807 protein-coding genes, 15 tRNA genes, 1 other RNA gene, 9 pseudogenes, 1 CRISPR repeat array and 2 riboswitches (2 of these 835 only partly in view) are annotated in these 835,000 nt (G+C 44.2%); of the genes and pseudogenes, 424 read left to right on the forward strand and 408 right to left on the reverse strand.

Annotated elements, in window-relative coordinates:
- On the reverse strand, positions 1-420 hold the beginning of the coding sequence (gene acs / locus FAI40_01920; protein QCE34190.1) for an acetate--CoA ligase. The gene continues 1,536 nt to the left of window position 1, outside the view; 420 of the gene's 1,956 nt are visible here — the first part of the coding sequence; its start codon is at positions 418-420; the stop codon falls past the left edge of the window.
- A gap of 274 nt (positions 421-694) precedes the next feature.
- Between acs and FAI40_01925 the strand changes: the two genes are divergently transcribed.
- Both FAI40_01925 and FAI40_01930 read left to right on the forward strand, forming a co-directional pair.
- The gene (locus tag FAI40_01925) at positions 695-1,798 is read left to right on the forward strand and encodes a hypothetical protein (GenBank protein QCE34191.1); all 1,104 of its coding nucleotides are present in this window, start codon (positions 695-697) and stop codon (positions 1,796-1,798) included.
- A gap of 66 nt (positions 1,799-1,864) precedes the next feature.
- Positions 1,865-2,434 (forward strand): hypothetical protein, encoded by a 570-nt coding sequence (locus tag FAI40_01930; GenBank protein ID QCE34192.1) that lies wholly within the window; start codon positions 1,865-1,867, stop codon positions 2,432-2,434.
- A gap of 276 nt (positions 2,435-2,710) precedes the next feature.
- On the opposite strand, the gene FAI40_01935 is transcribed toward FAI40_01930, so the two are convergent.
- Positions 2,711-4,453, reverse strand: coding sequence for a DUF885 domain-containing protein (locus FAI40_01935; protein QCE34193.1), 1,743 nt, complete (start codon positions 4,451-4,453; stop codon positions 2,711-2,713).
- A 150-nt stretch (positions 4,454-4,603) separates the two neighbouring features.
- Positions 4,604-4,708, forward strand: a riboswitch (TPP riboswitch).
- Here FAI40_01935 and FAI40_01940 point away from each other — a divergent pair.
- A complete protein-coding gene (locus FAI40_01940; protein ID QCE34194.1) occupies positions 4,701-7,121 on the forward strand; it encodes a TonB-dependent receptor in 2,421 nt (806 codons plus the stop codon). Its footprint overlaps the riboswitch before it by 8 nt.
- A 30-nt stretch (positions 7,122-7,151) precedes the next feature.
- Entirely contained in the window at positions 7,152-7,856 is a 705-nt protein-coding gene (locus FAI40_01945) for a thiaminase II (GenBank protein ID QCE34195.1), read from the forward strand.
- Here FAI40_01945 and FAI40_01950 read toward each other — a convergent pair.
- The 8 genes from FAI40_01950 to genX form a co-directional block, all read right to left on the reverse strand.
- A complete protein-coding gene (locus FAI40_01950; GenBank protein ID QCE34196.1) occupies positions 7,853-8,677 on the reverse strand; it encodes a TIGR00282 family metallophosphoesterase in 825 nt (274 codons plus the stop codon). The two genes, FAI40_01945 and FAI40_01950, sit on opposite strands and share 4 nt — an antisense overlap.
- Before the next feature lie 14 nt (positions 8,678-8,691).
- Positions 8,692-9,255, reverse strand: coding sequence for a 5-formyltetrahydrofolate cyclo-ligase (locus tag FAI40_01955; protein QCE34197.1), 564 nt, complete (start codon positions 9,253-9,255; stop codon positions 8,692-8,694).
- Positions 9,256-9,278: 23 nt separating this feature from the next.
- Positions 9,279-9,440: non-coding RNA, 6S RNA (gene ssrS / locus FAI40_01960), on the reverse strand.
- Positions 9,441-9,484: 44 nt separating this feature from the next.
- The gene (zapA, locus tag FAI40_01965) at positions 9,485-9,892 is read right to left on the reverse strand and encodes a cell division protein ZapA (GenBank protein QCE34198.1); all 408 of its coding nucleotides are present in this window, start codon (positions 9,890-9,892) and stop codon (positions 9,485-9,487) included.
- A complete protein-coding gene (locus tag FAI40_01970; protein QCE34199.1) occupies positions 9,892-10,203 on the reverse strand; it encodes a hypothetical protein in 312 nt (103 codons plus the stop codon). Before FAI40_01970 ends, zapA begins: the two co-directional genes overlap by 1 nt.
- Before the next feature lie 94 nt (positions 10,204-10,297).
- The gene (locus tag FAI40_01975) at positions 10,298-12,655 is read right to left on the reverse strand and encodes a TonB-dependent siderophore receptor (protein QCE34200.1); all 2,358 of its coding nucleotides are present in this window, start codon (positions 12,653-12,655) and stop codon (positions 10,298-10,300) included.
- An 8-nt stretch (positions 12,656-12,663) separates the two neighbouring features.
- Positions 12,664-13,692, reverse strand: a complete 1,029-nt coding sequence (locus FAI40_01980; GenBank protein ID QCE34201.1) for a hypothetical protein — start codon at positions 13,690-13,692, stop codon at positions 12,664-12,666.
- Between the two features lie 132 nt (positions 13,693-13,824).
- The gene (gene genX, locus FAI40_01985) at positions 13,825-14,790 is read right to left on the reverse strand and encodes an EF-P lysine aminoacylase GenX (protein QCE34202.1); all 966 of its coding nucleotides are present in this window, start codon (positions 14,788-14,790) and stop codon (positions 13,825-13,827) included.
- Between the two features lie 22 nt (positions 14,791-14,812).
- Between genX and FAI40_01990 the strand changes: the two genes are divergently transcribed.
- The 16 genes and pseudogenes from FAI40_01990 to trpS all read left to right on the forward strand — a co-directional run bounded on the left by FAI40_01990 (position 14,813) and on the right by trpS (position 31,367).
- Positions 14,813-15,820, forward strand: a complete 1,008-nt coding sequence (locus tag FAI40_01990; GenBank protein ID QCE34203.1) for a lysine-2,3-aminomutase-like protein — start codon at positions 14,813-14,815, stop codon at positions 15,818-15,820.
- 132 nt (positions 15,821-15,952) lie between these two features.
- A complete protein-coding gene (gene efp / locus FAI40_01995; protein ID QCE34204.1) occupies positions 15,953-16,516 on the forward strand; it encodes an elongation factor P in 564 nt (187 codons plus the stop codon).
- Positions 16,517-16,621: 105 nt separating this feature from the next.
- Complete coding sequence (locus FAI40_02000) at positions 16,622-17,458, forward strand: inositol monophosphatase (GenBank protein ID QCE34205.1); 837 nt, start codon at positions 16,622-16,624, stop codon at positions 17,456-17,458.
- A 160-nt stretch (positions 17,459-17,618) separates the two neighbouring features.
- Complete coding sequence (locus FAI40_02005) at positions 17,619-18,611, forward strand: hypothetical protein (GenBank protein QCE34206.1); 993 nt, start codon at positions 17,619-17,621, stop codon at positions 18,609-18,611.
- 45 nt (positions 18,612-18,656) lie between these two features.
- Positions 18,657-20,459 (forward strand): elongation factor 4, encoded by a 1,803-nt coding sequence (lepA, locus tag FAI40_02010; GenBank protein ID QCE34207.1) that lies wholly within the window; start codon positions 18,657-18,659, stop codon positions 20,457-20,459.
- Between the two features lie 8 nt (positions 20,460-20,467).
- Positions 20,468-21,817 (forward strand): hypothetical protein, encoded by a 1,350-nt coding sequence (locus FAI40_02015; GenBank protein QCE34208.1) that lies wholly within the window; start codon positions 20,468-20,470, stop codon positions 21,815-21,817.
- A 2-nt stretch (positions 21,818-21,819) separates the two neighbouring features.
- Positions 21,820-23,157, forward strand: coding sequence for an NCS2 family permease (locus FAI40_02020; GenBank protein QCE34209.1), 1,338 nt, complete (start codon positions 21,820-21,822; stop codon positions 23,155-23,157).
- 3 nt (positions 23,158-23,160) lie between these two features.
- Positions 23,161-23,406, forward strand: coding sequence for a sulfurtransferase TusA family protein (locus tag FAI40_02025; protein QCE34210.1), 246 nt, complete (start codon positions 23,161-23,163; stop codon positions 23,404-23,406).
- Between the two features lie 123 nt (positions 23,407-23,529).
- Entirely contained in the window at positions 23,530-23,799 is a 270-nt protein-coding gene (locus FAI40_02030) for an exodeoxyribonuclease VII small subunit (protein ID QCE34211.1), read from the forward strand.
- A 10-nt stretch (positions 23,800-23,809) separates the two neighbouring features.
- Positions 23,810-24,718, forward strand: a complete 909-nt coding sequence (locus FAI40_02035; GenBank protein QCE34212.1) for a polyprenyl synthetase family protein — start codon at positions 23,810-23,812, stop codon at positions 24,716-24,718.
- 18 nt (positions 24,719-24,736) lie between these two features.
- Complete coding sequence (locus FAI40_02040; protein QCE34213.1) at positions 24,737-26,713, forward strand: 1-deoxy-D-xylulose-5-phosphate synthase; 1,977 nt, start codon at positions 24,737-24,739, stop codon at positions 26,711-26,713.
- Positions 26,713-27,465 (forward strand): TlyA family RNA methyltransferase, encoded by a 753-nt coding sequence (locus FAI40_02045; protein QCE34214.1) that lies wholly within the window; start codon positions 26,713-26,715, stop codon positions 27,463-27,465. Before FAI40_02040 ends, FAI40_02045 begins: the two co-directional genes overlap by 1 nt.
- A 79-nt stretch (positions 27,466-27,544) precedes the next feature.
- Entirely contained in the window at positions 27,545-28,765 is a 1,221-nt protein-coding gene (gene rlmN / locus FAI40_02050) for a 23S rRNA (adenine(2503)-C(2))-methyltransferase RlmN (GenBank protein QCE34215.1), read from the forward strand.
- A 237-nt stretch (positions 28,766-29,002) separates the two neighbouring features.
- Positions 29,003-29,368, forward strand: a pseudogene (locus FAI40_02055) (FKBP-type peptidyl-prolyl cis-trans isomerase).
- A gap of 535 nt (positions 29,369-29,903) precedes the next feature.
- The gene (locus tag FAI40_02060; GenBank protein QCE35718.1) at positions 29,904-30,341 is read left to right on the forward strand and encodes an FKBP-type peptidyl-prolyl cis-trans isomerase; all 438 of its coding nucleotides are present in this window, start codon (positions 29,904-29,906) and stop codon (positions 30,339-30,341) included.
- A gap of 6 nt (positions 30,342-30,347) precedes the next feature.
- The gene (gene trpS, locus FAI40_02065) at positions 30,348-31,367 is read left to right on the forward strand and encodes a tryptophan--tRNA ligase (protein QCE34216.1); all 1,020 of its coding nucleotides are present in this window, start codon (positions 30,348-30,350) and stop codon (positions 31,365-31,367) included.
- A 76-nt stretch (positions 31,368-31,443) separates the two neighbouring features.
- Here trpS and FAI40_02070 read toward each other — a convergent pair whose 3' ends face one another.
- The 8 genes from FAI40_02070 to FAI40_02105 form a co-directional block, all read right to left on the reverse strand.
- Positions 31,444-32,724: an arsenic transporter gene (locus tag FAI40_02070; GenBank protein ID QCE34217.1), complete on the reverse strand. Its 1,281-nt coding sequence runs from the start codon at positions 32,722-32,724 to the stop codon at positions 31,444-31,446.
- A gap of 1 nt (position 32,725) precedes the next feature.
- Complete coding sequence (locus FAI40_02075) at positions 32,726-33,049, reverse strand: helix-turn-helix transcriptional regulator (GenBank protein ID QCE34218.1); 324 nt, start codon at positions 33,047-33,049, stop codon at positions 32,726-32,728.
- A gap of 81 nt (positions 33,050-33,130) precedes the next feature.
- On the reverse strand, positions 33,131-34,390 hold the full coding sequence (gene lpxB / locus FAI40_02080; protein ID QCE35719.1) for a lipid-A-disaccharide synthase: 1,260 nt from the start codon (positions 34,388-34,390) through the stop codon (positions 33,131-33,133).
- Positions 34,391-34,436: 46 nt separating this feature from the next.
- Positions 34,437-36,953, reverse strand: a complete 2,517-nt coding sequence (locus FAI40_02085) for a phenylalanine--tRNA ligase subunit beta (GenBank protein ID QCE34219.1) — start codon at positions 36,951-36,953, stop codon at positions 34,437-34,439.
- Positions 36,954-36,968: 15 nt separating this feature from the next.
- Positions 36,969-38,045, reverse strand: coding sequence for a phenylalanine--tRNA ligase subunit alpha (gene pheS / locus FAI40_02090; GenBank protein QCE34220.1), 1,077 nt, complete (start codon positions 38,043-38,045; stop codon positions 36,969-36,971).
- 169 nt (positions 38,046-38,214) lie between these two features.
- Complete coding sequence (rplT, locus tag FAI40_02095) at positions 38,215-38,571, reverse strand: 50S ribosomal protein L20 (protein ID QCE34221.1); 357 nt, start codon at positions 38,569-38,571, stop codon at positions 38,215-38,217.
- A 20-nt stretch (positions 38,572-38,591) separates the two neighbouring features.
- Positions 38,592-38,795: a 50S ribosomal protein L35 gene (gene rpmI, locus FAI40_02100; protein QCE34222.1), complete on the reverse strand. Its 204-nt coding sequence runs from the start codon at positions 38,793-38,795 to the stop codon at positions 38,592-38,594.
- 176 nt (positions 38,796-38,971) lie between these two features.
- Complete coding sequence (locus FAI40_02105; GenBank protein ID QCE34223.1) at positions 38,972-39,409, reverse strand: SufE family protein; 438 nt, start codon at positions 39,407-39,409, stop codon at positions 38,972-38,974.
- Between the two features lie 187 nt (positions 39,410-39,596).
- Here FAI40_02105 and FAI40_02110 point away from each other — a divergent pair, with 187 nt between their 5' ends.
- The 7 genes from FAI40_02110 to FAI40_02140 all read left to right on the forward strand — a co-directional run bounded on the left by FAI40_02110 (position 39,597) and on the right by FAI40_02140 (position 45,916).
- Positions 39,597-40,196 (forward strand): hypothetical protein, encoded by a 600-nt coding sequence (locus FAI40_02110; protein ID QCE34224.1) that lies wholly within the window; start codon positions 39,597-39,599, stop codon positions 40,194-40,196.
- A gap of 36 nt (positions 40,197-40,232) precedes the next feature.
- Positions 40,233-40,925 (forward strand): hypothetical protein, encoded by a 693-nt coding sequence (locus tag FAI40_02115; protein ID QCE34225.1) that lies wholly within the window; start codon positions 40,233-40,235, stop codon positions 40,923-40,925.
- A gap of 6 nt (positions 40,926-40,931) precedes the next feature.
- Positions 40,932-41,861 carry a hypothetical protein gene (locus FAI40_02120; protein QCE34226.1) on the forward strand — a complete coding sequence of 310 codons (930 nt, stop codon included), beginning with the start codon at positions 40,932-40,934 and terminating at the stop codon, positions 41,859-41,861.
- Between the two features lie 10 nt (positions 41,862-41,871).
- Positions 41,872-42,621, forward strand: a complete 750-nt coding sequence (locus FAI40_02125) for a 1-acyl-sn-glycerol-3-phosphate acyltransferase (protein ID QCE34227.1) — start codon at positions 41,872-41,874, stop codon at positions 42,619-42,621.
- A 110-nt stretch (positions 42,622-42,731) separates the two neighbouring features.
- Positions 42,732-43,433 carry a phosphatidylserine decarboxylase gene (locus FAI40_02130; GenBank protein ID QCE34228.1) on the forward strand — a complete coding sequence of 234 codons (702 nt, stop codon included), beginning with the start codon at positions 42,732-42,734 and terminating at the stop codon, positions 43,431-43,433.
- 39 nt (positions 43,434-43,472) lie between these two features.
- Entirely contained in the window at positions 43,473-44,285 is an 813-nt protein-coding gene (locus FAI40_02135) for a phosphatidylcholine/phosphatidylserine synthase (protein ID QCE34229.1), read from the forward strand.
- Positions 44,285-45,916 carry a hypothetical protein gene (locus tag FAI40_02140; protein ID QCE34230.1) on the forward strand — a complete coding sequence of 544 codons (1,632 nt, stop codon included), beginning with the start codon at positions 44,285-44,287 and terminating at the stop codon, positions 45,914-45,916. The genes FAI40_02135 and FAI40_02140 overlap by 1 nt, the downstream gene beginning before the upstream one ends.
- Positions 45,917-45,971: 55 nt before the next feature.
- Here FAI40_02140 and FAI40_02145 read toward each other — a convergent pair whose 3' ends face one another.
- Both FAI40_02145 and FAI40_02150 read right to left on the reverse strand, forming a co-directional pair.
- A complete protein-coding gene (locus FAI40_02145) occupies positions 45,972-46,475 on the reverse strand; it encodes a DNA polymerase III subunit chi (GenBank protein ID QCE34231.1) in 504 nt (167 codons plus the stop codon).
- A 5-nt stretch (positions 46,476-46,480) separates the two neighbouring features.
- Complete coding sequence (locus FAI40_02150; GenBank protein ID QCE34232.1) at positions 46,481-48,016, reverse strand: leucyl aminopeptidase; 1,536 nt, start codon at positions 48,014-48,016, stop codon at positions 46,481-46,483.
- Positions 48,017-48,248: 232 nt separating this feature from the next.
- Here FAI40_02150 and FAI40_02155 point away from each other — a divergent pair, with 232 nt between their 5' ends.
- Genes FAI40_02155 through rsmA form a run of 7 tightly spaced genes read left to right on the forward strand, consistent with a single transcriptional unit; the run spans position 48,249 to position 57,135 of the window.
- The gene (locus FAI40_02155) at positions 48,249-49,118 is read left to right on the forward strand and encodes a 3'(2'),5'-bisphosphate nucleotidase CysQ (GenBank protein ID QCE34233.1); all 870 of its coding nucleotides are present in this window, start codon (positions 48,249-48,251) and stop codon (positions 49,116-49,118) included.
- A 45-nt stretch (positions 49,119-49,163) separates the two neighbouring features.
- On the forward strand, positions 49,164-50,192 hold the full coding sequence (locus FAI40_02160; GenBank protein ID QCE34234.1) for a threonylcarbamoyl-AMP synthase: 1,029 nt from the start codon (positions 49,164-49,166) through the stop codon (positions 50,190-50,192).
- A gap of 16 nt (positions 50,193-50,208) precedes the next feature.
- The gene (locus tag FAI40_02165; GenBank protein QCE34235.1) at positions 50,209-51,333 is read left to right on the forward strand and encodes an LptF/LptG family permease; all 1,125 of its coding nucleotides are present in this window, start codon (positions 50,209-50,211) and stop codon (positions 51,331-51,333) included.
- 14 nt (positions 51,334-51,347) lie between these two features.
- A complete protein-coding gene (locus tag FAI40_02170) occupies positions 51,348-52,520 on the forward strand; it encodes an LptF/LptG family permease (protein QCE34236.1) in 1,173 nt (390 codons plus the stop codon).
- Positions 52,521-52,523: 3 nt separating this feature from the next.
- Positions 52,524-54,974 (forward strand): LPS-assembly protein LptD, encoded by a 2,451-nt coding sequence (locus tag FAI40_02175; protein QCE34237.1) that lies wholly within the window; start codon positions 52,524-52,526, stop codon positions 54,972-54,974.
- Positions 54,971-56,329 carry a peptidylprolyl isomerase gene (locus FAI40_02180; GenBank protein QCE34238.1) on the forward strand — a complete coding sequence of 453 codons (1,359 nt, stop codon included), beginning with the start codon at positions 54,971-54,973 and terminating at the stop codon, positions 56,327-56,329. The genes FAI40_02175 and FAI40_02180 overlap by 4 nt, the downstream gene beginning before the upstream one ends.
- Positions 56,326-57,135 carry a 16S rRNA (adenine(1518)-N(6)/adenine(1519)-N(6))-dimethyltransferase RsmA gene (gene rsmA / locus FAI40_02185; GenBank protein ID QCE34239.1) on the forward strand — a complete coding sequence of 270 codons (810 nt, stop codon included), beginning with the start codon at positions 56,326-56,328 and terminating at the stop codon, positions 57,133-57,135. Before FAI40_02180 ends, rsmA begins: the two co-directional genes overlap by 4 nt.
- 21 nt (positions 57,136-57,156) lie before the next feature.
- Here rsmA and FAI40_02190 read toward each other — a convergent pair whose 3' ends face one another.
- The 8 genes from FAI40_02190 to FAI40_02225 all read right to left on the reverse strand — a co-directional run bounded on the left by FAI40_02190 (position 57,157) and on the right by FAI40_02225 (position 64,693).
- The gene (locus FAI40_02190) at positions 57,157-57,327 is read right to left on the reverse strand and encodes a YqaE/Pmp3 family membrane protein (protein QCE35720.1); all 171 of its coding nucleotides are present in this window, start codon (positions 57,325-57,327) and stop codon (positions 57,157-57,159) included.
- 174 nt (positions 57,328-57,501) lie between these two features.
- Complete coding sequence (locus tag FAI40_02195) at positions 57,502-58,119, reverse strand: 50S ribosomal protein L9 (protein QCE34240.1); 618 nt, start codon at positions 58,117-58,119, stop codon at positions 57,502-57,504.
- Positions 58,119-58,406, reverse strand: coding sequence for a 30S ribosomal protein S18 (gene rpsR, locus FAI40_02200; GenBank protein ID QCE34241.1), 288 nt, complete (start codon positions 58,404-58,406; stop codon positions 58,119-58,121). The genes FAI40_02195 and rpsR overlap by 1 nt, the downstream gene beginning before the upstream one ends.
- Positions 58,399-58,872, reverse strand: coding sequence for a 30S ribosomal protein S6 (locus FAI40_02205; protein ID QCE34242.1), 474 nt, complete (start codon positions 58,870-58,872; stop codon positions 58,399-58,401). Before FAI40_02205 ends, rpsR begins: the two co-directional genes overlap by 8 nt.
- 183 nt (positions 58,873-59,055) lie before the next feature.
- Positions 59,056-60,090, reverse strand: coding sequence for a glycosyltransferase family 61 protein (locus tag FAI40_02210; GenBank protein QCE34243.1), 1,035 nt, complete (start codon positions 60,088-60,090; stop codon positions 59,056-59,058).
- A 99-nt stretch (positions 60,091-60,189) separates the two neighbouring features.
- Positions 60,190-62,148: an RNA polymerase sigma factor RpoD gene (gene rpoD, locus FAI40_02215; protein ID QCE34244.1), complete on the reverse strand. Its 1,959-nt coding sequence runs from the start codon at positions 62,146-62,148 to the stop codon at positions 60,190-60,192.
- A 119-nt stretch (positions 62,149-62,267) separates the two neighbouring features.
- Positions 62,268-64,181 (reverse strand): DNA primase, encoded by a 1,914-nt coding sequence (locus FAI40_02220; protein QCE34245.1) that lies wholly within the window; start codon positions 64,179-64,181, stop codon positions 62,268-62,270.
- Between the two features lie 41 nt (positions 64,182-64,222).
- Positions 64,223-64,693 (reverse strand): GatB/YqeY domain-containing protein, encoded by a 471-nt coding sequence (locus FAI40_02225; GenBank protein ID QCE34246.1) that lies wholly within the window; start codon positions 64,691-64,693, stop codon positions 64,223-64,225.
- A 280-nt stretch (positions 64,694-64,973) separates the two neighbouring features.
- On the opposite strand from FAI40_02225, the gene carA reads away from it, so the two are divergent.
- From carA to FAI40_02265, 8 genes are all read left to right on the forward strand, one after another.
- Positions 64,974-66,188, forward strand: coding sequence for a glutamine-hydrolyzing carbamoyl-phosphate synthase small subunit (gene carA / locus FAI40_02230; GenBank protein ID QCE34247.1), 1,215 nt, complete (start codon positions 64,974-64,976; stop codon positions 66,186-66,188).
- A 10-nt stretch (positions 66,189-66,198) separates the two neighbouring features.
- Positions 66,199-69,471, forward strand: a complete 3,273-nt coding sequence (carB, locus tag FAI40_02235; GenBank protein ID QCE34248.1) for a carbamoyl-phosphate synthase large subunit — start codon at positions 66,199-66,201, stop codon at positions 69,469-69,471.
- 281 nt (positions 69,472-69,752) lie between these two features.
- Complete coding sequence (greA, locus tag FAI40_02240) at positions 69,753-70,226, forward strand: transcription elongation factor GreA (GenBank protein QCE34249.1); 474 nt, start codon at positions 69,753-69,755, stop codon at positions 70,224-70,226.
- A gap of 74 nt (positions 70,227-70,300) precedes the next feature.
- Positions 70,301-71,845, forward strand: coding sequence for a 2,3-bisphosphoglycerate-independent phosphoglycerate mutase (locus FAI40_02245; GenBank protein ID QCE34250.1), 1,545 nt, complete (start codon positions 70,301-70,303; stop codon positions 71,843-71,845).
- A 5-nt stretch (positions 71,846-71,850) separates the two neighbouring features.
- The gene (locus tag FAI40_02250) at positions 71,851-73,101 is read left to right on the forward strand and encodes a hypothetical protein (protein QCE34251.1); all 1,251 of its coding nucleotides are present in this window, start codon (positions 71,851-71,853) and stop codon (positions 73,099-73,101) included.
- 44 nt (positions 73,102-73,145) lie between these two features.
- Positions 73,146-73,496, forward strand: coding sequence for a hypothetical protein (locus FAI40_02255; GenBank protein QCE34252.1), 351 nt, complete (start codon positions 73,146-73,148; stop codon positions 73,494-73,496).
- A 236-nt stretch (positions 73,497-73,732) separates the two neighbouring features.
- Positions 73,733-74,317: a hypothetical protein gene (locus FAI40_02260; GenBank protein QCE34253.1), complete on the forward strand. Its 585-nt coding sequence runs from the start codon at positions 73,733-73,735 to the stop codon at positions 74,315-74,317.
- A gap of 44 nt (positions 74,318-74,361) precedes the next feature.
- The gene (locus tag FAI40_02265; protein ID QCE34254.1) at positions 74,362-75,462 is read left to right on the forward strand and encodes an alkene reductase; all 1,101 of its coding nucleotides are present in this window, start codon (positions 74,362-74,364) and stop codon (positions 75,460-75,462) included.
- Between the two features lie 130 nt (positions 75,463-75,592).
- On the opposite strand, the gene FAI40_02270 is transcribed toward FAI40_02265, so the two are convergent.
- A complete protein-coding gene (locus tag FAI40_02270; protein QCE34255.1) occupies positions 75,593-77,494 on the reverse strand; it encodes a hypothetical protein in 1,902 nt (633 codons plus the stop codon).
- Positions 77,495-77,881: 387 nt separating this feature from the next.
- Between FAI40_02270 and FAI40_02275 the strand changes: the two genes are divergently transcribed.
- The 3 genes from FAI40_02275 to FAI40_02285 all read left to right on the forward strand — a co-directional run bounded on the left by FAI40_02275 (position 77,882) and on the right by FAI40_02285 (position 80,746).
- Positions 77,882-78,664: a sel1 repeat family protein gene (locus FAI40_02275; GenBank protein QCE34256.1), complete on the forward strand. Its 783-nt coding sequence runs from the start codon at positions 77,882-77,884 to the stop codon at positions 78,662-78,664.
- Positions 78,665-78,767: 103 nt separating this feature from the next.
- Positions 78,768-80,222: a S41 family peptidase gene (locus tag FAI40_02280; protein QCE34257.1), complete on the forward strand. Its 1,455-nt coding sequence runs from the start codon at positions 78,768-78,770 to the stop codon at positions 80,220-80,222.
- A gap of 5 nt (positions 80,223-80,227) precedes the next feature.
- On the forward strand, positions 80,228-80,746 hold the full coding sequence (locus FAI40_02285; GenBank protein QCE34258.1) for an RNA pyrophosphohydrolase: 519 nt from the start codon (positions 80,228-80,230) through the stop codon (positions 80,744-80,746).
- On the opposite strand, the gene FAI40_02290 is transcribed toward FAI40_02285, so the two are convergent.
- The 3 genes from FAI40_02290 to FAI40_02300 form a co-directional block, all read right to left on the reverse strand.
- Positions 80,709-82,421: an ABC transporter ATP-binding protein gene (locus FAI40_02290; GenBank protein ID QCE35721.1), complete on the reverse strand. Its 1,713-nt coding sequence runs from the start codon at positions 82,419-82,421 to the stop codon at positions 80,709-80,711. The two genes, FAI40_02285 and FAI40_02290, sit on opposite strands and share 38 nt — an antisense overlap.
- Before the next feature lie 149 nt (positions 82,422-82,570).
- Positions 82,571-83,803 (reverse strand): CCA tRNA nucleotidyltransferase, encoded by a 1,233-nt coding sequence (locus FAI40_02295; GenBank protein ID QCE34259.1) that lies wholly within the window; start codon positions 83,801-83,803, stop codon positions 82,571-82,573.
- Between the two features lie 22 nt (positions 83,804-83,825).
- Entirely contained in the window at positions 83,826-84,428 is a 603-nt protein-coding gene (locus FAI40_02300) for a DUF1285 domain-containing protein (protein ID QCE34260.1), read from the reverse strand.
- A 197-nt stretch (positions 84,429-84,625) separates the two neighbouring features.
- Between FAI40_02300 and FAI40_02305 the strand changes: the two genes are divergently transcribed.
- Positions 84,626-85,603: an ankyrin repeat domain-containing protein gene (locus tag FAI40_02305; GenBank protein QCE34261.1), complete on the forward strand. Its 978-nt coding sequence runs from the start codon at positions 84,626-84,628 to the stop codon at positions 85,601-85,603.
- Between the two features lie 59 nt (positions 85,604-85,662).
- Here FAI40_02305 and FAI40_02310 read toward each other — a convergent pair whose 3' ends face one another.
- From FAI40_02310 to FAI40_02325, 4 genes are all read right to left on the reverse strand, one after another.
- Positions 85,663-86,775 carry a site-specific DNA-methyltransferase gene (locus FAI40_02310; GenBank protein QCE34262.1) on the reverse strand — a complete coding sequence of 371 codons (1,113 nt, stop codon included), beginning with the start codon at positions 86,773-86,775 and terminating at the stop codon, positions 85,663-85,665.
- On the reverse strand, positions 86,772-87,407 hold the full coding sequence (locus tag FAI40_02315) for a ribonuclease HII (GenBank protein QCE34263.1): 636 nt from the start codon (positions 87,405-87,407) through the stop codon (positions 86,772-86,774). The genes FAI40_02310 and FAI40_02315 overlap by 4 nt, the downstream gene beginning before the upstream one ends.
- A gap of 106 nt (positions 87,408-87,513) precedes the next feature.
- A complete protein-coding gene (locus tag FAI40_02320) occupies positions 87,514-88,245 on the reverse strand; it encodes a DUF4339 domain-containing protein (GenBank protein ID QCE34264.1) in 732 nt (243 codons plus the stop codon).
- Between the two features lie 121 nt (positions 88,246-88,366).
- The gene (locus tag FAI40_02325; protein QCE34265.1) at positions 88,367-88,732 is read right to left on the reverse strand and encodes a hypothetical protein; all 366 of its coding nucleotides are present in this window, start codon (positions 88,730-88,732) and stop codon (positions 88,367-88,369) included.
- A gap of 818 nt (positions 88,733-89,550) precedes the next feature.
- Here FAI40_02325 and FAI40_02330 point away from each other — a divergent pair.
- The gene (locus FAI40_02330) at positions 89,551-91,089 is read left to right on the forward strand and encodes a hypothetical protein (GenBank protein ID QCE34266.1); all 1,539 of its coding nucleotides are present in this window, start codon (positions 89,551-89,553) and stop codon (positions 91,087-91,089) included.
- A gap of 289 nt (positions 91,090-91,378) precedes the next feature.
- Positions 91,379-91,702, forward strand: coding sequence for a hypothetical protein (locus FAI40_02335; protein QCE34267.1), 324 nt, complete (start codon positions 91,379-91,381; stop codon positions 91,700-91,702).
- A 60-nt stretch (positions 91,703-91,762) separates the two neighbouring features.
- On the opposite strand, the gene FAI40_02340 is transcribed toward FAI40_02335, so the two are convergent.
- From FAI40_02340 to rplK, 36 genes are all read right to left on the reverse strand, one after another.
- Positions 91,763-92,185: a 50S ribosomal protein L17 gene (locus tag FAI40_02340; protein QCE34268.1), complete on the reverse strand. Its 423-nt coding sequence runs from the start codon at positions 92,183-92,185 to the stop codon at positions 91,763-91,765.
- A gap of 68 nt (positions 92,186-92,253) precedes the next feature.
- Entirely contained in the window at positions 92,254-93,270 is a 1,017-nt protein-coding gene (locus FAI40_02345; protein QCE34269.1) for a DNA-directed RNA polymerase subunit alpha, read from the reverse strand.
- Between the two features lie 142 nt (positions 93,271-93,412).
- Complete coding sequence (gene rpsK, locus FAI40_02350; GenBank protein QCE34270.1) at positions 93,413-93,805, reverse strand: 30S ribosomal protein S11; 393 nt, start codon at positions 93,803-93,805, stop codon at positions 93,413-93,415.
- 59 nt (positions 93,806-93,864) lie between these two features.
- Positions 93,865-94,242 (reverse strand): 30S ribosomal protein S13, encoded by a 378-nt coding sequence (gene rpsM / locus FAI40_02355; protein QCE34271.1) that lies wholly within the window; start codon positions 94,240-94,242, stop codon positions 93,865-93,867.
- A gap of 261 nt (positions 94,243-94,503) precedes the next feature.
- Entirely contained in the window at positions 94,504-95,079 is a 576-nt protein-coding gene (locus FAI40_02360; protein ID QCE34272.1) for an adenylate kinase, read from the reverse strand.
- 19 nt (positions 95,080-95,098) lie between these two features.
- Positions 95,099-96,466 (reverse strand): preprotein translocase subunit SecY, encoded by a 1,368-nt coding sequence (gene secY, locus FAI40_02365; protein QCE34273.1) that lies wholly within the window; start codon positions 96,464-96,466, stop codon positions 95,099-95,101.
- A gap of 114 nt (positions 96,467-96,580) precedes the next feature.
- On the reverse strand, positions 96,581-97,072 hold the full coding sequence (locus FAI40_02370) for a 50S ribosomal protein L15 (GenBank protein ID QCE34274.1): 492 nt from the start codon (positions 97,070-97,072) through the stop codon (positions 96,581-96,583).
- Complete coding sequence (gene rpmD / locus FAI40_02375; protein QCE34275.1) at positions 97,065-97,277, reverse strand: 50S ribosomal protein L30; 213 nt, start codon at positions 97,275-97,277, stop codon at positions 97,065-97,067. The genes FAI40_02370 and rpmD overlap by 8 nt, the downstream gene beginning before the upstream one ends.
- Positions 97,270-97,848, reverse strand: coding sequence for a 30S ribosomal protein S5 (locus tag FAI40_02380; protein QCE34276.1), 579 nt, complete (start codon positions 97,846-97,848; stop codon positions 97,270-97,272). The genes rpmD and FAI40_02380 overlap by 8 nt, the downstream gene beginning before the upstream one ends.
- Before the next feature lie 12 nt (positions 97,849-97,860).
- Complete coding sequence (locus tag FAI40_02385) at positions 97,861-98,223, reverse strand: 50S ribosomal protein L18 (GenBank protein ID QCE34277.1); 363 nt, start codon at positions 98,221-98,223, stop codon at positions 97,861-97,863.
- The gene (locus tag FAI40_02390) at positions 98,223-98,759 is read right to left on the reverse strand and encodes a 50S ribosomal protein L6 (protein ID QCE34278.1); all 537 of its coding nucleotides are present in this window, start codon (positions 98,757-98,759) and stop codon (positions 98,223-98,225) included. Before FAI40_02390 ends, FAI40_02385 begins: the two co-directional genes overlap by 1 nt.
- An 11-nt stretch (positions 98,760-98,770) precedes the next feature.
- A complete protein-coding gene (gene rpsH / locus FAI40_02395; protein QCE34279.1) occupies positions 98,771-99,169 on the reverse strand; it encodes a 30S ribosomal protein S8 in 399 nt (132 codons plus the stop codon).
- 15 nt (positions 99,170-99,184) lie between these two features.
- Positions 99,185-99,490 (reverse strand): 30S ribosomal protein S14, encoded by a 306-nt coding sequence (rpsN, locus tag FAI40_02400; GenBank protein QCE35722.1) that lies wholly within the window; start codon positions 99,488-99,490, stop codon positions 99,185-99,187.
- Between the two features lie 105 nt (positions 99,491-99,595).
- The gene (gene rplE / locus FAI40_02405) at positions 99,596-100,159 is read right to left on the reverse strand and encodes a 50S ribosomal protein L5 (protein ID QCE34280.1); all 564 of its coding nucleotides are present in this window, start codon (positions 100,157-100,159) and stop codon (positions 99,596-99,598) included.
- A gap of 10 nt (positions 100,160-100,169) precedes the next feature.
- Positions 100,170-100,487: a 50S ribosomal protein L24 gene (locus FAI40_02410; protein ID QCE34281.1), complete on the reverse strand. Its 318-nt coding sequence runs from the start codon at positions 100,485-100,487 to the stop codon at positions 100,170-100,172.
- Between the two features lie 2 nt (positions 100,488-100,489).
- Complete coding sequence (rplN, locus tag FAI40_02415; protein QCE34282.1) at positions 100,490-100,858, reverse strand: 50S ribosomal protein L14; 369 nt, start codon at positions 100,856-100,858, stop codon at positions 100,490-100,492.
- Entirely contained in the window at positions 100,855-101,124 is a 270-nt protein-coding gene (gene rpsQ / locus FAI40_02420) for a 30S ribosomal protein S17 (protein ID QCE34283.1), read from the reverse strand. The genes rplN and rpsQ overlap by 4 nt, the downstream gene beginning before the upstream one ends.
- Positions 101,125-101,136: 12 nt before the next feature.
- Positions 101,137-101,391 carry a 50S ribosomal protein L29 gene (locus FAI40_02425; protein ID QCE34284.1) on the reverse strand — a complete coding sequence of 85 codons (255 nt, stop codon included), beginning with the start codon at positions 101,389-101,391 and terminating at the stop codon, positions 101,137-101,139.
- Positions 101,388-101,807 (reverse strand): 50S ribosomal protein L16, encoded by a 420-nt coding sequence (gene rplP, locus FAI40_02430; protein QCE34285.1) that lies wholly within the window; start codon positions 101,805-101,807, stop codon positions 101,388-101,390. The genes FAI40_02425 and rplP overlap by 4 nt, the downstream gene beginning before the upstream one ends.
- 29 nt (positions 101,808-101,836) lie before the next feature.
- Positions 101,837-102,514: a 30S ribosomal protein S3 gene (gene rpsC / locus FAI40_02435; GenBank protein ID QCE34286.1), complete on the reverse strand. Its 678-nt coding sequence runs from the start codon at positions 102,512-102,514 to the stop codon at positions 101,837-101,839.
- A gap of 3 nt (positions 102,515-102,517) precedes the next feature.
- On the reverse strand, positions 102,518-102,973 hold the full coding sequence (locus tag FAI40_02440; protein QCE34287.1) for a 50S ribosomal protein L22: 456 nt from the start codon (positions 102,971-102,973) through the stop codon (positions 102,518-102,520).
- Between the two features lie 6 nt (positions 102,974-102,979).
- Entirely contained in the window at positions 102,980-103,258 is a 279-nt protein-coding gene (gene rpsS, locus FAI40_02445; protein QCE34288.1) for a 30S ribosomal protein S19, read from the reverse strand.
- A gap of 13 nt (positions 103,259-103,271) precedes the next feature.
- Entirely contained in the window at positions 103,272-104,102 is an 831-nt protein-coding gene (rplB, locus tag FAI40_02450) for a 50S ribosomal protein L2 (GenBank protein ID QCE34289.1), read from the reverse strand.
- Positions 104,103-104,110: 8 nt separating this feature from the next.
- The gene (locus FAI40_02455) at positions 104,111-104,407 is read right to left on the reverse strand and encodes a 50S ribosomal protein L23 (protein ID QCE35723.1); all 297 of its coding nucleotides are present in this window, start codon (positions 104,405-104,407) and stop codon (positions 104,111-104,113) included.
- A 41-nt stretch (positions 104,408-104,448) separates the two neighbouring features.
- The gene (rplD, locus tag FAI40_02460) at positions 104,449-105,075 is read right to left on the reverse strand and encodes a 50S ribosomal protein L4 (GenBank protein ID QCE34290.1); all 627 of its coding nucleotides are present in this window, start codon (positions 105,073-105,075) and stop codon (positions 104,449-104,451) included.
- 23 nt (positions 105,076-105,098) lie between these two features.
- Entirely contained in the window at positions 105,099-105,782 is a 684-nt protein-coding gene (locus tag FAI40_02465; protein QCE34291.1) for a 50S ribosomal protein L3, read from the reverse strand.
- A gap of 8 nt (positions 105,783-105,790) precedes the next feature.
- Complete coding sequence (gene rpsJ / locus FAI40_02470; GenBank protein QCE34292.1) at positions 105,791-106,099, reverse strand: 30S ribosomal protein S10; 309 nt, start codon at positions 106,097-106,099, stop codon at positions 105,791-105,793.
- 121 nt (positions 106,100-106,220) lie between these two features.
- Entirely contained in the window at positions 106,221-107,411 is a 1,191-nt protein-coding gene (gene tuf / locus FAI40_02475; GenBank protein ID QCE34293.1) for an elongation factor Tu, read from the reverse strand.
- 72 nt (positions 107,412-107,483) lie between these two features.
- The gene (gene rpsG, locus FAI40_02480; protein ID QCE34294.1) at positions 107,484-107,960 is read right to left on the reverse strand and encodes a 30S ribosomal protein S7; all 477 of its coding nucleotides are present in this window, start codon (positions 107,958-107,960) and stop codon (positions 107,484-107,486) included.
- A 13-nt stretch (positions 107,961-107,973) separates the two neighbouring features.
- Positions 107,974-108,345 carry a 30S ribosomal protein S12 gene (locus FAI40_02485; GenBank protein QCE34295.1) on the reverse strand — a complete coding sequence of 124 codons (372 nt, stop codon included), beginning with the start codon at positions 108,343-108,345 and terminating at the stop codon, positions 107,974-107,976.
- Between the two features lie 237 nt (positions 108,346-108,582).
- Positions 108,583-112,947 (reverse strand): DNA-directed RNA polymerase subunit beta', encoded by a 4,365-nt coding sequence (rpoC, locus tag FAI40_02490; protein QCE34296.1) that lies wholly within the window; start codon positions 112,945-112,947, stop codon positions 108,583-108,585.
- Positions 112,948-113,071: 124 nt separating this feature from the next.
- Positions 113,072-117,259 (reverse strand): DNA-directed RNA polymerase subunit beta, encoded by a 4,188-nt coding sequence (gene rpoB / locus FAI40_02495; protein ID QCE34297.1) that lies wholly within the window; start codon positions 117,257-117,259, stop codon positions 113,072-113,074.
- Positions 117,260-117,537: 278 nt separating this feature from the next.
- Positions 117,538-117,912, reverse strand: a complete 375-nt coding sequence (locus FAI40_02500; GenBank protein QCE34298.1) for a 50S ribosomal protein L7/L12 — start codon at positions 117,910-117,912, stop codon at positions 117,538-117,540.
- Between the two features lie 95 nt (positions 117,913-118,007).
- Positions 118,008-118,523, reverse strand: coding sequence for a 50S ribosomal protein L10 (locus tag FAI40_02505; GenBank protein ID QCE34299.1), 516 nt, complete (start codon positions 118,521-118,523; stop codon positions 118,008-118,010).
- Positions 118,524-118,805: 282 nt separating this feature from the next.
- Positions 118,806-119,501: a 50S ribosomal protein L1 gene (locus FAI40_02510; protein ID QCE34300.1), complete on the reverse strand. Its 696-nt coding sequence runs from the start codon at positions 119,499-119,501 to the stop codon at positions 118,806-118,808.
- A gap of 3 nt (positions 119,502-119,504) precedes the next feature.
- Complete coding sequence (rplK, locus tag FAI40_02515) at positions 119,505-119,939, reverse strand: 50S ribosomal protein L11 (GenBank protein ID QCE34301.1); 435 nt, start codon at positions 119,937-119,939, stop codon at positions 119,505-119,507.
- Positions 119,940-120,359: 420 nt separating this feature from the next.
- Here rplK and minC point away from each other — a divergent pair, with 420 nt between their 5' ends.
- The 3 genes from minC (at position 120,360) to minE (ending at position 122,405) form a co-directional block, all read left to right on the forward strand.
- The gene (gene minC, locus FAI40_02520) at positions 120,360-121,097 is read left to right on the forward strand and encodes a septum formation inhibitor MinC (GenBank protein ID QCE34302.1); all 738 of its coding nucleotides are present in this window, start codon (positions 120,360-120,362) and stop codon (positions 121,095-121,097) included.
- A 220-nt stretch (positions 121,098-121,317) separates the two neighbouring features.
- Complete coding sequence (gene minD / locus FAI40_02525; GenBank protein ID QCE34303.1) at positions 121,318-122,124, forward strand: septum site-determining protein MinD; 807 nt, start codon at positions 121,318-121,320, stop codon at positions 122,122-122,124.
- A gap of 14 nt (positions 122,125-122,138) precedes the next feature.
- Positions 122,139-122,405, forward strand: coding sequence for a cell division topological specificity factor MinE (gene minE, locus FAI40_02530; GenBank protein ID QCE34304.1), 267 nt, complete (start codon positions 122,139-122,141; stop codon positions 122,403-122,405).
- 55 nt (positions 122,406-122,460) lie between these two features.
- Here the strand turns inward: minE and FAI40_02535 are convergent, their stop codons facing one another.
- From FAI40_02535 to FAI40_02550, 4 genes are all read right to left on the reverse strand, one after another.
- Positions 122,461-123,468, reverse strand: a complete 1,008-nt coding sequence (locus FAI40_02535; protein QCE34305.1) for a DNA polymerase III subunit delta — start codon at positions 123,466-123,468, stop codon at positions 122,461-122,463.
- Between the two features lie 29 nt (positions 123,469-123,497).
- Entirely contained in the window at positions 123,498-124,214 is a 717-nt protein-coding gene (locus tag FAI40_02540) for a hypothetical protein (GenBank protein ID QCE34306.1), read from the reverse strand.
- Between the two features lie 25 nt (positions 124,215-124,239).
- The gene (locus tag FAI40_02545; GenBank protein ID QCE34307.1) at positions 124,240-126,885 is read right to left on the reverse strand and encodes a leucine--tRNA ligase; all 2,646 of its coding nucleotides are present in this window, start codon (positions 126,883-126,885) and stop codon (positions 124,240-124,242) included.
- Positions 126,886-126,955: 70 nt separating this feature from the next.
- Entirely contained in the window at positions 126,956-127,465 is a 510-nt protein-coding gene (locus FAI40_02550) for a DUF3576 domain-containing protein (GenBank protein QCE34308.1), read from the reverse strand.
- Positions 127,466-127,799: 334 nt separating this feature from the next.
- Between FAI40_02550 and FAI40_02555 the strand changes: the two genes are divergently transcribed.
- Positions 127,800-127,876: transfer RNA gene (locus FAI40_02555), tRNA-Arg, on the forward strand.
- Positions 127,877-127,920: 44 nt separating this feature from the next.
- On the forward strand, positions 127,921-128,445 hold the full coding sequence (locus FAI40_02560; GenBank protein QCE34309.1) for a hypothetical protein: 525 nt from the start codon (positions 127,921-127,923) through the stop codon (positions 128,443-128,445).
- Positions 128,446-128,655: 210 nt separating this feature from the next.
- On the opposite strand, the gene FAI40_02565 is transcribed toward FAI40_02560, so the two are convergent.
- Both FAI40_02565 and FAI40_02570 read right to left on the reverse strand, forming a co-directional pair.
- Positions 128,656-129,372, reverse strand: coding sequence for a hypothetical protein (locus FAI40_02565; protein QCE34310.1), 717 nt, complete (start codon positions 129,370-129,372; stop codon positions 128,656-128,658).
- 12 nt (positions 129,373-129,384) lie between these two features.
- Positions 129,385-130,068, reverse strand: a complete 684-nt coding sequence (locus FAI40_02570; protein QCE34311.1) for a hypothetical protein — start codon at positions 130,066-130,068, stop codon at positions 129,385-129,387.
- A gap of 178 nt (positions 130,069-130,246) precedes the next feature.
- Between FAI40_02570 and FAI40_02575 the strand changes: the two genes are divergently transcribed.
- The 7 genes and pseudogenes from FAI40_02575 to FAI40_02605 all read left to right on the forward strand — a co-directional run bounded on the left by FAI40_02575 (position 130,247) and on the right by FAI40_02605 (position 135,469).
- Positions 130,247-130,738, forward strand: coding sequence for a GAF domain-containing protein (locus FAI40_02575; protein ID QCE34312.1), 492 nt, complete (start codon positions 130,247-130,249; stop codon positions 130,736-130,738).
- Positions 130,739-130,768: 30 nt separating this feature from the next.
- Positions 130,769-131,047, forward strand: coding sequence for a hypothetical protein (locus FAI40_02580; protein ID QCE34313.1), 279 nt, complete (start codon positions 130,769-130,771; stop codon positions 131,045-131,047).
- 31 nt (positions 131,048-131,078) lie between these two features.
- A complete protein-coding gene (locus FAI40_02585) occupies positions 131,079-132,716 on the forward strand; it encodes a hypothetical protein (GenBank protein ID QCE34314.1) in 1,638 nt (545 codons plus the stop codon).
- A 72-nt stretch (positions 132,717-132,788) separates the two neighbouring features.
- Entirely contained in the window at positions 132,789-133,445 is a 657-nt protein-coding gene (locus FAI40_02590; GenBank protein ID QCE34315.1) for a LysE family translocator, read from the forward strand.
- Between the two features lie 207 nt (positions 133,446-133,652).
- The gene (locus tag FAI40_02595) at positions 133,653-134,054 is read left to right on the forward strand and encodes a hypothetical protein (protein QCE34316.1); all 402 of its coding nucleotides are present in this window, start codon (positions 133,653-133,655) and stop codon (positions 134,052-134,054) included.
- A gap of 249 nt (positions 134,055-134,303) precedes the next feature.
- Positions 134,304-134,490, forward strand: a pseudogene (locus tag FAI40_02600) (hypothetical protein).
- Between the two features lie 37 nt (positions 134,491-134,527).
- Positions 134,528-135,469 carry a dihydroorotate oxidase gene (locus FAI40_02605; protein QCE34317.1) on the forward strand — a complete coding sequence of 314 codons (942 nt, stop codon included), beginning with the start codon at positions 134,528-134,530 and terminating at the stop codon, positions 135,467-135,469.
- Positions 135,470-135,528: 59 nt separating this feature from the next.
- Here FAI40_02605 and FAI40_02610 read toward each other — a convergent pair whose 3' ends face one another.
- Positions 135,529-137,100: a mannitol dehydrogenase family protein gene (locus tag FAI40_02610; GenBank protein QCE34318.1), complete on the reverse strand. Its 1,572-nt coding sequence runs from the start codon at positions 137,098-137,100 to the stop codon at positions 135,529-135,531.
- A 316-nt stretch (positions 137,101-137,416) separates the two neighbouring features.
- Between FAI40_02610 and FAI40_02615 the strand changes: the two genes are divergently transcribed.
- Positions 137,417-138,025, forward strand: a complete 609-nt coding sequence (locus FAI40_02615) for a gluconokinase (protein ID QCE34319.1) — start codon at positions 137,417-137,419, stop codon at positions 138,023-138,025.
- 76 nt (positions 138,026-138,101) lie between these two features.
- On the opposite strand, the gene FAI40_02620 is transcribed toward FAI40_02615, so the two are convergent.
- The 11 genes from FAI40_02620 to FAI40_02670 all read right to left on the reverse strand — a co-directional run bounded on the left by FAI40_02620 (position 138,102) and on the right by FAI40_02670 (position 151,875).
- Positions 138,102-139,766, reverse strand: coding sequence for a peptidase S10 (locus tag FAI40_02620; protein ID QCE34320.1), 1,665 nt, complete (start codon positions 139,764-139,766; stop codon positions 138,102-138,104).
- 112 nt (positions 139,767-139,878) lie between these two features.
- Complete coding sequence (locus FAI40_02625; GenBank protein QCE34321.1) at positions 139,879-140,880, reverse strand: homoserine kinase; 1,002 nt, start codon at positions 140,878-140,880, stop codon at positions 139,879-139,881.
- Positions 140,881-141,389: 509 nt separating this feature from the next.
- Positions 141,390-142,127, reverse strand: coding sequence for a hypothetical protein (locus tag FAI40_02630; protein QCE34322.1), 738 nt, complete (start codon positions 142,125-142,127; stop codon positions 141,390-141,392).
- 77 nt (positions 142,128-142,204) lie between these two features.
- Positions 142,205-144,409, reverse strand: a complete 2,205-nt coding sequence (locus FAI40_02635; protein ID QCE34323.1) for a DEAD/DEAH box helicase — start codon at positions 144,407-144,409, stop codon at positions 142,205-142,207.
- Between the two features lie 42 nt (positions 144,410-144,451).
- A complete protein-coding gene (locus FAI40_02640; GenBank protein ID QCE34324.1) occupies positions 144,452-144,697 on the reverse strand; it encodes a hypothetical protein in 246 nt (81 codons plus the stop codon).
- Positions 144,697-145,956 carry a hypothetical protein gene (locus tag FAI40_02645; protein QCE34325.1) on the reverse strand — a complete coding sequence of 420 codons (1,260 nt, stop codon included), beginning with the start codon at positions 145,954-145,956 and terminating at the stop codon, positions 144,697-144,699. Before FAI40_02645 ends, FAI40_02640 begins: the two co-directional genes overlap by 1 nt.
- Positions 145,953-148,109, reverse strand: coding sequence for a DEAD/DEAH box helicase (locus tag FAI40_02650; GenBank protein ID QCE34326.1), 2,157 nt, complete (start codon positions 148,107-148,109; stop codon positions 145,953-145,955). The genes FAI40_02645 and FAI40_02650 overlap by 4 nt, the downstream gene beginning before the upstream one ends.
- Complete coding sequence (locus tag FAI40_02655; protein QCE34327.1) at positions 148,106-149,260, reverse strand: hypothetical protein; 1,155 nt, start codon at positions 149,258-149,260, stop codon at positions 148,106-148,108. Before FAI40_02655 ends, FAI40_02650 begins: the two co-directional genes overlap by 4 nt.
- Positions 149,257-151,158 (reverse strand): class I SAM-dependent DNA methyltransferase, encoded by a 1,902-nt coding sequence (locus FAI40_02660; protein ID QCE34328.1) that lies wholly within the window; start codon positions 151,156-151,158, stop codon positions 149,257-149,259. The genes FAI40_02655 and FAI40_02660 overlap by 4 nt, the downstream gene beginning before the upstream one ends.
- A 276-nt stretch (positions 151,159-151,434) precedes the next feature.
- Positions 151,435-151,509, reverse strand: a tRNA-Thr gene (locus tag FAI40_02665).
- Positions 151,510-151,614: 105 nt separating this feature from the next.
- The gene (locus FAI40_02670; protein QCE34329.1) at positions 151,615-151,875 is read right to left on the reverse strand and encodes a hypothetical protein; all 261 of its coding nucleotides are present in this window, start codon (positions 151,873-151,875) and stop codon (positions 151,615-151,617) included.
- Between the two features lie 250 nt (positions 151,876-152,125).
- On the opposite strand from FAI40_02670, the gene FAI40_02675 reads away from it, so the two are divergent.
- A complete protein-coding gene (locus FAI40_02675; GenBank protein ID QCE34330.1) occupies positions 152,126-153,115 on the forward strand; it encodes a YfdX family protein in 990 nt (329 codons plus the stop codon).
- Between the two features lie 85 nt (positions 153,116-153,200).
- Here the strand turns inward: FAI40_02675 and FAI40_02680 are convergent, their stop codons facing one another.
- The 3 genes from FAI40_02680 to FAI40_02690 form a co-directional block, all read right to left on the reverse strand.
- Positions 153,201-154,097, reverse strand: a complete 897-nt coding sequence (locus FAI40_02680) for a bifunctional methylenetetrahydrofolate dehydrogenase/methenyltetrahydrofolate cyclohydrolase (GenBank protein QCE34331.1) — start codon at positions 154,095-154,097, stop codon at positions 153,201-153,203.
- A gap of 208 nt (positions 154,098-154,305) precedes the next feature.
- Positions 154,306-155,856: a Do family serine endopeptidase gene (locus tag FAI40_02685; GenBank protein QCE35724.1), complete on the reverse strand. Its 1,551-nt coding sequence runs from the start codon at positions 155,854-155,856 to the stop codon at positions 154,306-154,308.
- Positions 155,857-156,169: 313 nt separating this feature from the next.
- Positions 156,170-156,604: a nucleoside deaminase gene (locus FAI40_02690; protein ID QCE35725.1), complete on the reverse strand. Its 435-nt coding sequence runs from the start codon at positions 156,602-156,604 to the stop codon at positions 156,170-156,172.
- A gap of 113 nt (positions 156,605-156,717) precedes the next feature.
- Here FAI40_02690 and FAI40_02695 point away from each other — a divergent pair, with 113 nt between their 5' ends.
- The 5 genes from FAI40_02695 (at position 156,718) to FAI40_02715 (ending at position 164,131) form a co-directional block, all read left to right on the forward strand.
- Entirely contained in the window at positions 156,718-157,950 is a 1,233-nt protein-coding gene (locus tag FAI40_02695; GenBank protein QCE34332.1) for an rRNA pseudouridine synthase, read from the forward strand.
- Positions 157,947-158,534: a 16S rRNA (guanine(966)-N(2))-methyltransferase RsmD gene (gene rsmD, locus FAI40_02700; protein QCE34333.1), complete on the forward strand. Its 588-nt coding sequence runs from the start codon at positions 157,947-157,949 to the stop codon at positions 158,532-158,534. The genes FAI40_02695 and rsmD overlap by 4 nt, the downstream gene beginning before the upstream one ends.
- A 569-nt stretch (positions 158,535-159,103) precedes the next feature.
- Entirely contained in the window at positions 159,104-162,055 is a 2,952-nt protein-coding gene (locus FAI40_02705) for a hypothetical protein (protein QCE34334.1), read from the forward strand.
- Between the two features lie 19 nt (positions 162,056-162,074).
- Complete coding sequence (locus FAI40_02710; protein ID QCE34335.1) at positions 162,075-162,863, forward strand: RNA pseudouridine synthase; 789 nt, start codon at positions 162,075-162,077, stop codon at positions 162,861-162,863.
- Between the two features lie 2 nt (positions 162,864-162,865).
- Positions 162,866-164,131, forward strand: a complete 1,266-nt coding sequence (locus FAI40_02715) for a hypothetical protein (protein ID QCE34336.1) — start codon at positions 162,866-162,868, stop codon at positions 164,129-164,131.
- Between the two features lie 74 nt (positions 164,132-164,205).
- On the opposite strand, the gene ubiM is transcribed toward FAI40_02715, so the two are convergent.
- From ubiM to FAI40_02730, 3 genes are all read right to left on the reverse strand, one after another.
- A complete protein-coding gene (ubiM, locus tag FAI40_02720) occupies positions 164,206-165,444 on the reverse strand; it encodes a 5-demethoxyubiquinol-8 5-hydroxylase UbiM (protein ID QCE34337.1) in 1,239 nt (412 codons plus the stop codon).
- An 88-nt stretch (positions 165,445-165,532) separates the two neighbouring features.
- Positions 165,533-165,895, reverse strand: a complete 363-nt coding sequence (locus FAI40_02725; protein ID QCE34338.1) for a hypothetical protein — start codon at positions 165,893-165,895, stop codon at positions 165,533-165,535.
- Positions 165,858-166,133 carry a hypothetical protein gene (locus FAI40_02730; GenBank protein QCE34339.1) on the reverse strand — a complete coding sequence of 92 codons (276 nt, stop codon included), beginning with the start codon at positions 166,131-166,133 and terminating at the stop codon, positions 165,858-165,860. Before FAI40_02730 ends, FAI40_02725 begins: the two co-directional genes overlap by 38 nt.
- Positions 166,134-166,316: 183 nt before the next feature.
- Here FAI40_02730 and FAI40_02735 point away from each other — a divergent pair, with 183 nt between their 5' ends.
- From FAI40_02735 to FAI40_02770, 8 genes are all read left to right on the forward strand, one after another.
- Positions 166,317-166,712, forward strand: a complete 396-nt coding sequence (locus FAI40_02735; GenBank protein ID QCE34340.1) for an HIT domain-containing protein — start codon at positions 166,317-166,319, stop codon at positions 166,710-166,712.
- 190 nt (positions 166,713-166,902) lie between these two features.
- A tRNA-Glu gene (locus FAI40_02740) sits at positions 166,903-166,978 on the forward strand.
- 71 nt (positions 166,979-167,049) lie between these two features.
- Positions 167,050-167,125: transfer RNA gene (locus tag FAI40_02745), tRNA-Glu, on the forward strand.
- Positions 167,126-167,221: 96 nt separating this feature from the next.
- Positions 167,222-167,983 (forward strand): SDR family oxidoreductase, encoded by a 762-nt coding sequence (locus FAI40_02750; protein ID QCE34341.1) that lies wholly within the window; start codon positions 167,222-167,224, stop codon positions 167,981-167,983.
- A gap of 99 nt (positions 167,984-168,082) precedes the next feature.
- Positions 168,083-168,490, forward strand: a complete 408-nt coding sequence (locus FAI40_02755) for a hypothetical protein (GenBank protein ID QCE34342.1) — start codon at positions 168,083-168,085, stop codon at positions 168,488-168,490.
- Positions 168,491-168,741: 251 nt separating this feature from the next.
- Positions 168,742-168,906 carry a hypothetical protein gene (locus tag FAI40_02760; GenBank protein QCE34343.1) on the forward strand — a complete coding sequence of 55 codons (165 nt, stop codon included), beginning with the start codon at positions 168,742-168,744 and terminating at the stop codon, positions 168,904-168,906.
- Positions 168,827-169,570, forward strand: coding sequence for a hypothetical protein (locus tag FAI40_02765; protein ID QCE34344.1), 744 nt, complete (start codon positions 168,827-168,829; stop codon positions 169,568-169,570). Before FAI40_02760 ends, FAI40_02765 begins: the two co-directional genes overlap by 80 nt.
- A complete protein-coding gene (locus FAI40_02770) occupies positions 169,530-170,363 on the forward strand; it encodes a hypothetical protein (protein QCE34345.1) in 834 nt (277 codons plus the stop codon). Before FAI40_02765 ends, FAI40_02770 begins: the two co-directional genes overlap by 41 nt.
- Positions 170,364-170,411: 48 nt before the next feature.
- On the opposite strand, the gene FAI40_02775 is transcribed toward FAI40_02770, so the two are convergent.
- From FAI40_02775 to FAI40_02795, 5 genes are all read right to left on the reverse strand, one after another.
- A complete protein-coding gene (locus FAI40_02775) occupies positions 170,412-171,866 on the reverse strand; it encodes a hypothetical protein (protein QCE34346.1) in 1,455 nt (484 codons plus the stop codon).
- Positions 171,867-172,661: a protein phosphatase 2C domain-containing protein gene (locus FAI40_02780; GenBank protein QCE34347.1), complete on the reverse strand. Its 795-nt coding sequence runs from the start codon at positions 172,659-172,661 to the stop codon at positions 171,867-171,869.
- A gap of 14 nt (positions 172,662-172,675) precedes the next feature.
- Positions 172,676-173,392 carry a VWA domain-containing protein gene (locus FAI40_02785; GenBank protein ID QCE34348.1) on the reverse strand — a complete coding sequence of 239 codons (717 nt, stop codon included), beginning with the start codon at positions 173,390-173,392 and terminating at the stop codon, positions 172,676-172,678.
- Between the two features lie 174 nt (positions 173,393-173,566).
- The gene (locus tag FAI40_02790) at positions 173,567-175,153 is read right to left on the reverse strand and encodes an adenosine deaminase (protein QCE34349.1); all 1,587 of its coding nucleotides are present in this window, start codon (positions 175,151-175,153) and stop codon (positions 173,567-173,569) included.
- 105 nt (positions 175,154-175,258) lie between these two features.
- Positions 175,259-176,020, reverse strand: coding sequence for a sel1 repeat family protein (locus FAI40_02795; GenBank protein QCE34350.1), 762 nt, complete (start codon positions 176,018-176,020; stop codon positions 175,259-175,261).
- Between the two features lie 149 nt (positions 176,021-176,169).
- Here FAI40_02795 and FAI40_02800 point away from each other — a divergent pair, with 149 nt between their 5' ends.
- Both FAI40_02800 and mobB read left to right on the forward strand, forming a co-directional pair.
- The gene (locus tag FAI40_02800; GenBank protein QCE34351.1) at positions 176,170-176,604 is read left to right on the forward strand and encodes a hypothetical protein; all 435 of its coding nucleotides are present in this window, start codon (positions 176,170-176,172) and stop codon (positions 176,602-176,604) included.
- Entirely contained in the window at positions 176,601-177,119 is a 519-nt protein-coding gene (mobB, locus tag FAI40_02805) for a molybdopterin-guanine dinucleotide biosynthesis protein B (GenBank protein QCE34352.1), read from the forward strand. Before FAI40_02800 ends, mobB begins: the two co-directional genes overlap by 4 nt.
- A gap of 118 nt (positions 177,120-177,237) precedes the next feature.
- Here the strand turns inward: mobB and FAI40_02810 are convergent, their stop codons facing one another.
- Positions 177,238-178,539, reverse strand: coding sequence for a hypothetical protein (locus FAI40_02810; GenBank protein QCE34353.1), 1,302 nt, complete (start codon positions 178,537-178,539; stop codon positions 177,238-177,240).
- Between the two features lie 589 nt (positions 178,540-179,128).
- Here FAI40_02810 and FAI40_02815 point away from each other — a divergent pair.
- Positions 179,129-179,722 carry a hypothetical protein gene (locus tag FAI40_02815; GenBank protein QCE34354.1) on the forward strand — a complete coding sequence of 198 codons (594 nt, stop codon included), beginning with the start codon at positions 179,129-179,131 and terminating at the stop codon, positions 179,720-179,722.
- Positions 179,723-179,809: 87 nt separating this feature from the next.
- Entirely contained in the window at positions 179,810-180,124 is a 315-nt protein-coding gene (locus FAI40_02820; GenBank protein ID QCE34355.1) for a hypothetical protein, read from the forward strand.
- Between the two features lie 73 nt (positions 180,125-180,197).
- Here the strand turns inward: FAI40_02820 and FAI40_02825 are convergent, their stop codons facing one another.
- Entirely contained in the window at positions 180,198-181,064 is an 867-nt protein-coding gene (locus tag FAI40_02825) for an SDR family oxidoreductase (GenBank protein QCE34356.1), read from the reverse strand.
- Positions 181,065-181,288: 224 nt separating this feature from the next.
- Between FAI40_02825 and FAI40_02830 the strand changes: the two genes are divergently transcribed.
- The gene (locus tag FAI40_02830) at positions 181,289-182,236 is read left to right on the forward strand and encodes a 2-hydroxyacid dehydrogenase (GenBank protein ID QCE34357.1); all 948 of its coding nucleotides are present in this window, start codon (positions 181,289-181,291) and stop codon (positions 182,234-182,236) included.
- A gap of 67 nt (positions 182,237-182,303) precedes the next feature.
- Here FAI40_02830 and FAI40_02835 read toward each other — a convergent pair whose 3' ends face one another.
- The 14 genes from FAI40_02835 to FAI40_02900 form a co-directional block, all read right to left on the reverse strand.
- Positions 182,304-182,606, reverse strand: coding sequence for a hypothetical protein (locus tag FAI40_02835; GenBank protein QCE34358.1), 303 nt, complete (start codon positions 182,604-182,606; stop codon positions 182,304-182,306).
- 126 nt (positions 182,607-182,732) lie between these two features.
- The gene (gene nuoN / locus FAI40_02840) at positions 182,733-184,193 is read right to left on the reverse strand and encodes an NADH-quinone oxidoreductase subunit NuoN (protein QCE34359.1); all 1,461 of its coding nucleotides are present in this window, start codon (positions 184,191-184,193) and stop codon (positions 182,733-182,735) included.
- A 6-nt stretch (positions 184,194-184,199) separates the two neighbouring features.
- A complete protein-coding gene (gene nuoM, locus FAI40_02845) occupies positions 184,200-185,732 on the reverse strand; it encodes an NADH-quinone oxidoreductase subunit M (GenBank protein ID QCE34360.1) in 1,533 nt (510 codons plus the stop codon).
- Between the two features lie 39 nt (positions 185,733-185,771).
- A complete protein-coding gene (gene nuoL / locus FAI40_02850) occupies positions 185,772-187,613 on the reverse strand; it encodes an NADH-quinone oxidoreductase subunit L (GenBank protein ID QCE34361.1) in 1,842 nt (613 codons plus the stop codon).
- Positions 187,610-187,912, reverse strand: coding sequence for an NADH-quinone oxidoreductase subunit NuoK (gene nuoK, locus FAI40_02855; GenBank protein ID QCE34362.1), 303 nt, complete (start codon positions 187,910-187,912; stop codon positions 187,610-187,612). The genes nuoL and nuoK overlap by 4 nt, the downstream gene beginning before the upstream one ends.
- Complete coding sequence (gene nuoJ / locus FAI40_02860) at positions 187,909-188,445, reverse strand: NADH-quinone oxidoreductase subunit J (protein ID QCE34363.1); 537 nt, start codon at positions 188,443-188,445, stop codon at positions 187,909-187,911. The genes nuoK and nuoJ overlap by 4 nt, the downstream gene beginning before the upstream one ends.
- Before the next feature lie 10 nt (positions 188,446-188,455).
- Positions 188,456-188,998: an NADH-quinone oxidoreductase subunit NuoI gene (nuoI, locus tag FAI40_02865; GenBank protein ID QCE34364.1), complete on the reverse strand. Its 543-nt coding sequence runs from the start codon at positions 188,996-188,998 to the stop codon at positions 188,456-188,458.
- Between the two features lie 15 nt (positions 188,999-189,013).
- On the reverse strand, positions 189,014-189,991 hold the full coding sequence (nuoH, locus tag FAI40_02870) for an NADH-quinone oxidoreductase subunit NuoH (protein QCE34365.1): 978 nt from the start codon (positions 189,989-189,991) through the stop codon (positions 189,014-189,016).
- Positions 189,991-192,768, reverse strand: coding sequence for an NADH-quinone oxidoreductase subunit NuoG (gene nuoG / locus FAI40_02875; GenBank protein ID QCE34366.1), 2,778 nt, complete (start codon positions 192,766-192,768; stop codon positions 189,991-189,993). The genes nuoH and nuoG overlap by 1 nt, the downstream gene beginning before the upstream one ends.
- Before the next feature lie 31 nt (positions 192,769-192,799).
- Positions 192,800-194,146: an NADH-quinone oxidoreductase subunit NuoF gene (gene nuoF, locus FAI40_02880; GenBank protein ID QCE34367.1), complete on the reverse strand. Its 1,347-nt coding sequence runs from the start codon at positions 194,144-194,146 to the stop codon at positions 192,800-192,802.
- The gene (nuoE, locus tag FAI40_02885; GenBank protein QCE34368.1) at positions 194,143-194,643 is read right to left on the reverse strand and encodes an NADH-quinone oxidoreductase subunit NuoE; all 501 of its coding nucleotides are present in this window, start codon (positions 194,641-194,643) and stop codon (positions 194,143-194,145) included. The genes nuoF and nuoE overlap by 4 nt, the downstream gene beginning before the upstream one ends.
- A gap of 1 nt (position 194,644) precedes the next feature.
- Complete coding sequence (gene nuoC, locus FAI40_02890) at positions 194,645-196,438, reverse strand: NADH-quinone oxidoreductase subunit C/D (GenBank protein ID QCE34369.1); 1,794 nt, start codon at positions 196,436-196,438, stop codon at positions 194,645-194,647.
- Positions 196,439-196,505: 67 nt separating this feature from the next.
- Positions 196,506-197,180 (reverse strand): NADH-quinone oxidoreductase subunit B, encoded by a 675-nt coding sequence (locus tag FAI40_02895; protein QCE34370.1) that lies wholly within the window; start codon positions 197,178-197,180, stop codon positions 196,506-196,508.
- 2 nt (positions 197,181-197,182) lie between these two features.
- Complete coding sequence (locus tag FAI40_02900) at positions 197,183-197,620, reverse strand: NADH-quinone oxidoreductase subunit A (GenBank protein ID QCE34371.1); 438 nt, start codon at positions 197,618-197,620, stop codon at positions 197,183-197,185.
- Between the two features lie 362 nt (positions 197,621-197,982).
- Between FAI40_02900 and FAI40_02905 the strand changes: the two genes are divergently transcribed.
- The 3 genes from FAI40_02905 (at position 197,983) to FAI40_02915 (ending at position 199,388) form a co-directional block, all read left to right on the forward strand.
- Positions 197,983-198,171 carry a hypothetical protein gene (locus FAI40_02905; GenBank protein ID QCE34372.1) on the forward strand — a complete coding sequence of 63 codons (189 nt, stop codon included), beginning with the start codon at positions 197,983-197,985 and terminating at the stop codon, positions 198,169-198,171.
- Between the two features lie 253 nt (positions 198,172-198,424).
- Positions 198,425-198,877: a winged helix-turn-helix transcriptional regulator gene (locus FAI40_02910; GenBank protein ID QCE34373.1), complete on the forward strand. Its 453-nt coding sequence runs from the start codon at positions 198,425-198,427 to the stop codon at positions 198,875-198,877.
- 61 nt (positions 198,878-198,938) lie between these two features.
- Positions 198,939-199,388: a hypothetical protein gene (locus FAI40_02915; protein QCE34374.1), complete on the forward strand. Its 450-nt coding sequence runs from the start codon at positions 198,939-198,941 to the stop codon at positions 199,386-199,388.
- A 36-nt stretch (positions 199,389-199,424) separates the two neighbouring features.
- Here FAI40_02915 and FAI40_02920 read toward each other — a convergent pair.
- Positions 199,425-199,510 (reverse strand) — tRNA-Tyr (locus tag FAI40_02920).
- A gap of 136 nt (positions 199,511-199,646) precedes the next feature.
- Here FAI40_02920 and rlmB point away from each other — a divergent pair.
- Together rlmB and FAI40_02930 are read left to right on the forward strand one after the other, a co-directional pair.
- Positions 199,647-200,459, forward strand: coding sequence for a 23S rRNA (guanosine(2251)-2'-O)-methyltransferase RlmB (gene rlmB, locus FAI40_02925; GenBank protein QCE34375.1), 813 nt, complete (start codon positions 199,647-199,649; stop codon positions 200,457-200,459).
- 364 nt (positions 200,460-200,823) lie between these two features.
- Positions 200,824-201,282 carry a hypothetical protein gene (locus FAI40_02930; GenBank protein QCE34376.1) on the forward strand — a complete coding sequence of 153 codons (459 nt, stop codon included), beginning with the start codon at positions 200,824-200,826 and terminating at the stop codon, positions 201,280-201,282.
- Positions 201,283-201,412: 130 nt separating this feature from the next.
- On the opposite strand, the gene FAI40_02935 is transcribed toward FAI40_02930, so the two are convergent.
- Positions 201,413-201,976 (reverse strand): hypothetical protein, encoded by a 564-nt coding sequence (locus tag FAI40_02935; GenBank protein ID QCE34377.1) that lies wholly within the window; start codon positions 201,974-201,976, stop codon positions 201,413-201,415.
- A 106-nt stretch (positions 201,977-202,082) separates the two neighbouring features.
- Here FAI40_02935 and FAI40_02940 point away from each other — a divergent pair, with 106 nt between their 5' ends.
- The 4 genes from FAI40_02940 to FAI40_02955 all read left to right on the forward strand — a co-directional run bounded on the left by FAI40_02940 (position 202,083) and on the right by FAI40_02955 (position 205,063).
- Complete coding sequence (locus tag FAI40_02940) at positions 202,083-203,150, forward strand: RluA family pseudouridine synthase (protein QCE34378.1); 1,068 nt, start codon at positions 202,083-202,085, stop codon at positions 203,148-203,150.
- 78 nt (positions 203,151-203,228) lie between these two features.
- A complete protein-coding gene (gene rpoH / locus FAI40_02945; protein QCE34379.1) occupies positions 203,229-204,149 on the forward strand; it encodes an RNA polymerase sigma factor RpoH in 921 nt (306 codons plus the stop codon).
- Between the two features lie 220 nt (positions 204,150-204,369).
- Positions 204,370-204,576, forward strand: a complete 207-nt coding sequence (locus FAI40_02950; GenBank protein QCE34380.1) for a transporter — start codon at positions 204,370-204,372, stop codon at positions 204,574-204,576.
- Between the two features lie 241 nt (positions 204,577-204,817).
- A complete protein-coding gene (locus FAI40_02955; GenBank protein ID QCE35726.1) occupies positions 204,818-205,063 on the forward strand; it encodes a molybdenum-pterin-binding protein in 246 nt (81 codons plus the stop codon).
- A gap of 109 nt (positions 205,064-205,172) precedes the next feature.
- Here FAI40_02955 and FAI40_02960 read toward each other — a convergent pair whose 3' ends face one another.
- Positions 205,173-206,393 carry a phosphoglycerate kinase gene (locus FAI40_02960; protein ID QCE34381.1) on the reverse strand — a complete coding sequence of 407 codons (1,221 nt, stop codon included), beginning with the start codon at positions 206,391-206,393 and terminating at the stop codon, positions 205,173-205,175.
- A 131-nt stretch (positions 206,394-206,524) separates the two neighbouring features.
- A complete protein-coding gene (gene gap, locus FAI40_02965) occupies positions 206,525-207,550 on the reverse strand; it encodes a type I glyceraldehyde-3-phosphate dehydrogenase (protein QCE34382.1) in 1,026 nt (341 codons plus the stop codon).
- A gap of 196 nt (positions 207,551-207,746) precedes the next feature.
- Between gap and FAI40_02970 the strand changes: the two genes are divergently transcribed.
- A complete protein-coding gene (locus FAI40_02970; GenBank protein QCE34383.1) occupies positions 207,747-208,169 on the forward strand; it encodes a hypothetical protein in 423 nt (140 codons plus the stop codon).
- Position 208,170: 1 nt separating this feature from the next.
- Here FAI40_02970 and FAI40_02975 read toward each other — a convergent pair whose 3' ends face one another.
- Positions 208,171-209,526, reverse strand: a complete 1,356-nt coding sequence (locus FAI40_02975; protein QCE34384.1) for an amino acid permease — start codon at positions 209,524-209,526, stop codon at positions 208,171-208,173.
- Positions 209,527-209,702: 176 nt separating this feature from the next.
- Positions 209,703-210,041, reverse strand: coding sequence for a hypothetical protein (locus FAI40_02980; GenBank protein QCE34385.1), 339 nt, complete (start codon positions 210,039-210,041; stop codon positions 209,703-209,705).
- Between the two features lie 235 nt (positions 210,042-210,276).
- Between FAI40_02980 and FAI40_02985 the strand changes: the two genes are divergently transcribed.
- Positions 210,277-211,905, forward strand: coding sequence for a hypothetical protein (locus FAI40_02985; GenBank protein ID QCE34386.1), 1,629 nt, complete (start codon positions 210,277-210,279; stop codon positions 211,903-211,905).
- Positions 211,906-211,934: 29 nt separating this feature from the next.
- On the opposite strand, the gene FAI40_02990 is transcribed toward FAI40_02985, so the two are convergent.
- Together FAI40_02990 and FAI40_02995 are read right to left on the reverse strand one after the other, a co-directional pair.
- Positions 211,935-212,441 carry a hypothetical protein gene (locus FAI40_02990; GenBank protein ID QCE34387.1) on the reverse strand — a complete coding sequence of 169 codons (507 nt, stop codon included), beginning with the start codon at positions 212,439-212,441 and terminating at the stop codon, positions 211,935-211,937.
- Entirely contained in the window at positions 212,402-212,965 is a 564-nt protein-coding gene (locus FAI40_02995; GenBank protein ID QCE34388.1) for a hypothetical protein, read from the reverse strand. The genes FAI40_02990 and FAI40_02995 overlap by 40 nt, the downstream gene beginning before the upstream one ends.
- 238 nt (positions 212,966-213,203) lie before the next feature.
- On the opposite strand from FAI40_02995, the gene FAI40_03000 reads away from it, so the two are divergent.
- The 10 genes from FAI40_03000 (at position 213,204) to FAI40_03045 (ending at position 220,496) form a co-directional block, all read left to right on the forward strand.
- Positions 213,204-214,430, forward strand: coding sequence for a DUF4102 domain-containing protein (locus FAI40_03000; GenBank protein ID QCE34389.1), 1,227 nt, complete (start codon positions 213,204-213,206; stop codon positions 214,428-214,430).
- Positions 214,427-215,269 (forward strand): hypothetical protein, encoded by an 843-nt coding sequence (locus FAI40_03005; protein QCE34390.1) that lies wholly within the window; start codon positions 214,427-214,429, stop codon positions 215,267-215,269. Before FAI40_03000 ends, FAI40_03005 begins: the two co-directional genes overlap by 4 nt.
- Positions 215,270-215,365: 96 nt before the next feature.
- Positions 215,366-215,578, forward strand: a complete 213-nt coding sequence (locus FAI40_03010) for a helix-turn-helix domain-containing protein (protein ID QCE34391.1) — start codon at positions 215,366-215,368, stop codon at positions 215,576-215,578.
- Positions 215,579-215,791: 213 nt separating this feature from the next.
- Positions 215,792-216,058 carry a hypothetical protein gene (locus FAI40_03015; GenBank protein ID QCE35727.1) on the forward strand — a complete coding sequence of 89 codons (267 nt, stop codon included), beginning with the start codon at positions 215,792-215,794 and terminating at the stop codon, positions 216,056-216,058.
- 1 nt (position 216,059) lies between these two features.
- Entirely contained in the window at positions 216,060-216,488 is a 429-nt protein-coding gene (locus FAI40_03020; protein ID QCE34392.1) for a RusA family crossover junction endodeoxyribonuclease, read from the forward strand.
- Entirely contained in the window at positions 216,485-217,216 is a 732-nt protein-coding gene (locus FAI40_03025) for a hypothetical protein (protein QCE34393.1), read from the forward strand. Before FAI40_03020 ends, FAI40_03025 begins: the two co-directional genes overlap by 4 nt.
- Positions 217,217-217,288: 72 nt before the next feature.
- Positions 217,289-218,731: a hypothetical protein gene (locus tag FAI40_03030; protein QCE34394.1), complete on the forward strand. Its 1,443-nt coding sequence runs from the start codon at positions 217,289-217,291 to the stop codon at positions 218,729-218,731.
- 422 nt (positions 218,732-219,153) lie between these two features.
- Positions 219,154-219,480, forward strand: coding sequence for a hypothetical protein (locus FAI40_03035; protein QCE34395.1), 327 nt, complete (start codon positions 219,154-219,156; stop codon positions 219,478-219,480).
- 162 nt (positions 219,481-219,642) lie between these two features.
- Complete coding sequence (locus tag FAI40_03040) at positions 219,643-220,101, forward strand: DUF4065 domain-containing protein (protein ID QCE34396.1); 459 nt, start codon at positions 219,643-219,645, stop codon at positions 220,099-220,101.
- A complete protein-coding gene (locus tag FAI40_03045) occupies positions 220,098-220,496 on the forward strand; it encodes a hypothetical protein (GenBank protein ID QCE34397.1) in 399 nt (132 codons plus the stop codon). The genes FAI40_03040 and FAI40_03045 overlap by 4 nt, the downstream gene beginning before the upstream one ends.
- Before the next feature lie 203 nt (positions 220,497-220,699).
- Here FAI40_03045 and FAI40_03050 read toward each other — a convergent pair whose 3' ends face one another.
- The 4 genes from FAI40_03050 to FAI40_03065 all read right to left on the reverse strand — a co-directional run bounded on the left by FAI40_03050 (position 220,700) and on the right by FAI40_03065 (position 222,081).
- Positions 220,700-220,900 carry a hypothetical protein gene (locus FAI40_03050; GenBank protein QCE34398.1) on the reverse strand — a complete coding sequence of 67 codons (201 nt, stop codon included), beginning with the start codon at positions 220,898-220,900 and terminating at the stop codon, positions 220,700-220,702.
- A gap of 94 nt (positions 220,901-220,994) precedes the next feature.
- On the reverse strand, positions 220,995-221,222 hold the full coding sequence (locus FAI40_03055; GenBank protein ID QCE34399.1) for a helix-turn-helix domain-containing protein: 228 nt from the start codon (positions 221,220-221,222) through the stop codon (positions 220,995-220,997).
- A gap of 20 nt (positions 221,223-221,242) precedes the next feature.
- A complete protein-coding gene (locus tag FAI40_03060; GenBank protein QCE34400.1) occupies positions 221,243-221,698 on the reverse strand; it encodes a hypothetical protein in 456 nt (151 codons plus the stop codon).
- Between the two features lie 113 nt (positions 221,699-221,811).
- A complete protein-coding gene (locus FAI40_03065) occupies positions 221,812-222,081 on the reverse strand; it encodes a helix-turn-helix transcriptional regulator (protein QCE35728.1) in 270 nt (89 codons plus the stop codon).
- 130 nt (positions 222,082-222,211) lie between these two features.
- Here FAI40_03065 and FAI40_03070 point away from each other — a divergent pair, with 130 nt between their 5' ends.
- The 5 genes from FAI40_03070 (at position 222,212) to FAI40_03090 (ending at position 224,635) form a co-directional block, all read left to right on the forward strand.
- Entirely contained in the window at positions 222,212-222,538 is a 327-nt protein-coding gene (locus FAI40_03070) for a hypothetical protein (protein ID QCE34401.1), read from the forward strand.
- Positions 222,539-222,542: 4 nt separating this feature from the next.
- Positions 222,543-222,800: a hypothetical protein gene (locus FAI40_03075; protein QCE34402.1), complete on the forward strand. Its 258-nt coding sequence runs from the start codon at positions 222,543-222,545 to the stop codon at positions 222,798-222,800.
- Positions 222,797-223,111, forward strand: a complete 315-nt coding sequence (locus tag FAI40_03080) for a hypothetical protein (GenBank protein ID QCE34403.1) — start codon at positions 222,797-222,799, stop codon at positions 223,109-223,111. The genes FAI40_03075 and FAI40_03080 overlap by 4 nt, the downstream gene beginning before the upstream one ends.
- 160 nt (positions 223,112-223,271) lie before the next feature.
- Positions 223,272-223,652 (forward strand): DUF551 domain-containing protein, encoded by a 381-nt coding sequence (locus FAI40_03085; protein ID QCE34404.1) that lies wholly within the window; start codon positions 223,272-223,274, stop codon positions 223,650-223,652.
- 389 nt (positions 223,653-224,041) lie between these two features.
- A complete protein-coding gene (locus FAI40_03090) occupies positions 224,042-224,635 on the forward strand; it encodes a sel1 repeat family protein (GenBank protein ID QCE34405.1) in 594 nt (197 codons plus the stop codon).
- A 6-nt stretch (positions 224,636-224,641) separates the two neighbouring features.
- Here the strand turns inward: FAI40_03090 and FAI40_03095 are convergent, their stop codons facing one another.
- Together FAI40_03095 and FAI40_03100 are read right to left on the reverse strand one after the other, a co-directional pair.
- The gene (locus tag FAI40_03095; protein ID QCE34406.1) at positions 224,642-225,301 is read right to left on the reverse strand and encodes a hypothetical protein; all 660 of its coding nucleotides are present in this window, start codon (positions 225,299-225,301) and stop codon (positions 224,642-224,644) included.
- Positions 225,302-225,319: 18 nt separating this feature from the next.
- Complete coding sequence (locus FAI40_03100) at positions 225,320-225,802, reverse strand: type VI secretion system tube protein Hcp (protein QCE34407.1); 483 nt, start codon at positions 225,800-225,802, stop codon at positions 225,320-225,322.
- Positions 225,803-226,587: 785 nt separating this feature from the next.
- Between FAI40_03100 and FAI40_03105 the strand changes: the two genes are divergently transcribed.
- Positions 226,588-226,866 carry a hypothetical protein gene (locus FAI40_03105; GenBank protein ID QCE34408.1) on the forward strand — a complete coding sequence of 93 codons (279 nt, stop codon included), beginning with the start codon at positions 226,588-226,590 and terminating at the stop codon, positions 226,864-226,866.
- Positions 226,867-226,978: 112 nt separating this feature from the next.
- Here FAI40_03105 and FAI40_03110 read toward each other — a convergent pair.
- The 4 genes from FAI40_03110 to hpnH all read right to left on the reverse strand — a co-directional run bounded on the left by FAI40_03110 (position 226,979) and on the right by hpnH (position 230,372).
- A tRNA-Thr gene (locus FAI40_03110) sits at positions 226,979-227,053 on the reverse strand.
- A gap of 105 nt (positions 227,054-227,158) precedes the next feature.
- Positions 227,159-227,575 carry an RNA polymerase-binding protein DksA gene (gene dksA, locus FAI40_03115; GenBank protein QCE34409.1) on the reverse strand — a complete coding sequence of 139 codons (417 nt, stop codon included), beginning with the start codon at positions 227,573-227,575 and terminating at the stop codon, positions 227,159-227,161.
- A 165-nt stretch (positions 227,576-227,740) separates the two neighbouring features.
- Positions 227,741-229,036: an HlyC/CorC family transporter gene (locus FAI40_03120; GenBank protein QCE34410.1), complete on the reverse strand. Its 1,296-nt coding sequence runs from the start codon at positions 229,034-229,036 to the stop codon at positions 227,741-227,743.
- A gap of 163 nt (positions 229,037-229,199) precedes the next feature.
- Positions 229,200-230,372, reverse strand: a complete 1,173-nt coding sequence (gene hpnH, locus FAI40_03125; GenBank protein QCE34411.1) for an adenosyl-hopene transferase HpnH — start codon at positions 230,370-230,372, stop codon at positions 229,200-229,202.
- Between the two features lie 383 nt (positions 230,373-230,755).
- Between hpnH and FAI40_03130 the strand changes: the two genes are divergently transcribed.
- The 10 genes from FAI40_03130 (at position 230,756) to FAI40_03175 (ending at position 239,893) form a co-directional block, all read left to right on the forward strand.
- Entirely contained in the window at positions 230,756-231,514 is a 759-nt protein-coding gene (locus FAI40_03130; protein QCE34412.1) for a hypothetical protein, read from the forward strand.
- A gap of 53 nt (positions 231,515-231,567) precedes the next feature.
- A complete protein-coding gene (locus tag FAI40_03135) occupies positions 231,568-232,803 on the forward strand; it encodes a glycosyltransferase (protein ID QCE34413.1) in 1,236 nt (411 codons plus the stop codon).
- Positions 232,804-232,940: 137 nt separating this feature from the next.
- Complete coding sequence (gene hpnJ / locus FAI40_03140; protein QCE34414.1) at positions 232,941-234,374, forward strand: hopanoid biosynthesis associated radical SAM protein HpnJ; 1,434 nt, start codon at positions 232,941-232,943, stop codon at positions 234,372-234,374.
- 4 nt (positions 234,375-234,378) lie between these two features.
- The gene (locus FAI40_03145) at positions 234,379-235,218 is read left to right on the forward strand and encodes a ChbG/HpnK family deacetylase (GenBank protein QCE34415.1); all 840 of its coding nucleotides are present in this window, start codon (positions 234,379-234,381) and stop codon (positions 235,216-235,218) included.
- Positions 235,219-235,368: 150 nt separating this feature from the next.
- Positions 235,369-236,496 (forward strand): hypothetical protein, encoded by a 1,128-nt coding sequence (locus tag FAI40_03150; GenBank protein ID QCE34416.1) that lies wholly within the window; start codon positions 235,369-235,371, stop codon positions 236,494-236,496.
- 140 nt (positions 236,497-236,636) lie between these two features.
- Positions 236,637-237,764: a hypothetical protein gene (locus FAI40_03155; protein ID QCE34417.1), complete on the forward strand. Its 1,128-nt coding sequence runs from the start codon at positions 236,637-236,639 to the stop codon at positions 237,762-237,764.
- A 37-nt stretch (positions 237,765-237,801) separates the two neighbouring features.
- A complete protein-coding gene (locus FAI40_03160) occupies positions 237,802-238,179 on the forward strand; it encodes a hypothetical protein (GenBank protein ID QCE34418.1) in 378 nt (125 codons plus the stop codon).
- A 105-nt stretch (positions 238,180-238,284) separates the two neighbouring features.
- Positions 238,285-238,569, forward strand: a complete 285-nt coding sequence (locus FAI40_03165; GenBank protein ID QCE34419.1) for a hypothetical protein — start codon at positions 238,285-238,287, stop codon at positions 238,567-238,569.
- 100 nt (positions 238,570-238,669) lie between these two features.
- Positions 238,670-239,149: a polymer-forming cytoskeletal protein gene (locus tag FAI40_03170; GenBank protein ID QCE34420.1), complete on the forward strand. Its 480-nt coding sequence runs from the start codon at positions 238,670-238,672 to the stop codon at positions 239,147-239,149.
- Between the two features lie 81 nt (positions 239,150-239,230).
- Positions 239,231-239,893 carry an epoxyqueuosine reductase QueH gene (locus tag FAI40_03175; protein QCE35729.1) on the forward strand — a complete coding sequence of 221 codons (663 nt, stop codon included), beginning with the start codon at positions 239,231-239,233 and terminating at the stop codon, positions 239,891-239,893.
- A 53-nt stretch (positions 239,894-239,946) separates the two neighbouring features.
- Here FAI40_03175 and FAI40_03180 read toward each other — a convergent pair whose 3' ends face one another.
- The 9 genes from FAI40_03180 to tsaE all read right to left on the reverse strand — a co-directional run bounded on the left by FAI40_03180 (position 239,947) and on the right by tsaE (position 252,449).
- Positions 239,947-240,621, reverse strand: coding sequence for a GcrA cell cycle regulator (locus tag FAI40_03180; GenBank protein QCE34421.1), 675 nt, complete (start codon positions 240,619-240,621; stop codon positions 239,947-239,949).
- 188 nt (positions 240,622-240,809) lie between these two features.
- Entirely contained in the window at positions 240,810-241,997 is a 1,188-nt protein-coding gene (gene rnd, locus FAI40_03185) for a ribonuclease D (protein ID QCE35730.1), read from the reverse strand.
- Between the two features lie 58 nt (positions 241,998-242,055).
- Complete coding sequence (trxA, locus tag FAI40_03190) at positions 242,056-242,388, reverse strand: thioredoxin (GenBank protein ID QCE34422.1); 333 nt, start codon at positions 242,386-242,388, stop codon at positions 242,056-242,058.
- Between the two features lie 129 nt (positions 242,389-242,517).
- Positions 242,518-246,171, reverse strand: coding sequence for a hypothetical protein (locus FAI40_03195; protein QCE34423.1), 3,654 nt, complete (start codon positions 246,169-246,171; stop codon positions 242,518-242,520).
- A 4-nt stretch (positions 246,172-246,175) separates the two neighbouring features.
- The gene (addB, locus tag FAI40_03200) at positions 246,176-249,277 is read right to left on the reverse strand and encodes a double-strand break repair protein AddB (GenBank protein QCE34424.1); all 3,102 of its coding nucleotides are present in this window, start codon (positions 249,275-249,277) and stop codon (positions 246,176-246,178) included.
- A 104-nt stretch (positions 249,278-249,381) separates the two neighbouring features.
- Positions 249,382-249,888, reverse strand: coding sequence for a hypothetical protein (locus tag FAI40_03205; GenBank protein QCE34425.1), 507 nt, complete (start codon positions 249,886-249,888; stop codon positions 249,382-249,384).
- The gene (locus FAI40_03210; protein QCE34426.1) at positions 249,885-250,922 is read right to left on the reverse strand and encodes a site-specific DNA-methyltransferase; all 1,038 of its coding nucleotides are present in this window, start codon (positions 250,920-250,922) and stop codon (positions 249,885-249,887) included. The genes FAI40_03205 and FAI40_03210 overlap by 4 nt, the downstream gene beginning before the upstream one ends.
- Before the next feature lie 122 nt (positions 250,923-251,044).
- Positions 251,045-251,653, reverse strand: coding sequence for a hypothetical protein (locus tag FAI40_03215; protein QCE34427.1), 609 nt, complete (start codon positions 251,651-251,653; stop codon positions 251,045-251,047).
- Between the two features lie 316 nt (positions 251,654-251,969).
- Positions 251,970-252,449, reverse strand: coding sequence for a tRNA (adenosine(37)-N6)-threonylcarbamoyltransferase complex ATPase subunit type 1 TsaE (gene tsaE / locus FAI40_03220; protein QCE35731.1), 480 nt, complete (start codon positions 252,447-252,449; stop codon positions 251,970-251,972).
- 189 nt (positions 252,450-252,638) lie between these two features.
- Between tsaE and FAI40_03225 the strand changes: the two genes are divergently transcribed.
- Together FAI40_03225 and FAI40_03230 are read left to right on the forward strand one after the other, a co-directional pair.
- Complete coding sequence (locus FAI40_03225; protein QCE34428.1) at positions 252,639-253,700, forward strand: NAD(P)/FAD-dependent oxidoreductase; 1,062 nt, start codon at positions 252,639-252,641, stop codon at positions 253,698-253,700.
- Positions 253,697-254,197, forward strand: coding sequence for an N-acetyltransferase (locus tag FAI40_03230; protein QCE34429.1), 501 nt, complete (start codon positions 253,697-253,699; stop codon positions 254,195-254,197). Before FAI40_03225 ends, FAI40_03230 begins: the two co-directional genes overlap by 4 nt.
- A gap of 301 nt (positions 254,198-254,498) precedes the next feature.
- On the opposite strand, the gene FAI40_03235 is transcribed toward FAI40_03230, so the two are convergent.
- Positions 254,499-255,272: an SDR family oxidoreductase gene (locus FAI40_03235; protein ID QCE35732.1), complete on the reverse strand. Its 774-nt coding sequence runs from the start codon at positions 255,270-255,272 to the stop codon at positions 254,499-254,501.
- A gap of 103 nt (positions 255,273-255,375) precedes the next feature.
- Entirely contained in the window at positions 255,376-255,615 is a 240-nt protein-coding gene (locus FAI40_03240; GenBank protein ID QCE34430.1) for a hypothetical protein, read from the reverse strand.
- A 267-nt stretch (positions 255,616-255,882) separates the two neighbouring features.
- Here FAI40_03240 and FAI40_03245 point away from each other — a divergent pair, with 267 nt between their 5' ends.
- The 3 genes from FAI40_03245 (at position 255,883) to FAI40_03255 (ending at position 258,868) form a co-directional block, all read left to right on the forward strand.
- Positions 255,883-258,093, forward strand: a complete 2,211-nt coding sequence (locus tag FAI40_03245) for an FUSC family protein (protein QCE34431.1) — start codon at positions 255,883-255,885, stop codon at positions 258,091-258,093.
- A gap of 109 nt (positions 258,094-258,202) precedes the next feature.
- The gene (locus FAI40_03250; protein ID QCE34432.1) at positions 258,203-258,388 is read left to right on the forward strand and encodes a hypothetical protein; all 186 of its coding nucleotides are present in this window, start codon (positions 258,203-258,205) and stop codon (positions 258,386-258,388) included.
- Positions 258,389-258,577: 189 nt separating this feature from the next.
- Complete coding sequence (locus FAI40_03255; GenBank protein QCE34433.1) at positions 258,578-258,868, forward strand: hypothetical protein; 291 nt, start codon at positions 258,578-258,580, stop codon at positions 258,866-258,868.
- A 98-nt stretch (positions 258,869-258,966) separates the two neighbouring features.
- Here FAI40_03255 and FAI40_03260 read toward each other — a convergent pair whose 3' ends face one another.
- The 6 genes from FAI40_03260 to typA form a co-directional block, all read right to left on the reverse strand.
- A complete protein-coding gene (locus FAI40_03260) occupies positions 258,967-259,209 on the reverse strand; it encodes a hypothetical protein (GenBank protein ID QCE34434.1) in 243 nt (80 codons plus the stop codon).
- A gap of 163 nt (positions 259,210-259,372) precedes the next feature.
- Positions 259,373-259,603: a hypothetical protein gene (locus FAI40_03265; GenBank protein QCE34435.1), complete on the reverse strand. Its 231-nt coding sequence runs from the start codon at positions 259,601-259,603 to the stop codon at positions 259,373-259,375.
- Between the two features lie 23 nt (positions 259,604-259,626).
- Positions 259,627-259,896 carry an antibiotic biosynthesis monooxygenase gene (locus tag FAI40_03270; GenBank protein ID QCE35733.1) on the reverse strand — a complete coding sequence of 90 codons (270 nt, stop codon included), beginning with the start codon at positions 259,894-259,896 and terminating at the stop codon, positions 259,627-259,629.
- A 369-nt stretch (positions 259,897-260,265) separates the two neighbouring features.
- A complete protein-coding gene (locus FAI40_03275; GenBank protein ID QCE34436.1) occupies positions 260,266-260,763 on the reverse strand; it encodes a hypothetical protein in 498 nt (165 codons plus the stop codon).
- A 197-nt stretch (positions 260,764-260,960) separates the two neighbouring features.
- Positions 260,961-261,434: a hypothetical protein gene (locus tag FAI40_03280; GenBank protein QCE34437.1), complete on the reverse strand. Its 474-nt coding sequence runs from the start codon at positions 261,432-261,434 to the stop codon at positions 260,961-260,963.
- Between the two features lie 203 nt (positions 261,435-261,637).
- Positions 261,638-263,458, reverse strand: coding sequence for a translational GTPase TypA (gene typA / locus FAI40_03285; GenBank protein ID QCE34438.1), 1,821 nt, complete (start codon positions 263,456-263,458; stop codon positions 261,638-261,640).
- Between the two features lie 273 nt (positions 263,459-263,731).
- On the opposite strand from typA, the gene queF reads away from it, so the two are divergent.
- Positions 263,732-264,199, forward strand: coding sequence for an NADPH-dependent 7-cyano-7-deazaguanine reductase QueF (gene queF, locus FAI40_03290; GenBank protein QCE34439.1), 468 nt, complete (start codon positions 263,732-263,734; stop codon positions 264,197-264,199).
- 55 nt (positions 264,200-264,254) lie between these two features.
- Here queF and FAI40_03295 read toward each other — a convergent pair whose 3' ends face one another.
- Complete coding sequence (locus FAI40_03295) at positions 264,255-264,371, reverse strand: hypothetical protein (GenBank protein ID QCE35734.1); 117 nt, start codon at positions 264,369-264,371, stop codon at positions 264,255-264,257.
- Between the two features lie 204 nt (positions 264,372-264,575).
- Here FAI40_03295 and FAI40_03300 point away from each other — a divergent pair, with 204 nt between their 5' ends.
- The gene (locus FAI40_03300; protein ID QCE34440.1) at positions 264,576-265,715 is read left to right on the forward strand and encodes a hypothetical protein; all 1,140 of its coding nucleotides are present in this window, start codon (positions 264,576-264,578) and stop codon (positions 265,713-265,715) included.
- Between the two features lie 65 nt (positions 265,716-265,780).
- On the opposite strand, the gene FAI40_03305 is transcribed toward FAI40_03300, so the two are convergent.
- Positions 265,781-266,164, reverse strand: a complete 384-nt coding sequence (locus FAI40_03305; protein ID QCE34441.1) for a hypothetical protein — start codon at positions 266,162-266,164, stop codon at positions 265,781-265,783.
- A 232-nt stretch (positions 266,165-266,396) separates the two neighbouring features.
- Between FAI40_03305 and FAI40_03310 the strand changes: the two genes are divergently transcribed.
- The 3 genes from FAI40_03310 (at position 266,397) to FAI40_03320 (ending at position 269,599) form a co-directional block, all read left to right on the forward strand.
- On the forward strand, positions 266,397-267,347 hold the full coding sequence (locus FAI40_03310) for a glycosyltransferase family 2 protein (protein ID QCE34442.1): 951 nt from the start codon (positions 266,397-266,399) through the stop codon (positions 267,345-267,347).
- 25 nt (positions 267,348-267,372) lie between these two features.
- Complete coding sequence (locus FAI40_03315) at positions 267,373-268,869, forward strand: glycosyltransferase (GenBank protein QCE34443.1); 1,497 nt, start codon at positions 267,373-267,375, stop codon at positions 268,867-268,869.
- A gap of 85 nt (positions 268,870-268,954) precedes the next feature.
- Complete coding sequence (locus FAI40_03320) at positions 268,955-269,599, forward strand: hypothetical protein (GenBank protein ID QCE34444.1); 645 nt, start codon at positions 268,955-268,957, stop codon at positions 269,597-269,599.
- 21 nt (positions 269,600-269,620) lie between these two features.
- On the opposite strand, the gene FAI40_03325 is transcribed toward FAI40_03320, so the two are convergent.
- Positions 269,621-271,063, reverse strand: coding sequence for a glycosyltransferase family 2 protein (locus tag FAI40_03325; protein QCE34445.1), 1,443 nt, complete (start codon positions 271,061-271,063; stop codon positions 269,621-269,623).
- 271 nt (positions 271,064-271,334) lie between these two features.
- Here FAI40_03325 and FAI40_03330 point away from each other — a divergent pair, with 271 nt between their 5' ends.
- The 4 genes from FAI40_03330 to FAI40_03345 all read left to right on the forward strand — a co-directional run bounded on the left by FAI40_03330 (position 271,335) and on the right by FAI40_03345 (position 276,726).
- Positions 271,335-272,468 carry a hypothetical protein gene (locus tag FAI40_03330; protein QCE34446.1) on the forward strand — a complete coding sequence of 378 codons (1,134 nt, stop codon included), beginning with the start codon at positions 271,335-271,337 and terminating at the stop codon, positions 272,466-272,468.
- A gap of 54 nt (positions 272,469-272,522) precedes the next feature.
- Positions 272,523-273,419: a hypothetical protein gene (locus FAI40_03335; GenBank protein ID QCE34447.1), complete on the forward strand. Its 897-nt coding sequence runs from the start codon at positions 272,523-272,525 to the stop codon at positions 273,417-273,419.
- Positions 273,420-273,535: 116 nt separating this feature from the next.
- Entirely contained in the window at positions 273,536-275,059 is a 1,524-nt protein-coding gene (locus tag FAI40_03340; protein QCE34448.1) for a hypothetical protein, read from the forward strand.
- Positions 275,060-275,103: 44 nt separating this feature from the next.
- Positions 275,104-276,726, forward strand: coding sequence for a hypothetical protein (locus FAI40_03345; protein ID QCE34449.1), 1,623 nt, complete (start codon positions 275,104-275,106; stop codon positions 276,724-276,726).
- Here the strand turns inward: FAI40_03345 and FAI40_03350 are convergent.
- On the reverse strand, positions 276,680-278,035 hold the full coding sequence (locus FAI40_03350) for a hypothetical protein (GenBank protein QCE34450.1): 1,356 nt from the start codon (positions 278,033-278,035) through the stop codon (positions 276,680-276,682). The two genes, FAI40_03345 and FAI40_03350, sit on opposite strands and share 47 nt — an antisense overlap.
- A 212-nt stretch (positions 278,036-278,247) precedes the next feature.
- Between FAI40_03350 and FAI40_03355 the strand changes: the two genes are divergently transcribed.
- Together FAI40_03355 and crcB are read left to right on the forward strand one after the other, a co-directional pair.
- Positions 278,248-279,639: an NAD-dependent succinate-semialdehyde dehydrogenase gene (locus FAI40_03355; GenBank protein ID QCE34451.1), complete on the forward strand. Its 1,392-nt coding sequence runs from the start codon at positions 278,248-278,250 to the stop codon at positions 279,637-279,639.
- A 270-nt stretch (positions 279,640-279,909) separates the two neighbouring features.
- Entirely contained in the window at positions 279,910-280,314 is a 405-nt protein-coding gene (gene crcB / locus FAI40_03360) for a fluoride efflux transporter CrcB (protein QCE34452.1), read from the forward strand.
- Positions 280,315-280,351: 37 nt separating this feature from the next.
- Here crcB and FAI40_03365 read toward each other — a convergent pair whose 3' ends face one another.
- The gene (locus FAI40_03365; GenBank protein QCE34453.1) at positions 280,352-280,801 is read right to left on the reverse strand and encodes a hypothetical protein; all 450 of its coding nucleotides are present in this window, start codon (positions 280,799-280,801) and stop codon (positions 280,352-280,354) included.
- A 118-nt stretch (positions 280,802-280,919) separates the two neighbouring features.
- Between FAI40_03365 and FAI40_03370 the strand changes: the two genes are divergently transcribed.
- The 5 genes from FAI40_03370 to FAI40_03390 are packed head-to-tail and all read left to right on the forward strand — an operon-like array spanning position 280,920 to position 288,988.
- Positions 280,920-281,513, forward strand: coding sequence for a hypothetical protein (locus FAI40_03370; protein QCE34454.1), 594 nt, complete (start codon positions 280,920-280,922; stop codon positions 281,511-281,513).
- 60 nt (positions 281,514-281,573) lie between these two features.
- Complete coding sequence (locus FAI40_03375) at positions 281,574-283,280, forward strand: hypothetical protein (protein QCE34455.1); 1,707 nt, start codon at positions 281,574-281,576, stop codon at positions 283,278-283,280.
- Positions 283,281-283,288: 8 nt separating this feature from the next.
- The gene (locus FAI40_03380; protein ID QCE34456.1) at positions 283,289-284,977 is read left to right on the forward strand and encodes a hypothetical protein; all 1,689 of its coding nucleotides are present in this window, start codon (positions 283,289-283,291) and stop codon (positions 284,975-284,977) included.
- Positions 284,978-284,984: 7 nt separating this feature from the next.
- The gene (locus FAI40_03385; GenBank protein QCE34457.1) at positions 284,985-285,902 is read left to right on the forward strand and encodes a hypothetical protein; all 918 of its coding nucleotides are present in this window, start codon (positions 284,985-284,987) and stop codon (positions 285,900-285,902) included.
- Between the two features lie 26 nt (positions 285,903-285,928).
- Positions 285,929-288,988 carry an HAD-IIIC family phosphatase gene (locus FAI40_03390; GenBank protein ID QCE34458.1) on the forward strand — a complete coding sequence of 1,020 codons (3,060 nt, stop codon included), beginning with the start codon at positions 285,929-285,931 and terminating at the stop codon, positions 288,986-288,988.
- Between the two features lie 104 nt (positions 288,989-289,092).
- Here the strand turns inward: FAI40_03390 and FAI40_03395 are convergent, their stop codons facing one another.
- From FAI40_03395 to FAI40_03405, 3 genes are all read right to left on the reverse strand, one after another.
- Entirely contained in the window at positions 289,093-289,470 is a 378-nt protein-coding gene (locus FAI40_03395) for a hypothetical protein (GenBank protein ID QCE34459.1), read from the reverse strand.
- Positions 289,471-289,690: 220 nt separating this feature from the next.
- Positions 289,691-290,974 (reverse strand): hypothetical protein, encoded by a 1,284-nt coding sequence (locus FAI40_03400; GenBank protein ID QCE34460.1) that lies wholly within the window; start codon positions 290,972-290,974, stop codon positions 289,691-289,693.
- 9 nt (positions 290,975-290,983) lie between these two features.
- Positions 290,984-291,469 (reverse strand): hypothetical protein, encoded by a 486-nt coding sequence (locus tag FAI40_03405; GenBank protein ID QCE34461.1) that lies wholly within the window; start codon positions 291,467-291,469, stop codon positions 290,984-290,986.
- A 265-nt stretch (positions 291,470-291,734) separates the two neighbouring features.
- On the opposite strand from FAI40_03405, the gene FAI40_03410 reads away from it, so the two are divergent.
- The 3 genes from FAI40_03410 (at position 291,735) to gloA (ending at position 294,280) form a co-directional block, all read left to right on the forward strand.
- A complete protein-coding gene (locus FAI40_03410) occupies positions 291,735-293,564 on the forward strand; it encodes a hypothetical protein (protein ID QCE34462.1) in 1,830 nt (609 codons plus the stop codon).
- A gap of 86 nt (positions 293,565-293,650) precedes the next feature.
- Positions 293,651-293,839, forward strand: coding sequence for a hypothetical protein (locus FAI40_03415; GenBank protein ID QCE34463.1), 189 nt, complete (start codon positions 293,651-293,653; stop codon positions 293,837-293,839).
- Positions 293,840-293,863: 24 nt separating this feature from the next.
- Positions 293,864-294,280: a lactoylglutathione lyase gene (gloA, locus tag FAI40_03420; GenBank protein ID QCE34464.1), complete on the forward strand. Its 417-nt coding sequence runs from the start codon at positions 293,864-293,866 to the stop codon at positions 294,278-294,280.
- A 249-nt stretch (positions 294,281-294,529) separates the two neighbouring features.
- On the opposite strand, the gene FAI40_03425 is transcribed toward gloA, so the two are convergent.
- From FAI40_03425 to FAI40_03445, 5 genes are all read right to left on the reverse strand, one after another.
- On the reverse strand, positions 294,530-294,805 hold the full coding sequence (locus FAI40_03425; protein QCE34465.1) for a hypothetical protein: 276 nt from the start codon (positions 294,803-294,805) through the stop codon (positions 294,530-294,532).
- A 175-nt stretch (positions 294,806-294,980) separates the two neighbouring features.
- Positions 294,981-295,406 carry a hypothetical protein gene (locus FAI40_03430; protein ID QCE34466.1) on the reverse strand — a complete coding sequence of 142 codons (426 nt, stop codon included), beginning with the start codon at positions 295,404-295,406 and terminating at the stop codon, positions 294,981-294,983.
- Positions 295,407-295,538: 132 nt separating this feature from the next.
- Positions 295,539-295,988 carry a hypothetical protein gene (locus FAI40_03435; GenBank protein ID QCE34467.1) on the reverse strand — a complete coding sequence of 150 codons (450 nt, stop codon included), beginning with the start codon at positions 295,986-295,988 and terminating at the stop codon, positions 295,539-295,541.
- Positions 295,975-296,790: a hypothetical protein gene (locus FAI40_03440; protein ID QCE34468.1), complete on the reverse strand. Its 816-nt coding sequence runs from the start codon at positions 296,788-296,790 to the stop codon at positions 295,975-295,977. Before FAI40_03440 ends, FAI40_03435 begins: the two co-directional genes overlap by 14 nt.
- Positions 296,791-296,813: 23 nt before the next feature.
- Complete coding sequence (locus FAI40_03445; GenBank protein QCE34469.1) at positions 296,814-297,557, reverse strand: hypothetical protein; 744 nt, start codon at positions 297,555-297,557, stop codon at positions 296,814-296,816.
- 271 nt (positions 297,558-297,828) lie between these two features.
- Between FAI40_03445 and FAI40_03450 the strand changes: the two genes are divergently transcribed.
- Positions 297,829-298,977: a hypothetical protein gene (locus FAI40_03450; GenBank protein ID QCE34470.1), complete on the forward strand. Its 1,149-nt coding sequence runs from the start codon at positions 297,829-297,831 to the stop codon at positions 298,975-298,977.
- A 238-nt stretch (positions 298,978-299,215) separates the two neighbouring features.
- Here FAI40_03450 and FAI40_03455 read toward each other — a convergent pair whose 3' ends face one another.
- The 5 genes and pseudogenes from FAI40_03455 to FAI40_03475 form a co-directional block, all read right to left on the reverse strand.
- Positions 299,216-300,376, reverse strand: coding sequence for a hypothetical protein (locus FAI40_03455; GenBank protein QCE34471.1), 1,161 nt, complete (start codon positions 300,374-300,376; stop codon positions 299,216-299,218).
- Complete coding sequence (locus tag FAI40_03460) at positions 300,373-302,325, reverse strand: hypothetical protein (protein QCE34472.1); 1,953 nt, start codon at positions 302,323-302,325, stop codon at positions 300,373-300,375. Before FAI40_03460 ends, FAI40_03455 begins: the two co-directional genes overlap by 4 nt.
- A 36-nt stretch (positions 302,326-302,361) precedes the next feature.
- Positions 302,362-303,474, reverse strand: a complete 1,113-nt coding sequence (locus FAI40_03465) for a hypothetical protein (protein ID QCE34473.1) — start codon at positions 303,472-303,474, stop codon at positions 302,362-302,364.
- A gap of 476 nt (positions 303,475-303,950) precedes the next feature.
- Positions 303,951-305,492, reverse strand: a pseudogene (locus tag FAI40_03470) (amino acid permease).
- A gap of 120 nt (positions 305,493-305,612) precedes the next feature.
- On the reverse strand, positions 305,613-306,527 hold the full coding sequence (locus FAI40_03475) for a homocysteine S-methyltransferase family protein (protein ID QCE34474.1): 915 nt from the start codon (positions 306,525-306,527) through the stop codon (positions 305,613-305,615).
- A 289-nt stretch (positions 306,528-306,816) separates the two neighbouring features.
- On the opposite strand from FAI40_03475, the gene FAI40_03480 reads away from it, so the two are divergent.
- Positions 306,817-307,710 carry a DMT family transporter gene (locus tag FAI40_03480; protein QCE34475.1) on the forward strand — a complete coding sequence of 298 codons (894 nt, stop codon included), beginning with the start codon at positions 306,817-306,819 and terminating at the stop codon, positions 307,708-307,710.
- 87 nt (positions 307,711-307,797) lie between these two features.
- On the forward strand, positions 307,798-308,913 hold the full coding sequence (locus tag FAI40_03485; protein QCE34476.1) for a DMT family transporter: 1,116 nt from the start codon (positions 307,798-307,800) through the stop codon (positions 308,911-308,913).
- Here the strand turns inward: FAI40_03485 and FAI40_03490 are convergent.
- The 3 genes from FAI40_03490 to FAI40_03500 all read right to left on the reverse strand — a co-directional run bounded on the left by FAI40_03490 (position 308,888) and on the right by FAI40_03500 (position 311,554).
- Positions 308,888-310,036 (reverse strand): SulP family inorganic anion transporter, encoded by a 1,149-nt coding sequence (locus tag FAI40_03490; GenBank protein QCE34477.1) that lies wholly within the window; start codon positions 310,034-310,036, stop codon positions 308,888-308,890. The genes FAI40_03485 and FAI40_03490 overlap by 26 nt on opposite strands.
- A gap of 407 nt (positions 310,037-310,443) precedes the next feature.
- Positions 310,444-311,043: a hypothetical protein gene (locus FAI40_03495; protein QCE34478.1), complete on the reverse strand. Its 600-nt coding sequence runs from the start codon at positions 311,041-311,043 to the stop codon at positions 310,444-310,446.
- Between the two features lie 121 nt (positions 311,044-311,164).
- Positions 311,165-311,554: a hypothetical protein gene (locus tag FAI40_03500; protein QCE34479.1), complete on the reverse strand. Its 390-nt coding sequence runs from the start codon at positions 311,552-311,554 to the stop codon at positions 311,165-311,167.
- A gap of 345 nt (positions 311,555-311,899) precedes the next feature.
- Here FAI40_03500 and FAI40_03505 point away from each other — a divergent pair, with 345 nt between their 5' ends.
- Positions 311,900-312,772 carry a hypothetical protein gene (locus FAI40_03505; GenBank protein QCE34480.1) on the forward strand — a complete coding sequence of 291 codons (873 nt, stop codon included), beginning with the start codon at positions 311,900-311,902 and terminating at the stop codon, positions 312,770-312,772.
- A 160-nt stretch (positions 312,773-312,932) separates the two neighbouring features.
- Here the strand turns inward: FAI40_03505 and FAI40_03510 are convergent, their stop codons facing one another.
- The 4 genes from FAI40_03510 to FAI40_03525 all read right to left on the reverse strand — a co-directional run bounded on the left by FAI40_03510 (position 312,933) and on the right by FAI40_03525 (position 315,507).
- The gene (locus FAI40_03510) at positions 312,933-313,613 is read right to left on the reverse strand and encodes a class I SAM-dependent methyltransferase (GenBank protein QCE34481.1); all 681 of its coding nucleotides are present in this window, start codon (positions 313,611-313,613) and stop codon (positions 312,933-312,935) included.
- 229 nt (positions 313,614-313,842) lie between these two features.
- Positions 313,843-314,031: a hypothetical protein gene (locus tag FAI40_03515; GenBank protein QCE34482.1), complete on the reverse strand. Its 189-nt coding sequence runs from the start codon at positions 314,029-314,031 to the stop codon at positions 313,843-313,845.
- A gap of 308 nt (positions 314,032-314,339) precedes the next feature.
- A complete protein-coding gene (locus FAI40_03520; protein ID QCE34483.1) occupies positions 314,340-315,155 on the reverse strand; it encodes a hypothetical protein in 816 nt (271 codons plus the stop codon).
- A 100-nt stretch (positions 315,156-315,255) separates the two neighbouring features.
- Positions 315,256-315,507 carry a hypothetical protein gene (locus FAI40_03525; GenBank protein ID QCE34484.1) on the reverse strand — a complete coding sequence of 84 codons (252 nt, stop codon included), beginning with the start codon at positions 315,505-315,507 and terminating at the stop codon, positions 315,256-315,258.
- 246 nt (positions 315,508-315,753) lie between these two features.
- Here FAI40_03525 and FAI40_03530 point away from each other — a divergent pair, with 246 nt between their 5' ends.
- Together FAI40_03530 and FAI40_03535 are read left to right on the forward strand one after the other, a co-directional pair.
- Positions 315,754-316,593, forward strand: a complete 840-nt coding sequence (locus FAI40_03530; protein QCE34485.1) for a hypothetical protein — start codon at positions 315,754-315,756, stop codon at positions 316,591-316,593.
- Between the two features lie 102 nt (positions 316,594-316,695).
- Positions 316,696-317,046, forward strand: coding sequence for a hypothetical protein (locus FAI40_03535; GenBank protein ID QCE34486.1), 351 nt, complete (start codon positions 316,696-316,698; stop codon positions 317,044-317,046).
- A gap of 31 nt (positions 317,047-317,077) precedes the next feature.
- Here FAI40_03535 and FAI40_03540 read toward each other — a convergent pair whose 3' ends face one another.
- Positions 317,078-317,989 (reverse strand): LysR family transcriptional regulator, encoded by a 912-nt coding sequence (locus FAI40_03540; protein QCE34487.1) that lies wholly within the window; start codon positions 317,987-317,989, stop codon positions 317,078-317,080.
- Between the two features lie 113 nt (positions 317,990-318,102).
- Between FAI40_03540 and FAI40_03545 the strand changes: the two genes are divergently transcribed.
- Together FAI40_03545 and FAI40_03550 are read left to right on the forward strand one after the other, a co-directional pair.
- A complete protein-coding gene (locus FAI40_03545; protein QCE34488.1) occupies positions 318,103-319,029 on the forward strand; it encodes an alpha/beta hydrolase in 927 nt (308 codons plus the stop codon).
- A 113-nt stretch (positions 319,030-319,142) separates the two neighbouring features.
- The gene (locus FAI40_03550; GenBank protein QCE34489.1) at positions 319,143-319,427 is read left to right on the forward strand and encodes a hypothetical protein; all 285 of its coding nucleotides are present in this window, start codon (positions 319,143-319,145) and stop codon (positions 319,425-319,427) included.
- A gap of 355 nt (positions 319,428-319,782) precedes the next feature.
- Here the strand turns inward: FAI40_03550 and hypE are convergent, their stop codons facing one another.
- From hypE to hypA, 6 genes are all read right to left on the reverse strand, one after another.
- A complete protein-coding gene (gene hypE / locus FAI40_03555) occupies positions 319,783-320,778 on the reverse strand; it encodes a hydrogenase expression/formation protein HypE (protein ID QCE35735.1) in 996 nt (331 codons plus the stop codon).
- 91 nt (positions 320,779-320,869) lie between these two features.
- Positions 320,870-321,997: a hydrogenase formation protein HypD gene (gene hypD / locus FAI40_03560; GenBank protein ID QCE35736.1), complete on the reverse strand. Its 1,128-nt coding sequence runs from the start codon at positions 321,995-321,997 to the stop codon at positions 320,870-320,872.
- A gap of 97 nt (positions 321,998-322,094) precedes the next feature.
- Positions 322,095-322,373 carry a HypC/HybG/HupF family hydrogenase formation chaperone gene (locus tag FAI40_03565; protein ID QCE34490.1) on the reverse strand — a complete coding sequence of 93 codons (279 nt, stop codon included), beginning with the start codon at positions 322,371-322,373 and terminating at the stop codon, positions 322,095-322,097.
- Positions 322,364-323,110, reverse strand: a complete 747-nt coding sequence (hypB, locus tag FAI40_03570; GenBank protein ID QCE34491.1) for a hydrogenase nickel incorporation protein HypB — start codon at positions 323,108-323,110, stop codon at positions 322,364-322,366. Before hypB ends, FAI40_03565 begins: the two co-directional genes overlap by 10 nt.
- Before the next feature lie 28 nt (positions 323,111-323,138).
- Positions 323,139-323,429: a hypothetical protein gene (locus FAI40_03575; protein QCE34492.1), complete on the reverse strand. Its 291-nt coding sequence runs from the start codon at positions 323,427-323,429 to the stop codon at positions 323,139-323,141.
- Positions 323,430-323,454: 25 nt separating this feature from the next.
- Positions 323,455-323,799, reverse strand: coding sequence for a hydrogenase maturation nickel metallochaperone HypA (gene hypA / locus FAI40_03580; protein QCE34493.1), 345 nt, complete (start codon positions 323,797-323,799; stop codon positions 323,455-323,457).
- A 569-nt stretch (positions 323,800-324,368) separates the two neighbouring features.
- On the opposite strand from hypA, the gene FAI40_03585 reads away from it, so the two are divergent.
- The 12 genes from FAI40_03585 to FAI40_03640 all read left to right on the forward strand — a co-directional run bounded on the left by FAI40_03585 (position 324,369) and on the right by FAI40_03640 (position 339,132).
- The gene (locus FAI40_03585) at positions 324,369-324,986 is read left to right on the forward strand and encodes a 4Fe-4S dicluster domain-containing protein (GenBank protein ID QCE34494.1); all 618 of its coding nucleotides are present in this window, start codon (positions 324,369-324,371) and stop codon (positions 324,984-324,986) included.
- Entirely contained in the window at positions 324,983-326,848 is a 1,866-nt protein-coding gene (locus tag FAI40_03590; protein ID QCE34495.1) for a proton-conducting membrane transporter, read from the forward strand. Before FAI40_03585 ends, FAI40_03590 begins: the two co-directional genes overlap by 4 nt.
- A gap of 189 nt (positions 326,849-327,037) precedes the next feature.
- Positions 327,038-328,012: a hydrogenase 3 membrane subunit gene (locus tag FAI40_03595; protein QCE35737.1), complete on the forward strand. Its 975-nt coding sequence runs from the start codon at positions 327,038-327,040 to the stop codon at positions 328,010-328,012.
- Positions 328,013-328,031: 19 nt separating this feature from the next.
- Positions 328,032-329,735 (forward strand): hydrogenase large subunit, encoded by a 1,704-nt coding sequence (locus tag FAI40_03600; GenBank protein QCE34496.1) that lies wholly within the window; start codon positions 328,032-328,034, stop codon positions 329,733-329,735.
- 12 nt (positions 329,736-329,747) lie between these two features.
- Complete coding sequence (locus FAI40_03605; GenBank protein QCE34497.1) at positions 329,748-330,287, forward strand: 4Fe-4S dicluster domain-containing protein; 540 nt, start codon at positions 329,748-329,750, stop codon at positions 330,285-330,287.
- Between the two features lie 3 nt (positions 330,288-330,290).
- Positions 330,291-331,115 carry an NADH-quinone oxidoreductase subunit NuoB gene (gene nuoB, locus FAI40_03610; GenBank protein QCE34498.1) on the forward strand — a complete coding sequence of 275 codons (825 nt, stop codon included), beginning with the start codon at positions 330,291-330,293 and terminating at the stop codon, positions 331,113-331,115.
- Positions 331,112-331,528, forward strand: coding sequence for a formate hydrogenlyase maturation protein HycH (gene hycH, locus FAI40_03615; protein QCE34499.1), 417 nt, complete (start codon positions 331,112-331,114; stop codon positions 331,526-331,528). The genes nuoB and hycH overlap by 4 nt, the downstream gene beginning before the upstream one ends.
- Positions 331,521-331,997 (forward strand): hydrogenase maturation peptidase HycI, encoded by a 477-nt coding sequence (gene hycI, locus FAI40_03620; GenBank protein ID QCE34500.1) that lies wholly within the window; start codon positions 331,521-331,523, stop codon positions 331,995-331,997. Before hycH ends, hycI begins: the two co-directional genes overlap by 8 nt.
- 256 nt (positions 331,998-332,253) lie before the next feature.
- Entirely contained in the window at positions 332,254-332,787 is a 534-nt protein-coding gene (locus FAI40_03625) for a 4Fe-4S dicluster domain-containing protein (GenBank protein QCE34501.1), read from the forward strand.
- Between the two features lie 18 nt (positions 332,788-332,805).
- The gene (locus tag FAI40_03630) at positions 332,806-335,028 is read left to right on the forward strand and encodes a formate dehydrogenase subunit alpha (protein ID QCE34502.1); all 2,223 of its coding nucleotides are present in this window, start codon (positions 332,806-332,808) and stop codon (positions 335,026-335,028) included.
- A 101-nt stretch (positions 335,029-335,129) separates the two neighbouring features.
- Positions 335,130-337,421, forward strand: coding sequence for a carbamoyltransferase HypF (gene hypF / locus FAI40_03635; protein QCE34503.1), 2,292 nt, complete (start codon positions 335,130-335,132; stop codon positions 337,419-337,421).
- Between the two features lie 124 nt (positions 337,422-337,545).
- On the forward strand, positions 337,546-339,132 hold the full coding sequence (locus FAI40_03640; GenBank protein QCE34504.1) for a hypothetical protein: 1,587 nt from the start codon (positions 337,546-337,548) through the stop codon (positions 339,130-339,132).
- 60 nt (positions 339,133-339,192) lie between these two features.
- Here FAI40_03640 and FAI40_03645 read toward each other — a convergent pair whose 3' ends face one another.
- Complete coding sequence (locus FAI40_03645; GenBank protein QCE34505.1) at positions 339,193-339,495, reverse strand: hypothetical protein; 303 nt, start codon at positions 339,493-339,495, stop codon at positions 339,193-339,195.
- Positions 339,496-339,691: 196 nt separating this feature from the next.
- Between FAI40_03645 and FAI40_03650 the strand changes: the two genes are divergently transcribed.
- On the forward strand, positions 339,692-340,741 hold the full coding sequence (locus tag FAI40_03650; protein ID QCE34506.1) for a HoxN/HupN/NixA family nickel/cobalt transporter: 1,050 nt from the start codon (positions 339,692-339,694) through the stop codon (positions 340,739-340,741).
- Positions 340,742-340,823: 82 nt separating this feature from the next.
- Here FAI40_03650 and FAI40_03655 read toward each other — a convergent pair whose 3' ends face one another.
- Positions 340,824-341,351: a hypothetical protein gene (locus tag FAI40_03655; GenBank protein QCE34507.1), complete on the reverse strand. Its 528-nt coding sequence runs from the start codon at positions 341,349-341,351 to the stop codon at positions 340,824-340,826.
- A 115-nt stretch (positions 341,352-341,466) separates the two neighbouring features.
- Positions 341,467-342,309, reverse strand: coding sequence for a TetR/AcrR family transcriptional regulator (locus FAI40_03660; GenBank protein QCE34508.1), 843 nt, complete (start codon positions 342,307-342,309; stop codon positions 341,467-341,469).
- Between the two features lie 381 nt (positions 342,310-342,690).
- Here FAI40_03660 and FAI40_03665 point away from each other — a divergent pair, with 381 nt between their 5' ends.
- The 3 genes from FAI40_03665 to FAI40_03675 all read left to right on the forward strand — a co-directional run bounded on the left by FAI40_03665 (position 342,691) and on the right by FAI40_03675 (position 346,780).
- Positions 342,691-345,150, forward strand: a complete 2,460-nt coding sequence (locus FAI40_03665; GenBank protein ID QCE34509.1) for a hypothetical protein — start codon at positions 342,691-342,693, stop codon at positions 345,148-345,150.
- Positions 345,151-345,242: 92 nt separating this feature from the next.
- Complete coding sequence (locus tag FAI40_03670; GenBank protein QCE34510.1) at positions 345,243-345,728, forward strand: hypothetical protein; 486 nt, start codon at positions 345,243-345,245, stop codon at positions 345,726-345,728.
- Between the two features lie 215 nt (positions 345,729-345,943).
- Positions 345,944-346,780 (forward strand): hypothetical protein, encoded by an 837-nt coding sequence (locus FAI40_03675; protein ID QCE34511.1) that lies wholly within the window; start codon positions 345,944-345,946, stop codon positions 346,778-346,780.
- Between the two features lie 488 nt (positions 346,781-347,268).
- Here FAI40_03675 and FAI40_03680 read toward each other — a convergent pair whose 3' ends face one another.
- The gene (locus FAI40_03680; protein ID QCE34512.1) at positions 347,269-347,526 is read right to left on the reverse strand and encodes a hypothetical protein; all 258 of its coding nucleotides are present in this window, start codon (positions 347,524-347,526) and stop codon (positions 347,269-347,271) included.
- Positions 347,527-348,066: 540 nt separating this feature from the next.
- On the opposite strand from FAI40_03680, the gene FAI40_03685 reads away from it, so the two are divergent.
- Positions 348,067-349,275, forward strand: coding sequence for an NnrS family protein (locus tag FAI40_03685; GenBank protein ID QCE34513.1), 1,209 nt, complete (start codon positions 348,067-348,069; stop codon positions 349,273-349,275).
- A gap of 68 nt (positions 349,276-349,343) precedes the next feature.
- Entirely contained in the window at positions 349,344-350,483 is a 1,140-nt protein-coding gene (locus FAI40_03690; protein ID QCE34514.1) for an aminotransferase class I/II-fold pyridoxal phosphate-dependent enzyme, read from the forward strand.
- Between the two features lie 12 nt (positions 350,484-350,495).
- Here FAI40_03690 and FAI40_03695 read toward each other — a convergent pair whose 3' ends face one another.
- The gene (locus FAI40_03695) at positions 350,496-351,698 is read right to left on the reverse strand and encodes a molybdopterin molybdotransferase MoeA (GenBank protein QCE34515.1); all 1,203 of its coding nucleotides are present in this window, start codon (positions 351,696-351,698) and stop codon (positions 350,496-350,498) included.
- Between the two features lie 291 nt (positions 351,699-351,989).
- Between FAI40_03695 and FAI40_03700 the strand changes: the two genes are divergently transcribed.
- Entirely contained in the window at positions 351,990-352,748 is a 759-nt protein-coding gene (locus tag FAI40_03700) for a sel1 repeat family protein (GenBank protein ID QCE34516.1), read from the forward strand.
- Entirely contained in the window at positions 352,745-353,932 is a 1,188-nt protein-coding gene (locus FAI40_03705; protein QCE34517.1) for an FRG domain-containing protein, read from the forward strand. The genes FAI40_03700 and FAI40_03705 overlap by 4 nt, the downstream gene beginning before the upstream one ends.
- Before the next feature lie 48 nt (positions 353,933-353,980).
- On the opposite strand, the gene FAI40_03710 is transcribed toward FAI40_03705, so the two are convergent.
- On the reverse strand, positions 353,981-354,454 hold the full coding sequence (locus FAI40_03710; GenBank protein ID QCE34518.1) for a dUTP diphosphatase: 474 nt from the start codon (positions 354,452-354,454) through the stop codon (positions 353,981-353,983).
- Between the two features lie 54 nt (positions 354,455-354,508).
- On the reverse strand, positions 354,509-355,183 hold the full coding sequence (locus FAI40_03715; GenBank protein QCE34519.1) for a hypothetical protein: 675 nt from the start codon (positions 355,181-355,183) through the stop codon (positions 354,509-354,511).
- A gap of 278 nt (positions 355,184-355,461) precedes the next feature.
- Here FAI40_03715 and FAI40_03720 point away from each other — a divergent pair, with 278 nt between their 5' ends.
- Positions 355,462-357,774, forward strand: coding sequence for a hypothetical protein (locus FAI40_03720; protein QCE34520.1), 2,313 nt, complete (start codon positions 355,462-355,464; stop codon positions 357,772-357,774).
- A gap of 96 nt (positions 357,775-357,870) precedes the next feature.
- Here the strand turns inward: FAI40_03720 and FAI40_03725 are convergent, their stop codons facing one another.
- The 3 genes from FAI40_03725 to FAI40_03735 all read right to left on the reverse strand — a co-directional run bounded on the left by FAI40_03725 (position 357,871) and on the right by FAI40_03735 (position 361,213).
- Positions 357,871-358,560, reverse strand: a complete 690-nt coding sequence (locus tag FAI40_03725; protein QCE34521.1) for an Abi family protein — start codon at positions 358,558-358,560, stop codon at positions 357,871-357,873.
- Positions 358,561-358,730: 170 nt separating this feature from the next.
- Entirely contained in the window at positions 358,731-360,473 is a 1,743-nt protein-coding gene (locus FAI40_03730; GenBank protein QCE34522.1) for a hypothetical protein, read from the reverse strand.
- Positions 360,470-361,213 carry a LemA family protein gene (locus FAI40_03735; protein QCE34523.1) on the reverse strand — a complete coding sequence of 248 codons (744 nt, stop codon included), beginning with the start codon at positions 361,211-361,213 and terminating at the stop codon, positions 360,470-360,472. The genes FAI40_03730 and FAI40_03735 overlap by 4 nt, the downstream gene beginning before the upstream one ends.
- A gap of 212 nt (positions 361,214-361,425) precedes the next feature.
- Here FAI40_03735 and FAI40_03740 point away from each other — a divergent pair, with 212 nt between their 5' ends.
- Positions 361,426-361,866: a hypothetical protein gene (locus FAI40_03740; protein ID QCE34524.1), complete on the forward strand. Its 441-nt coding sequence runs from the start codon at positions 361,426-361,428 to the stop codon at positions 361,864-361,866.
- Between the two features lie 85 nt (positions 361,867-361,951).
- Here FAI40_03740 and FAI40_03745 read toward each other — a convergent pair whose 3' ends face one another.
- Positions 361,952-362,614 (reverse strand): hypothetical protein, encoded by a 663-nt coding sequence (locus tag FAI40_03745; protein QCE34525.1) that lies wholly within the window; start codon positions 362,612-362,614, stop codon positions 361,952-361,954.
- Positions 362,615-362,835: 221 nt separating this feature from the next.
- Between FAI40_03745 and FAI40_03750 the strand changes: the two genes are divergently transcribed.
- The 5 genes from FAI40_03750 (at position 362,836) to FAI40_03770 (ending at position 370,336) form a co-directional block, all read left to right on the forward strand.
- Positions 362,836-364,170: an ATP-binding protein gene (locus FAI40_03750; protein QCE34526.1), complete on the forward strand. Its 1,335-nt coding sequence runs from the start codon at positions 362,836-362,838 to the stop codon at positions 364,168-364,170.
- 107 nt (positions 364,171-364,277) lie between these two features.
- Positions 364,278-365,789 carry a hypothetical protein gene (locus FAI40_03755; protein QCE34527.1) on the forward strand — a complete coding sequence of 504 codons (1,512 nt, stop codon included), beginning with the start codon at positions 364,278-364,280 and terminating at the stop codon, positions 365,787-365,789.
- Positions 365,790-365,804: 15 nt separating this feature from the next.
- On the forward strand, positions 365,805-367,301 hold the full coding sequence (locus FAI40_03760; protein ID QCE34528.1) for a hypothetical protein: 1,497 nt from the start codon (positions 365,805-365,807) through the stop codon (positions 367,299-367,301).
- Positions 367,302-367,323: 22 nt separating this feature from the next.
- The gene (locus FAI40_03765) at positions 367,324-368,820 is read left to right on the forward strand and encodes a hypothetical protein (protein QCE34529.1); all 1,497 of its coding nucleotides are present in this window, start codon (positions 367,324-367,326) and stop codon (positions 368,818-368,820) included.
- A 1-nt stretch (position 368,821) separates the two neighbouring features.
- Positions 368,822-370,336: a hypothetical protein gene (locus tag FAI40_03770; protein QCE34530.1), complete on the forward strand. Its 1,515-nt coding sequence runs from the start codon at positions 368,822-368,824 to the stop codon at positions 370,334-370,336.
- A 64-nt stretch (positions 370,337-370,400) separates the two neighbouring features.
- On the opposite strand, the gene FAI40_03775 is transcribed toward FAI40_03770, so the two are convergent.
- Entirely contained in the window at positions 370,401-370,775 is a 375-nt protein-coding gene (locus FAI40_03775; protein ID QCE34531.1) for a hypothetical protein, read from the reverse strand.
- A 259-nt stretch (positions 370,776-371,034) separates the two neighbouring features.
- Between FAI40_03775 and FAI40_03780 the strand changes: the two genes are divergently transcribed.
- Complete coding sequence (locus tag FAI40_03780; protein ID QCE34532.1) at positions 371,035-373,353, forward strand: DEAD/DEAH box helicase; 2,319 nt, start codon at positions 371,035-371,037, stop codon at positions 373,351-373,353.
- Here the strand turns inward: FAI40_03780 and FAI40_03785 are convergent.
- Genes FAI40_03785 through FAI40_03795 form a run of 3 tightly spaced genes read right to left on the reverse strand, consistent with a single transcriptional unit; the run spans position 373,350 to position 376,214 of the window.
- On the reverse strand, positions 373,350-374,537 hold the full coding sequence (locus FAI40_03785) for a hypothetical protein (GenBank protein ID QCE34533.1): 1,188 nt from the start codon (positions 374,535-374,537) through the stop codon (positions 373,350-373,352). The genes FAI40_03780 and FAI40_03785 overlap by 4 nt on opposite strands.
- On the reverse strand, positions 374,498-375,691 hold the full coding sequence (locus tag FAI40_03790; GenBank protein ID QCE34534.1) for an MFS transporter: 1,194 nt from the start codon (positions 375,689-375,691) through the stop codon (positions 374,498-374,500). Before FAI40_03790 ends, FAI40_03785 begins: the two co-directional genes overlap by 40 nt.
- A 25-nt stretch (positions 375,692-375,716) precedes the next feature.
- On the reverse strand, positions 375,717-376,214 hold the full coding sequence (locus tag FAI40_03795; protein ID QCE34535.1) for a hypothetical protein: 498 nt from the start codon (positions 376,212-376,214) through the stop codon (positions 375,717-375,719).
- A 203-nt stretch (positions 376,215-376,417) separates the two neighbouring features.
- Here FAI40_03795 and FAI40_03800 point away from each other — a divergent pair, with 203 nt between their 5' ends.
- From FAI40_03800 to FAI40_03815, 4 genes are all read left to right on the forward strand, one after another.
- Entirely contained in the window at positions 376,418-376,873 is a 456-nt protein-coding gene (locus tag FAI40_03800; GenBank protein ID QCE34536.1) for a hypothetical protein, read from the forward strand.
- A 157-nt stretch (positions 376,874-377,030) separates the two neighbouring features.
- Positions 377,031-378,035: an NAD(P)-dependent alcohol dehydrogenase gene (locus tag FAI40_03805; protein QCE35738.1), complete on the forward strand. Its 1,005-nt coding sequence runs from the start codon at positions 377,031-377,033 to the stop codon at positions 378,033-378,035.
- A 273-nt stretch (positions 378,036-378,308) separates the two neighbouring features.
- On the forward strand, positions 378,309-378,614 hold the full coding sequence (locus tag FAI40_03810; protein QCE34537.1) for a hypothetical protein: 306 nt from the start codon (positions 378,309-378,311) through the stop codon (positions 378,612-378,614).
- A gap of 15 nt (positions 378,615-378,629) precedes the next feature.
- Positions 378,630-379,043: a hypothetical protein gene (locus tag FAI40_03815; GenBank protein ID QCE34538.1), complete on the forward strand. Its 414-nt coding sequence runs from the start codon at positions 378,630-378,632 to the stop codon at positions 379,041-379,043.
- Positions 379,044-379,140: 97 nt separating this feature from the next.
- Here FAI40_03815 and FAI40_03820 read toward each other — a convergent pair whose 3' ends face one another.
- The 3 genes from FAI40_03820 to FAI40_03830 all read right to left on the reverse strand — a co-directional run bounded on the left by FAI40_03820 (position 379,141) and on the right by FAI40_03830 (position 382,107).
- Positions 379,141-379,971, reverse strand: coding sequence for a hypothetical protein (locus tag FAI40_03820; GenBank protein QCE34539.1), 831 nt, complete (start codon positions 379,969-379,971; stop codon positions 379,141-379,143).
- A 615-nt stretch (positions 379,972-380,586) separates the two neighbouring features.
- Entirely contained in the window at positions 380,587-381,441 is an 855-nt protein-coding gene (locus FAI40_03825; protein QCE34540.1) for a hypothetical protein, read from the reverse strand.
- Positions 381,442-381,696: 255 nt separating this feature from the next.
- A complete protein-coding gene (locus tag FAI40_03830) occupies positions 381,697-382,107 on the reverse strand; it encodes a hypothetical protein (GenBank protein ID QCE34541.1) in 411 nt (136 codons plus the stop codon).
- 104 nt (positions 382,108-382,211) lie between these two features.
- Between FAI40_03830 and FAI40_03835 the strand changes: the two genes are divergently transcribed.
- Together FAI40_03835 and FAI40_03840 are read left to right on the forward strand one after the other, a co-directional pair.
- Positions 382,212-382,721, forward strand: a complete 510-nt coding sequence (locus tag FAI40_03835; GenBank protein QCE34542.1) for a hypothetical protein — start codon at positions 382,212-382,214, stop codon at positions 382,719-382,721.
- Between the two features lie 87 nt (positions 382,722-382,808).
- On the forward strand, positions 382,809-384,014 hold the full coding sequence (locus FAI40_03840) for a Na+/H+ antiporter NhaA (GenBank protein ID QCE34543.1): 1,206 nt from the start codon (positions 382,809-382,811) through the stop codon (positions 384,012-384,014).
- Positions 384,015-384,155: 141 nt separating this feature from the next.
- Here FAI40_03840 and FAI40_03845 read toward each other — a convergent pair whose 3' ends face one another.
- The 6 genes from FAI40_03845 to FAI40_03870 form a co-directional block, all read right to left on the reverse strand.
- Entirely contained in the window at positions 384,156-385,292 is a 1,137-nt protein-coding gene (locus tag FAI40_03845; GenBank protein ID QCE34544.1) for a Fic family protein, read from the reverse strand.
- Between the two features lie 177 nt (positions 385,293-385,469).
- Positions 385,470-386,267, reverse strand: a complete 798-nt coding sequence (locus FAI40_03850) for a sel1 repeat family protein (protein ID QCE34545.1) — start codon at positions 386,265-386,267, stop codon at positions 385,470-385,472.
- 224 nt (positions 386,268-386,491) lie between these two features.
- Positions 386,492-387,640 carry an NgoFVII family restriction endonuclease gene (locus FAI40_03855; protein QCE34546.1) on the reverse strand — a complete coding sequence of 383 codons (1,149 nt, stop codon included), beginning with the start codon at positions 387,638-387,640 and terminating at the stop codon, positions 386,492-386,494.
- Positions 387,630-388,556, reverse strand: a complete 927-nt coding sequence (locus FAI40_03860; protein ID QCE34547.1) for a DNA cytosine methyltransferase — start codon at positions 388,554-388,556, stop codon at positions 387,630-387,632. The genes FAI40_03855 and FAI40_03860 overlap by 11 nt, the downstream gene beginning before the upstream one ends.
- A 561-nt stretch (positions 388,557-389,117) precedes the next feature.
- On the reverse strand, positions 389,118-389,621 hold the full coding sequence (locus FAI40_03865; protein ID QCE34548.1) for a sel1 repeat family protein: 504 nt from the start codon (positions 389,619-389,621) through the stop codon (positions 389,118-389,120).
- A gap of 340 nt (positions 389,622-389,961) precedes the next feature.
- Positions 389,962-390,699, reverse strand: a complete 738-nt coding sequence (locus tag FAI40_03870; protein QCE34549.1) for a sel1 repeat family protein — start codon at positions 390,697-390,699, stop codon at positions 389,962-389,964.
- A gap of 167 nt (positions 390,700-390,866) precedes the next feature.
- Between FAI40_03870 and FAI40_03875 the strand changes: the two genes are divergently transcribed.
- From FAI40_03875 to FAI40_03890, 4 genes are all read left to right on the forward strand, one after another.
- Positions 390,867-391,403 carry a hypothetical protein gene (locus tag FAI40_03875; protein ID QCE34550.1) on the forward strand — a complete coding sequence of 179 codons (537 nt, stop codon included), beginning with the start codon at positions 390,867-390,869 and terminating at the stop codon, positions 391,401-391,403.
- A gap of 120 nt (positions 391,404-391,523) precedes the next feature.
- Positions 391,524-392,075 carry a hypothetical protein gene (locus FAI40_03880; protein ID QCE34551.1) on the forward strand — a complete coding sequence of 184 codons (552 nt, stop codon included), beginning with the start codon at positions 391,524-391,526 and terminating at the stop codon, positions 392,073-392,075.
- Positions 392,076-392,086: 11 nt separating this feature from the next.
- Positions 392,087-392,692, forward strand: coding sequence for a hypothetical protein (locus FAI40_03885; protein QCE34552.1), 606 nt, complete (start codon positions 392,087-392,089; stop codon positions 392,690-392,692).
- Between the two features lie 243 nt (positions 392,693-392,935).
- Complete coding sequence (locus FAI40_03890; protein QCE34553.1) at positions 392,936-394,747, forward strand: hypothetical protein; 1,812 nt, start codon at positions 392,936-392,938, stop codon at positions 394,745-394,747.
- A gap of 115 nt (positions 394,748-394,862) precedes the next feature.
- Here FAI40_03890 and FAI40_03895 read toward each other — a convergent pair whose 3' ends face one another.
- Entirely contained in the window at positions 394,863-395,840 is a 978-nt protein-coding gene (locus FAI40_03895) for a hypothetical protein (GenBank protein QCE34554.1), read from the reverse strand.
- Between the two features lie 123 nt (positions 395,841-395,963).
- Between FAI40_03895 and FAI40_03900 the strand changes: the two genes are divergently transcribed.
- From FAI40_03900 to FAI40_03930, 7 genes are read left to right on the forward strand one after another with little or no spacing between them, the layout of a single operon-like run.
- The gene (locus FAI40_03900; protein QCE34555.1) at positions 395,964-397,436 is read left to right on the forward strand and encodes an NAD(P)-dependent oxidoreductase; all 1,473 of its coding nucleotides are present in this window, start codon (positions 395,964-395,966) and stop codon (positions 397,434-397,436) included.
- A 22-nt stretch (positions 397,437-397,458) separates the two neighbouring features.
- Positions 397,459-402,015: a glutamate synthase large subunit gene (gene gltB / locus FAI40_03905; protein ID QCE35739.1), complete on the forward strand. Its 4,557-nt coding sequence runs from the start codon at positions 397,459-397,461 to the stop codon at positions 402,013-402,015.
- A 54-nt stretch (positions 402,016-402,069) separates the two neighbouring features.
- A complete protein-coding gene (locus FAI40_03910) occupies positions 402,070-402,669 on the forward strand; it encodes an FRG domain-containing protein (protein QCE34556.1) in 600 nt (199 codons plus the stop codon).
- The gene (locus FAI40_03915) at positions 402,473-403,573 is read left to right on the forward strand and encodes a sel1 repeat family protein (protein QCE34557.1); all 1,101 of its coding nucleotides are present in this window, start codon (positions 402,473-402,475) and stop codon (positions 403,571-403,573) included. Before FAI40_03910 ends, FAI40_03915 begins: the two co-directional genes overlap by 197 nt.
- Positions 403,574-403,602: 29 nt before the next feature.
- Positions 403,603-403,851 carry a hypothetical protein gene (locus tag FAI40_03920; protein QCE34558.1) on the forward strand — a complete coding sequence of 83 codons (249 nt, stop codon included), beginning with the start codon at positions 403,603-403,605 and terminating at the stop codon, positions 403,849-403,851.
- Complete coding sequence (locus FAI40_03925) at positions 403,848-404,336, forward strand: hypothetical protein (protein QCE34559.1); 489 nt, start codon at positions 403,848-403,850, stop codon at positions 404,334-404,336. The genes FAI40_03920 and FAI40_03925 overlap by 4 nt, the downstream gene beginning before the upstream one ends.
- 2 nt (positions 404,337-404,338) lie before the next feature.
- Positions 404,339-404,818, forward strand: a complete 480-nt coding sequence (locus FAI40_03930; protein QCE34560.1) for a sel1 repeat family protein — start codon at positions 404,339-404,341, stop codon at positions 404,816-404,818.
- Between the two features lie 4 nt (positions 404,819-404,822).
- On the opposite strand, the gene FAI40_03935 is transcribed toward FAI40_03930, so the two are convergent.
- On the reverse strand, positions 404,823-405,500 hold the full coding sequence (locus tag FAI40_03935) for an HAD family hydrolase (protein QCE34561.1): 678 nt from the start codon (positions 405,498-405,500) through the stop codon (positions 404,823-404,825).
- A 387-nt stretch (positions 405,501-405,887) separates the two neighbouring features.
- On the opposite strand from FAI40_03935, the gene FAI40_03940 reads away from it, so the two are divergent.
- On the forward strand, positions 405,888-406,250 hold the full coding sequence (locus FAI40_03940) for a hypothetical protein (protein QCE34562.1): 363 nt from the start codon (positions 405,888-405,890) through the stop codon (positions 406,248-406,250).
- A 38-nt stretch (positions 406,251-406,288) separates the two neighbouring features.
- Here FAI40_03940 and FAI40_03945 read toward each other — a convergent pair whose 3' ends face one another.
- The 3 genes from FAI40_03945 to FAI40_03955 all read right to left on the reverse strand — a co-directional run bounded on the left by FAI40_03945 (position 406,289) and on the right by FAI40_03955 (position 407,829).
- Complete coding sequence (locus tag FAI40_03945) at positions 406,289-406,477, reverse strand: hypothetical protein (protein QCE34563.1); 189 nt, start codon at positions 406,475-406,477, stop codon at positions 406,289-406,291.
- Between the two features lie 244 nt (positions 406,478-406,721).
- Positions 406,722-407,282, reverse strand: a complete 561-nt coding sequence (locus tag FAI40_03950) for a hypothetical protein (GenBank protein QCE34564.1) — start codon at positions 407,280-407,282, stop codon at positions 406,722-406,724.
- Positions 407,275-407,829 (reverse strand): hypothetical protein, encoded by a 555-nt coding sequence (locus tag FAI40_03955; GenBank protein QCE34565.1) that lies wholly within the window; start codon positions 407,827-407,829, stop codon positions 407,275-407,277. Before FAI40_03955 ends, FAI40_03950 begins: the two co-directional genes overlap by 8 nt.
- A gap of 287 nt (positions 407,830-408,116) precedes the next feature.
- On the opposite strand from FAI40_03955, the gene FAI40_03960 reads away from it, so the two are divergent.
- The 5 genes from FAI40_03960 to FAI40_03980 all read left to right on the forward strand — a co-directional run bounded on the left by FAI40_03960 (position 408,117) and on the right by FAI40_03980 (position 412,584).
- Positions 408,117-409,370 carry an alpha/beta hydrolase gene (locus tag FAI40_03960; protein ID QCE34566.1) on the forward strand — a complete coding sequence of 418 codons (1,254 nt, stop codon included), beginning with the start codon at positions 408,117-408,119 and terminating at the stop codon, positions 409,368-409,370.
- A 145-nt stretch (positions 409,371-409,515) separates the two neighbouring features.
- Positions 409,516-411,237: a DUF4435 domain-containing protein gene (locus FAI40_03965; GenBank protein ID QCE34567.1), complete on the forward strand. Its 1,722-nt coding sequence runs from the start codon at positions 409,516-409,518 to the stop codon at positions 411,235-411,237.
- Complete coding sequence (locus FAI40_03970) at positions 411,234-411,458, forward strand: hypothetical protein (GenBank protein ID QCE34568.1); 225 nt, start codon at positions 411,234-411,236, stop codon at positions 411,456-411,458. The genes FAI40_03965 and FAI40_03970 overlap by 4 nt, the downstream gene beginning before the upstream one ends.
- A gap of 15 nt (positions 411,459-411,473) precedes the next feature.
- Positions 411,474-412,055: a cell filamentation protein Fic gene (locus FAI40_03975; GenBank protein ID QCE34569.1), complete on the forward strand. Its 582-nt coding sequence runs from the start codon at positions 411,474-411,476 to the stop codon at positions 412,053-412,055.
- Position 412,056: 1 nt separating this feature from the next.
- Positions 412,057-412,584 (forward strand): hypothetical protein, encoded by a 528-nt coding sequence (locus FAI40_03980; protein QCE34570.1) that lies wholly within the window; start codon positions 412,057-412,059, stop codon positions 412,582-412,584.
- Between the two features lie 89 nt (positions 412,585-412,673).
- Here the strand turns inward: FAI40_03980 and FAI40_03985 are convergent, their stop codons facing one another.
- Together FAI40_03985 and FAI40_03990 are read right to left on the reverse strand one after the other, a co-directional pair.
- Complete coding sequence (locus FAI40_03985) at positions 412,674-412,991, reverse strand: hypothetical protein (GenBank protein QCE34571.1); 318 nt, start codon at positions 412,989-412,991, stop codon at positions 412,674-412,676.
- A 10-nt stretch (positions 412,992-413,001) separates the two neighbouring features.
- Positions 413,002-413,247 carry a hypothetical protein gene (locus FAI40_03990; protein ID QCE34572.1) on the reverse strand — a complete coding sequence of 82 codons (246 nt, stop codon included), beginning with the start codon at positions 413,245-413,247 and terminating at the stop codon, positions 413,002-413,004.
- A gap of 808 nt (positions 413,248-414,055) precedes the next feature.
- Between FAI40_03990 and FAI40_03995 the strand changes: the two genes are divergently transcribed.
- The 8 genes from FAI40_03995 (at position 414,056) to FAI40_04030 (ending at position 419,652) form a co-directional block, all read left to right on the forward strand.
- A complete protein-coding gene (locus FAI40_03995) occupies positions 414,056-414,646 on the forward strand; it encodes a helix-turn-helix domain-containing protein (GenBank protein ID QCE34573.1) in 591 nt (196 codons plus the stop codon).
- Positions 414,633-415,256: a hypothetical protein gene (locus tag FAI40_04000; GenBank protein ID QCE34574.1), complete on the forward strand. Its 624-nt coding sequence runs from the start codon at positions 414,633-414,635 to the stop codon at positions 415,254-415,256. Before FAI40_03995 ends, FAI40_04000 begins: the two co-directional genes overlap by 14 nt.
- Before the next feature lie 592 nt (positions 415,257-415,848).
- Positions 415,849-416,292 (forward strand): hypothetical protein, encoded by a 444-nt coding sequence (locus FAI40_04005; GenBank protein QCE34575.1) that lies wholly within the window; start codon positions 415,849-415,851, stop codon positions 416,290-416,292.
- A 308-nt stretch (positions 416,293-416,600) separates the two neighbouring features.
- The gene (locus tag FAI40_04010) at positions 416,601-417,329 is read left to right on the forward strand and encodes a hypothetical protein (protein ID QCE34576.1); all 729 of its coding nucleotides are present in this window, start codon (positions 416,601-416,603) and stop codon (positions 417,327-417,329) included.
- Between the two features lie 53 nt (positions 417,330-417,382).
- A complete protein-coding gene (locus FAI40_04015; protein QCE34577.1) occupies positions 417,383-417,619 on the forward strand; it encodes a hypothetical protein in 237 nt (78 codons plus the stop codon).
- A gap of 468 nt (positions 417,620-418,087) precedes the next feature.
- Positions 418,088-418,609, forward strand: a complete 522-nt coding sequence (locus FAI40_04020) for a hypothetical protein (GenBank protein QCE34578.1) — start codon at positions 418,088-418,090, stop codon at positions 418,607-418,609.
- Positions 418,610-418,624: 15 nt separating this feature from the next.
- On the forward strand, positions 418,625-419,212 hold the full coding sequence (locus FAI40_04025; protein ID QCE34579.1) for a hypothetical protein: 588 nt from the start codon (positions 418,625-418,627) through the stop codon (positions 419,210-419,212).
- Between the two features lie 95 nt (positions 419,213-419,307).
- Positions 419,308-419,652 (forward strand): hypothetical protein, encoded by a 345-nt coding sequence (locus FAI40_04030; GenBank protein ID QCE34580.1) that lies wholly within the window; start codon positions 419,308-419,310, stop codon positions 419,650-419,652.
- 34 nt (positions 419,653-419,686) lie between these two features.
- Here FAI40_04030 and FAI40_04035 read toward each other — a convergent pair whose 3' ends face one another.
- Entirely contained in the window at positions 419,687-420,583 is an 897-nt protein-coding gene (locus FAI40_04035) for a sel1 repeat family protein (protein QCE34581.1), read from the reverse strand.
- 100 nt (positions 420,584-420,683) lie between these two features.
- On the opposite strand from FAI40_04035, the gene FAI40_04040 reads away from it, so the two are divergent.
- The gene (locus FAI40_04040; protein QCE34582.1) at positions 420,684-421,316 is read left to right on the forward strand and encodes a hypothetical protein; all 633 of its coding nucleotides are present in this window, start codon (positions 420,684-420,686) and stop codon (positions 421,314-421,316) included.
- Positions 421,317-421,352: 36 nt separating this feature from the next.
- Here FAI40_04040 and FAI40_04045 read toward each other — a convergent pair whose 3' ends face one another.
- From FAI40_04045 to FAI40_04055, 3 genes are read right to left on the reverse strand one after another with little or no spacing between them, the layout of a single operon-like run.
- Positions 421,353-422,000: a phosphoribosylglycinamide formyltransferase gene (locus FAI40_04045; GenBank protein QCE35740.1), complete on the reverse strand. Its 648-nt coding sequence runs from the start codon at positions 421,998-422,000 to the stop codon at positions 421,353-421,355.
- Between the two features lie 38 nt (positions 422,001-422,038).
- On the reverse strand, positions 422,039-422,473 hold the full coding sequence (locus FAI40_04050; GenBank protein ID QCE34583.1) for a hypothetical protein: 435 nt from the start codon (positions 422,471-422,473) through the stop codon (positions 422,039-422,041).
- 11 nt (positions 422,474-422,484) lie between these two features.
- The gene (locus FAI40_04055) at positions 422,485-424,509 is read right to left on the reverse strand and encodes a restriction endonuclease subunit M (GenBank protein ID QCE35741.1); all 2,025 of its coding nucleotides are present in this window, start codon (positions 424,507-424,509) and stop codon (positions 422,485-422,487) included.
- On the opposite strand from FAI40_04055, the gene FAI40_04060 reads away from it, so the two are divergent.
- On the forward strand, positions 424,508-424,669 hold the full coding sequence (locus FAI40_04060) for an intracellular growth attenuator family protein (protein QCE35742.1): 162 nt from the start codon (positions 424,508-424,510) through the stop codon (positions 424,667-424,669). The genes FAI40_04055 and FAI40_04060 overlap by 2 nt on opposite strands.
- Positions 424,670-424,709: 40 nt before the next feature.
- Here the strand turns inward: FAI40_04060 and FAI40_04065 are convergent, their stop codons facing one another.
- On the reverse strand, positions 424,710-425,576 hold the full coding sequence (locus tag FAI40_04065) for a hypothetical protein (GenBank protein ID QCE34584.1): 867 nt from the start codon (positions 425,574-425,576) through the stop codon (positions 424,710-424,712).
- Position 425,577: 1 nt separating this feature from the next.
- Positions 425,578-426,375: a hypothetical protein gene (locus FAI40_04070; protein QCE34585.1), complete on the reverse strand. Its 798-nt coding sequence runs from the start codon at positions 426,373-426,375 to the stop codon at positions 425,578-425,580.
- Between the two features lie 337 nt (positions 426,376-426,712).
- Here FAI40_04070 and FAI40_04075 point away from each other — a divergent pair, with 337 nt between their 5' ends.
- Together FAI40_04075 and FAI40_04080 are read left to right on the forward strand one after the other, a co-directional pair.
- Positions 426,713-427,768 (forward strand): hypothetical protein, encoded by a 1,056-nt coding sequence (locus FAI40_04075; protein QCE34586.1) that lies wholly within the window; start codon positions 426,713-426,715, stop codon positions 427,766-427,768.
- On the forward strand, positions 427,769-428,620 hold the full coding sequence (locus FAI40_04080; GenBank protein ID QCE34587.1) for a nucleotidyl transferase AbiEii/AbiGii toxin family protein: 852 nt from the start codon (positions 427,769-427,771) through the stop codon (positions 428,618-428,620).
- 3 nt (positions 428,621-428,623) lie between these two features.
- On the opposite strand, the gene FAI40_04085 is transcribed toward FAI40_04080, so the two are convergent.
- Positions 428,624-429,376 carry a DUF421 domain-containing protein gene (locus tag FAI40_04085; protein QCE34588.1) on the reverse strand — a complete coding sequence of 251 codons (753 nt, stop codon included), beginning with the start codon at positions 429,374-429,376 and terminating at the stop codon, positions 428,624-428,626.
- Positions 429,377-429,614: 238 nt separating this feature from the next.
- On the opposite strand from FAI40_04085, the gene FAI40_04090 reads away from it, so the two are divergent.
- On the forward strand, positions 429,615-430,307 hold the full coding sequence (locus FAI40_04090; protein ID QCE34589.1) for a hypothetical protein: 693 nt from the start codon (positions 429,615-429,617) through the stop codon (positions 430,305-430,307).
- A gap of 82 nt (positions 430,308-430,389) precedes the next feature.
- On the opposite strand, the gene FAI40_04095 is transcribed toward FAI40_04090, so the two are convergent.
- From FAI40_04095 to FAI40_04130, 8 genes are all read right to left on the reverse strand, one after another.
- Positions 430,390-433,599: a type I restriction endonuclease subunit R gene (locus FAI40_04095; GenBank protein QCE34590.1), complete on the reverse strand. Its 3,210-nt coding sequence runs from the start codon at positions 433,597-433,599 to the stop codon at positions 430,390-430,392.
- 3 nt (positions 433,600-433,602) lie between these two features.
- Positions 433,603-433,782 carry a restriction endonuclease subunit S gene (locus FAI40_04100; protein ID QCE34591.1) on the reverse strand — a complete coding sequence of 60 codons (180 nt, stop codon included), beginning with the start codon at positions 433,780-433,782 and terminating at the stop codon, positions 433,603-433,605.
- Entirely contained in the window at positions 433,782-434,816 is a 1,035-nt protein-coding gene (locus tag FAI40_04105; GenBank protein ID QCE34592.1) for a hypothetical protein, read from the reverse strand. Before FAI40_04105 ends, FAI40_04100 begins: the two co-directional genes overlap by 1 nt.
- Positions 434,817-434,872: 56 nt before the next feature.
- A complete protein-coding gene (locus FAI40_04110; protein QCE34593.1) occupies positions 434,873-435,163 on the reverse strand; it encodes a hypothetical protein in 291 nt (96 codons plus the stop codon).
- Between the two features lie 5 nt (positions 435,164-435,168).
- Positions 435,169-436,224 carry a hydroxyacid dehydrogenase gene (locus tag FAI40_04115; GenBank protein ID QCE34594.1) on the reverse strand — a complete coding sequence of 352 codons (1,056 nt, stop codon included), beginning with the start codon at positions 436,222-436,224 and terminating at the stop codon, positions 435,169-435,171.
- Positions 436,217-437,740: a type I restriction-modification system subunit M gene (locus tag FAI40_04120; protein QCE34595.1), complete on the reverse strand. Its 1,524-nt coding sequence runs from the start codon at positions 437,738-437,740 to the stop codon at positions 436,217-436,219. Before FAI40_04120 ends, FAI40_04115 begins: the two co-directional genes overlap by 8 nt.
- A complete protein-coding gene (locus FAI40_04125) occupies positions 437,724-438,356 on the reverse strand; it encodes a hypothetical protein (GenBank protein QCE34596.1) in 633 nt (210 codons plus the stop codon). Before FAI40_04125 ends, FAI40_04120 begins: the two co-directional genes overlap by 17 nt.
- 192 nt (positions 438,357-438,548) lie before the next feature.
- Complete coding sequence (locus FAI40_04130; protein QCE34597.1) at positions 438,549-439,346, reverse strand: hypothetical protein; 798 nt, start codon at positions 439,344-439,346, stop codon at positions 438,549-438,551.
- A 181-nt stretch (positions 439,347-439,527) separates the two neighbouring features.
- Here FAI40_04130 and FAI40_04135 point away from each other — a divergent pair, with 181 nt between their 5' ends.
- Positions 439,528-440,571, forward strand: coding sequence for a hypothetical protein (locus tag FAI40_04135; GenBank protein ID QCE34598.1), 1,044 nt, complete (start codon positions 439,528-439,530; stop codon positions 440,569-440,571).
- Positions 440,572-440,661: 90 nt separating this feature from the next.
- Entirely contained in the window at positions 440,662-441,333 is a 672-nt protein-coding gene (locus tag FAI40_04140; GenBank protein QCE34599.1) for a hypothetical protein, read from the forward strand.
- Between the two features lie 98 nt (positions 441,334-441,431).
- Here FAI40_04140 and FAI40_04145 read toward each other — a convergent pair whose 3' ends face one another.
- From FAI40_04145 to FAI40_04160, 4 genes and pseudogenes are all read right to left on the reverse strand, one after another.
- Positions 441,432-441,626, reverse strand: a complete 195-nt coding sequence (locus FAI40_04145) for a hypothetical protein (protein ID QCE34600.1) — start codon at positions 441,624-441,626, stop codon at positions 441,432-441,434.
- Positions 441,627-441,726: 100 nt separating this feature from the next.
- Positions 441,727-442,845: pseudogene (locus FAI40_04150) on the reverse strand (Fic family protein).
- A gap of 201 nt (positions 442,846-443,046) precedes the next feature.
- Positions 443,047-445,119 carry an SEL1-like repeat protein gene (locus tag FAI40_04155; protein ID QCE34601.1) on the reverse strand — a complete coding sequence of 691 codons (2,073 nt, stop codon included), beginning with the start codon at positions 445,117-445,119 and terminating at the stop codon, positions 443,047-443,049.
- Positions 445,120-445,242: 123 nt separating this feature from the next.
- Entirely contained in the window at positions 445,243-445,491 is a 249-nt protein-coding gene (locus FAI40_04160) for a hypothetical protein (protein ID QCE34602.1), read from the reverse strand.
- A 336-nt stretch (positions 445,492-445,827) separates the two neighbouring features.
- Between FAI40_04160 and FAI40_04165 the strand changes: the two genes are divergently transcribed.
- The 4 genes and pseudogenes from FAI40_04165 (at position 445,828) to cas2 (ending at position 450,414) form a co-directional block, all read left to right on the forward strand.
- Entirely contained in the window at positions 445,828-446,151 is a 324-nt protein-coding gene (locus FAI40_04165) for a crossover junction endodeoxyribonuclease RuvC (GenBank protein ID QCE34603.1), read from the forward strand.
- Positions 446,094-449,150, forward strand: coding sequence for a type II CRISPR RNA-guided endonuclease Cas9 (gene cas9 / locus FAI40_04170; GenBank protein ID QCE34604.1), 3,057 nt, complete (start codon positions 446,094-446,096; stop codon positions 449,148-449,150). The genes FAI40_04165 and cas9 overlap by 58 nt, the downstream gene beginning before the upstream one ends.
- Positions 449,126-450,091, forward strand: a pseudogene (gene cas1 / locus FAI40_04175) (type II CRISPR-associated endonuclease Cas1). The gene cas9 and the pseudogene cas1 overlap by 25 nt, the downstream one beginning before the upstream one ends.
- Positions 450,088-450,414 (forward strand): CRISPR-associated endonuclease Cas2, encoded by a 327-nt coding sequence (gene cas2, locus FAI40_04180; protein ID QCE34605.1) that lies wholly within the window; start codon positions 450,088-450,090, stop codon positions 450,412-450,414. Before cas1 ends, cas2 begins: the two are co-directional and overlap by 4 nt.
- Before the next feature lie 172 nt (positions 450,415-450,586).
- On the opposite strand, the gene FAI40_04185 is transcribed toward cas2, so the two are convergent.
- Entirely contained in the window at positions 450,587-450,847 is a 261-nt protein-coding gene (locus tag FAI40_04185; protein ID QCE34606.1) for a hypothetical protein, read from the reverse strand.
- 740 nt (positions 450,848-451,587) lie between these two features.
- Between FAI40_04185 and FAI40_04190 the strand changes: the two genes are divergently transcribed.
- Complete coding sequence (locus FAI40_04190) at positions 451,588-451,938, forward strand: hypothetical protein (GenBank protein QCE34607.1); 351 nt, start codon at positions 451,588-451,590, stop codon at positions 451,936-451,938.
- A gap of 181 nt (positions 451,939-452,119) precedes the next feature.
- Here the strand turns inward: FAI40_04190 and FAI40_04195 are convergent, their stop codons facing one another.
- Complete coding sequence (locus tag FAI40_04195) at positions 452,120-453,151, reverse strand: hypothetical protein (protein QCE34608.1); 1,032 nt, start codon at positions 453,149-453,151, stop codon at positions 452,120-452,122.
- A gap of 172 nt (positions 453,152-453,323) precedes the next feature.
- Complete coding sequence (locus tag FAI40_04200; protein QCE34609.1) at positions 453,324-454,424, reverse strand: hypothetical protein; 1,101 nt, start codon at positions 454,422-454,424, stop codon at positions 453,324-453,326.
- Positions 454,425-454,660: 236 nt separating this feature from the next.
- On the opposite strand from FAI40_04200, the gene hchA reads away from it, so the two are divergent.
- Complete coding sequence (gene hchA / locus FAI40_04205) at positions 454,661-455,584, forward strand: protein deglycase HchA (protein ID QCE34610.1); 924 nt, start codon at positions 454,661-454,663, stop codon at positions 455,582-455,584.
- Between the two features lie 34 nt (positions 455,585-455,618).
- Positions 455,619-456,686: a hypothetical protein gene (locus tag FAI40_04210; GenBank protein QCE34611.1), complete on the forward strand. Its 1,068-nt coding sequence runs from the start codon at positions 455,619-455,621 to the stop codon at positions 456,684-456,686.
- A 75-nt stretch (positions 456,687-456,761) separates the two neighbouring features.
- Here FAI40_04210 and FAI40_04215 read toward each other — a convergent pair whose 3' ends face one another.
- Both FAI40_04215 and FAI40_04220 read right to left on the reverse strand, forming a co-directional pair.
- Positions 456,762-457,769, reverse strand: a complete 1,008-nt coding sequence (locus tag FAI40_04215; protein QCE35743.1) for an SDR family oxidoreductase — start codon at positions 457,767-457,769, stop codon at positions 456,762-456,764.
- A gap of 169 nt (positions 457,770-457,938) precedes the next feature.
- Positions 457,939-458,982: a hypothetical protein gene (locus FAI40_04220; protein QCE34612.1), complete on the reverse strand. Its 1,044-nt coding sequence runs from the start codon at positions 458,980-458,982 to the stop codon at positions 457,939-457,941.
- Between the two features lie 155 nt (positions 458,983-459,137).
- Here FAI40_04220 and FAI40_04225 point away from each other — a divergent pair, with 155 nt between their 5' ends.
- The 3 genes from FAI40_04225 (at position 459,138) to FAI40_04235 (ending at position 462,192) form a co-directional block, all read left to right on the forward strand.
- Positions 459,138-459,845, forward strand: coding sequence for a hypothetical protein (locus FAI40_04225; protein ID QCE34613.1), 708 nt, complete (start codon positions 459,138-459,140; stop codon positions 459,843-459,845).
- A 22-nt stretch (positions 459,846-459,867) separates the two neighbouring features.
- Positions 459,868-460,839, forward strand: a complete 972-nt coding sequence (locus FAI40_04230; GenBank protein QCE34614.1) for a hypothetical protein — start codon at positions 459,868-459,870, stop codon at positions 460,837-460,839.
- Positions 460,840-460,920: 81 nt separating this feature from the next.
- A complete protein-coding gene (locus tag FAI40_04235; GenBank protein QCE34615.1) occupies positions 460,921-462,192 on the forward strand; it encodes a hypothetical protein in 1,272 nt (423 codons plus the stop codon).
- Positions 462,193-462,322: 130 nt separating this feature from the next.
- On the opposite strand, the gene FAI40_04240 is transcribed toward FAI40_04235, so the two are convergent.
- The 3 genes from FAI40_04240 to FAI40_04250 form a co-directional block, all read right to left on the reverse strand.
- Positions 462,323-462,763, reverse strand: a complete 441-nt coding sequence (locus tag FAI40_04240; GenBank protein ID QCE34616.1) for a hypothetical protein — start codon at positions 462,761-462,763, stop codon at positions 462,323-462,325.
- A 66-nt stretch (positions 462,764-462,829) separates the two neighbouring features.
- On the reverse strand, positions 462,830-463,174 hold the full coding sequence (locus tag FAI40_04245) for a hypothetical protein (protein QCE34617.1): 345 nt from the start codon (positions 463,172-463,174) through the stop codon (positions 462,830-462,832).
- A gap of 37 nt (positions 463,175-463,211) precedes the next feature.
- Positions 463,212-463,658 (reverse strand): hypothetical protein, encoded by a 447-nt coding sequence (locus tag FAI40_04250; protein ID QCE34618.1) that lies wholly within the window; start codon positions 463,656-463,658, stop codon positions 463,212-463,214.
- Positions 463,659-463,805: 147 nt separating this feature from the next.
- On the opposite strand from FAI40_04250, the gene FAI40_04255 reads away from it, so the two are divergent.
- The 4 genes from FAI40_04255 to FAI40_04270 are packed head-to-tail and all read left to right on the forward strand — an operon-like array spanning position 463,806 to position 466,250.
- The gene (locus tag FAI40_04255; protein QCE34619.1) at positions 463,806-464,393 is read left to right on the forward strand and encodes a hypothetical protein; all 588 of its coding nucleotides are present in this window, start codon (positions 463,806-463,808) and stop codon (positions 464,391-464,393) included.
- Positions 464,394-465,401, forward strand: a complete 1,008-nt coding sequence (locus tag FAI40_04260; GenBank protein ID QCE34620.1) for a hypothetical protein — start codon at positions 464,394-464,396, stop codon at positions 465,399-465,401.
- A gap of 45 nt (positions 465,402-465,446) precedes the next feature.
- Complete coding sequence (locus FAI40_04265; protein ID QCE34621.1) at positions 465,447-465,791, forward strand: DUF4325 domain-containing protein; 345 nt, start codon at positions 465,447-465,449, stop codon at positions 465,789-465,791.
- A gap of 3 nt (positions 465,792-465,794) precedes the next feature.
- Entirely contained in the window at positions 465,795-466,250 is a 456-nt protein-coding gene (locus FAI40_04270) for a hypothetical protein (protein ID QCE34622.1), read from the forward strand.
- Between the two features lie 94 nt (positions 466,251-466,344).
- Here FAI40_04270 and FAI40_04275 read toward each other — a convergent pair whose 3' ends face one another.
- Positions 466,345-467,367 carry an aldo/keto reductase gene (locus tag FAI40_04275; GenBank protein QCE34623.1) on the reverse strand — a complete coding sequence of 341 codons (1,023 nt, stop codon included), beginning with the start codon at positions 467,365-467,367 and terminating at the stop codon, positions 466,345-466,347.
- A 68-nt stretch (positions 467,368-467,435) separates the two neighbouring features.
- Here FAI40_04275 and FAI40_04280 point away from each other — a divergent pair, with 68 nt between their 5' ends.
- The gene (locus FAI40_04280) at positions 467,436-467,678 is read left to right on the forward strand and encodes a hypothetical protein (GenBank protein ID QCE34624.1); all 243 of its coding nucleotides are present in this window, start codon (positions 467,436-467,438) and stop codon (positions 467,676-467,678) included.
- Positions 467,679-468,012: 334 nt separating this feature from the next.
- Here FAI40_04280 and FAI40_04285 read toward each other — a convergent pair whose 3' ends face one another.
- The 5 genes from FAI40_04285 to FAI40_04305 form a co-directional block, all read right to left on the reverse strand.
- The gene (locus tag FAI40_04285) at positions 468,013-468,516 is read right to left on the reverse strand and encodes a hypothetical protein (protein ID QCE34625.1); all 504 of its coding nucleotides are present in this window, start codon (positions 468,514-468,516) and stop codon (positions 468,013-468,015) included.
- A 56-nt stretch (positions 468,517-468,572) separates the two neighbouring features.
- On the reverse strand, positions 468,573-469,427 hold the full coding sequence (locus tag FAI40_04290) for a hypothetical protein (protein ID QCE34626.1): 855 nt from the start codon (positions 469,425-469,427) through the stop codon (positions 468,573-468,575).
- A 40-nt stretch (positions 469,428-469,467) separates the two neighbouring features.
- Positions 469,468-470,178 carry a hypothetical protein gene (locus tag FAI40_04295; protein QCE34627.1) on the reverse strand — a complete coding sequence of 237 codons (711 nt, stop codon included), beginning with the start codon at positions 470,176-470,178 and terminating at the stop codon, positions 469,468-469,470.
- A gap of 111 nt (positions 470,179-470,289) precedes the next feature.
- The gene (locus tag FAI40_04300) at positions 470,290-470,766 is read right to left on the reverse strand and encodes a hypothetical protein (GenBank protein QCE34628.1); all 477 of its coding nucleotides are present in this window, start codon (positions 470,764-470,766) and stop codon (positions 470,290-470,292) included.
- Between the two features lie 113 nt (positions 470,767-470,879).
- Positions 470,880-471,827 carry a hypothetical protein gene (locus FAI40_04305; GenBank protein ID QCE34629.1) on the reverse strand — a complete coding sequence of 316 codons (948 nt, stop codon included), beginning with the start codon at positions 471,825-471,827 and terminating at the stop codon, positions 470,880-470,882.
- A gap of 269 nt (positions 471,828-472,096) precedes the next feature.
- Between FAI40_04305 and FAI40_04310 the strand changes: the two genes are divergently transcribed.
- The 5 genes from FAI40_04310 to FAI40_04330 all read left to right on the forward strand — a co-directional run bounded on the left by FAI40_04310 (position 472,097) and on the right by FAI40_04330 (position 475,916).
- A complete protein-coding gene (locus FAI40_04310) occupies positions 472,097-474,361 on the forward strand; it encodes a DUF1073 domain-containing protein (protein QCE34630.1) in 2,265 nt (754 codons plus the stop codon).
- A 135-nt stretch (positions 474,362-474,496) separates the two neighbouring features.
- Positions 474,497-474,754: a hypothetical protein gene (locus FAI40_04315; protein ID QCE34631.1), complete on the forward strand. Its 258-nt coding sequence runs from the start codon at positions 474,497-474,499 to the stop codon at positions 474,752-474,754.
- Positions 474,729-475,103 (forward strand): hypothetical protein, encoded by a 375-nt coding sequence (locus FAI40_04320; GenBank protein ID QCE34632.1) that lies wholly within the window; start codon positions 474,729-474,731, stop codon positions 475,101-475,103. The genes FAI40_04315 and FAI40_04320 overlap by 26 nt, the downstream gene beginning before the upstream one ends.
- Positions 475,104-475,541, forward strand: coding sequence for a hypothetical protein (locus FAI40_04325; protein ID QCE34633.1), 438 nt, complete (start codon positions 475,104-475,106; stop codon positions 475,539-475,541). It abuts the gene before it with no gap.
- Between the two features lie 9 nt (positions 475,542-475,550).
- Positions 475,551-475,916 carry a hypothetical protein gene (locus tag FAI40_04330; protein ID QCE34634.1) on the forward strand — a complete coding sequence of 122 codons (366 nt, stop codon included), beginning with the start codon at positions 475,551-475,553 and terminating at the stop codon, positions 475,914-475,916.
- A 110-nt stretch (positions 475,917-476,026) separates the two neighbouring features.
- On the opposite strand, the gene FAI40_04335 is transcribed toward FAI40_04330, so the two are convergent.
- The 5 genes from FAI40_04335 to FAI40_04355 are packed head-to-tail and all read right to left on the reverse strand — an operon-like array spanning position 476,027 to position 479,994.
- Complete coding sequence (locus FAI40_04335; protein ID QCE34635.1) at positions 476,027-476,596, reverse strand: sel1 repeat family protein; 570 nt, start codon at positions 476,594-476,596, stop codon at positions 476,027-476,029.
- 17 nt (positions 476,597-476,613) lie between these two features.
- Complete coding sequence (locus tag FAI40_04340) at positions 476,614-477,096, reverse strand: sel1 repeat family protein (GenBank protein ID QCE34636.1); 483 nt, start codon at positions 477,094-477,096, stop codon at positions 476,614-476,616.
- A 16-nt stretch (positions 477,097-477,112) separates the two neighbouring features.
- Positions 477,113-477,751, reverse strand: a complete 639-nt coding sequence (locus FAI40_04345; GenBank protein ID QCE34637.1) for a sel1 repeat family protein — start codon at positions 477,749-477,751, stop codon at positions 477,113-477,115.
- 11 nt (positions 477,752-477,762) lie between these two features.
- The gene (locus tag FAI40_04350) at positions 477,763-478,995 is read right to left on the reverse strand and encodes an SEL1-like repeat protein (protein QCE34638.1); all 1,233 of its coding nucleotides are present in this window, start codon (positions 478,993-478,995) and stop codon (positions 477,763-477,765) included.
- Positions 478,996-479,013: 18 nt separating this feature from the next.
- The gene (locus tag FAI40_04355) at positions 479,014-479,994 is read right to left on the reverse strand and encodes a sel1 repeat family protein (GenBank protein ID QCE34639.1); all 981 of its coding nucleotides are present in this window, start codon (positions 479,992-479,994) and stop codon (positions 479,014-479,016) included.
- Positions 479,995-480,114: 120 nt separating this feature from the next.
- Here FAI40_04355 and FAI40_04360 point away from each other — a divergent pair, with 120 nt between their 5' ends.
- A complete protein-coding gene (locus FAI40_04360) occupies positions 480,115-480,555 on the forward strand; it encodes a hypothetical protein (GenBank protein ID QCE34640.1) in 441 nt (146 codons plus the stop codon).
- 98 nt (positions 480,556-480,653) lie between these two features.
- Here FAI40_04360 and FAI40_04365 read toward each other — a convergent pair whose 3' ends face one another.
- From FAI40_04365 to FAI40_04420, 12 genes are all read right to left on the reverse strand, one after another.
- Positions 480,654-481,304 (reverse strand): sel1 repeat family protein, encoded by a 651-nt coding sequence (locus tag FAI40_04365; GenBank protein QCE34641.1) that lies wholly within the window; start codon positions 481,302-481,304, stop codon positions 480,654-480,656.
- A gap of 95 nt (positions 481,305-481,399) precedes the next feature.
- Positions 481,400-482,320: a sel1 repeat family protein gene (locus tag FAI40_04370; protein QCE34642.1), complete on the reverse strand. Its 921-nt coding sequence runs from the start codon at positions 482,318-482,320 to the stop codon at positions 481,400-481,402.
- Positions 482,317-483,357, reverse strand: coding sequence for a sel1 repeat family protein (locus tag FAI40_04375; protein ID QCE34643.1), 1,041 nt, complete (start codon positions 483,355-483,357; stop codon positions 482,317-482,319). Before FAI40_04375 ends, FAI40_04370 begins: the two co-directional genes overlap by 4 nt.
- A gap of 33 nt (positions 483,358-483,390) precedes the next feature.
- Positions 483,391-483,822 carry a sel1 repeat family protein gene (locus FAI40_04380; protein ID QCE34644.1) on the reverse strand — a complete coding sequence of 144 codons (432 nt, stop codon included), beginning with the start codon at positions 483,820-483,822 and terminating at the stop codon, positions 483,391-483,393.
- A gap of 30 nt (positions 483,823-483,852) precedes the next feature.
- Complete coding sequence (locus tag FAI40_04385) at positions 483,853-485,289, reverse strand: sel1 repeat family protein (GenBank protein QCE34645.1); 1,437 nt, start codon at positions 485,287-485,289, stop codon at positions 483,853-483,855.
- Between the two features lie 43 nt (positions 485,290-485,332).
- Positions 485,333-486,022, reverse strand: a complete 690-nt coding sequence (locus tag FAI40_04390; GenBank protein QCE34646.1) for a sel1 repeat family protein — start codon at positions 486,020-486,022, stop codon at positions 485,333-485,335.
- A 75-nt stretch (positions 486,023-486,097) separates the two neighbouring features.
- Positions 486,098-486,772 (reverse strand): sel1 repeat family protein, encoded by a 675-nt coding sequence (locus FAI40_04395; protein ID QCE34647.1) that lies wholly within the window; start codon positions 486,770-486,772, stop codon positions 486,098-486,100.
- A gap of 163 nt (positions 486,773-486,935) precedes the next feature.
- Positions 486,936-487,592 carry a sel1 repeat family protein gene (locus FAI40_04400; protein ID QCE34648.1) on the reverse strand — a complete coding sequence of 219 codons (657 nt, stop codon included), beginning with the start codon at positions 487,590-487,592 and terminating at the stop codon, positions 486,936-486,938.
- Positions 487,593-487,742: 150 nt separating this feature from the next.
- Positions 487,743-488,732 carry a sel1 repeat family protein gene (locus FAI40_04405; protein QCE34649.1) on the reverse strand — a complete coding sequence of 330 codons (990 nt, stop codon included), beginning with the start codon at positions 488,730-488,732 and terminating at the stop codon, positions 487,743-487,745.
- A gap of 84 nt (positions 488,733-488,816) precedes the next feature.
- The gene (locus FAI40_04410; protein QCE34650.1) at positions 488,817-489,683 is read right to left on the reverse strand and encodes a sel1 repeat family protein; all 867 of its coding nucleotides are present in this window, start codon (positions 489,681-489,683) and stop codon (positions 488,817-488,819) included.
- Between the two features lie 23 nt (positions 489,684-489,706).
- Positions 489,707-491,137, reverse strand: coding sequence for an SEL1-like repeat protein (locus tag FAI40_04415; protein ID QCE34651.1), 1,431 nt, complete (start codon positions 491,135-491,137; stop codon positions 489,707-489,709).
- A gap of 127 nt (positions 491,138-491,264) precedes the next feature.
- Positions 491,265-491,918: a sel1 repeat family protein gene (locus FAI40_04420; GenBank protein ID QCE34652.1), complete on the reverse strand. Its 654-nt coding sequence runs from the start codon at positions 491,916-491,918 to the stop codon at positions 491,265-491,267.
- 361 nt (positions 491,919-492,279) lie between these two features.
- Here FAI40_04420 and FAI40_04425 point away from each other — a divergent pair, with 361 nt between their 5' ends.
- From FAI40_04425 to FAI40_04440, 4 genes are all read left to right on the forward strand, one after another.
- Positions 492,280-493,509, forward strand: coding sequence for a PBSX family phage terminase large subunit (locus tag FAI40_04425; protein ID QCE34653.1), 1,230 nt, complete (start codon positions 492,280-492,282; stop codon positions 493,507-493,509).
- 99 nt (positions 493,510-493,608) lie between these two features.
- A complete protein-coding gene (locus FAI40_04430; protein ID QCE34654.1) occupies positions 493,609-493,842 on the forward strand; it encodes a hypothetical protein in 234 nt (77 codons plus the stop codon).
- A gap of 6 nt (positions 493,843-493,848) precedes the next feature.
- Positions 493,849-494,400 (forward strand): hypothetical protein, encoded by a 552-nt coding sequence (locus FAI40_04435; protein ID QCE34655.1) that lies wholly within the window; start codon positions 493,849-493,851, stop codon positions 494,398-494,400.
- A gap of 77 nt (positions 494,401-494,477) precedes the next feature.
- On the forward strand, positions 494,478-495,188 hold the full coding sequence (locus tag FAI40_04440; GenBank protein QCE34656.1) for an HAD family hydrolase: 711 nt from the start codon (positions 494,478-494,480) through the stop codon (positions 495,186-495,188).
- 68 nt (positions 495,189-495,256) lie between these two features.
- Here FAI40_04440 and FAI40_04445 read toward each other — a convergent pair whose 3' ends face one another.
- Positions 495,257-497,386 carry a hypothetical protein gene (locus FAI40_04445; protein ID QCE34657.1) on the reverse strand — a complete coding sequence of 710 codons (2,130 nt, stop codon included), beginning with the start codon at positions 497,384-497,386 and terminating at the stop codon, positions 495,257-495,259.
- 142 nt (positions 497,387-497,528) lie between these two features.
- Positions 497,529-497,855, reverse strand: a complete 327-nt coding sequence (locus FAI40_04450; GenBank protein ID QCE34658.1) for a hypothetical protein — start codon at positions 497,853-497,855, stop codon at positions 497,529-497,531.
- A gap of 355 nt (positions 497,856-498,210) precedes the next feature.
- Between FAI40_04450 and FAI40_04455 the strand changes: the two genes are divergently transcribed.
- From FAI40_04455 to FAI40_04465, 3 genes are all read left to right on the forward strand, one after another.
- Entirely contained in the window at positions 498,211-498,633 is a 423-nt protein-coding gene (locus FAI40_04455; protein ID QCE34659.1) for a hypothetical protein, read from the forward strand.
- Between the two features lie 138 nt (positions 498,634-498,771).
- Positions 498,772-499,224, forward strand: a complete 453-nt coding sequence (locus FAI40_04460; GenBank protein ID QCE34660.1) for a DUF2213 domain-containing protein — start codon at positions 498,772-498,774, stop codon at positions 499,222-499,224.
- 52 nt (positions 499,225-499,276) lie between these two features.
- Positions 499,277-499,621 (forward strand): hypothetical protein, encoded by a 345-nt coding sequence (locus FAI40_04465; GenBank protein QCE34661.1) that lies wholly within the window; start codon positions 499,277-499,279, stop codon positions 499,619-499,621.
- Between the two features lie 97 nt (positions 499,622-499,718).
- On the opposite strand, the gene FAI40_04470 is transcribed toward FAI40_04465, so the two are convergent.
- On the reverse strand, positions 499,719-499,928 hold the full coding sequence (locus FAI40_04470) for a hypothetical protein (GenBank protein QCE34662.1): 210 nt from the start codon (positions 499,926-499,928) through the stop codon (positions 499,719-499,721).
- On the opposite strand from FAI40_04470, the gene FAI40_04475 reads away from it, so the two are divergent.
- Together FAI40_04475 and FAI40_04480 are read left to right on the forward strand one after the other, a co-directional pair.
- Entirely contained in the window at positions 499,911-500,192 is a 282-nt protein-coding gene (locus FAI40_04475) for a hypothetical protein (protein ID QCE34663.1), read from the forward strand. The two genes, FAI40_04470 and FAI40_04475, sit on opposite strands and share 18 nt — an antisense overlap.
- 37 nt (positions 500,193-500,229) lie before the next feature.
- The gene (locus FAI40_04480) at positions 500,230-501,183 is read left to right on the forward strand and encodes a hypothetical protein (protein QCE34664.1); all 954 of its coding nucleotides are present in this window, start codon (positions 500,230-500,232) and stop codon (positions 501,181-501,183) included.
- Positions 501,184-501,247: 64 nt separating this feature from the next.
- Here FAI40_04480 and FAI40_04485 read toward each other — a convergent pair whose 3' ends face one another.
- Positions 501,248-501,442 carry a hypothetical protein gene (locus FAI40_04485; protein ID QCE34665.1) on the reverse strand — a complete coding sequence of 65 codons (195 nt, stop codon included), beginning with the start codon at positions 501,440-501,442 and terminating at the stop codon, positions 501,248-501,250.
- A gap of 693 nt (positions 501,443-502,135) precedes the next feature.
- Between FAI40_04485 and FAI40_04490 the strand changes: the two genes are divergently transcribed.
- Positions 502,136-502,396 (forward strand): hypothetical protein, encoded by a 261-nt coding sequence (locus tag FAI40_04490; GenBank protein ID QCE34666.1) that lies wholly within the window; start codon positions 502,136-502,138, stop codon positions 502,394-502,396.
- A gap of 139 nt (positions 502,397-502,535) precedes the next feature.
- On the opposite strand, the gene FAI40_04495 is transcribed toward FAI40_04490, so the two are convergent.
- Both FAI40_04495 and FAI40_04500 read right to left on the reverse strand, forming a co-directional pair.
- Complete coding sequence (locus FAI40_04495; protein QCE34667.1) at positions 502,536-503,183, reverse strand: hypothetical protein; 648 nt, start codon at positions 503,181-503,183, stop codon at positions 502,536-502,538.
- Positions 503,184-503,511: 328 nt separating this feature from the next.
- On the reverse strand, positions 503,512-503,760 hold the full coding sequence (locus FAI40_04500; GenBank protein QCE34668.1) for a hypothetical protein: 249 nt from the start codon (positions 503,758-503,760) through the stop codon (positions 503,512-503,514).
- Positions 503,761-503,809: 49 nt separating this feature from the next.
- Between FAI40_04500 and FAI40_04505 the strand changes: the two genes are divergently transcribed.
- The 3 genes from FAI40_04505 to FAI40_04515 all read left to right on the forward strand — a co-directional run bounded on the left by FAI40_04505 (position 503,810) and on the right by FAI40_04515 (position 504,801).
- Positions 503,810-504,040, forward strand: a complete 231-nt coding sequence (locus FAI40_04505) for a hypothetical protein (GenBank protein ID QCE34669.1) — start codon at positions 503,810-503,812, stop codon at positions 504,038-504,040.
- A complete protein-coding gene (locus FAI40_04510; GenBank protein QCE34670.1) occupies positions 504,022-504,306 on the forward strand; it encodes a hypothetical protein in 285 nt (94 codons plus the stop codon). Before FAI40_04505 ends, FAI40_04510 begins: the two co-directional genes overlap by 19 nt.
- A gap of 138 nt (positions 504,307-504,444) precedes the next feature.
- Positions 504,445-504,801: a hypothetical protein gene (locus FAI40_04515; GenBank protein ID QCE34671.1), complete on the forward strand. Its 357-nt coding sequence runs from the start codon at positions 504,445-504,447 to the stop codon at positions 504,799-504,801.
- Positions 504,802-504,815: 14 nt separating this feature from the next.
- Here the strand turns inward: FAI40_04515 and nrdG are convergent, their stop codons facing one another.
- Together nrdG and nrdD are read right to left on the reverse strand one after the other, a co-directional pair.
- Positions 504,816-505,280 (reverse strand): anaerobic ribonucleoside-triphosphate reductase-activating protein, encoded by a 465-nt coding sequence (gene nrdG / locus FAI40_04520; protein QCE34672.1) that lies wholly within the window; start codon positions 505,278-505,280, stop codon positions 504,816-504,818.
- A 37-nt stretch (positions 505,281-505,317) separates the two neighbouring features.
- Positions 505,318-507,456, reverse strand: a complete 2,139-nt coding sequence (nrdD, locus tag FAI40_04525; protein QCE35744.1) for an anaerobic ribonucleoside-triphosphate reductase — start codon at positions 507,454-507,456, stop codon at positions 505,318-505,320.
- 218 nt (positions 507,457-507,674) lie between these two features.
- On the opposite strand from nrdD, the gene FAI40_04530 reads away from it, so the two are divergent.
- Positions 507,675-508,121, forward strand: coding sequence for a DUF4054 domain-containing protein (locus tag FAI40_04530; protein ID QCE34673.1), 447 nt, complete (start codon positions 507,675-507,677; stop codon positions 508,119-508,121).
- Between the two features lie 15 nt (positions 508,122-508,136).
- Entirely contained in the window at positions 508,137-508,586 is a 450-nt protein-coding gene (locus FAI40_04535; GenBank protein QCE34674.1) for a hypothetical protein, read from the forward strand.
- On the opposite strand, the gene FAI40_04540 is transcribed toward FAI40_04535, so the two are convergent.
- A complete protein-coding gene (locus FAI40_04540; protein ID QCE34675.1) occupies positions 508,571-509,269 on the reverse strand; it encodes a hypothetical protein in 699 nt (232 codons plus the stop codon). The genes FAI40_04535 and FAI40_04540 overlap by 16 nt on opposite strands.
- Before the next feature lie 40 nt (positions 509,270-509,309).
- The gene (locus FAI40_04545) at positions 509,310-509,969 is read right to left on the reverse strand and encodes a hypothetical protein (protein ID QCE34676.1); all 660 of its coding nucleotides are present in this window, start codon (positions 509,967-509,969) and stop codon (positions 509,310-509,312) included.
- A 356-nt stretch (positions 509,970-510,325) separates the two neighbouring features.
- Between FAI40_04545 and FAI40_04550 the strand changes: the two genes are divergently transcribed.
- Positions 510,326-510,796 carry a hypothetical protein gene (locus tag FAI40_04550; protein QCE34677.1) on the forward strand — a complete coding sequence of 157 codons (471 nt, stop codon included), beginning with the start codon at positions 510,326-510,328 and terminating at the stop codon, positions 510,794-510,796.
- A 311-nt stretch (positions 510,797-511,107) separates the two neighbouring features.
- Here the strand turns inward: FAI40_04550 and FAI40_04555 are convergent, their stop codons facing one another.
- The gene (locus FAI40_04555) at positions 511,108-511,884 is read right to left on the reverse strand and encodes a hypothetical protein (GenBank protein ID QCE34678.1); all 777 of its coding nucleotides are present in this window, start codon (positions 511,882-511,884) and stop codon (positions 511,108-511,110) included.
- Between the two features lie 2 nt (positions 511,885-511,886).
- Positions 511,887-512,666, reverse strand: coding sequence for a hypothetical protein (locus tag FAI40_04560; protein QCE34679.1), 780 nt, complete (start codon positions 512,664-512,666; stop codon positions 511,887-511,889).
- A gap of 61 nt (positions 512,667-512,727) precedes the next feature.
- Here FAI40_04560 and FAI40_04565 point away from each other — a divergent pair, with 61 nt between their 5' ends.
- On the forward strand, positions 512,728-513,204 hold the full coding sequence (locus tag FAI40_04565) for a hypothetical protein (GenBank protein ID QCE34680.1): 477 nt from the start codon (positions 512,728-512,730) through the stop codon (positions 513,202-513,204).
- The gene (locus FAI40_04570) at positions 513,182-514,519 is read left to right on the forward strand and encodes a hypothetical protein (GenBank protein QCE34681.1); all 1,338 of its coding nucleotides are present in this window, start codon (positions 513,182-513,184) and stop codon (positions 514,517-514,519) included. The genes FAI40_04565 and FAI40_04570 overlap by 23 nt, the downstream gene beginning before the upstream one ends.
- A gap of 69 nt (positions 514,520-514,588) precedes the next feature.
- Here FAI40_04570 and FAI40_04575 read toward each other — a convergent pair whose 3' ends face one another.
- The gene (locus FAI40_04575; GenBank protein ID QCE34682.1) at positions 514,589-515,350 is read right to left on the reverse strand and encodes a hypothetical protein; all 762 of its coding nucleotides are present in this window, start codon (positions 515,348-515,350) and stop codon (positions 514,589-514,591) included.
- A 198-nt stretch (positions 515,351-515,548) separates the two neighbouring features.
- On the opposite strand from FAI40_04575, the gene FAI40_04580 reads away from it, so the two are divergent.
- Both FAI40_04580 and FAI40_04585 read left to right on the forward strand, forming a co-directional pair.
- Complete coding sequence (locus FAI40_04580) at positions 515,549-516,010, forward strand: hypothetical protein (GenBank protein ID QCE34683.1); 462 nt, start codon at positions 515,549-515,551, stop codon at positions 516,008-516,010.
- 322 nt (positions 516,011-516,332) lie between these two features.
- A complete protein-coding gene (locus FAI40_04585) occupies positions 516,333-516,851 on the forward strand; it encodes a hypothetical protein (protein ID QCE34684.1) in 519 nt (172 codons plus the stop codon).
- 121 nt (positions 516,852-516,972) lie between these two features.
- Here the strand turns inward: FAI40_04585 and FAI40_04590 are convergent, their stop codons facing one another.
- The 3 genes from FAI40_04590 to FAI40_04600 all read right to left on the reverse strand — a co-directional run bounded on the left by FAI40_04590 (position 516,973) and on the right by FAI40_04600 (position 518,550).
- Entirely contained in the window at positions 516,973-517,278 is a 306-nt protein-coding gene (locus FAI40_04590; GenBank protein ID QCE34685.1) for a hypothetical protein, read from the reverse strand.
- A gap of 34 nt (positions 517,279-517,312) precedes the next feature.
- Positions 517,313-517,693: a hypothetical protein gene (locus tag FAI40_04595; protein QCE34686.1), complete on the reverse strand. Its 381-nt coding sequence runs from the start codon at positions 517,691-517,693 to the stop codon at positions 517,313-517,315.
- Positions 517,694-517,833: 140 nt separating this feature from the next.
- A complete protein-coding gene (locus tag FAI40_04600) occupies positions 517,834-518,550 on the reverse strand; it encodes a hypothetical protein (GenBank protein ID QCE34687.1) in 717 nt (238 codons plus the stop codon).
- 753 nt (positions 518,551-519,303) lie between these two features.
- On the opposite strand from FAI40_04600, the gene FAI40_04605 reads away from it, so the two are divergent.
- From FAI40_04605 to FAI40_04620, 4 genes are all read left to right on the forward strand, one after another.
- Positions 519,304-520,308: a hypothetical protein gene (locus FAI40_04605; GenBank protein ID QCE34688.1), complete on the forward strand. Its 1,005-nt coding sequence runs from the start codon at positions 519,304-519,306 to the stop codon at positions 520,306-520,308.
- 198 nt (positions 520,309-520,506) lie between these two features.
- Positions 520,507-521,052, forward strand: a complete 546-nt coding sequence (locus FAI40_04610) for a hypothetical protein (GenBank protein QCE34689.1) — start codon at positions 520,507-520,509, stop codon at positions 521,050-521,052.
- 94 nt (positions 521,053-521,146) lie between these two features.
- Positions 521,147-522,322 carry a DUF3383 domain-containing protein gene (locus FAI40_04615; protein QCE34690.1) on the forward strand — a complete coding sequence of 392 codons (1,176 nt, stop codon included), beginning with the start codon at positions 521,147-521,149 and terminating at the stop codon, positions 522,320-522,322.
- A 40-nt stretch (positions 522,323-522,362) separates the two neighbouring features.
- Positions 522,363-522,806, forward strand: coding sequence for a hypothetical protein (locus tag FAI40_04620; GenBank protein QCE34691.1), 444 nt, complete (start codon positions 522,363-522,365; stop codon positions 522,804-522,806).
- Positions 522,807-522,843: 37 nt separating this feature from the next.
- Here FAI40_04620 and FAI40_04625 read toward each other — a convergent pair whose 3' ends face one another.
- The gene (locus tag FAI40_04625; protein QCE34692.1) at positions 522,844-524,778 is read right to left on the reverse strand and encodes a carbohydrate porin; all 1,935 of its coding nucleotides are present in this window, start codon (positions 524,776-524,778) and stop codon (positions 522,844-522,846) included.
- A 170-nt stretch (positions 524,779-524,948) separates the two neighbouring features.
- A complete protein-coding gene (locus tag FAI40_04630; GenBank protein ID QCE35745.1) occupies positions 524,949-526,523 on the reverse strand; it encodes a carbohydrate porin in 1,575 nt (524 codons plus the stop codon).
- A gap of 520 nt (positions 526,524-527,043) precedes the next feature.
- Here FAI40_04630 and FAI40_04635 point away from each other — a divergent pair.
- Positions 527,044-528,762 (forward strand): hypothetical protein, encoded by a 1,719-nt coding sequence (locus tag FAI40_04635; GenBank protein ID QCE34693.1) that lies wholly within the window; start codon positions 527,044-527,046, stop codon positions 528,760-528,762.
- Positions 528,763-528,773: 11 nt separating this feature from the next.
- Here FAI40_04635 and FAI40_04640 read toward each other — a convergent pair whose 3' ends face one another.
- The 4 genes from FAI40_04640 to FAI40_04655 all read right to left on the reverse strand — a co-directional run bounded on the left by FAI40_04640 (position 528,774) and on the right by FAI40_04655 (position 532,284).
- The gene (locus FAI40_04640; GenBank protein QCE34694.1) at positions 528,774-529,826 is read right to left on the reverse strand and encodes a hypothetical protein; all 1,053 of its coding nucleotides are present in this window, start codon (positions 529,824-529,826) and stop codon (positions 528,774-528,776) included.
- A complete protein-coding gene (locus tag FAI40_04645; GenBank protein ID QCE34695.1) occupies positions 529,823-531,037 on the reverse strand; it encodes a hypothetical protein in 1,215 nt (404 codons plus the stop codon). Before FAI40_04645 ends, FAI40_04640 begins: the two co-directional genes overlap by 4 nt.
- Positions 531,038-531,063: 26 nt before the next feature.
- On the reverse strand, positions 531,064-531,519 hold the full coding sequence (locus FAI40_04650; protein QCE34696.1) for a hypothetical protein: 456 nt from the start codon (positions 531,517-531,519) through the stop codon (positions 531,064-531,066).
- Positions 531,520-531,594: 75 nt separating this feature from the next.
- On the reverse strand, positions 531,595-532,284 hold the full coding sequence (locus tag FAI40_04655) for a hypothetical protein (GenBank protein ID QCE34697.1): 690 nt from the start codon (positions 532,282-532,284) through the stop codon (positions 531,595-531,597).
- Positions 532,285-532,368: 84 nt separating this feature from the next.
- On the opposite strand from FAI40_04655, the gene FAI40_04660 reads away from it, so the two are divergent.
- From FAI40_04660 to FAI40_04695, 8 genes are all read left to right on the forward strand, one after another.
- A complete protein-coding gene (locus FAI40_04660) occupies positions 532,369-533,292 on the forward strand; it encodes a hypothetical protein (GenBank protein QCE34698.1) in 924 nt (307 codons plus the stop codon).
- A gap of 244 nt (positions 533,293-533,536) precedes the next feature.
- Positions 533,537-534,013: a hypothetical protein gene (locus tag FAI40_04665; GenBank protein QCE34699.1), complete on the forward strand. Its 477-nt coding sequence runs from the start codon at positions 533,537-533,539 to the stop codon at positions 534,011-534,013.
- Positions 534,010-534,363: a hypothetical protein gene (locus FAI40_04670; GenBank protein QCE34700.1), complete on the forward strand. Its 354-nt coding sequence runs from the start codon at positions 534,010-534,012 to the stop codon at positions 534,361-534,363. The genes FAI40_04665 and FAI40_04670 overlap by 4 nt, the downstream gene beginning before the upstream one ends.
- Before the next feature lie 29 nt (positions 534,364-534,392).
- Positions 534,393-535,058, forward strand: coding sequence for a hypothetical protein (locus FAI40_04675; protein ID QCE34701.1), 666 nt, complete (start codon positions 534,393-534,395; stop codon positions 535,056-535,058).
- 2 nt (positions 535,059-535,060) lie between these two features.
- The gene (locus FAI40_04680) at positions 535,061-535,354 is read left to right on the forward strand and encodes a hypothetical protein (protein ID QCE34702.1); all 294 of its coding nucleotides are present in this window, start codon (positions 535,061-535,063) and stop codon (positions 535,352-535,354) included.
- Between the two features lie 16 nt (positions 535,355-535,370).
- The gene (locus FAI40_04685) at positions 535,371-536,615 is read left to right on the forward strand and encodes a hypothetical protein (GenBank protein ID QCE34703.1); all 1,245 of its coding nucleotides are present in this window, start codon (positions 535,371-535,373) and stop codon (positions 536,613-536,615) included.
- A 115-nt stretch (positions 536,616-536,730) separates the two neighbouring features.
- Complete coding sequence (locus tag FAI40_04690) at positions 536,731-537,192, forward strand: hypothetical protein (GenBank protein ID QCE34704.1); 462 nt, start codon at positions 536,731-536,733, stop codon at positions 537,190-537,192.
- 211 nt (positions 537,193-537,403) lie between these two features.
- Positions 537,404-537,865: a hypothetical protein gene (locus tag FAI40_04695; GenBank protein ID QCE34705.1), complete on the forward strand. Its 462-nt coding sequence runs from the start codon at positions 537,404-537,406 to the stop codon at positions 537,863-537,865.
- A gap of 63 nt (positions 537,866-537,928) precedes the next feature.
- On the opposite strand, the gene FAI40_04700 is transcribed toward FAI40_04695, so the two are convergent.
- From FAI40_04700 to FAI40_04715, 4 genes are all read right to left on the reverse strand, one after another.
- Complete coding sequence (locus tag FAI40_04700) at positions 537,929-538,774, reverse strand: hypothetical protein (protein QCE34706.1); 846 nt, start codon at positions 538,772-538,774, stop codon at positions 537,929-537,931.
- Positions 538,775-538,821: 47 nt separating this feature from the next.
- Positions 538,822-539,307 carry a hypothetical protein gene (locus FAI40_04705; protein QCE34707.1) on the reverse strand — a complete coding sequence of 162 codons (486 nt, stop codon included), beginning with the start codon at positions 539,305-539,307 and terminating at the stop codon, positions 538,822-538,824.
- Positions 539,308-539,405: 98 nt separating this feature from the next.
- Complete coding sequence (locus FAI40_04710; protein QCE34708.1) at positions 539,406-539,627, reverse strand: hypothetical protein; 222 nt, start codon at positions 539,625-539,627, stop codon at positions 539,406-539,408.
- A complete protein-coding gene (locus FAI40_04715; protein ID QCE34709.1) occupies positions 539,624-540,499 on the reverse strand; it encodes a hypothetical protein in 876 nt (291 codons plus the stop codon). The genes FAI40_04710 and FAI40_04715 overlap by 4 nt, the downstream gene beginning before the upstream one ends.
- A gap of 34 nt (positions 540,500-540,533) precedes the next feature.
- Between FAI40_04715 and FAI40_04720 the strand changes: the two genes are divergently transcribed.
- Positions 540,534-542,087, forward strand: a complete 1,554-nt coding sequence (locus FAI40_04720) for a hypothetical protein (protein QCE34710.1) — start codon at positions 540,534-540,536, stop codon at positions 542,085-542,087.
- Between the two features lie 138 nt (positions 542,088-542,225).
- Entirely contained in the window at positions 542,226-542,687 is a 462-nt protein-coding gene (locus FAI40_04725) for a hypothetical protein (protein QCE34711.1), read from the forward strand.
- A gap of 429 nt (positions 542,688-543,116) precedes the next feature.
- Here the strand turns inward: FAI40_04725 and FAI40_04730 are convergent, their stop codons facing one another.
- Positions 543,117-543,833, reverse strand: coding sequence for a hypothetical protein (locus tag FAI40_04730; protein ID QCE34712.1), 717 nt, complete (start codon positions 543,831-543,833; stop codon positions 543,117-543,119).
- Between the two features lie 100 nt (positions 543,834-543,933).
- Positions 543,934-544,656, reverse strand: a complete 723-nt coding sequence (locus tag FAI40_04735; protein QCE34713.1) for a hypothetical protein — start codon at positions 544,654-544,656, stop codon at positions 543,934-543,936.
- A gap of 31 nt (positions 544,657-544,687) precedes the next feature.
- Here FAI40_04735 and FAI40_04740 point away from each other — a divergent pair, with 31 nt between their 5' ends.
- The 4 genes from FAI40_04740 (at position 544,688) to FAI40_04755 (ending at position 550,083) form a co-directional block, all read left to right on the forward strand.
- Entirely contained in the window at positions 544,688-546,631 is a 1,944-nt protein-coding gene (locus FAI40_04740; GenBank protein QCE34714.1) for a hypothetical protein, read from the forward strand.
- 244 nt (positions 546,632-546,875) lie between these two features.
- Positions 546,876-547,580 carry a DUF2612 domain-containing protein gene (locus FAI40_04745; protein ID QCE34715.1) on the forward strand — a complete coding sequence of 235 codons (705 nt, stop codon included), beginning with the start codon at positions 546,876-546,878 and terminating at the stop codon, positions 547,578-547,580.
- A gap of 84 nt (positions 547,581-547,664) precedes the next feature.
- On the forward strand, positions 547,665-549,449 hold the full coding sequence (locus FAI40_04750; GenBank protein QCE34716.1) for a hypothetical protein: 1,785 nt from the start codon (positions 547,665-547,667) through the stop codon (positions 549,447-549,449).
- Between the two features lies 1 nt (position 549,450).
- A complete protein-coding gene (locus FAI40_04755) occupies positions 549,451-550,083 on the forward strand; it encodes a hypothetical protein (protein ID QCE34717.1) in 633 nt (210 codons plus the stop codon).
- Positions 550,084-550,110: 27 nt separating this feature from the next.
- Here the strand turns inward: FAI40_04755 and FAI40_04760 are convergent, their stop codons facing one another.
- The 3 genes from FAI40_04760 to FAI40_04770 all read right to left on the reverse strand — a co-directional run bounded on the left by FAI40_04760 (position 550,111) and on the right by FAI40_04770 (position 551,632).
- On the reverse strand, positions 550,111-550,689 hold the full coding sequence (locus tag FAI40_04760) for a hypothetical protein (GenBank protein ID QCE34718.1): 579 nt from the start codon (positions 550,687-550,689) through the stop codon (positions 550,111-550,113).
- Complete coding sequence (locus tag FAI40_04765) at positions 550,673-551,113, reverse strand: hypothetical protein (GenBank protein QCE34719.1); 441 nt, start codon at positions 551,111-551,113, stop codon at positions 550,673-550,675. Before FAI40_04765 ends, FAI40_04760 begins: the two co-directional genes overlap by 17 nt.
- 78 nt (positions 551,114-551,191) lie before the next feature.
- Positions 551,192-551,632 (reverse strand): hypothetical protein, encoded by a 441-nt coding sequence (locus FAI40_04770; GenBank protein QCE34720.1) that lies wholly within the window; start codon positions 551,630-551,632, stop codon positions 551,192-551,194.
- Between the two features lie 308 nt (positions 551,633-551,940).
- Here FAI40_04770 and FAI40_04775 point away from each other — a divergent pair, with 308 nt between their 5' ends.
- From FAI40_04775 to FAI40_04790, 4 genes are all read left to right on the forward strand, one after another.
- On the forward strand, positions 551,941-552,201 hold the full coding sequence (locus tag FAI40_04775) for a hypothetical protein (protein QCE34721.1): 261 nt from the start codon (positions 551,941-551,943) through the stop codon (positions 552,199-552,201).
- 72 nt (positions 552,202-552,273) lie between these two features.
- Complete coding sequence (locus FAI40_04780) at positions 552,274-552,747, forward strand: hypothetical protein (GenBank protein ID QCE34722.1); 474 nt, start codon at positions 552,274-552,276, stop codon at positions 552,745-552,747.
- Positions 552,740-553,360 (forward strand): hypothetical protein, encoded by a 621-nt coding sequence (locus FAI40_04785; protein QCE34723.1) that lies wholly within the window; start codon positions 552,740-552,742, stop codon positions 553,358-553,360. Before FAI40_04780 ends, FAI40_04785 begins: the two co-directional genes overlap by 8 nt.
- A gap of 74 nt (positions 553,361-553,434) precedes the next feature.
- Complete coding sequence (locus FAI40_04790; GenBank protein QCE34724.1) at positions 553,435-553,671, forward strand: hypothetical protein; 237 nt, start codon at positions 553,435-553,437, stop codon at positions 553,669-553,671.
- A 216-nt stretch (positions 553,672-553,887) separates the two neighbouring features.
- Here the strand turns inward: FAI40_04790 and FAI40_04795 are convergent, their stop codons facing one another.
- The 3 genes from FAI40_04795 to FAI40_04805 form a co-directional block, all read right to left on the reverse strand.
- The gene (locus FAI40_04795; GenBank protein ID QCE34725.1) at positions 553,888-554,787 is read right to left on the reverse strand and encodes a DNA/RNA non-specific endonuclease; all 900 of its coding nucleotides are present in this window, start codon (positions 554,785-554,787) and stop codon (positions 553,888-553,890) included.
- 61 nt (positions 554,788-554,848) lie between these two features.
- Positions 554,849-555,145, reverse strand: coding sequence for a hypothetical protein (locus FAI40_04800; protein QCE34726.1), 297 nt, complete (start codon positions 555,143-555,145; stop codon positions 554,849-554,851).
- A 133-nt stretch (positions 555,146-555,278) separates the two neighbouring features.
- Positions 555,279-556,148, reverse strand: a complete 870-nt coding sequence (locus FAI40_04805) for a hypothetical protein (protein QCE34727.1) — start codon at positions 556,146-556,148, stop codon at positions 555,279-555,281.
- 245 nt (positions 556,149-556,393) lie between these two features.
- Here FAI40_04805 and FAI40_04810 point away from each other — a divergent pair, with 245 nt between their 5' ends.
- The 3 genes from FAI40_04810 to FAI40_04820 all read left to right on the forward strand — a co-directional run bounded on the left by FAI40_04810 (position 556,394) and on the right by FAI40_04820 (position 558,642).
- Positions 556,394-557,194 carry a hypothetical protein gene (locus tag FAI40_04810; protein ID QCE34728.1) on the forward strand — a complete coding sequence of 267 codons (801 nt, stop codon included), beginning with the start codon at positions 556,394-556,396 and terminating at the stop codon, positions 557,192-557,194.
- An 85-nt stretch (positions 557,195-557,279) separates the two neighbouring features.
- Complete coding sequence (locus FAI40_04815; GenBank protein ID QCE34729.1) at positions 557,280-557,987, forward strand: hypothetical protein; 708 nt, start codon at positions 557,280-557,282, stop codon at positions 557,985-557,987.
- Between the two features lie 13 nt (positions 557,988-558,000).
- Positions 558,001-558,642 carry a hypothetical protein gene (locus FAI40_04820; GenBank protein ID QCE34730.1) on the forward strand — a complete coding sequence of 214 codons (642 nt, stop codon included), beginning with the start codon at positions 558,001-558,003 and terminating at the stop codon, positions 558,640-558,642.
- A gap of 51 nt (positions 558,643-558,693) precedes the next feature.
- On the opposite strand, the gene FAI40_04825 is transcribed toward FAI40_04820, so the two are convergent.
- From FAI40_04825 to FAI40_04855, 7 genes are all read right to left on the reverse strand, one after another.
- Positions 558,694-560,304 (reverse strand): Fic family protein, encoded by a 1,611-nt coding sequence (locus FAI40_04825; protein ID QCE34731.1) that lies wholly within the window; start codon positions 560,302-560,304, stop codon positions 558,694-558,696.
- Positions 560,305-560,462: 158 nt separating this feature from the next.
- Positions 560,463-561,497: a hypothetical protein gene (locus FAI40_04830; protein ID QCE34732.1), complete on the reverse strand. Its 1,035-nt coding sequence runs from the start codon at positions 561,495-561,497 to the stop codon at positions 560,463-560,465.
- A 100-nt stretch (positions 561,498-561,597) separates the two neighbouring features.
- A complete protein-coding gene (locus FAI40_04835) occupies positions 561,598-561,858 on the reverse strand; it encodes a hypothetical protein (protein QCE34733.1) in 261 nt (86 codons plus the stop codon).
- A 67-nt stretch (positions 561,859-561,925) separates the two neighbouring features.
- A complete protein-coding gene (locus FAI40_04840) occupies positions 561,926-562,477 on the reverse strand; it encodes a hypothetical protein (protein ID QCE34734.1) in 552 nt (183 codons plus the stop codon).
- A gap of 148 nt (positions 562,478-562,625) precedes the next feature.
- Positions 562,626-564,479, reverse strand: a complete 1,854-nt coding sequence (locus tag FAI40_04845; GenBank protein ID QCE34735.1) for a carbohydrate porin — start codon at positions 564,477-564,479, stop codon at positions 562,626-562,628.
- A gap of 187 nt (positions 564,480-564,666) precedes the next feature.
- Positions 564,667-565,299, reverse strand: a complete 633-nt coding sequence (locus FAI40_04850) for a zeta toxin family protein (GenBank protein QCE34736.1) — start codon at positions 565,297-565,299, stop codon at positions 564,667-564,669.
- Positions 565,300-565,317: 18 nt separating this feature from the next.
- Complete coding sequence (locus FAI40_04855) at positions 565,318-565,581, reverse strand: hypothetical protein (protein ID QCE34737.1); 264 nt, start codon at positions 565,579-565,581, stop codon at positions 565,318-565,320.
- 269 nt (positions 565,582-565,850) lie between these two features.
- On the opposite strand from FAI40_04855, the gene FAI40_04860 reads away from it, so the two are divergent.
- A complete protein-coding gene (locus FAI40_04860; protein ID QCE34738.1) occupies positions 565,851-566,504 on the forward strand; it encodes a hypothetical protein in 654 nt (217 codons plus the stop codon).
- 65 nt (positions 566,505-566,569) lie between these two features.
- Here FAI40_04860 and FAI40_04865 read toward each other — a convergent pair whose 3' ends face one another.
- Entirely contained in the window at positions 566,570-567,727 is a 1,158-nt protein-coding gene (locus FAI40_04865) for an iron-containing alcohol dehydrogenase (GenBank protein QCE34739.1), read from the reverse strand.
- Between the two features lie 292 nt (positions 567,728-568,019).
- Here FAI40_04865 and FAI40_04870 point away from each other — a divergent pair, with 292 nt between their 5' ends.
- From FAI40_04870 to FAI40_04880, 3 genes are all read left to right on the forward strand, one after another.
- Positions 568,020-568,607: a hypothetical protein gene (locus FAI40_04870; protein ID QCE34740.1), complete on the forward strand. Its 588-nt coding sequence runs from the start codon at positions 568,020-568,022 to the stop codon at positions 568,605-568,607.
- A 168-nt stretch (positions 568,608-568,775) separates the two neighbouring features.
- Entirely contained in the window at positions 568,776-568,970 is a 195-nt protein-coding gene (locus FAI40_04875) for a hypothetical protein (GenBank protein ID QCE34741.1), read from the forward strand.
- A 215-nt stretch (positions 568,971-569,185) separates the two neighbouring features.
- The gene (locus FAI40_04880; GenBank protein ID QCE34742.1) at positions 569,186-571,852 is read left to right on the forward strand and encodes a TonB-dependent receptor; all 2,667 of its coding nucleotides are present in this window, start codon (positions 569,186-569,188) and stop codon (positions 571,850-571,852) included.
- 7 nt (positions 571,853-571,859) lie between these two features.
- Here FAI40_04880 and FAI40_04885 read toward each other — a convergent pair whose 3' ends face one another.
- The 4 genes from FAI40_04885 to FAI40_04900 all read right to left on the reverse strand — a co-directional run bounded on the left by FAI40_04885 (position 571,860) and on the right by FAI40_04900 (position 575,261).
- A complete protein-coding gene (locus tag FAI40_04885) occupies positions 571,860-573,227 on the reverse strand; it encodes a restriction endonuclease (GenBank protein QCE34743.1) in 1,368 nt (455 codons plus the stop codon).
- A complete protein-coding gene (locus FAI40_04890) occupies positions 573,202-574,731 on the reverse strand; it encodes an AAA family ATPase (protein QCE34744.1) in 1,530 nt (509 codons plus the stop codon). Before FAI40_04890 ends, FAI40_04885 begins: the two co-directional genes overlap by 26 nt.
- Positions 574,732-574,872: 141 nt before the next feature.
- Positions 574,873-575,079 carry a hypothetical protein gene (locus FAI40_04895; GenBank protein ID QCE34745.1) on the reverse strand — a complete coding sequence of 69 codons (207 nt, stop codon included), beginning with the start codon at positions 575,077-575,079 and terminating at the stop codon, positions 574,873-574,875.
- A gap of 106 nt (positions 575,080-575,185) precedes the next feature.
- A tRNA-Glu gene (locus FAI40_04900) sits at positions 575,186-575,261 on the reverse strand.
- A 126-nt stretch (positions 575,262-575,387) separates the two neighbouring features.
- On the opposite strand from FAI40_04900, the gene FAI40_04905 reads away from it, so the two are divergent.
- Entirely contained in the window at positions 575,388-576,740 is a 1,353-nt protein-coding gene (locus tag FAI40_04905; protein QCE34746.1) for a voltage-gated chloride channel protein, read from the forward strand.
- Between the two features lie 4 nt (positions 576,741-576,744).
- Here FAI40_04905 and FAI40_04910 read toward each other — a convergent pair whose 3' ends face one another.
- Positions 576,745-577,272, reverse strand: coding sequence for a DUF2892 domain-containing protein (locus FAI40_04910; GenBank protein ID QCE34747.1), 528 nt, complete (start codon positions 577,270-577,272; stop codon positions 576,745-576,747).
- A gap of 197 nt (positions 577,273-577,469) precedes the next feature.
- Between FAI40_04910 and FAI40_04915 the strand changes: the two genes are divergently transcribed.
- Positions 577,470-577,799 (forward strand): hypothetical protein, encoded by a 330-nt coding sequence (locus FAI40_04915; protein QCE34748.1) that lies wholly within the window; start codon positions 577,470-577,472, stop codon positions 577,797-577,799.
- 76 nt (positions 577,800-577,875) lie between these two features.
- On the opposite strand, the gene recJ is transcribed toward FAI40_04915, so the two are convergent.
- The 6 genes from recJ to FAI40_04945 form a co-directional block, all read right to left on the reverse strand.
- Positions 577,876-579,738: a single-stranded-DNA-specific exonuclease RecJ gene (gene recJ / locus FAI40_04920; protein ID QCE34749.1), complete on the reverse strand. Its 1,863-nt coding sequence runs from the start codon at positions 579,736-579,738 to the stop codon at positions 577,876-577,878.
- A gap of 21 nt (positions 579,739-579,759) precedes the next feature.
- The gene (gene recA, locus FAI40_04925) at positions 579,760-580,881 is read right to left on the reverse strand and encodes a recombinase RecA (GenBank protein QCE34750.1); all 1,122 of its coding nucleotides are present in this window, start codon (positions 580,879-580,881) and stop codon (positions 579,760-579,762) included.
- A 136-nt stretch (positions 580,882-581,017) separates the two neighbouring features.
- Complete coding sequence (locus tag FAI40_04930; GenBank protein ID QCE34751.1) at positions 581,018-582,514, reverse strand: gamma-glutamyltranspeptidase; 1,497 nt, start codon at positions 582,512-582,514, stop codon at positions 581,018-581,020.
- Position 582,515: 1 nt separating this feature from the next.
- The gene (locus tag FAI40_04935; GenBank protein QCE34752.1) at positions 582,516-582,854 is read right to left on the reverse strand and encodes a hypothetical protein; all 339 of its coding nucleotides are present in this window, start codon (positions 582,852-582,854) and stop codon (positions 582,516-582,518) included.
- Positions 582,855-582,878: 24 nt separating this feature from the next.
- A complete protein-coding gene (locus tag FAI40_04940; GenBank protein ID QCE34753.1) occupies positions 582,879-583,982 on the reverse strand; it encodes a dihydrolipoyllysine succinyltransferase in 1,104 nt (367 codons plus the stop codon).
- Positions 583,983-583,994: 12 nt separating this feature from the next.
- Complete coding sequence (locus tag FAI40_04945) at positions 583,995-584,366, reverse strand: hypothetical protein (GenBank protein ID QCE34754.1); 372 nt, start codon at positions 584,364-584,366, stop codon at positions 583,995-583,997.
- A 161-nt stretch (positions 584,367-584,527) separates the two neighbouring features.
- Here FAI40_04945 and FAI40_04950 point away from each other — a divergent pair, with 161 nt between their 5' ends.
- From FAI40_04950 to FAI40_04965, 4 genes are all read left to right on the forward strand, one after another.
- Complete coding sequence (locus FAI40_04950) at positions 584,528-585,040, forward strand: DUF4232 domain-containing protein (protein ID QCE34755.1); 513 nt, start codon at positions 584,528-584,530, stop codon at positions 585,038-585,040.
- A 104-nt stretch (positions 585,041-585,144) separates the two neighbouring features.
- Complete coding sequence (locus tag FAI40_04955) at positions 585,145-585,816, forward strand: LysE family translocator (GenBank protein ID QCE34756.1); 672 nt, start codon at positions 585,145-585,147, stop codon at positions 585,814-585,816.
- A gap of 357 nt (positions 585,817-586,173) precedes the next feature.
- The gene (gene rho, locus FAI40_04960) at positions 586,174-587,484 is read left to right on the forward strand and encodes a transcription termination factor Rho (protein ID QCE34757.1); all 1,311 of its coding nucleotides are present in this window, start codon (positions 586,174-586,176) and stop codon (positions 587,482-587,484) included.
- Between the two features lie 155 nt (positions 587,485-587,639).
- Entirely contained in the window at positions 587,640-588,848 is a 1,209-nt protein-coding gene (locus FAI40_04965; protein ID QCE34758.1) for an NAD-dependent formate dehydrogenase, read from the forward strand.
- 58 nt (positions 588,849-588,906) lie between these two features.
- On the opposite strand, the pseudogene FAI40_04970 reads toward FAI40_04965, so the two are convergent.
- From FAI40_04970 to FAI40_04990, 5 genes and pseudogenes are all read right to left on the reverse strand, one after another.
- Positions 588,907-591,782, reverse strand: a pseudogene (locus FAI40_04970) (type III deoxyribonuclease).
- Positions 591,782-592,336, reverse strand: a pseudogene (locus FAI40_04975) (site-specific DNA-methyltransferase). Before FAI40_04975 ends, FAI40_04970 begins: the two co-directional pseudogenes overlap by 1 nt.
- Before the next feature lie 108 nt (positions 592,337-592,444).
- Entirely contained in the window at positions 592,445-593,272 is an 828-nt protein-coding gene (locus tag FAI40_04980) for a site-specific DNA-methyltransferase (protein QCE34759.1), read from the reverse strand.
- Positions 593,259-593,519: pseudogene (locus tag FAI40_04985) on the reverse strand (site-specific DNA-methyltransferase). The gene FAI40_04980 and the pseudogene FAI40_04985 overlap by 14 nt, the downstream one beginning before the upstream one ends.
- A 32-nt stretch (positions 593,520-593,551) precedes the next feature.
- On the reverse strand, positions 593,552-594,037 hold the full coding sequence (locus FAI40_04990) for a methylated-DNA--[protein]-cysteine S-methyltransferase (GenBank protein ID QCE34760.1): 486 nt from the start codon (positions 594,035-594,037) through the stop codon (positions 593,552-593,554).
- Positions 594,038-594,103: 66 nt separating this feature from the next.
- Here FAI40_04990 and mnmE point away from each other — a divergent pair, with 66 nt between their 5' ends.
- Entirely contained in the window at positions 594,104-595,465 is a 1,362-nt protein-coding gene (gene mnmE, locus FAI40_04995) for a tRNA uridine-5-carboxymethylaminomethyl(34) synthesis GTPase MnmE (GenBank protein ID QCE34761.1), read from the forward strand.
- Positions 595,466-595,500: 35 nt separating this feature from the next.
- Positions 595,501-596,040 carry a hypothetical protein gene (locus FAI40_05000; GenBank protein ID QCE34762.1) on the forward strand — a complete coding sequence of 180 codons (540 nt, stop codon included), beginning with the start codon at positions 595,501-595,503 and terminating at the stop codon, positions 596,038-596,040.
- A gap of 26 nt (positions 596,041-596,066) precedes the next feature.
- Here FAI40_05000 and FAI40_05005 read toward each other — a convergent pair whose 3' ends face one another.
- Positions 596,067-598,616: a hypothetical protein gene (locus tag FAI40_05005; GenBank protein QCE34763.1), complete on the reverse strand. Its 2,550-nt coding sequence runs from the start codon at positions 598,614-598,616 to the stop codon at positions 596,067-596,069.
- Positions 598,617-598,833: 217 nt separating this feature from the next.
- On the opposite strand from FAI40_05005, the gene FAI40_05010 reads away from it, so the two are divergent.
- The 6 genes from FAI40_05010 to FAI40_05035 all read left to right on the forward strand — a co-directional run bounded on the left by FAI40_05010 (position 598,834) and on the right by FAI40_05035 (position 604,495).
- Positions 598,834-599,481 carry a thioredoxin family protein gene (locus FAI40_05010; protein ID QCE34764.1) on the forward strand — a complete coding sequence of 216 codons (648 nt, stop codon included), beginning with the start codon at positions 598,834-598,836 and terminating at the stop codon, positions 599,479-599,481.
- Between the two features lie 120 nt (positions 599,482-599,601).
- Positions 599,602-600,018, forward strand: coding sequence for a hypothetical protein (locus FAI40_05015; GenBank protein ID QCE34765.1), 417 nt, complete (start codon positions 599,602-599,604; stop codon positions 600,016-600,018).
- An 18-nt stretch (positions 600,019-600,036) separates the two neighbouring features.
- The gene (gene mnmG / locus FAI40_05020; protein ID QCE34766.1) at positions 600,037-601,947 is read left to right on the forward strand and encodes a tRNA uridine-5-carboxymethylaminomethyl(34) synthesis enzyme MnmG; all 1,911 of its coding nucleotides are present in this window, start codon (positions 600,037-600,039) and stop codon (positions 601,945-601,947) included.
- A 9-nt stretch (positions 601,948-601,956) separates the two neighbouring features.
- Positions 601,957-602,604 (forward strand): 16S rRNA (guanine(527)-N(7))-methyltransferase RsmG, encoded by a 648-nt coding sequence (rsmG, locus tag FAI40_05025; protein ID QCE34767.1) that lies wholly within the window; start codon positions 601,957-601,959, stop codon positions 602,602-602,604.
- A 74-nt stretch (positions 602,605-602,678) separates the two neighbouring features.
- Entirely contained in the window at positions 602,679-603,479 is an 801-nt protein-coding gene (locus FAI40_05030) for a ParA family protein (protein ID QCE34768.1), read from the forward strand.
- A 65-nt stretch (positions 603,480-603,544) separates the two neighbouring features.
- Positions 603,545-604,495, forward strand: coding sequence for a ParB/RepB/Spo0J family partition protein (locus FAI40_05035; protein QCE35746.1), 951 nt, complete (start codon positions 603,545-603,547; stop codon positions 604,493-604,495).
- 68 nt (positions 604,496-604,563) lie between these two features.
- On the opposite strand, the gene FAI40_05040 is transcribed toward FAI40_05035, so the two are convergent.
- Together FAI40_05040 and FAI40_05045 are read right to left on the reverse strand one after the other, a co-directional pair.
- The gene (locus FAI40_05040) at positions 604,564-604,962 is read right to left on the reverse strand and encodes a hypothetical protein (GenBank protein QCE34769.1); all 399 of its coding nucleotides are present in this window, start codon (positions 604,960-604,962) and stop codon (positions 604,564-604,566) included.
- Positions 604,963-605,055: 93 nt separating this feature from the next.
- Positions 605,056-605,352 carry a hypothetical protein gene (locus tag FAI40_05045; protein ID QCE34770.1) on the reverse strand — a complete coding sequence of 99 codons (297 nt, stop codon included), beginning with the start codon at positions 605,350-605,352 and terminating at the stop codon, positions 605,056-605,058.
- Between the two features lie 140 nt (positions 605,353-605,492).
- Between FAI40_05045 and FAI40_05050 the strand changes: the two genes are divergently transcribed.
- The gene (locus FAI40_05050) at positions 605,493-605,963 is read left to right on the forward strand and encodes a DUF4186 domain-containing protein (GenBank protein QCE34771.1); all 471 of its coding nucleotides are present in this window, start codon (positions 605,493-605,495) and stop codon (positions 605,961-605,963) included.
- Here the strand turns inward: FAI40_05050 and FAI40_05055 are convergent.
- The 4 genes from FAI40_05055 to FAI40_05070 form a co-directional block, all read right to left on the reverse strand.
- On the reverse strand, positions 605,952-606,203 hold the full coding sequence (locus tag FAI40_05055) for a hypothetical protein (GenBank protein QCE34772.1): 252 nt from the start codon (positions 606,201-606,203) through the stop codon (positions 605,952-605,954). The genes FAI40_05050 and FAI40_05055 overlap by 12 nt on opposite strands.
- Before the next feature lie 62 nt (positions 606,204-606,265).
- Positions 606,266-606,598 (reverse strand): 4a-hydroxytetrahydrobiopterin dehydratase, encoded by a 333-nt coding sequence (locus tag FAI40_05060; protein ID QCE34773.1) that lies wholly within the window; start codon positions 606,596-606,598, stop codon positions 606,266-606,268.
- Between the two features lie 24 nt (positions 606,599-606,622).
- Positions 606,623-607,504: a phenylalanine 4-monooxygenase gene (phhA, locus tag FAI40_05065; GenBank protein ID QCE34774.1), complete on the reverse strand. Its 882-nt coding sequence runs from the start codon at positions 607,502-607,504 to the stop codon at positions 606,623-606,625.
- Between the two features lie 478 nt (positions 607,505-607,982).
- Complete coding sequence (locus tag FAI40_05070) at positions 607,983-608,984, reverse strand: SDR family oxidoreductase (GenBank protein ID QCE35747.1); 1,002 nt, start codon at positions 608,982-608,984, stop codon at positions 607,983-607,985.
- Positions 608,985-609,262: 278 nt separating this feature from the next.
- On the opposite strand from FAI40_05070, the gene FAI40_05075 reads away from it, so the two are divergent.
- The 6 genes from FAI40_05075 (at position 609,263) to FAI40_05100 (ending at position 614,819) form a co-directional block, all read left to right on the forward strand.
- Positions 609,263-609,338, forward strand: a tRNA-Lys gene (locus FAI40_05075).
- A 163-nt stretch (positions 609,339-609,501) separates the two neighbouring features.
- Positions 609,502-610,704 carry a glycosyltransferase family 4 protein gene (locus tag FAI40_05080; protein ID QCE34775.1) on the forward strand — a complete coding sequence of 401 codons (1,203 nt, stop codon included), beginning with the start codon at positions 609,502-609,504 and terminating at the stop codon, positions 610,702-610,704.
- Positions 610,705-610,780: 76 nt separating this feature from the next.
- A riboswitch (FMN riboswitch) is annotated at positions 610,781-610,960 on the forward strand.
- A gap of 157 nt (positions 610,961-611,117) precedes the next feature.
- Positions 611,118-612,317 (forward strand): bifunctional diaminohydroxyphosphoribosylaminopyrimidine deaminase/5-amino-6-(5-phosphoribosylamino)uracil reductase RibD, encoded by a 1,200-nt coding sequence (gene ribD, locus FAI40_05085; protein ID QCE34776.1) that lies wholly within the window; start codon positions 611,118-611,120, stop codon positions 612,315-612,317.
- 1 nt (position 612,318) lies between these two features.
- Positions 612,319-612,954 (forward strand): riboflavin synthase, encoded by a 636-nt coding sequence (locus FAI40_05090; protein ID QCE34777.1) that lies wholly within the window; start codon positions 612,319-612,321, stop codon positions 612,952-612,954.
- A gap of 24 nt (positions 612,955-612,978) precedes the next feature.
- Complete coding sequence (gene ribB / locus FAI40_05095) at positions 612,979-614,304, forward strand: 3,4-dihydroxy-2-butanone-4-phosphate synthase (GenBank protein QCE34778.1); 1,326 nt, start codon at positions 612,979-612,981, stop codon at positions 614,302-614,304.
- A gap of 35 nt (positions 614,305-614,339) precedes the next feature.
- The gene (locus FAI40_05100) at positions 614,340-614,819 is read left to right on the forward strand and encodes a 6,7-dimethyl-8-ribityllumazine synthase (protein ID QCE34779.1); all 480 of its coding nucleotides are present in this window, start codon (positions 614,340-614,342) and stop codon (positions 614,817-614,819) included.
- Between the two features lie 1,017 nt (positions 614,820-615,836).
- Here the strand turns inward: FAI40_05100 and FAI40_05105 are convergent.
- On the reverse strand, positions 615,837-616,967 hold the full coding sequence (locus FAI40_05105; GenBank protein QCE34780.1) for a hypothetical protein: 1,131 nt from the start codon (positions 616,965-616,967) through the stop codon (positions 615,837-615,839).
- On the reverse strand, positions 616,964-617,647 hold the full coding sequence (locus FAI40_05110; protein QCE34781.1) for a hypothetical protein: 684 nt from the start codon (positions 617,645-617,647) through the stop codon (positions 616,964-616,966). The genes FAI40_05105 and FAI40_05110 overlap by 4 nt, the downstream gene beginning before the upstream one ends.
- A gap of 207 nt (positions 617,648-617,854) precedes the next feature.
- On the opposite strand from FAI40_05110, the gene FAI40_05115 reads away from it, so the two are divergent.
- Positions 617,855-618,541, forward strand: a complete 687-nt coding sequence (locus FAI40_05115) for an ATP-dependent Clp protease proteolytic subunit (GenBank protein ID QCE35748.1) — start codon at positions 617,855-617,857, stop codon at positions 618,539-618,541.
- Between the two features lie 145 nt (positions 618,542-618,686).
- A complete protein-coding gene (locus FAI40_05120) occupies positions 618,687-619,769 on the forward strand; it encodes a ferritin-like domain-containing protein (protein ID QCE34782.1) in 1,083 nt (360 codons plus the stop codon).
- 55 nt (positions 619,770-619,824) lie between these two features.
- On the opposite strand, the gene FAI40_05125 is transcribed toward FAI40_05120, so the two are convergent.
- Together FAI40_05125 and FAI40_05130 are read right to left on the reverse strand one after the other, a co-directional pair.
- Complete coding sequence (locus FAI40_05125; protein QCE35749.1) at positions 619,825-620,223, reverse strand: MerR family transcriptional regulator; 399 nt, start codon at positions 620,221-620,223, stop codon at positions 619,825-619,827.
- A 336-nt stretch (positions 620,224-620,559) separates the two neighbouring features.
- Positions 620,560-621,254 (reverse strand): annotated as a pseudogene (locus FAI40_05130) (3-hydroxyacyl-CoA dehydrogenase).
- Positions 621,255-621,487: 233 nt separating this feature from the next.
- On the opposite strand from FAI40_05130, the gene FAI40_05135 reads away from it, so the two are divergent.
- Complete coding sequence (locus FAI40_05135; protein QCE35750.1) at positions 621,488-622,774, forward strand: multidrug transporter; 1,287 nt, start codon at positions 621,488-621,490, stop codon at positions 622,772-622,774.
- Here FAI40_05135 and FAI40_05140 read toward each other — a convergent pair.
- Complete coding sequence (locus FAI40_05140) at positions 622,771-624,735, reverse strand: S9 family peptidase (protein ID QCE34783.1); 1,965 nt, start codon at positions 624,733-624,735, stop codon at positions 622,771-622,773. The two genes, FAI40_05135 and FAI40_05140, sit on opposite strands and share 4 nt — an antisense overlap.
- 59 nt (positions 624,736-624,794) lie before the next feature.
- On the opposite strand from FAI40_05140, the gene FAI40_05145 reads away from it, so the two are divergent.
- Positions 624,795-625,532 (forward strand): DedA family protein, encoded by a 738-nt coding sequence (locus tag FAI40_05145; protein ID QCE34784.1) that lies wholly within the window; start codon positions 624,795-624,797, stop codon positions 625,530-625,532.
- Here the strand turns inward: FAI40_05145 and FAI40_05150 are convergent.
- The 3 genes from FAI40_05150 to FAI40_05160 are packed head-to-tail and all read right to left on the reverse strand — an operon-like array spanning position 625,529 to position 627,774.
- Positions 625,529-625,936: a CopD family protein gene (locus tag FAI40_05150; protein QCE35751.1), complete on the reverse strand. Its 408-nt coding sequence runs from the start codon at positions 625,934-625,936 to the stop codon at positions 625,529-625,531. The two genes, FAI40_05145 and FAI40_05150, sit on opposite strands and share 4 nt — an antisense overlap.
- Positions 625,937-625,976: 40 nt before the next feature.
- Positions 625,977-626,696, reverse strand: coding sequence for an HAD family phosphatase (locus FAI40_05155; protein ID QCE34785.1), 720 nt, complete (start codon positions 626,694-626,696; stop codon positions 625,977-625,979).
- 16 nt (positions 626,697-626,712) lie between these two features.
- The gene (locus FAI40_05160; protein ID QCE34786.1) at positions 626,713-627,774 is read right to left on the reverse strand and encodes a uroporphyrinogen decarboxylase; all 1,062 of its coding nucleotides are present in this window, start codon (positions 627,772-627,774) and stop codon (positions 626,713-626,715) included.
- 463 nt (positions 627,775-628,237) lie between these two features.
- Between FAI40_05160 and FAI40_05165 the strand changes: the two genes are divergently transcribed.
- Together FAI40_05165 and FAI40_05170 are read left to right on the forward strand one after the other, a co-directional pair.
- Entirely contained in the window at positions 628,238-628,888 is a 651-nt protein-coding gene (locus FAI40_05165; protein QCE34787.1) for a Maf-like protein, read from the forward strand.
- A gap of 75 nt (positions 628,889-628,963) precedes the next feature.
- Positions 628,964-629,039, forward strand: a tRNA-Ala gene (locus FAI40_05170).
- A 30-nt stretch (positions 629,040-629,069) separates the two neighbouring features.
- On the opposite strand, the gene arsC is transcribed toward FAI40_05170, so the two are convergent.
- The 3 genes from arsC to FAI40_05185 all read right to left on the reverse strand — a co-directional run bounded on the left by arsC (position 629,070) and on the right by FAI40_05185 (position 630,724).
- A complete protein-coding gene (gene arsC, locus FAI40_05175; protein QCE35752.1) occupies positions 629,070-629,429 on the reverse strand; it encodes an arsenate reductase (glutaredoxin) in 360 nt (119 codons plus the stop codon).
- Positions 629,430-629,473: 44 nt separating this feature from the next.
- Positions 629,474-629,821 carry a hypothetical protein gene (locus FAI40_05180; GenBank protein QCE34788.1) on the reverse strand — a complete coding sequence of 116 codons (348 nt, stop codon included), beginning with the start codon at positions 629,819-629,821 and terminating at the stop codon, positions 629,474-629,476.
- Positions 629,822-629,992: 171 nt separating this feature from the next.
- The gene (locus FAI40_05185; protein ID QCE34789.1) at positions 629,993-630,724 is read right to left on the reverse strand and encodes a DUF421 domain-containing protein; all 732 of its coding nucleotides are present in this window, start codon (positions 630,722-630,724) and stop codon (positions 629,993-629,995) included.
- Between the two features lie 183 nt (positions 630,725-630,907).
- A CRISPR array of direct repeats spans positions 630,908-633,398; the repeat unit is 28 nt; unit sequence TTTCTAAGCTGCCTGTGCGGCAGTGAAC.
- 200 nt (positions 633,399-633,598) lie between these two features.
- Between FAI40_05185 and cas1f the strand changes: the two genes are divergently transcribed.
- The 6 genes from cas1f (at position 633,599) to cas6f (ending at position 642,382) form a co-directional block, all read left to right on the forward strand.
- The gene (cas1f, locus tag FAI40_05190) at positions 633,599-634,639 is read left to right on the forward strand and encodes a type I-F CRISPR-associated endonuclease Cas1 (GenBank protein QCE34790.1); all 1,041 of its coding nucleotides are present in this window, start codon (positions 633,599-633,601) and stop codon (positions 634,637-634,639) included.
- A complete protein-coding gene (cas3f, locus tag FAI40_05195) occupies positions 634,639-638,121 on the forward strand; it encodes a type I-F CRISPR-associated helicase Cas3 (protein QCE34791.1) in 3,483 nt (1,160 codons plus the stop codon). Before cas1f ends, cas3f begins: the two co-directional genes overlap by 1 nt.
- Positions 638,122-638,227: 106 nt before the next feature.
- Positions 638,228-639,640, forward strand: coding sequence for a type I-F CRISPR-associated protein Csy1 (gene csy1, locus FAI40_05200; protein QCE34792.1), 1,413 nt, complete (start codon positions 638,228-638,230; stop codon positions 639,638-639,640).
- Complete coding sequence (gene csy2 / locus FAI40_05205) at positions 639,637-640,662, forward strand: type I-F CRISPR-associated protein Csy2 (GenBank protein ID QCE34793.1); 1,026 nt, start codon at positions 639,637-639,639, stop codon at positions 640,660-640,662. The genes csy1 and csy2 overlap by 4 nt, the downstream gene beginning before the upstream one ends.
- A gap of 23 nt (positions 640,663-640,685) precedes the next feature.
- Positions 640,686-641,759 (forward strand): type I-F CRISPR-associated protein Csy3, encoded by a 1,074-nt coding sequence (gene csy3 / locus FAI40_05210; protein ID QCE34794.1) that lies wholly within the window; start codon positions 640,686-640,688, stop codon positions 641,757-641,759.
- 17 nt (positions 641,760-641,776) lie between these two features.
- Positions 641,777-642,382, forward strand: a complete 606-nt coding sequence (cas6f, locus tag FAI40_05215; GenBank protein QCE34795.1) for a type I-F CRISPR-associated endoribonuclease Cas6/Csy4 — start codon at positions 641,777-641,779, stop codon at positions 642,380-642,382.
- Positions 642,383-642,384: 2 nt separating this feature from the next.
- On the opposite strand, the gene FAI40_05220 is transcribed toward cas6f, so the two are convergent.
- Entirely contained in the window at positions 642,385-642,726 is a 342-nt protein-coding gene (locus FAI40_05220; GenBank protein QCE34796.1) for a YnfA family protein, read from the reverse strand.
- 165 nt (positions 642,727-642,891) lie between these two features.
- On the opposite strand from FAI40_05220, the gene dgt reads away from it, so the two are divergent.
- From dgt to bfr, 6 genes are all read left to right on the forward strand, one after another.
- Positions 642,892-644,313 (forward strand): dNTP triphosphohydrolase, encoded by a 1,422-nt coding sequence (gene dgt / locus FAI40_05225; GenBank protein QCE34797.1) that lies wholly within the window; start codon positions 642,892-642,894, stop codon positions 644,311-644,313.
- A 33-nt stretch (positions 644,314-644,346) separates the two neighbouring features.
- Positions 644,347-645,483 carry a hypothetical protein gene (locus FAI40_05230; GenBank protein ID QCE34798.1) on the forward strand — a complete coding sequence of 379 codons (1,137 nt, stop codon included), beginning with the start codon at positions 644,347-644,349 and terminating at the stop codon, positions 645,481-645,483.
- A 268-nt stretch (positions 645,484-645,751) separates the two neighbouring features.
- Positions 645,752-648,277 carry a hypothetical protein gene (locus tag FAI40_05235; GenBank protein ID QCE34799.1) on the forward strand — a complete coding sequence of 842 codons (2,526 nt, stop codon included), beginning with the start codon at positions 645,752-645,754 and terminating at the stop codon, positions 648,275-648,277.
- Positions 648,278-648,296: 19 nt separating this feature from the next.
- Positions 648,297-648,761: a hypothetical protein gene (locus FAI40_05240; protein QCE34800.1), complete on the forward strand. Its 465-nt coding sequence runs from the start codon at positions 648,297-648,299 to the stop codon at positions 648,759-648,761.
- 189 nt (positions 648,762-648,950) lie between these two features.
- Positions 648,951-649,403 carry a hypothetical protein gene (locus FAI40_05245; GenBank protein ID QCE34801.1) on the forward strand — a complete coding sequence of 151 codons (453 nt, stop codon included), beginning with the start codon at positions 648,951-648,953 and terminating at the stop codon, positions 649,401-649,403.
- A 333-nt stretch (positions 649,404-649,736) separates the two neighbouring features.
- Positions 649,737-650,219, forward strand: a complete 483-nt coding sequence (gene bfr / locus FAI40_05250) for a bacterioferritin (protein QCE34802.1) — start codon at positions 649,737-649,739, stop codon at positions 650,217-650,219.
- 133 nt (positions 650,220-650,352) lie between these two features.
- On the opposite strand, the gene FAI40_05255 is transcribed toward bfr, so the two are convergent.
- Positions 650,353-650,667 carry a hypothetical protein gene (locus tag FAI40_05255; GenBank protein ID QCE34803.1) on the reverse strand — a complete coding sequence of 105 codons (315 nt, stop codon included), beginning with the start codon at positions 650,665-650,667 and terminating at the stop codon, positions 650,353-650,355.
- Positions 650,668-650,812: 145 nt separating this feature from the next.
- On the opposite strand from FAI40_05255, the gene FAI40_05260 reads away from it, so the two are divergent.
- The 4 genes from FAI40_05260 (at position 650,813) to pstS (ending at position 656,700) form a co-directional block, all read left to right on the forward strand.
- Positions 650,813-653,101, forward strand: a complete 2,289-nt coding sequence (locus tag FAI40_05260) for a TonB-dependent siderophore receptor (GenBank protein QCE34804.1) — start codon at positions 650,813-650,815, stop codon at positions 653,099-653,101.
- Between the two features lie 87 nt (positions 653,102-653,188).
- Complete coding sequence (locus tag FAI40_05265) at positions 653,189-653,890, forward strand: hypothetical protein (protein ID QCE34805.1); 702 nt, start codon at positions 653,189-653,191, stop codon at positions 653,888-653,890.
- Between the two features lie 231 nt (positions 653,891-654,121).
- Positions 654,122-655,588 (forward strand): mannose-1-phosphate guanylyltransferase/mannose-6-phosphate isomerase, encoded by a 1,467-nt coding sequence (locus FAI40_05270; protein ID QCE34806.1) that lies wholly within the window; start codon positions 654,122-654,124, stop codon positions 655,586-655,588.
- Positions 655,589-655,644: 56 nt separating this feature from the next.
- The gene (gene pstS / locus FAI40_05275) at positions 655,645-656,700 is read left to right on the forward strand and encodes a phosphate ABC transporter substrate-binding protein PstS (GenBank protein QCE34807.1); all 1,056 of its coding nucleotides are present in this window, start codon (positions 655,645-655,647) and stop codon (positions 656,698-656,700) included.
- Here pstS and FAI40_05280 read toward each other — a convergent pair.
- The gene (locus FAI40_05280) at positions 656,618-657,226 is read right to left on the reverse strand and encodes a DUF2721 domain-containing protein (protein ID QCE34808.1); all 609 of its coding nucleotides are present in this window, start codon (positions 657,224-657,226) and stop codon (positions 656,618-656,620) included. The genes pstS and FAI40_05280 overlap by 83 nt on opposite strands.
- Before the next feature lie 134 nt (positions 657,227-657,360).
- On the opposite strand from FAI40_05280, the gene FAI40_05285 reads away from it, so the two are divergent.
- Entirely contained in the window at positions 657,361-659,721 is a 2,361-nt protein-coding gene (locus FAI40_05285; GenBank protein QCE34809.1) for a DUF255 domain-containing protein, read from the forward strand.
- On the opposite strand, the gene FAI40_05290 is transcribed toward FAI40_05285, so the two are convergent.
- Together FAI40_05290 and FAI40_05295 are read right to left on the reverse strand one after the other, a co-directional pair.
- A complete protein-coding gene (locus FAI40_05290; protein QCE34810.1) occupies positions 659,718-660,647 on the reverse strand; it encodes an SDR family NAD(P)-dependent oxidoreductase in 930 nt (309 codons plus the stop codon). The genes FAI40_05285 and FAI40_05290 overlap by 4 nt on opposite strands.
- 121 nt (positions 660,648-660,768) lie before the next feature.
- Positions 660,769-661,428 carry a hypothetical protein gene (locus tag FAI40_05295; GenBank protein QCE34811.1) on the reverse strand — a complete coding sequence of 220 codons (660 nt, stop codon included), beginning with the start codon at positions 661,426-661,428 and terminating at the stop codon, positions 660,769-660,771.
- A 113-nt stretch (positions 661,429-661,541) separates the two neighbouring features.
- Between FAI40_05295 and FAI40_05300 the strand changes: the two genes are divergently transcribed.
- Positions 661,542-662,210, forward strand: a complete 669-nt coding sequence (locus FAI40_05300) for an HAD family hydrolase (GenBank protein ID QCE34812.1) — start codon at positions 661,542-661,544, stop codon at positions 662,208-662,210.
- Between the two features lie 32 nt (positions 662,211-662,242).
- Here the strand turns inward: FAI40_05300 and FAI40_05305 are convergent, their stop codons facing one another.
- The 7 genes from FAI40_05305 to FAI40_05335 form a co-directional block, all read right to left on the reverse strand.
- The gene (locus FAI40_05305) at positions 662,243-662,761 is read right to left on the reverse strand and encodes a dUTP diphosphatase (protein ID QCE34813.1); all 519 of its coding nucleotides are present in this window, start codon (positions 662,759-662,761) and stop codon (positions 662,243-662,245) included.
- 97 nt (positions 662,762-662,858) lie between these two features.
- Entirely contained in the window at positions 662,859-664,223 is a 1,365-nt protein-coding gene (locus FAI40_05310; protein QCE34814.1) for a c-type cytochrome, read from the reverse strand.
- Positions 664,224-664,238: 15 nt separating this feature from the next.
- A complete protein-coding gene (locus FAI40_05315) occupies positions 664,239-666,461 on the reverse strand; it encodes a xanthine dehydrogenase family protein molybdopterin-binding subunit (GenBank protein QCE34815.1) in 2,223 nt (740 codons plus the stop codon).
- Between the two features lie 3 nt (positions 666,462-666,464).
- Positions 666,465-666,938: a (2Fe-2S)-binding protein gene (locus FAI40_05320; protein ID QCE34816.1), complete on the reverse strand. Its 474-nt coding sequence runs from the start codon at positions 666,936-666,938 to the stop codon at positions 666,465-666,467.
- Positions 666,939-667,106: 168 nt separating this feature from the next.
- Positions 667,107-667,676: a nucleotidyltransferase family protein gene (locus FAI40_05325; GenBank protein QCE34817.1), complete on the reverse strand. Its 570-nt coding sequence runs from the start codon at positions 667,674-667,676 to the stop codon at positions 667,107-667,109.
- Positions 667,673-668,620 (reverse strand): XdhC family protein, encoded by a 948-nt coding sequence (locus FAI40_05330; GenBank protein ID QCE34818.1) that lies wholly within the window; start codon positions 668,618-668,620, stop codon positions 667,673-667,675. Before FAI40_05330 ends, FAI40_05325 begins: the two co-directional genes overlap by 4 nt.
- Positions 668,590-669,573 carry a tyrosine recombinase XerC gene (locus FAI40_05335; GenBank protein ID QCE34819.1) on the reverse strand — a complete coding sequence of 328 codons (984 nt, stop codon included), beginning with the start codon at positions 669,571-669,573 and terminating at the stop codon, positions 668,590-668,592. Before FAI40_05335 ends, FAI40_05330 begins: the two co-directional genes overlap by 31 nt.
- On the opposite strand from FAI40_05335, the gene FAI40_05340 reads away from it, so the two are divergent.
- The 3 genes from FAI40_05340 (at position 669,572) to FAI40_05350 (ending at position 673,082) form a co-directional block, all read left to right on the forward strand.
- Entirely contained in the window at positions 669,572-671,821 is a 2,250-nt protein-coding gene (locus FAI40_05340; GenBank protein QCE34820.1) for a primosomal protein N', read from the forward strand. The genes FAI40_05335 and FAI40_05340 overlap by 2 nt on opposite strands.
- Before the next feature lie 96 nt (positions 671,822-671,917).
- On the forward strand, positions 671,918-672,406 hold the full coding sequence (ssb, locus tag FAI40_05345; GenBank protein QCE34821.1) for a single-stranded DNA-binding protein: 489 nt from the start codon (positions 671,918-671,920) through the stop codon (positions 672,404-672,406).
- A gap of 10 nt (positions 672,407-672,416) precedes the next feature.
- Positions 672,417-673,082 carry a hypothetical protein gene (locus FAI40_05350; protein QCE34822.1) on the forward strand — a complete coding sequence of 222 codons (666 nt, stop codon included), beginning with the start codon at positions 672,417-672,419 and terminating at the stop codon, positions 673,080-673,082.
- Between the two features lie 3 nt (positions 673,083-673,085).
- Here the strand turns inward: FAI40_05350 and FAI40_05355 are convergent, their stop codons facing one another.
- Both FAI40_05355 and queC read right to left on the reverse strand, forming a co-directional pair.
- On the reverse strand, positions 673,086-673,637 hold the full coding sequence (locus tag FAI40_05355; GenBank protein QCE34823.1) for a 6-carboxytetrahydropterin synthase: 552 nt from the start codon (positions 673,635-673,637) through the stop codon (positions 673,086-673,088).
- A gap of 2 nt (positions 673,638-673,639) precedes the next feature.
- A complete protein-coding gene (gene queC, locus FAI40_05360; GenBank protein ID QCE34824.1) occupies positions 673,640-674,350 on the reverse strand; it encodes a 7-cyano-7-deazaguanine synthase QueC in 711 nt (236 codons plus the stop codon).
- Positions 674,351-674,629: 279 nt separating this feature from the next.
- Between queC and FAI40_05365 the strand changes: the two genes are divergently transcribed.
- Entirely contained in the window at positions 674,630-675,097 is a 468-nt protein-coding gene (locus tag FAI40_05365) for a hypothetical protein (protein QCE34825.1), read from the forward strand.
- Positions 675,028-675,342 (forward strand): hypothetical protein, encoded by a 315-nt coding sequence (locus FAI40_05370; GenBank protein ID QCE34826.1) that lies wholly within the window; start codon positions 675,028-675,030, stop codon positions 675,340-675,342. The genes FAI40_05365 and FAI40_05370 overlap by 70 nt, the downstream gene beginning before the upstream one ends.
- 156 nt (positions 675,343-675,498) lie before the next feature.
- Here the strand turns inward: FAI40_05370 and queE are convergent, their stop codons facing one another.
- A complete protein-coding gene (queE, locus tag FAI40_05375; GenBank protein QCE34827.1) occupies positions 675,499-676,149 on the reverse strand; it encodes a 7-carboxy-7-deazaguanine synthase in 651 nt (216 codons plus the stop codon).
- A 67-nt stretch (positions 676,150-676,216) separates the two neighbouring features.
- Positions 676,217-676,293: transfer RNA gene (locus FAI40_05380), tRNA-Asp, on the reverse strand.
- Between the two features lie 491 nt (positions 676,294-676,784).
- Here FAI40_05380 and FAI40_05385 point away from each other — a divergent pair.
- From FAI40_05385 to radA, 6 genes are all read left to right on the forward strand, one after another.
- Positions 676,785-678,317 carry a catalase gene (locus FAI40_05385; protein QCE35753.1) on the forward strand — a complete coding sequence of 511 codons (1,533 nt, stop codon included), beginning with the start codon at positions 676,785-676,787 and terminating at the stop codon, positions 678,315-678,317.
- Positions 678,318-678,496: 179 nt separating this feature from the next.
- Positions 678,497-679,912: a UDP-glucose/GDP-mannose dehydrogenase family protein gene (locus FAI40_05390; GenBank protein ID QCE34828.1), complete on the forward strand. Its 1,416-nt coding sequence runs from the start codon at positions 678,497-678,499 to the stop codon at positions 679,910-679,912.
- Entirely contained in the window at positions 679,893-681,038 is a 1,146-nt protein-coding gene (locus tag FAI40_05395) for a hypothetical protein (GenBank protein ID QCE34829.1), read from the forward strand. Before FAI40_05390 ends, FAI40_05395 begins: the two co-directional genes overlap by 20 nt.
- Before the next feature lie 25 nt (positions 681,039-681,063).
- Positions 681,064-681,843 carry an ABC transporter permease gene (locus FAI40_05400; protein ID QCE35754.1) on the forward strand — a complete coding sequence of 260 codons (780 nt, stop codon included), beginning with the start codon at positions 681,064-681,066 and terminating at the stop codon, positions 681,841-681,843.
- 11 nt (positions 681,844-681,854) lie between these two features.
- Positions 681,855-682,730, forward strand: a complete 876-nt coding sequence (locus FAI40_05405) for an ATP-binding cassette domain-containing protein (protein ID QCE34830.1) — start codon at positions 681,855-681,857, stop codon at positions 682,728-682,730.
- Position 682,731: 1 nt separating this feature from the next.
- Positions 682,732-684,159: a DNA repair protein RadA gene (gene radA / locus FAI40_05410; protein QCE34831.1), complete on the forward strand. Its 1,428-nt coding sequence runs from the start codon at positions 682,732-682,734 to the stop codon at positions 684,157-684,159.
- Between the two features lie 36 nt (positions 684,160-684,195).
- Here radA and FAI40_05415 read toward each other — a convergent pair whose 3' ends face one another.
- A complete protein-coding gene (locus tag FAI40_05415; GenBank protein ID QCE34832.1) occupies positions 684,196-685,101 on the reverse strand; it encodes a hypothetical protein in 906 nt (301 codons plus the stop codon).
- 228 nt (positions 685,102-685,329) lie between these two features.
- On the opposite strand from FAI40_05415, the gene FAI40_05420 reads away from it, so the two are divergent.
- On the forward strand, positions 685,330-687,666 hold the full coding sequence (locus FAI40_05420) for a TonB-dependent siderophore receptor (protein ID QCE34833.1): 2,337 nt from the start codon (positions 685,330-685,332) through the stop codon (positions 687,664-687,666).
- A gap of 18 nt (positions 687,667-687,684) precedes the next feature.
- Here FAI40_05420 and nikR read toward each other — a convergent pair whose 3' ends face one another.
- From nikR to FAI40_05470, 10 genes are all read right to left on the reverse strand, one after another.
- A complete protein-coding gene (nikR, locus tag FAI40_05425; protein QCE34834.1) occupies positions 687,685-688,086 on the reverse strand; it encodes a nickel-responsive transcriptional regulator NikR in 402 nt (133 codons plus the stop codon).
- A gap of 53 nt (positions 688,087-688,139) precedes the next feature.
- Positions 688,140-688,907: an ATP-binding cassette domain-containing protein gene (locus FAI40_05430; GenBank protein ID QCE34835.1), complete on the reverse strand. Its 768-nt coding sequence runs from the start codon at positions 688,905-688,907 to the stop codon at positions 688,140-688,142.
- On the reverse strand, positions 688,904-689,704 hold the full coding sequence (locus FAI40_05435; protein QCE34836.1) for an ATP-binding cassette domain-containing protein: 801 nt from the start codon (positions 689,702-689,704) through the stop codon (positions 688,904-688,906). The genes FAI40_05430 and FAI40_05435 overlap by 4 nt, the downstream gene beginning before the upstream one ends.
- The gene (gene nikC, locus FAI40_05440; protein QCE34837.1) at positions 689,701-690,543 is read right to left on the reverse strand and encodes a nickel ABC transporter permease subunit NikC; all 843 of its coding nucleotides are present in this window, start codon (positions 690,541-690,543) and stop codon (positions 689,701-689,703) included. The genes FAI40_05435 and nikC overlap by 4 nt, the downstream gene beginning before the upstream one ends.
- Positions 690,540-691,484: a nickel ABC transporter permease subunit NikB gene (gene nikB, locus FAI40_05445; protein ID QCE34838.1), complete on the reverse strand. Its 945-nt coding sequence runs from the start codon at positions 691,482-691,484 to the stop codon at positions 690,540-690,542. The genes nikC and nikB overlap by 4 nt, the downstream gene beginning before the upstream one ends.
- A 1-nt stretch (position 691,485) precedes the next feature.
- Positions 691,486-693,054, reverse strand: coding sequence for a nickel ABC transporter, nickel/metallophore periplasmic binding protein (nikA, locus tag FAI40_05450; protein QCE34839.1), 1,569 nt, complete (start codon positions 693,052-693,054; stop codon positions 691,486-691,488).
- Between the two features lie 104 nt (positions 693,055-693,158).
- The gene (locus tag FAI40_05455; GenBank protein ID QCE34840.1) at positions 693,159-693,254 is read right to left on the reverse strand and encodes an SHOCT domain-containing protein; all 96 of its coding nucleotides are present in this window, start codon (positions 693,252-693,254) and stop codon (positions 693,159-693,161) included.
- A 375-nt stretch (positions 693,255-693,629) separates the two neighbouring features.
- Positions 693,630-694,394 (reverse strand): HAD family phosphatase, encoded by a 765-nt coding sequence (locus tag FAI40_05460; GenBank protein QCE34841.1) that lies wholly within the window; start codon positions 694,392-694,394, stop codon positions 693,630-693,632.
- A 133-nt stretch (positions 694,395-694,527) separates the two neighbouring features.
- Positions 694,528-696,225, reverse strand: a complete 1,698-nt coding sequence (locus FAI40_05465; protein QCE34842.1) for a hypothetical protein — start codon at positions 696,223-696,225, stop codon at positions 694,528-694,530.
- 319 nt (positions 696,226-696,544) lie between these two features.
- Complete coding sequence (locus FAI40_05470) at positions 696,545-698,479, reverse strand: hypothetical protein (GenBank protein ID QCE34843.1); 1,935 nt, start codon at positions 698,477-698,479, stop codon at positions 696,545-696,547.
- Positions 698,480-698,845: 366 nt separating this feature from the next.
- Between FAI40_05470 and cydD the strand changes: the two genes are divergently transcribed.
- Genes cydD through FAI40_05495 form a run of 5 tightly spaced genes read left to right on the forward strand, consistent with a single transcriptional unit; the run spans position 698,846 to position 705,436 of the window.
- Complete coding sequence (gene cydD, locus FAI40_05475; GenBank protein QCE34844.1) at positions 698,846-700,615, forward strand: thiol reductant ABC exporter subunit CydD; 1,770 nt, start codon at positions 698,846-698,848, stop codon at positions 700,613-700,615.
- Complete coding sequence (cydC, locus tag FAI40_05480; GenBank protein ID QCE34845.1) at positions 700,612-702,384, forward strand: thiol reductant ABC exporter subunit CydC; 1,773 nt, start codon at positions 700,612-700,614, stop codon at positions 702,382-702,384. Before cydD ends, cydC begins: the two co-directional genes overlap by 4 nt.
- A 49-nt stretch (positions 702,385-702,433) precedes the next feature.
- The gene (locus tag FAI40_05485) at positions 702,434-704,026 is read left to right on the forward strand and encodes a cytochrome bd-I ubiquinol oxidase subunit CydA (GenBank protein ID QCE34846.1); all 1,593 of its coding nucleotides are present in this window, start codon (positions 702,434-702,436) and stop codon (positions 704,024-704,026) included.
- 4 nt (positions 704,027-704,030) lie between these two features.
- Positions 704,031-705,179: a cytochrome d ubiquinol oxidase subunit II gene (gene cydB, locus FAI40_05490; protein QCE35755.1), complete on the forward strand. Its 1,149-nt coding sequence runs from the start codon at positions 704,031-704,033 to the stop codon at positions 705,177-705,179.
- Positions 705,180-705,205: 26 nt separating this feature from the next.
- Entirely contained in the window at positions 705,206-705,436 is a 231-nt protein-coding gene (locus FAI40_05495) for a hypothetical protein (protein ID QCE34847.1), read from the forward strand.
- A gap of 187 nt (positions 705,437-705,623) precedes the next feature.
- On the opposite strand, the gene folE is transcribed toward FAI40_05495, so the two are convergent.
- Genes folE through FAI40_05515 form a run of 4 tightly spaced genes read right to left on the reverse strand, consistent with a single transcriptional unit; the run spans position 705,624 to position 708,783 of the window.
- Entirely contained in the window at positions 705,624-706,232 is a 609-nt protein-coding gene (gene folE / locus FAI40_05500; protein ID QCE34848.1) for a GTP cyclohydrolase I FolE, read from the reverse strand.
- A 44-nt stretch (positions 706,233-706,276) separates the two neighbouring features.
- Positions 706,277-707,128 carry a 2-amino-4-hydroxy-6-hydroxymethyldihydropteridine diphosphokinase gene (folK, locus tag FAI40_05505; protein QCE34849.1) on the reverse strand — a complete coding sequence of 284 codons (852 nt, stop codon included), beginning with the start codon at positions 707,126-707,128 and terminating at the stop codon, positions 706,277-706,279.
- Positions 707,125-707,925: a dihydropteroate synthase gene (gene folP / locus FAI40_05510; GenBank protein ID QCE35756.1), complete on the reverse strand. Its 801-nt coding sequence runs from the start codon at positions 707,923-707,925 to the stop codon at positions 707,125-707,127. The genes folK and folP overlap by 4 nt, the downstream gene beginning before the upstream one ends.
- Positions 707,926-707,982: 57 nt before the next feature.
- Positions 707,983-708,783, reverse strand: a complete 801-nt coding sequence (locus tag FAI40_05515) for a hypothetical protein (protein ID QCE34850.1) — start codon at positions 708,781-708,783, stop codon at positions 707,983-707,985.
- A gap of 221 nt (positions 708,784-709,004) precedes the next feature.
- Between FAI40_05515 and FAI40_05520 the strand changes: the two genes are divergently transcribed.
- The 5 genes from FAI40_05520 (at position 709,005) to FAI40_05540 (ending at position 713,802) form a co-directional block, all read left to right on the forward strand.
- Positions 709,005-709,322, forward strand: a complete 318-nt coding sequence (locus tag FAI40_05520) for a multidrug efflux SMR transporter (GenBank protein ID QCE35757.1) — start codon at positions 709,005-709,007, stop codon at positions 709,320-709,322.
- A 65-nt stretch (positions 709,323-709,387) separates the two neighbouring features.
- Complete coding sequence (locus FAI40_05525; protein QCE34851.1) at positions 709,388-711,544, forward strand: S9 family peptidase; 2,157 nt, start codon at positions 709,388-709,390, stop codon at positions 711,542-711,544.
- A gap of 9 nt (positions 711,545-711,553) precedes the next feature.
- Positions 711,554-712,201, forward strand: coding sequence for a YigZ family protein (locus FAI40_05530; protein QCE34852.1), 648 nt, complete (start codon positions 711,554-711,556; stop codon positions 712,199-712,201).
- A gap of 87 nt (positions 712,202-712,288) precedes the next feature.
- On the forward strand, positions 712,289-712,891 hold the full coding sequence (locus tag FAI40_05535; GenBank protein ID QCE34853.1) for a hypothetical protein: 603 nt from the start codon (positions 712,289-712,291) through the stop codon (positions 712,889-712,891).
- Positions 712,892-712,947: 56 nt separating this feature from the next.
- Positions 712,948-713,802 carry an MBL fold metallo-hydrolase gene (locus FAI40_05540; GenBank protein ID QCE34854.1) on the forward strand — a complete coding sequence of 285 codons (855 nt, stop codon included), beginning with the start codon at positions 712,948-712,950 and terminating at the stop codon, positions 713,800-713,802.
- On the opposite strand, the gene FAI40_05545 is transcribed toward FAI40_05540, so the two are convergent.
- Complete coding sequence (locus FAI40_05545) at positions 713,799-714,605, reverse strand: alpha/beta fold hydrolase (protein ID QCE34855.1); 807 nt, start codon at positions 714,603-714,605, stop codon at positions 713,799-713,801. The genes FAI40_05540 and FAI40_05545 overlap by 4 nt on opposite strands.
- 190 nt (positions 714,606-714,795) lie before the next feature.
- On the opposite strand from FAI40_05545, the gene FAI40_05550 reads away from it, so the two are divergent.
- The 6 genes from FAI40_05550 to FAI40_05575 all read left to right on the forward strand — a co-directional run bounded on the left by FAI40_05550 (position 714,796) and on the right by FAI40_05575 (position 721,364).
- Positions 714,796-715,440, forward strand: a complete 645-nt coding sequence (locus FAI40_05550) for a hypothetical protein (GenBank protein ID QCE34856.1) — start codon at positions 714,796-714,798, stop codon at positions 715,438-715,440.
- Between the two features lie 58 nt (positions 715,441-715,498).
- The gene (locus FAI40_05555) at positions 715,499-715,762 is read left to right on the forward strand and encodes a DUF3297 family protein (protein QCE34857.1); all 264 of its coding nucleotides are present in this window, start codon (positions 715,499-715,501) and stop codon (positions 715,760-715,762) included.
- Positions 715,763-715,942: 180 nt separating this feature from the next.
- Positions 715,943-716,182: a hypothetical protein gene (locus FAI40_05560; protein ID QCE34858.1), complete on the forward strand. Its 240-nt coding sequence runs from the start codon at positions 715,943-715,945 to the stop codon at positions 716,180-716,182.
- Positions 716,183-716,368: 186 nt separating this feature from the next.
- Positions 716,369-717,040 (forward strand): hypothetical protein, encoded by a 672-nt coding sequence (locus FAI40_05565; protein ID QCE34859.1) that lies wholly within the window; start codon positions 716,369-716,371, stop codon positions 717,038-717,040.
- A gap of 93 nt (positions 717,041-717,133) precedes the next feature.
- Positions 717,134-720,043, forward strand: a complete 2,910-nt coding sequence (gene uvrA / locus FAI40_05570) for an excinuclease ABC subunit UvrA (GenBank protein ID QCE34860.1) — start codon at positions 717,134-717,136, stop codon at positions 720,041-720,043.
- A 145-nt stretch (positions 720,044-720,188) separates the two neighbouring features.
- Positions 720,189-721,364 (forward strand): magnesium transporter, encoded by a 1,176-nt coding sequence (locus FAI40_05575; protein ID QCE34861.1) that lies wholly within the window; start codon positions 720,189-720,191, stop codon positions 721,362-721,364.
- A 90-nt stretch (positions 721,365-721,454) separates the two neighbouring features.
- Here the strand turns inward: FAI40_05575 and htpG are convergent, their stop codons facing one another.
- Positions 721,455-723,371 carry a molecular chaperone HtpG gene (htpG, locus tag FAI40_05580; GenBank protein ID QCE34862.1) on the reverse strand — a complete coding sequence of 639 codons (1,917 nt, stop codon included), beginning with the start codon at positions 723,369-723,371 and terminating at the stop codon, positions 721,455-721,457.
- Between the two features lie 255 nt (positions 723,372-723,626).
- On the opposite strand from htpG, the gene FAI40_05585 reads away from it, so the two are divergent.
- Both FAI40_05585 and adhP read left to right on the forward strand, forming a co-directional pair.
- Positions 723,627-725,348: an alpha-keto acid decarboxylase family protein gene (locus FAI40_05585; protein ID QCE34863.1), complete on the forward strand. Its 1,722-nt coding sequence runs from the start codon at positions 723,627-723,629 to the stop codon at positions 725,346-725,348.
- A gap of 71 nt (positions 725,349-725,419) precedes the next feature.
- On the forward strand, positions 725,420-726,484 hold the full coding sequence (gene adhP / locus FAI40_05590) for an alcohol dehydrogenase AdhP (protein QCE34864.1): 1,065 nt from the start codon (positions 725,420-725,422) through the stop codon (positions 726,482-726,484).
- 85 nt (positions 726,485-726,569) lie between these two features.
- Here adhP and FAI40_05595 read toward each other — a convergent pair whose 3' ends face one another.
- Positions 726,570-727,964 carry an NAD-dependent succinate-semialdehyde dehydrogenase gene (locus FAI40_05595; GenBank protein ID QCE34865.1) on the reverse strand — a complete coding sequence of 465 codons (1,395 nt, stop codon included), beginning with the start codon at positions 727,962-727,964 and terminating at the stop codon, positions 726,570-726,572.
- Between the two features lie 206 nt (positions 727,965-728,170).
- Between FAI40_05595 and FAI40_05600 the strand changes: the two genes are divergently transcribed.
- Positions 728,171-729,220, forward strand: coding sequence for a radical SAM protein (locus FAI40_05600; GenBank protein ID QCE35758.1), 1,050 nt, complete (start codon positions 728,171-728,173; stop codon positions 729,218-729,220).
- On the forward strand, positions 729,214-730,098 hold the full coding sequence (locus FAI40_05605; protein QCE34866.1) for a hypothetical protein: 885 nt from the start codon (positions 729,214-729,216) through the stop codon (positions 730,096-730,098). The genes FAI40_05600 and FAI40_05605 overlap by 7 nt, the downstream gene beginning before the upstream one ends.
- Before the next feature lies 1 nt (position 730,099).
- Here the strand turns inward: FAI40_05605 and FAI40_05610 are convergent, their stop codons facing one another.
- Complete coding sequence (locus FAI40_05610; GenBank protein QCE34867.1) at positions 730,100-730,864, reverse strand: DNA/RNA non-specific endonuclease; 765 nt, start codon at positions 730,862-730,864, stop codon at positions 730,100-730,102.
- Between the two features lie 150 nt (positions 730,865-731,014).
- Between FAI40_05610 and FAI40_05615 the strand changes: the two genes are divergently transcribed.
- Complete coding sequence (locus FAI40_05615; GenBank protein QCE34868.1) at positions 731,015-732,520, forward strand: glycosyltransferase; 1,506 nt, start codon at positions 731,015-731,017, stop codon at positions 732,518-732,520.
- A gap of 334 nt (positions 732,521-732,854) precedes the next feature.
- Positions 732,855-733,931: a hypothetical protein gene (locus tag FAI40_05620; protein ID QCE34869.1), complete on the forward strand. Its 1,077-nt coding sequence runs from the start codon at positions 732,855-732,857 to the stop codon at positions 733,929-733,931.
- Between the two features lie 66 nt (positions 733,932-733,997).
- Here FAI40_05620 and FAI40_05625 read toward each other — a convergent pair whose 3' ends face one another.
- Positions 733,998-734,417: a hypothetical protein gene (locus FAI40_05625; GenBank protein ID QCE34870.1), complete on the reverse strand. Its 420-nt coding sequence runs from the start codon at positions 734,415-734,417 to the stop codon at positions 733,998-734,000.
- A 56-nt stretch (positions 734,418-734,473) separates the two neighbouring features.
- A complete protein-coding gene (locus tag FAI40_05630) occupies positions 734,474-734,866 on the reverse strand; it encodes a hypothetical protein (GenBank protein QCE34871.1) in 393 nt (130 codons plus the stop codon).
- A 202-nt stretch (positions 734,867-735,068) separates the two neighbouring features.
- Here FAI40_05630 and FAI40_05635 point away from each other — a divergent pair, with 202 nt between their 5' ends.
- The 3 genes from FAI40_05635 to FAI40_05645 all read left to right on the forward strand — a co-directional run bounded on the left by FAI40_05635 (position 735,069) and on the right by FAI40_05645 (position 736,720).
- On the forward strand, positions 735,069-735,767 hold the full coding sequence (locus tag FAI40_05635; GenBank protein ID QCE34872.1) for an ATP-binding cassette domain-containing protein: 699 nt from the start codon (positions 735,069-735,071) through the stop codon (positions 735,765-735,767).
- Positions 735,694-736,593 carry a metal ABC transporter permease gene (locus tag FAI40_05640; protein QCE34873.1) on the forward strand — a complete coding sequence of 300 codons (900 nt, stop codon included), beginning with the start codon at positions 735,694-735,696 and terminating at the stop codon, positions 736,591-736,593. Before FAI40_05635 ends, FAI40_05640 begins: the two co-directional genes overlap by 74 nt.
- Positions 736,594-736,643: 50 nt before the next feature.
- Positions 736,644-736,720 (forward strand) — tRNA-Pro (locus FAI40_05645).
- Between the two features lie 10 nt (positions 736,721-736,730).
- Here the strand turns inward: FAI40_05645 and FAI40_05650 are convergent.
- From FAI40_05650 to FAI40_05665, 4 genes are read right to left on the reverse strand one after another with little or no spacing between them, the layout of a single operon-like run.
- Positions 736,731-737,723 carry a ferrochelatase gene (locus FAI40_05650; GenBank protein QCE34874.1) on the reverse strand — a complete coding sequence of 331 codons (993 nt, stop codon included), beginning with the start codon at positions 737,721-737,723 and terminating at the stop codon, positions 736,731-736,733.
- 5 nt (positions 737,724-737,728) lie between these two features.
- Positions 737,729-738,757 (reverse strand): aspartate-semialdehyde dehydrogenase, encoded by a 1,029-nt coding sequence (locus FAI40_05655; protein ID QCE34875.1) that lies wholly within the window; start codon positions 738,755-738,757, stop codon positions 737,729-737,731.
- Positions 738,758-738,798: 41 nt separating this feature from the next.
- The gene (locus FAI40_05660) at positions 738,799-739,557 is read right to left on the reverse strand and encodes a hypothetical protein (protein ID QCE34876.1); all 759 of its coding nucleotides are present in this window, start codon (positions 739,555-739,557) and stop codon (positions 738,799-738,801) included.
- 37 nt (positions 739,558-739,594) lie between these two features.
- Positions 739,595-740,233, reverse strand: coding sequence for a 2OG-Fe(II) oxygenase (locus FAI40_05665; protein ID QCE34877.1), 639 nt, complete (start codon positions 740,231-740,233; stop codon positions 739,595-739,597).
- Positions 740,234-740,399: 166 nt separating this feature from the next.
- Here FAI40_05665 and FAI40_05670 point away from each other — a divergent pair, with 166 nt between their 5' ends.
- Entirely contained in the window at positions 740,400-743,234 is a 2,835-nt protein-coding gene (locus tag FAI40_05670; protein ID QCE34878.1) for a 2-oxoglutarate dehydrogenase E1 component, read from the forward strand.
- A gap of 79 nt (positions 743,235-743,313) precedes the next feature.
- Here FAI40_05670 and FAI40_05675 read toward each other — a convergent pair whose 3' ends face one another.
- The 3 genes from FAI40_05675 to FAI40_05685 all read right to left on the reverse strand — a co-directional run bounded on the left by FAI40_05675 (position 743,314) and on the right by FAI40_05685 (position 745,852).
- A complete protein-coding gene (locus tag FAI40_05675; GenBank protein QCE34879.1) occupies positions 743,314-743,949 on the reverse strand; it encodes an HdeD family acid-resistance protein in 636 nt (211 codons plus the stop codon).
- A 119-nt stretch (positions 743,950-744,068) separates the two neighbouring features.
- Entirely contained in the window at positions 744,069-744,329 is a 261-nt protein-coding gene (locus tag FAI40_05680) for a hypothetical protein (protein QCE34880.1), read from the reverse strand.
- Positions 744,326-745,852: a PepSY domain-containing protein gene (locus tag FAI40_05685; GenBank protein QCE34881.1), complete on the reverse strand. Its 1,527-nt coding sequence runs from the start codon at positions 745,850-745,852 to the stop codon at positions 744,326-744,328. The genes FAI40_05680 and FAI40_05685 overlap by 4 nt, the downstream gene beginning before the upstream one ends.
- 285 nt (positions 745,853-746,137) lie before the next feature.
- Between FAI40_05685 and FAI40_05690 the strand changes: the two genes are divergently transcribed.
- From FAI40_05690 to FAI40_05705, 4 genes are all read left to right on the forward strand, one after another.
- Positions 746,138-748,435: a TonB-dependent receptor gene (locus FAI40_05690; GenBank protein QCE34882.1), complete on the forward strand. Its 2,298-nt coding sequence runs from the start codon at positions 746,138-746,140 to the stop codon at positions 748,433-748,435.
- 240 nt (positions 748,436-748,675) lie between these two features.
- Positions 748,676-749,722 carry an acetyl-CoA carboxylase carboxyltransferase subunit beta gene (locus tag FAI40_05695; protein ID QCE34883.1) on the forward strand — a complete coding sequence of 349 codons (1,047 nt, stop codon included), beginning with the start codon at positions 748,676-748,678 and terminating at the stop codon, positions 749,720-749,722.
- Positions 749,723-749,747: 25 nt separating this feature from the next.
- Complete coding sequence (locus FAI40_05700) at positions 749,748-751,109, forward strand: bifunctional folylpolyglutamate synthase/dihydrofolate synthase (GenBank protein ID QCE34884.1); 1,362 nt, start codon at positions 749,748-749,750, stop codon at positions 751,107-751,109.
- Between the two features lie 32 nt (positions 751,110-751,141).
- Entirely contained in the window at positions 751,142-752,638 is a 1,497-nt protein-coding gene (locus FAI40_05705; protein QCE34885.1) for a replicative DNA helicase, read from the forward strand.
- A 77-nt stretch (positions 752,639-752,715) separates the two neighbouring features.
- Here the strand turns inward: FAI40_05705 and hmpA are convergent, their stop codons facing one another.
- The 5 genes from hmpA to FAI40_05730 all read right to left on the reverse strand — a co-directional run bounded on the left by hmpA (position 752,716) and on the right by FAI40_05730 (position 757,768).
- A complete protein-coding gene (hmpA, locus tag FAI40_05710; protein QCE34886.1) occupies positions 752,716-753,912 on the reverse strand; it encodes an NO-inducible flavohemoprotein in 1,197 nt (398 codons plus the stop codon).
- Between the two features lie 75 nt (positions 753,913-753,987).
- Positions 753,988-755,790, reverse strand: coding sequence for a DUF262 domain-containing protein (locus tag FAI40_05715; GenBank protein QCE34887.1), 1,803 nt, complete (start codon positions 755,788-755,790; stop codon positions 753,988-753,990).
- A gap of 95 nt (positions 755,791-755,885) precedes the next feature.
- Positions 755,886-756,506: an RdgB/HAM1 family non-canonical purine NTP pyrophosphatase gene (gene rdgB / locus FAI40_05720; GenBank protein ID QCE34888.1), complete on the reverse strand. Its 621-nt coding sequence runs from the start codon at positions 756,504-756,506 to the stop codon at positions 755,886-755,888.
- Positions 756,507-756,568: 62 nt separating this feature from the next.
- Positions 756,569-757,309: a ribonuclease PH gene (locus FAI40_05725; protein ID QCE34889.1), complete on the reverse strand. Its 741-nt coding sequence runs from the start codon at positions 757,307-757,309 to the stop codon at positions 756,569-756,571.
- 138 nt (positions 757,310-757,447) lie between these two features.
- Positions 757,448-757,768, reverse strand: coding sequence for a hypothetical protein (locus FAI40_05730; protein ID QCE34890.1), 321 nt, complete (start codon positions 757,766-757,768; stop codon positions 757,448-757,450).
- A 372-nt stretch (positions 757,769-758,140) separates the two neighbouring features.
- On the opposite strand from FAI40_05730, the gene FAI40_05735 reads away from it, so the two are divergent.
- The 9 genes from FAI40_05735 to FAI40_05775 all read left to right on the forward strand — a co-directional run bounded on the left by FAI40_05735 (position 758,141) and on the right by FAI40_05775 (position 770,347).
- Positions 758,141-760,705, forward strand: coding sequence for a PBP1A family penicillin-binding protein (locus FAI40_05735; GenBank protein ID QCE34891.1), 2,565 nt, complete (start codon positions 758,141-758,143; stop codon positions 760,703-760,705).
- Between the two features lie 92 nt (positions 760,706-760,797).
- Positions 760,798-761,908, forward strand: a protein-coding gene (locus FAI40_05740) for a peptide chain release factor 2 (protein ID QCE34892.1) whose coding sequence is annotated in 2 segments (ribosomal slippage) — positions 760,798-760,866 and positions 760,868-761,908 — 1,110 coding nt in all. Because the reading frame shifts where the segments join, the coding sequence is not laid out codon by codon here.
- 206 nt (positions 761,909-762,114) lie between these two features.
- Entirely contained in the window at positions 762,115-762,834 is a 720-nt protein-coding gene (locus FAI40_05745) for an energy transducer TonB (protein ID QCE35759.1), read from the forward strand.
- 77 nt (positions 762,835-762,911) lie between these two features.
- Positions 762,912-764,213: a MotA/TolQ/ExbB proton channel family protein gene (locus FAI40_05750; GenBank protein QCE34893.1), complete on the forward strand. Its 1,302-nt coding sequence runs from the start codon at positions 762,912-762,914 to the stop codon at positions 764,211-764,213.
- A gap of 27 nt (positions 764,214-764,240) precedes the next feature.
- A complete protein-coding gene (locus tag FAI40_05755; protein QCE34894.1) occupies positions 764,241-764,666 on the forward strand; it encodes a biopolymer transporter ExbD in 426 nt (141 codons plus the stop codon).
- A 13-nt stretch (positions 764,667-764,679) separates the two neighbouring features.
- A complete protein-coding gene (locus FAI40_05760; protein ID QCE34895.1) occupies positions 764,680-765,129 on the forward strand; it encodes a biopolymer transporter ExbD in 450 nt (149 codons plus the stop codon).
- A 2-nt stretch (positions 765,130-765,131) separates the two neighbouring features.
- Positions 765,132-766,430: a hypothetical protein gene (locus FAI40_05765; GenBank protein ID QCE34896.1), complete on the forward strand. Its 1,299-nt coding sequence runs from the start codon at positions 765,132-765,134 to the stop codon at positions 766,428-766,430.
- A gap of 72 nt (positions 766,431-766,502) precedes the next feature.
- Complete coding sequence (locus FAI40_05770) at positions 766,503-769,307, forward strand: mechanosensitive ion channel (GenBank protein QCE34897.1); 2,805 nt, start codon at positions 766,503-766,505, stop codon at positions 769,305-769,307.
- A 23-nt stretch (positions 769,308-769,330) separates the two neighbouring features.
- The gene (locus FAI40_05775) at positions 769,331-770,347 is read left to right on the forward strand and encodes a bile acid:sodium symporter (protein ID QCE34898.1); all 1,017 of its coding nucleotides are present in this window, start codon (positions 769,331-769,333) and stop codon (positions 770,345-770,347) included.
- Here FAI40_05775 and mutY read toward each other — a convergent pair.
- Positions 770,328-771,413, reverse strand: coding sequence for an A/G-specific adenine glycosylase (mutY, locus tag FAI40_05780; protein ID QCE35760.1), 1,086 nt, complete (start codon positions 771,411-771,413; stop codon positions 770,328-770,330). The two genes, FAI40_05775 and mutY, sit on opposite strands and share 20 nt — an antisense overlap.
- A 65-nt stretch (positions 771,414-771,478) precedes the next feature.
- Here mutY and FAI40_05785 point away from each other — a divergent pair, with 65 nt between their 5' ends.
- Positions 771,479-772,027: a DUF721 domain-containing protein gene (locus FAI40_05785; GenBank protein QCE34899.1), complete on the forward strand. Its 549-nt coding sequence runs from the start codon at positions 771,479-771,481 to the stop codon at positions 772,025-772,027.
- A 46-nt stretch (positions 772,028-772,073) separates the two neighbouring features.
- Here the strand turns inward: FAI40_05785 and serB are convergent, their stop codons facing one another.
- Entirely contained in the window at positions 772,074-772,982 is a 909-nt protein-coding gene (gene serB / locus FAI40_05790; protein ID QCE34900.1) for a phosphoserine phosphatase SerB, read from the reverse strand.
- Positions 772,983-773,092: 110 nt separating this feature from the next.
- Here serB and miaA point away from each other — a divergent pair, with 110 nt between their 5' ends.
- The 6 genes from miaA (at position 773,093) to FAI40_05820 (ending at position 779,882) form a co-directional block, all read left to right on the forward strand.
- Complete coding sequence (gene miaA, locus FAI40_05795) at positions 773,093-774,091, forward strand: tRNA (adenosine(37)-N6)-dimethylallyltransferase MiaA (GenBank protein QCE34901.1); 999 nt, start codon at positions 773,093-773,095, stop codon at positions 774,089-774,091.
- 8 nt (positions 774,092-774,099) lie between these two features.
- Positions 774,100-775,122: a ketol-acid reductoisomerase gene (gene ilvC, locus FAI40_05800; protein QCE34902.1), complete on the forward strand. Its 1,023-nt coding sequence runs from the start codon at positions 774,100-774,102 to the stop codon at positions 775,120-775,122.
- 1 nt (position 775,123) lies between these two features.
- Positions 775,124-776,062 carry a 3-methyl-2-oxobutanoate hydroxymethyltransferase gene (panB, locus tag FAI40_05805; GenBank protein QCE34903.1) on the forward strand — a complete coding sequence of 313 codons (939 nt, stop codon included), beginning with the start codon at positions 775,124-775,126 and terminating at the stop codon, positions 776,060-776,062.
- A 23-nt stretch (positions 776,063-776,085) separates the two neighbouring features.
- Positions 776,086-776,385: an antibiotic biosynthesis monooxygenase gene (locus FAI40_05810; GenBank protein QCE34904.1), complete on the forward strand. Its 300-nt coding sequence runs from the start codon at positions 776,086-776,088 to the stop codon at positions 776,383-776,385.
- Between the two features lie 98 nt (positions 776,386-776,483).
- Complete coding sequence (locus tag FAI40_05815) at positions 776,484-777,443, forward strand: ROK family protein (protein ID QCE34905.1); 960 nt, start codon at positions 776,484-776,486, stop codon at positions 777,441-777,443.
- Between the two features lie 129 nt (positions 777,444-777,572).
- Positions 777,573-779,882, forward strand: coding sequence for a Hint domain-containing protein (locus FAI40_05820; GenBank protein ID QCE34906.1), 2,310 nt, complete (start codon positions 777,573-777,575; stop codon positions 779,880-779,882).
- 86 nt (positions 779,883-779,968) lie between these two features.
- Here FAI40_05820 and FAI40_05825 read toward each other — a convergent pair whose 3' ends face one another.
- From FAI40_05825 to FAI40_05835, 3 genes are all read right to left on the reverse strand, one after another.
- Complete coding sequence (locus FAI40_05825) at positions 779,969-781,564, reverse strand: phosphoglycerate dehydrogenase (GenBank protein ID QCE34907.1); 1,596 nt, start codon at positions 781,562-781,564, stop codon at positions 779,969-779,971.
- Positions 781,565-781,615: 51 nt separating this feature from the next.
- Positions 781,616-782,788, reverse strand: a complete 1,173-nt coding sequence (locus FAI40_05830; GenBank protein ID QCE34908.1) for a phosphoserine transaminase — start codon at positions 782,786-782,788, stop codon at positions 781,616-781,618.
- Between the two features lie 115 nt (positions 782,789-782,903).
- Positions 782,904-784,157, reverse strand: a complete 1,254-nt coding sequence (locus FAI40_05835; protein ID QCE34909.1) for a hypothetical protein — start codon at positions 784,155-784,157, stop codon at positions 782,904-782,906.
- A 117-nt stretch (positions 784,158-784,274) separates the two neighbouring features.
- Between FAI40_05835 and FAI40_05840 the strand changes: the two genes are divergently transcribed.
- The 13 genes from FAI40_05840 (at position 784,275) to FAI40_05900 (ending at position 797,961) form a co-directional block, all read left to right on the forward strand.
- Positions 784,275-785,003, forward strand: a complete 729-nt coding sequence (locus FAI40_05840) for a DNA-3-methyladenine glycosylase 2 family protein (GenBank protein QCE34910.1) — start codon at positions 784,275-784,277, stop codon at positions 785,001-785,003.
- A gap of 124 nt (positions 785,004-785,127) precedes the next feature.
- Positions 785,128-785,346: a translation initiation factor IF-1 gene (gene infA, locus FAI40_05845; protein QCE34911.1), complete on the forward strand. Its 219-nt coding sequence runs from the start codon at positions 785,128-785,130 to the stop codon at positions 785,344-785,346.
- 8 nt (positions 785,347-785,354) lie between these two features.
- Positions 785,355-786,011, forward strand: a complete 657-nt coding sequence (gene maf / locus FAI40_05850) for a septum formation protein Maf (protein ID QCE34912.1) — start codon at positions 785,355-785,357, stop codon at positions 786,009-786,011.
- 18 nt (positions 786,012-786,029) lie between these two features.
- Complete coding sequence (locus FAI40_05855; protein ID QCE34913.1) at positions 786,030-786,932, forward strand: hypothetical protein; 903 nt, start codon at positions 786,030-786,032, stop codon at positions 786,930-786,932.
- Positions 786,933-786,944: 12 nt separating this feature from the next.
- Positions 786,945-787,142 carry a DNA gyrase inhibitor YacG gene (yacG, locus tag FAI40_05860; protein ID QCE34914.1) on the forward strand — a complete coding sequence of 66 codons (198 nt, stop codon included), beginning with the start codon at positions 786,945-786,947 and terminating at the stop codon, positions 787,140-787,142.
- A 105-nt stretch (positions 787,143-787,247) separates the two neighbouring features.
- Positions 787,248-787,323 (forward strand) — tRNA-Phe (locus FAI40_05865).
- 183 nt (positions 787,324-787,506) lie between these two features.
- Complete coding sequence (locus FAI40_05870) at positions 787,507-790,680, forward strand: type I restriction endonuclease subunit R (protein ID QCE34915.1); 3,174 nt, start codon at positions 787,507-787,509, stop codon at positions 790,678-790,680.
- Positions 790,667-791,872 carry a hypothetical protein gene (locus tag FAI40_05875; protein QCE34916.1) on the forward strand — a complete coding sequence of 402 codons (1,206 nt, stop codon included), beginning with the start codon at positions 790,667-790,669 and terminating at the stop codon, positions 791,870-791,872. The genes FAI40_05870 and FAI40_05875 overlap by 14 nt, the downstream gene beginning before the upstream one ends.
- Positions 791,873-792,079: 207 nt before the next feature.
- Positions 792,080-793,717, forward strand: coding sequence for a type I restriction-modification system subunit M (locus FAI40_05880; protein QCE34917.1), 1,638 nt, complete (start codon positions 792,080-792,082; stop codon positions 793,715-793,717).
- An 86-nt stretch (positions 793,718-793,803) separates the two neighbouring features.
- The gene (locus tag FAI40_05885; protein ID QCE34918.1) at positions 793,804-794,640 is read left to right on the forward strand and encodes an aldo/keto reductase; all 837 of its coding nucleotides are present in this window, start codon (positions 793,804-793,806) and stop codon (positions 794,638-794,640) included.
- Positions 794,641-794,925: 285 nt separating this feature from the next.
- Positions 794,926-796,695: a carbohydrate porin gene (locus FAI40_05890; protein ID QCE34919.1), complete on the forward strand. Its 1,770-nt coding sequence runs from the start codon at positions 794,926-794,928 to the stop codon at positions 796,693-796,695.
- A 92-nt stretch (positions 796,696-796,787) separates the two neighbouring features.
- Positions 796,788-797,039, forward strand: a complete 252-nt coding sequence (locus tag FAI40_05895) for a helix-turn-helix domain-containing protein (protein ID QCE34920.1) — start codon at positions 796,788-796,790, stop codon at positions 797,037-797,039.
- 112 nt (positions 797,040-797,151) lie between these two features.
- The gene (locus FAI40_05900; GenBank protein QCE34921.1) at positions 797,152-797,961 is read left to right on the forward strand and encodes a DUF421 domain-containing protein; all 810 of its coding nucleotides are present in this window, start codon (positions 797,152-797,154) and stop codon (positions 797,959-797,961) included.
- On the opposite strand, the gene FAI40_05905 is transcribed toward FAI40_05900, so the two are convergent.
- Positions 797,958-798,791 carry a CDP-diacylglycerol diphosphatase gene (locus tag FAI40_05905; protein QCE34922.1) on the reverse strand — a complete coding sequence of 278 codons (834 nt, stop codon included), beginning with the start codon at positions 798,789-798,791 and terminating at the stop codon, positions 797,958-797,960. The two genes, FAI40_05900 and FAI40_05905, sit on opposite strands and share 4 nt — an antisense overlap.
- Positions 798,792-798,895: 104 nt before the next feature.
- On the opposite strand from FAI40_05905, the gene FAI40_05910 reads away from it, so the two are divergent.
- The 3 genes from FAI40_05910 (at position 798,896) to FAI40_05920 (ending at position 805,748) form a co-directional block, all read left to right on the forward strand.
- On the forward strand, positions 798,896-799,501 hold the full coding sequence (locus FAI40_05910) for a hypothetical protein (protein ID QCE34923.1): 606 nt from the start codon (positions 798,896-798,898) through the stop codon (positions 799,499-799,501).
- A gap of 368 nt (positions 799,502-799,869) precedes the next feature.
- On the forward strand, positions 799,870-802,365 hold the full coding sequence (locus FAI40_05915; protein ID QCE34924.1) for a TonB-dependent receptor: 2,496 nt from the start codon (positions 799,870-799,872) through the stop codon (positions 802,363-802,365).
- Positions 802,366-802,823: 458 nt separating this feature from the next.
- Complete coding sequence (locus FAI40_05920) at positions 802,824-805,748, forward strand: TonB-dependent receptor (protein ID QCE34925.1); 2,925 nt, start codon at positions 802,824-802,826, stop codon at positions 805,746-805,748.
- A gap of 61 nt (positions 805,749-805,809) precedes the next feature.
- Here the strand turns inward: FAI40_05920 and FAI40_05925 are convergent, their stop codons facing one another.
- On the reverse strand, positions 805,810-806,244 hold the full coding sequence (locus tag FAI40_05925; protein ID QCE34926.1) for a hypothetical protein: 435 nt from the start codon (positions 806,242-806,244) through the stop codon (positions 805,810-805,812).
- Positions 806,245-806,345: 101 nt separating this feature from the next.
- Here FAI40_05925 and FAI40_05930 point away from each other — a divergent pair, with 101 nt between their 5' ends.
- The 3 genes from FAI40_05930 to FAI40_05940 all read left to right on the forward strand — a co-directional run bounded on the left by FAI40_05930 (position 806,346) and on the right by FAI40_05940 (position 809,085).
- Positions 806,346-807,329: a type 1 glutamine amidotransferase domain-containing protein gene (locus FAI40_05930; protein QCE34927.1), complete on the forward strand. Its 984-nt coding sequence runs from the start codon at positions 806,346-806,348 to the stop codon at positions 807,327-807,329.
- A gap of 123 nt (positions 807,330-807,452) precedes the next feature.
- Entirely contained in the window at positions 807,453-808,418 is a 966-nt protein-coding gene (locus FAI40_05935; protein ID QCE34928.1) for a type 1 glutamine amidotransferase domain-containing protein, read from the forward strand.
- A gap of 19 nt (positions 808,419-808,437) precedes the next feature.
- On the forward strand, positions 808,438-809,085 hold the full coding sequence (locus tag FAI40_05940) for a hypothetical protein (GenBank protein QCE34929.1): 648 nt from the start codon (positions 808,438-808,440) through the stop codon (positions 809,083-809,085).
- 31 nt (positions 809,086-809,116) lie between these two features.
- Here FAI40_05940 and FAI40_05945 read toward each other — a convergent pair whose 3' ends face one another.
- Positions 809,117-810,541 (reverse strand): dipeptidase, encoded by a 1,425-nt coding sequence (locus FAI40_05945; GenBank protein ID QCE34930.1) that lies wholly within the window; start codon positions 810,539-810,541, stop codon positions 809,117-809,119.
- Positions 810,542-810,703: 162 nt separating this feature from the next.
- Here FAI40_05945 and FAI40_05950 point away from each other — a divergent pair, with 162 nt between their 5' ends.
- Both FAI40_05950 and FAI40_05955 read left to right on the forward strand, forming a co-directional pair.
- Positions 810,704-811,948 (forward strand): MFS transporter, encoded by a 1,245-nt coding sequence (locus FAI40_05950; GenBank protein ID QCE34931.1) that lies wholly within the window; start codon positions 810,704-810,706, stop codon positions 811,946-811,948.
- A 428-nt stretch (positions 811,949-812,376) separates the two neighbouring features.
- The gene (locus FAI40_05955) at positions 812,377-813,156 is read left to right on the forward strand and encodes a DUF4232 domain-containing protein (GenBank protein ID QCE34932.1); all 780 of its coding nucleotides are present in this window, start codon (positions 812,377-812,379) and stop codon (positions 813,154-813,156) included.
- Positions 813,157-813,228: 72 nt separating this feature from the next.
- Here the strand turns inward: FAI40_05955 and FAI40_05960 are convergent, their stop codons facing one another.
- The 6 genes from FAI40_05960 to FAI40_05985 form a co-directional block, all read right to left on the reverse strand.
- Positions 813,229-813,696 (reverse strand): hypothetical protein, encoded by a 468-nt coding sequence (locus FAI40_05960; protein ID QCE34933.1) that lies wholly within the window; start codon positions 813,694-813,696, stop codon positions 813,229-813,231.
- A gap of 24 nt (positions 813,697-813,720) precedes the next feature.
- Positions 813,721-815,034 carry a hypothetical protein gene (locus tag FAI40_05965; protein QCE34934.1) on the reverse strand — a complete coding sequence of 438 codons (1,314 nt, stop codon included), beginning with the start codon at positions 815,032-815,034 and terminating at the stop codon, positions 813,721-813,723.
- 79 nt (positions 815,035-815,113) lie between these two features.
- Positions 815,114-816,301 (reverse strand): hypothetical protein, encoded by a 1,188-nt coding sequence (locus tag FAI40_05970; protein QCE34935.1) that lies wholly within the window; start codon positions 816,299-816,301, stop codon positions 815,114-815,116.
- Between the two features lie 31 nt (positions 816,302-816,332).
- Positions 816,333-818,027, reverse strand: a complete 1,695-nt coding sequence (locus FAI40_05975) for a glycoside hydrolase family 32 protein (protein ID QCE34936.1) — start codon at positions 818,025-818,027, stop codon at positions 816,333-816,335.
- 386 nt (positions 818,028-818,413) lie between these two features.
- Complete coding sequence (locus FAI40_05980; GenBank protein QCE34937.1) at positions 818,414-819,511, reverse strand: alkene reductase; 1,098 nt, start codon at positions 819,509-819,511, stop codon at positions 818,414-818,416.
- A gap of 87 nt (positions 819,512-819,598) precedes the next feature.
- A complete protein-coding gene (locus FAI40_05985) occupies positions 819,599-820,042 on the reverse strand; it encodes a cyanate hydratase (GenBank protein ID QCE34938.1) in 444 nt (147 codons plus the stop codon).
- 163 nt (positions 820,043-820,205) lie between these two features.
- Between FAI40_05985 and FAI40_05990 the strand changes: the two genes are divergently transcribed.
- The 3 genes from FAI40_05990 to FAI40_06000 all read left to right on the forward strand — a co-directional run bounded on the left by FAI40_05990 (position 820,206) and on the right by FAI40_06000 (position 822,479).
- Positions 820,206-820,517: a hypothetical protein gene (locus FAI40_05990; GenBank protein QCE34939.1), complete on the forward strand. Its 312-nt coding sequence runs from the start codon at positions 820,206-820,208 to the stop codon at positions 820,515-820,517.
- Between the two features lie 51 nt (positions 820,518-820,568).
- On the forward strand, positions 820,569-821,387 hold the full coding sequence (locus FAI40_05995) for a type 1 glutamine amidotransferase domain-containing protein (GenBank protein ID QCE34940.1): 819 nt from the start codon (positions 820,569-820,571) through the stop codon (positions 821,385-821,387).
- Between the two features lie 90 nt (positions 821,388-821,477).
- Positions 821,478-822,479, forward strand: a complete 1,002-nt coding sequence (locus FAI40_06000) for a type 1 glutamine amidotransferase domain-containing protein (protein ID QCE34941.1) — start codon at positions 821,478-821,480, stop codon at positions 822,477-822,479.
- A 124-nt stretch (positions 822,480-822,603) separates the two neighbouring features.
- Here FAI40_06000 and FAI40_06005 read toward each other — a convergent pair.
- Positions 822,604-822,678, reverse strand: a tRNA-Thr gene (locus tag FAI40_06005).
- Positions 822,679-822,847: 169 nt separating this feature from the next.
- Between FAI40_06005 and FAI40_06010 the strand changes: the two genes are divergently transcribed.
- The 5 genes from FAI40_06010 (at position 822,848) to FAI40_06030 (ending at position 828,409) form a co-directional block, all read left to right on the forward strand.
- Positions 822,848-824,377 (forward strand): paraquat-inducible membrane protein A, encoded by a 1,530-nt coding sequence (locus tag FAI40_06010; protein ID QCE34942.1) that lies wholly within the window; start codon positions 822,848-822,850, stop codon positions 824,375-824,377.
- Positions 824,378-824,446: 69 nt separating this feature from the next.
- Positions 824,447-826,225, forward strand: coding sequence for an MCE family protein (locus tag FAI40_06015; GenBank protein ID QCE34943.1), 1,779 nt, complete (start codon positions 824,447-824,449; stop codon positions 826,223-826,225).
- Positions 826,226-826,238: 13 nt separating this feature from the next.
- Positions 826,239-827,003 (forward strand): membrane integrity-associated transporter subunit PqiC, encoded by a 765-nt coding sequence (locus FAI40_06020; protein ID QCE34944.1) that lies wholly within the window; start codon positions 826,239-826,241, stop codon positions 827,001-827,003.
- A gap of 33 nt (positions 827,004-827,036) precedes the next feature.
- Positions 827,037-827,909 (forward strand): formate dehydrogenase accessory sulfurtransferase FdhD, encoded by an 873-nt coding sequence (gene fdhD / locus FAI40_06025; GenBank protein QCE34945.1) that lies wholly within the window; start codon positions 827,037-827,039, stop codon positions 827,907-827,909.
- A 26-nt stretch (positions 827,910-827,935) separates the two neighbouring features.
- Positions 827,936-828,409, forward strand: coding sequence for a hypothetical protein (locus FAI40_06030; GenBank protein QCE34946.1), 474 nt, complete (start codon positions 827,936-827,938; stop codon positions 828,407-828,409).
- An 87-nt stretch (positions 828,410-828,496) separates the two neighbouring features.
- On the opposite strand, the gene nusG is transcribed toward FAI40_06030, so the two are convergent.
- The 3 genes from nusG to FAI40_06045 all read right to left on the reverse strand — a co-directional run bounded on the left by nusG (position 828,497) and on the right by FAI40_06045 (position 829,559).
- Positions 828,497-829,030: a transcription termination/antitermination protein NusG gene (nusG, locus tag FAI40_06035; GenBank protein QCE34947.1), complete on the reverse strand. Its 534-nt coding sequence runs from the start codon at positions 829,028-829,030 to the stop codon at positions 828,497-828,499.
- 5 nt (positions 829,031-829,035) lie between these two features.
- Complete coding sequence (gene secE / locus FAI40_06040) at positions 829,036-829,242, reverse strand: preprotein translocase subunit SecE (protein ID QCE35761.1); 207 nt, start codon at positions 829,240-829,242, stop codon at positions 829,036-829,038.
- A 240-nt stretch (positions 829,243-829,482) separates the two neighbouring features.
- Positions 829,483-829,559, reverse strand: a tRNA-Trp gene (locus FAI40_06045).
- 301 nt (positions 829,560-829,860) lie between these two features.
- Between FAI40_06045 and FAI40_06050 the strand changes: the two genes are divergently transcribed.
- The 6 genes from FAI40_06050 to atpC form a co-directional block, all read left to right on the forward strand.
- Positions 829,861-829,934 (forward strand) — tRNA-Gly (locus FAI40_06050).
- A 104-nt stretch (positions 829,935-830,038) separates the two neighbouring features.
- Entirely contained in the window at positions 830,039-830,653 is a 615-nt protein-coding gene (gene atpH / locus FAI40_06055) for an ATP synthase F1 subunit delta (GenBank protein QCE34948.1), read from the forward strand.
- A complete protein-coding gene (locus FAI40_06060) occupies positions 830,653-832,197 on the forward strand; it encodes a F0F1 ATP synthase subunit alpha (GenBank protein QCE34949.1) in 1,545 nt (514 codons plus the stop codon). Before atpH ends, FAI40_06060 begins: the two co-directional genes overlap by 1 nt.
- 17 nt (positions 832,198-832,214) lie before the next feature.
- The gene (atpG, locus tag FAI40_06065; protein ID QCE34950.1) at positions 832,215-833,105 is read left to right on the forward strand and encodes an ATP synthase F1 subunit gamma; all 891 of its coding nucleotides are present in this window, start codon (positions 832,215-832,217) and stop codon (positions 833,103-833,105) included.
- 118 nt (positions 833,106-833,223) lie between these two features.
- Complete coding sequence (gene atpD / locus FAI40_06070) at positions 833,224-834,660, forward strand: F0F1 ATP synthase subunit beta (protein ID QCE35762.1); 1,437 nt, start codon at positions 833,224-833,226, stop codon at positions 834,658-834,660.
- Positions 834,660-835,000, forward strand: the 5' portion of a protein-coding gene (atpC, locus tag FAI40_06075) for an ATP synthase F1 subunit epsilon (GenBank protein ID QCE34951.1). The gene runs 73 nt beyond the window's last position; only the first 341 of its 414 coding nucleotides appear in the window; it begins with the start codon at positions 834,660-834,662; its stop codon lies beyond the right edge, outside the window. The genes atpD and atpC overlap by 1 nt, the downstream gene beginning before the upstream one ends.

The following is an 835,000-nucleotide window of genomic DNA, read 5'->3' on the forward strand; positions in this document are numbered from 1 at the left end:
AATCATCGGCATATAAATGGTGACACGGTCACCTTTTTTTACCCCATGTTTTTTCAACACATTGGATAAACGGCAAACATGCTCATAAAGCTCATTATAAGTGATTTTTTTATCCATATAAGGATTATCGCCCTCCCAAATGAAGGCAACCTGATCCCCATGAGCGCTTAAATGGCGGTCAATACAGTTCCAAGCAACGTTGGTAACACCGTCCTCAAACCATTTAATGGAAACTTTTCTAGAGAAAGAGGCATTTTTAACCTTTGTATAAGGCTTAAACCAATCGATAATTAAGCCATGTTTATCCCAAAAATGATCTGGATTTTCGATACTCTCCTGATACCATTTTTCGTACACTTTTGCGTCAATTAACGCATTATTCTTAACAGATTTTAAAACCGGATAAATTTTTGAGGGCAAGAGAAACCTCTCCTCTTAACAAATGAAAGCGATTGCCCTTGGAAATGAGGAGGGAACCTTTGCTGCAGCCAAAGGAAGAAACTCAATTTATCCCTCTCTTTTAGCATATCTCGTTTTCTTTAAAAATTAATTATTCCAAGACACATAAAAAAGCACATCTCCAAATGACCGCCTCTAAAAACATCAAAAATAAATTTTCAAAGCAATCACAAAAGCCCATTTTAAAAGTGTCTTTTTAATTGACTTTCCTCTTTGAGAAGCGCCCTAATTTTAGATGAAAGTGCATCATATTTCTCCTGATACAAACGAGGATAGAGTTATGACAACACAGGATAAAAAAGCACTCCAGCTGGAATCTGGTTCTGTTTACAAGCACACCCGCCCCACTTTTCCAAAACAAAACGTAGAATGGACGGGCAGTTCCTGGCCTGAAGCGAAAGCGCGAGAGGCTGCCCCTAATTCCCTTGCCAATACTTGGTTTACCAGCCCCACAACGACACTCCCTCCGCCAGATCATGTTGGCGCTTATCAAAATAACCGCCCCGTTGTGCCAAAAGAAAATGCTGAGCGTAAAGCTTGGATTGTTGGCGGTGGTATTGCTGGCTTCAAAGGCGAAAATATTGTCATTTTAGAAGATGAAAATTTTGTTGGAGGCGCTTTTGACGCTTTTGGCGATGCAAAAGAAGGCTACCGTGCCAGAGGAGGGCGTGAACTGACATGGAATCATCAGAATTTATGGGACATGTTCTCTACCATTCCTTCGCCAGAACTCCCCGGATATAGCCTGTTAGATGAATTCCGCTTTACCAATGATTATGCCCAATCCTATTCTAAAGCCCGCCTTTTGCACCAAAAAGGCAAAATTCTGGACTTTTCCACTTTCAATCTAAATCCAGAGCAGAGAAAACGCTTTACCGAATTAGAAATGATGCCCATTGAAAAGGCTTATAGCCTTTCTATCGGAGATTTTTTTGACGAGACCTTTTTTCAAACTAATTTTTGGCTGTTCTGGAAAACACAGTTTGGCTTTGGTGAAGAAAAACATCAAAGCCTTCTGCAATTAAAGCTCTATATGCACCGTTTCCCCGAGGGATTGCCTGGAATGAACAATCTCTCCTGTATGAAATCAAGTAAATATAATCAAAATGACAATTGGGTCAGCCCTATTTGGAAACATCTCTCTGAACAAGGGGGCAGCATACAGTGCCAAACGCTTGTGGAAGAGATTGTTTTTAAGAAAGATAAGTGCGCCGAAGGAGAAACCCTCACAGCCACTTCCCTGAAACTCAAACGGAATGGCAAATCAGAAGAAATTTCACTCTCTGAGAAAGATGTCGTTTTTGCGACAACAGGTTCCCATGTCGCCGGCACGGCCTAGGGAACAACAGATAAAGCACCTGTTACGCCTCAAAATCCTGAGAAGCAATGGGCTTTATGGCGCAACTTGGCAAAAGTGTCTCCTGTTTTTGGCAATCCAGAAACAGCGTGTGGACAAACAGAAAATTCTGGCTGGATGACTTGGTGCGCTACCCTGCCGATGTCCAGTCCGCTTGTTCAGAAAATTTCAAAAGACTATGCCATCAACCCGCCAGAATCAGGAGATGCTGTTACAGGTGGCATTGTCTCCATTATTGATTCAAACTGGACGATTTCTTTCATTGTAGAGCGTCAACCGACTTACCTCAATCAACCTAAAGATGTCTGCGTTATCTGGGGCGACATTCTTAATATGAAAACGCAAGGAAACAAGATTTTCAAAACAGCCAATAAAAGCACAGGAAAAGAAATTCTTGAGGAATTGTGCTACCATCTTGGTCTTGAAGAATCGTTTGAGGCCATTGCCAAAGAGGCCATCGTCCATACTTCCTTTATGCCTTACGGCAAAGGCGATCGCCCCGATATCGTTCCTGATGGTGTGACAAATGTCGGACTTATCGGTCAATTTGTGCAAATGCAGAACGATGTTTCCTTCACTGTTGAAAGTTCGGTTAGAACAGGTCGGGCTGCTGTCTAGAAATTACTGGGGATCAGCAAGCAAGTTCCTGATATTTCACCAACACGCTACGATCTCAGAGTAGTCTTGCGTGCTGCACGGGCTTTAAATAATTATAAACCCAGTGAGCTTGAGCTTAAATTGGCAGCTTTTGTGAAAGGGACTTATTTCGAAAGTCTTCTCCCTCCAGACAAGCTGACAAAAGAAACCGAAGACCCAACTCAAGCCTGAACAGCATCGCAAAAAAAGCATAAAACAATCCCCCTCTTACATTATTAGTAGGAGGGGGATTCTATCCTATTCCTCTGCAATCAAAGACATCGGAATTAAACCACTCGCAAGAATATGATCATGGAAAGCTTGTAATGAGAAATGATCGCCTAAACGCTTTTTCTCTTCATCCCGATATTGCTGGATTTGGATCTTTCCGAGCAAATAAGAATAATAGCCCGGATCAACTGTTCCCCTTCTTGCTTCTTTATAAGCCATGCTGGGAGACTGATAGCAGGCATTTTGCATTAAATCGGTTGCTTCTTTCAAACTCATCTTCCCTGTATGCATTTTAAGAGAAGCCAAGAAACGGCAATCCCGTAAAAGCGCATCTGTCGCCACCATTAAGCGATATTCTGGTTGGGTCGCATGAAAGCCCTCATCGAGCATCATCTGTTCCGTATAATGCGCCCAGCCTTCCGCTGTCGCATAAGAATTACCTTCCTTACGGGTCAATGACCATTCTGGATGGCTATGCAAATAAAGCCCTTGGACAAAATGTCCTGGCATTCCTTCATGCACCGTAATATTTAGCATGGTTGATGTATTTAAGTCCTCCAAATCCTCCTGCTGTTTAAAAGGCGGATCTTTCGGATCAGGCGCTGTTACGTAATAATAAGAGGTTTTAGCTTCTGCCTCGAAAGGCCCTGGCCAAGACATCGCAGCTGTAATCAAAGAACGCTCGAAAGGCAAAGTCGGCGTCACTTTTGGAAAGCTTTTATTCGGCAGGCTGGCAATATGGTGAGAAATCACAAAATCTTGCGTCTCCCGAAGCTGTTCCGCTGCGAGATTCAAAAGCTGGTCGCTCGCAACATGGTCTTTTCTAACCGTTGCAAAAGCTTCTGCTAAATTATTTGGAGAGATAGCTTTCTGCGCTTCTTTTAAGCTGGCTTGATCCTTTTGAAGCTGTTCTTCACCCTGTTTAATCAGGGTTTCAATCGGCGTTGTTGTTAAATCACTTGCAAGTAAGGCTTCAAGATTTTTACGTCCTAAGACATACGTTCCAGAAGCTTTGAGAGATTCTACATGATTGCGGTATTTTTCAATCGCTTTGAGAGCGGATTTTGTTGAGGACTGGAGTTCCCTTTGAAGTTCTTCATTTTTTACCGAAGCAAATGCGAGGGGCACATCCTTTTTAACAAAACTTTCTGCGCCATTAAGATTCTCTTTTGAAACCTCAATAAAAATTTCAGGCACTTGATCCAATTTTTTAGCAGCACTTTGGAAGAATTTTTTAAAAGCATATTCTCTGGCAATCACGTCCTGCATCCGTGTTTCCAAAGGTGCGAAATCACGGCTAATCAAACTATCCAAAGCAGATGTTGCAATCTGCGTATAAAAATCAGGATTATGGATTTGAGGCTGAATTTTTTCTAAGGAAAGAAGCTGTCCATCAATCGAGTGAATTAAAATCTGACGGTCATTCTCTCTGATTTTATTGTCTTTTGGCAAACTAAGGTGCGTAAGCTGGCGGCGTACCGTTTTTAAATAAGCAACGGCTTTTTTATCGGCTTTTTCAGAGGAATCATCTAAAGCTGCGTCCAAATTTCGCCCCTCCATCGTATGAATACCGTCTGATGTCGCTGAAATCGGGCTTTGCAGCCAATGCCATTTAAAATAATCTTTCTCAACTTGAGCAAAAGCATCTAATTGTTTTTGCGCCTTATCAGATGCTTGAGCCGTATTTGAAAGCCCCACACCACCAAATAAAATAAGCGCCAATGCGCTTGAAGACATCAAAGAGACCAGCCGTGGGGGAAAAAGCGCCATAACCAAAAATACCTCATTTTAAAAAACAATGATCTATAATGGGCAAGAATGTCATAAAAAAGCAAGAAGCCTGACGATTTTGCACGCAAATGCAAAAAAGCAACGTTACAAGGCTGGACAAGTTAAAAATATCCTTATTAGAATACGCTTTTTCAATCCAAGGGGTGCCCTTTACGGGGCTGAGATGGCAATGCGCCAGACCCTTCGAACCTGATCTGGCTCATACCAGCGAAGGGATAGGATCTCTATGCTTCTTGCCTTGTCAAAAAGGCGGTGGATTTTCATAACCGCTTTTTCTTTACTGCTCCATCCCGGCTTTGTCCTTGCCGATGAGGCCAAGTTCGCCTCCCCACCTTCTCAAAAAATAAGCAAAAAACACGTACAAAAACTCTCTGACAAAGCCCCTCCGCCAAAACCTGAACATTTCAAAATTTCGTCTCAGCACCGCACCATTTCAGCTGGTGCTGGTCTTATCGCCCCAGAAGAAGGCATGATGGAAAAAAGCACCTCCACAGAAGCCTATATCAAAACGCAAAGCCCTACGGCCAACGCTTTTCAACTGATTGAACTTCAACCCGGAGCAAATGTCTCCAGCTCTGATCAAGTAGGGATTTCATCACAAACAGATATTCAAGTACGCGGTATTTCTGGCTCTGACCTTGGTTATTTATTAGAAGGCATGCCTGTTGGCGACGCTGCCTATGGTGGCGGTTCACCTGCCCAATTCGCAGACAGTGAGAATTATCAATCGATCACACTCAATCAAGAAGGTGGTGAAATTGAAGATCCGTTATTACAGGCTGCTGGCGGTGTCCTTTCGATGCATTATATCAATCCAGCGAGAAAGCCCAGTGTAAAAACAGGCTTTACCTATGGCAGTTGGAATACAGATAAAGAATTTATCCGAGTGGATACAGGTGTTCTTGGCGGCACGAAAATCCGAGCCTTTGGATCTTATTCCTACACACAGGCCAATCAATGGCGTGGCCCCGGGAGCAACACCCGAAACCATGTCGATTTTAAAGCCATTCGTCCCTTTGGAGATAATGACAAAAATTCAGCCGCCGTTGTCATGTCTTTTAACCGCACCATCACTGGCTATTATCCAAAAGTTACCCAATCGCAATGGGAGCAGGAGGGAAAAAATGCAGGGCTTCTTGCCCCTCATTTTGATCCAAATAATGATGTGGGCGGATCTAATTACTATGGATTAGACGAAGACCCCTACCAAGTTATTTACGCAGGTGCGCCCATTAACTGGCAATTTACAAAACACCTCACTTTTAAAGCTGAGCCTTATGGGCAGTATATTTTTGGAAATTCCCCTACAGGAGACCAGTTTATGACAAGTGGAAATTACGCAGGCTATGACCAACCTCTTTCTGGAGATTTTCCAGCACCTGTCAATAATGGCGGCTATGGAACTTATCGGGACAACTGGTATCAAAAAACGACACGGGCAGGAGCAACCATTAGCATCAAGCATGATTTAAAATGGAATCATTTCACACTCGGCTACTGGTATGACCATGTCACTGACAGTGAGCAAATGAATTATGTGCCTGTAGAACAAAACGGCTATGCCCCCAATATTTGGGGTGATAATCCGTCAACAATGCTGCCACTTCCAGATGGGCAAGTTTGGAACACTACCAACATGTATAGCGTTAAGCACACCAATGCCGCCTATATTGAAGATCAGCTTGATTTACCTTTTCGCATTCATCTCACAGGAGGCTTTAAAGAAGTCATTGAGAGCATAGACGCTCACAATCTTGTTTCTGGCCCTCAAAAATCAAGCCGAACCACTTACGCCATTCCCCTGCCTCGTGCTGGTCTTGTCTGGAAATTAAGCAATCATGATCAAATTTTTGCCAATGGCGTGACAAATTTCAGAACGCCTTCTGTCACCGCCTTTTACGATACCTATAATCTTACAAATTACGGTGATCCCACAGGATTAGGCGGTATCTCTGCGACAGGGGCGCAAAATCTTAAAAACGAGTATTCTATCAACGAAGAAATTGGCTGGCGGCATAAAGGACGCTACGTTGTGACCTCTCTTACCTTTTTTAATTATAATTTTACAAACCGCCTTATTACGAGCGTCAATGACCATAATATCAGCACAACGATCAATGCTGGCGGGCAAACCTCCCGAGGGGTCGATGGTGCGATTGGTTTCAAACCTATTCGGGGCTTCTCCCCTTATCTGAGTTTTGAATATTTAGATGCCGTTAATAACAGCGACATGGCGGTTGGTGGGACATATCTCCCCACCAAAGGGAAAAAAGCGATTGAATCCCCTGAATTTTCTGGAAGCATTGGACTACGTTATGACTGGCACGGCTTTTTTGGCCTCATTACCGCCCATTATAAAGGCCCTCAATATTCAACTTTTATGAATGACCAGTCTATTCCAGGCTATGCAACCGCTAATTTATCTGTCGGCTATAAAGGAAAAGATTTTGGTCCTGTAAAAGCCCCAAGCTGGCAATTAAATTTCACCAATCTCTCAAACCAAACCTATTTATCAGGTGTCGGCACACCGACCCTAAATGCACAGGCTGTAAAAGCCATCAATGGCACGATTATCCAAGGGCAAGCCCCTAAATATTATATTGATGGCGGTTTTGGCGTTATCGGCAGTATGAGTGCTGGTTTTTAAAATACTTTTTCATGTTTTTAAGGAAAATTTATGAAGTCTAAACTTTTTGCAACTCTTTTTTCTATCACCTTCTTACTTCCCAGTTTTTCTTTTGCCACTTCTCAACACCGTCCTTTTTCAGAAGAAGCATGGGAAAAAATTGCCCCTCTTTACGAAAAAATTCGCAACCATCCTTTTAATCAAGAGCTTGAAAAAGGAACATTGGAGAAGAAGAAATTTGATTTTTATGCAGCACAGGACGCTTATTACCTGAAAAATTATGCCAAAAGCTTTGAACTTCTCGCTGCCAAACTGGAAAATCCAAAAGATGCGCAACTCGCTTTAGCATTCGCTAGCGACGCCCTTCAGGAACAAATAGATCAATGGCACAAAAAAACAGCGACACAGCCAGCACCAGCGACTCTTCTTTATACAAATTTTGAACTTAGCGTTGCGGCCTTAAAATCCCCGGAAGAAACAGCAGCAACTCTTCTCCCCTGCTTTTGGATTTATGCGGTCCTTGGAGATGAACTCAGCAAAAATGCCACTTCTCCCAATCCGTATGAAAATTGGCTCAAAGATTATGGCAACCCAAAATTCCACCAAGATAATGAGAAAATGAAGGCCCTAGTCAACCGCCTCGCTGAAAATGCCAGCCCTGCTTTGCGTCAAAAAATGCTGGAAGATTTCGTGATGACCTCAAAAATGGAACTTAATTTTTGGGATGCAGCCTATAAATTACAAGATTGGCCTTAATCTTTCCCTAGCCCTTCTGCCTGCATCAAATGCACTCCTTGGCGGAAAGGTTTTACAGAGAGAGCCAGCCCTGTTTTGTCGTCTGTTTCAATCATCACACCACAAACGCAAGCCTCTCCAGAAGCTGGCGCTAATTTTCCACCAGCAAAAGGATGGCGTGTTCTTAAAACAGCGCCTTCTTTTTGCATCCCGATAACACTTTCATAATCACCGCACATACCGGCATCAGTTTGATAAGCCGTTCCCCTTGGCAAAATCCGTGTATCTGCGGTCGGAATATGGGTATGCGTTCCAACAACCAAAGAAACCTGCCCATCAAACGCATTGCCGATTGAGAGTTTCTCACTTGTTGCTTCGCCATGCACATCTAAAATAATAGCTTGAACCGCACGCCCCAATGGAAAACGGCTTAAAAGATTTTCAAGCGCTGCAAAGGGATCATCTGCGATCGGATTCATAAAAATCCGCCCAGCAACATTAATCACTAAAACCTTTTTGCCATTTGGCAAAGGCTTAATGCAAAATCCATTGCCTGGTGTGCTTTTCGGATAATTAAGCGGCCTCACCAGATACGGAAATTCATGAATAACAGGGATAATTTCCTTTCTGTCAAAAGCATGATTTCCGAGTGTGATACTATCCACCCCAGCGTCAAAAAATTCTTTTGCAATCATTGGGCCTAAGCCAAAACCGTGGCTCGCATTCTCAGCATTCACCATAATGAAATCCAAACGATATTCTTGACGCCATTTTGACAAATTTTGCAGAACCGCATCACGGCCAGAACGGCCAACGACATCGCCTAAAAAAAGAATTCTCACGCTATCTTATTTCCTTATATTTTATCATTGCGAGCAGGAAATGTGATAATCCCCTTTTCTGTACAAAGCCCGTCCAGTCTTTGATCATGTACCTGGCAATCTAAAGCCTCACTGTGCTGTAATGTAAAACCATAACCTAACCGAAATATTTTTGGATATTTTGCCAAGAATCTATCATAAAAGCCTCCCCCATACCCTATCCTGTTCCCTTGAGAATCATATCCCAAAAGCGGCACAATAACCCCTTCTAATTTATAAGATTCATCCCTCTCTCCTTGTGGATGCCATGTTCCAAAAGGGCCTTCTTCCATCTTACAATGAGGATGCCAGGTCTTAAAAAAAAGCTGGGATGTTTCAGGAAATGTTTGGGGCAAAAAAATCTCAAACCCTTTTTCAAACAGAGCGTAACAAAGTGGACGCAAGTCAGCCTCTCCCCTTATCGGCCAAACCAAGCCCCATTTTTTTCTTTGGGAATGAAGACAAAAATCAAATAAAAAATGTCGTAAAGCAACTTCATTCTCAGAAGAAAGCGCCTTCACACGCTGTTCCTTCAAATAAGAACGCAGAGAAACCAACATCCTTGCCTTAAGTAAGAGTTTAGAAAAGAGCCACCGTAGCCGTCTCCATTATCAGCCCTCCCGGACCTGCTTTAACAGGTGGGTAGCCGGAAATAATGCAACCACGGCTGCAACAGTGCCAGCTCCCTTAGGAGTGCTTATCGGCCCAGAGGTTGATGTGCGAATAACGTACTCGGCAGCCCTCCCAGTAAGGATAAGCTTTTTCAGCTTAGCGCTCAAGCAAAAGTTATCACGAATTATCCTGCATTTTTTCGCCTTCTTTCTTCGCTTCGAAGAGAACTTTCTCTGCTCTATCTGCCAAAAGAGCAACCTGATGACGGGCTGTCGCCAAAGATAATTCCAGCGCATGAATTTCTTTTTTCTGCACTTCCACCAGATCTATTTTTTCTTGAAGTTCCTGCTGACTTTTTCCTTCAGAAGTTCTTTCGTGCTTAAGTTTTTCTTCCAACTCACTCAAAAGCAAAAGAGAGGTCAAAAACCAGCCATGTGATTCACTATCTGGCCGCAAAGCCCGCGCAACTTTTAAATTGCGATCTTCTAAATTAGCCCCTAATTCTTTAATTTTTTCTTCGTCTTCCTCTTTGCACCAAACAGTATAAAGAGAGCCATTTACGAGAAGGTCTTTTTTAATTGCCATTAGACAGTTTTTCCTACTTCATTCGTTTCTTCTTTTGAGCTTTCCGGAGACTCTTTTGACGCTGTCTCTTCACCCTTTTTATCGAAGAATGCAGGATCAACTTCTCTTAACAAAGATTCTGTTTTAGAACGTACTTCTTCGTACTCTGTTTGCACGAGCGCAATAGAAGCCTGATATTTCTCACGCTGTTTTTTATTCTCATTGCGCAGCTTTAGCTGCGTTTTTTCCGCCTGCTTGCTTAGCTCCAGCAAAGCTTCCAAAGCCGTTTCTAACCTTTTTACTTCTGTTTGAAGCGTTGTTTCTGCTGTCACGCGCCTTCATCCCCTTCCGCACACCTAGAAAATTCCTGCTTCTTCTCTTCTAACGCAATTTTTTATTTAAATCTATTTCCCAAACCAAAGAGATTTAAAAATACATTGAAGCCGTCAAATGCCACGTTCTTGGCAATCCTAAAGCCGCCTCATTTGAAGTATTCGGTGCACCATTATTTGTTGTTGCAAATGCGGACGACCAATATTGTTCTTGTGTAACATTATCGACTGTGAAACGAAAAACAAGGTTATGATCACAGATTTTCGTTGCATAGCGTGCGCCTAAATCAAGTGTGACATACTCATCCGCCCAAGTCGTATTGGTCACATTTGCAGCCCTTGTGCCAACATAATGCACATTTGCATTAAAAGCCAAACCCGAAACGAGTTCTTTTGGCACACGCCAATCAAATAAAATATCGGCCTGCCAAGGCGCTACCCCTGTAACTTTTCTATGAGACGTCAGTGGATTTCCTGTATTTTCCAATTCGGCATGATCCCATGTAAAACCCCCTAAAATCGAAAGGTCTCGCGTAAGATTGCCTGACATCTGATACTCAATCCCATAATCATGCTGAGATCCGAAAAGCCCATAAACAGGACGCCCATTAATCATGTCATCAAAATTATCAAACGCATAAGGACGCGTTGCAGCGAAGCCGTCTAAGTTGATTTGCAGCTTTTTCCGAACTGTCCATTTCAAGCCCCCCTCAAACTGCTCTGAACGGATAAGAGGTAAAATATCACCATTATTTGCTGAACCTCCTGGGGCAACAGGGCCCGGCTGAATAGATTTTCCCCAGTTAAAGTAAAAATTTAATTCTTTTCTAGGGTGAAAGGTCATGCCAACACTTGGTGAAAAAGCCACATTCGCATCATAATGCCGTGTTTCTTCTCCTTTCGGATTAAATCCCATTGTCCTAATCCACCCCCATGAAAACTCCCCCATCACGGTAAAATAGCGTCCAATATCCATTGTATCGCCTGCGATTAAAGACTGTGTCGCCATATAACCAGCATGATACTGACCTAAAATCCCTGGATGTTGCCCTAATCCATGAACAACACTCGGACTATACATAGGAGAGGTATCAATAATGATTGGATTTTCGTCTACAATTGGAACATCATAATTGGACTCATAGCCATTCGTCCCTAAATTTACTTGATGATGAATAAGCCCTGTTCGAAAATCTCCGTTTAAATACGCAAAATTACTCCAAAGCATATAATTATCATTCTGATCACTGTGAATCAGAGTCTGCTGGTAGCAACTGCCGTCAATGCCATGCCCTGCGCAGTAAGAAGAAGAGCCAATATTATTGGAAATATTAAACGTATTTCTCGCTGTATCCTGATACAAGCCCCCTAATTTTGCCTTCCAATGGCGGCTAATATCAATAAAAAGCTTTTCCATCCCCATCGAAGCCGAAGTCACACTTCCGCCATTAGATTGTCCATATCCAGGCGTTGCCGCATTGGGAGCCGATGGCAGCTGCACATTTTCCGCATAAGCAAATTCACCCGGCAGTCCATAAACGCCAATTGTATATTGACTGGCATCTAATTCGAGCTTCATGCGTTTGTTTAATTGAATATCAAAATCACCACTAATCATATCCCGCCAAATATTTGAATTGGCGACATAGCTTTGACCTGTTTGATTTAAAAGATTGATCCGCCCCTTAATCGGTCCTTTTCCCATCGAAAAATCTCCCGATTCAAGAGGCGCACCATTGGAATCATACCCAAAATTAAAATTAAAAAAGGGCTGTTTTGTTGGACGTTTCAGCGTCATATCCATAATACCAGCAGGACTCATCGGTCCATACATAGCGCCAGCCATGCCGTTTAAAACAGCTAAATGATCAAACTGTTCACTGGTATAAGGCGCACTAATACGAGCCGTTAACCCATCAATACGGGAATTTGTTACATCATCTCCAACAAATCCACGGTTCACAATCTCACTCGTTGAATCATTAGCCGTATCCCATTGCACAGAGGGCATATATTCCGTTGCATCTTCCATATTACGGATCTGCTGATTTTCAACCACATCATGAGAAGCTGACATAACAGAAAAAGGCGCTTTTTCCCCAGGAATCTTCCCCAAAGGCCCCAGATCAACTTCTTTATTGAGGTAATCTGCTTTAACGCCACTTACCTCGTTTGCAACAGCTTCCTGCTGATCTGTTTTCTTTCCCCGAACATAAACACGCTCTCCTGCTGTTTTCTGAGAAGGCGCTTTAACCTGCGAAGAGGCTTCCGCTGCCTTAGCCGTACCAGCCTCTTGAATAGCCAAAACAGCGCATATCCCTGCCACACCTCGCATAATAACAACAGCATCGGGGGCAAAACGTATTTTTTCCGGTAAAATAGGTGGCAAAGGGCATGAGAAAATCTTACGCCGCAAATAACCTGCATAATGTTTCATCAGACGAATAGACAAAATTAAATTTACACCAAATCTGGCGCTTCTCCCTGAAGAATTTTCTCCAAAATTTCGTCTGAAGGCTTGAGATCATAAAATTCTTTATAGAAAAAACGCATTTTCTTTTTAATCTCGTTTTCATCTTCTCGTGTCTTTCCAGACATCACCCATTTTGCCCAAAGAAGCTGTAACGCAAGCTCTGGTCCAGATCTGTCCCAAAGAAACAATCCCGCTGGATTTCGATAAATATGATTTTCTTTAGCAGCCTTTAAAAGAAATGCCCCCTTAGGAACAGTCGGTGCTTTCCACGATCCAGCATTCGCTTGAAGAATAATAATGTCTGGATTCCAAGCGTAAACTTGCTCCCATGTAATCGGCTTTTTATTACCTTTCCCTGTAAAAACATTTTGCCCGCCCGCATTTTGAATCCATTCTTCTATAACAGTCTCTTTGCCATCCGCTTTCAAAGGCTCTAACGAAGAAATATGCAATACTTTAGGGCCCGAAGATACTTCTCTGCTATGTCCTTTCCAGCCATGCGGTATGCAGAAAGTTGTCTCCATATTGACAGGCGCATGTCCTAAATTTTCAATAAGAAATTTTTGATATTTTTCCGCCCGACCTAAAGAAAGAGGCGTATTTTCAAGCGAAGCACTCTTTTTTACACAGGCCAACAGGCCTGCGTAATCAACAAAATCCATGAGGGCGACATGAAGACCCATTTTTTCTAACTGATCCATTTTGCCGGCACGCTCCCCCGGCAGAACGACTAAGCTGGGATGAAGCAAAAGCATCTCTTCGGCACTCATACCCCCAACGGGAACAGTCTTTATCTTTTTCAAAGATGGGAAAAGCTCATAAAGCCAAGGCACACGGCCAACTTCTGAGGCAGCTGCTGTTACTTTTGCCCCCATCATCACGTCTATCGGAAGATGAGAGAACCACTCATCAATCACACCACCGCCTTCTGGAAGCGCTAAGGAAGATTTTTCTTGAGCGGAAACAGCTTCAAAAGAAATAGCAAAAACAAAGAGGCAAAAAAGAATAAAACGCATGAATGGAGATTAAGTATGATATTTATTTAAAAAATACATACTTAATCTACCCGTAAGACATCTTTGTAAAGCATGTTCTACGCATAAGAAGCTTCAAAATATGATATTATAGTAAAAACATCACACTTAAATTTATATCCAAATCACATCTGTGATTTTAGGCGCGTTTGTAGCGAGCATCACCAGCCGATCAAAGCCCAAAGCAATCCCTGAACAATCTGGTAAATCTTTTAACCCTTCCAAAAAAGCCTCATCCATTTCCCATTTTTGATCTGGATAGAGTGCCTCACGCCGTTTACGGTCCAGCTCAAACCGCCTACGCTGCTCTGCGACATCTGAAAGCTCCTCAAAGGCATTTGCCAGTTCCAACCCGCCAGCATACAACTCAAAACGAAGGGCTTCTCTCGAATCTTGTGGATTTAACTTTGCTAAAGCTGCCTGTGGCGCTGGCCAGTGGGTTAAAAAAGTTGGTTTATTTTTTCCTAAATGCGGTTCAATCTTCTCAAGAAGAAGGCGAAAAAATAAATCCTCCCACCCTTCACCTTCTCTCAAGGCAACACCTGCCTGATCGGCTAAAGCGTTTGCATTTCCAATTGTTCCCAAAACATCTGCATCAACATATTTTTCGAAAGCTTCGGACATTTTCACACGCTCAAAATCCTGCGAAATCATAATTTCATCGCCATGCCTAAAAACTTTTGAGGGTAAAAGTGCCTGCACAAAATCCTGTGTTTCCTGCATTAAGCTCTCAAGGTCTGCACTAGGCCGATACCATTCCAACATTGTAAATTCAGGATGATGGTGATCGCTTCCCTCGGCATTACGCCAGACCCTTGCAAATTGATAAATTGGCATTTTTGTTGCAGCAACAAAGCGTTTCATGGCAAATTCAGGACTTGTATGCAAAAAACGCTGAGATTTTCCACCTTGAGGATGTTCCAAAAACGTTGAAAACACCCGCAAATGCACTTCTTCTCCCGGACTCTTCACGAGATAAGGGGTTTCTACCTCCAAATAGCCACGCCTATCAAAAAAAGAACGTCCATCCTTTAAGATTTCTGCCCTGCGTTTTAATAAAATTGCTTTCATATCTTCCATAAATTACGAAACCTGTGATCCCTTGACGAATTCTGCTCTTAAAACAACCCTACGTCATTTTTATCAGCTTGTAGAACATAAGCTTCTTCCCGAAACTTCCCCAGTTCCAAATTGGCAGGATCAGCTTGAGAAAAAATATGCGATTGCTGTGCCTCCAACTTTTGCCAAACTTATTCAAACTCCCAATGATCCAATAGCCAAACAAGTCTTGCCAGATGAGCGGGAATTACACACGCAATCTTATGAAATTCCAGACCCAACGGCAGACGAAACTTTTTCTCCCATTCCTGGCATCATCCACCGTTATCCACATCGAGTCCTTTTTAAACCGCTTTTAGTCTGCCCACTCTATTGCCGCTTTTGCTTTCGGCGTGAATTTGTTGGTCAAACAGGCCAAGGCCATGAAGCAGGCCTTCTTTCACAAGAACATCTTGAAAAAGCCTTAAACTGGATTGCTGAACATTCCACCATAAATGAAGTCATTTTAAGCGGTGGCGATCCCCTTCTCCTTTCTCCTCGGCGTTTAAGTTTTCTTTTAGAAACACTTGATAAAATTCCTCATATTAAGACATTACGTATTCATAGCCGTGTGCCTGTGGCTGCGCCGGAACGTATCACAGAAGCGCTTTTAAAAAGCCTAAAAACCGAAAAACCGCTCTGGCTTGCCATTCATGCCAATCATGCTCAAGAATTTTCACCGCAAGCCCAAAAAGCGATTAAAGATTTACGAAAAAATGGCATATTACTTCTGTCTCAATCCGTTTTACTCAAAGGAATCAATGACAATCTTGAGGCGCTCGCCAATCTTTTTGAAGGGTTTCTTGAGATGGGGGTTAAGCCTTATTACCTGCATCATCTTGATCCTGCGCCTGGCACTTCGCATTTTAAAGTTGAGGTTGAAACTGGTTTAGCACTTCTAAAAGCCTTGCGGGGACGCCTCAGTGGCTTAGCTTTTCCAGCTTACACGGCAGAAAGGCCTCAGGGGGGCGGAAAAATTCCTTTAGGCCCTGCGTATACACTCAAAAAATGATATAAGAGCAAAAATATCTTTAACGATTTATCGAACAAGACTTGCAAGACTTATAGATGCACGATTAAGAGATAAAATGTATAAGCATATTTATGTTAATTTAAATTTTTCTGAAAAGACGATCAAAAGAAGATGAAACAACAGGCTAACCTCATTCGTGCTGGACAAGTCCTCGAACATAACGGACGTCGCTGGACCGTTCTAAAACAGCAAATTCTGACTCCTGGTAAAGGTGGCGCTTTCATTCAAGTTGAAATGAGAGACCTTGAAACTGGTAATAAAACAAATGAGCGCTGGCGCACAGCAGACACAGTCGAACGCCTTCAGACTGAAGACCGTGACTTTATCTATTCCTACATGGATGGCGACAATATCGTTTTGATGGATCCAGAAACCTTTGAGCAAACAATGCTGCACAAAGATTTGCTTGGTGATCAGCTTCCATTCTTGCAAGACAATATGGAAATTGGCGTGCGATTTGTTGACGGTGATGCCGTTGGCGCAACTTTGCCACAACATGTCACGCTTGAAGTTGCCGAAGCAGACCCCGTTGTAAACGGTCAAACCGCCAGCTCCTCTTATAAACCAGCCGTTCTTGCAAATGGTGTTAAAACAATGGTTCCTCCTTTCATTAAAACAGGTGAAAGCATTGTTGTTCGTACCGATGACGCTTCTTACGTTGAACGTGCAAAATAATTACATTTTTCGACTTCTTCTTTTCTGATGTGTGCTTGCCTCCCCTATTTTTTGGGAGGCAAGCATGCCTTTAAGTCTATAATTTAATATAAAAGGTTAGTTCCAATGCGCTTATCCCCCCATATGGCCGTTATGCATAACGCTGCAATAAAAGCAGGTCGTTCGCTATTGCGGGATTTTTCTGATATTGAACGCCTTCATATCAACTCAAAAGCGCCAGGAGATTTCGTTTCCCAAGCTGACCTTAAATCTGAACAGATTATCAAAGAAGAACTTGAGAAGGCACGTCCTGGCTATGGTTTTCTAATGGAAGAAAGCGGCGAAAGCGGCTCTGAAAACTGGACATGGCGCTGGGTTGTCGATCCTTTAGATGGAACTTCCAATTTTCTCCACGGTATTCCGCAATGGGCCGTTTCTATCGGATTGCAACGCCGTCACGAAGATGGATCTATTGAAATCGTTGCTGGAATTGTCCATAGCCCTGTTGTCCAAGAAACTTACTGGGCGGAAAAAGGGCTTGGCGCATTTCTAAATGATCGGCGCATCCGTGTTTCTAATAGAACACGCCTCTCCGAAGCCTTAATTGCAACAGGGATTCCTTTTGCCGCCTCTACAAAAGCCATTCAACGCCCCTTCCTGAACGTCCTAGCAACCCTCATGCCACGTGTTGCAGGCGTCCGACGTTTTGGCGCAGCCGCTTTAGACCTTGCTGGCGTTGCTTGCGGGCGTTTTGACGGTTTTTGGGAATATAACTTAAAACCTTGGGATTGTGCGGCTGGCATTATTCTCATCCGTGAAGCTGGTGGACAGATAACAGATTCTGAAGGTGGAATCCTTGATGCAAATCTCAAAGGAGGTTTGAATGTTGTCGCAGGAAATCAACCTTTATTCGCACGTCTGCAAAAACTCGTTGACCGGGCGCTTGTTCTCTCAAAGACATAAGCTAAACATCTTAATCTTAAAAAAATCCGCTGACTTTAAGTCTTAATTGAAACCTGTCTGTTTGGAGGATATTTCTCTTTTGAATTGCCAACATAACCGCAAAATAAAAATAGATTTTCATTTTCCAAATGCCAGGTTTCTAAGCAAAAAGTTCTTTTTTTTGCTTCTTCCCCTTTTTTACACCCCTTTTCCAGCTTGGGCACAAATTTCTACAAATTTAAATGCCCTTCCAGGATCTGCGCCCTCTGCAGAGACGCAGCAGCCAGCACCTCAAGGAGAAAACGCTCCACCTCCAAAAGATAATTTTGGCGCATCTGCTGGCGTTCCAACAGATGGGATCGTTTCTCAGGATCAGGCCCAGAAAGCAGCTGATAATCTTGGCATTGAAGGCGCAAATAATGGCTTTCAGCAAAACACGCCGCAACAAAATAATCCACAGAATCAAGGCGAAAACTCGCCCCCAGCGCCTGCCCAGCCGCAAGAAGAAAGCCCGTCAGCTGACAGCGCCCCCGATCCCTCTGCCGCTCCCACGCCTTATGAAAATTCTATGAGTCCTGTGAGCCGTTCAGGAACAACGCTTGTGCCACCTATTCCAGCCTCTCCGCCGCCGTTGATTTTAGCGCCTCCTTTCCCTGCCGTAGCACTTCATCCACCTGTTGACCCAGAACCTGTTGAACCCGTGAATGGCGCAATTTCAGACACACGCCCGCTGGCCAATTCTCTTGATGGACTGCGGGTCGAGTTTGCGCCTCTCAAAGATGATATGGATCAAGAAACCATTGAAGCCATCACCCGTTTTGGAAAACAGATGGCGGAAAATCCAAAAAAACGCCTTATGATGGAAGGTTTTTCAGGCGCTCAAGATGATGACCCTTCTTTGCCTCGTCGCCTAGCCCTCCAACGCCTCTTAAAGATCAGATCTATTCTTATGCATTCAGGCGTTGCCTCCACACGCATCTATCCAAATACGATTGGCATTCCGCACCCCAATACGCATGAAACAAACGGCCCTTCAGACCGTGTCGATATTTATCCAGAAGAGAACCCAAACGAAATTATCCCAGCAGATGATGCGCTTGCTCGTGCGCAGAAAGCCTATGGACCACCGCCAACAGTCCCTGAGCCTGCACAGCCTCAAGCTGCCTCTAATTAAGTTCTGGCTACTGACAAATTTTCAAAATTATCCTAAATAAAGAATATGACTAACACGCCCTTATCTCTCATCCGCAATTTTTCAATTATCGCCCATATCGATCATGGAAAATCTACTCTCGCCGATCGCTTAATTGAAGCTTGTGGCGCTCTCACTGCCCGGGAAATGAAAGGGCAAGTTCTTGACTCAATGGATCTGGAACAAGAGCGTGGAATCACAATTAAAGCCCAAACGGTGCGCCTTACCTATCCTGCGAAAGATGGGAAAACCTATATTCTCAATCTTATGGATACACCAGGCCATGTTGATTTTGCTTACGAGGTCAGCCGTTCTTTAGCCGCCTGCGAAGGGTCTCTGCTTGTGGTGGATGCCTCCCAAGGGGTCGAGGCTCAAACAATGGCAAATGTCTATCAAGCTATTGATGCCGACCACGAAATTATCCCCGTCCTCAATAAAGTCGATTTGCCCGCAGCAGATGTTCCAAAAACGAAAGAGCAAATTGAAGACATGGTTGGCATTGATGCCGATGATGCTGTTGAGGTCAGCGCAAAAACTGGTCTCAATATTGGGGCTGTTCTTGAGGCGCTGGTTCAGCGCCTTCCCGCCCCAAAAGGCGATCCTGACGCACCGCTTCAAGCCCTTCTTGTCGATAGCTGGTATGATTCCTATCTTGGCGTTATCACTTTAATCCGAATTAAAGAAGGTACGGTCCGCAAAGGCGATATGATTCGCATGATGGAAACAGGAGCAACCTACCGTGTTGACCAGCTGGGCGTTTTTCAGCCTAAAATCACCCCTGTTGATACGCTTGGCCCTGGCGAAATTGGCTTTATCAATGCGGCTATTAAAACCGTCGCAGATTGTAAAGTCGGTGACACCATCACTTTGGATAAACGTCCAGCAACAAAAATGCTTCCCGGCTTTAAACCCTCCATTCCTGTTGTTTGGTGCGGTCTTTTCCCTGTGGATGCCGATGATTTTGAGCATTTAAGGGATTCTTTGGAAAAGCTGCGCTTAAATGATGCTTCTTTCCATTTTGAAGCAGAAACATCTGCGGCTTTAGGACTTGGTTTTCGGTGTGGTTTCCTTGGTCTATTACATCTGGAAATTATTCAAGAACGTCTCTCACGAGAATTCGATCTTGATCTCATTGCAACTGCGCCTTCCGTTATTTATCACGTCTATAAAACAGACGGCGAAGTTGAGCATATCCATAACCCAGCCGATATGCCTGATCCTGTTAAGATTGAAATGATTGAAGAGCCTTGGATTAAAGCCAATATTCTCGTTCCCGATGAATATCTCGGCGCTGTTTTAAAGCTTTGCAGTGAACGGCGTGGGGTTCAATTAGATCTCACCTATGTTGGAACGAGAGCTTTAGCTGTTTACCGCCTTCCTTTAAACGAGGTCGTTTTTGATTTTTACGACAAATTGAAATCCCTAACCCGTGGCTATGCTTCTTTTGATTACCAGATGGACGGTTATGAAGAAGGCGATTTGGTGAAAATCTCTATTCTGGTGAACCAAGAGCCTGTTGATGCGCTTTCCTTTATTGCCCATCGTGCCGCATCTGAAATGCGTGGACGTGCCATTTGCGCCAAATTAAAAGACCTCATTCCCCGCCAGCTCTTTAAAATTGCTATTCAGGCAGCGATTGGCTCACGTGTCATTGCCCGTGAAACTGTTGGCGCACTTTCCAAAGACGTGACGGCTAAATGTTATGGCGGTGACGTTTCAAGAAAACGCAAACTTCTTGAAAAACAAAAAGAAGGAAAAAAACGAATGCGTCAATTTGGCAAAGTCGAAATTCCTCAAAAAGCCTTCTTAGCTGCTCTCAAGATTGACTAATGAACATCATGGCAGCACAGTCCCCCGAAAATAAATTTCCGTCGATGGCTGTGTTGCTCGTTCTTGGGAAATATAATCAGCTTGCAGCGCTAGAATACTGGCTTGCCCACCATCTTGCCCTTGGTCTGTCAGTCTTTATCGCTTTTTCACAAGAAGAAGAATGTAAAGAATTTCTGACTTGGCAGTCCCTTCTCGAACTTCTATCGAAAAGAGAAAAAATTACTCTTTTGGGCGTTTTTGAAACAAGTCTGCCTGCCGAAGAAACCTTTCTCAGAACGGCAGAAGAACAGAATTTTTCCTTTACGCTTCGCCTTGCTTTAGACGAATTTTTTGTTCCAAATCTTTTAGACAAAAAAGAAGAAATTAACGAGGCGAAACCTTATCCTTTCATAAAAATTCCCTATCGGCATTGCGGTCTTTTAGGACATTCTCCGCAAAAAATCTTAAAAGAAGGACTTCACCCGAGACATTTTTACACAAAAATGACGGATGGAGAGTTTGTTGCCGATACAGAAGGACGTTCTCTCTTTGTTTTATCTAATCAACCATGCGCAGACAGCCTTCAAAAAGCGGGCATTCTCCACGATGCGGCTGCCAGCTCTTTAACTTTCGAAGCACGTCATTTTTTTAATCAAGGCTCTCAAAAAATTCCATCTTTTGCAATTCCAGCAAGGTGCAATGAAATTACCGCCTATTTTTGGCAGGATGTCCTCCGCCATTTTTTAATAACAAGAAAATCACTTCCTGATTGGTTGCGTTTTCCACGCTTAGCACTTTCATGGCATTTTTTAGCCTTGGAAAATAAAAAAGTTCTAGCCGTCAATCATAAAAACAAAGAACTTTGCGCTATTTCCGCTCATGGCGAAGAAAATTATTCACGCCTGATTTTAGCCAAGGAAATGACAGAATCCCAATCAAAAGAAGGCTGGCTTTGCCTGCTTGACCCTGCCCCCTTCCCCTTTTTGCCACTCAAAAAATGCCATTCCCGGACAATAGCGTTGAGTGTTCAAATTGAGGAAATCGCAACAGACTTAACGGCTAAAATTAAAATTCTTCCCACAGAACAAACTTTAACTTTAGACGAAGAAAAACATTTTACCCTCTTAGACTTTTCAAAAAACTTGCTCCCTTATGAGCTGGCCATGCTTGAACGCCTCCTTTCCAAAGGAAAGGCTGAAGGCGATAAAAAAAACCTTTTAGATGGATTTCCTGCCCCTCCTGTAACGGCGCTTTGGGCACTCATGACACGCCCTGAATTTTTTCACGCAAAAACAAATTGCCCAGTGTTTTCTCTCTTAACAGCTTTGTTAGATCCTCTCATGCTTTCTGCCCCTTCCACTCAAGAGCTTTGTCTTTAAATATGAATTGGCTAACCCAAACGCTTGATCATTATTTTGAAATTAACGAACGTGGTTCGACCATCTCACGGGAAATCATGGCAGGAATCATGATCTTTTCTGCTATGGCCTATATCATGGCCGTTAACCCAACACTTATGGCCAGTACAGGTCTGCCAAAAGATGCCATGATTATCACAACCATCGCTGGCACAGTCGTTGGTACCCTACTTATGGCTCTCTGGGCACGTCTGCCGATTGTGCTTGCTCCTGCTATGAGCAGTAACGTTGTCTTTGCAAATGTGATTGTTCAGGGAAGTCACGTTTCTCCCTTTGTCGCTTTTACGGTTGTTTTAGTCAGCGGCCTCATTTTTACATTTGCTTCTTTAACCTCTCTGCGCCGTAAAATTGTAGAAAATTTTCCTGCCCCTATCATTCTCGGCATTCAATTAGCCATCGGCGCTTTTATCGCACGTTTGGGTCTGATCATTGCAGGCATTGTCACAACCACAGATCACGGCATGTCCTTTGGAAAGCTCTCTCAGCCCACTGTCATTCTAGAGCTTTTTGCCATGGGGATCGCGATCTTGTGCCTTTTAAAAAAACGTGCTTCAGGTCTTCTTATTCTCATTGCCGCCATTACAGTTGCAGGCCTTTTTATTCCGGGCACAGACGGAAAACCTTTCACACATTTTTCTGGAAAAATTTGGGCAATCCCGCACTATCCCACAGAATTTATCGCACCCTTTGATTTCAAAGGCTATTTTGATGCCATTGGCCTGATGATTCCTGTCACGCTCTATTTATTGCTCAATGATTTTTTTGATGCTTCCGGCACGCTTATCAGTATTGCAACACGTGCCGGTCTTTGCGGAACAGAGAAATACCCAACATTAGATTCCAAAGCCTATATCTGCGATGGCGCAGCGAGTGTCACAGGTGTTCTTCTCGGAACATGTACCGTTTCTGCCTATGTTGAAAGCGCAACGGGTGTCGAAGCCGGTGGACGCACAGGATTAACAGCTGCAACAACAGCCTTCCTCTTCCTTATTTCAGCGCTTTTTTGGCCACTCTTAACCGCTATTCCTTCTCTTGCAACGGCCCCTCTTCTGGTGATGGTTGGCATTGCCATGATGAGTTCAGCTCAAAATCTTCCAAAGGATTCAGCGGATGCCAGTGTCCCCCTTCTCATGATTTTATTGGCGGCCGTTACAGGGGATTTTATGATGACACTGACCTGTGGCATGATCCTTTATACGGCTATTCAACTTACCTTCAGACGGTTTCATCAAGTAACAGCGACTTTAATTGGCCTTGATATCACCTTTATCATCTATTTGGTTTTACATAATTTTCTCTAAAGGATTTTAAAAGTGTCTCTTTCTGAATCTGATTCTCTGGATTTACGTCATTTAAATTGCCCTCTTCCCTTTGTGCGCCTTCACCGTGCGATGCGGAAGCTGCCAAAAGGAGAAACACTCAAAGCCCTGGTCGCTAAAGGGACGACCTCAGATGAGATGGCTGAATGGGCTGAAAAAATGGGGTATTGCGCAACGCTTTCATACAAAAATGATACAGAATGCCATTTTCTGCTCAAGAGGGCTTCCTGAGTAAAAGCTTTGGGGTAGAAAAATTACCTAATTCAAGCTATTCTTTCAGGAAGAGTACTGTTTGATCTCTCTTCGGGAATATCCCTCAATCTCTCATTTGTCTTTGAAAAGAGTAAGCCTTCTATGAAAGAGAACGCTCCTTTAGCAGCCGATGTCAAAAACCTCTCTTTTGAAGAGGCACTTAAAGAACTAGAAACCATTGTCGGCAAATTAGAAAATGGACAAATGAAACTTCAAGACGCAGTTGATGCTTATGAAAGAGGGTCTGCTCTGCGCAAACATTGCGAAAAACAGCTTGATGCCGCAGAAAGCCGCCTGACGGTCATAACGGCCAAAGACCTGAAAAAGGATAAAAACAAACAAGCGGATTCAAGTGCCGCTTTGGAAGTATAAGGGATATTTTATGACATCTGCGGCACCGACCCTGAAGAACGTAATGAAAAAGGAAGCTGAGACCGTTGAGGAAGCCCTTAATCAGCTTGTCCCCGAACTCACAAACAGCGGACAATTAACCGAAGCAATGCGCTATGCCGTTCTTGGCGGGGGCAAGCGCCTTCGTGCCTTTTTGGCCATTACTGGCAGCCGTCTGCTGGGAGCCTCCTCTGAACAAGCCCTCAGAATTGGCGCCGCAATCGAATGTATTCATGCTTATTCCCTCATTCATGATGATCTCCCTTGCATGGATGATGATGATCTGCGCCGTGGAAAACCCTCCACCCATGTCCAATATGGCGATGCTCTTGCCCTCTTAGCAGGCGATGCTTTGCAAACTACTGCGTTTGAAATTCTCCTTCACCCTCAAACCTCTCCTTCTGCTCAAATTCGAACAGAACTTGCACTCGGTCTAAGCCATGCTTCTGGCGTTAATGGCATGGTCGGTGGACAGGTTCTTGATATAGAAGGTGAAAAAAAATCTTTAAATATTAATCAAATCCGTCAAATCCATGCTATGAAAACGGGAGCCCTCCTTCGTTTCTCTGCTGAATCTGGTGCTATTTTGGCTGGATTGTCAAAAGAAGACTCCCAGCGCCGAGCCCTTTTCCAGTTTGGAACCTATCTCGGAACAGCCTTCCAAATTGCAGATGACATTTTAGATGCCACCGCAACAGGCGAAGTCTTGGGCAAAACAGCAGGCAAAGATGCTGCCGCTGGAAAATCAACCTATGTTTCCTGTCTTGGTCTCGAGGGGGCCAGAGAGGAAGCCAATAATGTGGTTCAAGAGGCTGTTAAGGCCCTTAAGAATTTCGGAGATTCAAAAGAAGCTGTGCTTCTTTCTGATCTCGCTTATTATGTTATTGAACGCCAGAACTAATCGGATACTCTAAGAGTCATGTCTAAATCTTCTTCAATCCCCACTTGGGGACGCTTCCCCTCATTGGACAAAGTAACGGATCCGAGCTTTCTCCGCACCCTCTCTCCAGCAGAATTGCAAATCATTGCAGATGAATTGCGCTCTGAAACCATTGACGCCGTCTCCTCTACTGGTGGCCATTTAGGCGCTTCTCTTGGCGTTGTGGAACTGACTGTTGCTTTGCACGCTGTCTTTAATACCCCGAAAGATCGTATTGTCTGGGATGTCGGCCACCAAACCTATCCCCATAAAATTCTAACGGGCAGAAGAGATCGTATCCGCACCCTTCGTCAGCCCGGTGGCCTCTCTGGCTTCACAAGACGGGTTGAAAGTGAATATGATCCTTTCGGCGCTGCGCACTCCTCAACCTCTATTTCTGCTGCGCTTGGCATGACTGTTGCCCATAAGCTGCTTGCAAAAACAAGTGAGAATGCAGAAGAGGACTATGGCAAACGCAATACTGTCGCTGTGATAGGAGATGGATCTATCTCCGCCGGAATGGCCTATGAAGCTCTTAATAATGCAGGCGCTTGCGAAGATGACGCCAATCAGCTTATCGTCATTTTAAACGACAATGAAATGTCTATTGCCCCTCCTGTTGGTGCAATGTCGAATTATCTAACACAACTCATTTCTTCTACCCCTTATTTTACCCTTAGGGATCTTGGCAGCCGTATTGCAAAACGCCTCCCTGGCCCGATTGAACGGACGGCTAAAAAAGCAGAAGAATACGCCAGAGGCCTTCTTGCTGGCGGCACATTATTTGAAGAACTTGGTTTTTACTATGTCGGCCCTGTTAACGGGCATGATATGAGTCAACTCGTTCCTATTCTTAAAAATCTTAGAGACAGTAAAAAACGTGGCCCTATTCTGCTTCACGTTGTCACAGAAAAAGGCCGTGGCTATGCCCCAGCAGAAGAAGCCGGTGACAAATATCATGCCGTTGGGAAATTTGATATTGAAACAGGTGTCATTCAAAAACCAACAAAAACAGTTCCAAACTATACCGAACTTTTTACAAAAGAGCTTTTAGCGCTCGCTGAAGAGGATTCTAAAGTCGTCGCCGTCACAGCTGCTATGCCAGCAGGCACTGGACTTACAGAATTTTCTAAAAAATTTCCTGACCGCTGTTTCGATGTTGGTATCGCAGAGCAGCATGCTGTTACGTTTTCAGCAGGCATGGCAACAGAAGGTTTAAAGCCGTTCTGCTGTATCTACTCAACCTTCCTGCAAAGAGCCTTTGATCAGGTCATGCATGATGTTGCTTTACAATCTTTGCCTGTCCGCCTCATGGTCGATCGTGCTGGGCTTGTTGGCGCTGATGGCGCAACACATGCAGGTTCTTTTGATCTCAATTATCTTTGCTGTCTCCCGAATATGATTGTGATGGCGCCTTCTGATGAGGCCGAACTTTTCCACATGGTCAAAACCGCTTGGAGCGTTGATACACAGCCAACAGCCGTACGCTACCCTCGTGGCGCAGCCCAAGGCGTTTCCATCCCTGAAAAAGCCGAAATCCTTCCCATTGGCAAAGGGCGTATCACCTCTGGTGAGACCGAAAAAGACGGGGTTGCCATCCTTAGCCTTGGCTCTAAACTTCACGAGGCTGAAAAAGCAGCCGAAACATTACGTGCATTAAACATTCCTGTTACCGTTGCAGATGCGAGATTTGCCAAACCCGTTGATCAAGAACTCGTCAAATCTTTAGCTGAAAAGCATAAAGTTTTTATCACGATTGAAGAAGGCGCCGCAGGCGGATTTAGCGCGCAAGTCCTGCCCCATCTTTGTGAAGAAGGACTTCTGGATCGTCTCGCCTTTAGGCCTGTGAACTTCCCAGATAAGTTCATTGATCACAATACGCCTGAAAAACAATATGAAGAGGCAGGAATCACTGCAAAAAATATTGCAGATGTTGCGCAAAAAGCCTTTAATGCCAAGAGTGAAAATAACGCATAATGGCAAAAAAAAGAGCCGATCAGCTTTTAGCTGAACGGGGATTAGCAGAAAGCAGAACAAGAGCCCAAGCCTTTATCATGGCGGGTCTTGTTTATGCAGGTGAAAATAAAGAGCATCCTGTTACCAAAGCAGGCCAAATGTTTGCAGAGGATGTCTCTTTGTTTGTGAAAGGGAAAGATCACCCTTGGGTTTCAAGGGGAGGTATGAAGCTTGCGCACGCCCTCGAAGCCTTTAAGATCAATCCAACAGGATGGATTTGCTTAGATGTCGGCTCCTCTACGGGAGGATTTACCGATGTGCTGCTCACTAAGGGTGCAAAATCTGTTTATGCTGTCGATGTTGGCACAGCGCAGCTCGCATGGAAATTACGAGAGGATGATCGTGTTATCGTCCATGAACAAACAAATGCACGCCATCTAACGAAAGAGATTATTCCTCAGAGCCCTGATATTATCGTCTGCGACGCCAGTTTTATCAGTCTAAAAACAGTTCTTCCCGCATCTCTCAACTTAGCGCATGAAGGGACGCTTCTCGTTGCGCTTATCAAACCCCAATTTGAGGCTAAACGTGAAGAAGTCGGTAAAAAAGGCGTTGTCCGAGACGAAAATGTGCATCAGCGTGTCTGCCAAGAAGTAACGGAATGGCTGCTTGCTGAAGAAAAATGGGAAATTCTTGGCTTAACAGCCTCTCCTATTCTTGGGCCAGAAGGCAATAAAGAATTTCTTATCGTTGCCAAACGGACAGCTCTCTAACCTCATCAAAAATTTCCTTAGAGGCTCTTAAATGAAAGCCTCTGTTTTGTCTCTTCAATTTTATAAACCGTAAAAATTCATGTCTCATTCTGCTCAAACTCAATCCACTCCGCTTCATCCTGAAGAAGAGCGTCTTTTAATCAAAACCGCACTCCTTTCTCCACATCAGGAAAAAGATGCGCAAGGACGTGAAAATCTTGTTGGTCTTTCCCGTGAAGAGCTTCTTGAAAAAATAGTCTCCCTGAATGAAAAAGCCTTTCGGGTAAAACAGATTTGGCACTGGATCTACCATCAAGGCGTACGTGACTTCTCTGAAATGGCCAATATTTCCCGCCCCCTTCAAGAGAAACTGACACAGAATTTTTTCATTGGCCGTCCTGATCAAAAACTTGCCCAGCTTTCAAAAGATGGCACTGAAAAAATCCTTTTCGGCTTTGACGACAAGCGTACTGCTGAAGCGGTTTATATTCCAGATCAAACGGAAGATCGTGGCGCTGTCTGCGTTTCTTCTCAAATCGGCTGTACCCTCGCCTGCAGTTTCTGCCATACGGGCACACAAAAACTCTTACGAAATCTAAGTTCCGCTGAAATTGTCGGGCAATTCATGGCAATGCGTGATCATTATCATGAGTGGCCTACGCCGAAAGACGGCACCCCCCGCAAACTTTCCAACATTGTGATGATGGGCATGGGAGAACCCCTTTATAATTACCAAAATGTTGCAAAGGCGCTTACCATTATCATGGACGGCGAAGGCATTGCTCTTTCTCGCCGGCGTATTACCCTCTCAACCTCTGGTATTGTTCCGATGATCCGCCGTTGTGGAAAAGAGCTAGGAATCAATCTTGCGATTTCACTCCATGCCGTAACCGATGAGCTGCGTGACCGTATCGTTCCGATTAACCGCAAATATCCTATCAAAGAGCTTCTTAAGGCATGTGAGGAGTATCCTGGCGCATCGAACTCTCGCCGCTTAACCTTTGAGTATATTATGCTACGGGGAATCAATGACACGCCAACAGATGCAAGAGAATTAGTGCGGTTGCTGAAAAATCTTCCTGCAAAAGTAAATCTCATTCCTTTTAATCCGTGGCCTGGTTCAGATTACAAGCCATCACACCCCAAAGATATTAAAATATTTGCCGATATTTTATCCCGTGCAAATATCGCAGCCCCCGTGAGAACACCGAGAGGAAGAGATATTCTGGCCGCCTGCGGACAATTAAAAACCTTGCATGAAGGCAAAGAAAATCAAAGGATTTCTATAAAAAGAGAAGAAGAGATTTCAGCCAAAAACTAATTCTTCCTTAATTTTTCTCCTAAAAATCGCTATAAAGAGAGCGCTATTAACGCAATAACGCTTTCCTTAAGTGGGATAATTAGGCTTGTTCTGGAGAATAATGTGAAGGCTCCCTTCTTTTTTTCTAAAAAAACGCTTCTGGCAATCGGCGCTTTTTCTACCCTTTCAGGGTGTGCGCAACTTCAAAACGTTTTCAATCCTGTGCCAGAAGAAGAAGAGATCACGTCAGAAGAATTTATGGCAGAAGTCTATAAAAAACCTGATATTGTCCGTCTTCCAAGTGGCCTTGCCTACCATATTGAAGAATCTGGGCCAAAAGATGGACCTCACCCCCGTAAAGGTAAAAATATGATGCTTACCTACGAGGGACGATTGCCAGATGGCGCTATTTTTGACAGTTCAGAACAGCATACAGGCGCTGCCTATCAGGAAATGCCTCTCAACGGACAAATTGATGGCTGGATGGAAGCCCTGCCTCTGATGCATGTTGGTGATACATGGACACTCTATATCCCAGAAAATCTTGCGTACAAAGAACGTACAATGGGCATTATTCCAAGTCATAGTCCGCTTGTTTTCAAAATTCATTTGATGGGTGTTGATGAAAACGATTCTGGCGAAAATGAGGAAGAGGGTGAAAATGAGGGTCCAAGCGCCAAAAATATGAGCTCCGAAGAATTCATGGAAGAAAAATATAAAGAGCCTGACGTCATTAAACGCCAAAGCGGCCTTGCCTATAAAGTCATTCATGCTGCGCCAGGCAATCCACCTCAGCCTCCCTTCGGTGGAACCGTACGTATCTCCTATAAGGGAACACTTCCCAATGGGATTGTTTTCGATGCCTCCGACAAACATTCTCCAAACGGTCTCATGACGATGCCGCTTTCTAATGTTATTCGTGGTTGGCAGGAGGCTGTGCCGCTCATGCATGTTGGCGACCGTTGGGAAATTTATATTCCTTCAGAACTTGGCTATGGTGAAAAAGGAACGGAAGGTATTCCTGCTAATAGTGCCCTCATCTTTGATATCACGCTTGATGATATTATAAGCTAGCTTTAACCTAATCTCTTATGAAATTAAGGAGACTCTTATGAAATTGACGCATACCTTCAAAGCTGCCTTAGCGGCTTCGACCCTGATGCTTGCTTCTATTGGAACGATGGCGTCTGCCTTTCCAGTGCAAAGCTCTGGCATTTCCTCCGATGATTTTATGAAGGCGATGGTTCAACAACCAAATGTCACCAAATTGGAAGATGGCTTGGCTTATAAAATTCTTCAATCTGGTCCAGAAAATGCACCACAGGCACAGCCAGGGGGTGAAGTCAGCATTTCCTATAAAGGACAGCTGCCTGACGGCACTGTTTTTGATGCCTCCAGCAAACATTCTGCAAATGGCTATATGACCATGTCTCTCGCAAATGTCATCCCAGGATGGCAGGAAATTGTGCCTCTGATGCATGTTGGCGATACATGGGAAGTTTACATTCCAGCAGAGCTTGCCTACGGCAGCCGTTCTGTTTCCATCATTCCTGCCAATAGCCCACTCGTTTTTGAAATTACGCTCGGTGGGGTCTAATCTTTTATGAAGACACGTGTTTTTTCTGGTATCCAACCAACAGGAATTCCTCATTTAGGCAACTATCTTGGCGCTATTGCCCAGTGGGAAAAGCTCCAACAAGATCATGACTGCCATTTTTGTTTGGTTGACCTTCATGCCATTACCATGCCGTGGACGGCCGATATTTTGAGGGAAAATATTCTTCAAAGTGCGGCTTGCCTTCTGGCATGTGGGATTGAACCAGGAAAACTCTACGTCCAGTCAAGCCTGCATGCCCATGCAAGGCTTGGATGGATCTTTAACTGTGTCGTGCGCCTTGGATGGTTAAACCGCATGACACAATTTAAAGATAAGGCTGGAAAAAATCGGGAAAAACATTCAGCTGGTCTTTATATCTACCCTTCTCTCATGGCTGCCGATATTTTAGCTTTCAAAGCTAACCGTATCCCTGTCGGAGATGATCAGCGCCAACATATCGAATTGGCCAATGATATTGCCCAAAAATTCAATTTTGACCTTGGACAGCCCTATAAAGAAAAAACAGGTAAAGAATTTTTCCCAACGATTGAAGCACTCATTCCGCCACAAGCGGCAAGAGTGATGAGCTTACGGGACGGCACAAAAAAGATGTCAAAATCAGATCCTTCTGATCAAAGCCGCATTTTACTCACAGATTCTGCCGATGCGATTGCAACAAAGATTAAAAAAGCGAAGACTGATCCTCTTCCTCTTCCAGATAATTTGGAAGCATTAGCAGACCGTCCAGAGGCAAAAAATCTTCTTTCCCTCTACAATGTCTTAGAAGGTAAAAATTCGCTGGAGAACACACTTAATCAATTCTCTGGCAAAGGATTTGGAGCGTTTAAATCTGCCCTTGCAGACTTAATGGTTGAAAAACTTGCGCCCATTTCAAAGAAAACACAGGAATTTCTCTCCGACAAAGAAGAACTGCGAAAAGTTCTCAAACAAGGCTCTGATGAAGCCAAAAAAATTGCGGATCCTATTGTCACAGAAGCTGAAGCTTTAGCTGGGCTAGGTTTTTAATTTTATTATTTTACTAAATGTTCGGCCAGTTGCTTAAATCATGAACAATCTGGCCGAAACGCGTTACTTAAAACATTTATCCTAAGAATAGAACCATTGCTGCAAGGGTAGCGCTCAAAACGGGAAACGTGATGATTGCGCCAACCTTACAATAATATCCCCAGCTGATTTTAATTCCCTTTTGCTTTAAAACATGCAGCCAAAGTAAAGTGGCTAAAGAACCAATAGGCGTCAGTTTTGGTCCAAGATCACAGCCGACAATATTGCTGTAAACCATCAATTCTTTTAAATTCTCAGGAAGCTTTGCATCCGAAATAGAAATTGCCTCAATCAAAACGGTTGGCATATTATTCATTATAGACGAAAGCAACGCTGCCATAAGGCCACTTCCTAAAGCAGCGCCCCAAGCTCCAAATGTTGAAAATTCGATAAGGAGTTTGGTTAAATACTGTGTCAATCCAGCATTCTTTAGACCATAAACAACCAAATACATTCCTAAAGAAAATAAAACGACTTGCCATGGTGCTGAAATAAAAATCTTTTTCATTGCAATTTGTTTGCTTCTGCCAGCAAATAGCGCCAGTAGAAGAGCAGCGGTAAACGCAGTAAAACTTACAGGCACACCCATAGGTTCTAAAATAAAAAATCCGCAAAGCAGCGCTGCCAAAACCAGCCACCCTGCCCCAAAAACATTTTTATCTTTAACCACTGAAATTGGTTCTGGCAGTTTCTGGAAATCATATCTCTCTGGCAAGTCCGCCTGATAATATAGAAAAAGCGCTAATAAAGTAGAAAAGACACTTACAATCGCTACTGGCAGCATATTTTTTAAATATATCGCAAAAGATAGATGAAAAAAATCTGCTGAAACAATATTCACTAAATTAGAAACCATTAAGGGCAAACTGCCCATATCTGCGATAAAGCCACTGGCCATCACAAAGGCGATAATAGCTTTTCCCTGATAGCCTAGCGCTAAGAGCATTGCCACAATGATAGGCGTTAAAATCAAAGCCGCCCCATCATTGGCAAAAACGGCAGCCACAATAGCGCCCAAAAGAATAGAAAAAACGAAAAGCTGTTTCCCTCTTCCTCGTCCTAATCGAGCAACATGCAAAGCAGCCCATTCAAAACTCCCCGCTTCATCCAAAATCATACTGATAAGAATAATGGCAACAAAAGCACCCGTTGCATTCCAAATAATTTGCCACACTGTTGCGATATCAGAAACGGAAATCAAACCGCATAAAAAAGCGGCTAAAGCCCCACCTAAAGCACTCCAACCAATTGGAAGAGATTTCGGCTGATAAATCACCAAAAATAAGGTCACAAGAAAAATAACGAATGCTAAAACCATCTTATTTTCTCTTGTTCAAAGAGGGCGTACATTTTTCTGGTTCGCCCCCACAGCATTCTTTACGCATGAAATTTATAATCCTAAAAAAATATTCCATATCGGCTCGATAAATAATTAAACGCCCCTGTCGATTTGAATGAATTAATCCTGCCTGTTGCAGAATTTTTAGATGAACAGACATGGTATTTTGTGGAATTTCCAATGTACGAGCAATCTCTCCAGCCGAGATCCCCTCTGGCTCATAGTGCGACAATAATCGAAAAGCATCTAAACGACTTTCCTGCGCTAAGGCATTTAATGCCTCTATAATCTTATTCTTATCCATATATCCAGAATAATGGATATATTAAAGGAATGCAAAACGATAACATCTGCCTTTGTTTCTAAAGAAAGAAACTTCTTACAATCACCGTTCTTCTTCGATTTCATCCAATGGTCGGTGAAGAAGCTTAATCACTTCATCAGCGGCGGCTTGGGAGGGTGATTTATTAAAATCTTTGGGTCTTAATTCCGCCAGAATTTCTGGAAATTCTGCGAGTTGCTTTGCCCTATCTTCTGGATGAAGCAATAATTCTTTTAGTGCCTCTGCCAATTTCTTTGGCTTACAATTTTCCTGAATAAATTCAGGAACAATTTCTCTATTTGCTAAAATATTTAACATGCAAATATAGGGGACTGTAATAAAAAATCTTGCTAAAAAAGCAAAAATTGGCCCAACCTTATGCGCTACAACCATCGGAATGTTATGAACAGCAAGTTCCAATGTCGAAGTGCCTGATTTTGTTAAAGCACAATCACAAGCGGCAAAAGCATCATATTTTGCAAATTTACCGGCAACAAGAATGGGAGGCTGCTTCCATTTCTTTGTTCTACGGATAATCATATTCTTTACATTTTGCCCGAGCAAAATAACAGGACGCAAATCAGGAAAGTCTTTTGCTAAAAGCTCAACTGTTTTCCGATAAATCGGCAATAGTGTTTTAATTTCTGTCTTTCGGCTTCCTGGCATAATTAACAGAATTTTTGCATTCTCTGGAATATTATGCTGATGTCGAAAACGCCTGCCTTTCCCATGATAATAACCAGATTGCAAAACGGGATGTCCTACGAAAGCCGTATTTACACCCGCATTTTGAAACCAAGGCACTTCAGAAGGCAAAAGACATAAAAGCTTATCCCAACGCCCCTTATAAGTAACAACCCTTTTAGGTCTCCAAGCCCAGACTTGTGGCGCAACATATTGAATCCGCCGTGTCTCTAAATGACTAACACGGTGCAGTAATTTCCCAGAAAAAACAGGGTGATCAATCGTAATGACAACGGCAGGATGGGAAAGAATAATATCCTGCACACACTCAAATAAACGCTGACGCAAATGAAAGTAATGGAAAACAATATCCCAAACCCCCATCACTGAAAGCTCACGCATTGGGAAAAGACTGCGCAGTCCCAATGCTTCCATTTGTGTTCCGCCAACGCCTGCAAAAATTAAAGAAGGATCGCGCTCACTCAAGGCCTGAATGAGACGTGCGCCAATCATATCAGCACTGGGTTCGCCAGCCAAAATCCAGATTACCGCCCCATCTTTATCTTGGTTTGAGAAATCCGCATCCAGCTCTTCTACCAGCTTTACCAGAGGATCCGGCAACTCGTTGACAGCTGCCATTTCCGCTTCTGTTTCGCCTATCATAACGAACCCTCTGAAATTAAAATCATTCTGATCTTAGTTCTACACCAATTTTAGCAACTTCCTGCCTAACTTTTTCCTGCAAATTAGACAAGATCTCTTCTGTTAAAGCTTCTCCTTCTGGATAAAAAGTCACCTCAACACCAATCGAAGTCTTTCCAGCGCCAAGCTTTTCTTCGTCTTTAAAAAGGTCAAAAATACGGACATCGGCGGTTTGTGCAAAATTCTTTCCGCCACGAACCGCTTTTTTAACCGATTGAATAATTTCCTGACCTGAAACAGAAACAGGGACTAAGAAGGCAAAATCACGCCGAACAGGCTGTAAGGAAAGAGAGGTAAAAGCGGACCTCTTATTTTTAGGCAAAGCAATTTTTTCTAAATTTGCTTCAAACCCGACAACCCGATCTGTAACCTCATAAAATGCACGCACTTTCGGATGAATTTCTCCGAAATAGCCAAGCAGAATCTTACGTCCAAGATAAACAGCGCCAGAACGGCCTGGATGATAATAAGAAGGCGTTTCTGAAGTGATGTTTAGAGATTCTGGATTAACTCCTGCCTCTATCAAAAGTCCGATAAAATCAGACTGTGCATCACGCCAGCTGAATTCATTCCCTTTCTTATCGGCAACAGCTTGTCCCGCAAGGCGTGCCTGACGCCCGCCTCTCAAGGCTGACAGCATCATTCTCTCGCCTTCTTCTCCGAAGGCAGGGCCAAGCTCAAAAAATCCAGCCTCTCCATGCACGCCAAGCCCTTTGGCTAAATTGCGGGAAAGCGCCTTGAGCATGTTTGGCAAAAGAGAAGAACGTAATTGTCCAAATTCCTGCGAAATCGGGTTAGGCAGTTTTTCATTTTCCTTCCCCTTTCCAAATAATTTTTGTTCTTCTTCAGAAATAAAAGAAAAGCCCGTTGTCTCTTGTAGCCCTTGAGCAGCACAAAAGCGGCGTATTTGTCGATTGCGTTCATGCTTCTGGCGCTCATCTTTAGAATGGCAGGCTTCTTTTGGAAGCGGATGCGACTGAACTTCGGCATAGCCTCTAAGGCGAACAATCTCATTGATAAGCTGTGCTTCTGCAGAAAGACGGCGGGCTTTTTCCTCCAGCGCCTTCGCAAAATCTTCCTTTAAAGAAGCGGCAGAGAATGCCTGATAATTAAGAGGCAAAATATCATTGCGCCAAGAAGGAACTTCAAAAATGCCCTCTTCTCCAAGCTTTTTAAAGCCTAATTTTTCTAAACTTTCCGCGACATCTTCCTTTGAAATCTCTAAATTTCCAAAAGAAGAGATTTTTTCAAACTTGAGCGCAACCTTCCGCTTATATTCGGGTAATTCTCCATGTATTTCAACTTTACCCAACCGACCACCGCAAAGGGATAAAATCAAGCGAGAGGCAATTTCCAAACCTTCTGAAATACCGCCAAGATCAATCCCTCTCTCAAAACGGTAAGAAGAATCAGAAGCTAGCCCCAAACGACGTGCTGTTTTGGCAATTTGTGCTGGATTAAAATAGGCAGACTCAACAAAAACATTTTTTGTTTCCAGACTTACAGCACTGTCTGCACCGCCCATAATACCAAGCAAAGACTGAACCGTGCCATTGGCATCTCGCACGACCATATCTCCCTCAGCAAGCTTATAGGTTTCACCATTTAAAGCCTTAAAAGTTTCCCCTGCTTTTGCGCTTCCAATTTCCAGGCTCTTCCCAGCAATTTTATCTACATCAAAAACATGTAAAGGACGATTTAGGCTATAAAGAAGATAATTTGTAATATCGACTAAGGCAGATTGTGCCTTAACCCCCATTTGTCCAAGCCTATGAGTTATCAATTTTGGAGAGGTTTTATTTTCAACTCCCTCAATTATTCTGCCTGTAAAATAAGGCTGAGACTCATGCGAACCGGCAAGAGAAATTGTTCCTTTCGCTGAAATTTCAGGCAACGCAGGTAAAGCCGATAATTCCTGAGAAAGCGAATGATATTGACCAATCCCTGCTGCGCCTAAATCCCGTGCGACGCCCCGAATACCAAGCGCATCTCCCCGATCTGGTGTAATGCCGATTTCAATCATCGCATCATTAAGCTGTGCCCAATCAGCATATAACTGACCGACTTCTGCTTCTTCAGGCAGTTCAGCAATTCCGTGGTCTTCATTCCCTTGCGCCAGCTCACGGTAGGAACACATCATACCACAGCTCTCAACACCTCTGATTTTTCCCTTTTTAATTTCCATGCCATTTGCTGGCACAATTGCTCCTGGCAAAGCACAAATCACCTTAATACCAGCCCGTGCATTCGGCGCACCACAGACAATTTGCACTTCCTCATTGCCCACACCGACATTGACTTTACAGACACGCAGACGATCCGCATCAGGATGCTGAACAGCCTCTTTAATTTGCGCCACATAAAAATTTTTAAGCGCATCTGCTGGATTTTCAACGCCTTCAACCTCTAAACCAATACGGTTAAGCGTTGCGATAACTTCTTCCAAAGAGGCTTCTGTCTTTAGAAATTCTTTCAACCAAGAAAATGGAACTTGCATCAAAAAGACCTCTTCTTCTTACTGTTTATTTTCAAAATGATGGAATATTGGGGCTCTAAAAGCAGAAAAGCCATGATGACGCAGCCAGCGCAAATCACTTGCATAAAAAGCTCTTAAATCATCAATGCCATATTTCAGCATGGCCAAACGCTCAACGCCCATGCCAAAAGCAAATCCTGTATATTCTTCTGGATCGACACCACAATTTGCCAAAACCTGCGGATGCACCATACCTGCACCCAGTACCTCTAACCATTTTTCAAAGTGACCTTTTTTATCCCGCATCCCAATATCAATTTCCAATGAAGGCACAGTAAACGGGAAATAAGAGGTTCTAAAACGCAACGGAAGTGTGGAATCCTCAAAGAAATGCTTTAAAAAAGTTTCAATTGTATATTTCAGATGTCCCAAGCCAAGATTTTTTCCAACAACCAGCCCCTCGCATTGGTGAAACATTGGGGAATGAGTCGCATCGTGATCGTTTCGGTAGGTACGGCCTGGCGCAATAATCCGAAAAGGCGGCTTACGATCCATAAGCGTTCTAATTTGAACGCCTGAAGTTTGCGTTCTTAGAACAGCTCGCTCCTCCCCCTCTTTCGCTGGAAGATAAAATGTATCCCCTTCTGCACGAGCAGGATGCTCCTCTGGCGTATTCAATGCCGAAAAATTATGCCAAACCGTTTCAATGTTTGGCCCTTCAGCTCTTTCAAATCCCAACCCTGAAAAAATTGTCTCAATTTCATCAATCACAGACATCACAGGATGCAACGTGCCAGCTGAGTGCAAGCGCCCCTCAATCGTGATGTCTTCCGCTTCGCTCTCAAGCTGTGCCACTAAGGCTTTTTCTTCTAAAAGCGCTTTTGATTCTGCAAAAGCCTTTTCCAATTCACCCCGCAATTGATTTAAGCTTTGTCCTCGGGCTTTTCTTTGATCAGGAGGCACTTTTGAAAGGGAGCGCAGCTGCATCGTAAGCGCTCCACTTTTTCCAAGAATTTCAACACGAAACGCATCCCACGCTTTAAGGCTGGAAATTTCTGCCAATTTGGAAAGGCTCGTTTCACGCAAACTCTCAATAATGTCCTGATTTTCGCCCATGCTTAACTCCGCTGGCTTTAATATAATTTAATGTAATTCGCTTAAACTAAAATAAGGATGAACTCTGATTTTAAAAAGAAAAAAAGGGAACGCCAAATAAGGCCTTCCCTTTTTCTCAAAGATTTCATCTAAACATTTAAATAAAAATGTCAGAGATAAACTCTAAATCTTAGGCAAGAGCTGCTTTCACCTTTTCTACGATCGCAGCAAAAGCTGTTGGATCTTCGAAAGCAATATTTGCCAAAACTTTACGGTCAATTTCAAGACCAGAAAGATTCAAACCGTTGATGAATTTGCTATAAGTCAAACCATGCTCACGAACGGCCGCATTGATACGCTGAATCCAAAGCGCACGAAATTCACGCTTACGATTACGTCTGTCACGGTAAGCATATTGTAATGCTTTCTCAACCCGCTGGAGTGCTGCACGATAGGTTTTCGAGGAACGACCACGGTAACCTTTCGCTAATTTTAAAACTTTTTTATGACGGGCGTGCGCTGCAACGCCTCTTTTTACACGTGCCATGAAGGGCTACTCCCAGAAAATTATTTTAAGCCGTAAGGTGCCCACTGTTTAACAGTGCGTGCATCCATATCCGTCATCACAGAAGTGCGGCGATTTGTACGCTTCATTTTCTGGGTACGTTTGATCAAACCATGGCGTTTATTAGCAGCGCCAGCTTTTACTTTTCCAGTCGCTGTAAGGCGGAACCTCTTTTTGACTGAAGACTTCGTCTTTAATTTTGGCATTTTTTCTCCATTACTTCCCTAAATTTCTTCTGTTAGACAGATTCCAACAGATAAAATCAGAAAAGCCAGTTAAATAACTCTATTAAGAAAATATGGCCGGGCAATGCCTTATTGTAACAGCACCGGACGCATACGATGGCGCATTATATGGGTAACCTTAAAAAAGCGCAAGGAATTTATCCTTCGAGCGCCTGTTTTGCCCGTGTCTGAATATAAGCAGCCATGGAACTCACCCCATTACCTCGATTCGCTGAAAGAGCCCCGATTAGGCCAAGATCTTTTAAAAAAACAGGGGACGTTTCTAAAATTTCTTTAGGAGTACGGTGCGAATAAACCCTTAAAACCAAAGCAACCAATCCTTGGACAATCGCCGCATCCGAAGCTCCCTGAAAAATGAGCTTTCCCTCTTTCTCTGTTGTATCAATCCAAACTTGGCTTTGGCACCCTGGCACTTTATGTTCCTCCGTCATAAGCTCCTCTGGCATGGGAGGCATCGCACGCCCCTCCTCAATGAGATACTGATAGCGCTCTGTCCAATCATCAAATAATTCGAGGTCTTCTTGAATAGCGGCAATGGCCTCTTGGCAGGAATCTTCTTTATTTTTGGTATCCATTTATTCTTATCTCTTTATCTTTTTTGCGAACTAAAGCGAGCTTGTTCTAGCGTATAAAGCACAGTTCAGTTAAAAAGGAGGTACAAAGCAGACCTTACTATAAGAGAAACCTTCTCTCTTTTGTAACCTCACTTTTGCTTTTTAACGGCCTATGACAAAATTCTTTAAATAAATCAGGACCATTCTGATGCCAGATCGCTACGACCCTTCTTCCCATATACATGTTGAACCCCACTTGGACATCGATCCCCCTGCGCCAGCTCGGGAAGAGCTTTCGGCAAAAGGCTCAGAATTTCCTGCCCCACCTCCTTCTCGAATGAATTTCAACGCAGAACCCCTTCGTGCAGATAATGAAGGCGCACAGCCTGTCCGCCCTGCGCTGCCCCCCTCCCCTGAAGAACAATCTCCCTTTGCCCGTGGCTCTCTCAATCCCGTCCACACCATCACAAAGAAAAAAAATAAACTTCCTTTTGCTTGGCTCTTTGCCCAATTTATCGCCAGTCTTTTAACACAAATTGCAGATATTGTCGCACCTTTGCTCCTTGTCCTCGGAGGCGCATGGGCGCTTGTGCCTATATTGGCCCGTCTTGCAACAGATTCTTTAAACCAAGCAGATCCCCAAACGAAAGAACTTGCCGTTCAGGTGATTTCACAGCTTCCTACCCATGTCAGAATTCTTGGAATTTACTGGAGTGGCTTCGGCATCGTTATGATGGCCTTCTTCCTCATCGTTCTTTCTTCCCTCTCTGTTGTTTGGCAGGCTTATCTCAACAAAAAATACACTTAAATGAATCTTGATTGTCTACATATATAAGGTCAAATTGTGAAACCGTTTGGAGCGAACCTTCAGCAATCTGCGCCAGAGGCTCTTTCACTGCACGCTTTTTCGCTTGGCAGGAAACCTAGCACGGCCTTGCACCTTGATTTTTATCTTGGAGATATTGTTTGGCTTGAAGTCGCTTCAGAAGATATTCGAACGCAATGGATTGATGTTCTTTCCTTCCAAAAAGGCACGTTTAATGGCGCTTTCTCTTTTTTAGGTCAGCATATTACCCCAAACCTGCCGTTAAAGAGCCTTCTTTTCCTAAAAAATCAAATGCAAGCTGTCTGCCCAAGCCCTTTTTTTGTTCGAGATTGGCCTGCCATTGCCAACCTTTCCTTTCCGTTGCGCCTTCAATCGCTTTCAAAACGTGCGATTGAAAAACGTTGCCGTGACGCTGTGACTTGGGCAGGCGCAAACAAATGGATGGATCTTCCTGTTTGTGAGCTTTCAAACCTTCAAATTTCTGAACTGAATTGGCTTCGGGCTTTAATTACCTACCCTCGTGTTTTGTTGGTACATGCACAGACTCTTCCTTGCGACCAGTCTTTCTCTTCAAAAATTCAAGCTACATTAGAAAACATCTCAAAAAATGGTACGCTAATCCTGATTATTGCCACAAAAATGGATCGTATTATCTACAATTTTTGGCAGGAGCGCTTACCTCAACTGCATGTCATCAATTTGCCAGAGTAGCGAAAAATGTCCTCCGTTCTTTTTCCAAATTTACTTCCTGAACGTCCGCATGCTTTTTGGATTTTTCTGGGTGTCGCTATCAGCATTTTTCTCGCCTCTCTTGGACTAAAAGCCCCTCTAATTGCAGAAGATATCGCTCATAAATGGCATCAGGAAAATCCGATTGCCCTTACCGATCTTTCTGCTTGCGCAACACTCAAAGCCAGCAATTTACAAAATAATTTTCATAAACAATTTCCCAGCTGGAGCCTCACCCCTCTCAAAGAATCCGATTTTGCCGCTCCTCAGGAACTCGGAAACCGCATAGATCTCTTTTTTACCCTTGCTCCTCGAAAAGAGGATTCTAAAACCCTAAAGCTTTTCGAGCCTATCAAAACTTTTCTCCGCCAAAATTGTGCAGAAATGTCTCTCGCCACGCTTCCAGAAGCAGAGCAAAATGCGATTGGATTAAAGGCCAGCAACCTGGAATCAAACGCCTCTAAATTATCATATTTACTCACCCTCACTTCTTTAGCACTTTGCTTTTTCTCTCTTTTCATTCTTGTAAGGGCTCGGTTTGAGCTTCCACTCTCCCGTCTCCTCCTATTTGGAGAAAGTTCTCTTTCAGCTTTCAAAATCGGCGCAAGAACCATCAATATTCTCAATTTCTCTGTTTTATTGGGTACTTTTTCCGGTGTTTTTTTCTCAGATCTTTTTTCGGCCTATTTTTCAGCTAATTTCTTTGAAAGACCGCTTATTCCCCTCTTTTGCCATATGGTTTTAGAAGAAATCCGAGCCGTCAAACAACTCTCTTTTACGCCTGATATTATCTTGCTCCTCACCACATTAAGCCTATATGTGGTCATATTGCTTTTTTTCCTTTTCAGACTGGACAAAAAGCTGAATAACCGCCGGAAAGTACGCATTTTCCTGTCTGACAATAATCCTTTTAATTGAATTGCCCCTCATGATTTCCTTCCTCCGTGGTATCCTGTTTCAAATTTATTTTGTTCCTTTAACAATTATCATGGGAATTGGAGGTATTTTTCTAAGAATTCTAAGGCTTCACATCCTTGGCCTCCGTTATGCACAGGCTTGGTCCGCTGCAACCTTATGGGGATTTAGGCTCTGTTGCGGTGTACGTTTTGAGATTTCAGGTATGGAAAATATTCCAACCACAGCAGCGCTTATTGCGCCGCAGCACCAATCTTTTTTTGATGGCTTTATTTGGATGATTCTTCTTAAAAATCCAGCCTATGTGATTAAAAAGGAACTTGTTTCGATTCCGCTTGTAGGCCCTATGCTTGTTTTAAGCGGCATGCTGCCTATTGATCGCTCCGCAGGTGCAAAATCACTTCGTCTCATGCAAAAAACAGTTCAGGAAGCTTGGAAAAATCAGCGTGAAGTTATTATTTTTCCACAAGGAACACGCACTGCTCCAGGAGAGAAAGTGACACCACAAAAAGGTATTCTTGCACTCTCTCGTATTGCCGCAGAAGAAAATATTCCACTTATTCCTGTTGCCATTAATTCTGGCCTGTTTTGGCCGAAATCAGGTCTCTCAAAACATAAAGGCACCTTAAAAATTGCAATTGGCTTGCCTTTAGATAAAGAAGAGATGTTAAGTCGTCAGCTTCCCCAAATCCTAGAAGAAAAATGGGAATATCTTGAAAAGAAATCCCTCATTTCCCAGTGCTACACACAACACATGCAATAAGGGAGATCCCTTCCCCTTTCTCTGAAAAAATGCCATAAGATGGAGAGAGGCTTTCCTCATTAAATCTCCATAAATTGCAAAGTCTTCACAAGCAGAAAAGAAGTTTATATATGTCCTTTCTTCGACCTATCAAAGATAGCCTCGCTCCGCCGCATCGTGCGGGCATTCCCTTTATCATTATAGGCGCAGTGACAGCTCTTTTTGGGCTAAGGCTTAATAATGGATTAGGAAAGCTTATTTTTCGTCTAGGGGCGCTTTTTACAGGATTTTGCCTCTATTTCTTCCGTCATCCAGAGCGTGTTCTCCCACTTCACCCCCTTGGGGAAGAAGGGACAGACCGGTATGTGATTGCGGCCGCTGATGGGCGTATTCAATCTATTGAGCTGGTTGTTCCACCAAAAGAACTGGAGATGGGGGATGAACCAGTCTGGCGTGTTGCTACCTTCCTTTCTGTTTTAAATGTCCACGTCAACCGTATTCCCGTCACAGGCACGATTACCAAAACAAGCTATCATGAAGGCAAATTCTTTAATGCCTCTCTAGACAAAGCCTCTGAATTCAATGAGCGCAATGCCATTCGTATTACGACGGAATATGGTCAAAAAGACATTGCCGTTGTTCAAATTGCAGGCCTCATTGCGCGCCGTATCGTTTGCGAAGCAGAAGTTGGCGACAAATATGAAGTTGGCGAAACTTACGGTCTTATCCGCTTTGGCTCCAGAACAGATATTTATCTCCCTGCGGGCGTTAAACCTCTTGTGAATGTCGGTCAATTAGCACTTGGTGGCGAAACCCTCATTGCCGTCCTTTAATTTTTTATCTTTAACTTTTCAAAAGATGAAAGTAGCTTAATGTTCAATAAGTCCTCCGAACCTCCTCGCAACAAACGGTTGAAGCGCATTGAAGGCATCTCCTTCAATCAGCTTGCGCCCAATATTGTGACCACTATTGGGCTTTGCGGAGGACTGATTGGCATTCATTATGCGCTTTCAGGGCATTTTAAATCTGCCTGTATTGCGCTTTTAGTTTCTTTCTTTTGTGATGGTTTAGATGGGCGTGTTGCCCGTATTTTGAAGGCCTCTTCAAAGTTTGGCGCAGAATATGACTCCTTAACCGATTTTATGGCTTTTGGTGTTGCCCCAGCCCTTATCGTTTTCTTATGGTCTAGCCATAATCATGACAGTTTAAATTTTGCCTTTATCCCCTCGCTCATGTACGCCGTTTGTATGGCTCTGCGCCTTGCAAGGTTCAATGTTATGCAAGAAGAGCCCACTGGTCTTGGAGAATATTCAAAACATTTCTTTTCAGGCGTTCCAGCACCAGCCGGCGCAGGATTAGCGCTTTTTCCTGTTTTCTTAGGGCTGGCAGAACAGCAAATTGGCGCTGATTGGCTAGTTCCTTATACACATAGTGAAATTCTGTGCGCTTCTAGCCTTATCATTACGGCCTTGCTACTTGTTTGCACATTGCCCATCTGGTCTGTGAAACATTTTCGTGTTCCAAAATATTTTCTCTTGCCTTTCCTTCTGCTTGCAGCGATTTATGTTGCCGTTTTTGTTGCAGCCCCTTGGGCAACTTTAGCAGGCATGGGTGTATTCTATCTTTTACTTATCCCAACCTCCTGTTACTTTTTTAAGAAATGGCGTGAAACTGACGGTAGATAATGAAAGAATGCCCTGCCTCTTTGAGAATCTCTTTTCCTGAACACATACAGCGAGATCCTCTTCTTCTCAAAGCCACAAGCTTTCTTAAAAAATATCAATACGCCTTTCTCTTTGCTTTTTTATATGTCTTTCTTGTCACAAGAGGCGGAAGACCTTTTTGGGACGATTTTTGCCGAATGGGCAGAATGGGACATGATTGGTTTCCAGATGCCCGTCCCATTGCTGGCTTTATTTACAAGCTCTTTACGGTAACACCCAATCCCCTTTCCTTAACGCATCATCTTTTTCCAGTTGCGGATTTATATCCTCTGACGAACCTTGCTGGCGCCTTCCAAGTTATTCTCGGAACAGCTCTTTTTCTAGAGTGTCTTGAGCCGCTTCGGCGACACATTTACTTTAAACAAGCGCTTGCCTGCTTTCCCTTGGCGTCCCCCTTTTTTCTTGAAAATCTTTCCTTCCATTCAGATAGTCTTTTTTTTGGATCTGCTATTTTATTTGCCTGTTTAGGAAGCAGCCTTCTATGGCGGGAGACAAAAAAAGAAGATCTCAAACAAAACCTCTTAAAAATATTTGTGGCAGGTCTTTTTGTCTTTTTCGCCTTTGGGTCCTACCAGCCTTCAGCAAATATTTTTCTAGGAACGGTCCTTTTCCTGGCTTGGTATGCCGTAACAGTCTCTCAAACATCCATAAGAATAATTTCAAGAAAGCTTGCATTTAGTGCGACCAGTTTTTTAATGGGAGCATGCTTATACAAAATTTTTTGCCCTACACCATCAGGCTGGGGAAATCAGCATAAAGACATGGTGCCACTTTCTCAGCTTATTGCAACTTTAGAAAAACATTTTCTAGATTTTTGGCACTTAATCCTTACCAATCTTCAGAGCTATCTCTTTTCTAATCTAAAATTCATTTCTTTATCTGGAATGTTTATCGCCATTCTTTTCTCCTTATTTTTTACACAAAAAATAACAAGAAAATTACTTGCCCTCATCCTTTTAATGTCTCTGATGATTCCGGCATTAGGTGGTGTCATCTTACCGTTAGCCAACCCTGTAATGGAAATTAGAGTCCTTTTTGGAACGAGTTTTTTTATCCTTTTTATGATGATTATTCTCTGTATAGGATTACAGAATTTTCTCGCTTTCTTTCCCAAAATTGCACGCCACCAAGAGGGGCTCCATGTTGCTTTAGCCCTCTTCATTTTTTGGCCCTGCTGTATCTGTGCTGCGGAATGGAGCAGCGCAAATATCATGCAAAGAAATGCCGAAGAAAGGCTCGCAATCTATCTAAAGTCTGATTTACAAAAAGCTGCCTTACATTATCCTGACGCAAAACTCGCTTTAATTGGAAAAGCAAAGATTGCACAGGAAACAGCTCTTTACCGTGAGCATAATTCAATTCTTCGAGGGCGTCCGCTTGACTCCAATATTGTCGAATGTTTTGGTCTTTGTTCTTTCTGGACGAAAGATCTCTGGCCTGAAAATAAGATCCTTTTTCCAGGAGAAACCCTTGAAGGAGAGAAAGAATATATTCCAAGTAATCTTAAAAAAATGCGGATTGCTCATACAGATCTCTATGATCTTTATGGGAGTCCTCGTTTAATTTGGATTGAATTTCCAGATAAATCATAAAAAATAGGGCCTATCTTTAGATAAACCCCATTGAAACAGACACTCACGAAAATCTTTAAGACGGCGTTTCTGTTCTTTCCTTAGACCAAGCTCCCCCAGCTGTTTGACGCCAATAAGTTAAAACAAATCGGTTTTCATTTCTAAGGCGTTTCCAGCGTCCTCTCGCTAAATTCAGTAATTTCTCGTCATTCCCATTAAAGAGATCAAAAATACGCTTATAAGGCGTTAAATCTTCCTCTAAACATCCTCCATCAATTTGAAATAGAAATTGTGCCTGATTAGGATTTTCTGCTGGCATTTCAGGACCTGTAATCCAAATAGGCTGATCCTCTGCACGATCGTATTTTGCTAATGTCTTTTGCGTCGCATGCGGAAGCCATAAAGCTGGATCCTCATACTCCCATAATGTCTTATCAATTTCAGCCGCCAAAATATCAGAAGAGGCTCTGACCACCGCCTGCTCACCAAGATCTAAAGTCTTAGAAAGCAAGCGAGGCAGAACCTCCTCAACCTTTGATTGCATCAAATGATAAAACGCAATTTCAGGATACGGATTCAAATATCTTATCCTGCGTAATCATCTGCAAAATTATTCAGCAAACGCACCGCAAAACCTGTTGCGCCTTTTGGTCCGATCGCAGTCGGATAATCTTTCCAAGCAACCGCTGCAATATCCAAATGTGCCCAAGGAACATCCTCCACAAAGGCTTTTAGAAATTCAGCCGCTGTCGTTGAACCTGCCCCACGTTTACCCGTGATATTTTGAAGATCTGCAAAAGGAGATTTTAAATCTTTTGCATAATCAGCACCCATTGGCATACGCCAAATTTTTTCACCTGCGGCATCTGCAGCCTTGATAAGATTAGCAGAAACTTTCTCACAAGCTGGGAAAAGCCCTGCATAGACATCCCCAAGCGCAATCACAATCGCCCCAGTCAATGTTGCAAGATCCACCATGACTTTTGGCTTGAACTGACGGGCTGTATAGGTCAACACATCTGCAAGAACCAAGCGCCCTTCTGCATCTGTATTCAAAACCTCAATCGTTTTTCCACTATAACTGATCACAATATCGCCTGGACGCTGCGCATCACCTGAAGGCATATTCTCGACAAGTCCAATCACCCCAACCACGTTCACTTTCGCCTTACGCAAAGCAAGCGCCTTAAGAGCACCAACGACAGCACCAGACCCACCCATATCGGATTTCATTTCATCCATTTTTGCGGCTGGTTTCAAAGAAATTCCGCCAGAGTCAAAGGTCACGCCTTTACCGACAAATGCGACGGGTGCATCGCCCTTAGCGCCGCCATTATAGCGCATAATAACAGTATAAGGCTTATGGGAGCTGCCCTGCGCCACACCGAGCAATGAACCAAAACCGAGCTTCTTCATGGCTGCTTCATCAAGCAGTTCCACTTCAACCCCAATTTCCTTCAATTCTTCAATTTTCTTGGCATAAGTTTCTGGATAAAGCGCATTTGAAGGCGCATTTACAAGATCACGCGCATAAATTGTGCCATCCAAAATCCCTTTTAAAGAGAACCATTTTTCTTCAATCGCTTTAAGATCAGCTTGTTCCCCTGCTGCAATCGCTTCGATAGACTTAATCGCTGCTTTCTCTTTTTTCTCTAAAGCCTTGCCCGTAATGTAATTATCATAACGGTAGGCGGCCAAAGCTGCGCCAAAAGCAACATTTGGAAGGAGGTCTTTCGAACTTAAGAAAGTAACTTTTCCCTCTTCCGTTCCGCCTGCTGCAACAAGAGCTTTAACCGCTTTTCCTGCGGCATATTCTGCGGCAAGATAGGTTGGCAAAGATTCCCCTTCTGAAGCCTTCTCAATCCCAGAAATCACAATATGGGAAAAAGCTTCAGCAGGCGCTGTGAAGAAAAGACTTTCGCCAAATTTTCCTGCAAACTTCTGAGCTGTCGCCGCCCGTAAAAGCGCACCATTTGTTTTCTCGTTGAGGGCTTTAAAACGTGGGCAATCCTTAAAAGCCGAACCGCAAACAACGACAAGAGCTTTAGGTTTTTGTGCAGAGAACAAAGCCTCATCATATAATTTAAACGAAACAGGCACCGTCTTGTTTGTCTTTACCATTCTTTTTCCCTTGCTGCTTTGACCCCTTAATTTTTCTATCAATCCCAATAAAGGAGAGAATTTTAAGGTCAATTACAATTTCATCTCCTCAGTATATAAGTCGCCTCCTGCCCTCTTTCTAGGGCTTACGCTTTCATTTTTTAAAGGGAGAATACGAATTTCTCTAAAATAAAAATATTTTCCATCTAAAAGCATATCCCATTTTAAAACAGATTATCTTATACATAGAATCATGCATAAGTGTTTTCTAAAGCCCTTCCTTTTTGATAAGATTAAATCCCAGATAGGTTCATTGGGGGAATGCACCTGTGCCTTGGTTGAGGCTAGCTTGAACGTTTCCAGACTTGTGCTGGAAACCCGAAAGTCTGGCTTAGAGACACAAGAGAAAAAAGATGGAACGCCTGTTTCAAATGCAGATAAACTTGCCCAAGATATTATTTTAGAGAAAATCAGCACACTTGGAGAAAAATTTTCTCATGTTGGAATTGTCTCTGAGGAATTGCCACCCCTTCCGCCTGCCTTTCAATATGGAGATTTCTGGCTCATAGATCCTTTGGATGGTACAAAAGGCTTTATCATCGGCAAAAAAGAATTTTGCACCAATATTGCCCTTCTAAAAGATGGAAAACCTATTTTGGGGGTTGTCGCAGTTCCTGCTTTTAGCTCTATTTACTTCGCCAGCCAAGGAAAAGGCGCTTGGAAAATCAATGCCCAGACCTCGTCTCTGAAACAAATCCACTGTCAAAAGCTAACGCGTGATTCTCTTTCTGAAAAGGGGCTTCGAATTCTCTCCTCTTCCCGCCACAACAGCCGCCGAAATCTAAAGCAGCACCTTCAGAAAAACCGCAACAATCCTAAAATTGCCTTTATCCATGAGATTGGATCTGCTGTAAAAATCCTCAAAATTGCAGAAGGACATGCCGATTACTATTACCAGCCTGGCGCAACGATGGCTTGGGATATTGCCGCCCCCCAAATCATTTTAGAAGAAGCTGGCGGTGCTATCCGTACCCTTGACGGTCAATGCTTATCCTATGGTAAAAACAATTGGAAAAATACTATTTTTGAAGTGCTAGGCACTTCAGAAAAAATCTTTGACTAATACCCCCTCTTAACTTTCCTTATCTAAGTAACTAAGTCTTCTCTAATGCCCAGAAAAACACATCTTTTCACGCAAGAACCGCATGATCTTGAACAGGCAGGGCAATGGTTGCGAGAAGGAAAATTAGTCGCTTTTCCAACCGAAACCGTCTATGGGCTAGGAGGATCAGGCCTTGTGCCCGAAGCTATTACCGGCATTTACAAGGCAAAGGGACGCCCTCGGAACAACCCCCTTATCCTTCATTTTCCTCATGCAGAATCTGTTTTTGAAGAAGCGGATCCAACAGCGCCTTTATTTCATTTAGCGCAGCAAATTGCCCAAATTTTTTGGCCAGGCCCTCTTACAATGGTTCTAAGACGGCGAAAAACTTCTGAGCTTTGCCCAGAAGCTTGCGCAGGTTTGCCCACCTTTGCAGCAAGAGTGCCAGAACCTCTCCTAACCCGAAAATTACTTGAATTTGCAGCAGTCCCCATAGCAGCCCCCTCTGCCAACCGCTCTGGACGCATCAGCCCCTCAAGCTATCAGGATGTTTTTTCAGAACTCAATGGCCGCATTGATGGTATCGTGCAAGGCGCTGATTGCCGTGTTGGCATCGAAAGCACGATTATTGATTTCAGTCAGGACAGGCCTAAAATCCTTCGCCCTGGTAAAATTATGCCAAGTGATTTGCGCCCTTTTATTGCCGATTTCCCAGAATACCAGCTCACACCCACTGCACCAGAAGCTAAGGAAAACGAACAAACCCCTATCGCCCCTGGACAATTTATTTCACATTATGCCCCAACCCTTCCTGTTGAACTGGATATTGTCTCGCCAGATACAACAACGCAGGCTTGGCTTTCTTTTCATGAAGTTCCAGCTCATTTTCAAGGGCTTTCTTTTGTCCTCTCTCCTTCTGGAAGCCTAGAAGAGGCAGCGCAAAATCTCTATAAAGGATTACGTTTTTTAGATATTGAAGGTCAAAAACGAGGCTTAAAATCCATTGCAGTTTCCTCTATCCCAAAAGAAAATATTGGCATTGCAATTTTAGAGCGTCTCTCACGCGCCGCAGCGCCACGCCCTCAAGCCTCCTGAAATTTTTTCGTTAGTAATGCCTTCAACCCCTAGCTCTTTCAAAGTTCTAACGTCACGCTTTAACAGCTATATTTTTCTGTTGCTGATGAAACGCTTGGTTTTTTTAACTTTTGCAGGCGTCCTCTTAATTTGGACTATCCAGTCGCTGCATTTTGTTGGACTGGTTTCTTCCCATGGCATGAGCCTTAAAGTTTTCTTTCAGCTTACTTCCTTTCTATTGCCAACCTTTTTAAATATCATTCTCCCTCTGAGTACTTTTGCCGTTATTTTATTTACCTATGAGCGCCTTACAAGTGATCGGGAGCTTACAATCCTTCAAGGAAGCGGCCTTTCCCCAGCCCAACTTTCTCTTCCAGCCATTCTTTGTGCATTTTGCGCCCTGACCATTGGTTATAGCTTAACCTTATTCGCTGTCCCTGCCGCTTATCATGCCTTTCATAAAAAAGAATTTCATATCCGGAATGAATTAGGTGGCCTTTTTCTAGAGGAAGGCGTCTTTAACCGCCTCCCAAACGGCATGACAATTTATGTGCAAGACAAAGATGAAAATGATTTCAAAGGGGCATTGATTGAACAAACAGAAAAATCTGGTGAGCGCATTATTTTAATGGCTGAATCCGGCACCTTACTCCAAAGCGCCAATGGACTGGAACTTTTACTCAAAAATGGTTCTCGGCAAACTTTAAATAAAAATGACCAAACCCTTTCTTTTTTAGGTTTTGGCGAAAAGATGATTGCGATTGCGCCACCGCCAACAGGCCAGAGAAGCATTGATGCACAGGAATTATCCCTCTCAGAGCTTCTCAAGCTTCCTCAAAATCTTCCGCCTGTCTTTACGGGCAAATTTTATGCGGAAGCCTATGAACGACTTGCTTCTCCGCTTTACACGCTTGCTTTTAGTCTCATTGCTTTATGCTGGACGCTCTGCGGCCCGCCAAGAGGCGATCGGAAACCCTACCGCCCTGTTCTTTTTGCTGTTTTTTCGATGGCACTCCTGCTAAGCGCCAATCTCCTCCTCAGAAGTTTTGCGAGCCTTCACCCTGATTTTGGAGGGGCGTTGCTGGCTTTACCAATCCTCCCTATTCTTATTGCACTTTTTATCCTTTTTAAGCATAGTGGCTCCTCTAGCCATTACCCTTAATTTCCTCAACCAGCGTGCAAATTATTTCTCGGAAAAACCAACAAGACGGCTTTGAAGAACATTCGGCTGCATTGCCAAAAACGCTTCGCTTGTATGTTGCAAAACGTTTCCTTCTTCTGACGCTTTGCATGACGGTGGCACTCTGCCTCCTTATTGATCTTTTTGACCTTTTAGATCTCTTGCGCAAAAGCTCCGCACATCCTCAGCTGGGCTTTTTCTCTACCCTTGAGATCTCTTTTCTTCATATTCCCTACTATTTTCTCTCTATTCTGCCTTTTGGCATTCTTTTAGGGGGCATTAGCTGCTTTTTCTTTCTTTCGAGAGCTTCAGAAGTGACGGCGGCACGGGCTGCGGCAATTTCGGCTTGGCAATTCCTCGTGGGGCCACTCATTGCCTCTATTGTGATCGGGATTTTAGCGATTGTCGCTATTTCGCCTTTTTCTGCAAGTTGCTACCACCTTGCAACGCTCATTGAAGAGCATTACCTCAAAACGCCCAATGCGATTGAAGATGAGCTCTGGCTCAAAGAAGAAGATAAAGGCCTGCGCAACAACGGGCATATGATTCTTCATCTCTATGGCATTTCGAAAACACGCCTAAAAAATGATCATTCTTTTTTAGAGGCGCAAAGAGCGAGTATTTTACGCCTTGGCGAAAAAGATGTTTTTCTAAGAAGAATCGAAGCGCAAGAAACACGCCTTGAAAAAGGACATTGGATTTTTGAAAATGCCATTGAAATCAGCCCGGGGCAGCAGGCAAAGCCCCTTCCTAACTTTTCAATGCCCAGCCACCTGACAGCCAGAAGAGCAAGAAGAATCGGTGTTTCTGCGGATACTTTATCTCTCTGGAACTTGCCCAGAACTATTCTTTGGTTACAGGAAGCCGGCCTTCCAACCCGCAAACAACAACTTCATCTTTATACACTCTTGGCCTTACCCTTTCTTAACGGTACAATGCTTTTAATTTCAGCAGGCTTCGCATTACGTCCTTCAACGAAAGGTCAAAGAAGAGCCGTCACCGTTATTGGTATTGGTGTAGGAACGGGATTCTGTCTTTTTACGCTTACAAAAATAGCAGAACAGCTGGGAAATTCAGGAAGTATGCCACCCATTTTTGCCGCAGTGCTTCCTCTCTTGGCTGGTATATGTATCGCAGGAAGCCTTCTTTTAAAAATGGAGGAGGGATAGATCTTGTCATTTTCAGATAAACTCAAATCTGCCGTCTCTTTCCTCTGTTCTTCCTTGGTACTTCTCTCTCTAACGCCTGAAGCCTTTTCCCAAGAACAAAAGCAAATTCCCGCAGGCACGCCGCAGCAGAAAAAAACGGTCACCCCTCTCCCTGAAACAAAGCTTTTGCCCGAACAGTTTGGAATTCAAACTGTGGATGTCTCGTCAGGTGGCCGAAAAGGATTTCAAGCCGATAAAAGTGCGGGGCATTTTGTTCAGCCAGGTGAAGTCAAAAAAGAAGATCCCATTACCTATTTGGCAAACCATGAAAGCTATGATGAGACAGGGCAGCTGGTCTGGTCTGGGAACGTCCGTATTTGGCAAGGCGATCAAGCACTGCGTGCGGATCGTGTCACCCTAGACCGCCCTGCGGGTCTTATCCGTGCAACAGGGCATGTTGCGCTGCTTCAACCCGATGGCAGCACGCTTTATGCAAAAGAACTCGAATTTCAAAATGGGATTAAAGATGGAATTGGCCGTGCGCTTTATATGCGCATGGAAGAAAACGTGAAACTTGCTGCGAACGGGATGCGGCAATCAGAGGGCGTCGTGCAAGATTTGCGCCGCGTTAGCTACACGCCTTGCAATACTTGCGCCAAAAATCCGCACAAAGCCCCTTTTTGGCAAATCCAAGCTTCCGCTGTTCGCCGAGATGAAAATCATAAGCGCCTCGAATTTGAAAATGCTTGGATTAAAGTTTTCGGCTTGCCCGTCCTCTACCTGCCTTATTTTAAATTAACAGACCCGTCCGTCAAACGGCAAAGCGGTTTTCTTCCCTTCCAAATCAGTCCGCATGACCGCTATCTCGGTACCTTCTTTACCGTTCCTTATTATTGGGTGATTGATAAAACGTCTGATATTACCCTAACGGCTCTTTTTGCGACAAAATCAGCGCCTAACTTTACCGCCAATTACCGAAAAATGTTAAATTTTGGATCTATTAAAATCCAAGGCGGTGTCGGAGTTGATACACACGACAACACATATTCCTACGGAACGGACAGCGATCAACACGGTGCGCAAGCCTATATTCTTTCTTCTGCTGACTTTGTTTACAATAAATACTGGCATTATGGCGCACAGGCTAATTTAGCAACGTCTGCAAACTATATGCGAGACTATCGTGTCCCTGGCTATGGTACAGATGCTCTCGAATCCGGTGCGTTTGTTGAAGGTTTTGGACAAGGGTCGCAACTTCGTTTTGACGTGGAATTTTTCCAAGGCATGAACCAGGGCACAATTAACAACGACCGTCTCGCCTATGCGCTGCCAAGTTTTGCATATAACTACCAAGGACAGCCAGATAAATTAGGCGGAACCTTCTCCTTCCATACAGAAGATTTCGATCTCTACCGTGTTGATGGACTTCGGGATCAACGTGGGGAATGGCGTTTCCAATATGATCGTCCTTTCGATGGTCCTTGGGGACAGAAATGGAAAGTTACAGGCCGTCTTGATTCTACCGTCTATCACTCGGTCGAACGTAATTGCGTTGAAACCTATAATAACAATAGCTGCCCTTCACAATATCTAACGCCTGGAGACCAGATTACAGGCCAAATTCTGCCCACTTTTGCTTTGCAGGTGAATTGGCCTTTCATGCGTACGTTTGCGCATGGACGAGGCTATAGTATTTTTGAGCCAATTGCCCAATTCATTGCAGCGCCCAATACAGGCGGACAGCTCAGCCGAAATATGCCAAACGAAGACAGTCTCTATTATAATTTCGATGATTCAACCCTTTTTGAACTTAACCGTTATGAAGGAACAGACCGTTTAGATGGTGGTGTGCGCGGGAATATCGGCATTCACCAAAATTGGAGCTGGAAAGGCCATGTCGTCGATATTTTAGTCGGTGAAAGTTTCCAAGACCATATCACGCATAATATGATACCAGGCACTGGCCTTAATCATCATCTCTCTGATCCGGTTGGCCGTATTTTATTTGCGCCGAATAATTGGCTAAGTGTTGTAGCTCGTGGGAAATACAATCCTTGGGAAAATGAATTTGACTACGGTGAAGGGCTTTTCAACTTCAAAATCCCACATATCAATCTTAATGCAGGTTATATCTATGAAGTTAACAATCCTTATTATTTCTATACGCCATATGGGCTGAATCAAGGACAATTTGTTAACCGCTTCAACTTCCAACACATGAACCAAGTCACGGCTTCAGGACAATTTGAATATGGGAGTTTCCATGTTGGCGCTTTTGCCAGATTTGACCCCACCACAATGCAATGGGTTTCGAACGGCGGAAATATTGGCTATGCGAATGAATGTTTTGGCCTGGATCTTTTCTATAGCAAGCAATATACCTCTATCGGTGGTGAGGCCCGTGGCTCAACCTTCCTTGTGAATATTTTCTTAAAATCTATCGGAACTTTCGGTGCAGGTGGTTCTGCCGCATGAAAAAGTACTCTCTTTCTCTTTGCTGGCTTCCTTTGGCGCTCTTTCTTTGTGTTTTTTCAGCCCAAGCAGAAGAAATTACAGCGGATGCGCAAGATACGCTTTCTCCCAGTCCGAAAGCGGACTCTGATCTTAGCTCTGATGCGCAAATCCTAGCGGTTGTGAATGGTCAGCTTCTCACCAGAGCCGATGTTGAAGACCGTGCCAGATTATTCGTTGTCTCCACAGGCTTGCCAATTGCGCCCAGTGTGATGAAACGCATGCGCTCGCAAATTCTACAACAGCTCATTCAAGAAAAACTGAAAACACAAGAGGTTCTTCGCCGCCATATTGATATTCCGCCAGAGCAAATTGCCGCTTCTATCGCAAATATCGAAGAGCGTAACGATATGCCCCACAATGCGTTGCGGGATAAGCTTGCCAAAGATGACATTTCCCTCACGACTTTGATTGACCAAATTAGAGCGCAAAGTGGCTGGATGGTCGTCTTGCGTCAAACACTTGGGGCAAGAAGCCGTGTGCTTCCAGATCAAATTAAACAGCGGCAAAAAGCACTCGAGGAGGAAGAGGGCGAACCTCAGTACCTCATGAATGAGATTTTCATTCCCGTGGCGGATTCAGAGCATCCTCAAAAAGAAATCGCCTTTGCAAATATGATTATTTCACAATTGCGTGGCGGAGCGCCTTTTCCTATCGTTGCCGCGCAGTTTTCTCAAGATCAGTCTGCCTTAAACGGAGGCTCTTTAGGTTGGATGCAGGAAGACCATCTTGATCCTGCGGTCGTTGAAATCATTAAAAAAATGCCAGATGAGGCTATCTCAAATCCTATCCTCGTCCCGGGTGGCTTAATTATCTCAACCGTACATGCACGGCGGAAGCTTGGAAAAGAAATGGGCACTTTGATTACCTTGCGCCAAGCTTTCTTCCCTTTTAGTTCTCCGCTCAATCCAGAAGCCCCAACAGAAGAGCAGAAAGCCCTCTTGCAACAGGCCAACGAAGCCTCTGCAACAGTTCACTCTTGTAAGGATATGGAAGAGCTGAATGACAAATTAGGCGCAAGAAAAGCAGGTAACCCGGGGACGCAAGTTATGGAACGCCTGCCGCCCCAAATGCATTCCATTCTCGAAAAATTACCCAATAAAACTTCGACAAAACCGCTTGTGGCAGGAGACGGCATTTCTCTTTTGATGATTTGCACCCGCCAGAGCCGAAATCTTGCACAATTAACACCAGGACAAATTGCAGACCAACTTATGAACGAACGTATTGAGCAGGCTGCAAGACAGCTTCAAAGAGCTTTGCAGCGAAAAGCTGTTATTGAAATCCGTCCTGCTGGACGTGCCGAATTAAACGCATGACAACGCCTTCTTACAACACAGATCTTGTTGCAAAAAAATCTTTGGGACAGCATTTTCTGCTCGATCCCAATATTTGCGACCGCATTGCCCAGTTAGGTGGAGACCTCACATCTCAAAACATTCTTGAAGTGGGCCCTGGTCCAGCAGGGCTTACCAAGGCGCTTCTTCGTCAAGGCGCAAAAAAAGTCTATGCCATTGAAATTGATGAAAGGACCTTTCCTTTTCTTGAAGAAATGGAAGCCACCAGCAAAGGCCGTTTTACTCTCCTCAAAGGCGATGCGCTGAAAATAGATGCTGTTACGCATCTGAAAGAACCAAGACAAGTTATTGCCAATCTTCCCTATAATGTCGGCAGCCCCCTTTTGGTAAAATTCTTGCGTCAAGCAGGCGCTTGGTCAAAAATGAATCTCATGTTTCAGTTAGAGGTCGCTGAACGTATCTGTGCAAAACCTAACAGCGCTGCTTATGGAAGATTAGGTGTTCTCGCACAATGGTGCGGACAATGCGATATTGTCATGCGTCTGCCGCCAGGAGCCTTTTCCCCTCCCCCTAAAGTACATTCAGCGATTGTCCGTATTCTTCCCCATCCCAATCAGCCTTCTCCAGCGCTTTTTAAAGAAATGGAGCAAATCACCCATGCCGCCTTTGGGCAAAGGCGCAAAATGCTCCGAAGTGCGCTCAAAAAACTTGGGGGCGATCAACTCCTTGAGGAAGCTCGCATTGACCCTACCAGACGTGGTGAAACACTTTCAGTGGAAGAATTTGACCGTTTAGCAAAGCTTTCGCTCACAAAAAAAGGAAGCTAATAGCTTCCTTTTTTGTCTTGCTCAATGATGCGCAGCGGTATCATATTTACAGATTGACCAAATAGCCCAGACTGCCGCAAAAGGCCACCCGAGAACTGTTAGCTGCAAAAGCAAGCAAATGATACCTGCCATTGGGCGCTCAATCGTAAAAAAGGCCAGCCACGGCAAAAAGAAAGCAATAATTAAGCGGATAAATAAACGCATGGATTTTTCTTTCTAAAATTATAAAGCAAAGAAACTTCAGAAGTTCTGGGCTTTTTCTCTCTTTCTTAGAGTAACTTAACCATATAGATAGCTTCACACTAACATAAAAAAGGCTCTGGGGAGATCCTCAGAGCCTTTTTTAGAAAAATCAAAAGAAGAAAATTACTCTGCTTTTGCTTCTTCGCCTTCTTCCTGAACAGCAAGTTCAGCGGCTTCCGCAGCTTCATCTTCTGCACGGTTTTGATTCTGAAGATCGCCGAGGACGTTTTCATTTTCCTCTTTGGTCTTAGCTTCTTCACCACGTGCCTGACGCTCTGCTTCTTCTTCAGAACGTGCAACGTTCACAGTGATTTCGAGAACGACCTCTGGGTGCAAGCGAAGTTTAACCTTTGCAAGGCCAAGAGATTTAATTGGATGTCCAAGAATAATCTGCTGACGGGAAACTGTTGCGCCACCATTTTTTGTAACAGCTTCGGCAACGTCTCTTGCACTCACAGAACCGTAAAGGGATCCGCTCTCGCCTGCCTGACGCAGAAGAACAACGGAAAGACCTTCAAGACGTTTTGCAACATCTTCAGCCTCTTCACGGCGATGAAGATTTTCGGCCTCTAACTGCTGACGCTCTTGTTCAAAACGTGTTTTATTTGCAGCATTTGCACGAAGCGCTTTTCCCTGTGGAAGCAGGAAATTACGGGCATAGCCTGGACGAACTTTAACGATGTCGCCCATCTGCCCCAAGCCTTCAATGCGCTCAAGTAGAATAATTTCAGTAGCAGCCATCAGTTCACCACATATGGAAGAAGTGCAAGGAAACGGGCATGTTTAATTGCCTTAGCGAGTTCACGTTGTTTCTTAGCAGAAACGGCTGTGATACGGCTTGGAACAATTTTACCACGCTCAGACAAGAAACGGCTAAGAAGACGAATATCTTTATAGTCGATTGCAGGTGCGTTTTCACCAGCGAATGGGCAAGCTTTCCGGCGGCGGAAAGAACGGCGTGCGCCAACGGCAGTACGACGTGCTGCTGGGTTGACTTCTTTGACGACTGCGTCAGTTGTATCAGTCATTTAGATCTCCTTCATCTGCGGCATCATCCCCTTCGTCAGCCCCATGAGAATGGGAATGACCTTGTGGGCGGCGACCACGGCCACTTTCAAAACGACCACCGGTCTGGCCTTGTCCTTGACGTGGGCCACGTGCTGGGCGTTCGTCACGACGGCTCATCATTGGAGTCTGACCTTCTGGAAGGGCATCAACACGCAATGTGAGGAAACGAAGAACATCTTCGTCCAAAGACATCTGGCGTTCAATTTCTTTAAGGGCTTCTGCTGGTGTATTCAGTCCCAAAAAGACATAATGTCCTTTACGGTTCTTTTTAATACGGTAAGCAAGCGGACGAAGTCCCCAGAATTCTTTCAACTCGACAGAACCGCCGAGTTCGCCCAATTTTGTTCCTAGATTTTCGATAAAGGATTCAACTTGGGTGGTTGATAGATCGTTACGCAAAATGAGCGTTAGTTCATATAAAGCCATGCAAACTCCCTATGGCTAAAGTGATTTTTCTATGCAAGGACTAATTAAGCGACCCTTTTCCATCAAGATTCTTAAAAAAGAATCTCCATGTCATAGAAACAGCTGGCACGCATGGAGAGCGCCAGCAGGGAAAAGTGATATACACCACAAAATCAAAAAGAAATCAAGTTTCACTCGAACAGCTTACTTCGCTTTTAAGGCCTTTAGAAAAGAAAGAAGCTCTGAAACAAAACGTTCCTGATTTTTAATCTCCAACTGCGCATGAAAACCTTCTACAAAACCAGCCTTATAATCAAAATTCTCAAAATCATAGAGATACAAAGAGTCATTATGTGACACCCTGTCCACCAAAACTTGATTAGACCACATCTCTGAAACGTTATTAAGGACAATGATTTTTCGATTAGCGACGAAAGCAGAGCTATGAAGTGCCGAGCTTGAGGTCGCAATAAATACCCCGCCCTCTTTCCATAATTTTATTTGCGCCTGTAAAGAAAGTCTTTCGGGCGCAACAATTTCAATTCCCAGCGATCTCAGTCCCTCGCTTAAAACAGCTTCATTTTGTAAACGCCAAATGCCATTAGGAAGAAATTCTTTTGTAAAATAAACAATCCTATTCGGTTTTTCTTGAATCTCTTCAGGATAAATTTTTGCGCCAAGCGCCACCATCATTTCAGAATAGATCTGATGAACATGGCTGTTTTCCTCAAAAGAAGCTCCTGAAACCTCTATTTCTTTAAAACGTGCGCCTTTTGGAAAAAACGCAAAATTTTCAGGCTTCAACTCAAGTGCCTGCCAAATTTGACGCATATATTCTTTTTCAAAAAGCGCTTCGACACTCGGCTGGCCTGTAAAAACCAAACGGAGTTTTTCACGCTCTAAAGCAGGAAACCTCCAAAGCCGAGAAAGCGCCCCAATCAAAAAATGTCCATAATGCTGATTCACATCACCAAGATAAACGTAGTGATATTCTTCGGGCGCTCTCGGGAATTGGGTTAAATCTGCTTCTGTATAAGTTGCGCCGAGCGGAAGATGTGGTGAAGGAATCCCCCTATAACTCAAACTTTCTGCCACAACACGGCCAGAGGGATAAAAAAGCTCTGCCCCCGTACCTGCAAAAACACTCGGCAGAAAAGTAACATTTTCAGCGACAAGACAAGGTGGATTCTCTTTCAAAACTTTGGTGCCACCATAAATGACTGGGCAGACTTGAAGCATAAAAACCCTTCACCACGCATTCTAAAATAAAAATACCTTGCCTCTTCTGCTTTGGAAAAGACAAGGTATTTTTTAAACCATTCAAAGTTCAGATTAAGCTTAGACGTCTAAGAAAGATTTCAACTTCCGTGAGCGTGTAGGATGTTTCAATTTACGCAAGGCTTTCGCCTCAATCTGGCGAATACGCTCTCTTGTCACATTAAACTGCTGACCAACCTCTTCAAGCGTATGGTCTGTATTCATACCAATCCCAAAACGCATTCTTAAAACACGCTCTTCACGGGCGGTGAGTGAGGCCAAAACTTTCGCCGTTGCATCTCTCAAATTTGTATGAATAGCGGCATCCAATGGGATAATTGCCGTTTTATCTTCAATAAAATCGCCCAAATGGCTGTCTTCCTCATCCCCGATTGGGGTTTCAAGGGAAATCGGCTCTTTTGCAATTTTAAGAACTTTGCGCACTTTCTCCAAAGGCATACCCAACTTTTCAGCCAATTCTTCAGGCATCGGCTCACGGCCAATTTCATGGAGCATTTGGCGGGAAGTCCGTACCAATTTATTGATTGTTTCAATCATATGGACAGGGATACGAATGGTTTTTGCCTGATCTGCGATAGAACGTGTAATGGCCTGACGAATCCACCATGTCGCATAGGTTGAGAATTTATAACCACGACGATATTCAAATTTATCCACCGCCTTCATCAAACCGATATTGCCTTCCTGAATGAGATCAAGGAACTGCAAACCACGATTTGTGTATTTCTTTGCGATCGAAATCACCAGACGAAGATTGGCCTCAATCATCTCTTTCTTCGCACGGCCAGCATCACGCTCCCCACGGGAAATGGTATGATAAACTTCTCTAAATTCTGAAATAGGCAAGCCCATAAGATGAACCAAGCTAGCAACCTCATCCCGCAACGTTTCAAGACGTCCACGATGATTTTCAATCAGCTTTTTCCAATTTTTCCCCGGAAGTTTTGCAATCTCATCAAGCCAAAGCGGATCTAATTCCCGGTTGCGGTAATAAGAGAAGAAAGTCTCACGGTTAAGACGGCAGGATTCAGCCAGACGAGCCATTTTAGACTCTAAATCATTCAGACGCTTAACCTGCTTTTTAATCATTTCACTGATTTCTTCGATACGCCCTGTATGCAGTCTTAAACGGCGGACATGCCGAACCAGCTCATCTCGAATTTCACGATATTCTTTTTCACTGACCTTATCTAATTCTTTTCCCTCAAGAAGAATCACAATCCGCTTTTCTTGCAGAGCGGAAAGCTTTTGATAAAGCACCTCAAGAGAATCAAACTCTGCCATAATTTCAGGACGAAGTTTTTCCTCTAAAGCAACCAGAGAAATAGAAGGCGCATTCATTGAATCCTCATCCTCGGATTCTTCTTCGGCGTCAATATCCTCTTCGTCTTCTTCGGCTAAAGCCTCTTCTTTATCAGAAAAATTCTGACTCTCTTCGAGGTCAATCACCTCACGCAGACTTAACTCTCCAAGACGAATTTTATTCGCCCAGTCAATTAAAGCAGAGAAAACAATCGGGCTACGGCACATGCCCTCTATCATTTCGCCCCAGCCAGCCTCAATCCTTTTGGCTATCGCAATTTCGCCTTCACGGGAAAGAAGCTCAACAGCGCCCATTTCACGCAAATACATGCGAACAGGATCATCAGTGCGGCCTGCACTCTCAGAAATATTACCGCTACGACTGTTTTCTTTATGGGAGTGTTTTTCAGACGACTCCTCATCGTCGGAGTCATCAGACTCATCCTCACTCTCTTCGTTGTCGTCTTCCGGATCAGAATCTTCATCATTTTCAACAACCTGAACACCCATTTCTGACAAGGCGGCCATAATATCTTCAATCTGCTCCGAAGACATTTTGTCCTGTGGGAGGACAGCGTTCAAATCATCAAAGGAAATGTGGCCACTGGCACGTCCCTTTGCAATCAGGCGTTTGACAGCAGCTGAATCTATATCAAGCTGCAACCCGTCCTGATCGGCACTGTTCTGTTCCGTATCGGCAGGAGTCTTTATCGCCATACTCTCATCTTCCATTGATGGTTGGTTGTCATTTACAAATTGCGTCCCTAAAAACTTCAAGAAACGTAAAAGCGCTCCCTGCCACTTGGGGAATATTGCGCCTAATGTCAAGGTCTGAGTTACAAATTTTCATCTGAAGGCATCTCTGGCATCTCACCTCGCCGCAGACGATCTCTCGCTTCAATACGGGCTAAAAGCGCCTTTGGAAGTACCTGAGAGGCATTTTCCTCTCCATCATTTTTCTCCAAAAGGGCTCTCTTGATGTCCTGCTGTACAGACTGATTGAAAGCCTTAATATCAATAAATCCATAAAAATGCCACCAGCCTTCGACAATTGGCGCACCATCTGTGTCTATATTGCCTAAACGGGAAAATTCAAGCACCTCTTTTTCAAAACCCTTTTCTTTAAGAAAATCTCTAAAAGCTCCTCCATGAAGTTCCATATCCTCTTCCTTAGGATCTTCATCTGCCTCATACCATTCAAACATGGCATCCTGAAGGGCAAGCAGACGTTCATTTCCACCAAATTCCAATCGGGAGAAAGCCTCCTCTACCCAAGGAAATATCTCAGGATGAAGCATCAGAATCCCCAGTAAAATCTGATACCGCAGCCGGGCTGTGCTTTCCTTTGAAAAAGAAACAACTTTTTCCTGACTTACCTCTTCCTGTACTGAAAAATCTGAACGGCGTGTCAGTTGCTGATAATGACGTAAATTAGCTTGATTTCTCTCCCTTTGGTTTTGCCAATTCCCTCTTTTGCGTTGGGAGGGCGAAAAACGAAAATGAGAGAAAAAAGAATCCATCCAAGAAGCTCTGTATTCACTTCCCAAAATCTCATCTTTGATTTGATGACTCGCCTCTTGGAGCGCTTTACGAAACTGCGCACGCCCGTCCGCCGTTTGTGGCGAAATTTTCTCTGCTAAAAGCCCAAAATAACTTTCTTCTAAAGAAAGCGCTTTTTCAATCCGATCCCAAAATTTTTCCTTGCCCTCTTTTTGCACCAAGCTATCGGGGTCTTCTCCTTTTGGCAGAAAACAAAAGCGTAACCTCTTACCCGTTTCTAAAAAAGGAAAGGCAACCTCGCAAACACGAAAAGCCGCTCTTCTGCCTGCACTATCACCATCAAAACAAAAAACAGGCGCATCAGAACTCCGCCATAAAAGACGAAGCTGATCTTCCGTTACAGCCGTCCCTAAAGGCGCAACAGCACCGCCTATCCCTTGCTGGCTCAAGGCGACAACATCCATGTAGCCTTCCACAACAAGAATAGGCGTTTGACGGTCAATAAAGCCTCTTGCTTGTTCAAAATTAAAAAGAATATGCTTTTTGAAAAAAAGAGGCGTCTCTGGGCCATTTAAATATTTAGGCTTGCTGTCATCAAGCACACGCCCGCCAAAAGAAAGCACTTCTTTTTTGCGCCCAAAAATAGGAATCATCACCCTGTTAAAAAAGAAGGGTCTATTCTCCCCCCCTTGCCGGGCTTCTCGCAAAAGTCCCGTTTCTTTCATTTCTTCTTGAGAAAAGCCTTTTTTCTCGAGCGCTTCTATTAACCCTCTTCCAGAATCTGCCCAGCCAAAAGAAAAGCGCTCCGCAATTTCTTGGCCAATGCCACGGGCTGTGAGATATTCCCGTGCTGATTTTCCTTCCGGCGCATAAAGGCGCTCCCGATAATAGAGACGCGCCGCTTCTAAAACATCGCTTAGCTTGCGCCGAACTTCCTGACGTTCCTGCATCTGTGGATCTTGCGCTGGAAGAGACAGGCCGACCTCCGCAGAAAGACGTTCAACCACATCGGAAAAAGTGCCCCCCTGCGTCTGGTGTATAAACCCAATCGCATCTCCATGCGCACCACAGCCGAAACAATGATAGTGATCCTCATAGACATAAAAAGAGGGAGTTTTTTCCCCATGGAAGGGACAACAGCCCTTCCAGTCTTTTCCAGAACGGGTAAGCTTCACCCGCCGTCCAATAATCGACGAAATCGAAAGACGGGCCTTTAGCTCTTCTAAAAAAGCGGGATCAAAAAAACGCATTCAGGCAGTTTTTCCTCTGTAAAAACAGCAAAAAAGTAAATTTATTTCTTGCCCATCAAACGCTCACGCACAATTTTACCTGCCTTCCCTGCATCTAAGGCAGCACCAAATTTTTCTTTCAGCTGTCCCATCACATTTCCCATTTCCTTCATGCTGGCTTCTGGTAAGGCCAAAATAATTTTCTCAATTTCCGCTTTAAGTTTTTCTTCATCAATTTCAGGAGGAAGATAGCGTTTAATCGTTTCAATTTCGGCTTGTTCTTTTGCGACAAGCTCTGGACGGTTGCCTTTTTCGTAAAGCGCAATAGAATCGAGACGAGATTTCACCATGGAACGCAGTGCTTTTTGCAGCTGATCTGCATCTACTTCAACGCCACTGACACGGGCTTCGATGTCCAAATCTTTGAATTTTGCCGTAATGGCGCGAAGTCTTGCAACTTCTTCCTTGTTCCCTTCTTTCATTGAGGTTTTAATGTCGTTCATAATTTTCTGGCGCAAACTAATATCTGTCATTTGATGACCCTGCCTTCTTCATTTAAAATGTAAATTGTTTCTTTAATCCACTATTTTTATCATTTCAGCGGCTTAAACAACAAATGAGAAAAATAAAAACGATGAGTTTTGCACTTTCAAAGACTTTTTAAACTGGCTTGCGCCTCTTTGTATTTTGCCGCATTTTAAGCTCCCACTTTTTTGAAAATTTCACATTATGCACAACTTCAAGTAAAAGCATTCTATAATCTATCTCAATTTTTATCTTTTACGATTAAACGGTTTACCATACTGGAGAATTATGCCCTCCTCTTCTGCTTCTTCCTGCAACAAACAGGATGCTCTTCTTAACGTCCTTACGCCACCCAAAGGGGCGACTGCGGCTCTTCTTTTACAAAATGGCGATGTTTTTTGGGGAAAAGGCTATGGCGCACACGCCGTCACTGATCCCGCAGAGCTTTGCTTCTGCACCGCAACAACGGGCTATCAAGAAACATTAACAGACCCTTCTTTCAGCAAGCAGATTATTATTTTCACCTTTCCTCATATAGGTAATACGGGGATCAATTCCTTTGACAATGAAGCGAGCCATATTCGTGCTTATGGCCTTGTCACAAAGGAACTTCCAACAGCTCCCTCCAGTTGGCGTTCTGAAAGAACCCTTCCTGAATGGCTGATTGAACAAAATCGCCCTGCGATTGCCGGCCTTGATACAAGACGGCTTGTTAGCCTCCTTCGGCAAAAAGGCCCTCAAAATGCTTTAATCGCCTTTCCAAAAAATGGTAAATTCGATCTCAAACAAGCTTTTGAAAAGCTCCAAAAATGGGAAGGGCTTGAAAGCCAGGATCTCGCTGAAGATGCCGCTGGAGAAAGCAGACAGTGGCATGAAGGCAGATGGCAAGAGACACTCCCTGAAACCAAAAATAAAGTGCGGGTTGTTGCGCTTGATTTTGGCGCAAAAGATAATATCCTCCGATCCCTTGTGTCTGCGGGCGCTGACGTGCACGTTGTTCCGGGGAGCTCAAGTATCGAAGAGATTAAAAAGCTTAAACCTCAAGGCATTTTTCTTTCCAATGGCCCAGGAGATCCAGAGGCCACCGGGAAATATGGCGTTCCACTTCTCCAAGAAATTTTTAAGCTCAATATCCCCATTTTTGGCATTTGCATGGGCCATCAGTTACTTGCAAGAGCTTTGGGCGGCAAAACGTACCGTCTTCCCCAAGGCCACCGTGGCACAAACCACCCCGTAAAAGAACTGGCAAGCGGAAAAGTCGAAATTACCAGCCAAAATCATGGCTTTGCAGTCGATCCTGAAAGTCTGCCTAAAGGCGTCATTGCCACCCATATCAGCCTCTTTGACGGATCTAATGAAGGGCTTGAAGTTGTGGGGAAAAATATTTTCTCGGTTCAATACCATCCTGAAGCCAGCCCAGGTCCAAGCGATGCCGTACATCTCTTCGAAAAATTTATGACGATGATCCGTCAAAATCTTTCAAAAAATTCTTCTAAGGAATAAGCGGACGATTATGCCTAAACGTACAGATATTAAATCCATTCTTCTTATCGGCGCTGGCCCAATCGTTATCGGGCAAGGCTGTGAATTTGACTATTCGGGGGCACAAGCCTGTAAGGCTCTCAAGGAAGATGGTTACAGAGTCATCTTGGTCAATTCTAATCCAGCGACAATCATGACCGATCCTGATCTTGCCGATCAAACCTATATTGAACCGATTACAGCCGAATTTCTAACCCGTATCATTGAGAAAGAGAAACCTGATGCGCTCCTGCCTACAATGGGCGGACAAACAGCTCTCAATGCAGCATTAGAATTAGACCGTAAGGGCATTTTAGAAAAATTCGGCGTTGAACTGATCGGTGCCCGAGGCGATGTCATCGATAAAGCCGAAAACCGTCAGCGTTTTCGTGAAATCATGGATGAAGCTGGTCTTTTAAGCCCAAAAAGCTTTACAGCGCATTCTTTGGATGAGGCACAGGAAAAATTAGCCGAAATCGGCCTGCCTGTTATTATCCGCCCTTCTTTCACTCTTGGCGGTGCTGGTGGCGGCATTGCCTATAACAAAGCTGAATTTGATGAAATCGTCATTTCTGGCCTAAGCGCTTCCCCAACAACAGAAGTTTTGGTCGAAGAGTCTGTTATTGGGTGGAAAGAATATGAAATGGAAGTTGTCCGTGACATCAAGGACAACTGCATCATTATCTGCTCTATCGAAAATATTGATCCGATGGGGGTTCATACAGGCGACTCTATTACAGTTGCCCCTGCTTTAACCCTCACAGACAAAGAATTTCAGAAAATGCGGGACGCTTCTCTGACGGTTCTGCGTAAAATTGGCATTGAAACCGGCGGCTCTAACGTTCAATTTGCGATCAATCCCAAAGATGGCCGCATGGTCGTTATTGAGATGAATCCTCGTGTTTCACGCTCCTCTGCTCTCGCCTCCAAAGCAACAGGCTTCCCTATTGCAAAAATCGCAGCAAAGCTTGCGGTTGGCTATACGCTTGATGAACTAGATAACGATATTACAGGCACGACCCCTGCGAGCTTTGAACCTGTCATTGACTATATCGTCACGAAAATTCCACGCTTTGTTTTCGAAAAATTTCCAGCGACACCTGCACTCTTATCCACCTCGATGAAATCTGTCGGTGAGATTATGTCCATTGGGCGGAATTTTGCAGAATCACTTCAAAAAGGATTGCGCTCGCTTGAAACCGGCCTTGAAGGTCTTGATGATCTGCCAGCTCCCAAAGAAGGCACGGTCGAAGATTACCTTGAAGCTTTGGCAACGCCACGTCCAGACCGTCTTCTCCTCATTGCACAGGCTTTCCGTGCTGGCATTCCTTTCGACAAAATTAAACTTTCCAGCCAATATGATCCTTGGTTTTTAAATCAGATTAAACAGCTTGTCGCACAAGAAGCACAAATCAAAGAAAATGGGCTTCCAAAAACTGCTCACGACTGGCGTGAAATTAAGGCACTTGGCTTTTCAGACAAACGTCTAGGCACGCTTTGCGGTCTCAGCGAAGAAGAAGTTCGCAAAGCGCGATATGCTGCAAAAGTGCATCCTTTCTATCAAACCGTTGATACATGTGCGAATGAGTTTGATGCGAAAACCTCCTATTTCTATTCGAGCTATGAAGGTTGCGGTGCATCAGAGGGCTATACTCCTCTAACGCCAAAAGCGGAAAAATTAGATAAAAACCGTAAAAAAGTTATTATTCTTGGTGGTGGCCCTAACCGCATTGGTCAGGGAATTGAGTTTGATTATTGCTGCGTTCATGCCGCCTATGCACTCAGAGAGCATGGCTATGAAACGATCATGGTTAACTGTAATCCAGAGACCGTTTCTACAGATTACGACACCTCCGACAGACTTTATTTTGAGCCGCTTACGGCTGAAGATGTCCTTGAAATTTTAAGGGTTGAGCAAAAATCAGGCACATTGCTGGGCTGCCTTATCCAGTATGGTGGACAGACTCCTTTAAAACTTTCCAGAGCTTTAGAAGAGGCTGGCATTCCAATTTTGGGAACATCCGCAGATGCAATTGACCGTGCCGAAGACCGTGAGCGTTTTTCAGCCCTTCTCCGCAAGCTTGATCTTAAACAGCCTAAAAATGCAATTGCTCTCAATGCTAAGGAAGTCCTCGAAAAAGCAGAGGAGGTCGGCTACCCTCTCGTTGTACGCCCTTCTTACGTTTTGGGTGGACGTGCCATGGCCATTGTCCATGACCGTTCAGGATTAGAACATTACCTTAAAGAAATACTTGCCCGTGCGGGTAAAGAAGTCTCTTCTGGGCCTGTTCTTTTGGACCATTATCTTAATGATGCGATTGAAGTGGATGTTGATTGTATTTCTGACGGCGAACATGCCCATGTCGCAGGCGTAATGGAGCATATCGAAGAGGCTGGCATCCATTCTGGAGATTCAGCCTGCTCTCTTCCACCTTATAGCCTTGCACCAGCCGTTGTGACACGCTTGCGCTCTCAAACCGAAGATCTTGCAAAAGAACTAAATGTTAAAGGGCTTATGAATGTTCAATATGCCATCAAAGACGATGACATTTATGTGCTAGAAGTTAATCCAAGAGCCTCAAGAACCATTCCTTTTGTTGCCAAGGCAACCAATGTGCCCGTTGCAAAAATCGGAGCTTTGGTCATGGCAGGGGCAAAACTCTCAGAGTTTAACCTTATTCCTGGTGCTGCGCTTCCTCATGTTTCTGTGAAAGCGCCCGTTTTCCCCTTTAAGCGTTTTGCTGGTGTGGACACAATCCTTGGCCCAGAAATGCGCTCCACAGGTGAAGTCATGGGACGTGACGTTAATTTTGAGAATGCCTTTGCCAAAGCGCAGCTTGCCGCAAATATGCGCCTTCCTCTCTCTGGTAATGTTCTTTTTTCACTCAGAGATGAGGATAAGAAAGAATTGCCGTTCTTAGCAAAAAAACTCATTGAAATGGGCTTTAAAGTCAGTGCAACACCTGGCTGTGCTGCCTATCTTCAAGAGAGAGACATTCCTGTCCAGCGAATGAATAAACTATTTGAGCTTCGGCCGCATTGCATTGACTCTATCCGCTCAGGCGAAATCCAAATGGTGATTAACACTGTTTCTGGACGCCAGGCCTCGAAAGATAGCTTCCATATCCGCCAGGCCGCGCTGATTATGGATGTGCCAAACTATACCACCCTCTCGGGTGGTAAAGCGGCAATTTATGCCATCGAAGCCTTAAAGAAAAACAATATCAACACGACACCACTCCAAGAAAGGACTGGCGGAAACTAAGACGCCCAGAGGCTTTTTTAGTGTTCAAAAAGGCGTGGCTTTTTACAAAGCTCACGCCTTTTTGCCTTTAAAGGACAGAATCTCTTTAATCTTGCCTCTCTTTTTCAAAACAGATAGAATTAAGGGGATTTTTGTTTGAGGACGAGCTTGTTTTCTTTCATGCCAATCCTTCTTTATTCCCGCAGGAATTCCTATATATCCCAGAACAGGTTATTTCCATTCATCAAAAATAGCTTGTGTGAGTTTATGTATTCCGTTTGTTCCATTTAGGATTTTTTATTGTGCAAAAAATGCCCATCACTCCAGCAGGTTTGCGTCGTCTTGAAGATGAGCTTCGGCAGTTAAAAAGTGAAGAGCGCCCTGCTGTCATTAAGGCAATCGCAGAAGCACGTGAACATGGTGACCTTTCTGAAAATGCTGAATATCACGCAGCACGTGAGAAACAGTCTTTTATTGAGGGCCGAATTGTGCAACTTGAAGGGCTTGTTGGTTCTGCTGAAGTGATTGATTCCTCAGGTTTGACTGAAAAACGCATTCGCTTTGGCGCTTTCGTTGATGTTGCCGATGAGGAAACAGGTAAAGAGCAATCTTTTCAGATTGTTGGTGTGCCTGAGGCAGATATTAAAGAGGGTCGCATCTCTATTTCCTCCCCGATTGCACGGGCATTAATTGGAAAAGAAGAAGGTGATGTTGCGACTGTGCCTGCCCCTGGGGGTGACAAAGCATACGAAATTATTAAAGTTACTTATCGCTGAGGCGTCTTTCCTTTCGTGAAACTGCCTCATTCTCCCGACCTTGTAAGGTTTTTGCTTTAAAGGGAAATTGTAAAATGACAGTAAGTACACAACGTCCACGTCCCGTTATGCTCACCATTTTTGATGGTTTTGGCTGGCGTGATCTCATGGCAGATAATGCTGTAAAGCTTTCTGTAATGCCTAACTTCCACGATCTCTGGAATAACCATCCGCATGCACTCCTTGCTGCGAGTGGCGAGGCCGTCGGCCTGCCAGCTGGACAAATGGGAAATTCTGAAGTCGGCCATTTAACCCTTGGAGCTGGTCGCCGTATCCTTCAAGAGCTTCCCCGTTTAAGCCAAGCTGCTAAAAATAATGAATTTAAGGATCGTCCTGCCGTTAAAGAACTCATTGACGTTCTTAAAAAGACAGGTGGCACATGCCATGTTATGGGACTAACCTCTGAAGGGGGCGTCCACTCCCATCTTGACCATATTATTGGCGCAGTTAAAACCCTTGAAAATGCAGGCATTCCTGTTGCTCTCCACGTCTTCACAGATGGCCGTGATACAGCACCACGCTGTGCTTTAGACGTTCTTGCTAAAATTAGAAAGGAAGTTCCAAAGGCAACAATTGCAACCGTTAGCGGACGCTATTTTGCGATGGACCGTGATAAACGTTGGGCACGTGTGCAAGAGGCTTACAATGTTATCGCCCTTGCAAAAGGCCCTCACTTTGACTCTGCCGAAGATGCTGTTAAAGCGGCCTATGCCGAAGATAAAGGAGACGAATTTGTACAACCTTGCGTCATTGGCGATTACAAAGGCGCACAAAAAGGCGATGGCCTCTGGATGCTGAATTTCCGTGCCGACCGTGCTGGGGAAATTTTAGAAACCCTCCTCCTCCCTGATTTCAAAGGATTTGAACGCCCTGCACAGCCTGCTTTTGCATTTGCGTGCGGCATGACACCTTATTCAACAGAACTTCACCCTTATCTGGAAACCGTTTTCCCAAAGGAAAATATTGAGCAGCATCTTGGGGAACTCGTTGCCAAGGCTGGGCTGACACAGTTGCGTATCGCAGAGACTGAGAAATATCCTCATGTGACCTACTTCTTTAATGGCGGTCAAGAAGCCCCCTCTCCAAAAGAAGACCGCAAGCTTATTCCGTCTCCAAAAGTGGCGACCTATGATCTCCAGCCAGAAATGTCTGCGGATCAGGTGACCGATGATGTTGTTGCGGCGATTGATTCAGGCAAATACGACCTCATCATTCTAAACTATGCAAATCCAGATATGGTTGGTCACACAGGAAAGCTTGATGCCGCTATTTCAGCCTGCCAAGCGGTGGATAAAGGGCTTGGTCGAATTGAAGCCTCATTGAAAAAGCAAGGCGGTGTTTTGCTTCTCACAGCCGATCATGGAAATTGTGAAATCATGAAAAATGAGGAGACAGGCGCACCGCACACCTCTCATACAACCAATCCTGTTCCTGTTGTTTTGGCAGATTTCAGAGACGAAAAAGAGGTAAAATCCTTGCGTGATGGTGGGACGTTAGCAGATGTTGCCCCAACCCTCCTGCACTTCTTACGGATAGAACAGCCTGAAGCAATGACAGGCAAGTCTCTCATAGAAGCGTAAATCACTTGAGAACTTTTATCCAAAAAGTTCTCCTCTTAACGGCTGGAAGCGTCCTTTTTACTCCGACACTTTCAGCCGTTTCGGCATTTGCTGCCGAAGTCAGTAGTCAAAAAAATCTTAACAAACAGATTTTAAAAAATGAACAAGAGCTTTCAAAAGCCCGCCTTGAGCGTCAAAAAATTGCCCAAGCCCTCGAAGAAGAGCGCCGCAATTTAGAAGAAATCACCGCAAATAATCTTGCGCTGCAAAAAAATCAGCATCTAAACCAGCAGCAACTCACAAAATTACAGCAAAATCTCTTACAAAAAAAAGCAGAGCAACGTCAGACTGAGGCGAAATATCAAAAAGCTTTGGAAGAAGAAAGCAAGCTGGAGTTAGCCCAAATTCTTTGGAATGCCTCGCACCCGAAAAGGAGCGATTTTGAAGCCTTTCTCTATGAAATTACGCCCCCTCATATCAAAAACCAGAATGAAAATCTGCCTCCTCTCTTTTTCTCCCTTCTTGGGCAGGAAAATACGGAAAAACAAGAAAATCTAACAACCCGCAACGAAAAATTAGAAAAAGAAAATTTGGCATTAAAAAGCAAACGGGAAAATCTTCAGGCACAGCAAAAAGCTTGGCTGCAGAAAGAAACGCAAATTGAAAAAAAACTTGAGGAATCTCAAAAGCTTACAGCAGAACATCAAAAAAATATTGCTGAACATGACGCTGAAATTAAAAAACGGCAAGCGGTCAAAGCTCAGCTTGAAAAGAAACTTGCCGATCTCATTGCCGAAGAAGATTTAAGACAACGTATTGAGCGTCAAAAAATTCTGCAACAGCGCCAGCTTCAAATCCAGCGTGGCCAAAAACCCAGCCTTCCTACACCTGCCAAGGCCCAGACAATCGAAGCAGGCACGGGTCTTTCGCCTCTCCCTTCACCCCCAACTTCCAAATGGGGACAGATTGAAGACGGTATCGCCAATAATGCGATTAAATATCCCGGCCATGCCAATGAAAATGTTATTTCACCTGTCAATGCGATTGTGCTTTTTGCTGGCAATTTTGAAGGCTTTGGGCAAGTTATTATTCTCGATTGCGGACCGCAACGCAGAATGGTGCTTTCTGGACTGGGTAAAATCTCTGTTAAACAAGGCGATCATCTCCAGAAAAAACAAGTTATCGGACAAATGCCAAGCAATGCCAGCAGCACCCTTTCCCTCCAGCTTCGTATTAAGAATATCCCTATCAATCCTGCGAAATATTTAAAAAATTAACTGTCATTCTAACATTCATATTTTCTACTGAAGGGACATCCGTCATGAGAAAAACAGATTTAAAACCTTTAGAAAAGAGAATTATAAAAGCACTTTTAAATGAAGGAAGAAGTAATCAAGATATACAATATTTAGTAAATATTGGACGCAAAAAAACTGTTAATTCTGGCCGAATTTCTGACATAAAAAACAATAATAATCAACCTGTCGCTTCCAAAGAGGAAGTAGAAAAATTTTTATTTCAAAAAGAAACATATGACTGGGAAACAGGGCTAAACCGTCTAAATGATGAACGCCTGATTAAAGCCCGTGAAGCAATGCTTTTCGCCGTAAGCGTCTTCAATACGCCTTATATGAAATTTAAAGCTGAAGCCTTTATGTTAATGCTAATATAGCTTGGACATATCTAGTACATGAGCATTGCATTAGAATAGGCATAAATATTGAGAAAAAAAACGGTAAACAAACTTGGACTCTCCCTCTCAGTAAACTGATAGAGAACGAAAAATTAAAGCTTCCATCTGGTATCAAAGACAATTTAAAGGCAATCAAAGAAATCCGAGACCAAGTAAAGCATCATCTCACAGGCAACAGTGATCCTTTCTGGTATGGGATTTTCCAAGCTTGTTGTTTGAATTTTGATAAGATACTTGTCCAATGGTTTGGTGAAAAAACATCATTACAAAAAAATTTATCTTTTGCGATTCAATTTGCAAAATTAAATCTGCATCAAGCCTCCAACATACAAAATTTTAATATTCCACCTGCAATTGAAGCATTAGATTTAAGGCTTAATACAAAAATATCTGACGAACTTGCTAATGATCCACAATACAAATTAAAAGTTCTCTTCGCACTGCTTTCTGGTGGAAAATCCTCCGAACATATTGAATTTATCAGTCCAGAAAGCGCACAAGGGAAAGAAATTCATAATATTCTAATAAAAGAAAAAACAATTCTAACATCTGATGAATATCCATTTAAGACAAAAGCCATTGTGGATATAATTAAAGGGAAGTTAAGTTGGTTTTCTATCTATTACCATACAAAAGCATGGAAAAAATTTAAAATACGCCCAGAAACTAAAAGCAACACCCCAAGAAAAACTCAAAGCAAATACTGCATTTATGACGCTGCTCATAAAGATTATTTATACAACCAAAAATGGGCAGAATTTCTTCTCAAAACAATAACATCAAAAGACGATCTAAAATAATTCCTCTTAGAATATCAAAAGTTAACCAAAAAGGAGCCATTCAAATGATAAGTTTGTTTGACCCGATCCAAATTGGAAAAACGACCTGTCAGAACCGTCTTTTTATGGCGCCTCTGACACGCACCCGCAATTACCCTGATGGCGTTCCCTCTTCCCTCATGGCGCAATATTATGCACAGCGAGCAGAGGCAGGCTTAATTGTCTCCGAAAGCATTGCAATTTGTCTTCAAGGATATGGCTTTCTCAATGCGTCTGGCATCTGGATGGAAGAACAGATTGAAGGCTGGAAACATGTCACAGAAGCCGTTCATCAGAAAGGCGGAAAAATCATTGCGCAATTATGGCATGGCGGCAGAATTGTTTTTCCTACGATGTCTGGTGGACAACAGCCTGTCTCTGCAAGCGATAGCGCAGCACCTGGCATCGGCCATACATGGGAAGGAAAACGTCCTTATCCCAAGGCAAGGGCTTTAAAGATTTCTGAAATTCATCAAATTACCGAGCTTTTTGCCAAGGCTGCCCGAAATGCGCGCAAAGCAGGATTTGATGGTGTACAGATTCATGGTGCGAATGGTTATCTCCTAGACCAATTTTTAAGAGACAGCAGCAACCAAAGAACAGATGAATATGGCTACTCTCCTGAAAACCGTATGCGGTTCTTAAAAGAAGTCTGCCAAGCAGTCATTGCTGAAATTGGATCAGAGCAAGTAGGTGTCCGCCTTTCTCCTAATGGTGAAATTTTAGGCTGTATCGACAGCCAACCCGAAAAACTCTTTCTTCCAGTCGCTAAAATGCTTAATGAATTAAACATTGCCTGGCTGGCACTCAAAGAATTTAATCCACACGCCTCAAAAGATAATCTCGCCAATCCCCTTTCCTACCAACCCAAATTATCGCCAGAAATCCGAAAGATTTTTAAAAAGCCTTTGGTTTTAAATGGGAATTATAATTTTGAAAGCGCCAAAGAAGCTGTTCAAGACGGATTTGCCGATGCCATTTCTTTCGGCAGGGATTTTATTGCTAATCCTGATCTCGTGAAACGCTTTAAAACAAGCGCCCCCCTCAATAAAGAAGATAAAACAACATGGTACGGCCAATTCCTCACCGATAAAGAACATGGCTATACAGATTGGCCAACAATCTAATTCTTGCCCCTTGCTTCGCAAAAATCGCCCAGCGCCAAATCAAAAAAGCGCATTTCTCCCCATGGTTCATTTTTCAACGCCATATTAAAACGTAACCATGGGAGAAGAAGCAAGAGAATTTGAGAAGTTCCTAAAAATCACTCAGCATAATCCGCTTCCAATGATTGGGAGAGGTACAGACATAGTGATAGTTTTGATCATCTACAAACTGACCTGCCTCGCATGCCTCTCTGGATGATTTCGGAGTTCTTAAATTTTCTTTGAAAGATTCAGCCGATACTGATTTATCAGCAATCATCGGAGATGTGATTATCACATTTTCAGAATCACTCAGTGCGCCAATACTCGCTGTATTAACATAAGGGATACGCATCCCTGCAGATCCCGGATAAACCAAGGAGCAATTCCCAGAAGCCGCACAAAGACGAAGGGAGCCATCCCCGCCAAAACTTATATCTGCCCCAGGTGCGCCACTATTGGGCGACATGATATTTTCATTTTCGGGCTTATCTGCTGCCACTCTGACACCCATATGCCACGACATATTGCTATGATCGTCACAGCTAGCACCGTTTACAGCATCACATTGCTCCCAATGATCCTCACGCATAGATGTCTTCCCTGCCTGTTTATATAGACTGGAAGCGAGTGCTTTAGATCCTGACGTAGAATCTGCACTAATAGGGTTTGTTACCCCCAAAACATTGCCTTTAATTGCCCAGACTAAATTGCTTGTGAAGGGCTCAAGCTGAAGCAAGTTTGGAAACTGGCCTCCTATATAAAGCCCCCACGAACTCAATTCTGGCCATGCATTGAAGCCATCATTTTGAGTCGCCCCGTCCAGCCAAGATTTTCCAGGGAAATGGCTGTCCAAGGTAAGTGTCAGCCCGTTATAATGGTATTTCCCACTAATTGTCGTATGAAGTTCGTTATCATATTCAGCATTCTCACATTCACGTACCAAACTGTGTTTTTCACTAGAAGACTGGTTATTTTCTGGAAGGGAGTCATTATCAACGATAGCGCAGGTATCAAGCAAATTAAACATTTTTGATCTCGCACCAACATAGATCCTTGGAAAGGTCGCATCTTTATCATAATGCGTATCGAAATTTTCCGGATCATTTGCATAATCTTGAGGGTTTAGAGATTGAGATGCTGTTTCCGGCGCATTAGGAATGACCCATTTATCAACATCTAAACGGTCACATTTATTCGCAGATCCGAAATGAGATGGACATTTATCACTAAAAATCCAGTTATTGATCATACCAGAGAAACCATTCACGCCCGTAAATTTATAACCAGAGCTTTTATCCTTATAGGTTTTTGTCGATACATTACTGACAATACTCTGATGTTGCTTAATCTTTGCTCGGTCTGTTTCTGAAAGGACTGGGTAAATGTAAACACCTTGTTTATAAAAATACAGATCATGATTCACACCTCCAGAATCTTGAATATTTTTACCCGCAACAATCTTTGGAGTTGTGTTTTTAGTCCCATTATCAAAAACGACACCATCTAATGTCCCCGGATAATGTGCAATTTGATCGCCTGTTGTAGGACTTATGCCTGGACGGTTGCTTGTATAGGGCGCATTTGAGTTCCATAAACTCAAACAAGTACCCAGATTCATCCCGCCCTCATTCTGACATGTTATAAGGACATGTGAACCTCTCCCCTCAGAAAAACCCCCTATCGTTACCCCATCTGGATCTGTCCAATTATCTTCATCTGACGGATTTGCTTGACGGTGCGCCCCCGTAATCCGCATAAGAAGTTGGCCATCAATCATACTATTGAATCTGGCTCTTCCTGTACTGAGCAGGTCTCCATTCGGGGCTGTTGGTGTATCTAAACCACTCGTTTTAATGAACTGGTTCAGCCGCGCCTCATAATCTAAACCGGCAACACCATTGGGCGTATTGATTTGAGATTGCATCACAGATTTATCATTTGCTCTAACCTCTTTTGAAAGAGAGGTCGTCAAAAAAAGCGCTGATATAAAATAAATGATTAGTTTAGACACCCAATGTTCTTCCCATGCAAGATAATGACCCATCATTGAGCCAATCATACAATGGAATACGCAACCAATCGATTCTTAACCTTCTCCTGCAATGATGCTTTTATGATAAACTGTACGGATCATAAGCATGCCAGCGCCTGTTTTGATCTTTTATACATTGACGAAAGGCTTTTTCCTAATTGATCTGAGAATGTGTAATCACCCCTATGACCCAGTCGGATACAATTTAACCTCAATTTAAGAGAGAATTGTTATTTGCCTGTTATGACAATATAAAGGGAGAAGAGAGACGGTTTCTACTAGGTGCTATCTCTTCCCTCTCGACGCCTATTTACATGTTTAAAATTATACTAATCTAAAAGTCAGATTGTAATGAGCTTAGGATGAATGATGAGCAATAAGGTTATCTCTTTCACAACGACGACTTTATGCGCCGTCTTTTTAGCAGGATCGGTTGGCTATTTGGCAGGAACAGGCAAACTTTCCTTGAAATCCATAGCGCCTCTTCATTCTAAACCTGTGGCCATGCTCAATCTCCGCTTTTTAGAAGCCGCAGCAAAACGAGGCAGCGTCACTGCACAGCTTCATCTTGGCAATGCCTATTATTTTGGAAAAGATGTCCCTCAAAGCGATGTCAAAGCGGCGGAATTTTATCAAAAAGCCGCTGATGAAGGCGATGCCAGAGCGCAATATGCTTTGGGGCTTCTTTATGATGACAGCGACGGAATAACACCAGATTATGCGAAATCTGCGGAACTTTGGCAAAAAGCGGCCGATCAAGGCTTTGTCAAAGCGCAATATAATTTAGGGGTTCTGTACGAAAAGGGAAAAGGTGTTCCGCAAAATTACACCAAAGCCGCAGAATTATACCAAAAAGCGGTCGATCAAAATTTTGCGCATGCAGAGTACAATTTAGGCATTCTCTATGCCAACGGACAAGGCGTTAAACAAGATGACGCCAAAGCCGCAGAATTATATCAAAAAGCAGCCGATCAAGGCTATGCGCCTGCTCAAATCAATTTAGGGGTTCTCTATAAAAATGGACAAGGCGTTCCGCAAGATTACGCTAGAACCATAGAGCTCTGGAAAAAAGCCGTCGCACAAGGAGATAAAAAAGCAGGACGCAATTTAGAGAAATTCTATCAGGAACATCCTGAATTGCGGACATGATCTTTCTTCTCCCCAAAGAGACTCTAAAAATAAGACAAAATTTTAAAACTATGCTATGCGTTACTCCAGCTTACAGTATTCCTTTATGTAAATTTTGCTCTTTATGAAATTCCTTCCTGCGTCTTTGAAGTCTGTTTTACTTCTTTCCAGCGCTTTTTTAGCCTTTTCGCCCCTTTATGCGTCTGCTGTGGAAGAGGCAAAACTCTCTGAAAAGATTGAGAAAACGCCACTGCCAGCAAATATCAGTCCTGAAAAAAAGAAAGAAGCTCTCGAAACTATTAAGCTTCTTCAGCTTTTTGGGACGATTATGGACGTTGCCCATACAGAATATGTTGAGCCTGTCAGCGATAAAAAACTGATTGAAAACGGCTTAAAAGGCATGCTGAGCAATCTTGATCCGCATTCAGGCTATATGCCAGAAGAAGAATTTCAATCCATGAAAAACGAGATTGAAGGCCATTTTGGCGGTCTCGGGATGGAGGTTCAGCAAGATAGTGGCCATATCCGTGTTGTCTCTGCACTCGATGATACACCTGCCTCCCGTGCTGGTATTCAAAGTGGCGATCTCATCACTGATGTTGATGATGCGCCCCTCGCTGGCTTACCCCTTATTAAAGCGGTTGAAAAACTCCGTGGAAAACCAGGCAGCAAAGTCGTTCTCAAACTGATACAGGCTAAAACAGGAAAAAGCCTGACACTTTCCCTTAAACGGGAAAAAATCAAAGTCAGAATGGTACGCTCTGCCCTCTACCATGATAATCTTGCTTATTTGCGTCTTAGTGAATTTGGCGACCATGCGGCTTCAGAACTAGCTGCTGCGTTTAATAAAGTCCAAAAAGAAGCCGCCGCCAACAAGACAAAACTCAAAGGGGTCATTCTAGACCTTCGCAACAATCCGGGCGGACGTTTAGATGAGGCAGTTGCTGTGTCCCGTGAATTTATTCCATCGGGTGAAATTGTTTCCATTCGGGCGAGAAAGGCTGAAAGCAACCAAAGCTGGAAGGCCGATGGCAGCGAAATCACCCATAATCTTCCGCTCGTAGTTCTCATTAACTCTGGCTCTGCCTCTGCAAGTGAAATTGTGGCTGGCGCTGTCAAGGATCATCAGCGTGGCCTTATTTTAGGAACACGCTCTTTTGGAAAAGGCTCTGTGCAGTCAGTTATTCCGCTGCCAGACAATCAAGGCGCTCTGCGCCTAACGACGGCCCGTTATTATACCCCATCGGGCCACTCCATCCAGAAATTTGGAATCAGTCCAGATATTGAGATTTTTGAATCTTCAGACGATAGTAAATATTTTGTTTTCCATGAGGCCGATTTTACAGGCGCTCTTGAGAATGAAGACAAAAAACCGCTGGATGCGCCTCGAACCCTTTCGCCAGAAGCGAAAAAAGTTCCGAGTGTGCCACCAAAATCTTGGCCTGAGTTTGACCTGCTCAAACCAAGTACTGATTTTCAGCTTCAGCAAGCTATCAATATCCTTGAGAAAGGCTTAGATGCCTATTTTGTCAAGGAGCCCCCGAAAAAGGTCGTCTCCGAAACATCTAGTAAGAAGTAATCGTTATGACTGACATCTCCTCCTTTCATTCTCTTCCTTATCGTCCCAATGCCGGCATTGCGCTGTTTAATCGAAAAGGAGAATTGTTCTTAGGAAGGCGTGTCGATCACCGTCAGCAAATTTGGCAATGCCCTCAAGGCGGTATTCAAGAAAATGAAACGCCTGAACAAGCTGCTTGGCGTGAAATGGCGGAAGAGATTGGCACCAACAAGGCAAAATATCTCGGCGAACGTGAAGGATGGGTTACCTACGAGTTACCTGCCCGCCTTTACGGAAAAGCCCTCGGCGGACGCTATCGTGGCCAAAGGCAAAAATGGGTCGTTTTTGCTTTTCTCGGTGAGGATAAAGATATAAATCTTGAACAATTCGAATATCCTGAATTTAGCGAATGGAAATGGGCTTCCCCTGAAAGCATTCTTTCAGACTATAATCTTGGATTTAAAAGCAAAGCCTACCAAGAAGTTTTTCCCGATATTGTTCAAATTTTCAATGAAAGTGGGTTTGGCACAGAAAACAAACAGTAGAACTGTTTGGAAGCACGCCGATCTCTTTTTGAACAAGGCCTGTCTGATGTATGGCTTTTAAGCCTTGCTTAGAAGCCATTTTGGCATAAACGCCTTCCTCGTCCTTCAAAAGCATCTCAGGGCTTCCTTCCTGTACGACGCACCCCTCGTGCATGACAGAAATAAAGTTTGCATTACCTAGACTGCTCAAGCGGTGTGAAACCATAATAGTTGTCTTTCCTTTACGGTACTCCCTCAGGAAATTTTCAAGCTTTGCCTCGCTATTTGCATCTAAAGCGCTCATCGCCTCATCTAAAATCAAGATTGCAGGCTGTCTTAGCAATGCTCTTGCAATGGCGACACACTGACGCTGCCCACCAGAAAGAGAACGCCCCTGATAGCCTACCAAAGTTTGGTAGCCGTCTGGAAATTGTTTAATAAAATCCAGTCCCATTGCCTCACACAGATTTTGAACCTCTTCTAACGAAGCTTCTGGCTCTGAAATGCGGATATTATCAAGCAAGCTCATTTCGAATAAAGGCGTTTCCTGCCCTACATAGCCAATTAAAGACCGCAACTCTTTTATCGCAAAAGATTTTAGATCCTCACCTCCCAAAAGCACACGCCCCATCGCAGGGTCATGTAAACGAGGAATTAAGGAAAGAGCTGTCGATTTTCCAGCCCCACTTTCCCCTACTAACGCTACAAAACTCCCTTCTTTAATCTTTAAAGAAAAATTTTGAAGTCCCCATCGTCCATCACTATATTGATAAGAGACATCTTCAAAAACCAAACTGGAAAAAGGACGCGAAATAGCAACTGGATCTTTCGGGTCTTGAATCAAAATCGGCGTATCCATAACAGAAAAGACATGTGAAAGACCCGCAGCCCCCTCTTGCAAGGCGGCATTCAGAGAAGCCAAAGAACGCATCGGACGGGAAGCGGCGAAAAGTGCCGCAATAAATGCTGTAAATTCCCCTAAAGAAGCCCCTCCCATCGCCGAGCGCCAGCCGGCAAAGGCAAACGCAATCGCCACAGAAACCCCCGCGATGACTTCTAATAAAGGATCTAATTTCGCTTTATTGCGTGCCATGGCAAAATGGGCATTCCGCAATTTATTCAAGCCATCCCCTAAGTCCTGATACTGCTTTTCTTCCATTCCGTGGAGGCGGACAGGACGTGCAAGAGAAAAATTTTCTGTTAAACGTGCAACCATCTTTGCTGTTTGGCTTTGCATTTCTCTAGCGGAATTTTTAACCTTTTTACCGACATTGCGTACAGGTAAAACGGTCAGCGGATAAAGAATAAGAGCGACAATCGCCAATTCCCAATCCAGCCAAATCATACAAATGCCAAGCCCAATAACCGTCGCCACATCTCCTACCGCATTGGTTGCTCTGGTCAGGGCTTCACGGATTGCCATAGCCTCCGTTGTAAAACGGGAAGTCCACCCAGCAGGCGGCAAGGCTTCAATGGTAGAAAGGTCTTTATAAAGCAGCGATTTTAGCAATTTATGCTGAAGACTTTGAATCGTGTCTAACGAAAGGCGGTGCAACATTAACGTCTGCCCATATTGGCAAAGCGCTTTTAACCCCGTCAAAATAACAACAAGAATAGGAATTTGATAGAGAATTCGTGGATCTTTACGGGCAAACATATCCACTGCTTTACGAATGACAAGCGGATAAGCGGCCATCAAAGAGGCTGCGGCAATGGCTAAAAGCAACGTCAAAAGCAACAGGAATTTTCGGTGAGACAGCTCTTCTTTCCACAAGCGCACGAGAAGAGATGTCTTTGCTTTTTTAAGTTTGTCTGAATTATCTTTTGACGTTTTCGAGGAAATAATCAGGGCTCTCTTTCTTTAGCAATCTTCCAGCCTTGCAGGCCAAAATATTTTAAAATCTCTTGTTTGGTAACTTTGGCCTCTTGCGCTAACCAATAAAGGCGCATTTCTTTTAATAATGCCCCAATTTGAGGGCCTGCTTCGACATTTCTTTCGAGCAGATCCCGCCCTGCGACTGGAAATTCAGGCAAAACTGTCTCTTGAAGCCGCTGACGTAAAATCTCCCAGTCATTCTTACAGGTTTTGTCCTTAGAAATCACGCTTTCAGCATCTTTTATTTCTGCGATATAAGAATAAGCCATTAAGTCAGAAAGAGGATACTGATCGAGATATTTCAAAAGTGTTGGCATATCTGATGTTAATTCAAAAACATTCCCAAAATGTGCAAAAAAAGACAGGCGTTTTTTCTCTTTATTTGAAAGCGCAAAAGTTTTTTTTAAAATCTCAATCTCTGGACAAAGCACATAAAGACGCAGAATAAAATCCTCTGGTAAATCCAATGCCAAGCCAGTGTTTAAGGCCTCAATCTCATAACTTTGAAAAAGGCGTTTTAAAATTCCAGCCTCCTCCATTGCATAAAGCGTTCGAATGAGGTGTGGCCCTAAAAGAATTTTAGAAAACTCATCCCGTATGCGTTCCTTCGCCAAAGTGGCAAACCCTTCAAGCGCTTCTGAAATCACTTTCAAAATTTTTTTAGAAGGGGCTTCCTGTTCAAAACGTGCTGAAAAGCGAAAATAACGTAAAATCCGAAGATAATCTTCCTGAATGCGCAAAGCAGGCACACCCACAAACCGAACCTTTCCTAGCCTTAAGTCTGCTTCCCCGCCAAAATAATCATAAAGCTTGCCCGTTTTATCCATCGACATCGCATTGATCGTAAAATCACGCCGCTCAGCATCTTTTTGCCAATCCGCAGTCCAGGCAACTTGCGCATGGCGGCCATCGGTCACAAGGTCCTGACGCAATGAAGTCAGCTCGTAGATCTCTCCTTTGATAAGAACAGAAACCGTTCCATGTTCTAAACCTGTCGGAAAAAAACGCTGTTTTGCAGCTTTAAGCTTTTCAATGACACGCTCTGGCGGATATGGCACAGCCATATCAATATCATGCGGGACTTGCCCCAAAAGAGAATCTCGAACACACCCCCCTACCAATCGAGCCTCTGGAAAAATAGACCATAAACGCTTTAAGCCAGAATGCTTCTCACACAGATGCGAAAGATCATATCGCTTCATAACATCTTAGGGACAACGAGGATTAAAAAGCACACGGAATAGGGAAAAATTGACCTCTGCTCCAAACACCCATACATTCTTTTCCATCCAAGAAATGCACAGCGCTCAATGCCCCTAACTCAAAAATCACCGCCTTGCTTAAACGTGCTAAAATCGGCGCTTTTTTCTCGTCTTCCGTTAAGCGGAGATAAACAGAAGCCCTGCCTTCCTCTTTACTAAACTGGCAAAAAAGCGGATGATCTGGCCCAACACAGTAAATTTTTCCAATATTGGTCATCAAAGAGATGCTCTGGCGTCTTTCACATAAACCGCTAAATTGCATTCTCATGGCAATATAAGGCACATCCTCAACTTCAATAAAGCCTTTACCTGAGGGGGTTTGAAGGAAATAATTTCCAGCCTCATCACGCATCAGCATCGACGCTAAAAATTTCTGAGCCTCCCGCTCCTTAATCAGTTCTGACTTATAATACCAGCGTCCGTCCCGAGCGATACGGAAAGGCAACCTTCCCGTTTTCTCTGTTCCTTTTTTAGGCAAACACTGACACCCGAAGGATAATTTCTCTAATGTCGCCATCATCGCAAATTTAGACATACAAGATTCTTCAACTGCCTGCCTTGTCACGATGCCTCCCTGATTTCTATACTCACAGAAATATAATTCCCTATTCGAACTTCTTTACACTCCTCCTAAATGGGAATAACGCTTTAAAATGTCATTAACTTTATGTGTGTCTCTCTTCTATCACCTCTCTATTGTTGCTAAGATGCCATAATTTTAGAGATGAATTACCCTTTCCCTCTTAGATTAAGATGATTCGAATGTTTTCTTCCCTTCCCAAGCAATATGCTTTCAGACACATAAAGAATCTTGCATGGGCTAGGAAACCTCTAGCGCTTTCGCTGATTTTCACCTTACTCTCCCCCCTAGCTCTTGCCGTGCTTCCCCAAACGGCACACGCACAATCCCAGCAAGAGGCGGAAGAGGAAGAAGCCGCCATGGAGCAACAGCGTCAGGAAGAAGCGAGGAAAAATTCCCTTAGCAAAGCACCGCCTTCCGCCCTGCCTGGCGTTGAAAACAGCTATGAAGAACCCAGCATTCATTCCAACAACGATACAAACCCAACACAGGCACTTTTTGAATCCATCAATAAAGGATCTATGAATGCCGCCCGTGAAGCTTTAAGCCGTGGTGCTGACATCACGGCACGCAATGTTTTGGATCAAACGCCTTTGGATATGGCGATTGACTTAAACCGAAATAATATCGTCTTTCTCTTGCTCTCTCTTAGAGGTTACAATCCTGAAGGACACCTCATAAAAACCACAACGCATGAGGAAACGGGAGACATGTCCGCCAAAGTTTCGGGCACGGCGAGCATGGTCGTCAATCCAAAAAGAGAAGAACCGCATTACGATCCAAGCGGTGGCGTTCCCATTCCTAAAATTGGCTTTTTGGGCTATGGCCCTACTGTTGCAACGCCTAAGAAAGTAAAAAGGCCATCGACTTTCACTCCTGCCCTGCCACCGGTAGATGAAAAGCTTGAAAAACCTAAAATTGAAAAAGAAATTGTCGAAGCGGAAAGAGCGCCAAGAGATCCAGCAGCACCGACAGTTGGTGCAACACCGCAGCAGCCAGGGCAATTCGTCGTCAAAGCCCGCTCTAAAAAGCAAAAACATGCGGTTATTTCTATTCCAGCCAATGCAAAAAACGTCCATATCCGTCCGATGCAAAATCCAGATGAAACACAGGAAACAGAACCTCTTCCGCCTGCACCAACAGCCCCCAATGAACCATAACAAACATAAAAAAAAGCCCCTTTTTACAGGGGCTTTAATAAGACAATAATTCCGAAAAATTAAGAGAGGCCATGCCCCTTGCGCCATTCTTGACGAAGCGCATCCACGGGGAGAAGCTCCCCTTCTTTCTCAAAATGCCAAAAAGTCCAACCATTGCAGGAAGGCGCCCCCGTCAAAAAAGCGCCCATTTTATGAATGGAAGCCCGTGTGTCCCCTGAAATCAAACTCCCATCAGCACTAATGGTTGCCTGCAGGCGGCGTGAACGGTCATATAGCAATGTACCTGGCTCTAAAATCCCATTCTCCACCAATGTTCCAAAAGGCACTCTTGGCTGAGCCCGTGGCGCTGGTGTCACCTCAAGCGCCTTATCCCCCAAAACCTCTTCTCTATCCAAGCGCTCTTGTGCACCCTTAATATAATCAGGATGACGCTCAATCACGATAAAACGGCGATTCAAGCGCTTTGCCATCGCTGCCGTTGTTCCTGTCCCAGAAAAAGGATCTAAAATCACATCGTCCATTTTCGTTGATGACAATAAAACACGGTACAGCAGCATTTCCGGTTTCTGTGTCGGGTGAAGTTTTAACCCATGCTCATTGCGTAAACGCTCTTTGCCATTGCACACAGATATCGTCCAATCAGAGCGCATCTGCACATCATCATTCAAAGCCTTCATCGCTTGGTAATTAAAGCAATATTTGCTTTGAGGCGATTTTGCCGCCCAAATCAGTGTTTCATGCGCATTGGTGAAACGGCGTCCTTTGAAATTTGGCATGGGATTGGTTTTCCGCCAAACAACATCATTTAAAATCCAGAAGCCCATATCCTGCAACATTGCGCCGATACGGAAAATATTATGGTAAGAGCCAATCACCCATAAAGTGCCGTCCTTATGTAAAACACGGCGGGCCTCTGTCAGCCATGCCCTCGTAAATTTATCATAGGCCTCAAAATCATCGAAGCGATCCCATGAATCCGTCACCCCATCGACCAGACTGTCATCTGGACGGCGCAACTCTCCTTGTAATTGCAAGTTGTAAGGCGGATCTGCAAAAACGCAATTCACGCTTTCAGAAGGCAGACGGCTCATCACCTCAACACAATCCCCCTGAGAAATCATATCAACTGGCCAAAAATCATCTGAAGAGGAAGTCGAAGATTGAATGCTCATAGGTTCCCAATTCCTGAAACGGCTAAGCGCTGCACTGGCGCAAAAGAATAACGGTGGTGAGGAGTTGCCCCTTTTTTTTGAAGCCCCTCAAGGTGTTTTTTTACCCCGTACCCTGCGTTATTTTCCCAACCATAATGGGCGTAACGCAAGGAAAGGCGCTCCATCACCCGATCTCTAACAACTTTTGCCATAATGGAGGCTGCTGCAATGGAAAGAGAATAACGATCCCCTTTCACCACTGCCCGTCCCTTGCAGGGTAAATCTGGAAAATCATTTCCATCGACCAAAACATAGTCTGGATTTTTCCCTAAACGATGACGCAAAACCGCCAAAGACCGGCGCATAGCCAAATGCGTTGCTTGTCGAATGTTATATTTATCAATTTCAACGGAAGAGCCTGCCCCAAGCGCCCAAACAACATCAGGCGAAGCAGAAAGACGTTCAAAAACAGACTGGCGTTTTTTTTTGCTCAGCTTTTTTGAATCATCAATGCCATCACAAAGATCTGAAATTTTATACGAGGAAAAAACAAAAGAGGCGGCGACGACAGGACCAGCGAGACAGCCTCGGCCAACCTCATCAATCCCAGCAACCAGCCCTCCACAGGCTTCCTCAAGCGTAAAATCAGGCAAACGATATTCCTATTGAAGTAACGTGAGACCCGATTCTACCTTTGCGACTCCAAAAAGAACAGCCCTAAATTTTAAAAAACTTAAGGATCAAGCTCTTTTTTTTCTTTTATTTTTTAGTTTCAACAGCTGGAGGGGTTGAAACAGTCTGACTATTTTGACTCACAGGAGTCGAAGGCGCGCTGACAACAGAAGTCTCCTTCTGGTACTGCATTATCTGTTCGAGAACTTGAGGCTGAAAAAGATGCGCAAGATTGAAGAGGAAAAGGAAAAGTGAGAAGAGAAAAAGCCCAAAATATTTTTTAGTCCGTTCCCATCTCAACAAAAAATAACCTTGCGGCAATAAAATCCATAAATAAGAAAGTGGCTGACATCCAGCCCCAGCCATATTCTGCCGATCTTTTTGTATAAACAAAAACTGCACAGCAAAATGGATAAAAATTGCAAACACCATCCAACTTTGTGCCACAAAAGCACTAGAAGACTGCAACCGCATCTCTAACGACGTAGAATTAATAAGCGCCCAAACAGCTAATTCGCAGGATAAAGCGATCGCCCAAAAAGAAGACAAGCTCGCCCGTTTTTTCTCTAAAGCTTCTAAAAAAGATGTTGCAATCATTTTCGAAGCTTCGGACTCTGCTCTTTTTTCAGCAGAACTTGCCGAAGAAAAAGTAATTGTGGGCAAACCTGCCTGCCTTGCCGTGCGCCATTCATCCCCAAAGCTGGAAGTCCAAACGAGCGTCTCGTCCTTTACCTTGCCTGAGATAATTAAGCCCGAAATCTCCATTTGAGAGACTGGACCCGTTGGTTTTCCGTCTTTTTCGTAAAACCACTGCGCCATGTCTAACAATCCTTCTGCAATATTCTCTCTTTAGAGCTTTAAATAAAAACCGATCTATCGCATACGATAGACGCAAAAAAGCTCCCGAGAACCGAGAGCTTTTTTTAATCTTAAAAACGAATTAGCCACGACGGCGGATAATACGTCCCAAAACAAAACCAATCAATGCCGCCAATGCCAAGCCAAGCAATGGGCGTTGGCGTGTGAAAAGCGCAGCTGGGCAAGCACAATTCTCTTCGTTAAGAGAATTAAGGAATTCATCACGAAGATCTCGTGCCTTGCCTTTGCTGTAATCGCTGAAATCATCAAAGCTATCGTGAAAACGATCTGCAGCCGCTCCTGCCTTATCGGCTAAATCACGGGCATGCTCTTTGCCATAATGAACGCCTTGATCGATTTTATCGGAAGCTTTATCAGAAACTTTTTTTGCACCATCGGCAATTTTATCAACGGCTTCTTGTGCGTCTTTTTTGATATCGTCAGTCATTTTTTCACTGTCCTACCTTACAAGAAATGAAGAATGTGGCAGGCCTTAAGTCTAACGAAATGAGCCTAGCCGTTTCCTAGAATATGCGCATCTCTTTTGCATTCTTCAAGAGGCTACCAAGAGATGATTGAAGATTTTTCATTATATAACACTTTTACTCTAAAAAATTCCTTAGAACCTTAGGAGATATTTGCTAGAATAGGCCTGTCATCGGGTTTTGAGCCCGACTTTAAATTCAGACGGTATCTCTGAGCCCTTTATATAGGATAACAAAATGTTACATTTAGTACTGGTGTCCGTTTTCGCTGTATTTATTTCACTCAATGTGAGTGTTATCCCGTGTTGCGTTGTCTCGTTATTTTATTGCATCTTTAAAGATCACGATTTTCACTCTTTTAAAAAAGCTTTTATTGCCACCTATACCCTCTCCACACTTTTTCTGGTGAGCGGTGCGCTTTTCTTGATTATCAAGGATCATATTTCAATTTAATTTTATAAAAACAATAGTGATTTTAGGGCATTCCGCCTTAAATGGAATGCCCATATTTCTCTGCTGAATGCGTCTAATAAATGAACTTGTCAGACGTTAAAAAGAGTTTTACCGTCAAACGAACAAATCCTAAATTTCTAACCATGATGCAGGAATTTTCAGTGACGTACCCCCCCCCCCCCGCAAAAATGAGCTTCTTCCTCTCAATTTAACGCCCGATAGCCTTTGGGATAAATATAAGGGGGAAATTAAAAAAGCACTTTTCCTCTCCTGCGGGTTAGACGCTCTTTTATATGGGGCGATCCGCCCTGATCAAGCAGGCGGCCATGTGGATACGACACGCCACGTTCGTTCTGGGGGTGACTTTAAAAATGATCACCATCAAGAACAATATGATAATCGTGGTGCGTATGATTCCAACGCTGTTCATAAAAATTCAGCTTTTATTGAACGTGGGAAAGAAGGAAAATCTCAACATAAATCCGGGCATATAAGTACTGACTATGCAACTGGCCAGCCCATAAGCAAAAACCAAAATCCTAATTTAGATCATGTGATTTCTGGGAAAAGCCTTCATGAAAATAAAATTCGTGCAGGTCTTACACCTCATCTAGAAACAGGTGATTTAGCAGCGAATGAACATAACCTTTTCTACACTTCAGAAAGCATCAATAAATCCAAAGGCGCAAAGTCACCTGAACAATTCGCAACATATTGCGAAAAAAACAGAAGCCAATGGCAGGATACGGTCTCCAAACTAGAGAAAAAATCCCAACAGACAGTGCTGACAGACAAAGAACGCAAAAATCTCAAAAAAAACAAAGAGCTTTTAAATGTTGATCCGGAAAAAGTTCGCACTCAGGGTGAAAAATCCCAAAAACACGTTAATCACCAAATAGATAGAAATTACTATACGAGCAAAGATTTCTGGAAAACATCTGGTGTTTCTGCCCTAAAAGGCGGTGGCATGATGGCTCTCAAACAAGGTACAGGTTTGATCCTGATTGCTGGTTTTGAAGAAATTTCCATCGAATGGCCTCACCTCGTTCAAAAATGGAAAAACGCTTCCGATGGTTTGTCCGAAGCCATTACAGCCACGTGTGAACATCTCAATCTTGCACTTACGAGAGCTTTTACGAAATTAAAAGAAAATGCTGGGGAGACTCTCAAACAAATTTTAAAATCTTTTGGCTCTGGCCTTCTCGCAGAGATTACAACCATCATTATTGATGTTTTCGTTGGGACTTTAAAAAGCCTCGTGCGAATGATTCGAAATCTTTGGACAACGCTGACAAATGCGATTGAAGTCCTCGTCCTCAATCCTAAAAATTTAGGGGCTGAGGAAAAAATAAAAGCTGTTCTGGAAATCCTTGCTGTTGGAACAGGAGCAATTCTCCAACCCATCATTGCAGAACTCATTGATAAAGCCCTCGCACCCTACCTCTTCTCCTCTGGTGCAAATATTATCCGTGAAATTTTTGCTCAATTCATTGGGATTGCAGCTGGCGGACTGGTCAGTGTGACTCTGCTCCACTTCATTGAGAATAGTCCCCTAGCGCAAAAAATTATTTCAATAATTATAAAAGCTCAACAGATCACATTGGATGTTTGCAAGCAGATTGGCAATCTCATTGGCATATCAGGAGAGGAGCTTTTTAAATCACGACAATCCCTTCTCCTTATAGCGGGTGCGACAGTTGGCATCGTCACCAGCGGTATTATTTTGGCAATTTTTAATCCTAATATGAACGTTGTTAGCACTATTGTAGGCAGTGCTCTCGCAGGTGCCGCAGTTGGGGGAGCCATCGCTCTGACAACAAATGACAACCAGGAAACACAAAGAAGTCTTCTACCGAAAATACCTTAAATATCATAATATCGTCCTCTATTTCTGCAGACAATTGCGCCTTTGATTACTTAAACAATCTTTCTCAGATTTTTGAAAAAGTAGGGTCGCGCTGCTCTGCAAGAAATGGAGACTGCAAAAAACACAAGTAAAAATGAAATTATAATAAATTTAAGAACTTCCCAAAGAAGCTAAAAACAAAAAGCAGAAAGATTTTTCATCTTGAGGGAAAACTTGCTACGCTAAAGGCTCGGACGGAGGCAGTGGCCGACTGGCAAGCCTTTTTAAAAAATCACCAAGTGAAAAATTAATGATTCAAAAAACTCTCATTGATCAGCATAAAAAGACGGATATTTTACAGCATCCTTTTGTCTTCATTTTTCGAGGCCTGATTTTCCTCTTTTTATTTGATGTTTCTTTTTTTGAAATTTTTGATCCGCTTCTCATTGGTGCTATTCTATTACAATTTTTTGCGCATAAAGACGGCCTTATTCTCCGCTTTATAAAAAGCTATGCCAAGGCCATTTGGTATCCAGAGCGCACGATTGGCTTTCTCTTTAAAGGTCTTCTCATAAAATTCATTCCGCATCTGTTTAAAGCGCTTTTCTCACATCACTCTAAAACACGTCCCTAAAGAAAAACCCCCTGCTCTTTTCAGAACAGAGGGTTTTTAATGAAAAGCTTTTAAGAGCGATTAGGCAGCTTCTTGCGCTTCTGCTGGTGCAGCAACGGATCCACTGTCTTTACCTTTGGCCTCTGCATCGCGGTCAACCAATTCAAAGATTGCCATATCCGCATTATCGCCATAACGCATGCCAGCTTTAAGAACACGGGAATACCCGCCATTGCGCTCTTTATAACGTGGCGCAATTGTGTCAAACAATTTGCGGACGATAGCCTCGTCCTGCAACTGAGCAACAGCCTGACGGCGTGCATGGAGATCCCCGCGCTTACCAAGGGTGATGAGTTTATCCACAACAGCACGCAATTCTTTTGCTTTTGGCAAAGTTGTTGTGATTTGTTCGTGTTTTAGAACCGCAACCGCCATATTTTTAAACATAGCTTTACGATGAGATGAAGTGACGTTTAATTTCCGTCCGCCTAACCGATGACGCATTTTCTTATAATCCGACTTTCAATTTCATCTCTCCCCTTTCCCTTTCAGGAGGTGGAGAGATATTTAAATTATTTTCCATCAACCTTCTGAAGCAACTCTTCGATGCTTTCAGGTGGCCATTCAGGGATATCCATCCCCAGCGATAATCCCATAGAACTCAGAACTTCTTTGATTTCATTCAAAGACTTCCGGCCAAAGTTGGGTGTACGAAGCATTTCATGCTCTGACTTTTGAACCAAATCGCCGATATAGACGATATTGTCATTTTTAAGACAGTTCGCACTCCGCACGGATAGTTCAAGCTCATCCACTTTCCGTAGAAGATTACGGTTAAAGGATAGAGGCTCTTCCTCTTCTTCCTTCTCAATAGGACGAGGCTCTTCAAAGTTAATGAAGAGATTAAGCTGATCCTGCAAAATACGGGCAGAAAGAGCAACCGCATCTTCTGGTGTAACAACGCCATTCGTCTCAACACTCAGGATGAGCTTGTCATAGTCTGTTACCTGACCGACACGGGTCTGCTCAACTTTGTAAGCCACACGGCGAACCGGAGAATAAATTGCATCAACTGGAATAAGTCCAATTGGCGCACCTTCTGGACGGTTGGCGCTTGCTGGAACATAACCACGGCCAGTGTTGATTGTGAATTCCATCTCGACCTCTGCGCCATCATCAAGGCTGCAGATAACCAAATCAGGATTCATGATCTCAACATCATGTGTCGCTGTAATCTGAGAAGCTGTCACTTCTCCAGGACCTTTTGCACGAAGTGTGAGTTTTTTAGGACCTTCTTCGTGCATTTTAATTGCAAGCTGTTTGATATTTAAAACAATATCAATCACATCCTCACGCACACCAGGAACAGAAGAGAACTCATGAAGAACCCCTTCAATCTTAATGGCAGTGACAGCAGCACCCTGCAAAGAGGATAATAAAATCCGACGAAGAGCATTCCCTAAAGTAAGCCCAAAACCACGTTCTAGCGGCTCTGCGGTCAGAACAGCAGAAAGGGCAGGAAGCTTACCCTGCTCAACAGTAAGTCTTTCAGGCTGAATAAGGGATTGCCAATTTTTCTGAAGAACCAAGACACAGGCCTTTCAAACTATGCCCCAAAATCGGGGCGATAAAACAATGCCAGCATTCCTGCCTTTTCGTTAAAAGCTATGAAGGAGATTATAGAAATCTCCTCATATCCTCTCTCCAAAAGCAGGGAAAGGCCAAAGTGAATTAAACGCGACGGCGTTTACGTGGACGACAGCCGTTGTGAGGAACAGGTGTCAAATCACGAATCATCGTGATCACAAATCCAACAGACTGCAACGCACGAAGTGCACTTTCACGGCCTGAACCTGGACCGCAAACTTCAACCTCTAGGGTTTCCATACCATGCTCACGTGCTTTGCGACCAGCATCCTCTGCGGCCAACTGAGCAGCATAAGGTGTAGACTTGCGGGAACCCTTAAAACCCTGCTGACCAGAAGAAGACCATGAAATAGCATTCCCCTGGGCATCACTGATGGTGATCATTGTATTGTTAAATGTTGACAATACATGAGCAACACCAGAAGTAATATTTTTTCGCTCTCTGCGACGAACTCGCGTAGATGCTGGCTTAGCCATATATTAAATCCGTATATCCTGAATTAAGACCCACAACGGGGTCACAAAAAACCTATCCCTTAACGGGTCACTTTCTTCTTACCTGCAATCGCAACGGCTTTACCTTTACGAGTACGGGCATTTGTATGTGTACGCTGTCCACGAACAGGGAGACGACGGCGGTGACGCAATCCTCTATAAGACCCCAAGTCCATCAGACGCTTAATGCTCATCGCAGTTTCACGACGAAGGTCACCTTCCACACGGACGGACTCATCGATCTCTGTACGAATCGCAGCGACTTCATCGTCACTTAGTTCATTCACTCGTTTCTGAGCAGGAATCTCCAATTTCTTGCAGATTGCATCCGCTGTTGTTGCACCAACACCATAAATGTAGCGAAGAGCAATGCACACTCGCTTATTTGTTGGAATATTTACGCCAGCAATACGCGCCACGCTTTATCTCCCTTAATTTTAAGGCGGTATTATTTACGCCAAAATTTAAATTCACCATCAAACTCTTAAAAACATTAAACGCAGAATACTATACAACCACGCCATTAGAATAAAAAAGGGTCAAAGCCCGAATATATTCCTCTGCTTAAAAAGTCAATCTCTCTTTTTCTATGAACCGTTACGAAAACGACACATATTTTATCTTTTTTACAAACATTTTACTGTTTGAAAAAATACTCCCCCCACTTTTCCTAAATAAAATCAGGAAAAAATTTCCCCTATTTTCTGCCGAACCACTTCCATCGAAGCAGTGCCGTCAATTTCTTTCAAAAGCTGACGGCTTCTATAATAAGGCAGAAGAGGCGCTGTTTGTTCTTCGTAAGTACGGAGACGGTCTTTCACAACCTCTTCCCCATCATCGGCCCGCTTAGAACCATCTGCTGCCTTGCGCTCCGCAAGCCGTTTTAAAATAGCATCATGCGGAACATCCAGAAAAATTACAAAACCAATGGCTTTTTCCAACTTGGATAAAAGCGCATCTAAATCTTTTGCTTGATCAACATTGCGTGGAAAACCATCTAAAATGAATCCCCTTGCGCAATCCTCTGAAGATAGACGTTTTTCCACCAAGCGCAAAACCAATTCGTCAGAAACCAGTTTTCCATTATCCACAAGGGCTTTAACTTCTAATCCCAATGGAGTCGCTGAGGCGATTTCTTTACGGAGAATATCCCCTGTTGAAATCGTTGGAATCTGAAGTTCCTTTGCCAACATTGCGGCCTGTGTCCCTTTTCCAGCACCAGGCGCACCAAGAAAAATAATATTCTTACTTGTCATTTGCAAATCCTCTTTCAACTCAGTGCTGCTTATTGACAATACGACGTCCTGCCCGACCGCTCTGCTTTTTAATCAAGCCTCTATATTGATGACCAACGAGATGAGACTGAACTTGCGTAACAGTATCAATGGTTACCGTTACAATAATGATCAAGCTTGTACCGCCGAAATAAAATGGAACACTATATTTCGTAATTAAAAACTGTGGCAACAGACAGACAGCTACCAAATAGGCTGCGCCAATCGTTGTTAGACGGGACAAAGTGCTATCAAAATAAGCAGCCGTCTTCGCTCCTGGACGAATCCCCGGAATGAAGCCTCCCTGCTTTCTCAAATTATCAGCCGTTTCTTCTGGATTAAAAGTTACAGCCGCATAAAAATATGAGAAGAAAATAATCAAGCCTGCATAGGTCAACATATAAAGGGGACGGCCTTGGGAAAGCTGATGCGAAAGCGTTACCAGCCAAGCAGGAGAAGTATTCGCATCAATCATCCCCGCCAAACTCAACGGTAATAAAAGGATAGAAGATGCAAAAATGGGTGGAATAACCCCTGCTGTATTTACTTTAACGGGCAGATGCGAACTATCCCCACCATAAATACGGCGACCAACCTGACGTTTCGGATATTGAATTACGACACGGAACTGTGCCAACTCCATAAAGACAATAAAAACAATAACAGCTAAGGCCATGGCTAAAAAGGCTGCGATAAAGAAGCCAGAAATAACCCCCGTCCGCCCCAGCTCAAGTAAACTTGCTGTTGCAGAAGGCAAGCCAGCAACGATACCTGCAAAAATAATCAGCGAAATCCCATTCCCAACACCCCGAGAGGTAATCTGCTCCCCAATCCACATCAGGAACATTGAGCCCCCTACGAGGGTCAAAACGCAACTGGAAATAAAGAACATGCCAGGATCAATAACCGCACTCTGTCCTGTCGGGCTATGAATAGCCTGCAACCCGATTGCAATCCCATAGGCTTGGAACATGGCAATAAAAAGGGTCAAATAGCGTGTATATTGATTAATTTTTTGACGTCCGCTCTCGCCATCCTTCTTCAAGGCTTCCAAAGAAGGGATCGTTGTCGAAAGCAACTGAACGATAATTGAAGCACTAATATAGGGCATAATGTTCAAGGCAAAGACAGTCATACGTCCTAATGCCCCCCCAGAGAACATATCAAAAACACCCAAAATGCCAGTTTTTTGTTGGCTTAAAATCTGTCCCATAATCATAGGATCAATACCCGGAACAGGAATATACGTTCCAAGGCGATAAATAATTAAGGCGCCCAACGTAAACCAGATACGTTTCTTCAGCTCAGAAGCCTTAGAAAAAGATTCCATGCTGAGATTGGAAGCGAAATGCTCAGCGGCTGAGACCATATCTCTATATACCTTTCATAAAAGAGAGCGTTTGCAGAAACTGCCTGCGAAACGCTCCCTTAATGCATCATAAATGCTAATATGCGCAATACATATTAGCATTGCCTAAAGAAATTAGGCGTTTTCCTCTGCAGCCGGAACATTCAATGTTTTCACTGAACCCCCAGCCTTTTCAACAGCAGCAATCGCTGCAGCTGATGCACCAGCAACTTCGAAATCAACTTTAGCACTGATTTCACCGCGTGCAAGCAAACGAACGCCTGCCAGTTTTTTACGGGAGCTAACAAGCCCAGCTGCTTTCAAAGATTCGAAATTAACCAATTTCCCCTTCTCAAGCTTGCCCTCTTCAAGCGCCTGAGAAACGACGTTTAGGTTAATGATTGCATATTCCTTACGGAAGATGTTCACAAAGCCACGTTTTGGCATACGGCGATAAATAGGAAGCTGACCACCTTCAAAGCCATTAATGGCGACACCTGAACGTGCCTTCTGCCCTTTATGACCTGAACCAGAAGTCTTTCCCTTGCCGGAACCAATACCACGGCCAACCCTTTTGGCACGATAATGTGCGCCTGGGTTATCACGTAGTTCGTTTAACTTAACCATGATTCTCCACTTTCACTAAATGCGCGACAACACGAATCATGCCACGGATGGCAGGTGTGTCTTCGAGCTCGCGAACAGCACCAATCCGGCGAAGTCCTAGGCCTCTCATAGCTTCGGCTTGACCTGGTTTGGAACGAATTAAGGAACCAGTGCGAATAACACGCACTTTTCCAGCTTCAACAGGAGGTAATTGTTTTTTAGCCATTTTTCACCTCTGCTGCCGCTTCTTTATCCGCTGCATTTGAACCACGGAAAAGCTGAGAGATCTTCTTACCACGACGCTGTGCAACCTGACGTGGGCTATCAGCGTTTGCCAATGCCTCAAAAGTTGCCTTAATCATGTTATGAGGATTGCGGCTGCCAAGGCATTTTGCAACAACGTCACTCACACCAAGGCTTTCAAAAACCGCACGCATTGGACCACCAGCGATGATCCCTGTACCTGCTGGCGCAGCACGCAACACAACTTTACCCGCACCATAGTGACCTTCAAGATCATAATGAAGCGTACGACCGTCTTTCATAGAAACACGAATCATATTTTTACGAGCACGTTCAGTTGCTTTACGGATGGCTTCAGGAACTTCCCTTGCCTTACCCGCACCGTAACCAACACGGCCTTTCTGATCACCAACAACCACCAAAGCAGCAAAAGCGAAACGGCGTCCGCCCTTAACAACTTTTGCAACACGGTTAATGGTGACTAACTTATCAATGACATCGTCGGCCTGTTCTGCTTTAGCCCGACCGCGTCCTTCTCTGGGTTCACGTACCATAATTTATTCTCCTTAGAAGGACAGCCCCTTTTCGCGAGCCGCATCAGCCAAAGCTTTGACACGACCATGATATAAATAAGACCCGCGATCAAAAACGACCTCTTTGACACCTACTTTCAAAGCACGTTCAGCAACAAGCTGACCTACTTTGGTTGCGGCATCAATGTTTGAGCCTTTTGAAGCTTCTGCACGGAATTCTTTATCCAAGCTAGAAGCACTTGCGAGTGTCTTTCCTTGCGCATCGTCAATAATCTGAGCATGAATGTTCAGGTTAGAACGAAAAACAGAAAGACGAGGACGTCCGTTCGCTTTTTTTCTTAATTGAAAACGAAGGCGGTCACGACGACGATGCCGCGTTTCTTGCAATGATGCCATTACTTCTTCTTACCTTCCTTACGCAACAGAACCTCATTCTCATAGCGAACACCCTTACCTTTATAAGGCTCAGGTTTGCGGAAGTTACGAAGGTCAACAGCAATCTGTCCGACACGCTGTTTATCATTCCCTTCGACCACAATAGCTGTTGGACGTGGCACTGTAATCTTAATATCATCTGGAACGGGATAAATGACGTCATGGGAGAACCCAAGATTCATCACTAAGTTTTTCCCCTGCACAGCGGCACGGAAACCTGTTCCTTGAATTTCAAGCGCTTTTGTAAAGCCTGTTGTAACACCCGTGACCATATTTGCGATCAATGCACGGGTTGTCCCCCACATTGCGCCAGCAGGACCGCGGCGCTTCGCCAAAGGCTCAACGACAACGCTACCATCTTCAACTTTAACAGAAACCTCTGAAGAAAGGGCTAAAGAGAGTTCACCTCTTTTACCTTTAACTTTGCAAAGATTATCTTTAATTTCTACGCTCACACCATCTGGGAGAGCTACGGCGTTTTTACCTACTCGTGACATAAATTCCCTCCTTAGAAAACGCGGCAGAGAATTTCGCCGCCAACATTGGCTGCGCGAGCTTCGTTATTTGAGAGAACGCCTTGCGGTGTGGAAAGGACGGAAATACCAAGTCCTGCACAAACACGAGGAAGTTCTTTAATTGGGGAATAGACCCGGCGACTTGGTTTTGAAACGCGTGTAATCTTACGAATTACAGGCTGTTCACCAGAATATTTCAACTCAACACGGAGCTGATTGACGCCTTTGCGCACTTCTTCTGTTGAAAAACCACGAATATAACCTTCGCGCTGCAACACAGCCAAAACACTTGCACGAAATTTGGAAGCAGGTACGACACAAACTTTGTGACCAGCTTTCTGCGCATTGCGAATGCGGGTAAGCATATCCCCCAAGGGATCAGACATTGCCATCTTATAAGCCTCTTATTACCAGCTGGACTTCGTTAGACCAGGAATCTGGCCTGAGGAAGCAAGATCCCGCAAAGCGATACGGGACATACGGAATTTACGATAGTTCGCACGCGAACGACCAGAAATCTCACAACGCAAACGGACACGTGTTGCAGAACCGTTGCGAGGAAGACTCGCTAATTTCATTGTTGCTTCAAAACGATCCTCAATAGGAAGGTTACGATCGTAAATTGTTTTTTTAAGAGCATCGCGCTTTGCACGATCGCGCTGAGACATCGCAGCGCGTCTATTATTCCGGTTAACTGCCGAAAGTTTTGCCATATATTTTTCTCCTAGAACCTTTCGGAAAATTCCGAGGGTTTTCTCTGGCGCTCCGTTTAACCGGAGCCCCATTATCTTATCTTAAAAGCGTAAGTTAGAAAACCCTTAAGCCGTAAATGGCATATTAAAGGCTTTTAACAACGCATGTGCCTCTTTGTTATCTTTTGTAGATGTAACAAAGATGACATCCATTCCCCGAACAGAATCGACTTTATCATAGTCAATTTCTGGGAAAATGATTTGCTCTTTAAGACCTAGTGCGTAGTTCCCATTTCCATCGAAGCCTTTTTTAGAAGACAATCCACGGAAATCACGGATACGAGGCATCGCAATATTGATGAAACGGTCGAGGAATTCATACATTCTCTCCCCTCTCAATGTTACCATGCAACCAATAGGAAGACCTTCACGGATTTTAAATCCAGCGATAGCCTTACGTGCACGGGTTTTAACGGCTTTCTGACCTGCAATTAAGGTCATATCTGCAACAGCAGCGTCCAGTTTCTTCTGGTCTGCAGCGGCTTCACCGACACCCATGTTAAGAACAATTTTCTCAAGGCGAGGAATTTGCATTTCATTTTTGAATGAAAATTCTTCCTTCAGCTTCGAACGGATTTCGCGCTTATACAGATCATATAAACGTGGCGCAGAAGCATTTTTGTCTGACATTTCTTGCCCCTTAGACATCAATGACTTCACCAGTGGCTTTGGCAATACGTACTTTCTTGCCATCTTCCACGCGGAAACCTACTTTTGTAGGCTTATCCGTTTTTGGATCAATCAATTTAAGATTGGAAAGATCGATAGGCATTGCTTTTTCAACAATCCCCCCACCTTCACCCATACGATTTGGCTTGCTGTGACGCTTTGCTAAAGCAGCGCCTTCAACAACAGCTTTGCCTTCTTTAGGCAAAACTTTTAGAACTTTACCGCGGTGACCACGGGATTTACCCGTGATAACCAAAACAGTATCGTCTTTTTTAATACGTGCAGCCATTTTTATAGCACCTCCGGAGCCAATGAAATAATTTTCATGAATTTCTTAGCTCTGAGCTCACGAACAACTGGGCCAAAAATACGCGTGCCGATTGGTTCGGCCTGTTTGTTCAAAAGAACCGCAGCATTTTTGTCAAAACGGATGGTAGAACCATCAGCACGGCGCACAGGATAAGATGTGCGCACGATAACTGCCTGATGAACATCACCTTTTTTCACTTTTCCGCGAGGAATGGCCTCTTTAACGGAAACAACGATGATATCCCCGACAGAAGCGCTTTTACGCTTTGATCCGCCAAGAACTTTAATGCACTGAACACGGCGGGCACCTGAATTATCGGCAACCTCAAGATTAGATTCAACAATAATCATGCCGTTTTCTCCTCAGATGCAGCCAAAGGCTGATCATTGCGGAAAATCACTTTCCAAGTTTTACGCTTGGAAATAGGTGCACATTCTTCAATACGAACGATATCACCAACGTGACATTCGTTTGCAGGATCATGCGCCGCATATTTTTTAGAGCGACGAATGAACTTTTTATACAAAGGATGCTTAATCCGACGGTCAACGAGAACCGTAACGGTTTTATCCATCCTGTCACCGGTTACCCGGCCAGTTAAGACGCGTTTAGGCAAGTAACCTCTCCTCTATGACTGGGCTGCAGACGCTTTAGGCGCTGCGCTATTATTTTTTCTACGTTCTTCACCAAGAAGCAACTTAATACGAGCAACAGCTTTGCGAACAACTGCAATTTCTGCAGTACTTTCCTGCTGACTGGTTGCAAGACGGAAACGCTGGTTAATTTGCTCTTTTTTAAGTTCAACCAACAAAGCCCGCAATTCATCAACGCTCTTGCCACGAAGTTCTTCAATTTTATAGGTATCAGCCTTAATTTTACTCATGAACCTTCTCCTAAACGGCTGACAAACTTAGTTTTAATCGGTAACTTAGCCGCCGCTAAAGAAAAAGCCAAGCGAGCAGTTTCAGGTGAGACACCTTCAATCTCGAAAAGGATTCTTCCTGGTTTCACACGTGCAGCCCAATATTCTGGACTACCTTTACCAGATCCCATACGGACCTCAGCTGGCTTAGCTGTTACCGGAAGGTCTGGGAAAATTCTAATCCAGACACGTCCAGCACGCTTCATCGCACGTGTAATCGCACGACGGGCAGCCTCAATCTGACGAGCTGTAATTCTTTCAGGCTCTAAAGCCTTCAAACCGTAAGTCCCAAAGTTTAAACGCGTACCCCCCTTGGCCATGCCATGAATACGCCCTTTGCGAACCTTACGAAACTTGGTACGCTTTGGAGAAAGCATAATCTATATTCCTATACTAGTATCTGCAATCAGCGCTGCGGAGCTTGTTCAGCTGCCTTGCGATCTTGCGCTTGCGGATCATGACCGAGAACTTCACCTTTGAAGATCCAGACCTTCACACCACAAGCCCCATAAGTTGTTTGTGCTGTTGCTGTGCCGTAATCAATATCTGCACGGAGTGTATGCAATGGCACACGACCTTCACGATATTTCTCATCACGGGCAATCTCTGCACCACCAAGACGACCACTACAGGTAATACGAATACCTTGAGCGCCAAGACGCATAGCAGACTGAATAGCACGTTTCATCGCACGACGAAATGCCACACGACGTTCAAGTTGCTGTGCAATATTTTCAGCAACCAATGTCGCATCGATTTCAGGCTTGCGGATCTCAACAATGTTAAGGGAGACATCGGCCTTGGTCATACGACTTAGATCTTTACGAAGTGTATCGATGTCTTGACCTTTTTTACCGATAATCACACCAGGACGAGCTGCATAAATTGTAACGCGTGGCTTTTTAGCTGGGCGTTCAATCACAATACGAGAAACTCCCGCACCTGAAAGTTTCTTACGCAAAAACTCTCTTAGTTTGATATCTTCATGAAGCTGTTTTGCATAGGTCTCACCCGCGTACCAACGGCTATCCCAAGTACGGTTAATCCCTAAACGCAGTCCAACTGGATTTACTTTATGTCCCATATCTTAGGCTGCCTTTTTTTCTGTAGAGTCAGAAGAGGTTGCAGGAGACTTTTTAGAGCCACGAGGTGCTTTCACAAGGTCTTGACCTTCTGGAACTTCCTCAACAACAATCATCAAATGACTGAAAAACTTTTGAATACCACCAGCACGGCCACGAGCACGAGCGTGGAAACGCTTCATCACAAGCGCCTTGCCAACTTCTGCACGGCGAACGACCAAACGATCAACATCTAGCTGATGGTTGTTCTCGGCGTTAGCAATCGCACTTTCCAGAACCTTTTTAACAGTCTGAGCAATACGACGACGTGAGAATGTCAAAGTATCCAGTGCCTTTTCAGCAGTCTGATTGCGAATAACTTTTGCAACTTCATTAAGTTTGCGAGGGCTAACCCTTAGGTTGCGCAACACGGCTTGAGCCTGATTGGAAGGCAAAGCGCGGGGAGCTTTTTGTTTACCCATAATGAATTATCCCCTCTTTGCTTTCTTATCAGCACCATGCCCCGTATAAGTACGAGTTGGTGAGAATTCACCAAATTTATGGCCAACCATATTTTCAGTGACCTGAACAGGCAAAAATTTACGCCCATTATAAACACCGAAAGTTAAGCCAACGAACTGAGGAAGAATTGTCGACCGGCGAGACCAGATCTTAATAACTTCATTGCGGCCAGATGCTCTGGCAGCCTCAGCTTTTGCAAAAAGATACCCGTCCACAAACGGGCCTTTCCAGACGGAACGTGCCATCTTTTAAAACTCCTTATTTACCCGTTTTACGACGACGGATGATCAAGCGATCAGTTTTCTTGTTATTGCGGGTCTTGTAGCCCTTGGTTGGTTTACCCCAAGGTGTCACAGGATGACGGCCACCAGATGTACGCCCTTCACCACCACCGTGTGGATGGTCAACAGGGTTCATGACAACGCCTCGGTTATGAGGGCGGCGTCCTTTCCATCTTTGACGACCAGCTTTACCCAAGCTCTGATTCATGTTGTCAGGGTTGGAAACTGCACCAACCGTTGCCATGCATTCAGCACGAACAAGACGTAATTCACCGGACTGAAGTTTTAACTGTGCATAACCGCTGTCTTTACCGACTAACTGAGCATATGTACCAGCTGAACGTGCAAGCTTTCCACCTGCGCCCTGCTTTAGCTCAATATTATGGACGATTGTACCAACAGGCATGGAACGCAATGGCATTGCATTACCTGGTTTTGCATCCACTTTTTCGCCAGCAATAACTTTATCACCAACTTGCAAACGCTGAGGCGCAAGAATGTAAGCAAGCTCACCATCCTCATAACGCAACAATGCGATAAAGGCTGTACGATTTGGATCATATTCAATCCGTTCGATTTCAGCAGAAACATCATATTTCTGACGACGAAAATCAACAAGACGATATGCTTTTTTATGCCCACCACCACGGAAACGAACTGTGATATGACCGTGATTATTACGTCCACCTGTTGAAGTTTTACCTTCAGTCAAGGTTTTGACGGGCTTACCCTTCCACAGAGCACTGCGGTCAATAAGAACCGTACCGCGGTTACTGGGAGTTGTAGGGTTAAAATGTTTTAATGCCATTTGAAAACCTACCCAATCTTGGCTGTTAGATCAATCTGTGCTCCTGGAGCCAGGCGAACATAGGCTTTTTTGACATCAGAACGTGCACCGAGACGTCCTTTTGTACGTTTAACCTTTCCTTTCTGGTTCAAGGTTTGAACAGAGATAACACTTACCTTAAAAATTTCTTCGACAGCGCGACGAATAGCTTCCTTGGTTGCCGTTGGAGCAACTGTAAAAACATATTGCCCTGTCTCAGAAACAAATGTTGCTTTTTCTGTAATCACAGGCGTGCGAACAACGTCGAACAGCTCAGCTTCAGACATAGCAGCCACAGCTTCTTTATTTGCGTAAACTTGCTTTACACTCATGATGCAGCTCCTTCTAAACGCTTCTGAAGACCTTCAACTGCTGAACGTGTCAGAATCAAGGTATCGTGTTTTAGAATGTCATATACGTTTGCACCAGCAACTGGGAGAATATCGAACCCAATTACGTTTGCAATGGCATTTGAAAATTCAGGATTAACAGCCGCATCAACGAAAAGAGCGGATTCTAGTCCTAGATTTTTAACGGTTTCAGTCGCCTGCTTTGTTTTTGCAATTCCAGCTGCCTCTTCAATCAGAAGAAGTTTACCTTCAAGTGCTTTTTGAGAAAGCGCAGAAAGAAGACCCAAACGTCTCACTTTCTTGGGCAAGCTGTAAGCATGCGAACGCAGAACAGGACCATGAACAACACCACCAGTACGGTACTGAGGCGCGCGCACAGCACCGTGACGAGCAGAACCCGTCCCCTTCTGGCGATACACCTTTTTAGTTGTTCCTGAAACTTGACTACGACTTTTAATAGCATGATTACCGGAACGGGCTTTCGCCAACTGCCAGAGCACCACGCGCGCCATTATATCGGTGCGTGGCTTGATGCCAAAAATTTCCTGGGAAAGAGACATTGTACCCTTTGCCTCCCCTCCCAGATTTTTTACTTCAACTTCCATTTATTCCAGCCTTATCTAATATCTTATTGCGCCGCTTCAGCTGCATATGTTGGATATGGAGCTTCTGGGTGGCGCTGCTTTTTAACAGCATCAGAAACAAGGACATAACCTTCTTTAGAACCAGGGACGGCTCCTTTAATGAAGATAAGATTATTTTCTTGATCCACTGCTGCGATTTCAAGGTTCTGAGTCGTAACACGGCGATCACCCATGTGACCTGCCATTTTCTTTCCCTTAAAAACTTTTCCAGGGTCTTGGCGCTGACCAGTAGAACCGTGTGAACGGTGACTAATGGAGACACCATGGGACGCTTCCAAACCGCGGAAGTTATGGCGCTTCATCGCACCAGCGAATCCCTTACCCTTACTCGTTCCAGTAACGTCAACTTTCTGACCTGGAACAAAATGAGCTGCTGTTAGTTTTGTGCCAACTTCGAGCACAGCGTCATCAGACACTCTAAACTCAACAAGCTTTTTTTTCAACTCTACTTTTTGACTTGCGAAATGTCCACGGTTTGGTTTGCTGACATGCTTGGCTTTTGCTTCACCATAACCAACCTGAAGTGCGACATATCCGTCACGTTCATTTGTTTTTACGTCAACAACTTCAACATGATCCAGCTGAAGGAGTGTGACAGGAATGCTGACACCGTCTTCTTTGAAGATACGGCTCATTCCTAATTTTTTTGCAATAAGTCCGGTACGCATATCTGCCCTCAAAGTTTAATTTCAACATCAACACCAGCAGCGAGGTCGAGCTTCATAAGCGCGTCAACGGTTTGAGGTGTTGGTTCAACGATATCCAACAAGCGGCGGTGCGTACGCATTTCGAACTGTTCACGGCTCTTTTTATCAATGTGAGGTGAGCGGTTCACTGTAAAGCGAGCAATATGTGTTGGGAGGGGAATAGGACCACGTACCCGAGCCCCCGTTCTTTTCGCTGTATTTACAATATCACGAGTACTGCTATCCAGCACCCGGTGGTCATAAGCTTTTAGGCGAATACGAATATTTTGATCGTCCATTATCCTACTTTGAGCCTTATTTTAATTTAAAAGAAATTCACACGAATCCCTAAGAATCCGTGCAAAAGATAACCCCCGGAAGCAAGCTCCCAGGGGCTAACCAAATGCTTAATAGCAGATATTATTTCTTAACGGAAGAGACAACACCTGCACCAACTGTACGTCCGCCTTCACGGATAGCGAAGCGCAAGCCTTCGTCCATAGCAATTGGAGCAATCAATTCAACATCCATAGCAACGTTATCGCCAGGCATAACCATTTCGGTTCCTTCTGGAAGATGAACGACACCTGTAACGTCTGTTGTTCTGAAATAGAACTGTGGACGATAGTTGGTGAAGAATGGGGTATGACGCCCGCCTTCCTCTTTTGTCAAAATATATGCTTCTGCCAAGAACTGGCTGTGTGGCGTAATAGAACCTGGTTTTGCAAGAACCTGACCACGTTCAACATCTTCACGCTTTGTACCACGCAACAACGCACCGATGTTATCACCTGCTTCACCACGATCGAGAAGCTTACGGAACATCTCAACACCTGTAACGGTGGTTTTTGTTGTTGGTTTAAGACCAACGATTTCAACTTCGTTACCGACGTTAATTTCGCCACGTTCGACACGGCCTGTAACAACAGTACCACGACCAGAAATGGAGAACACATCTTCGATTGGCATCAAGAATGGACGATCAACTGGACGTTCTGGCTGTGGAATGTAGGCATCAACCGCATCCATCAACTCAAGAATTTTTTCCTCACCGATAGAAGCATCACCATCTTCCAAAGTTGCTAATGCAGACCCCTGAATGATAGGAATATCATCCCCTGGGAACTCATAGGAAGAAAGAAGTTCACGAATTTCCATTTCCACGAGCTCAAGCAATTCAGGATCATCAACCTGATCAACTTTATTCATGAAAACAACAAGAGCAGGAACACCAACCTGACGTGAAAGCAAGATGTGCTCACGAGTCTGTGGCATTGGACCATCAGCAGCAGACACAACCAAGATTGCGCCATCCATCTGAGCTGCACCTGTGATCATGTTTTTGACATAGTCAGCATGGCCTGGGCAGTCAACGTGCGCATAGTGACGCTTATCTGTTTCATACTCAACGTGAGCTGTAGAAATCGTAATACCACGAGCTCTTTCTTCTGGCGCTTTATCAATCTGATCGTATGCGCTGTATTCTGCACCACCTTTTTTAGCAAGCGTTTTTGTGATCGCAGCTGTTAAAGATGTTTTACCATGGTCAACGTGACCGATTGTGCCAATATTGCAGTGCGGTTTTGTCCGCTCAAACTTAGCCTTAGCCATAACCTATCCTTTTAAAAACTTTCCTGACAACGCAGGATATATCTTTTATTATTTACCAAAAATGAAAAAGACTTACCAACGATAATGGCTGAATGCACGATTAGCTTCGGCCATACGATGGGTATCTTCGCGCTTTTTAACAGCTGAGCCACGATTATTAATCGCATCGAACAACTCTTGTGAAAGGCGATCACACATTGTCTTTTCGCTTCTTTTACGCGCTGCGTCAACAATCCAGCGAATTGCTAGAGCCTGACGACGTTCTGCACGCACATCAACTGGCACCTGATATGTGGCACCACCGACACGACGGGAGCGAACCTCAACTTGAGGTTTAACATTATCCAAAGCTGAATGGAACATGGCAATTGGATCTGCATCCGGACCACCCCGTTTAGCTAAGCTATCCAGAGCCCCGTAAAGGATACGCTCTGCTAAAGATTTTTTCCCGTCATACATCATGACATTCATGAAACGGGTTAACACGACATCTCCAAATTTTGGATCTGGAAGAATTTCGCGCTTTTCAGCACTGTGCCGACGACTCATTCCCTACTCTCCCTTATTTCGGACGTTTTGCGCCGTAGTGCGAACGTCTTTGACGACGTTTTGGAATACCTTGAGTATCCAAGACACCACGAATAATATGATAACGCACACCTGGTAAATCCTTTACACGTCCGCCGCGAATAAGGACAACGCTATGTTCCTGAAGATTGTGACCTTCACCAGGAATATAACTCACCACCTCATAACCATTGGTCAAGCGGACCTTGGCCACCTTTCTCAAAGCTGAGTTAGGTTTTTTTGGCGTGACAGTATAGACACGGGTACAGACACCACGTTTCTGTGGGCATCCCTGCAATGCAGGCACCTTATTACGCTTGGCAGCAGGCTTACGGCCTCTGGCAATGAGCTGGTTAATAGTGGGCATTCGCCTTATTCAATCCTTTTATTCTGTCTGCGATTTATAAACTCGCAAAAACTTTACTTATCTGCGAAGAGCATAATAACACCATTCACAGACAGACCTGTAAAAATATAACCACGTTACTACGCAGTCGCAACTTAATCACCTAATGGGGCAGAAAAATAACCTTTAATCTTCTGCCCCGTCAAGTCCTAGACACTAAGAGAAAAAATACGTGTCTCTCGTACCATCGTACCTTACTTAAGACTCGCTTTCCAACTCAGCCTCTAATGAAGCCGTGTCTTCGGTAATAATTTCTGCGTCAACCGCAGCTAAAGGAGATGCTTGCTCTCCAAGCCTGCGCATTTGGCGCATCAATCCGCCAGTTCCTGCTGGAATCAAACGCCCAACAATGACGTTTTCTTTTAACCCTCCAAGATGATCCACTTTACCAGAGCTGGCCGCTTCGGTCAGCACACGAGTGGTTTCTTGGAAAGAAGCCGCAGAAATGAAGGACTCTGTCTGCAAGGAAGCCTTAGTGATTCCCTGTAGAACAGGAGAAGCTTCTGCAGGCTTACGCCCACTTTCTTCTAATTCACGATTCTCTGCCTCGAAGACAAGACGGTCAACGATCTCACCAAGCAACCAAACCGAATCGCCTGGATTTGTAATCTCAACTTTTTGAAGCATCTGGCGCACAATCACTTCGATATGCTTATCGTTGATCTTCACGCCCTGAAGACGGTAAACGTCTTGAACTTCATTTACCAGATATTCAGAGAGGGCTTCAACCCCTAGAACTTTCAAAATGTCATGAGGGACACGAGGTCCGTCAACCAATGGGTCACCTTTTTGAATAAAGTCACCTTCCTGAACAGAAATACGTTTACCTTTAGGGATAAGATATTCCATCTGCTCCCCTGTTTGATCGTCTTTCACAACGATGCAACGTTTTGCTTTGTAATCCCGTCCAAATTCAATATACCCGCTGTTTTCTGCAATGATCGCATGGTCTTTAGGGCTACGAGCCTCAAAGAGTTCTGCAACACGTGGCAGACCACCTGTAATATCACGGGTTTTGGAACCTTCACGTGGAATACGTGCCAGCACGTCACCCGCATGAACTTCAGCCCCATTTTCAACTGAAAGAATGGAATCTGGAGACAAGAAATAGCGTGCTTCATTGCCATTGGCTAAACGCTCGATATTTCCGTCCTTATCTTTCAACTGAAGACGTGGACGAAGGTCAACCCCTTTAGCGGCTTGTTTGTAATCTACAACCACACGTGAAGCTAGGCCTGTCACCTCGTCCATACGTTCCATCAAAGTAATCGAGTCAATCAAATCAACATATTCGACACGCCCCGCTTGCTCTGTAATAATTGGCAAGGTGTATGGGTCCCACTCAGCCAATTTCTGACCACGCGTGACTTTTTCATCCTGAGAAACCATCAGTTTAGAACCGTATGGCACACGGTAACGCGCACGTTCTACCCCGTTTTCGTCCATAAGAACGATCTCACAGTTACGGGACATGACAACAGGAATCTTTTGCGAATTCACAACCACGTTGAGATTCGCAATTTCGACCTTACCCTCACGTGCAGCTTCGACCATAGATTGTTCAGCACCACGGGTCGCCGTTCCTCCAATATGGAAAGTACGCATCGTGAGCTGTGTTCCAGGCTCACCGATAGACTGCGCCGCGATAACACCAACAGCCTCACCGACATTCACTTCCGTGCCCCTTGCAAGGTCACGTCCATAGCATTTTGCACAAATGCCAACACGGCTCTCACAGGTCAAGACAGAGCGAATCTTAATATTTTCGATCCCTGCTTTTTCCAAGGTTTCAATCGCTTCCTCATCAAGCAATGTCCCTGTTTGATAGAGAACTTCACCTGAAACGGGATGGCTAACATCTTCTGCCAAAGTACGACCTAAAGCACGATCTTCCAAAGAAGCAACCACTTCTCCGCCATCCATGACGACGTGAACATCAATCCCTTTTTCCGTTCCACAGTCTTTATCACTAATGATGCAGTCCTGCGCAACGTCAACTAAACGACGTGTCAAATAACCTGAGTTCGCCGTTTTTAGAGCCGTATCCGCAAGACCTTTTCGCGCACCATGGCTGGACGTAAAATAGTCAAGAACGGAAAGTCCTTCTTTAAAGTTCGCAACAATTGGCTGTTCGATAATTTCACCTGAAGGTTTAACCATCAAACCACGCATACCAGCAAGCTGCTTCATCTGTGCTGGCGACCCACGGGCACCAGAATCACTCATCATCCAAACAGAATTGGTTGGCTTACCAATTTCAGAAGCGGAAATCGCCTCGACCATCGCTGCCTGAACCTCATCTGTACAACGAGACCATGTATCGACAACTTTATTGTAGCGCTCACCAGCTGTAATCAAACCATCCTGATATTGCTGTTCAAACTCCTTCACTTCGGCTGCGGCACGATCGACCAATTCAGCTTTCGCCTTAGGCACAATCATATCATCTTTACCAAAGGAAACCCCTGCCAAAGCCGCATGACGGAAACCAATTCCCATCAGCTGATCACAGAAAATAACAGCATCTTTCTGGCCACAATGGCGATAAACCATATCAATGACACTCGAAACCGCCTTCTTCGTCAACTGACGGTTAATGAGGCTGTAAGAAATATGTGGGTTATTTGGCAAAATAAGACCAATAATGGCGCGGCCAGGTGTTGTAACAACAACCTTGGAAACCATCTCACCATTTTCGTCCATTTCTTTGAAACGCAAACGGATTTTCTGATGAAGATTCACTTCTTCCGCCGCCAAAGCAGCTTCGATTTCGGCAATAGAGCCAAATGCGGTTGGCGCAGGTGTCTTAACAACTTCCTTGCCTGTTTCAGGATCTTTTACGATCTCTGCTTCATCTGGTGTTGCCTTAAACTCTGGCGTTTCTAAGCTCAAATAATAAAGACCCAAAACAATATCCTGCGATGGCACGATAATAGGCTTACCGTTAGCAGGGCTGAGAATATTATTTGTGGACATCATCAAAACACGTGCCTCAAGCTGGGCTTCCAGCGAAAGCGGAACGTGAACAGCCATCTGATCCCCGTCAAAGTCAGCGTTAAAGGCCGTACAAACCAACGGATGAAGCTGGATTGCCTTTCCTTCGATCAAGATAGGCTCAAACGCCTGAATCCCAAGACGATGCAACGTTGGCGCACGGTTAAGGAACACGGGATGTTCTCTAATGACTTCTTCAAGAATATCCCAAACTTCTGGACGTTCTTTTTCCACCATTTTTTTAGCCGCTTTAATGGTATTCGCATGACCATATTTCTCAAGCTTAGCGTAAATAAACGGTTTAAACAGCTCTAATGCCATTTTCTTTGGCAAACCACACTGGTGCAGTTTTAATTCAGGACCAACCACAATCACAGAACGGCCCGAATAATCCACACGTTTACCAAGAAGGTTCTGACGGAAACGGCCTTGCTTTCCCTTCAGCATGTCTGAAAGAGATTTCAAGGGGCGTTTATTCCCACCAGAAATAGCTCTGCCCCGGCGACCATTATCAAATAACGCATCAACAGATTCCTGCAACATACGTTTTTCGTTACGAACGATAATATCTGGAGCACGCAACTCCATCAAACGCTTCAAACGATTGTTACGGTTAATCACACGACGATAAAGGTCGTTCAAATCAGACGTTGCAAAACGGCCGCCATCCAAAGGCACCAAAGGACGCAACTCTGGCGGAATGACAGGAATGACATCTAAAATCATCCATTCTGGCTTACCGCCGCTTTCAACAAAAGCTTCCACCATCTTTAAGCGTTTCACCAGTTTTTTTCTGGCAGCTTCAGAAGTGGCCTTACGCAATTTTTTACGCAGTTTTGTTTTTTCAGAATCTTCGTCCGTAACCTCTTGATCGTAATCAAAAGGATCTGGTTCACCAGCTTCTTTTGCTTCAGCCGTTAAACGGCGCTCTTCACTGTTTGGAATTCCCCAATCATAGCTTGAAAGCGCTTTTTTAATGGCTTCAGCCCCGATACCGACCTCAAGTCCTGCATCTGGATACATGTCCAGAAGATCTTCACAGCGCTCTTCATCCAAGAGATACTGATCACGTCTCTTAGCATATTTAAAGGACTCAATTTCTTCTGAATCACAAATCCCTTTATCAAGAACAAGGAATTTCTCGAAATAAAGAACAGGCTCAACATCCTTCAGCGGAAGATCCAACAATGTCGCAATACGACTTGGAAGGGACTTCAAAAACCAAATATGCGCCACAGGAGAAGCAAGTTCAATATGCCCCATCCGCTCACGGCGGACTTTTGCCAAGGTGACTTCAACACCGCATTTTTCGCAGATAATCCCACGGAATTTCATCCGCTTATATTTTCCGCAAAGGCATTCATAATCTTTGGTTGGCCCAAAAATACGCGCACAGAAAAGCCCATCACGCTCTGGCTTAAAAGTACGGTAGTTGATTGTTTCAGGCTTTTTGATTTCTCCAAAGGACCACGAACGGATCTGTTCAGGAGAGGCCAGACGAATTCTAATCTGGTCAAAAGCCCCCTGTTCTGTTGCTGAAGGCCCTAAAATTTTGGTGATCTCTTTCATTCGCCATTATCCTGCTTGCCGGGAAGTTTGGGGAAATAGAAGCACCTATTTCCCCTTGTTCCCTAAAGAGCTTTTAAAAGCTCGTTCATTATTATTTCAACGGGTTTCCAATAAGAATTCTAACTTAATTAGAACCTTGCTCTAGCTCGACATTAAGACCAAGTGATTTTAACTCTTTGGTCAAAACGTTAAAGCTCTCTGGAATTCCCGCTTCGAAATCTTCATCCTCACGAACGATAGACTCGTAAACTTTTGTTCGCCCTGAAACGTCATCTGACTTAACCGTCAGCATTTCCTGAAGCGTATAGGCTGCGCCGTATGCTTCCAATGCCCAGACTTCCATTTCTCCGAAACGCTGCCCACCGAACTGCGCCTTACCACCGAGTGGCTGTTGCGTAATCAAAGAATATGGCCCGATGGAACGAGAGTGAATCTTATCATCAACCAAATGATGCAATTTAAGCATATAAATATAACCAACGGTTGTTTTACGCTCAAATTTCAGTCCTGTACGACCATCAATCAACTGAGACTGGCCAGAAACATCTACACCAGCTTTTGCGAGCATTTGCTCAATATCTGGAATAGAAGCTCCATCAAACACAGGCGTTGCAATCGGCACCCCCTTGCGGATATTCTTTACCAATTCAAAAAGCTGATCATTAGACATTTCGGCAATCTCTGTCTCAAAGACTTTCTCACCGTAAACCTCTTTCAGCTCATCGAGAAGCTCCTGATGACGCTCCCCTGTGCGCTGATAATCATCAACAATTTCACCAATGTTCTGACCAATATTTGCACAAGCCCAGCCCAAATGTGTTTCAAGAATCTGCCCCACATTCATACGGGAAGGCACACCCAATGGGTTAAGGACGATATCCACGGCCTGACCATTTTCAAGGAAAGGCATATCCTCGATCGGAACCACACGGGAAACAACACCCTTATTTCCATGACGTCCAGCCATTTTATCCCCAGGCTGAAGCTTACGCTTCACCGCAACGAAAATTTTAACCATTTTCATTACACCAGGAGAGAGTTCGTCGCCACGCTGTAACTTATCAACCTTATCTTCAAAATGCGCATCAATACGTGCCACAGCAGCATCATACTCTTTACAAATTGTCTGAATAGCTGTTGCAATTTCTGCATCTGCCAAAGGAATATCTCTCCAGCTATCACGTGGAATTTCACGCAAAGCTTCCAGAGTGATTTTATCTCCCTTTTTCAGATTCTTAACGGTTTTAGATTTTGTCGCAGCGCCAACTTCCTGACCAACAAGACGTGCTTTCAAACGATCGTGGAAGTTACGTTCCTGAATAGCACGCTCATCATCACGGTCTTTAGCAAAACGTTCGATTTCATTCCGCTCAATCGCCATCGCACGTTCATCTTTATCCACACCACGACGTGAGAAAACACGAACGTCAACAACTGTTCCGCTTGTTCCTGGTGGAAGTTTAAGAGACGTATCACGAACATCAGAGGCTTTTTCACCAAAAATAGCACGTAACAATTTTTCTTCTGGTGTCATGGGGCTTTCCCCTTTTGGGGTCACCTTACCGACAAGAATATCGCCTGGTTCAACTTCTGCACCGACATAGACAATGCCAGCCTCATCAAGATTTCTAAGGGCCTCTTCACCTGCATTTGGAATGTCACGGGTGATTTCTTCCTGTCCAAGCTTCGTATCACGCGCCATGACCTCGAACTCTTCCAAATGGATAGAGGTGAAGACGTCATCACGTGCAATACGTTCAGAGATAAGAATAGAATCCTCATAATTGTAGCCATTCCAAGGCATGAAGGCCACCATGACGTTACGGCCAAGTGCCAACTCCCCCTGTTCTGTTGATGGGCCGTCCGCAATAATATCACCTGCCACAACACGATCGCCAACTTTCACCAAAGGACGCTGGTTAATACATGTGGACTGATTAGAACGCATATATTTACGCAAACGGTAAATATCGACACCTTCAATATTATCCTCATCATCTGTTGCACGGATAACCACACGGGCACCGTCAACCTGATCAATCACACCGCCACGTTTTGCAACAATCGCAGCCCCAGAATCCCGAGCAACGGCCGCTTCCATTCCCGTTCCAACTAAGGGAGCATCAGACTGCACCAATGGAACGGCCTGACGCTGCATGTTAGACCCCATCAAAGCACGGTTCGCATCATCGTTTTCAAGGAATGGGATGAGTGCAGCAGCAACAGAGACCAGCTGTTTCGGAGAAACGTCACAAGCTGTCACCTGATCGGGAGGCACAAGACGGAAATCACCCGACTTACGCACAGAAACAAGATCACTTGTCAAACGACCCGTCTTAGGATCTTGCGCAGCATCAGCCTGCGCAACCGTGAGTTTTTCTTCTTCAATAGCAGAAAGATATTTAAATCCGTCTTGAAGCACCCCGTCCTGAACAAGACGATATGGTGTTTCAATAAAGCCGTATTTATTCACTCTTGCATAAGTTGCCAAAGAGTTAATCAAACCAATATTTGGCCCTTCAGGCGTTTCAATCGGGCAAATACGTCCATAATGGGTTGGATGAACGTCACGCACTTCAAAGCCCGCACGCTCACGTGTCAATCCCCCTGGACCCAACGCAGAAAGACGACGTTTATGAGTCACCTCTGAAAGAGGATTTGTCTGATCCATAAACTGACTTAATTGTGAAGAGCCAAAGAATTCACGAACCGCCGCCGCTGCTGGCTTTGCGTTAATCAAATCGTGTGGCATTGCCGTATCAATCGGAGAAGAACTCATCCGTTCACGAATGGCACGCTCCATACGCAAAAGGCCAATACGGTACTGATTTTCCATTAATTCACCAACGGAACGAACACGACGGTTTCCGAGGTTATCAATATCATCGACCTGACCACGCCCATCCTTCAAATCACAAAGGACTTTAATCGTATGGATAATGTCTTCTTTCCGCAACGTACGAACGGTATCAGGAACATCCTCCTCCAAACGCATGTTCATTTTAACACGCCCAACGGGAGAAAGATCATAACGTTCAACGTCAAAGAACAAACCGCTCAACATTGCCTCAGCAGCCTCACGGGTCGGTGGCTCACCAGGACGGATAATCCGGTAAATATCAATCAGCGCTTCATCACGTGTACGATTCTTATCTGCCAACATCGTGTCTCTGATCCAAGGACCGTGTGTTGCGTCAACCGCCAGCGTTGGCAAATCTTTAACACCAGCTTCCTGAATCTCAACCAAAAGCTCTTCTGTGATTTCTTCACCTGCTTCTGCGTAAATCAAACCCGTTTTTAGATTAACGATATCCCGTGCAACGATACGCCCAACAAGATCATTCACAGAAGCACTGACCGTTTTTGTTTTTTCAGCGATTTTCTTAACCAAACGGGCTGTCAACTTTGCACCAGCCTCAGCAACAACCTCTCCTGTATCTGCCTCAACTAATGGTGAAAGGAGTTTCTGGCCACGGAAAAATTCTGTATCAAACGCACGTGCCCATCCTTTTCCATGACGGAAGAAAGAAACCGTGCTGTAAAACTCACGAAGAATTTCATCTTGATCCATACCCTCAATATCGAGCATATCAAGATCACCACCCTCTTCTGCCTTTTTAGCACGTGCCTTAATGGAATTTTCACCCTCTAAAGCATAAAGCAAAGTTGTTACGGGCAATTTACGCTTACGGTCGATACGAACATGCAAAATATCTTTCGCATCAAATTCAAAATCCAACCATGAGCCACGATAAGGAATCACACGCGCACTATAAAGATATTTGCCAGAAGAATGTGTTTTCCCCTTATCGTGATCAAAGAAAACACCCGGACTGCGGTGCATTTGGGAAACGATAACACGCTCTGTCCCATTGACAATAAAGGTCCCATTTTCTGTCATTAAAGGCATTTCACCCATATAAACAGGCTGCTCTTTAAGATCATGAATGGTACGAGCCCCAGTGTCTTCGTCAATATCCCATGTCGTTAAACGCAAAATAACACGAAGCGGTGCTGAATATGTCAAACCACGCTGAAGACATTCCTCAACATCATATTTTGGCGCTTCAAATTCATAACGCTGAAAATCCAAACGACCACGACCGCTAAAATCATGGATTGGGAAAACAGAACGAAAAACTTCCTGAAGCCCAGAAGATGAACGAGAATCAGGATTCACATCACGTTGCAAAAAACTCTCATAAGAGGCTCTTTGAACATCAATAAGATTCGGCATCGTCGCCACTTCAGGAATACGCCCAAAGCTTTTACGAATCTTCTTTTTAGCATTGAATGCTTTTTCTTTTACCATTAGGAACTCCTGGCCGCCGTCTTAAACACTCGAAATCTAGGAACAAAGAAAAGTTTGTTATCCCTACTGCTTTACGCTTTATTGTCGCCTTATTGGCGCAGTTTTTACTTTAAAATATAGTTTAATAAACATCACAAAACTCATATCAAAACAGGATACCCCTATTATCGTATAAGTTCTCAAAAACGGCAAGGAAGGGTGATGTCTAACACCCCCTTCCTCTACCAGCCCTTTCGGAGAAAATGCCTCCTACTGCGGACTTGCTAACAAATCAAAAATTATTTGATTTCGACTGTTGCACCAGCTTCTTCAAGAGCTTTTTTCATTTTGTCAGCTTCGTCTTTGGAAACACCTTCTTTAAGTGTTTTTGGTGCGCCTTCGACCAAGTCTTTAGCTTCTTTCAAGCCGAGTCCTGTGATCCCACGGACTTCTTTAATGACATTGATCTTTTTGTCGCCTGCGCTTGCCAAAACAACATCAAATTCTGTTTTTTCTTCAGCGGCAGCAGCGGCAGCACCAGGAGCGGCAGCGGCAACAGCAACAGGAGCAGCAGCAGAAACGCCCCATTTATCTTCCAAAAGTTTGGAAAGCTCAGCAGCTTCTAAAACTGTAAGAGCAGATAGTTCGTCAACAAGTTTAGCTAAATCAGCCATTTTTAAATCCTATTAAAATTATTCACAAAAATATTATGTAGATTGTCAAAACTTTTATCTTCAAAGCACCTTTAAATTCTAAAGGCGATTTCAGATTAAGCTTCTTCCCCTTCAGGTTTCATCGCCACAAGACGCGCCACCTGACCCGCTGGAGCCTGAGCCAAGCGAGCAAGTTTAGAAGGCACACTAGCAACCAAGCCAGCAATCTTGCCACGAAGTTCTTCGAGAGATGGCAATTCAGACAGAGCCTTAATTGCATTTTCATCAAGAACCTGATTTCCGAGAGCACCACCGACAACAACGAATTTTTTATTCGTTTTTGCAAAGTCAGTTAGCGCCTTTGCAACAGCAACAGGCTCATCAGCCCATGAAATTGCTGTTGGCCCTTGGAAAAGATCTGCAATATTTTCGTAAGATGTCTTAGGCAAAGCCCGCGCCACCAAACGATTTTTTGCGACCTTATAGGATGCGCCAGCAGACCGAACTTTTTGACGAAGTTCCGTCGTCTCAGCAGCATTTAAGCCCTCATTTCGGGAGACAATCACAATATTTGCGGTCTCAAATACTTTAGATAACGAGGTAACTAAAGCTTCTTTCTCATTGCGGTTCAAACGCACCTCCTTTAGACGCCTTAATGCGCCCAGCCAGTTTTGCCAGATTAACCATAAAGATTATCCCAGCCTGCCACCTTGGCTGAAGAGAGGATTTGTCACAAAACGCCAAAAGAGCTTCTTTTGGACGAACGTAAATTCAAAAACCACTCTTCCACCTCACACCCGCCACCCTGCCAAAATGACAAAGATACTTAAAACCCCTTAAGGAGTCCAACGTGTGCTCTTAGGCAGAAAGAAGGGAGCGAACTCCCCTCTCATTCCGTAAAATTACTACCGAGATTACTGCGTAATCCCTGACATGTCCACAGCAATCCCTGGCCCCATTGTTGAGGAAAGAGAAAGCGTCTTCATGTACACGCCTTTTGCACCTGATGGCTTATCCTTTTGGACAGCATCAAGCAATGCACGAATATTTTCTTCAAGCTTCTTTTCATCAAAAGAAGCCTTACCAACACCTGCATGAACAATACCGCTTTTTTCTGCACGATATTCAACTTGCCCTGCTTTTGCGCTTTCAACAGCCTCTTTGACATTCACGGTGACTGTACCAAGACGTGGGTTTGGCATCAATCCACGAGGACCGAGAATCTTACCCAACCGTCCAACAAGCGCCATCATATCAGGGGTTGCAATGCAGCGATCAAAATCAATCTTACCGCTTTGGATTTCTTCGACTAAATCCTCAGCTCCAACGATATCAGCACCAGCTGCTTTAGCCTCCTCTGCTTTTGGACCACGCGCAAGAACTGCAACACGCAGATTTTTACCCGTGCCATGAGGCAAAGAAACCATACCACGAACCATTTGGTCCGCATGCCGAGGATCAATCCCCAAACGCAATGCGACTTCAACGGTCTCATCAAATTTTGAGGTTGCAAATTCACGAACAAGCTTAACGGCCTCACCCAAAGGATAAGAACGTGCCACATCTAACTTTCCTGCGATTGCTTTTTGTTTTTTAGTTTTAATCGCCATGAATTAAGCTCCCGTCACCTTGATGCCCATAGAGCGAGCAGAACCTACCAACATACGGACAGCTGCTTCAACATCATGAGAGTTCAAGTCTTGCGCCTTTGTTTTTGCAATTTCACGAAGCTGGTCAACAGTAACAGAACCAACCTCAGGGGAACGACCAACTGTCTGCGACCCCTTTGTGATTTTTGCTGCCTTGAGTAAGAAATAGGTATTTGGCGGTGTTTTTGTAATAAAACTAAAGGTACGATCAGCATAAGCTGTAATCACCACAGGAATAGGCATCCCTGCTTCCATACCCTGCGTTGCCGCATTAAACTCTTTACAGAATTGCATGATATTAAGGCCACGCTGACCTAATGCAGGACCAACTGGTGGAGACGGATTCGCCTTACCTGCTGGAATTTGTAACTTAATGTAGCCAACAATTTTCTTGGCCATAATTCGGAAACCTTTCAAATAATGAAAAATACGATTCCGAACCGCGGTCAAACAGGAGTCGCCAAAAAACGATCCCTTCCACGTTCGAGATTTTTCTTATGAAGAAACCTCTCACTAGCGGATTCAAAGAAAAAAAGCAACCCCTTTAGACGATAGAGAAAACTCCTGAAAAAGATCCCTGTTAAAAGCCCATCCCTGCGCCACAACAAAACACCATATTCAAAAAAGAGACACTTCAGAAGCGAAAATAGAGAAAGCCTTGCCTTAAAATCTCAAAATCAATAATCTCTGAGACACTCTGAACCTCATTGACTTTCCTTTGTTGGAAATTTTCTATAACCGTCACACATCCTTTATGTTTATAACGCTTCCTATCAACATATTGCCGCATAACTAATCTATATTGAGTATATCTATATTATGACCGCTGAAAATCTGCCACATATCCGTGCTGGGCACCGTTCCTTTTTAGCCTTAGTTCTCATGCCTGAAAATCCTCTTGATCTTTGGATGACCGCACTGGAACGTGAAATTGAAACGGCTCCTGATCTTTTTCGTGGTCGCGCCGTCATTTTGGATTTATCGGCCATCAAAGAAAATACACCTGAACTCATTTCTCTTCCAAAACGTTTGCGTGATATGGGACTCTTCATTACTGGCGTTGAAGGGCAGGCCGCTTATTGGCCAAGCCTAAAAGAGTGGAACATCCCAATGGCTCCCTCCAATGGCGGCCACCTCATGCCTCTTGAAAACGCCTCCCCTTCCGAAAAAAAATCTCAAACTTCTACAAAATCAGCGCTCATCATTGAGGAGACAATTCGCTCTGGCCAGCTTTTCCAACACGCAGATGGCGATGTGATTATTATGGGAAATGTTTCTTGGGGTGCGGAAATTATCGCTGGAGGCTCTATTATTGTTTACGGCGCCTTACGCGGACGTGCGATTGCGGGCCTTGAAGGTGGTGCAGATGCCCGTGTTATCGCACAGCAGTTTGAAGCGGAACTCATCGCCATTGACGGCTATTACTCTGTTTTGGAAAATTTTGATTCAGACCTTATCGGACAACCTGCCCAGGCAAAGCTTGTCAATAAGCGTGTTGAGCTTCTACCCATCCCAACAACAAAACTTCCAGCGCTTGTAAAGACTCCTAAAAAATAATACGACCTAAGCCTTTTTAGCTCTTAATCTAAATAGGTTTTTGTTGTATCTAAAATAACACAGGTTCGTTTAGTTTCTTATTTTCTTTACTTTTTCTTGCTTCTTTAAGGAGAAGACATAGTATAGTCCCCTAGGAACTCTAACAGATTTTCTATTTATCCTTGTCGGGATATGTTTAAAAACATTCTGATATTTTCGTACGAAGGAGCCAGCCGGGTTTATGGTTGAAGTCATTGTTGTTACCTCTGGTAAAGGCGGCGTTGGAAAGACAACCTCAACAGCGGCTTTGGGCGCTGCGCTAGCAAGAACTGGGAAGAACGTGGTCGTGGTTGACTTCGATGTCGGCCTCCGAAATCTAGATCTGGTCATGGGTGTCGAGCGTCGTGTTGTCTTTGATCTGATTAATGTTATTCAAGGTGATGCTAAATTAGCGCAGGCTCTCATCCGTTATCCAAAATGTGAAACACTTTCTATCCTGCCGGCTTCTCAAACAAAAGATAAAGAAAATCTAACGCTTGAAGGTATTGAGAAAGTTATCGAAGAACTTTCCAAAAGCTTTGACTATATTCTTTGCGACAGCCCTGCTGGCATTGAGGATGGCGCAAAACACGCCATGTATTTTGCGGACAAAGCTGTTATCGTTACAAATCCGGAAGTCAGCTCTATCCGTGACTCTGATAGAATTATCGGCCTTCTTGACAGTCGGACTAAAAAATCTTCGGAAGGTGGGCGTGTCGAAAAGTTTCTTCTCATTACACGTTTTGATCCTGTCCGAGCAGATCGTGAGGAAATGCTCAAGGTCGAGGAAGTTGAAGAATTTCTTTCTATTCCACTCATTGGCGTTATTCCTGAGAGTAAATTTATTCTCGAGGCCTCCAATAAAGGTGAGCCTGTGACGATCTATGCCCCCAACAGTCCTCCAGGAAAAGCCTATGAAGATGCTGCACGGCGACTGCAAGGTGAAGAACTTGAGCTTGTTGTTCCTTCGGGGAAACGTGGGTTTCTTGGTTTTCTATTCGGGCGTTGATACCTTAGAAAGGGGTGATTATGCTAGGTATTTTTCGGAGTAAAAAAAGAAAAGCAACAAGCTCTGTTGCAAAAGAAAGACTCCAAATCCTTTTAACGCATGAACGCGGTGGATCTGGCCCAGACCAAGTTTTGCTGGCCAATTTGCGAGAAGATATTTTGGCTGTCGTTGAGAAATATTTCCCAATTGACCGCCAAAAACTCAATATTGGCTTAACAGAGCAAGCTGATCAGTCCCGCGTTGAGATTGACATCGAAGTTCCTAAAAATCTAGGACGTTAATTCAGAAAACACCTTAAGTACCTTTAGGCCGTTTTTATAAGCTGCTCTAATAGAATTAGGTGTGTTTCCTGGAAAGCCATGCGAGGTGTCGCCATGCCAGCAATTCTGCTGGCGGTCCATTCTGTTTGCACGCTTTTTCAAGCTGAAGCGTGGCCTTCCCTGCCTTACGAAGCCCTTCCAGCGACCAATTCCGAACAGATAAAGCAAACTTATCCCGATCACGCCAAAAAACGGGCGGACGCACACCAGCCACCGCTTGGGCAACACTCATTCCTTTTTCGACATTTTCCCGTGCGGCCTCTAAGCGGCGTAACTGATAAAGAACAACTCTTGCGTAAGCTATTGGATTTTGTCCTTCGCTTAATGCACGGCGAAAAGCAGCATCTGCCTTTGGATAATTGCCAGCCAAAGCCCATTGGATCGCCTCCCCCATATCCGCAGAAGCCGTATCCCCTGTAATTTTTTCTAAATCTTCTCTATCGAGAGGGGTTTCTAAATCTGCATAAAGACAAAATTTTTCAATCTCAGAACGGAGTAACGCCCGATCCCCCTCCATATGGGTTGCAAGCCAAATTTCCGCGTCATGCGTCAATTTCACCTTTCTCTGAGACAATTCTCGCTTAACCCAATCCGAAATTTCCTGCCCTGTCGGCGGATAACACCCAATCGCAGCAATTTTAGAAGAAGATTCCGCATATTTTCGCAAGCGGGATTTTGACGTTAATCCTCCCCCTTCCATTAAAATCAAGGGGGCTTCTAAATCTTCAGCAGGCGTTACCTCTAAAACAGTTTTTAAAGGTTCTAAGACGGTATCGGCGACCTCTCTCAGAACAATGACACGACGTCCTCCAAAAAAAGAAAGTGCGCCATATTCCTCTGCGAGACGGGAAATTTCATCATTTCCAAGAGTTACTAAGCGAAAAGAGTCTGCTTCACTGACTTTTTGAGCAAGTGCTTTGGTTCGTTCCGAGATAAGCCCTATATCATCCCCATAAAAAAGCATTCCATGATATTTCTGGGGTGTAGCCAAGACAGATTGCGTCTCTTTAACGGAGATTTTCATAAAACACCGCTCTTGGCAAAAAAGAAACTTTACTCATCTTGTCCTGTGCTGCCCCCAGGCTCTGTCGAGACATCATGCGACGTATAACCAAGCACTGAATCTGGCATGCCATCTGGCGCAATATTGCCCTCTGTTGCGACGCCTGTACCCTCCTGATCATCTGGATCCAAATATTTACCTGTTTTCCAACGGTGATGGGCGACAGATTGAGCGCCTGATTTAAAATAAACAGCTATTCCCTGTGCCATTTGAGCGGCCAAAGCCCTGGCAACACGGGCCTCCACATTTTGATTGTCTAGATTTTTTGCAAAAACTTCATCAATGGTGGGGTCATAACCGTCTAAGGCGCTTGCACTCCCTGATGCCAAAATTTTGGGGTCTGGTCCGACCCTATATAAATGCCAAGTTGCTGAACCAACCATCTGGGATCGGCCTGACGTATTATCTGAATGCGTTCCAATGGCCGAAGTTTGCATATTCCCCATTACCCTGACAATGTACCCTTGAGGATCTTCACTGCTTGATCCAGAAAGTTCTTCTTGTAAGGCTAAGCGCATCTCTTGCCCGAAACGTGTTGGGATATTCGCAACAAACACTTTCTGCATTTCGTTTTGAACGTCGGGATCATCTTTTCCCGTACTCCCATAGAGAGGATGAAAACCGCAAGCGCTTTGAGACAAGCCCAAAAAAGGCAATGCTAAAAGCGGAATTAAAAAACGATATTTTATCTTCTTAGCAATTTTCAATTTCTCTCATCCTGTTCCAGAGCGTTTATTTTACAACGAAATTTACAATGCGCCCTTTCACAACAATTTCCCTAACGATTTGCTTTCCATCCATTGCCTGCATCACATTCGGCAACGCTTTTGCCAGTTTTAACACTTCTGCTTCTTCAAGCCCAAGTGGAATTTCAAGTACCCCACGAACCTTGCCATTCACTTGAACCGCAAGCTTTTGTGTATTCTCTTCCAAAAACTCTGCCTTAACCTCTGGCCATAAACGTTCCGCAGCCAATTTTCCTTTCGGATCAAGATTCGCAATCACTTCTTCTGCCAAATGTGGCATGATTGGGGCCATTAACACAGCTAAAATTTCCAAAGCCTCACGGCGTGCCTGCTGTGACTCCTTCCCTGAACTCTCAAAAGAGCTTCGAATAGCCGCCACTAGCTCATGCAAACGAGCCAGAGCCACGTTCGGAACGAAAGCCTCAAAAGCTTCTCCAACAGCTTTGATCGTTTTATGAAGACTCTGACGAAGCTTCTGCGCCTGATCTTTATCTTTTGAATCGCTCTGGGAGGTGCCTTTTTCTTCTAAAATACGGGCAACAAGTGCTTCAATTCGCTGAACAAAACGGGCAGAGGCTGCGACCCCCTCCGCTGTCCATTCCTGATCTCTTTCGGGCGGTGTATCGGATAAGACAAATAATCTCGCAATATCTGCGCCATATTCTGCAATAATAGCCTCTGGAGAAACCGTATTTCGGCGGGATTTAGACATTTTTTCAGAACGTCCGACCTTAACCTCACGTCCTGTTTCTTTATGAAGTTTTTTACCGTCTTTTATCTCAACCTCTTCTGGATAGAGCCATTGATCGTCTAATTTATAGCTTTCATGGGTTACCATGCCCTGCGTAAAGAGGCTTGCAAACGGCTCTGCCTTATCAACAAGGCCTGCTTTCTGCAAAGCACGCATAAAAAAGCGTGCATATAACAGATGCAAAATTGCATGCTCTACCCCACCAATATATTGATTTACAGGCATAAAGCGCGATGCAACTTCTTTGTTGATAGGCGCCTTTGCATCAGGGGAAAGATAACGCAGAGGATACCAGCCACTATCAACAAAGGTATCAAGCGTATCGGTTTCACGTTGCGCAGCCTTGCCACATTTTGGACAAGCAACATGTTTCCATGTTGGGTGATGGTCTAAAGGATTACCAGAAACAGAGAAATCTGCATCTTCTGGCAACTGAACAGGGAGCTGATCTTCTGGAACAGTAACATCGCCACAGCTTTCACAGCGAATAATCGGAATAGGACATCCCCAATAACGCTGACGGCTAACCCCCCAATCCCTTAAACGGTAATTAATTTCCTTCTGACCTATTTTCTGCGTTTCGAGGAAATGAATAACACGCTTTTTTGCTTCTGAAATTTTGAGACCGTTCAAATCTGGCCCAATTGTCTTCTCGCCCGAAGCAGGAGAATTCATCATCTTGCCTGACGTAAAAGGCAAGAATTTCTTTTCTGAAACGGCCTTTGTAATCTCTTCCTCTGAAACGCCTGAAGGGCATCCAATATAAGGAATATCTAAATTATATTTCGTCGCAAATTCATAATCACGCTCATCTGCACAAGGACAGCCGAATAAAGCCCCCGTACCATAATCAGAAAGCACAAAATTTGCGGCCCAAACAGGAATCTCTTTACCCTCAAGAAAAGGATGCTGAACTTTCAGCCCCGTATCCATCCCCTTCTTTTCTGCTTTTGAAAGTGTTTCTTCAGACGTGCCCAACTGTGCGCATTCTTTTTGGAAAGCTTTTAAAGCCTCATTCTTTTCTGCAACTTCGTTCATCAAAGAATGGTCTGGCGCCAACGCAATGAAGGACATCCCATACAAAGTATCTGGGCGTGTCGTGAAAATTTCAATTTCTTCTGCTGAATTAACAAGTTTGAGTTTTAAACTTGTCCCTTCAGATTTACCAATCCAGCGTTCCTGCATAATACGGACACGCTCTGGCCACCCTTCCTTCAAAGGCGCTTGTTCTAAACCTTGGAGAAGCTCCTCTGCAAAATCTGTAATGCGTAAAAACCACTGGGAAAGTGTCTTCTTTTCAATCAAAGCACCTGAACGCCAGCCTCTGCCATTCACAACCTGTTCATTGGCCAAAACAGTCATTTCAACAGGATCCCAGTTCACCTGAGACTCTCTGCGTTCTGCAAGACCTGCTTTGACAAATTCGAGGAAAATTCTTTGCTGTGCCCCATAATATTCAGGGTCACAAGTTGCAATTTCGCGGCTCCAATCAAAAGAAAACCCCAAGCGTTTTAAAGTTTTCCGCATCGCCGCAATATTGGATTTTGTCCAAGCTGCTGGATGTGTTCCTCTTTCCCTTGCTGCATTTTCTGCTGGCAAGCCGAAGGCATCCCACCCCATTGGATGCAAAACCTGCTTCCCCCGCGCACGGTGGTAACGTGCGACCACATCTCCAAGGGCATAATTGCGCACATGCCCCATATGAAGCTGCCCTGAAGGATATGGCCACATTTCCATCACATAATAAGGCTTCGGCGCATTTGGATTCTTAATTTCGGAATCTGAAATTTCAAAAAGCTTTTTTTTATCCCATGCTTCCTGCCAGATCACTTCCCTCTCTTTTAAGGGAGTCTCTTTATCCACCGTCTGATTGTCTGTCATTTCATCTAATTCCGAAAATATATTTTAAATTCTATGCTAAAAGCAAAACGCCTAAATCTGTTTGAAATTTTTAGAGATTATGGGCACGCAACTGTCTGGCACGCTCTAGGATACGCGCCGTAATATCTGAAACAGTTTCGCCAGCGACAGGTGTATCCTCCCACCCATCTTCCCCGCAACTATTGCGCGAAAGGTGAACCTGCCTAAAAATAGAAACCCTTAACGCATCCGAACGTAAACGGCGATCCAACACATAAACCGCAATCTTAAAGCGCTCTTCTTTGGTTGTCGGCGGCACATACCAATCCGTCAAAAGAACACCCCCAACCGCATCCGCAGAAGCTAAAGGCATGAAGGAAAGCGTATCAAGCGCCCCACGCCAAATAAAGGCATTCACTCCACCACGAAGGCTGTCATTTCCACCTTCTGCACCACGATCGACACCAACCAAATGATTTTTTGGCTTTACAAGCATCTCTGGATTTCGGGTTTCGGCGCAGCCTGCCAATGCCATAAACGCCACCAGAGAAATAGCAAACGCATGTTTTTTAATACATTTTGGCAGAGTCATAGTCTTCATTTTTCCCTTTATGGAACTCTCATTCAAGTTCAGTCTCTCACTAGAAACTTATGCCACAATTTATCTTTATCTGTGAACTAAGAACAATTTTAGCATTTTTTACAGCAAATTTTACCTTTCGGCTTATCATTTAAACAAAAAGTTCACGATCCCATAAGATAAAAAGAGCGGTCACGCCTAAAAATCCTTATTCATCTAAGGCCACTTCTATTACCCTAGGACTGTTTTCTCTTCTTCAAACAATGTATGTTTTTTAAAAAAAGCATCCTCATTTAATGACTTTTTAAAAACTCTTCGGTATAAAAATATTCAATGGGGTATCCATGGGGGTATTGTCCGCATAGCTCAGTAGGATAGAGCACAGGATTCCTAATCCTGGGGCCGTTGGTTCGAATCCAACTGTGGACACCATCTCCCCTTTAAAAGTCCTCTTTCCATCTCTTCAAACAAAACGAATGAAACCTCTTTTCTTTGCAATTGTTGCCCTTTTCTACACCTCCTCAACCGCTTTCGCCGATATTTGCGAGGGTGTTGCGCTCTCTAATTTTAGCGATGAAGCTGGACATCACGTCCAAAAAGGGGAAATTATTTCAAGCCTTCATAGCGACAAGTTCGATCACAAAGGCAATCCTAAAACCTATGCCCAATATATGGGATTTGTCTGGTCTGCAAAAAAAGTAAAACTTACCAACTGCCACATCGAAAAAGGCGTAAAAAACGGGAAAATCGTTTCTAAACTTGTGTTAAACAACACGCCTGACAATCAAAATGAAATCAAGTATCAAAAAGCCCGAAAATTTTTAGAAACAGAAACCACGCTTTGCATGGCAGAAACGGGAAACGCAGCTTCGGCTTATGTTTATAATCCGGCTTCAAAATTAGGTCGCCTCACGGCAGGTTTTATTGAAGGACGCTCCAAAAACAAAAATTTCCCAGAACCAAAATGGCCAGAAGGCGCTATTTCTGGCAAAGATGATTAAATAAATTTTTTACGCTTGGCTTTTGAATTTTATACTCCCTTGTCCTCCTTATCTGGCAAAAATTACCGATAAAATTGGCAGATTGATCTTCTCCCCCCAACACAACCAAAAAGATGATGCCGTCTGTAAGGAAACTGTTTTAGAATGACATATAAAAAGCCCTCGGAACATCGAGGGCTTTTCTTCCATCCTCAAAAACGAATCAACACTTTATGCTTTTTTTGCCTCTACGGACTTTGCATCTTTAGCGTGAAGAAAACCACTAAAACGGACACATTCTCTAAAATTATCGAAAACAGGCGCTGCGAGTTTTAAAGAAACCTTCCGAATTTCTTCTTTGGTTTTTTGAGAATCTGTCTTTTCTTTCTTCCCTTTCTCCAAAGATTTCTCTTTAAGACGATAGGTCAAAACAGCCTCATCATTATCAGAAAGCACCTCAACAAGGCGTGCCATTTGCTCTAAATTTACAGGAACGCCAATCTGATCATCGCTTAAAGCCTGCATCGTCAAATCTGCTTTATATGCCGATCCAACGCCTATTTTAACAGAAGTCAGCGCATCTTTCTCCAAATTCCAGCCTTTTCCAATAGACCGCACCTCGAGACCATTATCGGAAGCCCTTAAAAGCAAAATCTGATTCTGATCGCTCGCAACACAAAGATCTGGCTTTTCGAGAGGGCTTTTTGCTTTCTTATCCGAAATTTTTTCGTGTTTCTTCGGTAAAAGTTTTGGCGTTTCCGGCTGGGGTAAGTGCATCACAGAACCCCATAGGCCGCCAACCTTCATCAAATACATTCCGCCCCCCAAGGCCGTCGGCTGCAAAGCCTCTTGTATCGTTGGAGAGGGCATTTTGGCTTTTGCAAAGACCTGATGGGAAAAAATCATACACCCTGTGACCAACAAGGTGAAAAAGCATTTCTTGTTCAAGCGTCTTATCCCTTATTTAGATTTAATATCAGCCTTCCCTTGCTCACCTGCTTTTGGGAAAACAATTTTTTCAGACGAAGATTTTTTCACTTTTTTATGAGGTTTTGGCGCTTCTAATGGCGCAAAATGATACTCTCGCACGCAATCCCTAAAGGCAGCAAAAACTTTGTCTGTATGTGTCGTATTTACTTTTTTTGTTTTCTGACCGTGACGATACACCGTATCGTAGGTAATCGTTCCTTTCTGTCCTTTTTCAAGCTCTTTTAATAATTCCTTCATTTTGGCAAGAGAAACATCTGCAACAAACCCTCTTTTATCAAGATTGCGCATATCAAAATGGGTACGATAACCGTCTTCCAAGGCAATATCGATTTTATTTGAATCTGCAGGCGTGAGGTGTAATTTCAAATCATAGGTTCGAACCTGAAGATCCTCTCCAGAAATTCTCAAAACCAATGTCTGATCGCGCGCACCAGCAACGCAAATATCTGTCTTATGTGTTTTTGGAATATAATGCTCTAACTGAACCCAAGCACCATCTAATTCTTTTAGATGAAGGTCTTGCCCTACGGCAATATCCATTCCGCTATCGCCTGAAGCTGGCGTTTTTTCAGCCGCTTTTTCCCCTGCAAAAGCAGAATCTAAACCAAAAACAGACGTTACACAGAAAGCGGTAAAAAGAATTTTTTTGAGCATATTTCCTAAAATCCAGTCCCAATAAAAAGGCTAAACGCTAACCCAGCCCTTGCTGGTGTCAATTTATCAGAATTTTCTTTTCTCGCATAAAAAAAATTCGCTTTTTCTATTCTCCCTGCTTAATTTTTTATAAAAAATTTTGCTTTACTTTTTTACAGATAAAATGCCATCTATTTTTATGAGTACTGCCCCTTTAGAAAAAATGAAATTGGAAGACCTGCCCTTAATGGCAAAAGGTCTTATTTCAAATGAGACGGACGAGATTGCGCTTTTAGCCAATCTTTCCGCTTTAATTTTTGAAACTTTTGACGGGATTAACTGGGCTGGTTTTTATCGCCTTCTCTCTTCCCAAGAGCTGGTTCTTGGCCCTTTTCAAGGGCGCATTGCGTGTACCCGTATTGCGCTTGGCAAAGGCGTTTGCGGTACGTCCGCTTCTCAACGCAAAACCTTTCGGATTGAAAATGTCCATGAGTTTGAAGGACATATTGCCTGCGACAGCGCATCCAATTCCGAAATCGTCATTCCTATTCTCGGCGCAAAACAGCTTTATGGCGTTCTTGATATTGACAGCCCCAATATTGGACGTTTCTCCGAAACAGACCAAACTCTTTTAGAAGAAATTGTCTCTGAGCTGGCACAAAGACTGGATCAGCTTTCAAACGCATCTTAACTTTTAAATAAAGTACAGGGAGTGCAGAGAATGCCTTTTTTACAAACCGATGGCATGTCTGATTATGAACATGGACGGCAAATGTGGGATTCACTCCGTGCTGGCGTTGCGTATGCCCTCCGGGAATATATGTTTCAAGGCCGAAGTTTTGAGCTGAAAGATTGGGAAAAGCTCAACGCTTTTCATGTCGTTTGTGAAGAGCCTAATGATCGGGGAGAATATGAAATTCATCCCCATGTTCGTCTTTACCTCAAACAGCATTTTAAGCGACCTATTATCGGCCATTTAAGCCTGCCTTTCGATTTCTAATTTCCCCTCTAAAAATTCTGTGTTTATTCCCATGCTGCCTTCTCTTCTTCAGAAAAAAAGTTTGATTTCTTATCTAAGCGCTTTTTTTATTGGCCTGTTTTTTCTGCTTATCACAGCGCCTTTTTCTGCGTGGTATGGACAAATTTCAGAAGCCGTCTTCCACCTTGAAGGGGATGACCTCCAGCATCTCATTGGCAGTCTCTATTTTCTAAACGAACCTTGGCACTGGCCCATTTTCACAGAACTTAGTCTGGAGTATCCATTCACGCCCAGCGTTGGGCAAATGGATGCCATCCCGCTTTTTTCTTTATTTATTAAAGGCATTGCCTCTCTAACAGGCGCAAATATCCAGTCTATTACCCCTTATTATTGCCTGTCTATTCTTCTTCAGCCCATTGCTGCAGTATTCGCACTGCGGTCGATGGGCGTAAAAGATATTAAAAGCGCTATCGCCATTGCGCTTCTTGCCAGCACACTGCCAACATGGTGGATTAGAGGAATTCATGTTGCCCTCTTTGGCCAATGGATTTTGCTCATTGCCCTTGGCGCTTATTTCAGAACTGTCCGAAATGATAGTCTCAAATGGAGCATTTTTCTAAATTTCTGGGCAGGCTTAAGCTTTTTAATCCATCCTTATTTATGCGTGATGATTCTTGCTATTGCGGCTGGAGCACCTATTTCTGCCTTTTTCCGCAAAAACATTCCCCTCGCAATTCAAGCCGCCTTAGGTCTTGTAGGGGCTCTTCTCCTCATCGTCATTATCATGCTCACGTGCGGTTATACCCATAATGTTGTCCTAATTGGGGGCGATTTTAAAATCCATTCCATGGATCTTCTTGCACCTTTCTGGCCAGAAAATTCACCTATTTTCCACGCAAAACCCATCAATGGTTCGATGGAAGGATTCCAATATCTTGGGATAGGTCTTCTCTTCCTTTCTGCCTTTGCCGTTGCGTTGGCCTGCCGCCTCTACACACTCAAAAATCTTTTCCTGCGCCATGCTGGACTTTTCCTAAGTGTTTTTGGCCTCCTTTTTATTGCAACGGGACAAATTCATTTCGCAGGCCATGCGCTATTTGGAGATTTCACACTTCCGTTTCCATGCGCCGAGGATTTGCGCTCTTGCGGACGTTTTTTCTGGCCTGTTGCCTATCTCATTATTCTTTGCACCATTTACTTGCTCAGAAATTTAGAATGGAAAATCTGGCTTCCTGTCATGATTGGCGCTATTGCCCTGCAAACGATTGAACGTGGTCACCACTGGGGAGATGGCGGAACGTCCGTCTATGCCGCAGCCCCCACACAAGAAGAAGAAAACTATATTAATTTTGTTCAAAAGCATGATTTTGTCCAAATTTATCCCCGCATTGAATGCACTTCCTTTTCGGATGATTTCTATGATTCTATTCGGGCTGTTTATGCTGCTTCCCTCAAAGATATTCCTGAAAACTCTATGTATTTAGCAAGAACACCTGAAAAAGCCGCTTGCCCGCTCAAAGACAAAGAGCCTTTTATTCCAAGCGAAACCCCAAAAACTTTATTCGTGTTAACAGGAAAAAAACGTCTCGCCGCTATTGAAACGCTCAAAGAAAAATTTGACCATATTGGTTGCAAAAACATCACGAAGACTGTCTCTTTTTGCGCACAAGACCTGCCAGAACCAAAGTAAAACTGGCTAAATTCGTTTAAATATGTTCTGTTCAAAGTTTATTTAAACAATGTAATATCGTTGAGAATTTTTATGATTTCGCCCTTTATATCCTCTGTCAGTGCCTTCTTTATGACGGCTGCTTTAATTGATATTCCACCAGGGCTGGAACTTCTTCTTGCGATTTCAACCACCACAACCATTGGACGCCGTGCAGGCATCGGTGTTGGAATCGGTGTTGGATTTGGAATTTTTACATGGTGTATCGCTTCCATTATTGGCTTGAGCGATCTCGTCATGGCTTCCCCTAAAATTTTTCAACTTATTAAATGGGTTGGCATCGCCTATTTGGTCTGGATTGCCCTGAATTTTATCTGGAGCGCTGTCCGTAATACAGACCCTATGAAGGAAAATCCCACTCATAAACATATAGCAAAGCAAAATACGCTCTTCGCAGGCTTTAAACAGGGCTATTTCACCTCTGTTTTAAATCCCAATGTTGCCTTGATGTTTTTAGTAATTTTTACACCTTTCATTCCCCACGGGCAGCCTTTTAAACCATGGACACTTTTTTACGGCATTTCGGAATCTCTTATGGAGGCTGGTTATTTAGTGCTTGTGGCCTTCCTCGCAGCGCCAATGACCCGTTTGCTGCGAAATGATCGTGTCAGAGACTGGTTTGAAGGCATTGCAGGGTTTATATTGCTCCTCATTGCCCTTCAGATTGCTCTCACCTCTGCGCCGAATTAAAAATGATTATTGTTGTTGTCGTTTTTTTGCTGCTTTCCTTTATCGTGATTTTTTAAATCAGCGATACAGCGAACATTCCTGCATTCTTTTTTAAGATCGCTTCTTTAAGGGATTTTCAAGAATCTGTCCTTTTCATGAAAATTCTCCTGAGATGCGTTTTCTTTAAGAAATTCTTTAGACACGAGCCAAAGGCAATACTCTAAGGCCATGAAACTTTTTATCACCTCTCTTCTCTCTCTTTCTGCCTTTGCACTCGCAGGTTGCCAAAGTGGCATTATCAACCACACAACCCATGCAGAACGGGTTATCAAGGCTCAAAAAGCAACACAGTTTTTAGAAAAGCGTTACCAGCAACTCAAAATTGAAGAAAATACTGTTGCTAACTTTAAATGCCCACAGCTCAATCGAGCCGATAAAAAGGCAGAAAAAATCATTGAACATCTAAAAGAAAATTCACGCCACCCACGTGCAGGACAATCCGCATTTCACGTCCCAACGGCGCTTAATTTGAAGAATGCAGAACGCACACTTGACCGTCTCAGCACTGAAATCGAAAAATGCCAAGCTTCACCGCATTTGAAGCACACAGCCTTCAAAGCCGACAAATAAGCCTTATTTTTTTCTGAAAAGAATAATCGGAACCGTCAAAGACATGAGCGTAATCGTAATCCCCATGATCATTTCAAGTCTCTCCTTAAAATAGGGTCACAAAATTGTTTTCCAAAACTTCTCACGTTATTTTGCACCTTTTCTAAAAAAACGTAAAGGTAGAAGAACTCTCTTCTGCCATCTCAAGGAAAAACAATATGTCAAATGATTGGGGCTTAGGCTCTCGTATTCCAGACTTTAAAAAGAAATTTGCAGCGGAGAACCTCTCTCAAGCGTTTTATTATCAATAAATTTGGTCTAAAAATGCCCCGTGGCTATGGCTGGATCAGAGATCCCAAAAAAAGCGCTCTATAACCGCTATTATTACCGAAAAAATAAAATTTGGGGAGAGCTTTTCCAGCAAGTGCTGAACCTTATTTTTAAACAACGTCGCTAGGTTTTAAAATTTCAAATTTTCCTTTAAGGATTCCCTCATGACAAATCTTTCTTCTCAAATTGGAAATCATCTTTTTCCCAATCTTCTGATGAATGCGGCTGGGGTGTCTTGCCAAACGGAAAAAGAACTTAACCTCATTCTTAGCTCCCAAGCTGGTGGTATTGTCACCAAAAGCGCTACCTTGGAAAAAAGGGAAGGCAACCCCCTTCCCCGTCAAGAACTGCTTGAAATTGGCAGTATCAACTCTATGGGACTGCCCAATCTGGGCTTTGACTATTATTTAGATTACGCTCTTCGGAAACAGGAAGAAGGCACACATCCTCCCGTTATTCTCTCTCTTTCAGGGCTTAGTATTTCTGAAAATATGGAAATGCTGCAAAAGGTTGAAAAAAGTGGTTTTAAAGGCCTCACAGAACTCAATCTCTCTTGTCCAAATGTCATTGGCAAAGGACAAGTCGGTTATGATTATAAAGCAATGAAAGAGGTTCTCTCAGAAGCTTTTTCGCATTTCAATAAAGATTTAGGGATTAAGTTACCGCCTTATTTTGATTTCTTTCAATTTGATGCGGTTGCTGAAATTCTAAATGAATTTAAGCTTGCCTATGTTAATTTAATCAATTCTGTCGGCAATGGTCTCGCCATTGACCTTGAAAGCGAAACCGCTCTTATCCGTCCCAAAGGCGGTTTTGGCGGTTTAGGGGGAGAAATGATTAAGGCAACGGCCTTAGCCAATGTGCGTGCAATGCGTCTGCGTTTAAACGACACAATCCGCATCATCGGGACAGGCGGTGTCAAAACCGGTCAAGATGTTTTTGAACATGTCTTATGCGGGGCGGATCTTGTCCAAATCGGAACGGAGCTTTGGCGGGAAGGGCCAGAGATTTTTGCCCGATTGAATAAAGAGCTTTCTGAAATCATGCAGCAGAAAAATTATCAAACACTTCAAGATTTCCGAAGTAAACTCAAAACTCTCGCCTAAAGGCAAGCCCCCCTCTAACGAGGGGGGCTTCTTTGTCTCAAAAGCTTTTTAAGAACGTTTTACGACAAAACAGAGGTCATCACAGCAAAAACACCTTTGCTGCGGATCTGCCCTCTATAAGCATTCACTTTTTCTTTAAATTCTGCGGTTAAATAACCTCTAACGGCATCGAAGCAAGGCAAAGAGAAACCTTCATCTTGCGAACCATTTTTAGCAATTTCCATCTGTGCAGGACTTAAAGCTGGCTCATTTAATGCATACACTTCACCGTTACAGCGACGTCCACGTAAATATTCCAGCAGTAAAGCGCACATAACCTCAACACGCTTAATTTCTGTACAACCCGTCAATGCATTTTTAACGGTCTCCGCCCAGAAAACATTCACTTTAGAAACAGAATCACCAGCAATACGGGAACAGGTATCTCCAAGCGCTGGATTGGTGAAACGCTCCACCGTTACCCGTGCATATTGTTTTAAATTAACGCCCTGTGGTGCTTTGATCGTTGGTAAAACATCTTTTTCCAAGACCGCCATGACGAAATCTTTAATCGCTTTTTTCTCAAGTGTCTGGTCAATATAATCAATATTTTCCAGCATGCCTGAAGTGCCCAAAATTGAATGGGTTGAATTAAGAACACGCAGTTTTACATGCTCAAACCCATCAATCACAGGTGCAGAACCTGCTTCTTGTGGATTACTGCCGCTTGCATAAATGCCGCCATTAACAGAAATACCAGAGATCAGCTGAACCCCAACTTTGTCAAAATCTGGACGTCCATTGCTGAAATTATCTTCCAATACCCATTGGAGGAATTCCTCTGCAAGAACAGGCACAAGATCATTAATACCATTTAATTTATTAACGTACTCTTTACGCTCTTGGCTTAAAGTTGGGGTAATACGATCTACCATGGAATTAGGGAAAGCCACATCTTTTTCAATCCATTGTGCGAGCTCTTCATCTCTTGCTTTAGCAAAGCTGGTAAAGGCTTTAAAAGCTGCTTTGCCGTTATGCATCACGTTATCGCAAGACATCACAGTGAACGGAAGCAAACCAGCAGCACGTCGGCGTGCCAATGCTTCCACAACAAAACCAAAAACCGTTTTAGGGTTTTGAGGATTTTGCAGATCATGCTTAACGTCTGGATGTTCTAAACGGAAAGCGCCCGAAGTCGCATCAATGTTATAACCACCCTCTGTAATGGTCAAAGAAACAATTTTTGTTTCAGGCGCTGTCAAAACTTTCAGAACTTTTTCACCATCTTCTGGCGCATAAAGATAGTCGCACAAAGTGCCAATTAAATGGGCTTTATGTGTTCCGTCTTCTTTAAAGTTTGTCAGTGTATAAAGGTTATTTTGCGCCGCATAATCTTTCATTTTTTGCTGATTAACAGTATTGGCAATCACCTCAACGCCAGTGATGCCCCAGTGGTCATGTCCGCCCGCCTGCAAAAGGCGGTCTAAATAGACGCAGAGATGGGCTCGATAGAAATTACCCAAACCAAAATGAACAATACCTGTTGTAACCTTCGACCGGTCATAAGCAGGCCTTGTAATTGAGTTCGGAAGTTTTGAAATTGTCTCGTTATTGAGAGCAATTTCTTTTTTATCTGTCTTAAAAAGCGACATCTCGAGAATCTCCTAAGGAAATACGATGATCTAAGCCTTTCAGAAAAGCAGAGTCTAATCTGTCTTTCTTCATCTTAATATTAAAACCCTAACACAATCTCGAGGGAGATAAATCACTTTAATTTATTAAGTGCTTTGCAGATTTCGTTTTCTCTTCTATAGAATTCAAGTTGGTTTTAAGGATGTCATCTTTTGACACAGGTAAGGAAAAACATCCTTATTTATTGAAGCGCATGGGGTAAAAACAACCTGCCTCTATCAAAAGCAGGTATAACTGTTTTTATACATGCCTGAAACTGAATGGAACTGATGAGCTATGTCACAGTCTAGTACGCCAGAAAAAAATTCCCTCCCTTTATATCCTATGGTTGTTATGGGCGTCTGCGGTACAGGTAAATCCTGTGTTGCCAAAGCCATTGCAGAACGCCTTGGTCTCGCCTTTAAGGAAGGGGATTCACTTCACCCTCAATCTAATGTTGACAAAATGTCTGCTGGCATTCCCCTCAATGATGAAGACCGTGTGCCTTGGCTTCGCAAATGCCGTGAATGGCTGCGTGGCGAAGCCCAAAAACACACAGGCGCAATCCTCACCTGCTCTGCGCTTAAAAGACAATATCGTGAAAGATTGGCTTGCGGCCTTCCCGTCCGTTTTGTTTATCTTAAAACATCCCGTGCTGAACTTGAAAAACGCCTTGCAAACCGCAAGGGTCATTTCATGAAGCCTGGCATGCTTGACAGCCAGCTCAAAACCCTCGAAGAGCCAACAGCAGACGAACCTGTCATTGTCGTTCCAGCAGATGCCCCTCTCGAAGAAATCATCAACACAGTTGTGGCAGAACTTAAAAAGCTTCCTTACCCACAGCCTGGCTACCTAGATGATCCAAAAGCCGCCGCTCTTGCTGCGGATACAGACAGAAAAGTCTAAAAATCAAAACACTAAAAAGCCAAAAACCCCCGCTTTTTCATAAAAGCGGGGGTTTTATTCTGATACGGCTTAAAGCTTATTGGCTTTCGCTGGTGCGCTTAATGAAACCTGCAACATTTTTATGCAAATCTTTCAAAACATCTTGGTTTAAATAAACCATGTGTCCTGCTGGATATTGATAGATCTCAATATTCTTCCTTAAATCTTGCGGAATAGGCAAATGATTCATTTCATACAGACCTTCATAATAAGGCGTTGCCAAATCGTAATATCCCCCATTAAGCATGATTTTAAGGTTTGGATTAGTCTTCATCGCTAAGGCTAAATCAGACATTACATTCGTTGTGCCCTTATAAGGATCACTGCCTGCCTGTGGCAATTTATGGGATGTGTCCCATTTTTCCTCTGCCGACTCATTCATAAAACGATAAGGCATTCCCTCACCAAATTTCAGCGTCTGACGGACATATTGATTAAAGGTTGAAACATAGGCTGAGCTAATCGCATCGGATTGCGGATCATACAGGCTATTTTTTTCCATCAAATCCACCGCAGGCGCACTATATTCTGTTCCAAGGCGTCCTGTGATTAATCCCGAAGCACGCTGTAATTCCTGCGTAAACATCAAACCTGTCACTCTCAAATCTGCACGCAGGAGATATGCTTCTGAAAGACCTGTATAGGCATGAAGCTTTTGCGCAACCGCCTTTTTATCCTCATCAGAAAGATCACTGCCCTTATTCAAAGCTGGGAGATATTGATTCATCGCAAAATCTTCCACCTCTTTTAACAAAGGCTGAAGTTCTGCCGCCTGCTTTTCACCTAAACGGTGGTGATACCAAGCCGTTGCCGTATAAGTCGGCAATGCTAAGGCATAAGGCATATCATTCCCCGGATTATAATCAGGCGTATCAATATTATTGTCGTAGCTTAAAATCTGTGAAAGTAAAATCACGCCATTCAGATCAAGTCCTGCATTTTGCTGAAGCTCTTTAGCGACAACCGCAGAACGCAATGTTCCGTAACTCTCTCCAAACAAATAACGTGGCGAATTAAATCGATCATATTTCGTTAAAAATTTCTCAATAAAAGACGCAAAGGCATGCGCATCGCCATCCACCCCAAAAAAGGTTTCCTCTGCCTTATCACCGCCAATACGCCCAAAGCCAGTCCCCGGCGCATCAATAAACACGAGATCTGCAATATCAAGTAAACTTTCCGCATTTGGCGCAAGCTTATAAGGCGGCGCTGGCAAATGGCTATCGCCAGGCGTTACAACACGGACCGGTCCGAAAGAGCCAATATGTAGCCAAAGAGAAGAAGAGCCTGGGCCCCCATTATAAAAGAAAACAATCGGGCGTTTTTCTTTCTGTGCCCCATCTTTAAAATAGGCCGTATAGAACATAGAGGCGACCGCTGGATTTTTCTTAGCCGCATCCTCGTCATCTGATTTTTTAGATTCCTCATCAGTGCTTTCAAGATCACCACGTTCTTTCAAAATCTTATCAGAATCATCATATTTTGCGTCATGAACGCTTAATGTTCCCGAAACGGCATGATAGGCAATCGGCACCGCATTCAAAGTAATCGTTCCAGAGACATTGCTGTCTTGCACATTCTTTGCTGTCGCTTTTTCACTTTCATGCCCTGCTGCCATATTAGGACTAGATGCTGAAAAAGCAGGACTGCTCAGGCACGAAAAGGCCAATAATCCTAAAAAGCATTTAGAAGGAAATTTCATTGCATTATTCTCTTTAATTTATTTGCTTTTTTATTTAAATGCGCAACGGCAAAAACTCTTTTCACTCTTACCTATCCCCTCAACAAAGGAAAGGGCTTTTTCAAAAGAACCGTTACAGCCCTATTTCCTCTGTATTTGCAAAATAATGAAGCCGTTTCTGGCAATCAAAAGGATCTTTGGGCTTTACAAAGGCTTCTTTTGGACAATGCGTCCAATCATAAAAACGGGTTAAAAGAAACCGTAATGCAGCCCCCTGACAGAAAAGAGGCAGTTTTTGCTTTTCCAGTTTTGTTAAAGCGCGCACAGATTCATAACTTTTTAAAAAAGACTGGGCACAATCCAACTTAAACAAGATTTCTCCGTCCTGATTCACATCAAAACACCAAAATGCCAAAATAATAGCCAAATCCCAAGCCAAAAAATCCGTACAGGCAAAGTAAAAATCAATCATGCCCGAAAGACTGATCTCACCTTTTTCCTCAAATCCTGTAAACATGACATTATCGGGAAATAAATCCCCATGAATCTGCCCCTGCGGCATCTCATTTTTTAAAGGCCAGTCAGACAAAATCCGCTTCAAAGCTTTCTCTGCATAAAGATGCAACGTGTGAAAACGACTCTCTTTATCGGCCTCACTTTGTTTTAAAAGAGCTGTCCAACTCTCTATGCCAAGATCATTTTTACGGGGAGTTTTCCACCCCTGCCCAATCAAGTGAAATTTTGCCAAATTTTTCCCAAGCGCCGCACAAATTTCTGGCGTAATCGGAGAGGGATTATTCTGCCCCTCTAAAAATTTGGAAATCAACGCAGGGCGGGAATTTAAACGTCCAATCAACTCCCCTTGCTTTTGTGGAAAAGGCGTTGCCGCAGGAAACTGATTTTCCGCCAAATATTTTACAAAACCGATAAACCAAGGCAAATCTGCCTCTTTCACCCGTTTTTCAAACAAAGTCAGAACAAAATGATGAATTTTCCCATTCTGTGCGGTATCTAGAAAAAAATTTGTATTTTCCGTCCCCTGCTTAATGGGACGTAAATCCTGTAACGCTCCTAAATCATATTTTGCAAGAAACGCTTGCGCCTCTTCCCAAGAAACAGGGGTATAAACCGCCATAACTATCCCTATTAAAATTCATAATCAGCTAATTTATAGCGTTAAAAATTAAAATTCACTCTATATTAATCTCCAGAACGAATACTTTCTTTCAATAGAGAAAGACAAAGTAAATGACGTAAAGAGAAATCCATCTTTATAAAGATTTTTGTCGATATAAAGATGCTTCCAATTAAGGACAGATAAACAGATGACGCATGTACTTTATTACATTTTTTGGGGATGGATGAGTTTTTATTTTTGCTGGCGGATCTTTGTGCTTTTAACAGAGCCTGAAGAAGGCTTTATTTTAAAAAGACTATTCTTTGCCATCTGCGATATGTTTTGGCTGTTCTGTTGTGTCTTTATGGTGACGCGATAAAAGATGAATTCCAATTTAAAATAAAATCATTCAGCAAAACTTTATAACCTACCCCTTAACAATTTTGAAACGCCTTATAATTCTATAATAGGATGAGACTAAAGAATCTCATCCTAAAATCATTTGAATACGTAGATCTCTCGGTAGGCTATTGCTTCTTGTTTTTACGATGCTCACTTGGTGAAACTAATTTTCCAGCTTTCGCTTCTGGAAAATTTTGTTCATACATTTGTTGAAGACGGGGGCCAGAATCTTCATCAAGTGCTTTAGTAAGCTGATCGAAAGCACTAAAGGGTAGCGAATCATCATATACAGAAAGAGGATGCTCCTTAATCTCAGGGAAGGCATCACTTGGCATCAGCTTCCCCTGTATCGCAAGTGCAGCACACCGCATTGCATGTTGTTTACATACCCCTCTAATCTCTTTCCAAATTTCTTTAATAAGTTCTTTCGGTGAATACTCTGTAACCTGCCCTAAAAGTAATAATTTTCCATCATCTGAAACAGCGCAACGGAGGGCAGAGAGAGCTTCACGATTAAGGCACCATTCCTTCAATAATTGATTAGCCTCAAACCAGCATAAAGAAAAAGAATCTAAACGCATCCAGCGTGGAATCACCCTGCCATCTGTCTGCTCGTTAGCCCTTACAAAGAGATAATGAAGCGCCTCTCCGTTCAAAGACTTATTAAAATAATTAACCCAAGTTTTACGCCAATATGAACCAGCATCATCGGCAATAATTGGCCACGTCTTTTTATTAACAGCACTAAAAAGACTTTCTGGAACATGCATATCATGTGCGTGTAAACATTGCACACCTGACATCATCCGTTCTCTCAGATGTTCTCTTAAATATTCCTTATAAGACGCATCATCAATCGTCATCACATCTCTCCATTACGAACTAGACGCATTGTTTCAAAACCATCAAAAAAGGCTTCATTGCCTTTTAAGATTATTCTTCAGTCAATAAATCTGACAAACTCCAAAATCCCCGAAGCGTTTCGTTTTAAAATCGCCTCTCTCTTTTCCGAAATTATCCCTTCCTTCCATAGGGCCAAAGATTTTCTAGCCGCTTTCTCCTCCTTTTTGTTTTCACAGGATAACGGAAAATATAACGTTTCTTTTTCTCCCTCGCAGAAAATCTCAGACATGACGCCGTAATGCCCATTCCGTTTTGTATATGTTTTAAACGGCACTCTTGGATTAACCATCGTAAAGCGCACAGCTTTTTCCACGCTCTCTAATTTTTCGTCTGCTTTATCGACTGCGCCGTCTCCGTCATTGCCTTCAAGCCAGAAAAGCGCGCCATCTTCATCTGCGTACAAGCCGTGCCCTTTTAAGAACTTGTTAGATTTTTCAAGAACTTCTGGCGTAAGCTCATCTTCCTTTGGGTCATAGTTTTCCTCATCAAAGATTTTGCCTAGGCCATGCATTACCGCATCGTATTTCTTTTTATCGAAAGCATCACGGCGTTCATCTTCTTTGGTCAAATCGGAGTCAGGGCGCTGATCCGCAGTATCTCCTCTGCCTGAGCCGCTATCTTCCTCCGAAAAATTCTCCAAAGGCGCCATGGCGATGGCCTTATGCTCGTCGGCCTTATCCTCGTCAAAAGTTAAAGGACCATTCTGCGTGAAAAAGAATTCCTCTTCCTCCTCTTCAATCCATTCTATAAATCTTGCATAATCGTCACGGCTGCTCTTAACAAACCGCCCCTTTTGGCGTCCTTCCAAAAGCCCAAAGGTAAGAGCATTCATTGCCTCCTTTTCTAAATTTGTTTTTATTTTTTTAGAAAAAAACAGCTTTATATAAGAGGGGGAAGACTCAGGATTCATCAAAATAATTTCTATTCCTTCCTGAATCCGGTTCAGCTCATACTTTTTAATTTCAAAAATAAAGCCTTTATTTAAATTTGCGATATCCGTTATGCGGGGCGTTCCCAATGGCTCTCCGCAAGAAACGCAACGCTTCGCATTTGGAAGATTCAAATAAGAACAGGCGTTGCATCGGCGCTTTCCATTTATGCCTAGACCTATATCCTCTTTGGAAAGGGGAGGCTTAGCATCCTCAGGATAGCCATGCTCATTCATCCAATTCGCATAATCCAAAAGAAGACAGTCTTCTTTGTTCGTTTCAGGACTGATTCTAAGCCCTCTCCCGACCATTTGAACATAAAGCGCAGATGACAGTGTCGGCCGTAACGCAATAATACAATCCACAGGCGGACAATCCACACCGGTTGTCATCGTATCCACACTCACGACAATACGGGTTGCGCCGTCCTTAACATCCTGAATAATTTTTTCTCTTTTGAACTGGGGAGTCTCCCCCGTTATAATTTCCGAGCTGACACCGACTTCCTTCAACCCTTCATTGAGCTTTTCACAAAATTTAACAGAAGGGCAGAAAATAAAGATACTCCGCCGGCCTTGCGATTTCTCCAGCATATCCGGGATAATGACGCCCAGCTGCGTTTCATAAAACTCTTCCAGATCAATCGTATCAAAATCCAGCGTCTTGGAATTGGGAATAAGAGAGCTGAAATCGAGCTGTGTCACTCTCGCCTCTGGCAGAACCAAGGGGGATAAAAATCCTTTATCAACAAGCTCTTCAATACCGACTTTATAAGAGACTTTTTCAAAAATACTTTCTTCCTGCCCGTAAATAAGCCCCTCTCCGAGACGCCATGGCGTGCCTGAAAATCCAATCAAAGGAATATCCGAAAGCAGCGAGCACAGCTCATAAAACTGGCCTCTCATGCTATTGACACGATGACATTCATCAATCATCAGCAAACCAATATTAAGCCTTTGAATCTCCTCTAAATCAAGCGACCCAATCGTTGCGAAAATAACATCTCCGCTGCTGTCTTTCACCCCCAGCTTAGCGCTCAAAAGAGACGCTTTATGAGGCTCTCCCTCTTTGCGTAATAAATTAAATTTCTCAAAATTCTGCTGGCAGAGCGTGGCATTGTGATGCGCAACAAGAACTTTCTCACCTAAACGGCAATAACGATGCGCAATCGCAGCAATCATAAAAGATTTACCTGCGCCGACAGCCGCTTCAATAATCACCGCATTAGACCCGTTGCGAATATCATCCAGCGCCGCATTGACCGCTCTTCTTTGATAAGGCCTAAGCTGAATTGCGGAAATTTCATTACGCATCACATTTCTCCATTACGCATTAGACGCATCATTTCAAAATCATCAAAGGGCTTCATTGCCTTTTGCGGTTATCTTTAAAAGACCTATAGAAGCAATAGGGCGAATTCCTGCCGATAACATTCTTATTATTGGAGGTTCCAAATAGCCATTTGAAATCAATTCTCTAATAGTATTGGCTTTTTTCTCATCCCCAAGACTTTCCAAAAACTGCTCTAAATTTTGGTAAGGCTCTCTTATCCAAAGATCAGGAGCTTCCCAAAGAACTTGTTTTTCATATTCACTCAGCATCACATTTCTCCATTACGCGCTAGACGCATATTTTGATAATCATAAGACAGGCCTTCCGCCCTTCCGTTCTGGAGGGCGGTAACGAACTCATCAATGATAAATAAAGGCAAAACGAACCATTCCCTTGGCTTATGCGTATTCCCCAAGCCATCTGGAATTTTAATACGGGCGCGGGCATTGCCAAAAATTTTATGCAAGAGCTTTTCCACCCTCTCTGGCGACCATTTTCCGCCAACCTCATAGGTTTGGAGGATTTCCACAGGCGCATAAAGATAGGTGGCCTCTTTCTTCGCATTCGCCAGACGTTTTTTCACCAAATTTGTTGTAACGCCTATTTTGACAAGATTTGCGCCATATTCCGCAATTTCCGGGGATTGGGAAAGGGAGCGCAAAACATAAATTGACCCTGTTTTGAGATTCATAACCTCAGGAACAGCCTTCCCTGACTTATCAGCAGAGACAATCCGCCGCCCGTTATTTTTACGTTCTGACAAACGCCGCCATAAAGAGGCCTGCTGCAGCGGGCTTTCCATTTCATTATCGAAAATCACCCTTAAACGGGCTTTTGGATTGCCCTTGCTGTCCTGACCGTCCAGCGCTTCTTTTTCAGCAACGTAGCAAATCTGCCCTTTCAGGATAAAATATTGCCCGGCCTCAACATTGCTTTCATCCCGAAAAGGAATTGCCACCTTTGAGCCCTCTTTTAAGGCCTGCCGAACGGCATCAAATTTTTCGCTGAATTCTTCAAAATTCTCACAAGGCGCTCTGCGGGCAGGCTCGTCCCCCTCTTCCGCCTGCTCACGCTGTTTTTCCTCATACGATTTTACAAAACGGAGCTTTGTTAAGGGGTTTTCATCTTCCTGATCTAAAAAAGCATCGTCCAAAGCCTCTAATAAGGCCTCTCCCATTAAATGATCCAAGGACTCTTCCGCCGCCGTCTTTTTATCCTGAGCGTTGGAAAGTAAATTCAGGACGTCCAAAGGGGTTAAAATTTCCTTTAAGCGCTCTTCTTTTACCGTCAGCTCCCGAATTTTTTGAAGACGGATTTCATAAAGCTCCGCAAAAAGCGCCTCATATTCATGGCTTTCTTTCGCTTCTTTTTGCTTTTGATAGAACAGCGTAATCTCTTCAAAACCGCCAATAAGGCGTTCTTCCAATTTCGTAAATTCCCTTACCTCATCGGGAGAGGTATCAATCCCTAAGGCCGCATCTAATTCCTCTAAAGAATAACTCGAAATCTCTCTCTCTTCTTTCCTCATGCGTTTTCTTGCGCCTCTTTTTGCCTCTCTGCCTTTCTAAAAGACTGATAGGCCGCAACCCCCTCCGCCAAAAGCTTCTCCCAGGGATCATTGCTTTTCAAAGAGGGGATGCGGTTATTTTGCCGCTTAAAGCGCAAAGCTTCCTCCGCCCTTGTTTTGGCTTCGTCATAGGTTAAGCGGATTTTCTTTTTATCCACTTGCTCTTGAATAAAACGAAAGGTCTCCTCATTGAGGGTTTTGGAGAGAATCTTATAACTGTTCCAAAATGGATTGACCGATTCAATCAAATCAATATTAAGAGAGCCGGTTGCGAGCTGCCATTTTTTAATCCCGTCAATCAAAATCTCTTTTGTCGTTTTTTCAGGAAAAGGCTTTGATTCAAGGGACATTCCAGAAGATTGGCTTACCGCCCCCTCCGCAACCTGACGCTGCCTCTCCTCTTCCCAAAAGCGCCTGGACTCGGCAATGGCAGCGCTTTTCGCCATCCAATGCTGCCGAACAGCCTCCTTCTCCCCTTCTGGAAGATCAGGATAATGCGCTGCGATAATTTTTCCGGCTTCCTCAATCGTGATCTCCTGGGCAATGGTATTTTCGCCCAAGGCCTTAATCATCGTTCTGGGATTATTGAGTAAACTCGTCTCCAAAAGGTCTAAATCCTCTTGGATAATGCGCGCGCCCTCTTCGGTCTCAGGCATTTTAATCTCCGCCACATGAACGGTGATGTCTCCCGTTTCCGGATTAACCTCCAGACCGCTTTTAGGACTGTCTTTCTCTTTTTGCTTGAACGTCAATTTTGGAACGAGCGCCTGTTCCATGAGCATCGAAACAGAAACAGCCTTTAACAGTTCATTCACAACATTGGCCGCGTCCTCCTGACCGCTATAGGGTTCAGCGACAATATTGATAAATTTCGCCTTGGACTTTCCTTTGGCGTCCCGTGTCACACGCCCGATAATCTGAACGATTTCTGTCAGGGAATTCCGGTAACCGATTGTAATGGCCTGCTCCGCCCAGATCCAGTCAAAGCCCTCTTTCGCCATGCCCAGCGCAATAATCACGTCAATATAATCACGGTCTGTCTTGATTTTATCTGAACGCAGCGACTTCATCAGCTGATCCCTCGCTGGCAGATTATCATCGACCAGATCCACAATTTTCAACAGTTTCCCCTCAGGGAACAGCTCCGGATTTTTTGGCTTCACAAGGAGGAAACCTGTTTGGCTGTCGGTCCCTAAATATTCTCCGAAAACCGTTAGAATCTCATCTACCTGCTGATATTTTGTTGTCATTCCCGCCTCGGAGGAATTGACATTTGGAATATGAATGATGGTCTTTTTCGTGACATCAATCACCTCCGGCAGGGGGGCCATCCAGTTACCCGTCTCATAGAAATAATATCCCAAATCCAAATCCCTGAGATATTTATAGGATTGAAGCTGCTGGTAATAAGAATAAGACACAGGCGAAAATTTCGCCTCATCCTCCGGATGCAGGACGGCCTCGCCGTCTCCACGGAAGAAAGAGCCCGTCATCGCCATGATATGCGCCCGATCCCGCGCCAGTAAGGCCCGGACATTATTGCCCAGAACATTCTCCTGCGCATGGGAAACATGGTGGAATTCATCTACGGCGACAAAACAGTCATCAAACATCTCAAGGGGAAGATACTCAAACACACGCCGAAAGGTCGCATGACAGCAAATTAAAACACGCCCTTTAGAGGAAAAAACCGCCTCTTCCTCCACGGGCAGACAAAGAAAAGCCTCGAGGGCGGACATCGTGCCTTTCGAGGTTTCTGATCCAGAGCGGAAACATAAATTATGACGGTCTGAAACTTCCCAATCCGCCCAAAACCCGTTTTCCGTCAGATTTGTATTGCCAAAGGAAGCGCCAATCGAACGTTCGGGCACCACAATAATACATTTTTTAAGCCCCTGATTTTTCAATTTGTCCAAGGCGACAAACATCAAAGCCCTTGATTTCCCCGAGGCGGGCGGCGCCTTGAGCAAAAGATACCGCTCCCCCCGCTTTTGCCAAAGCTGAGCCTGCATTTCCCGCATGCCCAGCGCATTTGGAAATTTGGAAGGGGCCGTCCGCGCCCCTCCCCGATAGGTTGTGAAATTCACAGGCGCTTTTTGATGTTCCGCAGTCATTTTCTTTTTCCTTTTTGCGAGGGGCGCTTTCCCGTGACAGAGCCGAGTTTTTTGATTTCCTGGGCATAAAGATTCATCAGACGGGCGAGGCTTTCCTCATCTGTTTTGGGACGCATGCCGAAAAAATGACGTTCCACAATTTCATCATTTTCCTCATGGGCCTGGAGGAGCGCAGGATAATCCTCCGCCATGCGCTTGGGATCGTACATTTCCGCAATGGTTGCAGGGTAATGGCCCTCACGGGCTTTTAGAATTTTTTGGGCGGAAAGCGTTAAGGCCTCCATCACCTCTTCGGTCAATTCCGGAACAGGGAAAGTGTTCCAGCCCAATGTGTTGGAATAACGGATACTTGTGCCCATATATCCGCAGGCAAGACCAATCCAAAGCCGGTGCAAACGGGAAGAAATTAAGGCAAAACAAAATAAAGGCGCATCGAAAAGGGAAAATGCGCTATCCAAAACGATAACATTATTTGAAATAACACCTGCCGTTATGTAATCTCGCCCTTCAGAAGCCACCCTTGGAATCAGAAGGGTTAATCCCTTGTCTATTTGCCTTACTTCATCAAAAAACCAAGGCGTAAATGACTTCTTTCTTGTGGTTTCTTTTGAACTAAGTAATCTAAATTCCCTAACTTTTTCAAACCGCTCTGCCAATTCTGGAATTTCTTTGGCTTCTTCAACTTCCTCGGGTTTTACCCAAATGCAAAAACGCTCTTCGCCCCGAATAAATTCAGCGCTGCCTAAAATAGGCCGAATGAATTTAGAGACTTTTCCCTGCGTTTCTTGAAGAAGTTTTTCTTTTTCCGAAAAAGTTAAAAGAAGATTTCCGCCCTCGGTGGGCTGGTTACCTTTGGTAATAAGCCCACCGAGGGCGGAAATTTTTGCTGAAAGCGGCTTTGAATGCGCTTCCACAATGATATCTTCCGCTCCGATGAGATAGGCATTGATATTGGAAACAATTTTCTTTTTTAAAAGATCGTCCTGACCGTTTTTCTGACCGACTTCATAAAGGATTTTTTCATCATTTGCCCCTTTTGCGGCTAAGCCAACAATAGAAACTGTTACGCCTGCATTATGTGCTGCCGCATTCTTCCATTGAAAATTCGGATAAGCGAAACAAATCTCACAGCCTGCCCCTTCCCCAATCAATAACGGCCATAATGTGCCAATCTGCGTCCCTTGGCAAAGTGAGTTCGTCGTAACAAAGGCCGCACGGATAATAGGCTTAGAAGAGGGGTTGTATTGTATTGTATTGTATTGTATTGTACTGTACTGTACTGTACTGTACTGTACTGTACTGTACTGTAAGAGATTATCTCACTCGCTTTGAAAAACCAGCAAGAGATATAATCCAGCGAGGCGTATTTTTTTGCCTTATTTTTAAAGACTTCGTCTAAATCCGCTTTTTGTTCTTTTGTTTGGTAGGTCGAGCCCCGATAAGGCGGATTGCCGACAATATAAAGTTCCCCGCCCTCATGTTCAAAATCAATTGCCGCTTGCGGTTCTGACATAAAGTTCAGCGCATTTTCCGCTTTTTCAACTTTGACCTCTGTCTCATGGACGGGACAGACTTTATGCCAATCCAGCCGAAGGGCATTCCCCTCCACAATCCAGTTTTCTTTATCCAGCGGCAAAGCTTCTTCCTGCGCTTTGCCCAGCCCCTTATACACAACATCGCACTGGAATTTGGCAACGACCAGGGAAAGTCTTGCAATTTGCGTTGGAAAATCCTCTTTTTCAATCCCTCTGAAATTCCGGAGGGTAATCTCGCTTTCGGCTAAGAGATCGCCAGTTTTCCCTAATTTCTCCTTAATGTCATGTTCTAATTTCCGGAGCTCCTTATAGGCAATCACCAGGAAATTCCCAGACCCGCAGGCCGGATCAAACACACGGATTTTTTTTATCCGAGTCAAAAGGGCGTTTAATTTCGAGGCTTTCAATTTCGGTCCATAATCGCAAGCCTCGTCAATCTCTTCCCGCAAGCCATCCAGAAATAAAGGATTTAAAAGTTTTAAAATATTGGAAACCGAGGTGTAATGAATCCCGTCCTCGCCCCGTTCCTCCGCCCCTTCCTGCGTGCCTGCCTTAATGGTCTGAATCAAAGAGCCAAAAATATCAGGGTTGATTTCTTTCCACTTTTCCTTTGCTGCCGCCATTAAATAGCGCCAAGCGCTCGCCGAGAATTTCGGCACTTCAACATGATGTTCAAATAAATGCCCGTTCACATAGCGCAATTTCTGCGCCCAGTTCGGCAAATTCTGACGCTCACCTTCTTTCAAACCCAAGGCCGTAAAATATTCTAAAATCGTTTGATGAATTTCTGAGAATTTTCCAGCGCCCCGCGCGCCATGGAGCTCCACAACCCGCCTGAAGCTATTCTCACGAAAAATCCCTGTTTTGTCTGCAAAAAGACAAAAAATTAAACGGGCTAAGAAAAAATTGAGCGCCGGCCTTTTTTCATCTTTCGACCATTCAGGATTAGCCTTGAGCAATTCAATATAAAGTCTTCTCAATATTGCCGCCGCCTTGCGGTCTAGAGCGGTTTCCTTAATCTCGGCGACATAATCAATCTTAATCAGGGGCAGAAACGGGCTATAGGCCTCCCCCGAATTGAGATCTTTTAATTCCCCTGAAAAGGGAACGCCGTTTTTGGTATCCTCGCCGTAATATTCCACGCCATCGGTCACCATCAACAGGCGGGGTTTATTTTTGCGGGTTTTTATTTTGGAGGCCTTTTCCGAATGGCGTAATAACGCCAAAGAAGCCTCAAAATCTGTTTCCCCTTGCGATTCTGGCGAGGGCAAGGCAAGCAAATGAATCTCCCCTTTCAGCAAAAGCGCATTTTCAATGTCAGAGCCTGAATGCTGTTTGAGGGTGGCAATCGTTCTTGCGGAATAAGGAAAAATCTCTAAAAATGTAAACCCGAATGTTTTGGGATCATATTGCCAGTCCTCTCCTGCAAAATTTTCAGAAAAAACAGCAAACCCGTCCAGCATCGCTTGAAATTTGTCTTGAGGGGGTTCGTGTTTTTTGACAGCTTTAGCCACAGGAAAATCTCTGAACTGATTATAGCGTGATATAACAGGGTATCTTTAAGGAAAGCCTTCATAAAACGCAACCCTCCCCAAGACCTTAAATCAAATTAAAGATTCCCGTCAAAAGAATAATCCAAAAAGAAGGAAGGTCTCTTTCTTTCATTTCTTCCATACCTGAATTTAAGTCTGATATTTAAAGCTGTCCGGCTTTTTATCCGGACTAGGAACGCATCTCATGCGGAATTGCGGGTCAAGGAAATTCTAAAAATGGCTGTTTTCTGGGAAAAATGGTGCCGGATGAGAGATTTGAACTCCCGACCTTCGGTTTACAAAACCGCTGCACTACCACTGTGCTAATCCGGCATTTTCTTGCTGTTCGCAAGGGCGCTTTATCATCTCAAAGCGCAACATCTGAAAAGCTTAATGCCAAACTCTTGCAAAAGACTCAAGAGCTAAATTGTATTTTTTTTACAATCCCCACCATTTTTTATCCCAAATCAGGAAACCGACAGGACTATCAACCGCCCAAGTTTCAAAACAAAGGATAAAAGTTAGAATAACCACGGCAAATAAAACCAGCGCACAGATTAAAAGAATAAGGTCTGCCCGTCTGGACTCTTTAGAGATTCGGCTTTCCATCCGTTGGCGTTGCTGTTCTGTTTTAATCGCCAGAACATCTGTCTCCGTGGATTGATCTTTCCAAGTCGAAACCGTTTCTTTTTTTACCACTCAAAGGTTTCCTTATCATGAAAGCTAACGACTTCGTTCCCTTGCAAAGCCGTAATCTCTTCTTACCTAAAAAATTTTTCCTTTTTTAGCAAATTTTACCCGCTTCAAAAACGACTCTTTTCGGAAAAGTTTTTTAGTAAAATCGTAGATAAACACCTTGTATTTGAGAGAGGAAAGCGCAATCTTTGAAGGACAAGGTGTTCCGCCTAAAAAACACTGTTAAATCTTATTTTTAGGGAATTTAACTCACATGCGTAAAATTACAACTCTTCTGGCTAGCGCAGCCTTCCTTGCTGGCACAGCATTGACAGCGCCTGCTTTCGCCGCTGGTGATGCAACCCCTGCTGCTGCTTCCCACAAACACCACCCTATTCAGACGCTTAAAACAAAATATGCCCAGCACAAAGCTGAAGCCGCTTTTGACAGCCTTTCTGCAGATGGGCAAATTGCCATTGCTGATGTGCTTGCCGCACAATTACAGCTTTCAGACAATGATGCCAAACAAGCAACGGTTCTTTTGAAAAAAGCTCAGGCATCTTTGAAAAAAGCAGCTTCTGCAGACAGCAGCTTCACAGCAGCGATGAATCAGCTCAATCCTAAATTGAAACTTGAGATTGCCAAACAACAGCAGGCTGCCGTTGATGAAACAGGTGCAAATCCAGCTGGTTCAACCAAATGGATTCCTGTTGGCGCAGAAATCGTTGCGGTTGATAAGCTAAGCTCTGCGGATAAAGCCGTTGTTGCAAAAGCAAATAGCCAATTGCGTTCTGGCAATACACAGGCTGCAGCGGATACATTACGCACAATTGGCCAAGACCTTGATTTCGTGATTGCACTCGCCCCACTCGCTTCAACAACAGATGCTGTGGATCGTGCTGTGCTTTTTGCTGACCAAGGTCAGACCCAAGAAGCGCAAGATGCTATTAGCACAGTCACAAACGGCATCATCTTCCTTTCTCAGAACGTGATTGAAAGCAATGCCTCTAATAGCGTTAAGCAGAAGCAAGCTAATGCTGTGGAAAAAGCTGACACAAAAGCCGCCAATGCGAAAGCAGATGCAAAGACTGCACAAACCGATGCAGCACAGGCAGATGCCAATGCGGATGCAGCCGCATCTGAAGCCAGCGCAGCAGATGCAAAAGCAGCTAATGCAGAAAGCCAACCAGCCCAAAAAGGCGGTAAAGGTCTTGCACCAGGCGCACCTGCTGATACAAGCCCTGACACCAACCCAGGCAAATGATCTGGTTTTGACAGCAGAAACGCTCAAACAAAAACTGGCTCCCAAAAGGAGCCAGTTTTTTATATATCCTCTTTATAAAATAATTTTATAAGTAGAACTTTAAAATTTCTCCCCAGCCTTGCTGGCAACAGGCAGCTCTCAAAGTATTTTCCAAAAGGCAAGCCACCGTCATTGGCCCGACCCCACCTGGCACAGGCGTAATCCATGAGGCTTTTTCTTTCACAGAGTCAAAAGCCACATCTCCGACCAAACGCACTTTACCATCTTCCCCCTCAATGCGGTTAATCCCGACATCGATGACAATCGCCCCATCACTGACCCAATCCGCTTGGACGAGCTCGGAATGGCCTGTCGCCGAAATAATAATCTCTGCTTCACGGCAGAGCGCAGGCAAATTTTTTGTATAAATATTGGCAACTGAAAGGGTTGCCTCCTCCCGAAGCAATAATTGCGCCATAGGCTTACCGACTAAATTAGAAGCGCCAATCACAAGCACCTTTTTGCCTCTTAAATCTGATTCAACGCTGCGCAGCAAACGCCAACAGCCCAAAGGGGTACAGGGAATTATCGCCTCTTTCATTCCAAGAGAAAGACGCCCAGCATTTACAACACCTAAGCCGTCAACATCTTTTTGATAATCAACCGCATTTAAAAGCCTTTGCGCATTAATATGCTTCGGCAATGGCAATTGGATTAAAATCCCATGCGTATTGGAGTCTTGATTTAAACGATGAATTTCTTTCAGAAGAATATTTTCTGAAACAGTCGCATCAAATTTCAGCGTAATAGAATTCATGCCAACTTGCTTGGCCTGCTCCCCCTTTTTACGCACATAAATTTCAGATGCAGGGTCATCCCCAACTAAAATAACCGCAAGACCAGGAACCTGTATCAGCTCCTGATGGGCTTTGATAAAGCTTGAAATGCGCTTTCTCAGCGCCTTTGCCGCCTCTCTGCCGTTAAGTAATTTACCTTTCTGCAATGAAAGTAGGGATTCTATTGAATTTTTCAGGACGGCACTCTTCCTGTGATTAGAATTGTCTTTTAAAAAATCAGTGAAAGCACTCTCTCCCAATCATCTAAAAATTTAAACCCCTTTCGGGATCAAAAGCTTTTTCAAATGCAAGAAAATGAGATGCCCACAGCTTACCGCAAACATCTCATTTCTTCAAACATCGCAAAATTAAGATTTAGCCTTGCCCATCATCGGATGGCAATTCCTCATCTGCCTGCGCATCCCCATTGATTGCCATATAAAGATGCTGACCATCTCTTAAAATCTGGAAAAGAATAGGTTTTTTCCCTGCCAAGGATTGGGAAATGAAAGAAGAGACCGCTTTAGGTGTCGTTACAGGGTGATTATTCACCGCTAAAAGAACATCCCCGGGACGGATGCCAGCACGGAATGCAACACTGTTTGGCGCAACCTCCATAACAGCCACGCCCTGCACATTCTCATCGACGCCGATTTCCTGACGAATATGCGGATTCAAAGAAGACAATCCTGGCAAACCAATCTTACCAGAATTGGCATTACCCTCATCTGCGCCTTTTCCATCAGCACCGAGATCCCCTGTTACAACAGAAAGATCAAGATTTTTATTCTCACGGATAACAGAAATAGAAGCCTTGGTCTTCGGAGGCAAAGAACTGATTTTCACAGCGAGGTCATGCGCATTCTTAACAGCTTTGCCGTCCACAGAAACAATCACATCGCCACTCTTAATCCCCGCTTTTTCCGCAGGGCTAGAGGTCGTCACAGAGGCAACCAATGCACCTTCTGCTGGCAAGGTTGGGCTTTTTGATTTAACGCCCATCGCTTCTGCGAGCGCTGGTGTAAGGTCTTGCCCTGCAACTCCAAGATAACCACGAACCACATGGCCTGTCTTACGAAGCTGTTTCACAACAGAACTCACCGTATCAGACGGAATCGCAAAACCAATCCCAATAGAGCCTCCGCCATTTGGTGAGAGAATCATCGCATTCATACCAGCCACTTTCCCATTCAGGGTTAAAAGAGGCCCGCCTGAGTTCCCACGGTTAATAGGTGCATCCAGCTGAATGAAGTCATTATAAGCGCCAGAGTGCAAATCACGTCCCATAGCAGACACAATGCCGGCTGTTACCGTACCGCCAAGACCGTATGGATCCCCAACGGCAACAATCCACTGTCCCGGATTCAGCTCCTCAGATTCGCCTAGTTCGAGATAAGGCAAGGCTGCATCTGGCTTAATTTTTAACAAAGCAACATCTGTTTTACTATCCTTCCCGATAATCTTGGCAGGATAGGAACGGCCATTATCAAGCGTAATAGAAACTTTCGTTGCGCCAGAAACAACATGGAAATTCGTAACAACATAGCCATCCGCACTGATGAGGAAACCTGACCCTTTTGCCTCAACAGAATGTGGCTGTTGCTGCATTGGCATTCCAGGCATCATAAAGGGGAAGGGGAAACCGAAAGGCACCATGCCACCTTGAGGGGGTCCCATCTGAATAGACGGGCCGTCTCCCTCTTCTTGCCCAGGATCTTTAATCGTTGCGGAAACAGAAACCACGGCTGGCTTCACCGCTTTCACCAAAGGCACAAAATCTGGAACGGATGCCGCTGCCGCATGTGGATGAATAACAGTTGAGCTATTTTTCTCATCAATTTTTGGAGAAGCCTCTTCTTTTGCTCCGTCTGCGCCCTTAGCATTCTCCGCAGGCTTGTCTTTTGCAGACGCTGAAGAAGATGTCATGGAGGAAAAAATGGAGGCCTCGGCTGGAGACCAAGCCATTCCAGAAACGCTCGCCCCCAAAAGCAGGGAAAGCGCAAGCTTCGTACCCATAAAAGATTTTCTCTTTATCTGCGATGTCATCCTTTGACCCTTTTTACAAATCAGGCAATTCTGCCTCATTTTACCAAGATTATCTGTGAGGTAAGTATTCCAGACGCTTTTATCAAACTTCATCCAAGTAAATTTTTTAACAATCTTAAAAATACGACTAGTTTTAACCTCAATTCTTACAAAAAATTCTCTCTTTATCAAATGCGGAAATGATAGATTCTGCCTATTTTCGTAAAGATTCAAAAAAATCTTTCAAAAGTTGGCAGCTCTCCCTCTCCCGAATACCTCCAAAAATCTCAATCGGCGGATAGGGTAAATTCTGCGAAAAAAGCCGAGGCCCATTATCGACTGCGCCGCCTTTTAGATCATAAGCTGCAAAACTTACAGCCCTGATTTTAAACATGCCAATCGCAGCTGCACATAATGGACAAGGCTCCAGCGTCACAGCCAGAGCCGTCTGCGATAGAAAGGCAGCACCATATTTTTGGCGCACAGCTTCTAAAACTAAAATTTCCGCATGCGCCATCGGATTATCCTGTTCAATAACCCGATTGCCATTCGCCTCTAACAAAACGCCCTGCGCATCCATGATTGCCGCGCCAACAGGCACTTCTGAACGCTCTTTTGCCTGGTAAGCCTGTTCAAAAGCCGCATTCATAAGGCTTTCCCATTGCGCCTTTGTCCAGTATAATCTCTCATGTTGAGGGGTGGGAGTTGCCACTTTGAATTTTCTCTCTTCAAAGCCTTCATTTTTCCCATTATTAGCTGAATATGCGCCAGACTTCAAAACAAAATTCTCCCCGACCCGACTCTTTAAAAAAGCATAACGCTTTACGAGGCTCTGCACCAAATAGACCTCCTCTAAAAACAGACTCTCAAAACATCTCCATTACAAAAAACGCTGCTGCGCAAAATGAGCGCATTGCAAAATATTTAGCCCGTTGTGGCATTGCCAGCAGAAGAGAAAGTGAAAAACTTGTCGAGGCAGGCCGTATTTCTGTTTATTTTGCAGAATTACGCAAAAAAGAGAGAATTACGCATCCCTCCACTTTAGTCGGTAAAGCAGATCAGGTTTTCGTGGATGATGTGCCGATTGATCCGCCTGCCAGCCCTCGCCTCTGGCTTTACCATAAACCGGCAGGCCTCATTACCACCCATAGCGATCCACTTGGACGCCCAACCATTTTTGAAAATCTTCCCAAAGAACTCCCTCGTGTCATTTCGATCGGCCGGCTGGATTTAAACTCTGAGGGGCTTTTACTGTTAACCAATGACGGCAATCTCAGCCGCGAATTGGAATTGCCAGACAGGGGCTGGAAACGCCTTTACCGTGTAAGGGTTTTTGGCACAATCAATCCCGAAGCCCTCAAAAAACTCGCAGATGGCATCGTTGTAGAAGGCGTTCAGTATAAATCCATCATTGCAGAACCTGAAACTTCCTTAAAAACAGGGCGGAATACATGGCTTCGTGTTCAGCTTTTTGAAGGGAAAAATAGAGAAATCAGACGGGTAATGCTGGCTTTAGGGCTAAAAGTAAACCGCCTCATCCGCCTTGCTTATGGCCCTTTTTCTCTAGGAGAGTTAGAAATTGGCAAGGTGCATGCCCTCACGCCTGAAGAAGTCTATCAGGCACTGCCTCAATATTTTCCAGCACCAAAACATCCAAAAACGTCCCCCCAAACAACAGAAAATGCCCCTAACGAAAAAAGAGAAGATAAAAACACACGAAGATTTTCACATTCAAAACAAAATGCCAAAAAACAAAATTTCAAAGAAAGAGAAGCTACGTCTAAAGAGCAAAAAAACTTTAGAAAATCTTTCCGTTTTGAAAAAAAGAATCGCAAAAGTGCAGAGGAAGATTTCTCCGCACCTCAAAGAGAGAGAAAAAATTGGAATCCCTCTGCTCCTCTTTCTAAATTCGGACGCACAACAGGAAAATCAGCCTCAAACACCCCTTCACCTTCTGGCTTTCCAAAATCCAAAAAACGGAATTTTAAACGATGAGTTTAAGAATTTCTGGCGGAAGTTTTAAAAATCTACACCTCAACACACCTCCAGGACGTGAAACACGCCCGACAAGCGAACGGGCACGTTCGGCTATTTTTGATATGCTGCGGTTTGCAAGTTGGGGCGGCGAAACTCTTTTCACGGGAACAGTACTAGACGGTTTTGCAGGAACGGGCGCACTTGGATTAGAAGCGCTTTCAAGGGGCTGTGCTTCCGCTTATTTTTTTGAAAAAAATGCCAAAGCGCTCAAGGCGCTCACCATGAATATCGAACGTTGCAAAATGGCAGAGAAGGTTCGGCTTTTTGCCAGCGACATTCTGCGCCCGCCCATTTTTAAAAAATCATGGGGAATGCCTCTGCCCAATTTAATTTTTTTAGACCCGCCTTATGGTAAAAACCTGATCCCAAAAAGTTTGGCTGCGCTTAAAAAAGCAGGCTGGCTTGAACATCCAGACCTTCTTATTGTAGGAGAAACGGGAGAAGATGAAATTTTTAAAAATGTTTTAAGTGCTGATAATCTCTTAGAAGAAAGGCGGTTTGGCGCCGCTATGGTTCGTTTTTGGCATCCCAATAAATCATAAATAAAATAAGGATTTAAAGAAAAATTGTACAAACAGACAAAAAGCCCTCTTTACTAAGTTTACGCCATAACCGCTTTTTCCGTCACTTTAAATCAAATGGCGTTATCTCATAAACTTACCGCCCAGCACCCTGATCTTTGGAAAAGAGCCGTAAAAAACAATTCATTTCAGTATTCAAATGAAGAATGCAATGATAAAAAAAGAGGCTCAATAAGAGAATTTTAGAATGAAGAACCTTATGATTGTCGTGTGGTATTTAAGTATTTAGGGAGAGTGTCATTTCCTTTTTCAACGTATTAAAGCAAAAGCTTAACCAATATGGGTTTCGAAGGCATCGAAATGACGATGCGGCAGGGGATCGGTTTGACTATCAAGATTCTTTCCCACCGACAGAAGACGAGGATCGGCCTCATCCCTTAAATAAGGTTATTGGCTATATAAAGGGATTTTTTGGGTTAGCTATTGGACTTTGCTTTCTCATTTGCGCAAATTGCCTTTTCCTTGCCATTATAACATTTGATCATTCTGATCCCAATTTAGACACAGCGAACGGCAACGCTGTTCAGAACATGACTGGTATTCTAGGAGCGGATATTTCTAACGTGCTTTTACATATTTTCGGTATCGCCTCTTTTTTACTGGTTGTTATTTTTGGCGGATGGGGACTTCAACTCATCTACGCAGGAAAACCCGGCCATCTCGTTACACGCATCCTTGGCGCTCTTGGTTTTCTGTTTTCAGGCGCTGCCTTTGCCAGCCTTTTTGAATGGATTTTCTTCTTCCCTGATGGCCTGACAACATGGAAAATGTTTGTTCCAGGTTATTCTTTAGGAGGCCGTGTCGGTGATTTTATCGGCAGTAAACTGCTCACTGTTTTTTCTCTCACACCCGATTTGAAAATTCCACCGCAGGCTGCCGTTATTCTTATCCTTTTGGTGCTTATTTTAGGTGCTGTCATGGGGATGCTGGCCTTTAAAATGCCAGCAGACTATTGGCTCGCCGTTGGCAAACCTTTTTCCCAAATCTATCATTATTTTTCCCCAGAAAAGACTGGCAAAAGGCGTTCTCGCAGACAAGCCTTTGGAGATAGTCCATTTTCAGACATTCAACCGCCGAATGAACCTGCTTTTGCGCCCTCAAAAGCACAAAATAATGCCAAAACATCTACAGAAAACCCTTGGTTTTCTCCCAAACCTTCTAACGTAAATATAAGTCCTTTTGAACCGCTTGTGCCAGACAGATCGCCCTTGGCTGCGGTAGAAGAGTCACCAATCCTTTCAGAAAAACACTCTGAGAATCAAGAGACCTCTCAGGTACACGAAACAACAGCAGCGCCAACAATTTTAGAAGAAAATCACGTTGACCTCTCTGTTGCCCAATCGCAATCAGAGACACGGGAAGTACAGGCGCAACCGCCTTTCAAACCAGAAGAGGAACTTCAGGCAGAAATGCCAGCAGCCACCTCTTTAGGGAAATTTTTTCCAAACCGCCCCTCCCCTACTTCGTTCACAGATCCAATGGCCTCGCATGAGCCGCAATATCTAGGCACACCAACTGTTCGGAACACCTATAATCTGCACCGTTCTGATGAAGATGAAGACGAAGTTTTCCAACGCGATACCGATCAGGAGAAACGTACAGACCACCCTTGGCAAGCAGGACATAGACCCCCCATTCCAACGGTCTCGCCAGCCCATCCATATTCTCAACCAACGACACCTCACGCCCAGCCTGTACCGGCAGCATCAGCACCTATCACGCCACAGGTTCAGCCAACACCTGTCTATGAATCTGCCCCTGTTCGGCAAGAGCCTTCTGCCGTTGCGGCTTCACACATTGCGCCTCCGCCACCAGCACCGCCTGTGCCGCAAGCTCCGCCAGCCTCCTCATCAGCCTCTCCTTACTCCACAGAAAACTGGATTCGGCCTTCTCTGTCTCTTCTTGAAGACCGTCCCCCAAATGAGGATATTCCAACGGAAGAAGATCTCAAAGAAATGGGAGATAATCTGGAGGTAGTTCTTTCCCAATATAAAATTAAAGGTCAAGTGGTTGCGATCCGGCGTGGCCCTGTGGCAACTTTATTTGAATTCCGTCCTGTTGCGGGCACAAGAGAAAGCCAGATTGCAGCGCTGAGCGATGATATTGCACGCTCCCTCGCCGTTGCCAATGTCCGCATTACCCGTGTGCCTGGCAGAAACACCGTTGGCTTAGAAGTGCCAAATTATATGCGGGATATGGTTTCCTTTGTGGAGCTTCTCAGCAATCCCACTTGGACCTCCAGCACAGGAATGCTGGAATTAGCGTTAGGTAAAAACGTCACGGGCAAACCAATCTATGCCGACCTTGCAAAAATGCCGCATCTCATGGTGGCTGGAACAACAGGGTCAGGGAAATCAGTCGGCATGAATGCCATGCTGCTTTCATTGCTTTTCCGTTTAAGTCCTGATGACTGTAAAATGATTCTGGTCGATCCAAAAAAATTGGAATTCTCCCTGTATGAAGGAATTCCCCACCTTCTAACGCCCGTTATCACAGAGGCTGATAAAGCACTCGGTGCGTTGCGTTGGGCGGTTGGCGAGATGGAACGCCGCTATCAGTTTCTAGCCGATGCTGGTGTGCGTAATATTGTCAATTATAATCACCGTGCTAAAGAAATCCGTGAGGGACGTCTCTCCCCTATCCGCACCTACCATAGTGGCAACGACCCCCAAACGGGCCTTCCCATTACCGAGGAGCTTGAGCTTCCAAGTGAACATTTGCCCTATATCGTCATTGTGATTGATGAAATGGCGGATTTGATGATGTCAGATGGCAAAGGCAAAGAAATTGAAGCCGGTGTTGTCCGCTTGGCGCAGAAAGCCCGTGCCTGCGGTATTCACTTGATTATTGCGACACAAAGACCCTCCGCAGATGTGATTACGGGTTTGATTAAAGCCAACTTCCCGAGCCGTATTGCCTTCCAAGTCACCAATAAAATTGATTCCCGTATCGTTTTAGATGCCCCTGGCGGAGAACAGCTCCTCGGAAACGGCGATATGCTCTTCCGCCTCACAGGAAAGCCTATCATCCGTCTGCATGGCCCCTTCATCAGTGAAGAGGAAGTGGATGCTGTTGCGAATGATTTACGCAATAAACGCGCACCTATCTACAACGCGGATATCGCCCAAAAAATGGAGGAAGCTGCCACAGAAGATAATAGTAAAGGCAGCAGCTCCTCTGATTCCAATAACGGTCCAGGCGGTGATAAAGATGAGCTTTATGAAGATGCCATTGACATCATCTTTAAGCATAAACGTGCGACAGCAAGTTTCCTTCAGCGTCAGCTCAGCATTGGGTATAACCGTGCTTCTAAAATCATTGAAATGATGGAAGAAGACGGGATTGTCGGCCCAGCATCTCCAAGCGGCAAAAGGGAAATTTACGGTCGCAAAGCCCCTCTTCCAGAAAAAGAAGAAGACGGATTTGCCAATGATGATGTCTTTACAGAAAGCGAAGAAAATGAACATGGCGCACCTTTCTAATCCTTCTGCAAAGAATTAGATGAACGTCTCATTGCCTTTCAGAGAAGGAGGAGAAAGATTTTTCCGCCAGAACGACCAGCGGCTTCCCCTTCTCTATCTCTCTTTCCATTTTGCGGTTATTGCGAAACCTGCTGGCATGGGGGTTTATCCCTCAAAATCCAATCCGCAACACAAAAGTGTTGAAGATTATTTACAACCTCAAAAACGGGGAGGTCCTTGGCTCGTTCATCGCCTTGACCATGACACCGCAGGCTGCCTCCTCATTGCACGGCGTAAGACAGCTCTGATTGCTGCGCAAACCCTCTTTTCAGCTCCTAAAACAAATTCTCATCTCAAAAAAAACTATTGGGCAATTTTAGACGGAGAGCTTAAAAAGCAAATTGGGGAAGAAGGGGAAATCAATTTTCCACTGCACAAAATCCGCCAACAGCATAAATGGTTTATGCAAGCGTACACAGAGAAAAAAGCACCGCCACCGAGCCTTCAAAAAAATCTTCTCCCAGCCAAAACAAAATGGAAAATTCTTGGAAAAGGCCAAGGCAAGACTTGGCTGGAACTGGAACTTATCACAGGCCGAACCCATCAAGCACGAGTGCATTGCCAAACACTTGGCGCTGCTATTCTGGGCGATCCTCTTTACACTTCCAGAGACAAAGGTGAGCAAAACACACCTTTATGCCTTCTTGCCCGCACCCTATTTCTAGCACTTCCATCGGGTGAAAAAATCCAAGCAACCATGCCTCCCCCAGCCTTCATGCTGTCACTTTTAAAACAAATTTCTCCTGAATTTCCTTTTAAAAAAGAATAATTATGTTTTCTCATTTTAAATCTTCACTTCTCTTTGGACTATGTGCTGCCGTCAGTCTTACTGCGATGCGTCCAGCCATCGCTGCGGAAACGCATTCTCCTTCTCAAAAACCCTTAAAAAAGACAACAGCACCAGCAAAAGATCGTCTTCTTCTCTCTATTGATGGCGGTGGCATGTTTGGCATCATTCCTGCCATCATGCTCAAACAGGTGGCCCAATGCGTTGGCACAGTTGAAAAACAAGACCCCGACAAAATTCAGCTGGCAGATTATTTTGATGTCATTTCGGGAACGTCCGCAGGGTCCGTCCTGACAGGCCTGCTTGTCACCCCTATAGATGACACCGAAAAGACGCAACAAGATACTGCGCCAAATCGTGCAATGTCTATCGATCAGATTATTGCCCTCTATCAAACGCTTGGCCGTAAAATCTTTACCCAATCTGGTAAAAATCCACTGGAAACCTACCGAAAACATGGTGTGCTTTATCCGAGCTCAAACCTGAGTGAAATGAGCAAAGAAGTCTTTAAAAATCATACAAATAAGGAAGCCCTGACGGATTTTGCCATTTCCTTCTACGATCAAAATGCTGGAGGGGTTTTTGCCACCCGAAACCGTGGCATTTACCAAATCAAAGAGGCAAATGGTAAAGCGATTAAATGGGAAAATCCTATGGAAATGTCCAATCTTGTTGCCTCCAGCAGCATGGTGCCTGCCCTCTTCCCTTTTTATGAATGGTCCGCTATTCCTGCTTCGGGAGCGCAACCCTATCATTTCAGTACTTCCGATGGGGGTGTTTATCAGTCTAACCCAACGCTTTTAGGCATTACCGAAGCACGTCTAAATGCACTTTCCTTAGAAAAAGAGACAAAAATAAAATCCTCCGATCTACGCCTGCACGTCATTTCTCTTGGCACAGGTCAGATCAGCGGAAATGCGTTTAAAAATTCAAAAATCAGCCAAGTCAAACAACCCAAAACAGCACAGGAAAGATTTGCCTTCCTCAATAATCTTGCGAGCGCAGAACGTAGCGCTGGGAATAAAGCCATCGATTTATATCTCGCAAATGATCCGAACATTGATTATGTCCGTTTAAATATTCCTCTCCCGGCCGCTCTTGCTGGCCGTGCAGAAGATGCGAGCCCAGAAAATATGGCCGCGATTGCAGAAGCCATCAAAAACGCCTTGCCTGCGCTAAAACCGCAAATTGAACAAGCGTGCCGTATGATTGTAACCCATGGCAAAAATCAGACTTCTTCTCCCCTCTAAATATAATATGCAAAAAAAAACAAACGGCCAGCTTTTAGCTGGCCGTTCTGATTTCAATCGCAAAAATTTAGAAATTACCGATTATCCATCAAAGCCCGTGCAATACGATTTTTGAATGGCGTGAGACGGTTCGCAATTTTCAAACCAATTTTTCTTGCGGCCAAGAAGGGTTTCTCATCACGTGTATAAATAGCGCCAATCGCATTGGTTGCCGCAAAGAGAGGGAAAGTTTCCAATCTTAATTTATGGCAGAATTTCTTCAAGGCAACAGGATTTCCCGGATCGGCATCTGGTGTAGCCATCACTTCCGCCGCTAAAATCTCTTGCGCTTTAAGGCCAAAATTAAAACCATGCGCTGTAATCGGATGCATCCCAACCGCAGCATCCCCCACCAAAGCCATCCTTGGCGCATAGAAACGGTGCGCATACACAGCTTTCAGCGGATAAGCAATCCGTGGACTTGTCAACGCTAAAGACCCATAACGGTCTTCACTCATAATGGAAACTTCCCGATTAAATGTTTCCTCATCACATTCCTGTAAATGCGTGATTTCTTCGGGCTTCATCGTCAAAACGAGTGAGGACTGGTAACGCCCGTCCTCTGTCATTTCAGCCACAGGCAAAAGCGCAACAGTCTTGCCTTCTGTAAACCATTGAAGGGCAATATTCTCATGCGGAACATGATGCGCAACACGGCAAACCAAAACGCTTGAATGGAAATCATGCAAAATAATGCCAATCCCTGCATTTTTACGCAGATTGGAGAAGCGGCCATCCGCAACGACCAACAAACGTCCAGACAATGTGTCCCCATTATCAAGACGCACCTCAAGTTCCTGCCCCTGATTTGTTTGTCGTGTTCTTGAAATAGAATGACCTGCAATCAGCGTAATATTGTCAGATTCCTCTTTGACGCGTTCATAAAGCGCCTTACGAATAAGGTGGTTTGCAACCAGCCAGCCTAACTCTTTGCTTTCTGTTCCAGATTTACGCTTAAAAAGAGAATGGGGCGCTTCAAAAACCAAGGGAGAGGATCCCCCATTGCCACTTTCAACCCGTGCCTGATACATGGGGCAAATACATTCCTGCGGAAATTTTTCCCAAACGCCAGCATCCTCAAGCCATTTACGGCTATGGTGAGTCAAGGCAATTTCACGCCCATCAAAAGACGGATCAGCAAGAACATTCTCTGGTGCTTTTTCAATGAGGGCCACCTGCCAGCCATCTCTTGCAAAAGATAAGGCCGTTGCAAGACCCGCAGGCCCACCACCGCCAATGAGAATATCGAATGATTGTCTTTGAGCGTTTTCCATCTCGTTCTCCTCAATGGGCAATCGGGCGCCCATACCCCTTTTTAAGAAATAATTACTCTACTTCTTTACGATATTTTCGAAACAGCTTCTAGCGTTTTGGCCAAGAAAGAACATGATCTTCCAAAGCTGGACGCTTCTTCTTACCAAGCGCAGCAACCTTTTCTGGAATAGAACCTGCAAGGATAATTCCCAATATACCCCCACGCTCAGAATCTTCTTCAAGCCCAAGTGCTTTTCTAAGCTGTGCATCTTCTCCATAAGCACCGCTAATCCAAATGCCGCCAAAACCTGAAAAGCTCAAAGCATTCAGAATATTCATTGCCCCTGCAGCCACAGAATATTCCTGTTCTGAACGGGGGATAGGACAATCCGGAATAAATTCGCCACCAATCACAATTGCCATAGGAGCAGAGCTAAAACGCCTCTCCAAACGGGACAGTTTTTTTTTCATCCGTTGCGAGAGCTTGACGCTTCAAAGCCTCTGCGACTTTTTTACCCAGAGAAGTACAATTTTCTTCCCCAGAAACCGTCACCCAGCGCCAGGGACGAATACGCCCGTGATCTGGCGCACAAAGGCCTGATTTTAAAATTGCCTCCAAGATTTCGCCTTGAGGAGCAGGCGCTTGAAGTGAATCTATCGACTGGCGAGACAAAAGCGCTTCTAGCGAATTTGGTACTGAGTTTGCCATAAAAATTTGAAGTTCCCTAAAAAATAATATTAACTATTAACTGAGACTCTAGACTAAAGCCGTAGGGAATAAGTCTGGCAAAAGCCTGAGAAACATCTTAACCTGATTTGCAGGCCTTATGCCAATCTCTAAATCTTAATTTGAATAATTAACTCGAGCGTGAATTTTAAAAAGGAAAAACTAATGGTAACACCCTACGATCCAAATAATATTTTTGCAAAAATCATCAAAGGTGCGATCCCTGCGAAAATTATTGCCCGAAATGAATATGCCATTGCCTTTTACAATATTCAGCCACAGGCAAAATTTCATGCGTTGGTCATTCCAACAGGGCCTTACCGTAATTTCTCAGACTTTAATGTGAATGCCTCTCCAAAAGAGCATCATGCCTTTTGGAATCTTACGCAAGAAGTCGCCAGCCTTTTAGAAGAACACTATCTCGAAGAAACAAAAGATAAAAATTTGGCAGGCTTCCGGCTCATTACCAACAAAGGTCCTGCTTCGGGACAGGAGGTTGAACATTTCCATGTTCATATCCTCGGTGGTGAAAAACTCGCCTCCCTTAATACCAAAGCCTAACAGAAACAGCACCTTTTTAAGCGCTGATTTTCAAAAGAGGATTCTGTCAGAATTTTTCACTTTATCGCCTTCTTTTGAAAAAAATTGAAACAAAAAGAGAGAAAAAAGACAAAAAATACTGTTTTTTTGTTTTTTCGCTTGCCATTAGGGCGAGAATTGCTCTAAGAGTGGTCTCACCCAACAGGCTCTTGTCTCGTTCGTCTAGAGGCCTAGGACACCGCCCTTTCACGGCGGCAACACGGGTTCGAATCCCGTACGAGACGCCATCCTTTTTGTAAGGAATATCCTGTTTATTCCACTCTATTTAATGCAAATATAAGTGGTCATAAAGGCTCTTGTCTCGTTCGTCTAGAGGCCTAGGACACCGCCCTTTCACGGCGGCAACACGGGTTCGAATCCCGTACGAGACGCCATTTATATTTAGATTTGTTAAATAATCTCTCTTTAAACAAGACTTACACTTCTTTACTCTTGAAAAGAAATTTGAATTGAAATTTAAGGGGAATAGCATGACAGATTTGGCTATTTTTAAGCAAAAAGTTGTTTTTATCACAGGGGCAGGCTCAGGGATTGGTCCAGCCACAGCGCTTGCCTTTGCAGAATTAGGGGCGCAAACCGTTTTGGTTGGCCGAAAAAAAGCGCCTCTTGAAGAAACCGCTCAAAACATCACACAGGCTGGACATCTCGCACCCCTCATTATTGAAAATTGTGATGTCTCTCAAGAAGACAATCTCAAATCTGCCCTTTCTCAAACTTTCGAAAAATTTGGACGTTTAGACATTGCCTTTAACAATGCCGGCATGGCGGATTCCGCTTTAGGCCCTTTAGCAGACATCAATTCTGACGCTTATCAACGCATGATGCAGGTCAATGTCGATGGCGTCTTTTTTGCGATGAAGCATGAAATTCCCCTCATGCGTCAAACGATTGAAAAATTCAAAACAGAAGCAGGCGCCGGCGGACAATGCCGTATCCTTAACACGGCCTCTATTGCGGGACTGATTGGCTTTGCAAATGCAGCCGCTTTGGACTATGCCAATGACAAAATTGCTATCAATGCCATTGCACCAGGCCCCGTAGAGACACCTCTCGTTCATGAATTTACGCAAACAGAAGCCAATGACACCGCCTTTAAACAGCAAATTCCAATGAAACGCTACGGCACATCTGAAGAAATTGCAGAGCTTGTCATCGGCTTATGTTCCCCTCAAATGAAATTCATCACAGGCACAGTGATTACTATTGATGGCGGCATTACCGCAGGACACTAACCACTATTGTCAATAAAATTGCCTTTTAAAAAAGACACTAGTGCGCAAATGGAAAAGTGATAAACTGCAAAAATTATTTCTATTTTGAGGTTAATTTTGATGCGAAATATTAACAATTCAACGTTATCTATAAATCTCTTAGAAATAGAAAACTTTGACCATGAAAATACTAAAACGCTAGACCTTTCAACACTTAACTTTATTTTTGGCTCAAATGGCTCTGGCAAAACGAGTATTTCAAGAAAAATCAAAGAACAAACCGAAGCGGATTACACGGATTACAACATACATGTTTTTAATATTGATTTTATAAAAAGAGAAATCCGTTGCACCTCCGAAGAAGAACTAACACCCGTTATTTCTTTTAAAGAAGAAATTATCGAAGATCAGGACAGACTAAAAAGGAAAAAAGAAGAATTTAACGAGCTAAGCCAAACAATTACAGAATTGAACGCTGATGTAACAAATCTGGAAAGTAAGCAAAAAACAGTAAAAAAAGTATCATAGAGCAGATATGGAATACTACTTCTAACGAAAGAAATACCTTTAAAGATGCTCTACCTAAATCTTATGGTTCAAGTGGCAATAAGGCTAAAGTTTTTGAAGAAATACAAGAGACATCACCTAACTCAAATGATATAATTTTTGATCTTCTGAAGGAATAATATAAGGCTTTATGGAACAAGGATTCCATCACCGTCTCTTTACCAAAAATAGATATTTTTTCTACTCCTATCCTCAGTGAAGACGATTTGGAAATGCTAAAAAAAACTATCACCGCTGTTTCCAAAAGTGACTTAGCCCAAGCTTTCAAAAAATTAGACAACATAGACTGGGTAAAACATGGGCTTGAACTATATTTACAAAAAGACAAACAACATTGCCCTTTCTGCCAGCAACAAATTACAAAACAATATTCGTGAAATATTTGATGAAACTTATGAAAATCAACTTAAATCACTTCAGCAATTAAAAGAACGTTTCTCTAATACGACAAAAAAATTTGAAGTATATCTTTCAAACTATGACCTAAGAGAATATGAAAATGCAGGCTGTCAAGAAATTGCACTCAAAACAATTTTTCAAAGATTTTCTCTTCAAAAAGAAAATCTCCTTGTCTCATTAACGAATATTTCTTCCCAAATAGATAAAAAAATAAATTCTCCATCTCTCACTCCTGAAATATCTATCCCTCCCCTAGAAGGGATCAAAAATGATATTCAAGAAATAAGGAATATTCTTGAACGACACAATTCGCTAATCGAAAACCGAAAGTCAGAGCAAGAAAATTTCAAAACAAAACTAAAATCCTATCTCCGAAGAAAAACAAATTCTGATATTAAACAATGGGAAAAAGAAGACTCAGAAATTTGTAAAAATATAAAAGAAATTAGGCTTAAAAGCCAAAAGGACTGTGAAAATAAAAATTTAGTTCAAGCAAAAATTTCTGAGATAGAAGATAATTTAACATCCTCTAAACCAAGTATCAACGCCATTAACAGCATCTTAAGAAGCTCTGGTTTTTATAATTTTGAGCTTGTTCCGGATGACGAATCAAGAACACATACACCATATTGGAAAATATAAACTACGACGTCCCAATGGTAAATTCGTAGAAGTAGAAGATGATCTTAACGAAGGTGAGCGTAATTTTTTAGCGTTTCTTTATTTTATTGAAAGCATAAAAAACCAAAAACAACATAATACAGAAAAAAGTATAATTATCATTGACGATCCTATTTCATCGATGGACAGTGCAGTTCTTTTTTTTGTTACCGTCTTAATTAAAAAAAATATCTTTGAGCCATTAAAAAACGATTCTAATGGCCAGAATATTATTACTATTCTGACACAGAATCTCCAATTTTACTTAGAAATCACAGATACGAATTTCCTTAAATGTATTCCACCAAAAGAGATAAGATATATTCGCCTTAGAAAGACAGAAAAAGGAACTGCCCTTTTGCCTCCATTATTGAATAAAAAAGAAACAGAGGAAATAAACCCTATAAAAAACAATTATCAGGCTCTCTGGTGCATTATTGCAGAAGCCCAAAAAAATAAGGACAGCTCTGACCCAGTTATTTGTATTAGTGTCCGAAATGCAATGCGACGTATCCTTGAAACATTCCTACAATTTAAAAATGATTTCTCCAAAGGATCAGAATTTAACGATTTACCTGAAGATAAACAACACTGCATAAACGTTCTTTATCGTAGCCTCAACACAGGATCACATTCTATTGAAGACCCTCTTGCTATCGATCCTAATGAACCACTTAACATATGGCTAAACGCATTTGAGTTAATTTTTGAAAAAAGCGGTGCATCACTGCATTATAAAAAAATGCTCGAAAAAAGTGGATTTTCTTCGTCTTGATAAAAAATAAGCAAGCAAACAGAAGAAAACCTATTTTGATCTAATTTTTTACGCCATGGCGTCCAGCAGGCCTTTGGCCAAGTGATGGCCTTTCATCGCTGCTTTTTTTAAATATTTACTCGCTGTTGCGAGATTTCGGGAAACACCTTCACCGTTATAATACATCACGCCGAGATTATAATTCGCGTCCACGTCCCCCATCATCACGGCTTTTTCAAAATATTTTCGGGCAATATCTAAATTTTTCCCAATGCCATGCCCTTGATAGAAAATCACGCCAAGATTGAAACAAGCCTCTGAACTGCCATGTTTTTCAGCCTGTTGAAGCCACCTGAAGGCTTCCTGATAATCTTTAGAAACCCCTATGCCTTCAAAATAGCGTAATCCCAATGCGCAGGCAGCTTGTGGATTATGTGCCTGTGCAGCCTGTTTTAAACTAATGAGATTATTTTGTTTCTGCTGTTGAGCATTTGTTCCAAAATAATCCACGCCCGTTTCCTTGCGGATACGACACCAAGGACAAGAATGGCTGGCTTCTGGATAATAATGCTGAGGGTTGGAACGGCATTGTTTCAATGTCCTCTGCATTTCTCCCAAAGCTTCCACCCATTGGAGCGCCGTCGGACGTTGAAAAGGCAATAAGGTTTTTTTACGGAAATAGCCTCCCTTGCGTGCGCCAAAAGCCTGCTCAAAATATCTTCTTATTTCAATAGGAAAATCTTTCAAAAGCACCGAAGCTTTTGGCGGGTGATTTGTAACAGAATGCTGCAAGGAATAGGAAAATTGATAATCTCTAATTTGGTGGCCAAGCTCTTTATTCGGATCATCAGGGTCTGTTCCTGCAAAAGGATGCCTCCCCATGCCCAAAAGGTAAAAAATCAAAATCGCCAGCGCAAAACAGTCATGGTTTTCTGTGCGAAGCGTTTTGGTTAAAGAGTGCCCTTGAAGCTCGGGCGCTGTGTATTCCTCAACCCCAACTTGGCAATTATAAATTTTGCGCCCATCATTGATTTGAAAAGAATCCGTATCAATAAGAACCGCTAATCCCTCTTTGGAAATTAAAATACCAGAATGGTTAATATCCCCAATCACACAGCCTGCACGGTGGACATTGGCAATCGCACGAATAATATTTTGCGTTGTGTGAACTAGAAAGCGGTAATCCTGTTGCGGAAACTTTAAACGCCTGCTCTTAGGACTGTAAAGCTCATGTACTGGGAAATAGCCCAGAACTTTCTGCATCGAAAAACCGCAAAAATCGCCCTTACTATCCGTGATGATCGCTTGTGGAAAAGCAACCATCTTTCCTGCCTTTTCCGCCAAACGCTGCTGAATCATAAAACGGATTTTAGAAGCTCGTGATTCAGCCTTATCCTTTTTATAAATTTTTACGGCAACTTTAGGATCATTTTTAATTTCATAAACGTCCCCCTCGCCACCACTGCCAAGCTTTGCGCCGAGTTCAATTGGACGTCCATTAAGGTAATAAGCAGAAACCGTCATTTATCGTTGCTTTACCTTCGCCAGAATCAACGTTTTATCATCATCTGTGCGGGCGCACACTTTTTCACTTTCCAACAAAGCCCCCAGCATTTGCGATAATCCTCTGTCACAACCCGCTTTTTTCTTCTTGCTGGCAAGTCCCATCGGCCCTGCCAGCGTTTTAAAAAAAGGCTGATGCGCTGTATTATTAGATAAATTCAAAGCCAAAGCTTCAATCCCATCGCTAAAAACGCAAACCCCTTTAATCTTTTTCTCCGAGGTGGAAATACGGATTGCAGGGACATCATCGGTTAAGAAATAAGTTGTGGAAGCATATTCCCCATGATGTGGCGCAGAAAAGCATTCCCATTCCTGTGACTCATCACAGGTCACAATCGCCCCGTCCCCAATATGGGCGCTGATTTGCTGTTTTCCATTGCTTAGAAATAAAACTAAAGTGCAGGCATAATCTTTTAAAATTAATTCATTTCCTGCTTTTAAAGCGGCTTTTTGAATCGCTTCTCTGGCCTCTAATACCCATTCCCGCAAGAGGCTTTCTGTTGGCAAAAAAGACGATTTTTTAAAATAACGCCGAATTTTATTTTTCAAAAAAAAGCAGGCAATTTTAGCGCCCTCTCCGCCGTGAGAGGTACTGCCTGCACCATCGCTCACGATTGCAGCAAAATAAAAACTTTTATATCTGGAAAACAAGGGCGGTGAAATTGGAAAAGCAACAGCGGCATCTTGGCACGCTGTCTTATTTTTAAGATGGCTCGTGCCAATTTTAGAGGCAATCATCCAATACCAAGGCTTCATGCTCAAAACCCCTTTTAAATTTCAGCCCATCCTGAAGGCGAAGGCAATGCGACCGTTTCCCCGGGACGGGATCGTGAGACAGAGCTGAGAGAACTGGAAAGCCAGCTAAACAGCTCATTAAACTTCACGCCTTGAAGCTTTAAAGGCGCACGGACAGAGAGCTCGGTCAAAATATCCATATCGGCATCCTTGACCCCAATCGCAAAAAACGCAAATTCCTTAGTCATCTCGCCTTTTTTAATCAGCTCCATCGCCCGTGTGACATCATCATTTGGACCGCCATCGGTAATCATAAAAATCCAAGGGCGGTAATATTTCACCCCATTCGCCTGATATTGAGACTTGCGGTTTCGAAGCAAATCAATCGCCGTTTCAATGGCTTCGCCCATCGGCGTTAAGCCTGTGGCCTTAAAATCATACGGATGGAACTCATCCACAGTTGAAAATTCCTGCGCAACTTTAACATCACCGCCAAAAGTAATAATCGAAATCTCCACACGCTTGGCCGCCAAAGAATCTTTTTCAAGTTCTGACTTAAAAAGGCGGACGCCCTCGTTGAGATCATCAATTGGACCTCTTGAACCAAACATACCCGCAGACATAGATCCAGAAATATCTAAAAGGAGAATGCAAGGACATCTATTTTCAGGATTTTCAGCGAACTCAATGGCTGAAAAATCCGAAAAAGGAACTTGTTCAAAATTACTCAAAATAACATCCCCTTGAATCATATCATCTATTCATTTTCATCTGCCTCACTCTAAATCTATACAGGAGGCAGGACAAGCTTTTCTAAGTCTTCTCGGATATTTTTCTTGCGAAAAAATATCAAAAAAAGAGCCTGATTCTCTCTCTTTGGAAGAAAGTCATCAGGCTCTAAAAACATCTATCAAAAGACCGAACGATTACGCTTTAACTTGAGAAGCTTTGTATTCAAATGCTTTAAATTTCTCTTCTAACTGCCACTGAACAGAGGCTTTCTCATTTTTATCCAAGAAATTCTTACATCTGCGGGAGAGAACGGCTTTTTGCACAGAAGATTTGCACGACTTGACGGGTTCACCATTTTTCGCCCAAAGGGAATTGCCAGAAAGGAACGCATGTTCCAGCCCTGCACGGCTTAAGGCTTTCAAATCGCCATAATTTTGATTTTGATCCGTTACAGCACGCATATACTCCTGCGTCAAATTGCCACGGGAAACCCCTTCATCATCTGTTGAAAGGGCAACCGGCACTCGAGAACGCTCATAAAGCGCCAAAGGATGTGCCTTGCCTTTAATGCCAAGAATTTCATCATTGGAAGTAAGATTAATCTCAACCAAAATCCCTTTATCAGACATTTCTTTAAGGAGTTGCTGGCTATTTTCCTCACCTGCAATATCCACGCCATGCCCAATACGAGTTGCGCCTGCGACTTCAACAGCCTTTCTGATATGATCTTTCAATGCCGTTTCTGGCACGAGATCATGATTAAGCTCCCCAGCATGTAAAGACAAATGCACAGAAGGATAGGCCTTATTAAAGAAAGCAAACATTTGCATATGCTGATCGTAATCCTGCACAGCAACCTTATTATCTTCAGGCTCAGCGAAATCAACACCTACCACACGGCGATCCTGCGCCGAAAGCGCATAACCTAAAGAAAGTTCAGCAAAAACTTCTGATGGCGTATACGTTCTAAGCGCCTGATACAAATAGCGGACCTTGACACTGCAAGCTGGCTGAGGGTTTACTCCCTTGCATCCTAACAGATCATCACTGCGTTTTTCAGCATCGTTAATTTCACGCTCGGCCTGTGCAACCAATTTGGGCAATTCAGGAGAAAGCGCCTGACGCCAATCCTCTAAGCGTGCATCATCTGTTTTATCCGATGCTGGCAATTTCTTACCTGCGGCAATGGCTTCAACAACGGTCGGCGCAACCATAAATTCAGCATATTGCACATGATCTGCTACTGCTCTGGCTCTCGCTTCTGCCAACATATCCCCCATTCTTGCAGGCTTTAACCCATCAAAACGATGAAAAGCGGCAAAGAAATGATCATGTCCTGTTTCTCCACCGGGATGATAGACAAAATTACGCATCGACATCACATCGATCATTTTCTCTGTTTTCTCTTTATTCTTTAAGAGTTTTTTAGCTAGAATCTGATCTTTTTGGGGCGGAACAGCACAAGCTTCCGGCAAGATTTCACTTTTACTTTCAGAAATGCAGTTGCCATCTTCAGAAGCCCAGCGCAAAAAATTCTCAGCATAAATTGCACCTGTAAGATGATTATGAAGGTCTGCGCCTTTAGGAAAGCTTTTTAAAAAAGCTTCCAAATCTTTTGGATTATTTTTAACACTCTCCAAAATTGTATTTAAGGATTCATCATCTGATAGCGATGTATTTTGCGCCTTTGCAAAGGCGAAGGAAGAAGAAAAGCCTGACACCAAAACAGCGCCTGTCAGTAACGCACGAAAGGAAAATTTAGGATTTTTTAAATGAGGCATCTCAGAACTACCCTTCTCTTTATATTTTAAAATTTTAATTATCTTGGAGACCTCCTATAATATAAAACACCCCAAGCGCAAAATAGGATTTTCAAAAAAAAAGCCTTACATCCGCCCTTTAAATTCACTTACAATTTTGTAGGCAGAAGTTGGCGGAGAGACTTTTCTCGCTTTTTTTCCGCCGAAAAACCTCCCAAAAAGGCGGCGAAAAACTTTAAACAGAGTAAAAAGAACCGTTCCTCCCAAAAGAAATTCAAAAAGCTGAACCATCCATGAAATCCCCTCTGTTTTTGACGAAGATGCAACAGGCTCTAAAGAAGATTGCTTCAAGGCCAAAGATTTCTTTTCTTTTGAAACTTTTGTCGGCTGTGGCGGGAGCGAAACACTGAAACTCGGCCTTAAAACAATCATAGGCTTTTTCTGATCTTGTAAAAGCTCTAAGTGAATCCGTGCTTCCTGATTTCCTTCTGCTGCTGCCTGCTGAAAAAGAGAGGTCGCTTTTTCCTTATTCTGTGGAACGCCATTACCTGCCTCATACAACAAGCCCAAAGCATTTTCTGCCAAAGCGCTGCCATGATTCGAGGCTTTCTGAAAATATTGCGCTGCAAGAGAGTCATTTTGAGGCACACCGTCCCCTTTTAAAAAAGCAACCCCGAGCGCATAAGACGCTGAAACATCGCCCTGATCTGCTTTTTGAACCAGTCCATCAAGCTCCTCTGGCACAATTGCAAAAGCCATCGTACCCGTTAAGAGGCCAAAACATCCCGCAAGCACGGTTAAAAAGCGTGTTGTTTTTTCTAAAATCACATTCATACTAATTAGAGTATCGTATCCATCTTCACCGAAACGGTGTTTGGAACTCTTCAAAAACACTTTGAAGAAGCTACCACTTTCTTTATTCTTTAAATTACTCAAGAAAACAACGCTCAAAAAAGATTTTATCAACGAAGCGCCTTTCCTTGCTAAAATACCACGCCTTCCTTACCTTTCCTCGCTTTCAAGACCCCCCTAACGTCATGCTTCGAAAAATCCTTAACCATATTCCGTTTCTTCGCCAGCTTCTTCTGCCCACACAGGTCAATACGCCAAGCTCTTTTAAAACGTTTAAAACGACAAAAAGTAATTCAGGTGGCACGCGGGATTCCTTTGGCACTTTTTACGGCAAAAATGGGGATTATTTTGGCCATAGAGCGCTAAACGGCATGTTTACAGATAAAAAAGGCGACTATATTGGCAAGATCAATTCAGATGGCACTTTCCACGACCGCTTTGGTTCTTTCGCAGGGCGTATTACCCGCCACGGCCATCTCTTTGGAAGTGACGGAAATTTTTTAGGACGTCTCTCAAAATCTGGTGCTGTCAGTGGTAAAAAAGGACAATATCTTGGACAAGTTCCTCCAGGGAATGAAGCCGCTGCTTTTAAACTCGTCTTTGAACAGGATCAAAAATGACGCTTCCTTTATTAGCTATCACCGCTTGGAGCGGTACGGGTAAAACCACGCTGCTCAAACAGCTTATTCCACTTTTAATTCAAAAAAACATTCCCGTTGGCCTGATTAAACATACCCATCACAAAATGGATATTGATACAAAAGGAAAAGACAGCTACGAACTCCGTAAAGCAGGAGCTCATCAAACCATTGTCGCCAGCTCAAAACGCTGGGCGCTTATGACAGAAATGCCAGAAGAAACAGAGCCCGATTTACAAGATCTTGCCTCAAAAATGGATCCAAGGACGCTCAAACTCATTCTTGTTGAGGGCTTTAAAAGAGAACCTATTCCAAAAATCCAGCTTTTTCGGAAGGCAGCTGGTCATGCGCTGGAAGATTTTACGATTGATCCCCATACGATTGCCGTTGCCTCAGACGTCCCTTTAGAAAATCTCCAAGTTCAACAGCTTAACTTAAACAACCCTGCTGAAATTGCTGATTTTATTGAAAACTGGCTTGCGCACCAAGCATCTTAAAAGACGCTCGTAGAAAACAGCAATCATCGCTTCTGGCCTTTGTTTGATCAAATTCGTGATCTGTAAATAGGCTTATGTCATTCTTTTAATTTTTTGATTAAAAATAACCCTAAAATTCTTAATAAAAAGCGACAACGGCCATTTGCGGGGTTAGATTTGCATTCGTGTTTCGCCCAACAACGGGAACAGAAACCTGTGCAACAACACCCCAATGAGGGGTAAAAGCATATTCAACGCCAGGCACGACTGTAAATTGGTCGCTCCATTCCCCCCGTCTTTTTGACCACATTCCTTGTGCATCATAACCTTTAACTGTGGTTGGCGCTGCCCAGTTGCCCATTAAATCAAGTGCAAGACCAAATTTTTTGGTAAGACCATATTCAAAACCTTCCCCAACACTTCCAAATTCTGTTGGACTTGCCCAGCCATTAAATCCAACATCTGTGCCGTAAGTGGACATACCATGAATTCTGGCATCTCCTGTCGCCTGATTGGCACTTGCCCAAATCGAACTGACGAGAGAATGGCCAAAAACAGGAATAGAATACATCATGGTAACTCCAAAAGTGAAATACCATGTGCCAGAACCTGTGCTATCATTTGGATTGGATAAACGGTCAACTTTCCCCGTTGGGGCTTGTGCGCCAAGCGTTAAGGTCAGAGAAGGCGAGTAAGTCGAGCTGGTTCTATATTTAATCCCAAACGGCAAATCAGCCATCTGTGGACTGCTCATCCCCGCACCACCGTTCCAATTCAAATCATAAGTCGGCTCTGCAAACACTTCAAACTGATCCGTAATCGAATAAGCCAGCCACCAAAGGTTATTATAATTATTCGCACCATTTGCGCCCTTTGACGTATCATGATGACCGTTTGAATTAAATTTTCCCCAAGGGGTCGATCCAAAAAACATTGGCTCAACGCACCAGCGCCCCTTTCCATTCATTGCAGGAAAGGATTCATTCAATGTCCCTTGATTCCAAAATTCGGGGACTGGCTGAGTAAAAAACTTTCCAACCTCTCCTAAAACACCCCATTTATCGAGTTTTTTCCATATTTTAGCCTCGACAATCTTATCTCCTTTTTTCCCATTTTGGATGCCGAAACGGTCTGGCCCTGTGGCTGTGTTTCCTCTTTCTGCCCATTCCTTTAAATCATTTTGCCGATTAAGCGCATCCTGCTGCGCTTTAAGCTGATCCAGCGTTGGAACAGTTGGAGACTCTTCTGGTGAGAAAGGAATTAAAGGCTGCTGTTCAATGACAATATTTCCAGTAGAAGCTGTGCCCTCTAAACGTTTTTCAGCACCCACGTCACGAGACACGCCTTCTTCTGCCCTCGCAAAAGTTGCGACAAGCTGAGTGCCTAAAAATGCTCCGAGTGCTGAACCATACAGCGCCAATCTTCTAAAATTTAATCTCATATCCCTAATAGGACAGAACTATTTTTATAACTTCTCGAATATGCTTTTCGTTTAAGAGAAAACTTCTAAAAATAATGCCATTCTATTCCCAAAATCTGCCCCTCAATTCAGGACAATAAACCGCAAACGCTACGCTCCTTCTGCGTGACCATGTTGATGTCGCCCATGGCGGCGGCGCGGTTTTCGGACGTGCAACAGCTTCTGCTTTTCAATCTTTTTCAAATTGGTTCGGTTCAAAAGGCCGGACATAAGCTTCCACAGTTCGAAATTTGGAATAAAACTTTGCAAAGGGACTTTACAAAGTCTGATAATCAGTTGCCTAATCTTGTACAAAAATGAGCCTCTGTAAAGAAAAGAGTTACAGATGCCCCCTTAACTGTTGCTTTTTTATAACATCCAAACAAGATGCTCTAGCCAATCAGGCAAGAAATAAACAGAAAGGATTAAGACGATTAAAAGAAAATATTTTAACAACTTATCCGAAAAGGATGGGACTGGCTCTTCGATGTTCGGCTTTGAAGATTCTTCAGACATAGACTTCCCTCGAATCATTAAATCTGTTCTTTCAAGCGTGATAATAGCGCTCTTTTTGCTTCCATTCAAAACAACGGCGCAAGAGGCGAACGTTTTAGACAAAAATCTTGAACAGCCGGCCTCCTCCACTCCAATAGAAAATTCTTCCTCTAAAAAATCCTCCCTCAAAAGCCACTTTAAAGGCATTAGCCCTGAAGAAGAAGCCGAAGCTATGGCTTACGATTCAAATAATCCAAAAGAATGGGGAAAAAATGCCCCTTACGGTTTTCAAAACGAAAAAGGAAATATCGTTGACTTAGATAATAATGCCATGGGAAGGCTATATCCTCCTGCGCCAGCGGATCCTCCGCCCAAAGATGACATGGATTACAGCCATCTTTTTTGCCCAAGCCTCGGCCGTTATGCCAGATGGACAAAAAAGATTGATAAAGGACATGATGCCAATGGCAATCTGCTGATTATCCACCAGCTTGATTGTCCTGAATTTCGACATCTTCCCTTTCTCGATCATGATGGTGCTGGGATTTCAGGGGAAATGGCCTATCGGAGAAATTGTGAGAAATTTTCGAGGAAAGTCGGCAAAATGACCTTTGAAGAACAACAAAAAAACCATATTTTTGATCACATTCCACAAGGCTGTGGCGGTTAAAGAGAAAAAAATTGCGATGCCTTCGTGAGAGGCGTATTTATAAAAATATCAGAGTTTTAAAAACGATCCCCCGAAAAGGAGCAAATTGTGACATCAGAAGATCCGCAAAAAGCAAAAAGAGACGTTGCCAAAAAGATTTATCAAGATGCACAAGAACATGTTGCCCGTGCAGAGGCCATTATTGAAAAGGCTGTTATTGATCTCAAGCGCCTCAAAGAAGACCCTCTTGATAGCAAAGAGGCTGGAAGTGAAGAATTACGTCAAGCGATAGCCCGTGACACAGAAATTCTTATCGGCTTAATGGAAGCTGGCCGTGAGGGCTATCGCCAACGCAAATCTCAGGCAGAATTTAATTACCGTAAAGCAGGCGGTGTTATCGCACCGGACGGCACGTTGCCCTAATTTCCTTTTCAAAATAAGCGCTAAAAAAATAGCCCCTAATTTTTTAGGGGCTATTTTAACATCTGGTGCTTCATTAAAGTAAAGAAGCACCTTCTTTCGCATTCTTAAAAGAAGTATTAGCAGCGCCCTTTTCTTTCCAATGCGCAATTTCTGTTAAACGCTCTTTCATCACATGATCTAAAGTTTCATAAGCATCTGAACCTAAAAGCAAATGAGAAGACATTTTCCCTGAAACAGCTTTTAAAATCACATCTGCTGCCTTATCAGGATCACCTTGTGCATTTTCCACCATTTTTTCAAAAAACTCATGCCAATATTTCAACATCTCATCATAGGCTGGCAAAGATTTTTGTGCTTCCATTAGCACGCCTGAAACGGCAAATTCTGTTTTAAACGCTCCAGGCTCAACCAGCATAACTTCAATGTTAAACTGGGAAACTTCTTGGCGAAGGGCATCTGTCCAGCCCTCAAGGGCATATTTTGTCGCAGAATACGGCGCACAAGCTGGAAAAGAAACCATACCGGCAATACTTGTGAAATTGATAATCTTACCAGATTTCTGCTGACGCATCGCAGGAAGTACTAATTTAATTAGCTCCACGGGCGCTATGAAATTCAGTGCCATCAGCGCATCCATTTCCTCTTGAGAAAACGCCTCTGCCTCCCCAACACATCCTCGCCCTGCAACATTGGCCAGCATATCAATTTTTGAAAAATGCTCTAAACTTGCTTTAACCAAGGCCTCGCGCTGCGACTGCACTGTAATATCAGCTGGAAAAACAAAAACACGATCCGGTGCGATTTTTGCTATTTCTTCCAAGGCTTCTTTTTTTCGAGCCGTCACGACAATATTGTCGCCTTCTGCCAAGATTTTTTGGGCTAGGGATTTCCCAAAACCCGAAGAAGCGCCTGTGATAAGCCAATTTCTTTTCTGAGACATCTCTTTTTCTTTCTCTCTATATATGGAGAAAATCCTCCAATAGAAAAAGAATGTCAGAGATCTTTTTTCTATATAATCCTCTTAATTCTAACAAACCTTATTAGAAAAGCTAATAAATTAAAGGAAGACTGTCCTGACTCACATAAATATAACGGCCTTGTTTTCAGAAGCAGATAAACATATTTCCAACAGAGATACACCACTCCGTAAATAGGAATAAAATCATGCCTGCCCCTTATGATGCCTCTCAAACCCTCTTATTAGATCAGGATTTTAAAAAATTTATCACGCCCGAGACATTCTCTACACCGCCAAAAGAAGTTTCTGCCTTAGACCTGTCCCAAAACAATCCTCATATTAAGGCGATTATTACAAATTTTGCGGTTGGCGTTTCGGAAGAAATTCTTGAAAAACTTCCCAATTTAGAAATTATTTCTGTCTTTGGCGTTGGTGTAGATCGCCTCCCGCTTCAAAAAGCAAAAGAACGTAAGCTGAAAATTACAACAACCGCAGGCGTCAATGCAGACGAAGTTGCTGATACGGCGCTCATGCTTCTGCTAAATTTAAACCGTCACTTTCTTGGAAATGTTCAATGGATGGAAAATGGCTCTTGGGTCAAAATTGGCGAACCGCCCCTTGGTCATTCGATTAAAGGGTCAAAAGTGGGCATTGCTGGCTTTGGTGCGATTGGCAAAGCCATTGCCGAGAGACTTTCTGTCTTTGGGGCTGAAATCCGCTATTTTAACCGCAGTGCAGCTCAAACCGCTTTCAAACGTGAAGACAGCATAGATTCATTGGCAGACTGGGCAGACACGCTCATTTTAGCGCTTCCCGGAACTCAAGAAACGCAAAATATTATCAATGAAAATATTTTGAAAAAACTTGGTGCAAATTCTGTTCTTATTAACATTGCCAGAGGTTCCTTAATTGATGAAAAGGCTCTGATTGAAGCCCTCAAAAACAAAACAATCCGAGGCGCTGGTCTTGATGTTTTCCTTAATGAGCCTAACATCAATCCTGCCTATTTAACGCTTCCTAATTGTGTGCTTCAGCCCCATCAAGGCTCTGCGACATGGGAAACACGCCAAGCGATGGCGTGCAATGTTGTCCAGAATTTACAAGCGCATTTTTCTAAGAGAGCGCTTCTTACCCCTCTTAAAGGCTTTGCATAAATTTAAGCCTTTAAAAATACAAAAAGCCCGCTTTTTAGCGGGCTTTTTTAAATAATGAATCTCTATTTTAAGCGTTATCTTGCTTTTCAGCCGCCCTTACAGCAAGCTTTGCAAAACCTTCAGCAAAAATATTCGCATAACCCTGATGGGGCTTGCGAATAGCCATATCTGTCGTTTCAGATAAAACTGTTTTATTAAAAACCTGAATCGCCGTTTCCTTAAAATCCTCTTCTGAAAGCTTTTCTCCCACAAGGCGTTTCTGAAAAGCTCTCACCAAAGCATCTGTAAAAGCAACATGTTTTTCAATAGCTTGCTTAGAACCGCCAAGCTGCCCAACGGCTTCCTGTACGATAGAATGAATATCTGACATCTATTCCTCCAACTTTTTCTTTAAAATTAACCTCTGCCAGAATATCCCAGCGATCTCAGTTCCACATTCTGCCTATTCTCTTAAAAGTTTCAAGTCTCAAAAGAAAAATAGCTTCTCCACCTTCTTTTAATGAAGAAGGTGGAGCGTCCCACGGGCAATGTTAATAAGTGGCTGAGGCCAAACACCTAAGACCATGACAAACGTTGTCGAGAAAACAACCATTAGGCCATCTGGCTTGCAAAACCAAAGAGAAGAGAGCTGAACCTCAGACTGTGGCGCTTCTTTGAGGTACATCGTAATCACAACCCGCAGGTAGTAATAAAGCCCCAAAGCAGAGCCTAGAATAATTGCCCCAGTCAGCCACCAAAGATGCGCATCAACAGCAGATGCAATCACATAGAATTTGCCAATAAAGCCAAGCGTTAAGGGAATCCCTGCAAAAGAAACCATCATCAATGTCATTAAAGTCGCAATGAAAGGCGAACGCCAGAAGATTCCACGATATTCATCTAAGGAATCAATTTCAGCACCAGCTTTCTGCGTTGACAGCACACTCACAATCCCAAAGGCAGCAAGATTGGTTGCCACATAACCTGCAAGATAAACGCCTATTGTCTCAAGAGCAAAAGCCGAAGCCTTCAAAGCCACAACCGCAACCAGCAAATATCCAAAATGCCCAATGGAAGAATAGCCTAAAAGACGCTTTACGCTTTTCTGATTGAGCGCCATTAAATTTCCAAAAACAATGGAAATAAAAGCCATCACAGCCAAAAGAAGCTGCACATCGCTTCCTAGCCCTGCAGGAATATAAAAAACCAAACGGACAAGGGCGCAAAAAATAGCGACCTTACTCGCCGTTGCAAGAAAGGCGGAAACAGAAGCATGTGCCCCCTGATACACATCAGGTGTCCAAAGATGGAAAGGCGCAAGAGAGAGTTTAAACCCAAGCCCCACCATCATCATTCCAAAACCAATAAGGAGTAAAGGCGAATAAAGCGCTTCACTCGAAAAAGATCTTCCAAATCCAGCGAAAGAAAGATCTCCTGTATTGGCATAAATCAACGCTATCCCAAACAGAAGGAAAGAAGAGGCTACTGCTGACAGAACGGTATATTTAAGACTTGCTTCTAAAGCATGTTCCCGCCCAAAAGCATATCCAACCATTCCAAAAACAGGCAAAGAGAGCAATTCAACGCCCAAAAACAGTGAAGCAAAATGATTTGAAATTGCTAAAAGCAATCCACCCAAGCAAGCCATCAAAAGGAGTAAATAAAATTCATCCTTATTATCCGTAAAATTTTTCAACCAAGGATAAGCGAAAAGGCACGTTCCCAAGCCAGAAAAGAGAATTAAAGCACTGTAAAACAGTCCGTAAAAATCCACACGGATTAAAGACGTTACCGAAACAGCCCCCACTTGATTGGCAAAATAAAGGGAAACCATTGCAGCGCCCAGCCCAAGAGCTGTCAGTGTTGCATTGAGAAAATGATTCCGCTTCCAAGCAATAGAGAGCATGACAAGCACGACAGCCAGCCCGACAATAAACAAAGGAAGCAATGCGATCAGTTGTTGCGAAGTGATAGTCATGACGATTTACAACCCTGCCGTAGGAAGAAAATGAGCAAGCCACTGCTGGAGGTCACTCATGGCATAATGAGAAGTATCCAAAATCAGTTGAGGCCAGAAGCCAACCAAGACAAGCAATATTGCAATCGGAAAGATAAGAATAAGTTCCCGAGCAGACATGCTTGGAAGTGTCTCGGCGACAAGCTCGCTTTTAGGCGGACCAAAATAAGTGCGGCGCATCAAGGCCAACGCATAAATTGACGCAAAAACAAGCCCAAAGGTTGCAATAATGGCAATCAGAGGTGCACTGGCATACGTTCCAAAGAGAATCATGAATTCCCCGATGAAGTTCCCTGTGCCTGGCATTCCCAACGTTGCAACAGAGAAGAACAGGGCAAATCCTGGAAGATATTTAATTTTATCCCAAAGCCCCCCCATCTTGCGCATATCACGGGTATGGAGACGTTTGTAAATCTGTCCGCAAAGAATAAACATGCCCGCTGCGGAAAGACCATGTGCCACCATCTGAACCACAGCCCCCTGGTAAGCCAGCTCACTGAGTGTGTAAATCGCAATCAGCACAAATCCCATATGCGAAATAGAGGTATAAGCGACCAAGCGTTTCATATCGTACTGGCTAAAGGCCATCCAAGCGCCATAGAAAATACTCAATATTCCCAACCACATCGCAATATTCGAAAAATCTAGCGAAGCATGTGGGAAAAATGGCAAAGCAAAACGTAGCAACCCATAAGCAGCTGTTTTAATCAAAATACCTGCCAAATCCACAGAACCTGCGGTTGGTGCCTGCGCATGGGCGTCTGGCAACCAGCCATGCAAGGGAACAACTGGCATTTTAACCGCAAAAGCAATGAAAAAACCAAGCATCAAGAGATATTCAACCTTATAGGACATCTCTGTATGCAAGAGATCCGCATAGTTAAATGTCCAAACATGGGTTGCGCTATGATGAACAAAGACCAATCCCAAAATGGCAATAAGCATCAAAAGACCGCTCGCCTGCGTATAAATAAAGAACTTAATCGCAGCGCCTGTCCGTGTCTTATTCGCATCTGGGTCATCATGTCCCCAAATGGCAATCAAGAAATACATTGGGACAATCATCATTTCCCAAAAGACGAAGAAAAGGAACATGTCAACGGCAAGAAACACACCGATAACACTGCTCAAAATCCACATCAAATTGAAATAAAAGAAACCTTTGCTTGTTTGAATTTCCTGATAAGAGCAAATCACGGCGCTCATCGTCAGCAGAGCCGTCAAAGCAATCAGCACCATAGAGAGACCATCAATGGCCAAATGAATGGAAATGCCAAAACGTGGAATCCACGGCAGCATATATTCCATCTGCCATTGCGGCATACCGACTGGCTGGGTCAGGTGATAACCACCTGTTACCCACATCTGCAATGAAAGCAGCAGCGTTCCAACCGTGCCAACAACCCCGAGGCAAAAAGGAAACTTGTCGCCCAGACGTTCTGTCCACCAGCAGAAAAGCCCAACAACAAAGGGGATTAAAATGAGCCAAGGTAATAACATGAGACGTCCTTCCCTTATTTTAAAATCATCTGCATTGGATCAGAACCCAACAATCAATACGGCCATCATGAGGACAACCCCAATCCCCATGGAGGCGACATACCAACGTAAATAACCATTTTCACTCAAAAGAATAAATCGGCTTGCCAAACGAGACAGACGGGCAGGTATGTCCATCGTCAATGAAAGCGGATCCATTTTTAAAAGCACGGAAATCAGCGCATACGGTTTAACAAACAGCACCGCATAAACCTCATCAAATCCCCAGCCTACAAGCCACCAATGGGAGAAAAACCGCCCAACAGCACTTGAAGAGACTGCACTCACAAAGCGCCTCTGGCCAAGCCATAAAACAGCGGCCACCGCAATCCCAGAAAGGGCAATAACCGCAGAGCTTCCTTGCAGAAGCAAGGTTTGGTGAGAGGAAAGCTCAAGTGTTTCTGGCAAGACCCCTTTGAGCGGAAGGACTATCAAACCGCCTACAAAGGTCGATAAAACCGCCAAAATGCCCAGAGGAAAATATTCCGTAATCGCCTTGCTCGCATGGGCGTGGATTTGCTCCTTGCCATGAAAGACAATAAAGATCATGCGGAAGGTATAGAGAGAGGTCATAAATGCCCCTGCCAACCCCGCCAGCATTAAGTTGATATGCCCACTTACCATTGCGCCAGCCAAAATTTCATCTTTACTGAAGAAACCAGCGGTTAAGAGGGGCACAGCTGAAAGTGCGCCTCCCCCGACAAGGAAGCAGATATAAATCAACGGAATGGATTTACGAAGCCCCCCCATCTTGAAAATATCCTGCTCGTGATGGCAAGCCAAAATAACAGAACCTGCGGAAAGGAAAAGCAAAGCTTTAAAGAACGCATGTGTCATTAAATGGAAGATAGCGCCATCCCATGCCTGTGCGCCCAACGCCATGAACATATAGCCAATCTGACTCATCGTTGAATAAGCCAAAACACGCTTAATATCCGTTTGCACCAGCGCCGCAAAGCCTGACAAAGTCAAGGTCACTGCACCGATAATCCCGACAAGCTCCAAAATTTGAGGCGTCATCAAAAACAGAACATGCGTCCGAGCAATCAAATAAACACCGGCAGTCACCATCGTTGCCGCATGGATCAAGGCAGAAACAGGGGTCGGCCCTGCCATCGCATCTGCGAGCCAGACCTGCAATGGAATCTGTGCTGACTTACCAACAGCACCGCCGAGAAGCATCAACGTCCCCCAGCTCAGCAAAACATCACCGTTCGCAAAATGCTGCGGCGCTAATTGTGCCATTTCATGGAAATTTAATGTACCAAGGCTTTGATAGAGGATAAACATCCCAAAAGCCAGCAGCACGTCTCCCACACGGGTTACAATGAACGCTTTTTGAGCCGCACTGTCGTTTTTAAGTTCTGTATAATAAAACCCAATCAGCAGATAAGAGCAAAGGCCAACCCCTTCCCAACCGAGATACATCAAAAGCAAATTATCGGCTAAGACCAAGACCAGCATGCTGGCGATAAAAAGATTGGTGTAGGCAAAGAAACGGGAATATCCTTCCTCACCACGCATATAATAAGAGGCATAGATGTGGATAAGGAAACCAACGCCCGTAACAATAGAAAGCATTGTCATGGACAGCCCGTCCAACCAGAGGCTGAAATCAATATGGAAATTGCCAACCGACATCCATGTCCAAAGAAGCACTTCAATCGGCTGATGGCCATGGGTTAGAAATTGGAAATCGGCCAAAGCCGCAACCACGGCAGAACAGCCAATCGAACCACAACCAATCAGAGCCGAAACCCTTTCTGATAAACGCCCAGCGGAAAAACTCAATAAGAGAAAACCAATCAGGGGAAATAAAAGCGTTAAACCTAACATATTCACCCCCGCAATTCGCTGACAACATCAATATCAAGATGCTGATAGCGGCGATAGAGTTGAAACAAAAGCGCTAAAGCGACACTGGCTTCGGCAGCGGCAAGTGTCAGCGCCAGAATATACATGACCTGCCCATCTGCCTGCTGCCAGCCACTGCCGACAACGACAAAGGCCAACGCCGCAGAATTGAGCATCAATTCAAGGCAAATCAACATAAAAAGAAGATTGCGGCGTATCATCAGACCGAAAAGGCCTAGGCTAAATAAAATTGCGGCCAGAATTAAGCCGTGTCCCATCGGAATCATACCCGCTCCTCCATCTCTACCTTTGTTCCATCGTCCTTACCCAAAAGATTGTCTCGCCCAAGGTGGAAAGCCACAACCATGCCCGCCAAAAGGAGCATAGAGGCCAACTCCACAACAAAGAGATATTCGCCAAAGAGAGAAAGTCCGACGTCTTTCACGCCAATGACTTCGCCTTCCATGATCTGAGAACTCTGCCCAAGGAGCGCAAACACGACCACAGCCAATAAAATCGCTGATAAGATCCCCGGGCCAATCCATAATTTAGGACTAAGCCATGCCTTTTCCTGATTTTCCTCAACTTTTCCAAGATTGAGCATCATCACAACAAAGACAAACAAAACCATGATGGCTCCGGCATAGATAATCACTTCCAATGCCCCAGCGAAATATGCGCCCAGAGAAAAGAAAATCCCTGACATGGCTAAAAGCGAAATCAAAAAATATAAAAGCGCACGCACGACATTGGTGGATGTCACCACTCTCAACACGGCTAAGATGGCAATAAAAGCGCAACTGTAAAAAGAGAATTCCATGTCAATCGCCTTATGGTAAGAGATCTTTTACGTTGATCGGTTTAGCTTCATTCTCTGCGTCACCTTTACCTTTGCCGGTAACGGCGACACCGCTCATGTGATAGAAATTATAATCAGGATATTTTCCAGGCCCTGAAATCAAGAGATCTTCTTTCTCAAACACAAGGTCTTGACGCTTATATTCTCCCAACTCAAAATCCGGTGTCAGCTGAATAGCCATTGTTGGACAAGCCTCTTCACAGAAACCGCAAAAAATACAGCGGGAAAAATTAATACGAAAAAACTCTGCATACCAACGCCCGTCTTCTCTTTCTGCTTTTTGAAGAGAAATACAGCTTGCAGGGCAAACCGCAGCGCACAAGTTACACGCCACACAGCGCTCTTCTCCATTGGGATCAAGTGTCAACGCAATCTTGCCGCGAAAACGTGGAGGAAGGTAAACAGGCTCTTCTGGATACATAAGAGTTTCACGTTTTGAAAACGCATTTAAAGCGACAATCCAAATACTGCGAAGCTGTGTGCCAACGCCAACAAGTAATTCTTTAAGTGTCATTCTCTTTCTCCCCGCCTATTGCGCTTTCCAGAAAATAAGAGCTGCGGTAACAAGGAAGTTTAACAATGTCAGTGGCAGACAGATCCTCCAACCGAAGGACATCACCTGATCATAACGTGGCCGAGGCAATGCCGCACGGATAAGAATAAACATAATCATAAAGAAACCTGTTTTAAGGCAGAACCAAAGCCATGCCGGCAAGAAAGGCCCAAGCCATCCGCCAAAAAACAAGGTCACCATCAAAGCCGAAACGGTCACAATGCCGAGATATTCGCCGACAAAGAACATCCCAAATTTCATACCCGAATATTCAAGATGATAACCGTCTGCAATTTCCTGCTCTGTTTCCGGCTGATCAAAAGGATGACGATGGCAGACGGCCATGCCTGCAATGCAAAAAGCAAAAAAACCAAGAAATTGCGGAATAACATTCCATAAATGGGCTTGGCTTTGAACAATATCAATTAAATTATAAGACCCTGCCTGCGCCACAACCCCTAAAAGAGCAAGCCCCAAAAAGACCTCATAACTCAATGTCTGAACCGCAGCACGCATTGCGCCTAGCAACGAATATTTATTATTGCTCGACCAGCCTGCAAACAAGACAGCATAAACTCCGAGCCCTGCAAGCATCAAGAAAAAGAGAAGTCCAATATTTAAATTGGCAACAACAATACTTGACGTCATCGGCACAACAGCAAAAGCCAACAGTAATCCCGTAAAGGCAATGGCTGGCGCCATGATGAAAATCAAAGGGTCTGCGAATTTTGGCACCCAGTCCTCTTTAAAGAACATCTTCACCATATCGGCGACCAGCTGAAGCGAACCGCCCCAGCCAACACGGTTAGGCCCATAGCGGTTCTGAAAAAGTCCCAAAACACGGCGCTCAATAAAGCTCATAAGCGCACCAACCATGACGACAACCAAGACAATCACAGCGGCTCTTATAATGCTTAATAAAATATCGAGAAAATCTGGTGTCAGCCACTGCATTATTTCATCCTCCTCGACAAATCACAATTTTTATAAGCCATTTCTGGCGCTAGCGTTGGATAACCAAGAGGCAAAGCAACCTGTCCTTCGCTCAAATTCTCCGAAAGCGTAACAGGAAGTTCAAAACGCTTACCCTCATGTTCCAAAGAAAGCATTTCTCCTGCCTTTAAGCCGATCCGATCTGCCTCTTGTCGATTCAAAGATGCAGAAGCCTTCGACATTCTTTTTTGGAAAACAGGTGAACGCTGGGAAAGCTCTTCGCTGCCAAAAAGCTGATAATCGGGCACAATACGCCATTTCCCAGCGTGAGGCTGAAACGCAGCTGGAATTTTGGTGAAATAATGCAAGCCTTGTGAAGCCGTTTCAAAGAAACGCTTCCCTGGATCGCCATGGCGCAAATGCCCCCCAACTTCATCTTGAAATTTATTCCAAGCCTGTGGAGAGTTCCAGCCTGGCGCCCATGCAAAAGGCACTTCAGAACGTGCGGCGGAAGGCTGGTTATTTCCTTCCATCGAAAAGGCAAACATACTATCAGGGTCTTGTGGCTGGCGTGGCTCGTGCACACTGATGTCAGCCCGCATGGCTGTACGTCCACTAGAACATTGCGGCGAACGTGGAAGCTTCTGCCCAAGAATTCTAAAATCGGCGTTTGGCGCAACATCTTTAAGCGCTTTTAATTCAGGAAATTCTGCTGTGAGATTTTCAATCACGGCATCAAGCTGTCCCCAATTAACGTCCCCTTTTTCCTTAAAATTACGAATAGCGTAAATCCAGCGCCAGCTTTCCGCCATAACCACAGAAGTATCGTAAAAAGCAGGATCATAAACTTGGAAGAAACGTTGGGCACGCCCTTCATTATTGACAACTGTGCCATCACCTTCTGCAAAACTTGCCGCAGAAAGAAGATAATTGGCCTTATCAGTAATGGCATTCGTTTGATGATCCAGAACAATAATATTTTGAGCTTTCTCAAGCGCCGCATGAACTTTGCCAGAAGAAATATGACGGGAAAGATCATTTTCTAAAATAATCACCGTATCTGCTGCCCGTGTTTCGAGCTGATTCAGCGCCTCCTCCACAGAGCCGCCTCCGATCATGCCTAAACCAACAGAATTAACTTCCTCCGCAACCAAAGCAATGCCAACCTCTGAACCTTTTTCCTTCAGCGCCTTAGCCACATTGGCAGCAGCTTCCAGCACCTCAATCAAACCAACTTGCGTGCCTGAAATAATGAGAGGTTTTTTTGCATTCGAAAGCGTTTTTGCAATTTCTTCCGCTTTCTCCTGCAATTCTTGGCTTAGCCCCTCTACCGCTGGCGCATTTCCATCAATCGCATGGGCGATAGCAAACCCCAAACGGGCTTGGTCTTCTGCAGGTGCGCAATAATGGAATTTTGCGACATCTTCTAAACGGGTTTTATCGGTGTTTGTGACAAAAAGAGGAAAACACTCGCCCTGTGCAACATTTTGGAGCGCCGCTGCTTGCCAATCCGCAATCGGGACAATGGCGGCTTTGTCACGCTCGCTCATATTTGAAGTATCTCTTACATCAACCCCTTCCATCGACATTTCCTGCGCCTTGCGTTTTAAGGCCTGACGCACTGCCAATGCCATCCGTGCGCCTGTTTGGGTAATGTCTTCCCCAAGCACCAAAACAGCATCATATGCCTCAATCTCACGCAAAGAAGGTGTCGAAATACCGCCTTCCTTTAAAATTTTCAGCAATAGATTGAGTTTATCCATTTCTAATTGGGAAAGGCCAGTATAAAAATGGCTAGCGCCAACCAGAGATTTTAACGCTAAATTACTCTCAAGAGAGGCTCTGGCAGAGCCAATGCCAATCACTTTCTTTGATTGATCCAAAACATTGCTAACTTCTTCAAGCATCAACTCTGCATCAAGCTGGATAGACGTCTGAGAGGCACGTTTCTGAGGATGTTTTGGACGATCTTTTAAATTGACATAGCCATAGCCAAAACGCCCACGATCGCAAAGGAAATAATGATTTAGCGTTCCGTTATAACGATTTTCAATACGGCGTAATTCCCCATAACGCTCGCCCGGACTAATATTACAGCCTAAAGAACATTGCTGGCACACGCTTGGCGCAAACTGCATATCCCATTTACGGTTATAGCGTTCTGTATGCGTTTTATCGGTAAAAACACCTGTTGGGCAGACTTCAACCAAATTTCCTGAAAATTCACTTTCCAGCGTGCCATCTTCAACACGCCCAAAATAAACATTATTATGTGCGCCAAAAACCCCAAGATCACTACCGTCCGCATAGTCTTTGTAATAACGAACACAACGGTAGCAGGCGATACAGCGATTCATCTGATGCGCCACAAACGGCCCTAAATCCTGATTTTGATGGGTGCGTTTTGAAAAACGGTAACGGCGGAAACTATGCCCCGTCATTACCGTCATATCTTGTAAATGACAATTTCCGCCTTCCGCACAGACAGGGCAATCATGCGGATGATTTGTCATAAGCCATTCCACGACACTTTTACGGAAAGCAACCGCCTCCTCATCGTCAATGGCAATGACTGAGCCTTCCGCAACTGGCACCATGCAAGACATAACCAAACGGCCACGCTTATCATCCTTGTCCTTAAACTGCTTCACAGCACACTGCCGACAAGACCCCACGCTTCCCAGCGCAGGATGCCAACAAAAATACGGAATATCCAGCCCTAGAGAGAGACAGGCCTGTAAAAGATTCTCCGAACCCTTAACTTCATATTCTTTGCCATCGACGTAAATTGTAGCCATTTTAGCTTTCTTTCACATTAAAATCGTCAACTCACCCGAATGTTGGGCTAAAATGATTAGGTTGAATGCCTTTCACAGTCCATGAAGTCTTCGCAGGCTCGGCTTTGATACCTGCCTCGAACTCATGGCGGAAATATTTCAACGCACTCTGTAACGGCTCAACCGCTCCAGGTGCTAAAGAGCAAAAACTATGCCCCGGTGAAAGACTACGGCAGAGATGTTCAAGTGTCTCAATATCCCCTTCCTGACCTTCGCCTGCCTCAATGGCACGGAGGATCTGTACACTCCACGGCAAACCATCACGGCAAGGCGTACACCAGCCACAAGATTCATGCGCAAAAAATTCCATCAAATTACGGGTTAAAGGCACCATCTCCGTTTTATCATCGACTGCCATAGCTAAGGCCGTTCCAAGACGGCTTCCTGCCTTGCCAATATCCGCATAGGTCATTGGCGTATCCAAGTGATCTGCCGTCAGGAAATCCGTTGAAGCGCCTCCTGGAAGCCACGCTTTCAATTTCAATCCATCTTTCATGCCACCAGCATAATCTTCGAGAAGTTCACGGGCAGTAATCCCAAAAGGCAATTCCCAAAGACCCGGATTTTTGACAAGCCCCGAAAAACCCATCAATTTTGTGCCGGCATCACTGCATCCTTTAGAAAGGCTCTGATACCACTCCACCCCATTGGCCATAATCTCAGGCACATTACACAAAGTCTCTACGTTATTAACGCAGGTTGGCTTTCCCCAAGCCCCAAATTTTGCTGGAAAAGGAGGCTTCGCACGGGGATTGGCTCTCCGCCCTTCCAAAGAGTTAATCAAGGCTGTTTCTTCGCCACAAATATAACGCCCAGCACCAGTATGTAAGAAAAGCTCAAAATCAAACCCCGTGCCGAAAATATTCTTTCCCAGAAAGCCTTTTTCTCTCGCTTCAGCCAAAGCACGGTGTATATGCCCAGCCGCCTTAAGATATTCGCCACGCATAAAAATATAGGCACGCTGTGCGCCAATCGCGAAAGCGCTAATCAGCATGCCTTCAATCAAAAGATGCGGCAACTGCTCTAAAAGCACCTTATCCTTATAAGTGCCTGGTTCCATTTCATCGGCATTGCACAAAAGGTAACGTCTCTGCCCTTCATGTCCCTTTGGCATCAAGCTCCATTTTGTTCCTGTGGAGAAACCAGCGCCACCGCGCCCTTTTAACCCAGCATCCTTCACCATTGTAACGATTTCTGCAGGGGTCTTCGCCGTTAAGGCTTGACGAGCCGCAACATAACCATTTTTCTGCAAATATTCTTCGAAGTAAACGGGCTGGCCATCTTCCCGCAGACGCCATGTCAAAGGATGCGTTTCAGGCTTACGAATAATCTGCTTCATGGATAAGCCTCCAAAAGAGCGGGAATAGCATCAGGTGTTAAACGGCTGTGAAGACATTCATCAATCATCACGCTTGGCCCACGATCACAGTCTCCTAAACAGCAAACAGGTAAAAGCGTGAAACGCCCATCTGGCGTTGTCTGACCAGGCTTAATCTTCAAAAGCTTTATCAAAGCCTCCTCTAAGCCTCGATACCCCGTGATATGACAAACCACATCATTGCAATAACGGATAATATGACGGCCTACGGGCTGGCGGAAAATCTGACTGTAAAACGTCGCCACCCCTTCCACATCGCTTGCAGGGATTTTTAGAATTTCTGCAATCGCATAAATCGCCCCATCAGGCACCCAGCCACGCTCTTTCTGAACAATTTTCAGCGCTTCAATCGAAGCCGATCTTGGGTGTTCATAATGCCCCATTTCATGCTCTATGAGCTCACGCTCTGTGGCGGTTAATTCAAAAGCCTCGCTTTGCATTTTAGAAGGTTCCTGCATCTTAACGATCCACATCTGACATAACGAAATCAATACTTCCCAAATACACAATCAAATCAGGCAAAATACTGCCCCGAATTGTCGCTGGAATTTGCTGCAAATGGGGGAAACTCGGTGTCCGAATACGGGTTCGGTAGCTCATCGTCCCTCCATCACTCGTAAGATAATAACCGTTAGCGCCCTTTGTTGCCTCAATCATCTGAAAAGATTCATTTGCAGGCATTACAGGCCCCCATGAAGAATGAAGGAAGTGTGTAATCATCGTTTCAATATCACGCAATGTCCGCTCTTTTGGCGGTGGTGTTGTCAAAGGATGATCCGCCTTAAAGGGGCCTTCAGGCATATTATTTAGGCACTGCTCAAGAATACGCATGCTCTGATACATTTCCTCAACCTTGAGCATCACTCTCGTATAGCAGTCACTCACACCGCCACCAATCGGCACGTCAAAATCGAAATTCTCATATCCAGAATAAGGGCGTGCCTTACGCACATCAAAATCAATCCCCGTTGCCCTTAATCCAGCACCTGTAACGCCCCATTCTACGGCTTCACTTGCCGTATAGGCCGCAACACCTTGGGAACGCGCCTTAAGAACAGAGTTCTCCATCGCCGCTTTCACATAGACTTTTAAGCGCTTTGGCAGCCAATCTAAAAATTCCCGCAGCAATTTATCCCAACCTTGGGGCAAGTCATGCGCCACACCGCCAATACGGAACCATGCCGGATGCATACGGAAACCCGTAATCGCCTCCACCACATCATAAACTTTCTGACGATCCGTAAAGGCAAGAAAAACAGGCGTCATACCGCCAACGTCTTGAATAAAAGTGGAAAGATACAAGAGGTGGCTATTGATACGGAAAAGCTCTGAAAGCATCACCCTGATCGTTTTCACACGGTCTGGAACAGCAATCCCTGCCAATTTTTCAACTGCTAAAACATAAGGCATTTCATTGACGCAACCGCCAAGATATTCCACACGGTCTGTATATGGAATATAGCTGTGCCAAGACTGGCGCTCCCCCATTTTCTCTGCACCGCGATGGTGATAGCCAATATCTGGCACACAATCGACAATTTCTTCCCCATCAAGCTGCAGAACAATTCGGAAAGCTCCGTGCGCAGAAGGATGGTTCGGACCGAAATTAAGGAACATGAAATCTTCATGCGCCGTTTGACGCTTCATTCCCCAATCTTCTGGCTTAAAGGTCAAAGATTCCATCTCAAGCGCTTCTTTCGCCTTCGTAAGCTCGAAAGGATCAAATTCCGTTGCTCTGGCAGGATATTCTTTACGAAGCGGATGCCCCTTCCACGTCTTAGGCATCATAATACGGGTTAAATGGGGATGATTTTCAAAAACAATCCCAAACATTTCCCAAGTTTCCCGCTCATACCAATTTGCATTCGGGAAAAGCCCTGTGAGAGTTGACAGACGAAGATCTTCATCTTTCAAGGCCACCTTGATCATGACATCTCTGTTTCGCCCTAAGGACATAAACTGATAAAAAACCGTAAAATCTGCCTCTGGCAATCCCTCACGATGCGTCCGCAGGCGCTCATCCACGCCATGCAAATCAAAAAGCATCGAATAAGGATTAGGCAAATTTTTCAGAAATGCTACAATTTCGAGAAGCTTCGCACGAGGAACCCAAAGAACAGGCATACCCATACGGGTTGGCTGAACCGTAAAGGAATCCTCTCCAAAACGCTGACGCAATTCGCTGACGACGGGATCTGTCACATGATCTCTTGTCTGAAACGCCATAGAATCTTGAACCCTTACATCGACCATATCATCTGCACCATTTAAAAATTGACGGTTACGGCTCGGCTACCTTTGTTATTGCCACCCCATAAAACTAAATCGTATCAGCTGTTCTCAAATCTTTGACGGCGGCACGCTCATCATGTTTGCGTGATTTTTCCGACTGCATATTAGCACGGTAAACCCCTTGCTCCCCCACTACCCAAGAAAGCGGACGGCGCTCCTTCCCAACAGAATCTCGCAGCAAAAGCAAAGCCTGCAAATAAGCCTCAGGGCGTGGCGGACATCCAGGAATATAGACATCCACAGGTAAAAACTTATCAACCCCCTGCACCACAGAATAAATATCGTACATACCACCCGAATTGGCGCAAGAGCCCATCGAAATGACCCATTTCGGCTCAACCATCTGATCATAAAGGCGCTGGACAACAGGCGCCATTTTTGTGAAACACGTCCCTGCAATCACCATCAAATCCGCCTGACGTGGAGAGGTTCGCATCACCTCCGCACCAAAACGAGCCACATCATGCACAGATGTAAAGGAGGTTGTCATTTCAACGTAACAACAAGAAAGACCAAAATTGTAAGGCCAAATAGAGTTCTTTCGGCTCCAATTCGCCATGGAGTGAAGCACCTGCTCCAGCTTACCCATAAAAACATTCTTATGAACAGCTTCCTCTATCGGATCTTTAACAATCTGCTGATCTTGAAGGGGATAACGGTCATTCGGGCCGTCTAGCTCTGCTCTGGTGAGGGTGTAATCCATAATTAATGCCTCGAAACCTTAATCTCTTCTTTGTTTTGAAGGGTACGGCGAGAACGAGCTGGAATCCAATCCAAAACGCCAATCCGCATGAGATACACTAAGCCCGCCAGCAAAAGAAGGATGAACGCCACCCCCTCGACAAAGCCAGCGGCATCAATTTCCCTAAGAGAAACCGCCCAAGCATAAAGATAAAGAATCTCCGCATCAACAATAACGAAGATCATTGCGATTAAATAAAATTTTGCTGAAAAACGGAGACGGGCGGTCCCAACAGGATCTATCCCAGATTCAAAAGGAACATGCTTTGCTCTCGCCCTTGCACGCCCTCCGACAAGCCATCCACCTAAAAGCATAATCCCTGCTAATAGGAGCGATAGAATACAGAAAACAGCAAACCCCCAGTTATGGGCCAGAATCTGAGCCTGATGAGATACCAACATACGCATGCTTCCACTTACACTTAAAAAATAAGCAAGAATCCTACTAACAGGCAGGAAACTTTACACATGGACAGCCCATTAAGGAGGCTGTCATTTTAACGAAAACCAGTCGCCTCTATGTCTAATTTCTGGAGACCACTTAAAGCCCTAAAATATTTCATGTCAATTTAAATAAACCGTTTTTTGTACGTTTTTTCCGAGAAAAGAAACGTCCTTTTCACATACCCTTTTTGAAGCTTGGTTTTCTGGGATTCCTTGGATTTCTACGTCAGACACTCTTGCAAAAAAGCCACGCAAATCTAATTTGTTAGAGGTGCGTTATTTATAAAATCCAGCCAAAAAAGAATCTCAGGAGATCCATTATGCCAATCGTTAAAATCAGCCTTGCTGAAAATACCGTCACCCAAGAGCAAAAAGATAAAGTGGAAGCAGGTGTCCGCAAACTCCTCATCGGCATTATGCACAAAGACCCCAAACGAATTTATCTTTCTTTCGAGGAAGCCCCCAGAGCAGAACTTGAAGCGCGCATTCAGGAGAATGATACAAAATGACGGACAAAACACCTCAAAGAAGAGAGCCTCTCGCCGTCCATGTTTTTTGGCAGAAATTAAAAGGGATTCAAATTAACTGGAAACTTGCCCTCTTTTGGGCGGCTGCAGGCATGGTAACAAGCATTCTCATTCGAATGCTCAATTTTTAGAGCATACCAACAACATCATACTTCTCTTTCACCTTACCTTGAAATAATCTATATCGACAACCTGTTTACAAAAAGTAAACTTGTTGTCGAATAGGAGATTTAAAATGAACGAGAGTAAAGCAGATAAGCTTACAAATATTACCCTATCCGTTTTTAAGCTAAACGGACAACTCATTGAATGGGGCAATTATTTTTCCCATCCACACGGATTAACCAGCGCCCGATGGCAAATCCTCAGTGCAATTTCACTGGCGTCCCAGCCCCCTAATATCCCCCAAATCGCAGCCACCATGAGCATTTCTAGGCAAGCGGTTCTCAAACAAATAAAACCGCTGATAGCGATGGGATTTATTGAAGTCCAAACGAACCCTACACATAAACGCTCCCCTCTTTATACGCTCACAGAACAAGGGAAAAGCACCTATCAAGCGTTAAATAAATGCTGGAATCAGCACGTCCAAAAAATGGTGAAACAATTTAACAGCAGCGACTTAGATGCGGTCATTCAGGTGCTTTCTGCCTTGTCTGAAATTCACATCCCTATTGCAGAAACATAATCTTGCGCATGCCTTCCTGCCTTTCAGGCGATGCCGACATTTCATTTTCAAGAGAAATCTGATGCCTAAAATTATTCATCCCAGGCTCACGGCCATGCTGACCATTATGGCCTTCTGGCTTTCAACCCTTATTTCTGAGTTATTTTGCTCTCAAGCAACCATTGTTGCTGTCAAAACAAGTATTCCTTGGGACTTTCTTTTACTTATTCCTGCCTTAGCCCTCACAGGAGGATCTGGTGTTTTCCTCTCTAAAGGACGAAGACAAGGACTTATCGGCACGAAACTCAAGCGTATGCCCTTTATCGCTGCAAATGGTCTTCTGATATTGATTCCAGCTGCACTCTTCCTTGCCGCGAGTTCAAAAGCAGGAAAGTTTGACACAAGCTTCTATAGCGTGCAGGCCATTGAGCTTATTGCTGGCGCAATCAATATCACCCTCTTAGCCATGGGAATGCGTGACGGCCTAAAACTCACACAATATCGCCGAAAAAGGAAGCCAAAGCTTCTCTAATAAAAAGAGCTTTAAAATTCAATTTTTCTAGGAAAATGGTGGAGGGGGTTGGATTCGAACCAACGTAGGCGTACGCCAGCGGATTTACAGTCCGCCCCCTTTAGCCACTCGGGCACCCCTCCACAAAGTCGGGAATCTTTGTTCTTTGAAACAAGATATGGCTATGAATTACCTATGCTTTACGTCAACGTCAAGGGTTTTCTGCTTTTTACTTTCACAAAAACGCTAAAAAAAGCTATTCTTAGCCCAGCCCGATAAATGATTATCTTTACTACCCTTTTATTAGAGTTTTCTATGAGTGATAAACGCCGCCCCTCCCGCAACCGTGCCGAAAAGACCCATCGCCGCCGCTCTGGCCGAAATGGCGGAAGTTACTGGCTTTATGGGCTTCATGCCGCCATGGCGGCGCTGGAAAATCCAGATCGGGATATTTTAGAAATCCGTATTGGGGAAAGCCTGCCTGACGAAATTTACCATGCGATTTCGCAGCGCCGCCTTTCCGCACAAAGCAATGACCGGCAGGCGCTTTCCGAGCTTTGCGGAATGGACGCCGTGCATCAGGGCATTGCAATGAAGGTCAATCCGCTCAAATGCGAAATGACACTGGAAGAGGCCGCAGCTGCAAAAGGCTCTATTCTTGTACTGGATCAGGTCACCGATCCCCGCAATGTTGGAAGCCTCCTCCGCTCTGCGGCTGCCTTTAATGTCGCCGCTATGATTGTCCAAGATCGCCATGCCCCTCAAGAAAATGGCGCAATGGCAAAAACAGCCTCTGGGGCACTCGATATTGTGCCTGTCATTCGTGAGACCAACCTTTCCAGAGCCATTGAAATTCTCAAAAAAAATGGCCGTTGGGTTGTCGGACTGGATGCGGACGGCGAGAGTCTTCCAAAAGCAGACTTAACACCAAGCAAAACCGTCCTTGTTCTCGGTGCGGAAGGCAAAGGCATGCGCCGCCTTGTCGAAGGAAATTGCGATGCAACCCTCAGTATCCCGATGAATCCGATTATGGAAAGTTTTAACGTCTCCGTTGCTGGGGCGATTGCGCTTTACGAAATTAACCGTAAATAAGCGCTTCTTAGACACTTAAATGAAAAGAGATCAAAAAGGCGTTCCTTTGAGCGCCTTTTTCATACCCTGCCCCCTTTCGTCCACACGAAGAATATTTAACAAAATATTTACAAGCTTTAAAAAGACGCTTAGCCTCATTCTCCCATCTTTAAACGTCTCAGAAGAGGATCACCGCATAAAAATCAAAGAAATTGCGAAAACCCGCTATACGAGCAATGCCTTTGACCTCCAGCAAAAACTTTCCGAAAAAACAATTAACGACCTTAAAGAAGTCCTGCGCCTCACGCCCTCTTCCTGTAACTTGCAACCATGACATTTCTTTTTTGTCTCTCATCAAGAAAATAAAGATAAAATTGCCCAATCCATGGAAGGCATCTCTTCTGAAAACCAATCCAGAGTACAAGATGCTTCTCTTGTTGTCATTTTCTGCTCCCAACTCAAAATTGATGAGGCATATCTCACGCAGCTTTTGGATCAAGAGGAAGCCGATAGACGCTTCAGAAGCCATGAAGCCCGTCTCCGACAGGAGAAATTGCGTCAATATTATGTTGGAAAACTCTCTGCAGACTCCAGCCAAAACTGGTTCAAACACCAGCTTTATATTGCGCTCGGCGCTTTCCTGATTGAAGCCAAGGCGATGGGATTAGACGCATGCCCGATGGAGGGATTTGATCCCCAAAAACTTGATCAGATCTTTGACTTAAAAGAAAAAGGATTGAACAACACAGTTCTCGTGGCACTTGGTCATCATAGCAAAGACGATTTTAACAAAGACCTTCAAAAATCCCGTCTAAATTCAAAGAGACTCTTCACAAACCTCTAAAGAAAACACCGCATCGCAAAAAATTTCGCCTAAGAGACATTGCTCTTAGGCGAAACATATTCTTTCTGCCTTAATGAGCTGGTGTTTCCGGTGCTGGCAAAGGTGCGCCAAGCGGTGCTAAACCAGCTGGCTACTGCGGTTGAGGGGTTGGTTGGACAACGCCCTGCGCAGGGGGCTGCTGTAAAGAAGCGACAGTCGAAGGCGGCGACATGCGCAATTCTCTTAAAACACGTCCTTTGTCGGGATACCAGACCAAAATGCGCTCTTCCGTGCCACCAACCGTTTTACCTGCAACAGGTGGAACAGCCCGTGTCACCACAACCCCAATGCCCCCATCTGGCAGACTTAGCGCATAACGAAGCCCTTCACCTGGCAATTTTGGATAATTCAAAACGACAGGCGTATCATTCGTAATTTTAGCAGAATCTGTTGCGGGCAGACGTTCAGGTGCTTTATCTGCCACAGGGAGTACCATTGTTTGCGCTGGCGCAGAATGTTTTTTGGCGTACATCTTGTGAATCACAAAACTGCCTAATCCGACAACTGCAACCACGATTGCAAGCGCCATCACAAAGATGCAGGCAATCAGCATTTTTTCAAAACGTGGTGAAAAGGCTGTAATTCGGGCAATACCGTCCCCCTCATCGATTTCTTCTTCGACAACCGCTTCTTCTTCAATCTCTTTTTTAGCCATCGCTTTGGAGTATCCTCTTTTCACATAAGATGAATTTTGTCTCTATCACATAAACATCTTATAAGTCTGTTATTCGCTTTTATTTTCTCTCTTTTACACGTTTTCTATGACTTCATCAGTGCTTACTTCTTTTCAGATTCCTCAAAATCTCGACCAAAATCGAGCAGACCGTGTTACCGCAGACCTTTTGCCACATCTGTCCCGAAGTAAGGCGAAAACCCTGATTGAAGAACACGGATTTTACCATAATGGGCTTTTTTCAAAAGACCCTGGATTGCGTGTCAAAAAAGGGGATAAAATCACTTTTGATGAATTTCTTTCTAAACCGCAAGAACCTACGAAAACCATTGCCAAAGAGATTCCTTTAAATCTCCTCTATGAAGATGCCGATGTGATTCTTTTGGACAAGCCTGCTGGCCTTGTTGTCCACCCAGCCCCCGGGCATTTAGACGATACACTGGTAAATGCCCTCGCTGCGCACTGCCCTGCAGTCTTCTCTGCGAAAGAAAACAGAAATTTTACAAAACTTTACGGTAATGAAGACCATCCTGAAAATTATGGGGGGGAAGAACGGCCTGGCATTGTCCACCGTTTGGATAAGGAAACTTCAGGCGTTATGGTTGTGGCAAAAAGCGCTCTCGCCTTTAGGGAACTTTCCAGAGCTTTTGCTGAACGCGATCTTTCCCGCCGTTATATCGCCCTTGTCTGGGGGAATCCTCCTGATGAGGGCGAATGGGAGGGCAATATTGGACGCTCACGCACAGACCGCAAAAAAATGGCGGTTTTAAAAGACTCTGGCAAACCTGCCAAAACCTTTTTTAAAACCTTAGAGCGTTTTGGGAAGAATGATGAAAATCTTGCACTTGTCGAATGTAAACTGGCAACGGGGCGCACCCACCAAATCAGAGTGCATTTTTCCCATTATGGTTTTCCCCTTGTAGGCGATCCTGTTTATCTTAAAAGAATTCCCCGTTTTGCAAAAATGCTTTCACCTGAAATGCGGAATCTCCTTCTCGATTTTCCACGACAAGCCCTTCATGCTGCCCATCTAGGATTTAAACATCCACGAACAGGCGAATGGGTAGAATATTCCACCAAACTCCCTGATGATTTTGAAGAGATCCTGCAATCTTTGAGGCAGATTAAAAAAATTGAAGAAAAAGCTTCTATTTAGACTTTTTTTCTTTCAAACTCTTCACTAAATGAAGAGGGAGTGACTACGAAAAAGTCCCTATTGGAGAGCGCATACGTTATGAATAACCGCACCTTGCCTGCCTTGACGCCTGAGGGAAGCTTAAATCAGTATCTTCAAGATATTCGTAAATACCCTATCCTAACCCCTGAAGAAGAAAAAGATTTAGCAAAGCGCTGGCGGCATCAGCAGGATCATGATGCGGCCTACCGTCTTGTTACCTCTCATTTGCGCCGTGTCGCAAAAATTGCCAGAGACTATCACCGCATTTACGGCCTGCCGATTGCAGAACTTATCAGTGAAGGCAATATCGGCATTATGCAGGCCATTCAGCGCTTTGATCCCGATAATGACAAACAGGCACGCCTTTCCACCTATGCGACTTGGTGGATCAAGGCCGCCATTCAGGAATATATCCTCCATAGCTGGTCCTTGGTAAAAATGGGGACAACGGCGGCGCAAAAAAAACTATTCTTTAATCTCCGAAAAGAAAAACGGAAACTTCTGGCTTACGGCGATGGCGATCTGCATCCAGAACAGGTGACACATATCGCACGTCAGCTTGGTGTACCAGAGCAAGAAGTTATCTCGATGAACCGACGTTTAGCTGGCCCGGAAAGAAGCTTAAATGCGCCTCTTCAAAATGATGATGGCGAAGGCGGACAATGGCAAGATTGGCTCGTCGATGAAGCGCCCTCTCAAGAAGAGCTTTACGCCGAGGAAGAAGAATATAGCGAACGCAAAGGCCTCTTAGACGAAGCGCTCATGACACTCAATGAAAGAGAGCGTCATATTGTTCAAGAGCGCCGGCTCAAAGAAGAACCGCAAACGCTCGAAGACCTCTCCCATCATTACGGTGTCTCTCGGGAACGTATTCGCCAAATTGAAGCCAGAGCCTTAGAAAAAATTCAAAAAGTCATGATGGCTAAAGTGGCAGAACAGCGTAAAGCGCAGGAAAGTCTTCCAGCTCTTGGAAAGTAATTTAAAAGATAAATCTTTTTTAAAAATCTCTTTGTTTTAAGAGTGAAAATTTCCTTATTGAGTACTTACTCATTTTTTGTTATAGTGAGTTCATTCCAAGAGGAATCGAACAGTTTTGATTCCTCTTCAAAAATAAATTTGAATGATGGCAACCAGCTCTGTGGAGATGTGTCCTTTATTCAAAACAAGATTTATCTTTTTAAATGAGAGGATTCACATTATGCGTTTAAGTGCTCGTAACCAAGTCGCTGGTACCATCAAGAAAATCGAAAAAGGGGCTGTTACTTCCCAGATTCAGATCGAAGTTGCTGCTGGCGTCGTTATCACAGCTGCTATCACAAACGAAGCTGTCGCTGAACTCGGCCTCGAAGTCGGCAGCAAAGCAACCGCTGTTATCAAAGCTTCCAACGTTATGGTTGCTGTCTAATTCTTTCTTCTAAAAAGAATTAAAAAAGGGCGTAAGGCTTTAAGCTTTACGCCTTTTTTCATGCGGTATTTTATAAAATTTAAGTGTAAAGGCTTTAAAAGAAATTAAGTATTTCCTCAATTTTAGATAAGGATTTACATTCGTTTTTCTTCTCCGTACTATCATATTCCACTTAAAATTCGTTTTAAAATTCCTCTCTCACTTCTACTGGAAAAGAACTTTGACAACAAAACAGAACAATATGCGTATTAGCGCACGCAATCAAATGACGGGGAACATTCACGCCTTTCATAAAGGCGCTATCAATACCTTAATCGAAATTATCGTTGCGCCTGGCGTTATTGTCTCGTCCACCATCACAAATGAAGCCTTTGAGGAATTAGGCCTTGATCTTGGAAAAGATGTTGTAGCGATTATAAAATCCAGCGACATTATGGTGGGCGTTTCTGACTGGGAAGCTGGCTATCCTAACGCAAATGCCAAATAAAAATCGCTTTAAAATACTCTGCTAAATGCAAAAAACCCGTCTTCAAGACGGGTTTTCTTTTGCTCTGGTGTTTGAAGAGGAAAGGGCATGATCCTTTCCTCCCTAAAAATTAAGCAAGCCCTAAAGAACGTCCGACCTCTTCCAGAACAACAACGGCTGGGAGGGCTTTACCTTCCATCCATTCCAAGAAGGCTCCGCCTGCTGTGGAAACGTGGCTCATTTCGCCAAGTACGCCTGCCTGACGCAAGGAAGCAACCGTATCCCCACCACCGACGATGGATTTCAATTTGCCTTCTTTTGTCAAACGGCCTGTTTCTTTCGCAATGGCATCTGTAGCGGCATCGAAAGGTTTAAATTCAAAAGCCCCAAGAGGACCATTCCAAAGCAGTGTTTTCAAAGAAGAGAGTTTTATTTTCAGCTCTTCCGCAGATTTTGGACCAACGTCCAAGATCATTTTATCGGCTGGAACATTGTTAATATCGCAAACTTCTGTTGGCGCATTGTTTTCCAATTTAGAAGCTACAACCGCGTCAACTGGCAAAATAATTTCACAGCCTTTCACTTTCGCTTTGGCGAGAATTTTGCGCGCTGTTTCGTGCATCTCTGGCTCTTCAAGAGATTTACCGACAGAGACGCCTTGCGCTGCGAGGAAAGTATTCGCCATCGCTCCGCCGATTGCCAAAACATCAACCTTGTCAATCATGTTTTCCAAAACGGCTAACTTGGTAGAGACTTTTGAGCCGCCTACAATCGCAGCGATTGGATGTTCTGCGGAGTCACTTGCTGAAGCAAGGGCTTTCAGCTCACTTTCCATTTCACGGCCAGCATAGGTTGGCAGATCTTTGGAAATGCCTGTTGTGGAAGCATGCGCACGGTGAGCGGCAGAAAAGGCATCATTAACAAAAACATCGCCATTTTCAGCCAATTCTTTTGCAAACTGAGGGTCATTGCCTTCATCGCCAGCATGAAAACGGGTATTTTCCAAGACCAACACATCACCATCTTTAAGTTTTGCAACGGCTTCTTTAGCTTCTGGCCCGACGCAATCAGAGGCGAATGCAACTTTTGAACCTAAACGGCGTGCCAATTCTTCCGCCACAGGGCGCAAAGACATTTCAGGAACGACTTTGCCTTTTGGACGGCCAAAATGGCTCAAAATAATGACTTTCGCTTTTGCATTCTGCAAAAATTTTACCGTTGGAAGCAAACGTTCAATACGCTCCGCATCACTGACTTTGCCATCTTTCATAGGCACGTTCAGATCGGCACGGACAAGGACACGCTTGCCTTCAGGATTTTTAATTTTTTCCAATGTTGGGATTTTTGCCATTTTTATAATCCTTAGAGAAATCTTCCTAAATAGACTACGAAAAAAAGGGGAGAAAACGTTACAGTTCTCTCCCCCTTTTTCAAGGTCACTTAAATCTCAAAAATGCTTTTTCGAGATTCATAAAGATCCAATCAAAGCTTTGCGAAAAGCGTTGCTGTATCTGCCATACGGTTTGAGAAGCCCCATTCGTTATCGTACCAAGAGCAGATACGGATAAGCTTGCCATCGCCAAGAACAGCCGTTTGTGTTGCATCAAAATTTGAAGAATAAATTGTGTGCAAGAAGTCAGAGCTGACCAAAGCCTCATCATTGTAAGACAAAATGCCTTTCAATGGGCCGCTTTGTGTTGCTTTCTTAATAACTTCATTCACTTCTTCAACAGATTTTGGCGCATTTTTGAACAGAACGTCTAAAGAAACGACAGAAACGTTTGCTGTTGGAACACGGATGGCTGTACCGTCCAAACGACCTTTAAGATTTGGCAGAACCAAACCAACAGCACGGGCAGCACCTGTTTTTGTTGGAATCATGTTCAAGGCAGCAGCACGGGCACGGCGCAAGTCTTTATGAAGTGTATCGACAGTGCGCTGATCCCCTGTGTAGGAGTGAACCGTTACCATATAGCCGTAGTCAATACCGAATGCGTCATCCAATGTTTTTGCAACAGGTGCAAGGCAGTTGGTGGTGCAGGAAGCGTTTGAAACAACTTTCATGCCTGGTTTTAGGGCATCGTTGTTGACACCGTAAACGATCGTTGCATCGGCATCTGTGCAAGGTGCGGAAACGAGAACATGCTTTGCGCCTGCTTTAAGAAGAGCTGAAGCTTTTTCTTTTGTTGTAAACAGACCTGTGCATTCCATAGCGACATCAATGCCTTCCAAAGGCACTTCTTCTGGATTGCGATGCGCTGTGACACGGATTGGCGCATATTTACGGCCATCAAGACCTGTAATATGAAGAGCGCCATCAACGACTTCGATTTCACCTTTGAAACGGCCATGCACTGTATCATATTTTAAAAGATGTGCATTCGCTTCGATAGATCCCAGATCGTTAATTAAGATTGGCTCAACGTCGGTGCGTCCACTTTCGATGATACCGCGCAGAACTAGACGACCAATACGGCCGAAGCCATTAATTGCGATTTTTAATGCCATATTCCTTACTCCTTCGCATCCATGCGACTTGATAATCAGAATTTTTGGTGATCTATATTTATCTCACGCACCTATCCATACTATCCTTCCCCTATCAAATACTAGCCCCTTTTTTTGATTTTCCCCTCATGATGGATATTCTTTTTTGAAAAGCGCATTTTTACCTCTCTTTTTTCATAAATGCAGCATTTGTCTCATGCTTGCTGCCTCTGGACTTGTTGCAAGCTGTGCCCCCTTAGACCAGCGTGTCTGGAACCAAATGGCAGGCATTGAACCCTATTATGCATCGCCACCGCCACCGCCAGCACCACCACCGCCAGCCCCCTTTGTCGAGATTCTCTCTGGCACGCCTGAAAGTGAATACGGCCCTCAACTCGAACAGGTCACGAAAATTGCCCTCGAACGGAAGCCAAATATTCTCTTTATTATTCGGTTGCGTGTCCCAACAGGAGATGGACCGGAAGAGCAAATTAGACGCTTGTTAAAACTCGTCCCCAATATGCTTGATCCTGTGGCCGAGCATATGATTAGAGCAGGCGCTGACTCTTCCCAGCTGGATATGGGAACGCTTGCTGTCCCCTATCAGCAAACGCCCTCTGTCCGTATTGAAGTCCAGTAAGTTAGGCTTTTTTAGCGCTTTGAAGCGTATTAACGCAAAATCCTGTAATGAGGAAAAAGGCTAATCCGCCCATTCCCCAAAGCGCTTGGCCAAGTGTCTGCGGGGAAAGCGCCATGCACAGCGGTACGAGCGCCATAAAAAGAATCGCCAAAAGTCCCAGAATTGAAAGTTTTTTACGCATCCGCATCGCCGCAACAATCGACAAGCCATACACAAAAATAATGAAAATACCGCTCACGCCGAGCAATGTCGCAAAAAAACCTGCTGGAAACTGTTGGGAAAGCGTCACAAGCAAAAAGGCCGCCAAACTGACACAAGTCACAGAACGGGCTGGCACATTTGCCCCCTTTCCAGAAGAAAGAAAATCAGGTGCTGCCTCGGTCAATGCCATTTCCTTCAAAATCCGTGATGCCACAAACAAAGAGGAATTTAAAGTCGAGAAAATCACCACCATAATCACCAGCCAAAACGCCTGCTCCGCATAGGGGATATGAAGATAATCCAAAACCGTCAAAAAGGGAGAGCGTGTCATATTCAAGCTATCCCAAGGGATAAAGCAGAGAACCAAGGCAACTGAAAAAAAGTAAATAATCCCAATCCACATGCCGAGCTTAGAGGCCAAAGAGCCAACCATTTCCTCTGGCGTATGGGTTTCCTGTGCGGCAACAGAAACGATCTCGATCCCTGTCATCCCCGTGAAAACCGTGGGCGCTAATGCCAGTACCGCCAGCCATCCAAAGGGCGCAAATCCTTGATGCCCAAACATATTTTCAGAAACAGGGACAGGTGTTGTCACCCCAAAAGCACCCGCAATTAAAAGCGTCACGCCAAGAAGAATAAAAATCACCAAGGCGCTGACTTTCAGCAAAGAAAACCAATATTCTAAATTGCCGTACATCCGTACAGACAGTAAATTAACCCCGCTCATAATCGCCAAAAGCCCATAGCAGATCACCAAATAAGGCAAATGCAAAATAGGCCCGAGCATCGCAGCGCCGGCAATGAGCTGCGCCGTCAAAATAATCAGCCAAACAGCCCAATAAGCCCAGCCCGAAGCAAAACCTGCAATCGGACCAAGCAAATGACGGATATGCTCAATGAAAGAGCCCTGAACCCCACTATCTAAAGCAAGGTCTTTAAACGTCTTTCCCAACACCAAAAACACGAGGGAGCAGAGTAAATAAGTAAATAGAACCGTAGGCCCTGCCTGTAAAATCGCCGCACTTGCGCCCACAAAAAAGCCTGCGCCAATCACACCGCCGATGGCAATCATGATGACATGACGGGCTTCCAGCATTTGCGATTTATCAATTGGCGGCGCCTTCTCTGGCTGAGAGGGCATGTTTTTACAGGTCATTGAATAGACTTTCTCAAAATTCACTTCAGTTCGGTATCAGCGGAATAGCTGGATAAACCTAAAGGAATTTCATCTAAAAAGGAATATTTTTAAAGGCTGGCGACGCACAAAGCCCTCCCTATGCGTTCATAAGAAAGGTTTTCCTTTATTCCTTCTGATAAATATCGCCTGAAAAATTAGATTTTCTTTAGAAAATCCGCAAAAGTAGCTCTTGAAAAATGCGGTTTTGTTATCATGATAGGCGGAAAAAAATACTCATTAGAGCCGAATGTACTCCCGCGCTCCCAATCAATCAGGCCAAGCTTACGGTATTCATTGAGAATTTTAGACACATCTTTTTTGGAAAGATGACGTTCGGAAAGGTTTTCTGCGACAATCCCTTGAGACGGAAACTGCCCCTCATTCTGCTGGGCGTAATCTCTTATCGCCTTCACAATCGCAATGAAGTCTTCTGAAACGTCAACTTCAGTTTCGAGGATATCACCACTTTCTTTGAAGTAGGATAATTTAAGCATCTTTCTTCCCTAATATCCGTTTTGAATTTTGCAACGCTAAGTATAGGGAAATCCTAAGCCTCTGACATCCCCTAACCGCAAAAAACTATATCATAAAAACGCCTCTCTTTCTGAAGAAGTTTGAAGAAATCGACTGTATTTTACGAAAAATTACGCCTAATTTACAAGCAAACCATAGCGCAAAACGCTACCTTCCCCTAGCAGCAGAATAATCTAACGGAACAAATGAGCGCCCATGAACAAAATATTCTTTTGCTATTCCATTTTAATATTTTGTCTTAATGCCATTGTTCTGCACGCACAGCCCGATTTTCAAAGTGAAATTTCTGCTCTTTCCGGCTTTCGCTTCTGCGATTTTATCAGCTTTGTTTTGCTCTTTCTTCTTGCAGAAACCTTCCAAAATCTTGGAAAATTTACAGGCGCATTTTGCCTCGCTATTTTGCTTGGAATGCTGGCAGTCGATGCGCTTATTCTTGCCCCGTCCCTCCATATTGTTTTTGATGAAACGCTTCTCGCTTTTACCGATACAACCTCTCTGTCTTATTATTGGTTTGGATTTGTCTTTCTTTTCTTGGCAGGTCTTTTAGGCGGACTTTTTAGCCAAAAATTTTTCAAAAGAAATCTTAAAAAATCACTGATTTTCTTTTCTCTTTTTCTTCTTACAGGCTTTATAAGCCTTTTTTCAGGGGCACATTCCGCTTTTGATAAAAAAGTTTTTTTCTTGGGGGAAAAGCCTGAAGCACTCCCTTTCCCTTATAAGGAAATTCCAATTCCCCATAGGCTGCGCAATGCCTTTGGGGGCTTTCTCGGAGATCTCGCTTATATTTCTGGAAGTTACATACTTCCTGCCTCTGAGCGCTTACCCCGCTACAAAGCTACTTTTCCGAAAGAATTAGAAACGAAGCCTGCTCCGCCTAAAATCCAAACGATCTTGCTTGTCATGGGAGAGTCCTCCAATCCTTTTGAATATGAGATTTATGGCAGCAAACAAAAAACAACGCCTTTTCTCGTCAAAATGGAACAAGAAGGCCTAGCGTGTCATTTAAATCAGGTACATTCTACGGCCAATATTACGAGATATGCTGTTTTGCCTTCTGTGAGCTTTTGGCATCCTGACACGCCTTTTTTGATAGAAAAAAACAAAAATCTGATTGTACTCGCCCAAGAGCAGCATTTTAAAACCAGCTGGATCTCTAAACAAATTGAAAATAATGCGTATAGCGACATTATTGGATATATTGTGGAGAACAGTGAAAACTATCTCACCCCGAGTGAAGCGCACGGCCTTTATACAGGAACAGATTTCTTAGGCCTTAAAGAATGGAATACGCCAGACAGCACCCTCATTCCGCCTCTAAAAAAAGCATTATCCGAAAAAGATTCCTTTAAATTTATTGGCCTTCATCTCTCAGGAAGCCATACACCTTACCTGCTGCGTTTTGAAAAAGAAGATGAAATCGCTTTGTCGTCCGCCTCGGCCTATACACGTTCTATTCACGCAACCGACCGCACCTTGCAAAAAATTTATGATGAACTGAAAAATACAGATGAGAATGGCCTGATCTTCTATGTTTCAGATCATGGAGAAGATGTTCAGCATGGCGGACACAGCACGGCCTTTGGAAATCTTCAATATCAAATTCCCCTTCTTTTTATCGGCAAAGAAGCCAAATCCTGGTGTGAAGAAGCCGAAAAATTCAGACAAGAAAATGGCTGGTATTCAACCCTTTCCAATCAACTCCTTCTCAGTAAAATCCTCGGATACCATCTCAAACCCGATACGCTTGAAAAGAGAAAGGCAAAAGACCGTATTCTTTTGCCCTCTCAAAAACCTGATTTATGGGAAAAGATTCCAACACGATGAATCCTAGCCCTTCGGATCATCTCGAAACTTTAAAAGTTGAAAGTGTCGGGATCAATTTTAGAGAAGTGATATGAAAGTCTAAGAGCTTTTTTTAGAGTAAAATGATACCAACACTTGATCATCTCTACTAAAAAACTTGTCATTAGCGTCAACCGAACCAACAATTTTCCACTTTGTATTTCAGTCTTCATACGCTCACTTATTTCCTTCTCTAATCTTTTAATTAGCCTCGTAAAAGAAATTACTAACAGAGTTTCAAAAGATGAAGTTCTTGCCGTAGTTTGCCCCAATCCCAAAGGAGCAAGAATACGTCCACTTTTTAACTTATAAAAAGCATTAATCCCACGTTTTCTAAATTTTTTTCTTTCTTCATCTGATGGCTGATGAGAGATATCCAGCACTCCTTTTAGAATAAAAGGATCTAATAATTCTGGCCAATTTTCCTCTATAATTTCGAGTACTTCTTGTCTATTCCAATCTTTATGTGAGACAATTCCTATACAATAGGAATTGTCTGGAGAAACAAAAGCATACAATAAGTCTCCCCTTCTAGGGGAAAAACCGTCTTTCCTTGAATATTTCCGAGATGAAAATGAAGCACGCCAAAATCATTTAGCATATCATCTTGATAATTTTCTTTCTTTACTAACTTTGATTGAAAAGGGACAAGAGATTCCCCAGATTCAGAACGCCTTTTAATTTCCGCATAGGCTGGCCTATATTGTTCTGCTACATGTAGCCCTTTTGCTTCATGAACACTTCGTTTTGCCAACGGCACTCTTCTATGCAAAAGACTAGCATACTTTCTCAACAAAAAATCAAAAGCTTGTTCAATATCACTCTTATTTTGGGATAGTATTTTAGATCTTTGACTTGGATCAAGTAAAACACCCTCTCGATTCAAAATTTTTTCTAAAGCCAAACCATATTGCTGAAATAATATTATAAATTTCAATGTAGGTATCTCTTCCAAAAACACAGGATCGAATACGCTACAGGTAGCATGCAGATAAAATCTATACGCACCAGAGCGTATAAGAGTATTTCTAAATACACACATAATACAGAGAACACTCCGCCACGCAGTTCCTAGCGCAACATCATTCAAAATTTTCAGGGGAGTGGTGCGTTAGAGAGGATTGAACCTCAATTTTTCTAATTCTACCAACGTCTAAAAAGTCCCGCTCTCACAGCGGTTTACATGAAATTACTTTCTACTTGCTTCTACTGACTTCTACCTATATCTAAGATATTAAGGCCTACCAAATGGCCTACTGAATATTGAAGGATTAAACTCGATGAGTAGAAAGAAATCAGGGCAGCTATTTTCTACCCAACTGAGACAACTGCCACGGGGAGACCATGGAGATGGTGGAGGCCTCTATCTCGTAAAAGAGGAACAAGAGAACTCTGGAAAATGGGTTTTCCGTTTTACAAGTCCTCTGAGTGGCAAGCGTAGAAGAATGGGAATGGGGGCTTATCCTGAGGTCAGTTTGGCAAATGCCAGAGACAAAGCGTTAGCTGCAAGAAGCCTGCTTTCAGAATACAAAGACCCCATAGAAGAACGTAGAAAAGAAGAATACGAACGGAAAAAGAGCCACGGACTTACCTTTGAGGAATGCGCCTTAAAATATATCTCTGCAAAGTGCAAAGAATGGAAAGGCGAAGAAAAAGGAACAACATATCGAAAACACAAAGGCCAGTTAGAGCTTCATGTCTTTCCTTCAATCGGAAAACGTCCAGTTGCTGGCATTGATAAACACGACATTATCAAAATATTAGAGCCTGTTTTTCACGATAAGAAAGGGAGAACAGCCGAGAAGCTCATAGAGTACATAAAATCCGTTTTAGACTATGCCAAAGCTCATAATTGGCGAGAAGGTGAAAACCCTGCTGAATGGAGAGGGAACTTAGATAAGATATTCCCCGCACCTTCCAAAATAGCCCCAGTGAAACACCATGATGCTTTAGATTATCGCTTAATGCCCCTTTTCATGGCTGAGCTAAAAAAGAGCCAAGGTCTAACTGCCATTGCCTGCCGTTTTGCAATTCTGAATGCTTCAAGGAGTGGAGAAGCAAGAGGCGCAAGATGGGAGGAAATAGATTTAGAAAAGAAACTTTGGACGATACCAGCAAAGAGAATTAAGGCGAACGCAGATCACACAGTCACACTTTCACGCCCAGCGCTAGAGCTTCTTAATGAAGTAAAACCTTTAAGCAATGGCGCAGGGCTTATTTTTCCAAACTCCAAAGGTAAACCCTTCTCAGATAATGGCCTGTTAAAAGCAGCAAAACTAGCAGGCAAAGCAATAGGAAGCCCAGCCATTACACTACATGGCTTTAGAGCTTCATTCAGAACATGGACAGGAGAAGAAACAGACTACCCTAGAGAAGTGGCAGAGCATGCCTTGAGCCATGCTGTAGGGGGAAGTGTAGAACGTGCTTACAGCAGAGGCACAATGGAAGACAAGCGCCGCCCTCTCATGGAGGCTTGGGGACGGTTCTGCATGGGAGAGAATGGATGAGCCGAAAAAGAGAACGTTATAGAAAGAAATGGGAAGGTATTTTAGAAACGTTAAATAAAAAGGAGGAGCTCAGTGAAATTCAAAAGCTTTTTTTAAAAAGACGTTGTGAAGAAATTTTAGACAGTGGTTGCTTTGGAATTCTTGATCCGAAAAACATTTTTAATAGAATTAACTCAAAATCCTGTAGCCAATGGCTTTCTTATTGGAAAGCAAAAATACCTAAGCAAGCCATCTCAAAAAATATTTTAAAAGCCGTGACAGGATCGGAAGAAGCCCCAAATTTAAAAAATAGCTTTAGCTTATGTAAGGCAATAATCTCTTACAACTTGAAAGAAGAAGATAAACAAGGTGAAGAGCTTAGAAAATGGAAAAAAGCTTTAGGATTACACAAAAGAAATTTTGATAAACTATACGCCAGAGGTAGAGATTATTGCCTTACATTTAAAATAAATTCTTCAAGAAAAACCATAAAAAAAGCTGAGGAAGAAATTCGAGAGCTTAAAGACTGTATAGGACTTCCTATTGAAAAAGTACCTCACTGGGAAGAATACACGCACCTTACTCCTAAACAAGCCGTTATAATCAGAGATTATTTTGAATCCATATATGAAGATTATGAAGACCCAAACTCTCCTTATTATCATTCAAAAGAAATTTTCGAAGACCTACCTTCATTCGATAGTTGGTTAGATCAGCAGATATATATTTTGGAAAAAAGTTACATAAGCAATGAAAGAAAGACTTTAGAACGCCTAACAAAGCCAATAAAGGCAGGACGTCCACCCAATAAAAAGCGCTTTCCAAAACGGGAAACTAAAGAAGATAAACCGACTTTCTAAAATAGGGCAAAAATAAATTTAAAATACCGATTTTTTAAAAATAAACACCCGATTAGCTTCATTTGTACATAAGTAGATGTAAGGAGACACAAAAATATGAATGTTGCATTAGACCAGAAATACTACTCACCAGCAGAGGTACAGAAGCTCTATTCGATCTCAAGAGCGACTCTTTACAATATGCTTTCTGACGGACGCTTAGAAGGTATCAAGGTTGGACGCTCTACCCGTATCCCTGCTGAATCAATCGCTGCTTACTTTCACTCATGCCCAAAATTCTCAGGAGGAGAAATGATAGGAAGCAAATAAAAAAAGGGACTTCCTAACGGCAAATTAAGAAGCCCCTAAGCCAATAAAACCCACTTCCTCATAGAACACTCACAGCCTGCAAGCAAAAAGCGTTCTATCACCAATAGGAGTACTGACCTTATGAGTCATACAACACGCCACCCTAATTGCAAGAGCAGCAACAGATCCACTGCCCAGCGCTACCCTTTAAATGAAAAGGTAGATTTTGAAGAAATCCGCAGGGCATCTCAAGCGCATATCCTGCCAATCCTTCACAGATTGCTACCAGATGGACGCATTAAAGGCTCTCAGTATTTCGCCCGTAATCCAAAGCGTAATGATAAAAGCTTGGGCTCTTTTTCTGTCAATTTTAAGACAGGCCAATGGGCAGACTTTGCAACCAATGACAAAGGCGGAGATTTAATCTCTCTTTGTGCCTACCTGCATGACCTTTCACAAAAAGAAAGCGCCCAGCGCATAGCTCAAATGGTGGGGATTTAAGATGAATACTTATCCCCTCTCCTTCTCTTTTAAAGGCAGATTAAGCGGTAAAGCACGTCCACGCTTTCTAAAAGGGGAGAACAAGATATACACGCAAAGGAAAACGCAAAACCAAGAGAGAATGATTCAGCAATATTTCATTGCTTCTTTTGGAAAGCCCCTTTTAGTCTCTCCTCTTTCCGTAAAAATAGAGTTGACACTTGAGCCCCCTAAAAGCTGGACGAAATACAAACGCTCTCATGCTTTAAATGGAAAGATACTGCCAACCATTAAGCCAGACTTAGACAATGTGGCAAAGCTGATTTTAGACGCTCTGAATGGCTTTGCTTATCAAGATGATAGACAGGTTACACGATTAGAAATAAATCGCTCTTACGGAATTTCTGACAAGGTACAGGTAGAAATCTCTCCTATTGGGGGTGAAGTATGACAGAGAACCTTTTCTCACCGCTCACAGATGAGGAAAAAGCATTTTCCTTATCTTCAATCCCAGTAATGGGAAACACCTCTCACAGCTTAAAAAATGAAGACTGGCAGCCTTGGAACTACCCACCGCAGGGCACTTTGTCTGGGCAAGAAGGAGAAAAGCTCCCCTATCCTTTGCCTGATCCGTGGAGAGGCTATGAATTTAAAGCTTGGTACGCCTATGAAGATGAAGACGGACAAGTTCTTTATTTCGTTGTTCGTATGGAAGACCAAGCAGGCCATAAGGTCACACCTGCCCTTTCTTATGGGGGTTTAGATGGAAAAGAAGGCTGGCATTGGAAAAAACCTGACCAGCGTGTTCTTTTTAACCTTCCAGAACTTGCTTTACTGCAAGACAAAGAAACCTTTCCAAATGATAAAATCCTAGTCGTAGAAGGCGAAAAAACAGCCATAGCTGCACAAAAGAGATTGCCTGCTTATACTGTTACAACCAGTGGGGGAAGCACCAGCGCTGGGCTTGTAAATTGGGAAGCTCTTAGAGGGCATGAAGTTCTTATTTGGCCAGACAATGATGAAGCAGGTTTTAAATATGCTGAGGAAGTAAAAAAGAAGGCCTACCAAGCAGGCGCTCTAAAGGTATTTATTTCCGCAATTCCAGAACATTATCCAAAAGGGTGGGATTTAGCTGACCCTATTCCCGTCCGTCCTTCCCCCATTCAAGAAGCTGCTTAAAGAAAAAGCCCCGCAAGCAATCAAAAGCGGGGCCATTCTCAAACTACTATTCACCAAGGAAACTATATCAATATGACTACCCAGCAACAAGAGAAAATCTCCTTTAATGATCAGAAAAGAATGCAACAATCTTTAGATGAAATTGCTCTAAATGCCCCCTTACAAAAAAGGGAGGAATTGAATCAAGAAGAAGCTCAGAAGATAGAAATCCCAGATGAACTATTAGAAAAATTCCTTACCAAACCTGAAAAAATGACTTGGCCGACTGAGCTTAAAAAAATAATGGGAAATGAAGACGCTAACAGAGTAGAAAAACTGGAAGCTTTTACGTCTCTAGCACCAGAGCTCAAGGGACTGCTTGTCTTTGATGAGCTGAGAAACAGATTCATGTTAACGCGAGAACCTCCCAGCATTAGAAAAAAGAGCCATTCTGTCTTAGGTTTTGGAGAGTCTTTTCCTATTACCTTCAAAGAAAGGCATCTTTTGAAAATATCTGAATGGATAGAGGCAACAACTGGCCTTAAAACCATGATGAAAAAAAGCGTCATTCGGGATTATTTAGAAGAGGCTGGCAATAAATACAGAGTAAACGCTATACGGGATTATCTAAATGCCCAGCGATGGGACGGTATTAAGCGTTTAGAGTACTTTCTAGCTCTTTGCTGGCATCTTGAGCCCTCAGAGTATTTAAAAGAAATTGGCACTCGTTTTATGGTGGCATCTGTTGCTCGTGCTTTGGTGGTTAAAAGGCCTTATAAATTCGATTGGATGCCTGTTTTTAGTGGAACGCAGGGCTTAGGGAAAAGCCGTTTTGTTCGTATTCTATTTGGTGAATGGGCAAAAGAGGACATTTCTGCAAACATTCGAGACAAAGATGCTTGCCAAGAGCTGCAAGGAAACTGGGGAATAGAAATCTCTGAACTTGCTTCTTTACGGCGTACCTCACACGAACAAGCCAAAAGCTTTCTAAGCCGAGAAGTCGATAATTATAGGCCATCTTATGCAAGAGATGCTGAGAACTTTCCCCGCAGATGCGTCTTTATTGGAACAAGCAATGAAGAACGGTTTTTAACAGATCCAACAGGCAATAGACGTTTTATGCCTATCTTCATTGAAAAGCCCCTAAATGCTGAATGGCTGCAAGATAATAAAAATCAGCTTTGGGCAGAAGCTTATGAACTCTTTAAGGCCAATCCTGACTTTGAGACATGGGAACCTGCTTATTTAAAAAATGAGATTGCTGCCATCAGAGAAAGAGCAACTGAAAGCGATATTTTAGAAGAGCGGGTTCAGGACGTTCTTTTAAAGAATATGGTTGGTTTCCGTACAGGGACAAGATGGGAAGGAAGAACAGACTTCCCCCTATCTTTGCTATCTGAAGCCTTAGGAAACAAAACCCCAAGCATGAAAGAAAATAAACGCCTTGGGACAATGCTTAGAAAGTTTGGTTACATAAAAGAGCAGGTAAAAATCGGTGAGATGCGCTCTTGGGTATGGCGGAAAATATGCAATTAAAAAAAAGTAAAAAGTTTTTCTTAAAAAGGGGTGCATCATGTGCAACGTGTGCACACCCGCAGAAAGCTGGGAATAATTGTGCACCCGTAGGTGGCTTTACGGGTGCACGGTGCACCCCTATTTTTCCCTAGGGGTGCACAAAAGAACCCCAGAAATCTGCACCTTATAGAGCCGTTTTTAGAAAGTGCACCCCTTGCACCCCTTTAAACAAAAAAACTTTTAGTTTTTTGTTTTTGTCATTTTTGGAAACAACCAAAGGAAAAATTTTTACTGTCACACAATTAAGGGAAATAACTCAATAAAAAGAGGAGAAGAATAAAGTGGAGATACAGCAGTGCCTTAGTTACGAGAACAGTACGCGCGCACGCACACGCGCGCGTATCATTGGGTTACTACAGCAGCGCCTTATTAAGCTTGCTGTTATGGAAGCAAAAAATCATGAACGCAGGGCAAAGGAAGAAGACCCAGAGGCGTATTTCAAAAGCTTAAATGAGAGATACTCTGTAAAGTTCGCCTGTAATGTTTCTTTGAGAGAAATAGAGCTGCCAGAAGTTGACGTTTACACACTCAGATCAAAGACAGGAATGACGCAAGCGCATTTTGCCTCATATTACGGGTTTACTGCTGGCGCTGTACGAGATTGGGAACAAGGCAAAAGGCAGCCTTCAAGAACGGCAAAGCTCTTACTTAGGGTTATTGAAAAAATGCCTTATGCGGTTGATAAGGCGCTTGAGGAGAGAGTGCTTTAGGCGAGCCCAGCGGATAAAAGGAAGATATATGCTTCCTTGAAGGAAAATATTCCACTCTTTTGTCATTATGGCATTTAGATATAAATGTGATTATATAGAACTCATGAAGCTTCATGGGAACTTAATAGACTCTAATTACTTTTTATCTTACGGAGGGAAACTATGCTAAGCGCACAGACTGTTGCCAATCGCCTAATTGAACTCGCAAGAAAAGAAGGGAAGGCCTTTACACCACTTCAACTGCAAAAACTTGTTTATCTTGCCCATGCTTGGACTCTTGGATTAGATCATAAGCCTTTAATCACAAATAGAATTGAAGCCTGGCAGTATGGACCTGTCATACCTGACATGTACGATCAGTTACGCCGTTATAAAGCAGAACCTGTAAAGCAACTTATCCCTGCTATGTCTGAACATATCAAACCAAGGCAAGAAGACATCATTAAAGAAATCTATAAAACCTATGGCGACTTAACAGGGGGACAATTAGTTTCATTGACTCATAAAAAGGGAACGCCTTGGTCTGAGGTTTTTAATAACGGCGCAGGGCAATGGGATATTATCCCTGATGATTTAATACAACGCCACTATGAAGAAAAACTTGCTAAAAATAATCAATGACGTCCAATCAAAAGCGCCCAGCGTCTATAATTTCGAAAGCAGATAAACAAAATATTGAAGATGCCCAAAGCATTCCTAAGGAGGAAGAGCAAAAACTTGGCAGGGCACTTTCGACTAACAAACCACAAAAAACACTTGAATCTAGAGCACAAGAAGCGGAATTTGATGACGATAGGAAATTTGCTTGGCATGTCCACTATGCAAAAGTTATCTTTTTATATGCTGGAGCTTTTGCCTGTGTATGTATCTTGTTAGTGTGGCTGCTAAATCTTCTCGGTCCAGATAAAATACAATGGCTTTCAGATAGCAAAATAAGCTCTCTTGGAAATATGGTAGGCGCTATTGTTGCTTCCTTTGGAGCAAATAAAATTGGTTCTTTTTTCTTTAAAAAATAGAATCCTAGCGAAGGCTCAAGGCGTTTTATTTGTTCTTTTGGGATGGCTTTCTAAAAAAGCATCTTTAATCTCCTCTAAGCTATCCCATTCTTTTAAATGCTTTGACCCTGCTGGAAATGCACCCCCTTTAAACATACAAAGAAAAAGCGCCCCGATCCATTCAGAAAGAGACGCTTTAGCTATTATGAGAATTGTATCTTAGGCTACATCATCCACGTACCTTTTTCAATTGCTTCCTCAATTTTACCTTTTTCAAAACTTAGAGCGCTTTCTAATTCACCAAAAATATTCTGGATATACGTTCCAGCAGTATTTCTATTATTAGCACCCAAACATTTCAGTTTTTTCTCAAGATCTGAAATCATCGAAATTACTTCTTCAATATCCTGGATAGATGGCCTCATTATAGACATAAAAGCTCTCCTAAAATTAGAAACAATCTAGTAGAAATATTCCGCCCAGCTATCGAAAGAGTCAATAAGTTTAAGCATAGAAATCCTATTCAGCAGAACGTCTCTCTTGCCATGTTTTCCAGCCATCTGGTAGAGGATTTTCTCTTAGGTATTGAGAAGTCCCTCTTATCCAAATAGCAACATTTTCAGGGATTGGTAGCTTTCCTGTTGCCCAGCGAGAAACGGTTGTGTGACTTACGCCTAAAATTCTCGATAAAGCATGCTGACTCCACTCTAAAGAATCCATGCACGCCCGCAGCTCATCTGTTGTCATTGGAAGAAAAACCGAATTTTTTATCTGATCCTATGGTGAATAACTACGGCTTTCTCTATGGCTTCTTTTATCTGCTGTAAAAAAGAAAGATCTTTACCTTTTAATGCTTGTACTGTTCCTGAAGAATTTTGAAAAGAAAGAAGATAATGAAAATTAGACCATTTGTTAAATGCTGCTAACAAACAAAAAAGTGTGCAAAATATTCCTAAAACAAAAGTCGGAAAACTTTTCAAGCCAACAGAGAGCAAAAATCCTCCAACAAAACATATTGCCGCATATGCCAACATTTCCTTCCCGCGGTCTCCAACAGAAAGAACTGAAATGCTACTAATATTTGCTATCGGATAGGTTGTACTCCCTATCCTGATAAAATCAGTGTTTACCTGAACATTTCCATTCTCAAATAAAATAGGATCAAAATTCTGCTTTTCCTCGGGTAATTCGATGTGAACTTCTGGCTTTTGAGTTAAAGACATTTCTTTTTCTTTCTTATAGAAGCCTTTTAGAAACTAATTGTGAAGAATAGTCTTCTTACCTATAGCAAGAGTCAATATACCTAATAGCATTTGTACTCCTAACATGCTGAATTTCAGCCTTTTCTAGGCGTTTTAAATCTAACACCTTCTCCTGCCTTCCCCTCTGGCAAAAACTCGACTCCAGCATCTTCTAAAGCCTTTTGAATCAAATCTAAATTGCTCTGTCTTGGCTCTACCTGCTCTTTTTCAATACGAACAATAGAGATACTGCTTAGCCCAGCTTTTTCTGCCAGTTGTCCCTGCGTCCAGCCTAATAGGCTTCTGGCGCTTCTAATCTGCACTATTGAAATGTTTGTTTTTCTATCTTTTTGTATTGCTTTCATATTTTTATATATGTTATAAAAACTTACATTAAGCAAGATGCTTAATAAGCAAAAAACAAAAAAAAACGGCAAGGAAAAGAGGTGCGAACTCAAACCCTTGCCTAACCAACATTAAAAAGAGAGTTTTAATATGGCTATCAGTGATTTTATCATAGGTAACGAAGATTTAAACAGCCCCGTTTCTATCATAGATAATTTAGAGGATATTCGGGCAGACTTCTCTCTATTGACAGAGAAAAGCTGGAATCCTACTTTGAAGGCAAGAGGTTTAGTCACCTTCAAAGCGGAAGCGCACCCGAAAGTTTTTGCGCTATTTTTATACCTAAGAGATTTATTTCTTGGGGGGAGTCTTGCCCTATACAAAACCCGAAAGGGGAAAAGGCAAGACAGTTCTTTGGCTGTGACTAAACTCCCCCCTGCTCAAAAGCGGGTTTCTTTAGTCAGAAACAAAGGATAGTCCCATGCAACACACAGCAAAAGCGCCCAATACTGAGGCTTTGTCTAATACATTAAGCCAATTCGGAAACTGGCTTTTAGACCTTATGAACGCCGTAGAAGCAAGTAGAATGCTTCTTGAGGTATCGGAGAAGGAAGACGGTGGAAAGTTTGACTATGTCTATACAGCAAAGCGCAATTTAGATTTTATTCTCAGCGCCATAGGTAGCCAGAGTGACAGTTTAGAAGAAGCTCTAAAAACATTTCAGGGAGAAAAAGCATGAAGGACAACACTAGAATGCTTCTCTCTGTCTGCCATGAAGCAAAAAGCTACATTTCAAACGCCGCCTGCCTTTTTATGATCCTTCAAAATGAGCTTGAAAACATACGGCAACAATCGGAGGAAATAGACTGCTTCCTAGAGGCACGTTTAAGCGTGCTGAGCGATGCTTTTAAAATCTACTCTGTATCCCATGAGACCACTTATAAAAATCTCATGTTCGCTATCGAAAGCACAGAGAAAGAGGACACGGAAAACGAAATAGCAAAGAAGGCTGTTTTTATCTCCAAGCATCTTAAAGGAGAGGTCAAATGAAAAGGGATGATATTCTTTCAGAGCTTTTTGACCTTGGTACAATTCTTAAAAACTACTCTTGCGAATATGGGGACACAGAAAGCCACGTTTCCGTCTTACAGAGGATAGGGAAAAGGCTCTCACAGCTTGGCATTATTTTAGCGAATGAGGAGGCTTTCAAATGAGAAAAGACCCACGCATTAAAGCCTTAGAGATTGCATTGATGCCTTGCCGTTGTGCTGGTGAGACAGAAGCAGAAAGCTACCGCAGGGCATTAAAAGAAGCGGACCTATCCGCTTGGAGAAATGCCAAAATAACACCTGCCCCAGAGAATGAGGAAGTTCTTGTTTTCGCAGTAACGAACAATCCCTTTTTACCGACTATTATTTCAAGCGGTTCTTTTATGGCCGAATATCTTGAGTGGAATGTGAGCGGATATTCTGAAAAAGAATTGAAGGTTACGCATTGGCAACCGCTTCCGCCTGATCCACTAGAGGAAAAAGTTTCCCTTAGTCGAAGTACTAAAATGGCCTTTAGCTCTGCCCAGCGAAAAGGGAGATGAATATGAAAGGGAAAGAGTAAGAAGCTTAAAAGGTACAGGGGGTGGTAAAACACCACCCCCCCTTAACCGTTCCTCAGATATGAGGAACGCCTTAAAGGTCTATCCAGATTTGGATAGTCCCCCTGTAGAGGCTATCTGAAAGGGGGGAATTCCCCCTTAATGTATTGTGAAGATTATTCAAACCATGAATTCGGGGTTTGCTCAGATAGAAGGGTATGAGCAACTTTGCGTTGACCTTATACCATTTCTAACGTCGTATTTAGCGACATTAGAAATCATGCAAACCACTTGCTCAAAAATAGTCCTGATATTCAATTAAAACGACGGCTACCACCTTACAAATAGGTCATGTAGAGTAAAAGTGTTCAAATCTCTCCTAAGGCTACACCATGTCTATCAAGCGCCTCGCAAAATCTCTTATTCTCTGCTCTGCCTTCTGCCTCATGGCTAATCATGCTTTGGCCGAGGAAATATTTACCTATCCTAAAACACCAGAAGAATCTCAAAAGTTAATCAAAGAGCTTATTCCAGAGGCAGAAAAAAATAACACAAAAGCACAATATGAGCTTGGGCTTATTTACGGAAAATGTGTAAGTCATGGTTACAACGTCTGTAAACAGAAAACACACCCAAAAGCTTGTGATGACGAGGATTTTAGCTCTTTTGATTATTCTAATTGTGATCGAAAAAAATCCGCTTATTGGTTAAGTAAATCAGCAAATGCAAACTATGCTCCAGCAGAATTTCTAATGGGCAATATATATAGTTTTGGAAGTTATGAAGCTGGCATTAAACAAAATTACCTAAAAGCAAAAGACTGGTATTTAAAATCTCTCAGAGATGAAAAAAATGACAAAAACAACAGCCTTATTTATTATCACATAAAGCTTCTTTACCAAGAAGGCGGCTATGGTCTCCAAAAAGATCCCAAAAAAGCGGCCTATTGGTGTAAAAAAACCAAAATAAAAGGTTTTCAATGCTAAGATTATTTAATCTGGAATTTCCCAAAATAAAATATTTCTAGGCGCATGATCAAAATAAGAATGATCATAGCAACCTTCTGGATAATCCCGGTACATTCCATCATATAATGAAAAATGCCCTGTCGCATCGTCCCAACCAGCAATATCAGAAAAACAAATAAGTCCTCTTTTCTCATTCGTTCTTAAGTAATTTTCTGTCTCTGCAATACTTGCCTCTTGGTTTGGAAAAATCATATCAGGCTCTCCAATATGAGATTGATATCTAATCCAATGAAGCAAATCTCTTACCCGAAAGAAAAACCACATTTTCTTTGACGTCTCTGGAAAGTTTTTCCCTGAAACGGTTATCTTTGGAACATGCGGAATGGTGTAATGATTTAAATTCAAAATATAACTCATACGAACAGCGCATGTATTCGGAAAACCTGTATTAGAAAGAGCTTCACGGTCTTCTAAAGTAGCCTTTGATCCTTTCAACTTAATGTCTAAATATTTATCAATATAAATTTGAATGTTCTGCGCAACTTTCCCTTGAACAACATCAGCCACATGCATAAATTCAGACATGGCATCATCAATTTTCGGATTTTTTTCAGGATCTAAATTCGGATCATAAACTTCATTTGCGGCACTCTCAAAATGATGCCAGCTTCCATGAATAGGCATATTTATTCCCCCCAAATTTTAAAGCGTTTTGGCTTGCCCCAAATCATAGGTCGTGCGTTTTGGCGTTCCCGTTAGGCCTTTTTCATCTGTCCCAAAATCAGAGATTGTAATCTGCGTAAAATTAAAAGAACCAACCTCCATAGGCGGTTGCAAACTACTTAACGGATTATCAAAAGAAGAAAGAATAGCGTTCTTAAGCTCAATCGAACGCACAACAGCCTCACCTCCCTGATTTACCCTTGTGACATCAATCTGAACGGTAGGCTGTGCCTGTCCTGTAAATGCTAAAGAAACCAAACGAGGACTAGAAGAATCAATCGGTTTTTTAAACGTAAATTCTTTGCACCCTGCTGAAGCAGATTCCCTGTTTTTTGCATTCCCAACAGCACTGCGGATATTTCTTTTCATGCCCCAATTAGAAGAATTTAACTCAATCCAGCCTTTATGCTTGGCCTCTGTAACGTCCCCGACAACCCCATCAATTTTCATATAAAGCGCCATTTTAAAACCCCTCTATAATTAAAATCTCTTATTCCACGTTAGGCTCTCTGTCGCTTTTTGCATATATCCGATAATGCTTCTTTTTATCCCAGTTAAACCCGTCTATTTAACGGGGTTAGAAATCCTTAATTGCCTAACAGTAGCGAAATGCGCCCCTTAGAAAGTTTAGACTCCCTGATTTAAGGAGTTTAGAAACAAGCCCAGCGCTGGGCTAAGTCCAAAAGTAACGCTTTATTGAGATGCCCTGAATTAGGGCAACTGGGGATTGAATAAAAAGAGGAAAGTTTTGGAAGACCTATCTAAATGAACTCTCTGGAATTTCCGGATAGTTGGCCAACATTTCGGAAATTCCGAACTGTTGAGCATTATTCAAAAGTTCAAAATAAAGGAGGTCTATCCAAATCTGGATATGCCGCCAAAATTCAAAAGAGGTCTGCTGAATGGTCCCCATTGGGTTCATCTATCCGGAAATTCCAGAGAGTTCATATCGTAGCCCAGCGTATTATCTAGATTGCTAACTGAGTAAAAGAGGTTATTTGAAGACTTTTCTACCTCTGGCTCAATTACAGAAACGTTTTTATAAAGTGTGCACCCGTACGTGCACCCGTAAAGCCACCTAGGGGTGCACAAAAGAACCCCAGAAATCTACACCTTACAGAGCCATTTTTAGAAAGTGCACCCCTTGCACCCCTTTAAACAAAAAAACTTTTAGTTTTTTGTTTTTGTCATTCGCTGGGAAATATATAAAAGGGTGCTCATACTGTGAGCACCCTTTGAGGCAGACAATGCAAAGAGAAGATATTGAATTCATAAAAGAACGCTTCCCCTCAATTCCAACAGCAAGAATAAGAGGTTTGGATCAGAATGTTTTTAATGATCTGTACGATTACGCCGCAGGGCTAGAAAATTTAGAAGGAATGCAAAGACAGCTTAGGGCAATAGGTTCTAAAAACAATTCAAGACAGCAAGAGCTTTTAGAGGAAATAGAAACTGAGAAGATGGAAATTGCCGAATCTTTCCAAAATCTAAAAGGGTACGCACAGCAAGGCGTTAAAATCTTCTAAAAGAGTCCACTGACTTCTATCAGCATCTAATAAATTAAGGCCTACCTGTTGGACTACTTATTTTTAAGAAAGGGGAAAAATCCGCAGAAATCAGGGAATTTTAAAGAGTAAATGGTGCTGTTAGAGAGGATTGAACTCTCGACCTCTCCCTTACCAAGGGAGTGCTCTACCACTGAGCTACAACAGCACAAGATTTACTTGTGGAGACTTAGCAATCTTTCCTAGAAGACGCAAGTATTTTTAGCATTTTTCTTTGGAGAAAATCCGCCTCCACACAGTTTGAAAGAGAGGCCTATTCTTCCTCTCTATGCATTTTTTCGTGGCGTTCGTGACGTTCCTGCGCCTCGATGCACAAGGTCGCAACGGGGCGTGCTTCTAGACGTTTTAAGCTGATAGGTTCTCCTGTCTCTTCACAAAAGCCATAAGAGCCATCTTTAATGCGCATCAGCGCTTCATCAATTTTAGAGATTAGCTTGCGGGCTCTGGAACGGGCCCTAAATTCAAAAACCCTATCGGTTTCAGCCGCAGAACGATCTATCAAATCAGGCGCATTATAGCCACCCTGCTCTGCTAAATTTTCGAGAGTCATATTGGCCTCTGCCAACAAAGCAGTTCGCCAATTTAAGAGTTTTTGCCGAAAATACTCCTTTTGAAGAGGATTCATAAACTCTTCATTCTCACTCGGGCGGTAATCGGTGGGCAACTTCATCGGCAGAACCCTTGATTTGAGAAGCTTAAAGGATTTCGCGTAAACGCTTTGAATATTTCAAACCTTAAATAACGGCAAGACAGGCTCAAAGCAAATCTCCTTGCTTAAAAAGTGTTTTTTTACAACCAAATGCTACATAAAAACCACAAAATAAGCTTTTCATTCTCAAATAATCGGAAGGCGTTTAACGTGAATCCGCGTAATTCTGCGCCTTTCCATGCCGACAACCTGAAAAGACCAGCCTTCATATTCTACACAATCCCCTATCGCCGGCACTTTCTTTAACAGCGCCAGCAAAACGCCTGCCAAAGTATGGAAACGGGCATTGACAGGAAATTCATGAATCCCAAGACGAAAAGCGGCATCTTCTTTCGGAATATCCCCGTCCAGCACCAAATTATCGTCTTCTATGGCAACAATGCCTTTTTGTTTTTCTAAAAGAGGCGCTGTTACACTGTCTTCACCGATAATCGCATCAAAAATATCTGTTGGCGTGACGATACCTTCAAAACTGCCATATTCATCCATAACAAAGACAATACCAATCGGCACATTCCGCAAACGATCGATAATCGCCTGTCCCGTCATAATATCCGGCACAATTGGCGGCGTACGGATCAGGTCTTGGATCGAAAGTTTCTGGCCTTGAAGCAGACGCTCCATAATATCTTTTGCGAGAATAACGCCAATAGGATTATCGACACTGCCATCACAGACGACGAAACGTGTATGGGCTGGCACACGGCGCAAGCGCTTTACCAAATCGTTTGAAGTAATATGAAGATCAATCCAAACCAAATCATTTCGGGGCGTCATGAGCGCACGGACAGGCCGATCGGCAATCCGCATCAAACGCTCAATCATCTGGCGCTCTTGCCCTTCTAAAATCCCAGCCCTTGCGCCCTCTGCGAGCATTCCCCGCAACTCCTCCTCGGTAATCACGGCTGGGGAGAGCGCTGGAACACGAAAAATCTTCAATGTCAGCGAAGTCGCAAAATTCAAAAACCAAATCACAGGCCGCATCATCTGAGAGACCATGAGAAAAAAGCCCGAAAGCCAAATGGAAATTTTATCTGGAAATTGCAGGCCGAGACGCTTTGGCACAAGCTCACCGAAAACGAGCATTGCAGTCGCAATTCCTGCCACCACAACCGCAACCGAAATATGTTCCGCAACCGTTTTCGAAAACTGGAACTCTAAAAGAAGCTCAGTAAAAGCGCCCTCTAGCTTGTTTCCCCCGAACGCCCCTTCAATGATCGAAACCAACGTTAATCCAACCTGAACGGTCGGCAAAAATTCCTGTGGATTCTCAGAAAGTGTCAACGCGCGCCCCGCTCCACGAACCCCATTACGGGCAAGCATTTCAAGACGTGGTTTTTTAACAGAAATCAGCGCCATCTCCCCCATGGCAAAAATGCCATTGAGAACGATCAGCAAGCTGACAATCGCAAGTGCAATCATCGGTTAACGCCCCCCTCTTTCTTTTAAATAGAAAGATTGAGGCTCAGGCTCAGGAGGCTCCTCCGCACTCGTAAGCTCCGTCATATCAGACGAAAGAGAAGGCATAACCGATGATTTTTCCTTTAGATAGCAACATATTGAAGATTAAAAAGTTTTGTGGATTTCAAACCTCTGTTGAGGCCTCTGCCGCAGCTTTGCGTGTGATTTTAACCTGATTATTTGATTTGGAAGCATGCATTTTTAAAATCTGCTCCTTGACCAATTTTTCATAGTCGTGATCTGCTGGACGCTGGTGATCCAAAGGAATTTCTGGCGCCATTGGCTTTTCAGTCTCCGGGCCAAAAAGCACAACTTTAAGAATATGCCACGGACGGCGGATTGCATCCATCACGGCTGTAGATTCATAGCCTGAATGCACCATGCAATCTGCGCATTTTTCATAAGCGCCTGTGCCGTAATCTTTCCAGTTTGTCTCTTCCATTAAGGCTTTGAACGTTGGCGCATATCCCTCTCCCAAAAGGTAGCAAGGACGCTGCCAGCCAAAAACAGTGCGCAAAGGCTTTCCCCATGGGGTGCAGCGGTAGGTTTCATTTCCTGCAAGAAAATTCAAGAAGAGAGGCGACTGTGTAAAGCGCCATTTTTTCCCTTTGCCAAGGCGGAAAATTTCACGGAATAATTCTTTTGTACGGCGGCGGTTTAAGAAATGTCCCTGATCTGGCGCACGCTCATAAGCATAGCCTGGTGCGGTCATAATGCCGTCCACCCCAATGCGCATCACCTCATCAAAGAATTTAGCCGTGCGGACAGGATCAGTTCCTTCAAATAAAGTGCAGTTAATAGAGACTCTAAAGCCACGTCTTTTTGCCTCACGGATAGCAGCAACGGCTTTGTCATAAGTGCCTTCTTGAGAAACCGCCTTGTCATGCCATTCCCTATCCCCATCCAGATGCACGTCCCATGAGAAAAAAGGAGAGGGCTCATAATCATCCATCTTTTTTGCAAGCAAAAGCGCATTGGTGCAAAGATAGACATATTTCTTTCGTGCAACGAGTCGGCGGATAATTTCTGGCATTTCACGGTGTAGAAGTGGCTCACCGCCAGCAACCGCAATCACAGGTGCGCCTGCCTCTGTATCTGCATCTAAGCAATCTTGAACACTGAGTCTCTGATTTAAAATCTCAGCAGGATAGTCAATTTTACCACATCCATTGCAGGCGAGGTTACACCGCAAAAGAGGCTCAAGCATGAGAACCAAAGGGTAACGCTGACGGCCACGCAAATGTTGAGAAACGACGTACCAGCCCACACGGACTGCCTGCATCAATGGAACCGCCATAATTCTTTTCAATACCCTAATAAAATTAAAACCAAAAACGAAGGGGCTTCTCCCCAAAATGAACAGTGCTATCCCTATTCATTTTCCACTATAAACATGAATTTACAAAAACGGTAAAGGAAAAAACCCTTTTATAAGAAGAGGGCAATAAAGTTCAAAAACGTCTTGGCAAAAATAAATATAAAGACAATAGGCTTAAAATAGCCTATCAAGAGAGGTGTAGAAAAATTAAATTGTGTAAAAAATTATCTCTTTTGAAGCTGCTCCTAGAGGCATTTTACCCTCTATATTTACCCTCTATAATAGTGTCTTTAATTTATTAAAAGATATGATTGAGACCTTGATTTTTAGAGAATTAGGAAGAAGGATATACAAATTTAGCTATGAAATTGCGTCTGTTTTTCTCATCAAAAACCCCTCTTCTTCTAACTGCGTTTACCTCTCTCAGCTTTTTTTGCACGACAATGGTTTTTGCAGCGCCCCCTCCAGAAGATCCCCTTGCCTCTGCAACGGCTTCTGACGATGGACTTGGTCTCGGCGGCGAGGAGCTTGGCGATGGAGAATCAAAATCAACCGAGCAAACAGCGCCTGCTCCTCTTCCCCCCGAAGCGGCTGTCTCCCTTATCAATGATTTATGCAAAACACTCGATCAAGCCCAGTCAGCGAGTACGGTAAATCAGCGTCTTGCGATTTTAGCGCCAACGATTGACAAAGTTTTTGATTTAGACGGCATTCTCGTTCGCTCTGTTGGCCATGGATTTGATACACTCAGCCCTGACGACAAGAAACTTCTCCAAGAATCTTTTTACCGCTATACGCTGGCGCATTACGCTTCCATTTTTAAGCCTGGCACGTCTGCTGTTTTCTCTGTTGACCCAGACCCTAAAAAACTCAGCCCGACAAAGCTCGTTATTCATACGAAAATTGGCGGAGAGAATGATAATGGTGACGGCACAGCCATTGATTATGTGATGGAGCCTGACGGCACGCAGTGGAAAGTCAAAGATGTCCTCTTAGAAGGCCATATTAGCCAAGTCGCAGCCCAGCGCTCCGACTTTAGACTGCCTTTCCGTGACAATGGGGCTAAAGGATTGTCAGAGCTTCTTGAAGGAAAAACACAGACTGCACTTCAAGGCAGTTAATTCTTTTTGAAAGAAAATCTCTTTTCAAGAAACATGCGGGATACAAAACACAAATGCCGTTTTTTGAGCATGAAGCCTTTATTTGGCTGTCTGCCATTTCAGCACTGATTGCGCTTTTTGGCGTTATCTATCATTGGATAGGCTTACATCTCATCCGTGAATTTTGTCAGCATGAGGCTGAGTTGCAGCCTTTGCTGACAAAAGGTGAGAAAAAAGAATGGCCTCGAATCAGTGTCTTTAAGCCACTTTATGGCGATATTCCGCTTTTGAAAGAGGCTTTAGAGACTCTTCTCAATCAGGATTATCCCTATTTTGAAATTATTTTTGGTGTGCATGATGCCAAAGACCCTGCGGTTAAAGTCGTTGAAGCCCTCCAGCAGGCTTACCCAACCCAAGAAATCAAAATTGTCATCTCCCCAACCAAAAAGGGCATGAATCAAAAAGTTATCAATCTTGGCCATATTCAAAAACGGGCCACTTCAGATATTTTTGTGATTGCGGATGCAGATATTCACGTCCCGCCTTATTGGCTGAAATATATTATCCAAGCACTGCAAACACCCAAAACAGCTTTGGTGACTGCCCCCTATGCTGGCATTTCCGCCCATGCGGTAAATCCTTGGCAGAGTTTTTCACGCCTTGGCATCAATAGCAGCTTTCTCCCAGGGGTTCTTGTTTCCCGTTATCTTGGGCGACAGGACTGTTTTGGCGCAACCATGGCACTAACACGTCAAAAACTCGAAGAGCTTGGGGGATTTGAGGCGCTTGAATCCTATGTCGCCGACGATGCAAAACTTGCGAATACTGTTCGCAAAACCGATGAAAATGTCGCACTTCTGCCAGCGCTTACCCTCACCAGCGTCACAGAGAATTCCTTTCAAAAACTTATTCAGCATGAATTACGCTGGGGGCGTACAACAAAAAGCGTTCAGCCCATTGCCTATGCAGCCTCTATCCTGCAATTTTCGCTTGTCTGGTCTGCCTTAGCACTCCTGTTTCATCCTTCTTGGCTTTTTCTGACTTTTTTCTTCTTCTGCCTCTTTAGCCGCTGGATCAATGTTCTTTGCTCTGAAAACCTTCTCATTCCAAAGGAAATACAGGCAAAAAGTGAACTTGGAAAACTCTGCTATGCAGCCAGCCTCCTGCCGATTATCTTTTTACGGGAATGGATGGGCGCACTTGTTATCCTTATAAGCTTTCTAGGCTCTAAAGTTCACTGGGCTGGACACATTCTTTTTGCACGTTCTATCCGCAAAAAACCGCCTGTTTTCCAGGATGAAGTAGAATAGAACGTTTAGCTTAAAAACTGTTCTGTTGGCTGCCTCTTTCGTTCGAACCCTAAAATAGCGTAAAAAGGGAATGTGCTTTATTTGAAGCTCTCTACTTTTTTCTTCCGAACCTGTTCCAACGGAAATAGCCTTTACCCATGAAAAAAACTCTTTTCTTACAGCCCCCGTCTTTAGACGGATTTGATGGTGGCGCTGGTTCTCGGTATCAGGCCAAGCGTGAGGTGCGATCTTTTTGGTATCCAACTTGGCTCGCACAGCCTGTTGGCTTGATTGAAGGCGCTCGTCTCATAGATGCGCCTCCAGCCGATATTTCACTCAAAGAAACACTCGAAGAGGCCAAAAAATACGAGCTGATTATTCTCCATACCTCTGTGCCCTCTTTTCCTTCAGATGCCAAAGTCGCTGCAAAGATCAGAGAAATCAATCCCAATGTTCTCATTGGAATGGTTGGGCCAAAAGTAGCGGTTTCACCCAGAGAAAGTTTACAAAAAGCCCCTGCTGTTAATTTTGTGGCTGGAAAAGAATTCGATTTTACCCTTCAAGAAGTTGCCAAACATGTTCCTCTTGCCGAGGTTAAAGGAATCTCTTGGCGTGATGAAACTGGCAGGATTATCACCAATCCCCCTCGCCCTCTTCTTGAGAATATGGATGACCTGCCTTTTGCATCTCAGGCCTATAAAGAACATCTCCGTATCGAAGATTATTTCATCGGCTATCTCAAACACCCCTATCTCTCTATTTACACAGGAAGAGGATGCAAATCCCGTTGCACTTTCTGCCTCTGGCCGCAAACCGTAGGCGGGCATGTGTACCGTACCAGAAGCCCCGAAAATGTTGCGGCGGAAATTAAATGGGCAAAAGAGAATCTGCCACAGGTCAAAGAATTCTTTTTTGACGATGACACATTCACAGATGATCTGCCCCGTGCAGAAGAAATTGCCCGTAAAATGGGAAAATTAGGCGTTATTTGGTCCTGCAATGCCAAGGCGAATGTCCCTTATAAAAGCCTGAAAATCTTTAAAGAGAACGGCTTGCGCCTCCTTTTGGTCGGCTATGAAAGCGGTAACCAGCAAATTCTGCATAATATTAAAAAAGGAATGCGGATTGAAGTCGCCCGAAAATTCACACAAGACTGTCACAAGCTCGGCATTAAAATTCACGGCACATTTATTCTTGGTCTTCCGGGGGAGACCCACGAAACGATTGCGCAAACCATTCAATTTGCCAATGAGATCGACCCGCATACAATTCAGGTCTCCCTTGCAGCCCCTTACCCTGGGACTTTTCTCTATAATCAGGCCAAAGAAAACGGCTGGCTTATGGCAGAAGACCCGTCTGCATTGATTGATGAGAACGGTGTGCAAATTGCGCCCTTGAGCTATCCGCATCTCTCCCATCAGGACATTTTTAACAGCGTTGAGAAATTCTATAAGAAATTCTATTTCCGCCCAAAGAAAATCCTCGCCATTCTCAAAGAGATGTTTTCAGATTGGGAAATGATGAAACGGCGCCTTCGGGAAGGTAAAGAGTTTTTTCAATTCTTGAGCGACCGCAAAAAAAGCCAGCATTAAATAAATGAAACCTCTCTCACAGACACGCCAAGTTCTTTTTTCCGCCGATGATTTTGGAATGTCTGTTGAAATCAATGAGGCGATCGAAAAAGCGCATCTTAACGGCATTCTTTCCACAACAAGCCTGATGGTTGCAGGCCCAGCGGCGGAAGATGCGATTGCGCGCGCTAAGAAATTGCCCAATCTGAAAATCGGTCTCCATCTTGTTGTCATTGAAGGGGAATCTCTGCTCCATCTGCCAGCGATTACAGATGAGAAAGGCTGGTTTGGCGGTAATGGTGTCCAACTTGGCTTTAACTATTTCTTCAATGGCAAGGCTCGAAAAGCATTACACTGCGAAATTGCTGCACAATTCAAAAAATTTCATGAAACAGGTCTCCACCTTGACCATGCGAATGCGCATAAACATATGCATTTGCATCCGCTAGTTGGTCAGTATCTTCTTAAAGAAGGCCCAAAATACGGCTTAAAGGCGGTTCGTATCCCCAATGAGCCTCTTAAAATTCTTGGCGAAAAGCCTCGGATTTCAGCAACAATTTTACAAAACTGGACAAAAATCCTACGCTGCCAAATCCAAAAAGCAGGCATGACAACCACAGATTACTGCTTTGGGATTGAATGGTCTGGCAAATTCACAAAGGAACGCTTACGCTTTCTCCTTCCAAGACTGCCGAAAGGCAGCAGTGAAATCTATTTCCACCCTGCGACTTCCCAAAATGAGCGCCTTCAAAAATTGATGCCTGCCTATGCACAGGAAGAAGAGCTTCAAACCCTCCTTGATCCGAAAATCCCAGACCTTCTTTCAAAAGAACACATAACACCCATCCATTGGCAGAATTTATGAATCAAACGCTCCGCTCTCCTTATTAGAAAATTTCACACGGAAAAATAATTTTTCAACTTTTAGATTTAGAGCAAGCCCCTTCATCTCGCTTTCTTTTAGATTTGCGTCTATAAGGAAAAATCTTGTACGCATAGCTTATTGGAGATAAGGGTGAAGATTTGGAGCGTTTTAAAGCAGAAAAGTCTGTATTTTCTTCCGCTTGCAGGACTCTCTGTTTTAGCTGGCTGCCTTCCTCCCATGGGACCGTCCAATCTACGCCGTGACCATATTGCTTATGACCGCTCTATCGCTAAAGGCCTCCAAGAAGAGCTGCTTTTAAACATTCTCCAGCTGCGTTTTGGCGCACCGCCTATTTTCCTCCAAACACAGGAAATTATTGCCAGCTATGCCTATGAAAAAGGTGCAAAGGGCTATATCGCAGGATCTCCTTGGGGGGGGGCTGAAGTCTCTAAACAAAACGGACTTGGCATTGCAGGGTCTATCAATTTCTCTGATAACCCAACCATCACTTTCCAGCCCATGAATGGCAAACAGCTCAGCACGCTTGTGCTTGCGCCCCTCTCACCAAATCTCATTTTCTCCCTGCTGCAAACACGCACGCCGATTGACGCCCTGTTTTCTCTCACGTTAGATTCTATGGGAGGCTATGATAATATTCATCATACCATGCGTTCAGAGCGTAAAAATGCCGCTGCCTCTAAGAATTTCAGTCGTCTTCTCTGGCTGTTGAGACAACTCCAGCTCAATGATGCGATTGAAATAAGTGTGATTCCAAATGACACACCAAAACTCAAAACAAATAATTTCAACCGTGCCTTTGTTAATTTTTTAGAGCCTGAAAATTCAAATATTTTAGAAATGCAGCAAGAAGTCAAAAAACTGACGCATCTCAACCCAAAGGATAAAAGTTTTGAAATTGTAAATAAGGTTCACCCCGACAAAAAAGGCGAGGTCGGCTTTAGAACACTTTCGATGCTCTCCATCTTAGCCAATGTCTCGGCAACGGTCTCTATCCCTGAAAAAGAAATTGAGGAAGGGATCGCCCCACCGACCTTGACTGATAATATGCTCGAAGGGCGTCCCGTCATCGTTGTGCATTCTGGACATCATCATTCCAGAGATGCCTTTGTTGAAATTCCTTATCGAAAGACAACCTATTGGATTTCTAAAAAAGATTATCCAAGCAAAGTTGCCTTTACCCTTTTGCAAATTATCAACTCTCTGGCTGTCAACCCCAAGGAAAACGGGGCGATGGTCACAATTCCTGTTAACCACTAATTTCATAGGGTCTTAAAACGCTAGAAACAACAAAGACCCTTTAAAACATTTTATATCATATCTCCCCTTTTCTCGCTTTCCATTGCGTTTGTGTCTATAAGGGGAAGTCTTTGTACCTTTACAGCTTATTGGAGATAAGGGTGAAAATTTGGACCGTTTTAAAACAGAGAAGTCTGTATTTTCTTCCACTGGCTAGCCTTTGCGTTTTAGGAGGCTGTCTGCCACCAATGGGGCCGTCCAATCTCCGCCGTGACCATATTGCCTATGACCGCTCTATCTCCCAAGGCTTGCAGGAAGAGCTGCTTTTAAACATTCTCCAGCTGCGTTTTGGCGCACCGCCTATTTTCCTCGAAACGCAACAGATTATTGCGAGCTACGCTTATGAAAAAGGCGGAAAAGGCTATATCGCAGGCTCTCCTTGGAAGGGGGCAAACGAAACCGAAGAAAACGGTCTCGGTATTGCCGGCTCTATCAATTTCTCTGATAACCCAACCATCACATTCCAGCCGATGAATGGCAGCCAGCTCGGCACGCTTGTGCTGGAGCCGCTTTCACCTAACCTTATTTTCTCACTCCTGCAAACACATACACCTGTCGATACGCTCTTCTCCCTCACATTGGATTCCATCGCAGGCTATGACAATATCCACCATAGCGCACGTTCAGGACGTAAAAACGAAGTCGCCTCTAAAAATTTCACCCGTTTAATTTGGTTGTTAAGACAGCTTCAAATCGAAGATGCGATTGAAATCAGCGTTGTGCCCAATGAAGCTCCAGAAAGAGACAATGACGGCTTTAACCGTGCCTTTATTCTTTTCTTAGAGCCTGACAATCCCAAAGTTGCCGATATGCAAAATGAGGTCAGAAAGCTCACAAAACTCGGGCCAAAAGATAAGCAAATTGAGCTTGTCCATAAACGCCAAGCCGTTAAGAAGGGGGAAATCAATTTCAGAACCCTGTCTATGCTTTCTATTTTAGCAAATGTCTCGGCGACGATTTCAATTCCAGAAAAAGATATTAAAGAAGGGATTGCACCGCCAACCCTGACCGATAATATGTTGGAAGGCCGTCCTGTGATTGTTGTCCATTCAGGCCACCATCATTCGGATGAGGCTTTTGTTAAAATTCCGTATGAAGGTGCAACTTATTGGATTTCCAATAAAGATTATCCAAGTAAGCTCGCTTTTACGCTTTTGCAAATTATCAATTCTCTCGCTGTAAACAGATCCGAAAATGGCGCTATGGTAACAATCCCTGTTAATCACTAGATTAACTTTAAGGGATGACGTTCTAAGGAGATTATAAATGTCGCCTAATCGCTTTTCTTTTCTCTTCCGCACGGGCCAGCTTCCACTCGCTCTTCTTCTCATGGGGATCAGTGCCCCTTCATTTGCCTCCAATGCGCACCGTTTCGGAGAACATTACGCCGAAGAGCGTTTTCATACCCTCCCAAAACGGGAAGTTCTTACCATGGCGCCAAGCTGCGGCCATGGACCTTCACAATTACTGGTGACGCATCCTGGAAGCGGCCGCTGCCATCTCAATATGGATGAAAACAAGTCCCATCACAGTAATACAAGCCTTAAAGTCAGAGCTGGCAACCGAAGCAGCTCCACAGCGCATCATTCACAAATGTTCTCTTCCAGACGGCGCAGCCCTGCACTCGTCCAAGATCCTGATTAAGACCTCGTAAAGCGTCATCTTTCACTTTTCTAAATTTTTCTCTCAGGATAAGATAAAAAGCTTCTTATTGGCAAAACCCGCTTCAAGAAAAACACATTTCATCTTATGTCTCATTTTGTAAAAATTTCTTTTTTAACATTCTGCGCCTTTTTTGCCTTTTCAGGCGAAAAAACAGCACTTGCGGAGAGCTGTTCTGCTTTGCCTTGCGCTAAAAAAGACCTCTTGCCCTTCCAAGACCCTTTCCAAAAAAAGAGCCTCCCTCATGGAATCCGCCTTGTCACCATTAATGAGGAAGTGGCTTTTTTAAAACTTTCGTTGCCCCGCTTGCAATATGAGACACTTTACCAAAAAACAGGCCTCACCTTTCGTCCCTTAAGCCTTTCCGCTTAATACAGGATTTCAATCTCCTCCCTTTCTTTGAAAGAAAAGCTTGGTTAAAAAGATAAAGAAGCTTTTCTTCCTCTCCCTAGAACCAAACAGGCTGCTATCCATGTTCAAAAAAACACCCTCTTTTGAAGGATCATCTTCTCTTTCCGATTCTGACTCCCGTCCAGCGACTGCAGAAACCCCTTCAGCCCCAACCGTCCCTTCTGTTCCCCGCCGTGTCATAGGCAACCGCCCTTTTGCTTTTCAATCGGTTGAAGCCCACACGCTTGTGGTCGGTGAAGGCATTCATATCCGTGGCGAAATTTCAAATGCGCAACGCCTTATTATTCAAGGCAGTGTCAAAACAGAACGCATTGTCTGCACCGACTTTGTCATCGAAGAAAAAGGGAGTTTCGAGGGAACAGTAGAAACCGAAAACGCCGATATTGCAGGAATCATGGACGGCGAAATTGTCATTAAAGACAATCTTACCGTACAGTCCACAGGGAAACTGCTTGGCAAAACGCTCTATCGCAAATTAAGGGTCGAACATGGTGGCCGTATCGTTGGCGATATTGAGGTTTTAGCAGACGATCAAGCCTAAAGCCCTTTTATTTAAATCATTTAACTTATTTCAAAGCATACCATGTCTCACAAAAAAAAACTTTCCAATAGCGCCGATGCGATGCCAGAAAGGGTCATTCTTGATCCGCCATTTGGAAAGAAAAAAGTTCTCCTGCATTCCTGCTGCGCCCCTTGCTCTTGTGAAGTCATGGCGGCCATGCAGGCGGCTGGTATTGATTATTCCGTCTATTTCTATAATCCCAATATTCAGCCAGAAAAAGAATATCTCCTCCGCAAAGAGGAAAATATCCGCTATGCCAAAAAACATAATATTGAATTTATCGATGCGGATTATGACACCGATAACTGGATGGCCCGTGCCAAAGGCATGGAATTTGAACCAGAGCGTGGCCTTCGCTGCACAATGTGTTTCGATATGCGCCTAGAAAGAACAGCCCTCTATGCCCATGAAAATGGCTTTCCGGTGATTGCCAGCTGCCTCGGGATTTCACGCTGGAAAAACCTTGCACAAATCAATGAATCTGGTGAACGTGCCGTAAAACCCTATGATGATGTGAAATATTGGGGCTTTAACTGGCGGAAAAAAGGCGGTTCTGCCCGCATGATTGCGATCAGCAAAGAAGAGGAATTTTATCAACAGCAATATTGCGGTTGCGCCTACTCCCTCCGAGATTCCAATAAATGGCGCAAAGAAAACGGCCGCCCAATCATAAAACTCGGCGAAGGGGTTTATACAAATACCCCCGAAACTTCAGAGAATTAAACCAAATAAAAAGCCCCAAATGGGGCTTTTTTAGACATGATTTAAATTAAAAATTACTTAATCACTTTCCGGACATAGGCTCGTTCACAGTGATGGAGGCAGTATGGACGGCCTGGGACGATTTTTTCACCGCAGAAATGGAAATCCGCATCGCCTGGGTCGCCAAACGGCCACTGGCAAGTTAATCCGAGCCTTTTAGGCTGCTGCGGAACGATTTTCTCTTTCTTTTGCGCTTTTTCTGCCCGTTTGACGGCTCTCAAGCGTTCCGCTTCGGCAGTAAGCGCTGCTTCAGAAAAATCATCGAAATTTTCGGCCTCTAAAGGCGTTGCTTTTTTAGAATTTTTTGCCTTTCCAGACTCTTTCGGAAAAACGGGTTTTTCAACAGGCTTTTCCTGTTTTATGGCTGGCGCTTTAACCGCTTTTTCAACAATGGGCTTAGCTTCCTGTTTCGGTGCTGGCGCTTTTTCAGCCTTTGGCATAGGCTGTGGCTTCGGCGCTTTTGGTGCAGGCACTTGCTTTACAAAAAGTTCATTTTGATTAGATTTTTCGGCCTCTTGTTTCTTACGGCGGGATTTTATCGGCGATGGACGCGTTGGAAGTTTAAGGCGGTGCGCTTTTCCAACAACGGCATTTTTAGTTGTCCCTAAACGTCTTCCGATCTCTGCGGTTGAATGACCTTCTGCCCAAAGCTCCCTTAGGTGTTCAATTACGTCGTCCGTCCATTCCATTCCTTACTATCCCTTAACTCATCTCTCATTAATCGGCGCTATATTGACAGTTCCGCCAACGGCTTTCCAGCCAAAAACACTTTTCTCAAGCCCAACCTAGAGAGAGATTCATGCAATGTGGCCAAAATCCAACAATACACCTTCTCTGCCAGACTGAGTGCTAAAATTTTATCGATTCGGTTTCAACTTTAGGAAGCTGTTTTCTCCAACACCACTTGCCCGTCTTTAATCCGTAACGCAAGCCTTCCTTCGATTAAATCGAGTGCCTCTTTCCCAAAAAGATCAGCACGCCAGCCTTTTAACGTCTCAACATCTTTTCGGCCATGCGCTAATGAGGCTAAATCTGAACTCGACGCCACGACTTTTGGCGAAACAGAATGTTCATGCGCCTTCAGCTCCAGTAATGTGCCTAAAAGATTTGCCACCAGCTTCGTCCGTGGTGTCATCTTTTCCCCTTTTCGTGCTGGCGGAGAAGGTAATTCATCCTCCGTCAAGGAACGCCCTTTAGCAATCACTTTAAGCATCCGCTCGCCGATAGGATTATGGGCAATCTTCGCTGGAAAACCCCGAATAGCGGCAAGTGCTTCCGCATTTTTAGGTGCAACAATCGCTGTCTGTGCCAGCACATCGTCCCGAAGGAGGCGCTGACGGGGAATATCCTCTTCCTGCGCTTCTTTTTCACGCCATGCGGCTAAGAGCTGTAACACGCCCATGGCACGGCGCCCTCCCCCACGCAAAGGAATTTTTTTCCAAAGGCTCATCGGCTCTGGAAAGAAGAAAAGCTCATCCTCTAATTTAGCTAAATCCTCTTTAAGCCATGACAGACGGTTCTTCCGGTAAAGGCGATTCATCAGCTCCAAATAAACCAAACGCAGATGCGTCACATCGGCAACCGCATAACGCTTTTGCGCATCGGATAAAGGCCTTTTCGACCAGTCTGTAAAGCGGTGGCTTTTATCAATTTTGCCCTTTGTCAAAGAGGAAACCAGCGCATCATAGCCAATCTGATCCCCTAATCCTTCAGCCCGTGCCGCTAATTGCGTATCAAAGACATTTTTAGGCAAAGCACCGAACAAATGAAAAAAGATTTCTAAATCCTGCCGTGCCGCATGAAAAACTTTCAAGCAAGCCTCATTGGCCAGCAATGCGCCAAGAGGCGCTAAATCCAGTTCTGGCACACATGCATCAATCAGTGCTGTTTCTGACTCAAGCCCAACCTGCACAAGACAAAGCTGTGGCCAATAAGTCTTTTCACGGACGAATTCTGTATCCACTGTAATAAAGGATTCCTGCGCCGCTTTAGCGCAAAATTGGGCAAGTTCTTCCACTTTTGTGATATAGCGGACAGGATTGGATAAGACAGAAATCGTTTTTATCCTCGACAAAAGGCAACAAGGCTGAGAAAAACCTCAGCCTCAAGATACAGAAGCGTGCTTACGCTTCGAGATGTGGTTTAATCAAAGCGGACAGCTGGGATTTTCCAAGTGCGCCCACCTGACGTTCAACAATCTCTCCATTTTTAAACAGCAACAAAGTCGGAATGCTTCGCACCGCATATTTTGTTGGGGTTTCTAACTCATTTTCAATATTGATTTTTGCAATTTTCAACTTGCCTTCAAATTCCTTGGCAATTTCTTCCAAAACAGGGGAAAGCATTTTGCAAGGCCCACACCATTCTGCCCAAAAATCAACCAAAACAGGGATCTCTGATTTTAAAACATGTTTTTCAAAAGCGGCATCTGAGACATTTAGAAGGTTGGCGCTCATTTTTCTCTCTCCATTTGGTGTTCTTAGGATTTTTCTTTTTACGCTTCCCTGACTGTTCCGCCAAGGCATTCTGTGAAAACTCCCATATCAAGAAAGATGTGAATGTTTTCAAGAAAATCAAGCGCCCATTTAAGAATTCTCTTCTTTCACGCCTTGTTTTGCAGACCATTCCCGTAAGATTTTACTTAAATCCTGCTCATTCAATTCAGTAACCTCCAACGTTTCTGTCCAAATTAAATAGGCTTTAAGAGGCAAATCTAGATAAATCTCTTTCAAAAGCTGCGCATATAGCGCCATCTGTAAGCGATAGGCTGGTGAGCGCTCTCCAATAAACTTGCTGCCTGTTTTATAATCGGCGAGATAAATGCCTTTTTCTGTAATATTCAAACGGTCCACAATCCCGTTGACGACTTGCCCAGAGGCAATCCCCGTCAAAGGCTGCTCGGCACGGCTTCCTTTTTCAAAAAGTGGTGCAAGAACAGGTTTTTGCAAAAGCACATTAAGATCACTGGCAATTTTTTTCTTATCCTGTACTATCCATTCTTTGGCATTTCTATCCAACCAGCCTTGCGCTACAAAAACACGCTTATCTGCGTCAATTTCTGGTAAAAATTCCAAAAGCCGATGAATAATTTTTCCCTTTTGCGCCGCACGCTGTTTGCGTGAAGGCAAAGCAGGCTTTGCAGGCGCAAGGGGAGAGCTTGCGGAAGGTAAATCCTCCAAAGCACCATCTTCTGACTGACTTGGACGGAGCGGACGGGCAAGCCTGTCTTCTTTCTTTGGCATCACAGCCTGCCAGCCCTGCGCCTTTCCAACCCAATCTGGCATTGGAGCAACCGCCTTCTCTATAATTTCTTTCTGTTTTCCTAGTCTTTCAGGGCAATCTCCCTTTGACTCGATGCGCAAAAATTTCTCTTTTTGCTCGACCTGAACGGGCAATTGGAGATGAGAGGGGCAATCTTCATAAGAAAATTCCTCAAATGAAAATTCAGGCTGATTTTTCATCTTCTCCAGCGTTTTTTTGGCTTCCTCCACCCAAGCAGGCTGATCTTTAGAATTTGTCCAACCCGCAATAATCAGCCAATCGGCAGGACGGGTCGCCGCAACATAAAAAAGGCGGTTTTCCTCTTCTTCCAGTGCATCCTGACGCACCTTCTGTTGAGCCGCATAATCTGTAGGCAACTTAGCCCCCCCCCATGCATCAAGCGGTAATTTTCCTTTTGAATCGTCTTTTTTAATTGGAAGCCAATAAAAACCCTTTGGCTGCAGAGCTTTTCCCTTTTTACACAAAACAATCACCAAAGGCGCTTGCAAACCCTTTGCGCCATGCACTGTCATAAAACGAACCGCATTTTCGCCATCACCAGCCTGACGCTTCATTGTCGTTTCATTTTCTGCCATCCAGGACACAAACCCCTGCAAAGAAGGCGGAAAGAGGGATTCATATTCCAACGCTACTTCTAACAAATGATCAAGAGGCTCTTCCGTTTCCTTCCCAAAACGGGAAATCATTTTTGCCCTACCGCCATATGCCCCTAATGCTTGGGAAAGAATTTGAAATGGCGTGTCATAATCCACCCGCTTGAGAAGGCCTGCGAACATTTCATAGGCCTTTTGCCATTTTGGCTTTTCAGCAAAGCGTTTTTTTAGCGCTTCCCAAAGGCCTGTAAGGGGCATTTTTGCCGTTTTTAAAAGCGCCTTACCTTCAACATCTTTAAGGCGCAATTCAATAAGGTCTTCATCTTTCAATCCTCCCAGCGGAGACGTCAAAAAGCAAGCAAACGCAAAATCATCACTTGGTAAAAGCAAAGCCTCACAAAGCTTCATCATATCAATCAGCTGAGGCGTCTCAATAAGCTTGCTCCCAATACAATTTACAATTGGAATACCCATTTTTTTCAAACGGCTCATCAGCCCCTTTGGCAAGTGACTCCGTTTTTGAACCAAAATCAGAACATCTTTATAGTCTAAATGAGGCTGTTTTCTTTCCGCATTCGTCCTCTTCCTAAAATGTGATTGAAGAACATCACAGAGCCTCTTTTCTAAAAGTCTCGCCGATGTCTCTGGCGCTTTATGAACGTCTTCTTCTTCAACCGCTGGCACTTCAATGGCAGGCCAGACCTCCACCCGTCCCCAGCTTTCTTTTCGGGCAGAAAAATGCTCTGGAAAAATATTCGAATCTTCCGAGACGCCTTTCGCCATTTTTCCCTGAAAATGCGTATTGACGAAGGACAAAACAGGTTTAGTTGTCCGAAAAGAGACATTCAAAGCAACATTCTCAGCCCATTTAGCCTTTGCGTCCTTTACGACCTTTGCATATTCTGCCTGTGTTTTTGCAAATTCCTTTGGCTGTGCCCCTTGGAAACCATAAATTGACTGTTTCCGGTCTCCCACCGCAAAAATCGTTCGATGGATGTGCGTTTCATCCTCTTTTTGCACAAAAAATTCTGATGTCAGCGCTTTAATAATTTTCCATTGAATCAGAGCATTATCCTGCACCTCATCGAGCAAAAGATGATTTAAACCGCCATCTAACTTATAGCGTACCCATGCAACATCCATATTTTCGAGAAGGGTTTTTGTGCGCCTAATCAAATCATCATAGTCGAGTTGACCTGCAAAATGCTTCTGCCTATCGAGCGTTAAAAGCCCCCCTCTTGAAAGCGTCAAAAAAGCTGCGCCAAACTCTGCGAGGGCGAGCTTATCCTGCACTTCTTTAAGTTTTTCTAAACGCTCTGCTTCATCTTTTAAAAGTCCCTCCAAAGCAGGCGCTTTTTTTACCTCATCCACTTTAGATAATTTTTTTCGTGGATCTCCCTGTGTAGTAAAAAAGAAAGTTTTCCACGTCTCAATGTCTCTTTCCGCAACTGGCTTTAAAAGCCATGTAAGCATTTCGGGACGATTTTTATCAATAGCGCCAACAATTTTCAGCGTCTCAATCCATTCTGCCTCATGAGGCACACTGCGCCACTTTTCCTTCCAGTTTTCATCCTCTTCTGAAAGATCCAAAGCTTGGAAATAAAGCTTTTTACAATAATCAAAAATCTCTTTCGGTTTTGGTTCTGGCTCTAAATTTTGCTCATCCGTTTGTCCTTGCTTTTGTTGCGGATTCCATAACGTAAATTCTTCCTGCTCTCCTGCCAATGCCTCTGTCATGCCAATCAAAGAGATGCTTTTTTGATCTGCCGGCGGAGTAAAAAGGATCTGGGGTGACAAGACATCAATGGCTTCTTTCTGCTCTGGCAAAACCACATCTATCCCTTTTTCTAAAAAAGATCGTTTTTCCTGATCGTCAATCAAAGAGAAATTAGGGTCTGTTGCCGCTTCTAACGGAAATCGGCGCAACAAGGATTCACAAAAAGCATGGATTGTTTCAATCCTGACCCCAATCGGACTTTCTAAGACTTTACATAACAAATCCCGTGCATCTGAAAGAATTTGCTTATTCTCAACAGGCACTTCGAGTGCTTCCAACGCTTGCAAAAGCGCCTCATCTGAAAGTCCAAACCATTCTGCCAATTTAGAACGCAAACGGTTTTGCATCTCGGCTGCTGCTGCTTTGGTATAAGTCAAACACAAAATCGTAGAAGGATCTGCCCCAGCAATCATTTCCCCTGCTTTCTCTGGGTGAGGCTGTGGCAGCATCAGACGCAGGAGGCGGTCAATCAGGAGTTTTGTTTTGCCAGAACCTGCGGAGGCGGCCACAAAAGCAGAGACATTTGGGTCAGAAGCTCTGGCCTGTGCATGGCTGGCTTGCACGATAATTTCTAAATTTTCTGTCATTTTTTCACCGCCATTCACAAACACGCTCTAAAACAGGATAGGGATCATACGGCCCCGTTCCCATTCTGACCTCATAGGGCGTCTCTGGGGAATCATATTGTTCAATTTCAGCACGCAGTTTTTCGAGAATTTTCGACATTGCGTGTCGTATTTCTTCACCTTGTTCTTTGCCTGTTTCGGGAACTTTTTTTGACAAAGAGAAAAGGGACTCTTTTTGTTCTTTATCCTTCCCGCTTCCCTTCAAGCGCCAATAAATCAAATTCTCAATCTCAAAAGCGCTTAGACCCTCAAAACCGCCTCTTTCCAAAACAGCGCCTTCAAGTAAGAGTTGTGGCTTCCGTCCTTCCAAAACATCCTTAGCTTTTGGCAAAGACCCTGTTTTATAATCAAAGATAATGGCTTTTTTTCCGTTTTCGGTACGGACAAGATCTAATCTGTCCGCTTTGCCCACCAATTTAAAATCAATTTCTTTAAAATGGTAGGAAAGCAATATTTCTGTAAAAACTTGCTCACGCCCTTCTGCAAAAGACTGCTCCTCACTTTCCACGAAAAGCGCTGCAATCTCTTTGAGTCTCGGCATCCACCAAAGTTTCAAACGTGTTCGATGAGTCTTTTTTTCAATAAGATTTGCAAAAATCCCTTTGAGTTTTTCAAAATTCTCTTCCTTTGAGGGGCTCTGAAGCGAGGTCTCCGATCTCTCAAAAAAAAGTTGCAATCCTCTATGCACCAAATCGCCGAAATCACTTACTTCCTTTTCCTCTCCCAACCCTGAAAGTGGCGAGAGCTGTAAAATATATTTCGCATAAATGGCGTAAGGCGATGCGTATAAATTCTCAATAGCGGTCACCGCAAGCGAGCGGGGACGAAATACGACAGGCGGTCTTGGTTTGGGCGCTTTTGCTGGTTCTGACTTCTCCACACCATCAAGTGCCTTCGCCCAAGCCAAACTTTTAAAAAGCGGGAAATTCTTTCCCTTTCCCATCAAAGCCTGTGCCCGAACCAACCAAGAAGCAGCTATTTCAGGTTTTTCCGCATTACTTAACGAACGTGAGAAAATCACCCGCCCTGTTCCACAGGCAAAAACCTGAAAATCCTGTGCAAAAGCGCCCAAACGCCGCTCTGGCAAAAAGAGTCCCCCAACCTTACGCATTAAACGGGACATCCAAGGACCGCAATCGGCCACAGGCGGCCAAGTTCCCTCATTCAATCCACCCAAAATCAGCGTATCAAAATCCAATAATCTGGCTTCTAAAATCCCTAAAATAAAGACTCTCGGATGAGACACTTCTTCCCCGTTAAGATAATTTCTTAATCCCGTAATCGAAATGCCCCGCATGGTTTCGGCCAAAAAACCGCCAAACTCTTGTAAAGGCTGATCTGGTAAATCCTCACATATCTCTCGCAGCTCACTCAAATGCTCCGAAAGACGCCGACCATCTTCCCCGTGCCAGAGACGGTAATGACGGCCATAACGATCCTCTTTGCTTTCTTCGAGATTCTCAGGAGTCAGAGAGAGATTTTCTGCTGTTTCAATCAATGCATCTAACAAGGCCTTAACCGCTACCGCCTCTTTTTCATGCGCCTCAAAAATCTTTTTGAGAGGCGCAAAAGCCGTTTCCAGCGCTTCCAGTAAAATTTCAAGCTCATGTTTCTGGCCAACCGTTAATTTTTTTGAATTTAACGACTGAATTTTAGCCCGAAAGCCTGCTAGTCCGCCTTCAATCGGCGAACCTCTTAAAATCTTAAGCTCCAATAAACGTGTCAGAGAAAGGCAACGCACCCTCTCAATCCCTAAAGACGTCAAAGGATGTTTCAACAGGGCTAACAGCGCCACAGGCTCAAACTTTGTACAGGCAGCCTCCACCACAAGGCGCAAAAAAACGGCTGAAGGCGTTTCAGCCAACGTCGCCCCCGCACTATCATCCGCATTGATGCCAAAACGTTTTAAGGCCGCATTCACCCGCAACGCCAAAGAACGGTCAGGAGTAATCAAAGCCGCTGTTTTAGAGGGCGTTTCCACCGCATCCCGAAGCGCTAGCGCAATCGCTCTGGCCTCCTCCTGCGGTTCTTCCGCCTCAATCAGATACACATTTTCAGGCGCTTTCTCAGGGGCTGGAATCCGGCCTTCTTCTCCCATTCTTGTCCCCATCTGCATCTTGTGGGAAAAAGCTTTTCGCCAGAAAGTTTCTCTCGTGACATTTTCTAATTCTGCCGAGGAAAGTTCCGTGCCGTCTTTATTCGCCAAAGGTAAATCCCACGGCTCAATCTCTTCTCTTGAAAGATTCATTCTTTCACACAGATCTTTAAATAAAAATTGAGGGTGAGACTGGGGAAGATACGCCCAAATTTCTGCAGACAAACCTGTATCCACCCCCCGCAGAACCACCCTTCCACTTTCAAGACGGGCCACTTTAGCTAGAAAATTCCCAATCCCTGTTGAACCATCGACAAAACCAACCGCCCAAACACGTCCTTTAGGCGGATATTTTTCAAAATCCTCTGCAAGAATTTTAAGAATTTCCACTTCGCGCGCAATGGGATCTATCGCCTTTTCTTGGTTCTTTAAAATCTCCGGCCAAGCCTTGGTGACAATCTCTAGAAATCTGGCAATCTGTTCCCAGTGCTTGGAAAGGTCTGTACGCTCTTCCTGCGCCTTTTGAACGGCTTCCAGCAAAGACACCTCAGCCCTGTCGGCCTCATCAATCAATTCGCCCAAACTGCGTGCCAATGCCCAAAGATTTTTAGCGGAAGGCGTAGATTCCTTACTTGTTTCCTGAAAAAGTTTCACCAAGCGAGAAAGAACTGCCGTCCGCCGAAAAGGCGAAATCGCAGGTGGAAGATTCACAAGCAGGTTAAGCGCAGCAATCGGCGCTCTTTCCTCTAAATCCCCAATCACCGCAATACGGGGGAGCAAAATCGCCTTCCCGTCTAAAACCCGTAAAAAAGCCTCACTTAAGTGCCGTCCTGCTCTGCGCCCTGGGACTAAAATCATTCCCTCATCAGAGGCATAATTCTCAAGCCTGCTTTTTCCCTTCCCTTCCGCAAGCCATGCTCTGGCGATTGTTTCAAAAAAAGAGGCCTGTAAAGGAAGGGAATGAAGGGACATGCAACAATCTCAAAATGGTTTTGAAAGAAATTCCTTCCTGCAAATTACCATCTCAAACTCTTTCTGTCTGCTTGTTTCATTTCTCCTTATTTGCCAGTATATGCTCAACCAAGGAGAGATTCTGCTGATGTAGCAATCATAAATTCTTTCATTGTGTAGACGCCTATAAGAGAATTGTTATCTCTATTAACCTGTTCTTTTAACCAAGAAAATGCGCCCTTTTTGTAGCCATCTCCATCAATCAAAATAATAGTAGGCACGCCAATATTTTTAATATTTTCCACCGCAAATGGATATTTCTCATCCACGGAGCCTGCTTTTGACTGCCATTTGCATTCAATAATCAAATCATTCGGAAATAAATCTTTATTAATCACCAAAAAATCACAACGGCGATCTGTTCCATAAATAGATGAACCACAATAAATTTCTCTATAAAAACTCTTTCCTCGAAATGTTGAGCGTCTCTGAAAAATAGATTTCTTCTGATCTTTTCCTTTATTTTCGTAGCCATAATCTATCAAAACATTAGAAACGAAACCTTCTAACTTTTTTCCTGTAAAGTTTGCCTGAGAACCACTTACACGTCCATGCTTTGGAAGATTTCTCATAACAATCCCCCTAAAACCTCTTCGATCCGCTGAATGGATAAATCTAAATAGGATTTTTCTAATTCTATCCCAATATATTGGCGGTCTTGTTCAAGGGCAGCGACACCTGTTGTGCCTGATCCACTGAACGGATCTAAAACGACATCCCCTTTATTCGAAGACGCTGCGACAATACGCCTTAAAAGGTCCAAGGGCTTTTGTGTTGGATGTTTCCCGAAAGTCTTTTCTTTCGATCCCGGAACAGGGATAGACCAAACAGAACGCATCTGCTTATTAGGTTTTTTCAAACTATCTTTTGGAAAATGACCGTTCTTCATCTCCTGATAGTTAAAAGTATGTTTTTCTTTTCCCTGTTTGCGTGCCCAAATCAAACTTTCATGGCTGGCCGTAAAACAACGGCAGGAAAGATTAGGCGCACCATTAGGCTTATACCAAGAAATCTCATTGACAATCGGCATGCCAAGCCGCTGCAACGCATAGCCACATTGATAAATCGAATGATATGTACCCGAAATCCAAAAAGAACCGCCTGGCTTTAAAACACGCTCAATGGCTTTAATCCAAGAAAGATGAAAGTTAAAATCAGCTTCAATCCCTTTGGATTGATCCCAGTCCCCTTTATGAACCTCTGCACGTTTGCCATTTTTAACGGTGAATCCACCGTTTGAAAGATTATAAGGCGGATCGGCAAAAACCAAATCAACGGAATTGGCATCTAGACGCTCCAACAGCTCCAGACAATCGCCCAGATATAATCTTACCGTTTCAGAGGTATAATATGGCTCTTGGCTCTTGGCTCTTGGCTCTTGGCTCTTGGCTCTTGGCTCTTGGCTCTTGGCTCTTGGCTCTTGGCTCTTGGCTCTTGGCTCTTGGCTCTTGGCTCTTGGCTCTTGGCTCTTGGCTCTTGGCTCTTGGCTCTTGGCTCTTGGCTCTTGGCTCTTGGCTCTTGGCTCTTGGCTCTTGGCTCTTGGCTCTTGGCTCTTGGCTCTTGGCTCTTGGCTCTTGGCTCTTGGCTCTTGGCTAAAGTGAATCATAAATTTTCTTTATGCAATAGGGGTAGGTCTCATTTAATACCTACCCAGATCGCTTCAAAAGATCAAAGATCAATCTTCATCAAAGATATCTTTAGTCTCTCCAGCCTTAAATTTTTATCCCATCACCAGCCAATATGGGTGAGTTTGCAGGTCGGAAGTTTATTTTTACAGGCCCTGATTTGTTCGAGCTGTTCAGGGGAAACATTGCCCAAAATCACTTCATGGTCTGGATCGGTGCGGTCTCTTACCACGCCATCCCGTGAAATCTGAACATTCTGATCGCTATCAAGCGTTTTAACAGACCCCTCTTCATTCACAACGCCCAAATAACGTCCATTCAAAAGCACCGTGCCATCATGGTCAATTCTGGTCACATTCCCTGCTGGCAATTCCGTTGGCGGTAATTGCGCATTCGGATGTTTAATCCGCTGCGACATTTCCTTTTCGGCAATTTTCTTGGCGGCTTTGTCTTCTTCCTTGGCCTGTTTGATTTTCTCTTTATAACTCAGACAGGCTTGAAAATTATTAGGCTGTATCTTGGTTTCCTCTTGTCCTGTTTTCGCATTTTTAAGAATAACCGCCGAAGCTGTTCCAGGCTTAAATTCGCAAGGACGGGCAATTTCGACTGTTTGACGGATTTGCGGATTGTTGGGGTCCTGATACACAATCACCAAGGAATCTGGATGAAGCTCTGGCGGTTCAATCGCATCTCCGATCCAAGAACCAATCATGCTGCACAAATACGCACCGCCAATGCCGGCGCCGACCCCTGCGCCACTGCCGGCAAAAATCCCTGCCGTCACCCCTGCCGCAACACCGCATGCCACCGCCCCGACCGCAGAGCCTGTTTGCTCCGCTGTCTGATTATTGGCTGTATTATCGACATGCGCCTTAGCTGGCATCAAATGAAGAATAGTGACAATACGGTTTTCAGAACTCGTATCTAAATTCCCGGCATCAAAGGTTGTCGGACGAAGATCCTCAACAGGTGTCATACAGCCTGTCAGCGTGCCAAGCGAAAACAAAGCTGCGAATGCGTATTTATACCTAGTCTGCAACATACCTCTCCGATGTCTCCGCCCTTTGAGAAATTAAATTTTCTTTAATCTGTAATAATTTTTCTGCCACCGCCTCGGGCGCTTGCCAGCGAAGCACACGGGGGGATTCCACGTCTTCCCCATCTTCTAAAGAGAAAAAAAAGTGAATCGTGCTGGCTGGAAGGTCTTCTCCCGCATGTTCTGGCCACTCCACCAGCATGATATTTTTCTCGGCCTCTTCCCAATCCAGCTCTTCTAGCGAACTTCCCTCGTCCAAACGCCATAAATCATAGTGAAACAACTCAAAATTCTCACCATAATTTTGCAAAATGGCAAAGCTTGGGCTGGGCACTTCCATTTCGGCGTCATCGCAATAAGCACGGATAAAAGCTCTGGCAAACGTACTTTTGCCAACGCCCATCTCCCCATGAAGGGCAAAGCAATTTCCCAAAGAAACGCTTTTGCTTAACAAGGCAGCAAATTTTTCCATTTCCGCTTGCGATTGGAAAGCTATCGAAAAAGGCGCAGTCTCACACGAATGGGGCATGCAGATTCAAATTTCCTGTTACATATTCTACTAGAAGTTTAATTTTTATCCCTATATTTATACTTATGTCGGATAGGGGTATATAGTCCTCTATCATTATTCTTTTCCATCTGATTTGAGAAAAAGCGTTCGATGCCTCACACTCACGAAAACCCTTCCCCTTCCTCTAATTTTGACGCTTCAAAAAATTATGATGTTGCCATTATTGGCGCAGGGCCTTCGGGATTATTCGCTGCTTTCCAGTGTGGTATGCTCGGAATGAGCAGCCTTGTGATTGATGCGCTTTCCCATATTGGCGGTCAATGCTCCGCCCTTTATCCTGAAAAACCAATTTATGATATTCCTGCCTGCCCGGGAATTTTGGCAGAAGACCTCGTCCAAAATCTTTTTCAGCAGGGTAAAGATTTCGACATCAGCTATTTGCTCAAACGCAAGGCAGTTTTCCTCGAAGGCGAAGCCGGAAATTTCACCTTAACAACCCATCAAGGTGAAAAAATCCACGCAAAAACCATTATGATTGCCTCAGGCCCAGGGGCTTTTGGCCCAAACCGCCCGCCTTTAGCCCAAATTGAAGAATTTGAAGAGGGCGGATCGGTTCATTACTCCGTCCGTAAAGCAAGCCTTTTCACCGACGCTTTCATCGTCATTGCCGGCGGTGGAGATTCAGCCCTCGATTGGGCCCTAGCACTGGCAGGCAAAGCAGAAAAAATCTATCTAGTTCATCGGCGGGATAAATTTAGAGCGCATCAGGCAACGCTGGACCTTGTTGAAGAGAAAGTAAAGCTCGGCCAAATTGAAAAAATCACGCCGTTCCAGCTTCACCGCCTTGAAGGCGAGAATGGCAAGCTCGAAAAAGTGATTGTAAACTCACTTGATGACGAGGAAAAAGCGCTGAAAGCCACGCATCTTCTTGCTTTTTTTGGCCTTTCCTCTGATCTCAAAGCGGTTCAAAGCTGGGGAATTGGCGCAGAAAAAAATGCTATTCCTGTCAATCCTTTCACCATGGAAACCGACCTTAAAGGCGTTTTTGCCATTGGCGATGTTGCAAAACGCCCCGGCAAAGTAAAGCTCATCCTCCAAGGATTTGCAGAAGGGTCTCTCGCCGCCCGTGGCGCATGGCAAATTGCCCACCCTGATGAGGCGCTCCATCTGGAGCATTCCACATCCCTTTGCGCCCCTAAAGATAAATCATGACGTTAAACGCCACAATCCGGCAGGCAGAAGAACGAGATATTCCTGCGATTGTGGCAATTTATAACCAAGCTGTTTTAAACACAAATGCAGTCTATACAGAAACACCTGTTACCGTAGAAAACCGTACAAAATGGCTTGCCGAGCGACAAGCAGCAGGTTTCCCTGTTTTTGTGATTGCGCTTGGGGAAAAAGTTTCTGGATTTGGCTCTTTTGGCCCTTTCCGTGCATGGCCGGGCTATAAATACAGCGCCGAACATTGCCTCTATATTAATCAACACAGCCATGGCAAAGGACTTGGCAGTCAACTTCTGCACCGTCTCCTTTGCTCTGCCAAAGAAAAGGGCGTTCATACGCTCATTGCAGGTATTGATGCGGAAAATCAAGCTTCGCTACACCTGCATAAAAAATTCGGATTTCATTCCGCCGGGATTCTAAAAGAAGCTGGCTTCAAAAAAGGCCAGTGGCTCGACCTCCATTTCATGCAGAAAATTTTATAACTTCTCCAAAACAAAAAACCGCTTCCGACCGTTAAATACAAAATTAAGATGATTGAGCCACCTAAGACGGGAAAAGGCGCTTTTTAGGCGAGAAGCAGAGGCGATTTACCGAACGGGTAATGAGCCGAGCATCACAGAGTAGCCTATACATTTCCCTTCTAAAAACGCACAGACTTCCCATGAGCTTGAGTAAGGAGACGAGAGGTGCTGTTAAATCGAGAAGGAAAATTTTAGTGAACAAATAGTTCATGAATTTTCCCTCACAGATTTAATTGTGCCTATCGCCCCTTAATCAAGTGAATCATTTAGTGGTGAAGCCGCCATTAATCAGAATAGTCTGTCCCGTCATCCACCAGCCTTCCGACACCATCAAACGGACATGGGGCACAACATGTTCAATTTCTGTAAGACCGCTTCCACTATAGGGGGAAAGGGCTGCCCCTTGCTTAAGATAAGCGACAGATTCAGGCGTTTCTTGGCCATAAAAGAAGGGGGTATCCATCGGGCCAGGCCCGATGGCGGTCACGGAGATTCCCCTATCGGCGAATTCTTTGGAAGCGGCTCTGGTGAATTGCTCCACAGGGGCTTTGAGACCTGCATAGGTAGCATAATAAGGGGTATAAGCGCCCAAAAGAGAGGTCACGATAGAGCAGATTTTGCCATGATCATTCAAATACTTGCCTGCAAATTTAATAAAGAAAAAGGCGGATTTAGAATTCACAGCGCTCATCGTGTCAAATTCGGCTTCTGTTGTTTCTAAAATTGTTTTTTTTAGAACACGCCCGACCGTATTGATGGCAATATCAATTCCGCCAAAAGCATTTTTCACAGACAAAAACAAATCTTCGACTGCTTTTTCACGGCTGAGATCCGCCTGAAAAATAAGGGCTTTAGAACCTGCTTTTTCAACCGCTTCTTTCGTGAGTTCCGCCTCTTTGCGTGACTCATCACTATGATAATGAATGGCGATTGCTTTTGCGCCATGTTTTGCCAAATCAATCGCCAGCAAACCGCCCAAATTTTTTGCGCCCCCTGTAATCAGCGCAACTTTGCCTTCAATGGCATGATCAACCAATAAATCTGTCATAATTTTCCCCAAAATAATAAAGCGTTTAAACAAGAAAAGGCAGGGAGATTCCTGCCTTTCATTGCCACAAACTGCGAAATTTCATCTTTATTTAGTCTTCGACCTCAATCCTTTTCGCACGTTGCGCTGCAATCATTCTTGTCCCTTTGATAGCAAGAGAAATCACAGCAAACGCAATGAGAACTTTTTGAACTTTGCGAATAAGACTCTTGCTCCGGCGTGCCTTTAAGGCTGCCTGTTCCGCTTCAAGCTCACGCAGGCGGTTTTCGGCGTCACTAAGAAGATTTTTAAGCTCTGCAACTTCAGATTCCATGTTTGACTTGTCGCTCATAACTGCCCTCTTTCACCTCTCGTGTTTAAAACGGCCCTCGGGCCGATTTCATCAAAAATTCCTTTGAAAAGGAAAGACATTCCATAATGAATGCCAAATAAACAAGAAAAAAATTCTCTCTCTTTTCAAGATATGATAATTTCCAATCGCTCTTTAAAGTAGAAGAGTCTCTTCCCTTTACTTTATTTTCCCAGTTGGTATTTCAAATTTGCCTTCGATTTTTTTACAGTTTGATAAGATACCCCTAAAGGGAAGCCTTTTCTAGCCATGAAATCTTCTACTTTTATTCAATATCAAGGAAAATCTTTCCCGCTGGCATGGCTTTATGCCCCTTCGCCACAAGCTTTCTTTTTTGCCCTGCGGACAACAGCTGCCGCTATGCTTGCTTTAGGCATTGCCTTTTGGATGGAATTAGATAGTCCTGGCTGGGCGTGCCAAACAGTTTGGCTGGTTTCCCTCCTTACCCGTGGAGAAAGTATATCTAAGGCCCGCTGGCGTATTATTGGAACGCTGACAGGCGCTTTGGGCGCTTTCTTCCTCTCCGCCATTGTGCCGCAGCAGGCTTGGCTCATGTTTCCGCTTATGGCGGGCTGGCTCGGTCTTTGCAGCGCCATGGCCGTTTATTTTAGTCATTTTAGAGCTTATAGCTGGGTGCTGGCAGGTTATACCTGCACCATTATCACTTTCGGCGCTGCGCCAAATTGCGATCAATATTTTGATTTTGCTATCGCTAGAGGAAGCTACGTCATTATCGGCATTTTATGCGAAATGGCGCTGGCCTGCATTTTCTCCTTTAATTGGGATACAAAATCACATCACAGCATGTGTGATACGCTTTCTGGGATTTTAACGAAAACGACAGGCACGATCAAAGACCTGCTGCAAGGCAGAGCCAGTGTCGTAGCGACCACACAAGAACTTATGGTTCAAATCAAAGAAATGGAGGGGAAAAGTAAATTTATGGGCATTGAGACTGTCGGGATTAACCCACATCTTGATGACCGTGCGAGAGATGTTATTGCAAAAACGGCTTTAGTTCTTTCTCAACTTGTCGATCTCTCGACCCGTTTGCAAATTTATAAAGAACATCATGTTCCCCTGCCTGTCTTTAATAAAATTGTTTCAAAAACCCTCCCTGTTTTAGACCAATTACCAGAAGTTTTTCAGGACACGACCCTTATTCCGAGCCGTCTTTCCAAGCTGGATCAACTCCGCAATTTTTGCAGACGGGCCGCCACAAAACTCATTCAGCAAAATATCAATAACCGTGCGCCAACAGATGACACCTCTCTCAATCCCGGGCGCGGCATTGTCGGAGAAGGTGCGCTTTGCTTAGCGCTGGAACGCACCTTAGATAAATTAGAACATGCGATTTCAAGCTATGTTGCCACCCTTTATCCTGAACGTGGGGACCATTTCCGTTTCCGCCTGCCTGACTGGCACGATGGACGGGAAGGTTTTAGCCACGGGATGCGTGCGGTTCTGGCTGTTTTGATTTCAGCATTTTTCTTTGAAATTACAGCATGGCCGCAAGGATTTATCCTGGTCACCTTTACAGGGGTTGGTGTGGCGCTGAACTCCGCAAGCGGTGACCCTCTGCAAGATCAAAAAGGGGTGATGAACTTCCTCAAAGGGGCAACAGCCGCTTGGATAGCAGCTTTTTTTCTTGTGATGGTTCTCCTGCCAAGCACCAAAGTGTTTGAAGGCGTGATTATTACGCTTGGCGGCTTAATGTTTATTGGTGGCTTGGCTCGCTACTGCCCGCCAATCTCTGGCGCTGCGGCAATTTATGAGTTCTTTTTGCCCATTATGATTGGTCTTCAGAACCACCATTTAATGAATGAGATTCAGTTCTATAACAATACAAATGCGATCCTTTTCGGGGCTATCCTTGCTGTTCTTACCTTTGCCAGCCTGCCCTTCAAACCTCTGGATAAGCAAAAGCGCATCTGCCATGCTACCTGTTTGGCACTTCGCAAGCTCTCCAAGCCTTCCAATCGGATTTCTCCGCTGAACTGGGTTTGGCGAAGTCTAGACCGTGTCATCTTAATGGTGCGCCAAGAATCCCGAAATGAAAACCATTACGCGCCGATTACCATTTCCAATCTTCTTATGGCGCAAACTGTCGGCCTGAATATCATTCGCCTTGAAACCTTGTTAGAAGCAGAAGACAGTGATCTCCCACCGAGAGTCACACGCGCTATCAAAACATTGCTCCGCTATTTTGCAGCGCGCCCTTCTGTCAATAATGCAACCATTCAAGCAGGCTATCTTGCCTTAATGAGTCTGGATCGGGCAATCCGTGAAAGCAATGATCTCGCCACCGAGCTTGAACTTATTTATGCGCTTACCGATATCCGTCTTATTTTACATTTAATGCTGAAATATGGTGATTTCCTCAATGAAGGGACACTTGTCGATCCACAATCACAGCGCTTTGACAGTAAATATGCCCCTCCAAAATCCTTAAAACTCTAGGCTTTTAAGACTCTAAGGCCTAAAAAGAAAAATCATCGCCCCCTTTAATGTTTTAGACAAAATATCTTATACTCGCCCTGTCGGGGTTTCTTTATTCTAGTGAGGTCATATGGAGTTTATTGGAGATCATTGGTTAGCGATTGTTGGCGTCCTGCTGTTAATCGCTGCCTTAAGCTGCGGTTTTGTGCTGATTGGCGTTGTCTGGGGCGGTATGATGCTTCTCAAAGCCATGACAGGCTTTTTGCTTCTGGCTGGGATTGCCTGCATCGCCGTTAAAATTATGGTGGATCGGTAACGTCCCTTTACCTTACCTTCCAAAGGCGGTGTCTTTTCACCGCCTTTTTATTTGTGCGTGTCCTGAAAGAATCTTTAACCTTTATTAAAAAATCTATTCATCTTTTTAGCGTCCCCTCTTGGCAACAGAGATTTTAAATCCCCATATAAGAGGGTAGCGAAACAACGCTTATGACTGAAAGGATTCAGGATGACAAAAAGATATGAGACGCTTTATATTCAGCCCTTTCCTCCCCACCATAAAGAAAAGCCTCTGAGATATTATGAGGTTCGGATTGGCCATAAAAAGCCAATGGAGACTTTCCTAACCTTAGAAGAAGCGGCAGAGTACGCCTTTAAATATACCGATACGCTTCATTTTCCACGGGTGAAACATACACGCCCTGACCCCAATAATCATTCTCATTGGATCAAAATTAAAGAATCAGAAAAAGAAAAGCTAAAACAACATGCAGAGGCGGATAAAAAAGCCGTCTCTTAAAAAGTCCATAAAAAAAGGCGGTGGAAAACGCCACCGCCTTTTTAAACGCAAAAATAATCTGCAAGGATAGGAAAGCCGTGCCTTCCTATCCCAATAAATTAACGGGTTCTTGCGTCCTGATCCTGCAAACGGCTGATTTTCTGAGAAATTTTCAAACGTGCCTGCGCCTCATCATAGGAATCTCCAACAATTTTTGCAGCTTCAGCCTGAAGGGCTTTAACCTGTTGAGCGATAGAATCCTGCGCAGCCTGTGTTGTGTTGCCTAGACCTTCGCCATTGCCGTCACCAAAACCTGCTGAGACGTCTTCTTTTGCGGTTGTAACATCGACTCTATTTACCATTTCTACACCTTACACAGTAAAATATTCTTATAGGAAAAATCCCCCCACTTCAAGATGTCTATTTTTCCGTCAAAAGTCAAGAAAAACCCATAAAATCCGCCTTTTCCAGAGAGATCGACACATTATTTCAAACAACGTGATAGGATAGACACAAGCAAAAATCTTACCGCAAATAGGATGGGACAATTAAAACGATGAGAACCATCAGAAGGTAAATCAGATTCAGCAAGCGACCATCATCTTGCGGTAAAAACCCGGAGCAAAACACCAGCAATGTTAGAAAAAGCGCTATGCCAACCAGAATAAGAACAAACGTCCAGAAATGAGCCGAAAACCCTTTCGGGGCTGCCCCATTCTCTCCCTCTTGCTGCGCTTTTTCAAACTTCTCTTCCAATGCCAGCCCCTTTCACTTAAGGATTAGGCAACATCTTTGAGAAAGATCACTTTCGACTTTCCGCCTATGACAAGGCGTGTAATGGCCTGATCAAAAGATTTGCCGTGTTCCGTTTCCATATGGTCATGGAAAGCTTTCTCATTTTTATAGCTTTCCTCAATATAGAAAATCGTCCCATTATCCTGCGCTTGATAGACGTAATAACGAATATTGCCGGGTTCTGCCCGAACCTTTTTTGCCAAATCCGCTAACAATTTAGAAAGCTCTGAGGCACGCCCCGGAATGGCTTCCATCGTGGCATAGAGGTTGATCTGCCCGTCTTCTGTCTCTGTGACGACCTCAGCCCCTTTTTCCTCTGCCTGATTATCCTCTTCCAAAACGTAACCCAAAACCGCCTTTAGAGCGCTGGCTTCAATGGTTTTTTCAGCATGGGCAGAAGCTGGCAAGAAAGTCTCTCCAGCAGCCAAAAATGCAGCGACAAAAAAAGAAGATTTCAAAAAAGTTCTAAAATTCATATTTTTTAACATCTTTAAATAAAGAGACCTTTCTTTAACCGAGGCAAGCTAATGCCAAATTTCAAAAGAAGGCAAAGACAAACGCCCTAAACAAATTATTTTTACAAAATTAAGGTCTATTTTCTTTTATACCTGTTTTTAAGAGTCTCATAGAGGCGTAGAAGGCGCTTTCACGTCAGAGGGCTTTTGAAAATTCTCTGGTAAAGCCTCCTCTGGACTCCCTTTTTTCAACGGACGGAATTCAACTTCAATATCCTTAGGATAGCCATAAGCAGATTGATGCGCCTGATCATAGGCAGCACCGCCTGCAAAAATCCCAGAGGCTGGAATAAAAGCCGAAAGGGACACTAGGGACACTAAAAATCCCCCTGTATTGCCCATATAAGCCGCTGTCAAATCGGGATCCCATGATTTTGCAAAAAGCTGATAACCTGATTTTGCGCAATTCAAAATCAAATCCTGCTCACGGCTTCTCTGCAATTTGACATAATGAGGCGTTTTAAACTGTTCTTTGAGAAGGCCACCCTGATAAATTTTACAGTCAGCCGCTTCTGGATTGGAATAAATAAAGAGCTTTTGTGAACTGCCATTAGTTGCCGAGGCACAGCCTGCAAGAGAGGAAAAAGACAGTAAAGCAACAGTCATTTTTTTCGATTTTTTAAATAAGCTTGCCGAAAAAGAATGCTCCTGAAAACGCACTTTTCAAACCTTTCCTCAAAAAGCCATAGCGGATTCCTCAACTATAATCTGTTCTCTCTCTTTTTCACAACTTCTGAAAGCAAAAAGAGTCTTAGATTCAAGGATAAAGCCGAAAAGTCATCAGAAAATCCGCAGTTTGAAGGCTAGAAAATGTCTGTAATGCTTTTCACACGCTCCGCATCATCTTGCCCCGATTGAAGGACTTGCTGATAAAAGGACGGAAAAGCGTCCGTCTCCCACTTTCCATTGACTTTATGAAATTCTGCATCGGTCTTTTCGATAATTCCCCCATGAATGCCCCCTGCTTTTATCTCTGGATACTTCGCCTGAAAAGCCGCCTGATCCCTCTTAGAGCGAAGCCCGTAAGTTCCGCCTGATTTAAGTTTCAGCTCCAGCGCAGCGCCCTTTTCGGTGAAATAACGCTGATAGGCAAGAAAACATGAAAAAGCGCCATTTTCAATAGAGTGACAACGCAAGTCAGTAACTTTAATCGTGTTGTCATCATGCTTCACGGTAAAAAGCGCTTCGACCTCCTGCTTGCTTGGAGCGCCGTTTCCACAGGCAGATAAGAGAAAAACCGCAGGCAATACAGATAATACTCTTCTTATTCGTTTCATTTCTTATCCTTTGGACAACGATCTCTCTATTTTCAGCGCTTGCAGACGTGAAGCGAAACAACACCACAGGCGAAAACATAAAACAATCAGCTTAAATATTCTACTTTTTCCAAAAGACAAAAATGTACTCTACCGCCAACCAAAAAAGGCAGTGATTGCTCACTGCCTTTTCCGAGTTCTTTTCGTTTCCTGTTAGAAAGAAATTAGTCTTCTTTCTTACGGGACATACGTTTGCGCTCGTTGGAGTCAAGGTAACGCTTACGGAGACGAATAGCAGAAGGGGTAACTTCGACCAGCTCATCATCTTCGATATACGCAATCGCTTGCTCTAAGCTCAACTGACGTGGTGGAACGAGAACAGGCGCTTCGTCCTTGCCAGAAGCACGCATATTGGTGAGTTTCTTTTCACGAACAGCGTTAATTTCAAGGTCATTATCTCTGGAATGCTCACCCAAAATCATCCCTGTATAGATGGTTTCCCCAGCACCGAGGAACATCACACCACGATCTTGCAAAGCAAAAAGCGCATAAGGTGTTGTTTTACCATCTTCTGCGGAAATCAAAGCCCCATTACGGCGGCCTTCGACTTTACCAGCATAAGGCAGATAATCATGGAACAAACGGTTCATAATACCTGTACCGCGTGTATCTGTGAGGAATTCCCCATGATACCCAATCAAACCACGGGAAGGAATCAAGAAGGTCAAACGGGTTTTTCCACCGCCTGAAGGACGCATATCCTGCAAAACACCTTTACGCAAAGACATTTTCTCAACAACAACGCCAGAGAATTCTTCATCGACATCAATCAAGACTTCTTCAAATGGCTCTGTCTGCTGACCGTTCTCATCTTCACGGAAAAGCACACGGGGGCGACCGATTGTCAACTCAAAACCTTCACGACGCATCGTTTCAATCAACACACCAAGCTGAAGCTCACCACGCCCTGCGACTTCAAACGCTTCGCTTTCTGGGCTGGTTGTCACTTGAATAGCGACATTGCCTTCCATTTCTTGGAACAGACGGTCACGAATCTGACGGGAGGTTACTTTTTTACCTTCACGTCCACCCAATGGGCCATCGTTAATTCTAAACGTCATAGAAAGGGTTGGCGGATCAACAGGAGTAGATGGCAATGGGGTTGCCTGGTCTGGCGCTGCGATTGTGTCTGGAATCGTTGCTTCTGCAAGACCCGCAATGGCAATAATATCGCCTGCTTCGGCTTCTTCAACCGCAACACGCTCCAACCCACGGAAGGCCAGCAATTTTGTCAAACGGCCTGTTTCAGCCACACTGCCATCGGGTTTAAGAACCTTAACGGGCATATTGACTTTGGCACGGCCTTGCTCGACACGGCCTGTCAAAATACGTCCTAAGAAATTGTCGCTTTCTAAAATGGTGGCAACCATAGCAAAAGGCGCATCTTTTGGAAGATTTGGCGCAGGCACATGGCGGACAATCAGCTCAAACAGCGCAGAAAGGTCTTTTTGCGGGCCTTCCAGCGTCTCATCTGCCCAGCCCTGACGGCCAGAAGCATAGAGCATTGGAAAATCAAGCTGCTCATCATTCGCACCCAAAGCTGCAAAAAGGTCAAAAACCTCATCATGCACTTCATCTGGGCGTGCATCGCTACGGTCAACCTTATTAACAACCAAGATAGGACGAATCCCTTGAGCCAAAGCTTTGGTCAACACAAATTTTGTCTGGGGCAATGCGCCCTCAGCCGCATCGACCAGAATAACAACACCATCAACCATGGAGAGAATACGCTCCACCTCACCACCGAAATCGGCATGGCCTGGGGTGTCAATAATATTGATACGGGTATTTTTCCAAACAACAGACGTGCATTTTGCAAGAATGGTAATGCCACGCTCACGCTCTAGGTCATTGCGGTCCATCGCCCGCTCTGCCACATGCTGGTTTTCTCTAAAAGCCCCTGATTGTTTAAGAAGCTCGTCCACCAACGTGGTTTTGCCATGGTCAACGTGGGCGATAATGGCAATATTGCGAATATCGGTCATAAAACTTTCGTTACATCTACTAAAGAAGAGAATGCTTAAAATTAAAGCGGGAAACAGCGCAGTTCGCAAAAACCAGAAGAGGTTGGCAATAGGTTACCGAAAATAACAAAATTGTATAACGATCTGTCTGTCAAATTTCTAAATTATTAAGGTTCGTATTTTGCGCCCAATTCCGTTTTTTTGCAAGTATTTTACCCCTTTGACAGATTACTGTTATAAAATAAGTTCTTTTTCTGACATCTGAATTTAAATTTACAAGGGAAAATTTCATCTATGTCCAACGGATTAAATCCGCTTTCTTCCCTGACTCAGCTTGGGCAGAACAGCCCTCTTCCACAAAGTCCTGAAGAAGCAAAACTCGAACGTGTGCCTTCACCGCATCAGGGGAAAAATTATCTCGTACGCTTTGCTGCACCCGAATTTACATCCCTCTGCCCCATCACAGGCCAGCCTGATTTTGCGCATTTGGTTTTAGATTACATTCCCAAAAACTGGATTGTTGAAAGCAAATCTTTAAAGCTTTACCTCTCCAGCTTCCGCAACCATGGCGCTTTCCATGAAGATTGCTCTGTCACCATTGCAACCAAGCTTATCGAGCTTCTCGAACCAACATGGCTGCGTCTTGGCGCTTATTGGTATCCCAGAGGCGGTATGCCCATTGATGTTTTCTATCAAACAGGCGAACCGCCCAAAGGCGTTTGGATTCCAGAACAAGCTGTCCCCCCTTATCGAGGACGCTGAAATCTAAGAGGCAAGTGAATACTCCGTTATAATCTAGACACTTTTATAACGGCTTTCACTTGCCTCCCTTACGAAAACCGATATAATCCAGCCTTGGATTTTTTCTATCTTTTTTAGTTTTAAGCGTTGGCACTGGCGATACAGGTCTAGAATCAGACCTTTTTACGTCGATGTTTCTGCTTTTTGATTTTCCGAAGTCTTCATCATCTGAAGGGACATTTTATGTTTGTACAATCAACAACAACAATGACAGCCGTGATTACAACAGTTGCATTTATTTTTGTACAAAAAATGTCAGGTTACCTTCTCTGTTCACTTGGTTATTGGAACAATATGTCCGCCCATAACCGACATGATGATGTGACTCAGGAAAATAATGCGCCACGATAAATTACTTCCCTCTGCCGCCTGTCGAAAGAACAAAAAACGGTGGCAACCGACCTCAAGAATCTGCCTCAAAAAACACTCCCTCCTACGTTTCATTATTGCAGGACTAGCCCTTTCACCTCTTGCGAAAGCGCCGAATTCCTTCGCTGGTTATAGTCTCGATATCAAAGACCAGCCAGACTGGATGAAAATCCCAATGAAGTGGATTGAGCCCAAAAAACCTGTCCCAGCGCATTCTTGGACCGGGTCTTTGCTCTCCCCTTCGCCTTCCTTTCCAAAAGGCATGTGGGCTCTCGAACCTTACACGGTTGCGACCGTTCCAACAGGGAATTATGACTCTCACGGCAATCTCATACAGCATGGCGGATCACAATATGATTCCCTCACAAGCTCATGGTTTTTCAAAGGTGCGCCTACAGATCACCTTTCGGTAGATATTACCCCTGCCTTTAGCTATTCATGGACGCCACAAGATGGCACTGCCAATAAAAACTCGCATGTTGGCTTTGATGATTTGCCTTTTGATTTAGAATACCGTTTTACGGACACTTATTCGCCTTCTATCAGTGTTGTTTTCGGCGCTTCCGCTCCGACAGGCGCTTATAACAACCTTGAACGTGCAGCTGATGGCGTTGGCGCAGGTGTATGGAAATTGCGCTACGGCTTTAACGGCCAATTTGTTGAGCCTTTCTTTAAACAAGCGATGCGTGTCCGCTGGTGGGCCGTTGCAAGAACCCCCTTAGGCGATGCCAGCCTGAAAAACACAACCTCCTATGGCACGGGCGAGGGCTTTAGAGGATCAGCCCATCCTGGATCGACAGGAGAGGAAGGCATTGCGGTGGAGCTGGGAATCACCAAACGCTGGCTCTTTGCCCTGGATCTTTACGAAGATTGGGGATCGACCACCAATATCCGAGGCACTTACAGCTACGGGCATAATGGCTGCACACAGGCGCAATGCGCGTTTAGCCAAAATACTGGCTGGTCCACAGCTTGGAGCGCTGCGCCTGCAATTGAATATGCGCCAAACGGTGTCTTAGGACTCATTGCAGGGGTGCAGGTAACAGCGGCAGGACATAACACGTCCCGAACACTCGCCCCTCAGATTGCCGTCATGTATGCTTGGTAAATTACCTCAAACTAAAAAAGCGCCCTAAAACAAAAACAGGGCGCTTTTTAAAGACTCAATTTCTTTTAAAAGAATGTCTGAAGAAGCTGGCACGTACAGGCAATGCCCGTCAGCACAGCCGCTATTGAATTATAACGCCCCTGCCGCCGCAATGTCGCAAAAAACGCATAGGTTTTTCCATGCTCTTCAAACGTCCCTGCAAAATGGCCGTCCATATTCACAAACGCATCCTGCGTGTGAACAACTTCATCCTTATCTGTATTTTTATCGAAAATCTTCTGACCCACATTAACCTTGTCCCCATGGAACTCAATACTGTTTTTCATGAGTGTCCGATGGTCAGAATAAAGAACCTTTACCTGAGACGCATAAACCCAGGCAATGGCCGCAAAAAAACTAAAAATAGCGACGCAATATTGTAAAATCACATTTATAAAATGGAGATGCATTTTTTTTCACCCTCTTAGCAAAATGGGGCATTAAGACTCTTGGAATATACGCCTTTCCTACACCAGCAACAGCCCCTTAAAAGGCTTAAATGAATATTTTTTGCGATTATTACCCCTCAACTTTGAGTCTAAGCTTTGATTTTATCAAAAAGTCGCTAGAATATACCTTAAACTTTTAGCCTTAGATGTTTTCTGTTATAGGTTAATTTCATTCTGGCCAAGCGGTATAAATATGAATTTAAACATCCATAATGCTGATGCGAAAAAAGTCGTCACTCTAATTGTCCCCGTTTTCAACGAAGAAGAAAGTATTCAGTCGTTTTGCAAGGCCGTTGCAACACTTTCGCTAGAGCATTATGAATTTGACATTCTATTCATAGATGACGGTAGTCAGGATAGAACCGTTGATGTCATTAAATCGCTTCAAAAAACAAATCCCCATATCCACCTCATTTCTTTTATTCGAAATTTTGGCAAAGAAGCTGCCCTTTTCGCAGGCCTAACAGAGGCCAAAGGCGATGCGGTGATCCCCATGGATGTGGATCTTCAAGACCCGATTGAGGTCGTCCCTGAATTTATCAAAGAATGGGAAAAAGGCGCAGATGTCGTCCTTGGCAAACGCAGGCGCCGTCATGGTGATAGCTTAATCAAACGCCTTTCTGCTGCCATCTTCTATAAGTTGCACAATAAAATCTGCTCTGTTCAAATTAAGCAGGATGTTGGTGATTTCCGCCTTATTTCCGCAGAGCTTGTTCCCAATATTACCAATTTACGTGAGCGCAATCTGTTCATGAAGGGGTTGCTCAATTTTGCAGGTGGAAAAGAAGCTATTGTTGAATATGACCGCCCTGCCCGTCTCCATGGAGATGCTAGCCAAAGCCCGATTAAACTTCTTCGGCTCGCTCTGAATGGTATTTTTGGATATTCTACCGTTCCTCTAAGGCTTTCCACTTATTTTGGGGTTCTTTCTGCAGGCGTTAGCTTTTGCTATGCTCTTTATGCTCTTTTCGAAACTTTTATCAAAAAGCACAAACTTTCTGGCTCGCCTTTACTCTTGACTATTGTCCTTTTCCTCGGTGGCGTTCAGCTTATTTCGATTGGTCTTTTGGGAGAATATATCGGACGAATGTATATCGAAATTAAAGATCGTCCTAGATATTTACTCAAACGTGACAATACATAACGGCTCTTAGCAAAAAGTTTTTCCTATGATGCCGCATGTTGCGCTCGCACTCTTTGTCAAAGATGAGTTTTCAGATATTGCAGGCTGGATTGCGTGGCATGTTGCCTTAGGAATCAAAACCTTCTTCATCTATGATGATCATTCAACGGACGGTACTTGGGAAATTCTTCAAGCGGCGGCTAAATGTTATGATATTCGTCTGCGCCGGATTGACCCCCAAAAAGTCCCTTCCTTTCAAGAACGGCAGAGACAAGCCTATTTCCAGTCTATTGAAGAAGCGCGCAATGAATGTGACTGGATCGGTTTTTTAGACGGGGACGAATATCTCTACCTCAAGCATTTCGATAGCCTACCCAAATTTTTAACCCAATTTCCGCACGCCGATGCGGTGGCGTTTTCTTGGCGGATTTACGGAAGTTCCAGCCGTGTTGTTCGCCCTAGACGCCATATTGTAGATATGTTTCGCCAACATTCTACCAAAGAATTTGCCGATAACGTCCATATTAAAAGCTTTGTGCGGCCAAAAAAAATGGGCAAAAAATGGGTTGATCCCCATATTTTTGACATTCCGATTACCTCCTATGCCCGCCCAAATGGGACTTTCCTTACGGAAAAATCGCCTAAACAGCCTGTGCAGTGGGAAGACGGCTATGTCATGCATTTCATTTGCCGCTCAATGGCGCATTATATCCAGCGCATTCAACGGCGCCTCAATGAAGACCTCTTTGATTCTGACAGCTATTGGGCTTATTTCAACCGCAACGAACTCACCGATAATGCCCCGATGCGGTTTCTTCCAAAAATGGCCGAAAAGCTCAAACCTATTCAAAATGAAATTCTTAAATTGGCCATTCAACATTTAAGAGATTTGCCGATTACACCAGATCCTAAGCTCTATCCACATAAACAAAATTTTGAAAAACTTGAAATTGTTAAACTCATTTCCCTGCATGGCACAGCGCTTTATTATGCGCCAAATTTAGGCCATGCTCTGAACTGTTCCGAAGAAACAGCCAAAGAGAATGGTTTTCAACTGGTTTACGGCCTTATCAATCCAAAAACACCGCAAATTATCACGCTTGCTTTGCCTGAAAATGCTAAAAATACCCAACTCCATCTTTTATTCGATGAGAGAAGCTCCTCTGAAAAACTCTACCGTCTAATCCCAACAGGCTCAGGCTATTTTAACCTTCAGCACCCAGCCTCTCACCGTTTTTTCTGTATGACACCGCCAGAACCCCCTTCTGGATTTGGAAATGCCGTGGCAGATAGAGAAAAAGCACATGAATGGGAAAAAATCATCTTAGAGCCTGTTTCCGCAACACATTTGCATTTTAAAATGCCTAAACTGCCTTTTGAAATCACACATAAAACATCGGCCTATAAAATTCTAAATTGGCTTCAAACGGCAAAAACACAGCCTAGCTCCGAAGATTTTCTCAATGTTCTCTACCGTCTCTCGCCTAAAGTACAACAAGAACTCTCAACCTATGTCCCTGGATTGCTTTGGGGATTTTGTTGAGTTCTGACCGATTTTTCTTTTTTTCTATAATCCGTTAGCATAGACTGCGAAAAAAAATCTATCTTAACAAAAAAGGTGCTGAATCATGCCAGAATCTCTCCATCTTGAGCGCAAATGGCTCATGGATATATTTGGAAATTTCCTGCAATATGATTCCATGTCGGAAACACTCATCTCGACCCATTTCACCCCCCAAAGTTTTCCGAACCTTTTTACCTTTGTGCCTGTTCCTAACACCTCTCCGCATCGGGCGATTTTACGCCTTCAAAATGCTATCCCCTCTGCGTTGCCGCCTGTCAATTTTGTACCTGTAAGCGAAAATGAGATTGCCCTTCTCAACCTTGAAACAAATAAATTTCTATGTTCTCACCATACGCATCCAACGACAGCTTGGCAGTCAGACTCAATCCTTGGCTGGGAGCATTTTATTCTTTTAGATAAAAAGATGCTCACAGGGCTTTCTCTTTTAAGCGACCGCGATCTAACCCTAATTCATGATAACGAAGGCTCGGTGCTGACATTCAAATTTTTAAATCAAGAAAACACCGCCCTTATCGGACAAGATGAGATTAAAATCGTCCAAAATTTAAACGAAATTGCCTATTTGGCAGACGTAAAAACGCACGAAAAACTCCGCTTATCTTTTGAAAAAGCGGGGAAAACACAAGAAAAAATTCAGGTTGAGATTTTCGTAAAAAGAGCGTTAGCGCTTAAAGCTTTCCCGCTCTAAAAATCTTCAGCCTCTGTCGAATTAGAGCCATGAAATGATCCGCCCAGCCTCGCTGGAAAGGATTTTTTTCTGGCTTGAAATATCCATATTATTCCACGCAATTAAAAAATCGCCATAAGAGAAATAGCCATTATTCTCAGCAATGAATTTTGCAAAGCTTTTTTCATCATGAACGAGTGTCGGGTCTGCTGAGAAGAAGACCTCGCCTCTTTCAATCGGCTCTAAACGGAATTTTTCCCAATCATTAACAGAGTCACGATCAACAACCAAACTGCCGCCAAGCGCCTCTGGGATGCAGGCCATAAAATGCTGGGATTCCAAAGATTGAAACGCATACAATCCATCAGAAGGATAAACTCTAAAGGCGATACTCGACTGCATACAATCGTTTGCCTCAAAATAAAACCGCTTTGTCGAAACATCATTGTCGGTAAGGATTAAGAAATAACAAATATTTTTATTATTTTCATAAATTACGCAAACAACTTCATCCCCAGCTTTATTTCCAAAATCCTGAACAACTTTGCTCGAGTGACGCTCCAATGTGAAAGTCGCATTATGAGCCGTCCTCAATCTATATAGGAGACTTTTGCTTTCTGCTGGCATTCTTTCGGCTAATTGCGCCACATACCCCTGAGAAAGGAATTTCTTAACAGATTCCCGTTTGATGAAGTCAATCATCTTCCTTGCTTTTTGAACAAAAAACTCATTCGGTAGTGTCTGCAGTTCATTGCGGTTAAAATACTGCCAATAACCGTCTGAATCAGTCATATTCGAATTGATTCTTTTACTGACTTTTTCAACAAAATCCTGCATTGATCTTACAATATAATGATTAACGCAGGCATTCTCCCAGATAATCTCATGCGTTGGCTTCTGGCTTAAATCAATCGGCTTTGCCCACGCATTCGCATATTTTTCATCATGCAATGTAAAATGGTGAGGGTTGCCGTAATTAAACGTGAAACTCTCTGGCCGGATAAAAACTTTACCAAGCTCACAATCTTCTAAATCCATCTGGCAATGATAAGTATAAGCCTCATAAGTCGGCGCTTTTGATTTAACCACCCGCCCACTTGAGCCATACATACGCCAGCTCAAAGCAATCCCATTAAAATCAGAAAATCTTTCTAAAAAAGCCGAGATATTGACATCTTTTTCAAGAGAAATATATTCGTCACCGTCTAAAAAACAAATCCAGTCAAATTTACCAATCGCGGCACGGCAGGCTTTTTTATAGGAATCCGCCTGCCGCCAGTAAAAATTCTGTATTTTAGAATCTGTCCGGATCACTTCAACATTATAAAATTTTGAAAAAAGCTTACACAGCTCATAGGTACCATCCGTTGAATGGTCGTCATAGATAAAAATCTTCTCAAACCCAATGGAAAAATGCCATGCAATCCACCCAACAATATCCTGAACTTCATCTTTGACAAATAACGTCACCGCTGATCGCACAATGTTTTCCTTACCAAAATTTTACAACATCACCTGTTTTCAGGTGCGAAGATAGCTCAAAACAAGAAAATCAACACGAACCTGTCGATTTCGGTATATCATTTTATATTTATTTTGTATTACTCTAAAAAAGATTTTATGTAGAATAAACAGGAATTTTAGGTAGAAACGATTATGGATTGTCTTTCTAGGTGGAAATCAGCAAAAAACTTACTTTCCTAAATTCTGAAAAGATACCTTCTGTAAAAATATTAAGAATATAAATGAGGTAACCGTGCCTGAAGACCGCAAATTAAACTTAGACGATGTTGAAGCGATTGAGGCGATACTCACCTCAGTGCCAGAAGCTTTTAATCTTTATAAGACTCATGGCCTCAATACGGTTAGCAATACCTTTCATATTGCCAATTTATTGCATCTGCATGCCAAAGTTTATGAAGCCTCTTTATTTTACAGACATGCCTGCGACTTACACAGCAAGCTCCCAACAGAACATCCTTCCCCTCAAATTCTGCTTCACGTAAGCCTCCTCTGCCTCTTAAAAGCAGGTCGTGACCTGCCTGAAGAGGAAATTAAAGAGCTTGAGGGCTATTCTAAAACCCATGCAAATTATATCCGTGGCATTCAAGCCTCATGGCGTGAAGGCAATACAGAACGCGCGATGGCACTCATTGGCAATACGTTTGAAGAATTTCATTCTGGAGAAGAGATTGATGTTCTCTATCTTGAAATCGCTCTCAAACATTTCAGTCCTCTAAATGGCCCTATTACAGCAGAATCTTATTCGCCCATTCCACGTCGCCTCTACATGTTCTGGGATCAGAATCCCCCTCCTTCCATTGCGCAAAATATTGAATATCATAAAGAGCTTTTAGGCGATGAATTTGTCTTTTTTGATAAAAAAACGGGCGGAGAGTGGCTTTTTCGACATTTTGGCAGAGAAGCGCTTGCCCTTTTTGAAGAAGCGCGCCACCCTGCTGAAGCTGCCGACTTCTTACGTATCCATGTCATCCTTAAAAATGGCGGCTGGTGGATTGATGCCGATTTACGTCTAAAATCGCTCGAAGAATGGGAAAAGACAGCACGTCTTCCAAAAGACAGTCGTTTCTTTACGACAAATAATTTTTATGTTCATAATGATTTCTTTGGCGCTGTCCCCAACCATCCTATTTTAGTCAATGCGGCAGTCACATGCTGGACAAATATGCTAAAATATCATGGCCTCTTTATCTCTTATAAAACAGGACCTGGTGTCTTTAACCGTTCCTTAAGCCGAACTTTTTATAATGCGTTCATCTATGATGAGCCCCTGCCGTCTCTTGCGATTGGAACAGCTTCTGACATGTTCTCCTTTGTTGAACAGTTTGATGTTGAATATAAATCCCTTGGGACTTGGCATACTGCTTAACGCTCTGCCTCTATCGACTTGAAACACTATAAGTAAGAAGGGAGAAGCGTCACTGTGAAATGGTTTTTTGCAATGACACAGGCAATGCTGGAGCGGGATGAGGCTTTAGCAGATTCTCAAAAAATTGGTTTTGCGGAATGCGCCCGGGCAGCGGTTTGTTCGGCAAAAGAAAATACATCTCTTCAGCCGCATCTGATTTTTGATGGGGAAGAATGCGCTTTCACCCGTGAAATGGCGGCGGCTGGCGTTAAAGTTCTCTTACACCGTCTTTCTTTTTATGACCGTTTAGCACAAGCGCAACAAACGCACCGCCCAGAATGGGGGGATTATATGCGTAAAGCGGCTGGCGCTTTTATGAAGCTTGAATTGCCGTTTCTTGAGACCGAAGATCAATTTGTTCTCTTTACCGATTACGATGTCCTATTTCGGAAAGAGCCTGAGTTGCGCACTTGCCGTCCGCAGGTTTTTGCTGCCTGTGGCCAATTTGAACTCCATAAGGGCATAAATACAGGCGTCATGGTTCTCAACCTCAACCGGATTCGGGAGGATGCGCCAAGCCTGATTGATTTTATGTGCCACCATTTTGGCATGATTTCAGGTTATGATCAGGAACTTTTCAGGGTCTTTTACTATAAAAATGGCAGTCCGCTTCCGCCGACCTGTAATTGGAAACCCTATTGGGGAATCAATAAAACGGCTAGCATTGTTCATTTTTACGGCGCAAAACCGCTTTTAGCCGAAAAACTTCTGAAAAACCCCTCTTATTGGGAGGAAGAAACTTCTTTCGACTTTTATCGGCAGCTATTCTTTAGAAAACCCGAAGGATATGCTTTTTTTATTCAAGAATGGGAGGAGTATGCCTCTCGCCCTTCTCTTGCGCACGAAAAAGTAAAAGAAGAACCAGACTCGGACGAAATCCAAATTCAAGCCTTTGATGCGGCTCGGCAGTAACACCTGCCAAAATCCCTCTGTAAATCGCCAAAGATAAAGCTTTCAAAGCAGGGTTTTTCGTGCTTTTTTAAGAGAGATACCTTTTGAATCATTTTAGAAAAGATTTCCGATGTAAAATGAACAACAAAGACATGGAAGAAGATAAAACGTGGGTCTTTTCTGTCCTGCTTTTTGTTTGGGCGATTGTTTTGCGTCTGCCAACTTTTGGTCACCCCCTCCTCTATATTGACGAGGATTGGTATCTCTATGTCGGGGGACAGCTTCTTCATGGCTACCTGCCTTATGTTGATGTTTGGGATCGCAAGCCTTTTGGCCTGTTTCTGCTTTACGCCCCTTTCTCTCTTTTCGGTCCGTTCCGTTTTCTCGCTTATCAAATTGCAGCCCTCTTTTTTGTCTGGGGAACCTCCCTTCTCATTGACAAAATGGCTCGAAAATTCACCACACCTCTGGGAGGATTTTTGGCAGGGATGCTCTACCCTGCGCTCCTCGGCTGTTTTCTAGGCTGCGGTGGGCAAACGCCTATTTTCTACAATTTCTTTACCGCCCTTGCGGTTTGCCTTTTCTTTGAACATTGGGAAGAACTTAAAACCAGTCCCCAAATTTTGAGGAAAACAGGAAACTGGGCAATGCTGCTCCTTGGATGCGGTATTCAAATTAAGCCGACCATTATTTTTGAAGGCATTTTCTTTGGCTGTCTCCTGCTCTTTTTCTGCTGGAAATCTGAAAGAAACCTCAAATCCTTTTGCCTTAATGCGCTGGTCTGGGTAGCGATTGCCCTCTCTCCAACAGCCCTTTTTGCAGGCTTTTACCTTGCCATTGGCCATTTTCAAGACTGGTATTTTGCCAATGTCATCTCAATTTTCTGCAAGGATCCAACAACCCCCTTTAGCCGCTATTATCATTATGCTGGGGCACTCGTTGTTTTTGTCATCGTCGCTTGCATTCTGATTATCGCCCTTCGCCCCACATTAGACCGTGTTAAAAAACAGCTCTTTGACTTTACGGTTCTTTGGACCTTCGTTGCCTTTGTCTCCGCCTCTCTCTTTCGGCCTTACTACGGCATTTATCTCCTCCCTTTCCTCTTGCCTTTTTCCCTTTTTGCAGCTTTTTGCACCTGCCGTCCGAAATATTCTCTTGAGAAGATTATCCTTTCCATAGGGCTGGCTGTTGCAACCCTTTACAATGAAAAAGACACCTTCCGCCTCTGCGCCAAACATCCGATAAAAGAATATTACGACATTCAGAGAATTGTCATGCAGCGCCCGAATGCCTGTTTTTTCGAATATGGCGCAATCTCTACCATGCTGGACCTAACGCCAGAAATGGCTAAAAACTGCCATCTGACAAAATATAGTTTCCCGTCCCATTTGGGCAATATTGATGAGCAAGGCTCACTCGGTGTGCCAGATGAAGCTAAACTTCTCGAAAACATTCTCAATCAAAACCCGACCTTTATTCTTGTCGGACAACATTATATTGACCCCCTTCCTGCCCCTATCGGCAAAAATAAGGCAAAAATTGGGCTGTTTAAGAAAAAGCATGATCTTGTCGAAAACAAACTTCGCCAAGACTATCATTTTGTCTATGCCCATGTTCCTACAGAGTCTTTGATGCTTTACGAAAAAAACAAAACCCCTTAAATAATTGGTATCCTCTCTAAAATAAAAAATCCAGGGGCTTGTGCATGCCGGTATTCTCTCGAAAATTTAATTTTTACGCCTGTCTGCCTGCGCTTTTGCTTCTTATTTTTGCGTATCTGATCCGCCTGCCAACCTTTGGAAATCCCATCCTCCATATTGATGAGGATTGGTATCTCTATGTCGGGGGAAAGCTTCTTCATGGCTATCTGCCTTATGTTGATATTTGGGACCGCAAACCGCTTGGGCTTTTTCTGCTCTATGCCCCTTTTTCCCTTTTCGGAGAGCATCGTTTTCTCGCTTATCAACTGACAGCGCTCTTTTTCGCTTGGGGAACAGCGCTTTTTATCCTGAAAATCACACAAAATTTCATCTCTTATTCAGCTGGGATTTTCAGCGCCTGCCTCTATCTTCTCCTGCTCAATGATTTGGGTGGCTATGGCGGACAAACACCTGTTTTTTATAATTTTTTTACGGCCTTCGCCTTTTATCTTGTCCTCGAACGCCTCGAAGAAATAAAAATTAACCGCCTTTCTTTGACCATAACGGGCGCCCAAGCCATGTTCCTTTTAGGGCTGGCAATCCAAATCAAACCAACCGTTCTTTTTGAAGGCACGTTTCTCGGCTGTCTCTTAGTTTTTATTTGCTGGCGTACGCAAAGAAATATTTTTTCCCTTTTAACAAATGCCGTCCTCTGGCCTTTCATTGCCCTTTTACCGACCTTGCTTGTCATGGGATTTTACGCCCATATCGGCCATTTTCAAGAATGGTATTTTGCCACGATTGAGTCTGCCTTTCTCCGGCAATCCATTGAAAACCCTGCTGAAGCGTTCAAACTCTTTATCCTCCTTGGAATTACCCTGTCCCTCTGGCTCATCGTGCTTTTCACCTCTTGGCGGCAGTTCCTCATCAAAGAACGTGAATATTTCATTATCCTCACACTTTGGCTCACTGCCGCCATCGTCGCCATTTTACTTATTCACCCTTACCACCCTGTCTATACCCTTCCGCTTGCTCTGCCTTTTGCGCTTTTAGCAGGATTTTTAGCGATGAAATCCGACCTTTTAGGTCAAATTCTCATGATGATGCTTTTTTTACTCGTGGCAAGCGAAATGTTCCGATCACTCCCCCCTCTCTTGAGCGGACATTCAAGAGAGCAATATCAAAAACTCCAAAAAATTGCCAAAGACCATCCTGGCTGTTTGCTAGAATATGGCGGGATTGTCACCATGCTTGATCTGACGCCAGAAATGTCGAAAAACTGCCATTTAACGAAATATCTTTTCCCAGCCCATCTCAGTGCACCTAACGAAGAAGGCGCTATTGGCGTTGCAGACGCAGGGGAGGAATTACACCGTATTCTGGACGAAAAGCCTGAAATGATTTTGGTCGGCGGTGATTATTTTGAAGAAACCTCGCCTTACCGCAATTTCCGCTTTCTCAAACGTCAAAACCATATTATGCGGAAAGCGCTCAAAGAAAACTATCATCTTTTCTATACACATAAGGAAAATGAACGTTTCGAGCTTTACCTCCGTAATGAAGCCCCACAGACTTCTTCACAGCTTCCGCAACCGCCACAAGCATCACAACTTCCGCCAGCGCCAAAAACCTCACAAGCGCCTAACGCTGACGTTCATGCAACGGAACAATCTTTTCCTTTGAACTGAAAATCGTTCCAATGCCTGCCAAATAAAATAAAAATTTCACCATCGCGGCTAGGCTATAAGAAAGCCCTAGCCCAAACGTGAGGAAAGAAGGTGTAGACATAAAAACAGCGATAAAAACAAACATCGAAAGCGCTGAGATCACCTGCACCCATAAAATACTAATAGATTTTCCAGCACAGTAAAGCAGTCCTTCTAAGGGTAATCCCAGCATCAAAAACAGCAGAGAGGGCGACATCCACTGCATCAAAGGCAAGGCTTCAAGATAATTGTTACCCAAAAGCGCAAAAATAAAACTGCCCGCAAAACACGTAATTAAAATCGTCAAAACCGAAGCGCCCAGCGCAATCAGCTCAATTCTGCCGACAAGTGACCAAGGTTTTGAAGAGCGTATATCCAGCCGTGCCAAATCAGGATAATAGCTTTCTTCTAACAAACGGCCGAGTTTCGCAATCGCCCTTAAAAAGGTCTCGGCCAAGCCAAAAAAAGCAACTGCCGCAGGCCCAAAAAAGCGCCCCACAATCATAAAAACAGCTGGATTTACCGCCGCATTGAGACAATAACCAAGATTAGCGCTAAACATTAAACGCCAAACCCCCTGCGGCATCTCTTGAGAAAGGCGCACCAAATGAAAGGCAGGCGAAAAGGTAAAATAATTTTCTTTTAAAATACGGAACGCCGCCAAAATGACATAAAGCTGGCCAGACATGGTTGCAATCCCAATCGCTAACGCAAATCCGACAATACCGCCGCTAAATTGCCAAACCAGAAGCCCTAAAAGCAAACGGATAATGGCCGTATAGGGCTCCTGCTTCGCCACCAGCCCCATTCGGCCGAAAAGCCTTAAAATCCCCGTTGTGGAACTATTTAAACAGGTTGCCGGGATCGTGAGCAGCGAAGCCACAATCCCCATTCCTAAAAGAGAAGCGCTTACCCCCACCGTTTGCGAAAAGAAAACGACCCCTGTAACGGCAACCAATGTCGCCAAAATAAGTGTGAAAAAATCTAACCCTAACGCAAAAGAAATCGCCCGTTGAACAGGTGATTTTTCCCCGTTTTCTAAAGGGGCGGCGCCATAATGAAGGATAACCTGCCAACTCCGCCCAGAGCCCAACGTCGCCATCAAACGAGGCCAAGCATAAAGCAATGTGACCTGGCCAAATTCAGAAGGCGTTAGAGAGCGTGCCATTAAAATCGTAAAAAGCAGGCCAAGAACCCCTGCCATCGCCTGCCCAAGAAAAAGCTGCGCCACATTTTTCATCACACCGAAAAAAACATTTCTCTCTGATGCGGCGGAATTTGCCTGTGCCAACCAGCTTGCCTTTCATCTAACATGCTCTAATTTTTTAAGAATTCTACCCTTCTTAATCGCATTTCTCAAAGATTAAGAAAAGCCTTTAGATATTTTTGCATCGCCTTCTTGTTTCCTGTTTTTTAAAGACCAAATAAGTACTGTTAGAAGGTCATCTCTACTCTAGAGAGAACGTTTTAATTTTAAGTTTCATCTATCGGGAGTACCCCCAAATGGCTTACCAAACGCTCAATCCCTACACAGGCGAAGTCCTTGCAACCTTCAATGATGCAACAGATGCTGAAGTCGAAAGCGCCCTTGAAAAAGGACATCAAGCCTTCCTCCAATGGAAGAATACCTCCTTCAAAGAACGCGCAAAAATTCTTAATAATGCGGCTGAAATTCTTAACAAGGATATTAACAAATACGCCCAGCTTCTAACCTTGGAAATGGGCAAGCTTCTGCGTGAAGCAAGATCCGAAGTCGAACTTTCTGCGAAAATTCTGCAATATTATGTCAAAAATGCAGAAAAACATCTTCAGCCAGAAAAGCTTGCTGTTGGCAAAGATGCCATTGAAGAAGCCTATCTTGTCCATGAGCCTCTTGGCATTCTTTTGTCCGTTGAACCTTGGAACTTCCCCTACTATCAGGTAGCCCGTATGCTTGCGCCTCAGCTCTGCGCTGGGAATGCCGTTATCCTCAAACATGCTTCGAACGTGCCACAGGCTGCGGCGGCTTTTGAGAAATTAATGCTGGATGCTGGTTTGCCAGAAGGTGTCTTCCAAAATCTCTACCTCACCCATAAGCAAATCAATACCGTCATTAATGACCGCCGTGTCTGCGGTGTTGCTTTGACAGGCTCTGAAACCGCTGGGAAAATTGTCGCTTCTGAAGCTGGGCTTGCGATGAAAAAATCAACGCTTGAGCTGGGCGGCGCAGATGCCTTCATCGTCTTAAAAGATGCTGATATTGACAAAACAGTGGAATGGGCTGTTTTTGGCCGTCACTGGAATGCTGGACAGGTCTGCGTTTCTGCAAAACGTATGATTATTGCCGATGAAATCTATGATGAGTTTATTGAAAAATACCGTAAAGGTGTTGCTAAACTTGTTGCTGGCAATCCAATGAGCCCAGATACGACCCTCGCCCCTCTTTCTTCTCAAAAAGCAGTCGATGATCTTAAAAAACTCATTGAAGAAGCTAAAGAAGAAGGCATTACGGTCACAGAAGATGGTGCTCCTGTGCCAGAAACAGGCGCTTTCATGCGTCCAACCATTCTCACCGATATTCCAGAGGGCGTTTCAACACGCTACAAAGAATTTTTCGGCCCTGTCTCTATGATTTTCAGAGCCAAAGATGAGGATGATGCCATCCGTATTGCCAATGATACCCCATTTGGCTTGGGCGGTTCTATCTTCACAAGAGATGTTGAACGTGCGAAATATCTCGCAAAACGGATTGTCACAGGCATGGTTTACATTAACCATCCAACCAAAGTTGAACCTGATCTGCCATTCGGCGGTGTCGGACATTCTGGCTATGGACGTGAACTTACTGTTCTTGGCCTCAAAGAATTCGTCAATCATAAATTGATTGCCGTCACCGACATCAACTCCCCTTTCTAAAAGGGTTTTTGACTCTCTTAAAAGCCGCCTCTTTTGCAAAAAGGAGGCGGCTTTTTCTTGACTTTTTTCTCACCTTTTTTCATTCTTCTTCCATCGGAGATGGATTTCCTCCTGTTCTTTATCCCAAAGAACAAACTGCGCCTTCTTGTTGAAAACGCTGATGATTCCTCAGTAAATTTAATTTATTTGGAGTTTAATGCCCGAGATGCGCCTTTTTACAGCTTCCTCTTATTCAAAAAACAGCCTTCAAGCAGAAGGAAGCTTCCTCCTATGAACGCCCTTATTTCATGTTTTTATGTGATGGTTGGCGGCGGTATTGGCTCGGTTATGCGCCATCTGATGGGACTTTCAATGTCCTCTCTCAGCCGTCATTTTCCTCTTGGGACTTTATGCATCAATATCCTAGCCTCTTTCCTCATCGCCTTTTTTGGAACTTTAACGCTTGAAGAAGGGTATTTCCCAGCCTCTGAAAATCTCCGCCTGTTTTTTATGGTGGGCGTTTGCGGCGGTTTCAGCACCGTTTCCTCCTTCTCCCTTCAAACCTTAGAGCTATGGCGTGCAGGCTCAATGGAAAAGGCGCTTTTAAATATCTTTTTAACGGCTTCGCTTTCTATGGCAGGCGTCTGCCTTGGCTTCCTTGCGGCAGCTTACTTAAATAATGTATTGAAGGGATAAAATAGGCTGTGAACAACAAATTCACAGCCTGAAAAGCTTACTTTTTTAAGAGTTCAAAGGCTGCAACTTTGTTACCTGCGGGCACTTTTGCAACATAACCGCCCGTTCTATTATAAAGAGAGCCATCTTCATTCAACTTACCGAGATATTCGCCTGAAGGGCCATACATACCGCCATCTGTGTGGATAACGCCTTGATAATCCCCCGAACGGCCATAGACTTCACCATCTTGGCCGAAATTGCCTTTATAAGCGCCCTGCGCATCATATAAATGGCCGTCTTGGGTCTCTTCCCCAAGATACTGCCCCTGCGCCCCATAGGCTTTACCATCTGGCTGGACGGAGCCAACATAGCCGCCAGAAGAGCCATAAACCTGCCCTGTATTACCGCCTCCTTGAGGCTGATCGGCAAAGGCGAAAGAAGGCAAAAGGCTCAAAGAACCTAAAAACAAAGCGCCTGCGCTGTAAGATTTTTTAAAAAAAGCCATTCCCTTAACTCCTAACGCATAGCGCTTTGAAAAGCGCTTGTTGAGAAAACATAGACCTCGTTCAACATAACAGATATATAAGAGACCATCATTAAAAATCTCTTCCCCTTTTCCACTGATGAAAAGAGGAAACTTTTGTTACAAAATAAAAACTTTACGCCTGAATAGAAAGGTTCAACACATGAAAGTTATCAATCTTATCGGCGGCCCGGGCTCTGGTAAAACGACGACTGCTTCTCATATTTTCGCTCTTTTAAAAGAAAAACAAATTGGCCGTGTGGAGCTGGTTGGAGAGTTTGCCAAAGATGTCGTCTATGATGAAGCTTTCAGCCTGTTTAAAGACCAGCTTTTTATCCTTGCACAGCAAAATCACCGCCTCGAAAGACTGCGGGACAAAGTCGATTATGCGATCGTTGATTCCCCACTTCCCTTGATTTTAGCCCATGCAGACGGCATAGCGTTCAATATGAAACGGATCGTCACCGAAGTTTTTAACAGCTACGACAATATTAACTTTGTCCTCGAACGTGAAGCCTCCCTGCCTTACGAAGAATATGGCCGCTATGAAACGCTTGAGCAGGCCAAAGAACTTGATAAGAAAATGGTTGAAATTTTCAAACCTTTCCCAACCATTAAAAGCAACGCTTTTAAATGGAAAGAAATCGCTGAATTTATCATGGAAGACTATAAAAAAGACTTAGCAAGCGCCTAAGTTTCTCTTGGTAAAAGCGCTCTCTTTGCACAATCGCATAAGAAGCGCTTTTCCACGAAGATGAGAAAAAGCCTTACAGAGAAGCACATGAAAACCCGTCGGATTTTTCTGAAAACACTGATATGGCTGAAGAGGCATTTATTGCCCATCGCATTTGTTCTGATTGGGCTGGGGCTCAGTTTGGAAATTGCCTCTCAAGGCCCTTATTTTTTCCTGCGCCGTTTACCAAAGCTTCTCCTTGCTGCGATTGAGATTATTCCTCTTATTCTCAGCGCCTATTTTCTGGGTGGAAGTCTGGGAGTTCTCTGCCTCTATCTAATTTTTTCCTTTTTGATTTTAGAAACGATTTTAGCCTTTGCCACAGGCAATCTTTCGAATGATTTTTTACAGGCTTTTGCCACTTCTGGCGGTGCGCATCATTTCAAACTTCAAATTTTTCTTTGGCTGGTTACAGGCATTCTCCTCGTCTTTTTCTTACGGAAAAAACTTTTACCACATCGTAAAATTTCTGGTTTTTTAGCCCTTTTCACAGCGGGCGCATTGCTTTTCAATCTCTTTTTAGGCTGGAACAGCACACGCTGCCCTGTCAAACTGCAAACCTCCCCTTCTCTTGCATTCGGTTTTAAAAGTGGAGAAGACTCTGTTCTCCCCTTAAAGACACCACAAGTGCTTTCCATGATCGGCTATGAGTTTCGGCAGGTTTTCCCCGGGCCTTTAGGCGATCTGTTTTCAATTTTAGCATTTGCCCAAGATCCGGGAGCAGATCAAATTGCAAAAGAAAAGCACCCTCTGCCAGCAGAATTAAAACCTGATTCAGAGCATGAGATCAAAAATATTGTTCTCATTATCGGGGAAAGTTCCACAGCAAAACATTATAGCGCCTACGGCTATGACGTTCCCACTACCCCCTTTCTCAAACATGAAATTGAAGAAGAACACGCCTGCGCTGTTTCCAAAGCGCATTCTGTTGCCAATCTCACCAAAGACGCTGTTCTCCCCTCTGTTTCACTTTGGAAACCCACAGAAATTGATGCCCCGATTACAAAACTTAACCTTGTTGAACTCGCAAACCGTCAAGGCTATCAAACCTATTGGGCCAGCGTGCAAAGCGAACGGGGAAGCTATTCAGGTTTTATCGGCTATGTTGCAAAATATGCCGATTATTTCATAGACCCTGAAACACGCAGTCTTAAATTTCATGACAAAACCCTTCATATCAAAGAGCAGGACGAGGCTGTCTTGCCCCTTTTTAAAGAATTTGCAAAAGATGACGGAGAGAAAAAGCTGATTATCCTCCATCTCTGGGGCAGTCATGTGCCTTATGGCGAAAAAATCAGAAAAGAGGACAAAAAAGCGCTACCCAAAGCCTCCCCTTACGACCAAAGCCTCCACCGTACCGACCGTATCCTCAAACAAATCACAGAAATTGCGCAGGATAAACTGGACGATCCTCTGATTTTTTATGTCTCTGACCATGGGGAAGACACGGACAAAAAAGGACATGGCTTACAATATGGCGGAAAAGACTACTTTATTCCTGTTATTCTCCTTGGTAAAAAGGCAGAGAAGGGTTGTAAATATTTAGAACATTTACGTTCCGAGGACGGATATTACAGCTCCAATATGAATAAGTTTTTAATGATGCGTTTACTGGGAATGAAAGCAGACGATGACTGGATTGACCGTGAAAAGAATCCAGATCTTGTGCTGCATATGGACCATAAAAAATACCCTTGGGGACAAATTCCAGGTCAAAAATTAGACTAAAAGGATTTATGAAAGCCGTTTTTCAATTTCTTTGGCAATGGATTAAGGGGGCTAACCGTTTGCTCACAGCAATCGGGTTTGCGCTGATTTTCTTTGGACTTACCCTCACCTTAAAGGCCGGCTATCTCAAATGGCATCTCAAAACGGATATTTTCTTTTCTGAGCTTTTCCTCTTGCTTTTTGCCTGTGCGCTCTTCTGGCTTGGAGGCTCTGTCGGGATTTTTACCCTCTATGTCCTCTTCTCCTTTTTTCTTTTAGAACTGATTCTTTCCTTCATGACAGGGGCTTGCTCGGATACGCTGCTTCAAGCCTTGGCGACCTCAGGAGGCTTTCATCATTTTAAGGGTGGGGTCTTTCTTTGGCTCTCCATTGGGGTGCTTCTGGCCTTTTTCCTGCGCCGTTTTGTCCCCCGCAACCTGACCTTTGCAAGACGCTATTTCCTCCTTTTCACAGCAGGAATTTTGATTCATCTCGCCATTGGCTATCAAAAAGTTATTCCCTTTAAACTGCAAACCTCTCCAACGATTGCTTTCGGCATTAAAAATGCCAATAAAAAACCAATCTCCTTTGCCCATCCTCAAGTTCTCACCCGTATTGCCTATGATACACGCCGTATCCTCCCAGGCCCTTTGGGGGATTTTTTAGCAATGCTGGGCTTTGCCATTGATCCCGGGGTGGATACGCTTGCATCCAAACACCATCAGCGCCCCGAAAACATCCATCCTGCGCCAGAACATGAAGTCAAAAATATTGTCCTTGTGATTGGTGAAAGTGCGACCAGCACCCATTACAGCACCTATGGCTATCCTGTGCTGACAGCCCCTTTTTTAGATAAAATGCTTGGCCAAAAGAAAGCCTGCTACCTTCCTAAAGCCCATTCTGCCGCCAATGAAACCAAAAATGCGGTCTTGCCAAGCATCTCTCTTTGGTCTCCAACAGACACCAACACCGTTCTCTCTGATCTCAATCTGATTGAACTCGCTAACCAGCAGCATTATCAAACCTATTGGGCCAGCGTGCAAAGTGAACGTGGAAGTTATTCAGGTTTTATTGGCTATGTTGCAAAATATGCCGATTATTTTCTAGATTCAGAATCTAAATCCCTCCTCTTTAACGGTGAGGCGCTCTCACTTAAAAATGAAACCGATGAATCTCTTCTGCCTTTTTTAGAAAAATTTTCCACGGACAAGGCACAAGGAGAAGACACGAAAAAACTGATTATTCTCCATCTCTGGGGAAGCCACCGCCCTTACCGTGAGAAAGTCCGCAAAGAAGATAGCCAAGCCCTTCCAAGAGCATCCCTTTATGACCGCTCTATTCACCGCACAGACCGTATTTTATCCCAGATTACCGAGATTGCCGAAAAGAACCTAGATCATCCTTTAATTCTCTATATTTCAGACCATGGTGAAAACCCGTTCAGAGCTGGCCATGCTATTCTCCGTGGCGCAAAAGATTATGAGATTCCTGTTGTTCTCCTCGGTGACAGATCCCAAGAAAACTGCGATTACCTTGAAAGCTTGCGTTCCGAGGACGGCTGGTACTCCTCGAATATGAATAAATTTCTAATGATGCGGCTTTTAGGAATGGAAGGCGACCAAAATTGGATTAAGAATGAAAAAGACCCTGATCTCGTCTATCATACAGATAATGAGATCTACCGCTGGGGCGAAATTCCTGGCCAGCATCTAAACTGAGGGAAAGATGGCGAAAAAAATTCTCTTTCTGGTAAATCCTGCGGCACGGCGCACCAATCTGCGCATTGTTCAGAAGTTTTGCGCCCTTGTCGAAAAACAGGGCGGAGAAATTTCTCTTATCCATACCAGAAGCGAATCAGATGCCCTTTCCCTTGCCAAACAAGCCGCCCTCGCCCAATTTCATTATGATGTCATTGCCATCGCAGGGGGGGACGGTACAATTGCAGGAATTGCCGAAGGGATTTACCAGATTGCAAAAACAGGCCGTGTGCCTGCCCCCCTTTGGATTGTGCCCTTGGGAACAGTGAATGTTTTAGCGAAAGAGCTGAAAATCCCTCTTAATCTTAAGAAAAATGCCCACTATCTGATGCAGAAAGCCACCCCCCATGATCTCTATCCGGGACTTCGCCAGCAAGAGGGCAAAGAACACTGCTTTTTAGAAATGGCGAGCGCCGGGTTAGATGCCGAAACGGTTGCCAGCGTCTCTCACAAACTCAAATCCTATCTTGGGCCTCTTGCTTATATCTGGGCCGTCCTAAAACTTTTAAACAAGCCCCTGCCTCTCATTCAAGGGGAAATCCGAAATGGCGAAGAAACTGAAAAATTTCAGGCAAGCTGCGCTATTTTTTCCCGCACTTCGCTTTATGGCGGGCCTTTCCGCATTGCCAAAGGGCAAAATCCAGAGCAAAAATCTTCCCGCCTTATTCTCCTAAAAGCGAGAGGAAAGATAGGATTCTGCCGCAATATTCTAGGCACTTTTTTACCCTTTAACTTTCTTAAAAAAGACCTTCTCACCAAAGAGATTGCTCCTCAAGCCGAAGTGCATTTTTTTGACACACATGCCTTGCAGGCAGATGGCGATTCAACAGGAAACACACCTGTCACGCTAAAATCTGCTAACCTACCGATACGTTTTTTATTTTAGCGTTTGAATGATTGAGGAATTTTGCCATGAATGAAGCTATTCGCCTTGTGATTTGGGACCTTGACGAAACCTTTTGGCAAGGAACCCTCTCCGAAGGAGAAATTTCAAACCATCATGGCGAGATTGTCCGTGAACTCAACCAGCGTGGCATCATGAATTCGATTTGTTCGAAGAATGATCTCGAAGTGACAAAAAAACGCCTGATAGAACTTGATCTTTGGGATCAATTTATTTTCCCCTCTATCAACTGGAGTCCTAAAGGCCAGCGCGTTGCCGATATTGTCAAAAAAGTCCAATTAAGGCCTGAAAGCATCTTATTTTTAGACGACAACGCTATGAATTTAGCCGAAGTTAAGGATGCTCTTCCCCCAATTCAAGTTCGGAACGAAACCTATATTCCTCAAATTCTTACCTCTGAATTTTTTAAGGGAAAACCAGATCCAGAACTAAAACGTCTCGCCAACTACAAAATCATGGAAAAGAAAGATTCTGACTTTTCTTCTCTTGAAGGCAATAATATCGATTTTCTGAGGAAAAGCGGCATCACGGTCGAAATTGATTATCATCTTGAAGAAAATCTTGACCGCATCATTGAAATTATCAACCGAACCAACCAGCTTAATTTTACCAAAAAGCGTTTTTCCGACGAAATAGAGATTGCCCGCCAGCAAGCCAAAGAACTTATTCATGGTGGGCTTTTTGAACATACAGGACTTGTTCGTGTTCGGGATAATTATGGTGATTATGGTTTTGTCGGCTTTTTTCAGCAAATCCAAAACTCGGCGGAAAAAAATAGACTAAATCATTTTTGCTTTTCCTGCCGTATTCTGAGCATGCATGTTGAGACTTGGCTCTACCGCAAATTCGGATCTCCAGAGCTTGAAATTAAAGGCGAAGTTGCCAACAACCCTCTCACTGATGATGCTGAAATTGATTGGATTCATTGGTATGATCCAAATAGCCTAGAAAACATTTCTAAAGAAACAAAAGAGATGTCTTCAAAGCCTGCCCTAATGATGATTGGTGGCTGTAGCATCGATTCAATCCAGCATTATGTCAATAATGTCACCCCCTCTTTTGACATGTTTATCAATACGGTTCGAGATAATTTTATTGTCCGAAGAGACCATTCCCATATCGTCAGAATTGCCGCAGAACAAAATACCAAAGCGCAGGAAACTCTGCTAAAAACAGGCTATAAAGCAGAAGATTTTGCGCTCTCTTTTAAAAATGTCGAAAACGCCCTGATTGTTTTTGCTTTTTGGGCCGATATTTCTTTTAAAACCTACAAGCTCAGTGGCATGGATGCTTTTACCCCGTACGCTTACATACAAACAGGGCATAGCGATTTCCAAGATATTTTTGAAGAGGCTTATCTTCAAAATATCGGTCATGAGGAAACCATCGAAACGTTCAGATTTGCAAAAGCCAATCTTGAACCTCAAGGAGATATTACAGGGACAAAATTCAAAGAAAATCTTGAACATATTCTCGAAACCATAGATCCAAGTAACAAAGTCCTCTTTCTGCTTCCTGCTTTAGAGGTGCCAGACCATCATCCTGAATGGGGATTTCTGGACAGAGCACGCCTGCTCTCGATGTGCCAAATTGAAGTCGCCCGTAAATATTCTAACGTCACCTGCATTGATTTCGGGCGCTTTGTCCTCAATCAAAATGAGATCACAGACTATGACCATTTTACACGCATTGTGTATCAACGATGCGGTTTCTTCGTTAGAGAAACCTATAATGCGCATTATGAAGCCCTCAAAGAAGAGACCCTAAAATCAGCCGCCGTCCTTTTTGTCAAAAATGAGGCCTCAAAAATTGCGGCATGGATTGCTTGGCATTTATCTATCGGGTTTAACAAAATTATCATTTATGATGACTCAACCGATGGCACTTATGAGATCTGCGAAAGTTTTTCAAAATTCTATCCTGTGGAATGCCGTCATGCTGATTCAACGCTTTCGCCTGAAAATCTTCAAAAACGCTATGCTTATGGAGAAGTCGCCAAAACGGCAGCCGATCATTACGATTGGCTTTCTTTTCTAGACATCAACGAAGCCATCTCTCTTGAAAAAGCGCCAAATATAAACGCTTTTCTCAAAGACTTTTCTGCCTTTAATGGTCTTGTTGTCAGCAAACGCCATGCTAAAACGGCAGAAGAGGCTAGGAGCTTTTTTATTCGGCCAAAAGATTTCCTCGAAATGCAGGATTCTTTGAATCCTTTCCATTTAAAAGAAGAAAAATATGCCAATACGCTGGGGCAGGAAATTTCTTTTGAAAATGGCCTCTCGCATCCGCCTCTTTTAAACGAAGTCTGTGTTGCACCTTTCCCCTTCTCTGCTTCTGTGGGGGAGGACAAGTGGCACACTGCCTATCAAAATAGAACGGGACTGCTATTTTCAAAAAAACGCCAGATTCAATCTGAAGAGATTGTGCATTTCATTCAAAAAGAATGCTGTAAAAAATTCCTTCAAGAAACGCATCAAGTCACACTGGTAGAGGAAAAGCCTGAGACAGAACGGGCAACCCTCTATCAGCCTATCAGCCATGACCAGCGTTTTTTCACTCTCAAAGAAGAAAATGTCATTGCCTCACAGAATGTCTCCCCTCAAAATGAGACAATTCTCTGCGTCACTTACGCTCAAAATCCTCAAAAAGCCTATTTCTTTGCATGTTTCAAAGAACTCTTTTCTCTGAAAAAAATCCATTTTTTAGAAGATGAAAGAATCTCCGAAAGCATCTCGTTCAATCTCATCAAAGAAGGCAATCAAACCGCTTTCCAATCTCCGCTTTCAAAGGTCTATATGACCTCTCTTCCAGGTGGCCTCATCGAAGTCAATCGAGATGCACTTAATCCGTGGGAGTTATTTACGTTAAAAACAGTCGAGAGTAACGAACTCTTTTTCCTTTCCGATCCTGAAAACGTGACGGACGAAGCAAGTTTTGTGTCTTTTCTAAAAGACAATGACCTTTCTTACGGGGACTTTATTCTCGCCTTTTCGCAACTTCATAAAGAAGCCAAAGGAGATATTCTGCGGCAAGCGAATGGGAAACTGCTCTCTTGGATCTTTTCTTAAAACATTCTTGCCTTAGAAAAGCCTAAAAAGGTTAGACGCATTCAAAAAGAAGCCTTCCTGATATGTTTCAGGAAGGCTTCTTTTTTTAATTTAAAACGTTTTGCTTAGACTTTTTCAGAAATTTCTTCTGCATCAATTTGATATTCGCCCTCACCTTGCTTTGCGATTTTATGTAAGGAAGCTGCGCAAACGATGAGCGCAACAGCAATCACAACCAAAAGAAGGAAAAGGAAAATTCCTGCCACAGTTAGAATCAGGCAATCTGTATGAAGCTGTGCCGCCAAATGATGCACATCTGGAGAGACATTCGCAACCCGTGTTGAAATTTCCTGATCTAATTGCTTTGTGACCTGATTAACAACCTGATCAACCAATTCACGAACATGGGTGATTTCAATCCCAATAGGCTGGTCGCCTGTATGAATCCCAGTGCTGCCATCTGGCATAAGTTTGATTGGCATTGTGATAGGAGAGTCAGCCATAATTTTTTGACCTTATTCTAATTCTGTTTGGACGCTTTTGCACTAAGTAGAGAACAGGCCCAAACAGCTCCCCAAATCCAAAAAGACCAGAGAATAGTCTAAGCTGTCACTATCTTAGAAATTAACGGTGCTTCTAAAAAAAAGAGAAGTCAAGCTTTTGCAAAATAACGAAAGAGGATTCCTACAAAAGTGGCGCTTATTTAGCGCACTCTTTCAAAAATTATTCCTCATCCCGATAGGCCTCGACACCTCCGACAGAAGGTGCTGGTAAAGCAGCCCCCTTCTTAGGCTGTCCCAATTCTTTAACGGGCTTATGGTTTCCATGCGCATCTGCCATCGGATAAAGATATTGCTCCCCATCATCACCGACATAAGATTCTGTCTTTTCTTGTGCGAGATTTTCCATTTTTTGATGCGCCTGCTGTTTTTCCTCATTTAGGGAAGGAATAGCTTGCGGTTTTTGCAAACCGCCTTCAAAAGCCGCTTTTGCCTCTGCTAAGTTCAAAGGCGCTGGCCCTGCGACTTGCGGCGGCATTTCTTTCGCCTCCTCTTTCACAGCCTTTGCAGCAGGATCAGGCTTACGCAGATCCGCAATAAATTCAGGATGGTTTCGGCGCTTAAACTCATCTGGAATCATATTTGCCAGCCAATCGGCATAGACAATTAAAGGGTCTTCCTCTTTCGGCGCTTTAATCGTCTTCAGCGCCTTCCATTTCTCTACAAGGAGTTTCGGGGCAGAACGGGTTAAATCAGCCTGCCACCATGCTGGCGCAGGATGGCCTTTCAAACAAACATCAAAACGTCTGTCTGCCTTAGCAGAAGGCGGACAAAGCTCAAGCGCATCAATTAAACTTCCCTGTGTCTCGCCGAGCAATTCATCCACTGTTAAGCCTGGTAAATGGCTTTCCCATTTTCCAGGAGCGGGAGTAAGATTTTCGTCTGTGCTTTTGGGGGCATAAGAAGCAGCAGAGGAAAAATTCTGATGCGGCTCTAATCCTAATAGAAAGCCTGTACTGTTATCATTCCCCTTTTTCGCAGAATTCTGCGCATTTGCTTTCTCCGCACGACGTTTTGCCTGCTGTGCCATGAGCTGCGCCTTGAGTTGTAACTGGCTGGCTTTTTCAGCATCTTCGGCAGAAAGGATGGGCATCGGGGCTTCAGGCCCTCTCAGCCCCTCCACAGGCGGTGGCGGTGTCAAAGCGGTCTTTGCCCCCTGATGCGAGGCAAGATAAGCCTCCACATCCGGAGACTGCTTGGAGGAACCCCTCTTTTTTTCCTGCGCCTTTTGCGCCTTACGCTGTTTTTCTATCTCAGCAACCCGTGCCTCTTCTGCTTGGTTAAAGCGTTGCTGATAAGCATCCTGCTCTCCCTCTTTATCATTTTTAGCAGAATCAATCAGCATCGATTCCTCTGCCTCATCCATCGCCAACAGCTCTGAAGGGGCAAGAACAGAAAACAGAGACACGCCCCCAATCAAGGAGGAAAGTAAATAAGACGCACGCATAAAAAACTTTCAGACTGTTTTTATTGGGGCTTCCGCCCAGGCCATGGCTTGTTCAATTGAAGCTTCAATTTTTTCAAGCTCTTCCGACTTTAAAGCCGTTTTTATTAAAATTTCTTTCTCAATGCCAGCCTCTGCAACTTCAAGATACAACCCAAAGGGCGGAAAAATAGTAAACCAAAGAGCCGGAAAAAACGCAATCAATCCGACGATCATGAAAGTCCACGCCAAAGGATGGCTTAGAAGAATAAAGGAAAAATTCCAAGGATTTTCCATCTGCGAAATAGCAGACCCATTTTCAATGAAACCATAAAGAAAAAAACAAAATGCCCAAAAAGCCCCCCATCCAAAATTCAGCGCTGTCCGCCGGCGGACATTAACCGATTCAATTCTCGAAAGCGGCACGGCAATCTTACCGCTGAAAACGCATTCTTGCGTAAGACGAACAGGCGGAGCGTGACAAAGAACCTTTTCCATTTCTGACGCTGTTTGAGGCATCTTAACGTTCTCTTTCCTTCAGTTTTTCCTTCTTACTCAGGATTATATCCCTAATCAGAGCGTTTTGTTGTAAAAAAGATGAAAATCTATAAAAATAAATCTGATTAGCTTTAAATGAAAAAAGAATTTTTCTTTCATCCAAAACCTTATCTTTTTGCTATCTTCCCCGACCCATTTAAGGCTAAACAGAGAAATATTATTTTGGCAATCCGCTCTTTACGCTTTTTCTTTATAAACACGGCTGTGCAGAAAACGAGTTTATCTTATGAATGATGGAGACTTCCTCTCCCCCTCAAGGAAACATTCTTCTTTTTTTAAACGAATGGCCTTTCGCCGTTTGCGCTTATCTGCCTTTTCTGTTTTAGCTGCCCCTCTCTTTTTCAGCTTTCTTGCTTTACCTTCTAAACCTGCTTTTTCCCAATCAATGGCCAATGTTTCTGAAGACGAAAATCACGTCTCTCTCAGTTGGGTTTCGAGCCTGCGCTTAGATGAAGAAGATGAAAAGACACCGGTTCTGTGCCGCCTTTCTGGAAATTATGGTCAAATCGGCCTTTGGGCTTCTAAAGAAGGACTTGAAATTACCAGTGAAAATGCAAATTGGAACTTACCAGACACAAGCGGTGGTGCGGTTACGATCCAAGTCCATAATCATTTCACACAAGAGCAGATCAGCGCCAATAAAGACGATGAAGAAGGCAAAGTAACCTCTCCGCCTTTCCGTGGACGCCTTACTGCAGACTTCCAAGACACGTTTTTTATGCTCGCCCAAAATAAAGAGCGCATGGGCGCTGCCATTACGATTGAGCGCCTCTTACCCCTCTTAGCCGCTTTTGAACAAGGGGAAAGCGCAACCTTGCGCTTTGCTTCTAAAGATCCAGAATCCCTTCCCCTTGAAGGCGCAAAAGAGGCCATCAATAATTTCAGAGAATGCGCCTTTAAAAATCATTTTGCAGATTTACGTTCTGCGGCCGAAGACGAGAAAAACGGCCTTGAGGACAATCAAGATGCAGAAGCCCCCGATACCGAGGGCGATCGTCAGGAAATAGCCAAGGTCAAACAAAATCAAGACCCGTATAAAGATCCTTTCTCGCCAAAAGCCGAGGAAGACCCATGGCCGCAATCTTCTGAGAACAAGCAAGCTGGCGCAGAAGAAAGTGACGATCCAAACGATCCAAACACACCAAATGAATTTAGCGAACAACCTAAAGCCCCTGGCGCACCGCCACCGCCAACAGAAGAAGAACAGGCAGAAATTGATCAGAAACGTGCCAATGCCCTTCAGGAAAAAGAGCGCCTAGAAGAGCAGGAACGTGAACGTCAAATTGAAATCGGGGAAAGTGCTGAAGCTAAAAGACTGGCCGATGAACGAGAGGCCAAGCGACTTGAGCAGATTGCCGCAGCGAAACAGGCGCAACAGGCCCGCAAAGAACGTGCCCGTAAAAAAGCCAACGCCCAGAAAGCCAGCATTAAAGCAAAAAAAGCGGCCGATAAAAAAGCGCAAATTGCCGCCTATAAAGCCTCTAAAAAAGAGACACCGCTGCCCTTTAGCCAAGATGAAATCAAATCAAACACGCTCCGCAAACAGGCAGCCAATGTCGATAATGAAATGGGGCAGGCGCAATCCTATCTCAATGCAAATAGCAAAGCTCATGCCAAAAAAGGAAGTTCTAAAAAGAAAAATGTGCCAGCCAGACTCAGCTCGCACCAAATTGACACCGCCAGAACAACACTAAAAAAACAGTCTACTGTTGAGGCCGTTGAAGCGCTCAAAGGCTCGCAGGCGACACAAAATGAGCGTTCTGAAAATGCTGCAATAACGCTTTCACAAGCTGAAAGCTTTATGAAGAGTCAGGCCTCGCAGTCAAAAGACAAGAAAGTCCGCAAAGCCTCTAAAAATCTGGTGAATGAGCTTGAATCCGCACAAACCTTCCTTGATGCACAAACAACAGTGCAGACGAAGGCAGAAACAGGCGGAGCGCTGACAACAACACAAAAAGCGCATGCCAAAAACAAACTTCCCTTTGATGGCCGTCCGCCAACATATAGTGAACCCATCGTCCAGAAAAAACTTTCTGAACCGAAAAAGAAAAAATGATTTTATCTCTTTTTTGTCTCGTCAGAAAAAAATATCAGGTCTAATATCACCGCTGTTTGGCGCTCCAGATGTTAGGAAGGAACACAATGCCTTTGAGAAAAAAAACAGAACTCGTTTCTGATCAGAAAAGGCCACCCCGTACGACCCCACCGCCGCACAAACATACGCTTTGGCAACATTTTTGGCATGGTGACTGGGGGTATTTTAACTGGATCTTTTTTGGCAGTCTGATTCTTCTCAGCCTGATTTTAGCTTATCCTATTTTCATCAAATAACTTCACCTTATAAAGGAGTTGCTTATGGTTTCCGCTACAAGTTCTCTACGCTATCTGCACACAATGGTTCGAGTCCTTGATCTCGACCGATCTATCGCTTTTTATAAATTGCTGGGCTTTGAAGAAGTCCGCCGCACAGAGGTGAAGGAAGGTCGCTATACGCTCGCTTTTCTGTGTTTAAAAGACGATCCTACCCATGTTGAAATTGAACTCACCTTCAACTGGGATCGCAAAGAACCGTATATTATTGGAGACGGCTTTGGCCATTTTGCCATTAAAGTGCCAAACATTGCAGCCGCTGCCAATCAGGTTAAACAACATGGTGCGCAGTTTGGCGGGAAAGTCACCAGAGAGCCAGGCCCTGTAAAATTCGGAACAACAATAATCGCTTTTGTCGAAGACCCTGACGGTTATAAAATAGAGTTGATTGAAAAAGCCTAAGCCTCTGCCGTCTTCAAAAGGCCTTTGCTGCTTAAAAAATCCTCTTTAGTGGGTGAAAGCGTGCAAAGGCCACCAAAGCACCCCTAAGAATAAACAAAGCGAATAAAAAGCAGACATTGGGTGGAATTCTTTAAGCGTCGAGACAAAACATGCCACGAAAATCAAGAGCAGAGAGAGTTCAAAATAAATTTCAAGTTCGTGATGCATCTATTCACCCCGCTGCCCGTCACTTCTTAGAAGAACGCCTCTCTATCCAACCGTATCCACACGCATCGTAAACAAAGATACCTCTGGCATATGGCCGCCAACAAAGAAAAAAAGAACTGCTCCGCCTAAACCAAGACAGATCAAACAGAAAACCAAGGTCCAAATCACTTTATCCAGAGCGATTTTGTGTAAAAAATGTATCTTATCAAAAAATTTTAAAAGCGCATTTCCTAAACGGCTATGAATCTCTTCCCGGGAAAAACTTTCCCAGACAAGCCCACGCCGTTTTTTTCTAAGCGCCTCTACTCCTTTTGGCATAAAACTGGCCTCTAACACACTCATAATTCATTTCAATTTAATTTTTGGTCAATAAAGGTAATCTAATTTTTAAATGCCCAATTCTTCATAAATAGTCTCTTTAGATCGAAAAAACAGGCAGAAAGTTTCTTTTTAGAGAATCAAACAAGGTTTGAAACCTTTTTGCAACAAGGGCTTAAAAATCTTCTATCTCCGCACGCAATGCAATTTCTGCTGCCTCTAGGACTTCTTCCTGGCATTCTTGCGCCCATAATTCCAAAGCTTCAAAAGCCTCTCTCAGAGGGCTTGTTGAGCGGACATGCCCCTGCGCCCGAAGAGCTTCCTTCTGAAGCCATTTCAAACGTGTTCTTAAAAAATCCAGCCCTGTAAAATCATCCAAATCAATATCGGAAAATAATGCAGGACGGCAAAACGAACATTCCTCCGCATCATAAGAGGCTAAAATTTGGCGCTTAACCATCTGATCAACCGGCAAAAAAGACGAAGCAGGCGCACCTGCCTCAACTTGCCGTCGAATTTCAGCTCTAAGATCCGCAAGCCAAATTTGATAAGGATTGTTTGAATAAAAAATTTTAAGTTTTGGAATAGGACGAAAGGACATCTTCTTAACAGTCTAAAAAATGATTTTTGATAGAAGAAGTATAAGCTTTTTTGCTTATTTTTGCGACGGGGGAAAGAACTTCCCCGCCTCTATGCCCTCTCAAGAAGAAGTCGCACGCATCAAGTCAAAAGCTTATTTTGCGCCTTTTAACGCCCAAACCAATAAAATCAGCATAAAAGAAATCAGATTTGCCAACACTAAAACGGCTAAAAAGATTAAAACCGCAAAATTCGGTGTCATGCCATCAGGCCTTAACCAAAGCCCCAAAAGAGGCGCTCCCATGCTCGCAGGGACAAGGAAATACAGATTTACTTTTCCCCAATGGCGCAGGCAATAGCCTTCAAAACTGCCTAATTCCGCAAAAGAATCCTCCTTTTTGGCCACTTCCTTTACTTTTTTTTCCACAGGCAAAGAGGCAGATGGCCGTAAATGAGAAAGGATATTTTCTTTCTTTACCTCCAAACCTTCTTTTGCAACAGATGCCTTGGGCTTGCGGGGCTTTCTTGTGCGTGGCGTCGCTTTCTCAGAACGCCCTTCTTTTTTACGTTTTGAAGTATCCGCAGGTGCTTTAGACTTTGTCATGTGGTTCATTCCCTGCCACATACGTCTCTTGCACTATTTGTTTTTCCGCACGCTCTTGCGTAGCGTCCTGAAGAATCTGCTTTTGCGCTTCAGCCTTATTTTCTAAACCTTTTTCAAAAGCGCTGATTTCAAATTCAGTCTCTTCCTCCGCTTCGGGGCGACGTGCCAAATTCCGAAAAACCCACTGAACCAAGAGGGTAATCCCCATAATGAGAAGAGAAAGAACCGTTGCGACACTCCAAAAAACAGCCACAAAACTGGTCACGACCTCTGCACGCTGCAACCCATCAAGGAAATACCAGAAATTCCGCAAGGTTGAATAAAGAAGAATAGGCAAAACATAAAGGAAACTTGCCCCAACCCAGCTCCAAAAAAGACGGCGGAAAGGGTGCGCTTTAACTTCAATTTTTTCTGTCCCCAGAAAACGCTCAAACCCATACCAAAGCAAATAGAGAGCGAGCGAAATAAGATTAGCATGAAAAAGCGTTTGCAATGTGCCATATTCAAGCAATTGCAAACGGTCTGGACGGGTAGGCGGCAACATGAGGTACGTCAAAAGCGGCCCTGAAAAAGAGGCTGGCAGGAGATAAAACAGGTTGGCCTGAAGCCAATTCCGTATCCAAACAAAAAAATCAGGAGAATGAAAATAAGCCGACATTTTTTGAAAACGGTTTTGCGTTTTTACGGCAAAAGATTTTTTTTCAGGCAGGGTTTCTGGTGTGCCTTCTAAAAAATGTGTCAACCCCTTCTCCGATGACGCTCCGTCATTTCCGAGCGCTTTATGTTCCTCTGATTTTTTCATTTTCGTCCTGACAATTAGACAATTTAATGGCGCTCTAGATAGTTTGCCCCCGTAAGGAAATGCGTCACTCTCAAAATCATTTTAGCGCCCCATCGAGCTGCAAAAAACAAGCCAAAAGCAAGAAAAGATAATAAATTCCCCATGACCCAAAAAAGAATAAGATAGGTGAAAATACTTGAAATTCCAACTTCCATCACAGGATCAAGCATCACCACATCCGCAGGGAATAAGGCCACCACCGCAACCGAAGGCAGGATATAAACGACATTATCACGTGCCCACAAGCCCAAAAGATGACGGGCGGGATGCGCATTATCTGGCGTTAAAAACGGAGAGGCGAAACGTGCAGCGTTGTTTAAAAAACTTTTTTGAGCAGCTTTTCCTGTTGCAGCTTTCCGGCGCGCCTCAATAATTTCCTTATAATGACGGTCAATAGCCCAACGCCAGATCGCAACCGCTATCAACGAAAACACGTTCGACAAAAGGACCAAAATGAGCGAGGTTTTAGAAATCAGCTCGACAGGATAGCGATGAAGGGGCACAAAAATCAGCATCAAAAAAGCCAACGTGCTGACTGAAGGCACAATAAAAAAATAATTAACCTCAACGCCTCTAGTAATAAAATAAGGGACACCAACAATATTAGAGCGCTTAAAATCAGCTCTAATTTCTGCTTTCGCATGCTGATAAAAACGTTTTAAAAAAGGGGCTTCTTTCGCAGGTATCTCTTGAACGTTTTCCTCAGGAATACCTTGTTTTTCTGACAAATTTTTCACCATCATACAGCTGTTAAAGGGGCAAGCATCCCTCGTGTACCTCTAAGGACACGATTGCCTCCCTCCCTGTAACATAGACCTTAAAAAGAAAATTCCAATATGGGATAAAATTATATCCCTATTTTAGCAAAGCGCCAAATGATCCCTTTCTAAGCCAGCCGACTGCTTGAGTCTCAACTCGAATGGTGTCATAGTCATTCGTTCCTTCATACCTCCTCATCATTCCCTTTAAAACTCCCTCTTTGGCAGGACTTCTAAGAAAATGCGTAAGGCCGCAGATTATAAAAAGAATTTTATTTCCCGCTTAAAATCTCTCAAAAACCTAAATTGTTTTTCACTTAAACAATTTTCACTTGCTGCGACCTGCCTTGCAACCCTTTCAGCCTGTGCTGTTGTTCCCAACGAGGGGCCAACCGATTGCGGCTTAGAAAGCTTTGACAATGCCCTTTTCCGAGATGAGGGCTGTGATCCCATCACAGGCATTATCTCAATCCCCTCCATGATTCCAATTTGGGTTGTCGATTACAGCGCCTGCGGTCTCAAATGGCATAATTCCCGTATCGCGCCAGATTTCAACGGCAGAAAAGTCCGCTATCTGCGCCGTTTAAAACAGCTAAAATTAGAGGCGGAACGCAACCAGTCAGCCGTGAATGCCCAGAGGGCACTGGCCTCTGAAAGCTTGGCTGAAAATGCGATTGCCGATAATCTCAACCGCCTCCTTCTGGCGAAAAGCCATCAAACATCTTCCCCGAATTTCAGCCTAAAACGTAATCAGGCGGCAAAAATCGTTCTGGAAAATGGCGTAAGTGAAAAATTCACCAAAGCGCTTGAGCAAATGATGCGGATCCAAAGCAACCTTAAACTGGCCGATCAAAGAGCTCTTGCGGAAATGCCGCAAGATCAAGACCTCTTGCCGTCCCTTGCGACCCCTGACGCCAAAGAAAGTTCAAGCTATTCTGTGCTGGAACTGGAAAAAACCGCTTGGGCGCAAGTCACAGAAGAAGATAAGGCCAAAGAAAAACTAAAGCGTGAGCAGAAAATGGCAGCATGGCCAGAAGCCAAGCGCCAAGCCTATGAACAAAAACAGGCGGCAAAAGAGCAAAAAGCAAAGGCGAAACAGGAACGTCAAAACCAAAAGCAGGCCGTTCTTGAAGCCAAGCTGACACAAAAAAATGCCCAAAAAGAGGCAAAACGCCAAGAGAAACTCAAAGCAAAAGGATTGCAGGAGGCACAGCCTATGAATCCGCATTCAGCCTCAGAAGAGGCCAAAGCTCCGCCTGCGCCTGCTGCGCCCCCTTCGGAGTCCAATCCTGCAAAAGATAAAGCCCAGCCTCAAATTAACGATCCTATGATTCCTGTCGTGCGCAAGGCAGAAACGGTTAAAGCCAAAAATATTTCTGAAGAAGAGTAAAAAAAGCCAATGTGCGTCTTTCTTTGCCTTTGGAAAAAGAAAAACCAACGTCACGAAAATCTTAACGGAAGGCGTTTTTACCCTTCTATTTTTGCTCTGCTAAATGTGTATCTTTCTACACAAAAAAAATATATTCCTTTTTTTGGCGTCTTTAAAAAAAAGAAGGCTTGCTTCTAAAATCAAAATGAAGCAAAGCTTGCCGTGGCTGTTCTTCTCCCCCTTTTTAGGACAGCCGCTTCTACTCTTTTTGCTCCCACAAAATTTGTTTAATCTGCCCTTCCGCCGCCGCCTCCTTGCAAAAGCGTTTTTTTAAAAAATGGCACGCAATCTCTCCAAAAATCACAGGAATCAGGACAAAATTTGCCCCTAAGAAATCAAGCCAGAGTTTAGGGGGCAAGATGCGGATACTCTGCCGAAAGGGATCTAAAAATGCCAGACTCTCTGGTAAATGCTGGCCAAGTTTTGCAAGGCACAGAAAGGGCAAAACCCCAATGAGATTTGCTCTGAGCAAAGCGTAAAGAAAGGCGCTCCAGCCTTGAGAGAGTGTCTTACGGAAAGCATTAGGCGCATTCTCCTCCCATACAGAGCGTACCAAAAACCAGAAAAAACCGCCGATAACCGCTAAAAAATTGATATAGAGCAATAAAATCAGCACGATTGGCACGAAATAGCGTGACCAAACTAAATCTGGCGCTTCCTCCAGCCAACACAATCCCATCCCAATCGCAGCAGGCAGAAACAGCATCACATTCAAAAGCAGAAAATGCCAATAGAGCCTGCCAAAAAATTTCTTAGGATGCGAAATTTTAAAAAGTCTTTGGCGGAAAGAAACCAATGGGAAACCGCCAAACATGGTTTCTCCCTCTCGTAAAGAACTCTCGTGACAAGGCTGTCTTTTTCGGTGTTTGATGAGACGCCAAACATCACTTGCGCCACAACGCACCAGCCAAGAGCAAAAGCTCCCTAAGCCACAATTCACCCCTAAAAATAAAAAGAACAGCCAAAATAAATAAAGGATATTTTCGCCAAAATGCCCTTCCCGCCATTCTTCACCACTCAAGAGGCAAATTTCAAACAAAGCAATTGAGGCATTCATCAGGCAAACAGGAAAAATATAATAAAGATTGTTCGCAAAACCTGATTTTGACACACAAAAATTTAACTCGCCTGTCAAACGTTTGCGCCGCCGTCTCCGCAGAAATTCCCAGCATAATGAAAAAAGATTTCCAAAACAGAACGGCAAAATGCAATCAATCAGAAAGCGGTGCATCGTACCAAAAAAATTCGGAATAGAAAAAACGAAACTTGCAGGCAAAATATAAAATAAATTAACCCAGAAATATTTCGCAACAAGGGCGCAAAAAGTCGAGAATTTTGATTCTTTCGTCAAAAGGGTCATCGTCTTTTCCTTCTTGTTTTTTGAAGGGACTTCAAATCAATAATCCGCCCGTCATAGGTCAAAATTTTTGTAATTTTTCGGCGTTTACGCCCCTGCTTTTTAAGAACAGGCTTTTTTATAACAGGCGGCAAAGCTGATTTTGACTTTTTGACAGAATGGAATTTTTGAACATGCCATTTGGAATGTGTCTGTTTAAGCGCTTGTTTTTCGGCTTTACGTTCACGCTGGCGTTCTGCCAAATGCGCTATTTTACTGCCAAAGAAAAAAAGAAATAAAGCACGGATAATCACAAAGGCCAACTGTAAAAGCAAAGAGGCCAAAATGTCCAAAAGAATAACCGCTCCTGCGCCAAAAAGCGCCGAACGCACGGCAATAGCTCTCTCTGAGAAAACCCCCTCAATCGTGGCCAAAAATCCAATCAAACACGGAATTGGCAAAAGATAGCAAACGACATTATTCAAAAAAGAACGAAAAACACCCTTAGCTTTAAGCGTTGTCTTTCCTGTCAGCAGAAATTTCAATCCCGATTCAAAAGTACGCCAAAGGAAAAAATAGATTTTTACCATCAGCCCGAGTAAAAATCCCATTCCTGCTGCCCATAAAGCAAGCTCTATAAGATCATGCCAACTCCCAACACCTAACAGGAAAACAGTGCCAATCCCCCACGCCAATCCCAAAGGAAAAACATAAAAAAACACCTCTTTTAAGAAGATTGAAAAAGACGCTTTTAAACGTTCAGGCCAAAGATAATGATACAGAAATAAAGGGCCTGCGGCTGGACGGTTTGCCTGCTTTAACTGCACCTCTTCCAAAAGCGTTTGGGAGGGTTCTTCTTCAATTTCTTCTAAGAGATTTCCTGTCAGGCTTTTCGGCAGATGAATCAGAAAATCTGGCATTTCTTGCTGTTTTTTCTTTCTTTTGCCTTTCAGTGCGGAAGGACGGGGATCAGGTTGCCAAAAAACAGTCGCTAACGCCCGGGCACACCATGAAAAGAAGCTTGCTAACAGCCAAAAGCCGAGCATATCGAAAAGAAAGAAACAGAGATACCACGGACTTTCCCAAAAAAGCGTATCCAAATCCATCTTGATCAATTTTCGGCCAGGCCCTGTCAGCGTAGCCTCAAGACTTCCTGCCAAAACCAGCGGCAGAATATAGAGAACATTCGCCTGCACTGCGGAAAGAACAATTTTACAAAAACCCTCAAGCCCCTGCTTTCTAAGAAAAAACTGACGCAGATAGGCACATAATCCGCCCACCAGATTGCCCAGCAGCAAAAGCAAAAACCAGCCCATGAGAAGCACAAAAAAAGCGTCAGGGTCTTCTGAATAGGAGAAAATTAAAAAAGGCAGCGCCAGCGAAGCTGGAAGCAAATAAAAGAGATTAACCGCAACCCAGCTTGCGAGAACAGGCGGTTCAAAATCTCTTTTCTGTTGATTTCGCTTTTTTTCCTGCTCAAATTTCCATCGAAAATGCCGACCAATCCGCCAAATCCAGCAAGCCATCCATGAAAAAAAAACGGCAAAGCCCCATAAAAGCGGAAAGCCAAAAAAGAAGCAGAGAAACAGGAAAGGCGAACTCACTAAAATCCCTGGATTTTGAGGAATTTTGAGAAGCTGTTCCCCTTGCGTGGCAACCAGAACCAAACTGGTTAAAACGCTAAAGGGCAAAAGATAAAAAAGATTTCCAGCTTTGAAAGAAAGCGGCACGGTAAAGGCCAATGTTTTGCCTTTTTTCCGAAAAAGCCAGCGCCTTCCCCCAATAAGCATGAGGCAAAACAGATTGGTGTAAAAAAGCAGGGAAATCCAAATTTCACTAAAAGAAAAAGCCCCCGAAGAAGGCTGAAAAAACGCCCAAACAGGCAAAATGCCAGAAGCAGGCAGGAGATAAAGGCCATTCACCCGCCCCCAATCTCTCGCAAAATGCCATTTTTCTGCCTCAGCCTGTGCCATTCCTACCTTCTGCTAACCGCTTCTAAGAAATGCGTTTCAACGAACTTCTGGTTCAAAGAAATCTTCCCAAATCCGCTTAGAAAAGTAGGAAACGACTTGGGACACACCCCAAAAAACAAGACTGATAAAGAAGGTTCTGCCCAGAGGCGCTCCCCAATCCCAATCGCCAATCGTGGACTGCAAAGAGAAAATCCCCGTCCCCTGCAAAAAAATCAATAAGGCAGAAGGAAACAGAAAGAGGAAATTATGGACAAACCATTCACGCACTTCCATCTGCAAAGGAGTGGCTTCATCTTTTGATACCACAGAATAGGCAAAGCCTCGAACAAGCGCCCGAAAAGAGAGATAGACAATGCCTAAAAGGGCAATCATGACCAAGGCCGCAACATTGCCAAAGACAACCCCAATCCCCCACAATGTCAGGCAAGCCATAAAGTCACCATTCCCCATGAAAAAGCCCCATAAAGGCCAAATCAATGCCCCAGGAATGATGTAGCAAATATTTGCCTTCACCCAATAGCGAAGCGCACCAAACACTTGGGTAAATACACGCCCCATCAAAGGCTTTTCAAAACTTTGATCTGCCCTAATGGCTTGGCGTTTTTCCTTTGTCTCTGAAAGTGTTTGACGTGCCAGCCTGAAAAGCCGTGAAATACTATCCGTCAAAACTGTCAATAAAATGGCCAATCCCCAGAAAACAAGCAGCTCCATCCCATAGGTAAAGCAAAATGTTTCCCAAGAACCCATCGCATAATCGCCCCGATCCTCTGGCGGAACTGTCCACCAAGCCTCAACGGCAATATCAATGGTCATGGAAAGCGCAAAGGGGAAAATATAAGCCACGAGCGCTTTGGCGGGCGTCAGCGGAACAAAATCGCCCAGCGGCAGCTGGCGTGCCTTTTTCCATGCCCGTCTAAGGCACAAAAACAAAAGCGAAATCAGATTTCCAATAAAAAACGGGACGAGCCAGTCATGAAGAAAACCCCGAAGGCTTTGCTCTAGGTCTGGAAATAAAAGATCCCACAAAGGGGCGGTCAGCGAGGCCGGAAATAAATAAAGGATATTGACCCAAAGCCAAGATTTTAAAAATCCTGGGGAGTTAGCCTGATAAGCCGCCATCTCATTGGTCATTTCTGTTTCAATCTTCATTCTGAACTCTACTTCACTTCTAAAATCTTGTGAGGCTGTTTGATATTATCGGTCAGAATAAAGTCCGAGGCAATAGGGCAAAAAAGAGGGCTTTTTTTTAAGAAAACCCCCTTCTTTAAAACAGTTTCAGGCTTTGCGGTTAGCCTTTTTGACATCTTCCTCGCCAGCTGGATCCCATGCCCAGCCACAATGCGGACAGCAATATTTCGTCGTGACATTTTCTTTTTCAGCATATTGCTCTAGCTCATGCTGCGTATATTTTTTACCGCACATTGGACATGAAATTTCCATAACGCTCACCCTTCCTCAAAACAACCACCCCATGGCGACATTATTGCCTCTTTTCCTTTAAAATCAATCCTCTAAAAGAATATCTTCTCAAAAGAGAAATCAAATTATTGCATGGAATATGGCTTTATATAACGGAACATGATGGCATAAATTTTTAAAATAGGCGCTGTTGTTGAAACATGCCTTCAAGCATCATTTCCGTAAATATCCTTCTTTTCTACCCGTAAAGCCCTGCCGAGTTTTGAATATTTTCGACCATAAAAATGATACAAAGATCCGCCTAAAAGCACATATAGGACGGCAAAAACAACAGGCATGGGATTCCCGTGCGCAAAAGCGGAAATCATATTTGCAAGCAAAGGAATAATCATCACTGAACAGCAAACAACCCCTAAAAGAGGCACAATTCCTATCCAAACCCCTCTCACATGAAAGGCAAAGAACGGCACCTTAAAAGGACGTTTTAATTCTGGCATTGTATTACGGCATATCATCACATTTAAACATATCATAATATATTCCGCCGCAATGCCGACACAGATAAAATCCCCTGTCATTTCAAAAGGAAAAATGGCCGTTATCAGCGCAACGACAAAACCGATGATCAATATCCCGCCCCACGGTACTCTTGATTTTTTAGAAATACGGGAAAAAAATTCAGGAATAAGTCCATCAAGCGACATTTTCATCAGCACGCGTGACTGCGCATAAAGATACCCGAACAGACCGCTGAACAGACCGATTGTCGCTCCTGTCATAATCAGGAATCCCAGCCAAGGTTTTTGCATCAATGCGGTTGCCAAGGCCAATGGATCAGAGACATCAAGCTTGTGATAAGGAACAATCCCGACCAAAACAATAGCAACAGCGATATAAAGCAGCGTACAAATCAATAAACAGCCAACAATACTCCACGGCATATCTCTCACAGGATTTTTTGCCTCCGCTGATGCGGAGGACACAGATTCAAAACCCGTATAAGCGAAAAATAAAAGGGAAGCAGCCCCTAAAACACCCCAAACACCATAATGAAGTCCGCCTTGCGAAGAGGGCAAAAATGGTAAAAAATTACCTTTTTGAACCCAAAAGCCTCCCATCACAACAAATAAGAGTAAAAGGCCAACCTTTAAAACAACAATCAAGCTATTGATGCGAGCTGTTTCCTCAATCCCCCGTAAAAGAAAAAATGTTACAATGACAACCGACAAAAATCCCAAACAGTCAAAACGCCACGCAAATGTTATCTGCGTGCCAAAAGCCCCTGCCAGACCAATCGTCGAGTGTACCAAAGCATCCGGCAAAGGGAGACAAAAACTTTTTAACAGAGCATTCGCATAACTTGAAAAACCAGCCGCCACCGCATTACAGGAAATACCAAACTGCAAAAGTGAAAACCATGCCGTCCATCACGCCGCACGCTCTCCCATAATCAGATAAACATAGGAATATCCTGACCCAGCAACAGGAAAGGCGGCGCAAAGTTCCCCATAGCAAAAAGCTGCAAAAAGGCATGGAATGCCTGCTAGCAAAAAAGAAATAATAACCGCAGGCCCTGCAAAATTAGCAGCGGCTGATCCCGTCGTGACATAAATTCCGGCTCCGACAACGGCGCCTACCCCCATTAAAATCAGCTGCGTTAAACTTAACCTCCGCTTTAAGCCCAGCACCTGTGTTTCCAGATAACTCTGTTCTATCCCTTTACGCCGCTTTTTAAGATTAGGCTGCATTTTAAAAATCCTTTTTTAATGAACATAACCTCCAAAACATTCCAAATCCCGACTGCCTCCAATGGTAAAAAGACAGGCGGGTAAAGCATCATGCACATGAAAAAAGAATAAAATTTCATTTCAATCTCTAAAATATCGACTTAAGGCACGAATATGATCTGGACGAATCCCGCAGCATCCACCGAGGAGCGTTGCCCCCTCCTGTGTCCACTCCTTTGCCCATTCAAGGTAATTTTCGGGTGTCATCTCTGAACGTATCTGATTAAGCGCCTCATTCGCATTTCCCTCATCACTCGCCTCATGAAAGGCATTGGCGCAAACGCCCAAACCAAGAGAAAGAGCGCTTCCCCTTAGATAGACTTTTGCCTCTCTCAAAGCTTGGGACATAACTTCAGGATGGCTGCAATTAAACAGAATATTTTCTGCCCCAAGCGCAATGGCTTTTTTGACGGCCTCTGTAATGCTTTCTCCAGACCGCAAAACTGATTTTTTATGAGAAGATTTTCCTAACGTTTCGACATCATCTGCCAGTGTGAAAGAAAGCCAAAGCGGTTTTTTATCGTGTGAAACAGCACGTGCTACCCCCTCTGCCTCTTTTAAACTGCTCAATGTTTCCCCTATCCAAATATCGGCATAAGGCGCCTGCCCTTCAATCAGCAAGGCATAAATTTCCTCTGCCTGCTTTGCATTAAAATGCTCTGGCTGATAAGAGGCCAGAGGGGGCAGACATCCTAGAATTTTAACCTTTCCTCCCGCTTCATCAACAGCTTTCCGTGCAAGCTTTCCAGCTAAGTCCGCTAAAAATAAGCCATCCTTTCGAAAGCGCTCCCAGCCAAGGTGAAAAGGCACAACGGCATAGCTATTTATCGTCAAAGTCTGAGCGCCAGCCTCAAGAAAAGATTTATGCACCTCTCTGACTTTTTCTGGCGCTTCGTAAAGGGCGAGTGCTGACCATTCCGGCTGACGAAAAGGAGCGCCAATACGACAAAGCTCACGCCCTGTTCCACCACTTAAAATTTTAATTTTATGTCCCATTTTATCTCCTGTTATTTTTGTAGAAAATTATCAATTTCTCTCTCAAAAGTGAGAATGAAACCCCTATTTTTCTGATCTTCAGGAATGCATTCAAAAAAATTCAACCCTTTATAGCCATCGGCATAAAGTTTCGTGAGGCGGATTTTTTTGGGAATTTTAAGGGCTTGCGAAGAAGTCATTTGCATCTCGGATTAGAAAGAATTATCTTGCAAACCCTACGTCTTTTTGAGGCTTCTGTTAAGCGTCGAAGAATGCGCTCCCATTTTCAGAATTTATAGAAGTCTGTTTTGTGACTGATACGCCGACTGTTTTGCCTGTTTCCAAATTTAAGCTCTCGCTTCAAGCTCTCATTACCATCGTCTCTTTTGCCAGTGCCTTCCCCTTTATCCAGATGGTGGAGCGTGGCGGTGTTGACGCCTCTGCCTTAACTGCCTTGCGCTACGGCTTTTCAGCGCTGTTTTTCCTGCCCTTTTGCTTTCATCGCAGATATTTACCAGAGAAAAAAGATTTACCCCGTATTCTTGTCTGCGCCTTGCTCGGAACAGCCCTCTATTCTTTTCTTCTCAATTATGGAGAAAAAAATGTTTCCGCCTCCGCTGCCAGCCTCATTGTTTCAGCCTGCCCGATTATCGCTGCGTTTATCGGAGCACTCTTTTTAAATGAGAAACTCTCAGCTTTTGGCTGGATCGGCTCTTTCATTGCCTTGGCGGGGGTGGCCATTGTCTGCTTTTCACATGGCGCAATTTCCGCTGAAGACCCGTATAGCCCTTTAATCGTCCTGCTCGCCTCCTGCTTTTCAGGCAGCTACACTGTTTTACAGCGCCCCATTGTTCAGCGCTATGGCGCTATGAAGACGCTTGGCTATATGACAGTCATAGCAGGGCTTTGCTCGCTTCCTTTTCTGCCGACAGGGCTTATGGAGCTTTCCCATAGCGACCTCACAACCCGTGTGAGCCTTGGACTTTTAGTCATTTGCCCTACCCTGATTGGCTATGGGTGCTGGGCCGCTTTTTGTGGCGAAATTGGGGGTGCAAAAGCAGGCATTATCCTTTACGCCATTCCGCCTATCACCATCATTCTTTCTATTTTCCTTGAGGGAGATCTTCCGACACTCCCTGTCCTCTTAGGCGGCGCAATCGCTTTAAGTGGCATGGCAGTAACAAAAATCCGAAAAAAGGCCTAAAATAAAATAAAAATGTTTTTTCTTAAAAACATTTCGATTATGTTCGGCCTCCTTGCCTCTGTTTACCTTTACTCGGGACGTCCTTGATTGCCTGAAATTACCCTCCCCAAAGCTTCGCAGCAAATTCTATCCACCCATCATGAATTTTCGCCGCCTCCAGAAGCAAAAGCCCATCCACTCAGCATTCTTATCCAGTCTGTTATCCTGCTGGGCTCCTGGTCTTTAGCCTTTCCTTTCATTCAGCTCGCACTCAAGGACGGCATGCACCCAGGGGAGCTGGCAAGCCTGCGCTATACTTTAGCGGCGGTTTTTCTCATTCCCTTTCTTTTTCTAAAATCTAAAAAATTGCCTTTTGCGGGAACGCTTCCGCAGAAAAAAGACTGGTGGCGGTTTGCGGTTTGCGGTTTGCTTGGCTTTGCCCTCTATAATCTTTTGCTTAATATTGGCGAAACCAGCATGACACCTTCCGCCTCATGCTTAATTAACTGCACAGCACCTATTTTTGCAGCCTTCCTCGGCATTATCTTTTGTAAGGATCATCTCACTTTATGGGGCTGGATTGGGGCAAGCGTGGCGCTTGGCGGTGTCGCCATTGTCGCTATGTCTAACGGTGCTGTTTCGGCCAGTAATCTTCAAGGGCCTCTTGTCCTGCTTTTAAGCTGTTTTCTTACGGCTATTTTTACTCTCTTGCAGCATCCTCTGATTCAGCGTTACGGGCCGATGTGTTCCCTTGCGTGGATTGTGCTGTTTGGAACACTCTGCCTGAGTATCTGGCTTCCATCTGGGATTGTCGAACTCTATCACGTCCCTCCAAAAACATTCTTAAATGTGTTGGGCTTAGCAATCTTCCCTTCTGTTTTGGGCTATGCTTGCTGGTCCTCTTTGGTTGGAAAATTAGGGGCTGCGAATGCGTGTATTTTACTTTATGGCGAACCGCCTCTAACCATCATTTCCTCTATTTTTCTCACAGGCGACCAGCTCACGCTCGGCATTGTCATTGGGGGAACAATTGTTTTAACAGGCATGTTTGTCGCTAGACTACGTCCTGTGCGCAATGCGCCAATTCTAAGGCGGAAACGGACAAAAAAGAAAAAACATTTTCGTCCATTTCACAATCATAAAAATTGCCATAGCCCTGATTGCAAACGTGCGCATCCTCCAAAAAGGAAACAGCCTTCTAGGCCACCTTCTGGCACACCCTAGAAAGCACGACCCCTGCAAGCACACCCAGCGCCAGATTTTGTGTTAACACAACGACCGTACTGGTTACCAAGACAACCCAAAAACTGGCGCTCAAAGGCTTTTTGATTTTTTGCAGGCTCTCCCATGAAAACGTGCTGATAGAGACCATCACCATAATCGCAACCAAAGCAGCGACAGGCACTTGCGCCACCCAATGATGCAAACTTAACATCAGAAACAGCAAAAACGCTCCTGAAACCAAAATCGACAGACGTCCTTTTCCGCCATAGCGCAAATTCCCAACCGTCTGGCCAATCATACCGCATCCGCCAATGCCGCCCACGAGTCCAGAAAGCATATTTGCAACGCCCAGCGCCCTCGCTTCCTGCCCTTGATGGCCAAGCGAATGGGTCTTTTCATCTGTAATTTCCAGTGTGAGTAAGGATTCCAAGACGCCAACCGCTGCCATCGCCAAAGAGGCTGGCAAAATAATCCCTAACGTCTGGAGATCCCAAGGTAAAGACGGAAAAGAAAAATGCGGTAAAGTCGTTGGCAAGTCGCCTAAATCGGCAATAGTCGGCACAGCAAGACCCGATAGGCTTGCCCCCAAAGTCAGCAGAAAAATACAAACCAAAGGCGAAGGAACAGAGGTAAAAAAGCGTGGCAAAAGATAAATAATCGCCAAACCTGCGCCTATCAATCCCCACCCCATCATAGAAGCTTTTAAAATATGGTGCATTTGCGCTGCGAAAATTAAAATAGCTAAACCATTGGCAAATCCTGTCACACTATCTTGAGAAATAAAGCGCATGAGGCGCTCCCCGCCTAAACAGCCAAACAAAAGCTGAAAAAAACCTGCTAATAAAGTCGCATAGGCCAAATAATCCAGCCCATGCTGATGCGCTAGCGGCGCAGCAACCAACGCAACAGAACCAGCTGCCCCTGAAATCATCCCCGGCCGTCCACCGATGAAAGCTAAGACAACCGCAATCGCAAATGTGGCAAACAGAGCAGAAGCTGGTGAAACGCCAGAGATATAAGAAAAAGCAATCACTTCAGGAATTAAAGCAAAAGTACTGACCATACCTGCTCCGACTTCCCGCAAAGGATGCCCATAGCACCAGCTATTGAAATAATTTTTCAATGAAAATCCCTACAAAAAAAGCCTCACAAAAGCGAGGCAGGTAAATTTTTAATCAATAACAAAAAACGCTAAACTTTAGTTAGAAAAGAAGAAAATTCTCTCTCTTTTTAATAATCCCAAAAATAAAAATGAGCCTCGGTGATACGGGAAGAAAACCACACATCTTGAGCTTCAGTAAGGGAGCAATAAGGACGATTTGAAGGAGAAACGGAGCCGACTTACCGAATGGGTAATGAGGCGAGTATCGCAAGACAAATAGGCCTTAGCGCCCCTCCGTTCAAATGAGCCTCGGTGATGCGGGAAGAGGTGCGGGAAAATCGAGAAGGAAAATTTTAGTGAACAGATGGTTCATGAACTTTCCCTCGCAGATTTAACCGTGCATATTCTCCATCAACGAGGCGAATAGATCAGTGATCGCCGAATAAATGCTTCAACGGCCCCACCGGACTATACTGCCCTGGCGCAACATACATATCGGCTGGCTCAGAAAGCATCGTTGCAAGCTCCATCAAAGGAGAAATCTTCTCTTCGAGCTTATCCATAAGATTGCGGATCTCTGGCGCTGTTTCCTCGGCAAAGAATTTGAACTCTTTACGTCTGTCATGCTTGGAGAGGTCTTGCTGATCGGCAATTTCAAACATTTTGCCTAAAAGCGCACCAATTTCGCCGACTTCTTCCTCAACAGCTTTATGGCCAAAGGCACGGCGGAGCTGAACAATGGCACGGCCAAGAGAAACGACATCTTTTGCGAGACGTGCCTGCTCCCTTTCTGGAATACCATCTGGGGAATTAGAAAGAAGATTTGTCACCGAATCAAGATGCTCTTGATAATCGTTCCAGGCTTTCCAACGGATTTGGGCAAGATCATTTTGGAATTGTTTGCTGACGACATCCTTCAATGCACGCACTGCAAGAAGCGTATTTTCTGCCGCATCATAGGTTTTTTCAGCAAGATGCCGCTGAATCTGGTTGAAATCTTCTTCATCAATATGAAGATTATCCGGCATAGTAACGTCTCCTTAACCGTAAATCATTTCCACCTTAGGCTTTTTCCTTTGCCTAAGATGAAATACCATAGCATGATTTTCAAAGAGAGAGGCCTAAAAATTTCCCCTCTCCTTAATCTCTCTAAGCGCCTTCAAAGACCTCGCGCGTGCGTTCAGAATAGGGCACATAACGGTCACGGGAAAAACCGATCCCTTCTGCAATAATTTTTCCTTTAATCTGCTCAAGAGCTGCCACGAGCGCTTCTTTTTGAGCCTCTTTGGCTTTTGCGGATAATTTTCCAACCAAATCCAACAAAGCTTCTTTTTCTGTTTTACCCTTCCCCTGTGCTTCAGGAAGAAGTTCTGCACCAAGCTCATGATCTGCTTTAGCTTCATAGAGTGCGCCCAAAACCTCACTTGGCTTATTTTCAACTTCTTCAACGTCTGGTTTAAAATTTAAACGTAAAAGCTGTTTGCCATAAGACACTTCGATTTTTCTATCTGTGCCATGGTGGCGATAGACTTGGACCATTGTTAAAACCCCGTTAGATTAAAAAGAAAGCCAATTTTTTGAACAAGCGCAATAAAATTCTAGCTACATGCAATCTATGTAAATATTCACACAAAACAATGCAATAAGGGGGAAAGCCTTTCTTAAAAAGAGACGAAAAATTTATCTGTTGCCAAGGATCCATTAAAATATCGTTTTAAAAATCACTTTAAAGCAAAGTGAAAACCTGAAATCTATGGTAAGAATCTTCATCCTTATGTTAAATTGAGGCCATGTCCTCCCAAAAGATATTTAAGTGTAGAGAAATTGCGTTTTATGTATTACGGCCTGCCTTCCTGTTATTCTCTTAAAAATCTTATAAAATCGATGAGGATTTTTGCAGCATCTTTTTGCGCTCTCACCTGCCTTTCCCAAGAGGCCTTGGCACAGGGGAACACGCCTATCCAAGAGCCAAATGCCCATGATGTGACACCGACCAAAGACCCCTCTGGCGGACTCAAAACAGCCCCGCCGCCGCCCATGATGACCCCAAGGGAGATGGAACGTGCGGCAGCTCAAAACCCGATGGCTTTTGCCAATGACCGCCCCCATATTCAGGAAAACATCATCTGGCCGCAGATTTTTAGAAATGATGGGGTCAGCAAACCGCCAGAACTTCTTTTAGCAGGCGCAACCCGTCCAAAAATTGTGGGAATTAGAAACGGGATCAACTTTAAAGAACTTAAAAAGCATAAACTTCCCCTGCAAGACCCAAGTGTCATTTTAGGCGAAGGGGCTTTTATCGTCTGGCCTGCTGTTCCAACCATTAAATACCAATTTACCCGCTTGGAAAAAACCAAAATTAACGGCAAGGAAACTCTGGTTAACACCATTATTCCTGTCTTTGATTTGCACGAAAAATTTGTTGAACTCAAAGATGTCCCTCAAGACCGCCGAAATGCCTTAAGCGCCACCCGTGTGATCCAAGTTGAAGGGACAAAGGGCAAGGCAACCTATATCCTTCATTGGGAGCGGGATGCGCCTCCAAATGTCTATGGACTCTTTCCAACCACTTTCAGCATGTATGCGCTCAGAGATGGTAAAACGATGGACGATTTTACCCCTTACAGCGATGGGCTTTACTGGACAGAGGAAATCCACCAGAAAGTCGGAAACTATTGCTCTGCCAACTTCCCAGCCAATATGTTTCTCAAAGGCGACCGCCGTCTGCAAGACCCTTGCCAAGATCCAAAAAAATAAACAGCAAGTGCTAGAGTGCTTTCAGATCTATGAAAGCACTTAACAAACGGGATGAAATTTCAGTAAGGCGGTAATAAGCGTCATTCCAGCGAGAAGCGGAGCCGATTTACCTAATGGGTAATGAGGCGAGCATCGCAGGTGAAAGGGCGCTTAGTGCCCCTTAATGAAGCTCATCAGTGGGTAATTTTCGCCGAAGACAAATAACCCCATCCCTCACAATCGCCTTCTCTCCAGAAGGCCCTGTTGCAATGCGGTTTAAATCCGCAACACAGATTTTTTCCCATTCTTCGGAAACGAGACCCAAGGAATTAAAAGCACTTTCAGGAGAAGGGGGCGTAAAGCGCATCGGCCAAGACCAAGGCGGACGGGAAACATGGCTTGTCGTTAGAAAAATCCCCCCGTCTCTGACAAACTCTGCCGCTTTTTTCAGAATGCGGTTACGTGCGAATGGCACAGGCGATTCAAAAAACTGGGCAGAGACGAGATCATATTTATCTTCTGGAAATTCGAGGTCCAGATCAGCGCAGACAAAATGAATTTTTTGACTAATTTTTGCACCGGCTTGATCTGCTAAAATGCGTGCCTGTTCCAAGGCCGATTGAGAAATATCCGCCCCGACAACCTCAAACCCTTGCTGCGCAAGCCAAATAGAATCTTCGCCTCGGCCACAGCCAATATCCAATGCTTTTCCACCTTGCAGCGCAAGTCTTTCCACAAAATGTTTTAAACGGGGTCGTGGGGAGTGAAAGGCTTTTCCGACCTCTTTTCGATATCGTCTTTCCCAAAACTCTTTTAAATTTTCTTCTGGCAGGGGATTCGATTTCGCCTCTACGTTACTCACTGGATACGCCTCTTCTACTTACTCTAACCTGTTCTAGAACAGGCAAAATAGCAGTTAATTCATCGTCCTATCCCTTTAAAGGACAGAAGAATCTCCACTCGCCTTGTTTGTGCGTGATTCTGAGGAGAAAAACAAGGAAAAAAGAAGTGGCTGAGGACTCTCTCCACAGCCACCTCTTTCCAAAATATCGAGTTAAAAAACGCTTATTTTATGCGCCTTTAAGAGAATTTCAGCGATCCAAAGGACGTGGTGGAATTTTGGTCGCTGGGTCTTGAGAAGCCAAAACAGCCTCCTCTTCTGCCCCCCGAATGCCAAAATCTTTTTCATCTGTTGGCGCTGCGCCGTCCGCATGTTGTGAGACCGCATCATAATTTTTCTCAACAGGCACAACTTTTTTCTGTGCGTATGTTTCTGTCATGACATCATCCCCTTTTCTTTCATTTTGAAAAACAGAAGAATCGGTACTGCCATCAAAAAGACACCATCCCCAACCCTTCCTTTTTATCTAAAATCACTCTCTAAAAAGGATGCAAGGCTTTTTTCATAAAATTGAAAATAAACTTCAATACCACACCGCCACAGAGAAAAAAGACTTTCGGAAACAAGCTCTTTTCAAAAAGATAAAAATCAAGATAAAGTCAAAGACATCCGCTTTTCAAGCCCCCTTCTCCAGCCTTCAAAGCCCCAAAATGTTTCACGCAATTTGCCAACATATCTTTGATTTTATTATGAATTTTCCTTTTGATCTGCTTGCAGATGATTAAGGTCTGTTCCATCCTCTAAATCATCATCCGTCTCTTCGGCCTCGGTGTCTTCGCCTGTGGAATTTTTACCTTTTTTCCGACCGCCGTCAATAAACATGCCTCGGGCGACTTTTCCCATTTGACTGGCCATATAGCTAGCCCATGCGCCACTGATAAAACCGCCTGCAATCGGCAAAAAACGTCCAAACCCGACAGCGCCAGCGCCACCAACGACGCCCGCAGGACTAAAACGGGCCATCGCCTGCAATCCTAAACCTTTTTGCAAGAGTAAAATAACCTCATGACTCATGCCTGAAAGCATCGCAGCGCTGACTTTTCCGCCAGCTTTAATCCCGGCAGAGGTGAAAATCTTTTTCGCATTTTTTCCAGCAAGGCAGATATAGCAAAGGGTTTTCACCCGAGGATCATGCACATTATAACCGCCAATCACCGCAATGACGGTAATCATGCGAAGCTGAATATATAACCCCATCAAAAGGCCAAACGGCAATGTCAGCGGCAGAAACATCAATCCGCCAAAATTCATGCAAAAACCATTAACACCCGCTTTGGATTCTTGTGCCAAGATTAAAGCCTCTACAGCTTTCACAGGATCGTTCTGATGGTGCTTGAGATAATACGCCCCGAGCTCCTCAACACTTTTAATAACCCACAACCCTTTAAGGGATTTCGCATAAGCCCATTCAAGCGTTTTAATAATCCAAGAAGATGAATTTTTTGAGCTGGAAGGCTTTGCCTTCTCTGGTACGGTTTGAGTCTCTTCCTCTGAAGATGGCATAAATACCCCTCCTTTAGAGGCAATCTCATCTTAACTTCACATAGGGTGCAAAAAAAATGGGCAAAGGTTACCCTCTGCCCATTTTTCAAACTTAAAAAGCTTACGCTTTGTCAGCTTCTTCATCTGCTGTTGAGCGTGCAAGATCATGCTGCGCATTTTTCTCGCCGACCAATTTAGAAACGGTAGAAGCATTTGGGTTGGCTTCGTCAAAAGCTTCACGTTCTGCGAAAACTTTTTCACCTTCGTTGCCGAGTTCAATACCTTCTTTACCATAGATTTTCTCAATGGATTCTGTGCGAGCTTCGTCAGAAAGACCTTTATCGCCTTCAACAGATTTAACTGTATCAGTCATCATCATTCTCCTTAATTTTAAACCAAATCTCTATGAAAAGTGATCCTTGCAAACCAGCCTTTCATTTCTCAAGCTTACCTCAACCTTTTTAGCTGTTTTCGTCAATCAAAATTTTTCTTTCCCCTGAAATAAAGAGACTTTTTCGCTGAAAACCTTATATTTTTAAGCTTTTTCCTGTATGGCTGGGCAGGAGTGCCGTCTTTATTGGCCTTAATTTGTTATTTTAAAAGTTAAGTTTTCGTTTTAATGCCCCCTAAAATCCGTCGTCTCCTCCCCGGTGAAATCAAGACAGAAATGTTGAAATTGATTGAGGAGGCCTCGGAAATCCGCATCGCCGTTGCTTGGGCTCAAGCAGGCCACGAAGTTGAGAATGCCCTGCGGAAAAACCCCAAAAAGATTAAACAGCTCGTTGTCGGTATGGACTTTAACGGCACAGACCCCGCTTTTTTAGGTTTTTATCACAAATCCCATCTCGCCCTTGGCCGGGCAACAGGTACATTTCATCCCAAAATATATTATTTCCGAAATGGCAAAAATGCAGCCTGTATTGAAGGAAGCAGTAACTTCACCAAAAGCGCTTTTGAGCGCAATGCCGAATCAGGCACGCTCATTGTCGGCCATGTTCAAGATGAGTTTTTTCGGAAAACCCGCTTTCTAATCAATGAATATGCAGAAAATGGCGCAAAACTGAAACCGTCCGAACTGGTTGGCTATGAAACCATTGCCGCAGCACTCAAAAAACAGGAAAAACAGCAAACGAAACTGGCTGAAAAACGCCGCCGTCAGAAAGAGAAAGAACAAAAAAGAAAGCGGAAAGCGGCGCAGAAAAAATTTAACACGCAGGCTCGAAAAAAACAGCGTCCCCAAAAGCCAAAACTGTTTAAAAAACCTAAAATAACCCTGCCTTCTCTCCTTTTTTCGCTTTTCTTCAAAAAGAAATCTCGCAAATCCTTTTTAGGAATACGGTCTAAATTTCTGCTTCTCCTCGCAGTTTTAGGGGCTTTGTTCTATTTCCATCCTTTTTTAAAGGATACACAGAACCACCCAGATTCACGGACACACCATCATCAAGCAAGCCTTTTCTAACCCGATAAAGAGAAAGCCCTTCTCAATTTTCCCAGAACAGGCTAATTTTCTTCTTATTCTTATCCTGCTCCTCACATTCTGCCGATGAAAGATGCCTTTCACATGCAAAATCCGTCCATCTCCTCTCTCGAAACCCTCCAAAAACAGCTGAAAACGCAAAATTTCCAAGCAAAACCAGAACTGATTGAAAGTACTTATACAGCCCTCGCTTCCCAGTGGGATCGTGTTTATTTGGAAGCCTCCTCCCCGCAAGCGCTTGGAGAGAAACTTCATATTGCCGCCCTCATGGGCTATGCGCCTGTTGGCGAAGTGCAAATTCAAATCCGCTCTGCGATTCAAACAGATGCCTCACATTTTTATAAACATCTCTTTTTACAAGCAGTTCAAAAGAAAACGCTTACAGAAGAAACGGCAACGCCTGCCGTCTCTGCGCCTGCAACACCCCAAAATTAACGCCGAAACGCTTTCCCTGACAGCCATCATTTTAAGATAAATGCCGCCATGCTTTCAGCCCTTCTAAAAGGGCTTGGAAAGCCGCAGATTTATAGCGCTTGCCTGGATAATAAAGGGCATAGCCCGGCAAGACAGGCTCCCAGCCTTTCAAAACCTGTACCAACTTCCCTGATTCAATGCTTCTTAGCACAGAATGGCTTGGCAGACAGGCAATGCCCATCTGATCCAAGCTTGCCTGCAAAAGCATTTCTGGCTGTGTCGAGGCAAAAGCGCCTTTGGGCGTGAATTTCAATTTTTCTTTTGTCGCTTGGTTTTCCAAGGGCCATAGCCAGATTCTGCCGCTTTCGCCAATTAAAAGATTAAGACATTGATGCAACATTAAATCTTTTGGCGCTTTGGGAACGCCATGCGCCTTTAAATAAGCAGGAGATGCCACCAAAAACATTGCAAGCCGATCACTTAGTTTAAGGGAAATCATATCTTTTTCGATGAGTCCTGCGGTTCGAATGCCAGCATCCAGCCCGTCCTTCACAAGATTATGAAAGGCGTTATCCACCAAAACCTCTATCTGAATTTCAGGGTAATTCGGCAAAAAAGATTTCAAAAATGGAAAAAGAAAATAATTTGCGGCATCTGGCGGTGCGGTCAGACGGATTTTCCCAGAAGGCAAACTGTTTTTTGTTTTTGAAAACGCCAAAATCTCCCCGAGCTTTTCCTGCGCTGGCGCTAAAACAGCAACCATCTCAAGCGCAGCCTGCGTTAAAGAAAGCGATCTTGTCGTACGGGAAAGCAGCTTCATTCCCAACCGATCCTCTAACGCTTTCACACGCTGGCTTAGAGCAGACTGGGTCATCCCTAAGGCACTTGCCGCCTTTGTAAAACTGCCAGAAATCTTAATTTGGGACAGAAGGGATAAATCGCCTAGGTCTCGGGAAGAAATCACTTTGAAACCTCATTCATTCGTTTTTCTAATAAGGGCTATAAAGATTATGCCCTTTTACCAAAAAACAAAAAAGCTATTTTCCATGTATGAACCTTAACCAAGAGGATTTAACCATGGCTCAAAAAATTTCCTTTCAAAACAGTAACAATCCCGACATTTCAATGTCTGCTTTGCTTTTTCTTCCCCCTCATTTTGATAAAACGGCAAAATATCCTGCAATCGTTGTGACCCATCCTGCTGGGGGCGTAAAAGAGCAGACTTCTGGCCTCTACGCCTCAAAATTCGCAGAAGAGGGCTTTGTCACCCTTGCCTTTGACGCCTCCTATCAAGGCGAAAGCAGTGGCACGCCCCGCCAGCTTGAAAATCCGTATATCCGCACGGAAGACATCAGTGCCGTCATTGATTATCTCCTGACACTTGATTATGTAAACGGGGACAAAATCGCTGCCTTTGGGATTTGCGCAGGCGGTGGCTATACCGTGAACGCTGCGATCAATGATCCCCGTATCAAAGTCTTAGGGGGTGCAAGCGCTGCTGATTTTGGCAAAGTCTTCCGAGAAGGATGGGATGGCCATTCCAATATGGAAGCCTCCTTTCCGTTCTTAGAGGTAGGCGCAAATGCCCGAACCTTGAAAGTTCAAGGCAAAAAGGCCGACATGATTCCCCTTGCGCCTCTTAAAAAAGAAGATGCGCAAAATGAAGATATGGCTGAACTTTGGGAATATTACCATACTGAACGGGCACAACAGCCAACCTCACCTAGCGTCATGACGGCACGAAGCCTTAACCAGCTTGTGACCTATCAGGCTTTTGGCCTTGCTGAAATTTTCCTGCGTCAACCTGTGATTTTATCAGTTGGCGATCGTGCAGGAACAGCTTGGATGAGTAAAGAACTCGTCAAAAAGGCCAAGAATAGCAAAGAAGCAAAACTTATCCTTGTTGAAAATGCGAACCATCCCGATCTTTACGACAGACCTGCCGCAACGGCAAAAGTCGCAAAAGAAACCATTCACTTTTTCAAAAAGCATCTCGAACTCTAAAACAACAAAGGGGGAAGATTTTCTTCCCCCAACCCCTCTAGCAAAGCAAATTGTAAAATCCCATATTGAAGGAGAAAGATAAGGCGCAGCAGGCGCAATTCAGGGAGATGAAAATGGCTCAAAAACTTGCAGAAATCATCGCAAAAATCGAAGGCAACGGCAAAGAATATGACCGTGATTTAATTTCGAAAGCCTATGGCGATCTCTCCCATAATTTCAAACGAATTTATCTGGAAGATAAAAATCTTTCTGACCTCTCTCTCCAAGTAGAGGTCGCCTACCATCTCGGCTATCATCCAATCGGCGATATTAAAATCCAAACCACCAGAGAACCCAATAAAGATGGCGTTTTAGAAGATAAAACCCTCTATGTCCAAGCTCTCGAAAAAATCGGCTGAAATAGGCTGCTTTCTCAAAAGAGGCATAATCTTCTCAAATGGACAGTAATAGCGCCCCTAATGATGCAAAGAAACAGAATAAGTTAAGGGTAAAGGCTAAGGAAAAACTTTGAGGTAGCAGGAAGGCGGGAATAGGATTGGAGTTGTCGAGAAGCGGAGCCGATTTACCTTATGGGTAATGAGACGAGCATCGCAGACAAAAACAAGCATAGTCCCCCTTAATAAAGCGAAACACTAAGCAAGTATAAGGGTGAAGGCGTGCAGGCAAGTCGAACCGAGGGAGGCGGAGTTATCAAATAGATAATGACCCGACCGAGGTGAGATGCAACTGTGCGCCTTCGCCCTTAGACGAAGCTTAGCAGATGCGGGGGAGAGGCTCTGCATGAGGCAGATCCAACGTCCTCCCCACCCCATAAGCCCCTTTAAGCTGCACATTAGAGCCCTCAATCATTTGACCGATGACAGCGGCATCTTTGCCGAGAGAATGGGCTTTAAGCGCTGTTAGAACGGCCTCTTTGGCCTCTGGCGCTACGGCAAGAACGAGCTTGCCTTCATTGGCAAAGTTAATGGGGTCAAGGCCGAGCAAGGCACACAGCCCTCTTACGGGCGCTTTGACGGGGAGCAGATTTTCATCAATTTCAGCCCCACAGCCAGAAGAGCGGACAAATTCATGCACAATGGCATTCACACCGCCTCTTGTGGCATCCCGAAGCGCCCGAACGCCTGAAATACCTCGCAATCCCGCAATCATTGGCTCCAACACAGCGCAATCGCTGGTCACTTCCAAAGACATGCCTAAATTTTCACGCAAATTCAAAATTGTTGCGCCATGATCCCCAAGGGTTCCGCTGACAATCAAAAAATCGCCTTTTTGGATTTTATGGGCGTCCCACTCCAATTTTGTTGGAATAACGCCAATCCCTGCTGTATTGATGAAAATCTTATCCGCTGCGCCTTTTTGAACGACTTTGGTGTCGCCTGTTACGATTTCAATTCCTGCTTTTTTAGCGGTTTCTGCCATGGACTCTACAACTTGCTTTAAAAGTTCAAACGGCAGACCTTCCTCTAAAATAAAACCGCAAGAAAGAAATTTCGGCACAGCACCGCCGACCGATAAATCATTGGCCGTTCCGCAAACTGCAAGCTTTCCAATATTTCCACCCGGAAAAGTAATCGGATCAATCACATAGCTATCGGTTGTAAAGGCCAGCCTATCGCCTGATTTAGAAAGCTCCTCCAGCGCAATACGCGCCTGATCCTCTCTCTGATCTAACTTAGGATTAGAAAAAGACGGCAGAAAAAGTTCCTCAAGCAACTGTTCCATTGCAGCGCCACCACTGCCATGCGCCATGCTAATTACTTTTTCTTTTTTCATCATCTTCTTCTCTAAATCTTACTGCTAAAAACGCCTTAACCTGAGGTTAAATCCGCTTAAAATATGCTTAAGCCGTTTCATTTTCAAAACGCCTATATTGATAATAGGCCGCACATGCCCCTTCCGAAGAAACCATCAAAGCGCCAAAGGCGTTCTCTGGATTGCATTCTGTCCCGAACAAAGGGCAATCTTTGGGCTTGCACTGACCTGTGATCACTTCACCGCAACGGGCACGGGAATCTTCTGTCACCTGATGCGCATGGGGTTTAAAACGGCGCTCTGCATCGAATTCCTGATACGTTGGCGTCAAAGAAATCCCTGACCCCTCAATCACGCCTAAGCCGCGCCATTCACTCGCACCGCCTAAAACAAAGACATCTTCAATAGCTTTCTGCGCACTCTTATTGCCATCTACCTGTACAAAACGGCCATATTCATTTTCAACTTCACTGCGTTTTTCAATAAATTGATCCAGTAACATCGCAATCGCCTTGAGAATATCAACAGGCTCAAACCCTGTCACCACCATCGGCTTGTAATAGTCTTTTGCGATAAAATCATAAGGCTCAGACCCAATCACCATACTCACATGGCCCGGGGCTAAAAACGCATCAATCTGCACATTTTTCTGTTCTAAAAGCGCCCTTAAAGTTGGGATAATATTGATATGCTGGCAAAAAATACTGAAATTCTTGACACCAAGCCTTTTCGCCTGCTGAACGGTTACCGCCGTTACGGGCATGGTTGTTTCAAACCCCAAGGCAAAGAAAACAATCTCTTTTTCTGGCATTTTCTGCGCCAAAGCCAGCGCATCCATTGGCGAATAAACCACTCTAATCTCTGCGCCACGCTCTCTTGCCTGTAAAAGCGAGCCATTCTTACCCGGCACACGAACCGCATCGCCAAAAGTACAGAAAATCACGTCTTTATGCGCTGCAATCTCGGCGCACGCATCAATCCGCCCCATCGGCAGCACGCAAACAGGACATCCCGGCCCATGAATAAATTCAATTTCAGGAGGTAAGAGCTTATCTAACCCAAAACGGAAAATCGCATGGGTATGGCCGCCACACACTTCCATCACCTGCAACGGGCGTTCTTTGGTATAGGCAGGCAGTTTTTTTATTTTTTCCTGAATTTCCGCCAAAAGGATTTTAACCAGCTTTGGATCCCGAAACTCATCAATCAATGCCATCGATGTCATTGTTTTTCCATTCTGCTGACAATTCAGCTTTACATTTAAAAAGTCAGCTTTCTGACAGGGCGCTTTATAAGCAAAAGGAAAGAAAGGCTTAAATCTTGCCTGCTAAAAACAAGGCCGCATCTTCCTCGACCTCACCCATCGCCTGCAAGCCTTCTAAAACCTCTTTGGCTTCATCCGCTTCCATACGGCTCAAGGCAAATCCGACATGAATTAAAACCCATGTTCCAATCAACGCCTCTGGCACTTCGTCCTCTTTGCGGACGAGGGAGATATTGACTTCACGGCGAACGCCAGACACTTCTGCCCACGCATTATCTGGATTGCTTGCGTCCAATTCGACAATTTTCCCCGGGATTCCTATGCACATAATTCTTTCTCCAGCCATGCGAACCAATCCGCCATGCCATCACCCTTCGTCGCAGAAAGCGTCAAAACTTCAATGTCAGGATTAACCTTTTTGGCATTTGCAATGCAGGCTTCAACATCAAAATTCAAATAAGGAAGCAAATCAATTTTATTTAAAATCATCAGCTTTGAAGCCGCAAACATATGCGGATATTTCAAAGGTTTATCTTCCCCCTCTGTCACGGACAAAACCGCAACCTTGCAGCGCTCTCCTAAATCAAAGCTGGCAGGGCAAACCAAATTGCCAACATTCTCGATAAAAAGGAGGGTATTGGGCTTGAGATCCAGACGCTCTGAAGCTTCCAAAACCATCTGGGCATCTAAATGACACCCTTTCCCTGTATTAACCTGTATCGCAGACACCCCTGTCGCACGGATACGCTCTGCATCATTGGTAGTTTGCTGATCGCCCTCCACCACAGCGCAGGGATGTTTGTGACGCAGTTTTAAGAGTGTCTCGGTCAACAAGGTGGTTTTTCCCGAACCCGGACTGGAAACCAAATTCAGAGCAAGGATATTTTGCGTCTTAAAATACTGGCGGTTTTTGACAGCAATTGCGTCATTTTTCTCCAGCACCTTTGTTTCGATTTCGAGCATACGGCGCTGCGTCATACCTGGCGCATGCGTTCCCGCCTCCCCTAATCCAAAATGCAAATCATCCCTTTCCCCGTGGGAAATTCCTTGTTGACCGTCTGACATTCTTTATACCTTAACCTTTTAACAGCACTCAGTGATGGTGGTGTTCTTCATCTTCAAGACGACGTCTTGCATCCTGAGACAAGCCACCCGCTTCGTGCGTATGATAATGATCGCCATGAATATGGATATGTGGCGCAGCGCCATTATCCGAACCATGGTGATGAATATGAACATGAAGATGCTCATGCGCAGAGTCCCCATGATGGTCGCCATGCGCCCCATGGGTATGCCCACGATCATGTTCATGAGCGTGGGGGTGTGCGTGTTCACGCCCCTCGATGGTGACTTCACCTTCACCACATCCGCAAGTTGCACACATAATCTTTCTCCTTGAGATAAAACAGTTATTCAATTTCTAAACGTTTGATTTGGACACCATCTTCTGCATTGACTCGCAGATTGCGCCCTTCACACTTAGGACAGACAAGAACTTTTGGAATGAGAAGCTCTACATCTTCTTGGCAATCATTGCACCAAGTTTCCGCCTTTTCCTCTATCAGGTGCAAAACACAGCCTTGCGCCATTGTCCCCTGACACACCATATCGAAGCAAAATTTAAGCGACTCTGCCTCGACACAGGAAAAAGCTCCAATTTCTAACCAGAGCCCTGTAATGCGCTTAGCATTGTTTTTCTGAGCCTGCTTTTGAATAATCTCCAGCGTTGACTCACATAATGTCAGCTCGTGCATTCATGACTCCCAATACGACCTCATTTACGGCTTTCATCAGCACCTAAATCCCTATGGGATTGCATTCTAATTTAAAGCCTATCCTCAATATAATCACTCTTAAAAAAGATTGCGACCCTGCTTTGAAAAACAACCGTTTCAAATCCAAATAAGTGGAAAAGAAAAGCCCCTTTTGTTCAATATGATATTTTTTTAAATTAATCATACTTTTTCTTTTTAATAGTTGTTTTTTTACAACACAAGAGGTTTTTTAGGTGTTTTCTCCCATCTCCAGCCCGAAACAAGCCTTCTTAATCTTTAAGTTTAAGAGAAGAAGGAGTACGCATAAGGGGACGAAAAATTTAAATTTTTAAAGAATTTTTTATAAAGCTTACAGTAATAGCTCAGTTCAATTTGGGCCATTACCTTCAAGGTATATTCGGAAGATGACACGCCGCTTGGGACTATAAATTAAGGACATATCTGCCTCTTTTGTTCCTCTTACCGCACAGGAAATAAACAGCAAGCGTGAGAAATCCTTAATCTTACAAGTGTCGCCCGTCCTCCGAATGACTCACTAAGGAGTGTGCATGAACCATTTTATTATTGCGGATCCTAAATTGTGTATCGGCTGCGATACCTGCATGGCGAGCTGCTCTGAAGAGCACCGCGCCTATGGGCTGCAAGATACACCACGCCTCAAAGTGCGGCGTGATAAAGATCAGTCCGCCCCCGTTACGTGTCACCATTGCGAAGATGCACCTTGCGCAGAGGTTTGCCCCGTCCATGCGATTGAGCATACAGGGGACTCCATCATTTTAAATGAAAGCCTCTGTGTCAGCTGCAAACTTTGCGGTATTGCCTGCCCTTTCGGCGCTATTGATATGGGTGGAAGCCACCCCTACCATGTGCCAAAGCACCACGATACTTCGCTGGCACTGCCTTCCCCAGAGGATCCAGATCCCGTTGCTCCCTTTTTAGATTGGAATCCCATTGTCCGCCCTGTGGCTGTGAAATGCGATCTTTGCAACTTTAGCCCACGCGGCCCTGCCTGCATCCGCCACTGCCCAACCAAAGCAATCCGCTTGGTCGATCCAATGGATCTGCTCAAAATTACGGCTGAAAAACGTCTCAGTTCCGCTCTGGAATTCGGCACGATGTCCCCTTTTGAACAGACAGCTGCAATTAAGAAGGAAGCCGTTAAATGAATTTTTTAGCTGATCCTTTATCCCTTTCGGCCGCTGCGCTTTTAGGCTTTGTTGTCTGCGCTGTTGTCGGTGGCGTTTTGGCTTCTTTTAAAACCATGCGCTCTGTTACGTCTATCGGCACACTTGTTTTTGCTGTTTTGGGCGTTTTTGGTTCTGTTGGATTGTTATTTACGCCAAAAGCGGCTGCGGTTCTCCCCTGCACGAACCTTCATATCGAAGTCAGCGGTTTGCATGCTTTCTTCCTTCTCGTTGTTTCCCTCAGTGCCGCATGGGCTGCGCTCTATAATTTTGGCGCTTTGCTCAAAAAAGATACAGGCACTTCCGCTTGGGAACTCTTTTTTGGCAATCTTCTCATTGCTGCTTTGGGTGCAACTGTTCTTGCTGGCGATGCAATTTCCTTTCTTATTTTCTTGGAAATTTCTGCGCTTTCAGGCTTTTTCCTCACAACACGCAATACAGGGGACAAAGGCGAACGTGCCGGTCAGAATATCTTAATTCTAACACAGTTCGGCATGATCCTTCTCGGCTCTGCTTTCTGCATTCTCAGCCAGCATGTCCATAGCCTCCAGTTTGATGCTATCCGTGCTGCTGCTTTGCCAGAAGGTGTCCGTAACGAAGTCTTCCTGCTTGCGCTTTTCGGTTTTGGTGTTTTCTCTGGAATGTTCCCGCTTCACGGCTGGGCACCACAATCCCACAGCTCTGCTTCCCCTTCCGCAGCCATGCTTTTCTCTTCTGCTTTAATCAAAGCAGGCTTGTTCGGCATTCTGCTCTTTGGGCTTGACCTTTTAGGCGTCCCTCCTCTCTGGTGGGGTATCCTTGTTCTTGTTTTCGGTGCAGTCACAGCCTTCTTTGGCGGTCTTTATGCCCTTCAGGAACACGACATTCGCCGCTTGCTCAGCTATCACAGCTTAGAAAGCTCTGGCATTATCCTTCTTGGTCTTGGCGCTGCCATGACAGGTATTTCTTTGAATCTGCCTCTCTTGGTCACTTTCGGCCTCATTGGTGCGCTCTTCCAAATCTTTAACCATTCTCTTTTCGGTGCAACCCTTATCCTCGGTGCTGGTGCGGTTGAAGAAAGAACGGGTCTTAAAGATATTGAAAAAATGGGCGGTTTGTCCCGTAAAATGCCTCTCGTCACGGTTTCCGTTCTAATTGGTTTAGCTGCCATGTCTGCCTTGCCACCATTGAACGGCTTCGTCAGTGAATGGCTTGTCTATAACGGTCTTTTCCACTTTAGTGCAGCGCCAAGCTTTGCCGCTCACCTCGTTGGTCCAATCGTTGCCGTTGTTCTTGCTGTTACAGGCGCTTTGGCGGTTGTGTGCGCAAGTAAAGTCTTTGGCATTGCCTTCTTGGGGAATGCGCGTTCTGATGCTGCTGAAAACGTAGCGCCAGGCGGATGCGCTGAATCCATTGCCGCTTTCATTCCAGCTGCGCTTTGCGTTGTCTTCGGTCTTGTCTCTCCTTGGCTTCTGCCAAAAGTTGTGAATATCTCAGGTCTTCCAGGCCAGTCACACAACTTTGCAGGTAACCTTGTCTGCACGCCTCTTTTGACAGTTCTTTTGATTGCATTACCAGTCGTTCCTGTCTTGCTTGCAGCTTTTTACCAAAGCCATCGTCTGCCACGTCGCGTTGGTGGAACAGCATGGTCTTGCGGTTATGACTACGAGAAATCAATGAATATGAGCGCTACCAGTGTTGCTCAGCCATTGCGTGTCATGTTCGCCCCTTTCTACGCTGTCCGTCACCTCTTCCCAGAGGTCCTCAAAAACCACTTCCATGGCAAAACTTTTGTTGCCTTCTGTCGTGGTATTGCGGCTGTTGGGCTTGCGGCGCTGATCATTCTTGTCATCGCTTTCGCCTAAGGAGAACTTATGCCTGATCAAATCACAGCCTCCGCAAATGAGGCGTTAAATGAAACACAGCATGTCGCAGAAACTGCCACGCAGGATGTCGCTAATGCTGTTGACACTTTCGGTCGTGACATCCATCACGGGCTTGAAAATGGCTTGCAAAGCCTGCCTGCTGGTGCACATAACGACCTGACAAATCTTATGACCCTTCATCTGCACTCCTCCGTCATTCTCGGAATTGTGCAGGCTTTCCTACTTCTCTTAATTGCACCTTTTCTTGTGGGTGTCATTGGGGCTATCTCTGCACGTATGGCAGGGGCAGAGTTCGAATTCGGTGCGGCTTTTGGGCCTTACCATGAAATTTTCAAACTGTTAAAACGTCAACGCTTAGCGCCTGCTAAAACAGGTCTTGCTTTCCGCATTATGCCTTATCTCTTTTTTGGCCTGATGCTTCTCGTTGCCTGCGCATTGCCTGTCGTGACATTGGCTTCTCCAATGCCTGTGATTGGCGACATGATCACCTTGATCTATGTTTTTGCCTTGTCACGTTTTATCTTCATCCTCTCTGGTCTCGATACAGGAAGCCCATTCGCCATGATTGGTGCGGCCCGTGAAGGTGTCCTCGGTGTCTTAGTTGAACCTATTCTTTTCTTAGGTCTCTGGGTTGCCGCTTTGGTTGCCGGTTCAACACAGCTTGGTGCGATTGCACAGAGCGTCTTTGATCTGCCACACCATCTTGAACATCACCTTTGGCTGCCATTGGTTGTCGGCGGACTCGCTTGCGCTTTCGCAACGGGGATCGAAGCTGGCGCAATGCCTTTCGACTTGGCCGAAGCAGAGCAGGAACTCCAAGAAGGCCCCCTCACCGAATATTCAGGTGCGGACCTTGGGATTATGAAACTGGGTATGAACCTGAAACAGATTGTTGTTTTGCAAATGTTTATCGGTGTTTTCGTCCCATTCGGCGCAGCCACCAGCCTAACACTGCCAGCGATTATTCTTGCCTTCATCGCAGCCTTCGTTAAGCTTTTCCTTGGCGCTATCGCCATTGCGCTTTTGTCAAACAGTGCGGCGCGTGTTCGCTTTATCTTTGCGAACCGTATCACATTGACCGGTTTCAGCTTAGCTGTTCTGGCGCTGGTTTCTTGGCTTATCGTCTATCCCACTTGGTCTTAATTAAATTATAGAGGCAATAATGACTTATATCCGTAAAGGCCAAACCCATGTTGACCGTCTGAGGAAGGATTTCCCCTCAGCCGTCCTTAATGTGGAATGGCAAACAGAAACACAGCTCACAGTTGATGTTGAAAGAAACTCTCTCGATGTGGTTGTGGAATCTCTCTACTACAAGCAAGGTGGCTGGCTCCCCGTTCTCTTTGGGAACGATGAGCGCACCCTTTGTGGAAATTACGCTATTTATTATGTGATTTCCTTCGAAGATGACGATCCTTGCTGGTTAACCGTTCGTACAGAAGTCGATCCTATTTCTTTGGAATTCCCTTCTGTCACACCAAAAGTGCCAGCAGCTGTCTGGGGCGAACGTGAATTGTTCGATATGTACGGTCTGCGTGCGGTCGGACTTCCAGATGAACGCCGCCTTGTCCTGCCAGATGATTGGCCCGATAATCTGTACCCATTGCGTAAAGATGCAATGGACTACCGTCAGCGTCCAGCTCCAACCTCTGATCAGGAAACCTATCAGTTCGAAAGCACAGCCAGCGCAAAAGCCAACGTTGTGCCAGTCGGTCCATACCATGTTACCTCAGATGAACCAGGACATTTCCGTCTCTTCGTCGATGGTGAAAACATTGTTGATGCCGACTACCGTCTTTTCTATGTCCACCGTGGTATGGAAAAATTGGCAGAAAGCCGTATGGGCTACAACGAAGTCAGCATGCTCGCCGACCGTGTCTGCGGTATTTGCGGCATGACCCATAGCGTGGGTTACTGCACCGCTGTTGAAAACTCCATGAACTTGCCTGTTCCAGAACGTGCAACGATGATCCGCACCATCCTTCTTGAAGTGGAGCGCTTGCACTCCAACCTCTTGAACGTTGGGCTAGCCTGCCATAACGTCGGTTTCCATGCGGGCTTTATGAAGGTCTTCACGGTTCGTGAACATGCTATGAAAATGGCTGTGATTCTCTCTGGTGGCCGTAAAACCTACTGTATGAACCTCATTGGGGGTGTCCGCCGTGACATTCTTAAAGAGGAACGCCTTGAAAGCATCCGCTTAATTAAGCTTATGCGTAAAGAACTCAATGACATTCTTGATGTCATCATGAGCACTTCTAACATTGAGCAGCGGACAAAAGGCATTGGTATCTTGGATAAACAAGTTGCCCGTGACTACAGTAACGTTGGCCCAATGATGCGTGGAAGCGGCTGGGATCGTGACGTTCGTGTTAAACACGAAGTTTTGAGCTATCCTGAGCTTCCTGCAAAAGCTATGGTTGAACATGGATGTGACGTTTACTCCCGTGTGAAAGTGCGTGTCCGTGAAGTATTTAACTCCTTCGACATGATTGAAGTGGGTCTGGACAATATGCCAGAGGGCGATATCCTTCTCGAAGGGTTCACCTATCAGCCACATAAATTTGCATTAGGTTTTACCGAAGCGCCTCGTGGTGAAAACGTTCACTGGGCGATGACAGGCGATAACCAGAAGCTCTTCCGCTGGCGCTGCCGTGCGGCCACTTATTCCAACTGGCCAACCTTGCGCTATATGCTTCGTGGAAACACCGTGGCGGATGCGCCATTGATCGTGGCCAGCCTTGATCCTTGCTATTCCTGCACCGACCGTATGACCATTGTCGATCTGCGTAAGAATAGTTCTGTGACAGTGCCTTACAAAGAGATTGAGCGCTACGGTCTCGAACGTAAGAACAAGCCATTCTAAGCGGAGCTGAAAATGTTTAAATTAATTAAAGACACACTGACTCAAAAGTCTGTCACCACACATTATCCAGCAAAACCCTTTCAAGTTGTTCCCAACTTTAGAGGGCGTCCTGAATATGATTCCCATCAATGTATTTGCTGTGCTGCTTGCACCAATGCTTGCCCAGCCAATGCCTTGACAATCCATATTGATGCGCCACAAGAGGTCATCACATGGAAATTCGACTGCGGACGCTGCATTTTCTGCGCCCGCTGCGAAGAGGTTTGCCCAACAGGCGCAATCAAACTCTCTGAAGATTTTGAAATGTCAACTTGGACAAAAGAAGATCTTATTGAAGAGGCTGACTTCTCCATCTGCCATTGCGTCCAGTGCGGAAAGCCTTACGCAGCGCAGAAAGAGATTGAATATGTCTTAGATCTTCTCGGATTAGAAGGGGACGAGCGCGAAGTACGTCGTGAAGAGTTCGAAACCTGCACCGACTGCAAACAGCAAAATGACTTAATCCCTGCGCATCTTGTTAAAATTGATGCCTATATCCCCATGGAGGCCTAATTTATGTCTGAGATTTTGACCAGTGCGAGCTCCCAGCATTTAGTCGGGCCTCGTGATGCGAATGGGCTCCCAACGCCCATCACATTAGATGAAAGCATGAAAAAGCTGAAATCGGTCTTGCTGAAAAGCATTCGCCGTTCAGCCTATGTTTACCGTGTTGACTGCGGAAGCTGTAACGGGTGCGAAATTGAGTTCTTCTCAACCATCACCCCCATGTTTGATGCCGAGCGTTTCGGCATCAAGCTTGCCCCTTCCCCGCAACATGCCGATATTCTCGCTTTCAGTGGCGCACTCACCCGTGCAACCCGTGTGCCGGCATTGCGTGCCTATAATGCAGCGCCAGATCCAAAAATCTGCATCTCCTATGGAGCTTGCGGTATTTCTGGCGGTATTTTCCATGACCTTTATTGCGTCTGGGGCGGTACCGATAAAATTGTGCCTGTGGATCTTTACATTCCTGGATGCCCTCCAACCCCAGCAGCCTTTATCTATGGGTTTGCATTGGCTTTGGGCATGCTTGATCAAAAGCTGAAAAAGACACATCACGATGAAACAGGAAATCCTGGGGATGTCAAAATGCAATTCCCTGAATTTCCACAGCCATTGCGTGTACTGATTGAGCAGGAAGCCCGCCGCATGGCAGGTTACCGCTATGGACGCCAAATTGCAGATAAATTCATGCAAATTGTTGTTCAAAACGGTTCTGAAAACTTCAATAAGGCGCTTGCCGCTTATCTTGAAAAAGAAGAAGATCCACGTCTTGGCGATATTATGGGCCACCTTACAGAGGTCTATGAAGGCGCAAAACGGGGGGATTATCGTTTATGACAAATAAAACGGCTAATGTTGTTTTTTACGCCCTTGGCCGTAAATTCGTAAACGAGGAAAAAGCTAAACCAGATGCCCAGCAACTGGTTTATTATAGTCTTGCGATCGGTCACCACATTGGGGTGATCGATTGTTTAGAAGAGAAACTCTCTATTCCTGTGCCCGAATTTAAGGCTTGGATTGAAAAGCTTCCTGAGGGCGAAACCGCCCGCAGAAAGCTTGAGGGTCTCCTCAAATTTGGTGAAATCATCATCGACAGCACCCATATCCATCCATTGGCCTTGGCACTTGACCGTGCCATGGACAAAATGACAGAACAGGAAAAAGGCTGGGCGAAAGCGTTAATTAACCTTCTTGGCATGATTGACGCAGAGCCTTCCATTTATTTCATTGTTCGGAGAAAAGATGGTTAACGTTTTACTTTGCGTTGGAAACTGCATGATGGGTGATGATGGCGCAGGTCCTCTTCTGGCGGAGCTTTGCGAAGCGCATCCGCCAGAAGGCTGGGAGGTCATTGATGGCGGCCCTGCTCCTGAAAATGACATTTACTATGTCAAAGAACTCAATCCTGAAAAAGTTGTCATTGTCGATGCTACCCAGATGGGACTCGCTCCCGGAGAGACTCGAATCGTCGATGAAAATGATATTGCAGAAATGTTCATGGCAACGACACACAACATGCCTTTGACCTTTCTGATTGACCAAATTAAAGAGGTTGCCTCCAATGTTATTTTCATCGGTATTCAACCCACTGCGGTTGCCTTTTACGAACCGGTTTCAGAACCCGTAAAAGTCGCCGTGACAGAACTCCATCGCCGTCTTTCCGATTGGGGAGAAAATGGTGGATATGAGAGGCTCAATTTAGCCTCCCGAAACGCTTAGAATAAGGGGAAACTCCCCTTAAAAGCGATAGATGTATTTTTACAACAATAGGTTCTCTTCTTGAAAAAACACGAGAATTCTCTTGTTTTTCATCGGCTATCCTCCTATTATAAGGAGGTACTAAATAGCTGACATGTCAACTTTAATGGTTGCACCTTGATCTTATCAGTATTGATAGAATCGACCTGAAATCACCTCAAATAAACACGTCAGCATTATTTACTGAATATGAAATATAACTTTTTAGGAGTTATTGATGAGCAACCGGTTTATTCTAGTTGATCCACATCAGTGCATCGGCTGTAAGACCTGCGAAATTGCCTGCGTTATCGCACACAGAGCAGAACCTGAGATGCAAGATGCCAATCTTGACATTGGGGACTTTGCGCCTCGCATCCACGTTCTCGAAGCAGGAAACATCACTGCCGCAGTGACCTGCCGCCAGTGCCTCGATTCACCCTGTGCTAATTCCTGCCCTAACGGCGCTATTAGCCGTGATCAAGGTGTGATGATTGTCGATCCAGACAAATGCATCGGCTGTCAGACTTGCGTTGTCGCCTGTCCTTTCGGTGCAATGGAAGTCGTTGACTATGCCTTAATTCACCGCATGGGTGCAACAACCGTTAAGGCAAAAGCACATAAATGTAACCTATGTCTTGGACGTCCAGAGGGACCAGCCTGCATTCAGCACTGCCCAACGGAAGCCCTCCACATTGTCGACAGAGAGCTTCAAGCAAAAATGATTGCTGAAAAGCGTCTAAAAACAGCTCTCGAGAACCCAACCTTTTAAGAGGAGAAAGAATTAGCTATGGCTATTGAAAAAGGCTTTAATCCTCTAACATCCGCTTCTTCCCATACAGCGGGTGAAGAGACCCACGTTGCCGTTTGTACCTATTGTGGTGCAGGCTGCAAAATGAACCTTGTAACCAAAAATGGCAAAGTCATTCGTGCCGATGCTATTGACGGTGTCACAAACGAAGGCGAAATGTGCCTCAAAGGCTATTTCGGCTGGGACTTCCTTAACGATACAAAGATTTTGACACCACGTTTGCGTGATCCAATGATCCGCCGTCAAAAAGGTGCGCCATTTGAAATCGTTAGCTGGGAAGAAGCCATTAAGTTTACAGCAGATAAACTTAAAGGCATTGTCCAGAAATACGGTCCAAACTCTGTCATGCACACAGGTTCTTCCCGTAGCACAGGCTGCGAAAGTAACTATGTCATGCAGCGTTTTGCACGTGCCGTCATTGGTACAAACAACGTTGACTGCTGTGCCCGTGTTTGCCACGCCCCATCTATGGCTGGCCTTGAAGCAACTGTCGGTCGCGGTGCAATGAGTAACTCTATTGCTGGTATCGACGACACAAACTGCGTGTTGATGATCGGCTATAACAGTGCTGAATCTCACCCAATCGTGTTCCGCCGTGTGCTTAAAGCAAAACAGAAAGGTGCGAAACTGATCGTTTGCGATCCACGTTTGACCGACTCTGCCCGTGCCGCTGACCAGTATGTTGCCATCAAAAATGGTTCAAACATGGCCATCGTCAACAGCTTTGCTGCAATTTTGATTGACGAAGATCTTATCGATCATTCCTACATTTCAAAATACACACAGGGCTTTGAAGATTTCAAAGAACGCGTCAAAGACTATTTGCCAGAAAAAATTGAACACATCACAGGTGTTCCTGCTGAGCAAATGCGTCAGGCAATGCGTACCTATGCTGCTGCTGAAAACGCAACGATCCTTTGGGGTCTTGGTGTTACCCACTTTGAGCAGGGTTCTGACACTGTTGCCGGTCTTGCAGCGCTTGCATTGATGACAGGTAACCTCGGTCGTAAGAGCGTTGGTCTTGGGCCAGTCCGTGGACAGAACAACGTCCAGGGTGCTTGCGATATGGGTGTCTGGCCTTCCATGTATTGTGGCTATCAGAAAGTCACAGACGAGGATGCTCGCCGTAAATTCGCAAAAGCTTGGGGTGTTCCTTACGAGAAAATGGATCCAAATAACGGAACCAAAATCACCGAAGTCCCTCACAAGATTAAATCTGGCGAAATCAAAGCTTACTATGTCATGGGTGAAGACCCTGTTCAGACAGAAGCTGGCGGTAACGCTGAACACGCAGCCTTCAAAGATCTTGAATTGATGATCGTCCAAGACGTCTTCATGACAAAGAGCTGTGAAATTGCTGACGTTATCCTTCCTGCCACCACATGGGGTGAGCATGACGGTGTGTTCACATGTTCCGACCGTGGTTTCCAACGCTTCTGGAAAGCTGTTGAGCCACCAAAGAACGTCAAACGTGACTGGGAAATCATTAGCTTGCTAGCCACAGAAATGGGCTATCCAATGCACTATGAGAATGATCAGGCTGTTTGGGATGAAATGCGTAGCCTCTGCCCACTTTATGAGGGTGTAACCTACGAGAAAATGGGTGAACTTGGACACATTCAGTGGCCTTGCGAAACCGAAGAAAGCATGGGTTCTGACTTCTTGTTTGAAGACAACAAATTCCATACTGAAAACGGTAAAGCAAACTTCATCTTTACCCCATGGCATGCCCCAGCAGAAACCCCAGATGCAGATTACCCATTGGTTCTTTGCACCGTCCGTGAAGTCGGCCACTATGGTGCCCGTTCTCAGACAGGTAACTGCGTTGCGTTGGATACATTGGCTTCTGAGCCAGGCTATGTCCAGATCAATACACAGGATGCTGCATCCTATGGTATTAAAGATCAGGAACTTGTCTATGTTAACTCCCGCCGCGGTAAAATCATTACCAGAGCCCGCGTTAGCGACCGTACCAACAAAGGTGCTGTTTACATGACCTTCCACTGGTGGGTTGGCGCATGTAACGAAGTGACTGACGAAGCTTCCGATCGTGTTACAAAAACACCTGAAACCAAATACTGCGCCGTTCAATTGGAAAAAATTGCGGATCAAAAATGGGCAGAATCCCATGCGGTTCAGGCACACCAAGAGCTCAAAGCTCGTTTGCGTGGCCACATCGAGAACGCCGTCCGCGCTGCCTAATCTGGCAACAAGGAACTTTGTTCTTAAAAGAGAGGATGCCGAGAAATCGGCATCCTTTTTTTATGGGCTTTTTTCGAATTTCTCCCTAAAATAACCAATCTATGCAAAAGGCCATCTACATCAACATTACAGGGAAAGTGCAAGGGGTTGGGTTTCGGCCGTTTGTCTTTAACCTTGCCAAGCGTCTAGGCCTCAAAGGCGATGTTTGGAATGATAGTGCCGGCGTAAGTATTCGGCTTTTAATGCCCTGCGACTGGGAAAATTTTCTTAAATCCCTTCAATCGGAATTACCCCCTTTAGCCAAAATCGAAACGATTCAAACTATGGAAGTTCCATGGGAAGGCCAACAACCAAGCGATTTCACAATAAAATTCAGTCAAAAAGGGGAAGAGGCCACCGACATCGTCGCCGATGCAGCCACCTGTCCGCAGTGTCTTGCGGAAATGAAAGACCCCAATAATCGGCGTTACCGCTATCCGTTTATTAACTGCACCCATTGCGGCCCACGTTTCACAATTATCAAAGAAATGCCCTATGACCGCCCAGCGACCTCTATGGCAAAATTTAAGCTCTGTGAGGCCTGCGCCCGAGAATATCACGATCCAACAGACCGCCGTTTTCATGCGCAACCTGTGGCCTGCCCTGAATGTGGCCCTGCGATCTCTGGCATTTTTTCCCCTCATACAAACCTCCACACAACGCTAAAAGGCGAAAAAGCCCTTCAACAAGCCATAAAAGCCTTAAAATTAGGTCAGATTATTGCCCTTAAAGGCTTAGGCGGATTTCACCTCGCCTGCCTTGCAACCGAAGATGCCCCTATTCAGCTTTTAAGAGAACGCAAACACCGCCCCAGCAAGCCTTTTGCCGTTATGTTGCCCCATTCAGACTGGCTTTCCCAAATTTGCGCCGATCACATTAACCTCAAACATGCAACAGAGGTTTTATCTTCTACCATTAGCCCCATTACTTTGCTGGAACAAAGCGCAACTTCTCCTTTATCTAGCTTGATTGCGCCTGATTTACACGAAGTTGGCCTCATGTTGCCTGCCAATCCCCTTCAAACACTTCTTTTGGAAGGCGTTGACGCACCGCTTGTCATGACGTCTGGCAATGCGTCTGGCCATGCGCCTGCCCTCTCCAATGAAGAGGCTCTCGCCTCTCTTTCTGACATTGCGGATTTCTTTCTCTTTCATAATCGGGAGATTGTCGAACGGGCAGACGACTCTGTTCTCCGTTTTGACAAGCGTGGCACAACAGAAATCCTCCGCCGAGGGAGAGGCCTCGCCCCTGATAGTTTTGCCCTTCCCCAAGGCTTTCCAACAGATCAAACAATTCTGGCAATCGGGGGAGATTTAAAAAACAGCTTTGCGCTGCTTCATAGAGGACGAATTTTTACAAGCCCTCATTTCGGCGATTTAAACCAGCCAGATGTGTTTGCCCAGTGGCAAAAAATGCTCGAAAAATTTCCGAAACTCTATCATGCAAAGCCAGAAATCTTGGCCTATGATGCGCATCCAGCCTATCTCAGCCATCAATGGGCGCAACGGCAGAAAATCCCTGCTCTTCCAATCTATCATCACCATGCCCATCTCGCAGCCTGTTTAGGGGAAAATCATGTTCCACTTAAGACAGAGAAAAAATTTATTGGCCTAACCTTAGACGGGCTAGGCTATGGCAAAGAAGGGAACATTTGGGGCGGTGAATGTTTCCTTGCCAACTATCTTTCTTTTGAATGGCTGGGTGGATTGCCTCCTGTGCCTTTGCTGGGAGGTGATTTGGCGGCCAAAGAGCCTTGGCGCAATCTCTTAGCGCAATTCAATGAATTTGTGCCAGACTGGGAAAAATACGCCGAAGCAAACCCTATTAAAAAATATCCCTATTCTGTTCTCTTAAAGGCGGCAAAATCTGGCATTAACGCCCCTCTCGCTTCTTCTTGCGGTCGCCTGTTTGAAGCCATTGCCTGTGCGCTTAGTATTGCACCTGAAAAACAATCTTATGAAGGGGAGGCCGCCTGTTGTCTTGAGGCGTTTGCTTCTGCCCCTACTAACAATGTTCACCCTCTTAAAATTCCCCTTAAAGGAAACCAGCTCGATTTAGAAACTTTTTGGCAAAACTTCCTCGACTGGAATGCGCCAAAAGCTGCAAAAGCATGGGGATTTCACGATGCGCTGGCAAAAGGCTTTGCCGATTTAGCGAAACATTTCGCCGAAATCTATCAAAGTGAAATTGTTGTCCTTAGCGGTGGCTGTTTGCATAACCGCTTGTTAAAAGAACGTTTACAGCATCACCTCGCCCCTCTAAAGCTTCTCATACCGTCCCAGCTTCCAGCAGGTGATGGCGGTATTGCCTTTGGGCAGGCTTTAATTGCGCTGGCACAAACAACCGCTTCTTAGACCTATCCAGAAAGAAAACCTTTTTTGCATCTATTTTGTCGCTTTTTTCTTTCCAAAAAGGCGCTTCATGCGATAGATTTCTTCCAAAATTCAAGCATATTTCTTTTGCAGAAGAGTCAAAAGCATGGCCTCCAAATCTTTCCTTTCGCTTTTTGTAACTTTTGCAAGTCTGCTGCCCCTCTCCCATCATGCCTCTGCAGAAACACTTGCGGAACAAATGGCGAAAGCCGTTCATGCACAAGATCAAAAAAGTGCCCCTCTGCCAGAAAAAGAACTCCCTTTTCAAACAAAAATCTTCCATCAGGAAGAACGCCAGATCAATGAATTAGAACGTCAAAACCTCAAGCTTAAAGAGGAAAACGAAAAGCTCAAAGAGCCAAAACCCCTTTCTGATCAAGAAGAAATCCAAAAAATCTGGGGACAGACAAAACGGGAAGCTGCCGAAAGAGAAGTCGAAAAAGAAACCCGCATGTGCCGCAATCTCCTTTGGGAATGCCAAATCCCAAACCATGAGAAATTTGCCTGTGAGGATTTTACCTATAACTGCCACGGCTTAAAAAATATTATTGGCGATATGTCCATTGATAAGCCTATTCAGCGCCATCTGGGAGAAACCGATAAATTCTATCCTTTTGGCTATGTTTCCCCTGACGGACGGGTTGAAGGCGCTTACCACCAGTTTCTAGGCTATGCGCGCGCAGGCGACTTAGCCTCTGCCTTTGCCATTGCCTCTGCCGCTAACCATCAAGACCATGATACGCTTCCAGATAGTTTTCCCAAAACCTCCAAAGCCCACCCCTATATTGTCACGCCAGAGGGACGCAAAAAAGTCCTCGATTATGAACTTCCCCTGCGGACTGAATGCGGCATGCTTTTAAGTCAATGCGTCACCCTTAATACAGAGAGTGCGGAATGTTTCGCCCATTACAATAAAACCTGCGGACGGCATATTCCTTACCTCGATATTCTCCGAAGCTTCCGCCAAGAAGGCGCTTGCCTGAATTATAAAATCAATTCCAATCTTGAGCCGCTTAAACGCCTTCAGCTGTTACGGGACTGCGGACGAGATCCCAGCAACGATCCGCCTGACCATTCCTATATGGCGGTCACCGATTGCCACAGTCTTAACCTGCTCTGCCAAGTCAAACAAAATAAAATGCCTTATTGCAAGGCCTTTATCGAAGGGCAATGCCTCACCAGCACAACACCCCTTGTTAAAAGCCTCCTCCCTCATGAACGGCCTTTCTGGGAAGTTAATTCCGCTCCCCGTGAAGCCATGACCTATCCCGTCATCAATTTTCCAAATTGCGCCGCGCTTGGAAATGTTCTCCTGATTACACCGCATGGGCCTTTTAAATTTTACTTAGGCCATGTGGATGCGCAAGGCTGGCTCACAGTTTATGCCGATACAAAAACCTTAAAAAAGGTTGCCCAAATTGATGAAGAAGGCCATTTAATCGGCAAAACGATTCAGAAAAATGACGATGCGCATCCGATTTTATCTCATGTGAAACGGGTGGAGCGTATTGCATCAGATGGTACGGTCTGGCAATGCCACCGCCAAAATACGGGCGAGAAAATTCACCTTTTCCTCACGCCCAAAGGCGGCCTGTTCCAAGTGCGCACGACGGTGAATGGCACCTTTATTTTTGATGACCGTTTTGGATTTAAACCAACTGAAATTCAGCTAATGCGGCAAGGAAATGAATAAAGGGAAGCCAAAGCTTCCCTTTTTCAAATAATGCTCAAAAGAGCTAATTAGCGCTTTTAATCAGCGGTTAGCATCAGATTGAACATCATTTTCAAGTTGAGACAATGAAATCGTTTCACCAATTATTTCCTGACGGGCTGGAATAAGGGAAATGCTGAAAGGATAGCGTTTAATGGTGACTTTATTTTCCAAGCCAAGGGCTTTAATTTTCTTCAGCGCAACATCGCCTGAAAGATAAACACTTTCTTTGTTATCATTGCGGAAACCATCATCATCAAGGCACGCAAAATCACGCCCAATTTGAAGGCTGGTTAAGCCCAATTTATCAATATTTGCACCCACTAATTCATAACAACAAGCCATTTTAAAAAACTCCTCCTAAGGTTAAGGGCAGGCCCCAGTCCTCCCAAGCTAGCATTTTTCTTTAAAAGGACAAGCGTAATCTGCATCTATTTCCCTTCAAGACCCTGCTCTAAATGCTTGTCTCAAACCTGCTTAAAGCTTACAGTATGACGAAATATTTTCTTACGCATACTCAAAATTCCATTCTGCTACCAAGATGCTCAAAACTTTTATTACCAAAACCGATAAACGTGCCTTTCTGCTCCTCCTGCTCTTGGTGATGGTAAACCTCGCTGTTTGGAGTCTTGCCCTAAGCTTTTTCTCGCCTTATCCAGCCTTACTGGCTTCCGCTTTGCTCGCTTATGGGTTTGGGCTGCGCCATGCTGTTGATGCGGATCATATTGCCGCCATTGATAATGTCACCCGTAAACTCATGCAGCAGGGGCAAGTCCCTGTCGGCGTCGGTGCTTTTTTCTCTCTTGGCCATTCCACCATCGTTATTTTAGCCTGTGCGGCGATTGCAGCCACCTCTTTGCATTTTGCGTCAAGAATGGACTGGCTTCACCTTTATGGCGGCATCATTGGCACGTTGGTGTCTGCTGTTTTCCTTTTAGGAATGGCCTTATTTAACGGGGTCATCTTTTACAATCTTTTTCGGAATTATAAACAGCTCCAAAGAACAAAAAATCTTTCACAGGAAAAACTCAGTGAAATTGAAAACGCCTCTCCAACAGGTCTCTTAGGCTGGATTTACCGCTCTGTCTTTAAAAGTGTGACGCAAAGCTGGCAAATGTATTTTGTGGGCTTCCTGTTTGGACTTGGATTTGATACCGCCAGCGAAGTCGGCCTTTTAGGCATCTCCGCCTCTGGCGTTCAGGCCAATTTTTCTATCTGGTCCATTATGATCTTTCCCGCCCTTTTCGCCAGTGGTATGGCGCTTGTTGATTCTTTGGATAATTTCGTGATGATTGGCGCTTATGGCTGGGCCTTTAAAAATCCACTCCGAAAACTTTATTACAATATGGCCATTACCTTCATCAGCGCCTTTATTGCTTTGATCATTGGCGGATTAGAGGCGCTCGGGCTACTCGTGGATCAATTTAATTTTACAGGTCAAATCTGCGGGCTGATTGGTAAAATAAGCGATCAGCTTGGCTGGGCTGGCTATGGCGTAATTATCCTTTTTGTCCTGCTTTGGACAGGATCGCTTCTTTATTACCGCACCCTCAAGCAAGAAGAGCCTCTTCTAGACAAAAACACTCTTTAAAGAAAATAAAAAGCTGGGTGCTTGTGGCGACCCAGCTTTCCAAACAGAAAAAGAAGAGAGCGGAAACGCCCCCAAATCTTTCTTAGTTTTTATCTTGGTGATGGTGATGATGGTGGTGGCCTTCGCCTTCACGTTTAACATCCTGATGGACGTTATCAACGGCTTCTTGACCGTTCTCTTTGGCTTCTGAAGCATCTTTTTTGGCCTCTTTTTCAGAGCCATTCCAGACATGCTCTGCGCCTTTTTCGGTGCCGTGCCAAGCTTTCTTGCTACCTTCTGCGGTTGCATCCAAACCCTTTTTTGTGCCTTCTTTTGTCGCATCCCAGCCTTTTTTAGTGCCTTCTGCCGTGCCGTGCCAAGCCTTTTTGCTGCCTTCTTCGGTTGCGTCCCAGCCCTTCTTTGTGCCTTCTGCTGTTGCATGCCAGCCTTTTTTTGCACCATTGGCCGTGGCATCCCATGCCCCTCTTAGGCCGCCATGGTGATGTGGGGCTTCTGCGCCATTCTCTGCAGGAGCGGAAGCATCTGCCTGTGCGTCTTCAGCAAAAGCATTGCCAGCGACAAAACCTGTTGCAAGCAAAAGGGCTGAGCAAGATAGAAAAAGTTTTTTCATCGTGAAATTCTTTCTTATAGATAAAGAGACTATTTTGCTATTTACGCCCATTCCCTTCGAAAAGGATAGGGGAGAAAAAAGAAATAACCATGATTTTCACAATTTTTCAAAATTGTTACAGCAAATCCTTCATTTGCCGCATTTTATCCGAAGAAACCTTCACTTTTCCATGTGGATTTTCAACTTTTAAATTATTTAAAAACGACACTTTAGAGCTTTGCTTAGGGCCAGCGCCGTCAAAAAACTCCTGATAGGTTTTTTGAACATTTTCGGCAAAAAACTTATCCTTGACCAACCCTAACAGCCCTTTCCAAAGGATAGAAAACCCAGCCTCGTAAAGCCGTTGCTTTTCCTCTTCAAAATCCCCTTCCTGCGCCGCTTCACTTCGGGAATGAATCATACTCACAGTCGTATTGGAAACCGACATAATGACTTGATAGACAAAAATATCCTGCCAATGTTTCTCAATATCGTCGCCGTCCTGAATTGTCCAAAGGCCGACTAGAATTTCCCCTAAAATCGGGAAAAGCTTCACACTTTTAAAACGGGTTTCCCGTGTCAATTTCCCTGTCGGGGTTAAACGGTCCAGCGTTTTAATATAGGCAGGACGCTCCAGGCCCCATTCCACATAACAGCTCCATAAAAAACGGAAACGGTCATGAAGCCCCTCAATCCCGGCACGGCTAAGATCCAAATCACTCGTAGATCGTCCCGTCAAAAGCAAGAGACGCGCCTTCTCAAGATAAGCCTGCCAATTCTGGCGGATATAGAGATAAAGCGCATTTAAGAGGTCATCTTTATGCACAAAATGGTTAAAAATAGTGCCTTCGGAAACGCCTGCGGCCTGAGCGATTTGACGGGTGGAGGCTGTCAAACCTTGTTCCGCAACAATCTCAACAGCGGCGGCTAAAATAGCCTGTTTTTTAGCCTCTGGCGCACGGCTAAAACTTCTACCCATTTCGTCCCCCAAAGAAGATAATAAGTCAGTTAATTTAAGATTTCATCTCACGCTTGAAGAAGCAGAAACACATTCTTTGAATAGACTTTGATATATGCCCAAACTTTTTCCACGCCAGCAATACGTCATATTAAATTTTAACGCCTAAAAGCGTCCCCTACACTTTATAAATAAATAAATAAGAAATATAGGGAAAAAGAACGCAAAATCCTAGAAAAAAGAGACAACCGCCTCTTTTTGAGAAAAGAGAAACCTTGCTTTCTGATCCACTCTCTGCCACTAAGTTTGAATGTCTATTTAAAATAAAACGAGATAACATGCCAAAAGGATAAGAAAGTAAACAGGTTCAGCGCATATGTTTAACTTTCATTCTGAATTTTTATGATGAACTTCCCTTTTACGTCTTCCCTTTTACGCTTACGCACCCTTTTCTTGGGGCTTTTGCTTCTAGGTTCTTTCTCCCCTGCCATGGCAGAGGACTCCCAAAATCAGAATCAGCAGCAGTCGCAGCAAAATAACGATCAAAACCAGAACCAGCAAAACGATCAGCAGCAGCAACAGCAAAATAACGATCAAAACCAAAACCAGCAGAACGATCAGCAGCAGCAACAGCAAAATAACGATCAGAACCAAAACCAGCAGAACGATCAGCAGCAACAGCAAAATAACGATCAGAACCAAAACCAGCAGAACGATCAGCAACAGCAACAGCAAAATAACGATCAAAATCAAAACCAGCAGAACGATCAGCAACAGCAACAGCAACAGCAACAGCAACAGCAACAGCAACAGCAACAGCAACAGCAACAGCAAAATAACGATCAAAACCAGCAAAATAATCAACAGCCGCCCAAACATGTCAAACAGCCTGACCCTGCAGCAGAAGCTGAAATTGACAAACGCTTTAATGCGAACCCAAACACAAGAGGGCTTCGCAATATTGTCTATACCTATATTCCAGATTTCATTAAGCACTGCCCTTCATGGGAATCACAGATGAAAGATTGGCATCGCTGTGAAGCTGTTGTCCCCTTCACCGCTGTGGTCAATTTCCGCAACAAATTGCGTAAAGAACCCCTTAATACCAGAATTCAGCAATGGTTCTTCCTTGATGCGATTGGCGGGATTGAGCGCCCTGACGATGACATGGTGCGGGCAAAATCCTTCCTTTCAAAATATTTTGCTAAAATTATTCTCCATGAACTCCATGACGATAATGCTTGGTGCTATGGCCCGTCTTGGGTAGGGCATTCACAAAAAGCATGGATGCCATGCGCCAATATTCCTGATTTTGCCTCCAGAAGCCTGCCGCAATGGGCGCTTTACACCCCGCCAAAAGACCATCCACGCCCTACATGGCCGGGCACATTTGACGATACAGCCCCCGATGAACCAGGCCCGATGGAAGTCCCTGCAAAAGTTATTGAGGAGGCCGCTAAGCCAGACCCTCAAGCCGCCAATAACGGCAATCTGACAAAAAGCTACAAAGGGGAGGATAATTATATTCCTTCGCTCCAAGGCATGCCGACACATGCGCTGGCTAAACCTGCGGAAAATGCAGCAGGTTCTGCGACAGACTCTGCCCCAGCGCAAAATCCTTTATCACTTCCTTCCAATATAGACCCTTCTATTCTTTTAAGCCGTGCTGAGCAGATTGTGCAGTCACCAGAGGGGGCTGGCCTTTTACAGCAAATTCTCTCAGGCGATCTCGCCACCCGTCAAAAAGCCGTTTTCCAAGCGGCAAAACTCCTCAAAATGAGTCCGCTGGAAATCGCCCAAACGGCTCAAGCGCTCAAATCCTCTCCGCAAGGCATGCTCATTCTCCAACAGATTAAACAATTGGACGGTGCGTCTCCCGAAGAGAAAAAACAAACCCTGATGCAAATCGCAGGGATGCTCGGTGTCAGTCCCGAAAAAGCCAATAAAATTGCCCAACAGGCGCAGCAAGCCGCCCATGGCGACACAAATAGCGCCCAACAGCTTTTAGATCAGGCCAAAAATGCAACGGCGAACACCCAGCCAGAAGCTGAAAATGCCCCTGCTTCTGACAATATGGAAGCAGGCAAGCAAGCGCTTGAGCGTGCTGCAGCCCTCGCCAAGTCACAGCAGGAAGAGAATAATCTCCCCCCAGCCTCCGCCGAAAACCAGCAGGAAACAGAGACGACGCACCCATCTGAAGATGCGGATAGAGGGGTTTTTGACATCGACAAACATGACCCCAATCATGCGGAATCCAATGCTGGCGGCGAGCGTGACCTCCTCTCTTATGATCATCCTGACAATAGCCGTGCCGGCCTTGAAGAAGGCAGTTACGGCAATAGTGAAGACCGTAACAGCAAAGGCGCTCAATACGCCCAGAGCAGTCCTGAATATTCTAATTTTGAGGGGGCCAGCAAACCTGTCAATAACCCTGCCAATGACGGTGTTGCGCAAAATTCTGGATCGGTTGATATGTCAAACATGTCAAGTATGCCAAGCAATCTGCCAACCCCTGCACAGGGAAGCGAAAGCGCTCCTCCCCCTAGCGCTTCGGCGGCTGTTCCCGATGGGAGCGGCAGCGGCTCTTGGCAAAATCAAAGCTTTGATGGCAGTGCAAATCCCAATCCTTATGGTAATGCGAATTTTGCACCGCAAACGCAGCAGCCAGCAGAAACAGGGGAGAACAGTCCACCGCCTGCGCCAGCCGAAACACCAGCACCAGCGCTGCAGCAGCCTAGTCCTGCGCCTGCCGCAGCGCCAGAACCTGCAAAAGCCAACCCAGCTTGCCAGAAATGGAAAGTTGTGAAAGAAGGCGAGACGGCTTCGGACGAAGAAGATGATTGGAAGGTTGTAAAACAATAAAGACACTCAGAATGCTTGCATCTCATTTTTTTAGTCGCTAAATCTTTTAGCTTGTTCAATTTTTGAAAGTAACCATAAAGGCTTTCGTTAAAATGCCTCAGTCTGCTCGACATAAATACCTGCGCCATCAACTGCTTGAAGCTTTAGAGGATGTTTACCCTTCTCCGCTTCCTATTGACGATGTAGCGCTTTCCGCTCCTTTCGATCCCTATGATGAGGCTGTTCTTTGCGCCCTTCAAAGCCTTCAAGAAGAAGGGCTTACCTGTGACAAAAGTCTTCTGAGAGACGAGAAAGGGAGTCTTTTATGGCATGAGCCTGCGATTACCAGCCGTGGGATTGACCATCTCGCCAGCGAAAGCAATATGAGCCATACGCTTCAGGCAGGCGCTCAGCGTGTCCAGCAAGCCAGCCTTCAGCCCATTATAAAAGAAGCGCTGCTCTTAAACGAAACCCTCTCAATGGCAGAGAAAAAAGCCTATTTGGAAAAAACCAAATCTGCCTCTGAAGCCGAGCTGGTTGAAGTTGCAAAAGAGTTAGAAGCCAAAGGCATTTTGAAACAAAGCGTCTCTCTTTTTTAAGAGAGGCTCTGCTTTTTCTAATCTGCATCTTCTCCCTGCACGCATCTGGATTTTCTCTTGAGATTCTCTGGAGTCTTTTGGGTATTGCAGGGTATAAGCTTTTTTGCTAATAATTGTCTATCCACCTTCTTTCTCTCTTAACCCCCTTCTCTTACTGGCATGGAAAAGGGTTTCTAAGGGAACTTTCACTTTTCATCTTCTCTGAAAGTTTTTCAATGCGCCAGGAACATAAGCAAAAAAACATCGTTTCCCCCTCAAAAAAACTCCCTTTAAAACAGCGCCGCCGTCTCATGCAGAAAGAATGGATTGAAACCATCCATCGGGAAACAGGCGACAGCTATTCCAAAATAGCCCGAAGCTGCGGCCTTGCGCAAAGCACCATCAGCCGCTTTATGGACGATGTGCAGACCAAAGGCGCGCTATCAGCCACCACCGAAGAAAAACTCCAAGCGGCCTATCCTGAATTTCCTTCCAAGCAGACTGAAATCCGCTCAACTGGCGAAAATTCGCAAGTAGCGTCCGCAACGAATTTTAAAATCCTCCAGCCTCATCAAGTCAATGTAATTGGCTGTGTGCAGGCTGGTCTCTGGCGTGAAGCCATGGAGCGCTCTTATGAAGATTGCTACACAATCCCAGCCTATGTGCCTGAAGCCTATCAGCATCTTCCCTATTATGGGCTGAGTGTTCGGGGAGAATCGATGAATCTCGTTTTCCCAGAAGGCTCTGTTGTCATTGTGGCTAATTTTGCCAATTTGGAGAGAGGGCCAGAAACAGGCGATTATGTGATCGTGCAGCGCCGAGACCCGTATAGCTCCTCTTTTGAAGCCACGGTCAAAGCCTTCCAGCGTAAAGAAAACGGCGAAATTATGCTTTGGCCCAGAAGCTCTGATCCAAAATTTCAGCGCCCTTTTATTCTCAAAGATGAAAGTACGTATAGCAATACCGACCAAAGCGAATATCTCGATAGCGCCGAAGCGCCCGAAATCAGCGTTCTAGGCCTCGTTATCGGTGTCCAAATTCCAACCCCTAAATGCGTCTTTGATGCCAAATAGGCAAAAGCTCATAACAACTTCTTCATGCTTTGAGGTAAAATATATGGTATCGTTTAAGATTGATTTTAATATTTTGAATGCCCCCTCAATAGCATGAATGGACGGAAATGACCTCTGCGCTTATTTCTCTCTCAATCTTCTTTTTTATCCTGTTCTTAGGCCTTTTTTTTCTATAAAAGATGGCGTGCAGAGTCTGAATTACTGCCTGAAGAAACAGGCTTTTTTAAAGAACTGTTAAGTATTTTAATTACAAATCTTATCAGCCTTGTCATTTTTATACTTTTTATCATTGTCACGATTATTTGTCTTATCATTATCATTCTTTGACGATCTTTTTGCGCAAATTATCAAAGATAAAGGCAAGCCCTTACGGCCACACCAACCAAAGCGAATAGACAAAAATAAACGAAATATCTCAATCTATGCGAAAGTATGTAGAGGTATGTGGTCGTATGCAAAGCTATCCATGAGTATTTAATCCTATAAACTCACTCCCCTGCCGTTTGATTTTCTCCATAAGGGAGGGGGTTTGTTTGTGGTGTACCAGAAGGGGCAATCGGATCCCCATCGGCGAGCTGCACACAGCTGGCAGATTTTATTTTATAATTGCCGATATTACTTGCTTGGCGGTTAATCTCCACCCGAACACGATCACAGGCTTGGGCTGTTGGCACCATGATAGGATTTTGCGGATAGACCACAGGGGTCGGGGCAAGAATAAGGGCAGGCAACAAAAGATAATGCATCTCTTTTCTCCAAAAAGGCCAGAAAATCCCAGTTAAAATAGCGGCAAAAAAAATCTTTATTTTTTATAAATATTTTCGCTTGTCCCTCTTTTTTTAGTAAAAAAATCTAACCATATATATGGTGCGTAAGCAACTTAACCTTATATGGAGTACGTCTCATGAAAACAGGTTCTAAAAGCGCATCAAAAGCAAAAACTTCCGACAAAACTGTAAAACCAGCCGTTGCAGCCGAGGCCGCACCTGCTAAAAAAGCCGTCAAGACCAAGAAAAAATAAGTGCCTTTATAAGTTATAAGGCCTAAAACCCCTTCTACTTATGTTCTCACTAAAAAAACGGGACGTTCCTTTTTGAGCGCCCCGTTTTTATTATGTCTCTTTTAACGCTTTACTTCCCTTTTCTTGCGCTTTGGCAAATTCTATAAAATAACACTCTTCCCTTCTGCCTGACACTTCTTTGCACATTGCCTTCAAAAAACGACATTTTTCCCTCTCTTTAAAAAAGAGTATTTGAAATACGTCTTTTATTGTGTAAAAGAAAATCATGATGACACAGAAAGATTCCCTCCCTCCTCTTTTACGTTTTGGCTTTCGGCCTTTCTTCCTTTGCGCTGGCCTTTGGGCTGTTTTGAGCGTTTTGATTTGGATGCTCAATCCATTCGGCCTTTCGGGACAGCAAATCGGTGGATTGGAAAATTTGCCTGCCTATCTCTGGCATGGACACGAAATGACCTTTGGCTTCCTCTTTGCCGTGATTGCAGGCTTTCTCCTCACCGCCAGCAGCCACTGGTCAGGCTTTAACCCTGCCAAAGGGATTTTTTTAGGAATTTTAGTCCTTCTCTGGGTGTTGGGACGGCTCTTCTTTTACGCTGGAAGCCTTTACCCTGCGGCCTTTTTTGATGTTGGGTTTGATCTTACCCTTTTAGCGGCGGTTACCCGTGTCATTTTAAAAGCCCGCCTCTGGCGCAACCTTATCATCGTCTTTTTGCTGAGCTTGCCTGCTTTCCTCAATCTTGATTTTTACCTGATTCAAACAGGTGTTCTGCCTTTTGACTCTGCTGTGCCATGCGAGGGGGCTTTGGCAGTCTTCTTTATGTTCACTTTCTTGATTGCAGGACGCATCATTCCTGTTTTTGCGCCCAATGCGCTTCCCAATCTCAAGATCAAATCTTCACCCAAATTAGATAAGGCCTCCCTGCTTTCAGGGGCAGTTTCACTCTTTCTCTGGGGAATTTCTGCCTATCAGAAATCAGCAGAAATGGGCTGGCTTTGCACTTTTGTCTTTCTCATCACGTCTGTGATTCATTCCAAGCGGTTTTCAAACTGGAATCCAAAGGAAAGCTTTAAAAACAGCATGATTTTCGTGCTTTACCTTAGCTACGCTTGGATTATCATCTCCTTCCTCCTCATGGCCCTCGAAAGCCAGCATCTGATCCTCCGCACGATGAGCGTTCATGTCATGGGACTGGGCGCAGTCAGCATGGCAGTTGCCGGCATGATGTGCCGTGTCACCAGAGGCCATACAGGACGGGAGATTAAAGCTGAAAAAGCCGAGATGATTTTCTTTGTGATGCTCTCCCTCTCCATGATTTTACGCCTGATTTCCACCATTCCGCAGGTCATGGCCTCTTTGACCGCCTTTCTAACTTTGCTCAATGCGTCTGCGACCTGTTTTATCATTGGATTTTTAGCTTTTCTGTGGCGTTACGGCCCTTTCCTGTGCCGTAATCGGGCAGATGGTAAAAATGGATAGGCATTTTGGAAAGCTCTTTGTATAGTAATGATTTATCAAGTCAGAAAAGCCTGAAAAGGAAAATAAGAATGGATAGGGACACACAAAGCGATGCGTTGAAGGAAGCAAATTCCCAAAAGAATTTTATGAGCGATAATACCGCCCCAATGGATGAAGCGGTTCTTCAAGCACTCCTCCAAGCCAACCAATGCAATGAAGCCCCTTACGGTAATGATTCCTATTCTGCTCTTTTAGAACAGCGCTTTAATGCCCTTTTCAATACCAATCTTAAAGTCTTTCCAATTGCGACAGGGACAGGCGCAAATGCGCTTTGCCTCAACGCCTTTGTTCAGCCTTGGGGCGCTGTGATTTGCGATCAAGCCAGCCATATCGACAATGATGAAGGGGGTGCGCCTGAATTTTATATGGGGGGCGGGAAAATTTACACACTCCCTTCCAAAGATGGCAAAATCACACCAGAAGCGCTTAAAAAAGCGCTCCTCGAAAACCGTGAAAAAGGCGTTCTATCGCCACCAATCCAAGCCCTTTCGCTCTCCCAAACCACTGAATTTGGCACGCTTTACACCAAAGAGGAACTCCAGGCACTCGTCTCAGTCGCACGGGAATTTGGGCTTTTAGTGCATTTAGATGGGGCACGTTTGGGAAATGCGGTGGCGGCACTTGGCTGTGACGTGGCCGAGATCAGTTCTGATATTGGCATTGATGCGGTCGTTTTTGGGATGGGCAAGGCTGGCGCAATGGCGGTTGAATGTCTGGTCGTTTTTGAAACAGAACGTACCCGGCAAGCCCTGAAATCTCTCCCCCATCTTCGCAAGCGCAGCGGTCAAACCTGGGCAAAAGGCCGTTTCATGGCCGTTCAAGCTTTAACAATGTTAGAAAATGACCGTTGGCTTGAAAATTCACGCCATGCCAATGAGATGGCGAAAAAACTCTTAGCAGGCTTGAAAGAAGCTCAAAGTGCAGGGAAACTCGACCTTTCTTTCCCTTATCCAACGCAGGCAAATGAGATTTTCCTCGTTACCAGTGCAAAATGTCTCGATAAATTGGAAGAAGAAGGTTTCAGTTTTTACCGCTTCCCCGTTAAGGAAAGCTGTAAGGCAAAAATTTCCTATATTTTAAATCCTGAAACAGCCCGTTTTGTGACAAGTTTCTACACAAAAGAAGACGATATTGAAGCGCTCCTCAAAGCGCTCAACAAGCTCTCCTAAGGCTAAAAAGCGTTACCATTTATAAAAATCGACGCTCTGCCCCTTTTGATAGAAACTGTCTTTCTCCCCTTCTAAGGGGAGAATTTCAACGAGACCGTCTGTCCCTGCGGTTGAAAAAAGATCCCCTGCATTGATCTCTTTGACATGCACAAGGCCCCGTTCATGCAGGTCAAAACACACTGGCACAAAACGGCTGGAAACCGAATGGGCCTTGACCGCCTTGTCCAACAGAACCGTTTGCACAGAAGGCATCACACGCCCTTGCGCCTGTTCCAAACAAGGAATCAAATAACGTGCCGCCGAACTCAAGGCTGCAAGCGGATTTCCGGGCAGGCCGAAAACAATCTGATTTTTAGGCGTTGTGCCAAAAAAGAGAGGCGATCCCGGACGCTGTTTCACACCATGAAAAATTTTCTTAACATGGGATTTTTCAAGCGCCGCTGGCACATAATCAAAATTTCCCTTAGAAACGCCGCCGCTTAACAAAAGAACGTCACATTTTTCTAAGGCTTCCCGGACGGCACGTTCGGTCTCTGCCTGATCATCTCTCACAAGTGAGATTTCAACATCTGTAAAGCCTGCATTCGCCAAAAGCGCCGCAATCATCGTATCGTTGGAACGGCGGACTTGTCCGTCTCCCAGCTTCTGATTGACCGCAACCAGCTCATCTCCTGTAATCAGCATCTGGATTTTTGGAATTTTAGCGACCAAAACCGTATCAAATCCGTTGCCTGCCAAAACAGCGGCCGTGGCGGATTTAATCTCATAGCCCTTTGATAAAAGCAAATCGCCTTTTTTCGCATCTTCCCCCTGCCAGAAAGGCACACGTTTTGGCGAAATGGTGAGAGAAACGCCATCTTTGAGCGTAACAAACCCGTCTTTTTTATCAATTTCCTCAACAGGGATAATGAGTTCTGCCCCTTTTGGCATCGAAGCGCCCGTCATGGCCTCCATGCACATTTCATCACCCTCTGGCAATGTCAGCGTCTTACCGCCAGCTCTGGCACAGCCCACAATTTCAAGCGGAAATTTAGCGCTTTTACGGCAGACAACCCCATCCAATGTGACCCGGTCAAAAGGAGGATTATCCGCCTCTGCGACCAAATCCTCTGCCAAAATCCGTCCAAAAGATTCAGAAAGCGGCACTTTCTCTGATCCTAACGTAAATCCTGCCGCTTTAACGTGGCGCTCTGCCTCTTTTGTACTGATTTTCATACACCCATCCGCCTTTATGCGTTTATAAATCCTCTTCTATCTTACCCCTTTTAAAACGCTTTTTTAAGACGATTTCTAAGAGAAAACCCAAAATCCTTTGGAAGAGAAAAAACGCCTTGCCAATCTCACATCTCCTTTTCCACGCTAGGCACTTTCTTCTTGATCCCCTGCGCTCCCATCTCAAAACAAGCCCTGCAAAGTCTCTGGACGTTCTGACGTAGCTGGCATACAGTTTTTACATTGATCCCGTCCGCTATCAGACGCCACCAACAAAAAAAGGGCAAAAAAGACATGGCACGTTCTCCGTTTAAACCGTCGAAAAATGCTTTGAAAGCCTCTTCCTATGCGCTTTTAGCCAGTTTTTCCCTTGCTTTTTGCCTGCCGGTGGCTTCTTTTTGCGCCCAAACGCCCTCTCCAGATGCGGCTAAAAAACTTCTTCATCCGCTGTCTCAAAAAGCCCTCAACCGCAAACCCAAAAACCCTGTTGAACCCGAGGATACAGGGCCAAAACTTTATGGGCCAACCGCCCCCGATGCGTGGCGAGCAGAGGCCGAAAACGGCAATCAAGATGCCGTGGAATTTTCCAAATGTATGGATTTTGTAGAAAACAGCGACCCTGCGCAAGCCAAAACCTGTTTTGAGAGGGAAGCCAATAAGGGCTATACGCCAGCCGTTACCGCTCTTGGCAAAGCCTATTTAGAAGGAAAAGGGGTCGAGAAAAACACCCAAGAAGCGCTAACCTATTCCCTTAGGGCCGCCAAAGCAGGCGATCCCGAGGCGCAATATAATACAGGTCTTTTGTACCTCAACAGCGACGGGATTATGCCCAATTTCCATAAGGCACTTTATTACCTCCAGCGTTCTGCCAATCAGCAATATAGCCCTGCGGAATATAACCTCGCTATTCTCTATTTAAAGGGAATTAAAGGCGTGAAACAAAACACCATTGTCGGCATGCGCTATCTCCAAGCCGCCGCCGACCATAATGATGCCCACGCCGCAGAACTCCTCAGCCGCCCCGATGAACTCAAAGGCTTTAAGGGAGAATGAAGATGACAAAAAATCCTGAAAAGCCAGAAAAAATTGAATCTGTTGAAGATTGCCTCAAGGCGGTTGCTTATTTAAGTTCAAACACAGACAAAGCGCACAAACTCTTTTTTCGTGGGCATGGTGAAGCTGGCTGGGATTTAATCCCGAACCTGTTTCGTTCAGAGAACGGAACAGAAAATCTAGCACCTTACGAAAAACGTATTTTAGGGGAAATGATTTCCCGAAGACCTGAGGAGTTTTCAAAAGATAGCAGCATGTTTGAACGCCTTGTTCGGGCGCAACATTATGAACTGCCAACCCGTCTGCTTGACCTTACCCTAAGTCCTCTCGTTGCCCTCTTTTTCGCTTGCTCTTCTCATGAAGAAGGAAACGGAGAACTGATTAGCTTTGCTAAAACCAAATCGGAAATCAAATATTACGATAGCCACACAGTCAGTTGTTTAGCGCATCTCAGAGTTCTTTCTGATTTTGGAAATTATAAGCAAAAACTTCAACAAATAAGGGAGAAAGGGAACGATTTTCAAAACAAAATACGGAAGCTTCAAAACGAGCACTCACATAACCTCAAAAATGACTTAAGTGACCTCCCTGACTGGACAGCGTTTGATAAGGTTTTAATTCCATTCTTAAATGAAATTTTTAAGGTCTATGATGAGGATTATCTAACAAAACTACAGACGTTATGGGAAAATCGGGAACAAGAGTTTAACCATTTTACCTCTACTGAACAATTAAAAAGAATGCGAATTGAACAAGCCTTTCCACAAATCTCAGAAACGACAGACGAGTATATTATTAACATCATTTACTCGGCTTCCAATCATATATTTAGACAAACCAAGGAAGGCCAAAAACTATACCATTCTATAACTGACGAGCGCCCTGGATTTCAGAACAAAATCAACCTAGAGGATTTATTTCAGCCCCTGTTCGTCTATCCCAAACAAAGTAATCCTCGGATTATTGCACAGCAAGGGGCTTTTCTGCTTTTTGGCTTAGAAGAAAAAATTGAAAAAGAGAACGAGGAATCTTTAAAGATAGAGCGTTTTGCAATTCCTCACAGTGCAAAAGCTCATATTTTAAAACAACTTGATAATTTGGGGATCAACAAAAGCTTTATCTATCCAGAACTTGCCAATCTTTCCTCTTACCTGATTGACGAAATTAAAAGCGAAAGCCGATAAAGAAAAAGGCGGATAAACCGCCTTTAGCTTACAGACGCCAAAACAGGATTAGGCTTTTTTCTCCCCAATGCCGGTTGAGCCAAAGCCGCCTTTGCCACGCTCTTTGTCATGCACGGTCGCTTCTGGGAGTTCCACATTCGCCAAGAGGCAAAAGACCGCTTGGGCGATGCGGTCGCCTGCTTTCACTTCAAAATCTTTTTCCCCTAAATTCATCAAAATCACTTTGAGTTCCCCCTCATAATCCTGATCAATCGTACCCGGAGAATTCAACGTAAAAATCCCATGTTTTGCAGCGAGGCCAGAACGGCTCCGTACCTGCATATCAATCGGGCTATCATTTTCAAGATGCACTCTCAGTCCTGTTGGAATCATCACATACTTGCCAGCTGGAATAATCTTATCCACAGCGGAATGAAGGTCATAGCCAGAGCTATACTGGGTCGATTTCGTAGGAAAAACCACCTTATCGGCATAAGGAAGGTCTTCTAAAATCGAAAAGGAGATCTGATAGGCTTTAGACATTTTTCTTTACCTTATGTTTGTCATTCTTTTCTTTTATGAGCCTTAAAAGCCTGATTATGCTTTAAAATCTTTCGTTAATTCAGGGTCTTTGGTGAGGCTTTTGAGTGTGCCATAGGCAATTTCTGGAGCGGTTAAACAGTTTTGAAAGGATTCCAAAACAGGCTCAAGATTTTGCAGAGGCAAATCAACATTTTTCCCTTTTTTCCAGTCGGAAAGAATCATATTTGCCTTTTTGGCCTTTGCAAAATCGCTTAAAATCTTGTCAATTTCGGTATCGTCCACCAGCGTCATGAAAATATGCGGATTTTCGGGATCAACCGTGTAATCATAAACCTGTTCATCTATCTTGAGCTGGAGCTTGGCCTCGTCCCTATCCGAAAGTTTCCAGCTGGCATCTGTCGTCCATAGCTCCCGTGACATGCGGGAAACAAGGAAAACGAACGGGTGCGAAACCGTGCCATTTTCGGCTATTATTTTATAATCCAACGCACAGACAAAAGGATGCCCGTTTTTATTTGCGCCATAAAGCGCATTGGCGCTCCAGACATGATCGGAATCTCTTTGAGCGGTTTTCTGCACAACCCAGCCATGGTCTTTATCCGCTTTTTCAACTTTCGCCTCTGCTGGCTTCTTTTCGGCATAGGAAAAAGAGGGGGCAAGTGTGAAGCAAGCCAGCACTAGCGCAAGAACTGTTTTAAAACCTGCTGGTTTCATCTGACCGAAATTCATTTTTTGTCCCTCTTTTCTATACGCATTCCCTCTCCTTTTTGGAAGGATTGCGCCCTCTTTCTGCGCTTAAACAGCGCTTTAAAATCCATGATAAAACAGTCTAGCACTTTGAAGGCACGCTTTGCACAGAAGTTTTTACAAAAAAGCCTCCTTGCCTTATACTCTGCCCCCACCATCTGCCCCTGCGCAAACGATACCCCCAAAATGTTTAGATTTTTAGGAACTGTCCCATTCTTAATTTTCCAATCCCCCCTGACGAAGAACTGCCTGAATTTACCTTGCGTGAGGAAAACATAGCGCCAGATGCGCCCATTCCCTCGGCACAGCATCTTTTTAATTTACATGCGCCCAGATGGATCAAGGCAGGCCAAAGCATCGAAATTGAGGGCACAATCATTACAGATGGCATGTTCTATCTTGGCGAAATTCCTCGCAACAGCACAACCTCTCTCAAAGATTTTGGGCCAGAACTGATTAACCTTGCCCTTGATATTGCGCCCCTTGGACAATTTACCATGCGCCAGACGGGGAATAATCCGAGCTATCAAGACCTCGCCCCCTCGGGACGGCGAGCCTATCTTCATTGGCTTTCCCAAGGACGCCGCCATACAGATGCCGATCCCGGATTTGCCATGATTTTCTTTTACGGGCTGGAACGGCGTGTTCTCACCACCCCACGCCCTTTGGACGCTGAAAGCATTGCGGAATGGTCTTTGATTGCGCAAGAGCTAAAAGGACTTGCAGCCGTTTACGGACACCGCTCCCTCTCACTCAAAGGGGGGATTTCCAGATTACTCGAATGGATGCGGGACTATCGCCTCGCCACAGACCCTGAAATTGCGGAAAAATATCTGCGGAAATTCCTCGTTCCAGAAGACCTCCCTGAAGAAGAGCGCCCTCAAAAATGGATGGAAATTTGGGAGAATATTCAGAAAATCTATCCCCATCCACGGGCAAAACGTACCGAAATACCTTGGCGTTTACGCCTTGCGCTCGGGCTGATGAGCCAGAATGCCCTGCCCCTTTCGCCCCCCATGGCGCTGGCATGGCTGCATTACCACCCTGAAAGCACCCTGCGAACCCCTGCAGCACGCTGCCCCAAAGAGTTTGACCAGCTTTTCATGACTTGTTTTGCAGAAGAATTTCCACAATGGATGCGCCTGATTAAAAGCCGTTTTCCTCTCAAAAAGACCTATTCTCCCACCTCTTACGGCATGCAATTCTATCCAAAGCTTTTTGAAGAATTCCATGAAATTCCCGATATTGCGCCCCTTAAAAACGCCTTAAACAAGCTCGAAGAAATCGCCCTCAATGTCTGCGACCAGCTTGATTTATATAGTCGGGCTCTTTCCAAAGAGCCTGAAAATGCTGAAGGGATTGACCTGCTTATTCTCCTGCCTTTTCCTCTTTGGCCAAGCTTAATGCAGGAAAAAATCAAAAATCTGGCGGAACGGATTGCGCAAGAGGGCACGGATTGCGCCTCTTTCAAAGATTTTTTTGAACAGATCAATCCCAATCCTCAAACCAATGCCAGCCTGCCAAAGCGTCTTTCTCTGCGGCAAATCAATGTCTTGCTGGAAAATCTCAAAACACTTGAAATTGGCGTTGAGCCCACCCCAAACAAAAATGCCGTGGATCTGTCCGAAAAATACGGTTTTTTCCATTATTCCTTTAAAGCAAACGAAACGCAGGAAACCCTGCCCACCGAAATTCGTTTCCTCCTTGCCCTCGGGACTGGACTGGCGACCTCTGATAATCATGGGCTAAACGCCCAGCGGAAGCGTTTTTTGCACGATCAGCTTCTTAACCCCAACCTCTTGCCTGAAACGCCGTCTCCTTTGCAGGCACAACAGGCAAAAGCGCATTTGCTTTATCTTCATACGCTATCTGCAGCCAAGATTTTTAATCTGATTAAGAAAAAACTGCCGAGCCTGAACCTCACCCCAGTCCAAAAAGTCGCCTATCTCAATATGCTCATTAAACAGGCAAAATTGCTGGGCATGGTCTCTATTGGCGCTATGAAATTCTTAGAGAAACTCTATAAGCTTTTTGATCATGACCCTGCGAGCCTGCCCAGTGATGTCAGCCGTGGCCATATCGACCTGCCCGGCACTTTTAAAAATGAAACCTCTGAAGAGAAGGGACTTAACCTTGATCACGGGAAAATTGCCGAAAAACGGGAAGCCACAAAGAAAATCACAGGCATTTTAGACACGATTTTTAATCCAGAAGAAGAAACAACATCGCCTCCCGAACCTCTATCCCCCCAAACAAGCGCCTGCCCCAAATCCGAAAACAACAAAACAGTCCCAGAAACCCCAACAGAAGAAACTAAAGATTCCTCTTTTCCTTTAGCAGAGCTTGATTCCGCCCATCAGAAAATGGCACAAAAACTGCTCGAAAAAAGCGAATGGGAAAGAGCCGAAATTGAACAGATTGCGGAAAATCTCGACCTCATGGCCGAAGGGGCGCTTGAAACCATCAATGATGCCGCTTTTGACGTCTATGATGAACCCTTTATCGAGGGGGAAGACCCGTTTGAAATCAACCCTGAAATGTTAGAAATACTGGCGGAATTTATTCCCCACTAATGCCCGTTTCAATCAGTCCAGAACGGCATAAAGCGGACCAAAAAAGGAAACCTCCCCCTCTTGAGGCGCTTCTTTTCAAAGATTCCGCTTGAAATTTTATTTTTCACTATAAGGATTAATGGGAGGGTTACTTAGCGAAGCGTACTCTCTCTTTGTTGGGAAGCCCATCGCTTGAAAATCGATATGCGGATGCTTAGCAAAGAGTCTGTTAAGTTTCTTTGACCACTGAGATTCAGGATCAATAGTTTTCAACAAATAGTCACAGATCAATAAAGTTGGATAAAGCTTCTTGTCACCAATAATCTGATTATTCTCATCTTTAATACAATGCTGCTTCATAATAAACTTTGGAATAGTAAATGGCACTCTCATATGTCTATTCCAGAGACGGCTATGGTGCGCACATAAATTACGAGTGTACGCTAAATGACGTGTAATACTTGGTAATAAATGAAGAGCTGGTAGCTTATAGAAATGAGAAATCGCTTTCTTATCTTCATTACTTTTAATACTTGCAAGGAATACAGAAAGAGTTCCAAACGGAATAACCTCAATCGCTGCCCATATGGGAACAATTTTCCAATCACCTTTATAATTATCTTTAAAAGTGTAGTTATCTGGATTGAGATGGCCATGAGAACCATGCTCCATTGCAAATCTATAAGCGATCGTACCTCTTAAAGATATTTCAATAATATCTAAAGCACCAGCTAAATGCAGGCGCAACTTACGGTCGAACTCATAGAGATTAAGAACACTTTTAACTGATACAAGATATATTTCTATTTATCAAAACAAGATCACAATCGCAGCCAGACAAACTGTGCCCAATAACATAGGAAAAAACCTGTCATATCTCATAGCGCTTTCTTTAAACTATTTAAGTTTATAGCAATACCCTTTAACTGTTCCGAATTGCCTTCCGAACTCACTTTTCCCCTATCCCAAATTCTTCCCTAAACAGGTTTTGTTGCGAAAAGCGGGCCTCTTTTAAGCAGACCTTTTTTCTCAAGCGCAGCGCCCTCTGGCACATCTTCAAAAGCACCAATTTCAAACTCAGAATTTTTCGCAACAGAGAAATATTCGTCCCAAGGCACAGGCACTTGATGGAATTTGCCATCTCCCCCAAAAACAGGAATGAAGGTGACCCTTGCAACGGATTTATAGCCTGTTGCCGTTACCTGCATTTTCTGGCCAGCCTCTCCCGCTTGCGGCAGTGCGGTTTTGAGCAAATTTCGGGTTTTGCTTTCTGGATGGGCAAAGGCCCTTTCGCCATAATCATTGGCAACGGCCTCATGCTCCCAAGCGCAAGGCTGCTTGGCGTAAGTATCTTTATAAATCTCTTGATGCGAGCGGTGATTTTGATAAAGCGGTATCGCCCATAAAGGCGCAAGGGCAAAATAAAAAGAATGTAAAAACTGCGCATGATACGTCTTAAAAAATTCCCGCATTTCGGCAATTTCATAAGATTGGAATTTTTTAGGACTGCCATCAATATCGGTCGCCCTCAAATGCGCTGTCCGCACCCAATTTATCATGTGATCTTTGCTAAAGCTGAAATCATCGCCACAGCCAATTTCGGAATCTTTAAGCAGTCTCAACATCTGCTGCTGGGCAAGCGGCGTGAAAAGCAAGCGGAATTGCACCTCATTCGTGCGGTTACTTGCTCCAAATAAAGACTCAAACTCACGGTTCGCCATCACGGTGAAATTATTATCGCCTTTGAGCGATTTCTTTTCTAATTTCTTCACTGCATGATTTTTACGCATCTTATCGAAAAACCCATCGCCTAAGCCCGAAAGTTTAGAGGGCGATCGTGAAAACGTTAAATCTGGCGCAGCCTCATTGGCGTAAATTAAAAAAGTCTCTTCCCCATATTCTGGAAAAGGTTTTGTGACCGAGGCCGTTAAAACCTGATGCCGTGTTGTGGAAACCCAATTTCCATTTGAATCCCGATGCCTTTCAGTCCAGCTGATGGAAAGCGTCCCGGTATAAAGCTTTGTGCCCATCCAATGGTTAAGTGTCTGCGCTAAAATAAAAGGATTACCATTGAGCGCACCGCTATGGGTGTGCAAAATAGAGGTGTTGTTTCCTAAATTCTGGGAAAAATTAAACTGCTCCACCATCTCCCGCAAACGGCCATTATGGAAATAAGAATCACAGGTCAGCGCTGGAAAGCTCTTTTCCGCCAGTTTTAAAGCTAAATCCCATTCAAAAAGCCGATTAAGCGGTCGGACTTGTTTCCAAGCCTCCTTGCGCTTGACATCACATTGCGCCTTTAGGTCGTTAAGAAAAGAAAGGGCTTTTTGATAAGCCTGCCATAAGAAAAACAAAAGGGGCAAGCCAATCGCAGGCGGTGCGATCATCCAATGAGCGGAAATCGCCTCGACCTGTTTGCAAAGATCGGAAAGACTGTAAAGATACGCTGTTCCCCCAGCGCATAAAAGGGCGACAATCCCCAGCGCAACCTTCCACCAGAAGCATTTACGCCCTGCTGAATTTGCCTGTTTTTCAAGTCCCCTTAATTCCCGAATAAGCGCCTGATTTTCCTGTTCGTCCACCACTGAGGTCTCAAGCAGTTCCTCGAAAGCATCAGAAACCGTTTGCGCATGTCTGTCCTTAAGAACATTTTGATAGAAATCCAAGGGGTCGAGCGTATCGCCGCCCCCTATGGTTTCTAACGAGGCCACATCGCTCAAAAGAACTTGCTCCGTGCCGCCTCTCTGGTCTCAGCGGAAACAGTAAAAGGAATACGGCTGGTATAATGCGCTCTTGCGGCGATAATTTGCTTGGTCGGCCAATCAAAAATCGCCTCATTCCAAAGTAAAACCGCATCATTATACAGGCCACGCGCTGCTGTAATTTCCTGTTGGAGATAGGTGTTTTGGCGCATCGCATCCGCAATCACAGACTGCGATTTTAAATCTGGATAGGCCTCTGCCGTTGCCCGGACAAGAGAAAACGCCTGATTGAGATTCTGGGCAACCGCATTACGCTCCCCGTCCTGCGCAGGCGTAATTCCACTGCGGTAAGCGGTGACTTTTTCCATCACGCTTTTATCTAATTCAATAGATTTATCGAGCAGCCCGACCACATTTTCCAGCACAATCACACGCTGTTCTAAAAAATGGTCAATTTGGGAGGCATCTGCCTGAATACGCTGCTGAAGCTTGTTCAAGGTCGCCTTTGCCTGCGCCTTCATCCATAAAAAGACAGGACCTGGCAAAAATCCTAAAAGCCCAACCCAAAGCGCCTGATCCTGTGGCAATACATGGCCAACATAAAGTAAAATCGCTGGAATAAATCCCACGACCCAAAGCGACATTTCAAAAAGAAGCGAACCAACCCCAATGGTAACAGGGAGCTGCTTTTCAATAACATGCACGTCCCGCCCTTCTTGATTGACAGAACCCGTGATTTCGTCCAGCTCGTTTGCCATTACCAAAAATCCTCAATTCCAGTACGCCCTTTGAGACGCCTTTTTTCTAAAAAATATCTTTTTGACCCTAAAATGAAATGTCTTAAAAGCACAAGCTTTCGGCTTTTTTTCTAAAAAAGACCCTCGACTATTGGCAAAAAGGCAACGAAACGGCAAAGTCTTTTCTAAACCTGTTTCCGCTTCCTCATTTTCTTCCCATAGAGACTGCCCCTATGCCGAAATTTTCTGATGTAAATGCCTCTGTAAAAACGTTTTTTTTAAAAGGATTCAGCTTTAGCGCCATTTGCGCCCTAAGTGCTGCCAGCGTTACGCTTCTTCCCACCCAAGGACGTGCGCAGCAACCGACAAGAGGGGCGTTCACAATGCCTTTTTCCCATGATCCGAATGCGCCAGCCCTGCCAGCGCCTGACACCAATCTGCCTTATCCAGACCAGCCAGCAAATGCGCAAGACGGCAATTCGGTCAATACAGCAGGCCTGCCAACAAACAAACGCCCTGACAAAGCCCAGCAGGAAGCGCAAGCCATTATTGCCTCTGACCGTGGCGATGAAGCACAAGACCACGATGAGGAAGATCAGGTTTGGAACGATCCCAATTCCAACAGCACGCCCCCTGGCGACAATCCTGACAATACCTTGTTTAACTTTCCCTAAGCGCTACGCCTTAGGAAATCTCTGACACAAACAAAAAGGCAGGGTGTTCCCTGCCTTTCGAAGTTTTGCACGGAGAGAGTTTAGCTTAATAGCGTTTTGGCACGAGGCTTTTTGGATCCATAATCTCTTCCTGCTGCTCTGGCGTTGTGCAACGCACCCAGCGCTGGAAAGGATAATCACTTGGCCCGACAGGACGGATTAGGAAAGACTGCGCAGCGCAATTCTGCACTTCAGGATCATTAAAATCCGCATGGAGATAGGCTGGAAGCGGATGCCCGCCTGTTTTTAAATCTTCTGCCGCTTTCAAAAAGCCAGAGATTTTCTCCGCAGAAACCCAATAAGCCTTTACTTTTTCCTTTTCCCCGGGATTATCGACCATCAAAATACCGCCTTGCTTATCCCCATTGGCAAAGGTCACATTCGCATAGGCGGAAATCACCCCTAATTTATCAAAAGGAATAGGCACGATAGAGCGAACCGCCTCTTTCGCACCTTTATTAAAGGTAAAAGACACAACCTCAATCGAGGACACACGGGAGGCAACGCCATTATTCCCGCTCATACCCTGATTAAGCCAAAAAGCCGCCTTAGGAGAAGTCAAAAGACCAGCAAATTTCCATTGCTGCTTGTCAGAGAGAACCTGCGTCTCTGTATAAACCTCAGCATGGGCGGTATTTGCCATATACGCACCAGAAATACCTACGGCAAGGCAAGCTGCAACAACTTTCTTATTCAAAAATTTATACATAACATTCCTTAATGCGCTTAGCGACCACACAATTTATAAAATATTTTAGGGGTTCATTTTTAAAACGAACCTCAACTATGCCACGTTATCCAGAAAAAACAAGCGCAAAGCACTCTCTCGAAAAGGAATTCTTGCAGAGTGCGGTTTTTCCCCTTAAACTTCATAGCCTGTTATTTTTAATCCCTTTTTTGCTGTCTTCAACGTGAAAGTTGCATCTTTCTATGCCCCATACGCCTGCCACTGAGAAAAAAATTAAAATCCGCCCCCGTGATAAAGATGCGCTCTTGCAATCTCTTCGGGCTGGCGTTGTGCCCCGTATCGGCCAGCATCTCATTCAGGTTGGACGCAAACTCGAAGTTGAAACCCTCATTAAAGATGTCGAGCGCCTCTCCGATGGCGGATCCGCCTTTCGCTTGATTGTCGGGGAATATGGCGCAGGTAAAACCTTTTTCCTCAATCTTGTGCGCACCATTGCGCTCGAGCATAAGCTCGTTGTGGCCACAGCCGACCTTAACCCCGACAGACGTCTCCATGCGACAGGAGGGCAGGCACGCTCGCTTTTTGCCGAGCTGATGCGCAATCTTTCCACCCGTGCCCGCCCCGATGGCAATGCGATGGCTGGGATTGTCGAAAAATTTATTGCGACCTGCCGAAGCGAAGCCAAAGCCTCGGACGAAAAAGTGGAAACCATTCTTCAGCATAAACTTGAACAGCTCAGCGAGCTGGTGAACGGCTATGATTTCGCCGAAGTCATTGCCGCTTATTGCCGTGGCTTTGAAGAGGATAACCAAACGCTTAAAAATGATGCCCTGCGCTGGCTTAGAGGTGAGTTTTCCACCAAAACAGATGCGAGAAAAGCTTTAGGCGTACGTGCCATTGTTGAAGATGGCTCTTTTTACGATCAGCTTAAACTCATGGCGCTTTTTGTGCGGCTCGCAGGTTATAGCGGATTGCTGGTCTCTCTTGATGAGATGGTGAATCTGTTTAAGCTTTCCAATGCGCAAGCCAGACGCTCCAACTATGAGCAGCTTTTGCGGATTTTAAATGATTCTCTCCAAGGCACTGCTGTCGGGCTCGGCTTTATTTTGGGCGGAACGCCTGAATTTTTACTTGATCCACGGCGTGGCCTCTATTCTTATGAAGCCTTGCAAAGCCGTCTCAGCCAAAATAATTTCGCAACCGATGGACTGGTCGATTTTTCAGGCCCTGTGGTGCGTCTCTCGAGCTTAACCCCCGAAGATTTCTATCTCCTGCTTTCCAATATCCGCAACGTCCATGCCAGTGGCGATGAAAGTAAATATCTTATTCCAGATGAAGCCATCACCGCCTTTATGCAGCATTGCAATGATCGGATTGGCAACAGCTTTTTCAGAACCCCCCGCACAACCATCACGGCCTTTATCAATCTTCTCGCTGTGCTGGAACAAAATCCTGAAGCAAAATGGCAGGATTTACTCGGCGGTTTAGACATTCAGGCTGACCGTGAAGAGGCGATTTTAGGCGATAAAACGACCAAAACAGAAGAAGAGGACGAATTCGCCGACTTCACGCTCTAGCGTCCTTTCCTCTTGCAGTCTATTTTCTTGCATTTTTCGGCACGCTTGCTATCGTGCCGTTATTTTCCCATCTATCCCTTAACCGCTCCCCTTAGAGGAGGCCAAAATTGTTACAAGCCAACCCTGAGAACAAGCGGTTAACCAGCCAATTTTGGCGCATTCCACTCCTTTTGCTTCTCTGGGCTGTTTTGCTCCGCTATCCTGCCTTTGGCGATCCGCTGATTGGCGATGATCCTGACTGGTATCTCTATGTTGGCGGACAGATGCTTCATGGCTACTGGCCTTATGTCGATCTCTGGGACCGAAAACCCGTCGGACTGTTTGCCCTTTATGCCCCTTTTAACCTTTTTGGCGAATACCGTTTTTGGGCCTATCAAATCGGCGCTACGCTTTTCGCTTGGGCGACCTCCAGCCTGCTGTACCGATTAGGAACGAAATTCACCTCTGCCAAAGGCGCTTTTGCCGCAGCCCTGCTCTATTGTCCGCTCCTGAGTTTTTTTGGAGGCTATGGCGGACGGGAAGCTGTGTTTTACAATCTGCTGCTCCTGCTGGCCTTCGCCCTCTCCCTTTTCCGCTGGGACAAAATAAAAGACAGTGCCCCTGCGCTCTTTAATACAGGGGCGCAATCCATGATCTTGTTTGGGCTGGCGATTGAACTCAAACCCAGCGTCTTTTTAGAAGGGATTTATCTCGGCTGTGTCCTGTTATGGCTCACTTGGCAGCAAAGAAAATCTTTTTTACAGCTTTTAAGCCATGGGCTGGCTTGGATCAGCTTAGCCCTTTGTCCGACCCTGATTGTCATGGGGATTTATGCGCTTCACGGGGATTGGCATGAATGGGTTTTTGCCAATCTTGTCTCTATTTTCCACCAGACACGGCATGCCTCGCTTGCTCTGACCTTGTTTTGGAGCGGGCTTTTAGCGCTTTTAATCTTAGCGGCTGCGCTTTCTTTTTCAGGCCTTCAGTCACGTACTCAAAAAGAAAGCTTTTCACGCCAACAAACTGTCTTTTTCTATCTTCTTGGCTGGGCGATTGCTTCTGCCCTCATGATCACATGGATGACGGCCAAAGCTGGCACTTTGGTAACCTTTGCTCTGCCTTTTTCCCTTTGCTGTCTGTTTCTTTGGGAAAGCGGTAAAAAAGGGAAAATCTTCTTTGCCTGCCTCCTTTTTGCCGCCACGATTGCAGGGGAGGCAAGGCTTTATCTCTATCTCTCCTCCCCGGCAGAGATTGCCCATTACTGGGCCATGCAAAAAGAGATTTCCCAAAATCCAGCGCCAAACTGCCTTTTTGTCTATGGTGGCAATGAAATTCAGGATATAACGCCTGAAACGGCGGATTGCCACCTGACAAAATTCCTCTATTCTAACCATCTGGGACGACCAGAGGAACAAGGCGCACTCGGACTTGAAAATGAGAATGCAGAAGTGGAATGTATTTTAAACCAAAAGCCGACTTGGATTTTTGTGGGCTATCCCATTTTACAGCCCAAAAAGAACACACCAGCGAAACTGCTCGCCCAATACCAAACCGTACAAAAAGCCCTTGAACACGATTATCAGCTTGCCACGACAGAAAGTAAAAATACCAATGGCACAGGGCTGTACAAGCACCGCTAAAGACCCAACCGCAACATGACCGACGCCTCCCTTTCTGCAAAAATCTCTGCGAATCAAAATTGGCTTGTGCCTCTGACGTTGCTCTTTTGCGTTTTTGCCTCCCGCTTTCCCGTTTTAAATGACTTCATGGTGGGGACAGATGGGGCTTGGTTTATCTATGTTGGCGGACAAATCCTTCATGGCTACTGGCCCTATGTTGACCTTTGGGACCGCAAGCCTGTTGGCCTCTTCCTCCTTTATGCGCCCTTCAGCCTGCTGGGATCGTGGCAATTCTGGGGATGCCTTTTAGGAACAGATCTCTTTACCTTTTTAACAGGGATGCTCATTTATAAAATCGGCTGTAATTTTGCAACCGCCCTCGGCGGTTTCCTCTGCGCCCTGCTCTACCTCTTCCTTTCCAACTGTTTAACCGCCTTTACAGGCATTGAAGCGATTTTTTACAATCTCTTTGTCCTAAGCGCTTTTGCGCTTGTTCTCCTGCGCTTTGAAAAACTCCAGACAGATTCTTCCCTGCTCTTCAAAACAGGGCTGCAGGCCATGGCAATTTTTGGCTTTACCATTGAATTAAAGCCTACGGTCGCTTTTGAAGGGATTTATCTCGCCTGCTTCCTTCTCTCTCTTTGTTGGCTTCAAGAGAAATCCATTAAGAAACTGCTTTTAAACAGTGCGCTTTGGATTTTTCTCGCCCTCTTGCCGACCCTGATGATTGCAGGTATTTACGCTTTGCATGGCCATTGGCAGGCATGGTTCTATGCGAATCTCGTCTCTTTTTTCCAAAAACAGGGATTCAGCGCCCATGCGCCCCAATCCCTGCGCCTCTACCTGTTTATCTTCTTTTTCAGCGGTGGCTTGCTGCTTTCTCTCAAAGGATTAAAAGAGCGGAAAATCGCCCGAAATTATCTTTATTTCATCACAGGCTGGTTTCTTATTCCCCTCTTCATGGCCTCTGCGATTGGTGAATATGCGGCAGTGACACTCCCTATTTTATTGCCCTTTTGTCTTTCTTTTATTTTTCTCTTTCCGATTGGAAAAAAAGAAAAAGCTTTTTTTCTCTGCCTGCTCCTGCTCGCTTTTGGCGGCAGTATTATAAAAGTGGCGCAAATCTGGATGCCTTTAGATCAATATCTTTTATATAAAAAATCAGTCCAAACACTTCGCCAAGACCCTGACTGCCTTTTCATTTATGGCGGCGAGGAAATTCAAAATATCACAAAACAATCTGCCAACTGCCACCTGACACGCTATCCTTACCCCTCTCATCTCGGAGAGGCCAAGGAACAAAAGGCTCTGGGAATTTCAGACACGAATGCAGAACTCGCAGCCATTTTACAAAAGCGTCCAAAATGGATTTTTATTGGAATTCCCATTGTGAAAACAGACACAAATTTGCCAAAAAATCTTCTTTTACAACATAAATTTATTCAAAAAGAACTCACAATGCATTATCGTGTAGTCCAGACGACTGACACCTTATCTTCTGATGGCATTGGGCTGTACAGACGAATTGATTGAATAAACTTTATACAACCTTGCCATGAACCATCTCACCTTTGCTGAAAAACTTACTGCTAAAAGCCCGTGGCTCGTGCCGTTGTTGCTTTTGGCGTGGGCCATTTTACTGCGCTTTCCTAACTTTGGCAGCCCTATTGTCGATGCCGATCAAAACTGGTTTCTTTATGTCGGGGGGCAAATGCTTCACGGCTCTCTCCCTTATGTGGATCTTTGGGACCGAAAACCGATTGGACTTTTTCTCCTTTATGCCCCTTTTAATTTCTTTGGCGAATACCGCTTTTGGGCGATGGAGCTTGGGGCGACATTCTTTGCATGGGCAACTTCCTGCCTGATTTACCGCATTGCTGCGCCTTTAACGTCCCGTATCGCAGGCTTTCTGGCAGGACTGATTTACTTTCCTTTTCTAAATTCTTTCACAGGATATAGCGCAAGAGAAGCCGTTTTTTACAATCTCTTTGTGCTGGGCGCTTTTGCCCTTGTTCTGTTTCGTCTTGATAAACTCAAGGAAAATCCTGCTCTGCTCTTGAGAATAGGGATGGAGGCCATGTTGCTGTTTGGTCTTGCTCTCGATCTCAAAACCTCTGTTGTTTTTGAAGGGATTTATCTCGGCTGCGTCTTGCTTTTTTTCTGCTGGAAATCGCAGAAAAGCATCGTAAAACTCTTCGGATTTTGCACGCTTTGGGTCAGTTGCGCCCTGTTGCCAACCGTCCTTTCAGCCCTTTTTTATGTCTTTATCGGACATTGGAACGATTGGTATTTTGCCAATGTGATTTCTTTTTTCCAGCAAGGCCAGTCAAGACCGATTGAACCAATCCTCCGCTGGTGCATTGTGATGGCTTTCAGCTTAATCATTATCCTCCTTGCCAATCAGAATCTCAGAAAGACAAACGCTTCAAAAATTAAAAGAGAGTCTCTCCTCTTCATTGCCGGCTGGGCGTTTGCAGCGACCCTCATTATCGCCATTGTGGGAGCTTCTAAACGCTTCACCATTCCTTATTTCCCTATTCTGTGCTTGCTTTTTGCCTTTTTATGGGAGGTCGAGCGCATCGGGAAAATCATTGCAGGTTGCACCTTTATCATTATCTGCCTCATCGGCCTCTATACCTTCAACCTCCATATCACGTCCGCTGAAGATTTAAACCGCTATTACGCCCGAAAACTCCTCATGACAGAGCATCCCGGATGCCTTTTGGAATATGGCGAAGAGGAAATTCAAGATATTACCGAGACCACTGCCACTTGCCGCCTCACACGCTACCCTTATCCCAACCATCTTGGAGAGCCTCGGGAACAGGGGGCGCTTGGCCTGAAAAGCGAACTGGACGAAATCAAACATATTATCGCCCAGCAGCCCCGCTATATTTCCATCAGCTTCCCCATTTTGAAGCCCGAAGAAGGCACACCGCCAGCAATTTTAGAACAGTATGCTTATCTTACAAACGTGCTAAAAGCGCACTATCACCTCGCAAGAACAGAAAAATTCAACGCGGCAGGCAAAGGACTTTACGAACATAATTAAGATGGCAAGCGCAACAGACTCTCCCCTCAAAGCAAAAATAGCGCAAAATATCTCTTGGCTTATACCGCTCACTTTATTGATCTGGGCGGTTTTACTGCGTTTTATGGGATTTGGCGACCAGCTCCTCTCTGAACATGCCAACTGGTACATGTATGTTGGCGGACAAATTTTCGAGGGCTCTTTCCCTTATGTCGATATTTGGGACCGCAAACCCTTCCTTCAATTTTTCATTTGCGGATTTTTTGCCCTTTTCGGCCCGTACCGCTTTTGGGCCGCCTCTTTTGGCGCAACCTTATTCGCTTGGGGCACGTCCTACCTCCTCTATAAAATTGGTGAAAGCCTCTGCTCCCGCAAGGGAGGCTTTACAGCAGCGCTTTTCTACCTTCCACTGCTCAGCGCTTTAGGTGGCTATGGCGGACGGGAAGCAGTCCTTTACAATTTTTTTGTAACACTTGGCTTTGCTTTGTTCTTTCTGCGCTATGACCGCCTCAAAAAAGAGAATGGCCTGCGTCTGGTAACAGGCGCTCTTGCGATGGTCTCTCTTGGGATTGCGATTGAGGTCAAATCCAGCGCTGTTTTTGAAGGAATTTACCTCGGCTGTCTCTTCCTTGGCCTGTGCTGGGTTCAGACAAAATCCATCCGAAATCTTCTAGGCTCTGCGCTGCTCTGGATCTTTGCGGCTATTCTGCCGACCCTGCTCATTATCGCTGGCTATTTCCTCTCAGGTCATTGGGACGATTGGTACTTTGCCAATGTGGTCTCAATCTTCTTGCATAAAAGAAGCTCACCTGTGCCGCTTTTCCTGCTTTGGATGGGCATTCTCTCCCTCACGGCCATTGGACTGTTTCTTGAATTCGCAACGCTTCTCAGCAAAAAAGAAATCCGCAAGGACATGATTAGCCTCTGCCTTTTAAGCGGTTGGCTGGCAAGTGCTGCCTTTACCGTTACCTTAATGACGGCACGCCCGGGCTTTCTCATTGCCTTTGCGCCTCCTGTTGCGGCAAGCTTTATCTTCCTCACCCAAAGTGGACGCTTAGGGCGTTTCTACCTCTATCTTCTGATCATTGGCTTGAGCATTGTCGCCGAAGTCAGGCTTTATGTCTCCCTCACGCCAAAACCGCTCCTTAAACTTTATGAAAGCCACCGTGTGCTGATGGAAAAACATCCCGGCTGTCTGTTTGAATACGGCGATGATGAAATGCAGGATATTACGCAGGTCACTGCAAATTGCCATCTGACACGCTTTTCCTACCATGACCATCTCGGCAAAGCCGAGGAGCAAGGGGCATTTGGCATTGAAGATGAAAATCAGGAAGTCGCTAATATTTTAGCCCAAAAACCAAAATGGATTTCGATTGGCTATCCCATTCTAAAACCTGCGAAAGACACGCCTGAAAAAATCCTCCAGCAATATCAAATGATTGAGGCCGAACTTCAGGCACATTACCGCCTTGCGCCCACCGATAGCGAAAATTCGGAAGGGACTGGACTTTTTGAGCGTAAAGACGGCGAATAAAATAAAAAAAGGCGCTTCTAAAACTGGAAGCGCCTTTTTAAAACAATTTTCCCTTAGAAAGAGCCTAATCCTGTGAAAGCTCTTCCTCAATCTGACTGCCTGTCTGCTGTGTCATTCTTAAAACAGGCTCTAGCACATTGCCGACATAGACCGTGTTATTCTCCACCGCCCCAGCGCAAATATCGTTTTCACTATCGAGGGCAAATTCAACCATCTCATTTTTGGTTTTAAACCCTTCAAACTGCCAAACGGAGCGGACTTCCCCGTAACTGTTCTGTTTGCGGACGAGTTCAAATAACTCATAGCCAGAGATTTGCTCATTCTGATCGTTCACCCGAACCTCTTTATTTGCGAAAAAAAAGAGGGAATGATCAACAATTTGGTCATCCGTTGTGTCAATCTCGAAATGGCTTTCTTTCATATCGGCGGACGGCTGCATTTTTACTCCTTAAACTCCAAGCCCATTCTCTTTGGGAGGCTCTTTCCCATCATCGGCAAATATGTGTGATATAAGCGCTCCCCCCCACACCCTCAAGCCATTTCCTAAAATAAATTCAGTCTTTACAAGACTTCCCCAAAAAAAGGGATTTACTTTTTCTTTGGAAGTCGGGGGGTTAGCATGTATAATTTTTCGCCTCTGCCTATTTTAATTTTTCATTTAATTTTTCAGCTGTGAACAAAGAAAAATCCCTGCGCCTATGACCTCTTCTGCTTTTGAACTTTTAGACTCCCGCATTCAGCGTTTTTTATGGCAGGCGCAATGGGACGCCCTTCGCCCAGCGCAGGAAAACGCCATTCCTATCATTCTCAATCAAAAATCAGATGTGATTATCGCCGCCCCCACTGCCGCTGGTAAAACCGAGGCAGCGTTTCTCCCTGCCTTAACCGCCTATTTGCAAACACAGGCGGCAAATCCCTCTGCCCCCTGCCTGATTGTTTATCTTAGCCCGCTCAAAGCCCTGATTAACGATCAATTTGAACGGCTCGACCATCTTTGTGAAACGCTTAAAATTCCTGTAACGCCGTGGCATGGCGATATTCCAGCGACCAAGAAAAACCGCTTTCTCAAAAAGCCCGAGGGGATTTTGCTCATTACCCCTGAATCTTTGGAGGCTTTGCTCTGCCGTCGTGGCACAGAAGTGCATCGCCTCTTTAAAGGGACATTATTTTTCATTATTGACGAATTACATGCCTTTATTGGCAGTGAAAGAGGGAAACAACTTCAGTCTTTACTTTACAGGATTGAAATTGACCAGAAACGCTTTATCCGCCGGATTGGCCTTTCCGCAACGCTCGGAAATATGGAACTGGGCGCTTTTTTCCTCAGACCCTCGGCTGGAAAATCCGAAAAAATCCCCCCTGTTGAAATTGTCGATGTGGGCTCTGGAGAGTCCAAAATGAAAATCCTTGTCAAAGGCTATCTCGGCAGAGAACCGCTGACAGACGATGAAAAAATTATCCTCGGCGAGCTCGCCCGCCTCAAACTCTCCGAGGAAGCGCTTAAAAAAGAGAAAAAGCGCCTTGGCCTTTCTGATGACGATGTGGCCGATAAAAAAGAAAAAGCCTCCGCCGAATACAGCATTGCCAAAGACCTTTTTAAGCGCCTTCTTGGCGGAAACCACTTAATTTTTCCCAATACACGCCAAGACGTGGAAAGCTATACCCACCTCCTCAACGGCTTTTGCGAGGCACAGAAACTGCCCCAGCAATTCTGGCCACATCATGGCAGTCTCTCGCCTAAACTCCGCCTTGAGACCGAGTTCGCCCTCAAGCAAAAAGACCAGCCAGCCATTGGCATTTGCACCAGCACCCTTGAGCTTGGCATTGATATTAACCGTGTGAAATCCATTGCCCAGATTAATCCGCCCCCCTCGGTCGCCAATTTGCGCCAGCGTATGGGACGCTCGGGCCGTGGTCGGGGCGAGCATCCGATTTTACGGGGCTATGTGCTGGAAAAAAGATTAAACGAGAAGTCCACCCTCGAGGATCGCTTGCGCCTCAATACGCTCCAAATGTCGGCGAGCATCTCGCTCCTCCTCAAAAACTGGTGCGAACCGCCTTTGATTCAAGGGCTTCACCTCTCCACCCTCGTGCAGCAGCTTCTTTCCCTGATTGCGCAATATAATGGGATTCAGCCCGGCACGGCCTATAAGCTTCTTTGCGGTATGGAGGAAAGCCCCTTTAAACAGGTCAGCCCAGCGCAATTTAAGCAATTTTTAAGCCATCTCGGGAAAATTGACCTCCTCATGCAGGACCATTCGGGCACGTTATTGCATGGAGAAGTCGGCGATAAAATGGTCAATAATTTTGAGTTTTACGCCTCTTTTAAAAGCCAAGATGAATTCCGCCTTGTCGCCCATGGCAAGACGCTCGGGACGCTCCCTATTCGGGGGCTTATCAAACCTAAAACAACGATTTTATTTGCAGGGCAGGCTTGGATGGTGCAAAGCGTCTCCGAATCCGAAAAAACCATCTATCTTGTCGAAACAAAACGGGCGGCTGTTAAAATCCACGGCGAAGGTGGCAGGGTGCATCACCAAGTCCGCCAAGAAATGCGCCGTATTTGCGCTGGCAAAGGCAAGCTCCGCTTTCTCGATGCCGAGGCGCAGGATTTTATTTCCGAGGCACGGGCGACTTGGCAGGAATTAGGGCTGGAGCATACCAACCTGATTGATCATGGCGACCGTCTGCAAATTTTGACATGGGCTGGCGATAATGAAAATGAGGCGATGATGTGTTTTCTCAATCAGCATGAGATTTCCGCACGCAATAATGAACTCGGCCTCATGATTGATAAGGAAATGGACGATACGGACGAGATTTTAGTCAAGCTCCGCAAGGTCAAAGCAGACCCGAAAATCCCTCTGGAAACGCTGCTCAAAGATGCTCAGAACCTCCAGCGTGAAAAATGGGATTGGACGCTGCCCCAAGAATTGCTCTGGGAAAATTACGCCAGCGCCAACCTCAACCTCGAAACAGGCGCAAAATGGCTCAATAATTTTGTGAAGAAGGTTTAGGAGGGTGTTGAAGGGACTTCCCTTCTCTTGGCCTCCGCCACGAGTTCCTCCCACGGATGAGCGTCAATAAGTTCTTTTATCTTACTTTTTTGAAAAACTGTTGAATTTTGATTTAATCCTTTTAAATAAGAGTAAAGCATTTTGCCAAAGTTTAAGCTTAATCCCACAAACTCATGCTCATCATGCTGTAAAATTTCTTTGTTTTTTGTTACGAAAGATAAAAGAGATTTAGCTGTATACCTCGCAGGATCCCAAAAGTTATTTGTAATTAAAAGACACTCATTCACATCAAATAAAGCAAATACAATTGCCGCATCTTCTTGTTCCCATTCGTCACTTATAGGCTTTTTTTTATACATTCCAAGAGGATTTCTTGAAAGAAGTAACTCATTACCCATTTCCTTTAGTACCTGTTGTGCAGGCGTTAAAAGATATTTTGCGTAGCACTTTTTATAAATCTCTGACTGTTTAGATAATGCTTTTAAATATTCTCTAATAGTCTTTCGAAGAGCTTCTACGACACTTTCTTTCGCTATACTCTCTGTTACTGTGCGCTCTTCTAAAAAATTCACAATATAACCGAGTGTCTTAGTCTTTTTAAAAAGCTCTTTCCAAAATGAAAGCGATTGTTTAGCGATCTCTTCCAAAGCTGAAGGATTAATAGGCTTATCTTCCATAATCCAGCTTAAAGCTATCTGTTTTAATTCGTTATCGCTACTTCCTTGAAGAATATCTTTCAAATATGCATTGATGACAATCAAATTCACTGAATGATTTATTTTACTCTTTTCTAATGCATTTAATGCATCTAGTGTAGGTTGTGAAAGCGCTATTTCTCTTTGTCTATGTTTCGTGAAAGGAGATTGTATAAACTTATTCAAAGAATCGTTTGATAGTGCCTTTTTCCATGTATTTGCAAGACAAAATGCCTCTTTTTTAAAATCAAATTTTTCCAGTATCGGTAAAAGCTCTACAATATCACGATAAAGAACTTTATCAGCATTCGCTCTGATCTCATTGATTTGTCTTTTAATCTCTGCATCATTTGGAATATCCAAATCAAATTGTAATATATTAAGAAGTGTTCTTACTTTCTTCCCTACTGCTTGAACCTCTATATTCTCTTTTATTTCTTCTAATTTTTTTAAAATCTCTCTAGCATCAGATGGTAAGACACCATCCAAGACGTATGTAACAATAATCCCAATTGCATCGTAAGAACTTGTCGAAAAATCTGTATTTGTTTTTCAACTTCTTTTGTAACAAGCCCTGTCAAAATCTCAGCTTCGGATTTCTGTTCTTCTTCCAGATCGTTGGAAGCAACTCTTCCCGCCTCAACTTTAGATTTTAGTGGCTGCTTAGAACTCTCTAATGAATTTTCCCGTTTCCTTTCTTGAGCTTCGGCATCAACTTTTTCAGCCTCCGCTATTTTTTCAGGGTGAAAATATTTGATGTATCCTGTAACAACTATAAGGAAAACAAGGTCGTCCCATAATTCTGGACCTAATTGAATCTTTTTTTCTTTTTCTAAACGTTCTCTAAAACGACTAAAATCATTATAAAGTCGCAGAATCACTCGGATATTATTGATTTCTAAACTGACAACATAACAACGCAACCGATCTTTTCTATAATCCTCCCCTACAACTATCTCACCTAAGGCAAGTCGTACAGCATCTTCTGCACTTAGCTTTAAGCAAAAATGGCGATCCGATCCTTTTTCTAAAGCGACTTTCCAAGCGGCTGATTTTTCTAGCTTTAACTGCCCATCCTCATCACAAAAAAGATCATCATTTAAAATCAAAGCGACTTTACAATTATTATTATCCCGTAAATCAGCAGCTAGATGAAGAATATCTTGAGGATTTAACTTATTTGCTCTCTCAATATCATCAATACAAACAAGATTATTTCTTAGACGAAAATACCTTTGTCGCATTCTCCAAAAACTAAATAGGGCTCCAAAAATAGTAGAAACAAGAGGAAGGACAAAACTCTTACCAATTTCCAAAAGAATAGTTAATTTATCATTACAAAAATTTACATCCAAACCTGTAAAAGACGAAACCAGTAAATAAATAGCAAAAACAATTGCTATCAAAAGAGCTGAGGCCAAACATGCTGGAATAACAACATTGTCAAGAAATATTATACATGGTTTTAGAGCCTTTCCCGCAGCCCAACTTTTTACAGTCCCATCAATAATTTTACCTTCTAAATCTTTTATATTTTCACAATCATCAGCAGAAATATAAGCATACTGCCCACGTGCTAAAATGTTATCTCTTTTCTGCAAAGTAAAATAAAATCCTATCAAAGACAGTACCCAAACGACCAAAAATATCCAAAGAAAAGCAATATTATTACTTGAAAAAATGACCAAATAAGTGGGAAAAAAAATCCGCTAAAATAAAAGACACAAGAAACCAAAAACCAGCTATTACTGTGAATACATTATACCATGATACTTTTCTCTGAGCTTCTGCTACCACATCTTTCCAAAGCCGTGTCTTACCTGTCCCCCAGTTGCCTGTAAGGACAAAATTCTCTGATTTTTTCTCTGTTAGAAACGATTTTAGCTCTTTCTTAACTTCGTCTAAATTACTTACCTCTGAGTCAAACCGCTTCTTTTGAGGCTCTTCTCTTTTTGGCTTCTCTCTTCCTAACAGTTCATTCAAAAATTTTCTAAATGAACTATGAATTCTCTTTTCCCATTTCAGTTCTTTGCTGGGATTTTCTGCGATAAGCAGTTCACCGATCATTTTCAAAAGACGTAGGAAATTGCTCCAAGCTTTTTCAAAGCGAGATGCCTCCTTTTTTGCTTCTTCTAAATTACTTCCACTCTGTTCTGGTACGTTCATTGGGAACTCGTTTGGTTTTTAATCTTTTGGATGTTTTCTTTATAAAACGTTTTGGGAAGAAGGGCGCTATGAAAAAAAGCGTGACGGTTTTTCAAAAAGAGGGCTAAACTCAAACGAACAGTAACGCTTTCCAAAACGCTGAAATTTTTGCAAAAATAAAGCGAGATACGGCCATTTAGGAGAATACAGACGCAAGGATTTTTATGAAAAAACGCTTTCTTCTTCCGCTTTCCGCCCTTTTTCTTGCGCCCTTGCCCACCCTCTCAAACGCTGCGCCCGAGGGGGTTTATTCGCATCTTGGCTCAAAACCCTGTCATGTTTTTACCGCGGTTGCCTCGGCGAAAAGCAGTCCTAAAACCCGTACGATGGTGTTGCGTTTTCAGGCCTACGGCATGGGGATTTCCGACATGGCGGAAACAACGTGCCTCGGCGAAAAGCCCAAGGAGCAATGCGCTGGCGAGGAGCTTGATCCCCAGAAATTCCTGCTCTCTGTTTTTAATATTTGCCAATCAGAACCTAATAAGAAGTTTGGCGATGCGGCCATTTCCACTTGGGATTTGCTCAACAAAAAAAATATAGAAATGAATGCGTCCGCCAATGCCAGCGATCCCTCTGCCCCCTCAAAACCAGACACAAATAAAACCGAAATGATTTTATAAAATCGTCTTTTTTCAGGCGTCTTTTTGCTTGCCACCCTCTTGGAAGAGGCATAGGCTTCTTCCATAGAGTGCTAGACTCTACCCCGCCTCGTTGAAATCTCTTCCCTTTTAAGGAGAAATTTAGATGTCCCAAGGGTTAAGTAAAATTCCTGAAAAAATGCGTGCCGCCGTTTTGGTGGAAAAAGATGTGATTAAGCTTGAGGAGCGCCCCGTTCCCAAGCCAGACCCTGATCAGGTGCTGATTAAGGTCGCCTCTGTCACCGTCTGCGCCTCGGACGTGCATTATTACAAACATGGGCGGATTGGCGATTATATTGTCGATAAGCCCCTCATTCTCGGCCATGAAGTCTCTGGCGTCATTGTCGATGTCGGGTCGAAAATCCCCAAATCCCGTATCGGGGAAAGGGTTGCGATTGAGCCGCAGCGTCCCTGCCGTGTGTGCGATCAATGCAGTGCCGGCCGTTATAATCTCTGTCCCGAAATGGAATTTTACGCCACACCGCCAATCGATGGGGCGTTTTGCGATTATGTGCTGATTCAATCGCCTTTTGCCTATAAATTGCCTGATGAAATCTCCTTTGATGAGGGAGCGCTGATTGAACCGCTTTCTGTGGGGATTTGGGCCTGTGAAAAAGGCGGTGTCACGCTTGGCTCTCGTGTATTGATTACAGGGGCTGGCCCGATTGGGATTTTAACCGCCTTTGCAGCCAAGGGCTTTGGCGCTTCGGAAATTATCGTCTCTGATCCCCAGCCAGAACGCCGTGCGCAGATTATGAAGCTCGGCGCAGCCACCAGTGTCATTGACCCAGCCAAAGAAAAGCTGGACGGGCTGGAGGTCGATGCCTTTATCGAATGTTCTGGCGCTGTGATGGCAATCCGTTCAGGGATTAAAGCCGTCCGCCGTGCCGGTGCGATTGTGCTGGTCGGTATGGGGGCGGACGAAGTGCCCCTCCCCCTCCCTGTCATTCAGGATCGGGAGCTGATTTTAACGGGGGTTTTCCGCTATGCCAGAACGTGGCCGATGGCGATTGATATGATTAAAAGCAAGCGGATTGATTTATCCAAAATCGTCACCTCGCATTTTAATTTAGATCAAACCAAAGAGGCCTTAGACAAGGCGCAAGACCCGACCTCTATCAAGGTTGCCGTCACCCCGAAATAAGCCCTCTTATTTCAGAGAAAATCGCAAGAAAAGGAAAGAAAGCCCTGCGTAAACAGGGTTTTCTTTTATTTCTAAGAGAGAAGGCTAAAAATCCTTTAAGCTTCTTCTCAAAGCACCTAAGGTAAAGAAAATCTTCCCCGCTTTGTTAGGGTTTTTATGAAAAAATTATGGCTTTTGCCACTTTCCGCCCTGTTTGTTATGGCGTTTCCGCAAACAGGCTCTGCCGAATCTAACGGCCTTTAGTCGACCATTGGCGCAGCGAAATGCAGCGATGTGAATAACGGTGTTGCCGCCGTGGAAAAACATCTGAAAAGTGCGCCTGAAAGCGCCTTCAAACTTCATTTTTTCCAAGCCTATGGGCTCGGGATTGCGGATGTGAGAGAAAGCGCCTGCCGTTCAACAAAACCGAAAGAAGAATGCGCAGGCGATGAGCTGACGCCGAATAATTTTCTGGCCGTTGTGCTTCTGGCCTGTAAAACCTACCCCGACAAAGTCTTTGGAGATCAAGCCAATTTAGCTTGGGAATTTCTGCAAAAGACCAATATCGACAATGTTGCCAAAAAAGCCAAAAAGAAATAAGGATTGCCTGATTTTATGAAAAAACGATTTCTTTTGCCGCTTTCTGCGCTTCTTTTCATGGCCTCGCCTTCTTTTGCCCAACTAACGAATGGTCAGGGCGTTTACACCGCAACAGGGGCAACCAAATGTGCTGATTTTCTTGATTTTGCAGCAAAAGCCGCAAACAACAAAGAAGATTCAGAGGACAACAATAAGCTCTATACCACGAACGCTTATAGCATCGGCATGAGCGATATGATTGAAAAGTCCTGCCGAAAAACAGAGCCCAAAGAAAAATGCGCAGGTGACCTCTTAACGCCTGACCATATGCTCGAATCCGCCGCCATCATCTGCAAAAAAGAACCCGATAAGCAATTCGGCGATGCGATTGTCGCCGCTTGGATCTTCCTCAAAAACACTAATATCAAAGCCAACGAAAATAAGAAATAAAAGGGAAGACTAGGAAAGCATATCTTTATAAGGCCGTCTCAAACGGCCTTTAGAGAATTTTCTTTTACCCAGCCCAAAATCCTGATTTTAAACTTGTTTATTTGTCTTTTTTTAAACGGATAACTGCTGCCCGAAGCGCCTTTTTTCCATCTGGGAAATTTAAAAGATAGGCTTGATCATCAATGTTCGCACAACAGCATTGCTCAAGCGGCCGATCCTCTTCATTTGCTGTCATTTTAAATTCTTGGTGTTCCTTGAGAGAGATTAAACCGTCAATCGTTAGAGGCGTCAATTTCTCCCATAACGCTTTCTCCGAAACTGTTTCCTCCCACGCAACGGCAACCACAAGCTCGTGCCAACGCTTTAAGGCCTCACAACTCCGCTTGGCAATCGTGAAAAGCTCAATATGTTTTTCAACAAGTGTATCTTCTAAAACTTCAAACAACGCTCCGTAAGCTGCCTTATCTTCTTTTTCAAACGCTAAATAAGCCACTTCTTTGGAGGGTAACTGAAAAACATAAGGCGAACCAAATGCTATTTTTAAGGCAGACAGAAAGGCTTTTACATCTTTATCAGCTGTGTCTTCAAAGCTTAAAAGAACCTTACAATTTTCTTGTGTTAGTCGTTTTATAAAATCAACAAAAACCCCTACGTCTAAACCCTTTAAAAGCTCTGCATGATGAATATGAATAAGCGTGTTTTTAATAGAAGAAGCACGAAAACAATCGAAAACAGATGCAAAAATAACAGATGGGATCGAAAATATTTTAAGAAAATCTTTCAAGAAAGGAAATATAGAGAAAAATCTAACAAGCACATAAATTGGTAATAAAATGCAAGCCGTCCACAAAGTAGGGAGGGTTATATTGATCCACAATTTTCCAATAGGCGTTATTTTTTTTCCAGCATTCCAAACATTTACCGCCACATCAGAAATTTTCTTTTCTAAATTCTCTATATCCACCGAAGTATGTAAAGAAACTGAGGAATATTTAAAAAAGGGTAGTTCCTTATCTCTTTTCTTTAAGAAAATGGAAAAAAGAAGCAAAAGTACACAATCGATAAAAAATATGATGCAGAAAAATATATCTAAACAACAAGACTCTAAATTACTCATTATAAAAAAATGAGAAACAAAGTCAGGACCAAAAAGAATAAAAGAAAACCCTGCGACAAAAAACCAAAATACAACCAATACGGGTTTCTGCCAAAAAGCTACTCTTTTCTGAAATTTAGAAATGACCTGCTCACAGGCTGTATTTTTTCCAGCCCCTCTTTTCCCTTCGACAATAAAAACTTGTGGCGACTTTTTGCTTGTCAGGAAATCCTCTAACACCTTCAAAAAGCTATCCCGACAAGGGGTTTTACTTCTTTTCTCTGGGTCTTCCTTAGTCATTTTGTGCCTTATCCTTTAAACTATTTTAGTTTTTAGATTAGGTGTTTATTAAAACGCTCTTTCCTTTTCTTTTGAAAGAGATTTTAAGCAAAAATAGCGCTGATTTTATGAAGTCTTGAGGGGAACTAAGACATCGAAAAAGTCTGTTTAAAAGTCTACTGAAACAATATCATTTTGATTCAATAAATTTCTAAAAATTTTAGATATTTCTGTAATCTCTGAATCAAATTTACTTGATGTGGAAGACATAGGAAGTTTAGCAAGTTCTGTTTCTAATTTTTCATCCAAAGGAACGTCCAGCTTTAAATTCTTTCCAGCCAACTTAAAATCCTTTCTAGAAACATTTTTGCCACTTTGCCTCTTTTCCTTAAGATAAAGTTCTCTAAATTCTTCTTGCCATTCCTCCATCTTTAAACGGCCCGCAATATATAAAACAAAATGAGCATCTTTTATGCCGATAGATGCAAGTTTTTTATTTTCCAACAAACCAGCGAAGATTTTTTTAAGATCGTCTTGTGGTTTAAATTTTGTTTTGAAAATTGAACGAATTTCAGAAATTCTCTCAGCAATTGCTTTTACACTCAAATAATTTGCAAAATAGCGAAGAGCTTGTCTCTCTAAAATAGATCCTAAAAGATACCCTCTTTTAACATTTAAAAAACAACACATCACATATTGATTGGTTTCTTCTTTATCTGCTTCCTCACTACCTATCTCTTTTTGAAAATGATAAAAAATTTTTGAAAAAGCGACTGTCGGCAAAATAACCTCTCGCCATAAATCCGTTTCTAAAATATTTTTTTCCTTAGCCACGTTGCTTAATAATTTATCATTATTCCAACGTTTTAGAGCTGTATGAATGTGCCGAATAATCCGAACATTATTGATACGATCACTAATAACCACAGGGCGTAAGGCTTCAATAAGTGGATTGCTTTCGAGTGGCTTTCCTTCCTTATCTGTAAAGGCTAAAGAAACGGCCTCTTCTGGATTTAATTCCAAAACAAGATGCGCATCCGTCCCTTTTTCTAAAGATTGTCTCCAAGCTTTCGCTTTTTCCTCATCTTCACCACCTGTTTCATTACAGAAATGATCCTCATTTAAAATCAGAACCACTTTACAATTTTTATTATCTCGTAAGTCTGCCGCAAAATGCAGAATATCTTAAGGATCAAGATTTTTGGCACGTTCAACATCATCAATACAAATAATTGCATTTTCTAAAGCAAACTGAGACAGCAAACGTAAACCTTTTCCTCACATACCAAGTATCGTTGCAAATACGCCTCCTTTTTGCTCTGTTCCACCTTCAACAAAAGAACCTATCGCTTCTGCAAAGCTCTTAACTGTATCTAATTTCCCTGCTAATTTGCTCTCTTTCGTGGAAGCTAGAATTTTTCCTTTTAAATCTTCTATCGATTCACAATCTGCTGCGGAAACATAGCTATAACGTTCTCTTGCCCACGCCCTACCATCTTTTTCTGGGCTCACACTTGAGGCCTCTCGCACATGATAAACAGCCCTTTTCCATGCTTGACTTTTCCCCGTTCCCCAATCACCTGTGAGCGCCAAATTTTTGGATTCTTCATCTGTCAAAAAATCCTGCAATCTTGCTGTAATAATCTCTAGATTTCCCTGATTTTCTTTCTTCTCATTTTCTGGCTTCATTTTGCATCTTATCCTTTAAATGATTTTAGTTTTTAATTTAGGTCATTTATTAAAACGCTCTTTCCCTTTATTTTGAAAGAGATTTTAACCAAAGAGGGGCAAAAATGGCGCTGGTTTCATTGGATGTTTGGGGGATTGAAGGCATGGGGGAAGTCTGTTTTGACTTTCAAAAAACCCCTCTAAAATCTGCCGAAAAAACATTAAGAATTTTGCACAAAATCGCCTCGAGTGAGAAAGAAATCCATGCACTTTTCCGCACCTGTTCTGAAACATCCTGCCATGAAGATAAAAAGGAAGATTGTGCCTGTTGTGATGAATCACAATCCGAATTTATGACAGTCAAGATTAAAGTATCTCTAAGTAATGAGCTTTATGATTATTACCTTAATCTTTTCCTACCTAATGAAATGGTTTTTGAGGAAATTTTGATGAGGGGCACAGAAACGCTTTTCCGCAAAGCAGGCAATGAAGTGTTTTACCCTGCCTTTCCCGAAAAAGAAGCCCTTTTTGAACGGAATGACTCTTTGCACCTTCCGGTCTCACCAGAAGCCGAAATCATAAATTTTCGAGAGAATTTAACGAAAGACTTGGCAAAAGGCCTCAAAATCGCCTAGTTTCATCTTTCATTCATGTTGAAAGGTTCACGACCCCAAGAGTTTCTGAGTACCGCTTAATTTGCTCTTTTTTGAAAGGATTCACGCTTGCTTTTCTATCCTTTAACACAAATTAAGCGTTTAGCCGTTACCGAAGAAATGATCCTCGGATTTGCGGTGCTTTTAGGCATTATTCTGGCCTCCTCCCCCTGGAGTCAGGATTTTTCCCATTTTTTAACCTATCAGCCCGTCTCCTTTTTTCCTCTCACGGTCAGGTCTTGGCTCAATGAAGGGCTCTTAGCCTTCTTTTTCGCTGTTTTAGGGGTGGAATTACGTGCGGATTTCGAGGTCGGGCCTCTCCGAGACTGGCGCAAAGCCCTCTATCCCCTCACAGCCGCCATTGGCGCACTTCTCCTGCCTGCCTTGATTACGGTTCTCTGCGTTTTCTTTGCGCCTAACGCTGACTCTGGCCTGCATGGCTGGGCCATTCCTGTTGCCAGTGCGCCTGTTCTCACCCTGCCGCTTTTGGCAATGATCAATTATATCCCGACCAGCGTGAAAAGCTTTGTCCGTGCGGTGCTGGTCTTTGACGATCTTTTTGCGGTGACAATCCTCATCTGTTTTTACGGCAGCACACCGAATTTCCTTTGGCTGGGCGGTGCAGGGCTTCTCGCCTTTGCCATGTATTTGATTGGCCATTATGCCAGGCAAAAACCAGCCATTAAACGCCATATTCTCGGCATTATGATGCCGATTACCCTAATGCTCTGGATTGCCTTATGTAAGGCAGGAACGCCAGCCTCTATGGCAGGATTGATTGTCGGGCTCACTATGCCCCACCGTTCTGGCCATACGATGATGCGGACCTTTTCCAATCCCGTGGCGTGGCTAATTTTACCGCTTTTTGCGGTGTGCAATACCAGCATTGATGTGCGGGTAATTACCCCTGCTTTTTTTGAGACTTCTGCCTTTTTAGGGCCGCTTTTGGGCTTTCTGATTGGTAAACCGCTTGGGATTTTTGGCGGTATTTTTATTTGTGAAAAAGCAGGCCTTAAAACCCCGTGGAAAGACGGCTACTGCCATTGGCTGATTGGGGCTGTGATGAGCTGTGCGATTGGCTTTACGGTCTCTTTGCTTTTGACCCAGCTGGCTTACGGCGAAAAACTCTACCAAATGCAGGCACAAACAGGTATTGCTGTTGCATCTATCATTGCCACAGCCCTAACGCTCTATTTTCTCAAACGTTCTGATAAATGGGTTGAAAAGCGCAAAGCCGCCAAATATATCCCCATTGCCAAGCACGGCAAACACTGAACCGTCCCTCTAAAAGCTCAAAGACAAGAGAAGGGAAAAAAGTTTATAAACCAGATTTTGCGATTTGTGGAAAGCAAGCAACTTTGTCTTTCATACGTGGAAGACAAACTCTGTTGTAAACCACATTTCAGCTTTTGTGGTTTACAACTTCTCTGAAGATGCCAAGGCAAGCAGCGCATCAAAACGATAAATGCCAGAACGTCTGCCAGCAGGGGGCTTAATTTCAGAAAGAATCCCTGCCTCCAGCAATTTTGTACGAAACCGATTAGACGTGGAAATTCCAAATTTACCAGCAGCCTGCTTTCCTTGAAAAATTGGACGGGTAAAAAGAAAATCGAGCATTTCTGTCCCTTGTGCAGAATTTAGCACCTGCCGAAATTTCAGCTTATAACTTTCGTAAAGCGCTGCCATTTCTTCGGCCTTTTTCAAATTATGTCGTGCCTGAACCGCCATTCCATTGAGGAAAAAAGAGAGCCATTTCTCCCACGCCCCCTCACGTGAGACCGCCCGCATTCTTTCTAAATATTCCTCTTTATGTTGCTCAAAATAAGCCGAAATATAAAAATGAGGTTGCGTAATGATTTTCTCTTTCCATAAAAGAAGCGGGATTAACATCCGTCCAACCCTGCCATTGCCATCCTTAAACGGGTGGAGCGCTTCAAACTCCAAATGCGCCACCGTAATTTTAACCAATGCTAAAAGGTCAGGTTGGTTAAGATAATCAAACAAACGATCCATTGCAGGCGGTAATTGTTCCGGTGAAATGGGAATAAAAGAAATTTTACGCCCTAGTCGCTCCCCAATATAATTTTGTTCTGTCTTAAATTGGCCAGGTGTTTTTTCGTGCCCCCTGCCGAAACGTAAAAGATTGGCATGAATTTCTCGAACAGTATAAGGTGAAAGAGGTACATTCTCCCTAAGTTTTTCCTGCGCTCTACGCAAAGACTGGGCGTAAAGTGCCACTTCTAAAACATCATTGCGCGCATGAGATAAATCTGGCTGATCCTCATCTTCCTGCTCCGCCTCATAACGAACCAGCTCTTCCAGTGTCGCAATTGTTCCCTCAATTCTCGAAGAGACAACGGCCTCTTGACTACGCAACGGTGCAAGCAAAATTTCACTATTCGGAAGATTTTTTAAAGCCTGATCATAACGGGCAACGGCCTCTGTCGCCTCAAGAAGCGATTGATAAAACAATTCCAGCTTTAACGAAGGCGGTGGAAAACCATCATAATGATAGGAAACAGCGTCTGAGGTATCAAAAGAACTTAAAACCATTTTGTAAACCAGATTTTGCGATTTGTGGAAAGCAAGCGAGTTTGTCTTTCATGCGTGGAAGACAAACTCTGTTGTAAACCATATTTCGGCTTTTGTGGAAGACAAAAAGAGGTTTTGCACTCAGTAGGCGACTTAAAGAAGGCTTAAAAAACACCTAGCCCTCTTTGCTACCCCTCTTCAGTCGTCGTCTTTTTGGCCTTTATCACCATGATCGAGCTTTTTCTGCCAATAAGCGGCTTTTTCAGAATCTTTTTTGATGCCTTTGCCAGATTGATAGGCTTTGATAAGACTTTTCATTGCGTCTTTTTGGCCTTTTTCAGCGGCTTTTTTCCAATATTTCACCGCTTCTTTCATATCTTTCCGAGTGCCTCTGCCTTCAGAAAAAGCCACAGCGACAAGATTTTCCCCTTCAGCATCACCCAAATCCGCTGCATTTTGGTAGAATTTAAACGCCATTTTGGAGTTGGATTTCATACCTACCTTTGGCCCTGGCAGATTGTCCTCCTCCAACACATCCTTATGGTCATGCGCATAGAGTTTCCCAAGAGCAATAACCGCAGGCAGGTAGTTTTTATCCGCTGCCTTTTTCCACCAGGTGGCCGACATGCGGACATTCTGATGAACACCTTTGCCTTGGAAATACAGCTTTCCCAGCTCATATTGGGCAATCACATCGCCTTTTTTGGCTGCCGCCCGATAGGTCTTTGCCATAATTTTTAGATTTTCGGGAAGTTCTGCCTCAGCCTGCGTCTCTTCTGGATCGTCATCTGTGTCTTGAACAGGCGGTGCAACCGCAGCCGACTCAATACTCTCTGGCTTTGCCGCATGCTGTCCCCGCATACTGGAAACAATGCCCGCAGAAGCCATAAAACCAACCATCAAAAGAAACCCTGCAAAGTAAAGATGGAAGCGCCAATCTTTCTTCAGCTTTTCCTTTAAAGGATGGGGATGATGCAAAGAATGAGAGTTGTTCATAGACTATTCATAAACCTATCTCGGAAAAAAGAAACCCTAAGCGACTCTTCCTCTTCGCTTTTAGTCCTTTCCCAAACGGTTTTTAATCCCCAAGGAAAGGTTTTAGAACAATCTCTTGTTTTGTTGTATTTTTACATGTGTCCTGCGTTTTAAATTTACAACACTCTAAACGACCATCTCTACGCTTCAATTCAAAATCTTTAACGAAATATGTACCCCATGGTTTACATACACTCTAAACTTTCTATAAATTCCTCATACCGACCTACTTTAGAGAAATTCATCTCAAAATGGCTTTCATCAATTTTATCTATTCGAACGCAGTCTATATCTAAACATTCTAACATTTGATAATTGACGAGTTCTCCTTCTTGCACTTTTAAAACATCTCGGAGTAACCATTTTCCTAAATCTTGATTAGGATCAGACATTAGCGCTTTGCCCTGTTTACTGCCTTGGCATAACTTTACTTTCAACGTAACGCCATTTGGCAATTTCAATTTAAAATGAGTCGTTTTTGGTGGGAAAAAATCTGGCTTAAAATCGTGAACTTCTTGTGGGACAGGAATATAACATTCATTCGCATCTCTCGTCCTGCCTCTCGCATTCCATTGATTTAAACCACTTTTCTCAAAAACAACTTTTTGTCCTTTCTGCTGTTTTCGTCCATCGCCATATAAAGGCAAATAAACTGTATCTATAATTCTGCTAAAATTATTCTGAGGTGTGCTTTGAGCCAAAAGAGACATCAAATCCTTTAAAGGATCGTCTAAAATCTCAACATCAAACTCATAAAGAACTTTTTGAGTCTTAAACCTTTTCAGAAGCGTACTTTTAGAACGATTAAAAGTATATTCATGGCTTTTATCTCTGAACTTGATACTACCACTTGTAGGAACAATATGGTTGATCGTGTTTAAATCAATCAAATCCATATTTTCTTCAAATATCTTAAACTTTTTCTCTGATCTAAGAACGCAATGATAAATCGCCCCATCCAATCCTTCAGCATCTATGGCTAATTGAATACGATCATTTCGCAATTCTGCAACTTTGCGGATAAGTTCTTCTGGCGGTAATCCTGTATAAAGTCTTCGAGCCGCATTAAATTCAGCGACTTTTTCAAAAGATTTACTATTTTTCTCTAAGAAAGTTTTTAGTCCAATACCAAGTTTAAGCTTCTTAGCATCAACAGCGATATCACCACGAGAGAGGTTTTCTGCACTAAATGCCCTGCAAAAGATATTTTCAGCCGCCCGATAATAAAGTGCAGGAATAGAAGAATCAGAAAAAAGATTAGAAAGCGAACCTATCAATCTTAAAAAAACTTCATAGTTTTTTTTCTCGCTGAGGCTTTGCTTATCAAAGAACATCTTTAATCTGCTTTGCTATGGCTTCAATTACAGGAACAGCAACTGAATTTCCGAACTGCTTATATAGATGTGAATCTGCCAGCGGAGGAAGAATATAACTTTTAGGAAAACCTTGAAAATTTGCACATTCTCTCGGCGTTAATTTTCTAATCCCTTTTTTGGCTAAAATCAGCGGAACATTATGTCCGCCCATACCCATATTAGCCGTTAAAGTTGGACATACATTATTTTTATTCTCTCTGACGTATTTTCTACGCCACTGATAAAGCGTATCTCTACTGACAATGCTTTCCTGTAAAGTGCTATAGAGAGCATTTTTATTATAAAAATATTTCTCATCTACCTTACCGCTTACCAAACAAGCATGGATTGACTGCGTTAAGGGCTGTTTTTTTGGAAATTGAAAAGCATCGCATATTTTTTCCTCTAAAAAACCTATAATAAAAATACGTTCTCTATTTTGTGGAAGATTGCCCACTTCCATCGCATTCAAGACACTATCTTTCACAAAATAGCCAAGTCTCTTTAGCTCACGGTAAATGACCTTAATGGTATTCCCGTTATCATGGGTTTTTAGATTTTTAACATTCTCAAGGAAAATGACTTTTGGCGCATGATGTTCAAGAATCCTAACGATTTCAAAGAAAAGATTCCCTCTTCCTTTCTCGTCTTCAAACCCTTTTCGATAACCTGCGACAGAAAATGCCTGACAAGGGAAACCTGCCAAAAGCACATCATGCTGAGGAATATCCTCTGCTTTAATCTTCGTTATGTCTCCATGAGGTTTTTCTTCAAAATTAACTTCATAAGTGATTTGTGCATTTTTATCCCACTCAGAAGAAAAAACACATTTAGCCTCTGGAAAGGCAAACTGAAATCCTAAACGTAAACCGCCAATCCCTGCAAATAAATCAATAAATTTTAAAGGTTGAAAATCACGAGAATAAGTTTCTAAAAGCCCCTTGTCTTGTCTTGTCTTGTCTTGTCTTGTCTTGTCTTGTCTTGTCTTGTCTTGTCTTGTCTTGTCTTGTCTTGTCTTGTCTTGTCTTGTCTTGTCTTGTCTTGTCTTGTCTTGTCTTGTCTTGTCTTGTCTTGTCTTGTCTTGTCTTGTCTTGTCTTGTCTTAATGAGATGATTTTTCATGCTTAATTCTCTGTCAACCTCTTAAATTCATTTTTACTATTCTAACTAACAAATAACATCTGCATAGCTGCCTATCCTTGAATTTTTAGAGATTTTATAAAAATATCTATTATTTCATTTAGGCTAAAAATGGCGATTTTAAGATTTTTGCAAAAAGATTGGAGGCTGGTGCAGAGAGCATCGTCACGCTTAAAAAAAGGTTTAACGCATCTCAAATTTTAGAAAAGCTTTTCCTTTTTAAAAAAGTAAAGAATTTCTTTATCATGGCTCAAAATTAAATCCTCACGGGAGCAGATAAAAAGAAGGATGCCCTAAAAAAGGGCATCTTCATTCGACTAAAAACCCGATTTATTAAGCCTAGCGTAGGCTTCACAACCTTTTTCTAAATGGTTATCGCAGGCTTTCCCGTACCATTCTTTCGCCTGTGCAAAGTTCCGATGAACACCACGATCATCACCTGCATACAACTCTCCTAACACATATTGAGCCATTGCATTACCTTGTGCTGCCGATTGTTGATACCATTTTAATGCTTCTGCATAATTCTTATCAAAGTCATACTCAACAGCTATCTCATAGGTAGCCGTCTTTTCTTTCTCTTTATCAGAAGATTGTTCTACTGATTTTTCAAACCAATTATCAGCCTCTGCATAGCTCTGTCGAACACCATGCCCAACTTTATACATTAGACCAAGCTCTTTTTGAGCTTCCGCATTGCCTTGTTCCGCAGATTTTTGAAACCATTTAAAAGCCTCCGTATTTCCGTATAGAACCGACTTCTTCAGCCACTTTAAGGCCTCCACAGAATCTTGCTTAACACGCTCTCCTAGCAAATACATTTCGCCAAGCTCTTTTTGAGCTTCTGCATTGCCTCCCTCTCTGCTGACTTTGTCAGCTGTTCAACATTATTTGTCTCTATTTTCCCTGCCTTCTGCACTTCAGCAGACTACGCAAAGACTGGCAATGAGAACATCAAAGGAACAGCAAAAACAAACGTGAGAAGTTTCTTATTCAATGAAACGATCCTTAAATTTTAAGCGTATGGGCTTGAGTTCTTTCACCTCTTTTATGACGTTTCTCATGTGAAAAAGTAAACGATTACCCCGCCTTTAAACGATAAAAATCCTTTCCATGTTTTAAAAAACACAATCTTCTGTTTTCGTTACCCGTTTTTGCTTTTTAATCCCCACCGCCACGTTTTTTGACACGGAATTGCCATTCAAACGCCTCGCATTTATCTTTCCCTAACGGATCATTCAGCGAAGCGGAAAGCTGGTAAAATTCTTGCGCTTTTGCGGTATCTTTGGGCACGCCACGTCCCCGCATCCAAGCATCGCCGAGGCGGTATAAGGCCCTTGCGCTGCCTTGATTGGCGGCTTTTTCCCACCATGCAATGGCCATTTCCTCATTTTTAGGAATTTCATAGGCTTCGCTCCCGAAAAAGCACGCATTGCCATAGATCAGTTTGGCCTCCACATCGCCTGAAAAAACAGCCCTGCGCCACCAGCCTTTTTCCTCTAGCTGACCCGGATTTTCGGTACGGCTTTCCAACCTGTCGAGCGAAAGTGCGGCCTCTCGGCAGCGTTGAAAGGAGGCTTTGCACCACCATTCCACCGCCAGCGCATCATTTTGCGTAATGCCTTCGCCAAAACGATAAGCTTCGCCGAGGCGGTTTTGCGCCTCTCTATTTCGCAGGGAAGCCCCTTTTTGGTAAAAGAAAACCGCTTTTTCCTCATCAATTTCGGTAAACTGGCCTCTTTTGTAAAATTCCCCCACAAAAAAGGCGATTTCCCCTTGGGCGCTGTAATCTAGCGCCTGATCATCTAAATCCTCACCTGCCAGCACTTGTTTTGCCAAATCGAAATGTTTGGCAATTTGCGCACGCTCTTCTTCACTCAATTCTAAAAAATATTTCATAAAGAGAATATGAAGCCCGAAAGGCCCTTTTTAAAGGGTCGTTTCAAAGGCAGGGCTTTTTTTAGCCTTTTTTAACTATCAATAGAGGGTGAAAAACTTTCTCTTCTGCCAGCTCTTCTATAATCTAGTCTCCGTCATCTCATGCAATCTGGCGGAAAGTTCTTTTCATGACGCTCTTTAACGGCCTGCTTCTTGTTTTTCTCATCTATTTGATTTGCTCTTGGCTCGCCATTACCATCAAAGATGCGAAAAAACCCCCTTCCAAAGAAGAAGCCGAAGGAGTTTTTTCGGATAGGGCGATTGTCTTTACCCTTGCTATTCTCTTTTTTGCAGGCATTGCCGCCTTCTGCCTTGTCCATACCATCACGCCAAGACAGCCCCACCCTGTCACGCATTTTCTAATCTCTCATCTGCCTGCAAGCTATCAGCCTGCGCCCACAGCGCCCGATCCAGCCTATCTGCCAAGGCACGATCTGTTGCCTTATGGGATTGGTTTTCTGGTTTTAAGCCTCGTCATGTTCATTGGCCTGCTGGTGCGGAATTGCCAAAAATCTGGCTTTTGGCATGGGCTTGCCTCCACTTTGGCCATGATTCCGATTTCAATCATGGATAATTTGCTCAAGCTTCTGCCCTTGCTTTTCTTATTGATGCTTCTCTTTTTCTATTTAACGTTTCACTCTGTTTCGAGTTGGGTCACAGGTTAGGAGAAAAAACGGGGAAAGGCGCATTTTCCGCTTTCCTAATTCCCACACTAAACTATAATTAAAATATTTCTCTTAAAGTGGAAAACCATCCGCTTAAACGCCTGCCGGAGCGTCTCTCAGATGTTTTCAAAGATTGCTGAAAAATTAAAATCCCCTGCTTCGAGAGAGGAAACCCTGAAATCTCTTTCTGAAATGCTTCACCTCAAATCCGCAGAGGCGGCGCTTCTTCCCGTAGATCACCTCCTTAAAAAACTTAAGAGCTACTGGAACAATGCCTCCCTTGCCAACTGGAATACGGGCGGTGAAAAACAGGCCATGTTTACCTCTCTTCACAAAGCATGGGGCAAAGTCAAAAACAGCTTTTCCAGCGATAAGTCCACAAACGCCTCTGCCCAAGAAAAGCAGGAAAAACACACCGAGGCGCACAAAGCCACACGCACCCAAAGCGCACAAAAAATAGAAACCGCGCCCCCAGAGGCACAGGCAAAAACACAGCAAGCCCCAGAACGCCCTGCCTCTCCTGCACAAATTTACGCCGCTGAATTCACCCGTTTGGAAAAGATGGTTTTTTCCTCTCAAGATGTCGCTGAAAGCCTTGTCGCCCTGTTCTCTGCCGCCCTCCTTATGGAAGCCAAGAAAAAACAGGCGCCTCAACCCAAACTCCAAAAATAAAGGGATATATTATGCAATCGCAAACTGATTTTTCTGGCGCTGATTCATTTGAAGAGCGGGAAGAAAAACTTCAAGCGCTTCTCCTCACCATTATGGAAATGCCGCTTCAAAAACTCTCCAAGGCGCAAACAGACGTCTTGCATCGGGAAGTGGAAGGTCTCAAATCCAGCCTCTCTGACGAGCAAAATCAGACCAAAGACCTTCTCTTGCGCACGCTCTCCCTGCTAGAGACCCAAAAAGCGCTAAAAACAGACCTTTCAGAGCCCTTACAGCATTTAACCGCAGAATTGGTTAAATTTAGAAACCGCAATGAAAATAACTGGAGCTTACAGCAGGAAACCAATCGGGATTTTGTCGATACCGCAGAGAAAAACCAGCAGATTTCTCTCAAAAAACTCGGAACAATTGAAGCCTCTCTCGCTGAGATTCAAGCCAATAGCCTTGAAAATGAATTTGAGCAGAAACTCCAATTCTTCCACCTCAAAACCTATAAGAAGTTTGACGGAATCAAAAGCTTTCAGATTGTTATCCTGCTGCTTGTCCTCCTCAATTTCGTTTTACTCTCCCTCATTATCGTCAAACTCTTCTTCCCAAGTCTGATTGTCACGCTTTCCTAAAACACGCTCCTAAAGAATCTTTCTTCTCCCTCTTTCCGACTCCTTTTTCCTCTCGTCAAGGCACTTTATGGGGTTGATGGCAAGAGGGGGAAGCAGGCTCACCACTGGCGAAAACCGGCATTTCCTCTTAAAAAATAAGGAGAACTTAAACATAAAAGCCTTTGAAAAAAGTCTAATAAACACCCCTCTCTTTTAAAAAGTTCTGGGAGGGATAGATTTTCTTTCAAAGCGCTCACAAAGAGGATGACATTTAACAAAATGACAACCATGACAACTAAAAACACCGTTTCACTGAAGCAGGTTCTTGCAACCTCTACCAGTGCCCTCACTTCCCCCTATAATGTCAATCAATATACCGATTTGATGACACTCCCGATCACCCCTGAGATTGTTGAGAAAATTCTCCCAACAATTTTAGAAGATAACCGCTTTCTAGGCGAATATATTCCTGTTTGCGGAAATGTAGCCGTTTACAAAACCTCTGGCGGCTTAGACGGGACTTTCCCCTATGGCCCTCCCCCTCCCGTTACGCAAAATGTCGGTTATGGCTGTGTCCAACCTTATAACTATAATTGGCCACGTATCACCGATGCAGGAGAACAGCGCATCATTGATGGTGTTATCTACCGTTGGGACGCTTATATTGAAAATATTCAGGATAATAAAAATAGTGCATGGTCTGGCTTGACCTCTATGCTTTCAGCCTCTCTTGATGGCTTAACATGGCTTAGAATTGGTCCAGATGAGAACTTCCAAAATATTGACCATTCTGCGATTGTTCTTGGCTTCACCATCGATCGGGATAACTGGTTTGGAAAAGGCAAAAATATACCAATACAGCTTAAACAGTCCCAATGGTATTCTTCAGACACTGGTCGTATTAACTCCACCTATTCCTACATTGCCGATTGTCCTTTCCATGTCACCTATGAAGGCAAAAACTATTCCATTGATGACCAGAAAATGTACTGGACAACCGATGGTAAATTATTAGTGGTCGGCCAAACCAATGATAATACGGTCTTACCAGCCCAAGGCGGCTATGTCGTTGTGACATGGGGAACAGACACGCAAACATGGTCTGAACCCAAAATCTATACACCAGATGTCTGGGGATTGGAGGCCTCCAATATTTACAGAACCGAATGTCCGTCTTTTATCAGGCTCATTGACAAATATGATGAAACGCTTTGGACATACGCCTTTATCAATGGTGATGATAATTTCCAAAATTCTGGCTTCTCCGCATGGACCTGTATTAAAGGCGATGCCATCAGCGACCCTGAATTGATGGATCAGTTGCTGAAATCAAAATTCACGCCATACGCTTTCGGGAATATGGAATATGCAATGTGCATCACTGACAGATTGCAAAATGATGGAACAGGCGGAACACCTCTGGGCACAAATATTGGACATCTAGCCTCTGGCAGATATTCTTGGGCTGTTGAAAATCAGAGCTATGGATATGACGCACAGCTTCAGTTTGGGACTTCTGGTGGCTCTTGGTGGGATACCGAGGTTGCTGGATTGCTGGGTCTAGCACGGTTTAAACCCAATACACGCTTTAAAGAGACACTTTCAGGTTTTAAAGAAGGTACTTGGACCCCTCAAAGCGCAGAAACACCAATGGTGCATAGCCTTACCTTTGACAAGCCTAAAAAACGTCTTGAATTTGCCATCGGGGCGCATTACTGGGCCGAAAACGTTACGATTACCCTGACAGATGCGCAAGGGGGCACCCGGATTTTTGAAACCGTCACGGCAACGGCAGGCTATGGGCCTCAGTCAACAGATTCCGCAGAATGCACCTGCATTCAAATGGTTCTCAATGAAGATGATCTCAAAGACATGTTTGTCAAAGAGAACAATGTTCTCACCAGACTTCCCCTTTGGAAAGATGATAAACTCTTCTTCCAGATTGATAATGGCTGGCTCATGATTAACGGCCCAAGAGGACGTCTTGGCACGAACTTTGGCTTTGGCGAAGGAATTGTCCAGATTGATGTCACCGCCACAGGCGTTGACGCCTTCCACTGGAGCATCCGAGGCTAATTCACCTCTTTCCATGAAAGAAGGGGGCGCTTGCGCTCTCTTCCCCTCTCAAACACCCTTAGCCTTCCCTCACAAGATGACTAAGGGCGTTTTTGAGCTTTTAACCTCTTCCCCCTCAAACCCCTTGGCCGAAGCTGTTCATATATTCCCACTGCGCTCGGCCTGCTTTTTCAGGCTTATAGGCAGGGGGCGCAGGCGGTGTGATGTCATGAATCATTTCCTCCTCCTGCAAGACTTTATGACGGCGCAATTTTCGTAATTGCTTGGCGGTGAATTGCACTTTTTTCGCTGGTTTTGCGGACTTGCTCTCTGCTTTAAAATGTTCATAAGGGGAATGATATTTCGGATTAGACAATCTCAAAATCACGGCCTCGCCCACAGGGGGCACAAAACGGTCTGAATCAATCTGGATTTGATCGAGCATATCCTCTTGCGTCAGCTGATAGGCAATGCCCTCTTTTTCATCGGCTTTCAGCGCTTTAATCTTTTCCTCACACGCACGGATATGATTGGGCTGGAGACGTGTCTCCAAATGGCCGTGGCTTTTCACCAAAACCGCATAGGCCGTGCCAATTTTAAATTCACAAGGCCGTGCGATTTCAACGACCTGTTTCACCTCTGGCTCTAACGGGTCTTTATAAGACAAAACCAGAGATTTCGGATAAAGGGCAGGCGGAATCATAAAACCCCCTAAAACCTGCCCAAAAGAATTGCCCAAATACCAGCCAGTCGCCATGCCGTCCATGCCTAAGACAATGCCTGTCAGGCCAAACAAACTGCCAAAAGCGACCCCTGTCCAATCCGCTGCCATATAATGATTATAGCTGTTATCAATCAACGCCTCTGCCGGCATGATGGAGACAATTTCGACCAGACGGCTATTGAGCGCCTCATTGACATTTTCCGCCTTAAAACTGGTCGGCTTATAATTTTCCACAGGATCATAACAGGCCGAAAGCAGGCAAAGCGGTAAAAGCAAACAGCAAAGATTTTTTCTGGATAAAAACAAGAAAATCTCACATTCCTCAAAACGGAAAGAAAGCAAAAGCGCAGGCAGATTTTTAGCATAGAACAAGGCGCTTTCAAAAGCCAAGCCCTCTCCTTCCGCCCTCTTTCAAACCCCCTCATGGAAAAGCTGGCATCTTGCCGTTTTTTTGGTTTTTTGCCATGGTAGCAAAACCTGATTTGCACTGTCTTTGATAAAGTTAAAATCCCCATGCCTCATAAAATGCTTCATTTTACCGATACGCCCCGTGAACTGCCCCCCAAACGGCCAGCCGCACACCGCAAACAGGATTTTGAAGAAATTTACGAAGGTTTTTCACGCAAAGCAGGCGAAGTGCAGGCCTCACGCTGTTCCCAATGCGGTGTGCCTTTTTGCACGATGGGCTGCCCTTTAGGCAATGATATTCCAGACTGGCTGTATCTCACCGCCTCTAACCGCCTCAAGGAAGCCTATCAAGTCTCTTCTCAAACCAACAGTTTTCCTGAAATTTGCGGACGTATCTGCCCCCAAGACCGGCTTTGCGAAGGGAATTGTGTTGTCAGGCCGGGTTTTAAAGCCGTCACGATTGGGGCGATTGAGCGCTTTATCACCGAAAACGCTTTTGAAAAAGGCTGGGTTGCGCCACGCCTGCCAAGCCAAGAACGCTCGCAATCTGTTGGCATCATCGGGGCTGGCCCTGCTGGCCTAGCCTGTGCCGAAAAGCTCCGTGCCTTTGGCTATCAGGTCTCTCTCTATGACCGCCACCCTCAAGGGGGCGGTTTGCTCATGTATGGCATTCCGGGATTTAAACTTGAAAAATCCATTGTTAAACGCCGTCTTGACCTGCTCAAAGCACAAGGGGTTCACTGTTCTTTCAACACCGAAATTGGGGCGCAATCAGGCCAAAAACCACTCGAAGAGTTACGCCAGACACATGATGCGCTTTTCATTGCCACAGGTGTCTATAAAAACCGTACGCTTTCTGTCGAAGGCGCTGAACTTAAAAATATCCTGCCAGCCTTAGACTATCTCATTGCGGCCCATGCGCCCAAAGAAGACGCTCACGCCGAGAATGCCTGCCAGATTGAAGGCAAAAATGTCCTCATTATTGGCGGAGGCGATACCGCTATGGATTGTGCGAGATCGGCAATCCGTCAAAAGGCGAAATCCGTGACCTGCCTCTATCGCCGTGATCGGGACAATATGCCAGGATCTGCGCAAGAAGTCCTCAATGCAGAGGAAGAAGGCGTTTGTTTTGAATTCCTTGCCGCCCCTGAATCTTTCCAAGCGAATGAAAAAGGCGACGTCAAAGAAGCCGTTTTTCGCAAAATGCGTTTCGCCACAAATTCCCATCAAAAAGAATCACGGCGTGAAATTGAGCCAACCGAAACGACTTTCACCCTGCCTGCGGACATTGTGATTTGCGCCCTTGGCTTCTCACCAGAAGACCTCCCTGCGCTCTGGCAGACCGACAAATTACACACCCATAAGGATAAGCGGCTTGCGGTCACACAGCATCAAACAAGCCTTGATGGGGTTTTTGCAGGGGGCGATATTGTTCGGGGTGCTTCCCTCGCCGTCTGGGCGATTAAAGACGGTCGGGACGCTGCGGAAGAAATCCATCACTATCTCCAAAATTTAAGTACACCCGAAAAAGCCTCCCCTCAAAACACTGTCCTTGAGGGAGAAGACTCCCATGCCTAAACAGAATTTGCATAAACAAACGATGCCAAACACAAATCAAAACGCTTTTCAAAGCCCTTTTCAAACCGCTTCTGAAAAAAACTATGTCCAATCATGGGAAGCTAACAAAACCAAGCTGGAAGGGTCCCATCTCTCCACCAAAGAGCAGGATTCCTGCGGTGTTGGCCTCATTGCGTCTTTAGATGGCAAGCCCAGCCGTGACGTTGTGCTGGCAGGGATTGAGGCGCTTTCCAATATTTGGCATCGGGGCGCTGTGGATGCGGACGGCAAAACAGGGGACGGGTCAGGGATTCATGTTGAAATTCCGCAAGATTTCTTTGCCGAAGCCATTCATAAAGCCGGCAAACTCAAAATAGAAGGAAAAATTGCGGTCGGCATGGTCTTCCTCCCCCGCAATAATTTGGCTTCCCAAGAGCATGGACGCCAGATTATCGAAACCGAAATTTTGCGCTTTGGCTATCAGATTTATGGCTGGCGGCAAGTGCCCATCAATACGGCCTTTATCGGGGAAAAGGCCAATGCCACACGCCCCGAAATTGAGCAAATCATGATCCGCAACAGCCTCCAGAGAGAGGAGGCGCTCTTTGAGCGAGACCTCTATATTATCCGCAGGCGGATTGAAAAAGCGGTCTCCAAAGCGCATTTGGACCTTTATCTCTGCTCCCTTTCCTGCCGTTCGGTGATTTATAAAGGCATGTTTTTGGCCGAAAATCTGGTCGATTTCTATCCTGATCTGCTCGATGGGCGCTTTGTCTCACGTTTTGCGCTCTACCATCAGCGCTATTCCACCAATACGTTTCCAACATGGAAACTGGCCCAGCCTTTCCGCCGTATTGCCCATAATGGCGAAATCAACACGCTCTCGGGCAATATGAATTTGATGCAGTCGCAGGAAATCCTGTTCCAAGACGAGGCTCTCAATCCCTATTTAGAGGATTTAAAACCTGTGATTCAGCCTTCCGGCTCAGATACAGCCGTGCTGGATAATGTCTTTGAACTGCTGACCTTTGCCGATCGGGATGCGCCTTCTGTTAAAAATATCCTTATTCCTGCGGCCTGTGGGTCAGATATTGCCATGTCAGACGCTTTGCGGGATTATTACCTCTATTGCAATGCGGTCATGCCCCCTTGGGACGGGCCTGCGGCGATTTGCGGAACAGATGGCAGATGGATGATTGCTGGCCTCGACCGCTCCGGCCTGCGCCCATTGCGGTATAGCGTGACCAAAACAGGCCTCCTGATTGTCGGCTCTGAAAGCGGTATTGTCCGCCTGCCTGAAACAGACATCGCCTATCAAAAACAATTAGGCCCTGGCGAAACCTTGGCCTTTGATATGGCAGAGGCGAAACTTTACCTCCCCGAAGAAACCCAAAAACTGCTGGCAAGCCGCTTTCCTTATGCCAAATGGATGGAAAAGCGCCAAAATCTCTCCCAGCGCCTTTCCCATCATGGCGATCAGCCCAAAATGCCAGAGGCGGAATTACACCGCCGAAAAGTCGCCGCCAATATGAGCTATGAGCAGATGGAGATTATTCTCCAGCCAATGGTGGCGCAGGGGGCAGAAGCGATTGGCTCAATGGGCGATGATACGCCCTTGCAGGTGCTTTCAAGCCATTATCGGGGACTGCCACGCTATTTCCGCCAAAGATTCAGCCAAGTCACCAATCCTCCCATTGATCCCTTACGGGAAACACGGGTCATGTCTGTCCATACTCAAATCGGCCCGCATTATAATCTCCTCGCAGATGGGCCGGAACATTGTGGGCGTTTTCATCTCAAATCCCCCATTTTAAGCAATGGGCAATATGACCAGCTCAAAGCAATTTGCAGTACGGAAGCCTTTGAAATTGATTGCTGTTTTGACCTCGAAGCAGGCGAAGCCGGCCTCAAAAACGGCTTGGAATCCATTCGCCAGCAGGCCGAAAAAATTGTCAAAGCCCAGCGTGATACGGGTAAATTTGCCCATCTTTTCCTCACCACGGAAAAAAGCGGCAAAAACCGTGTCGCCATGCCAATTGTGCTGGCGGTGGCTGCGGTGCATACGCATTTAATGCGTACTGGCCTCTCGCCCTTTGCCTCCCTCAATTTACGCTCTGGCTGTGTGATGGATACGCATAGCCTCGCCGTGTGCATTGGCGTTGGAGCGCATACGGTCAATCCGTTCCTTGTGGAGCATTTGATTGCTGAACGGCTTGAGAAAAACCTCCATCCTGACCTGACCTTGGCAAAAGCGGTCGAGAATTACCTCACCGCCGCCAAAAAAGGCCTGCTGAAAATCATGTCCAAGGCTGGTATTTCCCTGATTTCTGCCTATCGGGGGGGGTATAATTTTGAAGCGATTGGCCTGTCCCGTGCGCTCAGTGCCGAATTTTTCCCGGGCATGCCTTCACGCCTTTCGGGGATTGGGCTTCAAGGGATTGCACGCCACCTGCTCAAAGCGCACCATGAGGCTTGGGAGAAAGAAACCCTTTCAGCACTGCCTGTGGGCGGTCAATACCGCCAGCGCCCAAGAGGCGAGGAACATGCGCTCTCTGGCGAAGTGATCCGCAAGCTTCAAAAAGCGGTCAAAGAAAATTCTTTTCCGCTCTATCAGGAATATGCTGCCGAAGTGCGCTCTAAAAAGCCGATTGCGCTCCGGGATTTACTCGATTTCAAACCCGCCTCTGCACCCATTCCCATTGATGAGGTCGAGGGCATCACCTCCTTGCGCAAACGCCTTGTTGCCCCGGGAATTTCCCTTGGCGCGCTCAGTCCCGAAGCGCATGAGACGCTCGCCATTGCCATGAACCGCATCGGCGCAAAATCGGATTCAGGCGAAGGGGGCGAAGATGCCGAACGCTATCGCCCACGTCCGAATGGCGATAATGCCTGCTCCCAAATCAAGCAGGTTGCCTCGGGACGTTTTGGCGTCACCGCAGATTACCTCAACCATTGCCGTGAAATTGAAATCAAAGTCGCCCAAGGCGCAAAACCCGGGGAAGGTGGCCAGCTCCCGGGCTTTAAAGTCACGGGGCTGATTGCTAAGCTCCGCCATGCGACCCCGGGTGTCACCCTGATTTCACCGCCACCGCATCATGATATTTACTCGATTGAAGACCTCGCCCAGCTCATTTATGACCTCAAACAGATCAATCCAGAGGCGCTGGTGACCGTTAAGCTCGTGGCACGTTCGGGCATTGGCACGATTGCCGCAGGGGTTGCCAAGGCCAAAGCCGATGGCATTCTGATTTCAGGCTATAATGGGGGCACAGGCGCTAGCCCGCTTTCCTCAATCCATTATGCCGGTATGCCGTGGGAAATGGGCCTTTCCGAGACCCATCAAATGCTCATGCTCAACCGTCTGCGCCACCGCATGGTGCTGCGTGTCGATGGCGGGATTAAAACAGGTCGGGATATTGTCATTGCGGCCATGTTAGGGGCAGAAGAATTTGGGATTGGCACGGCCTCCCTCATCGCAATGGGCTGTCTGATGGTACGCCAGTGCCATTCCAACACCTGCCCTGTTGGTGTGTGCGTCCAAGACCCCGAACTGCGCAAGAAATTTGCAGGCAAGCCCGAAGATGTCATCAACCTCTTTACCCTCATTGCCGAAGATGTCCGCCATCTTTTAGCGAGCCTTGGCGTGCGAAGTCTCAAAGAGATTATCGGACGCTCTGACCTCCTCCGCCAAATCTCCAGAGGGGCTGATGAGCTGGAAGACCTCGACCTCAATTCCCTCCTTGTCCAGTCTGATGAAGACGGCACGGCACGCTATTGCACGTTAAAAGAGCGCAATGAAGTGCCAGATTCCTTAGATGGGGTGATTATTCAGGACGCAGCGCCCCTTTTTGAACGGAAAGAGAAGCTCCACCTTCATTATCGTGTCCGTAACACCCACCGTGCGGTCGGCACACGGATTTCCTCAAAAATCGTCCGCCAGTTCGGCATGGACGGGCTTCAAGACGGGCATCTCACCCTTTCCCTTCATGGAACGGCGGGGCAGTCCTTGGGCGCTTTTGGTGTCAAAGGCTTAAAAATCCAAGTCGAAGGCGATGCCAATGATTATGTGGGCAAAGGGCTTTCAGGCGCTATCATTGCGCTCTCTCCTTCCCCCAGCCAGTCAGGAGATCCCCAACAAAATAGCATTGCGGGCAATACCCTCCTTTACGGGGCAACCTCAGGCTATCTCTTTGCCGCAGGACAAGTCGGCGAACGTTTTGCCGTGCGAAACTCTGGCGCTGTGGGTGTCGTGGAAGGGTGCAGCTCAAACGCCTGTGAATATATGACAGGCGGCATTGCTGTTATCTTAGGCGAAACAGGCGATAATTTCGGGGCTGGCTTTACGGGAGGCCGAGCCTTTGTCCTCGATCAATCGGGCACGTTTGAATCCAAACTTAACCGCAACGGCCTCAACTGGCACCGAATTGAAAAAGACAGTGCAGAGGCCAAAGAGTTAAAAACGCTCATTGAACGCCATGTCACAGAGACGCAGAGTCTTTACGCCAAAAACCTCCTGAAAAATTGGGATATGCTCTTACCTCAGTTCTGGTACATCGTCCCCAAAGACTATGAAAACTTTCTCAAACAACACGGAAAATAAACAAAGGAGGCTAAAAGCCTCCTTTCGTCTTTAAAAATTAGGAAAGAATGAGAAATGAGTGATAAAATGACGACAAAGAAAGTCATAGAAAATGTGACTGATTTCATGGAAGCAATCTCCGCTTTGCAGAAAAAACAAAAAAGCAAGCATGACTGTTTTTTTTATCGTGGATTACTGAGCGCTTCATATGATTTGAGGCCACCACTTTTCCGAAGAGAAGATTACCCTGCCAAAGAAAAACTTCTCATGCAGGAACTTCTTTCCCGACAAGCGCCAGCCTTTGCTAAAGACAAAACAATGTTTGAGCGCCTCGTACGGGCGCAACATTACGAACTTCCCACACGTTTAATGGATGTTACAGATAACCCGCTCATTGCGCTTTATTTTGCCTGCGCTGATTGGAAAACAGGACAAGCAAAAATTGAAAAAAATTGTAACGGTAAAAACATAGAAAAAAATGGAAAAATTGTCATTTTTTGTCAAGAACGGCAAAATATTCACTATTTTAATAGCCACAGAACAAAGCTTCTCTCTAATCTTGCACAGCTCTCTCAAACCAGAACATTCCGCCAAAAAAGAACAAAAAGCTCCAGATATAAAAGACAATACAATATCTTTTCCAGCAACAATTCGAGAGGACACCAAGCCTCTTGAAAGTCCAAAAGCCTTAAAAGAAATCCTCAGCTTGGTTCAAAATGAATATTCAGGCTTTCGTGAAGAAATCAAAATTGAAGATTTACGCTCCCCCATCCTCGTAATCCCTCAACAAAACAATGAACGTATTATCGCACAACATGGCGCTTTTATTTTATTTGGACTAGATGAGAGAACATTAAAGGAAAATGATTTAGAGAAACATCTCTTCGGCGAAATAAAATCTTTTGAAGTTAACGCCTCAAAAAAAAGTGCTATCTTAAAAGAGCTAAAAACACTCGGTATTCATCTTCATACGCTTCTACCCGGCATTGAACATTGCGCCCATTATTTAATGGATCTGCTAGAGCCAAAGGAAGAAAATACACCAGAAGAAAATTTTAATCTTGGCCTAATGTATTGCAAAGGTAATGGTGTTACCCAAGATTATAAAAAGGCACTTGGGTATTGGGAAAAAGCTGCCAACAAAGAAGATGCGTTGGCACGAGCTTGCCTTGGTGTGATATATTATTGTGGAAACGGCGTTCCACAAGACTATCAAAAAGCACGAGAATTATGGGAAAAAGCGGCAGATCAGGGACATCCAGCGGCTCAGTGCAATCTTGGAAACATGTATCTCTATGGCTTGGGAGGTGTACCTAGAAGCCCCCAAAAAGCTTTTGAATTGTGGCAACCACTTGCAAGCAAAGGCCTTGCTCTAGCACAACATAATCTTGGTGTTTGGTATAGAGATTTAAATCCATCAAGTCTTGAAAAGGCACGCTATTGGTTTAAAAAAGCAGCAGATCAAGACTTCCAACCTGCCATTGATGCCCTCAAAATGCTTGACGCAGAAGAAGCAAAGGACAAGGCGCAGGCAAGTGACAAAGAACCACCCGAAGGCGATGAAAAACCCGATGCTTAACCCCCCCGCTGTTTCAAAGAAAAGATAAAATGCCCAAAGAGAAATCGTCTAAAATGTGGTTTGCAGCGAAAAGCCATGGCTATGGCGCTGGACTGCCGATTTCATGGGAGGGCTGGGCTGTTTTCACGCTTTTTATCGCAGGCGCTGTGGTCTCTGCCTTTTTCTTCAAAGGGCTGGTGGAGGCCGTGATTCTCGGGGCGCTCGCCATTCCCTTTGCCCTGATTTCGTACTACAAAACAGAAGGTGGACTAAAATGGCGCCGGGGGAAGAAAAAATGACAGAAAAAACAGAAGCAAACACAAACAAAAATGAGACGAAAGCGCTGATGGCGAAATTAAGCGCTGTGTTAGAGCGTGCCTATGCCAAGGCCTCGCTGGCTTATGAAAAAGCCCTCAAAACCAAAAATCTGTTAGAGCGTGTTTATCAGCTCGATCAGGCGGAAAAAGGGCTTTCTCAAGCATTTCTCCGACTGGCGCAGGCTGCGAGTAAGGATTTGCCTTCCCAAGAGGTTGAGGCGCAATTCAAGCCAAAAATGGAACAGCTCAAAGAGACCCTCCACCATGCCCGCAAAATTGCGATTAAAACGCTTGATAGAGGCCCTCTCAAAACGCTTTTTGAGACGGCTTTTGAACAAAAGGAACGGGAGGCGCTCGAACAGCTTTGCCTGCTTTTTGTTCTCAATACAGAAGTCAAAAACGACCTCATCAAAGCCTTTGACGCAGCGGACGAGAGTGCCTTTCAAACAGCGCTGGAGCGGATTTAAACATGACTCAAAAACCCTCCGAAAAAACCTTTCCAGCGCAAGAGATTTTAGCCAAGGCGCACCGTGCGCTTTCGGAAAATGATCCGCAAGATGCCTTCACCTCTTTTGAGCAGGCTGCGAACGCCGGCAATCCCGAGGCCTATTATGAACTCGCCAAGCTTTATTATGAAAACCGTGTTAATTTGGGGGATTTAAAGGACGAAGAACGCCTCACCCTTGCCAAAAAACATTTGCAAAAAGCGGTGACACGCTTTCACTATTGCCCTGAAAAGCTCCAGCATCTTTTAAAAGAAATCAATGATGCGCTCATTAAGGAAATGCTGAAAAGATCCCTGCTCAATCCCTTTAAAACACGGGATAGAAAGAGCTTTACTTCCCTCCTGACCTTTCTCAAAGTCGATGAAGCCACCCGAACGCACTTCCTCACTTTGTTCGATGCCAACGAAGAATCCCCCCTCCTCGAGCAGATTAAAACGCTTTAAAACGTTATTTCTTTAAAAGGGCGAGGAGGATTTCTCTGAGTTCGGAGGTGGTTTGGGCAATATGATCTGCACCGCCTTCTTTTAGCACGCTGGCGCTTTGTGCGCCCCATGTCACGCCGATGGCCGTCATACCCGTGGCCTTCGCCAATCCCATATCAGCGGTGCTATCGCCAATCATCAGGCTGTTTTGAGCGCTTTCCTCCCGAATGTCCTCTGGCAGTTCAAGCATAATATGCGCCATATCCAAAATATCGGTTGCGGGTTTCGCAGCGCCAGCAACATCTGCCCCCAAAATCACATGGAAATAAGGCTGAATTTCGAGATGTTTTGTTTCATTCAAAACGCATTTTGTCGGTTTATTGGTTAAAATCCCCATCAAATTCGCTTTGGGCGAAAGCTCATGGAGCAATTCCCGCATTTTCGGAAAAAGGCAAATTTCGCCCAGCGCCATTTCCGCATAGAATTTCTCCACCAGCTCCCGAAATTCAAAGATTTCTTGGGAATCTGGCGCATGGCCGAGGAGCATGCCCAAAATCTCCTGTAATGGAAATCCTGAAAGCGGTATAATCTGCTCCGCCGTTGGGGCTGGCAAATCCTGCTCTAAAAAGCTCAAGCGCACAGCCTCCACCAAGGCTGGCCCTGTATCGGCAATCGTGCCGTCAAAATCAAAATAGATATTCATTCAGCACATTTAGGGATTTTTATCGACAAATGTAAGCTGTAAATCCGCTTTTATTGCCTCAAGGGATTTGTCTTCTAAAACAAACGTACGAATAAAAGGAAATTGAGTAAAAAGCAAAAGAGATTAAGTCTCTTAATACTGATACAGATAGTTAAAATGATCGAACCCGCTTCAAAATATTGTGGCGGGTTTTTTCTTCCCAAATAATTCAATTATTCGTTATAATTATACCGCTGCGTAAGAACAGCACAAATTGAGAATCAGGAACCGACTTTATGTCGAGTATCCTGCTGAATAAAACACCCTTGTTGGAAATAGGCAGGGCACAATTCCTGATTCTTGTGTTCTTACCTACTCGACGCCAGTCGTGGTCGTCGTTAGGAGAAATTGAATCAAGGAAAAGAAACAGTGAACACCAAACAAATATTATTAGGGGCAATAAGCTTCGGTTTAATTGCGGTAGGTGGTTATGCCCATGCAGAATTACACACACCCGCTAGTTTTACAAAAGATTGTGTTGAGGGAGGGGGAAAAGCGGACAATGTAGATGTAAACGGAAGAGGAGTATTAGTATGCAGAATACAAACTCCACAAAGCAAAAATTACGAACAGATAGCCCTAATGGCTGATAACAATCAGGACGGTACTTATTCTGATATGCCTTATTCGATTGGATTTACAAAAGGCAACGCCAAACACGACATCCTTACTCCAGATAAAGTAAAACTCATTGCCATGGGAAAGCTATAATATTGAAATCTACATAGCTAGCCAAGACAAATGCTTGGCTAGCTATGTGTTAGTTCCCCAAAAATAGTACATCTCATCGCAGACAATTTTGAAGCAAACTTAGAATATAAATCAATTATCTCTTTAGATTTGGCTTGCCTAATCAAAACTAGCATATCCTTCAAAAGCGCCTTGGCCTCTTCTAAAAGATCATCGTCCATGATGTTTGGATTTTGATAGTCTTTCATCTTCTTCCAGCCCTTCTTTATTACCCTTTTTTAACGTTTTAGGCCTTTCCGTTCAGATTTATATTTTACGTTAAGCGTTTAGATAGGAAAAGCAAGGGAAAGAGCGTTTTATCCACAGGAAAAATTGGCAAAAACTTTCGGTTCACCCTTTCGGTTTCTTTATCCTCTATTTTTCCGCAGAAAACTGGCTTTTTTAAAGAAAAAATTTCCTTAAATTTTCCGTTCGGGTTTTGATGGGGATTTTTTATAAACTGGGCAGGAGGTTGAGGAGTTTTGTCATGGCCTGTCTGACATCAGCAGGAGGAGGTGGTGGTTCATGGTCTTCGAACTCAAACTGGGAGATATAGGCGGCAATCGTACGCTCAATCCAGCGGAACTGGGTAAGGATACTGCTCCAATCGTTAAAGGCCCGAACAAATTGGGACTCTCCCTTATCTGCGAAAAGGATTTTACCTCTGGTGCGCAAATAATCCAAATCCGAAAAATACGGCATGATATCGCCAGCTAAAGCGCTCAATTTGGTAATTTCATGCTCTCCGCCCGCTCTGGGTTTGAGGCGCTTTTCAAAATCAGACAAAAGGCCTAGGAGCTTCATCCGTGTTTCATCAGAAAACAAATAATCGTTTTTCGTCAGCTTAAATTCCGTAACAAAAATATAAGAGGTTGCAGTAATATTTTTGAGGCTTTCCACCATTGTTTCTGGCAAAGGCAGGAATAAATCTGTTTCCCAATTTAAATAATCTCTCAGCGTCTTGCTGCGGCTAGGGCCTGGTTCTGGCAGGGCGACTTCTCTCAGGTCAGACATTGTCAGACAGCTTCATCAATTTTTTAGCCAAGATTTTCACCTCACTGCTTTGAAAAAAAATTTCGGGATTATCGTCTCCGATACGGGATTCCTGATCTTCTTTCGCAATTTGCGAAATTAACTGGTTCAGGGTTTTATTCTGGGGAAAGAGGACTGTAAAACTGGGGCGAAGTTCCAGAAGCTTTTCAAAATTCCGCCGAGGAAAAATCCCAACGGTTAATTGTTTCGTTTCTGGATCCGTAAAAGGATAAGAAACAGGATAGAATAAGACTTCGAGTTTGCCAATCATGCCAAGCCATTCTTTTTCAAAATTACGGGTTCTGCCTTTTTTCGCAATGCGTAAAATCCCAATCGCCATCACCAAAAGCACCCATGTATTACAAAAAGACAGTGCCGTCAGGCTCAGCCATTCCTGCAGATGCTGACAAAACAAAGGCAACATCTCCTGTGGCGGCAAAATGCCTGAAACAATGCCTGCGCCAGACAAAATTGCAAAAAACCACATGGAAATTGTGAGAAACCGCTCAAACCCGTGTGAAAAATACATGAATGAATAATGCTTTCTTAAATATTTGGGAATGTGACACGAAAGGCCTTTCCCTGCCCAAAACTCAGATTCCAAAGCATTTCGGCAACCAACAGAAGACATACTTTATAAAGCGTATAAAGCAGGAAATCATTAAAAATCATCTTAATTAAAACAATTTTAAAAGCTGTTTTTTAAACCGCTTTTTTCTCAAAACAGCCTTTACTTTTGTAAAAGAAAGGCCTTGAGTCATTAGATATAAGGAGCTTACCAGCTCGGCATCTCTTCTTGATTAAGGAGTCCTGACAATGGCAGAAAAACATTCCCGCCCTTTCGGTTTTTCCTCCCACCGCCTCCGCCCCGTTTTACTTGCCGGGGCTACTTTGATCGGTACAGCAGGCCTCATCAGGGCCGCCTCGAAAAAGAAAGGCATCTCGACACAAGCGTTTTTGTGGCTGAAACTTTTTGATGCCCTTAACCCCTTTATGAAACGACATTGCTGGTCAATTGTCAACCGCCTCCACCTTGACGGGCCACGCCAGTTCTGGCGCTGGCAGAAAAAGCGTGCCGATGACTGCATGGAAGGCAAGCTCGGCGATTTAGAGGCTTTTATCACCACACCGCCTGAGGGGGCAGGCACACCGCTCCATATTCTCTATCTTCATGGGGGCGATTTTGTGGCTGGCATGATGCCCTATTATGGCTGGATGCTCAGCGATCTTGCCCATCAGCTCAGCTGTACCATCGATATGCCCCTGATCCCCCTCGCCCCGTCCTTTCAATATGAGACAGGCATGGCACGGATTTTAGAAGCGTATAAAGCACTGGAACAGGAAGTCGGTGCGGAAAATATTGTCATTATGGGCGATTCCGCAGGGGGCTGGCTTTCTTATGCCCTCGTGCGTGAAATTGCACAGGCAAAACTGCCCCAAGCCAAAGCGGCTATTTTAATTTCGCCCTTTTTAGACCTTGCCTGTATGGGCGTGGATCAGCCAGACCTTGAGAAAAATGATCCAATCCTTGATATTTCTTTCCTTCGGGAAGGCGGCCGCATGTGGGCTGGAGAACGCTCTTTAACAGATCCGAAAGTCAATCTTATCACTGCACCGCATCAGGACGGGCTACCGCCTATCATGGTCTTTACGGGCACACGGGACGTTCTCAACTCGGATGCGAGACGGCTCAAAGAAAAAGAGCCTTGGATTGTGTTAGAGCAATATACAGGCATGCCCCATATTTTCCCTGTTGGGAAACGTCTGCCAGAGGCGCATCACGCCATTGGGCGCATGATTGAATTTATCCGCAATCCGCAAAAAGCGGAAACGAAGGAGGAGCAGGAAAACCTCTATGAGACGAGCCGTGGTTTTACTTGGCAAATCCCTGTTAAAAAAGCTGATCCAACCTTGTTCAGTGCGGATTTAACCCGTCAGGCTTTTGAGAAAAAAGAGGGCGACTGGCGCTCAAGCAAAACCTCTCATACCATTGACGAGGATTGGGATCTCGCCGCAGAGGAAGACAAAAAAGAGGATGAGAAAGAGAACGAACATTCTCTTTCAAAATAAGGGAAAAACGCCCTATCCAGTCAAACCAACACGAAAGGGAAAGCCTCAAAGCTTTCCCTTCTGCGCTTCTCCCTCCCCCTTTTTTCATCTTCCACGTGGAACATTCTGCACTTTGAGTTCATTTTAAGAGAAGATTTTATAAAAAATGCCTATGACAAAAACACCTCTTGCAACTGTCAAAATCCCCCGCTTTAACGGGCAAAACACAGAAGCAAACATTGACGATTTAGAACTCAAAATCCATGCAGGCGAAATTTTTGTTTTTATGGGCGCAAATGGGTCTGGTAAAACCCGTTTAGGGGTTTTTCTGGAGAAGAAAATAGATCCTCCTGCCACATTCCCATTCAATCAGCAGACCTCCTACAATCCCAACAGCCCAAAATGCTACCGTATTGCAGCGCAGCGTTCTGTTATTGTCCCCGAAAAAATCAATAGAAGTTCCAATTCTGTTGAGGCAAAAAAGACCCTCTTCCTTGTTCATGGAAAAAGCACATTGTCACCCTCCCTCATACTCCAAAACGATTTTGAAAAAGCCTTAGATATTCTGTTTTTAGATACAATGAATGACTCTTATGAGTATCACCAAGAGGCGAAATTAAACCCCGAAAATATTAAATCTCCGAAACATACAATTTTAGATAAAGCTCTTGGGCTCTGGACAAAAATCAATCCACATCGAGAACTCAATTTTGATAATAAAATGTGGGCATTACAAACCATCAACCCAGATAAAAATGAAACCTACGAGGCAAGGGAATTAAGCGACGGCGAACGGAGTATTTTTTACTATATTGCCCAGGCTCTTTTAGCCCCTGAAAATGCCGTTATTCTGCTCGATGAACCCGAACTCCATCTTAATCGGACGATTTTGGCGCAATTATGGAATGAAATTGAAGAAATGCGCCCAGATTGCGCCTTCATTTACATGACGCACGATCCTGATTTTGCCGCAACCCGTCAAAATGCACGAAAATATGCGGTAAGCGCCTATCAAAAAGAGACTAATGCTGAAAAATGGGAGATAGAACTTGTCCCAGAAGAGATTGGATTTCCCGAAGAGATTCTTCTCAAAGTAATTGGCAGCCGCCAAAATATTCTTTTCGTGGAAGGCAAAAAAACGAGCCTTGATTATGCCCTCTATAAAGCTGCCTATCCCACATGGCTTGCTATCCCAATAGAGGGCTGCCAAACTGTCATCGACACCGTTAAGGCACTCAATGATTGCCCTTCCCTACACCGTGTAAAAATCGCAGGTATTATTGATAATGATGGCCGATCGTCTAAACAAATCGAAGCGTTAAAAGAGAAAAATATCCACACTTTAGAAGTAGCCGAAATAGAAAATTTATTTCTCTTGCCTGAAATTTTTAAAATTCTTTGTCGAATTAAGGATCATTCTGAAAAGGAAGCCGAAAGCAAACTCGAAGACTTAAAAGAAAAAATTAAAAAACTTATTCAGACAAAAAAAGAGGAATACGTCTTTGACTATAATAAACGGGCTTTATTACAGCAATTACAAGACATCATCTCTCCCGAAGATAAAGATAAATCACTTAAACAATTTCAAGAAAAAATTAAAAAAAACAATCCATTTATTAATCCTATCCAACATGGACAGGATCGGCTCAAAGAAATTGAAACAGCCCTCGAAACAAATGATTATAAAACCCTACTTTTCCTCTGCGACGACAAAGGATTTTTGGGACAAGCAACGTCTATTTTAGGCGAAAAAGACTATACTGATTGGCTTCCCCGTATCCTCAGAAACGCTTCTGGGGAGCATCATCTCGCCCTTAGAGAAGCGCTTAAAAAAGTCCTTCCATCAGAGACGGAACTTTTAGCAAATCAGGCGAAGACAAAAATATGAACCAGAATCAGCAAGCAACGCCTCGCCATCTGGCCAAAATTTCAGAAGCGGAAAAAGAAAAACGGCGTTTTATCATTGAGAATGCCATTCATTCCCAGCGGTTAGAAGGCGGTGACGTCAGCAAAGACGTTCAAGACAATTTAGACCTTTATGCCACGGGCTTAATGGATTTAGAAACCGTCGAAAAGCGTGCCTTAGCACACTATAAACGGAACTTTTAGACAGAAAGCAGGCGCATGGCTGATCCCTATCTCGATTCTAAAACGGGAATTTTAAGAAATCTCCTCGGCATAACAGAGCGCCAGATGTTGCATGAATGCGAGCATAATCTCGTGGCCATCCGCATGGTGAAATTAGCCGAAACGCCTCCCCCCTTAGAATTTAACCTGAAATTTCTTCAAAAAATTCATAAAATCCTATTTGAAGGGATTTATGATTGGGCTGGAAAAATCAGAACGGTTTCGATTTCCAAAGGAGAGACGCTTTTTTGCCTGCCGACTCATCTTGAAAGCCACGCCAATTATCTCTCGAAAATTCTCAAGAAAGAAAATAACTTTCGCTATCTCACCAAAGAAGGCTTTGCGGAGAAGGCTGGGGCTTTTCTGATTGAGCTGAATATGCTCCACCCATTTCGGGAAGGAAACGGCAGAACACAAAGAATTTTTATGGAAAAAATCGCCCAAGGGGCTGGCTTTGCTTTAGACTGGCGGAAAACGTCTCAAAAAGAAATGATTGAGGCTTCGATTGAAGGGGAGAAAGAACATTACCAGCCAGTCATCCAGATTTTTCAAAAAAGCCTTTTGCCAAGAGAGTCCTGAAATGACACACAAAAAGCGTCCTTTTCCAAGCAATCCCCGAAAAGCCTTTCTTTGCCTGCCTGTTTTTATTTTTCTTTGCGCCAGCACCCCCGTTCAAAATACAAAAGCCCCTTCCCCTTTAAGGAAAATGACGCTGGAACAGCTTGAAAATTACCGCTGGAAGCAAGACTATCTTTGCCATAAAGCTGGACTGGAGGAAGAGGCCTGCACAGAAAAGAGCAATGCCCTGCAAGAAATGCAAAGACGGGGCTATTGCAAAGCGGAAAAACCTCCAAATTTAAAAAAAATGACAATGGTGCAACTCGAAGATTACAGATGGGCGCAGGACGAGAACTGCACCCTCTGTGCTGGTGACAAAGAAGACGAAAAAATCTCTGCCTGCGTCAACACCGCCAAGGCAGATAACGAAATCAGAAAACGGGACAGTATTTGGGAGTCAGAGCAGGAAGCCGATGGCGCACCCGATATCAAAACCGAAAAATGCCTTTTAAACCCAAATGAGACAAACTGCGCCTATCAGCTGACCTAAGGCCAAAAGCGGCAGACATGTTGAGGCCTCTTGCTTTGAACGCTGAAAACCAAGAAAATCAGGTTTCAGCTGCCTCCCCGAATGCCGCCTTACTCAAGGGTATGAAGGGCTTGCTGGCATTTATCCATATGCGCCTTGAGAATTTCAGAAATACGCTCTGTCCAACTAAAAGGGCATGGACGGGCATCACGCATCACTTCCCGAATACGGGTGGAAGGCAATCCCAGCGCATGCGCCATGGGGCTTTTCCATCGTTCCCCAAACAGCGCCATACCTGCTTTTTCCAACTCAACTTTATCTAAACGTCTTTCCTGCATATTCATCCTTTTAAAATGCTGACCGCACCCTGCTGGCGACTGTCCAGCCCTCTGAGCGCAGCAATAAAGAATGCGCTCACGGGCTTTCACCTCAGGGTTCTCAGCTTTCTTCGAGGGAACTTAACGCCTTTTTACAGCGGTCAATTTGACTTTCAAGCATTTCTTTAATCTCGGGTGTCCAGCCAGAGGGGCTGCGGCGAACCCCCTGAATCACGCCCCGAATACGGCTTCCGCCAACACCAAGGGCTTTCCCAAGAGGATTTTTCCATTTTTCCCCAAAAAGAGCGCTTCCAACAACTTCCAGCCCCTCACCTGTGAGCCGGCCATTTTCTTCAAAAACCGTCATGATTCAAATCCTACAATTTCTAAAAACAGTGACGAAAATTTTTACGCTTACCTTTTTCCCATTCTACATTGCTTCACAAAAGACCCTTCTGAAGCCCCCTCCTTCAATTCCCGAGGGCTTAACCGCATTTGCTTCAAAAAGGGCAAAACTACCTGCTCGGCAGTTTATAAAGAAACTTTCGTTCCTCCTTTGGTGTATTTTTCTAAGCTGCCTATACGGCAGTAGAGGGAAAAAAATTGCTTTCAAAATCAGAGACAGGCTTTCCAGTTTGGCTTTTTAGAAAATCGCTTCTTTCTTTTAAAAACAATCCCTTTCCGAAGTTATTAAGCTCTAGCTCAATTAGTGATTCATAGAATAAAGCCAAAACTCATTCCTTGTCCAGAAAAACCGTATTAGATTCGTCTTCTTTTTTATCTTTTTTAAAATTCATTTTTTTGCTTGTTTTGTAAGCAAAAAAGCTTATAACTTTTTACAGCAGAAAATGACAGGCAGGAATCAGAGATTAGCCCTATTCCTCCAAGCATTTTCAGGACTTAACCCTAAAAATAACTTTTATTTTAACCCTAAATAAACCGATCAAGAGAAAACAAATGTTACACAAAGCTTTAGAACAAATTTTAACTTCTAAACCACAGAATCTCTGGAATTCTTTTCTAAAATTCTTGCAAAAACTTTCTAAATTTTGCGCTTTTTCAAGCCTCTCAAGCCTTTTTTATGCGCAAAAAATAAGCAAAAAAGCCTATAATAAGCTCGAAACGAAGCTTTTTTCTCAAAAAAGCACAAAAATCGCCTTTGATAAGGAGGATTTATGAGCATCGCCGCCATGGAATGGGCTTGGCAGCAGACTCTGCCAGCAACGCAAAAGCTGGTTTTGGTTGCTATGGCCGATCATGCGAATAAAGAAGCTGGCATTTGCTGGCCTTCCCTCGAATTTCTCGCCAATAAAACAGGTCTCTGCACCCGAACGATTAAGGAGGCCCGCCGACAGCTCAAAGAAAAACATCTCATTGAGCCTGTCTGTCCGGGCCGTTACCGCCTCGGGCACTTTGATGCCCTCAAGGGAAGCAGCTGCCCCCCACGCAAAAGTGACATTGGGGAGAATCATGCCTCTTATCAGGCAGCTCTTGCCCTCATGCAAAGGGAAGCGCCTTCCCCTGCCTATAAGAACCCAAAAGAAAACCAGAAAGAAACTTTCTTTCCAGAGCCAGAGGGACTCAGCATCAAAGAAAGCCATTTTTTCCAAACATGGCACCGCCATGTCCAAAATGGCTTCCGTGATTTGGCAGATACACGAAAGACAAACCCAACCGAGGCCAGATATGCGGTAGTTTCCATGATGAAAAATATGGTCCCCTCTCTCATTCCTCTGATTTTTGGAAATGAAAATGACGCAGCCTAAAACCGCATATATCAAAACCATGCGCACCAAAAGCAAATCAAAAGAAAGTCACATTCACCCCACAAAAGAGCGTTTAAAAAAACCAGATTATGAGAAAAAGCTCAATGGGAAACGGGAACGGGCCAAAACCCTTTCCGAGTTGGAAAAGCGCAAAATTATCTCGGGAGCGGAACTTAACGCCGCCGAACGCTGGCTCAGCGATTATCTTTTTGCCACCGAGGGCTATGCCGATGCCCTTTTTGATCCGCCTTCGGAAAAATCCCTCGCCCTCACCGAAAAATACGGCCGAGGCGACCGCCATACTTTTGAAATGTCAAAGGGCAAGGCATGGGAACGCATTGAAAAAGTCCGTCAATCCCTTGGATTGTGTGTCCATATACGGCTCAAAGCGCTTTTGATTGATCAGCTTTCTTTCACAGCGATTGGCGTCCTGCTCTATCCTGAAATTTCAGAAGGCAGGGCACGGGACAGAGCCTCTACCCAATGCGCCCTGATTTTAGAACAGCTGGCAGAACATTATGACCGACTCAGCCAAGCCAAAGCCAAAAAACCGAAAGGCAAAACCACCGACATCAGAAGCTTTGGCAGCTTCCAGAATGAGGGAAAGTAGACCTAAAAAACTAGGCAAGGGGTGCAAATGCCCCTTTGCCATCTCTGCATCTTACGAAATCTTTTTTAATCCTTTCTCTTATCGCTTTAATTTTTTATGAAATAAGCGCTTAAGTAAAAGGATTTAATAAATTAAACTTATATCCAATCAAAGAGAGTGGAGGAATATAAGCAAACGTAAACATCTCTCAAAAATCAAAGAGGCATTCTTCTGAGAAGTTAAAAACCTTTAAACAATCTTGCCTCAAACTTTACGCCAAAAGCAAACAGGATCAAGTGCCTACTTTGGTTTTCAAAATCTCTGGTTTTTGATCGTTATTTTCCTGCGTCCAAGCATTCCCAAAAGCCAAAGAAAACGCAAACGCCACGCAGACGAACAAAAGAAATTTTTTAGAAAAAAGCATCACAGACCTCATTCCGTGTTTTGAGAAATCCTCATAGGGCAAACATACGATTGATAGTATCTGCCTCTCTAAATATCACAGCTTTTAAAAAAGACTTATTCTCATCTATTCCTGATTAAACGCTTAAATTATGATGATTATACATCCTTTCTCTCTAAAGTCCCTAAAAACTAAGGATTAGCCTTTAGAATGCTTCAATATAATACAGGAAAATTTTGGCAATCCCCCAACCTAAAAAAACTTACTGTCGAAAGTACAAAGACAATAACTCTCTATTCAAATTTTCAGCCCAAACATTTTTCAAGCACGATTATTAAGACCAATGCGGGCGATTTATCTGTGCATAATGACGGCGTTTTAATGTATAAGCTCAAGCAAAAAAGTTTAGCTTTTCCAGGAGCTGCTTATAATCCATTCAAAGATTATGCTAACGATTTTGCAGCCTTACTGACATTTTTTACAGGCGCTCTTTTCCTAAGCGAAAAAGACGTTTTTGAACGACTAATCTCTAAACGACAATCGTTGAACATTTCAACACCAAGCTGCCAACTTATATCGCCCTACTTTGAAGAAGAAGTTATTATCAGTGAAATACATGGAGAGAGTTTTCTATCTTTGTTGCAGATCTCTTAAACCTGCCTCAGAAAAAATATGTAACCACAATCAAAGCAATACGAAGCTTTGTAGAGGCCATTTACAGAATAAAAGATGATCTCACCTTAGCGTATACATTATTGATTGCCTCAGCAGAATCGCTCGCTCAAGAATTTTGCGAATATAAAACCAGCTGGAAAGATATAAATCCCAATAAAGCAAAAAAGCTCGAAAAAGAGTTTAATAAACTTTCTGAAGCTGGCCATTCAGAAGTCATAGAAAATATTAAAAATCTTTTAATTGAAAAAGAGCATTTAAAGCTCAAACATCGTTACACAGAGTTCCTTATGAATCATCTTCCTAATGAATGGTTCTATTGTGGGAATTCCTCAAACGAGATCGGCAAAGAAGAAATCAAACAAGCAATTGCTAATTCGTATAACCTTAGATCTGGTTATGTCCACAACCTTCAAAAACTTCCAAATAATCTTATTGACAAGTGGCACTCTGAAAATAGCATCACAACGCCAATGCGAAACAATCAGAATGAACCCTATTTAACACTAAGAGGGCTTGCTAAAGTTATACGTAAGACCGTTTTACAATTCGTCCAGAAATCAGAAAAAACACCTAATGAAGAGGCCCAACATCTTTTAGCAGATCAGAAATATGCAATTTGGGCAAAAGTAGATCCTAACCATTGGTTTTTTAATCCTCAACAACTGAATAAAGGCAATGTCCAACGATTTCTAGGAGAAGCACTGAATCAATTGGCAGGGACCTATTTTTCCAGCAAGACACTCATCTTTCCATTGGGAATCCTCAAAAAAATAGAAAAACAATGGAATCAACTTTCTGATGTATCTAAAAAAACACAATTTGCGACATTTTATGCCATATATGTGTTTGAAAGCCGTCTATCTGATAGAGAAAAATTTTTTAATCAAAATATTTTAAATGAGGCCTTGGATCATCTAAACCAAACCTTATCCATAGAAACGCTCGCTCTACATTTCTTCTATACTTCATATCCTTCACAATATTCTATTCTGTTCAGGAAATTGATGAACTTTTAGATACATACCTCAAGAGCAATCGCTACAAAACAAATTATACGTATTATACGTATTTGAATCCTATTATTCAGGCTGGTGTCATCGCTGATTTTATAGGTTTTTGTTCTTCAAAGACTGAGCAATCTTTAGCAAAAAAATGGTTAAAAATTGGCAAAGAAAATTTTATAGAACGTATTTTTCACGAAACATGCTTTTGGGGGACTTGCGAAGCAAGTCTTCGTACAAAAAAACCGATAGAGAGCTTGTCTATTTTATTTCCGCCACTTCTTTTATTAGAAAATGCCTCTTAGCAACTCTTCTACCCAAGGAAACCAACAGATAATAGCTTCTAACAAATCCTCTCACGATATTTGTCGTTTCAAAGCAACAGTCTGACAGTCTCTTGTAAAATAGTCAAAAGACTCGTTGCACAAACATAGAAATCTCTTTTCCATCAGCTTATATTTTTAAGTGAAGGGAGTGGATTTAGTTCCCCTTGTCCTTGCCTCGAAAGGGTTTACTAGAGGCTTGTGCGAAAAGGACAGTGACTGAACCCCTTTTGTCACTGGCAAGACTGCTTGGGGCAGCTTGCGCCACTTCTTTCCTTTTCATTTCTTTCCCTACATCACAGCGTCCTTTTGATTTTTCAAAGGGGCGTTGTGTTGCGTAAATTACATAATCTTTTCCTAAAATCCACCTTTGAGGGGAAAGAAGATGCGCAATCTTCTGACTTCTTTTAAGAGAAAAAGAAGATTTCCTTTCTGGCGTTAAAGATTCTTATGAAAAAAAATGTTGCTCTTTTCGCTTTGCTAAGCGCTTTTACCTCTCTTTTTGCGGTTGTTTTTGGCGTCTCCAAAGCCTCTGCCCAAATTTTTTCACCGCCCGTGCCTGCCGCACAGGCGCAATCAGAAGATGACGGTGCAAATACCGCCTTTAACAACGCCGTCAGCGCCCATGGTGGCGCACCAGAAGCCCCTCCGTCTGCTGGCGATAGCGATGCGGGAACACCTGCCTTTAACCCCGCAGAACCCGGGGTCACCACAAGTTTCGGGCAAGGCTCTTCCGAACCGCCTTTGCCACCGCCTAATTCCGAGGCCCAGCTTGATGCGGTTGAAAATGGCGCAATGCCAGGCCCTGCACCGCAGCAGCCTCCGCAGGAAACCCAACAAGAGCGTGACACCGCCCAAGCGGCTCAAAATAGCGGCATGCCACCGCAAGCGGCAGGCACAGCGCATTATACGGGCAAAATTAACGCCAATAATCTAGGTAATCTCAATCCTGCGGCGAATGCGGGCAATTAAAGGTTCTTTGAAAGCATGAAAACAAAGCTTCTTTTTCTCCTTCCCCTCTCTCTTTTTTGCCTGCCTTTGAGCGGTCTCTGCGCCAATCAGCCTGTTGTCCGTGCCGGCTATGCGCCCCAGCCCACCGATAACACGACCCTTTTTACAGGCGATATTTCAGATGCCACAGGGCAAGTCCTTGGCTCGATTGACAATTCCGGCAATATTATTGACGCCGCCACAGGCAACAGCATCGGCAAAGTCAATCAAAATGGCAAAGTTTTTGATGCCGAAGGCCACCCTCTGGGCACTGTGCCGGCTGGGCAGAAAAATTCGGCCTTTGCCCTTGCGCAAAAGGCGCAAAAAGACGGCGCACCGCCCACAAATTTCTCTGAAAATTCCGCAGGGGATTTTGCTGGCCAAGTCCGCAAAGACGATGGCACGGTTGTGGGCAATATTGACCCGACAGGGGCGATTACAGATACCGCCCTCGGCCAGTATATCGGCCGTGTTCAGGCGAATGGGCAGGTCTTTGCCGATGATGACACGGGTATTGGTTCGGTTGACCTCGGTGACCAGATGGCCGCCTATCAAATGGCGAAAAGAGGGCCTGTTCAGCCGTAACAAAGGGGTAGAGGCCGAAAAGAATCTTTTTGGAATTTTTTTGGAAACGGTGCTATCCTGTTGGATATTTCTTTCCGCCTTCAAGGAAAACAAAGATGAAAAAAACACTTTTAATCGCTTCTGTTTTAATCGCTGTTCCTGCTTCTTTCACCAGCGCTTTTGCACAGGATAACGGCACACGCGCCTATCTTGAAGCCCAAAAACCTGCTGCGCCTGTGGCTGCTGTTGGGCCGCTTGCCGGCAATGTCACCGATGAGCAAGGCAAGATTGTCGGTAAAATCAGCACCAATGGCGAAATCACCGACACCTCTGGCGATAAGCTCGGCAAGGTCACCGCAGATGGCATGGTCAGCGACATGAAAGGCCAAAATCTCGGCACAGTTGCAAGTTCCGACCGTTTAGGCGCTTTTAGCCTCGCTCAAAAGGCCACAGGCAACTAAGCCAACCTTATCCAAACGAAGGCTGGCGTAAAAATTAAGCAGACGCTTCCTTTGTCCGTTTTGAAAGCTGTTTTGACAGCATTTTAAAGCGGGCTTGGGCGCGTCTGTCGCCGCTTTTCCCTGCCTGCTGGTACAAAGCAAGCGCCTCTGGATAATCAGGCGGTTTTGCATTTTCATAGAGTCCGCCAAGCTGATAGGCAGCCTTGGCATTGCCTTTCTCAGCAGATTTTTTCAAAAGTTCCATGCCTTTTTCCCGATTGGTTGGGAAATTCTCTGCCCCCTCAACATATAACGCCCCCAAAAGCCGTTGCGCCTCGCTATTGGGATAATTGGCGGCTTTTTCCCAGAGTTGCGCCGCTTTTTGCGGATTTTTCTCCGTTCCCATGCCCTCTAAATACGCAGTGCCGAGCAGAATTTGCGCCTGCACACTGCCCCGATTAGCGGCGAGCTGGTAAAATTGAAACGCCTGAATAGGGTTTTTAGAAAAAGATTTATTCGGACTTTCCTTTTTCTCATTGCCGATCTGTCCGATCTGATAATGCAAGCCCAGCGCCAAAGCGCCCTCGGCACTGCCTAAACGGCTGGCGAGCGTTTCATATTCAAAACTTTTTTGGGCATCCTGTTTCACACCAGCGCCAAACTGATAGCATAAAGCGAGCGCATAGGCGGAATCGGCATTTTGAGAGGCTGACTGTTTCCACCAAAAAACGGCCTTTTTTTCATCTCTTGGCAAGCCTGCCTCTCCCTGATCATAGAGATGGCCGAGCTGAAATTGCGCCTTTGGCTGTCCCGCAGCAGCGGCTTTTTGCAGATCTTCCAAGGATTGGGACGTGATTTGACCCTGCGTTTGGGCGTGCATTTGAGCCTGCGCAGGGGGCTGTTCCGGTGCTGACTGTGTGATCGCAGGGGGCATTGTCAGAAGGGCGAGCATGAGCAAGTAAAGTATCCTTTTTGATAAATCTGCTTGCACTCTAACGAAAATCAGGAAATATCAGAAGGAGAGATTTATCTTTACATCATTTTGGGCTGTTATGACTGTTTTGCGTTTTTCGACTTTTCTTCTTCTTTGTACTGTTTTTGTCTCCCCTGCCTTGGTTCATGCTGAGGAAATGCCTGCCTCTCAAAATGCGCCCAATAATGCGGCCTCTTCGGCGGTGCTTCCGCCACAGCCTGCGCCGTCCAAAATGGCCGTTCCCCCGACACCGACACCAGCCCCTGCGCCTAAAATGGCGCCCTATGTCTCCCCGAATGCAACCGTTTCCACCGCCACCACAGGAACGGGAAATATCACGCCAACAGGAAGCGCCCCAATCAGCGATGCCAGCGTCCCCCGCAACCAAACGATAGAGGTTTCAGGCCAAAGCGATGTTGCGCCCCAAGAGCGAGACGTGCTTCCCCCCAATGCGCCACCGCCAACAGACAAAAAAGTCTCTCCAAGATCGCCGACAGCGGAATCTTGGCACTCCGCCATAAAACAAACAGGGGAAGCGTTTAAAAGCACGTGGGAAGATGGCAGAGACGCCACCAAGGATGGCTGGGATAAAACCTCTGGCGCAACCAAAAAAGGCTGGGACAAGACCGCAGATACCAGCAAAGACATCGGCCACACTGTCGGCCATGCCAGCAAAGATGTCTGGCATAGTGTCAAAGACCTTTTTAGCTGAGGGCGATTTGGAGGGGCAAGCCCCCTTTGACCTCGCCTACAAGGACAAAACACCCTTCAGCGCCGACAACCGCTTATCTAAATGCACAACAACATCTTTTATGACGGTTTTCTGCACCGCAGAAACATAATTTTGCATGAAAGTATAATCGGGCTCTTGCGCTGAATTTATAGGTAAGGAGATAGTTAATTCATCAGCATCGCTGGCATAAAAATTTTCTGAATAATCAAACTGTCCTGCATGTGCAGATTTATGAATAGCCGAAGTCAAAAACAAAGAAGAAAATTTATCCAAATGAGACGTATGCACCACGGCAACATGATCATCTGCGCCGTAATCATAATTACGATATTTAGCAGAACCAAACATATCTATTGTTACAGTATTTTTAGGAAAAACCTGAACATCATTCCCAATCCAAGCAGAAATGCCTGTATCCGTTTCGCCTGCTGTCACAAATGGCAAACCCCCAGCAATACGGTCGTCAGATTTTAAACGCCTGCCTCTCGTAGATTTTCCAAAAAGAGCTTCCAAATTAAACTCTTTCCAAGAAGCATTCTCAAAATCATCCAGAGCTTTTTTCTCTTCTGGCGTGAGATTGTAATCCTTTAGGCCGAGCCCAACTAAATAAGCATCTAAAGTCTCTAAACGCTCAGCTTCTAAAATTTCTATATATTTTTCCATGAAGTCAAAGGCGATGTTTTTATCAATAATGGGAACTTTTAGCTTATGTTCTTTAATATCATCGAGCACATATCCATGTACTGATCCTCATATTTCGCAGCAAACTTCTGAATGTTCACCACAAAATAATAAGCTACAAACTTGTTCCATCTTGTTAAAATACATTTTGGAGTAAGCTTATTTATATTTTGCGAACAATAATAAGGTTCATCCTGAAAATTAACATATTTTTGTCCAACAACCGCAGATGTTATCGTGAATGCATCATTAGGTGGAAATGATTGCTTTTCTGTTTTTCCTTGAACACCATTATTATCACTACTTCTGCCGACAAAATTAATACCAGTCTCAACAAAATCAACAGCATTACTATCTAAAGATTTAGTGCCCGTTACATCAAATAGATCTTCAATCTTAAATTCTTGCCAAGTGATTTTTTCCGATTGTTCCCGCCGTTCAAGCTCGGATTGCATTGAACGGCGATCTATTTTCCCAAACTAGATTCTCCCTTAAGAAGTCTATCTATTTCCCAAGCTAAATAATCTGCAACTGTTCTTCTAAAATCATCAAAAGTGGGTTTGGTATCAAAATTATTATGCTGCTCGTAATTCCAATCTGTACCTTTTTCAGGATCAATCGTATCTTCAACATAGCAATCTTTATAAAAATTTAGCTTACTTACGCCAAAACGAACAAGATCAACAATTTCTTGATAACGCTCCTTTGCCCTATCTTTATCAATTAATTTCTTAGAAGCTTTTTTGCGTACAATTCTTGTATAACCATCTTCAGAGAAATTAATAAATTTAACCATCTCATCTGGATGATGTTTTTCACCTACTTTAAAAACATAAATACAGGTTTGCACGCTTGATTTGCCAGCAAATAAATCTCTTGGCATTTTAATACTGGCTATAAGTGTATTTTTCTTAAGAATAGCCTTATTAAAATCAGTTGCACCTCCTCTTCCTCTACCAGCAGAAGCCATAATGATGATAGCGGCATAACCTGTTTTCATCATGCTAAGCGCCTTTTCAACAAAGACCATGCCTTTACCTACTGCTGAATAAGGCGGATTTAAAACAAACGCATTGGCTGGAAAATCACTCCCTTTCTTCTTAAAAGCATATTTTCCATTAAAATTTTTCAATGAATCTTCGTTAATAAGATTAGAACTGCCGTCCCCCATCAAAATCATATTCAACACTGCGAGCATATAAATTTTAGGTAAAATTTCCAGTCCCAGCAGTTGCTCAGCTTTAATTGTTAATTCTTTTTGGAGAAGTTCATCAGGAGATTTAATCTGAAGCTTAGCATCATCCAACATCTCATTCATGGCCGCAACCAATAAGCCCGCAGAACCTGTTGCAAAATCCCAGACATAAGAATCTTTATTTACACGCGCTAATTTCACCAATAGGGAGGCAACATAAGCAGGCGTCAGCACAACATCATTTAACTTATCCTGAGAAAACCCTAACCAATTATACATTTCATTAAAAAGTTTTCCTGTAAAATCCGTTGTTAAATTAATTTTGTAATAAATTCCTAAATCATCAACAACTTTGGAAAAAATACGCTTTAACGGAGTTTCCCCATTTTCAGGCTTATTAATGTGGCTTTCTGTGAGAATATTAGTGAAACTTCTTACAATAAGGCTTCTTTTATCCTCTGGAATTTCTTTTTCTTTTAAAAAATTTTTAATTTTACGGAGAATAATATCTCCATCTCTATTTTCACCTTCATCTTTCGATTTTAAATCCCCTTTTTCGAGAGGCGTCACCTTGCCTGGAACTCCCAAGGTCGCAATGATAGAGGCACAAACAAGATAAACACGGTCATCTTCACTAATGCCTTTTTCATTAGCGTAAATATCATTATTTAATGCCACGAGACTGGCATCAATTTCTTTTTCCCGTTTTTCTCTCAGTCTTTCTTTTTCGGCATCTGTAAGGCTTAACTGTTTTACTTTTTGAATAAAATTATCGAAATTTTTGGGAGAGAGAAAAGAAAAATCTGTATATTCCCCAACCTTTTGGCCAATACCTAAATTAGATTTTGAAACATAGTAAACGCCAATTTTATGGACAATCTTACCATCATGGGCATTTTTAGTACCCGTCATGCCAATCGCAATAATCTCAGAATAACCCGTATAATGAAGAATAGCATTTGCATAATGCACCGCCCCATTCACAGCAAATTCTTTAATATGTGAATATAAAATTTCACCTTTCGTGCTTGTATTATCTATTTGCCCATCGGAATTGAGCTTCTCAAGCTTATCTTTATGCCCTTTATACTCAATCAAAATAGGATATTTGGCGAGAGTCTTGTCCTGTAAAAGGAGCTTTGCATCTGGGCGATTTCCGCCAGTTCCGCCACTTTTACTCGCATATTCAAACAGGGCGTTATCTATATCACTGTTAAGACTTTCCTGCTCCAGCTTATAAGGAAGTCCATAAGATTTAAGCCATCCATTGCCTAATTCTGCAATTTTTGGCTCAATCGATTGCTTAGACGATCCTGCCCTTTTCTTCTTTAAAGGCTGTTGGCTGTTGGCTGTTGGCTGTTGGCTGTTGGCTGTTGGCTGTTGGCTGTTGGCTGTTGGCTGTTGGCTGTTGGCTGTTGGCTGTTGGCTGTTCTCTAACACGCTATGCGCTCCATAATGTCTAGGTCTTTTTAAGACAATTTTAAAAAATTTATTTTTTAATTCGAGGTGCTGGTAACCGCGAGGGCGGCGGCATCTGGATCAACAGGTTTATTGGCTTTGCCTGAATCATCAGAACTATCGCCAGAGTCACTGCTTGAATCATCACTTGAATCTCCGCTAGAAGCACTTCCAGAGGCGTTTGCGGATTTATCTCCCGGGTCTGGAGCGTAATCTTTACTCAAATCGGGTGCTGGCTGAGCCGTTTTTTCTTCGGGCTGTTCATCGCCGAGATAATCTGTAATCCCCTGCTGAACCTGTGGCACTTGTGGGAGTTTCTTTGCTTTAGGCTTTGGCGATTTATCGGGTTTTGCAGGTGACTGCGCCACGAACGGATCTGCGGTTTTTCCTTGCGCCTGTGCTTTGGCGAGCTGGGCAGCTTCTGCCTCCGCCTCTTTCTCCGCTTTGCGTTCCTTGCTGGTCATTTTCTTTTTAGAAGGCGGATGAATCTGCACGCCAAAGCGTTTTTGCGTTGAATCTGTCCATAATTTCAAATCCTTCAAATCATCTTTAAAAAGCTGATTGAGGGCAATGGATTCATCGCTGACGTAAAAAGGCGTCTCTCCCCAGCCATCAAAAGGAAAAAACCAATCCTCCCACCAAGGGCTTTCAATATGGGTGCGCACCACATGCGCAATATTGGAAAGTGCCTCTTTTTCGCTATCCACTTTGCGCATTTGATAGCGCAAAATCACCCGCTCATCTTCTTTTAAGTCTGGAAATTCCAAAAGCTGGGCAGCAACATATTGTAAATCCGCCGCCTCACGGTTTTCTTTCTTGAGATGATTGAGAAAAGGGCCATTCACGGTGGCATTACAGCCAATCAGGAAAAGGAAAAACGGGGCAAGAAAAAGGCTTTTTTTCATCTTATTTTCCCTGCTTTTGCGGTAAGGCTGTTGCCGTTTGAGAGGTATGCTGCAACGCATTCTGATCATTTGCATCTGTGCCTCTTTGCGGGCCATGCTGTTGGCTGAGACTGTCGCTGTCATTTGGCGCATCTGCGGAAGCATCTGGCGTTTGCGTATTGCGTTTAAGCGCATCTGGGAAAGCATTGCCCCAGCTTTCCCCAGCTTCCTGATGTTTGGCGGCTTTGGCCTGAAGGCGTGCCTGCGTGCCGACCCCTTCGTCCCATGGCCGTGGGGGCAGATTTTGCATAGAGGGGCTGTCCTGCAACAAGACCCGCCCCCAGCCTTCCTGAACGGCTTTATGCTTCACAGGGCCGTTATCTTCCCCCCAGACGCCACCAAAATCTATAGGAAGACCTGTTGCCCCTGCATTGCCAAATTCTTTGAGCGTGCGGGTAACCTCAATCCGATAATCCTCCAAAAGCCTTTTGACCGCTTTACTTTCCCGATCGGCGTCTTTGGGCACATATTTCATTGAAAAGTCATCGTCATTGATGCCCGTTGCGTTATATTTCAGAACGACTTTATCAAGGGCTTTTAAACGGTCTTCAATCTCGCCCTCTTTTTTAACCACATCCTCTGCAAGATCGAGGGGAAGCCAAGGGTTTTTAAGCGAAAAACGCACGGTTTCATTGAGCTGTTCAAAGACAAAGCGCTCATCCTGAACCCTATTGATAAAAGGCTGGTTATAAAAGTCTCCGCAGGCGCTCATAGCCAAAAGCAGTGGCGAAAAAAGAAGAATTTTCTGGAAAAAGCGCATTCAGGCACGGCCCTAAGGTCAAGTCAAAAAGAAAATAATGGCCTTCTCCTTATCGCCCGTCCCCTTTTATCGGTCAAGCTCCCTCTGCCTCCCCTAACGCATTTTCTCCCTTAAAAACTTAGATGGAGAAGATCGGAAGATTTGTTTTGATTGTGAAAATGTTAACTGTAATTTTTTCAAAAAAACCATAAAGAAGGCATACTGTATGTCCTTAAGGACATACAGTATGCCTTCTTTATCGTCAAATGTTAAAAATTAAGCCTTAAGAGCATTGACATTATCAAAAGTAATAAATAATGTCCTTAGGACATTATTTATTACTTTTGATAGAAAAGACATGCTTTACTCATCAAACGAAATTCAAAACGAAAAAGAATTTCACAGAGCAGAAATTATTAGGCTTTCTGAAATTGAAAAAATTGCCGAAAATTTCGGACTATGGCTTTATAAAAGCCATAAAAAACCAGGCATTTCGCAACAAAAAATTGCTTTAGAAATCCTAAAAAAGTGGTTTCAAAAATCTTCTAAAAAACGCCCCTCTTTAGACGATTTTAAATCTCTGTCTGAAACCATTATTTTCACGCTACAATTTCTAAAAGACAATAAAACGATACAGTCACTTTTCAAAGAAAATCATTCTTTTTTCCAAATTACAGACGTCACAACAGATTATCCTTTAGAATCTCTCCTTTGCAGCGCCCTGCCTTATGGTTACCTCTCCCATTTGACTGCAATGGTGTATTACAACCTCACAAATCGCATTCCGAAACACGTTTATTATACCCTTCCTTCCCCAGCGAAATGGAGGAAAAAAGCACAAGAAGATTTGCGCCTCTCCCTTGAAGATCTCTACCAAAGAGACCTCAAAGAGATTGATAAACTCCCCCGTGTTTTCAAAGAAAATTTAAAAAATTCCCTTTTTCAAAATCCATTTCCTGCCAAAAGAGAAAATCCTAACTTTATTTTTACCCTTCAAAAAGAACCCCTCCCTTACGGCACAACGCCGGAAGGGCTACGCATCTTGCCCATTGGAGAGCTTTTTTTAACAATGCTTAAGACCCCCGAAAAATGCGGTGGAAAAGATCACGTTCTTGCAACATGGGCTGAACATGGCTCAACATATGCCAAACAAATTCTCAAAACCTCCCAAAAGCGCTCCTCACAAATTGAACAGGCCAGAATAGGCTTTTTCTTGGATGAAATCCTGCATATTTCCAATCCCGTCATTGAAAACTTGCGCCAAAAACAAGAAGGAAAACGGGGGGGCTCTCGAAAATTTTGGCCAGACAAAGACTACTCCCCCGCAGAAAAAACTCTTTATAGCGAAAACTGGAATCTTGCTTTAAATGACCCTTTCTTTCAAGACTACTTCACCTCTAAAGTCGCCTCTTAAATGATCAAAACGCCTCAAGAACGCGCCGTAGAGATGATTTTAACGGCCATTGCCGAGCATCCACATCTTTCAGGAGATTTTCTTCTCAAAGGCGGTCGGCTCATGCATCAAAAATACAAAAGCCCTCGCACAACAACCGATATTGACTTCTCAAGCTCACGGAAAAGCCTCAATAAAGCTGTTGAAAACGAGATCAAAGCAGATCTGAACGAAGCACTGCAAGATGAAACCATCAAACCAGAATCTTTCTTTTCCAAAGCTGAAGTCTCTTCTATCAAAATAAAGCCATCAAAGAAATTTCACGCAGATGGCACGCCTAAGAAACGCACTTTTCCAGCTCTGTACATCAAAATAAAATCCATTCCAAAAGGGAAACGAACAGAAATCATCACCGATTTAGATTGTTCTTTTAATGAATTTACTGGAGAAAGGGATAAAATCCTCCTAAATCAGCAAACGGGTTGTGAAATTGCCTGTTATTCGCTTGAAATGCTTGTTGCTGAAAAATTCCGTGCGCTTTTACAACAAGAAAAACGCAATCTGGCACGCTACCAAGACATTTTTGATCTGCATTTCTTGATTTCAAACTATAGAGAATCTCTCGCTAAACAACGGGCTCTTATCCTTGATTACTTACAGCATTCTCTGCGCAACAAGGAGATTGATGCTTTATTTTGCGCAACGGCTTTGGACTCCAAAGCCCTTAAAAGCCGAGCAAAAACGGGATATGAAACACTCAAAACCGATCTTTCAGAAGAAGAGTTACCCGATTTCGAGCTGGCTTATGAGGCTGTAAACCGCTACTTCAAAAGCCTTCCTTGGCTTGAAGAAAATTGGAGCAATCCTCTCTAAATCTCAAATAGAGAAAGAATTTGGGAGCTGTGTTGCAGGGTCGTGGGTGGGATATGATCGGCCATTACGGCAGATATAGCGGAAGGTGCCTTTGGAATATTCGCCCAAGAAAACATCATTAAGATTTTCAATGTTGTTTTTACGCATATCTTCCAGCAAATCCTGTTCGGTCTTATTGATATGCTCTAGCACTTCTAGGCGGACACCGCCTGCGTAAATAACGACAATGGCGGGCACTCTCGACTTATCCAAGGTCGCTGTAATCGAGCCATCTGGCTCCATTTGCGCATAGGCGACATCGCTAAAGGAGAAAATCCCCTGTAAATTCAGCTGGGAAATCACATTTAAAATATCGACCTTGCTGTTATTGGCGAGAAAAGACCGCATGATAAATCTGCCATCTTTAATAACGGGGATTGGATCGCCAATCGTGGCCTTATGAAAAAAGTCCGAATGCAAATAAAGGTAATTCAAGACGCATAAAATCCCGACAGAGAGAATGAGCGACATCAAATAATCAATAAAACCAACGGAATCACTAAAAATCCCTCCCAGCAAACCGCCAAGAATAAAATTTCCAATCGCATCAATCGCATTCATCTGAGAAAACTGCGTCCGTCCTGTATAGCGCAAATAGGACATCACAATAGCAAACCCTGTTGTCAGCTCTAGAAAAAGGAGCAAATAGCGCTCAGATTCCCGCACCACAACATGAAGAATGGCATGAAGCTCCGCAGGGTTTAGCAAGTGAAACATTTTTTCGATCCCGAAACTCTTTTTTACACCTGCAAGGGGCAAATATCTCACAGGTTTTTATCGATAGGCGTCAGAGAAATCTGTCAAAGGGCGCACCAACCCTCTTCGCCGTTCTTTCTCTTTTCTGTACGCCATTTCCCAAAAAAAAGCGCTAAAAAAGCCACAGATTTTCTAAAAAACAGACACAAAGAAACTTTGGGACTTGGAAAAGCACGTTTCTCCGCATAAGAAACAACGCATGATAACGAAATTTCTTCCTTCTTTTCGCTTCGCTATCCTTGCTTTTGCTGGGGTGTGCTTCTCCCTCTCTGTTGCGGGCCATGCCTCGGCGAATAATACGCCTGCGACTGGCACAACCGTGACCGATCTCAAGCAGAAAATGGGAAAGAATCGTTTCTGGATGACCATGCGTGTTCTTCCGCCAGAAACAAGTATCGCAGATGCCAGAGCCAACGGCGTAGATGGCCCAAACAGAACAGCGAAACGCTGTCTGCTGGCCTATATTGAAAAACCCCGCTTCCGTAAGAAAATTAAGCTGGCTTTCATCTTATCTGCGGAAAAAGATAAATTTCTGGTTCAGAGTGGCAGCGCTGAATGGAATCTGCCTGCGGATGCTAAAGGGTCTTTGGACCTCCATGCCGGCCACTGGACGCATCATTTTAACATGAAGCAGAGCAAATTTGACGAAATCACCGCCACAATGCCCGAGGAAGAGATGGGGTCGCTATTAAATACGCTTTCCCGTAATAATGAGGGAACGCTGGACTATTCTTCTGGCAAATTCGTGACTATTCCGCTCAAAGACATTGCGCCAGAACTCGATGATTTTAAAAGCTGTGTCCAAGCCAATCATTTCGGCAATGTCGGTGAGCCAACCTCTGCCCCTGCCAAGGGCAAACGACACCTTATCCGTATGGACGCCCCGTTTTAAAAGAGTTTAGAAAGAACGCATAAAGAAAAACCCCAAACGGGCTGGTTACCGAGTGGGGTGTTTCTATGTTTCCTCTTTTTCCTCAGGCTGGCAGGTCGCTCATTTTTGTAATGATCTCCTGAATCTCTGAAAATTCCACGCCTAACGGTTGGAGTTTTGCAACAAACATAGGCAAAAGCTGTCTATGAATCTCTTTTTTTCGATTTTCAGGATTAAGGGAATGTTCAGCATTGGCTTTTTCAATGACTTTCTCTACCTGATCGGTCAAACCAATCCAGAAACCAGTCTCTTTCTCTTTTATTTTATCGCCCAAGGCCTGAAGGAAAATGCCGTAATAAGCCCTTGGCTTGGGTTTTTCTTTCAAAGGCGCAGGAATGGTCTCCATTTCCCTCTTCTCAAATTTTTCCTGAAAACTTTTAAATTTAAGAAATTTCTTTAAAGGGTCCTCAAATCGGGATTTTGACTCTTCTATGGCCGCTTTCAAAAGATCGCTGAAATAAGCCTTTGCATACGGGTCATCCGCCAATTCCTCAATTTTCTTTGTTAATTGGGTGCGCATCGCACGCGCCTCATTTTCCAATCCTTCTGGCGTCATTTTTGACGGGTCTCGTGTGACCTCATAAAACCCTTCGGCCTCTTCGATTTCAACGCCTGACACATTTTGATGAATCAGACGGCGCATCTCCTTCTCAAATCGGGTAAAATCAATCGTTAAACCGCAATCTTGACGGACAATCTTGCGTAACGCATCCATCTGTTTGAGCGTTTTATTATATTCTGTCCGCTCTTCTAAGGGCGTATTGAAATATTCAGTCGATTGGTTGGCAAGGGTTAAACAAGTGGCAAAATCGCTCAAGGCCTTAAAAAAAGCTTCCCTTTTTGCTTCATTTAAGTCCTCTCCCGCCACCAGATTTGGACTAAGAACCGCACGAAGCTGTTCCATTTGGCTCTTATTTTCAACGCCCTCGAAAACTGCCCATAAAGCCGCATGAAAATCAGGCAATTTCTTATATTCATCGGCGAGTTTCTGATAAATTCCCTCTAAATCCTTGGCATCAAAGCCGTGAAGCCCGTCTTGATTTCTCGCATGTTCATCATAATTTTTCAGCGCCTTATCCAGCTCACTCAAAATGCCACGATAATCAATGAGCAGCCCATTCAGCTTGCTTTCATGGAGGCGGTTTGTACGGGCAATGGCTTGCAGTAAATTATGGTCTGTTAATTGCTTATCAATATAGAGAACGCCAATTTTAGGCTCGTCAAACCCTGTTAAGAGCTTATCCACCACAATCAGCAAACGAACCTCTGGATCCTCTGCAATTTGCGCCTTGGCCTCATTCGTGTATTTTGTTTCTTCTTTGCTTCCAACAGTCTCCTGCCACCATTTTTGAAGATCGGGCGAATCATCCTCATCGATATCCCCATGCCCCTCCCGTGTATCTGGCGGACTCATCACGACCACCGTTTTAAATTGATCCAGCCTCTGAAATTCTTTTTGATATAAAATTGCCGAGAGCTTGCTGTCACAGCACAGCATTCCCTTTAAATCGCTTGGGATTTTTGTCTCTAAATGCTCGGCAATATCCTCCGCCACCAAACGGATACGGTCTTTGGCACGAAAAATTTCTGAAGGTTTTGAAAAATTCTTTTTCACTTTGGCCGTAAAGGCTTCACTTTCCGAAGCGGTGAGCTTCTCCACCCCCCTATCTATTGGACGGGCATTGATTTCTAAATCTGGCTTACGCTCTTCATAAAGCAGCGGCGTAACGATCTTATCCTCAACGGCCTGTTTCATCGTATAGGCATGAATAATCTTCCCAAAGAGACGGGCCGTTTTCTGCTTTTTCAAAAGGGGCGTGCCCGTAAAGGCAATCAGAGCAGCATTTGGCAATGCTTTACGCATTTTTTGATGGGCTGCGCCGCCTTGGGTGCGGCGCGCCTCATCTACCAGTACAATCAAATTGGGATCGGGATTATAACAAGTTTCAAGCTCCACGGCGCTGTTAAATTTCTGAATAAGGGAAAAGATAATCCGATCTTGCCCTTTCGAGATTTTCCTTGCTAAATCCCGACCTGTTTTCGCCTTAGCCTGCCCACGGTTATGCTTCCCAACAGCATCCCCTGCAAAAAACACATCGCTCAGCTGTTTTTCCAAATCGGTTCGGTCGGTAATGATAATCAAACGGCTTTGTTTCAACGCCGGATCGAGCTTAAGCGCATGAGCAAATAAAACCATCGTCAGCGACTTGCCCGAGCCTGTTGTCTGCCAAACAACGCCTGAACGGTCTTGGGGATTTTCGCTTTTTGTTTTGAGGCGTTCTAAAATCCCCTCAATCCCAAAAATCTGATGCGGACGGGCAATGATTTTACCTTTAAACTGATCAAAAAGCGTATAAAAACGGATCAATTTTAAAAAACGGTCTGGCGATAACAGTCCCACAAGGGCCTCATCCTGCCCATCTGGAATCAAAGAGCGGGAAATATAATTTTCAAACCATTTTTTTGCGGGCTGGCGTTCGGATAAAATCGCCTCTTTTTGATCGGATGAAAGCGATTTGTTTTTCAGCGCTGTCAGCTCTTCTCTTGAAATTTTCTCTTCACGCCAAGAAGACCAGAATTTTTCTTTACTCCCGACCGTGCCATAAGCAGCCTCTGTGCCCGAAATGGACATGAGAAGCTGTAAATAAGCGAAAAACTTGGGAATATAGGTTGCTTTTTGGTTACGGAGATTTTGAGAAATCCCCTCTTTCACCGTTGGTTTGCCTGTTTTGCTATCCGGGCGTTTGGCCTCAATCACCGCCAGCGGAATCCCATTCACAAAACACACAATATCTGGCCGGCAAGTGCTATTCCCCTGCGTCCGCGCAACAGGGAATTCCTCGGTAAAGGCAAAATCATTGTTTTCCGGCTGTTCCCAGTCGATTAAAGGGACAGTGAGAGCTGCCTTCCCCGTCCCCTCCACAAATTGCGAAATCCCAATCCCATAAAGTAGATGATGCGTGATGTTTTCATTGGCTTTCAGAAGGCCTGAAGTGAAATCCGGCCTTTCTAAAATGCCGATTAAACGCTCAATCGTGTCCGGATCAAGGGCGTGAGATTTTTCCTGAAAGGTGAAACGGTATTTTTGCAAATGCGCTATCAAAAGCGGTTTAAGCAAGAGATTATCGTTTTTATTCTCCCGCATAGTAAAAACCTTATGAGGCGCAATATAGCGCCAGCCCATAGCAGACAGTAAGGTCAGAGCAGGAATTTTAGCGCTATACTCCTCTTGTAACCGTAGATTATGCGACATTTTTTAACCTTTCGCTGCACCCTCTGGCACAAGACGGCGTTTCCCTGTCAAAAGCTGCTGCATCAGCGCTTTCTTTTCCACTCTAAGCTGAGCAATTTTTGCCTTAATAGTCTCCACCTCATTCTGGGCAGAACTTAGCACAGATGCAATCGCTTTCTGCTCTGGGAGGGGAGGGAGTGAAATTATAAATGACCTGCATTTAAATTCGATTGACTTCCTTTTTGCCCCATGCCTTTGAATTTATTTTTACCAGATAAAAACCAATAATATAAGAACTCAAAATAAAGACTTTTCTGACAAGAAATACCTAAAATTGCCTGAGAGGAACTTACGCTCTTTTCTGCAATGCAACATTCTCCAATAGATGCGTACATCGCAAAAAGAATTGTGTTTTCAAGATATAAAAAGGCGCTTGAATTTTCGATACCTTTTTCGGTTAATGTTCTTTCAGTTTCTAAAATATACTTTCCCGTTGATGTTATGTCCTTAATAGAAACCCAAGGAATTTCACCTCCATAGCATTCACTCTTAGATGATAGCGGTGTGCCGCCTGATTTCATCTGTGCAATATCTCCAAGCTCTTTTTTAACCCACTTCCCCCTAAAATTGGGGAGGCGTTTTTTGCCTGTGAGAAGCTGTTGCATCAGGGCTTTAAAGCGTTTTTCGCTATTTTCCAAAAGCCTTTCCGCCGTCTCAATCGCCCGATCCCATGTCGATAAGACTTCCGCAATCCGCCTTTGTTCTGGAAGAGGTGGGAGTAAAATCGTCACTTTATTTAACGATTCTTGTCCAATATTTGAACGCACAGCTCCCTGCGCCAACTTAAAAACCTGCTTCCGAAATTTATTTACTTCAAAAACAAAAGGTAAAAAAGAAACCGCTAAACTAGCTGTTTTTTGCCTTCCTCGAATAACAAATCCCCCAAACATGGCAGGTTTATCATCCATATAAACAGCAGATAATGCTATTTCTTCTGGTATTTCTGAATAAACAGCAGATAATGCTATTTCTTCTGGTATTTCTGAAGTACGATTAAATAAAACATCACCAAAAGAAAGACTAAATAAATCAAAACTTTTTATATCAGCAGTAACTGACCCAATAATTATATTTTCAGTAATAATAGAATTATTAAGGACATCCATTACATTAGCAAATTTATAGCCTTTCCCATAAGAAGACTTATCCGTATTAAAACCATTTTTAAAATCAAACAAATGGCCTAAACTCTCTTCCTTCCATCAACTCTCTTCCTTCCATCCTTCTGGCTTTTTCATTTTGAATTCTTCCGCTCTTTATCAGGTGAAGACTTATTCTGAAGATGACGAGTACGTTGTACCAAAACGGTTGCGTCAGGATGCATTCTTTTCATCTCTTCTATGGCTTCTTTCTGCGTAGGCTGTTGCGTACTTTCTCTTTTAGAATTTACCACTTTTCCATTATAATCTTCGCCGTCTTTATTTTTCTGTACATACACATTTACCGTTACATTTTGCGTGATGGCTGTGGCATAAACACACCCCGTCAATAAAAAAAGAAGCGGAAGACACTTAAATTTTAACATAAGGTTTACTTCCTTTTAGCCTTCTGTTCGGCTTTTTTCAGTTCTTGCTGTAACTCTTCGAGATGGGCTTTTTCCGCCTCTTCTTTTTCGATTGCTTTGCGTCTCGCATCAAAGGTTGCATAGCGTTCTGAGGAGACTGTTTTTGCTTGCGCTGCACTTCTTGTGCCTGCGCCCTGTAAAACAGGCCGTTCATTAAAAGCCAGAAACTTATCCAGCTTGTCCGCAAACTCGGCCATGCTTGTGCTTTTACGCCGTCTTGCCTGATCCTCTGCATAGTCCAGATACATCGTGACAATCTGGTTCAACTCGGAAATCTCTTGTTCCTGAAGGTAATTTTTGGCCGTATCCACGTCGCCTTTGCGTACAATCGAACCTTTCCAGCTTGTCAGTCCCATATTGGGTTTTTGGGCATCGGCACGCTCCAAAATCAATTCGGAGGCGGTTTTTCCGGTCACGGCATACAGCATTTTATTCTGAACCGTCTTAAAAAACAGGCGTGCGGATTCTAAATCCTTGTCATAATCGCTGGCGGTTGCGTAAATATCGCGTATTTTTTGATAAAAGCGCTTTTCTGAGGCCCGAATATCTCTCAGCCGTTCGAGCAATTCATCAAAATAATCGGGCATTTTTTCTTGTTTTAAACGGACATCATCTAAGGCAAAGCCCTTTATCAGATATTCCTTTAAAACCGTTGTCGCCCAGCGTCTGAACTGTGTTCCCCGTGGCGAGCGCACCCGATAGCCAACGGCTAAAATCATTTCAAGCGCATAAAAGGCAATTTCTCTTTCAACCGCTCTGCCCCCTTCATTTTGAACTATTCGGAAATTCCGAAGAGTTGCCTCTTCCAAACATTCACCCTCTGCATAAATTGCTTTTATATGCTCGTTAATTGTTGGCAGGCCTCTCTCAAAAAGCGTTGCCATTTCCGACTGCGAAAGCCACACAGTACCTTTATGCGCATGAAGTTCAATCGCTGCTTTCCCATCCTCTGTGGTGTAGAGGATGAGTTCGCCCTTTTCTTCTGTCGTCCACCTTGTTGGATCGCTCTGAGTGTTACGCATGATAGCCCAGCTCCTTGAGATATTTCTCCATCTCGCTTTCAATCGCTGCCAATGATTTCGTCAGGGCTTTGCGCTCTTTCAACACTTCTTGAAGGTCAATTTCAGCCTCTTCCTCAAACATATCGACATATCTTGGAATGTTTAAGTTAAACGCATTCTCTTGAATTTCTTCAAGGCTGGCGAGATGGGCATATTTTTCTACCTCTTGCCGATTGCGGTAGGTTTGAACAATTTTCTCTAAATTCTCTTTCCCGAGTTTGTTTTGATTTTTACCATCCTCAAATTCCTTGCTTGCATCGATAAAGAGGACTTTCTCATCCTTTTTTTCTTTATTGAAAATCAGAATAGCCGCTGGAATCCCTGTTCCAAAAAAGAGTTTTTCGGGCAGGCCAATCACGGCCTCTAACAGATTTTCCTCAACTAATTTTTTTCTAATTTTCCCTTCGGCGGCGCCTCTAAAAAGCACACCATGCGGCACGACAACGCCCATTCTGCCCCGATCGTTCAAACTCTCCACCATATGGAGCAAAAAGGCATAATCCCCTTTGGTCTTTGGGGGAATCCCACGGGAAAAACGGCTATGCGGATCGTTTTCTGCGATGTTCGCCCCCCATTCTTTCAAAGAGAAAGGCGGATTTGCTGTAACAATATCAAATTTTTTCAACCTGCCTGAGCTGTCCAGCAATTTGGGCGATCTAATCGTATCCCCCCACTCAATTTGGTGATTGTTTTCACCGTGCAAAAACATATTCATAATCGCTAAGGAACAGGTGGAGAGAATAGCCTCCTGTCCAAAAAGCGCATAATCTTTGCTCTTGTTATGATTTTTAGAAACTTCCCGTCCGCATTTGAGTAAAAGCGAGCCTGAACCGCAAGTCGGATCACAAATTTTATCCCCAACTTGTGGCGCTAGCAGTTGAGCTAAGAGATCACTCACCTCTGCAGGGGTATAATATTCTCCTGCTTTTTGCCCACTTCCTGCCGCAAATTTCCCGATCAGAAACTCATAGGCATTCCCAATAATATCCAAATTCCCGACACGGGAAGGTCTTAAATCCAATTCTTTGTCGTGAAATTTACCTAATAAATCAGAAAGGAGTTCATTTTTAAGCTTTTCTTCCCCTAATTTCTCGGAATTGAAACGAATATCGTTAAAAATACTGATAGTATTCAGTTTCAACTTTTGTCCATTAGCACTTTCAATCGCTGCAAGGGCCTTATCAATGCGTTCACCATTTCCCGGCAGATCACGCTGTTGAAACAGGCTTTCAAAATCAGAGCCTTCGGGCAAGACAAAATTTTCTTGCTCCATCATGGCCTTCACCAATTCTGGATTGTTAGAATATTCTTTTTGATAGTTTGCAAGATGGTCCTGCCAAACATCTGAAAGATATTTCAGAAAAAGCAGCGTTAAAATATAGTCTTTATACGTATCAGCGCTCACTGTTCCCCGAAAAATATCGCAGGCATCCCATAATTTGCTGTTAATGGTATCTTGGTTAATTTGCATTTTTATTCATCCCTTTTCCTGAAGCCAAAAGCTGTTCTGCCAAACCCTGCATAAAAGCAACCGTATTTTCCCGTTGTTGTTCTAAAAGCTGCGCCTCTTCTTTTTGCAACTTTAGAGCATGCATAATTTTTTTCTGTTTTTCTAAGCTCGGTAGATAAATGTCTAAGTTTTCTAAGCCAGCCTTGTTAATCGCACGGAGTAACGTTGTCCCTTGTGACAAGCTCCCCAACATTTTTTGCGCCACACTTTGATTCATCCACCATGCCACAAAAGCCGGCAGGAAGGGCGTACGCTTTTTTTCAAGAGGACGCATAACAATAAAATTAGGACTTGCAACCACTTTTTTTGTCCCAATTCCCCCATCCACATAAAGTGAATAAGTCGAACTGCCACGGGTTGGAAATAAAAAATCCCCTTCTCTCAGCCAATAAGGCTCACCTCTTCCTTCGAGCTTAACCTCTGAAAGCGAAGACCAATTAATTTCAGCAAAAGGCAAAGCATTTTTTAACGAGACAACAAATGTTCCTGCCCCTTTGGTCTCCTCAATCCTTCCCCTAATAGGATGCCCCGCACGCATCTCTACCAGCTTGGACAGTTTTGTTTTTTTTACATTAGCGTCCATACTGCAAAATTCCTCCTGTTAAAAAAGGATTAGCAGGCTTTACTTTTTGAAAGCAAGGATTTTTTTGCATTATTTTATATAATGCACTTTTTGTAAAATTTTTCTGAAAACTGTTTGAAAAGAGCATTTCAATCCAAGAAAAAGAAAAACCCCAAACGGGCTGGTTACTGCGTGGGGTGTTTTCACGAATCATCATGCGGAAGGATTGCCACTATCAACCTTTTCCACTTCACTCTCTTCGAAATTTTTGGCCGTTTCGTCTAAATATTTTTCTTTGAGTTCGGCGCTGCAATCGTCAAAGGCGGCAATGGGTTTTTCAATACCCACCACAGGCACGGAAAAATGCCGATTGATGGTTTTGGCAGCGACCCGTTTTTTACGCCGATCCCGAACGAGTTTAGCTTTACGCTCTGGCGCAACATTCACATTGCTCAAAACGCCGTTTCGATTGCCGTCATATCGGCTATCATGGGCGCTTTTATTTTCAGAATAGCTCATGCGAAATTCACTGGAGGGGTCTTCACCCATTTCGCTTAGCCCATCTAAAATCTGGCGCATTTCAAGGCTCGCCAAAGGCCCTGAGATCACACCGCCCTCATCGGACTGCATCTCAAACGTATAAAGATGCCCTTTCACCCGCATTGAAAGCTGTCCTGTATTATTAGGCAAAATCGGCCATTGGCTGTTTAACGCCCGCACTTGATAGCCCTGCTTGTCCCGCACAAAGGAAATCGGCGCGCCCATACTGATGGCATCTCTGGGGAGCGCATAATAGATTAAAGCGCATCTGTCGGAGGAAGCCCCGTCCTCGATACGGGTTCGGGTGCTGACCCATGCCTGCACATGGCTGACATAATCGACTTCCTGCACCCCCCTGAGGTGGCTAATCACGCCGACCATCTGGGCACTGGCCTCCAAAGGCAGCATCACTGCCATACCCGCCAATAAAGCGACTGTGCCTAAAAAAGATTTTAAAACAGAAAGGCGCATCTTTCTTCCTATGCCGTCATCCATGCTTGAAGCGCTTCAAGCTGTTGTTTCACCTCTGGCCAATTTGGCGCAAAAGCGTCCGCAAGCCAAGCACTAGATTTCTTTCGTAGAAAAGCATGCTTGCCCCTTTTAAAATCCCTATGATAAATCTGGTGAAAACGCAGAGGGAAGAGACTCACGCATGACTCAGAAAAAAATCGAATATCCTGCCCCACGCACCCGTTTATTTCTTTCTGCCGATCTGGTCGGCTCAACCTCCTTTAAATCAGGGGAAGGCGGATATGCGACCCATTTTTCCAAGGCTTACCCGAACTGGGTGATGATTCAGCGCCGTTTTTACAAATGTTTTCCTGAAAATTTTCTTAAAAATTATGAATTAGAGTGCAGTCACTCCAAACTGACTGCAAAATATAGCGAATTTCCGCCCCGTTTTTGGAAATATCTCGGCGATGAGGTGCTGTTCTGCACGACACTCAAAGATATTGTCCATCTTTCCCTCGTGATTAAAGCCTTCTGTGCCACAATCCAAGCCTATGGCAATAAGCTCGAAAAAGATGGTCTGCCGTTAGACATTAAAGGCACAGGCTGGGTGGGACTGTTTCCGCTTCCCAATATCACGATTTCCCTGCCGTCTTCCCTCCGCTGTCCCCAAGATAAAAAAGACGATGAAGAAGAGGCGCAATCCAACCTTTCTTATGAATCTTGGATCTACCGTGAAAGCATGGAGCAAGATGCCGATCTTCACCCTGATCAATATGATTTCCTCGGCCGGGATATTGATACAGGCTTTCGGGTGGCAAAATTTGCCTCCCCGAACAAGCTGGCGCTTACGGTGGAGCTGGCTTGGTTATTGGCGATTGCACGGCAGCTGCGCCTGTTGGATGTGTCCTTCTCCCATAGTGGCGCAGAAGTGTTAAAAGGGGTTTTGAAAGGCGTTCCCTATCCCCAGCTTTCGCTGGATATGGAGCGGAGCTTTATCAAGCAAAAGCTTCGGAAAATTGAAAATGCGCTTCATGGCAGAAAGCCGATGCTGCCCTTTATTTTAGGGGATTATCTCACGACCTTTATGATGGCGGAAAAAATGAAATCGCCTCTGATGGATCCTGAGACGTTTTTTGCCTCTTTTGACTGTGGGGATATTCTCGCCTGGGAAAAAATTTCAACCTGGACTGAAGAATATGAGGATATGAAGCAAAACTGGCATTCAGACCATTCTATCCAATAAAGAAGGAATAGGCTATAAATTAGAAGAGAGTTTATACACCCTAGACTGATACGGCTTAAACATTTTACGAAGATTTTAAGGCTATTTCCGATGAAAAAACAGATGACTTCCTTTCCTGCTCTTTTGAAATACAGCCTGCTGCTCCCGATGCTTTCTGTTTTTGCTGTCGGCGTTCCGCAGGCTTTTGCCGATGTCGGGGATAATTTACAGGCTGCCATTCAAGCCAATCTGCCCGAGGGCGAAGACATTCATCAATTTCTGCAAATTTCACAAACACAAGCATGGATTTCAACCACCTATCACACGCCCGATGCGCTTCAAATTGGCACTTGCTCTTTATCCTATGTCAAAATTGATGCGTCAAAAGGCTCACCCAGACTCTCAAATTCTTTGAGCTTCCTTGCCAATGGCGAGGCCAATAAATTGCAGGCCTTTAACCAAACTTGGAGCTTACCTGTGGAGTCCGAGGGACAAATGACGCTCCGCAATACGAAATATAAGCAGACTTTTGGTATGATGGCGCTCTCGCCTTACACGATTGAAGGCACAGTTGAGACGCAAGGCATGGAAAATCTCCTCAATGCGCTCGGCAAAAGGCCCGAAGTTTGGTTAAGCTTCTCTTCTGGCGAAACGCAGAGCCTCCCAACCATTCGCCTCGTTCCTCTCATCAATGATTTTAAGAAATGCGCCTCCAGCAATCATTTTGGAGATTTCGGCGGCCCTCTTGATCCCCGAGCCAACCTCGGCGACAATCCTTTTTAAGAGGCGCTCTTCGCACCATAAAACCCTATTAAAAAACGCCCTGCTTTTTACAAACAGGGCGTTTTCTTTCACTTCATTTCTAAGAAAATCTTAGGAAATCAGTTGGCACGGTAATCTGTCTCATTGAGGCGGGTGACTTTACCTTCACGCTCTAGCATGCGCAGGGCTTCAATGGTTTCACCACCGCCACACGCTTGAAAAATCTCATTGGCTGTGCGGGTTTTGTCAATCGGCGTATTATTCAAATAATCAAGAATGTTCTGTGCAATTTCTGTATCACGCTGTTCCATCATCTCACCTCTAAACCTAAAAAGAGACCCCTGCCACAACAGGCGGTAAATAAGATGATGCTAGGAAATCATAGAATAAAAGTCTAGTTAAATTAGCGTGAAGCTATGCTGAAAGGCTTAAAAAGAGACGATAAAGCTTATGATTGATAAAGTAATTTTCACGCCCGAATTTTACTTTTTGCAAAAAACCATGCTCCGACAAAAGCTTTAAACGTTTGGTTGCGGTTTGTCTGCTCACACCAAGCCGTTCCTCGAGGATTTTTGATTTCGTATAAGGATGTCTAAAAAGCGTATTTAAGAGATCTTGGCTATATAAGCTAGGCAATTTTTCCCTCAACGCTTTTTTCATTTCTGCCATTTGCGCTTTAAGCGCTTCAATGATTTCAAAGGTCTTTTGCGCTGTTTCTTCAATCATCTCAAGAAGATAAAGAATCCACGCCTCCCACTCTCCAAAATCACGTACCCTTTGAAGCAAACGGTAATAACGGTCTTTGCTGCGGTTAATCCCTCTGGAAAGATAGAGAATAGGACTATCGAGCAACCCTTCTTTCGTTAAATAAAGAATATTCAAAATTCGCCCTGTTCGGCCATTGCCATCTGCAAAAGGGTGAATACTCTCAAACTGGTGATGAATAATAGCCATTTTAATCAAAGGGTCTAAATCATAATCCCCTTCCTGTGGCACATTAATAAATCGCTCTAAATCCGCCATGTATTGCTGAATCTGGGTGGTCTCTTCTGGCGGAACGTGAACATCTTCCCCTGTACGTTCATTCCGCAAAACAACGGGATGATTTTCTCTAAATCCTCCTGTACGCTGCTCCAGCCTTCGGAAAATTTCAATTAAAATATTATTAGTCAAAAGCCCCTGCTTCGCTTTCATTTGTATAAAGCCTGCATGAAGCGCCTCATTATAATGTTCAACTTCCTTATCTTCAGGCGACACCATATTTTCAGGATTTAACTGCGCTTTAAAAAGGGAATCTTGGGTTGTGAAAATATTCTCAACTTCAGACGAGGCCTTCGCCTCCTGAAGAATAAGCGTATTGAGAAGAATGTCTTGGTTGGGAACGCTTCGTGCCAAGCCTTGTAAATGGGCAAGAGCCGCCTTAGCTTTCACAAGTTTTTTTTAAACAGCCTTAGTATCTGCCTGCTGAAAGATAGAAGGGTCAAGGGGATTCAGTGTTGGTATCTTGTAAAATGCAGTTTGCGCTTTAAGCATTTCTTGTGAAGCGGCTGCTGTATAAACCATTAAACAACTCCCATAAAGCCACAAATTTAGAATTATGTGTTAAAATTTTTCATATTTTTTAACAAATAAAGCCTGACATGTTAAAAATTTCGCATTTTTTTAACAGATACCAAGCGGCCTGTTAAAAATTTTGCGTTTTCTTAACAGATCGCTTGGTGCTTTTTCTTCATCTTATCTGAAAGAATCATCATTAATTTTGGCGATGGCACGTTTTTGGTCAATGACTGCTCTTTTCAAATCGCTCTTGCGGTTACGCATAACCGTATCGGCGAGCCTTTCAGGGACTTCCTCCATCGAGACAATGCCCTGCGCTGCCGCAAGGCAGAAATATTTCTGCGCTTTTTTCTCATCATAATAAAGATGGTTTTCTTTATTGCTATGAATGAGACCGAGAGCGAATTGTGCGCTGGCATGGCCTTGATCAGCCGCTTTTTCAAAATAGGTCACCGATTTCGCACGGTTAAAAAATGGCAGGCGCTTATCAATATAGGCTTTTCCAAGCGTAAATTGCGCCTGTGCATCGCCCTGATCGGCCGCTTTCTCAATCCAGAACAATCCCCGTGCTGGAATAAGCGCTGTACCCTTGCCAAAAAGCTGTGCCATGCCAAAAGCAAACTGCCCTTTCGCATAGCCCTCATGGGCGGAACGGCGATACCAAGAGGCTGCCGCATGCTGATCCACAGGCAAGCCAATCCCCTCAATCGCATCTTTGCTGGCGGTGCCTGTTTCGTAAAACTCACCGATTTTATATTGCGCCTCTGGAATATTCTTATCTGCAAGCCCCTGATAAATCTGTGCCGCCAGCGCTGGGTTAAACGCAACGCCTAAACCTTCCTCATAGGCACGGGCAAGCGCAAAACTCCCCTGAACATAATTCTTGTCATGGGCAAGACGGTAATATTCCACCGCTTTAGCATGATCTTGAGGCCACTCGCCCTGCCCGTTGTCATAAAGCTGGCCAAGCTTGAATTGCGCCTCTGGCAACCCCTGATCGGCTGCTTTTTTCAGCCATTTTCCTGCCAGCTGCCCCCCATGGAGGACATGCTCGCCCATATAGGCTTTTCCAAGCGCAAGCTGGGCACGAGGCTCGCCTTTTTCTGCCGCTTTTTGATAATAACTGATCGCTGTGCGCCCATCTTCGGAAACACCAATTCCATATTCATACGCCACACCGAGCGCAAATTCAGATCGGGCATCTCCCTGCGCTGCGGCTCTGGTAAAGAGTTGAATGGCTTTGGCCTGATCTTCCTTACTTACTTTGTTCTGCGGGAAAAATTCCTCCATCGTGGACTTGCTCGCCCAAGCCCGATCTTCCCGAGCGCCCTGCCCCTGCGCATAAAGCCGTGCAATCGCATATTGTGCTGGCGCATAATTCTGCCAAGCAGATTTCTGATAGGACTGAAGCGCTAATCCTAAATCCGCATGGGTGCCCTTGCCTTGGCGGTACATTTCCCCTAGCTCAAACTGCGCTTTCGCATCACCTTCCTCGGCTTTAAAATGGGTTAAGGCAAATTCAGCCTGCGGATCGCCATGCTCTCTAGCTTTGCTCAGCCAATAAAAGGCCTCGGTTTTATCCTGCTTTACCCCTGTGCCATCGGCATAAAATTCACCAAGCTTTAATTGCCCTCTGGCAAAGCCATGGTCTGCTGCCTTTTTATACCAAGCAAAGGCTTCTTTGCGGGCTTCTTCAGGCGTCAATGTCAATGGATTAACAGGCAGGGTTTCATAAATATAGCCAAGGCAAAGCTCTGCCTCGTGGAAGCCATGCTCTGACGCCTTTGTCAGCCAGTAAATCGCCTTTGCAAAATTCTGATGCTTGCCGACATCGGTCGCATAAATCAGACCGAGCGCATATTCCGCCTTCACATTGCCATTGCGGGCTGCCCGCTGATACCATTTTCTTGCGCTGGAGAAATTCTGACGCACGCCCTGCCCGTTCATATACATCCAAGCCAGATTATCCTGCGCCAGCACATTATGACGTGTTGCGGCCTTGCGATACCATTTAACGGATTCAGATAAATTCTGGCGAAGCATCAAATTGGTTTTTGTATCGTTAATCCCGTGCTGATACATCCAGCCGAGGCGGAATTGTGCCTCTGTATCGCCTTTTTCTGCCCTTAGCGCCTCGTCCTGCAAGGTGGGAGAGAGCATCGCATAATCTGTATTTGGCACACAGCCCGTGAGAAAAGCAGAGGTTGGCAAGGCCACGCACGCAAGGCGCAAAAGGGAGAAACGTTTCATAAAATCCGTTCGCTTCGTCTATATCAAATCTATTGCAAAGCCCGAGTAAGGCCAGCGCCCATCATAAATAGGTTTGCCAGACAAGAAAAGAGACGAAGCACCCTAGAATAAAAGCAAGTGGAGCTATTCTTGCCTGAACTTTTCGATATTCTCTTTAGCCTTATCTATCACTTCCTGCTTTTTTGCATCTTGCTGTTTTTGAAGATCTTCTTTACGGGAATCTCCGTCCTCTAACTGGCGTTTACGGCGGAGGATCATAAGCCAGCTAAAGGCTTTTTTTAAAACTTCCCGTACCATTTTTTTATGTTTTTGATTCAAACAAAGATAAATAATGACCAAAATAGGCAAAGAAAGGAGAACAAGAAGCGTCACGATACAAATCCTCTCAAGGATAAAACAAACTCTTTCCCTGCTATAAAATCCCTCTTTCCCCAAACTGGCAAGAGAGAAAAAGAACGCCCAAAATAAAAAAAGGCGTGCCCTGATACCAAAGACACGCCCTCAATAAAAAGGAATTTCCTAGCACTATAAAAGGACTGCCCAACCCGAAGGCTGTTAGGATTATCCTGCATTACATCACAAAAATAAATCTTTGTGTATTATTTACCGTGGTTTCCCAACTGATTTCCACCTTTACTTTTACGCAAGAAGCTCCAACACTGCAAGAATGAAAAATCAAAAATTCTAAAAATAAATCAAAGGTGTTTTATGTCCAAAGTTCCACCGCCACCTATTAACGAAAATCTTACTTTTGGTATTGATTTAGGGATCGCCTCCTGTGGCTGGGCGGTGATTGAGCGAAAGGGACGTGAAACACCCAAAATTCTCGGCAGTGGAAGCTGGTGCTTTAACACGCCAGAAGAAGACAAAACCCGCACACCTCTGAACCAAAACCGCAGAGAAAAACGCCTTTTACGCCGTGTGATTCGCAGACGCCGCCAAAGAATGCAAAAGATCCGTTCTTTATTTGATGAATCTGGGCTTTTGCAATTTCTAAACGGAAAAAAGAACCTCTCAATCGAGATATTTTAGGAAAAATTGGCGCTGATTTACGCGAAAAAAGCCAAGATGAGCTTTCCCCTTGGGCCTTGCGAGTCAGAGGACTGGACAATATTCTTTCTGGCCCTGAATTAGCCGTGGCTTTGGGCCATATTGCAAAACATCGTGGTTTTAAATCCAATGCAAAAAATGGTGGAAAAGAAGACAGCGCAATCAAAAAAGCCTATGGTAAAGTTGCGGACCTTATCAAAGAAAATCCAGAAAAATACCGCACTTTTGCAGAAGTTCTCATCGACCATCCAAAGGCACAAGGACGACTCAGAAACCGAAATGGGATTTATGATTGTACGCCGTCCCGTGAGCTCTTATACGATGAAGTCAAACTTATTTTTGAACGCCAAAGAGCATTAGGTTCTAAAATCGCAACGAAAGAGCTGGAAGAAAAATTTTGTGGCTTTGCTTTTCACCAGCGCCCCTTGCAAGATAGCCACGAACTAGTCGGATATTGCGGTTTAGATAGGCAAAAAAATCCTCAAAACACGGAAAAAAGAGCCTCGATGAAAGCGCCCTCTTTTGAACAATTCCGAATGCTTACGAAACTCACCCATCTCGAGATCCAATCTGTTGACAAAGATGGCGTTATCACCTCGAGACACCTTACGCCCAAAGAATTAAAAGAAATTTCGCAGGAAGCTGGGCAAAAAAACGCAAAAATGAGTTTTAAAGAATTGAGAAAAATCATTGGGTTAGAGCCTGAATTGAGCTTTATAGGTGTTCCACCCGCAGAAGAGGGCAAAAAAGATCCACTCCTAAGCTCTAACAGCACAAAGGGCGCTTTTTCTGGCACACATGCCTTTTATAAAGTTCTCGGAGAGGAAGAAATGGAAAAACTTCTTCAGATAGAAAGAGGCCTAAAAATTTTAGATGACTGCGCCTTTATCCTCTCTTTTTACGAGACAGAAAAAAGCATGGAGAAAGCTTTTGAAGAAAAGAAAATTCCAGAAAGTATTTCGCAAAAACTCCTAGAGGAAGTTGCTCAGGGCGGTTTTAGCGATTTTACAAAATCTGCCAATCTTTCCGCCAGAGCTTGCCGAAATCTTCTCCCCCATCTCAAACAAGGCCTAAATTATGCCGAAGCGTGTGCTCAAGTAGGCTACGACCATGCCGAAGCCTCCCGTGATTCATGGGATCAAATTCTCACCCATAAAGATTTTGTCCATCTTATTAAAGATTTCGTGGAAAGCGATGATAAAATCGCCAATCCAACAGCCAGAAAAGCCCTTACGAAGAGCTTAAAACAACTTTGGGCATTGCGGAATAAATTTGGACTTCCCGGGAAAATTGCTGTGGAACTTGCCAGAGACGTTGGAAAATCTGGAGAAGAACGTGGAAAAATCAAAAAGAATCTTGATGACACCACATCACAGCGCAAACGGGAACGTGAAGAGGCTGCTAATTTATTAGGGCGCAGCCCCGAACAGATTAGCGGAGAGACCTTATTGCGCTATCGTCTTTGGAAAGAACAAGACGGAGAGTGCCTCTATTCAGGAAGAAAAATTAACCCGGGAGAATTTAATGACCCTAAATTTGAAGTCGATCATATTCTTCCTTGGAGCCGTTTTGGAGATGACAGCTACCGCAATAAAACACTTGCTTTGGCTTTTGAAAACCAGAGAAAAGGCAATCGTACACCAAAAGAATATTTTGAGCGTTACAAGTCACCTGAAGATTGGGATCACTTTCACATTGCTGTTGAAAAATCACGTTGCCAAGGGATAAAAAAACGCAATTATCTTTTAATCAATACAAAAGAAAAGGAAGGCACTTTTAGAAGCCGCAATCTTAATGATACGAGATATGCCTCCCGTGTTTTTGCAGATTGTGCCGAACTGCTCTATCCCAAAGAAAAACGTGCCAAGCAAAAAGGCGGAAACGTACGGATTTTTACCCGTCCCGGGTCTTTAACCGCCGCCCTGCGTCAAGGCTGGGGTGTTGAGCACCTCAAAAAAGAGAAAAATCCAGAAACAGGGAAAAAAGAGCGTCTTAACGATGACCGCCACCATGCGCTAGATGCGATTTGCGTTGCCTGCGTAACCCATGACGAAATTAACCATCTCACAAAAGAATTCCAACAAAATGAAGGCAAAAGGGGCGACGAGCGTACCCTCAGAACGCTTTCGCATCACCCACTCGGTTGGGAGAGTTTTGCGCAAGATGTCAAAGATTCTTTGGAAAAAATCACTGTTGCCCGTCCTGAGAATAGAAGGGCACGGGGACAAGGGCATGAAGAAACTATTCGCAGTTTTAAAAGAGATGAAGAAACGCAAAAATTGCTCACCGTTTCTGCGAGAAAATCTCTTGTTGGACTAAAAAAAGCAGAAGTTGCAAAGCTTCTGCCCCGCTTAAAAGACCCAGAACGTAATCCACATATTATAGCGGCGCTGGAGAAATGGATGGCAGAGGGCTGCCCCGCCAACACGTTGCCCATTGCGCCCAGCGGTGCTGAAATTCGACGTATTGTTGTCGAAGAAAATATAAAATCCGGCATTGAAATTAAAACAGAGAGTGGCAAAGGGCTTGTTTCTGCCTCTTCCATCACTCGGGTAGATGTTTTCAGCCATAAAAAAACAAGCGGCAAAAATAAAGGACAAAAGGAATTTTTCCTCGTCCCCGTCTATTCATGGCAAATTAACCGCAACATTTTACCTATGAAAGCCTGTGTTCAAGGAAAAGACGAAAAAGACTGGATTTTAATGGATACTGAAAAAGGATTTTCTTTTGAATTCTCCCTTTATTCTGGAAGTTACATAAAACTCATCCGAAAAGGTCAGCTTATTGGAGGCTATTATGCTAGCTTTGGAAGAGCTACGGCTCAAATTGTTTTGAAAAATCCAAACAATCCACAAGAAACCTATGATAGCATTGGCGTTAAAAATCTTCCTCTCTTTGAAAAATACACAATCGACCGTTTTGGCACTTTATCTCCCATTAAAAAAGAGGTGCGGCAATGGCATGGCAAAGCCTGCACATAAGTCAGGCAGGACATCTTAGTCTCAAACAAAAAAACCTCCTCTTTAAAACAGAAGAGGACGAGCATCGCTTTGCCCTCGAAGACATTGCCTGCCTCATTATTGACACGCCCCAGCTTAATCTAAGCGCTACCTTCCTCTCACGCTGTGCGGAGGAAGGAATAGCGGTTATCCTCCCCGATAAACGGCATCATCCTGCGGGCGTATTGCTTTCCTTTCACCAGCATCATGCGCAATCTGAAATTGCGCATTTACAAATCGGCCTCAGCACCCCGTTTAAAAAACGGCTTTGACAAAAAATCGTTATTAAAAAAATCCGTAATCAGGCACAGCACCTCGCCAATCAGAACCGAACAGGCTCTAAAAAACTTTTCGGCTATGCCACGCTTGTCAAATCAGGCGACAGCGAAAATATGGAGGCCACCTCTGCCCGTTTTTACTGGCAACATCTTTTTGATGATTTCACACGGGCAGATACCACCGATTTACGCAATTCTCTTTTAAACTACGGCTATGCGATTATTCGAGCAATGATTGCACGCTCTTTAGTCGGGAGTGGCCTCCCCCCCGCTTTTGGCCTCAATCATTGTTCTAAACTTAATCCGTTTAATTTAGCCGATGATCTGATTGAACCCTTCCGCCCCTTTGTTGATGGGCTGGTCATGAAACGCTTTGCCAGCTACGCCCCAGACGATTTAGAAGAGAGTATGGGGCAATTAGACCTCGAAGATCGGCGTTTTATGGCTAATATTCTTCATTTTTCTGTTTTGATGAAGGGCGAGATGGTTACCCTTCTCAATGCAACAGAAATCATGTCGAGCAGTCTTGTCAATGCCATGCGTGAAAATGCGATTGATGCGCTTAGACTGCCAGAATGGGGAGAATTTCTACCTCTTATGCAGGAGGCTGATTATCTCTCAGAAGAGGAGGTATCGTCAAAATGAAAGAGGAAATAAGATTTATGTGGCTTATGATCTTTTTTGATTTGCCTGTAAAAAGCAAACCTCAGCGCTCACGGGCAACAAGATTTAGAAATAGTCTTCTCAATGATGGATTCATGATGGTACAATTTTCCGTCTATGCCAGGGCTTGCCGAGGGCAGGATGCCGTAGATAAACATTTAATGCGGGCACGACTCGCCCTCCCCAAAGAAGGGTCAGTAAGAGCGCTCCAAGTGACCGATAAGCAATATGGACGGATGGAATTGATGCTGGGTTTAGCGAAAAAAACGGAGTCAAAAGCCACAAAACAAATGGTTTTACTGTGATTTTCGGCCGACAAAATCAGCGGAAAAACGTAGAAAACCAGTTGTTCCAGAGGTTTCTAGCTTAGCAGATGGAAATCAGTAAGGAAACCACGGCTCAGACATTGGCTTGTATGGAAAGCGTGGGAGCTTAGCAGACGAAGATCAATCCTCAAAATCACTCATTTTTATGACTTTACCGCTCTGACTGTTCTGTTTCATCGTCGAGCCATTCATTTATGACCTCGATAGCGTCTTGGATTTCCTGTGTATTGGCGTCTGGGCGGGAGCGCAGTTCTTTGAGCCATTCATTCACGGGCTGGGTTTCGGACTCTTTGATCCCCCAGAGGGCGAGGCTGATTTTATCGGCGATGTCAGACGGATTTTCATTTCCGAAATAGGATCCCCCTTTTGGCGAGAGGTATTTTCGTGTTTCCAATTTGAAAGAGACTGACATTGTACGACTCCCAACCTGTTTATTTTGCGGAAAACTTTGACACGCCCTGCACGATAACGTCTTTATCCTGTGAAAGAAATAAGCTTTCTGACCTCAAAGCAAAAATGTCAAAAGCGCAACATTAGAAAATCGCTTCATACTCCGAGTTAGAAACTTTCTCATTTTTACGCCATTGGTTTTTGTGCGATTTTGGAAAACCTCTGCCTCCCCATCATTGAGCATAAAAAACGCAAAACAAAAGGCACGCCGTGGATAAGAACGTGCCTTTTGTCTCTCTAGGAAAGCGGAAAACGCCCGATGCCTTCAAGCGCTTCCTTTAAAAAATTCCGTCCTCGTCATTTTCAGCGGAACTTCATAGCTCTCCTCTGACATAAACCCCTCAAAAGCAAATGAAAATAGTCTTTTTAAAAAAGATAAAAATCTTTTGCTTAAAGTTGTATTTTAAATACGCATTAACCTCTAAATCTCTCTCAAAAATCAAAAAAGTTTCTTATTTCTAAAAAAAGATGTTTTTTAGTTGCAAATGATACTCATTTTCATTTAGAAAGAAGAAGCTCATTGTAACTCAGTATCTTAAAAACGCCTGATGAAGTCTCTTCAAAGGGCGTTTTTTTGGTGGTTCTGTTTCTTCTCTGCTTTGATTCGAAAGACTTTTTGAGCGACTCTCTCAAAAAAATTCCTGCCTTTTAGGAAATGTGATAGTTTTAGGTTTCATCAAGAATTTTAAAAGGGATTGTGGTGTGAGAAATCTTCAAAAAATGCTGGTTTTGCCTGTTCTTGCTGGCGGTCTTTGGGCGGGTGCTGTTTCAGCGCAGGAAATGGGCGGTGCGGATATGATGTATCAGCAGGAAATGGCCTCTCAGCAATCCCAGCTCAACCAAAGCCCTCAGCAAATTATGGATCAGCAGCAGGCACAGCTCGCCCAACAGCAGCAGCATTTTGCCCAGCAGCAGATGGAAATGAATCAGCAGCAGGCGCTCTCCCAGCAAACGCTTGATAATCAGGCACAAATTCAGCAACAGCAAACCGATATGGCAGAGGCCTATGTCCAGAACATGCCAGATGGCGGCATGGCCGCCGCTGGGCATTAACAGTGCCCTCTTTCAGCGCATCTAAAAGCTTAAAAAGCGTGCCTTGAAAAATTCGGGGCACGCTTTTCTTTTGGCAAAGAGATAACAAGGTTAGCGTGTACCTTCGGAGATCTTAATTCTACTTTTCGTATCGTGTTTTTTTGAGCTTCTGCTCGCTTTCCGAAAAAAAGCTTAAAAGCGCTTAATTTGCGCCTTGATTGGCCCCGTCATGACTTCCCTCTTGGGGCGTATTATTCCCAGCCTGTTCTGGCATCTGTTCTGTGTTTTGCTGTGCATTCTGCTGAGCAGAATTTTGATTTTGTTCAGCATTTTGCTGATCGGGGTTTTGCTCTGAAGTTTGATTTTGTTCAGCGTTCTGCTGTGCATTTTGGGCGGCGATTTCTGCCGCTCTTCGTTCGGCTTCCTGCCGTTCACGCTCTCTTTGTTCTGCTTCCTGCCGTTCCCGTTCTCTTTGCTCGGCTTCTCTGCGTTCAGTCTCTCTTTTAACTTTTTCACGCTCCACAACCGCCAATAATCTGCTTTCAAAATTAGGAGAGATATAGGTTAGCGTATTGGGGAGCTTATTATAGGGGCTGTCGGAGATAGCAGAGGAAAACAAAACACTCTTTTTGTCAAAATAGTCATAGCGGTACGCCCCTCTATGCCATGCTGGAAAATCTAATTTGCCACTCGAAAACAAAATCTGGGCGAGGTTCATTTGCCACGCCTCTATCTGTTCGTGTTTGGCTTTTCCGTATTTCTCAATCAATTGATTTCTAAGGGCTGCCAGCCCTGTATCCCAAGGCAATCCCCCTGGCGTGGCCTGCAAATATAATTTCACGAGGCTTAAACCGCCATCAAGATAAAAAAGATACAAAGATTGCGGTGTTTTCTTTTCCGAGGTCACAGAAGGAAGCGCCGACCATTCACAGGAGGCAATCACAATTCCAGATTTTAAAACAGCCACATCTTCTGGATTAGAAAGGTCATATGCTCCATTCTTTCCATGTCCTTGGGGTTGCTGTTCTAGATTTCCTTTTTCAAGCCCTACTTTGGAAATTTTCCACCCATACCAGTCACCGCCATTCTCTCCCGTGCAGAGATTAGCCGTTGCAAGCGCATAGACATCTGTTCCAAACTTTAGGCCACGAAAGCCGTCCTCCGCATGCGAAAGCGACGGGAGAAAAGGGATTAAAAGCAAGGCAGGCAGGTATTTCGTTAATGTTTTTAACACGCCAAAAACTCTCAAAAGGACAAACAACTTTCAAAAGCAGACTAGCACGCCTTCTCTCATCTCAAAATCCACCTTGCGTAAAACTTTTCCACTCGCTTTCATAACAAAACGTGCCCTGAAGGATTCAGGGCACGTTTCTTTTTGAGACTCTTCTTTCATAAGTCTCGTAACTTTAGTCTTGGAATTGTTCGGCTTTTCTCATCATGGCGGAAATTTTATCGAGGCAGGCGAAAGTGGCCTCAAGGTCAAGTTTTCCGTCCTCTTTGCGTTTTAGCCAATCATCTTTATCGCCAATAATGGCAACCGCAGAAGTTGAGCCTAAACGCCGTCTTGAAACACGGGTCACTTGAATGCCGTCTTCTGATCCTGCTTTTTGCAGGACTTCGAGAAATTTATCCCAAATTTCCCATGTCAAAGCGGCACTAGGCTGACTGTGAAGGCGGACGAAAAGACGGTTCTCCATACCGCCCCTTTCACCGCTCATCCATGATTCAATTTGAAGGTACGGCACTACCCCTTTGAATCTTCCCCAGCTCCAAAAAGCCCCTAGAAAACCGCCATTGGCATTCGAAACATATTTCCATGTCAGGCTCTCATCTCTGCCAGTCTCAGTTTCCTGTTTTTCGAAATACGCGGCCAAGGCGGTAAAAAAGCCTTCTTCGCCTTCATATTCCCATTTTCCAACAGGAGAGGTTAAATAGGTCTGGAAAGCCCTTTCCTTTTCTTGGAGATAATCCAAGAACTGGTTGATAATCTCATTCCCTGGGACTTTTTTCTGAATTTCTTCCAAAATGCTAAGAAGTTCCTGCCGACCCAAAAAAGAATATTTTTTAAAATCTATCTTTCCCAACTCTTGTGGCTGAGGATTACCTGTTTTGAGATAAAGCGCCCCAACCTTACGATCCGAAAATTTTGTGTTAATTTTATCCCAATATGTTTTTAATTGATCCCCATGCTCTTGAGCATTAACCTTGTCCTCAATCAACAGGACTATTTTTTCATCTAGTTTCACCAGCAAATCTGTATGTTCAAACTGCTTTAAAATTTCGATGTTTTGATAGGAAAATTTTTCGAATTCGATTTTTTCTTCGAACTTGGCCTTTTTTAACAATGCGGCAAGAAAAAATTTTCCAGCCTCGTGCATTTTAGGAAAATCAGTGGCAAATTTAGAATCTGCATAGCTCAAAAGCCAAGTAAAAACGGCGTCTTGCGACAGCTCGGACGGTGCGTAATAGAACAGATTAGGTTCGGGGATATGTGTCGTTTGGGGCATCAGAGTCACTTTCAAAAATTGAATCTCTGGAGACGCACTTTAGCACAAGCGCTATTTGGAGGCTTTTTTAAAAGCAACCTGCCTTCACATTTTGCACTCAAAAATTCTCTTAAAAAAAGATCAAAAACTAGAAGCGTGTTTTGAAAGCGAAATTTCAAGCCCTTGTTTAAAAAATCCTGCGGCTTATCTCGGAAAAAGAAGACCTTGTTTCCAAATCAAAGAAGTAGAATGCCAAAATGACTAACTTGTCAAAAGCCCCGATTGCCGACAAAGCAGAACGTGACGCTTATTTCCCCTCTGAATTTTCACTCAGCCAATTTACCGCCCCGACAACAGGCGCAAAAACGCCTGTTTACGACAGAAAATATACAGGCTCGAAAAAGATTTTGGTGATTGCGACCCAAGAGCGCTATCTCCCTTTGAAAGAAGGCAAGTTTTTCTCCAGCGGAAACCACCCCGTCGAAACACTTCTCCCAATGGCGCATCTTCATGCGGCAGGGTTTGAGTTCGACATCGCCACCCCTTCGGGCGAGCATGTAAAGTTCGAGGAATGGGCTTTTCCTTCCCAAGACAAGCTCATTTTAGAGATTTTTCAGAAATATCAGCCAGCCTTTACCAATCCGCTGGATTTAAGGCGTGTTGTGCAAAATGGCGGTCTAGGGAAGGATTCAGACTATCTTGCAGTTTTCATTCCGGGCGGTCATGGCGTGCTCAACACAATCCCTTTGAGCCACAATGTGGGGCAGATTTTAAAACAGGCCATTGAAGGGCAGAAATTCATTATCACGCTTTGCCATGGCCCTGCCTGTCTGCTTTCTCTTTCCGTGCTTGGCAGAAAATCTGAAAATCCAGAGGAGCGTCTGAATTTTGCAGACCCTGCCAAACTTTCCAACTTACGGGAAAATCCGCTTGCTGGTTTTGAAATTTGCGCCTTCCCCGATCAGATTGACAAAGAGATGCTCCAATCAATTGGCTATATCCCTGCCCCAATGCAGTGGTTTATTGGCGAGGCGCTTGAAAAACAGGGGCTGAAAATCCTGCCAAGCCCTGAACTCGGCCGTGTGCATCGAGACCGCATTCTCCTCACAGGGGACAGCCCTGTCGCCGCAGATGCGCTCGGCAAGCTGGCTGCCGAAACCTTCTTAGAGGCTTTTGCCTAACTTTTACCTCTCCTCATTAAAGGAAAATTTCCCGATGAAAGCGCTTGTTTTTAACGAATTTGGCAATCCTGAAACGGTTTTGGAGGATAGAGATGCTTCCCTCCGTCCGTTACAGAAGGATGAAGTGCGCATCCGCATGCTTCTCGCCCCTATTCACAACCATCATCTCTGGTATATCAAAGGGCAATATGGGATTAAACCCCGTCTGCCAGCCGTGCCCGGTGATGAAGCTTTAGGCATTATTGAAGAAGTCGGCTCGGCGATTGTCGGTCTTAAAAAAGGGCAAAAAGTCATTGCCTGCAAAATGTGGGGCGCTTGGGCAGAGGAATTTATTGCCAAAGGCGGTGATGTTGTCCCCGTTCCCGAAGGCGTTCCTGATGAGATTGCCGCCCAGCTCCTTTCCATGCCTTTAAGTGCGATGATGCTTTTGGGGGCAACAAAGGCGAAGGCTGGCGAATGGGTGATTCAAAATGCCTCGAATGGTGCGGTCGGGAAAGTGCTTGCGCCGATTGGCAAAAGCCGAGGAATCCATGTTCTCAGCCTTGTCCGTTCGCAAAAAGCCAAAAGGGAAATGTTAGAGGCCAAAATTGAGCCTGTGGTTTCTACCGATGAAGTGGACTGGAAAGATCAGGTTGTGCGCATCACAGGCGGAAAAGCTGTCGCTGGCGTTGATTCCGTTGGCGGTCAAGCAGGCGGTGAAATGCTTTCCCTTCTCGGCAAAGGGGGCGTTCTCATCTCCTTTGGCGCAATGAGCGGTGAAGCCATTCAAATTGACCCTTCTGATTTGATTTTCCGTAATAAGAAAATTCGCGGCTTTTGGGCGACCCAAGCGGCCAAAGAAATTCCCTCCGAAGCCAAGCTCAAAATGCTTGGCAATCTTGCGAAATCCATTTTTGCAGGGGAAATGAATCCAAAAGATGCCGGCGGACTTAATTTAGAACGTCTCTCCAAAGGGTTTGCCATTCGCAAAATCGCCGCTCTGGTCAAGGCAGGCAAAATACAGCTCCCTGTGGCGGGCACATATCCGCTTGCGGATTATAAAGAGGCCTTAAAAGCCTCCGAAGAAGCTGGCCGAAAAGGAAAAATTCTTTTCCGTCCTTGATTTCTGTTTTCCTCATGCCTCTTCAAAGGCAAAAAGGGCGCTGACAAAGCGCCCTTTTCTTTTCACGCCGTTTTATCAGCCTTTATGGATGATAGAAGGGGCGGAATGTCCGCCTGTGCTGCCCCAAATTTCCCCTGTTGTATAGGTGGTTTCGGTGCTGGCAAGGGTCACATAAAGCGGCGCAAGCTCCGCAGGCTGTCCCGGACGGTGGAAAGATGTATCCGAGCCAAAGGTTGGAATACTGTCGCCGCCAAATTGTTTAAACACTTCTTGGGGTACAGCGCCTGAAATCTGGAGCGGTGTCCAGAAAGGCCCGGGCGCAACCGAATTGACACGAATGCCTTTTTGAATCAAAAGCTGTGTGCCAAGCGACTGGGTCATATTTGCAATCCCTGCCTTTGTCATCGCATAATCGACCAGGGTTGGGCTGGGTAAAGTTGCCTGACGGGAGGTCGTTGTCACAATCGTGCTGCCTTCTGGCATGATTTTCGCCGCTTCCCGAATGAGCCAGAACAGCGCATACAAATTCGTTTTGACCGTCCAATCAAAATCCTCTGTGCTAAGGGTGGTAATGTCTTCACAAAAGCGCTGACGGCCGGCGGTCACAATCAAGCAATCCAATCCGCCCAATTTCTCCGCAGACTCTTTAACCAAAGACTGGCAGAATTTTTCTTCTCTCAAATCCCCCGGCAACAAGAAGACTTTGCGTCCTGCCTCTTTGATATATTTTGCGCAATCTTCGGCATCGCCCTGCTCTTGTGGCAAATAATTCAGGACAATATCCGCCCCCTCACGGGCAAAGGCAATCGCTACCGCACGGCCAATCCCTGAATCACCGCCTGCAATTAAGGCTTTACGCCCTGCCATTCGGCCAGAGCCTTTATAAGATTTTTCACCACAATCAGGTACAGGAGTCATTTTTGACTGAATACCCGGCCAAGGCTGTTCTTGGGAATGATAGGCTGGGGCTGGATAAAGCCCTGCTGGATTGGCAGGCGCAGCGGATTTATGGCCTCCACCAAGGGCAGCCTGCGCCCTGCCAGCTCCCAGCGCTCCCGTGACGCCTAAGGCTGCAACGCCCATACCGCCACGGAATAAGTTACGCCGTGTTGCCGAGATTTCCGGTTCTGCTTGTTTTTTTTGAGAGTTATCATGGGAAAATTTCATGCGACCTTCCTTTCCTGTCTCATGTTCATTTTTGTAAAATTACCCTTTGATGAAACACTTTAATCCCAAGAGGGTAAAGGAATTTTTATCCCGGAATCGGCCATTTCGGTTTAGGCGCATTGGCAGGATGGCGATAGCGTCCCCAGCCTGCATCTGTTCTCGCACTCCGCAGAGGCATTTTTGAACAGCTCATCCAGCTTTGCTCCGCTGGACTGACCCAAGACGGGCCATAGCACCAGCCTTCTTTTTGAAGCTGGTCTTCGACCATTTCCGCAAAATAACGGGCGATAAAAACTTGCGCCCGCACAACATCATCTTCACTTGAGCCAATATCAGCCATTTCATTGAGGAAAAACCATTGCTGGATTTGCGTGTCTCTCGGCTCATTTTTGAGAATTTTCACAAATTCTGTTTGTTCTGGAATCGCATTTTGACAGCTTGTCCAGCCTGAAAGCTGGGAATCCCATGTCGGGCAGGCCTCTAAAAATTTAGGAATAATCGGATAAATATAGCTGCGCAGATCACGCTGCCCTTTGGTTAAATTAAACCAAAGCGAAATTTTCTGCTCCAAAGCCTGATTACTGCGGTTCAAAGGGTGTATCGGCGGCGCAGTAACTTCGGGCACTTTGCCATTCATCGCCTCCGAAACCATCGGATCGCTGGCATCATTCATCGTCTCGGACGGCATGACCTCCAATTCCTGCATGGCCTGCTGTGCGGGGTCTGGCGCAAACTGCTTGGTATCCTCATTATTCATCCGTTTTTCAACCATGCCTCTGGAATGGCTGAGATCAGAAACGTAGCCTTTGATTTTACCGGCCTCGGTCATTTGTTTACCGCCATAACCCGGCCCTGTGGGATAGCGTGGCGCTTCAGACGCTGGGTGAAGCGGAGGACTTGGCGCTGGAGGCAAATCTTTTATCTGCTCTTTCGAGAGTTTTGGCGCAACAGGCAGCGGCAAGACCATTTCTTCCTCTTCGTCCGCTTTATGTGCCTGCGCTGATACAGAAAAACAGGCTAAAAAAACGAAACAAGCAACAGCCCCTAGCGTTGTGGCATGCAAATGCCCGTTGCGCTTTTGAAAGCGTTTGGAAAAAGGCGCAAAAAGAGGAAAAATCTGTTTCATCATATCGTTTCTAAGCGTCACTTTTACCGAAAGTAAAGCGATATTATCGGCTTAAACTTGAAGTTTTAAAAATTAACCCTATAAAATTAACGCTGCAACCTCTTTTGGATTTTACTGCATTGAAAAGCCCCATGAAGCCCTTCAAGAAAATTTGCTTATTGCCATCGGCCCTTTTACTTTCTGTTTTTTCCCTAACAGGCTGTGAGAAAGACCTTGGTGTCTCTCCTGACCAAGCGCCAGACAGCGCTACCATCACTTTTTGCGACAATACGGGTCTTGGCTGCCACCGTATTGCCAATAAGGCCGAATGGACTCAGCTTTATAATGAAAGCGGCCGCTATCCTGTCGGCACATGGAAAGCCCCTTGGGGTAAAAGATATATTATTCCCTATGGCTATAATCATAATGATAAATGGGTTGAGGCTTGGAAAACAGCAGAAAGAGACTGTGCTGTAAATGATAAATGCGACTTCCCTTCCTTTGTCCAGCAGGCTAGAAAAACCCATAAAAGCATGCTCCACCGTCTTGATGAGTATAATTTTCCAAAAGCCTTCCGCCCCTTTTTCCAGCCCACGATGAAAAAATTGCAAAGCAAGGGCGAAACGCAATATCAATGCGACCTTTTCACCTATATTTGCACCCCTTTTATCGATCACCCGGATCAGCAGGTCGGGTTTTACCGTCCGCACCAGCCTCTGACCTACATCACGCCGCCAACAGAGCTGACAAGTGCCGCACCCCTTGCAGGCGCTGGGTCAGAAACAGCTTTTGTGACGCCAAAAGATGGGGATTCTGTACCGCAAACAGCCCAAGAAAAGAAAGACAAGGCAGCGCCTGTGCCGACCGCTTCTGAAGTGATGAAATGACTTTGACGGCTGTGAATTTCCTATGAAACTTTCCGCTTTTTCCGCTTCACTTTCCCAAAGGATTTTTCTAGGGACATTTGGTTTATTCTTGCCGATGACGCCTGCTTTGGCCGTTGTCTCTGAGCCTGCACCGCCGCCTGAAAGGGCGATGGACGATTTAAGGCCGCTTTTTGAGCCGATTGAACCGACCCATATCCCCACCTATATGGTGCCTGTGAAGCCTGAAAAGAAAAAATCGCCGCCTTTGCCTTATTCTGGATTACACAAAGGCCCTCAAACCATTTTAATGTGCCTTGATTCTGGCCTTGCCTGTTTCAAGCCTGAAACGGTTGAGGAATGGCAGATGCTTTGGCTGGGCAGTAATGGCGAGGCCACTCTTTGGGAATCTCCTTGGGGACGGAATTATCTCATTCCCAAAGGGTTTAACCACCGTGATGACTGGGTGAATGAATGGCAAGCCGCCTCGGATAACTGTATTTTTGAAGAAAGATGCGACTTTCCTGAATTTGTGCGCAAAGCCAGAAAAGCCCATAAAGACGAGCTGACACGGCTCAAAGTTGATCATTTGCCTTCTCTCTACCGCCCCTTCTTTCAGCCTAAATTTTTAACGCTGAAAAGCAAAGGAAAAATGCAATATCAGTGCGACCGTGTAACCCTCGCCTGTACGCCCTTTACGATCAAAGAAGATGGACATTTGGAAGGGATTTACAGGCCTTTTTTACAGCTGATGTATGTCACGCCTTTGCCCGAAAAGGTCACGCCCAAAGCGGTAGCGCAAAAACAGCGCCAAAAGCCAAAGCAGGACGTTGAAGCCAATACAGGCTATATGGGCAGTGAAGCCGATGAAACAGGCGAAGTCAAATCAGCGCCTCCGCCAGCCCTCCCCAAACGCCAAGTGATTGACCCGAAAAGCGAAAGCCCTTTACCGAAAAACGCAAAAAAACCGTCTCAAAAGGCTTCTGCTCCGAAAAGCGCCCCTGAAAAGGCAAAATAAAAGATGTTTTTTTTAAAGGAATAGCCTAAGCTGACTCTATCCTCCAGACTGACAAAAAAGGCTGTTAAGCAGATTATTCAAATGACACAAAGACGCCGGCTTCTCTCCCTCTGCTCTTTTTCTTTTGGGACTTCTGTTTGTCTTCCCCTCTTATTGGGGCAGGCTTTTGCGGCCGCAACCGCAACCGCCCCGATCCACACCCATACGCTCAAACCTTTGATTGCCTCAGCGCAAGCGAGTTCTAAACCGCTTATTTCCTTTAAAACACAGTCGGATAAAACAGTTTCAGCGCCCCCTGTGGCTTCCCCTTCGATCTCTTCAGAAGAACCGCAGAAAAATCAGGAAAAAACGACTGTATCGCCAGCGTCTGAGCCTGTCTCTCTTCCGCCACAGCCAGCGCCAGAATCTGCTCAAAGTCTGCCTGCGCTAGAAGCCTCTCCTGCACCTGTCCGCAATCCGCTTGATCCAAGTGAAAGCAATGAAGACATGGCTGTTGCACAATCAGAATCACCTTCTGCTGCCGAGCCTGTTCCATCTGCGCCAACAGAGACCTCTTTAGTGCCCTTGCCAGAAGAGGCTAAACCTGTGCCAGATCCTGTTAAAAAGAAACATGCGGCAACAAAACCAACGGTTAAAAAGGCACAAAAAGCGAAGAAAAAAATTAAAATCCATTCGCCACCGCCCCGCCAGCTTTCTTTAAGCGCCCCTGAGACACGGGAAGAATCAGAAAATCTTGAGCAAATTAAGCAGGAAATGGCCGTTTCACGTCCCCATAATGCTGACCAATCTGAATTGGCGGGGGTAAGACTTCGCATGAATTTTTCCCAAGCACGACACGCCGTCGCCCAAACACTCCGGGTGGGACTGGAAGAGGTCAAAATTATCGGCACACCGCCAGAAGCGCAGACCTGCACTGAAGGCACACAGCTTAGGGCCAGCAGCCGTCAAGGCAGTCTCAATGTGCAATTTGCCTGTGATGCAAGACTGCCTTACGCTCAAGAACTGTCGGTCAACCAGATTGCCTATGAACCCGACACGGGCACGATTGAAACCGTTCTGCAAGAAGCCCGCCAGAAATATGGCGACCCTGTCAATTTAGATCAGTTTGACCCAAGAAAAGCGGATTTTGTCACCTATTACTGGTGCGCTAATCCAGAGCGCAATCCTGCAAGCGCCTCAGGGAAAGACCTCTATTGCACGGTCAAAGCTGGCAATCGCTTGCGCCTTCAAGGGCGTGATAACAGCTTAGAGTTCCAGCTCCTTGCATCGCTCAAAAAAGCCTATCAGCCTCAAACAGAATCCCTGCCCTATGATTTCACTTCGGACGAGGATTCCCTCGAAACGACGGAATAAACGCTTCTTCTCTTGAAAACCATTCCCTGTTTACCTATAAGAGAAATAGGACTCTGTCCCTTTCGGAAGCCTTTAGCTGAGTTAAGGGTCTTTTGGCAGAATTGCCGACGTAGGAAGGACGGCGTCCTTTTTATTTCTGACGCAGCCGATAACGTTTTCCCCTCGAAAGATTGAGGCTTTTTTCCTCTGCAAGAAAATAACTTCGGTGCGCATAAGGCAACTCCCACTCTCGCATTGAGCGCCCCCAATCTCCCGTTGTCACGCCTATATTAAATCCCTCCATCCTTAACGCTTTGGATCTAATATGACCCAAAATATGCCTATAAAGTTTCTCCTTGGCGATTGTGCGTTTTCCTCTACAACGTTGCCCTTCTGGTTTAACAAGATGCAAATTATTCAAGCGGAATTGCATTGACCCCAGAACAATATCAATCGCCTGTAAAATAGGATGTTTTGCTGAATTTACTTCGAAAATATTTTGAACCTTAACCTGATAATAAACATCAGAGAGCCCCATCAACTGATTTTTAAATAATTTCAAATCTTCTGTTTTATCTGGCAAATCATCCATAAAAAAAGAAAGTTCTAAAAAATCATTTTTCGCAGACCTAGGTTTATTAAGACCAAAAGAATGTTTTTAAAATTGGTAATATAAGCGGTAAAATTTATTTTGATTTCTATATTTTGCCCTCGCTGCGGCGGTTAATTCATTCACATTTTGTGTGAACATAATTCTAATTTTAAGCTTATTTTGCCTGATATAACCAAAAAGAATATCCACATATTCTTTGTAAGCCTCAAGAGCATAAGGAGTCACTTTGCTCCATTTCATTTCCCCTTGAATCTTATAGCTCTCCTTACACAGCAAAAAGGACTTTTCCATCTTTTGCCGATCTTTTTCTAGAAGAATGCCACCGCCGTAAAAATCCGAATAAAATGCACCATCAGCCGCAGATTCATCACAATAAATTAAATAATGCATCTTCTTTAAAACATCTCACGCTATCAAAAAAACAATTTTACGCCGCATGGCCAAAGAGATTTTCGCCTGTAGGTTTTAATGGGGCGACTGAGAAGCTCGGCGCACCTGTAATATCACGCTTTTCCTCTGAGGTTTTTCCGTCTGTTGGCACAGGCACAGCCAGCACATTATTTACGGGATTATCTGGCTCGCTGTTATGATGGCGGGCAGGTGCTTGATGAGAAGGATAAAGCTCTATCCGGTCTTTTTCTTGAGTCTCTGACTGTTCTTCTGGCGTTTCAAAGGGCACAACGGCGAGCAAGTCTGGATTGGCTTTAGAAACCTGAATATCAGGCGTAGGGACTTTACCAGCGCTCACTTCGGGATGAAATTCGTCCATCTTATCAATCGAAGGAAGTTCCTCTTCTGCCCAAACCCTTCCCCCATAAAGGGCGCAGAGGAAAGGCAATGACAAAACAGAGAAGATAAAAAGAAGCTTTTTCATGTGCTAATCCAATGATAAGCTGGCTAAAATGCGCTATGGGGCATTTCCTTCCCCTCTATACAGCATGCGTGCCGTATCTTATAAATAACTAAGATGCGGTCATCTCGTAACTTATAACGGATTACCACTCTCTCGAAAGCCCTTTGAATGTCTTTATTCTGCCGTCCAAAACAAATTCTTGCCGCTTTCTGCCTTCTCCTTCCTTTTTCCTTTCAAGCGCTTTCTGCGCAAACAGTTGAGGAAAGCATGCGGCAGAAAAATGATGACCAATTTCTCTTTCCCCTCCATAAATCAAACCCAACGCCGCCACCTCAAGATAGCGGCGCCATCGAAGATGGAAGAGATGAAAATGCTGGCGAAGTCATTGAAGGCTCTGGCACAGCGACCATTGAAAACAGCGAAGGCGATAGCGAGACGGTAGCCCAAAATCCCAATAGTCCGAATGGGACTGTGGTACGGGGAAAAGACGGCAAAGTTGTTGCCTTTGTCGATAGTGCAAGCTCCCCTGGCATTAACCGTATCAGCGACCCAAGGGGGAATGTCCTTGGCACAATCAGCGAAAGCGCCTCTGCCTCGGGCTATCAGATCAAAGATCAATATGGCCATCCGATTGGCTCGATTGATAAATATGGCCAAGTTTACAATTTCTATGATCAAGGTATCGGGACTGTTCCCCCAGGTGGCAGTGCCGCCGACCTCTTCGCCGCCTGGACGCTTCTAAAAGAGAGGCGGTGAATGAAAAAAGAAGTAAATCGGCACGAAAGACGAAAAGCTAAAGTATTGAAAATTGCTTTAGGAAAGAAGATCTTAACCCCTCCCAAATTTTTATGTTTAGAACAGAACACGCTTCTATCCTTACATTTTTTTTGGGAATTAAGAGAAGCTGTCAATAAACAAGATCCAATCTCCCTTCAAATCCATCTTGGAAACATCGAAAAGATAAGTTTTGCTACCTCTATAGCTTTAACTGCTGAATTTCAAAGATGGGAACTCATCGAAGGAGAGCCTCTCCGTCCAATGAATCCAGAAGCATACCAACCACAAGTAGCACAGATGCTTACTTCTGTTGGATTTTTTGAACAAATAAATTGTCCTAACGATGCCATCCCTAAAATATTAACTAAACATTGGATTCCTATCCAATCAGGAGAAATAGCAGACCCGACCCTTATCGGTATCTTACAAGAAAAATTTTCATCTCTAGATAAAAAAAACTGGAATCTAACGACATCAGATAGGCGTTCTTTATTTGAAAAACTGCCTTTAATCGAAGGTATTGCTAATAGCATTGAGCATGCTTATCCAAAACTATCAAAAAAAACCTTTCCAGAATTTGAAGTTTTTAGACAAAAACGCTGGTGGGTCAGCGCTCAATTAGATGAAGAAAAAGGAACGCTTGAAATTGTTTGCGTGGATCTTGGAATAACAATTCCGAAATCAATAGAAATCTTTCACAAAGAGATTCCTCCAACATCTGATATTGATGACATACACCGCTTATTTTGGGCATGTGATGCAAATAAATCCAGTACAAACAAGTCAAATCGAGGAAAAGGATTCTCTGATATTCTTCATCCCACTTCACTTCATCCTGAAAATAAAATTACAATTATTAGCGGCTTCGCCACCGCCTGTTTTTCTCAAAAAATACCTGGAAAAGGTGGCGAGGGAACAAATAATCCCATTCCTTATCCCGGAACTTTAATTAAATGGCACATAAAACTATCACCACCTTTATCGTAAATCATAAATATGCAAATAATACAGAATCTAATATAGGGTAACATCATGAACACAATCAGAATTTCTAAAGATTTTGCCCCTAGAACAGGGGCTCGTTTTAAACGACTTGGTCCACATAGCGGCGAAGAGTTTCAAAATTTATTGCTAAAACGCCTTGCTTCTGCGACCGCTAATGATCCTCTTTATGTCTATATTGATGGAAAAAATGGCTATTTTTCTTCCTTCTTAGAAGAAGCTTTTGGTGGTCTCGTACGAACGAACAAGATCACACCCGCTGATTTAGAAAAAAAACTCATTATCGAAGCGGACTGTGATGCGAATCAACCTTATGTCAAACAAGCAAAACAATATATTCAAGAAGCTATCGCGCGCCTAAATGAAGCTTCATAATGTATGTCCTTTATTTTAGAAAATTGGCAGCAAATAACTGCAGGAGCTATTCTAGCATGGATTGGAAATGCAATATGGTCGCTCGGAAAGTTTCTCATCTCAACTCGTAGAGAGAAACAAAATGCTCAACTTCTACGCTTCGACAAACTCAACGAAAAATTAGATGAAGCTTCCAAAAACTACTGGGGCTCTTGTATCCCAGAAGATGGAAGAGAAGATTTGGAAATCCCGCTACAAAAAGCAATTCGAGATTTATCTGACTGCGTCACTAAAGAAAGTCCTCTACAAACACCAAAACAAAAAGAACAAATAGATAGCTTGCTAGCTGATCTCAATGATACCCTCACAAATCCAACTCTTTTTGCAAGTGGTATTGAACATGAAGCAAAATGGAATATCTATGGCAAAGGATGTGATCTCCTACGAGATCTTAGAAATATCATGAGGGAACGCTGGTAACGCCTTTAAGTCGAAACAAAAACCCCGTTTTGCGGGGTTTTTGTTTTGCGCAGAGGATTAAAATGTTCCACATGGAACATGGAAAAGGGTGCTTTTAAAGTACTCTTCCCTGTGGCGGATAGGCTGGATCGAGGTAATGGGTGCTGGAAGAAAGGCCTGAAGGCACTAAGCCATTCACAAAATCCCCATCTTCTTTTGTAATCGTCACCTCTAGCGCTTCCTGATAGGCTTTCCACTGTTCTAAGGTGCGAGGGCCTGCAATCACCGAGGTAACCACTTTATTTGCCAAAATCCATGCAATAGAGAAGGCAATCAGAGAACAGCCTTTCGCCTCTGCATAGTCTTTCAATCGATTGGCTAAAAGAAGAGATTCCTGCCGCCATTCCGTTTCCATCATGCGCTTATCCGCACGCCCTGCTCTAGACTCTTTGGAAGGCGCTTCCCCAACACGGTATTTACCCGACAAAACGCCTCTTGCTAACGGGCTGTAAGGCGTCACGCCAATCCCGTATTGTTTACAGGCGGGTAAAATTTCCATCTCTGCGGTGCGATCTGTGATATTATAAAGCGGCTGCGCCATCAGAGGCCGTGCAATGCCAAGCGCATCGGCTAAGCGCACAATTTCTGCAATTTCCCAGCCTCTAAAATTTGAGACACCATAATAAAGGACTTTCCCCTGCGCCATAAGATCACCAACAGTGCGCAAGCCTTCCTCAAAGGAATGGCCGGGGATCGCACGGTGGAAATAAAGCAGGTCAACATAGTCGGTTTGAAGGCGTTTCAGACTTTCGTGAAAGGTTTCTAAAATCCATTTGCGAGAAATACCCTCTGCGTTTTTACGACCCTTCCCCTCGAACCCCATATGTTGTGTGCCGTAACCGAATTTTGTGGCAATCACCCACTCTTTACGTTTCTCACCGAGGAGTTTTCCAAGGAGTGTTTCAGTCTTTCCTGTTTGATACACATCTGCCGTATCTAAAAAATTTATACCAGATTCATAGGCTGACTCTAAAATTGCCTTGCTCTCTGCTTCCTCACAAGGGCCGCCAAACATCATAGAACCGAGGCAAATTTCGGAAAGTTCAAGGGCGTTTTTCCCTGAAAAACGATATTTCATTTGGTGTATCTCCTTTGCAAATAACCTCTGCCTTTTCTACCAGATTTCTTTTAAAAGAGGGAATTTTTATGACATTATCTTCTTCTGCCTTCGATCTTGAGACCTTAAGCGCTGAAATCATTTCAATTGCTGATGAGGCCACACCCGAAACACTCAACCTTGCTAAACTCCGCATTGATGCCCGAAAATGGTTTGTGGGACATTTATGCAACGAAAGAGAAAGCGAAAAGAAGCAAAAGCCGCTGCCCTTATTTGATCGGATTGAAACGATTCTTATTGACCCAAAAGAGGACAAAAAACGGCCTAATTAACGATTCGAAAGTATTTTATAAAAATAAAAGAACAAAAAATCCCTAGAAATCCAAGGCTTCGTTTTTCAGAGTGTGTTTTAAAAACACAGTTTAGAGGCAGATTTAACGCAAAATGTTTTTTTATCTTGTATCTCAAATACGCTTATGGAATAAATAAAAATGTAGTGAGGGTTCGGAGTTATCTAAAGCAACTCTGGTGGCGTTATGACTACATTCATCGCCATCGTATCGCTACCTATAAATTTAGAATATTAGAACTATACTTATTATAGTGGAATTCCCCGCCATCACGAAAATGGCGGGGTTTTTTACACGCTTTTTCAAAAAAATCGTTTTAGACTTCTGTGCGCACTTTCATCAAAGAGGCTATCAGCTGATCAATTTTATTAAGAGAACGGCGCATATCGGCTGTAATCTCTGGCACATTATCTAAATCCAGATCATCCATGCTTAGTTTTGCTGCTGAAGAAAGGATTAAATCCGCTTCTTTATGCAATTCAGGGATTTCAAATGTCCATTTGAGCTTATCGGTCACGATAATGGTTTCAATCAAACGGTTGGCTTCCTCGATTTTTTCCTCATCTAAACTATCAGTCGCCTCAAGCACAAAGAAAATCCTGCGGACATAATCTGTCCAAACAGTCCAGCGAACGGCGACCAGCTCATTGGCAAAACGGGCCGCATTGATTTTACCCTTGATTTTAAGCAGCTCATAATTTTTCTGGGCAAGGTCCAATCGGCGCATGGCAAGCTCTTTCAATACAGAAAGCCCTTCTGCGGTGGACGACTCATGTTCGGCATCGGCGCCAAGCTTTTTATTTGCACGAAAAACAGCCATTTCTAACCTCCCTTATGCCCGTCTCTCGGGACGGAGCGCCTTCTCTCTCGAAATTTTTATAACGCCTCAAAAATCACTTCTAAATTGTTAAAAACTTCTTCTGTATCTTTTTCAATTTGCTTATGGCAGCGATCGACAGCGGTTTCATATTCTTTGATTTTTTCTTTTTTCTCCGCAGAGAGCCATGCCCCATCGGCTAAAAGCTTTTGCAGATATTCACAAAGCTCGCGATATTCTTTGGTTCTTTTCCAAATAGTTGGCAGAAAAAAGTCAATTTCAGCAACGGCTTCGGCAATCACAGAACCCGGGTGAAAATATAAAAATTCACGCTCTGCCAGCTGGTAGCGCATTTTTTCCAAATGCGCCGTATGGGCATTGACAATACCGTCCCCATCACCATTTTCCACACGGTCGAGCAAAGCAATCACGGTTTGCTTATATTCTTGCCAAAGCGCAAAAGATTTATGAATTTTCTGATGGGTTTTTAAATTATCTGAAAGACTTGTCAGCGCCTCATCTGTTGGCGGCTCATAGGCAGCGATCACTTTGGAAGAAGAGACATTCTGCGGTGCTGAACGCTGCCCTGCCAAAAGCTCTGAAAGATGCTCTGAAAAATCATGAAAATTATCATTAAGATGCTTAATTTCAATCTGCGTTTCATGCAGCTCTTCATTTAAGCTATGCGTCGCCTCCTCCACATCCTCCTCATGGTGAGATTTCATAAAATTTTTAGTAAAAAAAGCCATTGCTAGCCCCGGTAAAAAAGAAATTAAAAAAGCAACCAAAAAACCTGTATGCGCCACTTCGAACAGCGTAAAGGTCAAACCACCCCAAGAAGAAGCACCAACGGCAATCGGGATCTCATTTTTACGTAATTTTGAATAGATTGTCGGTGTCATCTCGAAACTCATGCCTACTTTCCTAACATTTTTCGCATCTTTGTAAAAAATCCTATAATTTCAGAATGGAATCATTCTCTTTTTTCTCTCTGCGGAAAAAATTCCAAAAAGGTTTTTTCTGCCGGGACTGTTCAGCTTTTAGCCATTTTCGGTTAAGACGTTCCCGCTCTTTGAGCGGAAGCGGTTCCGTATGAAGCGGCATTTTAGCACGAATTTTTAACTCAATCTCTTTGAGCTTGCGTAAAATCCGGGGAGAAACACTGTCCCAAATATTTTCAACCTCTGACCAGCTTTTATGAATTTCAATCTCACGCTCTGCCCCTTCCAATTTCCAAGCTTCTCTGAGCTTAGCCATTGGCGGACGGATTTGCGTCATCAAATTTTCAACAATTTCGCCCATTGTGCTGACCTCAACGCCGATTTCCTCATACCCAAACGCCCAGATCATTTCTGCGCCATTTTGGTCATATTTAATCACGAGATCAGCATTCGGATCTTTGATATAAGCAGATCGAATTTGGTTAAACCAGTCTGCCAAGCCGATAATTTCATTGGTATAGCTCCGCCAGACCTGCCATCGTGTTCGGATTAAATCATTTTCAAACTGTTCTCTGGCAATATTTTCCTGCGTCCGTGCAACATGATACATCTCGCGCGCAATCGCCCGAACGGCCCGAGCCGCAAACCAAAGAAGCACAATCCCGAGAAAAGTCACGATAATCAGAAGAGACAAGCTCTGATCGAGCGTAAAAAAACCGTTCATCCACCCTCAACATGCTAAAAAGATATTCTATACTTTAGCCTTTGTACGCCCTTTTTATCAAAAAACGAAAGAGAGAGGCGTCTTTTCTCTCTCTCAATCCCTCGAATTATCTCATAGCGCTTCAATTTCATGGCTTAAATCAGAAAGATCATTCAAAAGTCTGGGCACATAAGCATCTCGAATAAATAATTCTGCGCTTTCCTTTCCCTCGCCTTCTGGAATTTTAGAACATTCAAACACCATAAAAGAAATATCGGCCAAGATACTTTTAAATTTTGTCCGATGCACTGGATGTTCAAAGGCGGCAATATAGCTCTCAAGAGGCGTTTGACTAATCCGAATCAATTTTAAAAAAGCCGCCATCACTTCTGGCTGTTGCGTTGTTAAAAAATTGAGAAAAAGGATCGACATATCCGGCGCATCTTCTAAAGGAGTAGCCGTCTTTTTGGCGTTTGCCAGACTTTTAAAACAATGGGAGAGAAGCGCATGCGTCTCTTGCCTATGGCGGAGATATTTATAAACAGCAAACCCCACTGCGGAGACCAGCAGACCTTTAAAAAAATCTTTCGATCTTAAACCTTTTTCCATTATTCCTCTCCCTTAAAAGAAGATTGTCAGCGTTTTCTTTCAAAAACAGATCTATTTCATCTCACCCTTTTTTAAGGGTAAAATCAATCTCTTCTAAAGGCGGAATTTCTTTTTTAAAATTTGGCGCGCGCCTCCTCCTTCTCTCGGCTTTCGACCGCCATCTTTTCAGGAGCGTTTATAGGCATTGGCGCAGGCAAAATCTCTTCCGGCACTGGCTTTAAAGCAACAGGAGGCGCAGAGGAGGCAGGCTGTGCCCTAGGCACATCTTCTCGTGAAGGCATCTCAAAAATCTCTTCTGGCGCATCGGACATATTTTCTTCTCCATCAGTTTCAGGCTGTTCCTCCCCTGCCTGATGCACCAAAAATGGGTCTTTAATCTGCATGAAAGGCCCAATATTTTGAACAATTTTATCTAAAGCAGACGTAATACGGGGGGCATATTCTTTCCAAAGGTCAATTTGCTCCTGCGTGACTTCCTGATCTTTAACACGGGAGGAAAGGAAAAAACTCGTATTTAAATCGGTTCGACCTGTATTGGCCTTGACGCACACAGCCCGCAGTAAAACGCCAAGACCGCTGTCAATCTCACTCACCTGTTCGCCAACAGGCTGTGCGCCAAAAGTCCAGACAAGCTGATACCCGGCAGAATGAAGCTGCGAATAAATATCAAGCGCCTCATCCCGATCATCAGATTGCCCCTGCAAGACGGAACGGATTTGATTAAGAACCTCTGACACTTGCGAATCATAGCTCCGCCAAACATTCCAACGGATTTGAATCATGCTGGTTTCATATTGGCTATGGGTCATATCTTTTTGGATTTGCGCAACACGGTAGGTCTGTTCCGTTACTGCATGCGTCTTTTCTGAAAGGGAAACCTGCTGCTGCTGGGCACGCACCTGCATCCACATAATACCGCCCATCACAAATAAGGTGGCAACCCCTGAAACACTTTGCAAAACAGAGGAGATAATTTGAATACCTGCCGCATGCATCATAATCATCGCTTCATGCTGATTGACCCATTCGGCGGAGAAGAAATGTGGTAAAAAATTTGTCAAAATTCCCTCAATTCATGTCTATCGGTAAATAGCGCCAGCATCTGTGCGCTGCAAGGGATTCTTCTCCAGAAGGTTTCAACAAAAACCTCTCTCCCTTGGCTGTATTTACAGCACTTCTTGCACCCATTTCATAGCCCCAAACTTCTTCTGCGTGCAAAGATTTTTAGAAAAACGCTACCGTACGTTTTTCTAAATAAAACGATAAATAAACAAAAGTAAAAAACAAATAAATCTCTTATTAACTTAAATCTAAAATAATAGGCCCTTAAATGCTTAATCTAAAATCTTATCTCAAACTTTTTCCATTTTGGAAAAAGACAATACCAACAGAAACAGACCCCTCTTTAACGCCACCAAACACCAATGTGACACAAGCAAAAGAGACCCCCTCCAGACGCTTTGCGCAATGGCAGGCGGAAACGCTTTTAAACACGCCAAAAGAGCAAGGATTTCTTCAAAATCTCTATGCGCCTTATCAAGCGCCTCCGAATGTTCGGGGCGAGATTGAAGGCGAAAGAACAGCTCAAATCGGCATGGATTGCGCCCTTTCCGCTGCGCCAGCCTTGACCGATTGGGCACAAAACAGCCTTTCCCAAAGCGGTATTCTAAAAGCGGCCTTTGAAGATGGGCTTGTTTTCCTTGGCTATCCAAGTCTTGCGGAAATGGCCAACCGTCCCGAACTTCGCAAGCCGTGCCATGTGATTGCCCGTGAAGCCTCCAGAGAATGGATTAGCTTTCAATCAACTGGCGAAAGCGCCCTGCCCTATAACGGCAATACAACAAACAAAACAGCGCAACGGCTTAAAGAAATTGAAAATGAGTTTGAACGACTGAATGTCCGCTCTCTCCTGCAAAAAATGATGGAGCAATCGCTCCTTTACGGCATTGCGCATCTCTGGATTGAGATTGAGGGCGATCCACTCACCAGCGAAGAGCAGAAAATACCGCTTTCAGCGACCCCAAACGGAATTGCAAAAGACAGTTTAAAAGAACTGCGCCTGATTGAGCCGATTTGGATGACCCCTAACAGCTACCGTGCGGACAATCCGCTTGCGCCCGATTATTACAAGCCCCTACATTGGTGGGTGCAAGGCGTACTGGTTCACCGCTCTCGCCTGTTACAGATGGTACCGTATGAAGTTTCAGATTTGCTCAAGCCTGCCTTTAATTTTGGCGGGCTTTCTTTAACCCAGCAGTTAAAACCCTACGCCCATAATTATCTGCGTATCCGCAATTCTGTTGCCAATATTGTAGCGAATTTTTCCAAACTCGTTCTGCAAACCGATATGGCCGCGAATATGAGCGCCCCTGCTGATGATGTATTCGGCGGTTTTGTCAATGCCTCTGGCCTCACAGGACGAGCAAAGCTTTTACAAGCCCTTTCCGAAGGACAAGACACGATTATCGCTGATAAAGAAAGCGAAGACATTAAAATCATCTCCACACCGCTTGGCGGACTGGATGCGCTGCAATCTCAGTCAATGGAGGCACAGGCCGCAATCCCTGGCATTCCACTCGTGAAGCTGTTTGGCGTTACCCCCAAGGGTCTGAACGCCTCTTCAGAAGGGGAAATCCGTGTTTTCTATGATGAAATCAAAGCCTTTCAGCAGGCGAATTTACGCCCTGTCCTGCATCAGATTTTTAAACTCTGTCAGCTCAATCTCTGGGGCGAAATCGATCCAGCGCTTTCTTTTGAGTTTAAACCGCTCTGGCAGCTTGATCCCCAAGAACAGGCCAGCCTTGAAAAAAGCAAAGCGGAAATTGATGGCATCAATCTCAAAAACGGTATCCTTTCACCAGAAGAGGCACGGGAGCGCCTGCAACATGAGAAAAACAGCCTTTATGCCAGCCTTGACCTCTCACGCCCTTTGCCGCAACCAACGGCGGAAGAGACAAAAACCAATCCTCCAGATCCCAAAGGCGCAGCAGATGCCCTTTGGGAAGAGGCAGAACATCCCCGCCTCTCCGATGGGACTTTTGCAGAGAAAGACATGGGCGAAGCAGGGGCTAGTACATCCTCTCCCTCGCCTGCTTTAGAAAAAACAGCAGAAAAATCTAAAAAGGAAGAAAATTCTCAAGCCACTTCCCAAACCGCAGAAAGCAACAAGACAGAAAATCGCCAAGAAAGCGATTTGTCACCTGAAGAGGAAGCGTCCCTTGAACAAAGCACCAAAATCCTCAATGGCCTGTTAGATGCGACTGAATACGCCGGAATGGGCTTAAATTTACTTGTTCCGGGGGAAGGAGAAGTAGCGTTACCTGCGGAACTGGCAGCAAAAGCCGCCAGTAGCAAGGTGCAAAAAAAGCTCATCCGAAAAGGAATTGAAACCGTCTATAAGGCGGTTCGCAGCTCTAAACCAAGCAAGCAAATCTCTCCCAAAACAGAGCCTACCCCTCTCGGCAAAAGCGAAGCGCCAAAACCGCTCAGCGACCCCTCCGAGAAAGAGGCAAGCCCTGCCACCTCCCAAGAGGCAAAACCTCAAACAGAGGCGGAATCTGAACAAAAAACGACAACAACGAAAGAAAAAAAATAATGATAGACAAACTGAAACAAATAATGAAAACATATCCGAACCAACACCAGAAGAAAAACAGGCTGCACGCCTTAGAGAAACTCAAGAACGCAACCCTGAACTTTTTGCAAAACGTCCTAAAGGCGTCCCAGAGGATTGGGTTGTGAAAGCAGGAAAAAACAAAAAGATGATGCTGGCGTGATTTGGTATGAACCAAATAATACAAATAATCACGTTCGAGTTATGGAAGGCCATCCTAAAATGCCTCAAAGCTACCGCCGAAAACCCTATACCAAACGTAACCAAAACGGAACCTATCGAGATAAAGATGGCAATCCTGTAAAACAAAGCTCCGCCGAAGCACATATCCCCTATGAGGAATTTAATTATGACAGAACAACAAAGACCCCCTAATTGGTTCAAACTCGTCAAAGAAATCATTAAAGACTTCTCTGATTTAGAATTTTTAGAAAAAGCGTTTAATGGCCGTGACGGTCTCCTTGCAAGCACAGGAGAGATGTGTGCGTGTGCCTTGGATGACTACACCGTAGATGAATGGCTTGAAACCTATTACGACAAACTTCCCCCTCGTCTCAGAGATGATATGACGGAATTTGTAGAACAGGCTATAGAACTTCCGGGGGATAGCGCCTATGAGACACTCGAAGATTCTCTCTATTCTCCCGAATGGGTTAAAATCAGAGCGTTAGCTGCGTCCCTCACAGAACAGCTCGAACATCTCCCAGATCCCAAGGAGAATTGAATGACAGACGAAGATTTTTATAACTACTACGCTGAATCCGTAAAATTCCTACGATATCCTGAGTATTGGGATACATATTGGCTTTTCCCAGAAGAAGAGTCCTTTCTTGAGCGCCAGAAAGCGCTTAATGCACTTTATCGCTTTTACCATTCTGGCATTATGAAATTTGAAGATTTTGACAAAAATAACGCTATGGAAGCATTTAAACTTTTAGAAAATGCGCCTTGGGCAGCCGTTGATCTTAACAAATATCATGATGCTTGGATGGTTCTGCGAGTAAGGGGAACTGATTTCTTTATTGAAACAGAGGCCAGTCGCCTTGGTATCCCCTTAGATTCCGATGAACCTTTCTCTCCTGACTATCGCAAAAATCTTACTGCCTATTTCCAAAAACATGGCGTAGGATTTGAAAAAGGAAACGTCTATCCACCGAAATGAGGTGAAGAAATGAAAAGACCCCCTAATTGGTTCGATCTCGTAAAAGAAATTATTAAGGACTTTTCCGATTTGGATCATCAGAAAAGATCTTTTTATGGAGACGAATTTTTTGCCTCTAGCGCAGCAGAAATGTGTGCCTTTGCTTTAGACGACTACACCGTAGATGAATGGCTCGAAACCTATTACGATAAACTCCCCCCTCGCCTCAGAGATGATATGACCGAGTTTGTAGAACAGGCTATGGAGCTTCCGGGGGATAGCGCCTATGACACGATAGAGGACTGCCTTTACTCTCCCGAATGGGTTAAAATCCGAGCCTTAGCTACCTCCCTCACAGAACAGCTCGAACATCTCCCCGATCCTAAGGAGAGTTAAGTGACCTAAAAAGAATTTTTTAATTACTTTTCTGGAACTAAATCTGGATGCCCAAAACTAAAGAATTTTAAGGCTATTTTTGCTTTAGCATAGCCCTGATCCGCTGATTTTTAAAAAAGCTCTCTTGCTTTTTCATGATTTTTAGGTAGGCCACCTCTCCCCATCAGGTACATAACCCCCAACATATGCTGGGCTTCTTTAAAGCCCTGCTGGCTTGCCTTTTCAAACCATTTCGCTGCTTCGGTGTAATCTTGTTTCACACCTCGGCCTGAATAATACAAAATACCTAAACTATATTGAGCATCTCTATCCCCTTGATCTGCTGCTTTCCGCCACCATTCTACGGCTTTTGCCTCATTATGAGACATACCAATACCTTCCACATATAGAAGCCCTAAATCAAATTGCGCTTTGGCGTCCCCTGCTTCCGCTTTTTGTTTCAAAGCAGGAATATCAGGGAGCGGTTCTTGCATCTGCGCTATGCTCCGCTTCTGAACGGTCCTCTCTGATTCAGTGGGGCTTTGCGTTTCCTGTGTCGTAACAAAAGAAGCGCTCGAGGAAGCCTCTTCCGAAGCGACTGGCGCTAGCAGATGCTGCATCAAAACAGCAAAGCCGATAGCCCCCATCAAAGACACAAGACCAATCAAAACAAAAATACCAAAGGAACGCTTCTGACGCATACAAAATAGCCTTTTTGCTAGGAATTATCCTCTGGTTTTAGGTCTGGATGGTTTTCATAAATTTCGTCCAAAGCGTCTCTGGCAGGTTCATAACCTTGATCGAGGGATTTTTGGTAATAGGTAATCGCTTTGGAATAATTCTGGGGCACGCCTTGCCCTTTATCGTATAAATTACCAAGATTGAATTGCGCTTGAATCAAGCCTTTATCCGCTGCTTTCTGATAATATTGAGCTGCTTTGGCGTAATCTTGGGGAATTGTGTCCCCTTCATCATATAAGCGCCCTAAATTAAACTGCGCTTTCACATCACCTGAAGCCGCCTCTTTTTCCAAAACAGCGATTTTTGCGTTCTCGGTAGGCGAGGCTTGCGCTATAATAGGCTGTTTTACACTCTCCGCCCGGCACATTGAGCTTGCACAAAACAAAGTCCCTATCGCTAAAGCTCCTTTGATAAGCGTTTTACGCATTTCTTTACCTCTTTCATTCCTTTGACAAAGCATTTAATCCCAATCCAGCCTATTTTTTAGACTTTAAATCTGGATGCGCCTTATAGAGTTTCTTGAGACCTGTTTTTGCCCTTTTTAAGCCATGATCTGCTGCCTTCTGCCACCATGCTGCACATTGTACGTCACTCTGCGCGACACCTTTGCCACGCAAATAAAGACCGCCGAGATTATACTGCGCCTCAGCAGATCCTTGATCCGCTGATTTTTGATAAAATTCTAAGGCTTTAGCATCATTTTGGGGCACGCCTCTGCCATCTTCATACAGATGGCCTAAATTAAATTGTGCCTTGGCAAGTCCCTGATCTGCGGCTTTCAGCCACCATTCTGCGGCCTGTTCATCACTCTGAGGCACGCCTCGCCCTTCTTCATAAATTGCGCCAAGCGCAAACTGCGCCTCGGCTAAGCCCTGCGCTGAAGATTTTTGCAAGAGTTCCGCTGCTTTTTCGTAATTCTTGGGCGCTCCCTTCCCTGTTTCATATAAAATACTGAGCTGATATTGCGCTTTGGCATCGCCTGAAACCGCCTGCTGTTCCAAAGCAGCAAAGCTGGCAATCTCCGAATTTGGCACAGGAACAGCATTGGCTGGCAGATTTGTCAGAAAAAACGCCCCTAAGGCCAAAGCCCCCATTAAACTTCCCTTTTTCAACATTTCTATCCTCTTTAATGATGTAATTCTGGATGGGATTTACGGAGCGTTTCAAGGGCCTTCTCCGCAACGGCCAGATTTTGGCTGGCAGCCTTTTTATAATAAAGCAAAGCCTTATCATAATTTTGCGTGACTCCCTCGCCACGCTCATAGGCTGTGCCGAGGCAATATTGGGCGCTCGCATTACCTTGTTTGGCTGCCTTTTGGAAAAGCTCGACTGCTTTGACTTTATCCTGTGGCACGCCTTTGCCTGTTGCGAAAAGAACACCAAGATTGGACTGGGCAGGCGCATAATTTTTCTCTGCGGCCTTGGCGTAATAATCTGCTGCCTTGCTGTAACTCTGGGAAACCCCGTCTCCATTTTGATATAAAAGTGCTAAATTAAACTGCGTTTCTACGTCTTCTTTTTTGGCTTCTTTGGAAGACATTTTCTCTGGATTTGTAGATTTTTGTGAGGGTTCTTTTCCCTCCTGCGCTAACAGGCCGAGAAGCTCTTGCGCCTGCAAATTTCCTTGCGCCTTGGCTTTTTCCAAAAGCGCTTTGGCCTTTAGCGCATCCTTATTCACCCCATCACCATGCGCATACAGTACCGCCAAATTATATTGCGCCTCGGCGTTTCCCTGTTCTGCCGCTTTTTCTAAAAGCGTTGCGGCTTTACCGTAATCCTGCGGCACGCCTTTGCCGTCCACGCAAAGCACCGCAAGGCTCGATTGCGCCATACTGTAATTCTTATCCGCTGCCTTTTGATACCATTCTGCGGCTTTAGGATAGCTTTGGGGGACACCCTGCCCCTGTTCATATAAAAGGCCGAGATTATATTGCGCCTCTGCATTTCCCTGATCGGCGGCTTTTTGAAAAAATTCCGCTGCTTTACGGTAATTTTGTTCAACGCCTTTGCCTGAGACATAGACAAAACCTAAGCTTGATTGGGCTTTGACATCACCTTGGTCTGCTGCTTTCTGATAAAATTCTACGGCCTTTGCTGAATCTTGAATCACGCCATCGCCATTTGCATAAGCCACTGCCAAACGGTATTGCGCCTCTGCTTTGCCAGCCTCCGCCTGATGCTCCAGCGTGGGGATATCGGCGCTTCCTGCCGTGAGAAGCTTAGAAGATGGCGGAAAAGCCTCTTTGGCCGATCCAGCAAAACAGCTCGTGCCCGTTAAAAACACAGCCCCCGCCAGCAAAGCCGTTCCTGCAAAAAATTTACGCATACCTTTCTCTTTTCTTCCTCTTCTGACTTTCATAAAGTTGCCATTTTCACTTTAAGGACGCAAATCAGGCTGGGCTTGGTACAAAGACTCTAAAGCCTTCTGCGCTGACGAACTGCCTTGGCTGGCCGCTTTCTGATACAGCTCTGCCGCTTTACGGTAATCCTGAGGCACGCCTGATCCGTTGACATATAAACCGCCTAAGCACATTTGCGCCTGCGAATTGCCTTGATTCGCTGCCTGTTCCCAAAGTTCTGCGGCTTTCGCCGAATTTTGCGAAACGCCTTGGCCATTATGATAAATCACCCCAAGCGTATATTGCGCAGGACTATATCCCTGTTCCGCCGCTTTTTGATACAGTTCTGTGGCCTTGGCCTGATCCATCGCAACCCCATTACCGCTGCCGTACAAGCCAGCCAGCCCGAATTGCGCCCCGGCATTGCCTTGTCTGGCCGATTGTTCCCAAAGCTCGGCTGTGCGGAAATAATTTAAAGGCACGCCTTGCCCTTTCTGATAAAGCAGACCGAGATTATATTGTGCATCTGCATTCCCCTGCAAGGCGGATTTCTGCCAAAATTCCGCTACTTTGGCATAATTCTGGGACACCCCCCGACCCGCCCGATACAATTCTCCAAGAGCATATTGCGCCTTGTCATCGCCATGCGCTGCGCCTCTTTGGTACAGATCAACGGCTTTCGCCAAATTTTGAGAAACGGTTCTGCCAACCTCATAAAGACTGCCAAGGCTATATTCGGCTGGCGCATAATCCTGCGCAGCGGCGGCTTGATACAACGCTAAGCCTCTGGCCTGATTTTGAGGGACACCTTGCCCCTCCTCATACAAAGCGCCAAGATGATACTGCGCCTCTGCCACGCCTTCGGCCGCTTTTGCCTTTAAGGAAGGCAGATCAAGCGGTATTGTGGCAGGAGAATCTGTTGGCGCTGAAGGATATTTTTTAACATTGGACAAACAGCCCGTGCCTGTCAGGGCGATAAATCCCAGCGCCAAAGCCGTTTTTGAAAGATTCTTACGCATTTCCGCTCACCTTTCTTGCCTCCCCATTAGGGGGCTTTTTCATCATTTTCATAGACTAAAGCTTGTTTTTAAATAAAGATAGATTCCAAGGTTAAAGAATGAAAAGCTGAAAGGGTAATTATGACTGACCTCGATTTTGCTGCCTATTATGTCGAACCGCTGAGATTATTACGGTGCGATGAATATTGGGATCTGTACTCCTTCTTTCCCCACGAAGCGTCTTTGGAAGATCGACAGAAATCTCTTAATGCGCTTTATCGCTTTTACGTCTCTGGCATTATGCATTTCAAAGAATTGGCGAAGGAAGACCCGATGGGCGCTTTTGAACTTTTGGAAAAAGCCCCTCTTGCTAAAATTGATGAGGGAAAATATTTCGATGCTTGGCTCGCTATTCTCGTGAAAGGCTCGAAAGAATTTATTAACAGTGAGGCCAGCGCACTCGGCCTGCCCCTCGAGAAAGAAGCGCCTCATGCGCCAAATTTCCGAGAAAATCTTGAGGCGCTATTTCAAAAACACGGCGTTGGGTTTGAAAAAGGCAGTGTCTATCCGCCTCAAAACTAATCTCTAAATAAGCTTTTAAAACAAGAACGGCCTCCCAAAACAGGAGGCCGTTTTTAAATCCACGCTTAATATTTTTTACTTAATCTCTTTTAAAAAGACTAAGTTTGAGGGCGTAAATTCGGGTGTAATTTATAGAGTTTTACCAAGGCCTGTTTAGATTCTAAATCCCCCTGATTAGCCGCTTTTTGCCACCATTCCGCCGCTTTGGCAGAATCTTGAGGCACGCCTCTGCCCTCTTCATAAAGAATGCCAAGATTATACTGCGCCTCTTTGTCGCCTTGATCGGCAGCTTTGCCATAAAACTCGGCGGCTTTAGTGAAATCCTGCTTCACCCCGATCCCTTCCTCATAAGCAAGGCCGAGATTATATTGCGCCTGCATTTGGTCTTGATCTGACGCTTTCTGCCACCATTCGACCGCTTTTTCAGGGTCTTGCTTGAGGCCTTTTCCGCCCTCAGCATAGAGAACACCTAAATTATACTGGGCGTCAAAATTACCTTTTTCCGCTTTTTCCTGAATAGCGGAAAGGCTCGAAATATCCTCTGCCGGTGGCGGTGGCTCGGCTTCCGAAGACGCATCAGGCGTAGATTCTGCCGAAGACTCTGACGGGTCTGGCAAGGCATTTGAAGCATCTGTTGGCTGGGTAAGGCCAGATGTATAATCGTCCTCTTCCTGTGCAAAGCTGTTTGAGCTGGTAAACAGTAAGGCACTTGCCACCAAGGCTATCCCAACAATTTTCTGACGCATCATGCTCTTTCCCTTTTTCTCTCGGCCTGCGGTGAGACCTGAATATACCGATTTTCCACTTTAAGGCACAAGGTGAAATCCCAACAAGGCCTGTTCCCCTAAGCGGCTTTTTGCGCTTTCATTTTTTTAAGTTCCGCCTTGGCCTCTTCATCACCCTGATCCGCTGCTTTTTGATACCATTCGACAGCCTTTGCATGATTGCGGGTAACGCCTTTTCCCATCTCGTAAGAAAACCCTACCAAACTCTGAGAGAGAGGATCTCCCATCTCTGCGCGGTGTATCATTGCCCGCATTTCCTTAGAAGGAAGATACGCCTCATTCTCTCCAGAAGCGTCTGAATGTGCAGCAACGGCTTCCAAGGCCTCTTTAGCCTTCTCATTCCCCTGTGCGGCGGATTTTTTCAGCAGCTCCAAAGCCTTTTGGTGATTTTGAGGAACCCCTTTCCCCTTCTCATAGCTGACACCTAAATCATATTGGGCCTCTGCATCCCCTGCTTCTGCCTTTTCTTCTAAAGAAGCCTCTGCCACTTCTGTTGTTTCGCTTGAGGCGGAGGCGCTCTCGGGCGGGGCTGTTTCTTCACTTTCCGTTTCGGCTTCAGAAGTTGTTTCAGCCGAGGAATCCCCTGTATCTGAAGTCTCGTCTGTTTTTTCCGTCTCTGGCTTTGCCGTTTCCTCTGAAGGCGTTTCACTTTCAGACGCTGCTAACTCAGAAGCCTCTTCTTGGAAAATTGTTGTTTGAGCTGCCCCCTCTTTCTGCGCCACTTTGGCCTCTTCATCGTCCGCAGGCTTTGAAAACTTACCTTGAACAACGGAAACCAACGATGAGGGAACAATCGAAACAATAAGTGGCGGAAGAACAAAAGTTGGAAAAAAGGCAAAGAAACTCAAAGAAGGGCGGGCGGACTTTTCCAGCGTTTCCGCTGAGACATTTGTCCCTGCCATCAAGAGCATGCTGGCAAGAAAAAACGTCCCAATATAGGTTTGGGGGCTTCTTCTCCCCTTCTGAACTTTACGCATCATTCCTCCTCTTGCCCTCCAGCCTGTTTCAAGGCTTGGAGAAAAATATCCAGAGCTTTTATCTCATTTTTTGGCACACCTGGGGCGCCCACTTGATAAACCAATCCCAAACAGACTTGCGCAATTGAATCTCCTTGATCGGCAGCTTTCTGCAAATAAGCGATCCCTTTGGGAATATCTTGAGGAACACCGCCTTCTCCAATCACATAAAGAAGACCGAGCATGAGTTGCGCATCTCTTTCTCCAGCGTCAGCTTTTTTTGTCAAATCTGGAATCGTATCGTCCCCTAAAGAGTCCGAAACCTCTTTTTTCGGAGCCGGGGAAACGGTTTGAGCGTCCTGAACACCAGAGGTTAGATTTTCTAACGCTTTTTTAGCCTTTTTTTGCCCTTGATTGGCAGCCTTGTGCCATAATTCAATCGCTTTTTCATGATTTTTCGACACTCCTTGGCCATTCTCATAAAGAAGACCTAAATGATACTGAGCGTTTGCATTCTTCTGATCTGCTGCTTTTTGATAATATTCCGCCGCTTTCTCATAATTTTGAGGCACACCTTGGCCATTCTCATAGAGAATACCTAAATTACACTGAGCGGCTGCATCCCCCTGATTTGCGGCTTTTTGGTAATATTCGGCGGCTTTTTCATAATTTTGGGGTACGCCTCGACCAACATCATACAAAAAGCCTAAATTCATTTGCGCCTCGGCATTCCCTTCCCCCGCTGCCTTTTGATAATATTCCGCTGCTTTGGCAGAATCTTGGGGAATACCGATGAAACCTTCATTATAAAGTCTTCCCCACAAAAGATTATCAAACCCCCTATACTCTGGGTTTTCCTTAACGGAAGGAATTATCAAAAACGGAACGGTGACAATGGGGAGAAAAGTCACCACAGGGACAATCCTGACAATGCCCAAATCCAACGACCAAGCCTTTGTTTTTAGATGCGCTTGATGTGCCTGGCAATTTGTGCCCGTCATCAAAAGCGTGCTGGCAAGCAACAATGCCCCAAAGGACTTTTTGAATCTATTTAGAGGCATTTTTTAGCGTTCCGTTTCATGTTTTATCTCCTCTCAAGAACGTAGTTCTGGATGGACTTTATACAATTTTTGCAACGCCTCTTTAGCAGGCGCAAAATGCTGCGTTGCCGCCTTTTTATACAGCTCTGCAGCTTGATGAAAATCCTGTGGCAGCCCCTCAATCCCTTCTGTATAAAACAGGCCTAAAAGAAACTGCGCCTTGGCATTATCTCCCTTAGCGGCATCCCGAAACAAAGAAACCGCCTTAGCAGAATCCTGCTCTACCCCATCGCCATTCTGATAACGTATGCCGAGGGCATATTGCGCTTTGGCATCGCCTGTTTCAGCTAATTCCGTCAATGTGGAAATTTCCGAAAGCTTGCCTTCTGTTTCCGCAATAACAGCCCTTTCTCCTGCAAAACAAACCGTGCCAGTCAAAAAGAAAACTCCCGCCAGGCAGACAGAAAGTGTGATTTTCTTCCCCATAAGCCTCTGCCTCCCTGCCTTTTCCACCGCTTAATCCCGTAATTCTGGATGGGCCATATAAAGTTCTGACAGAGCCGCCTGCGCATCCTCATCGCCTTGGTCGGCCGCTTCTTTCCAAAGTTCAGCCGCTTTTTCAGAATCTTGTGGCACGCCATCTCCATTTTGATAGGCAAAACCAAGATTATATTGCGCAGGCGCATAGCCTTGATCAGCTGCGAGCTGGTAAAATTCCGCTGCTTTTTCGTGACTCTGGGGCACGCCTTCGCCATTCTCATAGGACAAAGCAAGATTATATTGTGCCTCAACATCGCCTTGTTCTGCCGCTTTTTGATACCATTCGACCGCTTTTTCATGGCTTTGAGGCACGCCTCTGCCATTCTCATATAAAAGCCCGAGATTAGACTGCGCTTCAGCATCGCCCTGACGAGCGGCAAGCAGGTAAAATTCCGCTGCTTTCACCTCATTTTGAGGCACGCCTTCCCCTTTGGCATAAAGGAGGCCAAGATTATATTGCGCAGGCGCATAGCCTTGATTGGCCGCCTTTTGATAGAGTTCGGCCGCTTTCTCAGAATTTTGAAGAACCCCTTCGCCATTTTCATAGGAAAGCGCTAAATTATGCTGTGCGAGCGCATGTCCCTGCTGGGCTGCTTTCTCAAGCCATTCAACCGCTATTGCATGGCTTTGGGGCACGCCATCCCCATTATCATAGGCAATCGCCAAATTATATTGCGCCTTGGCATAGCCCTGCTCTGCGGCTTTTTGATAATATTCCGCCGCTTGAGAGGCGCTTTGGGGCACACCCTCTCCGTTATCGTATAAAAGCCCGAGATGATATTGCGCCTGCGGATAATTCTGACGGGCTGCCCGTTCATAAAAGGCCACAGCATCCGTCTCATTTTGAGGGACACCTTTTCCCTCGTGATAAAGCCTGCCGAGATTGAATTGGGCAGGCGCATAGGCTTGGTCCGAGGCTTTTTGATAAAAATCGGCGGCTTTCGAATAGCTCTGAGGCACGCCGTCCCCATTTTCGTATAAAAGCCCGAGATTAAGCTGCGCCTGCACATCGCCTTTTTCAGCGACTTTTTCCCAAAATTCAGCAGCTTTGCCATAATTTTGAGACACACCCTGTCCATTTGCATAGAGAAAACCAAGGCTCGAAAATGCCTTAAGATCGCCTTGGGCTGCCGCCTTTTCCCAAAGGGCGAGGGCTTTGACATAATTACCCATGCCATGCGCATATAAAACGCCCAAATTATACTGGGCGTTTACATGGCCTTGATCGACCGCTTTTTGGTAAAAAGCTTCTGCCTTTGCATAATCTTGAGGCAAAACATGCCCTTTTTCATACAAAAAACCTAAATGGAATTGCGCTTCGGCATTTCCTGATTCTGCTTCCTGCTCCAAAAAAGAGATTTCCGATGCACTCAGACTTTTTCTCAGCATTCCTGCTTCCCTTTCAATGCCCATCAGGCTTTTATTTAATTTTCATTTAAGTTCGTTTTATGGATAATTACGGGCTTTTTGGGCGCAAGTCTGGATGCTGTTGATAAAGCCCTTCCAATCCCTTTTTTGCCTTTTCATGCCCTTGATCGGCCGCCTTTTGATATAGTCTTGCTGCTTCTGGCGGACTCTTTTTAACACCTTGCCCTTGAACGTAAAGGAGGGCGAGGGAAAATTGCGCCTCGGCATCGCCTTGATCGGCTGCTTTTTGGTACCATTCCGCCGCTTTTGCCGTATCCTTGGGCACACCATCCCCATTTTGATATAAAAGCCCGAGATTGAACTGTGCAGCTGCAAGTCCCTGATTGGCCGCTTTTGTCCATAATTCTGCGGCCTTGGCGTTATCTTGAGGCACGCCTTGGCCATTTTGATAAAGCGTTCCAAGCTCTAGCTGAGCAGAGGCATCTCCGCCATTTGCTTCTTCTTGCAAAGCCTTGATTTCAGCACTTTCCGCTTTATCCATGGCTTGATCGACACGCTGATCTACGAAATCTTCGGCCAAAGCGCTTGTCCCTGTCAAAAAAACGGCACTCAATGCCAAAACAGCATAAATTTGTTTTCCAAACATATTTTCCGGCCTTTCCTCACAATCCGCTTTCAAACGCAATTTGCGTATTCCATGGCGTCTACCCGTCATTAAGGTAAAAAAAGTTTTGAAAGAAGGATAGATCGTTGCAAAAACATAAAAATGGCGTGGCAAAAATCCCCGAAAAAAGTTTCTGTTTTAGAGGAGGCAATGCTCCCTTCTGGCAATAAAGATTACCTTAGGAAACCCTTAATTCTCAGAGTGCAATTTTGGATGCGCCCTGTAAAATTCCTTCGTTGCCTCTTGCACATTCGTATATTCCTGATTGATCGCCTGTTTATAATAGGTGTGGCTTTCCGCTTTTTTTTCTTCAAGCGCTTCTGCTTTTTCATTCGCCTCTTCAGACAAACGGGCGTCTGACTGAATTTTGGCCAAATCTGAAGCTTCACGGAACAATAAAGCCGCTTTATTGGAATCTTGGGGCACGCCACGCCCATTTGCATACGCATAGGCTAAAGAAGAAATGGCATAAGGATCATTTCTATCTGCCGCTTTTTGAAAATACTCAATGGCTTTCGCATCATTTTGGCGAACGCCTCTGCCGTCAAAATATAATGTGCCTAAACGAACCTCGGCCTGAATATTGCCTCTGCGGACAGCTTTATAATAAAGTTTTACCGCTTTGGCAGGGGATTTTAGAACGCCATTGCCCCTTTCATAAAAGCCCCCTAAATCGAGCATCGCCTGTTGATCGCCAGCCTTTACCCGATCCTGCAACATCCGAATTTTTTCCCGAAGCGACTTGGCATTCTCAGCAGCGGTTTGTTTTGAAGGTATTTCCCCTTGCTTAGCAGAGGCTGCAAAACAAGATGTATTTGTCAAAAAAATGGCACTTAAAGCAATGACAGCAAAATTCTTCTGCATTCCTCTTTACCTTTCATCTTTAGAAAGCCCGTCTAAGGGCTGCCATAGCCTACGCATTCTTAGTTTATGCGTACACTTTTTCTGACTAAAGCACAGATTTCCAGCTTTGCCTAATATTGATTTAAGACAAACTTTCCCTCTTTCAAAGACCAGAATGCAAAGCTCAATGTGCCATATAAAATGCCTTGGTAGCCTCTTGCACGTTACGATATTCTTGATTAACCGCCTGCTTATAAAAAGTTCGGTTAAGAGCCCTTTTTTGCTCAAAACTCTTTTCTTTTTTCTCTACTTCCGCTGCTAATTCTGTCTGTGCCTGCATGTTCTCTAAATCAATGGCTTTATGAAACAAAATAGAAGCCATATTTGAATCTTGCGGCACGCCTCGTCCCGTTGCATAGGCATAAGCAAGCGAAGAAATTGCGCAAGGATCATTTTCCTCCGCAGCCTTTTGGAAAAGCTCAACAGCCTTTGCGTCATTTTGAGGCACACCTCTGCCGTCAAAATACAGCGTGCCTAAGCGGACTTCGGCCTGCATATTGCCTCTATGCGCAGCCTTGCTATAAAGTTTTGCCGCTTTGGAAGGAGATTTTGGAGCACCGCTTCCCCTTTCGTAAAATCCGCCTAAATCCAGCATCGCCTGCTGGTCGCCTTCCTTCACACGCTCCTCTAGGGACTTAATATTCTGATTTTTCAACAGAGACGGCTTAGCCGTTACTTTTATATGCTCAGAGTCCGTTTCCAGCTGCGCTGATGCGGCAAAGCAAACAGTACTGGTAAAAAAAACGACCCCTAAAGCAACGGCTGCAAGCACATTATGCATCCCTCATCACCTTTCGTCCTTAGACAGAGCCCCCAAGGGGCTCTATGGTGTGCGCATCTTCACGCAATGCACATGGTATGGTCTTTTAACTAAAGCACAGATTGCCCCTTTGCCCAACTGTTATTTTAGACAAAAATTGTCTTGTTTAAGTTAATCCCCCCGTATAAAGTCTGGCGTGTGTTCTTCAGCTTCCGCTTTTGCCTTCGCAACGAGAATCCCAAAGGCGCTGGTTGGCTCGGGGCGCAGGGTCGGATACATTTGGTAAAGGTCTTTCAAAGAAGCCTTTGCCCGCTTATTGCCCTGACTTGCCGCCTGCCTGAAAAGCTCTGCCGCTTTTAAATAATCCTGTGTAACGCCGACACCGCCCTCATAAGCCAGCCCTAAATTAAATTGTGCTGGCACATAGCCTTGATTAGCCGATTTTTGCCACCATTCCACAGCCTTTGTATAATCCTGATGCCGTCCTTCCCCTCTGGCATAGGCAAAACCTAAATTATACTGCGCCTCGGCAAGCCCCTGATCAGCCGCCTCCTGATATAAATCAGCCGCTTTGAGATAATTTTTAGGCACGCCTCTGCCATAAGTATAAAACATGCCTAAATTAGACTGCGCCTCCGCAATCCCTTGCTCTGCGGCCTGTTGGTAAAGTTCGGCGGCTCTTTCATAATCCAGCTTGACCCCTCTGCCATTTTCATAAAAAACGCCGAGATGATACTGCGCCAGCGCATCGCCCTGCGTTGCTGCCCTTTGATAAAGTTCCGCTGCTTTAACGTAACTTTGAGGCACGCCTCTGCCCTGCGCATATAAAAGCCCCAAATTATATTGCGCCAGCGCATAATTCTGATCGGCAGATTCCTGCCATAATTCAACCGCTTTGGCATCATCTTGGGGCACACCAACCCCTTTAAAGTAAAACACTCCTAAATTATATTCGTCTGAGGGACTGCCCGCCTCGGCAGACTTTTGCACAGCCAGCAGATCGGGCGCTTTACGCCCTTCCGCAAGCACACTATTCAAACGCTTTAAATTGGTAGGGTGCAAAGGCGGAGGATGGACGGCACAGCCAGCAATGAACACTGCCATGCCAATACCACAAAAAGCGCTTAACGCCCCAAAACGCCCTGAAATTTTAAGACGCATCCCGCTTCACCTGCCCCTCTTTCCCTCTTCTTTTCGCTTCATCATGCTTACAAAGCTTTAGCCCAAAAATGCCCTCTTTTGACATCACGGCATTAGTTCTGGGTGTTTTTCGTAAAGTCGATCTAAGACCAGTTGGGCGGTATCGTATTTTCGGTCCTCGGCCTCTTCCTGCAATTTGGCTTCTTTCATGGCCTGATGATGGGCAAGGCTAAGGCCTCTTTGTGCCATCATCTCTAAATTATACTTAGCCTCTGTGTCTCCTTGATCGGCCGCTTTTTGCCACCATTTTTCAGCTTGCTGCCAACTTTGAGGCACGCCTTGCCCCATCGCATACAAGGTTGCCAAATTATATTGCGCATCCGCATCGCCTTGATCGGCGGCTTTTTGATAACAAATCACAGCTTGGGCGAGATTCTGCCTGACCCCTTGGCCATTGGCATATAAAACCCCTAAATGATATTGGGCTGACGCATTGCCTTGAGCAGCGGCCTTGGCATAAAATTCAGCTGCTTTAGCGTAATCTTGTGCGAAAACCTCCCCTTTTTCATAGAAAACCGCCAGCGCTAACTGCGCCTTATCATCGCCCTGTGCAGCCGCTTTTTGATAAAGTGCCCTCGCATGGGAAAGATCTTGCGCGACCCCTTGCCCTGTTTCATACAGAAGGGCTAACGCCAGCAGAGCAGGCGCATATTCCTGACGGGAAGATTTCTCCCAAAGTTCAACGGTTTTTTCCCAATTTTGGGGGACATCTTTGCCTTTGCGATAGAGATGACCGAGATCATATTGCGCCTGCGCATTGCCAGCTTCGGCCGCTTTTTCCAAGATTTCTTTTTCAGGGACAGGGGAAGCTAAAGAGAGGTGTTTGTGATGGTTTAAAAAGTTTCTTAAAAACTTAAAGCCTAAAAAAGCGCTTCCCGCCATAAGTGCCACAAGCAAAAATGCCATTCCCATCCCCTCCTCCAAAGAAAAACTGTTTAAAGGTCCTTATCTTCGCCTTTACTGCCTTCTGAATCAGATTCTGGCAAAATTGGTTTGGCCAGCTCAGAAGGGGAATTCACATATTCCTGTGCCCGCAACTCCGGATGCTGCACATACAAATCTTCTAAAGCCAGTTGGGCTTTTTCATCGCCTCGATCCGCCGCTTTTTTATAAAACTCTGCGGCTTTTACCAAATCCTGCGGCACGCCTTGGCCTTGCTCATAGGCCATGCCAAGCCCTTCCTGCGAACGGAGTTCTGTATGCGCTTTGTAGAGTTCCTCTAGCGCTTTTTGCGCCTTTGTATTTCCCTGATCGGCGGCTTTTTTATAAAACTCAGCCGCTTTACCATAATCCTGCTCAATCCCAACCCCTTGCTCATAGGCCTGCGCTAAGTTTAACTGTGCCAGCGCATAGCCCTGATCTGCTGATTTTTGCCAAAGTGCGACCGCTTTCGTGTTATTCTGGGGCACACCTTCGCCATTTACATAAGCATTCCCAAGATTATATTGCGCATCCGCATAGCCTCTGTCAGAGGCTTTTTGATAATATTCCGCCGCTTTAAAATAATTTTTGGGCACGCCTAATCCATGCTCGTACAAAACCGCCAGATTATAAGCCGCCTGCGCATCGTCCTGCTCTGCCGCCATACGGTACAGGCTGGCCGCTTTCGCATAGCTTTTCCCAACACCTTTTCCGTGCTCATAGAGAATGCCAAGATTATACTGCGCCTGTGAATCCCCTTGGGCGGCGGCTTTTTCAAAAAGATCAACTGCTTTGGCATAATTCTGGGGAACGCCATCGCCTTTGGCATAATCATTGGCTAGGTTATATTCTGCATCGACATTGCCCTGCGCTGCGGCTTTTTGATACAGCTCGGTGGCCTTGCCTGCGTCCTGCTGCACCCCTTCGCCACGCTCATAGAGCGTGCCAAGATTATACTCTGCCTCGGCATTGCCCCCACTGGCGGCTTTTTTATAAAATTCTGCGGCCTTAGCGTAATCTTGCGGAACGCCTGCGCCCTCTTCATAGAGAATGCCTAAATTATGCTGGGCAAGCACATGGCCGTGATCGGCAGCTTCTCCCCATAATTCGGCTGCTTTGAGATTATCCTGCACAACCCCTTTGCCCTTGGCATAGATGAATCCCAGAATAAACTGCGCTTCTGGGTTACCAGCTTCTGCTTCTTTCTGGAGCGAAGGAATATCATCGGTTGCAACCGACCCTGAAACAATTTTCGCAATTTTTGAAAAAATCCCTGGCCGAAAAAACGAAGAGGAAAGCTTTTCAGAAGGAGACGCCTCCGCAACAGGCAATTCTGCAGAAGGTTGCTGGGATTCGGATTCGGAATCTGACTCTGCCAGACAGCTTGTACTTGGCAAAAACACCGCCCCAAAAGCCAATGCTACACCAGCAAGTTTTTTTCGCATCCTTGTTTCGCCCTTTATCTTTCATGCGGTTTCGTCTTCTTGCAGAATCTTTTACTCTCTGTTCTAAATAACGCCCCATTCTATCTATAAAAACAACAAAGACAACAGAGTGACTCACAAGCGCCTCTTAATGATGCAGTTCTGGATGGCGCTTATAAAGCGCCCTTAAATTGACCGACGCCCCTGCGACATTCTTTTCGATCGCTTTGAGATAATATTCTACCGCTTTTTCATCATTCTCTGCGGTGCCTTCCCCGATTTCATAGGCTTGAGCGACATTATACATCGACTGGCCGTCTCCCTGATCAGCGGCAGCCTTAAAAAGCGCAAAAGCTTTCTCATAGTCAAACGGGACGCCTCGACCGCTATGATAGAGAACAGCAAGGCTATATTGCGCCTTCATATTGCCTTGCGCTGCTGATTTCTGCCACCATTCCGCCGCTTTCATCTCGCCGAAAGGAACAGTGCGCATATCCTCACCGTGAATAATGCCTTTCAAATCCTTTTTAGAGACATCTTTCTCATTGGCAGGACATTCGCCGCTCGCATAGCAATCCCCAAGGTCATACTGCGCTTGAGCATCCCCTTCCTCCGCATTTTTCCGAAGGCGGGCAAGCTCGGGGTCTTCCTCAGACTGTAAAACAGAGGTTTTAAAATTTTTATCTGTCTGCTTTTCCTCAGCATGGACGGCAAAGCACGGCATACTAATGACAAAAACAGCCCCTAAAATGAGAGAAGACGTACCTTTTTTACGCATATCCAAACGCCCTTTTCCTAACATAACCCCGAGATAGCCTCTTTCTTTGCATAAAGCGTTTAGAGCTTAAAGCGTGTCTTCTTACAAAGCCAGCCTTTAATAAGACACTTCTCTTTTCGCAAAAAACAACATTCACTTAATTTAAAAAATCCCAGAAATCAAATCTTTCTAAGCCGAGAATGACTTTTTCTGCTTTTCGTTCTTGCATCTTAAAAGCAAACATACGATAAGGAGGGCGCAAAGGAATAGACGCAATTTGTTTCGTTCCCTTGCTGATTATATGATTAAATATATTCATTAAAAAGGCCTCTGCTACCCCCCACCCCGGCAGAGGTCTTTTTTTATCTTTGCTTTCTGGGAAATCGCTTTTCACAAAGGCTTTTCCATGAATCTTTCTATTTTACACAGTTACGCTGCCCGTGTTTCCCAGCCTCTTTTAACTTCCAAAGCCCGCTATCTTGGCGTTTATGGCGGACGCAGTTCTGGCAAATCTCATTTTTTTGCAGAGCTTTTAATCAAAAATGCCCTCTCACGTCCTGGCTATCGGACCGTCTGCGTGCGTGAAATTCAAAAATCTATCCGTTTCTCCGCACGACAAACCCTTATTGATAAAATTCACTATCTCAATCTCGGTGCTTTTTTTGAAATTCAAGAACAATTTATCCGATCCCCTGCTGGCGGTATGATTATCTTTCAGGGATTGCAGGATCATAATGCAGATTCTATCAAATCCTTAGAAGGGTTTGATCTCGCATGGATTGAAGAGGCGCAATCTATCAGCGCACGCTCATGGCGCTTATTACGTCCAACAATCCGCAAAACAGGCTCGCAAATCTGGGCGAGTTGGAATCCTGAAAGGCTCGACAGCCCTATCGACCAGTTTTTCCGGTCTCCGCAAGCGCACGAAAATAAAAATATTTGCGCTGTTGAAGCCAACTGGCGGGATAATCCCTGGTTTTCCGAAGAACTCTCCCAAGAACGGCAATTAGATGCACTGCTTCTTGACCCTGCGCATTATCAGCATATTTGGGAAGGTGGCTATCTCTGCCATTCCGAAGCACTCATTTTTCAGCGTAATCTTTTCTTAGAAGAGAGTTTTGAACCGCCCCATAAAATACGTTTCTATTTCGGTATGGATTTTGGCTTTTCCCAAGACCCGACGGCCTTTATCCGCTGTTGGATTGTCAAAGACAGCCTCTATATTGATTATGCGGAAGGCGCTCAGCAAATTGAACTTGACCATCTTCCTTCGCTTCTTAAAACCATTCCAGAGGCCGAGAAATGGCCAATTAAAGCCGACAGCGCTCGGCCAGAGACAATCTCTTATCTCGCACGGCAAGGATTTAAAATCAGCGCTGCCAAGAAATGGGCAGGTTCAGTGGAAGATGGCATCGCCCGCCTCAAAGCTTTTAAAGAAATCCATGTTCATAAACGGGCTTATAAAATTGCCAAGGAATTTCAGTCTTATGCCTATCAGACAAACCGTCTCACAGGCGAGATTCTGCCTCTGATTGAGGATAAGAACAACCATTGGATTGACGCGCTGCGCTATGGGCTGGACAGCTTTATTCAAAACCAGCGCCATCTGCCTAAAATCAAAAATTTTCGGCTCTAAAGGGCAAAAGAGTGTTTTGCAATCTTTCGCAATATCAGATAATTCTTATCTTAAGAGAAAATAAATTAGAAAAATCTAATTTAAAAATTGAGGTGTAAAATGAATGCTTTCTTAAAAGGATTTTCAAAAGTTTTTTGTGGAAATTTCTGCGCCTCTCCTCGCATGCCTTTGCGAAACATTTCACCAGAAATGACGCAACAGGAACTTGTACAGAAATTCCCTTCCGTTTTCTCCAATACCATCCTAAATGAAATAGAAAATGATTTTTTTCCTGTCGTTCGGATTAAATTGGCGAAACGAGAAGAAACAAAACCAGTACAGCATACGGTCTAATAATCTATGCACGAAGCGTCCCCTAATCCCCCACCGAAAGAGATAGAGGTTTCTCTTGAAAGTCTGCCAGAAGAAATTCGTACAGAAATTCATGAAAAACTAGGGGCTTCTTCTGCTTCTGAAAACGTAAAAATTGTTGGTGTTCAACGGACGATGCGGAGTGCGCCATTACCAGCACCAGAAGAAATCCGTGAGTATGAATTGATTTGTCCTGGCGCATTAGATCGTCTCATAAAACTTCAAGAAAAGAAATTAAAACTCGCTGAAAAAGACCTTGATATTCAATCTGGTGCGATTCAAAAAAGCCTTTTCTGTAAAGAATTAGAAATCAATCATGCCGCTCAAAGTGAAAAACGTGGCCAATGGATGGGGCTGTGTGTTTCCATTTTAATTATGGGAGCAATCATTTTTGCCATTTTTCAAAAATGTGGTGCAGGCACGATTGCTTGTCTTGCCGCAATTTTTGGTGGGGGATTAGCAACTGTCTTTTTTGCGAATAAGACAAGCGCTCCTTCCAAAACCAATGATTCTGAAACCACCTCCGAAAAAAAAGAATAAATTACTCTCTTTTAAAGCTTTTTCGCATCGGATAATAATAGGCTAATGGTTTTTATATTCTGCATTAGGTAACCTCATTGCCCTTTTCCGCCATTCCGTTTGAGAAACTTAAACTCATTGTTTTTGATGTTGATGGGACGCTTTATCCGCAGTTTCCTATTCGGCGAAACATGGTTGTCCGCCTATTATGGGAACTGGTGAAAAACCGCTCCTTCCGCACCTCTAACATCATTCAAGATTACCGGCATTTGCGTGAAAAATTTGGAGAAGACAATACGCCTGATTTTTCCGCCAAAGTAAAAAAAGAAATTCAGGCCAAATACCATCTCAGTTCTGACGAATATGATGTCTTTATCGAAGAGTGGCTGTATGAAAAACCGCTTTCATGGCTTGTAAATATCCGTTTTCCAGAAATGGAAGACGTCTTTGAATTTCTAAAACAGCATAAAATTAAAATCGGTATTCTCTCTGATTTTCCTGCCGAAGATAAAATTAGCAAGCTCCATCTGACCGCTGACTATATTTACTGGGCGGAAGATGCTGAAATTCAATCGCTCAAACCCAATCCGAAAGGCCTCTTCTATCTCATGGAAAAAGCTGGCGTTACAGCAGAAGAGACGCTTATGATTGGCGATCGGGACGATCGGGACGGGGAAATGGCGCGCCGTGCAAACGCCCATTTCTTACTCAGAGGGAAACCCAACAAAAAGACCGTCAATAAGGAAGCCTATTTTATCCATTGGGGCTATTTCCTTGATCATTTAAAGGCCGCCTTTAACGAGAAATAAGCCTGATTTCTCAAGCTTATTTCTCTCAAACAGCAAAAATTAACGGCCTGAAGAGGATTCACAGAGACTTAAAAAGTCTCTGTATTTTCCTCAATCTCTTTCTTTTCCTGAGAGGCTGTTGGTTTAGAGGTACTTCTTGCTTCCATTCTTGATCCCGGTAAGGCCTTCGTGACATCGCCTGATTTCATAGCGGCATCGCCCGGAACAGAAGCCCCATTGGCTTCAGGAACAGGTTTTGCCTGTGGATCAACAGATGTCCCATCCCCTTCTGTTGGATTGGTTGGAATTTCCGAACTGTCCGCAAGGGCTGCGCCACTTGTCCCCTGCGTGTCATAATCCTGTGAGAAAGGATTATCTTTAGACGTATTACTGCCATCAGCCGTTTGAACAGGGGCAGAGGTTGGCAGGCTATTATCTGCTTCTGGCCCTGCTGGCAAAATGACTTCTTCACTATCATTTGCAGAAGCCTGCGTATTTTTTGGATCTGCCATCATATCCTGATCCCCATCATCATTGGAATCATCCTCTATGATTGGCGCACCATTTACACTTTGCGTGGACTGATTATCCTTATGGATATTGGAATTTCGGGCAATCGCACCTTGCTGTGCTAAATCTTCTTTTTTCTCTGCGGAAACGGTTTTGTTAACGGCCGCATCCACCTTGCTTTTTTGAGCTTTAGCAGTGGCACTTGCACTCGATGCCTCTGGCAGAGGATCCGCTGGCGCAACCTGCTCAGAGTCTTGCGCCTGATCTTTTTTAACTTCCGCTGGCTCGGATTGTGTGCCCTCTGGCTGTTTTTCGGCTGTTTTTTCAGCCTTTTCTTCATCTGCTTTGGCTAAAGAAGCCAGCTCTTGGGCATCATTCGCATCTTTATCAGAAGCATCTCCTTGAGAAGCATTAGGAGAATCAGAAGGCAGGACAGACGCACTTGCATCCTTTACGGCACTATTTTCCTCATCCTCAGCCATATTGCCAGACGCATTCACAGGTGTCTGTTTTAAAGGAACAGGCGTTTCCGCAACTATTTCTGCTGGGGCTGATTTCTTCCCTTCTGCCTTCGTTTTGGCAGGTTTCGCAGGTTTAATCTCATCGGCAACCTGCGCCTGCTCATCTGTTTCTTCTAATTTTTGTTCTGTATTGCCGTCAATCAGTGCTGGTTTTGGCTGTTGCGCATCAGGACTAACATCCTCGTTCTCATCCTGATTTATATTGCCATCTGGCTTAGGCTCAACGGCATTGGCACTTTCCGCCACGGCTTCTGGCTCAGATACTGTGCTAGAATTTTCAGGATTTTTATTCCCCTCTGCCTCGAGTGCCTCTTCTGGTTCAGAAGCTGGCGCTGGTGTTTCTGCAACGCTTTCGGCTTTCTGAGCCTCTTCCGCTTTAGCTTCTTCTTGTTGAGAAGAGGTTGAGAAAGGAGATTCCGCATAATCGCTGGTATCTTCCTGCTGAAGTTGTTCCTGCGTCTTGGTATTGTCGCCAGCAGGGCTTTCGGTTACAGGGCTTGTTAAATGCTTCTGCCAGAAAATAATCACAATAAAAAGCAACAGCATTCCGACACAAACAAAGGTCAAAATGGTTCGGCCATTATTGCCCCCCTCCCCTTCAATTTTAAGTTTATGGCGGGCAGGCGAGGGAACAGAGCTTAAAATTTGCAACTCATGATGCAGCATCACATCGCCGAGCATCGTGCCAATCGCATCACAGCTAGGATCAGGTGGCAAACGGGAAAGCCCATTGAGATTGTTAAAACCCACCTCAATTTGCAATTTTTCCTCTGCAGTCAGAAGATAATCTGGATGATCGGCGGTGATGAATTCGCATTCTTTGGGGGTCAAAGCAGGAATTACAGGGGTTGCTTTGCCATCTCCGAGCTGACTGAGATTGATTTTCATCACCCGTGTCAGATAGACAAATTTTCCCTCTGCATTTTTCCCCGTGGGAACAGAAATAATTAAATAGCCCTCAGCGCCTGCAATCCTGTAAAACCGCCCAAGAACAGAACCCTCCTTCTGAAAATGCGCAGCACGTCCAGAGCCAATCCCCGTAATCGTTCCCTCTGGCATGCCGAGATTTGGAACAACATCTTGAAAAGATTTAATCTCCCATCCGGCTTCCTGTTCTGAAGGAAGGAGAACCTGTAGAAAAAAAGCCTTCGTATAATTGGGTAAAATCAGGATATTATCGGGGATCATGTTTCCTCATTAACTTAACTTTGGGCCTTTAAGTCCTCTTATCGGCGCAGGCTTCTCTTGTTTCTCTATCATACCCAGAACGTATAATAGAACAATCTTTTTTAGAAATTTTTCACGCTATTGCTTTACGCCCACACCGATTTTATCTCAGCAACGTATCTGTGGAGACAAATTCAGGGATAGGCGTGCCAAAACTGGGCGAACCTGCTGGCACTGTTTTAAAACAGACCACTCCTCGAAAGGTTCTTTCAATCTGATAACCTTTATCCGCTGGCGCTTCGCTATCAGGGTCTTTTGAAAGAGGCTGATTAAAATCAGGCGGATCGAAATAAAGGGGCGCTCCATCCTCTCCAGCAAACAAAACAGGGGTTGGCAAGTACCACACCAAAGCCAGTAAAAAGCAGCTTACACAAAGGAAAAGAAAAAAGCGGACGTAAAAAGGTTTTTCTTGCAAAAGAACGTGTCTCATCTCCCCTTTTCCTCCGTTTTTAATATCATAGATGAAGGCACAGGATACGCGCCCTTTTCGGTTATTTTAAGCCGAACAGCGCAACATCACAAAAGAAAAAAAAGCACTTTGTAAAAAAGCTATAAAAGTCCCTTGACGGGCGCACCACATGCTAAATGTTATAAAAATCTACAATGTGATTGTTTTATGCTTTTTTAAAAAGATTAAAGCAGGTTTTCAAATCTCCGTTTAGCGTCTGCTAAGCGGTTTTTTTATGTCTAAAATTCCAAAACACACACTAAAATTCTTATTCAAACTTAATCTACAAAACTAATCTACAAATCTTTCCCTTATAACACTTTATTAAGAAATCCTTATGAAAACGCTATCTCAAAACCCAATTTCCGCAAAAGCGGATAAGGACGACGCACGTCCAGACCTCACCAAACAATTTCTTCAAACACTCGAAGAAATGCACTTACCTCCCAACAAATTAGAAAACCTCCTTCAAACAGCCCTGAAAACACTGGGAAAAGGAGAGGACAGCACACCGCCATCGGCTTTGGACGAAGCCAATCTCGACCTTTTGCGCCAGCAATGCGCCGAGATCCAAAAGGCCAAAGAGGCTGTCCGCCCCTTGGCAGGTCAGATTTTTGGCATGGATAGCGCCTCTCCCGAAGCGATTTACCGCTATGGGCTTTCCCAAGTCGGCGTGAGGGCTGAGAAGATCAATTTAGAAGGACTTCAAGCCCTCACCCTGCGGGAAGTCAATGCACGCGCCCCGCACCCCAAACCATAGCGCAAGATCAGGCGATACTGGAAACAGATGAAAGCCGTCTTGCAAAATTTTTCGGAATCTCAAATTCAAATAAATAAAAATAAACTTAAATATTCCTAAATAAAAAATTAAATTTAATCAATAAGAGACAATAATGATATGACCTCCCAAACGCTTTCACAGCAGGAGGCGTTTTCCCTTGCCTTTGACCGAATGGGTTCCGTTCGCACCTTTGACGAGGATGGTCGCCTCAATGTTCATTCAACCCCTATTTCAAAAGCCTGCGTTAATCCGTATCGGGGCGCAGAAATTCCCAACTATCAAAAACTTGGCCTCCAGCCTAATAAAATCTATCAGCTTTTAAAATGCCCAAAAGCCTTAGCCGAAGCCGCACCTTCCTTTAACTCTCTCCCCGTTTTAATGGAGCATGTTCATGTTTCTGCTAAAACGCCCCATAAACAACTGGTCGTTGGCGCAACAGGCAGCCAAGGCGTATTTAAAAAACCTTATTTGGAAAATTCCCTTTCCATCTGGGATCAGAAAGCCATTGATAAAATCCATCAAGGCGAACAAAGGGAGCTTTCCTGCGCCTTCTTCGTCTCCAGACGCTGAAAAAGACACACAAAATCTTTCAAAATCCCCTCCTTTATCAAGAGATAATGCTATGGAAAATACACCACAAAATACAGAAAATGAGGAAGAAGATTTAGACGATACAAAAGAGACGGAATGGGAAAATACCCCATCCTCTCTGCCGTCTGAACTTATTCCACTCGTGAGTGCGCATCTCAAGGTCGCTGGTCTGCCCGATGCTTTCATCTCACAAATTCATAAAACGGCTCTCGGAAAAAACTTCAAAGAGCCACCGACATCCCAAGAGACAGAAGACTCAGCGACAAGCGGTAAAAAGAAAAACTCCGCCCCAAAAGCCGACTGCGCCTCTGATACAGCGCTTGAAGATGATGAAACACGTCTTGAGCGTGTTTTTAGCGTTTCCCGCCATAAATAAACGAAAATCTTATTTCAATTAAACTAAATAAAAAAACATGAACGAAAATAAATAATATAACTTTTCCAAATAAAATTAACTATTCCCTTCCTTCTGGCTATGCGGGCGATATTGCCTCTGCCAATCCACGCCGTTCGGCCATTGCGCCAGAAGCTGGTTTCCGTGCGGGTCTTTCAGGTCTCACAATCGGCCGTTTTGGCTGGTTGGAAGAAGACGGCATTTCCGTCTCCAATACAGCCCCTGCCAGCGATGCCAGCGCTATCCCTGTTGGCTTTTTGTCCTTCTGGATATGACGGCCATTCTGCAATCCTTAAATGAAGAAGGCTCTATCGTTATTCCTGCTGGATTTCCAGCGCCCCTCATGACAGGCGGCGATTACTGGGCGGTCTCCACTGCGGACACGAAAGCAGGCGATCCCGTCTTTGCTAATCCTGCGGACGGCACGTTAGCAGCCTCTGGCATAGCAACAGGCTTTAGCGTTTCCCGTGGCGGAAATGCAGGCGACATCATTATGATTTCCGCCCCTTGTGCGCCCATGCCTGCTGCCCAAAGCGTTCCAGCAAAATCCTAAAATCAATCTTACTTTTACACTAAAAGATACTTCAAAAATGACTAAAAATTTTAATCTCAATCTTGCAAATTTCCAGAAAGACTATCCTATTTTACAGCGTAAATATGGCATCAAACTTTCGGATACAAAGCGTTTCTCCAATGAAAGAAGCGCCCTCGGCATGGATGCCGATCCTACGTTTCAGCCTCTTACAGGAGCTTCCAGCGGTGTGCCTGCGGTTGTTACAACCGAAATTGATCCGCAGGTTATCCACTCCCTCATTGCGCCTACAAAATCCGAAGAGATTTTCGGGGCTGAAATCCGAGGCGACCGCACCACACGCAATTATCTCTTTCCTGTTTTAGAAAATGCAGGCACAACGGCTGCCTATGGCGATTTTTCACAGAACGGTGACAGCGGCGCAAATGCCAACTGGATCAACCGCCAGTATTTCCCCTATCAAACTTGGGTCAAATATGGCGATTTGGAAACCTCCCTCATGGCCGCTGGACAGATTCAGCTCGTTAATGAGCTGCGCCTTTCTGCGGCAATGAGCCTGAACAAGCGTGGAAATCTTATCAATCTCTATGCCGTTTCTGGTTTACAGAATTATGGGGCTTTAAACGATCCTTCTCTGCAGCCTGCGATCCAGCCTAATCCAAAAGCTGGCACGAATGGCGCAACGGTGAGCTCTTGGGACGCTACCGAAGATCCAACGGCGATTTATACCGATATTCCTGCCTTGTTTAAGCAGTTAAACATTCAGATGATGGGCAATATCGATAATAATTCCAGCCTGACGCTTGTCTTGCCTTCTGAACTTTCACAGGTTTTAACCTATACGAACTCTTTTGGCATTACCCTTGAGGAAATGATTAGCAAAGCCTATCCCAACATGCAGATTAAATTCCTGCCAGAAGCTGGGATTGAAATGTCAGGCGGTTATAATAAAACACGCTTTACCATGCTTTTTGCAGAGGAAATTGACGGGGTTCGCTCTGTTCAGACCTAATTTTGTCGATAAGCTCATTGCGCACCGCCTAGAGGCTTATTCCACCTATTTCCGCCAGAAATACTCACAGGCGAGCTGGGGCACTGTCTGGAAGCGCCGAATGGCCTGCGCCATCATGATGGGGATTTAAAAAATGAGCGATAAAATCACTGTTTTCTGCCGTCTGCCAAGCGGCATTATTCTCTCCCTTTTTCCAGAGGGGGGAAGCACAGAGCCAATCCGCTGCTAATAAAAGCCAAAAGCTCGTCTTAAATCCCATGCGTGCGCTCCAGCGTGTAACCCTTCATGGGGCAAACTCATCAAAGTTCTGGCTCTATTTCAGAACCATTTTATTTTTAAAAAATCCCTGTTTTCTGCATATATTTAGAATATCTAAAAATAAAATGTTGCATTAAATGTCTCTTATTATTTTTAATGAAACTTAAAAAATGCTCAAAAAACATCAAAAAAACAGAATTTAAAACCAGAACTAACCTTATTTTAAAGTGTAAATCATTAAAGCAAATTATAGCAAAGATCTTAAAGAGAGTTAGGCAAATAACTCCCTCTAAAATTTTTGCGATTAACAAGGCAAAAAATAAACAGCTTTCTCAATTAAAGAGGCTTTTTCTGTTGTTTTTTTAGAAAAAAGACGCTATAAAATAGTTACAAAGACGAATTAGCGACTTTGTAAATGACTAATGGAGACACAAAATGAAAACTTCTCTTAAAATATTTAAATGGATTGTAGAACTGGTCGGATTGGTCGGCGGGTTAATCACAATCTACGATAAATTTTTCAAGTAAGAATTTTCAGGGGAGGGATTAAAACCTCTCCCCACTTTTGGGAGATGAGACATGAAAAAGATTGAGAATTTTCTTGATTGGACAAATAACAGCGCAAAAGGCCTGCTTTTCTTCATTGGATTAGGGCTGATTATCGCTTTCCTGATTATTTACTTTAGGGGGTAAGATGTATTTAGAAGATGAACGTTTAACGCCTAAAGGCTTAGAAATTGCAGGACAGGCGCTTTTTGGTAAGGAACGCTGGAAGTCACCGCTTGCATCTATCTTAGGTCTTCAATCAAGCAGAATTAGGGACGTTGTAAGAGGCGCAAGGCCTTCCCCAGTTGGTTGGACAGAGGATATTTTAAAAGCGCTGGAAGAACAGTCTCAGAGATGCCTTGAAGCCAAAGAGGCGCTTGAAAAAGAAATGAAAAAAGAGAGAGAATAGCCAGAATTTTGGTTTGTATTCTGCCCTTTTTTCTCCCTATACATTTAGATGCCCATAAAAAAACGCCCTTTTCCGAATGGATCTGGGCGTTTTGTTTATCTTATCAAAAAGCATTTATTATTTCCTATCAAGCATGCACTCAATCTTTCCGCCAAAATCTAACAACCTTCCCATTTATCCGCTCTTGGAAACATCTGTACCCTATTGATTTAAGAATAATGATTAGGCGTATCTGTATTTTCTTGTCTGGATTTCGATAGCCCAGCGCTTCGGCCAGAATGTAAAGCGGAAACTCTTTTCTGCCTTCCCAGATTGTATTTTTAAGATAGTTATGAAGTCCTTTATTCAGGGCATCTATCGTCCGCTCTTGGAGAACGTCCTTTATTTGTACCGCATCTCTTAACTTCTCTATCTCCTCTTTAAGATAAGCTGGTTCCCATGTTTCAAAAGCAGGATTTTCCTGAAAGATTGCAAAAGCTTCCGCCCAAAGCTGGTCTCTATTTACCTCTAACCATTTATAATTTAGAGGCTTGCTTATCTGAATTGGCATGAAGCGTCTGTTTCCTGTTGGGTCTTTTAAAAACTCATCTTCATTGCTTGTTCCAATCAAAACGCAACGCCTTGGAAAGTCTTCCGCATAGGTCGCATGAGGTAGCCTGTAATTATCAATCTCACGGCTTATAAAACTCTTGGCGCTGTTATATGAGGCTTTCCGCAGGGCTTCCAATTCGCAAAATTCAATGCCCCATTTACCAAGGAGTTCTATGCAGGCGTCTTTGTCTTTGATATTTGCGGATAAGTCTTCTTTTGCCCACTGCCCGAAAAGCTTTTTTCAAAAAGCAATACGCCTACAAAAGCGCAAAGAGAATTTGAAAATTCTCCTTTTCTTTTTTTCAAAGATTATCAGCGCTTTCAAAATATTCTCAAGGCGCATGGAGCGTATGGTGCGACCACTATTCGAAGCTTTTTCCTTTAAAAAGCCCCTCTTCAGAGGCTGTTTTTAACGGCGCATGGGATTGCTCCCAAGAAAGACTTTATTTCCAAAAGCTGGAAGCGGCCTCAAACGCCGATGCCTCCCGCTTTGCCGACCGTCCTCTCGCCCAAGACGACAATAATTATAATCCCGACCAGCCCAGAGCGCCTGCCGGAACACCCGAAGGCGGAGAATGGAAAGAAAACGCAACCACAACAGCACAACAGGCCGTTTCTAAAAAAGCGCCTGCGCCAAAAAATAAGCATGATCCTGAGAAAATCGAAAAAGAGAGACAGGAAAGATGGCGGGCAAATCCTGCACCAGATGCCATCGAACCGTGGGACTTACCCTTTGACATTGCAACTTCTGTGACGCCGAGTAGTGCGTCCAAGCTTCTCTTTAAAAATTCTGGCAAAATATATACCCTGACGAAAGAGGCTTTGTTTGATTTAAGCCGCTTTTTAGGGAAAAATGCGCCGCATGAAGCCCTTGCTGGTGCAGAGCATCTCTCTTTCAAAAATCTTTCTAAAGAGCTTTCCTCTCAAAATCTACTTAAAAAGCAAGTTGGAAAAACAGAAGAGGGTAAAGTCGCAACCAAAACGGCGCAAAAAAGCCGTAAGGCCGAAAACCCCCTGCTCAAAAAACTTCCGCTATGGGAGAAATACGCCTAAGCTCTTCCTTAGAAGAACATGAGGCCGCAGGTGGGCATATGCTTCGACACCATTCTCCCAGAAGTCCAGAAAAACTGCGAGAACGCTTTCACGAACCAAAACCGCCAAGAGCTTCCTCTTGCTTTTCAAGCACCCAACTCATGAAAGAAACAATCGATAAAGCGCTTAAAGACAATGAAAAAACCATTCGGCAATGGCTTCTTAATCCGAAAGGAAAAGAAAGACTTAAACTGGAGGTCAAAATGCATAAAAAAAATTGGCATTAGCGTTAAACCAAATACCAAAGGGGTTGAGGAGAAATCGAACGCTACTTTTATTCTAAAACGAAACCCTAAAATGCCTGAACAATTCCATATTTTAACAGGCTATCCAAAATGATTTAATTAACCACAAAAGAAACTAAAATGACAAAAGAACCATGGGAACACTGGGAAAAGATTTGTCCTAACCTTACAGATTTTTTAGAAGTTCAAGTTGGACAAGATTTTGAGCTTTTTGGTGATACACTTAAAGAAATCATTGCCAATTATGTCTCTGATTACACTCTCAAAACCTCTCAGAAAACACTTTCAGAGCTTAAAAAACTTCTGCCCCTTTTTCGAAAAGGGAAAATCAATCCTGATCAATTTTTAAATGAAATTAATGACGGAAAACTCTACGAATATGACGATGTACCCACCCTCCAATATTTTGAAGATATATGCACTTTTCTCAAAAAAGAGATTGAGCAAAAAATGAAAGAGGAAAGGGAAGCAGTATAAAGCTTTTCTACCTGCTAGCTTAGCCGATGAATGACTTGATTGCTGCTGCCTCGCCAGAACAGGGCTGGGTCTTTGAGTTCCTCGACAAATTTCCCATCAATTAAAACATCTATAAAATCAAGAATCTCTGCCTGTGCTGCCGTTAAATTTTCCTTTGTGTATCCCGTCCAAAGCCAAACATCCTTAGAAGGGCATTCTGTTTTAACCCGTTTCACCAGCTTTAAAATTGCAGGCACGTTGTGCGGGTGAAGAGGGTCTCCCCCTGACAAAGAAAGTCCTTGGCGTTTAATCCGCTGATCTTTCAAATCCGTCAGAATGCGATCCTCAATCTCTTGGGTGAAAGGCAGGCCAGAATCTGGCTTCCAAGTGGTTTTATTATAACAGCCTCGGCATTTATGCTCACAGCCCGCCACAAAAAGGGTACAGCGCGTCCCCTCTCCATTCACAACATCGACAGGGTAATATTTGTGATAATTCATGCGCCTCCCCTCAAAGCCTGTTTAACAAAAACCCTTCCTAGCCAAGCTGGCCATTGTCCAAATGTTTCACACGGCGTTTCACCTCTTCCTGCTTGCCAGCATTAAAGGGGCGTGCGTCAGGACTGCCCAGATACCCGCAAACACGGCGTGTCACAGACACCTTGGCAGAATCATGATTGCCACATTTTGGACAGGTAAAGCCTTTGCTCGTGCATTCAAATTCCCCCGAAAAACCGCATTCATAACATTCATCAATCGGAGTATTCGTGCCGTAATAAGGCACAGAGCCATAGCTGTAATCCCAGACATCCTCTAGGGATTTGAGATTATGCTGGATATTTGGATATTCGCCGTAGCAAATAAATCCCCCTGTTGCGAGGGAAGGATATGGCGCTTCAAAATCAATTTTATCATAAGGATTCACCTTTTTCTCAACATCAAGGTGAAAACTGTTTGTGTAATAGCCCTTATCGGTTACCCCTGAAATCAGGCCAAATTCCGCAACGTCCAAACGGCAGAAACGGTCGCAGAGATTTTCGCTTGGCGTGCTGTATAGGCTGAAGCCATAGCCTGTTTCTTTTTTCCAGTCATCTGTCGCCTTTCTCAAACGTGCGACAATTTCCACGCCCTTTTTCCGCAAGTCTTCATCATCAAAAATATGTGTTTTCCCGCCAAAAAGCGCATTGATTGTCTCATGAAGGCCGATATAGCCCAAAGAGATCGTGGCTCGGCCATTTTTGAAAATCTGCGAAATATCATCATCTGCTTTGAGACGGACACCACACGCCCCTTCCATATAGAGAATGGGGGCAACTCTGGCTTTAATCCCTTCTAAGCGGGCAATACGGGTCATCAACGCCTTTTTCGCAATTTCCAGACGATCGTCCAGCAACGCCCAAAAACGGCTTTCATCGCCTTTGGCCTCCAGAGCAATCCGAGGTAAATTCACACTAATCACCCCGAGATTATTGCGCCCATCATGGATTTTCTCGCCATTTTCCTCATAAACACCGAGGAAACTGCGGCAGCCCATCGGCGTTTTAAATGAACCTGTCACTTTCACGACCTGATCATAATTAAGAATATCAGGATACATGCGCTTGCTGGCGCATTCTAAGGCCAACTGCTTTACATCATAGTTCGCATCTCCGTGGGTACGGTTGACCCCCTGACGGATAACAAACACTAATTTTGGGAAAACAGCCGTTTTATGATTTTTACCAAGCCCTGCAAGACGGTTGCGAAGAATGGACTGCTGAATCAGGCGTGCCTCCCAGCTTGTGCCAAGGCCAAAGCTAAACGTCACAAACGGCGTTTGCCCGTTGGCCGTATGAAGCGTATTGACCTCATATTCCAGCGATTGGAAAGCGTCATAGCACTCTTTTTCCGTACGGGACTGCGCATAGGCCTCGACATCTGAAATCCCCCATTCTTGGGCAATCTGTTTGTGTTTTTGATAGCTGATTTTAACGTAAGGCTCTAAAATCTCATCGATACAGTTAATCGTTGTCCCACCATAAATATGACTGGCGACCTGCGCAATAATCTGCGCTGTCACAGCGGTGGCGGTGGAAATAGAGCGTGGCGGTTCAATCTCTGCATTTCCCATTTTAAAGCCCTGCGTCAACATGCCCTTCAGGTCAATCAGCATGCAGTTAAACATCGGGAAAAAGGGCGAATAATCTAAATCATGGTAGTGAATTTCGCCTCTTTCATGCGCCAGAACGACATCCCGGGGCAAAAAATGCCGTTTTGCGTAATGTTTCGCAACAATACCCGCAAGAAGATCACGCTGTGTCGGAATGACTTTACTGTCTTTATTCGCATTTTCATTGAGCAAAGCTGGATTATTCTGCTCCAAAAGGCCCGAAATTTCCTGCGTTAAACGCCCACGCTGTTCACGGGCGACATCTCTGTCATGGCGGTATTCAATATAAACCCGTGCAAGCTTTTTATATGGGCCTGCCATGAGCTGGTTTTCAACCGCTTCTTGAATCTCCCGAATATCGACTTTTTTCTGACCTTCTAATTGAGAGGCAACTTCTCTTGCAACAGTGACGCAATAATCAGGGTCATCAATCCCTGCCGCTTCCGCAGCATGCTGGACGGCTTCCCTGATACGGATTTCATTAAATAAAACCTGGCATCCATCCCGTTTAACGACCACTGGCTTCACCACAAAACGCTCCTCTAATTTAGAGTAAAAAAGTCCGTAATTCAGCGCTTTTTTCAATCTTTCAAAGGCGACTACGGCAGGTGAAACCATAACAATTTCACAAGCGCTTTTATACCCATTTTTCTTTTTTTTAGACCTTGATTTTCAAAAAAGCTGGCTTCCTAACGTGTCGCTCTGTTGAGTTTTTTTCCTTTTATTTTTTTAAGAGAATTTTCTATATGACAATCCCTTCAAATCAAAGCGGATGTTTCTCTTTTGACGCAAGTGCGTGGAAGGCAACCTTCCCCCTTTTTTCATCCCTTAGCGATCCACAGGCCGAATTTTATTTTAACTGCGCCTGCGATTATTTAAACAATACGCCTGCCTCTCCTGTACGCAATCTCGCCCAGCGTGAACGGCTTTTATGGCTTTTAACCGCCCATCTTGAGCAATTAGGCCTCACGGCGGATCAAGACGCTGAAAATGCGCCCAATGGACTTGTCGGACGTATTTCCTCCGCCAGCCGAGGCTCAGTCTCCCTCAGCACAGATGGGAGCGGTATTCCCCGCAATGGCTGGTGGTTTGCCCAAACGCCCTACGGGGCAAGCTTCTGGCAGGCCACTTTACCCCTGCGCCAAATGCATCTCCTCCCCGGCAGACCGCATTTTGCCAGAATTTTTCCTTAAGGAGATGCGTTTAAAATGTGCCGTTTATTTGCCAGTACCTCCCGTTTCCTTAATGGACTCAACCACATGCAGAAAGTAACCTTACGTGTTTCTGCTGGATGTACCAAAAGCGCTGATTACGCCTTGACGCCTGCTTTTGAAGATTACAGCGTTCTTGCAGATTTGCAGCAGCTTGATTCAGGTTCGCTCCAACTCTCCCAAAATCTCAGCCAGCAGGCCGAAATGCGAAGCGCCTATCTCAAAGGCGTTTGCCATGCGCTCAACCGCCCCCTCCAAGTGGGCGGAGACCGCCTGATTTTAAAAGACGGCTCTGAATGGCTGATTACCAGCCTGAACGAAGCGTGGGATGGAAAAGAAGACTGGTGCAAAGTCACCCTCACCCGACAAAATCCTTCCCCCTCTTTAATTAAACAAATAAATTCAAAAGAAATGGACATAAAACAAGAGGATCAGCTTTCGAAATGAAGCTGTAAACCATGCGTGCCTTTTTTTAAGGTTTGATTCCATTTCTGATGCGCCCGCTTGAAATAAGCTGCATTCTTCCTAGGATTGATTTCCTGCTGGAATTTCACATAGCCATCTTGTGAATCATGCTCAATCGTAACCGCCGCCCGGCCCTGCGTAACGGCAGTCAAATGATGCGCCACTATGAGCTTTGCCAAATCTTGTTCCCGCCGTTCCTGCACTGCAAGATCAGTATCATCTGTCCCTGTGGAAAGCCGTCCATCCACACAGGAGAAATTGCCGAGGCTTAGAGATTCCCCATCCTCAAACCAAAGCATTAAAGGCAGTCCCTTGCATTGGAAAACTTTGGGAGTAAAGGCAATTTTGGCCCTTATCCGTGGACGAAAAACAGATCCATGCTGAATTTCCCAAGGAAGCGGCGTATTCCGAGGTGTGAAATTCATTTCCGCATTGATATAATCACCTATTTTTGACGTTAAACTTGGGATTTTTTCACCGCTTTCATCGGTGATTTCTGCCAAACTCCACTTGCCTTCAAAACTCGCAACAAGGGTTGTATTGGGCGGCGCTTGGGGCGCTGTGCAATCCACCGTCAAATCGGCAGGATCGCACGCAGCGCAAAGGAGAAAGGGCAGAAAAATCCCGACCAGAAATGCTGTAATTCCTCTTTTTCCCTTTGTCATTTTACACCTCAAATGCCCAAAATCATGTTTTTAAGAAAATCTATTTTTCCTCTGTTTTCCCATAAGGTTTTTTCAAATCCGCATCCCATTTTTTACGCATCCTTTTGGTAAAAGCGGAATGGCCTGAAAGATCGGTTTCTTTCTGATATTTTTCGACCTCAATCTCATCTTCACTCTGGAAAATCAGCGCTTTTTTACCTTGGCTGATAGCGACAATCAGATGCTTGCTTAAAATCTGCGAAAGGTGGTTTTCCCGAAAACGGTCCTCTACCCGGTCGCCTGTCCGTGCCGTTGCATAAAGGCGCTCTTCGGTACAGGAATTTTTACCCAATTCAAAAAATTCCCCATCCTCAAACCAGAGTTTTAAAGGCCCGTCAGGACAATCGAGCAAATTACGGCTCACCGCAAAATTGACGAGCGTCCGAGGCATATAGATGACCTTATTGAGATATTCCCATGCCATAGGCGCATCCGCCAAGGCAAAGGCCAGCTCATTCTCTGCACCGCTGGTAAATTTTAAAACAGGCGGACGCTCTGGACGCTCTATAACCTGCCACTTGCCTTTGAAATTTTCGATTGCCTGATCACTTTCGGGCACAAAGGCGGCAATGCTTTTCTGTGGCAGGAAAAGACTGAAACAAACAAAAAGAAAGCCAAAAAAACAGAATTTACCTGTTAAAGTGCGAGAATACGGTGTCATTGTCCTGTTCCTCTGCCCAAAGAAGCCTTGGCAGAACCCCTTTTGGATAAAAAATAAAGAAGCTGTCAGGTTACCACTAAGTTTTTTCTCCCTTCAAGAGGGGTTGAAAAGATAAAATAACACTTTTTTAAAAAATTTTGCGACTTAAAAAAACCTTTTTAACCGCAGAAATCTAAGGAAAAATGGTGCTATGGGGAAGCATTTTCCCCTCTAGGCAAAAGCGCGCGCCAGATTTACCTTTTTCCCATGATCGAAGAAGAACGTCTCTTTGATTCGGCCCACGCCTAAACGATAGGCATGCTGGGCTTTTCTTTCACTAAAATAATTTTAAATTACATTTTTAAGGATAAATTAAAATGCTTAAATCCACTGAATATCTTGTTGAAGAGGGCGCTGACAAAGGCAAACTCTTTGTCATTACCCGCATGTCCGCTTTCGCAGCCGATGAATGGGCCAGAGACATTGTCCGAGGCTTGGCTGCGGCTGGAAATAAACTCCTAACCTCTTCCATCGACCTTGGGGTGGGAAGCCTCGCCAATGTCAGCTTTGCCCTTTTTGGCGCAATGCACAAAGAGGATGTTGACCGTGCGCTGCTGCTCTTGCGGGAATGCTGTCAAATCAGACGAGATGCCAGAAATCCGCTGGTTGAGCCAACCAAAATTTTGGAGGTCGATATTGAAGACCCTCAGACCATTAAAAATCTTTATGTCAAAGCCTTTGAGCTTCATGTGGATTTTTTAAAGGCCGCCGCAGAGCTGATTTCTCCGATTGTGGCGGCAATGGCAGCGGAGGACAACAAAGGAAAAGAAAGCCCTGCCGCTACGTAAATCTCTCTTTGCCCATTGGAAATGTCGTGGGGGCAGGATTGGCAACCTTGGAAGAGTTAAAAACCATCTATGACAGCGAGGAATTATGGGATCTTTGGGAAATTTTTCTCGTGGACCGCTATAACAGCCTCTAAAAATTAGGAGAAGCGCCGAAATAGGCGCTTCTTTTTTTACTTAACAGAAAGAAAAGACTGCACTTTGTCCCATAACAGGGAAAAGCGACAGTCCCAAAACAACCGCAAAAAGACCTGATTTTTTTTGCATTCACCTCCTCCTTTTCACTTAGTGGAAACTTTTTTTAACTTAAATTATTAAGGAACTTTTCCTTCCTGTTTCATCTTCAGAAGATTTTCATGATTATATTTGAGGGTGTAATACATGCTTCCCTCTGGACGCATCATCTCCTGAAATTTCTGGATTGCTGGATCGTCTGCTGGGTAGTCTAACAGGATAGATCTTTTGCCCGAGCTAACAGCAACAATACGATGCTTACTCACCAATTCTGCAAACGCATGCTGTCGATCACGCCGTTCCGCATAGGGAAAATTATCAGCAACATGGGTTAACATAATATTTTCTTGACCTCCTATACAGGCCTTATCAAATCCATCTTTACCATCATCAGTTTTAATATCGTCCACCACAAAGGATTGACCATTTTCAAACCACAATGTCACCGCACCACTGAAACAGGGAAAATATTCCTGCCCTATTTCTAAGCGTGGCAGCACTCTTATTTTAAAAGGCTCATATGAATGATCTTTTATCTTTCTTCCATCTAGAGCCCCTGGTACTACCCAAAAAAAGATACTCACCCGATGTGAATTAAAATGAAGTCGTGGGGTCTCAGGCCAATCACCGTTTACTGGATCTGTTTTAAAACGCCACCCATCTTTTATCGTCGCAACAGGCGTTGTGTTTGGGGGGACAAAAAGTGCTTTTTTCTGCACTTTTTCTTTTTTACACAAATAAAAATCTGTTTGATCCAGAGGTTTACAATCCACCATTTTAGGCTCTGCACTTTGCCCCATAACGGGGAAAAGTGACAGTCCCAAAACAACCGCAAAAAAGAGTGGGAGTCTCGGCATTTTCATTCGGAATCTTTGCCCTCACGCTCAATTTTCAGCTCATAATCATGATAATATTTGAGGTTGTAATATAAATCGCCGTCTGGCTGAATCAGCTCTCGAAATTTCTGAACAGCGGGGTCATCTTCGGGATAGTCTAGCAGAATAGATCTTTTGCCAGAGCTTATGGCCACAATGCGATGATTTATTAATAATTTTGCAAATTCATACTCCCTATCACGCTTTTCTGCATAAGGTGTGTTAATAGAGATATCTGAAATCATTGTATTATCTGGATCTCCACGACAAACACGATCAAAACCATCTTTACCGTCATCATTTTTAACATCTGATACAATAAAAGATTGGCCGTTTTCAAACCAAAGCGTTACTGCCCCGCTGAAACAGGGAAAATATTCCTGCCCTATTTCTACATTAGGAACAACCCTTAATTTGAAAGGCTCTGGCGTATGGTCTTTTATTTTTTTACCAGCCATAGCTCCTGATTCAACCCAATATCGAATTTCTACCCGATGGGAAGAAAACATTACATCGGGCACAGATGGCGAAAGCCGCTCTGGTGGCTCAATTTTAAGATTCCACTCCCCCTTCACCGTCGCCACAGGCGTGGTGTTTGGAGGGACAAAAAGTGGCTTTTTTACAAGATTTTCTTTCTCACAAACAAAATATTTTGTGTCCTGAAAGGGCTTGCAATTTATCATTTTAGGCTCTGCACTTTGTCCCATAACGGGGAAAAGCGACAGTCCCAAAATAACCGCAAAAAGACCTGATTTTTTTTGCATTCACCCCTCCTTTTCACTTAGTGGAAACTTTTTTTAACTTAAATTATTAAGGAACTTTATCATGCCTTCACCAGTCCAAACATACGCTATCGGATTCGGAATTGGAGCCTTAGAAGATTTCATAAAAGATTCTATCAAGGGCTACGTAACAGATCTGTCTGATTTCCAAAAACGTATCAAACAAACACAACCTTTTTCAGAATTTCAATCTGTTGCAACCTCCCTCAATCTCAATGCGCAAGAACTCTATCAAACAGAGCAAGCTTCCCTTTCAAAAGGTGGCGTAGCTGGGGAAGCAGTTCATTTCTGGCAAAACTTACAAAAACAAGTAGATACAAACCCAGCTGAAGCAGAAAGAGCTGCCAAACATCTTGGATTAGAAAAATTCGATAAAGATGGACAAGGACGGGTTTCTGGCGACACATTACAAAAATTTCAAGATGCTTATCATGCCCATAAAGGGGACAAAACATTCGAAAAAAAATTTTCGAACGGGGTTAGAGCAGGTTGGTATCATGCCCGGTTCTGGGATTTATAATATGATTACCAGCGATGAGCCCTTAAAAACGCAACAGGAACATTTCAAGACAACGACCCCTAACGATACGCTTTTTAAAGAAACGCAAAATAATCTCTCGGCGCTGACGTCAATGAAAAGTAAGGAGGATTTTGACAATTTAAAGAAGGTCAAAGGATTTATCAGAGAAGTCAACGCCATCGAATTTTCTAAAAATATTCTAGAAAACGAAAGAACAGGAAGCGTTTTTGAATTGATGATTCGCTTAGGCCTTCTCATTAAACTTTTATATGATCAACATAAAAATGACAAAGACCCGCCAACAGGTACACCACCAAGCGCTTCTGCGCCTGTTACACCTTCTGTTAAGGCTCTTCCGGTTCCAAGTGACAAAAATAGGCCACAAATAGCAAACGGGGATGCATCTGAGGGAAAAAGCTCTTTTCTAGGATCTACAATGTATAAAAGTTTTGTAGAGAGTTTCGAAGAGCTACAAAAGGGAAAGACATACTCAGATCTTCCTTTTCCCCTCAATCATCTCCGACTAAATCCGGACTCAAAAAAGGAAATTGATGATTTTGGCCAAAGACTACATGACGATTTTGAAAGAGAAAAAACAGCTATAAAAAATACGATTAATATGCTTCATGTTAATATGCCTCATATAGATACCAAACAAGCTATTGAAGCTGCTGCTGCTCTCTATCTAATTTCAAAAACAGTGGGCAATTCCGCGCTCAAATTTGTGTTTCCAGCATTTTCATTGATGCCGATGAATCAATTTGATCAATTCGATCTCAATGCCAAAAATGGCAAGACAACAAATCCTTTGGCAACTGTGGCCTATTTTCCCGAAAATTCTGCAAACTATCCTAATGCCAATGCGCCTCATGCTAATGCAGATCAGGGATTTACCCTTAGCAACGCTGTTTTCTTAACCAGTACCTCACCAACAGGTCAAAATTATAGCGCAAAAGGGGCTTCACCTATCATTCTTCCTGGATTTCCAAGGGAAGCAAGGGCACAAAATAACTTTTTTGTTCCTAAAATGAATCCTATAACACAGGAATCTGGAATCTATCCCGCCCCTTATGGAAACCATTTTGTATCTTATGAGAAGGTCGCAGATACACGGCCAGAAGATGTCAGACTGATGAATGCGACCCTCTATTCTGGGGCCTCCCGACCAGTGGAAAGTGAGACCTATATTGGGAATATTAACATTTATGATGCGAAAACAGACGATACGTTTGAATTCGCACAACAGGTGGAGGCTGTCATTACCAGCGCCCTTAACAGGACGAGCAATATTTTCAATCCCAATATTGCCATTTAACAGCGAAACCTCTGCAAAAAGGAAAGCTTTCTTTCCTCATTTGCGCAGGTCACATTCTGGGAAAAGCCGTTATTTCTTTCGGCTTAGCATATCCTGAAACTCTTTTACGGGGGCTTCTTTTTCATAATCGAGCAGAAACACAAGATTTCCTTGTGTCAAGGCAACAGGTCTCGAACGGGCTAGGGCTTCCGCCAGCGCATAGGCCATGAGCGGTCTTGTAGCCGCATCATTCTTTTCATTCAGGGCAAAAACCCCTGTATAATCTGGATTTGCTGGCAGTCCCGGCAAGGGTTTATAATTTTTATCCTGTACAATCAGGGCAAAAGAGCCGTCCTCAAACCAGAGTTTCATCGGCGATTGGGCGTTTAAATCCTTTTCCTCTGACAAAAGGACTTTTCCCGTCATTTTGGGCTTAAATTCGTCCTGTTTGTCCTGATTTTCTGTTTCCCATACTGTCGGTTCTTTGTTCTCCCTCAGAGAGATCATTTGCTGATCGTCTTTGCCACCGAAAAAGATTAAGGAATTTCCTGTATCTTGGTAGGAAACCGCCCATTCCCCCTTAAAAATATCCGCTAAGCTAGCGGATTCTGGCAAGAAAGAAGGAATTTTTAAGGGCGTTTTGGGAGAAGCCTCTGGCGGTGCGTCTAAGTCTGCCTTTGCCTCTGTACTGATTTGTGTGCTGGCTTTGTCCGGCGTATCTGCCTGCGTCTGCAACTCTGGCACAGCAGGGAGAGGAGGGATTTCGCTTTCGGTTTGCGCCTGTGCCATACCCGAAACACAGCCTGCCCCAAAAAACAGCATTGTCAAAAACGCCTTTGACCTTGTCCCCATTTTACGCTCCACAAAAGAAGTTATTTCCGCCTCACCGTACCGCTTTTAAAAGCGAAAAAGCAAGTTGCGAATCTGTCAAGAGGGTGCATTTCCTTCCCCACTATTCAAAAAACAAACTTAGACTTAATTTTTTTACAAGTTTTGAAGAGACGCTTTTCAAAACAGATTTTAGACCTACAATTTATAAGGAAAATTACAATGAGAAAATCCATTGAATATTTAGTTGAAGAAGGAGATGACAAAGGCAAAGTCTTTGTCATCACAAGAATGTCCGCTTTTGAAGCGGACGAATGGGCCAGTGATCTTATTCACGCTCTGTCTAAGGCAGAAAGTAAACTCAGAGACACAGGTTCAAAAATGGGGATGGCGAGTTTAGAAGGCATGACCATTGATCTCTTAGGCGCTTTAGATCCAAAAGACCGCAAAAAAGCGTTTGCGGATCTTTTGGCCTGCTGCAAGATCAAACGTGATCCCCGAAATCCTTTGGTGGAAGCCACCAAGATTTTAGAAGTCGATATTGAAGACCCCATGACCTTTATCCATCTTCGGGAAAAGGCCTTGAGTCTGCATGTGGATTTTATAAAAGCCGCCGCTTACCAACCTTTCCTCTTCGTGGCGGCACTCATTCCAGAGGAAAAAGCCAGCAAGGAGAACGTATAAAACGCGTAGATTATGAAAATCTCTCCCGCCCTCTTGGCGATGTTCTCGGCGCAAGGTTAGCGACATTGCATGAGCTGCAAACCGTTTATGATAGTGAAGACCTTCTCAATCTTTGGGAAGCCTACCTCGTAACGCAGCATAACAGAGCAAGATAAGGAAATACAGAAAGGGGGCGCTGTAAGCGCCTCTTTTTAAAAGCAACCTCTTAAATCAATAAAAATAAATAATTTTTTTCATTTTAAATTATTTAACTTTTTTACTTTTTTTTATTTCCCTCTCTTTAAAATAGATTTCGTATCTACAATTTATAAGGATATTTACAATGATCAAATCGATTGAATATTTAATTAACAAAGGTAAAGACAAAGGCAAACTCTTTGTCATTAGCAGACTGCCTCTTTTAAAAGCGGATAAATTGGCTGTGCGTGTTCTGCAAGACCTTGCCAAAGCGCAGTCCTTTCGATGGGAAAGCAATCCTGAAATAAACATAGCAAATCTGAAAGCAACTGCCATTGAACGCCTCCTTCCTTTCATCAATGCAAATATTTCTGAACAAACTTCTCTTAATCTTTTGGACTGCTGCAAGATCAAACGTGACCCTGAAAATCCTTTGGCAAAGCCCAGCAAAATTTTAGAAGGCGATCTTGAAGATCCAATCACCTTTATGGAGCTTCAAAATGTGGCTTTAAATCTGCATATAGATTTTATAAAGGCCACGAGTTTCCAACTTGCCTTTGCAACAGAGACCCTTTCTCAAGCACAAATGGCACGTCAAAAGAAGGGACAAAACTGTCAAATTATTACAAAAACAAAGAAAAGCCGTTTCCATCCTCTTTTTTAATCCTCATTTTTCACTCCATGAGGGGAAGCTCCTTCCCCTCTAGCCAAACGTGCGTGCCAAAGGTATCTTTATTTCTATAATCGAAATGTTCTGCCTATCCTAAAAAGACCGTTATTGGGCTTTAGAGGGACAAGCTTTTTTGAGAGTCAGAAAATTTCTTCAATTCTGCAAAAAAATCTGGATTCAATTTCGGATTTACTTGATCTTGATAGGTTTTAATTGCTGATTCATCTTCTGATTTTATCAGAAGTACATTTTTACCTTGCGTCACGGCAACAGGCTTATGGCTGTTAATAAGACTGGATAATTTATACATTTCCACAGGCTTAACCCCATTTGTTCTACCAGTAGGTACACTAGCTGAAAAATCATGCTCATATGCTGGGTCTTCACAGCCACTAGGCGAAGCACCTTCTCCAACTGGCACAAATTCTCCATTGTCAAACCAAAGTTTTAGATTTTCACCTCGGCAGGTGAAACCATTTGTATCTTCGAAGCCTCCCCCCCCCTTCTGTCTTAAATTTAAAGGGCACATTATGAGAAACTTCCCATTTTGTGAAAAATAAGCTCGGAGCGAAATACAACGATGATGCCCCAGATATAAAACGTAAATCAGGATATTCTGGCTGCCCATCAAAATGATCTGTATCCATTTTAAACACCCATTCCCCCCATAGAGTGTCTGTCACTTTATAATCTTTCGGCAAAAAAGACGGCAATGAATCAGACGTTTCTGTCTGTGTTTCTGCCTCTGGCTGTGCTTGCTCTGCCTGTACGCTTGCCGAAAAATACCCTGCTCCCAAGAGCAAAACTCCCAATCCTAACTTCAATTTATTTCTCATTTAATTCTCCATGAGGGGAAAGAGCTTCCCCTCTAGTCAAACGTGCGTGCCAAAGGTATATTTTTTCTACAATCTAAATATTGTGTTTATTCCTCATGAAAAACGCCCCGTTAGGTTTCAAAACTTAACGGGGATTTATTTTATGTAGCGTCAGAATATCTTTTCACTTGCGCAAAAAAGCCAGGATGTAATTTTGGATTGACTTGATCTTGGTAAGTTTTAATCGCTGATTCATCTTCAGATTTTATCAGTAAAACATTCTTACCTTGGGTCACCGCAACGAGCTTATGCTTACTGGCAAGATCAGCTAATTTATACAGTCCCACTGGCTCAACGCAATCTTTGAGCTCGGCTGCTCCGCCACTAGGTACAACGCCAAAAACATCATGTTCACTACCGGGCTGATTACAAGATTCATGATAAGTATCTATAAAAGAGACAAATTCTCCATTATCAAACCAAAGTTTTGGATTTTCTCCCTGACAAGAAAATCCTTTAATCTTCTGAACATCCACCCTGCCTTGCATTTTAAATTTAAAAGGCGTTTTATGTGCGCTTTCCCATTTCTCACGTCCAGCCACATCCGGCCAAAAAGACATCTTTGATTTTCCAGAGGTAAAATCTAATTCTGGATATTGGGGCTGCCCATCAAATTGTCTGGTATTCATTTCAATCCCCCAATCCCCCCATAGAGTGTCTGTCACTTTATAATCTTTCGGCAAAAAGGACGGCAATTCACTCGACGTTTCTGTCTGTGTTTGTGCCTCTGGCTGTGCTTGCTCTGCCTGCACGCTTGCCGAAAAACACCCTGCTCCCAAGAGCAAAATTCCCAATCCCAATTTTAATTTATTTCTCATGAGGAAATCCCTAAATGACACAAAATAACAAATCCAATTCTGAACCGAATGAAGGTATCGTAGCGCTTTTAGAAAAAATTGCGAAGAATACAGATAAAGAGGACACGCCTTTTAAAGATTTTGTTGACTCCGCCAACAAGTTTAAAGATGCCGTTTCTAGCTTTAGAGATTTTGCACGCTCTTTTTTCTCTGAACAGCAACAAAAAGCTTTTGACAATGTGCATCTTAGCAATATTGCCGATGCGGTTCATATTGACACCACGATCCTCTACACCGCCAGACAAGTTGCCAAAGCAAATGGCGGACAAGAAGATGAAGCCGATCAACTGGCTATGCGTTTGCATGAAATCAAAAATAGTGACAATGGCGAATTTAATACACTTCAAAAACTATTAGGTAAAAATATAAATCTGATAAATGACGATGGCTCTATTCCCAAAGATTTTTTACAGCAACTTCAAAATGGCTTGCAGGGAAAAGATAATGCGGCTCAAGAAAAAATTTTTAATCTGTTAAAGGTCGGAATGGCAGATGGTTTAAGGGCTGGTCTTACCAATTTCAAGGACGGCCATTCTATCAGCCAACAACAGGCAGCTTTTGTAAATAACGCTCCTAAATCAAAAGAGCTTGACAGTGCGCACAATTTTCTTTTCACCAGCGCACAGACCAGCAGTGCAGCGGATAAAGTCCGTCAAGACGAATTTAATCTGGTTTCAGACTATTTACAGGCGCTGGAAGAGGCCCTTATCAAGCTTGAGGCAACGCATCCCGACATACTGGCCTCAGTCAGGGGTTGTTGCGCTAAGCCTTGCGCTTATGGGTTTAAGTGCGGCCACTGTTGTAAGTACAGGGATTACGCTTTTCGGTCAGGGGAAGCGTTTTAAGGCCTTTCTACGTGGTAAAAAAGGGGCTGGACTTGCCGAAGAGGCTCTTGAAGAGGGGGCAGAAGAACTCTTTGAAGGAAAGGGAAAAGCCCCTGCCGAAGCTGCAAAGAGTGCGCCTAAAGCGCCGAATACCAGCACCAATGTGGCTTCTAAAGCTGCCCAAGTGGCAGAAAAAGCCGAAGAGGAGCTAAAAACAGGGGGAAATCTTGCTAAAAAAGCTGCGATAACAGGGATTAAAAAGCGTGGCGGCTGGAGTCTTCTCCGAGTACTAGGCAATGTTGCCAAATCACCTGCCACGAGACGTGTTCTTTTTAATGTTGCCAAAACAGGAGGCTCACTTGTTGGCAGAGGCATCGCTGCCGATGGTCTTCTTACCGTGCTAGGAGGAACTGCTGGTGCTGGCACGATTGCAGAATTCGGCCTCGGAGCGCTTTTAGCGCCAGAGCTTGCCTTGCCCATCGCTGCGGGGGCTGCGACTTATGGCGCTTGGAAATGGTGGAACAATCGGCAAGCCGAACATGCAAAGCAGGCGGAAGCGGCCAAAAAAGCCGCAGAGATAAACCTAAATGCGCCACCACTTCTCCCCGGGATGCAAGCCCCTCCCCAGAATGTCGCCGAATTCTATCGGCAGGCAGAAAACGGGCAAAATGAAAAGGCGCAGATCGCAGCGCAAAAGAATGCTTTCTTCCAGAAAAGCATGCTCTTAGAGAAGGAAAGAGCGCTTGGCCCGCTAACGGAAATCCGCACAGGCGATATTATTATCAATGATGCCCACACAGATGACCCCCTTGCCTTTGCGCATGAAGTTGAGCAAATCATCACCCAAGCGCTTAACCGAACAAGCAATATTTTTAATCCAAATATTGCCATTTAAAAAACTTACGGCGTGTCAAGAGGGGCATTTCCTTCCCCACTAGGCAAGCGCACGTGTCAAAGGTATCTTTTAAAGACACTCCCTCATTGCGTCTACGCCTTAACAAAGCGTTCAAGATACTCTTCTTGATCGCATCTTTGACCGCATTTTCCCTCTCTCCGTTTTTCTCCCTTTACTCTGTTTCATAAGGAGGACTTTATGTCTCTTTCTGAAAACAGCGCTGTGAGCAGTGCTGTTCCCTTTCTTTCGCTTTCACCCAGTGAAAGTGAAATTTACCAAGCGGTTGGCGACTGGATTTCCGCTGTTCTTGGCGATGGCTTTAATGTCATTCAAGGCCAGCAAAACCAGTCCCCGCCACCGCTTAATTGTTTTGTGACGATGGTTATCAGCAATAAAGAAAGGCTGGCGACCAATGGCCGCCACTATACGCCAGATCAAAAAATGGTCATTTCTGACTCTTCTCTTTTCACGATTCAGGTTGCCTGTGTCGGGAAAGGGTCTGGTGAAGCGATTTCCACCCTCAAAACGCTTTGGCGGGATTTGTCCTGCTGTCAGTTTTTTATCGAAAACTTGCCGTCTTGTGCGCCTGTCTCCTCTGATAATCCTGTGCAGGAGGTCTTAACCACCGCCGAAAACCAATATGAAAACCGTTGGAGCGTTGGGCTTCGTCTCAATGTTCTAACCGAAATCACGTTAAATCAAGACAGTTTTTCTGAAATTCATTTAACGACTCTTTCTACTTAAATTTATTCTGAAGAATACATTTTTTTACTTACATTCATTTCAGAATTTAACTCACTTTATTTACATTTATTTAACAATTAAAGGTTTACATTCTATGTCAATTCCTGTTTCACAAATTGTGCGCATCGTGCCTTCTTCTTTGGCCGCTGCGCCCAGCAACCCTTTTATGAATGGGTTAATTTTAACACAAAATACGGCCCTCAAGGCCGGTGAAGTCGCCTCTTATGAGGACGCAAAATCCGTCGCCCAAGTTTTTGGGGCGCAATCGGTTGAGGCGCAGATGGCAGCTGCTTATTTCGGCGGTTATGTCGGCGCAAGCCAGCTTCCCTCTCTCCTCTATTTCTACGGCGCAGAGGCTGCCCCAACACCAGATGAGAAAACAAAAACACTTGCTTCCGATCCTGCAACCCTGATGGGGCAGGTTACCAATCAGCTCCAGAATTTTGCAGGCTTTACAACGGCTTGGGAGCTTTCCCTTTCCGAAAAGCAGGCCATGGTCCAATGGGTCGGCGGCCAGCAGGATAATTACTGGGGCGTTATCTGGGATACAGATGAGCAGGCGCTCACCCTGTCCGACAATAACGGCTCTTTCGGCGCTTGGCTGTCTCAGCAGAATCTTGATGGGATTTCTGTCATTTACAAAGACCCGAATGCGGCCGCTTTCTGCCTTGGCTGGATGGCCTCCCTTGACTGGGATCTTTTGGAAGGGCGTGCCAGCCTTGGCAACCGCACCTCTCCTGTCATTTCAGCAATGGACGGTTCTTTAAGCGATTATGAGGCGCTTATGGCAAACGGCTACAATGTCTATGCAGGCTTTGCCAACCGCAGCGCAAGATGGAATCTCCTGCGTTCTGGCGCTGTCAGCGGTGCGTTCAACTGGGCAGACAGCTATATTTGCCAGATTTGGCTCAATGCTGCCTTGCAGAATGCGCTTGTCGGGCTTCTCACCCAGATGGGGCAGATTCCCTATAACACAGACGGTGATGGCATGATGAATGCCGCAATCCAAGACCCTGTTGCCGCTGGCAAGAATTTCGGCATTATCTGCCCGGGTATTCGCCTCAGCAGCAGTGAGGCCAGTGTTCTTAAAAGCAAATTTGGACGGGACATCAGCACGGAATTATTTAATGACGGCTATTATTTCCTCCCAAATGCCTCGGCTGCCACAGCCGATATTCGTGCGAAACGCAGCAGCCCTGCCTGCCTCTTTGCCTATTGTGATGGCGGATGCGTGCAGACCATCAATCTGCCTTCGATTGAAATTCAATAATTATCAACTTTAACTTTACATTTTTTATTAGGATATATTTATGTCAAATGGACTTATTACCTCGGCCAATGCAACGGCCTTTTTAACCGTGGAGACGCTTTTCGGCACGCCTGTGAAGCTCGAAAACTGGGCTTCGGACAAAGGATGGGAAGGCGAACGCTGGAAAATCGCAGACGGTAAAATGAGTATCGATGGCAAGCTCAACCGCGGTTATGTGGCTGAGCCTGTTTCTTTAACGCTCACCTTCTCCGCCAACAGCAGTTCACTCGAGATTTTCGATGTTATTACCGCTGCGAGCGCACAGGCGCGAACCTCTTATCAGCTTGGCCTTGTTTTCTCCCTCCCTTCTTTGGGACGGCGTTATACTTACGTCAACGGATTCATTACAGAGTTTGATGCGTTGCCACCCGGCCATCAGCTTTTAGAAAGCCGAACTGTGCATCTTAAATTTGAGAAAATGGTGCCTGCTGGTATTCCTGCCTAATCCGCTCCGTAAAAGACGGTTTTAAAGGCCAAAAGCCCTAGAACCGAATGTCGGCGTGAACGCCTAAAATGGCTTCATCGCCGACTCTTTTCAGCGTGTTATAAGCATAATCCTGCACACCGCCACTCGGCCTGAAAATATACTGAAAATCAGGCTGAATATTAAGCCATGGCGTGACCATGGCCTGATAGGTCAATTCCATGTGATCTTCAGCGGTTTGCTGGATTGTGCCTGTTTCCCGATCAAAATGTCGTGCGCCGTCTCCCGCCACGCCAATTCCCCAGCCAAGACCGAGTGTATCGTTGGGACGGTTATGAAACGGGGCTTTGAGGTTAATCCCTGCATCGGCTGCAAACGTGACCAAATTCCGATCGCCCTGCGTTCCCATTCCTCTAAAAAACACACCGACAGACTGGTAAGGGTTGCTCCTAGAGCGCCAAATCATCTGATCCATAATGCCGTAAACCGCCCAGTTGCTCCTTACCCATGCTGGGGTATTCACATCTGCGCTGTCATGGGGATTGCCTAGCGGCTCGCCAATCGCATTCTTATAAAAGCTTGGATAATCTGCCGTGTCATAATAGCCCCCAAGCTTATACACACCTGGCAGACCACCATGATGTTTGCCGAAGGTCACAGAATACTGCAATTCCTCCATCAAAAGGACGCCTGTATTCGTATTAAACCGTGTCCCCGAAGCAGAATTCCCATAATTCTGATTGGTGGGATCAGCCGTATTTCCCCCATTTTGAATCGCAAAAGCGCTGTTCTGATTGCCTGGCGGATTATCGTCTGAGGCAGCAAACATAAAGGTAAAGCGTTCCGAAGGGCGGAAACGGAAACGAATCCCTGGAGAAGCCAACGGCCAAGACGGCCCGCCTGAATATAAATCCGCAGAAGGAATCAAGGGCCAGCCAAAATCCGCATTTAAGTACAAACCGCCATAAGCGCTAATCAAAAATTCGTTATCCAAATCCATCTCACCGATACGGACATCCATCACATTATGGAAAAAGGGCTGCTGATACCATAATTCAAACAATCTGAAAGAACGGTCTGCTTCCTGCCCTGAAATTGGGTTAAAAACAGAAAGATGATCCTGCGAGATAGAACGTCCCCGAATTTGCATACCGCTGATATTAAATAATCCCATTTTGGGCCCCAGCGTTTTACGCAAATCCACCTGCATCGATAAAAGCGTCACCGCATCATAAGATGCCCCTTGTCCACCGCCGCCTCGGCCATTACCACCCCAAGCAGGTGATCCTTGCGCCTGAGAAGGCGTTCCCCCTGACGGATTTCCCCAGACTTCCTCAATATCAAGCAAGCCAAATGTAATCCCGAAATGATCTAAAAGATTGCGTGCGCCAAACATGCTCCCCAGCATTTTACTACGGTGCATAATATCGCCATTATTGGTAATATCTGTTCCCCTTTCCCATGGGAGAGGAATTTTCTGAGACGACATCGACTGTGCCGCAACCACAGCGCCACTATTGTTGACGCTTGGCGTGGAGTCCTGCAACGTCATACGGTCACCAGCCACCTCCGAAAGATTTCGGTAAGTGTACTGATGTGCTTGCGACTGCTGAAGCAAAAGGCCTTTTGAGGTCACACGGTGTTGACGTGCCTGCTCAAGCGCACGTTCTGCCAGATGTTTTTCACGTTCCGCTTCTGTAAAGCTCACACGCATTTCAGTTTGTGCTGTTGGCTTTGTTTTTAATGGAGATTCTTGCTCCTCCATACCTTCTGAGGCTTCTAAACTGGCCTTATCGTCTTCCACTTGCGAAAAAGGGCGATCCTGCGCAATTTCGGATAAATCCAATTCTTGCGCAAAGACAGGTTTTGCTTCAAAAATAAGTGCCCAAAGGCCAAAAATAAAGAAAGAAAGGGTATATAACCACCTTTTATCAAAAAGGCAGGAAGTTCTTACAGGCGCTGTTTCTCTGGGTGAACGGACGAAACAAACCATATCCCCGATGTTCCTGACATACCCAAATCCCTTACTTAAAAAGTAACCTTAACCGCTATTATAGAATCTCAAAGCGCATATCATGCCAAAAAAACAGGAAAAAGACGCCACGGCAACCCCTCTTCTTCCTAACGTCACGCAAAAGCCACAAAAAAGAGGCGAAAAGACACTTAAAACTTAATATTCGCATGAAGGCCAAGCACAGCCTCGTCCCCCACACGCCGAAACGTTTTAGCGCTATAATCCTGAACACCAGCGCTCGGTTTAAACATATACTGAAAATCTGGCTGAAGGTTAAGCCAAGGTGTCAGCATCGCCTGATAGGTCAATTCCAGCATATTTTCTGTTGTTTGCCTCATCGCACCGCTTTGACGGTCAAAAGAACGCTCTCCTGAACTTACAACCCCGATGCCCCAGCCAAGTCCCAGCGTATCATTGGGACGGTTGTGAAAAGGCGCTTTAAAATTGATCCCAGCATCCGCTGAAAAAGAAATAAGATTACGGTCGCCTTGACTGCCTGCGCCTTGAAAAAACAGACCAACAGACTGATAGGGATTATTACGGGAGCGCCAGACCATTTGATCTATAATCCCATAAACTTCCCAATTTCCCCTCAGCCAAGCAGGCACATTGGGGTCTCCTCTATCGTTTGGATTGCCAAGAGGCTCTCCCTGTTGATTTCGATAATAGCTGGGATATTTTGCCGTATCGTAATAACCGCCGATTTTATAGACTCCCGGCAGTCCGCCCCGTGACTTGCCGAAAGTCAGCGCATACTGTACTTCTGAAATCAGCAAAGCGCCTGTTCCCATATTAAATTTTGTGCCAGAGGCCGAAGCGCCCAAATCCTGATTACTGGGATCTGCGCTGTCTCCACCATCTTGAATGGCGAAAGAGTTCCTCTGATTGCCAGGCGGATTATCATCCGAAGCCGCAAACATAAAAGTAAAGCGTTCCGAGGGACGGAAGCGGACACGCACCCCAGGGGAGGACAACGGATAAGACGGCCCGCCTGAATATAAATTCATCGAAGGCGCTAACGGCCAGCCATAATTCATATTCAAGTAAAGACCGCCATATTCACTAATAATAAATTCTGTATCTAAATCCATCTGCCCTACACGGACATCAAGTGCATTATGGAAAAAAGGCTGTTCATACCAAAGCTCAAATAGACGAAAAGAACGGTCTGCGGCAATTCCTGAAATGGGATTAAAGACCGCAAGCTGATCCTGTGAAATAGAGCGTCCCCGAATTTGCAGGCCACTTATATTGAAAGTGCCCATTTTTGGGCCAAGAGTCTTTTTCAAATCGACCTGCATCGTCAAAAAAGTTGCGGCATTATATTCAGCTGTCTGGCCTGATCCTCTGCCACTGCCACCCCAAGCAGGAGAGCCATCGGCTTGGGAAGGTGTTCCCCCTGTTGGATTGCCCCACACCTCCTCAATATCCATTGCGCCAATTTTGATTCCGAATTTATCTAAAAAATTCCGAAGACCGAAAGCGCTTCCCAATATCTTATCCCGATGCAAAATATCGCCTGAATCCAGAGGACTTCGGCCTTGATCAAACGGCATTCTGATTTCCTGCGCCGCCATGGACTGCATCGCCGTTGCCGTGTTGGCATTGTTAACGGTTGGCACAGAATCTTGAAGATCAAGACGGCCGCCCGCAATTTCAGAAATACGCCGATATTGATGGATTTCATCTGGAATAGCAGGGCTCTGAATCCTGATAATCGGCATTTTTTTCTGTAAAGAAGGCAGAATCGAAGGCGTGTCCGCTTCTAAAGAGTGATTGGCAACGTCAGAGTTCGGGTTATCCAACTCTGACGCAGAACCCTCAGGGCGGATTTTATCCTCTATCGCTTGGGAAATTTGGCGTTCCTCTGCGCGAATCTTTCCACCACAGCTGCAAAGACAACTGCATGAGCAGGCCGCCGCCAACAAAAACCGTGTGCAAGCTTTTAGCTTACCGCAAGAGGGGCAAAGGCAATGTTTTACACTGCGGAAAGAGAAGCCACAGCATTTTTTAAGCTTTTTCCGACAAATATGGTCATGCTCTGGCATTTCAGACCTTTTTTCTCTTCAGACAATTTTATTCAAAAGCTAAAACAAAAACGCTGAAAATGTAAATCATTTGCAATTAGATTGAAAAAGAAATTTTTAGTGTTGATTTTTTACAGAATGCGTTAAGTATAATCCTCTTATCTTGGTTATTTTTAATTAGATAAAAACGTACAGGCAGGTTACTATTTCTTCTTCTGTGGCATCTGGGCACGCTCCCTCCTCTTCTCAAAATCTTGTGCCTGTTTGGGTTATTCTTTTACTGGGTATCCTTGCGCTCCTCTGCGAATTTGGCGCAATGGGGAATCCCTTCCCCTTTTCTGAACAGCAATTCTACCTCTATGGCGGCGGACAAATCCTCCAGCATCAAATCCCTTATGTTGATTTTTGGGATAGGAAACCTGTTGGACTTTTTCTGCTCTTTGCACCAATTCACCTCTTTGGCCCTTACCGTTTTTATGCAATGCCCATCATTGCAGGGCTGTTCATGTGGGTAGGTGCGATTATGATTGCACGCATCACACGCTTGCTTTCCTGTGGTCTTTTCCCTTCTTTTTTAGCTGGTGCTGTCTATCTCATTGGCTCAAATGCCTATCCTGACGAAACAGCTGGTCAAGCAGAGCAATTCTATATCCCTCTCTTGATTGGCGCTGTTCTGCTCATCGTCCAATATTGGGACCGTATTCAAAATTCAATCCCTGATCTGCTCAAAGTCGGCGCTGGCACTATGATTTTGCTGGGCATGGCGCTAGAGATTAAAACCTCCTGCGTTTGGGACGGTGTCTTTTTAGGGATTGCCCTTCTCGTCATTGCCGTTCGGCAGCCCAATTTTTCCCTTACACAGCGTTTTTATGCCTTTTTTGTCTGTGGTGCGGCTTGGATTTTTGTTGCGCTCATTCCAACCCTTTTAATCCTCGCTTATTATGCTGCGCATGGCATTCTGCATGATTGGGTCTGGGCGAACATCACCAACCACCATCTCCGCAGTAAAGCTATTGGCCACTCCACTGCCTTTTTTGACTATCACCGCTATTACGCCAATTTTGCAAAACATGCCTTAGAAACCTGCTTTTTCTGGGGACTGCCAACCCTTTATCTGACCTATCGGTTTATTGCGCTTTGGGTTGCGAAGCTCAAAGCGAAAGATGGCTCTTTTGTTCCGCCTCTTACACCTCTATTTTTTATTTTTGCATGGGGCTGGGTCTCTTTAGTGGCCTCTATTCAATTACGAGGCGGTTACGCTGCGGTTCACTATACAATGGCAGGCATGCCCGCAGCGGTTATTCTGGGCGCTGTGCTTTGGCAGCGCAATCTTTGGGAAAAGATTTTCCTTCTTCTGCCACTCGTTTATTTTACACCGCAAGCCATTGCGACAAATCTTATTTCTTTCAAAGATGAGGTTGCCCTAGAACATAAAGTTGCGTCTATTCTCAATCAGCAGCCAGGCTGTCTGTTCCAGCTAAGCGGCTCTTATCTCTTTTATGATCTTAGCCCTGCCACGTCGCAATGCCGTGTGAATAAATTCCTGCTTTCAGGCATGCTGACCTCTCCCGAGGAGCAATTTGCACTTGGCGTCAATCGTGAAGATCAATTTCTGCATGATCTCAAAGAACACCCGCTTTACCTTGTCATTGATACCTGCGATGAGCGTCTAAGCTGTGATTCTAGATTTAAGCCTCAAGTTGAGGTCAAAGACGGTCTTTGGTCCACCAATGCGATTGACCCGAAAAAGCGCTCTGCCATTCAGGAAATCATCACCAATGACTATGTTCCCGTCTTTGAGGGGAAAGACAATAAGCAGGGTGGCGATTATGTGCTTTATAAATTAAAGGATCGTTTCGTTCCTGGGATTATGCCCCCGAATGTGCGCCCTGTCCCAGCAGAACCTTACCACGAAGAACCAGAGAGGGACGAATAAGTTCAGCAGAGCTATTCGTTACCTCTGGCGTGACGGCGTGCGGCTTCATAAGCACGCTCCTGTTCTTTCTTCTTAAAATAGGCTTTTTTACTGTCGAAATAACCTTGATTGGTTAGGGGATTATTCGATCTGGCAAAGCGGTAAAGGGGAGATCCGTCCCCATAATTAAGCAACAGCGCTTTTGTGCCCTGACTAATAGCAATCGGATGATAATTATTTACAAGTTTCACCAGCTTTTTTGACTGGAAGAAATCTTTAGGTGATGACTGGCCAATAATCTCTTTCTCCGGCTCTTCCTCTTGCTCTTCGCCCCCTTCAAACTCTTCATGACAGATTGTAGGCCCTGTTTCGATATAATTTTGACTGTCAAAAAGCTTTCCCTCGTCAAACCAAAGACGAATAGGCGTGCGATCGCAGGCGAAATATTTATCTGAGACTTTGACCGAATAAAAATCCCGTGCGGCATAGCCCGATTTACTTTGAAAATCGACCATTTGCTGCACCAGCATAATTTCAATCGCCGTATTTTTCTCCTCTCCTGACCCGACAAGCTTAATCATCGGATTGGGAGGATCTCCCCAGCCTCCAACAGGCTGATAATGAAAAACCCATTCACCTTTCAATTCTCCGATAATCTCAATTTTTGGCTTGGGCTTATAGGTTTCTGGCGGAGCATTAAGAATAGCCTCTTCCTCTGCAATTTTCCGCTGCTCCTCTTCTTCCTCGGGCGTTAGAACAGGATTTTTGGTATCTTCTTCATCGCCAGAAAGCGCATGCTCAATCTCAGCATGCTCATCTATTTTTTCTTCTTTTTCATCCGGGTCTTCCCCGAAAAAAAGACTCTTGACCGCCTTGGACTTAAAGAACATGTCAAAAAGATTGTCCGAATGGCTCTCTTCTTTCCCTGCCTGCGCAGAACGTGGCTTATGATGAAGGTCGTGGGAATGATCCTCTCCCCTTGCCTCATCTAAATATTCCGCATGGGCTGTTGAAAAAAAAGGAAGATAAAAACCCGTCAACAAAAAACCTGCCAGAGAAATCGAAAAAGAAAGATTTTTTCTCATTCCTGTGCGGTGGCCTTCTCTTGATAATAGCGTTTTTTGGCCTCAAAATATTTGGTATTGGCTTTTGGATCCATTTCTCGGCGGAAAGCGTCCAAAGAGGCCGTCTCATGATAATCTAATAAAACCGCATATTTTCCCTGACTTAAGGCCACAGGGCGCTGCATTTTAAGCAGCAGATTCAATTTCTGCGCCTCTGCAAGCTGTTCTGCTCCAGCAGGCCCTTTGCCACTTGTCGCAAAAATCTCATCATTGAGGCAAGCTGCTGGGGCGGTTTGTACATATTCCCCATTATCAAACCAAAGTTTCACAGGCCCAGCATTACATTTAAAGTAAAGATTACAGAGCTTCATGTGCACCATATTGCGGACAATAATCCCCTTAGGATTTAGAAAATCGCTTTTACTGCTCGATAAAGTAACCCCCAAAGCAACAGGTCCCGCCTCAAACTGCAACACCGATGTCGAAGGTTCATCTGGAAAAAGCCTATCCTCCTCTTTGAGTTTCCATTCCCCTTTGAGCGCACCAATCACCTCGGTATCGAGGGGAACAAAATCCTTCGTCTCTAAATGGCTCAAAGCACTGCTGGCATGCTTCTTCTCAAAATTATCCCAATAGGCTTTAAGCGCTGAAAAATAAGGCTCATTTGTCTTAGGATTGCTGGCTTCCTTAAAGGATTTCAAAGACTCCTCTGAATCTGAAGAAAATTTTATCCCTGTCGCACTTTCACTGATTAAAATAGGCCTAGTACCCTGCTGAATAAAATCAAAAAGCTGAGAATATGATTTCCACATGTCCTGCCCAACCCCAATCGGAAGATAGAGATAGACACGCCCATGGTCACACCGTCCAACCTCAAGAGGCAGAAACTCCCCATTATTAAACCAAATCCTAAAATCCTCGCCATTGCATCCAAAATAAGTATCGCTTAGCGCAATATTTAAAGAATCTTGCAAGTGCGGCGGTAATTTCCCATCAAAATGAATGAGGAGTTTATTTGCCCCTGAGGTAAAGGCAACCGCTGGCGCTTTTGGCAGAACCGTGACATCGCTTGTATCGTAAGCGCTTGTAAATTTCCAAGTGCCTTTTAAACTGGTGATCGTTTTAATATTGGGCGGACTATATTCTGCCTGTGCAGATTTCCAGCCCAACAGCAATCCAAAAAGAAGAAATGGAAAAGCCATCAGGACTTTTCCGTAAAATGACTTTTTCATGCCCATTTCCTCTTTCTTTTCAAAGGTTATTTATAGCTGATAGATAAAATCTTACGGCTGGCGAGATCAACTTCACATCTTACATGACGTTCTGCGGTTGTGCCATACATATCCGCTGCCTGAACATGGTCATCTAAAAGGGTAATTTTACCCTCTTCCGGCGCACTATTTCCCATCATATAGGAAGGAAAAGCACCCCCGTCGATCGCAGAATGCCAATGAGGCAAAGTGCCTGTTTTTTCCCTAATCTCATGGGAGGCCGCAATCTCACACGCATTGCGGACGGACAATAAATCGTCCCATTCATCGACGAGCTGGGCATTGTTTTTGCAAACTTTGTAATTTAACTGGCAGGTTTTAGCATTCAAATCACTATAAGCCTGTGCCTGCCCGGCATAAAAAAACGCCGTTAACGCAAAGAGACTTCCCAAGAGAGATGGAAAAAAAGAATTGAATTTTTGGCTCTTGCCACAATGTTGCACTTTTATAAATCCTTAACTTTAAACGTTCTTTTAGGATTGTACCAGCCAGCCTAAAGGATGAAAACGCCTAAGGGGCTAAACAGGGGCTTCATTTTTTGGCGTTAGAAAATATTTCTTAACGGATTCAAAATAGCCCGGGTTTGTCTTGGGATTATTGGCTCTGGCAAAACGCTGCCAGCTCCCATTCTCACTTTCCGCATCCAGCATAAGGCTATATTGCCCTTGGCTAATTGCAACAGGGCGGTAATGCATAACTTCAAGAGCAAATTTTTTCTGCGCTGTTTTTTCCTCATCTGGCATTGCGCCTGAAGTTAGCATACTTCCCTGCACTTGGTCGCCCTGACAGCTCGAAGGCGCACTCTCAGCAGAATCCCCATTATCAAACCAAAGAATAATATTGCCGCCATTACAGTCAAAGTAAAAATCGCTGATAGAGGCCTTAAAATAATTACGGGCTTCTATCGGATCATCGCTATTGAGAAAATCATCCATTGTATGAATGAGCGTCACCTCAACCACGTTCTCTCCTTGCTCAAAACGCAAGGAAGGGGCTGCCGGCTCTCCCTCCTGCTGGGAGGGCTGGTAATGAAAGACCCAATTTCCCTTCAAACGGGCCAGAATATGCGTATCTGGTGGAACAAAATCCGCTGAGACCTGCGCAAAACTTTTCATAGGCATGCCAAGGCCTGCCAGAAAAACCAAACCCAAGATCATCTGTATTGCAAAGAAAAACGAGAGTTTTTTCTTCACTTCCGCAGTCTTCACGAAAATCTCCCTCCTTTTTAGCACACTTTTATTACTAAGCATGAGTTTTAGCCCACAGGCAAGCTCTTTTCTTCTAGGATTCTTATGAAAAACACGATTGATACACCACCTAAGTGTACCTTAAAACTTCGCTTTACCCCCTCTTCTTCCCACGGGGAGAGCCTGAGCTTTGAAGCGCTCCGAACGAGCGTTCTACTCAGCTCCAGCCCTCAGGAGACAGGCGATACTGCCCGTATCCGCCTTCACGGTCCCAGTCTAAATAATTTCTTTCAAATGGGTATGGCAGACGCAAAAACAACGCAGCAAACCTCGATCTTTTCCATCCTCTCACAAGCCGAGGTTCAAATCGAAGCCTATAGCGAAAATCAAAGTCCCACTCTGATTTTTCATGGCAAAGTCAGCCAATGCAAAAGCGTTTTACAGGGCACAGAGCGATTTTTGGAAGTTTTAGCGCAATCAAGCCTCCTCTACACCACCTTGCCCTCTGCCCCTTTAAGCTATGAAAATCCTGTCTATGCTTCTGAGATTTTAAAAAGCCTTTGCGACACGCAACAGATACAGTTGCAGAATAATGGCTTTGAGGCGCTGCTTCAGCCGCCTTTTCTCCTTCAGGGAAATTTTTTGCAACAAGTCAAAAACCTTGTGAATGCGCAAAATGGCTTTTTCCATTTTGATACGCTTCAAAAAACCCTTTTTGTCGGTAAAGACGAGCTTCTCAAACCAACGGACGCTTTGAAAATCCCAACAGACGCCCTTTATGAAAATGTGCATTTCTCAGATTCATTTCTTTCTTTGTCCTGCCTTTTTCAGCCTAATTTACAGCTGGGCCAGTCAATTACCCTTCAAAGCAATCTGCTCAAAGCAACGGATTCCTCTCTTTTAGGGGAAAGCGCCTATCTCCCTCCTTGGAATGGGAGCTGGATTCTTGACAGCTTAAAACATGAATTAAGCACTGAAAAAACATCTTCAAAATGGAAAACAACGCTTTTGGCGCATCGATCCGCCTAGCGGAAACAGCTTTCCAATTCTCAATTTTCTCTAAATTTTCAAACAAACGAGGTGTCTTATTATGACGCAATCCACAACAAACTTACCTACTTTTCAGCAAATTTCCAGCCAACAGGCTTTTGAACAAGCCTTATGACAGAGTTTCAAAAACTTTATTTTACAGTTTGGCGCTCAAATCCCAGCACGGGTCGAAGCCATCCACAGCAATGGCACAGGGGAAACTGGAACGGTTGACCTTCTCCCTTTGATCAGTCTGCACACCGAAGAAGGGCAGGAAATTCCACAAACACTCCTTTACAATGTGCCTTATTTCCGCCTTCAAGGCGGTGCGAATGCGGTTATTCTTGATCCACAGCCCGGCGATATTGGACAGCTTATTTTAAACGGGCGTGATGTCAGCGACGTTAAAAATCAGCAAAAAACAGCCTTACCTCCTTCTAAACGCCTTTTTAGCCAAAATGACTGCTTCTTTCTGCCCTCTTTATTCGGTCAGAATGCCAAACAATATCTCATGGCTAATCAGGAAGGCTGGAAACTCCATGCAGATAAAGGGGCGTCTATCGTCATTGAAGCCGATAAAATCGAACTTGTCGGAGAGGTTACCATCAAAGGCACGCTTTCTGTTTCTGACGACATTACCGCAGGTGAAAAACAAATTTCCCTGCAAAACCACACCCATCCGTTCAACATAACAAGTACAGAAACGGGGACGCCGACATGATTAGCCTTAAAACCGATCCAAAAACCAATGATCTTTGCCTCACCTCTCTTGGCGATATACGCACCTGCTCAGATCAGGAAGCGATTGCGCAAGATGTTGGCTCTGCCCTCTCTATCTGGCGGGGGGAAATTCCCTTCACCCCCCTCTTAGGCATTGATTACGGCAATTTCTTTTTAAAGAACCAGAGCCAGACCAATGATTTCCTGCAAGAACTTCGCAAAGAAGCCCTGAAAGTTTCTGGCGTGCAATCTGCCCAAATCACCATTGAACCTCTGGGGAGCAGCCGGCAAATCAACGGCACAATTCAAATTATCACCGATACAGAAGAGGTCATTTTGGCCTCTTTTTAAAATTTATCTTTTTAAAATTAAGGAATTTTATGTCTATTTTACCTCTAAGCGGCTTTCTGTCTGGCATTGCAGGCCGTGCCCTTGATGGCTGGGCGCAAAATGTCGCCCGAAATCAATGGGGGCTGTTTTACAATAGCGGCTCCTTCAAAATTGCCCGAAAAAGCACAACGATTTTTGGGCGGAATGCTATCTCACTGATCAATAGTTTTATCCCTGGGGAAAGCCCTGTTTTCCCCGAGGCCAGTCTGGAATCTGTTGAACTTTCAGAAGCGGCGAAAATCTCCACTGCGCCCAAGCAAAATGGGCAATATGTCAATACAGACAAATCCGAAACGCCAACACAATGGCAGGCAACTTTTGTCTGTGATGGCCGAATTTCTCCCGTTTTCTCCCCTAAAGCGCTAATTCCTGATATTAGCGGCCTTTCCGCCTTAGAAAACCGTCAGAATTTTCTTGATAAACTGCGCAGTTTAATTGCTGGACGGCAATATCTGAAATTCAGAATTCCAGAAGGGGAATATATCGTCTGCCCGACCGGCTATAAAATTCAGCGGGACAGCACCAGCATCGAATGTTTCCGTGCCATTGTCACGCTCGAAGCGTTCAGCCCCAACACAATCAGCGAAGATCAGCTCCTCAAAGGGCCTAAGAATCTTGGCAGGATTGCCCCTCAAACCCTTTCGCAAAGCCCCTAACCATGTCTGAAACAACCCTTATTCCCCTCTCCCCCCTGCCTAATCAAATTTTCACCCTTCAACTCCAAAACCACCTCTTAAAGCTGCATCTTTATCAGCGGACTTATGGGCTTTTTCTCGATCTCTGGATTGATAATGTTTTAACCCTCGCTGGCAGATTATGCCTCAATAATACGTTTCTGCTTCAGGATAAGGCAGCACCGCTCAATGGGGATTTTATCTTTATCGACAGTGAAGGCAGCGAAGACCCCGACTACACCGAATTAGGCAGTCGATTTAAACTCTATTTTAAATAAAGAAAAGTCAAAAAATATGTATAATACTAATGATACAATAGAAACAAATGTTCAACAGCCGCTTTTAACAGAAGCAGGCTTTACCTCTCCCAGTCAGGAAGAAATTCTCCAAGCCGTACAGGCAGATCTCAATCAGGCCTTTGGCGGTAATGTCAATCCAGCCTTAAATACGCCTCAAGGACAGCTTGCACGCTCACAGACAGCTATCCTTTCTGATTTTTTTGATGCGCTGTTAGAAGTTTTTAATGGCATTGACCCAGCCTTTGCCAGTGGACGCATGCAAGATGCGCTCGGGCGGATTTACTTCCTCACCCGAAAGCCTGAAACCGCCACCATTGCCGAGGTTGAGCTGACCCTCACAGGGACAAATCTTCCGCTTTTAAAAGCAGGCACAATCCTTGCCACAGATTCTGTTTCAAACGGTCATCTTTATGCGCTGCTGGAAGATTTCTCTGTTCCAGCAAACACCCCTTCCCCCATCACAACCACACTGGCCTGCCTCACAAAAGGGGCGGTTGAATGCCCCGCCAACAGTCTTTTGCTCTATCAGGGGAATTTAGGCATTGCCTCCCTCAATAATCCAAGCGCAGGGGTTACAGGACAAGAGGCCGAAGGGCGGATTGATTTTGAAAACCGCCGTGCCAATTCTGTCGCCAGCCAGTCTATGGGGCAGAATGCCGCCTTGCTGGGCGCATTACTTTCCCTTGACGGGGTGGAAGATGCGCAAGTCATTGATAATGCGGCCAATGCCACCCAAACGATTTCAGGTGTTACCCTCCAGCCGCATTCCCTTTATGCGGTGCTGGTCGGGGGGAGCGCAGAAGAGATTGGCAAAGCCTTTTTAGCCAAAAAACCGCCAGGATGCGCCACGAATGGCTCGGAAAAAGTCACCGTAACAGAAGAAAACGCTGCCTATGGGGATCACCCGCCGAGCTATGTGTTTTTCTTTGATTATGCAACCCCTGTGAACCTCTATCTTAAAGTCGTTCTGGCAAGCCTTAAAAATGTGCCAAGCAATGCGAATGAACTGGTTGTCAAAGCGATTATCAATTATTTCAAAGCGCCCGAAACACGTCCTAAATTAGGGGCGACCCTTTACAGCTCTGACCTAATTGTTTCGCTTAGAGAAACCTACCCATGGGCACGCATTCTCTCACTTAGCCTTGGGGTTACGGCCGAAGCAGGCCAAAGCGAACTAACCCTTCCCCTTGGTCAGATTGCGGTTACAGACGCAAATTTCATTTCTGTGATTTTGCAATAGGGGCATTTCCTTCCCCACTATTCAAAAAACAGATTTGGACTTAATTTTTTTACAGATTTTGAAGGAATGTTCCTCAAAACAGATTTTAGAATTACAATTTATAAGGCAATTTATAATGCGAAAAACAATTGAATATTTAGTCGAAGAGGGTGCTGATAAAGGCAAACTCTTTTTCATCACACGAATGTCCGCCTCTGACGCAGATAAATGGGCACTGCGCTTTATCAAAGCCCTTGCAGATGCAGGAGACACTGTCCGTCCCGACAGTCTCGAACTTGGTATCCTCGGGATTGATGACAAATATTTTGATCTCATCGGCCATGTAGAAGAGTCCGAGAGTGAGGTGCTTCTTGAGGCGCTTTTAAAATGCTGTCAGATTAAGCGTGATCCCCGAAATCCCTCGGTTGAGCCGACAAAAATCCTGAGTGTTGATATTGAGGACGCACAAACGCTCTCTATATTGCGCCGTAAAGCCTATGAGCTTCACACGGATTTTATCAAAGCCGCCATGTACCAGCTTTTCCACCTCGTGGCGGCTCTCGGAATGACGGAAACGCCGGAAAACGGGAAAAAATAGAGCTTGCAAAATACCCTAATTGCTCACGCCCTTTCGGCGATGTGCTGGCGGCCAATCCGACAATTTTAGAAAAATTGCAGACAATTTACGACAGCGAAGACCTTTGTGAAATCTGGGAGGCGCTTCTGATTTCCCAATATAACCACTTTTAACCCTGAGCTTTCTCTTCTGTGTGAAAGCCTTACATTTAACTTAATGATTGGAACTAATTATGAAAAAAACATTTGAATATCTCGTTGAAACTGGCGATGACGCAGGCAAACAATTTTTTATTACCAAAATGCCCACTTTTAAAGCCGATAAATGGGCACAACATCTTGTAAAAACCCTTGCCGCCGCAGGCTCTGCCCTTTTGCCTTCTTTAGAGAAATACCCTGTGCAAGGTCTGGAACAGCTCGCCATTGTGTTTTTTGGCAGAATGAATCTGGAAGACCTCGAAAAAATCTTTGATGGGCTTTTGCAATGCGTTCAGGTAAAACGCAAATCTGAAAAAGCCGAGGGCGAAATCACCCCGTTGAGAGAAGGGGATATTGAAGACGCTATGACCTTTGTTAATCTTCGGGTCAAAGCCTTTGAGCTTCATACTGATTTTATCCATGCGACCTATCAGTTTTTGTTGCCCAGCGTTGCAGCAACCATTGGCATCGCTACGGGCCTTTCAGAAGAAGCCTAAACTTTGAAAAGGGCCATTTAATGGCCCTTTTCACAACATCACCCTTACCAAAAAAATTATAACTTAGCCGCAGCCTGGGTCTTTCCGAGTGCGTTCCGAATATTCAATATTTTCTTTCAAACGTTGAGGGTTGTTCAGCTGTTTTTGAAATTCTTTAATCGGCGCAGGATCAGGATAGGTAAAGGAGACGGCATAATCTCCATAACTTAGGGCTATTGGGAGATGCTTCTGAAATAAAAGCGCCGCTTTATGCTCATTTTCACGGGTATTTAAAGAATCTTCTATGTTCCTGTTTTCATTGTCAGGATCTTTAAAACTCTCAAATTGTCTGATCGCACTCAAGCTTCCAGAAAATGCCTCCATATCAAGGATTTTGTCATCTTTCTTATCATAGCAAAGAAAACCGTCACTATTGAAAGAGACATATTCTCCGTTATCAAACCATAAACGCCCTAAAGAAGGGAGGCAGTGTGTATGTTTCCTGAATTCCTTATCTGCAATTTCAATAATTCCATCCACAGATAAGATATATGGCAATCCTTTTCTGCAGATATACTTATTATCAACACCCTGTTTTAAATAAAACTCTAACTTATTGGGCGCATTTCTCATGTGCCAGTCAGTGTATGGCGAATAAAGATCTAACGCCAACTCTGGCGGGGAATGATCCTCGAAATCATCATTGCTGAAGTAAACCCGTCCTCCAAAAACTAAATTACTCACAATTTTTATATTCTTTGGCAAAGGTAAATTCTGAGGGAGGCTCTGTTCTTCTTTAGAATCTTTCAAAGGATTTACTTTAGAAACAACAATAAACTCACCGTCTTCTTCAACGATTTCTGCCGCTGCTGGTCGCCATGAAAAAACCAGTAAGCACGAGAAAAAGGCAATTTTTAAACTTTTTTTCACAACATCACCCTTATCAAAAGAAATTATAACTTAGCCGTCTTCCTGCTTTAGCACTCCCCTGCTTTAGTAGGTCTGTCGGCATATTCCGCAGTCTCTTTTAAGAGTTGTTGATCGTTTAAGTATTTCTGGAATTCTTTCACAGGCGCTAAATCAACATAGCTAATGGAGACGGCATAATCGCCGTAGCTAATGGCAATCGGAAGATGCTTCTGAAATAAAAGTGCTAATTTATGCTGATTTTCACGGGTATTAAAAGAATCCTCCAAGCTAATTTTTTCAGGGTCTGCATCTTTTGGCTTAGAAAATTGTCTATACTGATATGATGCGCCAAAAAAAATGTCTTTTTTAGCCTCTTTTCCAGAGGCATCAGTATAACTCCCCTGTGCATCACTATTTAAGGAAATTGATTCTCCATTATCAAACCATAAACGTCCAATAGGCGGGATAGGCGTTGTATGCTGTACAAAAGCGGCTTCTGAAATTTCCATCATTGCCTGAACGGATAAAATATAGGGCATTTTTTTCCGACACATCTCCTTACCAACATCTTGCCATAGACTGAAATCCAGCTCGTTAGGTGCTTTCCTCGCCTGCCAATCCGCATAAGGCGAATAAAGCTCTAATCTTGGATCTAATGGCGCTTTATTAGGGCCAACGCCATAATGTGATCTTCACGAAGATAAAAACGTCCTCCAAACGCTAAATTACTCACAATTTTTATATTTTCTGGCAAAGGCAATTTGGAAACAACATTCTGATTACCTGCCTCATCGGTGACGGTCTCGGCCATTCCAGCCTTCCACGAAAAAACTATTAAACACGACAAAAAAGCAATTTTTAAACTTTTTTTCATTTTTCCATATCCTTTTCATATCTGTAACAACTCCCGCGCTCTCTTGAAGCTTCGACAAAAGCCACATTTTCTTTCAAACGTTGAGAATTATTCAGCTGTTTTTGAAATTCTTTAATCGGCGCAGGATCAGGATAGGTAAAAGAGACTGCATAATCTCCATAACTTAGGGCTATTGGGAGATGCTTCTGAAATAACAAGGCCGCCTGATGCTCATTTCCATGTGTTATAAAAGCATCACTTGCTCTCTTTTGCTTATAATCTAGAGATTCTGGATCTAAGGACGCTCTATATCTATTCAGCACACCCCAAAAAAAGTCTTTCTTAGGCACTACTTTCCCGCTTCCATAAGTATAACTATTCGTTGCATCGCTGTTTAGAGGAACTGATACCCCATTATCAAACCATAAAAGCCCGATAGATGGTACTGGAACTGTGTGTTTTGCAAATTCCAATTCTGAAATTTGTATCATTCCACTAATAGAAAGAACATAAGGTAGCTTCTTCTGACAAATTGCCCTGTCAATTCCTTGCTCCAAACTAAAATCTAGCTCATTGGGCGCATTCCTCGCATGCCAATCAGCGTAGGGCGAATAAAGTTCTAATCTCAAGCCTATAGGAAAATGCGTTAAACTGTCATCATCATCTTCGTGAAGATAAAAACGTCCCCCAAACGTTAAATTACTCACAATTTTTATATTCTTTGGCAAAGGTAAATTCTGAGGGAGGCTCTGTTCTTCTTTAGAATCTTTCAAAGGATTTACTTTAGAAACAACAATAAACTCACCGTCTTCTTCAACGATTTCTGCCATTGCTGATTGCCATGAAAAAACCATTAAACACAACAAAAAAGCAATTTTTAAACTTTTTTTCACAACATCACCCTTACCAAATTAAAAGGAAAAAACAATGATCGCTTTTAAAGAAATACTTACAAAACTTTCTGACTTCATACCACAAGGCCTTAATTACATAGCAGAACAAGATGAAATTCTTGCTAATGATGACCGTATTGCCCACAGACTAAAGATTCCTACCATCGAATTTTTTCTTATGAACAAAGCCGTTGAGAATGCTGGTGGAAAAAAAGATAAAATTCTAAAAAGTTACCAAAAACTAACACATATGAATAATGGTGATCCAAAAAACGAAAAAATCTTCAAAGATTTTAAGGAACTCACTGGAGTTGATATACGCCAAAATGGAAATTTACGCCCTGATTTTCTTCAAGAATTAAGCGAATCCTCTCAATTTGAAGAATTAAAAGCATATCCTAAAAAAAGAAATAAAGTGCTTAGTATCCTCGGTGCAAAATTCGGAGATGGTCTAGATAATCTTCTTGAAACAAAAGGAGATTTCAATAAGGCTATCGAAGCTAATAGAACATATGCCCCCACAGAGGAAGAAATTACCAATGCAAAAAATACCGATGAAATGATCTCCGAAAGTAAAGCTCGCACAAACCAATTCATCCGAAAAGGTGAAACAGCTATGCTACATGGAGGAAACACTTCTGGGACCACTTTTACATCAATGTACAATCCTGAAGCTGTTATGAATCTCCAAGAGGGTATCTCTGATGGCTCACTGTCAGATGGTACAAATCCAGAGAAAATCAGAAAAATAAAGGCGGTAATAAACACTATCGGCAATACAATCGGAGATAGTTTCACCTCTCCCTATAATACAGCAGAAAGTGTCAAAAATCAGGTTGCCAGATTAAATGAAGAAAAAAGCACCTCGCAAAGTCCCCTTTCAAAACATTTTGGAAATAAGGCACAGTCACTCATAGGGGACAATAGCGAGCTTGGAACGCTTATCGAACAAGAAGCCAGCCAATCCTCACGCCTTGCGCCCGTTGATGCTCTAAATTCTCCTGATTCTAGTGTATCTTCTGTCGTAGAAAATGCTTCGGATTTTCATCCAGAAAACTTTGCTCCTGAAACGGATTCCTCATCCACAGACAGAAGTATTGGCACACTTCCTATAAGAGAAAATGAGAGGCCGAGAGTCTCAAAGAGATCTCAAATCTCTGTTGTAAGGCAAAACGTCTCAAAAGCGCCTTCAGTCAATCCTGCAAATAATGCTGTAAAAAATTTGCGGCAAAAAATTGTTCAACAAAAGAATGCTTTATCCGCAAAAGGCCAAAAGTTTCCAAACAAAACCTCTCCAAATGTTCGGCAAGAGGGGAATGCGCAGGCACTGGCAAAAAGCATTGAAAAAAGCGACAAAGTTCAGAAAGAGACAATTTCTGCCCAACAGATTCAGAGAGATTCTATTCATAACGCCACCTCTAACAACACGGCAAATTGCACCTATCAAACCGAAATCCGCACAGGCGACATTATCGTCAATGATGCCCACACAGAGGATCCTTTTAAATTTGGCGATCAAGTTGAAAAAGTCATTACCGAGGCGCTTAACCGAACAAGCCGTATTTTTAATCCAAATATTGCCATTTAGAAAACTTACGGCGTGTCAAGAGGGTGCATTTCCTTCCCCACTATTCAAAAAACAAACTTAGACTTAATTTTTTTACAAGTTTTGAAGAGACGCTTTTCAAAACAGATTTTAGACCTACAATTTATAAGGAAAATTACAATGAGAAAATCCATTGAATATTTAGTTGAAGAAGGAGATGACAAAGGCAAAGTCTTTGTCATCACAAGAATGTCCGCTTTTGAAGCGGACGAATGGGCCAGTGATCTTATTCACGCTCTGTCTAAGGCAGAAAGTAAACTCAGAGACACAGGTTCAAAAATGGGGATGGCGAGTTTAGAAGGCATGACCATTGATCTCTTAGGCGCTTTAGATCCAAAAGACCGCAAAAAAGCGTTTGCGGATCTTTTGGCCTGCTGCAAGATCAAACGTGATCCCCGAAATCCTTTGGTGGAAGCCACCAAGATTTTAGAAGTCGATATTGAAGACCCCATGACCTTTATCCATCTTCGGGAAAAGGCCTTGAGTCTGCATGTGGATTTTATAAAAGCCGCCGCTTACCAACCTTTCCTCTTCGTGGCGGCACTCATTCCAGAGGAAAAAGCCAGCAAGGAGAACGTATAAAACGCGTAGATTATGAAAATCTCTCCCGCCCTCTTGGCGATGTTCTCGGCGCAAGGTTAGCGACATTGCATGAGCTGCAAACCGTTTATGATAGTGAAGACCTTCTCAATCTTTGGGAAGCCTACCTCGTAACGCAGCATAACAGAGCAAGATAAGGAAATACAGAAAGGGGGCGCTGTAAGCGCCCCCTTTTTTAACGTCAGAACTTTAAATAAACATAAATCAAACAAACTCTTTTTCTATCTTTTACTTATCCTTAAAAATTATTTTACTTTAATTTATTTCTCATTTAATTCTCCATGAGGGGAAAGAGCTTCCCCTCTAGTCAAACGTGCGTGCCAAAGGTATATTTTTTCTACAATCTAAATATTGTGTTTATTCCTCATGAAAAACGCCCCGTTAGGTTTCAAAACTTAACGGGGATTTATTTTATGTAGCGTCAGAATATCTTTTCACTTGCGCAAAAAAGCCAGGATGTAATTTTGGATTGACTTGATCTTGGTAAGTTTTAATCGCTGATTCATCTTCAGATTTTATCAGTAAAACATTCTTACCTTGGGTCACCGCAACGAGCTTATGCTTACTGGCAAGATCAGCTAATTTATACAGTCCCACTGGCTCAACGCAATCTTTGAGCTCGGCTGCTCCGCCACTAGGTACAACGCCAAAAACATCATGTTCACTACCGGGCTGATTACAAGATTCATGATAAGTATCTATAAAAGAGACAAATTCTCCATTATCAAACCAAAGTTTTGGATTTTCTCCCTGACAAGAAAATCCTTTAATCTTCTGAACATCCACCCTGCCTTGCATTTTAAATTTAAAAGGCGTTTTATGTGCGCTTTCCCATTTCTCACGTCCAGCCACATCCGGCCAAAAAGACATCTTTGATTTTCCAGAGGTAAAATCTAATTCTGGATATTGGGGCTGCCCATCAAATTGTCTGGTATTCATTTCAATCCCCCAATCCCCCCATAGAGTGTCTGTCACTTTATAATCTTTCGGCAAAAAGGACGGCAATTCACTCGACGTTTCTGTCTGTGTTTGTGCCTCTGGCTGTGCTGGCTCTGCCTGTACGCTTGCTGAAAAACACCCTGCTCCAAGGAGCAAAATTCCCAATCCCAACTTTAATTTATTTCTCATTTTTTACTCCATGAGGGGAAGGAGCTTCCCCTCTAGCCAAACGTGCGTGCCAAAGGTATCTTTTTATTAAGATACGGGTGTTTTATGCGTTCTTTCAAAACTACTTTTTCTGACTATCCGAAGATCTTTTCAGTTGCGCAAAAAAGCCGGGATGTAATTTCGGATTGAGTTTTTCCTGATAGGTTTTAATTGCTGATTCATCTTCTGATTTTATCAACAAAACATTCTTGCCTTGCGTCACCGCAACAGGCCTATGCTTACTCGTAAGATCAGCCAATTTATACAGTGCCACTGGCTCAACGCAATCTTTATATTCTGCAGCTCCGCCATTGGGTACGCTAGCAAAAACATCATGTTCGTACGCTATATCCCCACAGTCATTCGGCCGAACACCTTCACCAACAGGTACAAATTCTCCATTGTCAAACCAAAGTTTTAAATTTTCGCCTCGACAAGAAAATCCATTAATCTGTTTAACCTCCACTCTGCCATTTACCTTAAATTTAAAGGGCATGTGATGAGCGATTTCCCATTTTTCTCTATTCATATCAGGCCAAAAGTCAATCTTTGATTTTCCTGATAGGAAGGTTACTTCTGGATATTCTGGATCACCCTCAAAACGTTCCGTATTCATTTTAATCCCCCAATCCCCCCATAGAGTGTCTGTCACTTTATAATCTTTCGACAAAAAAGATGGCAACTCACTCGACGTTTCTGTCTGTGTTTGTGCCTCTGGCTGTACTTGCTCTGCTTGTACGCTTGCCGAAAAACACCCTGCTCCAAGGAGCAAAATTCCCAATCCCAACTTTAATTTATTTCTCATTTTTTACTCCAAAAACAGAAAGGTTTTACCCATGACATCAGAAATAACTTCCCCCACTGATCTTAATAAGATTTCAAAACAAATAGATGATCTCTTAAAAAAAGGCCCAAGCGGTATTGAATCTGCCAACAAAATAATTGAAAGCCTTGCTGAATTTAAAAAAACAATCAATTCCTTTTTAAATGATGCACAAAAAAGATATTTAGACACGACCAGACTACGGAATCTCTCTAATGATTTCCATATTGATATTAAAATTCTTTATGGGGCGGAAGAAGTTTCGAAATCCAATGGTGGCAAATCAGAAGATGCAGAAAAATTCTTGGTAAATCTTCAAAAGATTTACAACGAGAAACCAGAAAAAATCGCTGAACTTCAACATGCTTTAAACATCAGTACGCCCTTGGTTGATTCAAAAAATCATCTTTTACCGAATGTTTTAGAAACCCTTCAAAATGCTTTAAAACATCAAGATGAACGTGGAAAAGCCCGTATTTTTGAGTTAATCAATGTTGATTATAGCAATGGCTTACGCCATGCCTTACTGTCCTCGGACGATATTTCTAAGGCAATCAATGGCTTTCAGAATGATATTCCCACTGCGAAGGAATTAAACGATAATGCGTCCTCCCTAAAAACCTCTACCCGCTACGAAAGCGCCATGGGGCTTGTTTTTCAAAAAGAGCTGAATGTTCTCAGGCCTGCTCTTGATTCTTTTGAAGAAGGATTCCGAGAGCTTGCTCAGGCGCATCCTCAAGCCGTGGCCAATGGCTTTCTTGCCATTGCAGGCGCTGTGCTGGCCCTCAAAGGGGCTGGAATCATTCAGATGGGCAAAGACCTAAAAGATTCCTTTAAAGAACTCAAAAAATATCTTGATACAAAAAGAACAAAGCCACCGAAAAATGACAAGGGAGGAAAATCTAAGACGGAGACAGAAGAAACACCTGAATCCGAAGTCAAAAAAGATACCCCATCTCCTGACGAGGAGGGAAAGCCCGATGCGTCAAAAGAAAAGCCTTCAGCAAAAAACACAGCACCAGAAACAAAAGAAACGCCGACAAAAGAAAAAGTATCGGCAGAAAATGAAGCAGACAAAGCCAAAGGAACTGACAGCAAAGTGGCAGAGGGTCAAGCAGATCAAAGCACCGTTCCTAAAGACGAAAGCGCCAGCACGCCAGAAGAGACCACAGAAAACAAAGCTGGTGAGACACAAGCCAGCGAAAGCAATCCGCCTAAGGAAAAAGCGCCAACACAAATAGAAGATCGTGCTGATAAGACTCCTCCGCATGAGTCCCCTAATGAAAGCATATCACGGGGCGAAATGCCTAATCTTTATAAGGGAGGAATTCCCATGAAGGTTACCCTTCCTATCGGTCTTGCTGCTGGCGTGGCGGCTGAAGCTCCTGCTGTCTTAGCTGCTGGAGAAGGTACTGCTGTTGCAACGATCGCAAGCGAAGCTGCTGGTGGCACTCTTTTAGCAGCTGAAGGCTTCACAGCTCTCGAAACGGCGGCCGGTCTTGGTCTTGGCGTCCTTGGGGGTGGATTTCTTGGGCCATTGCTGCTGGGCGGCGCTCTTGGCGTTGGCACCTATTATGCCGTTTCAAAAGGCTATGAGTATTATAAAGATCGCCACAAAAAATCTCTTGAAAAACAGGCGGAAGCGTCCGCACTGCCTGCGCCAGAAGTTCCAACACAATCCTTTCAGGAAAGCCTTCACGCTGCCACTCACTGGCAAGATCAAGAGATGATTGAAGCCATCGCAGAAAAACAATTGCGCCGAAAAACAGTCAATGGGCAATATAATTTAGAACAAATTGCCAAAGAAGGCCCTCTGACGGAAATTCGCACAGGCGATATTAATATTTATGAGGCGCACACGAACGATCCTCATGCCTTTGCGCATGAAGTTGAACAGGTCATTACCGATGCCCTCAACAGAACAAGCCGTATCTTTAATCCAAATATTGCCATTTAAGAGCTTACGCCGTGTCAAGAAGGGGAAAATGCTTCCCCTCTAGGCAAGCGCACGTGTCAGAGGTATCTTTTTAAGACACTCGATAAATCTGTTTATCTCTGAAGCAGGCCGTTAAGAACTTTTTCTTAACGGTTTTTTTAATTGAATCTCATTCAATTATTTCATTTTATTTAAAAAATAATCTTTTATTTCTTAAATCTATTTTAATTTTTACTTTCATTTACTTTGACAAGAGGATGCTTTTATGAAGAACCTCCAAGAGACCTTTTACGCACAATATGCGAATAGTCCGATTTTAACGGGTCTTCTTGAGCGCTTTAACAAAGCCATTGATCCAGAACCGCTGATTGAAACTTTTCTCACTCAAATTTTAGACCCTACGACCGCTACGGGCTGGGGGCTAGACGTTTGGGGACGCATTGTCGGGGTTGGGCGCGTTGTCCATGTTCCCGTGACAAATGCGTTCTTTGGCTTTGAAGAGGCCAGCGAAGATGCTGCCATGGGCACAATTACGGGCTTTGACCAAGCCCGTTTTTACCTTGATGACAGTGCTCCGCTTACCAGCAACTATCCTTTGACGGATGAGGCTTTCCGCAGGTTAATTTTCTGCAAGGCCGCCGCTAACATCACAGATGGATCTATCCAGTCTCTCAATGGGGCTTTGATGCTCTTATTTGGGGGAAATGGCAAAAATATCTGGGTAGAGGATACGCCAGATACAGGGCTGTTTTTCGGCTTTTTAGAAGGCGGAAAAGCTTTTGCGCCCTTTGGGCAGGGTCTCTTTTTCAACGACGCCCTAAACCAGATTGCAACCATGCAAATGACCCTTTGCTGGGATTTTCAACCCTCCCCGACAGAAATCACCCTGATGACGTTGGCAGGTGGATTTATCAAGCCCAGCGGTGTTGCGCTCGAATTTAAATATGTACCCGCTTTGCCCTCTGCTTAGGCAGGGGCTTTTTTCAACCTATTTTCAAAAATCTTACAAGCGCCTTTCAAGGCGCTTTTTTTTACCGATTTTTTAAGGAACATTATGAAAATTACTCAAAAAACTCAAAACTTTCCCATTCTCTGGGCCAGTAACCCCGATTATGGAACACTTTCCCCTATTCCAAAAGATGATCCTGCCGATGGCAGCGCTTCCCTTGTCAAAGGCTTTCCAAAGGCCACAATGACACCGCTTGCCGCAGGGGGAAAACCACCTCGGGGAGATCAATTTAACGGTATTTTAAATGCCCTTTCCGCCTCTGCCCAAACCGCAGAGACAGGACTTATTCCGCAATGGAACAAGGAATTTGCGCAATCGATTGGGGGCTATCCTGCCACAGCAATCGTGATTTCCAATGCGCTCCCGCCCAATCTTCTGGTTTCCACCAAAGACGATAATTTAGACAATCCCTTTGATCCTAATCAGACAAGCTGGGTGAGCCTTAAAAAAGGCCTTCAACCAGCAGGCAACTATGCCTACACCAACGCAATGGATGCCCCTCCTGATGAAAGCGGCAATGTTGGCCTTGCATGGATTGGGCTCAGCAAAAATGATGCAACGGCCCGTATTCTCGCAACCGACAAAGAGGGCGATATTGTCACCGCAGCGAACTTATCTGATTTAAACAATTATCAGCCCAAAGGTGCTTATCCCATCACAAATGCGGATATTAAAAAGCCCGATGAAAATAACAATATCGGCATTGGCTGGATCGGCGGATGGATTGATAACAAAAACGTCACCCGTGTCCGAGCAACCGATGGCATTGAAGGGGTTGTCGCAACCTGTGCCAATTTAGATGACTTAACCAATCTCCAGCCAAAAGGAAATTATGCAGGCACATTTGACCCTAATGCAGACATCAATGCCAATAAGCAAGTTGGCCTATCTTGGATTGGTGGCTGGAGTGGTTCACCAGATGGTGCATGGAGAATCCAAGCGACACTCGGAAAAGGAGGGAATAACCAAAACCTTATCCTTGCAAATAAAGCCGACTTGGACGCTTATCAGCCCAAAGGCTTTTACACACCAACTTTTGACCCAACCACTCAACGCAACGAGAATAAACAGGTAGGCATTGCCAATTTCTGCTCTTGGAACGGTTCAGATGATGGAAAAGACAGGCTTCAAGTCACTCTTGGGAGTGGTGGTGATAAGCAATCTTATGTATCTGCTCGTATAGATGATTTGAACAATTACCAGCCTAAAGGAAATTACACGCCGACACTCAATCCAAGTCTTACCGCAGATGAAACTGGTAATCTTGGTCTAACGCTTATTTGTCTAAACACGAATAAAGAAAATCCGCAACTTGTCGTCAATACAGGCAGCGGAGATGGGAATAAAAGTTATGCGTTTCCCTCTTTTAAAGATCTAAGCAGCTACCAGCCTGTTGGCAATTATGTTCCCACAAATGCGCCCAACTCATCGGCTGATGAGAATGGTAATTCGGGGCTTAACTGGTTTGGCTATCATACCGTCAATGGAAAAACAAACCTTCTCGCCGCTGGCGGAAGTGGATCTGGAAATTTAGTCGAAACTATTCCGTCTTTTGATGATTTATCCTCGTACGCAAAACTTCCGAATGGACAAACCAATAAGCTTATTCAAAGCGGAACAGAAGCATACACAGTGGGAACAGATGTTGGACAGTGGATTGCATTCCCTACAGCTTTTTCAGGCGTACCTGATGTTACTGCCACAGAAATAGATACATCTGACGCTTCAAGAGATACGGTTCGCATTTATGGAATCACAACAACGGGTTTTTATGTCGCCGCTGATGGCGCTCCGCAATCAATATGCTGGATGGCAATAGGAGAAATTTAAGATGAACAAAGAAGAAAAACAAATCATTCAAGGTGGCGAAAAAATTGTTGTTCCGTCACCAGAAAAAACAACGATTGAATCACCCTTAATTACGCAGCCTAAAGATCTGCGGCAATATAAATATTTTGGAAAAAGGGCTCAGACAGACAGTGCTGGGAATAGTTTAGTTTTACCAAACCACCTCATGGTCATTGATAAAGATGGAAATTCTGTCTCTCTTGATGCAAATGAGATTCCTATCCCTGTAACGACACAGGAAGAGCTTCGTGAATTTATGGCGAAAGCGCCTTATTTCGATAAGAATGGTGCTTTGCAATATGGCTATAAAGCCCCAGCCCCAACGCAGAATGAGCAGATTATGGCGGCTTTTGATGCGTATATTAAGCATCAGCCCATTATCAGTGGTCTTGGCATGACCAATTCTCCTGATTCAATTAAATGGGCGCAAAGTGTTTATGATGCCTCTAATCCACAAGCACAGACACAATCTACGACCCCTGCCAGCGCTTCACCTCAAAAAGTGAATGCCATGGTTTTAGCGGTTGTGCCTGAAATAAACCTACCAATGCCGCCTGCCAATCTGCCACTCGATGAAATTGGCAATCCTTTCGGCCCTTGGTATATGCCTCTCTAAGCAAAAGCCTCCCTTTATAGCAGATCACTATTGCGGAATGTAATCCTCTGGATGTTTCTGCGCAAAAACACTGCTATCTTTGGGAGGTTTTGCCAAAAGATCCTCTTCACTACCAATTTCTGTAATCTGGAATTTATCAGCAGGAATGGCCTGTTCAAGCGCAATATTTTGAAGGGCACTCTCTACCGTGACTTTCCACATGCAGGAACGATACTCTTTTTTCAAAGGGGATAATTCGGTTGCGGCAATGATAGAGGTGGTGGGAATACTGATAAGGTTCGGCAAGCCTATCAAAACCAGCCCAATATTACGGGAATTCATTGGGTCTTTATCTGCAACTTCATCCTTGTCGTTAATGCGGGCGTAAATCAATTCCTTTTTTTGCGCTTTTGTTAATGATTTACTTTTAAAAAGCGGTTTAAGATTTTTCTCGCTCACAATCCTATTGGCCCAGGGGACAAGCCTTGTCCCCTTGGTTTTATAGCACTGGCTGGCACTTTCCCGCTGCACATCTGGCACAAAAACCCATGTCTGAACAGCACGTTCACAGCCCCCTAAAAAGGACAATAACGCTAAAGAAAGCCCAATTTTATTTATGACCTTCATCTTCAGATAAAATCTTTTCAATCGCTGGCTCTGGGGGTTTTTCACAGGCTTGGGTTTCTTTTTTTAGTCCTGGCAGTTCTGTTGCCGAAATCATAGAGGTAATAGGAAGGCTAAGGATATTTTGAACCGCCAGTGTCAAATCTGGCATTGGCTCGTTATTCTCCCCCCAACCAGGCGCAATATTACTGTAAATCAGGGCTTTTTTCTGCTCTTTTTTAAGGTTAAAGCGCTTCACCTCATCCTTTGTCTCTTTTTGACTCTGAATCAAATTACCCCACGTCACCATTTTAAGGCCGTGTAACTTATAGCATTCGGTTTTGGGATCGACCTCAACTCTTGGCACGACAAACCAAGTGCGGAAACCATTACTACAAGCGCCAAGCAGCAAACACGACATCACACTCAGAAGCAGTCTCTGTTTCAAGGTTTTTTCCCTCTGTTTCACTATATTATCCTTATTGTCTTCTTAGCATAAGCTTTGCAAAACAAAACGATCCCTTCCTCACTCCAGCGCTGATTGTGCTTTTAGCGCTTCAATTACTTCCTCAGAGGGAGTTTCCACATTGGCTTCCTGCTCTTTTTTAAGACATTTTGCCCGCTCATGTTCCAAGCTCAGTTCGGTCGTTGCTGCAATCATAGCTGAAATAGGGATACTGAAAATATTTTGAATGCCGCCAAAAACTTCCCAAATCGGGTCTTTATCTTCTAGGAAACCCTTTGGGATATTCGCATAAATACGCTCATTTTTTTGGGCTGTGTTCATATGAAACTGCTCGATAACTGGCTTTTGCTCCCGATGGCTTTGAATCAAATTCGCCCAGCGGATCATTTTTAAGCCCCCAATCTTATAGCAATTCCCTGACTCTTCTTGCGTCACTTTTGGCACGAAAATATGAGTCTGCACGCCCTCATCATGCTCACAGCCTGCAAAAAGCAGCGACAAGCACAAGAGCGAGAGGGGCGCTAAAAGGCATTTATATATTTGAAGTTTCAGCACCTGATATCCGTTTTATCTCTTTTTTAAAGGACTAGGGAAAAATCCTATCAGAAAAAAAGCCAAGAGAAAAAGAGACTTTCTTAAAAAAGAGTCATTTACACAACACCGCCTTTCCAGCGGCATTTTTATTTAGGACATTTTAATGACATATTTAAAAAACTATTCCCTTCTTCGTAAAGAAGAAGCCCCCCTTATACCCCATCATAAAGCGCCTAAAAACGCTTTTGTTCCATCTTGTCTGTTCGAGGTGAAACATGATTGATGCCCGACTAAGCCAACTTGAAACAAAAATAGAGGCTTATCAAAAACAAAACTCAGAGCGTTTCAACCGTGTTTGTGAAAACCAGCGCAGAACAGATCAAAGCCTCCAGCAGCTTTTAGGTCTTTTTAACGGGATTAAAAAAGCCATCTGGGGCGCTGGCGCATTGGCTGGCACGGTGGGAGGCGGATTATTTGCCTATTTTCCGCAATTTATCCACTTTCTCAATCACGTTCTCAATGATTTCCCCTCTTAAAATCTTTCAAATTTTATCCAACCCAACCGCCTTTAAGGGCGGTTTTTTTATGCAAAAAGGAAACCCTTCTCTATGACAGGTTTAGACCTCACACAATTTAAAAATCTTATTATCCGCCCCGCTTTGGACTGTCTTAGACTTCAAAGCGAAGCTGCCGTTAACCTCGTCACCGCAACAGCACTTGTCGAAAGCAGCCTTTGCTATCTCCAGCAGATGGAAGATGGCCCTGCCATCGGGCTTTTTCAAATGGAACCTCGGACGCATGATGATTTGTACGAAAATTTTTTAAACTTCCGTCCTGATCTCCTGCAAAAAATGCAGCTCATTGCAGGCTGTTCCAAGCCAAGTGCCATCGAGATGATTCATAATCTTCTCTACGCTGCGGCAATGTGCCGTCTCTGTTATTTGCGTGCCAAGGACCCTCTACCAGAGGCCTCTGATGCGCTGGCTTTAGCGGTTTATCACAAAGTTCACTATAACACCATTGCTGGTAAAGCTGATATTAAACGCAACCTTCCTCTCTTTGAGGCAGCTATTCATGCGTAACTATCTCTTACAACGGACAAGCATTGTCGGCCTCCTCCTCGTAACCCTTTCCCTTATGGGAATGTATTTCGGCTTTTTAGATGAAAATTCGGCGCTCTTTCTTCTCATGCTGGGCGCTGGCGGGCTGATTCCAGAAGACAGCCCCTTTGCCCATAAATTGCTCGAAATACTAGCGCCTTTGCTAGTGCATCAAATCCGGCAAAAATCTTCCCACAAACCAACAAATTTTTTTAACCAAAATTCCTCACTGGCAGGACCGACAGTCGGAAAGCCAACCTTTTATAACTTTACAATTTTTAGAAAAAATAAGGAAAATCTTATGGAAAATAATTCACTAACCACTCCAACCCCCAATACAATCGAAACGCAGTTAGAGCAGATTTTAAATAATGCCTTGGGCGATAAACTCTCCGCTGTTCAGAAGGCAAGCCTTCACACAGCTGGAACAGTGACCTCGCTCATTGCAGGCTCTCTGCTGGAAATGGCTTCTGGCAAAATTGATACGCAGGAACTGCTTGATGGCATTTCCCAAATCAATGCAGGTATTTTACAGCAGGAAGAAGGTCTTAAAGCGATCTCTCTTGCTTTGAAAAACAAAGCCGCAGCTTCATAATATTTTAATCTGATTCACACCAAGCTCCCCTGAAAAGGGGAGCTTTTTCTTTATCTACACTCTTAGAGGTATTTATGGGATTTCTTATTGCCCTTTCCGTCCTCCTTCTCATTCTTATTGGAGGACTTTCTACTTTAGCCGTCAGCAGTTTTAACTCTGGCAAAAAATCAGGCCGTGAAGGCGAAGCGGAGCATGAGCGTGACAACGCTCTCGCCGAAGCCAAAACAGCCCAAAATCTTCTTAATGCCCAAGCGCAAGCGCCCAAAACACTCGATGAACTCCAATCACAGCTTGAAAAAGGAGATTTCTAATGAAAAAATTCTCTTTTTTAGGCTTAACGCTCCCCTTTATGCTCTTCTTTTCTGCCTGTGCATCCGCAAAAATAGATTCTGTTTGCCCGCCCCTCATTCCATATAGCTTGGCGCAGCAAAATGGCCTTTCCCAAGAGCTGAAAAGTCATCCTGATCTCACGTATGTGCCGCTTTTTTTAGAAGGATATGCTCAAACCAGAGCAGGGCTGAAGGCGCTTATTCCGCCTGCACAACTTGCGGCGATGGCGCAGAAACAGCAGACGAAACCTCCTGCGAAGCAGAAGACGTTTCCGCTGTGGCAACGCCTGTTGCGGCAACCGCGGCATCTTTAAGGTCTTTTTCTGCCGCATTCTCCGCTTTATCCCTTTCCTCTGTAGATTCAAAGCCAGGGAATGGATTAACCCCAATCACATTTTTCAGCTCATCCCAATCAAGCCAGCGGCATTCCGCAGGAATCTGGTTTCGACAGGCGATAGCCTTTCCTTTTTTCTGCCGTGGAAGATACATCCCTTTCCAGATATGGGTTGGCACATGAATTTGATCCCAGCCCAGCGCATTCAAAGCGGCCATATAGGCAACGCCCGTAATGATATAGGCTTCCTCATTTTCCATTACATCTTTTCGGAAAGAATCTTCTATGCTTTTCCAAGAAAGCGCATGAAAGCGGGGATCTTGGGGAATCGCATTTGTCAGCGCATAGCTCTCAATCCGTGAAGCTAAATCTGGCATATCCTCATGCGGCACAAGCGGTGCTGGCATAAAAGGCACTTGACGGTAATCGTCTAACTGCGCCCGAGAAGTCACGGGCACACGTTCATCTGGATAAAAACGGGTTCTATCTGGCGGCAGCTGCGCCGCATGCAAAAGCCCCGTCCGTGTCAGATGCTCTGCACTCCATAAGGAGGAAGTGCGGTCTTCTGAATAACCGAGTGCAAAATGATGCCCGCAGATAATATTGACAGAAAGATTGGTTTCAGGGGGTTTATGATCGTAAAAAATCCTGGGCAAGCGAGCTCTTTTGCTTCGCTCTGCGCTTGAAAAGAAAAAATACCGACAAAAGCAGTCAAAAAGGACAAGCCAGCTTTCCACCCAAAAGATTTTTGCAGATGTCCTAATTTTAACTTTTGTACAAAACGCATTTTTCTAAAACAACTCTTCCCTATCCTGAAAATCATTCCTACTGGAGCAAAGGCTCTACTGTGATTCCGAGCTGTTCTGCCTGCCCGAGAAGATCATCTTTTGCTTCAGTTGTGTACCAGCCTGTATTCTCACCATGCTCGAAAGCTTTTAGAAAATGAACGAGCTCTTCCATAACAGCCTCTGCCATCATCTTATCTGGAAAGGGAAGAACACGGCTCGCCTCAAGATCGATTTTAACAGGCAAAGATTTTGCCTCTGCCAGAGGCTCTTTGCTGATGCCAATTTTCATCAATTCTTTTTCGGCATCTTTTAAAAAGTAAACATACTCAGACATTGCGCTTAGCCACCCTCCTTACAAACGCCCTGAAACTCAAGGCATTTTCTTCATTCCGCAGCATTTGACAGCCTCATCCAACACCACGAGAACATTTCTTACCCCTAATTATGCCACGAAGTTTTTTTTTATTCTACCGATAGAGTTTAAGTTCTTTTTGATAAATACGTTCGCTCTCTGCAAAATCAGGCGCCCCCATTTCCCGAAAGGGATCATTTATCGCCTTCGCCAATAAAAACACATCGACTTGATGTCCATCATACTGCTTTTTTAATCTTTCATAAGCCGATTGGGAACGCTGAAGCTGACTGGCTAAGTCAGCATAGTTCAAAACCCCTTCCCTGTTATTTTTTTGCGCAAAAACCTGCACCATCTTCTTTGTCCATGGATAGGCATAATGCTGTTGAAGATAGGTTGAAACAGATTCATAATTCATCTGATACGTATCAAAACAATGAACAAGTTTGATCTGATCGCACATGCCAGAATAACCGCAAAGGCTAACACAATGATCATGCGCTTTTGCTTTATCAAATGGCGCGATGGGTAAAGGCTGTCCTGTCATATTTGGATTAAAAAAGGCATCAAGAAATTCTTTCGCCTGTTTTGTTTGTTGCGCATTCGGTGGAATCGTCAAGCTTTGATCGTAAACAATCCCCGAATTATCCCCATTCCAAGGGCGGAAAAGCCAATGGTTAAAAGCCCACACAAGAAAAATCTCAAAAATAACAAGAATTGAAATCCCGATATATTCCACAAAAAGCAAAAGGCTCTGCGAAGAATCTGAATCCTCTGCACTCTCCTCTTTCGCTTCTTTTTGTAAATCAGACCTTTTTTTATAAGCTGGCATGAAAAACAAAACGAAAGGCATAATCGGCAATAAAAAAGAGGCTGCCAGCCATTTAGCAGGGGAACGGTTTTTCCGTTGCGCTGATAGTTTCACAGCAAAAACCATCAAAGAGAAAAAAACAACGGCCAATATAATTGCTAAAATAACGCTCAACGTCTCTATTCCACTTTGAAAATCTCAAATAACCTGAACCGTTTTCAGTCTTTACATCACTCTCTTAAATCTTTTCCCTCTATCTATAAAGCAAGCAAGAAAAAAGAAATACCTTCCTTTCCGCTGCTTACTCTAAAAGTCGCTTTCCTTCCCCACCCCCTTCCTTTATCTTCTGCCAAAGATGAAATCATCTTCTCTTTCTTGGATTGATTTTGACGCACAGAATATAAATGGAAATTCAAACCATGTCCTCAAATGTGACAAAAAGCTCTTTTAACCTCGGAGACGAAGTACACTCAAAAAAAGAACCCAGGGTTTCGGTTTCCCTTGCGCTTTCCAATGGACAAACCCTGACAGGCAAACTCAATTTATCTGATCTTAGAAATAAAAATCTGGAACATAGTGCCCTAATTCACCGTCAAACTTTTTCCAAGACTGGTGAATTTACTTATATTCCTTACCCGCATGCACGCTATGTGATTGCACATGTTTTTGGCGCAGGCGGAGATGGCGGTGAAATTCTTCAAACCGCCTCAGGGGAGTTTGCCGTTTCTTCTGGTGGAAATTCAGGCAATATCGCAATTTCTACACGTTTTGATGCAAGACGCCTTAAAAAACTTATTATTGGCGACCGCAAAGAATGGGGCTTCCTCATTGGTCAGAACGAAGAAATTTTACTCAAGGTTGCCCCCGGACAAGCAGGCAAAACGACCCTCTTTAAAGCTGGAAAATGTGACTTTTCTCCTCTAACGCCACCCAATACCCCTTCCGAGGGCGAAGTCCTCTCCCTTGATATCCCAGGGGCAAGTGGAGAACGTGGCATGGTTCTCAATGCAGACCCTTCCAATCTCATGCTCTTAGGGGGAAAAGGCGGCAGCTGTGCGTATGGACATGGCGGGATGGGCGGAATCTCCCAAAAAAACACAGCCCAAGATGCTGTTGGCTATGGCAGTGGCGGCGGTGGCGCAGCTTCAGGAGAAAACAGTCCTCGAAATCCATCAGGGAAAGGTGCGCCTGCCATGATTCTCCTGGAAGAATATTTTTAAGAAAGTTTTTTGCCGTTTCAGCTGTTTCCAGCTAAAGATAGAAACTGAATATTCCTTTTGTCAAAATTCTTTTCTCTGTGCCTCTATGCGCCTTCTGCCTTTTTCCCTTTCTACTCATCGCTTTGGTGCTTCTAAAGCGCCATCACGCTTTCTGCGTCTTTTCTATGCGTCTATTGGCCTATCGCTTGGTGCTTGCCAATCTGTCTGTGTCATGCCCAATGATCTTTATCAAGGGCTGAATGAGCTTTATCCTTCCAACAGCAATCTTTCACAAATCAATCAATCGATTGGCGAAACAGAAGGCATTCCAAAGCCTGTCAAAAAAATGAAGCTGGTCGGGCCCGTTGATATTGACCGTCTTAAAGAATATGGTGTGGAAATTTCCCCCGAGCCAGAAGCCAACTCCCGCTATGTCACGCTTGTTTTCAGCGATAAAACGCAAGCCGAAGGCGTTCTGAATGAAAAACGGCTCGCAGAACCCGGCTCTGCTATTCTCACACGCTGGATTCCTGCCGAAAAAGTGGCAAAATCTCTTGCCCAAAGGGATTCTCATCAATTCTCCACAAAATATGGTGAAAAATGGGCGCATCCTGACTTTCAGAATTTCAAAATTCAAACCTGTGTCGGAAGAATGACAGCGCAAGGCTATCAAGAAAGCTTCCCTTACGAAGTTTGGTCCTATTGCGCCAATCCCAAAACAAAAAAAAGCCTTAACAAATTTCACTCACGCTTTTTCATTGATTTTAAAAAAATCTTCTTTGATCCTATCTATATTTTATTAGATGCTTCCTAAGAAAAGGACTTTTATGCGTTTTTTGCCACCTTTTAAATCCATTGCTCTCTTAGGAATATGTGCGGTCTCTTTCCTCAGTGCCTGCGACCAGTTGACCATTGTCGATAAAGAAAACGACCCTGAATCCAAATGGGATAGCATCTATCGCTCTTCTAAGAATCTTAAATATTTAAATCAAAGTGTTGGCAAGCCAGATGGGCTAGCAAAACCTATTAGCCGTGTCAGTTCACGCCTTGGCCGTGTGGACACGGAAAGAATGGCAATTCTCCGCCTAGATGTTTCTGGTGCGCCCAATGTCATGCGCCGTTACGTTAAACTCTATTATACAGATGGCAGTAATGAAGAGGGCGTCTTAGTCGAAACAGATCAAGGCCAATATGCGCCCTATCTTATCCGTTGGATTCCTGGCAATACCGTTGTCGAAGCGCTCAAAAAACATGATGCGCTACAGCCCAATGCCGCAACAGGCGACAAATGGGTGCATCCTGACTTTAATAATTCAACCATCAATGCGTGCGTTGCCAGAGTCACTGCCGAAGGTATGCCTGAAGAGTTCCCCTATCAAACATGGGCCTATTGCGCTGATCCTAAAAGCAAAAAAGACCTCACCCCACGCTATATGCCTATTTTTAGAGAAACCAGCTGGGGCACTTAATCTTTTCGCTTTTGAGAACGCTTCCACTCTTTTCTAAAGGAAGCGTTCTTTCTATTTCTTCTGTTTAAACAAATGTACCGCACGCTCATCCTTCACGGGGTTTTCTTTCCAAACCTTATCGAGTGCTTTTTTAATCCGTGCCGACCGACCTTTTTCCAGTAAAGCTGGAATCTTTTTGAAAAGCTTTTTTCCAAATTCTTTTACAGGTCTTTCTTGATAACTTCTTAAAATACAGTCAGCCATCATATCTGGCATTTCTAAAATTTCTTTAATAGCAACACGGCCTGCATGATGGCGGCGTAAAAATGCTACTTCATTATATAAATATTCTTCGATAGAGCGCCGCACAATCTCTGACGTAAAAATGATATGTGACTCTAACTTTGGGTAGCGCCAAGAAGCCTCTGCGATCTCATTACCACCAAACTCTAAATCCGAAAAAATGCCATCTGGATAAGGCACTGCTTTCTGCAAAAAATGAATAAAAGGTTTAATCTGGTGCAGTAAGGGCAAAGAAATTGTTTCCAACACCTGATCATATGCACGCCTTACAGCAGAATCTGCTGTAATTACGGCAGAAATAGGCAAAATCATGCCAGACTCAAGCGCACAATCTCTGTGTAAAATATCATTGATTAAAAAACGGTGGACACGGCCATTCCCATCTGCGAGTGGATGAATATAAACGAATCCAAAAGCGGTAACAGCAGCACGCATAATAGCAGACTGCCCTTCTGTTCTTTTTAAAAAAACCTGTATCCCTTCAAGCATTAATGCCAAATCTTCTGGAGGAGGCGCAATATAATGCACCCTCTCTTCAGGAGCTAGAAAAGAGTCTCCATCTCCAACAAAAACAGGGGATTTTCGCAGACCAAACGTTGTCAAAACAGTTTCACTGCCAATAATGCTTTTCTGTAATTGCGCAAGAGAATCACAACTCAAAGGCGGTGATACGCCTTGTCCTGTCTGTGTTGCCAAAACAGAAGCAAATCGTTGTATCTTCGAAGCATTATCCGTTTCATGCTCGATTTCAAAACTTGCACGACTTTCCCTTGAAGTCATCCAGATAGAAGCTCTTGTCACAGCTTCCTGTCCAAACTCAGCCTCAACCCCCTTCAAGAGAGCGTTAATGTCCAAAGAAAACGCTTCTTTAAGATGTTTATCTGTTTTCACAATAGAAGGACAAAAAAAACGCGTTCCAGGCATATTATCCCAAACTCGCCAACGGGTAGAACGCTCTTCTTTTCCGGTACTCGCCGTCACAATCTTTTTACTATCGAGCGCAAAAATATACTTACGTCCTAAATTTTCAGGAAGCGTTAACGACTCTCCTGTAAAAAATTCATAGAAAAAAGCCGTTCGCCGAGAATATTCGCCAGTAGGCTCATCATTCACCCATTCTTGTGCAAAAGTAGAGCCAATGGCGGTAAAAAAACGGCTTAAAAACTCAAAATTAGGGACTTCTTGCTTTAAATGAAAAAGGAAATGACCTCGAATATCATCATCCGCAGGCGCTTGCGCAAAAGGATATATTTTTACAAAATACCCATTCTCTTCTCGATCCTTAGAACGCGATCCAGCCACACTCGTATGGCGCAATCTCCCTGTCATGGGCAAGTTTAGGCATTCAATCAGTCTTTGCGCGCCAAGAGGGTGTTCCATTTTTCGTTTTCCAATAAGGATTTACAAATTAAGCTAATTTCTTAATTTTATTTACAATCTCTTTAAAACATTTACAAATAGCCATTTTTTTCAAAAAACGTTTACAAATTAAGGAATAGCCCTCCGTACAAAATGAGAGCTATAGCTTCCTAGAAATATTAGGCTTTCACTTCAAAGCCGTTGCCATCTCCTGCTTTTGCATCTTTTGAAATCGGTAATTTCAAACCTTTTGCCTCTTCTTTAAGACCGAAAACACGCATAAACCAACGGTCTGCCCCATCCCAGCGTGGCAAAATCGGTTTTGTCCTTGTATGGGTCATCAGCTGATTTCTAAAAATCAGGAAATCCCCTGGCAATAACAAAAACTCCTGATCAATCTCACCACTTTCGAGGATTTTACGAATTTTCCGCTCAACTTTTTCGCCTTCCGCATTGATTGGCTTGGCATTATCAAGATCAATCCGGCAAACATAATCGCCCTCCTTATCTTTTCCAACAAAAGCCATATCTTTGGTACGGCGTGGACTGTCATAAGAAGCTGGACGTGAAAAACGGAAATAAGGTCGTTCGAGGATTTCAATTTCTGATGCGCTCAAACGGTTTAATAAATCAGGCAAATAGCCTAAACGTGTTGGTGTTTTTGGATCTGTGCGCTGACAATAGAGCGAAAGAAAATCGGGGCAGGCCGAGAAATCTGAAACAGTCTCCCCATCCATTGGCAAATCTGGGCAATCAACATGATGCCCCAGTGCCAAAGCCCCATGAGAGCTTTTATTGCGTGAGGCGTCTGTTGTGGCCACAATATGGCGGAAAAGACGCCCTTTATTCTCCGCCTGATAGACCACAGGCGCAATCCCCATTAACTCAAGCAAAGAGAAAATATAAAGTGAGCTGACAGGAACTTGCCAAGGGGGTAGATGTCCCGTTGGCGGCGTTGGCGGCAGCATCCGATCCATCGGGCCATTATGAATCAATAAAACCCCTGCACGCTTATCTTCCTGAAAATTTTTAAGCGCTTCTAACGTGTCCTTCGCCAACATAGAAGCGACTGTTTCACCAAGGCGTGGCCCTGGATAATCAAAACTGGACGCTCCTGCCTGACAATTTGAAAAAAAAGCGGCAAGCGTAGCATTCTCCTGCCAAGAGAGGCGATGTTGTAAAACCTTGAGCGGTGAATGAACTTTATATGGCACAGAAAACCCTAACATCTATGAAATAAAAAAACAGCCTGCTCCGCTCTTCAAAAAAAAGCCCCCCTGAAAACATTCAAGGGGGACTCTGCTTAGAAGCATGCTAAAAAGAAGCGGAGGGCATAAATTTAACAAGCACAAAGCCCATCCAGAGAAAAAGAACAAAAGCGACCGTGAGCAAAGCCCACATATGAAGCCTCTGCCAATAGATTGCACGCTCCATCGCATCAACTTGCTTACGTTTTAAATCAAGCATTTCCCGCTCATATTCTCGAATATCTTCCTGATGAATATAAGCTTGGCGGGCAATTTCGATTTCTTCCGCCTTCTGAAGATGCGTTCTTCTATCGTCATCTACTGACATTGTCCATTCCTTCTAAGAGAAAGCGATCTGCCTTCCGGATAAGAATACCCTTAACTTTTATTCAAAATTACTTCTGGGCAGCCTCTTGTTTGGCATCTTCGCTGATTTTTTTGATTTCCTGATGCAACTGACCGCAAAGCTCTTCAATCTTTGCGCTTTTTTGTTCATTTTCAACCGTGCATGGATCTGTCGCCTGAGGCAAGCCTTTTTGAGCAGAACTTGCACCTGCATCCGTAGCTACGGGAACAGGTTGTGAGGTATTTTCAGCGTTGGCTGGCTGTTGCGCATTGCTCTCTTGCGCTTTATCACCCTCTCCATGTCCGCCTTCAAAAGCGTGGGAAATAGCATTTCCGGCCACAACACCGCCAGCCGTTCCTGCCGCTGTGGTTGCAATCGTGCCTAAAGCGCTCGGCTTTGTAGCTGCGGCGGCTGGCGGTGCCATTGGGGCTGTTGGTTTCGGCGCTGCGGCATGTGGCGCAGAATGATAAGACGCATGGGAAGAAGGGCTGGAATAGGAACTATGATGTCCCCATCCTCTTGCATCCGCAGCGTGTGACCCAAAAATACCAAAACCAAGAACACTTGCAGCAATACCTGCCACAGCCATTTTTTTAATCATTTGTAACCTATTGTTTCTCATCTGCGGAAATATCACCGCAGAATAATTCATATATTATTCTTTAATGTAGGAAATCCATCTCTAAAATTCAATTCTCTTACCAAAAAGCGCTTTTCATTTTCGATGTCTATTCCAACAAACATTGTCCTTAAAATTTAAGGTCTGCATGAAGGCCGAAAACCGCCTCATCTCCCACACGCTCAAGCGTCTTTGCCGCATAATCCTGCACGCCGCCACTTGGCCTCCAGACATATTGAAAATCAGGCTGAATATTAAACCAAGGCGTTACCATCGCCTGATAGGTTAACTCTAGATGGTTTTCTGTGCTTTGCATAATCGCACCGCTTTCCCTATCGAAATGACGCTCGCCATCACCCGTTACCCCAATCACCCATGCTAAGCCAAGCGTATCATCAGGCCTGTTCAAAAAAGGCGATTTTAAGTTAATGCCTGCATCTGCCTCAAACACAACTGTGTTGCGGTCACCCTGTGTTCCTGTGCCATGAAAAAATACCCCAACAGATTTATTGCGGTTGCGGTGCGACCGCCAGATCATCTGATCGACAATTCCGTAAATCGCCCAATTCCCCTTTTTATAGGAGGGCGTATTGGGGTTGCCGAGATCATTTGGATTTCCCAACGGCTCGCCCTCCTGATTTGTGTAATAATCAGGATAAAAAGCGCTGTCATAATAGCCCCCTAATTTATAAATCCCTGGAAATCCGTGTTTTTTACCACCTAAAAAAGTAGAATACTGAATTTCAGAAATTAAGAGTGCTCCCGTATTGAGATTAAATTTCGTCCCTGAAGCCTCCGCACCAACATCCTGATTACTTGGATCTACTGTATTGCCCCCATTTTGAATGGGAAAAGAATTAAATTGATTGCCAGGAGGATTATCGTCAATCGCCGCAAAGAGAAAAGAAAATTTTTGAGAAGGACGGTATCGAAAACGCACGCCTGGAGACGAAATAGGCCAAGAAGGCCCGCCTGCATACAAATCCGCAGAAGGAAGCATCGACCAGCCAAAATCCGCATTAAGATAAAGCCCGCCATAACTGCTAATCATAAATTCCGTATCAAGATCCATCTGCCCAATCCGAACATCAAATAAATCATTGAAAAAAGGCTGATCGTACCAAAGCTCAAACAATCTAAAGGAACGGTCTCCTTCTTGCCCTGAAATCGGGTTGTAAAGCGCTAAATGATCCTGTGAAAATTCACGTCCACGGATTTGAAGACCACTGACTTGGAAATGCCCAGCCCATTTTCCAAAAAGCTTGTCTGGATAAGCCTGCAATGTAAGCATAGTCACTCCTTCATAACCAGCCCCTTGGCTCTTTCCATGCCCGTCTCCTCCCCAAACAGGCGATCCATCGGCTTGCGATGGTGTGCCACCGCTTGGATTTCCCCAGACTTCCTCAATATCCAGCGCGCCAACTTTTACCCCAAAACGATCCAAAAAATTACGAATGCCAAAAGCGCCCCCAATCAAATTGTAACGATCTGTCAAAGCCCCTGGCGCTCTATCCCGAAAAGGCGAACATGCATCCTCCTCCATATCCATGCTTTGTTCCGCATTACGGGACTGAAAGGCTGTTTCTGCGTTGCTATTATTGACCATTGGCGCAGACCCTTGAAGAAACTGCTGATCACCGCCGACTTCGGTAAAGGGTCGATCATGACCGCCCCAAGCCTTCTGGGCCGCAAGCCTTAAACAGTCCGCCTCTGTCGGCTCTGGTAGCATTAATTTCTGATAAGCATTTAAAGAATCACGCTGCGTGGCGGAATCACTATTATCGACCGTTGGGGCAGAACCTTGAAGAAACGCTTTTTCTTCTTCCAAGGTCGAAAAAGGAATCTCATATCTCGGCTCTTTCGCCCAAACAATAGGCGCATGCAAACATCCTGCAAAAGCAAGAAAAACACCTACACAAAAACGGGATTGCGCCAAACAGGGTTTTAAGGCGCAAACAAAATCCTGCCAGCTCAAGGTTAGCATTGGAGAAATTCCAAGCTGGGTGAAAGAGAGAATTTAAACCGCCTAAACGGTTCAGCTGCATCATTGGAAATCAATAATATGATTTTTATATAAAAAAATCATATTAAAAAAGAAGCTAAAGCGCAATCTGCTCTCTATTCAAAAAACGCCCCTTTTCAATTTTTTTTCAAAAAAACGCTCAAAAAACCTATTTCTTACTGTTTTCTAGCTCTAAATGTGCTTCGAGACATTCTGGCAACAGCCATTCTGGTAAATGCTCATTCACAAACACGATCTTTCCCTTTTTCTTGAGAAGGATTTTTTGATACTGCCCATCGGTATTATCAAAAATTTGAGCATCATCGCTTAAAGCAATCGCTTTTGGAAGATTGGCGATAATTTTAGGAAAACGGCGGTAAATGGCAACGAGGGGAATATCATGCCCACCATTATTGACCCGTTCCTGCACTCTTTTTCTCGAATGTTCCACACTTTTAAGGCCAACAAAAACCAGCGTAATTTTATAGCCTTTCTGATGGGCCTGACGCATTAAGCGCTCTTCAGGATGTTTTGAAGAAAAAGTTGTTTCAATTCCAAAATTTTTACGTTTTTTAAGAAATTCTTTCCGCGCCATCAACGCCATACGAGAGGAAAGATAAGCGACTTTTTCCTCGGTAATTTCTGGATTTTCTAACTTCAACGCCTCAGCGTAATGGTCTGGATTGATAATCGGATAAAAATTTCCAGCCTGAATTTCTCGAATAGCGGTCGATTTTCCAGCCCCATTTGGCCCAGCAAAAATCCATAATTCAGGCTTTGCAAAGGGATTCCAGCTTTTCATTACAGAACCCCTCTTCTATTAGAGGTAAACGACGAGTTCACCTTGTGCAAGCGCTTTTTCTGGGGGAGGGCAGACAACGCCAAGTTCTTTATGGCCGTCTGGATATTCTTTGGTAGCGAGTCCCGTTTTGGGATTTGCAAAATAAATCGGTGTGCCCGATTTCAGTTTTTTTCTAAGCAGGGTAAATTTCTGGCTCATACCCTCAAGAGCGATGTCTAACGGAGGAATAAAGAGATTCTCAGATGAGTCTTTTCCCATCTCCGCCATTGCCTTAGAAATCATAATGGTCTCGCCCCATTCTGTCTCAAACTATCTAATTTATGAATCATTTATCATTTTATTCTAGAACACCACCACAGCAAAGCATTTTCAAAAGACATCATCTTATGCCTTGATAAGGGGTAACGTGCATCGGCTTGTTTAGCACAAAGAAAATTTTAAAACAAACAAGAAGTAAATTTTCACCGTCTTCTATCGTGAAAAAAGGCTGTTTTATCGGCCTTTTTCATGGTAATTTTTGCTTTTTCATTTCCCAAATGAGCTGTGCTTCTATGACAAGAAAGAGCCTTCCTCTTCGCCTTTTGACGCTATTTTCTGCCTCTTTTATGGGGATTCTCACCCTTTCCACCCCTGCAAAAGCGGTAGATTCTGTCTATCTCGGCCTCGGAAAAACTTCCTGCAAAAGCTTTGGCAAAATTGCAAATGAGGCCACAACTTTGCAAACACCTGAGGCAAAAGAAGCTTTTAAACCCTATCTTATTTGGATTTCAGGGGCTGCAACGGGCTATGAAAATGCCTGCCGTTCGCTTTATGACAATCAATGTTCTGGTAAAAATCTTGATGTCGGGCGCTTACTGGTTGCGATACGCGATCAATGCAACCAGCACCCGACAGATTTACTCGGCGATGCAGTAACAGAAGGCTGGCGGATTATTTACTTCATTGAAAAAACGATGGAAAAACAGGCGGCTGAAAAAGAAAAAGCCAAGAAAAACCCTTATAAAAAGAAATATCAGCACCCCAAAATCTCACCACCGCCTAAAGCAAAAGCCGCCCCAAAGAAAAAAACGGCCTCTGTTAAAAAAGCGTCTGCGAAAAAAACAGCCCAAGCGGAAACGACAAAAACACCTCAAAAACTCCCCAACCATGACAAGGTGGAAACGATCGTTACCAGAGACTTGCCCCCTGCACCACCGCCTAAATAAGCAACATAAAAAACCCTCTGGAAAATTTTCCAGAGGGTTTTTCTCTCTTACTTTTTTAAGAAAGATTAAAGCGCAAGTTGCAGAATTTCACCTGCCTCTTTTGGCGTAATCTTCTCATGTTCGCCCAAAGCAATCATGCCATGCGCTTTGAGTTTTTCCTGCACCTCAGGAATGATTTCTTCACCCAAATCATAGTCTTTCAAATGGGTTTTAATACCCATCTGGTTAAAGAACTTCTCTGTTGCGGCAATGGCTTCTTTGGCTGCCTCATCATCATTTTCTGCGGTGACATCCCAAACACGGCGACCATATTGCGCAAGCTTGGCTTTTTTCTCTTCAAACTGATGTTTCCAAAGCGCAATCATCACAACCGCCAAAGTCTGGCCATGATCCATGCCATAAAGTGCCGTCAGCTCATGCCCAATCATATGGGTTGCCCAATCGGTTGGCACACCTGCCTCTAAAAGACCATTCAGCGCCAGCGTTGCCCCCCACATAATGTTGGCTCTGGCTGTATAATCTTGCGGATTGACAAGCACTTTTGGGCCTTCTTCCTTCAACGTATTGAGCAGCCCCTCTGCAAGGCGATCCTGAATTTTTGCGTCCGCAGGATAGGTCGCATATTGCTCCAGCGTATGCACAAACGCATCGATAACGCCATTTGCTGTCTGATGCGGTGGCAAAGTAAAGGTAACTTCTGGATCTAGAATAGAAAATCTAGGAAGAACCTTTGGAGATCTAAAGAACAATTTATCATTGGTCTCTGCCTTGGTGATAACCGCACCATTATTCATTTCAGAACCTGTGGCGGCAATCGTCAAAACTGTTCCGATTGGCAAAGCATCCTTTACCACGCTGCCATGGCTTGTCATGATTTCCCAAGGATCACCAGCATATTTTGCACCTGCGGCAATCAGCTTACTTGCATCAATGACGGAACCGCCACCAACAGCCAAAATGAAATCAATTTTCTCTTTTTTGCAAATCTCAATTGCTTTGATCAAAGTTTCATAATGTGGATTGGCCTCAATCCCCCCAAATTCTGTAACATGGGGTGTTTTTACAGCCGCTTTTACACGGTCTAGAAGGCCTGTTTTCTTAACGCTTCCGCCACCATAAGTAATAAGTAAATGGGCATCTGCTGGAATCTCATCTGCAAGCTTTGTGACTTCATTTTTTCCAAAATGAACGCGCACGGCATTGTGAAAGGTGAAATTTTGCATAGATTATCAGGCCCTCCGCCAGAATTTTGAATAAATTTTCACTGAAAGTTATAAATAGTGTTTTCTGCCTCAATGACAAGGGATGAAATTTCTTATCTTCAATAGAATTTCGCTTTCTTCAAACTGTGCTTTAGATGCACCATATCGAAAGGAATCTATGAAAAAATTAAGATTTAGAGACAAAAAAACATCTATCCACTAACCTAGCCAAAATTTGACCTTGAAATATAGAAATAAAGTCCTCTTCTTGTTGCATGAGGCCGTCTGATTTTACCCGTGGAAGGAGTCTTGAGTGGCATTATTTTCTGCGTTTTTCCGAAAAAAAACCATTTTTACCGCTCAGCTTGCGCTCATTCTAAGTTTAGGCGCATTTTCCACAGCTTACGCTTATGAAGACAATCCCGATGGCTGGACCAACGACCATGCTTATGCGATTTCAGACAATCTCGGCTGGCTCTCCCGACACCGCATTAACGGGGAATGCAGTATTGCGCTGATTTCCTACTCAAGAACCAAAGCCGGCATGGTTTTCGTCTCTATGCCTCTTGAGATTTTAGCCACGAAAAATGGCAGTTTTATCCGCAGCGCCAATACCGTGAAGGGGTTAAGCCCAGATGACGAAGTTAAAGTCCGCTTTCGGGTTGGGCAGTCAAAATATCTCATCCCCCTCGCCGCTGAATCTGATCCAACGCTTTTAAGCGCCGAGCTGGAAGAGAAACAGCTCCAGCTTATTCTGGACCTTTTTGAAAAAAGCCACAGTATTGGCATTGAATTTCCGAGCGATAAAAAAACGGCCTATTATCCGCTTTATCGGATGCGTCCGCTCCTGCTTTCTTTTAAAAGCTGCATCTTTATCAACGGATTTGCAGACTTAGAATAATCCCCCCTCACGCAAGGTGAAATTAAGCAACGCTTTCTCAAAATTTTGAGAAAAAGAATTCGCCTACTTGTTTTCCAAAACTTTTTTTGCAAGCGTGAATCTAGAAGCGCCTCTCAAGGGGTGCATTCGTATGATTTCCGCAAATGAAAACATTTTAGGCGCATCTATATGACACATACGCATTTTGCCTCTGCCAACGCCCGTCTCTTTTCTTTGAGCGTCCGCTGCTGCCGAATGATGTGTTTGTGTCTGGAAAAAGTCTCTGCCGCTGTTCAAGCCAAAGCTGCAGAGCTTTCCGTGCCAGAAGGCGTGATGTCCATCCGCCTTTTACGCCTTCGCCCTTCTTTTTTTACCTGCGTGTAAAATCTGAGAAAATGCACCTTTCATCTGAAATTTAAGCAAAAAGAGCCATTTCAACCGCTCGGCCATAGCCCTGCGTGCGAGAGGTGTTTTTTGTTTTTACTCAGGTTTAAGGTGTCTCTTTTCGACGAAGGCGTCCTGTTGTCAGCTGGACGCTTTCCCCTAAACCGTCTCTCTGGAAACAGGAAGCCTGCACGAAAAAAGCAGGAACCTGCGATATGTTTTCCCATTCTTTTCTTTCTGCTTCAAAACAGAAAAAAGTACTTGCCCCTTCACGCCTTGGAAAAATTCTTCCGAAAGGCCTCACTTTGCCTTCGCTCGTAACAGGCACGCTGACAAGTCTCCTCTTTTTCCCCCATCCTGTCCGTGCGCAAACACGCAATCCTCTCCTTGATGCTTATTTTGATTCGGTCAAGCTCACGAGCCTTCCCAAAGAAAGCCTTTATAAAGAGCCAGAAGAATTCAAGCCTCACAAGCAAAAGCGCCACGGCCATCACCCAAAACCAGACCCCGAGCATATTGGGGTCTCCCGTGTCCGTAAAAAGAAGATTCTAGAGCCTGTTTCTCATAGTAACGAAGACCTGATCGGTCAGGCGCAAATGGAAAATTTTGCCGAAGGGACAAACCCTCTCGAAGTTCTCGCCCTCACCACCCCTGGCGCAAACTTTAATTCCTCCGATGCGCTCGGCACTGATCCTCAAGCCAATACCTTTCTCGTCAGGGGATTTTTCCAAAACCAGATGGGCGTAACGATGGACGGCATTCCCCTTGGACTTCAAACCTTTAGTGAAGCGCAGGGCGTTCCGTACAGCAATATCGCCATTCCCGAAAATACGGCAAGCCTCGCTCTCAGTCAGGGAACAGGCGATGTGGATATTCCAACGGCCAGCATGTTAGGCGCTTCAATCCAATATCAAACCATGGATCCGACAGACCGTCCCGAGGCGGCTATCAATCAGCAATTCGGAAGTTTTAACAGCTGGCGGACTTTTGGGCGCTTTAATACAGGCCGTCTCAACCATACTGGCACAAAAATGATGGCCTCTTTTGTACGTTTGAATAACCATCAATGGACAGGCGCTGGACAAAATAATCAGTATTATATGAATTTCAAAGCAGTTCAGCCCCTTGGGCGCAATCTCAAACTGACTTTAGGGCTTGACTGGTCACAACTGCAAAACTGGAATTATCTCGGCAATACAAAGCATATGTTACGCTCTCTCGGCTATGGCGACCATAACCTGATGCCAGACTATGCAGGGGCGATTAACTGGGCAGGCATGACACAGAATCCGCCAACAAGCGGCGGCCTTGTCCCAAACAATCTCTTACCTACGGGGCTGCAAGGGCGAGGGGTCACTTATGACGATATTTCAAATGTGGTCTATCAAGGCAACCAAACGCAAAGCCATTATTTGCCGAGTCTTAAACTGGACTGGAATATCCGCCCAACGGTGAAATCAACAACCATTCTCTATTCGCAGCTGACCGCAGCAACCTCTGGCGGCAGCAATAATGCCATGACAACCCCTGCTGCCTATACAGGAACGGGGTATTCTATCCCCATGGCTGGACAATATGTCTATCCCAACCATTGGCGCTCAGGCTTTACACAGACGCTCGAGGCACGCCTTAATCGCCGCATGACGATTAAAACGGGGGTTTGGTATCAAAATATTCTCGATAATTATCCGAGCTATGCCTATCCAGATGGCGGTATGCCGCCAGCCAATCCGCTTCATCCAACGGGTGGCATTCAATATATGAACACAAAGGTCAACACGAACACGTTTCAATTCTTTCTTCAAAGCAAATTCAGCATGACAAAGAATTTTGACTTTACCTACGGCTTTAAATCCCTTGTGCAAAAAAGCAGTGGCGGGACGCAATGGGACAATGCAACGACCAGCCTGAATGGCTGGGGCTCTAATGGCGGCCCGATGTTCTACACCCACCCTGCAAACGGTTCTCTCGAGGCAGCCAATGCGTTTCTGCCTCATTTCAACATTGATTACCGTTTCCTTGAAGGCCACGATTTCTATGCCGATATTGGAGAGGATATGCGCGGATATGACACGCTGGGCGGCAGTGCGTGGAGCGGTCTTGGGTCTTGCTCCCCCGGCAATAATCCTGCCTGCCAAAATAATGCGCAGACGATTTTTAACCAGGATAAGCAAAATCTCCGTCCCGAGCGGAGCTGGAACTATGTTGTCGGCTACCGCTATACCAGCAAGGCCTTTGTCGGTGTGATTGATTATTACCATACTGATTTTATCAACCGTCTCGGCTCAATGACGTCTGGACCTGTTTCCAACCCGATTGCAAGCTATGCCAATCTCGGCAATGAGAAAATGGACGGCATGGATTTCAATGCAACCTTTATGCCGATGGAATTTTTTCATATCAGTCCGCATCTTGGGCATATTTCTTTCAGCAATGGCTTTAGCTATAACCACGCCATTTATGAAAACAGCCATCTGGCCTGCACCAGCGATCCTGTTTGCCCTGCTTCTGGGTTTATTTCCATCAAAGGCAATCAGCAAGTCTATTATCCGCAATATATGTATAAAATGAATCTCAATTATAAGCTTGGCGGATTTATGACAAACCTCAACGTCAACTATAACAGCTCACGGCAGTTAACCTATGCCAATGACCTTTCCCTGCCAGGCTATTGGACCTCTACCCTTGAAAGCGCCTATGTCTTTCAAAAGGCAGGACCGCTCCAAGGGCTGAAATTCAGCTTTAACGTCTCTAACCTGTTTCAGCAGAAATATGTTGGGGCAATTTATGGCGGTACGGCCTCTTTGTCAGGCGATAATAACCCCAATCTCTATTGGGCACAGCCAAGAGCCTATTTTGGATCGGTGAGCTTTAATTTTTAAAACCTTCCTAAGCAGACTGCCCTTTTTGGGCAGTCTCGGCGTTCAGTTCAGCAAAAATTTTATCAAGGCAATTCGGCTTTTCATTTGCTGGTTTTATCTCAAACGGCACAATAAAAAGCTGCAACCCTTTAGACTTAGGAAAGTTAAAAACCTTTAAATCCTGAATTTTTTCATTCAACTCAAATTCTTTATGAGAAGGGTAAATCAGAAACATCTTCCGCTCCTGCATCCCTGTCTCGAAATAAGTATTGCCATAGGCAAACATTTGATAAAAATCAGATTGTGAAATGCCGTATTTATCCTCTGCCTCACTTAATAATTTACATTTTGTATCCAAAATAAAAACCGTTTTCTCGTCTTTGTTTTTCAAAAGAAGATCAGGCTTTAACAAAAAGAAATCTTTGTTATTGTGCTGTGTTAAATAATGCTGTCTTGCCTGCCCCTTCACCCAATAGGAGACTGGCACATGCTTTTTGAGCATTTTTTCAACGTAGCTTTCAAAAACTTTCTCCATCGGAAACAGAAGGGAGAAAGCGTTATTTTTCCCTTTCATTGTCAGCGGCGTAAATCCCTCTAAAATCAATCGGCACCATTTCAGAGGAACATCATAATAAGCCATGCCGCGCCCCATCTTAAGGGCGGAGAAATCGGATTGAACATTTCGGCTTTCTGGGATTTCATCAAAAACAAACCGCAATTCCTGCCACATTTTTTGATTGGCAGATTCACGCATAAAATGGCGCACCTTCAACAACGCAGATTTAATTAAGCGATTTGCAGGGCGGTCTAACAGAAACTCATCATAATGACAGTAAAAACGCTGTTTTTGAATGAAATTCTGACGTAATTGCTGTTTAAGATCGAGCTTCCCTTTGCAAAAGAAAAGACTATCCTCTCTTGGCACATAATCAGAGCGCAAGCCTTGCCTGACGAGCGTTTTCACCGATTGTAGAAATTGGGAAATAAAAATTTCCAAAAGCGGCTTTTTCTGTTTCTCAATCTCCGCATTTTCCGTTTTAAGATGATCGAAAGTCCCTAAAGCCTTGAGCATGATTAAAAGGGAGCTTCGAGCCTTTTCTATTTCTTCTTCCGTCTCTCTTTCACGACCAATTTTAGGCAGAATTTCAATTTGCGTGCCGTCTGGCGTTAAAATCACCCCCGCATAATTCTGTACCTGCAAAACTTTCTGGTAATTTTTCTTCCTAAATTGAAAAAGCTTGCGCTCATCCTCCTCCGAAAGTGCCAATCCTTCTAAATAGATAAACGCAGATTCAGAAATTTGTTCAATGCCATCACCAGACTCAAATCCAAGATAGCCATATTCACAAAGCGTAACGGCTTTTTCAGAATTACTTGTCATTTTTTCTGGACGCATAAACCTTTGTGTAGCTATCTAATTTTTTCCAAACAGGATCATCTTTTCCTACTAATTTATAAATCGTTTCGGGAAAATTCTGATTGGTACTCTCAAAAAGTCTGCTTCTTTCAACTGATTTTTCTTCAATAAAGCCATTCTTACCTAAAACGAGATTGATTTTTTCCCAATCTTCAAAGAAATATTCCTGCAAAAGAGGCAGGATTTTATTCTGAAACGCCTTTTTCAAATCCTCTATTGTCTTCACGCCGAGGAGGAAGCTATGGCCGAGCATATGTTCCCGATCATACAGAAGCTCAATGCGCTCATTCATCATTTCCAACAGACTTTTTAACTCAACACCCTCAATATTTTTGTCCTTTAAAAGCGAGGCATCGGGCGTCATTTCCACAAACTCAAAACGACGGCGCAAAGCCGTATCTATCAGCGCCAAAGAGCGGTCTGCGGTATTCATTGTCCCAATCAAATAAACATTGTTCGGAACAGAAAAAACCTCTCCAGAATAAGGCAGTTTTAAAGAAAGCACCTCTGGATTTCCTTCACGTTTAGAATCCTCAATGAGCGTAATCAGCTCACCAAAAATTTTGGAAATATTTCCACGGTTAATTTCATCAATAATGAGGACGTAAGGGAGGTTTCTAGACTCTTTTGCATCCAAACAGATTTGTTTAAAAATCCCATCTGCAACCTGATAAGAAATATTGCCGTCTTCTGTTGTCGCCTTTAAACCCTCGATAAACTCTTCATAGCCATAGCTTTGATGAAACGTAACAAAGGAAACCTGACCTTTTTGAACTAACTCATCATATTGTTTTTTAAGTTCTGTTCTGTCGTTTTTGTATTTCTCAAAAATATCGGGCTTACAAATTCTTACCGCTTCACTGATTGTCTTATAAGTTTTGCCTGTCCCGGGAGGGCCGTAAAAAATTTGATTTAGGGGCGCATCTGATTTTATGGCTTTTGAGTCTTCTTTTTGGACAGGACTTTCATTTTCTAAATCCTGCTGGACTTCCTGCATTATTTTATCCCTTAACCTATAAAGCTCGTTCAAAGTAATCCCGTAATGCGGCTTTAAAATATACTCCTCAAACTCTTCTTGTTGATCTTCTGAAATTTCATATAAGGTATTATTGAAATTGGGTGACCACCCTTTCACTATTCCCTCATACTCATCATCAATATTGATCGGCTTTTTAAGAATTTTATATTTTCGAAGTATCCGTCCATCTAGATTCTTTTCCACATCCCCTATGTCATTACTCCTTAGAGAATTTCCTACAACGCAGACAAGAGCAAAACATTTAACGTGACCTCGCTTTTGATATAAAGAAACAATATCACCAATCTTTAAATCATTTATAAATTTATCTTTTAGGTTATAACCATCATCTATCGCTAAATACTGATGTTTCTCTAACCAAACCTTCACATTAGGCTGCATTGCCCCGCCATGCGACAATTTCCAAATGGCGGGTAATTTTTTCTCAGAGTCTGGCATCGTCATTCCTTTATTCGCTTTTAAGAGCTGGCAGGTGCATTAACTCTAGCCCCTCTCTCAGCAAAGAAATAGAGTGAGAAAACAGAAGCACTCAGCGCCTCTGAAATTTAAATTTTAAGGAAATACGGACAAAATCCGTTTAGGTTTTCAGCTAAAAAAGAGCATCCATGCGCTCAAAGCGCCAATGATCCCAAGCAACGTATAAACGATAAAACGCTCTATGGGCGGATGATCCCAACCTATTTTAGTAAAAATCGTATGGCAAAAAAGAATGCCTAGAAGACCGAGCAACGCACAAATCAGCCAATCTGGACAAGAAATTCCAAGAATTGGAACAGCGAACGCTTTATTCACAATGCAACCAAAAAGAGACAAGAGGAAAAATATTTTTTAAACCTTTGAAATTTAGTAGCATAAAATTGGAGACCCCCCAGTCAATTTTACAATAAATCTCAAAATGTGGCGTCTCGTACGGGATTCGAACCCGTGTTGCCGCCGTGAGAGGGCGGTGTCCTAGGCCTCTAGACGAACGAGACGAGGCAAGGTTTATACCCAAGAGTTATAGGCTTTTTATCCGCAACGTCAAGCGATTTAATCATAGAAGAGTTTTCTATTTTATCTTATGGTGGAAATTATTCCTCCTTTTTACAGCCAAGAGTTATTTGACGATGCCTTCTCTCAAAACACGCCAAATCTATTCTATTATCCGTTCTAAATCGCTCTTGCCTGAGTCACCGCAATTCTATGTTGACCTGCTTGTCTGGTTTCTGCTCCTGACGCCCATTGCCTTAGCGGCTGGGGCAACCTGCGCTTTCTTCATGCTGGCGTTAGAGCATTCTATTCATTTCCGCTTCAGCCATGGCTGGATTATCTATCTTCTTCCCCTTGCTGGAATGCTCGTTGCACTCCTCAATACGGGGGTGAACCGCCTTTCCAATCAAACAGAACATCTCAAGGGCACGCTTCTTCACCGCCTCATCACCGTTTTCAATACACTCATCAAAATCCCCTTAGCCTTTTTCTCTGCGGTCATGAGTAATCTCTTTGGCGCTTCTGTGGGACGTGAAGGAACAGCCCTTCAAATGTCGGCAAATTTTGCAGACGGCCTCTCCCATTTATTCGATTTACATGCGCATAAACGGAAAATTCTGATTTTTGCAGGGGTTGCGGCTGGTTTTGGCGCTATTTTCGGAACACCTGTGGCGGGTATGCTCTTTGTGGTGGAGGTCACTGCTTTTGCTGGGACATTAAGCTACCGCTCCCTCCTCCCCTGCGTTTACACCGCCATGATTTCAGACACAGCATGTGGCGTGATTACAGATTTTTTACATATTAAACGCCTCAATCAAGTCATTGCTGCGCAACCGCTTTTTGCTGGAAACTGGCATTTTAACGGTCAAAATCCGCTTCTTTTAGCCAAAATTTTTCTGGCAGCCGTTTTGTTTGGCATTATCGGACGCATTTATATGACAGGCCTCAGCGTCAGCCGTGATGTCTTTGCTAAAATTTGCAAACCAGCTTATTTACGGCCAGCACTTGGCGGTATTTTAACGCTTCTGCTTGTGCTTCTTTGCGGTTCTCGGGATTATCTCGGCCTCGGCGTTATCTCTTCCCACCCCCCTGCTGGCGCTTCTGTGATTGATTTTTTTGCCGGTGCAAATAATGGCTTTGACTGGGCATGGAAACTGATCTTTACCCTGATTTGTATCGGGTCAGGCTTTCGGGGAGGCAATGTGACCCCCATGTTCTTTATTGGCGCTGGCCTAGGCTGCGTCCTCGGCCCATGGATTGCGCCAGAGGCTGCGCCTTTATTCACAGGCATTGGTTTTGTCTGCGTTTTTTGTGCGGCACTGAAAACGCCTATTACGGCGACTATTATCGCTGCTGAAGTTTTCGGAACGGAAAATCTGGCCTATTACGCCTTTGCCTGCGTCATTGCCTTTGCTGTTTCGGGTTCTGTGGATCGCCGTCCTGAATGGCTTGAACAAATGCTCCAAGACCATACAGGACTTTAAAAAACTATTCTTCTTTAGAATTTTGCGCTGGTGGTCTATTCCAAGACATTTTCATCAAAAAATGGGTCAGACCGCATTTACCTGTGACACCTGTGCCGAACATGCCAGCCCCAATCAAAGCTGGAAGAAGAAAAAATTTTCTGCTTTTCACGCCGCCCAAAAGGCTTCCGATAAAAACGAGCGCGCCAGACATCACATAAATCTGACGCATTACAGAAGATTGACGGTTGCCTCCCTTTATAACGGGAAGTTTGGCTTTTTTCCAAGCATCTAAGCCTCCTTCGAGAACATATCCATAAGGGCTGATAAGGGCTAGAACAGCACTGTTTATTTTTGTCCTCTTTCCTGTTTGACAATAAAATAAAACAGGACGTCCCTGAAATTCACTCCATGAAAGATTTTCCGTAGGAATATTCAAAGCCCTTGCAATATGTTCACCATCGAATTCTATGGCATCACGAATATCAACAACCGTCACACGCTCATCAATAAGGCGTCTTGCCTCTTCCACGGAAATAAATTTTAAGGCCATAAACGCAATTCCCTTCGAACAAAACGCCAAATTTTTAAAAATATCTAATAAAACATTATAGAGGAAAAAATTTCTTTTTTAACTAATTTCTTCCTGTTCCACGTGAAACAAATTGGCCTTAAAATCAGGTGCTTGTCGAAATGAAAAAAGCAGATTAAAGTCTCAAGGAATATTTCATTTTTAGTGTTGGTTTTCCGATGATCTCTAAAGTCTCTAAAGCTTTGCCCCTTCTTGCGATTGCCCTTCCGCTTAGCCTTGCGGCTTGCAACAGCGGCCCTTTTTCTGGCGCACCAACGCAAGATGAGGTGACAAAAATTTACAATGACAACATCAAAAGTCAGGACGGACGCAAAGTAAAACTCACAGATTTGCGTTGTACAAAGCACGAAAACGCAAGCTTTGTTTGCTTTGTCGGCTATAAAGTCGTTGATAAAGCAGGCAATGACATTAAAAATATGGGCGCACAAGGCAGAACAGGCGTTCAATTCTTCCGCCTTGATAATAAATGGGTCGCTAGAGGGCTTTAAGCTAAAATACATTTTACAAACAACAAAAAAAGCGCCTTTTTTGGAAGGCGCTTTTTTTAAATGTTTTCCTAAAATGTTAAGCTGAGACAGAAGTCACTTCAACCGCATCTTCTATAAAGAAGGTGGCGTCTTTCCGTCCCCGCCATTCCTCTGCACGCAAACGGCCTGCGACATGAATTAACGGGCGGTTTGGCGCTTCGAGCAACGTGCCAAACTCGGTATTCTCGACCCGAAAAACGAGCGCTTTAATCCGCCCCTTGCCTAAATCGTCTTCAAGCGTGACTCTTAACGTATTCAGGTCTTTGCCAATACGTTTCGCATATTTCACCCGCACATTGGAAAGCGCTAAATAAGGCTCATCATTCCCCGGACCAAAGGGCGCAAGTTTTTCGATTTCTTCGGCATTCTGGACATTCGCCCCTACGGCGCTAATGACCGCATCAATAATTAAATTAGCCCGTTTGGGAGATGATTGCGCCTCTTTCAGCGCCTCGTCTAAAAATTCCTCAAACGCATCGCCCTGTTCTGGGTGGAGCGCAAAACCTGCGGCCATTGCATGACCGCCGCCCCCGCAAAGAATCTTCTTTTGCACAGCGGAAAGCACCGCTTCCCCCACATCAAGCCCCTCAATCGACCTTGCCGATCCTTTGATAAGACCAGTCTCGCTATCCAACGATCCAATAAAAACAGGACGGTTGAATTTTTCCTTAATCCGTCCTGCCACAATCCCAACAACGCCCGGATGCCAGCCTTGCGCATAAAGAAAAACGGCATTTCGGCCAGATGAAAGCTTTTTTTCCGCCGCCAGCATGGCCTCTTGCAGGATATCGCCCTCAACTTCCTGACGTTTCGCATTGGTTTCGTCTAATTCCCGTGCCAAAGGCAGCGCATCTGGATAGGTTTCGGACAAAAGCAGCTCAATACCAAGCGTGCTTTTCCCAATCCTGCCCCCTGCATTGATACGGGGGCCAAGCGCAAAACCGCAAGCAATGGAATGACCTAATTTTTTTAAGCCTGCAACTTCGCCTAAAGCCGCCAACCCCGGACGCTGTGCCTTTTCTAAGACTTTCAAACCCTGCCCGACAAAGGCACGGTTCACCCCTCTCAACTGCATCACATCGCAGATCGTTGCCAAAGCAACCACGTCCAAATAAGCAAGCAAATCAGGCCCCGTCGCCTTTTTGCCCTCTTCCGTGACACCAAAATAATTTTGCCGCATCAGCTCGCGCCGTAACGCCACAATCATCAAAAAAGCCACCCCTGTTGCACAGAGATGTCCTTGCCCTGATGTACAGTCCAAACGGTTGGGATTAACCACAATGCCATTCGGTAAAAAATGCCCCTCTGGCTTGTGATGATCCAACACAATCAGATCACATTTTTCAGAAAAAGGATTTAAAACTTCATGCGCTGTTGTGCCGCAATCGGTACAAATTACCAGCGTTGCGCCTTTTTCTGCCAAGTCTTCCAAAGCTTTGGTATTAGGGCCGTATCCCTCTTTCATGCGGTCGGGAATATGTGGAAAAACGGTCAATCCAAGGGCACGCAGATATTGCGTCAAAAGCGCTGAACTGCAAGCACCATCGACATCATAATCGCCAAAAATACCTATTTTTTCATTAGAAAGGACGGCTTTCGCCAATCTTGCCGCCGCCTGATCCATCGCTTTCAAGCTGGAAGGGTCTGGCAAATGCCGTCTTAAACTCGCATCTAAAAACCCCTGCACCTCTTTAGGCGCAAGGCCTCTGCCAATCAAGACACGGCAGGCAATATCACCAAGCCCGCTTTCTCTGCCCATAACAGCAATTAAGCGCTCAAGCTGATGTGGATCAGCCAGCGTGCCACTCCGCCACAGCCATGCACGGCCAGAAGCACTTTGCACCACCCCCAAAACATTTTGGGGGTCTTGCAATGAATTTAAAGAAGAATTTTCAAGCATATTTCTTTAGAGAAGTTTCTCTTAATCCTGATCATGGGAGAAGATGTCATCAACGTCCCCCTCTCCAGAAGCGCTCTCTGAATCCGCTTCAGAAACTTCCTCAATCAAACCAGAATGTTCTCTGATCTTGCCTTCAATCTCTACCGCCATTTCGGGATGTTCTCTTAAATAAGTCTTAGAGTTCTCTTTCCCTTGCCCAAGGCGGACAGAATCATAAGAGAACCATGCACCAGACTTATCAACGATATTGGCTTTCACACCGAGATCAAGAAGCTCGCCGAGCTTACTGATGCCCTCGCCATAAATAATTTCAAACTCAACCTGTTTGAAAGGGGGTGCCATTTTGTTTTTAACAACTTTAATACGGGTTTGGTTGCCCAAAACTTCATCTTTATCTTTAATCGATCCGATACGGCGAATATCCAACCGCACGGAAGAATAGAATTTCAGTGCATTACCGCCTGCCGTTGTTTCAGGATTGCCAAACATCACACCGATTTTCATGCGAATTTGATTAAGGAAAATCACAGTCGTCTGGGAACGGTTAATCGTACCTGTTAATTTTCTAAGCGCCTGACTCATCAAACGGGCCTGCAAGCCCACATGGGCATCTCCCATATCGCCCTCAAGCTCTGCCTTTGGCACAAGCGCCGCAACAGAATCAACGACAATCAAATCCACGGCCCCTGAACGCACGAGCGTATCAGTGATTTCCAAAGCCTGCTCTCCTGTATCGGGCTGACTCAGAAGCAGATCATCAACATTCACACCAAGTTTACGGGCATATCCGGGGTCAAGCGCATGCTCCGCATCAATAAAAGCGGCCGTTCCGCCTAATTTCTGCGCCTCGGCTAAAATATGAAGGGCAAGCGTCGTTTTCCCTGAACTTTCAGGGCCGTAAATTTCAATAATCCGCCCACGGGGCACACCGCCAATGCCAAGCGCAATATCGAGCCCCAAAGAACCTGTTGAAATAGATTCAATTTCACGGTTTGGCTGATCCCCCATCCGCATAATAGACTCTTTACCAAAGGAACGCTCAATCTGACCCAGCGCATTTTCCAGTGCCCGTCTTTTATCTTCCTTGGCTTTATCCCCTGAACCAGAGGCGCTAATGCGGGATTTTGCGGGTGCCTTTGCCATAAATTCTCCAAAAATTCAGTTTCTGTGGGAGCATAACACCCCCGAAATTCTCTCGTCTTCTAAATGTGCCGTCTTCACACTAAAAAACAAGGGCTAAAAAAAATAAGTTTCCTGCGCAAGCGCAAACCAGCATGGCTTAATGTTTAAATTCCCGACTGCGCTGACGGATTGCGAGCCCGGAAACATTTTCCGCCACACCTGTGCAGTCCGCCAATTCCGAACTGCCACAGAAAATACCGTTTCCGGCCTCTTCTGGCGGCGGCAATTTCGTAGCCTTCACTTTAACAGAACTTTCCACAGGATGCGCCATAAAACCAGCCAAATGATCGGCCAAGGCACTCGCGGCCGCCGTCTGTCCTGTTGCGGTTGCCACTGCCTGCGGATTGCCTTGATCTGAAAACACCATGCCAGCCGCATAAAGCGGTGCAGGACGGCTCTCAGGAGACGTGCCAATCACGACACCGCTCCGCCCTGACATGCGTCCTGTGCCAAAAAGATTGCCTGCACTTAACACACAGGCCACCTGCATACCCTTCTCGTCCCGTGCCAAAATAGAGCTGGAGGCTGGTAAAGAAGGCAAGCTGAAGCGCTCAGAAGAAAGGGGCGTATTCATAAAATCTTTTGGCGAAAGCGGCTGGCCATTTTCATCAAGATAACGCCAAAGCGCCGCAGCCTGTTCCGCAGGCCCTTCTTTTTTCAGCGCCACGGCCGCCGCCATACCGCCGTCCACAGGCGGCGGCAGGAAAATCCCACGCCAAGCATGGCCTTCTGTCCCGGGCAATTCCACCTCAACAGGTTTTGTCTCTGTTGGGAGGCTGCTTCGCAAAGATTCACGCACCAGTCCACCGCCAGCCTTATTCACACCCTCCACATAACTGTCCCCAAGAGATCCACCGTAGAGATCGCCAATACCCTGCTTTTCAATCTGTTCCAAAAATCCACCAAGCTGGCGTTGAATGAGCGTGTCACCCACTTTAAGCGACTGAACCTCTCCTTTTTCATTTGTGCCTTTTCCAAAGACTTCCCGCATGCCAGCATCAGCAAATAGAGGGGTTTTTACAGCCTCCAAATCATCAGCAAGCTGACGGCTCACCCGAATGCCACGCTGTGCAAAACGGCGAGCTGCAATCACATCGTCCGAAAAAACAACCTCCCCAAAACGATCCTGCATCAAATAAAGGCCACGGGCGAGCATCGGCACACTGGCAGGACGCTCTGGTGGATTTTGGGTATTTTCCTCCCCACCGCCTTTGGGCAAAAATAAAAAGGCGTTAAATTCTTTCCCTTTTCCAACCAAACAAGCGCCACCGCCCCCGAAAGAGGCTCGGGAAGGCAAAGTCACAGCCATCGCCATCGAGGACGCCACCGCCGCATCAACCGCATTTCCGCCTCTTGCTAAGACATCACGCCCAGCGATAGAGGCTTGCGGTTCATCTGCAACAACAATCCCCTCTACGGGTAAAGTTGAAGTGGTCTTCCCGAAAAGAGAATGCAGGACATTTTGTCCGGGCTGTTTAGCCTCCTGCTTTTTCACCTCTGTCGGTACAAAACGGGAACAGCTTGTCGCCCCTAGAAAACCAAGAATCAAAAAGCTCAAAGAGCAGGATTTTAAAAGAGAGAAAGAAAATTTCATATCAGCGTTCTGCCAGCTTACAGGCCACAAGTTCAATCGGAAAAATAATCAGCAAACTCACTAAAACCGCCCATTGTGGCTGTAAATAAAACCAGGTCAGCGCCCGAAAGAGATAGAGCAAAAACGCCCCAACCGCAGCCCCTGTGAAAAAAACAGGCAAGGCATGAGGCCATTCCCATTCTCTTAAATTATGTTCAAAATAAAAACGAAACGGGCCTATATGGTGGTTTGGAATATGGCGCACACGGTCAAGCTTTCCCCATGGAAGCATCAAAACAAACCCCATGCCCCCAACAAAGGCCAAAAGGAAATATCCCCCAAGAACAATAAAGGCATACATCTCTTTTTCTCAGCCCCGCTTTCCTTAAATATCAAGCAAAAGACGGGCAGGGTCTTCAACAAGCTCTTTAACCGTACGCAAGAAACTCACCCCTTCCTTACCGTCCACTAGGCGGTGGTCATAAGAGAGCGCCACATACATCATCGGACGAATAACGACCTGCCCCTCCAATGCAACTGGGCGCTCTTTAATCGCATGAAGCCCCAAAACCCCTGATTGTTTTGGACTTAAAAGCGGCGTTGACAGAAGCGACCCGAAAATCCCGCCATTGCTGAGCGTAAAGCTCGCCCCCGAAAGGTCTTCCCTTACCAAGCGTGATTCTCTTGCCTTTACTGCAAAATCTGCCACTTTTTTCTCAATCTCGGCAAAGCCTAGCGCCTCGGCGGCTTTAATCACAGGCACAACCAGCCCCTTATCCGTTGTCACCGCAACGCCCAAATTGGCATGACGGCGGTAAACAGTCTCATCGCCTTCAATATAGGCATTCATCACAGGAAAACGGTTAAGCGCCCTTGCAACAGCAGTGGCAAAAAAAGACATAAAGCCTAATTTTATGCCTTCATGCGCTTCGATAAATTCCTTTTGATAGCGCTTGCGGAGCGCCATCACTTCGCTCATATCCACTTCGGTAAAGGTGGTCAGCACAGCAGCATGATTTTGAATTTCTTTCAAATTACGGGCAACGGCTAAACGCAAAGGACTCAGTTTAAGGCGTTTTTCGTCCGCTTCACTCTGTTCTGGCACTTTTTCTTTCATAGGGGCTGATGGTGGCGCTTGCCTTTTGATCTCTGGCTGAACAGGCATTTTCTGCGCAGGCACTTCAACGAGAGGGGCTTCTTTTAGCTTGGCTTGGGCAAGCTCTTTCGCTGACAAATCCAGTTTCGCCAGAAAATCTCCTGACTTTACTTCGGCAGAAACAGGCAAAGGAGAGCGTAAAACGCCCCTTACAGGCGCAGGCACTTCGAGACTGATTTTATCGGTCTCCAATTCTAAAATGGCCTCGCCTTCCTCAACAATTTCGCCTTCTTTAAAGAGCCATCGTGCAATCAAAGCAGATTCAACTGTCTCTCCGAGAGGAGGCACACTAATTTCGATTTCCTGCACTTCTTTTTTTGCCTGTTTTGCCATTTACCTGCTCCCTCACTTTTGTCCGCTTGCGTCTTCAAACTCTAACTTTTTCAGAGACAGAACAACAGGGCGAATTTTTTTGCGCGCGATGCCAATCCTCGCCCTGACAACCCAAAGAATTGGCAAAGACATCCCAAAAAGCAAGATGCCAAAAACCAAATTTAAAGAGAAGCTACTGGTAAACCCATTTGCTACAAAGAAAAGGAAAAGAAACCAAATACTGATCCAATCTGCTTCTAACAAAAACAACAGAAAGGTCGTTAAAAGAACACTAAATCGCCCCTGTGGTGCAAGTGAAAGCACGACAAACATAAAGGCCGTCAGCAAAAATCCAATACTAGACGCTGCCAGACAGCAACAAACAATAATCGTCAGCTCATCCATTGCTTTAAAATCCTATTGCCTCTCTTTAAGGTGATGAAAAACAAATTAAGCTATTTTTGCTTTTGTTAATAGGCACTCTCTGCCAGATTACACAAAACAGAAAAAGAGCGTTGCCTCATTGCTTTGCTTCGCCACGCTTAAAACGATTTTGGAGGGATTCTATGGGAGAAAAGATTTCTTTTTGGGTTTTAGGCGTGCTTTGCTTTTTCGGAAGCGGAAATGTGCTTTATGCCAAGACACTTTCTCAAAATCCGATGCCAGTTTGCACCTCAAAAACCCTTAGCCTCAAACTTGAACAAAACATGCCGGGATCGGCTGGCATGTCGCATGAAAATGCGGAACTCATCCTGACCAATAAAGGCAAAAAAGCCTGTCGCCTTGAAAATCCGCCAGCCTTTGCCTTTCTAGATCAGAAGAAACGCCCTTTTCCGATTGCGTCTCACTTAGAAGATGTTTCAGAAATCCGCTTGCTACCCCGTCAAAGCCTGCATTTAAATCTGCGCTGGGTCTCTCAAGAAGTTTTTGACGATAATCTTTGCGTTCAAACCTCTTTTTTATCGGTCACAACCGCCCATCAGCACAAAAAATACATTTTTCAACACAAACTCTGTGGCGATAAAAAAGAAGGGGTGACCGCACAATTAAACCTCTTGAATGAAGGGGAGACGCTATAAAAAGCCTTTCCCGCATTCTTTTATACTTTTTGCTGTTTCCCTCCCCCCTTCCGTTCTGTTACGACTCAATTTGACGATAATTTTTGACGTGGTTTTGACGGTTTATGCTCTCACAACTTTCCCTGCTTTTGCCTTTCACGATTTTTTGGATTGGCTGTGTTTTTGTTCCCGGGCTGGATTTTGTCTTTGTCTCCCGAACGGCTGCAATGCAAGGGCGCATGGCCGGCATTATGGCCTCTCTTGGCGTCAGTGTCGGCAGTACCATCTGGGGCATTGCAGGCTATTTCGGCATTCATGCGCTTTTTGTCCTTGAGCCTAAGCTCTTTCTGGGCATGAAAATGGCGGGCGGTCTGTATCTGATTTGGGTCGGAAGCAAGCTCCTCCGTGGACAGGGGCACGATACAGGGCTTCAAGGAACATCCACAACGCAGGTTCTCAAGCTCGGAAATGTGTTTTGGGCAGGGGTTTTATGTGACCTTTCCAATCCTAAGACATTGGTTTTCATGTCTTCACTCTTTGCCTCCGCTTTTCCAGAAAATGCGAGTTCGGCTCTCGGGCTAGCCGCAATTTTAATGATTTTCTTTTCAACCTTTCTGATTATGGGCGCTATTGCGGTTTGTTTGGCGGCACCGATTGTCTCCACATGGTTTTGGCGGCAACGGCTCGTCATTGACCGCTGTGCTGGTCTGATTTTCATTTTGCTGGGGGGCGGTTTTGTGCTGGAAACCCTGCCAATGCCTTCTATTGGACGTCTTTTTTCAAAAATGATGGCTTAAATCGTATAAAATGCGCATTGCGGTTTGACCTTTGATAAAAAATCACTTATTTTCCTTTTTGAAGAGAGGAAATCTCTTACAAACGGTTGACGAGGGACAATTCCTTTTGCCTCTCTTTCTTTCCCTTTACGCTCTTAATTTTAACGGATCGTTATTTTAGCTTGCACTGTCCTAGTGTAAGAATTTTCCAAAGCTTAAATTCACTTGAAAAAATCCTGCTTTGCACCTTGCTTCATCCTACCAGAATTTTTTGATGTTTTTGCCAAAGATGGCCCGTCAATGACGTGTTCTTTGAACGCCCGTCCACGGACTCGATCCCGAACAGAGTGTTTTATTTTTAAAACTTGAGAAAAACGCATGCATCTTGCTGAACTGAAGACAAAAAAAGCCTCCGAGCTGATTGAAATGGCTGAAGAGCTCGAAATCGACAATGCCTCAAATCTGCGGCAACAGGACCTTACCTTTGCAATTTTAAAAGCGATGGCCGATGACGATCAAAGCGTTTTCGGCGACGGAACGCTTGAAATTATGCCGGATGGCTTTGGCTTTTTACGCTCTTCTTCAGTGAATTATCTCCCTGGCGCAAATGATATTTATATCTCTCCCCAACAGATCCGAAAATACGGTCTGCGTCCAGGGGATACGATTGAAGGCCAGCTCAAAGCGCCCGAAGAAAATGAGCGCTATTTCAGCCTTGATAAGGTCATGGCAATCAATTTTTCAGACCCTGAAAAAGCCCGCCACCGTGTCAATTTTGACAATCTGACCCCTCTTTATCCAGACCGTCAGCTCAAGCTCGAAATTCCTGTCGAAGAGATTAAAGAAAAAAGAACGACAGCCCCTTCCAAAGCCGGCAAAGGTAAAAAAGACAATAAAGATTATACCGCCCGTGTGATTGATCTTGTTGCACCGATTGGTATGGGACAGCGTGCCCTCATTGTTGCACCGCCACGCACAGGTAAAACCGTGATGCTGCAATCGGTTGCGCAATCCATCACAACGAACAATCCTGATGTCTCTCTGATCGTTCTGCTCATTGATGAACGTCCAGAGGAAGTCACCGATATGGCACGCTCTGTTCGTGGCGAGGTCGTTTCCTCCACCTTTGACGAGCCAGCCAAGCGCCATGTCGAAGTCGCCGAAATGGTCATGGAAAAGGCCAAACGCCTCGTTGAAAATGGCCGTGACGTTGTCATTCTCCTAGACTCCATCACCCGTCTCGCCCGTGCCTATAATACGGTTGTGCCTTCTTCGGGCAAAGTGTTGACGGGCGGTGTGGATGCCAATGCGCTCCAACGTCCAAAACGCTTTTTCGGTGCGGCCCGTAACATTGAATCTGGCGGCTCTTTGACCATTATCGCAACGGCCTTGATTGAAACAGGCTCTCGCATGGATGAGGTTATTTTTGAAGAGTTTAAGGGAACGGGTAACTCTGAACTTGTTCTTGACCGTAAATTGTCTGATAAGCGCACCTTCCCTGCCATTGATATGATTAAATCAGGCACACGTAAGGAAGAATTGCTTGTTGACCGTGCAGACCTTGCAAAAATGTGGGTTCTCCGCCGTCTTCTCTCCACAATGGGAGCGCAGGAAGGCATGGACTTCTTGCTTGATAAATTGCGTTACAGCAAATCCAATGCAGACTTTTTTGAGGCGATGAATAACTAAAAATCAGCCTTCAAAAAAAGATTACGGTAAAAGCCTAAAATAGCACTATTTTAGGCTTTTATTCGTTTCAGCCCTTTCTTTCGGGGAGTTCAGTCCCAATATTCTTAGGCAGAGGAGCTGAAAAGACTCTCCATGAAACGAAAGGAAATGCTCTCATGGCAAAAATACTCTGTGTTCTCTACCCAGATCCTCAGGCGGGTTATCCCCCTAAATATATCCGTGATTTACAGCCTTCCCTTAAAGGCCCTTATGCGGAGGAGCTTTTAAGCCTTCCCGAAAAGATCCGTCCTTCAGAAGCGGTCGTCAAACATGAAAATGAGATTTACGAAGCTTTCTTGAAAGAGCAGAAAAACCAGCTTTTAGGCTGTGTCTCTGGCAAGCTCGGCCTTGAAAAATGGTGCAAAGACAATGGGCATGAACTCATTGTTGTCTCCGACAAGGACGGTAAAGATTCTGATTTTGATAAATATCTGCCAGAAGCAGACGTCTTCATTACCCAGCCTTTCTGGCCTGCTTATCTCACCAAAGAACGCATCCAGAAAGCAAAAAACCTTAAAATCGCTATCACCGCAGGCATTGGCTCTGACCATGTGGATTTAAAAGCCGCCGCAGAGGCTGGTATTTCCGTTGTCGAGGCCACTGGCTCCAATTCCATTTCCGTTGCTGAGCATATTGTGATGATGGCGCTTTCTCTCGTGCGGAATTATCTTCCTGCCCATGCCTTGGCCCGCAATGGCGTTTGGAATATCGCCGATTGCGTCTCCCGAAGCTATGACCTTGCCAATATGCGTTTTGGGGCTGTCGGCTCTGGCCGTATCGGCTATGCCGTTCTCAAACGTATGAAAGCCTTTGGCTGTGAGCTGCATTATACCCAGCGCCACCGCCTGCCAGAAGCCGTGGAGAAGGAGCTTGGCCTGACCTTCCATAAAACGCCAGAAGAAATGGCGCCGCATATGGATATTATCAGTGCGCATATTCCTCTCTATCCGCAGACACGCAACCTCTTTAATGAGGCTTTCTTCGCTAAAGTAAACCATGGCACTTATTTCATTAACTGTGCCCGTGGGGAGCTTGTCGATATGGACGCCCTCAAAAAAGCGCAGGAAGAGGGCAAAATCGCTGCCTATGCAGGCGATGTCTGGTTTCCACAGCCAGCGCCTGCCGATCATCCATGGCGCACCATGCCCTTTAACGGCATGACACCACACATGTCTGGCACGTCTTTAAGCGCGCAGGCACGCTATATTTCCATTACGCATGAAATGCTGAAAAATTTCCTTGCTGGAAAGCCTATCCCTGAAGACTATTATATTGTCAAAGGCGATCAGCTCAGCGGCACAGGCGCACAGTCCTATAAGCTGTAAACACGCCACGCCATAGTGCAAAAGAAAGGCCAGTTCCCAAAAGGACTGGCCTTTTTCTTTAACCTACACCCAACAGGGTTTTAAACTGATCTCTGAAAGATTTCTCCCGAACCTCATCTTTCGTATTGAAAAACTTAAATCCTAAGCATTTAATTTCCTCATAATTCTCCTTTCTCAAAGAGACGAGGAAAGCCTCATCAGGCACATAAGCTTCATTGCCTTTAACTTGCACAGGTATTGGGGCTTTTGGAATCTCTGCCTTTGAGGTTTGTGTAATATCTAAAAGACCTTCCTCTTTCCACAAATCCCCTTCTAAAATATGACCGCCCTTTGCCTCACAAAGACACTGGTAATACAATTTCTGATGCGTAATATCGTTAATAAACATCAAATAATCAGGCGCAAATAAACGTCCATCTTTTAAATTAAAAACGCTATATTCCAGTTCGTTCCTCAAAAGAAAAATCTCGCAGCCCTTAAAGCGCTCTCTCAATTTTTCAATTTGGGATTCAATAAATTTGACGAAAAGTTTTTCCTCATTTGTGCCGTAATTCTCGTTCTGCGCATACCAATCCGACAGAGAAAGATCACAGGCCATCCGTTCATCTGAATGGTTTTTCTGGCCCTGCGCCCGCTCATTATGGGAAGTCAGTATTTTATTCCCCTCTGCATCCTCATATTCGCCATCTGCGGCAATCCAAATATCTTTTACTTTAGAAAAAATTTCCGAAACGGACACGGGGTAAAATCTTTTACTGCCAACCATACGAGGCAAATCTAAATCAATTACTTTGCGCACTTCTGGTAAAATCGCATTCACCAGTAAATGTAATTTTTCAGAAGGGCTTAGCGCCTCAATCGGCTTATCTGAATGATAGCGATAGGTAATTTCAAAACGTGGGAAATAATCCTTTATCAAGGTATCAATCGACTTTAATCCAGAAATATGCTTCGAAATTTCTTCAAAACGGAAGAAGTTTCCCTCTGCTCGCATCAAGGATTTTCGAATCAATGGCTCTGAAAAAAGGGATCTGTTAAGCGGATTGTCCCCTGCTGCATCATTTTTTCAGATTTTTTAACTTTCTCTGTCAAATTATGCGTATGTAATTCAAAAGGACGCACTTCCAATTTTTTGAAGAAAACCGTTTTAATTTCCTCCGAAGTCGTTTTGGGACGCACCTCAAGCTTATTCACCAATACAAAACCCTTCTGATAAGTTTTGCTTTTTAAAAAAGACTCTTTGAGTTGCAGCGTACGCTTTACAGCGCCCCGATTTATAATCCCTTCTCCGAGAAGCTGGGTCTGTAACTCTTTAAGAAAATTGCCTGTTTTCACAAAATGATAAAACATGCTTTCTAAAGCCGTGCCACGATCATTCGGGAAACGGTCATATTTCCGCCGATAAGGGTCTGTATCAACATGCCCAAAAAGCCCAGAAACCTCTTTAGACACGTCATAAGGAAAAAGACGTGCCCCTCGTCCAATCAACTGAATATCTTGGAGCGTTACTTTCTTGGTTTCCGAAATATCAAAATGAATAATATCGAAAAGCGATAGAACGTCCCAGCCTTCGTTCAGCGCATGAACAGCAAAAACAGCCCGAATATGGTTTCTTGGATCATCGAGTTTTTTTAAGAGGTCAGGAGATTCTTTCCTTTGCGCATTGTAGATCAAGGTGTCTTCTGGCGTGAAATCCTGACGAATGCTTAAAATAAACTGGCTTAACCCAGAAGGCTCTTTCGTCGTGGCTAAACCGTTTCTCGTATCTTCAAGCCAGCTAAACATTTGCGATAAAATGGGGTCACCTTTTTCCCTTCGCATCTTATCTCTTAACGCTTTCAGCGATTCAAAATCTTCTAGAGATAAAGAGCGAACAACTTGATCAAAAAAATCCCTATCCTGCTGGGATTGCTTGATATTAACAGACTTCACCAAAATAATCGGATTAAGGGCAATTCCCCTGCTGGCGGCAAGAAGTTTGCGGTACTGGCTCAACGCCAACGCATTAACAATTAAATGCCGTTTTTGATCGGTCGCCTGCGTCATTTCGTTATAGAGCGGCTTCACAAGTTTGCTGTATTTTTCCGCATTAAAACGGTTAAAATCATAGCGGTAAACGAGCTTATTTTTATATTTTTCAAAAATATTTTTATTACTAGAATCTAGCGTTGCCGTAAATTCTAATAATAAATTTCCAGCATTGCCCTCGAGGGCGCTTTGAACCGCAGACTCCCAGTTTTTAATTTCACGCTCTTCTGTTTTGGTTTTTTTCTTGCGGGTTTCCACATTCAAACGATGGGCTTCATCTGCCAAAATCACCACAGGCGAACGCTCAAAATCCTCTGCCGACAGGCTGTTTTCCCTCCCCTCTCTCAAGGCATTGTAAAGCCCTTGGGTCGTAAAAAACATCAGGTTAATAACAGGAGGTAAATTATGAACAGCAGCTTGCTTCACATGCGATAAAAAAAACTTTGAGGCCTGAATTTTTACAGACTGCCCTAAAATTTTAACCCCTTTCGGATTAAAGAGATATTTTGGATTTTCGCCAGATTCATCTCTGGGTTTTGTCAGAATGCTTTCTGTTTGCTGGACAATATTGACCGAGTGAACCAAAAACACAAAATTACGGTAATTTTTTAAATAGAGATAAAGAACAATAGCCGCCAGCATAACGGTTTTACCTGTGCCCGTTGCCATGTTGAACAGCAAATGCCGTGCCTGTTCCATTTTATTTTCAAACAGAAAAATAAAATGCTTGAGGGCTTCTAGCTGATAATCCCGTAAATTACGGGAAAGATTATCTGTAATTTCATGGGGGATTTTATAGGTTTTCGCCCATTCCTTATAGGCCTGATTTTGAGCAATCTGATTAAAAAGCGCCTCTTCTAATTCTTTATTGATGGTCTTGGCAGAGGCATTAGGACGACGTGCCATTATACCCTCCCATAAAATTTATCGGTAAGTTCTTTTTCCTCTAAGGAAACGCTGTGGCGTGCATCATTCATTTCCTCCAGATTAAGATAGAGCTGGTTCTCATCTAAAACGGAAATCAGGGCTTCTTGACGCTCCCAAAGGGCAAGTTTTCCATACTCGCTGTCTTCTTTAAAATTCTTTTTATCAAACCAGAATTTAAGAAAAGAATTTTTACACATTTCATCAAACACTTCTTTCAACTCTGAAAGAGAACTTGCCTGATTGATGCGGTCAATAAATTCCTGATTGTATTTTTTAAGTTCTAAATAAACGAAAGAGCCGCCACCCTGCCAATTTACGGCTTTGGAAATGCCGCCTTGCTCCCCCTCAAGCACTTTTTGAAGACGAACCTTTGTGATGTCCTCAATATAGTCCATCTGCTCAATCCCAATCCAGCGCCTGCCCATTTTATGCGCCATAGCTGCGGTCGTGCCTGAACCTAAATGATAGTCCAGAACAATATCGCTAGGATTCGTTGCTAATTTAATAATTCTCTCAATAAGAGCCTCTGGTTTAGAGGTTTTAAAGACATCTTTAGTTTCAAAGAGTTTCATTAAGTGCTTTGTAGCGTGAGTAGATGTGTCAACATCTGTCCATACCGTAAAAGGAGTTCTTCCTTTATCTTAAGCTTCAGTTAAAAAGCGCTTTAGTTGAGGTCGACCTTTACCATTTTTGCCGAAGACAACTCGCTTGTCTTCTAAGGCACTGGAGAATTTCTCTTGAGAAAATCTCCAGCACCTACCACTAGGTGGTAGGTGCGGCTCTAGCGTATTCGGGTTAGTAATAGGATAAGTTAAGTTTGGTCGAATATTAGGAGCATCAAATGGATCTGCTACCCAAGAGCCTCTGGGATCATTATCTGGATTACTAAAATTACTTCCATCCACTTCTAAAGGATTTATCTTAAATAGATCTGGATTCTTAGCAAAACATAGCGTGTAATTATGCGATAACGATACGTCAATATCATTTTGACTTGACTTACGGTGTTGCCAAACAAAGGTTGCTTTAAAAGCAGTTCTTCCAAAAATCTCATCACACAATACCCGAAGATAAGCATATTCATTATCATCAAGCGTAATCCAAATACTCCCATCTTCCCGTAGTAGTTCTCTCGCAATTTCAAGGCGGTTTTTCATAAAAACAAGCCATGAGGAATGGTTAAAGCTATCGTTATATTTAAAGCCATCATTGCCCGTATTATACGGCGGATCAATGTAAATCAGCTTAACTTTTCCAGCCAAACGGGCATAAAGCGAATGGAGCGCAAAGAGATTATTGCCCTTAATTAAAAGATTTTCTTTTAATTCGCCGTCTTGATCAAAAAATTCTATATCACGCAGCGAAAGTTGAGTTGAGTTGAGTTGAGTTGAGTTGAGTTGAGTTGAGTTGAGTTGAGTTGAGTTGAGTTGAGTTGAGTTGAGTTGAGTGATGGTCGCCAAAATACTCAAATCCTGTCAAGACTTTTGGCTCAAAAAGCGTATCAATATCTTTGCCGTCAATTTCTTTGTGCAGGTAGCGTTCTTCTTTCCCACTCTCCTCCTTCGTCATGCCCGCTTCCAGCACACAATCCTTAAATGGAAAAGACAAAACAACCGTTCTATTGTCTTTTAATAATCCCGTATGGCCTTTATCTGTGCCATAAAGACCTATCATTTTACTGTATTTGGTAATTTTACCCTTTTGAATCCCTGACATCTCTCAAGCTCCTTCCTTTATGCTTCCTCAAACTATACGGCAGATTTATTGTCTAAAAAATGTTTCTCTAGATTTAGAAGATATTCTTTTGTGTCTGCGCCGTCGCCAAAAGAATATTCGCCGATTTTGCCATTTTTGGGCAGGACACGGTGGCACGGCACAAGGATTGGCAAAGGGTTTCGGCCCGTGGCTGTCCCCACTGCACGGGGCGAAGAATTTAGAATTTTAGCAATGTCGCCGTAGCTCATTGTTTCGCCATAAGGGATTTTAGAGATTTCTGCCCAGACCCGTTTTTGAAAATCCGTTCCAAAAGGTTTAAAAGGCAGGCTGCTGAAATCACGGCATTCCCCATCAAAATAAGCTTGGAGCATCTCTTCAGCCTGATTGAGCAATGAATCCTCTGATTCCTGATCCCGTCCCCAGCCCTCATCAAGGGAAACAAGGCCGTTCCCCTCGCCAAAATCATCTGCACTCAAGGTGATTTCGCCTAAAGGGGTATGAAAAGATTTCTGTCCCATGTTATTTCCCATCTCCTGATATTTTCTACTCTGTTTTTAATCTCGCTCTTTCTTTAAAATACCCTCATGCCTCTAGAAATAAATAGCCAATCGGCCTCCAGCCCCTCAAAAGAAATTATTTTTGCCCTCGCCAGCGGTGGCGGTGCCCTGCGCCAGCCGATAGCGGTGATGCGTGTCAGCGGTAAAAATGCCGGCATTGTTTTAGAAAAACTCGCAGGGCCTTTGCCAAAACCCCGCATGGCTTCCTTGAGGCTCTTAGCCCATCGGGGAGAGAAACTAGATCAGGCGCTGGTAATTTGGATGCCTGGGCCAAACTCCTACACTGGAGAAGATAGTTTTGAACTCCACCTTCATGGCGCTTCTGCTGTGATTGAAGGCGTTGGGGAGGCCTTGAGCGATCTTGGGGCACGTCCTGCCGAAGCAGGAGAATTTACAAAAAGAGCATTGCATAACGGCAAAATGGATCTGCTTCAAGCCGAGGCGATCTGCGATTTAGTCGAAGCCGAAAGCAGTGCCCAAAGGCGTCAGGCACTCGGACAGGTTGAAGGGGGACTTAGCCGCCTCTCTCAAAACTGGCAGATGCAAATGACAAAGCTTTTAGCCCGTTTAGAGGCGCAAGCCGATTTCCCAGAAGATACCGAAGACGACATCAGCGAAAATCCTCTTCTCAAAGAAATTCAAGCCCTTTATCAAGAGATTCAATCGCATCTCTCCAGTCATTCAGGGGAAATTCTCAGAGAAGGCCTCACAATCGTCCTCGCTGGTGCGCCAAATGCTGGAAAATCCAGCCTTCTTAATGCGCTGGCAGAGCGGGAGGCCGCCATTGTTGCCCCGATTGCCGGCACAACACGGGACGCAATTTCTCTGGATTGGACCTTAAACGGCGTTAAAACAAAGCTTGTGGACACAGCTGGCTTACGGGAAACAGAGGACTTAATTGAAAAAGAAGGGGTGAAGCGGGCTAAAAACTGGCTGCAACAGGCAGATGTCATTCTGTATCTGATTGCTCCACGTGAAACAGCGCCCAACCTTTCAGAATTTCCGAAAGAGGCCATTTTTATACCTGTTTACAGCAAGTCGGATTTACACCAAGGGGAGTTGCCTGAAAATGCGATTTCCCTCAGTGTAAAATCGCCAGAGGGATTAAAACCGCTCAAGAATAAACTTGAAGAAATCATTCTCAAACTCTGCGGTAAAAAACCAGGCAATGTTGCGACCCTGACACGTCCCCGCCACCGTCACGCCTTAACAAAGGCCTCCGAGCATTTAGAGATGGCCTCGGACGAAAGCCTCATGATGGAGCTTCGGACCGAGGAAATGCGCCTCGCCTTACAGGAAATGGGCAGACTTTCGGGGAAAATTGGCGGCCGACTTGATCCTGAAAAAATCCTCGACCAAATTTTCAGCGAATTTTGTATCGGAAAATAGAGAAAAACGGCTTCGCCCTCAAATAAGGAAAAGAAATGACGCTTTCGGATAATTTAACCGTTCTTTTTCTTGTTGTCGGGTTCTTTGGTATTATCTTCTTGTGTTACTGCCTCTATCTTGGACGCTCGATCAGCCTTAAAGAAAAGTCTCATTCTTCCCCCCGACCCTCTTCAGAACCGCCGCCCCTTCCCCAAAGAAGCAAAGAAGATAAAGAGAATGCCAAGGGGAAAAAAGACGAAGCGTACCTCTCCAGAGAAGTTCTTGAAAGCAGCATGTTCATTTTTCTTGGCCTCCTCTGTCTCTTTTTAGGGGGACTTCATGGGCTTGGTATAAGAAGCTCTTCACACCTCCTCATTATTACTGGGATTTTTGCCTTTTTCCTCCTTGCTTTCGGGCAGGATTGTCTCACCTACCTCAGACGTTATGGCAGCAGTAAAATGATGGCGCTTATCGTTGCTGGGGCTGGCATAGGTCTTTTATGGGCTATCCTGACCTTTCTTACAGCCATACCCAACAGCGATAACTATTCATACACCCACTATCATTCTTCTTACCGAAGCCGATCCTCTCACTAAAAAACACTAATTAACCGCAACATGTCTTAAAAATACACTGATGCGGTAATGTGCCATGTCTGAGGTGCGCCCAGCATGCCGGAATTTGTTGGCGAGCCATAATTGGCTTTGGGATTGCCAGCCCCTGCGGAAGAGGAAGGCGAAATTTCTGACCAGTAATTTGTTTTCGTGACATTATCGACATTCCCCCTCAGCACGACCAAATGATCTGCCAGCCTCGTTTGATAACGCACCCCGAGGTCAAGCGTTGTATATTCTGGTGAATAAGAATGATTCCAGATATCGCCTGCCCGTCTGCCAGAATAATGAACATTGGTATTAAACGACCAGCCATGGAGAAAGCTCGGGTGCCAATCCATCAAAAAATCCGCATTCCATTTAGGAATACCGACGATATATTTACCGCTAGTTTCGGCTGAACCTGTATTGCGTAAAATCGGATTTATCCATGTGACACCGCCAAACATTGAGATTTCACGGGTCAAAGCGCCAGAAACCTGAAACTCCACCCCTGAATCATTTTGCTTGCCATTTTTAACCATCGCCTGAGAATAAGGGGCTTGGTAAACATACGGGCGTGACATTCCAAATCCATCTAAGACAACTAAAAAACGATCTCTGTAAAGATATTTCATCCCCCCTTCATATTGGGTAGAGCTTAAAAACCCTAAATTCTGATTTGGATTGCTGACTCCGTCCTTAGGGGCGAACCCTGCCGATGTTGTATCCTGACCCCAGTTAAAATAAGCGCTGAAACGGTTTGTCGGATGCCATGTCAAGGCAACAGATGGCTCAAATGCGCCATTGACCTGCGCACTTTGAACCGTTTCAGGAAGGCTGCCGCCTCCTTTTTTATACATGCTCATCCCGCCCATACCGCCTGTATTAAAACTCTGCGTATGAATCCATGTCCATGAAAGTTCCGTCATCACGGTCAACTGCCGGCCAATATCAAAATTATCACCGAACATAATATCTTGCTGTTGGGTGAAATTTGATTTTCTAAACCCTGCTGGCTTCATAATAATTTGAGGAGATCCCGGGACGTTATAAGGTTGATCCCAAGGGTAAGTGACATTATTATTTTTACCATAAGGCCATGTGCTGGCGCTCTTATCATCCGAGTTCCCCCCATAAGGGCTGTAACCCGTATCGGAATAACCATTTGAGCCGACATTGAAATGATGCACGATAGGCCCTATTTTAAATTCCCCGTTCAAATAAGCTCTATTTGAAATCGTAAGATCATTTACATTCCCTCTGGCGTTATAAGCGACATTTTGAGAAATATAGTTGGGATCAAATCCGCCATCTGCTGTGTTTACCCCTGGCAGATAACAGCCATTATGCGTATCGCTTTTTCCCTCGCAAATATAATCAGTAGCCCAAGCGGTTCTTCTAGTGCCAGATTGGAAAAGTCCGCCTAAATCCAAACGCAAATGCCGGCTGAACTCATGTTTGAGCTTCATCACGCCAAGCGCATTGGACTGTGCCGCATAGCTGTTTTGCTGGCCATAGCCTGCCTTGCTGGCATCAAAGGCTGGCGGCATCCCCATCCATGCGCCCGGAATGCCCTGCCCGTCCTTGCCAACTTTGAGCGTATCCCAATCGAACTGGCCCGGAAGGCCGTGCAAGTCACTATTATATTGCGAGGCATCCAGCTCTAGCTTGGTATGTTTTGTCAGTTGAATATCAATATCGCCTGCATAAAGATTGCGCCACTGATCAGAATTGCTCGTATAAAGCTGTCCTGTTTGATTCATATAGTTAAAGCGGACTTTAACAGGGCCTTTGCCAAAGGATGTGTCCAGAGATTCCAAGGGTGAGCCGTTAGAATCATACGCAAAATTGAAATTGAAAAAGGGATTTTCCGTTGGACGTTTCAAGACCATATTAAGCATGCCTGCTGGGTCTTCTGAACCATACAGCGCACCTGCCATACCGTTTAAAACACTCACATGGTCAAACGCCTCTGTCGTATAAGAACCTTGAATAGAAGCATTCAGCCCATCGACACGGGAATTGTTTAAAGAAGAGCTCGTATACCCCCGATCCACAAGGTGAGACGATCCCATATCATTCTGAACCCAGCGCACAGAAGGATCATATTGTGTCGCCTGCGTCATATCACGGAGCTGCTGGTTTTCAATCACATCGTGGGTTGTCGTCATCATTGAAAACGGTGTTTTTTGGGACTGCATCTCTCCCAAAGGACCTAAATCATAACTTTTATTCAGATAATCTGCCTTAATACCGCTAACCTCTTCGGCAGGGTCTTCCGTACGCTGACCTAAAACATGGACATATTCTGAACGAACCCATTCGCCTTTGCTGTTGCGAACCCATTTTTTGCCGTCGCGCTGATTTTCCTTCTCCCGAAAGAAATCACGGATAGAATGGCCGGACGAATCTGCGGAATCACGGGCATTGCCAGAGATAATCTGCCCCCCTGCCGAGACAATCATCGCCTCCGACCTTCCAGTGAAACACATAGCCGACCCACAACAGAGCAGTGCTTTCAAATAAAAAGCAAAGCCCTTTGTTCCCCGCAAGGAACATCGAGTATCTGTTTTCATAAAAGTGTAAGCACGCACCTCTCTGCTTCTATTGATCCACTTTTAAAAAAAGGGACTCTGTATTATAATTTGGAAAAGCAAGTATTCATTTAGAATCAAGCGTTTTTCAGCATCATGTGTTTATTTTTTAAAAAACACCCCTCTCGAAAAAATCCTCAGGGCTCGTGCTTTTCTGGACACGCTTTTTAAATTTAAAATACGGAGTTCAACCGCTGTCATGTTCTCAAAAAAAGCCTCCCTCTTCTCTGCTTTTGCCTTTCTGGGAATTTTTTCCACAGAGCTGAATGTAACCGCTGCCCATGCAGACAAAGCGCCTCTAATCCATAATGGAGATTTTACGGCTATTTCTGCCCCTTATGCCTCACCAGAAAAAACGGCCAATAGCGGGCATCTCGCATTTGAAGCCGCCCGTAAAAACAATAAACTTATTTTGCTTGATTTTGGCGCAAACTGGTGTCCTGATTGCCGTGTCCTTGCAGGTATCCTTGCAAATCCAGAAGTTTCCAAATGGGTAAAGGCGCATTTTGCAGTTGCCACCATTAATGTCGATCATCTTGATAATGCAAATATGAAAAAAGCGAGGCGCTGGGGAGTCGAAATTCACGCTATTCCAACCGTGCTTGCCCTTACACCAAACGGCACACTGCTGAACAAAGACGCTTTGCTTGCGCTGGGTGATGCCCGAAAAATGAATTCACAGCAAGTGGTTGATCTTCTCCAGACTTGGTTAGATCGTGGCACTGAAGCCAAAAAAATTGAACAGGAAAAGAATTACACAAAGGAAAATTCTCTGCCGGATCAGCCAAAATATTATGAAAATAGCGAAATCAAACTCGGCCAAAATCTCAACGTTCCAGCAAGTTAAAAACGCCCTTTTTGCAAACAAGCATTTAATCCCGATTTGAATGCTTGTTTTTTTACTTAAAAATCCCTTAGATTGGCGATTAAGATTAATCCCCTTCTTCCGATAAAGATTACCGCTATTATGCCTAAAACAGCCCTCTCTTTTCTGGCAATTACCTTTTTTTCCTGCCTGATTCTCTATCTTTTCAATAGCGCTGCCATTGCCTTTAATGAGCGCTGCCACCAGAGATTTTATCTCAAACCCCTGAATTTCAAGGCCTTTACCTTTACAACAGCGGCACTTTCCCTAACGCTTCTCGGATATTTTTACAATACGGCCGCTTACAGCCTTCAGTCTTATTCCCCAAAAGACGGCATTACCCTCCTCGTTTTGGGTATTCTTGGCCTGTTCCTTGTTGGGTGGCATAATTTTCAAAAGACAAATTGGCTCTTTGGTCTGATTGCAAATCTCGTTCTTCTTTTGGTCTCTACTGCGCTCCTTATCCCTGTTGCCAGCACCATTATCATGTCTGTCCTTTCTTCTGCCAATTATTCATAACGGCTAATCCTTCTCTAGATGCCACAAACTTCTTTTTCTAAAAATCAAACGTCCGAGCTTTCTCAAAACTGGGACGTGATCGTCATTGGTGCTGGCCACGCAGGAACCGAAGCGGCAGCCGCTGCGGCACGCATGGGGGTAAAAACCCTTCTCATTACAGCTAGACTTAGCGATATTGGCGTTATGTCCTGCAATCCAGCCATTGGAGGCATTGGAAAAGGACATCTCGTTCGGGAAATAGATGCCTTAGATGGGCTGATGGGAAAAGCAGCCGATCAAGGCGGCATTCATTTTAAACTCCTCAACCGCTCCAAAGGGGCTGCGGTGCAAGGCCCTCGGGCACAGATGGATCGCGGACTTTATCAAAAAGCCATGCAGGCTCTTCTAAAAAAACAGGAAAATCTAACAATTTTAGAAGCTATGGTCAGCGCTCTTTTAGAAGAGGGACAAATTGTTAAGGGCGTTCGGCTGGAAGATCAAAGCGAAATTTTTGGTAAAACCGTCATTCTGGCAACAGGCACATTTTTACGGGCAAAAATCTTTATCGGTGCAACAACCCAAGGCGCAGGCCGTCTGGGGAAACAATCTGTTATCGAGCGCCCTGCTCAAGAATTAGGCAAACAGCTTGAGGAAATGGGCTTAGAGCTTGGACGCTTAAAAACAGGCACACCCGCCCGAATTGCCAAAAACTCCATTGACTGGGAAAACCTGCCTGAAGATCCAAGCGATGAAACCCCTGAATTTTTCAGCTTTCTCACGACAAAAACGGTTAATCCAACTCTTTCCTGCCGTATCACCCGAACAACGAAAGAAATGCACGACATTATCCGTGCCAATCTCGACCGTTCTCCCCTTTTTAGCGGCGATATTGAAGGCAGAGGCCCACGCTATTGCCCTTCTATTGAAGATAAAGTCATGCGCTTTGCGGGGCGAGACGAGCATCGCATTTTCTTAGAGCCAGAAGCCCTTCCTAACAATGAAGGGGGCGATCTGATTTATCCAAACGGCATTAGCACCTCCCTGCCTCTTGATGTGCAGACGCAAATGATTACCGCTATTCCCGGACTGGAAAAAGCGGAAATTATCCAACCTGGCTATGCCGTGGAATATGATTTTACAGATCCCCGCCAGCTTACCCCATGGCTGGAAGTCGAAAAAATCTCTGGCCTTTATTGTGCCGGACAAATCAATGGTTCAACAGGCTATGAAGAAGCTGGAGCTCAAGGGCTGGTTGCAGGTTTAAATGCAGCTCGGAAAGTGCAAGGCAAAACGCCTATTCGTTTTGGACGAGAAGAATCTTATATCGGCGTAATGCTGGACGACCTCACCCTACAAGGTGTGAGTGAACCTTACCGCATGTTGACCTCCAGGGCAGAATACCGTCTTGCGCTTCGGGCAGATAATGCCGATCTTCGCCTGACCCCGAAAGGCATTGAGATTGGCTGTATTGGAACAGAACGCCAAACTTTTTTTGAAACTCTTTCTCAAGAAATTGAGGCTGTTCTGCAACGAGCCAAAACAGAGCGCCTGAGCCCACAAGACCTCAAAACGCAAAATCTTAAAATTCGAGACGATGGACAGGGACGTACCGTCTTCGCCGCTATTGCCAGCGCCCGTAGCATTGAGCCTCTTCTCTCCCTTTGCCCGTGGCTTGGAGAGCTTACCCCTCGGATACGCCAGCATCTTGAAACAGAAGCTATCTATGAAGGGTATTTAGAGCGTCAAAAGCGTGAAATTGCACGACTTAAAGAAGAATCTTCTATCCTCATTCCTGCAAATTTTGACTATAAGCGCATCAACGGCCTTAGCACCGAAATGACTGAACGCCTTGAAACAGCCCGTCCAAGGGATTTTTCAGCAGCCTCCCGCATTCAAGGAATTACCCCTGCGGCACTTTTAGCCCTTCTCGCTTTTCTAAAAAAACGCTAGAACGAGAAAATGACGGTTTCTTCCTCTAATATTCAAAATCATGTTCCACGTGAAACAATCACAGCGCTGCCAGCCTATGCGCTCTCACACAAAACAAAACAGCGCCTGCGGCAGTTTGAAGACATTACACGCCAATGGAATCAAAAAATAAATCTCGTTTCTCATCGGGATGTTGATTTTTTATGGGAACGCCATATTCAGGACAGTTTGCGTCTTCTTCCTCTTATTCCTAAAGAGGTTGCTATCAATGATCTCGGTTCAGGGGGAGGCTTTCCTGGCATTGTCATTGCCATTGCGAACGGAAACAAGGTCACAATGCTGGAATCAGATCAGCGGAAATGCGCCTTTTTACGGGAGGCCTCACGCCTCTGCCAAGCACCGACAAAAATTGTCCCAAGCCGTCTGGAAGAGGTCAAAGCCCCACCCGCCCCAATCGTTACCGCAAGGGCTTTAGCCCCTCTGCCACGTCTTTTAGACTGGGCTTTTCCTTTTTTAGAAACAGGCGGCGCCTGCCTTTTCTTTAAAGGGCGTAATGCGCCAGAAGAAATTGAAAAAGCATCCAAAGACTGGGATTTTGACCTTGAAACCTTTCAAAAAAAGGGGGATGAAGGCGTTATCCTGAAAATAACAAATTTAATGCGGAAACAAACTGCCTGAAGGCACAGAACGCAAAATATAATAATCGTATGTGAGGATAATCTGTCCAAAGACAGTTATGAAAAGGATCTAAAATGCAGATAGATGGTTTTCCAGAAAATGCCCGTATCATTGCAATCGCCAACCAAAAAGGCGGTGTTGGGAAAACCACGACCTCCGTTAACCTAGCAGCGGCTTTAGGGCGTAATTTTAAAACCCTTCTGGTTGATCTTGACCCCCAAGGCAACGCCTCCACAGGCCTTGGAGTCCCTTACGATGCCCGAAATGAAGGCACTTATGCGGCGCTCGCAGGGGAAAATGAGGCTATTAACCTCACCATGCCCACCAACGTGCCTCATCTCGATATTCTGCCTGCCAGCAATGACCTCGCTGGCACAGAAATGGCCTTAGCCAATGACGAACATCGCCTGACACGTCTTAAAGATGCGCTTGATCCTTTAAGAAAATATTACGGGGCGATCATCATTGATTGTCCGCCAAGCCTTGGACTTTTAACGGTGAATGCTCTCAATGCCGCAGACCGTGTGCTTGTGCCCTTGCAATGCGAGTTTTTTGCCCTTGAAGGTCTCGCACAGCTCCTCCACTCCATTGACCGTATCCAGCAAAGTATCAATCCACGTCTTGCGCTCGCTGGTATTTTGCTGACAATGTATGATCGGCGAAACCGCCTTTCGACAGAAGTGTTGGAAGAGACACGAAACAATTTCGGAAGTCTTGTTTTTAGAACCCTTATTCCCCGAAACGTCCGCATTCCAGAGGCACAAAGCCATGGTATGCCAGTGACGCTTCATGATTCCTCCAGTACGGGGGCTGGCGCTTACCGCCGTTTAGCGGCGGAGCTAATTGCCCGTGTGAAAGAAGATGACTTGCCATGAGTAAGAAAAAAGAGAAAAATTCTTTTACCGATTTTAATGATATTCCAGCCAAGCATCTGCGAAAAATGACTAAAAAAACGCCTGCCGCCCTTTCCCATATCCCTTCCCTCCAACGGAGTGCCTCCTCTGGAGGGTCGTCAACCTCACGTCTCGGCCGAGGCCTCTCCATGCTTTTAGGAGATAATAGCGGAAGCAAGCATCATATTCCTGATATTGCACTCGAAAAAATTATCCCAGGCCCTTTCCAGCCTCGCAAGCAAATAGAAGAGAACGAACTTCAAAAACTCTCTGACTCCATTAAAGAAAATGGCGTGCTTCAACCCGTTCTTGTCCGCACTCACCCCGAAAAAGCAGGTTTTTATCAGCTCATTGCCGGGGAGAGGCGTTTTCGGGCGTCTCAACTCGCTGGCCTGACCACTATTCCGGCCCATGTCCGTCAAATGGGCGAAAAAGAAGCTTTAGCGGCGGCTTTGGTCGAAAACCTTCAGCGCTCCAATCTCAATCCAATTGAAGAGGCAGAGGGGCTGGAACGGATGCGCACAAGCTGCAATCTCAGTCAGGCGCAAATTGCGCAAGCTGTTGGCAAATCACGCTCTCGCATTGCTAATAATCTTCGACTTTTAAGCCTTCCCGAAACCGTTAAAGTGAGTCTGCGAGACGGTACAATTTCACAAGGACATGGCGTTGCTCTCCTCGGCTGCACTGATCCCGAAGCTGCTCTCAAGCAAGTTCTTGCGCTGAATTTAACCGTTCGCCAAACCGAAGAGCTGGCCGCCAATGGCAGTGTCGAAAATGCGACACCAAAGACGGATAAATCTCCTCAAAACAAAGCGGAACTGAAAAAAAGAGCTGAAAAACTCGCAAACTCTCTTCAAAAAGGGCTTGGGCTTGAGAAATTTGGCCTCAGAGCCAGTGTTCAGCTCAAGCAAGAGGGTAAAAAAGGCGGCACTCTTAAACTTTCTTGGAAAAATCAGGCAGAACTGGACGCTCTGCTGAAAAAACTCTCCGAAGGATAAGATAACGCTCAAGAGACAGCATTTTTCAAAAATCTGCTGTCTCTCTGAAATGTCTTTTTAAAGGCACTTTAAGAGGAAGCCTTAGACATATTCATATTGCACTGATGGTGATGATGGCTCGGATATTCATCTCCAATCAGGCGATAAAACTTTTTCCGAAAACAGCCTGTTGTATTTTTAATCTCTGTCCCGTCCGCTTTTATCAATTTTTCATGTTGATATGTGCCGACATTCTGCCCTTTGGCATCATAATAACGATACGAATCTGGAGAAAACTCAACGGCCTTTCCGACAAGCTGGTCCTGCTTATTATAAAAACTGTAAACTTTCTGACCTGTTGCCGATTCTGAGCTTTTCATCCCATGATCGCTCTTTGCACCAATGCTACACACAGCAAAAACAGGAGACACACCGCAAAACAGGCTTGCGAAGCAGAGAAACGCAACAAATAAATATCTTTGTAACATCTGAAAAATCCTCCCCCAAAAGCGAGAAAAAATAACATCATTCAGGCTAAAACTCTTTTCAAGAAAAGCGCAAGGGGAAAGGAAAAAGCGATTTTAGAGCTTAAAAGGATATTCCTCTATCTGTGCGCTATCGCATTTAATCCAGTCTTTTTCAACGCTTGGCGCATTTTTTGGCCCCCAGCAGAGATTTTCTTCCCGAAGCTTCTCGACCAATTTCCCATTTTTAAGGCAGGCCTTTTTCCCTGCTTGTTTTGGAGGGTCTTGCTGAAGAAAATCAGCGCAAAGCGGCGCTTGCTGATCAATTTCAGCCTCAATTTTCTCGACCAATTTTGCATTAGAAGCCGCACATAAAAAGAGTGCTAGTGGTAAAATTAAAAATTTCTTTGTCATAAAAATATCTCAAGATCTTTCAAATAAAGATTTTCTCAGAGGAATCACTTTTTCCTCTCTTAAACCTGACCTTTATTTTGCCTTTAAGAAAACTCATTCTAAAAGAAGAGACAGTCCTTTCCCGCAAGCGAGTCAGCGCAATGCCAAAAACCGAAATAAATGAAACGCTTTTTCAAAATGCTTTGGAGCGCCTTGTCCACTCAAAATTTCGCTCCAGCTTTCATCTCAGCCAAAAATTAAAGCAATATGCCGCCGAAAAAGGAGAAACGCTTCTCAAGCAGCATGCTGTTAATTTCATCCAAACCCGTCTTGCGCCAGAAATCATTCCCAATGATGGCGCACAAACACCGCTTAAAGGGCATCCTGTTTTTATCGCCCAGCATGCCTGTGGCTGCTGTTGCCGAGGCTGTCTTGAAAAATGGTATCATATTCCTAAAGGAAGGGAACTTTCCCCTAAAGAGCAAGAAAATGTCGTCATGCTTCTCCTGCAATGGATTGCCAGAGACATGCAAGACTTTGTCCCCTCTGCACCAAAAAGTGCAAAAACGGCCAAAAAATCCAGTCAGAAGCAGAAAAAACCTCCCCCTAAAACGCTGGATTTATTTGACTAATTCTCTTTTCTGAATCAAAAATTCCGCCGACTGGGTCAAACGGCGCGCAATATCCTCGGCACTATCATTCAAACCTTTAGCGATCTGAATCTCTGAAAGCTGATGGCATTTTCCGCAAGAAACCGTTATTTCCGCCATATTCACAGAATGCGTGTCCTCGGGAAAGCGTACCTTTCCAATAATATCACAAATCACTTGCTTGGCACGACACCGAGGACAATTCACAACTGCACTTCTCATAAAACACCTCTTCTTGTTGTCTTCCCTTTTAAAAAGAAGACTTTCATTAGAGGCGGATTATTTTAGGAAAGCAATTCATTTAAGCGTTTTGCGCAAAAAAAATCATTCTCTGTCAACCCGCCTGCCTCATGGCTTGTATAATGCACCTCGCAATAGCCCCAGCCAAATTTAACATCTGGATGATGCCCCATTTTGTTACCCAGCCATGCGGCCAAATTCGCCATTTCAACCGCCTTTGCAAAACCTTTAAACGTAAATCTGCGGAAGATTTCCTCTAACCCTTCCACCTTCTGCCAGCCTTCACATTCCTTTAGAAGATGCGCCACCTCCTGTGCAGAGAGAGGCGCAACTCCACCAGAGCAGGGAACGCATTTTTCAGTTGTTTTCTGTGTCATTTTCTTTCCTTTCTTAAAAGCTGATTAACAGCTTACCTCTTCGATTTTAGGTTGCTTTGGCGCTTTTTGCCCCTTCTTCGGTGGAAATTTAGGTTCAAAAAGACCTAAAGCACGTGCTTTTTGAATATCGGCATGTAAATCACGGTCCAAAATGCCAAAAAGCTGATCTGGACTTTCCAAAACAAAGTAAAGCACTTGTGGAATATCAATCCGGAAACTCGTTCTCAAAATATTCATGACATCAAATTTATGGTATTCAGGCTTGCCCGAAACCGACCATTGAAGCTCCTCCACAGAGCTTGCCAAACCAGCGCCCAATCCTTTGGGCTGCCCATTTTCCTGCATCAATCCAAACTCAATCGAAAACCAGAATAAACGAATGAGCCAAGCCCGATCTTTTGGCGCACATTTCTTACCCGTTTCCCCTATTTTTTGACAAAATTGGGCAAAAGCCGGATGCGTCAATAAAGGCGCATGTCCGAAAATTTCGTGAAAAATATCAGGCTCTTCCACATAGTCAAAATGTTCACGGCGGCGGATAAAACTGGCCGCAGGGAAAACTTTTTCAGAAAGCATTTCATAAAAGCGCTCAAAGCCAATCACAGCAGGCACGGCTTCCATTTTCCAGCCTGTCATTTTTTGGAGCTTTTCAGAAATTTCAGGCGTAGAAGGAAGTAATTTCCGCTCCCCGTTTTGTGACAAGAGGCCTAATTTTTCAGCCCCTTCCTGCCAAATTCCCACCATATCCCGCTTTACCAAGGGCGTTTGACGGGCAACAAGGTCTCCCCAAACAGCATGCTCCTCTGCATCATAATGCACAAAACCATTCGCATCAGGAATTTTTGCATGGTAAGTGGAAGCTTTCTCATTTTCAAATGTTTTGGATTTTGGGAGAGAATTAGACATAAAACAACTTTCAATCATTTCAGACAAAGCGCTCCCATTACCTTTTTCAAGAGATAAAAAAGGGCGCATGACTGAAAAAAGATACAATTCACCTGTCGAAACAGGCAGGATTCAAATTTTTAAAAGGGGTAGAGAGTGCGAGGCTCTTTTCTTACAAAAACGTTAAGAAAAAACGTAAGCCTCAGCCAATATAGTAAGTATAATAATATCGGCCAGCAGAAACAGCGCATCCGTTAAAAGAAGATGCGGTAGAAATTTTTAGGGACGTGGTGTTTGAACGCGCAAACATAAAAAAATCCTAAAATTATTCCGAGTCTTTACCAAAAAGACCCCTGACCTAAAGTTTTCAGAAAGCCATCCTGAAAACGATAGTGCCTAACATGGAGCGACATTTTATCTGCGTCAAGGAAAATCTTAAAAAAAGCCAGTCCTTTTTTGGACTGGCTTTTCGCAAAAATCAGAAACAAAAGTCTCAAAATCAGGTCATACCGCCTGTGACTTCCCAAATCTGGGAGGTTGCATAGCTGCTTTCAGCGCTCGCCAAAGTGACATAGGCAGGAGCAATTTCAACAGGCTGTCCCGGACGTTTATAAGGAACGCCAGACCCGAACCGGTTCACGACCTCCAAAGGCTGAGCCCCCGTTGTTTCCAGCGGTGTCCAAAAAGGCCCTGGTGCAACCGCATTCACACGGATTCCGCGGGAAAGAAGCTGCTTTCCCAAAGAGCGTGTTATACTCGAAATCGCCGATTTCGTTGCGGCATAATCCACAAGACCCGGGCTTGGCATATAGGCCTGAACAGAAGTTGTATTCACCACACAGCTCCCTGGTTTCATCAAGGCCACAGAAGCTTTCGTCAGCCAGATGAGCGCATACACATTGGTCTTAAATGTCTGGTCGAGATGCTCTGTTGTGAGATCGAGCAAATCCTCTTGGAAAGTCTGGTAGCCTGCATTATTGACAAGGCAGTCGAGTCCGCCGAGCCGGTCATGCGCTTCTTTGGCAAGTTTTTGGCAAAACGCCTCCTCTCTCAAATCCCCCGGAAGAGCAACCGCCTTGCGCCCTGCCTTACGGATATAGGCAATGACCTCTTGCGCATCTGACTCTTCTTCAGGAAGATAATTAATCGCCACGTCCGCTCCCTCACGAGCAAAAGCAATCGCAACGGCACGGCCAATCCCTGAATCACCGCCTGTAATCAGTGCATGACGGCCTTTCAGACGGCCTGATCCAACATAAGATTTCTCACCACAGTCAGGTCTCGGGGTCATTTTTGACTGTAGCCCCGGCCAAGGCTGGAGCTTCTGGGAAAAGGGCGGTGCCGGATACATCTTCAACGGATCTTCAAGTCCTGTTTTTTTACCTGCGGCAAAACCCTGCCGTGGCAATCCTTCTACGGCTAAAGTGGCAGCACCAAATGCTGCGCCTGCCAAGAGATTCCGCCGTGTCGGAAAATCGTGCTTATCATGTGTCTCCGTCATCTTATCCTCATTTCGATAAAATCCCGTCCCCAAGTCAGCGTAACACATCCTTTCATCCCTCTCCAAAACAAATCGCTCAGGAATTTTTACCCGTACTCCTCTCCTGAAAAATTCAGTTGATCTGCTAATTAAAAAAAAGCTTTCTTCAATGCTGTAAAAATATAATTTCTCTTTGTCATTTTAGAATTTTCTGCTACAATATGGTATAGCTCAAGAGAATCTCTATTTCGGCATTTCCCCCACCCCCGCCGAGATTAAAGATTTCTTTTGAGCTGCGTGGGCACATAGCTCAGTTGGTAGAGCAGCTGACTCTTAATCAGCGGGTCCAAGGTTCGAACCCTTGTGTGCCCACCACGCTATAAAGACCTTTAAATCTTCCAAAATAAAAATACATCTCCGCTGATAAATCGTGCTAAACATAGCATGATTTGACAAAGGAACTCGGATTGCCTTGCAAACAAGAAATGTCCTATCCTTCTTTTTGCTTTCAAAACATTAAGGATCTTGCCCTTTTGCCATGAAAATTCACTATCTCATCTCTCATCTTGAAGATAGCGAAGCGGTTCGTTCCCTACCAGATATTTTCAAAATTCTGCGTGAGCTTGGCCATGATATTTCTCTCTTTATCCTGTCGCCGCCGCCAGACTATCTGCCGAATGATCTTCGTAATTCTTTGCTCGATGGCTTAGCGTCCTTCCCCTGCAAACATTTTTTTGAAACGCAGAAATCCTTTCTGGCTTATTGCAATGCCCTCGCAAAGCTTTTGCGCAAAGATCGACCAAATCTCCTCATTACATCTCAAAAAAAAGCAACCCGTGCTGGCCAAATTGTCGGCCATTTTTTAAATATTCCCGTTGCCAGCTGGCAACATGGATCGTCCAATCAAAGTCTCTTTCGCTCCCGCCAGCACCTCACACGCTTTTGGATTGCAGATTCCACCGCCTCCCGCTGCTATCTCGAAGATGAGCTTGGAATTGATTCTGGGTGCATTCTCAGCTGGCCTAATTACCAACCGCCAAGATCACTCCTTTGGCCCGCTGAGCAGCGGAGTTACTGGCAGGGCAAAACAATTCTTCATATTGGCTTTATTGCCTCTGATCATAATAAAAAAAGCAAAACCTGCTTGGTCAAAGCGCTCTCCTATCTTCAAAAAAAACGCCCCAATCTTTCTCAGGAAATTGCCTTACTGATTGGCAATGATCCTTTTGCCTCCAGAAAACATACTTACACGCTAAAACCGCCCCTTTCTGGCAAAGATACACGGCGGATCGCCAGACTAAGAGATATTCACCTTGAAGAAATCCAAGGGAATTTGCAGACCTTTTACGTCAATGCCGATTTGCTGGTTCAACCCATGCAGGGACATGAAAACCGTTTTCATCTTTTCGAAGCCATGGCTTCTGGATTGCCCGTCATTACGTCGCCTATTCCAGAGGTAAAAACCCTGATAAATGGCGGACGTAACGGACTCATTTTATCGAAAAATGCCCCAAAAATTTTAGCAGAAGCCATTAACCACTATCTCTCTGTCCCTGCTTTGGTCGAAAAACAAGGCAGAAACGCTCATCTCTGGATCAAAGAACATTATAACCAGCGAAAATTCCATGAGGCGGGTATAGCGGTAATCCAAAAAATAGAAGAGATCCTCTTTCAAGAACGTTTAGAGAAACTTCCCCACACGCTGCCGCTTCTCCTTCCAAAAGAAAATGAAAATCCTTAAAAGAAGTCTTATTTTCTAAAAAAATCTTGCTTTAAAGATTTTTCTACTTAAATATAGAGGTAGAAATGCAATCAAGCGGCATTCTCGGGGCGGGGTGAAATTCCCTACCGGCGGTGATGGTACGGTTTAAACCTGTTTAAATCTATTGGCCAAAGCCCGCGAGCGCTGTTTACCGGAACGTTTCCGTTAAGCAGGTCAAGCAGAGCTGGTGTGATTCCAGCGCCGACGGTCATAGTCCGGAAGAGAGAGAATATCGCGGAATCAGATGAATACGCCCTTTTTCTGTCCATGGAAGGCAGAGCTGAGGAGTGTCTGTCTTTTTTCGCCCATTTTCTTTCCCCGTCATCGTTCGTGTTAGGCTAAATCCCCTTCTTCAAGCGGTTTTTAGCCGTTAGGTAAGGAAAGAAGGCGTTATGGTGAGTGAACAAAATTCAGGCAATGCACCACGTCTGGAAATAGATCTGAAACGCAAACAAGTCATCAAAAAAGCTTTCCGGCAAACACTGCGTATGGCCACCCGCCGCCTTGGCGCAACATGGCCTAATCCGCCAACAGGCTGTGCTATTTTAGACAAAGAGGGCAATATTATCTCTCTGGCTGCACACGGCACAGCAGGCGAAGCCCATGCCGAAATTCTCGCACTCGAAACCCTCAATCATTGGGATCTGAAAGACAAGGCCGCAACCTTAGTTGTCACCCTTGAGCCCTGCAACCATCACGGAAAAACACCGCCTTGCGTTGAGGCCATTCTTCAAACCAGAATTCCTGAAATCTGGATCGGGGCAGCGGACCCTAATAAAATCGCCACAGGCGGTGCAGATCGCCTCGAAAAAGCGGGCCGGAAAGTCGTTCGACTCTGGGAACTTAAAGACCCTTTTTTCCATGACCTTGCCCAAGATTGCCAAGCTCTTATTACGCCTTTTTCAACCCGCATTTCCACAAATAGGCCATGGATTATTGCCAAACAGGCTTTAAATGACGAAGGAAGCATGATTCCCCCAAAAGGGCAAAAGACCTTTACCTCTAAACTTGGTCTCGAAATTGCCCATCTTTTGCGCCGTTCCTGCGGTGGCATTATCACAGGGCGAGGCACAATTTTAGCCGACCATCCCCTTTTTACCATTCGCCATATCTCCGATTTTAGCCAGACGCCCGAAAGATGGATTATTGCCTGCGGCCAGCAGTCTCTGCCAATGAATTGGATTGAAAAGCGCAAACGTGCAGGCTTTCATTTTCTTCATGTTCAAAGTCCGGAAGAAGCCGTTGAAGCCCTTGGAAAAGCGGGGGTTGCCATGGCTCTCATTGAAGCTGGCCCAAAGCTTCTGAACGCTTTTAAAGAAGCCGGATTGATTGATGAGCTTCTCAAAATTCATAAACGGGATGAATTCGACTATTTAGAGTGGGAAAAATTTAATTCCTCCCCCTCTCCCCTTTTGCTCCTCGAAAAATACAGTGCTGACTGGCCAAAACATTTACCTCTCAAAAATAAAAAGGCGCTCACCATTTCGCCAGAGGTTTTCCGCACCACTTTCTTTGGCAAAATGGAAAACGAGGCTGACGATCTCTTTAGCACCTGTAAAAAATTTGTCGGTAAGCTTGTAGGAAAAAGATAAAATGTTTTCAGGGATTATCACCCATCTCGGCCAAGTCGAAAAAGCAGAAAAAGAAGGCAGCGCCCTCCGCCTAACAGTGCAAACAGGCATGCCAGACCTTGAACTTGGAGAAAGTGTTGCAGTCAATGGCGTTTGCCTCACCGTTGAGACCTACGGCAAAAGTGGCCAAGCTACTTTTTTCCTAAGCCCCGAAACCCTTGACTGCTCTGCCTTGGGAAAATTAAAGCCACAGACAAAGGTCAATTTAGAACGGGCCTTACAGCTGAATGCACGCCTTTCAGGCCATATTGTACAAGGACATGTGGACGGTAAAGCCACTTTGCTCCGTGCGCAAAAAATAGGCGAAGCGCATGAAATTACCCTTTTTGTCCCCCAAGAAATCCGCCGTTATTTCGTCCCCAAAGGCTCAGTTTGCCTCGATGGTGTCAGCCTAACCATCAATGACATTAAAGACAGTCAAACCTATCAGGGGGAATTAGGCTTTACCCTCTCAATTATGCTTGTGCCCCATACATGGGAACATACGCGTTTTCACAGCCTAAACATTTCAGATGAAATGAACATTGAGACCGATATTATCGGCCGCTATGTGGAAACAATGCTGCGCTTTCCACCGCCAGTGCCAACGGTCTCTTAACCTTTAGAATAAAGAAGAAATCTCATGTGCAGCAAACATTCATCTCCTTCAAAAACGCTACAAATCCCCTCCTTAGAAGAGAATATTCTTGAGGCGGTCTCCGCTATCAAAACGGGGAAAATGGTTCTTATGACCGATGATGAAGATCGAGAAAATGAGGGAGACCTCGTTCTAGCAGCCCAATTTACAACGCCAGAAGCGGTTAATTTTTTAGCACGCAATGCGTGTGGCCTTATCTGCCTCTCTCTCTCTTCAAAGCAGATTGATCAGCTTGGGCTTCCTTTGATGACCCTTGATAATCAAAGCGCTCATGAAACGCCTTTTACGGTCAGTATCGAAGCGGCCAAAGGCGTCACAACGGGAATTTCCGCTTTTGACCGTTCCCGCACAATCCAAGCAGCCTCTGCGGAAAACGCCACCGCTGCGGATATTGTCATGCCAGGGCATATTTTCCCTCTAAGAGCCCATCCGAAAGGGGTTCTCGGACGCAATGGCCATACAGAAGGCTCTCTTGACCTCGTTCGCCTTGCAGGCTTGCAAGGGGGCGCTGTTATTTGTGAGGTCATGGCTGAAAACGGTACCATGATGCGCGGAGCAGAGCTGAAAAACTATGCCCAAAAGCACGGCTTTCCTTTAATCTCCATTAAGTCTCTCATCGATTGGATTTCAAAGAATGGCCTCCAAACGGTGGATACAAGCAAATTTGAAGCGAGAAATGCGTCAAAAGAGTGCATTTGCACCGCCTCTGCTGGTATGCCAGACCTTTATGGCGGTCCTGATCTTAAAATTCATATTTTCCGCTTTCCTCAAGAACCAAATCCCTCTAAACAGACCGAGCAGGTTGCGCTTGTCAAAGGTGATCTCTCCAAAGGTGCGCCTCTCGTTCGCTTACATTCTGCCTGCCTGACAGGAGATGCTCTTGGCTCTTTACGCTGTGATTGCGGCCCTCAGCTTCAAGAAGCTTTAAGACGGATTAAAGAAGCCCCTTCTGGCGCTTTAATTTATCTCCGGGATCATGAAGGGCGTGGCATGGGGCTAGAAGCGAAAATTCAAGCCTATGACCTCCAGGAAAAAGGCTTTGACACTGTCAGCGCCAATGAGGAATTGGGCTATCCTGTGGATTCCAGAGAATTTTCCCAAGGCATTTCAATTTTAAGACAGCTCGGTGCGAAATCCGTACGATTGATGACCAATAATCCTGAAAAAGTGCGAGCCCTTGAAAAAGCAGGCTTAAAAATTGAAAAGCAAGAACCTCTGGAGCTTCCCTCTCAGGAATTTAATCATTTTTACCTCGAAACCAAGAAAAAGCGCTTAGGGCATCGGCTTTCCCTCCAAGAAAACCCTGCCTAAAGCTAAGTTTTTAGTCCTAACTGAAAGATTTTATTATGAGCCTGCGTCCCGTTTCCGATGAGATGGTGCCTTCTTTTGAAAAAGCGCCAAGACTTGCCTTCATTGTCAGTCAATTCAATGAGGAAGTCACTTACGGGCTTTTAGAAGGGGCTCAAAATCTTTTGAGCGAGAATCATCTTGCAAAAGGAGATGTTTATAAAGCCCCTGGTGCGTTTGAACTTCCTCTCATTGCGAAAGCCTTGGCAGAATCTGGAAAATATGACGGTGTTGTCGCCTTTGGATGCGTTATTAAAGGCGACACAGCCCATTTTGAATATATTTCAGGCGAAGCCGCACGCGGCATGATGGAAGTACAACTCAAAACAGGCATTCCAGCCTCTTTCGGCATTCTCACCGTTTATTCCCAAGAAGAGGCACTTATCCGATCTGGCAATAATGAAGCGAATAAAGGACGTGAAGCAGTTCTTGCCTGCCTCCACGCTATTCAGACCCTCAGAGAGATTAAAGCTCTCTAAGCGCAAAATTTCAGCCTTAGAAGGAAAAGAAGAGGGAGCTATTAAGCTCCCTTTTTCTTTCTTTAGGCTTTCAAACAAAGCAATTTCGCACCAAATCCTAAAAAACCGCCCAAAAAATCTGATCCATTAAGCTATTCCTACGATTGTAAAATCTCTCTGCAATGAATTTTGGCACATTTCAAAACGGTGCAAAATCCGCCTTAACGCAATCTTTAATGTAGATAAAATCACTCTCATTTAAGAAAAAGCGTTATCGATTCTTAAAAATCCCTTGGAAATAGAGGATTTTTTAAAAGTCTCATAGGGCTCTCAAGCCTGTGGATAACTTTGTGGAAGACTCTGGGACGAATCTTTGGATGAATCTATTCAACTGCCTGTTTTCTGCTAAAAATGAGAAATTAAAGCCTTTTTTTACCCTTGGGCACAACTCGAGAAAGAAAAAAGCGTCAAGACTCAAAAATGAGAAATTTTTTTGAAAAAAAATACTTTACAGACTTATCGCTATTTGGACTCCTTGAGTCTCTAGCACTCTTGAAAATAAATCACAGAGATTTCTTTTTTTTCAGCTCACCTTAAAAGCCCCAAAAACGCCCTCTTTTTAAAAGAAAAATCAGAGGCAGAAAAATCACCCTCTTGCGAAAGTTTTTTCTTTGGATATGTTTAAGGGCACAAGTTCATTACATGACTTGTCACGAGATGGGGGCATCTGAAAAATTTATCTCGGCAGAGACAATCGTTTGGGCAGTTTTTAAGTTTGATAAATACTTAAAATAGATTGTCTTAAAGAGTGGACTTTCTTCTTTTTTAAAAAAAAGATAGCCTGTGTATAACTTTGTGGAAGACTCTGGGACAACTCTTTGAACGAATCGCTAAAAGATGCAGTTTTCTCGGAAAAACAAAATTTTAAATGTTTTTTATTCCTTGGGCACAACTTATAAAAAAACAAACGTCAAGCCCATGTCTAACAGATAAAATCAAGACGTGTCTTTTCTAAAACAGGCCTTCTTTCTCTCGAAATTATTTTGGCTCTAAACGTACACGAACACCATCGCCCAGCGCTTCTCCGCTGATTGAAATATCATGCCGATCCACGCCCATTTGTATAAGCCGTGTCGCAACGGCCTGCGCCCTTAAAAGACCAAAGGCAATTTCACGGCTTTGCGCCTCGACATCAATACCTGTTTCTGAACTCAGCGCATCTCCAAATCCAACGAGAGAAAAACGTGAATTTGTCTTCTTCGCATCCTCAATCAAATCATGAAGATGTTTATCTTCACGATCGCCAAGCTCGTCCGTCAAAGGCTTAAACTGAATCAATGTGCCAATTGGATCTGCAAATGTGCCGTCTGGCTGCACCCTTTTTGTCCCTTTTGGAATGTCAAAACCTGGATAGACAGGCTCTTCTGGCAAGGGCGGAATTACTGGAAGGCGGGAAATTGGCACGTCCGCATGGCTATTGGGATGATAAATCACTTTTGGAAGACCATGATGATCTATTAAATCACTGCCGTCTTTTTTTGGCTTTTCCGTTACTTTTTCATCATCCGCCAAGGCGGCAGCCAAGGCAGCCTCCTCTTCCGCAGATGTCGGAGGGGACTGATTGCTTGCTGCGCCTTCAGGCCGAACAGCAGGTTCCAAGTCCGCAGCTTCAGATGCCGGCTCATCAGAAGTCTGTGTCATTGTATCCACCGCATCTTGTGAAAGCATCATCGGCGGTAAATCAGATAAAGGTTTTTCCGCTTTTTCAGCCTCTTTCCCATCATCCATAGGGGGCAAATCATCTGTTAGAGACTCCCCCTCTTGTGAAATGAAAGGCGGAGGAGAACCTGCGGTTCCGCCCTTTCCCTTTTTTGACTCTTCTGAATCTGAAAAAGGCGGTGGTGGAGGCGGTTTAGGAGCTTCCTGAACCTGTTCTTTTGAGGCTTCTGGAGGGTCGGCAGAGGAATGGGACGACTGAACAGGAGGCGATGCTGGCGAAGATTCATCAGGCGGCGAAGCAGGCGATGAACCTGGTAAAACCTCGGCAAAACTCTCCCCTGCGGTAAAAAAAAGACAGGACAGTAAGCCTATTTTAAAAAAATAGCTTGCCGCCGCCTTGCTTCCTTCACAAACAAGAGATTGTAGCCTGTAATGAATCGTTGGCCTCAATTCGCTTTCTCCGGTGCTGGAGGCGCTTGTTGGGGCTGAGCCTGTTCTTGCTGTGCATTTTCTGGCTGTTGCTGAGGCGCTTGTTCAGGCTGTGCCTGTTCTTGCGGCACAGCACTCGGATCAGACTGGCTTAAGGATGCTGGGGCTGGCGTATTAAGGTCTGTAATTTCTTCTGCCTCCTCTGGCGAAGGCTCTGGTAGTGTCATTGGTTTTGGCGGCGGTGGAACTGCTTTTTTCTGTCTATTAAACTTTTTCTTGCTTTTATCGTCTTTATTTGCTGTCCCGTCATTATCCCCCATGACCAGATTTCCAGCCAAATCAGACATAGGCGGAGGAGGCGCCACTTTTGGAAAGGTAATATCTCCTGTCTCGGCCGCATGGCGGATCGCTTTGTTGCGGTCACTCTGGAGTTTTTGAGTCATTGCCAGCTGGGCTTCTTTGGTCGGGAATTCAGGATTCTCCGCAGGCACGTCCCCCACAAAAGGATAAGCGCCATGCGTCCCCGGGGCGGGCGGCAAGACGCCTGTTCCAACACCGCCGCGCATCTGATGAATCCAATCTGTCCAGACATCTATCGGACCACGGTGATAACAGCCAGCCATCATCATCGGAAAAGCGAGTAAAAAAAATGTATAAGAGGAGAAATATTTCGCCCGCTTGTGATTTTTTCTCTTCTTCAAAGATGCTTTCCTAAGATTTTAGACATTCAAACCAACTTTACCTTTTCTTGGTATCTTTTAAAAAAGAGAAGGACAAGCTTTTATCTTTTGATAAGGAGTTTATCATTATACAGGTGCAAATTCTCTCTAAATACCTATATAAGAGGGAGAATAATTTATTTTTGAGCCTTTTCTTAGGAATTTAAGGATCTGTATAATCAAATGACGATGATGACAAAAAACGAAATTTCTCCTTTCTCAAACGCTCCTTTGAAAACCTCTCTCTTTTCGACATCTGACTGCCCAGGCGGATGCCCTGGGAAGGAAGAAGAAGCGGAACAAGACGCCAAAAAATCTCCTGCAAATCCAGAAATTGCATCGATTTTATTTGAAAAACGCAAAGTTCTCATTTTTGGACAAATTGACGATAAAATCGCCCGTGAAGTCACCGCACGTTTACTCGCACTCAGCCAGAAACCTGGTGAGCCTATTGATATTTATGTCAACTCTCCAGGCGGACATGTCGAAAGTGGCGACACAATCCACGATATGATCCGCTTTGTTGGTGCGATCTGTCCGATCAATATGATTGGCACAGGCTGGGTTGCCTCCGCTGGTGCGCTGATTTATGCCGCTGGTGAGCCAGATCGCCGTGTCTGCCTGCCAAATACACGTTTCCTTTTACACCAGCCAATGGGTGGCGTTCAGGGTCAAGCAACCGATATTGACATTGAAGCCCGTGAAATCATCAAAATGCGCGAGCGTCTGAACCGAATTTTTGCAAAAGCCACAGGGCAAGATTTTGAGAAAATCGCAAAAGACACCAACCGTAACTATTGGATGTCGGCAGAAGAAGCCATCAAATATGGGTTAGTTGATAAAGTCATTCATTCTCCAAAAGAGATTAAAAACTGATTTTCTATAAAAATGTGAGAAATAAGACTAGAAAGGGGGTTAAATACCCCCTTTTTTAAGGCTAAGATTCAAGAAAGCCGCATATATTTCTGTGATCTAATTCCGATTTAATCATAAAACTAACTATTGCGATGGGAGCGTCCTGATGTCATCAGCAGAAAATGGGATTTTTGTTAAAAATGAACCTGGTTCCTTCGACCATTCCAACGAAGAAATCAGCCGTAAACGCCTTGAAGCCCTTTGTAGAAACTATCCTGCCCCAACAACACAAAGCACACTGAGTGTTGAAGAGGCCGATCACCGCTCCCGCCACTGGCAGAGTCCAGAAGAGGGCGATATTCAAATCGGTTCTGATGCCCATAAAAAAGCCATTGCAGACATGTTCCGCGAGACCTTCAATCCCTACAAGCCTTCTATCATTGAATGGCCCGAATTAGATGAAGAATCTCTTAAAAAGGTCATATCCTTGCCAATCTGGGATATTGCTGTTCACACTGAAGGGCGTGCCCGCCTCCGCATGGCTGCCTATGCAGAGCTTTTGACTGATCCAGAACTCCAAGATGCGATTGCAAGAAATGCTTGGGAAGAAGACCGCCATAAGACCGTTTTAGCGGATATGGTCACCCATTACGGCATTAAACTCGGGATTGAACCCCCTTATGAAATGCCGAAAGATGCCGAATGGACCTATCTCGTGACAGGATTTTCAGAATGCTGGGACAGTTTTTTCGCCTTTGGCCTTTTTGAGAGTGCAAAACGCTCTGGTCTGTTTCCAGAAAAACTCACCGAAGTTTTTGAGCCTGTCATTCAGGAAGAGACACGCCATATTCTGCTTTTTGCAAACTGGCTTGCCTATCACCGCAAACATCTTTCTTTGCCAGCCCGTATAAAACTTGAAGCCCGCATTCTCGGTGTTCTCTTTTATCTTTTCTATGAGCGTCTCTCCCTCGTCAAAACCTTTGATGAAGACGGTAAAGAACATACGGAAGATTTCAATTTCACTGTTCGAGGCACAGAATGTGTAACAGACAAAAAATTTGAGTTTATTCCTTTTATGAAGCTCTGCCTTGCTGAAAATGAACGCCGCTTTAAAGGCTATGATAAGCGCCTCCTCCGCCCACAGCTTGCCCCTTGGGCCGCAAGAAGAGCCATCGAAGCTGTTGGAACCTGGAAACAGCTTAAATGGGAAGTGACAAGTCTTTTCTCAAAACAGCCTAAACAAGCCTAATTCTTTAAAAACAAATCCCCTGAAATCAGGGGGTTTTTAATCTATTAAATGTGACTTAAAAAACTTCCCCATTCAGCGCATCAATAATCCCACATCCCGAAATTTTACTATGCGGACAGCATTTAATGAGCGCCTTAAGACTCTTTTCCAGCGCTTTAAGTTCTGTTAGCTTTTTCTCCACTTCTTCGAGCTGTTTTTTCGCTAAATTCTGAACATTTTCTGGATGTTCAATATGCGTTTCTGAAGATAATTTTAACAAGCTCCGAACCGTCTCAATCGGAAAACCTAATTTTCGGGTCCTCCGGATAAAACGCAGCTGATTCAAATGTTTTTGCGTATAAAGACGGTAATTCCCTTCAGAGCGTGGCGGTTCTGGCAATAATCCAATTTTCTCATAATAACGGATTGTTTCCGCTTTCGTTTCCGCCTCCCTGGCTAAAACTCCAATCGGCATTTCTTCACAAGAAGACATTTTCAAACCTCCTCCTTGACCCTCTAGTTCCTCTAAGGATTATATTCTTTTTAGACGCTCGGGATACTCTTTTTCCAAACGACTCTTAAAGATAAGGGGAAGCTAAAATGACAAATACCCAAAAAACAACCTGCAGTTGTGGCTGCAGCTATGATTGCAAAGGTGGCGCAGAGTGTAAATGTGGCCCCAACTGCAACTGCGGACCAAATTGTGGATGCGGCTGTAAAAAGAAATAAACAACCCTCCATAACAAGAAATACCCTGCTTTTAAGCAGGGTATTTCACATTTTAATCTCAAATTTCAGCAAAAAACATTATTTATAAAGAAGAGGATTTCTTCACACCGTATTTATAAAATCCCTCACCTGTACTGACGCCCAAATATCCTTTATTGATATAATTTTCTTTAAGCCATTTAGTATTCCGCTTTGCCTGATCGCCTTTGCCATTTGCAGCAATATTGTAAGCGGTGTTCAATCTAACCACATCATAAATCTGAAAAGGGCTCTGCGAACTGCCTGTTGCAATTTTCCAATTTTCGTCAATCGCTTTAGGATCTGCAAATCCGCAAGCTGCCAAATCCAAGGCGGCCTCTAAAAAAAGGACAAGCAAAGAATTTAGAATATATCCCGGCTCTTTTTTCAGCACAAAAGGCACCATATGGATTTGCTTTGCAAAGGCTTTAATTTTTTTCAATAATTACTGGAGAAGTCTCTGGAGAACCCATAATCTCCGCCGTGTTACGTTTCCAAATGCCATTAACAAAATGCAAACATAAAAAAACGGTCAGGACGGCCTGTAAAATCTTTCATCTGACTAAGTAAAAGAGTCGAGGAATTACTGGCAAAAATAGTTTTTTCAGGCGCAAATTTTCCTAATTTTTCATAAGTCTCTTGTTTAAATTTTAAAATCTCAGGAATAGCCTCAATCACAAGATCGGCATCCTCAACAGATTTTTTTAAATCCACACAAACATAGAGATTTTTCCGTGCTTGTGCCACTTTACCCTTCATAGATTTTTTGAAGCTGTACAAAACAGATAAAACATGTCTTTCCCCGAAGAAAAAGAACCTGCAAGATCAGGCTTGGACGGTTAAAAATTTAACTGCTATAATCTGTTCTTGTTTTATTAAGATTTTCCGTGTCACATTCTTCTAATCTTCCGCCATCATCCACCTCTAAAAAAAGGCCTCAAATAAGACCTGCCCGCTTTGTAAGCGGCAGTATCCCAAAACATGTCTTCATCATGGCAGGAACAGGATGCATCGGACTTATCTCCATTTTTCTGGTCGATTTATTAAATTTCTTTTATATTTCTGCGCTTAAAAATCCCTCTTATACAGCTGCTGTCGCCTTTGCAGGCTCTATTGGCTTTATTCTTTCCGCGATTTCCATTGGCAGTTCCATTGGCGTTTCAGCAACGGTTTCCCGCCTGATTGGCGCTAAAAAACGGGGTAAAGCCCGGCGCTATGCCGCAAGCTTTCTTGCCATTGTGGTTGTTATTGCGGCGATTTTAGCTGCCTTAAACTTTATTTTTGCCCGCCCTTTGGTTGAATTGATTGGCGGGAAGGGAGAGGCCTTGGACGGTGCTGTCCTCTTTTTACGCATTTTAGCGCCTGCTTTCCCCCTTCTCTGCCTTGTCATGGCTATTTCTGGCCTTCTCCGATCTCTTGGAGAAGCAAATGCGGCAATGCGTGTTACCCTAAGTGGCGCTGTTTGTGCGGCAATTTTAGATCCTATTTTTATTTTTGGACTTCATTTAGGTCTCGTCGGTGCGGCATTAGGCACAATTTTTTCCCGCATCCTCATTTGCTTTAACGGCTGGTATCATCTTCGGCATCATAATGTTTTAGCCATTCCCAAACTCAAAGATATAAAGCCTGCGCTCAAGACCATCGCCCCGATCGCTTTGCCAGCCATTGCCACCAATTTAGCAACACCTGTTGGCAATTTATTTGTCACCCGTACCATGTCCCATTTTGGGAATGACGCCATTTCAGCCCTTTCTGTTATTGAACGCTCTGTCCCTGTCTGTTTTGCTTTTGTTTTTGCACTTACAGGCTCTATTGGACCGATTATTGGGCAAAATTTTGGGGCTCGGATTTTTGAACGGATCAAGGAGACCTACCTTTGGTCGCTTCGCTTCACCCTAATCTGTGTTGGTCTTATTTGGCTCTTTTTCTTTGCAAATCAGAATTTTCTGATCGCAATCTTCCACATTCAGGGCGTCGGCGTTCCTTTAATTCATTTTTTCTGCAATTTTTTAGTTGGAAGCTATGCTTTTTTAGGACTGCTTTTCGTTTCCAATACTGCTTTTAACAATTTAGGCTTTGCCTTTTTTTCAACGCTTTTTAACTGGGGACGTGCGACTTTAGGAACAATTCCTTTCGTAATGATAGGCGCTCATTGGGGGCCTGAAGGCACGCTTGCAGGCATGGGGGCTGGCATGACACTTTTTGGAACGTTAGCCTATTTCAAAGCCAAAAATGTCATTGAAAATCTCTCCTTGCGCTTTCCAAAAGAAGACAGCTAAATCTCTGCCTCTTCTGCTGCAAAAACAGCCTGATAAAAACGCCTTTCACGGGTCAGCGCATCTAAAACTATTTCCGCCTGTTGAAAGCCATGACCCTCTTCTGGATAAAGATGAAAGCTTGCGCAAGGAAGTTTTTCTGCAAGTTTTTTAGCCTGTTCCGCTGGCACAACACGATCTCTTCCGCCATGTAAAAACAAAATAGGGGCGGTTAGACGTTCAAGCCACGAAATAGGGGATCTTTCTGTATAAACGGCTTTTTCTTCAGGATATTTTCCAACCAAAGATTCCACATAATAAGCTTCAAAACGAGGGCCTTCGCCAGCCAAAGCGGAAAGGTCCGTTACCCCATAAAGACAACAAGTCGCTTTAAAAGGGGAGTTTTCCTGCACTAAAGCGGCTAAAGCCGTTAAACCGCCTGCACTGCTTCCCCGTATAACACATCTTTGCGGATCAATCGGGGCAATTTCTAAAAGACATTTGGCTGCCTCACAACAATCCTGCACATCCAAAACACCCCATTTTCCATTCAAAGCTTCCCGGTAAGCTCTGCCATAGCCGGCAGATCCCCGATAATCGACTTCAAGAACCGAAAATCCTTGGCTAGTCCAATATTGAATGCGCAAATCTAAAGCGCCTTGCGCTGATCCTGTTGGCCCTCCATGGACTTTCACGATAAGCGGTGTTTTGCCTTCTTTTAGAAGCTTTTGAGAGGTTGCTGGGTAGTAGAGCGCTCGTAAAGGAAAAATCCCTTGAGAGGGTAAAAATTCAAGCTGTTTAGGGATAGAAATCTCTGAAGGGGAAAGGTTTTGAGGCAGTTCCCAAGAATACCGAAAAATTTCCAGCTGTTTTATCTTTTTACCGGCTGACAACGAAAATGCCACCAAAGAAAGGGGCGCATCTGCAGGTGCATTCAGACAAATAAAAATCCCATTTTCCAATCTTTCTGGCCGAAAAACAGGAAAAATCCCTTCTAAAACCTGCCAGCCTGTTTTTTCTTCAAAAAACCATAATTTCCCAACTCCTTGAGACAAAGAGCGTCCTAAGAAAATTTTCTCACCCAAAGGCAACAGGCTTTTTTGAGAAAATTGCCAGGCTGGTATCCCGATTTCTTCGGGTGCTGGTGAAAAATCTTCCCTTTTCGCTTCTAAAACCCCTTTTTCTTCAGACAAGGTAAAAAGAACAGGATTCCACATGCCCATTTTATCAGAAAGTGCAGATAAAATAGGGGATTTTTTATCCCAATGAGGCTCCATTAAACTTTCTTGTCCGTTATCTCCTGCGATAAGAAAGGGTGTTTCTTCTGGATTTTTTAAAGAAAGACATTTTAAGGCTGTCGCTGTCCAAGGCATTTCGCCTTCTTTCCAAGAAATAAAAGCAAGATAATTTCCATCCGCAGAACAACATGGCGAAGCAAAAAAATCACGTCCTGAAAGAAGGGTTTTCTCACAAATTTCATCTAAATTTTTAAGAGAAATATAAACAATTTCCTGTGCTTCAGTCCCATTTTCAAAACGTTTTTCTTTAACGGCAAAACACCCTTTTTTCTCAGAATCAAAGGAAAAATCCGCATAAAAATTTTCACTTTCAGCGGAAGATTCGACCAGTTGAATTTCAAGATTTTGGGCCCAATTCTTTGGTGAGAAAAAACTTGCCCAAACGCCACCTCTCTTAGAATCTGCATAAACAAAAACAAAATTTTGTTCTGTTTTATCCCAATATCCTGCCCAAGATCCACCGCCATATTCATTGACTTGAGCGCCAATCTCCACAAAGGAAGAAGAAAAATCTATCCATTTCCGTTCCGTTTGGGAAAGAGAGAGATTTATGCCGCAAAGATGACGTTTTCCACCCGTTTCTAAAGATTTTTCAAGCCAGACAGCCCAATTTCCAAGCGCTTTTAACTCAGAAATTTGACGATTTTTTCCATTGATTAAATCAGCAGTCACCCATGAAGCAGCCATAAAAATCCTGTTTTTAATGTTTTTCCCTTTATTTTAGGAAATAACAGTTTTTTCCTCTTCTGACTTCCTTTAAAAGAAAGGCTAAGACGGTTTTCAAAAATTTATGGAGAGATCCTCTGCCTTGTCATCTGCCAAGCTTAACGGCTTTTTTTCATTTAAGCACTTTTCTTGAGCCTTATTTCCAAAATTACGGCTATTGGGTTGTTGGCGTAACGATTTTTTTGGAAAGTATCGGCATTCCCCTGCCAGCAGAAACTCTGATCATTGCCATCTCTCTTTATGCAGCAAGTACGCATGCGCTTAATATTTTTATCATTGCAGCGCTTACGATTTTAGGGACAATTTTAGGCAATATTATTGGTTATGGGCTTGGTCGGAAATTTGGCAGCAAACTCCTTGAACATTATGGAAAATATATCGGTTTAGATGAAAACCGCCTCTTAATTGGACGGTATCTTTGCCATAGATGGGGACGTATTACGATTATTTTCAGCCGTTATTTTGCCTTTTTGCGTCTCTTTGCCTCTTTGATTGCGGGCACATTACAGATGAAATGGCTGCGTTTTTTAGTGGCAGATATTGTCGGCAGTATTCTTTGGGGATTAACCTATAGCGTTGGGACTTATTATTTTGGAGAACAGGTTTTAAAACTGCCTCTTTATGGGATTATTGCGGTTGTTGTTCTTATCCTTATAGGCTTTGGCGCTTTTCTTTATTTCATCAAAAAAGAAGAGCAGAACCTCTTAAAAAAGGCGCAGCTCTTCTTTGAAACAGCGGAAAATTCCCCTAAACTTTAAAAAGAAGGGCGAACGCAGATCATTAAAACCAAAATCATCATTAAAATGGTCGGCACTTCGTTAAAAAAGCGGTAAAAACGCTCTGGATTTTGATTTTTCCGCACAACAAAAGCTTTTTGATAATGAAAACAAAAGCCCTGAAAAACAATTAATCCAGCAATACAGGCCAATTTTATCCACCACCACGCACTTTGCCAGTCAATCACCCCTGGCAAAAAGCTCATGATACCGCCCGTTAAAAGCGTAAAAACCATGGCAGGTGCCATAATTTGACGCAAAAGCTTATGTTCCATAACGCAATAACGCTCATAGGCCTTGGGCTCTTCACATTCATCTAATTGCGCATGGTAAACAAACAAACGGGGAATATAAAAAATACCCGCCATCCAAGCCGTAAAGCCCATGACATGAAACGCTAAAAGCCAAGGAAGATAAGCAATCACGTTAAATTTTTTCCCTTAAAGCCTGAGAAAGAATTTTCTCAACATCAGATATGTTATAGGCAACAGCAACTTGGCCTTCTTTAAAAAAATCTGGCACTTTTTGCCCAGGATGGCGCAGTAAAATACAGCGCATTCCAGCATTGAAAGCGGCTTTTGCACCCGCGTCACTATCTTCAACAACAATTGTTTTTTCGGGTGAAATTTTTTCCTCTTCAGCCCCTAAAAGATAGACATCTGGCGCAGGTTTTGGTTTTCCCATATCAACAGCGGAATGAACCTTGTTTGGATCGATTTCATCCTCGATTTTAACGGCTTTAAACTTAGCCTGCATTTCATCCATCGATGAATTTGAGCCAACATGGAAGGGAATACCTGCCTTATTTAACTTTTGAAGAAGCGATTTTACACCGTCAAACGTGCGTGCTTCTGTTTTCATAACAGAAATAAAATGCGCTTTGAGCAATTCATCCGCATTTTCAGGGAGTTCCTCTGACGATAATTTACGCAAAATTCTAATAATTTCAGGCATTGAATGGCCTAGAAAATATTTTTCTGCCTCTGGAATGGTCATCTGAATGCCATATTTTGCGGCAAAGTCAACCGAAGCTTTTTGAGCCGCTGGCTCGCTATCGACTAAAACGCCATCGCAATCGAACAAAACGAGCTCTGCCTTTGGATAAGAAAGGAATTTCTCTAAATTTTGTGAGCTAGATTCCACCATGGATTTTATCCTTATTTTAAGAATTTTTAGGCAATGCCCGAATAGTTTCCACCAAATCTTTTACATTTTCAACAGGTGTAAATTGTGGCACACCATGACCTAAATTGAAAATATGCGGCCTGTTTTTCAAAATTTGGCAAATTTCCTTGGCCGTTTCTCTCATTTTTTCGCCCCCGCAAAAAAGCAAAGCAGGGTCTAAGTTCCCCTGAATGACAATATTTTCAGGAATAAGTGGCAAAATTGTTTTTAAATCTGCGGAAACATCTAAACTCACCGCATCAACACCTGTTTCAACCGCATATTCAGGCACCATAACCCCTGCCAAGCGTGGAAATCCAATCACTTTTGTTTCTGGATGAGAGTCTTTAAGCGCTTTGCGAATTTTCTTTGTCGGTTCAATGACCCATTTACGGAATTCATCTGAAGGCAGAATGCCAGACCATGAATCGAAAAGCATCACAGCCTGCGCACCAGCATCAATTTGTCCCCGAAGAAGTTCAATCGTGCCTTCAGTTAAAATCTCCATCAATTTTTGATAACGATCCGGATGATTAATCATCATTTTTCGGAGTTCGAGAAACGTTTTAGAGCCACTTCCCTCGACCATATAGCAGGAAACAGTGAAAGGACTGCCTGCAAATCCAAGTAAAGTTGTCGTTTTTCCAGCCAATTTTTGGCTTAAAATCTTTAAAGCTTCACGCACAGGCGCCATTTTTTTAAAAGCTTCTCCTGATTTTAAGGCTTTTTCACATTCCAAGAGATCTTTTTCTTCTCTGACAGGGGGCATAACAGGCCCAACCCCTTCTGGAAATTTTAAATCCCGTCCTAAAGCCCAAGGAAGAATCAAAATATCAGAAAAAAGAATAGCGCCATCCATGTCATAACGATCTATGGGTTGCAGTGTAAGTTCCGCTGCAATTTCAGGCGTTAAACAACGGGTTAAAAAATCGGCCTTTGAACGCCATTCTCTAAATTCTGGCAAATACCGACCTGCTTGTCGCATCAACCAAACAGGAGGAGGCCATGTTTCTTGACCCGAAAGGGTTTTTAACAAAGGTAAATTTGAAGAAAAACGCATGAAAACTTTCTAACTTTAAAAATAAATGATGCAAAATGCTTTAAAACTTTCTCCTACTAAAAAATCGTTTTTTGAGCTGTGGATCAAGTGAAATAAAGACTGGGGATGAATTTCTTTATTATATTTAATTAAAGATTCAAAAAAAGAAAAAGAATAAAGTCTTGTGGAAAGTGGGGTTTCTTTTTAATCCCTTTATTATCCACAGAAACATACACAAAATAAATTCATTTTCAGCCCTGTAATCTTTAGAGTCTTTGAAAGTATTTTATATTTTTAACAAAAGAGAAAAAATTTTATCCTCAAAGGGATAGTTTTCTGGATAAGGTAAGGGTTATTCACAGCTAAAAATTATTCTTAGGAATTATGCACATTCACTAAATTTTTATCCCAGAGTCATTCACAGGTTTATACACAGATTCTGTGGATGAATTTTGGATAAAATTTAAAATACAGGGAAAGAAAAATGGATTTAGAAATTTCTTTTCCGCTTAAAAGATCGAATATCATCTTAGCAAGCGGTTCTAAAACAAGGGAGAAAATTTTAAAAGATGCAGGTATTTCTCCCCGATTATTTCCTGTGGATTGCCCTGAAGAAGCCCTAAAAGCCGAATTTTTAAAGAAAAATGACTCTCTGAAAGATATTTCCGGACAATTAGCACTCGCAAAGGCGCAGATTGCCCAAAAAAAGCTGCAAAAAGAGACTGATTTTTCTCAAAATCAATCTTTAATCATTGGTGCAGATCAAATTTTAGAATGTGAAGGCGAGCTTTATAATAAACCAAAGACTTTAGAAGAAGCCGAAAAACAGCTTTGGGGAATGCGTGGAAAAACGCAGTTTTTACATACGTCCTTTTGTCTTTTGCAAGAAAGGCAGCCTGTTGTGATCTATACAGAAAGTCCAAAATTGAAAATGCGGCATTTTTCAGAAGCTTTTTTGAAAGCCTTTATTGATTTTGAAGGGGAAGAATTGCTTTTTTGCGTTGGCGCATGCCGTATTGAAGGGCCTGGCATTCAGCTTTTTGAAAAAATCGAAGGCGCACAGGAAACAATTTTGGGATTGCCGCTTTTTCCGCTTTTATCTGCATTGAGAGAAAGAAAATTGCTTCCCGTTTAAAAAATATCTTGCGCTTGGATAAGAAGACAAGATATAGAAAGCAAAGATGAAAAGCACGCTAAGTGCTTTCTAAATGGGGCCATAGCTCAATTGGTAGAGCGCTTGCATGGCATGCAAGAGGTCGTCGGTTCGATTCCGATTGGCTCCACCATTTTTTCTTAAAAATTTCTGTAAATATTGTTTAGGACTTTGGAAGAAGATCCAAGACGGTTTCGGCTGGTCTGCAGAGGCGTATTCCCACGGGACTTACAACGATCGGACGGTTGATTAAGACGGGATGTTCAACCATAAAATCAATAAGCTGTTCATCGGTGAGCTTTTCATTCTCAAGCGCTAATTCTTTATAAATTTTGCCATTTTTACGCAGTAGCGCGCGTGCCGTTATTCCCATTTCAGTAATGAGCTTAACCAATTCTTCATGAGAGGGAGGCGTTTTAAGATAGAGAACAATCTCAGGTTCAATCCCATGATTACGGATGATTTCCAAGACTTTGCGTGACGTTCCACAGGCTGGATTGTGATAAAGAATTATATTGCGCATCATAATCTTCTTAATAAATTATAAAATAATGGAAAAATCCCGATTTATGGGAAAACGTCTGGCTCGACAACGCCATGGTTGCCATAGACGCCAGGGCCCGTTGGACCGCCCGGATAAGGCGGTGGCAGAGGGGGTTGAGGCGTGACTTTAAGCTTGGCATCAAAGTAAGGATCTGTAATCGGTAAAGTCCCATAAGAAGGGTAGGAAGCTCCAGGTAAGTTGGTAATTCCAACCATTGGATTAGGTGCTTTTTTTAATCCTAAAGCTCTTTCAAGAACTTCTTTGCGGTGTTTTTTTGCTTTATTGGCTTGGAGTTGTCGATAAGCCATTGGGGCTTCGGTTTCAGCATGGCTTGAGCGATGGGTGTTATTTGCCGCAAAATCTTCGCCCATAACCATGGCTTCTGATCTTCCTGAGAGAAAAGTGAAGAAAAGAAGGAAGAAAAAGCAAAAAAAGATTCTTTTTTGAGCGAAATTAGAAATAAAAGCCTCTTTTAAGACATGCGAGAATGATTTTGGGCGCTCTTACGTCCCTTATATCATAGTTATTTAAAGGGATAAAAATTATTCAGGATAATTGATGATTTTAGGGCGAGGGCGGGGGAAGACTTTTCCCACTGTGGTAATGAAAATAAAGCCATTTGAGCCATATTCGGCTAGGAAAATTTGGCTTGGATCGCTGATGCCATAGCTTTTCATGTCTTTTTCCAGCTCTTCCTCTGTTTTTTCAATGCTGGCAAGGGCATTGCTTCGGACAATACCGTGATAAATGACAACAGTGGCAGGGACACATTTTTCATCACAGGTTACGGTGAGTGAGCCATTAGGTTCTAATTGCGCGTAGGCGACTTCGCTAAAGGAAAAAATCCCTTGAAGATTGAGTTGTGAAGCCACGTTTAAAATATCGATATTGCTGTTTCGGGCCGTGATGACATCCATAAGAAAATGCCCGTCCCGAATAATAGGAATAGGCGTGCCAATCGTCACACGGTAAAAAAGATCAGTTTTGAGATAAAGATAATTGACACAAAATAAAACAAAAACGCTCAGAAAAAGCGCCACAAAAAAGCTTAAACAGCTGGGGCTGTAAAGGCCGCCCCCGACAACACCCCCCATAATAAAGTTACCAATGAGATCAATCGCATTCATTTGTGAGAATTGTGTTCGACCTGTATAGCGCAAATAAGTCAAAATAATCGCAAAGCCAAAAACGAGCTTTACAAACATTGTGAAGTAATAAAAATGGTCGATTACATAAAGATAATGTAAAAAAACGTGCAAAAAATGGATGAACATAAAGATGTTTTCTTTGGGAAAAGATGCGTGAATGGCCTGATGCCCATCATAAGAGATTGCCGAAAAGATGGCTAGGGAATGAAATTTTTGCAGCGATAGAGATATACAGAGTTTAAGAGGTTATCGATCGTTTCAAAAAAGCTTTAATTGATAAAAGAGCCTTCTGAGTGTCAGAAGGCTTGTTTTATGAACTGCCTGCTCGGCAGTAAACAGGAATCATTTCTTCTCCGCCTCCTTTGCAGATTTCTAAGTTGCCTGTGCGGCAGTGAACGAGATGTCATCTCAACACTAATTGTATCACCATTTCTAAGCTGCCTGTGCGGCAGTGAACTAATACGCGCTCTGATGATGTAGTCGACGCATTTTCTAAGCTGCCTGTGCGGCAGTGAACCAGATGACAGCGTTCGGGAAATCGTGGGAATGTTTCTAAGCTGCCTGTGCGGCAGTGAACACCTCTTAATCTCATTAGACCGCCCAGCTTTTTTTCTAAGCTGCCTGTGCGGCAGTGAACGAAACAGAAAAAAATCCAGACGGCACGCCTTTGTTTCTAAGCTGCCTGTGCGGCAGTGAACAAATAGTACATTAACATTCGTAGATAGTAACGTTTCTAAGCTGCCTGTGCGGCAGTGAACACGGAGTAACACTTGGGGGGTCTATCGTAGAAATTTCTAAGCTGCCTGTGCGGCAGTGAACGGCGTGGTGCAAACTCCTTCCAATCCTGCACATTTCTAGGCTGCCTGTGCGGCAGTGAACGATAAAAACAACAACACAGGAATCGAATGGACTTTCTAAGCTGCCTGTGCGGCAGTGAACCTCTTCTCCGCTTCCCCTCAAGAAACGTTAAATTTCTAAGCTGCCTGTGCGGCAGTGAACTGACCTGAGCATGTGCCTCCGCCAAACGCTTATTTCTAAGCTGCCTGTGCGGCAGTGAACTTTGTTCTTTTAAATAATCTTCATCCCTTTAGTTTCTAAGCTGCCTGTGCGGCAGTGAACAGACGATTATAGAGCGCCATGGCGTACATCTTTTTCTAAGCTGCCTGTGCGGCAGTGAACGAGACTGTTGCGCCTTCCATTCGTCGCTAGGCTTTCTAAGCTGCCTGTGCGGCAGTGAACCACCGCATTACCATAGACAAAAGCACAGCCTTTTTTTAAGCTGCCTGTGCGGCAGTGAACAAATCCTAAATTAGTAGCCGACTTTGTTTCAATTTCTAAGCTGCCTGTGCGGCAGTGAACGAGACAGATATGGCTTTAGATAAAAAATTAGATTTCTAAGCTGCCTGTGCGGCAGTGAACCCACCAAAATCGCCTTTTCTAACGTTTTTTGATTTCTAAGCTGCCTGTGCGGCAGTGAACTCTATTGGAGCAAACCTCCCTTAAAGATTAAATTTCTAAGCTGCCTGTGCGGCAGTGAACATTAAAAAGAAAGTATGAAGAAGCTCCCTTAATTTCTAAGCTGCCTGTGCGGCAGTGAACATATACTACTCCAGCCGCCAGAAGTGCAAGATTTTCTAAGCTGCCTGTGCGGCAGTGAACTTAGTCGTAACATAATTGCCCTCAACTTGTGGTTTCTAAGCTGCCTGTGCGGCAGTGAACTTATTGTTTTTGACAAAAAAAGAATGAAAAGTTTCTAAGCTGCCTGTGCGGCAGTGAACTTGCCTTCTTTTATCCAAAAAGGAATGCGTATTTTCTAAGCTGCCTGTGCGGCAGTGAACATGGCGTGGTATGTTTGGGAGAGGGGAATGACTTTCTAAGCTGCCTGTGCGGCAGTGAACCTACTGCAATCTTCACAACAGCGGAAGCTGACTTTCTAAGCTGCCTGTGCGGCAGTGAACAAAAAGTCGCTATTCGTATAAACAATATTCAATTTCTAAGCTGCCTGTGCGGCAGTGAACAACAAACAAACAGGAATATTTATCATGTCATTTTTCTAAGCTGCCTGTGCGGCAGTGAACAAAAGGCGAAGATCATCGAGAGTTTTACAAAATTTCTAAGCTGCCTGTGCGGCAGTGAACATCTTCAAGCCGTGCCATGGCGTGGTATGTTTTTTCTAAGCTGCCTGTGCGGCAGTGAACACCTGCCGACTTACTATAATTATGTTTATCAATTTCTAAGCTGCCTGTGCGGCAGTGAACAAAATCAATTCGCATCGAAGAAACATAAACCCTTTCTAAGCTGCCTGTGCGGCAGTGAACGGGCGCAAGGATTGCAAGGTACAAATGTTAATTTTCTAAGCTGCCTGTGCGGCAGTGAACATTTTTTAAAGCATGATTTATCTAACATGGGATTTCTAAGCTGCCTGTGCGGCAGTGAACTACTTACAGGGACGATATGGGAACCATCTGCTTTTCTAAGCTGCCTGTGCGGCAGTGAACATTTTTGTGATCTTTTCTGGCGTCACGGATACATTTCTAAGCTGCCTGTGCGGCAGTGAACGTGACCCACTTCCCGAAGGCGCAATCAGCTTATTTCTAAGCTGCCTGTGCGGCAGTGAACGACAGAAATATGGAATCAATCTAAGCCCCGCGTTTCTAAGCTGCCTGTGCGGCAGTGAACCCCCCGATATCACCTTCTTTTACATTTTGTGATTTCTAAGCTGCCTGTGCGGCAGTGAACATCTGATGATACCATGAAGCCATTTTCTAAAATTTTCTAAGCTGCCTGTGCGGCAGTGAACTAGAGATACATGCCTGATCTCCCAAGGAAAATCTAGGAAAAAAAGTTAAAATCACGTTTTTACCCTTTTTTATCGCCCTTCATTCTAATCCCAGAAATCAGCGTTTCTTTTTCCTTTAAAAAAATTAGGGTGATTTTTCTTGCTTTTCTTTTAAGGGGCGTTCCTAATGAAATACAGGTTTTGAAAATTAAGGGAAGAGAATGACTGACCCCGTTGAGACTCCTAAAAAGCTTAAAAAGCGCAAAACGCCTTATATTTCGCCGAGTGATTTAAAAACCATTCTCCATTCTAAGCGGGCAAATTTGTATTATCTTGAATATTGCCGTGTTCTGGTCAATGGCGGACGGGTTGAGTATGTCACGGATACAGATCGAAAATCGCTTTACTGGAATATTCCCATAGCAAATACAACAACGCTTCTTTTAGGGAATGGTACTTCGATCACGCAGGCTGCCATGCGGGAACTCGCCAAGGCTGGGGTTATGGTAGGGTTTTCAGGTGGGGGTGGAACGCCTTTATTCGCAGGGACAGATCATCAGGATCAGATTGATTTAACGTGGCTTTCGCCTCAAAGTGAATATCGCCCAACGAATTATTTACAAGCTTGGGTTTCTTTTTGGTTTCAGGAGGAAGGGCGTTTAAGCGCTGCAAAATCGTTTCAAACGGCCCGTTTGGAGCGGGTTGAAAAATCATGGCTTTCCCGTTCTATGCAGGAAAACGGTTTTTGCCCTGATCTTGCTAAATTTCAGGAGGTTTTAAAAACAGCCCGACAGGAAATTGCGTTAGCGGAAACGGTAGAGGCGCTTTTGATGGCAGAGGCCCGTCTGACAAAAATGCTTTTTGCTTTGGCGGCGAGGGCAACCCATTATGGCGATTTTACCCGTGTAAAGCAGGGGGAGGGGAAAGATGCGGCAAATAAATTTCTCGATCATGGGAATTATTTGGCTTATGGGCTAGGCGCAACCGCAGCGTGGGTTTTAGGGCTTCCTTTTGGTTTAGCGATTTTACACGGAAAGACACGGCGGGGCGGATTGGTTTTTGATATCGCAGATTTGATTAAAGATTCCGTGATTTTGCCAAATGCGTTTATTTCGGCGCAAGCAGGCGAAGAGGAGCAGCAATTCAGGGGACGGTGTATTCGGGCGCTCATCGCAACAGAGGCGCTGGATTTTATGATTTCCCAGACGGAAAAAACAGCGATGGAAACCGCTTTTAGCTATGGGATGGGCGGTAAAGGATAATGGAAGTTCTATTCGTTTCCCAATGTGATCATAAGGCTCTGAAGGAAAGCCGCCGAATTTTAGACCAGTTTGCATGCCGGACAGGGGAACGCTGCTGGCAAACACCGATGACAGAAAAAGGACTGGAAACGCTTCATAAAATGCTGAGTTCTACGGCCCGTAAAAATACAGCGGTAGCGTGTCACCGTATTGGCGGACGGGGTGGTGCAGAACTTAAATGGATTGTTGGGGATTGGCGGCGTTTTGATGCGTTTGGAAAAGTGCCAACACAAAGCACAGAGTTAAATCTTTTAAGATTAGAGGATGAAAACCATTGGGATAGTGGCGAAAGCGTACGTCTTCTGGCCCGTATGGCTGGGCTTTTACATGATTTGGGAAAAGCCAGCCGAGCCTTTCAGGAAAAGTTGAAGGCAACAGAAATTCAGCCCAATCTGCTGCGTCATGAATATCAGTCTGCCCGCCTTTTTGCGTATTTTGTGCGCCAGTCTGGGACAACAGACGCCGATTGGCTAAAGCGTTTGGAACAAGGTGAAGGGGAAGTGCTTTCACATTGGCTTCCAGCATGGGGGCAGGATTTTGAATCTGAAAATAAAGTCAGAATTTTTGAAAATCTTCCACCCTTGGCGAAAGCCATTCTTTGGCTGATTTTTTCCCATCATCGTTTGCCTGTTTCGCCTGACAGTGCGTTTTTTGGAGGGAAGGTTACGGGGCTGAAGCTTGATTTGTTAAATCATCCGCTTGCGAAGGTTTCTGCCGATTGGAATAATCAAAGGCCAGATTCACCCCATTCCTTTGAGAAATACCATGATTTTGGCATGTTGGAAGGGGTGCTTCAATCAACTCTTTTTTCAAAAAGTCTTAAAAATACGGCAAAACGCCTTTTATCTTTGGAAGAAAAGCAAAAAGACTGGCATGGCTGGCAAGAGGATCTTTATATCCTCCATCTGGCCCGTTTGAGTTTAATGTTAGCCGATCACCACGTTTCCTCATGGGAAAGAGTAAAATTGCCGCCTCTTAAAAAGGGGCAGGCTGTTGCCAATACGGGGAGGGACAATGCGCCCAAGCAATCTTTGGTTTGCCATTTAACAGAAATCGCCAAGCAGGCTGGCAGCATTGCGTGTTTTTTAGAAAAATTCACACGGCCTTTGACGGTTCTTCCCTCTTATAAAATGAAGCGTTTTCGCCAAAGAGTGCCGGCAACCTTACCCGACTATGTTTGGCAGAATAAGGCTTGGGACGAAGCGTTGGAAATACGCAGCAAAGCGCTGGAAAAGGGGGCTTTTATCGTGAATATGGCCTCAACAGGATCAGGGAAAACGCTGGGCAATGGGAAAATACTGGCTGCGCTGACTTCAGAGAAAAAACCGTTGAGAATGACTTATGCGTTAGGGCTTCGGGTTTTGACCCATCAAACAGGCGAAGTGTATCGAGAGCATCTTTCCTTAGAGGATCAGGAGCTTGGTGTTTTTGTCGGCGGAGCTGTCAGTCAGGAAATTGCAGCATTTTTAGAGGAAAAATCTCAAGAAAAAGGATCGGAATCAGAGGCTTTTTTGTTACCTGAGGAAATCGGCGAGATGGCTTTTGAAACGGATCCTTCAAAAGAGGAAGATTGGGAGAAATATCCTTTATTGTCTGCGGTTTATGGAGTTGGGCAGGAAAATGGGCGGCGAAATAAAAAAGACCGTTCTTTTCTAGATGCGCCTATTCTGGTTTGCACCGTGGATCACCTTGCGCCAGCGACCGAGGCTTGGCGGGGCGGACATCAAATTAACCCGATGTTGCGTTTAATGTCTTCGGATCTCATTTTGGACGAATTAGATGATTATGCGCTTGAGGATTTGCCAGCTTTGACCCGATTGGTCTGGTATTCTGGCATGCTGGGGCGGAAGGTTTTGCTTTCGTCTGCGACTTTGCCTGAATCTCTGGTGCGGGGAATGTTTTTGGCCTATCGGGCAGGGCGTGAAATTTATTTGAAAAATCATGGGGGATATAGCGGAGCTTCTGCAAGCGATAGGGCAGAGATTCCTTGTCTTTGGGTAGATGAGTTTAACGCTAAAAGTACGATTTGCCCTGATGAAGCTGTTTTTAAAGCAGCGCATCAGAAATTTGCACAGAAAAGGGCTGAAAAACTTTTAAAAAAGGCGAAGGAAAAGCCACTGCGTCAAGGTAAGATTATTGGGCAGGGTGTTTTACGGGGAAATCTGCAAGAGAAGGAGATTTACCCTGTTTTAGCAAGGCTGTACCGAGAGGAAGCTTTAAAACTTCATAAGGCGCATGGTGAAGAGATTCAAGAAGGTGTTTTTCAAGGGAAAAAACTCTCTTTTGGTTTGATTCGAATGGCGAATATTCGGCCGCTTTACCGTGTTTCGCAGGCTTTTTTTGAACTTGGATCTGAGAATGAGGAGACGCAGTTTCATTTATGTGTCTATCATTCCCGTTTTCCATTGATTTGCCGTTCGGCCATTGAGGCTGGTTTAGATAGAATTTTTAACCGAAAAACAGGCAAAGAAGGGCAGGAAAACAAGCCTTGGCAAAAAAGGGAAGTTCGGGAAATTTTAGCGCAAAGTCCAAAAACGGTTAAAAATCATATTTTTATCGTGTTGGCTTCGCCTGTTTGCGAGGTTGGAAGGGATTGGGATGCCGATTGGGCGATAGCGGAGCCCTCGTCTTTGCGTTCGATTATCCAGTTAGCAGGCAGGGTGCAAAGGCATCGAAAGAAAGCGCCGAAAAGTCCCAATCTGCTTTTGCTTCATAAAAATGTGAAGGCGATCAAGGGCGGTGGAAAAGTTGCCTATGAAAAGCCAGGATATGAAAGCCAGACATGGCAACTCAAAACACATGATTTGGAAACGCTTCTCCGTGCTGCGGAATATAAAACCATTACCTCTATTCCAAGACTGCTCGAGCCACCGCAGCGCCTTCCTCGGCAAGATTGGGAAGTGCAAGGGAAAAATCCATTTTATGTTGGAAAAATAGGGGATTTGGAGCTTGCAAAAACGAAAGAAGGCATGGATGCTAAACCAAAGAAATGGGGAAATCCTCAAGGAAGAGCCATGGGGCAGCGAGAAGCGGCTTTATGCTGGTGGCAGGATTTTTCTGAAACGTCTTTGACAGGGCTTTTGGCGCAAAATCAGCCGTTCAGAGAGCAGAGCTTTCCGCAAATAGCGCTGGCTTTTGTTTGGGATACGGAGAATGAAAAGCTTTGTTTTCAACAGGCTGTTCCTACAAGGGGAAAGGAACAGCTTTATGTTTCTGCAGAAAGATCATTGGTTTCTCAGAAAATTTCTTTCGGAAAAAATATAACGCCCTGGAATACAGCTTCTTTAGAAGGGCTTTTGAAAGAATGGTTGGAAAATTTTAAAGGGGAGAGCGAAGAAAGCGTTCAGATGGAAGCGAGACGCATGACAGCTTTTTCAGCCTATAAAAGAGATGAAACGCAAAAATGGCAGTTTAATGATGTGCTGGGATTAGATTTAATATGAAGCTTTCAGCAGAGATAAAATTTTTACAGAAAGGCCTTAACGGAGATAGATTTTCTCTCAAAGGCAGGATAGGGTTTTATCATGCTTTTAATTGTAGGATAAAAGAATGACGAATTTATCCCGACAAAAGATTTTTGAGACAGCGATTGCTTCTTTTCTCAATGAGAAAAGAATAGAAGAAGAGCGGAAAAAGCAGGGATCAAAACCTGAAAAATATAATAAGCCAGAGTGGCTTGAAAAAACGGCCACGATTTTACGCAAAACCAGTGTTCAAATTGGAACGCATTTGCCCAAAGCAACCCATTCGGATGTTAAAGGCGGTACGATTTATGCGAAGAATCTGCCTCAACGAAAAGAGATTGGTTCACATCTTTTATCAGAAGATCAAATTTTACCCGATGCGGCTGGCAATGGGGCAGAAAATGCTGTGGTATTGGAGGGGTGGCAGTTTCTGCATTTGCCCATTTCACTTGATGGAAAAACGCTTCCCTTGAAAGCATGGCTAAAGGCCGAAGATGCGGATGCTTTTGCGGCTTTGAGTGAGGTTACGGGCAAGGGAAAGCAGATTGCTTCACGTTTTCTGGCTTTTGTGGAGCGTGAGGCTGCTAGAGAAAATGAAGGCGTTTCTGATGGAAATTCAAAACAGCTTTATTGGCTTAATCAGGGTGGAAATGTTTTAGAAAATCAGGATTTTATTCTGTTACAGCCTCTTTATCCTTCTTCTCTGGCTCAGCTTATTTATAAAGATTTTCTTTCAGCATCACGTTTTGGAGATCAGGCTAAGGAAGGCAGGAAAGCAAGAAAAGAGAAACGCTTCTGGGAAGGGACGCTTCAGGAATTTCCGAGAATGGCGGTACGTCATTTGGGAGGGACAAAACCGCAAAATGTCAGCCAGTTAAATTCTTTACGCCGCGGCGCCATGGAATTTTTCTCTTCTGCACCCCCTGTGTGGCAGGTTAAGACGCAACGCCGTCCGCCTTTAAAAACAGAGAAACCCATTATGGGATGGATTTTGTCTCACGGGGCAGCGAGAAAAGCTCTGGAGGCGCTTGTTTCTTTCCTTAAAAAGAATCCCAGAGCTGTGATGGCAACACGAAATTATCGGGATTATTTACAAGATTGCCTTTCAGGAGAAATTCTTTCCCAGGCGGAGACGCTTCGCCAGATTTTACCTGTTGGCTGGTCTGCCGAAAAAGCGCACCAAAAATTGCCTTTGTGTGAACGTCTTTGGCTTGATACGGGACGGATTGAAGCAACACAAAATTTTCAGACGGAAGAAGATGAGATTTTTCGCCAAAAATACCATGAGGGTCGCTGGGCAGACGAGATTGCAGATGAGGTGGCGCATTGTATCAATGACGCTTTGCGTAAGGCAGGGCTTGCTGTTGGAGATGTAGAGCATGATTATTGGGCACGCAATCAGGCGCTTATGCTAGAGGTTGCTTGGCCAACGCCAATGCATAGGAAATCAACTTTTCAACGCAGGGCTGATGGCCAGAAAATAGAGGCGAAAAGATGACCCAGACAGATTATCTTCTTTTGCCCCGTTTGAGAGTGCAAAATGCCAATGCGATTTCAGGGCCTTTTACGCATGGATTTCCTTCCATAACCGCTTTTATGGGGTTGATGTGGGCGTTAGAGCGCAAATGCGCACAGGCAAAAATTGAAATTCAGTTTAAAGCTGTGGGCGTTATTGCCCATAAGACGCAGGAGCTTATTGCGGGTGAGGGGTATGGGGCTAAGGCGTTTCAGCAGATGCGCCGTCCTGTTTCAAAAAAGGGTGAAAGTGCGCCGATGCAGGAAGAGGGGCGAATGCATCTTGAGTTTTCGCTTCTTTTTGGGGTGAAAATCATAGGCTATTTGTCAGAGACAGAGCGTTCAGAAATGGCGCATAAGATTTTAGAGATTTTGCAAACCATGCGCCTTGCTGGCGGAATTTTTCTGCCTTCTGCACTTTTTGGCGCAGCGCCGTCTTATAAGGTCATTCCACGTTTGATACAGGCGGAGCGGTTTGAAAAAGATTGGTGGAAGGAAAAATACCGTTTGCTTCCAGGATTTGCACTGATTGAGCGGGCTGATTTGCTGGAGGAGCGTTTTCAGGCGCTGCTTAAAAAGCCAGAAACAGAAGAAAAATTACCTAAACCGACTTATTTAGAGGCTTTTCTTTCACTTTGTGCGGTTCGTTCTTGGGCGGTTACGCATGAGGATGGCAAGGTTGAATGGCAGAGCGATCGCCAGAAAGGTGCGGGCTGGATTGTGCCTATTTCTGTTGGTTATGGTGCGATTGGCCCTATTCATCCTGCGGGATCGGTGAGGGGCGCAAGGGATAGTAAAACAGCTTTTCGGGCTGTGGAATCTTTACAATCTATTGGGGAGTGGCGGTCGCCCCATCGTTTTGAAAAGATTTCTGCTTTCTTGTGGCGGGCTGAAAGTGATGCGGAAAAAGGGCTTTACCGTTGCCGTAATCTGGAAAGTGTCTTTCCCAACAGTGAAGAGGCGCTCTTTGTTAAGCAAAATGATTCTTTAAACTTTGATGATTAAAAATAGAATGGGGGTTTGTTAGAATGGTACAAGATTTAAAAACAGCATCCGTTTTGGCGTTTGAGCGGAAATTTGATCTCTCTGATGCTATTTTTTTCTCTGGAAAATGGGAAAAAAGAGGCAAAAACTTTCAAGAAGATGAGGGATTTTCTCCTATTCAGTTAAGAGAAAAGGCCGTTCGGGGAACGATTTCCAACCGTTTATCCAAAAAGGAAAGTGACCCTGCAAAATTAGATGCAAAAATTGATAAAGCCAACCTTCAAAGGGTTGATGTGGCCACGCTTTTTCCAGAAGAGGACACGTTAAAGGCAGTTTTTAGTTTGCGGATTTTGCCAGGGGTTGGACAGCCTTCTGCCTGCAACAACCACGCCTATGAACAAAAATTATTGAAAACGGTTGAGACTTTCCTCGAAGGCGATGGCATTTCAGATTTAGCTTGGCGTTACGCATGGAATTTGGCCTCTGGCCGTTTTTTGTGGCGCAACCGTTTAGGGGCGCAGGAAGTTGAAATCCGTGTTGCCCAAATAAAACAGGGAAAGCCAGAAAAAACATGGGTTTTTCCAGCGTTGGATTACAGTTTGGCAGGTTTTGAAGAAACACCGCAATCCTCTCAAGATAAATTAAAAGATTTAGCAAAGCTTATTGAGGCTGTTTTAAAGGGCGGACAGTCAGAATTATTCGTGATTGAAGCTTTTGTTTGTGCAGGACTGGGGCAGGAAGTCTATCCGTCTCAAGAGTTAGTTTTAGACGATAGCGGGAGCGATCGTGGTAAAAAAAGTCGTGTCCTTTACGAAGTCGAGATGAAGGGGCAAAAAGTCGCAGGTATGCATAGCCAGAAATTAGGCAATGCCTTGCGGACGATTGATTCGTGGTATCCAGATTCAGAAGAGAACGGCAACCGTCCTATCGCCGCTGAACCTTATGGTGCCGTGACGGTTCAGGGAAGGGCTTGGCGTCAGCCAAAGGCAAAGGCAGATTTTTATAGCTTGCTGGATCAATGGCTTTTGAAGGATAAGATACCTCCATTAGAAGATCAAAAATTTGTGATGTCCATTCTTATTCGGGGTGGTGTTTTTGGTGATGCTGGAAAAGAATAAGAAAGGGAGGAAGCACCATGACCCTTTCACATTATATTGATTTAAAGCCCGTGCCAGAGGAGGATTTGAAAATACCTCAGGCGATGGGCAGTCTTTTTGAGATGCTGCATAAGGCGTTGGCTTTTTCAGGAGAGAGAGGCATTGCAATTTCCCTGCCACATCATTCGGAAGGAACAAAAAAGCATCCTTTTTCTTCTTTGGGAGATGTTTTGCGTCTGCATGGGGCAGAGCAGGCGCTTCAGACGCTTTTAAAGCGTTCAGAATTCCGCACCTTGGCGGATTATGTTTACTTTAATCAGATTCAGCCTGTTCCACGTGAAACAAAAAATTGTGTTATTCGCCGTGTGCAGGTGAAATCAGGAACGGAGCGTCTTCGGCGCAGAGCTATAAAACGGCATCATTTGACAGAGGAAGAGGCGAAAGAGCGCTATCCAGATGGGAAAGAGGCGCTTTCTTTCCTGCCTTATTTCTCCGTGAAAAGCTTAAGCACAGATCAAAAAAATTTTCGTTTATTTCTCTCTCACAAGATGGTTGAAGGCGAGCCTGTTGAGGGGATTTTTTCTGCCTATGGGCTGGGTATTAAAAATGAGGCAGGGCAGTTCCCGACTATTCCTTGGTTTTGAATTTATTTATGGGGCGCAAGGGCGATAATCCCCGCACCGATAAGGCAAAAGGCTAATCCGTATAAATCCCATTTGTCGGGGCGCACCTGCTCGACCAGCCAAAGCCATAAAAGGGCGCTAAGGATATAAATTCCCCCATAAACGGCGAAAGTCCGTCCTGCGCTTTCAAGCGGGATTTTTGTTAAGCTCCAAGCGAAGAAAATCAGGCAGGGCAATGCAACGCCAAGCCAAAGAGGACTTTTTCCTTCCCGAGCCCAAAGCCAGAAACAAAAACAGCCGCCAATTTCGCCAAGCGCAGCCAGCGTGTAAAGGAGAAAAATCTGTAAAAGGAGGGTTTTTGCCATTTTTAAAGTGTTTCCAGAGGTGAAAAAAGCGTTATGGATGCGTTATCACCTCTTATCTTCCGTTATTTTGTGATTTACTTATAAGGACTTACTTGCCTAAAATATTTATTCAAGTGGGTGGGGCAGAAGAAATAATTTTACTTTAAAGCAAAACGGAACAAAAGAATGGATAAGCCAACACTATACCAAAAGGGCGATTGGGATCGTTTTTGGCCTGAAGAAACGGTTTTTGTCCAAAAAGGCCGATCTGCCTTTAACCGTGATGTTGGGCGTATTCTCCATTCCGCCACGTTTCGCCGTTTAGAGCGTAAAACGCAGGTCTTCCCCCTTGGGGAGTCTGATTTTGTTCGTACCCGTTTGACGCATTCCCTTGAGGTGGCGCAAATTGCAGAGGGGATTACCCTTTCGCTTAATGAGCAGTTAGAGGGGTTTAAACTTCCCAAAGAATTCCGGATTGATTTAGATGTGATCCGTGCCTGCGCTTTTATCCATGATTTAGGCCATCCTCCTTTTGGACATAATGGGGAAACCGCTCTGAATGAAATGATGCAGGGCGCTGGCGGTTTTGAGGGAAATGCCCAAACTTTGAGAATTCTCTCCAAATTGGAGAAAAAGCGTGTTGGCGATGGGCAAGCTTTCGGCATGAATTTAACCGCCCGCATTTTAGCTGGCGCTTTGAAATATGATTCTCTTATTCCGCTTTCCTTAGAGGCAGGGGAAGAGCCTTCACGCCTGCGGAAAGGCTATTACGCCTCAGAGGAAGCGCTTGTTGCCAAGCTCAAGGCAAAACTTCTTGGTAAAGATTATAAAAAGAAACTCGCTCAAACACCGTTTAAAACCCTCGAATGCCAGATTGTCGAATTGGCCGATGATATTGCTTACTCGACCTATGATGTGGAGGATTTCTTTAAGCTGGGCTTGATGAGTCCGCTTTCGATGCTTTCGGAATCAGATGCGCTTTATGAAAAAGTGGCAGAGAAGGTGAATTTAGCTCTTTCCCGTCATAAACATACGCAACATGAAGAAAAGCTGAAAGGGCCAGATATCCGCCATATTATCCGCAATGTCTTTCGGGATACGGGATTTGGAAATTCTGTGGATACGCCTGATTTATTTGGCGATGGGCTGGCCGATGCAGCGAGAATGGGGAAGGAAATTGCGGTCGATGGCTATCAAAGGACGCATTTTTTTGGCCAGCTCGTAGGACAGGCCGTAAATGCTGTGGAAATTTACCCAAATTTAGATGTGCCTATTTTATCACAGATCCGTGTTCGTTTTGAAGCATTGCGGCAAATTGAAATTTTTAAACATTTTGGATTTGAGGCCATTATTAACACACCACCGCTAAGAATGGCGGAATATCGGGGGGTACAGATTGTTACAGGACTTTTCAGGGCGCTTGAAAGTCAGCGGGGATTGCCTTTATTGCCGCCAGACATTCAGGAAAAGCTCGCAAAAGCGTCCGAAGAGGCTGGACGGAAACGTGTTATCTGTGATTTTATTGCCGGGATGACAGACCGTTATGCGATTGAATTTTATAGCCGTCTGTATTCACCCCATCCTGAAAGCATCTTCAAGCCGTTTTAAGAGGCAGTGGAGACGAGAGAAAGAAAATAAGAGATGATCAAAGGGCTCTTTTCACAGGAGAATGAGGAAAGTCGCAGGGTATTGCTCTTTGCGCTCTGTTGGGCTTTGCTCCTCGAGGTTTTTTACGTTTGCCTCTCATCTTTTTTTAATACGCCGCACAAAATCGCTATTTGCCATCATGACTGCCTTCACTATCTCCGGATTGCAAATCATGCTTATGCGCTGCTGCCGGGGGAGAAAGTTGGCGCAGGCATGGGGACGAAAGCCCCCTATGCGTTCTTTCCGCTTTTTCCCTTGGTGGCAGGGTCTTTATCGCACCTGCTGCATGTTTCTTTTCTTACGGTTTCGCTGATTTTAAACAGTACGGCGCTGGCTTGCGCTGCCTTTACCGCAAGTTTTTTTGTGCCGCTTAACAATGAACAGGAAAAGCGGATTTTTATCGCTTTTTTTCTTTGTTTTCCGTTTCTTCTCTATGGCTATATGCCTTATACGGAAGCCTTGTATGCGCTTTGCCTGATGCTGTTTCTGGTCTGTCTGCAACGGGATTATTTGCTTTGGGCTGGCATGGCTGGAATCTTTTTGGGTGTGGCAAGGCCAACGGGCTGTTTGATTATTGCGCTTTCTTTTGGATTAAAATTTTGCTTGCTGATTTATGAAAAGCGAATGACAAAACGCCGATTGATAGAAATGGCAGGATCGGCCTGCCTTTCCGCTATCGGCTTTTTAACATGGCTGCTTTATCAAAAATTAACCTCTGGCTATTGGCTGGAGTTTCTTTATGCGCAAGAGGGCTGGGGACGGCATTATACAGGCATTCTTCAGAATCTCTGGATTTACTACGATAATCAATACAAGCCCGGCATGAAGGTTCTAACGGTGATTTCCGTGGTGATCCCAATAGCTGTCTTTTGCTATGCGTTGGCGCAAAGGGCATTTTTTGCGGCTTTGACAATTTTGGCTGTGTTTTGGATGGCGTTTTTTACAGGGCATATGTCTGTCGTGCGTTTTATGTATGCTAATCCCGTTCTTATTGCCGTGTTGGGATTATTGGTGACTAGACGTCATAAATGGATGCAGTTCTTCCTTATTGGGTTAATGCTGACAGCGCAGATTATTTTGATGCTGGTGTGGTTCAGATACGTTACCAATACACCTGGATTCCTTGTCTGAGGACTTACTCAATTACCTAAACTACTTTTAAATACTTTTGAGTACTTACTCAGTAATCGTTTTTATTTTGCTATATTTTGAAATTTTGTTTCTTTTTAGTAACAAAAATTCATTTTCGTACATAAAAAATACGAAAAACCTCCAAAAAACGCCTTAGCGAATTGACCAAAAGTGTATTTGGCTTTTGAAATAGAGGTCTAGCTTTAGAAAAATAAAATAAAAATCTTAAAAGAGCCTAAAAAGTCAGAGAGAGGTGCGTGCGAACTTTATGAAACATGAGAATCTGAGGTCGCTTTCATGGCGGAGGAGAGTCGTCTCACGCACAGCGCTCTTCGTATGCAGTGGCATTACACTGACTCTTTGTGCGGTTGGATTGACAGGCATGGCACGGGCTGCCGATATGGACAGCACCAATGATGAAAGTGCCACGGACCGAACCTCCGTTTCAGATGAACGGGGACGTACCAGCTCCAAGGCCGTCAGTGCAGAGGCAGAAGGACCAGCAACAAACGAACTGATCCATGTTAAAGGGGTCGCCACTACCCCGGCCGAATTGGTTTCAGGCTCAAGGGCGGATTATTTACAAAAAGACCTTGATTTAGGGCCTCTTGGAAAACAAAAAGCAGCAATGGCACCGTTTTCCACCATGACAACGACTCATGATGTGATTCAGGATCAGCAGCTTCGTACCATTGGGCAGACCTTACAATATATGCCCTCAGTCAATTTAGAAGATCGTGGAAATGGCGTTTTCCGTTTGATTAACCGTGGATATGAATCAGACGTTGAGCAGAATAGCCGTATTGATGGCTTAAATGCGATTATCACCACCCCTTATGCGACAGAACAATTCGACTCGGTCACCGTTTTAAACGGTGCGGCCTCTTCCTTTTATGGGCCAGAATCCCCTGCTGGTATGATGTTAATGACGCAAAAGCGTCCAACGGATAAGCCCTTTTTTAACTTTAACTTTGCCTATGACTCGAATGGCGCACCGTTGGAAAGTTTGGATACCTCCTTGGGAAAAGGGCCGGTTAAAGTTCGTTTTAACTATATGAATCAGACAGGTCAGCTTTATACCAGCAACTCTAACGAATGGCGTGATCTTTATTCAGGCGCAATTGATGTTCAGGTCACGAAACACACAAAATTGGAATTGAACGGCTCACAATATAATAATGCGGTGTACGGTTTACCAGGGCTTTTTGCTTATAATACGGGGGCGGCTTTTAAGAACGGTAAGGTTGCGGCTCCAGGATCTCCAAATGCGGTTGGATATTTGCCAGATGCGCCGAATACGAATTTACCCGGCTATGGGAATAACGATACAGGAATGAATGCCTCGACCTCAGTCGGGACGATGGTATTAAAGCATGAATTTACAAAAAATCTGCATTTATCAATCGGTGGCCTCTATGAAGATGCCGCTCGAAGTGCTTTATCCGCTCAAAATACGATTTTTAATCCAAATTCTAATTATGGGTGTGGCGGTGCAAGCACCTGTTATAATCAAACAATGGTTGCATCCACAGGGGCGAATGATTTTAGAACATGGAGTAACTATGCCCATTTAAATTGGGATATGACGGATCCAATTTTACATATTCGCCACCACTTGAATGTGGGCACAACGGGGTATTCCTTGACCAATTTGAATCCTAAAGACGTCAAGGTTGGAATGGGCAATAATGATGGGGAAACGGAAGTCGGTGCATATGGTTATGCTGACCCAGCAACGAATGGTCAGATTGCGCCAGGATCTAGCTGGTTTAATGGGAATGCAAAAGGGGCTGGAGAATTTAGATCTGGTTATACGGGCGTTCAGAATGTGATGTTCGGGGATAGTTTCGATATTGGGGATTATTTCACGGTTTTGGGGCAGATGTCTTGGGGGTGGATTACAACACAGAATTTCGGTAAGGATGGGAAGCTTTTGAAGAGTGGAGATTCCAATGGTTCTTTTGATCCTTCTGTGGCTTTGAGTTTTCACCCTACTAAAAGATTTTCAGCTTATTTTAACTGGGGACAAGATACAGCGCCAGGAACCTTCCTTGCGAGTGGTGTTGGTACGACTCAGCAAACTTTAACCTCTCCTGCTCGTTCTACCCAATATGAAGGGGGCATTAAATATATGTGGCGGGATCGTTTCTTGGTTTCTTTGGGCGGTTTTGGAATGCGTCGTCCTTATACAATCGGAAACTCTGCTGCTGCGAATGGTACAGGATTCTTAGGAGATCAAGAGGACATGGGGATGGAGTTTCAGGTCTCTGGTGCTTTATTGAAAGAGTTGTCAATGTATGGTGGTGTGACCTATGATAATGCCCGTTATCATTGTACAGATGCCGCGCAGTGTGCGTTAGCATATGCAGGGGGATTAGATAAGCAGCCACTTAGTTTTATTCAAAATGCGAGGGTGCTTGGTGTTGCGCCATGGCAGGCAGATTTCCTGTTAGATTGGCATCCAAATTGGCTGCATGGGATTTCCTTTAACTCCAACATCCATTATCAGGGACAGCGTGCGGATAATCTTGGTGGAGACTGTGCTGGTAGTGGTGGGTGTAAGCAAGGTCAGCATTTTGTGGATGATTATGTGACCTTAGATCTCGGAATGCGTTATGTGACGCATCTTGCGGATCACATGGTGGTTTTCCGTGGAAATATTTATAACGTTACTGGCGAAAAATACTGGGCGAGTATTTTTGATAAAAATCAGACAGGCGCAACGAATGGTGGTTTTTCTGCGGCGGCAGGTATGCCCCAAACATGGCATGTCAGTGCCTCTGTTTATTTCTAATCTCAAGAAGGGTTTTAAGGTGAAATTTTTCTTAGGTAGAAATTTTGGAAAATTGGTGCTTTCTTTTTCATCATTGGCCTCTGTTTTTTTGCTCCCTTCCTGCTCCACCTTTAACAAAGGGGAGCAGAAAGTTTTTATTTATTCCAATCCTGAGGACGCAACCTGCAAACTCTATCAGGGTGGGGTTTTGAAAGAGGAATTTCAAACCCCGCATTACGTTATTTTACAGCGGAGCAGCGATCAGGCCCTTAGCCTGAATTGCGCTAAACTTGGCTATCAGCTTTTCGCAAAATCCTTTGAATCCCATATTCGGGACGTGGATTTCAGCGACAGCGCCCTTACCAGCGCTGCCGCAGATGACGCCGAAAATCAAAGAACGTATAGTTATCCGAAAGAGATTTCGGTGGATCTCCAGCGCCTTAAAAAAGGTAAAGCTGAACAGCCCCTCCCGACGGTTTTTCAAAGACCAGAGGGCTATTATTAAGGCTTAAAAAACTGAAAAAATAATCTTTTTAAAAAGGCGTTTTGTATCCTCAAAGCGCCTTTACTTTTATAAAAATGAGGCCATAAATTTTTATGGGGGGATGAAAGAGACACGGAGTCCCTCCACAAATCGGAGAGCCTCATGAGCCCATGAAACTTTTCCCTAAACACTGTTTTAAGGGAGAAAAAAATGGCAGATTCAGGAAATGAAACGTCTCAGCCCCTTTCGGCTGGAGATTTAAAGGCAGCGACAATATGGTCGGCTGATACGGATGGCGAAAAATATCTTTATTTAACTGGTGTTACTATAGGATTTAGCGGTTCTCCATCTGGTGGGAGTGGGGGATATGAAATTTTTTTAGTTTCTTGCCCCAAGACTGGTGTAAGCACTGGTACGATAAAACCAAATACAGGCTGGTTTCCCCTGAATTCGGATACAAATTTTTCGTGGTCATGTCTAGAAGAGTGGTCTGAAGGTTTTTGGATCTCGGAGTTTGCAGGCGCGTATAAGTTTTTAATCCGAGATTCCGACGGCACTACATGCGATCTTAATTATGTTATGGATGATGATACCGCAACATATGAGGATAGCAATGATGGCCTTCCTGTTAGTCCTCCAATTCCTCCATTTAGTTTTCCCTGAGTGATTTTTCACTTTTAAAAAACGCTCTTAGAAAATTTGGGGCGTTTTTTTAGGGTGTTTATGTCACGATTGAAAATAAAAATCATTTTCAGTTAAAAATGTAAATGAAAAGCATTTACAACTAGAAAAGATTTCTTTAAAGAAGACCGTTTATGTCTTTTAAATCTTTGCTTTTGTGCTATAATCGGCTTGTTCTTTTAATCCACAGCAGATGATGATTTTCCGCTGTTTCTCCTGATTTCCTTGGAGAAAAGCTATTTTTCTAAGAAAAATTCTCTGCTGATTTTACAAACAGAAAAGTCTCTTTTCTGTTCTCACTCTCTAGGAAAAGCCATGTCCAAAGTTAAAGACAAAAAAGTTATTGAATTTTTAAATGCACAGCTCGCCAATGAGTTGACCGCCATTAACCAATATTTCCTTCATGCCCGTACCCTCAAACATTGGGGCGTTACCAAGCTCGGTAACAAAGAGCATGCGGAATCCATCGAGGAAATGCACCATGCCGATTGGCTTATTGAGCGCATTTTATTTCTTGGCGGTTTGCCAAATCTTCAAAAGCTCAATCCGCTTTTGATTGGTCAAGATGTCAAGGAAATCCTTGAATGCGACCTCAAGGCAGAGCTTGCTGGCGCAAAATGCCTCCGTGAAGGTATCGCCTATTGCGAAAGCGTCAATGATTATGTTTCCCGTGATTTGATGGCAAAGATTCTCATTGCGGAAGAAGAGCATGAGGATTTTATTGATACGCAGCTCGAACTCATTGGGCGCATCGGTCTTGAAAACTACATTCAGTTGAATTCTGAAGCAGTTCAGTAAGTTTTTCTGACATCGAAATCTTTAAAAAGGTAGGGGAAACCCTGCCTTTTTTTATGGGTGGCTTTAGGTCGCTTTTCTTTTGCGTCTGTTTTCCTGTTTTAAGAAAATTTCAAAATGGAAAATAAGGCGCTGGTCATGAAGAGATTTGGGTGGAAAAAACAACTTTTGGCTTCCTTGCAAGGGCGCTCTGCTGAGCTTGTTGATGACACCCATTCTGCTGCCGGTTGGGGCAGGTCTCCTGATTAGGACAAGAGGCAGAAAGGGCAGAATTTTTTTGCTCTTTAAGCAGGCGGCAAATCTGTTTGGCACATCCTCCACAATCCGCCTTACATTTTTTATGCGCATAAATTTGCGCAGGGCGTGAGGCGCCTTCTGAAATTGCATCAAAAACATCTTTGTCTGAAATGAGATTGCAAGAGCAGACAATCATTTCATTCCTACCTTTCATATCTCCAAAATTTTTTTGAGAATTTTCATCTTCTACAGTTGCAAATGATTATCATTTCTATGTAGTAATTGCAAATGGTTTTCATTTGCAAACTTAGAATTTTTCTGACTGAGGGAAAATTGCTGTTTTAAGAGGGAACAAGAGATTGGCTTGTACGTCATGTAAAAATTGCTGTGCTTTGAGAAAGCATCGTAAATTTTATATTGCTTTTTGCTGTGCGCTTCTTTCTGGTGCTTGTGCGAGGTCGGCTTATGCGGGGGCGCATATTCCGATTACATGGCAGGAGAATAAAGAGGAATCCAAGGAGCATGTTCGGGTTAAGGGTGTACGCAGTAAAATTGATGTTCCTATGCAGGAAAGTGGGGTTAAAGCTAATTATTTGAATAAAGAGGCGACTTTAGGCCCTCTTGGAAAGGTGAATTTAGCCAAAGCCCCCTTTTCCGTGATGCAGACGAGTCATGATGTGATAGAAAACCAGCAGCTTCGTCAGATGGATCAGGCAACGGAATATATGCCTTCGGTGCAGTTGGTGGCTTTGACTGATCCTGGCCTGACACGTACTGTCAACCGTGGATTTGAAAGTGATACCGTCAACAACTCCCGCATTGATGGTTTGAATGTGCTTTCGATTACGCCCTATACCTCCGAACAGTTTAGCGGTCTTACTATTTTAAATGGGGCGGCAGGGGCAATGTATGGGCCAGAAAATCCAGCAGGGGTACTGGAAATGACACAAAAACGCCCAACAGCACGCCCTTTTTTCAATTTTAATTTTGGGTATGATTCCAGTGGTTCACCCTTAGAATCTCTGGATACTTCGATTGGAAAAGGCCCCGTGAAGCTTCGGTTTAACTATATGAATCAGACAGGGCAGAGCTATGCGCCGACATCAAACCAGTGGCGTGATTTTTATGGGGGGGATATTGATATTCAGCTCGCAAAACATACCAAGCTCGAACTGGATGCTTCTCAATATAACACAGGTTTTTATGGCTATCCTGGCTATTTTGCCTATTCCGACGATGTTCCCTTGCCGTCTGCTCCTGATCTTTCTAAGGGAGGGTACGGCCAGCCCTTCACGGGAAGCAATCTTTCAACCAGTTTAGGGCAGGCAAAATTATTTCATGAGTTTTCTCCGAATTTGCGTTTAAAGCTTGGCGGTTCTTATGAAAATTCTGCTCGATATGATTTCCCAACAGCAAATACCATTTTGAGTGATTCAGCCTGTGCTGCAAAAGGCATTACGGGCCCTTGCTATACGCAAAAATCTGCTGTTCCAGCCAATGGGCAGAATTTTGGCATCTGGAGTAATTATGCCTATTTGAATGGGGATTTTCATACAGGCTTGATTCAGCATCATTGGAATTTAGGGAGCAATGGCTATTCTGTTCAAAATGATGCGCCAACGATAGTTCATTCGGTTTCTATTGATGGGAATAATGCAAGACCTTTTTACGACCCAACAGTGGTGCAGGGCATTCAGCCCCGAAAATATGGAAATTTTGAAAATTCTTTAACACAGCAGCAGGCTCTGATCCTCGGGGATAATATGGATATTGGGCGTTTTGTTTCCGTGATGGGGGAAATGTCTTGGGGCTGGATTAGGACACAAAATTGGAAAAATCCTGTAACGGGAAAGGGGAATAATGGCGTGAGTCAGACCAATGGCGCTTATTCGCCTTCTGTGACGTTAACTTTGCACCCAACTTCTAATTTTAATGCTTATTTCAATTGGGGAACTTCTGTTCAGGCAGGGCCGACAGTACCTCCTGGCTCTTATGGCTCTGGTGATGTGCTGCCTGCCATTCAATCGCAGCAATATGAGGGCGGTATTAAATATACATGGCGCAAACGTCTTCAGGTGAATTTAGACGGGTTTGTGATGAGCCGTCCTTATGCTTATACGGATCAAAACTTACTCACAAATGGCCAGCAAACCTATGGGCTTTTTGGCCTTCAGACGGATAGCGGTGTGGAGTTTCAGGTTTCTGGAGCGGTCAGCCGAGACCTCTCTGTTTTGGGTGGTGTGACATGGCTGGATCCGATTGTGACAGGAACGCACAATGCCGCAACAGATAATAAGCAGGTGGTTGGCGTTGCGCCTTGGGTTGCGGATTTCCTTTTGGATTGGCACCCGCATTATCTGCACGGCATCTCTTTTAACTCTAACATTCGCTATGAGGGGAAACGGGCGGCGAACCTTGAAAATACAGATTGGGCTTCGCAGTATGTTACGCTCGATCTTGGCGTACGTTACAGCATAAAAATTTGCGATCATCAGATTGTTTTTAGAGGTACTGTGGATAATGTGACAGGGGAGGATTACTGGGCCTCTGTTTTCTCGAAAAGCTCTGCCGGCTCACCCGGGTCTGGTGAGACGGCCGCCGCAGGTATCCCCCGCACATGGCATATTACGAGTTCAATTTATTTTTAGATTGATTTTTCGTTTTGTATCAGACTGCCGCAAGTCTGATGGATTGTAAACTACAATAATAATATTTTGTTTGAAGGGAAAAAGAAAATGTCGAATAAAATAAAAAATTTAGATGTATGGCCGGATTCAATGAGGAGGGTCGAGGCTCAGCAGGCAAAGTATCCGAATGTGTGTCCAGCAGGAGTAACTGGTTCTGTAATTAGCTCTGAAGGGACACTCTTCGTTTCTACAGCAACAAGTCAGGGTAGTATTGTAAGGTTGGAAACATCAGACGATGCTAACAATGAAGCCACGGATCTTGTTAATCCTTTAGTGTTTTATTTTGCATATCCAGGTGCTGTCGGAATAGTTGCGGGCGTTTTCGGTAATGAAGATGATGGTCCAACCCCAGGATCCAATGTCGGTGATCCCGATCAGATTACTCCAAGTTTTCGCATTAAACGAACAAAGGATGGAATAACTACCAAGAAAAAGGATTTTCCGAAATCATTTCAGGATAGAAATAAAATATACAGTGTTTTTTCGAATGATATAGCCCTGATATTCGCACTTAATCGTGTACAAAACGAAGATGAGTTGAATACATATCCTTTTGGATGGCCTTTTAGTGGATGCATAGCTGGATGTACGCCTTTTACGGATGTATATGCTAAGGCCTCTATTGTTCGTGCGTCCGATTTACCATCCGATGAAGTTATCAATGTAATGGTAAGTTGGAGTGCGAATACTTACGATTACCCACCAGAAACTGTCGCAGGGCAGGTATCTGCTTCTATGTTTCAGAAGTAGATGAATTCTTTAGTCAATGTGGTCTCCTTTAAAAAGATAGAGGAGACCGTAGCCTTGTTACTCTTTACATATATAATGTTAATTTATTTTTAGGGGTTTTAGTCTTTTTTGCTTTCTGTTGTATTTTTGTTTAAAGAGTAAAGCTTAAAGCATGGTAGAAAAAGAAAATATATTTTAGGCTTGTTTTGAGTGTCTAGGACATCGTTATTCTTGCGTTTTAATGGATTTTAAATGTCTCATCGTCCTGTAGTTGTTCCCGTTGTTCTGTGTGGTGGAGAAGGCAAAAGGCTTTGGCCGCTTTCTCGGAAATCCCTTCCGAAACAATTCCTGTATTTAATGGATGAGGAAAGATCGCTTCTTCAGCAGACCGCTATGCGTTTGGAGAATGTGAAAAAATCCGAAAAGCTCAAAAATTTCCATTTTGAAGACCCTATTTTTGTTTGTAATCAGCTTCATGCTTTTGTCGTTACCCAGCAGCTTTTAGAATTGCAGGGATCTAAAGAAGGGGGCGCAACCGTTCTGGTTGAGCCGAGCCGTCGGGATTCTGCACCGGGGATTGCCGCTGCTGCCTTGGTGGCGCAGGAAAAATATCCAGACTCTATTTTGCTGATTTTGCCCTCAGATGCTTTTATTAAAGAGGATGAGGCGTGGGAAAAAGCGATTTTCAGGGCATGTGCCGCTGCAAATGCAGGCTACCTAACAGTTTTTGGTATTACGCCAACCCATCCCGAAACGGGGTACGGCTATATTGAGGTTGGAAAAGCGATTAAAGATTTCTCAAATACCCATTGCCTTTCCCATTTTGTGGAAAAGCCAAGTTTTGAGACGGCGAAGAAATATCTTGAATCTGGAAAATATCTCTGGAATTCGGGGATGTTTATTTCCAAAGCTTCTGTTCTGCTCGAAGATTTTAAAAAGTTTCAGCCTGAGATTTTAGAAGCGGTTCAAAAGGCCGTTAAAAAGCGCCGTTTCAGTTCTGAATTTGAAATTTTAGATAAGGAAGCGTTTGAATCCAGCCCTTCTATCTCGATTGATTTTGCGATTGCCGAACATACCAAGCAGGGCGCTGTTGTTGAAGCCGATTTTACATGGTCTGACATTGGCTCATGGCACAGTCTTTGGGAAAATTCAGAGCAGGATCAGTGGGGAAGCGTCAAAAAAGGGCATGCTTTCCTCAGTGAAACAAAAAATTGCTATGTGCGTTCCCAAGGGCCACTGATTATCACGCATGACGTGGAAAATTTGGCAATTGTGGCAACAAATGACGCTGTGCTTGTCAGTTCTCTAAAGCGTTCTCAAGAGATTAAAGACTGTGTGGCCTCGATTGAGAAAGCAGGTCAAAAAGAGGCTTGTGAGAGTTTAACGACTCGCCGTCCATGGGGAAAATATACAATCCTGATGCATGCAGATGGCTATATGGTCAAAGAGATTTCTGTTCTGCCGGGGCAGCGTCTGTCTCTTCAAAAGCATTTTCACCGGAGTGAGCATTGGGTTGTTGTCAGTGGCACAGCGATTGCAACTTGTGGGGATGAGGTCAAAGAGCTTCATGAAAATGAAGGAATTTATATCCCAAGAGAAACCGTTCACCGTTTGGAAAATCGGGGAACAGAGAATTTGATTCTGATTGAAACACAATATGGTGCGCCTTTGCTCGAGACAGATATTGTCCGCCTTGAGGATGATTACCGCAGGGCATAGGCAGGGGTGTGTTTAAGGTTTAATTTTTGCTTTAACCCATTTTAGGTCTGTAGCTGATGGCATTTTCAAAACTTTCTTTTCTGGTCGTTCTAGGGGGGATGTTGAGTGCCTCTTCTGCGTTTGCGACGCCTGTCTCTGGAGATTTGATGGGGGCAGGTTCAAGTTTTGCAGCCCCTGTCTATATGGGCTGGGCGGAAAAAGTAAAAACATTGGGGCTAAAGCTTAATTATCAGGCCATTGGCTCAAGCGCAGGAGTGGATCAGGCAAAAAATGCGCTGGTTGACTTTGGCAGCACCGATATTCCGTTGCGCCGTGAGGAGCTTGAGAAAAGCCAGCTTTATCAATTTCCTGTGATGATGAGTGGTGCGGTGGTGATTGTAAATCTTCCACACGTGCCTAAAGGGACGCTTCGTCTAACAGGGCCGCTTTTAGCGGATATTTACGCTGGAAAATTAACGATGTGGAATGATCCTAAGATTCAGACGCTGAATCCGGGGCTTAAACTTCCTGCGATTGAAATTGGTGCCGTGCATCGGGGCGATGGTTCTGGCACGACCTATGTCTTTACCTCTTATCTTTCTGAGGTTTCTCCTGATTGGCAGAGAGATTACGGGGCAGGTGCTTTGGTGGCATGGGAAGGTGGGGCTGGCGCTCGTGGCAATGATGGGATTGCGGCGCTGGTTCGGCAAACGCCAGGGGCGATTGGCTATGTTGAATATACTTATGCGTCTGAAAATGGCTTGTCGATGGTACAGCTTCGCAATCGGGACGGCGCTTATGTTACGCCGAGCATGGAGAGTTTCGCCTCTGCCGCAGAGCATGCAGTTTGGGAAGCGCCTTATGATCATTTGAGTGTTTTAAACAAAGAGGGTGGGAATTCTTGGCCGATTACGGCTGCCAATTTCTCTTTAATTGCGTGTAAAGGTTCTGGCAATTCCACAGAAGAAGGCCGCCGTGAGCAAGCCTTTTTTAATTGGAGTTTAAAAGAAGGGGGTGAGGTAGCGCATAAGCTTGGCTACCTTCTGCCGCCTATTTCGGTGGGTTCTGAGATTTTGGCGCATTGGCCGCAAGGAGCTTGTGCTCCTTATGGGCCGCCCAAAGTTTCAGAATAATTTCACGCTTACGTTTGAGGCCATGCCAGCTCAGTAACGTGTCGGCGAGGAAAGCCATCAGTCCAAGAATGGTAAAAGTCAGAGCCGCGGCAAAAAGAATCAACAGCCATGTCGCTGTCCGTGTTTCGTGGATAGATCCAAAAAAGAGTGCAACGGCGGAGGCGCAGGTGAAAGCGCCGCTAAGCGCCAGCAGAATAATGCCAATATCCAGAACTAAAACACGCAGTTGCAGCCGTGTTTGGCGGAATAAGAGATGTTCTGCATTTTCAAGCATTTCCCTTTTATTTGCTTCGTTTTCCTCTGGAGATTCGGCCTCTTTTTCAGAGGCCAAGACTTTGGAATCAATTTCACTGAGACAGTCTGAAACTTTTTGCAGACGTGTATTAAAAATATTGATGAGCGTGCCAATACCTGAAAGCATAAAAACAGGCGTTAAAGCGAGCTGAATAAGGTGAGCCGCTATCACAACAGCATTGTTGCTGACGGAATCTGGGGCGAGGAAAGCAGCGATACCAGTGGCAGGCATGATAGAAAAAGTTCCGCTCTAGAAAGATTAATGTATAAAGTTTGGAAAGGGTCTCTTTCCAAGTTATGATAGACGATACAGAAAATTAAAGAAGTCTAAAACTTTATGAAAAAGCGTCAGTGTAGGGTAAAAAAATGAGAAGGTTGTTTCTAAGTGTTTTACGTCTTCTTTGTCTGGAGAGAAAGAGGGAAACAGGAAAAGTAAGTTCAGCAGATTTTGCGCTTTTTCAATTAGGCTTATTGGCCAGTGCACTTTTTACCTTTTTTTCTGCTTCTCTTCCTGCCAAGGCGCTTGAAAGCGTTCCCCAAGTAACACCCCAAAGCCATGCTACTTTGATGACGCTTGAGGAGAATGCGCTCAAAGGCTCGGATGGGAAAAAACAGATTCTGCATGCGGGGCTTTTCCTTTCCTTTGCACCTCAATGGCATACTTATTGGCGCAATCCTGGGGATGCTGGTGAAACGCCAGAACTTACGCTTGAATTGCATAGTGTTGCGCAGCAGGGGAAAAAAGAGCTTTTAGGGGTTTCCAATGAGATTACCGCTTGGGAAACGCCTGTTCGTTTTAGCGAGGCAGGTCTAACAACATTTGGGTATGAAAATCAGGTTTTTTTACCGCTGGAAATTCCTTTTACGCTGCCGAAAAATTTTTCAGGAAGTTTGAAAGTGACGCTTCAGGCGCGTTGGCTGGTTTGTGAAAAATTATGTATTCCTGAAAAAGCGCATTTTGATCTGGACCTGCCCCTTGGAACAGAAACGGTTATCGGGCCTCAGAAGAAATTTTTTGACCGTTCCCAGTCGCTTGCGCCAAAAAAAGCCCCTTTTGAAACAATTTTAGATAAGGATAACCGCCTTCATTTGAGAGGGCAGGCACAGGGTAAGAAACAGGCTGCAGGCAACACAAAGCAAGCCTATTTTTATCCCTATGAGGCAGGGATTTTAAAAGCCAGTGCGTTACCTGCCATGAGTGAAAATGGTTCGGATCTGATTGTAGCTCTCGTGCCTGAAAAAACGGATTCTGGAGAGGTAAATCTTGCCAAACTGGTGGAGGAAAAAACCCTTCAGGGCGTCATTGAGATGGTGCGTAATAATGGGCAGAATATTTATTACGAAGTTACCCCTGTGAGTGCCTCTGCGGTGGCAAAAACAACGTCCTCGTCGGATTCAGCTGTGGAAAAGGGCACACTTTCCCAAGATGAGGCGTTTCCGTCTGTTGCAAAAGAGTCTTTATCGGGTTTTAGGCTTTTGATTTTGGCCTTTATTGGAGGATTTTTTCTTAATTTGATGCCGTGTGTTTTTCCAGTTTTGGCAATGAAAGTGTTTTCTTTAGCCAGGCTGAATGCAAAGGAACATCATGAGACAGTCATGTCTGCAGTTTTTTACGCATTGGGGACGGTAAGTACGTTTTTAGTGCTTGGTATGGTGGTTTTGGCCTTGCAGCATGCAGGTCATTTGGTCGGCTGGGGATTTCAGTTTCAATCGCCTGTTTTTGTGACGCTGATGTGCTGGCTTTTGCTTTTGCTAGGGTTAAATTTAGCAGGCTTGTTTGAGATTATGCCGCCAGCCTCCGCAGGTAAATATCATAGAGTTTCTGGGCATTTAGGTGATTTCGTCACAGGTGTTTTGGCTGTTGTGGTTGCAAGTCCCTGCACAGCCCCTTTTATGGGGGTTGCTTTGGCAGGAGCATTGATGCTTTCGGGGGGATGGGCTTTCGGAATTTTTGTGATGTTAGGGGGTGGCTTAGCTTTTCCTTATTTGTTGATTGCATGCTGGCCTGCAATGGGGCGTTTCCTGCCAAAACCTGGCGCATGGATGGAAATTTTCAAACAAGCGCTTTCCTTTCCGCTTTTTGCGGCCTGTATTTGGTTAATTTGGGTGATTGCCCGTCAAGGAGGCGGTAATTTTGCGGCTGTTGTGCTTGCTGGAGGTTTGGTTTTGGCGTTTGGCGGATGGCTTTTCGGCCTTACGCAGAAACGGGCTATGCTTGGAAAGCAAAATTCTGTCTTTTCATTTTTTTGCTATCTGAGTGTCATTTTTTCCTTGATTGCCAGCCTGCTGCTTTTGTGGATTTTTGCGCCAAGTGTGCGCCAGCAGCTTATGGCAGAGGATGCGCCTCAACAAAATCTCCATATAGATGAAGAAGCGCATCAGCGCATGGTTTTTACCCCAGAGGCATTAGAGAAGCTTAGAAAAGAGGGAAAGCCTGTTTTCGTTGATATTGGCGCTTCATGGTGTATTACCTGTATTGTGAATGAGCATACGACCCTCAATACACAGGCAGGGGAAGGGGTGCTGAAAGAGGCTGGTGCGGTTTTCATGCGGGGGGATTGGACAAAGAAAACCCGTGAGATTACGCAATTTCTCCAGTTCTACCGCCATAGTGGCGTTCCGCTTTATGTCTGGTTTCCAAAGGATTGGCCATTGGAAAAAGAAGGGATTGTTTTACCGCAGGTGCTGACCCCTTCTGTCTTAAAGAAAACGCTTCAGAAAGATTAAAAATGAAGGCCTGTAAGCTTTTCTGCTTCTTCCCATAGCCAGCGTGCATCACCGTTTTTCTCAACCCAGCGTTCAGAATAAGGCAGGCTTACTTTTTTTGCAGGGCCATTGGTAATGAAAAGCGGGCCGTAATAGCTGCCAGCCTTGGCTCTTGGATCTGTTGAGGCTTGGAGGAGGGGTTTTGCCCCTGCTTCAACACTCATGGCAAAGAGCCACATTAGCTTGAATTTTAGGGGCTCTTTTGTCTCTTCTTTGCCAATATTTGCGCCTGCCTTGGTTAAATTTGTATGGGTAACGCCAGGATGGGCTGCATTAGAGAGAAGCTTCCAGCCTTTTTCACGGGAAACTCTGGCAAGTTCACGGGAAAGAACAAGATCGGCTAATTTAGAACGTGCATAGACAGGAAAAGGGACATAACGTTTTTCTGCCTGCAAATCAGGTCTGAATTTTGTCAGCCCAAACGGAGGAGCTGCGAGTGCACCGCAACTCGACATGGTGGTTACACGGGGTGCATTTGCTTTTAAGAGGATTGGTAGAAGGTGGTGCGTAAGTGCGAAAGCACCAATAAAATTTGTGCCGATTTGAAGCTCAAATCCGTCTTTTGTCTCTTCTCTTCCGGGAGGTGCCATCACGCCGGCATTATTGATAAGAACATCAATTTTCTGTCCTGCGGATTTTAGGTTTTCTGCAAAATTTTCAATAGAGGCTAAAGAGGCGACGTCTAATTCTTTGACGATGAGCTTTGCCCGTGGATTTTGGCGTAAAATTTCATTCTTTGCAGCCTCTCCTTTCGCAAGGGTGCGTACCGCCATGATGATTTCTGCCCCTGAGTGTGCGAGACATTTGGTGGCTTCTTTGCCAATACCGCTATTGGCGCCGCTGATGACAAAGGTTTTTCCGCTTTGGTTTGGGAGTTGGTATGCCATCCTATTTTCCTTTTAAGAAGCACTTGTTTGAGGCTGTAAAATTTTCACTCAAGAGTGGCGTATAAATTAGGGTCGTGTAAAGATTGACGCAAGAGAAGGGATAAAAAATCCTAAAACTTACTTATGATTTTTTTGCCGTTAAGGGAGTTAGCGGTGGAAGATCTGCAATTTTCGTTTCGGCGAGGCATTTCTGAAAATTTTCAAGTACAGATTTATTATGTCCAAATTTCAAATCCATTGAATCCCCCGAAGAGAGGACGATTTCTACATTGTTATTTTGGTAAAAGGATTGGAGCATTTTTCTTAAATCTTCTTTTTCAATCGGAGCAATCCAAGTGTTTGGAGCCTCTGCCTGCATTTGGAATTTTTTAGAATAGTCTCTAGATCGGAGGGTCATTTCACTTTTTTCGCCTAAGGCAACTTGCCATGCTGGGTTGATTGTTGAAATTTCTAAGCCACTTGCTGGATGGATAGAATCTCCTAGGAGATAGCTTGTTAAGCTTAAAGCAATTTTAATTTTTGTACGGTCAAAAGCGTAGCTTGAGAAAAAAGCTGGAAGTTCAAAATGAACCAGTCCGCACCCATTGGTGAGAGGGGATTTTTCGTTTTTTATTGGTGGCGCATAATGACGGTTGCTTGACCAGCCTGTTTTTAAACTGGTGAGGCTGGTTTTAACATGATGCCACTCTTCTGGCGGTGCCGCGCAAGAAGAGATGCTAGAAAAAAAGGTGAAAACACAAAAAAGAGAGAACAAAAAACAGGTGCGAAAAATTTTTCTCATTTCTTCTCCTGCGTGCTTTTTTCTAGAGAAAAGCATTATAGTCCTCAATGGGAATAATTTAAATCACCTTTATCTTAGGATAAGGCTTATTCGTGCAAAAAGAGGTTAATCATATGATTTTATATTTTGATTTTGACGGCACAATCGCTGAAACATCTGGCGGAATTTCCCGTGCAATTCAGATGGCTTTTCAGGCGCACCATCTTCCGCAGCCGACGTTGGAAGCTGTAAAAAGCAAGATGGGCTTTCCACTTTCTCAGATTTTGGCTTCTTTGGCGGAAGGCAAGTCTTTTTCTTCGGAAGAAATGGCACAGCTGATTCAGACATACCGAAAATTTTATGCAAAAATTGCCGCCGATTATATCCATCTTTATGAAGGAATGGGCGAGGTTATTAAAAGCTGTGCACAGCATGGCGATAAAATGGCGATTGTCACGAATAAAGTAACAAAAGGCGCACAAGCAGATGCTCAAAATGTTGGCTTGTCCGATTATTTTGAGGTGATTGTCGGTTCAGATATGGTCGAGATGGAAAAACCTTCTGCGCATCCTTTGATGAAAGCGAGAGAATTTTTAAAAGTGCCTGACTCAGAAAAAGGTCTTGTGATTGGTGATAGTTCTGCCGATATTCTAATGGCAAAAAATGATGGGTTGCCTTCTGTTGGTGTAACATGGGGGTCAAAATCGGAAGCCGTTTTGAAAGAGGCAGGTGCAGCTTATATTGCACATACGCCACAGGAATTGCTGGAAATTATTCAGAACTTTAGGGTAGAAAAAAGGTAAAAGGGGAGAGCCCCTTTTACCTAAATTAAAGTCTAGAGTCCTGAATCGCCAAAGTCATTCCCACCACGTTCTTTATTTAAGGTGACGGCTTGAGGAAGATCAACTTCTGCGAGTTGGTTAAAAACCATTTGTGCAATGCGGTCACCGACTTTGATATGAAAATCCTCATCGCTGTAATTGGTGAGGGGGATATCAAGTTCGCTCGTATAGTCACGGTCGATCGTTCCAGGAGAGTTTGTGACGGCCACACGTCTTTTAACAGAAAGGCCAGAACGGCTTCTCACTTGAAAATCAATTGGCGCTTTGTCTGGAATTTTAAATTTTAGTCCCGTTGGGACGATGGCATGTTTTCCTGCTGGGATCGTAATATCTACAGCAGAATGAATATCATAGCCTGTACTATATTTGGTTGCCTTTGTTGGAAACTGAATATTGTTGGAGTAAGGTTTCCCCTCGGCTTTAATGAAAATAATTTTGACAGGACCCGCTTTGATAACAGGATGGGCTTGTGATTCAGACATATGCTTTTCCTTTAACACAAAAGATTTCATTTATAAGCTTTGCTCAAAAGGAAAAGAAAAAGCAAATAAAACCCCACTTAATTTTTTAAAGAATAAATGGGGGTTTATTTAGATAGCAGAGTCAAATTTATTTGACTTGAAGCACTGTAATGCTTGGGCTGGCGGAACTGGTTTCTTTACGAAGTGCTGCAACCTCCTTCGCCGTGACTTTCTCAGAATGGTTGCCCCAGCTGGAACGGATATAGGAAAGAATATCAGCAATATCCTCATTAGAAAGCTGTCTGCGGAAAGAGGGCATCCGGTACGCATCGGGCATAGAGTTGGCAATCACACGGGGGGAGCCGTTCAGGGTGATATCAATGGAGGATAGATTTTCTCTCAATAAAGAGGAGACAGGGCCAGCTAAAGGCGCAATCCAAGGAGATTTTCCTTTTCCATCCATACCATGGCAGAAGCCACAGCGCTGGGCATAAAGCTTTGAGCCTTTTGCGTTGTCTTGATTTGTCTGGGCATCATATGTCCAAATCTCCTTGTCTTCTTTGGGATCTGCTGGCAAGAATTTGAGGTAATGGGCAATCGCGTAAAGGTCTTCATCACTCATAAATTGCGTTGAATTATTGAAAACATCTGCCATAGAGCCAAAGACAACCCCGTGCGCATTCCGGCCTTCTTTTAAAAAGTGGTAAATGTCAGCTTCAGACCATTTTCCTAGGCCTTTATTGATGCCATTTCTTAAGCTTGGCGCATACCAATTATCGACGGCAGCTCCTGCCAGGAAGGTTTTGCTAGAGGCATCTAGCCCCTTTTCACTCATTGTCACGCTGTTTCGAGGCGTATGACAAGCGCCACAATGTCCAGCGCCTTCCACTAAATAAGCGCCACGATTCCAAGTTTTATCCTGGCTTTTGACTTCTGCGTAAGGTTTTTTAGGCACAAACATGAGATTCCAAAAGGCAAGCGGCCAGCGGATATTGAGAATAATGGGAATTTCGTTTTTCTTATTTGGAACGTGCGCAGGTTTCAGACCATAGCGGAAAAAGGCATAAAGCGCTGTGACATCCTCATTTGAAAGTTTGGAATAAGAAGGATAAGGCATGGCTGGGTAGAGGCGATGGCCATCATGCCCAACGCCCATGCGCACGGCACGGTCAAAATCGCCAAGGCTATACATTCCGATACCAAGTTCTGGGTCGGGCGTAATATTTGTGCTGAAAATCGCCCCAAGAGGCGTTACCATTTTTAAACCGCCAGCAAAAGTTTGCTGTTCGCTCACACTGTGGCAGGCAGCGCAATCGCTGAGGCGGGCAATATATTCTCCCTTTGAGATCAGTTTCGCATCCGAGGTGGGAATGCTGACTTTGTCAAGCGGAGAGGCGGGCAGACGGCACACAAACCAAACTATTCCGACAAAGCAGACCAAACAGGTTGCAAAAAAAGCGCAAACGTAAGGAAGGTATTTACGGTGTAAGAGGGTTGTGAGAAATTTTTTCATCTTACCAAGCTCTCTTTAAAAACGGTATTGGGAAAGCGGCATGGATCGTATCCGCTTACCCACTAAGGTGGAAACAGCATTGGCAACCGCTGGTGGGACAGCTGGAAGGGGGGGTTCGCCAATGCCGCCAATGGGGGCACCGCTTTCAATAATTTTGACGTGGACTTTTGGCATTTGGGAGGGCGGTAAAATGGGATAGAGATCATAATTTCGGGCAACAGGCATGCCGTTCTTATAAGCCATTTCTTCCATTAAAACTTGTGAAAGTCCTAAAGCGGTGCCACTATTGACTTGTGCCTCGACAATGGCGGGATTAACAACGCTTCCGGCATCAATCGCCTGCCAAATGTGATGGACACGCACTTGGCCTTCTTCAATGGAGACTTCGGCGATGACGGCCGCTTCTGAACCAAAAGATGAGGCCATACCAATGCCTCTGGCCCGTTTAGAGCCATCAGAGGCCGTGAAAATCCCTGCTTTCCAACCACCAGAGAGTTCTGCAACGCTTTTGAGCAGAGTGGTCAAGCGCTCATTGCCTTCTAAAAGGCGCAAGCGCAACTGGTAAGGGTCTTGCCTGCCTTTTTCTGCCAGCTCATCTAAGAATGTTTCATAAAAGAAATCATTCATAGAATGGCCAACAGAGCGCCAATAGCTTAAAACCATCGGCGTTTTGACATAAAGCTGGGCAATGCGGCGGTTGGGGATATTGTAGGATTTTCCTGTTAAGCCCTCGACAGCGGCTTCATCCGGCGGAAAAGATTGCTTTCCAGCAATGCCTTCCGCAGGGCCTTCGGTAACAGAAACCGCCTCAATCGCTGTTGGGATTCCTTTAGAATCCAGTGCGCCTTTAAAATGGACGACTGCCATAGGACGTGCAGAATCCCGAAGGAATTCTTCTTCACGGCTCCAAATGACTTTAACGGGTTTTCCTGTTGCCTGTGCCAGTTTAATGGCTTGTGGAAAGGCAATGGTGGTATCAAGTAAAAAGTGACGGCCGAAAAATCCCCCCACGAGAGGCGAATGCACTTTTACCTTTTCTATGGGAAGGCCAGCGATTTCCGCAGCTTCTGCTTGAAAAAGTTCTGGCTGCTGGTTTGGCATCCAAAGCTCGAGCGATCCATCTTCATTAAAACGGGCAAGGGCAGAAGGCGGTTCTAATTGGGCATGGCGGAGATATTGGCTGGAGCCGGTAGCTTCGACAATCGTTGCGGATTCATCAAAGGCTTTTTGCAGGTCGCCAGCTTCTTCAGAAGCCTCGCCAGAGAGTTTCTGACTGGCTAAAAACTCACGGAATTTATGCGTTGAAAAGTCCGTTGGCATATAACGCATTTTGGACGCAGGCCCTGGTTCTTGCCAATCTACTTGCAGGGCTTCAACGGCCAATTTCGCTTCCCACCAATGAGGGGCAACAACAGCAACCGCCCCCTCTAGGCGGTGGACAGAATGCACGCCCCGCATTTGTTTGACCTGATCTTCATTATAAAAATCACCGGGGGTCAGCCCTAGTCTTGGGGCGTGTTGAACCGCCGCATGCAGCATGCCATCGATAGAAATGTCAATGGAATACATGGCTTTTCCTGTGGCCTTATCCCGAATATCAAGACGGGGAAGTGATTTGCCAATCCAGCGGAATTGTTTTTTGTCTTTTAACGTAATGCTTTCTGGATCGGGCACAGGAAGCTTGAGCGCAATTGGCGCAAGATCACCATAGGAAAGTTTTTGATTCGTTGCACTGTGAATAACGGTGCCGTTATCTGTGGTTAGGTCTGAAATAGGCACATTGAGTTTTTGGGAAGCTGCTTGAAGGAGCATGGCACGGGTGAGCGCGCCAAGACGGCGCATGGTGAGATGCCCTGTGCGCACGGCCATGCTGCCACCAGTCCAACGGCCGGGAGGGCAGAGATCTTTTGGAATAATACGGTATTGATCGCCAGGCGGTGCGGTCTCCACGATAAAGCTTTCGGGGTCGGCATCCAGCTCCTCTCCAACCAGTTGCGCAAGGCCTGTGAAAATTCCCTGACCGCCTTCAATAAAAGGGGAGAGGAATTTGATGTGATTATCAGGTGTGATTTCTAAAAAGAAGCGGACATCCGTTCCGGGAGCCATTATTTTTTCTGCGGCGTTGGCCTGCGGAAAGGCGACCCCCATGACAAAAGCGCCAACAGAAGTCCCTAAAAAGCCACGGCGAGAAAGATTTAAAAGTTTTGTTTTCGGAGAGGAAAAGGCATTTTTGGACATGGTTCAGCCTTTCTTTGTGGTCTCATCGGCAATGCCGGCAACATCACGAATAGCAGCCTTGATGGCATTATAAGTTCCACAGCGGCAAAGATTGGTCATTGCCTCATCAATGTCTTTTTCTGTGGGGCGTGAATTGTTTTTCAGGAGTGCTGCTGCGGCCATGACTTGTCCAGATTGGCAATAGCCACATTGGGGCGTTTGATGTTTTACCCAAGCTTCAACAAGTTTTTTACCAATCTCGTCTTCTTCAATTGTTTCAATCGTGGTGATGTTTTTTCCAGCGAGTGTTCCAACAGGCGTGACGCAGGAACGCATGGATTGCCCATCGACAAAAACAGTGCAGGCACCGCATTGCGCTAAGCCACACCCATATTTTGTGCCTGTGAGCTGAAGATTATCACGCAAAACCCACAGCAAGGGAGTGTCAGGCGTCACGTCGAGCTGATGTTTAATGCCATTAACAATGAGTTCAATCATAGGGGCTCCTTAATAAAAACTTATGGCTGGCATAGGGTAGAAATTAATAAAACAATTTTCTTACTTAGAATTGATTTTGTCTTGCTTAAAGCTTTTGACGCTAAAGACCAACTTTTTTTCACTACCGTCGTAAAAAAACTCTTTTTTTAACGCAGACTGAAGGGTGCTTTAAAGATCATTTTTTAGATCAATATCTTTAAGTTCAGAAACAGGGCAGGGAATAAAAAGTGCTTCTTTTAAAAGAGGACGTGCTCCTCCTTCGCCACGATCAGGCAGGGTGTTTAAATCGTTAAGGGCGAAAATAGCTGGCGGGCCTTTGTAGGGATCTGTTTTTGAATCGGACTGCGTAGCAAGAGGAATTTCTCCTTTTGTTTCCTCGAATTTTTGCAGAAGCTTTTGCAAGTGGGTGCTGGAAATAAAAGGCATATCCGCAAGGCAGATAAAAAGATGTGTTATGTTGGGGGAGGCCGAAAGAACGGCCTTTCGTAGAGAGCTTAACATTCCCCCTTCAGGATTGTTGTTTTGGATCAGCTCAAAGCCAGCCTGTGCATAAGGAGCAGTCCAGAGAGAATTTTCCCGACAAAGGAGTATTTTTTGCGTAAAGGAGAAATTTTCTAATGCGCCTAAAAGATGCTGTCCAACAGGCTTGCCATGAAGGGACGCCAAGAGTTTATCCTCCTTTCCAAACCGCCGGCTATATCCTGCACCTAATACGGCGAGAGCAAGTTTCGCTTTCATAAAATACGTCCATTCGTGGCTTTTTTTAGGATTTCGGCAATGATGGAGGCCGCAAGGGTTCGGGCATTTCTCGTAGGGCCGAAAAGACCAATAGGGGCATGAAGACGTTGTATTTCTCTTATGGGGACTCCTTCTTCTAGCAATCTGGCTTTACGTTTTTCATGGGTGTTGAGGCTGCCGAGAGCGCCAATATAAAAAGCGTTGGTTTTTAGGGCTTGGCATAAGATTAGAAATTCCCGTTCGGGATCATGATGCAAAAGCGCAATAGCGGTATTTTCATCTGTCCATTTTTGCATTTCCAATAGCATGGCATTTTGCGTTTTGTGAGGTGCAAAAAAAACTTCTAGCCCAGCGGTTTCGGCCATTTCAGCCAAAACACCTCCTTCATAAGCCCCACCTGATAAAAAGAGTCTGAGGGCAGGGCGGTAGGCAATCGCGAAATGCGTTTCTTTCCAGCCTGTCTCGATTTTGCCCTTAGAGGCCGTAAGCGTTTCTGTCTTTGGGGAGTAGGTTAAAAAGCTTGCTTGGCGGTTTTCAAAAAAAGAGAGGATTTTTTGAATTTCTGTTTTGTTTTTTAAAAGATGAATGGCGAGTTTAATGCCACCACCACAGGGCAGAAGAATATCAAAATGGGGAGAGCCTTTTCCAAAATGGCAAAAACGGTCTTTGCCTTCTTTGAGCGCTTCAAGCGCTTCTTGTGCAACCGCCCCTTCGACACATCCGCCAGAAACAAAACCGCAATAGAGCCCGTCTTCCCGTACTGCCATATGAGCGCCTAACGCTCGGGAAGAGCCTTGGATAATTTCAACGAGGGTAATAAGGGCGCATTTTTGGCCTTGTTTGAAGGCTTCTAAGATGAAAGTGAAAATCTCTTTCGGCCGATCCGTTAAACGCCCTGCTTGTGGGGAGATGGTTATGAGGCTTTCGGATGGCATTTTTTCCATGTCTCCAGCAGGCTTTTTTCATCGACCAGTGTATAAATTTGGGTAGAGGCAAGGCTTGCATGTCCTAGCAATTCTTGAATCACACGCAAATCTGCCCCATTTGATAATAAATGGGTCGCAAAAGAATGGCGCAGGGCATGGGGTGTTGCCGATTCAGGCAATCCGGCCTCTCTGCGCCATTCCCGCATGGCCTTTTGAGCAATGGCAGGCTGTAACCTTCCGCCTCTTGCACCAACAAAAAAGGCAGAATCTTTGTCTAAACCATTCAATGGGTCTCGGACTTTTAAATATTCTTCAAGCGGTTTTATGACTTCTGGCAAGAGAGGAACAAGACGTTCTTTATTGCCTTTTCCGATAATTCTGAGCGTGTTTTTTAAAGTTCGGATTTGGCCAATATTAAGATTGATCGCTTCGCTAATACGCAATCCTGCGCCATAAAGGAGAGAGAAAAGCGCAATATCACGCAACACCAGCTCGGGATTTTTTTCACGGCAGGCGATTTCTGTAGGAGCGCTGAGAGCTTCTTTTTCCGACAGAGGGCGTGGGAGGCTTCGGTTGAGACGTGGCCCTCTGAGTCTGAAAATAGCACTGTTTGACAGTTTTTTTTCGTGTTCGAACCATTTAAAAAAGGAGCGGAGAGAGGAAAGCCGTCTTGCTTGACTGCGCTTAATACTCTCTTTGCTGGTTTTGGGGTTCTTTGCAAAGGTTTGATTCATCTCCCATGCCAACCAACGGCTGAAAATAGGTTTTTCAAGGGTTGAAAGCCGTTCAGTATCGAGTGTGCCGGGCAGGGCAGAAAGAAAAAAACGCATCGCACGCTCTACATCTTGCTGGTAAGCCTCTAAAGTAAGGGGAGAGAGCTTTTTTTCCAAACCAAGCCATAGTCCCCATTTTTGCCATAATTGACGAAGTTCAGGCGTTAAAAGCGGCAGGGGAGAGGATGTTATAGTCATGAGAAAAGATACTGCCTCATCTTTGGGGGAAAAAGAAGAAGATTTGGGGTATCGTCTGCCTGTTTTATTGCGACGTCCATTTGAAAGCGCTTTAGAGTACCGTTTTTCGGAGCCTTTACCTGCAGGGAGCTTTGTGCGTGTGCCGTTGGGTAAAAAATATGCTGTTGGCTGCGTCTGGGATCAGGATTCCGATGTGCCAAAAGAGCTTGCGCCTTTTTTAGCAGAATCATGGCCGATGAAAAAGCTTCGTTTTATTGATGCGCCGTTAGATTTTCCAGCTCTGCCGCTTTCGCTGCGCCGTTTTGTAAATTGGGCTGCCGCTTATTATCTTATGTCCCCTGGCATGATGCTCGGCCCTGTTATCCGCATGGTGGAGTTTCTGCTGCAAAATGGCTGGGGTACGCAAAAAGAAGGCTGGCAGCTAACCCACAAAGAAGTCCCATCTGATTTTAAAATGACGAAGCAGCGCCAGCATGTTTTGCGTATTTTAGAAGGCGGAGAGATTCTTGCCAGTGAGATTTTGCTCGAAAAATCGGGGGTTGGTATTTCTGTTGTGAAAAAATTGGAGCAGGCAGGGCTTTTGGAAAAAGTGTCCATGCCAGAGAGATTGGATTTCGCGCTGAATCCTTTTTTTGAAATGCCTGTTTTGTCGCCCGAACAGCAGGAGGCGGCTGACTTTTTACGGAATTTGGTTAAAAAATCTGCGTTTCAGACGAATCTTTTACAAGGCATTACAGGGTCTGGAAAAACAGAGATTTATTTTGAGGCGATTGCGCAGGCGCTTGAAGAGGGCAAGCAGGTTCTTGTTCTGTTGCCTGAAATTGCCTTGACAGCTCAATGGAAAAAGCGGGTTGAAGGGCGTTTTGGAGGAGCGCCCTTAATTTGGCATTCAGAATTAACGCCAAGGGCACGTTCAAAAGTCTTTGAAAAGGCGTTTTCAAAAGAGCCTGTTTTAATTGTGGGGGCAAGGTCTGCTTTGTTTCTTCCATTTTCCCATTTGGGTCTGATTGTTGTGGACGAGGAGCATGAATCCACGTTTAAGCAGGAAGAGGGGGTTATTTATAACGGGCGTGATATGGCGATTTTGCGAGGAAATCTTGAGAAGTGTCCTGTCATTTTGGCATCGGCAACTCCGTCTTTGGAAAGTCTTATGAATGCGCAGGCAGGGCGCTATTCTTGGCAGAAAATTACAAAGCGCTACGGGCAGGCTGTTCCGCCTGTGATTGAAATGATTGATCTTAGAAATGATCCGCCTGAAAAGGGAGATTTCCTTTCGCCGAAACTCATTACAGAAATCCGTCAAACGCTGGAACGGGGAGAGCAGGCGCTTTTATTTTTGAATCGGCGAGGCTATGCGCCACTGACACTTTGCCGAAAATGCGGTTTTCGTTTTCGTTGTGATCAATGTTCGGCGTGGCTGGTCCAGCATTTTAAGCGTCCTCGGATGCAGTGTCACCATTGTGATCATGTCATTCCTGTACCGAAAGCCTGCCCTGAATGTGGATCAGAGGAAGATTTGGCAATGATTGGCCCGGGGGTCGAGCGTATTGCGGAAGAGGTGGAGCGGCATTTTCCAGAAGCCAGATCTTTATGTGTGACTTCAGATTTAACCTCTTCGCAGACGCAGATGCAGGCGCTTGTTTCTAAGATTGAAAAGGGAGAAATTAATTTATTGATTGGCACGCAGTTGGTGGCAAAAGGCTGGCATTTCCCAAAATTAACCTTGGTCGGCGCTGTTGATGCCGATTTAGGCTTGGGGGGAGGTGATTTGAGGGCTGGAGAGCGTACGATGCAGCTTTTAAATCAGGTTGCTGGACGTGCAGGGCGTGCGGAAAAGCCCGGCAAAGTGTTCTTGCAAACTTATTTGCCAGAACATCCTGTGATGCAGGCTTTGCAGGCAGGGGATTTTGAGAATTTTATGAAGCTCGAAGAGGCCGTCAGGCGTCCGAGTTTCTGGCCGCCTTATGGGCGTTTAGCTGCCATTATTGTAACGTCTGAAAATCCGAAAGCCGCAGAGGATTGCGCTTGGCAATTAGGAGCGTTAGCTCCACAGGGAGAAGGGATTGCGGTCTTAGGACCTGCGCCAGCACCATTGAGTTTTTTGCGAGGTCAGCATCGTTTTCGGCTCTTACTGCGAGGAAAGAGGGGAATTGCGTTACAGCCTTTATTACGGGAATGGCTTGCGCAAGTGAAAATTTCTAAAAATGTACGGATAGGGATTGATATGGATCCTGTTTCTTTTTTGTAGAAATAGGAAAAGAAATGCTAGAAGAAGAGAAGATCGTTTAGAATAAAGGGGAGATTTTTTTAATCTCCCAATGGAAGCACTGAAGAGAAGAAACGAATGGCAGGATTAAACAAAGCATGTATTCTGGGAAACCTTGGCACTGACCCAGAATCCCGAATGATGCAAAATGGCAAGAAGGTCGTAAATCTACGGATTGCAACCTCTCAAAGCTGGACAGACCGCAGCAGCGGTGAGCGTAAAGAGCGTACAGAATGGCATCGTGTTGTGATTTTTAACGAGCGTCTCGGAGAAATTGCAGAAAAATATTTGCAAAAAGGCCGTTCCGTTTATGTTGAAGGGGAACTGCGTACCCGTTCCTGGACAGATCAAAGTGGACAGGAAAAATATACAACAGAAATCGTTTTAGACGCTTTTAGGGGCGAGCTGGTTCTTGTTGGTGGAAGCGGTGGCGGGGAATCTCGCTCCTCTTACAATAGTGATTTTGGAGGGACACCACGCCAGAGTGCGCCTGCACGGAAGCCGCAACAGGAATCCTCTTGGGACGTGCCTTCTGACAGTCATTTGGATGACGATATTCCGTTCTAGGGGATGGCTTATGAGGAAAGCTTTCGCTTGCAGGCGTTGGCTTTCTCTCCTCATTTTGGGAGGGGCTTCCTTTCCCATTCAGGGATGTACGCCTCCGCCCCCTCGTTATCCTGAAAATATTTGCGCTATTTTTAATGAAAGGCGGGCTTGGTATCGTGCGGCCGAAGAAAGCGCACAGAAATGGGAAATTCCTGTTTCTGTAACCATGTCTATTATTTATCAGGAATCTGGTTTTCGAGGGCAGGTCGGTACACGGCGTAACCGTTTATTTGGTGTGATTCCAATCCCAACATCGCATATCACGAGCGCCTATGGATATGCGCAGGCAGAAAATGGGGTTTGGGATGAATATCAGAAAGCGCAGGGCGAATGGCTTCGGCGTCATCGTTTTCGAGATTCCTTTGATTTTGTTGACTGGTATATAACGGGCGCTTCAAAAAGACTCTCTCTTGAAAAGACAGATGCCTATAACCAGTATCTTGCTTATCACGAAGGTATCTCAGGCTATCGGCGCAAGCTCTATGAAAATAAGCCTGAAATTAAAAAAGTGGCGGAAATCGTTCAGGCACGGGCGGATCAGTATGAAATCCAATATCATGCCTGTGCCCCACAGCTTAGAAACAGAAGTTTTGTTCGCTGGATTTTTGAGGCGGTTCTCGCGCATCTTGTGGGATAAGATTTAAAAATCTGAAATAGAATTATCCGCTCTTTCCCACCAGTAACCTTTTTCTTTTTTGGGAAGGTTGGGGAGAAAATCTTGAGGATTTCCTTCAAAGCGCACCGCATTGGTTGGCGTTTCTTGAATATGGATTGATTTTGCGCTGAGTAATCCGCCCGCTTCTTTTAAAAAAGCATTGAGTTTGGAGAGGAGCAGGGTTGCAAGCATTTCTGTTGTTGGGTCGCCCGGTGTTACCATAATGCGTTGAAGGCGCTCAGGCTCTTCTTTTTGAAAGAAATTCAGGAGCGGATCCTTGTCAGAAAGCTGAAAGACATGATCTACATGCGCATCGATAAAATGATGCCAGCGTGATTTGGCCTCGGCAAAAGCAAGGAGCATATTTTCATGCCCATCAAGCTTTTCCCCTTTATGATTTGGCCCTTTGGCCAAGAAAACAGTGACATATTCATTATGTCCATGTGGAATGGCGCAGCAAGGGCTTGAGCCTGAAATCAGGCGATGAGCCATTGCAAAGCGGCGTGTAAATTCCAGTGTAAAATGAGAATTTGTCATGTTTAAGTCTCCTGATATTCTTTCCAGCCTTGCGCCCTAAGGGTACAGGCAGGGCATGTGCCGCAGCCATAGCCCCATTCGTGGCGTTTGCCACGTTCTCCGAGGTAACAGCTATGGCTTTCTTCATTGATGAAATCAACGAGCGCTTTGCCACCTGTTTTTTCTGCAAGTTGCCAGCTTTGCGCTTTGTTAATCCACATTAAAGGGGCATGGAGGCGGAAATGTTCTTCCATACCCAGATTAAGCGTTACTTGCATGGATTTAAAGAAATCATCCCGGCAGTCAGGGTAGCCTGAATAATCCGTTTGGCAAATCCCTGCAATGATGTTTGAGATATTACGCCGTGTGGCGAGGGCGGCAGCAAAAGAAAGAAAAATAATGTTGCGACCAGGGACAAAACTGCTCGGAAGGCCATTTTTATTGAGCTTAACTTCGCTCTCCCGTGTGAGGGAAGTCTCGGAAATTTCGCCTAAGGCTGTCAGGTCTAAAAGATGGTCTTCGCCAAGGCGTTTTTGCCATTGAGGTTTGAGTTTTGGCAGTGTGTTTCGAATTTCTTTTCGGCATTCCAATTCAATTTCATGGCGCTGGCCATAATAAAAACCTATCGTTTCAACACGGGAAAATTTTGCCAGCGCATCGGCGAGACAAATAGCGGAATCCTGTCCTCCAGAAAAGAGAACTAAAGCGGCATCGTGGGAAGAGTCAGAAGGCATAAAAGAGCGTATCAATTCTATCGCAGGCAAAGTGAAATGAAATAAGATGATTTAACACAAAAGGCACATAGGATGGCAAGAAGAGAAAAAAGATAAAAAGAAGCCTTTCATTTTAAAATGTTGGAGCAGAAGTCTCCTTTTTAATATCGAGTTGTAACTCAATATTTATTTTTAGAAATTGAGCAAATAAACAAAAATGCGCATTGATTTATTTTTTTGATGGGTAGAGGGTTTTAGCTGAGTGGAGACAACTGAATAAATATTGGAGGAGGATCGTTTATGAGTGATCTTTCGGGTCAATTAGAATGTGGGTGTCAGGAAAGAGAAGCGGATTATCGTATTCCGTATGGAAGATGGCGGCGGTTTTACGTTAAATCCTTAAAGCAAGAGAGTGCGGATATTACCTCTCTTTATTTATATCCAGTAGATAAAAAAAACATTCCGCTTGCAAAAGCAGGCCAGTTTATCTGTATTGAAGTTGAGGTGCCAGGCGTTGGCCCGAGACGGCGTAATTATTCGCTTTCTTCTACGCCAAGCGACGAATATTTCCGGATTAGTGTTAAAGAAGTGCCAGACGGCCTTGTTTCCCCTCTTTTGACCAGAAAGGTAAAAGCGGGAGATGAGTTTGAGGTCAGTGGCCCTTATGGAGAGTTTTTTTCCAGCCCCGTAATAAGCCTATTGCTCTTATCAGCGGTGGATGTGGCATTGCCCCGATTGTTTCCTTGGCGGAAGAAATTGCCAAAATAGGGTATGAGCAGGAGGTGCGTTATATCCATACAACGCAAAAGGCTGAAAATGAGGCTTTTGCCGAAGAAATTAAAAAATTTGCCGAAGAAGGGCATTTGAAAGCGGATATTTTTTATACCCGTGTCAATGAACTTCCTCCAAATTTGAAGAATGTTACCTATCATAAAGGGCATATTTCTCCAGAATTTTTTAAGCAAATTATTACACAAGATATGGACTGTTATATTGCGGCCCTCAAGGGGTGATGTTTGGCTCAATCAATGCGTTGAAAGCTATGGGGATTCCAGAGAGCCAGCTTTTCTATGAGTTGAACGCTTGTATTTAGACTGGTCTTAAGTGTTTGTTTTTAGAGATGGGACATGCTTTTGCTATTCTTTCCAGAGGCTTGGAAAGCATGTTTCTTATTCAATTCTAAGAATTTTGTGAACTTGCAGCCCAAGCTTCCAGTTTGGGTGCTTTAGGCAGTAAGAGAGCGCTTCCTGTGTGTTTTTAGCCTGATTTTCGTTATCCATAGGCTGAAGGACGAAATGCCGAAAGGCTAAATTTTCAAAATGTTCTGGTTTAAGGGTTTGCTGTGGATAGATGAATTTCAATTCATCGCCTTGTGTTAGGAGAAGTTTCTCTTCTTTAGGGCTGACACAAATCCAATCCAGTAGGTCTAAAACATTTTTTGGAGGACGGATTGATCCATTTGTTTCTAAGGATGTCCGAAAGCCTCTGTTTTTGACTTCTTCTAAAATTTCAGAATCTAGCTGTAAAAGAGGTTCTCCACCGGTGAAGATAATATGTTTATCCGTGGTCGTTCCGGTTTCTTTGATCCAGATTTCATCAATTTTATCTGCAAGCTTCTGAGCAGAAGAGTATTTCCCCCCGTTTTGGCCTTTTGTGCCGATAAAATCTGTATCGCAAAAGCGGCAAGCGGAAGTTTTACGGTCTTTTTCGAGGCCGTTCCAAAGATTACAGCCAGAGAATCGGCAAAAAATACTGACTTTTCCGCATTGAAGCCCTTCGCCCTGAAGCGATAGAAAAATTTCTTTAATAGCGTAAGTCACAGAAAAACTTTTATGATTTAATTTTTAAGAAGGGGGAGTTCTCGCACCATTTTAAAAATCTTTAAAATGGCGCGAGTGACGGGACTCGAACCCGCGACCTCCGGCGTGACAGGCCGGCGCTCTAACCAGCTGAGCTACACCCGCTTATTCTGCTTGTGCTTTGGGATCAAAGACAAACAAGCTGTGTTGCAACAGGATTTAGCAGTGCTTCAGAAGAAAGACAAGTTGAAAAATGATATTATTTGAAAATAATTGGATTTTCCTCTCAATTTTGGGTTCTGAAAGAGAAATCTCAAAGCAACAATATCTTTCCCTACCCGAATTTTTGCGATTTATCCCCTTTAACCGTTCATTCTCTCTTGAAGTTTGTTGCAAAAGAGGGTTTTCTGAAAGGAAGAAGGGAAGAATGACACCTAAAATTTCCCATGCTATTAAAGTTATGTAAAAGGCTGGGTGGCGGGACCACTCACTGGCGCTGAAACTGAAGAGCGTCAACGATTTTATCAATTTCCCGGAGATTTTTTTTGATGACGAAAAAATTTGCAACTTGCTTAGGTCTCGCGGCCTTTCTTATGGCAGGCACAGCCTTTGCAGCGGAAATCACTGCAGAGAAAACGTACACAGGCACGAGTAAAATGCCTCCCAAAATTACAGATAATTCTGGGCATATTATTGCCGATAATCAGAATATCAAAACGGCGGGGCAGGATGGGCCAGCTTTGGTCGAAGATGCGCATTTTTTTGAGAAGCTGGCGCATTTTGATCGTGAGCGTATTCCAGAGCGTGTTGTGCATGCCCGTGGGGTAGGCGCACAGGGTGTGTTTATTTCCGATGTTGATTTTAGCGATTATTCACAGGCCTCTCTTTTTAAAAAAGGAAAAAAAACACCTGTTGTGATGCGTTTTTCAACGGTTTTGAATCGCCCAGGATCACCAGAATGGCTGAGAGATCCCCGTGGTTTTGCCGTGAAATTTAAAACAGATACCGGAAACTGGGATCTTGTTGGGATTGATTTTCCAGTCTTCTTCATTCGGGATGCCATTAAATTCCCAGATCTTATTCATTCCAACCGCCCAGACCCTGTTACAGAAGTTCAGGATTTCGTAGGACGTTTCGATTATTTTGCAAACACGCCCGAAAGCACTTCAGCGCTGACATATCTCTATTCTCAGAAATATGGTGTGCCAAAAGATTTACGTCATATTGATGGGTTCGGTGTGCATGCCTTCCGTACGGTTAACCGTGACGGCAAACAGTATTTTGTTAAGTTTCACTTTAAATCCCAGCAGGGGGTTGAAGGTTTGAATGCTGAGGAGATTGCCCATACCGATTGGAATTATGCGACAAAAGACCTTTATGGAAGCATCCAGAAAGGGAATTTCCCGCAATGGGATTTGTACGCGCAGGTTTTAACACCAGACGAAGCAAAATCCCTGCCATATGATGCCTTTGACGATACCAAAGATTGGGTCGGCGTGAAGGAAATTCGTTTGGGATCGATGATTTTAAATAAAATCCCGGATAATTTCTTCCAATGGACAGAAGAGGCCGCTTATAGTCCAAGCAATATGATTCCAGGCATTTATGCCTCCCCAGATAAAATGCTTCAGGGACGTATTTTCTCGTATCCTGATGCGCAGCGTTACCGTTTGGGTGTAAATTATCAGGATCTTCCTGTAAATGCGTCAGCGGTTGCGATTCATAATGACCAGCAGGATGGCACAATGAGTTCCAAAACTCAAAAGGGTCATGCGAATTATCAGCCAACCAGCCTCTGGACAGATGAGGCGGCAACAGTTGATCAGGTGAATACAGGCGATGGTGCGATTGGCACCTCAGCGCCAAAAGACAGTCCTTATGCAACGGCTGTTTACAGTATTTCTGGCAGAGCCCAGCAGGCTGCGATTGCACCGATGGATGATTTCGAGCAGGCTGGACGTTTGTACCGTTCTTTCTCTGAGCAGGAGAAGCAGGCGCTGATTACCAACCTTGTGAATGATATGAAGGGTTCTTCCTACCGTCAGGCTTCCCGTGCGACGTTGGTCAGGGATTGTGCCTATTTCTATAAGGCAGACCCAGATTACGGGACACGTTTGGCCGATCAGCTGGGGCTTCCTGCAAAAGATGTTAAAGAAGTTGCAAAAAGTCTCTCCTCAACGCTTGGCTGAAGAGAAAGGCTTTCTGTAAGCTTTTTAAGGAAAGGCGCTTGGTTTTACCGAGCGCCTTTTTACGTTTCTCATTGTTCTTCTGCTTCATTCCAGCTTATATTAGAAGGGACTAGAAGGCGCTTTTGAGGCTTTTGAATCTCTGGCTGGAATTGTCAAATGAGGACTTGGAAAAGATAAACATGAAACTGGTTGTTGTCGGGGGCGGTTATGTTGGCTTGGTTTCAGCGGTTTGCTTTGCAAAATCACACGTTGAAACGCTTGTTTTGGAAAAAAATGAAGCACGTCTTGCCCTTTTGAAGAAAGGGCAGTCTCCCATCTATGAACCAGGTTTATCCGAGGCTTTGAGAGAGGAAATATTGGCTGGACATCTTTCTTTTTCTGCCTCGTATAAGGCGGCAATGAAAGGGGCAGAGGCTGTTTTTATTGCTGTTGGGACGCCTGCGCTTGAGGAGGATTCTGCCTCTCAGCAAAAGAATGATTTGGATTTATCTCAAATAGATGCAGCTCTTAATTCCATTGCGGAAAATTGCGCCTCTTCAGAGCTTTTAGTCGTTGTAAAATCGACTGTGCCAACGGGGACATGTCAAAAAACACAAGAATTTCTTCAAAAAAAGCGTCCAGAGGTGGCTTTTACTGTTCTTTGCAATCCTGAGTTTTTAAGGGAAGGGACTGCTTTAAAAGATTTTATGAATCCGGATCGGATTTTAATCGGCCTTCCTGTTTTAGCACCCAAAGAAAAGACGCAGATAAAAGCATTTTTTAAACAGCTTTACCGAGAGATTGATCCAGCACAACAGAAAACTTTGTTTGTCTCTTTAGAAAGTGCGGAGCTGGCAAAAAGCGCTTCAAATGTTTTTTTGGCAATGAAAGCCAGCTTTATCAATGAAATGGCAGATGTGTGTGAAGCAACAGGTGCGGATATTTTAGAGGTTGCGCAGGCAATGGGGCAAGATGTGCGGATTGGGCCGCATTTTTTAAAGCCAGGGCCAGGGATTGGTGGGGCGTGCTTTCCAAAAGATTCGAGGGCTTTGGTAGCCACAGCACAGGCAAACGATCTAAGGACAGATCTATTGCAAGCGGTGATGAGCAGTAATAAATGGCGTCAACAACGTCTTGCAGAGCGTATCTCTGAGCGCCTCGGAGGCGTGTTGAAGGGAAAATGGATAGGGGTTTTAGGGGTTGCTTTTAAAGCCGGAACAGATGATGTTCGGGATGCGCCAGCGCTTTCTATTTTGCCTTATTTGCTTCAAGCGGGGGCTTTGTTACAAATTTATGATCCACAAGCGATGGAAAATGCGAAGAAAACTTTTGAAAAAATGCAGATTTTGAAGGGCAAGGAGTCTTTGCTGCGTTGGATGAAAGCGCCAGAAGATGTCGCAGAACAGGCAGATCTCATATTGCTTTTGACAGAGTGGGGAGATTTTGAAAAACTGTCTCCATCTCTTTTGGCTCAAAAAATGCGTGGAAAAAAGATATTAGATTATCGTAACTGTTTAGAGAGAGCAGCTTTTGAACAAGCGGGCCTGGACGTTGAGGGGCTTGGGCGAGGCAATGCAGCAAGGGAAGATGAGAAACATGCCCAAGATAGACGTTAATTTTAGAAATTGCGGTGTTTTTTCCTTTTTGGCAGGGACTTTGTTAACGCTTTTGCCTTTTCACGCTGCGTGGGCAGAAGAGCCCAGAACTTTGTATCAAGGGGAGGAGGTTGATATTCAAGCTCCCTGTACAGACCTTAAAATTGAGGTGGATGCCTCCTTAACGAATGGGGTGATGGCCGAGAAGATTCCAAAAACGGTTTCGATAAGTGTGGCGAAAGATGAGGCGCAAAAACGTATTTTAGTGCGTGCCAATGGGAATGAATGTACGGTAGGAAAGGGACGTTTGTCTCTCTCAGTACCTCCAAATTTCAGTGTGATTTATCATGATTCGCCTAAGGCTTCAGTGACCTCTTTTGGAAGTTTGGCCTCTTTTGAAGGGGCTGTTTTAGAGGGGGACGTTCTCAATTTGGGACATGTGGATTCGTTAGATCTTAAAATGTCTGGAAATTCCAAAGTTTCTATTGAAAAGTTAAAACGGGCGGCACAGCTGGTCGCTGGTGATAGTGCTTCCTTTTCTGTTCAAGATGCCCAACTGTCTGTTTTCTCTGTTTTTGGTTCGGAAACCGCTCAAATTTTGGTTTCTTCAGGGCATATTGGTGCGGCTCATTTTACAATGGCAGACCGTTCACAGGCACAGATTTTCGCCGCTGTTGGAACATCGGATGTTCGGACGAAAGATGATGGTTTTGTTCGATTAGGGGCGGCAGCGCAAGCGCCCGAAATTACAGATGGCGGCGTATTGCAAAAAGAAGAAACGCCTTTAGGCAGTGTGGTTGTGTCTCAGCCAGATGCTAAAATTGCCCCTCTGCCTGCTGAGATTTTGTCTGCTTTGCCAAAAGAAGCGTTACCTTCCGAAGAGGCGGCAGAGGCGGATCTTTCACAAACAGATGAAAAATCAGAGAAACAGCCTTCTTTAACGCCTTCTGCGGCAGAGTTACAGCCAGCGCCAGGAACGGAAGATTCTGACGAAGTGCCCACAGAGACAAAACTGATTACAACAGCTTCGATAGACCCTATTCAGGCCGAAAAATCCTCTTTGGAGGTTCGAGAGAAAAAGCCGTCTCAAGAGGAGATGGAATTGAGAGAGCATTCCGCCAGTGAGAAAGTTTCAAAGGGTGAGTGAAAAACAAAGAAAAAATTTTGGACTTATTGTGTTAGAGCCTGTTCAGCATCTTGGCCGCTCTTTTTTGGGGTGTTGCCAAGGAACAGGGAAGCTGACTTTTTTTGCACTTGAGGCCATTTTTGGACTTTTTCATCTGCCATTTTACGGTAAAATTTTTTTTGCGACTTTATTGGAAATTGCCTTTCTGTCTTTGCCAGTGATTGCATTGACCTCTATTTTTGCAGGGGGCGTGATTGCCTTGCAAAGCTGGATCGGGTTTCATCAATATCATGCTGAAAATGCTTTGGCTGGCACGGTGATGATTGCGGTTACACGAGAGCTTGGCCCTGTTTTGACGGGTCTGATGGTGGCGGGACGTGTGGGGGCGGCTTTGGCTGCAAATATTGGGGCAATGCGGGTGACGGATCAGATCAGCGCTTTGCGCTCGTTGGCCATTGACCCTATTCGAATGCAGGTGAGTCCACGCCTTTTGGCAGGGCTTGTGGCATTGCCTATTTTGGTTATGTTATCGGATATTCTGGGGATTTTTGGGGGCTTTGCTGTTTGTGTCGGAAAATTGGGTTTTTCGGCGGTTCCCTATATTCATTCCAGCTTAGAGTCCTTGAAGGTGAATGATATTTCGGTCGGTCTGGCAAAAGCGGCTGTTTTTGGATTTATGGTAACGTTGTTTGCCTGTTACTATGGTTATAAATGCAGGGGGGGCGCAGAAGGCGTTGCCAGAGCGGCAACAGCAACGGTAGTGGCTTCCTCCATTATGATTTTAATTACAGATTATTTCTTAACAGATTTGCTTTTTGCAGGATAAGAGGGGGAGATATGTCGAGCCTTAAAAGAGCGCCCTCTCTGCGTATCAGGGGGCTTCGGAAATCTTTTGGCGGAAGGGAAGTTTTAAAGGGCGTTGATTTAGATGTTCCGTCTGGGACATCGATGGTGATTATTGGCGGATCAGGTACAGGCAAATCGGTTCTTTTGCGCTGTCTGTTGGGACTTGAAGAGCCAGATGCCGGCAGCATTGAAATTGATGGGGTGGATGTTCTTTCCTGCCGGCCTTCTTTGGCAGAAGCCTTACGGGCTGAAATAGGGATGCTGTTTCAAAATTCGGCTTTGTTTGATTCAATTTCGATTTTAGAAAATATCATTTTTGCGTTGAAGGCTTTGCCCCGTATGCAATTTTTGCGTGAAAAAGCCCGTTACGAAATCCGTGGAGGCGAAAAGCCTAAATTTACAAAAAATCCTAGCCATCAAGAGCTTGTTTCAAGGGCGAGCGATCTTTTGCACCGTGTTGGACTAAAAGTGCATCAGGTTGGGGATCTTTACCCGGCCTCTGCTTCGGGGGGCATGCAGCGCCGTATTGGGATTGCGAGAGCGATGGCATTAAAGCCAGGCATTTTGTTGCTGGATGAGCCAACAGCAGGCCTTGACCCTGTTATGGTTGCGGTGATTGATGCGTTGATTAAAGAAGCTGGCGGCGATAAACGAACCACCTCTTTGACCATTACGCACGATATGATTTCGGCTTGCAGGGTCGGTAATCGGGCGGCGATGCTTTATGAAGGGCAGATTATTTGGAATGGTCCAATTGATCAGCTCATGTCTTCTGGAAATCCAGTGGTGGAGCAGTTTACCCATGGGCTTTTGAAAGGCCCTATTGAGACGAATTTCGTTCCGCCAGCCACCGCAAAAAGGCTTTAAAATGGCAAAAGCTTTGAAATCGTCTAAAAATCCACAATATCAGTGCCGTGAATGTGGTGAGTTTCACTTAAAATGGAACGGAAGATGTGATAAATGTGGTGCATGGAATAGTTTAGAGGAGCAGAAAGCACCGACGGCGACGATTTTGCCAAATGTTTCACGTGGAACAGCTCCTAAACTAGAAATTTGCCGTCTAGACGGTGAAACGCATCCGCCCCCCCGTATCAATTCAGGCATGAATGAATTTAACCGTGTCTTAGGGGGCGGTTTTGTTTCGGGTTCTGCGTTGCTGATTGGGGGAGACCCAGGGATTGGTAAATCTACCCTGATGTTGCAGGCAGCACATGCTTTGGCCTTTGCAGGAACAAAGGTTCTGTACGTTTCGGGTGAAGAAGCACCAGATCAAATCCGTCTAAGGGCAAGGCGTCTTGGACTGGATAAGCAAAAGAAGGCATTGGATTTGCTGGATTTGGCTTCGTCTATTCAGGTGGCTTCGGTGGTGCAGGCCATTGAAAGTGCCTCTGAAAAAGAAGCACCACAGGCTGTGATTATTGATTCTATTCAGACAATGTGGTCAGAGAATGCAAGTGGCGTTCCGGGTTCTGTTAGTCAGGTGCGAGAATGTGCTTTTGAGCTGATTCGATTGGCGAAAGAACGTGGTTTTGCCTTGATTTTGATTGGGCATGTGACCAAAGAGGGGGCTTTGGCAGGCCCAAGAGTTTTAGAGCATATGGTGGATGCCGTTCTTTATTTTGAGGGAGAGCGTGGCCACCAATTTAGAATTTTGAGGGCTGCAAAAAACCGTTTTGGGGCAACTGATGAAATCGGTGTTTTTTCGATGGAGGAGAAGGGGCTTATGGAAGTGCCTAATCCTTCGGCCCTTTTTTTGGCAGAACGCCGTGGCAATATTGCAGGCTCGGCTGTGTTTGCCGGTTTAGAAGGAACACGCCCTGTTTTACTTGAGATTCAGGCACTTTTAGCGCCAAAAGCAGGCGATGGATCAGCAAGGCGATCTGTTTTAGGGTGGGAAAATGGGCGGTTAAATATGCTCCTTGCTGTTCTGGAGGCACGTTGTGGTGTTTCTTTTGCAGGGAAAGATATTTTTTTAAATGTGGCTGGCGGTTTAAATGTGAAAGAAGCAGGAGCAGATTTGGCGGTTGCAGCCGCTTTGCTTTCGGCCTCAACCAGTGTACCTGCGCCACCAGATGCGGTTTTCTTTGGAGAAGTTGGCTTGTCAGGTGAATTGCGTCAAGCGCCACAAACATCTTTGCGCCTGAAAGAAAGTGCGAAAATGGGCTTTCATAAAGCCTTCATGCCCCGACAGCACGGCAAAGGAAAAAAGGATAAGGTGGACGAGACAATGACTCTCTATCCGATTGGACATTTAAGCGATTTGGTGAAAGAATTCCAGCAAAACGAGAAAAACTAAAAAGGATTAGAAAAATCCAATCCTTTTTAGAAAGCTTTATTTTTTAACGATATTTGCGGTGACAGGCAGGGTTGAAATGCTGGCTGGGTCTTGCGCGTAATTATAAGGAACGACCATAAGGGTGGCGTTCCCATTAAGCGCAGAGGTTGTCACCATATCGGCATCGATGGTTTTCATGAGAAGATCCACGATTTCTTTTTGGCTTAGCCCTGAATCTAAGCGCATCGTCTCAATACTTTCTTTTAATCCGACAGCAATGGCATTTCGCTGTTCGGCAATTCCTTCCCCTTGAAGGCGTTTACTTTCTTTCTGGGCTTCGGCAACGCCGATGAGTTTAATTTTTTGAGCATCGGCAAGATTTTGCGCCGCATCTTTTTCGGCTCTTGCGGCAGTAACGGCATTGAGGGCTTTTTCGACGGCATCTGGCGGAATAGGCTGTTCGACTAATACCGTATCTAAGACCATGCCGCTATTTTGCGCAACATTGGACATGTCGTGCTGAACACCTTGCGCAATCGTGTTTTTATCGCTGTAAAGCTCTTCAAAATTTTTGGTGGAAGCGATTTGGCGCAGGTCATTTTCAATTTGCCAAAGCAGATTTTCAATAGGGTTGTCATTGTTATAGACGAAGGCAAAACTGTCAACGACATGAAAACGTGCGACCCATTTGATTTCAACAAAGACATTATCTTTTGTTTTGCATTTGGAGCTTCGCTCTATTTGCTGTTGACGTAAATCTATAATGGCACGGATTTTCATAAAAAAGGGAATAAGGAAATGGAATCCCGATTGCCAGACATTTCGGCTCGGTGTCCCTAAAAATTCAATTACAGCCGATTTTTGGCCATTGAGAACAATGAAGCTTTTCCAAAGAATGAAGAGCGTGAAAAAGATGAGAAGGAAGAAAAAAATGGCGGATAAACCAATTAAGTCTGCTGGCATTTGAGGCCTTTAAAATCTGCTTTGAGGGAAGAAAACGCTTAGAGGATGATTTTAAATATAGGCAAAAGAAAATCTTCTGTCTTCTTTAAAAAGGCTGGCTTTTTATTTTTGGCAGAGAAGACACAATTCTGGGCTAAAAGCATTTTTCTTTAAAAATAGTATGATTTTTATTAAAAAATATCATACATATATTTTAGGTAATGCTTCACTGTTTTTAGAATGTTTTGAATGGCTTCTTTTCACGCTCTTTATGAAAAATGCTTTGGCAGGAAATGCTCTTGTTCAAAGGCACATGCGCATCGGGCAGAGGTTTCTTTTGCTGCGGATGCGGTGATTAGCCGTAAGAAAAGGATTTTAGGCGTTGTGGCTTGTTTGCTTTCGCTGCCTTTGGGAGCAAATGCGGAAGAGGTAGAGAAAGAAAGTCGCCCTCCTATGGAACGGGTTCGGGTAAAAGGGGTTGCCAGTAAGGTTGCCGATGAGGTGAGTGGCACAAAGGTTAATTATCTCAACAAAGAGTCTAATTTTGGCCCTTTAGGTAAAGTTGAGCTTAAAAAAGTACCTTTTTCTGTGATGCAGACGGGGCATGATGTGCTTGAAAATGAGCAGGTTCGAACGATGGATGAGGCATTTGAATATATGCCTTCTGTTCAGCTTCAGAAATATGCAACGCCAAGCCCCCAGATGGTCAATAGAGGGTATCAAGCTGATATTGTCGCCAATTCCCGTATTGACGGCTTTAACGTGCGCCTTGGTTCGCCTTATACGAGTGAACAATTTCAGTCTATGACGGTTTTGAACGGTGCTGCTGGCTCAATGTATGGGCCGGAAAGTCCTTCGGGTGTTGTTGATATGGTTTTGAAGCGTCCAACAAAAAGTCCATTTTTTAATTTTAATTTTGGGTATGATTCGAATGGTGCGCCGCTTGAATCTTTGGATACGTCTTTGGGAAAAGGCCCTGTTAAGCTTCGTTTTAACTATTTGAATCAGACAGGGCAGTCTTATGTTTCAACATCGGACATGTGGCGTAATTTATACAGCGCAGATATTGATATTCAACTGACAAAGCGGATTAAATTTGAGCTAGATGCAGGGCAGTATAATGTCGGCTATTACGGTATGCCAGCTGGTTTTGCTTATAGTGGGGATACGGCCTTGCCAGATGCGCCCGATCCAACCAAAGCAGGCTATGGACAGAATCAAGGCGGATATACGGCCTCCAGCACGTATGGCATGGAAAAACTCTTTATTGATATTAGCCCGCACTGGAAATTAAAGCTTGGTGGCTCTTATGATAGCAGCACCCGTCATCTTCATACGATTACGAATACACTTTATAATGCGGGATCTAGTGGTTGTTTGGGCGCAGGCGTGGTTGGAGAGGCTTGTTATTCGCAGGTGATGGCGGCTTCAAAATCCAATAATTATGATGGGGTTTGGAGTAATTATGCTTATCTAAATGGTGATTTCCATATAGGCCCTATCACACATCATATCAATCTTGGGACAAATGGCTATAACTCAACCTTGACCCAGCCTAATTTCGCACAGGCGAGCAGAGATTACGGCATAACCGGGTTAAATAATCCGATTGTTCAGCCTTTGGGTTATGTGCCGAAACAATATGGGGGAAACCATGAAGGGAGCATGACTCAGCAGCAGGCCTTTATTTTCGGCGACAGCATGGATATTGGCAAGCAATTCACTATTATGGGACAATTTTCGGAAAGCTGGATTACAGAAGCGAACTATGCCAAGGCAGCGCCTTATGGGAAATCGGGTGGTACATCGGCCAATGGTGTTTTTTCGCCTTCTGTTGGTTTTACCTTTCACCCGAGAACGAATTTGAATTTTTATTTTAACTGGGGAAATTCTATTCAGCCTGGCCCAGAAGCCCCTGGCAATACGGCCAATGAAAATGCTATTTTAAGCCCGGTACGCTCTTGGCAATATGAGGGCGGCGTGAAATATACATGGCGGAAGCGCTTGCAAATCAATTTGGATGGATTTTCGATGTCCCGTCCTTATGCATTTTCCAATCCAGATAATATGGTGGATGGTCTTCCTGTTTACGGTTATTACGGTGCGCAGAATGATTACGGTATTGAATATCAAATGTCAGGCGCTTTAACGAAAGATATTTCGATTTATGGCGGATTTACATGGGATCATGCACGTCTTACCGATACGGGTAATCCGCTTTCTTCAGATAAGAAAGTTACAGGCGTGCCAGAATGGGCTTCGGATTTCTCATTAGATTGGCATCCTGTTTTTTTGCATGGTGTAGCCTTTAACTCGAATATTCATTATGTGGGCACCCGTCAGGCCAATGTGTACAACACCACGCAGGCAGGGGAATATGTGACGCTTAATTTAGGGGTGCGTTATGCAACGCAAATTAGCGGACATAAGCTCGTTGTGCGTGGCAATGTGGATAATGTCACAGGGCAGAATTACTGGGATTCCGCCTTTGCCGATTCAACAGATGGGGCGGCAAAGGGCGCAACCTACAGCGCTGTTCTTGGAACGCCAAGAACATGGCGCATCACCGCCTCCGTCTATTTTTAAAAAAGGATTTCTTACGCTTTAGTCGGGTAAGATTGTCAGGTTGCCGTGCGTGATATGGCGCTCGGAACGTATATGGTCTGCAAGATGGCAGACTTCTTTTGTTTTGCCTTTAAGAATACTGACCTCAAGGCAGCGTTCATGTTTAAGATGAACATGAATTGAGGCGACCGAAATATTATGGTGCGCATGATGGCTTTCGGTAATTTTCTTCGAAATTTCGCGGGCATTATGGTTGTAGGTATAGCTCAGGACACCAACGCAATCATTGATAACATCGCCTTCTTTGATGGCTGCCTGCTGTAATCCTGCACGGGCGAGGTCTCGCAGAGCTTCGGATCGGTTTTGATAGCCTCTACGTTCGATCATTCCGTCCAGCTCCGCCATAAGATCATCGTCAATGGTAATTGTAATGCGCTGCATGGAAATTCTCTTTAAATTAAATAAGTTCTTGGGGAGTCTTAGGATAAGCTGGATTATTTTATAGGAAAAGGGGGCAAAACGGCTTGCGAGAGTAAAAGACTGACAGGATGCGTCATTTTCGCTTGAAAATCTGTAATTTCTTCAACAATTTCGCCCTTTTCCATGATGAGCGCCCGATCGGAAAATTTTCGAACAAGACGTATATCATGTGTTACGAAAAGATAACTCATTTTTTGTTTTTTTTGAAGTTTTTTGAGGAGGTGGAGCGTTTCTACTTGTAAATGAAGATCTAAATTGGAAACAGCTTCATCTAAAAGGAGGATTTTTGGATTTAGAGCCAGCGCTCTTGCAATACAAATTCGCTGAAGCTGGCCGCCGCTGATTTCAGAAGGGTGTCTGTTAAGGAAGTCTTCTGGCAGTTTTACAAGCACAAGCAGCTCTTTGACACGGGCGGTTCGTTCTTCTTTGGTTAGGTTTGAGAGATAGAGAAGCGGTTCTTCTATAATGGATTTGAGGGAGAAACGCGCATTTACAGCGGAAAGAGAATCCTGAAAAATAAGCTGGGTATTCTGATAAAAATCTTTTTCGGTTTGGCGGTTCATGTTTGCAAGATTTTGACCTTCAAAAAAGATTTCGCCAGTGCTGGGCTTTTCCAGCCTCATCAGCAGGCGCATTAAAGTGCTTTTGCCACAGCCGCTTTGCCCTAAAAGCGCAAGTGTTTCCCCTGCATGAAGTGAAAAAGAAATATTTTTCAAAACGTTTTTGAGGCCGTTTTTCTGGGGATAGGTTTTTGAGAGATTGGAAACTGTAAGCAGGGTCAAGGCGTTTTCTCGTCATCTAAGGTTAGGCCGTAAAGGGAGAGATGCGCTTTTAGTAAATGTTTTGTGACCTTGGCTTGAGGCTGTTTAAAAAGGGTTAAAACATCGGTTTGTTCAACAATTTTACCTTTTTCTAAGATAACAACGTCATCGGCGAGGGCTGCGACAACGGATAGATCATGGGTAATGAGTAAAATGCCAAGCCCGTGTTTTTCAGTGAGTTTTTTAAGGGTTTGCAGGATTTGAGACTGTATAATCAGATCAAGTTCGCTGGTAGGCTCATCTGCGATTAAAAAGGATGTTTCACTCAAAAGGGCGAGCGCAATCATTATGCGCTGTAACTGTCCACCGCTTAATTCAAAAGCGTAGGACGTTAAAATTTCTTCTGCATTTTCAAGACCTGCGGCATACAGGGCTTTGCAGATTTTAATTTCGGCTGTTTCGTCCCATTTATCAAGTGCTTTTAAGGTTTCAATGGCGTGATAGTGCATGTTCCGTAAAGGATTAAAGGCGCTGCGGGGATTTTGCAGAATACTGGCGACAATTTTTCCTCGTAAGTTCTCGGGGTGTATTGGGTTTCCATTAAAGGAAAGATTTGTGTAGCTGGCACTGAGGTTCGAGGGAAGTGTTCCTAAAATGCCTAGGCTTGCCATTGTTTTCCCAGAGCCACTCGCACCGACCAAGGCCGTCACTTTACCAGCGTGGAGGGTAAGCGAGAAATCTTCAACGATGTTTTGTTTTTTGCTAAGTGTGTTGAGAGAAATGTTAAGATTTTTGATGGACAAGGTGTTGGAGGTCAATGGCTTTCCCCTTTTTTTGTGAAATGGGGATCAAGCTGATCCCGCAGGGCATCTCCTAAAAGATTAAACCCCATAATGCTGAGAAAAAGACAAAGACCAGGCCAGAAAATGAGCAAGGGCGCTGTTCGGATATAGGGAAAGGCTTCGCTAATCATGACACCCCATTCAGCGGTTGGAGGTTTTACGCCTAGTCCCAAAAAAGAAAGACCTGCAACATGTAAAAGAATATGTCCAATATCCAGCGAAGCGAGGACGGTAATTTGTGAAAAAATCATTGGCAGAAGATGCTTCACAAAAATTTGAAAAGGGTTAGCGCCACTGATTTTGGCAGCGAGGAGGAATTCCTTGTAGCGTGCAGAAAGCACAAAACTGCGGATAAGACGTGCGTACCAAGGCCAATGGGAAAGGGCAATCGCTAAAATCACATTTTCGATGCCTGTTCCCAGAGCACCAATTAAAAATAAAGAAAGGATAAAGGTCGGAAAAATCATGCAAATATCGGTTAAGCGCATGAAAATTTGATCGAGGATACCGCCAAAGAATCCAGCAATGCCTCCAATGAGAAATCCGAGCAGCAGAATAAGACTTAAGGCAGCTAAAACGGCGCTGAGAGAAAGCCGGGTTGCCGCAATAAGGCGAGAAAGAATATCTCTTCCTAAAGGATCTGTTCCGAGAAAATGCGTGCTGCTTGGCGGAGCAAGGCGCAGGTGCAGATCGATTGTGTCAGGCGAATAGGGCGTGATCCAGTTGCCAAAAAGGGCGGCTAAAGCAAAAGGAAGCAAGAGAAGGCAGGCGCAGAGAATGGAAAGATTTTTTCCTTTGCAAGAAAGCGGAATCATTTTTTGACCTCTTGGGCGGTCTGCTCACGGGGATCAATCCAAGCGCAGAAAAGATCAACGCATAAATTGCAGAGGATAAAAATCAAAACCATAAAAAGCGTGAAACATTGGATAACAGGATAATCCCGATTTAAAATGGCAGAGACGGCAAAACGTCCAAGCCCAGGCCAAGAAAAGATGCTTTCAATAATGAGCGTTCCAGCGATAAGTTCAGCGATATACATGCCAAGCGCATTGATCATTGGAAGGGAGGCATTAAAGAAAATATGATTTTTTTCTATTTTGTTTTTCGAAAGTCCCCTCAGGCGTGCATAGAGGACATGGCGCTGTCCTGAGACTTCTAACATGCTTCCTCGAAGAAGGCGTGCATTGATGGCTAAAGACATAAAGGCAACAGTAAAAGAGGGCATGATTAGGCTAGAAATCCCCGTCTTTCCCATAGGTGGAAGTAAATGCAAAGAGAGTGGAAACAGCCAGATAAGTAAAAGGGCTAACCAAAAATTAGGGATGGAAACGCCCAGCAGGGAAATAAAGCGGATAAGGTGGTCTGGCCATTGATTGGGGTATCTGGCGGAAAGAATACCAAGGGGGATAGAAAAAAGAAGGGTTAAGAGGAGGGCAACGCCCGCAAGCTCCAAGGTGGCAGGCAGAAAATAAAGCAAATCCTTAAAAACAGGTCTGCCTGTTGCAAAAGAAAGGCCAAAATCCCCTTGAACAGCATGGCCGAGCCAATGAAGATATTGGGTGAGTAAAGGGCGATTCAGCCCAAGCATTTGACGTGTTGTTTCCAGCGCCTCGTTTGTTGGCGGAATATTAGAGAGGCGTAAATAATCCATCGCAGGATCACTGGGGCCTAAATGAATAAGTAAAAAAATGAATAAAGAGGCGAGAAAAAGCATGAAGGGCGCAAGAGCAAGGCGCTTTAAGGTGAAGTAAAGCATCTTAATTTTTGCTCTCTTGGAGCTTTTCAAAGGGAATTTCCATCATGGTCGCACCAAAATCAATTTTTTGGATTTTGTGATTGGCAACGGCCATTGCCCGAACATAGCTGATAGGCAGGTAAATGGCATCTTGATGCAGGCGTGTGAGAATGTCTGTATAAAGCCGCTGACGCTCGGTTTCATTTTGGGAAACCAGCACTTCTTGGATTTCTTTATCAATTTCTTTTTTGTCAGGCAGGCCAAGTTGCGCCTGATAATCTGCGTGAGAGGGAGCGCGCATAGAGCTTAATAAGGCTGCGGGGGCAAAGGGCGCTCCCAAAATCTCTTCAAAAATGAGTCCAAAATTGCCTTCCCGCTGGCGTGCAAAAACACTGCTTTCCTCTTCGCCAATCAACTGGAGATCGATACCAATTTCTCTGCAGTTCCCTTGGATAATCTCCGCCATAGATTTCATAATGGCATCTGTGCCGACAAAAGAGAGTTCTAAGATAAGTTTTTGACCGTTTTTTTGACGGATTTCGCCTTTTTTAGTTTGCTTCCAGCCTGCTTCATCCAAAAGCGCCGCAGCTTGATTAGGATCATAAAGATAGGGTTTTAAATCAATATTGGCATAAGGGATTTCTTTTGAAAAAAGCGTATCGGCTCTGCTTTGCGTTTGGTAAAGAACCGCAGATAGCAGGGTGTCTTTATCCACGGCATGGTTGAGCGCTTCGCGCACTTTTTGCTCAGCAGTTGGTCCTTTTTGACTGTTTAAAACAATCATTAACGTGCCCAAAGGAGGGGAAAGTTCTGTTTGATATTGGTTTGAGTGTTTTAACTGCTCAAACATATCTGGCGTTAAAGGGCCATTTGTCCCTTGAACCAGATCCACTTGTCCCGTTTCTAAAGCGATTGAACGGCTATTAGGATCAGGAATGACCTTTACATTGATTTCTTTGAAATCTGCTTTCTTTCCCCAATAAGTTTCGTTCCGGCGGAAAAGATCATTTTCGCCTAATTTTGTTTGGGAAAGAATCCATGGGCCAGTGCCAATAGGTTGAAGAATGCCGTCTTTTGTTCCGCCATTTTTAAACTGGGAGAGGGCAATGAATTTAAAAGGACGGGGAAAGGATAAATCTTCTAAAAAGGGGTAATAGCTGTCTTTGAGCTTTATTTGAATTTGAAAGGGGGAGAGGATTTTTACCGATTCAATTTGATTGATCGCTTCGAGCCAGTTATGGCGTATTCTATTGGCTAAAATGGCATCAAAATTGGCTTTAGCCGCCTTTGCATCAAAAATTTCACCATTGGAGAATTTAACATCGTCCCTCAGGTTAAAAAGATAGGTTTTTCGATCTGGAGAGATGTTCCAGCTTTTTGTAAGCCAGGGGTGGATTTTGCCGTCTTTCCCAAATTTCACAAGCGGTTCATAAACCATATCTTGGGCAAACATTTGGTTGGGCGTGTAAAGGTGGGGATTAAGCGGGCCGACATTGACAGGCCAAGAAAAATTTAGCGTTTGCGCCTGTGCATTTGAAAACACACTCCAAAAAAGTGCGATAGCGCAGAGAGTAAAAATCTTACGGTTCATTTTAGGCACGCTTAATAAAAGAAAAGATATGCTATTTATAAAAAAACAACATATCTATCTCTTTTTAAACGTCAAAACAAATTATGGATTTTACAGAATTTTCTTTAGAGCTGTTTTCCTAAAAGCTCTGTTTTCTTTTGATTGAATTCTTCTTCTGTAATAATGCCTTGTTTTTTCATGCTGGCCAATTTTTCCAGCATTTCAAGATGTTATTATTTAGAGACTCTTTAGGGGCAGAGGCTGGAAAAGGTGCAGCGCCAAAACGGTTTTCGCCTTCTTGGCTTGGCATACACCAAAAAACGATATTGACAATCGGAAGCAGCCATCACCATCCAGAATGATTTATGTCGTGTAAACGTCATTTTTAGAGGCATCAATTATAAAGTAATCTCTTTATAAGTTCATGCGATAGAGACGGTTTTTAGCAATAGTTTAGTTTAATGTGGTGCTAGCTCTTTTTTAGAAGGCAATGATGTTTTCATTTTGAGTAATCCAATAAAAAGGCATGTTATTAAAAAATAACATGCCTTTTTTATCGCTTAAAAACACCTTTAGAAGAGATGCGTTTGACGTCTTTAGTCTTCAAGTGTTTTGAAGATGACATCCCCAACTTGTTTCAGGCTATGCGCAATAACGCCGACACCTTTTTTAAAGGCAGGAGGCTCGTCTTGATCTGCTGGACGCAAAACGATGCAACGCATGCCGGCACGGATTGCTGCCAGTGCACCAGGGTCACTGTCTTCAATCACGATACATTCGTTAGGTGGCACGCCTTCCTCTTCCGCCGCAAGGAGATAAACGTCTGGTTGTGGTTTTGGTGCGCCAATATCTGCGGCAGAGTGAATATTGTCGTCTTCAATATGGTCTTCTAAACCAGAGGCTCTGAATTTAACGGCCATTTCTTTCGCAGAAGAGTTGGAGCCAATTCTGAAGGGAATATTAGCGTCATTTAGGCGTTTGAGAAGCGCATTTGCACCTGTGACAGGTTCGGCATATTTCTCTGCAAGCTGAATGAACATTTTTCTAAGGCGAGGGACGGAATCAGCAGGAAATTCTTTGCCGGCCAGCTTTGAAAGGTTTTTGACAACCTGTGGCAATGCAAGACCCAAGGCATGCTTTTCAGCCATTTCTTCTGTCAGATCCAGACCCTGCTCTTTTGCAAAATCAATAATGGCATTCATAGCGAGGGTTTCACCGTCAACGAGAACGCCATCGCAATCAAAAATGATCAGCTTAGGTGTTGGTAAATCAAGAAATTCTTTGAAATTTTCATCTTCAGGTAAAGGCATTCGTTCTCTCCTTAGTCTCCGTGCCCGAATAAGCGACTTTAGCACGAGCATAGAGAATATATAATCTATTTTTTAGCCTTCAAGCATATCTTTTTAGTGGCAAAAAAACAAGGAGAATAGAAAATTTAGCCCAGAATACAGGGAGAAAATATTTAAAAATAGGCTTTTGAGGAAGAAAAAGCCTTTAGCTGAAGGGCTGATAGCGAACTGTAAAGAAGACCATATTGTTGGTTGTATGAGGCGCACCACCTTGTCCCGCAAATGCTTTGAGATAGTCGAAGGCGTATTGCGTACCAACAAGCACAGAACCATAGTCGCCTTTTGTTGCTGTGTACCAGAAACCGCCTGTGACTTCGCCGAGCATTTGAAGATTACTGGCCGCCTGACAGGTTGAGGCTGACGCACCAGGAATGGAACAGCCTCTCATATTATAGTTCGGGTTTCCATAACCATAATAGTAGTTTTGGCCATTGACACTTGTGTTGAAAGAGCTGCTATCGAGAACTGTATCCATACCAGCATAGGCAAAAAGGCGGAGTTTCGGCGTGACATTGCCATACATGCCGAGCATTAAATTCGCTTCTTGAAGCGGTTTTGGTGATCCCTGCGCATTAAGCGTATAATCAGGAAGCTGTGTAGAACCATATCGCCCAAGTCCATAACCCCACATTCCACTGGTTTGGAAAAACAGGCGGTTTGGAATAAGGGGTAAAAGGAAAGCGCCCCCGATGCCGCCGCCCATGGCCGTATGGTTTTGGCCATTGCCGACTTGACTGGTCCGGTCATGGAAAAAGCGCATCATTCCGTCAAATTCAAAATGTCCCCAGCCCGGATCTGCTGTAATTTTAGCAATCACATCTGGCGCAATATCTGTGGCATAGTAGGTGCTTGGGTTATTTGTGCCTGTTCCCGGATGGCTCATTGTGGCCGTTCCCCATGGTGCGTTTTCGGTGCAGCCCGAACTCGAACCATTTTCATCGGAGCAGAAACTGCCAGGAACAACGGCGGAAGGGCTTTCGGCGGAGAGACCAACACCGAATTTATTATGGGCGAACATTTTGACAATACGGAGCTGTGCGTTACGTGTCCATGTAAAACCGGGCACAAGGTTAAGGTCAATCACCAGCGGAATTTGTTCATCTCTCGCCCACATACCTTTTGCAGACATGGTTGCCAAGGACCAGTTCTGCCCAGCCAAAATGTACCAGCCGTTTTTCATATCTTTAAGTTCGCCATAGGCGTTGCGGATACGGGGGCTGTAAGAGCTGCTTTGGCGTGAGTTTGCAGCCGAACCTGCACCGCCAAAATCCATTTCTAAATAGCCGTCAACTTCAAGATTTTTAGTCATCATCCCTTCAGCTAAGACGGCAAGACGGGTGGCACGTGCCGTTTGTTGATAGGTACTTGTCTGGGCATAGGGTGAGTTTCCCCAGGGCGTCGCACTGAAGGCTGTTAAGTTCGCAGACCCTGTATCACGTTCACGCCAGATACCTTCTTCGGCGAAGAATCCACCGAGTGTTAAACGGATACCGCCAATTTGTAACTGCCCTCGGCGTAAAGGGCCGTAAAGGTCAGGATGCGCATTTGGCGTTGCGCTGACTTCAGCAAATGCAGTGCTTGGTGTAAGCGGTTTTGCCAATTCTGCAATTTCAAGGCCAAGAGAGTCTGTTTGGTCGCCTGCCAGAATTTTATTGCTGGAGTTATTGAGGCCTGGCGGTTTGCTGATACTGAAAGGATCTGTATCAACATTGCCACTTCCGCTACCGCTGTAAGGATTGCTTTCTGTAATGGCACGCTGACGTTCGAGATCAGCTCGGATTTTTTGACTTTCAAGCGCTTGTTTCTTTTTTAACAGGCCAATTTCATTCTCCATTTTTTTCATCTGTTTTTCCATAAACAGAATTTGATTGGCTGTTTCGCTAGCATGTGTCTGCCCGTAAGAAAAGCTGAAAAAACTTAAGAGAAGTACGGAGTATTTAAGGATTTTTCTGTTTTTATTTGCTTTTTTTACCTTTTTTTGAATGCAGATTTGCACATTCGAAGAAGCAGTGCTTTTCGAGGAAATCTGATCAGAAAAGGAAGAAAAAAGCGTCAAAGTGAAGGGCCCTTTTAAACGAATGATAGGAGAATAATAAAAGACCTAAAAGAAATCAAAAGCATTTTACGTTGTACGGGTTGTCTGTGTCATCTTGTTTGCTTTTTTATCCAAAAGGAAGGTATCGCACGTCAAAAAAGACCGTATTCTCATCTGTGCGAGGCTTCCCGCCTGTACCGCCATAGGCGGTTTCCCATGTGTAGGAATATTCGATTCCCGTTTTGACGGTGCCGTAATCACCAGAAATAGGGGTAAACCAGACACCACCCGTAGCAGATGAAATATAATCAACATTTTGTTGCGCCATGCATTGACCTGTATTTTCTCCGAAGCAGCCTTCCATAGAGTAATGGGGGTTTCCATAGCCAAAAGGCATCCCGCTAGACTGAAAGGATTCTCGTTTCAGCACTTTTTCCATGCCCCAATAGCCGTAAAATTGTGCCCATTTAACAGGGTTGAAAATAAATCCTGTGAGAACATTTGCTTCAGGCAGAGGGCGAATGGATCCGTCAGGATTATAAGTATAGTCAGGCAGCTGGGCTGCGCCATAGCGCCCAATGCCAGCACCGACAAGCCCAGAAGCTTCAAGTGTTAATTTTTTGCCAAAGAAAGGCAAGAGGAATCCACCGCCACCACCACCGCCGATGGCCGTATTTCCCTTACTAGAGCCTACTTTCTGGGTTGTGTCATGGAAGTAGCGCATAACGCCTTCGGCTTCAAAATGTCCCCAGCCAGGATCCGCAGCGGCCTTGAGGATAAAATCAGGTGCATAGTTGCTGGCGTAATAAGTATCGGGGTTGTTTGTGCCTGTACCTGAGTGGCGATCTGTAATCGTTCCAACGCCAGGGATGTTTGGAACGACAGAGGGAGCTGTTGCAGAAGGGTCTTCCAAGGCGGCGCCAATCGAAAAGCGCTCATGTTTTCCGTGAATGCCAAACGCTTTGACGATACGAAGGCTCGGCGCTCTTGTATAGGTAAATCCAGGGAGATAATTTGCATCGACGGTCAAAGGTGCGGCTTCATCACGGGGAAGCATGCCTTTGGCATTGAGGGTCATGAGTGACCAGCTTTGGCCAGCCATTAAAAACCATCCAGAATGGGAGTTTTTAATTTCGGCATAAGCAACACGCATCCTTGGAATATAGGAGTTTGAAGTGCGGCTGTTTGACATAGAGCCAGAGCCTTCAAAGTCAATTTCCCCATAGCCGTCAACAGTTGTGTGTGGGGTTATTTGCCCTTCAACAAGGGCAGAAAGACGAGAGTGTCTCGCTGTTAATTGGAATTCAGAAGTATCATGGTAGGGAGAGTTTCCCCAAGGAATGGCATTCCATGCAGAGTTTTGGTCGGCGGCCATTTTGCGGGAGCGCCAGAACATATCAAAATCAATAAAACCGCCAAGAGTGACTCGGAGACCGCCAATTTGTAATTGACCTCTGCGCAAAGGACCTTTTGGATCTTCATGTGCCGCAGGTGTATCCGTTAAATGTCCATAAAAGGTATGTGCCATTTCAGGCTTTGCAAGCAGATCTGTTGTGACATCTTTAAGGGGGGCTGTACTGCTCCAGTCGCCTTTTTCGATTTGGACGCGCCTCTCTTCCATCTGGGTAAAGGTTGGGGGGGCAGCAAGGTCTGAGGTTTTATGTGGTGGATCAATATCTGCACCTTGATAAGGATCGCTTTCTGTTTCTTCACGTTCTTTTATGAGTTCTTCCCGAATTTGCTGATTTTCGACTTTTTGTTTTTCTTGGAGGAGAATGAGGTCCTGTTTTAAGCGGGACATTTTCTCTTCTAGTTTTTTGAGAGAATTGAGGTCAGAAGCTTCCTCTGCATGTCCACGGCAGGGGTACAGGCAACCGCAATAAAGGGCAAAACTCATCCCAATCAAACGGTAGGAGGGGATAAAAGAAAAACGTATGGAGTAGGTACAAATATGTTTTTGGAAAGTTAAAACCTTCCGAAGGCTTGGGAGAAGTTTTTTAAAGAAACTTGACCGGTAACACCCTTTGGGCGTAGCATTACCCGCGCGCAAGGGCTTGCACACGATAGCGTAGCCTAAAAGTCTTTATAAAAAGACTGATGTAATAGTGAGCGCCCTGTTCCAAAATAGCCTCTGTTATTTATAAAATCAGATAGGACTTTTCAGCTGGAATTCTATCTAAGCGTTCTTTTGTTTACAAGGATTTTTCTTATTGAATCTCAGCCTTAGGCGCGCGTGTCTGTGGAAAGACGTGAAATATTTGTTTTTACACTATTCGTTTTTAGCCATGGCGGAGGAGATTTTTTAAAAGGCCTTTTCCTTTTTGAAGGTCTCTCTGCTATGAAAGCTGGGATAGCTTGATTCAACCTGAGTTTGCGCTAAGCAATGTAAGGTAGCGGTGGAAAGCTACGAAAGGGAAGTAGGAGCGGAATGGATAAGGTTCTTAAAGAAACGTCAACAGAGCGTTCTTCTTCCATAAGTTCGGAAGAAAAGGCGTTAGAAACAATTTCCTCGTTGGAGGATGTCACAAAGCCAGTTAAAAAATATCTTATTATTTCTGTTCTTTTAGGGGCTGTTGCGAGTATCTTTTTGGTCTTGCAGATGGGGATTATTGCTCATCTGGTAACAGATTTGGCTTTCAATCAAAAAACTATTTTTGAAGAAGAAAAATTGCTGCTTTTGCTGCTGTTTGCTGTGGGGGTGCGCTCTCTTTTACAGTCCCAAGCCGATACATTTGGGGACAAGGCGGCGATTAAGGCAATTTCTAATTTAAGAATGGAAGTTATGGCGCATTTGTTTTGCGCAGGCCCTGTGGCGCTGGATTTAGAGGCTACGGGTAAAACAGCAACGGCTCTATCAAGCGGGATTGAGGCGCTAGGTCCTTATATCGCCCGTTACATTCCACGTCTTTCGGCGATGGTGATTTTACCTGTTATTCTTTTAGCTGTTGTTTTCTCTCTTGATAAAATTAGTTTTGCTGTTTTGATGATTACAGGGCCTTTAATCCCTGTTTTTATGGCTCTGGTTGGCTATGCGGCACAGGCTGTTATGGATAGGCAATGGAATGAATTGCTGCGTTTAAGCGGTTCTTTTCTGGATTATTTACAAGGTATGACAACGCTGAGGCTTTTTGGGCGGGCGCATCATGGCGCTAAATGGGTTGCAAAGATGGCCGAAGGGCACCGTAAAGAGACTTTTAAGGTGATGCGGATCGCCTTTTTAAGTTCAGGCGTCTTAGAGTTTTTTGCTTCTATTTCAATTGCGATTGTGGCGGTGGTACTTGGCGGACGTCTTTTAGCGGGCACATTTGTTTTTCAGGACGCCTTTTTTATTTTGTTACTTGCGCCTGAATATTTTTTGCCTTTGCGTATTTTCTCTAATTCCTATCATGCACGTCAGAATGCCCAGAGTGCTTTTGAGCCTTTGTTAAATCTTTTGTCGCTTCCGCCTTTAGCAGAAGAGGCTCGAAAGCAATCCAGCAAAAGCCCAGAGCCATCGGTGGATCAGGTAAGTGCCGAGCAGCTGGAATCTCTTGTTTTTAAAGGAGTTTGCGCTGGCTACAGGGACGGCGAAAATGTGATTGATGATTTTTCAGCTGTTTTTCTAAAAAATAAATTAACGGTTATTTCAGGGCCAAGCGGCGCGGGGAAAACAACGATTTTCCGCCTTTTACTTGGGATGATTCCGATGCGGAAAGGTGAAATTTTTTTGAAGCTCGCAAACGGGAAATATAGTGCCCGTTCACATCTTAAAACAGGCTGGGTGCCTCAAAGCCCGTATTTTTTCGCAGGGACAATTACTGAAAATCTTCGGCTGTCTGCGCCAAATGCGACATTAGAAGAAATGCGCAAAGCGGCCGAAGAAGCTGGCGCTTTGTCTTTTATTGAGAATTTCGAGGGGGGCTTTGCGTTTAAGCTGGGAGATCGGGGAGCGCCCCTTTCTGGGGGGCAGGTAAGGCGTCTTGCTTTGGCGAGGGCCTTGTTAAGTGGAGCGACTCTGTTGGCGCTAGATGAACCGACTGCAGATTTAGATCAGGAAAATGCCGAGTTGCTGGCTAAGGCGATAGAACGTTCTGCGGAAGGAAGGATTGTGGTTGTCATTTCGCACCGTGAAGATGTTGGCGATTTAGCGGTTCAAAACCTCTATTTAGATCACGGAAAGATTGTTTCAAAAGAATCTTTGGGGGCGCATCAATCATGAAAATCATGCGCTATATCATGGGGCCTTATCGTTGGCTTTTATGGCTAGGTCTCCTGCTTTCCTGTCTTGCGGCAATGGCTAATTTTTGTTTGATGTTTCTTTCTGGCTGGTTGCTTGCAGCAGCAGCAGCGGCTGGAATAGGCGGTTTGGTGGCTCGGAATATGTTTAATATTGCGCTGCCAGCCACAGGGGTTCGTTTTTTAGCCATTTCAAGAATTGTTGCCCGCTATGGAGATCGTCTGCTCAACCATGATGCCGCTTTAAGATCAACGGGACGTTTGCGAGCTTGGTGTTTTCGGCAGCTTATTCCGCATTCTGTACGCTTATCTCAAATGACCCGTGGAGGGGATTTTTTGGGGCGCTGCGTGACAGATACAGAAAAAATGGGTCAGGTCTATTTGGATGTTTGGCTTGTCGTTGGAACGGCGGTAATTTCCTCTATTCTCGCCTCTCTTTTGGTTTCCTGTTTTTCGTTGCCTTGCGGTGTTTTGCTCTGTTTTGCCCTCTTTTTGACGGGTCTGTTATTGCCTTCTTTGGCTGGTTTGTTCGTGGCGGATCATGTTTTGGAGAATGCGAAGCAGATGGAGTCCCTCCAAGGGGAGTTGGTCGAGGACATGCAGGGAATGTCTGATATTTTATTTTGTGGCGAAGCAGAAGAGCGCCTTAAAAAAGTTCAAACCATCCAGTCCAAGGTGAATGATTCAGCCTTAAAAGAGGTCTCCCGTGTAAATCTCTTACGTCATCTTGTGCCAGTTTTGGCGGTTGTGACATTGATTTTTACGGTCTTTTTAGCCGATCAAGCTTATTTACAGAATCAACTCTCAGCCCCGCAAATAGCGATGCTAGCACTGGGGGCTTTGGCCGCCTTTGAGTTTGTTGCCCCTCTGGTGGATGCGAGGTTGGCATGGCATCGTTTTAAGCGTGCGAATGAGAGGATCGTTGCCCTCTGTGGAGAGCCTGAAAAAGACAAGAATTTACCTGAAACACTGTCTTCATTGGGTGAAAAAAAAGATGATAAATCTGCCACAGTAGAGACACATATTGCAACAGAGATTGTTCTTCCGTCTGTAAATAGGCATATTTTGGTACTTAATGAGGTTATGTTGCTTTATCCTAAGCAGGATTATCCTGTTTTGGATAGAATCTCTTTGGTGTTAAATCAAGGGGAACGCGTAGCAATTATAGGCCCTTCGGGGGCTGGAAAGACTAGTTTAGTCCGGCTTTTAGCAGGACTCGTGCTTCCAAGTTCAGGAAGTATTTCGATTAAAGGCTCTCTTTTAGGGGGAGCTAGCGAAGACAAGGCTCTCCAGTCAGTTGGGGTTATGGCGCAGGATTTCCATCTTTTTGCTGGAAGCGTGCGTGATAATCTCCTCCTTGCTTGTCCCGAAGCGAGCACGGAGGAAATGTGGGATGTTCTTGCTTTGGCAGGGCTAGCAGATGAGGTCAAGCAGATGGAGAATGGCTTGGATACTCAAGTTGGGCAGCAGGGGATTCGTATTTCTGGGGGGCAGGGCCGTAGGCTTGCCGCTGCACAGGTACTTCTCCGTAAGCCCGAATTGCTTATTCTTGACGAACCGACTGAAAGCTTGCCTTCAGATGTTGGAACGGCACTCATATCTTCGATTCTTAATGCTTTGCCTAAGGCGGCTGTCGTTTGTATTACGCATCGGCAGGAACCTTTGGTATTTATGGATCGTGTCTTACGGTTACAGGATGGAAAATTTTGTCCGGAGGAATTTTCAAAGCTCGGTTGCGCTTCTAAAGTATAATCGTTCGATATAGGCGTATTTTCTTTTTCCTGAATTCAGGAGATTTATAGTGGATCTAATTAACCCGGTTGTAGTGGATCTTTCGCGATTTCAGTTCGCATTGACCGCTCTTTACCATTTTATGTTTGTCCCCCTAACTTTAGGGCTGACATTCTTTTTAGCGGCATGTGAGACAGCTTATGTCATCACAGGTCGTGAACTTTACAAAGAGATCACCAAATTTTGGGGACTTCTCTTTGGTATTAACTTTGCTCTCGGTGTGTCCACCGGTATGACAATGGAGTTTGAATTCGGGACCAACTGGTCAATGTATTCACACTTCTTTGGTGATATTTTTGGAACACCATTGGCGGTCGAAGGGCTCGTTGCCTTCTTTATGGAAGGAACCTTCGTCGGCATCATGTTCTTTGGCTGGGATCGTCTAAGCCGTCCCGTTCATTTGGCAGTGACATGGATTGTTGCCCTTGGCTCCAACCTTTCTGCTTTGTGGATTCTTATTGCCAACGGGAATATGCAGGTGCCTCGTGGCGGATATTTTGATCCGCACACCATGCGTCTCCAAATGGACAGCCTAGAGCAAGTCGTCTTTAACATGGATGCGCAGGCGAAATTTGTGCATACTTCTATTGCTGGTTATGTTTGCGCCGCAATGTTGGTGATGGGCATTAGTGCCTTTTACCTGCTCCGTGGTCAGTATCGTGACTTTTCCCTTCGTTCCCTTCGTATGGCTTCTGTTTTTGGTATTTTTGCCATTGTCGCATCCGTTGTTGCTGGGGATGCTCTTGGGGTTTCTGCTTACGAGGAACAGCCAACGAAACTTGATGCAATGGAAGGCATTTGGGAAACAACCCAACCTCCTTTTGCGCCTTGGGCAGCTTTTGCTATTCCAGATCAGAAAGCACAGAAAAACCATTTTGAAATTGGGATTCCATATGTTTTGGGCCCATTGGTTACGCATAGTTTCAGCACGCCTGTTTTGGGGATGCGTGAACTTGAGGAACAGGCAGATCCAAAGATCCGTTCTGGTATCCTAGCGCTTACCGCTTTGCAGTCTTATGCAAAAACACAATCTCAGGATGATTTAGATCTTTTCCGTGCCCATGAGGGTGATCTTGGTTATGGCTTCTTGGCTATGCCACATGCGCCATTACAGGATGTTTCGCAAATTACAGCGGATGATCTTGATAATGTTGTTAAAGCAACTCAGCCAGACATTCTTCCAAATGTCTTTGTGACTTTCTGGGCTTTCCGCTTCATGGTTTTCTTGGCAGGTTGGTTCTTGTTGCTTTTCGGTATTAGCGCATGGCTGAGCTTGAAACACCAAATCGAAAACTTCCCATTGGTGCTTAAAGCGCTTGTTTACTCCATTCCATTGCCTGTTCTTGCAACAGAATATGGTTGGATCGTTGCAGAGTGCGGACGTCAGCCTTGGACTGTTTTCGAGAAGCTAACAACATTTGTTTCTGCTTCTTCTCACAGTGTCAGCTACATGGTTTTCTCTTTGGCGGGATTTGCTTTTATTTATACAGCATTCATCATCGTCGAAATGTATCTGATGTTCCGTGTTGCCCGTTTAGGCCCAACAAACCTGTTGGAACACTCCCCAAACGAACAGCACATCAGCCAGTATAGCGAGGTCTAATATGATGATAGCGGGCTTTTCGGTCTATGTGGCCTGTAAATTAATCTGGGGCTTTTTGCTAGCTGTCCTTCTTACCATGATTGGCCTGATGGTCGGTATGGATATGGGCGTTGGCACAATGCTCAATTTTGTGGGGCGTGATAATGATGAACGCCGCACACTTTTGGCAATGATTGGTCCTCACTGGGAAGGGAACCAAACTTGGTTCATTCTTGGTGGTGGTGCGATTTTTGCCGCTTTCCCTACTCTTTATGGGACTTCTTTCTCCGCATTATATGTGGTGATGATTCTTCTTCTTTTCTTGATGATCTTACGCCCTGTTGCGTTTGAATATCGTGGATTGGTTGAATCTAACTTTGGACGTACTTGCTGGGATTGGGCTTTCTTCCTTTCTGGTTTTGGTCCAATGATGATTTTCGGTATGGCAATCGGAAATATTTTGGAAGGTATTGGTTATCACTTCATTTGGGATGGTCAGTATATTCAAGATGAATCCTTCTTTGCTTATATCTTTAATCCATTTGCACTTCTTTGCGGCTTGATGTCTGTTGCGATGAGCATTCAGCAAGGTGCTTCCATCATCATGGTTGATGGTGTTGGTATTCTTTACAAAAGAGCGCAGGCTTGGGGCGTGTTCGCAGGTCCTGTTGCTGCTGTTCTTTTCCTTGTTGGTGGTTTCTATGTCTCTAAAATGACAGGCTTCAACATGGTGAGCGCTGATCCAGCGATGGCATCTTATCCTTTGATTGGTCAGCATGCTGAAATGGTCAGAGGCGCATGGCTTGGTAATTACAGTGCCCATCCAATTCTTTGGATTTTCCCAGCACTTGGATTGCTTGCAATCTTGGCACAATCTGCTTTGATTAAACTTGAAAAAGCAGGTTTGGCATGGTGGACAGGTCTTGTTGCTTGGGCAGGTGTTATCGGCACTGTCGGTTCTGCAATGTTCCCATTCTTAATGCCTTCTTACAAAAACCCTGACCAGAGTTTAACACTTTGGAACTCGGTTGGCAGTGAGTATGGATTGACATGCATGGTTCTTTTGGCTGGTGTCTTTATTCCAGTGATCCTTGCTTATACGGCTTGGTGCTATTGGGCGATGCGTGGCAAAGTGACCATTAACGATGTCATTCAGAATGATCATGGCTACTAAGTCAAACAGGAAAGGAAGTATTCTTTATGTATAAACAAAACTTCAGTTTGGCGAAGCTTTTCCTTGAATTTTGCGGTTTAGCGGCAATTGTTCTTTTTGCTACTTTGGTGGCAATGGTGACTTCTCACTCCGGTCCTTGGTATCTTGTTTGGCTTATTGGCACAACAATGACAGTGGTCATTGCTGCGGTCAGTGGTGAATATGTGGATATTCAAGAAAAGGAAAGAGTTGCAGAAGAAAGGAATAGCAATGTTTGAGTATATTGTTTTCTGTGTTCCCCTTCTCTTTTTGGGGATTTACGTCACAGCTGCACTCGTTATGAAGAAATTATATCCATGATTTCTCTGTAAGAGCCTCTTTTTAAAGGGAGGCTCTACGGGTGAAAAAAGCCTGCCTCAATTTGAGGCAGGCTTTTTTATTGGGATTTTTAGAGGAAACAGAGTCTTAAAAAGGCTGCTGTTTTAAAAGTGAAAAAATTTCCTGACGTTTTGTAAGATTCTCTTCCCATTCACCAGCAACTTCAAAGGTTAGCGTCTGGCTGTTTTGCGCTCTGATCCCTCGGAGGCTCATACAAGCATGTTCGGCTTCAATAAGAACAAGAGCTGCTTTGGCCTCAAGATCTGTCATCAGGGCTTCACAAATTTGCCTTGTGAGGCGTTCTTGGAGTTGGGGACGGCGTGCATAGCCATTCACCATACGGGCCAGTTTGGAAAGTCCTGTAACCTCACGTCCGTTTGGGAGATAGGCAAGGTGAACCTTTCCTGTAACGGGCAGGAGATGATGCTCACAGAAGGAGATAAAAGGAATATCTCTAACGATGACGGGTGTTTTACAATTTTCTGAAGAAAAACGGGTTTTTAAATGATCTCCTGGATTTTCATAAAGTCCGCTGAAAAATTCCAGCCATGCCTTGGCGACCCGTTTCGGGGTTTCCTGTAATCCTTCACGGTTTGGATTTTCGCCAAGAGCCAGTAGCATTTCTTTCACGGCTTTTTCCATCTGTTTTTGAGCATTATCTGGCAATGTAAGAGCGTTGTTAAGATTTTCGGTCATTGTTTACCTGTCTCTTGTTTTTGGGGCTTAATTTAAGCAGGAATTTATGAAAGCGCTTCAAGCCATTCTTGAACGGTTTTTGCGCCAATTTTTAGGTTTGGATTGATTTCGAGAAAGGGTTTGAGAACAAAATCCCGTTCATGGGCGTAAGGGTGGGGAAGGTTTAAGCTTTTATGGCTGATGTGAAAATCAGCATAAAAAATCAGATCCAAATCAATCTGGCGAGGCCCCCATTTTTTAGAAGGTACGCGGCCGATTTCCCGTTCTAGTTTTTTAAGTTCTTTTAGAAGGCGGAAGGGGTCACGTGTCGTTTTGGCAAGAAGGCATTGATTTAAGAAATTTCCTTGATTGGTTTCTCCCCAAGGAAGTGTTTCTAAAATAGAAGAAGTTTGTAGAACTTCGACCCCTTCTAAAAGATCTAATCCCTCGATAGCAGCTTTTAAAAAATTTTCCCGTTCGCCAAGGTTACTTCCAAGGGCGATGCCAATCGGATAGATTTTTGACGCATCATAAGTGACCTGCACATTTTTATGATTTTGCGCATTTTCAAAAGGGGAATTGATCGGTGCAAAAGGCTTTTTAACCGTTACATGCACATGATTTAAATTTTTAAACGTTTGAAGGAGGGCATCGGCCAGTTTTTGGGAAAGGGTTTCAATCAAATCAAAACAGTGGTTCTGAACAAAATTTTCACTGAATTCGCAGAGTGTGGCATAGCAAATTGTTTGAGAAAGCCTGTCTTCCCCAGTAGCATCGAGCCATTCACTCGGGGTAATAGAAAGATCAAGCGAAATGAGAAAAGGTTGCGCTTGATGTTTTTCATGGGGCAAAATACCGTGCTTGGCCATGATTTTCAAGTCTCTGATTTGAACAAGAGGTGGTTTTGATAAAATCATGGATGGGATTCCTCGAGAGAGAAAAGTGTTTTTAAAATTTGAAAGAAGCTTTTATGCGCCGAAATATCGTGCACTCTAAGGATATCTGCCCCCTTAAGAGCTGCAAAAAAATCAGCCCCTAAGGTTGTGGGCAGTCGTTCTGAGGCTTCGTGAGGCAAGGGATTAAATTGTCCTAAAAATCCTTTTTTAGACAGGCCAATCAGGATAGGAAGCTGATAAGTTTCTTTTAAAAAAGGAATGAGAGAAAGGCATTCGATATTTTGTTCAGGCGTTTTTCCGAAGCCAATGCCAGGATCTAAAATAAGTTTATCTGTTGGAATACCTGCTTTTTCGGCAATTTTTAATGATTTCTCAAAAAAGATTTGAAACTGTTCTTTCAGCGGAAGATTGGGATTTTTTTCGGAGAGGCTTTGCATCACGACAACAAGCGGATGTTTGCCTGTCTTTTGGGCGCTTTGCGCAATGATAGTGGCCATGTTCGGATCTTTTTGAAGGCCACCGATATCATTAATCATTTCAGCACCATAAGGCAGGGCAAAAGCAGCTGTTTGAGCTTTATAGCTATCGAGAGAAAAGGGGATTTTTGCGTCTTTTAACAAGGTTAAAATAGGCTTCAAACGTTGAATTTCTGTTTTTGCGGAAAGAGGTGTTGCATTCGGCCGAGTGGATTCTGCGCCAACGTCAAGAATATCTGCCCCTTCATCTAACAGGCGATTTGCTTGTTCGAGGGCTTTAGATGGAGAAAAAAAACGCCCTGCATCTGAAAAAGAATCAGGGGTAATATTGAGAATTCCCACCAATTTGGGCAGGTGAAAAACCTGCCCAGAAAGAAGCTGTTTAGTCATAAATTAAATTCAGCTTGGGTCGTTAGGAAGCTCTTTGGTGAGTTGATTCATTTCATCAAGGCTCAAACCGCCTGGAACAGGCAATTCGCCAAAGAGGAAGTAGGGTGTGCCTTCCATACGGGCTAAACGGGAGAGGTGAATATTTGCATCCATTTCTGAGGTAACTTTTTTATCAGACAAATCTGCATGGAAGCGTTTCATGTCAAGTTTAAGCTCGGTTGCAAATTGATCAATTTTTGTTTTATCAACCGCAGGCGCTTTCATAATGAGATCGCGCATTTCTTTATATTTATTCTGTTGCTCTGCTGCCAAGATCGCTTTGACGGCATATTGGCTTGTTTCCCCCAGCAAAGGCACTTGGCGTTCAATAATGCGGACATTTGGGTTGGCTTTGAGATAATCGGCTAAAACAGGCACCATACGCTTGCAGTAGCCGCAACGTGGATCAAGGAAGGCCGTGATGGTCTTGGAAGCCTCACTATTGCCCCAGATGGTTTGCGGATTGGCTTTCATGAAAGTTGCCCAGTTTTCATGAATGTTTTTTGTGACAGCCGCATTATTTTCTTCATCTGCTTTGTCACGCAAGGACATCAACGCATCGGTCAGAATGGAAGGATCATTTTTCAATTCATTGCGTAGAATTTTGATGATTTCTGCGCGTTGCTTTTGCGTGAAGGCAGAAGCAGAGACTTTTTCAGTCTTTGCACTGTCGGCAGCGTGCACAGGCGTAAAACTTGTAAAAGCGACGCCTGCAAGCAATGTCAGACAACTTGCGGTTTTTAGAAGAGAAGATTTTGAAATAGGATTCATTATAAAAACTTTTTGAAATGAATGGGTTAGGAAACTTCTTGTACTTATAGAAAAGCATAAAAGGGGTGGAAAAGGCTAGAAATTTCGAGTTGAAGAGCGCTCTGATTTTGACAGAAAGTATCTTGTAATCAAAAAGGCGAATAGAGGTGTCCTATTTTTTAAGGCAAAAACAGCCTATAAAATAGAGAAAAATGATTTTTGCGAAGGACAGAATTGAGTATATGGCGTGGGTCTATTTATTGCTGGCGGGAATGACAGAGCTTGGGTTTACAACCTCAATGCGTTTTATTCATGGCTTGCGGGATATTGGTTGGATTTTTTCCGTTTTTGTTTTCAGCGTCATTAGCTTAACGCTCATCCATATGGCCGCAAAAACGATCCCAATGGGGACGGCTTATGCGGTTTGGGTTGCGATTGGCGCTGTTGGAACCGTGATCATAGGCATGGCTTTTTTCAACGAGCCCGTTTCGGTTTTCCGTTTTGTTTGCATCGCCGGCATTATTTTATGTGTGGCTGGCTTGGAATTAACAGGAAATTAAACTTTAAAAGCGCTGATAAAGAGAAGAGCGCCAGCGAGTAGAAATTTAGAGGGGATCCATTTGTTATGACAGAACTTCATGCGCCAAAAGCCCGTAAGGAAGAAAATAAAATCACCCAGCTGGGTCGGGTAAGAAATGATCCTTATGCCTGGATGAAAGATGAAAACTGGCAGTCGCTTTTAACCGATCCTTCAAAAGTTCGTCCTGATATTAAAAAACATCTTGAAGCAGAGAATGCTTATACAAAAGAAGTTTTGAAAGGAACTGATGATCTTCAAAAGGTGCTTTTTGAAGAGATGAAAAAACGTTTGCCACCGAAAGAAAATGCGGTTCCCCGTCCAGATGGGGAAATGTACGCTTATAGTGCCCGTTTTGAAGAAGGGGCACAGCATCCCCTGCATGTCCGTTACCGTTTGGGGACGGGCAGTGATCCGCTTGAAAATTTGGGTGAGGAGGAAATTCTTCTTGATGAGGCAAAAGAGGCGGAGGGGAAAGCTTTCTACCATGCTGTGGGGTTTTGCCATTCAGAAGATCACCGCCTGTATGCATGGGCAGAAGATACACAGGGATCGGAAGTTTATCAGATTAAAGTAAGAGAGATCGCAACAGGCAATTTTATTGGAAAACCTGTGGCTGGAAGTACAGGGGATTTCCTTTTAACGCCTGATAATCAGTGGATTTTCTGGATTTGGCGAGATGAAAATGGCCGTCCTCGGAAATTATTCCGCCGTAAGCTCGGTGAAGAAAAAGATATTTTAGTGTTTGAGGAAGAGGATCAGGGCTTTTTTCTTCATCTTTCCATTACGTCCTCTAAGCGTTTTATTAAATTAGGACGTGGTGACCATGAGAGTTCTGAAACGCTTTTGATTAAGGCAGATGCGCCAGAAAGTGAGCCATTTTCGGCAGCGCCATTGATTCGAAATGAGCGCTATGAGATTTTTGACTGGCAAAATCGTTTTCTGATTTTGACTAATCGGGATGAGGCGGTCGATTTTCAGATTTTGCAGTCTAAAAACCACCAAACAGGCAGGGAATCTTGGGAAGAATTTTTACCGCATTGCGCTGGGCACTTTTTGTTGGGCTTGAATGTTGCGCAGGACTGGATTGTCTGGGCAGAGCGTTTTCAGGGAAATCCAACCTTGCGCTTTATTTCGTTTGAGGATGCAAAATTAGGCAAAGATATTCGGGAAAAGTCCAAAGAAATTGCGATTAAAGACCCTGCATATGATTTAAGTTCTTTAGGATTCCTAGGCTTTAAATCTTCGATTATCCGCTATATCTGGCAGTCCCCTTCAACGCCTCCGCACTGGGTGGATGAAAATATTGCAACAGGGGAGAAGAAACTCCGTAAAATTTGGGAATCTCCTGTTAAATTTGACCCTGTTTTGTATGAGACGAAACGTCTTTATGTCAAAGCCAGCGATGGAGAAGAAGTGCCTGTGACGCTTTTGATGCGTCAGGGAACGAAACAAGACGGAAAAACACCGCTCCTCCTTTATGGTTATGGTTCTTACGGCATTTCCATGGATGCGGATTTTGTGCCCAATATTTACAGCCTTATCAATCGAGGGTGGATTTTTGCGGTTGCTCATGTTCGGGGCGGTACAGAAAAGGGCTGGAATTGGTTTTTGGAAGGCCGTAAGGAAAAGAAAACCAATACATTTACCGATTTTGTCGCTGTCGCACGTTATTTGATTGCTGAAAAATACAGTTCTGCGGAGCGTATGGTTGCGCAGGGCGGTTCTGCTGGCGGTATGTTAATGGGGGCTGTGGCAAATCTTGCACCAGAGCTTTTTGCCGGTATTGTGGCGCAAGTGCCTTTTGTCGATGTGCTGAATACGATGTCAGATATTGATCTGCCTCTGACGCCTCCAGAATGGCCAGAATGGGGGAATCCGCTTAAAAATGAGGTGGATTATGATTTAATCGCTTCTTATTCGCCGTATGATAATATCCGCCCTGTGGATTATCCTGCAATTTTAGCGATGGGCGGACTGTCTGACCCGAGGGTGACATATTGGGAACCTGCAAAATGGATCGCTCGTTTGCGGGATGAAGCAAAATCGGGGGCATTTCTTTGCCGTATCAATATGGAATCAGGCCATAAAGGCTCTTCAGGCCGTTTTGACAGGTTGCACGAAGTGGCATTGGTTCAGGCCTTTGCCATTTGGGCCGTGGAGCAGAAAACAGGTGAAAAGCTCAATCTTGAGGCAATTGCTTAAGGCTTAGGAATGGCCAAAAAGCCAAAACATAAAGAAGAAGCTGAGACATTAGGGGCGGGGGAGAAATTTGTTCTTTCCGCCCCTTGTGAAGCTATTTTAGAGATAAAAAAAAGCCTTTTTCTCGCTTATGCCGCCCCTGTGGTGGATGAGGCTTTTGCGATGGCTTTTTTTGAAGCGCACGCCAAAGAAGATGCTTCTCATAATTGCTGGGCTTTTCGGGCTGGAGGCGCTGTGCGTGCTTTTGACGCTGGAGAGCCGGGCGGAACTGCGGGCAGACCTATTCTTTCTGTGATTGAGGGAAGAGATTTAGAAGATATTGCGGTTCTGGTGATTCGCTATTTTGGGGGCATAAAGCTTGGGGCTGGCGGTCTGGTCAGGGCCTATTCAGGAGCAGCGGCAGCCTGTTTGAATGAGGGGGTGTATGAGATTTTCATTCCGATGCAAAAGGCCTCTTTGACTTGTCCCTTTGATCTGTTTGATTTCTTTTCTGCAAGTCTGGAAAAATGGGGCGGTAAAATTGAAAATAGAGAATTTGGCGGACAAGGGGTTCGCTTAGACGTGACCCTTCCCATAAAAATTTTTGAAGAAGCGCAAGCTTGGCTTTCCGACCACTCACGGGGACAGGTGAGGTTTGAAACGGAAAAAGAAGAAATTTAGGAATTGGGATTTTCTTTCTTTAAAAAATTAAGCGTATTTTTTTTGAATCTGTTATCATTGCAACACTTCTATCAGAGGGGATAATTTATGCGGAATAAAAGCGTTAAACTCATTTCAGCACTTTGCTCAGGATTTCTAGGCCTTTCTTTTTTATCGGTTTCGGCTGTTTCAGCACATGAAAAGAAGGACCCGGCTATTCAGCCTTCTGCGGATTGGATGCGCCAGGCAGAGGTGATGATTAGTGCAAATGCCGAAAATCCTGGCGCTTTAAACTTCACACCGATTGCTCCAGCGCAACGCCAATTTGCGATTGGGCGGAAATCATGGACAGGCTGGGTCGGCAATATTCAAGTTCAGCAAAAAGAATCTGTTTCAAAACCTGTTGTGAATTATGCCTGCCTGCTTTCGGTTGTTGAGAAACCGCCTGCGAAGAAGATTTTTGCAAATTACCTCTCACCAGCCTCAAAGGATTCAATTTATACAATTGCTTCCAAGGCGTGGCTCAAACAGAAATATAATAACGAAATCTGCGGCGATGATGGCAAGAAATGCATGTTTGACAACGACAAGCTGGCAGGGGCTATGAAGGCTGAAAATATGTCTGAAAACCCTGTGACTTTTGTTAAAGGAAAGACTCTTGCAGAGCCATTGACGTATGTTGCCTGCCAAGCTGGAACAATACGGCAATAGCTCCTGTATTTTAGGCTTTTATCTAGGGAAAAGTTTTTTAAAGAGAGACAGAAAGCATGTTAGAAGAAAGACGGGTTGGCAGTGCCAGAGTGATCACTTTTTTAGATGGCATCAACCTCATTACCTCTGATCTCATTCCGCAGGCAGATTGTGAGGCTGGGCATGAAATTTATGCGGAAAATGGTTTAAATCCTGAATTGCCGATTCCTTCTCCCATGCAGGCTTTTTTAATTGCAATGCCGAAAAAGGAAGGCGGAGATAGTTTCTATCTGGTGGATTCAGGCTGTGGGGGGCAGTTTGGTTCAGCCTTTGGAAAATCTTTTAAGAGTTTTATCCGAGCTGGCTATGATCCAAAATCTATCTCCCGTATTTTTTTGACGCATTTTCATCCTGATCATGTGGGGGGGCTGATTGATGACGAGGGAAGGGCACGTTATCCGAATGCTTTCTTGACGCTTTCACGCCTCGAATTTGCATTTTGGAATAATGAGTTTAACGCTTCGATGCATCCAGAGATGAAGCCTTATTTTAAACATGCGCAACGTGTTTTTAAGGCCTATGAAGACAAGGTTCAGCCAGCAGAATGGGGGGAGGAAGTCGTTAAAGGCATGACGCTTGTGAATTTGGAAGGGCACACGCCCGGCCATAGTGGGGTGCGCATCGAAAATGGCGGAGAAAGTCTTTTAATCTGGGGTGATATGGTTCATGCGGCGCAATTTCAATTGCCACATCCAGAGTGGTGCATCGGGTACGATATTGATCGGCAGGCTGCGTTAAAAACCCGTCTTTCAACGCTTAAATTTCTTTCAGAAAGCGAGACATTGGCAGCAGGTCCGCATGTTTTTGGGTCTGGAAAAATCCGGACAAATGGCAAGGGCGGCTATCAGATGGAAGAGGATTTGGACGTTTAAATTTCTAAAAATTTTTCCACTAAACGGACAAAGGCTTCAGGCTGTTCAGCATGAAGCCAGTGCCCAGATTCTTCGATAGTTTCAATGAGAAAATTTGGGAAAAGCCGAGAAATAACGGCCTCGCTGCTTGGGGTGAGATGATTCGATTTTCCACCACGCAAAAATAAAGTTGGTTTGTGAAAAGTTGAAAGGCTTTTGCCTGCGGGCCATTGTGTCAGATTTTCAAAATCAAGCGCAATTTGCGCCATATTATTTTCCCAATAAGGGAAATTTCCCGGAACGAGATTTTGCGCCAACCACATGGAAATCATGGCGTTTTCGGCTTCGGAAACTTTTTCTAAAATAAAATCAGAGGCTGATTTGCGTGTCAGTAAGGCAGGAAATTCTAAGCGTGCCAATTTGACGGCCATTTGCTGATAAGGAAGGCTAAAGGCAACAGGCGCAACGTCCGCAACAATCAGCGCTTTAAAAATCTGTTTCCATTCTGCCTGATGCCGGCTTTTTTCTAAAGCAGCGGACATGGCAATTTTTCCACCCATAGAATGGCCTAACAGAATGATATTTTCTAATTTTAGGTGAAGGCAGGTTTCGATGACATCTTCCGCCATAGCCTGCATGTCCAAAGGGCCTGAATGCGCTTGCCCGTGATTGCGTAAATCAAAGGCTAAGCATTGGATTTTTTTAGAAAAAGCCCTGCCAATCTGTCCAAAATTTTTTCCCCTTCCAAAAACACCGTGCAGGAGAATGAGCGTTGGTTTTTGAGGGTTAATTTCAGTTTGAAAATCAATAATGGGCAGCAGCATAGATTGGGAAGACTCTTCTTAAAAAGAATGAAGGGAGAATATTAGGTAAAAAGGATAAAGTGTAAAAGTTTGAGATGATTTTATACTTGTCCATATATATGAAATAAAGAAGATTGAAAAAAAGGAAAGAACATGTTTCACGTGGAACATGTCTTTTTGGAATAGGGAATTTGTAAAATAGGAGTTTGATATGTTTGCGTTGCTGGCAGGGTTAATTCCTTTTACATTATTTAATTTTTTGGCCGTGGTCTCGCCAGGGTTAGATTTTATCTTTGTTTCCAGAACTGCTTTGATTTCTGGAAAGCGTGCAGGGGTGCAGGCGGCATTTGGTGTGTCTGTTGGCTGTATTTTCTGGGGATTGGCGGCTTTTTTTGGAATTCAGACCTTGTTTAAAATTTTGCCTGTTTTTTATGTGGCCTTGAAAGTCGTTGGCGGGCTGTATCTTGTTTATACGGGAATTCAAATGATACGGGGGAGCTTTAAAAAGCAGGAAGAAATTTTAGAGTTTGCGTTTCAGCCTGCCAAAAATCCCTTTATCCGTGCCTTGTTTTGTAACCTTGCCAATCCAAAAGTGCCTATTTTTGTGACGGCAATTTTTACAAGCTGTTTTCCGTCAAATACGCCTTTATGGGTAGGGTTATTGGCGGTACTGGTTATGTTTTTAACAGGCGTATTGTGGTTCTCAATTGTGTCTGTTTTTTTAAGCGCACCGAAAGTTGCAAAATGGTTTTTCCATAAACAAAGTTTGATTGATCGTATCGCAGGCAGTTTCTTTGCTGGCGTTGGCGGTTTCTTTATCTGGGAAGCGCTTCAAGAGGGCTTAAAGAAAAGCTAAGCAGGTGGTATAAGCAAGACGTTAGGTTTAATCTCTTTAAGACAGGATTTCATAAAAAATGAGCGAGACAACACCGCCAGACCGCCTTTCTATTTGGCCAGATTCCCCTTTTTTTGATGAGGGGACGTTAAATAAAAATCTTCGTCTGCGCTTTAATGGTAAAGAGCGTCATGACGCAGAAGAATATTGCATGTCCGAAGGCTGGATTCGTGTTTCAGCAGGCCGTAAATCCCTTGATCGTCGTGGCCGTCCCATGACGCTGAAGCTTACAGGAAAAGTCGAAGCTGTTTTTGATAAATTCCCAGATGAAGCGGAAGATTAGGTTTAGAGACTTTTTATTTCGAAGTTTAGAAAGCGAGGTTCTTTTGACCTCGCCTTTGTTTTTTTTACTTAAAAATAAAAAGGTTTAGATATCTCTAATCTTGATGAATTGAGGTAGAGATACAGTACTTTTGATAAAATTAAGCAGCTTGTTGATGCGGGTGAGTCCGAAGATTTGTATATGGATTACAAGTCAATTACGACAAAAGACGAAGATGTTGTTTTCTCAAAAAGTGATGCTGAGATTTTGGGAAAAGCTCTCTCTGGATTTGCAAATACGATGGGCGGATTTATTCTTTGGGGAGTTCGGGAGGAAGGAAAGCCCAAAAAACCACAGTTTCAAAACGATATTTTTAAAATAGAAGCGGCGGTAAAAAAATCAAAAAACTTTTGGACGAAAATACAGGGAGGGGCGTGCTGAGCCACCACCGATTAGTATAGAGCATTTTGTCCTTGATAATGGGGATAAAAATTCTTATCAGGCTGTTGTTTTGACCTGTATTCCTAAGGGAAACTCTACTCCTCTTCGTTCTTTGAAGGATCAAAAATTTTATTTGCGATCAGGTGAGTCTTTTATGAACGCACCTTAAATCCTGTTATTGCTGGAATGTTTGGAAAACGTCCTACGCCAGAAGTGGAGATAGATATTTGTTTTGATGGTTGGAGTTTAAAAAATCCGTTTTCTTCGGAGAGAGATTTTGGAGAGAGTTTTCAAAAATTCAAAGGTAGTGTTTTTATTAAAAATAGCGGTATTAGTAAATTAAAAGAGCCTTATATTTCTGTTAACCTAATTAAATCTAATTGTTTACACTACGCACCGTTCGAAGAATATGCCTCAGAGTTTTATACATCTTCAAATGGTATGATGGCTCCATTGCCGCCAGATTTGAAGTGGATTCCTAATGGTCGAACCGTCGAAAATTGGCGGATTTCTCCTGAGAAAGCTTATGATTCTGTTGTTCATATCGTGTCCCAAAATCCATGGGAGTCCGTTGTTTCTGGTGAAACGTTAGCTTGCACTTTTGGTTTGGAATTTGTGGATGAGAAAGTCAATGTGGACGCTAAAGAAATAACTTTAAAAATTGTTGTTGGGGCAGATGATTTAGCTTCAATAGAATATGAAATTTGCTTTGATACCGTTTTTTTAAGAGAGTTTAAAAAAATTAGAAATGAGTTGTTAGATCTGAAAACAACTCTTTCTAATAGGACAGAGGAGATGTGTAACTTAAAAAGTAAACTGAGTGATTTAATCGCTTCTAAAAATCTCAAAAAGAATTAGTTTTTTGTCTTGAGGGTGTGGATATTGCAGAACGCCGATGCGCTTCTCATATAGGAGAGAGTAGCTTTATTAAGAAATCTTTAGGGGTCATGCGTGCGTAAAGAAAATCCGTCAAAAACAAGCAAAGATTTACTCAAAGGTCCTTGCATTCGGGTGCGTGGCGCACGGACTCATAATCTTAAAAACGTGAATGCGGATATTCCACGAAATACGCTGACGGTAATTACAGGGCTTTCTGGGTCTGGAAAGTCTTCTTTGGCGTTTGATACGATTTATGCCGAGGGACAGCGGCGCTATGTGGAAAGTCTTTCGGCCTATGCACGGCAATTTTTGGAATTGATGGGTAAACCAGATGTTGATTCTATTGAAGGGCTTTCGCCTGCGATTTCCATTGAGCAAAAAACAACCTCTAAAAATCCACGTTCTACCGTTGGGACGATTACAGAAATTCATGATTATATGCGCCTTTTATGGGCGAGAGCGGGGATTCCTTATTCGCCAGCAACAGGCCTTCCGATTGAGGCGCAATCTGTAAGCCAAATGGTGGATCGGGTGATGGCCTTGCCAGAGAAAACACGTCTGATGCTGATTGCGCCTGTGGTTCGGGGGCGTAAAGGGGACGGTGCCAAAGATTTAGCTGAGCTGGCGCAAAAAGGATTTTCCAGAGTTCGGGTCGATGGTGAAATTTATGAAATTTCAGAAGTTCCGAAATTAAACCGCAAAACACGTCATGATATTGAGGTCATTGTTGACCGTATTGTCGTGCGTTCTGAGATTGAGCGTCGCTTAGCAGATTCTCTTGAAACAGGTTTAGAGCTTTCTGATGGGTTGGTTTTTCTTGAAGAAGCGCCTTCTGCAAAAGCAGAAACGGAAAAAGAGGGCAAAGAGCTGATTAAATTAAGCTTTTCCTCCCGTTATTCCTGCCCTGTTTCCGGGTTTATGATTGAAACCATTGAACCGAGATTGTTTTCCTTTAATGCGCCCATGGGGGCCTGTCCAACCTGTGATGGTTTAGGATCAGAGACAAATTTTGATGCAAATCTGATTGTGCCAGATGAGGAATTGAGTCTCAAAGAAGGGGCGATTGCGCCTTGGCGTGATAATGGTTGGGACAAAGGGGATGTGTATGCTCAGACGCTTGAGGCTGTGGCGAAACATATGGAAGAGAAAACTTCTACGCCTTGGAAAAATCTCAAACCAGAAACGCAGGAATATATTTTAAGAGGTGGTCGGGATATTCTTGAAATTCCTTATGTGGAAGGGTCTCGGGTGCATCTTGTCCGCCGTATTTTTGATGGGGTGATCGGGCATTTGGAAAAGCGCTTTTCCCGCACCGAAAGCAACCATATTAAAGATTATCTTGGCCGTTATCAGTCTCAATCACCTTGCCCTACCTGTCAGGGCGCACGTTTAAAGCCCGAAGCTTTATGCGTAAAGGTGAATGGGGAGGATATAGCCCATGTTTCTGAGATGACAATTTCGGATGCTTTGGAATGGTTTTCCCATGTGGAAGAGAAGCTTAGCCCTCAACGTGCCGAAATTGCGCATCGTATTTTGCGTGAAATTGTCGAACGCCTGCATTTTTTAGAACGTGTTGGTTTGGATTATCTAACCCTTTCCCGTTGTTCGGCGACTTTATCAGGGGGAGAAAGCCAGCGTATTCGTCTAGCCTCTCAAATTGGATCAGGGCTGACAGGGGTTTTGTATGTGTTAGATGAACCCTCTATTGGGTTGCATCAGCGCGATAATGACCGTCTTTTGGAAATGCTGCGCCGTTTGCGGGATTTGGGAAATACGATTTTGGTAGTGGAGCATGATGAGGATGCCATTCGCCAAGCCGATTTTCTGATTGATATGGGGCCTCGGGCAGGGGCTCTTGGAGGGGAACTTATTGCGGCGGGTACGCCGAAAGAAGTTGCGGCGCACCCAACAAGTTTGACAGGATTGTGGCTGGCAGGAAAAAGAGGCATTCAAGTGCCTGAAAAGCGCCGTAAGCCAAAAGGCTGGCTGACGCTGAAAGGGGCTTGCGGCAATAATTTAAAAGATGTCACCGTTAAATTTCCTTTGGGCATTTTTACGGCAGTTACAGGGGTTTCCGGATCAGGAAAGTCCAGCCTTGTCATTGACACCTTGTTTAAAGCCGTCAGCAGAAGATTGATGCGAGGCTCAGCTGTGCCTTTAGAATATAAAAAATTAGACGGGCTGGATAAGCTGGACAAGGTTATCGAAATTGATCAGTCGCCTATTGGACGTACGCCACGTTCCAACCCTGCGACCTATACCGACCTTTTTACGCCTATCCGGGAGTGGTTTTCAGGTCTCCCAGAGGCAAAAGCCAGAGGGTATAAAGCAGGGCGTTTTTCGTTCAATGTGAAGGGGGGGCGCTGTGAAGCGTGCCAAGGTGACGGTGTTTTAAAAATTGAAATGCATTTTTTGCCAGATGTTTTTGTCACGTGTGATACCTGTAAGGGCGCACGTTATAATCGAGAAACCTTAGAGGTTCATTTTCGAGGAAAGTCGATCGCAGATGTTTTGGAAATGACAGTGGATGAGGCTTTACCTTTCTTTGAATCCATTCCACGCATTCGGGATCGTTTGGCTATTTTGCAGCGTGTTGGGCTTGGTTATATCAAGCTGGGGCAGCAGGCAACGACCCTTTCTGGGGGAGAGGCGCAACGTGTAAAATTGGCGAAAGAATTGGCAAAAAGGGCAACAGGGAAGACGCTCTATGTCTTAGATGAGCCAACAACAGGACTGCATACGGAGGATGTTGCAAAGCTTTTAGGCGTTTTGCAGGAGCTGGTGGATCAGGGCAATAGCCTTTTGGTGATTGAGCATAATTTGGATTTGATTAAATCAGCAGATTACTTGATTGATGTCGGTCCTGAAGGGGGCGCTGGCGGAGGTGAAATTGTGGCCGTAGGCACACCAGAAAAGGTGCTTTCAGAAGAAAAAAGCTATACTGGACGTTTTCTTGCGCCGTTTTTGACACAGAAACCATAAGGAAGAGGGGAAGAGGCTTCCCTTTTTCCTTTAAAATCTGGTAGAATTCACAATCATTTATCTTCAAGGATTATGGCTTACTGAAATGTTTTAGGTGCTGGCTTGGCTGGCTTGTTTTGATTCCTCTGAGAAGTAGAGAGGTTTTATGGATTTTGAAAAAAACAAGAGGCCCGCTTCTTTTATTCAAAAAGGCACCAAAGCTCAGGCATCTGTTGTGCTTGCGCAATCTCCTGTAACTTCTTTGCCTCTTCCGCTTTGGGCCTGGCAGGTTAAGGGCGAAAAAGTTGAAAAATACGATTTTAACCCAGAGACTCCTTTAGAGCAGCTTGCCAAAGATTTAGATGCAGAAGGGCTTTTGCCGACCAAAATTGATGATTGGGAATCAGAAGTGAATCGCTATCTCTCCTCTTCGGAAGAAGATGAGGCGGCAAAAGATGGAGATAAATGGTACTGGCTTCATTTTCCGAGCATCTCTCCAAAATTAGCAACGAAAATCGAGGAATTAGGGCTTTTCCCGGAAGATATGCCGCTGGTTTTGAGTGAGCCAGAGCCTGGTGTTGCGCTTGAGGTTGAGGAAGGTATTGTTTGGGGGGCATTTCCGGGCTTTGACGCCGATGAATCCCCAGATGAAGGTGATTTTGCAACATGGCGTTTCGTCATGAGTGAAAATCTTTTGATTACGACCTCTGATATGGTTGTGCCAGAATTGGAAAGAGCCGGGAGAGGACTTGCGACACGTCATCCCAGTTTGATGCCTGTGACACCTGCTGAACTGGTTGACCAGGTTTTGAGAGAATTTGCGCTCAGAGTACGCCGCCAGATTGATAAATTAGATGATTCGTTGGACGAGCCAGAGGTTGATTTGGTGGTGAAGCATCGGGAACAGCGTGGGGTTCGTGCCGCTTTGGGTAAAATTCGTCGCCGATGCACTGAGCTGCGCCGTGTTTTGTCGCCTGTTAGTCGTGTGTTGCAGGAGTATGATTTGCGATTGCCAAAATGGGCAGATTCCTTGCAGGAACAAGGTGAACAGCAGGTTAAGACAGCCTTGGATGATTTACAGGCTTTGCAAGAGCGATCCCGATCTCTTCAGGACGAGTTAGCTTCTAATCAGGTAGCAGAAAGCAACGATCGGCTTTATATTTTATCTGTTGCAACTACCTTGATGGTGCCTGCAACTTTGGTGACAGGATTCTTTGGTATGAATACCAGTGGTATGCCCTTTTCAGGTGGAAATTGGGGTACGTTGGAAGCTGGTTTTGTATGTTTTCTCTGCATGGGACTTTTCTGGATCTTAATTCAAATCAGCAGCCGCAGATCATGAGATCATTTTAAAGTTTCAAAAAAATACATAGATGAAAAAAGGCGGATGAAATTTCATCCGCCTTTTGTTTATCTCATCTAAAGAGATGCTTTATTTACTTTCACCTGCCAAAAGATCAGAGATCATTTTGGTGAAGGAGGTTGGGTCTTTGAGATGCTCTCCATCCTGCAAGCGTCCAAGATTCATTAAAATCTCGGGATAATGGCCAAGATCTTCGCCTTTTTCTGCTTTTTTTGCGAGCATCGCAATCAATGGGTGGCGGGGATTCAACTCTAAGCTTGGCTGGGAAACAGGTACGGGTTGACCTGTGCGGCGCAAAAGCTGTTGCAGGGCCGCATCTGGACCGCCATCTGTGGTGAGAATAAGCGCACTTTCACTTAGATTGTCTGTTGAACGGATTTCTTTTACCTGATCACCCAAGAGTTCTTTCAGGCGGATATCGAGCGCATCTAAGTTAGCGGCTTCGCCTTTGAGTTCAGGTGCTTTGATTTCCTTGAGGTCTTCATCACTTTCCGTAACAGATTTCAGTTTTTTACCGTCAAATTCATGGAGGCGTTCTGGCCAAAAACTATCAACAGGATCGCTGAGGAGGAGGACTTCAATGCCACGGGCACGGAATTTTTCCAAATGTGCTGAATGGCGAAGAGCTTCCAGCGCTTCTCCTGTGATGTAATAGATATTTTTCTGCCCTTCTTTCATACGTCCGACATAGGCAGAAAGATTTGTCCAACCTTCAGGATTTTCGGTAGAATGAAAGAGGGAAAGAGATGTGATTTTGTCACGGTATTCGCTGTCTTCCCAAATTCCTTCTTTGATTACAGCCCCAAAATTTGCCCAGATTTTTTCAAAATCGGACTTCTCTTCCCCTTCTTTTTTGATTTTACCTGCGGCTTTTTCTAAAGCGGCAAAGGCTTTATGCGTTACCGCCTTGCGGATACGGGAAAGGGTTGGCGTGGATTGCAGCATCTCACGGGAGACGTTTAAAGGAAGGTCCGATGTATCCACAACACCAGCGTAGAAGCGTAACCATGCAGGGAGCAGTTCGGCTTCATCTGTGATGAACATACGGCGGACATAAAGCTGAATTTTGCTTTCACGTTCCTGACGGGAGAAAAAGTCGAAAGGGCGCTCACTTGGAATGAACAGGAGAGCTGAAAATTCTGTTAGCCCTTCTGCATGCCAGTGCAGAATTTCTGCTGGCTTATCAAAATTATGGGTCAAGCCGTGATAGAAAGAATTATATTCTTCTTCTTCGACTTTGCTTTTTGGCTGACTCCAGAGGGCTTTACCTTTATTTAGAGGAATAAATTCAGGTTTTCCGTCTTTTTCCTCTTCCAGCGTAACGGGCCATGAAAGGTGGGAGACCCATTTTTCAGCAATTTCATGGATACGGCTTGGACGGAGAAATTCTTCGGCATCCTCTTTGATGTGCAGAATGATTTCTGTACCGGCATGTTCTTTTTGGGTGGCTTCAAGCGTATAAGCACCTTTACCGTCAGAGTGCCATGTCCAAGCTTCTTCCGAGCCAGCTTTTTTAGAAATGACATCGACTGAATCTGCGACCATAAAGGCCGAATAGAAACCAACCCCGAATTGCCCAATCAGGTTAGGACGCTCTTTGTTGTCTGCTTTAAGCAATTTTTCTTCAAACGCTTTTGTGCCAGAACGTGCAATCGTTCCGAGATTTTGGGCAAGCTCCTCACGGCTCATGCCAAGCCCCTGATCGGAGATCGTTAAGGTTTTTTCTTTTTCATTTGCCTTAACGATAATGGGGGATTCTGCTGGCAGGGCAAGAGAAGCATCGCTTTGCGCTTCAAAGCGTCTTTTGTCTGTCGCATCGGCTGCATTGGCGAGAAGTTCACGAAGGAAAATTTCCCGTTCGGAATAAAGGGAGTGAACAACGAGGTCTAACAGACGGCCAACCTCTGCATTAAATTCGTGACGTTCGACAGTTTTGTTTTCCTCTGAGGAGGTATGATTTGTTTTTTTTGAATCAGTTTCGCTCATATTTTATCTCTTTAGAAACAGGCGTAAAGGCGTATTGCCTAGGCCGCCTAACAGTCTTCATTTCTCCCTAGATGGGAGGTGGGCGATTTAAATTCAACTCTTCTCTATTATGAGAGGGTATTTATGTATAAAATGTCGTTGAACTCACTATGAGATTCGTTTCGCAGTTTCTTCTAGATAGAAACATTAAGATGAGATAATAGATGAAATTGTAATGAAAATCCGGGTTTCTTAATTTAAGGATTGAACAGAGTTATGTCTTATACTGTTGGACAATATCTAGCAGATCGCCTAGTTCAAATCGGGCTAAAAGATCATTTTGCGATTGCTGGAGATTATAATCTCGTCCTTTTGGACCAGTTTCTCAAAAATAAAAATTGGAATCAGATTTATGACTGTAATGAGCTGAACTGCGGTTTTGCAGCAGAAGGTTACGCCCGTGCGAATGGTGCTGCTGCTTGTGTTGTGACTTATACGGTTGGTGCAATTTCTGCCATGAATTCCGCTTTGGCAGGTGCTTATGCAGAAAACTTGCCTGTGCTTTGCATTTCTGGTGCGCCAAACAGCAATGAGTATGGCTCTGGTCATATTCTTCATCATACGATTGGTAAGCCCGAATTTACGCAGCAGCTTGAGATGGTTAAGCCAATTACCTGTGCCGCAGAAACAATTAAGCAAGCCAGTGAAGCTCCTGCAAAAATTGACCATGTCATCCGGACAATGCTTGCAGAGCAAAGACCCGCTTATTTGGATATTGCCTGCAATGTTGCAGGTCTAGAATGCCAGCGTCCTGGTCCTGTGGAAGATATTCTGCCACAGATGCGCACAGATAAGACTTCCTTGAATGCAGCCGTTGATGCGATTGCAAAGAAAATTGAAGCTTCTGAAAAAGTCACAATTTATGTTGGTCCAAAGGTTCGTCCTGCCAAAGCTCAGGAAGCCGTTGTTAAACTTGCCGACAAGCTTGGATGTGCTGTAACCGTAGGCCCTGCTTCCATGGCACTTTTCCCAGGACAGCATCCAGGGTTCCGTGGCACATATTGGGGCATTGTCTCCACAGGTGATGCGAACCAGCTAGTTGAAGATGCTGAAACATTGATTGTTTTGGGTCCTAACTGGAATGACTATGCAACTGTTGGCTGGAAAGCATGGCCAAAAGGAAAACGCGTTGTCAATATCGAAGAAAAAGGCGTGGAAGTTGACGGATATGCCTATTCTGGTGTGACAATGAAAGAAGTTGTTGAAGCTTTGGTGGCGAAAGTCTCCAGCAAGCCTGCAACAGCTAAATCCAGCAAAGCCCCTCATTTTGAGTATCCAGTTGCAAAACCAGATGCCAAATTGACGAATGTGGAAATGGCACGTCAGATCATGGAAATGTTGGACGGTAATACAACATTGCATGCAGAGACGGGTGATTCTTGGTTCAATGTCAAAGACATGAACTGGCCAAATGGCTTGAGAATTGAAACCGAAATGCAGTATGGCCATATCGGCTGGTCTATTCCGTCAGGCTTTGGCGGTACAATCGGTTCTCCTGACCGTAAGCACATTATCATGTGCGGCGATGGTTCTTTCCAGCTTACCTGCCAAGAAGTCAGTCAGATGATTCGTTACAAATTGCCAGTAACAATCTTCTTGATTGATAATCATGGTTACGGGATCGAAATCGCTATTCACGATGGCCCATACAATTACATTCAAAACTGGAACTTCTCAAAGCTCATGGAGGCTTTCAATGGTGAAGGTGAAGAATGTCCCTATTCCCATCAGAAAAATGGGAAAAGCGGTCTTGGTCTGAAGGCAACAACACCTGCAGAACTTGCAGATGCAATCAAGAAAGCCGACGCAAATAAGGAAGGCCCAACCTTGATTCAAGTTGTTATTGCTCAAGATGACTGCACAAAAGACTTGCTGACGTGGGGTAAGGAAGTCGCAAAAACAAATGCACGTCCCCCCGTTGTTAACGAAAAAGCTTAAATCCTAGATGAAATAATCCTGCCCCGATAAAGGGCAGGATTATTTTTTAAGAGATTGAGGAGTTAGACATTATGAAAGCAGTATGTTGCGGTAAAAATCATACCGTTGTTATCGAAGATAAAACACTTCGTGCGATTAAGCCTTCAGAAGTTCGCTTAAAAATGGAGCGTTGTGGGGTCTGCCATACAGATTTGCACGTTGCTCACGGAGATTTTGGCGATAAGACGGGTCGTATCCTTGGCCATGAAGGTGTCGGTAAAGTTATTGAAGTTGGCTCTGATGTCGCTGAATTGATGGGCGAGGGTGCTTTAAAAGTTGGCGATCGTGCGTCTGTGGCTTGGTTCTTTAGCGGTTGTGGCCGTTGTGAATATTGCGTCAATGGAGATGAAACACTTTGCCGTCAAGTTCAGAATGCGGGTTACACTGTTGACGGTGCAATGGCAGAAGAGTGCATTGTTCCTGCAAATTACACAGTTCGTGTTCCAGATGGTTTAGACCTTTCTGCGGCATCTTCTATCACTTGCGCAGGTGTGACAACGTACAAAGCGGTTAAAAATTCCAAAGTGAAGCCAGGACAATGGCTCGTTATTTTTGGTATTGGCGGTCTTGGAAATCTGGCACTTCAATGGGCTAAGAATGTTTTCGGCGCACGCGTCATTGCTGTTGATGCTAATCCGATTTCAATTGATTTCGCAAAAGAATTGGGTGCGGATCATGTGTTGAATGCGCTTGATAAAGACCTCGTTCAGAAAATTCAGGATATTACAGGCGGTTCAAAACCTCTTTCATCCGGTCTCGTCCCGGGTGGTGCACATGCAGCAGTCGTGACAGCAACCGCAAAACAGGCCTTTAACGCCGCTGTGAATTCTGTCCGTGCAGGCGGTACTGTTGTCGGTGTTGGTTTGCCAGTCGAGACGATGGATCTTTCTATTCCCCGTTTGGTGTTGGATGGAATTAAAGTTGTTGGTTCTTTGGTTGGAACACGTGAAGATCTTCGTGAAGCTTTTGAATTTGCTGCTGAAGGCAAAGTCAAATGTGTGACAGAAGATCGTCCAATTGCAGATGCTCCAGCTATTTTCGAAGAAATGCATAACGGTAAAATCCGTGGCCGTATGGTTATTAATTTCGATATGTAATTTTTCAGAAAATATTGCTCTGTTTTATGGAAAAGGAAAGGAAGCTGATTTTTCAGCTTCCTTTTTTTATAAGATTTTTTATCATCTACATCATTGGTGGCGCATTGATATCCATAAAATTAATAATTCTGAGATTCATAAATTCTAAAAGAGCGTCTGGTCCAAGAACACGCCCGTAACCAGAATTTTTACTTCCTCCAAAGGGAATATTCGGTCTGGAAAAAGGGGGATGATTGATGAAAAAAGCGCCGCTTTGGATTTGTTGGGCAATTTCAAATCCTTTTGCTTCATTCTGTGTGTAAATAGAGCCTGTTAAGCCAAACTCACTATCATTGGCGCATTGAATGGCTTCTTCATGGCTGTGTACGCAATAAAGATGCGTCACAGGTCCAAAAAACTCTTCGTGACGGATATTTTTTCCTTCCAGCCCTGTCATGAGGAGAGGAGAGAAGAAAAATCCCTGAGAGGGTATTTTTAGGTTGAAGCTTTCAACTGTAACCCCTTCTTCCTGTGCGCATTCAACCTGCTTTTGAAGTCTATGGAGCGCTTCTTTAGAGGCTAGAGGTGCTAAAGTAGTTTCGGGATCAAGCGGATTCCCAGCTCTTAATTTTGAGACTTCTTTTCGGTAAAGCCCTAGAAATTCATCATAGACTTCTTCCATGACAATAAGTCTTTTTGCCGCAATGCAAATTTGTCCCGCATTTGAGTGTCTGGCAAGTACTGCCCATTTTGCGGCTTTTTGGAGATTGGCATCTTCTAACACGATGAAAGCATCTGATCCGCCCAGTTCAAGGATTGATTTTTTTAAGTGTTTGGCCGCAAGGCTCGCAACAATTCTACCAGCTCCCGTAGATCCTGTGAGAGAGACGCCCTGAATACGACGGTCTTTCAGAAGCGTTTCTGTTTGATGGTTAGCGGTATAGAGATTTTGAAAAACGCCTTCAGGAAGGCCTGCTTTCTGAAAAAGGTCAACCATTATCGCAGCGCATTGAGGGACATTGGGCGCATGTTTGAGCAAGACGCCGTTACCTGCGGCGATTTGAGGGACGAGGACTCTAAAAACTTGGTAAAAAGGAAAATTCCAAGGTTCGATGAGCAGAATAATACCTTGAGGGGTTGGGTAGAGAGTAGCTTTACCTTCTTCGGGAATTAAGGGGGTAATTTTTTTCGGTTTTAAGACAGAGGCAAGGTGATCTGCAAAATAATCACAAATATCGGCGCAAACGCCGATCTCCCCTTCACCTTCGCAGAGACGCTTTCCCATTTCCTGTGCCATGAGGGTGGCGTATTTTTTTTTATTTTCTCTTAAAAGCGAGGCTGTTTTATGTAAGATTTCAGTACGTTTGGAGAAGGTGCTTTGACGCCATGCGCAAAAAGCTTGATGCCCCTTTTGCAGAAGAGATTCAATTTCAAGATCAGAAGTTTCGGGAAATGTTTTTAAAAGTTTTTCGTTATAAGGGTTGATGCTGGCATAGGCCATTATGGTCTTCTCCTTTTGGTATTTTTAATTAACTTTATATCCTGCATAAAAAATAATGTTAGCTTTTGTTTGGTGCTGGAATGTGTTTGGCTCACTTGCTTTTGCAATAAATTAGGAATGCAGTTTTGAAATTAAACGCTTTATTTCGCAATGCAATCACAAAGACAGGGAATAGGATTATTTCTACAATTCCGATTGCTGTGGATGTGTCTGTTACGAATTATTGTAATGCGGATTGCGATTTTTGCGGTTTTAGAAAATCACTTAATCAAGGGGAAAAAAGAGATTTCCTAGATGCTCAGCTTTTTATCGGAGCACTTCCAATTTTAAAGCGAAGCGGCGTGTCTTTTATTAATTTCCAAGGTGGAGAGCCTCTCTTGCATCCTGAAATTTTGGAGATGATCCGTGCTGTTTCTCAGATGGGAATGAAGGCAGATTTAATTACCAATGGCTGGAAACTCCATGAACAGGCAGGGGCTTTGGTCAAAGCAGGACTGCATTGCCTTTTTGTTTCTTTGGATAGCGAGAATCTTGAAAAGCATGAAAAAAACCGCAGATTAAGAGGCGTTGGAGAGCGTTTAAAGAAAGGCATTGCGGAAATAAAAGAAGCAGGTATTCCTGTTATTGCTTCAGTCACAGTTTCAAAACTTCTTTCGCCTTTAAAATTACCGCTTCTTCTAAAGGAGTTGGGCTTTTCAGGCGTTACATTCTCTTATCCCCGTCAACAGCCTTTTGCTTCGAGTTCGAAGGTTTATGGTGGAAGCTCAACCTTGGTTTCTTTTTCTGTCAAAGAGCTAGATCAATTTTTAGTTGAGATTAAAAAATTAAAAAAAGCTTTTCCAACCCTCAACCCGATTGCTGGAATTGAAGATATGCGACGGCATATTGCGCAAAAAAGGGAAGCCTATCCCTGTGTTGGAGGTTTTAAATATTATTATCTTGATTGGCATTTAAATCTTTGGCGGTGTGAGGCCTGGGGAAAATCTTTCGGAAAATTGACAGATTTTGAAAAGCTTCCTGAAAATAAGGCTCATTGCACAGAATGTATGTTGTCTTGTTATCGGGATTCAAGTGTTTTGATGTTTGCGCCGCTCTCTTTTGGAAAAGTCTTGCAGAAGCTTTCAAAAGCGCATTATCTAGAGGCTTGGCAGCTTATACAAAGTCCATCTTTTTGGAACTCTCTTAAAGCAGGAATACAAGATGGCTGGCTATATTGGAAGATTTTCAAAGGAAAACAAAAAAGGCGTAAATGTTGAAACTCTCTTTTTTCTTGCGTCCTTTAAGGCGTCCGTGTCTTTTTTTACTTTGCAGCAGTGCATTACTGACGGGATGCAGCAAAGTGTATTGGCGGGATGGGCCGTGTGATGTGCGATCTGGAAAACCGGAGCTGCGTTTTGATTTTTCTGGTGCTGCAAAAAAAGCGGAAAAGCAGAAAGATAGTGAATCTGCGGCTTGTGAACAGAACCGCTTGAAATTGGATCGTCAATCGAGAGAAAAGCAGTCGCATCTTTCAGAGCTTTATCCAAGGATGCAATCGTTGCCTAAACCGAGTGAGGCATTAGCGTTATTAGAGGGAAAAGTAGATCGCCATTTTTATACAGTTGATGGCGGTTTATCTGAAATTAAGGATTGCAAAGGCGAAGATTGCGCCATGAAAGAAGAGCCCCGTAAAATTACGCCAAATTTATATGAGGTTTATAATCAGAGTGAAAATGACGCATTTTCGGTTCTGTATCGGGATGATTCTAAAAAAGCCTTTCAGAATTGCCCGGAAGGACAGTATGCTTATTGGCGGATTAATATTGAAAAATATGAGACGGCTTTTGGGGATGAGCAGAAAGCCCCAGCTTTGGTGCGCCTAGGATGTACAGCAAATTGGTCCGATCCTTTTTCAATTCCAGAAACAGAAGGCCGTGTCTCTTCTCAGATTTTGCCGCAATCTTCAGCCCCCATTGTACCAAAAGATTTTTCAGGGAAGGAATTGCCAGTGCCTCGTGCATCTGCTTCAGGGCCAGCACCTGTGGTAACCTCGCACATTCAATCTTTATTTCCAGAATCTGCAAAACCAACGATTCACGATAAGAGGGCGCATAGTCTTTATAAGGATATTCGTCCGGAAAGCATGGATAACTAATTTAGATTCCCGGCCAGTGGTCGGGATGAAGCTGACGGTTAGATTCACTTTCGGAGAGGCCAGGGAAGAGGCCAATATAGCAAAGATTTTCGATTTCTTGGACGGTCGTCGTTGTGCAGTGTAACGGTTCATTGTTGTTACAGAGAACTGCTGCTGTTCCCTGTCGGGGCACATAAATAACTTTCCAAACCTTATCTGGAAGCCTTGCATTGTTTTTACCAAAGGATTGAGAGGAATCTCCAAAAATGACACCTGTCAGGACATTAATGGTTCCATATTCTGCGAGCAGTTTTCGAGTATTTTCTTCCAGTTTGCGCCATACTTTCTGTTTGAGGCTTGTTGTAACAGGGATAATATTACTTTGCAGCATTGTTTGTTGTTTTGCTTTTGCGCTTGCCATATCGCCGATAGCGGCAAGGGAGAGGGGTTTCCATGCGCCTTTTTGATAATCAGCGAGAGATATTCCCTGATCAATTCGGGGATCGGTATTAATATTACCGATTGGATTGGCTGTTTTTTGGGAGACAATTGTTTGATCTGCCGTAAGTTTTTCTGCGGCCCAGAGGGGAGAACGTCTGGAATTTGAGTAGCCTACGGCATAATTATCATTGCAAAGAATTTCGCCTGCCGTTGGAAACTCCCCTGCTGCAGCAAAACGAGGGCATTGCGCAAACGCTTTTTGAGGTGAGAGGGTAAGATAGAAAAAAGCTGGAAGAAAAAATGAAAAGCATTTGAGGATATCAAAGTGTGATTTTTTTTTCAGCATTCTTTTGCTCAAACGAGATAAGGAAGAAAAAATTCTTTTTTAAAAAATTTAGGGCGTGTATTCAATAGAATATATAAGAATATATATTTTTGGGTTAGATAAACTTTTCCATATTTAACGTGTCTTCTTATTTCAAATTTGGAGTAATAAATGTCAAAAGTAGCCATTGTCCTATTCGTAAAAAATGAAATTACAGATATTTCATTTTGGATTGCATGGCATTTCCACTGCGGTTTCGACAGTCTCATTATCTATGATGATTACTCAACAGACGGCACGTGGGAGCTTTTGTCCGAAGCTTCTCAAGTCTTAGATATTCGCCTTCACCGCGCTGTAAAAGCAGACCAATTCAACCATCGTCAAAATTTCAGCTATATGAACGCTCTTGAAAAATATCGTAAAGAGTTTGACTGGCTCTTATATCTAGATTCAGATGAATATCTTGATATTCGTAACGGTGAAAATGTTCATGATTTTTTAGAACGTTACCCCCGTGCAAATGCCATTGCACTCAGCTGGTGCTGTTATGGTAGTAATTGCCATGCGGTTCGGCCACCATCATCAAATGTTTTTCGTAACTATCCCATGCACTCGAATCAAGATTTTGAATACAATTATATTGTCAAAAGCTTTATTCGCCCTAAGGAGACCGAAACGAAATATATTAATCCTCACCGTTTTGAGGTTAAGGGACACTATGTCACCGTTGATCATAAAGAAATTCAATGGCAAAAAATACATCCTGAATGCACAGAGACACTGGCACAGTGGGAAACAGCACGTATTAACCATTATGTAATTCGAAGCATGGCACACTTCGTTCAAAAAGTAGAACGCAGAGTTGATATTAGAGAATCAAGATCGGGTATGCATCTTTTTAATTTCTACGATCAAAATCATCATTACGATACAATTTCAGCTTCTCGCTATGATGGAATGATGCCTTATCTCTATGCAATTCAAAATCGTGTAAACCAAAAATATTTATCTCTGATGATTGCAACTTGTGGACGAGGTTTGAATGGTGAAATAAAAGACTGGCCAACTTATCTTGAAATGAGCTTTAGCACCTACACCCTTCGTACCGCTCATGGCACTTCCTTATTTGCCCATCCAAAAACAGGACGCATTAAACACGCTAACACCGAAGAGGTTGCAAAAGAAAATTTAGTTCCAGTCATTGCGCTTATTTCATCAAAATGGCCTGAAAAAGTCTTTTTGACAACCGAAAAATATGACCTACCATTATTTGCGTCTGAAGACCCACGAGTTTCAACTATTTTGTCTTTTCAGTTAGTGCAACATGGTAAAAGGTTCTCACTGCACAATCCCATCACAGGGTTAATAGCCTGCGCCCTAAATGCCGAAGAGAATGGGGTTAACTTAGAATTTTCACGCTGGCGTGTTTTGGAATGGGAACTCTTCGAAGCAACTCCTTCCTCTCTAAAAAAACTGGAAGCACTACAAATGTTACCCTCTCTCTTTTCCCATTTTTTAGATGTTTCAAAGTTAAAAATGATTGATAAAAAAAAGACGGCAGATCTATTTACAGGGATCTTTCAACTCCTAACACCGGAACAACAAAACTACTGGAAGGCCCGTAACCAAGTCCCTGATTATCCTTGGCTTCACCGTACCGCACTACTCAGCGTATAGATTGTATAAAAACAAACTCAGAAACTGATTCCCTATATTCCACTTTCGAACAAAAATTTAAGTCTTTCTATTCTTTATAGAAAAAAAGAGATAAATTATCAGTATGAGATAATTAAGGTTATCTTCGATGAGCAAATACCATACCCCCAAAGAAAATAGACAAACAATTCCTGATCCTACAGCTCATGTACAAAATATTTCTATGAATTTTTAATCAGAATCTTTTTTATTTTAATCTTATTTTTCTCTGGAATGAAGCGCCTCCTTGTATCTTACAGGCAGAACACTCATATTTTTACAGAGTTTTTATAAAAGCTGGTAAAGAGAGGCTAAAATGAGCGATAAGTGGATGATCTATGGTGCAAACGGCTATACAGGCAGACTTATTGCTGAATTAGCCGAAAAGATAGGGATGACGCCTGTCCTTGCCGGACGCAATAAAGAGGCTTTAGCCAAGCTTGCGACAAAGCTGGACTTTGAATACCGTATTTTTACATTGGATAATCCTTCAGAAATTTTGAATTCATTGCAGGATATTGATGTTATTCTTAATTGCGCAGGGCCCTTTCACATAACATGCGCTGAAATTGTAGAAGTCTGCCGTCAGACAAAAACGCATTATGTTGATATTACGGGAGAGGGTGCTGTCTTTGAGATTGCAAAGGCAGGACATGAGATGAATGTGGCAGCTGGGATTGTTGTTTGTCCCGGGGTTGGGTTTGATGTCGTGCCCACAGATTGTCTCGCCGCAAGTTTAAAAGAAAGAATGCCGAATGCTGTAAGTCTTTCCTTAGGATTTCAGACAGAAATGAAACCCTCCCGGGGGACTTTATTGACGATGTTGGATGACCTCGGAAAAGGCACTTTGGTACGCCGTGATGGACATTTACAGCGTGTTCCCTTTGGAAAAATCCAACGTGCCGTTAATTTCGGGAAAGACCCTACGAATGCGGTCTCTATCCCTTGGGGAGATGTCGTGACGGCGTATTATACGACTTCTATTCCCAATATTACAGTTTTTGTGCCGATGCCTCCGGGCAGAATAAAATTTATGGCATGGCTTGAGAGGCGTAATAATTTGTTACGTCGAACAGGGATCAAAAGGCTGATTTTAAATTATGTTAAGCGCCGTGTTAATGGACCTACGCTCGAGGAGCGGGGAAAAAATCCGGCCCATGTTTGGGGAGAGGCAAAAGACGCACAGGGCAATATTCTGATAGGCCGTTTAGAAACGTTAAATCCCTATACTTTGACACTCTGTTCGGCGTTGATGGCTGTTCGTTTTCTCTTAAAGTATAATGGGAAAGGAGGCTATTTTACGCCAGCTCAACTGATGGGGAGTCAGTGCGTTGAAGAACTGCCAGGTGTTAAACCAATGGTCTTTAAAAAAATAGAGACTTTGGGCGTTTAAGCCTAAATTTTGGTATAAAAAAAGAGGAAGCTTAGCTTCCTCTTTCTTATGCTTTTACTAAAGGATTTAACCTTTATAAGCTGAGAGAGATTCATTGATGCGTTTAAGAATAAGACCACGATCGTGGGGTCTTAAACGCGCAAGTTCACGTTGCTCTCTTGTCACAGGCGCTTCTCCTGCGGCAAGAGCTTCAATATCTGCTTTCATTTGAAGTTGGTCCGCACGTAGATCCGCTTTGCTTGGCATTTTAGGGTGGGCTGGTTTCCCATTTTTGTCCAAACGAACAGGACCAGGAGCGAGAACAATTCCTGTTCTTCCTAATTCAGGAGCGCCTAAATCATCAGCTGGTTCTTCTGCAGGAGCTGCAGATTTATCCGCAGTGGAGAGAGTAGATTGTGTCGCAGGCGCAGCAATAACCTCTCCGGCCGTTAAAAATGTTGCCGAAGAGGCCGCAAATAAAACGGATGCAAGTAAGAATTTGTTCATAATTTCTTCCTTAAAAATGAAGCAAGGACAGATCTTTAGTTTGTGACAAACTTATCTTATTTACCTTGTTCAGCTGGTGCTGGTGCAGCAGGGGCTGGCTGATTTGCGTTTTCTGCTTTTTGATCAGCTGTTGTTGCAGCTTGGTCGCTGGCAGCAGCAGCCATTGCTTTGGAAGCATCAGCAGCAGCTTCAGATTTTGCAGAGTTGGTTGCGGCTTGCTCGTCATTTGCAACAGCTTGAGCAGGTGCGCCAGCGGCTTTTTCGGCTTCAGCAGCAGCATTTTCAGCATTTGCAGCTGTTTGTTCAGCATTTGCAGCAGCCTGTTCTGGTGTGGCAGGGGCTGTTGCAGCAGCTTGATCTTGCTGATCAGCAGGGCCTTTGTCGCAAGCGCTTAAAAAAGTTGCAGAAGAGGCAGCAAATAGGATGGATGCAAGTAGAAACTTGTTCATAATATCTTCCTTTGTTTTAACAATAATGGAGCTATGATAGATTTTGAGAGTATTATAACCCCAAAATCTTCAAAAGGTATAGACACTCGAACACTATATAGAATGTCAGACGAATGTACACACAGGAATATATTCATTTTATGGCATATTTAGACTAAAGTCTTGAATTATTGCTGGTCGTGTTGGAATAAATACAGATTTTATGGTGAATTTTTTTCTGAAAAAAAGAGAGCAGGAGACTTTTCAACTTTCTGATCTCTCTCTGCAACTCAATAAATTTTCCATTACGTTAAAGAATCACCCTATTTTTTTTATGGATCATTTTGAGACCTCGCTTTCTGGATGGACGCTCCTGCATGGCTTGAATGGAAGTGGAAAAAGTACCTTTATCCGTGCGATGCTTGGGCTGTTTCCAACGGTGCATGGGACATTGCGCCTTTTAGGACAGTCGCCGCAGAAGGCGCGATCTTTGGTCGGTTATATGTCTCAAAAGAGGGAAGAAAATGCCCTTTTTTTACCAACTTTAAGTCATGTCGAGGCGGCCATCCCTTCAAGTTCTGGTCTGTTTTCTTTTCGAAAAAGAAAAGCGGAAGCTTTGTCTCTTTTGGAGGAGTGTGGCGCAGGACATTTAGCGAATCGTCCTCTAAAAGTGCTTTCTGGCGGGGAGCGGCAAAAAATTGCATTGGCGCAAGCAATCGCTGGCAATCCAAGACTTCTAATTTTGGATGAGCCTTTTATCGCTCTTGATTTTAAGACCCGTGAGGAAATGGTACGGCTTCTAAGGTTTTTAGAACAAAAGAGAAGGATCGGGATTTTTATTACAACACATGAAGATGTTTCGTTTCTACCCTCCGAAAGGAGAGATCTTTATCTCCGAAATGGAAGCCTTTCCTGTGCATGAATTGTTTTTAAATGCTTTTTTTGGCAGTTTTTTCGTTGCTCTTCTTGCTGGAATTTTGGGTTGGATGATGTTGTTGCGGGGGCAGGCTTTTGCGGCGCATGCCTTGCCCGATATTGGTTTTAGTGGTGCTTCTGTGGCCTTGGTTTTTGGGGTTAATCCCATTTTTGGACTGCTCTTGGCCTCTTTAGGCGGCGCTTGGGTGATGGAGGCGTTTAGTTTTTATGAAAAAAAGAGTGATTTGAGTGTGGATAGGAATGCCTCTGACCGTTTGACAGGTCTTGTTCTAGCTGGGAGTCTAGCACTTGGGATGGGCGTTTTAGAAGCATTTCATGCCTCAGAATCAGACACGATTGAGCTCTTATTTGGTGGATTGATGCATTTGTCCTTAGAGACTTTGTGGCTTTTGGCTGGAATGAGCCTTTTTTGTCTCATTGGATTGTTGTTTTTATATCGTCCCTTACTCTTTTCAGCGCTTGCACCAGAGATGGCGATTGTGCGGGGCGCAAACACATGGTGGGTTGGCATGGGGTTTATGACTTTAGCCGCTCTTGGTTGTGCTGTTTGTGCCGAAATTGCGGGGGCGTTACTGGCCTTTAGCTTGATTATCGGGCCGGCGTCGGCGGCTTTTGTTCTTAACCTTTCTCCGCTCAAAGGAATGATTTTTTCCGCGATTGTAGCGCTGATTCTAAGTTGGGGGGGCATTGCGCTCTACGGCTTAACGGGACTGCCGCCAGCTTTCTGGATTGGGTTAGGGGCTGTACTGAGTTATTTGATTGGGATTTTTCTAAGAAGATATTTTGGCGAAAAGCCAGAATTCGTTGCATGACCCCTTGCAAACGTCTTTAAAATGGCGTTAGGAAAGAGAAGCTCTGATGTCGGAGCGTAGCTCAGCCTGGTAGAGCGCTACGTTCGGGACGTAGAGGCCGGAGGTTCGAATCCTCTCGCTCCGACCATTCAGAATAGCTAAAATGTCTCTTCCGAAGGACAAATGATCTCTCCAAGGAGATTGACGGCTTCTTCTGAATCATTCAGACAAGGAATGACTGCGAAATTTTCTCCCCCTTCTTTTAAGAAAATTTCTTTTATTTCTCGCCCTAATTCATCAAGTGTTTCCAGGCAGTCTGAAAAAAATCCTGGTGCCATAATGGCTAAATTCTTAATGCCATGATGTGCAAGATTTTTGACAGTATCAACGGTATAGGGTTGAAGCCATTCCGCCCCTCCAAAACGGGATTGATAGGTTAGGGGCATTTCCTCTTCGGAAAGCTGCATTTTCTCACGCAGTTTTTGGGCGGTAAAAAGACAATCTTGGGGATAAAGATAATCTTTTTCAGCCATTTTTTTTGGAATGCCGTGAAATGAGAGAAGAATTTTTTCAGGACTGAAAGAAAGCTTTGTGAGCTCTTTTTGTAAATGGCTTGTGAGGGCAGAAAGATAGAGGTCACTTTTGGCAAAGGCGGGCACAACAGTAATAGCTGGCTGATTAGTGAGCGTTAAAAGATGTTTGTAAACCGCATCTAAAGCGCTGGCATGCGTTGTGGCAGAATATTGAGGATAAAGAGGTAGGATCAGAATTTTGTGGCAGTGCTTTTTCTGCAAAGAATCTATTTTCTCTGCAACAGAGGGCGTGCCGTAACGCATTGCCCATTCGACCTGAATTTCTTTATCGGCGAGACGGTGTGCTAAAAGTTCTGCCTGCCGTCTCGTATAATAGCGTAAGGGACTGCCATCCTTTGCTTCATCCCAAATGCGCTGATAATTGCGCCCTGTGATAAAAGGGCGTCGAGGTAAGATCATCAGGTGCAGAATGGTTTTCCATAAAATCGGCGGAAGATTCACGATACGGTGGTCTGAAAGAAATTCTTTGAGATAGCGCCGAATGGAAAAATAGTCTGTGGCTTCAGGTGTGCCTAAATTGATCAGCAGGACACCAGTTTTCTTTTTGCTAAAGGGCATAAAGTTTACGACGTTTTAGGCGTTAGTTTTTTCTCTTTAAGGAGGTATTCTGCGATTTGAATGGCATTCAGAGCAGCACCTTTCCGAATATTATCCGCAGCACACCAGAAAGAAAGTGTGTTTTCCTGACTGGCATCTATTCTTAGGCGGGAAATAAAAACTTCATCTTCTCCAACGACTTCAACAGGGGTGATATAACCACCATCTTCGGGTTGATCCATAACAATGACGCCAGGCATTTTTTTGAGGGCGTCTCTGGCTTTTTGCAGGTTGATTTTCTTTTTACATTGCACATTGAGGCTCTCACTATGTCCAATAAAGACAGGGACACGCACGCAGGTTGCATGAAGCTGAAGATCTGGATCAAGGATTTTTTTAATCTCAACTTCCATTTTCCATTCTTCCTTGGTGCGTCCATCTTTGAGAAAAGAATCAATATGGGGGATAAGATTGAAAGCAATTTGTTTTGAAAAAACGTCAGATTCTATTGCATCGTTGACGAAGCTTTTTTTGGTTTGATTGTAAAGTTCGTCCATAGCTGCTTTTCCAGCGCCAGAAACGGATTGATAGGTTGAGACAACCGCCCTTTTTACACCAAAAACATCGTTAAGGGCTTTTAGAGGCAAGGCCATTTGGATTGTCGAGCAGTTGGGATTTGCGATAATATTGCGGGGAATTTTTTGCAGAGCCTGTGGGTTGATTTCAGGAATGACCAGAGGGACATCAGGCTCCATCCGAAAATGGCTGGAATTATCAATGACAAGACAGCCTGCCTTGGCAGCAATCGGTGCATATTTTTTAGATTCACTGGCGCTGGTCGCAAAAAGGGCAATATCAAAGCCTGAAAAATCGAATTTTTCCATATTTTGCAGGGTAAGAACGGTGTTTTCGCCAAAAGAGACTTGCCTTCCTGCACCCCGTGCGGAGCAAAGTGCCGCAATTTCTCGAATAGGGAATTCACGCTCTGCCAAAATGCGAAGCATTTCGCGACCTACAATGCCACGTGCACCGACGACAACGACGTTGAATTTCATGTTTTTATTCCTTTAATTCCCGTTTTTTGGGAAACTGCTTTTTAGTGCTGTCCGTTGCGATGTTGTGAGACGAGTTCTGGAGCGATTTCCATTTCACTATTTTCAAGCAAGTGTCCGTCTTTGGGGTGAGGGGAGTTATGTGTGACAAAGGCTCTTGTAATCTTAGGAAGATCACAGGATTCTCCCATTTTGATACGGCGTGCAAGCGGTTCCATCGGATTGATCACGGCGAGCAAATGTTTGCTTGAAATATTGATTTCATCAATATCAGTATAGGCAATACAGTCAGGTGCGACATTGCCTCGGTGGCGGAGTGGACGTGTGTAAGAATGCCCGTAAAGGATTTGCGGAACTTTGCGGGGATTTCCCTTTTTATCATATTCAAAATAGAGGACATTCACCATCCAATAGTAATTTTGGGGATCTGCTTTGAGGGGAAGCCAGAAATTGCGGTCTTTAAAAGCAGCACGGGTGATGTTGTTATATTCTTGTGAGACTTTGATAAGGGTGCGCTCTTCATCCCATGAGAGATGCACGGCATTGACATGGATATTATCATCATCAAAGGCTTTATCGTAGAAATCCTGCTCATCTTTCATGCTCGCACGGAACGGAATATCGCTAAGCCAAGTTAGGATAACATAGTTGCCTTCTTGGCTATTGAGGGTGGAGGTTAGGATTTCCGCCTGTGCCGAAGTTGCATTTCCTAAGCCTGTAAAAACAGCCAAGAGAAAGAAAGCTTTCAGAGAGGAATGGCGTAAAAAAGAGGTCGATTTTAGGAGATTAAAAAAAGAGGACATGCTTCTCATTTTATACAGAAGTGGAATGAAAGAAGGATTAGGCATGATGCCATTTTTTCCAAAGGGCGGAAAGGGTGTGGCGTTTAGTTTCCAGCCACGCTTTCCAGGAATGGTGCATATAGTTGAGTTGAATGGTTCGGCGTTGCCCCTCATAGGGAAGATGCCCATGCCAGCTATGATCTGAATTGGGGAAAATAATTAAGGTGCCGCCTTTTGGGGGAACGGCTCTTTCATTCGCCGTTTCAGAAACGAGATGTTTAGGGTCGGCACTATCGCAAAATTGGAGACATCCTGCATTTTCTGGCCATTCTTTGTCCAGAGGGTTGAAATAAAGCAAAATAGTGACCGCTTTGCTTTTTGAATCACAATGCATTTTTCCGTCAGAGGGGCGGGTTTGTCCTCGAAGGGTTAAAAGCGTTGGAGGATTTTCGAGAGAGAGGTTAAACTTTTGCGCCACTTCTTTTTGCAGTTTTTCCCCTTCAAACTCTAAAAGCATTTGCTGAAATAAAGGGGCGTGACGGAAAGAAGCAGCAGGGAAAGAACCCCCTTGTGAAATCTCAGGAAAAAGGGGGGAGAGTTTATGAAATACCTCTGGAGAAAGAAAATTCTCAACCACAATATGGGGCGTTGGGTGGTTTCGTATTGGAGCGGAACGCAGGGCGTCATAGTTAAACATGGGGATGGAGCAGTCAATGTTGGGATGTTGGCAAGAGAGCTAAATGTTGTAACGGCGACTGTTGGAGAGTTTCCTTTTGTGATCTGCGAAGATTTAAAATCTTATTTTCATAAATTCTTTTCTAAATATAGGGAAAAAAGAACGAAAATAAAAATTTAATGCTAATATATTTAAGGGTGCTTTTAAAGAAGCCCAAAAGAGGAGGAGCGTTTTGAAACAGAAAGATCGTCAAAAAGACCAGCAGACGCTCTCAAAAGAGGGTGAATCTTCTGTTGGCTTTAAAAAAGAAATTGACTGTTTTGGAGGGATAAATGCGCTCTATCTGGAACAGCTTGAATCAGACTCTTTTTTAGATCCTTCGGACTTTCGTCCGTTTAAAAAACAAGAGTTTTTTCAATATTCAGACTCTTCAGAGCGTTCTTTGGCAAAGGATGTCGATATTTGGCGGCGTTATGGCTGGCGTACGGCAAAGCTTGATCCACTGGAACGTAAAAAAACACCTGATGCCCTTCTTTCCTTAATGGAAAAAGCTTCAGAAAACCTTAAAAAGCAGGAAGCCTCACAGCTGGCGCTTTTGCAAAAAGCCTATGGAACGCATATTGGTGCAGAATTTATGCACTTAGAAAATCCTAAGGAGCGTCAATGGTGGATTGAGCGTTTAGAAACGCCTTCAGAAGAGGCGGCGCTGCTTTCTCCGCAGGATATTTATACGGTTCTTAATAAAACAGAATTTTTTGAGAAATTTTGCCACCGTCAGTTTCCAGGGGTGCGCCGTTTTTCCTTGGAGGGGAGCGAATCTTTAGCCGTTGCGATTGAAGGGCTCTTAAAGGCCTTTGCAGGACAAGGTGGAAAAGAGATTGTTGTCGGACTTTCGCACCGTGGCCGTGTTAATCTTTTGGGGGGCGTTTTTGGCGCTGGGTGGGAGCGTGTTTTTGGAGAGTTTCTTTCCGATAAAGCCCCTGAAAATTTCACAGGCGGTGGTGATGTTAAATATCATTTAGGCTATCAAAGTGAACGGTTTTTTGCAGAAAATTCACAAAAGCTTGAAATAACGATTTTGCCGAACCCTTCACATTTGGAGGCGGTTGATGCGGTAAGCTTAGGGTACGTTCGGGCAAAGCAGGACGGAAGTCAAAGAGCGGAAAAAGAAAATTATGCTGCCTTATTGATTCATGGGGATACCGCTTTTGCTGGGCAAGGCGTTGTTTATGAATCATTGCAGATGAGTCAGCTTTCTGGCTATCAGACAGGTGGCACTATTCATTTAATTGTGAATAATCAGGTTGGCTTTACCCTTTCGCCCGAAGATGCTTATTCAGGGTCAAGCTGTGCAAGTTTGGGAAAAGCGTTTGAAATCCCTATTTTGCATTTAAATGCAGATTGTCCCGAAGAAATTGCAAAAGCGATGCGCTGGGCGGTCGCATGGCGTCAGGAATATCGGCGTGATATTATTATTGATCTGATTGGGTATCGGCGTTTAGGCCATAATGAAACTGATGACGCCTCTTTTACACAGCCTTTGGCCGTGGAGGCGATTAGCAATCATCCCGGCGTTTTTGAGAAATATGGACAAAAGCTTTTGGCAGAGGGCAGGCTCTCTCCCAAAGAGGCTGAAAGAATTCAGCAAGAGACCCGTTCCTCGTTTGAAAAAGCCTTTAAAAAAGCGCAAGCAGATCAAGCTTTGGAAGAGCGCAAGCGTTTGTTTGTTGTTAAAACGCCAGATGAAGGTTTTGCCGTTCGTGATGACCGTGCTCCACGGATTCAGCCCATGACAGGTATTCCTTTTGAACGGATTCGGCGCATTTTAGGGGTTTTTGATCCAGAGCGTATTGCTGAAATTTGGCCAGGAAGTCAGCTTTCTCCAAGGCTTTCCCGTTTTTTGGAGGAGCGTAAGACACTCCGTGCGACCTTAAAGGCAAAGAATTTTGAAGATAAAATCTTGAGAGAGCACAATTTGGATTGGAGTACGGCAGAGGCACTCGCTTTAGGCAGTATTATTTTAGACGGGCATGGCATCCGTCTTGCTGGAGAGGATAGTGCAAGGGGGACATTTAGCCATCGGCATTTATTAACGACAGATCAAAAAAGCGGTGAGCGTTTTTCACTTTTAGAAAAATTGAGCCGTCGGCAAGGGCGTGTTGAGATTGTAGATAGTCTTTTGTCAGAATATGCGGCGATGGGTTTTGAATATGGCTATGGTCTCGGAGATCCTCAAGTTTTAGGCATTTGGGAAGCCCAATTCGGTGATTTTGCCAATGGGGCGCAAGTTGTCATTGATCAGTTTATCGCTTCTGGGGAGGAGAAGTGGAATCAGCTTTCCAGTTTGGTTTTGCTTTTGCCCCATGGATATGAAGGGGGCGGGCCAGAACATACTTCGGCGAGGATTGAGCGCTATTTACAGCTTGCGGCACGCAATAATTTGCGAATTTGCATGCCTTCCAGCCCTGCCAGCTATTTTCATTTATTGCGCCGTCAGAAAACACGGCGTTGTCCAAAACCTTTGATTCTTTTTTCTCCAAAATCTCTTCTAAGGCGGAAAACAGCCCGTTCTGCCTTAGAAGAAATCGGTCCGCATACACGTTTTGAGCCGATTTTAAGAACGTTGACAGGTGCAAAACTCAAACAGACAGAGCGTCTTTTGATTTGCAGTGGAAAAATCTTTTATGATTTGGCTGAGGCTGTCGAGGAAAGAGAGTTGGAAAAAATTGGATTTTTACGGCTTGAGCAGTTTTATCCTTTCCCGATTCATGAGTTAATTACAGCCCTAAATGCGTGTGATGTTTTGAAAGAGGTCGTCTGGGTACAGGAAGAGCCTGAAAATATGGGGGCACGTTCTTTCATTCTGCCATGGATTTTAGAGGCACTGAAAGAAGTTGGAAAAGACTCTGTTAAGTTTTACGGGATTTCCCGTGAACCAACCTCTGGTGTAGCTTCTGGCTGGATGGGAACGCACCGAAAAGAGCAGGCGGAAATTGTCGAACAGGCGTTAAGTGCGTTCTGAGCAAGCTATTAAGTATAGGCAGAGATATAAAAAGGGCTGGTTTCCCAGCCCTTTGCATTTTTAAAGAAAGTATTTTTCTTTAGAGGAGATAGGTTTCGTCATCGCCATGTTTTTTATGCAATCCTCTGAGGCATAAACCATAAGAAAGCGCCACAAATCCAAGCATGAGAAGCTCCATCGCAATCAAGAAGCCGAGAAATTGTAGGCTCGCACCGTTGAGGTTAAGAAAGAGAACAACACCGAGGAATGCTGTAATCACTCCTCCAAAAAGCACCCAAGCATAACCAGGTGCATGACGGCTATGGATGGCGACAAAAATTTGCCCAATGCCTGAAAAGATAAAAAGTGCTCCAAGAAATGCCGTGACAAAAATAGCGCCAGCCACGGGCTGAACGCACATGAGCAGACCGCCAATAAGCAGGCAAGTGCCCGTGAGAATGCTTTCCCAACGGTGGGCATGGTAGCGGAGATAATAAGAGGCGCTATGGGCAAATCCCATTACGAGTTGGACGACACCGCCGATAATTAAACAGACGCCCAATAGGACGGTGCTGGCGAGGGTGAGAAACACAGGCGCACCGAGGGCTAAAAGTCCCAAGATTAAAAGGGCAATACCACAGCCGATAAACCATGCCGGATTTACCTTGAGAAGCGAGCCAATTTCCGCTTTGAGAATTTGGTCTGGTGTGATGTCGGATTCGGTAAGAAAGCTCATTGAAAAATTCCTAAGCGTAAGATCATTATGAATCCAAGGGGCAAAGCAACAAAGGGGGCTTTCTCTGCCGAGGATAAAGATTAGAAATTGATGATAGGTTTAATTTTCCAAGAAGGAAATCATTCCTTTTTCTTTTGAAAATAAAAATAGAGATTTTGCAATAGGGTAACACCAAGTGCAGCGGGCAGGGCGCAGAAAAGGAGAAGTAAAAAGGTTTGCAGAGCCATCTTAAAGAGGAGAAGCCCTCCCAAGGCTAAAATGCCAGCAATCAGCCAAAAGCGCATCTTGGGCAGGGGCTTTGAAGAAAGCGGACGGAGCTGATTTCCCCGAAAAAGAAGAAAAACAGCCCCCCAGCCGAGCAAAAAGAGAAACAAAATCATGTATTTTTCCGTATGCACATAAAAAGAATAAGCCCGAACAGTACAAAATGCCCTTCGAGTAAAAGACTTGCGGTATTAGGTAAAAGAGGAAGATGTCGCCACTCTCGTCCTAAAAGCGTGATAAAGGGTAGGGCAAGCGCAAAAAAAACACTCCCTTTTAAGGTAATTTTCCAGAGGAGACGAAGCGCCTTGTCCGCAAAAGGAAAAGAGCCAACCCACCGAAAGAGGGAGAACGCTAATCCGATGAGGCTGAGACCAATCCAGACACAGAAAAAAGCGTCTACCCTTCCTTGGGGTGCGTGAATGGATAAAGAAAGAGGGATTTTCGGTGAAAGCCATTCCAACCATAAAAGCCCTAAAAGGGTAAGTGGCAGAAGGCCGAAGGCGGAAAGGGCGAAGGATTCCGCAAAGGAAAAAGCGATTTTATCGCTGCGTGAGGGGCAGGCATTTCGCCTGTTGAGAGCAGACCGCTGTTTCATAAGCAAAAGAAAACTTCCAGCGCCAAGCGCTGCCCAAAGCAAAACGGCACTGAGAGAGACCACCCAGCGCATTTCTCCCGTAGCCCAGCGCATGAGATGAAGCCCTTTTACAAAAGCAGTAAGAGAGATGTTTTTATCGGTTGAGGGGGCGATATTCCAGCTTTTTACGCCTATCTGTGTCAAGGCCAGATGGGGGCGTGTCAGGGAAATAGATTTGCCATCTGAAGGCACTAAGAGCGCTTGATGCGGTGCTATGAGGAAAAAGCCCTGATTATCTTTTCCCCAATAGTGAGCACCTGCCTGATAGAGTTCTTTATAGGCTTCTGGCGGAAGGTGTGCAGGGAGGTTTTTTTGAGATTCCGTTTCGGTGACGCTGATGACGGGACGAGGGGAGAAATCTTCGACAAGATGCTGGCTTTCAATCCAAACGCCTGTCACAAGCGCTGTCAGTAAAAAAGGCAGGGCGATGAGCGTGCAGAAAAGATGGAAATCCAGCGCACGCCGAGGGGTTGGAGAGAAAAGGCGCAAGAGCTGAAAATCGCTTTTCAAGCGTTTCCAATGAATAAGAATACCTGAAATGACCGCCCCTAACCCTGCGAGCGATACAAAAAGCCCGATAAAATCAATGACTTTTCTATTGAGGTAAAGGGTTGAATGCAGGGCAATAAAAAACCCTGTTTCTAAACTAGGCTTGTCTTTAAAAGGCAGACCCGTTTCAGGATGGAGGGAAAGAATGGTTTGGAAAGCATTCCCATCATAGCGGATAAGGCGGAAAACAGGGTCTTGAGGCGTGGGTAAGCGAAGAAAAGCGGGTGCTTCACCCCTTGTTTGTTCCATATATTCTGTTGCGACGGCAACGCTTTCTGCGCTGGGCGTATGAAAAACTTTTGAAATAGAAGGCGGAAGGGGTGAAACCCAATGATCGAAGGCGGGGCCAATCGTGCAAAGCCCACCCGTTAAGCAAAAAATAGCTAAAAGAGAGGCGCAGAAAACACCGATCCAATGATGCCATTTTGCAAAAGTTTTTCGAAGTGTTTCCGGCATTTCAGACAGAGCGCTTTCTTGAAAGCATTGAGGGTGAGTGCAGGAAAGACAGAAAAAACATAAAGAGAATCGTAACAGACTAACAGGATAAAAAAGACAAAATTACTATTTGTTGCAAATGATTTGCAGTTGCAAAGATGGAATGCTATAAGCCATTTTAATTGAAAATGACAATCATTCGCAATAAGCGGTTTTAAGCCTCTCTTCCTTGGTTTGGGAATACAGAAAGAAATTGCACGAAGTGTAAGAGAGATGCCGGAAAATTGTTAGGGAGAAAGTTTTTTTATTTTGTCTGTGAGAAAGTTAGATTTATCCAACTGTCTTTTATCTTCTTTTTGTAAAAAGAAAATCCTTTCCAGGCGAAACATTTCTCAGTTTTCTTGGCTCTGCCCACTTGCTTTTTGTGTTTTTGTTGGCGGTTCATTGTGTTTTTGTACCGCAGCACGTGCCACCACGTCCGAACAAACACAGCTAGATCAGAAACCCAAAGATTTCCATGATGGGGAATTAAGTGTCAAAGTTTCCCAAAAACATGAAAATGTCGTGATTCGGAGACGTCCAAAACCTAAACAGGAAGTAACTCTTGGGGGGGATTTAGGGCTTTTAGGGAAAGGGCGTGCTTTAGACACGGCTTTTAACGTGCGTTCTTATACGGCGGATGCAATTGCAAATGTGCAACCAGAAACCCTAGCAGACGTGTTGAAAAACGATCCGGGTGTGCGCACGACCTACGGTTACGGTAACTTTTCAGAAGTCTTTATTATTCGTGGTTTCCCTGTGGTGAGTGACGATGTTTTGATGAATGGATTGTACGGGATTGCCCCCCGTCAGATGGTTGCGCCACAGCTTTATGGCGGGGTTCAGCTTTTGATGGGGGCGAGCACACTCATGTATGGCGCAGCGCCTGGTGGTTCGGTTGGGGGGGCGATTGATCTTTCCTTTAAACATGCGGGGAAAAAGCCTAATTTCGATGTCACTGGCGGTTATGGGAGTTTTGGATCTGGGAATGGGGCGATTGATATGGGCAAACGTTTTGGTCATCATCAGGAATGGGGCGTCCGTATGAATTTCGCTGGTAGTGATGGCGAGGATTCCATTCATAATGAAGGACGGCATTCTGTCGCATTGGGACTGGATGTTGATTACCACAATGTTTCCAACACGACCCGTATGACTTGGGATATGAATTACCAAAATATGGGCGTGACGTGGGGACGGCCAGAAGTGATTGTCGGCCCAAGTGTGACGGTCACGCCTCAGCCTGTTGGCGCAGCCTATAACTACGGGCAGAAATGGGATTATGAGCAGACAGATTATATTTTTGGAGAAATGGGGCTTGAGCATGATTTCGGCAAGCATCTGACAGGCTATTTAAAATTTGGCGGAATGACAGGGAATGAAGCGGGGCAATACGACACGCCAACCCTTACCAATGGCGTGACAGGAGCAGCGACTATCCTCGCATCTTACGTTCCAACTGTGCTTTCGAATAAGAGCTTCGCTGGCGGGGTGAAGGGAGATTTCCGTCTTGGCGGGATTAAAAACAAATGGAATTTTGCCGGAAATGCCCTTTGGGAAGATCAATATAGCGCTTACGCTTTTAGCAATGGAAAGTTGCCAGGCAACATTTACCATCAGTCTCAAGAGTCTCTTCCTCCTGAGGGAATTATTGGAGGAGATTTGTCTAATCCAGGAAAAACAATTAGCACCAATCTCTACGGAATTGCCTTTGCAGATACAGCGAGTTTTTGGAAGGATAAATTTGCGATTACCGCGGGATTCCGTTGGCAGGAATTTAATGACACGAATTATCATTATACTGATGCAGGCGTGCCGGGAACAGGCAGTGTTTCAGCACATTATAATAAGGGGGCGATTACGCCAGCGGTGACAGCTTTATTCCATGTAAATAAAAATACGTCGCTTTATTTCAACTGGGTACAGGCTCTGACCCAAGGCCCAATGGCACCATCTGGAGGTGTTAAGAATCAGAGTGAAATTTTTTCACCTTACCGTACTAATCAGTATGAGGCGGGGATTAAATATGACACGAGACGGTTTGGGGCTTCGCTGGATTTCTTTCAAATGGAAAAGGCCAATGCCTATACCAATGCAGAAGATTATTTTGTGGTGAATGGGTTGCAACAGAATCAAGGAATTGAAATTGGCATTAACGGCCTTATTTTACCCCATTTGCGCTTTACAGGCGGGGCAACCTTAATTCGTTCAGTTCAGAGTGATGCTGGACCCAATGCTGGAAAAGGAACGATGGGGATTCCAAATTATAATTTTAACGGTAATATTGAGGCTGATGTGCCTTGGCTTCATGGGGCAACCTTTATTGCAGGCGTTGACAGCACAGGATCGCAATGGGTCAATAGCAATAATACGTTAAAGCTCCCCGGTTGGACGATTCTGAATTTAGGGGTACGTCATACATTTAAAATTGCATCTCATTCTCTTACCGCCCGTTTCAATGTCAATAATGTTACCGATGCGAATTATTGGAGTTCCTCTTATGGCGGTTATTTGCAAATGGGATTGCCACGGACATTCCAATTTTCAATGACAGCGAATTTTTAATAGAAATTTTTTAGGAAACTGAGAAACGCACGAAAAATGGGGAGAAGGGGCGTGTTTTTTTCTCCATGTGTGGAAACAATCATAGAGAGGCGCTTTTCCTTTCTATGAGTTTTGAGTATGGTGCAACACCATATATAAAAATCAGCACGCTTGCCTTGATGAAAATAAGAGTGGTTTTATCTCAGGTAAGTGACGTGCGAATGATCTGTAAAACGGAAACAAAAAGGCTGGATTTAACGGATGACATGGCTAACTGAATATGTGCGCCCAAAGGTAAGGGGCTTGTTCCAGCGTGATGTGCCAGAAAACCTTTGGACGAATTGCCCAGGCTGTTCACAAATGCTGTTGGTCAAGGATCTTGAGCGCATTTTGAAAGTATGTCCGCATTGCGGCCATCATTTGAAGGCAAATGTTGCAGAACGTTTGAAATGGACGTTTGACAGGGGCGAATACCGTCTTTTGGAATTGCCAGAAGCGCCACTTGATCCGCTGGGCTTTCGTGATTCTAAGAAATATACCGATCGCTTGGCGCAGGCAAAAGCCAAATCAGGCCTCAAAGATTCGTTAACCGTTGCCGCGGGTAAAATTTCAGGCGAGGAAGCGGTTGTCGCCGTCATGGCCTTTGAATTTATGGCGGGGACGATGGGGGCAGCCTTAGGTGAAGCCTTCCTTTCCGCTTGTCATTATGCGGTTTTGAATTATCTGCCCTTGATTATTTTCACAACCTCTGGCGGGGCACGCATGCAGGAAGGTGTCATTAGCCTGATGCAGATGCCACGCACAACACTCGGTATTCAGATGCTGCGTGAGGCAGGGATTCCTTATATTGTTGTCCATACAGACCCAACAACAGGGGGCGTTTCCGCCTCCTTTGCCATGTTAGGCGATGTGCAGATTTCAGAGCCAAAGGCTTTGATTGCTTTTGCTGGCCCCCGTGTGATTCGTGATACCGTTCGTGAAGAGTTGCCTGAAGGTTTCCAACGTGCGGAATATTTGCAGGATCATGGCATGATTGACCAAATCGTTTCCCGTCATGAAATGCCAGAATATCTCGGAAGGTTGATTTCTTTCCTCAAACCTTCCCCTGAAAAACAGAAGGCAAAGCTGGCAAAAATTGAGAAAGATGAATCCTCTCTCCTTTCAACCTATACCGCCTTGCTGCCAGAGGGATTTACTCACGAGACAGTGAATGTTTTTGCTTCCGCAGATAACTTGCCTGCCGAGGAAACAGCGGAAGACTCAGCCCCTTCCAAAAAATCTAAAAAAGACAAGAAAAAGGGTAAATAAAAGCATTTACTGGGGATAGTGTATCATGACAAAGAAAGTGCCGGGCAATGAGATGCTTGGCCTCTCCCCACGCTCTAAAGAGATTTTAGAACGCCTAAAGAAACTCTATCCCAGTTTGATAGACCTTTCTTTGGGGCGGTTAGAGGCTTTGCTCGAAAAACTAGGCCGTCCTCAGGAGAAGCTTCCGCCTGTTTTTCATGTCGCAGGGACGAATGGAAAGGGCAGTACCTGCGCCTTTTTGCGGGCTTTGGGAGAGGCTGCGGGTTTAAAAGCGCATATCCTCACCAGTCCGCATCTTATCCATGTGAATGAGCGTTTTCGTGTTGCTGGCGAGCTGGTGGATAATCAGAGGTTGGAAGAAGCGCTTGCCGAGATTGAGGTGAAAAATGCAGGCGCACCGATAACGGTTTTTGAGGTGTTAACGGCCGTTGCCTTTTTGCTTTTTTCACGTTCTAATGCGGATTTTGCTGTGATTGAAGTCGGGCTGGGAGGACGCTTTGACGCAACAAATCTTGTAAAACCAGCTGTTACTCTAATAACGCCTGTAAGTTTTGACCATCAAAATTTTCTTGGAGAGGATTTGGCCAGTATCGCTGGCGAAAAGGCTGGGATTATTAAGCAGGGAATTCCCGTCTATACAGCGAGGCAAAAGCCAGAAGCCTATAATGTCATTCAGGCAGAGGCAAAAGCGCACCAAGCGCCCCTTTTCACCTTTGGAAAAGAATTTTTGGCCTTGCCAGCGCAGGACTCTCAAAGATGGATTTTTAAAGACGAAGCAGGGGAGGTTTCCCTGCCATTGCCTTCTTTGGTTGGAGCGCATCAAATCGAAAATGCGGTATTAGCGGTGGCGGCTTTTAAAGCTGTTTTTCCGCAAGCCTGTCCGCAGGCTTTCCAAGGGATTGCACAGGCAAAATGGCCCGCACGCCTTCAGCGTTTGAGCGGTAAGCTCACAGATTTACTACCTCAAAAATGGGAATTATGGCTTGATGGGGCGCATAATCCACATGGGGCTAAATTTTTGGGAAAGATGTTTGAAAAATGGAAAAAAGAATCTCCTTCCCAGAAAATTTATGTCATTTTAGGACTCAAAGAGGGTAAAAAAGCGTCAGAGATTCTTGCACCGCTTTCTTCTTTTGTGGAGAAGATTTTGCTGGTATCAGAGCCGAATCAGTACCTCGCCCAGCCTGTTTCCGCCATGCAGGCGGAGCTTTCCAACCAGATGGGGGCGCTTTATCGGGAAAAAGTGGGAGAGGTCTCTTCCGTACGCTCTGCGTTGCAGGTTTTTGCCCAGCAGGTAGAGGCTGGTGTGCCAGCAAAAATCGTGATTTGTGGCAGTTTATATCTTGCAGGAGAGGTGCTTCGGCAAGATGATTTTAAAATGATTTGAGGGAATATAAAGTGGAAAATAACGGCAGTGAAATGACATCAGAGTCAGGTTTTTCTTCTTTTTTCCCTTTGGAATCGGAGAAGGAAGAAACGTCTCAGGTTTCCAGAGCCATTCCTGCAAATATTCAGGCTGAAAAGGCGCTTTTAGGCGCAATTTTTGTCAATAACAGAGCCTATGAGCGTGTGCAGGCTTATTTAGAAGGCCGTCATTTTGCCCATGCCGTGCATGGTGAGATTTATGATGCCATTGCCCGCCGTATCAATGGCGGACAGCTTGCAGACCCAATTACCATGCGCGCAGAGCTGGAGCATGGGGATATTTTAAAGCCTGTTGGCGGTTTTGCCTATGTGGCGGAGCTGGTTGATTCCATGGTCGGCATTATCAATGCCGATTCTTATGGAAAAGTGATTCACGATTGCTGGATACGGCGTGAGCTGATTGATATTGGCGAAAAAACAGTGAATGCGGCCTTTTCCAGCGATCCCGAAGCCGATGGCGAGATTCAGCTCGGACAGGCGGAGGAGGCGCTTTTTCAGCTTGCGCACAGCAAGGGGCAGGATGAGAGATGCGTTGATTTCTCTATTTTGCTCAACCGTGTAGTCGAAGAGGCAGTTGAGGCCTCCCAGCGAGGAGACCAACTCTCAGGAATCACAACAGGTTTTCGGGATTTAGACCGAAAAACAGGGGGGTTTCATCCTTCGGATTTAATTATTTTGGCAGGCCGTCCTGCGATGGGAAAAACGGCTTTAGCCACGAAAATGGCCTATCGTGCAGCCCGTCATTTGGAGCAAAATGCGGCAGGCAAGGAAAAAAGAGGTAGGGTATTGTTCTTCTCGGCTGAAATGTCGGCAGAACAGCTTGTCACCCGTATTTTGTCAGATGAGGCGAGTATTGTTGCCAGTGAGTTGCGTAAGGGCAATATCAGGGAAAAAGACCTCGAGAATTTCATTCGGGCGGCCAGACGACTGGAGCATTTGCCGTTGAGCATCAATGATGCCTCGACACCACCGCTTTCCCTAATTCGCACCTATTGCCGAAAAGTTCAGAGAACCCAAGGGCTAGATTTGGTTGTCGTGGATTATCTGCAATTTATTGAGCCTGCTGTTGGGACAAAATTTCAGAATACCGTTGATAAAACCTCGGCAATTTCCCGTCAGCTCAAGGCCTTGGCAAAAGAAATGAATGTGCCTGTTGTGGCTCTTTCACAGCTTTCCCGCCGTGTGGAAGAGCGTGAAGATAAACGCCCTATGATGTCGGATTTGAGGGATTCAGGATCGATTGAGCAGGACGCCGACATGGTGATGTTTGTGTACCGAGATGAATATTATCTCAAACAAAGAGAGCCAAAAGATACGCAGGAAGATTACGCTACTGCCTTGTCCGAATGGAAACATAAAATGGAAAAGGTGAGCTATAAGGCCGATTTAATCATTGAAAAAAACCGTCATGGTGCAACAGGCACAATCCCTCTCTATTTCGATGGGCAATATACACGCTTTGACGATTTAGATGAGATTCATCAGGGATAGGTGGGCGCTTCTCATTGCTTTAAAGGACAATAAAAAAAGCCCTGCATTGCAGGGCTTTTTCTTTGGGTTGCTGTGGATTAAGCAAGTTCAGGATCGGTAATTGAGCCGAACAATTCATAGCGGATTTGATCTGATTTAAGTCCCATGGTTTTGAGATCTTTAATCATAGCTTTTGTAAATTCTGCTGGGCCGCAAATATAGCAAATGGCATTTGATGGGATTTCTTTTTTAAGGAATTCAGCAGAAATACGTCCCTCATGGCAGGTGACATTTTCACTGTCTGCGGCTTTTGGTCCCTCTGTGTAGAAAACGTCTGCTTTGAGTTTGCCTTCTTTAGCAAGGTTACGGATATAACCGCCAAAAGCTTCTGTCTGTTGGGTGCGGGCAGAATGGATATAATGCAGGTTTTCTTTAGAAGAGCTGGCTTCCAAAGAGGCTGTCATGGAAATCATTGGCGTCAGGCCAGAGCCACCGCTAATTAAAACAACAGGTGCACCTATGTGTTTCAGAACGAAACTTCCTGATGGATCACTGATTTCAAATTCAACGCCGTCTTTAACCTTATGGTTAAACCATTCAGACACAACACCATCTTTAACCGTGCGGATGCTGAGGCGGTAGGATTTTTCACTTGGCGCAGAAGAAATGGAATAGTTGCGGCGTTGGGAATGTCCGTTAATTTCAAGTTTAAGTCCGAGATATTGCCCAGGTTTATGTTTGAGGACAGGTTTGCCGTCAACAGGGTGAAGCTCGAAAGACTTCATGTCTTCGCATTCATCTTTGATATTGGCAATTTTGAATTTACGCCAACCACGCCAGCCACCTTTTTGCTCAACATGTTCTGTATAAATTTCCGCTTCCCGTTCGATAAAGATATCTGCAAGGAACCAATAGGCCTCGCCCCAGGCATCTAAAACCTCTTTGGTTGCGGCATCACCCAAAACAACTTTTAAGGCATTCAGAACGGCTTTACCCACATATGGATAGTGTTTTTTGTAAATGTTGAGACTGACATGTTTTTCTGTAATACGGTCAATCATGCCTTTCAGCTCAGCAGGATTTTTGATGTGCTGCGCATAAACGAGCAAAGCTGTCGCCAAAGATTGTGGCTGTGTGCCGTCCTTTTGATGGGAGAGGTTAAAAAGATCTGAAATCTCTTTATCCTCTAAAAGCCCTTTATAGACTTCTTTTGCAATAGCAACGCCATGCTCTTGGAGAGCTGGGACACATTGCGTCACAATATCAATTGTTTTTTGACTTAGAGGTTTAGGCATGTCCTAACTTAACTCCTTTTTTTTAAATTAGAAAACTATTGTAACAGAATAAAGGCGCAAATGAAATATGTATTTTTATTTGAGAGCGAGATTTAGCTTTTCCATAAGAGCTTTTTTCATATTCTCTTTCCGCTCCTGAAACCATTCAGGAAAATCTTTAAAAGAGTCAGGCACATTTTCAAGAAAAGCCATTTCTTTTTCATATGTTGATATTTTTGAGGTTTTTAGCCATTCGTTTGGCATAGTTTTGTTTTTAGAGGCGTTTTGATTTTTGGAAAGGAGTAGTAGATTGGGAATTTGATCAATTTCATCGGAAATGAGCTGAATATCTTTTTCAGAGAAGTTCTCTTTTTGTAGAAGGGTTTCTGTTGCGCGTGCTTTTGGAAAGACGTGATCCATCTCAAGTTGGTAGTCAGAATGTGATTTTTCATCAAAAATAAGAGACAAAATAAAAAAGCTTACGGCATCTTTTTTTCTTTTGCTAAGTAGATCCTCAACGTCTTCTTCTGTAAAACGTAGGGAAGAGCGAGAGCTTTCGGCCATCGCTTTTTCAATAATTTTTATTGGGAAGGGTTCGTATGATCCCTTTTTGGTTCTTTCATCATTCCATTTTTTTAAAGCTTTACGGATTTTATCCGCTAAAGTATTTGCACCACTTCCCCAAACACCTTTTGCAAGACAGCGAAATAGAAAATCCTGAATTATTTTTCTGTCTTCTGTGTATGAAGCCCTTTTGGACAAATCTTTAATATTGCACGTATATATCCAATAGATAATCGGGAGAAGGGCATTTGTTGAAAGTAAACGCTTTTCAATAATACCAATTTTTTGGATGAAGTCAGCAGTTTCCGAAAGTGTACTTTCTAAGGCTTCCCAGTTATCCTCCATTTCTTTCATAATGGCAGAATTCATTAAGCGTTTACGAGATTGAGAAGCTTTAGCTGAGCTGATCAAGATGCCAACGCTTAGAATAAAATCTTTATCAAATCTTTTAGTATTACAGATGCCATTTAATTTTGAAACAAGGTCTTCGATTGCTTCACGAGCGTCCTTTTTCCAGTGAGAAACAGCCATAGAAAAAACCATATCTGCTTTAGAAAGTTTTGTACCTCCTTGATTAGTGCGTGTAAAAATTTCTAAAACCTCGTTGTCTGGCGTTTGATTATCAATAAGATAATGCCAAATAACACTTTCAGTATGTATTTTACTCCAGAGTTTTGGGAGAATATCCATAGCAATATCTAAATCTTTACCAGAGATTTTTTCTCGTCTTAGAAAAGAAAAAAAATCTCCAATACTTTTAATCTCTAAAATTTTTCTGACTTTAAACCAAAGTTTTGGATTGCTTTTATTTTCTTTAATAAAAGTTGCATTATTATTTAAAAATGAAAAATTAAAAAGCGTTTTGCTCTCGAGAATTTCTTCCTCCTCGTCTTCAGTATTTTTTTGTGATGAGAGAATATTCAAGTACAAATGTTTCATTATATATGATCGACAGTCATTTTTACGTTTTCCTTTCTTTCGTAACCGCACCCCTCCCTTGAGGCCTATATTTAAAGCGCTTAAACGTTGCTGGCCGTCGATAACACCTTTTGCATTGTCTGGAATGCTATTTTCGGAGAGGTGTTCATTTCGGAAATCTTTTTGTTCGTCTGTGACTTCTAGAAATTCATAAAAGAAAAGATCTTTTTTGGTTTCTTCTGGCATTTCCCAATAAAGAAGCGTGCTGAAAGGGAAGCCTTGCATTAAAGAATCAAATAGACGTTCTATTTGTTCTTCTTTCCAGACAAAGCCCCTTTGAATTGCAGGCAAGACAAGCTTACGAGATGCAATTTGATCGAGCGTTTCTTTAATAGTTGCCGAACGATAATCTGCCATGGAAATTACCTAATCTAAAAAATTCTATACCATCTTTTAGATCAGAAATATTTTAGCAAAGCAAGTTAGAGGCTTATTGTTTTAATTCCTGCTTGTCAGCATTCTACACACTCCCTCAAAAACTTTTCAAGGGCGAGGCCTCGGTGCGAGAGTTTGTTCTTTTCACGGCTTGGCATTTCTGCAAAAGTTTTATGGTGTCCATTTGGAACAAAAACAGGGTCATAGCCGTGTCCATGCTCCCCTTTGGGCGGAAAAGAAATAGTACCCTCACATTTGCCAATGACCGTTTTGGTGCGTCCATCTGGCAAAGCAAGGCAAAGTGCTGCGATAAAATATGCGCCCTTTTTTTCTTTTTTCGAGGATTTTCTAACTTCTTCTTCAAGGGCAACTAAGGCCTTAGGCATTGTGCCAAATTGTTCTGCCCAACGGCCACTATAAAGGCCAGGTCTTCCTTCCAGCGCATTGACGCAAAAGCCTGAATCATCGGCTAAGGAAGGCAGGTCTGTCGCTTTTGCGGCGGCAATCGCTTTTATTTTGGCGTTTCCTTCAAAACTGTCTGCGGTCTCTTCTGGGCTTTCAGAGGTAAAGTCTGCTAGAGAAATGGCGATCAGGCCAACTTTTGAAAGTTCTGCCTGAAATTCAGAAAGTTTTCCTTTATTATGGGTGGCAATTACAAGTTTATCACCAGATTTTAAAAAGACATTACTTTCGGTCATTGCTTCTCTAGCCTTACTCTATATGATCTTTAGATTCAGAATGATTTTCCGTTATTTGCAGATTATTTCCGGCGGGATTGTGCCAAAGCTTCGTCCTGCAATTGAAAGAGGTCTTTGACACCTTCACGGGCAATGCCGACCAATTTGATAAAATCATCGTATGGAAGCGGATCTTTTTCTGCTGTGGTTTGAATCTCGACAATGCCGCCATCTTTGGACAGGACAAAATTGCCGTCTGTTTCGGCACAGCTATCCTCGGCATAATCCAAATCTGCCACAAGACCTGTTTTTGTCACGCCACAGGAAAGTGCGGCGACTTGGCCTGTTAAGGCATCGAAAAGTCCTTGTTTTTCAAGCGCAATTGCCAAAGCAGCCCACGCACCTGTAATAGAGGCACAGCGTGTGCCACCATCGGCATTGAGAACGTCGCAGTCAATCGTAACAGTTTTTTCGCCGAGTTTTTCTAAATTGATGCAGGCACGCAGGGAACGTCCAATCAGGCGCTGGATTTCTTGCGTACGGCCACTTTGTTTCCCTCTGGCTGCTTCACGCTGGCAACGTGTGTGGGTGGAGCGTGGCAAAAGGCCATATTCCGCCGTGATCCAGCCAGTTCCTTTATTGCGCAGGAAAGGAGGGACTTTATTTTCAATTGAGGCAGCGCAGAGAACTTCTGTTTCTCCAACACGGATTAAAACCGACCCTTCTGCGTGGCGAGCCCGTCCAATTTCGATGGAAAGTTGGCGCAGTTCGTTCGGCTGGCGTCCAGAAGGGCGCTTGGAAGCAGTTGTTGAAGTTTCAGTCATTTAAAAACCTTGGTTTATTTTAAAGTCAAATAAAGCGAAAGATATTCTCCATTTCAGGGAATATCTTTCTTGAGTATAACAGATTCAAAAGAAAGGCTTAAGAATTCTTCCTTCAGTCTCCTCTGTTTTCTGATGGGATTATGCCGAAGGGTTTTTATTGAGATCGGCTTTTTCAGCAGGGGCGGCATTCTGTTCGGTTGCGCTATTTTCAAGCACTTCTTCCCAATAGGCAGGATGATCTGGTGTAATCCGAGGTTCGTTTGGCAGGACGCATTTTTCCACTTTGTTTGGAAGTGGCTGGATAAGAGCGCCAGGAGAGAAGGTTTCAGAATGGAAGACGCAGACATGCGGATTAAACTCGGCATGTGGCGGTGGGGGAGCGGTTTTGATAGAGCATCCTGCCAAGAAAAGAGCGCTCCCAAAGAGAGTGTATTGCGATGTTTTTGAGGGAAAAGTCATTTTTGCTCCAGCGTTAAAGAAATAAAATTCAAAGAAAAAGACAGGCTCACTATAAAACGAGAATACGGCTATTAAAAATTTTTTAACAAATAAATTTTTCTATTATGTAATAAAGGGCACGTTCATAAAGCGCCTTTTACCGTGGAATAAGGAGAGATAAAGGCTGTTTTTAAAGAATTTCTGATCTGTCGGGATTATTGGTCGGGCATTCTATTTTGTTTTTGCCTTAACTGTTCAGGCATAAATTAGGCATAAAAATTTTAGTTCTCTATTGTAGAGACAACTTAAAAAATAATTTATGTTAGAGCGCAATTTGTATATGTGAGATAGCACGCTCGCCTTTTTTACGCCTTATTTCGGAGAGATTAAGCCTTGCCTTCTTTTTCAGAAGATAGATTACAGCCTTCTGGGGATCATTCTCCAGCACAAAGGCAGCGTTTCCGTTATTGGCGTCGTGTTATTGGTATTATTGCAGGGGTTGCTTTAGCCCTTATTGCCTTGGTGATTGCGTCTATTTGCCTTTTTTGGGCGCGGTGTACGTCGAATTTGCCGAGTGTTGACACCTTAAAATCCTATCATCCGCCTCTGGTCAGCCGTGTTTATTCCAATGAATCAAGCCTGATGGCGGAGCTTGCAGCGGAAAGACGTGTTTATGTGCCTTCTGAGGCCATTCCAGACCTTGTGAAAAATGCGTTTATCGCCGCAGAGGATCAGAAATTTTATAGCCATGCCGGCGTGGATTATATTGCGGTTGCCAGAGCCTCGGTGACCAATCTGCTGTTTCGTCATCATAAGCGCCCTTTGGGCGCTTCGACTATTACCCAGCAGGTCGCCAAGGGGATGCTCCTTAATCACGATAGTGAAGTCAGTATTGTCCGTAAGGTGAAGGAGGCTATGCTTGCGACAAGAATGGAGCATGTGCTTTCAAAAGATCGTATTATAGAGATTTATTTGAATGGGATTTATCTTGGGAATGGCGCTTATGGGGTGGTTTCCGCTGCAAAGGGCTATTTTAATAAATCGTTGGAAGATTTAACACCAGCGCAGGCGGCTTTGTTAGGCTCTCTACCAAAATCTCCCAGCAATTATAATCCTTTTCTTCATCCCGATAGGGCTGTTGAGCGTCGTAATTGGGTTTTAGGACGCATGGTTGAAACAGGCGCTTTGACACAAGAGCAAGCGGATGCTGCAAAGAACGAGCTGATTGCACCTGTAAAAACGTCTCGTGCAGGGCCAATGCCAGATGCAGAGTGGTTTTCTGAGGAGGTTCGCCGTCTTTTAATTGCGCAATATGGTGAGAAAAAGGCTTTGGAAGGGGGGTTGGACGTTCACACAAGTCTTCATCCTTTGATTCAGAAGGCAACGACAACGGCTCTTCGTAATGGGTTAGAGGATTACGCAAGGCGTAAAGAGGCTTTCCCAGCCCCTTATGGGCATCTTTCTCTCTCAGAAGAGGTATTGCAGGCAAAAACGCCAGAGGATAAGGCTGAAATTGTCAAAGCGATGCGGGAAGTGCGCCCGCCAATGGGGACGCTCACGACTTGGCGTGCGGCGGTAAAACTGTCAGAGGGCGCAGCTGTTGCTTGGGCAGAAGAAACTAATGAAGGGTTTGAGTTTAAGCAGGCCGATTTAAATAAAAATGAAATGAAGGGCGCAGGTGCGACGCTTAAGCCGGGCGATTTAACGCTTATTATTCCAACTGAGACAGGGCCTGTGCCATTGGCGCAAGTGCCGCAAGTTCAAGGGGCTGCGGTTGTTTTGGATGCGAGAACAGGCCGTGTGTTGGCTTTAAGCGGTGGTTGGACATTCCAGCAAAGTCAATTTAACCGCGCCTTGCAGGCAAAACGTCAGCCAGGGTCTTCTTTTAAGCCTTTTGTCTATTTGGCTGCGATGGAGCATGATATTTCCCCAAGTCAACGTTTTGAAGATACGCCTTTTGAGCAGGGGAATTGGCATCCGCAGAATTATGAAAAAGACAACTGGGGCGCATTGACGTTGCATGATGCGCTTAGGGAGAGCCGTAACCTTGTGACAATTCGTTTGGCAAATCATGTTGGACTGGATTCTATTATTGATATTGCCAATATTTCTGGATTGACGCCGAATCTTCCCCCTTATTTGTCTTCAGCGCTTGGGGCTGTGGAAACAACCGTTCTTCAGGAAGCTGCCGCCTATGCGGCTTTGGCAAATGGCGGTCATGTTGTTCGGCCGAGCTTTATTGATTATGTGCAGTCGCCAGACGGTGAATTGCTGGATCGTTTTACAGATCCTTCTTTGGCGATTGTTCCTAATGATAATCCAGAGGAAATGCCTACTTTAAAAGATAGTCGTGTTGTTTTGGCTTCTCCGCAATCTACGTATCAAATTCAGATGATGCTAGAGGATGTGATTGCGAAAGGGACAGGTTTCCGTGGAAAGCCTGGCTTGTCTGCTTATCATATTGCAGGGAAAACAGGGACTTCTCAGGATTGGCATGATGGGTGGTTCTCTGGTTTTTCCCCGGATCTCGTGACCATTGTTTGGATGGGGTATGATACCCCACGTTCTCTGGGTCAGAACGAAACGGGGGGACGTGTTTCGGGACCAATTTGGAATGAAATTATGAGGAAAGCCCTTCCATTGCGTGGAGATTTAGATTTCCCTCAACCGCCCAATATGCAGCTTGCAAAATATGATACGGGTTTGATACAGGCAGTTGATGCGTTTAAAAGTGACCAAGAACCTGGGGTTAGTGTGGAGATGCATGGCGGAGGTTCAGATATGACTTTGGGCGCAGAAGATACAGGCGCTTCTATTATTGAGCATCTGCCAGCCTCTGAAGCAAAAGCGGAAACAGCGGAAACAACAGGTCCTGTTGAGCCAGCTGGCACAGCGCCACCACCGCCAGCGCCAAAACAGGAAACTTCAGGAGATATTGGTTTTGGAGGATTGTACTAGACAAACGCTACAATTGAAGAAAGTTATATGTTACGGCAGAATTTTTTAGGTTCTGCCTCAAGAGATGAATTATTAGGATAGAAAGTTTTTAAATGTCCGCAGAGAGTGAATTTTATGCACGCCAGATTCAGCAGTCATTGGTACTGCTGAGGAGGCATCTTTAACTGGGATGAATCACAAGACCGTTTGGCAGAGTTAAACCATCGGGCAGAAGACCCTGATTTGTGGCAGAACCCTTCAGAAGCTGAAAAGCTGATGAAGGAGCGTACGCTTTTGGATACTCGGGTCAAATCTGTGTTGGAGATGGCGCAGGGATTAAAGGATAATCTAGATTTCATTGAAATGGCAGAAGCAGAGGACGATCAGGAGGTTATTCAAGAATCTCTGAAAGCGCTTTCTTCCATTCGGGATCGTGCTGCGAAAGCGGAAATTGAAAGTCTGCTTTCAGGAGAAGCGGATTCGAATGATTGTTATCTTGAAATCAATGCGGGCGCTGGCGGAACAGAGGCGCAGGATTGGTCTCAGATGATGATGCGCATGTATCTGCGTTGGGGCGAGGCAAATGGTTATAAATTGACCGTCTTGGAAAGCTCAGACGGCGAACAGGCTGGTATTAAATCTGTAACCTTGCGTTTTGAAGGTTTGAATGCTTATGGCTGGCTGAAAACAGAATCTGGCGTACACCGTTTGGTGCGTATTTCTCCCTTTGATTCTGCGGCACGCCGTCATACTTCTTTTGCCTCGGTTTGGGTTTATCCTGTCGTTGATGATTCTATTGAAATTGAAATTCTGGATTCTGACCTGCGTGTGGATACCTTTAGGGCGTCTGGTGCTGGTGGACAGCATATTAATAAAACGGATTCAGCGATTCGTATTACCCATGAACCGACAGGTATTGTGGTTGCTTGTCAGACAGACCGATCTCAGCACCGTAACCGTGCCACGGCGATGCAGATGCTTAGAGCACGTCTTTATGAGGCGGAATTGCAACGGCGTGAGGCAGAGGCAGCAGAAACCGAGGCTGGAAAGACGGAAATCGGCTGGGGGCATCAGATTCGCTCTTATGTGCTTGCCCCTTACCAAATGGTAAAGGATTTAAGGACAGGCGTTGAAAAGACAAATCCAGATGCTGTTCTTGATGGTGATTTAAGTGACTTTATGGCCGCAGCACTTGCTGCAAAAATGGGCGGAGACGAAAAATAATTTAATTTTCGGTCTATTTGGGCTTTTTGCTCAGAATTTTTTATTCTAGCATTGGAGTCGTGCCCTAAATGTCGGAGAGTAGGAATTGGCCTCTGGTGACTGAAGAATCGAACTTAGCTAAAAATTTAAAATTGATAAAAGCGCAACTGGTTGTGTGGTGGGAATGTAATTTTCCTGGCCATGCGACGAGTGCTTTTGCGTTGCCGATGGATCATATTGATCGTAATCGTCGCCGGGATCTCATTGCTTCTGTTGTGATTTCGATTATCGTCGTGGTTGTAATTATCGGCATTGTGAATTTTCCTTCGAGGGGGAAGGGAGAGCCGCCTCGTGCGCCGATTAAAACAAGCATTATTCCAACGCCCACACCGCCAGCAACGAAAAAACCACCGCCACCAAAGACGCCAAATGTTGTTGTGCCGCCTTTGCCCTATATTCCTCCTCCAAGGGTGGTTGTGCCAACTTTGAAAAATGCTCTCAAAGAGAAGGTGACACATATCAAGCCTGTAAAGCAGGAAGAACAGCCTAAGAAAATTAAAAAGAAGACTGTGAAGAAAAAGGCTACAAAATCGCCTTCAACACAGACACAAAATAGTAATAGTGATGATTTAGACGATTCCGATGCGGATACGAATGAAGAAAAAAATCACAGCGCTGGGGCAACGCCTATTAATGGTGCACGTCCTGAATATCCTCCTAATGCAGAAGATGATAACCGTGAGGGGAAGGTTGTAGCTTCGTGCGATATTTTACCTTCAGGCCATACAGCTAACTGTAAGATCGTTTCGCATACAGGGGGTTCTGACTTTGTTGCGAGCGCCGTCGATTTCTTGGCGCGTGCCCGGTACGAACCAAGTGTTGAAAATGGTGTTCCTGTAACAGAACACGATCATACATTAACAATTGACTTTACATTAGGAGATTAAAAGTGAATTTCGTTTTTGATTTCCGAAATAATAACAAAACAAAATTTATGTTTAATAATTAAAGTACAGGAAAAGAAATGTTATCTTTGAATCATTCGACCTCTTTGTCTCATATTTCTGCGCCTGTACGGGGTCGCATTTTGAAGTATGGCCGTGGGCTATTGCTTTCCAGCTTTGTTTTTGCTGGCGCTGTCGGGGGTGGGGCAGTTTTTGGTGTTGCCCATGCTCAGGACGTTGCAAGTTATACTGCTGGCGAGGCGCAAACGCCTGAAAAGCCAGCTCCTACGCCTTATGCTGATCCTGCTGCGCAGCAGCAAGATCAGGGGCAACCTGCGGATGAGAATGCACCACCAGCACCAACACAGGATGTGTCGCAGGGACAACCTTCTTCAGATAATTCTGCACAAAACCAAGCAGGAGATCAGCAGCAAGCCCAAGCGCCCGCTGATAATGTGGCGCCTCTTCCTCCAGCGCCAATGGATGCATCCGCAGCAGAGAACTCTTCTGGCTCTATTATGGCCAAGGACAATGCGCCGCCAGCACCAGCTGTGCCTGAGGAGTTGAAGAAAAAACCACAAACAGATGATGAGCCCCCAAAACTAAAACCAAGTGAGGCGGCAAAAACACAAGGCAACCCTTATGGTCTTGGAGCTTTGTGGAAGAATGGCGACATGGTTGCCCGTTCCGTTTTGATGATTATGTTAATCATGTCGATCGGGAGCTGGATTATTATTGTGATGAAATTTATTGAGCAACAGCGTTTGTTCTTTACGGCCCGTGAAGTGGGGACAGATTTCTGGAATAGTGATTCTGTGAAAGATGCTGCTGAAGGTTTAACCGAGGCATCGCCTTTCCGTTATATTGCAGACTCTGCTCTGGTTTCTGCAGAGGGACATGCTGGAAAATTGCGCGATGCGATTGATCTTCAATCTTGGATTTCTATGTCGATTTCCCGTGCTGTGGATGCGATTAGTTCCCGTCTTCAGGGCGGACTTGCGTTCTTGGGAACGGTGGGATCTACTTCGCCATTCGTTGGATTGTTCGGTACGGTTTGGGGTATTTACCATGCGTTGACGGCGATTGGTACGTCTGGTCAGGCCTCTTTGGATAAAGTGGCGGGACCTGTTGGTGAATCTTTGATTATGACGGCGATTGGTCTGGCAACGGCTGTTCCAGCTGTGTTGGGATATAACTTGCTTGTGCGCCGGAATAAAGCGGCGATGGAGCGTATCAATGATTTTGCAGCGGATATTCTTTCTGTGCTGATTGGTGGAAAACCGCATGACAGTGCTTTGAATGAGATTGCCGCTTTGGAAAAGGAAAATCAGAAACCCATTACCCGCGGTTCAGATGTGATTGTGGACGATGGCCAAGTTTAATCTGAGTATTAGGCAGGAGTTTATTCTATGGGAATGAATGTCGGATCTGAGGAAGAAGATGGCGCGGTGATGTCAAACATCAATACGACACCATTGGTTGATATCATGTTGGTGCTATTGATTGTCTTTCTCATTACGATTCCTGTCTCGACACGCAATATTCAGGTGGATTTGCCGGTTGCGATTAATGAGCAAACGGTGACGGCGCAGGATAATATCGTTTTGTCTGTGGATAAAAAGGGTAACCCTTATATCGCAACGACGATGGTGCGCAGCCAAGAAGAGCTTGTCGACAAACTCGTAAAGTTTGCGAAACAGAAAAAACAGCCTCAGGTGCAGATTCGAGCGGATGAAAAAGCAAAATATCTAGAAGTTGGCAAGCTCATTTCAGCTTGCCAAGAGGCGGGTATTTCTCATGTTGATTTCATCACGCAAGAACCTCACAAAGGGTAAGGAGCGCTAGGAAATGAGTCTGCCCATCAAGGGAAAAGTCAAAATAGGCAGCCATCAGGAAAATGATGAGGGGATCGTTGATATTAACACAACGCCGCTTATTGATGTGATGCTGGTGTTGCTGATTATGTTGATTATTACAGTTCCGTTGCAAACGCAGTCTGTTGCGATTGACTTGCCACAAGGTGATCCGCCACCGAATGAGGAGTTTAAAACGGTTACGATTGGGATTAACTATGAAAATGCCTTGAGCTGGGATGGTACGCCTGTTGCTAGTCTCTCTGAATTAGATAGTAAAATTCGTGATTTTGTAGCAGATCATGACCCTAAAAAGCAGGTAAATGTCGATCCTAACCGGCTTGCAAGCTATAAAACCGTTGCCAGTGTGCTGGCCGATTGCCAACGTTTGGGAATCAAGCGTTTAGGCATTAGTGGTCTCGATAAATCTGTGGAGAAACAGTAGCTATGAAGTTGTCCTCTTCTTTCTTTTTAAACTCCTTTTGCTCTTTAGGACGTTTTTTGTGCGTCGTGAGTATTTTGGGTGTCGGTGGATTTCCATTGATTTATCCTTTAGGGGCGCAGGCGGAGGACAATGTTAGTGAGGAGCAGCCACAGCTGACGCCAGAAGTTGGTAAAGTTTTGGAATATGCGCAGAAGGCCTTAGAGGCTAAAGATGGCACGCAGGCATTGCAATATGTCATGCAGGCCTCGCAAACACCGCATACGAATGCTTTTGATAATTATATGATTCAGCGAATGCGAGCAGCAGCCTGCACTGAGAAAGAAGATTTAGGTTGCGCAATGAGTGCTTATGATTCTCTCTTAGGAAATTCGCAAACACAGCCAGAGGAAAGAAAGTTGATGCTGGCGGCTGTGGCAACGTTGGCATATCGGAGCAATGAGTATCAGAAATGTGAAAATACGGCCCTAGAATATCTCCATACGGTTGGTTATGAAGCAACGGTTGCTTCTCTATCTGTCCAATGTCCGTATGTTGCAGAGCATTGGGAAGACACGATTAAGGCAGGGGAGACACTTTCTGCGGTTGCCGAAAAGACGCAGAATAAAATTCCAGAAGCAGCGCTTCAAATGGTGGCCATTGCTTATGGAAAATTGGATAAACCACAGGAAGAGCGTCAAACTTATTTAAAACTTGCAGGGCTTTATCCTAATCCCCATTATTGGGATTTTTTGCTGCATGAGTTTATGGCTGATCAGAAATTGCCACAACGTTTACGCTTTAGTTTAATGCGTTTACGCCTTGAGGCAGGATCAGAAATGACACCGCAGGAATTTCAGGATATGGCGGAGCTTGCGGTACAGATGGATGTCCCCTCCTTGGCCTTAAAACTTTTACAGATAGGGTCTGATAAAAAGATTTTAGGCGTAGGGGATTCTCAAGAGCTTGAGAAGCAGAAACGTTTTAAAAGTTTTGTTGAGTTACAAGTTTATAAAGCCCATCGCGGAATCAATGAGGCAATTGTTCAAGCCCGCAAGGCCTCCTCCGCTGGAGCAATGTTAAGTACAGGATATGAGTTAGCCTTGGAAGGTCACCAAGATGCTGGTCTTACCTTGATGCGGGAAGGCATGCGGAATCATCCAAATTATCCAGATATTGCAGAACTCGAATATGCGATGGCTGAATATGATTCAGGCAAGAAAGATTCAGCGATTGAGGATCTTGGAAAAATTTCTGGGAATGGTCCTGCTCATGGTCTAGGGCTTTTATGGCAGAAACAGCTTCAAAGTCAGTCTGGAAAGTAAAACCATTTTCCTTTATAGTGCCATCTTTTAAGCATTTTCTTTCAAAAAAATGTATTATTGTGAGTTGAGCCTTTGTTAAAACGCTTTTCCTTTTTCCAGATTCTTATTCTTTTTTGTCTTTTTGCGATGCCACTTGGCGATGGGTATTTTATTCCTTCGGCGTTTGCGCAGGAAGAAGCTTTAGAGACAGCGGAACCTGTGAGCGCTGGGAAAGCTTCTGTTGATAAAGTGCCTTTAAGCTCCACTGAAGCAAAAGATTTAATCGCAGTTCTTAATGATCCAGCGCAACGCGAACAGTTGATTGGAACGCTGAAATCTCTCCAAAAGATCGAGCATTCGAAGAATGCAACTGGCGCTCATTCTGTTTTAGAAAGTGGGCTTGAGGTTGGAAAGGACATTTGGAATAAAACCAGAGAAGCTTTCGGCGCTTTCATCCAGAGTATTGCGAATTTTAAGGCATTATGGCCATGGCTGTTGCAAGTTTGGAGCAGCCATGCGCTCCAGAGTGAAATTTTTAGGATTTGTATTCGTGTTGCCTTAGTCGGTGTCGGTGGATGGGGGCTTTCTCTTGTTTTTGCCTATCTTTTTCGGGGTTTGCGAGCGAAGATCAACGCAAAAGCAAAAGACCGTGTTAAGGATACAGAAGCAGGACAGGAAAAGCTTGAGCTTGTTAAAAAAGATATAGATGACTCTCTCGAAAAGCTTGAGCTTCGAGAGGATGCTGTAAAGGCAAAGAAAAAAGAGATAGAAGCTGCCATTGAGGAAGAGAAAGAGCTTCAGGAGCGCTTTGCGCAAGCGGAAGAAACCCATGCGCCTGAAACGTTGGCACATGCAGAAAATCTTGCTGCAAAACAGGCTTTAGAAGAAGTTGAGAGTCAGGCTGTTGTTGCGCAGACCGTTGCGCTTTCTGATTCTGGTGCTGTAAAGGCCTCTACGGTTTCACCTCTTACACCGAAAGAAACAGAGACTCATCCAGATCCCAAGCTTTCTAAAAATCAAAAAGCTCTACTTGATATTGCAGATAAAATTCAACAGCTGGAACTCGAACATAAAGAAGCAGAGCAGGAGCTTCAGAAGAAGAAGCAGAAAGTTTCTAAAAAACAGCAAAATTATAATGAGATCCGTTTAAAGACCCAGAAAGAAACTTTAGCAAACCGTTCACATTTAGTTGCCTATGCTTTGGCAGGTTTTGCCTTAGACCTTTTTGGTATCGCAATGTTCCCATTTTTGGCCTTGCTGATACAGTTGCTTGATCCGTCTTCAGATGCGAGAACAATGGCAGCTGTTTGGAGTGTTACTTGGTTTGCAAATGTCGTGCAGACACTCTGGGTTGCGGTGTTGCGTGCTTTATTTAACCCCGTTGATTCATGGCTTCGTCTCGCAGCGATTTCAGACCGTGCCGCTAATTTTCTGTTTAAGTGGCTTCGCCGTATTTCAGGGTTTGTTGCTTGGGGATTGACAATTATTATTATCCTTCAGGCATGTACTCTGCCTGGAAGTGTTTCCGCTGCGATCGGAAAGTTAGTTGGGCTGACAGCCAATCTGATGTTGGCATGGATGATTTTTGGTGCAAGACCGTATGTTTCACGTTCCTGCACGATGATAGCGAATAGAACCCCTAAATTGGCAACAATTGCAGGTTTGACACGTCAATTATGGTGGATTTGCGCATTGTTCTTTGATTTTGCCTTGTGGTGGGTCTGGGCGATGAACATGCGTGATGGCTACCAGTTCATTATTCTTGTTTTTATAAAAACATGTATTGCCCTAGGGTTGTCCCGCTTGCTGTGGATCGTTGTCAAGAATTTACTTGAGCGTGGCCATAACTGGCTGAGAACGGAAGAAGTTCTCAGTGATGAAATGCAGGAACGTTTTCTGCGTTATTATCCTGCGCTTGAGAAAACATTGGCTGTCCTTGTGCTCATTGTGATGCTCCTTACCGTTGCGATTGCATGGGGTGTTCCTGCGCATCATCTTTTTTCAGAGAATTCTTTTGGCGCTCATTTGCTTTCTTCTTGCGGCGCGATTTTATTGGCACTTTTTGTGGGCGTATTTATTTGGGAAGCTGCAAATATTTTCTTTGAGCGTCATAGCAAAAAGCTGGAAGAGGGAAATCCTACTCAGAGACAGCGTGTCGCGCGCATTCGCACCTTACAGCCTTTATTTCGGATTATTTTGTTAATGATTTTGACCGCAACGGTTGGGATGACGATTTTGTCTGAATTAGGGGTGAATATTGCCCCACTCCTTGCGAGTGCTTCTATTTTCGGGGTTGCGATTGGTTTTGGTTCTCAGAAACTGGTTCATGACTTTATCAGTGGTGTTTTTCTCCTTTTGGAAAATGCGTTGACGGTTGGAGACATGGTGACGTTAAATAAAACCTATGGACGTGTCGAAAAGCTTTCCTTGAGAACAGTACATGTTCGTTCGAGTAACGGTTCTCTTAATATTTTTCCTTTTAGTTCATTGAATGAAATTACCAATTTCAGCCGTGGTTTTTGTCGGGTGATTATTGAAGCTGGTGTTGCTTATGGAACGAAAGTTACTGATGTTCGAGAGGTTTTCCTTGAAATTACAGAAACGCTCAAGAATGACGCAAATTTTGCCGATTTTATCATTGATGATTTGAATTTCTTGGGATTGGATCGTTTTGGAGACAGCAATATTGTTATTAAAGCAACGTTGCCAGTAACACCCGCTGGACGTTGGCCTGTGACCTATGAATTTAATCGGCAGATTGCAGAAGTCTTTGAAAAACGGGGTATTGAGATGCCTTTCCCAATGCGGACGCTGGATTTTCCATCGCTTGAATCCTTCCTGAAATCGGAAGAAAAGAAATACTATAATCCGAAAGAAGAGCAGGCAGAACCGGCTTAGGATTTAAAAAGCACTGGGAATTTATGTTAAAAAGACTAATGCCTGACCCTTTTTTGCTGATGATTATTTTTGCGGTCTCTATGGCGTGTTTGCTGCCATGTTCCCATCAGTTTCTTTTTTTCTTTGAAATTTTAACGTCAATCTTAGTCATGGGAATGTTCTTTCTTCAAGGGGCACGCTTAGACTGGGAGGTTTTAACAGAAAATTTTAAGGATTGGCGCTTACAGGGGTTAGTCTTGGCCTCTAGTTACATTATCTTCCCTCTGATGGGCGAGGCGCTTTACAAGATTTTCTTTACAATTTCTGCCAATGGGTTTGCTGGTAAATCGCTCTGGTTTGGGATTCTGTTTTTGTGTTGTTTGCCTTCAACAGTGCAGTCTTCTATTGCCTTGACCTCTATGGCAAGGGGAAATGTTGCTGCGGCTATTTGTGCTGCGAGTCTTTCTAATTTGGTCGGTATTGTCGTGACGCCCATTTTGGTTGGGATTTTTGTTTTGCCGAAATTAGGGCTTTCCGCAGGGGCACATGATCTCTTTGGAGATCAATTTACCCATGCGATTATCCGTTTTTCTTGGGAATTATTTTTACCTTTTGTCTGTGGTCAAATCGCAGGAAGATTTATTGGGGATATTTTACGCAGGCATAAGAAACTGCTTTCTTTCTGCGAGCGTGGTTCTATCGCTTTGATGGTTTATACTGCCTTTAGTATGGCCGTGCTGGGTAATGTTTGGCGTGTCATCAATGGCTATGATTTTATGGCTATGGTTGGAATTCTTGCGCTTATCCTTGTGATTATGCTGAGTTTGACACTTTTCTTGGCAGAAAAAATGAAGACAGGGGATTTCGGAAATGCGATTGCTATTCAATTTTGTGGTTCTAAAAAAGCCTTAACGTCAGGCATTCCGATGTCCAGTGCGCTTTTTGGAACGCAGGCGGGGGTTATGAGTATCCCTTTGCTTTTCTATCATCAGTTTCAAATTTTTCTGTGTGCGCTCTTAGCAAAAAGATATGCGCAGAGACCTAACATTTTGGAAGAATAGTTTTCTTTTCCTTTAGAAAATGCTGATAGGCTTTTTTCATTAAGGTGGAGAGGGCTGCCTCTTTTGGATTTCCCCATCCGCCTTTTGTAAGAGAAAGATTTTCAGAAGGGTTCGAGAGAAAATAAGGGGTTAGAAAAAGTGTAAAATGTGTAAAGACATGCTTTATATCGGGTGCTTTAAGCCAACTGGCTTGGAGAGGCGCTTGTGCAAAATTTTCTTTTTCTTCTTGTTTTTCCAGTTCCCAAGATGTCCCTGGCATTTCCATTGTGCTGCCTAAAAGACCTTTGGCAGGGCGTTTTTGCAACCAGATTTCGTCTTTTGAATTATACATTATAAAGACAGCGCCATATTTTGTCGGATTTTTTGCCTTTGGAGCACGTTTTGGAAGCTCTGCTGCAAGATTTTTTTTGAAAGCTTGACAGTGATCGCTCCAAGGACAGCTCAAGCAAGCTGGAGAGCGTGGAGTACAAATGAGCGATCCAAGATCGAAAAGCGCTTGCATAAAATCGCTTGGGCGGTTTTGAGCCGCTGGAGAATGGTTAAGCGTCTCTGCAAGTTTATGAAGCGCAGGACGTGCTAGTGGGAGTGCTTTGGTAAAGGCAAAAATTCTTGAAGCTACCCGTTCAACATTACCGTCTATTGCAACAAAAGGTTGATTAAAAGCAATTGAAGCGATGGCATTGGCCGTGTAAGGGCCGATGCCAGGAAGTTTTTTTAAGGTTTCTGGGGCCGAGGGAAAAGCGCCAAGTTCCATAATTTTATGGGCGCATTTGAGTAGATTGCGAGCTCTTGCATAATAGCCTAGCCCTGCCCATTCCTTCATAATTTCTTCTTCGGAGGCTTGAGAAAATTCTTTAATTGTAGGCCATTTTTGAAGAAATTTATGGTAATAATCGGTAACCGTTTTTACGCCTGTTTGCTGAAGCATGATTTCACTCAGCCAGATGTGGTAAGGATCTGATTGCGCTGATTTTTCGGCACGCCAAGGAAGGGTGCGGCCATTTTGGTCATACCATTCTAAAAGGAGATGCGCATCAGGCACGAGATGGGAAAGAGAAGCAGGCATAGCGTATAAGGTCAAAAAGATTAGATTTCATAAATGAGAGCGATTTAGGCTCTTTTTAGGATAAAATGGCAAAGCAGGTAAAAACAAAAAAGAATTTTAATTCTTTTCGTTCTTATGATGAGCGAGGGGAGGGTTTTAAATATATTGGTCCTCGGCGAAAAGAGAAATTATTGGATGTCGGTTTTGTTGCTTCTGAGATTAGTCGGGAAGCTTTAAAGAAGAAGTCGCCCCTTTTTATCCGCTTGGCGATGGAATGGGAAAATTTTGTGGGCGTGGCTTTAGCGCAAACAACTCAGCCTGCGAAATTGAATCAAACGACTTTAACGGTGAAATGCCAAGGTCCAGCGGCGATGGAGCTGCAATATATGATTCCGCAATTACTGAAACGTTTGAATGAAACCTGTGGTCTTTGTGGGGATCAGGCGTTGACACGGATTAAAATTCTTCAAGATACGCAACAATCGCCTTATCCGCCTTTAAAGCCAGCCTGTTCTTTACCCTCAAAAATTTTATCTGTTCGCCCAACGGTGAAAGAGAAATGTGAACTTGAATTAGATAAAATTGAAAGTGAAGCGCTAAAAGCTATTTTTCAAAAGTTGCTTTTAAAAAAATAAGAGGGACGCAGCCCTCTTATTGGATAAAGATTCAATGAGTCTCGGCTTATTCAGAGACAAATTCTGAAGCAGGATAGCCTTGCGCAAAGAGTAAAGTGCGCATGGTTGTGAAATTTATCTGCGTTGAAATAACGGCTTTTACTTTTGGATCTGCATACCATGCAACGCCGAGGCCTGCTGTGGAAAGCATGGCAATGTCATTATTCCCATCTCCAACAGCAAGAGCTGCGGAAGTTTGAACACCACGTTCTTTGCAGAGCTGGAGCAGAGATTCCGCTTTGTTCTCAGGTCCGAGGACAGGCTCAAAAAGAGAGCCCTTCAATTTACCAGTTTCCCATTCAAGGCGATTGGCAAAGGCATAGTCAAAACCAATTTCTTGTGCGACTCTATCTGTAAACCAATCGAAACCACCTGAAATTAATGCGGTGAGCGCGCCATTTTTTTTCATGGTACGAACAACCTCTTTGATATGGTCGGCACGTTTAAGACCATCTAAGATGGTTTGAAGTTCCTCTTCGGTTGTGTTGGCCATTAAGGGAATGCGGCGGCGCATCGTTTCTGCAAAAGTCGCATTTTTAGCACGGGCATCCGTAACAATTTCTTTGAGCTCTGCTGTTCTTCCCCGTAGGGCAATAATCGCATCTGGGGTTTCCCCTTCGAGAACCGTACTGTCCATGTCTGATGTGAAGACCGCTTTCCGCCGTCCACGCTTGCGTGTTAGAAGCGCATCAACTCGGAAGGGAGCGAGGGTTGCCCGAATGGTTTCTGGAGAAATGGCGTTTTCTGCTGGCAGACAGCAGGAAATATCAACAGCTTCCTTTTCTGAAAGGACGACAGGTGATTGTCCTTGAACAAGATGGCGTGCGGTGTCGATAGCTTCTTTGGAGAGGTTTCCCTCTTCACGGTTGGCAACAACCGTTAAAACGAAAGAGCGTGGAGCTGAAGGATCAGACATGATATTTCCCTTCAAGAAGTAAAAAGAGTAAAAGTAAATACCCATAAGTAAAACACAGAGTATCTACCCAGATTAGAGAAAAGACGTGAATAAAGAAAGGTAAATAGGGCTTGAGTGAGGTTGGAGAGAGAAAAAGATTTCCGCAGCAAAAAGCCCTGATTATTGCGGGGCCGACATGTTCGGGAAAATCCGCATTGGCAATGGCATTGGCCGATGAATTGAACGGCGTTGTCATCAATGCGGATGCGATGCAATGTTATTCGGATTTACAGGCCTTAACGGCACGCCCTTCTGCGGAGGATGAGGTCAAAGTTCCTCATGCGCTTTATGGTGTTTTGGATGGTGCAGAACGTGGTTCTGTTGGTTGGTGGCTTCCAGAGGCGATGCGGATTTTAGAAGAGTGCGTTCAAACGTCTCGTTTGCCGATTTTTTGCGGGGGTACAGGCATGTATTTAAATGCCTTGCGTCAAGGAATTGCCAACATTCCGCCTGTTCCAGAAAAAGATCGCCGCCGGGCAGAAGTTTTTTATGAAATCTATGGGGGGGAAGAAGCTCTTAAATTATTAAAGGCGGAAGACCCGATAACGGCTGAAAAATTAAATGCGCAGGATCAGCAGAGGATTTGCCGTGCTTGGGCTGTTTTGTTTGGCACTGGAAAGCCTCTTTCTCATTGGCTTTCTTTGCCTCATCAAGGGGGTGTTTCCTGCGATTTTAAATTTTTCCATTTTGCGCCTGAACGTGAGTTTTTGAGAAGCCGTTTAGAGAGGCGATTTGAGAAAATGCTTCAAGCAGGCGCTTTGGAAGAGGTGGAGGCATTTCTTAAAAAAGATGTCAGTCCAGATTTACCCCTTATGCGGGCACATGGCGTGCCAGAGTTGCGGCGCTGTTTGAAGGGGGAGCTTTCTTTAGGAGAAGCAGCTACTTTGGCCGTGTCTGCAATGCGTTCCTATGCCAAACGTCAGGATACTTGGTTTCGGCATCATCCTTTAGGGAAAGCAGGAGAGGGTATGGTTTTTTCAAATCCTATTGCGTCTGATCCGCAGGAGGATGAAATCTCCTTAGAGGAGGCCAAATCCTGGGCAATGGCTTTTTTAAAAGAGAAATTTTAGGGCAGTGCATGAAAATTTATGCGGAGAAAGACACTAAAATTGAAAGAATTTTGGGAAAAGAAATCGTTGTTTTTGGCTATGGCAGTCAAGGACGGGCTCAAGCCCTGAATGCACGGGATTCAGGGGCAAAAAAAATAAGAATTGCATTGCCAGATTCTTCCAACTCAAGGGAAAAAGCGCTTGCAGATGGATTTGAGGTTTTTTCGCCTTTAGATGGCGCTAAAAATGCTGAGATTGCCATTCTTTTAACACCAGACGAAACACATGGTGCGCTTTATCAAGAGATTTTAGAAAAATATCTGCCTTTTGCTGCTGTGATTGGTTTTGCACATGGATTTTGCCTGCATTTTGGACAGATTTCTTTAAGACCAGACCTTTCATCTTTTTTAGTTGCGCCCAAAGGGCCAGGCTATTTATTGCGGAAACTTTATCAGGAAAATGAGGGGTTGATGGCAAGGATTGCGGTCTGGCCTGAAGGGGAAAAGGAAAAAATTCAATCTGCTTTTGAGACGGCTTTGGATTGGGCTTCCTTGATTGGCTGTGCCCGTATTGGTTTGCTCGAAACGGATTTCGGACAGGAAACGGAAAGCAATTTGTTCGGAGAGCAGGCCATTTTATGCGGTGGTGCAGCAGCACTGGTGCGTACAGGGTTTGAGGTTATGGTTGAAAATGGAATCTCTGAAGAAATGGCCTATCTTGAATCAGCGCATTCGCTTAAGATTATCGCAGACCTTATTTATAAAGAGGGGCTTGAAGGCACAAATAAGCTCATTTCTAAGACAGCTTCTTATGGAGGGTATGTCGGTGAGGAAGCTTATCAGGCTTCGGAAATGAAGCAGGTGATGAGACGGCTGATGCAGGAGATTAAGTCAGGAAAATTTGCAGCGCAATTTCAAAGGGAGCAGGCTCATTCTTATCCTTTGATGCGTCAAAAAGAGGTTTTGGCTTCGCAGGAAAAATTAACGAAGATCGGCCAGAAAATAAGAAACTGGCTCTTTGGAAAAGGGATCAAGAAAGAGGAAAGGCCTTGAGATGATCGACTATTCAACCCAACAAACACCCTATGGACAGTTTCAGCCTGTAACGCAAAATGTTTCTCAAAAGGCAGAGCCTCCTAAAAGACGGCGAACTTTGGCTTCTTTAGAAAAAATGCGCAGGGCAGGGCAATGTTTGCCGATGATTACAGCCTATGATTATCCTTCTGCGATGATGGCAAATCAGGCAGATATTCCCATGATTTTAGTTGGGGATTCGGTGGGTATGGTCGTGCAGGGGAATGATACGACGATTCCCGTTACGGTAGATGAAATGGTCTATCATACGAAAATGGTGGTGCGTGGCTGTGGCCGTGCTTTTGTGATTGCAGATTTACCTTTCTTTTCTTATGCAACTCTTGAAGATGGGATTAAAAATGCCGTTCGCTTGATTCAGGAAGGGGGAGCACAGGCGATTAAAATCGAAGGAAGTCTTGAGATTTTAACGCTCGTGAATGCCTTAACGGTTCGAGGGATTCCCGTGATGGCGCATATTGGTTTACGTCCACAATCGCAGCTGCAAATGGGACTTAGGATTCAGGGAAAAGATATTGAAAGCACACAGCGGCTTTTAGAAGAGGCAATGGCTTTTGAAGAGGCAGGCGCATTCGGGCTTTTACTCGAATGTATTCCAACGGAAGTGGCGCAAATGATTACCCAGTCTGTTGATATTATGACCATCGGCATTGGCGCAGGTAAATATTGTTCTGGCCAAGTACAAGTTTGGCATGATCTTTTAGGATTATGTTCGGGTAAAATTCCACGTCATGCACGCCGTTTTGCAGATCTTGCGCCGATTATTGTTAAAGCCTTAAGTGATTATGCAGGTGAAGTAAAAAGCGGCTTTTTCCCAACGCCTGCACAAAGTGTTGCGGCAACGCCTGAACTGGTTTCAGCTCTAAAGCAAGATATGCTGGTCGATGAAGAGAACGTATAGGACGAGGAGACTCTTTAAGTTAAATGTCAAAAATTTTTATTACTGCAATCGTTTCTGTAAAACCGGATAAGTTTGAAGCCCTTGAGCCCAGCTTGAGGGAGTGTGCTGAGCGCTCTCTTGAGGAGGAAGCCTGCGAACGCTATGAAGTTTCAGCAGATATTTCTGAAGTTGGACGTTTTATCGTTAATGAAATTTGGCGGGATGAAGCAGGTTTTAAGGCACACACAGAGAAAGATTACTTTAAAAAATTAGGAGAGATTCTCAAGGTTCTTTCGGGAGAAATTGAAATTATTCAAACCTCTCCTTTTTTGACTAGGCGTTAAGAGAATACTCCCTTAGAGTAACGTCTCAAGCTGGTGCATTTTTTTCAAGTGAATGCATTTTAAATGGGGGTTGGGGCTTTCGGAAAAGGCATGGAAACATGGCAGATTATAGACTTGGAATTGACTTAGGCGGTACGAAAATTGAAATCGTTGCGCTTGATCGGGATAGTAATGAGACCTTTAGGCATCGTGCGCCAACCCCCCATGGAGACTATGAAAAAACAGTCCTTGCAGTGCGCGATATCGTTCTTGAGACAGAAGCAAAATTGGGATGTATCCCAGGAAGCCGTGTTGCAGCAGGGCAAGCGACTTCTACCTTAGGGATTGGCACACCGGGATCCATTGTTCCCCAGACAGGCCTGCTGGATCATTGCAATGCAGAATGGCTGAATGGGAGGCCTTTTGACAAAGATATCGAAGCAGCGCTTGATCGTCCGATCCGAATGGAAAATGACGCGAACTGCTTTACCCTTTCTGAAGCAGCCGATGGGGCTGGCGTTGGTAAAAATATTGTTTTTGGGGTGATTTTGGGAACAGGCATGGGGGGCGGTATTGTCGCCTATGGCCGTCTTTTGTCAGGTTTGCACCGTCTAACGGGGGAATGGGGACATCTGCCATTACCATGGTTAAAAGAAACAGACTTGCCACTGCGCCAGTGTTTCTGTGGACAAGAAGGGTGTCAGGAACGCTATCTTTGTGGTCAGGCTTTGGCAACAGATTGGCTTGGTGAAGGGCATGTTTCTGCTAAAGGGATTGCCGATGCGTTGGCTGCAGGCGATGAAAAAGCTTTACATGCGTTTGATCTGTATACGGATAGAATGGCAAGGGCTTGTGCTCGTATGATTGACTTTCTTGATCCGGATGTCATTGTTTTGGGTGGGGGCGTAACCAATCTGCCTAATCTTTGCAAAACTGTTTCTGGCAGATTATCTCAGCATATTACTGGCGGTTTCCCTTGCATGACACCGATTGTCATGAATAAACACGGTGACAGTTCCGGTGTTCGGGGCGCTGCTTGGCTCTGGGATGCTCAGGAATCTGGAGACTGGCCTCAATAAAGAGTTCTTTTCTTAGAGAAACATGGACGGCTATTGTAGCGATTTTATGGGTTTTGCCAAAAACCTGAAGATGGTTACAGTAGCCGATTTTTTAATTATCAGGTCGCAATTTCAGAAAGTACAAGAGACATGGCAACAGAGAACGAGATTCATCTTTCAGCACAGTCGGAAGACGTTACTTCTGGTGGTTTCTATACCAATGGTGTAGCCCAACCAGAGGGAAACTCTCTTGCCAATAGTGATTTAGGCGCTTCGGTTTCAGCAGCGGAACAAGCCTTGGGAGGTAATTTCTCGATTAAGAGTGCAGGCGCTAAAAATGGCGGAGGCACGGTAATTGTGAATAGTGCTGCGGCCTCTGGCGGATCCGTTGCACAAGGTTTGCACATTGTGAATCCAAACTCTTGGAACGTTGGTAACAACGCTAAAATTGGCGTCATTCCTTCAGGGTCGGCATTGCTTGTTCAGCGTGGTGGTACGGCACAGAGCACAGATTTGGACGTTGGCGGCACGATGACCGTGCAAAGTGGTGGTTTATCCATTAATACAGTCATTCATAATCAGACAACAGGGGATTTAAATCCGCCAGATGCGACAACACGGCTAGGCGGTACAATGGTTGTAAATGCAGGTGCAACAGCTGTTTCGACATGGTTATTTCGTATGGGAACGGAAATTGTCAGCGGTGTAGAAAATAATCCATGGGTTGCGGGCGGTAAGGTGATTATTGCTTCTGGTGGTGTGGCATCGGGTGGAAGCTATGGTGAGAACCTCCCAGTGGGGCAGATTCCTAATCAGGTGAATACAGTTCTGTCGGGTGGCACGATGCTTAATCCGCAGCTTTATACGATAAAAAATGGTAACGTTGTTAACGGTACAGTGCAGTTAGATGACGGCGCCTCTCTTACGCTTGGCCCAAATGCTGGCGGAATGGTTTTGATTGGATCTGGTGCTGTTAATGGAGGTGTTGTGCTTGGCGGATTGGATACGCTCGGAAATGGCACGCAAGTTTATGACACGGTTCTCACAGGTTTCAGTCCTGGGAATGAAGCCCCAACCTATAATTCAGCAGCAGAATCATGGGAAGGTGGGGATTCCGATGGGGTGGTGCTTAAAGGGTTGAGCCGTTCAGATATTACGGCTGTTTATAATGAGGGTTCTAATCTTTCCAAAGTTCCTGATAGCCTCAAATCCTATTTAACAGGTGACAATGCGGGAAATTATGCGCTGATTCAAACGAAAAGCGGCGGTTGGCTCGTTATGCATATCCCGGGAATCGGTGCAAATGGGGCGATTGGACTTACGCCAGATGGAAGCATTGCTTTTGAATATTGCTATCTTGAAGGGACACGGATTTTAACACCCGAAGGTTATCGTTTGATTGAAACCTTGAAGCCTCAAGACCATGTGATGGTGGCTGAGGGGGATGGCACACAAAAAGGGCGTTCTCTCCCCTTAAAATGGGTTGGGAAGAAAAGAGTTTGGATTGAGCCAGAGGCCGATTCTCTTAACTTACCAGATGAGGAAAGTTATTCGGTCAAAATTTCCAAAGGCGCTTTTTCTGAAAATGTACCTGAGCGGGATTTGTGGGTCACGCCAGAGCATTGCTTTTTGTTTAACGGTAAATTTATTCCTATTCGTATGTTGGTGAATGGCAAAACCATTGCTTATGACTATGACCGTCTCCATTACACCTATTTTCATTTGGAAACAGAGTCTCATTCGATTCTGATTGCTGAAGGGGCATTAGGCGAAAGCTATTTGGATACGGGAAACCGTGCGGGCTTTGTTGCTGTTTTAGAACCTCATCGGGAAGGAAATGCGGTTGTTTTCTGTATGCCTCCCCGTACTTCTTTGCCAAGTCTGGAAAGAAGTTGGGACGATGCGGCGGCACCTTTGGATGTTTCTTGCGATTTTGCAGAACCGCTTTGGCATAGGCTGGCGAAACATGCAGGGCAGGATCATTTTGAAGGGCGGGCCATTAGCAAAGACCCTCAGATAAAATTGGTTTGGGAAGAAAATGGCCAACAGAAATCTGTTTCTTTTGCTTCAAAAGAAGAGGTCGAAGGGGGTATGTCTTATCTGTTTGATGTGTCAAAGCTTGCTGGGATAAGCCAATTTTCTATTGCTTCCCGTACGTCAAGGCCTTGCGATATTGTCGGTCCTTTCTTAGATGACCGCCGTCATTTAGGCATTTTGGTACAAAAGATTTATCTTTTGGGAAAAGAGGGAGAGAGATGCGAAGTCAAAGGTTGGTCTGACTCACCCGAGGCAGAGGGCTGGAACAATGTTGAGAATGGCATTTTGCGCTGGACAGCTGGAAAAGCGCTTGTTGAACTCCCTCAGGAAATGATGGAAAAGGCAGAAAAATGTGTGATTGAAGTGATTGCAGGCGGACCTTATTTGGCTCTTTCTGAAACGCCAGAAAGGCAAGCTGCCTAAGCTCTTTTTATTGTGTTTTTATTTCTAGAGAAACCCCCCACTGAAAAGTGGGGGTTTCGTTTGGGTTTAATGTTAGTTTGTGTAGGTTATTCAATGTAAAATTGAAGGAATTTTGCATCTGAAATGCTTGGATTTTTGAGGAGTTTTTGCAAAATTTTCTCTTTCACAGGCCCATCAACAGACAGAAGAGCAATGGCCTGCCCATCTTCTTTTTTCCGGCCAAGCTGAAAGCTTCCAATATTGATTTTGGCCTCTCCAAGCGTTGCGCCAACAGACCCAATAATGCCAGGCACATCCTGATTGGCAAGGTAAACCATATAAGGATTGATTTCGGCATCCATATTGATGCCCTGAATTTGGATAAAGCGAGGTTTTAGATCGGAGAAAACGGTTCCTGCCGCAGATAAAATACCCTTTTCTGTTTTGATTCTGAGTTGAATGAAGGCATCATAAACGCCACTTTTATCCCGTGTCACTTCAGAAAGGATAATCCCTTTTTCTTTGACAATGGTTGGGGCAGAAACCATGTTCACATCAGTGGTATGGGCACGTAGAAAACCTGCTAACAAAGCACTTGTCAGCGCTTTGGTATTCATTTGTGCAAAAGCGCCATCATAGAGAATTTCAATTTCTTTCGCCGCATCGACCTGCATTTGCCCAAGAAAAGACCCTAAGACATCCGCTAAACGGATAACAGGTTTTAGGCGAGGCGCTTCATCTGCTGTAATGGCTGGCATATTAAGGGCATTTGTGACAGCCCCCCGGATTAGATAATCCGAAATCTGTTCTGCTACTTGGAGGGCGACATTCTCCTGCGCTTCATTTGTCGATGCGCCGAGATGCGGTGTGCAGACAACATTTGGCAGTCCAAAAAGGGGGCTTTCGGTGGCAGGTTCTGTTTCAAACACATCAAAGGCCGCACCCGCAACATGCCCTTCTTTGAGCGCTTTTGCTAAGGCTTTTTCATCAACCAGACCGCCTCTTGCGCAGTTAATCAAGCGAACGCCTTTTTTGGTTTTTGCAAGATTTTCAGCACTCAGAATGTTTTTTGTTTTTTCTGTTTTAGGCACGTGCAGGGTGATGAAATCAGATTGCGCTAAAAGATCATCTAAGGTGACTTTTGTCACGCCAATGTCTTTCGCACGTTCTTCCGACAGGAAGGGATCGTAGGCCAAAACATGCATTTTTAAGCCTAAGGCACGTGAGCAAACAATCGAACCAATATTCCCAGCGCCAATAACGCCTAAGGTTTTTCCTGTGATTTCCACGCCCATAAAGCGGGATTTTTCCCATTTACCAGCATGGGTGGAGGTGTTTGCCTCTGGTAGCTGGCGAGCAACAGCAAACATCAGTGCAATGGCATGTTCTGCTGTGGTGATGGCGTTACCAAAAGGGGTGTTCATCACGATAATGCCCCGCTTGGAAGCGGCAGGAATATCAACATTATCAACACCGATACCCGCACGTCCAATGACTTTGAGGCGTGTGGCATTTTCTAGCAGTTTAGCGGTGACTTTCGTTGCCGAGCGGATAGCTAACCCATCATAGTCGCCGATAATTTCGGCAAGTTTTTCTTTGTCTTTGCCAAGGTTTGGTTGGAAATCAACCTCAACGCCACGGTCACGAAAAATTTGAATAGCAGTTTCCGAAAGTTTGTCGGAAACAAGAACACGAGGTGCCATAAAAGGAAGCCTTTCATGTAATAAAGAGATGAAGGAATGAGTTAGGATTGCTTAGACTGAAAGGGTCGCTTTTTGCGTTTGATATGCCCAAAGAAGCCAAGGCATCAGAGCTTTTAAATCTTCGGTTTCAATTGTTGCCCCTGCCCAAATCCGCAGACCTGCTGGCGCATCCCGATAGGCCGCAATATCAAAGGCCACTTTTTCTTTGTCTAAGAGAGAGGCAATAGATTTTGCAAAGTTAGCTTGCTCTTTGGCTTCAAGTGAAGTGATTTGAGGATCAACAATTTTTAAGCAAACAGAGGTATTGGAGCGTGTTTCTGGGACAACAGCAAGATTTTCAATCCAGTCATGTTTTGCTACAAAATCATGAATGACTTGCGCATTTGCTGTGGCACGTTCAATAAGCGCTTCTAATCCTCCGATTTTTTGAGCCCATTTCAGAGCATCAAGATAATCTTCGACACAGAGCATGGAAGGCGTGTTAATGGTCGCACCTTCAAAGAGGCCTTCGATGAGTTTTCCGCCCTTTGTCATACGGAAAATTTTTGGCAGAGGCCATGCGGGTATGTAGCTTTCCAAACGCTCCACTGCACGGGGGGAGAGAATAAGCATACCGTGAGCGCCTTCTCCTCCAAGGACTTTTTGCCAAGAAAAGGTCGTAACATCAAGTTTTGTGAAATCGAGATCAACCGCAAAAGCAGCAGAAGTCGCATCGCAAATCGTGAGGCCTTCACGGTCCGCTGGAATAAAATCTGCATTTGGGAGGCGAACGCCAGAAGTTGTGCCATTCCATGTGAAGACGACATCACGGGCAAAGTCAATTTGGCTGACATCGGGAAGATGGCCATAATCAGCTTCGAAACGGCGAACATCTTGGAGTTTGAGTTGTTTTACAACATCTGTAACCCAGCCAGAGCCAAAGCTTTCCCAAGCGAGAATATCAACACCACGAGCGCCAAGGAGAGACCAAAGCGACATTTCAACCGCCCCTGTATCAGAGGCAGGCACAATCGCAACACGGTAGTCTTGAGGAATTTTTAGAATTTCTTTTGTAAGATCAATGGCTTCTTTGAGTTTGGCTTTGCCAATCTTGGAGCGGTGGGAGCGGCCAAAGGGCGTGTCCTGAAGCGCATTAAGAGACCAGTCTGGGCGCTTAGCGCATGGGCCAGACGAGTAGCAGGGATTACCCGGACGCAGGTCGGGCTTCGTCACAGTATTTATCATTTTTTATCCTTACAGATATGCGCTCTACGTTAGGGTAGAGTGTCCTGCCACCTATAAGGATGTATTTTTTTCAATCGGTCAAGTTTCTTTTTTAACTTTTTTCTTTTGAAAAATTTTAATGACGGATGAGCAGGTAATTTACCTGAACATCAATATCAAAATGATCGCCCTTCATATCTTCGGGAACATCTGGCAGTTTTTGATCTTTGAAAATGCTGACAGTCGCTATATCCAGCGTGCCATAGCCAGAAGAGCCTTTGATAAAGACCTGCTGGACATTGCCTTTGCGGTCAAGGCGGACATGTACAGAACTTGCCCCTTCCATTTCCTGACGTACGGCATCATCTGGATAGAAAATATGGTTGCGAATCCAAGCATCCAGCTCAGCCCCATAATCGGAACTGACGCCCTTAATGGTTGTGCTGCTGGTATAAGGCGCATTTATTTTGCCGTTCATGCTGAGAGGGCCCATCACGCCCATATCAATAGCGCCTTTATTCCCGCCTTTCTGCCCTTTTTTATGGCGCATATCAGATGGATCGCCATCAAAACTGACATCGGTCAAATTGGCAAAAGGATTATTTGCACTTTTGGAATTACTCAGTTTTGAGGTGTTTGCGTTGGCTTTTGCCTCGGTTTTGGTTGGGCTTGGTTTTTTCGCCTCTGGCATTTGTTTTTGTTTTGGATTGGGCGCAGCAATCTCGCCTGTTTCTGCTAGCTCATCTGGGGGAACAGGGGGGGCAATGGGGGTTTCTGCTGGCGTTGGTGTGGGTTCTGGCGCTGCTGTTGGAGGAGGCGGTGTGCCGCCGCCACCTTGTTCTCTCACCTGCTCCCCTTTAACAGCGTTAATGGAAGGCGGTGCAAAAATCATTTCCATTTGGGGCGCATCGGACTGCTGGTCGCCCCCGACAGGATTATGGTTAAAACTCACAAAGAGCATTAGAAAAAGACTGACATGCGTCAGGAGAGAGGCAGTTCCTGCGCCGAGCAAACTTGAATCTGCCCAGATATTACGGGGGAGCAAACGGGAACGGTTGGCGGCAGGAAAGGCGTAGGGGGAGTCTCTTAGAGCAGGATTTTGAGGCCCATTTGAGAGTGCAACGAGCGTATTTGGGCGAAGCGGCGCATGAATGGTTGGCGAGAATTGAATGCGGCGCTGAGAGGTTGGGATAGTCCCTTCTTCTTTATGGGGGGAGAGATGTTGGTTTTCAGCGGAAAGCAGGGAGTGAGAAGGCCCTCTGGCTTGAATTTCGCCCGTTTCATTTGGACGCAAAGCACCATTCCGCGCTGACAGGTGGAGCTTTGCATTTGGCTCTGCCTGTTCCATCGTTTGAAAGATGGTGGGGCGGTTATTTGAAGCTTTATCCAAAAAAGCTTTGGTTATGAGGGCGTTAAAGCGTGATATGGGAAAACATAGGGGTTAAATCAAAACAAGTAAGCTCAAGAAGAAAAACTAGCAGAAAAACAGCTTTAAAAAAATAATCGGATGCAGATAAAATCAAAATATCTTGCAAAGGAGAGAATTTTGTCCGTTAATTTAGAAAATTCTTGGGAAAAAGCTGAATTTTTCCTGAAAAAAGACCCTGTTTTGAAAGCATGGTTTCAGAAAGTGCCCTTTCCGACATTCCTACCAGAAAATTTTTTGCAAAAAGAGTCAAAACGTCCCGAGAATTTAGAAATTTATTTTGAGCTGCTTCGTACAATTATCGCTCAGCAGCTTTCAACGAAATCAGCCCAGAGTATTTTAGAGAAATTCAAGCTTGAGAATGGTGGGGATTTACCAATGCCTGAACGGCTTTTGGAGATGCCAGAAGAAAGATTGAAAAAATGTGGTTTGAGTTCTCAAAAGATCTCTTGTCTCAGAACGGTTTCAGAAAAATCTTTGCAAAATTATTTTCCAACAATGGCCGAAGCGCTTGCTATGGAAGCCCCTCTTTCGCAGAAATTATTGACGGATCTTCGGGGAATCGGGCCATGGAGTGCGGATATGGTGATGCTTTTTGCGTTGGGGCATCCAGATATTTTCGCAGGCGGAGATTATGGTGTTCGGGAAGGGTACCGTTTGATTTATGGAGAGGAAAAACAGTTCTCTCCTAAGATTTTGGCTGAGAAAACGGCTATTTTTTCGCCCTATCGTTCGGCCTTGACTTATTATTGCTGGGAGGTGAAATCCTTTGTTGAAAAAGGGCAGAAGATTTCTGAAGATAAGAGATAAATTTGACGTAATCCAGATAGAGGTCCATAAGTAAGAGTCTCTTTCTTAACCAAGGAAGAGGGTGAGGGCGTTTGTCTAAAAGCCCAATTTAACCAATTTTACGTTATCAAAAAGAAAGTGCTACATGCCTAAAGAAGATCTGATTGAATTCAGTGGAACAGTTCAAGAGTTATTGCCAAATGCAATGTTCCGAGTTTTGTTGGACAATGAACATACCATTCTCGCCCATACAAGTGGGAAGATGAGAAAGAACCGTATCCGTGTTCTTGCAGGGGATCGGGTGAATGTTGAAATGACCCCTTATGACCTGACAAAAGGTCGGATTACATTCCGCTTTAAATAAGAATAAGTATGTCCAATTCTGTCGGGGATCCGTTGCTGGTTTCCCCCCGTTTTATTTTGGCATCAGCTTCGCCAAGACGGCGAGAGCTGCTGGCCTCCATCGACTTTCCGCCAGATGAAATCCGTCCAGCAGAGATAGCGGAAAATCCCCTTCCAAAAGAGCCTCCGAGGCAGTTTGTTTTACGCATGGCGCGAGAAAAAGCCTATGCGGTTGCGGCGCAAGTGGCAGAGCCAGCATTGATTTTAGCAGCAGATTCGATTGCGGCCGTTGGCTGCCGGATTTTGGGGAAACCCAAAGATGCAGACGAGGCCAGAAAATTTTTCAATTTGCTTTCAGGGCGTAAACACCGTGTTTATACGGCGATTTCCCTTGTTCCGAGTCAATCTTATCCTCAAGGCAGAGAAAGTTCCCGTTTGGTTGAAACAGCGGTGACTTTTGCCCGTCTGACGAAAGAGCAGATTGAGGCCTTAATTTCGGGAGAAGAGTGGAAAGATAAATCTGGCGGATATGCTCTCCACGGGCAGGCTGCGGCTTATATCCGTGCGGTTTCTGGGAGTCCTTCTGGGGTGATTGGTTTGCCGCTTTTTGAAACAGCACAACTGTTTCGGGGGCAGGCTGGCCTTCGGGGTAAGCAAAGAGAAAATGGCACTTATTGGCCAGTCTGAGAGGCAGGAGAGGTGAAGATGTCTTCTGGTTTTTCGGTTGAGCTTTGTTTGATTGAGGGGAAAATCGCTTCTGTCCTTTTGGACGATGAGAGAGAAATTCGATCTGCTGCTTTTTATGCGCCTCAAGCCTCTGCACAGCTGGGCGATCTTTACGTTGTTAAAATTTTAAAATCTGTTTCAGGCCTTTCAGGTGCTTTTGTTTCTTTGGGGGAAGTTGGAGAAGGTTTTTTACCTTACCGTAAGCATCTTTCCTTTCAGGAAGGAGACTTTTTAGCCGCTTCTGTTACCAGAGAGGCGCAACATGGCAAGGGTATTCGATTAAAGGCAGAGCCTGAGATTGAGATTCCGCAAACGCTACAATTAGAAAAAAAGCCTGTTCTAATTCGTAAAGCTAAAAGCCTTTTAGAGAATTGGGCTGATTTATATCCTGATATTCAATTTGTTTCTCCACAACCTGAAATTTTGTTGCTTTTACCTCAAGCGTTGCGGGAGCGGTTTCGGATTGATTATGAGGCATTTGATTCCTGCTTAAAAGAGGATTTTCTAGCCTTAGGGGAAAGGCATTTTTCCTTAACGCTGAAGATTGATGCTTCTATTACCGTGACAGAGGCTTTGACAGCGATTGATTTAGATGCGCCAAATGGGGCTGGATTTGAAGAAAACCGTCAGGCGATTCACAAGCTGTTTGATGAAATTGAATTGCGTCAATTAGGAGGCGTTATTTTGATTGATCCTGCTGGATTGCCTGTTAAAAAACGCTTTGCTTTAACCAAATTTATCCAAGAGGATGCCAAGCAAAAGGCAAAATGGAAAAATTTAGAGGTGAGAGGGGCTACCCCTTCGGGCATGATCGAATTAAGTGTAAAACGTGGACGGCGCTCTTTGTTTGAGACGCTCCAAGAACTCTCTTTAACCAACTGAAACGGGATTAAAATGGCCTGTCCAATTTGTGGAAAACCAACAGAACATGCTGCACGCCCTTTTTGCTCCCTTCGCTGCAAGCAAATAGATTTAGGGCGCTGGTTTAATGGAGATTACCGATTTGCTTCTGAGAGAGAAGAAGATTTCGCAGAAGCCGTGGAACGGACAGAACAGGAACTTTTGCGCCGTCAGATAGAAAAAGAAGATTAAAAACAAAAACGCTTAAAAAAGGACTTGCTTAATCGGAAACTCTAAGCTAAACCTTAGCCCCAGTGGAATGCTTCTTTTTGTGGAGACAAGGCACAAAAAGATTATGCCCGAGTAGCTCAGTCGGTAGAGCAAGCGACTGAAAATCGCTGTGTCGGTGGTTCGATTCCGCCCTCGGGCACCACTTTCTCTTAAAAAATTTAGATAATATTTAGAAAATCCTTTATCTTCTTATTCTTCTGCTGTTTTTTCTTCAAAAATAGCGTTGTTTGAGGGCATAAAATGATTTCACGAGGTGCACTTTGTGCTATTTCTTTGTGAAAAGAATATTGAAAATGATTATCTGAAAAATTTTTAGGATTGTTCTATGTCGGATCTATCTCCATCTATTCACTTGTCCAATGAACAGAAATTTTCCTCTGAAGAATATAAGAGAGATCCTAAGAATCCTTTTTTAGAATTGGCGATAGAGGATAAGCTTGTCCGTCAGCTTGTCGAGCAGCAAGGTTATGTTTACTGCTCTGACATCAGCACAGACGAACAGATAAAAGCGAATTTTCGAAAAAAATTTGAAGATTTAAATAACGTTCATCTTTCAGATCATGAATTCAGAGCGCTTTTAGATCAGATTATAAATGCCGATGTTTTTGTCGCAGCGAAAAATTTACGTTCAAAACATACGCTTATCCGAGAGGATGGCACGCCCTTAATTTATAGTCTTGTTAATTTAAAATCTTGGTGTGAAAATCATTTTGAACTGATTAGACAGCCTCGTTTTCTTCATCCTGATTCAGAAGGAAGCCTTAAAAAATCTCAGCGACATGATGTTATTTTACTTTTAAACGGTTTGCCTGTTGTTCAGATTGAACTCAAACGTCCTGGATTAAGTCCGCGTCGGGCGCTGGAACAGATTGCGAATTATAAGAAAGCGCAAGGCAATCCTTATACAAATACACTTTTGTGCTTCATACAGATTTTTGTGGCGGCCAGTGAAAGTGAAGTTTTTTATTTCGCAAATAATAATTTGAAGTTTTTGCAATTTGGCGCCAAAGAGCAATATTTGCCTATTTACCAGTGGGCTGATGAAAAAAACAAAAAAATAACCAGTCTAAAAGATTTTGCAAACAGTTTTCTTGAAAAATGTCCATTAGCCCAGATGATTGCCCGTTATATGGTGCTGATGGAAACAGAAAAGAAAATTCTGATGATGCGCCCGTATCAGATTTATGCGGTGCGGGAAATTGTTAAAATAATCCAAGAAAATAATGGCAATGGTTATATTTGGCATACGACAGGAAGCGGAAAGACGCTAACCTCTTTTAAAGCGTCAACGCTTTTAAAAGAAATGGATGATTCAAAAGTTAAAAAAGTTCTTTTTGTGGTGGACCGTAAGGATTTAGATAGCCAGACAAGGGACGAATTTAACAAATTTCAGGCAGGCTGCGTTGAGGAAAATAGTAATACAAGGGTTCTTATCGAGAGACTCTTGTCAGATAGTTATGCCGATAAAGTAATTGTCACAACCATTCAAAAACTCGGTGGTGCGTTGACAGCAAAAGGCGAGGGGAAAAGGCAAAATTATCAAGAAGAGCTCCAAATTTTAAAAAATGAGAAAATGGTCTTTATTTTTGATGAATGTCATCGTTCCCAATTTGGGATTTACCATAAGGCGATTAAAGATTTTTTTCCCAATTCGCAGCTTTTTGGGTTTACAGGAACGCCAATTTTTGAGGCCAATGCGACCAATAAGCGGCTTGAACAGGGCGATGCCGAAGATACTTCAGATTATGTATATTTGAAAACTACAGATGATATTTTTCATAAATGTCTGCACTCTTATCTCATTGCCGATGCGATTGATGATAAAAATGTTCTGCCGTTTCATATTCATTATTATGGGGCGCAAGATGAGAATGAAGAGGAAGTATCGCCTTCTCCAGAAGTCATTGCTAAGGCAATTTTGGGAGAGCTGCATGACAGGGCAACGGCGAGCAGGCGTTTTAATGCGGTGTTTGCGACTTCTTCAATTGACGACGCGATTGCTTATTTTGATCTTTTTGAAAGGCTTCAACAGGAAAAGCTGGCAGAGGATCCTGACTATAAACCTCTAAAAATCGCAGCGGTTTTTTCAACGCCGCCAGGGGTGAGCAAGGATTCAGATCAGATTCAGGAAGATTTAGAGACGGAAAAAGAAGAATATAAATTAGCGAAAACAGATGAAGAAAAGGCGAAAATCCAAGGAAAAACGGAAGGGCTAAAAAGAATTATCGCCCATTATAATAAGCTGTTTGGCACTGCAGAGCGGATAGAAGAATTTGGGAGCTATTACGCAGATGTGCAGCGGCGGATTAAACAACATGGATCGGAAGACCCAACGTTAAAGGATCAGAAACTTGATCTTGTGATTGTTGTGGATATGCTTTTGACAGGGTTTGATTCAAAATATCTTAATACGCTTTATGTGGATAAAAATTTAAAATATCACGGGCTTATTCAGGCCTTTTCTAGAACAAACCGGACACTGAACGATTCAAAACCCCGCGGTAATATTTTAGATTTCCGTAACCAGAAAAAAAACGTTCAAGAGGCTGTTGAGCTTTTCTCAGCAGCTGACGGCGAAATGGCAGATAAGCAGGTTTGGTTTGTACTCAAGGCAGATAAAAAGATTGAGCGTCTAAAAGAGCAAATGGACACCCTCCGCGAGTTTATGCAGGATCAGGGATTGGAACTGACGCCGTCAGAGGTGTCCAACCTTCATGGGAATGAGGCGCGAGCTGAATTTGTGCGCCAGTACGGTGAGATTAAACAGACACAGAAAGATCTTGAACAATATACCGATTTAACGCCGGAGCAAAAAAAGACCATAGAGGATATTTTACCTAAAGAAGACATTCTAGGCTTTGACCAGAAATATCAAGAAATAGGTCTCAAGCTTGTGGAAGAGAGAGAGGGCGAGGCAGAGGAATTCGATGAGGAAGAAGATTCTCCAGAGGAGGAAGGAGAAGAGGATCAAGATTCGATTGAAAATCTGGAATTGAAACTCGTTCTTTTTAGCTCAGAGCTGGTTGATTATGACTGGATTATGGCAAGGGTCGCCGAATGTATGTCTTCCGATACGGTACCGCAATGGGCAAATAAGAGAATCCGCCAGCTAATTCGTGCTGATTCTAAATTTTCAGGTGTTGAAAAAGACTTGCTGGAAACATGGATGGATACGATTCAGCCAGGGCGATACACAAAAGAAGATATGTATTCTTCATGGGAAAATTTTCGCTCAGAGGCACAAAAAGGGGCTTTTGAGGTGGTTGCCCGTAAATTTGATGTTGCTCCAGAGAAATTGGAAATTGTCGTTAATTGGATCAAACGCAATCAACGTTTGAATTCTGAGATGCTTGAGGATTTGATTGATGATCCCGAACTTTCTTTTATGGAGCGTTCTCAAAAAAGGGAGGCTTTTGGAAAAGCCGTTGCAACAGAGCTCCGTAAACTTGAAGCAGAAATAGGTAAAATTAGGGATATTCATACATATGACGCCGAATAAACAAGCGATGCGTCATATCCCTCGCCTGCGCTTCTTTGAATTTCGGGATGCCCCTGCATGGGAAGGAAAGAAATTGGGGAAGGTTGCTTCACTCGTTGCGGATAAAATCTCAAGTAAACAACTTCCAAAAGGTCGCTATCTTTCAACAGATAGCATTTTGCCGAATTTTTCAGGTGTTTTGTTTGGCCATTCGTCCTTACCAGAGGGGAATGTAACCTATTTTTTAGAAGGTGATATTCTTCTTTCAAATATTAGAATTTATTTAGAAAAAGCATGGTTAGCAGATGGTTTGGGAGGCTGTTCAAATGACTGTCTCGTATTCAGAGCAGGGAGCTGCATAAACCCTTACTTTTTATATCATATACAGACAAGTAAAGCTTTTATAGATTATGCCGTTAAAACTTCGAAGGGTGTTAAAATGCCCCGTGGCGATAAGGGGTCATTATTAGACTATCTTCTCTATCTCCCCTCTATTTCAGAACAAAAGAAGATAGCGGATTGTTTATCTAGTTTAGATGACTTGATTGTGGCGACGTCCGATAAAGTAGAAAAGCTTAAAGAATATAAAAAAGGGCTCATGCAAAAGCTCTTTCCGAAAGAAGGAGAGACAACGCCACGCCTGCGCTTTCCTGACTTTCGAGATGCCCCTGCATGGGAAGGGAAGAAGTTGGGGGAGATTGCGCATATTGTTATGGGAAGCTCTCCTGCATCTACTTTCTATAATGATGAAAAAGATGGCCTTCCTTTATTGCAGGGTAATGCAGATATTAGAAATCGTGTTTCATGTCCCCGAATATTCACGTCTTCTATTACGCAAGAATGTAAAGATGGAGATATTCTTTTAAGTGTTAGAGCGCCTGTAGGCATGATTGCACGCTCACATCACCATGCTTGTATAGGGCGAGGCTTAAGTGTTTTAAGAACTTACAGAATAAATAATCAAGATTTTCTTTATCAATATTTAATTCAGCTTGAATCAAAATGGAGTAGATTGTCCCAAGGGAGTACTTTTGAGGCTGTTAATAGTGCAGATATTAAAAGTCTTTGTCTTTTTATCCCTGGTTTTCTAGAACAAAAGAAGATAGCGGCGTGTTTATCCAGTTTAGATAATTTGATTGCGGCGACAGCAGAAAAGGCCGAACAGCTTAAGAAATATAAAAAAGCCCTCATGCAGAAATTATTTCCTGCCTAATTTAACAGGCGATTTTAAGGGGAATGGAAGACGGATTACCGCTCTTTAAGTTGATTTATTAAAGCTGATTTAGGGTTGGGGAAGGGCGTCTATTCGGAGAGATTTGTTATGAAAATGGATGATAAATAAATGTATCATTCTGCTATAATGGCTTTTTCAGAAAAAAAGCTTAATACAAATGGGAAAGATGTTTCAGAGGATTAAGAGATGACAGATAATGATAAGGAACAGTTAGGAAAAACCCTTTGGAATATTGCCAATAGCTTAAGAGGAGGCATGAATGCAGACGATTTTCGTGATTATATGCTGTCTTTTCTGTTTCTTCGCTATCTATCGCACACTTATGAGGATTCCGCCAAAGAACTCCTTGGTAGGGAATTACTACCTTATGTTGAGAAATATAATGGGGCAGGGTTAGCTACCTGGGCAGAAGAAAATCCTAAAGAGCTTCAGGCATTGGAAAGAGAACTCCGCCGTAAGCTGCATTATGTTATTCCGCCTAAATATCTTTGGAATCATTTGGCTGAGCTTGCCCGCACGCAAAGCGATGATCTTTTAGAGATGCTGCAAGATGCCTTTAAACATATTGAAGGGAAATCTTTTCAGGATGATGTGGGAGAGGAGGCCTTTAAAGGCTTATTCTCTGAGATTAATCTAACATCTGAAAAATTAGGAAAAGGGTACGGGGAGCAAAATAAAAAGCTTTGTGAAATTATTACAGAAATTGAATCAGGGATTGGACGTTTTTCGACAAAACGTGATTCTTTGGGGGATGCCTATGAGTATCTCATTGGGCAGTTCGCCGCCGGGGGTGGTAAAAAAGCGGGGGAGTTTTATACGCCGCAAACCGTCTCGGATATTCTTTCACAAATCGTTACTTTAGACAGTCAAAATCCTTCTCTTGAAAATCAGCGTCAAAATCTTAAAAATGTTCTGGATTTTACCTGTGGATCAGGATCTTTGCTTTTAAATATTCACCGTCGAATGAAAGAGAGCGGACGTGAGGTTGGTATTCTTTGTGGTCAAGAAAAGAATATTACGACCTATAACCTTGCGCGGATGAATATGCTGCTGCATGGGGTGCGGCCAAGAGATTTTGAAATTTTTCATGGGGATACGCTTCTGAATCAATGGGAAAAATTTCAAATAAGTTACGGGACTGAAAAACCGTCTTTTGAAGCTGTTGTTGCCAATCCGCCTTTTTCCTTAAAATGGAAACCTGATGAAAAATTAGGAGAAGATTTCCGTTTTAAAAATTATGGTCTTGCGCCAAAATCGGCGGCTGATTTCGCCTTTTTACTGCATGGATTTAATTTCTTATCTGATAAAAAAGGAACGATGGCGATTATCCTTCCGCATGGTGTGTTGTTCAGAGGGGGCGCAGAAGGACGTATCCGTCAAAAACTTTTAGAAGATCATTCCATTGACACTGTCATTGGTTTGCCTGCGAATCTCTTCTTTTCCACAGGGATTCCTGTTTGTATTTTGGTTCTTAAAAAATGCTGCCCTCAGAAAGATGTTCTTTTTATCAATGCCTCAGGCGAGGGTAATTTTAAAAAGGTTAAAAACCAGAATATTTTAGAGCCTGAACATGTTAGAAAAATCGTTCAGACCTATGCGCACCGCACGGAAGAGGAATATTATTCCCGCCGTGTAACCTTAGAGGAAATTGAGGCGAATGATTTCAACCTCAATATTTCACGATACGTTTCAATTACACCGCCAGAGCCAGAGATTCCGCTAGAAGAGGTTACAAAAGAAATTATTGCTTTAGACAGTAAAATTCAGGCCAGCAGTGAAAAATTTAATTCCTTTTTAAAGGAATTAAAGCTGGAAGTTTTATAGGCGTTAGGTTAGAATTTTTCTTTAAGCTTCACATCAAAAGCATCAGCTTCTACGCTTAAGCTTCTTAATGTGAGCAGGAGGTTCGAATGGCTGCGTTTTTAAAGAGTGCCAAAGACTGCGTTAAACTCAATGACGGACAGGCGATGCCTTGGATTGGTCTTGGGGTGTGGGAAGTTACCAATGACGAGGCGGATAAAATTGTCCGAACGGCAATTAAGGTTGGGTATCAGGCCGTGGATACCGCTTCTTTTTACAAAAATGAGGTGGGTGTTGGAAAAGCCTTAAAAGATAATCCCGATATTTTTGTGACGACAAAAGTTTGGAATGATGATCAAGGCTATGACAAAACGCTGAAAGCTTTTGAGAAAAGTGCCCATAATTTACAGCGTGAGGTGATTGATCTTTATCTCATTCACTGGGCAATGCCACAGCAAAATCAATATGTGGAGACGTGGAAGGCGCTCATTGAATTACAAAAACAAGGACGAGTGAAATCCATTGGGGTTTCTAATTTTGAAAAAGACCATTTAGAGAGAATTATCGGAGAAACAGGGGTTGTTCCTGCTGTTAATCAAATTGAGCTTCATCCGCTTTTTCAGCAGGAAGCGTTGCGTGCTTTCCATAAAAAACACGGTATTCAGACGGAGGCTTGGCGTCCTTTAGGGAAGGGGCGTGTTCTGGATAATCCTGTGATTGGTAAAATTGCCAAGGCGCATGGAAAATCTCCAGCCCAAATTATCTTGCGCTGGCATTTGCAAAATCAGGTTGTTGTCATTCCGAAATCGGTTCATGAGGAACGTATGGTTCAGAATAGAGAATTATTTGATTTTTCCTTAACCCCAGAAAATATGGAAACAATGAAAAGCCTCAATGATCCTAAGGGGCGTATGTGCACTGATCCTGCAAATCCTATTTTTAAATAGTTTCTTTCCTAGAAGGGTTTCCGCTGGAAAAGATGTTGAATTTGATGTCTATTTTTCTGGCGGAAACCCCCTATCGGGGCGTTGAGGGGGATTTTCTTATCTATTTTTGTTTTTTTAGATTTATTTTTGATTTGGAAAAAGCTAGATTTCTTAAAGTAGGGATTTAGTATTTTTTACTCATATTGTAGCGATCAAGCCTGTTTTACGGTTTGAAGCTAAGCGGTGAGTTGTAAAACACAACCAGATCCATTGAGCAACCATACCTGTAAAATGGATGGAAGTTGAATGATGAACTGCCGTGTTGTCCCTTCTTTCTTTCGTTGCAGAAACTCGCCTATCAGGTGGGTACTTATTTTTTCGATGCTTTTTTTGCAAGCTTTTGCGCCCTTTGCGAGAGCGGATTCTGAAAGACTTCCAAATCCCGTTATTTATGAGGATGGCGATCAAGAAATCAATGTAAAACTGCATCAGAATGCTTCTAACCTTTCGGCCGCTTTGAATGGCAGGGGGAGGCGGCAATCTTCGGCCTCTCCTGTTTTGTGGATGCGGCAGCATTCGCCTTCCTTTAATCCTTTTCACGTTGAAAATGAGGATAGTGACAATGTTGTGCAGAAAGAGACAAAGGCTTTTGGGTCAATGCCTTTGCCAATCGCAGGGGGGGAGTTTTCGCCCTATTTAGGGGCGGGCTCGACCTATGTTCCTCAGCCAGCGACTTGGCTTCCAAGAAGTTTTCCAGAATGGCTGGATCAGCCAAATGTGACAGGGGATTGGGGTGGCTGGCGTTCATGGCTTAAAAATTGGGGGGTGAATATCGGTGGCCGTTGGCTGATGGAGTGGAACGGAAATGTTGGTGGAGGGCGGACACATGCAGGCCGTTATGCAGATGATGAGGCTATTTTTGTTGATTTTGATACCCAAAAATTATTTGGGGTGCATCTTGGGACAATTCATTTTTTGATGACTCTGCGTCAGGGATCGAATGCGGCAATGATGGCGGCCGTTCCAGCTTTAAACTCTGTGATGGAAATTTCTGGGGGTGGTACAGGAACACCAGGTTATGATTTTACCCGTTTAACAAAACTTTCATGGGAAATGCTTTGGAATAAATATGTGCGTACCGAAATTGGCGAAATGAACGCTGAAACGGATTTTGAGCAATCTTCAAACTATTGGGGTGCTAACCTTTACTGCCAATTTGTCAATAACGGGATTTGCGGTGCGCCTCAATCAATTATGATGAACTCGGGCTATACATGGTATCCAGAGGCAACACCTGCGGCTTATATTAAAATTTATCCGACAGGAGACGATCATTGGCTGATTTCTGCCGGGGTTTATACAGAAAACCATAACCATTCTGCACCGCATAACTATTGGAATTTAGGGCTGGATGATGCGGTCGGCGCTTTCGTTCCTGTTCAGTTAGGATGGCACAAAGGGGGTATTTCAGATTATGAAGGCCCGTTGCAGGCCAATATCAAAATCGGCGCTTATTGGGATTCCCGTTGGGTAAAAGATGTTTATTCCCAGTTGCCGACCTTTGCTGGAAATGCGATGCCAGCCTCGGCTTTGGCCTACGCTGATCCAAAACAGTTGAGAAGTCCTTATGGCGCATGGATTCAGGCAGATGCGATGCTGGAACGTGACGGAAGAGACCCCAGAAGAGGTTTAAGCCTTTTTGGCAGTTTTACTTGGGGTGATCCGAGGGATTCTGTTGCCCCGTATTTTGTAACATTGGGTTTGACCCGAAAGGGGACGTTTCCCAACAGGCCGAATGATACGTTTAGTATTGGCGGTAAAATGCTCTGGGTAAATGATCAGTTAACGCAATGGGTCAAGGATTTGCCTCAAAGTGTCTGCGATACGCATGAATATGGATATGGCGGAGGCTGTTATGCGCCCCATATGGAAAGTGCGCTGGAGCTAAATTATGGCTGGAGGCCAGCTACTTGGCTTTTGGTTCGTCCAGATTTACAGTTCGTTTTCAGTCCAGGTGGAACAAAACGCTACGCAACGGCAACCGTTGTTGGATTAGAATCCGCCGTAACGTTTTAAGTTAAAACAATTGTGTGAGAGGTTGCATTTGCAATTTCTTTTCGACACTCTTAGGCACATAATCTTTATTGTTGTGCAGTGGGACGTTGTTTATGGGTGGTGATGCTGGGTTTGGACAGCGTGTGACGCAGTGGCGTAAAAAAAGTGGCCTTTCCCGTGTGGATGTTGCAAAGGCGCTGGATATTGAAAAATCCTATTTGCAGGCCGTTGAAGAAGGGCGGATTTTCCCGACCCGTCTGGCACAGCTTGGATTTGAGAAATTTTTTGAATTGCGCCGTAAAAACCAGCCACTCCAGCGTGGGATTTTTGCGCAGAAAAAAATTTATAATAAAGGCTTTAAGTAAGGTGTCTTTTTCAAGATAAAAATTGACACTTTCTTATAATTAAAAATAAACTTCCTTTCGATGGAGAATGCTGTCTTTCTTTTGACAGGATCGTAGGGAAGGGTAGAAAATTATGTCTCATTTGCTGGATCATGTTTTTGGCGATTTAGATAGCTATTTTACCCTATCAAAAATGAGCATGTCTTTTTATCTCTCGATGCTTTGGGAGATTCTGACAGGATTTGCGGTTGTGATTGCGTATTTGCGCTTTACAGGCCGAACACAGTTTTCTCAAATGAATGCGATTGATCTCATTGGCAATTTTATTATTGGCGGTGTGATTGGCTGTGCGCTTTTTTCGCCAAGCATTACGTTTATGACCTATCTGGTGGCGCTGGTGTTAAGTGTGATGGTTTTAGGCGTTTTGAATTATCTTTACCTTCATGTTGATTTTTTCCATCGTGTAACAGTGGGCAATCCTATTCCTGTGATTCGGGACGGAAAATTTTTGATGAAGCCAATTTTGTCGGCAGCGACAAAGGTCGATGTGTTAAATGTGACTTCACAGCTCAATTTGCAGGGCATTTTCTGTTTCAATGAGGTTGCCTATGCGCAGTTAGAGCCAAACGGTGCTTTGACCGTGACAAAAAACCGTCAGGAAATCCCAGCAGTAACGATTATTTACGAAGGCACAATCCGTAAAGATGCGCTGGAAGCTGTTGAAAAAACGTCAGAGGATTTGCTAGCAGATTTCAAAAAATATGGGATTGAAAGTGAAAAAGAGATTTTCCTAGCCGAATATGCCCATAATGGTTTTCGCTATATTTGCCTAGATGGGCATGTTTTCCCGAAAGCCGCCAATCCTGAAATGGTTGGGGGAAGGCATCTTTTAGCAGAGGTGAAGGCAGAGGAAAAAGATTCCTTCTCCTCAGCTGGCCTTTAAGGATGGATAGATTTGCAGTCATGGTCTTGGAGTTCTTCTGCAGATCCCCAGTCTAAATGCAGAAGATCGGTTTCGCCTGTCAGGAGATAGAATTTCCCTTCAGGCGCTTGCGTAACGATTAATGTTTTTTTTGCCATTCTTTCCGAATTTAAATGCTCTTTGCCACTCAAGAGGCGGAAGGGCGAGGGATCAAGCGTTGCAGCGAGTATAATTTTATAGGGGTTGCCGAGAAGGCTGATTTCTTCTGGCAAGTTCTTGGGATTTAGCGCATGGATTTTATCCGCAACGTCTTTTTTAAGGCAGCTCATATGGATATGGAGCTGGTTTTGAGAACGCCCAAAGCGTGAATTGATGGAGAGGGAGAGAAGTTCATCGGGGATTTTCTGGTGCATGAGCTGAGAGACAATCCCCCGATTTTCCCATGCAATTTTGAAATAATTAGGGGTTTCTTTTTGATTAAGCGCTGGGCTTTCAACGCCATAGAGGCGCTTTGTCGGTAAAAGAAGCACTTGCGCTTTGCCATACATATCTTTGAACAGCACATAACCTTCTTTTCCATTATAGGTGAGGCAGGGTTTATGATTGGGATGTTTGACACAGCGCTGAGAAATAAGATGCCAAAGAATGCTGGCATGGTGCGTTTGGTGTGGCAGATAGAAATAAAAATAAGCCAAGACACAGAGAAAAAAGGCGAGAACCACCGAGAGAATGGCGATAAAAGCTTTGCGACAGCGGAAAAGAGGCTTTTTTTTGTGAATCATATGCGGAGTGGGTTTAAAAAGGCGCATTTTCCACTTTTTTTTGATGAAAAGAAAGGCGCTTGGAAACATTTTGTTTTACAAGTTGGCAGTATGGGATAAGGATAGAGAACTTTTCCCATTTTAGAACGAAAACAGGGACAAGGCTTTACGTTAAAATTAAGGATTCATGAAAGATGAAAAAGACACTTTTAATTGCAGGGCTTTTGGCAATGGCCCCTGTTGTTTCTCACGCTGAAGAAATGGATATGTCCACCTCTGAGCAGGCCGTTAAGGTCTCTGATACCGTTGCGTGGATTTCTAAAAAAATGACTGAGGCAGATATTGCCCAGCAGGAAGAACAGCAAATCGGCGCTTGCGCTTTGGTGATGGATGTTCACAGCGCGCAGGGCCAGTCTGGCGCACAGCCATTGGTAATTCAGGCACAGCATGGCCAGTACCGCATTGTCAGTGCGGATTCCGTTTGGAAATTGACACAGAATGAAGATGTGACAGCCAATATTCAGCTCGGAAATTATAAGGCACAGTGGAATATGACACCGCTTGCCCCTGTCGCCATGGCAACACCCATTGCGCAAAAAGATTTGACGGCGCTTTTAGCAGCCCTCAACCAGAATCAAAATGGGCAGATTACCTATAACTTCACAGCGCCACAGGCCAGCACCTTCCAAAATCAGGCAGCCGCTGCGCCAGCACCAAACCAAGCGCCACAGATTCTCCAGCTTCAGACCAATGGCATTGGTAAATTGATTAGCTCCTTCCAATCCTGCATTAATTCCTAATTTTTGCCGTTTTGTGTGACTAGAAATCCTCGTTCCTAGGCTTTTAGGGGCGGGGATTTCTTTTTGGGCAAAGAGTCCATTGATTTTTTCTCTTTCTTTGCTAATTCTTAGTTCAGAGAAATCATAAAGATTCAGGAACTTTCTACTATGTTGCACCCAGTCCATATTTCTATGGATGTATTTTTGGCATGCGCCTTCTTTTCGGAGAAGGGCATGGGTGCTTGGCGTTGGCGTTCGTAAAATTTTAGTTGTGTGGCCTTTTGCGTTTGTTTTTAGAGGTCGCAAGGAATTTTATTCTGATCGCCAAAGGGTTGCTTGAAAGAAAATGGCACGGCGTTTCAGAAAATGGGCGTCAGGTTTTCTTTTAAATGTTTTCTTATAAACCGCTTTTTCTTTTGGCTGTTTTTCTCGGGTGCTGTTTCAGTATTTCTGTTGCGGACGAAGCTTTCGCCGAGGAATTTGATTCTCAAAAAAGCCCAACTTATCAGCGCTTTTTTGTTGAAAATCCACAAAAACATTCTAAAAAATCCCGTGCAGGCGCACTGAGATCCGCTCCAGAGCATTTTGGTGTTTCGGGGCATCGCCGCCGTCCGCCTGTTGATCCCGAAGATCCCCATAATGCAGAGGCTGTGATTGGGCGAAATACATTGGGGGAGTTTATTGCAGGGACGAATGCGCAGGCAGCCTTGGCCTATTCAACCCCAGGGGCAAGCTTTTCGGCCTCTGACCCAATGGGAACGAATGCGAAAACCAGCACATTTTACCTCCGAGGATTTGATATTGGACAGCTCGGGGTCACGATGGACGGGATTCCAATGGGGGATCAGTCTTATGGCACGGTCATTGGCGCAAATGTCAGTCAATTACTGATTCAGGAAAATATTTACTCTCTTTCCGCCAGTCAGGGGGCTGGGGGGGTGGATGTGCCTGCGGCAACGACGTTAGGCGGAACGCTGACCTATACGACGTTAGATCCTTCTGAGAAATTTGGGGTGGATATTGGGCAGGAATTTGGGAGTTTTAACAGTTACCGTACGTTTGGGCGCTTAAATTCAGGGCGTTTAAACCGAACAGGGACGAAATTTATGGCCTCCTTTTTGCGCAATCAGAGTGATATGTGGACAGGAGGCGGCTTTCAGCGTGAGGAAGCCATGAATTTCAAGCTCGTTCAGCCGATTTCCAATTTTGGGAAAATAACCTTAACGTCTGACTGGTCAGATTCTCCTCAGTATAATTTACCCGGAAATACTTCGCATATGCTTGGTTCTTTGGGGTATGGGGATCATAATGCCTATCCTGATTATAATCAGGCACAAAAATGGGCAGATTCTTGTAAAACAGGCACAGGACTGCGTCCAGGTGTAACCCAGCAGGATGTCTGCAATCTAGCCTATCAAAATTCCCAGTTGGAACGCCTTTATGTGGAAGGGTTGAAGGCTGAGTTTCAAATCAGTCCTGCGATTAAATCAACCTCTTTGGTCTATGGGCAGGTAACAGATACATGGAATGGCGGTACAAATTTTCATTTTCAAACGCCAAATTCAGGTGACAGATTAGGTGCGAATATGGCGGATTTGGACGATCATTTCCAAGGCCGGCGTGTGGGGGTGACACAAAATTTTGATGTTCAGCTCGGCCATCGAAATCATTTGAAAACGGGGATTTGGTATGAAAATAACCGCTATCATGATCCGTCTTTTTTAGGGCCTTATTGGCAGAATGATCCCATCAATAATGTGTTTAATTTACATAATTCAGATGAAACCTTGGCGATGAATACACAGTTCACGACCAATACATTTCAGTTTTATGTGGAGGATGCGTTTCAAATGGCACGCAATATGACCTTTACCTACGGGTTTAAATCATTGGTTCAGTCCACGAATGGGGGAATGACTGAGCGTGGTGATCAGAATGGTCCAGATGGGCTAGGAGCGTGGGGAATCGGTCCAAATGAGCTACGTCCTGCTTATGGCCGCTTGACCAGCTCAAATGCCTTTTTGCCTCATTTTAACTATGACTGGAAGTTTCTGCCGAAACATGAATTTTATTTTGATGTGGCAGAAAATATGCGTCCTGTTGATCCTGGAAATACCGCATGGAGCTACGGATTGGGAAATGATAGTGATCCAAACAGCGGACAGGCTGCTTTTAATGAAGAGAAAAAAATGTACCGTCCAGAACGGAGCTGGAATTATGTTGTCGGCTACCGTTACAAAGGAGAATCCATTGATTTCGGGATTGATTATTATCATACGGACTATATTGGCCGTTTGGGGCAGGGGACAACAGGGTCTTCGACAACGGTTGGTGCTCCACAATTTTTATTAAATCTTGGAAATGAGAAAATGGACGGGATGGATTTGGTCGGCATTGCGCACTTGTCTCATGTGCTTGGATTGCCGGATTATATGGGTGCGCTCGATTTCACGAACAGCTTTAGCTATAATCATGCGGTTTATGAAACGAATAATCCACAACTCGCTTCCATTAACGGTCAGCAACAGGTTTATTATCCACGTTATATGTATAAAACCAATGTCCATTATGCCAATGGGCGTTTAGGGTTTGATCTGAATGTCAATTATAACAGTGCCCGAAATGTAACCTATTCAGGGGATGTTCGGATTCCAGGATATTGGACGTCGGAATTAACAGGCTCTTATATGCTGGGACGGCGTGGGCAAGAGAACCGCCTCAAGCTTGATTTTGGGATTACCAATCTTTTTAATCAGCACTATGTGGGCGGTATTCAAGGCGCAACCAATGTAAAAGGAACATCTGACTATGATAATGGCGGGAATAATAACCTCTATTGGGCTGCGCCGAGAGAGTTTTTTGGAACGGTTTCTGTTGTGTTCTAGGTGCAACAGAAAATGGTTTTAATGTGTCCTTAGGCTTTTAGGGCGCTTGTCAATTAAAAAATTGGGTGCTAGCGTCACGGAATGCGTATGAGACGCATTTAAAATAATAGCTAGGATCACATGTTATGACAAATATCGCCATCAACACTGTAACAACTGTCGTTTCCACAGTAGCTGCTATTATTACACGCAAATTATATGACTATCAAGGCGGCCTTAAACGCCAGCATGGTGGTAAACGACGCCATTTCCAGCGCCATTTTTCATCCCTTCTTTCAGTACATCATTGCTGAGCTTTATTGCGTTATTTTGGGGTAAGCCCTTAGCTTTCTTATAAATTGCACAGCGTGCCAAAAATGTTCTGAAACCACACAGGGATTTTAGTGTGTCATTTTTGCGTGGGCATTTTTAGAAAAAGTGAAGTTCCTACCGAAAGACAAAGTTTTCGTAAGGCTTTTTTGCAGTTTTGTCATATTGAGAGAGATATGGACAAGCAAGAAGCCTGCTTGCTGGAATTTAGAGTTAATATGTTAAGCGTCTTAAGATTTAGAAGAAAAAATAGATTATTATTATCTGCGGTTATGTTTTGTGGCATGGTTTCTGTCTCCCGTGAGGTTCAGGCACAGGATATTAGCACCTCAATTGAAACCCCCAGCACAGACCCTTTAAGCGCCCAGCCGATGACAAGTTTTTCGGGTGCGGCAACAGGGGAAACGGAAACGTCTGCTCCTGCGCCAGATAGTATGAATGCTGTAACCCCCCAGACGAACCCAGAAACAGAGGGGCAGGAGATGCAGCGTGAAAATGACGCTGTTCACACGGTTTCGGGCGAGGGGAATGATTTAACGCAGGGTACAAGCTATAAACATTATTTTGGGCCGGGCGCTTTGGCTTTGCCGGCAACAACGCCTGTTCTGGATGTAGATGACCCTCGGAATGGGCCGACCTATAAGAAATTTTTTGCCTCTGAAGACCGTTCGCCACGCCGTAAAAAACGGGTGAGGGCTGGGGGTCCAAGGATGAAACCTGAGCATTTCGGTGTTGCGGGACATCGCCGTCACCGTCAGCCGAATGTGGAGGAATCCACGAATGCGGAAACGGTGATTGGTCGGGATACGCTTGGGCACTTCATTGAGGGGACGAATGCTCTGCAGGCCTTGGCACTTTCCACGCCAGGGGCAAATTTCACCTCGACCGATGCGCAGGGGACTGATGCTGTTGAGAATACTTTCTACATGCGTGGATATGATGAGGATCAGCTTGGTGTTACCATGGATGGGATTCCGATGGGAGATCAGGGATTCGGTGGTGCAGACGGTGTTGATGTCAGCCAGATTTTGATTCAGGAAAATATTGGTTCTCTTGCGGCTTCGCAAGGGGCTGGCGGATTGGATACACCTTCTGATACAACGCTTGGGGGGACACTGACTTATACGACGTTAGATCCTTCGGATAAATTTGATGTTAAAATTAGTCAGCAATTTGGAAGTTTTGCGGGGTATCGTACCTTCGGACGTTTAGATTCAGGCGTTTTGAATCATACTGGCACGAAATTTACAGCATCATTTTTACGGAATGCGGATAATTTATGGACCAATGGCTACGATCAGCCTTGGGGGACGCAAGGCAGAGGGTTTCAACGGCAAGAGGCGATGAATTTTAAACTCGTTCAACCGATTTCTAATTTTGGGAAAATTAGTTTAACCTCTGATTGGTCTGATTCGCCTGAATATAATTATGCTACTTTAAATCCAGGGATGAAAAAGCATTTTGGCTATGGCATTTCCAATATGTATCCCAATTATCAAGCAGGTAATCAATGGGGGCAGGCCTGTAACTCTAAAAGTACTGCTGGATTAGGTTTACCTGCTAATAGCCCTATTACTACAAGCGATCTTTGTGGATTAAATTATGGTGAGTATCAGGTAGAGCGGAATTATTTGGAGGCGATAAAAGGGGATTTTCAAATTAGTCCATCCATTAAATCCAGCTCCGTTGTCTATGGGCAGGTGACAGATAACTGGCTGGGAGGGACGAATACAGGTTGGAAATCTCCTGCTTCCTTTGGTCCGTTGCCTTATGGTTCTGGGATGAATGATGGGGAGCAGCATTTAAAAGGGCGGCGTTTGGGCGTGACGCAGAATTTCCAGTTTCAGTTAGGTCACCGTAATACACTGAAAACAGGTGTTTGGTATGAAAATACCCGTTATCACGAGCCTTATTTGCTTTATGGGGAATATGGACCTTCGGGGCTTCCCAATGATTTTAATCTGACGAATTCAGAAGGCTTTCAGGCTTACGATCAGACGCTCACAAGCAATACGTTTCAGTTTTACGTGCAGGATGATCTTCAACTCGCAAAAAATATGAAATTTTCTTATGGCTTTAAATCCTTGGTAGAAAGCACAAATGGTGGTTTTACAGAGGGAGATCGTGCAAGCAACGCAGAGTTAGCTAATTGGGGTGTGCCTGCAAATACATGGCGTCCTGCTTATGGGCGGATTACTTCTTCCAATGCGTTTTTACCGCATTTTAACTATGATTGGAAATTTTTGCCAAAGCATGAATTTTATTTTGATGTGGCTGAAAATATGGCGCCGATTGATGATGAGGCTTGGTCAACTGGTTTAGGTAATCCAAAAGATTTGGGTAGTGGTCAGGTTGCCTTTGGTGACGAAAAACAAAAACTGAGGGGCGAACGAACTTGGAACTATGTTGTAGGCTACCGTTATTCAGGTAAGCCTTTTGGTTTTTCGATTGATTATTACCACACAGATTATATTGGGCGTCTTGGTTTAATTACAGATAACGGGGTTGGTACATCAGCTGAGACTGTTAGTGAACACTTAGCAAATTTGGGGAATGAAAAAATGGATGGGATGGATTTGATGGGGGTTGCGCATCTGTCTCACATGCTCGGTCTTCCAGATTATTTGGGGCAACTCGATTTCATGAACAGCTTTTCTTACAACCATGCCGTTTATGAAACGAATAACCCCACTCTGTCTTCCATTAATGGGCAACAGCAGGTTTATTATCCACGTTATATGTATAAAACCAATATTAATTATACGAATGGCCGTGTCGGCTTTGATCTGAATGTTAATTATAACAGTAAGACGAATATTACCTATTCAGGGGATGTAAAAAACCCTGCTTATTGGACATCTGAATTGACCGCTTTTGTGTTGCTTGGAAAGCGTGGTAAGGAAAATAATGCCAAGCTGACTTTTGGAGTGTCCAATCTCTTTAATCAGCATTATACTGTTACGGCTTATGGAAAAACTCCCTTAAATAGCGGTGGAAATACCGATACAATGTCCCAGAATCTTGTTTGGTCTGCGCCACAGGAATTTTTTGGCTCTTTGAGTGTTGGTTTCTAGAGATTGCGTCCAAAAAATCCCCTGCTTTTGCAGGGGATTTTGCTTGAATGAAGGAATCATTTTAATAATCTTCTGCTTCTTGGTCTTCGAGGGCTTCTTCGGCTGCTTTTTTGCTTTGGCGCATTTGCTGGAGCTCATTTTCAACACGCTCGCTCTGATCATCTAATTCTGACACGTCCTCAATTTGTTTATCCATCAGTTTAAGGTATTTTTTGACCATTTTGCGCTTATCATGGATCGCTTCGCTCGATTGTCCCATTTGCTGGGCGCTTTCGAGGGCTTGCACGCTGATCTCTAAGTTTGCGATGAGGTCGTTATAATGTTCGTTTCGGAAATTCTGCTGTTCTTTTCCAGCGGAATCATCGTCCATGTCCGCCGTGGTGGAATCCTCATTGATATAGGTCTGCGCCAAGCCATGATGCGGAAGGGCAGGTAATAAAAGGGCGAAAGCAAAGAGGGAGGCTGTTTTAGAAACGCTTTTAAAAAGTCTCGACATCAGAACATCCAAAAGAATAGGGTGGAAAAGAGAGAGAAAAAAGGCCTTATATTAAAATTCAGAGAAAATTCCGCCTCCTGCACAGGGGGCTGACGTTCTCTTTGAAAAGAATGTATAAGAGAAAGCGCAAGAGAGAAATAAGAAAGAAGATTCCAGTGAAAAAATTTTTGCCCTTATTGGCGGTCTTATCCATGATTTTTCCTGTTTTCCATGCCGAGGCTCAGGCGGCGGGCGAGGCCACGTCTGTGGAGAAAACAATGCCTTCTTTCGATTTGACGGGGAAGAAGATTCTTTTTGTCATTACTTCCTCCGATATTTTGGGAAAGAGTAAGGAAAAAACAGGTTACTGGCTTGAGGAAGTGGCAGCGCCTTATGAAGTTCTTTCAAAAGCGGGGGCGGAAATCACGCTGGCCTCTCCGAAAGGTGGCCTTCCGCCTGTCGATGCGTTTAGTTTAAGAAAGCGCTTTCTTTCCGATTACACCAAAGAATTTAAAAAGGATCAGAAAGCGCAAAAGGCGCTGGCCTCTACCATTCCTTTAGATCAGGTAAAGGCAGAGGACTATGATGCCCTTTATTATCCGGCAGGATTTGGAATTTTCTCGGATTTGGTGAATAACCCAACCTCCATCAATCTCATTGAGTCCTTTTCACGGGCAAAGAAACCGATGGCCTTTTTGTGCCAAGCGCCTGCTGTTTTGAAAAATGTAAAAACAGCGCAAGGACATGAAATTGTTCGTGGACTGAACGTTACGGCGCTTAGAAATAGCGAGGAGGCTGGCGGTGCAATGCTACGCCCTTATGTCTGGCTTGTCCCGCCTGGGATGGAAGCGCTTGGAAATGATTTGACGTATAAAAGGGAAAAGCTTCCAGAAAAAGAATTTCTCGAAAAGATGGATTTAAAAGATAAAATTCCCTTTTTAGTGGAGACAATGCTTAAGCAAGAAGGGGCAAATTATGAGGCAAAGCCGAACATGGCCTCCTTCACAGTAACTGATGTCACGGCCGATAAAGGGTTTTTGATTACAGGGCAGAATCCTTATTCCGCAGCGGAAATTGCAGAAAAGCTCGCCTCTGTCATGCAATAGATTAAGGGTAGAAGTTTCTTTTAGTGATTAGGGCTGGAAGAAAAACGTGATTTTAAAATGAAAGAGCGTTATCCTGCTCTTATGAGTGCTCGTATCATTGCAAATTTAAAAAGAGTAGGAAAAATGGCTCTTCAGAAAAGAATAAAACAAGCCTTATGTGCCTTTCTGGTTGGGGGGAGCTTTTTCCCAATAAGCTCTTTCGCAGATTCATTGGGGACGATTAATGCCTTAAAGGGTAAGAAAATTCTTTTTGTCGTAACCTCTCATGATCAGATGGGAGAAACAAAGGAAAAAACAGGCTATTGGCTTGATGAGCTGGCTGCGCCTTATGAACTTCTTTCTAAAGCAGGGGCGGAAATTAGCTTTGCCTCTCCAATGGGGGGGAAGCCACCTATTGATCCTGTCAGTTTGAAATCTGCTTATAGCACAACTTACACAACAATTTTTTCCCATGATCAGCAGGCGCAGGAATCTTTGTCCCATAGCGTTCCGCTGACTTCGGTTTCTTCTCAGGATTATGATGCGGTTTTCTATCCTGGGGGGCATGGCCCGTTATTTGATTTGGCAGAAAACCGTGATTCAATCCGTTTGATTGAAGAGTTTGCCAAGGCGAAAAAACCTTTGGCCTTTGTTTGCCATGCGCCAGCTGTTTTAAAAGAAGTTAAGGATGCCAAAGGGGATTATTTGGTAAAGGGACGCAAAGTAACGGCCTTTAGCAATAGTGAGGAAGCTGGTGCGGTTCTTTCCCGTAAATATTCCTTTGTTCCAAGCTTTGTTTTGAAATGGGGAGAAAGCCAGACCTATAAATTGGCAAAATTGCCGACAGATCAGTTTATGGCTAAGCTTCATCTTCAAAAGACAATTCCTTTCCTAACAGAAACGATGCTCAAGGAAGAGGGTGCAAACTATCAGCGCAAGCCGAATTGGAGCTCTTTCACGGTGCGGGATACAACTTCGAGCGGTGCGCTTCTTTTAACGGGTCAAAATCCACAATCCTCTGAACAGATTGGGAAGGATTTAGTGGCGGTTTTAACGCCAGCAACGCCTGTGGCAGAAGGCGCTCAGCCAGTTCCAGAACCCAAAAAATGAAGTATAGAGTGAGTGCAAAATGAAGAAGTCTTTTTTGCTTTTGATGGCTGTTTTAGCACTGCCTTCTTTTGCCCAAGCTTTTCCGGGACAGCGTGTTGGGAAAACCTCTTCTGAGGATTTTTATTCGGAAACGGCTGGTTTTTCTCCAAACGCTGTTGGCTATTGGGAAAATAGTATTTTCGGCGATAAAAGTGATGATTTTCTTGCAGGTTCTCAGGCCGATATAGATAAGGCAAATCGCTGTATTTTGCGTTATTCTCTCAAGGAAACCAGTTCCAATTTTCAAAGGGGCGGAATGCCGTTAGAGTTTCTTGTTTCTAAGAATAAATTTAAAATCGGAGCTCATAATGAGGATTGGACTCTGACGCAGGGCGCTGGGGGAGACGTTGCCGTTGAAGCAGGCGCATTTCAGCATCAGTTTAAAGTTGCGGCAACAGATGCTCATTCCTTTGCTGGGAATGTGACAGAGCAGGATTTTAAGGCGATTTTGAAAGCTTTTGGCGATGAAGGCGTAAAGAAAGGCGCTGTTCGGTTTTCTTCGGGTAAAAATTTAAGTTTTTCTCTCCCGCCAGCAAAAGAGTTACGGCTTTTCAAAGAATGTATCGGTTATAATAATTTTATGGATTTAGGAGCGGAATTTAAAAAACCAAATATAAATCCTTTCTGATGGAAAGGGGCGCTTGAAGCGCCCCTTTTTACTATTTTGTTTCTTTTGAGAGAGCAGACAGGATACGAATCCATGACCGAATACCTTTTTGATAGGAATTGACAGCATAGGATTCATTGGGTGAATGGATGCGGTCCTCTGGCAAGGCGAAACCAACAAGAAGCGCTGGAATGCCAAGTTTGCGTTCAACTTCCTCCGCAACAGGGATAGAAGCACCACAGCCAATCGCTAAGGCTTCTTTTTTCCATTCATCGCTAAGCGCTTTTAAGGTAATTTGCAGGGCAGGGGTGTCTTTAGGAAAGGCCCAGCCGGGAGAGCATCCATGGGGGTGAAAGCTGGCGGAGACATCTTTTGGTAAATGCTCTTTGATATGCTGGCGGAAGGCTTCTCTAATTTGCTGAGGATTTTGGCCGGGAACGGTTCGGAAAGAAATACGGGCCGTTGCCTTGGCAGGAATGACGGTTTTAAAGCCCGGATCAATATATCCGCCAAAAATGCCGTTAATTTCACAGGTAGGGCGTGCCCAAAGCTGTTCAATGGCTGTAAATTCTTTTTCGCCAGCGGCTTGGGAAAGCCCAACTTTCTCAAGCATTTCCGTTTCAGTGGAAAGGGAGCTGTTCCAAGCTTCTTTTTCTGCTTGGGTTGGCGCTGTGACGCCATCATAAAATCCTTTGAGGGTAACTCGGCCATTTTTATCTTTTAAAGCTGCAAGCGCTTCACAGAGAAGGGCGATAGGATTGGCCGCAGCGCCGCCAAAAATTCCGGAATGAAGATCTTGGTTGGCTGCATGGAGAACCACTTCTTCGCCGACAAGACCTCTTAAAGAGGCTGTAATGCCAGGGGTGTTTTGATCTGGCATGCCTGTATCGCAGACTAAGACGAGATCCGCTTTAAGCTCTTCTTTTTGGGCTTCGAGAAAAAAGGGCAGATTTTCGCCGCCAACTTCTTCTTCGCCTTCAAAGAGAAATTTGAGATTAAGTGGGAATTTTCCATTGCTTTCTTTCCATGCACGGCAAGCCTCAACAAAGGTCAGGAGCTGCCCTTTGTCATCAGATGTGCCACGCCCGTAAATGGCGTCTTGTCCATCTTCCCGCTCTTTCTGAGTAGGTTCAAAGGGAGGCGTCTCCCAAAGCTCTAGCGGATCGACAGGTTGGACATCATAATGGCCGTAGAAAAGGAGCGTTGGGGCATTTGGAGTTTCAACATCTTCTTGCTTTGTTTTAGCGACAATGAAATCATGACCGGGTTCGCCCCATTCGGCTTTATGGAGGTTGGCTTCCAGACCGAGAGACTGAAGTTCTTGCAGAAGCCATTTGGCTGCTTTTTTGCAGTCTTCACGATGCTCCTCTTTGGTCGAGATGCTTGGAATGCGGACAAAATCAGAAAGTTTTTGGAGAGAGGTTGGAAAATTTTTATCTGCTTGGTCTAAAGTTGTTTGAAGTGCCTTACCGTGCATGGCATTATCCTTATTTCGCAGAAGGGGTGGCAGAAATTCAAACCATTTCCTTCTGCATGTTTTGATCAGGAATAGAAAGATGATAGTACCACGAAGCCTGTCTTTTTCAATGATTGGCGTGCCCTGTCAAACGAGAAATAAAGGAAGGGTTTTAACCTGATTATGAGGGCATTTTTTGCTTTAATGCTGGCAGTTCTTTTGGAATGCACTTTTTTAGGTGTGGGGATTTCCGTTATTCCACTTTTTGTGGTGCAAACTCTTCACTGTTCAGCAGGGGTTTCTGGCATTGTTGTCGGGGTGCAGTTTATCGCTGCGATGCTGTCCCGTTTTCCTTCGGGGCGGATTTCAGATGTGAAAGGCCCTTATTCAGCGATGTCCGCAGGCGCTTTGAGCGCTGTGATTGGTGGTGCTTTTTACGCCGCTGCCAGTATCAGCCAAGATTATGTGTTTTTGTCGGTTGTTTTATTGTTTTGTGGCAGCGCTCTTTTAGGGATAGCGCAAAGTGTGTTGGCAACAGGAGCGATGACAGGGAGTGTTTCCCTGATGGAACAAGTACAGAAAGCGCAAAAACAGGCTGGTAAAGCTCCCTCCTCAAAAGGCCCAGGCGCTGCGATTTCATGGGTGGGGATGTGTATTTTTTTAGGGTTGATTTTGGGTGCGCCAATGGGTGTGCTTCTTTTTGAAAAAACGGGTTTGTTTTGGGCTGGTCTGGTGATTGCGCTTTGTTCAGCTGTGGTTCAGCTTTGGTGTTACCAGTCTTCCAAAGCTGATCTGAAAAATGATTCTGCTGGAAATGCACAAGAGCAGGGAAATTTTTGGGAAGCTTTGGGATATGGCCTTTATCATGCTTGGTTTCCGGGGTTTTGTTTTGGCCTTTGCGCTATCAGTCATGGGTTAATCATTGCTTATGCTTCTTTGCTCTATGCTGAGCATCATTGGTTTCCTTTGTGGCTGCCTTATGCTGTTTTTGGGATTGCCTTGGTTTTAGCGCGTCTTTTTTTGGGAAGTTTGCCTGACCGCCTTGGCGGAGCAAAAACGGCGTTTTTTTCCGCCTTTTTTGAGACGGTTGGATTGATTTTAGTTACATGCGCCTCCAATCTTTATCTTTCTTCAATCGGGATTTTTCTGACAGGTTTTGGTTTTGCCTTTGCATTCCCTGCTTTTGCTTTGATTACGCTGCAAAGAGGCGATAGCGCCCATCGGGGGGTTCTTATTGGGATTTGTAACGCTTTGGGAGATGGCGTTCGGGGCGTTGGAATTGTTTGTCTGGGTTATTTAACGGCTTTGGGCGGCTTTTCGCTTGTTTTTTTTTCGGGGGCATTCCTTTCCCTTTTAGGAGGAGTTGGGGGCGTTTCTCTTTTCTTTCTAGGTAAAAAGGCACGCATTAAAAAACCTGCCTCTGAATAAAAGGGGGGAGGTTTTTATTGTCCAACCACTCCACCGGCAATATGCTAGCTTTTGGTATAATCTTTTTTCCTAAAAGTGTCGGGTATTTTCTGGAGTTGGGCTGGCATAGAAATGCAACTTATGGGAAAGCGTTCTTCTCGTGTCCGCTTGAAGCGTGAATTTCACTATATTTTTAAGGAATATGGATATTTGTTAGGATTCCTATTCTCATTTTACGCAAAGGAGCGTTTTTGAAAACAAAACAATGTTTTAGCTCAAAAAAGAAGTTAAAATGAAAGAGATTTGTTTTTACAACACTCATATAGCGACAATAAAGATACAAATAAGTCTTTAATCACTTTCTGCTTATTGTCAGTTTATACTTATACAGTTAACAATACAGACTTTCTGGAATTACCAGACTGAAATATCTATGGAGTTAAGAACTTATGTCCAAAAAAACAGGACTTTTTATTCTTGCAGGCGTTGGGATCGGTCTGGTCTCCGGCGTTGCCCCTTTGACTGCACATGCTGCGGATGAAGCAACAGACGCTGCTGCAAACTCAGAAAAGACGGCAGCTGATGCCACGGATTCTGCAAAAGCAACAACAGAAACAGCTGACTCCGGTGTTGAAGTTGATCTTGATAAAGCCGCAGCAAAAGTTAAAGCTGTTGGCGAAGATATTAAAGCGAGATTGACAGATCGTACTTCTGATTCTGCAGATGCTGCTAAGACACCTGCAAAACCAGCCAATAAGAAGCATGCTAAAAAAGCTTCTCTCGTTGCTAAGAAAGCTTTGAGTGTTCCAGCTTGCGATGCTGACAATATGCGTGTTGTCTTCAGTGAACCTCAGTGCAACTGTGCGCAGAATGAACATAGCATCAAAGTGAGTGTCATTAACGAAGGCAAGAAAGCTTGCAGCGTTCCAGCACGCCCAGAACTCTATTTCTTGAAACATAAAGAAAAGCAGCCTCTTCCACTTCGCCTTGATGCGTTAGAAGAAGGTCACAACTACGCACCTGTCGTTCTTGCACCTTCTGCAAAAGCCTCAGCGAAAATTCAATGGATCTGCCACAAAGCATTCCCAAAGAACGTGCATTACAAATCCCATTTTGTTTCCGTTCAGTTCCAGAACAAAGCCGTCCGTACACCTCTTAAAGCCCGTTTCTACGGTGATAAGCAAAAAGGTGCATTCTACAAGGCAACTCTGTTCCAGGTTGAAAAATAATCAAGCTTTTTGTGCTGTTATTTTAATGAAAAAGGGCATCCTAGGATGCCCTTTTTTGTGGCCTATTTAAAATTAATTCATCCCGGGATGGTCGCTCCCGACACCGCTGACAGCAGCAGGCTGTGCTGCGGCAGACATAAGTCCGCCATTATCTGCATTCGGATCGGCATTTGGGTTTGGTGCTCCTTGCGTTGGTGCCATTGAACTATTACCAACAGGCGTTTGCGCATCTGATCCAGAATCTCCCGGTGCAGGTGGGACGGGCGTTGGTGGGGCATCAATACCTTCGGGAGGGAGGTCTTCATTTTCTGTCCAGACACCTGGTGCCTGATAATATTGTGAATAGCCTTTTTCAGGTGCGGCATTTGGGTTTGCAGGCTGTGAAGTGGTGGAGGTGTTTGCGCTTTGTTGGGAGACAGTTTGTTGAGGCGCTGTTTGTTGTGATGTGCCAAAGCCAACGGCTTGGGCTGAGCTTTCTGTACTGTAAGAGACAAGGCTAAGGCCTGCCATGATAAAAAAAGCGGTTGTTTTTCTTGTCATTTTTAATTTTCCTAACAGAGAGGGTTAAGCAAAACCAAAATAGTTAATTGCAAATTGTGGCGTTAAATTTGCAGGAGAGTTACGTCCTGCGGCAGGGATACCGACACCGACGGTCAAAGAAAGGCTTTCGGTAAAGGCGTGTTGAAACTCAGGTTCGACATAGAAATTTTGTGTCCAGTGGCTGGAAGTATTTGTATAAACCCCATTTTGCCAACCTCTTGTATTGATAGGCGCTGTCCAGGATTCAACGAGATCAAGTGCTAAAGCATCTTTTTTGCTCCAGAGTGTATATTCCATTCCAATGCCAGAAGAGCCAAACTGACTGGGCTTCCCATAGCCTTCGAAGCCAGCTTCTGTGCCATACATTGTGGACATGCCATGAATTTTTGTATCGCCTGTACATTGATTTGCACCGCTCCAAAAAGACATGTTGAGGACATGTTTCCCAATGAGGAAGGACCACTGGGATTGGACACCAAAGTTAATGAACCATGCGCCATAGCCAGCCCCATCATTATAACTTTTCATATTGTCATATTTCCCAGAGGGGGCTTGGAATCCAATAAGAAAAGAAAGTGAGGGGTTGGAGGTTCCAAAAAGATTATATTCCAATTGGAAAGGGAGATCATTGAAGGAAGTTTCAGCTTGCCCCGTACCATTTCCCCAGCTTGTGGTAAAAGTTGGGATAAGCAGTGCAGAAAGTCTATCGGTAATAGCATATTCCATGAAAAGCTCGTCCCCGAATGTATTAGCAAGTGAAAAAGTGCCATTTGTTCCAGGTTTAGACCAGACACCATTATTGGAAAATGCGCCAATAGGTGTAGAACCCGTTGCATAAAATTCGATATCCATAAGTCCCTGTTTGGGCAGAGGGGGATACCATTGGTTCAGTGTTCCAGCGAGCCATGCCTCAGGCATAGGTTGGCTGAAATAATCTAAAAGAGGTTTAAAGACTTTATTCTTATTTAAAGAATGCCAGAGTTGGGTATGTTCATTTTGATAAATGACACCATTCGCCCCAATAACTGAGTTTGGGTTGTATGTTCTTCCGTAAATACCCGGGCTTGATCCCCAATTTTCGCCTTTTGGCTTAGAATGGACAATAGGTTCTTCTCCGCTGTTTGTTTCAGTGCCAGCCTTTTGGAGTTTATAATTGGAAAGGACAGAAGAAGTTTGCCAATCCTCAGCAAAACTAGCGCTTGGGATAAAAAGAAAGCCGCATAAAAATACGGCTGCAAACAGGGATAAGATTTTTACAAAAAGAGGCACACACAATTGTGGCGAAGGGGGGAATGAAGCATCTTTGTAAGATAAGCAGGGATGGATCATTTTCACCATTAGGAGCACTAAGGCCTTCAATGCTGTCAAAAAGCTTATCTATAACAAAAAAAAATCTTTGGCAAGGGGATAACTGTTGCTAATAAACCGCATTTAAAGCAAATTCGGGGGTTAGACCTGCCGTCGTATTTCGGCCTGCCGCCGTGATTTCCAAGCCTACAAGTAATCCGAGATGTTCTGTAAAAGAATATTCAAACTCAGGTTCTACTGTGAATGTTTGTGACCATTGGCTTTTATTATTCACATAAGTGCCATTTGCTTCGTATCCTGTTGTGTGGATGGGAGCGACCCAAGATTCAAATAAGTCACAGGCGATTGTGGCTTTTCTACTCCAGAGAGAATATTCTAGCCCAATGCCTTCCGAACCAAACTGGCTGGCAGAGCCGGTTCCGTTAAAGCCTGTGTCCGTGCCATAGGTTGAGGATATGCCTGAAATATGGACATTGCCTGTGGATTGGTTTGCAAGTCCCCAAAAGGCAACGTTTAGGACATGATGTTTGGAAACCAAAAAGGACCATTGGGATTGCAAACCAAAGTTAAAAAACCAAGTTCCCCAGCCGCTACCGGCATCCGTACTAGATTCGTTTTGATAGTTGCCTGTCGGTGCTTGAAAACCAACATAGAGGTTTAAACTAGGGTTACTGGTGCCAAAGAGATTGTAAAGAAGCTCAACGGGTAAATCATTAAAGGAGGTGTAAGATCCTTTTCCGGATTGGTTTCCCCACTCTGTGTTAAAAGATGGCGTAATTTCGAAAGAAAGCCTATCGGTAATCCCGTATTCAAAAAACCAGCTATTTTCGAAAACATTCGGAGAGCCAGAGGTTTTTCCCCATTTTCCATTATTATTGATTTGTGCGAGAGGTGTTGTTCCCATGAAATAAGGTTCAAGCTCGAACATGCCTTGTTTCGCCATAGTTGGAAATTCTTCGTTCATTGTCCCGTTAAACCAGTGTTCCGGCATAGGCTGCGTGAAATAATCATTGACGACTTTCCAGAAGGGTTTAGGTGCAGCTGGTTTTTTTTTAAAGGCGTGAATTTGAGAGTTTTGTGGCGGTGAAGGCTGATGAGGTTTTTCTAAATTGATGATACCATGAGGCGTTTGTAAATTATTAGGCTGATAGCTGCGTTCAAGGTCTTTTGAAGGCCTTTTATCTTCTGCTTTAGCGATGATGGGAGAGAGAAAATGTGCAATGGCAATAAAAAAAGAAATGCCTAAAAACGATGCTTTTTTTGGAAAAAGCCAAGTTATGTGTAAGAGGCATTTCATTCTCGGTGTCAGCTCTCACTGCGATAAGCGCTCAGCTCAATTCAAAGCGTTCTATTGTTTGTTTTAGATAATAGATTGCGAAATTAGAAAAATTAAGGGGCGCATTTGTTGCGCTAACACTAAATTTTGTTAAAGGGCAATCAGGATAAATAAGTAATGTTGCGGTATCTTCGCCATTATTGAGATAAATTTCAAGAGTAGTGCCATCTAAAATAAGATGGAGTGAGACTTTTGGGATACATTTTGACAAGGCAACGGAAAAATTATTTGTGAAAAAAGGATTTTGGAATCCTCTTAGTTCTCCTCGATCAACCCAAAATTGGCAGGATAAGGCATCAAATCCAAGGCGGAGTTTTTCGCCTTGATCGTTGCTAAAGTCGATGAGAACATGTCTTGCACGTCCAAAATTACCATCAGGCTCAGAAGATCCACGATCTTCAACAGCGACATCCATCAGAAGTTCAATGGCTGTATTTTCGGGTAATTTAGCCGTGAAATTCTCATGAGGGGAAAGTTTTCCAACGGTATTTTCTGTTTTTCCTGGTAAAAGGAGGTCGCGCTGTTGGGCTCTAAGTCTGTCAATATTGATGGGGGTTTGAGAAAGCGTGAGACGCTGATCTGCTCGGTGGCGCAGGGCTATCTTACGAGGGAGCGACATTGCCCCACTCCAGTTGTGACTGGGGAGTTCTTCGCAATATTGCCAATTTCCAATCCAACCAATATAGGCCTGTTCTCCATTCGGGAAATTATTAAAAACTTGGAGTGCATAATTGTCTTTTGCAAAATCGACAAAGCGGATCGAAGTATCTTCTAAAATAAAATGTTTGCCGTCAAAATTACCGATAAAATATTGCGTACTGCTACCGCCTAAGGGAGAGCCGGGATTAACGGAAATGAAGAAAACCCAGCGTGTCTCCGGTTGACCATTTGGCTGGGTTCTATCTTCGACTTTGAGTTCCGTAAGATTAGGACATTCCCATTCTATGCCGAGAAGTCCTGTTGGGCCGAAATCACTTAGATGATCCCATGAAGTAAGATTTTTGGAGCCGTAAAAGCTAATTTTATTTTGGTCTGCGAGAGCAACGACCATAACCCATTTTTGACTTGCTTCATGCCAAAGAACTTTTGGATCTCTAAAGGAATTATTGCCAATATTAAGAATTGGATTTTTCTCATAATCTTTGTAGTGAAGGCCACCGTCTGTGCTGGTGGCAATCCACTGACTCTGTCCATTCGGAGCAGCCTTGGTATAAAAGGCAATGAGGTTCGGGTGTTGCTGGTTATTTTGGAAAAGACCTGATCGGTTATCGGGATCAAGAATGGCAGAACCGGAAAAAGCCATACCGTTTTGGTCGGCTTCAATGGCAATAGGGCCGTCTTTCCAGTGATAGAGATCTTCGCTTGTAGCATGGCCCCAGTTTGGATTGCCTGCCTGTGTCGATTGAGGGTTAAGCTGATAGTATAGATGGTAGAGATTTCCATCAAAAATGAGACCACAAGGATCATTCATAAAGCCTTTTTGGGCTGTGAAATGTATTTTGGGACGCCATTGATGCGAATTTAGCGCAGTGCTTGTGGGGGATTTAGGAAGGGGATCGGCAGAGAGTCTTTTGGGCTGTGTGAAAAAAGAAATTCCGGACAGCCCTGCAAAAGCGAGTCCATTGAGGGCTTGACGACGGCTATATGTTTGTAAGCCTGCATCTTTTTTCTTAGAAGTGTTTACCATCGTTGTTTTCCCTAATGGTTTTTTAGTTATCCACAGATTCTGGGGATAGAAAGAAGGATAGATTGTAAGACTCCGCCGGATCTTACGTCTATTTATGATTTAAATTTAGTTTTTACGAGGCAATAAAAAACCCTCATCTTTTAGCAAAGAGAGGGTTTTTGTTTTTGTAAAGAAGGCTTAAGGCCAATTAAGGTCTAAAGGCGCCGTCATATACCAGCCCCAAAATAAAGAATAAAGAAATTCGAACATCCCGTCCTCCGTGAAGTAGCAAGACTTAATCCACTTATTGTTATAGAGCGATGCACTTCTTTAATCTTGAAAAAGAAAAAGGCATAGCCCTCATTCGAGACTATAACTTTTAAAGTTTTTCTTAAAGATGCTTATTTCTAAGATGCAAAAGGATAGTCTGTGTAGCCGGTTGCTTTGTCATCTTTGTAAGCGGCATAAAAAACCAACGGCTCTAATTTACGGTCAATAGGCAATCCTTTTTTGAAACGTGTTGCAAGGTCTGGATTGCTAATATAGAGGCGACCATAGGCGATTCCATCGGCTTTGCCAGATTGGACAGCTTCTTCTCCAGTCTTACCATCATAGTCACCATTAAGAATGAGTGGGTTGCGAAAGACTTTGCGAATTTCAGGGGAAAGTTTTGGCTGGTCTGTGTCTTCGACCATATCAAAACTATCGTGCTCACTGCCTTCACGAAGCTCAAGCCAAGCAACGCCAAGCTTTTGGAGAAGCTCCGCAGCAGGGACAAAAATTTGTTCAGGATGAGAATCAACACATCCTTGAATCACGCCATTAGGAGAGAGGCGGACAGCAACACGATCTGCGCCAATTGCTGCGATAAGTTCTTCGACAACCTCTTTTAAAAAGCGTAAGCGCTTTTGAGGTGTTCCACCATATTCATCTTCGCGGTGGTTTGTTGAATCACGGAGAAATTGGTCAACAAGATAGCCATTAGCGCCGTGAAGTTGCACACCATCAAAACCAGCCTCCATGGCATGTTTTGCAGCGATACCATAATCTTTTACAATTTGATGAATCTCTTCAGTCGTGAGCTCTTTTGGGGTTGCATAAGGACTTTTGCCATTAGAGCCATGGGCAATTCCAGGGGGTTGGATCGCAGAGGGAGCGACAGCAGGAACATCCGTTACGCCAGGGGAAACCATACGTCCCATATGCCAAAGTTGGGCAACAATTTTAGAGCCTTTCTCATGAACGGCTTTTGTGATGGGTTTCCAAGCTTCGATTTGTTTTTTATTCCAGATGCCAGGTGCATTGATCCAGCCATATCCTTGAGGGCTGATGGCGACACCTTCAGAAATAATAAGGCCAGCATCGGAGCGTTGTTGATAATATTCGATCATAATGGGCGTCGGCATAGCCTCACGGGTAGCACGTCCACGGGTCAGTGGTGCCATTAAAATACGGTTTTTAGCCTCAATTGCGCCGAGTTTTATAGGATCAAATAAGCTTGTCATAAGGTAATCTTCTGTTGACTGAAAAAGAAAGGGAAAATTGTGTGCTTACTCTAGATTGGTTCTTTCTTTTTCTTTGCAAGGGCAGATTTAGGATTCTTTTGGCAGGAACTTTGTGTCTAAAATGATTTGAACATATTGAGAGAGTTGGTCGGTATTAAGGTGTGTATCAATATTTAAGTCATGTACTCTCAATGTTCCTTCTCCTAAACTATCATTGACCATTTCTTTAATCGCAGAGCCATACCGGTCGATAATTTCATGGAGGCTGGCGATGAGTGCGTCATTTTTAAGTGTATGCGGAGAGGTCAGATCTGGCGGAAGGGTGAGAAGTTTTGTCTCTTCTTCATTGAGATCGAAAATACGAGCGAGCATTTCCGCTTGCTTTGTCGGAAAAATGGCTTGTCCGAGGCAGCCCGCAACAGTTTTTCCTTTATTTGCACCAATTTGGAGCGCAATATCAGCCCATTCCAGTTTTTTACTTGCCTTGGCAGTAATGATTTTTTCGGTGACATCGTTGCGGCTTATTGGCATAGATATTTTTCCGTATTTTGTTGGAGATTTAATCCTTTTTGAATTCTTAAAAATAAAAGCATTTCTTTAGGAAAAGAAAGAAGGATTTTTTAGATGTCGTTTCTTTTTTGGTACAAAATGCTTTAGTTTCTAAAAGAGACTTTTGAAAGAGTGGGAAAAGAAGATGCCTATTTTAAAAAAACCAGACGAAGCGCTTACTTTGATACAAAATCAGGTCACATTGGTTGATATTAGAGAACCTGAAGAGTTTGCTGCGGATCGGATTGAAGGTGCAAAGAATATTCCTTTGAGCCTTTTGATGACATTTGTTCCGTGTTTGGAAGGAGACATTTTAATCACATGCCGTTCTGGAAAACGGACAGGTGAGCAGAATTATCCTTTATTTAAAAAATTAACAGCGGGAGAAATTTTTATTTTAGAGGGGGGCATGAATGCTTGGAATGCAGAAGGGTTAACGAAAACGCCTCTCATTTGAAGAGGTATAAAGCGGAAAGTTTTAAAATCAGGGAGTTATCAAAGAGACAAAATGAAGCCTAAAATAAAACCTAAAGTTCTCTTTGTTATGACTTCTTGTAGCCAGTTAGGTGATTCTTCTTGGGGGACGGGGGCGTGGTTTGAGACAATCGCCACCCCTTATGAAATTTTAACAGGCCGTCATATTGAGGTTGTTTTTGCAACCCCAGAGGGGGGAGAGGTTCCTGTTGATCCAGATAGTCGTCTGCCTCAATATTTAACTTACTATACAGAAAAATTTGATCTGAATGATCGTGCTCAGAGGGCATTGCAGAGAACAAATCGGCTCGAAGAGATGAAACCAGAGGATTTTGATGCTGTTTTGTTTCCAGGGGGGCATGGGGTACTTTTTGATTTGGTAAGTAATCCGACGTCTATTCGTTTTATTGAAACAATCATTGATTTAGGAAAACCCCTCGCCTTGATTGGACATGCTGTTGGCGCATTGCGCTATGTACAAAAGCGTTCAGGAGAATCCTTTGTCGAAGGGAAGAAAGTAACAGGCTTTAGCAACAGCGAAGAAGCTGCTTTAGCGTTGCTTCGTATGCTGGGTTTTGTGCCTTATCGTTTTTTACGCTTTGGAAATTTTCTAACATATTTAATTTCTTTTCTGCCTTCTCCAGAATATGCAACCTTATTACGTTTGCGTGGCAGTGTTCCCTTTTTGGTGGAGCGGATGCTGAAACGGAGTGGTGCGGATTATGTGCATAAAAAAAATTGGTATCCGTTTATGGTGGAAGATTTAACGGAGGACGGTGGACATTTGCTTACAGGGCAAAATCCTGCTTCTGCGGCTCTTGTCGCAGATCGTCTTGCTGAAATTTTAACGTAACAGTGTCTTAAATCCCAGAATGAATTGTTTAATCTTAGAAGAGAGTGTTAAACTCATCTTTTAAGCCATCACGATTTAGGTGTGACTGATATGTATAAATTAAGAAACTGTTTTCTTGCGTTAACAGTTGCGTTCTTTTCGGCTCATTCTTTTGGGGTGGCTTTTGCAGCACAGGAAGAACAGAAAGTTTCTGAAAGCGCAGCTTCAGCAACCTTACCTTTGAAAAACAAAAATATTCTTTTTGTTCTTTCTTCTGAAGCAAAAATTGCTGGACAGTCGCCAAGAGCGAGCGGGGTTTGGCTTCAGTCTCTCGCAGCGCCTTATGAGATTTTGAAGAAAGAAGGGGCAAGTATCACGTTGGCCTCTGTTAAAGGTGGAAAACCACCAATTGACCCCCGCAGCATTAACAGTGATTTTGCCACAAAATATACCAAAGAATTTAAAAAAGATGCTGAGGCGCAAAAGGCCTTTTCCCAGACTTTGCCCTTAGCAAAGGTGAAGGCAGCAGATTACGATGCTATTTGCTATACCTCCAGTTATGGCATGTTCTTTGATCTCGTAAATGATCAAGATTCTATTCGTCTGTTAAAAGAGGCAGACAGATTGAAAAAACCGATGGGTTTTACCTCTCAAAGTGTGATTGCTTTAAAATCTGTTATGGATAACAAGGGAGCACCTTTGGTGCGAGGAAAAGCGGTAACCGCTTTCCGTAACAGTGAAGAGGCAGGATCAAAACTCAGTTTGGATCATTCCCTTCTTCCTGTTTCCATTCTTAAAACGATGGATCATGGGCGTACCTATAAAACGGCTGAGTTGCCAGAGGATCAGTTCTTGAAAAAATTAAAACTGGTCGGAACCCTTCCTTTTTTGTCTGAGACACTCTTAAAGGCGCAAGGGGCAGAGTATAAAAGTGAGGAAAATTGGCAGCCTTTCATTGTTGAAGATGTTACAACCGAAGGGAGTATCCTTTTGACAGGTCAAAATCCTGATTCTGTCGAATTGTGGACAGACGCTTTAATCAATATCCTTAAAAATCCTAAAGCGGTTGTGGAAGAAATTAAAGCCAAAGGTTCAATTGAAAAAAACCTGTAACACTCATTCTTTCCAAAAAAAAGTTAAAGAAATACTCCTAGAAAAGGGGGTATTTTTTTTGGAATTCGCTAAAATTTCTTCTTAAATGGGAATTAAAGCAGAAAATTATTTTTCTGGATATGCATGGTGCCGATGGTGGGAATTGAACCTACGACCTACTGATTACGAATCAGTTGCTCTACCCCTGAGCTACATCGGCACAGACATTATGGAATCTGTTCTTAGCCCATAAGGGGGGCTTCAAGCAACAGTTGAAAATAAAACTTCCTGTATTTTTACTTTTTTGAGAGATGCTTCTTTAAAGTTTCTGCAATTTGTGCGTAATCTCAATATTAACTAGGGATATTGGTTTGTATAGTGGTAGGCTTGTGACAAAAAATCCTCAAAATATGACGAAGTGGCAGGCTTTTAAAGAGACAGCCTTTTTGCTGGTCGTTATCGTTATCCACCGTGTGTGGCATCGCTTGCGTCGTTATACGCCTACTTTAAATTATAAAGGACATTTTCATCTCCGTGTTGTTAAAGGGATGGTGGAATGCCAAAGTTGTGGCTTATTTTTACGTCTTCCAATTTTAAAGCCTGGGCAAGTCGCACATTGTCCTCGTTGTGACGATACGTTAGCCCGAAGGCGTAAAGTTTCGCATTTCCATGCGGCAACAGCTTTTTGCATTACCTCTCTTGCGCTTTTAGCTGCGATGCTTTTCGTTCCGATGATGACTTTGGATGTTATGGGACGTGTGAATACGGTCACGTTGTTGACAGGTCCGATCCGTTTAATGCACCTTAATTTCGGGTTTATGCTGATTGGCATTATCGTTTTAATTGCCTCTGTGGTGATGCCTTGGCTCGTTGTTTTATTGCAGAGCGGTATCTTATATTACGCAAATCAGCCTGGGAAAATGCCACCATGGACAGCAATTTTGCTTGCTTGGTATCTTCGTCTGAGGACATGGGCGATGGTTGGTGTGTATGTGATTGGACTGTGTGTCGCCTATTCTAAGCTGGTTGATTTGGCAACGGTTACGATTATGCCGACGGGGTGGATGCTCGGTATTCTTATGATTACAATGGCAGCAGCAGATACCACATTCGATGAACGTTTGGTTTGGGAAAAAATTCCCCTTCTGCCTGGGGCGGCTAAAAATATCATCGATGTGGCGCATCAGCCAGTTCCGCCAACTTCTCAGATGCTTTCTTGTTCTTCGTGCCACCTTGTTTTGAAAAATCATCAATATGTTGATTTAGAGCAGGATATGGGGGACTGCCCAAGATGCGGGCAGGTTTTGCGTAAACGTAAATATGATGGGGTTGTGGGTTGTTCAGCTTTTCTGCTCGCAGCTGCTGTTTTTTACTTGCCAGCTAACTTTATTCCTGTGATGGCCTTTTATAAAATGGGTAAAGGTCAATTTAGCACAATTATCGAAGGGGTCATTGAGCTTTGGCAAAATGAGCTTTATTCCCTTTCAATATTGGTTTTGTTTGCATCTGTGACAGTGCCTGTTTTGAAGATTGCTTCATTGGCTTTGATGCTTTCGGTGCAGGAGCGTCAGTCTGCTTGGCAATTAAGAGGGCTGACAAAGCTCTACCGTCTGGTTGAAGCTATTGGACGTTGGTCAATGATTGACCCCTTTATGATTTCAATTTTAACAGGGATGGTACGTTTTGGTTTTCTGGCAAAGGTGATCCCGGGACCTGGAATGGTTTTCTTTGCCTTGGTGGTTATTCTCACAATTTTCTCAGCAATGATGTATGATCCTCGGGGATTGTGGGATGCCGCAGGTAAAAACCGTACGGGACTTGAGAGTATGACAGAGGAAGAGTTCCAGAGCATTGAGAAACGTGTCAGAGGTGTGAAGCGATCGTGGAAAAAGCAGCGCCATCACCAACTATCAAGATGAAGAAGCGATCATGATCATATTACCATGTAGGGGCGATAAAAGGATGAATATGCAGCTTGGAGAAATAAAATGACTGAATTCCCAGATCCAAACAGTTCAAATGAAAATCCTAGGCCTCATCATTCTCGAAGGGCATATGAATCAGGAGAGCAAATTAGCGAGCGCTTTCAGGAAGACGAGGATGAAGATGCTATTTTGCGTCCAACTCGGGTTTCGGTTCTTTGGGTTATTCCCGTTATTGCAATTGGGATTTCACTTTGGATGGCGTGGCATTATTTTTCCAGCCAAGGGCCTGAAATTACGATTTCATTTGAATCTGGGGATGGCTTAAATCCAGGGCAAACGCAGGTAAAGGATTTGGCTGTTCCTATGGGAACGGTTAAAGAGGTTAAGCTTGCAGATGATCTGACCCATGTGCAGGTTCTTGTTAAAATGTCTCGAAATGCAACGCATTTTCTAACAGATAAAACACGTTTTTGGATTGTCCGTCCGCAAGTTAGCGGCGGTACAATTAGCGGTTTAGAAACCATTATGAGCGGTTCTTATATTGCGATGGATCCCGGCCCTCCAAATGCGAAGCATGCGGAAGCAAAAACCAGTTTTGTCGGTTTGGAAACTCCTCCAGGACGCCGTTGGGATCAGCCAGGGACGAATTTCTGGGTTATGACGCCTTCTTTGGGAGCTCTTGGTGGAAGCCCTTCAGGTGCACCAGTATTTTATCGTGATTTGAATGTTGGTGAGGTCTTAGGCTACACAACACCAAATGATGGTATCGGTCCGATGATGGTGCAGATTTTTGTCCGTAAGCCTTATGATCGTTATTTGCGCGTTGGAAGCCGTTGCTGGAATGCTTCTGGTGTTGAAGTTGGCTTTAGTGGGGGCGCTTTTAAATTACAGCTTGAATCTTTACAAGCCTTACTAAGTGGCGGGATCGCCTTTGGCCCTCCTGTTATGGAAGATAGCCTAACAGGGAACGGTGGTGCGCCTGCCGAACCAGACAGTGTTTTTTGGCTTTACAATTCCGAAAGTGATGCAAAAAGCACCCGATATAAAGAGCGGATTAAAGTGGTTACTTACGTCGATAGCTCTGTTGGAAGTCTGGCCAAAGGCAGCGTTGTCAGCATGTTCGGTGTTCAAATTGGTGTTGTCAGTAATGTTGCGCTCGATCTTTGTGCGGATACATGCAAAAACAAAGCGAGGGTTCGTATTGAGATGATGCTTGAGCCAGGACGCGTGGCAAAAGTGGGCGTTCTAAATCAAAGCGATATTGAAAAGCACAAGGCGCATCTGCTTGATTTCTTACGGGATGGTCTTCGTGCTTCTGTGACAAGTGGCAGCATGCTAACGGGAGAGACTGTGATTGCGCTTTCCTTTGGGCCTAAGCCAAAAGATCCTAAATTGGTTTATGAAAATGACGGTGCAATTGTCATTCCGGGAGATCCAGGCGGTGTCAATGCCATTATCGATAATGTCTCTAAAATTTCGGATAAAATTTCGAAAATGCCGTTGGAGCAGATTGCCAATAATTTAAATGGTCTGTTGGGAGGAACGAGCAAAATTGTCAATAATCCAGATACAGAGCAAACCATTAAGGCGTTGCGTGATTCCTTGAGATCTTTGAGTAAGTTGCTGAGTACGACAGATAAAAATCTGCCTGCGTTGACAGCACAAGCCAATAAAACGATGGCAAGCGCTTCAACCTTCCTTGATGCGTTGAGTGGAGATTCTGATTTACATCACAATGTTCAGAATATGGTGGTGCAGATGAATGAAATGGTGACGACCTTGCGTCAACTTCTTTCCTATCTTAGCTATCACCCAAATGCCGTAATCGTTGGCAGACATTAAAGGAGTGCCAAAAATGAATTGGATGAAAACAATCGTTAGAAAACCAGCACTGGGCATTTCCTTTTTAGGGTTTGCCTTGGCGGGCTGTTTTAATTCTACCCCACATTTTTATAGTCTTGTGCAAAAGCCCATGCAGGTTGTTCAAGAATCAGAAAAAATGGGTCCGATTAAAGTCTTTTTGCCTTTTGTACCGGCATCTCTGGATCGGGATGTCATGGTGAAAAATGCTGGGCCTTACCAGCTTACTTTGACAAAGGCTTCTTGGAGTGAACCTCTGCCTGCTCAAATTGCTGAGGCTTTTAAGCGGGATTTAGCGCAGGCTTTGCCAAATGAGCTTGTTTACCGTCAAAATAATATGGTCGCAGAGCAAGCTCGTATCGGGGTTGATTTGAGTATTGACCGTTTTTCTTTGGATGAAAAAGGGTATGCTGTTCTCGATGGGCTAGCTTCTTTCACCCTGCATGATCGTTCTGGTAAACGTTTGTCTGCTAAGACGCATCGGTTTTCATGGAAGTCTGAAAAGACGGCAGGAAGCAGTGTCCAAACTGAAATTGACTTGTTAAGTCAAGGGATTGCAAACTGGGCGCAGGATACTGCGAATTTTATGGCAAAAGACCTTCATCCTAAGGCTGATGTAAAAGTGGCCGAAATTTCAGAAACTGAAAAAGAGGCAGATGAAGCTGAGAAAGAGATGCGGCAGGCACAAATGATTTCTTCAGCTAACCAGAAACTTGCACAAGAACAGAAGAAGATGGAAAAAACAGCGAAAAAGGAATAAGATTGACTTCTTATTTTGTTGGGAGGGAAAAAAGTGACTGAAGAGAAAAAGCTTCCTCCCACCACGCTCAAAACGCTTGAAAAACGTTTTGAGCAGGCTGGAAGCAGGTTTGAAGGTGTATTTCCGACAGATGATGAGGAAATGCTTCCGAGGGAGCGTTTGTTGGCTGAAGAGTTGCCTGTGACGCTTCATTATAATGGTGCTTTTGAACATGGCACGATGATGGTCACGCCTTTGGATTTAGAAGATTTCGCACTAGGGATTTCTTTGTCAGAGCGGATTATTCAAGGAAGGGAAGATCTTAAAAATGTATCTCTTTCCTGTGGGGAAAAGGGGATAGATCTCAATATCGAAATTGCGATTGAGCCATTTCGTAAGCTGTTGCGGGGATCTAGCCGAGCAACAGTTGCAGGAAGCGCATGTGGTTTATGCGGGAGTAAAGAGGAGAGTCTTTTTGATGCCTCTTTGCCAGTTATAGCCTTAGAAGAATCAGAGAAGGGACGTTATTCTCTTTCTATTATTGAGAAAGTGGTTAATGAGATGCGCGATTCTCAGATTTTAAATCAAGAGATAGGCATGTTGCATGCGGCAATTTGGGCTGATAGACAGGGAAATATCCTTTATGTCCGTGAAGATATTGGCCGGCATAATGCGTTGGATAAGTTGATTGGGGCTTTGAAGTACGCCAATATTGCGATGAATGAGGGATTTTGCTGTTTAACCAGTCGTTGTTCATATGAAATGACGCAAAAGGCTGTTCTCGCTGGAATGCATTGTTTGGTCGCTATTTCTGCTCCAAGTGCTTATGCGGTAAGGTTAGCAAGGCAATCAGGCCTTACGTTGCTGGCGCCAGCTCAAGGAAAGCGAAAGATGATTTTTTCTCAGCCAGAACGACTCTCTTTTTAAAAAGTTAGATTTAGGAGTTATCCATCATGACAGAAAGCCCAAAAGTTTTTGATTTTGAAGGTAATTCTGTGAGATCTTTCCATCGTATCTCAATGTCTATGCGTCGTAAGCTTGATTTTGCGCGGATAAAAATGAGCTTGGAACAATGGGGAAAGCTTTCCCAAGAGCAACGTAAAATGCTTTTTAATGCGCCTTGTACAGGGGATGCAGAGAGCAGTCAGCATTATGCAAAACTCGTTCGTGAGGCTGTGAAACAGGCTGCGGGAGAAGAGGTTAAGGCGCTTACTGACCCACGCTTCGATCTTTGGCAAAAGGCTGATGCCATTCCTGAAAAGATTGAAAAGCTAGCTAAAAAAATGGTGAATAAAGAAATTACACTGCCTCAATGGAAGGGATTAGAATCTTTGCAGCGCTTTGCACTGTTGAAACTTTCTCAGTCTCACCGGGAAAGTGAGCATGTGAATTTCCGTTTAGCTTTGAAAGAATTTGGACTGATCTGATCTTCAGGATGTTTTTATTTTTATAAATCTTAAAAACCCCAAATCTTCTCAAGATTTGGGGTTTTGCATTTTAGGCTTATAAGAAAATTATAGCTTATCAACCTGTGTATATTCGAGCTCAACAGGAGTTGCCCGTCCAAAAATGGAGACAGTGACTTTAAGGCGTTGCCGCTCTATATCTACCTCTTCAACCGATCCATTAAAGGAGGCAAAAGGACCGTCAGAGACACGAATTTGCTCACCGACTTCAAAGTTAATAGCAGATTTAGGTGCTTGCTCAATGCCTTCTTGGGCTTGTTGAACAATGCGTTTTGCTTCGGCTGCACTAATGGGGACAGGACGGTTTCGACCACCAAGAAAGCCTGTTACTTTTGGGGTGTCTTTAACCAAATGCCATGCTTCATCCGTGAGATCCATTTTTACCAAAATGTATCCAGGGAAGAACTTACGTTCCGCATTGACCTTTTTACCACGACGGACTTCGGTGACTTGTTCAGAAGGAATAAGAATTTCTTCGAATTGATCAGTTAAACCCTTTTTTGCAGCTTGCTCTGTAATAAATTCTGAAATCTTTTTTTCAAAGCCAGAATAAACATGGACGACATACCAGCGTTTTGCCATGGAGACTATCCTCCGATCTGAAAGAGAGTGTGAAGGCCAAGGCCAATAAGTTGGTCGACCGCGAGAAAGAAAATACAGGTAATAGTGACCATAACCATAACGGCAATCGTCGTCGTAACAGTTGCCCGACGGTTAGGCCATGTCACACGTTTAGCAAGCGTAATCACCTGTTTAAGATAATTAACACAGCGGGTAAGAAAGCCTTCATGCACAGCATTCTGGTTAGAGATTTTATTTTTAGCTGCCAATGTCGCTCCTTAACAAACAACAGTTAATTCGATTGAAAATAGAAGAATAGATTCAGAGAATCTGAAAGTTATTCTTAAATTTTTAGGGTATTTACATAATCCTTTACCCTAAAGCGAAAAGGGAAGGGAAGAGTAATCTCATAAAATTAAAAGAGAACTTAACTTTTTCTAAGAATTTCTCAGATTTCAGAAATTAGAAAGAGATGGCAGGGGTGGAGGGTCTCGAACCCGCAACCTCCGGTTTTGGAGACCGGCACTCTAGCCAATTGAGCTACACCCCTATAACAAACCGAATCGGATTTTTCAACAAAGTAAAATGCTTCGGTCAGTCGAATGCCCCTAAAAGGGACGATTTTAAAAAATAAGTCAAGATGATTTTTAAAAAGATTAAAGAGTTGTTAATTTCATGTAAGGTATTGTCGAGATTTATTTAGCGTTGTTCTTTGTAAAAAGGCTTTAATAAAGCTTTGAAAGATTAGAAGAAATGTTAGATTTTTTTGTGGAAAATACTTTTTTTACAAATATTCTCTTGCCCGAATGGAAGAGGAGCGCTAGAAAGCAAGAAGATAATGAATTTCCTAAGCGGGCGTAGCATAGTGGTAATGCAGTAGCCTTCCAAGCTTCCGATGAGGGTTCGATTCCCTTCGCCCGCTCCATTTTCGTTATAGACTATATTTTTGAGCTTCAGTCTTAATTTTAGGCATATTTTCTATATCTTCAGGCTGAGGTAATTTTAAATCTCATTTTATTACGGTGGAGTATGAGCCTGAAAGACCAGAATGTCATATCTACCTCGACTTTAGAACAAGATTCTAAGGGGCCTATATTTAAGGTTCCTGAAATTTTGCCGCGGCGTTATGCGAAAGCTTTCTATAGCTGTGCGGTAGAGAAAAATCTGCTAAATGAGGTCGTTCCGCAAGTCGTTACTCTGAAGAATCTTCTTGATGAAGAGTCTTCATTGAGAAGTTTTATTGCTGATTTGGCTCTGAAGCTTGAGGCGCGTGAGCGTATCGTTTCGGAGGTTGCGGCGCAGTGTGAGCTCCATCCTGTTTTTACAAATTTTTTAAAATTGATTGTAAGGCGAGGACGTCTTTCAATTCTTCCAGAGATTTTAGAAGCTGTGCTTTATCTTACGGATAAGGTTCAGGGGGTCGTGCCTGTTAAGGTACTGACGCCAGTTAAGATGAGTGAGGCGCAGCAAGATCAATTGTGGGCTTCGCTCAAGGAAATGGGGTATCAGTCCCCTCGTATTTTTGAGGAAATCGATCCTTCCCTCCTTGGAGGTGCTGTTGTGCAGGTCGGTTTTCAGCTTTATGACACGTCTTTGAAAGGGCGGATTAACCGCCTGAAAAACGCCTTTAAGGGAGAAGTTTGATGGGTATCCGTCCAGCGGAGATTTCTGAAATTATTAAAAAGGAAATCGAATCCTTTGATAAGCCGGAACTCGCATCTGAAGCCGGTGTTGTTTTAACCGTCGGTGACGGGATTGCTCGTGTCTACGGTTTGCCTGAAGTTATGGCAAGTGAGCTCGTGGTTTTTGAGCGAACAGGGTTGCGTGGAATGGTCTTTAATTTGGAAGAAGACTGTGTGGGCGTTATTCTTTTTAGTGATGGTCAAGGGCTTTTAGAGGGCGATCGTGTCCTTAGAACCCGTGAGATTGTCAAAGTGCCAGTGGGTAAGGGGCTCTTAGGGCGTGTTGTTGATGCGCTTGGAAATCCAATTGATGGTCGAGGTCCGCTGAAGGATGTGGAATATCGCCCTGCTGAAGTGGCAGCGCCAGGCGTTATGGATCGTAAGTCTGTTGATAGTCCGATGGTAACGGGTATTAAATCCATTGATGCGCTTATTCCGATTGGGCGTGGTCAGCGTGAGTTGGTTCTTGGGGATCGTAACACAGGTAAGACAACTGTTTTGCTTGATTCGATTATTTCTCAAAAATCAGTCAATGCAGAAAATGATCCTAAAAAGTCCATGTATTGCATTTATGTTGCAATTGGTCAGAAGCGTGCTTCTGTTGCGAATATTGTTCGTCAGCTCGAAGAGCAGGGTGCTTTGGAATATACAATTATTGTGGCGGCAACGGGTTCTGATCCTGCTTCCATGCAGTATCTTGCGCCTTATTCAGGTACCGCAATGGGTGAGTATTTCCGCGATAATGGGATGCATGCTTTGATTGGTTATGATGATTTGACCAAGCAAGCTATGGCTTACCGTCAAATGTCCTTGTTGATGCGCCGTCCTCCAGGACGTGAAGCTTATCCAGGGGATGTTTTTTACCTTCACTCACGTTTGTTGGAACGTTCAGCGCAACTTTCCGATGAAAAAGGTGGTGGGTCTTTAACTTCCTTGCCTATCGTTGAAACCTTGGCGAATGATATCTCTGCCTATATTCCGACGAATGTGATTTCTATTACAGATGGACAGATCTTTTTGGAAAGTGAATTGTTTAGTGGGGGCTTCCGTCCTGCTATTAACGTTGGTTTTTCCGTTTCTCGTGTCGGTTCCGCTGCGCAGACAAAAGATATGAAAAAAGTTGCTGGCCCAATGAAGTTAGAGTTGGCGCAGTATCGTGAAATGGCTGCCTTTTCTCAATTTGCATCCGATCTTGATAGTACAACACGTCGTCTTTTGGAGCGTGGTGCTCGTTTAATGGAGCTCTTAAAGCAGAATCCAGATAGCCCTCTGACGACAGCGGAAGAAGTTGTTGTTTTGTATGCAGGAACAAGGGGATTCTTGGATAAAGTTCCATTGGAAAAAGTTGTCGATTTTGAAAAATCTCTTTTGTTGGCTTTAAAATCTGGTGCAGGAAAAGATCTTAAATCTCTTCTCGTCAAAGAAGCTAAGTTAACCCCTGAAATCGAAGAGCAAATGAAAACGCTTCTTGGTGGATTGGTTAAAGAGTTTGAGACCAGTAATTAAGGCGGAGGAGAGACAGAATGTCCTCTTTAAAGGAGCTTAAACTTAAAATTGCGGGTGTTAAATCCACCCGCAAAATTACGGAGGCTATGAGGCTTGTTTCAGCCTCAAAGCTTAATCGTGCTCAGCTTAATATGTCTGGTGCAAGGGCTTACATTGAGAAGATGGCTTCTATGATGAAAGCTGGAGCTTCTACTTCTGTTGAGTCCATTGATCTTCCTCTGCTCACGGGTGGAAAAGGCAACAAGACACTTTTTATTGTTGTTTCCGGAAATCGTGGTTTGGCTGGAGCGTATAATATTAATATTGTACGTCACTTAAAGGCTGAAATTCAACGATCGAAAGCTGAAGGCCAAGAGTCTTCTCTTTATTTGGTTGGTAAAAAAGCTGGTCAGATTCTGAAGGCAGGTTTTGGAAATCTAATTATTGAAACGGAGCTTGCAAAAGAAAAGCTTGAAGAGCAAGAAGAACAAGCTGCTAGAATTGCAGATTTTGTTGTTGAAGAAGTAAATAAAGGTACGTTTTCTCGCGTTTTATTAATTAATAACCGTTTTGTGAATGCAATGTTGCAGATTTCACAGACAGTTTCCCTTGTCCCCCCTCTGGCTTCTGAGTCTGATGCCGATGTTGTTGAAGAGGCGGTGCTTGAGGAGCAGCAGTATGAGCCTTCGCAGGCAGGATGGCTAGAAGCCTTCCTGCCTGTTAATCTAAAGGTAAGAATTTATCATGCCTTGCTTGAAAATGCGGTAGGCGTTCAGGGAGCCAGAATGGTGGCTATGGATGGTGCAAGCCGTAATGCAAACAAGTTGATTGATTCGCTTAGCCTGCAATATAACAGAATGCGTCAAAATAATATTACAAGAGAACTTAGTGAAATTGTGGCGGGTGCCGCGGCTGTTGGGGATAGATAGCTTTATCGAGGCCTAAAAGAGGATAGACTTTATTAAACCTTGCGTTAGAATTCCCGCATAGCTTCAGGAGATAGAATAGGTGTCAGAAATAAATAATAAAGATCAGGCGATTGGACATATTGTCCAGGTTCAGGGGCCTGTTATTGATGTTGAATTTGAAAATGGTTCCGCACCAGAAATTTATACGGCTCTTGAAGTCATTGGCACGGCCGCAGATCTTGGTGGAGATCGTGATTTAACCCTTGAAGTCCTTTTGGGAATTGGTGAGGGGCAGGTACGTACCATTTCTATGGGGCGAACAGATGGTCTTCAGCGTGGAATGAAGGTTCGCAGTTTGGGGCGACCTATTACAGTTCCTGTTGGTCCAGGTATTCTCGGCCGAATGATGAATGTTTTGGGTGACCCAATTGATAAGCGTGGTCCTATTGAATCTGAGGAATATCTTCCGATTCATCGTCAGGCGCCTTCCTTTGAAGAACAAGTTGCTGTTCCTGAGATTATGCCAACAGGTATTAAAGTGATTGACTTGCTTTGCCCCTATTTAAAAGGTGGTAAAACAGGTCTTTTTGGTGGTGCTGGTGTCGGTAAGACGGTTATTATTCAAGAGCTGATTAATAATATTGCGCATGCTTATGACGGTGTTTCTGTTTTTGCAGGGGTTGGCGAGCGTACCCGTGAAGGTAACGATCTGTATCATGAAATGAAGGATGCAGGTGTTATTAAGATTGACGAAAATAACAGCTCTAGAGAATCACGTGTTGCGCTTGTTTATGGTCAGATGGATGACCCATCAGGTCCACGTTCCCGTGTTGCTTTTAGTGCAATGTCTATGGCGGAGTATTTCCGTGATGTTGCAAAGCAAAGCGTACTTTTCTTTGTGGATAATATTTTCCGTTACGTTCAGGCAGGAGCAGAAGTTTCTGCCTTATTAGGTCGTATCCCTTCTGCCGTTGGTTATCAGCCAACATTAGGAAGTGATGTCGGTGGCCTTGAGGAGCGTATTACCTCTACGAAAAATGGTTCTATTACATCTGTTCAGGCCGTTTACGTTCCAGCCGATGACTTTACTGATCCAGCCCCTGTGGCAACATTCTCTTATTTGGATGCCACAACGGTTCTTAACCGTGCATTAACAGAAAAAGGGATTTATCCAGCGGTTGATCCGTTGGCTTCTACATCTCGTGCTTTGACGCCGAGAATCGCCGGCGAAGAACATCATGCGGTAGCATCTGAAGTCCAGCAAACACTCCAGAAATATAAAAGCTTACAAGATATTATTGCTATCCTCGGAATTGATGAGCTTTCTGAAGAAGATAAGGCTGTTGTTGCAAGGGCTCGCCGGATTGAGCTTTTCCTTTCTCAGCCTTTCCATGTGGCGGAGATTTTTACAGGGGCGCCTGGTAAATTTGTTTCAATTGAAGACACAGTTCGTTCTTTTAAAGAAATTTTAACAGGTAAATACGATTCCCTTCCTGAAAATGCCTTTTATATGGTTGGTTCTATTGAAGATGTTGTTGAAAAAGCTGCTAAGCTTCAAAAAGAAGGACATAAATAATGGCCATTCAGCTCGAGCTTCTTTCGCCCCATAAAGAATGGTGTAATGGGGAGTACGATATGGTTGTTGTGCCGGGATCGGAAGGCGATCTCGGTGCCTTGGAAGGGCACGAGAAAACGTGCCTTTTTTTAAGAGCCGGAGTTGTTACCTTGTTTCAGGGTGGTGAAGCGGTAAGAAATATTTTTGTTAGTTCTGGCTTTGCTCAAATTACACCTAAATCAGTGACGGTGCTTGCATCTCAAGTGCAAGAGGTCGCAGATTTGTCAGTTGATGTTGCTCGGCAGAAATTAGAAACTGCAATGTCAGCCCTTACGAATGCAAGCGCTGCCAATCAAGCCGA

Source organism: Acetobacteraceae bacterium (genome assembly GCA_004843345.1).
Taxonomy (GTDB): domain Bacteria; phylum Pseudomonadota; class Alphaproteobacteria; order Acetobacterales; family Acetobacteraceae.

What these genes read in the sequence shown, in the direction of transcription:
- nikB (QCE34838.1), bottom strand. Translation starts at nt 691,484, where the DNA reads ATGCTTTACTTCACCTTAAAGCGCCTTGCTCTTGCGCCCTTCATGCTT.
- rpsJ (QCE34292.1), bottom strand. Translation starts at nt 106,099, where the DNA reads ATGGACGATCAAAATATTCGTATTCGCCTAAAAGCTTATGACCACCGG.
- FAI40_02605 (QCE34317.1), top strand. Translation starts at nt 134,528, where the DNA reads ATGACAAATCTTTCTTCTCAAATTGGAAATCATCTTTTTCCCAATCTT.
- FAI40_03655 (QCE34507.1), bottom strand. Translation starts at nt 341,351, where the DNA reads ATGAAAAAACTTTTTCTATCTTGCTCAGCCCTTTTGCTTGCAACAGGT.
- FAI40_03855 (QCE34546.1), bottom strand. Translation starts at nt 387,640, where the DNA reads ATGTTCTTTGATAAGCAAAGCCTCAGCGAGAAAAAAAACTATGAAGTT.
- FAI40_03105 (QCE34408.1), top strand. Translation starts at nt 226,588, where the DNA reads ATGCAAAGAGAAGATATTGAATTCATAAAAGAACGCTTCCCCTCAATT.
- FAI40_04885 (QCE34743.1), bottom strand. Translation starts at nt 573,227, where the DNA reads ATGCGTCCAGAAAAAATGACAAGTAATTCTGAAAAAGCCGTTACGCTT.
- FAI40_05230 (QCE34798.1), top strand. Translation starts at nt 644,347, where the DNA reads ATGATCAAAGGGCTCTTTTCACAGGAGAATGAGGAAAGTCGCAGGGTA.
- FAI40_03375 (QCE34455.1), top strand. Translation starts at nt 281,574, where the DNA reads ATGAGAAAAAGCCTTACAGAGAAGCACATGAAAACCCGTCGGATTTTT.
- FAI40_03770 (QCE34530.1), top strand. Translation starts at nt 368,822, where the DNA reads ATGGCAAGCGCAACAGACTCTCCCCTCAAAGCAAAAATAGCGCAAAAT.
- cydB (QCE35755.1), top strand. Translation starts at nt 704,031, where the DNA reads ATGATAGCGGGCTTTTCGGTCTATGTGGCCTGTAAATTAATCTGGGGC.
- FAI40_02625 (QCE34321.1), bottom strand. Translation starts at nt 140,880, where the DNA reads ATGGCGGTTTATACCCCTGTTTCTTGGGAAGAGGCGCAAGCGTTTCTT.
- FAI40_05675 (QCE34879.1), bottom strand. Translation starts at nt 743,949, where the DNA reads ATGAGCTTTCTTACCGAATCCGACATCACACCAGACCAAATTCTCAAA.
- FAI40_05140 (QCE34783.1), bottom strand. Translation starts at nt 624,735, where the DNA reads ATGGCTGCTTCATGGGTGACTGCTGATTTAATCAATGGAAAAAATCGT.
- FAI40_04005 (QCE34575.1), top strand. Translation starts at nt 415,849, where the DNA reads ATGCTTCAATATAATACAGGAAAATTTTGGCAATCCCCCAACCTAAAA.
- FAI40_04690 (QCE34704.1), top strand. Translation starts at nt 536,731, where the DNA reads ATGCGAAAAACAATTGAATATTTAGTCGAAGAGGGTGCTGATAAAGGC.
- FAI40_04475 (QCE34663.1), top strand. Translation starts at nt 499,911, where the DNA reads ATGACGGCCATTCTGCAATCCTTAAATGAAGAAGGCTCTATCGTTATT.
- nuoM (QCE34360.1), bottom strand. Translation starts at nt 185,732, where the DNA reads ATGTTATTACCTTGGCTCATTTTAATCCCCTTTGTTGTTGGGCTTTTC.
- FAI40_02440 (QCE34287.1), bottom strand. Translation starts at nt 102,973, where the DNA reads ATGGGTAAACAAAAAGCTCCCCGCGCTTTGCCTTCCAATCAGGCTCAA.
- hchA (QCE34610.1), top strand. Translation starts at nt 454,661, where the DNA reads ATGACTAACTTGTCAAAAGCCCCGATTGCCGACAAAGCAGAACGTGAC.
- FAI40_05160 (QCE34786.1), bottom strand. Translation starts at nt 627,774, where the DNA reads ATGCGTTTTTCTTCAAATTTACCTTTGTTAAAAACCCTTTCGGGTCAA.
- FAI40_05335 (QCE34819.1), bottom strand. Translation starts at nt 669,573, where the DNA reads ATGACTATAACATCCTCTCCCCTGCCGCTTTTAACGCCTGAACTTCGT.
- FAI40_05045 (QCE34770.1), bottom strand. Translation starts at nt 605,352, where the DNA reads ATGACAAAGAAATTTTTAATTTTACCACTAGCACTCTTTTTATGTGCG.
- FAI40_04350 (QCE34638.1), bottom strand. Translation starts at nt 478,995, where the DNA reads ATGAAAGTCAGAAGAGGAAGAAAAGAGAAAGGTATGCGTAAATTTTTT.
- FAI40_02195 (QCE34240.1), bottom strand. Translation starts at nt 58,119, where the DNA reads ATGGCTGCTACTGAAATTATTCTACTTGAGCGCATTGAAGGCTTGGGG.
- FAI40_05980 (QCE34937.1), bottom strand. Translation starts at nt 819,511, where the DNA reads ATGACAAGCTTATTTGATCCTATAAAACTCGGCGCAATTGAGGCTAAA.
- rpoH (QCE34379.1), top strand. Translation starts at nt 203,229, where the DNA reads ATGAATAACCGCACCTTGCCTGCCTTGACGCCTGAGGGAAGCTTAAAT.
- FAI40_05935 (QCE34928.1), top strand. Translation starts at nt 807,453, where the DNA reads ATGGCTCTTCAGAAAAGAATAAAACAAGCCTTATGTGCCTTTCTGGTT.
- FAI40_03805 (QCE35738.1), top strand. Translation starts at nt 377,031, where the DNA reads ATGCGTGCCGCCGTTTTGGTGGAAAAAGATGTGATTAAGCTTGAGGAG.
- FAI40_03665 (QCE34509.1), top strand. Translation starts at nt 342,691, where the DNA reads ATGATGAACTTCCCTTTTACGTCTTCCCTTTTACGCTTACGCACCCTT.
- folE (QCE34848.1), bottom strand. Translation starts at nt 706,232, where the DNA reads ATGACCGAAAATCTTAACAACGCTCTTACATTGCCAGATAATGCTCAA.
- FAI40_02835 (QCE34358.1), bottom strand. Translation starts at nt 182,606, where the DNA reads ATGTCAGATATTCATTCTATCGTACAGGAAGCCGTTGGGCAGCTTGGC.
- nusG (QCE34947.1), bottom strand. Translation starts at nt 829,030, where the DNA reads ATGGCAAAACGCTGGTATGTCGTCCATGTTTATTCTGGCTTTGAAAAA.
- FAI40_05990 (QCE34939.1), top strand. Translation starts at nt 820,206, where the DNA reads ATGCCTATTTTAAAAAAACCAGACGAAGCGCTTACTTTGATACAAAAT.
- FAI40_03240 (QCE34430.1), bottom strand. Translation starts at nt 255,615, where the DNA reads ATGAGCGACAAGTCAAACATGGAATCTGAAGTTGCAGAGCTTAAAAAT.
- cydC (QCE34845.1), top strand. Translation starts at nt 700,612, where the DNA reads ATGAAAATCATGCGCTATATCATGGGGCCTTATCGTTGGCTTTTATGG.
- rpmD (QCE34275.1), bottom strand. Translation starts at nt 97,277, where the DNA reads ATGGCTAAAAAACAATTACCTCCTGTTGAAGCTGGAAAAGTGCGTGTT.
- FAI40_05465 (QCE34842.1), bottom strand. Translation starts at nt 696,225, where the DNA reads ATGAAAAAAATGGAGAATGAAATTGGCCTGTTAAAAAAGAAACAAGCG.
- FAI40_04395 (QCE34647.1), bottom strand. Translation starts at nt 486,772, where the DNA reads ATGCAGAAGAATTTTGCTGTCATTGCTTTAAGTGCCATTTTTTTGACA.
- nuoK (QCE34362.1), bottom strand. Translation starts at nt 187,912, where the DNA reads ATGATTCCGATGGGACACGGCTTAATTCTGGCCGCAATTTTATTTAGC.
- nrdG (QCE34672.1), bottom strand. Translation starts at nt 505,280, where the DNA reads ATGAATTATCACAAATATTACCCTGTCGATGTTGTGAATGGAGAGGGG.
- cydD (QCE34844.1), top strand. Translation starts at nt 698,846, where the DNA reads ATGGATAAGGTTCTTAAAGAAACGTCAACAGAGCGTTCTTCTTCCATA.
- FAI40_04335 (QCE34635.1), bottom strand. Translation starts at nt 476,596, where the DNA reads ATGCGTCAGAAGCGTTCCTTTGGTATTTTTGTTTTGATTGGTCTTGTG.
- FAI40_03585 (QCE34494.1), top strand. Translation starts at nt 324,369, where the DNA reads ATGAACCATTTTATTATTGCGGATCCTAAATTGTGTATCGGCTGCGAT.
- FAI40_03465 (QCE34473.1), bottom strand. Translation starts at nt 303,474, where the DNA reads ATGAAGATTGAAACAGAAATGACCAATGAGATGGCGGCTTATCAGGCT.
- FAI40_03305 (QCE34441.1), bottom strand. Translation starts at nt 266,164, where the DNA reads ATGCATCTCCATTTTATAAATGTGATTTTACAATATTGCGTCGCTATT.
- FAI40_05415 (QCE34832.1), bottom strand. Translation starts at nt 685,101, where the DNA reads ATGCCAGCAGACTTAATTGGTTTATCCGCCATTTTTTTCTTCCTTCTC.
- FAI40_05000 (QCE34762.1), top strand. Translation starts at nt 595,501, where the DNA reads ATGACGCTTTCGGATAATTTAACCGTTCTTTTTCTTGTTGTCGGGTTC.
- FAI40_03645 (QCE34505.1), bottom strand. Translation starts at nt 339,495, where the DNA reads ATGGCTTGTTGTTATGAATTAGTGGGTGCAAATATTGATAAATTGGGC.
- rsmD (QCE34333.1), top strand. Translation starts at nt 157,947, where the DNA reads ATGAGTTTAAGAATTTCTGGCGGAAGTTTTAAAAATCTACACCTCAAC.
- FAI40_02265 (QCE34254.1), top strand. Translation starts at nt 74,362, where the DNA reads ATGATAAGTTTGTTTGACCCGATCCAAATTGGAAAAACGACCTGTCAG.
- FAI40_05825 (QCE34907.1), bottom strand. Translation starts at nt 781,564, where the DNA reads ATGGCACCTCGTGTTCTTGTTTCCGACAAACTTTCGGAAACTGCTATT.
- FAI40_03210 (QCE34426.1), bottom strand. Translation starts at nt 250,922, where the DNA reads ATGATTCACTTTAGCCAAGAGCCAAGAGCCAAGAGCCAAGAGCCAAGA.
- FAI40_05655 (QCE34875.1), bottom strand. Translation starts at nt 738,757, where the DNA reads ATGAAATTCAACGTCGTTGTCGTCGGTGCACGTGGCATTGTAGGTCGC.
- FAI40_03835 (QCE34542.1), top strand. Translation starts at nt 382,212, where the DNA reads ATGGCGCTGGTTTCATTGGATGTTTGGGGGATTGAAGGCATGGGGGAA.
- FAI40_04070 (QCE34585.1), bottom strand. Translation starts at nt 426,375, where the DNA reads ATGCGCTTTTTCCAGAAAATTCTTCTTTTTTCGCCACTGCTTTTGGCT.
- recJ (QCE34749.1), bottom strand. Translation starts at nt 579,738, where the DNA reads ATGCTTGAAAATTCTTCTTTAAATTCATTGCAAGACCCCCAAAATGTT.
- FAI40_03345 (QCE34449.1), top strand. Translation starts at nt 275,104, where the DNA reads ATGCCGGTATTCTCTCGAAAATTTAATTTTTACGCCTGTCTGCCTGCG.
- FAI40_04045 (QCE35740.1), bottom strand. Translation starts at nt 422,000, where the DNA reads ATGGAAAAATATATAGAAATTTTAGAAGCTGAGCGTTTAGAGACTTTA.
- FAI40_02000 (QCE34205.1), top strand. Translation starts at nt 16,622, where the DNA reads ATGCGCTTATCCCCCCATATGGCCGTTATGCATAACGCTGCAATAAAA.
- FAI40_05890 (QCE34919.1), top strand. Translation starts at nt 794,926, where the DNA reads ATGATGAACTGCCGTGTTGTCCCTTCTTTCTTTCGTTGCAGAAACTCG.
- FAI40_05245 (QCE34801.1), top strand. Translation starts at nt 648,951, where the DNA reads ATGGCAGATTCAGGAAATGAAACGTCTCAGCCCCTTTCGGCTGGAGAT.
- FAI40_05280 (QCE34808.1), bottom strand. Translation starts at nt 657,226, where the DNA reads ATGCCTGCCACTGGTATCGCTGCTTTCCTCGCCCCAGATTCCGTCAGC.
- FAI40_02320 (QCE34264.1), bottom strand. Translation starts at nt 88,245, where the DNA reads ATGGCGCAGTGGTTTTACGAAAAAGACGGAAAACCAACGGGTCCAGTC.
- FAI40_04620 (QCE34691.1), top strand. Translation starts at nt 522,363, where the DNA reads ATGTCAAATGGACTTATTACCTCGGCCAATGCAACGGCCTTTTTAACC.
- FAI40_03250 (QCE34432.1), top strand. Translation starts at nt 258,203, where the DNA reads ATGGAGTTTATTGGAGATCATTGGTTAGCGATTGTTGGCGTCCTGCTG.
- FAI40_03870 (QCE34549.1), bottom strand. Translation starts at nt 390,699, where the DNA reads ATGAAATATTTTTTAGAATTGAGTGAAGAAGAGCGTGCGCAAATTGCC.
- rplD (QCE34290.1), bottom strand. Translation starts at nt 105,075, where the DNA reads ATGGAAGTTGAAGTAAAAAATCTGGGAGGGGAGGCAAAGGGTACAATG.
- FAI40_03460 (QCE34472.1), bottom strand. Translation starts at nt 302,325, where the DNA reads ATGGCACAGGCTGAGGCAGAAAAATGGCATTTTGCGAGAGATTGGGGG.
- FAI40_05910 (QCE34923.1), top strand. Translation starts at nt 798,896, where the DNA reads ATGAAAAAGACACTTTTAATTGCAGGGCTTTTGGCAATGGCCCCTGTT.
- nikR (QCE34834.1), bottom strand. Translation starts at nt 688,086, where the DNA reads ATGCAGCGCATTACAATTACCATTGACGATGATCTTATGGCGGAGCTG.
- csy1 (QCE34792.1), top strand. Translation starts at nt 638,228, where the DNA reads ATGACGAATTTATCCCGACAAAAGATTTTTGAGACAGCGATTGCTTCT.
- FAI40_05340 (QCE34820.1), top strand. Translation starts at nt 669,572, where the DNA reads ATGAGAAAAGATACTGCCTCATCTTTGGGGGAAAAAGAAGAAGATTTG.
- FAI40_04680 (QCE34702.1), top strand. Translation starts at nt 535,061, where the DNA reads ATGTCTGAAACAACCCTTATTCCCCTCTCCCCCCTGCCTAATCAAATT.
- FAI40_04825 (QCE34731.1), bottom strand. Translation starts at nt 560,304, where the DNA reads ATGGAACACCCTCTTGGCGCGCAAAGACTGATTGAATGCCTAAACTTG.
- FAI40_05970 (QCE34935.1), bottom strand. Translation starts at nt 816,301, where the DNA reads ATGAAATGCCTCTTACACATAACTTGGCTTTTTCCAAAAAAAGCATCG.
- FAI40_04330 (QCE34634.1), top strand. Translation starts at nt 475,551, where the DNA reads ATGAAAAGACCCCCTAATTGGTTCGATCTCGTAAAAGAAATTATTAAG.
- FAI40_02695 (QCE34332.1), top strand. Translation starts at nt 156,718, where the DNA reads ATGCGCCAGACTTCAAAACAAAATTCTCCCCGACCCGACTCTTTAAAA.
- pstS (QCE34807.1), top strand. Translation starts at nt 655,645, where the DNA reads ATGGCATTTTCAAAACTTTCTTTTCTGGTCGTTCTAGGGGGGATGTTG.
- FAI40_03370 (QCE34454.1), top strand. Translation starts at nt 280,920, where the DNA reads ATGAAAAGAGGAAACTTTTGTTACAAAATAAAAACTTTACGCCTGAAT.
- FAI40_02325 (QCE34265.1), bottom strand. Translation starts at nt 88,732, where the DNA reads ATGACTGACGATATCAAAAAAGACGCACAAGAAGCCGTTGATAAAATT.
- FAI40_04050 (QCE34583.1), bottom strand. Translation starts at nt 422,473, where the DNA reads ATGCAATCCGAGCTTGAACGGCGGGAACAATCGGAAAAAATCACTTGG.
- FAI40_05665 (QCE34877.1), bottom strand. Translation starts at nt 740,233, where the DNA reads ATGTTTAACTATGACGCCCTGCGTTCCGCTCCAATACGAAACCACCCA.
- FAI40_02130 (QCE34228.1), top strand. Translation starts at nt 42,732, where the DNA reads ATGTCCTTTCTTCGACCTATCAAAGATAGCCTCGCTCCGCCGCATCGT.
- FAI40_05305 (QCE34813.1), bottom strand. Translation starts at nt 662,761, where the DNA reads ATGAAATCTTTTGTGTTAAAGGAAAAGCATATGTCTGAATCACAAGCC.
- FAI40_03380 (QCE34456.1), top strand. Translation starts at nt 283,289, where the DNA reads ATGAAAGCCGTTTTTCAATTTCTTTGGCAATGGATTAAGGGGGCTAAC.
- FAI40_03045 (QCE34397.1), top strand. Translation starts at nt 220,098, where the DNA reads ATGACGTCCAATCAAAAGCGCCCAGCGTCTATAATTTCGAAAGCAGAT.
- ribD (QCE34776.1), top strand. Translation starts at nt 611,118, where the DNA reads ATGGTGAGTGAACAAAATTCAGGCAATGCACCACGTCTGGAAATAGAT.
- FAI40_02980 (QCE34385.1), bottom strand. Translation starts at nt 210,041, where the DNA reads ATGCTTAAATTATCCTACTTCAAAGAAAGTGGTGATATCCTCGAAACT.
- FAI40_04340 (QCE34636.1), bottom strand. Translation starts at nt 477,096, where the DNA reads ATGCTTTGTCAAAGGAATGAAAGAGGTAAAGAAATGCGTAAAACGCTT.
- FAI40_02995 (QCE34388.1), bottom strand. Translation starts at nt 212,965, where the DNA reads ATGTGTGTATTTAGAAATACTCTTATACGCTCTGGTGCGTATAGATTT.
- secY (QCE34273.1), bottom strand. Translation starts at nt 96,466, where the DNA reads ATGGTCTCAGCCGCTGAGCATTTCGCTTCCAATCTCAGCATGGAATCT.
- FAI40_05150 (QCE35751.1), bottom strand. Translation starts at nt 625,936, where the DNA reads ATGGGCTTTACGGCTTGGATGGCGGGTATTTTTTATATTCCCCGTTTG.
- FAI40_04860 (QCE34738.1), top strand. Translation starts at nt 565,851, where the DNA reads ATGACAAGAAAGAGCCTTCCTCTTCGCCTTTTGACGCTATTTTCTGCC.
- FAI40_05180 (QCE34788.1), bottom strand. Translation starts at nt 629,821, where the DNA reads ATGGGCGAAGATTTTGCGGCAAATAACACCCATCGCTCAAGCCATGCT.
- FAI40_05315 (QCE34815.1), bottom strand. Translation starts at nt 666,461, where the DNA reads ATGTCCAAAAATGCCTTTTCCTCTCCGAAAACAAAACTTTTAAATCTT.
- tsaE (QCE35731.1), bottom strand. Translation starts at nt 252,449, where the DNA reads ATGGAAAAATTTGCTGCCTTGTTAAGCAAAAGCGTTTCTTTGGGAAAT.
- FAI40_04940 (QCE34753.1), bottom strand. Translation starts at nt 583,982, where the DNA reads ATGGCAAAACAGGCAAAAAAAGAAGTGCAGGAAATCGAAATTAGTGTG.
- FAI40_03425 (QCE34465.1), bottom strand. Translation starts at nt 294,805, where the DNA reads ATGCCAAAAGGAGTAGAGGCGCTTAGAAAAAAACGGCGTGGGCTTGTC.
- csy2 (QCE34793.1), top strand. Translation starts at nt 639,637, where the DNA reads ATGACCCAGACAGATTATCTTCTTTTGCCCCGTTTGAGAGTGCAAAAT.
- FAI40_03455 (QCE34471.1), bottom strand. Translation starts at nt 300,376, where the DNA reads ATGACCCTTTTGACGAAAGAATCAAAATTCTCGACTTTTTGCGCCCTT.
- FAI40_06030 (QCE34946.1), top strand. Translation starts at nt 827,936, where the DNA reads ATGACAGAAAGCCCAAAAGTTTTTGATTTTGAAGGTAATTCTGTGAGA.
- FAI40_03040 (QCE34396.1), top strand. Translation starts at nt 219,643, where the DNA reads ATGCTAAGCGCACAGACTGTTGCCAATCGCCTAATTGAACTCGCAAGA.
- FAI40_03735 (QCE34523.1), bottom strand. Translation starts at nt 361,213, where the DNA reads ATGGCAAACGAGCTGGACGAAATCACGGGTTCTGTCAATCAAGAAGGG.
- FAI40_02635 (QCE34323.1), bottom strand. Translation starts at nt 144,409, where the DNA reads ATGCGTAATGAAATTTCCGCAATTCAGCTTAGGCCTTATCAAAGAAGA.
- FAI40_05035 (QCE35746.1), top strand. Translation starts at nt 603,545, where the DNA reads ATGACTAAAAAAACGCCTGCCGCCCTTTCCCATATCCCTTCCCTCCAA.
- FAI40_05895 (QCE34920.1), top strand. Translation starts at nt 796,788, where the DNA reads ATGGGTGGTGATGCTGGGTTTGGACAGCGTGTGACGCAGTGGCGTAAA.
- hpnH (QCE34411.1), bottom strand. Translation starts at nt 230,372, where the DNA reads ATGGCGGTTCCATTGATGCAGGCAGTCCGTGTGGGCTGGTACGTCGTT.
- FAI40_03775 (QCE34531.1), bottom strand. Translation starts at nt 370,775, where the DNA reads ATGCAGCCGTCCGCCGATATGAAAGAAAGCCATTTCGAGATTGACACA.
- FAI40_05545 (QCE34855.1), bottom strand. Translation starts at nt 714,605, where the DNA reads ATGCTGCTGCCCATTATTGATTTTCAAACTGAAATTAACCCTCAAAAA.
- FAI40_02045 (QCE34214.1), top strand. Translation starts at nt 26,713, where the DNA reads ATGGCAAAAAAAAGAGCCGATCAGCTTTTAGCTGAACGGGGATTAGCA.
- FAI40_02545 (QCE34307.1), bottom strand. Translation starts at nt 126,885, where the DNA reads ATGACAGACAATCAGACGGTGGATAAAGAGACTCCCTTAAAAGAGAGG.
- FAI40_02735 (QCE34340.1), top strand. Translation starts at nt 166,317, where the DNA reads ATGGTAACACCCTACGATCCAAATAATATTTTTGCAAAAATCATCAAA.
- FAI40_04750 (QCE34716.1), top strand. Translation starts at nt 547,665, where the DNA reads ATGAAAATTACTCAAAAAACTCAAAACTTTCCCATTCTCTGGGCCAGT.
- FAI40_02955 (QCE35726.1), top strand. Translation starts at nt 204,818, where the DNA reads ATGCGTATTAGCGCACGCAATCAAATGACGGGGAACATTCACGCCTTT.
- FAI40_04930 (QCE34751.1), bottom strand. Translation starts at nt 582,514, where the DNA reads ATGAAATTTTCTTTCTCTCTTTTAAAATCCTGCTCTTTGAGCTTTTTG.
- FAI40_04000 (QCE34574.1), top strand. Translation starts at nt 414,633, where the DNA reads ATGACGCAGCCTAAAACCGCATATATCAAAACCATGCGCACCAAAAGC.
- minD (QCE34303.1), top strand. Translation starts at nt 121,318, where the DNA reads ATGGTTGAAGTCATTGTTGTTACCTCTGGTAAAGGCGGCGTTGGAAAG.
- FAI40_04245 (QCE34617.1), bottom strand. Translation starts at nt 463,174, where the DNA reads ATGCATTATTTAATTTATTGTGATGAATCTGCGGCTGATGGTGCATTT.
- FAI40_06020 (QCE34944.1), top strand. Translation starts at nt 826,239, where the DNA reads ATGAATTGGATGAAAACAATCGTTAGAAAACCAGCACTGGGCATTTCC.
- FAI40_04325 (QCE34633.1), top strand. Translation starts at nt 475,104, where the DNA reads ATGACAGACGAAGATTTTTATAACTACTACGCTGAATCCGTAAAATTC.
- nuoF (QCE34367.1), bottom strand. Translation starts at nt 194,146, where the DNA reads ATGAAGCAGATTATTCGTAAGCCTGAAACGCATCCTTTGACATGGCGT.
- FAI40_02895 (QCE34370.1), bottom strand. Translation starts at nt 197,180, where the DNA reads ATGGATTACACCCTCACCAGAGCAGAGCTAGACGGCCCGAATGACCGT.
- infA (QCE34911.1), top strand. Translation starts at nt 785,128, where the DNA reads ATGCCTAAAGAAGATCTGATTGAATTCAGTGGAACAGTTCAAGAGTTA.
- FAI40_05405 (QCE34830.1), top strand. Translation starts at nt 681,855, where the DNA reads ATGTCGAGCCTTAAAAGAGCGCCCTCTCTGCGTATCAGGGGGCTTCGG.
- FAI40_05855 (QCE34913.1), top strand. Translation starts at nt 786,030, where the DNA reads ATGTCTTCTGGTTTTTCGGTTGAGCTTTGTTTGATTGAGGGGAAAATC.
- FAI40_02390 (QCE34278.1), bottom strand. Translation starts at nt 98,759, where the DNA reads ATGTCACGAGTAGGTAAAAACGCCGTAGCTCTCCCAGATGGTGTGAGC.
- FAI40_03130 (QCE34412.1), top strand. Translation starts at nt 230,756, where the DNA reads ATGAAATTGCGTCTGTTTTTCTCATCAAAAACCCCTCTTCTTCTAACT.
- folK (QCE34849.1), bottom strand. Translation starts at nt 707,128, where the DNA reads ATGATTTTATCAAAACCACCTCTTGTTCAAATCAGAGACTTGAAAATC.
- trpS (QCE34216.1), top strand. Translation starts at nt 30,348, where the DNA reads ATGAAGACACGTGTTTTTTCTGGTATCCAACCAACAGGAATTCCTCAT.
- lepA (QCE34207.1), top strand. Translation starts at nt 18,657, where the DNA reads ATGACTAACACGCCCTTATCTCTCATCCGCAATTTTTCAATTATCGCC.
- FAI40_05090 (QCE34777.1), top strand. Translation starts at nt 612,319, where the DNA reads ATGTTTTCAGGGATTATCACCCATCTCGGCCAAGTCGAAAAAGCAGAA.
- FAI40_03900 (QCE34555.1), top strand. Translation starts at nt 395,964, where the DNA reads ATGCCTCATAAAATGCTTCATTTTACCGATACGCCCCGTGAACTGCCC.
- FAI40_04265 (QCE34621.1), top strand. Translation starts at nt 465,447, where the DNA reads ATGAACACAATCAGAATTTCTAAAGATTTTGCCCCTAGAACAGGGGCT.
- FAI40_05685 (QCE34881.1), bottom strand. Translation starts at nt 745,852, where the DNA reads ATGCCGGAAACACTTCGAAAAACTTTTGCAAAATGGCATCATTGGATC.
- FAI40_02905 (QCE34372.1), top strand. Translation starts at nt 197,983, where the DNA reads ATGCCAATCGTTAAAATCAGCCTTGCTGAAAATACCGTCACCCAAGAG.
- queF (QCE34439.1), top strand. Translation starts at nt 263,732, where the DNA reads ATGTCCAACGGATTAAATCCGCTTTCTTCCCTGACTCAGCTTGGGCAG.
- FAI40_03865 (QCE34548.1), bottom strand. Translation starts at nt 389,621, where the DNA reads ATGTATTTGCTAGGAGAGCGTGTTAAGCAAGATTCTGTGGAGGCCTTA.
- FAI40_04535 (QCE34674.1), top strand. Translation starts at nt 508,137, where the DNA reads ATGTGCCGTTTATTTGCCAGTACCTCCCGTTTCCTTAATGGACTCAAC.
- FAI40_04890 (QCE34744.1), bottom strand. Translation starts at nt 574,731, where the DNA reads ATGACGATGCCAGACTCTGAGAAAAAATTACCCGCCATTTGGAAATTG.
- atpG (QCE34950.1), top strand. Translation starts at nt 832,215, where the DNA reads ATGTCCTCTTTAAAGGAGCTTAAACTTAAAATTGCGGGTGTTAAATCC.
- FAI40_04425 (QCE34653.1), top strand. Translation starts at nt 492,280, where the DNA reads ATGAATCTTTCTATTTTACACAGTTACGCTGCCCGTGTTTCCCAGCCT.
- FAI40_04595 (QCE34686.1), bottom strand. Translation starts at nt 517,693, where the DNA reads ATGAGAAATAAATTGAAGTTAGGATTGGGAGTTTTGCTCTTGGGAGCA.
- gloA (QCE34464.1), top strand. Translation starts at nt 293,864, where the DNA reads ATGGTTTCCGCTACAAGTTCTCTACGCTATCTGCACACAATGGTTCGA.
- FAI40_05975 (QCE34936.1), bottom strand. Translation starts at nt 818,027, where the DNA reads ATGGTAAACACTTCTAAGAAAAAAGATGCAGGCTTACAAACATATAGC.
- FAI40_04200 (QCE34609.1), bottom strand. Translation starts at nt 454,424, where the DNA reads ATGCCCCAAACGACACATATCCCCGAACCTAATCTGTTCTATTACGCA.
- rpoC (QCE34296.1), bottom strand. Translation starts at nt 112,947, where the DNA reads ATGAAAGAGATCACCAAAATTTTAGGGCCTTCAGCAACAGAACAGGGG.
- FAI40_05900 (QCE34921.1), top strand. Translation starts at nt 797,152, where the DNA reads ATGTCTCATTTGCTGGATCATGTTTTTGGCGATTTAGATAGCTATTTT.
- FAI40_04280 (QCE34624.1), top strand. Translation starts at nt 467,436, where the DNA reads ATGACATTATCTTCTTCTGCCTTCGATCTTGAGACCTTAAGCGCTGAA.
- rpsN (QCE35722.1), bottom strand. Translation starts at nt 99,490, where the DNA reads ATGGCAAAACTTTCGGCAGTTAACCGGAATAATAGACGCGCTGCGATG.
- FAI40_02970 (QCE34383.1), top strand. Translation starts at nt 207,747, where the DNA reads ATGCTTGCTGCCTCTGGACTTGTTGCAAGCTGTGCCCCCTTAGACCAG.
- FAI40_03310 (QCE34442.1), top strand. Translation starts at nt 266,397, where the DNA reads ATGAATTTAAACATCCATAATGCTGATGCGAAAAAAGTCGTCACTCTA.
- rsmA (QCE34239.1), top strand. Translation starts at nt 56,326, where the DNA reads ATGACAACGCCTTCTTACAACACAGATCTTGTTGCAAAAAAATCTTTG.
- FAI40_05055 (QCE34772.1), bottom strand. Translation starts at nt 606,203, where the DNA reads ATGAGAAGTGCAGTTGTGAATTGTCCTCGGTGTCGTGCCAAGCAAGTG.
- FAI40_03385 (QCE34457.1), top strand. Translation starts at nt 284,985, where the DNA reads ATGGCGAAAAAAATTCTCTTTCTGGTAAATCCTGCGGCACGGCGCACC.
- FAI40_05185 (QCE34789.1), bottom strand. Translation starts at nt 630,724, where the DNA reads ATGTTCATCCATTTTTTGCACGTTTTTTTACATTATCTTTATGTAATC.
- FAI40_03590 (QCE34495.1), top strand. Translation starts at nt 324,983, where the DNA reads ATGAATTTTTTAGCTGATCCTTTATCCCTTTCGGCCGCTGCGCTTTTA.
- FAI40_03170 (QCE34420.1), top strand. Translation starts at nt 238,670, where the DNA reads ATGTTCAAAAAAACACCCTCTTTTGAAGGATCATCTTCTCTTTCCGAT.
- FAI40_05870 (QCE34915.1), top strand. Translation starts at nt 787,507, where the DNA reads ATGTCGGATCTATCTCCATCTATTCACTTGTCCAATGAACAGAAATTT.
- FAI40_05725 (QCE34889.1), bottom strand. Translation starts at nt 757,309, where the DNA reads ATGACTGAAACTTCAACAACTGCTTCCAAGCGCCCTTCTGGACGCCAG.
- FAI40_03175 (QCE35729.1), top strand. Translation starts at nt 239,231, where the DNA reads ATGCCAGAAAGGGTCATTCTTGATCCGCCATTTGGAAAGAAAAAAGTT.
- FAI40_04115 (QCE34594.1), bottom strand. Translation starts at nt 436,224, where the DNA reads ATGCGTAACACTCAGAGCGATCCAACAAGGTGGACGACAGAAGAAAAG.
- FAI40_02280 (QCE34257.1), top strand. Translation starts at nt 78,768, where the DNA reads ATGAAATTCCTTCCTGCGTCTTTGAAGTCTGTTTTACTTCTTTCCAGC.
- FAI40_03245 (QCE34431.1), top strand. Translation starts at nt 255,883, where the DNA reads ATGAAATCTTCTACTTTTATTCAATATCAAGGAAAATCTTTCCCGCTG.
- FAI40_05010 (QCE34764.1), top strand. Translation starts at nt 598,834, where the DNA reads ATGTTCTCAAAAAAAGCCTCCCTCTTCTCTGCTTTTGCCTTTCTGGGA.
- hypE (QCE35735.1), bottom strand. Translation starts at nt 320,778, where the DNA reads ATGGCGCATGGCAGTGGTGGCGCTGCAATGGAACAGTTGCTTGAGGAA.
- FAI40_04705 (QCE34707.1), bottom strand. Translation starts at nt 539,307, where the DNA reads ATGTGTCGGAAAAAAATGCCCTATATTTTATCCGTTCAGGCAATGATG.
- gap (QCE34382.1), bottom strand. Translation starts at nt 207,550, where the DNA reads ATGGCATTAAAAATCGCAATTAATGGCTTCGGCCGTATTGGTCGTCTA.
- FAI40_04455 (QCE34659.1), top strand. Translation starts at nt 498,211, where the DNA reads ATGAAAACGCTATCTCAAAACCCAATTTCCGCAAAAGCGGATAAGGAC.
- FAI40_02120 (QCE34226.1), top strand. Translation starts at nt 40,932, where the DNA reads ATGTCCTCCGTTCTTTTTCCAAATTTACTTCCTGAACGTCCGCATGCT.
- FAI40_04075 (QCE34586.1), top strand. Translation starts at nt 426,713, where the DNA reads ATGCTTTACTCATCAAACGAAATTCAAAACGAAAAAGAATTTCACAGA.
- FAI40_03215 (QCE34427.1), bottom strand. Translation starts at nt 251,653, where the DNA reads ATGATTGGTTCTTGGATCGGAGATGCGATTGAACCGCCAGAGCTTCAT.
- FAI40_04025 (QCE34579.1), top strand. Translation starts at nt 418,625, where the DNA reads ATGAAAACAAAGCTTCTTTTTCTCCTTCCCCTCTCTCTTTTTTGCCTG.
- FAI40_03070 (QCE34401.1), top strand. Translation starts at nt 222,212, where the DNA reads ATGGCTATCAGTGATTTTATCATAGGTAACGAAGATTTAAACAGCCCC.
- FAI40_03025 (QCE34393.1), top strand. Translation starts at nt 216,485, where the DNA reads ATGACAGAGAACCTTTTCTCACCGCTCACAGATGAGGAAAAAGCATTT.
- FAI40_03515 (QCE34482.1), bottom strand. Translation starts at nt 314,031, where the DNA reads ATGACAGAAACATACGCACAGAAAAAAGTTGTGCCTGTTGAGAAAAAT.
- FAI40_04260 (QCE34620.1), top strand. Translation starts at nt 464,394, where the DNA reads ATGAAAAAAGAAGTAAATCGGCACGAAAGACGAAAAGCTAAAGTATTG.
- rpsH (QCE34279.1), bottom strand. Translation starts at nt 99,169, where the DNA reads ATGGCAATGTCTGATCCCTTGGGGGATATGCTTACCCGCATTCGCAAT.
- FAI40_03075 (QCE34402.1), top strand. Translation starts at nt 222,543, where the DNA reads ATGCAACACACAGCAAAAGCGCCCAATACTGAGGCTTTGTCTAATACA.
- dksA (QCE34409.1), bottom strand. Translation starts at nt 227,575, where the DNA reads ATGAAGTTGCCCACCGATTACCGCCCGAGTGAGAATGAAGAGTTTATG.
- FAI40_03600 (QCE34496.1), top strand. Translation starts at nt 328,032, where the DNA reads ATGACTTATATCCGTAAAGGCCAAACCCATGTTGACCGTCTGAGGAAG.
- FAI40_03430 (QCE34466.1), bottom strand. Translation starts at nt 295,406, where the DNA reads ATGTCCTTTCGTCCTATTCCAAAACTTAAAATTTTTTATTCAAACAAT.
- FAI40_04950 (QCE34755.1), top strand. Translation starts at nt 584,528, where the DNA reads ATGGGAGAAAAGATTTCTTTTTGGGTTTTAGGCGTGCTTTGCTTTTTC.
- FAI40_04785 (QCE34723.1), top strand. Translation starts at nt 552,740, where the DNA reads ATGCGTAACTATCTCTTACAACGGACAAGCATTGTCGGCCTCCTCCTC.
- FAI40_03230 (QCE34429.1), top strand. Translation starts at nt 253,697, where the DNA reads ATGACGTTAAACGCCACAATCCGGCAGGCAGAAGAACGAGATATTCCT.
- FAI40_02385 (QCE34277.1), bottom strand. Translation starts at nt 98,223, where the DNA reads ATGGCATCATTGCAAGAAACGCGGCATCGTCGTCGTGACCGCCTTCGT.
- FAI40_04660 (QCE34698.1), top strand. Translation starts at nt 532,369, where the DNA reads ATGAAAAACACGATTGATACACCACCTAAGTGTACCTTAAAACTTCGC.
- csy3 (QCE34794.1), top strand. Translation starts at nt 640,686, where the DNA reads ATGGTACAAGATTTAAAAACAGCATCCGTTTTGGCGTTTGAGCGGAAA.
- ilvC (QCE34902.1), top strand. Translation starts at nt 774,100, where the DNA reads ATGAAAATTTATGCGGAGAAAGACACTAAAATTGAAAGAATTTTGGGA.
- FAI40_02295 (QCE34259.1), bottom strand. Translation starts at nt 83,803, where the DNA reads ATGAAGCGATATGATCTTTCGCATCTGTGTGAGAAGCATTCTGGCTTA.
- FAI40_05960 (QCE34933.1), bottom strand. Translation starts at nt 813,696, where the DNA reads ATGACAAGAAAAACAACCGCTTTTTTTATCATGGCAGGCCTTAGCCTT.
- FAI40_03700 (QCE34516.1), top strand. Translation starts at nt 351,990, where the DNA reads ATGGCACGTTCTCCGTTTAAACCGTCGAAAAATGCTTTGAAAGCCTCT.
- FAI40_05810 (QCE34904.1), top strand. Translation starts at nt 776,086, where the DNA reads ATGTCAAAAATTTTTATTACTGCAATCGTTTCTGTAAAACCGGATAAG.
- FAI40_01980 (QCE34201.1), bottom strand. Translation starts at nt 13,692, where the DNA reads ATGCGTTTTATTCTTTTTTGCCTCTTTGTTTTTGCTATTTCTTTTGAA.
- FAI40_02425 (QCE34284.1), bottom strand. Translation starts at nt 101,391, where the DNA reads ATGAGTAAAATTAAGGCTGATACCTATAAAATTGAAGAACTTCGTGGC.
- mnmE (QCE34761.1), top strand. Translation starts at nt 594,104, where the DNA reads ATGCCTCTAGAAATAAATAGCCAATCGGCCTCCAGCCCCTCAAAAGAA.
- FAI40_05390 (QCE34828.1), top strand. Translation starts at nt 678,497, where the DNA reads ATGAAACTGGTTGTTGTCGGGGGCGGTTATGTTGGCTTGGTTTCAGCG.
- FAI40_04880 (QCE34742.1), top strand. Translation starts at nt 569,186, where the DNA reads ATGTTTTCCCATTCTTTTCTTTCTGCTTCAAAACAGAAAAAAGTACTT.
- FAI40_05555 (QCE34857.1), top strand. Translation starts at nt 715,499, where the DNA reads ATGAGCGAGACAACACCGCCAGACCGCCTTTCTATTTGGCCAGATTCC.
- radA (QCE34831.1), top strand. Translation starts at nt 682,732, where the DNA reads ATGGCAAAAGCTTTGAAATCGTCTAAAAATCCACAATATCAGTGCCGT.
- FAI40_04625 (QCE34692.1), bottom strand. Translation starts at nt 524,778, where the DNA reads ATGGTTTGTTTCGTCCGTTCACCCAGAGAAACAGCGCCTGTAAGAACT.
- FAI40_02780 (QCE34347.1), bottom strand. Translation starts at nt 172,661, where the DNA reads ATGAAGCCTTGGTATTGGATGATTGCCTCTAAAATTGGCACGAGCCAT.
- FAI40_02975 (QCE34384.1), bottom strand. Translation starts at nt 209,526, where the DNA reads ATGACCTGTAAAAACATGCCCTCTCAGCCAGAGAAGGCGCCGCCAATT.
- FAI40_02750 (QCE34341.1), top strand. Translation starts at nt 167,222, where the DNA reads ATGACAGATTTGGCTATTTTTAAGCAAAAAGTTGTTTTTATCACAGGG.
- FAI40_05050 (QCE34771.1), top strand. Translation starts at nt 605,493, where the DNA reads ATGCCAAAAACCGAAATAAATGAAACGCTTTTTCAAAATGCTTTGGAG.
- FAI40_05115 (QCE35748.1), top strand. Translation starts at nt 617,855, where the DNA reads ATGATGACAAAAAACGAAATTTCTCCTTTCTCAAACGCTCCTTTGAAA.
- FAI40_03970 (QCE34568.1), top strand. Translation starts at nt 411,234, where the DNA reads ATGAACCAGAATCAGCAAGCAACGCCTCGCCATCTGGCCAAAATTTCA.
- FAI40_03165 (QCE34419.1), top strand. Translation starts at nt 238,285, where the DNA reads ATGTCTCATTTTGTAAAAATTTCTTTTTTAACATTCTGCGCCTTTTTT.
- FAI40_04530 (QCE34673.1), top strand. Translation starts at nt 507,675, where the DNA reads ATGACAATCCCTTCAAATCAAAGCGGATGTTTCTCTTTTGACGCAAGT.
- FAI40_02935 (QCE34377.1), bottom strand. Translation starts at nt 201,976, where the DNA reads ATGGCTAAAAAAGAGATTGAAGAAGAAGCGGTTGTCGAAGAAGAAATC.
- tuf (QCE34293.1), bottom strand. Translation starts at nt 107,411, where the DNA reads ATGGCTAAGGCTAAGTTTGAGCGGACAAAACCGCACTGCAATATTGGC.
- ribB (QCE34778.1), top strand. Translation starts at nt 612,979, where the DNA reads ATGTGCAGCAAACATTCATCTCCTTCAAAAACGCTACAAATCCCCTCC.
- FAI40_05950 (QCE34931.1), top strand. Translation starts at nt 810,704, where the DNA reads ATGAGGGCATTTTTTGCTTTAATGCTGGCAGTTCTTTTGGAATGCACT.
- FAI40_03535 (QCE34486.1), top strand. Translation starts at nt 316,696, where the DNA reads ATGCAAAATCCGTCCATCTCCTCTCTCGAAACCCTCCAAAAACAGCTG.
- FAI40_04375 (QCE34643.1), bottom strand. Translation starts at nt 483,357, where the DNA reads ATGCCTCTAAATAGATTCAAAAAGTCCTTTGGGGCATTGTTGCTTGCC.
- FAI40_02810 (QCE34353.1), bottom strand. Translation starts at nt 178,539, where the DNA reads ATGAGATTAAATTTTAGAAGATTGGCGCTGTATGGTTCAGCACTCGGA.
- rpmI (QCE34222.1), bottom strand. Translation starts at nt 38,795, where the DNA reads ATGCCAAAATTAAAGACGAAGTCTTCAGTCAAAAAGAGGTTCCGCCTT.
- FAI40_03060 (QCE34400.1), bottom strand. Translation starts at nt 221,698, where the DNA reads ATGTCTTTAACTCAAAAGCCAGAAGTTCACATCGAATTACCCGAGGAA.
- nuoE (QCE34368.1), bottom strand. Translation starts at nt 194,643, where the DNA reads ATGCAGGAACCTTCTAAAATGCAAAGCGAGGCTTTTGAATTAACCGCC.
- FAI40_03005 (QCE34390.1), top strand. Translation starts at nt 214,427, where the DNA reads ATGAGCCGAAAAAGAGAACGTTATAGAAAGAAATGGGAAGGTATTTTA.
- FAI40_04545 (QCE34676.1), bottom strand. Translation starts at nt 509,969, where the DNA reads ATGACACCGTATTCTCGCACTTTAACAGGTAAATTCTGTTTTTTTGGC.
- FAI40_02580 (QCE34313.1), top strand. Translation starts at nt 130,769, where the DNA reads ATGCCTTTTTTACAAACCGATGGCATGTCTGATTATGAACATGGACGG.
- FAI40_03875 (QCE34550.1), top strand. Translation starts at nt 390,867, where the DNA reads ATGACGCTCTTTAACGGCCTGCTTCTTGTTTTTCTCATCTATTTGATT.
- FAI40_02620 (QCE34320.1), bottom strand. Translation starts at nt 139,766, where the DNA reads ATGAAATTTCCTTCTAAATGCTTTTTAGGATTATTGGCCTTTTCGTGC.
- FAI40_05540 (QCE34854.1), top strand. Translation starts at nt 712,948, where the DNA reads ATGTTAGAAGAAAGACGGGTTGGCAGTGCCAGAGTGATCACTTTTTTA.
- rlmB (QCE34375.1), top strand. Translation starts at nt 199,647, where the DNA reads ATGATTATCTTTACTACCCTTTTATTAGAGTTTTCTATGAGTGATAAA.
- FAI40_04430 (QCE34654.1), top strand. Translation starts at nt 493,609, where the DNA reads ATGAATGCTTTCTTAAAAGGATTTTCAAAAGTTTTTTGTGGAAATTTC.
- FAI40_03225 (QCE34428.1), top strand. Translation starts at nt 252,639, where the DNA reads ATGCCTCACACTCACGAAAACCCTTCCCCTTCCTCTAATTTTGACGCT.
- FAI40_03500 (QCE34479.1), bottom strand. Translation starts at nt 311,554, where the DNA reads ATGGTCCAAGTCTATCGCCACCATGGCACAGATAGAAAAATCGAAGTG.
- FAI40_05615 (QCE34868.1), top strand. Translation starts at nt 731,015, where the DNA reads ATGTCAAAAGTAGCCATTGTCCTATTCGTAAAAAATGAAATTACAGAT.
- FAI40_05270 (QCE34806.1), top strand. Translation starts at nt 654,122, where the DNA reads ATGTCTCATCGTCCTGTAGTTGTTCCCGTTGTTCTGTGTGGTGGAGAA.
- FAI40_03980 (QCE34570.1), top strand. Translation starts at nt 412,057, where the DNA reads ATGACACACAAAAAGCGTCCTTTTCCAAGCAATCCCCGAAAAGCCTTT.
- FAI40_02830 (QCE34357.1), top strand. Translation starts at nt 181,289, where the DNA reads ATGCCTGCCCCTTATGATGCCTCTCAAACCCTCTTATTAGATCAGGAT.
- rpsG (QCE34294.1), bottom strand. Translation starts at nt 107,960, where the DNA reads ATGAGTCGTCGGCACAGTGCTGAAAAGCGCGAAATTCTTCCAGATCCA.
- FAI40_02560 (QCE34309.1), top strand. Translation starts at nt 127,921, where the DNA reads ATGAAACCTCTTTTCTTTGCAATTGTTGCCCTTTTCTACACCTCCTCA.
- FAI40_05940 (QCE34929.1), top strand. Translation starts at nt 808,438, where the DNA reads ATGAAGAAGTCTTTTTTGCTTTTGATGGCTGTTTTAGCACTGCCTTCT.
- FAI40_01940 (QCE34194.1), top strand. Translation starts at nt 4,701, where the DNA reads ATGCTTCTTGCCTTGTCAAAAAGGCGGTGGATTTTCATAACCGCTTTT.
- FAI40_03355 (QCE34451.1), top strand. Translation starts at nt 278,248, where the DNA reads ATGGCTTACCAAACGCTCAATCCCTACACAGGCGAAGTCCTTGCAACC.
- FAI40_03550 (QCE34489.1), top strand. Translation starts at nt 319,143, where the DNA reads ATGGCTCAAAAACTTGCAGAAATCATCGCAAAAATCGAAGGCAACGGC.
- ssb (QCE34821.1), top strand. Translation starts at nt 671,918, where the DNA reads ATGGCAGGATTAAACAAAGCATGTATTCTGGGAAACCTTGGCACTGAC.
- FAI40_05135 (QCE35750.1), top strand. Translation starts at nt 621,488, where the DNA reads ATGGCAGGAACAGGATGCATCGGACTTATCTCCATTTTTCTGGTCGAT.
- FAI40_03780 (QCE34532.1), top strand. Translation starts at nt 371,035, where the DNA reads ATGACCTCTTCTGCTTTTGAACTTTTAGACTCCCGCATTCAGCGTTTT.
- FAI40_02685 (QCE35724.1), bottom strand. Translation starts at nt 155,856, where the DNA reads ATGACATCTTCTTCAGCGTCTGCAAAAGACAAGCCTGCGGAGAATGCT.
- FAI40_05730 (QCE34890.1), bottom strand. Translation starts at nt 757,768, where the DNA reads ATGACTTTTCCCTCAAAAACATCGCAATACACTCTCTTTGGGAGCGCT.
- FAI40_01935 (QCE34193.1), bottom strand. Translation starts at nt 4,453, where the DNA reads ATGGCGCTTTTTCCCCCACGGCTGGTCTCTTTGATGTCTTCAAGCGCA.
- FAI40_02125 (QCE34227.1), top strand. Translation starts at nt 41,872, where the DNA reads ATGATTTCCTTCCTCCGTGGTATCCTGTTTCAAATTTATTTTGTTCCT.
- FAI40_05575 (QCE34861.1), top strand. Translation starts at nt 720,189, where the DNA reads ATGGATTTTGAAAAAAACAAGAGGCCCGCTTCTTTTATTCAAAAAGGC.
- recA (QCE34750.1), bottom strand. Translation starts at nt 580,881, where the DNA reads ATGGCAAAGGCACCCGCAAAATCCCGCATTAGCGCCTCTGGTTCAGGG.
- FAI40_03915 (QCE34557.1), top strand. Translation starts at nt 402,473, where the DNA reads ATGGAAAAATTGTCATTTTTTGTCAAGAACGGCAAAATATTCACTATT.
- FAI40_03880 (QCE34551.1), top strand. Translation starts at nt 391,524, where the DNA reads ATGTTTTCAAAGATTGCTGAAAAATTAAAATCCCCTGCTTCGAGAGAG.
- FAI40_02590 (QCE34315.1), top strand. Translation starts at nt 132,789, where the DNA reads ATGATTTCGCCCTTTATATCCTCTGTCAGTGCCTTCTTTATGACGGCT.
- FAI40_02135 (QCE34229.1), top strand. Translation starts at nt 43,473, where the DNA reads ATGTTCAATAAGTCCTCCGAACCTCCTCGCAACAAACGGTTGAAGCGC.
- FAI40_04095 (QCE34590.1), bottom strand. Translation starts at nt 433,599, where the DNA reads ATGTCGCATAATCTACGGTTACAAGAGGAGTATAGCGCTAAAATTCCT.
- FAI40_03410 (QCE34462.1), top strand. Translation starts at nt 291,735, where the DNA reads ATGAATGATGGAGACTTCCTCTCCCCCTCAAGGAAACATTCTTCTTTT.
- rlmN (QCE34215.1), top strand. Translation starts at nt 27,545, where the DNA reads ATGTCTCATTCTGCTCAAACTCAATCCACTCCGCTTCATCCTGAAGAA.
- FAI40_04745 (QCE34715.1), top strand. Translation starts at nt 546,876, where the DNA reads ATGAAGAACCTCCAAGAGACCTTTTACGCACAATATGCGAATAGTCCG.
- FAI40_04945 (QCE34754.1), bottom strand. Translation starts at nt 584,366, where the DNA reads ATGGATGAGCTGACGATTATTGTTTGTTGCTGTCTGGCAGCGTCTAGT.
- FAI40_05745 (QCE35759.1), top strand. Translation starts at nt 762,115, where the DNA reads ATGGATCATATTGATCGTAATCGTCGCCGGGATCTCATTGCTTCTGTT.
- nikA (QCE34839.1), bottom strand. Translation starts at nt 693,054, where the DNA reads ATGAACCGTAAGATTTTTACTCTCTGCGCTATCGCACTTTTTTGGAGT.
- FAI40_05080 (QCE34775.1), top strand. Translation starts at nt 609,502, where the DNA reads ATGAAAATTCACTATCTCATCTCTCATCTTGAAGATAGCGAAGCGGTT.
- FAI40_03675 (QCE34511.1), top strand. Translation starts at nt 345,944, where the DNA reads ATGCGCCAGGAACATAAGCAAAAAAACATCGTTTCCCCCTCAAAAAAA.
- FAI40_02790 (QCE34349.1), bottom strand. Translation starts at nt 175,153, where the DNA reads ATGCCTCATTTAAAAAATCCTAAATTTTCCTTTCGTGCGTTACTGACA.
- FAI40_04230 (QCE34614.1), top strand. Translation starts at nt 459,868, where the DNA reads ATGAAACTTTCCGCTTTTTCCGCTTCACTTTCCCAAAGGATTTTTCTA.
- FAI40_02465 (QCE34291.1), bottom strand. Translation starts at nt 105,782, where the DNA reads ATGCGTACCGGACTTATTGCAAAAAAATTAGGAATGAGCCGTATCTTC.
- nuoI (QCE34364.1), bottom strand. Translation starts at nt 188,998, where the DNA reads ATGACACTTAAAGAATTACTTGTTGGCGTTGGCACACAGCTTCGCAGT.
- FAI40_02155 (QCE34233.1), top strand. Translation starts at nt 48,249, where the DNA reads ATGCATAAGTGTTTTCTAAAGCCCTTCCTTTTTGATAAGATTAAATCC.
- FAI40_05885 (QCE34918.1), top strand. Translation starts at nt 793,804, where the DNA reads ATGGCTGCGTTTTTAAAGAGTGCCAAAGACTGCGTTAAACTCAATGAC.
- FAI40_04570 (QCE34681.1), top strand. Translation starts at nt 513,182, where the DNA reads ATGCCCGGTTCTGGGATTTATAATATGATTACCAGCGATGAGCCCTTA.
- FAI40_05700 (QCE34884.1), top strand. Translation starts at nt 749,748, where the DNA reads ATGACAAAGAAAGTGCCGGGCAATGAGATGCTTGGCCTCTCCCCACGC.
- FAI40_04865 (QCE34739.1), bottom strand. Translation starts at nt 567,727, where the DNA reads ATGCAAAATTTCACCTTTCACAATGCCGTGCGCGTTCATTTTGGAAAA.
- rplP (QCE34285.1), bottom strand. Translation starts at nt 101,807, where the DNA reads ATGCTTTCTCCAAAGCGTACCAAGTTTCGTAAGGTTCGCAAAGGGCGT.
- hycH (QCE34499.1), top strand. Translation starts at nt 331,112, where the DNA reads ATGACAAATAAAACGGCTAATGTTGTTTTTTACGCCCTTGGCCGTAAA.
- FAI40_04460 (QCE34660.1), top strand. Translation starts at nt 498,772, where the DNA reads ATGACCTCCCAAACGCTTTCACAGCAGGAGGCGTTTTCCCTTGCCTTT.
- FAI40_04710 (QCE34708.1), bottom strand. Translation starts at nt 539,627, where the DNA reads ATGAAAAAAAGTTTAAAAATTGCTTTTTTGTCGTGTTTAATAGTTTTT.
- FAI40_04630 (QCE35745.1), bottom strand. Translation starts at nt 526,523, where the DNA reads ATGCCGATTATCAGGATTCAGAGCCCTGCTATTCCAGATGAAATCCAT.
- FAI40_03135 (QCE34413.1), top strand. Translation starts at nt 231,568, where the DNA reads ATGCCGTTTTTTGAGCATGAAGCCTTTATTTGGCTGTCTGCCATTTCA.
- FAI40_05125 (QCE35749.1), bottom strand. Translation starts at nt 620,223, where the DNA reads ATGCCGATTGGAGTTTTAGCCAGGGAGGCGGAAACGAAAGCGGAAACA.
- FAI40_04010 (QCE34576.1), top strand. Translation starts at nt 416,601, where the DNA reads ATGAATCATCTTCCTAATGAATGGTTCTATTGTGGGAATTCCTCAAAC.
- FAI40_04435 (QCE34655.1), top strand. Translation starts at nt 493,849, where the DNA reads ATGCACGAAGCGTCCCCTAATCCCCCACCGAAAGAGATAGAGGTTTCT.
- FAI40_02640 (QCE34324.1), bottom strand. Translation starts at nt 144,697, where the DNA reads ATGCTGAGTGAATATGAAAAACAAGTTCTTTGGGAAGCTCCTGATCTT.
- FAI40_04145 (QCE34600.1), bottom strand. Translation starts at nt 441,626, where the DNA reads ATGATGGAACAGCGTGATACAGAAATTGCACAGAACATTCTTGATTAT.
- FAI40_05875 (QCE34916.1), top strand. Translation starts at nt 790,667, where the DNA reads ATGACGCCGAATAAACAAGCGATGCGTCATATCCCTCGCCTGCGCTTC.
- minC (QCE34302.1), top strand. Translation starts at nt 120,360, where the DNA reads ATGACCGCTGAAAATCTGCCACATATCCGTGCTGGGCACCGTTCCTTT.
- FAI40_02910 (QCE34373.1), top strand. Translation starts at nt 198,425, where the DNA reads ATGAACGAGAGTAAAGCAGATAAGCTTACAAATATTACCCTATCCGTT.
- FAI40_05765 (QCE34896.1), top strand. Translation starts at nt 765,132, where the DNA reads ATGAAGTTGTCCTCTTCTTTCTTTTTAAACTCCTTTTGCTCTTTAGGA.
- FAI40_03690 (QCE34514.1), top strand. Translation starts at nt 349,344, where the DNA reads ATGGATAGGGACACACAAAGCGATGCGTTGAAGGAAGCAAATTCCCAA.
- FAI40_04420 (QCE34652.1), bottom strand. Translation starts at nt 491,918, where the DNA reads ATGTTAGGAAAAGGGCGTTTGGATATGCGTAAAAAAGGTACGTCTTCT.
- FAI40_03505 (QCE34480.1), top strand. Translation starts at nt 311,900, where the DNA reads ATGAGGATTTTTGCAGCATCTTTTTGCGCTCTCACCTGCCTTTCCCAA.
- hypD (QCE35736.1), bottom strand. Translation starts at nt 321,997, where the DNA reads ATGGCATTGATTGATGAGTTTCGGGATCCAAAGCTGGTTAAAATCCTT.
- FAI40_04020 (QCE34578.1), top strand. Translation starts at nt 418,088, where the DNA reads ATGAAAAAAAATGTTGCTCTTTTCGCTTTGCTAAGCGCTTTTACCTCT.
- FAI40_03605 (QCE34497.1), top strand. Translation starts at nt 329,748, where the DNA reads ATGTTTAAATTAATTAAAGACACACTGACTCAAAAGTCTGTCACCACA.
- FAI40_04380 (QCE34644.1), bottom strand. Translation starts at nt 483,822, where the DNA reads ATGGGGAAGAAAATCACACTTTCTGTCTGCCTGGCGGGAGTTTTCTTT.
- FAI40_05585 (QCE34863.1), top strand. Translation starts at nt 723,627, where the DNA reads ATGTCTTATACTGTTGGACAATATCTAGCAGATCGCCTAGTTCAAATC.
- nuoJ (QCE34363.1), bottom strand. Translation starts at nt 188,445, where the DNA reads ATGGAATTCTCTTTTTACAGTTGCGCTTTTATTGCCATCTTAGCCGTG.
- rho (QCE34757.1), top strand. Translation starts at nt 586,174, where the DNA reads ATGCATCTTGCTGAACTGAAGACAAAAAAAGCCTCCGAGCTGATTGAA.
- FAI40_02360 (QCE34272.1), bottom strand. Translation starts at nt 95,079, where the DNA reads ATGACAAGTAAGAATATTATTTTTCTTGGTGCGCCTGGTGCTGGAAAA.
- FAI40_03955 (QCE34565.1), bottom strand. Translation starts at nt 407,829, where the DNA reads ATGTATTTTTCACACGGGTTTGAGCGGTTTCTCACAATTTCCATGTGG.
- FAI40_05290 (QCE34810.1), bottom strand. Translation starts at nt 660,647, where the DNA reads ATGGCATACCAACTCCCAAACCAAAGCGGAAAAACCTTTGTCATCAGC.
- nuoH (QCE34365.1), bottom strand. Translation starts at nt 189,991, where the DNA reads ATGCAGTGGCTGACACCAGATTTTCTCGATATTTTATTAAGCATTATA.
- FAI40_04845 (QCE34735.1), bottom strand. Translation starts at nt 564,479, where the DNA reads ATGCTAACCTTGAGCTGGCAGGATTTTGTTTGCGCCTTAAAACCCTGT.
- FAI40_05535 (QCE34853.1), top strand. Translation starts at nt 712,289, where the DNA reads ATGCGGAATAAAAGCGTTAAACTCATTTCAGCACTTTGCTCAGGATTT.
- FAI40_03280 (QCE34437.1), bottom strand. Translation starts at nt 261,434, where the DNA reads ATGAAACGAATAAGAAGAGTATTATCTGTATTGCCTGCGGTTTTTCTC.
- FAI40_05625 (QCE34870.1), bottom strand. Translation starts at nt 734,417, where the DNA reads ATGAACAAATTCTTACTTGCATCCGTTTTATTTGCGGCCTCTTCGGCA.
- FAI40_04730 (QCE34712.1), bottom strand. Translation starts at nt 543,833, where the DNA reads ATGAGAAATAAATTAAAGTTGGGATTGGGAATTTTGCTCCTTGGAGCA.
- FAI40_04065 (QCE34584.1), bottom strand. Translation starts at nt 425,576, where the DNA reads ATGAAAAAAAGCCTTTTTCTTGCCCCGTTTTTCCTTTTCCTGATTGGC.
- FAI40_02710 (QCE34335.1), top strand. Translation starts at nt 162,075, where the DNA reads ATGAACGTCTCATTGCCTTTCAGAGAAGGAGGAGAAAGATTTTTCCGC.
- FAI40_05300 (QCE34812.1), top strand. Translation starts at nt 661,542, where the DNA reads ATGATTTTATATTTTGATTTTGACGGCACAATCGCTGAAACATCTGGC.
- FAI40_04815 (QCE34729.1), top strand. Translation starts at nt 557,280, where the DNA reads ATGCGCCTTCTGCCTTTTTCCCTTTCTACTCATCGCTTTGGTGCTTCT.
- FAI40_04550 (QCE34677.1), top strand. Translation starts at nt 510,326, where the DNA reads ATGCTTAAATCCACTGAATATCTTGTTGAAGAGGGCGCTGACAAAGGC.
- nikC (QCE34837.1), bottom strand. Translation starts at nt 690,543, where the DNA reads ATGATTCCGCTTTCTTGCAAAGGAAAAAATCTTTCCATTCTCTGCGCC.
- FAI40_02040 (QCE34213.1), top strand. Translation starts at nt 24,737, where the DNA reads ATGTCTAAATCTTCTTCAATCCCCACTTGGGGACGCTTCCCCTCATTG.
- FAI40_02075 (QCE34218.1), bottom strand. Translation starts at nt 33,049, where the DNA reads ATGGATAAGAATAAGATTATAGAGGCATTAAATGCCTTAGCGCAGGAA.
- FAI40_03545 (QCE34488.1), top strand. Translation starts at nt 318,103, where the DNA reads ATGGCTCAAAAAATTTCCTTTCAAAACAGTAACAATCCCGACATTTCA.
- FAI40_03710 (QCE34518.1), bottom strand. Translation starts at nt 354,454, where the DNA reads ATGTCTAAAGCCTATCAGATCTCCTTTTCGATTTTAGAAGACCTTCCT.
- FAI40_04320 (QCE34632.1), top strand. Translation starts at nt 474,729, where the DNA reads ATGACAGAACAACAAAGACCCCCTAATTGGTTCAAACTCGTCAAAGAA.
- FAI40_04275 (QCE34623.1), bottom strand. Translation starts at nt 467,367, where the DNA reads ATGAAATATCGTTTTTCAGGGAAAAACGCCCTTGAACTTTCCGAAATT.
- FAI40_03625 (QCE34501.1), top strand. Translation starts at nt 332,254, where the DNA reads ATGAGCAACCGGTTTATTCTAGTTGATCCACATCAGTGCATCGGCTGT.
- FAI40_03715 (QCE34519.1), bottom strand. Translation starts at nt 355,183, where the DNA reads ATGAATTTCGGTCAGATGAAACCAGCAGGTTTTAAAACAGTTCTTGCG.
- FAI40_02205 (QCE34242.1), bottom strand. Translation starts at nt 58,872, where the DNA reads ATGGCTTTATATGAACTAACGCTCATTTTGCGTAACGATCTATCAACC.
- FAI40_03965 (QCE34567.1), top strand. Translation starts at nt 409,516, where the DNA reads ATGCCTATGACAAAAACACCTCTTGCAACTGTCAAAATCCCCCGCTTT.
- nuoB (QCE34498.1), top strand. Translation starts at nt 330,291, where the DNA reads ATGTCTGAGATTTTGACCAGTGCGAGCTCCCAGCATTTAGTCGGGCCT.
- FAI40_03930 (QCE34560.1), top strand. Translation starts at nt 404,339, where the DNA reads ATGACTCAAAAACCCTCCGAAAAAACCTTTCCAGCGCAAGAGATTTTA.
- FAI40_04290 (QCE34626.1), bottom strand. Translation starts at nt 469,427, where the DNA reads ATGAGTTTCGAGATGACACCGACAATCTATTCAAAATTACGTAAAAAT.
- FAI40_02645 (QCE34325.1), bottom strand. Translation starts at nt 145,956, where the DNA reads ATGAGGAAAGAAGAGAGAGAGATTTCGAGTTATTCTTTAGAGGAATTA.
- FAI40_03575 (QCE34492.1), bottom strand. Translation starts at nt 323,429, where the DNA reads ATGTGTGCAACTTGCGGATGTGGTGAAGGTGAAGTCACCATCGAGGGG.
- gltB (QCE35739.1), top strand. Translation starts at nt 397,459, where the DNA reads ATGCCAAACACAAATCAAAACGCTTTTCAAAGCCCTTTTCAAACCGCT.
- adhP (QCE34864.1), top strand. Translation starts at nt 725,420, where the DNA reads ATGAAAGCAGTATGTTGCGGTAAAAATCATACCGTTGTTATCGAAGAT.
- FAI40_05785 (QCE34899.1), top strand. Translation starts at nt 771,479, where the DNA reads ATGGCAAAGCAGGTAAAAACAAAAAAGAATTTTAATTCTTTTCGTTCT.
- bfr (QCE34802.1), top strand. Translation starts at nt 649,737, where the DNA reads ATGTCCAAAGTTAAAGACAAAAAAGTTATTGAATTTTTAAATGCACAG.
- FAI40_02485 (QCE34295.1), bottom strand. Translation starts at nt 108,345, where the DNA reads ATGCCCACTATTAACCAGCTCATTGCCAGAGGCCGTAAGCCTGCTGCC.
- rpoB (QCE34297.1), bottom strand. Translation starts at nt 117,259, where the DNA reads ATGGTAAAAGAAAAAGCATTCAATGCTAAAAAGAAGATTCGTAAAAGC.
- FAI40_04615 (QCE34690.1), top strand. Translation starts at nt 521,147, where the DNA reads ATGTCAATTCCTGTTTCACAAATTGTGCGCATCGTGCCTTCTTCTTTG.
- FAI40_05350 (QCE34822.1), top strand. Translation starts at nt 672,417, where the DNA reads ATGAGGAAAGCTTTCGCTTGCAGGCGTTGGCTTTCTCTCCTCATTTTG.
- rplE (QCE34280.1), bottom strand. Translation starts at nt 100,159, where the DNA reads ATGTCAGACAAAAATGCTTCTGCGCCACGTTTATATGATCTGTATAAG.
- addB (QCE34424.1), bottom strand. Translation starts at nt 249,277, where the DNA reads ATGTCCCTTCATTCCCTTCCTTTACAGGCCTCTTTTTTTGAAACAATC.
- FAI40_02575 (QCE34312.1), top strand. Translation starts at nt 130,247, where the DNA reads ATGAGTACTGCCCCTTTAGAAAAAATGAAATTGGAAGACCTGCCCTTA.
- FAI40_04080 (QCE34587.1), top strand. Translation starts at nt 427,769, where the DNA reads ATGATCAAAACGCCTCAAGAACGCGCCGTAGAGATGATTTTAACGGCC.
- FAI40_02610 (QCE34318.1), bottom strand. Translation starts at nt 137,100, where the DNA reads ATGTCGCTTTTTAAGACAGATAAAAAAGAAATTGCTCTCAATAACGAG.
- FAI40_02775 (QCE34346.1), bottom strand. Translation starts at nt 171,866, where the DNA reads ATGACGGTTTCTGCTTATTACCTTAATGGACGTCCAATTGAACTCGGC.
- FAI40_02380 (QCE34276.1), bottom strand. Translation starts at nt 97,848, where the DNA reads ATGGTACGTGAACCCAGAGAAGGACGCGGTCGGGCTAAAGCAGAACAG.
- FAI40_03390 (QCE34458.1), top strand. Translation starts at nt 285,929, where the DNA reads ATGAATGAAGCTATTCGCCTTGTGATTTGGGACCTTGACGAAACCTTT.
- FAI40_04735 (QCE34713.1), bottom strand. Translation starts at nt 544,656, where the DNA reads ATGAGAAATAAATTAAAGTTGGGATTGGGAATTTTGCTCCTTGGAGCA.
- rdgB (QCE34888.1), bottom strand. Translation starts at nt 756,506, where the DNA reads ATGACCGAAAGTAATGTCTTTTTAAAATCTGGTGATAAACTTGTAATT.
- FAI40_04820 (QCE34730.1), top strand. Translation starts at nt 558,001, where the DNA reads ATGCGTTTTTTGCCACCTTTTAAATCCATTGCTCTCTTAGGAATATGT.
- FAI40_03315 (QCE34443.1), top strand. Translation starts at nt 267,373, where the DNA reads ATGATGCCGCATGTTGCGCTCGCACTCTTTGTCAAAGATGAGTTTTCA.
- FAI40_02650 (QCE34326.1), bottom strand. Translation starts at nt 148,109, where the DNA reads ATGACTGCGGAACATCAAAAAGCGCCTGTGAATTTCACAACCTATCGG.
- FAI40_02310 (QCE34262.1), bottom strand. Translation starts at nt 86,775, where the DNA reads ATGAGCATTCAATCTTCGACTTCCTCTTCAGATGATTTTTGGCCAGTT.
- FAI40_03300 (QCE34440.1), top strand. Translation starts at nt 264,576, where the DNA reads ATGCGCCACGATAAATTACTTCCCTCTGCCGCCTGTCGAAAGAACAAA.
- FAI40_02225 (QCE34246.1), bottom strand. Translation starts at nt 64,693, where the DNA reads ATGACAGATATTAGTTTGCGCCAGAAAATTATGAACGACATTAAAACC.
- FAI40_05005 (QCE34763.1), bottom strand. Translation starts at nt 598,616, where the DNA reads ATGAAAACAGATACTCGATGTTCCTTGCGGGGAACAAAGGGCTTTGCT.
- FAI40_02020 (QCE34209.1), top strand. Translation starts at nt 21,820, where the DNA reads ATGAATTGGCTAACCCAAACGCTTGATCATTATTTTGAAATTAACGAA.
- FAI40_04790 (QCE34724.1), top strand. Translation starts at nt 553,435, where the DNA reads ATGGGATTTCTTATTGCCCTTTCCGTCCTCCTTCTCATTCTTATTGGA.
- FAI40_03685 (QCE34513.1), top strand. Translation starts at nt 348,067, where the DNA reads ATGATGACACAGAAAGATTCCCTCCCTCCTCTTTTACGTTTTGGCTTT.
- nuoN (QCE34359.1), bottom strand. Translation starts at nt 184,193, where the DNA reads ATGACTATCACTTCGCAACAACTGATCGCATTGCTTCCTTTGTTTATT.
- FAI40_04220 (QCE34612.1), bottom strand. Translation starts at nt 458,982, where the DNA reads ATGATGAAACAGATTTTTCCTCTTTTTGCGCCTTTTTCCAAACGCTTT.
- FAI40_05820 (QCE34906.1), top strand. Translation starts at nt 777,573, where the DNA reads ATGGCAACAGAGAACGAGATTCATCTTTCAGCACAGTCGGAAGACGTT.
- FAI40_03975 (QCE34569.1), top strand. Translation starts at nt 411,474, where the DNA reads ATGGCTGATCCCTATCTCGATTCTAAAACGGGAATTTTAAGAAATCTC.
- FAI40_03680 (QCE34512.1), bottom strand. Translation starts at nt 347,526, where the DNA reads ATGCATTATCTTTTGTTGCCTGCCCTTATTCTTGCCCCGACCCCTGTG.
- FAI40_05955 (QCE34932.1), top strand. Translation starts at nt 812,377, where the DNA reads ATGTCCAAAAAAACAGGACTTTTTATTCTTGCAGGCGTTGGGATCGGT.
- FAI40_03180 (QCE34421.1), bottom strand. Translation starts at nt 240,621, where the DNA reads ATGGAATGGACGGACGACGTAATTGAACACCTAAGGGAGCTTTGGGCA.
- FAI40_05995 (QCE34940.1), top strand. Translation starts at nt 820,569, where the DNA reads ATGAAGCCTAAAATAAAACCTAAAGTTCTCTTTGTTATGACTTCTTGT.
- FAI40_05495 (QCE34847.1), top strand. Translation starts at nt 705,206, where the DNA reads ATGTATAAACAAAACTTCAGTTTGGCGAAGCTTTTCCTTGAATTTTGC.
- FAI40_02715 (QCE34336.1), top strand. Translation starts at nt 162,866, where the DNA reads ATGTTTTCTCATTTTAAATCTTCACTTCTCTTTGGACTATGTGCTGCC.
- FAI40_03050 (QCE34398.1), bottom strand. Translation starts at nt 220,900, where the DNA reads ATGAGGCCATCTATCCAGGATATTGAAGAAGTAATTTCGATGATTTCA.
- FAI40_03640 (QCE34504.1), top strand. Translation starts at nt 337,546, where the DNA reads ATGGCCTCCAAATCTTTCCTTTCGCTTTTTGTAACTTTTGCAAGTCTG.
- FAI40_03705 (QCE34517.1), top strand. Translation starts at nt 352,745, where the DNA reads ATGAAGATGACAAAAAATCCTGAAAAGCCAGAAAAAATTGAATCTGTT.
- rpsR (QCE34241.1), bottom strand. Translation starts at nt 58,406, where the DNA reads ATGACTGATACAACTGACGCAGTCGTCAAAGAAGTCAACCCAGCAGCA.
- FAI40_05285 (QCE34809.1), top strand. Translation starts at nt 657,361, where the DNA reads ATGAGAAGGTTGTTTCTAAGTGTTTTACGTCTTCTTTGTCTGGAGAGA.
- FAI40_02455 (QCE35723.1), bottom strand. Translation starts at nt 104,407, where the DNA reads ATGTCTGAAGCTGAGCTGTTCGACGTTGTTCGCACGCCTGTGATTACA.
- genX (QCE34202.1), bottom strand. Translation starts at nt 14,790, where the DNA reads ATGGAAGATATGAAAGCAATTTTATTAAAACGCAGGGCAGAAATCTTA.
- FAI40_05355 (QCE34823.1), bottom strand. Translation starts at nt 673,637, where the DNA reads ATGACAAATTCTCATTTTACACTGGAATTTACACGCCGCTTTGCAATG.
- FAI40_02765 (QCE34344.1), top strand. Translation starts at nt 168,827, where the DNA reads ATGGGCTTGAACTATATTTACAAAAAGACAAACAACATTGCCCTTTCT.
- hypB (QCE34491.1), bottom strand. Translation starts at nt 323,110, where the DNA reads ATGTCAGACGGTCAACAAGGAATTTCCCACGGGGAAAGGGATGATTTG.
- FAI40_05680 (QCE34880.1), bottom strand. Translation starts at nt 744,329, where the DNA reads ATGATTTTGTTTCTCTTTTTGCTCGGCTGGGGGGCTGTTTTTCTTCTT.
- zapA (QCE34198.1), bottom strand. Translation starts at nt 9,892, where the DNA reads ATGGCAATTAAAAAAGACCTTCTCGTAAATGGCTCTCTTTATACTGTT.
- FAI40_04840 (QCE34734.1), bottom strand. Translation starts at nt 562,477, where the DNA reads ATGATTAAAAAAATGGCTGTGGCAGGTATTGCTGCAAGTGTTCTTGGT.
- FAI40_05705 (QCE34885.1), top strand. Translation starts at nt 751,142, where the DNA reads ATGACATCAGAGTCAGGTTTTTCTTCTTTTTTCCCTTTGGAATCGGAG.
- FAI40_02035 (QCE34212.1), top strand. Translation starts at nt 23,810, where the DNA reads ATGACATCTGCGGCACCGACCCTGAAGAACGTAATGAAAAAGGAAGCT.
- FAI40_02785 (QCE34348.1), bottom strand. Translation starts at nt 173,392, where the DNA reads ATGATTCAAGGGGATGTTATTTTGAGTAATTTTGAACAAGTTCCTTTT.
- FAI40_03595 (QCE35737.1), top strand. Translation starts at nt 327,038, where the DNA reads ATGACCCTTCATCTGCACTCCTCCGTCATTCTCGGAATTGTGCAGGCT.
- FAI40_05750 (QCE34893.1), top strand. Translation starts at nt 762,912, where the DNA reads ATGTTATCTTTGAATCATTCGACCTCTTTGTCTCATATTTCTGCGCCT.
- mobB (QCE34352.1), top strand. Translation starts at nt 176,601, where the DNA reads ATGACGCTTCCTTTATTAGCTATCACCGCTTGGAGCGGTACGGGTAAA.
- FAI40_05455 (QCE34840.1), bottom strand. Translation starts at nt 693,254, where the DNA reads ATGCTGGAAAAATTGGCCAGCATGAAAAAACAAGGCATTATTACAGAA.
- FAI40_02070 (QCE34217.1), bottom strand. Translation starts at nt 32,724, where the DNA reads ATGGTTTTAGCATTCGTTATTTTTCTTGTGACCTTATTTTTGGTGATT.
- FAI40_02370 (QCE34274.1), bottom strand. Translation starts at nt 97,072, where the DNA reads ATGGTTAAGTTAAACGAACTACGTGATAACCCAGGCGCACATTATCGT.
- FAI40_02800 (QCE34351.1), top strand. Translation starts at nt 176,170, where the DNA reads ATGCTTCGAAAAATCCTTAACCATATTCCGTTTCTTCGCCAGCTTCTT.
- FAI40_05620 (QCE34869.1), top strand. Translation starts at nt 732,855, where the DNA reads ATGAGCGATAAGTGGATGATCTATGGTGCAAACGGCTATACAGGCAGA.
- FAI40_04695 (QCE34705.1), top strand. Translation starts at nt 537,404, where the DNA reads ATGAAAAAAACATTTGAATATCTCGTTGAAACTGGCGATGACGCAGGC.
- FAI40_03530 (QCE34485.1), top strand. Translation starts at nt 315,754, where the DNA reads ATGCCCCCTAAAATCCGTCGTCTCCTCCCCGGTGAAATCAAGACAGAA.
- FAI40_02275 (QCE34256.1), top strand. Translation starts at nt 77,882, where the DNA reads ATGATGAGCAATAAGGTTATCTCTTTCACAACGACGACTTTATGCGCC.
- FAI40_04400 (QCE34648.1), bottom strand. Translation starts at nt 487,592, where the DNA reads ATGCATAATGTGCTTGCAGCCGTTGCTTTAGGGGTCGTTTTTTTTACC.
- FAI40_03740 (QCE34524.1), top strand. Translation starts at nt 361,426, where the DNA reads ATGCCGAAATTTTCTGATGTAAATGCCTCTGTAAAAACGTTTTTTTTA.
- cas1f (QCE34790.1), top strand. Translation starts at nt 633,599, where the DNA reads ATGACTGACCCCGTTGAGACTCCTAAAAAGCTTAAAAAGCGCAAAACG.
- FAI40_02305 (QCE34261.1), top strand. Translation starts at nt 84,626, where the DNA reads ATGTTTTCTTCCCTTCCCAAGCAATATGCTTTCAGACACATAAAGAAT.
- FAI40_04090 (QCE34589.1), top strand. Translation starts at nt 429,615, where the DNA reads ATGATAACGAAATTTCTTCCTTCTTTTCGCTTCGCTATCCTTGCTTTT.
- FAI40_04645 (QCE34695.1), bottom strand. Translation starts at nt 531,037, where the DNA reads ATGAAAAAGTCATTTTACGGAAAAGTCCTGATGGCTTTTCCATTTCTT.
- cas6f (QCE34795.1), top strand. Translation starts at nt 641,777, where the DNA reads ATGACCCTTTCACATTATATTGATTTAAAGCCCGTGCCAGAGGAGGAT.
- FAI40_03520 (QCE34483.1), bottom strand. Translation starts at nt 315,155, where the DNA reads ATGCCATCTTCAGAGGAAGAGACTCAAACCGTACCAGAGAAGGCAAAG.
- FAI40_03800 (QCE34536.1), top strand. Translation starts at nt 376,418, where the DNA reads ATGAAAAAACGCTTTCTTCTTCCGCTTTCCGCCCTTTTTCTTGCGCCC.
- FAI40_04130 (QCE34597.1), bottom strand. Translation starts at nt 439,346, where the DNA reads ATGCGCCTTTCTGTTTTAAAATCTTTTTTAGGCACAGTCGCTTTATTG.
- FAI40_05265 (QCE34805.1), top strand. Translation starts at nt 653,189, where the DNA reads ATGTCGAATAAAATAAAAAATTTAGATGTATGGCCGGATTCAATGAGG.
- FAI40_06015 (QCE34943.1), top strand. Translation starts at nt 824,447, where the DNA reads ATGACTGAATTCCCAGATCCAAACAGTTCAAATGAAAATCCTAGGCCT.
- FAI40_04355 (QCE34639.1), bottom strand. Translation starts at nt 479,994, where the DNA reads ATGCGTAAGAATCTTTCAAAAACGGCTTTGGCGCTGGGATTTATCGCC.
- FAI40_03020 (QCE34392.1), top strand. Translation starts at nt 216,060, where the DNA reads ATGAATACTTATCCCCTCTCCTTCTCTTTTAAAGGCAGATTAAGCGGT.
- FAI40_04235 (QCE34615.1), top strand. Translation starts at nt 460,921, where the DNA reads ATGACACAAAGACGCCGGCTTCTCTCCCTCTGCTCTTTTTCTTTTGGG.
- maf (QCE34912.1), top strand. Translation starts at nt 785,355, where the DNA reads ATGTCCAATTCTGTCGGGGATCCGTTGCTGGTTTCCCCCCGTTTTATT.
- FAI40_03000 (QCE34389.1), top strand. Translation starts at nt 213,204, where the DNA reads ATGAGTAGAAAGAAATCAGGGCAGCTATTTTCTACCCAACTGAGACAA.
- FAI40_05660 (QCE34876.1), bottom strand. Translation starts at nt 739,557, where the DNA reads ATGTCCTCTTTTTTTAATCTCCTAAAATCGACCTCTTTTTTACGCCAT.
- FAI40_04345 (QCE34637.1), bottom strand. Translation starts at nt 477,751, where the DNA reads ATGTTGAAAAAGGGAAGTTTAATGGGGGCTTTGGCCTTAGGGGCGTTT.
- FAI40_01925 (QCE34191.1), top strand. Translation starts at nt 695, where the DNA reads ATGAAAGTGCATCATATTTCTCCTGATACAAACGAGGATAGAGTTATG.
- FAI40_05610 (QCE34867.1), bottom strand. Translation starts at nt 730,864, where the DNA reads ATGCTGAAAAAAAAATCACACTTTGATATCCTCAAATGCTTTTCATTT.
- FAI40_03760 (QCE34528.1), top strand. Translation starts at nt 365,805, where the DNA reads ATGACCGACGCCTCCCTTTCTGCAAAAATCTCTGCGAATCAAAATTGG.
- FAI40_04775 (QCE34721.1), top strand. Translation starts at nt 551,941, where the DNA reads ATGATTGATGCCCGACTAAGCCAACTTGAAACAAAAATAGAGGCTTAT.
- FAI40_04850 (QCE34736.1), bottom strand. Translation starts at nt 565,299, where the DNA reads ATGAAAAGCTGGAATCCCTTTGCAAAGCCTGAATTATGGATTTTTGCT.
- FAI40_04035 (QCE34581.1), bottom strand. Translation starts at nt 420,583, where the DNA reads ATGCTCGCCCTTCTGACAATGCCCCCTGCGATCACACAGTCAGCACCG.
- FAI40_04155 (QCE34601.1), bottom strand. Translation starts at nt 445,119, where the DNA reads ATGAAACGTTTCTCCCTTTTGCGCCTTGCGTGCGTGGCCTTGCCAACC.
- FAI40_05905 (QCE34922.1), bottom strand. Translation starts at nt 798,791, where the DNA reads ATGTTTCCAAGCGCCTTTCTTTTCATCAAAAAAAAGTGGAAAATGCGC.
- FAI40_04300 (QCE34628.1), bottom strand. Translation starts at nt 470,766, where the DNA reads ATGGAAAAAGGTTTAAGATCGAAAGATTTTTTTAAAGGTCTGCTGGTC.
- FAI40_03750 (QCE34526.1), top strand. Translation starts at nt 362,836, where the DNA reads ATGCCCCATACGCCTGCCACTGAGAAAAAAATTAAAATCCGCCCCCGT.
- serB (QCE34900.1), bottom strand. Translation starts at nt 772,982, where the DNA reads ATGTCTGATCCTTCAGCTCCACGCTCTTTCGTTTTAACGGTTGTTGCC.
- FAI40_04405 (QCE34649.1), bottom strand. Translation starts at nt 488,732, where the DNA reads ATGCGTCTTAAAATTTCAGGGCGTTTTGGGGCGTTAAGCGCTTTTTGT.
- FAI40_04415 (QCE34651.1), bottom strand. Translation starts at nt 491,137, where the DNA reads ATGCGAAAAAAACTTGCTGGTGTAGCATTGGCTTTTGGGGCGGTGTTT.
- FAI40_03650 (QCE34506.1), top strand. Translation starts at nt 339,692, where the DNA reads ATGCTCAAAACTTTTATTACCAAAACCGATAAACGTGCCTTTCTGCTC.
- FAI40_02960 (QCE34381.1), bottom strand. Translation starts at nt 206,393, where the DNA reads ATGGCAAAAATCCCAACATTGGAAAAAATTAAAAATCCTGAAGGCAAG.
- FAI40_03415 (QCE34463.1), top strand. Translation starts at nt 293,651, where the DNA reads ATGCCTTTGAGAAAAAAAACAGAACTCGTTTCTGATCAGAAAAGGCCA.
- FAI40_03145 (QCE34415.1), top strand. Translation starts at nt 234,379, where the DNA reads ATGAAACCTCTCTCACAGACACGCCAAGTTCTTTTTTCCGCCGATGAT.
- FAI40_04360 (QCE34640.1), top strand. Translation starts at nt 480,115, where the DNA reads ATGACTGACCTCGATTTTGCTGCCTATTATGTCGAACCGCTGAGATTA.
- FAI40_05330 (QCE34818.1), bottom strand. Translation starts at nt 668,620, where the DNA reads ATGGAAAAAATGCCATCCGAAAGCCTCATAACCATCTCCCCACAAGCA.
- trxA (QCE34422.1), bottom strand. Translation starts at nt 242,388, where the DNA reads ATGAGCGCCAACCTTCTAAATGTCTCAGATGCCGCTTTTGAAAAACAT.
- FAI40_02160 (QCE34234.1), top strand. Translation starts at nt 49,164, where the DNA reads ATGCCCAGAAAAACACATCTTTTCACGCAAGAACCGCATGATCTTGAA.
- FAI40_03275 (QCE34436.1), bottom strand. Translation starts at nt 260,763, where the DNA reads ATGACTGTTGCTTTACTGTCTTTTTCCTCTCTTGCAGGCTGTGCCTCG.
- FAI40_02165 (QCE34235.1), top strand. Translation starts at nt 50,209, where the DNA reads ATGCCTTCAACCCCTAGCTCTTTCAAAGTTCTAACGTCACGCTTTAAC.
- FAI40_05605 (QCE34866.1), top strand. Translation starts at nt 729,214, where the DNA reads ATGTTGAAACTCTCTTTTTTCTTGCGTCCTTTAAGGCGTCCGTGTCTT.
- dgt (QCE34797.1), top strand. Translation starts at nt 642,892, where the DNA reads ATGGATAAGCCAACACTATACCAAAAGGGCGATTGGGATCGTTTTTGG.
- FAI40_04835 (QCE34733.1), bottom strand. Translation starts at nt 561,858, where the DNA reads ATGTCAGTAGATGACGATAGAAGAACGCATCTTCAGAAGGCGGAAGAA.
- FAI40_03405 (QCE34461.1), bottom strand. Translation starts at nt 291,469, where the DNA reads ATGCCTCAAACAGCGTCAGAAATGGAAAAGGTTCTTTGTCACGCTCCG.
- FAI40_05925 (QCE34926.1), bottom strand. Translation starts at nt 806,244, where the DNA reads ATGTCGAGACTTTTTAAAAGCGTTTCTAAAACAGCCTCCCTCTTTGCT.
- FAI40_04800 (QCE34726.1), bottom strand. Translation starts at nt 555,145, where the DNA reads ATGTCTGAGTATGTTTACTTTTTAAAAGATGCCGAAAAAGAATTGATG.
- FAI40_04450 (QCE34658.1), bottom strand. Translation starts at nt 497,855, where the DNA reads ATGAGACACGTTCTTTTGCAAGAAAAACCTTTTTACGTCCGCTTTTTT.
- FAI40_03845 (QCE34544.1), bottom strand. Translation starts at nt 385,292, where the DNA reads ATGGTTTTAAGTTCTTTTGATACCTCAGACGCTGTTTCCTATCATTAT.
- FAI40_03160 (QCE34418.1), top strand. Translation starts at nt 237,802, where the DNA reads ATGTCGCCTAATCGCTTTTCTTTTCTCTTCCGCACGGGCCAGCTTCCA.
- FAI40_04480 (QCE34664.1), top strand. Translation starts at nt 500,230, where the DNA reads ATGACTAAAAATTTTAATCTCAATCTTGCAAATTTCCAGAAAGACTAT.
- FAI40_04250 (QCE34618.1), bottom strand. Translation starts at nt 463,658, where the DNA reads ATGAAAAAGCTTCTTTTTATCTTCTCTGTTTTGTCATTGCCTTTCCTC.
- FAI40_04270 (QCE34622.1), top strand. Translation starts at nt 465,795, where the DNA reads ATGTCCTTTATTTTAGAAAATTGGCAGCAAATAACTGCAGGAGCTATT.
- FAI40_02140 (QCE34230.1), top strand. Translation starts at nt 44,285, where the DNA reads ATGAAAGAATGCCCTGCCTCTTTGAGAATCTCTTTTCCTGAACACATA.
- FAI40_04855 (QCE34737.1), bottom strand. Translation starts at nt 565,581, where the DNA reads ATGATTTCTAAGGCAATGGCGGAGATGGGAAAAGACTCATCTGAGAAT.
- FAI40_04760 (QCE34718.1), bottom strand. Translation starts at nt 550,689, where the DNA reads ATGAAGGTCATAAATAAAATTGGGCTTTCTTTAGCGTTATTGTCCTTT.
- FAI40_03885 (QCE34552.1), top strand. Translation starts at nt 392,087, where the DNA reads ATGCAATCGCAAACTGATTTTTCTGGCGCTGATTCATTTGAAGAGCGG.
- FAI40_03830 (QCE34541.1), bottom strand. Translation starts at nt 382,107, where the DNA reads ATGAAGCCAGAAAATGAGAAGAAAGAAAATCAGGGAAATCTAGAGATT.
- FAI40_03260 (QCE34434.1), bottom strand. Translation starts at nt 259,209, where the DNA reads ATGGTAAATAGAGTCGATGTTACAACCGCAAAAGAAGACGTCTCAGCA.
- FAI40_05635 (QCE34872.1), top strand. Translation starts at nt 735,069, where the DNA reads ATGGTGAATTTTTTTCTGAAAAAAAGAGAGCAGGAGACTTTTCAACTT.
- FAI40_05965 (QCE34934.1), bottom strand. Translation starts at nt 815,034, where the DNA reads ATGGTGAAAATGATCCATCCCTGCTTATCTTACAAAGATGCTTCATTC.
- FAI40_03095 (QCE34406.1), bottom strand. Translation starts at nt 225,301, where the DNA reads ATGCCTATTCATGGAAGCTGGCATCATTTTGAGAGTGCCGCAAATGAA.
- FAI40_04240 (QCE34616.1), bottom strand. Translation starts at nt 462,763, where the DNA reads ATGGATGATTTGCCAGATAAAACAGAAGATTTGAAATTATTTAAAAAT.
- FAI40_02940 (QCE34378.1), top strand. Translation starts at nt 202,083, where the DNA reads ATGACTTCATCAGTGCTTACTTCTTTTCAGATTCCTCAAAATCTCGAC.
- FAI40_05295 (QCE34811.1), bottom strand. Translation starts at nt 661,428, where the DNA reads ATGAGAAAAATTTTTCGCACCTGTTTTTTGTTCTCTCTTTTTTGTGTT.
- FAI40_05945 (QCE34930.1), bottom strand. Translation starts at nt 810,541, where the DNA reads ATGCACGGTAAGGCACTTCAAACAACTTTAGACCAAGCAGATAAAAAT.
- rplT (QCE34221.1), bottom strand. Translation starts at nt 38,571, where the DNA reads ATGGCACGTGTAAAAAGAGGCGTTGCAGCGCACGCCCGTCATAAAAAA.
- FAI40_02690 (QCE35725.1), bottom strand. Translation starts at nt 156,604, where the DNA reads ATGAATGCGGCTTTTGAACAGGCTTACCAGGCAAAAGAGCGTTCAGAA.
- FAI40_02030 (QCE34211.1), top strand. Translation starts at nt 23,530, where the DNA reads ATGAAAGAGAACGCTCCTTTAGCAGCCGATGTCAAAAACCTCTCTTTT.
- FAI40_02060 (QCE35718.1), top strand. Translation starts at nt 29,904, where the DNA reads ATGCTTGCTTCTATTGGAACGATGGCGTCTGCCTTTCCAGTGCAAAGC.
- FAI40_02335 (QCE34267.1), top strand. Translation starts at nt 91,379, where the DNA reads ATGATTCAAAAAACTCTCATTGATCAGCATAAAAAGACGGATATTTTA.
- rpsC (QCE34286.1), bottom strand. Translation starts at nt 102,514, where the DNA reads ATGGGACATAAAGTAAATCCAGTTGGACTGCGTTTAGGGATTAACCGT.
- FAI40_04385 (QCE34645.1), bottom strand. Translation starts at nt 485,289, where the DNA reads ATGGGCATTGAAAGGGAAGCAGGAATGCTGAGAAAAAGTCTGAGTGCA.
- FAI40_04135 (QCE34598.1), top strand. Translation starts at nt 439,528, where the DNA reads ATGACTCAGAAAAAAATCGAATATCCTGCCCCACGCACCCGTTTATTT.
- FAI40_06000 (QCE34941.1), top strand. Translation starts at nt 821,478, where the DNA reads ATGTATAAATTAAGAAACTGTTTTCTTGCGTTAACAGTTGCGTTCTTT.
- FAI40_04875 (QCE34741.1), top strand. Translation starts at nt 568,776, where the DNA reads ATGACACATACGCATTTTGCCTCTGCCAACGCCCGTCTCTTTTCTTTG.
- atpH (QCE34948.1), top strand. Translation starts at nt 830,039, where the DNA reads ATGAGCCTGAAAGACCAGAATGTCATATCTACCTCGACTTTAGAACAA.
- FAI40_03340 (QCE34448.1), top strand. Translation starts at nt 273,536, where the DNA reads ATGAACAACAAAGACATGGAAGAAGATAAAACGTGGGTCTTTTCTGTC.
- FAI40_05040 (QCE34769.1), bottom strand. Translation starts at nt 604,962, where the DNA reads ATGTTACAAAGATATTTATTTGTTGCGTTTCTCTGCTTCGCAAGCCTG.
- FAI40_04610 (QCE34689.1), top strand. Translation starts at nt 520,507, where the DNA reads ATGTCTCTTTCTGAAAACAGCGCTGTGAGCAGTGCTGTTCCCTTTCTT.
- FAI40_03065 (QCE35728.1), bottom strand. Translation starts at nt 222,081, where the DNA reads ATGAAAGCAATACAAAAAGATAGAAAAACAAACATTTCAATAGTGCAG.
- yacG (QCE34914.1), top strand. Translation starts at nt 786,945, where the DNA reads ATGGCCTGTCCAATTTGTGGAAAACCAACAGAACATGCTGCACGCCCT.
- FAI40_04565 (QCE34680.1), top strand. Translation starts at nt 512,728, where the DNA reads ATGCCTTCACCAGTCCAAACATACGCTATCGGATTCGGAATTGGAGCC.
- FAI40_03055 (QCE34399.1), bottom strand. Translation starts at nt 221,222, where the DNA reads ATGACAACAGATGAGCTGCGGGCGTGCATGGATTCTTTAGAGTGGAGT.
- FAI40_03495 (QCE34478.1), bottom strand. Translation starts at nt 311,043, where the DNA reads ATGCCGGATAATCTTCATATTGATGAAGAAGATTTCAACCAGATTCAG.
- FAI40_04410 (QCE34650.1), bottom strand. Translation starts at nt 489,683, where the DNA reads ATGGGAATGGCATTTTTGCTTGTGGCACTTATGGCGGGAAGCGCTTTT.
- FAI40_02915 (QCE34374.1), top strand. Translation starts at nt 198,939, where the DNA reads ATGCCTAAAATTATTCATCCCAGGCTCACGGCCATGCTGACCATTATG.
- FAI40_04140 (QCE34599.1), top strand. Translation starts at nt 440,662, where the DNA reads ATGAAAAAACAGATGACTTCCTTTCCTGCTCTTTTGAAATACAGCCTG.
- FAI40_01955 (QCE34197.1), bottom strand. Translation starts at nt 9,255, where the DNA reads ATGTTGGTTTCTCTGCGTTCTTATTTGAAGGAACAGCGTGTGAAGGCG.
- cas3f (QCE34791.1), top strand. Translation starts at nt 634,639, where the DNA reads ATGGAAGTTCTATTCGTTTCCCAATGTGATCATAAGGCTCTGAAGGAA.
- FAI40_05070 (QCE35747.1), bottom strand. Translation starts at nt 608,984, where the DNA reads ATGACGGAGACACATGATAAGCACGATTTTCCGACACGGCGGAATCTC.
- FAI40_03990 (QCE34572.1), bottom strand. Translation starts at nt 413,247, where the DNA reads ATGACGGTTTTTGAAGAAAATGGCCGGCTCACAGGTGAGGGGCTGGAA.
- FAI40_04285 (QCE34625.1), bottom strand. Translation starts at nt 468,516, where the DNA reads ATGGCTGTTTTTCGTGCAAATAAAAAGCTTGGCGCCGATGCCGAACAT.
- FAI40_05100 (QCE34779.1), top strand. Translation starts at nt 614,340, where the DNA reads ATGAGCCTGCGTCCCGTTTCCGATGAGATGGTGCCTTCTTTTGAAAAA.
- FAI40_02570 (QCE34311.1), bottom strand. Translation starts at nt 130,068, where the DNA reads ATGCTCAAAAAAATTCTTTTTACCGCTTTCTGTGTAACGTCTGTTTTT.
- rpoD (QCE34244.1), bottom strand. Translation starts at nt 62,148, where the DNA reads ATGGCGATAAAGACTCCTGCCGATACGGAACAGAACAGTGCCGATCAG.
- FAI40_03475 (QCE34474.1), bottom strand. Translation starts at nt 306,527, where the DNA reads ATGGGACATAAAATTAAAATTTTAAGTGGTGGAACAGGGCGTGAGCTT.
- FAI40_05220 (QCE34796.1), bottom strand. Translation starts at nt 642,726, where the DNA reads ATGGCAAAAACCCTCCTTTTACAGATTTTTCTCCTTTACACGCTGGCT.
- FAI40_04030 (QCE34580.1), top strand. Translation starts at nt 419,308, where the DNA reads ATGAAAAAAACACTTTTAATCGCTTCTGTTTTAATCGCTGTTCCTGCT.
- FAI40_05630 (QCE34871.1), bottom strand. Translation starts at nt 734,866, where the DNA reads ATGAACAAGTTTCTACTTGCATCCATCCTATTTGCTGCCTCTTCTGCA.
- hycI (QCE34500.1), top strand. Translation starts at nt 331,521, where the DNA reads ATGGTTAACGTTTTACTTTGCGTTGGAAACTGCATGATGGGTGATGAT.
- FAI40_03120 (QCE34410.1), bottom strand. Translation starts at nt 229,036, where the DNA reads ATGATTGCACTTGCGATTGTCAGCTTGCTGATCGTTCTCAATGGCATT.
- FAI40_05515 (QCE34850.1), bottom strand. Translation starts at nt 708,783, where the DNA reads ATGAATCCTATTTCAAAATCTTCTCTTCTAAAAACCGCAAGTTGTCTG.
- FAI40_05520 (QCE35757.1), top strand. Translation starts at nt 709,005, where the DNA reads ATGGCGTGGGTCTATTTATTGCTGGCGGGAATGACAGAGCTTGGGTTT.
- FAI40_05165 (QCE34787.1), top strand. Translation starts at nt 628,238, where the DNA reads ATGGATTTAGAAATTTCTTTTCCGCTTAAAAGATCGAATATCATCTTA.
- FAI40_02110 (QCE34224.1), top strand. Translation starts at nt 39,597, where the DNA reads ATGCCAGATCGCTACGACCCTTCTTCCCATATACATGTTGAACCCCAC.
- FAI40_03440 (QCE34468.1), bottom strand. Translation starts at nt 296,790, where the DNA reads ATGAAAAAATCAGAGGAACATAAAGCGCTCGGAAATGACGGAGCGTCA.
- FAI40_05650 (QCE34874.1), bottom strand. Translation starts at nt 737,723, where the DNA reads ATGCCCTTTAGCAAAAAGAAAACTGGTGTCCTGCTGATCAATTTAGGC.
- FAI40_04365 (QCE34641.1), bottom strand. Translation starts at nt 481,304, where the DNA reads ATGATGCGTCAGAAAATTGTTGGGATAGCCTTGGTGGCAAGTGCCTTA.
- efp (QCE34204.1), top strand. Translation starts at nt 15,953, where the DNA reads ATGAAACAACAGGCTAACCTCATTCGTGCTGGACAAGTCCTCGAACAT.
- FAI40_02220 (QCE34245.1), bottom strand. Translation starts at nt 64,181, where the DNA reads ATGCGTTTTTTTGATCCCGCTTTTTTAGAAGAGCTAAAGGCCCGTCTT.
- FAI40_04085 (QCE34588.1), bottom strand. Translation starts at nt 429,376, where the DNA reads ATGTTTCACTTGCTAAACCCTGCGGAGCTTCATGCCATTCTTCATGTT.
- FAI40_04485 (QCE34665.1), bottom strand. Translation starts at nt 501,442, where the DNA reads ATGGGATTTAAGACGAGCTTTTGGCTTTTATTAGCAGCGGATTGGCTC.
- FAI40_02930 (QCE34376.1), top strand. Translation starts at nt 200,824, where the DNA reads ATGGAAGGCATCTCTTCTGAAAACCAATCCAGAGTACAAGATGCTTCT.
- cas2 (QCE34605.1), top strand. Translation starts at nt 450,088, where the DNA reads ATGAAAGAGGAAATAAGATTTATGTGGCTTATGATCTTTTTTGATTTG.
- FAI40_04310 (QCE34630.1), top strand. Translation starts at nt 472,097, where the DNA reads ATGCTTAATCTAAAATCTTATCTCAAACTTTTTCCATTTTGGAAAAAG.
- FAI40_02755 (QCE34342.1), top strand. Translation starts at nt 168,083, where the DNA reads ATGCGAAATATTAACAATTCAACGTTATCTATAAATCTCTTAGAAATA.
- FAI40_02500 (QCE34298.1), bottom strand. Translation starts at nt 117,912, where the DNA reads ATGGCTGATTTAGCTAAACTTGTTGACGAACTATCTGCTCTTACAGTT.
- FAI40_03890 (QCE34553.1), top strand. Translation starts at nt 392,936, where the DNA reads ATGACATTTAACAAAATGACAACCATGACAACTAAAAACACCGTTTCA.
- lpxB (QCE35719.1), bottom strand. Translation starts at nt 34,390, where the DNA reads ATGGCAGCTGTCAACGAGTTGCCGGATCCTCTGGTAAAGCTGGTAGAA.
- FAI40_03080 (QCE34403.1), top strand. Translation starts at nt 222,797, where the DNA reads ATGAAGGACAACACTAGAATGCTTCTCTCTGTCTGCCATGAAGCAAAA.
- FAI40_03395 (QCE34459.1), bottom strand. Translation starts at nt 289,470, where the DNA reads ATGGCTGACTCTCCTATCACAATGCCAATCAAACTTATGCCAGATGGC.
- FAI40_04600 (QCE34687.1), bottom strand. Translation starts at nt 518,550, where the DNA reads ATGAGAAATAAATTAAAATTGGGATTGGGAATTTTGCTCTTGGGAGCA.
- FAI40_05015 (QCE34765.1), top strand. Translation starts at nt 599,602, where the DNA reads ATGCCTAAAACAGCCCTCTCTTTTCTGGCAATTACCTTTTTTTCCTGC.
- FAI40_02285 (QCE34258.1), top strand. Translation starts at nt 80,228, where the DNA reads ATGACTGACATCTCCTCCTTTCATTCTCTTCCTTATCGTCCCAATGCC.
- FAI40_03765 (QCE34529.1), top strand. Translation starts at nt 367,324, where the DNA reads ATGAACCATCTCACCTTTGCTGAAAAACTTACTGCTAAAAGCCCGTGG.
- hypA (QCE34493.1), bottom strand. Translation starts at nt 323,799, where the DNA reads ATGCACGAGCTGACATTATGTGAGTCAACGCTGGAGATTATTCAAAAG.
- FAI40_03525 (QCE34484.1), bottom strand. Translation starts at nt 315,507, where the DNA reads ATGACTGATACAGTTAAATCTGTTGAAGGCGATAAAGGTCTTTCTGAC.
- FAI40_02015 (QCE34208.1), top strand. Translation starts at nt 20,468, where the DNA reads ATGGCAGCACAGTCCCCCGAAAATAAATTTCCGTCGATGGCTGTGTTG.
- nuoG (QCE34366.1), bottom strand. Translation starts at nt 192,768, where the DNA reads ATGGCTACAATTTACGTCGATGGCAAAGAATATGAAGTTAAGGGTTCG.
- FAI40_03010 (QCE34391.1), top strand. Translation starts at nt 215,366, where the DNA reads ATGAATGTTGCATTAGACCAGAAATACTACTCACCAGCAGAGGTACAG.
- FAI40_05530 (QCE34852.1), top strand. Translation starts at nt 711,554, where the DNA reads ATGGCCAAAAAGCCAAAACATAAAGAAGAAGCTGAGACATTAGGGGCG.
- FAI40_05325 (QCE34817.1), bottom strand. Translation starts at nt 667,676, where the DNA reads ATGAAAGCGAAACTTGCTCTCGCCGTATTAGGTGCAGGATATAGCCGG.
- FAI40_04445 (QCE34657.1), bottom strand. Translation starts at nt 497,386, where the DNA reads ATGATCCCCGATAATATCCTGATTTTACCCAATTATACGAAGGCTTTT.
- mutY (QCE35760.1), bottom strand. Translation starts at nt 771,413, where the DNA reads ATGCCTGCTTCTCTTTCCCATCTCGTGCCTGATGCGCATCTCCTTTTA.
- FAI40_04255 (QCE34619.1), top strand. Translation starts at nt 463,806, where the DNA reads ATGTCTTTATTCTGCCGTCCAAAACAAATTCTTGCCGCTTTCTGCCTT.
- FAI40_03195 (QCE34423.1), bottom strand. Translation starts at nt 246,171, where the DNA reads ATGACAGAAAATTTAGAAATTATCGTGCAAGCCAGCCATGCACAGGCC.
- FAI40_03100 (QCE34407.1), bottom strand. Translation starts at nt 225,802, where the DNA reads ATGGCGCTTTATATGAAAATTGATGGGGTTGTCGGGGACGTTACAGAG.
- FAI40_05880 (QCE34917.1), top strand. Translation starts at nt 792,080, where the DNA reads ATGACAGATAATGATAAGGAACAGTTAGGAAAAACCCTTTGGAATATT.
- FAI40_03670 (QCE34510.1), top strand. Translation starts at nt 345,243, where the DNA reads ATGCCTCAGTCTGCTCGACATAAATACCTGCGCCATCAACTGCTTGAA.
- FAI40_03035 (QCE34395.1), top strand. Translation starts at nt 219,154, where the DNA reads ATGGAAGCAAAAAATCATGAACGCAGGGCAAAGGAAGAAGACCCAGAG.
- FAI40_02760 (QCE34343.1), top strand. Translation starts at nt 168,742, where the DNA reads ATGCTAAAAAAAACTATCACCGCTGTTTCCAAAAGTGACTTAGCCCAA.
- FAI40_02950 (QCE34380.1), top strand. Translation starts at nt 204,370, where the DNA reads ATGCGTTTAAGTGCTCGTAACCAAGTCGCTGGTACCATCAAGAAAATC.
- FAI40_04990 (QCE34760.1), bottom strand. Translation starts at nt 594,037, where the DNA reads ATGGGACAGAAATCTTTTCATACCCCTTTAGGCGAAATCACCTTGAGT.
- FAI40_04295 (QCE34627.1), bottom strand. Translation starts at nt 470,178, where the DNA reads ATGAACGGTTTTTTTACGCTCGATCAGAGCTTGTCTCTTCTGATTATC.
- FAI40_04725 (QCE34711.1), top strand. Translation starts at nt 542,226, where the DNA reads ATGAGAAAATCCATTGAATATTTAGTTGAAGAAGGAGATGACAAAGGC.
- FAI40_05755 (QCE34894.1), top strand. Translation starts at nt 764,241, where the DNA reads ATGGGAATGAATGTCGGATCTGAGGAAGAAGATGGCGCGGTGATGTCA.
- FAI40_05525 (QCE34851.1), top strand. Translation starts at nt 709,388, where the DNA reads ATGACAGAACTTCATGCGCCAAAAGCCCGTAAGGAAGAAAATAAAATC.
- FAI40_05395 (QCE34829.1), top strand. Translation starts at nt 679,893, where the DNA reads ATGCCCAAGATAGACGTTAATTTTAGAAATTGCGGTGTTTTTTCCTTT.
- FAI40_03795 (QCE34535.1), bottom strand. Translation starts at nt 376,214, where the DNA reads ATGAACGTACCAGAACAGAGTGGAAGTAATTTAGAAGAAGCAAAAAAG.
- FAI40_05235 (QCE34799.1), top strand. Translation starts at nt 645,752, where the DNA reads ATGAAACATGAGAATCTGAGGTCGCTTTCATGGCGGAGGAGAGTCGTC.
- FAI40_05830 (QCE34908.1), bottom strand. Translation starts at nt 782,788, where the DNA reads ATGATAAATACTGTGACGAAGCCCGACCTGCGTCCGGGTAATCCCTGC.
- FAI40_03745 (QCE34525.1), bottom strand. Translation starts at nt 362,614, where the DNA reads ATGTATAAATTTTTGAATAAGAAAGTTGTTGCAGCTTGCCTTGCCGTA.
- FAI40_02245 (QCE34250.1), top strand. Translation starts at nt 70,301, where the DNA reads ATGACAGTAAGTACACAACGTCCACGTCCCGTTATGCTCACCATTTTT.
- FAI40_04110 (QCE34593.1), bottom strand. Translation starts at nt 435,163, where the DNA reads ATGTTAAAATTTAAGTGTCTTCCGCTTCTTTTTTTATTGACGGGGTGT.
- rplN (QCE34282.1), bottom strand. Translation starts at nt 100,858, where the DNA reads ATGATTATTGTTGAATCTAATCTTGAGGTTGCCGATAATTCAGGTGCC.
- FAI40_03630 (QCE34502.1), top strand. Translation starts at nt 332,806, where the DNA reads ATGGCTATTGAAAAAGGCTTTAATCCTCTAACATCCGCTTCTTCCCAT.
- FAI40_03925 (QCE34559.1), top strand. Translation starts at nt 403,848, where the DNA reads ATGACAGAAAAAACAGAAGCAAACACAAACAAAAATGAGACGAAAGCG.
- hmpA (QCE34886.1), bottom strand. Translation starts at nt 753,912, where the DNA reads ATGCCTAAACCTCTAAGTCAAAAAACAATTGATATTGTGACGCAATGT.
- rpsS (QCE34288.1), bottom strand. Translation starts at nt 103,258, where the DNA reads ATGGCACGTTCCGTCTGGAAAGGCCCGTTTGTGGACGGGTATCTTTTT.
- FAI40_02725 (QCE34338.1), bottom strand. Translation starts at nt 165,895, where the DNA reads ATGAAAAAAAAACTGTCCCGTTTGGAGAGGCGTTTTAGCTCTGCTCCT.
- FAI40_03910 (QCE34556.1), top strand. Translation starts at nt 402,070, where the DNA reads ATGAGTGATAAAATGACGACAAAGAAAGTCATAGAAAATGTGACTGAT.
- FAI40_04780 (QCE34722.1), top strand. Translation starts at nt 552,274, where the DNA reads ATGACAGGTTTAGACCTCACACAATTTAAAAATCTTATTATCCGCCCC.
- FAI40_03660 (QCE34508.1), bottom strand. Translation starts at nt 342,309, where the DNA reads ATGGGTAGAAGTTTTAGCCGTGCGCCAGAGGCTAAAAAACAGGCTATT.
- FAI40_03205 (QCE34425.1), bottom strand. Translation starts at nt 249,888, where the DNA reads ATGAGAAATCTTCCAAAGCATGGACGTGTAAGTGGTTCTCAGGCAAAC.
- mnmG (QCE34766.1), top strand. Translation starts at nt 600,037, where the DNA reads ATGCCACAAACTTCTTTTTCTAAAAATCAAACGTCCGAGCTTTCTCAA.
- FAI40_04125 (QCE34596.1), bottom strand. Translation starts at nt 438,356, where the DNA reads ATGGACGCTAATGTAAAAAAAACAAAACTGTCCAAGCTGGTAGAGATG.
- FAI40_04210 (QCE34611.1), top strand. Translation starts at nt 455,619, where the DNA reads ATGAAAGCGCTTGTTTTTAACGAATTTGGCAATCCTGAAACGGTTTTG.
- FAI40_02340 (QCE34268.1), bottom strand. Translation starts at nt 92,185, where the DNA reads ATGCGTCATCGGTTAGGCGGACGGAAATTAAACGTCACTTCATCTCAT.
- FAI40_04370 (QCE34642.1), bottom strand. Translation starts at nt 482,320, where the DNA reads ATGATGCGTAAAGTTCAGAAGGGGAGAAGAAGCCCCCAAACCTATATT.
- FAI40_04555 (QCE34678.1), bottom strand. Translation starts at nt 511,884, where the DNA reads ATGCCGAGACTCCCACTCTTTTTTGCGGTTGTTTTGGGACTGTCACTT.
- rplK (QCE34301.1), bottom strand. Translation starts at nt 119,939, where the DNA reads ATGGCCAAGAAAATTGTTGGCTACATTAAGTTACAAATTCCAGCAGGT.
- FAI40_05550 (QCE34856.1), top strand. Translation starts at nt 714,796, where the DNA reads ATGTTTGCGTTGCTGGCAGGGTTAATTCCTTTTACATTATTTAATTTT.
- FAI40_03030 (QCE34394.1), top strand. Translation starts at nt 217,289, where the DNA reads ATGACTACCCAGCAACAAGAGAAAATCTCCTTTAATGATCAGAAAAGA.
- FAI40_05815 (QCE34905.1), top strand. Translation starts at nt 776,484, where the DNA reads ATGGCAGATTATAGACTTGGAATTGACTTAGGCGGTACGAAAATTGAA.
- FAI40_02630 (QCE34322.1), bottom strand. Translation starts at nt 142,127, where the DNA reads ATGACGATTGATGATGCGTCTTATAAGGAATATTTAAGAGAACATCTG.
- FAI40_05695 (QCE34883.1), top strand. Translation starts at nt 748,676, where the DNA reads ATGACATGGCTAACTGAATATGTGCGCCCAAAGGTAAGGGGCTTGTTC.
- FAI40_04740 (QCE34714.1), top strand. Translation starts at nt 544,688, where the DNA reads ATGACATCAGAAATAACTTCCCCCACTGATCTTAATAAGATTTCAAAA.
- FAI40_05060 (QCE34773.1), bottom strand. Translation starts at nt 606,598, where the DNA reads ATGACACAGAAAACAACTGAAAAATGCGTTCCCTGCTCTGGTGGAGTT.
- FAI40_04965 (QCE34758.1), top strand. Translation starts at nt 587,640, where the DNA reads ATGGCAAAAATACTCTGTGTTCTCTACCCAGATCCTCAGGCGGGTTAT.
- FAI40_02770 (QCE34345.1), top strand. Translation starts at nt 169,530, where the DNA reads ATGACGAATCAAGAACACATACACCATATTGGAAAATATAAACTACGA.
- FAI40_04915 (QCE34748.1), top strand. Translation starts at nt 577,470, where the DNA reads ATGATCTCTAAAGTCTCTAAAGCTTTGCCCCTTCTTGCGATTGCCCTT.
- panB (QCE34903.1), top strand. Translation starts at nt 775,124, where the DNA reads ATGATCGACTATTCAACCCAACAAACACCCTATGGACAGTTTCAGCCT.
- FAI40_05760 (QCE34895.1), top strand. Translation starts at nt 764,680, where the DNA reads ATGAGTCTGCCCATCAAGGGAAAAGTCAAAATAGGCAGCCATCAGGAA.
- FAI40_05420 (QCE34833.1), top strand. Translation starts at nt 685,330, where the DNA reads ATGGCTTCTTTTCACGCTCTTTATGAAAAATGCTTTGGCAGGAAATGC.
- rsmG (QCE34767.1), top strand. Translation starts at nt 601,957, where the DNA reads ATGACGGTTTCTTCCTCTAATATTCAAAATCATGTTCCACGTGAAACA.
- FAI40_03850 (QCE34545.1), bottom strand. Translation starts at nt 386,267, where the DNA reads ATGAACAACTCTCATTCTTTGCATCATCCCCATCCTTTAAAGGAAAAG.
- FAI40_04465 (QCE34661.1), top strand. Translation starts at nt 499,277, where the DNA reads ATGGAAAATACACCACAAAATACAGAAAATGAGGAAGAAGATTTAGAC.
- FAI40_04935 (QCE34752.1), bottom strand. Translation starts at nt 582,854, where the DNA reads ATGTATGCCTTTATTGTTCTTGGGGGATATTTCCTTTTGGCCTTTGTT.
- phhA (QCE34774.1), bottom strand. Translation starts at nt 607,504, where the DNA reads ATGTCTAATTCTCTCCCAAAATCCAAAACATTTGAAAATGAGAAAGCT.
- FAI40_05985 (QCE34938.1), bottom strand. Translation starts at nt 820,042, where the DNA reads ATGCCAATAAGCCGCAACGATGTCACCGAAAAAATCATTACTGCCAAG.
- FAI40_05715 (QCE34887.1), bottom strand. Translation starts at nt 755,790, where the DNA reads ATGGCAGATTATCGTTCGGCAACTATTAAAGAAACGCTCGATCAAATT.
- htpG (QCE34862.1), bottom strand. Translation starts at nt 723,371, where the DNA reads ATGAGCGAAACTGATTCAAAAAAAACAAATCATACCTCCTCAGAGGAA.
- hpnJ (QCE34414.1), top strand. Translation starts at nt 232,941, where the DNA reads ATGAAAAAAACTCTTTTCTTACAGCCCCCGTCTTTAGACGGATTTGAT.
- FAI40_02900 (QCE34371.1), bottom strand. Translation starts at nt 197,620, where the DNA reads ATGTTGGTATCTCATCAGGCTCAGATTCTGGCCCATAACTGGGGGTTT.
- FAI40_02180 (QCE34238.1), top strand. Translation starts at nt 54,971, where the DNA reads ATGAAAAAGTACTCTCTTTCTCTTTGCTGGCTTCCTTTGGCGCTCTTT.
- FAI40_05460 (QCE34841.1), bottom strand. Translation starts at nt 694,394, where the DNA reads ATGCTCGTGCTAAAGTCGCTTATTCGGGCACGGAGACTAAGGAGAGAA.
- FAI40_04720 (QCE34710.1), top strand. Translation starts at nt 540,534, where the DNA reads ATGATCGCTTTTAAAGAAATACTTACAAAACTTTCTGACTTCATACCA.
- FAI40_03085 (QCE34404.1), top strand. Translation starts at nt 223,272, where the DNA reads ATGAGAAAAGACCCACGCATTAAAGCCTTAGAGATTGCATTGATGCCT.
- FAI40_03920 (QCE34558.1), top strand. Translation starts at nt 403,603, where the DNA reads ATGCCCAAAGAGAAATCGTCTAAAATGTGGTTTGCAGCGAAAAGCCAT.
- FAI40_04515 (QCE34671.1), top strand. Translation starts at nt 504,445, where the DNA reads ATGACAAAAGAACCATGGGAACACTGGGAAAAGATTTGTCCTAACCTT.
- FAI40_04685 (QCE34703.1), top strand. Translation starts at nt 535,371, where the DNA reads ATGTATAATACTAATGATACAATAGAAACAAATGTTCAACAGCCGCTT.
- FAI40_03945 (QCE34563.1), bottom strand. Translation starts at nt 406,477, where the DNA reads ATGAAAGACTATCAAAATCCAAACATCATGGACGATGATCTTTTAGAA.
- FAI40_04575 (QCE34682.1), bottom strand. Translation starts at nt 515,350, where the DNA reads ATGGGGACAAGGTCAAAGGCGTTTTTGACAATGCTGTTTTTTGGGGCA.
- rpsK (QCE34270.1), bottom strand. Translation starts at nt 93,805, where the DNA reads ATGGCTAAGCCAGCATCTACGCGAGTTCGTCGCAGAGAGCGAAAAAAT.
- FAI40_03935 (QCE34561.1), bottom strand. Translation starts at nt 405,500, where the DNA reads ATGAATATCTATTTTGATTTTGACGGCACGATTGCCGATACAGGGCCA.
- FAI40_03270 (QCE35733.1), bottom strand. Translation starts at nt 259,896, where the DNA reads ATGGAAGCCATTCCGGGGCGTGCCTCAGAGCTTTCTAAATTGTTAGCG.
- FAI40_04640 (QCE34694.1), bottom strand. Translation starts at nt 529,826, where the DNA reads ATGAGAAAAAATCTTTCTTTTTCGATTTCTCTGGCAGGTTTTTTGTTG.
- FAI40_02535 (QCE34305.1), bottom strand. Translation starts at nt 123,468, where the DNA reads ATGAAAATCTCCGTTAAAGAGACGCAATCTGTCTTGGCTACACCCCAG.
- FAI40_03255 (QCE34433.1), top strand. Translation starts at nt 258,578, where the DNA reads ATGACAAAAAGATATGAGACGCTTTATATTCAGCCCTTTCCTCCCCAC.
- carB (QCE34248.1), top strand. Translation starts at nt 66,199, where the DNA reads ATGCCTAAACGTACAGATATTAAATCCATTCTTCTTATCGGCGCTGGC.
- FAI40_04510 (QCE34670.1), top strand. Translation starts at nt 504,022, where the DNA reads ATGGGAGAAATACGCCTAAGCTCTTCCTTAGAAGAACATGAGGCCGCA.
- FAI40_04040 (QCE34582.1), top strand. Translation starts at nt 420,684, where the DNA reads ATGACTGTTTTGCGTTTTTCGACTTTTCTTCTTCTTTGTACTGTTTTT.
- carA (QCE34247.1), top strand. Translation starts at nt 64,974, where the DNA reads ATGCCCTCCTCTTCTGCTTCTTCCTGCAACAAACAGGATGCTCTTCTT.
- arsC (QCE35752.1), bottom strand. Translation starts at nt 629,429, where the DNA reads ATGCGCAATATAATTCTTTATCACAATCCAGCCTGTGGAACGTCACGC.
- FAI40_02105 (QCE34223.1), bottom strand. Translation starts at nt 39,409, where the DNA reads ATGGATACCAAAAATAAAGAAGATTCCTGCCAAGAGGCCATTGCCGCT.
- FAI40_05120 (QCE34782.1), top strand. Translation starts at nt 618,687, where the DNA reads ATGTCATCAGCAGAAAATGGGATTTTTGTTAAAAATGAACCTGGTTCC.
- FAI40_04910 (QCE34747.1), bottom strand. Translation starts at nt 577,272, where the DNA reads ATGGCCTTAAAATTTATTTCCGTGGAAGAGGCAAGACGCCTTATTGAT.
- FAI40_05255 (QCE34803.1), bottom strand. Translation starts at nt 650,667, where the DNA reads ATGAAAGGTAGGAATGAAATGATTGTCTGCTCTTGCAATCTCATTTCA.
- FAI40_03565 (QCE34490.1), bottom strand. Translation starts at nt 322,373, where the DNA reads ATGTGCATAGGAATCCCGGGGAAAATTGTCGAATTGGACGCAAGCAAT.
- FAI40_03090 (QCE34405.1), top strand. Translation starts at nt 224,042, where the DNA reads ATGTCTATCAAGCGCCTCGCAAAATCTCTTATTCTCTGCTCTGCCTTC.
- nuoC (QCE34369.1), bottom strand. Translation starts at nt 196,438, where the DNA reads ATGGTCGATGTAAGGGTTCAAGATTCTATGGCGTTTCAGACAAGAGAT.
- FAI40_05775 (QCE34898.1), top strand. Translation starts at nt 769,331, where the DNA reads ATGTTAAAAAGACTAATGCCTGACCCTTTTTTGCTGATGATTATTTTT.
- FAI40_02510 (QCE34300.1), bottom strand. Translation starts at nt 119,501, where the DNA reads ATGGCGATTAAAACTAAAAAACAAAAAGCAATCGCAGGAAAGTTAGAT.
- queC (QCE34824.1), bottom strand. Translation starts at nt 674,350, where the DNA reads ATGCCTTCTGACTCTTCCCACGATGCCGCTTTAGTTCTCTTTTCTGGA.
- FAI40_02985 (QCE34386.1), top strand. Translation starts at nt 210,277, where the DNA reads ATGAACAAAATATTCTTTTGCTATTCCATTTTAATATTTTGTCTTAAT.
- FAI40_02255 (QCE34252.1), top strand. Translation starts at nt 73,146, where the DNA reads ATGAGAAAAACAGATTTAAAACCTTTAGAAAAGAGAATTATAAAAGCA.
- FAI40_03435 (QCE34467.1), bottom strand. Translation starts at nt 295,988, where the DNA reads ATGACAAAGTCTAAAGCACCTGCGGATACTTCAAAACGTAAAAAAGAA.
- FAI40_04215 (QCE35743.1), bottom strand. Translation starts at nt 457,769, where the DNA reads ATGGGCGTTGCAGCCTTAGGCGTCACGGGAGCGCTGGGAGCTGGCAGG.
- FAI40_06060 (QCE34949.1), top strand. Translation starts at nt 830,653, where the DNA reads ATGGGTATCCGTCCAGCGGAGATTTCTGAAATTATTAAAAAGGAAATC.
- FAI40_03815 (QCE34538.1), top strand. Translation starts at nt 378,630, where the DNA reads ATGAAAAAACGATTTCTTTTGCCGCTTTCTGCGCTTCTTTTCATGGCC.
- FAI40_04755 (QCE34717.1), top strand. Translation starts at nt 549,451, where the DNA reads ATGAACAAAGAAGAAAAACAAATCATTCAAGGTGGCGAAAAAATTGTT.
- FAI40_05385 (QCE35753.1), top strand. Translation starts at nt 676,785, where the DNA reads ATGCCTCCCAAAATTACAGATAATTCTGGGCATATTATTGCCGATAAT.
- FAI40_03450 (QCE34470.1), top strand. Translation starts at nt 297,829, where the DNA reads ATGCGTAAGGCCGCAGATTATAAAAAGAATTTTATTTCCCGCTTAAAA.
- crcB (QCE34452.1), top strand. Translation starts at nt 279,910, where the DNA reads ATGAACGCCCTTATTTCATGTTTTTATGTGATGGTTGGCGGCGGTATT.
- FAI40_02705 (QCE34334.1), top strand. Translation starts at nt 159,104, where the DNA reads ATGACTGGTATTCTAGGAGCGGATATTTCTAACGTGCTTTTACATATT.
- FAI40_05915 (QCE34924.1), top strand. Translation starts at nt 799,870, where the DNA reads ATGTTTTCTTATAAACCGCTTTTTCTTTTGGCTGTTTTTCTCGGGTGC.
- FAI40_04585 (QCE34684.1), top strand. Translation starts at nt 516,333, where the DNA reads ATGATCAAATCGATTGAATATTTAATTAACAAAGGTAAAGACAAAGGC.
- FAI40_03695 (QCE34515.1), bottom strand. Translation starts at nt 351,698, where the DNA reads ATGAAAATCAGTACAAAAGAGGCAGAGCGCCACGTTAAAGCGGCAGGA.
- FAI40_03365 (QCE34453.1), bottom strand. Translation starts at nt 280,801, where the DNA reads ATGGCTTTTTTTAAAAAATCTTACAGCGCAGGCGCTTTGTTTTTAGGT.
- FAI40_05565 (QCE34859.1), top strand. Translation starts at nt 716,369, where the DNA reads ATGTTTGGAAAACGTCCTACGCCAGAAGTGGAGATAGATATTTGTTTT.
- FAI40_03995 (QCE34573.1), top strand. Translation starts at nt 414,056, where the DNA reads ATGAGCATCGCCGCCATGGAATGGGCTTGGCAGCAGACTCTGCCAGCA.
- FAI40_05560 (QCE34858.1), top strand. Translation starts at nt 715,943, where the DNA reads ATGGATTACAAGTCAATTACGACAAAAGACGAAGATGTTGTTTTCTCA.
- pheS (QCE34220.1), bottom strand. Translation starts at nt 38,045, where the DNA reads ATGGGCGAAAATCAGGACATTATTGAGAGTTTGCGTGAAACGAGCCTT.
- FAI40_02585 (QCE34314.1), top strand. Translation starts at nt 131,079, where the DNA reads ATGCTGCCTTCTCTTCTTCAGAAAAAAAGTTTGATTTCTTATCTAAGC.
- FAI40_04165 (QCE34603.1), top strand. Translation starts at nt 445,828, where the DNA reads ATGTCCAAAGTTCCACCGCCACCTATTAACGAAAATCTTACTTTTGGT.
- FAI40_04540 (QCE34675.1), bottom strand. Translation starts at nt 509,269, where the DNA reads ATGACAAAGGGAAAAAGAGGAATTACAGCATTTCTGGTCGGGATTTTT.
- hypF (QCE34503.1), top strand. Translation starts at nt 335,130, where the DNA reads ATGCAAAAGGCCATCTACATCAACATTACAGGGAAAGTGCAAGGGGTT.
- FAI40_05030 (QCE34768.1), top strand. Translation starts at nt 602,679, where the DNA reads ATGCAGATAGATGGTTTTCCAGAAAATGCCCGTATCATTGCAATCGCC.
- FAI40_04675 (QCE34701.1), top strand. Translation starts at nt 534,393, where the DNA reads ATGTCTATTTTACCTCTAAGCGGCTTTCTGTCTGGCATTGCAGGCCGT.
- FAI40_02825 (QCE34356.1), bottom strand. Translation starts at nt 181,064, where the DNA reads ATGTCTCAGAAAAGAAATTGGCTTATCACAGGCGCTTCTTCGGGTTTT.
- FAI40_03950 (QCE34564.1), bottom strand. Translation starts at nt 407,282, where the DNA reads ATGTCTGACCTGAGAGAAGTCGCCCTGCCAGAACCAGGCCCTAGCCGC.
- FAI40_04580 (QCE34683.1), top strand. Translation starts at nt 515,549, where the DNA reads ATGAGAAAATCCATTGAATATTTAGTTGAAGAAGGAGATGACAAAGGC.
- FAI40_02730 (QCE34339.1), bottom strand. Translation starts at nt 166,133, where the DNA reads ATGGCAAACTCAGTACCAAATTCGCTAGAAGCGCTTTTGTCTCGCCAG.
- FAI40_01945 (QCE34195.1), top strand. Translation starts at nt 7,152, where the DNA reads ATGAAGTCTAAACTTTTTGCAACTCTTTTTTCTATCACCTTCTTACTT.
- FAI40_02675 (QCE34330.1), top strand. Translation starts at nt 152,126, where the DNA reads ATGCGTAAAATTACAACTCTTCTGGCTAGCGCAGCCTTCCTTGCTGGC.
- typA (QCE34438.1), bottom strand. Translation starts at nt 263,458, where the DNA reads ATGACCGATATTCGCAATATTGCCATTATCGCCCACGTTGACCATGGC.
- FAI40_05595 (QCE34865.1), bottom strand. Translation starts at nt 727,964, where the DNA reads ATGGCCTATGCCAGCATCAACCCTTATAACGAAAAACTTTTAAAAACA.
- FAI40_02550 (QCE34308.1), bottom strand. Translation starts at nt 127,465, where the DNA reads ATGAAGACTATGACTCTGCCAAAATGTATTAAAAAACATGCGTTTGCT.
- FAI40_04560 (QCE34679.1), bottom strand. Translation starts at nt 512,666, where the DNA reads ATGCAAAAAAAATCAGGTCTTTTTGCGGTTATTTTGGGACTGTCGCTT.
- FAI40_02290 (QCE35721.1), bottom strand. Translation starts at nt 82,421, where the DNA reads ATGGCCGCTTATCCGCTTGTCATTCGTAAAGCAGTGGATATGTTTGCC.
- FAI40_05310 (QCE34814.1), bottom strand. Translation starts at nt 664,223, where the DNA reads ATGAAAAAATTTCTCACAACCCTCTTACACCGTAAATACCTTCCTTAC.
- FAI40_03320 (QCE34444.1), top strand. Translation starts at nt 268,955, where the DNA reads ATGCCAGAATCTCTCCATCTTGAGCGCAAATGGCTCATGGATATATTT.
- FAI40_03960 (QCE34566.1), top strand. Translation starts at nt 408,117, where the DNA reads ATGGCAGAAAAACATTCCCGCCCTTTCGGTTTTTCCTCCCACCGCCTC.
- FAI40_02210 (QCE34243.1), bottom strand. Translation starts at nt 60,090, where the DNA reads ATGCTTCAAGTCTGCCCAGTCATTTATGGTGGCACCAAAGTTTTGAAA.
- FAI40_05840 (QCE34910.1), top strand. Translation starts at nt 784,275, where the DNA reads ATGCAGATAAAATCAAAATATCTTGCAAAGGAGAGAATTTTGTCCGTT.
- FAI40_04185 (QCE34606.1), bottom strand. Translation starts at nt 450,847, where the DNA reads ATGTCAGTCTCTTTCAAATTGGAAACACGAAAATACCTCTCGCCAAAA.
- FAI40_03400 (QCE34460.1), bottom strand. Translation starts at nt 290,974, where the DNA reads ATGCGTGCGTCTTATTTACTTTCCTCCTTGATTGGGGGCGTGTCTCTG.
- FAI40_04955 (QCE34756.1), top strand. Translation starts at nt 585,145, where the DNA reads ATGCTCTCACAACTTTCCCTGCTTTTGCCTTTCACGATTTTTTGGATT.
- FAI40_02410 (QCE34281.1), bottom strand. Translation starts at nt 100,487, where the DNA reads ATGGCTGCACGTATTAAAAAAGACGATACTGTTTTGGTTATCACGGGT.
- FAI40_04490 (QCE34666.1), top strand. Translation starts at nt 502,136, where the DNA reads ATGTATTTAGAAGATGAACGTTTAACGCCTAAAGGCTTAGAAATTGCA.
- FAI40_02150 (QCE34232.1), bottom strand. Translation starts at nt 48,016, where the DNA reads ATGGTAAAGACAAACAAGACGGTGCCTGTTTCGTTTAAATTATATGAT.
- FAI40_02615 (QCE34319.1), top strand. Translation starts at nt 137,417, where the DNA reads ATGTCACAGTCTAGTACGCCAGAAAAAAATTCCCTCCCTTTATATCCT.
- ubiM (QCE34337.1), bottom strand. Translation starts at nt 165,444, where the DNA reads ATGGAAAACGCTCAAAGACAATCATTCGATATTCTCATTGGCGGTGGT.
- rplB (QCE34289.1), bottom strand. Translation starts at nt 104,102, where the DNA reads ATGGCATTAAAACATTTTAACCCTACAACTCCCAGTAACCGCGGTACG.
- FAI40_02595 (QCE34316.1), top strand. Translation starts at nt 133,653, where the DNA reads ATGAAACTTTTTATCACCTCTCTTCTCTCTCTTTCTGCCTTTGCACTC.
- FAI40_05365 (QCE34825.1), top strand. Translation starts at nt 674,630, where the DNA reads ATGAGTGATCTTTCGGGTCAATTAGAATGTGGGTGTCAGGAAAGAGAA.
- FAI40_05320 (QCE34816.1), bottom strand. Translation starts at nt 666,938, where the DNA reads ATGATTGAACTCATTGTTAATGGCATTAAACATCAGCTCGACGTGACG.
- FAI40_04810 (QCE34728.1), top strand. Translation starts at nt 556,394, where the DNA reads ATGTCCTCAAATGTGACAAAAAGCTCTTTTAACCTCGGAGACGAAGTA.
- FAI40_05155 (QCE34785.1), bottom strand. Translation starts at nt 626,696, where the DNA reads ATGGTGGAATCTAGCTCACAAAATTTAGAGAAATTCCTTTCTTATCCA.
- FAI40_05640 (QCE34873.1), top strand. Translation starts at nt 735,694, where the DNA reads ATGAAGATGTTTCGTTTCTACCCTCCGAAAGGAGAGATCTTTATCTCC.
- FAI40_04670 (QCE34700.1), top strand. Translation starts at nt 534,010, where the DNA reads ATGATTAGCCTTAAAACCGATCCAAAAACCAATGATCTTTGCCTCACC.